At 60.9% G+C, this 909383-nt stretch carries 895 protein-coding genes, 19 tRNA genes, 18 pseudogenes and 1 riboswitch (2 of these 933 running past the window's edge); of the genes and pseudogenes, 380 read left to right on the top strand and 552 right to left on the bottom strand.

Annotated features, from left to right (window positions below; all coding sequences use genetic code 11):
- The 6 genes from J0663_RS19375 to J0663_RS19350 all read right to left on the bottom strand — a co-directional run.
- Nucleotides 1-30 carry the start of a hypothetical protein gene (locus J0663_RS19375; RefSeq protein ID WP_207241991.1) on the bottom strand. It extends 1113 nt beyond the left edge of the window, so only the first 30 of its 1143 coding nucleotides appear in the window; it begins with the start codon at nt 28-30; its stop codon lies beyond the left edge, outside the window.
- On the bottom strand, nt 27-3230 hold the full coding sequence (locus J0663_RS19370) for a host specificity factor TipJ family phage tail protein (RefSeq protein ID WP_246590320.1): 3204 nt from the start codon (nt 3228-3230) through the stop codon (nt 27-29). Before J0663_RS19370 ends, J0663_RS19375 begins: the two co-directional genes overlap by 4 nt.
- 450 nt (nt 3231-3680) lie before the next feature.
- The gene (locus J0663_RS19365; protein ID WP_207241989.1) at nt 3681-4070 is read right to left on the bottom strand and encodes a C40 family peptidase; all 390 of its coding nucleotides are present in this window, start codon (nt 4068-4070) and stop codon (nt 3681-3683) included.
- Nucleotides 4070-4573, bottom strand: a complete 504-nt coding sequence (locus J0663_RS19360) for a DUF1833 family protein (protein ID WP_207241988.1) — start codon at nt 4571-4573, stop codon at nt 4070-4072. The genes J0663_RS19365 and J0663_RS19360 overlap by 1 nt, the downstream gene beginning before the upstream one ends.
- Before the next feature lie 15 nt (nt 4574-4588).
- Nucleotides 4589-4942, bottom strand: a complete 354-nt coding sequence (locus J0663_RS19355; RefSeq protein ID WP_207241987.1) for a hypothetical protein — start codon at nt 4940-4942, stop codon at nt 4589-4591.
- On the bottom strand, nt 4939-8151 hold the full coding sequence (locus tag J0663_RS19350) for a phage tail length tape measure family protein (protein ID WP_207241986.1): 3213 nt from the start codon (nt 8149-8151) through the stop codon (nt 4939-4941). The genes J0663_RS19355 and J0663_RS19350 overlap by 4 nt, the downstream gene beginning before the upstream one ends.
- Nucleotides 8152-8209: 58 nt before the next feature.
- Here J0663_RS19350 and J0663_RS19345 point away from each other — a divergent pair, with 58 nt between their 5' ends.
- A complete protein-coding gene (locus J0663_RS19345) occupies nt 8210-8449 on the top strand; it encodes a hypothetical protein (protein ID WP_207241985.1) in 240 nt (79 codons plus the stop codon).
- On the opposite strand, the gene J0663_RS19340 is transcribed toward J0663_RS19345, so the two are convergent.
- The 15 genes from J0663_RS19340 to J0663_RS31305 form a co-directional block, all read right to left on the bottom strand.
- Nucleotides 8446-8619: a phage tail assembly chaperone gene (locus J0663_RS19340; RefSeq protein WP_246590319.1), complete on the bottom strand. Its 174-nt coding sequence runs from the start codon at nt 8617-8619 to the stop codon at nt 8446-8448. The two genes, J0663_RS19345 and J0663_RS19340, sit on opposite strands and share 4 nt — an antisense overlap.
- 53 nt (nt 8620-8672) lie before the next feature.
- Nucleotides 8673-9023 (bottom strand): hypothetical protein, encoded by a 351-nt coding sequence (locus J0663_RS19335; protein ID WP_207241984.1) that lies wholly within the window; start codon nt 9021-9023, stop codon nt 8673-8675.
- Between the two features lie 23 nt (nt 9024-9046).
- Nucleotides 9047-9484, bottom strand: coding sequence for a phage tail tube protein (locus J0663_RS19330; protein ID WP_207241983.1), 438 nt, complete (start codon nt 9482-9484; stop codon nt 9047-9049).
- Nucleotides 9485-9543: 59 nt separating this feature from the next.
- Nucleotides 9544-9954, bottom strand: coding sequence for a DUF3168 domain-containing protein (locus J0663_RS19325; RefSeq protein ID WP_207241982.1), 411 nt, complete (start codon nt 9952-9954; stop codon nt 9544-9546).
- Between the two features lie 19 nt (nt 9955-9973).
- The gene (locus tag J0663_RS19320; RefSeq protein WP_207241981.1) at nt 9974-10465 is read right to left on the bottom strand and encodes an HK97-gp10 family putative phage morphogenesis protein; all 492 of its coding nucleotides are present in this window, start codon (nt 10463-10465) and stop codon (nt 9974-9976) included.
- Entirely contained in the window at nt 10465-10821 is a 357-nt protein-coding gene (locus J0663_RS19315; RefSeq protein WP_207241980.1) for a head-tail adaptor protein, read from the bottom strand. The genes J0663_RS19320 and J0663_RS19315 overlap by 1 nt, the downstream gene beginning before the upstream one ends.
- A 172-nt stretch (nt 10822-10993) precedes the next feature.
- Entirely contained in the window at nt 10994-11398 is a 405-nt protein-coding gene (locus tag J0663_RS19310; protein WP_097541833.1) for a hypothetical protein, read from the bottom strand.
- Nucleotides 11399-11416: 18 nt separating this feature from the next.
- A complete protein-coding gene (locus J0663_RS19305; protein WP_246590318.1) occupies nt 11417-11887 on the bottom strand; it encodes a head-tail connector protein in 471 nt (156 codons plus the stop codon).
- 34 nt (nt 11888-11921) lie between these two features.
- Nucleotides 11922-12134 (bottom strand): hypothetical protein, encoded by a 213-nt coding sequence (locus J0663_RS19300; protein WP_207241978.1) that lies wholly within the window; start codon nt 12132-12134, stop codon nt 11922-11924.
- A gap of 51 nt (nt 12135-12185) precedes the next feature.
- Nucleotides 12186-13460, bottom strand: coding sequence for a phage major capsid protein (locus J0663_RS19295; RefSeq protein ID WP_207241977.1), 1275 nt, complete (start codon nt 13458-13460; stop codon nt 12186-12188).
- 84 nt (nt 13461-13544) lie between these two features.
- The gene (locus J0663_RS19290; RefSeq protein WP_207241976.1) at nt 13545-14144 is read right to left on the bottom strand and encodes an HK97 family phage prohead protease; all 600 of its coding nucleotides are present in this window, start codon (nt 14142-14144) and stop codon (nt 13545-13547) included.
- Nucleotides 14141-15412, bottom strand: coding sequence for a phage portal protein (locus J0663_RS19285; RefSeq protein ID WP_207241975.1), 1272 nt, complete (start codon nt 15410-15412; stop codon nt 14141-14143). Before J0663_RS19285 ends, J0663_RS19290 begins: the two co-directional genes overlap by 4 nt.
- A complete protein-coding gene (locus J0663_RS19280; RefSeq protein WP_207241974.1) occupies nt 15413-16984 on the bottom strand; it encodes a terminase large subunit in 1572 nt (523 codons plus the stop codon).
- Nucleotides 16985-16992: 8 nt separating this feature from the next.
- A complete protein-coding gene (locus J0663_RS19275; protein WP_207241973.1) occupies nt 16993-17457 on the bottom strand; it encodes a terminase small subunit in 465 nt (154 codons plus the stop codon).
- Nucleotides 17458-17583: 126 nt separating this feature from the next.
- Nucleotides 17584-17778, bottom strand: coding sequence for a hypothetical protein (locus J0663_RS31305; RefSeq protein WP_246590317.1), 195 nt, complete (start codon nt 17776-17778; stop codon nt 17584-17586).
- Between the two features lie 886 nt (nt 17779-18664).
- Between J0663_RS31305 and J0663_RS19265 the strand changes: the two genes are divergently transcribed.
- Nucleotides 18665-18865 carry a DUF3606 domain-containing protein gene (locus J0663_RS19265; protein WP_311043604.1) on the top strand — a complete coding sequence of 67 codons (201 nt, stop codon included), beginning with the start codon at nt 18665-18667 and terminating at the stop codon, nt 18863-18865.
- Between the two features lie 123 nt (nt 18866-18988).
- Nucleotides 18989-19678, top strand: coding sequence for a DUF6998 domain-containing protein (locus J0663_RS19260; RefSeq protein WP_207241971.1), 690 nt, complete (start codon nt 18989-18991; stop codon nt 19676-19678).
- 108 nt (nt 19679-19786) lie between these two features.
- Here the strand turns inward: J0663_RS19260 and J0663_RS19255 are convergent, their stop codons facing one another.
- From J0663_RS19255 to J0663_RS19225, 7 genes are all read right to left on the bottom strand, one after another.
- Complete coding sequence (locus tag J0663_RS19255) at nt 19787-20725, bottom strand: hypothetical protein (RefSeq protein WP_207241970.1); 939 nt, start codon at nt 20723-20725, stop codon at nt 19787-19789.
- Nucleotides 20722-20943, bottom strand: coding sequence for a hypothetical protein (locus J0663_RS19250; RefSeq protein ID WP_207241969.1), 222 nt, complete (start codon nt 20941-20943; stop codon nt 20722-20724). The genes J0663_RS19255 and J0663_RS19250 overlap by 4 nt, the downstream gene beginning before the upstream one ends.
- A 149-nt stretch (nt 20944-21092) precedes the next feature.
- Nucleotides 21093-23207 carry a bifunctional DNA primase/polymerase gene (locus J0663_RS19245; protein WP_207241968.1) on the bottom strand — a complete coding sequence of 705 codons (2115 nt, stop codon included), beginning with the start codon at nt 23205-23207 and terminating at the stop codon, nt 21093-21095.
- Entirely contained in the window at nt 23179-23460 is a 282-nt protein-coding gene (locus J0663_RS19240) for a hypothetical protein (protein ID WP_207241967.1), read from the bottom strand. The genes J0663_RS19245 and J0663_RS19240 overlap by 29 nt, the downstream gene beginning before the upstream one ends.
- Nucleotides 23461-23462: 2 nt before the next feature.
- Nucleotides 23463-23885, bottom strand: coding sequence for a hypothetical protein (locus J0663_RS19235; RefSeq protein ID WP_207241966.1), 423 nt, complete (start codon nt 23883-23885; stop codon nt 23463-23465).
- 96 nt (nt 23886-23981) lie between these two features.
- Nucleotides 23982-24200, bottom strand: a complete 219-nt coding sequence (locus J0663_RS19230) for a helix-turn-helix transcriptional regulator (protein ID WP_207241965.1) — start codon at nt 24198-24200, stop codon at nt 23982-23984.
- A 190-nt stretch (nt 24201-24390) separates the two neighbouring features.
- Nucleotides 24391-24466, bottom strand: a tRNA-Lys gene (locus J0663_RS19225).
- Nucleotides 24467-24652: 186 nt separating this feature from the next.
- On the opposite strand from J0663_RS19225, the gene J0663_RS19220 reads away from it, so the two are divergent.
- Both J0663_RS19220 and J0663_RS19215 read left to right on the top strand, forming a co-directional pair.
- Entirely contained in the window at nt 24653-25402 is a 750-nt protein-coding gene (locus J0663_RS19220) for a cytochrome c biogenesis CcdA family protein (RefSeq protein ID WP_207241964.1), read from the top strand.
- A gap of 6 nt (nt 25403-25408) precedes the next feature.
- Nucleotides 25409-26371, top strand: coding sequence for an AEC family transporter (locus J0663_RS19215; protein WP_207241963.1), 963 nt, complete (start codon nt 25409-25411; stop codon nt 26369-26371).
- Here J0663_RS19215 and J0663_RS19210 read toward each other — a convergent pair.
- The 5 genes from J0663_RS19210 to cysG are packed head-to-tail and all read right to left on the bottom strand — an operon-like array spanning nt 26339 to nt 31544.
- Nucleotides 26339-27550 carry a UbiH/UbiF family hydroxylase gene (locus J0663_RS19210; RefSeq protein ID WP_207241962.1) on the bottom strand — a complete coding sequence of 404 codons (1212 nt, stop codon included), beginning with the start codon at nt 27548-27550 and terminating at the stop codon, nt 26339-26341. The two genes, J0663_RS19215 and J0663_RS19210, sit on opposite strands and share 33 nt — an antisense overlap.
- A 38-nt stretch (nt 27551-27588) precedes the next feature.
- Nucleotides 27589-28101, bottom strand: coding sequence for a DUF934 domain-containing protein (locus J0663_RS19205; protein WP_207241961.1), 513 nt, complete (start codon nt 28099-28101; stop codon nt 27589-27591).
- 10 nt (nt 28102-28111) lie between these two features.
- On the bottom strand, nt 28112-29782 hold the full coding sequence (locus J0663_RS19200) for a nitrite/sulfite reductase (RefSeq protein WP_207241960.1): 1671 nt from the start codon (nt 29780-29782) through the stop codon (nt 28112-28114).
- Between the two features lie 8 nt (nt 29783-29790).
- Entirely contained in the window at nt 29791-30105 is a 315-nt protein-coding gene (locus J0663_RS19195) for a DUF2849 domain-containing protein (RefSeq protein ID WP_207241959.1), read from the bottom strand.
- Between the two features lie 2 nt (nt 30106-30107).
- Nucleotides 30108-31544 (bottom strand): siroheme synthase CysG, encoded by a 1437-nt coding sequence (gene cysG, locus J0663_RS19190; protein ID WP_207241958.1) that lies wholly within the window; start codon nt 31542-31544, stop codon nt 30108-30110.
- A gap of 264 nt (nt 31545-31808) precedes the next feature.
- On the opposite strand from cysG, the gene J0663_RS19185 reads away from it, so the two are divergent.
- Together J0663_RS19185 and mazG are read left to right on the top strand one after the other, a co-directional pair.
- Nucleotides 31809-32396 carry a deaminase gene (locus J0663_RS19185; protein ID WP_207241957.1) on the top strand — a complete coding sequence of 196 codons (588 nt, stop codon included), beginning with the start codon at nt 31809-31811 and terminating at the stop codon, nt 32394-32396.
- 20 nt (nt 32397-32416) lie between these two features.
- Nucleotides 32417-33262 carry a nucleoside triphosphate pyrophosphohydrolase gene (gene mazG / locus J0663_RS19180; protein WP_207241956.1) on the top strand — a complete coding sequence of 282 codons (846 nt, stop codon included), beginning with the start codon at nt 32417-32419 and terminating at the stop codon, nt 33260-33262.
- Between the two features lie 219 nt (nt 33263-33481).
- On the opposite strand, the gene hflX is transcribed toward mazG, so the two are convergent.
- From hflX to dusB, 10 genes are all read right to left on the bottom strand, one after another.
- Nucleotides 33482-34807 carry a GTPase HflX gene (hflX, locus tag J0663_RS19175; RefSeq protein ID WP_207241955.1) on the bottom strand — a complete coding sequence of 442 codons (1326 nt, stop codon included), beginning with the start codon at nt 34805-34807 and terminating at the stop codon, nt 33482-33484.
- A gap of 77 nt (nt 34808-34884) precedes the next feature.
- Nucleotides 34885-35127, bottom strand: a complete 243-nt coding sequence (gene hfq, locus J0663_RS19170) for an RNA chaperone Hfq (RefSeq protein WP_003539403.1) — start codon at nt 35125-35127, stop codon at nt 34885-34887.
- Nucleotides 35128-35238: 111 nt separating this feature from the next.
- Nucleotides 35239-36102, bottom strand: a complete 864-nt coding sequence (locus J0663_RS19165; RefSeq protein WP_207241954.1) for a D-amino-acid transaminase — start codon at nt 36100-36102, stop codon at nt 35239-35241.
- Nucleotides 36103-36227: 125 nt separating this feature from the next.
- A complete protein-coding gene (gene ntrX, locus J0663_RS19160; RefSeq protein ID WP_064683635.1) occupies nt 36228-37592 on the bottom strand; it encodes a nitrogen assimilation response regulator NtrX in 1365 nt (454 codons plus the stop codon).
- Nucleotides 37582-39852 carry a sensor histidine kinase NtrY-like gene (locus J0663_RS19155; RefSeq protein WP_207241953.1) on the bottom strand — a complete coding sequence of 757 codons (2271 nt, stop codon included), beginning with the start codon at nt 39850-39852 and terminating at the stop codon, nt 37582-37584. The genes ntrX and J0663_RS19155 overlap by 11 nt, the downstream gene beginning before the upstream one ends.
- A 251-nt stretch (nt 39853-40103) precedes the next feature.
- Entirely contained in the window at nt 40104-40388 is a 285-nt protein-coding gene (locus J0663_RS19150) for a hypothetical protein (protein WP_207241952.1), read from the bottom strand.
- 144 nt (nt 40389-40532) lie between these two features.
- The gene (locus tag J0663_RS19145) at nt 40533-41522 is read right to left on the bottom strand and encodes a potassium channel beta subunit family protein (RefSeq protein WP_207241951.1); all 990 of its coding nucleotides are present in this window, start codon (nt 41520-41522) and stop codon (nt 40533-40535) included.
- 575 nt (nt 41523-42097) lie between these two features.
- On the bottom strand, nt 42098-43549 hold the full coding sequence (ntrC, locus tag J0663_RS19140; protein ID WP_047615004.1) for a nitrogen regulation protein NR(I): 1452 nt from the start codon (nt 43547-43549) through the stop codon (nt 42098-42100).
- Entirely contained in the window at nt 43546-44700 is a 1155-nt protein-coding gene (locus tag J0663_RS19135; protein WP_207241950.1) for a two-component system sensor histidine kinase NtrB, read from the bottom strand. Before J0663_RS19135 ends, ntrC begins: the two co-directional genes overlap by 4 nt.
- A complete protein-coding gene (gene dusB, locus J0663_RS19130) occupies nt 44697-45713 on the bottom strand; it encodes a tRNA dihydrouridine synthase DusB (protein ID WP_207241949.1) in 1017 nt (338 codons plus the stop codon). The genes J0663_RS19135 and dusB overlap by 4 nt, the downstream gene beginning before the upstream one ends.
- A 146-nt stretch (nt 45714-45859) precedes the next feature.
- On the opposite strand from dusB, the gene J0663_RS19125 reads away from it, so the two are divergent.
- Nucleotides 45860-47080, top strand: coding sequence for a bifunctional 2-C-methyl-D-erythritol 4-phosphate cytidylyltransferase/2-C-methyl-D-erythritol 2,4-cyclodiphosphate synthase (locus tag J0663_RS19125; protein ID WP_207241948.1), 1221 nt, complete (start codon nt 45860-45862; stop codon nt 47078-47080).
- Nucleotides 47077-47577, top strand: coding sequence for a CinA family protein (locus J0663_RS19120; RefSeq protein WP_207241947.1), 501 nt, complete (start codon nt 47077-47079; stop codon nt 47575-47577). Before J0663_RS19125 ends, J0663_RS19120 begins: the two co-directional genes overlap by 4 nt.
- 19 nt (nt 47578-47596) lie before the next feature.
- Here J0663_RS19120 and J0663_RS19115 read toward each other — a convergent pair whose 3' ends face one another.
- From J0663_RS19115 to J0663_RS19045, 15 genes are all read right to left on the bottom strand, one after another.
- Entirely contained in the window at nt 47597-48049 is a 453-nt protein-coding gene (locus J0663_RS19115; RefSeq protein ID WP_207241946.1) for a type II toxin-antitoxin system RatA family toxin, read from the bottom strand.
- A gap of 9 nt (nt 48050-48058) precedes the next feature.
- The gene (locus J0663_RS19110) at nt 48059-48637 is read right to left on the bottom strand and encodes an AAA family ATPase (RefSeq protein ID WP_207241945.1); all 579 of its coding nucleotides are present in this window, start codon (nt 48635-48637) and stop codon (nt 48059-48061) included.
- Nucleotides 48638-48809: 172 nt separating this feature from the next.
- Complete coding sequence (gene lipA, locus J0663_RS19105) at nt 48810-49781, bottom strand: lipoyl synthase (RefSeq protein ID WP_207241944.1); 972 nt, start codon at nt 49779-49781, stop codon at nt 48810-48812.
- 57 nt (nt 49782-49838) lie between these two features.
- The gene (locus J0663_RS19100; RefSeq protein ID WP_207241943.1) at nt 49839-50087 is read right to left on the bottom strand and encodes a GlsB/YeaQ/YmgE family stress response membrane protein; all 249 of its coding nucleotides are present in this window, start codon (nt 50085-50087) and stop codon (nt 49839-49841) included.
- A gap of 33 nt (nt 50088-50120) precedes the next feature.
- Nucleotides 50121-50375, bottom strand: a complete 255-nt coding sequence (locus J0663_RS19095) for a GlsB/YeaQ/YmgE family stress response membrane protein (protein WP_011425215.1) — start codon at nt 50373-50375, stop codon at nt 50121-50123.
- 78 nt (nt 50376-50453) lie between these two features.
- Nucleotides 50454-51899 carry a dihydrolipoyl dehydrogenase gene (gene lpdA, locus J0663_RS19090; protein WP_207241942.1) on the bottom strand — a complete coding sequence of 482 codons (1446 nt, stop codon included), beginning with the start codon at nt 51897-51899 and terminating at the stop codon, nt 50454-50456.
- 16 nt (nt 51900-51915) lie between these two features.
- On the bottom strand, nt 51916-52497 hold the full coding sequence (locus tag J0663_RS19085) for a GNAT family N-acetyltransferase (protein ID WP_207241941.1): 582 nt from the start codon (nt 52495-52497) through the stop codon (nt 51916-51918).
- A gap of 2 nt (nt 52498-52499) precedes the next feature.
- On the bottom strand, nt 52500-53141 hold the full coding sequence (locus tag J0663_RS19080) for an SGNH/GDSL hydrolase family protein (protein ID WP_207241940.1): 642 nt from the start codon (nt 53139-53141) through the stop codon (nt 52500-52502).
- 19 nt (nt 53142-53160) lie between these two features.
- Nucleotides 53161-54504: a pyruvate dehydrogenase complex dihydrolipoamide acetyltransferase gene (locus tag J0663_RS19075; protein ID WP_207241939.1), complete on the bottom strand. Its 1344-nt coding sequence runs from the start codon at nt 54502-54504 to the stop codon at nt 53161-53163.
- Between the two features lie 15 nt (nt 54505-54519).
- Nucleotides 54520-55905, bottom strand: coding sequence for a pyruvate dehydrogenase complex E1 component subunit beta (locus tag J0663_RS19070; RefSeq protein ID WP_207241938.1), 1386 nt, complete (start codon nt 55903-55905; stop codon nt 54520-54522).
- Between the two features lie 15 nt (nt 55906-55920).
- Nucleotides 55921-56967 carry a pyruvate dehydrogenase (acetyl-transferring) E1 component subunit alpha gene (gene pdhA, locus J0663_RS19065; RefSeq protein WP_207241937.1) on the bottom strand — a complete coding sequence of 349 codons (1047 nt, stop codon included), beginning with the start codon at nt 56965-56967 and terminating at the stop codon, nt 55921-55923.
- Nucleotides 56968-57112: 145 nt separating this feature from the next.
- Nucleotides 57113-57433 (bottom strand): FtsB family cell division protein, encoded by a 321-nt coding sequence (locus J0663_RS19060; RefSeq protein WP_207241936.1) that lies wholly within the window; start codon nt 57431-57433, stop codon nt 57113-57115.
- A gap of 135 nt (nt 57434-57568) precedes the next feature.
- Nucleotides 57569-58843 carry a phosphopyruvate hydratase gene (gene eno, locus J0663_RS19055; protein ID WP_207241935.1) on the bottom strand — a complete coding sequence of 425 codons (1275 nt, stop codon included), beginning with the start codon at nt 58841-58843 and terminating at the stop codon, nt 57569-57571.
- Nucleotides 58844-58984: 141 nt separating this feature from the next.
- A complete protein-coding gene (kdsA, locus tag J0663_RS19050; protein WP_207241934.1) occupies nt 58985-59830 on the bottom strand; it encodes a 3-deoxy-8-phosphooctulonate synthase in 846 nt (281 codons plus the stop codon).
- A complete protein-coding gene (locus tag J0663_RS19045; RefSeq protein WP_207241933.1) occupies nt 59827-60723 on the bottom strand; it encodes a VOC family protein in 897 nt (298 codons plus the stop codon). Before J0663_RS19045 ends, kdsA begins: the two co-directional genes overlap by 4 nt.
- 197 nt (nt 60724-60920) lie before the next feature.
- On the opposite strand from J0663_RS19045, the gene lexA reads away from it, so the two are divergent.
- On the top strand, nt 60921-61640 hold the full coding sequence (gene lexA / locus J0663_RS19040) for a transcriptional repressor LexA (protein ID WP_207241932.1): 720 nt from the start codon (nt 60921-60923) through the stop codon (nt 61638-61640).
- On the opposite strand, the gene J0663_RS19035 is transcribed toward lexA, so the two are convergent.
- Entirely contained in the window at nt 61621-64050 is a 2430-nt protein-coding gene (locus J0663_RS19035; protein WP_207241931.1) for a ComEC/Rec2 family competence protein, read from the bottom strand. The two genes, lexA and J0663_RS19035, sit on opposite strands and share 20 nt — an antisense overlap.
- A gap of 282 nt (nt 64051-64332) precedes the next feature.
- On the opposite strand from J0663_RS19035, the gene gltA reads away from it, so the two are divergent.
- Complete coding sequence (gene gltA, locus J0663_RS19030) at nt 64333-65622, top strand: citrate synthase (protein WP_207241930.1); 1290 nt, start codon at nt 64333-64335, stop codon at nt 65620-65622.
- Between the two features lie 28 nt (nt 65623-65650).
- Here gltA and lpxB read toward each other — a convergent pair whose 3' ends face one another.
- The 14 genes from lpxB to J0663_RS18960 all read right to left on the bottom strand — a co-directional run bounded on the left by lpxB (nt 65651) and on the right by J0663_RS18960 (nt 80166).
- Nucleotides 65651-66820 (bottom strand): lipid-A-disaccharide synthase, encoded by a 1170-nt coding sequence (gene lpxB / locus J0663_RS19025; RefSeq protein ID WP_207241929.1) that lies wholly within the window; start codon nt 66818-66820, stop codon nt 65651-65653.
- Nucleotides 66817-67698 (bottom strand): LpxI family protein, encoded by an 882-nt coding sequence (locus J0663_RS19020; RefSeq protein WP_207241928.1) that lies wholly within the window; start codon nt 67696-67698, stop codon nt 66817-66819. Before J0663_RS19020 ends, lpxB begins: the two co-directional genes overlap by 4 nt.
- Before the next feature lie 3 nt (nt 67699-67701).
- Entirely contained in the window at nt 67702-68520 is an 819-nt protein-coding gene (gene lpxA / locus J0663_RS19015; protein WP_207241927.1) for an acyl-ACP--UDP-N-acetylglucosamine O-acyltransferase, read from the bottom strand.
- Nucleotides 68517-68984, bottom strand: coding sequence for a 3-hydroxyacyl-ACP dehydratase FabZ (gene fabZ / locus J0663_RS19010; protein WP_207241926.1), 468 nt, complete (start codon nt 68982-68984; stop codon nt 68517-68519). The genes lpxA and fabZ overlap by 4 nt, the downstream gene beginning before the upstream one ends.
- Nucleotides 68977-70041 carry a UDP-3-O-(3-hydroxymyristoyl)glucosamine N-acyltransferase gene (lpxD, locus tag J0663_RS19005; RefSeq protein WP_207241925.1) on the bottom strand — a complete coding sequence of 355 codons (1065 nt, stop codon included), beginning with the start codon at nt 70039-70041 and terminating at the stop codon, nt 68977-68979. The genes fabZ and lpxD overlap by 8 nt, the downstream gene beginning before the upstream one ends.
- 50 nt (nt 70042-70091) lie before the next feature.
- A complete protein-coding gene (gene bamA, locus J0663_RS19000; RefSeq protein WP_207241924.1) occupies nt 70092-72431 on the bottom strand; it encodes an outer membrane protein assembly factor BamA in 2340 nt (779 codons plus the stop codon).
- Between the two features lie 197 nt (nt 72432-72628).
- Complete coding sequence (gene rseP / locus J0663_RS18995) at nt 72629-73762, bottom strand: RIP metalloprotease RseP (RefSeq protein WP_207241923.1); 1134 nt, start codon at nt 73760-73762, stop codon at nt 72629-72631.
- Between the two features lie 16 nt (nt 73763-73778).
- Nucleotides 73779-74609, bottom strand: a complete 831-nt coding sequence (locus J0663_RS18990) for a phosphatidate cytidylyltransferase (RefSeq protein ID WP_207241922.1) — start codon at nt 74607-74609, stop codon at nt 73779-73781.
- Complete coding sequence (locus J0663_RS18985) at nt 74609-75352, bottom strand: isoprenyl transferase (protein WP_207241921.1); 744 nt, start codon at nt 75350-75352, stop codon at nt 74609-74611. The genes J0663_RS18990 and J0663_RS18985 overlap by 1 nt, the downstream gene beginning before the upstream one ends.
- A 37-nt stretch (nt 75353-75389) precedes the next feature.
- Nucleotides 75390-75950 (bottom strand): ribosome recycling factor, encoded by a 561-nt coding sequence (frr, locus tag J0663_RS18980; protein ID WP_207241920.1) that lies wholly within the window; start codon nt 75948-75950, stop codon nt 75390-75392.
- A 167-nt stretch (nt 75951-76117) separates the two neighbouring features.
- The gene (gene pyrH, locus J0663_RS18975; protein ID WP_207241919.1) at nt 76118-76840 is read right to left on the bottom strand and encodes a UMP kinase; all 723 of its coding nucleotides are present in this window, start codon (nt 76838-76840) and stop codon (nt 76118-76120) included.
- A 96-nt stretch (nt 76841-76936) separates the two neighbouring features.
- Nucleotides 76937-77863, bottom strand: coding sequence for a translation elongation factor Ts (tsf, locus tag J0663_RS18970; RefSeq protein WP_207241918.1), 927 nt, complete (start codon nt 77861-77863; stop codon nt 76937-76939).
- Between the two features lie 240 nt (nt 77864-78103).
- The gene (gene rpsB / locus J0663_RS18965) at nt 78104-78871 is read right to left on the bottom strand and encodes a 30S ribosomal protein S2 (RefSeq protein ID WP_008526906.1); all 768 of its coding nucleotides are present in this window, start codon (nt 78869-78871) and stop codon (nt 78104-78106) included.
- Nucleotides 78872-79329: 458 nt separating this feature from the next.
- A complete protein-coding gene (locus tag J0663_RS18960; protein WP_207241917.1) occupies nt 79330-80166 on the bottom strand; it encodes a cell envelope integrity EipB family protein in 837 nt (278 codons plus the stop codon).
- 136 nt (nt 80167-80302) lie between these two features.
- Here J0663_RS18960 and J0663_RS18955 point away from each other — a divergent pair, with 136 nt between their 5' ends.
- The 4 genes from J0663_RS18955 (at nt 80303) to J0663_RS18940 (ending at nt 83237) form a co-directional block, all read left to right on the top strand.
- Nucleotides 80303-80773: a RidA family protein gene (locus tag J0663_RS18955; RefSeq protein WP_207241916.1), complete on the top strand. Its 471-nt coding sequence runs from the start codon at nt 80303-80305 to the stop codon at nt 80771-80773.
- Nucleotides 80770-81489, top strand: coding sequence for a glycerophosphodiester phosphodiesterase (locus J0663_RS18950; RefSeq protein WP_207241915.1), 720 nt, complete (start codon nt 80770-80772; stop codon nt 81487-81489). Before J0663_RS18955 ends, J0663_RS18950 begins: the two co-directional genes overlap by 4 nt.
- 77 nt (nt 81490-81566) lie before the next feature.
- Nucleotides 81567-82757: a GNAT family N-acetyltransferase gene (locus tag J0663_RS18945; protein ID WP_207241914.1), complete on the top strand. Its 1191-nt coding sequence runs from the start codon at nt 81567-81569 to the stop codon at nt 82755-82757.
- 54 nt (nt 82758-82811) lie between these two features.
- Entirely contained in the window at nt 82812-83237 is a 426-nt protein-coding gene (locus J0663_RS18940) for an HIT family protein (protein ID WP_207241913.1), read from the top strand.
- A 76-nt stretch (nt 83238-83313) separates the two neighbouring features.
- Here J0663_RS18940 and clpA read toward each other — a convergent pair whose 3' ends face one another.
- The 6 genes from clpA to J0663_RS18910 form a co-directional block, all read right to left on the bottom strand.
- On the bottom strand, nt 83314-85803 hold the full coding sequence (gene clpA / locus J0663_RS18935) for an ATP-dependent Clp protease ATP-binding subunit ClpA (protein ID WP_207241912.1): 2490 nt from the start codon (nt 85801-85803) through the stop codon (nt 83314-83316).
- A 10-nt stretch (nt 85804-85813) separates the two neighbouring features.
- Complete coding sequence (clpS, locus tag J0663_RS18930; RefSeq protein ID WP_008526939.1) at nt 85814-86167, bottom strand: ATP-dependent Clp protease adapter ClpS; 354 nt, start codon at nt 86165-86167, stop codon at nt 85814-85816.
- 275 nt (nt 86168-86442) lie between these two features.
- Nucleotides 86443-86814: a phasin family protein gene (locus tag J0663_RS18925; RefSeq protein ID WP_207241911.1), complete on the bottom strand. Its 372-nt coding sequence runs from the start codon at nt 86812-86814 to the stop codon at nt 86443-86445.
- 272 nt (nt 86815-87086) lie between these two features.
- On the bottom strand, nt 87087-87290 hold the full coding sequence (locus tag J0663_RS18920) for a DUF3126 family protein (RefSeq protein WP_207241910.1): 204 nt from the start codon (nt 87288-87290) through the stop codon (nt 87087-87089).
- A gap of 139 nt (nt 87291-87429) precedes the next feature.
- Complete coding sequence (gene cysE / locus J0663_RS18915; protein WP_207241909.1) at nt 87430-88263, bottom strand: serine O-acetyltransferase; 834 nt, start codon at nt 88261-88263, stop codon at nt 87430-87432.
- A gap of 128 nt (nt 88264-88391) precedes the next feature.
- The gene (locus J0663_RS18910) at nt 88392-89177 is read right to left on the bottom strand and encodes an alpha/beta fold hydrolase (RefSeq protein WP_207241908.1); all 786 of its coding nucleotides are present in this window, start codon (nt 89175-89177) and stop codon (nt 88392-88394) included.
- 157 nt (nt 89178-89334) lie between these two features.
- On the opposite strand from J0663_RS18910, the gene J0663_RS18905 reads away from it, so the two are divergent.
- A complete protein-coding gene (locus J0663_RS18905) occupies nt 89335-89580 on the top strand; it encodes a zinc-finger domain-containing protein (protein WP_011425183.1) in 246 nt (81 codons plus the stop codon).
- Between the two features lie 28 nt (nt 89581-89608).
- Nucleotides 89609-90763, top strand: a complete 1155-nt coding sequence (locus J0663_RS18900; RefSeq protein ID WP_207241907.1) for an FAD-dependent monooxygenase — start codon at nt 89609-89611, stop codon at nt 90761-90763.
- A 34-nt stretch (nt 90764-90797) separates the two neighbouring features.
- Here J0663_RS18900 and J0663_RS18895 read toward each other — a convergent pair whose 3' ends face one another.
- Entirely contained in the window at nt 90798-91988 is a 1191-nt protein-coding gene (locus J0663_RS18895; protein WP_207241906.1) for a cystathionine beta-lyase, read from the bottom strand.
- Between the two features lie 348 nt (nt 91989-92336).
- Here J0663_RS18895 and J0663_RS18890 point away from each other — a divergent pair, with 348 nt between their 5' ends.
- From J0663_RS18890 to J0663_RS18875, 4 genes are all read left to right on the top strand, one after another.
- Nucleotides 92337-93362 (top strand): amino acid ABC transporter substrate-binding protein, encoded by a 1026-nt coding sequence (locus tag J0663_RS18890; protein WP_207241905.1) that lies wholly within the window; start codon nt 92337-92339, stop codon nt 93360-93362.
- Between the two features lie 94 nt (nt 93363-93456).
- The gene (locus J0663_RS18885; RefSeq protein ID WP_207241904.1) at nt 93457-94659 is read left to right on the top strand and encodes an amino acid ABC transporter permease; all 1203 of its coding nucleotides are present in this window, start codon (nt 93457-93459) and stop codon (nt 94657-94659) included.
- Nucleotide 94660: 1 nt separating this feature from the next.
- Complete coding sequence (locus J0663_RS18880; RefSeq protein ID WP_207241903.1) at nt 94661-95806, top strand: amino acid ABC transporter permease; 1146 nt, start codon at nt 94661-94663, stop codon at nt 95804-95806.
- 17 nt (nt 95807-95823) lie between these two features.
- Nucleotides 95824-96597 carry an amino acid ABC transporter ATP-binding protein gene (locus J0663_RS18875; protein WP_038688615.1) on the top strand — a complete coding sequence of 258 codons (774 nt, stop codon included), beginning with the start codon at nt 95824-95826 and terminating at the stop codon, nt 96595-96597.
- Nucleotides 96598-96658: 61 nt separating this feature from the next.
- On the opposite strand, the gene J0663_RS18870 is transcribed toward J0663_RS18875, so the two are convergent.
- Nucleotides 96659-97216 carry a hypothetical protein gene (locus J0663_RS18870; protein ID WP_207241902.1) on the bottom strand — a complete coding sequence of 186 codons (558 nt, stop codon included), beginning with the start codon at nt 97214-97216 and terminating at the stop codon, nt 96659-96661.
- A 352-nt stretch (nt 97217-97568) separates the two neighbouring features.
- Between J0663_RS18870 and J0663_RS18865 the strand changes: the two genes are divergently transcribed.
- The 9 genes and pseudogenes from J0663_RS18865 to J0663_RS18825 all read left to right on the top strand — a co-directional run bounded on the left by J0663_RS18865 (nt 97569) and on the right by J0663_RS18825 (nt 105474).
- Nucleotides 97569-98006 carry a DUF3597 domain-containing protein gene (locus J0663_RS18865; RefSeq protein ID WP_207241901.1) on the top strand — a complete coding sequence of 146 codons (438 nt, stop codon included), beginning with the start codon at nt 97569-97571 and terminating at the stop codon, nt 98004-98006.
- Between the two features lie 144 nt (nt 98007-98150).
- Nucleotides 98151-98465: a hypothetical protein gene (locus J0663_RS18860; protein WP_207241900.1), complete on the top strand. Its 315-nt coding sequence runs from the start codon at nt 98151-98153 to the stop codon at nt 98463-98465.
- A gap of 125 nt (nt 98466-98590) precedes the next feature.
- Nucleotides 98591-98923, top strand: coding sequence for a hypothetical protein (locus tag J0663_RS18855; RefSeq protein ID WP_207241899.1), 333 nt, complete (start codon nt 98591-98593; stop codon nt 98921-98923).
- Between the two features lie 1162 nt (nt 98924-100085).
- Entirely contained in the window at nt 100086-102155 is a 2070-nt protein-coding gene (locus J0663_RS18850; RefSeq protein WP_207241898.1) for a choice-of-anchor Q domain-containing protein, read from the top strand.
- 213 nt (nt 102156-102368) lie between these two features.
- A pseudogene (locus J0663_RS18845) lies at nt 102369-102562 on the top strand (integrase core domain-containing protein); the annotation flags it as partial.
- Between the two features lie 557 nt (nt 102563-103119).
- Nucleotides 103120-103536, top strand: a complete 417-nt coding sequence (locus J0663_RS18840; RefSeq protein WP_246590316.1) for a hypothetical protein — start codon at nt 103120-103122, stop codon at nt 103534-103536.
- Between the two features lie 518 nt (nt 103537-104054).
- Nucleotides 104055-104345: a CopG family transcriptional regulator gene (locus J0663_RS18835; RefSeq protein WP_207241897.1), complete on the top strand. Its 291-nt coding sequence runs from the start codon at nt 104055-104057 to the stop codon at nt 104343-104345.
- Nucleotides 104346-104486: 141 nt separating this feature from the next.
- Nucleotides 104487-104693, top strand: a complete 207-nt coding sequence (locus J0663_RS18830; protein ID WP_207241896.1) for a hypothetical protein — start codon at nt 104487-104489, stop codon at nt 104691-104693.
- 79 nt (nt 104694-104772) lie between these two features.
- Entirely contained in the window at nt 104773-105474 is a 702-nt protein-coding gene (locus J0663_RS18825; RefSeq protein ID WP_207241895.1) for an Abi-alpha family protein, read from the top strand.
- Between the two features lie 10 nt (nt 105475-105484).
- On the opposite strand, the gene ligD is transcribed toward J0663_RS18825, so the two are convergent.
- Nucleotides 105485-106537, bottom strand: a complete 1053-nt coding sequence (gene ligD / locus J0663_RS18820) for a non-homologous end-joining DNA ligase (RefSeq protein WP_207241894.1) — start codon at nt 106535-106537, stop codon at nt 105485-105487.
- Nucleotides 106538-106655: 118 nt separating this feature from the next.
- On the opposite strand from ligD, the gene J0663_RS18815 reads away from it, so the two are divergent.
- The 4 genes and pseudogenes from J0663_RS18815 to J0663_RS18805 all read left to right on the top strand — a co-directional run bounded on the left by J0663_RS18815 (nt 106656) and on the right by J0663_RS18805 (nt 108308).
- Nucleotides 106656-106889: a hypothetical protein gene (locus J0663_RS18815; protein ID WP_207241893.1), complete on the top strand. Its 234-nt coding sequence runs from the start codon at nt 106656-106658 to the stop codon at nt 106887-106889.
- 96 nt (nt 106890-106985) lie between these two features.
- A complete protein-coding gene (locus J0663_RS18810; RefSeq protein WP_207241892.1) occupies nt 106986-107264 on the top strand; it encodes a hypothetical protein in 279 nt (92 codons plus the stop codon).
- A 245-nt stretch (nt 107265-107509) separates the two neighbouring features.
- Nucleotides 107510-107728: pseudogene (locus J0663_RS31300) on the top strand (hypothetical protein).
- 205 nt (nt 107729-107933) lie between these two features.
- Nucleotides 107934-108308 carry a thermonuclease family protein gene (locus J0663_RS18805; RefSeq protein WP_207241891.1) on the top strand — a complete coding sequence of 125 codons (375 nt, stop codon included), beginning with the start codon at nt 107934-107936 and terminating at the stop codon, nt 108306-108308.
- 965 nt (nt 108309-109273) lie between these two features.
- On the opposite strand, the gene J0663_RS18800 is transcribed toward J0663_RS18805, so the two are convergent.
- The 6 genes from J0663_RS18800 to J0663_RS18775 form a co-directional block, all read right to left on the bottom strand.
- Complete coding sequence (locus J0663_RS18800) at nt 109274-109597, bottom strand: DUF1515 family protein (RefSeq protein WP_207241890.1); 324 nt, start codon at nt 109595-109597, stop codon at nt 109274-109276.
- Between the two features lie 63 nt (nt 109598-109660).
- A complete protein-coding gene (locus J0663_RS18795; RefSeq protein WP_207241889.1) occupies nt 109661-109885 on the bottom strand; it encodes a hypothetical protein in 225 nt (74 codons plus the stop codon).
- A 4-nt stretch (nt 109886-109889) separates the two neighbouring features.
- Nucleotides 109890-110252 (bottom strand): hypothetical protein, encoded by a 363-nt coding sequence (locus tag J0663_RS18790; RefSeq protein ID WP_207241888.1) that lies wholly within the window; start codon nt 110250-110252, stop codon nt 109890-109892.
- Nucleotides 110252-110719 (bottom strand): lysozyme, encoded by a 468-nt coding sequence (locus J0663_RS18785; protein ID WP_207241887.1) that lies wholly within the window; start codon nt 110717-110719, stop codon nt 110252-110254. The genes J0663_RS18790 and J0663_RS18785 overlap by 1 nt, the downstream gene beginning before the upstream one ends.
- Nucleotides 110694-110951, bottom strand: coding sequence for a DUF7940 domain-containing protein (locus J0663_RS18780; RefSeq protein ID WP_207241886.1), 258 nt, complete (start codon nt 110949-110951; stop codon nt 110694-110696). The genes J0663_RS18785 and J0663_RS18780 overlap by 26 nt, the downstream gene beginning before the upstream one ends.
- 77 nt (nt 110952-111028) lie before the next feature.
- Nucleotides 111029-112213: an acyltransferase family protein gene (locus tag J0663_RS18775; RefSeq protein ID WP_207241885.1), complete on the bottom strand. Its 1185-nt coding sequence runs from the start codon at nt 112211-112213 to the stop codon at nt 111029-111031.
- Between the two features lie 245 nt (nt 112214-112458).
- Here J0663_RS18775 and J0663_RS18770 point away from each other — a divergent pair, with 245 nt between their 5' ends.
- Nucleotides 112459-112653, top strand: coding sequence for a hypothetical protein (locus J0663_RS18770; RefSeq protein ID WP_207241884.1), 195 nt, complete (start codon nt 112459-112461; stop codon nt 112651-112653).
- On the opposite strand, the gene J0663_RS18765 is transcribed toward J0663_RS18770, so the two are convergent.
- Nucleotides 112650-113207, bottom strand: coding sequence for an acyltransferase (locus tag J0663_RS18765; RefSeq protein ID WP_207241883.1), 558 nt, complete (start codon nt 113205-113207; stop codon nt 112650-112652). The two genes, J0663_RS18770 and J0663_RS18765, sit on opposite strands and share 4 nt — an antisense overlap.
- 115 nt (nt 113208-113322) lie before the next feature.
- On the opposite strand from J0663_RS18765, the gene J0663_RS18760 reads away from it, so the two are divergent.
- On the top strand, nt 113323-113589 hold the full coding sequence (locus J0663_RS18760) for a hypothetical protein (protein WP_207241882.1): 267 nt from the start codon (nt 113323-113325) through the stop codon (nt 113587-113589).
- On the opposite strand, the gene J0663_RS18755 is transcribed toward J0663_RS18760, so the two are convergent.
- The 14 genes from J0663_RS18755 to J0663_RS18690 form a co-directional block, all read right to left on the bottom strand.
- The gene (locus J0663_RS18755; protein WP_207241881.1) at nt 113586-116060 is read right to left on the bottom strand and encodes a hypothetical protein; all 2475 of its coding nucleotides are present in this window, start codon (nt 116058-116060) and stop codon (nt 113586-113588) included. The two genes, J0663_RS18760 and J0663_RS18755, sit on opposite strands and share 4 nt — an antisense overlap.
- Before the next feature lie 14 nt (nt 116061-116074).
- Nucleotides 116075-118276: a phage tail protein gene (locus J0663_RS18750; RefSeq protein WP_207241880.1), complete on the bottom strand. Its 2202-nt coding sequence runs from the start codon at nt 118274-118276 to the stop codon at nt 116075-116077.
- The gene (locus tag J0663_RS18745) at nt 118273-118689 is read right to left on the bottom strand and encodes a DUF6950 family protein (protein ID WP_207241879.1); all 417 of its coding nucleotides are present in this window, start codon (nt 118687-118689) and stop codon (nt 118273-118275) included. Before J0663_RS18745 ends, J0663_RS18750 begins: the two co-directional genes overlap by 4 nt.
- Before the next feature lie 6 nt (nt 118690-118695).
- The gene (locus J0663_RS18740) at nt 118696-119310 is read right to left on the bottom strand and encodes a hypothetical protein (protein WP_207241878.1); all 615 of its coding nucleotides are present in this window, start codon (nt 119308-119310) and stop codon (nt 118696-118698) included.
- Nucleotides 119310-120044, bottom strand: a complete 735-nt coding sequence (locus J0663_RS18735; RefSeq protein ID WP_207241877.1) for a hypothetical protein — start codon at nt 120042-120044, stop codon at nt 119310-119312. Before J0663_RS18735 ends, J0663_RS18740 begins: the two co-directional genes overlap by 1 nt.
- Before the next feature lie 2 nt (nt 120045-120046).
- The gene (locus J0663_RS18730; protein ID WP_207241876.1) at nt 120047-122935 is read right to left on the bottom strand and encodes a phage tail tip lysozyme; all 2889 of its coding nucleotides are present in this window, start codon (nt 122933-122935) and stop codon (nt 120047-120049) included.
- Nucleotides 122936-122939: 4 nt separating this feature from the next.
- Nucleotides 122940-123233, bottom strand: a complete 294-nt coding sequence (locus J0663_RS18725) for a phage tail assembly chaperone (protein WP_207241875.1) — start codon at nt 123231-123233, stop codon at nt 122940-122942.
- Between the two features lie 53 nt (nt 123234-123286).
- Nucleotides 123287-123700: a hypothetical protein gene (locus J0663_RS18720; protein WP_207241874.1), complete on the bottom strand. Its 414-nt coding sequence runs from the start codon at nt 123698-123700 to the stop codon at nt 123287-123289.
- Nucleotides 123700-124437, bottom strand: a complete 738-nt coding sequence (locus J0663_RS18715) for a hypothetical protein (protein ID WP_207241873.1) — start codon at nt 124435-124437, stop codon at nt 123700-123702. The genes J0663_RS18720 and J0663_RS18715 overlap by 1 nt, the downstream gene beginning before the upstream one ends.
- A 57-nt stretch (nt 124438-124494) precedes the next feature.
- Nucleotides 124495-124926 carry a phage tail terminator-like protein gene (locus tag J0663_RS18710; RefSeq protein WP_207241872.1) on the bottom strand — a complete coding sequence of 144 codons (432 nt, stop codon included), beginning with the start codon at nt 124924-124926 and terminating at the stop codon, nt 124495-124497.
- A 174-nt stretch (nt 124927-125100) separates the two neighbouring features.
- Nucleotides 125101-125562: a hypothetical protein gene (locus J0663_RS18705; RefSeq protein ID WP_207241871.1), complete on the bottom strand. Its 462-nt coding sequence runs from the start codon at nt 125560-125562 to the stop codon at nt 125101-125103.
- Nucleotides 125562-126614 carry a structural protein gene (locus tag J0663_RS18700; RefSeq protein ID WP_207241870.1) on the bottom strand — a complete coding sequence of 351 codons (1053 nt, stop codon included), beginning with the start codon at nt 126612-126614 and terminating at the stop codon, nt 125562-125564. Before J0663_RS18700 ends, J0663_RS18705 begins: the two co-directional genes overlap by 1 nt.
- Nucleotides 126614-126781, bottom strand: coding sequence for a hypothetical protein (locus J0663_RS18695; protein ID WP_207241869.1), 168 nt, complete (start codon nt 126779-126781; stop codon nt 126614-126616). Before J0663_RS18695 ends, J0663_RS18700 begins: the two co-directional genes overlap by 1 nt.
- Nucleotides 126778-127146 (bottom strand): hypothetical protein, encoded by a 369-nt coding sequence (locus J0663_RS18690; RefSeq protein ID WP_207241868.1) that lies wholly within the window; start codon nt 127144-127146, stop codon nt 126778-126780. The genes J0663_RS18695 and J0663_RS18690 overlap by 4 nt, the downstream gene beginning before the upstream one ends.
- A gap of 188 nt (nt 127147-127334) precedes the next feature.
- Between J0663_RS18690 and J0663_RS18685 the strand changes: the two genes are divergently transcribed.
- Nucleotides 127335-127874, top strand: coding sequence for a hypothetical protein (locus tag J0663_RS18685; protein WP_207241867.1), 540 nt, complete (start codon nt 127335-127337; stop codon nt 127872-127874).
- Here the strand turns inward: J0663_RS18685 and J0663_RS18680 are convergent, their stop codons facing one another.
- The 11 genes from J0663_RS18680 to J0663_RS18630 all read right to left on the bottom strand — a co-directional run bounded on the left by J0663_RS18680 (nt 127875) and on the right by J0663_RS18630 (nt 138142).
- On the bottom strand, nt 127875-128369 hold the full coding sequence (locus tag J0663_RS18680) for a DnaT-like ssDNA-binding protein (RefSeq protein ID WP_207241866.1): 495 nt from the start codon (nt 128367-128369) through the stop codon (nt 127875-127877).
- Nucleotides 128370-128706: 337 nt separating this feature from the next.
- Nucleotides 128707-128997 (bottom strand): hypothetical protein, encoded by a 291-nt coding sequence (locus J0663_RS18675; RefSeq protein WP_207241865.1) that lies wholly within the window; start codon nt 128995-128997, stop codon nt 128707-128709.
- Nucleotides 128998-129010: 13 nt separating this feature from the next.
- A complete protein-coding gene (locus J0663_RS18670) occupies nt 129011-129952 on the bottom strand; it encodes a DUF2184 domain-containing protein (RefSeq protein ID WP_207241864.1) in 942 nt (313 codons plus the stop codon).
- Between the two features lie 13 nt (nt 129953-129965).
- Nucleotides 129966-130427: a structural cement protein Gp24 gene (locus tag J0663_RS18665; RefSeq protein WP_207241863.1), complete on the bottom strand. Its 462-nt coding sequence runs from the start codon at nt 130425-130427 to the stop codon at nt 129966-129968.
- Between the two features lie 27 nt (nt 130428-130454).
- On the bottom strand, nt 130455-131600 hold the full coding sequence (locus J0663_RS18660; RefSeq protein WP_207241862.1) for a DUF2213 domain-containing protein: 1146 nt from the start codon (nt 131598-131600) through the stop codon (nt 130455-130457).
- A 26-nt stretch (nt 131601-131626) separates the two neighbouring features.
- Nucleotides 131627-133429 carry a hypothetical protein gene (locus J0663_RS18655; protein ID WP_246590315.1) on the bottom strand — a complete coding sequence of 601 codons (1803 nt, stop codon included), beginning with the start codon at nt 133427-133429 and terminating at the stop codon, nt 131627-131629.
- A gap of 147 nt (nt 133430-133576) precedes the next feature.
- The gene (locus J0663_RS18650; RefSeq protein ID WP_484573311.1) at nt 133577-133843 is read right to left on the bottom strand and encodes a hypothetical protein; all 267 of its coding nucleotides are present in this window, start codon (nt 133841-133843) and stop codon (nt 133577-133579) included.
- 202 nt (nt 133844-134045) lie between these two features.
- Complete coding sequence (locus J0663_RS18645) at nt 134046-135473, bottom strand: DUF1073 domain-containing protein (protein ID WP_246590314.1); 1428 nt, start codon at nt 135471-135473, stop codon at nt 134046-134048.
- A 9-nt stretch (nt 135474-135482) separates the two neighbouring features.
- A complete protein-coding gene (locus J0663_RS18640; RefSeq protein WP_246590313.1) occupies nt 135483-136919 on the bottom strand; it encodes a PBSX family phage terminase large subunit in 1437 nt (478 codons plus the stop codon).
- Nucleotides 136886-137497, bottom strand: coding sequence for a terminase small subunit (locus J0663_RS18635; RefSeq protein ID WP_207241860.1), 612 nt, complete (start codon nt 137495-137497; stop codon nt 136886-136888). Before J0663_RS18635 ends, J0663_RS18640 begins: the two co-directional genes overlap by 34 nt.
- 378 nt (nt 137498-137875) lie before the next feature.
- Nucleotides 137876-138142, bottom strand: a complete 267-nt coding sequence (locus tag J0663_RS18630) for a hypothetical protein (RefSeq protein WP_207244573.1) — start codon at nt 138140-138142, stop codon at nt 137876-137878.
- 277 nt (nt 138143-138419) lie between these two features.
- Here J0663_RS18630 and J0663_RS18625 point away from each other — a divergent pair, with 277 nt between their 5' ends.
- A complete protein-coding gene (locus J0663_RS18625; RefSeq protein ID WP_207241859.1) occupies nt 138420-138671 on the top strand; it encodes a helix-turn-helix domain-containing protein in 252 nt (83 codons plus the stop codon).
- Nucleotides 138672-138789: 118 nt separating this feature from the next.
- Here the strand turns inward: J0663_RS18625 and J0663_RS18620 are convergent, their stop codons facing one another.
- The 4 genes from J0663_RS18620 to J0663_RS18605 all read right to left on the bottom strand — a co-directional run bounded on the left by J0663_RS18620 (nt 138790) and on the right by J0663_RS18605 (nt 141586).
- Nucleotides 138790-139479 (bottom strand): transcription termination/antitermination NusG family protein, encoded by a 690-nt coding sequence (locus J0663_RS18620; RefSeq protein ID WP_207241858.1) that lies wholly within the window; start codon nt 139477-139479, stop codon nt 138790-138792.
- Between the two features lie 489 nt (nt 139480-139968).
- Complete coding sequence (locus tag J0663_RS18615) at nt 139969-140454, bottom strand: hypothetical protein (protein WP_207241857.1); 486 nt, start codon at nt 140452-140454, stop codon at nt 139969-139971.
- Nucleotides 140451-141215, bottom strand: a complete 765-nt coding sequence (locus J0663_RS18610; RefSeq protein ID WP_207241856.1) for a YdaU family protein — start codon at nt 141213-141215, stop codon at nt 140451-140453. Before J0663_RS18610 ends, J0663_RS18615 begins: the two co-directional genes overlap by 4 nt.
- Nucleotides 141212-141586 carry a DUF1064 domain-containing protein gene (locus J0663_RS18605; RefSeq protein ID WP_207241855.1) on the bottom strand — a complete coding sequence of 125 codons (375 nt, stop codon included), beginning with the start codon at nt 141584-141586 and terminating at the stop codon, nt 141212-141214. The genes J0663_RS18610 and J0663_RS18605 overlap by 4 nt, the downstream gene beginning before the upstream one ends.
- A gap of 280 nt (nt 141587-141866) precedes the next feature.
- On the opposite strand from J0663_RS18605, the gene J0663_RS18600 reads away from it, so the two are divergent.
- Both J0663_RS18600 and J0663_RS31815 read left to right on the top strand, forming a co-directional pair.
- Nucleotides 141867-142166, top strand: coding sequence for a DUF982 domain-containing protein (locus tag J0663_RS18600; protein WP_207244541.1), 300 nt, complete (start codon nt 141867-141869; stop codon nt 142164-142166).
- Nucleotides 142167-142373: 207 nt separating this feature from the next.
- Entirely contained in the window at nt 142374-142616 is a 243-nt protein-coding gene (locus J0663_RS31815) for a DUF982 domain-containing protein (RefSeq protein ID WP_207241854.1), read from the top strand.
- 23 nt (nt 142617-142639) lie between these two features.
- Here the strand turns inward: J0663_RS31815 and J0663_RS18590 are convergent, their stop codons facing one another.
- On the bottom strand, nt 142640-143209 hold the full coding sequence (locus J0663_RS18590) for an MT-A70 family methyltransferase (protein ID WP_207241853.1): 570 nt from the start codon (nt 143207-143209) through the stop codon (nt 142640-142642).
- A 68-nt stretch (nt 143210-143277) separates the two neighbouring features.
- Between J0663_RS18590 and J0663_RS18585 the strand changes: the two genes are divergently transcribed.
- A complete protein-coding gene (locus tag J0663_RS18585; protein WP_207241852.1) occupies nt 143278-143904 on the top strand; it encodes a hypothetical protein in 627 nt (208 codons plus the stop codon).
- Here the strand turns inward: J0663_RS18585 and J0663_RS18580 are convergent.
- The 8 genes from J0663_RS18580 to J0663_RS18545 form a co-directional block, all read right to left on the bottom strand.
- Nucleotides 143901-144107, bottom strand: a complete 207-nt coding sequence (locus J0663_RS18580) for a hypothetical protein (protein WP_207241851.1) — start codon at nt 144105-144107, stop codon at nt 143901-143903. The genes J0663_RS18585 and J0663_RS18580 overlap by 4 nt on opposite strands.
- Complete coding sequence (locus J0663_RS18575) at nt 144104-146227, bottom strand: DNA cytosine methyltransferase (RefSeq protein ID WP_207241850.1); 2124 nt, start codon at nt 146225-146227, stop codon at nt 144104-144106. Before J0663_RS18575 ends, J0663_RS18580 begins: the two co-directional genes overlap by 4 nt.
- 47 nt (nt 146228-146274) lie before the next feature.
- Nucleotides 146275-146670, bottom strand: a complete 396-nt coding sequence (locus J0663_RS18570; RefSeq protein ID WP_311043602.1) for a hypothetical protein — start codon at nt 146668-146670, stop codon at nt 146275-146277.
- A gap of 351 nt (nt 146671-147021) precedes the next feature.
- A complete protein-coding gene (locus tag J0663_RS18565; RefSeq protein WP_207241849.1) occupies nt 147022-147180 on the bottom strand; it encodes a hypothetical protein in 159 nt (52 codons plus the stop codon).
- Between the two features lie 166 nt (nt 147181-147346).
- On the bottom strand, nt 147347-147679 hold the full coding sequence (locus tag J0663_RS18560; RefSeq protein WP_246590312.1) for a hypothetical protein: 333 nt from the start codon (nt 147677-147679) through the stop codon (nt 147347-147349).
- Complete coding sequence (locus J0663_RS18555) at nt 147676-148035, bottom strand: hypothetical protein (protein WP_207241848.1); 360 nt, start codon at nt 148033-148035, stop codon at nt 147676-147678. Before J0663_RS18555 ends, J0663_RS18560 begins: the two co-directional genes overlap by 4 nt.
- Nucleotides 148032-148961 (bottom strand): DUF2312 domain-containing protein, encoded by a 930-nt coding sequence (locus J0663_RS18550; RefSeq protein WP_207241847.1) that lies wholly within the window; start codon nt 148959-148961, stop codon nt 148032-148034. The genes J0663_RS18555 and J0663_RS18550 overlap by 4 nt, the downstream gene beginning before the upstream one ends.
- Nucleotides 148958-149179, bottom strand: a complete 222-nt coding sequence (locus J0663_RS18545) for a helix-turn-helix domain-containing protein (RefSeq protein WP_246590311.1) — start codon at nt 149177-149179, stop codon at nt 148958-148960. Before J0663_RS18545 ends, J0663_RS18550 begins: the two co-directional genes overlap by 4 nt.
- A 75-nt stretch (nt 149180-149254) precedes the next feature.
- On the opposite strand from J0663_RS18545, the gene J0663_RS18540 reads away from it, so the two are divergent.
- Nucleotides 149255-149596, top strand: coding sequence for a helix-turn-helix domain-containing protein (locus J0663_RS18540; RefSeq protein WP_207241846.1), 342 nt, complete (start codon nt 149255-149257; stop codon nt 149594-149596).
- On the opposite strand, the gene J0663_RS18535 is transcribed toward J0663_RS18540, so the two are convergent.
- Entirely contained in the window at nt 149547-149804 is a 258-nt protein-coding gene (locus J0663_RS18535) for a hypothetical protein (protein ID WP_207241845.1), read from the bottom strand. The genes J0663_RS18540 and J0663_RS18535 overlap by 50 nt on opposite strands.
- Before the next feature lie 212 nt (nt 149805-150016).
- On the opposite strand from J0663_RS18535, the gene J0663_RS18530 reads away from it, so the two are divergent.
- The 14 genes from J0663_RS18530 to J0663_RS18470 are packed head-to-tail and all read left to right on the top strand — an operon-like array spanning nt 150017 to nt 155596.
- Entirely contained in the window at nt 150017-150280 is a 264-nt protein-coding gene (locus J0663_RS18530) for a hypothetical protein (protein ID WP_207241844.1), read from the top strand.
- 24 nt (nt 150281-150304) lie between these two features.
- Nucleotides 150305-150526 carry a hypothetical protein gene (locus J0663_RS18525; RefSeq protein WP_207241843.1) on the top strand — a complete coding sequence of 74 codons (222 nt, stop codon included), beginning with the start codon at nt 150305-150307 and terminating at the stop codon, nt 150524-150526.
- Nucleotides 150526-150732 carry a hypothetical protein gene (locus J0663_RS18520; protein ID WP_207241842.1) on the top strand — a complete coding sequence of 69 codons (207 nt, stop codon included), beginning with the start codon at nt 150526-150528 and terminating at the stop codon, nt 150730-150732. Before J0663_RS18525 ends, J0663_RS18520 begins: the two co-directional genes overlap by 1 nt.
- Entirely contained in the window at nt 150720-151241 is a 522-nt protein-coding gene (locus J0663_RS18515) for a siphovirus Gp157 family protein (RefSeq protein ID WP_207241841.1), read from the top strand. Before J0663_RS18520 ends, J0663_RS18515 begins: the two co-directional genes overlap by 13 nt.
- Before the next feature lie 2 nt (nt 151242-151243).
- On the top strand, nt 151244-152197 hold the full coding sequence (gene bet, locus J0663_RS18510; RefSeq protein WP_207241840.1) for a phage recombination protein Bet: 954 nt from the start codon (nt 151244-151246) through the stop codon (nt 152195-152197).
- Between the two features lie 3 nt (nt 152198-152200).
- A complete protein-coding gene (locus J0663_RS18505) occupies nt 152201-152656 on the top strand; it encodes a hypothetical protein (RefSeq protein ID WP_207241839.1) in 456 nt (151 codons plus the stop codon).
- Nucleotides 152653-153069 carry a hypothetical protein gene (locus J0663_RS18500; RefSeq protein ID WP_207241838.1) on the top strand — a complete coding sequence of 139 codons (417 nt, stop codon included), beginning with the start codon at nt 152653-152655 and terminating at the stop codon, nt 153067-153069. Before J0663_RS18505 ends, J0663_RS18500 begins: the two co-directional genes overlap by 4 nt.
- Nucleotides 153066-153338 carry a hypothetical protein gene (locus J0663_RS18495; protein WP_207241837.1) on the top strand — a complete coding sequence of 91 codons (273 nt, stop codon included), beginning with the start codon at nt 153066-153068 and terminating at the stop codon, nt 153336-153338. The genes J0663_RS18500 and J0663_RS18495 overlap by 4 nt, the downstream gene beginning before the upstream one ends.
- Entirely contained in the window at nt 153335-153592 is a 258-nt protein-coding gene (locus tag J0663_RS18490) for a hypothetical protein (RefSeq protein ID WP_207241836.1), read from the top strand. The genes J0663_RS18495 and J0663_RS18490 overlap by 4 nt, the downstream gene beginning before the upstream one ends.
- Nucleotides 153589-153768: a hypothetical protein gene (locus J0663_RS18485; RefSeq protein WP_207241835.1), complete on the top strand. Its 180-nt coding sequence runs from the start codon at nt 153589-153591 to the stop codon at nt 153766-153768. The genes J0663_RS18490 and J0663_RS18485 overlap by 4 nt, the downstream gene beginning before the upstream one ends.
- Entirely contained in the window at nt 153765-153971 is a 207-nt protein-coding gene (locus J0663_RS18480; RefSeq protein ID WP_207241834.1) for a hypothetical protein, read from the top strand. Before J0663_RS18485 ends, J0663_RS18480 begins: the two co-directional genes overlap by 4 nt.
- Nucleotides 153972-153974: 3 nt before the next feature.
- Entirely contained in the window at nt 153975-154322 is a 348-nt protein-coding gene (locus tag J0663_RS18475; RefSeq protein WP_207241833.1) for an HNH endonuclease, read from the top strand.
- A gap of 60 nt (nt 154323-154382) precedes the next feature.
- Complete coding sequence (locus J0663_RS31630) at nt 154383-154508, top strand: hypothetical protein (RefSeq protein ID WP_259666760.1); 126 nt, start codon at nt 154383-154385, stop codon at nt 154506-154508.
- Nucleotides 154508-155596, top strand: a complete 1089-nt coding sequence (locus tag J0663_RS18470) for a tyrosine-type recombinase/integrase (RefSeq protein WP_207241832.1) — start codon at nt 154508-154510, stop codon at nt 155594-155596. The genes J0663_RS31630 and J0663_RS18470 overlap by 1 nt, the downstream gene beginning before the upstream one ends.
- A gap of 8 nt (nt 155597-155604) precedes the next feature.
- On the opposite strand, the gene J0663_RS18465 is transcribed toward J0663_RS18470, so the two are convergent.
- Both J0663_RS18465 and J0663_RS18460 read right to left on the bottom strand, forming a co-directional pair.
- Nucleotides 155605-155681, bottom strand: a tRNA-Arg gene (locus J0663_RS18465).
- Nucleotides 155682-155738: 57 nt separating this feature from the next.
- Complete coding sequence (locus J0663_RS18460; RefSeq protein WP_008526983.1) at nt 155739-156044, bottom strand: ETC complex I subunit; 306 nt, start codon at nt 156042-156044, stop codon at nt 155739-155741.
- 616 nt (nt 156045-156660) lie between these two features.
- On the opposite strand from J0663_RS18460, the gene J0663_RS18455 reads away from it, so the two are divergent.
- Nucleotides 156661-156737 (top strand) — tRNA-Pro (locus J0663_RS18455).
- A 63-nt stretch (nt 156738-156800) separates the two neighbouring features.
- On the opposite strand, the gene J0663_RS18450 is transcribed toward J0663_RS18455, so the two are convergent.
- Nucleotides 156801-157286, bottom strand: a complete 486-nt coding sequence (locus J0663_RS18450; RefSeq protein ID WP_207241831.1) for a DUF192 domain-containing protein — start codon at nt 157284-157286, stop codon at nt 156801-156803.
- A 1-nt stretch (nt 157287) separates the two neighbouring features.
- Nucleotides 157288-157866 (bottom strand): cold-shock protein, encoded by a 579-nt coding sequence (locus J0663_RS18445; RefSeq protein ID WP_207241830.1) that lies wholly within the window; start codon nt 157864-157866, stop codon nt 157288-157290.
- 195 nt (nt 157867-158061) lie between these two features.
- Here J0663_RS18445 and gloA point away from each other — a divergent pair, with 195 nt between their 5' ends.
- From gloA to J0663_RS18420, 5 genes are all read left to right on the top strand, one after another.
- Entirely contained in the window at nt 158062-158502 is a 441-nt protein-coding gene (gene gloA, locus J0663_RS18440) for a lactoylglutathione lyase (RefSeq protein WP_207241829.1), read from the top strand.
- A gap of 167 nt (nt 158503-158669) precedes the next feature.
- Nucleotides 158670-159746, top strand: a complete 1077-nt coding sequence (locus J0663_RS18435) for a YcbK family protein (RefSeq protein WP_207241828.1) — start codon at nt 158670-158672, stop codon at nt 159744-159746.
- 196 nt (nt 159747-159942) lie between these two features.
- A tRNA-Glu gene (locus J0663_RS18430) sits at nt 159943-160017 on the top strand.
- A gap of 75 nt (nt 160018-160092) precedes the next feature.
- Nucleotides 160093-160167 (top strand) — tRNA-Glu (locus J0663_RS18425).
- Between the two features lie 174 nt (nt 160168-160341).
- Nucleotides 160342-160416, top strand: a tRNA-Glu gene (locus J0663_RS18420).
- A gap of 47 nt (nt 160417-160463) precedes the next feature.
- Here the strand turns inward: J0663_RS18420 and recJ are convergent.
- From recJ to J0663_RS18395, 5 genes are all read right to left on the bottom strand, one after another.
- Nucleotides 160464-162266 (bottom strand): single-stranded-DNA-specific exonuclease RecJ, encoded by a 1803-nt coding sequence (gene recJ, locus J0663_RS18415; RefSeq protein WP_207241827.1) that lies wholly within the window; start codon nt 162264-162266, stop codon nt 160464-160466.
- Between the two features lie 80 nt (nt 162267-162346).
- Complete coding sequence (locus J0663_RS18410) at nt 162347-162592, bottom strand: hypothetical protein (RefSeq protein ID WP_207241826.1); 246 nt, start codon at nt 162590-162592, stop codon at nt 162347-162349.
- A gap of 386 nt (nt 162593-162978) precedes the next feature.
- The gene (locus J0663_RS18405) at nt 162979-164304 is read right to left on the bottom strand and encodes a homoserine dehydrogenase (protein ID WP_207241825.1); all 1326 of its coding nucleotides are present in this window, start codon (nt 164302-164304) and stop codon (nt 162979-162981) included.
- Between the two features lie 60 nt (nt 164305-164364).
- The gene (locus J0663_RS18400; RefSeq protein ID WP_207241824.1) at nt 164365-165582 is read right to left on the bottom strand and encodes an LL-diaminopimelate aminotransferase; all 1218 of its coding nucleotides are present in this window, start codon (nt 165580-165582) and stop codon (nt 164365-164367) included.
- Nucleotides 165583-165802: 220 nt separating this feature from the next.
- Nucleotides 165803-166216, bottom strand: a complete 414-nt coding sequence (locus J0663_RS18395; protein ID WP_207241823.1) for a hypothetical protein — start codon at nt 166214-166216, stop codon at nt 165803-165805.
- A 146-nt stretch (nt 166217-166362) separates the two neighbouring features.
- Between J0663_RS18395 and phaC the strand changes: the two genes are divergently transcribed.
- Both phaC and J0663_RS18385 read left to right on the top strand, forming a co-directional pair.
- Nucleotides 166363-168222: a class I poly(R)-hydroxyalkanoic acid synthase gene (gene phaC, locus J0663_RS18390; protein ID WP_221119922.1), complete on the top strand. Its 1860-nt coding sequence runs from the start codon at nt 166363-166365 to the stop codon at nt 168220-168222.
- Nucleotides 168223-168430: 208 nt separating this feature from the next.
- Nucleotides 168431-169768 (top strand): DUF2778 domain-containing protein, encoded by a 1338-nt coding sequence (locus J0663_RS18385; protein WP_207241822.1) that lies wholly within the window; start codon nt 168431-168433, stop codon nt 169766-169768.
- A 29-nt stretch (nt 169769-169797) separates the two neighbouring features.
- Here J0663_RS18385 and J0663_RS18380 read toward each other — a convergent pair whose 3' ends face one another.
- Nucleotides 169798-170955: a pyridoxal phosphate-dependent aminotransferase gene (locus J0663_RS18380; RefSeq protein WP_207241821.1), complete on the bottom strand. Its 1158-nt coding sequence runs from the start codon at nt 170953-170955 to the stop codon at nt 169798-169800.
- A 203-nt stretch (nt 170956-171158) separates the two neighbouring features.
- Here J0663_RS18380 and J0663_RS18375 point away from each other — a divergent pair, with 203 nt between their 5' ends.
- The 6 genes from J0663_RS18375 to J0663_RS18350 all read left to right on the top strand — a co-directional run bounded on the left by J0663_RS18375 (nt 171159) and on the right by J0663_RS18350 (nt 176000).
- Nucleotides 171159-171917 carry a DsbA family protein gene (locus tag J0663_RS18375; RefSeq protein WP_207241820.1) on the top strand — a complete coding sequence of 253 codons (759 nt, stop codon included), beginning with the start codon at nt 171159-171161 and terminating at the stop codon, nt 171915-171917.
- Between the two features lie 159 nt (nt 171918-172076).
- Nucleotides 172077-172514 carry a type II 3-dehydroquinate dehydratase gene (gene aroQ, locus J0663_RS18370; protein ID WP_207241819.1) on the top strand — a complete coding sequence of 146 codons (438 nt, stop codon included), beginning with the start codon at nt 172077-172079 and terminating at the stop codon, nt 172512-172514.
- A 20-nt stretch (nt 172515-172534) separates the two neighbouring features.
- Nucleotides 172535-173011, top strand: coding sequence for an acetyl-CoA carboxylase biotin carboxyl carrier protein (gene accB / locus J0663_RS18365; RefSeq protein ID WP_207241818.1), 477 nt, complete (start codon nt 172535-172537; stop codon nt 173009-173011).
- A gap of 10 nt (nt 173012-173021) precedes the next feature.
- Nucleotides 173022-174371 (top strand): acetyl-CoA carboxylase biotin carboxylase subunit, encoded by a 1350-nt coding sequence (gene accC, locus J0663_RS18360; RefSeq protein WP_207241817.1) that lies wholly within the window; start codon nt 173022-173024, stop codon nt 174369-174371.
- 7 nt (nt 174372-174378) lie between these two features.
- Nucleotides 174379-174993 carry a leucyl/phenylalanyl-tRNA--protein transferase gene (gene aat / locus J0663_RS18355; RefSeq protein WP_207241816.1) on the top strand — a complete coding sequence of 205 codons (615 nt, stop codon included), beginning with the start codon at nt 174379-174381 and terminating at the stop codon, nt 174991-174993.
- A gap of 77 nt (nt 174994-175070) precedes the next feature.
- Nucleotides 175071-176000, top strand: coding sequence for a DUF2167 domain-containing protein (locus J0663_RS18350; protein ID WP_207241815.1), 930 nt, complete (start codon nt 175071-175073; stop codon nt 175998-176000).
- A gap of 121 nt (nt 176001-176121) precedes the next feature.
- Here the strand turns inward: J0663_RS18350 and J0663_RS18345 are convergent, their stop codons facing one another.
- The 5 genes from J0663_RS18345 to gatB all read right to left on the bottom strand — a co-directional run bounded on the left by J0663_RS18345 (nt 176122) and on the right by gatB (nt 179666).
- Nucleotides 176122-176562, bottom strand: a complete 441-nt coding sequence (locus J0663_RS18345; protein WP_207241814.1) for a DUF2155 domain-containing protein — start codon at nt 176560-176562, stop codon at nt 176122-176124.
- 114 nt (nt 176563-176676) lie between these two features.
- Nucleotides 176677-177075: an NADH:ubiquinone oxidoreductase subunit NDUFA12 gene (locus J0663_RS18340; protein ID WP_207241813.1), complete on the bottom strand. Its 399-nt coding sequence runs from the start codon at nt 177073-177075 to the stop codon at nt 176677-176679.
- A gap of 103 nt (nt 177076-177178) precedes the next feature.
- The gene (locus tag J0663_RS18335) at nt 177179-177649 is read right to left on the bottom strand and encodes a GNAT family N-acetyltransferase (protein WP_207241812.1); all 471 of its coding nucleotides are present in this window, start codon (nt 177647-177649) and stop codon (nt 177179-177181) included.
- 7 nt (nt 177650-177656) lie between these two features.
- Nucleotides 177657-178160: a GNAT family N-acetyltransferase gene (locus tag J0663_RS18330; RefSeq protein WP_207241811.1), complete on the bottom strand. Its 504-nt coding sequence runs from the start codon at nt 178158-178160 to the stop codon at nt 177657-177659.
- Nucleotides 178161-178163: 3 nt separating this feature from the next.
- The gene (gene gatB / locus J0663_RS18325) at nt 178164-179666 is read right to left on the bottom strand and encodes an Asp-tRNA(Asn)/Glu-tRNA(Gln) amidotransferase subunit GatB (protein WP_207241810.1); all 1503 of its coding nucleotides are present in this window, start codon (nt 179664-179666) and stop codon (nt 178164-178166) included.
- 259 nt (nt 179667-179925) lie between these two features.
- Here gatB and J0663_RS18320 point away from each other — a divergent pair, with 259 nt between their 5' ends.
- A complete protein-coding gene (locus J0663_RS18320; protein ID WP_207244572.1) occupies nt 179926-180108 on the top strand; it encodes a hypothetical protein in 183 nt (60 codons plus the stop codon).
- Nucleotides 180109-180120: 12 nt separating this feature from the next.
- The gene (locus J0663_RS18315; RefSeq protein ID WP_207241809.1) at nt 180121-180495 is read left to right on the top strand and encodes a VOC family protein; all 375 of its coding nucleotides are present in this window, start codon (nt 180121-180123) and stop codon (nt 180493-180495) included.
- A gap of 44 nt (nt 180496-180539) precedes the next feature.
- On the opposite strand, the gene J0663_RS18310 is transcribed toward J0663_RS18315, so the two are convergent.
- Nucleotides 180540-181046, bottom strand: a complete 507-nt coding sequence (locus J0663_RS18310; RefSeq protein WP_207241808.1) for a GNAT family N-acetyltransferase — start codon at nt 181044-181046, stop codon at nt 180540-180542.
- Nucleotides 181047-181357: 311 nt separating this feature from the next.
- Between J0663_RS18310 and J0663_RS18305 the strand changes: the two genes are divergently transcribed.
- Nucleotides 181358-181615 carry a YjhX family toxin gene (locus tag J0663_RS18305; RefSeq protein WP_207241807.1) on the top strand — a complete coding sequence of 86 codons (258 nt, stop codon included), beginning with the start codon at nt 181358-181360 and terminating at the stop codon, nt 181613-181615.
- 49 nt (nt 181616-181664) lie between these two features.
- Here J0663_RS18305 and J0663_RS18300 read toward each other — a convergent pair whose 3' ends face one another.
- From J0663_RS18300 to J0663_RS18280, 5 genes are all read right to left on the bottom strand, one after another.
- On the bottom strand, nt 181665-181940 hold the full coding sequence (locus tag J0663_RS18300; RefSeq protein ID WP_207241806.1) for a hypothetical protein: 276 nt from the start codon (nt 181938-181940) through the stop codon (nt 181665-181667).
- Between the two features lie 22 nt (nt 181941-181962).
- Nucleotides 181963-182337, bottom strand: coding sequence for a GNAT family N-acetyltransferase (locus tag J0663_RS18295; RefSeq protein ID WP_246590309.1), 375 nt, complete (start codon nt 182335-182337; stop codon nt 181963-181965).
- A gap of 106 nt (nt 182338-182443) precedes the next feature.
- Nucleotides 182444-183925 carry an Asp-tRNA(Asn)/Glu-tRNA(Gln) amidotransferase subunit GatA gene (gene gatA / locus J0663_RS18290; RefSeq protein ID WP_207241805.1) on the bottom strand — a complete coding sequence of 494 codons (1482 nt, stop codon included), beginning with the start codon at nt 183923-183925 and terminating at the stop codon, nt 182444-182446.
- Nucleotides 183926-183984: 59 nt separating this feature from the next.
- Nucleotides 183985-184272, bottom strand: coding sequence for an Asp-tRNA(Asn)/Glu-tRNA(Gln) amidotransferase subunit GatC (gene gatC, locus J0663_RS18285; RefSeq protein WP_207241804.1), 288 nt, complete (start codon nt 184270-184272; stop codon nt 183985-183987).
- 69 nt (nt 184273-184341) lie between these two features.
- Entirely contained in the window at nt 184342-185046 is a 705-nt protein-coding gene (locus J0663_RS18280; RefSeq protein WP_207241803.1) for a metal-dependent hydrolase, read from the bottom strand.
- A 113-nt stretch (nt 185047-185159) separates the two neighbouring features.
- On the opposite strand from J0663_RS18280, the gene ruvX reads away from it, so the two are divergent.
- Nucleotides 185160-185654 (top strand): Holliday junction resolvase RuvX, encoded by a 495-nt coding sequence (gene ruvX, locus J0663_RS18275; protein WP_207241802.1) that lies wholly within the window; start codon nt 185160-185162, stop codon nt 185652-185654.
- On the opposite strand, the gene J0663_RS18270 is transcribed toward ruvX, so the two are convergent.
- The 3 genes from J0663_RS18270 to J0663_RS18260 all read right to left on the bottom strand — a co-directional run bounded on the left by J0663_RS18270 (nt 185591) and on the right by J0663_RS18260 (nt 186882).
- Nucleotides 185591-185923, bottom strand: a complete 333-nt coding sequence (locus tag J0663_RS18270; RefSeq protein WP_207241801.1) for a DUF6105 family protein — start codon at nt 185921-185923, stop codon at nt 185591-185593. The genes ruvX and J0663_RS18270 overlap by 64 nt on opposite strands.
- Nucleotides 185920-186093, bottom strand: coding sequence for a hypothetical protein (locus J0663_RS18265; protein WP_207241800.1), 174 nt, complete (start codon nt 186091-186093; stop codon nt 185920-185922). Before J0663_RS18265 ends, J0663_RS18270 begins: the two co-directional genes overlap by 4 nt.
- Nucleotides 186094-186222: 129 nt before the next feature.
- Nucleotides 186223-186882 carry a TetR/AcrR family transcriptional regulator gene (locus J0663_RS18260; RefSeq protein ID WP_207241799.1) on the bottom strand — a complete coding sequence of 220 codons (660 nt, stop codon included), beginning with the start codon at nt 186880-186882 and terminating at the stop codon, nt 186223-186225.
- Between the two features lie 237 nt (nt 186883-187119).
- Here J0663_RS18260 and map point away from each other — a divergent pair, with 237 nt between their 5' ends.
- The 5 genes and pseudogenes from map to J0663_RS18235 all read left to right on the top strand — a co-directional run bounded on the left by map (nt 187120) and on the right by J0663_RS18235 (nt 192610).
- The gene (gene map, locus J0663_RS18255; protein WP_207241798.1) at nt 187120-187956 is read left to right on the top strand and encodes a type I methionyl aminopeptidase; all 837 of its coding nucleotides are present in this window, start codon (nt 187120-187122) and stop codon (nt 187954-187956) included.
- Between the two features lie 7 nt (nt 187957-187963).
- Nucleotides 187964-188782, top strand: a complete 819-nt coding sequence (gene radC, locus J0663_RS18250) for a RadC family protein (protein WP_207241797.1) — start codon at nt 187964-187966, stop codon at nt 188780-188782.
- A 117-nt stretch (nt 188783-188899) separates the two neighbouring features.
- On the top strand, nt 188900-190306 hold the full coding sequence (sthA, locus tag J0663_RS18245) for a Si-specific NAD(P)(+) transhydrogenase (RefSeq protein WP_207241796.1): 1407 nt from the start codon (nt 188900-188902) through the stop codon (nt 190304-190306).
- A gap of 38 nt (nt 190307-190344) precedes the next feature.
- A pseudogene (locus J0663_RS18240) lies at nt 190345-190569 on the top strand (endonuclease/exonuclease/phosphatase family protein); the annotation flags it as partial.
- 265 nt (nt 190570-190834) lie between these two features.
- The gene (locus J0663_RS18235) at nt 190835-192610 is read left to right on the top strand and encodes a B12-binding domain-containing radical SAM protein (protein ID WP_207241794.1); all 1776 of its coding nucleotides are present in this window, start codon (nt 190835-190837) and stop codon (nt 192608-192610) included.
- 83 nt (nt 192611-192693) lie between these two features.
- Here J0663_RS18235 and J0663_RS18230 read toward each other — a convergent pair whose 3' ends face one another.
- From J0663_RS18230 to J0663_RS18210, 5 genes are all read right to left on the bottom strand, one after another.
- On the bottom strand, nt 192694-193116 hold the full coding sequence (locus tag J0663_RS18230; protein WP_207241793.1) for a nuclear transport factor 2 family protein: 423 nt from the start codon (nt 193114-193116) through the stop codon (nt 192694-192696).
- A 181-nt stretch (nt 193117-193297) separates the two neighbouring features.
- Complete coding sequence (tig, locus tag J0663_RS18225; protein ID WP_207241792.1) at nt 193298-194785, bottom strand: trigger factor; 1488 nt, start codon at nt 194783-194785, stop codon at nt 193298-193300.
- A gap of 202 nt (nt 194786-194987) precedes the next feature.
- Nucleotides 194988-195072, bottom strand: a tRNA-Leu gene (locus tag J0663_RS18220).
- 152 nt (nt 195073-195224) lie between these two features.
- Nucleotides 195225-195815 (bottom strand): GDYXXLXY domain-containing protein, encoded by a 591-nt coding sequence (locus J0663_RS18215; protein ID WP_207241791.1) that lies wholly within the window; start codon nt 195813-195815, stop codon nt 195225-195227.
- Entirely contained in the window at nt 195812-196906 is a 1095-nt protein-coding gene (locus tag J0663_RS18210) for a DUF2157 domain-containing protein (protein ID WP_207241790.1), read from the bottom strand. The genes J0663_RS18215 and J0663_RS18210 overlap by 4 nt, the downstream gene beginning before the upstream one ends.
- Before the next feature lie 882 nt (nt 196907-197788).
- Between J0663_RS18210 and J0663_RS18205 the strand changes: the two genes are divergently transcribed.
- From J0663_RS18205 to trmFO, 3 genes are all read left to right on the top strand, one after another.
- Nucleotides 197789-197935 (top strand): DUF1127 domain-containing protein, encoded by a 147-nt coding sequence (locus J0663_RS18205; RefSeq protein WP_004678838.1) that lies wholly within the window; start codon nt 197789-197791, stop codon nt 197933-197935.
- A 299-nt stretch (nt 197936-198234) separates the two neighbouring features.
- Nucleotides 198235-198378, top strand: coding sequence for a DUF1127 domain-containing protein (locus tag J0663_RS31810; RefSeq protein ID WP_064802139.1), 144 nt, complete (start codon nt 198235-198237; stop codon nt 198376-198378).
- A gap of 102 nt (nt 198379-198480) precedes the next feature.
- Nucleotides 198481-199926, top strand: a complete 1446-nt coding sequence (trmFO, locus tag J0663_RS18195; RefSeq protein WP_207241789.1) for a methylenetetrahydrofolate--tRNA-(uracil(54)-C(5))-methyltransferase (FADH(2)-oxidizing) TrmFO — start codon at nt 198481-198483, stop codon at nt 199924-199926.
- Nucleotides 199927-199942: 16 nt separating this feature from the next.
- On the opposite strand, the gene J0663_RS18190 is transcribed toward trmFO, so the two are convergent.
- The 5 genes from J0663_RS18190 to yajC form a co-directional block, all read right to left on the bottom strand.
- The gene (locus tag J0663_RS18190; RefSeq protein WP_207241788.1) at nt 199943-200410 is read right to left on the bottom strand and encodes a hypothetical protein; all 468 of its coding nucleotides are present in this window, start codon (nt 200408-200410) and stop codon (nt 199943-199945) included.
- A 70-nt stretch (nt 200411-200480) separates the two neighbouring features.
- The gene (locus J0663_RS18185; RefSeq protein WP_207241787.1) at nt 200481-201338 is read right to left on the bottom strand and encodes a phytoene/squalene synthase family protein; all 858 of its coding nucleotides are present in this window, start codon (nt 201336-201338) and stop codon (nt 200481-200483) included.
- Nucleotides 201339-201340: 2 nt separating this feature from the next.
- Nucleotides 201341-201727: an Mth938-like domain-containing protein gene (locus tag J0663_RS18180; RefSeq protein WP_207241786.1), complete on the bottom strand. Its 387-nt coding sequence runs from the start codon at nt 201725-201727 to the stop codon at nt 201341-201343.
- Nucleotides 201728-201731: 4 nt separating this feature from the next.
- Nucleotides 201732-204266: a protein translocase subunit SecDF gene (gene secDF, locus J0663_RS18175; protein WP_207241785.1), complete on the bottom strand. Its 2535-nt coding sequence runs from the start codon at nt 204264-204266 to the stop codon at nt 201732-201734.
- 45 nt (nt 204267-204311) lie between these two features.
- Complete coding sequence (gene yajC, locus J0663_RS18170) at nt 204312-204659, bottom strand: preprotein translocase subunit YajC (RefSeq protein WP_207241784.1); 348 nt, start codon at nt 204657-204659, stop codon at nt 204312-204314.
- A gap of 205 nt (nt 204660-204864) precedes the next feature.
- On the opposite strand from yajC, the gene J0663_RS18165 reads away from it, so the two are divergent.
- Nucleotides 204865-205737 carry an ATP-binding protein gene (locus J0663_RS18165; RefSeq protein WP_207241783.1) on the top strand — a complete coding sequence of 291 codons (873 nt, stop codon included), beginning with the start codon at nt 204865-204867 and terminating at the stop codon, nt 205735-205737.
- 79 nt (nt 205738-205816) lie between these two features.
- Here J0663_RS18165 and J0663_RS18160 read toward each other — a convergent pair whose 3' ends face one another.
- The 13 genes from J0663_RS18160 to J0663_RS18100 all read right to left on the bottom strand — a co-directional run bounded on the left by J0663_RS18160 (nt 205817) and on the right by J0663_RS18100 (nt 221285).
- Nucleotides 205817-207406, bottom strand: coding sequence for a peptidoglycan DD-metalloendopeptidase family protein (locus J0663_RS18160; RefSeq protein WP_207241782.1), 1590 nt, complete (start codon nt 207404-207406; stop codon nt 205817-205819).
- A 185-nt stretch (nt 207407-207591) separates the two neighbouring features.
- The gene (locus J0663_RS18155; protein WP_207241781.1) at nt 207592-208245 is read right to left on the bottom strand and encodes a protein-L-isoaspartate(D-aspartate) O-methyltransferase; all 654 of its coding nucleotides are present in this window, start codon (nt 208243-208245) and stop codon (nt 207592-207594) included.
- Nucleotides 208242-209015 (bottom strand): 5'/3'-nucleotidase SurE, encoded by a 774-nt coding sequence (surE, locus tag J0663_RS18150; protein WP_207241780.1) that lies wholly within the window; start codon nt 209013-209015, stop codon nt 208242-208244. Before surE ends, J0663_RS18155 begins: the two co-directional genes overlap by 4 nt.
- A 4-nt stretch (nt 209016-209019) precedes the next feature.
- Nucleotides 209020-210303: a serine--tRNA ligase gene (gene serS / locus J0663_RS18145; protein ID WP_207241779.1), complete on the bottom strand. Its 1284-nt coding sequence runs from the start codon at nt 210301-210303 to the stop codon at nt 209020-209022.
- A 97-nt stretch (nt 210304-210400) separates the two neighbouring features.
- Nucleotides 210401-211228, bottom strand: a complete 828-nt coding sequence (gene tatC / locus J0663_RS18140) for a twin-arginine translocase subunit TatC (protein ID WP_207241778.1) — start codon at nt 211226-211228, stop codon at nt 210401-210403.
- Nucleotides 211225-211839 carry a Sec-independent protein translocase protein TatB gene (gene tatB, locus J0663_RS18135; protein ID WP_207241777.1) on the bottom strand — a complete coding sequence of 205 codons (615 nt, stop codon included), beginning with the start codon at nt 211837-211839 and terminating at the stop codon, nt 211225-211227. Before tatB ends, tatC begins: the two co-directional genes overlap by 4 nt.
- 50 nt (nt 211840-211889) lie before the next feature.
- Complete coding sequence (locus J0663_RS18130; RefSeq protein WP_207244536.1) at nt 211890-212081, bottom strand: twin-arginine translocase TatA/TatE family subunit; 192 nt, start codon at nt 212079-212081, stop codon at nt 211890-211892.
- A 184-nt stretch (nt 212082-212265) separates the two neighbouring features.
- A complete protein-coding gene (gene scpB, locus J0663_RS18125; protein ID WP_207241776.1) occupies nt 212266-212970 on the bottom strand; it encodes an SMC-Scp complex subunit ScpB in 705 nt (234 codons plus the stop codon).
- A complete protein-coding gene (locus tag J0663_RS18120; protein ID WP_207241775.1) occupies nt 212967-213824 on the bottom strand; it encodes a segregation and condensation protein A in 858 nt (285 codons plus the stop codon). Before J0663_RS18120 ends, scpB begins: the two co-directional genes overlap by 4 nt.
- A 15-nt stretch (nt 213825-213839) precedes the next feature.
- Nucleotides 213840-214853: a beta-N-acetylhexosaminidase gene (nagZ, locus tag J0663_RS18115; protein ID WP_207241774.1), complete on the bottom strand. Its 1014-nt coding sequence runs from the start codon at nt 214851-214853 to the stop codon at nt 213840-213842.
- A gap of 110 nt (nt 214854-214963) precedes the next feature.
- A complete protein-coding gene (locus J0663_RS18110) occupies nt 214964-218185 on the bottom strand; it encodes an SPOR domain-containing protein (RefSeq protein WP_207241773.1) in 3222 nt (1073 codons plus the stop codon).
- A 61-nt stretch (nt 218186-218246) separates the two neighbouring features.
- Entirely contained in the window at nt 218247-220004 is a 1758-nt protein-coding gene (argS, locus tag J0663_RS18105) for an arginine--tRNA ligase (protein WP_207241772.1), read from the bottom strand.
- A 63-nt stretch (nt 220005-220067) separates the two neighbouring features.
- The gene (locus J0663_RS18100) at nt 220068-221285 is read right to left on the bottom strand and encodes a deoxyguanosinetriphosphate triphosphohydrolase (protein WP_207241771.1); all 1218 of its coding nucleotides are present in this window, start codon (nt 221283-221285) and stop codon (nt 220068-220070) included.
- 222 nt (nt 221286-221507) lie between these two features.
- On the opposite strand from J0663_RS18100, the gene erpA reads away from it, so the two are divergent.
- A complete protein-coding gene (gene erpA, locus J0663_RS18095; protein ID WP_207241770.1) occupies nt 221508-221840 on the top strand; it encodes an iron-sulfur cluster insertion protein ErpA in 333 nt (110 codons plus the stop codon).
- Nucleotides 221841-222067: 227 nt separating this feature from the next.
- Nucleotides 222068-222859, top strand: coding sequence for an exodeoxyribonuclease III (xth, locus tag J0663_RS18090; RefSeq protein ID WP_207241769.1), 792 nt, complete (start codon nt 222068-222070; stop codon nt 222857-222859).
- Nucleotides 222860-222924: 65 nt separating this feature from the next.
- Here the strand turns inward: xth (J0663_RS18090) and exoR are convergent, their stop codons facing one another.
- From exoR to J0663_RS18055, 7 genes are all read right to left on the bottom strand, one after another.
- Complete coding sequence (gene exoR, locus J0663_RS18085; RefSeq protein WP_207241768.1) at nt 222925-223722, bottom strand: exopolysaccharide production regulator ExoR; 798 nt, start codon at nt 223720-223722, stop codon at nt 222925-222927.
- A 19-nt stretch (nt 223723-223741) separates the two neighbouring features.
- Nucleotides 223742-224083 (bottom strand): hypothetical protein, encoded by a 342-nt coding sequence (locus J0663_RS18080; RefSeq protein ID WP_246590308.1) that lies wholly within the window; start codon nt 224081-224083, stop codon nt 223742-223744.
- Between the two features lie 351 nt (nt 224084-224434).
- Nucleotides 224435-225715: an OmpP1/FadL family transporter gene (locus J0663_RS18075; protein ID WP_207241767.1), complete on the bottom strand. Its 1281-nt coding sequence runs from the start codon at nt 225713-225715 to the stop codon at nt 224435-224437.
- A 395-nt stretch (nt 225716-226110) separates the two neighbouring features.
- Nucleotides 226111-228954, bottom strand: a complete 2844-nt coding sequence (locus tag J0663_RS18070) for a valine--tRNA ligase (RefSeq protein ID WP_207241766.1) — start codon at nt 228952-228954, stop codon at nt 226111-226113.
- 117 nt (nt 228955-229071) lie between these two features.
- A complete protein-coding gene (locus J0663_RS18065) occupies nt 229072-229935 on the bottom strand; it encodes a PopZ family protein (protein WP_207241765.1) in 864 nt (287 codons plus the stop codon).
- Nucleotides 229936-230199: 264 nt separating this feature from the next.
- Entirely contained in the window at nt 230200-230862 is a 663-nt protein-coding gene (locus tag J0663_RS18060; protein ID WP_207241764.1) for a protein-L-isoaspartate O-methyltransferase family protein, read from the bottom strand.
- 472 nt (nt 230863-231334) lie between these two features.
- Nucleotides 231335-231408: transfer RNA gene (locus J0663_RS18055), tRNA-Cys, on the bottom strand.
- Between the two features lie 270 nt (nt 231409-231678).
- Between J0663_RS18055 and J0663_RS18050 the strand changes: the two genes are divergently transcribed.
- Both J0663_RS18050 and J0663_RS18045 read left to right on the top strand, forming a co-directional pair.
- Nucleotides 231679-231942, top strand: coding sequence for a hypothetical protein (locus J0663_RS18050; RefSeq protein ID WP_207241763.1), 264 nt, complete (start codon nt 231679-231681; stop codon nt 231940-231942).
- Nucleotides 231943-232052: 110 nt separating this feature from the next.
- A complete protein-coding gene (locus tag J0663_RS18045) occupies nt 232053-232391 on the top strand; it encodes a KTSC domain-containing protein (protein ID WP_207241762.1) in 339 nt (112 codons plus the stop codon).
- Between the two features lie 53 nt (nt 232392-232444).
- On the opposite strand, the gene J0663_RS18040 is transcribed toward J0663_RS18045, so the two are convergent.
- Both J0663_RS18040 and J0663_RS18035 read right to left on the bottom strand, forming a co-directional pair.
- Nucleotides 232445-232729: a hypothetical protein gene (locus J0663_RS18040; RefSeq protein ID WP_207241761.1), complete on the bottom strand. Its 285-nt coding sequence runs from the start codon at nt 232727-232729 to the stop codon at nt 232445-232447.
- 99 nt (nt 232730-232828) lie between these two features.
- Nucleotides 232829-233146, bottom strand: a complete 318-nt coding sequence (locus J0663_RS18035) for a PGPGW domain-containing protein (RefSeq protein WP_207241760.1) — start codon at nt 233144-233146, stop codon at nt 232829-232831.
- A 117-nt stretch (nt 233147-233263) separates the two neighbouring features.
- On the opposite strand from J0663_RS18035, the gene J0663_RS18030 reads away from it, so the two are divergent.
- The 4 genes from J0663_RS18030 to J0663_RS18015 all read left to right on the top strand — a co-directional run bounded on the left by J0663_RS18030 (nt 233264) and on the right by J0663_RS18015 (nt 236204).
- Nucleotides 233264-233338: transfer RNA gene (locus J0663_RS18030), tRNA-Asn, on the top strand.
- A 58-nt stretch (nt 233339-233396) separates the two neighbouring features.
- Complete coding sequence (locus J0663_RS18025; RefSeq protein WP_207241759.1) at nt 233397-234152, top strand: site-specific integrase; 756 nt, start codon at nt 233397-233399, stop codon at nt 234150-234152.
- Between the two features lie 46 nt (nt 234153-234198).
- The gene (locus tag J0663_RS18020) at nt 234199-234864 is read left to right on the top strand and encodes a hypothetical protein (protein ID WP_207241758.1); all 666 of its coding nucleotides are present in this window, start codon (nt 234199-234201) and stop codon (nt 234862-234864) included.
- 683 nt (nt 234865-235547) lie between these two features.
- Entirely contained in the window at nt 235548-236204 is a 657-nt protein-coding gene (locus tag J0663_RS18015; RefSeq protein WP_207241757.1) for a recombinase family protein, read from the top strand.
- A 48-nt stretch (nt 236205-236252) separates the two neighbouring features.
- Here J0663_RS18015 and J0663_RS18010 read toward each other — a convergent pair whose 3' ends face one another.
- A complete protein-coding gene (locus J0663_RS18010) occupies nt 236253-237359 on the bottom strand; it encodes an FRG domain-containing protein (RefSeq protein WP_207241756.1) in 1107 nt (368 codons plus the stop codon).
- Between the two features lie 548 nt (nt 237360-237907).
- Here J0663_RS18010 and J0663_RS18005 point away from each other — a divergent pair.
- Nucleotides 237908-238588: a hypothetical protein gene (locus J0663_RS18005; RefSeq protein WP_207241755.1), complete on the top strand. Its 681-nt coding sequence runs from the start codon at nt 237908-237910 to the stop codon at nt 238586-238588.
- Between the two features lie 722 nt (nt 238589-239310).
- Here the strand turns inward: J0663_RS18005 and J0663_RS18000 are convergent.
- Nucleotides 239311-239811, bottom strand: coding sequence for a hypothetical protein (locus J0663_RS18000; protein WP_207241754.1), 501 nt, complete (start codon nt 239809-239811; stop codon nt 239311-239313).
- A 95-nt stretch (nt 239812-239906) separates the two neighbouring features.
- Between J0663_RS18000 and J0663_RS17995 the strand changes: the two genes are divergently transcribed.
- On the top strand, nt 239907-240308 hold the full coding sequence (locus J0663_RS17995; RefSeq protein WP_207241753.1) for a Rap1a/Tai family immunity protein: 402 nt from the start codon (nt 239907-239909) through the stop codon (nt 240306-240308).
- Nucleotides 240309-240602: 294 nt separating this feature from the next.
- Here J0663_RS17995 and J0663_RS31290 read toward each other — a convergent pair whose 3' ends face one another.
- Nucleotides 240603-240782, bottom strand: coding sequence for a hypothetical protein (locus tag J0663_RS31290; RefSeq protein WP_246590307.1), 180 nt, complete (start codon nt 240780-240782; stop codon nt 240603-240605).
- A gap of 211 nt (nt 240783-240993) precedes the next feature.
- On the bottom strand, nt 240994-241302 hold the full coding sequence (locus tag J0663_RS31625) for an oxidoreductase (protein ID WP_207241752.1): 309 nt from the start codon (nt 241300-241302) through the stop codon (nt 240994-240996).
- Nucleotides 241303-241576: 274 nt separating this feature from the next.
- On the opposite strand from J0663_RS31625, the gene J0663_RS17985 reads away from it, so the two are divergent.
- The 4 genes from J0663_RS17985 to J0663_RS17970 all read left to right on the top strand — a co-directional run bounded on the left by J0663_RS17985 (nt 241577) and on the right by J0663_RS17970 (nt 243724).
- On the top strand, nt 241577-241786 hold the full coding sequence (locus J0663_RS17985; RefSeq protein ID WP_246590306.1) for a hypothetical protein: 210 nt from the start codon (nt 241577-241579) through the stop codon (nt 241784-241786).
- Nucleotides 241783-242052, top strand: coding sequence for a hypothetical protein (locus J0663_RS17980; protein WP_207241751.1), 270 nt, complete (start codon nt 241783-241785; stop codon nt 242050-242052). Before J0663_RS17985 ends, J0663_RS17980 begins: the two co-directional genes overlap by 4 nt.
- Before the next feature lie 212 nt (nt 242053-242264).
- Nucleotides 242265-243185: a hypothetical protein gene (locus tag J0663_RS17975; RefSeq protein ID WP_207241750.1), complete on the top strand. Its 921-nt coding sequence runs from the start codon at nt 242265-242267 to the stop codon at nt 243183-243185.
- Between the two features lie 179 nt (nt 243186-243364).
- The gene (locus tag J0663_RS17970; protein WP_207241749.1) at nt 243365-243724 is read left to right on the top strand and encodes a low affinity iron permease family protein; all 360 of its coding nucleotides are present in this window, start codon (nt 243365-243367) and stop codon (nt 243722-243724) included.
- 30 nt (nt 243725-243754) lie between these two features.
- Here J0663_RS17970 and J0663_RS17965 read toward each other — a convergent pair whose 3' ends face one another.
- The gene (locus J0663_RS17965; RefSeq protein ID WP_207241748.1) at nt 243755-244147 is read right to left on the bottom strand and encodes a low affinity iron permease family protein; all 393 of its coding nucleotides are present in this window, start codon (nt 244145-244147) and stop codon (nt 243755-243757) included.
- A 217-nt stretch (nt 244148-244364) separates the two neighbouring features.
- Nucleotides 244365-244664: a DUF6074 family protein gene (locus J0663_RS17960; protein ID WP_207241747.1), complete on the bottom strand. Its 300-nt coding sequence runs from the start codon at nt 244662-244664 to the stop codon at nt 244365-244367.
- Between the two features lie 191 nt (nt 244665-244855).
- Here J0663_RS17960 and J0663_RS17955 point away from each other — a divergent pair, with 191 nt between their 5' ends.
- Complete coding sequence (locus J0663_RS17955; RefSeq protein WP_207241746.1) at nt 244856-246121, top strand: glycerate kinase type-2 family protein; 1266 nt, start codon at nt 244856-244858, stop codon at nt 246119-246121.
- A gap of 25 nt (nt 246122-246146) precedes the next feature.
- Here J0663_RS17955 and J0663_RS17950 read toward each other — a convergent pair whose 3' ends face one another.
- The 4 genes from J0663_RS17950 to J0663_RS17935 all read right to left on the bottom strand — a co-directional run bounded on the left by J0663_RS17950 (nt 246147) and on the right by J0663_RS17935 (nt 249373).
- Nucleotides 246147-247100 (bottom strand): NAD-dependent epimerase/dehydratase family protein, encoded by a 954-nt coding sequence (locus J0663_RS17950; RefSeq protein ID WP_207241745.1) that lies wholly within the window; start codon nt 247098-247100, stop codon nt 246147-246149.
- A gap of 89 nt (nt 247101-247189) precedes the next feature.
- A complete protein-coding gene (locus J0663_RS17945) occupies nt 247190-248173 on the bottom strand; it encodes a lytic transglycosylase domain-containing protein (protein WP_207241744.1) in 984 nt (327 codons plus the stop codon).
- 138 nt (nt 248174-248311) lie between these two features.
- Entirely contained in the window at nt 248312-248971 is a 660-nt protein-coding gene (locus J0663_RS17940) for a peroxiredoxin (protein ID WP_207241743.1), read from the bottom strand.
- Nucleotides 248972-249109: 138 nt separating this feature from the next.
- A complete protein-coding gene (locus J0663_RS17935) occupies nt 249110-249373 on the bottom strand; it encodes a hypothetical protein (RefSeq protein ID WP_207241742.1) in 264 nt (87 codons plus the stop codon).
- Here J0663_RS17935 and J0663_RS17930 point away from each other — a divergent pair, their 5' ends adjacent.
- From J0663_RS17930 to J0663_RS17905, 6 genes are all read left to right on the top strand, one after another.
- Complete coding sequence (locus tag J0663_RS17930; protein WP_207241741.1) at nt 249374-249961, top strand: ANTAR domain-containing response regulator; 588 nt, start codon at nt 249374-249376, stop codon at nt 249959-249961. It begins immediately after the preceding gene.
- Between the two features lie 34 nt (nt 249962-249995).
- On the top strand, nt 249996-251279 hold the full coding sequence (locus tag J0663_RS17925) for a CmpA/NrtA family ABC transporter substrate-binding protein (protein ID WP_207241740.1): 1284 nt from the start codon (nt 249996-249998) through the stop codon (nt 251277-251279).
- A gap of 443 nt (nt 251280-251722) precedes the next feature.
- The gene (locus J0663_RS17920) at nt 251723-252964 is read left to right on the top strand and encodes an MFS transporter (protein ID WP_207241739.1); all 1242 of its coding nucleotides are present in this window, start codon (nt 251723-251725) and stop codon (nt 252962-252964) included.
- Nucleotides 252965-252983: 19 nt separating this feature from the next.
- A complete protein-coding gene (nirB, locus tag J0663_RS17915) occupies nt 252984-255434 on the top strand; it encodes a nitrite reductase large subunit NirB (RefSeq protein ID WP_207241738.1) in 2451 nt (816 codons plus the stop codon).
- 10 nt (nt 255435-255444) lie between these two features.
- Nucleotides 255445-255789: a nitrite reductase small subunit NirD gene (nirD, locus tag J0663_RS17910; RefSeq protein ID WP_375337255.1), complete on the top strand. Its 345-nt coding sequence runs from the start codon at nt 255445-255447 to the stop codon at nt 255787-255789.
- The gene (locus tag J0663_RS17905; protein ID WP_207241736.1) at nt 255790-258447 is read left to right on the top strand and encodes a nitrate reductase; all 2658 of its coding nucleotides are present in this window, start codon (nt 255790-255792) and stop codon (nt 258445-258447) included.
- Between the two features lie 39 nt (nt 258448-258486).
- Here J0663_RS17905 and J0663_RS17900 read toward each other — a convergent pair whose 3' ends face one another.
- Nucleotides 258487-259164: an HAD family hydrolase gene (locus J0663_RS17900; RefSeq protein ID WP_207241735.1), complete on the bottom strand. Its 678-nt coding sequence runs from the start codon at nt 259162-259164 to the stop codon at nt 258487-258489.
- A gap of 297 nt (nt 259165-259461) precedes the next feature.
- Here J0663_RS17900 and J0663_RS17895 point away from each other — a divergent pair, with 297 nt between their 5' ends.
- Nucleotides 259462-259788: a hypothetical protein gene (locus J0663_RS17895; protein ID WP_207241734.1), complete on the top strand. Its 327-nt coding sequence runs from the start codon at nt 259462-259464 to the stop codon at nt 259786-259788.
- Between the two features lie 177 nt (nt 259789-259965).
- On the opposite strand, the gene J0663_RS17890 is transcribed toward J0663_RS17895, so the two are convergent.
- From J0663_RS17890 to J0663_RS17875, 4 genes are all read right to left on the bottom strand, one after another.
- Nucleotides 259966-260871 carry a sigma-70 family RNA polymerase sigma factor gene (locus tag J0663_RS17890; RefSeq protein ID WP_207241733.1) on the bottom strand — a complete coding sequence of 302 codons (906 nt, stop codon included), beginning with the start codon at nt 260869-260871 and terminating at the stop codon, nt 259966-259968.
- Nucleotides 260868-261611 carry an SDR family NAD(P)-dependent oxidoreductase gene (locus J0663_RS17885; RefSeq protein ID WP_207241732.1) on the bottom strand — a complete coding sequence of 248 codons (744 nt, stop codon included), beginning with the start codon at nt 261609-261611 and terminating at the stop codon, nt 260868-260870. The genes J0663_RS17890 and J0663_RS17885 overlap by 4 nt, the downstream gene beginning before the upstream one ends.
- Nucleotides 261612-261935: 324 nt before the next feature.
- Entirely contained in the window at nt 261936-262769 is an 834-nt protein-coding gene (locus J0663_RS17880; protein WP_207241731.1) for an SDR family NAD(P)-dependent oxidoreductase, read from the bottom strand.
- Nucleotides 262770-262865: 96 nt separating this feature from the next.
- A complete protein-coding gene (locus J0663_RS17875) occupies nt 262866-263525 on the bottom strand; it encodes a ChrR family anti-sigma-E factor (protein WP_207241730.1) in 660 nt (219 codons plus the stop codon).
- A gap of 223 nt (nt 263526-263748) precedes the next feature.
- Between J0663_RS17875 and J0663_RS17870 the strand changes: the two genes are divergently transcribed.
- Genes J0663_RS17870 through J0663_RS17855 form a run of 4 tightly spaced genes read left to right on the top strand, consistent with a single transcriptional unit; the run spans nt 263749 to nt 266984 of the window.
- Complete coding sequence (locus J0663_RS17870) at nt 263749-264786, top strand: cysteine synthase A (RefSeq protein WP_207241729.1); 1038 nt, start codon at nt 263749-263751, stop codon at nt 264784-264786.
- A gap of 6 nt (nt 264787-264792) precedes the next feature.
- A complete protein-coding gene (locus J0663_RS17865) occupies nt 264793-265530 on the top strand; it encodes an alanyl-tRNA editing protein (protein ID WP_207241728.1) in 738 nt (245 codons plus the stop codon).
- Between the two features lie 18 nt (nt 265531-265548).
- A complete protein-coding gene (gene sseA / locus J0663_RS17860) occupies nt 265549-266418 on the top strand; it encodes a 3-mercaptopyruvate sulfurtransferase (RefSeq protein WP_207241727.1) in 870 nt (289 codons plus the stop codon).
- A 5-nt stretch (nt 266419-266423) separates the two neighbouring features.
- Nucleotides 266424-266984, top strand: a complete 561-nt coding sequence (locus tag J0663_RS17855; protein WP_207241726.1) for a GNAT family N-acetyltransferase — start codon at nt 266424-266426, stop codon at nt 266982-266984.
- Between the two features lie 16 nt (nt 266985-267000).
- Here J0663_RS17855 and fabI read toward each other — a convergent pair whose 3' ends face one another.
- The 4 genes from fabI to J0663_RS17835 are packed head-to-tail and all read right to left on the bottom strand — an operon-like array spanning nt 267001 to nt 272288.
- Entirely contained in the window at nt 267001-267783 is a 783-nt protein-coding gene (gene fabI, locus J0663_RS17850) for an enoyl-ACP reductase FabI (RefSeq protein WP_207241725.1), read from the bottom strand.
- 56 nt (nt 267784-267839) lie between these two features.
- Nucleotides 267840-269012 (bottom strand): acetate/propionate family kinase, encoded by a 1173-nt coding sequence (locus J0663_RS17845; RefSeq protein WP_207241724.1) that lies wholly within the window; start codon nt 269010-269012, stop codon nt 267840-267842.
- Between the two features lie 5 nt (nt 269013-269017).
- The gene (locus tag J0663_RS17840) at nt 269018-269983 is read right to left on the bottom strand and encodes a phosphate acetyltransferase (protein ID WP_207241723.1); all 966 of its coding nucleotides are present in this window, start codon (nt 269981-269983) and stop codon (nt 269018-269020) included.
- A 52-nt stretch (nt 269984-270035) separates the two neighbouring features.
- Nucleotides 270036-272288 carry a DUF3141 domain-containing protein gene (locus J0663_RS17835; protein WP_207241722.1) on the bottom strand — a complete coding sequence of 751 codons (2253 nt, stop codon included), beginning with the start codon at nt 272286-272288 and terminating at the stop codon, nt 270036-270038.
- Between the two features lie 306 nt (nt 272289-272594).
- Here J0663_RS17835 and J0663_RS17830 point away from each other — a divergent pair.
- From J0663_RS17830 to J0663_RS17815, 4 genes and pseudogenes are all read left to right on the top strand, one after another.
- Nucleotides 272595-272768: pseudogene (locus J0663_RS17830) on the top strand (GNAT family N-acetyltransferase); the annotation flags it as partial.
- 143 nt (nt 272769-272911) lie between these two features.
- Complete coding sequence (locus J0663_RS17825) at nt 272912-274087, top strand: MFS transporter (protein WP_207241721.1); 1176 nt, start codon at nt 272912-272914, stop codon at nt 274085-274087.
- Between the two features lie 6 nt (nt 274088-274093).
- Complete coding sequence (locus J0663_RS17820) at nt 274094-274312, top strand: hypothetical protein (RefSeq protein WP_207241720.1); 219 nt, start codon at nt 274094-274096, stop codon at nt 274310-274312.
- Nucleotides 274275-274778, top strand: a complete 504-nt coding sequence (locus J0663_RS17815; RefSeq protein ID WP_207241719.1) for a DUF1203 domain-containing protein — start codon at nt 274275-274277, stop codon at nt 274776-274778. The genes J0663_RS17820 and J0663_RS17815 overlap by 38 nt, the downstream gene beginning before the upstream one ends.
- Nucleotides 274779-274794: 16 nt before the next feature.
- Here the strand turns inward: J0663_RS17815 and ald are convergent, their stop codons facing one another.
- The gene (ald, locus tag J0663_RS17810; protein ID WP_207244533.1) at nt 274795-275913 is read right to left on the bottom strand and encodes an alanine dehydrogenase; all 1119 of its coding nucleotides are present in this window, start codon (nt 275911-275913) and stop codon (nt 274795-274797) included.
- A 155-nt stretch (nt 275914-276068) separates the two neighbouring features.
- Here ald and J0663_RS17805 point away from each other — a divergent pair, with 155 nt between their 5' ends.
- The 4 genes from J0663_RS17805 (at nt 276069) to J0663_RS17790 (ending at nt 280244) form a co-directional block, all read left to right on the top strand.
- Entirely contained in the window at nt 276069-276530 is a 462-nt protein-coding gene (locus J0663_RS17805) for an Lrp/AsnC family transcriptional regulator (protein WP_207241718.1), read from the top strand.
- 71 nt (nt 276531-276601) lie between these two features.
- Entirely contained in the window at nt 276602-277483 is an 882-nt protein-coding gene (locus J0663_RS17800) for a DMT family transporter (RefSeq protein ID WP_207241717.1), read from the top strand.
- A gap of 84 nt (nt 277484-277567) precedes the next feature.
- A complete protein-coding gene (locus tag J0663_RS17795; protein WP_207241716.1) occupies nt 277568-277972 on the top strand; it encodes a PilZ domain-containing protein in 405 nt (134 codons plus the stop codon).
- A gap of 283 nt (nt 277973-278255) precedes the next feature.
- Complete coding sequence (locus J0663_RS17790) at nt 278256-280244, top strand: bifunctional 2',3'-cyclic-nucleotide 2'-phosphodiesterase/3'-nucleotidase (RefSeq protein ID WP_207241715.1); 1989 nt, start codon at nt 278256-278258, stop codon at nt 280242-280244.
- 42 nt (nt 280245-280286) lie between these two features.
- Here J0663_RS17790 and J0663_RS17785 read toward each other — a convergent pair whose 3' ends face one another.
- Nucleotides 280287-281255: a LysR family transcriptional regulator gene (locus J0663_RS17785; protein WP_207241714.1), complete on the bottom strand. Its 969-nt coding sequence runs from the start codon at nt 281253-281255 to the stop codon at nt 280287-280289.
- A gap of 139 nt (nt 281256-281394) precedes the next feature.
- On the opposite strand from J0663_RS17785, the gene J0663_RS17780 reads away from it, so the two are divergent.
- Nucleotides 281395-282009 carry an FMN-dependent NADH-azoreductase gene (locus tag J0663_RS17780; RefSeq protein ID WP_207241713.1) on the top strand — a complete coding sequence of 205 codons (615 nt, stop codon included), beginning with the start codon at nt 281395-281397 and terminating at the stop codon, nt 282007-282009.
- A gap of 48 nt (nt 282010-282057) precedes the next feature.
- Here J0663_RS17780 and J0663_RS17775 read toward each other — a convergent pair whose 3' ends face one another.
- Nucleotides 282058-282633: a TetR/AcrR family transcriptional regulator gene (locus J0663_RS17775; protein WP_207241712.1), complete on the bottom strand. Its 576-nt coding sequence runs from the start codon at nt 282631-282633 to the stop codon at nt 282058-282060.
- Between the two features lie 106 nt (nt 282634-282739).
- On the opposite strand from J0663_RS17775, the gene J0663_RS17770 reads away from it, so the two are divergent.
- Complete coding sequence (locus J0663_RS17770) at nt 282740-283516, top strand: SDR family oxidoreductase (protein WP_207241711.1); 777 nt, start codon at nt 282740-282742, stop codon at nt 283514-283516.
- 113 nt (nt 283517-283629) lie between these two features.
- Here the strand turns inward: J0663_RS17770 and J0663_RS17765 are convergent, their stop codons facing one another.
- The 3 genes from J0663_RS17765 to ilvA form a co-directional block, all read right to left on the bottom strand.
- Nucleotides 283630-284898: a GGDEF domain-containing protein gene (locus tag J0663_RS17765; RefSeq protein WP_207241710.1), complete on the bottom strand. Its 1269-nt coding sequence runs from the start codon at nt 284896-284898 to the stop codon at nt 283630-283632.
- Between the two features lie 238 nt (nt 284899-285136).
- A complete protein-coding gene (locus J0663_RS17760; protein WP_207241709.1) occupies nt 285137-285463 on the bottom strand; it encodes an HlyU family transcriptional regulator in 327 nt (108 codons plus the stop codon).
- 37 nt (nt 285464-285500) lie between these two features.
- Nucleotides 285501-286751 carry a threonine ammonia-lyase gene (gene ilvA, locus J0663_RS17755; protein ID WP_207241708.1) on the bottom strand — a complete coding sequence of 417 codons (1251 nt, stop codon included), beginning with the start codon at nt 286749-286751 and terminating at the stop codon, nt 285501-285503.
- Nucleotides 286752-286935: 184 nt separating this feature from the next.
- On the opposite strand from ilvA, the gene J0663_RS17750 reads away from it, so the two are divergent.
- Nucleotides 286936-287310 carry a VanZ family protein gene (locus J0663_RS17750; protein ID WP_207241707.1) on the top strand — a complete coding sequence of 125 codons (375 nt, stop codon included), beginning with the start codon at nt 286936-286938 and terminating at the stop codon, nt 287308-287310.
- A 401-nt stretch (nt 287311-287711) separates the two neighbouring features.
- Here the strand turns inward: J0663_RS17750 and J0663_RS17745 are convergent.
- Nucleotides 287712-287797 (bottom strand) — tRNA-Leu (locus tag J0663_RS17745).
- A 164-nt stretch (nt 287798-287961) separates the two neighbouring features.
- Between J0663_RS17745 and J0663_RS17740 the strand changes: the two genes are divergently transcribed.
- The 4 genes from J0663_RS17740 to J0663_RS17725 all read left to right on the top strand — a co-directional run bounded on the left by J0663_RS17740 (nt 287962) and on the right by J0663_RS17725 (nt 294808).
- Nucleotides 287962-288738 (top strand): competence/damage-inducible protein A, encoded by a 777-nt coding sequence (locus J0663_RS17740; RefSeq protein WP_207241706.1) that lies wholly within the window; start codon nt 287962-287964, stop codon nt 288736-288738.
- 106 nt (nt 288739-288844) lie between these two features.
- Nucleotides 288845-289681: a universal stress protein gene (locus tag J0663_RS17735; RefSeq protein ID WP_207241705.1), complete on the top strand. Its 837-nt coding sequence runs from the start codon at nt 288845-288847 to the stop codon at nt 289679-289681.
- A gap of 197 nt (nt 289682-289878) precedes the next feature.
- The gene (gene gpt, locus J0663_RS17730; protein WP_207241704.1) at nt 289879-290373 is read left to right on the top strand and encodes a xanthine phosphoribosyltransferase; all 495 of its coding nucleotides are present in this window, start codon (nt 289879-289881) and stop codon (nt 290371-290373) included.
- Nucleotides 290374-290995: 622 nt separating this feature from the next.
- Nucleotides 290996-294808, top strand: a complete 3813-nt coding sequence (locus J0663_RS17725) for a vitamin B12-dependent ribonucleotide reductase (protein ID WP_207241703.1) — start codon at nt 290996-290998, stop codon at nt 294806-294808.
- A gap of 186 nt (nt 294809-294994) precedes the next feature.
- On the opposite strand, the gene J0663_RS17720 is transcribed toward J0663_RS17725, so the two are convergent.
- Nucleotides 294995-296263 carry a patatin-like phospholipase family protein gene (locus J0663_RS17720; protein ID WP_207241702.1) on the bottom strand — a complete coding sequence of 423 codons (1269 nt, stop codon included), beginning with the start codon at nt 296261-296263 and terminating at the stop codon, nt 294995-294997.
- A gap of 83 nt (nt 296264-296346) precedes the next feature.
- The gene (locus J0663_RS17715) at nt 296347-296784 is read right to left on the bottom strand and encodes a hypothetical protein (RefSeq protein ID WP_246590304.1); all 438 of its coding nucleotides are present in this window, start codon (nt 296782-296784) and stop codon (nt 296347-296349) included.
- A gap of 316 nt (nt 296785-297100) precedes the next feature.
- Between J0663_RS17715 and J0663_RS17710 the strand changes: the two genes are divergently transcribed.
- Nucleotides 297101-297571: an MEKHLA domain-containing protein gene (locus tag J0663_RS17710; RefSeq protein WP_207241701.1), complete on the top strand. Its 471-nt coding sequence runs from the start codon at nt 297101-297103 to the stop codon at nt 297569-297571.
- Between the two features lie 240 nt (nt 297572-297811).
- Here the strand turns inward: J0663_RS17710 and maiA are convergent, their stop codons facing one another.
- The 4 genes from maiA to hppD are packed head-to-tail and all read right to left on the bottom strand — an operon-like array spanning nt 297812 to nt 302028.
- On the bottom strand, nt 297812-298444 hold the full coding sequence (gene maiA, locus J0663_RS17705) for a maleylacetoacetate isomerase (RefSeq protein ID WP_207241700.1): 633 nt from the start codon (nt 298442-298444) through the stop codon (nt 297812-297814).
- Nucleotides 298444-299466 (bottom strand): fumarylacetoacetate hydrolase family protein, encoded by a 1023-nt coding sequence (locus J0663_RS17700; RefSeq protein ID WP_207241699.1) that lies wholly within the window; start codon nt 299464-299466, stop codon nt 298444-298446. Before J0663_RS17700 ends, maiA begins: the two co-directional genes overlap by 1 nt.
- A 49-nt stretch (nt 299467-299515) precedes the next feature.
- Nucleotides 299516-300877: a homogentisate 1,2-dioxygenase gene (gene hmgA / locus J0663_RS17695; RefSeq protein WP_207241698.1), complete on the bottom strand. Its 1362-nt coding sequence runs from the start codon at nt 300875-300877 to the stop codon at nt 299516-299518.
- 41 nt (nt 300878-300918) lie between these two features.
- A complete protein-coding gene (gene hppD, locus J0663_RS17690) occupies nt 300919-302028 on the bottom strand; it encodes a 4-hydroxyphenylpyruvate dioxygenase (RefSeq protein WP_207241697.1) in 1110 nt (369 codons plus the stop codon).
- A 128-nt stretch (nt 302029-302156) separates the two neighbouring features.
- Between hppD and J0663_RS17685 the strand changes: the two genes are divergently transcribed.
- On the top strand, nt 302157-302636 hold the full coding sequence (locus tag J0663_RS17685) for an Lrp/AsnC family transcriptional regulator (RefSeq protein WP_207241696.1): 480 nt from the start codon (nt 302157-302159) through the stop codon (nt 302634-302636).
- A 48-nt stretch (nt 302637-302684) separates the two neighbouring features.
- On the opposite strand, the gene J0663_RS17680 is transcribed toward J0663_RS17685, so the two are convergent.
- On the bottom strand, nt 302685-303146 hold the full coding sequence (locus J0663_RS17680; protein WP_064801990.1) for an Lrp/AsnC family transcriptional regulator: 462 nt from the start codon (nt 303144-303146) through the stop codon (nt 302685-302687).
- A 123-nt stretch (nt 303147-303269) separates the two neighbouring features.
- Between J0663_RS17680 and J0663_RS17675 the strand changes: the two genes are divergently transcribed.
- Nucleotides 303270-304061: a phenylalanine 4-monooxygenase gene (locus J0663_RS17675; protein ID WP_207241695.1), complete on the top strand. Its 792-nt coding sequence runs from the start codon at nt 303270-303272 to the stop codon at nt 304059-304061.
- A gap of 25 nt (nt 304062-304086) precedes the next feature.
- Here J0663_RS17675 and J0663_RS17670 read toward each other — a convergent pair whose 3' ends face one another.
- The 6 genes from J0663_RS17670 to J0663_RS17645 all read right to left on the bottom strand — a co-directional run bounded on the left by J0663_RS17670 (nt 304087) and on the right by J0663_RS17645 (nt 307927).
- A complete protein-coding gene (locus J0663_RS17670) occupies nt 304087-305079 on the bottom strand; it encodes a L,D-transpeptidase family protein (RefSeq protein ID WP_207241694.1) in 993 nt (330 codons plus the stop codon).
- Between the two features lie 88 nt (nt 305080-305167).
- Entirely contained in the window at nt 305168-306052 is an 885-nt protein-coding gene (locus J0663_RS17665) for a hypothetical protein (protein ID WP_207241693.1), read from the bottom strand.
- Nucleotides 306053-306191: 139 nt separating this feature from the next.
- A complete protein-coding gene (locus J0663_RS17660; protein WP_207241692.1) occupies nt 306192-306506 on the bottom strand; it encodes a hypothetical protein in 315 nt (104 codons plus the stop codon).
- 113 nt (nt 306507-306619) lie between these two features.
- The gene (locus J0663_RS17655) at nt 306620-307201 is read right to left on the bottom strand and encodes a BA14K family protein (RefSeq protein ID WP_207241691.1); all 582 of its coding nucleotides are present in this window, start codon (nt 307199-307201) and stop codon (nt 306620-306622) included.
- On the bottom strand, nt 307198-307362 hold the full coding sequence (locus tag J0663_RS17650) for a hypothetical protein (protein WP_207241690.1): 165 nt from the start codon (nt 307360-307362) through the stop codon (nt 307198-307200). Before J0663_RS17650 ends, J0663_RS17655 begins: the two co-directional genes overlap by 4 nt.
- Nucleotides 307363-307528: 166 nt before the next feature.
- A complete protein-coding gene (locus J0663_RS17645) occupies nt 307529-307927 on the bottom strand; it encodes a DUF1236 domain-containing protein (protein WP_207241689.1) in 399 nt (132 codons plus the stop codon).
- Between the two features lie 193 nt (nt 307928-308120).
- Between J0663_RS17645 and J0663_RS17640 the strand changes: the two genes are divergently transcribed.
- A complete protein-coding gene (locus J0663_RS17640; RefSeq protein ID WP_207241688.1) occupies nt 308121-308393 on the top strand; it encodes a hypothetical protein in 273 nt (90 codons plus the stop codon).
- Between the two features lie 3 nt (nt 308394-308396).
- On the opposite strand, the gene J0663_RS17635 is transcribed toward J0663_RS17640, so the two are convergent.
- Nucleotides 308397-309242: a class I SAM-dependent methyltransferase gene (locus J0663_RS17635; RefSeq protein WP_207241687.1), complete on the bottom strand. Its 846-nt coding sequence runs from the start codon at nt 309240-309242 to the stop codon at nt 308397-308399.
- Nucleotides 309243-309409: 167 nt separating this feature from the next.
- Between J0663_RS17635 and J0663_RS17630 the strand changes: the two genes are divergently transcribed.
- The 3 genes from J0663_RS17630 to J0663_RS17620 all read left to right on the top strand — a co-directional run bounded on the left by J0663_RS17630 (nt 309410) and on the right by J0663_RS17620 (nt 311662).
- Entirely contained in the window at nt 309410-309583 is a 174-nt protein-coding gene (locus J0663_RS17630; protein ID WP_207241686.1) for a hypothetical protein, read from the top strand.
- A 64-nt stretch (nt 309584-309647) separates the two neighbouring features.
- The gene (locus J0663_RS17625) at nt 309648-311036 is read left to right on the top strand and encodes a sensor histidine kinase (RefSeq protein WP_207241685.1); all 1389 of its coding nucleotides are present in this window, start codon (nt 309648-309650) and stop codon (nt 311034-311036) included.
- A gap of 2 nt (nt 311037-311038) precedes the next feature.
- Complete coding sequence (locus tag J0663_RS17620) at nt 311039-311662, top strand: response regulator (protein WP_207241684.1); 624 nt, start codon at nt 311039-311041, stop codon at nt 311660-311662.
- Nucleotides 311663-311710: 48 nt separating this feature from the next.
- Here J0663_RS17620 and J0663_RS17615 read toward each other — a convergent pair whose 3' ends face one another.
- Nucleotides 311711-312214 (bottom strand): hypothetical protein, encoded by a 504-nt coding sequence (locus J0663_RS17615; RefSeq protein WP_207241683.1) that lies wholly within the window; start codon nt 312212-312214, stop codon nt 311711-311713.
- 308 nt (nt 312215-312522) lie between these two features.
- Here J0663_RS17615 and J0663_RS17610 point away from each other — a divergent pair, with 308 nt between their 5' ends.
- From J0663_RS17610 to J0663_RS17590, 5 genes and pseudogenes are all read left to right on the top strand, one after another.
- Nucleotides 312523-312996 (top strand): hypothetical protein, encoded by a 474-nt coding sequence (locus tag J0663_RS17610; protein WP_207241682.1) that lies wholly within the window; start codon nt 312523-312525, stop codon nt 312994-312996.
- Nucleotides 312997-313007: 11 nt separating this feature from the next.
- Entirely contained in the window at nt 313008-313409 is a 402-nt protein-coding gene (locus tag J0663_RS17605) for a GFA family protein (RefSeq protein WP_207241681.1), read from the top strand.
- A 51-nt stretch (nt 313410-313460) separates the two neighbouring features.
- Nucleotides 313461-314240 (top strand): annotated as a pseudogene (xth, locus tag J0663_RS17600) (exodeoxyribonuclease III); the annotation flags it as partial.
- Between the two features lie 64 nt (nt 314241-314304).
- Nucleotides 314305-314535, top strand: a complete 231-nt coding sequence (locus J0663_RS17595) for a hypothetical protein (RefSeq protein ID WP_207241680.1) — start codon at nt 314305-314307, stop codon at nt 314533-314535.
- Nucleotides 314536-314540: 5 nt separating this feature from the next.
- Nucleotides 314541-314723: a hypothetical protein gene (locus tag J0663_RS17590; RefSeq protein ID WP_207241679.1), complete on the top strand. Its 183-nt coding sequence runs from the start codon at nt 314541-314543 to the stop codon at nt 314721-314723.
- A gap of 11 nt (nt 314724-314734) precedes the next feature.
- On the opposite strand, the gene J0663_RS17585 is transcribed toward J0663_RS17590, so the two are convergent.
- The 12 genes from J0663_RS17585 to J0663_RS17530 all read right to left on the bottom strand — a co-directional run bounded on the left by J0663_RS17585 (nt 314735) and on the right by J0663_RS17530 (nt 330726).
- Nucleotides 314735-316819 carry an FAD-dependent oxidoreductase gene (locus tag J0663_RS17585; protein WP_207241678.1) on the bottom strand — a complete coding sequence of 695 codons (2085 nt, stop codon included), beginning with the start codon at nt 316817-316819 and terminating at the stop codon, nt 314735-314737.
- Nucleotides 316820-316832: 13 nt separating this feature from the next.
- On the bottom strand, nt 316833-318002 hold the full coding sequence (locus tag J0663_RS17580; RefSeq protein WP_207241677.1) for a Gfo/Idh/MocA family protein: 1170 nt from the start codon (nt 318000-318002) through the stop codon (nt 316833-316835).
- 24 nt (nt 318003-318026) lie between these two features.
- Entirely contained in the window at nt 318027-319682 is a 1656-nt protein-coding gene (locus J0663_RS17575; protein ID WP_207241676.1) for a GMC family oxidoreductase, read from the bottom strand.
- Nucleotides 319683-319691: 9 nt separating this feature from the next.
- The gene (locus J0663_RS17570; protein WP_207241671.1) at nt 319692-321245 is read right to left on the bottom strand and encodes a GMC oxidoreductase; all 1554 of its coding nucleotides are present in this window, start codon (nt 321243-321245) and stop codon (nt 319692-319694) included.
- Nucleotides 321246-321260: 15 nt separating this feature from the next.
- Nucleotides 321261-322376, bottom strand: coding sequence for an ABC transporter ATP-binding protein (locus tag J0663_RS17565; protein ID WP_207241670.1), 1116 nt, complete (start codon nt 322374-322376; stop codon nt 321261-321263).
- A gap of 3 nt (nt 322377-322379) precedes the next feature.
- A complete protein-coding gene (locus tag J0663_RS17560; protein ID WP_207241668.1) occupies nt 322380-323327 on the bottom strand; it encodes a carbohydrate ABC transporter permease in 948 nt (315 codons plus the stop codon).
- Nucleotides 323324-324277 carry a carbohydrate ABC transporter permease gene (locus tag J0663_RS17555; RefSeq protein WP_207241667.1) on the bottom strand — a complete coding sequence of 318 codons (954 nt, stop codon included), beginning with the start codon at nt 324275-324277 and terminating at the stop codon, nt 323324-323326. The genes J0663_RS17560 and J0663_RS17555 overlap by 4 nt, the downstream gene beginning before the upstream one ends.
- Before the next feature lie 113 nt (nt 324278-324390).
- The gene (locus J0663_RS17550) at nt 324391-325653 is read right to left on the bottom strand and encodes an ABC transporter substrate-binding protein (RefSeq protein ID WP_207241665.1); all 1263 of its coding nucleotides are present in this window, start codon (nt 325651-325653) and stop codon (nt 324391-324393) included.
- A gap of 88 nt (nt 325654-325741) precedes the next feature.
- Nucleotides 325742-327262, bottom strand: a complete 1521-nt coding sequence (locus J0663_RS17545) for an aldehyde dehydrogenase family protein (RefSeq protein WP_207241663.1) — start codon at nt 327260-327262, stop codon at nt 325742-325744.
- The gene (locus J0663_RS17540) at nt 327262-328041 is read right to left on the bottom strand and encodes an enoyl-CoA hydratase/isomerase family protein (RefSeq protein WP_207241656.1); all 780 of its coding nucleotides are present in this window, start codon (nt 328039-328041) and stop codon (nt 327262-327264) included. The genes J0663_RS17545 and J0663_RS17540 overlap by 1 nt, the downstream gene beginning before the upstream one ends.
- On the bottom strand, nt 328034-329647 hold the full coding sequence (locus J0663_RS17535; protein WP_207241654.1) for an acyl CoA:acetate/3-ketoacid CoA transferase: 1614 nt from the start codon (nt 329645-329647) through the stop codon (nt 328034-328036). Before J0663_RS17535 ends, J0663_RS17540 begins: the two co-directional genes overlap by 8 nt.
- A 29-nt stretch (nt 329648-329676) precedes the next feature.
- Nucleotides 329677-330726: a LacI family DNA-binding transcriptional regulator gene (locus tag J0663_RS17530; protein ID WP_207241645.1), complete on the bottom strand. Its 1050-nt coding sequence runs from the start codon at nt 330724-330726 to the stop codon at nt 329677-329679.
- 284 nt (nt 330727-331010) lie between these two features.
- On the opposite strand from J0663_RS17530, the pseudogene J0663_RS17525 reads away from it, so the two are divergent.
- Both J0663_RS17525 and J0663_RS17520 read left to right on the top strand, forming a co-directional pair.
- Nucleotides 331011-331489 (top strand): annotated as a pseudogene (locus J0663_RS17525) (sensor histidine kinase); the annotation flags it as partial.
- An 81-nt stretch (nt 331490-331570) separates the two neighbouring features.
- A complete protein-coding gene (locus tag J0663_RS17520) occupies nt 331571-332194 on the top strand; it encodes a carboxymuconolactone decarboxylase family protein (RefSeq protein WP_207241644.1) in 624 nt (207 codons plus the stop codon).
- A gap of 36 nt (nt 332195-332230) precedes the next feature.
- On the opposite strand, the gene J0663_RS17515 is transcribed toward J0663_RS17520, so the two are convergent.
- Nucleotides 332231-333205, bottom strand: coding sequence for an alpha/beta hydrolase (locus tag J0663_RS17515; RefSeq protein ID WP_207244531.1), 975 nt, complete (start codon nt 333203-333205; stop codon nt 332231-332233).
- A 404-nt stretch (nt 333206-333609) separates the two neighbouring features.
- Here J0663_RS17515 and J0663_RS17510 point away from each other — a divergent pair, with 404 nt between their 5' ends.
- Nucleotides 333610-334203 (top strand): nucleoside 2-deoxyribosyltransferase, encoded by a 594-nt coding sequence (locus J0663_RS17510; protein WP_207241642.1) that lies wholly within the window; start codon nt 333610-333612, stop codon nt 334201-334203.
- A 42-nt stretch (nt 334204-334245) separates the two neighbouring features.
- Here J0663_RS17510 and J0663_RS17505 read toward each other — a convergent pair whose 3' ends face one another.
- The gene (locus J0663_RS17505) at nt 334246-335133 is read right to left on the bottom strand and encodes a LysR family transcriptional regulator (RefSeq protein WP_207241640.1); all 888 of its coding nucleotides are present in this window, start codon (nt 335131-335133) and stop codon (nt 334246-334248) included.
- Between the two features lie 127 nt (nt 335134-335260).
- Between J0663_RS17505 and J0663_RS17500 the strand changes: the two genes are divergently transcribed.
- A complete protein-coding gene (locus J0663_RS17500; RefSeq protein WP_207241638.1) occupies nt 335261-336112 on the top strand; it encodes an oxidoreductase in 852 nt (283 codons plus the stop codon).
- A gap of 154 nt (nt 336113-336266) precedes the next feature.
- Nucleotides 336267-337272 (top strand): annotated as a pseudogene (locus tag J0663_RS17495) (ketopantoate reductase family protein).
- A 39-nt stretch (nt 337273-337311) separates the two neighbouring features.
- Here J0663_RS17495 and J0663_RS17490 read toward each other — a convergent pair.
- Nucleotides 337312-338307 carry an alpha/beta fold hydrolase gene (locus J0663_RS17490; RefSeq protein WP_207241630.1) on the bottom strand — a complete coding sequence of 332 codons (996 nt, stop codon included), beginning with the start codon at nt 338305-338307 and terminating at the stop codon, nt 337312-337314.
- A 420-nt stretch (nt 338308-338727) separates the two neighbouring features.
- Between J0663_RS17490 and J0663_RS17485 the strand changes: the two genes are divergently transcribed.
- Nucleotides 338728-339039, top strand: a complete 312-nt coding sequence (locus J0663_RS17485) for a DUF1883 domain-containing protein (protein ID WP_207241629.1) — start codon at nt 338728-338730, stop codon at nt 339037-339039.
- Between the two features lie 251 nt (nt 339040-339290).
- A complete protein-coding gene (locus J0663_RS17480) occupies nt 339291-339965 on the top strand; it encodes a VIT1/CCC1 transporter family protein (protein ID WP_207241627.1) in 675 nt (224 codons plus the stop codon).
- Between the two features lie 32 nt (nt 339966-339997).
- On the opposite strand, the gene J0663_RS17475 is transcribed toward J0663_RS17480, so the two are convergent.
- Nucleotides 339998-341314, bottom strand: coding sequence for a replication-associated recombination protein A (locus J0663_RS17475; RefSeq protein ID WP_207241626.1), 1317 nt, complete (start codon nt 341312-341314; stop codon nt 339998-340000).
- A complete protein-coding gene (locus J0663_RS17470; RefSeq protein WP_207241624.1) occupies nt 341311-342714 on the bottom strand; it encodes a DegQ family serine endoprotease in 1404 nt (467 codons plus the stop codon). The genes J0663_RS17475 and J0663_RS17470 overlap by 4 nt, the downstream gene beginning before the upstream one ends.
- 246 nt (nt 342715-342960) lie before the next feature.
- On the opposite strand from J0663_RS17470, the gene J0663_RS17465 reads away from it, so the two are divergent.
- On the top strand, nt 342961-343341 hold the full coding sequence (locus tag J0663_RS17465) for a YkvA family protein (protein WP_207241622.1): 381 nt from the start codon (nt 342961-342963) through the stop codon (nt 343339-343341).
- Between the two features lie 19 nt (nt 343342-343360).
- Nucleotides 343361-343711 carry a lysozyme inhibitor LprI family protein gene (locus J0663_RS17460; protein WP_207241621.1) on the top strand — a complete coding sequence of 117 codons (351 nt, stop codon included), beginning with the start codon at nt 343361-343363 and terminating at the stop codon, nt 343709-343711.
- A gap of 45 nt (nt 343712-343756) precedes the next feature.
- Here the strand turns inward: J0663_RS17460 and ilvD are convergent, their stop codons facing one another.
- The gene (ilvD, locus tag J0663_RS17455) at nt 343757-345595 is read right to left on the bottom strand and encodes a dihydroxy-acid dehydratase (RefSeq protein WP_207241620.1); all 1839 of its coding nucleotides are present in this window, start codon (nt 345593-345595) and stop codon (nt 343757-343759) included.
- Nucleotides 345596-345930: 335 nt separating this feature from the next.
- Between ilvD and msrP the strand changes: the two genes are divergently transcribed.
- A complete protein-coding gene (msrP, locus tag J0663_RS17450) occupies nt 345931-346878 on the top strand; it encodes a protein-methionine-sulfoxide reductase catalytic subunit MsrP (protein ID WP_207241618.1) in 948 nt (315 codons plus the stop codon).
- Nucleotides 346878-347540 (top strand): protein-methionine-sulfoxide reductase heme-binding subunit MsrQ, encoded by a 663-nt coding sequence (gene msrQ / locus J0663_RS17445; protein ID WP_207241610.1) that lies wholly within the window; start codon nt 346878-346880, stop codon nt 347538-347540. The genes msrP and msrQ overlap by 1 nt, the downstream gene beginning before the upstream one ends.
- 18 nt (nt 347541-347558) lie before the next feature.
- Here the strand turns inward: msrQ and J0663_RS17440 are convergent, their stop codons facing one another.
- The 32 genes from J0663_RS17440 to rpsL form a co-directional block, all read right to left on the bottom strand.
- Nucleotides 347559-347960: a ribosomal maturation YjgA family protein gene (locus J0663_RS17440; RefSeq protein ID WP_207241608.1), complete on the bottom strand. Its 402-nt coding sequence runs from the start codon at nt 347958-347960 to the stop codon at nt 347559-347561.
- 177 nt (nt 347961-348137) lie between these two features.
- Entirely contained in the window at nt 348138-348560 is a 423-nt protein-coding gene (gene rplQ / locus J0663_RS17435) for a 50S ribosomal protein L17 (RefSeq protein WP_010029289.1), read from the bottom strand.
- Between the two features lie 121 nt (nt 348561-348681).
- A complete protein-coding gene (locus J0663_RS17430) occupies nt 348682-349692 on the bottom strand; it encodes a DNA-directed RNA polymerase subunit alpha (protein WP_003547579.1) in 1011 nt (336 codons plus the stop codon).
- A 97-nt stretch (nt 349693-349789) separates the two neighbouring features.
- Nucleotides 349790-350179 (bottom strand): 30S ribosomal protein S11, encoded by a 390-nt coding sequence (gene rpsK, locus J0663_RS17425; protein WP_003547577.1) that lies wholly within the window; start codon nt 350177-350179, stop codon nt 349790-349792.
- Between the two features lie 133 nt (nt 350180-350312).
- Entirely contained in the window at nt 350313-350681 is a 369-nt protein-coding gene (gene rpsM / locus J0663_RS17420; RefSeq protein ID WP_011424992.1) for a 30S ribosomal protein S13, read from the bottom strand.
- 222 nt (nt 350682-350903) lie between these two features.
- Nucleotides 350904-351554 (bottom strand): adenylate kinase, encoded by a 651-nt coding sequence (locus J0663_RS17415; RefSeq protein WP_207241605.1) that lies wholly within the window; start codon nt 351552-351554, stop codon nt 350904-350906.
- Nucleotides 351551-352891 (bottom strand): preprotein translocase subunit SecY, encoded by a 1341-nt coding sequence (secY, locus tag J0663_RS17410; RefSeq protein WP_207241602.1) that lies wholly within the window; start codon nt 352889-352891, stop codon nt 351551-351553. Before secY ends, J0663_RS17415 begins: the two co-directional genes overlap by 4 nt.
- A gap of 234 nt (nt 352892-353125) precedes the next feature.
- Nucleotides 353126-353602, bottom strand: a complete 477-nt coding sequence (gene rplO / locus J0663_RS17405; protein WP_207241600.1) for a 50S ribosomal protein L15 — start codon at nt 353600-353602, stop codon at nt 353126-353128.
- 16 nt (nt 353603-353618) lie between these two features.
- A complete protein-coding gene (gene rpmD / locus J0663_RS17400; protein WP_011424988.1) occupies nt 353619-353828 on the bottom strand; it encodes a 50S ribosomal protein L30 in 210 nt (69 codons plus the stop codon).
- Nucleotides 353829-353841: 13 nt separating this feature from the next.
- A complete protein-coding gene (rpsE, locus tag J0663_RS17395) occupies nt 353842-354411 on the bottom strand; it encodes a 30S ribosomal protein S5 (protein WP_003573784.1) in 570 nt (189 codons plus the stop codon).
- 133 nt (nt 354412-354544) lie between these two features.
- Nucleotides 354545-354907 (bottom strand): 50S ribosomal protein L18, encoded by a 363-nt coding sequence (gene rplR, locus J0663_RS17390; RefSeq protein ID WP_011424987.1) that lies wholly within the window; start codon nt 354905-354907, stop codon nt 354545-354547.
- 12 nt (nt 354908-354919) lie between these two features.
- The gene (gene rplF, locus J0663_RS17385; RefSeq protein ID WP_207241598.1) at nt 354920-355453 is read right to left on the bottom strand and encodes a 50S ribosomal protein L6; all 534 of its coding nucleotides are present in this window, start codon (nt 355451-355453) and stop codon (nt 354920-354922) included.
- 42 nt (nt 355454-355495) lie between these two features.
- Nucleotides 355496-355894, bottom strand: a complete 399-nt coding sequence (gene rpsH / locus J0663_RS17380; RefSeq protein WP_004674934.1) for a 30S ribosomal protein S8 — start codon at nt 355892-355894, stop codon at nt 355496-355498.
- A 12-nt stretch (nt 355895-355906) separates the two neighbouring features.
- Nucleotides 355907-356212: a 30S ribosomal protein S14 gene (gene rpsN / locus J0663_RS17375; protein ID WP_003573787.1), complete on the bottom strand. Its 306-nt coding sequence runs from the start codon at nt 356210-356212 to the stop codon at nt 355907-355909.
- A 32-nt stretch (nt 356213-356244) separates the two neighbouring features.
- Entirely contained in the window at nt 356245-356802 is a 558-nt protein-coding gene (rplE, locus tag J0663_RS17370; protein WP_011424985.1) for a 50S ribosomal protein L5, read from the bottom strand.
- The gene (gene rplX / locus J0663_RS17365; protein ID WP_004674929.1) at nt 356795-357103 is read right to left on the bottom strand and encodes a 50S ribosomal protein L24; all 309 of its coding nucleotides are present in this window, start codon (nt 357101-357103) and stop codon (nt 356795-356797) included. The genes rplE and rplX overlap by 8 nt, the downstream gene beginning before the upstream one ends.
- An 11-nt stretch (nt 357104-357114) precedes the next feature.
- Nucleotides 357115-357483: a 50S ribosomal protein L14 gene (rplN, locus tag J0663_RS17360; RefSeq protein WP_003573790.1), complete on the bottom strand. Its 369-nt coding sequence runs from the start codon at nt 357481-357483 to the stop codon at nt 357115-357117.
- Nucleotides 357484-357743: 260 nt separating this feature from the next.
- On the bottom strand, nt 357744-357983 hold the full coding sequence (gene rpsQ / locus J0663_RS17355; RefSeq protein WP_004674926.1) for a 30S ribosomal protein S17: 240 nt from the start codon (nt 357981-357983) through the stop codon (nt 357744-357746).
- Between the two features lie 12 nt (nt 357984-357995).
- Nucleotides 357996-358196, bottom strand: a complete 201-nt coding sequence (gene rpmC, locus J0663_RS17350; RefSeq protein WP_004674925.1) for a 50S ribosomal protein L29 — start codon at nt 358194-358196, stop codon at nt 357996-357998.
- Between the two features lie 12 nt (nt 358197-358208).
- On the bottom strand, nt 358209-358622 hold the full coding sequence (gene rplP, locus J0663_RS17345; RefSeq protein ID WP_003573792.1) for a 50S ribosomal protein L16: 414 nt from the start codon (nt 358620-358622) through the stop codon (nt 358209-358211).
- 38 nt (nt 358623-358660) lie between these two features.
- Nucleotides 358661-359395, bottom strand: coding sequence for a 30S ribosomal protein S3 (gene rpsC, locus J0663_RS17340; protein WP_003573793.1), 735 nt, complete (start codon nt 359393-359395; stop codon nt 358661-358663).
- Nucleotides 359395-359784: a 50S ribosomal protein L22 gene (gene rplV / locus J0663_RS17335; protein WP_064801907.1), complete on the bottom strand. Its 390-nt coding sequence runs from the start codon at nt 359782-359784 to the stop codon at nt 359395-359397. Before rplV ends, rpsC begins: the two co-directional genes overlap by 1 nt.
- A gap of 2 nt (nt 359785-359786) precedes the next feature.
- The gene (gene rpsS, locus J0663_RS17330) at nt 359787-360065 is read right to left on the bottom strand and encodes a 30S ribosomal protein S19 (RefSeq protein WP_003573797.1); all 279 of its coding nucleotides are present in this window, start codon (nt 360063-360065) and stop codon (nt 359787-359789) included.
- A 15-nt stretch (nt 360066-360080) separates the two neighbouring features.
- Nucleotides 360081-360917: a 50S ribosomal protein L2 gene (rplB, locus tag J0663_RS17325; protein WP_207241596.1), complete on the bottom strand. Its 837-nt coding sequence runs from the start codon at nt 360915-360917 to the stop codon at nt 360081-360083.
- A gap of 11 nt (nt 360918-360928) precedes the next feature.
- Nucleotides 360929-361222, bottom strand: coding sequence for a 50S ribosomal protein L23 (locus tag J0663_RS17320; protein WP_003547550.1), 294 nt, complete (start codon nt 361220-361222; stop codon nt 360929-360931).
- The gene (rplD, locus tag J0663_RS17315) at nt 361219-361839 is read right to left on the bottom strand and encodes a 50S ribosomal protein L4 (protein ID WP_004674918.1); all 621 of its coding nucleotides are present in this window, start codon (nt 361837-361839) and stop codon (nt 361219-361221) included. The genes J0663_RS17320 and rplD overlap by 4 nt, the downstream gene beginning before the upstream one ends.
- A 13-nt stretch (nt 361840-361852) precedes the next feature.
- Nucleotides 361853-362494, bottom strand: coding sequence for a 50S ribosomal protein L3 (gene rplC / locus J0663_RS17310; protein WP_004674916.1), 642 nt, complete (start codon nt 362492-362494; stop codon nt 361853-361855).
- Between the two features lie 33 nt (nt 362495-362527).
- Nucleotides 362528-362836 carry a 30S ribosomal protein S10 gene (gene rpsJ / locus J0663_RS17305; RefSeq protein ID WP_003547547.1) on the bottom strand — a complete coding sequence of 103 codons (309 nt, stop codon included), beginning with the start codon at nt 362834-362836 and terminating at the stop codon, nt 362528-362530.
- A 304-nt stretch (nt 362837-363140) separates the two neighbouring features.
- Nucleotides 363141-364316, bottom strand: coding sequence for an elongation factor Tu (gene tuf / locus J0663_RS17300; RefSeq protein ID WP_207241574.1), 1176 nt, complete (start codon nt 364314-364316; stop codon nt 363141-363143).
- A 68-nt stretch (nt 364317-364384) separates the two neighbouring features.
- Entirely contained in the window at nt 364385-366484 is a 2100-nt protein-coding gene (gene fusA / locus J0663_RS17295; RefSeq protein WP_207241593.1) for an elongation factor G, read from the bottom strand.
- 29 nt (nt 366485-366513) lie between these two features.
- Complete coding sequence (gene rpsG / locus J0663_RS17290; protein ID WP_004669085.1) at nt 366514-366984, bottom strand: 30S ribosomal protein S7; 471 nt, start codon at nt 366982-366984, stop codon at nt 366514-366516.
- 77 nt (nt 366985-367061) lie between these two features.
- The gene (gene rpsL, locus J0663_RS17285; protein ID WP_003547537.1) at nt 367062-367433 is read right to left on the bottom strand and encodes a 30S ribosomal protein S12; all 372 of its coding nucleotides are present in this window, start codon (nt 367431-367433) and stop codon (nt 367062-367064) included.
- A gap of 499 nt (nt 367434-367932) precedes the next feature.
- Between rpsL and J0663_RS17280 the strand changes: the two genes are divergently transcribed.
- On the top strand, nt 367933-368226 hold the full coding sequence (locus tag J0663_RS17280) for a transcriptional regulator (RefSeq protein ID WP_207241585.1): 294 nt from the start codon (nt 367933-367935) through the stop codon (nt 368224-368226).
- A 125-nt stretch (nt 368227-368351) separates the two neighbouring features.
- On the opposite strand, the gene rpoC is transcribed toward J0663_RS17280, so the two are convergent.
- The 14 genes from rpoC to J0663_RS17215 all read right to left on the bottom strand — a co-directional run bounded on the left by rpoC (nt 368352) and on the right by J0663_RS17215 (nt 384008).
- Nucleotides 368352-372560: a DNA-directed RNA polymerase subunit beta' gene (rpoC, locus tag J0663_RS17275; RefSeq protein WP_207241582.1), complete on the bottom strand. Its 4209-nt coding sequence runs from the start codon at nt 372558-372560 to the stop codon at nt 368352-368354.
- A 188-nt stretch (nt 372561-372748) separates the two neighbouring features.
- Nucleotides 372749-376888 carry a DNA-directed RNA polymerase subunit beta gene (gene rpoB / locus J0663_RS17270; RefSeq protein WP_207241580.1) on the bottom strand — a complete coding sequence of 1380 codons (4140 nt, stop codon included), beginning with the start codon at nt 376886-376888 and terminating at the stop codon, nt 372749-372751.
- Between the two features lie 261 nt (nt 376889-377149).
- The gene (rplL, locus tag J0663_RS17265; protein WP_004669074.1) at nt 377150-377533 is read right to left on the bottom strand and encodes a 50S ribosomal protein L7/L12; all 384 of its coding nucleotides are present in this window, start codon (nt 377531-377533) and stop codon (nt 377150-377152) included.
- Nucleotides 377534-377588: 55 nt separating this feature from the next.
- Nucleotides 377589-378107 carry a 50S ribosomal protein L10 gene (gene rplJ, locus J0663_RS17260; RefSeq protein WP_207241578.1) on the bottom strand — a complete coding sequence of 173 codons (519 nt, stop codon included), beginning with the start codon at nt 378105-378107 and terminating at the stop codon, nt 377589-377591.
- Nucleotides 378108-378438: 331 nt separating this feature from the next.
- The gene (gene rplA, locus J0663_RS17255; protein WP_088685485.1) at nt 378439-379140 is read right to left on the bottom strand and encodes a 50S ribosomal protein L1; all 702 of its coding nucleotides are present in this window, start codon (nt 379138-379140) and stop codon (nt 378439-378441) included.
- Nucleotides 379141-379144: 4 nt separating this feature from the next.
- Nucleotides 379145-379576 (bottom strand): 50S ribosomal protein L11, encoded by a 432-nt coding sequence (gene rplK, locus J0663_RS17250; RefSeq protein WP_009985507.1) that lies wholly within the window; start codon nt 379574-379576, stop codon nt 379145-379147.
- Nucleotides 379577-379752: 176 nt separating this feature from the next.
- Nucleotides 379753-380283, bottom strand: coding sequence for a transcription termination/antitermination protein NusG (nusG, locus tag J0663_RS17245; protein WP_007791989.1), 531 nt, complete (start codon nt 380281-380283; stop codon nt 379753-379755).
- Between the two features lie 17 nt (nt 380284-380300).
- Complete coding sequence (gene secE / locus J0663_RS17240; RefSeq protein ID WP_003547514.1) at nt 380301-380501, bottom strand: preprotein translocase subunit SecE; 201 nt, start codon at nt 380499-380501, stop codon at nt 380301-380303.
- A gap of 191 nt (nt 380502-380692) precedes the next feature.
- Nucleotides 380693-380768 (bottom strand) — tRNA-Trp (locus J0663_RS17235).
- Nucleotides 380769-380937: 169 nt separating this feature from the next.
- Nucleotides 380938-381831 (bottom strand): NAD-dependent epimerase/dehydratase family protein, encoded by an 894-nt coding sequence (locus J0663_RS17230; RefSeq protein ID WP_207241576.1) that lies wholly within the window; start codon nt 381829-381831, stop codon nt 380938-380940.
- A gap of 172 nt (nt 381832-382003) precedes the next feature.
- A complete protein-coding gene (locus J0663_RS31620) occupies nt 382004-382138 on the bottom strand; it encodes a hypothetical protein (RefSeq protein ID WP_259665947.1) in 135 nt (44 codons plus the stop codon).
- A 200-nt stretch (nt 382139-382338) separates the two neighbouring features.
- Nucleotides 382339-383514, bottom strand: a complete 1176-nt coding sequence (tuf, locus tag J0663_RS17225) for an elongation factor Tu (protein ID WP_207241574.1) — start codon at nt 383512-383514, stop codon at nt 382339-382341.
- Nucleotides 383515-383825: 311 nt separating this feature from the next.
- Nucleotides 383826-383899 (bottom strand) — tRNA-Gly (locus J0663_RS17220).
- Between the two features lie 24 nt (nt 383900-383923).
- A tRNA-Tyr gene (locus J0663_RS17215) sits at nt 383924-384008 on the bottom strand.
- A 203-nt stretch (nt 384009-384211) separates the two neighbouring features.
- Between J0663_RS17215 and rlmB the strand changes: the two genes are divergently transcribed.
- From rlmB to J0663_RS17195, 4 genes are all read left to right on the top strand, one after another.
- Nucleotides 384212-385102, top strand: coding sequence for a 23S rRNA (guanosine(2251)-2'-O)-methyltransferase RlmB (gene rlmB, locus J0663_RS17210; RefSeq protein ID WP_207241572.1), 891 nt, complete (start codon nt 384212-384214; stop codon nt 385100-385102).
- 123 nt (nt 385103-385225) lie between these two features.
- The gene (locus J0663_RS17205; RefSeq protein WP_207241569.1) at nt 385226-385915 is read left to right on the top strand and encodes an AprI/Inh family metalloprotease inhibitor; all 690 of its coding nucleotides are present in this window, start codon (nt 385226-385228) and stop codon (nt 385913-385915) included.
- A 114-nt stretch (nt 385916-386029) separates the two neighbouring features.
- Nucleotides 386030-386188 (top strand): hypothetical protein, encoded by a 159-nt coding sequence (locus J0663_RS17200; RefSeq protein WP_164517777.1) that lies wholly within the window; start codon nt 386030-386032, stop codon nt 386186-386188.
- 61 nt (nt 386189-386249) lie between these two features.
- A complete protein-coding gene (locus J0663_RS17195) occupies nt 386250-386387 on the top strand; it encodes a hypothetical protein (protein WP_207241567.1) in 138 nt (45 codons plus the stop codon).
- A gap of 34 nt (nt 386388-386421) precedes the next feature.
- Here J0663_RS17195 and J0663_RS17190 read toward each other — a convergent pair whose 3' ends face one another.
- Both J0663_RS17190 and J0663_RS17185 read right to left on the bottom strand, forming a co-directional pair.
- Entirely contained in the window at nt 386422-386820 is a 399-nt protein-coding gene (locus J0663_RS17190; protein WP_207244530.1) for a hypothetical protein, read from the bottom strand.
- 136 nt (nt 386821-386956) lie between these two features.
- A tRNA-Thr gene (locus J0663_RS17185) sits at nt 386957-387032 on the bottom strand.
- Between the two features lie 156 nt (nt 387033-387188).
- Between J0663_RS17185 and J0663_RS17180 the strand changes: the two genes are divergently transcribed.
- From J0663_RS17180 to J0663_RS17170, 3 genes are read left to right on the top strand one after another with little or no spacing between them, the layout of a single operon-like run.
- A complete protein-coding gene (locus tag J0663_RS17180; RefSeq protein ID WP_207241565.1) occupies nt 387189-387962 on the top strand; it encodes an NAD kinase in 774 nt (257 codons plus the stop codon).
- A 4-nt stretch (nt 387963-387966) separates the two neighbouring features.
- Nucleotides 387967-388473 (top strand): hypothetical protein, encoded by a 507-nt coding sequence (locus J0663_RS17175; RefSeq protein ID WP_207241564.1) that lies wholly within the window; start codon nt 387967-387969, stop codon nt 388471-388473.
- Nucleotides 388474-388505: 32 nt separating this feature from the next.
- A complete protein-coding gene (locus J0663_RS17170) occupies nt 388506-389525 on the top strand; it encodes an alpha/beta hydrolase family protein (protein ID WP_207244529.1) in 1020 nt (339 codons plus the stop codon).
- A gap of 52 nt (nt 389526-389577) precedes the next feature.
- On the opposite strand, the gene prfB is transcribed toward J0663_RS17170, so the two are convergent.
- The 3 genes from prfB to J0663_RS17155 all read right to left on the bottom strand — a co-directional run bounded on the left by prfB (nt 389578) and on the right by J0663_RS17155 (nt 395009).
- A protein-coding gene (gene prfB, locus J0663_RS17165; RefSeq protein WP_207241562.1) for a peptide chain release factor 2 occupies nt 389578-390709 on the bottom strand; the annotation gives its coding sequence in 2 pieces (ribosomal slippage) (nt 389578-390639 and nt 390641-390709; 1131 coding nt in all).
- 203 nt (nt 390710-390912) lie between these two features.
- Nucleotides 390913-393372 carry a penicillin-binding protein 1A gene (locus J0663_RS17160; RefSeq protein ID WP_207241560.1) on the bottom strand — a complete coding sequence of 820 codons (2460 nt, stop codon included), beginning with the start codon at nt 393370-393372 and terminating at the stop codon, nt 390913-390915.
- A 362-nt stretch (nt 393373-393734) separates the two neighbouring features.
- Nucleotides 393735-395009: an N-acetylmuramoyl-L-alanine amidase gene (locus tag J0663_RS17155; protein WP_207241558.1), complete on the bottom strand. Its 1275-nt coding sequence runs from the start codon at nt 395007-395009 to the stop codon at nt 393735-393737.
- Nucleotides 395010-395631: 622 nt separating this feature from the next.
- On the opposite strand from J0663_RS17155, the gene J0663_RS17150 reads away from it, so the two are divergent.
- Entirely contained in the window at nt 395632-398511 is a 2880-nt protein-coding gene (locus J0663_RS17150) for an Rne/Rng family ribonuclease (protein WP_207241555.1), read from the top strand.
- A 312-nt stretch (nt 398512-398823) separates the two neighbouring features.
- On the opposite strand, the gene J0663_RS17145 is transcribed toward J0663_RS17150, so the two are convergent.
- Complete coding sequence (locus tag J0663_RS17145) at nt 398824-400482, bottom strand: acyl-CoA dehydrogenase family protein (RefSeq protein ID WP_207241552.1); 1659 nt, start codon at nt 400480-400482, stop codon at nt 398824-398826.
- 178 nt (nt 400483-400660) lie between these two features.
- Here J0663_RS17145 and J0663_RS17140 point away from each other — a divergent pair, with 178 nt between their 5' ends.
- From J0663_RS17140 to rpmG, 9 genes are all read left to right on the top strand, one after another.
- The gene (locus J0663_RS17140) at nt 400661-401617 is read left to right on the top strand and encodes an aspartate carbamoyltransferase catalytic subunit (protein ID WP_207241550.1); all 957 of its coding nucleotides are present in this window, start codon (nt 400661-400663) and stop codon (nt 401615-401617) included.
- On the top strand, nt 401614-402903 hold the full coding sequence (locus tag J0663_RS17135) for a dihydroorotase (RefSeq protein ID WP_207241547.1): 1290 nt from the start codon (nt 401614-401616) through the stop codon (nt 402901-402903). The genes J0663_RS17140 and J0663_RS17135 overlap by 4 nt, the downstream gene beginning before the upstream one ends.
- A 75-nt stretch (nt 402904-402978) precedes the next feature.
- Nucleotides 402979-403599 (top strand): glycerol-3-phosphate 1-O-acyltransferase PlsY, encoded by a 621-nt coding sequence (gene plsY, locus J0663_RS17130; RefSeq protein WP_207241546.1) that lies wholly within the window; start codon nt 402979-402981, stop codon nt 403597-403599.
- The gene (gene dprA / locus J0663_RS17125) at nt 403599-404741 is read left to right on the top strand and encodes a DNA-processing protein DprA (protein WP_207241543.1); all 1143 of its coding nucleotides are present in this window, start codon (nt 403599-403601) and stop codon (nt 404739-404741) included. Before plsY ends, dprA begins: the two co-directional genes overlap by 1 nt.
- A gap of 235 nt (nt 404742-404976) precedes the next feature.
- Nucleotides 404977-407631, top strand: coding sequence for a type I DNA topoisomerase (gene topA, locus J0663_RS17120; protein WP_207241533.1), 2655 nt, complete (start codon nt 404977-404979; stop codon nt 407629-407631).
- Nucleotide 407632: 1 nt separating this feature from the next.
- The gene (gene rnr, locus J0663_RS17115; protein ID WP_207241531.1) at nt 407633-410005 is read left to right on the top strand and encodes a ribonuclease R; all 2373 of its coding nucleotides are present in this window, start codon (nt 407633-407635) and stop codon (nt 410003-410005) included.
- 70 nt (nt 410006-410075) lie between these two features.
- Nucleotides 410076-410561 carry a DUF983 domain-containing protein gene (locus J0663_RS17110; protein ID WP_207241520.1) on the top strand — a complete coding sequence of 162 codons (486 nt, stop codon included), beginning with the start codon at nt 410076-410078 and terminating at the stop codon, nt 410559-410561.
- Nucleotides 410562-410775: 214 nt separating this feature from the next.
- Nucleotides 410776-411960 carry an MFS transporter gene (locus J0663_RS17105; protein ID WP_207241518.1) on the top strand — a complete coding sequence of 395 codons (1185 nt, stop codon included), beginning with the start codon at nt 410776-410778 and terminating at the stop codon, nt 411958-411960.
- 92 nt (nt 411961-412052) lie between these two features.
- Entirely contained in the window at nt 412053-412220 is a 168-nt protein-coding gene (gene rpmG, locus J0663_RS17100) for a 50S ribosomal protein L33 (RefSeq protein ID WP_003587245.1), read from the top strand.
- Between the two features lie 749 nt (nt 412221-412969).
- Here rpmG and J0663_RS17095 read toward each other — a convergent pair.
- Together J0663_RS17095 and J0663_RS17090 are read right to left on the bottom strand one after the other, a co-directional pair.
- Entirely contained in the window at nt 412970-414343 is a 1374-nt protein-coding gene (locus J0663_RS17095; RefSeq protein WP_207241517.1) for a PleD family two-component system response regulator, read from the bottom strand.
- A gap of 18 nt (nt 414344-414361) precedes the next feature.
- Nucleotides 414362-414733 (bottom strand): response regulator, encoded by a 372-nt coding sequence (locus tag J0663_RS17090; protein WP_003547430.1) that lies wholly within the window; start codon nt 414731-414733, stop codon nt 414362-414364.
- Between the two features lie 133 nt (nt 414734-414866).
- Here J0663_RS17090 and J0663_RS17085 point away from each other — a divergent pair, with 133 nt between their 5' ends.
- A complete protein-coding gene (locus J0663_RS17085; protein WP_207241516.1) occupies nt 414867-415175 on the top strand; it encodes a DUF3572 domain-containing protein in 309 nt (102 codons plus the stop codon).
- The gene (locus J0663_RS17080; protein ID WP_259666298.1) at nt 415172-415846 is read left to right on the top strand and encodes a hypothetical protein; all 675 of its coding nucleotides are present in this window, start codon (nt 415172-415174) and stop codon (nt 415844-415846) included. The genes J0663_RS17085 and J0663_RS17080 overlap by 4 nt, the downstream gene beginning before the upstream one ends.
- Here the strand turns inward: J0663_RS17080 and J0663_RS17075 are convergent.
- Entirely contained in the window at nt 415821-416408 is a 588-nt protein-coding gene (locus tag J0663_RS17075; protein WP_207241514.1) for a GNAT family N-acetyltransferase, read from the bottom strand. The two genes, J0663_RS17080 and J0663_RS17075, sit on opposite strands and share 26 nt — an antisense overlap.
- A 76-nt stretch (nt 416409-416484) precedes the next feature.
- Between J0663_RS17075 and J0663_RS17070 the strand changes: the two genes are divergently transcribed.
- Together J0663_RS17070 and J0663_RS17065 are read left to right on the top strand one after the other, a co-directional pair.
- Nucleotides 416485-417777 carry a DNA polymerase IV gene (locus J0663_RS17070; RefSeq protein WP_207244527.1) on the top strand — a complete coding sequence of 431 codons (1293 nt, stop codon included), beginning with the start codon at nt 416485-416487 and terminating at the stop codon, nt 417775-417777.
- A gap of 92 nt (nt 417778-417869) precedes the next feature.
- Nucleotides 417870-419114, top strand: a complete 1245-nt coding sequence (locus J0663_RS17065; RefSeq protein ID WP_207241513.1) for a L,D-transpeptidase family protein — start codon at nt 417870-417872, stop codon at nt 419112-419114.
- A 77-nt stretch (nt 419115-419191) separates the two neighbouring features.
- Here J0663_RS17065 and dnaE read toward each other — a convergent pair whose 3' ends face one another.
- Entirely contained in the window at nt 419192-422689 is a 3498-nt protein-coding gene (dnaE, locus tag J0663_RS17060; protein WP_207241506.1) for a DNA polymerase III subunit alpha, read from the bottom strand.
- Nucleotides 422690-423207: 518 nt separating this feature from the next.
- Between dnaE and J0663_RS17055 the strand changes: the two genes are divergently transcribed.
- A complete protein-coding gene (locus J0663_RS17055; protein ID WP_207241497.1) occupies nt 423208-423672 on the top strand; it encodes a DUF5680 domain-containing protein in 465 nt (154 codons plus the stop codon).
- Between the two features lie 308 nt (nt 423673-423980).
- Here the strand turns inward: J0663_RS17055 and J0663_RS17050 are convergent, their stop codons facing one another.
- From J0663_RS17050 to proS, 3 genes are read right to left on the bottom strand one after another with little or no spacing between them, the layout of a single operon-like run.
- Entirely contained in the window at nt 423981-424664 is a 684-nt protein-coding gene (locus tag J0663_RS17050) for an ABC transporter ATP-binding protein (protein WP_207241484.1), read from the bottom strand.
- Between the two features lie 14 nt (nt 424665-424678).
- Entirely contained in the window at nt 424679-425983 is a 1305-nt protein-coding gene (locus J0663_RS17045) for a lipoprotein-releasing ABC transporter permease subunit (RefSeq protein WP_207241482.1), read from the bottom strand.
- Between the two features lie 15 nt (nt 425984-425998).
- Complete coding sequence (gene proS / locus J0663_RS17040; protein ID WP_207241475.1) at nt 425999-427321, bottom strand: proline--tRNA ligase; 1323 nt, start codon at nt 427319-427321, stop codon at nt 425999-426001.
- On the opposite strand from proS, the gene J0663_RS17035 reads away from it, so the two are divergent.
- Nucleotides 427320-427595, top strand: coding sequence for a hypothetical protein (locus J0663_RS17035; RefSeq protein WP_207244571.1), 276 nt, complete (start codon nt 427320-427322; stop codon nt 427593-427595). The genes proS and J0663_RS17035 overlap by 2 nt on opposite strands.
- Before the next feature lie 316 nt (nt 427596-427911).
- Here J0663_RS17035 and J0663_RS17030 read toward each other — a convergent pair whose 3' ends face one another.
- The 23 genes from J0663_RS17030 to J0663_RS16920 form a co-directional block, all read right to left on the bottom strand.
- Nucleotides 427912-428187, bottom strand: a complete 276-nt coding sequence (locus tag J0663_RS17030) for a DUF1467 family protein (RefSeq protein WP_207241469.1) — start codon at nt 428185-428187, stop codon at nt 427912-427914.
- A gap of 140 nt (nt 428188-428327) precedes the next feature.
- Complete coding sequence (gene mce, locus J0663_RS17025) at nt 428328-428732, bottom strand: methylmalonyl-CoA epimerase (RefSeq protein WP_207241468.1); 405 nt, start codon at nt 428730-428732, stop codon at nt 428328-428330.
- Nucleotide 428733: 1 nt separating this feature from the next.
- Nucleotides 428734-430404, bottom strand: coding sequence for a ribonuclease J (locus J0663_RS17020; RefSeq protein ID WP_207241463.1), 1671 nt, complete (start codon nt 430402-430404; stop codon nt 428734-428736).
- Nucleotides 430405-430421: 17 nt separating this feature from the next.
- The gene (locus J0663_RS17015) at nt 430422-431186 is read right to left on the bottom strand and encodes a biotin--[acetyl-CoA-carboxylase] ligase (RefSeq protein WP_207241462.1); all 765 of its coding nucleotides are present in this window, start codon (nt 431184-431186) and stop codon (nt 430422-430424) included.
- Entirely contained in the window at nt 431186-432631 is a 1446-nt protein-coding gene (gene nuoN / locus J0663_RS17010) for an NADH-quinone oxidoreductase subunit NuoN (RefSeq protein ID WP_207241460.1), read from the bottom strand. Before nuoN ends, J0663_RS17015 begins: the two co-directional genes overlap by 1 nt.
- Before the next feature lie 18 nt (nt 432632-432649).
- The gene (locus J0663_RS17005) at nt 432650-434161 is read right to left on the bottom strand and encodes an NADH-quinone oxidoreductase subunit M (RefSeq protein ID WP_207241458.1); all 1512 of its coding nucleotides are present in this window, start codon (nt 434159-434161) and stop codon (nt 432650-432652) included.
- Complete coding sequence (nuoL, locus tag J0663_RS17000) at nt 434161-436161, bottom strand: NADH-quinone oxidoreductase subunit L (RefSeq protein WP_207241457.1); 2001 nt, start codon at nt 436159-436161, stop codon at nt 434161-434163. The genes J0663_RS17005 and nuoL overlap by 1 nt, the downstream gene beginning before the upstream one ends.
- 7 nt (nt 436162-436168) lie before the next feature.
- Entirely contained in the window at nt 436169-436477 is a 309-nt protein-coding gene (gene nuoK, locus J0663_RS16995) for an NADH-quinone oxidoreductase subunit NuoK (RefSeq protein ID WP_003587269.1), read from the bottom strand.
- Between the two features lie 21 nt (nt 436478-436498).
- Nucleotides 436499-437113, bottom strand: a complete 615-nt coding sequence (locus J0663_RS16990) for an NADH-quinone oxidoreductase subunit J (protein ID WP_207241452.1) — start codon at nt 437111-437113, stop codon at nt 436499-436501.
- 142 nt (nt 437114-437255) lie between these two features.
- Nucleotides 437256-437747: an NADH-quinone oxidoreductase subunit NuoI gene (gene nuoI / locus J0663_RS16985; RefSeq protein WP_008521873.1), complete on the bottom strand. Its 492-nt coding sequence runs from the start codon at nt 437745-437747 to the stop codon at nt 437256-437258.
- A 40-nt stretch (nt 437748-437787) separates the two neighbouring features.
- Complete coding sequence (nuoH, locus tag J0663_RS16980) at nt 437788-438831, bottom strand: NADH-quinone oxidoreductase subunit NuoH (protein WP_207241451.1); 1044 nt, start codon at nt 438829-438831, stop codon at nt 437788-437790.
- Between the two features lie 12 nt (nt 438832-438843).
- Nucleotides 438844-440925 (bottom strand): NADH-quinone oxidoreductase subunit NuoG, encoded by a 2082-nt coding sequence (gene nuoG / locus J0663_RS16975; RefSeq protein ID WP_207241449.1) that lies wholly within the window; start codon nt 440923-440925, stop codon nt 438844-438846.
- A gap of 222 nt (nt 440926-441147) precedes the next feature.
- Nucleotides 441148-441834: an NADH-quinone oxidoreductase subunit E gene (locus tag J0663_RS16970; RefSeq protein ID WP_207241448.1), complete on the bottom strand. Its 687-nt coding sequence runs from the start codon at nt 441832-441834 to the stop codon at nt 441148-441150.
- Nucleotides 441835-441836: 2 nt separating this feature from the next.
- Nucleotides 441837-443141 carry an NADH-quinone oxidoreductase subunit NuoF gene (nuoF, locus tag J0663_RS16965; RefSeq protein ID WP_207241447.1) on the bottom strand — a complete coding sequence of 435 codons (1305 nt, stop codon included), beginning with the start codon at nt 443139-443141 and terminating at the stop codon, nt 441837-441839.
- A gap of 10 nt (nt 443142-443151) precedes the next feature.
- Nucleotides 443152-444318: an NADH-quinone oxidoreductase subunit E gene (locus J0663_RS16960; protein ID WP_207241445.1), complete on the bottom strand. Its 1167-nt coding sequence runs from the start codon at nt 444316-444318 to the stop codon at nt 443152-443154.
- A 16-nt stretch (nt 444319-444334) separates the two neighbouring features.
- Entirely contained in the window at nt 444335-444607 is a 273-nt protein-coding gene (locus tag J0663_RS16955) for a hypothetical protein (protein ID WP_207241444.1), read from the bottom strand.
- The gene (locus tag J0663_RS16950; protein WP_207241442.1) at nt 444607-445797 is read right to left on the bottom strand and encodes an NADH-quinone oxidoreductase subunit D; all 1191 of its coding nucleotides are present in this window, start codon (nt 445795-445797) and stop codon (nt 444607-444609) included. The genes J0663_RS16955 and J0663_RS16950 overlap by 1 nt, the downstream gene beginning before the upstream one ends.
- 60 nt (nt 445798-445857) lie before the next feature.
- On the bottom strand, nt 445858-446244 hold the full coding sequence (locus J0663_RS16945; protein WP_207244526.1) for a four helix bundle protein: 387 nt from the start codon (nt 446242-446244) through the stop codon (nt 445858-445860).
- A gap of 47 nt (nt 446245-446291) precedes the next feature.
- Entirely contained in the window at nt 446292-446894 is a 603-nt protein-coding gene (locus tag J0663_RS16940) for an NADH-quinone oxidoreductase subunit C (RefSeq protein ID WP_207241440.1), read from the bottom strand.
- 18 nt (nt 446895-446912) lie between these two features.
- Nucleotides 446913-447497, bottom strand: coding sequence for a NuoB/complex I 20 kDa subunit family protein (locus tag J0663_RS16935; protein WP_008521904.1), 585 nt, complete (start codon nt 447495-447497; stop codon nt 446913-446915).
- Nucleotides 447488-447853, bottom strand: a complete 366-nt coding sequence (locus J0663_RS16930) for an NADH-quinone oxidoreductase subunit A (protein ID WP_008521906.1) — start codon at nt 447851-447853, stop codon at nt 447488-447490. Before J0663_RS16930 ends, J0663_RS16935 begins: the two co-directional genes overlap by 10 nt.
- Nucleotides 447854-448100: 247 nt before the next feature.
- A tRNA-Asp gene (locus J0663_RS16925) sits at nt 448101-448177 on the bottom strand.
- A gap of 51 nt (nt 448178-448228) precedes the next feature.
- A tRNA-Asp gene (locus tag J0663_RS16920) sits at nt 448229-448305 on the bottom strand.
- 414 nt (nt 448306-448719) lie between these two features.
- On the opposite strand from J0663_RS16920, the gene J0663_RS16915 reads away from it, so the two are divergent.
- A tRNA-Val gene (locus J0663_RS16915) sits at nt 448720-448795 on the top strand.
- Between the two features lie 365 nt (nt 448796-449160).
- A complete protein-coding gene (locus tag J0663_RS31730; protein ID WP_311043608.1) occupies nt 449161-449373 on the top strand; it encodes a hypothetical protein in 213 nt (70 codons plus the stop codon).
- Between the two features lie 6 nt (nt 449374-449379).
- Here J0663_RS31730 and J0663_RS16910 read toward each other — a convergent pair whose 3' ends face one another.
- Together J0663_RS16910 and J0663_RS16905 are read right to left on the bottom strand one after the other, a co-directional pair.
- The gene (locus J0663_RS16910; RefSeq protein WP_207241439.1) at nt 449380-449928 is read right to left on the bottom strand and encodes a glutathione peroxidase; all 549 of its coding nucleotides are present in this window, start codon (nt 449926-449928) and stop codon (nt 449380-449382) included.
- Between the two features lie 133 nt (nt 449929-450061).
- A complete protein-coding gene (locus tag J0663_RS16905; protein ID WP_207241437.1) occupies nt 450062-450415 on the bottom strand; it encodes a hypothetical protein in 354 nt (117 codons plus the stop codon).
- A gap of 165 nt (nt 450416-450580) precedes the next feature.
- On the opposite strand from J0663_RS16905, the gene J0663_RS16900 reads away from it, so the two are divergent.
- The gene (locus J0663_RS16900; RefSeq protein ID WP_207241436.1) at nt 450581-451186 is read left to right on the top strand and encodes a class I SAM-dependent methyltransferase; all 606 of its coding nucleotides are present in this window, start codon (nt 450581-450583) and stop codon (nt 451184-451186) included.
- A gap of 6 nt (nt 451187-451192) precedes the next feature.
- Here the strand turns inward: J0663_RS16900 and J0663_RS16895 are convergent, their stop codons facing one another.
- Complete coding sequence (locus J0663_RS16895; protein WP_207241435.1) at nt 451193-451594, bottom strand: (R)-mandelonitrile lyase; 402 nt, start codon at nt 451592-451594, stop codon at nt 451193-451195.
- Nucleotides 451595-451737: 143 nt separating this feature from the next.
- Here J0663_RS16895 and J0663_RS16890 point away from each other — a divergent pair, with 143 nt between their 5' ends.
- Nucleotides 451738-452724, top strand: coding sequence for an aldo/keto reductase (locus J0663_RS16890; protein WP_207241434.1), 987 nt, complete (start codon nt 451738-451740; stop codon nt 452722-452724).
- A gap of 71 nt (nt 452725-452795) precedes the next feature.
- Here J0663_RS16890 and J0663_RS16885 read toward each other — a convergent pair whose 3' ends face one another.
- Nucleotides 452796-453785: a zinc-dependent alcohol dehydrogenase family protein gene (locus J0663_RS16885; protein ID WP_207241433.1), complete on the bottom strand. Its 990-nt coding sequence runs from the start codon at nt 453783-453785 to the stop codon at nt 452796-452798.
- Between the two features lie 104 nt (nt 453786-453889).
- On the opposite strand from J0663_RS16885, the gene J0663_RS16880 reads away from it, so the two are divergent.
- A complete protein-coding gene (locus tag J0663_RS16880; protein WP_207241432.1) occupies nt 453890-454789 on the top strand; it encodes a LysR family transcriptional regulator in 900 nt (299 codons plus the stop codon).
- Between the two features lie 82 nt (nt 454790-454871).
- Here the strand turns inward: J0663_RS16880 and J0663_RS16875 are convergent.
- The 6 genes and pseudogenes from J0663_RS16875 to clpP all read right to left on the bottom strand — a co-directional run bounded on the left by J0663_RS16875 (nt 454872) and on the right by clpP (nt 463934).
- Nucleotides 454872-457069: pseudogene (locus tag J0663_RS16875) on the bottom strand (esterase-like activity of phytase family protein).
- 80 nt (nt 457070-457149) lie between these two features.
- Complete coding sequence (locus tag J0663_RS16870) at nt 457150-458070, bottom strand: DMT family transporter (RefSeq protein WP_425504990.1); 921 nt, start codon at nt 458068-458070, stop codon at nt 457150-457152.
- An 81-nt stretch (nt 458071-458151) separates the two neighbouring features.
- Nucleotides 458152-458304, bottom strand: a riboswitch (FMN riboswitch).
- 116 nt (nt 458305-458420) lie between these two features.
- The gene (gene hupB / locus J0663_RS16865; RefSeq protein ID WP_003558438.1) at nt 458421-458696 is read right to left on the bottom strand and encodes a DNA-binding protein HupB; all 276 of its coding nucleotides are present in this window, start codon (nt 458694-458696) and stop codon (nt 458421-458423) included.
- A gap of 207 nt (nt 458697-458903) precedes the next feature.
- Complete coding sequence (gene lon, locus J0663_RS16860; protein ID WP_207241430.1) at nt 458904-461321, bottom strand: endopeptidase La; 2418 nt, start codon at nt 461319-461321, stop codon at nt 458904-458906.
- A 403-nt stretch (nt 461322-461724) separates the two neighbouring features.
- Nucleotides 461725-463002 (bottom strand): ATP-dependent Clp protease ATP-binding subunit ClpX, encoded by a 1278-nt coding sequence (gene clpX / locus J0663_RS16855; RefSeq protein ID WP_004680013.1) that lies wholly within the window; start codon nt 463000-463002, stop codon nt 461725-461727.
- A gap of 302 nt (nt 463003-463304) precedes the next feature.
- Nucleotides 463305-463934, bottom strand: a complete 630-nt coding sequence (clpP, locus tag J0663_RS16850) for an ATP-dependent Clp endopeptidase proteolytic subunit ClpP (RefSeq protein ID WP_003573944.1) — start codon at nt 463932-463934, stop codon at nt 463305-463307.
- 400 nt (nt 463935-464334) lie between these two features.
- Between clpP and J0663_RS16845 the strand changes: the two genes are divergently transcribed.
- Nucleotides 464335-465588 carry a GGDEF domain-containing protein gene (locus tag J0663_RS16845; protein WP_207244525.1) on the top strand — a complete coding sequence of 418 codons (1254 nt, stop codon included), beginning with the start codon at nt 464335-464337 and terminating at the stop codon, nt 465586-465588.
- 146 nt (nt 465589-465734) lie between these two features.
- Nucleotides 465735-466979 carry a cytochrome P450 gene (locus tag J0663_RS16840; protein ID WP_207241429.1) on the top strand — a complete coding sequence of 415 codons (1245 nt, stop codon included), beginning with the start codon at nt 465735-465737 and terminating at the stop codon, nt 466977-466979.
- A 123-nt stretch (nt 466980-467102) separates the two neighbouring features.
- Here the strand turns inward: J0663_RS16840 and J0663_RS16835 are convergent, their stop codons facing one another.
- From J0663_RS16835 to J0663_RS16810, 6 genes and pseudogenes are all read right to left on the bottom strand, one after another.
- A complete protein-coding gene (locus tag J0663_RS16835; protein WP_207241428.1) occupies nt 467103-469229 on the bottom strand; it encodes a bifunctional diguanylate cyclase/phosphodiesterase in 2127 nt (708 codons plus the stop codon).
- A gap of 230 nt (nt 469230-469459) precedes the next feature.
- Nucleotides 469460-469810, bottom strand: a complete 351-nt coding sequence (locus J0663_RS16830; RefSeq protein ID WP_207241426.1) for a cupin domain-containing protein — start codon at nt 469808-469810, stop codon at nt 469460-469462.
- 207 nt (nt 469811-470017) lie between these two features.
- A complete protein-coding gene (locus J0663_RS16825) occupies nt 470018-470329 on the bottom strand; it encodes a DUF982 domain-containing protein (protein WP_207241425.1) in 312 nt (103 codons plus the stop codon).
- Between the two features lie 246 nt (nt 470330-470575).
- Nucleotides 470576-470878: pseudogene (locus tag J0663_RS16820) on the bottom strand (VOC family protein); the annotation flags it as partial.
- A 79-nt stretch (nt 470879-470957) separates the two neighbouring features.
- Nucleotides 470958-472241 (bottom strand): O-acetylhomoserine aminocarboxypropyltransferase, encoded by a 1284-nt coding sequence (locus J0663_RS16815; protein WP_207241424.1) that lies wholly within the window; start codon nt 472239-472241, stop codon nt 470958-470960.
- 117 nt (nt 472242-472358) lie between these two features.
- Nucleotides 472359-472787 (bottom strand): CoA-binding protein, encoded by a 429-nt coding sequence (locus J0663_RS16810; RefSeq protein WP_207241423.1) that lies wholly within the window; start codon nt 472785-472787, stop codon nt 472359-472361.
- Nucleotides 472788-472904: 117 nt separating this feature from the next.
- On the opposite strand from J0663_RS16810, the gene J0663_RS16805 reads away from it, so the two are divergent.
- Both J0663_RS16805 and J0663_RS16800 read left to right on the top strand, forming a co-directional pair.
- Entirely contained in the window at nt 472905-473228 is a 324-nt protein-coding gene (locus tag J0663_RS16805) for a hypothetical protein (RefSeq protein WP_207241421.1), read from the top strand.
- Nucleotides 473229-473699: 471 nt separating this feature from the next.
- Entirely contained in the window at nt 473700-474536 is an 837-nt protein-coding gene (locus J0663_RS16800; protein WP_207241420.1) for an EamA family transporter, read from the top strand.
- Here J0663_RS16800 and J0663_RS16795 read toward each other — a convergent pair whose 3' ends face one another.
- Nucleotides 474537-475361, bottom strand: a complete 825-nt coding sequence (locus J0663_RS16795) for an enoyl-CoA hydratase (RefSeq protein ID WP_207241419.1) — start codon at nt 475359-475361, stop codon at nt 474537-474539.
- 94 nt (nt 475362-475455) lie between these two features.
- On the bottom strand, nt 475456-475686 hold the full coding sequence (locus J0663_RS16790) for a DUF1127 domain-containing protein (protein WP_207241418.1): 231 nt from the start codon (nt 475684-475686) through the stop codon (nt 475456-475458).
- Nucleotides 475687-475781: 95 nt separating this feature from the next.
- Here J0663_RS16790 and J0663_RS16785 point away from each other — a divergent pair, with 95 nt between their 5' ends.
- The 7 genes from J0663_RS16785 (at nt 475782) to J0663_RS16755 (ending at nt 482361) form a co-directional block, all read left to right on the top strand.
- A complete protein-coding gene (locus J0663_RS16785; RefSeq protein WP_207241417.1) occupies nt 475782-476660 on the top strand; it encodes a LysR family transcriptional regulator in 879 nt (292 codons plus the stop codon).
- Between the two features lie 315 nt (nt 476661-476975).
- On the top strand, nt 476976-477440 hold the full coding sequence (gene rplM, locus J0663_RS16780) for a 50S ribosomal protein L13 (protein WP_011424898.1): 465 nt from the start codon (nt 476976-476978) through the stop codon (nt 477438-477440).
- Nucleotides 477441-477442: 2 nt separating this feature from the next.
- Entirely contained in the window at nt 477443-477910 is a 468-nt protein-coding gene (gene rpsI / locus J0663_RS16775) for a 30S ribosomal protein S9 (protein ID WP_207241416.1), read from the top strand.
- Between the two features lie 304 nt (nt 477911-478214).
- A complete protein-coding gene (gene cml / locus J0663_RS16770) occupies nt 478215-479399 on the top strand; it encodes a CmlA/FloR family chloramphenicol efflux MFS transporter (protein ID WP_207241415.1) in 1185 nt (394 codons plus the stop codon).
- A gap of 209 nt (nt 479400-479608) precedes the next feature.
- Nucleotides 479609-480571, top strand: coding sequence for an agmatinase (gene speB / locus J0663_RS16765; protein WP_207241414.1), 963 nt, complete (start codon nt 479609-479611; stop codon nt 480569-480571).
- Between the two features lie 61 nt (nt 480572-480632).
- Nucleotides 480633-481565 carry an N-acetyl-gamma-glutamyl-phosphate reductase gene (gene argC / locus J0663_RS16760; RefSeq protein WP_207241413.1) on the top strand — a complete coding sequence of 311 codons (933 nt, stop codon included), beginning with the start codon at nt 480633-480635 and terminating at the stop codon, nt 481563-481565.
- 4 nt (nt 481566-481569) lie between these two features.
- On the top strand, nt 481570-482361 hold the full coding sequence (locus tag J0663_RS16755; protein ID WP_207241412.1) for a sulfite exporter TauE/SafE family protein: 792 nt from the start codon (nt 481570-481572) through the stop codon (nt 482359-482361).
- A 22-nt stretch (nt 482362-482383) separates the two neighbouring features.
- Here the strand turns inward: J0663_RS16755 and J0663_RS16750 are convergent, their stop codons facing one another.
- Entirely contained in the window at nt 482384-483487 is a 1104-nt protein-coding gene (locus tag J0663_RS16750) for a COX15/CtaA family protein (protein WP_207241411.1), read from the bottom strand.
- A 114-nt stretch (nt 483488-483601) separates the two neighbouring features.
- On the opposite strand from J0663_RS16750, the gene J0663_RS16745 reads away from it, so the two are divergent.
- Both J0663_RS16745 and J0663_RS16740 read left to right on the top strand, forming a co-directional pair.
- Complete coding sequence (locus J0663_RS16745) at nt 483602-483811, top strand: DUF2842 domain-containing protein (protein ID WP_183914908.1); 210 nt, start codon at nt 483602-483604, stop codon at nt 483809-483811.
- A gap of 116 nt (nt 483812-483927) precedes the next feature.
- Nucleotides 483928-485169: a GNAT family N-acetyltransferase gene (locus J0663_RS16740; RefSeq protein ID WP_207241410.1), complete on the top strand. Its 1242-nt coding sequence runs from the start codon at nt 483928-483930 to the stop codon at nt 485167-485169.
- A 90-nt stretch (nt 485170-485259) separates the two neighbouring features.
- On the opposite strand, the gene J0663_RS16735 is transcribed toward J0663_RS16740, so the two are convergent.
- On the bottom strand, nt 485260-487434 hold the full coding sequence (locus tag J0663_RS16735; RefSeq protein WP_207241409.1) for a GumC family protein: 2175 nt from the start codon (nt 487432-487434) through the stop codon (nt 485260-485262).
- A 189-nt stretch (nt 487435-487623) separates the two neighbouring features.
- Here J0663_RS16735 and J0663_RS16730 point away from each other — a divergent pair, with 189 nt between their 5' ends.
- From J0663_RS16730 to J0663_RS16715, 4 genes are read left to right on the top strand one after another with little or no spacing between them, the layout of a single operon-like run.
- Nucleotides 487624-488199, top strand: a complete 576-nt coding sequence (locus J0663_RS16730; protein ID WP_010060356.1) for a polysaccharide biosynthesis/export family protein — start codon at nt 487624-487626, stop codon at nt 488197-488199.
- Between the two features lie 3 nt (nt 488200-488202).
- On the top strand, nt 488203-489372 hold the full coding sequence (locus J0663_RS16725) for a glycosyltransferase family 4 protein (protein WP_207241408.1): 1170 nt from the start codon (nt 488203-488205) through the stop codon (nt 489370-489372).
- Between the two features lie 55 nt (nt 489373-489427).
- Nucleotides 489428-490990, top strand: a complete 1563-nt coding sequence (locus J0663_RS16720) for an undecaprenyl-phosphate glucose phosphotransferase (RefSeq protein WP_207241407.1) — start codon at nt 489428-489430, stop codon at nt 490988-490990.
- Entirely contained in the window at nt 490987-492216 is a 1230-nt protein-coding gene (locus J0663_RS16715) for an O-antigen ligase family protein (protein ID WP_207241406.1), read from the top strand. The genes J0663_RS16720 and J0663_RS16715 overlap by 4 nt, the downstream gene beginning before the upstream one ends.
- A gap of 20 nt (nt 492217-492236) precedes the next feature.
- Here the strand turns inward: J0663_RS16715 and J0663_RS16710 are convergent, their stop codons facing one another.
- From J0663_RS16710 to J0663_RS16700, 3 genes are all read right to left on the bottom strand, one after another.
- Nucleotides 492237-493070, bottom strand: a complete 834-nt coding sequence (locus tag J0663_RS16710; protein WP_207241405.1) for a carbohydrate ABC transporter permease — start codon at nt 493068-493070, stop codon at nt 492237-492239.
- The gene (locus J0663_RS16705) at nt 493070-493963 is read right to left on the bottom strand and encodes a carbohydrate ABC transporter permease (protein ID WP_207244524.1); all 894 of its coding nucleotides are present in this window, start codon (nt 493961-493963) and stop codon (nt 493070-493072) included. Before J0663_RS16705 ends, J0663_RS16710 begins: the two co-directional genes overlap by 1 nt.
- Nucleotides 493964-494092: 129 nt before the next feature.
- The gene (locus J0663_RS16700) at nt 494093-495427 is read right to left on the bottom strand and encodes an extracellular solute-binding protein (protein ID WP_207241404.1); all 1335 of its coding nucleotides are present in this window, start codon (nt 495425-495427) and stop codon (nt 494093-494095) included.
- A gap of 177 nt (nt 495428-495604) precedes the next feature.
- Between J0663_RS16700 and J0663_RS16695 the strand changes: the two genes are divergently transcribed.
- Nucleotides 495605-496219: a GNAT family N-acetyltransferase gene (locus J0663_RS16695; RefSeq protein WP_207244523.1), complete on the top strand. Its 615-nt coding sequence runs from the start codon at nt 495605-495607 to the stop codon at nt 496217-496219.
- A 20-nt stretch (nt 496220-496239) separates the two neighbouring features.
- Here J0663_RS16695 and J0663_RS16690 read toward each other — a convergent pair whose 3' ends face one another.
- Nucleotides 496240-497997, bottom strand: a complete 1758-nt coding sequence (locus J0663_RS16690; RefSeq protein ID WP_207241403.1) for a glucosidase family protein — start codon at nt 497995-497997, stop codon at nt 496240-496242.
- 358 nt (nt 497998-498355) lie between these two features.
- Between J0663_RS16690 and J0663_RS16685 the strand changes: the two genes are divergently transcribed.
- Both J0663_RS16685 and J0663_RS16680 read left to right on the top strand, forming a co-directional pair.
- Nucleotides 498356-499537: an ROK family transcriptional regulator gene (locus J0663_RS16685; RefSeq protein ID WP_207241402.1), complete on the top strand. Its 1182-nt coding sequence runs from the start codon at nt 498356-498358 to the stop codon at nt 499535-499537.
- A gap of 149 nt (nt 499538-499686) precedes the next feature.
- Nucleotides 499687-499980: a helix-turn-helix domain-containing protein gene (locus J0663_RS16680; RefSeq protein WP_207241401.1), complete on the top strand. Its 294-nt coding sequence runs from the start codon at nt 499687-499689 to the stop codon at nt 499978-499980.
- A 61-nt stretch (nt 499981-500041) separates the two neighbouring features.
- Here the strand turns inward: J0663_RS16680 and J0663_RS16675 are convergent, their stop codons facing one another.
- Both J0663_RS16675 and J0663_RS16670 read right to left on the bottom strand, forming a co-directional pair.
- The gene (locus J0663_RS16675; RefSeq protein WP_207241400.1) at nt 500042-500254 is read right to left on the bottom strand and encodes a hypothetical protein; all 213 of its coding nucleotides are present in this window, start codon (nt 500252-500254) and stop codon (nt 500042-500044) included.
- A gap of 391 nt (nt 500255-500645) precedes the next feature.
- Nucleotides 500646-500867 carry a hypothetical protein gene (locus J0663_RS16670; RefSeq protein ID WP_207241399.1) on the bottom strand — a complete coding sequence of 74 codons (222 nt, stop codon included), beginning with the start codon at nt 500865-500867 and terminating at the stop codon, nt 500646-500648.
- A gap of 558 nt (nt 500868-501425) precedes the next feature.
- On the opposite strand from J0663_RS16670, the gene J0663_RS16665 reads away from it, so the two are divergent.
- On the top strand, nt 501426-502058 hold the full coding sequence (locus J0663_RS16665) for a class I SAM-dependent methyltransferase (protein ID WP_207241398.1): 633 nt from the start codon (nt 501426-501428) through the stop codon (nt 502056-502058).
- An 82-nt stretch (nt 502059-502140) separates the two neighbouring features.
- Here the strand turns inward: J0663_RS16665 and J0663_RS16660 are convergent.
- The 7 genes from J0663_RS16660 to bcsN all read right to left on the bottom strand — a co-directional run bounded on the left by J0663_RS16660 (nt 502141) and on the right by bcsN (nt 512204).
- Nucleotides 502141-502217: transfer RNA gene (locus J0663_RS16660), tRNA-Pro, on the bottom strand.
- Nucleotides 502218-502317: 100 nt separating this feature from the next.
- Nucleotides 502318-502986, bottom strand: coding sequence for an HAD family hydrolase (locus tag J0663_RS16655; protein ID WP_207241397.1), 669 nt, complete (start codon nt 502984-502986; stop codon nt 502318-502320).
- A 78-nt stretch (nt 502987-503064) separates the two neighbouring features.
- Nucleotides 503065-505419 carry a cellulose synthase gene (locus J0663_RS16650; protein WP_207241396.1) on the bottom strand — a complete coding sequence of 785 codons (2355 nt, stop codon included), beginning with the start codon at nt 505417-505419 and terminating at the stop codon, nt 503065-503067.
- Nucleotides 505416-506462 carry a family 8 glycosyl hydrolase gene (locus J0663_RS16645; protein WP_207241395.1) on the bottom strand — a complete coding sequence of 349 codons (1047 nt, stop codon included), beginning with the start codon at nt 506460-506462 and terminating at the stop codon, nt 505416-505418. Before J0663_RS16645 ends, J0663_RS16650 begins: the two co-directional genes overlap by 4 nt.
- Nucleotides 506459-508867, bottom strand: a complete 2409-nt coding sequence (locus J0663_RS16640) for a cellulose biosynthesis cyclic di-GMP-binding regulatory protein BcsB (RefSeq protein WP_207241394.1) — start codon at nt 508865-508867, stop codon at nt 506459-506461. The genes J0663_RS16645 and J0663_RS16640 overlap by 4 nt, the downstream gene beginning before the upstream one ends.
- A complete protein-coding gene (gene bcsA, locus J0663_RS16635) occupies nt 508864-511056 on the bottom strand; it encodes a UDP-forming cellulose synthase catalytic subunit (RefSeq protein WP_207241393.1) in 2193 nt (730 codons plus the stop codon). The genes J0663_RS16640 and bcsA overlap by 4 nt, the downstream gene beginning before the upstream one ends.
- 167 nt (nt 511057-511223) lie before the next feature.
- Nucleotides 511224-512204 (bottom strand): cellulose biosynthesis protein BcsN, encoded by a 981-nt coding sequence (gene bcsN, locus J0663_RS16630; protein ID WP_207241392.1) that lies wholly within the window; start codon nt 512202-512204, stop codon nt 511224-511226.
- A 320-nt stretch (nt 512205-512524) separates the two neighbouring features.
- Between bcsN and J0663_RS16625 the strand changes: the two genes are divergently transcribed.
- Complete coding sequence (locus J0663_RS16625) at nt 512525-512839, top strand: DUF1236 domain-containing protein (protein WP_183914942.1); 315 nt, start codon at nt 512525-512527, stop codon at nt 512837-512839.
- 37 nt (nt 512840-512876) lie between these two features.
- Here the strand turns inward: J0663_RS16625 and J0663_RS16620 are convergent, their stop codons facing one another.
- Nucleotides 512877-514523, bottom strand: coding sequence for an ATP-binding protein (locus J0663_RS16620; protein ID WP_207241391.1), 1647 nt, complete (start codon nt 514521-514523; stop codon nt 512877-512879).
- Nucleotides 514524-514791: 268 nt separating this feature from the next.
- Here J0663_RS16620 and J0663_RS16615 point away from each other — a divergent pair, with 268 nt between their 5' ends.
- Nucleotides 514792-515139 (top strand): response regulator, encoded by a 348-nt coding sequence (locus J0663_RS16615; RefSeq protein WP_207241390.1) that lies wholly within the window; start codon nt 514792-514794, stop codon nt 515137-515139.
- A 4-nt stretch (nt 515140-515143) separates the two neighbouring features.
- On the opposite strand, the gene J0663_RS16610 is transcribed toward J0663_RS16615, so the two are convergent.
- The 6 genes from J0663_RS16610 to J0663_RS16585 all read right to left on the bottom strand — a co-directional run bounded on the left by J0663_RS16610 (nt 515144) and on the right by J0663_RS16585 (nt 519582).
- Nucleotides 515144-515686: a MerR family transcriptional regulator gene (locus J0663_RS16610; protein WP_207241389.1), complete on the bottom strand. Its 543-nt coding sequence runs from the start codon at nt 515684-515686 to the stop codon at nt 515144-515146.
- Between the two features lie 152 nt (nt 515687-515838).
- Entirely contained in the window at nt 515839-516177 is a 339-nt protein-coding gene (locus J0663_RS16605; protein WP_010019728.1) for an integration host factor subunit alpha, read from the bottom strand.
- A 105-nt stretch (nt 516178-516282) separates the two neighbouring features.
- Nucleotides 516283-517254, bottom strand: coding sequence for a beta-ketoacyl-ACP synthase III (locus tag J0663_RS16600; protein WP_207244522.1), 972 nt, complete (start codon nt 517252-517254; stop codon nt 516283-516285).
- A 20-nt stretch (nt 517255-517274) separates the two neighbouring features.
- On the bottom strand, nt 517275-518321 hold the full coding sequence (gene plsX, locus J0663_RS16595) for a phosphate acyltransferase PlsX (protein WP_207241388.1): 1047 nt from the start codon (nt 518319-518321) through the stop codon (nt 517275-517277).
- A 98-nt stretch (nt 518322-518419) separates the two neighbouring features.
- A complete protein-coding gene (locus tag J0663_RS16590; protein WP_207241387.1) occupies nt 518420-518974 on the bottom strand; it encodes a YceD family protein in 555 nt (184 codons plus the stop codon).
- A gap of 11 nt (nt 518975-518985) precedes the next feature.
- Nucleotides 518986-519582: a ubiquinol-cytochrome C chaperone family protein gene (locus tag J0663_RS16585; RefSeq protein WP_207241386.1), complete on the bottom strand. Its 597-nt coding sequence runs from the start codon at nt 519580-519582 to the stop codon at nt 518986-518988.
- A 187-nt stretch (nt 519583-519769) separates the two neighbouring features.
- On the opposite strand from J0663_RS16585, the gene J0663_RS16580 reads away from it, so the two are divergent.
- Entirely contained in the window at nt 519770-520303 is a 534-nt protein-coding gene (locus J0663_RS16580; RefSeq protein WP_207241385.1) for an outer membrane protein assembly factor BamE, read from the top strand.
- A 100-nt stretch (nt 520304-520403) separates the two neighbouring features.
- Here the strand turns inward: J0663_RS16580 and J0663_RS16575 are convergent, their stop codons facing one another.
- From J0663_RS16575 to J0663_RS16560, 4 genes are all read right to left on the bottom strand, one after another.
- Entirely contained in the window at nt 520404-522542 is a 2139-nt protein-coding gene (locus J0663_RS16575) for a sodium-translocating pyrophosphatase (RefSeq protein ID WP_207241384.1), read from the bottom strand.
- A gap of 197 nt (nt 522543-522739) precedes the next feature.
- Nucleotides 522740-523222: a transcription antitermination factor NusB gene (nusB, locus tag J0663_RS16570; RefSeq protein WP_064692528.1), complete on the bottom strand. Its 483-nt coding sequence runs from the start codon at nt 523220-523222 to the stop codon at nt 522740-522742.
- A 3-nt stretch (nt 523223-523225) separates the two neighbouring features.
- Nucleotides 523226-523681: a 6,7-dimethyl-8-ribityllumazine synthase gene (locus J0663_RS16565; RefSeq protein WP_207241383.1), complete on the bottom strand. Its 456-nt coding sequence runs from the start codon at nt 523679-523681 to the stop codon at nt 523226-523228.
- 3 nt (nt 523682-523684) lie between these two features.
- Nucleotides 523685-523894 carry a hypothetical protein gene (locus tag J0663_RS16560; RefSeq protein WP_207241382.1) on the bottom strand — a complete coding sequence of 70 codons (210 nt, stop codon included), beginning with the start codon at nt 523892-523894 and terminating at the stop codon, nt 523685-523687.
- Nucleotides 523895-524025: 131 nt separating this feature from the next.
- On the opposite strand from J0663_RS16560, the gene J0663_RS16555 reads away from it, so the two are divergent.
- From J0663_RS16555 to rfbA, 9 genes and pseudogenes are all read left to right on the top strand, one after another.
- Nucleotides 524026-524385: a hypothetical protein gene (locus J0663_RS16555; RefSeq protein ID WP_207241381.1), complete on the top strand. Its 360-nt coding sequence runs from the start codon at nt 524026-524028 to the stop codon at nt 524383-524385.
- A 178-nt stretch (nt 524386-524563) separates the two neighbouring features.
- A complete protein-coding gene (locus J0663_RS16550) occupies nt 524564-525067 on the top strand; it encodes a cupin domain-containing protein (RefSeq protein WP_207241380.1) in 504 nt (167 codons plus the stop codon).
- Between the two features lie 24 nt (nt 525068-525091).
- The gene (locus J0663_RS16545; protein WP_207241379.1) at nt 525092-525607 is read left to right on the top strand and encodes a GNAT family N-acetyltransferase; all 516 of its coding nucleotides are present in this window, start codon (nt 525092-525094) and stop codon (nt 525605-525607) included.
- 360 nt (nt 525608-525967) lie between these two features.
- On the top strand, nt 525968-526774 hold the full coding sequence (locus J0663_RS16540; protein ID WP_207241378.1) for a hypothetical protein: 807 nt from the start codon (nt 525968-525970) through the stop codon (nt 526772-526774).
- A 240-nt stretch (nt 526775-527014) separates the two neighbouring features.
- A pseudogene (locus tag J0663_RS16535) lies at nt 527015-529023 on the top strand (CgeB family protein).
- Nucleotides 529013-529591 carry a dTDP-4-dehydrorhamnose 3,5-epimerase gene (gene rfbC / locus J0663_RS16530; protein WP_207241376.1) on the top strand — a complete coding sequence of 193 codons (579 nt, stop codon included), beginning with the start codon at nt 529013-529015 and terminating at the stop codon, nt 529589-529591. The pseudogene J0663_RS16535 and the gene rfbC overlap by 11 nt, the downstream one beginning before the upstream one ends.
- 6 nt (nt 529592-529597) lie before the next feature.
- Nucleotides 529598-530653 (top strand): dTDP-glucose 4,6-dehydratase, encoded by a 1056-nt coding sequence (gene rfbB, locus J0663_RS16525; protein ID WP_207241375.1) that lies wholly within the window; start codon nt 529598-529600, stop codon nt 530651-530653.
- Nucleotides 530654-530656: 3 nt separating this feature from the next.
- Nucleotides 530657-531544: a dTDP-4-dehydrorhamnose reductase gene (rfbD, locus tag J0663_RS16520; protein ID WP_207241374.1), complete on the top strand. Its 888-nt coding sequence runs from the start codon at nt 530657-530659 to the stop codon at nt 531542-531544.
- A 10-nt stretch (nt 531545-531554) separates the two neighbouring features.
- Nucleotides 531555-532424 carry a glucose-1-phosphate thymidylyltransferase RfbA gene (gene rfbA, locus J0663_RS16515; protein ID WP_207241373.1) on the top strand — a complete coding sequence of 290 codons (870 nt, stop codon included), beginning with the start codon at nt 531555-531557 and terminating at the stop codon, nt 532422-532424.
- A gap of 70 nt (nt 532425-532494) precedes the next feature.
- Here the strand turns inward: rfbA and J0663_RS16510 are convergent, their stop codons facing one another.
- The 7 genes from J0663_RS16510 to J0663_RS16480 form a co-directional block, all read right to left on the bottom strand.
- Nucleotides 532495-533106 (bottom strand): riboflavin synthase, encoded by a 612-nt coding sequence (locus J0663_RS16510; RefSeq protein WP_207241372.1) that lies wholly within the window; start codon nt 533104-533106, stop codon nt 532495-532497.
- Entirely contained in the window at nt 533106-534419 is a 1314-nt protein-coding gene (ribD, locus tag J0663_RS16505) for a bifunctional diaminohydroxyphosphoribosylaminopyrimidine deaminase/5-amino-6-(5-phosphoribosylamino)uracil reductase RibD (protein ID WP_207241371.1), read from the bottom strand. Before ribD ends, J0663_RS16510 begins: the two co-directional genes overlap by 1 nt.
- Nucleotides 534420-534422: 3 nt before the next feature.
- Nucleotides 534423-534899, bottom strand: coding sequence for a transcriptional regulator NrdR (gene nrdR, locus J0663_RS16500; protein ID WP_064706856.1), 477 nt, complete (start codon nt 534897-534899; stop codon nt 534423-534425).
- Nucleotides 534900-534908: 9 nt separating this feature from the next.
- Complete coding sequence (gene glyA / locus J0663_RS16495; protein ID WP_207241370.1) at nt 534909-536207, bottom strand: serine hydroxymethyltransferase; 1299 nt, start codon at nt 536205-536207, stop codon at nt 534909-534911.
- A gap of 217 nt (nt 536208-536424) precedes the next feature.
- Nucleotides 536425-537726 (bottom strand): L,D-transpeptidase family protein, encoded by a 1302-nt coding sequence (locus J0663_RS16490; protein ID WP_207241369.1) that lies wholly within the window; start codon nt 537724-537726, stop codon nt 536425-536427.
- Nucleotides 537727-538155: 429 nt separating this feature from the next.
- Complete coding sequence (ldtR, locus tag J0663_RS16485; RefSeq protein ID WP_004673822.1) at nt 538156-538671, bottom strand: transcriptional regulator LdtR; 516 nt, start codon at nt 538669-538671, stop codon at nt 538156-538158.
- A gap of 129 nt (nt 538672-538800) precedes the next feature.
- Nucleotides 538801-539238, bottom strand: a complete 438-nt coding sequence (locus tag J0663_RS16480) for a DUF6163 family protein (RefSeq protein ID WP_207241368.1) — start codon at nt 539236-539238, stop codon at nt 538801-538803.
- A 131-nt stretch (nt 539239-539369) separates the two neighbouring features.
- On the opposite strand from J0663_RS16480, the gene hemB reads away from it, so the two are divergent.
- From hemB to J0663_RS16450, 6 genes are all read left to right on the top strand, one after another.
- Entirely contained in the window at nt 539370-540383 is a 1014-nt protein-coding gene (gene hemB, locus J0663_RS16475; protein WP_207241367.1) for a porphobilinogen synthase, read from the top strand.
- Nucleotides 540384-540474: 91 nt separating this feature from the next.
- A complete protein-coding gene (locus J0663_RS16470; protein ID WP_207241366.1) occupies nt 540475-540933 on the top strand; it encodes an RDD family protein in 459 nt (152 codons plus the stop codon).
- Between the two features lie 190 nt (nt 540934-541123).
- On the top strand, nt 541124-541900 hold the full coding sequence (locus tag J0663_RS16465; RefSeq protein WP_207241365.1) for an arginyltransferase: 777 nt from the start codon (nt 541124-541126) through the stop codon (nt 541898-541900).
- On the top strand, nt 541901-542782 hold the full coding sequence (locus J0663_RS16460; protein WP_207241364.1) for a DMT family transporter: 882 nt from the start codon (nt 541901-541903) through the stop codon (nt 542780-542782).
- 57 nt (nt 542783-542839) lie between these two features.
- Nucleotides 542840-543061 carry an AbrB/MazE/SpoVT family DNA-binding domain-containing protein gene (locus tag J0663_RS16455; RefSeq protein ID WP_207241363.1) on the top strand — a complete coding sequence of 74 codons (222 nt, stop codon included), beginning with the start codon at nt 542840-542842 and terminating at the stop codon, nt 543059-543061.
- Nucleotides 543061-543450, top strand: a complete 390-nt coding sequence (locus tag J0663_RS16450; protein ID WP_207241362.1) for a type II toxin-antitoxin system death-on-curing family toxin — start codon at nt 543061-543063, stop codon at nt 543448-543450. Before J0663_RS16455 ends, J0663_RS16450 begins: the two co-directional genes overlap by 1 nt.
- On the opposite strand, the gene J0663_RS16445 is transcribed toward J0663_RS16450, so the two are convergent.
- Entirely contained in the window at nt 543440-543898 is a 459-nt protein-coding gene (locus J0663_RS16445; RefSeq protein WP_207241361.1) for an SRPBCC family protein, read from the bottom strand. The genes J0663_RS16450 and J0663_RS16445 overlap by 11 nt on opposite strands.
- Nucleotides 543899-544145: 247 nt before the next feature.
- Nucleotides 544146-546401 (bottom strand): DNA topoisomerase IV subunit A, encoded by a 2256-nt coding sequence (parC, locus tag J0663_RS16440; protein ID WP_207241360.1) that lies wholly within the window; start codon nt 546399-546401, stop codon nt 544146-544148.
- A 233-nt stretch (nt 546402-546634) separates the two neighbouring features.
- On the opposite strand from parC, the gene J0663_RS16435 reads away from it, so the two are divergent.
- Nucleotides 546635-547822 (top strand): YdgA family protein, encoded by a 1188-nt coding sequence (locus tag J0663_RS16435; RefSeq protein ID WP_207241359.1) that lies wholly within the window; start codon nt 546635-546637, stop codon nt 547820-547822.
- A gap of 49 nt (nt 547823-547871) precedes the next feature.
- On the opposite strand, the gene J0663_RS16430 is transcribed toward J0663_RS16435, so the two are convergent.
- A complete protein-coding gene (locus J0663_RS16430; protein ID WP_207241358.1) occupies nt 547872-548513 on the bottom strand; it encodes a TetR/AcrR family transcriptional regulator in 642 nt (213 codons plus the stop codon).
- Nucleotides 548514-548579: 66 nt separating this feature from the next.
- Between J0663_RS16430 and J0663_RS16425 the strand changes: the two genes are divergently transcribed.
- Nucleotides 548580-549749 (top strand): serine hydrolase domain-containing protein, encoded by a 1170-nt coding sequence (locus J0663_RS16425; RefSeq protein WP_207241357.1) that lies wholly within the window; start codon nt 548580-548582, stop codon nt 549747-549749.
- A 65-nt stretch (nt 549750-549814) separates the two neighbouring features.
- On the opposite strand, the gene aspS is transcribed toward J0663_RS16425, so the two are convergent.
- Complete coding sequence (gene aspS, locus J0663_RS16420; protein ID WP_207241356.1) at nt 549815-551605, bottom strand: aspartate--tRNA ligase; 1791 nt, start codon at nt 551603-551605, stop codon at nt 549815-549817.
- A gap of 253 nt (nt 551606-551858) precedes the next feature.
- On the opposite strand from aspS, the gene J0663_RS16415 reads away from it, so the two are divergent.
- The 4 genes from J0663_RS16415 to J0663_RS16400 all read left to right on the top strand — a co-directional run bounded on the left by J0663_RS16415 (nt 551859) and on the right by J0663_RS16400 (nt 557230).
- A complete protein-coding gene (locus J0663_RS16415; protein ID WP_207241355.1) occupies nt 551859-553250 on the top strand; it encodes a multicopper oxidase family protein in 1392 nt (463 codons plus the stop codon).
- A gap of 132 nt (nt 553251-553382) precedes the next feature.
- Nucleotides 553383-554528: a ribonuclease D gene (gene rnd / locus J0663_RS16410; RefSeq protein ID WP_207241354.1), complete on the top strand. Its 1146-nt coding sequence runs from the start codon at nt 553383-553385 to the stop codon at nt 554526-554528.
- 175 nt (nt 554529-554703) lie between these two features.
- Nucleotides 554704-555765, top strand: a complete 1062-nt coding sequence (locus J0663_RS16405; protein WP_207241353.1) for an adenylate/guanylate cyclase domain-containing protein — start codon at nt 554704-554706, stop codon at nt 555763-555765.
- A gap of 106 nt (nt 555766-555871) precedes the next feature.
- The gene (locus J0663_RS16400; protein ID WP_207241352.1) at nt 555872-557230 is read left to right on the top strand and encodes an esterase-like activity of phytase family protein; all 1359 of its coding nucleotides are present in this window, start codon (nt 555872-555874) and stop codon (nt 557228-557230) included.
- Between the two features lie 318 nt (nt 557231-557548).
- On the opposite strand, the gene ppx is transcribed toward J0663_RS16400, so the two are convergent.
- From ppx to J0663_RS16380, 4 genes are all read right to left on the bottom strand, one after another.
- Nucleotides 557549-559069, bottom strand: coding sequence for an exopolyphosphatase (gene ppx, locus J0663_RS16395; RefSeq protein ID WP_207241351.1), 1521 nt, complete (start codon nt 559067-559069; stop codon nt 557549-557551).
- A gap of 12 nt (nt 559070-559081) precedes the next feature.
- A complete protein-coding gene (locus tag J0663_RS16390; protein ID WP_207241350.1) occupies nt 559082-561286 on the bottom strand; it encodes an RNA degradosome polyphosphate kinase in 2205 nt (734 codons plus the stop codon).
- Nucleotides 561287-561351: 65 nt separating this feature from the next.
- The gene (gene hdaA / locus J0663_RS16385) at nt 561352-562065 is read right to left on the bottom strand and encodes a DnaA regulatory inactivator HdaA (RefSeq protein WP_207241349.1); all 714 of its coding nucleotides are present in this window, start codon (nt 562063-562065) and stop codon (nt 561352-561354) included.
- The gene (locus tag J0663_RS16380; RefSeq protein ID WP_207241348.1) at nt 562058-563182 is read right to left on the bottom strand and encodes an AI-2E family transporter; all 1125 of its coding nucleotides are present in this window, start codon (nt 563180-563182) and stop codon (nt 562058-562060) included. Before J0663_RS16380 ends, hdaA begins: the two co-directional genes overlap by 8 nt.
- Nucleotides 563183-563426: 244 nt before the next feature.
- On the opposite strand from J0663_RS16380, the gene purM reads away from it, so the two are divergent.
- Both purM and purN read left to right on the top strand, forming a co-directional pair.
- The gene (gene purM / locus J0663_RS16375) at nt 563427-564500 is read left to right on the top strand and encodes a phosphoribosylformylglycinamidine cyclo-ligase (RefSeq protein ID WP_207241347.1); all 1074 of its coding nucleotides are present in this window, start codon (nt 563427-563429) and stop codon (nt 564498-564500) included.
- On the top strand, nt 564497-565168 hold the full coding sequence (purN, locus tag J0663_RS16370; RefSeq protein ID WP_207241346.1) for a phosphoribosylglycinamide formyltransferase: 672 nt from the start codon (nt 564497-564499) through the stop codon (nt 565166-565168). The genes purM and purN overlap by 4 nt, the downstream gene beginning before the upstream one ends.
- A 787-nt stretch (nt 565169-565955) precedes the next feature.
- Here purN and J0663_RS16365 read toward each other — a convergent pair.
- From J0663_RS16365 to J0663_RS16355, 3 genes are all read right to left on the bottom strand, one after another.
- Nucleotides 565956-567125: an alpha-D-ribose 1-methylphosphonate 5-triphosphate diphosphatase gene (locus tag J0663_RS16365; RefSeq protein WP_207241345.1), complete on the bottom strand. Its 1170-nt coding sequence runs from the start codon at nt 567123-567125 to the stop codon at nt 565956-565958.
- A 145-nt stretch (nt 567126-567270) separates the two neighbouring features.
- Nucleotides 567271-567861 (bottom strand): NUDIX domain-containing protein, encoded by a 591-nt coding sequence (locus tag J0663_RS16360; RefSeq protein WP_207241344.1) that lies wholly within the window; start codon nt 567859-567861, stop codon nt 567271-567273.
- A complete protein-coding gene (locus J0663_RS16355; RefSeq protein WP_207241343.1) occupies nt 567858-570062 on the bottom strand; it encodes a molybdopterin-containing oxidoreductase family protein in 2205 nt (734 codons plus the stop codon). Before J0663_RS16355 ends, J0663_RS16360 begins: the two co-directional genes overlap by 4 nt.
- 16 nt (nt 570063-570078) lie before the next feature.
- Between J0663_RS16355 and J0663_RS16350 the strand changes: the two genes are divergently transcribed.
- On the top strand, nt 570079-570948 hold the full coding sequence (locus J0663_RS16350) for a 23S rRNA (adenine(2030)-N(6))-methyltransferase RlmJ (RefSeq protein WP_207241342.1): 870 nt from the start codon (nt 570079-570081) through the stop codon (nt 570946-570948).
- 60 nt (nt 570949-571008) lie between these two features.
- Complete coding sequence (locus J0663_RS16345; protein ID WP_207241341.1) at nt 571009-571605, top strand: glutathione S-transferase; 597 nt, start codon at nt 571009-571011, stop codon at nt 571603-571605.
- A gap of 93 nt (nt 571606-571698) precedes the next feature.
- On the opposite strand, the gene J0663_RS16340 is transcribed toward J0663_RS16345, so the two are convergent.
- Complete coding sequence (locus J0663_RS16340) at nt 571699-572334, bottom strand: outer membrane protein (protein ID WP_207241340.1); 636 nt, start codon at nt 572332-572334, stop codon at nt 571699-571701.
- A 365-nt stretch (nt 572335-572699) separates the two neighbouring features.
- Between J0663_RS16340 and J0663_RS16335 the strand changes: the two genes are divergently transcribed.
- The 5 genes from J0663_RS16335 to J0663_RS16315 all read left to right on the top strand — a co-directional run bounded on the left by J0663_RS16335 (nt 572700) and on the right by J0663_RS16315 (nt 577218).
- Complete coding sequence (locus J0663_RS16335) at nt 572700-573467, top strand: SDR family oxidoreductase (RefSeq protein WP_207241339.1); 768 nt, start codon at nt 572700-572702, stop codon at nt 573465-573467.
- On the top strand, nt 573464-575503 hold the full coding sequence (uvrC, locus tag J0663_RS16330) for an excinuclease ABC subunit UvrC (RefSeq protein ID WP_207241338.1): 2040 nt from the start codon (nt 573464-573466) through the stop codon (nt 575501-575503). The genes J0663_RS16335 and uvrC overlap by 4 nt, the downstream gene beginning before the upstream one ends.
- Before the next feature lie 167 nt (nt 575504-575670).
- The gene (gene pgsA / locus J0663_RS16325) at nt 575671-576261 is read left to right on the top strand and encodes a CDP-diacylglycerol--glycerol-3-phosphate 3-phosphatidyltransferase (RefSeq protein WP_207241337.1); all 591 of its coding nucleotides are present in this window, start codon (nt 575671-575673) and stop codon (nt 576259-576261) included.
- The gene (gene moaD / locus J0663_RS16320) at nt 576258-576512 is read left to right on the top strand and encodes a molybdopterin converting factor subunit 1 (RefSeq protein ID WP_207241336.1); all 255 of its coding nucleotides are present in this window, start codon (nt 576258-576260) and stop codon (nt 576510-576512) included. Before pgsA ends, moaD begins: the two co-directional genes overlap by 4 nt.
- 244 nt (nt 576513-576756) lie before the next feature.
- Nucleotides 576757-577218, top strand: coding sequence for a molybdenum cofactor biosynthesis protein MoaE (locus J0663_RS16315; protein ID WP_207241335.1), 462 nt, complete (start codon nt 576757-576759; stop codon nt 577216-577218).
- Between the two features lie 44 nt (nt 577219-577262).
- On the opposite strand, the gene J0663_RS16310 is transcribed toward J0663_RS16315, so the two are convergent.
- The gene (locus J0663_RS16310) at nt 577263-578159 is read right to left on the bottom strand and encodes a branched-chain amino acid ABC transporter permease (RefSeq protein ID WP_207241334.1); all 897 of its coding nucleotides are present in this window, start codon (nt 578157-578159) and stop codon (nt 577263-577265) included.
- Between the two features lie 65 nt (nt 578160-578224).
- Here J0663_RS16310 and J0663_RS16305 point away from each other — a divergent pair, with 65 nt between their 5' ends.
- Nucleotides 578225-578770: a CGNR zinc finger domain-containing protein gene (locus J0663_RS16305; protein ID WP_207244521.1), complete on the top strand. Its 546-nt coding sequence runs from the start codon at nt 578225-578227 to the stop codon at nt 578768-578770.
- Nucleotides 578767-579267, top strand: a complete 501-nt coding sequence (locus tag J0663_RS16300; RefSeq protein WP_207241333.1) for a hypothetical protein — start codon at nt 578767-578769, stop codon at nt 579265-579267. The genes J0663_RS16305 and J0663_RS16300 overlap by 4 nt, the downstream gene beginning before the upstream one ends.
- Before the next feature lie 87 nt (nt 579268-579354).
- Here J0663_RS16300 and ndk read toward each other — a convergent pair whose 3' ends face one another.
- Complete coding sequence (ndk, locus tag J0663_RS16295) at nt 579355-579777, bottom strand: nucleoside-diphosphate kinase (RefSeq protein WP_011424805.1); 423 nt, start codon at nt 579775-579777, stop codon at nt 579355-579357.
- Nucleotides 579778-579858: 81 nt separating this feature from the next.
- A complete protein-coding gene (locus J0663_RS16290; RefSeq protein WP_207241332.1) occupies nt 579859-580548 on the bottom strand; it encodes a glutathione S-transferase family protein in 690 nt (229 codons plus the stop codon).
- 138 nt (nt 580549-580686) lie between these two features.
- Here J0663_RS16290 and J0663_RS16285 point away from each other — a divergent pair, with 138 nt between their 5' ends.
- The 13 genes from J0663_RS16285 (at nt 580687) to J0663_RS16225 (ending at nt 595467) form a co-directional block, all read left to right on the top strand.
- Complete coding sequence (locus tag J0663_RS16285) at nt 580687-581196, top strand: DinB family protein (RefSeq protein ID WP_207241331.1); 510 nt, start codon at nt 580687-580689, stop codon at nt 581194-581196.
- Nucleotides 581197-581343: 147 nt separating this feature from the next.
- Nucleotides 581344-582387 (top strand): GGDEF domain-containing protein, encoded by a 1044-nt coding sequence (locus J0663_RS16280; protein WP_207241330.1) that lies wholly within the window; start codon nt 581344-581346, stop codon nt 582385-582387.
- A 74-nt stretch (nt 582388-582461) separates the two neighbouring features.
- Nucleotides 582462-584345, top strand: a complete 1884-nt coding sequence (locus J0663_RS16275) for an ABC-F family ATP-binding cassette domain-containing protein (RefSeq protein WP_207241329.1) — start codon at nt 582462-582464, stop codon at nt 584343-584345.
- Nucleotides 584346-584472: 127 nt separating this feature from the next.
- Complete coding sequence (locus J0663_RS16270) at nt 584473-585318, top strand: polysaccharide deacetylase family protein (protein ID WP_207241328.1); 846 nt, start codon at nt 584473-584475, stop codon at nt 585316-585318.
- A 484-nt stretch (nt 585319-585802) separates the two neighbouring features.
- Nucleotides 585803-586633, top strand: a complete 831-nt coding sequence (locus J0663_RS16265; RefSeq protein ID WP_207241327.1) for a transporter substrate-binding domain-containing protein — start codon at nt 585803-585805, stop codon at nt 586631-586633.
- Between the two features lie 24 nt (nt 586634-586657).
- Nucleotides 586658-587404 carry an amino acid ABC transporter permease gene (locus tag J0663_RS16260; protein ID WP_207241326.1) on the top strand — a complete coding sequence of 249 codons (747 nt, stop codon included), beginning with the start codon at nt 586658-586660 and terminating at the stop codon, nt 587402-587404.
- Nucleotides 587401-588183, top strand: a complete 783-nt coding sequence (locus tag J0663_RS16255; RefSeq protein WP_207241325.1) for an amino acid ABC transporter permease — start codon at nt 587401-587403, stop codon at nt 588181-588183. Before J0663_RS16260 ends, J0663_RS16255 begins: the two co-directional genes overlap by 4 nt.
- An 8-nt stretch (nt 588184-588191) precedes the next feature.
- On the top strand, nt 588192-588980 hold the full coding sequence (locus J0663_RS16250) for an amino acid ABC transporter ATP-binding protein (RefSeq protein ID WP_207241324.1): 789 nt from the start codon (nt 588192-588194) through the stop codon (nt 588978-588980).
- A gap of 8 nt (nt 588981-588988) precedes the next feature.
- Nucleotides 588989-590347 carry an MmgE/PrpD family protein gene (locus tag J0663_RS16245; protein ID WP_207241323.1) on the top strand — a complete coding sequence of 453 codons (1359 nt, stop codon included), beginning with the start codon at nt 588989-588991 and terminating at the stop codon, nt 590345-590347.
- A gap of 13 nt (nt 590348-590360) precedes the next feature.
- A complete protein-coding gene (locus J0663_RS16240; protein ID WP_207241322.1) occupies nt 590361-591665 on the top strand; it encodes an LLM class flavin-dependent oxidoreductase in 1305 nt (434 codons plus the stop codon).
- Nucleotides 591666-591772: 107 nt separating this feature from the next.
- Nucleotides 591773-593812 (top strand): prolyl oligopeptidase family serine peptidase, encoded by a 2040-nt coding sequence (locus J0663_RS16235; protein WP_207241321.1) that lies wholly within the window; start codon nt 591773-591775, stop codon nt 593810-593812.
- A gap of 98 nt (nt 593813-593910) precedes the next feature.
- On the top strand, nt 593911-594837 hold the full coding sequence (locus J0663_RS16230) for a Gfo/Idh/MocA family protein (RefSeq protein ID WP_207241320.1): 927 nt from the start codon (nt 593911-593913) through the stop codon (nt 594835-594837).
- A 75-nt stretch (nt 594838-594912) separates the two neighbouring features.
- Complete coding sequence (locus tag J0663_RS16225) at nt 594913-595467, top strand: GrpB family protein (protein ID WP_207241319.1); 555 nt, start codon at nt 594913-594915, stop codon at nt 595465-595467.
- 9 nt (nt 595468-595476) lie between these two features.
- On the opposite strand, the gene J0663_RS16220 is transcribed toward J0663_RS16225, so the two are convergent.
- Together J0663_RS16220 and J0663_RS16215 are read right to left on the bottom strand one after the other, a co-directional pair.
- Nucleotides 595477-595926, bottom strand: a complete 450-nt coding sequence (locus J0663_RS16220) for a DNA polymerase III subunit chi (protein ID WP_207241318.1) — start codon at nt 595924-595926, stop codon at nt 595477-595479.
- The gene (locus J0663_RS16215; RefSeq protein ID WP_207241317.1) at nt 595923-597416 is read right to left on the bottom strand and encodes a leucyl aminopeptidase; all 1494 of its coding nucleotides are present in this window, start codon (nt 597414-597416) and stop codon (nt 595923-595925) included. The genes J0663_RS16220 and J0663_RS16215 overlap by 4 nt, the downstream gene beginning before the upstream one ends.
- A gap of 144 nt (nt 597417-597560) precedes the next feature.
- Here J0663_RS16215 and J0663_RS16210 point away from each other — a divergent pair, with 144 nt between their 5' ends.
- From J0663_RS16210 to rsmA, 7 genes are all read left to right on the top strand, one after another.
- Nucleotides 597561-598334, top strand: coding sequence for a phosphatase PAP2 family protein (locus J0663_RS16210; protein ID WP_207241316.1), 774 nt, complete (start codon nt 597561-597563; stop codon nt 598332-598334).
- 99 nt (nt 598335-598433) lie between these two features.
- Nucleotides 598434-599615, top strand: coding sequence for an LPS export ABC transporter permease LptF (lptF, locus tag J0663_RS16205; RefSeq protein ID WP_207241315.1), 1182 nt, complete (start codon nt 598434-598436; stop codon nt 599613-599615).
- Nucleotides 599612-600700 (top strand): LPS export ABC transporter permease LptG, encoded by a 1089-nt coding sequence (lptG, locus tag J0663_RS16200; RefSeq protein ID WP_207241314.1) that lies wholly within the window; start codon nt 599612-599614, stop codon nt 600698-600700. Before lptF ends, lptG begins: the two co-directional genes overlap by 4 nt.
- Nucleotides 600700-603030: an LPS-assembly protein LptD gene (locus J0663_RS16195; RefSeq protein WP_207241313.1), complete on the top strand. Its 2331-nt coding sequence runs from the start codon at nt 600700-600702 to the stop codon at nt 603028-603030. Before lptG ends, J0663_RS16195 begins: the two co-directional genes overlap by 1 nt.
- A 181-nt stretch (nt 603031-603211) precedes the next feature.
- Nucleotides 603212-604156 (top strand): SurA N-terminal domain-containing protein, encoded by a 945-nt coding sequence (locus J0663_RS16190; protein WP_207241312.1) that lies wholly within the window; start codon nt 603212-603214, stop codon nt 604154-604156.
- Between the two features lie 6 nt (nt 604157-604162).
- Nucleotides 604163-605191, top strand: coding sequence for a 4-hydroxythreonine-4-phosphate dehydrogenase PdxA (pdxA, locus tag J0663_RS16185; RefSeq protein ID WP_207241311.1), 1029 nt, complete (start codon nt 604163-604165; stop codon nt 605189-605191).
- Nucleotides 605191-606018, top strand: coding sequence for a 16S rRNA (adenine(1518)-N(6)/adenine(1519)-N(6))-dimethyltransferase RsmA (gene rsmA, locus J0663_RS16180; RefSeq protein ID WP_207241310.1), 828 nt, complete (start codon nt 605191-605193; stop codon nt 606016-606018). The genes pdxA and rsmA overlap by 1 nt, the downstream gene beginning before the upstream one ends.
- Before the next feature lie 36 nt (nt 606019-606054).
- Here rsmA and gmk read toward each other — a convergent pair whose 3' ends face one another.
- From gmk to fabD, 7 genes are all read right to left on the bottom strand, one after another.
- Nucleotides 606055-606717: a guanylate kinase gene (gmk, locus tag J0663_RS16175; RefSeq protein WP_064810043.1), complete on the bottom strand. Its 663-nt coding sequence runs from the start codon at nt 606715-606717 to the stop codon at nt 606055-606057.
- A gap of 3 nt (nt 606718-606720) precedes the next feature.
- Nucleotides 606721-607608: a YicC/YloC family endoribonuclease gene (locus J0663_RS16170; protein WP_207241309.1), complete on the bottom strand. Its 888-nt coding sequence runs from the start codon at nt 607606-607608 to the stop codon at nt 606721-606723.
- Between the two features lie 20 nt (nt 607609-607628).
- The gene (mltG, locus tag J0663_RS16165; protein ID WP_207241308.1) at nt 607629-608846 is read right to left on the bottom strand and encodes an endolytic transglycosylase MltG; all 1218 of its coding nucleotides are present in this window, start codon (nt 608844-608846) and stop codon (nt 607629-607631) included.
- Nucleotides 608847-608977: 131 nt separating this feature from the next.
- Entirely contained in the window at nt 608978-610240 is a 1263-nt protein-coding gene (fabF, locus tag J0663_RS16160; protein ID WP_207241307.1) for a beta-ketoacyl-ACP synthase II, read from the bottom strand.
- 93 nt (nt 610241-610333) lie between these two features.
- A complete protein-coding gene (locus J0663_RS16155) occupies nt 610334-610570 on the bottom strand; it encodes an acyl carrier protein (RefSeq protein WP_003547058.1) in 237 nt (78 codons plus the stop codon).
- A gap of 287 nt (nt 610571-610857) precedes the next feature.
- Nucleotides 610858-611595 (bottom strand): 3-oxoacyl-[acyl-carrier-protein] reductase, encoded by a 738-nt coding sequence (fabG, locus tag J0663_RS16150; protein ID WP_207241306.1) that lies wholly within the window; start codon nt 611593-611595, stop codon nt 610858-610860.
- Between the two features lie 30 nt (nt 611596-611625).
- Nucleotides 611626-612570: an ACP S-malonyltransferase gene (fabD, locus tag J0663_RS16145; protein ID WP_207241305.1), complete on the bottom strand. Its 945-nt coding sequence runs from the start codon at nt 612568-612570 to the stop codon at nt 611626-611628.
- Nucleotides 612571-612777: 207 nt separating this feature from the next.
- Between fabD and J0663_RS16140 the strand changes: the two genes are divergently transcribed.
- From J0663_RS16140 to J0663_RS16115, 6 genes are all read left to right on the top strand, one after another.
- Nucleotides 612778-613821: an aldo/keto reductase gene (locus J0663_RS16140; RefSeq protein WP_207241304.1), complete on the top strand. Its 1044-nt coding sequence runs from the start codon at nt 612778-612780 to the stop codon at nt 613819-613821.
- Between the two features lie 313 nt (nt 613822-614134).
- Complete coding sequence (gene rpsF, locus J0663_RS16135) at nt 614135-614599, top strand: 30S ribosomal protein S6 (RefSeq protein WP_207241303.1); 465 nt, start codon at nt 614135-614137, stop codon at nt 614597-614599.
- A 14-nt stretch (nt 614600-614613) separates the two neighbouring features.
- Entirely contained in the window at nt 614614-614862 is a 249-nt protein-coding gene (rpsR, locus tag J0663_RS16130) for a 30S ribosomal protein S18 (RefSeq protein ID WP_125846826.1), read from the top strand.
- Nucleotides 614863-615018: 156 nt separating this feature from the next.
- Nucleotides 615019-616005, top strand: coding sequence for a DUF2232 domain-containing protein (locus J0663_RS16125; RefSeq protein WP_207241302.1), 987 nt, complete (start codon nt 615019-615021; stop codon nt 616003-616005).
- A gap of 20 nt (nt 616006-616025) precedes the next feature.
- Nucleotides 616026-616604 (top strand): 50S ribosomal protein L9, encoded by a 579-nt coding sequence (gene rplI / locus J0663_RS16120; RefSeq protein ID WP_085777634.1) that lies wholly within the window; start codon nt 616026-616028, stop codon nt 616602-616604.
- 373 nt (nt 616605-616977) lie between these two features.
- Entirely contained in the window at nt 616978-618474 is a 1497-nt protein-coding gene (locus J0663_RS16115) for a replicative DNA helicase (RefSeq protein WP_064692681.1), read from the top strand.
- 21 nt (nt 618475-618495) lie between these two features.
- Here J0663_RS16115 and J0663_RS16110 read toward each other — a convergent pair whose 3' ends face one another.
- The 3 genes from J0663_RS16110 to J0663_RS16100 all read right to left on the bottom strand — a co-directional run bounded on the left by J0663_RS16110 (nt 618496) and on the right by J0663_RS16100 (nt 620403).
- Nucleotides 618496-618798: an AzlD family protein gene (locus J0663_RS16110; RefSeq protein ID WP_207241301.1), complete on the bottom strand. Its 303-nt coding sequence runs from the start codon at nt 618796-618798 to the stop codon at nt 618496-618498.
- A complete protein-coding gene (locus tag J0663_RS16105; protein ID WP_207241300.1) occupies nt 618795-619514 on the bottom strand; it encodes an AzlC family ABC transporter permease in 720 nt (239 codons plus the stop codon). The genes J0663_RS16110 and J0663_RS16105 overlap by 4 nt, the downstream gene beginning before the upstream one ends.
- Before the next feature lie 67 nt (nt 619515-619581).
- Complete coding sequence (locus tag J0663_RS16100; protein ID WP_207244520.1) at nt 619582-620403, bottom strand: AraC family transcriptional regulator; 822 nt, start codon at nt 620401-620403, stop codon at nt 619582-619584.
- A 187-nt stretch (nt 620404-620590) separates the two neighbouring features.
- On the opposite strand from J0663_RS16100, the gene alr reads away from it, so the two are divergent.
- Nucleotides 620591-621754: an alanine racemase gene (alr, locus tag J0663_RS16095; RefSeq protein ID WP_207241299.1), complete on the top strand. Its 1164-nt coding sequence runs from the start codon at nt 620591-620593 to the stop codon at nt 621752-621754.
- Nucleotides 621755-621757: 3 nt separating this feature from the next.
- Here the strand turns inward: alr and J0663_RS16090 are convergent.
- Nucleotides 621758-622394, bottom strand: a pseudogene (locus J0663_RS16090) (LysE family translocator).
- Nucleotides 622395-622564: 170 nt separating this feature from the next.
- Here J0663_RS16090 and radA point away from each other — a divergent pair.
- The 4 genes from radA (at nt 622565) to J0663_RS16070 (ending at nt 627212) form a co-directional block, all read left to right on the top strand.
- Nucleotides 622565-623965, top strand: coding sequence for a DNA repair protein RadA (gene radA, locus J0663_RS16085; protein WP_207241298.1), 1401 nt, complete (start codon nt 622565-622567; stop codon nt 623963-623965).
- 90 nt (nt 623966-624055) lie between these two features.
- Nucleotides 624056-624673, top strand: a complete 618-nt coding sequence (locus J0663_RS16080; protein WP_207241297.1) for a CvpA family protein — start codon at nt 624056-624058, stop codon at nt 624671-624673.
- Nucleotides 624674-624903: 230 nt separating this feature from the next.
- On the top strand, nt 624904-626394 hold the full coding sequence (gene purF / locus J0663_RS16075; RefSeq protein WP_207241296.1) for an amidophosphoribosyltransferase: 1491 nt from the start codon (nt 624904-624906) through the stop codon (nt 626392-626394).
- A gap of 77 nt (nt 626395-626471) precedes the next feature.
- Entirely contained in the window at nt 626472-627212 is a 741-nt protein-coding gene (locus tag J0663_RS16070) for an SDR family NAD(P)-dependent oxidoreductase (protein ID WP_207241295.1), read from the top strand.
- Between the two features lie 10 nt (nt 627213-627222).
- On the opposite strand, the gene J0663_RS16065 is transcribed toward J0663_RS16070, so the two are convergent.
- Complete coding sequence (locus J0663_RS16065) at nt 627223-627972, bottom strand: glycoside hydrolase family 25 protein (RefSeq protein ID WP_207241294.1); 750 nt, start codon at nt 627970-627972, stop codon at nt 627223-627225.
- A gap of 352 nt (nt 627973-628324) precedes the next feature.
- On the opposite strand from J0663_RS16065, the gene cysS reads away from it, so the two are divergent.
- The 7 genes from cysS (at nt 628325) to rarD (ending at nt 635070) form a co-directional block, all read left to right on the top strand.
- Nucleotides 628325-629701, top strand: a complete 1377-nt coding sequence (gene cysS / locus J0663_RS16060; protein ID WP_207241293.1) for a cysteine--tRNA ligase — start codon at nt 628325-628327, stop codon at nt 629699-629701.
- Nucleotides 629702-629793: 92 nt separating this feature from the next.
- Nucleotides 629794-630273 carry a GFA family protein gene (locus J0663_RS16055; protein ID WP_207241292.1) on the top strand — a complete coding sequence of 160 codons (480 nt, stop codon included), beginning with the start codon at nt 629794-629796 and terminating at the stop codon, nt 630271-630273.
- Nucleotides 630270-630758, top strand: coding sequence for a GFA family protein (locus J0663_RS16050; protein ID WP_207241291.1), 489 nt, complete (start codon nt 630270-630272; stop codon nt 630756-630758). Before J0663_RS16055 ends, J0663_RS16050 begins: the two co-directional genes overlap by 4 nt.
- A complete protein-coding gene (locus J0663_RS16045; protein ID WP_207241290.1) occupies nt 630755-631231 on the top strand; it encodes a GFA family protein in 477 nt (158 codons plus the stop codon). Before J0663_RS16050 ends, J0663_RS16045 begins: the two co-directional genes overlap by 4 nt.
- On the top strand, nt 631228-632190 hold the full coding sequence (gene pip / locus J0663_RS16040; RefSeq protein WP_207241289.1) for a prolyl aminopeptidase: 963 nt from the start codon (nt 631228-631230) through the stop codon (nt 632188-632190). Before J0663_RS16045 ends, pip begins: the two co-directional genes overlap by 4 nt.
- Before the next feature lie 182 nt (nt 632191-632372).
- Nucleotides 632373-633986 carry a citramalate synthase gene (gene cimA, locus J0663_RS16035; protein ID WP_207241288.1) on the top strand — a complete coding sequence of 538 codons (1614 nt, stop codon included), beginning with the start codon at nt 632373-632375 and terminating at the stop codon, nt 633984-633986.
- Between the two features lie 169 nt (nt 633987-634155).
- Nucleotides 634156-635070 (top strand): EamA family transporter RarD, encoded by a 915-nt coding sequence (gene rarD, locus J0663_RS16030; protein WP_207241287.1) that lies wholly within the window; start codon nt 634156-634158, stop codon nt 635068-635070.
- A gap of 70 nt (nt 635071-635140) precedes the next feature.
- Here the strand turns inward: rarD and J0663_RS16025 are convergent, their stop codons facing one another.
- The 3 genes from J0663_RS16025 to J0663_RS16015 all read right to left on the bottom strand — a co-directional run bounded on the left by J0663_RS16025 (nt 635141) and on the right by J0663_RS16015 (nt 638139).
- Nucleotides 635141-636070, bottom strand: coding sequence for a hypothetical protein (locus J0663_RS16025; RefSeq protein WP_207241286.1), 930 nt, complete (start codon nt 636068-636070; stop codon nt 635141-635143).
- A gap of 97 nt (nt 636071-636167) precedes the next feature.
- The gene (locus tag J0663_RS16020; RefSeq protein WP_207241285.1) at nt 636168-637175 is read right to left on the bottom strand and encodes an alpha/beta hydrolase; all 1008 of its coding nucleotides are present in this window, start codon (nt 637173-637175) and stop codon (nt 636168-636170) included.
- Complete coding sequence (locus J0663_RS16015) at nt 637168-638139, bottom strand: MBL fold metallo-hydrolase (RefSeq protein ID WP_246590301.1); 972 nt, start codon at nt 638137-638139, stop codon at nt 637168-637170. Before J0663_RS16015 ends, J0663_RS16020 begins: the two co-directional genes overlap by 8 nt.
- 11 nt (nt 638140-638150) lie before the next feature.
- Here J0663_RS16015 and J0663_RS16010 point away from each other — a divergent pair, with 11 nt between their 5' ends.
- Nucleotides 638151-639086 carry a LysR family transcriptional regulator gene (locus J0663_RS16010; RefSeq protein ID WP_207241284.1) on the top strand — a complete coding sequence of 312 codons (936 nt, stop codon included), beginning with the start codon at nt 638151-638153 and terminating at the stop codon, nt 639084-639086.
- A 46-nt stretch (nt 639087-639132) separates the two neighbouring features.
- On the opposite strand, the gene J0663_RS16005 is transcribed toward J0663_RS16010, so the two are convergent.
- A complete protein-coding gene (locus J0663_RS16005) occupies nt 639133-639756 on the bottom strand; it encodes an LOG family protein (protein ID WP_207241283.1) in 624 nt (207 codons plus the stop codon).
- A gap of 155 nt (nt 639757-639911) precedes the next feature.
- On the opposite strand from J0663_RS16005, the pseudogene J0663_RS16000 reads away from it, so the two are divergent.
- From J0663_RS16000 to J0663_RS15980, 5 genes and pseudogenes are all read left to right on the top strand, one after another.
- Nucleotides 639912-641965, top strand: a pseudogene (locus tag J0663_RS16000) (LysM peptidoglycan-binding domain-containing protein).
- 235 nt (nt 641966-642200) lie between these two features.
- Entirely contained in the window at nt 642201-644078 is a 1878-nt protein-coding gene (locus J0663_RS15995; RefSeq protein WP_207241282.1) for an ABCB family ABC transporter ATP-binding protein/permease, read from the top strand.
- A 131-nt stretch (nt 644079-644209) separates the two neighbouring features.
- Nucleotides 644210-644908 (top strand): phosphatidylserine decarboxylase, encoded by a 699-nt coding sequence (locus J0663_RS15990; RefSeq protein WP_207241281.1) that lies wholly within the window; start codon nt 644210-644212, stop codon nt 644906-644908.
- Between the two features lie 9 nt (nt 644909-644917).
- Nucleotides 644918-645763, top strand: a complete 846-nt coding sequence (pssA, locus tag J0663_RS15985) for a CDP-diacylglycerol--serine O-phosphatidyltransferase (protein ID WP_207241280.1) — start codon at nt 644918-644920, stop codon at nt 645761-645763.
- Nucleotides 645764-646034: 271 nt separating this feature from the next.
- Complete coding sequence (locus J0663_RS15980; RefSeq protein WP_207241279.1) at nt 646035-646181, top strand: hypothetical protein; 147 nt, start codon at nt 646035-646037, stop codon at nt 646179-646181.
- A gap of 144 nt (nt 646182-646325) precedes the next feature.
- On the opposite strand, the gene J0663_RS15975 is transcribed toward J0663_RS15980, so the two are convergent.
- Both J0663_RS15975 and J0663_RS15970 read right to left on the bottom strand, forming a co-directional pair.
- Entirely contained in the window at nt 646326-647090 is a 765-nt protein-coding gene (locus J0663_RS15975) for an SOS response-associated peptidase (RefSeq protein ID WP_207241278.1), read from the bottom strand.
- A gap of 107 nt (nt 647091-647197) precedes the next feature.
- Complete coding sequence (locus J0663_RS15970; protein WP_207241277.1) at nt 647198-647518, bottom strand: YnfA family protein; 321 nt, start codon at nt 647516-647518, stop codon at nt 647198-647200.
- A gap of 182 nt (nt 647519-647700) precedes the next feature.
- Here J0663_RS15970 and J0663_RS15965 point away from each other — a divergent pair, with 182 nt between their 5' ends.
- The 8 genes from J0663_RS15965 to J0663_RS15930 all read left to right on the top strand — a co-directional run bounded on the left by J0663_RS15965 (nt 647701) and on the right by J0663_RS15930 (nt 652743).
- Nucleotides 647701-648117 (top strand): NUDIX hydrolase, encoded by a 417-nt coding sequence (locus J0663_RS15965; RefSeq protein WP_207241276.1) that lies wholly within the window; start codon nt 647701-647703, stop codon nt 648115-648117.
- 34 nt (nt 648118-648151) lie between these two features.
- Entirely contained in the window at nt 648152-648592 is a 441-nt protein-coding gene (locus tag J0663_RS15960; protein ID WP_207244518.1) for a TIGR02301 family protein, read from the top strand.
- Between the two features lie 103 nt (nt 648593-648695).
- Nucleotides 648696-648953 carry a hypothetical protein gene (locus J0663_RS15955; protein WP_047616277.1) on the top strand — a complete coding sequence of 86 codons (258 nt, stop codon included), beginning with the start codon at nt 648696-648698 and terminating at the stop codon, nt 648951-648953.
- A 16-nt stretch (nt 648954-648969) separates the two neighbouring features.
- The gene (locus tag J0663_RS15950) at nt 648970-649728 is read left to right on the top strand and encodes a hypothetical protein (protein ID WP_207241275.1); all 759 of its coding nucleotides are present in this window, start codon (nt 648970-648972) and stop codon (nt 649726-649728) included.
- A gap of 97 nt (nt 649729-649825) precedes the next feature.
- Nucleotides 649826-650671, top strand: a complete 846-nt coding sequence (gene ygfZ / locus J0663_RS15945) for a CAF17-like 4Fe-4S cluster assembly/insertion protein YgfZ (protein ID WP_207241274.1) — start codon at nt 649826-649828, stop codon at nt 650669-650671.
- 29 nt (nt 650672-650700) lie between these two features.
- Entirely contained in the window at nt 650701-651273 is a 573-nt protein-coding gene (locus J0663_RS15940) for an HD domain-containing protein (RefSeq protein ID WP_207244517.1), read from the top strand.
- Nucleotides 651270-651800, top strand: coding sequence for a tyrosine phosphatase family protein (locus tag J0663_RS15935; RefSeq protein ID WP_207241273.1), 531 nt, complete (start codon nt 651270-651272; stop codon nt 651798-651800). The genes J0663_RS15940 and J0663_RS15935 overlap by 4 nt, the downstream gene beginning before the upstream one ends.
- A gap of 58 nt (nt 651801-651858) precedes the next feature.
- A complete protein-coding gene (locus J0663_RS15930; RefSeq protein ID WP_207241272.1) occupies nt 651859-652743 on the top strand; it encodes a mechanosensitive ion channel family protein in 885 nt (294 codons plus the stop codon).
- Between the two features lie 28 nt (nt 652744-652771).
- On the opposite strand, the gene J0663_RS15925 is transcribed toward J0663_RS15930, so the two are convergent.
- Nucleotides 652772-653287, bottom strand: coding sequence for a superoxide dismutase family protein (locus J0663_RS15925; RefSeq protein ID WP_207241271.1), 516 nt, complete (start codon nt 653285-653287; stop codon nt 652772-652774).
- A 126-nt stretch (nt 653288-653413) separates the two neighbouring features.
- Nucleotides 653414-653767, bottom strand: coding sequence for a hypothetical protein (locus J0663_RS15920; protein WP_207241270.1), 354 nt, complete (start codon nt 653765-653767; stop codon nt 653414-653416).
- Between the two features lie 411 nt (nt 653768-654178).
- Between J0663_RS15920 and J0663_RS15915 the strand changes: the two genes are divergently transcribed.
- The 5 genes from J0663_RS15915 (at nt 654179) to J0663_RS15895 (ending at nt 659083) form a co-directional block, all read left to right on the top strand.
- Complete coding sequence (locus J0663_RS15915; RefSeq protein ID WP_207241269.1) at nt 654179-656083, top strand: putative bifunctional diguanylate cyclase/phosphodiesterase; 1905 nt, start codon at nt 654179-654181, stop codon at nt 656081-656083.
- Between the two features lie 236 nt (nt 656084-656319).
- Nucleotides 656320-656658 (top strand): YjiS-like domain-containing protein, encoded by a 339-nt coding sequence (locus J0663_RS15910; protein ID WP_207241268.1) that lies wholly within the window; start codon nt 656320-656322, stop codon nt 656656-656658.
- Nucleotides 656659-656684: 26 nt separating this feature from the next.
- Nucleotides 656685-657032: a YciI family protein gene (locus J0663_RS15905; RefSeq protein WP_207241267.1), complete on the top strand. Its 348-nt coding sequence runs from the start codon at nt 656685-656687 to the stop codon at nt 657030-657032.
- A 399-nt stretch (nt 657033-657431) separates the two neighbouring features.
- The gene (locus tag J0663_RS15900) at nt 657432-658076 is read left to right on the top strand and encodes an HD domain-containing protein (protein WP_207241266.1); all 645 of its coding nucleotides are present in this window, start codon (nt 657432-657434) and stop codon (nt 658074-658076) included.
- Nucleotides 658077-658225: 149 nt separating this feature from the next.
- Entirely contained in the window at nt 658226-659083 is an 858-nt protein-coding gene (locus J0663_RS15895) for an MOSC domain-containing protein (RefSeq protein WP_207241265.1), read from the top strand.
- A gap of 50 nt (nt 659084-659133) precedes the next feature.
- Here J0663_RS15895 and J0663_RS15890 read toward each other — a convergent pair whose 3' ends face one another.
- The 12 genes from J0663_RS15890 to rpoZ all read right to left on the bottom strand — a co-directional run bounded on the left by J0663_RS15890 (nt 659134) and on the right by rpoZ (nt 669706).
- Nucleotides 659134-660129, bottom strand: a complete 996-nt coding sequence (locus J0663_RS15890; protein ID WP_207241264.1) for an aldo/keto reductase — start codon at nt 660127-660129, stop codon at nt 659134-659136.
- 100 nt (nt 660130-660229) lie between these two features.
- On the bottom strand, nt 660230-661000 hold the full coding sequence (gene recO, locus J0663_RS15885; RefSeq protein ID WP_207241263.1) for a DNA repair protein RecO: 771 nt from the start codon (nt 660998-661000) through the stop codon (nt 660230-660232).
- A 209-nt stretch (nt 661001-661209) separates the two neighbouring features.
- Nucleotides 661210-661695, bottom strand: coding sequence for a response regulator (locus J0663_RS15880; protein WP_207241262.1), 486 nt, complete (start codon nt 661693-661695; stop codon nt 661210-661212).
- Nucleotides 661696-661799: 104 nt separating this feature from the next.
- Nucleotides 661800-662552: a Crp/Fnr family transcriptional regulator gene (locus J0663_RS15875; protein ID WP_207241261.1), complete on the bottom strand. Its 753-nt coding sequence runs from the start codon at nt 662550-662552 to the stop codon at nt 661800-661802.
- A gap of 147 nt (nt 662553-662699) precedes the next feature.
- The gene (gene era, locus J0663_RS15870) at nt 662700-663641 is read right to left on the bottom strand and encodes a GTPase Era (protein ID WP_207241260.1); all 942 of its coding nucleotides are present in this window, start codon (nt 663639-663641) and stop codon (nt 662700-662702) included.
- 7 nt (nt 663642-663648) lie between these two features.
- Nucleotides 663649-664368: a ribonuclease III gene (gene rnc / locus J0663_RS15865; protein WP_207241259.1), complete on the bottom strand. Its 720-nt coding sequence runs from the start codon at nt 664366-664368 to the stop codon at nt 663649-663651.
- Nucleotides 664365-665108: a signal peptidase I gene (gene lepB, locus J0663_RS15860; protein ID WP_207241258.1), complete on the bottom strand. Its 744-nt coding sequence runs from the start codon at nt 665106-665108 to the stop codon at nt 664365-664367. Before lepB ends, rnc begins: the two co-directional genes overlap by 4 nt.
- A 281-nt stretch (nt 665109-665389) precedes the next feature.
- Nucleotides 665390-665794 (bottom strand): holo-ACP synthase, encoded by a 405-nt coding sequence (gene acpS / locus J0663_RS15855; RefSeq protein ID WP_207241257.1) that lies wholly within the window; start codon nt 665792-665794, stop codon nt 665390-665392.
- 37 nt (nt 665795-665831) lie between these two features.
- Entirely contained in the window at nt 665832-666422 is a 591-nt protein-coding gene (locus J0663_RS15850; protein ID WP_207241256.1) for a DUF2062 domain-containing protein, read from the bottom strand.
- A gap of 156 nt (nt 666423-666578) precedes the next feature.
- The gene (locus tag J0663_RS15845) at nt 666579-666728 is read right to left on the bottom strand and encodes a DUF3563 family protein (protein WP_064706756.1); all 150 of its coding nucleotides are present in this window, start codon (nt 666726-666728) and stop codon (nt 666579-666581) included.
- Nucleotides 666729-666924: 196 nt separating this feature from the next.
- Entirely contained in the window at nt 666925-669159 is a 2235-nt protein-coding gene (locus J0663_RS15840) for a RelA/SpoT family protein (protein ID WP_207241255.1), read from the bottom strand.
- 142 nt (nt 669160-669301) lie between these two features.
- On the bottom strand, nt 669302-669706 hold the full coding sequence (rpoZ, locus tag J0663_RS15835) for a DNA-directed RNA polymerase subunit omega (RefSeq protein ID WP_088683399.1): 405 nt from the start codon (nt 669704-669706) through the stop codon (nt 669302-669304).
- Between the two features lie 298 nt (nt 669707-670004).
- Here rpoZ and J0663_RS15830 point away from each other — a divergent pair, with 298 nt between their 5' ends.
- On the top strand, nt 670005-670586 hold the full coding sequence (locus J0663_RS15830; RefSeq protein ID WP_207241254.1) for a LabA-like NYN domain-containing protein: 582 nt from the start codon (nt 670005-670007) through the stop codon (nt 670584-670586).
- Between the two features lie 40 nt (nt 670587-670626).
- On the opposite strand, the gene smpB is transcribed toward J0663_RS15830, so the two are convergent.
- Both smpB and dapA read right to left on the bottom strand, forming a co-directional pair.
- Nucleotides 670627-671106, bottom strand: a complete 480-nt coding sequence (gene smpB / locus J0663_RS15825; protein ID WP_064706753.1) for an SsrA-binding protein SmpB — start codon at nt 671104-671106, stop codon at nt 670627-670629.
- A 96-nt stretch (nt 671107-671202) separates the two neighbouring features.
- On the bottom strand, nt 671203-672087 hold the full coding sequence (gene dapA, locus J0663_RS15820; RefSeq protein ID WP_207241253.1) for a 4-hydroxy-tetrahydrodipicolinate synthase: 885 nt from the start codon (nt 672085-672087) through the stop codon (nt 671203-671205).
- Between the two features lie 214 nt (nt 672088-672301).
- Between dapA and J0663_RS15815 the strand changes: the two genes are divergently transcribed.
- Nucleotides 672302-674377: a lytic transglycosylase domain-containing protein gene (locus tag J0663_RS15815; RefSeq protein WP_207241252.1), complete on the top strand. Its 2076-nt coding sequence runs from the start codon at nt 672302-672304 to the stop codon at nt 674375-674377.
- Nucleotides 674378-674504: 127 nt separating this feature from the next.
- Nucleotides 674505-675401, top strand: coding sequence for an alpha/beta fold hydrolase (locus J0663_RS15810; protein WP_207241251.1), 897 nt, complete (start codon nt 674505-674507; stop codon nt 675399-675401).
- A gap of 128 nt (nt 675402-675529) precedes the next feature.
- Here the strand turns inward: J0663_RS15810 and J0663_RS15805 are convergent, their stop codons facing one another.
- The 8 genes from J0663_RS15805 to J0663_RS15770 form a co-directional block, all read right to left on the bottom strand.
- Nucleotides 675530-676978 (bottom strand): HlyD family type I secretion periplasmic adaptor subunit, encoded by a 1449-nt coding sequence (locus J0663_RS15805; RefSeq protein WP_207241250.1) that lies wholly within the window; start codon nt 676976-676978, stop codon nt 675530-675532.
- The gene (locus tag J0663_RS15800; RefSeq protein WP_207241249.1) at nt 676975-679119 is read right to left on the bottom strand and encodes a peptidase domain-containing ABC transporter; all 2145 of its coding nucleotides are present in this window, start codon (nt 679117-679119) and stop codon (nt 676975-676977) included. The genes J0663_RS15805 and J0663_RS15800 overlap by 4 nt, the downstream gene beginning before the upstream one ends.
- A 96-nt stretch (nt 679120-679215) precedes the next feature.
- Nucleotides 679216-679524: a hypothetical protein gene (locus tag J0663_RS15795; protein ID WP_207241248.1), complete on the bottom strand. Its 309-nt coding sequence runs from the start codon at nt 679522-679524 to the stop codon at nt 679216-679218.
- 73 nt (nt 679525-679597) lie between these two features.
- Nucleotides 679598-680830 (bottom strand): GTP-binding protein, encoded by a 1233-nt coding sequence (locus J0663_RS15790; protein ID WP_207241247.1) that lies wholly within the window; start codon nt 680828-680830, stop codon nt 679598-679600.
- A gap of 49 nt (nt 680831-680879) precedes the next feature.
- Complete coding sequence (locus J0663_RS15785; protein ID WP_207241246.1) at nt 680880-686210, bottom strand: DUF4082 domain-containing protein; 5331 nt, start codon at nt 686208-686210, stop codon at nt 680880-680882.
- 471 nt (nt 686211-686681) lie between these two features.
- Complete coding sequence (locus J0663_RS15780) at nt 686682-689858, bottom strand: efflux RND transporter permease subunit (RefSeq protein WP_207241245.1); 3177 nt, start codon at nt 689856-689858, stop codon at nt 686682-686684.
- Entirely contained in the window at nt 689855-691195 is a 1341-nt protein-coding gene (locus tag J0663_RS15775) for an efflux RND transporter periplasmic adaptor subunit (protein ID WP_259665938.1), read from the bottom strand. The genes J0663_RS15780 and J0663_RS15775 overlap by 4 nt, the downstream gene beginning before the upstream one ends.
- 98 nt (nt 691196-691293) lie before the next feature.
- Nucleotides 691294-691695: a FixH family protein gene (locus tag J0663_RS15770; protein ID WP_207241244.1), complete on the bottom strand. Its 402-nt coding sequence runs from the start codon at nt 691693-691695 to the stop codon at nt 691294-691296.
- Between the two features lie 328 nt (nt 691696-692023).
- On the opposite strand from J0663_RS15770, the gene J0663_RS15765 reads away from it, so the two are divergent.
- The gene (locus tag J0663_RS15765; RefSeq protein ID WP_207241243.1) at nt 692024-692161 is read left to right on the top strand and encodes a hypothetical protein; all 138 of its coding nucleotides are present in this window, start codon (nt 692024-692026) and stop codon (nt 692159-692161) included.
- Nucleotides 692162-692259: 98 nt separating this feature from the next.
- Here J0663_RS15765 and J0663_RS15760 read toward each other — a convergent pair whose 3' ends face one another.
- Nucleotides 692260-693456 carry a GTP-binding protein gene (locus J0663_RS15760; RefSeq protein WP_375337265.1) on the bottom strand — a complete coding sequence of 399 codons (1197 nt, stop codon included), beginning with the start codon at nt 693454-693456 and terminating at the stop codon, nt 692260-692262.
- Nucleotides 693457-693558: 102 nt separating this feature from the next.
- The gene (locus tag J0663_RS15755) at nt 693559-699267 is read right to left on the bottom strand and encodes a DUF4082 domain-containing protein (RefSeq protein ID WP_343075797.1); all 5709 of its coding nucleotides are present in this window, start codon (nt 699265-699267) and stop codon (nt 693559-693561) included.
- Between the two features lie 141 nt (nt 699268-699408).
- On the opposite strand from J0663_RS15755, the gene J0663_RS31725 reads away from it, so the two are divergent.
- The 3 genes from J0663_RS31725 to J0663_RS15745 all read left to right on the top strand — a co-directional run bounded on the left by J0663_RS31725 (nt 699409) and on the right by J0663_RS15745 (nt 703299).
- Entirely contained in the window at nt 699409-699870 is a 462-nt protein-coding gene (locus J0663_RS31725; RefSeq protein WP_259666802.1) for a hypothetical protein, read from the top strand.
- A 529-nt stretch (nt 699871-700399) separates the two neighbouring features.
- Nucleotides 700400-701710 carry a polysaccharide biosynthesis/export family protein gene (locus tag J0663_RS15750; protein WP_207241241.1) on the top strand — a complete coding sequence of 437 codons (1311 nt, stop codon included), beginning with the start codon at nt 700400-700402 and terminating at the stop codon, nt 701708-701710.
- 80 nt (nt 701711-701790) lie between these two features.
- Nucleotides 701791-703299, top strand: coding sequence for an O-antigen translocase (locus J0663_RS15745; protein WP_207241240.1), 1509 nt, complete (start codon nt 701791-701793; stop codon nt 703297-703299).
- Between the two features lie 65 nt (nt 703300-703364).
- Here J0663_RS15745 and J0663_RS15740 read toward each other — a convergent pair whose 3' ends face one another.
- Genes J0663_RS15740 through J0663_RS15715 form a run of 6 tightly spaced genes read right to left on the bottom strand, consistent with a single transcriptional unit; the run spans nt 703365 to nt 708890 of the window.
- Nucleotides 703365-704582 carry a DegT/DnrJ/EryC1/StrS family aminotransferase gene (locus tag J0663_RS15740; protein ID WP_207241239.1) on the bottom strand — a complete coding sequence of 406 codons (1218 nt, stop codon included), beginning with the start codon at nt 704580-704582 and terminating at the stop codon, nt 703365-703367.
- Nucleotides 704579-705547, bottom strand: a complete 969-nt coding sequence (locus J0663_RS15735) for an NAD-dependent epimerase/dehydratase family protein (RefSeq protein ID WP_207241238.1) — start codon at nt 705545-705547, stop codon at nt 704579-704581. The genes J0663_RS15740 and J0663_RS15735 overlap by 4 nt, the downstream gene beginning before the upstream one ends.
- Nucleotides 705544-706260, bottom strand: coding sequence for an acyltransferase (locus J0663_RS15730; RefSeq protein WP_207241237.1), 717 nt, complete (start codon nt 706258-706260; stop codon nt 705544-705546). The genes J0663_RS15735 and J0663_RS15730 overlap by 4 nt, the downstream gene beginning before the upstream one ends.
- Nucleotides 706250-707353 carry a DegT/DnrJ/EryC1/StrS family aminotransferase gene (locus tag J0663_RS15725; RefSeq protein ID WP_207241236.1) on the bottom strand — a complete coding sequence of 368 codons (1104 nt, stop codon included), beginning with the start codon at nt 707351-707353 and terminating at the stop codon, nt 706250-706252. Before J0663_RS15725 ends, J0663_RS15730 begins: the two co-directional genes overlap by 11 nt.
- The gene (locus J0663_RS15720) at nt 707350-708387 is read right to left on the bottom strand and encodes a Gfo/Idh/MocA family protein (protein WP_207241235.1); all 1038 of its coding nucleotides are present in this window, start codon (nt 708385-708387) and stop codon (nt 707350-707352) included. The genes J0663_RS15725 and J0663_RS15720 overlap by 4 nt, the downstream gene beginning before the upstream one ends.
- Entirely contained in the window at nt 708384-708890 is a 507-nt protein-coding gene (locus J0663_RS15715) for an acyltransferase (RefSeq protein ID WP_207241234.1), read from the bottom strand. The genes J0663_RS15720 and J0663_RS15715 overlap by 4 nt, the downstream gene beginning before the upstream one ends.
- 554 nt (nt 708891-709444) lie before the next feature.
- Here J0663_RS15715 and J0663_RS15710 point away from each other — a divergent pair.
- Nucleotides 709445-710215, top strand: a complete 771-nt coding sequence (locus J0663_RS15710; RefSeq protein WP_207241233.1) for a response regulator transcription factor — start codon at nt 709445-709447, stop codon at nt 710213-710215.
- A 123-nt stretch (nt 710216-710338) separates the two neighbouring features.
- Here the strand turns inward: J0663_RS15710 and J0663_RS15705 are convergent, their stop codons facing one another.
- The 7 genes from J0663_RS15705 to J0663_RS15675 all read right to left on the bottom strand — a co-directional run bounded on the left by J0663_RS15705 (nt 710339) and on the right by J0663_RS15675 (nt 719853).
- Nucleotides 710339-711328, bottom strand: coding sequence for a glycosyltransferase family 2 protein (locus J0663_RS15705; RefSeq protein WP_207241232.1), 990 nt, complete (start codon nt 711326-711328; stop codon nt 710339-710341).
- A 72-nt stretch (nt 711329-711400) separates the two neighbouring features.
- On the bottom strand, nt 711401-712399 hold the full coding sequence (locus tag J0663_RS15700) for a glycosyltransferase family 8 protein (protein WP_246590297.1): 999 nt from the start codon (nt 712397-712399) through the stop codon (nt 711401-711403).
- A 62-nt stretch (nt 712400-712461) separates the two neighbouring features.
- Nucleotides 712462-713511: a UDP-glucuronic acid decarboxylase family protein gene (locus tag J0663_RS15695; RefSeq protein ID WP_207241231.1), complete on the bottom strand. Its 1050-nt coding sequence runs from the start codon at nt 713509-713511 to the stop codon at nt 712462-712464.
- 46 nt (nt 713512-713557) lie between these two features.
- Nucleotides 713558-715057: a sugar transferase gene (locus J0663_RS15690; protein ID WP_207244514.1), complete on the bottom strand. Its 1500-nt coding sequence runs from the start codon at nt 715055-715057 to the stop codon at nt 713558-713560.
- Between the two features lie 7 nt (nt 715058-715064).
- Nucleotides 715065-715931 (bottom strand): WecB/TagA/CpsF family glycosyltransferase, encoded by an 867-nt coding sequence (locus J0663_RS15685; protein WP_207241230.1) that lies wholly within the window; start codon nt 715929-715931, stop codon nt 715065-715067.
- A 479-nt stretch (nt 715932-716410) separates the two neighbouring features.
- Entirely contained in the window at nt 716411-718537 is a 2127-nt protein-coding gene (locus J0663_RS15680) for a right-handed parallel beta-helix repeat-containing protein (RefSeq protein ID WP_207241229.1), read from the bottom strand.
- Nucleotides 718534-719853, bottom strand: a complete 1320-nt coding sequence (locus J0663_RS15675) for an O-antigen ligase family protein (protein ID WP_207241228.1) — start codon at nt 719851-719853, stop codon at nt 718534-718536. The genes J0663_RS15680 and J0663_RS15675 overlap by 4 nt, the downstream gene beginning before the upstream one ends.
- A gap of 625 nt (nt 719854-720478) precedes the next feature.
- Here J0663_RS15675 and J0663_RS15670 point away from each other — a divergent pair.
- The 5 genes from J0663_RS15670 to gmd are packed head-to-tail and all read left to right on the top strand — an operon-like array spanning nt 720479 to nt 727063.
- A complete protein-coding gene (locus tag J0663_RS15670) occupies nt 720479-721429 on the top strand; it encodes a glycosyltransferase family 2 protein (RefSeq protein WP_207241227.1) in 951 nt (316 codons plus the stop codon).
- Nucleotides 721426-722526: a glycosyltransferase family 4 protein gene (locus J0663_RS15665; protein WP_207241226.1), complete on the top strand. Its 1101-nt coding sequence runs from the start codon at nt 721426-721428 to the stop codon at nt 722524-722526. Before J0663_RS15670 ends, J0663_RS15665 begins: the two co-directional genes overlap by 4 nt.
- Nucleotides 722520-723662 (top strand): glycosyltransferase family 4 protein, encoded by a 1143-nt coding sequence (locus J0663_RS15660; protein WP_207241225.1) that lies wholly within the window; start codon nt 722520-722522, stop codon nt 723660-723662. The genes J0663_RS15665 and J0663_RS15660 overlap by 7 nt, the downstream gene beginning before the upstream one ends.
- On the top strand, nt 723659-725938 hold the full coding sequence (locus J0663_RS15655) for a GumC family protein (RefSeq protein ID WP_207241224.1): 2280 nt from the start codon (nt 723659-723661) through the stop codon (nt 725936-725938). The genes J0663_RS15660 and J0663_RS15655 overlap by 4 nt, the downstream gene beginning before the upstream one ends.
- Nucleotides 725939-725959: 21 nt before the next feature.
- Nucleotides 725960-727063: a GDP-mannose 4,6-dehydratase gene (gene gmd, locus J0663_RS15650; RefSeq protein WP_207241223.1), complete on the top strand. Its 1104-nt coding sequence runs from the start codon at nt 725960-725962 to the stop codon at nt 727061-727063.
- A gap of 159 nt (nt 727064-727222) precedes the next feature.
- Here the strand turns inward: gmd and J0663_RS15645 are convergent, their stop codons facing one another.
- From J0663_RS15645 to J0663_RS15630, 4 genes are all read right to left on the bottom strand, one after another.
- Nucleotides 727223-728245 carry a porin gene (locus J0663_RS15645; RefSeq protein ID WP_207241222.1) on the bottom strand — a complete coding sequence of 341 codons (1023 nt, stop codon included), beginning with the start codon at nt 728243-728245 and terminating at the stop codon, nt 727223-727225.
- Between the two features lie 568 nt (nt 728246-728813).
- Nucleotides 728814-728904: transfer RNA gene (locus J0663_RS15640), tRNA-Ser, on the bottom strand.
- A 144-nt stretch (nt 728905-729048) separates the two neighbouring features.
- Nucleotides 729049-730266, bottom strand: coding sequence for an NAD(P)/FAD-dependent oxidoreductase (locus J0663_RS15635; protein WP_207241221.1), 1218 nt, complete (start codon nt 730264-730266; stop codon nt 729049-729051).
- An 86-nt stretch (nt 730267-730352) separates the two neighbouring features.
- Nucleotides 730353-731468, bottom strand: a complete 1116-nt coding sequence (locus J0663_RS15630; RefSeq protein ID WP_207241220.1) for a Gfo/Idh/MocA family protein — start codon at nt 731466-731468, stop codon at nt 730353-730355.
- Nucleotides 731469-731676: 208 nt separating this feature from the next.
- Here J0663_RS15630 and J0663_RS15625 point away from each other — a divergent pair, with 208 nt between their 5' ends.
- The 5 genes from J0663_RS15625 (at nt 731677) to iolB (ending at nt 738608) form a co-directional block, all read left to right on the top strand.
- Nucleotides 731677-732552, top strand: a complete 876-nt coding sequence (locus J0663_RS15625) for a MurR/RpiR family transcriptional regulator (RefSeq protein ID WP_207241219.1) — start codon at nt 731677-731679, stop codon at nt 732550-732552.
- Between the two features lie 91 nt (nt 732553-732643).
- Nucleotides 732644-734578: a bifunctional 5-dehydro-2-deoxygluconokinase/5-dehydro-2-deoxyphosphogluconate aldolase gene (locus tag J0663_RS15620; protein ID WP_207241218.1), complete on the top strand. Its 1935-nt coding sequence runs from the start codon at nt 732644-732646 to the stop codon at nt 734576-734578.
- 152 nt (nt 734579-734730) lie between these two features.
- Nucleotides 734731-736581 carry a 3D-(3,5/4)-trihydroxycyclohexane-1,2-dione acylhydrolase (decyclizing) gene (iolD, locus tag J0663_RS15615; RefSeq protein ID WP_207241217.1) on the top strand — a complete coding sequence of 617 codons (1851 nt, stop codon included), beginning with the start codon at nt 734731-734733 and terminating at the stop codon, nt 736579-736581.
- 67 nt (nt 736582-736648) lie between these two features.
- Nucleotides 736649-737566 (top strand): myo-inosose-2 dehydratase, encoded by a 918-nt coding sequence (gene iolE, locus J0663_RS15610; protein ID WP_207241216.1) that lies wholly within the window; start codon nt 736649-736651, stop codon nt 737564-737566.
- Nucleotides 737567-737810: 244 nt separating this feature from the next.
- Nucleotides 737811-738608 (top strand): 5-deoxy-glucuronate isomerase, encoded by a 798-nt coding sequence (gene iolB, locus J0663_RS15605; protein ID WP_207241215.1) that lies wholly within the window; start codon nt 737811-737813, stop codon nt 738606-738608.
- 271 nt (nt 738609-738879) lie between these two features.
- Here the strand turns inward: iolB and J0663_RS15600 are convergent, their stop codons facing one another.
- On the bottom strand, nt 738880-740247 hold the full coding sequence (locus tag J0663_RS15600) for an MATE family efflux transporter (RefSeq protein ID WP_207241214.1): 1368 nt from the start codon (nt 740245-740247) through the stop codon (nt 738880-738882).
- Between the two features lie 86 nt (nt 740248-740333).
- A pseudogene (locus J0663_RS15595) lies at nt 740334-740808 on the bottom strand (glyoxalase superfamily protein).
- Nucleotides 740809-741160: 352 nt separating this feature from the next.
- Between J0663_RS15595 and J0663_RS15590 the strand changes: the two are divergent.
- Nucleotides 741161-741493, top strand: coding sequence for a hypothetical protein (locus J0663_RS15590; RefSeq protein WP_207241213.1), 333 nt, complete (start codon nt 741161-741163; stop codon nt 741491-741493).
- Here J0663_RS15590 and J0663_RS31275 read toward each other — a convergent pair.
- Nucleotides 741444-741692 (bottom strand): hypothetical protein, encoded by a 249-nt coding sequence (locus J0663_RS31275; protein ID WP_246590296.1) that lies wholly within the window; start codon nt 741690-741692, stop codon nt 741444-741446. The genes J0663_RS15590 and J0663_RS31275 overlap by 50 nt on opposite strands.
- 89 nt (nt 741693-741781) lie before the next feature.
- On the opposite strand from J0663_RS31275, the gene J0663_RS15585 reads away from it, so the two are divergent.
- Nucleotides 741782-742648: a LysR family transcriptional regulator gene (locus tag J0663_RS15585; RefSeq protein ID WP_207241212.1), complete on the top strand. Its 867-nt coding sequence runs from the start codon at nt 741782-741784 to the stop codon at nt 742646-742648.
- A 20-nt stretch (nt 742649-742668) separates the two neighbouring features.
- On the opposite strand, the gene J0663_RS15580 is transcribed toward J0663_RS15585, so the two are convergent.
- Nucleotides 742669-743115: a baeRF12 domain-containing protein gene (locus J0663_RS15580; RefSeq protein ID WP_207241211.1), complete on the bottom strand. Its 447-nt coding sequence runs from the start codon at nt 743113-743115 to the stop codon at nt 742669-742671.
- Nucleotides 743116-743532: 417 nt separating this feature from the next.
- On the opposite strand from J0663_RS15580, the gene J0663_RS15575 reads away from it, so the two are divergent.
- Together J0663_RS15575 and J0663_RS15570 are read left to right on the top strand one after the other, a co-directional pair.
- Nucleotides 743533-743967 (top strand): PilZ domain-containing protein, encoded by a 435-nt coding sequence (locus J0663_RS15575; RefSeq protein ID WP_207241210.1) that lies wholly within the window; start codon nt 743533-743535, stop codon nt 743965-743967.
- Between the two features lie 172 nt (nt 743968-744139).
- Nucleotides 744140-745252, top strand: coding sequence for a pyridoxal phosphate-dependent aminotransferase (locus J0663_RS15570; protein ID WP_207241209.1), 1113 nt, complete (start codon nt 744140-744142; stop codon nt 745250-745252).
- 80 nt (nt 745253-745332) lie between these two features.
- Here J0663_RS15570 and J0663_RS15565 read toward each other — a convergent pair whose 3' ends face one another.
- Both J0663_RS15565 and J0663_RS15560 read right to left on the bottom strand, forming a co-directional pair.
- Entirely contained in the window at nt 745333-745770 is a 438-nt protein-coding gene (locus J0663_RS15565) for a VOC family protein (protein ID WP_207241208.1), read from the bottom strand.
- Nucleotides 745771-745940: 170 nt separating this feature from the next.
- Entirely contained in the window at nt 745941-746210 is a 270-nt protein-coding gene (locus J0663_RS15560; protein WP_207241207.1) for a sel1 repeat family protein, read from the bottom strand.
- Between the two features lie 440 nt (nt 746211-746650).
- Here J0663_RS15560 and J0663_RS15555 point away from each other — a divergent pair, with 440 nt between their 5' ends.
- The 3 genes from J0663_RS15555 to J0663_RS15545 all read left to right on the top strand — a co-directional run bounded on the left by J0663_RS15555 (nt 746651) and on the right by J0663_RS15545 (nt 748969).
- Nucleotides 746651-746989 (top strand): DUF2147 domain-containing protein, encoded by a 339-nt coding sequence (locus J0663_RS15555; RefSeq protein WP_207241206.1) that lies wholly within the window; start codon nt 746651-746653, stop codon nt 746987-746989.
- Between the two features lie 213 nt (nt 746990-747202).
- Entirely contained in the window at nt 747203-747382 is a 180-nt protein-coding gene (locus J0663_RS15550; protein WP_207241205.1) for a hypothetical protein, read from the top strand.
- Between the two features lie 84 nt (nt 747383-747466).
- Nucleotides 747467-748969 (top strand): AMP nucleosidase, encoded by a 1503-nt coding sequence (locus tag J0663_RS15545; RefSeq protein ID WP_207241204.1) that lies wholly within the window; start codon nt 747467-747469, stop codon nt 748967-748969.
- Between the two features lie 9 nt (nt 748970-748978).
- Here the strand turns inward: J0663_RS15545 and J0663_RS15540 are convergent, their stop codons facing one another.
- Nucleotides 748979-749194 (bottom strand): hypothetical protein, encoded by a 216-nt coding sequence (locus J0663_RS15540; protein ID WP_246590295.1) that lies wholly within the window; start codon nt 749192-749194, stop codon nt 748979-748981.
- 155 nt (nt 749195-749349) lie between these two features.
- Between J0663_RS15540 and J0663_RS15535 the strand changes: the two genes are divergently transcribed.
- The 4 genes from J0663_RS15535 to J0663_RS15520 are packed head-to-tail and all read left to right on the top strand — an operon-like array spanning nt 749350 to nt 751692.
- A complete protein-coding gene (locus J0663_RS15535; protein ID WP_207241202.1) occupies nt 749350-749706 on the top strand; it encodes a YciI family protein in 357 nt (118 codons plus the stop codon).
- Between the two features lie 10 nt (nt 749707-749716).
- Nucleotides 749717-750076 (top strand): YciI family protein, encoded by a 360-nt coding sequence (locus tag J0663_RS15530; RefSeq protein ID WP_207241201.1) that lies wholly within the window; start codon nt 749717-749719, stop codon nt 750074-750076.
- A gap of 2 nt (nt 750077-750078) precedes the next feature.
- The gene (locus J0663_RS15525; protein ID WP_207241200.1) at nt 750079-750438 is read left to right on the top strand and encodes a YciI family protein; all 360 of its coding nucleotides are present in this window, start codon (nt 750079-750081) and stop codon (nt 750436-750438) included.
- A gap of 12 nt (nt 750439-750450) precedes the next feature.
- Nucleotides 750451-751692 (top strand): RNA polymerase sigma factor, encoded by a 1242-nt coding sequence (locus J0663_RS15520; protein ID WP_207244513.1) that lies wholly within the window; start codon nt 750451-750453, stop codon nt 751690-751692.
- Here the strand turns inward: J0663_RS15520 and J0663_RS15515 are convergent.
- Nucleotides 751660-752622 carry a lysylphosphatidylglycerol synthase domain-containing protein gene (locus J0663_RS15515; protein WP_207241199.1) on the bottom strand — a complete coding sequence of 321 codons (963 nt, stop codon included), beginning with the start codon at nt 752620-752622 and terminating at the stop codon, nt 751660-751662. The genes J0663_RS15520 and J0663_RS15515 overlap by 33 nt on opposite strands.
- A gap of 186 nt (nt 752623-752808) precedes the next feature.
- Here J0663_RS15515 and J0663_RS15510 point away from each other — a divergent pair, with 186 nt between their 5' ends.
- The 4 genes from J0663_RS15510 to J0663_RS15495 all read left to right on the top strand — a co-directional run bounded on the left by J0663_RS15510 (nt 752809) and on the right by J0663_RS15495 (nt 758454).
- Entirely contained in the window at nt 752809-754299 is a 1491-nt protein-coding gene (locus J0663_RS15510) for an ArnT family glycosyltransferase (RefSeq protein ID WP_207241198.1), read from the top strand.
- A 138-nt stretch (nt 754300-754437) separates the two neighbouring features.
- Entirely contained in the window at nt 754438-755454 is a 1017-nt protein-coding gene (locus J0663_RS15505) for a glycosyltransferase family 2 protein (protein ID WP_207241197.1), read from the top strand.
- Nucleotides 755455-755466: 12 nt separating this feature from the next.
- Nucleotides 755467-756966 (top strand): glycosyltransferase family 39 protein, encoded by a 1500-nt coding sequence (locus J0663_RS15500; RefSeq protein ID WP_207244512.1) that lies wholly within the window; start codon nt 755467-755469, stop codon nt 756964-756966.
- The gene (locus tag J0663_RS15495) at nt 756967-758454 is read left to right on the top strand and encodes an ArnT family glycosyltransferase (RefSeq protein WP_207241196.1); all 1488 of its coding nucleotides are present in this window, start codon (nt 756967-756969) and stop codon (nt 758452-758454) included. It begins immediately after the preceding gene.
- A 19-nt stretch (nt 758455-758473) separates the two neighbouring features.
- Here J0663_RS15495 and J0663_RS15490 read toward each other — a convergent pair whose 3' ends face one another.
- Entirely contained in the window at nt 758474-758977 is a 504-nt protein-coding gene (locus J0663_RS15490) for a hypothetical protein (protein ID WP_207241195.1), read from the bottom strand.
- A 260-nt stretch (nt 758978-759237) separates the two neighbouring features.
- On the opposite strand from J0663_RS15490, the gene J0663_RS15485 reads away from it, so the two are divergent.
- On the top strand, nt 759238-759759 hold the full coding sequence (locus tag J0663_RS15485; protein ID WP_207241194.1) for a tetratricopeptide repeat protein: 522 nt from the start codon (nt 759238-759240) through the stop codon (nt 759757-759759).
- A gap of 91 nt (nt 759760-759850) precedes the next feature.
- Here the strand turns inward: J0663_RS15485 and J0663_RS15480 are convergent, their stop codons facing one another.
- From J0663_RS15480 to J0663_RS15415, 14 genes are all read right to left on the bottom strand, one after another.
- The gene (locus tag J0663_RS15480) at nt 759851-760420 is read right to left on the bottom strand and encodes a hypothetical protein (RefSeq protein WP_207241193.1); all 570 of its coding nucleotides are present in this window, start codon (nt 760418-760420) and stop codon (nt 759851-759853) included.
- An 83-nt stretch (nt 760421-760503) separates the two neighbouring features.
- The gene (locus tag J0663_RS15475) at nt 760504-761805 is read right to left on the bottom strand and encodes an ATP-binding protein (RefSeq protein ID WP_207241192.1); all 1302 of its coding nucleotides are present in this window, start codon (nt 761803-761805) and stop codon (nt 760504-760506) included.
- A 15-nt stretch (nt 761806-761820) separates the two neighbouring features.
- Entirely contained in the window at nt 761821-762765 is a 945-nt protein-coding gene (locus J0663_RS15470) for a type II secretion system F family protein (RefSeq protein WP_207241191.1), read from the bottom strand.
- Between the two features lie 7 nt (nt 762766-762772).
- Nucleotides 762773-763726, bottom strand: coding sequence for a type II secretion system F family protein (locus J0663_RS15465; protein ID WP_207241190.1), 954 nt, complete (start codon nt 763724-763726; stop codon nt 762773-762775).
- A complete protein-coding gene (locus J0663_RS15460) occupies nt 763723-765171 on the bottom strand; it encodes a TadA family conjugal transfer-associated ATPase (protein ID WP_207241189.1) in 1449 nt (482 codons plus the stop codon). Before J0663_RS15460 ends, J0663_RS15465 begins: the two co-directional genes overlap by 4 nt.
- Before the next feature lie 13 nt (nt 765172-765184).
- The gene (locus tag J0663_RS15455; RefSeq protein ID WP_207241188.1) at nt 765185-765757 is read right to left on the bottom strand and encodes a L,D-transpeptidase; all 573 of its coding nucleotides are present in this window, start codon (nt 765755-765757) and stop codon (nt 765185-765187) included.
- Nucleotides 765754-766899: a pilus assembly protein gene (locus J0663_RS15450; RefSeq protein ID WP_207241187.1), complete on the bottom strand. Its 1146-nt coding sequence runs from the start codon at nt 766897-766899 to the stop codon at nt 765754-765756. The genes J0663_RS15455 and J0663_RS15450 overlap by 4 nt, the downstream gene beginning before the upstream one ends.
- A 27-nt stretch (nt 766900-766926) precedes the next feature.
- Nucleotides 766927-767553, bottom strand: a complete 627-nt coding sequence (locus J0663_RS15445) for a TadE/TadG family type IV pilus assembly protein (protein ID WP_207241186.1) — start codon at nt 767551-767553, stop codon at nt 766927-766929.
- A complete protein-coding gene (locus J0663_RS15440; protein ID WP_207241185.1) occupies nt 767547-768026 on the bottom strand; it encodes a TadE/TadG family type IV pilus assembly protein in 480 nt (159 codons plus the stop codon). The genes J0663_RS15445 and J0663_RS15440 overlap by 7 nt, the downstream gene beginning before the upstream one ends.
- Entirely contained in the window at nt 768023-769627 is a 1605-nt protein-coding gene (locus tag J0663_RS15435) for a TadE/TadG family type IV pilus assembly protein (protein ID WP_207241184.1), read from the bottom strand. The genes J0663_RS15440 and J0663_RS15435 overlap by 4 nt, the downstream gene beginning before the upstream one ends.
- 94 nt (nt 769628-769721) lie before the next feature.
- Entirely contained in the window at nt 769722-770027 is a 306-nt protein-coding gene (locus J0663_RS15430; protein ID WP_207241183.1) for a hypothetical protein, read from the bottom strand.
- Nucleotides 770011-771498, bottom strand: a complete 1488-nt coding sequence (locus J0663_RS15425) for a type II and III secretion system protein family protein (protein WP_207241182.1) — start codon at nt 771496-771498, stop codon at nt 770011-770013. The genes J0663_RS15430 and J0663_RS15425 overlap by 17 nt, the downstream gene beginning before the upstream one ends.
- Before the next feature lie 55 nt (nt 771499-771553).
- Nucleotides 771554-772471: a Flp pilus assembly protein CpaB gene (cpaB, locus tag J0663_RS15420; RefSeq protein ID WP_207241181.1), complete on the bottom strand. Its 918-nt coding sequence runs from the start codon at nt 772469-772471 to the stop codon at nt 771554-771556.
- A gap of 121 nt (nt 772472-772592) precedes the next feature.
- Nucleotides 772593-772790, bottom strand: coding sequence for a hypothetical protein (locus J0663_RS15415; RefSeq protein WP_092753115.1), 198 nt, complete (start codon nt 772788-772790; stop codon nt 772593-772595).
- A gap of 241 nt (nt 772791-773031) precedes the next feature.
- On the opposite strand from J0663_RS15415, the gene J0663_RS15410 reads away from it, so the two are divergent.
- On the top strand, nt 773032-773562 hold the full coding sequence (locus tag J0663_RS15410; RefSeq protein ID WP_207241180.1) for an A24 family peptidase: 531 nt from the start codon (nt 773032-773034) through the stop codon (nt 773560-773562).
- Between the two features lie 21 nt (nt 773563-773583).
- Here J0663_RS15410 and J0663_RS15405 read toward each other — a convergent pair whose 3' ends face one another.
- Nucleotides 773584-774951 carry an aspartate aminotransferase family protein gene (locus tag J0663_RS15405; protein ID WP_207241179.1) on the bottom strand — a complete coding sequence of 456 codons (1368 nt, stop codon included), beginning with the start codon at nt 774949-774951 and terminating at the stop codon, nt 773584-773586.
- A gap of 82 nt (nt 774952-775033) precedes the next feature.
- Between J0663_RS15405 and J0663_RS15400 the strand changes: the two genes are divergently transcribed.
- The gene (locus J0663_RS15400; RefSeq protein ID WP_207241178.1) at nt 775034-776386 is read left to right on the top strand and encodes a glutamine synthetase family protein; all 1353 of its coding nucleotides are present in this window, start codon (nt 775034-775036) and stop codon (nt 776384-776386) included.
- 18 nt (nt 776387-776404) lie between these two features.
- Here J0663_RS15400 and J0663_RS15395 read toward each other — a convergent pair whose 3' ends face one another.
- Nucleotides 776405-777349, bottom strand: a complete 945-nt coding sequence (locus J0663_RS15395; RefSeq protein ID WP_207241177.1) for a diacylglycerol/lipid kinase family protein — start codon at nt 777347-777349, stop codon at nt 776405-776407.
- Nucleotides 777350-777645: 296 nt separating this feature from the next.
- Between J0663_RS15395 and J0663_RS15390 the strand changes: the two genes are divergently transcribed.
- The gene (locus tag J0663_RS15390) at nt 777646-778875 is read left to right on the top strand and encodes an MFS transporter (RefSeq protein ID WP_207241176.1); all 1230 of its coding nucleotides are present in this window, start codon (nt 777646-777648) and stop codon (nt 778873-778875) included.
- Here the strand turns inward: J0663_RS15390 and J0663_RS15385 are convergent.
- A complete protein-coding gene (locus tag J0663_RS15385) occupies nt 778831-779238 on the bottom strand; it encodes a winged helix-turn-helix transcriptional regulator (RefSeq protein ID WP_207241175.1) in 408 nt (135 codons plus the stop codon). The genes J0663_RS15390 and J0663_RS15385 overlap by 45 nt on opposite strands.
- Nucleotides 779239-779341: 103 nt before the next feature.
- Here J0663_RS15385 and J0663_RS15380 point away from each other — a divergent pair, with 103 nt between their 5' ends.
- Both J0663_RS15380 and mgtE read left to right on the top strand, forming a co-directional pair.
- Complete coding sequence (locus J0663_RS15380) at nt 779342-780355, top strand: zinc-binding alcohol dehydrogenase family protein (protein ID WP_207241174.1); 1014 nt, start codon at nt 779342-779344, stop codon at nt 780353-780355.
- Between the two features lie 312 nt (nt 780356-780667).
- Nucleotides 780668-782041: a magnesium transporter gene (gene mgtE / locus J0663_RS15375; protein WP_207241173.1), complete on the top strand. Its 1374-nt coding sequence runs from the start codon at nt 780668-780670 to the stop codon at nt 782039-782041.
- A gap of 256 nt (nt 782042-782297) precedes the next feature.
- On the opposite strand, the gene J0663_RS15370 is transcribed toward mgtE, so the two are convergent.
- Nucleotides 782298-782771: an Lrp/AsnC family transcriptional regulator gene (locus J0663_RS15370; RefSeq protein ID WP_003587651.1), complete on the bottom strand. Its 474-nt coding sequence runs from the start codon at nt 782769-782771 to the stop codon at nt 782298-782300.
- A gap of 145 nt (nt 782772-782916) precedes the next feature.
- Here J0663_RS15370 and J0663_RS15365 point away from each other — a divergent pair, with 145 nt between their 5' ends.
- Entirely contained in the window at nt 782917-783822 is a 906-nt protein-coding gene (locus J0663_RS15365; protein WP_207241172.1) for a DMT family transporter, read from the top strand.
- A gap of 81 nt (nt 783823-783903) precedes the next feature.
- Here the strand turns inward: J0663_RS15365 and J0663_RS15360 are convergent, their stop codons facing one another.
- Together J0663_RS15360 and J0663_RS15355 are read right to left on the bottom strand one after the other, a co-directional pair.
- The gene (locus J0663_RS15360; protein WP_207241171.1) at nt 783904-784518 is read right to left on the bottom strand and encodes a L,D-transpeptidase; all 615 of its coding nucleotides are present in this window, start codon (nt 784516-784518) and stop codon (nt 783904-783906) included.
- 136 nt (nt 784519-784654) lie between these two features.
- Nucleotides 784655-786319 carry an electron transfer flavoprotein-ubiquinone oxidoreductase gene (locus J0663_RS15355; protein WP_207241170.1) on the bottom strand — a complete coding sequence of 555 codons (1665 nt, stop codon included), beginning with the start codon at nt 786317-786319 and terminating at the stop codon, nt 784655-784657.
- 246 nt (nt 786320-786565) lie between these two features.
- On the opposite strand from J0663_RS15355, the gene J0663_RS15350 reads away from it, so the two are divergent.
- A complete protein-coding gene (locus J0663_RS15350) occupies nt 786566-787354 on the top strand; it encodes an SDR family oxidoreductase (RefSeq protein WP_207241169.1) in 789 nt (262 codons plus the stop codon).
- Between the two features lie 6 nt (nt 787355-787360).
- Here J0663_RS15350 and J0663_RS15345 read toward each other — a convergent pair.
- Nucleotides 787361-788243, bottom strand: a pseudogene (locus J0663_RS15345) (phosphotransferase family protein).
- A gap of 274 nt (nt 788244-788517) precedes the next feature.
- Between J0663_RS15345 and J0663_RS15340 the strand changes: the two are divergent.
- The 6 genes from J0663_RS15340 to J0663_RS15315 all read left to right on the top strand — a co-directional run bounded on the left by J0663_RS15340 (nt 788518) and on the right by J0663_RS15315 (nt 795984).
- Nucleotides 788518-789816, top strand: a complete 1299-nt coding sequence (locus J0663_RS15340; protein ID WP_207241168.1) for an efflux RND transporter periplasmic adaptor subunit — start codon at nt 788518-788520, stop codon at nt 789814-789816.
- A complete protein-coding gene (locus J0663_RS15335) occupies nt 789813-792929 on the top strand; it encodes an efflux RND transporter permease subunit (RefSeq protein WP_207241167.1) in 3117 nt (1038 codons plus the stop codon). Before J0663_RS15340 ends, J0663_RS15335 begins: the two co-directional genes overlap by 4 nt.
- A 206-nt stretch (nt 792930-793135) precedes the next feature.
- Complete coding sequence (locus tag J0663_RS15330; RefSeq protein ID WP_207241166.1) at nt 793136-794428, top strand: Hsp70 family protein; 1293 nt, start codon at nt 793136-793138, stop codon at nt 794426-794428.
- A 68-nt stretch (nt 794429-794496) separates the two neighbouring features.
- Nucleotides 794497-795387 (top strand): uracil-DNA glycosylase, encoded by an 891-nt coding sequence (locus J0663_RS15325; RefSeq protein ID WP_207241165.1) that lies wholly within the window; start codon nt 794497-794499, stop codon nt 795385-795387.
- A gap of 132 nt (nt 795388-795519) precedes the next feature.
- Entirely contained in the window at nt 795520-795711 is a 192-nt protein-coding gene (locus J0663_RS15320; protein WP_207241164.1) for a hypothetical protein, read from the top strand.
- A gap of 117 nt (nt 795712-795828) precedes the next feature.
- Nucleotides 795829-795984, top strand: coding sequence for a hypothetical protein (locus J0663_RS15315; protein ID WP_207241163.1), 156 nt, complete (start codon nt 795829-795831; stop codon nt 795982-795984).
- On the opposite strand, the gene J0663_RS15310 is transcribed toward J0663_RS15315, so the two are convergent.
- On the bottom strand, nt 795985-796857 hold the full coding sequence (locus J0663_RS15310) for a hypothetical protein (RefSeq protein ID WP_207241162.1): 873 nt from the start codon (nt 796855-796857) through the stop codon (nt 795985-795987).
- 237 nt (nt 796858-797094) lie between these two features.
- Entirely contained in the window at nt 797095-798033 is a 939-nt protein-coding gene (locus J0663_RS15305) for a DMT family transporter (RefSeq protein WP_207241161.1), read from the bottom strand.
- 399 nt (nt 798034-798432) lie between these two features.
- Between J0663_RS15305 and pepN the strand changes: the two genes are divergently transcribed.
- On the top strand, nt 798433-801081 hold the full coding sequence (gene pepN / locus J0663_RS15300; RefSeq protein WP_207241160.1) for an aminopeptidase N: 2649 nt from the start codon (nt 798433-798435) through the stop codon (nt 801079-801081).
- 191 nt (nt 801082-801272) lie between these two features.
- Nucleotides 801273-803582 carry a PAS domain-containing sensor histidine kinase gene (locus J0663_RS15295; protein WP_207241159.1) on the top strand — a complete coding sequence of 770 codons (2310 nt, stop codon included), beginning with the start codon at nt 801273-801275 and terminating at the stop codon, nt 803580-803582.
- 245 nt (nt 803583-803827) lie between these two features.
- Here J0663_RS15295 and J0663_RS15290 read toward each other — a convergent pair whose 3' ends face one another.
- A complete protein-coding gene (locus tag J0663_RS15290; protein WP_207241158.1) occupies nt 803828-805819 on the bottom strand; it encodes a PhoX family protein in 1992 nt (663 codons plus the stop codon).
- Between the two features lie 333 nt (nt 805820-806152).
- Between J0663_RS15290 and J0663_RS15285 the strand changes: the two genes are divergently transcribed.
- Together J0663_RS15285 and J0663_RS15280 are read left to right on the top strand one after the other, a co-directional pair.
- Nucleotides 806153-806761 (top strand): YceI family protein, encoded by a 609-nt coding sequence (locus J0663_RS15285; RefSeq protein WP_207241157.1) that lies wholly within the window; start codon nt 806153-806155, stop codon nt 806759-806761.
- Nucleotides 806762-806842: 81 nt separating this feature from the next.
- On the top strand, nt 806843-808066 hold the full coding sequence (locus J0663_RS15280; protein WP_207241156.1) for a cytochrome b/b6 domain-containing protein: 1224 nt from the start codon (nt 806843-806845) through the stop codon (nt 808064-808066).
- Between the two features lie 150 nt (nt 808067-808216).
- Here the strand turns inward: J0663_RS15280 and J0663_RS15275 are convergent, their stop codons facing one another.
- From J0663_RS15275 to J0663_RS15220, 12 genes are all read right to left on the bottom strand, one after another.
- Nucleotides 808217-811174, bottom strand: a complete 2958-nt coding sequence (locus J0663_RS15275; RefSeq protein WP_207241155.1) for a bifunctional [glutamine synthetase] adenylyltransferase/[glutamine synthetase]-adenylyl-L-tyrosine phosphorylase — start codon at nt 811172-811174, stop codon at nt 808217-808219.
- 138 nt (nt 811175-811312) lie between these two features.
- Nucleotides 811313-812725, bottom strand: coding sequence for a sensor histidine kinase (locus J0663_RS15270; protein ID WP_207241154.1), 1413 nt, complete (start codon nt 812723-812725; stop codon nt 811313-811315).
- A complete protein-coding gene (locus J0663_RS15265) occupies nt 812722-813468 on the bottom strand; it encodes a response regulator transcription factor (RefSeq protein ID WP_281403819.1) in 747 nt (248 codons plus the stop codon). Before J0663_RS15265 ends, J0663_RS15270 begins: the two co-directional genes overlap by 4 nt.
- A gap of 76 nt (nt 813469-813544) precedes the next feature.
- Nucleotides 813545-815125: a Do family serine endopeptidase gene (locus J0663_RS15260; RefSeq protein ID WP_207241153.1), complete on the bottom strand. Its 1581-nt coding sequence runs from the start codon at nt 815123-815125 to the stop codon at nt 813545-813547.
- 151 nt (nt 815126-815276) lie between these two features.
- On the bottom strand, nt 815277-815738 hold the full coding sequence (locus J0663_RS15255) for a cytochrome c-type biogenesis protein (protein ID WP_207241152.1): 462 nt from the start codon (nt 815736-815738) through the stop codon (nt 815277-815279).
- Nucleotides 815735-817729, bottom strand: a complete 1995-nt coding sequence (locus J0663_RS15250; RefSeq protein ID WP_207241151.1) for a heme lyase CcmF/NrfE family subunit — start codon at nt 817727-817729, stop codon at nt 815735-815737. The genes J0663_RS15255 and J0663_RS15250 overlap by 4 nt, the downstream gene beginning before the upstream one ends.
- The gene (gene ccmE / locus J0663_RS15245) at nt 817726-818229 is read right to left on the bottom strand and encodes a cytochrome c maturation protein CcmE (RefSeq protein ID WP_207241150.1); all 504 of its coding nucleotides are present in this window, start codon (nt 818227-818229) and stop codon (nt 817726-817728) included. Before ccmE ends, J0663_RS15250 begins: the two co-directional genes overlap by 4 nt.
- Nucleotides 818226-819353 carry a c-type cytochrome biogenesis protein CcmI gene (gene ccmI / locus J0663_RS15240; RefSeq protein WP_207241149.1) on the bottom strand — a complete coding sequence of 376 codons (1128 nt, stop codon included), beginning with the start codon at nt 819351-819353 and terminating at the stop codon, nt 818226-818228. The genes ccmE and ccmI overlap by 4 nt, the downstream gene beginning before the upstream one ends.
- A gap of 94 nt (nt 819354-819447) precedes the next feature.
- Nucleotides 819448-819873: a hypothetical protein gene (locus tag J0663_RS15235; RefSeq protein WP_207241148.1), complete on the bottom strand. Its 426-nt coding sequence runs from the start codon at nt 819871-819873 to the stop codon at nt 819448-819450.
- Between the two features lie 119 nt (nt 819874-819992).
- The gene (locus tag J0663_RS15230; protein WP_064706664.1) at nt 819993-821396 is read right to left on the bottom strand and encodes a sensor histidine kinase; all 1404 of its coding nucleotides are present in this window, start codon (nt 821394-821396) and stop codon (nt 819993-819995) included.
- Nucleotides 821386-822057 carry a response regulator transcription factor gene (locus J0663_RS15225; RefSeq protein ID WP_064682001.1) on the bottom strand — a complete coding sequence of 224 codons (672 nt, stop codon included), beginning with the start codon at nt 822055-822057 and terminating at the stop codon, nt 821386-821388. Before J0663_RS15225 ends, J0663_RS15230 begins: the two co-directional genes overlap by 11 nt.
- A 54-nt stretch (nt 822058-822111) precedes the next feature.
- Nucleotides 822112-822360, bottom strand: coding sequence for a hypothetical protein (locus J0663_RS15220; RefSeq protein WP_207241147.1), 249 nt, complete (start codon nt 822358-822360; stop codon nt 822112-822114).
- Between the two features lie 514 nt (nt 822361-822874).
- Here J0663_RS15220 and J0663_RS15215 point away from each other — a divergent pair.
- Complete coding sequence (locus tag J0663_RS15215; protein WP_207244510.1) at nt 822875-824098, top strand: MFS transporter; 1224 nt, start codon at nt 822875-822877, stop codon at nt 824096-824098.
- A 173-nt stretch (nt 824099-824271) separates the two neighbouring features.
- Here the strand turns inward: J0663_RS15215 and J0663_RS15210 are convergent, their stop codons facing one another.
- Nucleotides 824272-824577: a Dabb family protein gene (locus J0663_RS15210; protein WP_064681999.1), complete on the bottom strand. Its 306-nt coding sequence runs from the start codon at nt 824575-824577 to the stop codon at nt 824272-824274.
- Nucleotides 824578-824590: 13 nt separating this feature from the next.
- Nucleotides 824591-825285, bottom strand: a pseudogene (locus tag J0663_RS15205) (hypothetical protein).
- A gap of 155 nt (nt 825286-825440) precedes the next feature.
- On the opposite strand from J0663_RS15205, the gene J0663_RS31615 reads away from it, so the two are divergent.
- Nucleotides 825441-825572: a hypothetical protein gene (locus J0663_RS31615; protein ID WP_259665978.1), complete on the top strand. Its 132-nt coding sequence runs from the start codon at nt 825441-825443 to the stop codon at nt 825570-825572.
- 38 nt (nt 825573-825610) lie between these two features.
- On the opposite strand, the gene J0663_RS15200 is transcribed toward J0663_RS31615, so the two are convergent.
- The 4 genes from J0663_RS15200 to J0663_RS15185 form a co-directional block, all read right to left on the bottom strand.
- Entirely contained in the window at nt 825611-826171 is a 561-nt protein-coding gene (locus tag J0663_RS15200; RefSeq protein WP_207241145.1) for a TetR/AcrR family transcriptional regulator, read from the bottom strand.
- 124 nt (nt 826172-826295) lie between these two features.
- On the bottom strand, nt 826296-826757 hold the full coding sequence (locus J0663_RS15195; RefSeq protein WP_207241144.1) for a nuclear transport factor 2 family protein: 462 nt from the start codon (nt 826755-826757) through the stop codon (nt 826296-826298).
- Between the two features lie 74 nt (nt 826758-826831).
- Entirely contained in the window at nt 826832-827764 is a 933-nt protein-coding gene (locus J0663_RS15190; RefSeq protein WP_207241143.1) for a pyridoxamine 5'-phosphate oxidase family protein, read from the bottom strand.
- Between the two features lie 59 nt (nt 827765-827823).
- Nucleotides 827824-828435, bottom strand: a complete 612-nt coding sequence (locus J0663_RS15185; protein WP_207244509.1) for a glutathione S-transferase family protein — start codon at nt 828433-828435, stop codon at nt 827824-827826.
- Between the two features lie 131 nt (nt 828436-828566).
- On the opposite strand from J0663_RS15185, the gene J0663_RS15180 reads away from it, so the two are divergent.
- Nucleotides 828567-829460 carry a LysR family transcriptional regulator gene (locus J0663_RS15180; RefSeq protein WP_207241142.1) on the top strand — a complete coding sequence of 298 codons (894 nt, stop codon included), beginning with the start codon at nt 828567-828569 and terminating at the stop codon, nt 829458-829460.
- A 10-nt stretch (nt 829461-829470) separates the two neighbouring features.
- On the opposite strand, the gene J0663_RS15175 is transcribed toward J0663_RS15180, so the two are convergent.
- From J0663_RS15175 to J0663_RS15165, 3 genes are all read right to left on the bottom strand, one after another.
- A complete protein-coding gene (locus tag J0663_RS15175; protein WP_207241141.1) occupies nt 829471-829839 on the bottom strand; it encodes a DUF983 domain-containing protein in 369 nt (122 codons plus the stop codon).
- 210 nt (nt 829840-830049) lie between these two features.
- Nucleotides 830050-831453, bottom strand: coding sequence for an aminotransferase-like domain-containing protein (locus J0663_RS15170; protein WP_207241140.1), 1404 nt, complete (start codon nt 831451-831453; stop codon nt 830050-830052).
- Between the two features lie 115 nt (nt 831454-831568).
- Nucleotides 831569-832534: an SDR family NAD(P)-dependent oxidoreductase gene (locus J0663_RS15165; RefSeq protein ID WP_207241139.1), complete on the bottom strand. Its 966-nt coding sequence runs from the start codon at nt 832532-832534 to the stop codon at nt 831569-831571.
- Nucleotides 832535-832645: 111 nt separating this feature from the next.
- Between J0663_RS15165 and J0663_RS15160 the strand changes: the two genes are divergently transcribed.
- The 3 genes from J0663_RS15160 to J0663_RS15150 all read left to right on the top strand — a co-directional run bounded on the left by J0663_RS15160 (nt 832646) and on the right by J0663_RS15150 (nt 835274).
- Entirely contained in the window at nt 832646-833590 is a 945-nt protein-coding gene (locus J0663_RS15160) for an AraC family transcriptional regulator (RefSeq protein ID WP_207241138.1), read from the top strand.
- Nucleotides 833591-833745: 155 nt separating this feature from the next.
- Complete coding sequence (locus tag J0663_RS15155) at nt 833746-834651, top strand: S1C family serine protease (RefSeq protein ID WP_207241137.1); 906 nt, start codon at nt 833746-833748, stop codon at nt 834649-834651.
- Nucleotides 834652-834893: 242 nt separating this feature from the next.
- Nucleotides 834894-835274 carry a VOC family protein gene (locus J0663_RS15150; protein WP_207241136.1) on the top strand — a complete coding sequence of 127 codons (381 nt, stop codon included), beginning with the start codon at nt 834894-834896 and terminating at the stop codon, nt 835272-835274.
- A 37-nt stretch (nt 835275-835311) separates the two neighbouring features.
- Here the strand turns inward: J0663_RS15150 and J0663_RS31720 are convergent.
- Nucleotides 835312-835508 (bottom strand): annotated as a pseudogene (locus tag J0663_RS31720) (LysR family transcriptional regulator); the annotation flags it as partial.
- Between the two features lie 133 nt (nt 835509-835641).
- On the opposite strand from J0663_RS31720, the gene J0663_RS15145 reads away from it, so the two are divergent.
- On the top strand, nt 835642-835959 hold the full coding sequence (locus tag J0663_RS15145; protein WP_207241135.1) for a hypothetical protein: 318 nt from the start codon (nt 835642-835644) through the stop codon (nt 835957-835959).
- A 46-nt stretch (nt 835960-836005) separates the two neighbouring features.
- The gene (locus J0663_RS15140) at nt 836006-836170 is read left to right on the top strand and encodes a hypothetical protein (RefSeq protein WP_207241134.1); all 165 of its coding nucleotides are present in this window, start codon (nt 836006-836008) and stop codon (nt 836168-836170) included.
- On the opposite strand, the gene J0663_RS15135 is transcribed toward J0663_RS15140, so the two are convergent.
- Complete coding sequence (locus tag J0663_RS15135) at nt 836161-837075, bottom strand: SDR family oxidoreductase (protein WP_207241133.1); 915 nt, start codon at nt 837073-837075, stop codon at nt 836161-836163. The genes J0663_RS15140 and J0663_RS15135 overlap by 10 nt on opposite strands.
- 208 nt (nt 837076-837283) lie before the next feature.
- On the opposite strand from J0663_RS15135, the gene J0663_RS15130 reads away from it, so the two are divergent.
- Both J0663_RS15130 and J0663_RS15125 read left to right on the top strand, forming a co-directional pair.
- On the top strand, nt 837284-837844 hold the full coding sequence (locus J0663_RS15130) for a TetR family transcriptional regulator (protein WP_207241132.1): 561 nt from the start codon (nt 837284-837286) through the stop codon (nt 837842-837844).
- A gap of 127 nt (nt 837845-837971) precedes the next feature.
- On the top strand, nt 837972-839933 hold the full coding sequence (locus tag J0663_RS15125) for an elongation factor G (protein ID WP_207241131.1): 1962 nt from the start codon (nt 837972-837974) through the stop codon (nt 839931-839933).
- Between the two features lie 156 nt (nt 839934-840089).
- Here the strand turns inward: J0663_RS15125 and J0663_RS15120 are convergent, their stop codons facing one another.
- A complete protein-coding gene (locus J0663_RS15120; RefSeq protein ID WP_207241130.1) occupies nt 840090-840566 on the bottom strand; it encodes a YcgN family cysteine cluster protein in 477 nt (158 codons plus the stop codon).
- Between the two features lie 193 nt (nt 840567-840759).
- Here J0663_RS15120 and J0663_RS15115 point away from each other — a divergent pair, with 193 nt between their 5' ends.
- The 3 genes from J0663_RS15115 to J0663_RS15105 all read left to right on the top strand — a co-directional run bounded on the left by J0663_RS15115 (nt 840760) and on the right by J0663_RS15105 (nt 844317).
- Entirely contained in the window at nt 840760-842946 is a 2187-nt protein-coding gene (locus J0663_RS15115) for a transglycosylase domain-containing protein (protein WP_207241129.1), read from the top strand.
- Nucleotides 842947-843185: 239 nt separating this feature from the next.
- A complete protein-coding gene (locus tag J0663_RS15110; RefSeq protein ID WP_207241128.1) occupies nt 843186-843773 on the top strand; it encodes a DUF1214 domain-containing protein in 588 nt (195 codons plus the stop codon).
- Nucleotides 843766-844317, top strand: coding sequence for a DUF1254 domain-containing protein (locus J0663_RS15105; RefSeq protein ID WP_207241127.1), 552 nt, complete (start codon nt 843766-843768; stop codon nt 844315-844317). The genes J0663_RS15110 and J0663_RS15105 overlap by 8 nt, the downstream gene beginning before the upstream one ends.
- Before the next feature lie 60 nt (nt 844318-844377).
- Here the strand turns inward: J0663_RS15105 and J0663_RS15100 are convergent, their stop codons facing one another.
- Nucleotides 844378-844545 (bottom strand): hypothetical protein, encoded by a 168-nt coding sequence (locus tag J0663_RS15100; RefSeq protein WP_207241126.1) that lies wholly within the window; start codon nt 844543-844545, stop codon nt 844378-844380.
- 741 nt (nt 844546-845286) lie between these two features.
- On the opposite strand from J0663_RS15100, the gene J0663_RS15095 reads away from it, so the two are divergent.
- Nucleotides 845287-846336 (top strand): DUF2336 domain-containing protein, encoded by a 1050-nt coding sequence (locus tag J0663_RS15095; RefSeq protein WP_207241125.1) that lies wholly within the window; start codon nt 845287-845289, stop codon nt 846334-846336.
- A gap of 19 nt (nt 846337-846355) precedes the next feature.
- On the opposite strand, the gene J0663_RS15090 is transcribed toward J0663_RS15095, so the two are convergent.
- From J0663_RS15090 to J0663_RS15075, 4 genes are all read right to left on the bottom strand, one after another.
- Entirely contained in the window at nt 846356-846700 is a 345-nt protein-coding gene (locus J0663_RS15090) for a DUF1491 family protein (RefSeq protein ID WP_207241124.1), read from the bottom strand.
- 61 nt (nt 846701-846761) lie between these two features.
- Complete coding sequence (locus tag J0663_RS15085; protein ID WP_207241123.1) at nt 846762-848210, bottom strand: methyl-accepting chemotaxis protein; 1449 nt, start codon at nt 848208-848210, stop codon at nt 846762-846764.
- Nucleotides 848211-848337: 127 nt separating this feature from the next.
- Nucleotides 848338-849291, bottom strand: a complete 954-nt coding sequence (locus tag J0663_RS15080; protein WP_207241122.1) for a peptidoglycan-binding domain-containing protein — start codon at nt 849289-849291, stop codon at nt 848338-848340.
- Complete coding sequence (locus tag J0663_RS15075; protein WP_207241121.1) at nt 849263-850804, bottom strand: sensor histidine kinase; 1542 nt, start codon at nt 850802-850804, stop codon at nt 849263-849265. The genes J0663_RS15080 and J0663_RS15075 overlap by 29 nt, the downstream gene beginning before the upstream one ends.
- Before the next feature lie 452 nt (nt 850805-851256).
- Between J0663_RS15075 and J0663_RS15070 the strand changes: the two genes are divergently transcribed.
- Together J0663_RS15070 and J0663_RS15065 are read left to right on the top strand one after the other, a co-directional pair.
- Nucleotides 851257-851745: a DUF5330 domain-containing protein gene (locus J0663_RS15070; protein ID WP_207241120.1), complete on the top strand. Its 489-nt coding sequence runs from the start codon at nt 851257-851259 to the stop codon at nt 851743-851745.
- A gap of 388 nt (nt 851746-852133) precedes the next feature.
- Nucleotides 852134-852556, top strand: a complete 423-nt coding sequence (locus J0663_RS15065) for a SufE family protein (RefSeq protein WP_207241119.1) — start codon at nt 852134-852136, stop codon at nt 852554-852556.
- A 390-nt stretch (nt 852557-852946) separates the two neighbouring features.
- Here J0663_RS15065 and J0663_RS15060 read toward each other — a convergent pair whose 3' ends face one another.
- Together J0663_RS15060 and J0663_RS15055 are read right to left on the bottom strand one after the other, a co-directional pair.
- Nucleotides 852947-853378, bottom strand: coding sequence for a Ros/MucR family transcriptional regulator (locus J0663_RS15060; RefSeq protein ID WP_207241118.1), 432 nt, complete (start codon nt 853376-853378; stop codon nt 852947-852949).
- A 454-nt stretch (nt 853379-853832) separates the two neighbouring features.
- Nucleotides 853833-854048, bottom strand: coding sequence for a hypothetical protein (locus J0663_RS15055; protein WP_207241117.1), 216 nt, complete (start codon nt 854046-854048; stop codon nt 853833-853835).
- A 188-nt stretch (nt 854049-854236) separates the two neighbouring features.
- On the opposite strand from J0663_RS15055, the gene msrB reads away from it, so the two are divergent.
- Nucleotides 854237-854650 carry a peptide-methionine (R)-S-oxide reductase MsrB gene (gene msrB, locus J0663_RS15050; protein ID WP_207241116.1) on the top strand — a complete coding sequence of 138 codons (414 nt, stop codon included), beginning with the start codon at nt 854237-854239 and terminating at the stop codon, nt 854648-854650.
- A 164-nt stretch (nt 854651-854814) separates the two neighbouring features.
- On the opposite strand, the gene ftsH is transcribed toward msrB, so the two are convergent.
- From ftsH to J0663_RS15015, 7 genes are all read right to left on the bottom strand, one after another.
- Nucleotides 854815-856650 carry an ATP-dependent zinc metalloprotease FtsH gene (gene ftsH, locus J0663_RS15045; protein WP_207241115.1) on the bottom strand — a complete coding sequence of 612 codons (1836 nt, stop codon included), beginning with the start codon at nt 856648-856650 and terminating at the stop codon, nt 854815-854817.
- Nucleotides 856651-856664: 14 nt separating this feature from the next.
- Complete coding sequence (locus J0663_RS15040; RefSeq protein WP_207241114.1) at nt 856665-858050, bottom strand: DegQ family serine endoprotease; 1386 nt, start codon at nt 858048-858050, stop codon at nt 856665-856667.
- Nucleotides 858051-858129: 79 nt separating this feature from the next.
- Nucleotides 858130-858495: an SPW repeat protein gene (locus J0663_RS15035; RefSeq protein WP_207241113.1), complete on the bottom strand. Its 366-nt coding sequence runs from the start codon at nt 858493-858495 to the stop codon at nt 858130-858132.
- Nucleotides 858496-858508: 13 nt separating this feature from the next.
- Entirely contained in the window at nt 858509-858853 is a 345-nt protein-coding gene (locus J0663_RS15030; RefSeq protein ID WP_246590293.1) for a DNA-directed RNA polymerase subunit omega, read from the bottom strand.
- A gap of 8 nt (nt 858854-858861) precedes the next feature.
- Nucleotides 858862-859605, bottom strand: a complete 744-nt coding sequence (locus tag J0663_RS15025) for an NADH dehydrogenase ubiquinone Fe-S protein 4 (protein ID WP_207241112.1) — start codon at nt 859603-859605, stop codon at nt 858862-858864.
- Between the two features lie 66 nt (nt 859606-859671).
- Entirely contained in the window at nt 859672-860181 is a 510-nt protein-coding gene (locus J0663_RS15020) for an Hsp20/alpha crystallin family protein (protein WP_207241111.1), read from the bottom strand.
- A 42-nt stretch (nt 860182-860223) separates the two neighbouring features.
- Nucleotides 860224-860700, bottom strand: coding sequence for an Hsp20 family protein (locus J0663_RS15015; RefSeq protein WP_207241110.1), 477 nt, complete (start codon nt 860698-860700; stop codon nt 860224-860226).
- A 214-nt stretch (nt 860701-860914) separates the two neighbouring features.
- Between J0663_RS15015 and J0663_RS15010 the strand changes: the two genes are divergently transcribed.
- A complete protein-coding gene (locus J0663_RS15010) occupies nt 860915-861136 on the top strand; it encodes a hypothetical protein (RefSeq protein WP_207241109.1) in 222 nt (73 codons plus the stop codon).
- A 37-nt stretch (nt 861137-861173) separates the two neighbouring features.
- Here the strand turns inward: J0663_RS15010 and J0663_RS15005 are convergent, their stop codons facing one another.
- The 5 genes from J0663_RS15005 to groES all read right to left on the bottom strand — a co-directional run bounded on the left by J0663_RS15005 (nt 861174) and on the right by groES (nt 867103).
- On the bottom strand, nt 861174-863384 hold the full coding sequence (locus J0663_RS15005; protein WP_207241108.1) for an amylo-alpha-1,6-glucosidase: 2211 nt from the start codon (nt 863382-863384) through the stop codon (nt 861174-861176).
- Between the two features lie 14 nt (nt 863385-863398).
- Nucleotides 863399-864493 carry a glycosyltransferase family 4 protein gene (locus J0663_RS15000; protein ID WP_207241107.1) on the bottom strand — a complete coding sequence of 365 codons (1095 nt, stop codon included), beginning with the start codon at nt 864491-864493 and terminating at the stop codon, nt 863399-863401.
- 87 nt (nt 864494-864580) lie between these two features.
- Nucleotides 864581-865015 carry a hypothetical protein gene (locus J0663_RS14995; RefSeq protein WP_207241106.1) on the bottom strand — a complete coding sequence of 145 codons (435 nt, stop codon included), beginning with the start codon at nt 865013-865015 and terminating at the stop codon, nt 864581-864583.
- A 94-nt stretch (nt 865016-865109) separates the two neighbouring features.
- Nucleotides 865110-866738, bottom strand: coding sequence for a chaperonin GroEL (gene groL, locus J0663_RS14990; protein WP_207241105.1), 1629 nt, complete (start codon nt 866736-866738; stop codon nt 865110-865112).
- A gap of 50 nt (nt 866739-866788) precedes the next feature.
- On the bottom strand, nt 866789-867103 hold the full coding sequence (gene groES, locus J0663_RS14985) for a co-chaperone GroES (protein WP_207241104.1): 315 nt from the start codon (nt 867101-867103) through the stop codon (nt 866789-866791).
- Between the two features lie 278 nt (nt 867104-867381).
- Here groES and J0663_RS14980 point away from each other — a divergent pair, with 278 nt between their 5' ends.
- On the top strand, nt 867382-867654 hold the full coding sequence (locus J0663_RS14980) for an usg protein (protein WP_085777468.1): 273 nt from the start codon (nt 867382-867384) through the stop codon (nt 867652-867654).
- Between the two features lie 85 nt (nt 867655-867739).
- Here J0663_RS14980 and J0663_RS14975 read toward each other — a convergent pair whose 3' ends face one another.
- The 4 genes from J0663_RS14975 to J0663_RS14960 all read right to left on the bottom strand — a co-directional run bounded on the left by J0663_RS14975 (nt 867740) and on the right by J0663_RS14960 (nt 870398).
- Nucleotides 867740-868441: a pentapeptide repeat-containing protein gene (locus J0663_RS14975; protein WP_207241103.1), complete on the bottom strand. Its 702-nt coding sequence runs from the start codon at nt 868439-868441 to the stop codon at nt 867740-867742.
- Nucleotides 868442-868561: 120 nt separating this feature from the next.
- Nucleotides 868562-869077 (bottom strand): GNAT family N-acetyltransferase, encoded by a 516-nt coding sequence (locus J0663_RS14970; protein ID WP_207241102.1) that lies wholly within the window; start codon nt 869075-869077, stop codon nt 868562-868564.
- Between the two features lie 90 nt (nt 869078-869167).
- On the bottom strand, nt 869168-869836 hold the full coding sequence (gene trhA, locus J0663_RS14965; protein ID WP_207241101.1) for a PAQR family membrane homeostasis protein TrhA: 669 nt from the start codon (nt 869834-869836) through the stop codon (nt 869168-869170).
- 142 nt (nt 869837-869978) lie between these two features.
- Nucleotides 869979-870398 carry a universal stress protein gene (locus tag J0663_RS14960; protein WP_207241100.1) on the bottom strand — a complete coding sequence of 140 codons (420 nt, stop codon included), beginning with the start codon at nt 870396-870398 and terminating at the stop codon, nt 869979-869981.
- A gap of 187 nt (nt 870399-870585) precedes the next feature.
- Between J0663_RS14960 and J0663_RS14955 the strand changes: the two genes are divergently transcribed.
- Entirely contained in the window at nt 870586-871548 is a 963-nt protein-coding gene (locus J0663_RS14955; protein ID WP_207241099.1) for a VOC family protein, read from the top strand.
- Nucleotides 871549-871559: 11 nt separating this feature from the next.
- Here J0663_RS14955 and J0663_RS14950 read toward each other — a convergent pair whose 3' ends face one another.
- The gene (locus tag J0663_RS14950) at nt 871560-871943 is read right to left on the bottom strand and encodes a hypothetical protein (protein ID WP_207241098.1); all 384 of its coding nucleotides are present in this window, start codon (nt 871941-871943) and stop codon (nt 871560-871562) included.
- Between the two features lie 182 nt (nt 871944-872125).
- Between J0663_RS14950 and J0663_RS14945 the strand changes: the two genes are divergently transcribed.
- A complete protein-coding gene (locus J0663_RS14945; RefSeq protein ID WP_207241097.1) occupies nt 872126-873292 on the top strand; it encodes an AI-2E family transporter in 1167 nt (388 codons plus the stop codon).
- An 18-nt stretch (nt 873293-873310) separates the two neighbouring features.
- On the top strand, nt 873311-874603 hold the full coding sequence (locus J0663_RS14940) for an NAD(P)/FAD-dependent oxidoreductase (RefSeq protein ID WP_207241096.1): 1293 nt from the start codon (nt 873311-873313) through the stop codon (nt 874601-874603).
- A gap of 86 nt (nt 874604-874689) precedes the next feature.
- On the opposite strand, the gene J0663_RS14935 is transcribed toward J0663_RS14940, so the two are convergent.
- The gene (locus J0663_RS14935) at nt 874690-875490 is read right to left on the bottom strand and encodes a polysaccharide deacetylase family protein (RefSeq protein WP_207241095.1); all 801 of its coding nucleotides are present in this window, start codon (nt 875488-875490) and stop codon (nt 874690-874692) included.
- Between the two features lie 99 nt (nt 875491-875589).
- A complete protein-coding gene (locus tag J0663_RS14930; RefSeq protein WP_207241094.1) occupies nt 875590-875979 on the bottom strand; it encodes a DUF930 domain-containing protein in 390 nt (129 codons plus the stop codon).
- A gap of 232 nt (nt 875980-876211) precedes the next feature.
- Here J0663_RS14930 and J0663_RS14925 point away from each other — a divergent pair, with 232 nt between their 5' ends.
- Entirely contained in the window at nt 876212-878320 is a 2109-nt protein-coding gene (locus J0663_RS14925; protein WP_207241093.1) for a S9 family peptidase, read from the top strand.
- A gap of 49 nt (nt 878321-878369) precedes the next feature.
- Nucleotides 878370-878888, top strand: a complete 519-nt coding sequence (locus tag J0663_RS14920; RefSeq protein ID WP_207241092.1) for a DUF1697 domain-containing protein — start codon at nt 878370-878372, stop codon at nt 878886-878888.
- Here the strand turns inward: J0663_RS14920 and J0663_RS14915 are convergent.
- Nucleotides 878885-879562, bottom strand: coding sequence for a TetR/AcrR family transcriptional regulator (locus J0663_RS14915; RefSeq protein WP_207241091.1), 678 nt, complete (start codon nt 879560-879562; stop codon nt 878885-878887). The two genes, J0663_RS14920 and J0663_RS14915, sit on opposite strands and share 4 nt — an antisense overlap.
- Nucleotides 879563-879782: 220 nt before the next feature.
- On the opposite strand from J0663_RS14915, the gene J0663_RS14910 reads away from it, so the two are divergent.
- Both J0663_RS14910 and J0663_RS14905 read left to right on the top strand, forming a co-directional pair.
- Nucleotides 879783-880730 carry a homocysteine S-methyltransferase family protein gene (locus J0663_RS14910; protein ID WP_207241090.1) on the top strand — a complete coding sequence of 316 codons (948 nt, stop codon included), beginning with the start codon at nt 879783-879785 and terminating at the stop codon, nt 880728-880730.
- Between the two features lie 22 nt (nt 880731-880752).
- Nucleotides 880753-880986 carry a hypothetical protein gene (locus J0663_RS14905; RefSeq protein WP_207241089.1) on the top strand — a complete coding sequence of 78 codons (234 nt, stop codon included), beginning with the start codon at nt 880753-880755 and terminating at the stop codon, nt 880984-880986.
- A 16-nt stretch (nt 880987-881002) separates the two neighbouring features.
- Here the strand turns inward: J0663_RS14905 and J0663_RS14900 are convergent, their stop codons facing one another.
- Nucleotides 881003-882454 carry an MFS transporter gene (locus J0663_RS14900; protein WP_207241088.1) on the bottom strand — a complete coding sequence of 484 codons (1452 nt, stop codon included), beginning with the start codon at nt 882452-882454 and terminating at the stop codon, nt 881003-881005.
- A 244-nt stretch (nt 882455-882698) separates the two neighbouring features.
- On the opposite strand from J0663_RS14900, the gene J0663_RS14895 reads away from it, so the two are divergent.
- From J0663_RS14895 to J0663_RS14885, 3 genes are all read left to right on the top strand, one after another.
- Nucleotides 882699-884201, top strand: coding sequence for a protein adenylyltransferase SelO (locus J0663_RS14895; protein ID WP_207241087.1), 1503 nt, complete (start codon nt 882699-882701; stop codon nt 884199-884201).
- A gap of 140 nt (nt 884202-884341) precedes the next feature.
- On the top strand, nt 884342-886681 hold the full coding sequence (locus J0663_RS14890) for a glucose/quinate/shikimate family membrane-bound PQQ-dependent dehydrogenase (protein WP_207241086.1): 2340 nt from the start codon (nt 884342-884344) through the stop codon (nt 886679-886681).
- A 91-nt stretch (nt 886682-886772) separates the two neighbouring features.
- Nucleotides 886773-887279: a hypothetical protein gene (locus J0663_RS14885; protein WP_207241085.1), complete on the top strand. Its 507-nt coding sequence runs from the start codon at nt 886773-886775 to the stop codon at nt 887277-887279.
- Nucleotides 887280-887428: 149 nt separating this feature from the next.
- Here the strand turns inward: J0663_RS14885 and bla are convergent, their stop codons facing one another.
- From bla to dmeR, 3 genes are all read right to left on the bottom strand, one after another.
- Nucleotides 887429-888322, bottom strand: coding sequence for a class A beta-lactamase (gene bla, locus J0663_RS14880; protein ID WP_207241084.1), 894 nt, complete (start codon nt 888320-888322; stop codon nt 887429-887431).
- Nucleotides 888323-888412: 90 nt separating this feature from the next.
- Nucleotides 888413-889399, bottom strand: coding sequence for a CDF family Co(II)/Ni(II) efflux transporter DmeF (gene dmeF / locus J0663_RS14875; RefSeq protein WP_207241083.1), 987 nt, complete (start codon nt 889397-889399; stop codon nt 888413-888415).
- A gap of 98 nt (nt 889400-889497) precedes the next feature.
- The gene (gene dmeR / locus J0663_RS14870; protein WP_207241082.1) at nt 889498-889770 is read right to left on the bottom strand and encodes a metal/formaldehyde-sensitive transcriptional repressor; all 273 of its coding nucleotides are present in this window, start codon (nt 889768-889770) and stop codon (nt 889498-889500) included.
- Between the two features lie 480 nt (nt 889771-890250).
- Between dmeR and J0663_RS14865 the strand changes: the two genes are divergently transcribed.
- Together J0663_RS14865 and J0663_RS14860 are read left to right on the top strand one after the other, a co-directional pair.
- Nucleotides 890251-890745 (top strand): GNAT family N-acetyltransferase, encoded by a 495-nt coding sequence (locus J0663_RS14865; protein ID WP_207241081.1) that lies wholly within the window; start codon nt 890251-890253, stop codon nt 890743-890745.
- Between the two features lie 66 nt (nt 890746-890811).
- Nucleotides 890812-891441 (top strand): glutathione S-transferase family protein, encoded by a 630-nt coding sequence (locus J0663_RS14860; RefSeq protein WP_207241080.1) that lies wholly within the window; start codon nt 890812-890814, stop codon nt 891439-891441.
- 10 nt (nt 891442-891451) lie between these two features.
- On the opposite strand, the gene J0663_RS14855 is transcribed toward J0663_RS14860, so the two are convergent.
- The 3 genes from J0663_RS14855 to J0663_RS14845 form a co-directional block, all read right to left on the bottom strand.
- A complete protein-coding gene (locus J0663_RS14855) occupies nt 891452-892366 on the bottom strand; it encodes a cytochrome c (protein WP_207241079.1) in 915 nt (304 codons plus the stop codon).
- 136 nt (nt 892367-892502) lie between these two features.
- Nucleotides 892503-892943 (bottom strand): c-type cytochrome, encoded by a 441-nt coding sequence (locus J0663_RS14850; RefSeq protein ID WP_207241078.1) that lies wholly within the window; start codon nt 892941-892943, stop codon nt 892503-892505.
- A gap of 130 nt (nt 892944-893073) precedes the next feature.
- Nucleotides 893074-893709: a LysE family translocator gene (locus J0663_RS14845; protein ID WP_207241077.1), complete on the bottom strand. Its 636-nt coding sequence runs from the start codon at nt 893707-893709 to the stop codon at nt 893074-893076.
- Nucleotides 893710-893839: 130 nt separating this feature from the next.
- Between J0663_RS14845 and J0663_RS14840 the strand changes: the two genes are divergently transcribed.
- Nucleotides 893840-894532, top strand: coding sequence for a helix-turn-helix transcriptional regulator (locus J0663_RS14840; RefSeq protein ID WP_207241076.1), 693 nt, complete (start codon nt 893840-893842; stop codon nt 894530-894532).
- Between the two features lie 227 nt (nt 894533-894759).
- On the opposite strand, the pseudogene J0663_RS14835 reads toward J0663_RS14840, so the two are convergent.
- Together J0663_RS14835 and J0663_RS14830 are read right to left on the bottom strand one after the other, a co-directional pair.
- A pseudogene (locus J0663_RS14835) lies at nt 894760-895604 on the bottom strand (metallophosphoesterase).
- Nucleotides 895605-895710: 106 nt separating this feature from the next.
- Nucleotides 895711-896313, bottom strand: a complete 603-nt coding sequence (locus tag J0663_RS14830) for a superoxide dismutase (protein ID WP_012483135.1) — start codon at nt 896311-896313, stop codon at nt 895711-895713.
- Between the two features lie 213 nt (nt 896314-896526).
- Here J0663_RS14830 and J0663_RS14825 point away from each other — a divergent pair, with 213 nt between their 5' ends.
- The 3 genes from J0663_RS14825 (at nt 896527) to J0663_RS14815 (ending at nt 898492) form a co-directional block, all read left to right on the top strand.
- Nucleotides 896527-896853: a hypothetical protein gene (locus J0663_RS14825; RefSeq protein ID WP_207241075.1), complete on the top strand. Its 327-nt coding sequence runs from the start codon at nt 896527-896529 to the stop codon at nt 896851-896853.
- 198 nt (nt 896854-897051) lie between these two features.
- Nucleotides 897052-897705 (top strand): class I SAM-dependent methyltransferase, encoded by a 654-nt coding sequence (locus J0663_RS14820; RefSeq protein ID WP_207241074.1) that lies wholly within the window; start codon nt 897052-897054, stop codon nt 897703-897705.
- A gap of 55 nt (nt 897706-897760) precedes the next feature.
- On the top strand, nt 897761-898492 hold the full coding sequence (locus tag J0663_RS14815) for a sulfite exporter TauE/SafE family protein (RefSeq protein ID WP_207241073.1): 732 nt from the start codon (nt 897761-897763) through the stop codon (nt 898490-898492).
- 20 nt (nt 898493-898512) lie between these two features.
- On the opposite strand, the gene J0663_RS14810 is transcribed toward J0663_RS14815, so the two are convergent.
- Nucleotides 898513-898857, bottom strand: a complete 345-nt coding sequence (locus tag J0663_RS14810) for a nuclear transport factor 2 family protein (protein ID WP_207241072.1) — start codon at nt 898855-898857, stop codon at nt 898513-898515.
- Between the two features lie 109 nt (nt 898858-898966).
- Between J0663_RS14810 and J0663_RS14805 the strand changes: the two genes are divergently transcribed.
- Complete coding sequence (locus J0663_RS14805; protein WP_207244508.1) at nt 898967-900229, top strand: MFS transporter; 1263 nt, start codon at nt 898967-898969, stop codon at nt 900227-900229.
- A gap of 54 nt (nt 900230-900283) precedes the next feature.
- Here J0663_RS14805 and nadE read toward each other — a convergent pair whose 3' ends face one another.
- From nadE to J0663_RS14790, 3 genes are all read right to left on the bottom strand, one after another.
- Entirely contained in the window at nt 900284-901117 is an 834-nt protein-coding gene (gene nadE, locus J0663_RS14800) for an ammonia-dependent NAD(+) synthetase (RefSeq protein ID WP_207241071.1), read from the bottom strand.
- A 206-nt stretch (nt 901118-901323) separates the two neighbouring features.
- Entirely contained in the window at nt 901324-902847 is a 1524-nt protein-coding gene (locus J0663_RS14795) for a methionine--tRNA ligase (RefSeq protein WP_207241070.1), read from the bottom strand.
- A 411-nt stretch (nt 902848-903258) separates the two neighbouring features.
- A complete protein-coding gene (locus J0663_RS14790) occupies nt 903259-904146 on the bottom strand; it encodes a branched-chain amino acid aminotransferase (RefSeq protein WP_207241069.1) in 888 nt (295 codons plus the stop codon).
- A 240-nt stretch (nt 904147-904386) separates the two neighbouring features.
- Between J0663_RS14790 and J0663_RS14785 the strand changes: the two are divergent.
- Nucleotides 904387-905427 (top strand): annotated as a pseudogene (locus J0663_RS14785) (zinc-dependent alcohol dehydrogenase family protein); the annotation flags it as partial.
- A gap of 77 nt (nt 905428-905504) precedes the next feature.
- Here J0663_RS14785 and J0663_RS14780 read toward each other — a convergent pair.
- Nucleotides 905505-906443: an AraC family transcriptional regulator gene (locus J0663_RS14780; protein WP_207241068.1), complete on the bottom strand. Its 939-nt coding sequence runs from the start codon at nt 906441-906443 to the stop codon at nt 905505-905507.
- A gap of 241 nt (nt 906444-906684) precedes the next feature.
- Here J0663_RS14780 and J0663_RS14775 point away from each other — a divergent pair, with 241 nt between their 5' ends.
- The 3 genes from J0663_RS14775 to J0663_RS14765 form a co-directional block, all read left to right on the top strand.
- Nucleotides 906685-908115, top strand: a complete 1431-nt coding sequence (locus J0663_RS14775; protein WP_207241067.1) for an extracellular solute-binding protein — start codon at nt 906685-906687, stop codon at nt 908113-908115.
- A 135-nt stretch (nt 908116-908250) separates the two neighbouring features.
- Nucleotides 908251-909129 (top strand): carbohydrate ABC transporter permease, encoded by an 879-nt coding sequence (locus J0663_RS14770; RefSeq protein ID WP_207241066.1) that lies wholly within the window; start codon nt 908251-908253, stop codon nt 909127-909129.
- Nucleotides 909126-909383: the 5' portion of a carbohydrate ABC transporter permease gene (locus J0663_RS14765; RefSeq protein WP_097591495.1), read on the top strand. Its footprint extends 576 nt past the window's final position; the window shows 258 of its 834 coding nt (coding positions 1-258); the start codon lies at nt 909126-909128; the stop codon falls past the right edge of the window. The genes J0663_RS14770 and J0663_RS14765 overlap by 4 nt, the downstream gene beginning before the upstream one ends.

Below are 909383 nucleotides of genomic sequence, written 5' to 3'. Positions count from 1 at the left end.
TGGAACGCTAAAGGTTGTTGCTTGGCTCATTGGACGTATCCATACCCTTTCGCCACGTAGTCAAAGGTCCGCGCGACTGGCGTCCCAGATGAATTGCGGAAGATGATCGTGAAACCAGCCGCGGTCTTGCTGGTGATTTGGTAGTAGTCGCCGGTCTGCATGTTTTGCGCGGCAATCGAAATGCCGCTCAGCACGTAATAGGCGGGTGAGAAGTTGACGGTGAGACCGGAGGCGGTTACCAGCAGATCGTTCTCAGCGATGACTCTATCCGGCATGTCGACGGTGACACCTAGCGTCTCGACCACAGGCGTCACATCGGCCTGCATCGACAAGAGCTTAGCGCGGAACCGGTAGGCCCGAGCCGACACGTCGCCCGTTTTTAGCTCCGCCCAGTCTCTCCACGTTGGCGTTCCCGATGGGTCATCGTCGGTCGAAGAGACCTCGACGCGAACGTTCCACAGTGAATCTGAGGCAATGCCGAAGTACTCGGGCACACCGTACCAGTCCGTTCGCGTAAAAAGGTCCAGACTTGCCAACTCACCAAAGGCGTTGACGTTTGCCGAGACACGAGACGTGTAGACGGCGCCGAGATCGACGATGTCCGCAAAGTCGTAAATCCCTTCGCTGACAAAGCCGCCGATCGACAGGAAGAAATCGTCGACCGAGAACCAATCAACAAGTTCGAAGATATCGGCCTCGGTGTCGAGCCGCAGCGCACCGCCGGCCGCCAAGACATTCGTCTTGGTTCCGGCGAAGCTCGGATCTTCCTGCAGCGCCTCGGCCGCGTTGAAAGCTGTCAGCGGATTGACCGTGCTGACGACGAGCGCCGCGTTCACCGACATCAGCCCGGCATAGTTCACGGCCTTGATCAGATAAGTCCCGACCATCGCCGGGACCTGCGCTTGCGAGCCCACGACGTTTGTGCGGAGCTGCGTTGCCGTCTGCCATGTGGCGCCAGTTACAGCCGGCGAGAACCTGATCTCGCAATGGGAGAGCGCTTGGTCGGCCTGCAGCGTCCACTGCAGCATCGCGATGTCGCCGTTGACCGCGACACGGAAATCTCCGATGTCCGCCGGATTGGAGGAGAAGATCGCGCAGATGAACGACGAAGTGAGAAAGTCCGACAACTCGCCATTGGCAAAAACCGCCCTTATGCGGACGTCATAGACACCCGTCGCGAGATCGACGAGGCGGATTGCCGGCGCGCTAACGCTCGATGTCGTGATCCACTGCGTATCGCCGTTGGCTCGATATTGCACGATGTAAGATGCAGCAGCTCCCGCGTCCGGCGCCTGCCACGCCATATCGATCGCTGACGTAGCCGGCGCAGTCGTCCAGACCGTCTCGACATAAGAGAATCCGCTCGGCGCCGAGGCCCGATAATCCGGAACCGGGGCAATGCCCGTTTCGAACTCAGGGATGTCCCCTTTATCTGCGTCCATGATGGCCGGCGCGTCATCGACGAGTTCCAGACGCGCAGAAAGATCTTGCCTCGCCGTGATGCTCTTGACGCGCAGAACGACGCTTTCAAATCCATTCTCGCCAAACATCGCGAGATCGCCTGGCGCCGGCAAATCACCGGCATCTGAAAACTGGAACGAGTTGAACTCGCCGTCGACGCCTGTAATCGTTCTGATGATAGACGAGCCATCAGCGCCGCGAAAGCGCATCGAATAGGTCTTGCCGGCCTGCATCGTCAGCAGATCGTCAATCACAACGCCATCGGGCGAGGATGTGACTGACCGCACCCGCGCCGCACCCGCGCCCCAGAGCACGACATCATGGTTTACGCGGACACGGTCGCCCCTGGTGCAGACCAGATGTTCAAAGTCTGTGTCGAGCGAATAGGTCTCCCGTTGCAGCCGAAGCTGCGCCAGGTGATAGCGCCCGTGTTTCCAGATCAAATCCTTGTCCGTAACGCCGGAGAAATCGATCCCTTCGAACTTGGTGGCGTTGTCCTCGTCATATCCGTCGTCATAGACAACCCGCTCATCGTTCAGGTAGCTGTTGTCGCGGTTGATGAACTTGACGCGGAAGCCGTGCGGCAGATCCGTGTAGGCCCGCACCGAAGAGAAGTTGGCGGAGTTCCGTGGCGTGAAATGCTGCACGATCGGCGAGTCGGCTATATCCCAGACAACTCCCCACCGCCCGTCGCGGAAAGTGACCGCAGCTCGGCCGGCGGCCGCGATTTCCGTCAATCGTTCGTAGACAGATTTCTGGTCGGTCGCCACAAGATCGAAGGTGAAGCCGTTCGTCTCGCAGTACGCATGCCAGTCTTGCAGGCTGACGATGTCTATCGAGCTCCCGTCGACGGGTCGCGCGTTCGCATTGCCCTGCAACACCTGCCGGAAGTGATCGGCTGGGTTGCGAGTTACCTGCCCGGATGACCAGGTAACACCATTCCATGACCGGATTTTCGGGCTGGCGATGCAGTTCAGTGTGTTGACAGTGCCGTTGAGCTGACCGGTCGCCTTGATCCGCATCGCGATCAACGTCAGAGGCTTCGAGAAGCTGACCACCGGCTCATTGCGCCGGCCCCGCACGGCAGTCCAATAGACGGTCTCGGAAACGGTGTCCTTGCCGCTGTAATCGGAAGACGATTTGCTCAGCCGGACATCATACTTGCCGCGGGTGACCGTCTTCTTCAGCGTCCGGCGCAATGCCTGGGGCGAGTTCGACGTCAGGTCGAAGGTGCCGAAGGAGAGCCATGTGCTACTGGTCGAAAGCTTGTATTGAACTTCGATGGTAACGGTATAGTTGACGCGATTGCCGTTGGATGACTTGTACCGATAGATGCCGCTCGGCGCGCTAACATCCACAGAGATCTCATCAATGTTGTCTGCTGTCGTGCGCTGCACCCAACCCGCCTCGGCATCCAGAACGACAGAGACGTCCTCCTGATAAACCGGCTTCGTGTAAAGCGTTGGCGGCGTAACCGTATGGTCCTCGAGGATCTGGTATTGGACATCCTCGAATTTCGAGATCGCGGTCTCGCCGATCTTCAGGTCTGACACGGCGATCGGACCATAGCCGACCACAAACAGCATACGCAGATACTGATCGTCTCCGACCAGTTCCGTATACGCGCCGGCAGCGTATGGCGGCGAGATCCGGTGCGTGCCGAAGATCTCCGGGATCGCGCCATATTGCGCCGCCTGGTTCTGCGCCCCGCCGATCGAATAAAGCGTGGTCGTGTTCGGGAGGGAATCTGGCTTGGCGACCGGAAACAAAGCATTGATGATCAGGCTGCCGGCCAGCGATATGCCGGCGCCTATAAGGCCGGTTGCCACACTGGCTGCCGTAGAGCCAGCAGCAAGGCCAAGAACGCTCGTCGCGAGCCATGGTGCAACAACTGCGGCGAAGATGGCAACGACGAGCCCGGCAATCGCGCGGAGGGCGCCCTTCCCAGGAACCTTCACTATCGTAACCGAAGCGCCCGGCTTGACGCGGACGCGGCGCCAGTTCTTTTGCTCGATGGAGTTCCCATTGATCGCAATGTAGAGCCTGCTCGGCTCAATATCACAGCGCTCGATGATCTCTTCAATCGAGAGGCCGGCCGGAAGGCTGATGTGCTCTCGTCCCGAGCGCAGCGGAGATCGACGCAGATAAACGTCTACGCTTTCGCCAGGCGCAATGATTTCAACAGGCGCCGTTGTCGGTACAAGCTGCATGGATCTGCCTTATTGGTTGAGGCGGTAGAATCCGGAAATCCGGTTTCGCCAGCGCATGTCGCCGATTCGGTCGATGACTGAGGGATGCGGCCCCTCGCTGTGGAGCACGAGGCCATGCCCAAGGAACACGCCGACGTGGCTGTCGTGGCGCCCTGCCCGCATCAGCACGCAATCGCCAATCTTCGGGACATCAACTGGATGCCAGTGTTTCTCACGCTCCTCGGCGACCAGTGGGCTGATGGCGCTGCGGTGAAACTCGCGAGCGTCCATTTCCGCCGAGTAGGACGGAACTGATGTCCCGAGCACGTCCCGATAATAAAGAAAAAGGACACCCCAGCAGTCCGCGCCGGTGTAGTCGCGCCCATGGGGCACGTAAGGAATTCCGATGAAGCGTTCCATCAGAACAGCCCCGGGAACGATCCTGGCGTAAATTGGCCGGCAGGATGCGGCTCGTTGACCAGCGCATCCGCCACCAACGTGACCGATATCGCGTGGTCATCCATCGTCGCGTCAGACATCTGCAGCACCGGCATCGTGATCTCGACCATGTCAGGATCCGACGCGAGGATGATCTCCAACTTGACTGCTGGCGGCGTGGTGAAGGTGCGAAGAATAGAGACCAGAGTGCGGTCGATGTTGTCCATCGTCAGTTGGACGCGCGGCGGAGCATCGCTGCGATCATCCGGCAGCGTGAAGTCGAAAGGCAAAAAGATGAACTGCTCGCCCCGGCTTTCCGTGCCATAGACCAGCGGGTCGTCTGACAGGCGCGTCGTCGGGTCGCTGGAGATATAGATCGGCTCGTCGAGATCGTCGTGAGTCACGGTCAAGAGGCAGATCGGAACCTCGTCTGTCTCCTGTGAGAAAATCCCAGCAAGAAACCCAGGCGAAAGAATACGGCTCATCTGATATCCAGGCTGTTAAGGCAAAACCTCAAGGGAGAATGAAACGACCCAGGAATTGCCGTCGAGTGTTGCCTTGTGGGGTTCTTTCAATCGAACCAGGAGATCCGACCCGCCGAGGCGGTCGGGGAACGTAAAGGCCTTCGCGCCGTCCGAAATGGAATCCCGCACGAATGTAAGGAAGTCTCCATACTCGGCATAAGACATGACCATCTGTCCGCTTTGGCCCCAGACATTCGCCGAGGTGCGCCGCCTAGTCTTCGCTGGACCGATAGATGTTTCGGAGCGCAGAACATTGTCTGCGCCCCCTTCGTCGTATGATGTTGCTGTGAAAAACTTCGGCAGGGTCACCGGCCAAACTGGAACAGTCATCGCCTTGCCAATCCTCCGCGCAGCCCGAACTGCGATTGCATTGCGCCGCGCGACCTCGATCCCGGCGTTGAGACCTTGTCAGCCACCATTTCATCTATCAGCACGTCGATTTGCGTACCGCTCGACGTCTGTCGCGATTTTTGCGTGACCTGCGCGTTTGCGTTGTTCGTGATGTTCACCACGACGCCAGAAGCGCCAGATGACGCCCTGCCGGCAACACGAGAACCGCCGGCGGCCCCGACCAATCCACCGCTCGCAAATCTTGCGATGGAGCCGGAATTGATCGCGTCCAGCAACCTTCGATGCCGGCGCGCAGATGCGGCATTCACGACAAACTCGCCGTTGGAAAGCATCGCTGGGATGCTATCGCTGGTCGGGCCGCCAGGGCCTGAGACATGGCCGCCATCAGCATAAGTGCGGGTATTGAACGCCGAGGAGGCTGCTCCACCCGAACTCACGCCACCGAACAGGCTAGCGAGCCAGCCAAACAAGCCGCCGCCACCACCGGAAGAACCGCCGGCGGTTGCGCCAGATTGAAGGGTATTGCCTAGCTGGCCAAGGCCGTTGCCGAACTGGCCGAGGTTCTGGGTCGCAGAGCCAACAGCTGGGTTGAAGTTCCGAAGTCCGCCGGTTGCGGAGTCGGTCGTGCCGGAAAGCCGCGTCAACGCACTATTGAATTTCTCGACGTATTGCGTGCCGGTCGTGCCAAGCATATCGGCCGCATTGCCGCCGCTGCCCACCGATCCTGGGCCGCCAAACCAAGCCTGCGCAGCGCCCGAGGCACCGTAACGCCCTGCATAGCCGCCGAAGATCTTTTGAAAGACAGCATCCTGCGCCGACGAGGATGCAAGGTACTGTGACGGCGACAGCGAATAGCCAAGCGCCTGCCGCGTCCAGGGGCCGACATTGGCACCCATCACCTGGTAGGCGCCATATGCGCGGTCGCCAGAAGCAGTCACAGGCCCCATGGCCGAATAGTTGCCGCCGCTTTCGATGGACTTGATTGCGGCCGCGTAGGCCGCGATGTTGCCAAGCGGCGCCCGCGTGACCGGGATAACTGGCGCCCGGCCGAGATTGTCGTTGGCTCCGATCAGCTGGCCGAGCGTCGTGTTCGCCACGAAATTGGCATTGGCGGCGCCAGAGCGGGCTCCGACGTTACCGAGGATCCCGCCACCAGATCCAGCGCCGAGAATGCCATTGATCAACTGATCGATAAGCCGGTCGGCAATCTTCGAGATCTGGTTTAGCGCGGCGTTTTGGATGGCGTCAGCAAATGCCTTGCCGATGTCGCCCCCGTTATTCAGCAGAGCATTTTTGAAGTCGCCGAAGAACGACCTGAGATCGGATCGCGCGTCCTCGATATTCAGAAACTTGCGGATTTGGCCGGCTTCTGGGCTGTTCAAATCCTCCGGCAAGCCGTACTGGCGAAGCGTCGTTGTGATCTGCTGGTCTTGCTTGGACAGCGAGTTGTATCGCGCGTCCATGAGCAAATCCTGCTGCAGCTTTGCCTTCGACAGCGTTTCAGAGTACTGCTTGTAGAGCGCAACCTTCTTTTCGATTTCCTTGCGCTGCTGCTCACTTAGCGACCTGCCCTTATCCTCTGACCGCTGGAATAGGTCCAGCGCGAAGCGGGCAGCATCAGCGTCGACGCCGTACTTACCGAGGAGGTCGATCTCCTGCTGCAGTTGGCCGATACGGTCATCGGCAATCTTCACCAGGTCGCGATACGCATTCGCCGCTTTGGTCGCAGCCGTTTCCGCCTGCTTGTTTGGCTCTTCACCAAGCTGGATCGGCTTTGCCGTCGGTGTCGGAACTGGAACGGGGAGCCCGCGACCAGTGTCGATCGTCGGGTTTCGGTTTTCCTCCTGCTGCTTCCTATAACGCTCGATCTCGTTTGGATCGGTCAGCAGCTTTCCATTGTCCGAATATATGGGGCCGAGAGTGCCGAGCGTCGGAAGGCGGCTCTTATCAACGTTCTCGTTGAACAGCGGCGCGCTTTTTAGCTTGTCCGCCTCGCTTCGTGCGCCAGCAATCGAAGTCGCGAGAACATCAAATGTCTTCGCGAAATCACCAACAGCCTTAATGCCCGTTTCCTGCATGAGAGCAAGAAGGGCGGCCTGCACTGCCTTGGCCTGCTCAGTTGTGGCTGTGCCGTTGGCGATTCCATCGCTGAGTTCTTTATATGCCTTTTGGAGCGCGCCGACCTTCGCAGTGTCGGCCGCTTGATCATTGAAGGTCTGGAGGAACTCGGCGTATTTTGCCTGTGTCAGGCCGATATTCTTGCGGAGTTCAGTCCATTGCTTGTCTGCCTCCGCAAGGGAAGCATCTTTTTGTTCTTTGACGTCGAGAAGTCTCTGACGCTCGTCCGCGTATTTCTTGAGCTCTGGAAGGACACTGCCCCATTTGTCGGCGACGCGCTGGATCAGCTCGTCTTCCTTTTTGAGGGCCTCTTCTGATTTTTTGCCGCCTTCGCCCACCGATGTGAAATACTGGTAGGCAGCGCCACCGGCCGCGATAAGCCCGATAGTGACCAACGAGACCGGGCTAACTAGGCTAGCGAACGCCGCGCCGAGTCCAGCAATAATCTGCTTGCCAGAACCCATTGTCTGGAAAACAGACGCGAGCTGGGTGCCCTGCTGCAATGCAATCGTCAGCGGCTTGCTGCCGCCCTGAAGCTGAACCGCAATGTCCTGGAACTGAGCGGCGATGTTTGCTGTCTGGAATGCGCCGGCGCCACCAGCAGCTCGCTGCGCAGGAGTCGCCTCAAGGGCGGCATTGCGACCTTTTATGGCTGCTGTAGATGCAAGCGCAGCCTGGCGCTCCTTGCTGATCGCGAGCGCCATTTCATTCGCGGAGATTGCACCGACGGCGTGCGCCTGCTTGATTTCGGCTACGGCCGCCTTGTATTGCGTGATCGTCGCAAACAGCGGATTGTACTTGGCGCGGAGCCGTTCCAATTCCTTGCCCTGGTCGGCGAGCGCTCCAGTCCACTCCTTCGATGCTTTCGTTCCAATGCCGACCATGGCATTGATGCGGTTCTGCATTGTGGAAGAAATGGAGTTGTCGATCGACTTGCCGACAGCCGTGAACTGCTTCTGCACCGATCCCGACAAGCCCGCCAGATCGCGCTCGATGCGCTGGATGCTGCGACGGAGCGTGGCCTGATCAGTGCTGATTGAAATAATCAGGTCATCGGTATTGTCAGCCATGCGTTGCGCATCCTAAAATGAAAAAGCCCGCGGTGGTTGTGGGCCTTTGGGGGAAATGATGGATGGGTGGCTGAAAGGACTGATTGCCTGCGCCTGCGTCGTCGTGATTGCCGGGGGCGCATACATGGCATACGACATCAATCAGCGGCGATTACAGCGCCTCGCCGCGGCCGAGGAAGAAACGATCCGTGGAGGATGCCGTCAAGCTCTGCTTGACAAAGGCATGCGAGAAATGCGTCTGGTTTGTCGCGACGAAGGCTATATCACCGATGACGAATTTTATCGCGCAGGTCTTTAGCCATACTTCGCCACGAGCGCTTCCAACTCGCGATCGCTTGGCGCATCGGTATTCTGCTCGTCAACGCCCTGCGCTTCATTGTGACCTTCGATCCCATCGAAGAATTCGGTGAGCGTGGCATCCCAAAAATCCGCAGGCCGCCATTTGAGGCCGCCGATGCCGATCCTCATCCATTGGCGCCAAGGAAACGGCGTGTCATCCAGGACGCCGCGCCCTTTCTTGTCTACGCCGCCTCGTCGACGGCTTCCACGTTTCCCTCGTCACCGTCAAAGTGATGGGCCAAGATCGCAGAAAAGGCCACGGCGCAGGCCGGAAAGTGTTTCAGTTTCAGATTAGTGATCGCCTCAATAGCGTTGCCCTTGACGGTCAGAAGCTCGATGGCTGCGACAGTGGCGGCCGCCTCGACGCCAGACAGCCGCAGGAACAGATCATTCAGAGACTTGCACTGCAGGCGGCTCGACAAGGCAGACAGGCCGCCCATTGTTGCCGCAACTACGAGCTCGACGCCGTCAATGACGAGACGCGCTTCGCCGCGCGCCCCGTTGACCGGATGCTTGTATTCTTGATCAGTCACAGAATTCTCCTCTTTCTGATCGCTTAGACTTCAGGCGCGAAGGTGAGCGTGTCACCGGCGGTGAAGGTCGCGGAGAATTCCATGTTCGGCTCGACGTCACCAGACGCGGTGAAATCGGTCACAAACCACGAGCCCGAGAAGGTTCCGAGACCGGGCACGATCACCTTCGCGTTGAATGCGGTCGCGTTGATGACATGCGTCATGAACGCCGACATGTTGGCGCCGGCGACGTAAGCCCCAGATCCCGTGAACGTGCGATTTGCAATTCCCGGGCGGCTCGTCTTCTGAACGACGTTGCCAGGATTGGCGCAATCCGGAATGGTCGTGTCGACTTCGCCCGCCGAGAGGTTGAAGCTGCGGGTTTTGAGGCCGCAAAGGTTGGTGAATACTTCCGTCGGGGAGCCGCCGTCACCGATTTGAATGAGCAGGGTACGTCCAAGTACCTGACCGACTAATGCCATAATAGTCTCCTGATGTGGTGATTAGCGCGGTTGGCGCGATGGTTATTATGCCGCCCGCGCTACGCAGTTGGCTTCTCGACGCGGGCAACGAATTCGATGACTGCGTGCGAAGTGAGGCCGTCGGCGTCGCGGAAAACGCGCGTCTGACGGTGATTGATCGAAATCAGATGATTGGTGGCCAGCGTCAGTGGTGCGAGGTGCAGGCTTTCGGCAACTGCATCAGCGATCCGCTTGACCTCTGGGAAGCCGACGGCACGCGACCACGCGTGCATCGTCAGATAGACTTGGCCGCCGCTGACGCAAGTTGCATCATCACGAAGGAATTGCGCCTCGCCGATCGTGAAATATGGGAAAATCGCGCCTTCCGGCGGCTGGTCATAGACACGCGAGCCTATAAGCGCCGAAAGGGTGGCGTCAGCCTTCAATCGCGCCACTATAGAGCCCTGCAGTTCCAGATCTGGGCTTGCCATGAGATATCCTGCCTTCTGGCTATTTGCCCATGGCCTCGCGCACAGCTTTGTTGACGGCCGCGCGAATTCGCTTGCGAATTGCCGGCTTCATGGCGCGATAAGTCGGAAAGATGTGAGGCTGGGCCGCGGTGCCTGGATGCATACCGGCGCCCGATGCTGCGGCAAGCTTCTTACCGAGCACTGTGCCGCCGCCCTTTGCTGTGCTGTGCGGAGCCGTTCCGAACTCGAGGAAACGCCAGATGTATTCCGCAAAGATGCCGGCCGCCGACGGATCTTTGGTGGCGGTTGTGCCGACGGTTTCTTGCTGAGGCCGGCTCGACAGACGATCGCCTTCTATGCTTTCCGCATATTCCAGCGTATCGCCGCGAGGAGCCCGCGCCTGAATGGCATCAGCAACTTCCTTGGCCGCCTCAAGCTTTGCGCTTGCGGCATATTTCTCAACGTTCGGCGCCAGTTGGTTCAGGCGCCGCATGAGTGCCTCGCGCCCCTTTAGCTCCGCTGTGATAGCCACTACGTCGCAACTCCTTGCACCGCCATCAAGTCTAGATAGGCGTTCCTCTCGTCGAAGTTCGCCACAGACGTGATGTTGAAAATGCGCGATTGGTTGCGCGCGTCAACGGCTCGCCACGCTGTGGTGACGCTCCTCGCCTCGATGCAGCTGCGGATCTGTATGACGAACGGCTGCACACCAGACAGACGAGAGGCTATGACTGGCTCGCTTCCCTTCAAAGGCCTCAGTTCGGCCGCAGTCGTGAAGACTATGATCCAATCACCGGCCTGCTCGTTGCCAAACCCGTCGTCGACGAGTTGGCGCCTTTGGAAGTGCAGCCTCTCTCGAAGCCTACCAGCGCCTTTGGTCTCTGTCATCGTCCACCCGCTTTTGGTGACTTCCGACCAGCTGGCCGGTCAACGACTTCGGCCCGCTCGCCAGCCTCTTCGGCGCAAGCCCGCGTCACAAACTCGATGGTGCCCGCTTTGTACGCGATGGTCACGGCGGGCGTCGCGCGCCAGTCGAAATCAGCGACAAAGCGAACCCACATTAGAGTGTAACCCCTGGATCGATCGGCGAGATTGCAAGGACGGCCGTCGTCTTTGCGATACCGACGAGAACCGGATCCATGCCGGTCGTCAGGTCTGCGCGAGGGCAGATGCCGCCAGGAGTGCCGCTAAGCCAATAGTCCTGGCCGGCAACGAGCGTCGCGCCGATAGTGATGTCGCCAGACTTCTGGATAGCAACCGGCTGACCGGCCGATGCAGCGTTGAGCGCGATGCCGTGAACCTGGCGGGTGCCAGTGCCGTTGTTGTCGGAAAGCATCCAGCGATTGGTTGTGGCGTTAAGATATATCGTCTTGCCGGCTGCGATGGCCTCGCCAGCGATGCCGGAATCGATGCCTGCATTGGTGCCAGGAAGCACGTTTGCTGGCGTAACCGTAATGTCTGCCATGGGAAGGTCTCCTGCGGCTTACGCGCCGCGTCTATGGTTGCAAAGCAGCGCGTCGAACGCAGTCCAGACTGGCAGCTCTTTGCTTTCGCGCTGCTCGTAGGCATCGGCGATCCAGAGCAGTATCGCGTGTTTGATGGATGGCGGCAGAGCGGTATAGCCAACGACAGCGGTCATCGTGATGCGCGACCCGTTGCGCGTGACCGGCCACTGCTTGCCGTATGCTGGCAGGATCGACGACTCGAGGCCGTCGAAGCGCGTCTCTGTGTCGGCGGCGTCAACGGTCGCATTCGTGCCGTCGGTGGCGATATAGGCGATCGAGGTGACCGACTGCACAGGTGCCACCGGCAAGCGATCGAAATCGCAGAAGGTGTCGCATTTCACTTCGATCGTCTGCGTTGCCAAGGGCGTATTGCAGTATCGCTCGACATAATCACGTGCCGCGGTGATGAGGGCATCGAATAGCGCGTCATCATCGTTGTGCAAAACCACGCAATGGCGTTTCGCATCCGCGACTGAGATAGGCTCACTCGGAGCCTGCGTCACCTTCGGCGGATACCACATTGGCCTTGCCCTTCTTGCGAGCCGGTGCTGCGGCCGGCACTTCGTCAGCTTCCGCCTTCACGGCAAAGCCAGCTTCGATCAAGCGCTCCGCCTCGGCATCTACAAATTCACGCTCGTCGCCAGGCGCCAAGTTGAATTCAGGGCCGGACAGGCCGGCTATCATTTTCAAAAGCATGTCGCCTCCTGAAAAGAATGGCGGGCCAGCCTAAGCCAGCCCGCCAATCGATTAAGCCTGCTGCAGATACTTGACGGATGCCGTATCGAGCAGCTCACCGTCGAAGCGGATGAGGCCAGCGATACCGAGATCCGGCCAGAAGCGCTCGCGCAGGACGCCGATCACCGGCGAACCAACCTTACGGACCCAGTACTTGCCGAGGTCGCCGAAGATGATGGTCTTGTTGCCGGTTGCGATGTTCGCCATCGCCTGGTTGATGCTGTAGTTGTAGCCCAGCAGCGTGCCCGGTACGCCTTCCTTGACGTTGCCCATCTGCCAGAGGTAGTTGCCTTGGCCGTCCTTCAGCTTGCGGATAGCCGCCAGCGTCAGGTCGTTGAACATGAAGCGAACCTTCGGCGACATACGATATGCCGGGTCGACGGAATGCGTCAGGTCGATGATTTCATCAGAGGCAATCGCAGCAGCAGCAGCGGCCGTCTTGCCGAGGGTTGCAGCGGTCACGATGCCGTTCGGCGCGCTGGTGCCGGTGCCGGTCGTCAGCTGTGCGTTGGCGAGGCGGCCGAGGCGTTCGCCGAGCAGGTCAGCGAGCAGGGCTTCCATGTTGAAGATGGAGTCCTGCGCGAGCTGCCAAGAGAACTTCACGAACTTCGTGTTGAAGTCGTAGGCTTCAAGCTGCTTCTGACCGAATACTGCATCGGCAGAACCGTCGTCAGTGAGCGCCGTCCCTTCGGTGCCCTGGACGCCGGTCTTGCCGGTATCGTCGGTCGTCGGGATCGGCAGCTGGTTGCCCGCGGTCGTGACGAGCTCGCTGACAACATCAGCATCGTACATCGGACCAAACGCCTTCATGGAGCGAACCAGCAGGTTCTGCATCTCGACGGGCACGGTATAGCCGCCAGCCGCGTTCGTTCCGCCGGTCTGGATTCGCTTTTCGATGTTCTCGACGCCGGCGCGCAAGACCTTGCGTTCTTCGGGATCGAGGGCGTCGATTGACGCGCCATTGGCGATGAACTTCAGGAAAACTTCGCGGTATTCGATCTGTTCGCCAGTTTCGGAACCGAATGCGCGCTCTTCAGAGCCGGCGCCGGGACGCTTCTTGGCGCGCTCTTCTTCCTGGCGAGCAGCGAAGCGGGCTTCGATAGCGGCCTGATCTTCTTCGCGCTTGATGTTGCGTTCGACGCGGTCGAACTCGGACATGATCGTGTCGTGGCGAGCTTCAAGCTCAGCCGCGCGGGCCTCGTCGGTGTTCTTTTTGATTTCTTCCAGGGCAGCGCGTGCTTCCGTGACGAGACGGCCGCGCTTTTCCTGCAGCTCGGTGAGAGTCATGCAAGTCTCCAAAATGTGGTGCTGTGGGGGTGAATGGCAGGACGTCGTGTCCGGCCCTCCGGCTGGTGGCCGGGTGACTACGGGTCAGTCCTGCCGGATGCCCCGAATTTTCTGTTCCTGGCGAGCTTCGCGCTCGGCAATGCGTCGGCGCGCTGCCGCGGCGTTCCGGGCGCCGCCCTCAGCCCTGGCCGCTGTAAGCGACCGCAGGCCAATGGTGGTGTCATCATAGGCCGGCCAGGCAACTGCGGAGACCTCAAGCAGGTTGAGCTTCTCGATGGTCCTCACCGGGACGGCGCCGGTTTCGTCCCAGGTTTCCTTGGTCACGCGGAATCCGAAGCTCATGCCGCTGATATCGCCGCGCTCGACCAGAACCCAGAGATCGTTTCCGTCGGTCGTGTCCGGCACGTCGATTTCCACGAGAAGGCCTTTGCCGTCTTCCTGCAGTCGCAGCGTGCCGCTCTTGGTGCGGCCGATCACTCGGCCCATGTCGTGGTCGACGAGGGCGCGGATGTCGCCTTTGACGGCATCTGTGAAGGCGCCAGGAGCGATCTTCTCCTGGAAGTAGCCGCCGATATCGGCCAGCCGCTCGAATACGGCGGCGTAGCCGACCAGCGTGCGCTTGTCGTCCGCCGCGCGGTGCTCGACGTCAGCGATGAGGCTGCGCTTTTCAATTTCTGTCGTCATGCGGCCTGCGCCCCATCATCATCGGTGTTGTTGTCGTTGGCCGGCGGTTCTGTGGCGGGCTTCGGCTGCGAGCCGAGTGCCACGGTCGCTCCTTGGATATGCAATTTCGCCGCCTCGCCGCCCTTGGACGGCAGGTTCTCCAGCTCGCGAACCTCATCCGGCGTTCGGATTGAGTTTTGGATCGCGATTCCATAGCCTTCCATGCGAGTCTTAAAGTCGCCCCGCAGAAGACCGTCGAGATTGTGCTCAATATAGCGGTTGCCGGCGGACCGACCGAAGAACTTCAGATTAATCTCGTCCTCAAGCGCCTTGGCCCACTGGCCTATCAGGTGCTTGGTTAGGTGCAGATCCTGCTGCTCTACATTGTTAAACGTGGCCCGGGTGAGATCCTGTAGAAACACCGGCGGCAGCTGGTATGTCCTCGCCACCTCCTCCACTTGGAATCGGCGGGCCTCGATCATCTGCCCTTTGGCAGGATCAAGGCCGACTGCGGTAAGGTCGTAGCCAGGCGGAATGGGGAATACCGATTCCCCGGCGCCCTTCGCTGCGTCGACGGCTCGCTTAATGTCAGCCTGGGCGCGCTTGAGCGCTTCCCCACTTGCCGGCAGCGGCCCTTTCAGCGCGAGCGGCGGGACGCCGCCACCGGCAAAGAAATTCGAGCCGTAGTCGTTCATGGCGATCGCGAGCTGGATCGCCTTGGATGCCTGCGCGATCGGGCCGTAATGCCTCAATCCGCAGCTGCGGCGCATGAACGGAACGTCGATGACGTCAGCCGCGTCGTACGTCTTGCCGTCGTACTCGTAGGAAATCTTGAGGCCGACGCGCTTCACGGTCGTCTTCGTCGGATCCATCGGCCAAAGCGAATCCACGCCCTGCGGCGTGCGCTCGATGTAGGCGAGCCCGCGGCCGTGGGTGAAAACCTGCTGCCAGAACCACTGCCAGAACGCGAAGGAGCCAATGCCGTCGTTCGGCGCCACATTGACGACCGTTTCCAGCCGCCCTGTGATGCGCGTGGCGCCGGCCTTCGTATTGCGGTAAGCATGCCGCGGCAGCGCAGCGAGCGTGCGCGACATGAATGCCACCGCGGCCCAAACTGCCGGCACCGTGAGGGCGCTATCAACCGTGACGGCCGGCAGATTCGCCGAATTGATCCCGAAGAACGCAAGAAAGTTGTCTGCGCTCACCGGGATCGTCGGATTTTCGATGGTTGCTCGGGTTTCTGGCGATTTTTCCGCATTTGGGCGGCTAAACCAGTCTTTCAAAGCCATTTATGCCGCCTTGTTGATGGAGAATTCTGGGTCATCCCATGGGCTCGCCATGTCGGCTGCACCCTCGTAGGTGCCGGCCATTGCCGTTGCCATGGTGAGCGCCACGGCGCCGTCGATGCGGCCGCGTGACTTCTGCTTGTCGAGCTTACGGTTTCCACTTGGATCCTGCTTCACCGTGGCATTCATCATGCACATCGTCAGAACGGGATGGCCGCCGTGGGCAATCTTCTTGTTGAGGATCAAGCTTTCGAGCTCCCGCAGAGCCGGCGACATTGATGCGAAGCCTTGGCCGAACTGCTCGAATACGGCTTGATCGCCGTCCAGTTGCTCGTCGGTAAAGCCGGCATTTTGAAGCCAGGGCTTCAAGTGCCGCCAGTTCCAGCGGTCAAAAGCGATCTTGCGAATGTCCAGACGATCGAACAGGCCGCGCAAGTGATGTGCGACGAACTCGTAATCGACCGTTGGCCCAGGTGTCGTCTCCAGCAGTTGCTGGCCGTGCCAGACGTCATAAGGAACTCGGTCGGCCTTTGCCTTCTCTCGAAGGCTATCACCGGGCAGCCAGAACGTCGGCTTGACGTGCCAGATGCCGTCGCGAGGCGCCATGAGCACCAGCGACGTCAAGTCTGAAACTTCTGACAGGTCGAGGCCGCCGAATACTGGCAGGCCTTCAAAATCTTCGATCGACGCATCGCAGGCGCGCCACACCGCTGGAGCTACGAACGGCGCCGACGCGTCAATCCGCTGGTTTAGGAACAGCCAGCGAAAGCTCGCTTCCTTGCTGGGCATGCGGCTCGCTAGGAGCGAGAAGTCCTCAACATCCTTGATAGACCGGAACACGCCAAGCGCCGGGTTAGCTGCGGCCCATGCGTCACGGTCATCAAGGTCGCATTCCGCCGGCGCGGAATAGATATGGCTAACGATGCGAGGATCCTTCGACGTCTCGGCGTCGTCTATCCAGCGCGAAAAGAGATCGTTGTCTGTGGCGGCCTGCGTCGAGATGGCGAACAGCATCGCGCGCCCTTCGTAGGCGCCCTGCGACGTTTCGATCGCCTCGACAAAATCGTCAGTCGGGCCTTTGATCTGGCCGACCTCATCGAGGATGGCCAGGATCGGCGAGCCGCCGTGCGCGCTCTTGGCCTCCGCCGAGCTAGCCTGATATTCGACGTTCTTTGCCAGGCCGACAATCATCTTGGCCGACGGCACAATGCGCGCGAGCTTCGAAAGCTCCGGCGACATCATCACCATCTTGGCGGCGTAATTGAAGACCTCGGCGGCCTGTTTGCGCGAGCGGGCGCCAGACACAATGCGACCGTTGGTATAAGCCTCGGGGCCAACGATATGCGCCAGCAGCAGGCAGGCAATCAGACCGGTCTTCCCGTTCTTACGGGCGATCGACAGGTATGCGCGCGACGTTCCTTTCGGATTGTCATAGACCGCCAGAATGAATCTGCGCTGGAAAGGGAGAAGCTTCACCGGCTTGCCGAGCAGCGTGCCTTCCGGCACCAGGCAGTAACGCTCGATGAACGCGATCACGCGCTCGCCGCGGGTGAGCGGCTTTGGCTTCTTTGCCATTCACTTCGCTAGTCCGGTCGCGCCAGCAGATCATCCTCTAGTGGGTTGTCACCCTCGATTGCCTTGGCCGCACCGCGGCGCTTCGCTACATCCCTCGCCTCGCCCGCTTGCGCACGCGCGTGGAGCGACAACGACCGACGGAACGACAGTATCGAGCTGGCGTGCATCTGCACGATTGATTTTCGCGGGTTAGCTACCGGCGTGCCCTTTTCGGAGTAGGCAACGCCGCCTTCGTCGCGCAAAAGCTTTTGCTCTCGCGTCAGGTCGGCCATGGTGCGGGCTAGCATTGCGGCGAGTTCGAGCTGGTGGGCCGACCAGTCTGACCGCGCATATTCTGAGATGACGTTGCGGAAGAACGGAAGGTCTTCCTCGTCGAGCGGCACGTTGTCCGGCGGCAGAATATCCGCCGTCGCCTTGGCCATGACGCGCACGGCTTCGGCCGCGCTGTCGATGCGCGCTTTCCTCTTTGCCATGGCGGTGGATCCTCATTCGGCCTCGCGCGCTTGCGCGCACGGGAGGCAAAAATCTGTATTAGCACTAACGCGAATGCCCGACGCCGCTACCCAGGGCGGCGCGGCGGGACCGGCGACCACCCCTCCCTACCCGAGCTCGATGGGATATCCGTCGACGCCATAGGTCACCACCTTCTCGCCGCGCTCCATCATCTGCTTCGCGCTGTCATGGTGGTGCTTGCAAAGGGATTGCAGATTGGTGGGATCGAAGAAAAGCTCAGGATCGCCTTGGTGGCGCCGCTTGTGGTCGACGACTTCTGCCGCCGTTATCTCCTCAGTCACCAAGCAGAACTCGCAAAGTGGCTGCATCGCCAGCTGATGCTGACGCAATCGGCGCCATGCGACACCCTTATAAAGGTGCTGCCAAGCTGCGCTATCGGCGCGCTGTTTGATTGGAGGGGTCGGTTTACTTGGAGTCGCTTTCACCGATCGCGCTCAGCCTGTTGAGAAATCACCCTGAACCATGTCAACAAGATTTTTATTCATGCGTGTCGAAAATGCACCGCGACGAAAATCATATTGATCTGACTTCGATTTTATTTTGAGAGCTGTTCCACGCCCAAAAATAGGCAATGAAGTCAATGGCCCCAGCTTAATTCTGCGTAAAATTCATCGTTGAAATTACATTTGCGAGCTGCCACTTTAGCTGCGCGGCTGACCGACAGTTGGGTCAACTCGAAGGATGTAAGCACGGGTGAATGTCCTACGAGCCGACTAGAAGTGGGATGTCCGGCTGGTAACCGGATAAATCTAGCCCAAGCTCGCAGGAAGGAGTTCGAATGACCGGTGTTGATATACTGATCGTTGCTTTGACCGTCCCAGCTACATTGCTGGCCCTGGTTGAGCTCAAGGATCGCTTTACAAAGCGCTAATTAGCTAGCAACGAGGCAAGGCGCCGCCCGAACCGGCGCTGAGCCACCTAAATGAAACAGCCCGCGAGTTGGTAAGGCTCCGGGCTGCTCACATGAAGTACGATGAGTTCGTCATCGCGGTGTTGATGCATTTGATATGTGGCATGTCCGAGTGTTTGTCAACCGCTTGTTGACCTCCTAGCTACCAGAGCCAGGCACGGGCTAGGTATATGGGAACCCACTCATCAAGATACTAGCGGCCTCTACTGAGCAAGCCGCAGGAACCGCCGAATAACTCAAGCGTTCAGTCTCCTCCAATGGAGGAAACAGCAATGGCCGATGATAAGTCCAAGCGAGGCGCCGCAGACCGCAGAAGGATATCTGCGAGCGAACCGTACGAAGTCGCATACTTCGCCCGGAAGCATGGGATAAGCCGCGACGAAGCCGAGAAAATCGTAAAGCGACATGGATCCGACCGCAACGAGGCGAACAGGGCGGCCGAGCGTCTCAAGAAATAGCGAAAGCGCCGAGCTCAACCCGAAGGGAGCCCGGCGCAGGATTACCGCGTCGCGAGAGGAGGCGCGCTGCGGTAATTGGAAAGGTTTTTGCCGTAACGTCCGCGCATCTGCGGGGGGCACTTGATGGCTTTAAACCAATTCCAGATAATCAAATCACTGGGCGAAGCGCTCTCATGGTTCGAGCGCGAACTCGCATGGGGCGTTCCAGCGTCAGAGCTCAATCACCTCACCGGCCGTATCGGCGAACTCTACACAGCTATGTTCACCTACGGGCAAATGGCGCCCGAGTCGAAGCAGCGTGGTTATGACGTGGTGAGCGCGGACGGGCAGAAGATCTCTGTTAAGACTGTGACCTCTTCGACCCAAGTCTCGTTCAATGAAAACACATTCAGCGATGTCGATCGGGTGGTGGTCCTCAGGATCAACGCGAAAGAGCTGGCGATCGAAATATTGATGGATCTTCCGGCATCCGAAGCCCGAGACAGCATGCGAACCCGAGCTGGAAAGCTTGTCTTTCCGACCTACAAGTCGCCAACGCAAGCCGACCACGTTCCTCTCAGCAACCTACAAATCACCAAAGTGGCCAATGCCGGCCAAATCCAGATTCGCCAGTACGAGAACGGAACTGTCGAGGTTTTGAGGGATGGTCAGTTAGTTGCACCCGCATTACCTCTTCTTCGCGAGCTATCGATCGAACTCGGCATTGATCATCTTAACAGCACTGGGACGCCAAAAAACACCCGTCACCTAGGCGATCAGATCATCCGGGAATTGCATGCGCGGCAGCAGGAGGCATCAGCGCAAGACGAATAGGAAAGAGGCTGGCCCGGCGAACTCGCGAGTCTCAAACGTCCGCGGTTGACGGCGCCCCAAACTGAAGAGGGCCACCGAATGGCGGCCCTTTATCTTCAATCAAATACATCACAGCGCGCCACATTTGGGCACATCGATTGAAACTTTATTGTCGTTTGCTACGGCGAGAACCCTCGCCGCCTCGATTAAAGCCGCTTTCCCGGCCCGATCGGCATAGTCTTCACTGTACCCCAGTCGCAAGCCGATCGACCTGAGCGTGCCTCGTGCAAAGACTTCCTCAATCACCGTCGCCGCTTCGCCTCGCGTTGCTTCTGGTGCTTCCCAGGCTTGGGCTCCGCTCGATGTATTGCCCTTTGGGCTCGAGATCCCGCCTAGGAAAACGGCGTTCTTCGCGACAGCGTCACTGCACCTCGTCGCCGGAATCGGCAACTTTTCCAAAGGCACCGTCCCGTCGATACCCAGGCTCTGCAGCAGGCGCCGGCCTTCCGCTACACCATTCAAAGGATCCAGCATGGGAGGCAGCATCGGCTGGCCAGACATATTCCGAGGCAACGGATAGGCATCGAATGGGGACGGCGCCGTTGCCCTTGTTTTTAGGTAGCGGGCTGGATCGCGTTGATGAACAGCGTCTCCGCCGACCTGCGCTACTCGATCGACTGGCCGAAGCCGGTGACCCTTCTTTGTTACCGCCCACTCGATGAGGCGGCCGCGTAGAAACTTCAGGGATCCGAGCGAAATGCGTTCATTGTTCTTTCGATCGTCCGTCGGATCAAACTTCTGCGAGGCGCCTTCCGCGGCTTTTAACAGCTCGCCGACTGTGGGGCGGATCTCCTGCCGACCGTCGGCGAGGTCAGCTGACCAGTTACCCTCTGTTTTCGGCTTAGCTGCCGCCATGGCTGGAGCCAAATCCGGATGGTTGTCAAACAACCACCGGAGCGCCGGGAGCGTGCCGCGATAACGGGGCTGCTTTGGTTTACGCGTCTTATTGTCATTTGCGGGAATGGGACGATCGGCCGACAGGGCCTCGGCGAATGATTTGAATTTCACTTGTGGGCCTTTCTTGCTGAGAGGATCGGCTCGTTGTCATTGACAGCCACCAGGCTGCCGGCATCGGTGACGGTTGGCCGCATCGCGGCCAAGTCGTTGAGCCTTTCGAACGCTGCCCGCTGGCCGCGGGGGAGGATTTTGTCGTGCAGCATCTCGGGCGCAGCACCGCGGCCCGGGAACGGCCCGCCGATATTTTGGACGCGTATGCGTAACGGCATGTCTTTTCCTTTCAGAGCGTGGGAGCGCTGCGGTGGTTTCCACCACCGCGAGGTGCTTCCACCTCGCCGGGGGTTATAGGGGGAGAGGTGGAAGGGTCGGTGGAACGCGGTGGAAGGGTGGTGGAAGGCCGGTGGAAGGTCGGTGGAAATCACTCTTCGTCCCTTTTTCGTGAAAAATAATCATCCGCGGTGACGATTAGCCTCTGTCTTTGTTTCGAGGCCGGGCCTTCCCAAACCAGTTTGATTGTCCCATCCTCCAGGAGCCGCTGCATTGCAGCTTCGAGTGATTTCTTCGAAACGCCGCCGGCGCTTGGATGCTTCGCCATTTTCGCCGGTGCGAAGTTTGTCCCTGGCGACGCCCCCACATGCTGGCCGGTTCTCGAGAAGGTGCGAAGAAGATCAATGAAGGTTCTCTCTGCCTGCCGGTTAAGCAGTCCGATTGCCGGTGAGGATCCAGCAATCTCTGGAACGAAACATCCGCTTTCCCATCGGAGCCGGATTTCGTTACCGACGCCGGCGTAGTTTATCTTCTTATTTGTCAGGAACCGAAGATCTGTGTCAGCCTCCTTGTCATCGGACCGGCTGAAATAGAGCATGGAGCGTGAGCTATTTTTCCATCCCGTGCTGCCCGACGATCCCGTGCCGGATCGAATACCCTCTTGCGATGGATGCGCCAGGAGCATGATCGAGCAGTCCAGCTCAATGGCCAACTTCCGAAGCATGCCAATAAATTGCCGCGCCTGCCCACGTTTGATCTCATCTCCGCCGAAGAGATCCGCGACAGTATCGAGAACGATGAACCTGGGTTCGAAGCTTCGAGCGAGCTCGCAGAACTTCGTCCAGACCTTCGTCGGCTGCAGCACCCCCTTAGAATCGGGCACTGCCAACAGAGCGTCCAAGTCGGCCATCGGCACCAGCCGGAAATCGCTTAGGTCGGAGAGCTGTCGCCCATGTCCGCGGACGATATCGGCAAGCCGTCGATGGAACTCATCCTCTTCGTCCTCAGCGCCGAGATACAGAACCTTGCCAGGCTTGGGCGAAAGGCCTGCGGTGTCTACCGCGAGCGCCGACGCGGCGCCGAACTGAAGCGCAAGCAGAGATTTACCTACGCCACCATCGCCGGATAGGATTGTCACCTGTCGGTGAGGAATCCAATCGGCGATGAACCATTCACGAGGAGGCACCTCTTTGCCTTCCCAATCAGCCGGATTGACCACAGGCAATTCGGAAATGATCGATGCGGGCGGGACGTTGTCATTAGCCGCTTCTAGCTTTTGAGCAGCTGATTTCTCTCTCGCTCGCTCGACCATCCGCGAGTGATCCATCGGGGGTGTGTTGTCAGCAACTTCTCGTTCCGGGATCTGTTTCGGATTCAGGATGCCCGCATCGAGCCCGCGCTTAATCTTCGCCCACGTCTCCCGCTCTCCATCTTTTGCGACGACCCCATTAGCTTGCGCAGCGGCGTAGAGACCGGCCTCGGCTTCGGAGCGGCTCAAGAGGTTGGCACCGACGAAGCGCCCGAGATTGTAAGCCGAGGCATTGACCTGGTGGCCGCGGGCGCCTTGCGCTGTCGACGCGAGGATGCGTAGCTCGTCGTCGACGCTTGCTTCCACGTAGCGATCGGTGGCGCGGGTACGATAGTCGAAGGTGTGACCCGGCGTCGGCGCCGACTGCTGCGGTGTCGCCAGCTTCATCAGCCACTCTGGAGCCTCAGCGATGTCGAAGTCGTTGTCCCAGGCATAGCGTCGGCCGTCGGCCATGACGCTGCCGGCAGCAATGACGTAGCCGCCCTCGCCTCGCAGATCGGCGCCAGGACCGATCGACGCTCGGTTCTTTACGTCGGAGCTATATTTCCAAAAATAGTGCCGGCCGCCGCTGGCCGTTGTGGCCGTTCGGGTCTCCGGCAGCCTACCGTGCTTCGCCTCCATCTCAGCGAGCCAAATGCGGCCGTCCGCGTGACCAGGTGGCACGTCGATGTCGAGGACCCACGCACCGATCTTCTCCCCGGTGGGCACGCCGATCATTGCGTCTGGAAAGCGCGCCCAGAGCCTGCCGATGAGTGGCGTGTTTAGCGTCGCGCCGTTCAGCCCGTTGGAAATAAGAGGCGTCTTGGCGCCGCGAGTCTCGATCTCACCGGTCTGCGGGTCTGCGACATCTTCGGGAGCGTGGCGGCAGGGAAAGACAGGCCAGCCCATTGCGTTGTATTCGAGCGCAACGGCTAGCGCGGTAGAGGGTTCAGGCTGCTGCCGGGTTGCTGCGGTCATCGGCTGTTACGAGCTCCAAGTAACTGTTGCGGGCGGCGTCGACAATTGCTGCAGTCGTTTGAGGCGAGAAAGTCACCGCCCGGCGACCACCAAGCGCGGTGGGCGCATAGGTCAGGAGTCGGCCATCCGGCGCTCGCAACAACCGCATTCCGCAGATCCTGATGTCATCGGTGATTTGCAGGTCGAAATTTGCGACGTGCTTCATCACCCCGCCGCCCGGATCGGCGGCAGGCGTCATGTTGGCGACTATCATGGTCAGCCGACCAGTGCGTTGGTCAGCGGTCCGAAGTCTCTGGCGCCTCGGCCGCGATTCTTGGTTGCGAAGAAGCGACCCTTGATTTCTCGGGTGTCGCCTACCCGCTCCTCCACACCGCAAGCGGCCAGGAATGCATCAAGGCGCGCGGATCGACGCTTGCCTTCCTGGCCTGTGAGGAAGGTGAAGGTTGCCTCTTCACGGTATCCGGCGCCGACGGGCTGGGCGTAGATGGTCAGGCGCACCAGTTCGTCAGCGTCGTCGATGACTTCGACGTCGACTACGTGCCAGCCGTACCAGCCGCGGACAGTAGCCATGCGATCGGCAGCCTGGCGCTCGACTATCGCGACGTCTTCGGGCTTCTCGATCATGGTGAATGCGATGACTTCGGTTAAGGACGGACCTTGAATGTCGGAAATGCGCATGTGTCTCCTCTCCGCCGGCGCGGGCCGGTCGGCAAACGTGATGAGGTGGTGGCGGGGCTTTGTCGGCGTGAAGCCGGCGATTGTCCAGAAAATGGCCTAGGCGGCGCGAACTCGACCGTTGTCGTTGGCGCCGTCCCATGTCTCGGATCGACGGCGTTCGGACATCCACGCGTCCAGATCTGAGGTTGAATAGACCACGGCTCGACCGAGTTTGAAGTATTTTGGGCCTCCGCCAAAATGGCGAAGCTTGTCGAGGCTGGATTTTGAAAGGCCGATATAGTGAGCGGCCTCTTTGACTCGGATGTTTCGTTGCATTGGCACCTCCATGTTTCAGGTTGATGCCGGTGATATGATGTATTTTCCGAATCGAGTTTAGGCGAACAAATACGAATTAAGTGCAGGTAAACGAAAAGGCTGAAGATGCACGCACTTGGATCGGTGGCGACTCGGTGGCGACCAGCAAGCCGTTGCAGGATTGGCATTCTTACTAAGTGATTGAAACTATTGGTGAGAGCGTCGGGGTTCGAACCCGAGACCTACTGATTAAAAGTCAGTTGCTCTACCGGCTGAGCTACGCTCTCCCTCTCCGCGGGTGAAGCACCCCGGCTGGAAGTGGGCGGAACATAGGCAGGTGACCCATTGCGGTCAACCGAAAAATTCGGCTTTTTCCGGTGATCGGCACATTTCTTGCGCACGCAAAAAGGTGATTGGCAATCCAGGGCCTGCAAAGCTAGGAACGTCACGCAGATTGCAGCCGGAGAGAATGCGTGTCGATTGCCGATATTTCCCTGTGGAGCGCGCTGATCGCGGGAGCGCTTTCCTTTCTTTCGCCCTGCGTGCTGCCCCTCGTCCCGCCCTATCTCTGCTATATGGCCGGCATATCGGTCGAGCAGTTCCGCGGCGGCGGCGCGGTCGCGGTCTCGCCCGATATCAGGCGTGGCGTGCTGTTCTCGGCGCTGCTCTTCACGCTCGGTTTTGCCACCGTCTTCGTGGCGCTCGGCGCCGGCGCTTCGAGCATCGGCATGGCGCTTCGTCAGCATCTCGACCTGCTCTCCAAGCTCGGCGGGCTTGTTATCATCGTCATGGGGCTGAATTTCCTCGGCATCTTCCGAATCGGCCTGCTCGCTCGCGAGGCCCGTTTCCAGGCCGGCGGCAAGCCGGCGACGCTGACGGGCGCCTATATCATGGGCCTCGCCTTCGCCTTCGGCTGGACGCCCTGCATCGGACCGGTTCTCGGCGCCATCCTCGGTGTCGCCGCCTCGCGCGAGACGGTCGGTTCCGGCGCCGGGCTGCTTGCGATCTATTCGCTGGGTCTCGCGATCCCCTTCTGGATCGCCGCCGGTTTTTCCGGCGCCTTCATGCGCTTCCTGTCCCGCTTCCGCCGCCATCTCGGCACCGTGGAAAAGGTGATGGGCATCTTCCTCATCCTCACCGGTCTCGCCTTCCTGTTCGGCTGGGTCAGCGATGTGGCGATCTGGTTCCAGCAGACCTTTCCGATTCTGATGCGGATCGGCTGAGGGAATATGGCCGATATCATCAGCCTGCTCCTGCCGTTCTTCGGCCTGATCCTGATCGGCTTCCTTGCCGCCAAGGCGACGAAGCAGCCGGCCGATGCGCTCGGCTGGCTGAATACCTTCATCATCTATGCCGCCCTGCCCGCGCTGTTCTTCAAGCTCGTCTCTCGCACGCCGATCGAAGAGCTGACGCGGGTTGATTTCATCATCACCGATATTGCCGCAACCTATGCGGTCTTCATCCTGCTCTTTATCATCGGGCGTTTCGTTCGCGGCAATCCGCTTGATGAATGCACCATCCAGTCCTTTGCCGGCGCCTATGGCAATATCGGCTATATGGGGCCGGGGCTGGCGCTGCTGGCGCTCGGCGAAGCCGCCGCCGTGCCGGTGGCGCTGATCGTCTGCTTCGAAAACGCGCTGCATTTCATCGTGGCGCCGGCGCTGATGGCGGCGGCCGGCGACGACAAGCGATCGGCCGGTCGGCTCGCTTGCGATATCGTCCGCAAGGTGGCGTTGCATCCCTTCATCCTGTCGACGGCGGCAGGCTTTGCCGTCGCCGCGCTGCATCTCGAGCAGCCGGCGGCGTTCCAGCGCCTCGTCGACTACCTCGCCCAGGCAGCGGCGCCCTGCGCGCTTTTTGCCATGGGCGTGACGCTGGCTCTGAGGCCGCTGAAGCGGATCCCGGCCGAGATCTCCTATATCGTGCCGGCGAAGCTGATCTTGCATCCGATCGCCGTTTTCCTGGCGCTGGCTGTTATCGGCGGTTTCGAGCCGGTCTGGATCCAGGCGGCCGTGCTGCTCGCCTCACTGCCGACGGCGACCAATGTCTTCGTCATCGGCCAGCAATATGGCGTGTGGCAGGAGCGCGCCTCGGCGACGATCCTGATCACGACAGTGCTTTCGGTGGCTAGCGTTTCGCTCTGGCTGATCGCGATCCGCTCAGGCCTTCTTCCGCTTCAGCTTTTCCTTTAGGGAATCCGGAATATCACGGAAACCCCGGCCCGGCTCGATGCCCTCGCGCATGACGAGGTTGCGCAGCGGCGGAATGGCCGAGAGGATATGCAGGCCGGCGGCGCGCAGCATCTGAACGGGGAGGAAATCCGAAAGCAGCGAGCGGTTGAGAAGGTCGACGCTCGCCGTACGCGTCATGATGTCGGCGCGGCGCCGGCGGTCGAAGCTTTCGCCGGCATCGGCGGGCACCGGCAGTTCGGCCCTGTCGCAGAGGATGTCAGTAAGCGCCATGATATCGCGCAGGCTGAGATTCAGCCCCTGCGCCCCGATCGGCGGGAAGACATGCGCGGCCTCGCCGATCAGCGCGATGCGCCCCTTGCCGAAGCGATGCGCCATCATGCCGGAGAGCGGCCAGATCTGGGCGCCTTCTTCGACGCTGACCTTGCCGAGCATGGAGTGCATCTGCGCCTCGACGAGAAGCCCAAGTTCGGAGAGCGGCAATTCCATGCGGGCAGCGGCCTCGGCCGGCTCCCGCACCCAGACGAGGCTGGAGCGGCTTCCCGGCAGCGGTACCTGGGTGAAGGGACCGTGTTTGGTGTGGAACTCGGTCGAGGTGTTCTGATGCGGCAAGGAGTGGGCAAAGTTCAGCACCATGGCCGATTGCGGATAGGACCAGTCGCGCACGCCGATGCCTGCCGCCTCGCGCAGCTTCGAGCCGCGGCCGTCAGCGCCGACGGCAAAATCGGCCGTCAGCGTCTCGCCGCCGGCAAGACTGATCGACACTTTCTCGGCAGAGATCTCGATCGATTCGGCCATATCGGTGAAGCGGGTGATATTGCCCTCGCCGGCCGCGGCCTCTTCGAGGATATCGTTCAGCGCCTTGTTCGGGAAATTATAGCCGAAGGCATCGAGGCCCACTTCGGCGGCGCGGAAGGTGGTCGTGGGCGCACGCAGCAGCCGGTCGGTGCCGTCAATGATGCGCATGCTGGTGAGTGGTGCTGCTGCCGGGCGCAGCTTCTCCCAGAGCGTCAGGCGGTCGAGGAAACGGATCGACTGATCCATCAGCGCCGTGGTGCGCCTGTCTTCCTTCGCGGCAACGGGCGCAATCAGCGCGACGCTGCGGCCGCCGCGGCCGAGCGCGATTGCGGCGATCATGCCGGCAAGACCGCCACCGATCACCGCCACTTCGAATGTCTTCATGCTATTGTTCCGCCATCGTAAAGAGGCGGACCGGCCGCTTATGCGGCCGGCTTCGCCTGACGGCGCCAACTATAGCCCTTGCCGGCTTCGGCGTCACGCACTGCCGGCTGATAATGATGGGGAATGGCGGGAAGACGGTTTTCAGCGAGCCGCTTCAGCGCGGTGGCATTGCTGACCGAGAAGCTGTCGATGCCGACACGCAGCATCAGCGGGACCTGATCGATCAGCACGTCACCGACGGCGCGCAGCTCGCTGGTATAACCCAAGCGCTGGCGCAGCAGCGAAGCATGGCTGAAGGCGCGGCCGTCGTTGAACGCCGGAAAGGCGACGGCCACGATTGCGAGGCGATCGAGGTAGGGCTCCAGCCGGCGCACGTCGTCGGCCGGCTTGATCAGCACGCCGAGACCGACTTCGTTGCTCTCATCGGCCCTGGCGATCAGGTCGTCGAGATTGAGCAACGGCTTCTGCTCGCCGGTCGCCTTCACCTCGTCGGTTTCGATCACCCAGGGATCGTTTTCGACAAAACCGGTTTCTCTCCAGATCTTCGTCATCATCCCCTCCTTACGCCGCTTCGGCGGCAGCGCCGTAGAGCGCAGTCTTGAAAGGCTGCGGTCCGACGCGGCGATAGGCGGCAAGGAAGGTCTCGGACGGATCAAGCCGCAGGCCGAGATAGGTGTCGACAATTGTCTCGATCGCGTCGGTCACCCGGTCCGGCTCGAAGCCGCGGCCGATGATCTCGCCGATCGAGGTGTGTTCGTCCCCGGAACCGCCGAGCGTGATCTGATAGAGTTCGGCGCCTTTCTTCTCCACACCGAGCAAGCCGATATGGCCGACATGGTGATGGCCGCAGGCGTTGATGCAGCCGGAGATTTTGATCTTCAGCTCGCCGATCTCTGCCTGGCGCTCGGGGCTGCCGAAACGGCGGGAGATTTCCTGCGCCACCGGAATGGACCGCGCATTGGCAAGCGCGCAGTAATCCAGCCCCGGACAGGCAATGATATCGGTGATCAGGCCGGCATTGGCTTCGGCCAGGTTGATGGCGACGAGGCCGCGATAGACGGCTTCGAGATCGGCCAGCGCCACATGCGGCAGGATCAGGTTCTGCTCATGGCTGACGCGGATTTCGTCGAAGCCATATTCTTCGGCGAGATCGGCGACGGCATCCATCTGCGCATCGGAAGCGTCACCCGGAATGCCGCCGATCGGCTTAAGCGAGATCGTCACCATGCCGTAATCGGGGTGCTTGTGCGGCTGCACGTTCTGCTGGACCCAGCGGGCGAAAGCCGGATCGGCCTTCTTCCAGCGAGCGAGGTTTTCCCAGCCTTCGGCGCGCTGCGGCAGAGCCGGCGGCGCGAAATAGGCGGCGATCGCCTCGACGTCCTTCTCCGGCAGCTTCAGCTCGCTATCCCTGAGCGCAGCGAATTCCGCCTCCACCTGGCGCGTCAGCTCCTCGGCGCCGGTTTCATGCACCAGGATCTTGATGCGGGCCTTGTACTTGTTGTCGCGCCGGCCATGCAGATTGTACACGCGCACGATCGCCGTGGTGTAGGAGAGCAGGTCTTCCTCGGGAAGGAAGTCGCGGATCAGCTTGGCGATCATCGGCGTGCGGCCCTGGCCGCCGCCGACATAGACGGCAAAGCCGATTTCACCCTTGTCGTTCTTCTTCAGATGCAGACCGATATCGTGGACCTGGATTGCGGCGCGGTCGCGCTCGGCGCCGGTGACGGCGATCTTGAACTTGCGCGGCAGGAAGGAGAATTCCGGGTGCACCGACGACCACTGGCGCAGGATTTCGGCATAGGGTCTGGGATCAGCGATCTCATCGGCGGCAGCGCCGGCGAAGTGATCGGCCGTGACGTTCCGGATGCAGTTGCCCGACGTCTGCAGCGCGTGCATCTCGACGCTGGCAAGGTCGGCCAGCGCATCGGGGATTTCCGACAGCTTCGGCCAGTTGAACTGCAGGTTCTGGCGCGTCGTGAAGTGGCCGTAGCCGCGGTCATAGGTGCGGGCGATATGGGCGAGCATGCGCAGCTGACGGGCGCTCAGCGTGCCATAGGGAATGGCGATGCGCAGCATGTAGGCGTGAAGCTGCAGGTAGACGCCGTTCATCAGGCGCAGCGGCTTGAACGCGTCCTCGGCCAGCTCGCCGGAAAGGCGACGCTGGACCTGGTCGCGGAACTGCTCGACGCGCTCGGTGACAAAGGCATGGTCAAATTCGTCGTAACGGTACATCGTCTTCCTCAGACTGCAATGAATTCGGGATCGGCAGGAGCGTAGCCCGGCGCATATTCCATGGTCGGTCCCTGGGCGCGGATTCGCTCACGCAAGCGCAGCGGCCAGAGAACGCCGTCGGTTTCCTGAACTTCGACGACGGCGACGTCAACGACTTCGTTGTCGGCATAGGACTTCTTGCCGATCTCTTCCAATGCGGCGACGGCTTCGGCGTGGCGGGCGACGAGCGCCTCCTGCAGCGAGGTCGACCACTTGCCGTTCGCATCCAGCCAGACGGCAATGCCGTCCGTCAGCCGGTTGGCGGTCAGGACCTTGTCTACCATATTCAGCTCCTTGCAAGTTCCTCGAGCCGGGCGTTCGCGCGCACCAGAGGCTCGGACAGTTCGAAATTGGCACCGGCGACCGCATCGCCGATGATGACCATCACAGGGCCGGTCAACTCATCGCGATGCTGCAGATCGGGCAGATCGGCGAGCGTGCCATGCAGCAGCCGGCGCTCGGCGCGGCTGGCATTCTCGATGACGGCAACCGTGGTCTCGGCGGGAATGCCAGCCTGCATCAGCCGTTCGGCGACGGAGGCGGCAACCGTGCGGCCCATATAGACGGCGATCGTCGCGCCTGATACGGCAAGGCTTGCCCAATCCGGCAATACATCGCCTGTGAGATCGTGGCCTGTCGTGAAGACCAGCGAGGAGGCGACGCCACGCAGCGTCAGCGGCAGCTCGAAATCGGCAGCGGCGGCAAAAGCCGAGGTGATGCCGGGCACAACCTCATAGGTGACGCCGGCAGCGCGCAGCGCCGCCATCTCTTCCCCGGCCCGTCCATAGACCAGGGGATCACCGGATTTCAGGCGGACGACGCGCTTGCCCTGGCGGCCGAGGTCGACCAACAGCTCGTTGATCTCTTCCTGCGACTTCGAATGACAGCCCTTGCGCTTGCCGACCGAAAGCCGCTCGGCGTCGCGGCGGCCCATATCGACGATCGCCTGCGGCACGAGCGCGTCGTAGACGATGACATCGGCTTCCATCATCACGCGTTGGGCGCGCAACGTCAGCAGATCCTCGGCACCCGGGCCGGCGCCGACCAGCCAGACATGGCCGGCAACCCGGTCCATCGAACCCAGCAGCCGGTCGGCGGCGTGCTGCGCCTGCGGCAGGTTGCCGTTGGCAATTGCATCGGCAACAGGCCCGGAGAAGAAGCGGCGCCAGAAGACGCGGCGGGTGACGCCGCGGGGAACCAGCTGCTCGACGGATTTGCGATAGCTTGTCGCCAGCGCCGCCAGACGCCCGAGCGAGGGGGAAAGAAGCTGATCGATCTGGGCCCGGATCATCTGCGCCAGAACCGGCCCCGCCCCTTCGGTCCCGATCGCAACGGCGACGGGCGCGCGATTGACCAGCGCCGGCGTGAAGAAGTCGCAGTAATCGGGCTGATCGACCGCATTGGCCGGAATCCTGGCGGCGCGGGCGGCATCGACAATCCGGCGATCTTCGGCCTCATCGCCGGTGGCGGCGAAAACGAGGGCTGCCCCTTCGACCTGGTCGGCGGAAAAGCCGGCGCGCACCGTCTCGATGCGGTTGGCGATCAGGAAGGCATGATAGTCGGCTTCCGGCTTCTCGGCGTAGGCGACAATCCCAGCCCGTGTGTTGAGCAGCAGCCGCACCTTGGCGAAGGCTTCGTCGCCATTGCCGAAGACAGCCGTCTTCTGGCCTTCCACGCGAAAGAAGGCGGGAAATACCGAAAGCTGTTCAGTCCTGGGAGGCATTATCAATCCACTTCGAAGTTGCCAGAATATGCCCGTGATCGACAAGGGTTTGAAGGAACAGAAATTCGAAAGCCCCAGCAAGGGCGTATTCTTTTGCTCGCGCGATCAATGATTTGAGAAAAGTCACCCATGCTGGCAAAAAAGCCTCACCCTGCCCATTGCTGCAGCGCAGTGTAAAGCCTGTGATAAATGGCGTCCACCGGCGTTTCTCGCATTTCGCTCGCGCCGCCAAGACGATAGACTGAGGGAAAACCGGAGACACCAATGCCTGACACGACCATCGCCGCCCGCCTGCTTTCGGTCATCGAGGATGATATCCTGCCACTGACCGAACGCGGCGTTTCCGGCGGCAACAAAGTGTTCGGCGCGGCGATCCTGCGCAAATCCGATCTGTCGCTCGTCGTAGCCGAAACCAATAACGAACTTGAGAACCCGCTCTGGCACGGCGAGGTGCATACGCTGAAGCGCTTCTACGAGCTTGGCGACAAGCCGGCGACCAAGGAGCTGATCTTCCTGTCGACGCACGAACCCTGCACCATGTGCATGTCGGCGATCACCTGGGCGGGCTTCGACAATTTCTATTATTTCTTCAGCCATGAGGATTCCCGCGACGCCTTCGCCATTCCGCACGATCTCAAGATCCTGAAGGAGGTCTTCGGGCTTGAACCCGGCGGCTATCGCAGGCAAAACGCCTTCTGGAACAGCTTTGCCATCGCCGATCTCATCGAGACCGAAGAGGCTCAGTTGAAAACGGCGCTGAAGGCGCAGACCGCCCGCATCAAGGCGCGCTACGACACGCTGTCTTCCACCTACCAGTCGTCGAAGAGCGCCAACGATATTCCGCTGAACTGAGGCCCTTGAACCGAGGAACCATGGAACCTTCCAAAGACATTTCGCGGCTGATCGAGATCATGGCGGCGCTGCGCCACCCCGAGACCGGCTGCCCCTGGGACATCGAGCAGAATTTCCAGACGATCAAGCCCTATACGATCGAGGAGGCCTACGAGGTCTCCGATGCGATCGAGCGCGGCGACATGGACGATCTCTGCGATGAACTGGGCGATCTCTTGCTGCAGGTGGTCTTCCATGCCCGCATGGCCGAAGAGGCCGGCGAGTTCTCCTTCGGCGACGTGGTCAACGCCATCACCACCAAGATGATCCGCCGCCATCCGCATGTCTTTGCCCGCTCGGAAGCCGATACGCCGGAGGCAGTGAAGATCCAGTGGGACAAGATCAAACAGGCCGAGAAACGCGAGCGTGCCGAACGCCGGGCAAGGCGGGGGATCACCGAGGATTTCAAGGGTGGATTCCTTGGCTCGGTGCAGCGCAGCTTCCCGGCTCTGACCGAGGCGCTGAAGCTGCAGGAACGCGCCGCCAAAGTCGGTTTCGACTGGTCGTCGCCCGAGCCGATCCTCGACAAGATCGAGGAGGAGATCAGCGAATTGCGGGTCGCGCTTGGGGAAGGCGACCGGGCGAAGGTCAGCGACGAACTCGGCGATTTGATCTTCGCGGTCGTCAATATCGGCCGGCATGTGAAGGCGGATCCGGAACAGGCACTGCGCGGGACGAATACGAAGTTCCGGCGTCGATTCAGCCATATAGAGAACGTTCTTAAAGCGGATGGTGAGACGCTGGAAGACGCGACGCTGGAACGGATGGAGGAAATCTGGCAGGCGGCCAAGGCGATTGAAAGAGCTGTGATAGCTGGCGCTGAGTGAAGCACAGCGTTGCCACGTCTCCCTTCTCCCCAGCGGGTGTCCGAAGGACGGGCGAGACCCGTGGCTCGCCCCGGTTGATGCCGGCAGGCAGATGAGGGGGTGAGCGACGGCAGGAGCAAATGCGCTGAGCGGAAGCGAAGAGCAATGAAGGGCGTGCCGTGTGGCCCCCTCATCCGCCCTACGGGCACCTTCTCCCCGCTGGGAGAAGGGGAAGCACCTTCACCGCTCCCAATCTTCCTTAGCGGCCCTTGGCCCATTGCCGATGCGGCGCTCGAGTTCGGCGGCTTCGGTTTCCGAGAGGCGCAGATCGAGCGTAATCGAGCCGTCTTCATTGTCTTCGCGGCCGTCGACGATCGCGTGGTCGTAGAGCCAGGGCAGCAGCGCCAGCTTGTCGACGGGAAGGCGGATCGTCGTTTCGGTCATCACGCCTGACAGTCTGCGGCTGATCTCTTCCATCAGCCGATCGACGCCCTCGCCGCTGACGGCCGAAACCGCGACGACATTGCTGGCGCCCGCCGTCCTCTGCACCATGGTGTCGTGCACCTCAGGCTCCAGCCGGTCGATCTTGTTCCAGACCTCGATCAGCCGCTTCTGCGCTTCGGCCTCGTCGATGCCGAGGTCACCGAGAATGCGCATCACGTCGGAGCTCTGCGCCTGGTTGTCGGGATCGGACATGTCGCGGACATGCAGGATCAGATCGGCTTCCAGCACCTCTTCCAAGGTGGCGCGGAAGGCGGCGACGAGATGGGTCGGCAGGTCAGAGATGAAGCCGACGGTGTCGGACAGGATGACGGTGCGGCCATGCGGCAGTTTCATGCGCCGAAGCGTCGGATCGAGCGTGGCGAAGAGCATGTCTTCGGCGAGCACCCCTGCCCCAGTGATGCGGTTGAACAGCGTCGATTTGCCGGCATTGGTATAGCCGACCAGCGCTACGATCGGATGCGGGACCTTGCGGCGCTTGGCGCGGTGGAGCTGACGGGTGCGCACGACCTGCTCCAGCTCGCGTTCGAGCTTGATGATGCGGTCCTGCAGGAGCCGCCGGTCGGCTTCGATCTGGGTTTCGCCAGGGCCGCCCATGAAACCGCCGCCGCCGCGCTGGCGCTCAAGGTGGGTCCAGCTGCGCACCAGCCGGCCCTTCTGATAATTCAGATGGGCGAGATCGACCTGCAGCGTGCCTTCCTTAGTGGAGGCACGGCGGCCGAAAATTTCGAGGATCAGACCCGTCCGGTCGATGACCTTGGCGTTCCATTCCTTTTCGAGATTGCGCTGCTGCACCGGCGTCAGCGGATGGTCGACGATGACGAGACCGGAATCGCGCTCGTCGAGCAGCGCCTTGATCTCCTCGATCTTGCCGGTGCCGAGCAGCGTTGCCGGCCTCGGATCGTTGACCGGCACGATCGAACCGTTGACGACATCGAGGTCGATCGCCTGGGCAAGCCCCGTCGCCTCTTCAAGCCGGCTTTCCGGCGTGCGGGTGGAGGCCGATTCGGCCTGGCCGCCGCGACTGCGCGATTTCAGAACCGGCACAACGACGGTCGCGCGCATATCGTCCCTGTGCTTGGCGGCCTCAGGGATGATCGAATCGTTCTTGGTATCGCGTGTCGAAATGACGGCTGATCCTGTTAGGACGCGGCTTCTTCACTCTCGAACATCTGCATCGGCTGACCCGGCATGATCGTCGAGATCGCATGTTTATACACGAGCTGCGAGTGGCCGTCACGGCGAAGAAGAACACAGAAATTGTCAAAAGAGGTAACAACGCCCGTGAGCTTCACGCCGTTGATCAGAAAGATTGTCAGGGAAATCTTTTGCTTGCGAACAGTATTGAGAAATAAGTCCTGCAGATTCTGAGAACGTTCCGCCATCGCGCCGCTTCTTTCTTTATTGCCGACCTGAGCTGGTCGGTAGAATATCAATCAAGCTCTCCATGCAAGACCGGCGGCACCCTCATTCCACCAGTCCAGCAAATCTTGGTATCAAATCGCAATCTTTTCCGCAACGTCGAAAAAGGCTTCGCGGACTTTCTGCGAGAGGCTGCCGGGGTGACCATTGGCAATGGTTTGGCCATCGACGGAAACGACCGGAAAACAGACACTTGTGGCTGCGGTGAGAAAGACCTCGCGGGCTGCGAGCATTTCGGAAACGGAGAAATTCCGCTCAGTGATCTTCAAACCCAGCCTGGCGGCCACATCCATCAATGTGGTGCGGGTAATGCCGCGCAGAATGCCGTGTTCGGCCGGCCGCGTCACCAGCGTTCCATCCGAATCGACGATCCAGACATTGGTCGCCGCCCCTTCCTTCACCATACCGTCGGCGTCGACATAGATCGCCTCCTGGGCGCCGGCTTCCTTGGCCTGCTGGCGCGCCATCGCATTCGGAAGCAGGCCGACGGATTTGATGTCGACGCGATCCCAGCGGTTGTCGGCAACGGTGATCGCCTTGATGCCATTGGCGTTCTTGGCGGCGATGATCTTCGGGTCGGTGCTCTTGGCGGTTATGACAAGCGAGGGCGGCGTGCCCTCGGCCGGGAAGACATGGTCACGGCGCGCCACACCGCGCGTCACCTGCAGGTAGAAAAGCCCGTTGCGGACATGGTTGCGGCGCAGCGTCTCGCGAATGACCTGCGTCAGTGCCGCCCGGCTCATCGGCCAGGCGATGCTGAGCTCACCGAGCGAACGGTCGAGGCGGTTCAGGTGACGGGTGAGATCGACGATATAGCCGTGACGCACCTCGCAGACCTCATAGACGCCATCGGAGAACTGGTAGCCGCGGTCCTCGATATGCACTCGGGCATCGGAATGCTTGACGTAACGGCCGTTCACATAGGCAATTCTCGGCATGGGGAACCTGATCTTCGGGGAAGGATAGCAAGGGCAAGGGCGGCGCGGCTCCCGCCGCGCCTGCAAGATCAAAAAGTGGAGCATGATGTTGCCCGAAAACCGCTGACACTTTTCGGCATCATGTTCTAGACGCCGAGCGACTTCAGCTTGCGGTGCAGCGCCGAGCGCTCCATGCCGACGAATTCGGCGGTACGCGAGATATTGCCGCCGAAGCGGTTGATCTGGGCGATCAGATAATCCTTCTCGAACATCTCACGGGCTTCGCGCAATGGCAGCGTCATGATGTGATAGTCGTTCTTGGCCGATACCTTGGGCAGCATGTCGCCGAGATCGGTCGGCAGCATGTCGGCGGTGATCGGCGCATCCGGCCCGTCGGTGCGGGCAAGGATCATCAGGCGCTCGATATTGTTGCGCAGCTGACGGATATTGCCCGGCCAGTCATGCGCCTGCAGCACGGCCATGGCATCGTCGCCGATGCGGCGCGGACGGATGCCGGCCTGCTCCGATATCTGGCGCATCAGCTGGTCGACGAGGAAGGGAATATCCTCGCGCCGCTCGGCCAGCGCCGGCACGCGCACCGGCACGACCGCAAGGCGATGATAAAGATCCTCACGGAACCAGCCTTCGGCAATGCGGCTCTCGAGATTATAGGCCGTCGAGGAGATGATGCGGACATCGACCTTGACGCGCTTGGAACCGCCGACCCGCTCGAACTGCTGATCGACGAGCACGCGCAAGATCTTGTTCTGCGTCTCGCGCGGCATCTCGCCAACCTCGTCGAGATAGAGGATGCCGCGGTGAGCTTCCTCCAGCGCGCCGATCTTGCGCGCCTGGCCGGGCGTTCCCTCGGTGCCGAAGAGCGCCACTTCCATGCGATCGGGCGTAATGTTGGCGGCATTCAGCGCGACGAAGGGGCCATTGGCGCGAGCCGACTTCTTGTGGATCATCCGCGCCACCAGCTCCTTGCCGGAGCCGGAGGCGCCGAGGATCATGATGCGGCTGTTGGTCGGCGACACCTTCTCGATCGTCTGGCGCAGCTGCGAGACGGCAACCGAGGTGCCGATCAGCTCCAACGCATCGCCGGTGCGGCGCTTGAGTTCCGAGACCTCGCGCTTGAGCTTGGAATTTTCGAGCGCGCGTTCGGCGATCAGGATCAGCCGGTCGGCCTTGAAGGGCTTCTCGATGAAATCGAACGCGCCGCGCTTGATCGCCGAGACGGCGGTTTCGATGTTGCCGTGGCCCGAGATCATTACGACGGGCAGATCAGGATGGCGAGTCTTGATCTCGTCGAGCAGCGACAGGCCATCGAGCTTGCTGCCCTGCATCCAGATATCGAGGAAGATCAGCCGCGGCACCCGATCGGAAATCGCCGCCAGCGCACTATCGCTGTCGTGGGCGGTGCGCGTCTCGTGCCCCTCGTCGGAGAGAATGCCGGAAACGATCTCGCGAATATCGTGCTCGTCGTCGACGACGAGAATATCAGAGGCCATAAACGCTTTCCTTGTCATTGGCTTCGGGAGTGGCGGGCGTCGGCTCCAGGCGTGGCAGATGCACGCGGATCATGGCCCCTCTTCCCCGGTCAAAATCGGCGGGCGCATCGTGCAACTCGAGCTGTCCGCCATGTTCCTCGATGATCTTCTTGACGATGGCCAGCCCAAGGCCGGTGCCCTTCTCGCGCATCGTCATGTAGGGTTCCAGAATGCTATGGCGGTTCTCTACCGGCAGGCCGCGGCCATTGTCGATCACGTCGACGGTGAAACGGTCGCGACCGGCGTCGAGTGCCGCGCGCACGAGAACCTTGCGTTCGTCGCGTTCGTCGCTCGGAACGGCTTCGAGCGACTCCACCGCATTCTTGATGAGATTTCCGAAAGCCTGGCCGAGCATGCGGCTGTCGAACAGGCCCTCCAGCGGCTGATCGCCGAAATCCTGCTGGAAGGTAACGTGATGATTGCCCATTTCGCGCAGGAAGATCGCATCGCGCAGGATATCGCGCAGGTCGCTCGGCTCCTTGGTTGGCTTCGGCATGCGGGCAAAGGCGGAGAATTCGTCGACCATGCGGCCGATATCGCCGACCTGGCGGATGATCGTATCGGTGCACTGATCGAAGACGGCGCGGTCGTCCTGGTCGATCTGCTTGCCATAGCGGCGCTGGATGCGCTCGGCAGATAGCTGGATCGGCGTCAGGGGATTCTTGATCTCGTGGGCAATGCGCCTTGCCACGTCGCCCCAGGCGGTCGAGCGCTGGGCGATGACGAGGTCGGTGATGTCGTCGAGCGTGATCACATAGGATTCGCTCATGTCGCGAACTTCCTCACGGGTGACCTGGACGCTCAGCGTCCTGACCGTGCCGCCGCGCACCAGCGCGATCTGCTTGCGGAAATCGCCGCGGTGACGCACCGCCGCCTCGGTCAGCACCTGGTCGACCTCGGGCGCGATATCGGCCAGCTGCTTGCCGAGCATCTCGCCGGCCGATAGCGACATCAGCGTTTCGGCCGAACTGTTGACAATGGCGATGCGTCGATCCTGCTCGACGCCGATGACGGCAGCGGTAACACCCGACAACACCGCCTCGATAAAGCGCCGGCGGTCGTCGACCTCGTCCTTGGCCTCGAGGATCTCGTCACGCTGGGTGCGGATTTCCGAGATCATCTTGTTGAAGGTACGCGACAGATTGGCGACGTCGCCATCAACGGCATGCACCGGCACGACGATATCCATATTGCCCGACGCAACGCTGTCGGCCGCCGTGATCAGCAGCCGGATCGGCCGAACGATGCGATCGGCCACGGCAATCGCGGTCCAGATCGCCGCCAGCAGCACAATCAGCGCGAAGCCGATGTAGAGCACGGCGAATGCGACCTGCAGCGAGAAGCGATTGGCCTCCATCGAGCGGTATTCGGTGGCGTTTTCCTCCATCATGCGCATGGCGCCCATGACCTTGGGATCGACGGCCCTCACCGTATAAAGAAACGTGCCCTGGATGGCATCGAGCTTGATGATGGCGCCGACGAGGTTGGTGACGCCGGGCGGGATCAGGGTCGGCTGGCCGGCCGCCGCCTTTTGCAACGCGTCCTGCGGAATGGCCGGTAACGGCTTTTCCGTGGCGATATCGGCCTGGACGACTACCGAGCCGTCGCTTTCGACAAGGAAGGCGCCGAGCAAGCCGCGGCCCCTCGCCTGCCGCGTCATCAGCTCGGCAAAACCCGTCCTGTCGAGGTTGTAGAGGGCGCGGTTGCGCTCCAGGTCGTTCGCCATGGAAACCGTCTGCCCCTGCAGATAGCTGGCGTTCTCCATCATATAGGCCTGGCCGATATTGCGCGACGAGCTGACGATCGACTGGGTGCGCAGCGCAAACCAGCGATCGAGGCCGGCGTTCAGCGTGATGCTGGCGAAGATGGCAACGAGGATCGCCGGCGTGATCGCGACGATCGAGAAGAGCACGACGATGCGGATGTGCAGGCGCGCGGCCGCCCTGCCGCGGGTACGCGCCTTGAGCAGCCTTGCCACCTCGCGGCCGATGAGCGCGAGCAGCGTCAGGACGAAGAAGGAATTGACGATCACCGACGTGATGACGACATGCGACGTCGGTGCGATCGGCGTCAGGCCGAGCAGTATGAACAGTGTCACCGTGGCGCAGAGAAGAGCACCGCCCGCAAGCACAAGACCGGGCACGGCAAAAAGGGCGCGGCGATCGGTCACCGTCGTCACCGCTTCGCCCGCCGCCGCTGGCGCTACCCCATCCTGCGTCATCCGGCCTCTCTTCAGACGGCACCCTGCCGCCCCGCTATCCGATCGAAACCAAAGAACGCCGGCTCGGAAGCCAGCGCTGTCGGAACGGCTCGATCGGGAGCGAATGTTCAAAAACCCTTGCGTGACCTTTAAGCAACGCAATGTGGCGAAAATGCAACGCCCACTGTCACATTGTCAAGCCGCGCATGAACTCGTCCCGTCCCAATGGAGTGTTACCCACCACGTAGTATCGGCATCCTTGGAAGGGCTCATCAATGGTAGGCTTTCGCCACCAAGTAGAGAGCAAGAGGCATCATCAGTATTGCGATGACGACGATCCAAGCTCGCCGATAAAGCAGGAATTGATTCTTCAACGGCAACGGAATCAGCGGGCTTTGCAGATCGATCTCAGGCAGTCCCTTGCCGATCTTGGTCACCAGGTTAGGACCAAATTTGTTGATCTTGCTCGCCATGTGTTCAAACACAAGGAGCATGCCGACGTGAAAAATCGCAGCCGCCAAGAGTCCTCCGACCGCGAAAACTTCAAGAAAGTGCATCCCGCTTCCCCTGCTGCCCTTGCAGAAACTTGCTAGCAACTCAACCTTGTCGCAGTCCGTCGCTGCATGCCTATACCTTAATAGGATAGACAGCAGCGACGTGTCTCGACGAGCCGCGGTCTGGCCCGTCGATATATGATCCCGCTAGAATCGACGCGGTGCTTCCGGTTTGTTTCCGGCAATTGCATCGATCCGCTCCATGATGTCTGCCGTCAGCTTGTGCCTGTGTGAGAGGGCCGCGAGATTATCCTGCAATTGGCTGGCACGCGAGGCGCCGAGAATGACGGTCGAGACGTGCGGATTGGCGAGGCACCACAGAAGCGCGAGATGGGTGATCGACAAGCCAATTTCGTCTGCGAGCTTTGCCAGTTCGCCGACTTGCCGGAGCTGGGCGCGGCCGGCGTCGCTCGACCACCTTTCCTTCAGCCATTCGTAGCCGGGCAGGTTCATGCGGCTGTCGGCGGGCACGCCGTTATTGTATTTGCCTGTGAGGACGCCGGAGGCGAGCGGCGACCAGATTGTGGTGCCAAGGCCGATCAGGTCGTAGAGCGGGAGATAATCAGCCTCGACCTTCTGGCGTTCGAAGATGTTGTACTGCGGCTGCTCCATGGTGGGCGGCGTGATGCGCAGGTCCCGGGCAACCGCATAGGCCTCGGTCAACTGCTGTGCGGACCATTCGGAGGTTCCCCAATAGAGCACCTTGCCCTGAGCGACGAGATCATGCATGGCCCGGACCGTTTCCTCGATCGGCGTGTCGATATCCGGGCGGTGACAGAAATAAAGATCGAGGTAATCGACCTGAAGCCGCTTCAGCGCCGCATGGCAGGCGTCGGTCACGTGCTTGCGCGACAATCCGCGTTGCGTCGGTTTCTGGCCGCCCCAGAAGACCTTGCTCGAGACGATGAAGCTGTCGCGGCTCCAGCCGAGCGACTTCAGCGCCTCGCCCATGACGACCTCGGACTTCCCGCTTTCATAGCCTTCGGCATTGTCGAAGAAGTTTACCCCGCTGTCGTAGGCAAGCCGCATGAGATCGACCGCGTCGCCGCCGTTCACCTGCTTGCCGAAAGTGACCCATGAGCCGAAGGAGAACTCGCTCACCTGCAGACCGGACCTTCCCAAACGACGATATTCCATCACGCAGCTCCAATAGTTGTGAACATGGACCGACCACCAACCGAGGCCGGCGTCGCACGATCGATCGGCGACCGTTCCGCGTAATCTATGGCGTCAGCAACAATATGCGAGGCGCAACCCCGCCAAAATGATCGCCATGAAACACCATGTCGCTCCAACGAAAAGAAAGGGCGCTCCACGACCTCAGTCGGAGCGCCCATGGCATGCTGGCGGCGACAGTTGCGGCGGAAGTCGACAGCATGCGACGGCAGATGACGAGATTCGGAACGGATAGGCAACAACCGACCGGAATTGGGGACGTTATCGCCCGTTGATCGACCCGTGTCATCCACCTGTTATCCACAGCCTATCCACAGGCGCGGCGACGACGAGAGCAGCAACTTCAATGACATTTGCCCGATGGCAAACAACGGCTCGCAAATACTATGTGACCATAGAATGACACTGCGCTTTTGTTTGCCGGCGTAGATACAAACCGAAGTCGGGCTCGGATAGATTAAATTTTGTTCCCAACCGTGGCGGCGGATACTGGGAGGAGGAGGCGGTGGGCGAACGAGGAGCCTACCGCCTTTTCTTCAGGCGGTGCGGGAGCTTCTGTAGACAGAGACGCCGAGTTCCCTGATTTTCTTGCGCAAGGTGTTGCGGTTGAGGCCGAGAAGATCGGCCGCCTTGATCTGGTTGCCACGGGTTGCCGTCAGGGCGGCGAGGATCAGCGGATATTCCAGTTCCGTCAGAACGCGGTCATACAGTCCGGGCGGCGGCAGGTTTTCGCCGAAGCTTGCGAAATAGGTGCGCATGTTCTCTTCGACGGCCTGGGCGATCGTCATCGAGCCGCTGCGGATCGGCCCCTTGTCGATCGGGCTGTCGGGCACATCGGAGCGCAGCTCGGCATCGATGATCTCGCGGGTGATGACATCCTGCGGATAGAGCGCCATCAGACGGCGGATGAGGTTTTCCAGCTCGCGGACGTTGCCCGGCCAGGCATAGGCCTTCATCAGTTCCAGCGCTTCCTGATCGAAGCGTTTGGAGCCGAGGCCTTCCTTTTCGGCCTGCTGGATGAAGTGGCGAACGAGATCGGGAATATCCTCCGCGCGGTCGCGCAGCGGCGGCAGGCGCAGCGGAACGACGTTAAGCCGATAATAGAGATCCTCACGGAAGAGGCCCTGGTTGATCGCCTGCTTCAGATCCTTGTTGGTGGCGGCGACGATGCGAACATCGGTGCGGATCGGCGTACGGCCGCCGACGGTCGTGTATTCGCCCTGCTGCAACACGCGCAGAAGCCGGGTCTGGGCATCCATCGGCATGTCGCCGATCTCGTCGAGGAAGAGCGTGCCGCCTTCGGCCTGCTCGAAGCGGCCGGTCGAGCGGGTCTGCGCGCCGGTGAAAGCGCCCTTTTCATGGCCGAAAAGTTCCGACTCGATCAGGTCGCGCGGGATCGCCGCCATGTTGATCGCGACGAAGGGGCCGTTGCGGCGCTTGCCGTAATCATGCAGCGCCCGGGCGACGAGCTCCTTGCCGGTGCCGGATTCGCCAGTAATCATCAGCGTCAGATCCGTCTGCATCAGGCGGGCGAGCACACGGTAGATTTCCTGCATCGCGGCCGAGCGGCCAACGAGCGGCATGCCGTCCTGCATGTCCTCTTCGAGCTTGGCAGGCTTGCGCTTCGGCTCAGCCAGCGCCCGGCCGATGATGCCGATCAGCTCGGTCAGGTCGAAGGGCTTCGGCAGATAGTCGTAGGCGCCCTTCTCCGACGCCTTGATGGCGGTCATGAAGGTGTTCTGCGCGCTCATGACGAGGACGGGCAGATCGGGACGCGCCTTCTTGATCCGCGGCAAGAGGTCGAAGGCGTTCTCGTCCGGCATCACCACGTCGGTCACGACCAGATCGCCCTCCCCCGCCGAAATCCAGCGCCAGAGGGTTGCGGCATTGGAGGTGATACGAACGTCGTAACCGGCGCGGCTCAAAGCCTGGTTGAGCACGGTGCGGATGGCCGCATCATCATCTGCAACGAGGATCGTGGCTGTCATCGAGAAGGTCCTGTCGAGCTTACGGAAGAAGCATCCTCAAGCGAGGCGTCCTTCGACGCCGGCATGAGAACGCGGAATGTCGTGCGGCTGTTCTGGCTGTCGCATTCGATGATGCCGCCATGATCGCCGATAATCTTGGCGACCAGCGCCAGGCCGAGGCCGCTGCCGTTCGTTTTGGTGGTGATGAAGGGATCGAAGAGATGCGGCAACAGGTCGGCGGGAACGCCGGGGCCATTGTCGTGAACGCAGAATTCCAGCGGCAGCGAGATCTTTTCACGCGTGCCGGCAACCGAGAGACGGATGCCGGGGCGATAGGCGGTCGTCAGCATGATCTCGCCGTCCGGCCGGTCCCCGACCGCTTCGGCGGCGTTCTTCACCAGGTTGAGGAAGACCTGGACGAGCTGGTCGCGATTGGCATAGACCGCCGGCAGCGATGGGTCGTAACTCTCGGTGATGCGGAGGTTGCGGGCAAAGCCCGCCTTGGCGACGGCCTTCACGTGATCGAGCACGGAATGGATGTTGACCGGCATGCGGTCGACGGGGCGTTCGTCGGAAAAGACTTCCATTCGATCGACCAGCGAGACGATGCGGTCGGTCTCGTCGCAAATTAGCCGGGTCAGCGCCCGGTCGTCGTCGATCACCGACTGTTCCAGCAACTGGGCAGCGCCGCGGATGCCGGAGAGCGGGTTCTTGATCTCGTGCGCCAGCATGGAAGCGAGACCGGTGACCGAGCGGGCGGCGGCGCGGTGCGTCAGCTGCCGATCGATCTTGTCGGCCATCGAACGTTCCTGAAAAACGATGACGACGGCGCCGGGCTCGCTGAGCACGGGGGCGACATAGAGATCGACGAGCTTGTCCTGGCCGAGGCGCGGCGAGCTCAAGTCGACGCGGTATTCGTTGACCGGCGCCTTGCGCTCGCGCACCTGATCGATCAGGGCCAGCAGCGGGCTGCCGAAAGGAATGAAGGTCGAGATCCGGTAACGCGCCAGATGCGAGGCGCTGGCGCCGAAGAAGGCCTCTGCCTCCCAATTGGCGAAGGCGATGAAGCCGGATTCGTCGACCATGACGACGGGGTTCTGGATGGCGTTCAGCACGGCCATGGCGACGGTTCCGCCAAGATGATCAGGCGGAGATGTCGTATCCTTCGTCATGCCGCCTCCCGGCTGTCGACAACAGCTGCATCAAGCGCATCGCAAAGGCGGGCGACAACGTCGCGCGGATCGCGCGAGGTCATGATGTCAGCCTTGTCTTTGCCGGAAAGCGCGGGGGCAAAACGCTCGAGATACCAGCCGAGATGCTTGCGGGCATGGCGGATCGCCACCGCCTCGCCATAGAAATCGAGCATCATCCGGTAGTGTTCGACGGCGATATCGGCGATCTCTTCGCGTCGCGGCTCCGCGGCTCCGGCAAGCACGCCGGCATGCCACGGCCTGCCCTGGCAGCCCCTGCCGATCATGACGGCATCGGCGCCGGAGCGGCGCAAGATTTCCTGCGCGTCGTCGGCCGTTTCGACATCGCCATTGGCGATCAGCGGGATCGAGATCACGTCGCGGACGGCGCGGATAGCATGCCAATCGGCGCGGCCTTCATAAAATTGCATGCGGGTGCGTCCATGAATGGTCACGAGCTGGATTCCAGCCGCCTCGGCGCGACGCGCGATATCGGGCGCATTGATCGAATTCTCGTCCCAGCCGAGGCGCATCTTCAGCGTCACCGGAATGTCGACGGCGTTGACCGTCGCCTCGATGAGGCCGAGCGCGTGATCGGGATCGCGCATCAGCGCCGAGCCGGAATAACCGCCGATCACCTTCTTAGCCGGACAGCCCATGTTGATGTCGATGATATCGGCGCCATGATCGGCAGCGATCTTCGCCGCTTCTGCCATCCAATACGCCTCGCGCCCGGCGAGCTGCACCATATGCGGCCGGAAGCCGGCAGCCCTCAGGCGCGACCAGGATTCGGCGGTGTCGTTGACCAGCTCGCGGCTCGCCACCATTTCGGTGACGACGAGTCCGGCGCCGAAGCGCCAAGCGAGCTCCCGGAAGGGCATGTCGGTAACGCCGGACATCGGCGCCAGCACAACGCGGTTCCGCACGGAAACAGGTCCGATTCGGAAAGGCGCTGCGAGATCCTTGCAAATCAAATGATTATCTTTCAGGCACACAATGGAACTGCATTATTTTTAGCCACAGATCCAGGCCTTTGCCAAGAGGGCTCGGATCGGAATCGATATTTTTTGGGCAAATGCTGGAAAAGGCCAAAGCAAGAGGTTAGAGCACTCCGGTCAATTCCGCATAATTTAGGGGATTTATGCTGCAAATGCCGTCCAAGCAACCAATATCGGCTGGAATTGTCATCGTGGCCGCCGGACGCGGCGAGCGCGCCGGATCCTCAACGGAAGGTCCCAAGCAATATCGCACGATCGGCGGCAAGCCGGTTATCGTCCATACGCTTGAAAACTTCATGACATGGGAAGCCGCAACCCGGATCGTCGTCGTCATCCATCCCGATGACGAGGCGCTGTTTGCGGGAGCCTTGCGGCATATGACCCCGGCGACGGCGATCGAAACGGTGCACGGCGGCCCGACCCGGCAACAGTCCGTGCTTGCCGGCCTGCGATATCTCAAGGACAAGAATGTCAGCCATGTGCTGATCCACGATGCAGTGCGACCGTTCTTCGACCATGGGCTGCTCGACCGAATTGCAGAGCGTCTTTCCAACGGCGCGCAGGCGGTGCTGCCGGCAATGCCGGTAACCGATACGCTGAAACGCGCCGATAGTGCCGGAACCGTGCTGACGACGGTTTCGCGCGAGCACCTCCATGCGGCGCAGACGCCGCAATCCTTCGCCTTCGAAACCATTCTCGAGGCGCATGAGAAGGCGGCGGCGAGCGGGCGAAGCGATTTCACCGACGATGCCTCGATCGCCGAATGGGCGAGCATTCCGGTCACGATCGTCGAAGGTACGGCCGATAACGTCAAGCTGACGATCAAGAGGGATATTGCCATGGCCAACGACAAGCTGTCGGCGTCACTGCTTCCCGACGTGCGCACCGGCAATGGCTATGACGTGCACCAGCTCGAAGCGGGCGACGGCGTGACACTCTGCGGCGTCTTCATTCCGCACGACCAGAAGCTGAAAGGCCATTCGGATGCCGACGTCGCGCTGCATGCGCTGACCGACGCGCTGCTTGCCACCTGCGGCGCCGGCGATATCGGCGATCATTTCCCGCCGTCCGACCCGCAATGGAAGGGTGCGGCCTCGAGGATTTTCATCGAGCACGCCGCCCGGATTGTCCGCGAACACGGCGGCACGATCATGAACGCCGACGTCTCACTGATCGCCGAGGCGCCGAAGATCGGCCCGCATCGCGAGGCCATGCGGGCGAGGCTGTCGGAATATCTCGGCATCGATATCGAACGCTGCTCGGTCAAGGCGACGACTAACGAGAAGATCGGCTTCGTCGGCCGACGCGAAGGCATCGCGGCGATAGCTACGGCGACCGTCATCTACCGGGCGTTGAAGCGATGAGCCTTTTCCCCGAGGATATCCATTCGGCGGCAGAGGCGATCATCCGCGACTTCACGGCTGCCGGACTGATGATCTCGACTGCCGAATCCTGCACCGGCGGGCTGATCGCCGCTGCGCTGACCGAAATATCAGGTTCGTCCGCCGTCGTCGACCGCGGCTTCGTCACCTACACGAACACGGCGAAGATGGAGATGCTCGGGGTACAGGAGCAAACGCTGCTCAGCTTCGGGGCGGTTTCCGAAGAGACCGCCCGGCAGATGGCGCATGGCGCCCTCTTGCGCTCGCGTGCCGCGATCGCCATCGCCGTCACCGGCATTGCAGGACCCGGCGGCGGTTCGGCGGAAAAACCGGTCGGGCTCGTGCATCTTGCCGCCAAATCGCGCACCGGCGCACTCATCCACCGGAAAGTACTCTATGGCGATATCGGCCGCAGCAAGGTTCGGCTGGCAACGGTCAGGACCGCGCTGGAGATGGTGCATTCTCTGCTGCCCGACTGACGCCGGCTCAGATCGTCCGTCACAGCGTGGCGTAGATCCTGTTCGCCCTTGTCTCGAAGGCTTCGGTGAACATGCGGAAGGCGCGATCGAACATCGATCCCATCAGCGCGCCCAGAATGCGGCTCTTGAACTCGTAGTCGATGAAGAAATTGATCGTGCAGCCGCCGGCCGGCGTTTCGGAGAAATGCCACCGATTTTCCAGATATTTGAATGGGCCGTCGATATATTTGACCTCGATGACTCGCTCGGCCCGGTTCAACAGAACCTGTGTCGTGAAAGTCTCGCGGATCGCTTTATAGCCGACCGTCATGTCGGCGACGAGGAGGACCTTGCCGTCGCGCTCCTTGCGGCTCTTGACGGCGAGCGCCTCGCAGAGCGGCAGAAACTCCGGGTAACGCTCGACATCGGCAACGAGGTCGAACATCTGGTCGGGCGTGTGCGGAACGGAGCGGTGCGTTTCGAATTGCGGCATGAAGCGCAGTTAAGCGGGCCGGCCCAGAAGATCAAGGAGCTCGCGCATCTGACGGCGGGATTTTAGCTGGAGAACCGGCACCTCGGGGCTGTGCGTGGCGATGCTGTCAATATGTTCCCGCAATGCGACCTTAATCAAAGGGACGGCGTCCCGCTCAAAATTCCAGATATAGGCAAGCGCATTCAGCGAGAGGCGCTCAGGACAACCAGGCGGCAGTTCGGGACGGTTGCGGCCGAAATAGCGAAACGTTCTTGAGACGGCACCATACAAGCATGTATATCTTGGCGGCCGAAGCCAAATAACGGCCTCGGCACGCGGCAGGCGAAGATGAAAGGAATTGAGGCCGGTTCCATCCATTATCCAGCGTTCTTCCGCCACGGCTTCGGCGATAAGTCGGTCGATCTCTTCGCGCGACCTCTTTCGCCAGCCAGGCAGCCAGTAGAAATCGCGATCCATGGAAATGTAGCGAAGATCGAGCGTTCGCGAGAGCCGCTTTGCAAGCGTGCTCTTTCCGCTGCCGGGGCAGCCGATGACCAGAATACGGTCGGCTTCGACCAGCGTCGATTTCAAGTCGGATATGATATTCATTGGCTGCCCAAAGAAAAACCTTGGCAAAAACCGCTAAGGGCAGTTTGTTGCCTAACCTCGCCCCCTACTCGACGTCATCCTCGGCCTTGTGCCGAGGATCTGCTGCCCTATCGATCGGTTGCAGATGCTCGGGACAAGCCCGAGCATGACGGAACTTGGCAGCACCCAAACCTTACTCAGCTACCAACAGCAACTTCTTCTCGCGCGCCGCCTTCAGCCGCGCGAAATCGTCGCCGGCGTGATGAGAAGAGCGGGTCAGCGGGCTGGAGGCGACCATCAGGAAGCCCTTGCTATAGGCGACAGTCTCGTAGGACTTGAACTCGTCGGGCGTGACGAAGCTTTCGACCTTGTGGTGCTTGCGGGTCGGCTGCAGATATTGGCCGATCGTCAGGAAGTCGACATCGGCGGTGCGCAGGTCGTCCATCAGCTGCAGCACTTCATTGCGCTCCTCGCCGAGGCCGACCATGATGCCGGATTTGGTGAACATGGTCGGATCAAGTTCCTTCACCCGCTGCAGCAGGCGAATGGAGTGGAAATAACGGGCGCCGGGGCGAACCGTCAGATAGTTGCCGGCAACCGTTTCCATGTTGTGGTTGAAGACGTCGGGCTTGGCGGCGACGACGCGCTCCAGCGCCCCCGGCTTCTTCAGGAAGTCGGGCGTCAGGATCTCGATCGTCGTCGGCGGCGAAGCCGAGCGGATCGCCCAGATCACCTTTTCGAAGTGCTCGGCGCCGCCGTCCTCCAGATCGTCACGATCGACCGAGGTGATTACGACATGACTGAGGCCCATCTCCTTGACCGCCTTGGCGACGTTTTCGGGCTCGGCCATATCGAGCGCATTCGGCTTGCCGGTGGCGACGTTGCAGAAGGCACAGGCGCGGGTGCAGATCTCGCCCATGATCATGAAAGTGGCGTGCTTCTTGTCCCAGCACTCGCCGATATTAGGGCAGCCGGCTTCCTCGCAGACGGTGACGAGCTTGTGCTCCTTCACGATCGCGCGCGTCTCGGCATAACCCTTGGAGGTCGGCGCCTTGACGCGGATCCAGTCGGGCTTGCGCATGACTTCCGTATCCGGGCGATGCGCCTTCTCGGGATGGCGCACGCGCTTGGCGTCGGGATTGATCGTGTCGAGAATGGTCACCATTGCAGTATCAGCTTTCCGCCGCTCCATGCGGCACAGTCTCTCAAGCGCGTCGCGACCCTAGCGCCGCACCAGTCGCGCAAGGAATATCAGCAGGCAGGCGCCGAGGAAACCCGTCACGAAATAACCGAGCCGTCCGCCGGCAAGCTGGACGTGGAACTGGGCGAGGATCGCGGTGGCGACGACCGAGCCGACGATGCCGAGCACGATGTTCAGGAAAATCCCGTATCGCGCCTCCATCAGCTTGCCGGCGAGCCAGCCCGCCAACCCGCCGATGATGATTGCCGAAATCCAGCCGACACTTTCCATTTCAGCCCTGCCTTTGGGTTCGACCCGTTTACCCTATGCCACCGCTCTGGCCACCAGCACCACGATGATGGCGCCGACCGTGGCGTGGATGATTTGCACGACCAGCGCGTTTTCAATGCCCAGAGAGATGCCGAGCGCGCTGAACAGATAGCCGCCGACGAAGGCGCCGATGATGCCGCTCAGCAGGCATCGGATCAGGCCGCCGCCGCCGACGACGAGACTTGCGAGGAAACCTGCAACCAGCCCGATCAGCAAAAATACCAGCAACGCCTGCGTCTCCATAGACATGATGATTTCCTTTCGTTTTTTCCACCCCCAGCCGGAGTGGCTATCCACTCTGGGCAAAATGGGCAGCCCCGGAAATTATCAAGCGTTCAGCACCCGGCCATAGGCATCGAGCACCGCTTCCTTCATCGTTTCCGAGACGGTCGGATGCGGGAAGATCGTGTGCATCAGCTCTTCCTCCGTTGTTTCGAGGTTCATCGCGACGACGAAGCCCTGGATGAGCTCGGTGACTTCGGCGCCGACCATGTGGGCGCCGAGCAGCTCGCCGGTCTTCTTGTCGAAGATCACCTTCACCATGCCCTGATCTTCGCCGAGCGCGATCGCCTTGCCGTTCGCCGCGAAAGAGAAGCGGCCGACGCGGATGTCGCGGCCCAACTCCTTGGCCTTGGCTTCGGTGAGACCGACGGAAGCGACCTGCGGATTACAATAGGTGCAGCCGGGAACCTTGCCCTTGTCGGTGGGATGAACGTTCGGCAGCCCGGCGATCTTTTCGACGCAGACCACACCTTCGTGCTCGGCCTTGTGGGCGAGCATCGGCGGGCCGGCGACATCGCCGATCGCATAGACGCCGGCGACATTGGTCTTACCGTAACCGTCGGCGACGACGCAGCCGCGGTCGGTCTTGACGCCGAGCGCTTCGAGACCGAGGTTCTCGATGTTGCCCTGAACGCCGACGGCCGAAATCATCCGGTCGGCGGTAATCTGCTGCACCTTGCCATCAGAAGTCTCGACATGCGCGGTGATGCTGCCGGCGCCCTTCTCGACCTTCGTGACCTTGGCGCTGGTAAAGATCTTGAGGCCGCGCTTTTCCAGCTGCTTGCGGGCGATAGCGGTGATTTCGGCATCCTCGACCGGCATGATGGTCGGCATGACTTCGACGACGGTGACGTCGACGCCCATCGAGCGGTAGAAGCTTGCGAATTCGATGCCGATTGCGCCCGAGCCCATGACGATCAGCGACTTCGGCAGTGCATCCGGCTTCAGCGCCTCGAAATAGGTCCAGATCAGCTTGCCATCAGGCTCGATGCCGGGCAGCGCACGCGGACGGGCGCCGGTGGCGATGATGATGTGCTTGGCAGTATAGGTGCCCTCACTCTTGACGTTTTTCGGCAGCGGGTGCTGCGGCTCGACGACGGGCTTCGACGATTTGCCGACGACGATCTCACCGGGCTTGGTGAACGTTGCTTCGCCCCAGATGATGTCGATCTTGTTCTTCTTCATCAGGAAGCCGACGCCGGCGTTGAGGCGGGCGGAAACGGCGCGCGAGCGGCCGACGACGGCCTTGGCATCCGGCTTGACGGTGCCGTCAAGAACCAGGCCGTAATCCTTGAAGTGATTGGCGTGGTCGAGCACCTCGGCAGAGCGCAGCAGCGCCTTGGTGGGGATGCAGCCCCAGTTCAGGCAGATGCCGCCCATATGTTCGCGCTCGACGATTGCCGTCTTGAGCCCGAGCTGACTGGCGCGGATGGCGGCGACATAGCCGCCGGGGCCGGAGCCGATGATGATGACGTCGTAGGATTCAGCCATGTGTTTCCTGCCTTTGTTACGCTGCCCCGCGGGTCATGAGCACCCACGCGTGTCTTTTGCTGTTGTCGAAGAGCGGCACGGCATCGGCGCGCGCAGCCTCCACGAATCCGTTTCTTCCATAAAGCGACAAAGCCGCTTCGTTATCACTTGCGGTAATGAGACTGACGGGCCGGCGATCGGCCCTTTCGATCTGATCCTCCAGCAGTCTGCCCCCGATGCCGATGCCGCGCAGGTGGCTGTAGACGCCGAGACTGCCGATGAACCAGCTTCCTACAACCGTTTTCTGCAGGGCGAGCATCGGTTCGGTCGCCGGAATGCTCGCCTCGATATCGCCGATGCCTTCGTCCAGCGCATGGCCGATCGCGACACCTGCGACCTCGCCATAGGCTTCGGCGACGACAGCATCCCGCCAGCCGCCGACTGCTCCCTCCTCGCTCATCTTCAGCCTGCCCCGCTCCAGCGGCGTGTCGCTCACGCCGTTCGCCACGTCAGCGAACCAGAGCCAGGAGGCAAAGCCATGCGAGGCAATGTCCGCCAGAATCGCCAGCTCCGAGGCATCCCGCCGTGAGGCCTGCCGCAGGGCTATGAAGGCGGTCATTCTCAGATTCCCAACATCATCCGCACGATCGATTCCAGCCCGCGTCCGAGCGAACGCGTGTTGTCGGCATCAAGGTGAATGCCGTCGATCGGCGTGGTCTTGGCGACGGAATTGCCGTCGAAGAAGCCACAGCCGAGTTCATCGGCAAGATCGCGATAAAGCGTTGCGAGCTTTGCCGATTCCTCTATGCCGCCAGGAAAGGATGCGGCGAAGGGGACGTTGCCCGTCGCGCAGATCGCCGGCGGCGCCACGATCAGGATCTCCGGCCCGTCGAATTCGAAGGGCCAGGCATGATTGCGGATCAGCCGTACGAGCCGGCTGATGCCCTGGCAGGCGGCAAAGGCCGAACCTGCGACAACCGGTTTCATGTCGTTGGTGCCGAGCAGCAGGATGACGAGGTCGAGCGGCGCATGCGTCTGCAGGATCGTCGGCAGGATCCGGGCGCCGTTACGATCGCAATCGGCAAGGTGGTCGTCGAAAGCGGTCGTGCGACCGTTCAAACCCTCGGCGATGACGCGCGCCTCGCTGCCGAGCGCTGCCTGAAGCACGCTTGGCCAGCGGTTCTTGTACTCATGACGGCCGATCGTCTCGGCGTCATAACCCCAGGTCAGCGAGTCACCATAGCAAAGAACGGTTTTGGTCATTTCCGCCTCCGCTTCGCTATCAGACAAGCATGCCCATCGGATTTTCGATGTAGCCCTTGAAGGCCTGCAGCAGCTCGGCGCCGAGCGCACCGTCGACGCAGCGATGGTCGGTCGAGAGCGTCACGCTCATGACTGTGGCGATCGCCATTTCGCCGTTCTTGACGACGACCCGCTGTTCTCCGGCGCCGACCGCGAGGATCGTCGCATGCGGCGGGTTGACGACGGCAGCGAAATTCTTCACCCCCATCATGCCCATGTTCGAGACCGAGCTGGTGCCGCCCTGATATTCCTCGGGCTTCAGCTTGCGGTCCTTGGCCCGCTTGCCGAGGTCGCGCATCTCGTTGGAGATGGTCGACAGCGTCTTTTCCTCGGCCTTGCGGATGATCGGCGTGATCAGGCCGCCGGGGATCGAGACGGCGACGCCGACATCGGCGTGCTTGTGCTTGACCATATTGCTGTCGGTCCATGACACGTTGGCATCCGGAACATCGCGCAGCGCCAGCGCCATGGCTTTGATGACCATGTCGTTGACCGAGAGCTTGTAGGCCGGAGCGTTGTCCTTGCGCGGAGCCGCATCGTTCAACTGGGCACGCAGAGCCATCAGCGCGTCGAGTTCGCAATCGACGCTGACGTAGAAATGCGGGATCGTCTGCTTGGATTCGACCAGGCGCCGGGCGATCGTCTTGCGCATGCCGTCATGCGGCACGAGCTCGTAGGAGCCTGGTTCGAAAAGCTTGAGCACGGCGTCATCCGAAGCAGCCTTCGGCGCTGCAGCCGGAGCCGCGGCCTGCGGCGCAGCGGCAGCGGCGGCCGGTGCGGCAGCCGGCTTGGCGCCACCGCCGGCAACGGCGGCTTCGATGTCGCTTTTGACGATACGGCCATGCGGGCCGGAGCCGGCGACCGCCGAAAGGTCGATACCGGCTTCCTTGGCGAGACGGCGCGCAAGCGGCGAGGAGAAGGTGCGATTGCCGTCCGACGAAACCGCCGCGGGTGCAGCGGCAGGTGCCGGTGCAGCCGCCGGCGCGACCGGTGCAGCCTCGGCCTTCGGTGCCGGAGCAGCCTCAGCCTTGGGCGCCGGAGCGGCAGAGCCTGCGCCGCTTGCGGCAGCGGCGACATCCTCGCCGTCGGCGGCAAGAACCGCGATCAGCGCGTTCACCTTGACGCCCTCGGTGCCGGCCGGAACGACCAGCTTGGCGACCGTGCCTTCATCGACGGCTTCGACTTCCATCGTCGCCTTGTCGGTCTCGATCTCGGCGATCACATCGCCAGACTTGACCGTGTCACCCTCCTTGACCAGCCACTTGGCCAGATTGCCTTCTTCCATCGTCGGAGAGAGGGCGGGCATCGTGATATTGATCGGCATCGAAATACCCTCCCCTTATTTGTAGCAGACAGCCTTCACCGCATCGACGACTTCGCCGACATTCGGAAGGGCGAGCTTTTCGAGATTGGCGGCGTAGGGCATCGGCACGTCCTTGCCCGCAATAGTCAGGATCGGCGCATCGAGATAGTCGAAAGCCTGCTGCATGACGCGGGTGGCAATTTCGGTGCCGACCGACGACTGCGGATAACCTTCCTCGACGGTGACGAGGCGGCCGGTCTTCTTGACGGATTCGATGACCGTCGGAAGATCCATCGGGCGGATGGTGCGAAGGTCGATCAATTCGACGTCGATGCCGAGCTGTTCGAGTTCAGCGGCCGCCTTCGTCGCATAGGTCATGCCGATGCCGAAGGAGACGACCGTGACGTCCTTGCCTGGCCGATGGATGCGGGCCTTGCCGATCGGCAGGACGAAATTATCGAGCTTCGGCACGTCGAAGTGCTGGCCGTAGAGAATTTCGTTTTCGAGGAAGATGACCGGGTTCGGATCGCGGATCGCGGCCTTCAGCAGGCCCTTTGCGTCGGAAGCCGTGTAGGGCATGACGACCTTCAGGCCGGGGATGGCACTGTACCAGGCGGCATAGTCCTGGCTGTGCTGGGCACCGACGCGAGCCGCCGCGCCGTTCGGGCCGCGGAACACGATCGGAGCGCCCATCTGGCCGCCGGACATGTAAAGCGTCTTGGCGGCAGAGTTGATGATGTGGTCGATCGCCTGCATGGCGAAGTTGAAGGTCATGAATTCGACGATCGGGCGAAGGCCCGCCATTGCCGCACCGACGCCGACGCCGGCAAAACCGTGCTCGGTGATCGGGGTATCGATGACGCGGCGGGCGCCGAATTCCTGCAGCAGGCCCTGGGTGACCTTGTAGGCGCCCTGATATTCGGCCACTTCCTCGCCCATGACGAAGACGTCGTCATTGGCGCGCATTTCTTCGGCCATGGCGTCACGCAGCGCTTCGCGCACGGTGGTCGACACCATTTCCGTGCCGGCCGGAATTTCCGGGTCGTTCGGAACGACGGCCTTCGGCTCGGCCGGAAGCGGCGCTGAGGCTGAACCGCTATTCGTCGGCTTCTCTTCCTGAGCAACCGCGGGGGCTGGCGCGGCGGCAGGCTTGGCGGCGGAGAGATCCGAAGCGGATTCGCCGTCCTGCAGCAGCACGGCGATCTTCGTGTTGACCTTGACGCCTTCGGTTCCGGCATCGACCAGCAACTTGCCGATGACACCTTCGTCGACGGCTTCGACTTCCATCGTCGCCTTGTCGGTCTCGATTTCGGCGATCACGTCGCCTGAGGTGACCTTGTCACCTTCCTGCTTCAGCCATTTGGACAGCGTGCCTTCTTCCATCGTCGGAGAGAGGGCGGGCATGAGGATATCGATAGGCATGGGTTCCCTCCCCGATTAGAGCAGAATGTCGGTATAGAGCTCGGATGCATCCGGCTCCGGATCGGCCTGGGCGAAGTCGGCGCTGTCGGCGACGATGTCGCGGACATCCTTGTCGATCGCCTTCAGATCGTCTTCGGAAGCCCAACCCTTTTCGATGAGGCGCGCCTTTACCTGCTCGATCGGGTCCTGCTCGGAGCGCATCTTCTGCACTTCTTCCTTCGTGCGATATTTCGCCGGATCGGACATGGAGTGGCCACGATAACGATAGGTCAGCATTTCCAGGATGATCGGGCCCTTGCCGGAGCGGCAATGCTCGAGCGCTTCGTCGGCCGCCGCCTTGACGGCGCGAACGTCCATACCATCGACCTGAATGCCGGGAATGCCGAAGCCGGACCCGCGCAGCGAGTAGTTCGACTGCGCGGTGGCGCGGGCGGTCGACGTGCCCATGGCGTATCGGTTGTTCTCGACGATGTAGACGATCGGCAGCTTCCAGAGGGCCGCCATGTTGAAGCTCTCATAGACCTGGCCCTGGTTGGCCGCACCATCGCCGAAATAGGCGACGGCGACATTGCCGTTGCCGCGGTAGCGATTTGCAAAAGCAAGACCAGTCCCGAGCGAAACCTGGGCGCCGACGATGCCGTGACCGCCGTAGAAATGCTTCTCCTTCGAGAACATGTGCATCGAGCCGCCCTTCCCGTGGGAATAGCCGCTGCGACGCCCGGTCAGTTCCGCCATGACGCCGCGCGCTTCCATGCCGGTTGCCAGCATGTGGCCGTGGTCACGATAGGCGGTGATGACCTGGTCGCCTTCCTTCTGCGCCATCTGCATGCCGACGACGACAGCTTCTTGACCGATGTAGAGGTGGCAAAAGCCGCCGATGAAGCCCATGCCGTAAAGCTGACCGGCCTTCTCCTCGAAGCGGCGGATCAACAGCATCTCGCGATAGGCCTTGAGTTCCTCATCCCGATCGAAGTCGGCTACCGGGCCTCCGTTCGATGCTTTGGCTGCTGGTTTTGCTGCAGTTTTGCGGCTGGAAACGGTCGCGGTCTTTCGCGGCGCCATTCAACCCTCCCTATGGGTTTGTCGTTTCTCGGTGGCGCGTACCATAGGGAAGAAATATGACCACAGCAATGCCATAATTGCATGGCTCGTATTCAGCGCTAAGTCATTGGTAATACAGTAGAAATATCAATTAACCGAATTCCAGTTAATTGGAATAATGGTTGAAAACGACGATCTCGTCCGCGCGCGACATATTCAGCTGATACCGCGCCTTTTCGTCCAACATATCCTTGTCAAGCGAGCCGTCGCTGAGCAACGCCACCTGACTTTCCAGATGTTCGCGCTTCGCCTTCAACACCGCAAGCTCTTTCTCGCGCGCGACACGCTGACGCTCGAACGTCTCCGTCGCACGCAGGCCGTAATCGCCATGAATGCAATGATAACCGAAATAGGAAAGGAAGGCGACCGTCATAGCCGGAATGACGAAGCGGCCGAGCTTTCTCTTCTTATGATGCTTTGTCCACATACACGCATGCTCTTGAACGCATTACCAATTCGTCCAATCTAGCGCGCAGAGATTAACCGTTCGTTGACCGTAAAATGAAGCAACAAAAAACCCGCGCCGGCAAGGCGCGGGTCAATTCACTCAAGATCAGACCGATCAGCCTTTGATGATCGAGCGGCCGGCATACTGGGCCTGGGGGCCGAGGCCTTCTTCGATGCGGATCAGCTGATTGTACTTGGCAAGACGGTCGGAACGCGAGAGCGAGCCGGTCTTGATCTGGCCGCAGTTAGTGGCGACCGCGAGATCGGCGATCGTCGAATCTTCCGTTTCACCGGAGCGGTGCGACATGACTGCCGTGTAGGCAGCCTTGTGCGCCGTGTTCACGGCGTCGAGCGTTTCCGTCAGCGAGCCGATCTGGTTGACCTTGACGAGGATCGAGTTGGCAACGCCCATGCGGATGCCGTCGCGAAGACGGGCGGAGTTGGTGACGAAGAGATCATCGCCGACCAGCTGGGTCGTCTTGCCGATCAGATCGGTCAGCGTCTTCCAGCCGTCCCAGTCGTCTTCGGCCATGCCGTCCTCGATCGAGATGATCGGATACTTGGCGGTGAGTTCGGCCAGATATTCGGCCATGGCGCCCGATTCGAGCGTGCGGCCTTCACCTTCGAGAACGTATTTGCCGTCCTTGAAGAATTCCGTCGAGGCGCAGTCGAGGCCGAGGTAGATGTCCTCGCCCGGCTTGTAGCCGGCTTTCTCGACCGATTTGACGATAAAGTCGAGGGCTTCCGAAGCGCTCTTCAGGCCCGGCGCAAAACCACCTTCGTCGCCGACATTGGTGTTATGGCCCTGGGCCGCAAGTTCCTTGCGGAGCGTGTGGAAGACTTCCGAACCCATGCGCACGGCTTCGGCGATCGTATCAGCGCCAACCGGCAGGATCATGAATTCCTGGAAATCTATCGGATTGTCAGCATGAGCGCCGCCGTTGATGATGTTCATCATCGGTACCGGCAGGAGGCTCGCGGAAGCACCGCCGACATAACGGTAGAGCGGCAGGCCGGAGGCCTGGGCGGCAGCCTTGGCGACGGCGAGCGAAACGCCGAGAATGGCGTTGGCGCCGAGGCGCGACTTGTTCGGCGTGCCGTCGAGTTCGATCATGATGTTGTCGATCTGGATCTGGTTTTCGGCATCGATACCGCCGATCGCGTCGAAGATTTCAGTGTTGGCGGCCTCGACCGCCTTTTCGACGCCCTTGCCGAGATAGCGCTTGCCGCCGTCGCGCAGTTCGACCGCCTCATGCGCGCCGGTCGAGGCGCCCGAGGGAACGGCCGCGCGGCCCATGCTGCCGTCTTCGAGATAGACGTCGACTTCGACGGTGGGGTTGCCACGGCTATCGAGAATCTCGCGGGCGATGATATCGGTGATTGCAGTCATGGGTTCTTCCTGCTCAGTGGGTGATAAGTCGTTCGAAGCCTGTCATAATCGAAGGCGTGCAAATTACAATGCGGCAATTTCCAGCCTTGGAACGGGCGCTCCATCGTGGCCTAAACCACGATCATGTCAGCCTGTTGAACGTCAAGCCTTGGCGATTGCGTCGAAGGCAAGCAATTTCTCAAGCAATCGCGGCATGTCCTTGAGATAGACCATGTTCGGGCCATCGGACGGTGCGTTGTCGGGGTCCTGATGGGTTTCGAGGAAGACGCCGGCAATTCCCGTCGCCACCGCCGCGCGCGCCAGCGTCTCGACAAATTCGCGCTGGCCACCGGAGGAGTCGCCCTGCCCGCCCGGCTGGGCGACGGAATGGGTGGCATCGAAGATGACAGGCGCGCCCATCGCCGCCATGATCGGCAGCGAGCGCATGTCGGAGACCAGCGTATTGTAGCCGAAGGAGGCGCCGCGCTCGCACAGCAGTACATTCGGATTGCCGCTGGCATTCAGCTTCTTCAAAACGTTCTTCATGTCCCAGGGCGCCAGGAACTGTCCCTTCTTGACATTGACGACGCGCCCGGTCCTGGCGGCGGCGATGAGAAGGTCGGTCTGGCGGCAAAGGAAGGCAGGGATCTGCAGGACATCGACCACTTTTGCCACCTCGGCGCACTGCTCAGCCGTGTGGACGTCGGTCAGGACAGGAAGGCCGAATTCCTTCTTCAGGTCGGCGAAGATCTCCATGCCCTTTTCAAGGCCGATTCCGCGTTCGGCCGAGAGCGAGGTGCGGTTCGCCTTGTCGAAGGAACTCTTGTAGACGAGGCCGATGCCGAGCTTAGCGCAAAGCTCTTTCAGCGTACCGGCGACCATGAAGGCGTGATCCCGGCTCTCCATCTGGCAAGGCCCGGCGATCAGCGACAGACGGGTGGTATTGGAAAAGATGACCTGGCCGTCGCCTTCGCCGATCTTGACTTCGGAATTCGTATTGGAGCTCATCGTGGTTCCTCGAAGGCGAAGAGCGTGCCCTGGCCGGGCGCGGGCTTCACCAGAATGCGATTGTTCTTGCGCGTATACGTCACCCCGTTAGCAGCCAAATGCGCTTCTGTCACGGCAAGATCGGCGACATTGAAGAGGATTGCCCGGCCGCGCAGGCCGCGCTCGGCGGCCGAGACGGCTATCTCGAAATAGGCCTCCAACCCTTCCGGCGTCATCAGGCTGATTCTCGCATTCGATGCTGCGATCTTGACGCCGAAGCCTGTTTTCTCGATTGCCGATTGCGCCGCGGCGAGGCTGACGAAGGCGCCGAATGCGGCCGGTTCCGGCGCGCAAAGCGCCACCTCGGCAATGCCGGTGACGCCATTGGCATGTTTCTCCAGCGCACCACGGTCGGCCGGGAGCGGGTTGATGCGCTGACAGGTGAAGAGGAAGAAATCAGGCGCACGCAGATCGCTCGCAAAGGCCAATCTGAAGCTGCCGACGCTCTCGGAACCATCCGGCATCTTCATCGGCCGGCTGAACTCCAGCATCTCGCCGGCGCTCGATCCCCTACTGGCGAATTTCCTATGATCGCGGGCAGCATCTTCGGTGGCGAAAACGATTGCCGAAAGCCCCTCCTCGCCGCAACGAAAGCGAAAGGCTTGGTTGCGGGCGGTGAAGACATTGCCTTTCAGCGCCGATGCGTCGCTCTCCTCGATACTCGCGACGCCGAGCGGCTCCAGATAAGTTTTGTCGGCAAGGAAGACGCAGGCGTTTTCCGTTCCAAAGGGATGGCGCGCATCGGCGGCTACGGTGAAGCCAAGCTTGCCGAGCCTCTCGCGCGCCAGATCGATATTGACGACGGGCAGAACGACGTGATCCAGCGGGTGCGGCTTGGCGAGATGCTCGTTCATCGGTTCCTCTCCCAGAAACGACAGGAGATGTGCGACAGCACCTCCCTGAATGCAAGACATGGCGCCAATCCGGCGAATGAAAATAAAAATCGCGACGAGTTGGCGTGAAGTTTTACGGAAATTTAGCTACTTGCGGAACACATATGGAACATATAGGGTCTGTTCTGGATTTGTTTCAATCACGGGGTCTGACGTCGATGCTCACGCGCAAACAACAGGAGCTTCTCCTTTTCATTCATGAGCGCATGAAGGAATCCGGCGTTCCTCCCTCCTTCGACGAAATGAAGGATGCTCTTGATCTCGCCTCGAAATCCGGCATTCACCGCCTGATCACGGCGCTCGAGGAACGTGGCTTCATTCGCCGCCTACCGAACCGCGCCCGGGCGCTTGAAGTGATCAAGCTTCCGGAGGCCTATAGTCCCAGTCTTCAGCCGCGCCGCGGTTTTTCGCCGAGCGTCATCGAGGGCAGCCTCGGCAAGCCCCAGCCGACCGCAGCGCCCGCTGCCGCTAAACCGGTTGCCGACAACGGCAACTCTGTTTCCGTACCGGTCATGGGACGAATCGCTGCCGGCGTTCCGATCTCGGCGATCCAGAACAACACGCACGACATCGTCGTTCCCGCCGATATGCTCGGCTCCGGTGAGCACTATGCGCTTGAAGTCAAGGGCGACTCGATGATCGAGGCCGGCATCTTCGACGGCGATACCGTGATCATTCGCAACGGCAGCACGGCAAGTCCCGGCGATATCGTCGTTGCCCTTGTCGACGACGAGGAAGCAACGCTGAAGCGTTTCCGCCGCAAGGGCGCCTCGATCGCGCTGGAGGCCGCCAACCCCGCCTACGAGACCCGCATCTTCGGGCCCGACCGCGTCAAGGTGCAGGGCAAGCTCATCGGCCTCATCCGCCGCTATCACTGATACCGGACAGACCAGAATCCGTAAAACTGTCGTTGCGCCAATCATAGGCGCGATGGCGCATCCATGGCCGCGATAGGGCATTGAAGGCGGTCGCCACCTCCGGGCCGCCGGCGGTGATGCGCAGTTCGACCGAACCGGTCCGGCGCAGCGTCTCGCCGGTAAACAGCGTCGCGCCCGAGCGGCAGCTGGCCGAGCGCAGGCGCACCGGCGTGATGACAATATCGCCGGCATCGCAGGCCGGTCCGAGATAGGCGGCGTTCTCGATGACGGTCACGACATGACCGTTGGCGAGCTTCGCTACGCACCAGGCTTTCTTGACGCAGGAAAAACGCTCCGCGGTACCCCCCGCTGCGGCAGTCCGCATTGCGAGCCTCGCTTCGTTCTGCTGACCGGCCGAAAGCCTGAGGCGGCGATCGTCTCCCTCGGGAACAGCAGGGCCATCCAGCATTTTCGGCGGGTCATGAGTGGGCAGAACCAGTGCCCTTTGCCACTGGTCGAAGATGAAATCCGGCGGCCTTTCACGATTGGAAGCCATTGCCGACGCCTTGACGATCGCGACCAGACCGCCATCCTCGGAAATCACCAGATCCGGCGGCCGGCGAGCCGGCAGAACCAGGAAAGCGAGCGTCGAGACTGCCATGATGGCGGTGCCGACATGGCGCAGCCGCGTCCGCATGAGCGTCATCAGCAGGAAGCCCGCCACGGCCACGGCGAAATACCAGCCGGGCAAGCGACCGATGCCGATATCCCCGCCCCAGCCGGATATCGTCCTTGCCACCGCGATCACCAGATCGAGGCCGAATCCGACCACTTTCCAAGGCAGTGCATCCAGGCCGAAAGGCATAAGCAGCATCGCGAACAACCCGGCCGGCATGACAATGAAGGAGATCATCGGCATCGTCGCGAGGTTTGCCGGGAGGCCGTAGGCCGTCAGGCGATGAAAGTGCTCGATCGAAAACAGCGCCGTGGAAAAGCCACCGATCAACGAGGTCAGGAAAACACCGCCGAAGAAGCGTCCGACGGCAACCACCGGCCGCAGGGCCGGCATTTTCAGGACGGCGTTTTCGCGGACACGCCGGTCCTTCCATAGCTGATAACCCGATACCAGCGCCAAGGTCGCGGCAAAGGACATTTGAAAGCTTGGCCCGAGGACCTCGGAGGGAGCAAGCGCGATGATAACAAGCGCGGAAAGAGCGACATTGCGAAGGCTGATCGAAGGCCGGTCGAAGAAGACGGCAATGAGCATGATGGCCATCATGATGAAGGCGCGTTCTGCCGAGACCGCGAAGCCCGAGATCAGAAAATAGGCCGTGACGGCGATGAGCGCGCCGGCGGCGGCGAACTTTTTGGTCGGATAGGCCTGGGCGATGCCGGGAAAGAGACTGAGCAGCATCCGGAAGCCGACGAAGAAGATGCCGGCCGACAGCGCCATGTTGAGACCTGATATTGCGATGATATGGGCAAGACCGGATTGGCGCAGTGCATCCGTCGTCTCGTTTGAAATGGCGCGACGCTCGTCCGTGACGAGAGCGGCGGCAAAAGCGCCCGTGTCGCCGGGCAGGATCGAGCGTATGCGGTCGCCGATGCCGCTGCGCAGCCGATAGAGCCATTCGAGAAGAGCATCGGTAGCCCGCCTCGCCTCTTGCGGCTCCGCCTGCGAATCGACCTTCGTCGGGGCCCCGTAGAAGAAGCCGTTCGCGCCGATGCCGTCGAAATAGGCACCGAAGGAAAAGTCGTTGAGCTCGGGCAGCGCCGGACCCGCCGGCGGCGTCAGCCGTGCCCTGCCGGTGATTATGTCCCCGATTTCGAATGGCGCATCGGCGCCGCGGGCGATCACGGTTATGCGCTTCGGCGGCCGCTTGACCGCCGGCTCCTCGGTGCCGGTGACGGCAAGAATATAGCGCCACCGACCGCGATCGTCGCCTTCGCGCCGCTCGACGCGGCCGGTCACAGTCGTCGTTACGGATGAATCGAGGATGACAGTCGAAGCCCGCCACCTCTCGAACTGCGCGCAGAGCATGCCGCAGACCACAAGGGCAAGCGCCAGAAACGTCGCCCGCAAAACCGGCCGGCCGCGGCCGGCGACGAGAACCGCGACCGTCAACACCATCAGGCCGAGCAGTGAGGGAAGGAATGGAATATCGGTTGGTGCGAGAAACCAGAAGGCCGCGCCGGCGCCGAGAAAAACCGGCGAGAACAAGAGCAGGCGGTCGTAGTCCGCCTCCTCGCTCAGCATCCGGCCGCCGGCACGAAACGATTTTGCGATGGCGGCCATCAGCCGTCGGCGCAATGGCATCATGGACTGCGTCGTTGTCGGCCGCGTTCCCGCGGCAGGCGCAGGAAGAGACGCGGGACCGGCAAGGTCGACGCCCACTTGCGGCCGCAATTCGACTGTCGTCATTTCCTGCATGCACCGCCCCAACCCCGCTCAGCAACAATGCAACTCCGGAGCAAATCCGGCAAGAATAATCGATTGAAATATGAGGGAAAATCGTTAGCGGCAAAAGGTCAGTCGAATCATCGGCTTCCGCTATGCGTGCGGCTCATCGCTGCAGTGCCTAAAAGGTGATGCCGCAATGCACAAAATGCCGTCACGGTAACTTGGCATTAGCGTCACGATCATATAGCTATCGGTGAGGACGCTTAACCCCTATGGCGCTTTTGTGGCGCCACCGACATTTCGGAGGACAGCATGACGGATCAAAGCGCTACAATAAAAATCGGTGATAAATCAGTCGACCTTGCCGTTAAAAGCGGCACCATCGGCCCGAGCGTCATTGATATTGGTGCCCTCTACAAGAACACCGCTTCCTTCACCTACGATCCGGGCTTCACCTCGACCGCATCCTGTGAATCGAAAATCACCTATATCGACGGCGACGAAGGTGTTCTGCTGCACCGCGGCTATCCGATTGAGCAGCTCGCCGAGCATGGCGACTTTCTCGAGGTCTGCTATCTCCTACTCTACGGCGAACTGCCAACCGCTGCGCAGAAGAAGGATTTCGACTATCGCGTCACGCACCACACCATGGTGCACGAGCAGATGACCCGCTTCTTCACCGGCTTCCGCCGCGATGCGCATCCAATGGCCGTCATGTGCGGCTGCGTCGGCGCGCTGTCGGCCTTCTATCACGACTCGACCGACATCACCGATCCGCACCAGCGCATGGTCGCAAGCCTGCGCATGATCGCCAAGATGCCGACGCTTGCCGCCATGGCTTACAAGTACCATATCGGACAGCCCTTCGTTTACCCGAAGAACGATCTGGACTATGCGTCGAACTTCCTGCGCATGTGCTTTGCCGTTCCCTGCGAGGAATACGTGGTCAATCCGGTGCTTGCACGCGCGATGGACCGCATCTTCATCCTGCACGCCGATCATGAGCAGAACGCCTCGACCTCTACGGTCCGTCTCGCCGGTTCGTCGGGCGCCAACCCCTTCGCCTGCATCGCCGCCGGCATTGCCTGCCTCTGGGGCCCCGCGCATGGCGGCGCCAACGAAGCAGCGCTCAACATGCTGAACGAGATCGGCACGGTCGACCACATTCCGGAATATATCGCCCGCGCCAAGGACAAGAACGATCCGTTCCGCCTGATGGGCTTCGGTCATCGCGTCTACAAGAATTACGATCCGCGCGCCAAGATCATGCAGAAGACGACGCATGAAGTGCTCGGCGAACTCGGCATCAAGGACGATCCGTTGCTCGAAGTGGCGATGGAGCTGGAGCGCATCGCGCTCACCGATGAATATTTCATCGAAAAGAAGCTCTATCCGAACATCGACTTCTATTCCGGCATCACGCTGAAGGCGCTGGGCTTCCCCACCACCATGTTCACCGTGCTCTTCGCTCTCGCTCGTACGGTCGGCTGGATCGCACAGTGGAACGAGATGATCGAGGATCCGGAACAGCGCATCGGCCGTCCGCGCCAGCTCTATGTCGGCGAACCGAAACGCGATTATATCCCGGTTTCGAAGCGCTGATCGCCTCAGGACCCAAAAAGAAACCCGGTCAGAAATGGCCGGGTTTTTTCTTGTTCAGCACGTCGAGAAGGATTTCGGCGGCGTGCTCGCCAGGCGGCTTCTCCGTCTGCATGCGCTGCCAAATCAGCTCATACCCTTCCATCATCGCCTTGAGCTGGTAAGTGTCGGCCGACAGCCGCTCTATCCAGCGTGCAAGGCTTGCGCCGCGAACGATGTCGTTCAGATATTCCGGCACGACCGAGTAATCGGCGATCAGGTTCGGCAGCGCGCCCGTCCAGGTCTTGATGCTCGATGTCAGCATGCGCATGATCCAGTCGACCTTATACGCGGAGACGACCGGGACATCGGCAAGCGCAAGTTCAAGAATAACTGTTCCGGACGCCGCCATGGCTGCATCGGCCTCGGCAAAGGCCTTCCATTTCGCTTCCGCGCCGACGACGATCTCCGGCTTTACCGCCCACCCCGCGGTCATCGCGCGGACAAGCGCCTCCTTATGTGTCACCGTGGGCAGAATGAAACGCATCGGACCGTTGCGAGCGACGAGTTCGCTTGTTGCGAGCTCGAAATAAGGCAGCAGCTTCTTGATCTCGGAGGAACGTGAGCCGGGAAGAAGGAGGATCGGGCCGTTACCGGGCTGTCTGCCGGCGCGCAGCCGCCGGGTTTCCAGCAACGCCGGGTCGGCGACCAGGCGATGGCCGACATAGGTGGTCTCGGGACCGCCGAGCGCGCGCATCACTGCCGGCTCGAAGGGGAGGATGGCGAGCACATGATCGACATAGGCAAGCATGCGCGTGGCGCGATATTCCTTCCAGGCCCAGACGCTCGGACAGACATAATTGACGACCGGCAGATCGGGCAGCGCGGTGCGCACGCGCTTGGCGACGCGATGGGTGAAATCCGGACTGTCGATGATGAGAAGAATGTCCGGCCTTGCGGCGGCGATCTCAGCCGCGGTTCGGCGGATCAGGCCAAGCAGCTTTGGCAGCCGGCTCAGCACCTGGGTGATGCCCATGATCGACAATTCGGAAAAATCGAACAGGGATCTCAAGCCTTCCGCCTGCAGCCCCTCGCCGCCGACGCCGACAAGCTCGACCGGCCCGCCATGTATCCGCTTCAGCGCGGCGATGAGATCGGCCCCGAGCAGATCACCCGACACCTCTCCGGCAATGACGGCGATCTTCAGCGGCGCGCCGTTCATTCGAACCCCCATGCCGGCAGGCCGCGATCGACGCCGCAGACGAAGAGTCCTGCCTCATCGGCTGCCTTGATGACGGCGCCGCGATCGAGCACCAGCGAACGGCCAGCCTCGACAGCGATGCCGCCAAGACCGGCTTTTTTTGCATTCTGGATTGTGGAGACGCCGATCGCCGGCAGGTCAGCGCGAACATCCTGCTGCGGCTTGCAGAGCTTGACGAGCACGCCGCGGCGGCGTGGCGAGACGCGGCCGGCAGCTCTGAGGCCAGCGACACGATCCAGCATCTCGTCGGTGCCCTCAAGACCCTCCAGCGCGACGACGCGCCCGCCGATGCTGACGGCACCCTGCCCGACATCCAGCCGGCCGAGCATATCGGCGGCTTCGGCGGCGCGGCTGATATCGCGGCGGTCTTCCTCGCCGGGTGCGACCCCGCCAAGCGGACCAACAGTGGCAAGCAGGTCCGGGGCGATCTCATGGGCGCCGACGACGCGCCGACCGTTCCCCTCGATCAACCGGATCACCATTTGCAGAACCGTATCGTCGCCGCCGGACAGCAGCGTGCGAATGGCGGCGGGGACCTTCATCAGGATCCGGAAGGTCGGGCGCACCTCGCGCCATTCCGGCCGGCGGCGCACGCTTCCCGACATCACCACACGGCCGATGCCATAACGGTTGAGCAGTGCATCGAGGGCGGCGAAATCTCCGATGCCGATGACGGCATGATCATATCCCTCCCAGCGCCGATCGCTCTCGTCCCTCAACGCGACGATGACGGGATTTTCGCCGGCTGCGCGCGCCGCTTCGGCGACATAGGAAGGCAGAAGACCGCCGCCGGCGATGATCGCCAGCCGGCCCGCAGCGGTGTCGCCTGATAAAGCCACGGACTAGCCCTTCTGCCCCCGGGTCGGCGAGGACAGGGCGCGGTCGCTCTCGGCGGCGATGAAATCGAGGATATGCACCACCTGCTCGCAATCGGCATATTCGTCGCGGATCGCAGCGGCGTTTTCCCGGACCGAGGCCGCTCCCTCGAAAATCGCCTTATAGGCGCGGCGCACCCTGTGGATGACGGCGCGGTCGATCCCGGCGCGCGTCATGCCGACGACGTTGAGACCGCCGAGCAGTCCGGGATTGCCGTTCAGCATGCCATAGGGGATGACGTCATAACTCACCGCCGACAGACCGCCGACGAAAGCCTGACGGCCGACGCGGGTGAACTGGTGAACAGCCGATCCGCCGCCAAGGATAACCCGATCCTCGATAACGACATGGCCGGCGAGCATGACGTTGTTCGACATGATGACATGATTACCGACCCGGCAGTCATGCGCGACGTGGGAATTGGCAAGGAAAAGATTGTTGTCGCCGACGATCGTCTGGCCGCCGAAATCGGAGGTGCCGGTGTTCATCGTCACACCTTCACGGATCGTGCAATTGGCGCCGACCGTCAGTGTCGTCTCCTCGCCGCCGTGATGGACGCTTTGCGGATCGCCGCCGATGACCGCCATCGGAAAGATGCGCGTGCCCTTGCCGATCACGGTGCGGCCGGTGACGACCGCATGGGCCAGGAGCTCGACATTGGCATGCAGCACGACATGCGGTCCAACATGGCAGAAAGGACCGATCTTGACGCCCTCACCGATAACAGCCCCGTCTTCGACGACTGCCATCGGATGAATACGAGCGCTTTCGGCGATATTGCTCATGCCTGATCCTTACGAACGATCATCGCGCCGATATCGGCCTCGGCGACAAGCGCGCCGTCAACCTTGGCGTCGCAATGGAATTTCCAGATATTGCCGCGCTGCTTTTGCTTCTTGACGTGAAATTCGACACGATCGCCGGGCACGACAGGCTTGCGGAAGCGCGCATTTTCGATGGTCATGAAATAGACGAGGTTGCCGGTCTGGCCTTCCTTCTTGGCACAGATCGCGCCCGCCGTCTGGGCCATCCCCTCGATCAGCAAAACCCCGGGCATGATCGGCGCTTCCGGAAAATGACCGGTAAAGTGCGGCTCGTTCACGGTGACGTTCTTGATGCCGATCGCCGAATTGTCGCCGTCGATCTCAATGATCTTGTCGACCATGAGGAACGGATAACGATGCGGCAGCAGCTTCATGATCTCAGTGATGTCAGCCGAAGAAAGCGTCGTCGTGGCTTCCTCAGTCATTTTGCTTGCCTCCAGGGTTCCTTCCGCGCAGCTTGCTCTTCGAAACCTGCTGCGCGGCCTCTCTCAGATAGTCTTTTAGCGGACGTGCAGGTATACCGCCATATTGCCCGCCGGCGGCAAGATCGGTCATGATACCGCTTTTGGCGGCGATCTGCACGCCGTCACCGATCGTCACATGCCCCTTGATGCCGACCTGGCCGCCGATCTGAACACCATTGCCGATCTTCGTGCTGCCGGCGATGCCAACCTGCGAAACGATGGCGCAATGGCGGCCGATCTGGACGTTGTGGCCGATCTGGACCTGATTGTCGATCTTGGTCCCCTCGCCGATCACCGTGTCGTCCATAGCACCGCGGTCGACGGTCGTGTTGGCGCCGATCTCAACATTGTCCTGGATGATCACCCGGCCGATCTGAACGATCTTGATCATGCCGCCTGGGCCCGGTGCATAACCAAAACCATCCTGGCCGATCCGAACTCCGTTGTGGATGATCACCCGATTGCCGATCAGCGCACAAAGAATGCTCGCTCCAGCCGCAATTGAACAATCCCGGCCGATCTTGACCTTCGGGCCAATGACGCTGTTCGCGCCGATACGCGTGCCCTCCCCGATCTCGGCATGCGCACCGATAACGGCAAGGGGTTCGACGATGACGCCCTTTTCGAGTTTGGCGGTCGGATCGATGACGGCGCTCGGAGCAATCTCGCTCTCATCCGGAATAGCGACTGGACGCAATGCTGCGGGGTAGAACAGGCCGCCCGCCATCGCGAAGGCAGCATGCGGATTGGATGAGAAGATAACCGGCAACTGCGGAGGAACGAGATCGGCAAGCGCTTTGTCGCAGATCACTGCCGAGGCCTCGCATGTCGCAAACTCCTCGCGGTTGCGGCGCGAGAGGATATAGCAGACATCGCCCGCCCGCGCCCGGCTAATGGGAGCGACGGACCTGACGATAACATCGGCATGGTCGGCATCGGCGAGTTCCGCCCCAAGAAACTCTGCAAGCTCAGCGAGCCTCAGACCTTCATGGGGCAGAAAAAAAAAGTTTTGCTCCATCGGCAATGCTCCAGAACGGAATTGAGTCTTACAGTTCCGGACTGCCGATATCAGAATTGGTTGTTGATGCCAAACTTGAAGTTTTGCGTCTTGTCGAAGTCTTCCTTGAGGACCGGGATTGCGTAATCCAGACGCAATGCACCGAAAGGAGACTGCCAGACGACACCAACACCGACGGAGGCGCGCAGGGAGGCGTCTTCGCCGTCGATGCCGTCGCCCCTCAGGTCAACATCGTTGCCGAACAGCGTACCAGCGTCGGCAAAGACCGCGCCGCGCAAGTTGAAGTCACGCGGGAAGCCGGGCATCGGGAAGCTCGCTTCGGCCGATGCCGTGAAATAAGTCGTACCGCCGAGCGGATCGTCGTTGTTGCCGGCAACGCGTGGGCCGATGCCCTTGTTCTCGAAACCGCGAATGTCGCCATTGGTCAGCGTGAACTGGTCGAAGACATTCAGGTGCTCACCAAAGCCGACGACATGACCAGCCGAGGCCGAAACCGAGCCGATGATATCGGCGTCATCAGCAAGCAAATGGTAGTAACGGGCCTTGCCGTAGATCTTATAGAACTGCGAGTCGCCGCCGAGACCGGCAATTTCATGCGTCGCCGTTGCGTAGATGCCTTCGCGCGGCAGAACCGTGTCGTCGAGTGTGTTGTAGGTCAGCGTCTGCGATACGGACGACCGCGTCCACGGGCTGTCCTCGACGAGGTGCTGATACGGAGCAGACAGATCGGAAAGATCGCTGTTGTCAGCGTCATACTTCATCTGCTTGTAGTTATAACGGAAGGTCGTCGCCAGATCCTCGGTGATCGGCGCGGTGACACGCAGGACGACGCTGGTTTCCTCGTAATCGTAGTTGTCATTGCTCGACGTTTCGCTGCGGTTGACGTCGAAGCCCGCCGCCAGACGATAGCCGAGGAAATAGGGTTCGGTGAAGCTGACGCCATAGGCGCGCGAGCCTTCCTGACCGCCACCGGCCGAGATACGGATGTATTGGCCGCGGCCGAGGAAGTTCTTTTCTTCGATCGAGGCTTCGAGCAGCAGGCCGTCGCCGCCGGCGGCATAACCCGCGCCGATACCGAACGAACCGGTCGACTGATCCTGCACGTCGACGACCACCACGACGCGATCCGGAGAGCTGCCCGGCTGGGTGGAGATGTTGACGGAAGAGAAGTAGCCGAGCGCTTCGAGGCGGCGCTTGGCCTTGGTGATCATCTGCTGATTGAAGGCATCGCCTTCACTCATATCGAATTCGCGCCGGATGACGTAGTCGCGCGTGCGGCTGTTGCCACGGATCTCGATGCGCTCGACATAGGCACGTTCGCCCTGGTCGACCAGATATTCGACGCCGATCGTATTGTTGTTGAGGTCGCGGTTACCGCGCGGCGTAACGCGCGCAAAGGGATAACCGGCTGACGCCACCTGATCGGAAATCGCCTCGATCGACTTCTGCACCTCTTTGGCGCTGTAGACCTGGCCTTCCTTTGTGCGCACGAGCGGCAGCAACTGATCGGAGCCGACGCCTTCGACGGTCGACTGAACGGTGACTGGCCCGAAGTCGTAGCGCTGACCTTCCTCGATGTTGAAGGTGAGCGTGTACTTGTTGGTCGCCTCGTCGAAGCTCGCATCGGAAGAGACGATGCGCATATCGGCATAGCCGCGATTGTAATAGAACTGCCGCAGCGCTTCTTCGTCGGCGTGGAGCTTGTCTTCGTTATAGACGTCCTTGCGGGTCAGGAACGAAAGGAAGTTCGAACGCTTGGTATTGATGACAGCAGCCAGACGGCCGGCGCTGTAGGCATTGTTGCCGACGAAATTGATCGAATCGATCTTGGTGCGATCGCCCTCATTGATGACGAAGGCGAGATTGACGCGACCTTCGCCGAGCGGCACCACCTGCGTCGTCACTTCGACTTCGCTGCGGCCGGTCGCGGCATAGGCCTCCTTGATCGCCTGGATGTCGGCCTGGATCTGCGTGTCGCTATAAGGACCGGCTGCATGGGTCTGGACGATCGTCGCGAGCTTGTCGTCCTTGATCTTGCGGTTGCCGTTGAAGACGACCTGATTGACGAGCTGGGCTTCCTGAACGTTGACGACCAGCGTGCTTCCCGAAACCGAAATCTTGACGTCGGAGAAGTAGCCCGTGCCGTAAAGCTGTTTGACGGAGTTATCGATATCGGTGTTCGAAAAGCTCTTGCCGGGGGCGATGGTGAGGTTCGACCGGACAGCTTCCGCGCCGACGCGGCTCGCGCCGCGCACATCGATGCGCTGGATGACCGCGGCCTCGGCGGCGGTAGCGGAAACGAACGTCAAAGCACCTGCGCCCGAAGCAACAACACTAGCAGACAGCGCAACCGCCGATACTGCGTTCAAAAACTTTGAACCAGCCTTCATTTCACCTATTACCTTTTTTCCCTCGTCCCCGTCCCCGGGAGAACCCGATTCCGGTCACGTGTGTCGTTTTACCCGCTTTTGACATACAAGCAAGGGAGGTCGTTAATTTCTGTTTACTTCATTTCCAAGCGTGACCCATTCGCCACTACAGCCTTGAAACATCGTAAATAAATAGTAATTCCCTTGCCCTTGCGCGTTTACCCTGCGCTCAGACTGATGTCGTTCCAGGTCGTGAAAACCATCAATGTCAGTATCATTGCCAAACCGATGCGAAATGCAATTTCCTGGGTCTTGGAGCCCAGGGGTTTGCCCCGCACCGCCTCCACCGCATAGAACATCAGGTGGCCGCCATCAAGTACCGGAACGGGCATCAGGTTAAGCAATCCTATCGAAACTGACAGTGCCGCAGCAAGCTGCAACACTGCCCCGACACCGAGCTTCGCCATCTGGCCGGAAGCCTGCGCCACGCGGATCGGACCGCCCAGCTGATCGGCCCGCATCGAACCATTGAAGACATTGCCGATATATTTGAAGGTGCCGGTGACGATTTCTCCTGTCGCGATCACCCCTTCGCGCAACGCCTGGAGCGGCGAATAGGTCTGCAGGCGGAAATTTCCGGCATCCTTGTCGGTCACGATGCCGATCTGGCCAACTTCCATCTTGTTGCCGAACTGGTCGGTCGTGTCTACGCGCTGCGGCACCATCGGCACATCGAGCTTCTGGCCGCCGCGTTCGATCGTCACGACAATCTTCTGGCCTGGGCGCATGCCGACATAACGGCGCACATCGTCGAAGGTCTCGACCTTGCCGCCATCGATGGCAACCAGCAGATCGCCCGGAAGGATGCCGGCGGCGGCGGCAGAGGTCTCCGGCTTGACCTCGGCGACGACAGGATCGGCGATCATGCGGCCATAGACGCTGAAAAGAACGGTGAAGATGGCAATCGCCAGCAGAAAATTGGCGATCGGGCCGGCGGCGACGGTCGCGGCACGTTTCCATAACTTGGCTCCGGCAAAGGAACGCGCCCTGTCCTCCTCCGACATGGCGGCGAGCCTGTCGCTGTCCGGTTTGCTCGAGGCATCCTCGTCGCCGAAGAAACGGACGTAGCCGCCGAGCGGGATCACCGAGATCTTCCAGCGCGTTCCGTGGCGGTCGGTGAAACCGAAAATCTCGGGGCCGAAGCCGACCGAAAAGGCAAGGATGCGGATGCCGCTCCAACGTCCGACAAGGTAATGGCCCATCTCATGCACGAAGACGAGCAGCGAGAGCACCAGGATGAAGGTGACGATATTCCCCATCACAAATGCGTATAAGCCGGTCATCACGTCCATCAGTTCCTTCCCGTCATCAGAGGCCGAACAATGCTGCCCCGAGCGATATCATTCCTGTCCCCTTTATCAGGGAAAATAGTCCCGCAAGCAAGGACGCTGCAAAACAGGCGAAAATCAGTCCGTCGACGCGATCCATAACGCCGCCATGGCCGGGAATGAGACGGCTTGAATCCTTGACCCCGAATTTTCGCTTGATGAAGGATTCGAAAAGATCGCCAGACTGGCTGCAAGCGGACAGAACGAACGCCAAGCCGGCGGCGAGGATTTCGGTGCCCGGAAAGAGGAAATGGGCGAGAAGGACACCGGCTGCGACCGCAGAAACGGCGCCGCCGATTGCGCCCGACCATGTCTTTCCCGGCGAGATCGACGGGGCAAGCTTCGGTCCCCCAAGCGCCCTGCCGACGAAATAGGCGAGGATATCGGTCGCCCAGACCACGGCAAAGATGAAAAACATGGCGTAGAGGCCCGGCTGGTCATCGCCTCTGATCGCGGCGAGCGCCAGACCGGTAGCGCCGGCATAAAAGAGGCCCGCCGGCAACCAGCGGCTCGTGCCGTGCAGGATGATCAGGGCTATGCCGACGGCGGTGACGCCGGCCAGCATGCCGGCGGCGAATTCGAAATTGCCGATAAGCACGAGGACAGCGATCGCCGCCTCGCCGATCCAGCCGACCACATTGGCAACCCAGTCACGCGCAACGCCTGTTATTTTCGACCATTCATAATAGATCAGCAGGCCGATTACGGTGGCCAGAATACGAAAGGCAAGGCCGCCATACCAGGTGGCGACAAGAACGATGACCGCGAGAATCAGTCCTGAAACAATGCGCAGTTTCAGTTCCTGCTGCATCAGGTGCCGACCGCGGCCGCCTGCGATGACAGGCCGCCGAAGCGCCGGTCGCGGGAGGCGAATTTTTCGAGCGCCAAGCGGAAAATCTCGGGGCTGAAATCGGGCCAATATTCCGGGACGAAGATGAATTCCGAATAGGCGGCCTGCCAGAGCAGGAAGTTCGAAAGCCGTTCCTCACCGCTGGTGCGGATGATGAGATCCGGATCGGGGATGCCGGCCGTGTCGAGACGGGCGTTGATCAGCGACGGCGTGATGTCCTGCGCCCTCAGGCGGCCGTCCTCGACGTCCTTCGCCAGGCTCACCACGGCGCGGGAGATTTCATCGCGTGAGCCGTAGTTGAAGGCGATGACCAGCGTCAGCGCCGTATTGTCCTTGGTGGTCTCCTCCGCCTCGAGCAGCAGGCCGAGAATATCACTGCGCAGGCTGTGGCGGTCGCCGATCACCTTGATCCGCACATTCTGGCGATGAAGCTCGGCCAGGTCGCGACGGATGAAAGCCTTGAGCAGACCGAGCAGATCGGAAACCTCGGCTTCGGGCCGGCGCCAGTTCTCCGAGGAGAAGGCAAAGAGGGTGAGATATTTTATGCCGACGGCACCGGCGGCACGCACTGTTTCGCGGACCGCCTCGACGCCCTTCCGATGGCCCATCGTGCGCGGCAAGCCGCGCTGCTTGGCCCAACGGCCATTGCCGTCCATGATGATGGCAACATGCTCTGGCACAGTCACAAATACAGATTTCGACATTTCCCGTCCGGTCTTTCCAGGCAAAGGCACCGATCCATTAGACCTGCATGATTTCCTTTTCCTTCTCGCCAAGCAAGCGGTCGATTTCGGAAATCGTCTCGTCCGTCATCTTCTGCACGCGTTCGGACTGCGCACGGCTCTCATCCTGGCCGATTACACCGTCCTTTTCCGCCTTCTTGAGGCCGTCCATGCCGTCGCGGCGGACGTGGCGAATCGCAACCTTGCTCTTTTCGGCATAATCGTGGGCCACCTTGACGAGCGACTTGCGGCGCTCCTCGTTCAGCTCCGGCAGCGGGATGCGCAGGCTCTGGCCATCGACGATCGGGTTGAGACCGAGATTGGATTCACGGATGCCACGCTCGACGGCGCTGACCATCGACTTGTCCCAGACGGAAACCGTCAGCATGCGCGGCTCGGGCACGGTGATGTTTGCGACCTGGTTCAGCGGCACGCGCGAACCATAGGCCTCGATCGTCACGGGATCGAGGATGTTGGCCGAAGCGCGGCCGGTGCGCAACGATGCGATGTCGCTCTTGAATGCGGAAACCGCGCCGTCCATGCGGCGCCTCAGTTCCTTGATGTCGATACCTTCACTCATGTCGATGCTCCCGTTCAGAGCAGAATGCCGAAAAGTCAGCGGTTTTCGGACATCATCATGCTCTCATTACTCAGTGTAGAACACGATTCAGATTTCAGGCCAACCGGCGCGAATGTCTGAATCAAGTTCTAGCGAGGGCTACGCCCCAAAAAGCTGCGCAGCTTATATCAGTTGTCGGAGACGATGGTCTTGAGGCCACCGCCCGTCAAGATTTCAGCAAAACCGCCCTTCTCGTGGATCGAGAAGACGATAATCGGAATGGAGTTTTCCCTGGCGAGGGCCACAGCGGCAACGTCCATCACCGCAAGCCCCCTGTCCAGAACTTCCTGATGGGTCAGACGGTCAAAACGGGTCGCGTCGGGATATTTCTTCGGATCGGCGGTGTAAATGCCGTCAACCTGCGTGCCCTTGAAGATCGCTTCCGCGCCCATTTCGGCAGCGCGGAGTGCGGCCGCAGAATCGGTGGTGAAGAAGGGGTTGCCGGTGCCGCCGGCGAAGATCACCACGCGTCCCATCGACAGGTGATAGAGCGTCGCGCGTTGCGAGAAGCTTTCGCAGATCTCCGGCATGGATATGGCCGACAGCACGACGGTGTCGATGTTCAGCTTGCGCAGCGAGGTTGCCAGCGCCAGCGCATTGATGATCGTGCCGAGCATGCCCATATGGTCGCCGGTGACCCGGTCGCCGCCCTTGGACGCCACCGCGACACCGCGGAAGATATTGCCGCCACCGACGACGACGCCGACTTCCACGCCCATATGCCTTGCCTCGGCGATATCGGATGCAATGCGGTCCGCCACCGCGACATCGATCCCGAAACCCTGGCCACCCATGAGCGCTTCGCCGGAAGCCTTGAGTAGAACGCGTTTATAGACAGGCTCTAAAGACATCTTGGCTCCTCGTAAATTACCGTGAGTGCCCGATACACGAAGGGCACCGCGTTGTCACGCGATGCCCTTCCTGTTTTCCCAATTATGGCTGGAAGATCAACCCTTGACGGCAGCCGCAACTTCGGCCGCAAAATCGGTCTCTTCCTTCTCGACGCCTTCGCCGAGCAGAAGACGGGCCATGCCGGCAACTTCGATCGGCGCGCCGACGGCCTTTTCAGCTTCCTTGAGGGCGGCTGCAACGGTCAGGTCGGGATTGATGACGAAAGCCTGCGAGAGAAGAGCGACTTCCTCGAAGAACTTGCGCATGCGGCCTTCAACCATCTTCTCGATGATGTTGTCGGGCTTGCCCGAAGCGCGAGACTGCTCGATGAAGACATTGCGCTCGCGCTCGGCGACGGCGGCATCGACCTCTTCCGGGCGGATCGCCAGCGGCGCGGTCGCAGCAATGTGCATGGCGACCTGGCGGCCGATTGCGTTCAAGGCTTCCTTGTCGCCGGTCGACTTCAGCGCCACGAGAACGCCGAGCTTGCCAAGGCCGTCGGAAACGGCGTTGTGGATATAGGTGGCGACGACGCCGTCCTCGACGGAGAGAGCGACCGAGCGGCGCAGGTTCATGTTCTCGCCGATCGTTGCGATCGCATCCTTGATCGTGTCGGAAACAGACTTGCCGGATGCCGGGTAGGTCGCAGCCGCAACCGCGTCAACCGTGCCGTTGGTCGAAACAGCGACCTTGGCAATACCGCGGACGAGATCCTGGAAGGCATCGTTACGAGCGACGAAGTCGGTTTCGGAATTAACTTCGACGACGACGGCCTTGGTGCCTTCGCTCGAAACGCCGACGAGGCCTTCGGCGGCGGTGCGGCCGGACTTCTTATCGGCCTTGGCGATGCCCTTGGCGCGCAGCCAATCGATCGCGGCTTCCATGTCGCCATTGGTTTCAGCAAGAGCCTTCTTGCAGTCCATCATGCCTGCGCCGGTCTTTTCGCGCAGTTCCTTCACCATTGCAGCCGTAATCTCGCTCATTATCTTCCTCTTATCGGTTCACACGGTGGGCCGCAAAGCGCGGCGCGGCACCGGATTGACGCACGAAATGTACCTGTATCTATGACAGCGTGATGAAGACGCGTCATATAGAAACTTGCCCGGCAAAGAGCCTGACGCCCCTGCCCTGAAACAGGCAAGGCCGCCGAACTTCGATGAGTCGCGAGCGGCCTTTCCCAGTCTCTGCAAGCTTTGGCGGAGATTTCGCTCCGCCCGCTTTCATCAGCCTTCGGCTGCTTCCTCGAGAGCCGGCTCGACCGGAACTTCGGAGGATGCGCCGAGATCGCGGCCGGAAGAGCTCTGCTGACGCGCGATGCCATCGATGGCGGCGCGGGAGATCAGCTCGCAGTAAAGAGCAATCGCACGCGATGCGTCGTCGTTGCCCGGGATCGGGTAGTCGATCAGGTCAGGATCGCAGTTCGAGTCGATGATGGCAACGACCGGGATGCCGAGGCGCTTGGCTTCGTCGATCGCGATCTTTTCCTTGTTGGTGTCGATGATGAACATCAGGTCGGGGGTGCCGCCCATATCGCGGATACCGCCGAGAGCCTTGTCCAGCTTTTCACGCTCGCGCTCGAGGTTCAGACGTTCCTTCTTGGTGAAGCCCTGGGCTTCGCCGCCGAGGATTTCGTCGAGCTTGCGCAGGCGCTGGATCGAGTTGGAAATCGTCTTCCAGTTCGTCATCATGCCGCCGAGCCAGCGCGAGTTGACGTAGTACTGGGCCGAACGCTTGGCGCTGTCGGCGATGATCTCGGAGGCCTGGCGCTTGGTGCCGACGAAGAGAACGCGGCCGCCGCGGGCAACGGTGTCGCTGACGACCTGAAGGGCGCGCGACAGCATCGGAACGGTCTGGGCCAGGTCGATGATGTGGATGTTGTTGCGGTCGCCGAAGATATACGGCTTCATCTTCGGGTTCCAGCGATGGGTCTGGTGGCCGAAGTGAACGCCGGCCTCAAGAAGCTGACGCATAGAAAAATCAGGCAATGCCATGCCTTGTTACTCCTTTTCCGGTTGAACCTCCGCAAGGCGAACAGCACCCTCTTCGAGGATGCCACCGGCGGAACAACCCGGATTTCTCCCGGACGATCCCATGCCTTACGTGTGGAATGCCGGTGCCCATACATTCGATTTGATGCAAAAGCAAGGCTCATGCCGAAAAATCGGCCTCATTTATCTGAGCTCGCAGTTGTCCGCCGATTGCCGATGCCGCTCAGCTTGCCAATGTCGGCAGCAGCGACAGCCGGCCCTTGGCCGAAGGGATTGCAGCCTCCAATGAGCATAGCGGCAAGAAGTGCCAGACCTGAAAGCAGCGCTCGCATCGTCATCCTGTCGATCACGCTTTGATCATCGCCTTCTTGAGCTCGACGGTCATCAGCTCCATCTGCTGCTCGGCGAGCGCCCGCTTCCGGCGTCCCTCCTCCTGAACACGAAAGCTGCGAAGCCCGCGCCTACTGGCAAACCTCGGCCTTACGGTCGAGCAGCTCCAGCTTGGCAAGTTTTCCGGTCAGGACGAAATCGCCGTAGTCCATCGTCAGGTCGCGGGTGATGCCGTTCTCGTAGAGCTTGAAGGACATGCGGTAGACCGGCACGGCGTCCGATTTCGTATTCTCGTTGAAATAGGCGATCGTCACCGGCCAGAATGCCGTCTTGGAAAAGGCGCCGGCATTGACTGCATCGGCCTCCTCGGCGACGGGCGTCTCCTGCTTGCCGACGATCGTCGTCGTCACCAACGCCTTGTCACCGTCGTCGGAGCCGTCGAAGACGCGGGCCTCGAAGAAGCGCTTTCCATCCTTGGCGTTCTGGATGACGTCGAGCATGTGTTCTGTAGGAAAACGGCTTTCGGCCAGCTGCAACTCGCGGCTCGCCGGCTGCCTGAGATCGACCTTGACGCCGTCAGGCTGATTTTGCGCCGCACCGTTGACCTCCTTGTCGAGCTGGTCGTCGGTGAAGGATTTGGTGTCGAAAGTGAACTTGCGGTCCTTGAGGTTCTCGAAGGTCTTCGTCTGCTGGTCGCTGACGCGCACGCTGTCGCCGGTCTCGATCTGGGTGACGAAGCGGAAATTGGTGGTGAAGCCCCGGCAATAGCTGCCGTCGAACTCATAGACCATGCGACCATACATGGCGGCGATGCCGGAGCGGTCCGACGCGTCCTTCAATTCCAGATCGTAGACCGCACGATGTGCGACGAGGCCGGTGGCGATCGCCGCGCCTGCCGCAGGCGCGCCCGCCCATGCATTGGCAGACAGGCCGGCGAGAAGCAGAGCGGCTAGACTCGATCGGAACATTCATTCACTCCTGTTGGACTCGGCCGCGATGTTATAAGAACGCTTTCGGCCAAATCGAGGCTCGAAGCTGTCATATTAAAGATTCTAGTCTTGATGCATAATTTTTGAAACATTGACAACAAAAGCGGAGATCAAAATGTCCGATGAAATTGCAGCGCGCCTGAGTGAGATGGGGATAACCCTGCCGGATGCCGCGGCCCCTGCCGCAAATTACGTTCCCTATGTCATCAGCGGCAATCTTCTCTACATCTCCGGCCAGCTGCCGCTCGAAGGCGGCAAGATCGCCGTATCGGGTCATCTCGGCAAAACTGTCGATGTTGCGAGCGGCCAGCGCGGCGCCGAACTCTGCGCCATCAACATCCTCGCCCAGGCAAAGGCGGCGCTTGGCGGCGATCTCGGCCGCATCCGTCGCGTCATCAAGCTGAACGGCTTCGTCGCCTCGGCGCCCGACTTCATCGAGCAGCATCTCGTCATCAACGGCGCTTCAAACCTGATTGCCGGCGTACTCGGCGAAGCTGGCAAACATGCCCGCGCGGCCGTCGGCATGGCCGCCCTGCCGCTGAACGCCGCCGTCGAGATCGACGCTATCATGGAAATCGCGGAATGACCAATGCAGACTGGATCAAGGACGTGCCGGTCGCCCATCGCGGCTATCACGACCTCAACAAGCATGTCTGGGAAAACACGCTTACGGCCTTTTCGCGCGCCGTCGACGCGGGCTTTGCGATCGAATGCGACCTGCATTACGCCTCCGACGGCGTGCCGGTCATCTTTCACGACGAGGAATTGCAGCGCCTGTGCAACCTCACGGGCGACATCCGCGAGCGCACCTCCCGGGAACTCGGGCTGATCGCCGTCGGCGGCACGGGCGACAAGATTCCGACGCTCAGCCAGCTCCTCGATCTCGTCCAGGGCAAGGTGCCGCTGGTGCTGGAGCTGAAGGGCCGCGAAGCAGATGACGAAGGTTTTGCCGAATCCGTGCTCGAAGTGCTGGAAGGTTATCAGGGCAAGGTCGCGCTGATGAGCTTCGACCATTGGCTGCTGCGCGATCTGAAAGCGCTCGGCTCGCCGTACCCGGTGGGGCTGACCGCCAACGGCAATACGCCCGAGGAGCTCGCAACACATGCGGAGGCAATGGCGATCGGTCTCGATTTCATCTCCTTTTACTATGGAGACCTGCCGAACGCCTTCATCACAGGCGAACGCGAGAAGAGCATCCCTGTGATCACCTGGACGGTGCGTGACGAAGAGGCGCGCCGGCGCACCTTCGAAAACGCCGACCAGATGACCTTCGAGGGTTTCGATCCGCGTGTGGCGGTTTGACGCTCGCTTTTTGGCCAAGATCATGCTCAGACTGATGCCGAGCCGAGACCATCCTCCCACAGGCTTCGCCTTGCCCCATGACTGACGACCTATCCATTCGCGTCGAGCGCTCCTTCACCGCGATTTCCCCGGAGAGCTGGTCCAGGCTTTCCGGGGCGTCGAAAGCCTGCAGCACGCTCGCCTACAATCCCTTCGTCTCGCACGCTTTTTTGTCCTCGCTGGAGGAATCCGACTCGGCCACTGCCGAAACTGGCTGGCTCGGCCATCATCTGCTGCTTGAAACCGATCGCGGCGAACTGATCGGCGCCCTGCCCGGTTATCTCAAGAGCCACAGCCAGGGCGAATATGTGTTCGATCACGGCTGGGCCGACGCCTTCGAGCGGGCCGGGGGGCGCTATTATCCCAAACTTCAATGCACGATCCCTTTCACGCCGGCAACCGGTCCGCGTCTTCTCGTCGCAGAGGGATTGCAGCGGCTGCCGATCCAGAGCGCGATCGCCGAAAGCCTGAAAGAAGTCGTGCGCCGGCTCGGCATCTCGTCGGCCCATGTCACCTTCGTGCCAGATGACGAAATCGGCGTCTTCGAAATGGACGGCTATCTGCACCGCACCGACCAGCAGTTCCACTTCATCAATGAAGGCTATGCCGATCACGAAGCGTTTCTCGAAACACTGGCCTCGCGCAAACGCAAGGCGTTGCGCAGGGAGCGCCGCGCCGCGCTCGAAAACGGCATCAGCATCGACTGGCTGACCGGCCGCGACCTGACGGAGCGCATCTGGGACCAGTTCTTCAAGTTCTACATGGATACCGGCGGCCGCAAATGGGGCCGGCCCTACCTCACGCGCACATTCTATTCGTTGATCGGCGAGCGCATGGCCGACGACATCCTTCTCGTCATGGCCAAACGCGAGGGACGTTATATTGCCGGCGCGATCAATTTCATCGGCGGCGATACGCTCTACGGCCGTCATTGGGGCTGCATCGAGGATCACCCCTTCCTGCATTTCGAGGTCTGCTATCACCAGGCCATCGACTTCGCCCTGGCGAAAGGGCTGAATCGCGTCGAAGCCGGTGCGCAGGGGGAACACAAGCTTGCGCGCGGCTACCTGCCGGTGACGACGCATTCCGCCCATTATGTCGCCCATGCCGGGCTTCGCCGGGCGATCGGCGACTATCTCGCCCGCGAACGGGCTGATGTCGAACAGATGAGCGAGCTGTTGGCCGAGCACAGCCCCTTCCGCAAGGGCGAGCGCCAGCAGGAGGATTGACGCCGCCCCGCCCCGCGCGCTACCCGATCAAAAAGAAAGTGAGGAGAGTTTGCGATGACCAGCGCCTATGATGACAACAACATCTTCGCCAAGATCCTGCGCGGCGAAATTCCCTCGCATCGTATCTACGAGGACCAGCATACGGTCGCAATCATGGATGTGATGCCGCAGGCGCCGGGCCATGTGCTCGTCATTCCGAAAGCGGCTTCCCGCAATATCCTCGATGCCGATCCGGCCACCCTCACCCACGCCATCACCGTCGTTCAGAAGGTCGCCAAGGCACTCGAAGACGTCTTCGATGCGGACGGCATCTTCATCGCCCAGTTCAACGAACCGGCCGCCGGGCAAACAGTGTTCCATCTGCATTTCCACGTCATTCCCCGCCATGAGGGCGTGGCGCTCAAGCCGCATTCCGGCAAGATGGAGGACGGCGCCGTGCTTGCCGCCAATGCCGAAAAGATCAGGGCGGCTTTGGCATAAGCGCGATCACCGTCTTAACAAGGACGCGAAGCAAAAAGGCCGCGGTGACGCGGCCTTTTCCATTCTGTTACGAAGCTCACTTCTTGCGCGGAACCTTCGGAACCGTGCTTCCCTTCTTCGGGGCGTCGCGAACCTCTGGCTCGGCCTGCGGCACGGTCTTGGCGCGGGTCTTGGGCGCTGCCTTAATTTTCAGCTCGCCATCTCCGTCTTGGTCGGCTTCGGGGTGGGCGACCTCGGCTTCCGGCTTCGGCTTGATCGGCGCTGTATCCGGAATGGCCTCGAGCAGGATGCCGGGCTTGCCGTCTTCCTTCGGACCGACGGTGACGTTGACGACGCCGCCCTTCTTCAGCTTGCCGAAGAGGATTTCGTTGGCGAGCGGCTTCTTGATCGTGTCCTGGATCACACGGGCAAGCGGGCGCGCACCCATCTTCTCGTCGTAGCCCTTTTCCGCCAGCCAGGCGACCGCGTCCTCGTGCAGGTCGAAGGTGACGTTCCTTTCGGAAAGCTGGGCCTCCAGCTGCATGATAAACTTCTGCACGACCTTGTGGATGACAGCCGTCGGCAGCGCCGCGAAGGGAATGATCGCGTCGAGACGATTGCGGAATTCCGGCGTGAAGAGACGGGTCAGCGCCTCCTCGTCTTCGCCGGTGCGCTTTGACGAGCCGAAGCCAATCGCCGCCTTGGCCATTTCGGAGGCGCCCGCATTGGTCGTCATGATCAGGATGACGTTGCGGAAGTCGATCTTCTTGCCGTTGTGGTCGGTCAGCGTGCCGTGGTCCATGACCTGCAGCAGGATATTGTAGATATCCGGATGCGCCTTCTCGATTTCATCGAGCAGGACCACGCAATGCGGATGCTGGTCGACGCCATCTGTGAGCAGACCACCCTGGTCGAAGCCGACATAGCCGGGAGGTGCACCGAGCAGACGCGAGACCGTGTGCCGCTCCATATATTCCGACATGTCGAAGCGCAGGAGCTCGACGCCAAGCGACGAGGCGAGCTGCTTTGCCACCTCGGTCTTGCCGACACCGGTCGGACCGGAGAAGACATAGGAGCCTATCGGCTTGTTCGGCTCGCGCAGGCCTGCCCGCGCCAGCTTGATCGAGGTCGAAAGCGCTTCGATCGCGATATCCTGGCCGTAGACCACCGAGCGCAGTTCCTGCTCGAGATTGGCAAGCACCGCCTCGTCATCCTTGGAGACGGTCTTCGGCGGAATGCGCGCCATCGTGGCGATCGTCGCCTCGATCTCCTTTTCGGTGATCAGCTTGCGGCGCTTCGACGGCGGCAGCAGCATCTGGGCCGCTCCCGTCTCGTCGATCACATCGATCGCCTTGTCCGGCAGCTTACGATCGGAGATGTAGCGGGCCGACAGTTCTACGGCCGACTTGATGGCGTCATTCGAATAGCGCAGGTGATGATACTCTTCGAAATAGGGCTTCAGACCCTTCATGATCTCGATCGCATCATTGATCGACGGCTCGCTGACGTCGATCTTCTGGAAACGGCGGACCAGCGCCCGGTCCTTCTCGAAGAACTGGCGGTATTCCTTGTAGGTGGTCGAACCGATGCAGCGGATGGCGCCGGACGACAGGGCCGGCTTCAGCAAGTTCGATGCATCCATCGCCCCGCCCGACGTGGCGCCGGCGCCGATCACCGTATGGATCTCGTCGATGAAGAGCACGGCGCCCGGATATTCCTCCAGTTCCTTGACGACCTGCTTCAGGCGTTCCTCGAAATCACCGCGATAGCGTGTACCGGCCAGCAGCGTGCCCATATCGAGCGAGAAGATCGTCGCATCGGCAAGCGCCTCGGGAACCTTGCCTTCGACGATCCGCTTGGCGAGACCTTCGGCGATCGCCGTCTTGCCGACGCCGGGATCACCCACATAGAGCGGATTGTTCTTCGAACGGCGGCACAGGATCTGGATGGTGCGGCTCACCTCGGCATGACGGCCGATCAGCGGATCGATCTTACCGCCCTTGGCCTTCTCGTTGAGATTGACGCAATAAGCCTTGAGGGCGTCCTGCTGCTTCTTGGGACCGCCCTCTTCCTCGCCGCCGCGCGCCGTCGGCTTGCTCTCGGCCTCTTCTTCGGCACCGCGCGGAGTGCGGGTCTCCGATGCGCCCGGCCGCTTGCCGATGCCATGGGAGATGTAGTTGACGGCGTCGTAGCGGGTCATCTCCTGCTCCTGCAGGAAATAGGCGGCATGGCTTTCGCGCTCGGCGAAGATGGCAACGAGCACATTGGCACCGGTCACTTCCTCGCGGCCGGATGACTGCACGTGGATGACGGCACGCTGGATGACACGCTGGAAGCCGGAGGTCGGCTTGGAATCCTCGTCATACCCCGTGATCAGGTTGGAAAGTTCGTTATCGACATATTCGACGAGCGTCTTGCGCAGCGCATCGAGATCGACATTGCAGGCGCCCATGACCGCGGCCGCGTCGGCATCGTCGATCAGGGCGAGCAGCAGGTGCTCGAGCGTCGCATATTCATGATGCCGCTCGTTGGCAAAGGTCAGTGCCTGATGGAGCGCCTTCTCTAAACTAGGCGAAAATGTTGGCACGTTCAGATCCTCACTTCTTTTCCATGACGCATTGCAGCGGATGCTGGTGCTGCCGGGCGAAGTCCATCACCTGGCTGACCTTCGTTTCCGCTACCTCGTATGTGAATATTCCGCATTCGCCGACGCCGTGGTTGTGGACATGCAGCATGATGCGGGTGGCACTTTCACGATCCTTCTGAAAAAAACGCTCCAGAATATGAATGACGAATTCCATGGGCGTATAGTCGTCATTCAAAAGCAGCACACGATAGAGGTTCGGCTTCTTGGTCTTTGGCTTGGTGCGCGTGATGACCGAGGTTCCGCGATTTCCGTTGTCCCCGTTCCTTTCGCTGTCGTTCTGCATCCGGATCGGCTTTGCGATCATTGTCATTCATTCCTCGATCAATCCGGCGGAGCATGGGAGGTGCTTTTCCCACCGAATATCTGAAACACTAACTTAGTTCATAATAGGCCGATTTTAAGCCCCCTGTCGGACACTGCAATCAAGAAATGCCGGCATGCACGGGAAAGACCAAAAAAGTCCCCGGACATTCCAATGCGGACGTTGCAGCGAAAGAGGAAACAAAAAAGACCGGCCACAGATGCGTAGCCGGTCTTCAAATTTCAATATGCAGCGCAGGTTGCGCCGTCAAAATCAGTTCATGCAGCCGCAGGCGTCACGGGCTGCGCCGTCTTGGTGGTCTTGGCGACGGAAGCGGCGATCGGAGCCTCGTAGGGCTTGTAGGCTGATTTGGCGAGGTTGGCATACATTTCGCCGAGCTTCGTCGTTTCGGAGACGAAGTTCTCATAGGCAGACTTGACGTAGCTGGTCTGCAGTTCAAAAGCAGCCTCGAAGCTCTTGGCGCCGGCGAGCGTTTCGAAATGCGTCACCGCATCCTGAAAGGATTTCTTCGAATATTCAGCAGCTTCGGCAGCGATCGCCTGAAAGCCCCTGGCGGTGTCGGTATAGGTTCTCAGCGCCGTGTCAACGGCTTCCTTGCTCTTCCTGTTGGCATCGTCAAAGTTGAACATGCACCGTCCTCCGTTGGCTGTTGGGTGGAGGCAGGGTAGCTGCAACGCACAAATAGTCAAGTAGTCTTGTGCGCCGCAAAACATCTTCAGGTTGCGCTCGGGAAAAGAAACAAAGGGCGCGAGCCGGGGCACGTACGTCTTTAACTGATTTTGCTAATATATATCACAATATCACAACCACAAGCTTCAAATATTTTTTTATGCCAGGGCAAAAAAACAAAAAAAGACCGGGCGGATCGCTCCGCCCGGCCCTTTCCAAAATTTCAAGGCGATCAGAGATCGACGTCGAGAATCGCCATCGAAAAGTTGTAGGAGCGGTCGCCATCCTCGTCATCGACATAGACGACGCCCAGAAATTCTTCGCCCAGATAGACTTCCGCGGAATCATTCTTGCGCGGACGCGCCTTGACGACCATCTGCGGATTGAACATGCGCTTGAAATAGGCGTCGAGTTTCTTGATTTCTTCTGGCTTCACTCTGTCATCTCCGTAAGCGGTCTTGATTGGCCGCTTCTTGCACAGGAAAAGCAGCGGTGTAAAGGCAGGGCCGCCTCTTGGCGATGGCTGTCCCTGCTCGGGTTCCGTCGGTTATCCTATTCTTTGCCAATGCCGACGCTCAGATATCGGCGCCGATCACCTGATCCATATTGCGCGACGGCTCGGAACAACCAGCCTCGCCGACGACCTTGGCCGGCACGCCCGCGACCGTCTTCTTGGGCGGCACCGCCTTCAGCACGACCGAACCGGCAGCGACCCGCGAGCAGTATCCGATCTCGATATTGCCGAGGATCTTCGCGCCGGCGCCGATCATGACGCCGCTGCCGATCTTCGGATGTCGATCGGCGCCTTCCTTGCCGGTGCCGCCGAGTGTCACGCCGTGCAGGATCGAGACATTGTCGCCGACGACAGCCGTCTCGCCGATCACGAGGCCGGTGGCGTGATCGAGGAAGATGCCCTTGCCAATACGGGCGGCGGGATTGATGTCGGTCTGAAAGACGCTGGAGGAGCGGCTCTGCAGATAGAGGGCAAAATCACGCCGGCCGCGGTTGAGCAGCCAATGGGCCAGACGATGCGTCTGGAGCGCGTGGAAACCCTTGAAGTAAAGCACCGCCTCCATAAAACGCAGGCACGCCGGATCACGATCGTAGACCGCCTGGATGTCGACGCGCAGGATCGAACTCCAGTCCGGCCAATCGGCGAGCATTTCCTCGAAGGTCTGGCGCAAGAGGATCGCCTGCATGTCGGGATGATCAAGACGTTCGCAGATCCGATGGATAACGCATTCTTCAAGCGAACGGTGATTGATCACCGTCGAATAGAGAAAGGCGGCGAGAACGGGGTCCCTTTCGGCGGCGGTGCGGGCTTCCTCGCGCAAGCTGTCCCAGATGGGATCCATCACTTTCAGCGGATGGCCTGTCTCAAAAGCACGGATATCTGTCTTGGCGACCATCGCCACTCTCCTCGTTGCCAGCCGGAATGCCGTTTGCGCAATGCCAGTATATAGTGGAAAACGCCAATAACATAAATGGGTGCCGTCACCATGGCTTTTTAGCATGGTTTTTCAACATCACGATAAAGTCACCCCTCGGCGACCTTTGCGTAGAAGGCCAGCACCGCCTGCTTGAAAACCTTATCGCCAACGGCGAGCATATGATCGCGGCCGGGGATATCGAGCGCTTCGGCCGCCGGCATCAGTGCAGCCAGCTCCTGCGGCGAGCCGGCGATATCGTCCTTGGTGCCGACGCCGATCAGGGTCGGCATGTCGAGCTTGCCCATGTCGGAGCGGGCGACGAGATCGCGCGAGCCGCGGATGCAGGCGGCGAGCGCAGTGCGGTCGCTCTTCGTCTGCTCGGCAAAGGCGCGGAACATGCGGCCGCGGTCATGTGTCACGGCGTCGAGCGACGGAGCAAGCAGCGCATCGGCAATCGGGTCCCAATCGCCGACGCCGTCGGTCATGCCGATGCCGAGACCGCCGAGCACCAACGAGCGGACGCGATGGGGATTGGCGAGCGCTGCAAAGACGGAAATGCGCGCCCCCATCGAATAGCCCATCAGATTGGCCTCAGCGATGCCGAGATGATCCAGCAAGGCGATCGCGTCGCCGGCCATCACCCAGGGTCGATAGGCTTCGGCATCGTGCGGCTTGTCGCTTGCGCCATGGCCGCGATTGTCGATGGCGATCACCCGGTAGCCCGCGTCTCCCAGCGTCTTCAGCCAGCCCGGATGTACCCAGTTGACGTTCGCGGTCGAGGCAAAGCCATGGATCAACAAGACAGGCACGCCGGAAGGATCCCCCTCGTCGAAAAAGGCGATCTTCAATCCGTCGTGGGTGAAGCTTGAAAATGCGGGTGTATTCAGGTTCATCGAGCCTTCCTTTTTGGCGCGACCATAATCGAGCCGCCTCCCAGCGTGAAGCCAAAACTGCGGGTAAAAACTGTGCCTGGCGCGGCGCTTTGGCTCTACACATTTGCGGCGAAGGCTTATAAGGTTCGCGCACTTTTCAAAGCATTCGGAGAACGACATGGCCGGCCACAACATTCCCCACTTCCAGAACGACGGCGGTCATCGCGTCATCGAAGTCGGCGTCAAGGAATTCATGTGCACCGGCGCTTCGGTTCCTTTCGATCATCCGCATATCTTCATCGACATGGGCGACGACAACGAAAAGGTCTGTTCCTACTGCTCGACCCTTTACCGCTATAATGCATCCCTGAAGCCGAGCCAGACCAATCCGGCCGGCTGCGTTTTTCACGTGAAGGCGGCGTAATCCGTCCAGAATCCGGATCGGACTGATAATGCCGGTCGAACATGCCGCTATCATCGGCGCCGGCATTGCCGGGCTGACCGCCGCCCTTTCGCTTTCGCGCCGGGGCATCAGCTCGGAGATTTTCGAGCAGGCGGGTGAACTCCTCGACGTCGGCGCCGGATTGCAGGTTTCGCCGAACGCTTCCCGAGTCCTGGCCGAACTCGGCATCCTCGAGGAGCTTTCAAAAGTCTGGCTCGAACCGGAGACGATCCGGCTGATGGCAGGCGGATCGCTGCGCCAGCTTGCGGCCGTGCCGGCAGGCAAATACGCGCGGCAGCGCTGGGGGGCGCCCTATGGCGTCCTGCACCGTACCACGTTGCAGAAAGCGCTTCTCGCCGCCGTCGAGGCCGATCCGCTTTGCCGGCTTCATCTTGGCGTGCGGATGGAATCGAACTCGCCGCCCGTCGAGAGGGCCGCCGATGTCGTCATCGGCGCGGACGGCGTCTGGTCGAAACTCCGGCAATCCGTTCCCGACAGCCCCTCGCCCCGTTTTTCCGGCAACATCGCCTACCGCTTCACCATTGCCGAAAATGAGGCGCCAGGCTTCCTTGACCGGACAAGCGTTTCGGCTTTCCTCGGCGGCTCGGCGCATCTTGTCTGTTATCCGCTGAAGGAGACCGGCAGCATCAACATGGTGGCGATCACCGCCGGCAACGTCGCGCCGCAGGCCTGGCAAAGCGAGCCGACGGCGGAGCAGCGCGCGCGACTGCGGGCGCGCCTTTCCGGCTGGAGCGGCGCGATCGTCTCGCTGCTCGAGAAACAGCGGAAACTGACTTTCTGGCCGCTCTTCGAGACCACATCGGGCGCCTGGCAGGACGGTCGCCGGACGGTTCTGATCGGGGACGCCGCGCATGCAATGATGCCCTTTGCCGCGCAAGGCGCGGCCATGGCGATCGAAGACGCCTACGAGCTTGCCGCATTTCTTCAGAACCATCCGGTCCCGGAGGCACTTGCGCTCTTCGAAAGACATCGCGCGCCGCGCATCGCAAAACTTCGCCAGCGCGGCGCTTTCAACCGGTTCGCCTATCATGCGAAGGGGCCGATCCGGATCGGCCGCGATCTCGTGCTCGGCCTGAAGCCGCCGCAAAGCCTGGCAGCAGATCTAGACTGGATCTACGGCTACCGGGCGCAGCACCTGCCATAGAGCGCTGGAAGGGGCGAGCCGCTCCCTTCTCTGCTCAGACGGCGCTCGCCGCCGCAAAGCCCCGTTCAATATCGGCCTTGAGGTCGGCGACGTCCTCCAGGCCGATCTGCAGGCGGATGACCGGCCCTTCCTTCGGTGCCTTGGCGACCTTGCGGTCGTTGAGATAGGCATGCAGGGCAAGGCTTTCAAAACCGCCCCAGGAATAGCCGAGACCGAAAATTCTGAGCGCGTCGAGGAAGGCATGCGCCTTTGGCTTGAATTTCTCGGGGCTCTCCGCGGCAAGCACGAAGGAAAAGATGCCGCTGGCGCCCTTGAAATCGCGCTTCCAGATCGTGTGGGAGGGAAAACTCGGCAGCGCCGGATGCAGCACACGGGCGACATCCTCCCTGCCTTCCAGCCACTTTGCAATATCAAGCGCGCTTTCATAATGCCGCTCGAGGCGCAGGCCCATCGTGCGCAATCCGCGCAGGATCTGGTAGGCATCGTCCGGGGCGCCGCAGATGCCGAGCGCGCCATTCGCCTCCTTCAGGCGCTGCCAGTGCTCGGCATTGGCCGACACTGTTCCAAGTAGGATATCGGAATGGCCGGATGGATATTTCGTCGCCGCATGAATGGAGATATCGACGCCGTGATCGAGCGGCCTGAAATAAAGCGGCGTCGCCCAGGTATTGTCCATCATAACGACGGCGCCATGGCGATGCGCGACCGCCGAAATCGCCGGAATATCCTGCATTTCGAAGGTGTTGGAACCGGGAGCCTCGGTATGGACGAGCTTGGTGTTCGGCCGGAACAGCGTCTCGATGGCGGCGCCGATCGATGGGTCGTAATACTCCACCTCGACGCCGAGGCGCTTCAGCATCGTGTCGCAGAAATGGCGGGTCGGGCCATAAACCGAATCGACGACCAGCGCATGATCGCCGGCGGCGGAAAAACCGAGGAATGGGATAGTGACGGCAGCAAGCCCCGAGGGGACGAGGATCGTGCCGGCCGAACCTTCAAGCGCGTCGATCGCCTCGCAGAGTGCATCCGTCGTCGGCGTGCCGCGTGTCCCGTAGGTGTATTTCTGCGAGCGCGTGTCCATCGTGCGGGCATTCGGAAAAAGCACCGTCGAGGCATGCACAACCGGCGGGTTGATGAAGCCGTGGAAGTCGAAGGGGTCGTTGCCGATGTGGGTCAGGCGGGTATTGATGCCGGCGGTCTGCAGCAAGCTGTCTTTGTCATTCATGTCGGAAATAGCCTTTGGCGAGGGGCGCGAAACCAGACTTTTGGACGCCTCGGCCGGTCCGGTCAACCCCTCGATGATGGGTACGGCGGACGCTTGGATTTCTTGATTTCGCGTTAATTTTCCGCAATGAGGCGCCCATTTCCTAGCCAACCGCCTTCGAATGCGGCGCAATCTGGCAAAATGCTGAATTTTGCCGCAATTATTGATCGCGACACTTGACCATAGTGACATTTGAGACTGTGATAGGGCACTCGCGCCGGGAGGGTGTCGAGACGATGGGGTGGCAGAGTTTTTCCGCCGGAATGCCCCACAAGAAAATATAATACAACGGAAAAGGTTGGGAAAAAAATGAAGAACAAGCTTCTGTCCGCCGCGATCGGCGCAGCAGTTTTCGCTCTTGGCGCCTCGGCTGCTTCAGCCACTACCCTCGGAGATGTAAAGGCGAAGGGTTTCATTCAGTGCGGCGTCAATACCGGTCTTGCCGGCTTTGCCGCGCCTGACGCTTCCGGCAACTGGGCCGGCTTCGACGTCGATTTCTGCAAGGCCGTCGCTTCGGCCGTCTTCGGTGACCCCACCAAGGTAAAATTCACGCCCCTCAGCGCCGCCAATCGCTTCCCTGCCCTTCAGTCCGGTGAAATCGACGTACTCGCCCGCAATACGACCTGGTCGATCAACCGCGATACGGCACTCGGCCTGAACTTCCGCTTCGTCAACTACTACGACGGCCAGGGCTTCATGGTCCGCAAGGGCCTGAACGTGAAGTCGGCACTGGAACTCTCGGGCGCGTCCGTCTGCGTCCAGTCGGGCACGACCACCGAGCTCAACCTCGCCGACTATTTCAAGGCAAACAACCTTCAGTACAATCCGGTCGTCTTCGAAAAGCTGGACGAGGTCAATGCCGCCTATGACGCCGGCCGCTGCGACGTCTACACGACCGACCAGTCCGGCCTCTATTCGCTGCGTCTGACGCTGAAGAACCCGGACGAACATGTGATCCTGCCGGAAATCATTTCCAAGGAACCGCTCGCCCCGGCCGTCCGCCAGGGTGATGACCAGTGGTTCGATATCGTCAGCTGGGTTGGCTATGCCATGATCAATGCCGAAGAATTCGGCATTACTCAGGCCAATGTCGACGACATGAAGAACTCGCCGAACCCCGACATCAAGCGCTTCCTCGGTGTGGAAGCCGATACCAAGATCGGCACCGATCTCGGCCTTACCAACGACTGGGCGTACAACATCGTCAAGAACGTCGGCAATTACGGCGAATCCTTCGAGCGCAACATCGGCCAGGGCAGCCAGCTGAAGATCGCGCGCGGTCTCAACGCCTTGTGGAATAAGGGCGGCCTCCAGTACGCTCCGCCGGTTCGCTGAGCGGCATCACACATGAAGGAAAGGCGGGCGACCGTCTTTCCTCCTCTAATAAAAAAGCTCCGAAAAGGAGCGCATAAAGGGGAATTGGCCAGGCATGACGCATCAGGCTGTGGATTCGACACATTTACCCAGGAGCGGCTGGAGCTTTCAGTCCGCCCTCTACGACCCGAGAGTTCGGGGCATCTTCTTCCAGGTTCTCACCATCGTACTGCTGGTCACCTTCGTCTGGTGGGTTGCGCATAACACGGCGGTCAATCTGGCGCGCGCCAACATCGCGTCGGGCTTCGGCTTTCTGAACGGCCGCGCCGGCTTCGAGGTCGGTCAGTCGCTGATCGCCTATTCGAGCGATTCGACCTACGGCCGCGCCCTGGTCGTCGGCCTTCTGAATACGATCCTGATCGCCGTGACCGGCATCATCACCGCCACCATTATCGGCTTCATCATCGGCATCGGCCGTCTGTCGCGCAACTGGCTGATTGCCAAGCTGTGCACGGTCTATGTCGAAGTCTTCCGCAATATCCCGCCACTGCTTGTGATCTTCTTCTGGTATTCGGGCGTTCTGGCAGTTCTGCCGAATGCGCGCGAGTCGCTGCATCTTCCGCTCGGATCCTATTTGAACAATCGCGGCCTCTCCTTCCCCAAGCCGATTTTCGGCGAAGGTTTCTGGCTCGTCGGCATCGCCTTCGTCGTCGCGATCATCGCCGTCGTCGCGACGGCCCGATGGGCGCATCGCCGGCAGGCGGCGACAGGCCAACCGTTCCACACGATCTGGGCTTCGATCGGCCTGCTGATCGGCCTGCCGCTTATCGCCTTCCTGCTCGCAGGTGCGCCGCTTTCCTTCGATTATCCGATCGCGGGCAAATTCAACCTAACCGGCGGCTCCGTCGTTGGGCCCGAGTTCATGTCGCTCTTCCTGGCGCTTTCCTTCTACACCGCAGCCTTCATCGCCGAGATCGTGCGCGCGGGCATTCGCGGCGTGCCTAAGGGACAGACAGAGGCTGCGGCCGCACTTGGGCTTCATCCCTCGTCGATCACACGCCTGGTCGTCATTCCGCAGGCCTTCCGCATCATCATTCCGCCGCTGAGCAGCCAGTATCTCAATCTGACCAAGAACTCATCGCTGGCGATCGCCATCGGTTTTGCCGATCTGGTCGCAGTCGGCAGCACGACGCTGAACCAGACCGGTCAGGCTGTCGAGGTGATCCTGATCTGGATGGTCATCTATCTCAGCCTCAGTGTCGTGACCTCGCTGTTCATGAACTGGTTCAATGCAAAGATGGCGCTGGTGGAGAGATAAGATGAGCAACAGTTTCGTCAGAACCGCCATACTGGCGCCGGAGCCGCCGCCTTCAGGAGAGAAAGGCGCGGTCGCGTGGATCCGTCGCAACCTGCTTGCGACGCCAAAGGACATCATTCTCACCCTTGTGGCGGTGACCTTTATCGTCTGGGCTCTTCTCCACGCGATCGATTGGCTCTTCGTGCAGGCGGTTTGGAGCGGTCCGGACCGCACCTTCTGCGCCACCGCCGTCCAGGGCGGCATCCAGCCAGATGGTTGGAATGGCGCCTGCTGGGCTTTCGTCAACGCCAAATTCGACCAGTTCATTTTTGGACGTTATCCGCTCGACGAGCGCTGGCGGCCGACGCTGGTCGGCATTCTTTTCGTACTCCTGTTGGTGCCGATGCTTATTCCTTCGGCACCACGCAAGGGTTTGAACGCCCTCCTGCTCTTCGGCGTGCTTCCCATCGTTTCCTTCTTTCTGCTTTACGGCGGATTTGGCCTGGAAATCGTCGAGACCCCACTCTGGGGCGGGCTGCTGGTGACGCTGGTACTCTCTTTCGTCGGGATCGCCGTCTCCTTCCCGCTCGGCATCATCCTGGCGCTCGGAAGGCGCTCACGGATGCCGGTCATCCGCACATTCTGCGTCATCTTCATCGAAGTCGTCCGGGGCGTGCCGCTGATTACGGTCCTGTTCATGGCGAGCGTCATGCTGCCGCTCTTTCTGCCGGCTGGCTGGACGGTGGACAAGCTTTTGCGCGCGATCATCGGGGTATCGATCTTCGCCTCCGCTTATATGGCGGAAGTCATCCGTGGCGGCCTGCAGGCTATTCCCAAGGGCCAGTTCGAGGGGGCGGATTCGCTCGGGCTGGGCTACTGGCAGAAGATGCGGCTGGTCATCATGCCGCAGGCGATCAAACTGGTGATCCCTGGCATCGTCAATACCTTCATCGGCATGTTCAAGGACACGTCGCTTGTGTCGATCATCAGCATGTTCGATCTTCTCGGCATCGTTCGCCTGAACTTCGTCGATCCGAACTGGGCAACCGCAGTAACACCGCTAACGGGACTGATATTCGCCGGCTTCGCCTTCTGGCTTTTCTGCTTCGGCATGTCGCGCTATTCAGCCTTCATCGAACGTCACCTCGACACCGGCCACAAACGATAAGAATGAGGGAAAACAATATGGCTGAAGCTCCAGCTAAGAAGCTCACCGTTTCCGCAACGGAAGTGGCGATCGAAATCATCAACATGAACAAGTGGTACGGCGATTTCCATGTGCTGCGCGACATCAACCTGAAGGTCATGCGCGGCGAGCGCATCGTCATCGCCGGCCCGTCGGGTTCGGGCAAATCGACGATGATCCGCTGCATCAATCGCCTGGAAGAGCATCAGAAGGGCCAGATCATCGTCGACGGCACCGAGCTCACCAACGATCTGAAGAAGATCGATGAAGTCAGGCGCGAAGTCGGCATGGTGTTCCAGCACTTCAACCTCTTCCCACACCTGACGATCCTCGAAAACTGCACGCTGGCGCCGATCTGGGTGCGCAAGATGCCGAAGAAGCAGGCAGAAGAGATCGCCATGCATTTCTTGAAGCGCGTCAAGATCCCGGAACAAGCCAACAAATATCCGGGCCAACTCTCCGGCGGCCAGCAGCAGCGCGTGGCGATTGCCCGGTCGCTCTGCATGAACCCGAAGATCATGCTGTTCGACGAGCCGACCTCGGCGCTCGACCCCGAAATGATCAAGGAAGTGCTCGACACCATGGTGGGGCTTGCCGAGGAAGGCATGACCATGCTCTGCGTCACCCACGAAATGGGCTTTGCCCGCCAGGTCGCCAACCGCGTCATCTTCATGGATCAGGGCCAGATCGTCGAGCAGAACTCGCCGGCCGAGTTCTTCGACAATCCGCAGCACGAACGCACCAAGCTGTTCCTCAGCCAGATCCTGCACTAAGGGCGCTAGGCTAGACGTTTAAAGACCCGCCGCGCTCCTCCGGTTCGGCGGGTCTTTCGTTTCACCGGGAGGCAGACGCCTGCAACAGACTGCAGAGACCCGCGAGACCGGAATCGGAACCACCTGATCCGGAAATATCGGCGCAACGGACAAGCATTTTGCGTCGCTGGTCGGCAGGCATGTTGCGGAAGGCCTCAAGGGTACGGATCTCAGCCGCATCGGTGGCGCCGTCACGCGTCGTTGCTGCATCGCTTCTTCCGTTCACACGGCCAATGGCAAGCTTGGCGTTGACGCCGCCGCCAATCGAAACTGCGGCGTCGGCATCAACCCCGTCGGAACCGCTGACGTGTGCATTGAGATCGGCATTGACGCCGCGGCCGCCGCCGGCATCGGCGGCTGCATCGGCGCTGACCCCGTTCGAGCCGCCAAGGGATGCGTTGGCCGCTGCATCCATGCCGCTTCCTCCACCGAACGAAGCGCCGGCATCGGCACTGCCGGCATCGCCGGTATTCACCGAAACGCCGACATCGATCGCGCGTGCTTGGCCTATCGGCATGGCAAGGACTGCATACGCAGATGCAAGCAGGGCAACCGGTAGTCTAAGTTGGAAATAGGTCATGATCTTCCTCCGTTTCCTGTGCCGAACGGTCAGGTCCGACAGCTGAAAATCGAGGAACGCGCGTGCCTTCGATCGATTGGAGACCTGCTGTCCAGGACATCCATGCGAAACCAACGTGACCGATTGGCGAAGGTTTCCTCTCGTTGCGCTGCGAGACGGCTCCATGGCCGAGAATTATGTCTTATCGTTATCGCCGCATTAGCGGCCCGCGGGGCGATTGTACCAGAAGCGGTTATGTCGAATTTTCGTTCTTGATCGAAGGGACAAAAATAAACCTTCGCCCTTCTGGATATGTCCATCGGGAATTCCATGTTTCAGCATATTCTCATTTAATGGCAGTGGAGGTTGACGAATGGGCATTTTCGATAAGATCAAACATGCAATCTTCGGAGAAGCGGAAGCTGCCGAACCCGTTACCGGGAGCGCGCCGAAGACAGAACCGGCACAAGCGCCTGTCACACCGTCGGCCGTTCCCAGTCCAGCGCCTGCGGCCTCTTCCGCTCAGAGCAATCCGGCCACGACCCCAGCCATGACGGTCGATATCGTGCCTATCCTCGACGCTGCCGCGAAGAAGAGCGGTCAAAAACTCGATTGGCGTCACTCGATCGTCGATCTGATGAAAGCAGTTGGGATGGACGCGAGCCTGGCTGAGCGCAAGGAACTTGCCGCCGAACTCGGCTATACCGGCGATACCAACGATTCCGCGAAAATGAATATGTGGCTGCATAAGGCGCTGATGAAGCGGCTTTCGGAAAATGGCGGCAGGGTGCCGGCCGATCTCCTGGATTGATCCCAATTGGTTGCTGACGAATGACTGCCGCCAATTTTGCAGCGGCAGCCATCCGGCCACGCATAAGCACCTTGCCCGCAGGCGCCGGAATCAATAACGTCCCGGCAGATGACTACGATTATCGAGCTGGGGAGAGTAAATTCAATGCGATTGATGGCAGTTGTTGGTCTTGTGCTTAGCTTCGGCTGTATTTCAGCTGCAGAATCCCCTTCGAATTATCAATCCTACCATGGCAGCATACGGGTCGATACCGATCCAGTCCTCCTGGCCAAATACGACAAAGCACTTCGGTGGTGTGTTCCGGAAGCAGGTTCCTTGCGACGCGGCTCGCCGGACCCGCGCAGCCTCTATTACAACACGGCGCTCAGAAATTGCCTCTACCGACGCGGCTTCGTCGACAGGGGCGTCTACGCCTACCCAATCCCTGAGGTTTATTTCGACCATTTCCTGGATCGCTGAGAACCGCTCTCCAGCCGACGACAAACAATTCCTAACCTGCGCGATTTCACGCAAAGGCTTTCGCGCGCCGGGCGAATCGAAATAACACCAGACGCCGATCAGTGATTAATTAGGGGATTATTCAAATGCGCGCTCATACCGCAACAATAATGATTGCCATGGGACTACTAACCGCCTGCGTCCCATCCCGTCAGGACTATGATGCTTACGTCACATTGCTTCAGGGCAGCTCAAGGGCGAGAAATGAAGTGGTGAACGATTGCGCCAAGGGATTTGATGCAAATGGCCGCCGCGGCGCCGGACTTGTGACAAACGTCTCGGACAAGGACGCTCCGAGGGTTGCATGCGAGCGATTTGTTGCAGCCTTGGTTTCCGGCCGCATTACCTATGACGATGTCGTGGACGTTAAACAACACCGCTTTACTCCGAAGATCATCAAGATTTTCCAAGGCCGTTAAAACAGATCGCTCGTCGGCTTGCGGTCTGGCACTTGCAAGCCGTCGGCGACCGGTTCGGCACACGGCCGTCATTCATGCCTTAAGTGCGCTTCGTAACCGTTGCAGGGTCGTCTCGACGACAGCCCTGGCAAAGTCGATCCTCTCCCAGACGGCTGATACTGCAGTCTTATCGCATCGCGTCGTCGTTGCAATCCACCAACAGGCGGATCTCCAGTCCCCATCCCTTTACTGCGACCGGGCACCTCATAGATCTACGGCGACCGCCGATATGCTTCCTCGCACGCGGCGAGCAAAACTAGGGCTCCTGAGGGCAGCCCCTTTCTAAGATGAAAACGGTGCATGCATCCTGCACACCAGATCGATCCACGCCGAGTCAGCTGGCGGAGCAAGCTCGATTTCATAGAGAGGGATCACGCGACTACCGATCTAAGCGCCATCGCTGCGAGCTCTCGCGCCGGGATGCCTATCGAGCCAACCGCTCGGCAACGGGTTGAGTGGCAAGCATTGACCGGGTGATGCGAGCGCTGCAATTCGTGCTGCGATATTCGCCTGTTCTGCGGATGAATGGGCCGTGGTTCAGCGCCGCTTGAGTGAATGTCGGTGCGCTTCTTTGCGGCATGCTTGCGGCAACGTTCCGAGTACCCGGATCGCTGAATCGGGCTGCGAAAACGAAAGCATTACCTCATCGCCGATCCGTTTCATCGCGGGCTTATTGTGAAATTCGAGGTGCAGGCGATTCGACGGTTTTGCCACCCTACCCTCTCGATTAGGGTCATTTATTTAGGCGATTCTGCCCAAAATTATTAATTTCGGAAAAAAATGTCGATTCCGCACTTCGCAGCAGGGAACCGCTCACTTCAGCTGGTTTTTCTAATGTTTTCAATGGGAGCATATCGCAGCGGTTGCAGAAAGAATAATTCGCGGCATACGAGACATAAATACTGCCCCAATTTGGGCAATTCGAATTTCACCAAGTATTTCAAACTGTAACTTCGGATACATTTGGATAATGTGGCAGCAATATGGCTATTATTCTCAAGCACTTACTGTCGCGTTGCTGTTGCGCCCTTCAGAACGTCGTCTTATAACCCCTCGCCGTAACCACTGATTAACTAAAATTAGCAGTTGGTTAAATACGACGCTAAGGTTGAGGAACAAGACCATGACGACATACTACGTAGCTTCGAGCAGCAGCGGCGGCGGTAACGGCAGTGCCACGTCTCCTTTTCAAACGATCAGCGAGGCAATGGCGGCCGACCTTAAGCCCGGCGACGAGGTCGTGGTGCGGCCGGGGACCTACAACGAGAGCATCAACATCGATAAGGACGGCTCGGCGGCAGGCGACATCACGCTCCGCTCCGAAGTGCCTGGCGCAGCACTGATCCGGCCGCCCGCCGGCTCCTACACCGCCATCAGCGTCAACGCCAACTACGTGACAATAGACGGCTTCGACATCAAGGGCGGCAACGGTGACGGCATCGAAGGGAACAACGTCCATCACGTCTCGATTCTTAACAACAAGGTGCACGACAGTGGGGAGTCGGGCATTCAGTTCAACTATTCGGACTTCGTCAAGGTCATAGGCAACGAGACCTACAACAATGCATCGTCGGGCTGGTACTCGGGCATCTCGCTCTACGAGAACAGGAACATCACCGGCGACACTTCGACGACCGGCTACCGGAATATCGTGCAGAACAACATCTCGCACAACAACGTCACCAAGACGGGTGCGCACACCGATGGCAACGGCATCATCATCGACGATTTCCAGAGCACGCAGACGAGCGGTCATCCGAACTACACGTTCAAGACCCTGGTCGACAACAACCTTGTCTATGAGAACGGCGGTAAAGGCATCCAGGTTGCCTGGAGCGACTCCGTCACGGTGCAAAACAACACCGCATACCACAACAATCAGGACCCGCTGAACGACGGCACATGGCGCGGCGAACTCAGCAACGCGCAGTCGAGCAACAACACCTGGGTCAACAACATCGCCGTAGCGGACCCGTCGGTGAACAGCAACAACACTGCGATCGATAACACGTCGTACGGCGGCTATACCAATAGCAACGTCGTCTGGGCCAACAACAACACCTACAACGGCACGGCCGGCCAGGACTCGGTCAGGACCGATGGTGGTAACGCGATGCCGACCGCGGCGAACGGCAACAAGCTTGGCGTCGATCCGAAATTCCTCGGCGCATCGAGCGACGACTTCCACCTCGGCTCCGGCTCGCCGGCGATCGACGGCGGAACCGCCAAGTACGGCCTCGGCTCGGTCGATCTGGACGGCGACGCTCGCGTCGTTGGAACTGTCGATATGGGTGCCTACGAATCAGGCTCCAGCCCGGTATCCGGAGCGCCGACCACGCCGACCCAACCGACAGCGCCAACCGCGCCGACGCAACCGACAACGCCAACCACGCCGACGGAGCCGACAACGCCAACAGCGCCAACGGAGCCGACAGCGCCAACAGCGCCGACGCAACCAACAACGCCAACCACGTCGACGAAGGTATACACCGGTACCGACGGCAACGACATCCTGCCGCACACCGGTCAGTCCAACGGCGGCAACGAGACCTTCAAGGGTCTCACCGGAAATGACCTATTGAAGGGCGGCGCCGGCGCGGATGTGCTCGACGGCGGCTATGGCCGCGACACGGCCAGCTATGAGGGCTCCGGCGCCGTCAAGGTGAACTTGGCCACTGGGGCCGCATCTGGCGGGCAAGCCACGGGTGACAAGTTCGTCAGCATCGAAAGCCTGACTGGCTCCAGCTACAACGACGTGCTGACCGGCGATAGTGGCCGCAACGGTCTCCATGGCGGAGCCGGCGCGGACGTCATCACTGGTGGTGCCGGAAGGGACTACATGAGCGGTGGCACCAGCTCGGATACATTTGTCTTCAAAACGGCGATGGACACAGGGTCAGGCTGGGACCGCGACATCATCACCGACTTCCAGAAGGGTGTCGATAAGATCGACGTCTCGGCGATTGATGCGAATGGCTCTGCGCAGGGCGATGGAACCTTCCATTTCCAGGCGCAGGAGAATGCCTTGTTCGACAAGAAGGCTGGCGCCCTCGCTTGGCACTATCAAGACAACACTGGATCCGATCACGATATTACCGTTGTCCAGGCCGACCTGAACGGCGATGGTGTGCATGACTTCGAGATTCAGCTGAAGGGCCTCGTCCACCTGGGGGCAGGCGATTTTCTTCTGTAACAATGTCAGTTGCGGCGGTCGTCCGACCGCCGCAACTGCTAACAATTCAGAAATATGACAATGGCGGGTAAAACCCGCCACACGGCGCGCACTTCGGCTGCAGCGCGTGGATGAGCAAGCTGAAAGGGCGTCGCCCGAGCGGCGATCCCATCCGCGCGCTGCGTTTTTTGCGATGCGTGTCAGCCGGCCTTTCGATCGCGGCTTTGCCGTTATCTCGCGGTCCGGTGGCTCCGGCTCGGCATAGAAATCGAACGCATCAAGCGAGGCGATCCGCAGCAGAACGGCCGCCACGAACGCATGCATCTCACACTCAAGCTGGAACCACCAAGCCGGCCGGCGCCAATTTCCTGCAGCAACAGGCGCGCTTTGACGACTTCGTCGAAGAATTCAACACAGAGCGGCCACACCCTTTCGGCGCAAAAGTGTTACCTATGTCTCGGGAATAAACGTAACCTACGTGTCCAGAATGGACCCCTTGAATTGTGGCGACCCCTGCAGGAATGCCATAAACGGCAATTTGTCCTGTAATTTCAATGAAAATATTCGAAGTTGAGGGGTGATTTGTCGACATTGATTCCATTACGGATTTTACCTCCCGCCCCTCAACATCTAAGGTCCGGCGCAATGATGGCCGGCGTAGCCGATTGCGTTACCTCTGAAGGTAACGACCATTGCATTGGAGGGTCCGATGACACCGCCAGCGACCGCGCAAAGGCTGTCGCCATGGGCAGGTAACTTCGTCCTGAGGCTGCGTTAAGGATACATCAAAAATGCAATTTGACGTAGAGCCGAATTCTGCCATGTTTGCTCCGGGTAACTGAGGGGTTGCCCGATATGGAGTTCAATCGCTCGGCACACCGAAGCAGTTGACTCGCGAAAGAGGTTGGGGCGGATCTTCATGAAACTACCTATATTGCTCGCGCTGGCTGCCGGCGCTCTGTCATCGTGTGCGGCGTCAAGCTCGATGCGCACAGCTCAGAACGAAATCATCATCAAGACACGGGCGGCGCCGATCTGCGGCGACACGGGCGCTATGAAGGTGGCAGCAAAGCAAGCTGCGATCGAGACAATCAAGGCGGGCTATGACCGCTATATCATCGTGGGCCAGGCGGGCGCAGATACAACTCGTGTTGTTCAGATGCCTGGTTCTTACACGACGACCGGAACGGCAACGGTCTATGGCAACACGGGGTACTACAGCGGCAATACGGTGTACAATCCCGGCCCAACCTTCGTGACTGGCGGGCACAATCAGGATCTTGCCGTTCGCATGTTTAAGGACGGGGAGCCCGGAAGCCAGAACGCGCTTTCTGCAAGAGATACGCTCGGGCCAAAATGGGCGCTGATTGTCCGAGACGGCATCAACACATGCGCGGGATAGCATCGGAGTAGGATTTGCGCACTTTTGCTGTTTGGCTGTTCTACATCTGCCTCGACTTGGCAATTGCGTCTTGTGCCACCTTGCTGAACGATAAGCAGCCGTCTCTGCCGTCCTTCGCTGCTCTTGCCGTTTTATGGCTCTTGCCACTCGCAATAGGCGTTCTATGGCTCTTAAAATTCTGGCTGGCGTATTGGCTCTTCTGGAGAACGAGGATGACCCGCACAAGGCCGAGATGTACAAATTCAAATTCCCGACCAGCCGCGGACACTACTTGGAACGAGTACCTTTATTTCGTGTTGACGGATTCGGCCAGTGATCAAAAGACGGTGATGAAAGCCGGATTTTTCTCCGGCGAAATCGAGGGCTTTAGAACGACACGCCCATACACGATGTTCCTCGCTGCTCAGTCCTGCCTCGAACACGCAATGAATGAATACCAGGCGCCTCCATCGAAGAGCGGACTTTTTAAAGGTACAAACAACACGAGCAGTGACGTTTTTTAGGAGCACTGGCGTACTATGACCAAGCCCGACACCGCTACCCTGCTAGAAGACGCCGCCAGTCGGATAGACGAAATTCCCACGCGGGATTTGCAGATCATGCTGCGCCGCGCCGCCCTGCTGGTGCGCAACGCCGGCTCGATCGCTCTCGACGACGACATTGAAGAGGCCCTACGGAATGTCTCGAGCGAGTTGGTGCTGACGCGCGACGACGCTATCAGGTATATCGTCCGGGAGTGGATGGAGCAAAACACCTATCTGCCGGTGCACGAGCTGGACGAAGAAGGGGACGTCGATGGGAGCGCCTAATGGGCGCTATGGAATCTTATTGACATCGGTGCGGCACCCTAGCACTGCTTAGGAAGGCGAAAACTGCAATTTTGAGCTTTGAATAAACTGCGGATGCAAAAAGCCCATAGCGCGCGGAGCATCCAAGCAATAGGATTAATGATGAAGCTTCTAGAGACCGCAATACGAGCGATAATCGACGATCATCTGAAAAAACAGACCGGCGAAATCTATCGAAAACTCTACGGGAATCGCGATATCTACGGAAGCGGCGAGCTTAGAAAGCTCGCCGAAACGGAAATCGATAGTTTGTCTAATTTGCAGCTACTGGAACTACTTGATCGTTTGTTTGACAAGCAATCGGGTTGAGTGAAGAACCGTGGTCTAGGATTTCCATCTTTCAATTGTTCTCGCCTGCAAAAAGGGCAAATTTGAAACTGAGGTTCACATGAGCGGGGACAAAACCCTCGAGATGGGCGCGAAGGCCGCTGAAGAGATCGCCAAGACAGCCGCAGTATACCAGCCTACCATTCACGATGCGGTTGCCTTCTTGCAGCGGCTGATAGCGCCAGTCGAACAGGGTGCTGGCCTTCTGGCCGACTATATCAAAGGGCGTCGTCTGGAACTCGCCATCAAGCAGGAAGCGCGTATCCGCGAACTAATGCGGGAACGGGGCGTATCCAGCATAAAGCCGATGGCTCTTTCGACAGCTGTCCCTCTCATCGAAGCTGCCACGCTAGAAGAGGATGACGATATGGCTCGCATGTTCGCCAACTTGATTGTTAGCCACATCAGCGATTCGGGAGATGGATATGTTCCGAAGCAATTTACCGACACTCTGAGACAAATGTCGCCTCTGGAGGCGGCCATTTTGAAGGCAATGGGAAGCGCTCCGGATCGGGCTGTGAATGAATCCGGCATGATGTACACCGCCTCCCTACCGCACTCCTATCTGGATGCTCCAGGACCTAAAGATAAGGATGTCCCAGAGCCAAATAGATCCATTTCACTCGCGTTGGCGTCTCTACGCCAATCAGGCTGCATTGAAGGCGCTTTGGCTTGGGGCGGATTTACGTTGCTGAGCCAGGCCAGAGTTACAGAGTATGGCCGAGCGTTTCTTGATGCTGTATCGCCAAGTTCGTCGAAGTAAACGCCGCCTATCACGCAAATTCGTACACTTCAGCACTGTCCTGATGCTCCCGCAATCCCTTGTATGACGGGTGGCGCAGCTTTCCATCATGCGTCCAGGCACGATATTCGATCTCGGCGACGAGTTTCGGTTTAATCCAGATCAGATTCTTGCGCTGGCCGGTATACGTCACTGTAGGTGCCGACACCTTGATCTTGTCCATCGCAGCGCGAAGCTCCAATGCCTGGCTTGCTTTAAAGCCAGTTCCGACCGATCCGACATAGACCAGCTGGCCCTCTCTGCGCGCGGCCAGGAGAAGCGCGCCGATATTCCCGAACGCCGAGCTTGACCGCTGATAGCCAACGATCGCAAAGCCGTCGCTCTGAATGCATTTGATCTTCAGCCACTCGCCGCCTCGGCCGCTGCGATAGGTGCTGTTCCGATCTTTCGCTATGATGCCTTCGAGCCCATGCTCGCATGCAATGCGCAGAAGCGTTTCACCATCCGCCTCGATCTCCTCGGATAGACGGATCGCCTCCTCCCCGCCGGCCGGGACTATCCCCTCGAGGAGATGGCGCCGCGCGGTAAACTCCGTCTCGGTGAGGTCACGACCATCGAGATAGAGGAGGTCGAAGACCATACAGACGGATTCCCACGATGTCCGTTTTCCGCCGCGGCCGCCGAGCGATTGCTGAAGTCTGCCGAAGTCAGACCGGCCCTGCTCATCAAATACGACAGCCTCGCCGTCCAGTATCGCCGTTGAAACAGGGAGGCGTTTCGCCTGGGCCACGATGGCGGGGAAGCGGTCGGTCCAGTCATGGCCGCCACGGGTCAGGATCCTGACGCCCTTGTGTTCGATATGAATGGCTAGGCGATAACCGTCCCATTTGACTTCAAACGCCCACTGCCGCCCTTTCGGCGGTCGCGGCTTTAGCAGCGCCAAGCATGGATCGATGCGCGGCGGCATCGGGTCGAGAAGAAGTTGAGATTGGGCGGGATCGCGCCGCCGGCGCGGCCGACTGCGGAGCGGGGCATCCGCATCACCCAGCAGCGGCTGGGAAGGCTTGCGTGGCGGCTTCGTCATGCCGGCACTTCACCAGCAACGTCTTAAAAAGCAATTGACCCAGATTGATTAGATTGCGCCGGGACACCAGTTGCATCCACGCGCTTGACCTTTGTGCCCGCCGCCCCATCATCGGTGGATGAGCTATATTTCAGGTCCCACCCTACCCGAAGGCGATCCAGACCGGTTCGTAAAGTGCCAATACGAACTTCAGTTCGCATTCAGAGACATGGTCGACGCTGCCATTGCGGCCGGCTGGAAGCCAGGAGAGGTGCTCACGGCAATCATAGAACTCGCCGACAACCACGCGCTGATGCTGGCGGAGAACGCCGAAGTCGATCAGATCATAGCGGCACTAAAAAGTGGCTATTGACTCACTCTATCATGAGAACATATTAGCAACATCGCTCGGGCGGAGCATTCAAACAACAGTGCGGCGGAAAGGACCTCGAAAGGGGAATGATGACGTATGGCCGAAACAATCGGCGAGGCAATGGACGCAGGATGGGATGTCACCGCCAGATGCGCATGGGGAAGACGAGAGGGGCTGAAGAGCGTACGCGAATGCCTTTGGAAGCACAGACTGGATCTCGTCACCCTGGTGGCGACGAGAGGGCGCGATTTTCCGCTTGCGATGCTTTCGCAGCGCATGCGCTGTCCGGTCTGCGGCAGCCGCCGCGTGGCGATTGCCTACCTGCCGAAGAGCGCGCCGAGGGCTGAAACCATGCCGCGGGGGCCAAAATGGTAAGATTTTTGGAGGTGCCGAATTGGGACCCGGGCTACGTCAACACGACGCCGCAACACATCGCCATCATGGCCGAATGTACAGCCTGCGGCGATAGGCGCGAATTCTCTATGGATCGGCTGCCGGCGAGCCTTCATTATGCGCAGATAAAGGAAGTCGAGAGACGCCTAAAATGCTCGTTGTGTGGCGCTAAGGCCGGAAAGCTGCGGTTCGGCAGCTTTGTGCCGGATTAGCAGGGAGGCGACAATTTGAGTATCGAAGGGCATTCATCGGCACCTGGCGCTAATGTGATCATCTAGCATTATTGCGAAGAGCCCGGCTGCAAGGAATGGGGAGGCTTCGGCAATAGCCCCTCGAAGGCTATCCCGGTTCGATGGTGGTGTTGGGAGCACTTTCCGCACAAGACGTATGAGCAGGAACGGGCCCTGCGACGAAAACTCGAGGCGGCAGAGAACCATCTAAAGTGATGAACGACAACGCGATCCCGCGCTTTGACAGATGCCGCCACTGCGGCCGCCGGCCGATGACGGCGTACGGTGCCGTATCGGTCATTTCATGCCGATGCGGCGAGAGAATCGCAGTAGAAACGCCCCCGTTTTTCCGCGACGCAGCCACTCAGCGTGAGCACGAGGCTTGGCGAACGGCAGCCGCATGGAACAAGGTAGATTCCCAATGATTGCCGGACTGATCTTATGCGCCTCGCTCACAGCCGTCGACGGCGACACTGTCAAATGCGACGGGCTGAATATGCGACTGCTGGGAGAAGGTGTTCCGTTCGTCTCGGGCATCGACACGCCGGAGATCGGATCGCACGCGAAGTGCCTCAAGGAACGGAAGCTGGCGCTGCTCGCCAAGGGCAGGCTGAAAGAGCTTTTGGCTGAAAAGGGATTGAGGGTCGTCTTCAGCGGCGCGGTGGACAGGACGCCGTCGCACCGACCGCTGGTGAATATTTACCGAGCCAACGGCCGGGAAATCGGAAAGACGCTGCTCAGTGAAGGATTTGCGCGCGCCTGGAGCCCCATGCAGCGGAACGATTGGTGCGATTGAATTAGTTAGCTGGCCGCTCAGCGCACAGGAGACGAGTTGCTCAGGGTTTAGCAAACAGTCGCCGAGCGGCTCATCAAACAGTACTAAATAATGTTTTCTTTCTCTAGTTGATTTTCGCTCGGTTCAAGATTGTCCAATTGGCTCCAATTAACAGCTACGCAATATAGACATTTAGTACTACTTTTATTGCGAGAAAGAAAATATTGTGCAAAATAGTTGCGCAGCGCACAAGTGGCGCAAAAAACAAAACACCCCACGTTCCTGACCCCGCTCCTGCGGGGATTTCTTCTTAGAGGCAAATCCTGGAGGCTAGTTGAACTTTCTTTCACTCGCCGCGTTTACTACTCGGATGTTAAGCTATGCACATCCGCAATTCCCTATACGCACACTAACCCCGCGAGAATGCGGGGCTTTTTTTGTCTGGCATCGTACAGGAACCGGACTACCAACCACTGCGCCCGATTGTCCGACTTAAGTCCCTCTTTTTCTCGGTAAGAGTCGAGCTAGATTTTCCTTATCCTTGTCGAGAGGACGCCAGGGAGGTTTTAGTAATGTTGCTGTATCCAGTCAGAACCTCCCTGGCGAAGTAAATAACGACTTCCTTGAGTGCTCAATGAAAAGATGAAGCGAGTTCAACTATGTGCAACGCCGTAGTGGAACCTAGCCGGTCCCTCTTTCGTTGAAGTAATAGGAAAGCACGGGTGTTCCTCCTGTGCGATCCGTGTTGCAATACTTGCCCCGTTTCGGCGGGGCTTTTTTTCAGCATCGTACCGGAACCACATGGGGACAACCAGGTTAACTCACCGGATCGCGGGAGAGAGGTAATAACTTCGGATCGCACCCGCCTTTCACCTGGCGATCCACCCCATCCCGGAGTTGGGTCGTGCGGAGGCAAGTTTCCGGTCTGCTCCCAAAGCGACAGTCCGCGCGACCCGGCGCCTTTAAAGTTTCCGCACGCCGAGGGTTTACCGGCTCGTTGCCCACGATAGAAGCGGCGCTCCGAACTTCGTGAGAAGAAATGTCATGGCAGAGGCCCCTATTCCCACGATCGCCAGGGCGCCGATGCCCCGCTGTCTCCACATCTTCACATCGTCGGTGATGGGCTTCATCTCGTCGATGTCCTCTTTGACGGTTGCGGTGGTCGTTTCGACCTTGCTCACCCGATCGACGATCTCGTCCATGCGACGATGCATTGATGCCCGACTGACGTCCGCTTTCTCTTCGGACCGTCGGACCCCCTCGAGGATCATATCGACCTTCGCCGTAAGCATGCCGATCTCGCGATGCATGGTTCCATCTTCCGTTGGTGCCAATTCCCCGCCCCTTCAAATGCGCATTTCGATGCTGGTGTTTCAACGAACGCTGAACTTGGTCCTGATGTCGTCATAGAACAGCTGCCATCGCCCGACGCGGGCGTTGGCGCGATCCAGCGCCTGCCGCTCGCGAGCGAGGATAGAGATCACCGGTTGCCCCTCGGCGACCGGCGCGTGTGGCTCTTGCTTCCGAAGATCGTCTGGAAGCGGCGGAAGACGAACACCCGCCTGCGCCTGTCCTTTCGCGGCAGCCGCATTGTTCAAGCGCTCAGTGGCGGAGCAGCCAGTCACGATCAGCAGCAGTGACAGCGCAAGCGCGATTCTTTTCGGAGAGTTGAAGCTCATAGGATCTGATCTCGTTTTCGAGGGTGTCTTTGGCGGCTTGCTCCGAAGCTTCTGCCGCCGCGAGGCGCTTGCGGTGCTCTTCGGTAGCCTGGGCGGCGGCGTTGCGCTGGCGCTCCATCTCTGCGGCCTTGGCTTCTGCTGTCGTCTTCTCGGCAAGGAGGACGTAGCCGGCCCGCGCCTCGCGAGCGGCCGAAGGGTAGCCGATCGCGACGGCATAGACGTGATAGAGCATCAGGCCGGCAGCCACGCCGGCGCCGAGCTTGAGATAATCGAGGATCCCGAACATCAGACCGGAATCCCATTGAGGCAAAGGGCGCGCTCTGCGGTGCGCCTCTTGGTCAGTCCAGGAAGACGGATGCCCGCCGCGCGATCCCACTTCGGCAGCTCATTGCATGCTCCGACGACATCGCCAGAGTTCAGCTTGCGCGTCAGTGTGGATTTGCAGAAGGCGCCGGTGCCGACGTTGTAGGTAAAGGAAAGAAAAGCGACATAGGCGCCGGCGGGAACTTTGTCGGGCTGCTTCATGCATGCACGCATGCCGGTTTCGAATTCCTTCAGGCTGTCGCCCAGCATGTCCTTGCATTGTGCCACGGTGTAGCTGTCGCCCATCTTCACGCCCCGCGTTTCGCCGAAGCAGACGGTCGGAATGCCTATCGGGTCTCGATATGCGACGGTGCGCAACCCCTCAAAGGTGCTGACGACGGCGATGCATGCGGCAGCGATCGCGCTACCCTTCTTCAGGCGGCTTGCCATTGGCTAGGTCTCCAGAGACTTTTTGTTGGACGAATATGCGAGCGATGATTGCCGCAACCGCAAGGAGGCCAGTGATCGCCGACATGGCGAGCTGGATGTAGATATTGCGAGATACCCAGGTCGCAGCGACGAAGTTGTAGATCGGCTCAAGGATTATGAAGAGGAACGCCAAGGCCATCAGGCGCACCGACCAGGCGCGCCTGAGCACCTCGCGCCAATTGTGCACGAGCATGGTGATCTCCGGATTGTGAACTAGGCAACGAAAAAGGCGGCTCCGAAGAACCGCCTCAACAAATCTAGACTGCGGACTTAAACCGCTTTCTGCGCCATGCGCATATTCTGGTCAGGATCAACAAGCCTATTGGGCGGATAGATCCGATCACGAAGCCTGAATATCGGCTGCTCGATGTACCGATAGGACAAAGCAGCCAAGAGCAGAGTTACTGCCGTAAATACGCAAAGCTCCATGGTGCCGCGAAACCCGAGCTTTATGCCGAAGATTGGCTCAAGCAGACGCGGCGTCACGACGAAATAGAACGTGTAGTTCACGACCTGATGATAGACATAGGCGCCGTAGCTGCGCTTGCCGATGAACACCAGGATGCGGTTTTCCAACACCCTTGCCGCGGTCGCCGCCTTGCCGATGGCCAAGAAGAATATCAGCGCTGAGGCAATCATGTAGACCGGTACGTCTGCAAGCACCTTGCCAACGAAACTGCTTCGAAACTCCGCTTGGCCAACGCTAATGTCCGTCATTGACAGCAGACACAGCCCCGCGATGCCGACCACTAAGATCGCAGTAAAACAATGCTTGGCCGCAGGCGATATTCGACCCATAGACGTTATGATGGCAACTGCCGAGCCGGCCGCCAGGGAATCCAGGTTCCCCAGGGTAACAAGAACACTCGCCTGACCAATATCGACATACCAGGCGAAGCCGCGCCAGCCGATCGCAATGGCAAGCGCCCCCAATAGTGCAAGAACCCAGACTTTCGGCCGGAAAAACACGACTATCGGTGCCCAGAAAATATAGAACTGCTCTTCAACCGCCAGTGACCACCACGGGGCAGCTGGCCCATAACTTCCGATGTCGTTTCGGAGCAACGCATTCGCAAGGTTTTGCACGAAGAAGATGTGATAAATTACGTCTTCGCGAACAGTGTCATTCAGACCTATGCCGATAACAAACACGAGCGCCAGATAATAGATGGGTTGGATGCGGAAGAACCGGCGGCCATAGAACCCCCTAAGGATCTGCCATCCACCAAACTCACGCCTTCTCCGGGCTAAGTCGATAAGAATTCGTGTGATCAGGAAACCGCTGATCACAAAAAATATTAGAAGACCGCTTCGCCCCCATTCCAGAATCAGCGATGCGAGTGGCGCCCAGTGGGCGAACAAAACCAGAAGCAGCGAGATTGCTCTAAGCCCATCCAGCCCTGGAATGCGCACGCGAAGTGACGTATCCCGATCACGATTTGAAACTGCATCCAACGCCCAATCCCCTGCTTCTCGGCGGGGATAGCGCAATCCAGCCGAGATTAAAAGTCTCCCTTCTACGTGATGTTGTTGAGTTTAGATGCCTGATGCCACCTCTAACGCGCCGATGCGAATTTTGGAGCGGTGATACGGCTCGTGGAATAGACTCCGAATTGTGGATATGGCAAAGCAAACCGAACGAAAACGCTGGTCACTGCCTTCTGAGTGATTAATGGCCGGCCCGATCAGGAGAAAGAGCAATGGCTGTCGATGTCATCGAGCAAATGGCAAAGGCCATTCACAAGGTCAGGCTTCACAAGAATGTAGGCTTGACGTCAACCTGGCGGGACTACGTCGACGAAGCCAGGGCCGCTTATGAGGCTCTGGAGCAAACCAAAGGCAAGAGCCGTTACAGCATTGACGACTATGATCCCGCCGCGCACGAGCCGATTTAGTCCCGGTACTTGACCACTCTTGCAGGCGAACCCACGGCGATCGCATAGTCTGGAATATCTGCAGTGACAACGGAATTGGCTCCGATCACCGCGCCGGTGCCAATCCTGACGTTCATCAATATTTTGGCACCAGCGCCGATCCAGACGTCATTTCCAATCTCGACGAAACCAATTTCCGCCTTTTGAAGCCTGATCGGCGTGTCGCGACGCATCCCGTGGCTGTGGTCGATGATCTGCACATCAGAGCCGATCAAAACATCGCTGCCGATAGATATGCGATTCTTCGCCGTGATGATGTTGCGCCGACCGACCACAGTGTTGTTGCCTATGAAGACCTTGGGCTCCGGCATCGTCAGTTGAAAGAACGCCTCGTCCTGGATTGTCACTCCAGAGCCGACTTTCAGGACCGCATGCTTCACCATACGGAACTCTGCGCTGCGCTTTACCACGAGGTCGTCACCAGCCTCCGTGAAATAGCGGAGGCGCTTGTAGGCGGATGTGATCCGCTGAATGATCCCGCCCCGGTTTCGGTATGATGCTTTGTCGGTCTTCATGGCAGCCCCCTACTACGAACCATTCCGCATGGGAAGTAGAAGCGATTCGCACCGCGGTTGGAATTCCCCTTCTGAAGTGATAGCGTCGGCGCCTGACAACCGAGCGTTACATGCTATGATCAATGAGCTTCTCAATCGAGCTGCATACCTCGTCGACGCCGTCCCAAGGCGGCTGATCGGCATCCTGTTTCCAGAGACGCCGAAGCCAGAGGATTATTACTGGTCGAAATACGATCCTATCTTCGGGCATCCCAAGGTGCGCCTGATCGACGGCACTTGGTCCCGAAACGGCCAGATGTGGCGGCGGCGGAACGCAAGCGGCGAATGGGAATATCGGCAAGATCCAGAAACGGCCGAAGAGGCCATGGATCGGGTGATTTAATTGTTGTAGGCCCACAGCCCGCCGCTGCTGGCGATATTGTTCTTTGCCGTGAACACGCCGCCAGAAGTTACCGCCGGCGCGGCCGTCAAGTCAGTTCTGATGTAAGCGTTCATCAACGCCATCTTAGAGGTGGCGTCTAGCGTGATGTCGCCACCAATCTGACCACCATTCCATTGAATGCCGACAGAGTTGATGATCTGAATTGCGCCGTGCCCGGCCCCCGCCTGATTGCCGAGCGCGATGCAGCCATTGAACACCTCGCCGAGCGTGATGTCAGAAGCGCTGAGCGCATAATTTGAATGGTTCATCTGACAATTGTTGAACTCGCCATGCGCCTGGTTGCTGCCGGCAGCGAGGCTCACGCACACTGAGTTGAAGTTCATCTTGCCGTTGGCAAACATGATGTTTCCGCTCTCGACCCTGACCGCGAAAGCGCAGTTATCGATCGAGAAGTCGGTCACATGATCGTATTCCGCCACGTTGGTGTAGCGGATGCCGTGATAGCAGCTCTTAGCGCGAATTCCCCGAATGAGACCCTTATGCTGCCAGCTGCCGGCGCTGAGCTCGGCATACAGACCAGAGCCATTGATATTCTCGAACTCGATCGCGCCGTCGATCGTATAGCGATCACAGCCGGACAGCTTGATCCCTTTCTGGCCAGTGTCGGCCAGTGATCCGGGATAGCCCGTGTACGGCGTTGCATCGCCTACAAAGCGAAACATGCCGCGCAGCATCCAGTTTGACTTGCCGGTCATGTCGAGGATTGCGATGTCGGCCGTGGTGCTGATCGTAACAGGCCCATTGCTCTCGATCTCGACGTTATCGACGCCAGTCAGCGAGCTTGTGACGACATAGCTGCCTGCCTCAACGATGAGACGCCTTCCGCTCGCCGCGGTGATTGCATCCTGGAGCGTCGGATAGTCAGCGGAGAGGACCGCAGAGCCGATCCCTCTGCCCGATGATGCAGAAGACGCTACTTTGAAGATCGCTGCTCCGCGGTCGTCAGTCCATTCGTGAAGCGTGAGATACAGCGAGCCGGACGACCCGGCACGGTGACGAACTTGACCGGAGGTATTCGTCCGCTTGTTCAGTTCACCCGCAGCGAACCCGCTGGCCACCTGGATGTGGCCGACGTTGATGCCCCCGGGCTGGCTGGCCCCCGGCGTCGGATCGTTCATGAGCGGCGAGGTCACGAGAGCGCCCGAGGTCAAGGTCGCCGAGGTGAATGACGCCTCCAACCTCACGTCGACCTCGATGCCGGTCGGCACACCGGAAAGAGTGAATAGTGCACCACTCGTGGTAACGGCAATCGCCGAGCCAGAGTTTTGCACGACGGGATCGTAAAGGATGTGCTTGTCGCCGCGCTGGATAACACGACGCAGTGCACCTGCCATTCTCACACGCGATCCAATCCGGCGGTATTTCGTATAGCCAGCAGGGTAGTTTGGCGCAGCTGTCGGGTTGAGGCTCTGCGAAAAGCCGATGATCGCGTTAGAACCGTTGGAGCATGCGAAGATGTGCCAGGTGCCATCGGCAATTGCGCTGTCGAAGCGGCCGCCGCTGCCTGTGCCGTAGGCGACGTCGAGCTGCCGGGTAACGGATGTCCACACCATCAGAACCGGGGTGGTGTCGTCGGACGCCGCCACGCCGGCCGCGATGTCCAGGTCATTGACCACATCGGTGACGTTGTTGCTGATCTCGCCGCCGTAGAGATAACCGCGCAGGATCGTCCCGCCCTCGAGCGCGACCTCAGCCCAATGCTTCGCGGAATAGGTCGTTGATCCGTCGCCGCCGGCTGGAATGGAGACCGGAACGCCGAAATCGTTGTTGGCCCACTCCTTCGCACCGTTGCGCGCGCCGATCGCCGCTGTCATCGCAGCTTCTGCCTCGGCGACGATAGCCGTATCGACCTGGTCTGTGATCAGCCGGAATGTTGCACCGATGATCGTTCCGAGCACTCGCATCCCCGCCAGCAGGCCGCCGGTTGCGATATCATTGCCCGTGTTGGACTTTATCGTCAGCGGATCTCCGCCATTGAAGGAAACTGTCACCGGAGAAGCGTCGTTCGCCTCCAGAATGTCGAGTACGATCATCGCCGACGTGGAGACAGGGATACCGCTCACCGCCTCGATAGCGTTCGGCTCGCCTTCGGCCGTCGCAGTCGCCGCGATAAACGAGTAAGGGAGATCTGCAAACCGCACCCACGAACCGGTTCCGGATGCGCCGATCTTCCGATAGATGCCATTGTTTTCGGCAACAGGGTCTCCATTCACCCACGCGAGCGTAAATGCGGGGTGGTTCAGATCAGCGTTCAACGCCGCCAGCGAGAGGAAAGAGATCGTCGAACCAGAGGACAGAGAAGTGATAGTGGTCTCGACCCAATAGCCCCACGCCCTGATCAAGGCCTTGTCAGGCTCATAAGGGCTCGAAGACGGGCCATCCGCCCAGATAGTGAGAGCGCTTTCGGGCATATCTGATCTTTCTCTTAGACTGTGACGGTGGAAGAAGCTTGCGCTGCAGACGCGATGCCGGAGCCGTTTTCAGCTCCGCACCAGTATTTCCAGGTTCCCGCGCCTGGCGTGTCGGTGATGTTGATGACCTGGTTCGCCACGACGTTCCGGGTGGCGATCTGCGTGGCGGCGGCGTAGGTCTGCCCTGTGGTGCCTCGTTTGAAGATCAACACCTTGGTGTTGTCGTTCGCAGCCTGGGCGCTGATGGTGACGGTGCCCGAGCTATTGACAGTCGACATGTTGACCGGCGTGCCAGGTGCGACGGGGTCTACGGTAGAGGTGACATTTGCGGTGATCGACCACGGTCCGTAATCACCATCGGAAGCGATGAACGCCACCTGGATGTCATGAAGTTTGTTCGGCGGCACGACGTTTGTGCTCATGTCGATGAAGCCACCCGACGGAACCGGGTTCGGGAACCGCTGTTCGATCCACGGGCCGGGCGAGCCTGAGCCTGCATCTGCCAGCCGATACCTGACAACTGGAAAGAGGCTGTCGTCAGCGGGATCGATGATGAGCACTCTGAAATAGACGCTGTCGCTGTTCGGCCGCGCCTGCACCAGATTGATCACCGGCGTCAGAATCCCTCCGGCAGTGGTCTTTGGAGGCGTGGACGGCATTTGACCCTCATCGGTCGCCGGGTTCCACGCATCGATGTCGTCGGGGTGCTGCATTATGTCCATGACGAACCCGCCTTGGAGCAGAGACAACACGGACTTGCGGTTTTCGACGATCTTGCCGTCTAGCTTTGGCAGGGTGTTGGGCGTGACGAGGCGGACCCATCGGCTGTAGACCGAATTGATTCCTGACAGACGCACATTCAGCTGGCCGGTGACCTTTTGCTGAATTCTCAGCCAGTCCCGCTTACCGAGGCGCCTTGCCTGGCGCCATTGCTGCACCCATTGGTAATTGGCCTCCTGCGCCAGGACGCGGCCGGAGACCAGCTGCGCCGCCGTGTCCTCGAAGAAGTCCGTGTCGGACGTTGCATATCCGATGTCCGGAAAGTTGAACTTCGGGATCAGCCGATTGCATTCGTCCTCGAAAAGTACGTCATATTCGATCTGGTGACCGACGATGTCCGCGTCCGTGAGGGTCGTGATATACTTGCCGCGGAACTTGCCGACGATGAACAGGAGCGCCCCGTCGCCGCGCTCGCAGATCCACCCATCGCAGGAAGCAAGGATCGCATTGGTCGCGGCCTTCGGGTCATTCTCCGTCGTGTCGATGCCATTGCATTCATAGCGGCGCTCGAACCCACCCCCGGCAAGCGGTACGAATTCATCGCAGACGTCGGCCTCTTCCTGCCACATGTCGAGAACCGGCAAGAGCGCGCGCTTGTAATCCCGGCGGTGGCCGAACTCGTTGAAGCACTGATGCCAGGCCATGATAATGGCCGCGTTGCGCGTCCATTTCCATGTTGAAGGGTTTTCGGGATCCTGCAGAGGATCACGAAAATCCCAGCAGAGCGCCAGATCGGCTTCGACAGAGAGCTGCGGCGGCCCGTACGGAAATCTCTTTTGCTGCTTCTCCGCGTTAGAGCTGGTGCAGATCATTCCGAGTGACGCCTGTCCGTCCCCCCGGTGATTGCTCGACCACACACCTTGGCTGGAGAGAGCCGACGTGATTGCCGGATAATCGGTCTCCGGGACCAGACCGAGACGGCTGAATATCTGGACGTTGGTATTGTAATTCGTACCGGAATTGATTGTCCCGTCGCCCTGCAGGGTCACCTCGTCATCGTGTAGCCAATACCGGTTGACCGATTTGATCCTGTGGCCGGCGATCGCCTGAACTGCAAACAGCTTCTTGCCGACGGCTTCCCACAGCATGTAGGCGCCAGCAACTCGAGCCCGACCGACGCCCCACTGGCGATAGGGGACCGATTGGACCTTCGGGATCTTGCCATCTTCCGGCTTGGGAGGCCTCGGTGCGAGCAGCGCTTGAATGCCGATAGCAAGCGCCGTTGTCGCGATTGCGGCCGCGCCGGCGCCGAGCACGGCCGCCGTGGTTGCAGAGAAGCCGAGCGTCGTGAACAGGCTCGTGAACAACGGTGTGAAGATCGGGTCGTAAAGCGAGGTGGTACCTCGCAAAAACCGATCCTGCCACTCCCAACGATGCTGCTCGAAATAGTGCTCCGCTTCGCTTGGGACGCTCTCATACGTCGACTTCAAGCTCATGCGGGCAATCTCCATGCAGCGACATGTTCGGCCGGCGTGGCGCGGATGCCGGCGGGGTGGATGCAGACCCACAGCGGGCCAAAGCGGATGGCGCCGATCTTCGCCTCGATACGATCGGCCGCGGTTTCGCCGGTCATGGCCCTGATCAGGCCAATGTCGCCTGTCTCTGGGTGCTGGACGCGCTTTGCTCCGATCTTCAGCAGATGCCCGTCCATGAACGCGAGTTCGCCTCCGTACCTTTCGACGATGGCATGGGCTTCGTCCCGCGCCCGATAGGTCCCGCGCAGGTCCTCTGCCGGATCGATCCCGACGCATCTAAGCGCCCACGATGCCGGGAAGGTCATGCAATCGTCGCCGCCCACCCCGCCCCACCTGAAGCGGTGCGGGAGCGCCAGAAAATGATGGATGTCCATGAAGCCTCAGCTAAATACCGGCCACTTCGGCTGGATGCCGCGCGCCAGCCGCCCGGTCCCGTTGCAGAAGGCATCGGTCGGATAAAGCGACCGCTGCATTGCGTCTGACCAGAGAGCCTTTGACGGGCGTGATCTTGTGTTCTCCCCGGCGACGACCGCCAGGCTTAGGGACAGGGTTGCCGTCTCGCCATCCCGGATCGGAGGACGGGATTCCTTCGGATGCGAGGCGAGGCCAGTCCAGATGGGGATGATCTGGCTCATCGGCTGGTAATACTGGTCGAGCGTGGTCAATCCGATCTGAACCAGCTTCCCGCGCACGGCCGGGATACTGTCAAGCATGGCAGAACCGGTCGCAGGGTCGACACCGGAGACTGAGAAGTCGACCGCATCCGAAGTGCCGTTCACCAGCACCTCGAGGGATGGCACGCCGATCAAACGGCCGCCGCCGAGATAGACCGTTCCATCAGGATCGATGCCATCGAAGCCGATCGGCACGTCATTTATGCCAAACCAAAGATGCAGCGCCGGCTCGGTATCGATCCTGAGGAACACGCCGAGCTGATGGCTGCCGCGCATCTCTTCGACGACGTTCGCCGGCACATATTGGACGGAATAAGCCATCAGAACGCTTCCGTGAACTGGACCGTCGGGCGGGATGAATACCAGCCCTGATAGGTCCACGGCACCGTAACGCCCTTCGGCAGCTTCATGACGCAGCGCGGACGAGCAAGCTCTACACGAGTGCCGGCTGTGACTGCTTCCCTCAGCGGCGGGGCGAGCGCCAGGCGATAGACTGGATCAGCATCATCGCTCTTGTCGATCAGCTCCCACGATCGGTAGACGCGCCAGCCTTTGGTCGGGTGAAAGATAGAAAACCAGTCCGACCACCTGAACACGTCTCTGGCGGCGCCGTAGATGCGCATCGAGATGATGCCAGCGTTCAGAGCCGCGTCCTCAGTTACTTCGCCGTAGACGGTCGCCTGCGAATAGCCTGCGCCATCGGAATGCAGCGAACCATCAGAATGCGGGATGCCGTTGATGATCGGCCGCCTCGTCCCCCGGATCACGGGAAACGGACCGATCTTGTCGTTGACGACAGGCACATTGATGAAGCGGAACCCGCCGTTGAGACGGGCGCCTAGCCAGTTCAACACCTCGAAGCGTTCATCCGGCCCCTCCAGGACAAGGCCGGCATAAGTTGCAGTGATGATGCCGCCGCCAGAGGTCTCGATGCTGATCGGCTCACCCACGCCGTTGACGCCACCGTCGAGCCCGCTGCCAGGGTTGTCAAAGCTTGCTTCCGTGGGCCGCAGGAAATCCACCGGGAACATCGGCTGATTGATGTAGACGGCCATTGTCAGCCTTTCCGAGAATTGAATTTCTTCTGCGTCGATCCGAATGAACCGCGGGCCTGGTCGATCTTGTCTTGATAGAGCGCTTCCTGCGCGCCCTGTCTCGCTAGTTCCCGAACGTGGTCATCACCGCTTCCGCCCTGCACATAGACGTTCAACTGCGGGCGCGGACGCGGCGCGCTGTCGTTGTCACTCATCATCTGGGCGCTGCGGTTGGTGTTGAAGACCTGCGAGCCCTGCGGGAGGTTTACGAGCTCCGGCCCACGTTCGCCGACGATGGCAAGTCCTCCGGGAGCATAGTTAGTCCCATCAGCAAAAAGCCCTGGCTTCAGGAGACCAGCTTGAGCTTTCGCAAATTGGCCGCCGCCACCAAACAGGCTGCCGAGCCAACCAAACAAGCCGCCACCACCCCCGCCGGATCCGGCCGCTGCACCACCAGGCGCCGCAAGCGTATTGCCGAGAGAGGTCAGCCCCGTTCCAAACTTGCCCAGTCCATCGGTCGCAGCGCCGGCTGTACCACCGAACTTTGCAAGCGCCTCCTCAGCGCCGTTGAGGCGCCCAACAAAGTTATGAGCGCTTTCCGGGTTGCCCCACGAAAAGCCTTGAGGACGTTCGAAGCCTGCGAAGGCTGCCGTGGCACTTCGCACGTCCGGAGCGCTCTTCAGGGCGTTCCATGCCCTGCCTTCGGACCCGATCAGCTCGGAATAGGCGAACTGATGCTGCGCAAGCTCGTTGCCAAGGTTGCCGCGGCCGCCAATCGAGGCCATCAGTGCTGGCGACCTGTCGTTCCACTGATAAAGGCCGAACGCCTTGCCGCTGTCTCCGACCGCCTGTGGATTGAAGGCACTTTCGGCCTTGATGTTGCCAAGGATGCCCGCGACCTGGTGATCCGCAAGGCCTTTCGACTTCCAGAAATTCCATGCCAGCGACGCGCCGGATCCGGACATCGATACTGGGCTCGATGCGGCCGCGCTACTATTGGCTGCCCCGCCGCCCAATACGGAGGCTGCGACGCCGCCAACGCCGAACGAAGCCGAAGAGCCGCTTCTCCCACTGGTGAAGAGACTGGCGACGAGATTACCAATGCCGTCGAAGAACTTTTCCCAGAGCTTCGACGCCTCATTCGTCAGCGCGGATTCAAAGCCTTTCAGGAAGGCTTTCCCGATGTTATGGCTGCCGGACACCAGTTCGCTGCTGAATGCGTCACCGAAGCTCTTTGCTAGCTCTTTCGCCTGCTGCCCGCGAAGCTGCTGGCGGATGGCATTGGCTTCGGGCGAGTTCAGATCCTCATTGAAGCCGTAGCGGGTGAGCGTGCTCGCCACCTGCTGGTCCATTGCGCTGCGCTCTGCCTGGCGCTGCTGGAAGCTGATGTCGAGCCAGAAATCGGCCTTGGCTTCCTGGGCACGGCGATAAGCCTTCTCAAGGTCGTCGACCTTCTCGGTCTGCTCTTCGATCTCGAAGAAATTCGGCCTCTGGCCGGGAACGGGCACATTCGTCAGCCTGCCATCGCCATTCAGGATCGTTGGTGCGCTGGTATCCGGCGCTTGGTCGAGATCGAGCGGGCGGCGGCCGGGGACCGGAATGTCGGCTGGCATAAAATCAGAGGTTCGGAACGTGCGGCCTCCATCGGAGAAGGTCGATCCTGCGATGATATCCTGTACGTTCGTGCCGCCGGCAATCGCTGCAATCCATTCAGTGCGAGCCTTCTGAGCAGCTTCGACGCCACGGTAGATGGCATCCGTTACCTTGTCGAAGGCATCACGGAAGCTCAGGACCTCGGGGACGCCATATTGGGCAACGGCATTGCTCAATTCCCTCTGCACGCGGTTGAGATCAGCCATGGACGCGGTGCCATCGTCCAGTCTGTCGCGCAGATCGCCCCATGCATTGCGAAGGTCTCGGATGACAACCGCGTTATTGGGGTCGCCTTGCAGGGCCCGGAAAGCCGCAACACCCTGCTTCTGGATCGTGTCGAGGTTATCGGAAAGGCCTTCCAATTCGCGTCCTGCGAGGATGGCGCCGGCCTGCCTGCCTTGCGTCAGCTTGTCGGCCCGATCGAGCTCGTCGACATAGCCCTTCAGTGCCGGAGTGGCTTCGCCCCAGAGTTCGGCCGCTCTGCGAATGACCTCGTTCTGCTCTTCGAATAGCTTGCTCGTCTTGCCAGTGCCGCTTTCGGCCGTCGAAAAATACTGGACGAGCGCGGCAACGCCGGCAGTGAGGCCGATGGTCACAAGAGAGACTGGGTTGATCAGCGATGCAAAGGCAGAAGCGAGCCCGGCAACAGGTCGCTCCATCGAGCCGACCACCGCCGCAAGCTGCGTGCCCTGCTGAAGGCCGATCATCAGCGGGTTCATACCCATGGCGGCCGTGACGGCGATGTCCTGGAACTGGAAAGCCGCGTTGGCCGAATTGAAGCTCTGCGCGCCACCCCGGTTGCTGTTGGCGGCCTTCACCGCGGCGCCGGCGGTAGTGGCTGACGTCTTCAGGCGTTCGTAGGCCTGACGCTCGCGATCAAGCGCCAGCGTCATCTGCTGCGCATTGATCACGCCCAGCTTGTGGGCGCGGTCGATCTCACCGATGGCGGCCTCGTAGTCGCGTGTTGCTTTTGCCAAGGGCTGATATTTGAGCGTCAGCCGCTCGACCTCCATGCGGAAGGCGCGAACGTGCTCGTCCTGCGATCCGAATGATCGGCCCAGATCATCAATCGGAGGCTTCAGCTTGCCGGCGCCCTGCCCTGCCTTGCCCAGAGCATCGCCGAGCTGCTCGACCTCGTTCTCAAGCTTGCCCACACTTTGTTGAGTGCGCGCGGCCGCAGATGTCAGCTTTTCGAGATCGGCTGCGGCAGACGATGCCTGCGAACTATCGATCCTGAACCCTAGAGTGGCCTCTGACATTCAATCACTTCCGCTTGTTCGGGAAAATGGCATCGAAGAGACGGCTAGTAAGCGGCCGATCCGAAACCTTGTTTTCCGTCTCTTCCTTGTCGGCCGCCTTCTGCGCCATCACTTCCCGGCGCTTCAGATCCATCGCGATGATGGCATCTAGTTGCCATTGGCGGAGCGCCACGCGGCGAAGGCGTGACCACTCACCTATGGCCTGAAAGCCTATGGCATTCGCACCGAAGCCGTTCCCCGTGCGCTGGCTGTCGAGCTCGCGGAACCAATACCAGACCTGCTCGCCTGCCACCGGCACCGCGATTTTCCTTCCCTCATGCTGATCGACGATAAGGCTGCAAAGCTTCTCGATCAGCTTTTGGTAAAAGAGCTGCGGCGCACCGCCCGCCCCTCGACTTGCTCACGGATGATCCGGAATTTCGAATAGAGGTTACGAACGTTCTCTTCCGAAAACGGGATAACCTGGCCGCCGATTTTCGGGTTTGGCGCCCAATGTGTTGTTGCCTTGGCGAGAATGGCGATCATCCGATCGTCGGAATCGTCCTTGGCGGGTTCCAGACTAGAGCGCTCCGCGGCGGCCTTTGCGAACTCGGCGGCGACATCACGCATCGCCTTCTGCATGCGATCGCTGTCGGGACCGACAAAGCCGATTTTAAGGCCGATCGGCTTGCCCTGCTCGTTGAGGATATCGACCTCGATGCCCTGCTCCTGCGACTGGATGAGGGATTCGAGGCCGGAGAGATCGACGAAATCTTCAGAGGCCATCAAGCACCGCCGATCGGGGCCACGGTGATGACCGGGCTATTGATTTCGACATTCCCCTGCAGAAGGCGAGCCGTGTTCGCGCCGCCGCCGTTCTCCTGCGCCGTCATGACGATGGCATAGAAGAACTTGACGGTCCCGGTCGGGACGGTGGTGGCGGTGTGGACACCCGACTGCGTGCCCGAGGTGGCGATCGCCGAGCCGCCGGGGGCTGCTGCTACACTGAAGGTGTTCGCGGTCGATCCGACGACATAGTAGGTCGTCCCCGCCGTCAGCCCGGTCGGCAGCGCGCCGGTGGTGGAGAACTTGATCGGGGTGCCGTCGACGAGCCCGTGCGCCGTCCAAGTGAACACGCCGGGGGTCGCAACCGTAACCGTTACCACGGATACTTTCGGCGGCGGCGCGTCATCGAAGGCGATCTTGAACGGATAGTTGAAATCTGTGCTCTCGGCGGCGATCATCGCGATCTGGCCCGGGTCACTGGGCAGAATGATGAAGTTGTTCTGCATCGAGCCGGCGTTGCGCGTGCCCTTGGCCTTCAGCGTGCGGCCGGAGGAGATCACGTCTTCGGAGATCAGCGTTGCCGAGTCACCGATGGCGCCCATTGTCTGCCAGCCTTTGATTTCCGTGAAAGAAACCGAGGCAAAATCGGTGGCGTCGATATCGGCGTCATCGGGAACGGCATTGATGGCTGGGCCGATGTAGATCTTCGCGCCCGCCACAGGGTAGAGCTGAGGCATGATGGTTTCCTTTATGTCTGATCGCGCACTTGCCTAAGGTGCAGTGAGGCAGGCCAATCAGGCCGGAACTTGCGGGTAGCAGAGCCACCGGGTGGTGACCGGTATGTTGTGGTGCGTTTCCCCGGTCACGAGGACGCCGATCTCTGGATCCTCGTCTATGCGAACCTGAGTGTCCGCCTGCAGGAGCTTCGTGCCGCGGCGAAGGTGCGCGCGCAGCTGGCCGGCGAGATTGTATCCGTCGACGATCGCCAGCCCCTTCGGCCACATGACGTTCGTCCGCATGAAGCCTTGCCGGATCGGGTCCATCTCAAGCGACAGGTCGGTCTCGATCGAGCGGTTGAAGTGCACCTCAACGCTGACGAACTTGCTCTGGGCCGTCGGCGAGTAGGTAACCCCCGGCAGGACCATGACGACGCCGGCCGGGAGAGTGAACGCTTGGCACCGGATCAGCAGCGCCTGGTAGATTTTCATTTCCACTGTGTCGGCCATCTGTTACCTCTTGGCCAATGGCCAATAATCACCCACTCAGCGACGAAGAGGTTTATGACCTCCTGCACCAGGCGCTTTTGCTGCTGAGCAAGAAGACTGTCCGCACGCAGGGCGCCCATTCTATCCTCAGCGCCGCGGTCGCCAATCTGGAAGTGCTTCAGAAAGCCCTCATCATCATGTCCGAGGGCCGGCACCCGCTTCGAACCGAACACGAACCGTAGCCTCCGCCTCCGCGACGATCTGCGGCCATCTCTGGGCGACTGCATCCACAAAGCCGAACCCATTCTGGTTATAGGTCCGCCCGAGAGCGTCAGTCCCGGCGAAGCCGTAATTCATGCGAGCCGCATAGGCAGCCTGGAAGCCGAGGAAGATCGACCCGCCGAGCTCGGCGCCGGCAATGACCAATTCCACCCCGGTGTCTGTGAATGTCTCCTTGCCTTCCTTGATGGTCGGCATGGTGGAAGTCGAAGCCATCAGCGATCGCCTTAGATTGCCCGTCTTCACCGGCATTCGGCCGCCTTCAGCAACAGCCGTCCGAACCTCATTGGCGACGGTCTGCGCCGCCGTCTGAAACACAGCCTCCGCCCGGTCGAGCTCGGCGCTTGCCCATTCGCCGACCTGTGCAGCGAAAGACATCAGCGACCCCTTGAGCGGGCGTAAGCTTCGGCGAAGTCGACGTTGTATTCGACGTCACAGCGGCAGCCGATCACCTCACCCGCGCCGGCGCCGAGGCTCGTGTCGCCCGGGTATCGCAACAGCGCACCGCTCGGCGACTGAAACGGCAGATCCATGCTCCTCACCTCTTGAGCGTTCAGAACCTGATGCGTGTGTCGGACATGACTGTCTCCGGCCGACCGCCACTTGCGGGTGACGAGAGTGGCGTCTCGTCCAGATTTGGACAGGGCCTGTAGAAACGCCTCATGCTTCGAAGACATGACCGCCGTGACGGTCTCGGTTCGGGCGATCGTCTCGCCACGCAGCCGCAGGTTCTTGTCTCTCAAGCGCATCAGCACCTTGTCGAGCGTTTCCTTGTCCAGCGGCTTGCCTGCGGCGATAGCGCGCTGCACGGCCTTGTCGAGGCGTTTGTCGCGGGTCTTGAGCACCAGATACTTGCGCATTAGCGCCGGATCGCCCGAGAGCAGGTTGATCCGGGTGCGCTCGATAAGCTCGGCTTGTGGTCCGTTGAGGCCGATGACGCCGCCTTCCCGCCTGCCTGTGATCGTCGACTTCCGGCCAACCAGGTCGAGAGCGATCTTGTGCGGACCAGCGCCCTGGGAATAGGCCTCGAGTATAGTCTGCCGAGCTGCTGCAACCGTCTGATCGCTGATGTTGGTGATCATCGTCGAGGACAGGTTGCGAATGTTCGCCTCCGCCCCCTGATTGCTCACGTCCCAGCGGAAGACGACGCGGTTGCCGAACGTATCGGCGAGCCGTGGCATGTTCTGCGAGGTCAGCAACCCGCCGGCATCGTATGCCTGCCTCAGAGCCTCTGACAGCGGCCGGAATGCAGCCGCATCGATGTGAAGGGCACGGATGGCACCCTCGATGTCACGCCGCTCCAGCAGCTCCACCACCTCGCGGAGGACGATCTCGCTTTTGATGTCGTCAATCGCGTCGAGGAAGGCCTTTTCGAGCGTAGGTGAGAGCTTGTCGACGAGCTCGAGAAGCTGCTGGCGGAGAGTTGGCATTATTCGGCGTCAGAGCCCTTGCCCGCCTTCTTCGGCGCCGGCTGCTCTTCCTTCAGGATTTCGCCTATACCGATGTTGACCAGACCATCGGCTTCCGCCTGCGCGACATCGAGGATGGTGCCCGGTTCGCGGGACTTGTAGCTGCGATGGAGGAGCACTTTCGTCATGGGTTCGTCCTTCCTTGAACGATGAAAACGACATCGGTGATGCCGTCATAGTTGTGCGGATCAACGGCAATGATGTGGTAGGCGACGCCGTCGGCAGTTACCGCCTCGTCGCCGACCGTCGGCTTGATCGCGAGGCCGACGCTGCTGATGTAAAGCTGCCGGTCTGATGCTCTGACATTGGTCCCGTCGACATAACGCTGGTCATAGGTCATCGGCACGAGCTTGACTGGATAGTCGACAGACGTGCTGTCACCGCCCAGGACTGGATCCGGAGGAGTGATGCGCTTGATGATGCCGGTCTGGCCGAATTTCGAGATGAGGCGCTGCGCTAACCCGGCGAATCTTTCATAGTCAAATTTGGGCATAACAACCCTCAGAGGGATTAAATTTGTCAGGCGATTACTTCTACAAGCGGCGAAAGATCGAGACTTATTGGCCCATTCGGTGGACATTTAGCTCCGCGCTGGCGAGGACTAAGCTACCGCAGGTAATCAGTCTGATCCCTTTATTGGGCTATGCGGTCCTATGGAGTGACCAGTTTCATGATCAGATCATGAGGTTCGAAACTCTCGCGCCGTCGCTTTGGTTTAGCCCTACTGACCGGATCCAATGTTTGTACATCGGGAGCCTGCTTGTACTCGGTGGTGTCGTTCTTCTCTTTTTTTTCTGCCCAGTGCAAATACGGGTATCCAAAAACTCGACGGAATACGCCGATCACACATTTCAAAGCGTGGATGTTCACGAGCTTGAGATTGCGTATGAGAAGATCCTATCGATCACAACAACCGCGGGACCAGCAGAACGACTCCCTCCATTTCTGGGAACAGTAGACGCCAGACAACTCGCAACCGGACTTAATCTGATCAGCAATCCAGATCACCGACGCGACACCCTCCAGTATCAGGGGAATAGGCAAACTATGGCAACGGCAGCTCTACAAGCACACTATTCGTTGCTGGATCGGTCTCGTCCGCTTGCGGCTGGCGCAACTTTTATTCTGCTGTTCACCGGTGCAATTATCTTTCTGCTGCCAAGCGTCGAGGTGTTTCTAATGGTCGTTAAACAGAGCGTGGCGTTCAAAACTCCGGTTTAGCTAGACAACCATTATCCCAGGCACGATCGGGCAGAGGAAGGGCCAGAGCAGCCCTTCGATTATGGTCACGACTGGCGTGGCGAGCGCGACCAGATCGTCAACGCCGGTCGACGAGGAAGTCGCATATTCGACTTCCAGCTGCCCGACCTTCTCGCGCTTGATGATGCTGGAACCCGTTACCACTGGCGAAAGGCTGCCAGGATTGGTGAGCTCGAGGAATGCGGCCTCATAGGATGCATTCTCGATTGCCAGCGGCACGGCGTCCGAAGGGATTGCCTCGCCATAATAGGTGGTTGCCCCAGTGCGGGGCCACGCGCGTTCCTGTGCGTAACCGCCGGTCCGCTTTCCTGTGAATCGTGGCTCATACCGATCGATCACCAGAGATCCACGCCGGCGTGCAGCGGTTATCTGGTCAGCGCTCGTTCCATCGGGAACGACATAGCCGGCAGCTGTCCAATAACTCTGTGCGGCCTCGTCAGTGCCATACCCTGCCATGTTCTCTAGTTCCCTTGGAGTTTAGCCCGGCGAAAATTCTGTTTTCATAAATAGGATCATCCAGACGCGTGTCTGGCCAAACATTAAAGGAAAACATCATGAAATTCAGACTATTAACAATCTCATCCCTCATCCAACTTCACGCCAGTGTGAAGCGATGCATGGCCGAAGACGATGGCCGCCCCGCGAGCGCAGATTGGACCTGGGGAGTTCGCGAGTATCGGGACTGGCGAGTACATAGCGACGCACTCGAAGCCGAGTTGAAACGTCGTGACATCCCGTTCACGTCGGTCGTCTGGTGATTTGATGGGCCCGGGCACCTCCGGGCCCCTCATCGTTACTCTGCCAGCTGGGCGTCGATCAGCTCTTTCAACTTTGGCGTGGTGATGTTCGGAGCGTATTCGATGCCCAACTCCTCCGCCTGCTTCTTGAGATCGTCGCGGTCGAGTTTCGGCTCGTCACCCGTCGAGGCGGCGGAGCCCGAGAACTCGAACCACTTCATGCGCTTCGAGGAGGCGACTTCCGCCTCGCTCATTTCGACGTTGACCTCCTGACCGGGGCCGATCTCGACAGGACCGTCGACGCTGTTGACGCCCTTCGGGCCGTTGGTGATGTTCTTCACTTTCATGGGATCGTTCTCCTCAGATGCCGTCGACGTAGGCCACGGCCTTCGGAAGACGGATTTCGGTACCGCCGGTGCGCATGATGCCTGCGACCTCCCAGGTCATGGAGGACTTCTGGAAAGGCGGCAGGAACTGGTGCGGCATCGGCAGGTGGAAGCGCAGGACTTCCGGATCGCGGCGATAGGCGATCATGCGGGCAGTACCGCCGCCGCCGGCCGTGTTCAGCACGCGCAGGCCGCGAATGGTCAGCGGGCGCCCGGTCTCAGCCGTGTAGGAGTTGTTCTCCTGAAGGTAGCTGAGAATGGTCCGGTCGCTGGTCGCCGAGCGGGCGAGCGTCGAGATCGAGAGGAACCGCGCCGTCGGCAGGAGGAGGGTATCCGCCATCTCGACTTCGTTGGTGCCGGTGAAAATGCCGGTCAGCGCCGCGTTGATGTCGCGGAGGATCTGATCGGGCGTCTTCGTCGACCAGAGGGCGGACGAGCCGGTACCGTCAGCGGTGGCGGTCGTCGCGGTGACGTTCGCGTCGTTGATGAGGCCGGTCCAGTTCTTCTCGGTCGTGCCGGTCATCGCGACGTTCCAGAGCATCTGCTCCGCAACCTTGCGCGCGGCCTCACCCTTTTCGGGGCCGAGCTGGCGGCCTTCGAGGGCGGCAACGTTGATCTCTTCCAGAGACCATTCGTAGCCGATACCCGCCAGCTCGAAGCCCTTCAGGAACTGGTCACGGGTGACGTCGGCATAGGGCATATCGAAACCCTTGCCGCTCAGGAACTCCGCCTTGCCGGCGATGTCAGACGAGCGGAAAAGGACGCCGCGGCCCCAGGGCGAACCCTCGGTCACGACAGGAATGAGCGAGGCATAGTCGAACGACGGATATTTCCGCTGATAAACGGTGCGCTCGATATTGTAGAAGGCGGGGGTAACGAACCCGACCGCACTCTGAGCGTCGATGAATGGCTGCATGGATGTCGCTCCTTTAGGTGCGGTTGGCGAGGCGCGCGAGACCTGCGCCGGACGTGGTGTCATCGAAGAACCAGCCCGGGAGGATCGTGTTGCCCGACGAGACGTTGGTGATGGCGCCAGCGGCCGTCGCGTAGGCCTGGTCACCGTCGGCGACTGCTACGGCTGCGTTGACCCAGATGACACCCTTGGTGAGGATGCCGGCGGTGGAGTACTGCGGATACGAATCCACCTGCACACCCGTCGCCTGGACTGGCGGCGCGGCATAGTTGGCGACGGTGATGCCCATCAGTTTGCCGGCGGCCGGGGTGAGCGTGACGCCATGGTCACCAACGCCGCGCCATACCGGAACGCCGAAGCCGATCGCCGTTGCATCCTCGACAGTGCGAGAGATGCGATTGGAGGTTTCCCCATTGGCGACCATGCCGGCATAACCGTTCGGGATCGCAGTGGGATAAGTGGTCTGGTAGGTAGCCATGAGGGCTGTTCCTTTCCCGGTTTGAGGTTATGCCGCGTCCGTGCCCTTCCAGGCGTCGGCGAGCGAGCGATTGCGTTCCTGCTTGGCCTTTTCAGCCTGAGCGCGGTAATCGCCGCCGTCGTTCTGATGCAGACCGTCGGCAACGGCACGGGCGAACGGGTCGACCGTCTTCTTGGCGTCTTCGGCGAGGATGTCGAAGCGCGCATCGATGTAGGCGTCGGGCTTGCCGGCGATGACGGCATCACCGAGCTTTGCGGCGACGACCGCCTTGCGGATGGCGGCATCGGACAGGCCTGCCGTCTTCACGTCCTTGGCGATCGAGCCCGCCAATGCGATGAGATCGGCGCGCTCCTGGACGCGCTTGTCGATGTCGACGTCGGAGAGGACCTTCGCCTTCAGGGCGTCGATCTCGGCGTCCTTCTTGGCCAGTTCGGCATCCTTGGCGGCAATCGCCGTCAGGTGTGCGGCATCTGCCGCGGTGAACTTCGAGGTGCTATCGGCCAGCCGCTGCAGCAGCGTCGCGATGACGGTGGCGCCCTGGTCGGTTACCTCAACCGGGATGCCATCGACGGTAACCGTCTTCAGGTTCATGATCTTGTCCTCTTCAGGTTTGTGATCAGTGGTGATCGGGGCGGCGCCCCAGGGAGCCGCATCACCGATGCGGACTTTCGAACCCGCACGCCCGGCGCGGACAATCGCGACGTGGTTGATGCGGATATTCTTCTGCATGGCGTCGTATGCCTCGCCCGTGGGCGTGACGCCCGCCGTGAAATCGAGATCGCAGGTGTAGCCGGCGGAGAGCTCCTGCTTGCCCGCCTCGATGTCTTTGATCGTTGCCTCGTCGCTGACCATCAAAGGGACGCGGATGAAGATCCCCTCGCCGGTGATCTCGTCGCTGGTTTGCCCGACGGCGAACTTCTTCCAGTTCTCGGACGTGACCATCTCCGGCGGGTGATCGTTGGTCACCGGGCGGTGAGCGGCGCTCTTCAGCGTGTCCTCGGCGAAAACCTCGGAGCCCGGCCGGTAGACGCGGACCGTGCTCATATCCGGCTTGCCGACCTCGGAGCCGAGGTAGGTCTGGATGCCAGTGCGCGCGATGCGGGCGTCGGCGACCAGGTAGCCGTCTTCACGCCGGCGCGTTCCCGCGACGGTTACAGCGTCCGTGAATTGCATGAACTGCCTCCCGCTGCGCTTCGCGCTTACGAGTAGAATTTCGCCTTTTCAGACTGCGGAATGCGGCTGGCCGTGTAGAGGATGCCGTGCAGCGCCTCGTGAATGCCGTCAACCTGTGTCATGTAGAAGAGCGGCGCATTATCCTGCACGTTCGTCGCGAAGACCTCGTCGCCGTTGACCGTGGCGGTCCAAGTGCCGTTGCCGTTGTCGGCAAGCGCCCGGATGGTGCGGGAAGTGTAAAGCCCCGGCTGATATTCGAACTGGATCCGGCTTCCGAGCGGCACCTGCAGAGGCAGGACGATCGTGCTCCAGGTGGTGACGCCGTCCTGGTTGCCTGGATGGCCGACGACATTGCCGATCGGGAAGAGCTCCGGTGTCGGCGGCTTGCCGAGCGCCCGGTCGTCGGACCAGTACGGCACGATGTCGATCACCCTCGCATAGCGCGAGGACGCCTTGATCAGATCATTGACCGTCTTCAGCGTGCCGGCGGCGGCGTCCCAGAGCGTCGCAACGGCGATGTTTGCCAGGGCATGGTAGTTCTGGTTCGACGGGCTCGAGGTGACGGTCGGCTGGATTGTCATGCCAACGACATGGGTGCCGGCGCCGTACCTAGTCTTGATCCTGTCCACGAGCCCAAACTTGAAGTTGGCCCACGTGCTCGCGGTGGCGTTATTGTCGTTCCGGCCGGACTGGTCAAACACGAATGTCCAAGGGTTCAGCCCGCCATTGTAGTTGTTTTTCACCACGTCCAGCACGCTGTCCCAGCGCTTCATGGCGCTCGTGGCCAATTCGTTCTGAGATTTCGCGCCAGGCAAACCCATGAAGATGTGCGGCGTGCTGCCCCAGGTGGAGTCTTGTTGGTCGAGCCATCGGCCAATGACGCCCATATTGCGTCTGGCATCTGCCGAAGCGGCGAGTTCCTGCCGTTCGACGAGGCTATCGGAAAGCACCATGGCCACCGGCCGGCCGTCCCATCCCTTCGCGAAGATTTGTGCGGGTCCGTAGGCTAGAGGTTGTGATGTCGAGACGTTGCCGAGGCAGTTGTAGCGCGTGTCAGGGTCGCGATCCACGGTGCTCGGGCCGTTGGCAGCCGCGAGGGCCTGAATGGATGCGAGATCGCCGGCCGCCCAATACTTTTCGCCGCGGTGGCGTTGAGCCCTGTAGCCGCCGATGTAAGTGTTGCCAACTGTTCCATGCCAGACAGTGCGGATACCATAGATCGACCAAGCCGGCAGGTCTGCAGGCAGGGTGACCAGGCCGAAGGCAACGCCTGTCGCTGCGACTACCGCCACGGTAGAGACACCCGAGAACAAGATCGGGTACTCCGTGCCGTTCGGATGGATGAAGAATGCTTCATCAATCAAGATGTCGGCGTTGGGATTGATCGTCTCTTGAGGAGCATTGCCGCCGTCCGTCAGACCGAATCCGAGGTACGGCACGAGGAAGCTGTTCGTGGGATAATCGGGCGAACCGAAGAACAATTTCGAGCACTGATAGTTGAGGCCGGCCGCGTAAGTCTGGGTGAAGCCCTGCGACCAATGAATGCCCGTCGCAGCTGGCATGTAGCGGTTGGCGTCCGGAACCCACGGCGGATGGCCGCCGAGATCGATCGGAAGGGAATCCACCCATTGCCCGGCGCTGTTCTGCGCGGTCTTACCCGTCACCACCCGCACAGGAATGCCGAGGGCGTCTTCCGTGGCGCTGATCGCGGACACCGGCCGGCCGAGCACATCAGTCTCGCCCGCGCCCGCATAGCGCACGGGCAGCGCATCGACGGGCTTGCCGGCGCTGTCGGTTGTGACAACGGTGGTGACAGTCTTGATGCGCATCAAGTCAGGCCGTTATGTGCTTAGCTGTGGTGGTCATTGGCGCATCCTTGATGTTCGAAGGCCGTGGGGCTATATTATCTACCGGGTCGCGTTCGCTTCGGGCGTTAGCTGATAGGGACCGCGCAAGCGGGGCATGAGAGCAGCGACCTACCAACTCCCCTTCTTCATCCTCAGCGACACCATATCGAGACGGCGCTTGCCGGCCTTGACGTCGCCGACGTAGTGGTAACCGATGCCATCGATCTCGGCCTTGATGACGAAGCGTGGCAACAAGCTCTTATGCGGATCCGGTGCGTGGACCGTCCCCAAGCGGACGATCTGGGGAAGCTTCTCGAAGTCCTTCGGAGTAACCGCGATCTGCCCCCTCGGCGCCTCGACCTTTGGGTTCCCGTGGTTTTTCAGAGTGTGGGACATTGACTGGTTGCTTACCGCGTGGCGGAAGCCCCGTACATCAACGCCCGTCACCTTGGTAATTGCCCCGGGCCTCACCACAGTGGCGAATTCCACATGAACCGTTGCATTTTGGCCTACCAGCCGTCCTGCCTGCTCTATCTTCTCAGCTGTCGACAGGAACCTGCCATTCGCACCTCTGGGATGCTTAGACGGATCGAACGGCCTACCGCTTCCTTGGCTTCTTCGCTTTCGGGCGTCCACGAAAGGTGGCGTCACCGATTGGTGCACCTCCGTCCTTCGGTGCGCCTGCCGCCGCGGCGGCTGCGAGCTCTTCTTCGGATGGCTCTTGCTCTGCCAGCGTGCCGTATTTTTCCATAGCGGCATCAAGGCCAGGCAACACCCCGTCCTCGACGAGGCGATTGACCAGAGCGTCTGACACCGCTTCGCGCGGGACGATCTCCTGACCGGTCCCGGTACCGACCAACTGGCGGGCAGCGTCGGCCGTAGTCTTGAAGATGTCTGCCCGCTCCTTCTCGCTCATTTGCTCGAGGGGAGCCCAGTGGTAATGAACGTCAGGATCTTTCACACCGGCCGACCGCTCGATGCACTCATCCAATCGGCGCATGGCTGGCGTGAACTCGAGCTCCTGCATCGACTGAATGCGGTCGTGATAGTTCTTCATGTCGCTGGTGCCGGTCGCGTTCATGCCGGCGGGCGACTGGCCGAGCAGACGGGTGACCGGGATGTCGGCGGCGCCCGAGACGATCTGCATGAAGGCCATCAGGATATCGGTGAGGCCACCAAGAGCCGCTGTCTTGCTCTCGTATTCCTCTTCCTTGTCGAGGAGCAACGTGCCGTTGATGCCCTTGGCCATGTTGGCGAGGGTGTAGCGTTCAAGGATCTTCGACCGGTAGACCTCATTGTTGAGGTTCGCCATGAAGTCAGGCACGCGGATGATGTCAATCTTCGCCTCGAACACCAGCGAAGCGATGTTTCCTGCGGTGCTGTCGGCGTTCCTGATGGCATCGAGCGTGGATTGCAGGACGCTGTCGCCCCAGCCTTGCCACGGATTTCCGCTGATCTCGTCATCGGCCGGCATGGCGCCTGTGAAGCGGACCAGGCGCGACGGGTGAATATCGACCTGCAGTCCGTTGGCGCCGCTCAGCTTGTAATAACTCGGCTGCCCGTACCATTCGGATTCCGGATTTCGGTCGATCTCGCCTGCCGACAACTGCCGGCGCGTCATGACGTTCAGATAGCGAATGCCGCCTTTGCCGATGCGCTCGACGTCAAGCGGCTGCATCGGATCGGCGTCGCCGGTACCGATATAGACTGCTGCGCCACCGAACAGCCGGCCCTTCTTGGCGGCTTCGAGGATGCGGCCCTTGACGTTCAGGCGCTTCTCTTCTTCCTCGATCGCCTCGATCTGTGGCTTCTTCGCCTGCCAGTCTCGCCACTTGCGGCATGCATCGAGCGCCGGGATATCAACGATCTTCCTCGGCAGCCATGCGGAGCTGTAGGCGGCGATCAGCTGCTCATCCGACAAAACGGTATGAGCATAGAAGGTCGTTGCCGCCTTATCCCGATCTGTTCCCATCCTCGAAACAAGGCTGGTCAAGCTGTCGCGCACGAAAGCGATGACGTTGGACATTCTTGTTCCTTAGAGATTGTCGAGCGTGAAGGTCGACCCGGCGATATGAACGTTATCGGCCGCGATCACCGCATCCGCGAGGTTGTGCGACTTGACGCCCAAGTCCTTCTTGAGCTTCGCTTTCGGAACGACCCGCTTTTTCCCCTCGCTCTCGACCCACCAGGGGACGCATAGCTCGGTGAATAGAGCATCGAGCTTCTCTTTCCCCATCTTCGAGGAGAACGAGAGGATGTCCTCAGGTTTGATCGGATGCCCTCTGACGACGGCGTTGAATGTCAGCATCGCCCGGCGGGCGGTATTAGCCCACGCCTGAGCTTTAAGGTTCAGGTATTCGTCCTTGTTCAGAGGACTGTTCTTGTTGAGCGGATCGCTCGGCTTGTCGCCATCCATGACGCCGCCACCAGCGTGGAATGCATAATGCTTCACCTTGGCGCCGCTGATCTTGTTCTGCTCATCGATATAGCCACCGACGAAGGCGCCGACGCCGATCGTGTCATAGGACACTGTCGCGTCCGAATTCTTGGCTTTGGCCCATACCAGCTTCGCGTTCTGGACCAGCTCATCCTTGCCAGATGACCAATCGTCAGCATCGGTGAAGACGCCGGCGATCTTGTCTGCTGTCGCGCTCTTGTCCTCGCCATCGTCTGCGGGGTCGAAGCCGATGATGTTCCGACCGGCCAGCGAAAGCTTCAGCACGACATGAGCGTCGACACAGGCCTCGAGCCAGCGCCGCTTGAATATCGAAAGCTCGCTGTCACCGAGGGGCACGCCGCCGTAGACGTGCTCAAACAATTCCGGGTTTCGTTCCTTCATTGCGGCGATGTCGCGCAATGCCTTGGCTGATAGGAACGGGTTTTCCGTGTAGTTGATCTTCCGCACGATGCAGTGCGGAGGAACGTTGACGACGAAGTTCTTCCAGACGTAGTCCGTGACGAGCTTCGGGTTGAACAGCAGGATCGCCAGGCTGTCTTCCTTGCGGATCGTCGGCCCGATAACGGTCCATTGCTCCTCGGTGAGCTTTTCGGCCTCTTCCACCCATAGGATGTCGACATCGGACGTGCCCTTGATGTCCTCAAGGTTCCGCTCGATGCCGTAGAATATGAACTCAGCGCCGGTCCGGCGATGAATGATCGTCGTCTTCTGGACGTCGTAGGCGGCCTCAAGCCCGAGGTGAGCGATCGCCCACTTCAATTCGGTGTAAACCGAATCCTGTATTCGGTTCTGGAAGCGGCGGATGCAGAGAACTCGCATCCTGACGCCGACATGATCGACCAGGCGCACCAGCTGGCAGGCAGTGTCCCTGGTCTTAGAGCTTGAGCGACCGCCGTGCAGAACCGCAATATCGGCCTGCCCGAGAAAGACCTCTTCCCAAAAGTCGTGGAGGGCGGGGTTGGTGAGGTGAGTGGTGGCGTCTAGCTCTTCTCGCTGCGCAGCACTTCCCGCCATGTTCTCGTCTCGGTCTGTATCGGCGCGCCGTCTTTACCTGTGTGCTCGTGGCGCTCAACGAACATGCCAAGGTGCTTACCGATGTCCACGAGCGCGCCCTTCTTGTCGTGGAGCTTGAGTTTGATGCCGCCGGTCGAATTTTGGCTGATCTCGGCAATGGCGGCGGCCGTGTCGTCATCGATCTCGTCGCTTGAAACGAGCTGGACGTTGTTCGTGACCACGTTCTTGATCACGAGAACATCTCCACCTTCTGGATTGTCCTCTTCAGTGACCAGTGTGCCCTGCCACTTGATGGCCTTGCGGATGTCGGAGAAGCCGATCTTCGCCAGCTCCTGCAGAACGCGCTCTTTCGTGATGGCGAGCTTCTCGATGGCCTTCTCGGTGGCCTTTCGCTCTACCGTCTGCTCCCACTCCAAAAGCTCGGCAACGCGTTGTCTGATGTTGTCTTTCTGCTGTAAGCGCGATGCGTTTCCACGGTCTGGTTTGAAGCCGGCGGCCGCATACGCGTCATCTGCTGTATTGCCTTTGGCGAGAGCCTGGGCAAACTTCTCGTGCCGAGCGTTCTTGAGCACTGACATAATGAGCCTAGGAGCCTTATATTTTGGGGAGCAGCTATTGACGAAGTTACGCTACAGCAAAATCTACCGCCCCTATTACAATTCTGAATTCGGCCCTCGTGGCACAGTCGAGAGTGGATCCATCACCTTAGGACGAGACAAAAAAGAGAATAAAGAATGCCTCACGATGTCCTTTAAGGTTGGGTATGGCCGACCGTGGGACATCCAATTGTTAATCCATCCAAGCGACTTTGACGACATCGCAAGCGCCATGATGAAGCTAGACAAGGAACGAGCCCTCAGAGCGTTCGCCAAGGCAGTGTTGGATTAGGATTGAACGCTTTCATACTGGCCACCAGGCCGGCAGAGAAGATATGGCGAACGTGAGTGCCACCAGAGCTACGATGAGAAGCCACCCGAGCCCTTGGCGAACAGGATGAGGCAAAGCAGCCACGCGAGCTTGCACGCGATGTACAAGGCTTGGTCCTGGGCGAACGTCGTTTTCCCCCTCACCTTCGCCTCGTCGATCATCGTGTGTGCCAGCCATTCGAGAAGCCCCAGCCAGATGCTTCCGGTGACCAGAGCAACGCCGGCGCCTTGAATGCCGGAGTGGGCGACGCGGAGCGGGCCCCATTGTTTGGCATCGGATAGGAATTGGCCGTGCAAACGAAAAGCCGCCCGGTGACAAGTCGGGCGGCTTCATGCTTTTACACGATTTTCGTGCTTTTGCTATTGCGCAAAGCACGGTTTTCGTGCATAACAATCTTACCGAAGCAATCCCGCTTCGGGAGGACTGGAGGCACCCATGAGCGTCAAGCTCACCTTCCAAGTCCGGTTCGGCAAGTGGAGACTGACAATCTCCATTAGCCGGTAACTGGGGGCCGGAGGGGTCTAGCCACCTCTCCGGTTCCCCAAGATATAGCAAATCTTGGAGACACCTTCAATGACACTCACTGTAGCAGACTACCGCAAGATGGCGGGCGTCACCCAAGCCGAGATGGCATCACATATGCAGGTGCCGTTTCGCACCTATCAAGACATCGAGGCCGGCAAGGTAACATTCCGACCGCTACATGAAACTGCGGCGGCCATGGCTCTTATCCGTATTGCCGCCGCACGTCAGGACACGAGTTTTCTGCCTGCGGGCATCAAGAATACTCTGCGCCTGGCTGCTTCGGCTTTGCCTCCCGAATGAAAAATCAGGCAGCGTTCTTTTTGAGCGATTGGCGGTGATGACCAATCCGGGGCCCGGCGAGTATTCCCTCTCAGAGAGGTCCGCGATCAGAACAGCCCAAATCACCTTGGGCTGAATATTACGCAACACGATCTATGGTTTCAAGACCCACATATGCATCCAACTGCTCCAATTGGGCAAGCATCCCCATGACTTTGCTCTGCATCTCGGGTTTCATGCCCTTAATGGCGATCAGGGCTTGATCTCTCAGGTTGATGCGATTGCCCCTGCCCTTCGGAAGAATCTTGCGGAGGTTGCCGCGGATCTGCATTGCCTGGCTTTCCGTCTCTTTCTGGATTCGGGTGATGCGCTCGCGGCGGAACGCTTGCCGGCGGGTGAGCTCTTCGGCCGCGATTATGGAGAGATCGTCGCCACTGAACCGGATCGGACCGAACTCGGACCGGAGGAAGCAGACTACGCCGTCGACGGCGCGCACCTGCTCGAAGTTCATGTTTTCGAGGTTGACGAAGGCATAACCGACCAGCAACGGCAGTCGGCGCTGGATGACCTTCCGGGTGCGGTGGTGGATGCTTTCGTACCAGTAGGCCGGCATGTAGACGCTGATCCCCTCGTTCCGAAGGTTTCGCTCGATGATGCTCTCGCCGATGCGGCTGATCGGGGCGTCCTCGACATGCCGCGCCATCCTCTGCGTTCCAGGCGCGGTGCGGATCGCGTACCAGTCGTTGCCGACCAGCCGCCGGCGCCGGCGGGTGATCATCTCCCGGAACTCGGTGTCTTTATCTCGAATCTGCTCTGCTGATTCCGCCATTTTCATTCCCTCTCGTCGAGCCGCCGCTCGGTTATCGAATGCAGTTCTGAATTGCTTCGGCAGCCGCAGCTGCCTTCTTCCGGTTATGGAAACCGTTGCGGAGCCTTTTCGTGTAGGCGCAGGACCCACACATCGGCTCATCGTTTCCGATCTTTTTGCCCGCTGCGCATGCCTTCAGGTATCTGGTGCGCCGAAGCTCATAGGAGCCACAGACGCAGCGAACCACCCAGCGCGTGCCGTTCGCGCAAACGTCAACCGCCATGCCGACGACTGTGAGCCGGCCTGACCTGACGCCAGTCAGGTCGACGAATTCTGGCATGATCCGCTCAAGAGCCGTCGGCGCCCGGTGCGGGATCGGATCGGCGGAATGCACAGTAGTGGACGGCGGGGACCATTCGAAGTGTTCGCCGCGGGACGCCACCCGGCCAGCTACCTTGTCGCCCGGGAGAAGCGGAGCGACGGCATACATGTCGACGCGAGCAAGACGGGTCATTTGCGCTTGCCCAAGATAGTCTGGATTGTGCTGTGCTCCTTGTTGAAGAGCTTAGCCAAATCAGTGCTCGTCATTTCCGGCCTCTCGGCGTGGACGGCCCGAACGCAGGCGCGCCGGCAGGCGACGATCCATGTTTGACGGCGACTGCTTTTAATCTGAGCCCATGAAACGCCGGGGAATTCGCTCATAACCTCCTTCACTATGGCTTTCCATGACCTCAAGCCGTCTGCGCCGATCGCGTTATCCGCTTCAGAGATCGCTCTCGATTTCCGGCGATATTCCTCTTCGGCCTTCCGGCTTTCCCTGAGTTCGACCGTCAGCCTGTCGATGGTTTCCTGGCGGACGGCGATGTCGGCGCGTTGGGCGGTGATGATGTTTCGAAGTTCGCGGATCTTCTCATCCTTTTCCGCTATCGCTTCCCGCGTCAGTTTGACGGGTGGGTTCATGAGCCGGGCTCGGATATCTCTCGCTGCGATGTTCATCTGAAACTCCGTTCCGATCGCGCCAACTCGGCCGCGAGGTATTCTTCTCTGGTTTGAAATTTCTGCAGGTGTGATAGGCCGTTGGGCTTTGGGGGAGCTTTGTCGGGAGGCTTGGCCGGCTGGTCTTTCCAGCGATCATCGGAGAGCCACCTGACCGGCGAGCACCACTGACGGTCATCGGTCTTGGCGGCGTATGTCGCGACACCGGCCATGATCTCGTCGAGGCTGGCACGCTTGACAGCTTGGGAGAAAGCCTTCTCCGCCGATGGCCTGCCCGTCTTGTTCGGGTAAGCATCCCAAAATCTTTCGAAGTCGGGATCGATCAAGGGCGCGCGTGCGTCTTCCGAACGAAGTGAGGAAGATTGGTTATTGGTTGTCGGTAACGCGCCCGTATCACTGCATTTGCTTTGCACATGCATTGCATTTGCATCTGATGTGTTCGTTTTCGCCTTCGCGTATCGAGCCTCCGCGGCCGATCGGCGTTTCTCGATGATCTCATCCGCCTTCGAGAGCTCTGCATCGATGCGCTTGTGCTTCCAACCGGGGCCGAAGAGCATGGCGAGCATGTCGCGGCTCTCCTCCCACTGTTCCGGCGATAGCTTCGCGATGCGTGCAATAACGCGCTCGTTCTCTGGCAAGCTGCCGTTCTGCCAGTAGTGCATGATCAGCAGCAGATAGGCGCCGTGCTCGGTGGCCGTTAGGTGGCCGGTGTCGGCGAGGTAATCGGCGATATGGAGCGGCATCCAGGCGCGGTTGCTCATTTCCACACCTCGACGTCGATGTTGTAGGCCGCCTTGATGATCTTCTGAGTCCGCTTGAATTCGCGGGTGACGACGCCCTTGACGTCGACGCAACGGAACCGACCGTCCTGATCGTGGTCGATGAAGGCGAAATCGATTTTCGCAGAGCCTATGATCTTTCCGTTGACGATGAGCTCGAACTTCCGCTGGCGCTCGAATCCAGAGATCCGGCCAGAGCGCTCCAACAGCTTCAGATCGCGATAGACCTCCGCCTCTCGCTTGCTGTCGAAGGTGATGCCGTCGAAGACGGTCCGCTTGGCGCCGAACTTGTTGCCGGGCTTCGGCTTGGCGACTGCGGCGCGATATTCGTCACGGGTCAGCACCTCGGTCATGCGCGCCTCCGTTCACCACGGATACGGGCGTGATATCGGCGATCCATCTCCCGACTGACGAGGCGATCGGCCTCAGGCGCTGGGATGCCGAGAGCTGCTGCTATGCGCTCGACGTCCGGACCATGGATTGCGTAGGCTTCGAGGAAGGTCACGGGCGTGCCTCCCGGAAAAATTTCACCCGGGATGTATTGAAACGGAAAAACCGGAAAAATAAGTTCTCCACTGGCGCTAAGCTTCGGCGCCATCCTTGTTGATCACCAACGTTTTCAGTGAGGTAGCTATGAATGCAGATTTTAATCGTCCCGTATATCTGAAGGAGCGGGGCGGCCTGGTTCGGGAGATAATCTCCCTGGCAGATGCGATTGACTTCCTTGAAGATTGGCCCGAGCGCGAGCGGGATCTTGCCCATGAGGCAACCCTTAAGACCTGCTACATGGCCCACGATGGACATAAGCCGCTTGAGGTAGCTCGCGACGCCATTCGCGCGTTCGGGAATAAGAAGGGCATCTTGATGAAGCAGCCGGCAGTCCAGCCGTGGATGATCAAGACCCCAACCGGAGGCGGTCGCGTTTCTGCCTGATCGCTCCGTATAAGCGGAGAGGCTGCGATCGCGGCCTCTCTCATCAGCCAGAGTTGAGGTAGCACTGCGTCCGGCATGAAGCATACTGCTCGCTGCTGGTCCTTTAGTCGCAGATGCACCCCCGACCTTGGTCTCATGGCGGAAAACGGCGGAACGAGTAGGTCGGCTGCGTATTTCTTCTGCGGTCAGCACGCCGGAGAAGACAAAATGAGCCGCGATATGTGGGACAAGCCAATAGAGTTGATGATCGATTCCGATCATTTCCGAAGCGTCGGCAACTCGCGCGATGCTATAGCGTACCTTATGAGCTCGTGGCCCACAAAAGGAGGCAAGTCCTTTTCCGCTGCTCGACGAGCCTGTCTCGGCGCGATCGATGGGAAAGTGGATAGCGCCACTGCCAAGCTCGCCTTCATTCGCGCGGCCGAGGAAGCCGGCATCTTGCGACCTTGATTGCGGTTGAGTGTCGACAGACATCATGCTGCTACCTCATCGAACTTCGTCGCTTCGTTTCCGAAGGAATGCCAGCCGGCGCGGCTCTCTCGAGCGAAGACGTCGGCGCGGCGCGCATGCGGCATGACGCGATCGCAGAGGGCATAGAACTCATCGGGTTTGCGGCTGTGCTCGCGTGCAATGCCGTCGAACACTGTTCGGGGGACCGTCGATTGCTTCGGGTTGCCCAACGCGCCGACAATGACAATCTCACCAGTGGTGCGGACACGGTAGCCGGTTCCCATCCGTTCCTTGCCGCCGGGCGTCAGCTTTCGCCAGACCATGAACGACTTGTATTCAAAGCCCCAAGCCTTGCAGCACTCGATTGCCAAAGGAAGCTGTGGAGCAGTCGCCCAGAGGTAAAGAAGGCAATCTATCGACGCCAGCTGACCCACTGGCATCGCCAGGATCTCGTCATCCTTCATGCATGAATAGTGGCGCTGCGCCGCCTTCTGGTTGCCCTTGTCGCTGTAAAGGCCGAAATCCCACGGCGGGTCGATAACTAGGAGCTCGTAATGGAGTGGCGTGAGCGGATCGAAGAACCAGGAGGTCATGCCGCCACCCTCGTAAAGTTCGCACCAGCTTCCGGCCTTAGCCATGCGCCGGACGAGGGAGCGGAAGCATGCTGAGCGACAAAAACTTCTGTGTGACGATTGTTTCGGCACTGGCGCTTGTCGCATTCACTTTCGTAATGCGCTTTCTGCCCGACTTCCTTGCCTGGCAAGGTTGGGACTGGTGCGGAGGTAACTGCTATTTCCGTGATTGGCTTGAAGCTACCAGCGGCTGGGCCGGATTCGTGGCTGCCGGCATGGCCGTGGCGCTCACGAGGCGGCAGATCAGTCAGCAGCAGAAACAGACAGATTTTATATTGGGCGACGCGCCACCAACCATGGATGTGACGCCAGACCTTGACGATCCGACTGAGATGGTCGTTCGCATAGTTAACTGGAACCGACGAGCAATTTTCATAAAATCTGTTCAGCTCAACGTGGGAAACGCCATGGGTATTATGGAGTTGAAACTTGATGGCAACCAACTGAACCTTGCTCGGACGCCTTGGCCCTATCCATTGCGCGGGTGGGAGGATCGAAACAATATTGGCCCTCACGCCTTGCAACTGAAGATCGCTGCAGCCGACGGCGACAAGATCATTAGCGATTGGCCGAAACAAGCAGAGGTCTTCGTTGAAATTCAGATGCTCGACACGAAACATCGAATACAAAGTCTTAGAGCATCGGTGCATCCTTAACATGACGCCGCCTCCTCGCGCTTCTTCAGCGCCTTCACGTACGCCGCCTTGATCTCCTCAAAGCGGGCGATGTCGTATTCCTTAGTTTCGATCTCGGTTTCCGGGCGGGGCTTCTTCGAGCCACGGCCGTGATCGTCGAGCCATGTCATGGCGGAGGCGATGCGGCGGTCGAGCCATGCGATCATTTCGGCTGGGTCCGTCATTCGGCGGCCTCGCGATACTCGACGAGGTGCTGGCAGTTCGCAGCGACGATGGCGGCGGCGACCGGCGGCGAAACCGAATTGCCGACACAAGAGACCTGGACGTTCTTAGGGAACGGCCGGCCATCGGCGTCCGCGTCGATCTTGTAATCCGTCGGGAAGCCTTGGGCCGAATACAGCTCACGCGGCGCCAGCATCCGCATGCCGATGTCGACAATAACGAACTCGGCGTCGCCGATGGTCAGCGTGACGAATTCGCGCTCGTCCCAAAAACCATGGGATCGCAGGAAAGCGGCGACCTCGCGAGCTCGCTCATGCTGGTCTTCGGTGAACGGCGGCGCGCTGATGGCAGCCTCGACGTGGCTAAAGCGTGGCTTCGTCGTGAGCGTGTGGAAAGGTTCGTTCTCGGGCGTGTCCTGGTCGGAACCGTAGTAGGCGTGCAGATGCGGAGCGACGAGAGCCGACTTGTTCACGCCGGCGGTGACAGTCGCCGATGGCTCGTCAGCACCATGACCGACACTAGCGCCGAATTGGCGGGAGACGAAGGCCGAGACGATGCCCTGCTGCGCGCCTGTCGAGGTGACCGTCGATATAGGCACGTCTGCAGCGCGACCCGGATTGACGCCACCGATACGACGGCTGTCGTTGTTGTGCTGGGCGACGAAGGCAGAAACGACAGCCGAATGACCGCCACCTGCGAGCACCGTCGGGTGAGGCTCGTCAACAGAGCTATCCCTGCGGTCGCTGCCCTTCAGGCTCATGAGACTGGGCAGGATGACCGAGTTCTGGTCTTTCTTGCTGGCGGTGATGGTGTGGTGCGGTTCGTCGGCCGAGCGGTTCGCGCCGCCCTGCTTAGCATAGGTCAGGACTGGGGCGACGACGGACAAGCCAGCTCCGCCGGCCGTGATAGTGTGGGTTGGCTCATCGGCGCCATTGAATGGCTTACCGGAGTTGCGCATCGTCATCAGGTGCGGCGCGACGACAGCGTGACGGTTTTCGGTCGTGACGACGCGGACCGGTTCCTCGGCGCTAGCCGAGCGGTCTTGCCCGCCCGCGCCCGGGCCATAGAATGCCGACAGGCTCGGAGCGATGACGCCGAGGGGCGCAGCGCCGCCAGGCTTCTTGATATAGCTGTTGGCGGTCACCGTCGGCGCGGGCTCATCCATTGAGCTCCCGGTCGCGCCGCTATTGAAGCGGGTGATGGACGGCGAGATGACGGCCTTTTCGCCACGGTTCGCGCCAGTGATCGTGTTGAACGGCCTATCGAGGTCTTCCGAGCGAACACCATGTGTCAGATTGACGATGAATGGGCGCGCAGCATCAAGCACATAGCGCTTCGCTCCGCGGGCGACGCGGGCCATGGTTGCGTCGGCAAGCGGTCGGATCGCGCGCAGACCATGCTTCGCCATGACCTCGTCGGACGTGTCGAAGATCGACGGGCAAGGCAGCGACCAATCGATGATCTCGGCCGCCGTACGCCAAGGCAGTTTCCTGCCGGCGATGACGTCGGGATCCGTCGGCGCACCGTGCGTCGGCACCGGCCAGACAATCGGTTTGCCATCGCGGCGGGCGATGACGAAGAGGCGCTTGCGGATGGTGGGAGCGCCATAATCGCAGGCCCGAAGCTCGCGATGCTGCAGCTTATAGCCGGCGCGCTTCATGGCCCTGCACCACTTCTGGAACGTCTGGCCTCGGCTATCTGGGCAAGGCATCAGGCCTTTGTCAGTCTCGATGAGCGGACCCCATTCCTTCCACTCCTCGACGTTCTCCATGATGATGACGTCGGGCTTCGCGCGCTCCGCCCAAAGGACGATCACCCATGCGAGATCGCGAATGTTGCGCTCGACCGGTTTGCCGCCCTTAGCCTTCGAGAAGTGCTTGCAGTCGGGAGAGAACCACGCCAGGCCGACATGCTGGCCGGCGACATAATCGAGCGGGTCAACCTTGAAGATATTCTCCGACAGGTGCAGCGTCTCGGGGTGATTTGCGGCATGAAGTGCAAGCGCGTCCGCGTTGTGGTTGATGGCGATATCGGGAGAGCGGCCGAGGGCCATTTCGATGCCGGTCGATGCACCGCCGCCGCCGGCAAAGCTGTCCACGATCAAGGGCACACTGTTCTGCATCATATTCCCCTCAGTCTTCCATGATCCATTCGGCCCGATCGGCCCATTTATTCGCCTTTGCCCGCCACCGCTTCGCGAGCCACGCGCGCATCGAAAGCGGCAACTTTTTTGTCCAGATCAGCCAGACGGGCGCGTAATTCCTGTTGCTCACGGTGAGCCTCCTCGATGATCGCTGCCCTCAGGGCATCCATTTCTTCGCTGTCGATGCGCCGCGCGGTGCCTTCCCAAATCGAGCGGGCTCGGCGTGGCGTGAATTGCTTGGTGACGCGCGGTGAAATGAACCGCACTGCGTGATAGAAAATGTTGTCCAGCTTGCCGAACCGCCGTATCGGCCAAGCGCCTTGCATCAAGACTTTCGCTTCTGCTGTCGGACTCATCACCCTGTTCCTGCTGGTCTTTTTCTTGGGGCGTCGCCCCAAGTTTTCGTGTTCGAAACCCAACACCTTGTCGTTCTCCTGTGCGATCTTTGCCCTTGTTCAGAGGAGCTACAGATGCGCAGGACTGAGATTGATGACGACGGGGCTGACATCCTTGCCGGGGCGTCCGTCCCGTCGTCCGGTCCGCCGCTCGGGCCAACCGTTCTTCCATTCCGCAGAGCCGACACTTCCGCCTCGTTCGTCTCTGCCGCAGGTGGCGATCCGCCGTCGCCACCTGCGCCGCCATCAATCGGATCGCTCACTCAAGCCGTCATGTTGCGTTTGGCGAACAAGAGGATCCGAATTCGGGTCGCTGGCCCCGGCCGGGAGGAGGATGACCGGGACCAGCTATGACGAGCTGGGAGGAGGAGTTGCCCGTCAGTTCGTGTTGGCCGGAAATCGGCGCCGCAGGACCGCAACCTCTTCTTCCTGGGTGATGCCGCCGGACAGGCGCGCACCCGACAGCGCGACCACTGCGCAGAAGAAGAAGGCGCCGACGATCAGCGCCACACCGAGATGCCCGAGAAAAATGCTCATGCTGGCTCCCTCACTTCTTTCGGCGCCGTTGCGGCGTCGCAGCGCTCGCAATGGCGCTCTATGATTTCAGGTATCGAGAGGATGCGATCGCATGCCGGGCAGCAGTGAAAAGTCGCGAAACGGACTTCCTGCTTCGGAATGCGGCGTCCGACGTCAGCGGCGGCCGTCATGGGTGAGCCTCCCGGAATTCGTGTTTGGTGATCATGAAAGGCTGCAGGCCGTTGGCGACGAGGATCTCGTCGATCGCCTTTATCGCGGCGGTCCTCGTGAGGCGCTTCGGGCGCCCCTTCTCACCGAGCTTGCGGACGATGTAGAAAGCCTTGTCGATCTTCGCCTCGTAGCCGAAGCCTTTGAGCAGGTCCTGCAGGTAGCTCCAGTCACCGGTGAAGCCGCGTTTGAACTCGCGCACCTCACCGCCACTTGCCGTGAAATCGATCATCATCGCCGTCAGTTCGGCACGGGACGGACCGCGCTGGTGCTTGTGGGTGACGAAGTTCATGCCGCCACCTCGCCGGATGCTTTCCTCGCATTTTGGAGGGCACGGGCGTGACCGCCGTAGGTGTTGGCCATGTAGTCGTAATAATCTTGCAGGCCGCGCAGGGCCTTGGCCAACGTCACGTCGGTGTAGACGTGCAGCCACTTGGCGCGCGCTCCATATCCGGCAGATTTGGCTTCGAAAGTTACGACGCCGTCTTTTTCACGCCGGACAACCGCCAGCGTCGACAGACGATTGAAGCCGCTGCTTTGAACGCCGGTGGCGGACAGGTACGTGAAGCCCTTAGGCGTCTTGTGCACGGTCCAGCTATAACCCGGCATGATCTTGACGAGCGCGTCTCGGAACTCCTTCGCGTTCATGCCGCCACCTCTGCTTCCCGCGCTGCCTTGAGGCAGGACGCGCAATGAGTGGACCCGTATCCGCCGCAGCGTTCGCCGGGGTTCCGGCAATAAGGTCTGAGGGGCTTGGCCGGAGCAGGCTTGACGAGCGCTCCGGCCTTCTGTTTTGCGGCAGAAGAGTGAGCGCTTACATGGTCGCCTCCTGCGTTGGCGTCGGCGCTGCCGTGTACCTTGGGACTTACGCGATCGGCGCTGGGGGCTTCGGCTTCGCCTTGAGAGGCCGGAGCGATCTCGGAATTGGTGACGGGGATGCCATTTGCCTCGGCGCCGGCATCCCCTACCGTTGCAGCGGCCGCAGCCAACTGCTCCTTGCCTCCGGTGCGGCAATCGTCAGCAAAGCCGACCATCGAGGCGCGCTGACGCTCGCTCTCCTCAGAGGTCCTACTAGTCGGATCACCAGATACAGCGGCGCTCTCGTCCGCTGCATCCTCCTCGACGTTCGCTCGGGATTCTTCTTCCGCATCCTCGCGGTCAATCATGATGTCGACGGCGGCGCCGAGCGCCTGGCGGCCGATCTCGGTCTGCATCGCGGTCGCAACCGTGGCGACCAACTTGGCGTTTACCGGCTCGTCGACGAATTCGCCCGTGATCGGATCGAATTGTTCAACGTTTTCTCGTACGCGCACCCGCGCATCGCGCGTGGAAATCGACGGCGCGTTGATCGCGTTGACGTAGGTGTCGACGATTGCCTCGAACTCAGCATCGGCCGGGTTGTCCAGATCTTCCTTGACCTTGCGGCGGAACGCGGCGCGCAGAGCCTTCGTGTCGTAGCCGAAGCCTTTTGCTTCAGAGAACAGGTCTTTCAGGAGATCGGAAATCTGTTGCTTCTCGTCTTCGAGATTTTGCCAGCGCTGAAAGAAGGATTTGATCTGGCCGTCGTCGCTCATGCCGCGGTCTCCCGCGCAGGCCGGAAGGCGCCCGGAAGAAGTTCTTCACGCGGGATGCCGGTGAAATCCTCTACCTCCGCCAGGTGGCCTACTGGGACAGACTTCCATTGGCTGATCGCGCTCGGGTTCACACCTATGCGGTCAGCTAATTTAGTCAGGCGGCCGCGCTCGGCCTTCAGATATGCGATCAGCTTTTCCATGCGCAAAAATTTAGCCATACTAAAATTTTTAGTCAAGCTAATTTTTAGTGGGACTGCATGGCCAGTCGATCAGAATCCGAAGATTGTGCGCGGATGGTGAAAGAGACGACGCTCGCGGTGCCCCTTTTTATCAAGGAGCGCAGGAAGAAGCTGAACATCAGTCAGGAGAAGCTCGCCGAGCGCGTGGGCGTTACAACTGCGACCATCAGCAACCTTGAAACCGGACGTAACGGCTTCACTGACAAGACGCTCGCGGCCATAGCCGAAGCCTTGAAATGCCGCCCTGTCGATTTGCTCGTGCCTATGGGGAATGATGACAAGGTTGACGGAGAAGTTGCCGTCAAAGCTTTACTCCGGAAGATTTCCGGACTTCCGGAAGATGCAATCAATCCCCTGTGGCGTCTGATTTCGGGTTACCTCGAAGACGCCGAGTGATGTGAACAAAGCCGTCTTCGTGATCTACCTGGATCCGCCAGTCACCGCCGTGCAACACGGCCATGGCGATTGAGATCTCTGCTGCCTTGCGCTTTATCACAGTCCGAAGATCGTTCTCGGTAGCTCCATCTGCGCCATATAGCAAATCCGCAACAATCTCGTCGTTGCGGCTCTGATATTTCGGGCGGATACGATGGATGATGGCCACGGCGCCCTCCGTTAACGCGAGTTACCGGACCATTAGATGACTCATAAATGAGAACATTACAAGAACAAATTGCAACCTTTGAGAGTCGCCTCACCGGCGCTCCTCTTGCGTTCACGTTCGAATTTTAGCTGCACTATAATTTTAGCTTGACTAATTTTTTAGTCCGGCTAAACTTTCTCCATCAACGAAACGCCGCGGCGACGAGGATGGAAATGCAGCACATTCGCAACATCGAGACTGAGCAGAGCAAGCGCGACGCTCGCTGGAATGCAGTCCGCACGCTCGCCGACTGCGACGCCTACATGGCTATCGAAGCTCAGCGCATGGGCGCTCACGGCTTCGTCTTCTTGAAGCGTCCTGAACACAAGGTTCGCGGCCCGTCATGGATGCGTGGCGCTACCGCCTCCGTCGTCGAGCACTACCGCTATGCCCGCGAGGTCATGGGCATCACCGACACCGATCAGCTTTACGCCTGATCGCCTCCTCCAAGGACAACGCAGATGGCAAGCAAGCAGATTGAAGACGGCGGCGCGGCATTTCCCCTGCTGGAGGACGGCCCGCACTCGAGTGGAGGTATGAGCCTCCGCGACTGGTTCGCGGGGAATGCGCTGGTCGGGATCATCTCGGCAGAAGGCGAAGAAAGAACAGGTTCACCGCTCGCCGCACTTCGGGCTTTCGAACTTGCCGACGCCATGATCGCAGCTCGGAAGGCGACGACCTGATGTCCGACACCCTCGCCCGTCTCTCCGCGATCAACACCAAGCTTGAGGCAGAGCTTGCCAAGCGTATCCGCCTCTCCGACGCGTTGGGAAAGGCCGTCGTCGTCATCTGGATGGGCGTGCTCGTGTTCGCCGGCTGCGCCCTGTCCGAACCTCAGCTGAAAAGCACCGATCTTGTCAATCAGGAGCAGGTGTCATGGCAGAAGTAGAATTCGACATTGTGCGCCAGGCAGAAGCCGCAAAGCGCCTCGTTGCGAGCTTGCACTTGCAGGGAGTCGACAGCGACGAAGAACTGGTAGCCGACGCCGTCGAAGGCCAGACCGATTTGAAAGAGGCGATCGAATCCGCCTTAGCCGAAATCGACGAGTGCGAGGTGCACATCATCGGCCTCAAGGCCAAGGAAGACGAGTTCGCCACGCGGCGCAAGCGCCTCGAAGAGCGTGTTGACCGCATCCGAGCCCTTATCGAGCAGGCGATGTTGACGGCCGAGCAGCACTTGTTCCGGCTTACTGGCGGCACTGTCAGCCTCAACCGGCGGCAACCAGGGCTCATCGTCAGCAACGATGCAGATATCCCGACGCGCTTCTGGATCGAGCAGGAGCGCCCAGCGCCGAAGCTGGACAAGAAGGCGCTCACCGAAGCCTTGCGCAACGGTGAAGCCATTCCCGGCGCCAATCTCGACAACGGTTCGTTTTCCCTTTCTGTTCGAAGGAAATAGTCATGAACGCCATCACGAAATTCGACCTGACCCCGCGCCAGATCGCACTCGTCAAGACGACAGTCGCCAAGGACACCAACGACGAGGAGTTCAACCTCTATATGGAGGTTGCCAAGGCAAAGGGCCTCGACCCGTTCCTCGGCCAGATCATTCCGATGGTCTTCAACAAAGGCAAGTCCGACAAGCGGAAGATGACGATCATCATCAGCCGTGACGGTCAGCGCGTTATCGCGCAGCGCTGCGGCGACTATCGACCGGCCAGCAAGCCGCCGGTCTACGAAATCGACCGAGACCTAATTGGCCCTCTGAACCCGCAGGGCATCGTCTCGGCGACCACATTCCTGTGGAAGCAGGATCAGAAATCGGGCGAATGGTACGAGGTCGCCGGACAGGCTTTTTGGGAAGAGTTCGCGCCCGTCAAGGACGAGTGGAAGCGCGGCGACGACGGCAGCAATTACAAGACCGGAAAGCAGATACTGGACGATTCCGGCAACTGGTGCCGTATGCCTCGCTTGATGATCGCGAAATGCGCCGAGATGCAGGCGCTTCGTGCCGGCTGGCCTGAACAATTCACTGGCCTGTACGACGAAGCCGAATTGGACCGTGCGAAGATCTTGGACCTGACGGCTTCCGAAATCGTCATCCAGGAGCAGCAGGATAACCGCCTGCGCGCCATCGGTGGCAAGGACGCCCTCACCGTCTGGTGGGGGAACGAGTTCGCGCTTGAAAACGTGCCGGACGGAAGGTTCTTCGACGCGGTCATCGACCATATCGGCCGGCTCGATGCGGCCGCCGTGGCGAAGTGGGAAGACGCGAACCGCGCCAGTCTGCAGATCTATTGGGCGCGGCATCCCGGCGACGCCCTTGAGCTCAAAAAGCGCATCGAAGCGGCGCGCCAGAAGCGCGCGGCGAACGTCGACGACAAGCTCCTCCAGCATCCCTTGATGGCTGGCTGAGCCATGGCCACAAACAACCGCATCGTCGACACCGAGCAGGCCCGCGAGATGCTGATCAAATACATCAACGGCAAGACCATGCCGTTCACCTGCAGCATCACCGACGGCGCACATCGGACGAACCCGCAAAACAAGCTCCAGCGTCTATGGATGGCTGAGATTGCCGCTCAGCTCGGCGATCGGACACCGGAGGAAGCCCGAGGCGAGTGCAAGCTGATGTTCGGCGTGCCGATCCTTCGCGCCGAGAACGAGGCTTTCCGGCTCGAATACGATGCGCACATCAAGCCTCTGCCCTACGCCAGCAAGCTTGCTCTGATGATGGAGCCGATCAGTCTACCGATCACGTCAATCATGACGACGCGGCAGAAGACCGACTATCTCGATGCGATCCACCGGCATTTTTCCGAGCAGGGTCTCATCCTCACCAATCCAGAAGATTTTAAGCGGAGAGCGGCATGACCGACAAATGCACATTCTCCACCTACGGATATGCCTGCGGCAAGCCTGTCGAGCATGGCCGCTATCTCTGCGAAGAGCACATCAAGGCGAAGTGCGCCAGCTGCGGCCAGCCAGGGACGCACGGCTGCGACTATTGCGGCCAGTTCGTATGCGGCACGCCTCTTTGCGACGAATGCACCTATTCGACGGACAACACGAAGCCAGCCGGCAATTGGGGCTTCATGAACCACATCCATGTCAGCAAGCCAGAGTTCGCTGATAAGCACGAGAACCGCAAGCTGAAGGCTGAAAACGAGCGGCTCCGTGCTGCTCTGAGCGAGATCGCAACAACAGAAGAATATCGAGGCCTTTCCGCCGAGGAAGCGATGAAGGTAGCGCAGGGCGCGCTCAAGGCGGGAGACTGCGCGACATGATCGACTGGCAGAAGACCGCCTCCGACGTCATCGGCGAGGTTCACCGTAACCTGCCGGCGGATGCCGACCTGGCTACCCGCAAGAAAGCGTTGCGGGCCGCTCGCCCTTGGGAGTTCGCCTCGACGAGCTGGGGCAAGAAAGTCTGGGCGAGGCACTCGCGCAAATACCTTGAAAAGTTCGGCCTGCCGCCGCTTAAGGCGAAGGCCATCGAAGATCACCTGTCGCCGCTTGAGCGCCTGATGGCAAAGGCGAAAGGCGGTGCAGCATGACGGATCGCAGCAATCGCCGCGAGGTTCGCAATCCTGTCCTTGCGTTGCCGGCGGTGAAGCGGCTCGATGAGTTGCCGCCGGAAACGCGCGCCATCGTCGCGGACATTCTTGGCGACCTCGTCAACGATGCCAGAGCGCGAGCGCAGCAGTCGTGGATCAAAAATAAGGGACCTATGGCCGCTTATTGGAAGGCCGTCGGAGCATATGCCCATCACTTCAGGAGCGTTCTTCGCAGAAATGGCGGTGCAGCATGAGAACGGCAGCCGATCACCTCCGCAAGCATCCGGCCGCCCGTCCGAGCACCCTCGCCTTCATCGAAAGGCGCAATGCTGTCGTCGAGCAGCTCAAGCGCGAAACCGAAGCGGCCCAGCCGCCGGCGCGCAAATCGATCATCGAGCGGTTCATGCCGTGGTTCGGGAGGAGAGCATGAGCGTGTCTTTCGATAAAGAATCGATCCTCTCGACGATCACCGACGGGATGAAGATGAAATCCCAGATGATCAAGAAGGGCGTCACCTCGGCTCGCGTCAGGTGCCCGAAGTGCGACGGCATGCTCCATGCCCGCCTCGCCGGTCGCAAGAACCATATCCGGTTCTGGTGCGACGGCCCATGCAAACGCCAGATGATGGAGTAGGCGATGCGGACCGTTGAAGAATGGATTGCCAAGCATGACGACGAGAAGGTGCCGCCGCGCGTCCGCCTTCGGGTGTTCGAAAGGTTTCGCGGCATCTGCCAGCTTTCCGACCGCAAGATCATGCCTGGCGACGAGTGGGACCTCGACCATATCAAGGCTATCTGGCGCGGCGGTGAGCATCGTGAAAGCAACCTCCATCCCGTCCTGCGCGAAAAGCACCGCGAGAAATCAGCCGCTGACCAGACCGAGCAGGCCAAGTGCGACAGGATCCGCAAGAAGCACCTGGGCATCTGGCCGAAGTCGCAAGCGCGCCTGAAGGGCCGCGGCTTCGCGAAAACAAGGGACGTGTGAGAGATGGGACGCCGAGCCGTAGCATTCACCGAGGACTCGGTTTCGCGGGCAATCCGCGCCGTGAAGAAGGCCGGCGTGGAGGTAAAAACAATCCGCGTCGAACCCAACGGCGCGGTTGTCATTAACGGGGAAATCGGGGAATTTACCGAAAAGCAGCTTGAAGAAAGCGCTGGCGGTTATCTCTGATGGAAGGCATGCCCCGCAAAAAGTACCCATACACGCTGCGCGAAGTCGATGGAAACGGCAATGTCCGTTGGTATTTCCGTGTCGGCAAGGGGAAGAGGACGCGCCTGAAGGGCGAATGGGGCTCGAAAGAATTCGTCGCCGACTATAAGCGGTGCATGGCCCAGGAAGACGCCGAGCCGGAACCGACCCGGCACACCCTGCAGTGGCTCGTCAACAAATATCAGGAAAGTGCAGCATTCAAGGGATTGAAGCCGTCAACGCGGCGCGCCCGCGCGAACGTGCTGAAGGCAGTTTGCAAGACAGGCGGCAAGATGATTCTGTCGAAGATCGACCGAGCCGCGATCGCAGCCGGTCGCGATCGCCGGGCCGACACGCCTTTTGCGGCGATCTCATATCTCAAGATCATGGGCTATCTCTTTGCCTATGCAGTTGATGCTGGCATCGTGAAGAACAACCCGGCCCGCGACGTGAAAATGCCGAAGGCGAAAACCGATGGCTTCAAGCCCTGGGAAGCGGCCGACGTCGAAAAGTTCTATGCCACTCACCCCGAAGGCTCGCAGGCGCGGCTCGCCATGGACATGCTGCTCTTCACCGGCCTTCGTCGGTCGGACATCTTCCGAATCGGCCCGCAGCACATCAAGGGTGACGTGATCGAGTATCGCGCCAGCAAAAATGACGAGTGGGTCTACATCCCGATGCACCCGGATCTGAAGGCGGTGCTAGAGGCAACGAAAACAGAGCACCTTGCCTACCTGGTCACGCCAGTTCACAGCCGGCCGTTCAAGAGCGCGGCCGCATTCGGGAACTGGTTTGGGGATATGTGCGCCGAGGCAGGAGTGGAAGGCCGAGCGCACGGCCTCAGGAAAACGCTCGCCCAGCTGCTTGCCGAAAGCGGCAACAGCAACAGCGAACTGAAGGCCCGCTTTGGCTGGCGAAGCGATTCCATGGCCAACCACTACACGCGCAAGGCCGACAAAAAGAGGCTAGCTATTTCGGGTGCAGCGAAACTGAACGAGAACAGCCTAACCCCTCAATCCAAACTCAATGAGGGGTTCGCGCCAGATTTGAATGTAAAAACAGATACTTAAAAATCAGGTGGCGACCCCTGCAGGAATCGAACCTGCGACAACCTGCTTAGAAGGCAGGTGCTCTATCCAGCTGAGCTAAGGGGCCGTCTGCTGGCCGCACCCAAGAAGCGCGACCGAATGCGGCATATGTGGACGAGAAACCTCAGTGCGTCCAGGGCTGCGTGCGGGTATAACGGAAATTATCCGGATAGGCCACGACCTGGCGGGCCGGATCCTTCGGCGCGATGACGCGGTATTCGATGCCGTTGCGCTGGGCATAGGCTTCGGCAAGCGCCTGCGTTTCGAAGGTGAGTTTTACCTGCTGGCGCATGTCGCCCGAGGAGGTGTAGCCCATGATCGGATCGATCTTGCGCGGCGACTCCTGATCGAATTCAAGCACCCAGAGATGGGTCTTGGCCTTGCCGGACTGCATGGCGGTCTTAGCAGGACGATAGATCTTGGCAGACATGACTGCGGCATCTCCGAATATGCGGGGACAGCCCCGTTTCTCATGATTTCAATCCCGTTGCCGGGGCCTTTGCTTCGTCGCTAGGGATAACGCGAAGAGATGAATTTTGCTTATCCGCGAATCCCCGTTTTTTCAAGACAAAAGGCGGAGCGCCTTCGGCAGACCCGGCAGCTGGGGACCTTCCGGCCCTGTGTCGCTCGACGACCAGTTTTAAATCCAAAGGATTGCGGGGCGATTGCGCAATATTACCAATTGTCTCATGTTGTGATCACAACCTGATTGCCGCATCCAGCCGGCAGCACTAGTTTGCGGCCTAATCGGTTTCAGTGGATTGCACGCATGATGAGACGTTCGGCAGAGTTCAATGCCATTGTGATAGGAGCCGGCATCACCGCTTTCTTCTATGTCGCTATCAGCTATGCCCAATATATCGGTTTGATCGCCCGCGGGTAAGCTGATCCACCCTGACGCCAATTGCGCCTCGCGGGCAAATTGACGGCCGATCGGGATTTTCCGGATTGCGTCCACAGGGCCTGGTGAGAAATCTCCGGCCACAGTTGGATTTATGGGTTGCGACGGCGAAGTGAACCGTGTATTCCCGCTGCCAATCACGGCACGGAGTGTAGCGCAGTCTGGTAGCGCATCTGGTTTGGGACCAGAGGGTCGGGAGTTCGAATCTCTCCACTCCGACCATTCAATTTCCTGATATCTTTAAATTTGTTGAAAGCCGCAGCGCAGTCGCGAGCTTGCGCGCCGTCATTTCGCCTTCGTCGTCGTGGCGCTCACGATCCTGTCGCCTAACTTGATTCCAAGCTTGGTGACGATGCCGGCATTGAGTTCGACGACGTATTTCACATCACCCATGGAATCGATGATGTCGCGCGAATAGGGCTTGGCGTTTTCCTTGATGTGACGGATCGTGCCAGTGTCATCGGCAAAAAGCATGTCGAGCGGCAGGATGGTGTTTTCCATCCACATGGCGACGCGCCGCGGCTCGCCGAAATCGAAGATCATGCCGGCGTCATCGGCCATTGACTTGCGAAACATCAGCCCGCGGGCGCGCTGGTCACTGGTCACGGCGACCTCGACGGTGAAATGCAGCACCCTGCCCGCAGCTGTCTGGATGAGCAGCGGCTCCTTGTCGAACCGTATCTCCTCCGCAGCGAAAGCCGGCATGGCGACCAAGAAAAAAAGCGCCATGATGGCGCTTCTGATCGCATGCAACAGGACGATGCCGCGCATGTCAGTGCGACCGGCTTGCCGGGCTCGGAACATCGGGATGGATCTCTGCGGCCATCAGGCCCTTTTCGCCGTCGCCGAAGCGGACGAGGACGACCTGGCCGGGGCGCAGTTCCGTCAGGCCGAAGCGGCGAAGCGTCTCCATATGCACGAAGATATCTTCCGTGCCCTCACCGCGCGTCAGGAAGCCGAAGCCCTTAGTGCGGTTGAACCACTTGACCAACGCCCGTTCAAGTCCGCTCGTCGCAGTGACCTGCACATGTGTGCGCACCGGCGGCAGCTGCGATGGATGAATCGCCGTCGACTGGTCCATCGAGAGGATCTTGAAAGCCTGGTAGCCGCGCTCGCGGCGCTGGATGAGGGCAACGATGCGCGTTCCCTCGAGGATCGTCTGGTAACCGTCGCGGCGCAGGCAGGTCACGTGCAGAAGAACATCCTGCATGCCATTGTCCGGCACGATGAAGCCGAAGCCCTTGGCAACGTCGAACCACTTGACGACACCGGTGATTTCAACAAGATCGACCGTCTCTGACGAGAGCTCGTCAAGAGCGGTGTATTCGTTAGATGAAATCCTATCAGCCATAGTCGCCAGCCCCTCGAATACGCGTCAAACTGTTACGGTTAACTGATTCTTGAAATCAAGATTAACATCTTGGTAACGGATAAGCGCAAGTCCTAGTTTTCGGTTATTCCCAGCTGCACATTTTATAATGATGACTTGCCCGAAGCTGACCACGGCTCGCCGAAAAGGGCCAGCCCCAATAAAGGAGTAGATAGAATGCGTTATCTCCACACGATGGTTCGCGTTAAAGACCTGGACGCTTCGCTTGCCTTTTATACCACCCTGTTCGGGCTGGAGGAGATTCGCCGCCACGAAAATGAGAAGGGCCGCTACACCCTGGTTTTCCTGGCCGCCCGCGACGATGTCGACCGTGCGCGCAGCGAAAAGGCTCCCTGCCTCGAGCTAACCTACAACTGGGATACGGAGGATTATAGCGGAGGACGCAATTTCGGCCACCTCGCCTATGAGGTCGACGACATCTATGCAACCTGCCAGAAGCTGATGGACAACGGCATCACCATCAACCGGCCGCCGCGCGACGGCAACATGGCCTTCGTGCGCTCGCCCGACGGTATATCGATCGAAATCCTGCAGAAGGGCAGCCCGCTTCCGGCCGCAGAACCCTGGGCCTCGATGGGCAATACCGGCGCCTGGTAAGAACTTTTCGCCGCAAGGCTTTTGCGAAGCTTGCGGCTTTTGCGATTTCGGGTCCGGCCGGCGCCTTGGCGCTTGCCGCGATCCGGCCCCGCAGGCAATCTCCCAGTGACTCGAAGCGGAAGATGGCGGTTTTCGCCCATTTTTCGCGTCAACCGGAGACTGACTGCTTGCATAAGATTGAGATGCGGATGCCCGTAACGGGCGCATTGCTGATCGCCACCTCGATGCTGGCGCTGTCGGGCTGCGTCTCGAACAAGAAGACGCTCGATTTCGCCGCAGCGGTCCCGGCGGCTCCGGCGACGGCAGTCGCAGCGCCGCAGCCTGTCGCGACATCGCCTGTGAACTCTGCCCCGCGCTCGGTCTATACCGACCCCCGGCTCGTCAATGTCTCCGGCGCCCAGGCCGCGCCACAGATCGTTGCAGGGGATCCCAATGCCGCCGTCCCACCGGCCGATCCGGCAACGGCGGCGCCAGCCAACATAGGCGGGCTCGTCATGCAGTCGACACGGATCAACGCGCAGGCGATGAGTATCTTCTCGGATCATCAGCCGCTGCCGCAGAACAACAGCACCTCCACTATCATCCAGCCGCAAGCCTATGCGCCGACGCAAGGCGTGGCGCCCGCACGAAGCAGCGTCTACAGCCAGCCGACCGTGCCCGCGCCACCGGCAACAACGGTGCTGCCGCAGCAATCTTCAGAAAATTCCGGCACGCAGCCCGCGCCCGTCCAAACCGCCTCGCTTGCGACGGGCGGTATCCCCTCTTCGACGACGAACGCGCTCTACAGCGCACCGAAGCAGAACCTGCTCGGCAGTCTTTCCGGCCTCCTGCACAAGGCGGCCCTGCCCGGAATGACGCGTGTCGCGCCGAACGGGTTGCATGTGCAGAACGATCATGTCGAGGTCGGCTGCTTCAAACCGGACCTGCTGAAAGTGATCAAGACGGTAGTAAACCATTTCGGACGGCCTGTGATCGTCACCTCGGGCTATCGCGACGAAGAACATAACCGGCTGGTCGGCGGCGCTGACGAATCGATGCACAAAAGCTGTGAGGCCGCGGACATTAAGATCGACGGCGTGTCCAAATGGGATATTGCCGCCTATATTCGCGCCTTGCCGGATCGCGGCGGCGTTGGCACCTATTGCCACACCGATTCGGTCCATCTCGATACGGGCAAGACCCGTGACTGGAACTGGGGCTGCGGCGGCAAACGCGCACCGGTGGCCACCGCAAGAGCCATCTGATATCGCAAGCACGAACCCCTGACGTAACGTCAGCTGAGTTTCACACGCTTCTGTGAAGCTCCGCAACCCATTGATTCGGCTGAATTAGTCCAGAACGCCGATGCCGCCGAAATATCTGTCATTTTTTTGAAAAAAATCGAATTTGCCGCTTGCGGGATTCAAAACGCCTGACTATAAGGGCGCCACCACGAAGGAAGCGCCCTTCGTCTATCGGTTAGGACACCAGATTTTCATTCTGGGAAGAGGGGTTCGACTCCCCTAGGGCGTGCCACTTTCTCCCGATCTAGAAGCCACCGCATCCGCTTGCAGAAGCGGGCCTGCGCTCCTATTTTAACGAGGTTGGCCTGCGCCCTTCGTCTATCGGTTAGGACGACAGATTCTCATTCTGTAAAGAGGGGTTCGACTCCCCTAGGGCGTACCAATGGGTTTGCGCCGTGCCGCCAACCCATCCACCGGTTCGATATTTCCCAGTACCCGCCTCGCGGCGCCATGTTTTTCCACAGCATAAAAAAATCGGCGAAAACTGTGATTTTTTCGCGCCTTGGCGCTTGCGGCTTTCCGAGGTGCTGACTATAAGGGCGCCACCACGAAGGAAGCGCCCTTCGTCTATCGGTTAGGACACCAGATTTTCATTCTGGGAAGAGGGGTTCGACTCCCCTAGGGCGTGCCACTTCTTCTCTCCAAATCCCATGTCTTTCAGATGCTTGCGCGGCAATTCTATTTCGCCGGCGCTGCATCGCAGACGCGCAGCTGGATGCGGCGTGCGCCCTGGTAATGATCGGCGCCGAGCGAGCCGGCGACATGGAGACTCGCGCCGCGCGAATTGAGCAGCAGACCGCCGAGGGCCGTATCGGCGGCGCGGAAGGCGATTCCATCGAGCCGCGATCCGTCCATCGCCTCCAGCGTTACCTTCACATGTTTCTCGCCGACAAGGCGCGCGTCACGCACGCGATGCGCCGGTACGGCAAAGACCGGCTGGGAGTGGCCTGAGCCGTAAGGTCCGGCAGCCTCCAGGCGATCAATGAGTTCGAGAGTGGCGCCGCTTGCGCCGATCGCGCCGTCGATCTTCAACGTCTCGTTGGCGACGAGGCTCGCCACCGTCCTTGCGGCCTTCTCGGTGAAGAAACTCCTCAGCCTGCCGAGATCGGCGCGCTCGACCGTCAGTCCGGCGGCCATGGCGTGACCGCCGCCCTTGACGAGGATGCCCTCATCGACTGCAGCCCGCACCATCCGGCCCATATCGAAGCCGTTGATGGAGCGGCCTGAGCCGGTGCCGCGGCCGGAGGGATCGAAGGCGATTGCGAAGGCGGGCCGCTTGAACTTCTCCTTCAGCCGCGCCGCAATCAGCCCGACGATGCCGGGATGCCACTTCTCATGGGCGGTGACGATGACGGAGGCACCCTCGCCGTCGCCATATTCGGCGAGCGCCTCGGCCTCCGCCTCCTGCAGCATCATGGCCTCCATCGCCTGACGCTCACGGTTGAGCTCGTCGAGGCGCTGCGCGATCACCTCCGCTTCACCGGCATCATCGAGCGTCAGCAGGCGGCTTCCGAGGGCGGCGTCGCCGATGCGTCCGCCGGCATTGATGCGCGGGCCGATCAGAAAGCCGAAATGATAAGGAGTAACTGGGCCGGCCAGCCCCGCCTTGCGGAACAGTGCAGCAAGCCCGGCATTGCTCTGGTGTCGGGCAGCGACCAGCCCCTTCACGACATAGGCGCGGTTGAGGCCCTTCAGCGGCACGACATCGCAGACCGTCGCAAGCGCCACAATGTCAAGCCATTGCAGGAGGTCGAGCGCCAGGATGCGTTTGTTGCCGGCCGCACGCAGCAGCCGCAACGTCGCGACCAGCACCATGAAAACGACGCCGGCTGCGCAAAGATGCCCCTGCCCTGAAAGATCGTCCTCGCGGTTGGGATTGACGAGCGCATGACAAGGCGGCAGCTCGTGTGTCACCTGGTGGTGATCGATGACCACGACATCGACACCGCGCGCGGCGGCGGCCGCAAGCGCCTCGTGACTGGTCGAGCCGCAATCGACGGTAACGATCAGCCTGGCGCCATTGTCGATCAGCTGGTTGATCGCAGCCGGATTGGGGCCATAACCTTCAAAGATGCGGTCGGGAATGTAAATGTTCGCCGTGACGCCGAAATGGCTGAGAAAGCGGAACATCAGCGACGAGGAGGCCGCGCCGTCGACGTCATAGTCGCCAAAAATCGCCACGCTCTCGCCGCGCTCGATCGCACTCACGAGGCGGGTTGCCGCCTTCTCGCAATCGGTCAGCGTGTGCGGATCGGGCATCAGGCTGCGGATCGTCGGATCGAGGAATTCGATCGCTTCGTCCACTGAGACACCGCGTCCAGCAAGAACGCGGGTGATCAGATCCGGCAGCCCGTGGATCTGCGACATGGCGAGCGCCCGGTTCTGACCGGCCTGGTCGAGCCTTGCAACCCAGCGATTATCGAGCACGGATTTCTCCACGCCCAGAAACGCACGCTGTACCGGATCGACGAGATCTGCCATGCCAAACTCCGCTGACTTCAGCTGTTCTTTCTACAGGAGCAGCGGAGATAACATAGCGATGGATTTGCAGACACGGATTTTTACCAGAAGACCAACCAGACGATCAGGGCGATGCCACCGATCTGCACCAACAGGAACGAAAATACCGTCAGCAGAATGGCCCAGTTGCGACCTTCCGTGTGTTCATCGTCAAGGCCCTGGTCATGGCTCTCGTCCCAAAGGTCACGGCGCACGGGCTTGAGGATATCTGCAAATATGTCAGGGCGGGCTGGCGGCACCTCGCGTGGGGAACCATGCTCCTTCCCGGCATGGCTGTCCTTGCTCATGGTATACTCCACCCGACGACTCACCATCTATGGTTTTATTTATATCAGTATTTCCGTATTTGGTAATATAGACTTCCGCACGGGGCCGAACGATTAACAGAAAAACCGGGGATTGTGGAGCAGGTGCTAATGAACGTTGCTGCTGATGCCCCTGACGGCTTTGATTGAGGCCCGGCGGGATATCCGCCACCTGCAGCCCCGCTTCCCAAGAGGCAGTTGCTTCACAACCTCTCCGTCCGGATTAAGAACAACGGTTGGACCCCATGATATGCGGCCGTCGCGTTCGCCTGCGACATCTGCCTTGGCGCTTGCCCCACAATACGGAAAAGCCGCCCTGCCGGAGACAGGGCGGAGACAGGCGGCTGATATTTCCCGGTGAGAAAGGCTTAAGCTTCTTCCTTCGGTCGTTCGATGCGAATGACCTGCGGCTCGCCGAAGAGATAACCTTCGGACTTGATCGAGGCGACGGCCTTGCGCACGGACTCCTCCATCGTCGCATGGGTGACGAGAATGATCGTCTGGTGATGCGACGGCGCCAGGTGCTGCTTGGAACGCTGGACGATCGATTCGAGCGAGATGTGGTTTTCGGCCATGCGGGTTGCGACGCTTGCAAAGACCCCGGTGCGGTCGAGCACGGTCAGGCGGATGAAATAGCCGCCCTCGTGGCTCTGCATCTGCGCCTTGCGGTAAGGCTCCAGCGCCTTTGCAGGGTGACCGAGGACCGGTACGCGCTGGGCGCCCGGCTGGCTCTTGGCGATATCGGCGATATCGCCAAGCACGGACGAGGCCGTCGCATTGCCGCCGGCGCCTGGGCCGACCATCAGCAGCTCGCCGAGCACATCGGATTCGATCGCCACCGCATTGGTGACGCCGTCGACCTGGGCGATCACCGAATCGACCGGCACCATGGTCGGGTGGACCCGCTGTTCTATGCCGGTCTCGGTGCGCTGGGCCACGCCCAACAGCTTGATGCGGTAACCGAGTTCGGCGGCTGCGTGAATATCCTCGATTGAGATATTGGTGATGCCTTCGAGGTAGATGTCGTCAGCCGCGATGCGATTGCCGAAGGCAAGCGTCGTCAGGATCGCGAGCTTGTGGGCTGTGTCATTGCCCTCGATGTCGAAGGCCGGATCAGCCTCGGCGTAACCCAGCCGCTGCGCTTCCTTGAGGCATTCGGCGAAGGCAAGCCCCTCCTTCTCCATCTTGGTCAGGATGTAATTACAGGTGCCGTTCATGATGCCGTAGATGCGCGAGACGGCATTGCCCGTCAGCGATTCGCGCAGCGCCTTGATGACCGGGATGCCGCCTGCGACCGCCGCCTCGAAATTTAAGAGTGAGCCCTTCTCCTCGGCGATCGTCGCAAGCTCGACGCCGTGATAGGCAAGCAGCGCCTTGTTGGCGGTCACCACATGGAGACCACGCTGGAGTGCCGTGCGCACAGAGATGTTGGCGGCCCCTCCAGCCCCGCCCATCAACTCGACGAAGACGTCGATATCGCCCTTTTCGGCAAGCTCTTCCGGCCGGTCGAACCAGGTCACACCGGAAAGATCGACTCCGCGGTCCCTCGACTTGTCACGCGCCGAGACCGCCGTGATGATGATCGGACGCCCGCAGGTGACGGCAAGTTCGTTGCTCTTCTGCTGAATGATGCGGACAAGCGAGGCGCCAACGGTGCCCAAGCCCGCAATGCCGATTTTGAGGGCATCTGCCATGGATCGATCCTGAATGTCTGAGTGGCGGCAGCCGCCGAACGCGGCTGCCGGAGAGTTGGATTAACGGTGGGCGTTCAGCGAAATGACGTTATGCATCGTCTCGTCCGCCGTCGACATGAACTTCTTGATGTTGCGCGCAGCCTGGCGGATGCGGTGTTCGTTCTCGACAAGCGCCAGACGAACGTAGTCGTCACCCATCTCGCCGAAGCCGATGCCCGGGGCAACGGCGACGTCGGCCTTCTCGACCAGCAGCTTGGAGAACTCAAGCGAACCGAGATGACGGAACTTTTCCGGGATCTTCGCCCAGGCGAACATGGTGGCCGCCGGCGGCGGCACGTCGAAGCCGGCTTTGCCGAAGCTTTCGACCATGACATCGCGCCGACGTTTATAGACGTTGCGGACTTCGGCAATGTCGGAACCGTCGCCGTTCAGCGCATGCGTCGCCGCCACCTGGATCGGCGTGAAGGCACCGTAGTCGAGATAGGATTTGACACGGGTCAGCGCGGCGATCAGCCGCTCGTTGCCGACGGCAAAGCCCATGCGCCAGCCGGGCATGGAGAAGGTCTTCGACATCGAGGTGAACTCGACGGTCACATCCATTGCACCTGGAACTTCGAGAACCGACGGCGGCGGAGCGCCATCGAAATAGATCTCCGAATAGGCAAGGTCGGAGAGCACGATGATGTCGTGCTTCTTGGCGAAAGCGACGACGTCCTTGTAGAAATCAAGCGTCGCGACAAAGGCTGTCGGGTTCGAGGGATAGTTGAGGATCAGCGCCAAGGGCTTCGGAATCGAATGGCGAACCGCGCGCTCAAGCGGCGGGAAGAAGGTCTCGTCCGGCTCCACCGACATCGAGCGGATCACGCCACCGGCCATCAGAAAGCCGAAAGCGTGGATCGGATAGGTGGGATTGGGGCAAAGGATCACGTCGCCGGGCGCGGTGATCGCCTGCGCCATGTTGGCGAAGCCTTCCTTGGAGCCCAAGGTGGCGACCACCTGCGTATCCGGGTTGAGCTTCACGCCGAAACGGCGGGCATAATAGGCGGCCTGGGCGCGGCGGAGCCCCGGTATGCCTTTGGAGGAGGAATAACGGTGCGTGCGCGGATCCTGCACGACCTCGCACAGCTTATCGACGATTGCCTGGGGAGTGGGAAGATCGGGGTTTCCCATGCCGAGATCGATGATATCGGCGCCGCCCGCTCGCGCGCTTGCTTTCAAACGGTTGACCTGTTCGAAAACATAAGGCGGCAAACGCCGGACTTTGTGAAACTCTTCCATTTCATTCCCCATGGAAAGGCGGCTTTCGGGCCGCGGTCGAAGTTCGTTCCGTCTTCCGGCGGCTGCGACACGAACTTCCCAATCGCAGCGCCGTATTCATCAGACCCAAGCCACGCGGCAAATCTTTGACGGAAGGCCGCACAACCACGCATTATCGGGAAAATTACGTCTTCCGATCCATCCGGAAGGCTTTGCGTCCAAATTGCCTGAAAGGCAAGGTTTATTTGGAGATTTCGGACAGCGTCTGCGCGCCGTGCTCGGCGGCGAGGCGGCGCATTTCGGTGACCTTGGCCTGATATTCGGCTTCCGATATCGCGCCGGCCTTGCGGCGGGCGGCAAGCGCGGTCAGCTGATGCTGCAGTTCGGCCGCCTGCTCGTCACTCATCTGGACATTGGCGGCCGTGAGCGGCGCGCCGAAATTCGGATAGCCGTCCGGCGACTTCGTCAGACCGCCTTCGACCGCCTCGCCCTTGGTTGCCGGCATGACGACGGCGGTCGGGGCCGCTCGCTTGGCGGCGGCGGCGGCCTTTTCCTCCGCCGTCAGATTGCATCCGGCAAGGGCCATCGCCGCCGCCGCGCAGATCAATGCGGTGCGGTTGAAGATTGCGATGCGCCGAATGCCGTTCTTGATCATGCCTCAAAATCCAGTTCTGATTGCTTCGACTGTTAAATTTGTCGCAGCCACAAAGCAATAGCACGAGCCGATGCGGGTGGAACTTGTTTTCTCGTTCGGTCACGATGTACAACAAACGGATAAAAAGAGTGCTGCCGCCGGAGGAAATGGTGACCGACAGCAAGCAGGAGAGTGGCGGCCAGAAAAATGGCGGCAAGACCGGTTTCGACGCAACCGATCTCGATCCTTATCTGTTGAAGGATCCCGAGGCCATGACGATGAATTTCGCCCGGGCCCTCGAAAATCTCGGGAAAGCCGCTTCTGCCTGGCTTGCTCCGCGCGAACGCGGCGAGATCACCGATAGCGCCGTTGATCCGATGACCGACATGGTCAAGACTCTCTCCAAGGTCACCGAATACTGGATTTCCGATCCACGTCGCACCTTTGAGGCGCAGACGCAGCTGATGTCCTCGTTCTTCGGCATCTGGATGCGCTCGATGCAGCGCATGCAAAGCGCGCAGGGCGAACCGGCGACAGCCGAGCCCGACACCCGCAAGGACAAGCGCTTTGCCGACGAGGACTGGCAGAAGAACCCGTTCTTCGATTTTCTGCGCCAGGTCTATTTCGTCACATCAGACTGGGCCGAGAAGATAGTGTCGGAGACCGATGGTCTCGACGAGCACACTAAACACAAGGCCGGCTTCTACGTGAAGCAGATCACGGCAGCGCTTTCGCCGACCAATTTCGTCGCCACCAATCCGCAACTTTACCGCGAGACGATCGCGACCAGCGGCGAAAACCTGGTGCGGGGGATGAAGATGCTGGCCGAGGACATTGCCGCCGGAAATGGCGATCTTCGCCTTCGCCAGACCGACATGACGAAATTTGCCGTCGGCCGCGACATGGCGCTGACGCCTGGCAAGGTAATCGCCCAGAACGACATCTGCCAGATCATCCAGTACGAGGCATCGACTGAGACCGTGTTGAAGCGGCCGCTGCTGATCTGCCCACCCTGGATCAATAAATTCTATATTCTCGACCTCAATCCGCAGAAATCCTTCATAAAGTGGTGCGTCGACCAGGGTCATAGCGTCTTCGTCATTTCCTGGGTCAACCCGGATGCGCGCCACGCCGACAAGGACTGGGCAGCCTATGCCCGCGAGGGCATCGATTTTGCGCTTGCGACGATCGAGAAGGCGACCGGCGAGAAGGAGGTCAATGCCGTCGGCTACTGCGTCGGCGGCACGCTGCTGGCGGCAACGCTGGCGTTGCATGCCAAGGAAAAGAACAAACGCATCAAGACCGCCACGCTCTTCACCACTCAGGTGGATTTCACCCATGCCGGCGACCTCAAGGTCTTCGTCGACGAGGAGCAGCTTGCGGCACTCGAGGAGCATATGCAGGCGGCCGGCTATCTCGACGGCTCGAAGATGTCGATGGCCTTCAACATGCTGCGCGCCTCCGAGCTGATCTGGCCCTATTTCGTCAACAGCTACCTCAAGGGCCAGGAGCCCCTGCCCTTCGACCTGTTGTTCTGGAACGCCGATTCGACCCGCATGGCGGCGGCAAACCACGCCTTCTACCTGCGCAACTGCTACCTCCGCAATGCGCTGACGCAGAACGAGATGATCCTCGACGGCAAACGCGTGTCGCTGAAGGACGTGAAAATCCCGATCTATAATCTCGCCACCCGCGAGGATCACATTGCCCCTGCCAAATCCGTTTTCCTCGGCAGCCAGTTCTTCGGCGGCAAGGTGGAGTTCGTCGTCACCGGTTCGGGACATATCGCCGGCGTCGTGAACCCGCCCGACAAGAAGAAATACCAATTCTGGACCGGCGGCCCGGCCAAGGGCGACTATGAGACCTGGCTGGAGCAGGCAACCGAGACGCCGGGGTCGTGGTGGCCGCATTGGCAAGCCTGGATCGAGACGCATGACGGCAGGCGCGTTGCGGCGCGCAAACCCGGCGGCGATGCCCTGAACGCGATCGAGGAAGCGCCGGGAAGTTATGTGATGGAACGCGCCTGAGACGCCGACGCGCATCTCTTTTTGAGACATCGCAAGAAACCGCGATATCGCGTAAACAAATTAGAAACCATAATTCGTCATCCTTGCGAAACAGTCGGAAGTCGCAGGCGGCCAAAATTCGGCCCTTTTGCGCCTTTACCGGCGCCCGGCGAAGTTCAGTCAGTCAGTGCCGCCGGCCTGCGTAGCGAGTTTGAAAGACGAGTGTAGTATGGCGTTTGCGGTAGGGACGTTGGATAACGTCGCCCCTCTTGGCGGATCTGCTTTGCGTTCACGCAGATCTCGCGGTTTTCTTTACGGTGTCGTCGGCGCCGGGCTTTTAACCTCAACATGGCTGATCGCGACCTTGGCGACCATGCATTCGGTGGCCGCGCCTTTTTCTCCACCTGGTAGCCTGACACAGATCGGGACCGCGCCGAAGCTGGCGCCGTCAACGCGCCATGAGCGGCTGATCCATGTCGGCAAGGCCGACCGGCTGGCCGCCTTCAACGCGAAGCCGAAAATGCCGCTGACAGCAAGCCTCATCCAGTCCCACGCCGAGAAGACTGCCGCCGCCGCAACCGCATTGGCGGCTCTTACAAGAAACACTCGGCTCACCACGGCTGCCGAGCAACCGGTCGTTGTCGCGATCTCGGACAGCGTCAAGTTTCGCAAGGATGATGCGATAGCATCCCCGCCGGTTGAGCTCGCCTCGGCAGAGATAGAAGAAGAGGACGGTGACCGCATCATCGTTCCGTCGAAGGAAGCCGTCGCCGCGGCCGAACTCCCGGCGATGCTCGCACTTGCCGACGCTGGCCCCCGGCAGATCGCGCCCGCCCCGGTCGAGCCGATCGCGCCTCCTGTCCGGACCGCCTCAATTCCTGCAGCAGAATCCGCACCGGTCGTCGTCGCAGCAGCGGAAGATCAACCCTTCGATCTCGTCCTGTCGCCGGATGCCGCTTCTGTGCCGTTGCCGATGGCGCGTCCAGACGGCCTGATCGGCAAACCGGCACCGGCCGCCAAGGGTTCGCAGCGCTCCGCCGAACCCGTTCTTGCCTATGCCAAGCCGAACTCGCCGATCCAGGACGACGAGGACGACGCGGTGCCGCGCTACGACAAGCCGCTTTTCTCGCCGAAGCTGCGTGCGGGTGTTGCGATCTACGACATCGAAAACAGCACCGTCTACCTGCCCAACGGCGAACGGCTGGAGGCCCATTCCGGTCTCGGCAAGATGCGCGACAAGCCGCGTTTCGCAAACCAGAAAATGCGCGGGCCGACGCCGCCGCATACCTATGTCCTCACCATGCGCGAGGCTCTTTTCCACGGCGTCGAAGCCCTGCGCTTGACGCCGGTCGAAGGCTCGGATGCCATCTATGACCGCGTCGGTCTGCTTGCCCATACCTATATGCTCGGCAAGAACGGCGATTCCAACGGCTGCGTCTCCTTCAAGGATTACAAGCGCTTCCTGGCCGCCTACAAACGCGGCGAAATCAAGCAGCTTGTGGTCGTGCCACGGCTGAGCAACAAGCCGGCTTCGACGCTAGCCTCGCTGTTTTCATCGCGCAGCTGATGGATGAGGGCAAGAAGCGGCTTGCCCCGCTACTTCAGCCAGGCTGCGATCCGCTCCACCGCCTCGGCGATTTCCACCTGCGAGCCTGCATAGGACAAACGCAGGCTGCGGTGGCCCTCCAGCGGGTCAAAATCCAGGCCCGGTGTTGCGGCGACATTGATTTCGGCAAGCATGCGTTTGGCAAAGCCCATGCTGTCATTGGTGAAGCGGGAAACATCGACATAGGCATAGAAGGCGCCGTCCATCGGCGAAGCGGGCGCCAGGCCGATCTTTGGCAGACGGTCGAGCAGCAATTGCCGATTTGCTGCATAACTCGCTTTGACCTGATCGAGCTCTTCGCTTGCGCCAAGTGCCGCCACCGCTGCGATCTGGGAGAGTTCGGGCGGGGAGATATAGAGGCTCTGCGCCACCCGCTCGATCGGCCGTACCAGGCGCTCGGGGAGCACCATCCAGCCGATCCGCCAGCCGGTCATGCAATAATATTTGGAGAAGGAATTGATGACGATCGCCTCGTCGGTCAGTTCCAGCGCGCTCGCCTCCTCGCCGGCAAAGGTCAGCCCGTGGTAGATTTCATCCGAGATGAAGGCGATGGAATGGGCCGCGCAATAATCGGCGAGCGCCTTCAGTCCATCGCGGCCGGTCACCGTGCCCGTGGGGTTGGCGGGGCTTGCGAGCAGCACGCCCTTCAGCCTCACGCCGCTTTCCTTCTGCGCCGCCTCAAGGCTCTCGGGGGTCAGGGTAAAATGGGTCTCCGCCGTGACCGGCACCTCGACAACCTTCAGACCCAGCGCACCCATGATATTGCGATAGGCGGGGTAGCCGGGCCTGGCAATCGCCACGGCATCACCGGCATCGAAGAGCGACAGGAAGGCAAGGTTGAAGCCGGCCGAGGAACCGGTGGTGATGGCAATCCGCGCGGGGTCGATTTCCAGACCGCGGCGATCCTTATAGTGCCAGGCAAGCGCGGATCTGAGCCGCGCCGTTCCCAGCGCATCGGTGTAACCGATTCGGCCTTCGGCAAGGGCTGCGCGCGCTGCATCGAGAGCGGCCCGAGGCGCGGGGTGCGAGGGTTGACCGACCGCCATCGAAATGACGGGATGGCCGCTCGCGCGCCGTTTCGTCGCTTCAGCCAGCACGTCCATGGCATGAAAGGGCTCGACTTCACTGCGTTTCGATATGGAAAACAAGATCGCTTCTCGCTCGGCTTCTTCGATGATGGCCAGACAATTGCCGCATTAATCGGCTCATCACAATCCCGAGAGGCTCGCCCTGGGACGAAAATTCCTGTTTGAGCAGAACCCGACGCGCCGTACCTTGACGCGACGCGTTCAAGTCCATAACCCGGCGACGGTCTCTCGACCAGGATCACATCGCCGATGACGAGGATATCATGGCCTTCTTCTCGAAAAGCTTCACCGCACTGGCGCTTGCCGCATCGATCGCGCTCCCGTTTCCGGCGGCAGCGCTCGATGATCAGCAGAAGAAGGAGTTTGGTGAATTCATCAAGCAATATCTGATCGAAAACCCCGAGATCATGCTTGAAGTCCAGGATGCGCTGCAGAAGAAGCAGGAAGCCGCACGGCTGGTGAAGGCGAATATGGCGATCGAAGAGAACACGGCCGATATCTTCTCCTCGAAGAACGACGTTACGCTTGGCAATCCCAAGGGCGACGTCACCGTCGTCGAATTCTTCGATTATAACTGCAGCTACTGCCGTCACGCCCTTCCCGACATGCAGGCGATGCTGAAGAAGGACAAGAACGTTCGCTTCGTACTCAAGGAATTCCCGATCCTCGGCCCGGACTCGGTCGCCGCCCACAAAGTGGCCGACGCCTTCCGCAGGCTGGCGCCCGAGAAATATGCCGATTTCCATGTTGCGCTTCTCGGACACGCTGGCCGCGCCTCGGACGAAACGGCGATGGCCGTCGCCGCCTCGCTTGGCGTCAGCGAAGACAAGATTCGTGCCGAGATGGCAAAGAGCCCGAATGACGGAATCGTTCAGGCGACCTACCAGCTCGCCTCCAGCCTCGGCATCAGCGGCACGCCCTCCTATGTGATCGGCAACGAACTGGTACCGGGTGCCGTCGGGCTCGATGACCTCGAAGCCAAGGTCAAGAACATGCGCAGCTGCGGCAAGACTGCCTGCTGACGAAAGACGCCGATCGGGGCACTCATCAAATCGCCAGAATCGAAGCGTTTCAGCCATGTGGACAATTGTGGCACGATTCCTGCCGGCCAATCCGTAAGGGCTTTCAATCAGCCGTCGCGGAGTCTATAGGTTGCCGTCGTGGATTTAACGGAACATTCGATGACGCAAACGATTTTTGTCCTGAACGGCCCAAACCTGAACATGCTGGGCAAACGAGAGCCCGGCATTTATGGCGGAAAGACTCTCAAGGACATCGAAGCGGACTGCAAGGCAGCCGGGCGCGAACTCGGCTTTGATATCGATTTCCGCCAGAGCAATCACGAGGGCGTGCTCGTCGACTGGTTCCATGAGGCCGACGAAAAGGCCGCCGGCGTTGCCATCAATGCAGGCGCCTATACGCATACATCGGTCGCGCTGCATGACGCGATCCGCGCCATTTCCATTCCCGTCATCGAGCTTCACATCTCCAACGTTCATGCACGGGAAGAATTCCGCCACAAGTCGATGATCGCGCCGGCATGCAAGGGCGTGATTTGCGGCTTCGGGCCTTACAGCTACATCCTGGCGCTGCATGCGCTGAAGAACATCACGGCATAAGAAGAAGACAGGGCAACACCATGGCTGAAAAGAAATCGGGTATCGATCAGGCACTGATCCGCGATCTCGCCAACATCCTCAACGAGACGGATCTGACGGAGATCGAGGTCGAGCAGGACGACTTGCGCATCCGCGTTTCGCGCGGCGGAGGCACGCCGCAATACGTCCAGGCTCCGATCGCAGCACCGGCCTTCGCCGCTCCGGCGGCCGCCGCTGCTCCGGCAGCAGCCGCTGCCGCGCCCGCAGCACCCGGCCGCAACCCGGCGAATGTCGTCAACGCACCGATGGTCGGCACCGTCTATATGGCACCGGCTCCGGGCGCACGTCCCTTCATCGAGATCGGCGCCACCGTCAAGGAAGGCCAGACGCTCATCATCATCGAAGCGATGAAGACGATGAACCAGATTCCGTCGCCGAAGTCAGGCAAAGTCACCGAGATCCTCGTCGATGACGGACATCCCGTCGAATACGGCCAAGCCCTCGTCGTCATCGAATAGGCCCAAGCCCATGATTTCGAAAATCCTCATCGCCAATCGCGGGGAAATCGCCCTTCGGGTCCTTCGGGCCTGCAAAGAGCTCGGCATTGCCTGCGTCGTGGTGCACTCCACCGCCGACGCCGATGCCATGCATGTGCGCCTTGCCGACGAGAGCGTCTGCATCGGCCCGCCCTCCTCGCGCGAGAGCTATCTCAATATTCATCAGATCGTCGCCGCCTGCGAGATCACCGGCGCCGACGCCGTACATCCGGGCTACGGCTTCCTCTCTGAGAATGCCAAGTTCGCCGATATCCTCGAAGCCCACGGCATCACCTTTATCGGGCCAACGGCGGACCACATCCGCATCATGGGCGACAAGATCACCGCCAAGACGACGGCGCTGGAACTCGGCATTCCCGTCGTCCCAGGCTCGGACGGCGAAGTGAAGACCGAAGAGGATGCGCTGCGGACAGCTGCCGAAATCGGCTATCCCGTGCTGATCAAGGCGACGGCCGGCGGCGGCGGCCGTGGCATGAAGGTTGCCAGAAGCGAGGCCGACCTGATCGAGGCCTGGTCGACGGCGCGCACGGAAGCGGCAGCCGCCTTCGGCAACGATGCCGTCTATATGGAAAAATACCTCGGCAAGCCGCGCCATATCGAAATCCAGGTGTTCGGCGACGGCGAAGGCAATGCCATCCACCTCGGCGAACGCGACTGCTCGCTGCAGCGGCGCCATCAGAAGGTCTGGGAAGAGGCGAATTCGCCGGCGCTCAATGTCGAGCAGCGCATGAAGATCGGCCAGATCTGCGCCGACGCCATGAAGAAGCTGAAATATCGCGGCGCCGGCACGATCGAATTCCTCTACGAGAACGGCGAATTCTATTTCATCGAAATGAACACCCGCCTGCAGGTGGAGCATCCGATCACCGAAGCGATAACCGGTATCGATCTCGTGCACGAGCAGATCCGCGTCGCCTCCGGCGGCGGTCTCTCGGTGACGCAGGATGAGATCCATTTTTCCGGCCACGCCATCGAGTGCCGCATCAATGCCGAGGACGCGCGCACGTTCGTGCCCTCGCCCGGCACGATCACGCATTTCCACGCGCCAGGCGGGCTCGGGGTGCGCATCGATTCGGGCGCCTATCAGGGCTACAAGATCCCACCCTATTACGACAGTCTCATCGGCAAGCTGATCGTGCACGGCCGCACCCGCGTCGAATGCATGATGCGCCTGCGCCGCGCGCTCGACGAATTCGTGGTCGACGGCATCAAGACGACGCTGCCGCTGTTCCAGGATCTCGTCTCCAACCAGGACATCGCCAACGGCGACTACGACATCCACTGGCTGGAGCACTATCTGGCCAACACACCGGCGGCGTAGGACAGGAATGGGAGGCTCGCGCAGGAAGTCACCAGGCATCACTCCTGACATCCTCCTGCGCGCCTATTCGATCGGCCTCTTTCCGATGGCCGAATCTGCCGACGACCCGGAGATCTTCTGGGTCGAGCCGGAATTGCGCGGTGTGCTGCCGCTCGATGATTTCCACATATCAAAAAGCCTCGCCAAAACGATTCGCAGGAAACCCTTCGATATCCGGTTCGATCACGCCTTCGGTGAGGTGATCGCAGCTTGCGCGGAGGAAACATCCGGACGTCCCAGCACCTGGATCAACCAGACGATCCGATCGCTCTATTCGACGCTCTTCGAAATCGGTCATGCCCATACCGTCGAAGCCTGGGACGGCGACACCCTTGTCGGCGGCCTCTACGGGGTTTCACTCGGCTCGGCCTTTTTCGGCGAAAGCATGTTTTCGCGCCGGCGGGACGCCTCGAAAATCTGCCTCGTGCATCTGGTCCGCCGGCTGCAGGAAAAGGGCTTCACCCTGCTCGACACGCAATTCACCACCGAGCATCTGAAGACGTTCGGAGCGGTCGACGTTTCGAAGGCAGATTATGCGGCGCTGCTTGCCGCCGCGATGGAATCGCCACACCTCAAGTTTTAAACGGGCTCGTTTCCCACTCCCGTTGATTTTTCCGACCGATTTGAATAGGGGTCGAAAATACAACGGGGGATAGAATTTTGAAGCAATATTTTGCCGCGGCGATGCTTTTCGCCTTGTTTACGGCTTATGCGGACGCACGCCCTTACCAGGAAATGTTTGCGAACCGGACCGATTTTTCCGAGGCGGAAAAGCCATTGCTGGAGAAGCTCGATTTTCAGCAGGGCGCGATCAAGCTGCCTGAAGCCAAGGCAACACTCAACGTGCCCGCCGACTTCTACTATCTCAATCCTGCCGATACGAAGAAAGTGCTCGTCGACATCTGGGGAAATCCAGCGGAAACAGCAGAAGGGACGCTCGGCATGATTTTCCCGGCGAGGTATGCGCCGACCGATGAGGAATCCTGGGGTTCCGTCGTGGGATACAGTGCCGACGGCTACGTCTCGGACGCCGACGCCGCCACGACGGATTACGACGAACTGTTGCAGAGCATCAAGGATTCGATCAGGGAAAGTAACGTCGAACGCCAGAAGCAGGGTTTCGAGAAGATCACGCTGGTCGGCTGGGCTTCGCCTCCGCATTACGACAAATCTGCGCATGCATTGCATTGGGCCCGCGACCTGACGTTCGGTGACGATCCGAAGGTGCCGCACACGCTGAACTATTCCGTGCGCGTGTTCGGCCGCGAAGGCGTTTTCCAATTCAACTTCGTTGCGGGGCTCGAGCAGCTGAACGAGATCAAGGACGCCATTTCGACCGTCACCCAGCTCGTGCAGTTCGACAAGGGAGTGGCCTATGCCGACTATGTTGAAGGCGACAAGATCGCCGCTTATGGTATGGCGGGAATGATCGCTGCCGGCGCAGGCGCCAAGGTTGCTACGAAAGTCGGGCTGCTGGCCCTAGCCCTTGCCTTCTTCAAGAAGGCCGGCATCCTCGTCGTTGTTGCGCTCGCGGGCGGGCTCCGCCTCGCCAAGGGCCTCTTCAAAAGGAACAAAACACCCACCGCATAACCGCGCCGTGCGCCCGCCAAAACGGAACCCAGCCAAGCCAAGGCGCGTCGCATCTTTCGAGTGTGCGCCGCGCTTCCAATATTGGCTGAATGCATTCCCCGCGTGACCCTCGGGGGACATGCTAGCGGGCGGGCGCCTTGGCCTTATCGGGCGCCGGGACGTCCGAGGTGGTCTTGCACTCCTTCAGCCAAACGTCATAGATCGGGTGTTCGACGGCATTGAGACCGGGGCTGTCGGCGAACATCCAACCGGTGAAGATGCGGCGGATCTTGCGGTCGAGGGTGATCTCGTCGACCTCGACGAAACCGTCGATCTTCTGCGCTTCGGCCTGATCGCGTGAATAGCAGGCCTTCGGCGTCACCTGCAGCGCGCCGAATTGCACCGTCTCGTTGACATAAACGTCGAAAGTGGTGATACGCCCGGTGATCTTGTCAAGGCCGGAGAAGACGGCAACCGGATTCTCGATGCGTGCGGCATGCGCCGCAACCGGTGGAAGCAGAGCCAAGAGCGCCAGCAGCGATCCGGCGCCACGCAGGACCATGTTCCGCGTGAAGAGCTTCATGTGTACCCGTCTCCAGACATTTTCAGTTCACGGCCGCGGTCAAGCACGGCCAACCTGCGGGTAAAGGTCAATTGTGGCCAAAAGCCGGGCTTGGGATCACCCGGTTAAGCCGTCTCAGTTGCCAGGCGTCCAGGCGTCGTAATCGCCGGTGACGCGCGGCCGCTCGCCCGGAACCGCGAGTGAGCCCGGCGGACGGTAAGCCTGCGGAGAACCAGTGAAGTTCGGCCGATGCGCCTTCTGCCATTCCTTGGCGACGTAGTTTTCCTTGGAGGGCGGAACATCAGTGCGATGATGCATCCAGCCGTGCCAGCCCGGAGGGATGGCGGAGGCTTCGGCATAACCTTTGTAGATCACCCAACGCTTCGGCAGACCGTAGGAAGACATGCCGCCTTCGTAATAGACGTTGCCGAATTCATCCTCGCCGACGCGCTTGCCGAAACGCCAGGTCGCAAAACGCGTGCCTATCGTCTGACTGTTCCACCAGGTAAAGATTTGAACCAGAAGATTCCACATGTCTTTTCCTTGTGCCCGCCGAATGCGAGCCAAACCAGAATTCGTTTTCCCGCTTATGCCGTCGCCAAGCCGAATTGTCCAGCGATTCCACGAGAGGCAAGGGTCATTTCAGGGCCATCTTGAAGCCCAGATGCGAGGCTTTGAAGCCAAGCCTTTCATAGAAACGGTGGGCATCCTTGCGTATTGCATTCGAGGTCAATTGAACAAGACGCGCACCGCGGCCTTTTGCCTCGGTGATGGCGAACTCGATCATTGCGTTACCGATCCCCTGCCCGCGCATGTCGGCACGCGTCTGCACCGCCTCGATGATCATCGCGGAGGCGCCGCGACCGGTTAGAGAGGTCGTCAGCATCGTCTGAAATGTGCCGACCACTTCGCCACGGCGCTCGGCGACGTAGAGCGTCTGGTCGGGCGACGCCTCGATGACGGCGAAAGCCCTGGCATAATCGGAAAAAGCCTCGGCATCCGTCGTATCGCCGTGACCGCCGAGCGCGTCGGCGGCAAACAGCGCCACAAGCGCCGGCAGATCCTCCTCGCACGCTTCGCGAATGAGAATATCGGGCAAGTCGATCATCACGATCTCAATGGCCTTCGAGCGCTTTCTCGAAAATCAGCGCCGGAATGCCGGATTGTCCAGGCGCTCTGTTCTCATTGCGGCCGACCTCGGTGAAGCCGTGCGCCCGGTAGAAGGCAATTGCCGCCGCGTTTCGCGGTTCGACTTCGAGACGCATGATTTCCGCATCCGGGAAGCAGGTTTCGAGCTCGGCGAAAATATCCCGGCCGATACCCTGGCGCTGGAGCGCCGGGCTGACATAGAGCAGATGCAGCATGACGGTCTTCGTCAGCTCCTTCGACATAACCGCATAGCCCATGCCGCCGATGTTGCGGCCGTCATCGGCGACGAGGAACTCGGCGTCCTTGCGCTGAAGGCGCGCCTTCAGCGCCGGCGGCGACAACAGATGGGCGATCAGCTCATCCACCCTGGCTTTGCCATGAAGATCGTCATAGGTGGCGTGAAAGCTCTCCACCAGAAGGGCGCGCACCTTCTCCAGGTCGCGCTCTGCGGCGGTGCGGACGAAATACACCGCTTATTCCTCGATGCCGAGCTTCGCCTTGACAAGCGCCTGGACGGCCTGCGGATTGGCCTTGCCGCCGGTCGCCTTCATCACCTGGCCGACGAACCATGCCGCCATGGTCGGCTTCGCCTTGACCTTCTCCACCTGCTCGGGATTGGCGGCGATAATCTCGTCGACGGCCTTTTCAATCGCGCCGGTATCCGTTACCTGCTTCATGCCGCGCGCTTCGACGATCTCGGCCGGATCGCCGCCCTCTGCCAGCACGATCTCGAACAGGTCCTTGGCGATCTTGCCGGAGATGGTTCCAGCCTTGATGAGGTCGATGATAGCGCCAAGCTGAGCCGACGACACCGGCGTCTGCTCGATATCCTTGCCGGTGCGGTTCAGCGCACCGAGCAGGTCGTTAATCACCCAGTTTGCCGCCGTCTTGCCGTCGCGGCCGGCGGCCACGGCCTCGAAATAATCGGCGATCGCCTTTTCGGAAACGAGCACGGAGGCATCGTAGACCGACAGGCCGAGCTCGCGCACGAAGCGTTCCTTCTTATCATCAGGCAGCTCCGGCAGATCGGCCTCGAGCGCCTTGATGAACGCGTCGTCGAATTCGAGCGGCAGCAGATCCGGATCCGGGAAGTAGCGGTAGTCGTGCGCGTCTTCCTTGGAGCGCATGGAGCGCGTTTCGCCCTTGTTCGGGTCGAAGAGGCGTGTTTCCTGCTCGATCTCGCCGCCCTCCTCCAGGATGCCGATCTGGCGGCGGGCTTCGTATTCGATTGCCTGGCCGATGAAGCGGATGGAGTTGACGTTCTTGATTTCGCAGCGCGTGCCAAAGGCCTCGCCCGGGCGGCGAACGGAAACGTTGACGTCGGCGCGCATCGAGCCTTCGTCCATGTTGCCGTCACAGGTGCCGAGATAGCGCACAATGGAACGCAACTTGGTCATATAGGCCTTGGCTTCGTCGGACGAGCGCATGTCGGGTTTGGAGACGATCTCCATCAGCGCGACACCGGAACGGTTCAGGTCGACATAGGACATGGTCGGATGCTGGTCGTGCATCGACTTGCCCGCATCCTGCTCCAGGTGCAGACGCTCGATGCCTATCTCGATATCTTCGAACTGGCCCTGGCGATCCGGGCCGAGCGAAATGACGATCTTGCCCTCACCGACGATCGGATCCTTGTATTGCGAGATCTGATAGCCCTGCGGCAGGTCGGGATAGAAATAGTTCTTGCGGTCGAAGACCGAACGCTTGTTGATCGCAGCCTTCAGGCCGAGGCCGGTGCGCACCGCTTGCTTGACGCATTCCTCGTTGATGACCGGCAGCATGCCGGGCATGGCGGCATCGACCAGCGACACGTTCGAATTCTGCGGCTTGCCGAATTCCGTCGAGGCGCCGGAGAAGAGCTTCGAATTGGACAGAACCTGGGCATGGACTTCCATGCCGACGATGACTTCCCAGTCGCCGGTGGCGCCGGGGATGAAGCGTTTCGGATCGGGCGTGCGGACGTCGACAATGGTCATCTGATGCTCTTTGCAGGCTGTTCTTTTCCATTGGTGAGGTAAAGGAAATGGCGTGCCGGTGCAAGGCTTCCGCGGAATTGTGTAGCGGGTGCACCGCCTCGGCTTCTGCTTGAGCCACGAGGCCGTTTTGCACCAGCAGCGGCTCGATTCCGCATCAGCCGGGCGATCAACGCGAATTTTCCACCGGCCCAGTTGTCGGCACGACAATGATCTCTATTTTCAGCCAAAAATGCCGCCCTGGATTTGAGACCCTCACCACATGGAGGCGCTATTGAAGGCGTATCTGCCCTATCTGGCCGGGACGCTGGCGGGATTGTTGGTCGCGCTCGCTATTTCCGGCCTGTTGACGTTACACGGAATACCACAGCTGATGCTTTTCGCATTGCTGCCGGCCATCGGCGGCGCGGTTGTCGAGCGGGTTTTCCAGCATAGATCCGACTAGCTTTAGAAGACCATGGGAAAGCTGAAAGAAATCGTCATTGACTGCGACATTCCCTCGCGCGTCGCTCGTTTCTGGGCGGCGGCGCTCGATGGCTATCAAGTGATGCCTTATGACGATGCGGAATTGGCCCGCCTTGCCGCGATGGGACTGACACCTGAAACGGACGCGACCGTGATGGTCGAGGGTCCGGGAACACGCCTTTGCTTCCACCTTCGCCAGGGAGAGCGTCCCGCCCGCAACCGTGTTCACCTCGATATCGCCGCTACGGATCGGGAGAAGGAAGTGGAACGGCTCATATTGCTTGGCGCGAGATACGTCCGCGAGACGCATGCCTACACGGTTTTGAATGATCCTGAAGGCAACAACTTCTGCGTGACGTCCGAATAGTTAGCCATGGGCCGAGAATCGCGCCCGGCGGCATCTGCCATACGTCAGAATTCCTGCCCGTATCCCCCACCGCCGGCGACGAGCTGTTTCGTTAGCCCGACCGAAGGCACGTCGCGGTCGAGCTTCGGATTGTAGGCTACCGAGAGCCACTGGATCCCATAGCCGTGCTTCCGGAAAAAGCCGATCGCCTCGTTATTGCCGGAGTGGGTCTGCATCGCCGCCTTCTCGAAGCCCTGCTCGGCGATCTCCTTTTCGATGCGTTCGAGAAGGGCCGAGCCGAGACCCTGGCGGGTGAAGACGGGATCGATCCAGAAATCCGAGATGGTTTCGTCAAGTCCCTCGCGCGCCGCCCAGCCTGCGGCCTGGCCGTTCTGCTCAACGACGGTGATGGTCAGCCAGTCGTTTTCCACGAAGTTGCGAAAGGCGTTGCGCGCCGCGTCGATCATTGCGTCCGATTCGCCGATCGACGCCATCGCCTTTTGCCAAGCCCTCAGCCCGATCTCGCTCAACAGCTCCGCTTCCCCATCGCGGGCATTGCGAATGTGGATCAACGACACCTCCGCGTTACCCCACAAGTAGACCATTGAGTCGCGGAATTTACCAGTGGCTGCAAAGGGATGATGCGTGGAAACTGTGGTTTTCAACCTGATTTGACCGGCAAGGGCGCCCTTGACCGCGTTTTCCGCGCTGAATAAGAAGGCTTATCGAGGTGTTTTATGTTGAGCCTGCCTGAGACCCGGTAAAGGCCCTGCCCGCAAGTCTTCTTGCGCGCATGGGCCCGAAAAAAACGAAGCCCTGACGTTCGAACGAGCGCCAGATCGTTTTTGTGCGCCCTGCCGGGCGCGATACCGGATCTCACCATATGGACATTTCCCGCACGGAGCAGCGCATCCTGCATCTCATGGCCCAAGGCGGCCGCATCGAAATTACCCGCGACGACAACAGGAAGATCGAGGCCGTCAGTTGCTTCACCCGCGATGGCTGGCTCTATCCCGGCGTCGATCTCGATCTCTTCCGCAGGCTGAAACGCCTCAAGGCGATCAAGTCCTCGGGCGGCCAACCCTACAGGATCAGCGAAAGAGGACTGAGGCTGGTCAGATCGCAGCTGGACAACAGGTAATCAGGCAGCCCCGACCACGCGCCGGCATCGGCGCGTGGTCGGGTTCACTTCAGGCCTTTGAAGACAATTCCGTCCGCATCGCCGACCACTCGTCGGCCATTGTGCCCGTGGCGCGCGCCTTGCCGGCGCGGCGATACCAGTAATCAGCGTTCCAGTCGTCGCCCTCGATGCGATGGCAGAGAGCATGGCCCCAGTCGAACGGCTGCTCGCCTTCGTGGCGCTGACAGATATCGTGAACCGCTTGCCAATCCACACCCATGGCAAAACCGCCGGCAGCAAGGCGATCGATTGCCTCGATCAGCCGCATAAGTTCATTGCCTGCCATAAGACTTCCCCTGTTCCTGACGTCACTCGACCAAGCGCTTCTCCATATGCACCTTTTCGAGCGGGACACCCATGCTCTTGGAAAATTCGATACCGTGCCAGATGACGGTGAAGCCGCAGCGTTGGTAAAGCCGGATTGCACCCTCATTCCTGGCATGTGTATCGAGCCGGGCAATTGCCAGCCCTTCGGCCGCCATCAGCTCGCACAGATGCAGGAGCAGAGCCCGGCCGATGCCTCTGCCCTGATGATCGGGATGCACCCAGAGGTCGGACACATAATTCGGGTCGCCGTCGCGCGCTCCCCATCCGATGATCTCAGAGTCCAGCTCGGCAACAAATATCTCGCCTTTCGCCTCATGGGGAAAGACGGCGAATTCGTGCTGGACTTTGGCAATCACCTCGGGATCACGATAGCTTTCCTCAAAGGCACGGCCTGCGGCCCAGGCGGCGAAACCGACAGCGCCGCTTCGCGGTCGGGCGTTATCTTTCGGATCGCGAGCTCCGTTACCACCACTTGGCCGGCGTGAACTTGCCGGCTGCCTGTTCGATAACGTAAGCGGTCTTGAAGAGGGTTTCCTCGTCGAAGGCCTTGCCGATCAACTGCAGGCCGAGCGGCAGGCCCTTCTGGTCGAGGCCGGCGGGCACCGCGATGCCGGGCAGGCCCGCCATGTTGACCGTAACCGTGAAGATGTCGTTGAGGTACATCTTCACCGGATCGGCGGCGAGGTTCTCGTCGGCGACGCCGAAGGCCGAGGACGGTGTTGCCGGCGTCAGGATCGCGTCGACACCGGCGTCGAAGGCGAGTTCGAAATCGCGCTTGATCAGCGTGCGGACCTTCTGGGCGCGGATGTAATAGGCATCGTAATAGCCGGCCGACAGCACGTAGGTGCCGATCATGATGCGGCGCTTGACTTCCTTGCCGAAGCCGGCGGCGCGCGTCTTCTCGTACATGTCGACGATATCCTTGCCGTCGACACGCAGGCCGTATCGCACGCCGTCATAACGCGCGAGGTTCGAAGAGGCCTCGGCCGGGGCGACGATGTAATAGGCCGGAAGCGCGTATTTCGTGTACGGCAGCGAGATGTCGACGATCTCGGCGCCGGCGTCCTTCAGCCAGGCGATACCCTGGCGCCAGAGGATCTCGATCTCCTCGGGCATGCCGTCGACCCGGTATTCGTTCGGGATACCAATTTTCATGCCCTTCAGCGACTGGCCAAGGACAGCCTCGTAATCCGGCACCGGCAGATCGACCGAAGTCGTGTCCTTGGCGTCGACGCTTGCCATCGACTTCAAGAGGATTGCGGCGTCACGCACGTCGCGTGCGATCGGGCCGGCCTGGTCGAGCGAGGAAGCGAAGGCGACGGTGCCCCAGCGCGAGCAGCGGCCATAGGTCGGTTTGATGCCGACGGTACCGGTGAAGGCAGCCGGCTGGCGAATCGAGCCGCCGGTATCGGTCGCGGTGGCGCCGGCGCAAAGATGCGCAGCGACGGCTGCGGCCGAGCCGCCGGAGGAGCCGCCTGGGACGAGCTGCTGATTGGAGCCCTCCGCACGCCACGGATTGATCACCGGTCCGTAATAGGAGGTCTCGTTGGACGAGCCCATGGCGAATTCGTCCATGTTCAATTTGCCGAGCATGACGGCGCCGTCATCCCAGAGGTTTTGCGTGACCGTCGATTCATAGCGCGGCTCGAAACCGTCGAGAATGTGGCTGCAGGCCTGGGTGTGGACGCCGACCGTGGCGAAGAGATCCTTGATTCCCAGCGGAATGCCTTCGAGATCGCCCGCCTTGCCGGCGGCGATGCGCTCGTCGGAATTTTTTGCCATGAGACGGGCGAGGTCAGGGGTGACCTTTACATAGGCGTTCAGCCGGCCATTGGCCGCATCGATCGCCGAGATATAGGCTTCGGTCAGTTCGATTGCGGTGATTTCCTTGGCGCGCAGCTTCTGGCGGGCTTCGGCAATGGTCAGGCTGGTGAGTTCGCTCATCGTGTTTTCGCTTCAGATCTTGAAAATGGCAACAGGGTCGGAAAGAGGCGTTTCAAGCCTTATTCGACGACTTTCGGCACCAGGAAGAAATTATGGTCGGTGACCGGCGCGTTGGCGACAATATCGGCCGCCTTGTTGCCGTCGCTCACCTCGTCGGTCCGCTTCTTCATCGCCATCGGGGTCACCGATGTCATCGCCTCGACGCCATCGACATTGACTTCGGAGAGCTGCTCGACGAAGCCGAGGATGCCGTTCAGCTCGTCGACCATGCGGTTTGCCTCGTCCTCGGAGACGGCAATACGAGCAAGTTTGGCAACGCGCTTCACGGTGGCAAGATCGACGGACATGGCATTCTCCGGATAGGATTTTTCCTACCCGCTATAAAGGCCATGTCCGCCCGGTGCAACGGGGTTTCGTCAGATCGACAGGCTCTCGGCGGGCTTGAGCGCCTTCACGTCCGTCTCCGATCCCTCCATGCCGGCAACGAATTTATCGGCCGTCTGGTCGATGATCGGGAAGGTGCCGTAATGGCAGGGGATTGCTGTCTTGAAGCTGAAGTAGCGCTGGCAGGCGAGCGCGGCCACCGCGCCGCCCATGGTGAAGCGGTCGCCGACCGGGACGAAGCCGATGTCGGGCTGATGCAACTCATTGATCAGCGTCATGTCGGAGAAGATGTCGGTGTCGCCCATGGCGAAGATCGAAGCTTCGTCGTCAAAATGCAGCATCAGGCCGTTGGCATTGCCAAGCGCATGCGAGATGCCGTCCTCGGTGATTTGGGCCGAAGAATGCAGCGCATTGGTGAAAGTCACGGAGAAGCCGCCGAGCGTGATCGTGCCGCCGGTATTGCCCATCTCGATCCTGTCGACGCCCTTGGAACCCAGCCAGGCGGCGAGATCGGCATTGGCAAGCACGACCGCACCCGTCTCCTTGGCGAGAGCCACGGTATCGCCGACGTGGTCGCCATGGCCATGGGTCAGCAGGATGTGAGTGGCGCCCGACGAAACATCCTTGATATCCTGGCCGGAAAAGGAGGCGTTGTGGGTGAGGAACGGATCGAGCAGGATCTTTGCCTTCCCTGTCTCGATGCGGAAGGCGGAATGGCCAAGCCAGGTGATCTTCATGAAATCTCTCCTTACGTGATGCAAAATCTGATTTCGATGGTAAGGACATATCTCATGCACCGGCAAAGAAAAGCGCCGGCGGTTTCAATTTCTTTTGACAGGACGAGACGGCAATGACGGTGCTGACGATCGAGGAAATGGCCAGGACCTTGGCCTCCGGGCAGGCGATTGCCGGCCTTGATCTCGGCACTAAGACGATCGGGCTTTCGATGTCCGATCTCGGCCGGCGTTTCGCCACGCCGCGTCCGGTGATCCGCCGCGTCAAGTTCACCGTCGATGCGCAGGCGCTCCTGGACTTCGCAACGGCAGAAAGGATTGCCGGCTTCATCATCGGCCTGCCGATGAATATGGACGGGTCGGCGGGACCGCGCGTACAGGCGACACGCGCCTTCGTGCGCAACATGGAGCAGAAAACGGTGCTGCCCTTCGTCTATTGGGACGAACGGCTTTCGACGGTCGCGGCCGAACGGACGCTCATCGAAATGGACGTCTCACGCGCCAAGCGGGCCGAACGGATCGATTCGGCCGCGGCAAGCTTCATCCTTCAGGGGGCGCTCGACAGGCTTTCGTTGCTGGCAATGTCTGCCGGAGACGAATTCAGCGCCTGACGCGCCTTCCACCACGCGGCGATCGACCTGCGCTTTCTGAAACCCAGGACGGCGAAGACGATGAGACTGTCCACCGCAATGGCGCGGGCGACAAGAGGCGGGATGGTTTCAGGCGGAACACCGAGGGCTTTGCCGTAAATCTCGAACGTCAGGTCATGGACCTGCCGTGTGAGCATCAGCATGCCGAAATTGATATCGTAGTAGGAGAGCCAATACCATCCGCCCAGAAAGACGATGGGGCCGGCCCAGAAGATCAGAAACCACTTCATGCGGCCCCTCCTCCATGCTTGCGCGCAACGGGCAGATCGCGAGACACCAGCCAGGTCGACGATGCCATGAGGCAAAGCACCAGCGTGGGAACCGCGATATCCAGCGCCAGCACTGCGAAAAACATCATCGCCGTCACGAGCAACAAAGCTTTAGCGATTTTGGCTCCCATGGACGTCAACTCGGGACTCTACTCGTATCATCTCTGCTGACCGCCACACTGTCGGGTTAACCACCCTTACGCAACGTAAACCATTCATTAAGGTTAACGCGGCAGGCGCCGCCTGTGGATGAAGAGGCATCAGCCGTAGACGCCGCGCACGATGCGCTTGAGCGCGGTTGCCGCCTTCTCCCAGTCCCTCGGGGTCTTCAGCGACACGCCGGCACATTGCCCACCTGCCGCACCGGCAAGCACGAGATACTGAATCGCAGCGATGAAGACGGCATTGACGGCGGCTGCATCCACGCCCTTTGGCGGCGCCAGCGAGCCGCGCATCCGTTCGAGCCAGAGAGCAAGGGCTTTCGAGCGCGCTTCGGAAAGCCGCCTCACCTGCTCGGTATTCTCGGAAATTTCCCAGGCGAGGATGCGGCGCATCAGCGGATCGTTCCTCAAAGCATCGAGGAAGAGAAGCGCCAGGCGCTCCATCAGGTCGCCATAGGTGAGCAGGAACATGCCGCCGGTATCTTCGGGGATGCGGTCTCTCACCCAGGTCCCGAGATCGGCGCCGATTGCCTCGACCAGTCCGTCGAGACCGCCATAATAGCGGTAGATCAGCTGCTTGTCGCAACCGGCGCGACGGGCGACCGCATTGATGCCGAAGTTCTGGAAGCCCTCCTCGGCCAGCAAGCCCTTGGCGGCGGCCAGGATCGCGCGCTCGGTGGCGCCGCGATCGCGCACCCGTCGTTCCGGCTCAGCGCCGACCCGGCGCGAATTATCAAGATTTTCCGCTTCATTCAGCATGACCGACCCTTCCCCGCTGTCACCAATCGGTGAGTAGCGGGGAGGTCTTGTCCGATCAATCCTATCCCTTTGGGAAGACTGTGGATATTTCAGCCGGCACTCATAATTCGGCGTCGAATGGGCGCGGAAGGCGGACCGAATCCCTTCAGAAATCTCGCCCGTATGGTTGATCGCGATGGACGAACCCGGCATAGCTGCATTATGAACAAATCTAACAATCTCCGCTAAGGCCCTGCAATGGTGAATTATATCGAAGCCTCTTCTGCACCGCCGAAGAATACGGGCGCCATCCGGCTATATGACGCCGAAGCATTTGAAGGCATGCGCAGGGCCTGCCAGCTGACCGCGCGCTGCCTCGATGCGCTCGCCGATATCGTCAAGCCGGGACTACTGACCGATGACATCGACCGTTTCGTTTTCGATTTCGGCATGGATCACGGCGCCCATCCGGCGACGCTGAATTATCGCGGCTACACCAAATCGACCTGCACCTCGATCAACCACGTCGTCTGTCACGGCATTCCCAATGACAAGCCGCTGCGAGAAGGCGATATCGTCAATATCGACGTCACCTTCGTGCTCGACGGCTGGCATGGCGATTCCAGCCGGATGTATCCTGTCGGCACGATCAAGCGCGCCGCCGAGCGGCTGCTCGAGGTCACTTATGAATCGCTGATGCGCGGCATTGCCGCCGTCAGACCCGGTGCCCGCACAGGCGCGATCGGCGAGGCGATCCAGACCTATGCGGAAGCCGAGCGCTGCTCGGTAGTCCGGGATTTCTGCGGCCACGGTGTGGGCCGGCTGTTCCACGATTCGCCGAACATCCTCCATTATGGCCGCGCCAATGAAGGGCCGGAGCTGCGCGAAGGCATGATCTTCACCATCGAGCCGATGATCAATCTCGGCCGGCCGCATGTAAAGGTACTTGCAGACGGCTGGACGGCCGTGACCCGCGACCGCTCGCTGTCGGCGCAGTACGAGCACACGGTCGGCGTCACCGCGGACGGTTGCGAAATCTTCACGCTGTCACCGGGTGGGCTCGACCGACCCGGACTGCCGTCGCTCGCTAGGTGACAAACTGATGGCGAAGGGGCCTGTTGCGACATCTTCCGACCACGAGCTGCCTTTTGAAACTGAAGAGCCTGTTGCCGACGAACGCGCGTTCTTTGGGCGCCTGGGAAAACCATCCGCGAAGGCCAGGACCTCCCTGCCCGCCTCGCTTGCAGGTCAAGAGCATTACCACGGCCATCGCGAGCGGTTGCGCGACCGCTTTCGCGAACAGGGCGACACCGCGCTTGCCGATTACGAAATCCTCGAGCTCCTGCTCTTTCGCCTGATCCCACGGCGCGACACCAAACCGATCGCCAAGGCGCTGATCGAACGGTTCGGCTCGCTTTCCGGCGTCTTCGGCGCGCCGGCATCACTGCTCCTGGAGGTAAAAGGCGTGGGCGAGGCGGTCGCACTCGACCTGAAGCTGATCTCTACCGTGGCCCAGCGGACCCTGAAGAGTGAGATTCGCAACAAACAGGTCCTGTCCTCCTGGTCATCGGTCATCCAATATTGCCATGCCGCCATGGCGCATGAAACGCGCGAACAGTTCCGCATCCTCTTCCTCGACAAGCGCAACGTGCTGATTGCCGACGAGGTGCAGGGCCGCGGCACCGTCGACCATACGCCGGTCTATCCGCGCGAGGTGGTCAAACGGGCGCTCGAGCTGTCGGCAACGGCGATGATCCTCGTGCACAATCACCCGTCCGGCGACCCGACCCCGTCGCGCGCTGACATCGATATGACGAAGGTGATCATCGAGGCGGCGAAGGCACTCGATATAACCGTCCACGACCATGTCATCATCGGTAAGGATGGACATGTCAGCCTGAAGGGGCTGAAGCTGATCTGAAAAGCACAGATGCGGCTGAATCGGCAGCTGTAAAACAATCTGTAACATTGACCGGCTACCGATAGAGGAGCGACATTTTTGTCGCAAATGATTCCATTTCCAATTCGAGGCTAGAGGATGTTTCAGTACGATCTCGTTGTGGTGGGTAGCGGTCCCGCAGGGCGCCGCGGCGCGATCCAGGCTGCGAAACTCGGCAAGAAAGTGCTTGTCATCGAACAAGGCAAGCGTGTCGGCGGCGTATCCGTCCATACCGGCACCATCCCCTCGAAGACGCTGCGCGAAACCGCGCTCAATCTCTCCGGCTGGCGTGAACGCGGCTTTTATGGCCGCAGTTATCGCGTGAAGCAGGAAATCAGTGCTGAAGACCTGCGCCGCCGCCTACTGATTACGCTCAACCATGAAGTCGAGGTGCTTGAGCATCAGTTCGCTCGCAACCGCGTACACCATATGCGCGGCAGGGCAAGCTTCATCGATGCCACCACCTTGCAGGTCATCAAGGACGATGGCGAAGCAATGACGGTAAGCGGCGCGAGCATTCTGCTTGCCGTCGGCACCAAACCCTTCCGGCCGGATTATATGCCCTTTGATGGCAAGACCGTGCTCGACAGCGACGAGCTGCTCGATATCGAAGAACTGCCGCGCACCATGATTGTCATCGGCGCCGGCGTTATTGGCATCGAATATGCGACGATCTTCTCGGCGCTCGACACTGCGGTGACCGTGATCGATCCAAAGGCGACCATGCTTGACTTTATCGACAAGGAAATCGTCGAAGATTTCACCTATCAGCTGCGCGACCGTAATATGAAGCTGCTGCTCGGTACGAAGGCGGAGAAGGTCGAGCGGTTGGATACCGGCAAGGTCCAGCTGACGCTCGACAACGGCCGTCATCTAGTGACCGACATGGTGCTGTTTGCCGCCGGACGCATGGGTGCGACCGACGCGCTGAACCTCCGAGCCATTGGGCTGGAGGCCGACAGCCGTGGCCGTCTCAAGGTCAACCCCGAGACGTTCCAGACTTCCGTGCCCAATGTCTACGCCGCCGGCGACGTGGTCGGCTTTCCGAGCCTTGCCTCGACCTCGATGGAACAGGGCCGCATCGCCGCGCGCGTGGCGATCGGCGCGGTCGCCAAGGAGCCGCAGAAATATTTCCCCTACGGCATCTATGCGGTACCCGAGATCTCGACCTGCGGCTTGACCGAGGAGGAAATGAAGGAGCGCGGCATTCCCTATGAATGCGGCATTGCCCGCTTCCGCGAAACTTCGCGCGGCCATATCATGGGCCTCGACACCGGGCTTCTGAAACTGATCTTCTCGCTCAAGACCCGTCGCCTGCTCGGCGTGCATATCGTCGGCGAAGGCGCCACCGAGCTGGTGCATATCGGCCAGGCCGTGCTCAATCTCAAAGGCACCGTCGAATACTTCGTCGAAAACACCTTCAACTATCCAACGCTCGCCGAAGCATACAAGATCGCCGGTCTCGACGCCTGGAACCGGATGGGCGACATCAAGTCGGAACTCTAAGAAGCCTGACATAGACGCCACAACGGAGCCGAAGGATATTGCGGATCATTTCGCTGAACGCATGGGGCGGCAGGCTGCATGAGGCTTTGATCAGCTATATCAGGCAGACCGATCCCGATGTCCTGTGCCTGCAGGAAGTGCTGCGGGCGACGTGTGTGGCCTCGGGATGGTCGGTCTATCGGGATCCGGGACTTGAACTGCCGCAGCGCGCTAATCTCTTCGCTGAGATCGGTGCCGCCCTGCCCGGCCATGACGGCTTCTTCGCCGACTATATGCTGGTGACACCGGAAGTGAAAATTGCAAAATTCGAGGTAGTGGGGGCGCCCGAGGTCTCCGACCACCGCGCATTGCTGCTCGATATCATGTAGTATATTAAGGATTGTGCGCCGCACGAACTGCTTGCATTCAGCGCCGCCTTCTTACGCCTTCGCATTAGATCTCCATAATCACATCGATACGCAGTGCCTGGTTTGTGTTTCACGTCCATTTTGCCTGCGGGCAGAAGCTTCTAGAGAAAGATAGATCCTGTTGTCCCATGCCCTGGAGTCAGCGCGCAGACGTTTTCAGCTCATCCTGATCAAGCCGTCGCATTATGACGATGACGGCTATGTCATCCGCTGGTGGCGGGCGATGATTCCTTCGAATTCACTCGCCGCCCTCTACGGCATCGCCGCCGAATGTGCCGAGCGCAAGGTGCTCGGTCCCGATATCGCGATCGACATCACCGTGATCGACGAGACCAATACGCGGATCGATTTCGCCCGGCTGCTCGCCCAGTTCAGGCGTCACGACAATTTCGGCATGGTCGCGCTGGTCGGCGTCCAATCCAACCAATATCCGCGCGCGCTCGACATCGCCCGGCCCTTCCGCGATGCCGGTCTGCCTGTTTCGATGGGCGGCTTTCATGTATCCGGCTGTCTGTCGATGCTTGATGGCACGGCCGTCGGGCTCGAGGCCTGCCGCGACATGGGCATCTCGATGTTTGCCGGCGAGGCCGAGGGGCGGCTGGACATGGTGCTCCGCGATGCCGCCGCCGGCGAGCTGAAGCCGCTCTACAATTTCATGAACGACCTTCCCGGCATCGGCGGCACGCCGGTTCCCTTCCTGCCGAAGGACAATATCCAGCGCACACTCGGGCTCAGCACCAGCTTCGATGCCGGACGCGGCTGTCCCTACCAGTGCTCCTTCTGCACCATCATCAACGTGCAGGGGCGCAAGTCGCGCTTCCGCTCGGCGGACGACGTCGAAAAGCTGGTGCGAATGAACTGGGCGCAGGGCATCCACAAATTCTTCATCACTGACGACAATTTCGCCCGCAACAAGGATTGGGAAGCGATCTTCGATCGGCTGATCGAGCTCAAGGAGCGGGACGGCATTCCGCTCGGCCTGATGATCCAGGTCGACACGCTCTGCCACAAGATCCCGAATTTCATCGAGAAATCCAGGCGCGCCGGCGTCACACGTGTCTTCATCGGTCTCGAAAACGTCAATCCGGACAATCTGACCGCCGCCAAGAAGAACCAAAACAAGATCACCGAATATCGCAAGATGCTGCTCGCCTGGAAGGCGCAGGGCATCATGACGCTCGCCGGCTATATCCTGGGCTTCCCCGCCGACACGCCGGAATCGATCCGCCGTGATATCGCGATCATCCAGGAAGAGCTGCCGCTCGACGTCATCGAATTCTTCATCTTGACGCCGCTTCCCGGCTCCGAGGACCATCAGGTTCTATGGAAGAAGGGCATCGAGATGAATGGCGACCTCAATATCTACGATGTCGAGCATGTCTGCACCGCCCATCCCAAGATGAGCAAGCAGGAGTGGGAAGACATCTATCACGAGGCCTGGTCACTCTATTATTCACGTGATCATATGAAGACGCTGCTGCGCCGCGCCGTGGCGACGGGAGTACCGCTAGCAAGGCTGGTCAAGGTTCTCGTCTCCTTCGCCACCACCGTGCCTTTGGAAAATGTGCATCCGCTGCAAAGCGGCCTCCTGCGCCTGAAGACGCCGTCGGAGCGGCGCCCGGAACTCAGGCGCGAAAATCCGCTGCTTTTCTGGCCGCGTTTTGCCTGGGAAACCGTCCGCAAACATGCGTCGCTCGCCGGCACGATCATCGGCTTGACGATCTCGGCGTTCCTGATCTCAAGGGATGCGAAATCGAAGACCTATATGGATCAGGCGCTGACGCCGGTCGCGGAGGACGAGGAAGAGACGCTCAGCCTCTTCACCAAGACATCGGGCGGAACCGCAGCCGTCAATCATGTCAGGAAAGTCGCGGAACTGACACGGACCGCGAATTAAGCTGCGATTCTCGCACCGGCGGCCGATTGGGCGGACGTCGAGCATCAAAGTCGAAGCCCGGAGGCTTCGACTTTGATGGCCGTTCATGCGATCTGGATCATCTTGGTTGTCTCGGCCACTTGCAGCGTGTCGACGAATTCGACGATCTTGAACGGTCTCCCATCCCTGAAATGGATCTTGTCGACGAATTCCGTGTGGAAGCTCACACCCGATGGGATGTGCCTGACCTCGCCCTCGCGATGGGCGAAGACCATATGCTCGTCTTCGTCCACATAGATGCCCGCTGTCTTGACCTTGGATAGATCCCACACAGTAATCAGCTGCATTATCGCCTGGCGAAAGGCGGCCCCGCTTGCTTCAGTCGAAAAGGGCGACATCCGTGTATTGCCGACCATTCGGAAAGTGCAATCGTCGCCGATCAGGGCCAGTGTGCTCTCTATATCGCCGCGATCACGCACAGCATAGATTTCCTCTACCAGCTTCTTCATGTCATTCTTTTCGGTCATCCCAAGTTTCTCCCCACAACTCAGCTTAATCTGCATCCAATTATACTTTATTTCAACTATTTGTTGCCGAGGCCGATAATAACACCATCGTGACGACGATGCCCGAGGGATGAATGATCGGAAAAAGAAAAAGGCCCCGCACGATGGCGGGGCCTTCCAAACTCTCAGAACCGGCGATCGATTATTCGGCGCTGTCCTCGGAAGCCTTCTTCTTCGAAGCAGCCTTTTTCTTCGGAGCGGCGGCTTCCTCGCCTTCACCGGCCTCGGCAGCATCGGCCTTGGCGGCGGCCTTCTTCTTCGGCGCGGCCTTCTTGGTTTCAGCCTTGGCTTCGCCTTCTTCCTCGGCGAGCAGTTCTTCCTTCGTCACTTTCTTGTCCGTAACGTCGATTTCCGTCAGCAGGTGATCGATGACCTTCTCTTCGAAGATCGGCGCGCGGATCGAAGCGGCGGCACCCGGCTGGCTGCGGAAGAATTCGAGGATCTGCTTTTCCTGGCCCGGATACTGGCGCAGCTGATCGTAGATAGCCCGCTGCATTTCGTCTTCGGTGACTTCGACGCCGGCCTTTTCGCCGATCTCGGAGAGAACGAGGCCGAGGCGGACGCGACGCTCGGCAAGCGTCTTGTATTCCTCACGTGCCTTCTCTTCGGTCGTGTCTTCGTCTTCGAAGGTCTTACCGGACTGGGCGAGATCGTTGTTCACCTGGCTCCAGATGCCGTTGTACTCGGCGTCGACGAGCGAAGCCGGGGTATCGAACTTGTACATCTCATCGAGCTGATCGAGGATCTGACGCTTCAGCTTCTGGCGGGTCAGCGAGCCGTACTGCGATTCGATCTGGCCACGGACGATCTCCTTCAGGCGATCGGCAGATTCGATGCCGAGCTTGGAGGCGAGCTGGTCGTTGATTTCGACAGCGCCCGGAGCTGCGACGTCCTTGACCGTGATGTCGAAGGTCGCTTCCTTGCCGGCAAGATTCTTGGCCGGATAGTCGGCCGGGAAGGTCACGGTGATGGTCTTCTCTTCGCCAGCCTTGACGCCAACGAGCTGGTCTTCGAAGCCCGGAATGAAGCGGCCGGAGCCGATCACCAGTTCGGCGCCCTGATCGGTGCCGCCTTCGAAGGCTTCGCCGTCAACCTTGCCGACATAATCCATGGTGACGCGGTCGCCGTTTGCGGCCTTGCCGGTCTTGCTCTCGTAGGAGCGGGCGCTTTCGGCGACCTTCAGGACCTGCTCGTTGACTTCCTCATCCGAGATATCGATGACTTCGCGCGTAACCTTGATGCCCTTGACGGACTTAAGCTCAATCGGCGGCAGCACTTCGTAGGACAGCGTGAATTCGAAATCCTGCTGGGCGGTGAGGATCTTGTCGGCCTCGTCCTTGTCCTCAGTCATGGCGATTTCCGGCTGCGTGGCCGACTTCTCGCCGCGGCTGGACAGGATAGCGGCGGGCTGCTCGCGGACGATCTCGTTGACGAGATCGGCCATGATCGACTTGCCGTAAACCTTCTTCAGGTGAGCAGCGGGGACCTTGCCCGGACGGAAGCCGTTGATGCGGATCTTGTCCTTCACATCGGCAAGACGCTCATTCATCTTGTCTTCCATGTCCTTGGCCGGGATAACGACCTTGATTTCGCGCTTCAGCCCTTCAGCGAGCGTTTCGATAACCTGCATGTCTTCCTACCTTCATGTCGTGGCGGCCGTGCCCAGACGCCGTTCGTTTCGATGAGCACGACGCCGGCAGCGTGCCGCGCGTGGCTTTTCCCAATTCCTGTATCATTCCGCCAAAAGGGGAACGGCACTCACGTCCGAGTATTCGGAACAACCTTCGGTCATTCGGGACAACTAAGTTCTTAGTCTCCCCCTGCAAACAGCCTGGTGCGGGTAGAGAGACTTGAACTCCCACGCCTTGCGGCACCAGAACCTAAATCTGGCGTGTCTACCAATTTCACCATACCCGCGTTCACAAACCGCATGCCTATGCCTGCGCATGAGGCCTTCCGGAGCGCGGCGTCTCTATATCACCCGATTTGGTCGAGGCAAAGGAAAAATGAACGGCAAATGACAGCGTATTTGGAGCCCAAACGCTGCCCTGCCCTCAAGGCTTGAGAGATCAGTATAGCGGTTCTTCGTAAACCGGCTTGCCGTCGACGAGCAGGCTGCGAATCTGCGCACTTCCATCAGGCGAGACGCGCGCCATAATGGCGACGGCCCCATCATTGCGGGCCTCCTCGATCGGCTTGCCCTGACCTTCCGGAACATAGTAGCGCTCGATGCCGTATTCGACCCGGACACTGTCGCCCGCGGCCAGCCCACTGCTATAGAAAGGATGACTGCGCAGGATCACCGTCTCCGGCTGCGGCGGCAGCGCGTGGAAGGCCGATTCGCTTACCGTCCAGAAGCCATCCCCCTGCTTCTTCAACCGGACCCACAGCGTGCGCTCGCCGGGCTCGGTGGGCACGCCACCGGAGATCGTCTGCACCGGCACGGTGGAAATGTCGTAATTCAAGATGACATAATCACCGCGCAGGAAATCGCGTGGATCGACCGGAGCCGTCTTCAGCAGGACCTCGGCGCCATTACTGAGGATCGACGCCCGGCTCTGGATGATCGCGCCGAGGATGACGGTCTGCAGGCTGGCGACGATGATTGCCGAAAGCAGATAGCCACTGCCGGATTGCAGTCTTGCCATCAACGAGTTCATGCGCGCGCCTCCCGTGAAAAGCGCCGCTCGAGACGAATGACGATCCAGGCGACAAGCGCCACCACGATGCCAGAAAAAAGGAAAAGACTCGAGGTGCCGAGGATTGAACCGACGGTGACGGAGGCGAGATAAAGCATCTCCGCGGCAAAGGTCGTGTAGGCGAGATAACGCACGGCGCCATTATCGCGGCCATGGAGAGCGATCGCCAGTACGGCAGCACCGAGTGTCGCCACTCCGAGTACCACCAGCCGCCAACCTTGCTCGATCTCGATATGCAGCAGCAACAAGCCGATCGTGGCGACCAGGAAACTATAGAAGGCCGGTGCCGCACCGGCGCTCCTGACCAGGGAGACAACGCGCGGAACCGGCAGTGCGGTCGCCACGAAGGCCGCCATTCCGCCAATGGCGAAGGCGATCGCCACGGCGATCTCCTCATGAAGCGTGTAGAGCCAGGCGAGCCAGCCGATCAGCAGCAGATAGGCGAGATGACGGGCGCGTTCGGCGCCGGTGTAACGCACCAGCGCGATTGTGATCACCGCCATGGCCGGCGCCATCCAGGGATCGAACCCGATCCAGTGTGTGTCGTTGTTCTCGAGATAGACGGCGAAGGACGCCCAGGAAAGGAAACCAGCAACCACAACCACCGCGCCCGAACGGAACAGGATCGCCGAGATTGCCGTGATCGCGAACCAGAGATACATCACCGTCTGCTCGTCACCAGAGAGATGATACATTTGCCCCACCAGCGATATGGCACCGCCGAAGCTCATCGCGCCGATGACCAGCAGCCCGCTTGCGACCGCCGTCGCGCCACGGGCGAGCATGAGGGCGGCGGCAATGTGCACCGCCCAGATCAGGGCGAGGATGGCGCCGACCCGCACGAGGCGCGGGATGGCCTCCCAGTTGGAGGCGACGACCAGCAGGACCGCAGCGGCAAGCAGCACCGCCGCCAACGCCATCAGCACCCGGCCGAGGCTGAAGCTTGCCGGGCGGCTGTCATATTCGGCGAGAAGCGCGCCGGCCGTTTCCGCTCCAAGCAGACCCTTGCCCACCCAGAGCGAGAGATCCCGCTCCAATCTGCCGCGATACATGCTTCCACCCCTCGTTTCCGTGACGCTCGCTGCGGCGCTACGGCTTCGCTCGTTATAGCCTCAGCGAGCGGCTTCGCAAACGCCCCAGCAGCAAATATGCAAATTCCTCATTGGTCTAATTTGGGTCAGGCATTAACCGGTCGCTAACGTCGGAGCTGCTATTATGAGGCTATAAGAGAAGAGACATGCGCTTTTCGCATACCCCTCATGTATTTATTGCACTGCAAAATATCAATTAGTCATACTATTTACGATGCATCGAAGCACGGGGATGGCACCCTGGCCCGGTTCTCCGGACGCCCGCGGACGCTTTGTTCGTGACGAGATTCGCAGCCGCGCACTCCTCCTCCCAAGCGCGTTGCGATAGACTGGCAACACTCCTCCTCCCAGTTGCCAGTCAATATAATGCGCCCGCCGGATCCTCCCCCGGCGGGCGTTTTATTTACCGTCGCTAGGATGTTTAAATTCAAAGGTTTACCGCGCCATCGAGCGATCGACCAGCGCGACTGGGCAAGCGACAGCAACCGAAGTCTTCGTTGTATGAAGCCGTGGTACCGCACATCGAGTTGTCGACGGCCAGGATGGATGGAGAGCTTGCCGACTGCGGTGCGGAAGTCGTGTAGACCGGTCCGCTGGAGAATCAGTTTTTTCACTCATCACGACCGCCGCGCGGGCTTCCAAAGCGCAGTCCCGCTAGATTACTTTGCCTATTCGTTGACCAAACTGCGGTAAGATTGTGTAAACCATTGCATACCTTGCATAGGTGACTTGAAAACTTGTCTGTTTTCGTTCTTCGCACCGCAACATATATTCCGGTCATCAAATAGAGGTCAGCGCCGATTGGTGGCTGCTGGCAGATCAACCCTCAGAAAGGGGCTTAAAATGAACATCACTCGCTCTTTCAACAACTGGCGCAAGTATCGTCAGACCGTTACGGAACTTGGCCGTATGACCAACCGCGAATTGCATGACCTCGGCATCGACCGTTCGGACATCCATCGCGTTGCTCGCGAAGCTTCTTCTCGCTAATTCAACGGCCTCTGCTTCCTCCCAAGCAGATCCGTCCGTGACTGAGCGCCCGCTGCACAACAGCGGGCGTTTTCTTTTGCCGGCAATTCGCCGACGCTCCGGTTGCGATCGTTTCAGCTCTCTCAACTCCGCTCAAAAAATATTCACCGCTCAATTTCCAAGCATCGTATTGCACATTTGCATGGCAGACGCCTTTAATTTGCACTGCACAATGGGGCCGCCTTCGCCTATATAAACATCAACCGCAAAGAGACAGGCGATCCCGCCGTCCCGCGGACATTTGTTCGAGGAAAAAGACAATGAACCCAATTCGCATTGCAAAAAGCTGGATCAGCTACCGCCGTACGCTCAATGAACTCGGCAGCCTTTCCAACCAGACCCTGTCCGACATCGGCGTCAGCCGTTACGACATCCGCAACATCGCATCCCGCTCGTTCCGCTAATCGCGGACCGATCACGCGAACGATGCTTCAAGACGGCGCCTCAGGGCGCCGTTTTTGATTCCAGGTGTTGGATCGCACCCGCCGACATGATATCAGCCCGGCATGAACACCATCTCCTCCTATTCCCCCATTCACGTGGTAGGCGGCGGGCTTGCCGGCTCGGAAGCCGCCTGGCAGATCGCCAGCGCGGGCGTTCCCGTCATTCTGCATGAAATGCGCGGCGTGCGCGGTACGGATGCCCACAAGACCGAGGGACTTGCCGAACTCGTCTGCTCCAATTCCTTCCGGTCCGACGATGCGACCAGCAATGCCGTCGGGGTCATCCACGCGGAAATGCGCATGGCAGGCTCGCTGATCATGGCCGCTGCCGACCGTCACCAGGTGCCTGCAGGCGGCGCGCTCGCCGTCGATCGCGACGGTTTCTCGGATGCCGTGACCCACGCCATCCACGACCATCCGCTCATCACCGTCGTGCGTGAAGAGATCACCGGCCTGCCGCCAAGCGACTGGGATCTTGCCATCGTCGCCACGGGACCGTTGACGGCGCCGTCGCTCGCAACTGCGATCCAGGCGGAGACCGGTGAGGATTCGCTCGCGTTCTTCGACGCCATCGCGCCCATCGTCTATCGCGAGAGCATCGACATGGATATCTGTTGGTACCAGTCGCGCTATGACAAGGTCGGTCCCGGCGGCACCGGCAAGGACTACATCAATTGCCCGATGGACGAGGCCCAGTACAATGCCTTCGTCGACGCGCTGATCGCAGGTGACACGGTCGGTTTCAAGGAATGGGAAGGCACGCCCTATTTCGATGGCTGCCTGCCGATCGAGGTCATGGCCGAACGCGGCCGCGAGACGCTGCGCCACGGGCCGATGAAGCCGATGGGGCTGACGAACGCGCATAACCCGACGGTCAAAGCCTATGCCGTCGTGCAACTGCGGCAGGACAACGCGCTCGGCACGCTCTACAATATGGTCGGCTTCCAGACGAAGCTGAAATATGGTGCGCAGGCAGAAATCTTCCGGATGATCCCGGGTCTGGAAAATGCGGAATTTGCCCGCCTCGGCGGCCTGCACCGCAACACCTACATCAATTCTCCCACCCTGCTCGATCGATCGCTGACGCTGAAATCCCGGGCCGGCCTGCGTTTCGCCGGGCAGATCACCGGCTGCGAGGGCTATGTGGAAAGCGCCAGCGTCGGGCTGCTCGCGGGGCGTTTCGCCGCCGCCGAACGCAAGGGCGAAGCGATCTCGCTGCCGCCGACTACGACGGCGCTCGGTTCGCTGCTCGGTCATATCACAGGCGGGCACATCGTCACTGACGAGGAGCCCGGCAAACGGTCGTTCCAGCCGATGAACATCAATTTCGGGCTGTTCCCGGAGCTTGAGCCCGGTTCGATCGTCAAGCCCGAGGGGGTCAAGCGCTTTCGTGGCAAGGACAAGACGATCATGAAACGGCAGTTGATCGCCCGGCGCGCGCTTGCGGACTGCGCCGCCTGGCTCGGCCAGACACGGGTGTTTGCCGAAAGTGCCCGAGGAACACTTTGAACGTATCTCACATGCATCAGTGCTTGTTCGCCGCCGAAATATCGCCCGGCGGCAGATCCTTATCCGGCTCGGCGATGTAGTTGCCAAGCAGCCAGAGTGCAACTTCGGAAGCCTCCTTCGGTGAAGCGAACTCGAATTTGCCGTTGTGATGGGGTGCATCGAGAAAATCGATCACCAACCCCCGGCCCGTCTCCGAGCTTACTACACGCACACGGCCGGGCTTGATCAGATGGCAGGAGAAATGGCGCGCCATGTTGCGCATAAGGCCCGCTTTGTTGTCGTGCAGGCGCACGAAGATCGCCTGACCGTTTTTCGTCGCCTGCAACTGTCGGATCGCCTCGTTGGGGAAGGCGCGGCCGAACTCGATGATGGCAAGCCCCGTGTCGTGCAGACTGTCTTCCTTGTTTTGCGCAGCCATGCGTGTTGCCACGAAAGCGAAGAAAATGACGATGGCGCAAAGGACGCACCAGACGATAATGCCCACGCCGAGTCTCCGTTCAATGGTAGCGGTACGCCCCTTGTAACGCGCGAGACTTGCGCGAATTTGACCGGGATCAAAGTTTCCTGCGGAATGCGGCCAGCGCCATTCTGAGCTGGCGGCGCCACTGCGGCGGCTGCAGCGGCCGGTCGAACAGGAGAGCGCCACGCCTCTGCGCCTTGAGGAGCACTGGTTCGGCCAGCACCGCCGGCAAGAAGGCCGGAAAGACGGCTGCTGCAATCGGCGCTGCTGCTCTTGCCTTTGCCAGATGATCGCGGCCGAGGCCGGCGAAGGCTTCGACAGCGGCGGAGATGCGCGGCCGGTCTTCGCCGGCGAGGAAGGTATCGCGGTCGAGACCGGTGGCGGAAAGGATTTGCAACGGAATATAGAGCTGGCCGCGGCGGCAATGCAGCGGCATCAGCAGCAACAGGCCGGCAATCGCCTGGGCGACGCCGGCATGGCCGGCGGCATCCGCCGATCGCGCGGCCTCCTCCGGCGAAAGCACGAGGCTTGCGAGCTGGATCAGCGCGGATGCCGTCTCGCCGGCATAACCCTCGAGCGTCAGCCGCGTCTCCATCGGGTCGTCATAGAGATCGAAGGTGCGAGCCTCGATCATGTCGACCAGCGTCTTGCGCGGCAGGCGATGCGTTTCGATCGCCGTCAGAAGCGCTGCGGCAACCGGATTGGCCGCCGTCGAACCATGGGCGCTGCCTTCCAGCAGATCCCGCCAATATTGCATGCGCACCTCGCCGGGCAGCGGCTCGTGCACGAGATCGCGGACACGGGCAAGCTCGGCATTGAAGGCGTAAAGGGCAGCAAGCGACCCGCGCTTATCCTCCGGTGACAGCAGGCATGCAAGATAACGGTCGCGATCATTGTCGCGCAGCATCGCCAGGCAGATCCCCTGGTTCGTCGCAATATTCGCTTCAGCCATCGTCAGACCGCAATCAATGCCGCGGCGACGGCGCGCTGCTCGGACAGCATGATGTTGAAGGTTCGGACCGCGGCACCTGTACTCATCGGATCGGAGGAGATGCCGCGCGCCTTCAGCGCCTGCTTCAATTCGTCGGGCAGACGACGAAGCTCGGTTCCGGTGCCGACAAGCAGAACCTCGATATCACCAGCCTCTTCCAGCACACGGCGGAAATTTTCAAGCGACAGCGGCTTCGACATGTCCATGTCCCACCCGTGAATGCCGGAGGGCAGGCAAAGGATGGAGCCGCGATGCGACATGTCGGCAAAACGGAAACCGCCATTGCCGTATGTGTCGATCGGAGCTCGGCCGGGAAAATGCGCCGCGCGGATTTCTATGCCTTTTGCCATGTTTTCAAACCACCGTGCCGGATCTTACACCAGCGTCCGTCTTGTTGCTCTCTTCTCCGTTGGAAGCCTCGGGCCGCAGCCGGAAGACGATCAACACGGGAGCCGCGATATAGATCGAAGAGAAAGTGCCGAGAGCGACCCCGAACAGCATCGCAAAGGAGAAGGAGCGGATAACATCGCCGCCGAAAAGATACAGCGCGAGCAACGCAAGCAGCGTCGTCGCCGCTGTCAGGACAGTGCGCGACAATGTCTGATTGATCGAGGCATCGATCAGGATCGGCAGCGGCATCTTCCTGTATCGCTTAAGATTCTCGCGCATCCGGTCATAGACGACGACCGTGTCATTCAGGGAATAACCGACGATGGTCAGTACGGCGGCGATGCTCGTCAGGTTGAACTCGATTCCGGTCAGCACGAAGAGACCGAGCATGATGATGACGTCGTGCAGCGTGGCAACGATGGCGCCGACGGCGAACTGCCATTCGAAGCGGATCCAAATGTAGATCAGGATCGCCGCGAGGGCGGCAACGATCCCCAGTGTGGCCATCATCGTCAATTCGCCAGAGATGGCAGGACCGACGACCTCGACGCGGCGGAAATCGTAATCGGCCGCGAGTTCGCCGCGCACCAGCGTCGCCGCCGATTGCTCGGCATTCTCGCCGCCGCCTTGGGACGCGATGCGGATGCGCGCATTCGACGGCCGGCCCGTAGGCTCGACGCTGACCTCGCCGAGATTGAGCTCGTCGAGGCGCGACCTGAGATCATCGATGTCGGCATTGCCCTGTTTCGCCGTCACCTCGATGAGCGAGCCGCCGGTAAAATCGATGCCGAGCTGCAGGCCGACAGTGGCAAAGGCCGCCATGGCGATCAGCGAGATCGCGGCCGACGCCGTGAAGACAAAGCGGCGGATCCCCATGAAGCGGACATTGGTGTGCTCGAAAAGATGCGCCACAACGCTCTTCGGCAAATGCCGGGGATGGCGCGCTTTCAGCCAGACGGCGACGATCGAGCGCGTCAGCGTGAAAGCCGTGATGACGGTCGTCAGAATGCCGGCCGCCAGCGTCACGGCGAAACCGCGGATGGATTCGCTGCCGAGGAAGAGGAGGATGATGGCGGCGATGAAGATTGTGACATTCGCGTCGACGATCGTGGCAAACGCGCGGGAGAAGCCGCGGTCGACGGCCCGTGCAAAGGAGGGGCCGGCTCTTTCCTCTTCGCGGATGCGCTCATAGATCAGCACGTTGGAATCGACCGCCATGCCGACGATCAGCACGATGCCGGCAATGCCGGGCAAGGTGAGTGTCGCACCGGCAAGACTGAGCCCCGCGACGATGAGGATCAGGTTGAAAAAGAGCGAGACGACGGCGATGACGCCGAGAATGCGGTAGAGCGCGATCATCAGTGCTGCGACCAGCACGACGGCGACGAGGCCGGCAACCAGGCCGGAGACGATGGAGTCGGCACCGAAGCTCGGGCTTATGCTGCGCTCCTCGACGCTCGTCAGCGTCGCGGGCAAGGCGCCGGCGCGCAGCATCACCGCAAGGTCACGAACGCCATCCTCGGAGAAGTTTGCCGAAATCCGCCCCTCGCCGCCGGTGATCGCCGCATCGATGACCGGCGACGACATCACCTGATCGTCGAAGACGATGGCAAGGTGCTTGCCAATATTCCGACTCGTCGCCTCAGCCAACCGCTGCGTGCCTTCGGCGTCGAGACGATAGACAATCGAGGTATCCTGCGTCTGCGGAGCGATGGCAGGTTCGATATCGATCATGTTGGCGCCGGTGACGAAAGCCGTGCGGTCGACAAGATAGGGCACCGGCGGATCGTCGAGCGAATAGAGCACTTCGGAGGTAGCCGGCCAGCGGCCGTTGAGTGCCTCCTGCCCGGACATGCTTTCGTCGAGCAGACGAAAGGAAAGCTTGGCCGGTTGGTTCAGAATATTCTTAAGCCGCTCCGCATCGACCGATCCCAGCACCTGCACGGCGATCCGGTCGGCGCCTTCGGGACGAACCTGGAAATCCTTGTATCCGAAGCCTGTGATGCGGCGACCGACGACATCAAGCGACCGGTTCCGGGTGGATACAACGTCGGCGGCAATGCCGGCATCGGAAATCTGTAGCGAGAGCTGCCCTTCCCCGCCCTGCTGCAGCGCCAACCCTGACTGGCCGCCGGCCGTCGTCAAAGGCTCCAGGAGATCGACCGCCTTCTGCGTCTCGGCCGGATCGGTAATCCGGACCGTCACGGTCTGGCCGTTTCCGGTCAGCCCGGTATAGCGGATGCCGGCGCCCCGCAACGCGTTGCGCACATTCGCAACCGCCTCCTCCAGGCGGTCCTTGACGATATCGGAACGCTCGACCTTCAGAACGATATGCGAACCGCCCTGCAGGTCGAGACCGAGCGTCACGCGGTCGTTTCGCAACCATCCCGGCAGAGATGAACGCTGCGCCTCGCTCAAGAGATTGGGCGCAGCGACGACGACGGCCGCAAACGCAACCAGCCAAATCAGAAGTGTTTTCCAACGGGAAAAATGCAACATTCTCTCGACGATCTTCCGATCCGGCGGATCCGCCGTTATCGCGGTTTACGCCGCGTCGGCCTTGACAGGCTCACCCTTGACGCGAACTTCCGAAATGCCGCTGCGGACGATGCGTACGCGCACGCCTTCAGCAATCTCGACTTCGACTTCCTTGTCGTCGACGACCTTCGTCACCTTGCCGACGAGTCCACCGCCGGTCACGATCTGATCGCCGCGACGAATCGCCTTCAGAGTTTCCTCGCGCTTCTTTGCCTGCGCGCGTTGCGGCCGGATCAGCAGGAAGTACCAGACGACCATCAGCGGCACGAACAGGATGATCATTTCGAAACCGGAGCCGCCGAATCCCGTCGTGGTATCGGTCGCAGTCTGGGCGAATGCCGGGGTGATGAACATGCTAAACTCCTCAGGCTTAAACGGCGGAACTCCGCCTGCTTTTCAGGTTGCCGGACTATAGTTGCCGCTTTGATGAATGCAACAGAAACAGCCGGAAACAGTACCGATTCCGCTGCCTCATAACCTTTCCGCCGGGAAAACGCCATGGTAGGCCGCTTCGAAAGATCAAAGCGACTTACCGCAGTGAGAAATCAGGAGGTCCACGATGACCGAGGAAATCAACAGCGCCCTGCTTGCCGAAGTGAAAAGGCTCGCTGATGCGGTGCAGCGTCTTGCCGGGCCGGCGCCTGCCGTCAACGATTGGGACGCGGCCGACTGCTTCGTCTGGGCGCCGCTGCGTCATTATTTGCAGCCGGTGAAGAAGCCGAACCGGGTCGCGCTGAAGCTCATCCGCGGCGTCGATCACGTGCGCGATATCCTGCATGAGAATACAGCGCGGTTCGCCGAGGGGTATGCCGCCAACAACGTGTTGCTCTGGGGTGCGCGCGGCATGGGCAAATCCTCGCTTGTTAAGGCTGTGCACGAGGATGTCAGGCGCGAAAGCGGCCTCCCGCTGAAGCTGGTCGAGGTCCATCGCGAGGATATTGCCAGCCTGCCCAATCTGCTCGACCTTCTGAAGGACACGCCGTACCGCGTGATCGTTTTCTGCGACGATCTCTCCTTCGATCACGACGACACCGCCTACAAGTCGCTGAAGGCGGCGCTCGACGGCGGCGTCGAAGGACGGCCGGACAATGTGCTGTTCTACGCCACGTCGAACCGACGCCATCTTCTGCCGCGTCACATGATGGAAAACGAACAGTCGACAGCGATCAATCCCTCGGAGGCCGTCGAGGAAAAGGTCTCGCTGTCCGACCGCTTCGGTCTTTGGCTCGGCTTTCACAAATGCAGCCAGGAGGATTATCTCGGCATGATCGACGGTTATGCCGATCACTTCAAGCTCGGGCTCGATCGCGACAAGATGCATGCCGAGGCACTGGAATGGGCGACGACCCGCGGCGCGCGCTCTGGTCGCGTCGCCTGGCAATACATCCAGGATCTGGCCGGACGCATGCGCGTTCACATCGACCGGGACTGAAACGCGTCGCTGAGACATGTCCAGAAATAACAAAAGCCCGGCGGGTGGCCGGGCTTTTGCGCTTCCTGGTACGCCATACCTATTCCAGGAAAGTCATCGGGTTGACCGGCGAAGCGTCTTTGCGCACCTCGAAATGGACCTGCGGCTGCTTGACGTCGCCGCTCATGCCGGAGACGGCGACCGTCTGACCGCGCTGGATCTTCTGACCGCGGGTGACGCTCAATGTGTCGGCGTTGCCATAGACAGTGACGGTGCCATCGTCGTGACGGACGAGAACGGTGTTGCCCAGTTCCTTCAGGCCGTTGCCGGCATAGATGACGACGCCGTTTTCGGCCGCCTTGATCGGCGTGCCCTGCGGCACCGAGATATCAATGCCGTCATTGCGGTTGCCGTTGACGTTGGCACCATAGGAGGCAATGACCTGTCCACGAACCGGCCAGCGATATTTGCCGATACCGGTCGATTCCGGCGCGTCGGAGCTGACGTCGGATTTCTTCTCGACGTCGTCGACGGTCTGAGTGGCGACCGGCGCCTTATAGGGCGCGGGCTGAGCGGAAGCCGTTTCCTGCACTGACGCCGTCTGAGCCGGCTTCGGATCGACCTTCTCAGCCGGGATCGAGGCGGTCTTGATGGTGTCGGCATTGCCGTTCGGGATCTTCAGTGCCTGGCCGACACGCAGCGAGTTCGCCGAAAGATTGTTGGCAGCCTTGAGATCGTCGATGTCGGTGCCGGTCGCCTTGGCGATCTTTGCCAGCGAATCGCCCTGCTTGACCACATACGCGCCGGCAGGCGCCTTCGGATCCTTGCCGGCGCCAGCCGGAAGCTTGCCGGTGGGATCGGCGCTCGCCACGGTCTTGTCCCGGGCGGAATTGGCGCCGGGAACGACAGCGACCTTCTGCTCCGGCGCCTTGGCCGGCTCCGGCATATTGCCGGGCTTGGAAAGATCAGCCGCCTGGGACGCCGCCTTGGCCGCATTGCCGCCGTTGAAAGTTGGGATCAGCACTGCCTGGCCGGGCTTGGCCGCTGCGGCCGTCTTCAGATTGTTGACGCGCAGGATTTCCTTTTCCGGGACACCGAAGCGCCGGGCCAACGTCGCAATGCTCTCACCCGGACGCAGCGTGACAGAAGGCGCATTGGTCGCGGACCAGCCGGAAACCTTTGGCGTCGTGCCTGTCGTCAGAGAATCGGGCGTCGGCTTCGGGGCAGCCGGCGCTACGAGCCGCGGCTTTTCGGCCTGAGCCGAAGTCGGGAAAGGCTGGGCGAGCGCGACTTCTCTTTCCCGATGGCGGGCGGGCGCAGCAGCCGGCGGAGCAGCAAGCTCGGAACGCTGTATCGAGACCGGCGAGGAAGCCATGCGTGCGCTCGAGGGGGGCATCGGTTCGTAACTCTGACGCGCCGGATAAGGCTGATTCAGCGTATTATTGCCGCCACCATAACCTGGCTGACTGGCGACGGCGGAACCGCCGAGATCGGCGCGAGGCACCGGATCACCTTGCTGACCGCCGCGCGGAATGGAACTGGTGGTGATCTGATCCTGCCCCGAGGAGGAAAACAAGCCGCCGAACCGTGTCACATCGGAACTGCAGCCCGTTGCGGTACTCGCCAGCAGGCCTACAACCAGGAAATTGCCGGCAGACTTACCGAACTTCGGCGAAAGACTGAAACGCATTGACTCGACCCACTGAGAACGCAACCATTTGTGAGTCTATTAAAGCGCGTTAGTGTTACCACGCGGTTAAGATGCTGGAATCAGTGCGATATTTTTGAGAAGTTGCTAACCATAGCTTACGGGTGAAAAATCACAGTGGCGGGAGGCGCTGGCGAACACCTCGTGTCTGCATTCAGACCCAGCGTCTAAAGCAGCGAGGCAAGACGTGGAACGATCGGCAGATAAGGAGCTTCGAACAGTTCCTCGCGTTCGAACCGGCTGCCGGTTTTCGTCAGCCGCACCATGCGGCATTCATTCTCGGAAATCATCAGCGGCGCGATCATCGAGCCGCCGGAAACGAGCTGGTCGGTATAAAAGCGCGGCATCGAATTGAAGGCCGCCGTCACCAGGATGCGGTCGAAAGTGCCCTCTCCCTGCATGCCGGCGCTGCCGTCGGCATGACGGATGACGACGTTGCGCAGGCCAAGCGATTCCATGCGCCGCTGTGCCGCCGATGTCAGCGTCTTATAACGGTCGATGGACAGGACGCGCTCGGCGAGCCGGCCCATGACGGCGGCGGTGAAGCCGCTGCCGGTGCCGATCTCCAGGACGCGCTGTCCCGGCTTGAGTTTCAGGTGGTGGAGGATGCGCACGACAAAGTCGATGCCTTCCAGGAAGGAACCGCATTCGATCGGGATCGTCCGGCTGGAATAGGCGTCGTCTGCAAATTGCGGCGGCACGAACAGCGAGCGCTGCGTCTGCTCGACCGCCGTCAGCAGATCGAGATCGGAGATGCCTTCGGCACGCAACCTGAGGACGAGCGCTGCAAAGCCCTCTTTCTCCGCCAGTCTTGCCGTCAAACCTGTGCTCCGTATCCCAGGGCCCGCGCCACGCGGTCCGTCACGGAATAATCGGTCAGATCAAGTTTCAAAGGCGTTACCGAAATCTTGTTATGCTTCAAAGCGTGAATATCGGTACCTTCGATGAAGGCGCCGGCGCGTTCACCGAACTTCAGCCAGTAATAGGGAAAACCCCGGCCGTCGGAGCGGGCGTCGACTTGCAGATTGAAGGCGAGCTTGCCCTGCATCGTCACCTCGGCGCCGTCGACTTCGTCGGGACGGCAGTTCGGGAAGTTGAGATTGAGGAAGGTACCTTCAGGCAGGTCGAGCACCATCAGCTTTTCGAGGAGCGCCGGTGCATGCGTCTCGCAGACCTCCCAGGGCACGATGCGCGCGCCATCCTCATAGAGATAGGCCTGGCTCAGCGCGATGGAACGCACGCCCTGCATCGTGCCCTCGATGGCGCCGGCGATCGTGCCGGAATAGGTTACATCGTCGGCAACGTTCGAGCCCGAATTGACGCCGGAGAGAACGAGATCGGGCTTGATGTCCATCACCTGCCGGATGCCCATGATCACGCAATCGGTCGGCGTGCCGCGCAGGGCGAAGTGCTTGTCGGAAATCTTGCGCAATCGCAAAGGCTCCGACAGGCTCAGCGAATGCGCAAGGCCGCTCTGGTCGGTCTCAGGCGCCACGATCCAGACGTCATCGGACAGTGTGCGGGCGATCCGCTCCAGCGCGGCCAAGCCTTCAGCGTGAATGCCATCGTCATTCGTAAGCAGGATGCGCATCGCCTCAGGCCGCCCGTTCGATCTTGGTCAAGCCGCCCATATAGGGCAGCAAAACGTCCGGAATCGTGACGGAACCGTCTTCATTCAGATAATTTTCGAGGACGGCGATCAGGCAGCGGCCGACGGCAGTGCCGGAACCGTTCAGCGTGTGCACGAACTTGATGCTCTTGTCGTCCTTGCCGCGGTAGCGCGCATTCATGCGCCGGCCCTGGAAATCGCCGCAGACCGAGCAGGAGGAGATTTCACGGAAGGCATTCTGCCCCGGCAGCCAGACTTCGAGATCGTAGGTTTTGCGCGAGCCGAAGCCCATATCCCCGGTGCAAAGGGTCATCGTGCGGAAATGCAGGCCGAGGCGCTTCAGCACCTCTTCCGCGCAAGCGGTCATCCGCTCATGCTCGGTAACGGCGCTTTCGGCATCGGTGATCGAGACGAGCTCACATTTCCAGAACTGATGCTGGCGCAGCATGCCGCGCGTATCGCGGCCGGCAGAGCCCGCTTCCGAGCGGAAGGACGGGGTCAGCGCCGTGAAACGCAGCGGCAGCTTTTCCTGGTCGAGGATCTCGTCTCGCACCAGATTGGTCAGCGTCACTTCGGCCGTCGGGATGAGATAGCGGCTATCCGTCGTCTTAAAGAGATCCTCTTCGAACTTCGGCAGGTTGCCCGTGCCGAACAGCGCCTCAGCGCGGACCATCAGCGGCGAGCTGACTTCGGTATAGCCGTGCTCACTCGTGTGGAGATCGATCATGAACTGGCCGAGCGCGCGCTCGAGCCTGGCGAGCGGGCCGGTCAGAACCGTGAAGCGCGCACCGGAGAGTTTGGCGGCGCGCTCGAAGTCCATATAGCCGAGCGCCTCGCCGATCTCGAAGTGCTCCTTCGGCGTGTGGTTCCAGCGCGGCTTTTCTCCGACGACGCGGGTGACGACGTTGTCGTGCTCGTCCTTGCCGACCGGAACGTCGTCTAAGGGCACGTTCGGGATGCGCGAAAGCGCATCGTTGAGATCGGCCGTCACTTGCCGTTCTTCTTCCTCGATCGCAGGCAGCAGGGTCTTCAGTTCGGCGACCTCGGCCTTCAGCTTCTCGGCGAGATCGGTGTTCTTCTGGGCCATTGCCGCGCCGATTTCCTTGGAGGCAAGGTTGCGACGCGACAGCATATCCTGCGCTTTCTGTACAGCAGAGCGGCGCCTTTCATCGAGGGCGACGAGACTCTGGGCCAGAGGTTCCGCTCCGCGCTTGGCAAGGGCGGCATCGAGCGCTTCGGGATTCTCACGGATCCATTTGATATCGAGCATCGTCGTTCCAACTCGTTGCAACAGAAATGACCCGGTCAAAGCCTGACCTGGCCTCGACCGGATGAGACGGCGTCATAAAGGGATTTCCGGCATCGCCTCAGACGCTGTCGGTCTTGGCAACGTCTGCGGATCCGGTTTCCTTTTCGAGCACCTGCCGGGCACGCTGGCGCTCCACGAGTCGCGCCGCATAGATGGAAATCTCGTAGAGAAGGATCGCGGGTATCGCAAGGCCGATCTGGGACATCGGATCCGGCGGCGTCAGCACGGCAGCGACGACGAAGGCGAGTACGATGGCGAACTTGCGCTTTTCGGCGAGCCATTGCGACGTCAGCAGACCGACACGGGCAAGCAGCGTCGTGATAACCGGAAGCTGGAAGACGAGGCCGAAGGAAAAGACCAGGGTCATGATCAGGCTCAGATATTCCGAAACCTTCGGCAAGAGCGAGATTGCCACTTCATCCTGGCCCGGCGCCTGCTGCATCGACAGAAAGAACCACATGACCATTGGGGTGAAGAAGAAATAGACCAGCGCGGCGCCCAAGAGGAACAGAATCGGCGAAGCGATCAGGAACGGCAGGAATGCCGCTCGTTCGTTCTTATAGAGGCCCGGAGCGACGAACTTGTAGATCTGCGCGGCGATGATCGGAAAAGCGATGACAAGGCCGCCGAACATGGCGACCTTCACCTGCGTAAAGAAGAACTCCTGCGGCGCGGTATAGATGAGCTGCGCCTTCTCGACGTCGAGATTGGCCCAGCTGACGGCGAGCTTGTAAGGATAGACCAGGTAGTTGAAGATGTGCTTGGCGAAAAAGAAGCACACGATAAAGGCGATGAAGAACGCCCCGATCGACCAGATCAGCCGCGTGCGCAGCTCCATCAGGTGCTCGATCAGCGGCTGCGGCTTGTCTTCGATATCACCGCTCATGCCTCGTCCTTCTTCTTCGTCTGCGCCGGCTTTTTCGGCATTGCGGGCTTTCTGGCCACCGTCGCCCGTTTCGGTTTTTCCACAGGCACGGCAGTGGCCGCCGCAGCATCGACCTTGTCGGCCGCCTTGACGCGCGGCTTGCGCACGGGTTTCGGCTTGGCGGCAACCGTATCGGCCTGAACCGCCGCTGCTGCGACGGGTTCTGGCTGCGCAGGCGCCGGCACCAGCGGCGGCGTTTCAGGCAGGCTCATCGACGGCGTCGGAGCCGAGACGGCATCCGGCGCCACCTCGGTCTTGTTTTCCGTGACCACGGTCGCCTTCTGCAGGTCGGCCTTGATCTCGTTGCCCATCTGGCGAAGCGGGTTCATCGCCTCGCGCAGGCTATTAACCGGGTTGAGCTTCTGGGCGTCGCTGATCGTCTGGCGGACATCGTCAAGCTCGGCTTCGCGCAACGCTTCGTCGAACTGCGCCCGAAATTCACCTGCGACCTTGCGGGCGCGCTGTGTCATCTTGCCGAAAGCGCGCAGCATCGGCGGCAAATCCTTCGGACCGACAACGACGATCAGGACGACCGCGATGACCAAAAGCTCGGTCCAGCCTATATCGAACATGCAAGGCTCCTGGACGGGAAGCGCGGGGGCTGCGCTTTTCCCGGACTTGGTTACTTCGTTTCGTCGGCCTTGTGATCGACGGTCTTTGCCGTATCCGGCGCGTCTTCGTCCGTCATGCCCTTCTTGAAGCTCTTAATGCCCTTGGCGACATCGCCCATCAGTTCCGGAATCTTGCCGCGACCGAACAACAACAGCACGATCACCAGAACGATCAGCCAGTGCCACACGCTAAGAGAACCAATCATTACTCTAACTCCCTGTTTCGATGTTCCCACGATGTAAGGATTTCCAACACCGTTTCCAACATCACGCCTTTTGAACTGCGCTTAATGTCACGGTATCGCCCTTTATGACAAGCCACCGACCCATCGAAAAGTGGTGAGGACATTGTTTTCGCCGTGCATGGCAAAAACAAGACGAAGGCGCTCAATCCTCGGAGGTAGAACGCGGGGCGAGCAACCCAAGTTCTTCGAGATCCATCTGGGTGATCGGATCCTCGTCCTCGGTCAGCTCGTCGTTCATCGATGGTGAGGGAATATTGAAATTTGCCGGAATGCGGCCTGACAGCAGGCCCGCTCCCTTCAACTCTTCGAGACCGGGCAGATCGCGCAGCTCCTCGAGACCGAAATGGTCGAGAAAATCCCGGGTCGTGCCCAATGTCACCGGCCGGCCCGGTGTGCGCCGGCGGCCGCGAAACCTTACCCAGCCGGCTTCCATCAGCACGTCGAGCGTGCCGCGCGAGGTCTGAACGCCGCGAATATCCTCGATCTCGGCGCGCGTCACCGGCTGATGATAGGCGATGATCGCCAGCACTTCGAGGGCGGCGCGCGAAAGCTTCTTCACCTCGTTATCGTCGCGGCGAATGACGAAGGAGAGATCGGCGGCGGTACGGAATGCCCAGGCGCCTTCGACCTGCACGAGGTTGACGCCCCGCGGCGCGTATTGCTCCTTCAGGCGCAGCATGATCGCATGCACATTGGCGCCCCTCGGCAGCCGCTCAGCGATAAAGCCTTCGGAGACCGGTTGCGAGGAGGCGAAGACCAGCGCCTCGGCGACGCGCTCGGCCTCAATCTCGGCCTGCAGGTCGCGGCCCTCGTCCTCGAAATCCTCTTCGCCCTTCGGATCGATCAAATCGGTCGCTCCTGTTCCACGACCTGCAGCGTCGCATGTTTCGGGCCGCGCCGCATGTAGATCGGCTGAAAGGCCCCATCCTGGCGGATTTCGAGCTTGCCCTCACGCACCAGTTCCAGCGAGGCGGCAAAGGCGCTGGCGATCGCCGTGACGCGTTCCTCGGGTGCTGCCAGGTACCGCAGCAGATAATGTTCCATCGCCGTCCAGTCGCCGATCTCGCCGATCATCTGGGTCAGCAGTTCGCGGGCGTCGGTCAGCGACCAGACATTGCGCCTCTCGATCGTTACCTGGGTAACGGCATGGCGCTGGCGCAGTGCCGCATAGGCGGTCAGGAGATCGTAGAGGCTTGCCGCATAAGCGGACTGCTGCCGGTCGGGAATATGTTCGGGCGCGCCGCGGGCGAAAATATCACGGCCGAGACGGTTGCGATTGACGAGGCCTTCCGCCGCCTGCCGCATGGCCTCCAGGCGTTTCAGCCGGAAGGCGAGTGTTGCCGCCATCTCCTCGCCCGAGGGACCGTCATCCTTGACCTGCTGGGGTATGAGCAGCCGCGACTTGAGATAGGCAAGCCAGGCGGCCATGACGAGATAGTCGGCGGCAAGTTCGATGCGGATGCGCCGGGCGCTTTCGACGAACTGCAGATATTGCTCTGCGAGTGCCAGCACCGAAATGCGCGACAGATCGACCTTCTGGTTACGCGCGAGATAGAGCAGCAGGTCGAGCGGCCCCTCGAAGCCGGCGACGTCGATCACCAGCGCCGGCTCGTGGCTGGCGCGCTCGGAACCGTTCTCCTGCCACAGCTTGTCCATCGGCGTTGCCGCCTGCGGACGTTCGGTGCCCTTTGTGCTCACCACCCTGCTCCCTTAAGATCAGACTGTTGCAAATATCGCCTCGAATTCCGCCCTCAGCTCCGCCTGATCGGCCGTATCCGGCGTCGCGAAACCTGCTTCGACCGCCTTCGCGCGGGCAAGCGACAGACCGGCGAGCGGCGGAACATTTGCCACGACTTCGACCATCTCGTCCATATGGCCGTTGCAATGCAGCACGATATCGCATCCGCCTGCAATAATATTCGCCGCTCGTTCACCGATCGTGCCGGAAAGAGCATTCATCGAACTATCGTCGGAAAGCAACAGACCATCAAAGCCGATGTGCTTACGGATGACGCCGTCGATCATCTTGCGCGAGGTCGTCGCCGGATTGTCCGGGTCGATTGATGTGAAGACGAGATGGCAGGTCATTGCCATCAGCTCGTCCTTCATCGCGACGAAGGGCGGGAAATCATGAGCTTCCAGCTCATCGCGCGAGACGGTGACCACCGGCAGTTCCAGATGGGAATCGGCAAAACCGCGGCCGTGGCCGGGCATGTGCTTCATGACGGGCAGCAAGCCGCCGGCCTTCAGCCCTTCGCCGGCCGCCCGGCCCATGGCGATGACGGTTTCGGGATCGCGGCCATAGGCCCGGTCGCCGATGACATTGCTGCTGCCTTCGACCGGCACGTCGAGCACCGGCAGGCAATCGACATTGATGCCGAGGCTCGAAAGATCGAAGGCATGCAGTCGCGACATCACCCAGGCGGCGCGCAGGCCAAGCGCCGGATCGCGGCGATAGAGATCGCCCAGCGCCTGACCCGAGGGGTAACGCGGCAGGACCGGCGGACGGATGCGCTGGACGCGACCGCCCTCCTGGTCGATCAGCACCGGCGCATGCCAGCCGACACTGTCGCGCAGTTCGGCGACGAGATCGGTAATCTGCGAGGCTTCGGAGATATTGCGCCCGAAGAGGATGAAACCCCAGGGCCGTTCGCCCCGATAGAAACTCTTTTCTTCGGGTGTGAGGGCAAGGCCGCTGCAGCCAAGGATCATCGCTTTTGATTCGGTCATACCCGAATCATAGACGGAGCCCGGCCAAATGCGAGCAAGCCCAGGCGCGATGCACAAAAAAGAGCGGCGGACCGATCTGGCCCGCCGCTCTTCAATTTAACGTTCCGATGTTACCTGGAGATCAGGCAGCTACCGCCGGCGGCACGATACTTCTCGCAAAGTGCCGCGGCCTCGTCCTTGGAGCCGGCCGGAATGCGAACACGGTAGAAAGTCCCCTTGCCGGCAACATCGGCCCTGCGGATCTCATAAGCGCGGCCGGCAAGCACGCCGGCGAATTTCTTCGACAGGCTGGCATAGGATTTGTTCGCCTCGTCTTCCGATGGCAGCGAGGCGATCTGGATGCCGTATCCGCCGGCGGATGCGGCCTGCTGCGGCTGGGCGGCCGGTGTTGCGGAGGCGACCTGCGTCGGTTTCGGCTGCTGCGCGGGCGAACGGACATTGCCCTTATCGGTGACGGTGCCGACGACGTTGACGGGCTGATCGGCCGGGCGGGCGATCGGAACCGGGGCCGTATCGGCAATCGGCGTCGTCTTGACCGGCCGTGCCGGCGCATCGACCGGCGCGGGATTTGCCGGCTGAACATCGGCCGTTGCGGCAGGCGACGGCTGTGCCGGCGTGGTTTCGACAGGTGCTGCGGAACGCGCATCGGCGGAAGCAACCTCGGCGGCTGCCGGGAAGCTCGCAGCCGTGCCGGCAATCGGCGGTGCGGCCGGGGCCGACGGCGCAGACGGAGCCGAGCGGGCCGTTACCGGCGGCTGCGCAGGCGTGGTCGTCTGGGCAATCGGCGCAGAGGAAACCGGCTGGTCGGCGGGCGCCGCTTCCTCGCGGGCGACCAGGGTGCCGTCAGGCTTGACGATCATCGTGCGGACCTTACGCGGCGAAACGGCCGGCGTCTTGTCGGTGTCGCTTGCGGGAGCGTCGTCGGCGCTGGCCTGGTTCGGCAGCAGACGGGGATCCTCCGTTTCACCAACCGCCGTCGGCGTGACCCGATCCTCGGCGCCGGCGTTCTCGTCATCCTCCGGCAACGCCTCCGGCGTCAGAGTGCGCTGGACGACATCGACGGGTGCCTCGTCCGAGGAAACGAGCGCCTTCTGCTTCGGCTCCTCGGCAGAACCCGCAACGCGATCGTAGACGGCCTTATCCTGGTTCGGAACCGTCTTGCCGCCGGGATTTTCCGGAACGACCTTGACCGGCTCCTTGTCGGCCGTGATCACGCGCGGCTCGCCGGACGCGACAATGCCAAGCCCTTCGCCGTTCCAGACGGAGGAATAGACGCCATAACCGACGCCGGCGAAGACCACCAGCACGACGGCCCCGGCAAGCAGCCGGCGCATCGACCGGGCGCGGCTGAAATCAGCGGCCTGGCTTGCCGACTCGATGTGGACCTCGGAGGTCTCGCGGCGCTCGACCGGCTCGCGCACGCTGCGGCGGAAATCCTCCTCCAGCGCTCGTTCGAAATCATCGAGACCGTCGGCAATGGTCGGCTTGGCCGGCTTTGCCGCAGCAGCCGCATCACGGGCCGGCACCGGCGTTTCGCGCGGTTTGGCCGGTTCAAAGAAACTCGCGATCTCCGCGTCGAGATCGAAATCGAAATCCGCGGTTTTCGCGACCGAAGCGGGCTGCTCGACCGGCGGCAAGGCCGGTACATGCATGTCGTCCACCGTTTCGGGACGATCCTCCGGATCGGAGATCATCGCCGGATCGAACGGCAGGTCTTCGGTCGATTCCGCGGAAGGTGCCTCTGTAGCAGCTGCCCAGTTGAAGGCCGGAGCCGGAGCTGGGGTCGGCGGCTCAGCGGCGAAGGCCGGTTCGGACCGCGCCGGGGCGGCGTCGTGCGGGCGGACAGGCGCTGCCTGCTGGGTCGCAGAGGATACCGGCTCAGCCTTTGGCTGCGGCGCAGGCTCGGATGCTTCGGAAAAATCGAGATCGGCAAGTTCCAACTCGATGCCGGCGAGATCCAGTTCGAAATCATGGCCAGCGAAAGGATCATCAGCTTCCGGCGCGGGCTGCGGCGACCGTGAAGATGCCGTTGCGGCAGGCTGGGGCGGGGCGACCACCTCGGCGGGCTGCGGCGCGACCGGTCTTGCGGCTTCGGCAGCATGGGCAGGAACCGCTTCCATCGGAGCCGACAGGACAGGTGCTGCAACGACAGGTACGGGCGCGATCGCCTCGGGCTGAACCTTTGTGGCGGCAGCGGGCGTGACTTCGGCGGAGGCGGATTGCGACGAAACAGGTGCCAGATTGGCGCGTTGCAAGACCGGATGGGGCACTGGATAGCGCGAGACGTCGGCCAGCAGGTCATCGAGATCGAAAGTGCCGACGGTGTGCGGAACTTCGGGCACGACCTCGGTCAGCGCGGCGTCGGCCTGGATCTCGCCCTCGACGGCGGCCGCGAGATCAAAACCGGTGTCGGAGCTGAACTCTTCCAGCTCGTCCTCGACTTCAACGAACTCTTCGGCTTCGGCAGTTTCCTGCGGCGCAATTACCTCATCATGGCGATCGAGCTCGGCAGGAAAGCCGAGCGATGGCGACGCGGATTGGAACTTCTCGGGAGGCTCGACAGCGGCGACAGGCGCCGGCTGCTCGACCACGGCCACCGGCTCCGCCGGGGCAAGATCAGCAACCTCTGCTTCAGCCATCGGGTCAGCGGGCGCCTCAGCCACAGGTGCGGCAATCGCCTCGGCGGCCGGCTCGACCGCAGCCGCCGGCGGAGCCACGGGCTCCTCGCGCTTGGGAGCGTGGAAATTGGCGAGCGGAAGCCTGATGCTGGCAGCCGACCACTGCGGGGCTTTGGCGGGCTGCGCCAGTGAAGAGACCGGCGCTGCGCCGATCGACAATTCGAGTTCCTCGATCAGGTCGCGGGCGCCGCCGAAAGCGGCTTGGGTCGGCACCTCGGCGGCAGGATCAACAGAAAGCGGCTGTGGACCGGCCGCCCAGTCTGCAGTGGCCACGTCCCAGTTCCTCGCCGGAGGTTCGGCTGCTTCTTCTGCGACGACGGGGCCAACGGAGACGGGCTCCGGAACATCCGCGCCTGCGGCACCAGGCGAAGCATCGAGAACGGGCTCAACATAGTCTTCCGGAGCGACGCCATCAGAGATCGGCTCGGCCGGCCGGTCGAGTTCTGCGAGCGGACGCGGCGAATCGTAACGATCGAACTGACGCCCGAGCTCGTCCTCGAGATCGAGGGCAGGCTCGCGCCGAGCGGCGCTCACCGTATTCGCTGCAACACGCGGTTCGAAGCCGACGATACGAGCAAGCTCGGCCAACGGATCGTCGTCAGCAAACAGATCATCTTTTCCGCGCGCATCATACGCAAGTTGTTTCTCAGCCATGCCTATCCCACTCGCAAACGCCAACACTCGAATGCCAGCGCATTGTGGGTAAATGGTGACGTTATCGCATTTCGTCAGGTGCGGCAGTGCCTGTAATGGCGAGTCCCGACTTCAAAACCGACGCGACGGCGTACACCAGCCCAAGCCTGGCAATACTTGATTCTCGGTTTTTATCATTAACAAATCGTAATTCCGGCTGATCTTTACCTTTGTTCCAGTGCGCGTGGAAGGAACTGGCGAGGTCATAGAGGTAAAAAGCAATGCGATGCGGCTCCTGCGCCTGGGCCGCCGCCTCGACAACACGCGGGAATTCGGCAAGCTTGGCGACGAGCTGTAATTCGGCCGGATCGTCAATGCCAGCAACGGTTTTCGCAAGATCCTCGGGCGAAACATCGAAGCCTGGAAAAGCCTCCCTCGCCTGCCGGAAGACCGACATGCAGCGGGCATGCGCATACTGCACGTAAAAGACGGGATTATCCTTCGACTGTTCCGTCACTTTGGCGAAATCGAAGTCCAGCGGTTCGGAATTCTTGCGGTAAAGCATCATGAAGCGGACCGAATCACGGCCGACTTCCTCGACGACGTCCCGAAGCGTGACGAAATCGCCCGAACGCTTCGACATCTTTACCGGCTCGCCGTTGCGATAGAGCTTGACCAGCTGGCAGAGCAGCACCGTCAGCTTCGCCTTCCCTTCCGAAACGCCGCGTGCAACCGCTTCCAGGCGCTTGACGTACCCGCCGTGATCGGCGCCGAGCACATAGATCATCTCCTCGAAGCCACGGTCGAACTTGTTCTTGAAATAGGCGACGTCGGCGGCGAAATAGGTATAGGAGCCGTCCGACTTGATCAGCGGCCGGTCCATATCGTCGCCCACCTCGGTCGAGCGGAACAGCGTCTGTTCGCGATCCTCCCAATCTTCGGGAAGCTGACCCTTCGGCGGCGGCAAGGTGCCTTTGTAGACATAACCCTTGAAGGTCAGATCGTTGATCGCGGTGCGGATCGCTGCCGCACCGTTGGCATGCAAGGTGCGCTCGGAGAAGAAGATGTCGTGATGGACATTCAGCGCCGCCAGATCTTCGCGGATCATCGCCATCATCGCATCAATCGTGCGATCCTTGACGAGCGGCATCCATTCTTCTTCCGGCATATTGTGAAGCCGCACGCCGTAATCGGCGGCAAGCGACTGGCCGACAGGCACGAGATAATCGCCCGGATAGAGGCCCGAGGGGATTTCACCGATCCGCTCGCCGAGCGCCTCGCGGTAACGCAGGAAGACGGAGCGGGCGAGCACGTCGATCTGCGAGCCGGCATCGTTGATGTAGTATTCCTTCTCGACGCCGTAACCGGCAAAGGCGAGCAAGTTGGCGAGCGCATCGCCGACGACGGCGCCACGGCAATGGCCGACATGCATCGGGCCGGTCGGATTGGCCGAGACATATTCGACGTTGACCTTCCGGCCTTCGCCGAGGGTCGAACGGCCATAGTCGGTGCCGGCGCCGATCATCGAGGCGAGCAGCCGCTGCCAATAGCCGACGGCGAGGCGGATGTTGATGAAGCCGGGACCTGCGACCGAGACATCGGCGACGTCGGCATCTTCCTTGAGCTTGGCGATGATGACGTCTGCAAGGGCGCGAGGATTGGTTCCAAGCGGTTTTGCCAGCACCATCGCGGCGTTGGTCGCAACGTCGCCATGGCTCGCGTCGCGCGGCGGTTCGACGGTGATGCGGCCGAAATCGAGCTCGGATCGCCTTTCCCTGACCAGATCGATCTGTTCAAGGGCGGTTTTGATCCTGGCTTCGAAGTCGGTAAAAAGGTTCATCGCACTCTTCCATGCATAGGCTGTGCCAAGGCGCAAAATCGGGCTCCGGCGGGCGACCGCTGCCTATCGCAAATCCGGAGTGTGGTCAAACAATCGCCTGTGCGCGCTGATGGCATAGGTGTCGGTCATACCGGCGAGGTAGTCGCCGACATGGCGAGCTTTCGGAGCATCGGAGAGCCCGGCGATATGATCGACCCAGTAATGACTCTGCATTTCCTTGGGACTGGCCATGTAGGCGGCAAAGAGATCGGTGACAATCTGGGCTGCGCCGGCGCGGATGCGCATGATATCGGGATTGCGGTAGATGCGCTTGAAGAGCATCGCCTTGATCTGCCTGTCGGTTTCGGCCATCTCTTCGGAAAATGTGGCGATAACCCGGTCGGCGCCGCGGATGTCGGCAGCGCTCTCGGGGCGAAGAAGGGAAAGGCGCTCCTGCGCAACGCCGATGACGTCCTCGACCATGCGGGTGATCTGACGGCGCATGATCTCGTGGGTGAAGCGGCTCGCCTCCAGGTGCGGATATCGCCCCCTCACCTCGGCCATCAGCCTGGCAAGAAAGGGGATTTCCTCCAGCATGTCGAAACTCAGATAGCCGGAGCGCAGACCATCATCGATATCGTGGGTATTATAGGCGATGTCGTCGGCGATCGCCGCGACCTGAGCTTCCAAGCTGGCGTAAGTCGCGAGCTCGAGATCGTGCAATTCGCAATAATCGAGAATCGGCTGCGGAACGGGGCCGCGTGTGCCGACTCCCTCCGGCGTCAGCAGCGGACCATTATGTTTGACGAGACCTTCGAGGCTTTCCCATGTGAGATTGATGCCGTCGAATTCGGCATAACGCCGCTCCAGCTTGGTCACGATGCGCAGCGATTGGGCATTATGGTCAAAGCCGCCATAGGGCAGCAACACCTCGTGCAGCGCGTCCTCGCCGGTATGGCCGAACGGTGTGTGGCCGAAATCGTGGACGAGGGCCACGCCCTCGGCTAGATCCTCATCGAGCTTCAGGGCGCGGGCGAGTGCGCGAGCGATCTGTGCCACCTCGATCGTATGAGTCAGCCGGGTCCGGTAATGATCGCCGTCCTGGGCGATGAAGACCTGGGTCTTGTGCTTGAGCCTGCGGAAGGCAGTGGTATGGACAATGCGATCGCGGTCGCGTTGGAAATCGGAGCGCGTCGGGCTGTCGTCTTCCGGATAGAGACGCCCACGCGTCGTCCACGGGTCTGCCGCATAGACTGCCCTTTCGCTGCCGCCGAAACCTAAAGCCCGCCTGTCAATCGTCATTCTTCACCGTCATTCTGCCTGTTGCCGCATCTGCCCATTGACGCCGCTTTGCCCTCTTCATACCTATAGCCCGACGAAACGGCAAAGAGGCGCTCGCCCGACCGCTTCGGCGCATCATGGCCTTTTCGCGAAGAACATGGTAAGTTCCTTTGATATCAGGCATTTGAACATTTCTGTGCCAAAACCCATTCTCTCCGGATCTTGACCCCGGCAGGAGGAAATATGACGGATACGAGTGTAACTCTTTCGGATGCCGCGGCAAAGCGGATCGCTGCGATCATCGGTTCGCAGGCCGGCAAAAACGCCCTGCGCGTTTCCGTCGAAGGCGGCGGCTGTTCGGGCTTTTCCTACAAGTTCGACCTTGCCGACAGCGCAAGCGACGACGACATCATCGTCGAAAAGAACGACGCCAAGGTGCTGATAGACAGCCTGTCGCTCGTCTACATGGCGGGATCCGAGATCGACTTCGTCGACAATCTGCTCGGTCAATCCTTCCAGATCAAGAACCCGAATGCGGTGGCCAGCTGCGGCTGTGGCACAAGCTTCTCGATCTGACCATCTGAACGCACGGCATTGTCCCCATGAACCGGCCGAAGAATTGCTTTCGGCCGGTTTATCGTCTTGTCCGGTGATGAAAGACCAAGATAAAAGAAGCCCATCATGGCGTGCCGCATCGAAGCTGATTCATGCGATGCGCCCTGGCTCTTTGTTTAGTGCACGAGATTGTCCCAGACCGCAGCATGCTTCTGGGCGACATGCATCCAGCGGAACGGGATGGAACCATGAAGATCGCGACCTGGAACATCAATGGCGTCAAGGCGCGCATCGACAATCTCACGCAGTGGCTCAAGGATTCCGATCCGGATATCGTCTGCCTGCAGGAGATCAAGACGATCGACGAAGGTTTTCCCAGGCTGGAGATCGAGGCGCTCGGCTATCACGTCGAAACGCACGGCCAGAAGGGCTTCAACGGCGTGGCGATCCTCTCCAAGAGTTCACCTTCCGAAGTGAACCGCGGCTTGCCCGGCGATCCGCTCGACGAGCAGTCGCGCTTCCTCGAAGCGGTGTTCACGCTGCCCGACACGCGCATCCTGCGCGTCTGCTGCATCTATCTCCCGAACGGCAATCCCGTCGACACGGAGAAATATCCGTACAAGCTCGCCTGGATGGAGCGTCTGAGGAGCTTCGCAGCCGAACGGCTGGCCTATGAGGAGATGCTGGTGCTTGCCGGCGATTACAACGTCATCCCCGAACCGCACGACTGCTTCGATCCGAGGGTCTGGGAAAGCGATGCGTTGTTTCTGCCGCAGACGCGGCACGCATTCCGCAGGCTCGAAAATCTCGGATTGATCGATGCGGTGCGGGCGACGACGGATGCGACGCGGCTCTATTCCTTCTGGGACTATCAGGCGGGGGCATGGCCGAAGAACAACGGCATCCGAATCGACCACCTGCTGCTGTCACCGGAAGCTGCCGACCGGATGACCTCGGCAGCCATCGAAAAACATGTACGGGCCTGGGAAAAGCCGTCCGACCACGTGCCTGTCATCGCCTATTTCGATTTCGCGGCCTGACGTTCCGGGCAGCGCGTCGTTTCTGACGCGCAATGGAAGGCGCAGTTTCAATGCCGCATGAAGCGTCAGTCGGCTGAGCCGCTCGCGATGGCGTGCGACAGCGAAACTGCCGTGCGACGGTCGGCCTCGTTCGCAACCGAGAAGGCCTGCTCCTGCAGCGCTTCCATCCAGTTGCAATCTTTCGGCTTGCAGCGGTCGAGAGCGGCGGTCATCAGCGCGAGACCGCGGGCCGTCTGTCCTTCGTCGAAAAGAATATTTCCGAAAACCGCCATGGCGCCGGGATGACCACTTTTGCGGGCCTGGTTCAACCATTTCTTCGCCTGCTGCGGGCTGGCATTGCCGCCCTCGCCGGCCAGCATCATCTGCGCCAGCTGGAACTGCGCTTCGGGAACACCGAAGGTGGAGGCCACCTGGAAATAAAGCTGACGCGCCTGGGTAAGGTCGATCTTGACCGGGCTGCCGGCAATTCCGTGCTTGTAGTAATTGGCGAGCGAGAGAAGGGCGTTGACGAAGAAGCCGGTATCTTCCGAGCCGGGTTCGACACCCTGCTGAGCGATCTCACTGTAGATCTTGAAGGCTTCGAAATCATCCTGGGTAACGCCGTCACCATCGGCATACATATTGGCGAGCGCCCAGCGCGAACCGGTATGACCCTTTTCCGCGGCGTATTTGTAGGCTTCGACCGCCTCCTCCTTCTGTCCGTTCTTATAGGCCTTGAAGCCGAACTTGAAGAGGTCGAAAGGACCGGATTCCTTGCTGACGTCGCTCTTGATGTCGAAAGCGTGAACAGGACCGGTCAGCGCCATGGCTATCCACATGCCCATCAGCATGAATTTGAACAGTTTGAACTCGGACGTTACCATTTCAACCGATTTCTTTCGTTCATCGCACGCAGCCGGCGCTGACGCCGGGCATACCGCCGATGTATTCCTTCGAGGCGAGCGATCCCGCGGCGAGCTCCATGGCCCCTTTGCCCGCGTCGCATCCAGCCCATTGGCCTTTTTCGAAAGGCCGAATTTTCAGCGTATCATGTGGAACCACCCGGCTCCCGGCATGGCCCGACTGCAATCTGCCTGGCATTCTTTCGGCGGGCGCGGCATCCGCCTTCCCGCCTTTATTGCTTTCGTAAACAGCAAATGTGACGAAACCAGTATCGGCTTCTGCGCCAAAGCCGCGCTGCTCCGCCGAACGAGTCGAAAATACCGGCGATGGATGGATCGACATTCTCATTTCGAGGCCAGATTTGCGGCCGGAACAGCCGTGTTCAAAGAGCGAAACGGCCACAATCGGACGATTGTCGCCAATCGCGCCGCATGATCTGCTGTTGCCGGAAAAAATTCACCCATGCTACTATTTACACGCACCCTAAGCCTGCCATCTGCTCGTCTGCCAATAGCGCTGCGCCCTCTTTGTGGCGGGAAATAGACAAACTCGCCCCGCCGCCACCATACGCCAACCGTCGTAAAAAACTGTTGCTGAATCGTCACAAAACGGCGTCAGGAAATGACATGATTAACGGGCGCGAACAAAGAAGAGCCCGGCAATACCGGGCTCTTCAATTCTTCAAATCGCGAATTAGAACTTGATCTTTAGACTTGTCGACAGTGCAGCGACCAAATCATTGCCAAAGGAATAGGAGACATCATCGCCAAAGGTGACGCCATCCTGGGTCACAACGCCAGACGAACCGCTCGTCAACACACCCACGGCGCCGGCTACGCGCCATTCGATATGTTCGGTCGGGGTATAAGCTGCACCGAGACCCAGCGTCCAGCTATCGGTCTGCGCACCATATCCCTGGCTGGTGCCGCGGTCCCATGTCAGGCTGACTGCACCTGCCCATTGATCGTTGAACTTGTGGCCGACACCACCGGTAATCGTCCAGCCGTCACGATAAAGAAGGTCGAGCGAAGTCAGCTCCGTCGCACCGCCGGATCTGCAGGCGACCAGACCCTTCGTCGACGTCGGGCAGAAAGATACAGACTGGAGGATACTCCAGTTCGTCCACTTAACTGAGCCGAAGGCGAGCCAATCCGGAGCGATACCGCTCTGCACTTTCAGCTCCAGTGAATCCGGCGCTTCGGCAGAGCCGAAAACGTCCGTGACCCTGCCGTAAGGTGCGCCATTCAGCGGTGCAATTGGCGCGGTTACCTGCGTCAGGTCCACCGTGCCGGTCAGATTGTCGTATTTGACGCGGCTGTTATAGACGAGGCTCGCACGCATCGCATATTCCGGAATCTCGTAGGCGAGACCGGCGCGCCAGCCCCAGCCACTATCCTCGAGATCAAGGCGGCCGATGCCACTGCCGGTACCGATCAGGATCGGAACTGTAGAAACCAGACGTTCCTTGAAGCCTTCAACTTCCTGATAGAAAGCGCCGCCAATGAAGCGCAGCTGCCCCGGGCCGACATCAAAACGATAGGAGCAGGTGCCGCCGTAGTTGCGGGTCTTGATCTCCGTCTCGATATTGTTGTTGGCGCCGGCCCAGTTCAAGCCGGGATTGGAATGCCCACCGAAGGGCTCGGAATAGTCGACAAGGCAGTCGATTGTATCGGCGAAACCAGCCTTGAAGCCAATATAAGGGATGGTGTAATTCGCGGTCTCGTCGGCACTGTGTGCACGGGTGTTCAGATTGCCGCCCCCAGGCGCTGCCGAAGTATCCGTGTCACGAACGTCCTTCAGCCTTCTCTGCGGTGTGACATAGGTCACACCTGACTGAAACGAGAAAGGCGACGTATCGAACAGTTGATCGATATTGTATCCGCCGCGCTCCAGGCCACCGGCAAAGGACGGCGAGGCCAGTGACGAAAGAAGAATGAGCGACGTTACGCTCTTGGAAAACATACGCGATGCCATTGTGTCTCCCCCACTCCAGCAATTCATGTGGCGACACAGTGTAAGTGTTCGCCAGAAATGGCAACGCGCCCCACGGCGACGCTCCCGATCATTGCAATGGCTAATTTACGTAAAGAAATTGACGGACACGTCAAAAAATCTGGTTAATAAAATTCTATTCCACTGCCGGCACCATTTCGGTGCTGTTTTAGGGCGTTCATTCCAAACATCGTGAAAGCTGTATCAAACCGACAACAGTCCGAGTTTTCGCCCGCGACATGCTCGAACAGCCACAATCCACAGGCCTGAGGCCTGAACTCGACCGCTTCAAGACCGAATCGCGTACGTCTCAGCAGAAAAAGGACGCGCCCCGCGAGGGGGGCGTCCTTGAAATGTCTTATCAAAGCGGCTTCTGCTTACCCGGCTTCGCTGACCCGAGAGAGGGCCGTCCTCAAGCTTGCGATCTGCCCCTCCAGCTCCTCAAGGCGCTCGCGCTCGGCCTCGACCACCTCGGGATTGGCGTTGGCGACGAACTTTTCGTTGGAGAGCTTGCCGTTGATGCGGGCGATTTCTCCTTCCATCTTGGCAATCGCCTTTTCGAGGCGGGCTTTTTCGGCGGAAAGGTCGATCAGATTGCCGAGCGGAAGGCAGATGGTGGCCTCGGCGACGACGATCTGCGCCGCCCCCTTCGGCGCATCGTCTGCCAGCGATATCGCCTCGACGCGAGCGAGCCGCTTGATCGCAGCATCGTGGCGGAACAGCCGTTCGCGCGTCAGATTGTTGGCCTTCACGACGACGAGCGGGGCTGTCGCCGACGGCGGTACGTTCATCTCGGCCCGGACCGAACGGATGCCGGAAACGAGGTCGATCAACCAGTTGATCTCGTCGGCGGCGCCGTCATCGGCATAGGACGGCGACGGCCATTCGGCATGGCAGACCAGCGTGTCGCGCTCCCTGCCCTCGCCTGCGGTATGCGCCCAGAGCTCTTCTGTCATGAAGGGCATGAAGGGATGCAGCAGCTTATAGATCTCTTCGAGAATATAGGCGCTGCAAGACTGGGCTTCGGCTTTTGCACCCTCGTCCTCACCGTTGAAGACCGGCTTCAGGAGCTCGAGATACCAGTCGCAGACTTCGTTCCAGACGAAGCGATAAAGTGCGCCGGCGGCATCGTTGAAGCGGAAGGCTTCGAGCGCTTCCGTAACGTCACGTTCCGTACGGGCAAGTTCCGTGAGGATCCAGCGGTTGATAGTGAGCTCGGCGGCCTCCGGCACGAAATGCGGGTCGCTCTTTGCCCCGTTCATCTCGGCAAAGCGAGTAGCGTTCCAGAGCTTGGTGCCGAAATTGCGGTAGCCGGCAATGCGGGCCGGATCGAGCTTCACGTCACGGCCTTGCGCCGCCATGATTGCCAGGGTGAACCGCAGCGCATCGGCACCGTATTCGTCGATCAGTTCCAGGGGGTCGATGACGTTGCCCTTCGACTTCGACATCTTCTGCCCGTTCTTGTCGCGCACCAGCGCATGGACATAAACCGTCTGGAACGGTTCGACGGGTTCGCCATCATCGTCCTTCATGAAATGCAGGCCCATCATCATCATGCGGGCGACCCAGAAGAAGATGATGTCGAAGCCGGTGACGAGCACGTTGGTCGGGTAATAACGCGCAAGCTCCGGCGTCTTCTCCGGCCAGCCAAGAGTCGAGAAGGGCCAAAGCGCCGAGGAGAACCATGTGTCGAGCACATCCTCGTCCCGCGTCAGGATCTCACCCGGCTTGAAGTTTTCGAGCAGGTCCTCGACATAGGCCTTCATCGGCCCCTCATGCGAGAGGTAATGCTGGATCGCCGCCTGCAGCGCCTCTTCTTCGGTCTTTTCGACGAAAACCTGGCCGTCCGGCCCATACCAGGCGGGGATCTGATGTCCCCACCAGAGCTGGCGGGAGACGCACCAAGGCTGGATATTTTCCATCCATTCGTAATAGGTCTTGTCCCAGCTCTTCGGCACCATCCTGGTGCGCCCTTCGCGGACCGAGGCGATCGCCGGTTCGGCGAGCGTCTTGGCATCGACATACCACTGTTCAGTCAGCCGCGGCTCGATCGGCACGCCGCCACGGTCGCCGTGCGGGACCATGTGCTTATGCGGTTCGATTTTGTCGAGGAGGCCCGCCTCTTCGAAAATCTCGACGATGACCTTGCGTGCATAAAACCGATCCTGCCCTTCCAGGCGATCCCAGGCGCCATGCAACGCGGCCGGATTATCGAGGCCTTCGAGGAAATCCTCATTGTCCTTGATGGCAATCGTGCCGTCGATATTCATGATGTTGATCGCGCGCAGACCGGCCCGCTTGCCGACGTCGAAGTCATTGAAGTCATGCGCAGGCGTGACCTTGACGGCACCGGTACCGGCGGTCGGATCGGCATAGTTGTCGGCAACGATCGGAATGCGGCGACCGACGATCGGCAGAATTACATGCTTGCCGATGATCGACTTGTAGCGCTCATCCTCGGCATTGACGGCAACACCTGTATCGCCGAGCATCGTTTCCGGACGGGTGGTGGCAACGACCAGATAGTCGCGCGTTTCCCATTCGGTCGGCTTGCCTTCCTCGTCGAAAGCGATCGGATACTGATAGGTTACACCCGGCTCCAGCGGATAACGGAGATGCCAGAGATTGCCCTTGATTTCATGCTGTTCGACTTCAAGGTCGGAGATCGCCGTCAAGAGTTTCGGATCCCAGTTGACGAGGCGCTTGTCCTTGTAGATCAGCCCTTCCTTGTAGAGCGTGACGAAGACTTCGAGAACCGCCTCCGACAGGCCTTCGTCCATGGTGAAGCGTTCACGCGACCAATCGCATGAAGCGCCGAGGCGCTTCAGCTGATTGAAGATCAATCCCCCCGATTCTGCCTTCCACTCCCAGATTTTGTCGATGAAGGCGTCACGGCCCATGTCGCGGCGGCCGGGCAGCTGCTGCTCCATCAGCTTGCGCTCGACGACCATCTGCGTGGCGATGCCGGCGTGATCCATGCCCGGCTGCCAGAGCACGTCCTTGCCGCGCATGCGCTCGAAGCGCACCAGGATGTCCTGCAGCGTATTGTTCAGCGCGTGCCCCATGTGCAGCGAGCCGGTGACATTCGGAGGCGGGATCACGATGGTGAAGGTCTCGGCCCCCGGCCTGGCGTTCGCGCCGGCGCGGAAGGCGTCCGCCTCATCCCATTTCGCGGCGATTTTTGGTTCGACGGCGGCGGAATCATAGGTCTTGTCAAGCATTTTCTGACCAATTTCGAGGTTCGAGGATCGGGGTTTGTAAATAGGATGGGCACAGCCAAGTCAATAAAAAAGCCGCCCCGGAGACCGGAGCGGCTTTTCCAAGAAAAAGCAATCCGATCAGCGGCGCGGGCCGCGTGCCACGCGCTCGATCTCTTCGCGCACAAGCCGCTCGACGAGCGTCGGCAGATTGTCATCAAGCCATTCGCGCAGCATCGGGCGCAGCATGTCCTCGGCGATCTCATCCAGCGAGCGGCGCTCGGCACCGTCGATCGCGGCGGCAAGCTCTTCGAAAGAGCGGCTGATCTGCAGCCCGGCATCCTCCGACAGGAGTGTCGACTGGACTTCGTCCACGACGCTAGGCAGGAAACGCTCGGTCGACGCGCGGGCGGGCTCAGAAACCGGCGGCGCAATTTCAGCGGCCTGCTCGGCGACTGGGGCCTGCGGTGTTTCGTCAAACGTCGGTTCGGCCGACTGCTGGACCGGAGCCGGGGAAACAGGTGCCGCGGCAGCGGCAAAAACAGGCTGTGCCGGCTGCGGCTGCGGGCTTACAGTGCGCGGCGGCTCCGGCATCACGGCCGGCTGCGGCTCTGGCTGGCGGAAGCCGCTCGGAATTTCGCGCAGGGCTTGACCGGCCTGCACGGCGCTGCGCTCGGAGGCGGCGCGCACTCGTGCGGCGACATCGGCAAGCGACAGCGCGCGGGGCGGCGCTTCTGTCTCAGGGGCGGTGCCGGCCGAGTTGGCAGCGACGAACCGCGGATCGGACGAGCGCATGGCCGGTTCGGGAAACTCCACGCCGGCATAGGTGTCATCCACCGTCAGATGAATTTCGGAGCCGTTTTCGTCCTCGTCGGCGCCGTAAACCGGCGGCAGGGATGCGGAAATTGCCTTGCCGGCGCCGGGTTCATTGCTTTCGATGATCTGGCGGATGGAGGCCAGAATCTCTTCCATGGACGGTTCACGCGCTACACCTGGCTGAGCCATATCTATCCCCGTTATCCCAAAACAACGACCGGATGGTGTGGAGCATTCATCCGAATCACCATGACCTTAGAATACCCCAGACGTGAAAAAAATCATCGCGAATCAAATGAATGCTGCCATGCACAGTTTTGTTACCCAATGCTTGCCGCTCGCAACCGAGACGACAGCGTCAGGATAAATGATGTTTGTGAAGGCTTTCCAAGAGCACCGACAAAAACGGGCGCCGATGGCGCCCGTTGCTCGAATTCACCGGGGAGAACAGCGTCAGAAAACGAATTCGCGTGCCTTCGCGAAACCGGGCAGCGGCTTGACCGAAGCATTGAAGAAGACATTCTCCGAAATGGCGCCGCGTTCGGCGACGAAGACTTTGGCGCGAGCGGCATTGCCATGACCTTCGACAGTGACCAGGCGGCCGCCGTCGCGCAATTGACCGAGAAGAGCGGCCGGAACCTCTTCGACTGCGCCGTTGACGAAAATCAGATCATAAGGAGCGCCGGCGGCGTAGCCCTTTTCGAGCGGACCTGTGACGACCTCGACCTTGCCGTAGCCGGAAAGTTTTGCCTTCGCTTCTGCGGCCAGCGCCTCGTCGCATTCGAGCGCGATGACCGAGCCGGCGATGATCGACAGCAGCGCCGATGTGTAACCCGTGCCGCAGCCGACTTCGAGCACGAAATCATCTTTGCCGATTGCTGCCAGCTGCAGCAATTTGGCGAGCGGCGAAGCCTCCATCAGGAAGCGGGCCGGCTTGCCGGGTGCGGCGGCCGATATCTCGACGTCGTTGTCGATATAGGCCAGCATCTTCGCCTTCTCCGGCACGAAATCCTCACGCGGCACCGTGAGAAAGGCCGTCAGCACGGAATGCGAGGTAACGTCCGTCGTGCGAATCTGATTGTCGACCATCTTTGCGCGCGCTGCTTCGAAATCCATTATGTCCTCTCGCTCTTGAAAAGCGGTTCCTGTCCCTCGTCTCTTAATCTCCGCCACCGACGCTTTCAAGGCTTGGCAACGGTCGGCGAAAAGAATCCGCCGGACGCCTCTTTCGCGCCACAGGACGGCCAGGCGCTGCACCTCAGGCGTGGAATGCCCCCCTCCATGTTAGGATTTGCAGTGGAGGAAATGGGAGGAGCAGGCCATGTCTGCGATTTTCGAATATTTCACGCTGTTCGATTTCTTTATCCTCGCAGCGCTCATCGGCATCTTATGCTGCGGGCTGCTGGACGGCAAAGCGACCTGAGAAGATCGATCGCGAAGCGCGCTCCGGCGTAGCCCGCATGAAGCCCGCCGCAATCCGACGTGACCGACGAGGCGTCGAGTAGGTTATTCCATGGAGTAACACAGACCGAGCACCGCGTCGGAAAATTAGCGCGGTTTCGCAACTCTTTAGCAGAGGTGGGGAAGTTGGAGGCCTCGCCCGGAATTGAACCGGGGTACAAGGATTTGCAGTCCTCTGCGTCACCACTCCGCCACGAGGCCTCACCTGTGACCGACATCGGAAATGTCGTGTGGTGGCCGCGATTTAGACCAGCTCTAGAATGAGCGCAAGACCTTTCATCCTGAATATGGTCCTTTTTTCATCTCAATAAGCGGTTGCGAAAAGTTCTGCGTAACCGGCTCTACGCGCAGATGACGATGGGGATGGATAACTAATATCAATAAAAGTTCAGCCCTTTTGTTATCCAACCCAAAAAGTTAGGATTGCAATGTGAACCGATTTGGATAATCCCCGATTTCTGGGGATAAATCATGCACGACGAGACATTCGGCGGGACCGCCAAAGACATCTTCCTTTCACTGCTTGCCGCGCTCAAACGGATCTCGATGATCTATTTGAACGGAGGCAAAGAAGACGAATGGGGCTATGCCCTGGTTACTGAACCTGTCACTGACATCAACACGAAGATGCCGATCACGGGCCACGTGATGCGTAAGGTCGTCGAGGGCAAGTTTGTTCACCGCCAGATGACTGAGGAAGAGTGCGACGATTTCGACACCGGCAGATCCTGGTGAATTTCTGTTCTGCGGACGTCCAGGAGCCGCCGGCAGCATTGACCAATTCTCAACTTGACTTCGAGCACCTGGCCGCCATCTTACCGCCGTGGGAGGGTATAGGAGCTGCGATGGAATGGGCTGCCCTCAAGTCAAGGCAAGGACGTGCGGCATATGATGCCGAAACCCGGGATCTCTACGTAAAGTTCGCCGGTTCCGCACCGGTGAGGCATGCGAACATTCCGCCGCATGTCTATCAGAACCTCCTCGAAACCAACGATCCCCACTTCTATTACACGTACTATATCGCGCCATCGCGCGTCTCATCGGCCCGTCGGCAGCCTGCCTCGATCGTATCTCACGGCCTGAAGCTCGTTCTGCTGCTTGCCGCCTGCAGCCTGTTAATGGCAACCGACCTCGATCGGGACCATGGCAGGATTTTCGAGGAAAGCGAACTGAGATCGAAATAGCCGCATTCACCCGGATAGATGCGGGCTCGAGCCGGACAACGGGCACGGCGTGATCAGGCAAGGGTGCTGACCGTCTCAAGCGCGGTCCTGTTCTGCGAGCGGTAGCGGCGCTCGTCCCGGCCACGGTCGTTGTCGCCGTCACGTTCGTTGCGGCCGTTAAAATTGCGATAGTTGCGAGGCCCGTTATAGCCGCCTGGCCCTTGATCGATCACGCAGCCTTCGGGACGGCGGCAGTTGCCGCTGGCGTCAAAACCACGGCTGTCGACGGCTTGGGCCTCGGCGGACGTGCCTGATAGAATCGCCGTGACGGACAGGACAGCCATGAAAAATATCTTCATCTCCTCACCCGGACCAACGCCGCTCGGTTCACGCTCGATAAACCACGAATGCGAAAAGCGATCCACTGTTCCAACAGGAGCGTCTTCGGACAACCGCCATCACTCGGCAGGCGTTCGCCGCCTGTGCCACCAGACTGCCAGCCGACGCCGAAGCCTGCGCGCTATGGAGAGGTCATGCGAGAGCACCAGGAGGCCGAGCGGCAGCATCCAGAAACCCAGGATCGGCAGGAAGCCCAGCACCCCGCAGACAATGAGGGCCATGCCGATTGCCATCCTGGCGATGCGTGAGCGCGGCATGCCAATGCTGAAGGAGCCGAGCATGAGCCTGTGGCTTGCGTGATCGATACCGAAGCGCCCTGCCCGCTCCCTGCGCTTCTCGATGCCGCTCGTCTCTTGGAGATCATTGCTATTTGTCATTTCCCTGAGATGGGCACAGACCATCCAAATACAAGTTCATTTCATTTTTTTGAAAAAACCGCTTGGCAAATCGGGCAAGCATTTGTATTAGCCCACTCACACCGCGCCAAGCAGTGATCCCTGGTAGCTCAGCGGTAGAGCATTCGACTGTTAATCGACAGGTCGCCGGTTCGAATCCGGCCCGGGGAGCCATTTTCTCACAAGACTACCCGCCCTTAAGAGAGAGCATGGCCGTGCAGTGCGCGACTTCATGCTGACCGAGAAAAAGCGTAAGCCCGAAAGCGTAGAGCGCTACCTGAACACGGTTCGAGCAATCATCAATATGGCGATCAAGGAATTTGACCTTGAATGCGGTAATCCGTTCATGGGCCTTGAGGTCAAAAAGGACCCTACGGCCACCAAGAAGAGCAAGCGGGACCCTCTCCCAGCGGAAGTCCTACGCAAGGTCACCGAGCGTATCCATGGTCACGCTGGTGAAGAGGTTCAGATAATTTGGGACCTGCTGGCAGGTACAGGATGCCGACCCCAAGAGGTGACGGGCCTGCGGGCAGAAGACGTCCGAGTCGATTCACCGATACCCCATATCCGCATTGAATGGCACGACCACCGTCGGGTTAAGGACGAGATCACGCAAAGATGGGTACCCTTGGTTGGCAAGGCGCTGGATGCCGCGAAGACGGCATTGAAACTGACGAAGACGTCGAAGCGGCATTGGGACACCGCAGCGCATATGCTTTTTCCAACTTATGGCAGAGATGGAGGCGCGGGTGCGGTCTCCGCCGCCATCATGTCGAAGCATATGCGGCTGATCACGACGAACCCTAAGCATGTTCTCTATTCGCTCCGGCACAATGCCAAGGACAACCTGAGGAAGGCCGGGGTCGCTCTGGAAGTTCAGAACATGATCCTTGGGCATACCAACGGCGGCGTGGGTGAAGGCTACGGTGGAGATGAAGCCGTACTTCAGGTGACCAGTGCTGCCATGGCAAAGGCTTTCGGCGGCTGACGTTCGCCAGCAATACCGACACAGACAATCAAGATGAAAGGAGAATATGGCTTACACCAAACGAACTGGCATGACCGAAGAGGAATTTCGCGAACACAAGCGAGCCCTTCAGCAGAAGTCTTATCGCAAAAGGCAGGAAGCAGCGGGCAAGGCACCCCGGAAGACCTACGCCACTGAAGCGGAACGCAAGGCTGCCGCCGCTGCTGCACAGGGAAGATACTACAACCGCAAAAAACACGACGAAGAATGGCGAGACAACCTCAATGCCTGCTACCGTCAGCGATATCGTGCGAAAGCCGGTCCTGCGAAACCCCGGTTGACCGAGGAACAGCGGAGGGCACGGCAGAAAGCTTACAGGGTAAGCTATGTAAGGCCCGAGCCCACAGCAGCGCAGCGGGCAAAGTGGTCGGAGAGAGCCCAGGCTCGGTGGGCAGAGTACTACGCCAACCAGACCCAAGAGCAACGAGGGGCCCGCCTAGCAGCCAAGGCGCTCTATAGGGAGACCGAGGTCCGACCTAAGGTCCGGGAAATTGTCGAGCACATCAAGTACGATTTCGCGAAGGCCGCCTCAGATGCCTCAAGGCAGGACGTCGCCGATGAATGGGCGGACACAGCATTGAGTTGTTGGCTCACAGCAAAGGCGTTGTGGTACTTCGACGTCGCCAAGCTAATGGCGCAATACGGTTATGAGGACCTGCAGAACTCGCTATAAAAAACGCCGAAAATATCTGAGCCCCCATTATTGAGAAAGGCAAGGGTGAGCATCCCCCAGGGTACCCCCTCTTTCGTTGGAAGTGGCTGGGAATCTAGAGGTCACCCTCCTCATAGGGCTGCGTCTTTGGATCGTAGATATAAACGCCCGCCATGATATCCCGATAATGGTCCATTATCTTCCGTTCTCCTTCAGTCGCTGGGCGACCCGCCAACTTATCTTCCCAAGCTTTGAGGAGCTCGGCAGCCTGCTCTGGCGATAGCGTCACTGGACGAACCCCTGTTCCGCCATGCATGCCTTAAACGTGCTGCTCGATGCTATCGCGCCAGCAATCCAGTACCTACCCGACATCGCCTGAGTTTCACCCGCTCGGCCATTGCAAATTGCTTTGGCCCTTTCGAAACGGCTGTCTTTGCTTGTGGGCCGAACCTCGCGCCACTGCTCCGACGTTGTCACGTTGTTGCATCCGACAAGCCCCAAGCCGAGTGTGGCTACGAACATGAAACGCATTTTCTCTCTCCGGTTGGGCGCAGAATGCTGGAAGTTTGAGATGCGGGCAAGAGATCGGACGAGGCGGGAGCTGCCCAGGCATTAATGGCGGCTTTTACAAGCACAACGAACGTTGACATTAGACAAGTCTGTCTGTAGAGCCCTTTTACAGGCACAACGGGACATGCAAGACAATGCTGCAGTACGTACGGTACACTCGGGTTTCAACGGCAGGGCAAGGCCACAGCGGTCTGGGGCTGGAAGCTCAGGACCTCGACATTGACGTCTACCTCAAGAACTACAGCGACGTGCCTTGCGAGGTCATCGGCAGCTTTCAGGACATCGAGAGCGGCACTAACGACGACCGCCCCGAGCTTCAGAAGGCACTGGACCTCTGCCGGAAGACTGGAGCCGTGCTGCTGGTCGCAAAGCTGGACAGGCTAAGCCGCAAGGTGGCCCGCATCGCGACCCTGATGGAGGACAAGCGGGTGAAGTTTGCCGTCGCGAACCTCCCGAGGGCGGACAAGGCCATGCTCCATATGTACGCGGTCATGGCAGAGATGGAGCGCGACTTCATTTCCGCCCGTACCAAAGCAGCGCTGGCAGTGGCGAAGTCCCGAGGGTCTCAGCTTGGCGGCTTGCGGGACAAGACGATGAAGCGCAACGAGGCAATTCAAGAAAAAGCTGCGGGAGAAGCCCGAAAGCTGATGGCGACCATAGGACCCATGAGAGACGGCGGGGCGACCTTGATGCAGATTGCGGCTGCACTGAACGAGAACGGCGTGAAGACGTCTCGGGGTGGAAGCTGGACGGCGACACAGGTGTCCAGGGTAATCGAAAGAAGCCGTTGAGATCGTGTGCCAGCCATTGGACGTGTTGGCAGGTGTTAGACGATCCCGTCAACCAAAGAGCCGCATACGAAGCTCTTCACATGCGCCGTCGAAGCCGGGGAACAGCGAACCAGCTGTGATGCCCATGAGACGCAGCTCTCGAAGAACCGTTTCGCGTTGATCGTACGGAAGGTCAAAAGCAACAAGATAGGATCGGCCCTTCTCCACCTCCCGCAACCTTATGTACGACTCAATATCGTCCACGTTGGTTATGCTCGATAGCGCCTGCTGCGGAATGGCCCTCTCGTTTTCGATTGCGTACGCTTCGAGTATCGAAAAATGGGGTCGGGTAAAGTGCACCCGTTGCAACTGATTAAAGTCCAAACCCCACTGTTTGCGATCAAACATCAGTATTCGGACATGGTCCTTGCCGCGAGACGGCGGGGGGCGCTCCGGTCGAAATGCGAAATAAGCCGCAACGAACGGCGAATGTGTCCAATCGAGCAGCGGTGTCGGATAGCCATGATGTTGCGCCAAGTTCCAGAAGGCACCATTCTGAAGTGGATCGCCAAGATTGAAGAGGTGCTTAGCTCTGGGGGTCAGCATGCGGTGAAGCGTTGGGATGTCCTCGCTCACATAGCGAATCAGGTCCTTCCTTCGGGTGCGATGGAAGGCGGTGCGCAACCGAAAGGGACGTGTCTGCCCGCGAAACATGAAACGTCCCGGTTCTAGGCTGACCGCGAACCGCTTGAAATTTTCCCACGTATTGGTTGAGCGATGCGCCTTGTAGTCGGAGGCTTTCCCCGCTTTGCTGACGGGCAAGCTCGCGGTTCCCTGGGTGCCGGCTGGTGTTGACCACTGAATATTCAGAACGCGCTGCTTGAAAGTGAGCTTGAGTTTAGCCGTGTTCGGGATGGTCGCGCCCGGAAACAGTTCCCGCACCTGATCCAGGGGTATTATCTCATTAGTGTACGGGTGAAGTGCTTGGAGCTGAACATCCAAATGTTGGACCGACTTACGATCCGGTATGTCGATCCGCGCGAGAAACCCCGGGAGAGTCGGATCGTCGTCAAATACATAAGCGTGGCCGGCGACGTGGTCCGAATGATCGTCAAGATCAATCAGCGCTGTTCCTTTATTCGTGCCGTTGAAAGACCCTAGCCACTGACCGTCCACCGATGCCCCCCTATTTGAACCTAGAGATGCTGGGCGATTCTGATTACAGCTTCAAGTCCAATGCGGTGTGGAAGCAAATGATGTTTCGATTTGGCCGGCTGACCTTGAGAGGTCATACAGCATGCCGGTCATGAATGAGGCCCCCACTAGGATGATAAAACATATTGGCGCGTCTGGCGAAATGAGGCCTCCACTAGCACTACCGAGGTGGACCGAAGGTTTCGGTGCATGCTGCCGGTGAATAAGTACCCCCCTAGTATCACCGTGGTCCCTTGCATGTCGGAAGTCCGAATTACCCACTTAGATGCATAACGCAGCATATCATCCGAATGCCACACGCGAGCGACCGCCTGTTAGACCTGCCGCCTCTCAGGTTGGATGGGTTGGGCGCTGTCGTGTGTCATTCCATGCCCCGAATCTTTGAGACTTCGTGTCTCGGGATCGGTCCCATCGGGACATGAGTATCATCTGATCTCAAGGCCACGTTTCGCCACCGTAGAACGCTTCAGACAACCAGAAAGGAAATCGAATGGGGAAGGCTTCGGCGCTTGTTCCGCAATAGCCAAATCGCCACCAACGACCACCCTGAGCTAATCGTCAGACACATTGAAGTTGCTCGTACCGACCGTGACGCCGACGCCTACACATTCCTGACGGATGACCTTTCGTACAGTTCGCGCTGCCGTGGACATGATTGGCGAGCTAGCCCCGGCACCGAAGTCACCAATGGTGCCACCGGGGAGATTACCAGGGTTCCACCGCCAGCCTTTTACAGAGGTGGCGACATTACCCTCTCCCAGCTTGCCGAGCGGCTTGGAATGGGACCGAGGAAAACAAGAGCCACTCTAGCAAGCCTTGGAATCCTCCATGAAGAGCTAGAAGCCAAGATGGTCCCGATGGTCTCCGATCCGATGCAGAAGCGTCCCGAGTACTCAAGCAGGCTTAGGCTGTCCGAGTGGGCTGTCAAAATGCGCTATGGTCGCCGTGTGGTGACAGGGGTGGGCTACGATCTCGATTGGATCACTCCGGCGGGGCTTGCCTACATCGATGGGATGCTGAGCACCGACGCGACTGCGCAGACCGCACCGAAGAAAGAACCGAAGGCCATAGAGGTCATAGGCCGTCTACTCTCTGCTGATCCGACGTTGCGGCAGGTGGATATAATTCGATTGACGGGGCTCTCAAAGATGACGGTGCACCGTAACCTCCGCCTTCTTGGCAAAAGGTAACATCGACCGTCCTTCCGGTATATACACACTATCGTGGACCATGGTGGCCCCCTTCAGGAAGCCCACCCTGACGGCTACGCAACCACAGAAAACCCGTATCGAAGGTCAAGCCTATCAAACCGGTCCTGCCTCAATAAATCCACAAAACACCTCCCAACAATTCCGAAGGTGTGGGGACCCCCTCATAGAGGGACCCCATCCAAGGTAGACCTTAAAGTCGGCCAAAGATGCAGAGGCATCACCGACATCCATTTCTCGGTAGAGCCTCTGACACTTTGGTCTGACTGAACGTGAAGGGCTTCGCCCGTTCCAATTAGGGGCGGTCTCCTCCCGGTGACAACCTGAAGGGTGGCGCTGTCCAACTGAAGCCCAACTCGAAAGAGTGTCCCTTCAGTCACCAGCGTCCCACCATTACCAACACAAACGACACCAGCAAGGGCTCGGAGCAATCCGGGCCTTCTTCTATTTCAGAAAGGAAAGACCATGTGGTCAAATAAACGCAGCGGGAAGCCTGCAACAACCCGCCGCACACAGCCTAACTGGCTTGTCGAGTGCATCAAAGCCGGCATCCCCTACGCCCAACTTCCGCCCCCACCCGCGCCCGATGCGACTCATAAAGAAAAATCCCAGTACACCTGGGCCCTTCGTAAGGCATGGACGCAGAAGACGGGGCGAACCATAGAGCGCCTCACACCACCCGGGTACAACGATCGGCTAGTCCGCTAAAACGCCCTTCCAGCGCAGAACTTCGACTTCATGTAATCGGCCGCTGCCTGCGAGCTGGCGATAGGAACGAATAGCTGGCGGGCGCCGATGAACGGCTCGACGCATCCTTCCGACTCATTCGTTATCGCACATTCGCCTGAAAAAACCGGCCTCGTGAACATACCCATCGAGTTCTCAAGACCAGTGAATTTGCTGAAGTCGTAGGTAATGTCCGACCGTATTTTAGGATCGTGATCGACATCAGACACTTGCATCCGGAAGAAGCAATGTTTCGGCTGGGTGACTGTCAAAGTAATCGTCATGGACTTGCCGGTATCAAGGTGAAGCTTGAGCGGATTGTCCGAAAGCTTTCTCACGATCCCCTGTTGCTTACTGTCGCCCATCGTGCCGCCGTCTCTGAACCCGAACGTGAGAAACGCTGCCGTTTCCTCAGCGGATTGTGCGAACGCCGTTCCTGAGACCATAAGTCCAGCGGCAACGAATACTGCAAGCTTCATGGGAAATCCGTGTGTTGGCGCTATTTGAATGATTGCCAGAATCGCCAGCCGATTGGAAGATGGCGCGAGGACACAGGTCGCTTTTGGGAGAAGCAATGAAACGGGGCACGGTCGTTATTGGTGCATTCTTGATCTCGGCAAGCTCCGCGCACGCCGCTTTCTTTGATGGCAATTTTATGCATCGGGGATGCACTATAAATGATAGCAGCGTCACAGGGTATGTCATGGGCTACGTCGATAAATGGTGGAACGACGCCTATTGGGTCGAGAAAGTTCTTCCTGACACGCCAGACCATCCCCTCGATGCCGACCTGAAGCAGAAAAAGTCGGTCATGAACATGGGTATCAAGCGTAGCTTCTGTATCCCTAAAGGCGCTACTTCCGGTCAGATCAAGGACGTGTTCTGTAAATACCTGAACGATAATCCGGCCGATCGCGCAAAGGACAGCGACGTAATCCTTGGCGATGCGCTTGATGCGGCATTCCCATGTCTCTAGGCTGTCGAGGAGGATCTTCTGTGAAGACGGGGGTACTAAATTCTAGCCACCTCGGGTACTAATCGAACGCTATCGAAGTAATTGCATCTCTCCTAAGCATTTGATTCATAAGCACTGAATGGCCTTCTCTAGGCGGTTGGAGTTTGGATTGTCTCTCCGGCCCGGGGAGCCATTTTTCAAGATACCTCTTTATTGCTGAACGGGCCGGTGCGGAGCGTCTCCCACTCGATGCAGCATGACAGCGCCTCGACTTCCGCAGTCTGGCTCTTTGCATCACCAAAAAGACGCTTGGCTTTAATAGCTGCACGAACGGCCTTCGTTGGGGCGGAAACCATCGGCACAGGCCCGGTTCATCGAATCTCCGGGCTCGTACCCGGATGCCGAGCCATATGAATTCGGCGGGGTCGAGCAAGCTGAACCAATGACGGCAAGGCTGATCGCCCCGGCTGCTATCAATGCTCGAAATCTGTTCATCGATGCTCCTCATGTTCAAACCACGGTGATCGGGATGCCAGGAAACCTCTCCCTCCAGAGCATCTTGCGTCAAAACATATATGTGGTTCCTTCATCGAGCGTCAGAGCCGAACGCAAAAGATTTCCCGATCGTCCGCAGCACCTCGACGCGCCACCGTCCCCCAAGGCAGATGTCCGCTTTCAGGGGCAGGTAGACGACGCGAGGATGCCATTACTGGCAGGCGTTTGCCGCATCGGGTAGCGTCGACGTATTGCCGGAGGTCGGCGCGGGGTTGCCGGTGCCGCCGGCCTGCTGGCGCTGGCAATCGTTTGGATCGCCGCCAGAGCCGCTAGCGCCACCCGCCCCGGCCCCGGTGGTCGTATTGGCGCCGGTCCCTTCGGGGGAACCGGTTGTATCCGTGCCGGACGTGGTGCCGCCGCCGCTGCCGGATCCCGAGCCGCTGCCGCCGCCGGTCTGCGCCATGACCGATGTGGCGAGGCCAATCGAGACCGCTGTTACTGCAATTAACCTCAGAAGCATTGTCATCTCCTTACTGGTTTCATTGCGGATAGGGAGCGAACGAGGGCCGCTTGAGATTGTTTCCGTTCGGAAGCGTACGGGCACTTCGGTTTTGGCCGACTGTTCACATGCTGGTCGCGCACCCGCCTTCACCGAATGCCCGCCAGGCAGATTTTTCGTTGGGTCGGCTCGCTCTTGACTTGCGCGCGCTCCATGGAACATAATAAGAACATCGGCGTTGGCGGCCGCCTATCTGAAAATTCGTGGCAGGAAGCTCTGAAAGGAGATCGAGGTCGTGCGTGCGCATTTAGCCGGCAAGCTGGCAGAAGAAGCGTTGAGAGGAGAAGTCGATGCAGTGGTCGCCTTCCACGATGGAGACGTGCGCGCCGCCATCACGACATTACTGCTGGATTGCCGTCACCTGCGACTTCAGCTCGCCCTTGCGGAACGAGCGCCGAGCCGCGGTGCGACATGCGGATTGCTGCTGGCCTCACGAAGGACATGAAACATCGTCGCAGCGTCGAGCTCGCACCCCCTCATGATTATGCCGTCGACATGAAAACGCAGACGCTGACGACATTGCCGCAGTGGTTCGTCATTCATGCCCGCTGTCGCGCATGCCGGCACCTGACAGCGCTCGAGCGGTGGAACATTTCCCGCCGCTGCGGCGCCGATCTCTCGCTCGCCCAACTGGCCAGACGCCTCACATGCAGAGCATGCGGCAACCGATCCGACAATCTGCTGTTGCTTGAGACGCTGCCGCGCGATTGAGCGGATCGCGCGGGCAACCGGCCAGGGTACCCCGGCAGTCCACTGCAAGCCGCCGGGAACAAACGTCGCGGTAAAAAGTTAAGCGACCTCAACCATGTAACGTCATTTATGACAGGAGGTCTCTCATGGGTCGCGGTATTCTACTTTGGCTGCTCGGCGTTCCACTGCCGATCATCATTCTTCTGGCTCTGTTCATGCGATAGGAACGGATCATGTCGGTTTCAATGACAGGTTCCGGAGAGGTTGCTACTCCGGTCGAATCCTCCAAATCCGCCATGACGTGGGGACCCATCTTCGGCGGCGCGGCTGCCGCCATCGGAGTCACCCTCATCCTTCTGCTTCTAGGCTCGGGGCTTGGGCTGACGATGGTGTCGCCCTGGTCAGGACAAAGCAGTTCGCTGGGCACGCTCGGCGTCACGGCGGCGATCTGGCTCGTGGTCGTGCAATGGCTCTCCTCCGCGCTCGGGGGCTATGTTACCGGCCGCCTGCGCACAAAATGGGCGGCCGTCCACACCGATGAGGTGTTCTTCCGCGACACCGCGCATGGTTTCATAAGTTGGGCTCTGGCGACGATCTTTGTCGCCGGTTTCCTTGCATCGTCGCTGACATCACTTGCCGGCGCCGGTGCGCAGGCGGTCGGATCGGCCGCGCAGGCCGTAGGTTCGACTGCCGCTGCCGCCGGTACCGCAGCAGCATCGTCGGCAACCTCGCCCCTGGATCTTTCGACCGCCTATTTTACCGACGCCTTGCTGCGTCCCGATCAGGCGCGTGCGGCGGCGACATCCAACGATGCCGCGGCCACATCGGAAGTCTCCCGCATCCTCCTCAATGGCGCCGCCGAAGGGCAGATTCCAGATGACGACAAGGCCTATCTTGCCACCATCGTCTCTGCGCGGACCGGTCTTTCCGAAGCCGATGCGCGCGCCCGCGTCGATACGGTGCTGAAGCGCATCGAGGACGCCAAAGTCGCCACCCAGAAAGCTGCCGACGAGGCACGCAAAACCGCCTCCACCACGGCCTTCCTTGGATCCTTGTCGCTTCTGGTCGGCGCCTTCATCGCCGCCGCGGCCGCGGCTCTGGGAGGATCGCAGCGCGACGAAGAGGAAGATCTCATCGTCACGTCCCGCCTCTAACTAAGCGGGGCGCGGTCTCAACGCCGCGCCCCCTTGTTTGAAGTCCTGGGCTTGGCAGTGAGCCCAGGCCGAACGCAAGCACGTCACGCCAAAAGCGCATCTGATAAATCGCGACACTCCTTGTGATGGAAACGGCAGCGATCTGCTCCATCTTCCTCTATGGGGCTGTGGAGAGCCATATGCGCTGGCGCTTTCGACTAATTTCCGACTTCGCCGTAGCATGGGCAGGGCATCGGGTGATTCCTGTCGCGCTGATTGGGTTCATAGCTCTATGGACGGCGGTCGGTTTGAGATTTTCGTTTCCCCGGCAGTGGTTTCTGCTGACCAACATGGTGGGCACGCTCGTCACATTCCTTATTTTGCTGCTGGTGCAACACTCCCAAAACCGCGACATGAAGGCGCTCCACGCCAAGCTCGACGAACTGATCCGATCAAGCGAGGCAGGAAACCATTGGATTGCCGCCGAGACGAAAGATGCCGATGCCATTGAAGACATGCGGCAGCAACATCAAGACCAAATTTCGGAAAAGCGAGCCTGAGCAGGTGCGACCCGTTTAGCCCGGCGTCGACTATGTGGCAGATTTCTCATCCGCCTTCTCCTCGACGCTTTCGGCCTTTTCTGCAAGCTTCTTGCTCATTTCCCTGAGCTCGCCCTCGTCGAGCTTTTCAATGCCGACAAATTTATTGGCGGCCTGGCTCGTCAGAATGAGCTCATCAAGCTTCGCCTGCAGAGCCTTTCCGTCTCGGTTCTGGCTGTTCTGCAACACAAACACCATCAGGAAGGTGATGATCGTGGTCGTCGTGTTGATCACCAGCTGCCACGTTTCGGAATAATCAAAATACGGCCCGGAAACTGCCCAGACGAGTACGAGCATCAGCGCCGCGACAAAGGTGAACGGCCTTCCCGACAGCTCGGCGACTGCGGTCGCGAAGGACGAGAAGAAGTTGGATTTCTTCGACATTTGAGAGGGCTCCCGCAGCGTCAATACTGTCAATCGACAACATCAACTCCACATCCGGGCGGAAGTTCCTCATGCCATCGAGGTCTATCCAGATGGCGAACGGCGCACTAAATGCAGATTGCGGGTCAGACCATCTGATTAAACCTGATGGGTGCGACGCGCTATAACTTTATGATCAAAAACAGCTGGACTGGGGACCCATTTCCAGAAGCGCCCATCAACGCTTCTGCGACTTGGCAACGGCCCGCTTCTGATGGCTGAGGACCAGTTCGATCTGGACATCCTGTTGAAATTCCATCACCCGCTGACCGACATCGCTCTCCGGCATTCCCGCGGCCAAAAGCTGATCGGCAAGCCTGCGGCACTCGGCTTTCCAGAATTCGATCGCGTCCGCGCCATGCCGCCGGCCGAGTTCTCGAGCGCAGCGCTCGATATTGGCCGTTCCGGTTGCGGAGGGGAAAGCAATAACCTTGCCTTCATGAGAGGCGGCGGGGCGGCGGGTCGTTTCAGTGGCCATCGAACACAGGTTTCCTTTGATCCTATATGTTGTCTACGGGACGATGGTTAATGCTTTCTATTCGTTCGCCTCTTTCAATGACGAGACTGCGTCGCCGCCGCCAGATCACCTCACCTTCGGCCTTGACGCCGCCACGCCGATGCGTCGACAGTCGTCATCATGATCGACACTTTAGGCAGCAGAGACCGACGATGACGATAAGCGCCCCCCGCGATTTCCTGAAAAGCCTGTTCGACGCGGCGGTTCGCGCCGCCGATCCGCTCACCGGCATCAAGTCGCACCTGCCGGAGAAACCGAAGGGAAGAACAGTTGTGATTGGCGCCGGCAAGGGTGCTGCGCAGATGGCGCAGGCGCTCGAAAGCGCATGGGACGGACCGCTCGGGGGACTGGTGGTTACCCGATACGGCTATGGCTGCGAAACGCGCTTCACCGAGATCGTCGAGGCAGCCCATCCGGTTCCCGACGCTGCGGGGTTGGCTGCGGCCAGGCGGTTGATGGAAGCGGTAGACCGGCTGACGGAAGACGATCTGGTGATCGCGCTGATCTGCGGCGGCGGCTCGGCGCTGCTGCCCGCCCCGCCGGAGGGGCTGACCCTCGACGATGAGATCGCGCTCAACGAAATGCTCCTTGCTTCCGGCGCGCCGATCTCGGCAATGAATGTCGTGCGCAAGCATCTTTCCACCATCAAGGGCGGGAGACTTGCGGCAGCGACCAAAGCAAGAGTCGTCAGTCTGATTGTGTCCGACATTCCCGGCGACAACCCAGCCCATGTCGCGTCCGGGCCGACGGTGCCTGACAGTTCAACCCGGCACGAAGCGCTGGAGATCATCAGGCAATATGGATTGCAGCTGCCGCAGGCCGCGCTCGACCATCTGAACTCGCCGAGGGCGGATGCGCCGCGGCCTGATGATCCAGTCTTCCTACGGCACGAGCATCATATCATCGCCTCTGCCGGGGTTTCGCTGGCGGCAGCGGCCGCCGAGGCGAAATCGCGAGGGATCACGCCGGCAATCCTTTCGGATGCGATCGAGGGCGAATCGCGTGACGTAGCGCTGGTGCACGCGGCCATCGCCCGCGAGGTCTTGGGGCGGAACAGGCCCTTTTCGAAACCGGTCGTCATCGTGTCCGGCGGCGAGACGACCGTGACGCTGAGAGCCAAGGGCGGCAAGGGCGGGCGCAACGGCGAATTCGCCCTTGCCGTGGCGCTCGCGATCGATGGACATGACGGAATTCATGTCCTGGCTGCCGACACGGACGGGATTGACGGTTCTGAGGACAATGCCGGCGCTTTTGCCGATGGCGGCACGGTCAAACGTCTTCGCGCCGCCGGGCTCGATCCGCGCCGGCTGCTCGACGGCAATGACAGCTACTCCGCATTCGAGGCTGCCGGCGATCTCTTCGAGACCGGCCCGACCGGAACCAACGTCAACGATTTCAGGGCGATCCTCATCCAATAGAGTGCCGCAAATGACTGAGTGGAGATCAGGTCTCGATCCGGCCTTGCCCGACCATCCAGCCGACTGCTTCCTGCACCGCCTGCAGGGACGTATATCGCGGGCTGTAGCCCAACAGGTGCCGGGCTTTGGCAATCGAGCAGTTCGGGCTGTGGGCGATATGCTCCCAGGTCGCCTCCGCATCTTCGGCCGTCTGGCGCTGGGCCCAGACGTCGAATGGTGCGAAGGTCAGCTTCGGTTCCTGCCCGAACCACCGCGACATGGATTCTGCGTAACCGCGAAGCGTCAGGGCCGCCTCCGATACCGCGTGGAAACTTTCGCCAGTGGAGGCGTTCCAATTGGCGATCGCACCCATGAACATTGCCGCCACGTCATCGGCATGAACGTGATGAACGGTCTCCAGGCCGAAATTGGGCAGCGCCAGCGCTTCGCCACGGGCAAGCGTCGAAAAGACCTGCAGATTGAAATTGCCGGCCGGATTGAGCGGCGCCCAGCCGGGGCCGACAATGTGGCCGGGATGGATGATGGTCACCGGAAAACCGCGGAGCCTTGCCTGCTGCAGCAGATAGGTTTCGATCGCCGCCTTTTGGATGCCATAGTCACCGAAGGGAGACTTCGGCGCCTCCTCCCGTGTCGGCACAGCCACGGGGTAGCCATGCGTCCAGATCGTGCCTGTATGCAGGAAGTGACCGATATGCCCCGACAGCGCCTTTACCAGCTGCTCGGCGCGTTCCAGCCTAAAGCAGATCATGTCGATGACGATATCGGCGTTCAAGGCTCGCACGGCCGGCCCGAAATCCCCTTTCCGCTCCATCTCTGCCCGGTCCATCTGTCGCTGATCGACCGAGGCCCAGGCGCGGCTTGCCGTGTAGGGCTTCGCCGCACCGCGGCTGATCGTCACGACGTCGTGACCGGCCTCAACCAGACGGGGAACGAGATAGGTTCCGACATGACCTGTTGCCCCGATGACCAAAACTCGCATTGCCGTTCCTCCCGTGACACGATCCGCTTCGACTATGCTGCGTCGTCCGGCGATCCTGCAAGCAGACTTTTCGCTGAGAATGGGAAGCACTACCGGTTCTTGAAAACAAGGCAGGTGCCGCCATGTTTGCGGATCTGGTTGCAGACGTCATTGGCTTCGATACGTGTCTGCCGCACGATGCGGGCGGCATAACGCGGGCGAAAACCGAAGCTGCGATCGCGCTGGCGCAGGATCAGCGGCTGCTCCGCATTCAATGGCGCTGGCAGATCCTGCACGGCGTCGCGAAACATCCGCCGGGCCACCGCGACATCGGCACTCGCCGCAAGCTGGACGCCCCAGGGGGCCCATTCGCCCTCCTGACGCCAGGACGTGTCCTTCAGCGTCCGCTTCTCCGCGAGCGCCACACAGCCATCGAGAAAGGGCTTGTCTTTGTCGAGCGGCGCGGCCGCAGCTTCCGGCAGGTTATCCTTCCATTCGTCAACCGTATGAGCGGTGATCGCCATGACATAGCTGCGTGTCTCGTAAGGTAATCTTCCTGACGCAAGGTAAGAGGCAAGACCATTTTCGCCGGCATTGTAGGCGGCGGCGGCAAGGCCGAGATTGCCGAAACGGTTGCGCAATTCATCAAGGTACTGCGCCGACTTCCGCAAGGCTTCCAACACTTGATAGCTATCTTCGAGCCCGCGCAGTTTCGCCGTTCCGGGCATGAACTGCGCAATCCCCTGTGCGCCCTTGAAGCTGACGGCGTCGGGGCGAAAGGTACTCTCCCGCCAGATAAGACGGGCGAAATAATCCGGCGGCAATTGATTGGCCGCAGCAAAATGCTCAATCGCCACGCAGAGATCGTAATTGAAGCTCTGTTTGCGGATACACAGGGTCTCGCCCGATGCCGAAGCCGAAGGGCCCGAATAGAGACAGGCCGCCGGATGATCGCTTCCCTCCGGCTGAGCCTTTCCCGCGCCCATTTGGGAAAACAGCAGGCAGAGCGAAAGCATGGCCTTTGCCCATCTCCTCCCTATGACGGATTGACGTTTTCGCCCTATCATCGGATCTCGGCAGGTTCGAACTTCCATCGCGATGCTAAATCCTAGATAGCATTGATGTCGTCCCGAAGCTTCCCCCGATTTCATATCTGCGCTTGATTTCCAACAGACACAAAAAAGCCGCCGGGCCAGGGACGCGGCGGCTCAGGGAACAGCTCGAACCAACGATCAGGCCGTTGGCTGCTTCGTTTTCCGGAGATATGGCAGAACTGTATCGAACGAGCCAAAACGCGTGATGGCGTCTTCATTGGAGACGGCGGCAGTGATGATGACATCTTCGCCCTGGTTCCAGTTTGCCGGCGTCGCCACCTGGTGCTTGGCAGTCAGCTGGATGGAGTCGATGGCGCGCAGGATCTCGTTGAAATTCCGTCCCGTCGTCATCGGATAGGTCAGGATCAGCTTGATCTTCTTGTCGGGGCCGATGATGAAGACCGAACGCACCGTCGCATTGTCGGCGGGCGTGCGGCCTTCAGAGGTATCGCCGGCTCCGGCCGGCAGCATGTCATAAAGCTTGGCGACCTTGAGATCCTTGTCGCCGATCAAGGGATAGTCGACATCAAAGCCGGTTGCGGTCTTGATGTCACCTTTCCACTTGGCATGGCTTTCGACCGGATCGACGGAGATGCCGATGATCTTGACGCCGCGCTTGGAAAACTCGCCCGCAAGGCCGGCCATGGCGCCGAGCTCTGTCGTGCAGACGGGCGTGAAATTCTTCGGGTGGGAGAACAGCACGGCCCAGCCGTTACCGATCCAGTCATGGAAACTGATCGGTCCCTGCGTCGTGTCGGCGGTAAAGTCGGGGGCAATGTCGTTGATACGTAAGCTCATGGTCGGCCCTCCAAGCCTTGTGTTCAATTTTTTCGTCTCAAATCGAGGCTATGGGATCGCCAGAAACAGACGCGAGATTGCGATTTTGAGCTCGCACCGGTCGAAGGTAAAAATTCCCATCCCAGGATTTTAACTAAGTCATATACCATGATAACCGAAGGCATGCTCTTTCGATTTCCGGCCTGCTGCGGCATTATTTTTCCGGAACCCAGCAAGCCGGGACATCGCCTTGCACGAACCATCGCCGTCGAGCTCAGGACCAAAATTACGGCGCAGCGCCATCGGCTTCTCCTGCACGCCTGAAACTGCGCCACATTGATTACTATTTAGGCGCCTCACTTTTTGCACATTTTTCAGGCGTCCACCTTGCCAAAATTGCTGCAGCGCGTCATAAATATGCACATGACGCATCGCGATCTGACAATTCTGGTGATCGATGAAAATGCCATACGCGCCTCCATCATCGAAGAAGGGCTGCGCGAGGCAGGGCATGCGCGCGTCACCGTGATCCATGAGGTCAATGGTGTCGCGCGAATCATCGAAACGCTGATGCCTGACGTGATCATCATCGATATCGAAAATCCCAACCGCGACATGATGGAGCATCTGTTCCAGCTGACACGCACGGTCAGCCGTCCGATAGCCATGTTCGTCGATCGCTCCGACACGGCCTCGATCGAAGCCGCCGTCGATGCCGGCGTTTCGGCCTATATCGTCGACGGACTGAAGAAGGAACGCGTCAAACCGATCCTCGATATGGCCGTCAGCCGCTTCAACGCCTTCAGCCGCCTGCGGCGGGAGCTTGCCGATGCCCGATCGGCGCTGGAGGAACGCAAGCTGATCGAGCGCGCCAAGGGCATATTGATGAAGATGCGCGGCCTCTCCGAGGAAGAGGCCTTCGCCCTGCTGCGGCAGACGGCAATGAACGAAAAGAAGAAGATGTCAGAAATCGCCCAAAGCGTTGTCACAGCTGCGGGACTTTTAATGTGATGGCTGGCCTCTTCATTTTCCGGAGGAAGCCGGATTGGATATGATGACGAAGACTGCCAATGTGAGCGGTGGGCTGCCCTCGCCTGCGCGCGTGAACAGTGAAGGGGCGAAAGTGCTGCGGGCGGGATTCATTCCGCTCGTCGATGCATCGGTGCTGATCGCCGCGGCGGAATTCGGTTTCGCCAGGAAAGAAGGCTTGACCCTCGATCTCGTCAAGGACGTTTCCTGGGCGAATGTCCGCGATCGGCTCGCGTTCCGCCAGTTCGATATCGCCCACATGCTGTCGCCGATGCCCGTCGCCTCCATGCTTGGTCTCGGCTCCAATCCCTCACCGACGATAGCGCCGTTTTCGCTGGGTCGCGGCGGCAATGCCATCACCTTGTCGACGCGGCTTTTCGACAGGATGCGGAATGATGCCGGATTGCCGGAGGCGGCTGGCGCGCTCGACCATGCCCGCGCCCTGGCAAAAGTGCTGGCGGCGATGAAGACGCACGGCGAACCGTTGCTGACCTTCGGCGTCACCTATCCCTTCTCCTCCCACAATTACGAATTCCGTTACTGGCTGGCAGCCGGTGGCATCGACCCCGATAAGGACGTCAAGCTTGTCGTCGTGCCGCCGCCCATGACGTCGGACGCCTTGGCGGCCGGCGCGATCGATGGTTTCTGCGTCGGCGCGCCATGGAACATGGTGGCTTCGGAGCGCGGCGTCGGCCGCATCGTCGCTGCCAAACAGGATATTTGGCCATCGGCTCCGGAAAAGGTGATCGGCATGCGACCGGACTGGGCGGAAACCCATCCGGAAACCGTTTCCCGTCTCATCGTGGCGCTCGATGCGGCAGCCCGCTGGTGCGACCAGCCGGAAAACCATGACGTGCTTGCCGCAGCTCTTGCCGACCCCCGCTATATCGCCGCCTCCGTCGAGATCATTCGCCGCGTGCTCGCCGGCGAATTCAGCCTCGACGCCAGGGGCAACCGCCGCGTCATCGCCAATTATTTCACGTTCCATTCCGGCTTCGCCAATTATCCCCGGCCCAGCCATGCGCTGTGGATCTATAGCCAGATGATCCGATGGGGACAGGCCGAGGCGAGCCTCAACAGTGCGCGGGCCGCCGCCTTCGCCTACCGGCCGGATCTCTATCGCGCAGCACTCGGCGACGGCAACGCACCTGTTGACGCCGACATCCGCGTCGAAGGAAGCGAGGAGGGTGATCGTTTCATGGACGGCCATGTTTTCGATCCGGCGGAACTGCCGGCCTACGTTGCAGGCTTTGCCGTCAGGAGCGCCCTGCCCTTCGGTTCCGGCAGCGACGAGATCTGATCCGGGCTGCCCAAAACGCCAGCACGGTTCTGCTCCCGCCCCATCGTAACGCACAAAAGATTTGCACAAGGGGCGACAGCCTGAAAAAGGGGCAGTCGCAAAACTTCAGGAAAACTCTATCAATTCAACACATTGAAACAGATATCGGAAATTGGCACGCCGTTTGCTTCTTTATTATCATACCGGTCAACGGCGATCGGAGCAGAGTGAGCGCGAGATGGCTCACAGACGACAGAGACCTGCCCTTGAGCAACCCGGCATCGGGATCGCTTTAAGGCGATAGCCGGAAGGCCACGAATTCGGCGTCCAATGGCGGGCGTCACCAGCAAAGCCGCTGATCAGGATATTTCGCGCGCCTCGTGCAAGCGCGTCCTGATCGGCGGCTTTTTTGTTTTAACCCTCAGCAATGGATCGGCACGACCTTGTCGGGCCGCGGAGAAGCCATGTCTGTCACCGAAAAAGCGCAGCCCATGTCCGCCGGCGAACCAGCCAAAGCATTGTGGATCTCCACTTTAGCCTTCACCCTCTGTTTTGCCGTCTGGACAATCTTTGCGATCATCGGCATTCGCATCAAGCAGGATCTTGGCTTGAACGAAGCCGAATTCGGCTTGCTGGTCGGCACCCCGGTGCTGACCGGTTCGCTGGTGCGCATCGTCCTTGGCATATGGACGGAGCGCTATGGCGGCCGTCTCGTTTACACGCTGACCATGGTCGCAGCCGCGTTGGCGACCTTTCTGCTTTCCTACGCCCAGACTTATCCGCAGATGCTGATCGCCGGTCTCGGCGTCGGGCTTGCCGGCGGCTCCTTTGCGGTCGGTGTCGCCTACGTCTCGCCTTTCTTTTCGACGCAAAAGCAGGGGACGGCGCTCGGCATCTTCGGTGCCGGCAATGTCGGCGCGGCCGTGACCAAATTCGCAGCACCCTTCGTGCTGATCGCATGGGGATGGCAGGCGGTTGCTCAGATCTGGGCCGCCGGCCTGGTGCTGATGGCAATCGTCTTCTGGTTCACCACCACGGATGATCCGGCCTTCCGCCTTCGCCGCGAACGCGGCGTCGCCCCCAAGAGTTTCGCTCAGGAATTCGCGCCGCTGCAGAACGTTCAGGTCTGGCGCTTCTCGCTCTACTATTTCTTCGCTTTCGGCGGCTTCGTCGCCCTGTCCCTGTGGCTGCCGCGCTATCTGGTCGGCGTCTACGGCTTCAACCTGGAAACCGCCGGCATGATTGCCGCGGCCTATTCCATCCCAGGGAGTATCTTCCGCGCCTTCGGCGGCGTGCTGTCGGATAAGAAAGGCGCCCGCAGCGTCATGTACGCGATGTTTGCCGTGTCGGCCGTCGCAACCCTCATCCTTTCGCTGCCGGCCACGGCGATCACTCCGGTCATCTTCATTATCGTGATCTTCGTGCTCGGGTTCTTCATGAGCCTCGGCAAAGCCGCCGTCTACAAGCACATTCCTGCCTACTACCCCGACAGCGTCGGCGCCGTCGGCGGCATCGTCGGCATGATGGGCGGTCTCGGCGGCTTCATTTTGCCGATCGCCTTTGGCCTCCTCAAGGACATGACCGGCCTCTGGTCCAGCTGTTTCCTGCTGCTCTTCGTAATCGTCGCGGTCTCGCTCGTCTGGATGCACCTGTCCGTCAAGCAGCTGTCGCGCCGGGTGCACTCCGCGCCCGTGGCTGCAACCTAATTTCTAAGGACCTGAAAGTATGACCGAAAAACTCGTTATCATCGGCAATGGCATGGCGCCGGGGCGCATGCTGGAGCACCTCTTCGAGCAAGCGCCCGGACGCTATGAAGTGACGATCTTCAATGCCGAGCCGCGTGTCAATTATGACCGCATCATGCTCTCGCCGGTTCTCTCCGGAGAAAAGGACTACGAGCAGATCATCATTCACGGCGACGGTTGGTATATCAAGCACGGCATCACGCTCTATAAGGGCCACAGGATCGTCAACATCGATCGCGCCGCCAAAACCGTCACCTCCGACCACGGCGTTACCGAAAGCTACGACAAGCTGGTGATCGCCACCGGTTCGGTGCCGTTCATCATCCCGGTTCCCGGCAAGGATCTGCCCGGAGTCATCACCTATCGCGATCTCGACGACGTGCAGGCCATGCTGCTCGCCGCTCAGTCGCGTGAAAAGGCAGTCGTCATCGGCGGCGGCCTGCTTGGGCTTGAAGCGGCGGCCGGCCTCGCCCAGCGTGGCATGGACGTCACCGTCCTGCACGTCATGCCGACGCTGATGGAACGCCAGCTCGATCCGGCCGCCGGCTATCTCCTGCAGAAGGCGGTCGAGGAACGCGGCATCAAGGTCATCTGCAAGGCCAATACCAAGGCGATCATCGGCAACGGCAAGGTCGAGGGAATCGAGCTTGACGACGGCCGCATCATTCCTGCAACCCTCGTCGTCATGGCAGTCGGCATCCGGCCGAATGTCGGCCTGGCGAAGAACGCCGGCCTCGCGGTCAATCGCGGCATCGTCGTCGATGCCGGCATGCAGACCTCGGATGGCGACATCCTGGCGCTCGGCGAATGCGCCGAGGTGGGCGGCATGGTCTACGGCCTCGTCGCGCCGCTCTATGAGATGGCCCGTATCGCAGCCGCGCATCTCTCCGGCGATCGTTCGCCCGCCTTCGTCCATGCGGACACGCCGACCAAACTGAAGGTCACCGGCATCGAGCTCTATTCGCTCGGCGATTTCGCCGACGGCGACGACCGCGAGGAAATCGTCCTGCGCGATGCCAGCGCCGGCATCTACAAGCGTCTGGTGCTGAAGGACAACAAGATCATCGGCACCGTGCTTTACGGCGAGACTGCCGACGGCGCCTGGTTCAACGATCTGAAGAAGAAGGCGACCGATATTTCGCAAATGCGCGAGACGCTGATTTTCGGTCAGGCCTACCAGGGAGGGTCACCGCTGGACCCTATGGCGGCCGTTGCAGCCTTGCCGGATGATGCGGAAATCTGTGGCTGCAACGGCGTATGCAAGGGCAAGATCACGTCCACGATCACCTCCAAGGGGCTGACGTCGCTCGACGAGGTCCGCGCCCATACCAAGGCATCCGCCTCGTGCGGCTCCTGCACCGGCCTCGTCGAGCAATTGATGGCGCTGACGCTCGGCGACAGCTACAATCCCGCTGCCGTGCAGCCGATGTGCACCTGCACCGAACTCGGCCATGACGACGTCCGCCGCCTGATCAAGGCCAAGGGCCTAAAGAGCATCCCCGCTGTCATGCAGGAACTCGAATGGAAGACCTCCTGCGGCTGCGCCAAATGTCGACCCGCCCTCAACTATTACCTCGTCTGCGACTGGCCGGACGAATATGCCGACGACTACCAGTCGCGTTTCATCAATGAGCGCGTGCATGCCAACATCCAGAAGGACGGCACCTACTCCGTCGTTCCGCGCATGTGGGGCGGCGTCACCAATTCGAACGAGCTTCGCGCCATCGCCGATGTCGTCGACAAGTTTGAGATCCCGATGGTGAAGGTGACGGGCGGCCAGCGCATCGACCTGCTCGGCATCGAGAAGGAGGACCTGCCCGCCGTCTGGGCCGATCTCGGCAAGGCCGGCTTCGTGTCGGGCCAGGCCTATGCCAAGGGCCTGCGCACGGTGAAGACCTGCGTCGGCTCCGACTGGTGCCGCTTCGGGACGCAGGATTCCACTGGTCTCGGCATCCGCATCGAGAAATTCATGTGGGGCTCCTGGACGCCGGCCAAGCTGAAGATGGCCGTCTCCGGCTGCCCGCGCAATTGCGCGGAAGCAACCTGCAAGGATATCGGCGTGATTTGCGTCGATTCCGGTTTCGAGATCCACTTCGCCGGAGCAGCAGGTCTCGACATCAAGGGCACCGAAGTGCTCGGCCTTGTGAAGACCGAAGACGAGGCGCTGGAGCACATCGTGGCGCTGACGCAGATGTACCGCGAGCAGGCCCGCTATCTCGAGCGTATCTACAAGTGGGCCAAGCGCATCGGCCTGGAGGAAATCCGCCGCCAGATCATGGGTGATGCCGAAAAGCGCAAAGCCTATTACGACCGCTTCGTCTTCTCCCAGAAATTCGCGCAGGTCGATCCTTGGTCCGAGCGTGTTTCCGGCAAGGACAAGCACGAGTTCAAGCCGATGGCGACGATCGGTTATCCGCAGGCAGCTGAATAAGGAGATGGACATGACCTGGCCCAATGAAAACTGGCATCCAATCGGTGACATCTCCGACATCCCCCTGCGCGGCGCACGCTGCGTAAAGACACCGCAGGGCAAGATCGCCGTCTTCCGCACTGCCGGAAACGAGGTCTTCGCCATCGAGGACCATTGCCCGCACAAAGGCGGCCCGCTCTCCCAGGGCATCGTGCATGCCAAGGCCGTCACCTGCCCGCTGCACAACTGGGTGATCTCGCTCGAGACCGGCAGGGCGCTCGGCGCCGACGAGGGCGCGGTGCGGACCATCCCGGTCCGCAATCAGGACGGTGCCCTCTTCATCGCCCTTGAAAGCCTGATGATGGCGGCGGAATAGATGGCGACGGAGATCAAGACCACCTGTCCCTATTGCGGCGTCGGGTGCGGCGTTGTTGCCACGGTCGACGAGGCGGGCGCCGTCAGCGTCAAGGGCGATCCCGAGCATCCGTCGAATTTCGGCCGGCTCTGCTCGAAGGGTTCGGCGCTTGCCGAAACCATCGACCTCGACGGCCGGCTGCTCCATCCCGAAATTGCCGGCAAACGGAGCAGCTGGGACGAGGCGCTTGATCTCGTTGCCCGGCGTTTTTCCGAAACGATCGCCGAACACGGGCCGGATTCGGTTGCCTTCTATGTCTCGGGTCAGTTGCTGACCGAGGATTATTACATCGCCAACAAACTGATGAAGGGCTTTATCGGCTCCGGCAATATCGACACCAATTCCAGGCTCTGCATGTCCTCCTCCGTCGCAGGGCATCGCCGCGCCTTCGGCGCCGATACTGTGCCCGGCACCTATGAGGATATCGAACTCGCCGACCTGATCGTCCTGACGGGCTCCAACCTTGCCTGGTGCCATCCGGTCATCTACCAGCGGCTTGCCGCCGCAAAGGCGGCGCGGCCAAACATGCGGATCGTCGTCATCGATCCGCGCCGGACGATGACATGCGACATTGCCGACCTGCATCTGGCAATTCGCCCGGACGGTGACGTCGCGCTGTTCATGGGACTGCTTGCCCATCTCGCCACGAGCCCGGCGATTGACCAGAATTATATTGCCGCTCATACGGAAGGTTTCGCTGAAGCATTCGCGGCGGCCGCAGCCCTTGATATCAATGATCTCCTGGAGCGGACGGGTCTGCCGGCCATGCAGATCCGGGAATTTTTCCGCCTGTTCGAGTCGACCGAGAAGGTCGTCACCTGCTACAGCCAGGGCGTCAACCAATCCTCCTCCGGCACCGATAAGGTCAATGCCATCCTCAATTGTCATCTGGCGACCGGCCGGATCGGCCGCGCCGGCACGGGACCTTTCTCGCTGACCGGCCAGCCGAACGCCATGGGTGGGCGCGAGGTCGGCGGCCTCGCCAATATGCTTGCCGCCCATATGGCGATCGAGAATGCGGAGGACCGAGACCGCGTTCAGCGCTTCTGGAATTCGCCGGTCATTGCCGCAAAGCCCGGATTGAAGGCGGTCGACATGTTCCGCGCGGTGGCCGACGGCCGCATCAGGGCGCTCTGGGTCATGGCAACCAATCCTGTCGTCTCCATGCCGGATGCCGATAGCGTCGAAAGCGCGGTTGCCGCCTGCCCCTTCGTCGTCGTCTCGGACATCCTGAAGGATACGGATACCACCCGGCACGCTCATGTGCTCTTGCCCTCGCTCGGCTGGGGCGAGAAGAACGGCACCGTCACCAATTCCGAACGGCGCATTTCCAGGCAGCGGCCGTTTCTCGACGTCCCGGGCGAGGCCAGGGCCGACTGGTGGCAGCTTGCGGAGGTCGGACGCCGGATGGGATTTGCCGCCGCTTTCGATTTCGACGCGCCGGCGGAGATCTTCTCCGAGCATGCCGCCCTTTCCGCCTTCGAAAATAACGGCAGCCGCGATTTCGATATCGGCGCGCACGTCGGCATGACGGGTGTCGCCTATGACACGCTGTCGCCCTTTCAGTGGCCGCAGGCGGCAGGGACCGAACCCAGTGTCACCCGCTTCTTCGCCGAGGGCGGTTTCTACCATGCCGATCGCAAGGCGCGTTTTGTCGCGGTGACACCTCCGGCGACGGATCGCACCAGCGCCGGCTTCCCCTTCACGCTGAATACGGGGCGCATCCGCGACCAGTGGCACACGATGACGCGCACCGGAAAGAGCGCGCGGCTTTCCGCCCATATCGCCGAACCCTTTGCCGAGATCCATCCGCGGGACGCGATCGAAAATGGCGTAGCCAGCGCCGGCCTCGTCGAAATCGAGAGCCCTCACGGCAAAGCGATCGTGCGGGCGCTGGTGACCGACCGCCAGGCGCGCGGCGGCATTTTCGCACCGATGCACTGGAACGATCAGTTCGCGGCAAAAGCGCGGATCGACGCGGTCGTGGCGCCGGTCACCGACCCCATTTCCGGTCAGCCGGCATCGAAGAACGTTGCCGTCGTCGTCCGGCCCTTTCGCGCCATGCTCTACGGTTTCGCGGTCTCGGCCACGAAACCGGTCACGCCCGACGCGGCCTATTGGGCGGTGGCGAAAGCTGCCGGCGGCTGGCGGCTGGAGGTTGCCTTCACTGAAGTCGTCGAAGACTGGACGGCCTGGTGCCGGAGGGTTTTCGCTATTCCCGCCGAGATCGAACCGCTGGGTTACGCCGATCGGCAGTCCGGCGATCTCAGGCTTGCCTTCTTCGACGGCGAGATCCTGCTCGCCGCACTGTTCCTCGCGCGCGAACCGGTTGCCGTCGCACGCAATTGGGCGATCTCGCAGCTCTCCGCCGCGCATGGAGATCTCAGGAAACGCTTTGCGCTGGTCGCAGGCCGTCCCGGCGCCGGGAGGCCGGATCCGGGGGCTACCGTCTGCTCCTGCTACAGTGTCGGGGTCAACCAGATCGCTGCCGCCGTACGCAGAGGGTGCCACAGCGTCGAGGCGGTCGGCAAGGAAACGAGCGCCGGAACCAATTGCGGTTCGTGCCGCAGCGAAATCGGCAGGATCATCGATCGCTGTCTTGCCGCAGCCGCGGAATGAATACGCAGAAGCAAAGACGCCGACGCGGCTGACCCGGTGTCAGGCCGCGTTCGGAACGATCAGCATCTTGTGGTCCGCAGAAATGCGGACGGCGATCTCGGCATAGGACGAGAGCGTCGGATGTGTCGTCTCCATCTTGTGGTGATGGGTTGTCGTGACGACCATGACATCGGCGCCCGCCGCCTCGCCGGCGGTAATGCCGGCTGCGACATCCTCGAAGACCAGGCAATCCTCAGTGCTGACACCAATGCGTTCGGCGCCCAGAATATAACATTGCGGATCGGGCTTTCCGACCGTCACGTCCTCCGCCGTCACCATAAATCTCGGCAGCGGCAGACCGGCCGCCTCCAGCCGCCGGCGGGCAAGACGCAAGGGCGAAGACGTGACGATCGCCCAGCGATCCGGCGGCAGCGAACTCAGGAATGTCGCAGCACCCGGAATGGCAACGACATCACCGACATCGGCGATCTCCGCCTCGGTCACCAGCCTCGCCTCTTGTTCGGGATCGACCCCCGGCAGGTTCAGGCGGGTGATCGTGTCGATGCCGCGCGACCCATGCATCTTCGGCAGGAAGGCGGCAACATCGAGCCCATGACGTCTCGCCCAGTCGCTCCATACGCGCTCGGCGGCGCGGATTGAATTGAGGATGGTACCGTCCATATCGAACAGGAAGGCGGCATAAGGCTTTTCGAAGCCGCGGGGCATCGGCAGGGGCAAAGGCGGATCCTTTGAGGAAGAGCATCGGATGGTTATCGCTGTCGCCCGATGAAACGGCAAATCATCGCTTTATGCAAGCGTGCGCAGCAACGGGCCGGCCTATCCCGCTGCAACAGGCCCGGGCCACATGCGTCAACAAAGCAGCTTCAGTGAAACCCGTCAGCGAGCAGTCCTGACCCGTGATCCCTCATTCCTTGCAAGGTCTGCGTGCAAGTTTCTCACAAATATCGGAACAATGATTCCGTCAGGTGGTTACCCAGAGGTCATCCAATGTGAAAATCAAAGGAGGATATCCTCATGACCAAATCCCTTATTGCCGCTTCGCTGCTCGCGATCGGAATCACATCGTCAGCCTTTGCCCAGTCGAACCCCGATCCGATCGGCCCGACAAACGGCGGCTCGACCGATCCGAGTTCGGGTAACTATTCGTCGGATTATACCAACAGTGACAATGGTATGCATCCGGTCCAGGTTGCGCCCGTCGATCCGACCACGACACAGAGCATCGGCCAGCCACAGACGATGGAATGCGCCGGCATGCCGCAACAGAGATCCGGTGTCGACACGCGCGGCGGTCAGAGCGGCGCATCGATCAGTGAAGCCTGCCGCGAATATGACAACTGAGCAGGCAGCCCCGCCAGGAATGTCCTGGAAAAGAGACACCATACTTGGAAAGGCTGGTTCACGCCCCAGCCACTAACGCAAATGTGGAATCGCAAAAATTTGCGGTTCCACATTTTAGCCATGACCGCTATCGGGCGCTTAGCGGACTGCGAGAAAGCTCGTCTCGACCAGTATCGGTCACCGCGATGCGGCCGGCATGACATCAGCGCCGTCCATGACATAGGTCGCATAGCGATGGTCGCGGATCAGGCTTATCTTTAGTCCCCGCCACTCGAGCAGCATGAAATAGGACGGACCGCCCGACGGTTCGGCCGATACCAGAAATATTTCCCGGCCTTCCAGCCAGGCCGGTTCGACCCTGACCGGGGGATATTCGGCATAATAAGTGAAAAATCGGCCGACATCGGCGGCACCCGAGATTTCAGGCCGTCGCGCCTGACGAAGCCGGACATCATCGGCCAGCAGGCGGCGCAAGGCGTCCCAATCCCGAGCGTTGAAGAGCGCCGCGAAGTTCAGGGCCTCGGGACTGGGCGACGCAGCAACCTCAGACCGCACGTCGGAGATCGCGCGCAACCTCGCCCGACCGCGCGACAGATGGGCCTTGACGGCATCGACGCTCAGTTCCAGCAGCGTCGCGATATCTGCAAGCGACTCTCCCAACACATCCTTGAGGATCACCGCGCTGCGTTGTGGCACCGGCAATTCTGCAAAATGACCCAGGGCGACCCGCACCGTGTCTTGCCGGATCAGCGCCTCCTCCGGGTCGATGGCGCTGATATCGGCGAGATCAAAGGCGGTCTCGAGGGGCTCCGCCCGGCGCGTGCTGCGCTGGCGCAGGGTATCGATCGCTCTGTTATGGACGATGCGAAAGAGCCAGGGTCGCAGCGGCGTGCCCGGCGGGATCGAACCAGCCGTCGCAAATACCCTGGCAAACGCGTCCTGAATCACGTCCTCGCCGTCGATCACCGAACCTACCAGACGAGCAGCATAGCGATGCAGTTGTGGGCGCAGCGCATCCGCTTCCCTGGCCAGGTCTGCAAGCAGAGTTCTCTCTTCAGTCCCGAGAGCTGCATCTTCCGTCATTCGATGACCGTCACGCCCGTATCGCCACGCACGGCATAGACCATGGCCTCAGCAAGCTCCGTCTTGCCGATCAGTTCGGCGACCGTATCACCGAAAGCCCGCGGCGTCATGTCCGGCCAGGTGGCGGCTTGTTCGGCAAATGTCCGACCCTCCTTCGCAGCATAGGCCCTAATGCCGGTATCGCCCACACCGGTTCCAACGAACATCTGCCGGGGAACGATGACCCGGAACCGCAAACGCAGGCCGAGTTCCGCCGACAAGCCATCTGCATATTTTGCAATGAACCACTGCGCGCGCTTGGCGCCTGCATAACCTCCCGATAGCGGCGACCCCTGCACGGCGGCTCCGCTGGAGATCAGGACGACGAGCCCGCCCGGCGCCATTGGCAAGGTCAGGGCAGCCTGTACCCAATGCAGCGCGGCCTTAACGTCTACATTCCAGTTGGTCGTGAATGCCTCCCAGCCAATGCGATCGATTCGCTCCATGGGAGGTTCCGCGCCGGCATTCATGATGACGACATCCGGTCGCGTCCCCTCCATGATCCGCCACGCCGCGTCGACATCAGTTGCATCAGCCGATATGGCGGTGATGGCCGCTTGCTCAGCGGGCCCATGCACGACCGTCTCGTTTCGGGCGACCACGGTGACTTCGGCCGCGCGAGCAATGAATGCTTCGGCGAGCCCTTTCCCCAAACCGCGGCTCCCGCCGACGACCACAATTCGCTTTCCTTCCAGATCCATCTCTCAGTCCTCATTCGGGTCGGCTTCGACCGCTCGACGACGGTCGCAACAACGACGTTTCAAGAAGGTGAAAAGAGTCATCGCCATCTGCGATTTGTGGAAGCCGTCAAAAAGAGCTGACCCGACCGATGCCGCCGTGATTGCGGTCGTCATCCTCGTGCGGCGATCCCGAAGTTCGGGCAATGCGGGTTCTTGCAAAAGGTGACGTTTACTCCCGGGAGGGGAGAGGCAATCGAAGCCGCCTTGAGTCGTCCGAAAAAATCTCCGGCATGAGTAACAACCCCGATAACGGCGTTATAAGGGTATTGCCTCTCGGGCTGTTTATCACTCCGCCGGGTGCGGAGTCACCGGATGGTGATCGGCTAATGACGGCCGCTCTCGCCAGCCGGTGACCCGGTTCACCAGCGCGAAATAAGTGCTGTAGGGCAACAGCCGCGCCAGCTTCATCATCGTGGTGAAGCGTTTGGGGAACGCGATCTCGAAGGCCTGCGACTTCAGGCCGGCAGCAATCTGCCGGGCGGCCTCATCGGGCGACGACGGCTCTGCCGTGAGAAGGGCATTCTTTCTCATCGCCGGCATATCGACGAAGCCCGGGCTGACGAGCTGGATGCGGATGCCCATTTTGTCGAGATCGAATTTCAGGCTTTCGGCCATGTTGATCAGTGCCGCCTTGGTGGCGCCGCAAGCGGCCCCCGTCGGCACGCCGCCATAGCCGGCGACGGAGGAGATGATGGCGATCTGTCCCTGCCCTTTCGCCTTCATATGGCGGATTGCCGGCAACAGACAGTTGACGACGCCGGAGAGATTGACGGCGAAGGTCCTTTCAAAATCGGCGCGGTTCAGGTCCTCGGCATGGACGGGCAGACAGAGGTCGGCATTGAGGATCGCCATGGCGAGCGTGCCGTGTTCATACTCGATGGAGGCCATCGCGTGTTCCATATCCTCAGCATTCGTGACGTCGCCGTCGAGAACGACGATGCTGCCGGAAAGGCCGCTGACCTCGGCCTGCAATTCGACCAGCTTTTCATGGCTCCTGGCGGTGACGGCGACCTTATATCCTTCACCGGCGAGCTTCAGCGCAAGCGCCCGGCCGATGCCGGAACTCGCGCCCGAGATCCAGACGATTCCATGTTCGGGACGGGCGATGAAATCACGCATGACATGCTCCTCCGGCTCTGCCTACCAACACGAAAACAGGTCCGGAAGTTCTGCTCCTCCCGGATTTATGGTTCTATCACACCATTGTGGCTGCTTTCAGCCGATCAGGTCGCCGATCATCCGGCGGAGGGACCCCGTCAGGCTGATCGGTCCGTCCGAAACGGCAAACGCGATGCAAGGCCTGTCCTTTTCGACGACCGGCCGATGATCGACCGTCTCGTCGGCAATGGAGATGTCGCCGGAGCCGAATCGGCCGCGCTCGTCATTGAAGGCGCCGTCGAGGACGAGGATCAGCTCCATGCCTTTGTGGGTGTGCGCCGGCAAGGCGCGGCCCGGACGGATCCACATCAGCTTGACCTCGCAGCCGTCGATGTCGAGCGAATATTCCTTAAAGCCGGGCAACCGCCGGCGCCAGGGAACGTCTTCGACCTCGAAGCCGACAAAATCGCGCAGCGCCACGGGAAACAACGTATTTTCCGGCCTCATGGCCGTCTGCGGCGCAGGGGCGGGAGAGGCAGAGGAAAAGATTGCAGCAAGCCTCTGGTCGCGGTCGGTAATGGCCGCTGCCGGGATGCTTTCCAGCGCCTCTCCAGCCAGCAGCTCGAGGCCGTTCACCAGTCCGAGATTGTCCGATTTCATTTCAAGATGGGACCGCACAAGCACGCGCGCGGGCTCGGGCAAGGAACCGGCGACATAATGCGCCATCAATGTATCGATCGTGTCGATATGCTCATGAACCATGCCGGTTTCGGCCATGCCCTTTTAATGCGCCCCGCACTCGCGTTGTCCTCGTCCGTACGAGGAAAGTCAATCTTCGGATCACTCGATGAGGCGGGATTGCAGGTGGCGCAGCATTTCGGGCAAGGAAAGCGAAATTTTATCGTGGCCGGCAGCGCCATGGAATAGCATTTCTTGCCAACACAGCCTTGTGAAGGGAAAAGACCGTTCCTAAAGTAAGAGTTCCAAAGAGGCAGATTCCATGACCGTCCACCCCTCCGTCCTCGAAGCCATCGGCAACACGCCCCTGATCAAGCTCAAGGGCGCCTCCGCGGCGACGGGCTGCACCATTCTCGGCAAGGCAGAGTTCCTGAACCCCGGTCAGTCGGTCAAGGATCGTGCCGCGCTCTTCATCATCCGCGACGCGGAGCGGAAGGGGCTGCTTCGCCCCGGCGGCGTCATCGTCGAAGGTACGGCGGGCAATACCGGCATCGGGCTGACGCTGGTCGCCAAAGCGCTTGGCTACCGCACCGTCATCGTCATTCCGGAAACGCAGAGCCAGGAAAAGAAGGACGCGCTGAAACTGCTCGGTGCCGAACTCGTCGAAGTGCCCGCCGTTCCCTACAAGAACCCGAACAACTACGTGAAGCTGTCCGGGCGTCTCGCCGAGCAATTGGCGAAGACCGAGCCGAACGGGGCGATCTGGGCAAACCAGTTCGACAACGTTGCCAACCGGCAGGCGCATGTCGAAACGACCGCTAGGGAAATCTGGAAAGATACCGACGGCAAGATTGACGGCTTCATCTGCTCCGTCGGCTCCGGCGGCACTCTGGCGGGTGTCGCGGCCGGCCTCAAGGCTTTCAAACCGGACGTCAAGATCGGTATCGCCGATCCCGACGGCGCGGCTCTTTATGAATTCTACCAGAACGGTACGCTGAAATCCGAGGGGTCCTCGATCACCGAGGGGATCGGCCAAGGCCGCATCACCGCCAATCTCGAAGGTTTCACGCCTGATTTCTCCTATCGGATCTCCGACGCCGAAGCGCTTCCCTACCTCTTCGATCTCGTCGAGAATGAGGGCCTATGCCTTGGCGGCTCGACGGCGATCAACATTGCGGGCGCGGTCAATCTTGCCAGGGATCTCGGGCCTGGCCATACGGTGGTGACGATCCTCTGCGACTACGGCAACCGCTACCAGTCGAAGCTCTTTAATCCGGATTTCCTGAAGTCGAAGGGCTTGCCCGTTCCGGGCTGGATGGCCAAATCGCCCGCGATTGACGTTCCCTACGAGCCTGCGTGAGACCCCATGCCCGTCAATGCCCTCTATCGTGACGATTTCTATCTCTCGACATGCGAGGCCGTCGTCACCGCCGTTCACGAGGACGGGGGCATCGAACTGAACCAGACGTGCTTTTACGCGACATCGGGCGGCCAGCCTGGCGACACCGGAGAGCTCGAGCGTGCCGACGGCACCAAGATCACACTCGGCCAGACGAAGCACGGTGCGAGCAAGGATATCATCATCCATGTGCCGCACGACGGCCAGGCGCGACCGGAAATCGGCGAGACGCTGGTGCTGCATGTCGATTGGCCGCGCCGCTACAGGCTGATGCGCATGCACACGGCCTGCCACCTGCTTTCCGTCGTCTGCTCCTATCCGATAACAGGGGCAGCCGTCGGCGAAGAGGAAAGCCGGGTCGATTTCGACATGAGCGAGACGATCGACAAGGCTGAGGTGACATCAAAGCTGATGGAACTGGTCGGCCAGAACCATCCTGTTTACCTTCAGTGGATCACCGACGACGAACTTGTGGCCAATCCCGATATCGTCAAATCGAAGAACGTGCGGCCGCCGATCGGGCTCGGGCGCGTGAGCCTCGTCTGCATTGGCGAGAACTCCTCGATTGACAGCCAGCCATGCGGCGGCACACATGTTTCCGAAACACAGGAAGTCGGCCAGATTCACATCGCCAAGATCGAGAAGAAGGGCAAGGAGAACCGGCGCTTCCGTATCCGCTTCGGCACGCCGGACGACGAAGCCTGACTATCAAGGGAGATCGCAATGAGTGAGACCAAAAGCCGTTTCGTCGTCTCGGCCGATTGGCTGCAGGCCGAACTCGGCAAGCCGGATCTGCGCGTACTGGACGCCTCCTTCTATCTGCCGGCACAGAAGCGGTATGCCGATGCCGAATATGCAGCCGGTCATATTCCCGGCGCCATCCGTTTCGACCAGGACAAGATCGCCGATCATTCGACCTCGCTGCCGCACACGATCCCCTCGCCCGATTATTTCGCCGCGGAAGTCGGCAAACTCGGCATCAGCGAAAACGATCGTATCGTGGTTTATGACGGTATCGGCCTGTTCGCCTCGCCGCGCGTCTGGTGGCTGTTCCGGGTCATGGGCGCGAAGAACGTCTTTGTGCTCGACGGCGGTCTCGACGGTTGGAAGTCTGAAGGCCGGCCGCTGGAAACCACGGCGCCCAGCTATGCTCCGGCAAGGTTCACGCCTGATTTCGATGAGAATCGTGTGGTGACGCTCGATACGATGCGCGACATCGTCTCGAGCGGTGCCATGCAGATCGCCGATGCCCGCAGCGCCGGCCGCTTCGCCGCCACCGAGCCCGAGCCGCGGGCCGGCATGCGCTCCGGCCATATGCCCGGCGCACGCAGCCTGCCCTCAGGCGTGTTTGCGAACCAGGGCCGGTTCAAGTCGCTGCCCGAACTCAGGCAGACGTTCGAGGATGCCGGCATCGATCTTTCCAAACCGGTCGTCACCTCCTGCGGCTCGGGGATCACGGCCGCGATCATCACGCTGGCGCTGGAATCGCTCGGCCATCATGACAACAAGCTTTACGACGGTTCATGGAGCGAATGGGGCAGCCGTGACGACACGCCTGTTGTCACCGGTCCACCCACGCCGGTCAAAGCCTGATCGCCATGGGGAAGACACCCGCTTCGCTCAAAGCCCATATCACTCGGCTCGAAATGACGACGCCGCCGAAAGCCAGCATGCCGGTGCCCGTCAATATCCAGACGGCGATCATGCGCGCGCCCGGCATACCGCTGCCCTTCTACCGCTATCTCTACCGGCAGGTGGGCGCGCGCTGGCAGTGGGTGGACCGGCTGCGCATGAGCGACGAGCAGCTTGCAGAAACGCTGAACGACAAGCGCAACAATATCAGCGTTCTCTACGTGAACGGCGCGCCCGCCGGCTTCTACGAATATTTCTGCGAGGACGAGGATACGATCGAGCTCAGCCATTTCGGCCTGATCGAACATGCGCTCGGCCTCGGCATCGGCAAATGGTTTCTGCTGCAGGCGCTCTATGCCATCTGGTCACTCAATCCGAAGCGGGTCACCACCACCACCAATAATCTCGACCATCCGCGCGCGCTGCAGCTCTATCAGATGTACGGGTTCTCCCCGGTTTCGACCGGCACCGGCATCGTCCGGCCGCTGAGCGACAAGGAGCTTCTGGAGCTTGCACGCAAAGGCTGATGCGTCTGTCTGCCCGTTAATCGATGATGTGGTACCCGCCGTCGACATAAAGGGTTGCGCCAGTGATGAGGCGTGCAGCATCATGGGCTAGGAAGGCTGTTGCCATGCCGACATCATCAATGCTGACAAGGCTGCGAGCTGGCGCGGTTTCCTGCGCCTTGTCCAGGATCTCGTCGAATTCGGGTATGCCAGAGGCCGCACGGGTTGCAAGCGGGCCGGGAGAAATAGCGTGGACACGAATGCCCTTCGGGCCCAATTCGGCAGCCATATAGCGAACGGCGCTTTCCAATGCCGCTTTCGCAACTCCCATAATATTGTAATTTCTCACCACCATCTGGCTTCCGTAGTAGCTCATCGTGAATAAAGTACCGCCGCGCTTCATCAGCGGTTCGGCCAAATGGGCCATTTGGATGAACGACCAACAGGAAATATCCAGGGTCGTGAGGAAGCCTTCGCGCGGCGCGTCCACGACCCTGCCCTGCAGAGTGTCCTTCGGTGAAAAGGCAATGGAGTGCACGACGAAATCGATTTCGAGCCATTCTGCCTCCATGCGCTGGAAGACGGCCTCCATCTGTCCTGGAACCGCCACATCCAGCGGCATCATGATCGGCGCCTGCAGTTCGCGCGCCAGCGGCTCGACATAAGGCTTGGCCTTTTCATTGAGATAGGTAACCGCAAGCTCGGCACCGAGCGCCCGGAAGGCGCGTGCACATCCCCAGGCAATCGAATGTTCGTTGGCAATGCCAACCACCAGACCCTTTTTGCCCTCCAGAAGCTTTGCCTTGACTGTCGGAATCATCTGCGTCCCCTTTGTCGTCGGTAAGATCGATTGCCGGTGCCTAATATTTCCTCCAGCTAAGCCCGGCTGCTCGCCAGCGTATGGCGGGCAATCATCAGTTCCTCGTCCGTCGGCACGACATAAACGCGCAGCCAGCTATCTGCCGTCGATATCAGCAGATGTCCTGCAGCGTTTCGTTCCGGATCGAGCTTCGCGCCCAGCCATTCGAGCTTTTCGACAATCCGCTTTCGCATTTCCGGCGAGTTTTCGCCGATACCGGCCGTGAAAACGAAGCCATCCATGCCGCCCAGCGCCGCCGCCAGCATGCCGGCATTCAAGCCGATGCGATGGACGAAATGCTCAAGCGCGAAGGCCGCGCGAGAATCTTCGCTTTCCAACAACGACCGCACGTCGTTGCTCACGCCGGAAAGGCCCTTGAGCCCTGAATCCTTGTAGAGCAGATCCTGGATTTGATCAGGGGTCATGCCCTTCTGGTTGAGCAGATAGAGGATGACGCCGGGATCGATCTGGCCGCAACGCGTGCCCATCGGCAATCCGTCCAGAGCCGTGAAACCGAGCGTGCTTTCCACACTGCGGCCATTGAAGAGCGCGCACATGGAGGCGCCGCTGCCAAGATGGGCAACGACCACGCGGCCGGGGGCGATCTCAGGAGCCAACTCGGGCAAACGACTTGCCACATATTCATAGGAGAGCCCGTGAAAGCCGTAGCGCCTGACACCCTCGGCAAAAAACCGTTCGGGAATGGCATAGTGATCCGCCACGGCGCTATGGCCACGATGGAAGGATGTATCGAAGCAAGCGACCTGCGGCAAGTCCGGGCGGCGGGCCAAGATCGCGCGGATCGGAGCCAGGTTGTTCGGCTGATGGAGGGGAGCAAGCGGCACGTAACGCTCGAGATCCGCGAGCACCTTTTCGTCGATCAGCACCGGCCGCCCATACTCCGGTCCGCCATGCACAACTCGATGGCCCACCGCAACGAGCCTGCCCTCATGCGATTCTCGCAGCCAGGCGCCGACGAGACGCATGGCCGCCTGCAGATCAGGCACCTCGCTCTGGCTGTGCTGGTGATCTGCAAGCACCTCCTCCGTCGCGCCTTTAATGCGAAGACGCGGCGCCGTCCCCACGCCTTCCATCTGTCCCTTCAGACGTCTGGAAAGGCCGCCCTCGATCGAAAAGACCTCGAATTTGAGGCTGGAAGATCCCGCATTAACGACGAGCACGGTATCCATGGGTATTATGCCGTCGGTATCGCCGCCATGCGGCGACGCGCTTCGGCGAGCAGAACCGCCAGCGCGCAGGAGGCAAGGCGGGTGCGCACGGAATCGGCACGGGATGTCAGAATGATCGGCACCCGCGCGCCGAGCACGATGCCGGCCGCATCCGCTCGCGCTAGGAAGGTAAGGTTCTTCGCCAGCATGTTGCCCGCTTCCAGGTTCGGCACGACGAGAATCTGCGCCTTGCCTGCTACCGGCGACTGGATGCCTTTTATCCGCGCGGCTTCGGGATCAATCGCATTGTCGAAGGCAAGCGGTCCGTCGAGCAGACCCCCAGTGATCTGTCCGCGCTCGGCCATCTTGCAAAGCGCCGCAGCCTCGATGGTGGAAGGGATCTTGGAGGTCACCGTCTCCACGGCCGACAGGATCGCCACTCGCGGCGTGCCGAGGCCGACCTGGGTAAACAGATCGATGACGTTCTGGATAATGTCGCGTTTCGCATCGAGGTCGGGTTCGATATTGATCGCTGCATCCGTGATGAACAGCGGCTCCGGATAGGTCGGCACGTCCATGACGAAGACGTGGCTGATACGGCGGGCAGTACGCAATCCTGTGGCCGACGCAGTGACGGCGCGCATCAGCTCGTCCGTATGCAAGCTGCCTTTCATCAAAAGCTCGCCCTTGGCCTCTTGGATCAGCTTCACGCCGCAAATTGCCGCCGCATCGCTGTGGGCGACGTCGACAATCTCGTAGGGATTTATATCCAGCCCGTGCGCCTTGACCACGGCCTCTATCCTGTGAGCGGGCCCAACGAGTATTGGCTTGATCAGTCCCTCTTCGGCAGCTTCGATTGCGCCGCGTAAGGAAGATTCATCGCAGGGATGAACGACCACCGTCTTCGTCGGCGGGGTCTGCTTCGCGCGGGCGATGAGTTGTTCATATTTCCGGTGCGCCTCCAACGGCGCCGCACTTGCGATATCCGTCATGCAAACCTCCATAGAAAGCCCTATCGCAACCGCCGATATGGCCGCTTGATATTCAGCTCTTGGCCTGCTTGGATTGGGTGGTCTTCACCACTTTCAAACGAGCGGATGGAGCGGCGGCGGGTTTCTCTTCGACATCGAACAGCTCGACCACCTTCTGCCAACGGCTCTCCAGTTCCCCTTCCAACTCACCGCGAACCGTCAGTACTTCCTTGAGCGCGGCCAGGGCGGAGGTGCGAAGCTCCCTGTCTTCAGGCAGCATGCCGGGGATTGCTGACAACGCACCCGCCTCGTCGATCAACAGGATCAGGAATTGGTCGCGGATCAGCGATTTGAAAGCTCCGAGCGTCATGGGCGGAAGGCCGTCCTCGATCGATCGCATACGGCGGATTGCCGCAAAACCACGCTCATCGGCGCCCCCTCGCGCACTCGCCACGTAAATGAGGCTGCGTGCAAGGCATTCCCGGAGGCCGCCCTCGGAAACCCGCCCCCTGAGCTCCTCGATCCGCTCCTCAAGAACACGGCGATGCAGGCCCGTCTTGCTCGCCCGACGCCGGGGCGCTTGATCGGCCGGATCGATACCGACGGCAGCCTGCAGGAGAGGACAACCGTAGACGGCGAGGAATGTTGCCTCAGAGACTGTTTCCATCATTGTCCGCCAGGAATCGAGTGTAGAAATGATCTGGCCGGACGCCGCGCGTTCCAGGGCGAGGAACGGATTGTCGCCCTGGACCGGCCGACGATCTGCTGCCGATTGCTGAGCAAAACTAGCCACCGACGCCATCCACGGATTGGCATCCGAGAAAAGATCGTATTGCAGGCGCAGCGGATGAAGCTTTCGCATCTGCTCGCCGAAGCCCTTCGGCAATGCCTGCCGCAAAATGGTGTGAACGAAGGTGCGATAGAGCGAAAGATTGATCTCGGACACCCGTGCGGCCGTCGCGAACCGTCGGTCGTCGGCCGCATCGTTGCCGCCTAGAGCGCGAATATCGTCGAGCGTCCTTGCCTCGCAACGCATGATCCAGTCACCGCCAACAAGATCTGCATTGAACGTCTCCGCCGTCTTTAGCTCAAAAATCGCCTCATAGAGACCGGGCGGCAGCGCGTCGATCAGGTCGATGTTTGAGGAGAACTCGCCATGTTCCTTGCGGGCGATGCCGGCGGAAACGAAGATGCCGAGATGTCCGACCGTCTCGTGCACGCTGTAGATGATCGTCTGACCATGGGAGCGGATCTCCTGGACATCGTCATAAATATCGAGGATCCAGTCGAGGGCTTGCGGCGGCGGCGTGATGTTGTCGCCTTTCGAGCAGAGCACCACGATCGGCGAACGGATATTGCGCAGGTCTAAGGCCGAACCGTCCGAGGTCTCGATACGGCCCGCCGCCAGATTGTTGCCTATGAAAAGCTCGTCAACGATGAACTGAATTTCCTCGCCATTCAGATTGACGTGGCCGCCCCACCAGTCTTCGAAACCCAGATAGCGGTCGGCTTCGGTATCGATCTTGGAATAGAGGTTGTATTGCTTGGTCCAGAGCGTGTTGGCCGGGTTCTGATTCTCAAAATTCTGCACCAACCAGGCACCATCGAAAATGCCCTGTCCCAGATCGCTGGTCAGGGCTGTCAGCCAGCTGCCGCCAAGCAGTCCACCGCTGTAGCGCATTGGATACTTGCCGTGGACACCCGCCCAATAGGAAAGCGGCGTTCCTGCGATGATGATTGAGCCGAACAGTTCCGGCCTTAGCGCCGCGAGCATCATCACTGCCCAGCCGGCCTGGCAATTGCCGATGACGCAGGGTTTTGCATCTGCATCGGGATGCAATGCGATAACTTTCTCGAGGAATATGGCCTCCGCACGTGCGATATCCTCGATAGTCTGGCCCGGCATGGGATTGGGCAGAAAACCGACGAAATAGCAGGGATGACCTGCCTTCAACGCTACACCGATCTCGCTATCGGCCTTGAAACCACCGATGCCGGGACCATGTCCCGCGCGCGGGTCGATCACCACAAAGGGGCGCCGCGTCTGGTCGATGACTAGCCCGTCAGGCGGGACGATCCGCGTCAGTGCGTAGTTCACCGGTCTCTCGAGCGTGCGGCCATCAACCACAATCTCCGGTGTGTAGCTCAGAACATGCGGCGCAGTCTTGGCTGCTTGGGCCTGATAACGATTTCCGCGCTGACGCAGCACATCCCAAAACAGAATGCTTCGCTGCGCCGCATCAAGCCCGTAGTCCAACATGGAGCCGAAGAGACCGAAGGGAGACGAAATTTCCGTATCTGCAGTGTTCAACAACGGATTATTCATAATATTCTCCTTCATCTCATGGGTAAACCGATGCCGCATGCGCCGCTTCGCCATCAAAAGCGACAAAAGCATAAGAATGACATCCGCACTTTGATTTAGAACAACATGCACGTTCTCATCGGAACTGTTCCAAGAGCGAATCTTCGTTGAGAAAAATGCGTTCTACACGGCTCCTCTTGGAAACAGCGCTCTACAAGCAGGCGGTCGAACCCAGTCTATCGCCCTTTCCGCGAAGGTTTGTTGTCACCCCATTCGTACGCACGTATGATACTAGAGCTTACGCCGCAGCGGCCGGAAAGGACGCCGCTCTATGCCATCTGGTCACTCAATCCGAAGCGGGTCACCACCACCAATAATCTCGACCAGCCGCGCGCGCTGCAGCTCTATCAGATGTACGGTTTCTCGCCGCTATCCACAGGCACCGGCATCGTCCGGCCGCTGAGCGACAAGGAGCTGCTGGAGATAGCGCGGAAAAGCTGAGGACTGCTTCTGTGCTGACGGTAACTGTCAGCAGCGGTGAAGACAATGCGGATATCCCCGGTTTCCGAACCAGTCGACAGCTCACCAGGAAATCCCGCTTTGCTGGCGGATTCAGGCCCTATTCGATCGAAGCAGGTCCCAAGATGAAGCCGCATCATCGCATTTTCTTCATTCAGTTCGCCGTCGCCCTTTGCGTGGGTGCCTTTCTTTCGCGGTTACCCGATCTTCAGCGCAAGTTTGGCCTGACCGAAGGCGAGCTCGGGCTTCTGCTCGCTGTCATGTCATCAGGTGTTCTCTGCGGGCTGACGTTTTCGGCGAGAATCATCGAAAGGCACGGGGCGCGCGCCACAGCCTTCGTCACGGTATTCGGCGCATCCCTGTCCTTTGCGATGATCTCCTGGATGCCTTCAGCTCTACCGGCAATACCGCTGTTCTTCCTCGCGGGTCTTTTCACCGGCGCATTCGAGATTAATGCCAATATCGAAACGGACCGCCACGAGGCGCTGCTTGGCTACCGCATCATGAGCCGGGCTCACGGCATGTGGAGTCTCGGCTTCTGCATCACTGCCCTTGTTGCCGCGGGCATGCGGCAGGCGGCCGTTTCCATCGAACTGCACATCTTCCTCGTGCTCCTGACTGTCCTTATTACAGGGTCGATCGTTTTCTCAAAGATTGAGACCGCACCCTCGCGGCAGGAGGTTCACTCGGGAGAGATTCCAGTCATCGCCCTGCCCACCATAGGGTTGTTGCCGCTTTGCCTGATCGGTGCGGCGCCGCTTCTGGCCGAAGGCGCGAGCGTCGATTGGTCGGCGATCTATATGCGCGACGTCTTCGCAGTCGAACCATTCATTGGAGGACTCGGGGTGACGATATTCTCCCTCACCATCGCCGCCGGCCGACTTGCAATGGATCCTGTAATCGATCGCCTCAACCCCTGCCCGGTTGCAATCATCCTTCTCGGAATCGTGATCTTCGGCCTTCTTTTGGTCGCAACGGCGACACAGCCTGTCGTAGCGCTCATCGGCTTCGGCCTGACCGGCATCGGCTGCTCGTCAGTCTATCCGCTCGCCATCTCAGCTGCGGCCCAACGCACGGATCGGCCGGTTCCAGTTAACGTCGCCGCGCTGAGCCAGACAACCTTCCTCGTATTTTTCGCCGGCCCGCCACTGCTCGGATTTATCGCCGAGTATTTCGGTATCCGCTTTTCCTATTGGGCGGTAATCCCCGTCGTCGTCACCGCACTTTTAGTCACCAGGGCGCTTGCCGCCACTTCGGTGCCGAACATCGCAGAGCCGGAATCCGCGCAGCCTCGCGGCTGACCCAAAATGCAACTGCCCCTCCCGGCGCAAAGCCCTGAGTTCTTCCAATATTTCCGCGTTCTGCTGCGCCAGCAGCGCCAAATCGACTTCGGCCAAGGCAGTTTCCTTCCCATGCAGTTTCGCAAGAAACGGGTGGCTTACACGATGATGCGGGTGCATTTCATGGCAATCACCAAGGAGATTTGCCATGACCGCCTTACGTTTTGTCGCCATGCCGACCGCTGATGCCGAGCACCTCTGGAACGGCGGCCGCGACGCCTATGACAGGCTGCCGGAGACGATGGTTTCCGATGGGCCAGGTCACCCCTGCCGCCATTGCCTTGAAAACATCGATGACGGCGAGAAACTGCTCGTCTTTGCTTACCGGCCTTTCCCGGAACTGCAGCCCTATGCCGAAACCGGGCCGATCTTCCTGCACAAGCAGCCCTGCCGGCGCTATGCCGCGGAGGAGATCTTGCCGCCGGTGCTGATGACGAGCCGCGACTTCATTCTCCATGGCTATAATGAGGACAACCGCATCGTCTACGGCACCGGTGCAGTGACCCTTGTCGGCGAGATTGCGGCCTATGGCGAAAAGCTGCTGGCGCGGCCCGAAATCGCCTATGTCCATGTTCGCTCGGCGCGCAACAATTGCTTCCAGTGCCGGATCGACAAGGCAGAGGCGCCGGCCCTTGCGCAGAGCGGCGCCTAACCTCAAGTCAGGTACCTCACGCTACGTTCAGAACGCTCTCCGGCGCGAATACCTCGTAGCCGAGGGCCTCGGCGACCGGCTTGTTGGTGATGCGGCCCTTGTGCACGTTGAGGCCGTTCCTCAGATGCTTGTCCTCGGCGATGGCGCGCAGGCCGCGATCGGCAAGCGCCAGGCCATGAACCAGGGTCGCGTTGTTGAGCGCGTGCGCCGAGGTGACGGGTACTGCGCCCGGCATGTTGGCGACGCAGTAATGCACCACGCCATCGACCTCGTAGGTCGGATCGGAATGAGTGGTCGCATGCGAGGTCTCGAAGCAGCCGCCCTGGTCGATGGCGACGTCGACGATGACGGCGCCTTTCTTCATGCCGGAGAGCATCTCGCGGGTGACGAGCTTCGGAGCGGCGGCACCCGGGATCAGTACGGCGCCGATAATGAGATCGGCCGAGAAGACCTCTTCTTCCAGCGCCTGGATGCTGGAATAACGGGTGTGGACGCGGCCTGCGAAGATGTCGTCGAGCTGACGAAGACGCGGCAGCGATTTGTCGAGAATGCTGACATCGGCGCCGAGGCCGGCGGCCATCCTCGCCGCGTGCAGGCCGACGACGCCGCCGCCGATAACTGCGACCTTGGCCGGCAGCACACCGGGCACGCCGCCGAGCAGGACGCCGAGGCCGCCATTGGCCTTCTGCAGGGCGGTCGCTCCGGCCTGGATCGACAGGCGTCCTGCAACCTCCGACATCGGCGCCAGTAGCGGCAGGCCGCCGCGCTCGTCGGTCACCGTCTCATAGGCGATCGCGGTGACGCCGGAGGCGAGAAGCCCCTTGGTCTGCTCGGGGTCGGGCGCCAGATGCAGATAGGTGTAGAGAAGCTGGCCGTCACGCAGCTGCGCCCATTCGGAGGGCTGCGGCTCCTTCACCTTGACGACCATATCGCATTTTTCGAAGATATCCTTGGCGGTGGCTGCGATCTTGGCGCCAGCCGCCGCATAGGCGGCGTCATCGGCACCGATGCCGGCGCCCGCCTTGGTTTCCACCCAGACCTCGTGGCCGTGCGCGACGTATTCGCGCACCGAAGCCGGCGTCAGGCCGACGCGGTATTCATGATTCTTGATTTCCTTCGGGCAACCGACACGCATGCGCGTTCCTCTCATTTTGCCTCCGCGGTCGCGGATCTCCTCTTCGATGAATCCAATCATCAAGAGCGCGAAATGTCCTTGCAAAGACGATTTGCACAGAGGCGCCTTTTCGGTGATTATTGCGCAATTACTCTTATTTTTCGAAGGATCTTCGAATGCCCGATCTGGATACCATCGATCTTGCGATTCTGAAGGTACTGCAGGCTGAGGCTCGCATCACCAATGCCGAGCTTGCCGAAAAGGTTGGACTGTCGCCTTCGGCCTGTTCTCGTCGGCTCGACATTCTGGAGCGAAGCGGCGTCATCGACGGCTACCATGCGCGGCTTTCGCACAAGGCGCTCGACTACAAGATGATCGCCATCGTGCATATTTCGCTCTCCGGCCAGTTCGCCAAGACACTGGCGGAATTCGAGGCGGCGGTGAAGCTCTGTCCGAACGTGCTCGTCTGCTACCTGATGTCGGGCGAATACGACTATATCCTCCGGGTCGCCGCCCGCGACCTCGAAGATTACGAGCGCATCCATCGCGACTGGCTGTCGGCCCTTCCCCATGTGGTCAAGATCAATTCGAGCTTCGCGCTCAGAGAAATCATCGACAGGCCGAATGTCGGGCTTTGAGACCTTGCATCTTTGCTGAAAGCCTGCCCAGACTTCCCAGCGCGCAGGCGTTCCCCGCTCAATGGCAAGTCATGACATCGAAGACCCAAGGTTATATTTTCGCCCTGCTGGCGATCACCATCTTTTCTCTGCAGGACGCCATTTCTAAACATCTGGCATCGACCTATCCGCCGATCTTCGTGACGATGATCCGCTACTGGGCTTTCGCAGGTTTCACGATCATTCTCGCTTCGAAGATGCGCGGCGGCCTCAAGGCGACGGCCCGCACCAAACGTCCCCTCCTGCAGGTGACGCGCGGCGTTCTGCTTGCGGTTCAGGTGGTTCTTGCCATCACCTGTTTCGCCGTGATCGGCCTTGCCCGTTCGCAGGCGATTTTTTCGGCGACGCCGATTCTGATCGCGCTGCTGGCGATGCCGATCCTCGGCGAGCGGGTCGGGTGGCGGCGGTGGGCAGCGATCGGCGGCGGGCTTTTCGGGGTGCTGCTGATCTTGAAGCCGGAAGGCGGGTTTTTCGACGTGAAGCTGCTTCTCGCCATCATTTCCTGCTTCAATTTCGCCTTCTACGTCATCGCCACGCGTCTCGTCAGCCGCAACGATTCGTCGATGACCAGCTTCTTCTATACCGGCGTCGTCGGCGGCATCACGATGACACTCGTCGGACCGTTTTATTGGAGCTGGATGGCGCCGGGCGACTGGGGCTGGATGGCGCTCGTCTGCATGACCAGCATTTCCAGTCACTATTTCCTGATCCGCGCCTACGATATTCTCGATGCCGCCGCCGTCCAGCCGCTGACCTATCTGTCGCTTGTCTACGCCTCGATCATCGGCGTGACGATCTATGGCGAAACGCTGAGCTTCAACATGGTCGTCGGCTCGGCGATCGTGGTCGCCGCCGGTATCTTCACGGTCTGGCGCGAGCATGTCGTGGGGCGCAGGGTCACGGCAGCCAGTTGATATTTCACTGCAATTTTAACCAAGCCCCTAAAACCATTTCAATTTTCGGGCGCTATGCTGCTCCCCAAAGTTAAAGGAGAGCGTATGACTCGCAATCTGAAAATCACGGCCCGAAAGACCGAGCGGCAAAATTGCCGCGTCTTCGGCACCGTCAAATATCTGAACAGCCAGGTGGATGCGCGCATCCTAAATCTGTCGGCCACCGGCGCGGCCCTGGAAATGAAGGGACCGTTTCATGCGGCCTCCGGCAGTAAAGTGCGCATCGAGGCTGAGAACCTCGGCATGCTCGAAGGCGTCATTCGCTGGAAACACAATGGCCGCGTCGGCATCCAATTCGACGTGAATTCCAACGCGCGAGCGCAGGTCTCCTCCTATTTCCGCTTCTTCCATAAGGAAATACGACCGGTTCTGGCGGTACGCCAGCTGGTAACAGCCAACGCCAACGGCAAGCGGGCGCCTCAACCGGCCACGTCGGCGCCGAAATCCTAAGCCTGCACCGGCTTTACGCCAAAGGAGCGGCTGCGGTCGCTCCAGTGCCTGTCGCCGGCGTTCTGCTACGTCCGCAGGGGCGTCTCGGCATGTCCGGCAATGGCGACGTGGCCACTCCCCCACAGCATTCAGTCGACAGACTTCGCCATAAGTTGGGTTTTAAAACCGCTGCGCCTTCGCCGCCGATTGTTTTGCCGTCCTGTCATTTTCGCAGTGTACTCCTCGCCAAATCGTCCTAATGCTTGGGGGCCGGACGATGCATGATCTTTGAAGGAGAGCTTTCATGTCTTCTATTTTCGATGTTGGCCTAATGAGCCGCCGTTCCTTGCTTGGCGGCCTTGCCGCCACCTCTGCGCTGGTGCTGCTCCACCCTTTCAGCGCACGGGCCAGCGCCAACCAGGCGCATCTCCGGCTGATGGAAACAACGGATATTCACGTCAACGTCTTCCCCTATGACTATTATGCCGACAAACCGAACGACACGATGGGTCTTGCGCGCACCGGGACGATCATCGATGCGATCCGCGCCGAGGCGGTCAACTCGCTGCTGATCGACAATGGCGACGTTCTTCAGGGCAATCCGATGGGTGACTACATGGCCTATCAGCACGGTATGAAGGACGGCGATGTCCATCCCGTGATCAAGGCGATGAACACGCTCGGCTATACCGTCGGCACGCTCGGGAATCACGAGTTCAACTACGGGCTCGACTTCATGTTCAAGGTGCTGTCGGGCGCGAACTTCCCGTTCGTCTGCGCCAACCTGACCAAGGGCCAGCTCGCCTCGGATCCGAAGCAAGACGACCTCTTCTTCAAGCCCTATATTATCGTAGAAAAGCAGATCAAGGACGGCGCCGGTAAGGAGAGCCCGGTCAAGATCGGCTTCATCGGCTTCGTACCGCCGCAGATCATGCTCTGGGACATCAAGAACCTCGAAGGCAAAGCGCAAACGCGTGACATCGTCGAGGCCGCCAAGGCCTGGGTTCCGGCGATGAAGGAAGCCGGCGCCGATATCGTCATCGCTCTTTCCCATTCCGGCATCGATGGCAGCGCGCCATCCGAAAAGATGGAAAACGCATCGCTGCATCTCGCCGCCGTCGACGGGATCGATGCGATCTTCACCGGCCACCAGCATCTCGTCTTCCCCGGCCCGAAGAGTTGGGACGGCATCGCCAATGCCGATCCGGCCAAGGGCACGCTGCACGGCAAGCCCGCCGTGATGGCCGGCTTCTGGGGATCGCATCTCGGCCTTATCGACCTGCTGCTCGAAAAGGACGGCAACAGCTGGAAGATCGTCGATTTCACCGCGGAAGCGCGGCCGATCTACCATCGTGACGACAAGAAGAAGGTGATCGCCGACTACGCCGACAAGAAGGATGTGGTGGAAGCTGCCAAGGCCGAGCATGAGGCGACGCTTGCCTATGTCCGCACCCCCGTCGGCAAGACCTCCGCGCCACTCTATTCCTATTTCGCGCTGGTCGCAGACGATCCTTCGGTACAAGTCGTCAGCCAGGCCCAGACCTGGTACATCAAGCAGATGCTCGCCGACACCGAGTACAAGGATCTGCCGGTGCTTTCAGCCGCGGCTCCCTTCAAGGCCGGCGGCCGCGGCGGCGCCGACTATTATACCGACGTTCCGGCCGGCGATATCGCCATCAAGAACGTCGCCGACCTCTACCTCTATCCGAACACAGTGCAGGCCGTTGCCATTACCGGCGCGCAGGTGAAGAACTGGCTCGAAATGTCGGCCGGGATGTTCAACCACATCGAAGCCGGCGCGAAGGATGCGGCCCTCCTCAACAAAGACTTCCCGTCCTACAATTTCGATGTCATCGACGGCGTGACCTACCAGATCGACCTGTCGCAGCCGCCGAAATATGACTCATCCGGCAAGCCGATCAACCCGGATGCCAACCGCATCCAGAACCTCGCCTTCGACGGCAAGCCGATCGATCCCGCGCAGAAATTCGTCGTCGTCACCAACAATTACCGCGCCGGCGGCGGCGGCAGCTTCCCGGAGATCGCGGCTGATAAGGTGATCTTCCAGGCGCCTGATACCAATCGTGACGTCATCGTCCGCTATGTCCACGACCAGGGCACGATCAATCCGTCGGCCGATGCGAACTGGACCTTCAAACCGCTGCCGGGCACGACCGTGACCTTCGACAGCGGGCCGAAGGCAAAGCAGTTTCTCGCCGCCGTCAAAAGCGTCAAGATCGAGGAGGCCGGCGAAGGAGCGGACGGCTTCTCGAAGTTCAGGCTCGTTCTCTAAGCAGGCAGATCCCAGCGAAGGCGCGGCACACCCGCGCCTTCGTCACTCAGCTGCAAGCGGCGGAACGGTGTCGCGCAGCTCCGCCATTTCGGCATGGAAATCGGCCTGGTTGGGGCATTGGGATAGCCGCGTGCGGAACGCGTCGATCATCCAGCTGGCCGCGGGCCCGGGCGGGTTGGCGAGCTGGCGCATCGAATATATGGCGTACTCGCCCTGTTCATAGGCATCGAGATCGAGATGGACGAGTGCGCCGCGCCGCAAGTCGTCATGCATGATGGGGGCTGGAAGACCGCCCCAGCCAAGACCGGCCTTGATAAGCTGGTGTTTCGTCGCGATATCGCTGACGCGCCAGGTCTTGTAGGACAAGACGTTGAAATCCCGTCCCTTCGTGCGGCCCGAGGCGTCGGTGACGACGAGCTGCACCTCCTCGCGGACGTCGCCGAGTGTCAACGGCCGGCCGATGCGGGCAAGCGGATGGTTGGGCGCGGCAACCGGCAACATGAAGGAATGGCCGATCCGCTCCGTGATGATCGAATCGTCCGGCTTGAGGACCGCGCCACCGATGCCGATCGTCGCCTTGCCGCTTAGGACGAGGTCCATGACCATTCCGAGCTCGCCGACATTGAGGTTCAATGAAACGGTCGGAAACCTCTCGCGGAATTCGTGCAGCACGTCCACCACGGCCTGCGAGGGCACCATGACGCTGATGGCCACGGAAACCTCCGCTTCGAGACCTTCCCTCAGGCTTTTGACACGCGCCCGCATGACCTGCAGGTCACCCAGAATGCGGCGCGCATCCTCGAGCATCGCCTTGCCCGCCTCGGTCAGCTTCGGCTGGCGTGCGCCGGAGCGCTCGAAAAGCGGCACCTCCAGCTGCGCCTCCAGGTTGGCGATCGTATAGCTGACGACCGACTGCGCCCGGTTCAACGCCCGCGACGCGGCCGAAAAGCTGCCGGTTTCGGCAACGGTCAAAAACACCTGCAATTGATCCAGGGTCGGGTTCGGGAGCATCTTCCATCCATTCCATCGATAGTTTCGATCGACATTATCACCGTTTTTTCGATAGCAGGCCAGACCTATTTTCCTCATCGACACTGCGGCTCACCTCCCAACAACGGGCCGTGAAGATCAATTCGAAAGGAAATGCTCCATGTCGTCCATTCTTCTTCTGACGTCCAGTCCGCGTGCCGAATCGCTCTCCACGCCGATTGCCGTCGATCTCGCCGAAAAGCTGAAGAGCCAGAAGCCGGGCAGCGTCGTGGTCCGCCGCGATCTTGCCGCCAATCCGCTGCCGCACATCGATGACCTCTTCACCGGCGCGATCCGCAAGCCGGCCGAAGCCCGCACCGCCGAGGAAGCCGCCGCCGTCAAGACCTCCGACGAACTCGTCGCCGAACTGTTTGCCGCCGACACGATCGTCATCAGCACAGGGCTGATCAACTTCAACATCTATTCGTCGCTGAAGACCTGGATCGACAACGTCGCCCGCGCCGGCGTGACGTTCAAGTACACGGAAAACGGCCCGGTCGGCCTCCTGACCGGCAAGAAGGTCTATGTGGTACTTGCCTCGGGTGGCGTCTATTCGCAGGGACCGGCCGCCCCTCTGAACCATGCCGTGCCGTACCTGAAGTCGGTTCTCGGCTTCCTCGGCATCACCGATATCGAGACCATCTATGTCGAAGGCCTGGCCTTCGGCCCGGAAGCCGCCGAAAAGGCCATTGGCGCCGCCAAGTCGCGCGTGGAGGAAATCGCGCTGGCCGCCTGATCGGCTCCTGAATGCTTCGCGGAACGGCCGGCTCTTGCCGGCCGTTTGTCATTTGTCGATACCGGCGACAAAATCCCGGACCGTCGCCAGGATTTCTGCCGAAAGCCCCTCATCCGAGGAAACCCTGGCAAGGCCAACGCCGCCTGCCATCATCGCGAAAGCCATGATCGCCTTTCGCCGTCTTTGCTCTTCGCTCGCACCCGTCGCCTTGCCGGACAGAGCCTCGAAATTTCGCTCGAGCCGCTCCGTCGCTATGCCCCGCGCCTTTTCACCGCTGCGAGCGATGTCGGAAGTCAGTGCAGCGAAAGGGCAGCCTTGGCCGGGATTGTCGCGGTGATAGGTGCTGACATAACGATCGGCGACATCGGCAGCCGTCATCTTTGTCGGGTCCACCCCCTCTGCCTCCAGTCCGCGACCCCATGAATCGAAGGCGGACTCGATCGCCTCGGCAACGAGATCGTCACGGGAAGCGAAGTGCTTGTAGAAGCCACCGACGGTCAGTCCGGCCTCCTTCATCAGATCGGCGATGCCCACGCCTTCGAGCCCCTCCTCACGCAGCCGCTTCGAGGCGATCTCGACAATCTTTTCATGCGTCTTCTGTTTTTCCAGCTGCGAACGCCCCATCGCAATTCTCCTGCCACCCGACTTGACACATTTAGCTTACGCTCGTAATCCTTATAGATAACGATCATAATCCTGATCGTTGTCATTTCCAAGAGGAGCATGAATCATGCGTCTACAAAACAAGGTTGCCCTGATCACCGGCGGAAACAGCGGTATCGGTCTTGCGACCGCCAAAGTGTTTACCGACGAAGGCGCGCGCGTGGTGATTACCGGCCGCAATCCGGAAACGCTCGCTGCCGCCGAACGGGCGCTTGGGGCGGGGGTGCTGGCGCTGAAGCTCGATGTCACCGATGCCGCCGCCACTGAGAAGGCCTTTGCGGAAGCCGCCGCAAAGATCGGCAAGTTCGATATCGTCTTCGCCAATGCCGGCATCGGCGGCGCGACACCGCTCGGCGACACGTCGCCGGAGCAGTTCAACCAGATCATCAGCACCAACCTCACCGCGGTGTTCTTCACCGTCCAAGGGGCGCTGCCGCATCTGAGCGACGGCGCCTCGGTCATTCTCAACGGTTCGGTGCATGCCGTGCTCGGCGCTCCCGGCTGGTCCGCCTATGCAGCGACCAAGGCGGCGGTCCGGGCGATGACGCGCAATATGGCTTCCGAACTCGCGCCGCGCGGCATCCGCGTCAATCAAGTGACCCCCGGCGGCACGAAGACGCCGATCTGGTCGCCGATGGCACCGACAGAAGACGCGATGTCGGCGCTCGAGGCTCGCATGGGCGGCCTGAGCCCGCTCGGTCGCATGAGCGAAGCCGACGAAATCGCCAAGGCGGCGCTCTACCTGGCATCGGATGATTCCGCCAATGTCACCGGCATCGAGATCACCGTCGACGGCGGCATGACAAGTGCGCCCTCCGGCGCCAAGATCTTTCGCGCCGCCTGAGCAAGCGCGTCCGGGCAAAGTCAGATTTGTCCGGCCCATCTGTCACCGACTTCGGTCAGTCGTCGAAGGCTTGCGATTATTATCGGCGACCGCCGCACTGCGCTGATCGAGGGTTAACCGAGTTTGACGACGCCGGAATGGCCGACGACGCAGTTGCGGCCGCTCTTCTTTGCCGCGTAAAGCCGGCGGTCGGCAGCCGAGAGCACGGTCGTGAAATCGACGCCGTCCTCGTCGGCGGTCGCAACGCCGATACTGACCGTGACCGGCCTGTCATCAGGCGTCTTGACGCTGGTCGCGATCGTCCAGCGTAAACGCTCGGCAAGCAGCAGCCCTTCCTCATGGTTGGTGCCCGGACATACGGCGACGAATTCCTCGCCGCCGAAGCGGAAGACGCGGTCGCTTGACCGCAGCGTCGTGCCGAGCCGGCCGGCAATCGCCTTCAGCACCTCGTCGCCCTGAAGATGGCCATAACCGTCGTTGACATCCTTGAAGTGATCGGCGTCGATAATGAGGACGGTGGCAAACAGCCCCTGCCTCAAGGCCTCGCGCAGCATCAGGGGCGCCTCGAGCTCCATCCGCGTGCGGTCATAGACGCCAGTGAGCATATCGCGGCCGGTGCGCTCGAGAAGGTCGTTGTAGCGTTCGCGAAAGGTAAGGTCGCCGAAGACGTCGCTGATGGAGCGTGCGGCGGCGTCAGCGCCAAGCCGGCGGATACGATATTCATAAATAGCAAACATCGCCCCAAAGAGGCAGACGGAGAGCATCTTCGCCTTCCAGCCACCCCAGAATACGGCGATCGGCACATCGAGGAAATAGTGCAGCGCCGCGAAGAAACCGACCTGGTCGAAGGTCAGCAGCACGAAACCCGAGATCATGAAACGCAACACGACCCGACGGCGGAAATAATCGCCGAGCTTTTCATATAGCAGGATGATGCCGAGCGAATCGACATAGAGCAGCGCCGTGCCCCAGACCATCAGCCAGCCCATCTCCTTCAGGAAATCGACGTCTGGCGTGTGGTTCGACGCCAGTTGCAGCGGCTGGTGCAGCTGCAGCACCCAGGCAATGGCGACGGTAAGCAGATTGCCGAGGAACAAGCCATAGATCGGCTGGCGCACCGTCGCGGCATCCTCCCACAGATACAGCATGAGGATCATCATCAGCTTGCCGGAGAAGAAGACGGATGAACCCGGCGACACATCCCCGAACGGCAGCGAGACGTAAAAGACCGCCGCCAGATAGGTCTCCATGAAATGCATGACGCCGAGCGCCGTCAGGAAGACCCCGAGGCCGAGCCGATGGCGGAAGTGCAGAAGCGTCACCATCAGCCCGAAATAGGCGACGGCTTCGACGATAAAGAGAGCGAGGTTGAGCATCTCCATTACGGCACCTCGCCTGCAGGCCGGCGCCGCATGGGCGCGACAATCGCGACAGCGGATCCTTTGATCGATCGTCCGAAAAAGTCCAACACGAAGATGTCCCGCAAATCCCGCAGGCCATAGCTTTCATCGCAATCCTTTAAGATTGCGTGAGCGCGCTTGCACATTTCGGATGAACACCCAAGTCATACGATTGAAAAGCAACGAATTTCCGTCCGGCGATCCGGACCGGATCGAGACTTCAGACCTGACGCAGCTTCTCGCCGTCACCGAAGAGCGACGGGCCGTGTTGATCGATGATCTGCTGCGCCTTGCGTACCGTGCACTCGATCGCATCATCGGAGGAGGAGAAGAGATCGGCGCGGATGAAATTCCGCACCAGTACCTCGTCGCCGACCTTCTTTTCGATGCGACCGGCCAGGCGGTACTGGCTGCCTTCCTTGCGCGGCTCGGCATAGATCGTGCAATCGCCGTAAAGCTGCGGCTCGCCGGACGGGCCCGCCGTTTGCGAAGCCGGTTTGCCGCCGCCGGAGAACATCGAAAAGAGATTTGATATGAACGAAGCCATGATCCGCCTTTAGCACGGCGGCATCGTTTCCGCCAAGTCAAATGATCAGATTGGCGAGGATCTCGTTTTCGGTGATATCCTCGTAACCCATGCCGGCGGCTTCGAAATTTGCGATCAGCCGAGCAAAATTCTCGGGCGCCTTGGTTTCGATGCCGATCAGGATCGAGCCGAAATTGCGCGCCGATTTCTTCAGATATTCGAAACGGGCGATATCGTCGTCGGGGCCGAGCAGATTGAGGAAATCCCGGAGCGCGCCGGGGCGCTGGGCAAGCCGCAGGATGAAGTATTTCTTCAGCCCTGCGTAGCGCATGGCTCTTTCCTTTACGTCAGGCAGACGCTCGAAATCGAAATTTCCGCCGGAGACGACGGCGATGACGGTCTTACCGCGGATGGCCCCGGCGTCCATCGCGGCGATCGCCGTCAGCGACAGGGCGCCGGCCGGCTCAAGCACGACGCCCTCGACGTTCAGCATCTCCTGAATGGTGACGCAGATGGCGTTCTCCGGCATCAGATGCACCTGGCTTGCCGGAAAATCGCGAAGAGCGGCAAAATTCAGATCGCCGATGCGGGCGACGGCTGCGCCGTCGACGAAATTGTCGACCTTGGCAAGCGTTGTCACCTCGCCTGCCTCGATGCTGCGCCTGAGGCTCGGCGCGCCGGCAGGCTCGGCGAAGACGAAGGCCGATTTCGGTACGGTGCCGTCGAGATAGCCCGTGATGCCGGCTGCAAGGCCGCCGCCTCCGACCGGCAGAACGACGATGTCGGGCACCGTTCCCTCCGGCAACTGCTGCATGATTTCGGCAGCGACGGTCGCCTGCCCCTCGATGATGTCGGCATGGTCGAAGGGCGGCACCATGACGCCGCCGACCGCCTCGACGTGCTCGCGCGCCGCCTGGTAGCACTGATCGAAAAAGTCGCCGAACAGCCGGATGGTGATGAATTCGGCGCCGAACATACGCGTCTTGTCGATCTTCTGCTGCGGTGTCGTCACCGGCATGAAGACGACGCCCGGCACGCCGAAATGCCGGCAGACATAGGCAAAGCCCTGAGCATGATTGCCGGCCGAGGCGCAGACGAAGGTCTTGCCGGCCGCCCCCTGCCCGATCGCCTTGCGGAAGAAATTGAAGGCGCCACGGATCTTGTAGGAGCGTACCGGCGACAGATCCTCGCGCTTCAGCCAGATATCGGCGCCGTAGCGGGCCGAGAGATGGTCATTGAGCTGCAGCGGCGTTGCCGGGAAGAGGCTGCGCATTGCCTCTTCGGCGTTTTCGACTTCAAGTCTCGTCACGGGCGTGGTCCATTCCCAAAAGGTTAGCCACCGCCGCTATGGCACGGGCCGGCCGGCAAAAGAAAGCCCGCTGCCGCCATTTCCGGTTCGGCGCCGCGAAGCCTTTCTTAAGCCAATCGCAAAATCGGCGGCAGATGGACTGATTTTAACTGTCAAACAATAGGCCTGCCACTTATATGGAGCGATGATGATCTTCAAACTCGCAAGACCGCTCGCCTGGCTGTTGCTCGCGCTCATCCTCTTTGTCACGGTTTCGCCGATCGGGCTGAGACCGGATACGATCACGACGGTCAATACGGACCGCGGCGTCGCCTATGTCCTCCTTGGCCTCGCCTTCGCGCTCGCCTACCCGAAACAGTGGAAACTGGTGGCCGTGCTGCTGATCATCGGTGCGGTCGCAATCGAATATCTGCAGTACCTCACGCCGACCCGTCATCCCCGCCTGCACGACGCCGGCATCAAGGCCATGGGCTCCGCCCTTGGGCTGCTGGCTGGCTGGGTGATCAACAAGTGGCGCGAGAGCAAGACTCCAAACAGCCTGCCTTTCGCAGAAGGCTGATTATCGCGGGTCAGAAACCTGACAATTCCGTTGCGCCGAAAAACAGCGATATCGCAGCCACAACAGTTGCAAGAACAAATGCGACACTGGTTTTGACTATCCGGATGCGCCGAACCCTGGTCCCGCTCCAATCGTAAACCATCGTCTTACTCCCACAAGACAACACTTACTCACCGATCGCGGCGCAATCCTTGCACCGAAAATGTCATTGTCAAGCAATAACGCGCTTTTGCGCGCAATATATAGGCATATTCAAACACGATTCATTATAGAACCAGTCCGCCTTCGTTCCTGACGGAACTACGGCGCGACAGCCTTCGCTCCTGACGGAACTACGGCGCGACAGCCTTCGCTTGGCTGCTCTCTTCGGCTCGCCGAGCCGAAGCTCACAGAGCGTAGGCTGGTGCGGGCGACGGGGATCGAACCCGTATAGCCTAAGGCCGAGGGATTTTAAGTCCCTTGCGTCTACCAGTTTCGCCACGCCCGCGTCAGTCCCAGATCAACGACTTAGGCGGATTCGTCAAGGGGATGTTTTGCGGCCTTTTTGATGTTGTCCAAAGGCCGCTTACACGTTTCGGCATCATGCTCGGGTGTTTGCAAAGCGGCCGAACGGCGCTACCTATTGACCAGCTTCACATCACGGAACACCCCATGAGCCATGCCACCGTCGTCACCGCCGCCATGCTCGCCATCGGCGACGAACTGCTTTCCGGCCGCACCAAGGACAAAAATATCGGTCACCTCGCCGATCTGCTGACCCTTTCCGGCATCGACCTCAAGGAGGTGCGCATCGTCGCCGACGACGAGGAAGCGATCGTCGAGGCGCTGAATGCGCTTCGCGCGAGATATGATTACGTCTTCACCTCGGGCGGCATCGGGCCGACGCATGACGACATCACCGCCGATGCGATCTCCAAGGCTTTCGGCCTGCCCTGCGAATATGATGAAGCGGCAATGACGCTGCTTGCCGATATGTACCGTCGCCGCGAGATGGAATTCACCGAGGCGCGCCAGCGCATGGCGCGCATGCCGCGGGGTGCCGTCCATATACCCAATCCGGTGTCGACGGCGCCGGGCTTCATCATTGGCAACGTCTATGTCATGGCCGGCGTGCCGCAGGTCTTCCAGGCAATGGTCGACAATGTGCTGCCGACACTTCGTACTGGAACGCCGGTGCTCTCGCTCGCCATCGCCTGCCCTTACGGCGAAGGTGATATCGGCACCCCGCTCGCGGCGATCCAGAAAGCGCATCCGGACACCAGCATCGGTTCCTACCCGCGTTATATCGGCGAAAAATTCTCGACGGAGATCGTCGTGCGCGGCCGCGCGCAGGCGGCGATCGATGCGGCCGGCGCTGAGGTGCATGCGATGATCGAGGCCATCCGCCAGAAGAAGGACTCTGCAGAAAACCGTTCCGCCGAGGCTTGAGGAGAAAACCGAACTGGGAGCGAGCCTTGATCCCCGTCAAGGAACGCGAGAACGGTCCGGGGCATTCCTTCCCCGCGCACGCCATGTCAGCGCAAGGAGAATTGATATGTCTTACAAAACCATTCTCGCCATTCTCGATACAGCAGACAACAGCGCCGCCGTCGCCGATTTCGCCTTTGCCATTGCCGCAGACAGCGGTGCTCACGTGATCGGTCTGCATGCCGAAAGCATATCGGCCGTGCCGCTGGTGGCGCCGATGGAAATTCCCGATCCCGTTGCCGTGCAGGCGCTGCAGGATATGGCGCATGGCGAAACGATCGCCGTGGAACGCATCTTTCGTGCCAGAGCACAAGCCGCCGGCGCCTCCTCCGAATGGCGCAGCTTCGCCACATCGACCGGCTACGGTTCTGCACCGCTGATCGAAAGCGCGCGCAGCGCCGACCTGTTGATCGCCTCGCAGGCCGACCCGGCCACCCCCTCAGATAGCCATGTCGATGTCGACAGCTTCCTCTTCGAAACCGGCCGTCCCGTGCTGATGATCCCCTATATCATCCGTCAGCCGAAGCCGATCAGACGCGTGCTGATCGCCTGGAACGGCTCGAAGGAGGCGGCGCGCGCGACCTTCGACGCGCTGCCGTTCCTGAAGGCGGCCGACGCGGTGGAAATCTTTTCGGTCGATCCGGCCGAATCGGCGCTGCCGCTGACATCGGGTGCGGAGATCGCCGCTGCCCTTGCCCGCCACGGCGTGAAGACGACGCTTTCGACGGCCCAGAGCGTGGACAAGAATGCCTCGCATATTATCGAGAACCGGCTTTCCGACAGCAGCATCGACCTTCTCGTCATGGGCGCCTACACGCATTCCTGGCTCTGGCAGATGATCTTCGGCGGCACGACGAAGACTGTGCTGCAATCGATGACGGCGCTGACACTGTTGTCGCGATGACCTTCTTGTCGCAATCATCGGCGCTCTTGCGTTTTGCCGGCAAATCCCGCTAATTGCAGCGACCGATGAGGGCTTCGAGCCTCGGCCGATCTCGCGCAATTCCGGCTGTGCGATTTCCCGCTTGCCGATGGCTGCGTTAAGCCCATCCGGTCGCCGGCAAACGGCGTGTCGTCTCTATCATGCCGCGGAGCAGCCAGATGTCCCTTCCCGATAAAGCCTTTCCCGTTTCCTGGGATCAGTTCCACCGCGATGCGCGCGCGCTCGCCTGGCGGCTTGCCGGCCTGGAGCAGACGTTCAGGGCGATCGTCTGCATCACCCGCGGCGGCCTTGTTCCGGCCGCGATCATCTCGCGCGAACTGAACATTCGGTTGATCGAGACCGTCTGCATCGCCTCCTACCACGACTATGTGAACCAGGGGGATATGGTGCTGCTCAAGGGAATTGCGCCCGAGCTTGCTGAAAACGGCGGCGACGGCGTGCTCGTCGTCGACGATCTGACGGATACCGGCAAGACCGCCGCCCAGGTGCGCACCATGCTGCCGAAGGCGCATTTCGCCTGCGTCTACGCCAAGCCGAAGGGCGTGCCGACCGTCGACACCTTTATCACCGAGGTGAGCCAGGACACCTGGATCTATTTCCCCTGGGACATGGGGTTCACCTACCAGGAACCGATCGCCAAGGGCGCGCGTTGATCGCCACAAATCGGAGTGCGCCGCCATCCCCGGCGCACTTTGACGCTACCGATTTCTCCAGCGAATCGGCATGCGCATTTGCGGCGGAAATGCCATCACAAGATTTGCCGCAGCCCGCTTTTTTGCCGCTGCGGCATTTTCCTTAGCCGGGAACGCCCGCAAGTCATTGTATTTTCAGCACTCCCCGGCTTTCCCCAATCTCCACAGGCGCATCCACAAGATGTTGTGGTTACCATACAATTAAAAACCAGCCCTTGACGGAATCAGCAGTTTCCAACTTTACTGTTCCTGATGTTGCGGCGGCGACAGGACCGGAGGTAACGAGCCCGGTTCCCTTTGAAAAACAGGACGCAGATTGAGGGCATTGCGCCGGGAGCGGCTCAGGCTCAGAGGGATCTTTGCGCAGTTTTCAGCCTCCAAAAAAAGTGACATCGGGACTGGCGATAATAAGCTGTTAATACTATATTTAGTGTTTGCAGCCACCATCACCACAAGATACAGGAAAGACATCTCCGGATGACACCCCTGTCACGATACGGAAACGAGACTGGCTGCACGAGGACAGTGCCGCCGGATAGAAATTTTGCGCCCTGGGGACGGGCGCCAACGCGAGGTCAAGACTATGCGCATCGAACGTCGTTTCACGAAGGCCGGCCAAGGCGCCTATGCGGATATCGAATTCCGCAAGGCGACAAGCGAGATCAAGAACCCCGACGGTTCGATCGTGTTCCGCCTCGAGAACATCGATGTTCCCGCGCAGTTCTCGCAGGTCGCGACCGACGTTCTGGCGCAGAAGTATTTCCGCAAGGCCGGCGTTCCCAGCCGGCTGAAGAAGGTGGAGGAAAACGACGTTCCCTCCTTCCTGTGGCGCTCCGTTCCTGACGATGCGGCGCTGAAGTCCCTGCCCAAGGAGGAGCAGACAGGCTCCGAAATCGATGCGCGCCAGGTCTTCGACCGTCTCGCCGGCACCTGGACCTATTGGGGCTGGAAGGGCGGCTATTTCTCCTCGGAAGAAGATGCGGCCGCCTTCAAGGACGAGCTCGCCTATATGCTCGCCACCCAGCGCGTCGCTCCGAACTCGCCGCAGTGGTTCAACACCGGCCTGCACTGGGCCTACGGCATCGACGGGCCGGGCCAGGGTCATTTCTATGTCGATCCCTTCACCGGCAAGCTGACCAAGTCCAAGTCGGCCTACGAACATCCGCAGCCGCATGCCTGCTTCATCCAGTCCGTCGAGGACGATCTCGTCAACGAAGGCGGCATCATGGACCTCTGGGTGCGTGAGGCGCGCCTCTTCAAATACGGCTCCGGCACCGGCTCCAACTTCTCTATGCTGCGCGGCGAAGGTGAAAAGCTTTCCGGCGGCGGCCGCTCCTCCGGACTGATGAGCTTCCTGAAGATCGGCGACCGCGCCGCCGGCGCCATCAAATCGGGCGGCACGACGCGCCGCGCCGCCAAGATGGTCGTCGTCGATATCGACCATCCCGATATCGAGGAATACATCAACTGGAAGGTCAAGGAAGAGCAGAAGGTCGCAGCCCTCGTCACCGGCTCGAAGGTCGTCGCCAAGCATCTGAAGGCGATCATGAAGGCCTGCGTCAATTGCGAAGGCGATAATGGCGATTGCTACGATCCCAACAAGAACCCTGCCCTGAAGCGCGAAATCCGCGCCGCCAAGAAGGACCAGGTTCCGGAAAACTACGTCCAGCGCGTCATCCAGTTCGCCCGCCAGGGCTATAAGGATCTCGAATTCAAGACCTACGACACGGATTGGGATTCGGAGGCCTATCTGACGGTATCCGGCCAGAACTCCAACAACTCCGTCTCGATCAAGGACGACTTCCTGCGCGCCGTCGAGAATGACGGCGAATGGAACCTGACCGCCCGCAAGGACGGCCGGGTGATGAAGACGCTGATGGCACGCGACCTCTGGGAAACCATTTCCTACGCCGCCTGGGCTTCGGCCGATCCGGGCATCCACTTCAACACGACGATGAACGACTGGCACACCTCGCCGGCCGGCGGCCCGATCCGTGGCTCGAACCCGTGCTCGGAATACATGTTCCTCGATGACACGGCCTGCAACCTCGCCTCGCTGAACCTGCTGCAGTTCAAGGACAAGGCCACCAAGCGCATCAATATCGGCGACTACGAACACGCCGTTCGCCTGTGGACCGTCGTGCTCGAAATTTCGGTCATGATGGCGCAGTTCCCGTCGAAGCGCATCGCCGAACTCTCCTACGAATACCGCACGCTCGGCCTCGGCTATGCCAATATCGGCGGCCTGCTGATGTCTTCGGGCATTCCCTACGACTCCGCTGAAGCGCGTGCCATCGCCGGTTCGCTGACGGCGATCATGACCGGCATCTGCTACGCCACCTCGGCCGAAATGGCTGGCGAGCTCGGCCCGTTCCCGAACTTCGCGCCGAACCGCGAGAGCATGCTGCGGGTCATCCGCAACCATCGCCGCGCCGCCTATGGCGAAACCTCCGGCTATGAGGCGCTCTCGATCGACCCGGTCGCACTGATCCACTCGGAAAATCCGGATCAGGATCTCGCCGCCCATGCCAAATCGGCCTGGGACAAGGCTCTGGAGCTCGGTGAAAAGCACGGCTACCGCAATGCGCAGGTTTCTGTCATCGCGCCCACAGGCACGATCGGCCTCGTCATGGATTGCGACACAACCGGCATCGAGCCCGATTTCGCCCTCGTCAAGTTCAAGAAGCTTGCCGGAGGCGGCTACTTCAAGATCATCAACCGCGCCGTGCCGGAAGCGCTGCGCACGCTCGGCTATTCGGAAAGCCAGATCGCCGAGATCGAGGCCTATGCCGTCGGCCACGGCAACATGAACCAGGCGCCTTCCATCAACCCGTCGACGCTGAAGGCCAAGGGCTTCACCGACGAGAAGGTGGATGCCGTCAACGCCGCTCTGAAGAGCGCCTTCGACATCAAGTTCGTCTTCAACCAGTGGACGCTCGGCGCCGACTTCCTGAAGGACACGCTGAAGGTTTCCGACGAGCAGCTCGGCGATATGAGCTTCAGCCTGCTCGAGCATATCGGCTTCTCCAAGAAGGACATCGAAGCAGCCAACATCCATGTTTGCGGTGCGATGACGCTGGAAGGCGCCCCCTTCCTCAAGGCCGAGCATCTGCCGGTGTTCGATTGCGCCAATCCCTGCGGCAAGATCGGCAAGCGCTACCTCTCCGTCGAAAGCCACATCCGCATGATGGCGGCCGCCCAGCCCTTTATCTCGGGCGCAATTTCCAAGACGATCAACATGCCGAACGAGGCGACCGTCGAGGATTGCAAGAACGCCTATATGCTCTCGTGGAAGCTCGGCCTGAAGGCGAATGCCCTCTACCGTGACGGCTCGAAGCTGTCGCAGCCGCTCAACGCCTCGCTGATCGAGGACGACAACGACGAGGATGCACTGGAAGAGCTGCTGCAGGCGCCGATCGCCGCGCAGGCCGTCACCGTCACCGAAAAGATCATCGAACGGGTGATCGAGCGCGTCTCGCGCGAGCGGGAGAAGCTGCCGAACCGCCGCCAGGGCTATACCCAGAAGGCCACCGTGGGCGGGCACAAGGTCTATCTCAGAACCGGCGAATTCGGTGACGGCCGCCTCGGCGAGATTTTCATCGACATGCACAAGGAAGGGGCCGCCTTCCGTGCGATGATGAACAATTTCGCCATCGCCATCTCGCTCGGCCTGCAATATGGCGTGCCGCTCGAGGAATATGTCGAGGCCTTCACCTTCACCAAGTTCGAGCCGGCCGGCATGGTCATCGGCAATGACGCGATCAAGAATGCCACGTCGATCCTCGACTACGTCTTCCGCGAACTGGCCGTTTCCTATCTCGGCCGCCATGACCTCGCGCATGTCGACACGTCGGATTTCTCGAACACGGCGCTCGGCAAGGGCATCCAGGAAGGTAAGACCAACCTGCTCTCGACCGGCTGGACCCGCGGCTACAAGCCGACCCTGGTACCCGGCACCGGCGGCGAACGCCAGGTCGGAGAACCCAAGGGAGCTGCCACCGCAGCCCCTGCCCGCGCCGCTTCCACCGGCACGGTAACCGCCTTTGCCGGCAGCGCCGCCCGTAAGCTGGAACCGACAACCGCCGTCTCCACCTCCGAAATCGTCGCCTTCAAGCGCGATTACGAGGAGCGCGCCAAGGAACTGGCCGAAGAGATCGCCGAAGAGGTGCTCGAGGAGATCGCCAGCGACGCGACCGCCCTCTTCTCCGACAAGGCGGCAGCCGACGCGGCAACGGCCAAGACGGAAGCCAAGAAGATGGAAGCCGAACGCCGCCAGCGCTCGATCATGCAGGGCTATACCGGCAATATGTGCTCGGAGTGCCAGAACTTCACGATGGTGCGGAACGGCACTTGCGAGAAGTGCGACACGTGCGGAGCGACGAGCGGGTGCAGCTGAGGGGTTGCTGCTCTTCAGTTCTGAAATCATTATGGGAGGTCCGGGTAACTGGGCCTCTCATGCTGTTATAAGCGGAAGCTACCCAGCGTGGATGGTCGGTTTGCCACCTTTCGGCAGCCGCTTTCCTCGCCTTATCAGAGTTTCCGCCTTCCGGCTCTCTGGGGGCCGGCACCTCCAGCTTTCGCGTCACAAGGGCAGGAAATCGAACAGGCGCTTGCTGACCCTCGCCGCCCGAGACGGCTTCACGGTACCGGCAATTATCGGCGGCCCCGACGCTGGAGCCAAGGGCGATTGATAAAACCGGTTGAGCATCGCGTCGCAGACGTAGTGCCCCCAGTTCGTCAGATGCTCCGTCTCTCTCGCGCCGAGGAAATGGAGGTAGGTGCCGACCTCAGAGGGAACGACCGATGATGGCGGCAGCCTGTAAGAGGCATATGGCATGAGGTCGGCTTCCTTGCTGTCGATCGACCAATAGACGCCGCGCGTTCTTGCCCGCAAAGCCGATTTCGCGAGATCGTCGAGACCGAGCATCTCGGCCCGTTTTGCAGCCTTGAAGCCGCCGACCAGGTCTCGCCGCCTTAACGACCTCACCTGATTGTCCATCGTATCGAGAACGCGATTGAGCTGGGAGAGATAGTTCCAGTATCCGCGGGTGGAAGTTCGCCAAGGCGCTCCGGCGTCGCTGACAAGCAAAAAGTCGCAACGTTTCAGCGCCGGCTCGATGCCGTGATTGTCGTAAACGCCGCCATCGCTCAATATTGCCCTGTCGGGAGCAACGGGGTCCCCAACGGTGTCATCGAGTTTTTCCCTTTTCCAGGAAAACTGGGACAGGTCCAACCGCAGCGGCGACAGTACAGGCGGGAATGCCGCCGAGGCGGCAACCGCTGTCGCAAGCGAAAGTGCCGGATGAAACGACACCCCAATCCTGTAATCCGCGATATAGCGGTTCGACATCCGGAAGAGCGAACCGGTGCTGAGATTGCTGGAGCAAAATACGAACCAGGGTGAACTTGGAAGATCGCTCAGGCTTGGAGACCTTCCATCGAAAAGATGTCGCTCGTAGAGTTTGGCGGCTTCCTCGGCCGCGCTGGAGAAGGGATTGAACACGCCCTTCAGGAAGCTCGGCCCATCCGCGAATATCTGGCTGAAGGCCAGAATGCGGTCGACGTATTCAGTCTTGAAGTTGACGGCGACCTCGTTCTCGAAGATCAGCCGTGGCCACACATAGGCCAGCAGGCCGGATGCGATCGATCCGCCCGAGACGGACGAAATCATATCGAGCTTCGCCAGAAGACCGGCCTCGTTCAGCCTGGCTAGCGATCCCGCATGGAAAAGCATGGCCCGATAGCCGCCGCCAGAAAGGCAGAGGCCGAGTTTATAACGCTCCGCAGGCTTTTCGGGATCTTCGGATCCCGACGAAACGGCACTCGAAGGGACATGCTCGTCGTCCGACATGCTCGGCCTCACTCTGGAATATGAGTTCTCACCGATCTCTTCCTTCAGGCGAACTTCGCGGTCGCTGCCTCCGGACCGGCTACTTATTCGTATCGGCGGGAGTTGGCATCGCATTTGTGCCACTCCCAGTTTATTCCGGCTTCGTCCTTTTGGCCATAACACCAGTCGGCACGATTGAGCAGCGGACCGAGTTCGTCGCGCCGTTTGCATGCCCGCAGCGTCTGGGGCCCCTCGCGATCGACACTCGTGCGGCAGATCACGTTTCCGCCGGGCGAGTCAAAGCTGATGTAGTCCACTTGGTACTGCCTGTATTCGTCGACAAGCTGCATCGGATCGTCGGATTCAAACACGCCCGTTATCACCAGAGCACGGCCTGCCGCGCCGCCGTCCACACGTTGGTAGGAAATTGCTGCATGCCGCTCTCCGGCGATGGCGACGAACGCCAGCAGCAGCGATATCAACGAGACGGATTTACGCATTCCTACCCGGCCCTCGAGCACCTGTATTTCTCCTGTCGTCATTCGCAGCATAGCTTGGCAGCTCTGTATAGCCGGATGATGAAATCACCTGCCCGTGGAGCCCGACATGATCGGCGACCGCCGACGCCGATTACGGTCCGAAGAACATAGCTTTGCAGAGAATGTTGACAGCGACCCCAGCAGCTCGAGATCAATGCACAAGGGCGATCTTCTGGCAAGCATCACAATCAGAAGTGATAATACAAGGTAAATGACGGTCCTCGCCGAAAAGGCTTCCGGTTCACAAGGCATGATAGACGCGTGCAATGAATATCGGCTATGTCGCCTGCACCGACGTATTTGACCAGCGAGGCAGTTCGTGACTTCCACCTATGACAATCACGCCCTCGACCTGGCGAACGATCCCGATTTCTTCTCCCTTCTTACCGGCAGCTACCAGCGCATCGTCGGCCGCCATCTTGTCGAGGAGGCCCAAGGGCCGGACTGGCTTTACAATCATGCGCCTTTCGTGGTCCTCGCCCACAATACCCTGCCCGACCCGCGCTTCATCTACGCAAACCGGACAGCGCAGACCTGCTTCGAATATAGCTGGGACGAATTCATCTTGCTGCCCTCGCGGCTTTCGGCCGAGCAGCCTGATCGCGCCGAACGGCAGCGGCTGCTGGATGCCGTCACGCGCGATGGTTTTGTCGATAATGCGCGCGGCGTCAGGATCGCGAAATCGGGTCGCCGTTTCTGGATCGAGAACGTCACCGTCTGGCAGCTGATCGATCAAGCGGGCAAGCGGTTGGGCCAGGCGGCGATATTCTCTTCATGGCGGGACGCGTAATGTCGCCGTCCCGGGCGGGGTAGCGGGAGCGGCAAACGTAGCTTCGCGGTTCTTGCTATATGCTCTCCACTCCCTCATTCCTGTGCCTGTCACAGGAATCCAGTGCGCCCAAGTCCTTGGGCGCGGAAGACGCTTTATCCCTGAGAGTCATTCACGGCGCGGACGCGCCGTGGCTGGATTCCTGTGACAGGCACAGGAATGAGGGAGGCTGGAGGGGCCGCTTTGCCTGATGAGTTCTAGCTAAGGCTTCACCCGGTCGGGATGCGCGGCCTGAAACGCCGGCAGTTCCGCGCATCTGGCGTCGATGTCGACGATGCGTCTGAAATCGGTCATATCTACTCCCCAACGGCGGGCGTTGTAGACCTGTGGAACCAGACAGAGATCCGCCATCGTCGGCCGATCGCCAAAGCTGAATGCTCCATTAAATTCACCGATCATGGCTTCGAGTTTGCGCAGTCCGTCGGCGATGAAATGCTTCATCCATTGCTCGCGGGCGTCAGCCTTCTCGGTCATCGTCATGAGGTGGGTCACGACATGCATGTTGCAGATCGGATGGATATCCATGGCAACCGCATATGAAAGCGCCCGCACACGCTGGCGATCGGCGATGTCCGATGGCAGCAGTCCATAGTCCGGCCGGGTCTCGGCGAGATACTCGATGATCGCCAGCGACTGCGTCAGCGTCTTGCCATCGATCACCAATGTCGGCACCAGCCCCTGCGGGTTCAGCGCGAGATAGTCCGGCGTCCGGTGGGCACCGTCCAACAGGTTGATCGGCACGGACTTATGTTCGACGCCCAGGAGATTGAGCGCAATGCGGACACGATAGCTCGCCGATGATCGCCAATAGTCGTAGAGAACGACCTCACTCATTACCGGCCCGCTCCCGGGTATCTTTCGACGGTCTGCTCGATTGCTCCGAAAATCGAATGACCGGCATGGTCCTTCATCTCGATGCGCACCTGATCGCCGAACTTCATAAAGGGCGTCTTCGGCGATCCGGCCTCGATGGTCTCGATCATCCTCAGTTCGGCAATGCAGGAATAGCCGTCTCCCCCCTCTTCCACCGGCTTGCCAGGGCCGCCGTCGAGCTTATTGGAGACCGTGCCGGAGCCGATGATCGTTCCGGCCACGAGGTGGCGGGTTTTGGCGGCATGGGCGATCAGCTGGCCGAAATCGAAGGTCATGTCGAGGCCGGCATTCGCCTTGCCGAATGGCTTGCCGTTCAAGCTCACGAGCAGCGGCAAATGCAGCTTGCCGCCATCCCAGGCATCAGCGAGCTCGTCCGGCGTCACCGCGACCGGAGAAAACGCCGAGGCGGGCTTCGACTGGAAGAAACCGAAACCCTTGGCGAGCTCATCCGGGATCAGACCGCGCAGCGACACGTCGTTGACGAGCATCAGCAGGCGGATCGCGCCGCGGGCAGCCTCAGGGCTGGATCCCATGGCGACGTCGCCGGTGATAACCGCGACCTCTCCTTCCATGTCGATCCCGTAAGCCTCATCGGCCATCTCGATCGGGTCGCGCGGCGCGAGGAAAGCATCCGAACCGCCCTGATAAATCAGCGGATCGGTCCAGAAGCTTGCCGGCATCTCGGCGCCGCGGGCCTTGCGCACCAATTCCACGTGGTTGACGTAGGCCGAACCATCGGCCCATTGATAGGCGCGCGGCAAAGGCGATGCGGCGTCATGTTCGTGAAACCGGATCGTCGGCTGGGCTCCGGTCTCGATGCCCTCGGCGACCAGCCGAAGCCTCGGAGCGACGTGCTCCCAGTCGTCGAGTGCCGCCTGCAATGTGCGGGCGATGTGACCGACCTCCGAACAGCGGGTCAGATCGCGGGACACGACGACAAGGCGGCCGTCCCGGGTGGAATCCTTCAAGGTCGCGAGTTTCATGTCTCATTTCCCATGCAGCAGTATGCTTGCCGATCGTCACTTGATGCCGTCACTTGATACCGGGGGTCCCGTCGAACTTGCGTTCCAAGCCATCCCAGCAATCGAGATAATCATCCTGCAATGTTTCGAGCTCGGCTGCATATTTCGTCAGCTGCTGCGGGTATCGGGTCTCGAACATGAAGGCCATGGTTTGATCGAGCTTTACCGGCTTGAGCTCGGCATTGGACGCCTTTTCAAAGGCCAGCGCATCCGGCCCGTGGGGAAGCATCATGTTGTGCAGGCTGATCCCGCCCGGCACGAAGCCCTCTTCCTTGGCGTCATACTGACCGTGGATCAGGCCCATGAATTCGCTCATGATGTTGCGGTGGTACCAGGGCGGACGGAAGGTGTGCTCGGCGACCAGCCAGCGCGGCGGGAAGATCACGAAGTCGACATTCGCCGTGCCGGCGTCCTCGGTAGGCGCAGTCAGCACCGAGAAGATCGACGGATCGGGATGGTCGAAGCTGATCGCGCCCACCGGCGAAAAGGTCCGCAAGTCATATTTGTAAGGGGCGTAATTGCCATGCCAGGCGACCACGTCGAGGGGCGAGTGGCCAATTTCGGTCACGTAGAACTTGCCGCACCATTTCACATGGACGCGGCAGGGCGTTTCCTTGTCCTCGAAAGCGGCGACGGGCGTCTTGAAATCGCGCGGGTTTGCCAGGCAGTTGGCGCCGATCGGCCCACGATCAGGAAGCGTGAATTTGGCGCCGTAATTCTCGCAGATATAGCCACGCCAGGCCGTCTGCTCGCCGACTGTCAGAATCTTGAACATCATGCCGCGGGGAATGAGGCATATTTCCAGCGGCTCGACGTCCATGATGCCCATTTCGGTGAACACCCTGATGGCGCCGAGCTGCGGCACGATCAACAGTTCGCCATCGGCGTCGAAGAAATAGTCGTCGACCATGTCCTCGTTGAAGACGTAGGCATGGGCCGACATACCGACCTGGGTGGCGGCATCGCCTGCCGTCGTGATCGTCCGCACCCCTTCCAGAAAGCTCAGTTTCTCCTCAGGCGCGGGGATCGGATCCCAGCGGAGCTGGCCGAGAGGAAGCGAATGCTCGTCCAAGCAAGGCGCCGTTTTCCAGAGCGGGTAGGAGATGTTCGAGAAGCGGCGCGTATGACGCACGCTCGGGCGAATGCGATACAGCCAGGACCTTTCATTCGTGCCGCGCGGCGCGGTGAAGGGTGAGCCGGAAAGCTGCTCGGCATAAAGACCGTAATTGCATTTCTGCGGGCTGTTCTGGCCCTGCGGCAAGGCGCCGGGCAGCGACTCCGTCTCGAAGTCGTTGCCAAAGCCCGGCATGTATTTCAGCGTGCCTGCGGCCGCGGCTTCCGCGTCAGAAGCCTGGATCGATGTCTGGTCCATAGTCAACTCCTCGCCCCGAGAACTCTACAGCACGGCAGAGTTTACTCCGCTGCCGTCCCGATGACACCACGCTTGATCTGATCGGCCTCGATCGATTCGAACAACGCACGGAAGTTGCCTTCGCCGAAGCCCTCATCACCCTTGCGCTGGATGAATTCGAAGAAGATCGGGCCGATGACGGTCTTGGAGAAGATCTGCAGCAGGATTTTCGTCATGCCGCCGTTCACCACGCCTTCGCCGTCGATCAGGATGCCGTGCTTCTTCATGCGTTCGACAGGTTCGCTATGGCCGTTCACCCGTTCATAGGACATGTCGTAATAGGTCTCAGGAGGCCCCGGCATGAAGCGCAGGCCATTGTCGGCCAACCGATCGGTCGCATCGTAAATATCCTCGGTTCCAACGGCGATATGCTGGATGCCCTCGCCCCGGTACTTCTTCAGATATTCTTCGATCTGGCTGTTGTCGTCCTTCGATTCGTTCAGCGGAATGCGGATCTTGCCGCAGGGCGAGGTGATGGCGCGGCTCACCAGACCGGTGATGCGGCCGTCGATGTCGAAGAAGTGGATCTGCTTGAAATTGAACAGATTCCGGTAAAAATCCCACCACTTGTCCATGTTGCCGCGAAAGACGTTGTGGGTGAGATGGTCGAGATAGTAGAAGCCGATGCCCGGCGGATTCGGATTGCGCTCGCCCAGCCAATCGAACTCGGCATCGTAAGCCGATCCTTTTGCGCCATAGGTCTCGACGAAATAGAGCAACGAGCCGCCAATGCCGACGATCGCCGGAACATCGAGCACCTTGTCGTCGCCCTCATAGGGAACGGCGCCTTTCGACACCGCATGATCGAAGGCGTGCTTGGCGTCGACAACGCGCCATGCCATCGACGGGGCGCAGGGACCGTGCTTTTCAACGAAGCGAGCGGCATGGCTGCCGGCTTCTGCATTCAAGACGTAGTTGATGTCGCCCTGTCGCCAGACGGTGATATCCTTCGTCTTGTGCCTGGCGACCTCGATATAGCCCATGCGCGCGAAGAGCTCGCGGAGCTTCTCCGGCTCGGGATGAGCGAATTCGACGAATTCGAAGCCGTCGGTGCCGGCCGGGTTGTCTGCGGTAATTTCCGAGGGCGGCGCATCGTGCGGAAAAGGGCCCATTTTCTCCTCCTGAAGATTGAACCTTGACTGCGCAAAGTGTGGACCAAAACGCGCGCAAAGTTCTTGCATTCTTGATGCTTCAGGAAGATATTATGCACGGTTCGTGAGAGTTCTTGGGATTTTCTGCAATGGATGAACAGCTCGACAGAATGGATTTGCGTCTGCTCCAGGAACTACAAAAGGACGGCCGGTTGACTAACAACGAACTCGGGGAGCGGATCGCGCTTTCACCCTCGCAATGCTCACGAAGGCGAACGCGACTGGAGGCCGAAGGATATATCCGCAGCTACCGGGCCTACCTCGATCAGCAGAAGCTGGGCCTCGATATGCTGGTGGTCATTTCGGTGACGCTTGCCACCCATAATCGGGACAATGCCCGCAGATTCTCGCAGCTGATCAACGGGCTGCCGGAAGTCCTCGAAGCCTATGCGCTGACCGGCGAAATGGACTATCACCTGAAGGTGGCGACGCGCGGGCTGGCCGACCTTTCAAAATTCGTCAACGACGTTTTGTTGCCGCACGAGTCGGTGCAGCATGTGAAAACGTCGATCGTGCTCGACACGTTGAAGACATTCGAAGGATTTCCGGTGCACATGCCGGGCCATTGACTTGGCGACAGTACGCGATGATTCCGCCGCCGCGTTTGGCGGCAAGCGTCAGAGCGGCAATTCGGTCGAGAATTTCAACTCGCGCAGCACGAAGCTCGATACGACAGTGCGCACATGCGGGTTGCGCATGAGGTAGCGGGTCATGAAGGCTTCGTAGCTTTCGACGTCCCTCGCCCTGATCTTCAGCATGTAGTCGAAAGCGCCCGACAGGGCGTAACACTCCATGATTTCCGGTCGCTCCAGCACCACTGAAGCGAAAGAGGCGACCGCCTCTTCGTGATGATCCTCGAGCGTGACATGCGCGATGACGCAGAGCTTGAGGTCGAGTTTGCCGGGATCGAGCAGCGTCACGCGCTTGCGAATGACACCGTCGGCTTCCAGTTCCTGGATCTTCCGCCAGGCCGAGCTTTGCGACATGCCGGCCTTTTCCGCCAGGTCCGCCAGCGACAGAGTGCCGTCGGCCTGGATGAGTTGCAGAAGCTTGCGGCGAAAATTCCCAGTTTCTTTCATTTCTGCCCCCACACATGGGAAGATCTGCCACCAACATGGCAAAAGCCAGCATGAAAGAAAAGAAAATCCTCCGAAGCCGGATCATAATGGCAGCAATATCGCTACGTCTGGGAGGATACCGATATGACCAAAGAAAGCAGCTACACTGCCAAACTGCCCGGCCCGGACGGCCTCTACGACTACACCCCCGAAGAAGATGCGATCTGGGGCGAACTCTACCGGCGCCAGATGAAGCTTTTGGCCGATAAGGCCTGCCAGGAATATCTGGATGGCGTCAAACTGCTTGGGCTCAGGCCGGAGAAAGTACCTCAGCTTCTCGACGTGAACAGACGCCTGAGCGAGACCACCGGTTTCGGCGTGGAAGGCGTGCCGGCGCTCATTCCGCCTTCGCGCTTTTATGAGCTTCTGTCGCAAGGCAAGTTCCCGCTCGCCACTTTCCTGCGCCGGCGCGAACACATCGACTATATCGAGGAACCGGACCTGTTCCACGAGGTGTTCGGCCACTGCCCGCTGCTGACCAACCAGAGCTATGCCAATTTCGTCCGACATTTCGGCGAAACTGCCATGCGCCTCGGCAAGGGCTATTCATGGCACCTGTTCCGGATTTTCTGGTTCACCGTCGAATTTGGCTTGATCAATACGCCGCAAGGCCGCCGCTGCTTCGGCGCGGGCATCGTCTCCTCGCCAAGCGAAGCGAAGGCGGCAACGGAAGGCACGGCCTGCGAATTTCGGCCGTTCGATTTGATGAGCGTGCTCCGGACGCCCTACCGCATCGACATCCTCCAGCCGATCTACTATGTCATCGACAGCTTCGCCGATCTCGAGGCGATCGTGGAGCAGGATATCGGCGGCGCCATCCTCAAGGCGAAATCGCTGGGTGACTTTGCGCCGACTTTCGAAGCCAAGGCTTCGTGATCCCCGCCGCGTCCGAGGCTGCGCTTCACTTCGAAGCGGCCAGACTGCGATTGACGAAATCGACCTGAACGCCCGGCTTGACCATGCCGGCCAGCTCTTCAGCGTCCCAATTCGTCAACCGCACGCAACCATGCGAGCCGACCTTGTCGATGAGCTTCGGCTCCGGCGTCCCGTGTATGCCATAGGTCGGCTCGGTCAGATCGATCCAGACACTGCCGACCGGACCGTTCGGCCCTTTCGGGATCGTCAAGACCTTGTCGTTCTTTCCCTGCTTGAAGTTGCGCTTCGGATCATATCGGTAGACCGGCATTCTCGCGACGCCCTTGACCTTGTGCTTTCCTGAAGGCGCCGGATTGTCCTCGCTTCCGATCGTCGCGGGATAGACGGCAAGCAGCGATCCATCCTCGCCGTAAGCGAGCACCTGCCCCGTCTTCTTGTCGGCCTCGATGCGCTTGACCTTACCTTCCCTGGGAGGGCCGGGATTGACGACCCACACCTTATCGCCAGGCGCAAACCGTGAACCGGGGTTGAGCGCGTTCAAGAGATCGAGACCCATGTGGAAGCGCTCGGAGAGCTTCTCCGCAACACTGGTATAGCCGAGGCTCTGCATCTTGGCCTTCTCGCCGTAATCCTCGGGGATTCTGTCCACGAGGCCGGTGGCGTCCTCTGGCGAGACGACATAACTGTCGACAATGGGGGCATTGTCTTCCAAACGGGAGACGACGTCCGGATCCGGCCTGCCATCGACAGAAAGCCCGTTCATCGCCTCGAATCCCGCCACCGCCTTATTGACGTTTTCGCCGGATAGGCCGTCGATCACCCCGGGAGACGCGCCTGCACGGTCGAGCAGGACCTGAAGTCGGATGATCGCCGGGTCCGGATCCGCAGGTGGCGGCTTTTTCGTCTCGACGTCAGCGATCGAAGCGACATTGATTGCTTCGGGTCGAAGCTCCCGCGCGGCGGCGCCGCCGATGGAGAGGGCCAGAGCAAGCAGCGACATTGGCAGGGCTGTTTTCATGGACAACAAATGGCCAATGTGGGAATTTGTTCCCAAGCTGGCTGACACCCTCAGCGACAAGTTTCGCCGGACCAGCCGCAGGCTGCTGTCACGTCGCCTTCGCGTGCCTCTTGGCTTCGCGCGATCTTGCCGACCGACGCGCTGGCCTCAGTTCTTCGATCGTCGGCAGCCACCACTCGGCGCCCTCAACCGGGGGCGTTTTCGCGGGCCAGGTACGGACGAGTTCCTCGAGCACAGGCACACGCCAATGTCCCCAGACGTGAAACTCGCCAACACCCGGATAGAACTCCGCAACAAGGCCGGGGTCGACCAGTTCGCCCGTAATCTCCGTAAAGACGACGATCCCATAGATGATGGCCACGGGACGTCCTATCGGCGGCAAGTCGTCGGCCGGGAGCGGGTAACGGCGACGCCTTCGTTCCGCGGCACGAAGCCTGCGGCGCATCTCCTGTTCGGTTCCCTTCCGCTCCTCGGCGCGACGCCGTCGCTCGTCCGGCTCGTTTCTGCGAGCCGCCGCTTCGATGCCCGGCCATCGGCGCCTCAGTTCCTCATAGGATCGGAAGGGAACGTGCCATAGGTGAAGGTCGCCGTCCCACCGTGCAAACGGCACTTCGTGCAACTCGTCGATGACGGTTTTTGAATAGGGCGTGCGGATTCGAAAGCCGGTCTTGGCGAGCGTCAGATACGGACTTTCGATGGGATCGAAGTCGAAGGCATCGCGCCCCTTCGCATCCGCATGCGCGTCGGCTTCGGTCTCCAGCCCGGCAAGCCATTTTCCGATGCGACGGGATGCTGTCCGGCCCGGAACGAACCAGGCCTTTCGGACGTCGTTCCAGCGGGCCCGGGGAAAGTGTCTTCGGAATTGGTCGACGGTCGTCCTGTCGTAAGGAAAGGAAATCTCCGCGCCAGGCTTCGGCTCATCGTCACCGGGCGGTCCCTCGTCTTGGTCGGCGGAAGATTCCGTTTCGCTCATAAGGGGACAACGCTTCCGCACCGGGATAGGTTTCCGGCGCGGCGGTCCGTCGTACGGATCTTCCCCCGGATCATCAGCCGCCGTTACAGACCCGGCCTTTCTCCGTCAGGATCCGCCGCCGTATAAGCCGGGGCGAAAGCTAGTGAACCGTCTTTGGCGGCTTCTGCGGGTGCGAAATGTTTTGGAGCGTCGCCATGAGCTTTTCGAACTCGTTCAGGACACGGTTGAATTCAGCGTCCGGCATCTTGACGATATCCGATACGGTCGAAGAAACCGACGCAATAAGCTTGTCGATCCAGACACAGCGGTCGGCCGACACATTTCCGAGAACATCCCGACGAAGCATCTTCAGCTCGCGAAGGATGCGGACAATAAGTGCCCCCCGCTCCGCTCTGCTCAAGAACGGAAGCCTTGTCTGCGCCTGGTGGATTTCTGCTATCAGCGTCGTCGCCATCCCCGCTCTCCGCCCTCAAATGCAACCGGATATCACAACCGTCGCGATTACAACACGGACTTTAGTCTGGCTAGTTAGCTCGGTGCAATTTCGTACGGCTTGACCGCCCATGGTTAATTGCTCGTCGCGACGAGATCCGACATGTCGCAGTTGCGGCGCGGCCCGTCCCAAGGTTGATAGGTATTGTCTTGCGGTCGATACGATCTGTAGCGGGCGGAGCATCGGACGGCCGCCTGTGCAGTCACTTTCGCGCCGGCCCCCTCATCGCTTTCGGCAATATGTTGGTGAAACGGCGAAGAGCATTCGCGGATAGCGCCGCTGTAGGATCGATAGCTGTTGGTCGCAGGATCGAAAGAACGGTAACGCTGCGCGCACCAGGCAAGGTGCTCGGCAGTGAATTTCGGCTGCGCTGCCGGCAATTCGTTCGCAGGGAGAGCCGCTTGCGAAGCCGTCCTGGTCAGCACGGGCGCCGGTGCGTCGGTGACATAACTGGAATAGACAGGCGGAATTCGTTCATAATGCTGCTGTCGGGGATCGATTTTCACCGGTCTCGTCGTCCATAGATCGCGCGCGGCAAGATCCATGAAAGCGCGAGGTTCGGAATCCGCCACGACATGAGAGGCAATCGATGCCGCGGCCATGCAGGCCCCGATGGAGCTGACGATGCCAAAGGCGACGGACGCGAGGGCGTTCATTGCCCCGCCCCCTGCTCGTGTGCCTGTGGGACCCAGACGCGCGCGCCCGCACTACCGTGTCCGCCGGTCGCGACAAGCACGGCGAGAATGCCGGCGATCGCCAAGAGGATGGCAATCAACGGCACTGCCAGGCCAGCGGATTTCTCTTCGGAATAGATCATGCTCGTCTCCTTGACCCGCCGCGGCGTCATCAGCCCGCGAGTGTCCTGGACTTCATAACGGTCTCTCTGTTTGTCGGCCGCACGACGACGTTGCCGCCTGTTCGTGCGGCCGATCTGACGATGTTTGCGAAAGGAAGAACGCGACAGAGCCGCGAGAGCGATCAGGTCACTTGATAACCTGGATCACCTTGCGAGACGACGGTTCGACAATGACACGCTCGTCGTTGACCACCGCGTATGCATAGGTCGGATCGTCCGGAATGGGCGTCACGACGACTGTTTCCGGCAGCGGCTGGCCGACGACAATCTTTTCCTTCACGACCACGCGTGTCGAAGGCGCCGGCGCCTCGCGGACATAGGTGACGACCTTTTCCGGCGGCGGATCGATCGCCGTGCCGACGATTGCGCCGGCAACGCCGCCGATAGCAGCGCCGGCTGGACCTCCAACAATCGCTCCGGTGACTGCGCCACCGGCCGCACCATTGACGGTCGAGGACTGGGCGAAGGCGAGGCCCGACATCAAGGTCATGGCCGTTGCTGCGCTTGCGATAAGCTTGAAGAGCATCTTTTCCTCCTTCTCTTTCGATACGGCCTTCTTGCCGCTGCCAAACCAACTAGTTGGGGACTGGGTCGTTCCAGGCCCCGGACCTCGGTCTGACGGATCCCGGGCTTTGGTCTGGATTTCAATATTCGCTGCCGGCGCTATTGTCGGATCGAAGGGCCGCGGCATTGCGGGCTTGGACGAGAGACCTGGGGAAATGACACGATCCAACCGCCGGGAAGCTGGACGCAGGCGCCTGGCGATGCGTCTGCCGCAAATGCGGACGCTGATCATGAAGGCGCGAGACCCGTGGCAGCTGGAGCTTTTCGAGGCCTATCAGATGGCGGTCGAAGCGCGCGATCGCCTTCGAAGGCGGCGGTTCAATCTGAAGCTCGTGCGGGAATATGACGAGACCTGTGTCGAGATCGAACAGCATGTCGTCCGCGCGATGCACGAGCCTCCCTCCCCCAACTATTGCCTAATCCCTTAGAGGTCAGGGAGCACGGCCGGCGACGATCAAGGCGCTCATGCTGCCGGAAGGGTGGACACCGTGGCGCGACGCAACCCGCTCAGCGACCTCGTCAACAATTTCGGACATGCGCTCCGGCGCCCGCCATTCGATCTCCTCTCTGAGCGGCGAGCCTTGGCAGAAGGCCACCGCGACATCGTGTGGGGTGGCCGCAGCGGAGGTCAGCTTGACTCGGTTGCAGGAAACCGCCTCGAATCCCGCTGAAGATACGTCGGCCTTGATCGCGCGGGGGTCGAAGTAAGAATATGGCAAACGCCTCAGAAAATCCGGCGGGTCCGACGGGAAGAGACCGGCCAGACATTCGTCCACACATCTTGCGAAGTCGTTGGCCGCAAGTGAATCCCACGTGGAAAACAGCAAACGGCCTCCGCTCCGCAACACCCTCTTCGCCTCGCCGTAAGCTTTCGGCTTGTCCGGAAAGAACATGACGCCGAATTGGCAGGCGACGAGATCGAACATCAGGGGGGCGAAGGGCAAATCTTGCGCATCCGCGTGCATCCAATGCGTTCGCGACAACGTCAGGGATGGTGCGCCAACATCGATCATCGCCTGGCTGAGATCGGTGGCAACAATCTCAGCCGCCGGATCGAGCCTCGCGCGCAGGGCGCGCGTCAAGGCGCCGGTCCCCGCCGCTACTTCGAGCACGCTGACCGGTTTCGATCGTGCGGCGACGCTTGCCATCTCCGACGCATAGGGTTGGAAAAGCATGGGCACGAGAAGGGTTTGGTAAAGGTCGGCCACGCCTGACCCGAATGACGGGGCGGAGGTGGCATATGCGGCGCCGGCGCCGCCTTCGATGTTCTCGGACATTGTCACCAGAAGTCTCCAAATCCAACTCCGTCGAATTTGAAATATGGTTGAATCTGCTGTTGTCCACGGGGATGGACCAAGGTCCCAAGCCTCTTCGACCGAAGTCCCCCGAGGGGAACGGATGTCTGACGGCGTCGTTTTGAAACGGCAAAGAAGGAGACCCGCACATGCCCCGGAGTAACAGATCTCATGTGAATGACGCCTGGAATGCCTCCGTCATCGCCCTTGTTATCGTTCTGGCCGGCCTCCTCTATGTCTTCGGCGCCGCCATGTCAGGCGACAGCGGGTTGACCGAGAGCGTCAGAGGCGCCGAGATCTTCGATACAAGGAATCTGCCCTGATACTGTCTGGAAAAACTCTAAAGACGCTGTAGGTTAATCGGCAAAGTCTCATGCCGGTATCAAAATGAATTGGCTTCGCCGCTGGAATGCCCGATCACTCGCCTCCCAATTTTTCATCGCGGGTGGCTTGGTCTCGATCGCCGCCATGTTTCTGGTGGGCATTCTCGTGACCAATCTCATCGAGGACGCCGTCATCCATAATTCCGGCGCGGCGACGGCTCTTTACGTCGACAGCGTTGTGGCGCCGCTGCTTCCCGACATGCAAACGGAATCGCTGCTGGACGAGGGCAGCGCGCAGGCTCTTGACGAAACGCTCGGCCAAGGCGCACTCGGCAGGCGCCTTGTCTCGTTCAAGCTGTGGCGAAATGACGGCACCATCCTCTATTCGAACGAGAAGGAGCTGGTGGGTCAGAAGTTTCCGGTAAACGGCAAGCTGCAGAAGGCGTTTGCCGGGTCGCTCGTTGCGCGCTACGACGTCGCCGATGACCCCGAAAGCGGCGCCGAGCGTGCGCTGGGCAAGCCGCTGATGGAAATCTACAATCCGGTTCTCCAGCCGTGGTCCGGCCAGGCAGTCGCCGTCCTCGAATTCTACGAGACGGCGGAAGGCCTGAGGGACAGCCTGGCGCACGCCAGGCTGCAGAGCTGGGGGGCGGTCGCCGCCGTCACAGGGATATTTTTCCTGGTTCTCTCCGCTCTGGTGTTTCGGGGCAGCCGAACGATAGAAGCGCAGCGCAAGGATCTCAAAGAACGGGTCAGGGAATTGTCTGCGCTGCTGGCCGAAAACCGCAGGCTCCAGCGGCGGCTGCAGCGCGCCTCGCAGCGGGTGGCGGCGCTGAACGAAACATATCTGCGCAGCATCGGCGCCGATCTGCATGACGGTCCGGCACAGCACATTGCCTATGCTTCACTGCGACTGGACAGCGACTTATTGGTCAATGCATCCACCGAGCCCAAAGCGCGCGAAAAAGAACTTGCCTGGATACGCTCGAGCCTGGCCGAAGCCATGACGGAGATCCGCAATATCTGCAGCGGACTGGTGCTCCCGCAGATCGAAAAGTCCTCAATCACCGAGATCGTACTGCGGGTCGTCGAGGCGCATCAGCGCAAGACCGAAACCTTTGTCGAAACGATCATCGATGAGGATGGACCCGAACTCGCTACTGCCGTAAAGATCTGTATCTATCGCTTCATTCAGGAAGCCTTGAACAATGCCTATCGCCACGGCGGCGGCGTTCAGCAGACCGTAAAAGCCGTGTCGCATGACGGTCATGTTTGTGTCGAGGTCAGTGACCGCGGCGATGGTTTCGACCCGACGGCGGTAAGGCCGACAAGCCTCGGCCTCACGGGGCTTCGCGAACGTGTCGACAGCCTGGGGGGATTCTTCGATATCAAGACAGGCGAAGGCGGAACGACCGTGACCATGACCTTCGAGCCTATGGAAGCTGGAGACTAGAGATGACACCAATCACCGTCGGCGTCGTGGACGACCACCCGCTTTTTCGCGAGGGTGTAACGCGCAGCTTGTCGGAGATGAGCGATTTCGTGGTCATTGGCGAAGGGGCGAGCAGCGAAGACGCCGCCATGATCGCTTCGAACAACCGTCCCGACGTCATGCTGCTCGATGTCTCGATGCCCGGCGGCGGATTGGCTGCGATTGGCGACGTCCTGTCACGGAGCCCGACGACGAAAGTGCTGATGTTGACAGTATCCGAGGAGGTGGACACGTTGCTCGGAGCCCTGCAACAGGGCGCGATGGGCTACGTGCTCAAAGGTGTCGGCTCGCGTGGTCTCGCCGAAGCAATCCAGACCGTCCTCAACGGATCGCGGTATATCTCACCGACAATGTCGACGAAGGTCATGGAGAATTCCCTGCAAAACGGAAGCTCCGACAAGAACAGTCTGACACCGCGGGAACGCGAGGTGATGGATCTCGTCGCTCGGGGCCTTTCCAACAAACATATCGCCCTGCGTCTCGGCCTGCAGGAAAAGACCATCAAGCACCATATGACCCAGATTCTGAGCAAGCTTGGTGTTTCAAACAGGACCGAGGCAGCTTTACAATGGCGCGAACGGCATTAGCGCCGGGTCGAATTGCCGCCCAGACGGCTCGCCTTTCCGCATTTTGCTTTAGCGAAGGAAAAGGCTCAGCCGGCTTGCATCGCGCGCTGTCGCCTGCCGGCTTATGATCGTCCTGCCTTTCGAATCCTTCATGATATAGCGGCCGCTGCGCAGGCTTTCGGTGATGCCGTTCGCGTGGCGAACATTGATCGACCCGTCGGAGCCTGCGGTCGCTCTCGCTGCCGACCCTGCCGACGACGCGGCTGCCGAGGAAGAGGATCCCGCGTTGCTTTTGGAGTTTCCACCGCCGCTGTTTCCGGAACCACTATTGCCGCTGCTGCCGCCGCCGTTGCCACTCCCGCCGCTGTTGCCGCCACCGCCGCTGTTGCCGCCACCGCCGCTGTTGCCACCCCCATTGCCGTTCCCGTTATTGCCGTCTTTTGCCTGTGCGTATTTCACCGTCAGGATGCGAAGGGAGCCACCGAGGTCGATCGTCACCGGCGATGCGGCAGCCACGAGGGCCACGGCCGCGCTGCCGCCCAGTCTCAGAAAATCCCGTTTCGAGACAGTCATTCCATAGCCTCATTCATCCGTTCTTCGCCGTTCCTGCGTCTCTTAGGACGCATGAGAATTTTCGCCTTTTCGAAGACTAAATGCAACCGGACCTAAGTGCTACGAAAAGGCTGGACTTTGGTCCGGCCTCGCAGAACACCGTGTGGATGCGCACAAAATGCGAGCGATGTCATCGGCAAGCGCTGCCTTGGCGCGTCTATTCTCGGCTTTCTTGCAGAGGTGGCGCCGCATGAGACGCGGACGCAATTTTCTGGAACTTCTTTCTTTGTCATCGCTTTGATTGTCAAAGTGCAACAGAGGAAATCCCGATGCCAAATCCGAATGAATCGCCCGCCGTCCAGTCCATGCGAAAAGAGCAGGCAGAGCAGCGAAAACAGGCCCGGAAGGGCGAACTCGACAAAGCGATCGAAGACACGTTTCCGGCGTCCGATCCGGTCTCGGCCACCCATACCTCGATTCCCGCTGGCCGCAGCGACGTCGAGGCGGCCGAACGCGTGAAGCGGGAACCTGATCCGACCGCCCTTGACCAAGAGGATACGTTGGTCGATCAAGCTCTGCGGTCGACCGGGCATACTGTCGACCGCGAGGAGCTGCGCGCGCTTCAGAAGGAAGCCGGGCGGATCGCTGAGTCCGCCTCGCAGCTGGCTTCCGGAACAGCCCGGCTGGCAAAGGCGGAAGCGAGGAGCTTCGTCCAGGACATCGAGGATCGGATACGCCGACAGCCGCTGACGGCCGCAGCCATCGTCGCCGGCATCGCCTTCGTCTTCGGCGCGACGCGTTGAGGACGCCCGCCATGGCGACCCGATGGACCGGCGGCTGCCTGTGCGGATCCTGTCGATATGAATTCGCCGGCGATCCGCCGCATTCGGGATACTGCCATTGCAACATGTGCAAGAAGGCGACCGGAGGTCCTTTCGCAGTTCTCGTGCAGGCCCGGCTCGAGCGGCTCGTCTGGACGGAAGGTTCCCCGGCTGTTTACCGGTCGTCGCCCATTGCGACGCGCGGCTTTTGCGGCAATTGCGGGACGCCGCTCTTTCTTCAATATGACGACGATGAGCTGATCCGCGTGACGGTGGGTTCGCTCGATCACCCCGAAGGGATTCGACCGGCCGGTCATTACGGCGTGGAGAGCCGTCTTGACTGGGCCGACTGCGGGCGGGGACTTCCCGAGGAGGAAACTCAGGAGCGTTTCTAGGGCATCTCACCTAAAGGTTTCGATTATCGCCGGCACCGCCTCAGAGGTCTCATGAAGATCGCAACCTACAATGTCAACGGGATCAACGGGCGGCTGGACATCCTGCTGCGCTGGCTGAAGGAGGATGCCCCCGATGTGGCCTGCCTTCAGGAACTGAAGACGGACGACGCCAGCTTCCCGCGAAAAGCGATCGAACGGACCGGCTACGGCGCCGTCTGGCACGGACAGAGATCCTGGAACGGGGTCGCGATCCTGGCAAAGGGCAAGACGCCGATCCTGACCCGGCGCGGGCTTCCCGGCGATCCCGACGATACGCACAGCCGCTATATCGAAGCCGCCATCGACGGCATTCTGATCGGGTGCCTGTACCTGCCGAACGGCAATCCCTTTCCAAGTGCCAAATTTGAATACAAGCTCCGCTGGTTCCGTCGCCTGCACGCCTATGCCGCCGAACTTCTCGAGATCGAGGTGCCTTCCATCCTCGCCGGCGATTTCAACGTCATGCCAACGGAGATCGACGTCTACAAACCGGAACGCTGGCGAGACGATGCGCTTTTCAGGCCAGAAGTGCGCAAAGCCTATGCCCGACTCGTGTCCCAGGGCTGGACGGATGCCATCCGGCATCTGCATCCGGACGAACGCATCTACACCTTCTGGAAATACTGGCGGAACAGTTTCGAGCGCGACGCAGGACTTCGGATCGACCACTTTCTGCTCAGTCCGACGGTGGCGCCGTGGCTGCGATCGGCAACCGTCCGGAGAAAACCGCGAGGTTGGGAGCATACGAGCGACCACGCGCCTGTCATGATCGAACTCGAAGTTCCTGAAGCGAGAGTCCCAGGAGCCGGGGAACCGGCAATGGCGGCGGGAGTTAAGCATGAAAGGAGATTGTCCGATGCCAACCAAGTTCATCCCTGAGTCTGCAAAGATCCCGCCGAAGTCACTGAATGAGGACAGCCAGGACGACGAGCTGCCGGAAACCGACATCGACGACCAGCGCAAGCCTCCGGTCAACATTGGCAATAGCCGGAAAGCGGGCGGCCGTCCCACCGATGCCGATCCCGAAACAGGACGCGCCGATCCGAAAGATCGCATCCCTGCCCCGCAATTTTCCAATCGGAAGTGACGGCGATGAACGAAGGCAAAAACTACCTGAATACCGACGAGATCCCGGCCGAGGACCAGCGGTCGCCGAAGCCGGTTGAAGGAAAGGATCCACCGAGAAATGTGCGCAAAAGCGAGGAAGCCGTCGCCGAAGGTTCCGACGATACCGAACGTGTCCGGGTTCCGCCGCCGGTTCCGAATGCCGATTGATCGGCAGAGCTTCACTCGTCCGTCGCAAGGCCATAGATGCGGCCTGTCAGCCAGGCCGGCCAGTCCCGCTCGAAGAAGGATCTGGCGCTTTCATCGAAGCTGCGGTTCGGACGGGTTGAAAGCCTGATCTCGTCGCCATCGAGCCGAACGACGATCTGTTCCTCCCGGTGCGCCGGGCACTCCTCCCGGAAGCAATACTCCTGCAACGGACCAGAGCGTGCAAGCGGGAGGGATTCGCCTTGCACGTCGCATATGGCCCGGGCTCCACGGCTGCCGCCTCCGTTGCGGATGAAGTAGTCGAGCGCGCTGAGCACGGCTTCCGATGCCAGCGCCATATGCCGCCATTGCACGCCTCGAACCGCTTCCGCTCCGCGGCCGTAGAAGATGCCGTTGTCGCGAATTGCAGCATTTAACCTGCGCGCTTCGATCAAGGCGCCGCCCACACTTTCCTGATCGCAGAGGATGCCGGCCTTCTCGCTCATTCGCGCCTGCACTTCCGCGCGGATCGATTTGACGGTGAGCGGGCTTTCGACGCGGAGAGCGTCTTGAAGGGCGGCAATGCCTGCCTCCGCGGTCGCGGTGATATCCTCCGCTGTGGCCCGCTTCGCCCTGCCGCTTGCGCTGATGTGCTCCGCCGCCCTGGTGCCGAAGACCTGCCCGGCATTCAGCGCCGCGCCGCCCGGTCTGGTCACGCCATGCGTGCCTGCCGCCTCCCCAACGGCGTAACAGCCCCTGAGATTGCTGCGGCCCCAGGTATCGACCATGACACCGCCGTTCATGTGCTGGTTGTTGACCGCAAATTTGAGCGGCTCCTCGGCGATGTCGATCTTGTAGCGGCGATAGAGCTCGATCGCGAGCGGGTTCATGTGTTTCAACCGCTCGATCGGTTTGTCCTGATCGGCACCGGCCTTGCCGAGATAGAGGCGGACATCATCGTCCAGCCTTTCCAGGCTGAACGGTAGATCGCCCGGCACCGGCAGCGGATTGCGGTTGAAGTCCATGAAGACGCTCCGCCCTGCAGCGGTTTCGCGATAGACGGCGAGATCGACCAGGCTCGAGCCGAAATCGAGCATGCGCGTTGCGTGAAACGGCCACTGATAGCCCTTGCGGAAGACGTTCGAGGCAAGCTCCTGCGTACTGCGGTAATAATCACCCAGGAAGTGATGCTCGGCGCCTTCGGCATCGACCGAATAGATATGCGGGATCGCCTGGACGTAGGTGCCGGACAGATTCCACGGGAAGCCTTCCCTGCGCGTACCGATACCGAACTGGCTTTCGGTCAGGTTGACGAGCTCGATGCCCACCTCCAGTGCCAATCCGAGCGACCCAAAGCAGCCATTGGGATAGACGCTGTCGCGATAGAGTTCGCCCGGCCCGCCAGCCGCAAGCACAACCACATTGGTTGCGAACAGCGCGATGCCGAGCGGGTTCTTCTCCGTACGGTCCCCGGCGCGCATGACGAGGATGCCGACGACATGGCGGTCCGCCCCATCGCCCTCGGTGAGGATCTTGACCGCCGTCGTCTGGTTGTAGAACGGCACACCGAGCCGGATCGCTTCCTCGACGAGCACTTTGACCATCAGCCGTGAGGTGCGCGGGCCGCAACTGGTGGCGCGGCCGACCTCGTCGTGGTCGGTCTGATATCGCAGCGTTCCGCCCAGCGGGTCCTGCGGCAGCGGCAATCCCAAGAACTGCAGCGACGCCATCATGCGGGACGAGCCCACCGCCTCGACATAAGCCGTGTCTTCGTCCATGGCGCCGCCGCTGCGGATGGCGCGGGCCATCGCCTTGTAATTGTCGCCCTGATCGGCCGTGTTTGCGGTGTGAAGGGTCTGCTTGTCCGATCCCGAGCAGGCCGAAGTTCCGCCCCATGCGCTCTGGCTGACGATAACGACGTCATCGCCGCGCCGCTTCATTTCCACCGCCGCACGCAAACCTGCCGCGCCGGATCCGACGACGATGCAGCCGGCTCGGTAGATCGGCACATCGATGCCGGCGAGCCGGGCGACTGAGGCAGCGGCAGCCTCCGGCGCAAGCCGCGGCATGTCGACATCGGTCAGCGCATCGAGAATTTCCTGCGGAACGTCAATGGTCATTGGTGCATCACAATCAATTCAGCGGGATATCGACCCAACGTCTCTGCCGGGAAGACTCCATGCAGGCGTCGACGATCTGGCAGATATGGTGACCGGTATCGAATGTCGGCCACATCGGTTTCATTGCGACGATCGAACGGATGACCTCGGCCACCTCGATGATCTTGCTTTCGTTGTAGCCTATGCCGAAGTTCGGCAGCGGAAGGAAAGCGCGGAAGGTGGGGTTTTCAGGGCCGACATCGATCTCCCGGAAACCGCGTCGTCCGGTTTGGTCATCATTCGAATAGAAGCGCAGCCGGTTTATTTCGTCATAGGTATAGGCGATGCTGCCCTTCGTCCCGTAGACTTCGTAGGTCTGCATGAACTTGCGGCCGGTCGCGACTCGGCTGAAATCGACGATGCCGCCGGCGCCGTTTTCGAACCGGCACAGCAGGTTCGTCGCGTCGGGATTGGTGATATCGGCCCAGGTCTCGTTGCCCGTGAGTTTTACCTGCTCGCCATAAGCAAGGCCCTCGACAACGGGCCGGCGCGGGGTGACGATCAGATTGTCGGCGATCAGGGAACTGACGCGGCCGACCAGGAAATCCATGAAGCTGAAGATGTGCGATCCGGTATCGCCGACGATGCCGGTCGGGGCCAGCTTTCCGTCGGCGCGCCACATGAAAGGTGCCTTGGGATCACCATACATATCGACGTGCTGGCAGCCGCGGAACAGCTTGATCTCGCCGATTTCGCCGGACCGAATGATGTCCTTCGCCAGATCATGAACGGGATTGCGCGGAAAGGCGTGCCCGACGCGCGTAATGACACCCTTTTCCCTCGCGATATCGGCCAGTTCCCGCGCTTCCTCGGCGGTGTTTGCCAATGGCTTCTCGCAATAGACATGCTTGCCCGCCAGCAGAGCCGCCTTGGCCACCTGGTAGTGCAGATGATCGGGCAGGCAGATATCGATCAGATCGACCTCGGGATCGGCGACCGCTTGGTGCCAATCCGGAAGGATTTTTGCGCCAGGCGCCCTATTGGCGAGATCCTCGGCCGCCTTCGGGTTGCCTTCGACGAGAGCAACGATCCGCGCCGTCCCATCAGACACGCCGAAGAAATGTGGAAAGGTTTGATAGGCCATCGTGTGGACCTTTCCCATCCAGCCCGAGGCGCCAAGCACTGCAACTTTCACTTCAGACATCGTCGTTGTTCCTCTCGACAGGGCCTACCCGATTTCAGCGCGGGCCCGGGGCCGCGTATCGTTGCGTTCATAGGCGAAGATGGTGGATGGCAGCGGAGGCAGGTTCCGAATGAGATCCGATCCCTTTTCGCCGACCATGATCGTCGGAGCGTTCGTGTTGCACGAGGGTACGCGGGGCATGACTGAGGAATCGCAGACTCTCAGACCCTCCAGGCCGCGAACCTTGAGATCAAGCCCGACAACCGCATCAGCGCCGGTTCCCATCTTGCATGTGCCGACGGGATGATGGTCGGTCTTTGCGTTGACGCAGCCATAATCGAAAAGCTGTTCGTCGGTCATGACCTTCGGCCCGGGAAGCCGTTCGGCCAGGACAAAGGGCTTCAGCGCCGCCTGCTGCATGATCTCGCGCGCGATCTTGAGCCCCTCCAGGGACATGGTCCTGTCGTGGGGGTCGGACCAATAGTTGGGATCGATCAGGGGCGCGGCACTCGGGTCCGATGACGACAGGCGGACCGTCCCTCGCGAGCGTGGATGCAGATAGGCGGAGTTGAGCGTCACGCCCGCGTTCTTGAGCCGCTCGACTCCTGCCTCGATACCGGAGCCCAGGCCAAGATGGAACTGGATATCGGGAGACCGTGCATCGGGATCGGCGTACCAGAAGCCGCCCGTTTCGAAGAGCGACGATGCGACGGGACCGGTGCGGAAGAGGACATATTGTATCCCTGCCCAAAGCGTTCGGTGAAGCTTCGCCACGCCATCATAGGTATGATCGCCCGTGCATTCGGCGATGACGAAAAGATCCAGGTGATCCTGAAGGTTGCCGCCGACACCCGGCAGATCGTGAAGCACCTTGACGCCTACCGACTTGAGATGATCAGCCGGTCCGATGCCGGACTGCAAAAGGAGCTTCGGCGAGCCGATCGCGCCCGACGAAACCAAGACTTCGCGTTCGGCGCGCACGATCTCCGACCCGCGCGAGCTCCCGATCTCCACGCCGACCGCCCGCGTTCCCTCCAAGATGATGCGCGAGACGCGCGCGCCGGTGCGCACCGTCAGGTTCTTCCGGCCCTTGATCGGCGAGAGGTAGGCGAGCGAAGCCGATGAGCGGCGGCGATTGCGCTGCGTCAGTTGGTAGAAGCCTACACCGGCCTGCTGGCGGCCGTTGAAGTCGTGATTATACGGAATGCCGAGTTCCTGCCCGGCGCGGATATAGGCATCGCAGATCGGAAGCGGCGCAGCCGGCATCGAGACGCCGAGCGGACCGCCATAGGCGTGGTAGTCGTCGGCGAAGCGCTGGTTATCTTCTGCACGCTTGAAATAGGGAAGGATCGAACGGTAGTCCCAGCCCTCGCAGCCGTCTTCGCTCGCCCAGAGGTTATAATCGGCAGCATTCCCGCGGGTGTAGAGCTGAGCGTTTATCGATGAACCGCCGCCGATGACCTTCGCCTGCGTATAACGAAGCACCCTGCCCTTCATGTGTTTCTGCGGAACGGTTTCCCATCCCCAGCTGGCGACACCCTTCGTCATCTTGGCGAACCCAGCCGGCATGTGAAAGAGCGGATTCCAGTCGCCGCCGCCTGCTTCCAGCAAGAGAACGCGGATATCGGGATCTTCGCTCAACCGGTTTGCAAGCACGCATCCTGCAGGACCGGCGCCGGTGATGATGTAGTCGAATGCCATTTGACTTTCCTATTGCTGCGACCGCCCGGCAGGCGCCAGGTGTTCCGAACCCGGCACACATGTCTGCAAGTCCTTGGATGCAATGTGATCTGCAACGCGGAGCGCCTGGCTCGCGATTGTGAGCGCAGGATTGACCGCAGCCGACGTGGGCAGGAAGCCAGCATCGACGACGAAGAGGTTTTCGTGGTCGTGGGAACGGCAGTAAGTGTCCAGCGGCGCCGTCGCGGGGTCGTTGCCGATACGGATCGTTCCGCACTGGTGAGAAGGCGTGCGCTTGTCGAAAGGTCTCGAGAGCACGATCGGAAATCCGATCGATTTCAGAATGGCCTTCAGCTTGGCGACGAGCGCAAGATGAGCGTCCCAGTTGGTTCGCTGCCATTGGAGAATGATCCGGTCCCCCTCCACCATGACCCGGCTTTCCGGATTGGGAACATCCTCGCTCATCGCATAGAAGTCGACGGCATGGCTTGTAATGAAGCGCAGAAGCCATTCCGGCGCTTGTGGTAGAGAACCCTTCAGGACCCTTTCGGAGATGCGGCCGAGGAGCTGCACATTGCCGAGCGGCGGCCCTCCCTCCCCGTCAGAGAGATAGAAGTCGTTGAACGCAAAGGTCTTCTGGTAGATCGATGTATTTCTGAACCTCGGCGAAACCGCTATCACCGCGGACGCATTGTGGTTCATGAAGTTGCGGCCGACCTGGTCGGAAGAGTTCGCGAGCCCTCTTGGGAAGCGGTCGTTTTTCGAGCGCAGCAAAAGCACCGACGACTGGACCGCGCCGGCGGAAAGGATGATGAGCTTCGACGAAACGGTCACCGCCTTCCCATTTTTGACATAGGTCACGCGGTCGATCCGGCCGCCCACTCCCGTCTCGAGTTTCGTTACCCGAGCATTGGTTTCGAGGCTCACATTCTCATGTTTCAGTGCCGCCGCGAGAGCTGCGGTCTCGGCGTCCATCTTGCCGTCCCGTGCGTTCGGATGCGCATCCCACGGCGTTTTTGCCTTGGAGAGCCAGGCGTCCAGATCGAGGCCGAGCGGCAGGGAAAACGGATGCAGGCCCTTCCCCTTGAGCCGCGCCCTGACATCGGCGATCGGCGGCTCATCCGGAACGGCTGGATATTCGTAGGCGGCCGAATGGTAAGGTTCCGTAGGATCTTCACCGAGGTTGCCGCGCACCTGATAGAGATGTTCCGCCTTTGAGTACCAAGGCTCGAGAACCTCGTAGGGGAATGGCCAGGCCGGCGACACGCCTTCCCGGTGTTCGATGACGCCGAAATCCTCCTTCCGGTAGCGCGACAGCACGGCGCCGTAAAATTTCGAATTCCCGCCGACATTGTAGTAGTTGCCGGGATTGAAGCCCTTGCCGTCGGCTTCGTACCAGGTCTCCTTCGGCCGGAAGTGGCCCCGCTGGAAGATGGCGCGCTGGTCGCGATTGACGGCAAGATCGGCGATGTGGTCACCGGCTTCAAGGATCAGTATCCGAGCGCCGGTCGCGGCGAGCCCGGCGGCGACCGTGGAGCCGCCGACGCCGGAGCCGATGATGATTATGTCAGGTGAATTGCTCATCTTAACACCTGGACATCACGCGATCCGGGCCTGTGTTTCCGGATCGAAGAACACGGCCTTGTCGAGGTTGAAGGCGAGGCGCGTGTGCTGGCCTGGAGCGATGCCGGCATCGGCGCGCAGGCGGGCGACGACCTCCTTGCCACCGAGCTTGGTGACGGCGAAGGTGTCGGAGCCGGCCGGTTCGACGACCTCGATCAGGCAGTCGCCTTCGGTCAGCGAGCGGGCATTGCGGTCGGCGCCGTCGGGGTCGGTCAGCGCCTCGGGGCGGATGCCGAAGATCACCTGCCGGCCGGCATAGGAGGAAAGGCCGTTGGCGCCTGTCGTGACGGGCAGCGTCAGCGGGGCGGCATTCGGCCGCTCGAGCGAGACGGCAAGGCCGCCGGCGCCGTTTTCGACCGATGCCTTGACCAGGTTCATCGCCGGCGAGCCCATGAAGTCGGCGACGAACATGTTGGCGGGATTGTTGTAGATCTCGGCCGGCGTGCCGAACTGCTGGACGATGCCGTCCTTCATCACGGCGATGCGGGTGGCGAGCGTCATTGCCTCGATCTGGTCGTGGGTGACGTAGACGATGGTCTTGCCGGTCGCCTGGTGCAGCCTTTTGATCTCGATGCGCATGTCGACGCGGAGTTTCGCGTCGAGATTGGAGAGCGGCTCGTCGAACAGGAAGAGCTTGGGATCGCGCACCAGCGCCCGGCCCATGGCGACGCGCTGGCGCTGGCCGCCCGACAGCTGGCTCGGCTTGCGGTCGAGCAGATGGCCGATCTGCAGCACCTTGGCGACCTTGTCGATCGCCTGCTTGCGCTCCTCGGGCGGCACGCCGCGCATCTCCATGCCGAAGGCGATGTTGCCCGCCACCGTCATGTTCGGATAGAGCGCATAGGACTGGAACACCATGGCGATGTCGCGCTTGGAGGGATGCAGGCCGTTGATCGCCCGCCCGTCGATCCTGATCTCGCCCGATGTGATCGTTTCCAGCCCGGCAATGGTGTTGAGCAGGGTCGACTTGCCGCAGCCGGACGGGCCGACCAGCACGAGAAAGCCGCCCTTTTCGAGTTCGAGGTCGATCCCCTTGAGGATGTCGACGGCGCCGAAGCGCTTTCTGAGGCCGGAGATTTCCAGGAAAGCCATGGGTTACCCTTTGACTGCGCCCGCCATCAGGCCACGCACGAAGTAGCGGCCGGCGAGGATATAGACGATGAGCGTCGGAACGGCGGCGATCATCGCCGCCGCCATGTTGACATTGTATTCGACCACCCCGGTCGAGGTGTTGACGACATTGTTGAGCGCCACCGTCATCGGCATGGAGTCACCGGTGCCGGCATAGGCGGAAGCAAACAGGAAGTCGTTCCAGATGTTGGTGAACTGGTAGATGACCGTGACAACGATGATCGGCAGCGAGTTCGGCAGCATGATGCGGCGGAAGATCTGGAAGAAGCTGGCACCATCGACCTGGGCAGCCTTGACCAGCTCGCTCGGAAAGGCCTCGTAGAAATTGCGGAAGAACAGCGTCGTGAAGCCGAGGCCATAGACGACGTGGACGAAGACCAGATTGACCGTCGAATTGCCGAAGCCGAAGTTCCAGCCGGTGGCGTTCTGCAGCGTCATGCCGAAGCGGCCGAGCGAACCGAGGATGGTGGCCATCGGCAGCAGCACCGACTGGAACGGGATGAAGCAGGCAAACAGCATCAGCCCGAATACCAGCGTATGGCCGGGAAAGCGCCACTTGGTCAGCACATAGCCGTTGAGCGCGCCGAAGAAGGTGGAGATCGCCACCGCCGGCACCACCATCTTGATCGAGTTCCAGAAGTAGCCCTTGATGCCGGTGCAGGTCAGCCCGACGCAGGCTTCGCCCCAGGCCTTGACCCAGGGATCGAAGGTCGGCGACTGCGGCAGCGCCAGCATGTTGCCGCCCTGGATCTCGTCCATCGTCTTGAACGAGGTGGTCAGCATGACGAAGAGCGGCATCAGGTAGAGGATGGCGAAGATCACCAGCAGGCCGTAGATGACGAGGCGGCCGATCCAGCGGGTGTTGCTGTTGCTATGCGACCCTTCGACCGTCGGAGAGGTGATCGCACTCATCGGGCCTTCTCCTTCAGTTCGGAATAGAGATAGGGCACGATGATCGCCGAGATCGTCATCAGCATGATGATGGCGCTGGCCGAGCCGACGGCCATCTCGTTGCGCTTGAAGGTGTATTCATACATGAAGTTGGACGGCAGCCAGGCCGAGCCGCCAGGCCCGCCCGAGGTCAGCGCCACCACCAGGTCGTAGGACTTGATCGCCATATGGGCGAGCACGATGAAGGCCGACAGGAAGATCGGCCGCAGCAGCGGGATGACGATGCGGCGGTAGAGCTGCAAGGGCGAGGCGCCGTCGATCTGAGCCGCCTTCATGATCTCGCCGTCGATGCCGCGCAGACCGGCCAAAAACATCGCCATGACGAAGCCGGACGCCTGCCAGACGCCGGCGATGACGACGGTGTAGATGACGAAGTCCTTGTTCTTGATCCAGTCGAAGTGGAAGCTCGTCCAGCCGAAGTGGTGCAGCGTCTGTTCGAGCCCGAGGCCGGGATCGAGGAACCACTTCCAGGCGACCCCGGTGACGATGAAGGACAGCGCCATCGGATAGAGGAAGATCGGCCGCAGCAACCCCTCGCCGCGGATCTTCTGGTCGAGCAGGATGGCGAGCAGCAGGCCGAGTGCTAAACAGATGCCGACATAGAGGAAGCCGAAGATCGCCATGTTGGTGATCGAGGTGTACCAGGAGGACGGCGGGTCGCTTTCGAAGGTCCAGCGCCACAGCCGCTGATAGGCGCGCGCCCCGGTCAGCTGATAGGAGGGGAAGGTCTTGGAATTGGTGAACGACAGATAGGCCGTCCATACGATGAAGCCGTAGACGAAGATCAGCGTGATGACGAAGCTCGGCGCCAGCACGATCTTCGGCAGCGCATCCTGCAGCCGGCTTCGAAGCGAGATCCCGCTCGCCTGCCCCGGCGTCAGAACCGGATCGGTGGTGGCAACTGTGCTCATGATATCATCTCCCTTCCCGCAGGATCGGCCTTGCCGATCCGTCTCCGCCTGCTCGTCGCGGAGTCTGACGCTTCCCCGCGAAGACGCGGGGAAGCATTGTCATCGGCCTCGTCTCAGCGGGCGTCGTCGATCGCCTGGACCAGCTGGGTCACGGCTTCGTCGGAGCTCTTGATCTGGCCGTGGACGAACTTCGAGACGACGTCCTTATAGGCATTGGCAATCGCCGGAGGGGCGCCGTAACCCTGGGCCAGCGAACCGAACAGCGTGCCGCCCTCATTGGCCGCCTTCAGATCGGCGATGCCCTTCTTGCCGCAGGCGTCGAAGTCGGTGTCGGGAACGTCGGTGCGGGCCGGCACCGATCCCTTGACGACGTTGAAGGCCGACTGGAAGCTCTTCGACAGCGTCGCCGTCGCCAGCGCCACCTGGGCCGCCTTGCGGTCGTCGGGAACGTTGAACATGCCGAACATGTCGGAGTTGTAGATGACGCTGCCGTCGGTGCCGGGGAAGCGGTAGCACAGGAAGTCGGTATCCGGCGTCTTCTTGGCGGCGACGAATTCGCCCTTGGCCCAGTCGCCCATCACCTGCACCAGCGCGTCACCCTTGATGACCATGGCGGTCGCCAGGTTCCAGTCGCGGCCGGAGAAGTTCGGATCGACATATTTGACGATCTTGGCGAGGTTGTCGAAGGACTTCTTCATCGTCTCCGACTTCAGCGCTTCCTCGTCGAGGTCGTTGAAGGCCTTCTTGTAGAATTCCGGCCCGCCGGTCGACAGCACGATCGAATCGAACATCGTCGCTTCCTGCCAGTTCTGGCCGCCGAGCGCCAACGGGATGACGCCGGCAGCCTTCGCCTTGTCGAGCAGCGCGATCAGGTCGTCGAAGGTCTTCGGCTCACTGCCGCCGATCTTGTCCATGACAGCCTTGTTGATCCACAGCCAGTTGACCGAATGCACGTTGACCGGGGCTGCGACCCACTTGCCGTCATAGACGGAGAACTTCTGCAGTGCCGCCGGCACCGACTTGTCCCAGCCTTCCTTCTTGGCCGTCTCCGTCAGGTCGCCCATGACGCCGGCCTCAGCATAATCGAGCACCGTATACCCGAGCATCTGCGAGGCCGTCGGATAGGTACCGGCCGCCACCATCGCCTTCAGCGCCGTCATCGCCGCATCACCGCCGCCGCCGGCCACCGGCACGTCCTTCCAGGCAAAGCCCTCCTTCGACAGATCCTCCTTCAACACGTTCAAGGCCGCCGCCTCGCCGCCAGACGTCCACCAGTGCAGCATCTGCACTTCCTTCACATCCGCAGCGCGAGCGGACACATGAGCGCCGGCCAAAGCCAATGCGATCACGGCAGTCGTGGTCAGAAACTTATTCATCGAAGAACCTCCCAGTTCCCGTTTGGAAGATGCGGGACCCATTCCCGCACCAATCACCCGCCCTCCTCAGGCGTAGCTTCATTGCCGGTTAGGCCGGCTTTTCCGTCTGCGGCATCCACCAGCTGGTGCGCTTGCCGATGTGCATGTTCAGCGTCTTGGTCTCCGTATAATCCTCCACCGCATGGCGGCCGAGCTCGCGGCCAAGGCCGCTCTGCTTGTAACCGCCGAAGGGCAGTTCCGAGGCGCCGTCCATGAAGGTGTTCATCCAGACCGTGCCTGCCCGCACCGATCGGCCGATGGTCAGGCAGGTATCGAAATCCCGGCTCCAGACGCCGGCCGACAGGCCGTAATCGATGGAATTCGCGAGACGGATCGCTTCGGCAGTCGTTTCGAATGTCAGCACCGAAAGGACCGGGCCGAAGACCTCCTCACGTGCCACCGCCATGTCAGGCGTGACCGCTTCGAGGATCGTCGGCGACATGAACTGCCCCATGCCGAAGTCAAGCCTCTCACCGCCAAGCGCGACCTTCGCACCGCTGCTTCTGGCGCCGGCGACATATCCCGATATCTTCTCCAGATGCTGCGCCGTGATGATCGCGCCGACCTGCGTCGAAGGATCGAGCGGGTCGCCGACCTTCACGTCCTTCGACAGTTCGGCAATCCGTTTGACGACGTCGGAGGCGATGGATTTGTGAAGGATCAGCCGCGAACCGGCATTACAGCACTCGCCGGCATTGAAATAGGCGCCGAAAACCGCGGCATCGATGAAAGCCTCGAGATCGGCATCCGGGAAGACGACCTGCGGGTTCTTGCCGCCGAGTTCCAGCGAGACCTTCTTCAGCGTCTGCGCGGCGTTCGACATGGTCAGCTTTCCCACACCAGTCGAGCCGGTGAAGGAGACCATGTCGACGTCGGGATGAGACGTCATGACCGCGCCGACCTCAGGTCCCGTGCCGGTGACAATGTTGACGACACCATCGGGAACGCCGGCTTCCTGCAGGATTTCGCCCAGCACGAGCGTCGATCCCGAGGTCAGTTCCGAGGGTTTGACGACCGTTGTGCAGCCTGCAGCCAGCGCGAATGGCAGCTTCTGGCCGACGATCAGGAACGGGAAATTCCAGGGCGTGATGATCGATACCACGCCGATGGCCTCGCGCAGGACGACGCCGAGCGTGCCGTCGCCAAGCGTGTTGTAACTTTCGCCATGGAGGTCACGAGCAAGGGCCGCCGCATAGCGCCAGATGTCGACAGAGCCGGCGATCTCACCCCGTACCTGCGTGATCGGCTTTCCTGCCTCGATCGCATCGAGAAATGCGATCTCTTCGGCTCGCGCCGTGATCAGATCGGCGGCCTTCAGAAGGATGGCGGAACGTTCGGAGGCGGTCATTCGCGGCCACGGCCCGAGATCGAAGGCCTTGCGTGCGGCGGCGATGGCGCGCTCGGCGTCCTTTCTGCTGCCGGTCGGAAACCGGCTGACCACGACACCATGGCTTGGCGCGACCCGTTCAATCGGATCGGAGGCGCCGGCCTCCCATCTGCCGTCGATGAACATCCTGAAATCGCGCGCTTGGTGGTTGCTCAGTGCGGTGGGGCTGACGAGAACCGTCATTACCATTCTCCCTTGAATGTTGCCGGGCGTTTCTCGCTGAACGAGGCGACGCCCTCCTTCAGATCGCCGGTCTTGGCGGCGAGGATCGAGCCCAAGGCTTCGACCGCAGTTCCGTTGTCTTCGCCGTTCGCCGATGCGATCATCAGCTTGACGATCTCAATGGCGGCCGGTCCCCGTGCGGCGATCCGCTCCGCATATTCCCTGGCAGCGGCGAATGCATTTCCTGATGGAACGACCGCGTCAACGATGCCGAGCAGTCGCGCCTCCTCGGCGGTGAATATCTCGCCGCCGAGCGCCATGCGCCGGACGACCTGCGCACCGAAGCGGCGCACGAGACGCTGCGTCCCGGACCAGCCCGGGACCATGCCAAGACCAGTTTCCGGCAGGCCGATCCTGATCTGCTCCTCCGCAAGCCGGATATCTGCGACGCCCGCAAGCTCGAGTCCGCCTCCGAGGGCGTGACCGTTCAGGGCCGCGACCAGCGGCACCCGGAGCGTCGCCAGCCTTTCGAAGATACGGTGACCGTGCCGTACCCAGGCATGGCCGAACTCCTGCGGCAACATTCCGCCCCACGCCTTGATATCGCCGCCGGCTGAAAAGCCTTTTCCCTCGCCGGTAAGAACGGCAGCGCGCACTTTCGGGTTCGCCTCCACCGCGTCGGCCGCGTTTTGCAAAGCCTTCAGCATGTCGAGATCGAGCGCGTTCAGCTTCTCCGGCCGAGAGATCGTCAGGGTCGCAACATGTCCTTCGAAATCGATCTTGATCGTTCCGCTAGCCATTGAAGGTACCCTCCAGCGTCCGCGCCTTCTTTGCCGGAAGCGACAGGCCGATCTCAGCCTCTCGGAAGAGTGCGGCGTCCATGACCTTGAGATCCGGCGCGACGATCAGCGGGAACTCGGACTGGTCGAGGATGTGGGTCTGAAGATCGACCCCGGGAGCGATTTCGGTCAACGCGATTCCATCAGGCGTCAGCTTCATCACGCACCGCTCGGTGACATAGGTGATATCCTGTCTCTGCTCGATCGCCCGCCCGCCGCTGAAGGTGACGTGTTCGACCTCGTTCACCAGCTTCTTCAACTTGCCTTCCTTCTCGATGACGAGAGCCCTATCGGCGATCGAAAGCTTCGCTCCGGCGTTGAACATGCCTGAGAAGACGATCTTCTTCGCCCGCGCCGTGATGTCGACGAAGCCGCCGGCGCCGGCCGTCACATGCGGCCGGAACGACAGCTTCGAGACGTTGACCGATCCGTCCTTGCCGATCTCGAGGAAGGACAGGAGCGACGCATCGAAACCGGCGCCCTGGAAATAGGTGAACTGATAGGGAGACGGCATATAGGCGTCGGCATTGGAGGCGCAGCCGAAGGCGAAGTCGAGCAGCGGCACGCCGCCGACCGCCCCCTGCTCGATGACCCAGGTGACGGCGCCGTGCAGCCCCTCCTCCAGCAGGATCCGCGGCACGTTGGCCGAGATGCCGAAGCCAAGATTGACGCAGCTTCCGGCCTCGAGCTCCTGCGCGACGCGGCGCGCGATCACCTTCTGAACGTTGAATTCCGGAACGCTGAAGCTATCGAGCGGGCTGAAGATCTCTCCCGAAATTGCCGGATCATATCCGGTTTGCGTCGTCTGCTTCTGATCGGGATCGACGATCACATAATCGACGAGCATCCCCGGCACCCGGACGTCATGCGGCTTCAGCGAGCCTTCCTTGGTAATCCGCTTGACCTGCGCGATGACGATGCCGCCATTGTTGCGGGCGGCAAGCGCCTGGTCGAGGCCGCCGAGATAGGCGCCTTCATGTTCATAGGTGAGGTTGCCGCGCTCGTCGGCTGTGGTGGCGCGGATGATGGCGACCTGAGGGACGATCGAGGGGAAGAACAGCCAATCATCCCCTTCGAAGCTCACGCGCTTGACCACTGGATCGTCCGACGCCCGTTCATTCATTGCGCAGCCCTGCCGCCGGGGATCGACGAAGGTATCGATGCCGACCTTTGTCAGGACGCCCGGCCGCTTTGCAGCGGCCTCGCGATGGATATCGAACAGGATGCCGGAGGGGATGTTATAGGCCGGAATCTCGTTGCCGGTGATCATCTGCCAGATCAGCGGCGGTTCTGATGAGGACGGCCCCGATGGATAGGAACCGCCGATGATGCGCTTGAGCAAGCCCTTCTTGGCGATATAGTCGACACCCTTGATGCCGCTCATGTCGCCGGCCGCGATCGGGTGAAGGGTCGTGATGCCAAGGGGATGGCCGGTCTCCTCGAAACGCTCGCCGATCGCCTTCAGCATAAGATCAGGACAGCCGAGACCGCTTGAAGAAGACACCGTCACGACAGCCCCGTCCGGGATCAGTGCCGCTGCTTCGGCTGGGGGGAGATGCTTCTTCATGTGCGTCACTCGGAATCCTGTTTCAATTTTCACGCCGTGCCGGCCGCCGCCGGCATGGCTTTACCGGCTCCGCAGCTGTCGCGGACAACCAGCCGAACGGCCGTCGTCACCATTTCCGCCTCAGCCTTGCCGGCGTTGATCTGCTTGAGAAGCATCTGCGCGCCCCGCCGCCCAATACCCTGCGGATCGACCGAGACGGTGGTCAGCGCGGGAACTGCTGCCTGAGCCTCGATGACGTCGTCGAAGCCGACGACTGCGAAGTCGGCGCCAGGCTCCAGGCGGCGCGCACGCAATCCGTCGCAAACCCCGAAGGCGACGGCATCGTTAAAGCAGACGGCCGCAGTGGGCTGGTTGCCAAAAGCGATCGCTTTTCCGATCGCCTCCACCCCGCCTGCCCGCGAGGGCGCGGACGCAATGACGAGCCCTTCGTCGTAACCGAGCCCGGCCGCCTCGACTGCGCTTCGGTAACCGGCAAGACGGTCATCGAAGACGGCGGTGTCGGGGAAGCCGCCGAGAAAGGCGATGCGCTTGTGGCCCAGCCCCACCAGGTGTCGAACGGCTGATGTCATGCCGGCCCGGTTGTCCGAGACGATGGACGAAACTTTGGCGCCGGGCAGGCTACGCACGACGACCACCACAGGAATGCCTGCCGCCACCAGAGGCTTGAAGTCGGAGGCATCGGTGGCACGTGCCGGAGAAACGATGAGACCGGAAATGCCGTGCTCGCGCATCGATGCGACGACTTCGCGCTGCCTGTCGATGCTCTCGCCGGTGTTCGACAGGAACTGCACGAAACCGGCCGACTGAACGACCATATCGACACCAACCGCCAGCTCCGCAAAGAAGCTGTTCGTCAGATCGTTCACGACGACGCCGATAATCCTCGACTTAGCGCCGGCCTGCCGGAGATTGGCTGCGCCGCGATTGTAGACGTAGCCGAGCTCCCGCATCACGTCATTGACCTTGGCGCGCGTTGCTTCGTTGACGAGCGAGGAGCCCTGAAGCACCAGCGATACCGTCGACTTTGAGACGCCGGCCGCCTTCGCAATGTCGATGACAGTCACCCGCGTCGTTTTCACTTGGTCCTCCCCGACGTTGTCGCCAACTGACGCTCATTTATTTGGAACGTTCCAAAAATGTCAAGAGGTATTTGAACGGAATACCCTAGCTCATTCGGTTTCTACCGTCGTTACGACGCCGCTAACGGAAGTTCGTTTTTGGAACGATTTAAATCGCGGTCCGGCGACCCCCTGCCGAGTGATGTCAGCGAGGTGGGCGAAGACAGACTTGATCTGCTTGACGAGCAACTGGCCCAGCTCGGCTAGGAAAAGCAGAAACGCGGCGCGCTTCTCCTTGGAATTGCTCGACGATCTCGAAGGAGCACAGCTTCGTGCTTGACATAGACAGGCTGCCGAAATTCATCGATGCCGATCCCACACCCTAACCCAAGTCTTCACCAACCTGCTCTCCAATGCCGTCAAATATGCGCCCGGCACCTCCGAAATTCGTGTCGCGGCTTGGGAGAAGACGGGCCACGTCAAGGTTGCGATCAGTGACGACGGAGTGGGGATCGATGCCGAAGATCTACCCCGGCTGTTTCAACGTTACTTCCGCACCCGGACTTCGACGGGAATTGCCGGAAGGGGCATCGGCCTCAATCTTGTGAAGCAAATCGTTGAGCTGCACCACGGCTCGATGGAAGTGCGAAGTGCAAAAGTATGCGGATCGACGTTCACCGTCATCCTTCCAATCAAGAGAAGCGGCGACATTGCGGCGAGCAACGACGCTGCCCGATGCTTCGGCTTTCAACGTGTTCGGCATGGCCGGTATATTCGCCACTGACGGCGCCGGCTCGAACTGATGCATCAGGATTGCTGTCCGGCAGATCTACCCTATCCTTCTCGCAATAGAGGAGGACATGCCATGGCTTTCATTCACACCCCCAACGCATCGGTCAGCGAAAAGACGACGTCGATGTACGCCTCTGCCGAGGCGAATTATGGTTATCTGCCGAATATGTACCGCGCCTTCGGTCACCGGCCGGAGGTGATGGAGAGCTGGGCAGCGCTGCTTTCGAGCATTCGCGGCCATATGAGCCTGCGGCGCTACGAGCTGGTGACGCTGGCCGCAGCCAAGGAACTGAAATCCTCTTATTGCATGCTGGCGCACGGCTCCGTGCTGCTGCGCGAGGGCTTTACCAGCGAGGGGCTGACGGCCGTCGTTAATGAGACGGAGAAGGCGCCGATCGATGCCGGTGAACGGGCTGTCATGGCCTTCGCCGCCAAAGTGGCGCGCGACGCAACCTCGGTCACGCAACAGGATATAGACGGGCTGAAGAAATACGGGCTGAGCGATGCCGAAGTCTTCGACGTCACAGCTGCAGCGGCGGCCAGGTGCTTCTTCTCGAAAATGCTGGACGCACTAGGAGCCGCACCCGACCACGCCTATATAGAGCGGTTGGAACCGAATGTGCGAAAGACGCTCAGCGTCGGGCGCGAGGTCGAGAGGCCTCTCGCGCCGTCGCCGTCGGGGGGCAGATCGCAGTGATGCAAGGCCAAGAGGCCGCCGCCTGCCCTTGCGGCCTTATTCCTGGGGCTTGTCGGCAAAATGCCGGATCGCAAACTCGGCAATATTCTGGCTCGAGCGATCGGCATCATCGAGCAGCGAGGGAAAGAGCTGCCATTGATGGGGCATGCCCGGCCAGACCTCGGCAGTGACGTCAACCCCCGCTTGGCGCGCCTTGTCGGCGAGCCGCAGCGTGTCGTCCAGCAGGACTTCACCGGAGCCGACCTGCAGCAGCAGCGGCGGAAAACCCGTCAGGTCGGCATAGAGCGGCGATGCCTGGGGATCGGTCGCCGACCGGCTGCCGAGATAGGCCTGGCGCAAAGTCTCGATCGCGGCGCGGTCGACCAACGGATCGCTTCCGGCATTCGATGTCATCGATCCGCCGGTCGCGGCAAGGTCGGTGATCGGGCTCAGCGCAATCACTGCCGCCGGCAACGGCTTTCCCGCCTGCTTCTGCCGCAGTACGGTCTCGAGCGCGAGATTGCCGCCGGCGCCGTCTCCTGCAACGACGACGTTTTCGCTGCGATAGCCGTTGTCGAGAAGCCAGCGATAGGCCGTCAGCGCGTCGTTGATCTGGGCGGGATAGCCATATTCGGGCATCAATCGATAATCGATGAGGAGAACGTCACTGGACGCGGCCTTGGCAAGCGAACCAGCAAGCAGGCTATGCGTGCGGATCGAACCGCTGGAGAAGCCGCCGCCATGAATATAGAGAATGACCCTTTGACCGATCGGATGATGAAGACGGGCGGGCCAGATCAACTCGGCATCGACGCCGTCGGCATCGACCTGCCGAACCTGGATGCGCGTTGGCCCAGGCGTCGTTTCCATCAGCGCCTTGAAAGCAGTTCGTCGCTGCTGCAGGCTCTCGGCTCCGGCAAAGTGATCTTTCCAGAGACCGAGCAGTTTTTCGACCTGCTGACGCGAGGCCTGGCTTTGCGGCCCCAGGTCCTGCGCCACCGCCGCCGCTGTCAGCAGCAGCGTTGCGGCCAAAACGCCGAACAGACCTGCAAGCCGCGCTCTGCCTCGAATAGCCGCTATCAAAATCCGACCGTTCATCAACCTCTCCCGACGACGCTGGCCACGGGGCATCTTTGGCCAGTTCATCCACCGGAGTCAAAAGGATGCCGGGCGCGAACCCCAGGCTTTTTCATTTCGTCCGCATCATCTCGATGCTCTCCCCGAAGCGGCCGGCGGTCGAAGGACCATCCTTCCGCAGCGCCAGGAATGAAAATCCCGTCGCCCGCCCGCTGATATCTCCCAGGCTGCGCCTCAAAAAATGGACAATTCCCGCCCAGTGCGGCTTGCTATTTGCTTCGCTTCCGTCGGAAATGGACTCCGTGCCTGGCTGCGCCCTCAGCCCCGGCGCTTGAGCTCGCGCTTAGCAGAGGATAGCGATGACCACCATTTACCTCGCCGGCCCGGAAGTCTTTCTTCCCGATGCCATGCCCATCATGGCGGAAAAACGCCGATTGGCACGCCAGTTCGGTTTCGAGCCGACCGGTCCCGGCAGCGACGAGAACCAGACGCCGGTGAAGCGAACGGCCGCCGAGATCTACGCACGCAACGATACCGCCATGCGTAGAGCCGATATCTGCCTTGCCAATATCACGCCCTTTCGAGGCGTCAGCGCCGACCCGGGCACGGTCTACGAGATCGGTTTCATGATCGCACTGGAAAAAGCGGTGTTCGCCTATACCAATCACCCCGACGATTACGGGCTGCGTGTTCGTTCGATCTGGTATGCAGGGCTCGAAATCGACGAAACGAGCGGGCGTCCACGTGGGCCGGATGGTATCGCGATCGAAAATCACGGCATGGCCGACAATCTGATGATCGACGGAGGCGTCGAGGCGACCGGAGGCAAGGTATTTCGCACAACCACTTTTCCGGCCGATCCGGCCCGCGATCTGGCGGTTTATCTTCAGGCGCTTCAGACGATCGCGGCCATGCGTGCCGATGGCCATTCGCCCACAAAAGCTGCTCGTTGATATCAACGATTTTGCCCCGCAGACGGACAATAATCCCCTTCTTCAGTCCGCCCTGATCGCGGCGATGACCGCCCTGAAGCCTGCCGACATGTGGCGGCGGCTCGGGTAGTAGAGATAAAGCGGTTCCTCCGGCTGGCACCAATCGTCGAGCACCTGGATCAATTCGCCCTCGGCAATGGCCCTTTCCACGCGCGGCTCCCAGATATAGGCAAGACCGACGCCTCCAAGCGCTGCCTGCATCATCAGTTCGTGATCGTCGAGCGACAGAGGCCCGGTCGGCTGAAAGCTCACCGTCTGACCATCTTTCTCGAACTCCCAGGCGTAACGCGCTCCAGAGGGAAACATATTCTGGATGCAGAGATGGCGCTTGAGTTCGTGGGGCGTTGCCGGTTTCGAACGGGTCTCGAAATAGGCGGGCGAACCGACGACGACCAAGCGGATACGCGGCTTGATGCGCAGCGCGATCATGCCCTCGGTGACGCGTTCGCCAAAACGGATGCCGGCGTCGAAACCCTCCGCAACGATATCGACCAGCCTGTCGGTGGCGTTGATCTCCAGCTGCAGATGAGGATTGCGTTGAAGCAACGGGGCAATGACGCGGCCGATGACAAAGGGACCGATTGAATTCGGCACATTGATCCTGACCTTGCCGAAGGGCGTGTCGCGGTAGCGGTTCAGCGCGTCGAGCGCCGCCGCCATCTCGCCGAAGGCCGGATCGAGATGCGAAACCAGGAGTTCGCCGGCCTCCGTCAGCGAGACGCTGCGGGTCGTTCGGTTGAGCAGGCGAATGCCGATCCGATCTTCGAGATTGAGGACAGCATGGCTGACGGCGGATGCGGTCACTCCCCGCTCTTCACCTGCCTTTCGGAAGCTCCTATGCCGGGCGACCGCCGCAAAGGCCGCGAGTTCGGACAATTCGGTAGCGCGCATTGCTGAATTTGGCTCATGATAATTTCGACAATAACGAATCTTATACATCAAATGATTTTCGGTCAAATTTCAGCCGTCAGCACAGAGATGCGGCGCACGAAACGAACGGTCGAAAAAGGAATTTGCCATGAAAGTCTGGTTCATTACTGGTGCATCCCGCGGCTTCGGCGCGTTGATGACCAAGGAAGCACTCGCAGCCGGCGATGCCGTGATTGCCACTGCCCGTAACCCTGAGACAGTGACCGCGCAGTTTGGCGATCATCCAAACCTGCTTGCCGTTGCCCTCGACGTCACTGACGAGGCTCAGGCGAAAGAGGCGGCAGCTGCCGGCATCGGCCGCTTCGGCCGCATCGACGTTCTCGCCAACAACGCCGGCTACGGCCTGCTCGGCGCCGTCGAGGAAGCCACGGCCGAAGAAATCGAAAAGCTCTACGCCACGAATGTCTTCGGTCTCCTGAAGGTGACACGCGCCGTGCTGCCCTATATGCGCCGCCAGCGCTCCGGTCATATCTTGAACTTCTCCTCGATCGGCGGCTATTTCGGCTATCCCGGCTGGGGCATCTACGGCTCGACGAAATTCGCCGTCGAAGGGCTGTCGGAATCCATGGCCGCCGAACTCGAACCTTTCGGCATCAAGGTGACGATCATCGAACCCGGCTTCTTCCGTACAGATTTTCTTTCGGATACATCGCTGGCGGTCAGCCCGGCCTCCATCGCCGATTACCAAGGCACGCCGGCCGGAAACATGCGCGATTTCGCTGCCGACGCCAATCACGCCCAGCCAGGCAATCCCGCCAAGCTCGCTGTCGGCATCATGACGATGGTCGACTCGGCCAACCCGCCGCTGCGCATGCCATTCGGCAGCGATACGGTTGCGATGATCGAGGCGCAGCATGCGAGTGTCGAAAAGGAACTGGCCATTTGGCGTGAGCTTGCCGTCTCTACGGATTATTCGCGCGATGCAACGGCTGTGGCCTGAAAGGCAAGGCGAATGCCACCGCATCCGGATGTCGGGATATGGGCGGCGGCACCGTGGTGACGGCTTGAAAGATCCTCTTGCGGCAAATTGGCATTCGCCTCCTGCCGGGGATGGCCTAGATGTAAATGAGATCGTCACCACGAAGAGGCAATGCATGTCCATCAAGACCATCTGTGTTTATGGTGCCGGCGCGCTCGGCGGCACCATCGCTGCCAAACTGGCAAGCAGGGCTGATAACGACTTTAACGTTTCCGTCGTTGCACGCGGGGCGCACCTCAATGCCATCCGCAGCAACGGCCTTAGCCTGCGCCAGGCCGATGCTGAAAATCCCTTCAATGTGCGCCTGACCGCAACCGACGATCCCAAGACATTGCCGTCGCAGGATCTCGTCATCACCGGCCTCAAGGGACATCAGCTGACATCCGCCGCCGAGGGGATCGCCAGTCTCCTCAAGCGGGACACCCGCATTGTCATGATCCTCAACGGCATTCCGTGGTGGTATTTTCATCGCGATACCGGCAGCCGACATGCGGAGCTGCAATTCGAAGAGCTTGATCCCGGCGGAAAGCTTTGGCGGCTGATCGGGCCTGAACGCGTCATCGGCTGCGTCGCCTATCAGGGTGCGGAAGTGGTCAATCCGGGCGAGATCCAAGCTTTCTCATAACGGGCGTTTCATACTCGGCGAACCCTCCGGCGAAATGTCTGCGGACCTGGAGGTGATCGCCGGAGCGCTGACCGGCGCCGGCCTCAACATCATGACGACTTCGGAAATCAGGAACGAAATCTGGAGCAAGTTGATGGGCAACGCCGCCTTCAACCCGATCAGCGCCCTGACACGGGCACTGATGACGGACATCCTGGCGGATCCGGCGCTAATGGATATGGTCAGTAAAATCATGAACGAGGTGCGCGCCGTCGGCGAGGCGCTGGGCGCACGATTCGGCATGAGCGTAGAGCAGCGGCTGGAACAGTCGCGCCATATTGGCGGCGTGCGGACATCGATGCTGCAGGACCTGATGGGCGGCAAGGCCCTCGAAATCACACCTCTTGTGGGCATGTTGGTGGCGCTTGGACGGCTGACTGCCGTACCGACGCCGGTCTCGGAAACGATCCTGGCCTTGGTGGCGCAGTTGGATAGGGAAAACCAACGCGGCAACTGAGTGTAGAGGGAAGCGGCCAGGGAAGCCGGCCGCCGTTGCCTATTTTCCGATCTGCTCGGCCCAGTTCGGGGGCTTGCCGCCGCCGTCGAGGAAGGTCATGGCAACGTTCGCCATGAGGGTGGAGGCAAAACTTTCATAGTGGGTGAGATCGGGCAGGATCGCCAGGCGGTTCTTCGACCTGTTCTCCCGCATCCAGCCGGCATCGCGCAAACCGCCGCCGAGCTTGTGGTAAAAGTCGATCATATGCTGCGGACGGATCATGTCGGCATCACCGTAGATGAGCATGACGGGCATCGAGAGCTTCTCGACCGCATCGCCATAATCGTTTGGTTCGCGCATCAGCGCGCCCATGGCGTCGAGCAGCTTCGGAAACTCGGAATCGTCGGGCGCCACCGCCTTGTAGGAGAGAAACATCGGCGTGTCCTTCATCATCTCGGCCATGCCCGCACCGACAGCGGCCTGTTGCGGCAGCATCTCCGGAAAGAAACCGTCCTGCGCATAGGGGGCGGAGAGTATTACTAGCCGGCGCACGCGATCCGGCGCGTTCGCCGCCATGTTCAACGCCACCCCGCCGCCGAAGGAATATCCGAAGACGTCGACTTTGTCGTAACCGAGCTGCTTCACCAGGATTGCGAGGTCGGCGCCGATTGCCGGAAGCTCGATCGGCCGCTTGCCGAGGGGCGTGCGGCCATGGCCTTGCAGATCGACCGCAATCACCTGCCGGTGGTCCGTGAAAACCGGCATGATGGGCGTAAACATCTCGATCTGCCCCAGACCGCCGTGAAGCAGAAGCAGCGGTTCGCCCTCCCCGCGGATCTCGTAGTAATAGTCGATGCCGTTGACCGGCAGCGTTCCCTTCCTGACGATCGGCGCGATGGTTTTCTTATCCTCTACAACCGGCGTAGCGCTGCCGGCGGCCGAGATATCCGGCACGGCTAGGAATGCCGTGGCCGTTGCGATCATCGAAATCAGCGTCATCTTCGACATGTCCTTGCTCCATGTTTGCTTGGATATCGCAAGGACGGCGCCGATCATCCCTTTCCGACACCGCGGTTCGAAATTTCTGACATCGGCCTTTATGCCATTCCTATGTTTTTGCCCTTCGCCCCGAATGGCTTTCCTATCGCAGCCGGCGGTAGACTCTCACCGTCACTGCAAACGTCAACCGCCATGCGAAATATCATGTCCTCCGCCTTCCAGCCTCTTCGCCCACACAGGATCACACGCGGCAACCGGCAGATGCGCGAAAGCGCACCGCCTGGGCGCTGATCGCCTTCAGCATCGTGCCCGCCTGCGTCGAACTTTACATCGTTTACTCGGCGCTCTGAACCTTCGGCGCATGTTTTCCGCGTAGCGGGAAAACGCAGGCATAGGCCGACAGGCCGACTTCCAACTTTTCGTTAACCGGCATGCTGGTAAAATCTCGTCGTAAAGATTTCAGACGCCGCGAGACCGATGCCGAAACCGAATTTCCGCTTCACCCACTACGATCTCAAGGAACAGCGCGCCGGAACGATCGTCGAGGTGTCGCTGAATGCGGTGAACAATGTTCGTCTGATGACGGCGCCAAACTTCCAGCGCTTCACCGAGGTTCTCGATTTCAAATATATCGGCGGCGTGGCGCGCAAATCGCCGGTCAAGCTTGCCGTCCCGGAAAGCGGCCACTGGCATGTCGTTGTCGACATGGAAGGCCATCACGGGCTGGCGGAATCTGCCGTCAAGGTGATCGCCGCGCCGGTCAATCAGAGGACGCCGCGGCCTTCCTGAGCTTTGCAACATCGCGCATCGCTCGGAGCCGCAAGAGCAAGCGCAGAACGTGCCCTGCCGAAAACCGTTGATCACGATACCCCAATCGTTCCGATCTTGATCGCGATCAATGAATTAAGCCGCGACGTCGGTCACAATTTTCCGGTCGCGAGGCTTACCCGCGCCGCTAGCTGAAAGTCGGCTCCCCAGTCGTGGCCTGATTGCGGAGAAAAAACAGCAGACTACGATCTTCATCACCTGGGGGACAGCCCATGACTTCGAGCGCGATCGATCGTATCACCGATATCATCGATCCCGGCGATGCACTCGGCGAAGTTCTTTTCGGATTGATCATGGCGCTGACATTGACGGTAGGTTCGAGGCTTGTTTTTGAAGAAGAAGGGTTAGATGTCCCCGAGTTGGTCGTCGCAACAATCGGATGCAACGTCGCTTGGGGGATTATTGACGCGGTGTTGTTCATTCTGGGCACGACGTTTTACAAGAGCAGGCGGCTGCGCCTTTTTCGGCAGATTAAAACCACCAGAAGCGAGGCTGCAGCGCTCAAGATGCTCGCGAAAGAATTCCCTATAGAAGAAGCGCCATTTTCCGCAAAAGCCGCCGACGCGGACGCACTCTATCGATCTCTCCTGGCACTCGCATGTCGGGCCGATCCTGTGAAGGCTTCCCTTCCGAAAGGTGATTTCATTGCGGCAATCGCAGTCTTCTTTCTGGTTTCAATCACCGCCATTCCGGCAGTGACCCCTTTTCTTCTCATAGACAACGCGCATCTTGCCCTGAGGATCAGCAACCTGTTTCTCATCGCGCTGCTGTTTGTGACGGGTTATGCTTGGGCGAAATTTTCGGGAGGCAGGCCTCTTCATGCCGGGATGACGATGACTTGTCTCGGATTGCTTCTGGTGGCAATCGCGATCGCCCTTGGCGGTTGAACCCCATTCGCCGACCGAACAGCGCGAACGCGTCAGCGCGGATTGCGCTCCTTGCGCAGTTTCGCCCACCATTCCAGCCGCTTGCGGATGTCGCGTTCGAAGCCGCGCTCCGGCGGATCGTAGAAGGTCTGCCGGCCCATCTTCTCTGGGAAGTAATCCTGGCCTGAAAAGGCATCCGGCTCGTCGTGATCGTAGCGATAGCCCTCGCCGTAACCTTCGCCTTTCATGAGTTTCGTCGGCGCATTGAGGATATGCTTCGGCGGCAGCAGCGAGCCGTTCTCTTTTGCGGCCTGGGTGGCGGCCTTAAAGGCGGTATAGACGGCATTCGACTTCGGCGCGGTCGCGAGATAGACGCAGGCCTGCGCCAGCGCCAGTTCACCTTCAGGCGAACCGAGATAATCATAAGCATCCTTGGCGGCGTTGCAGATCACCAGCGCCTGGGGATCAGCAAGGCCGATATCCTCCACCGCCATGCGCACCAGGCGTCGGCCGAGATAGAGCGGATCCTCGCCGGCATCGAACATGCGGGCGAGATAGTAGAGCGCGGCATCAGGATCCGAACCGCGCACCGACTTGTGCAGTGCCGAAATCAGATTGTAGTGGCCATCCTGCGCCTTGTCGTAGACGGGGGCCCGCCTCTGGACGATGCGCGTCAGCGCTTCGGTGTCGAAGCTCTCGCCCTCGCGCGCGGCACGCCACACCTCTTCGGCAAGCGTCAGCACCGCGCGGCCGTCGCCGTCGGCCATGCGGATCAGGCTGGCGCGCGCCTCTTCGCTCAACGGCAGCGGCTTCTGCTCGATCACTTCGGCGCGCTTCAGCAATTCCTCCAGGCTCTCCTCGTCATGCGACTTGAAGGTCAGGACTCGGGCGCGCGACAACAGAGCGGCGTTGAGTTCGAAGGATGGATTTTCGGTGGTGGCGCCGACGAGGATGACGGTGCCATCCTCCATCACGGGCAGGAAACTGTCCTGCTGGGCGCGGTTGAAACGATGGATCTCATCGACGAACAGCAGCGTCTGACGTCCGTCCATACGGCGCATGCGGGCCGCCTCGAACACCTTCTTCAGGTCGGCGACACCGGAAAAGATCGCCGATATCTGCTCGAAGGCCAGCCCCGCCTCGCCCGAAAGCAGCCGCGCCACCGTCGTCTTGCCGGTGCCGGGCGGCCCCCAGAAGATCATCGAGCCAAGCGAACCGCTTTCGATCATCCTTCTCAGCACGCCGTCCTCACCGGTCAGATGCTCCTGACCGGTGACATCGGCGAGCGTCTTCGGCCGCAGCCGGTCGGCGAGCGGCCGCCTGGCGGCAACCTCCTCCGGAACGCGCGGCGCGAAGAGATCATTGCTCATCGGAAGAACTGCCGTATCCGCTGCCCATCGCGCTCGATCTCCACACGCCAGAGGCCAGGGTCGCTGTTGGCAATTTCGACAAGTTCGCTGGTCGACTTCACTTCCGTGCCATTGATCGAGACAATGATATCCTTGGGCTCGAAACCGAGACGGGCAGCCGGCGAATCCTCCTTGACATCGGAAACGACGACGCCGGCAGATTCAGCCGGCATGCGCAGCTCGTCGGCGACGCGCGGCGAAAGATTCTCGACAACAACGCCGGTAAAGGGCGTGCGCCCGCCAATGATGCGCTGATCGCGCGGTGAAGTCTCCGGCGCGCGCGCAAGCGCCAGCGACAACTGCTCCTCGTGGCCGTTGTCGATGACGGTAAGATTGACCGTTTTGCCGAGGCCGGCCGTTGTCAGGCGATAGAGCAGTGCGTCGGGATGCTCGACCGAGATGCCGTTGACGGCAGTGACAATCTGGCCGGCTTTCAGTCCGGCTTTTGCCGCCGGCCCGCCCTCCGAAACCTTGACGACCAGCGCGCCGAGCACTTTGTTGAGCCCAAGCGCTTCGGCGACTTCCGACGTGACCGCATCGAAGCTTGCGCCGACATAGGGTCGCTCGAAGGATTTGACACCGGCATCGGCGGAAGCGAGGAAGACCTTGACGAGGTTGGCCGGAATGGCGAAGCCAATGCCGTTCGAGCCGCCGCCACGCGAGAAGATGGCGGTGTTGATGCCGATCAGCTCGCCCTTCATGTTCATCAACGCGCCGCCGGAATTGCCCGGATTGATTGAGGCGTCGGTCTGAATGAAGAAGCCGAACTCGTTCCTGACCACCTGGTTGCGGGCAAGTGCGGAGACGATTCCGCTCGTCACCGTCTGGCCGACGCCGAAGGGATTGCCGATCGCCAGCACGAGATCGCCGACCTCGACGGTATCGGAATTGCCGATCGGCAGCGTTGGGAAGCTCTGCTTGGTGTCGATCTTCAGGACGGCGAGGTCGAGGCGGTCATCGCGCAGCACCACCTTGCAGGGGAATTCGCGGCCATCCGAGAGCGCCACCTTGATGTCGTCGGCGCCTTCGACGACGTGATTATTGGTGACGACGGTGCCATTCGCCTCGACGATGACCCCGGAACCGAGCGAAGACTGCTTTTCCGAGCGGTTCGGCATCTGCTGACCGAAAAACTGCTCGAAGAAAGGATCGCCGGCAAAGGGCGACTGGCGCTGGATGATCTTTTCCGCGTAGACGTTGACGACGGCGCCCGAGGTCTGTTTGACCAGCGGCGCGAAGGAGAGCTGCATCTGCATCTGGCTCTCGGGCACGGTCTTTGCCGTCTGCGCATGGGCCGCGACCGGCGTAACGAGCATGAGAGCGAACAGCGAAACGGAGGCGCGCTTGAACAGGCCTTGCATGGGTATCCCTTTTGAATCCTCTTGAGCAACGTTTTAGAGCATGATGCCGAAAACTGTGAGCGGTTTTCGGACGACATCATGCTCTAACTATTTAGTTGCGAACAGGATTCAGACTTTAGGCCGTACCGGCTTAAAATCATCCTGTTCTGCGGCACGACGCTAGAAAGGAAAGAGGGCGGAAGCATGGAAGAACAAGGGAAGGGAATGTCTTGAACCCGCTGTCAATTTGATTCAGGAAGTTTGACCATGCACCTGATATCAAAAGCCAAAACCTGGGCGAAGTCACTGAAGCGTGACATCGTTGCGCTGTGGCTGGCCGCGCGTGATGCGCGCGTGCCGTGGTATGCGAAAGCGGTGGCCGGCGCCGTTGCGGCCTACGCGCTTTCGCCAATCGATCTGATCCCCGATTTCATTCCCGTGCTCGGCTATCTCGATGATCTCGTCATCGTTCCGCTCGGCATCCTGCTGGCGACACGTCTTGTTCCGGCAGAGGTGATGGCAGCGCTTCGCGTTGAGGCGGCAAGGCGGATCGAACAGCCTTCCAGCCGGGCCGGATTGATCTTCATCCTTGTCGTCTGGCTCACCTGCATCATCTTCCTGGCTCTGGCAGTGCGCAAGCTGATTTGATCGGCAGCAGAGGAAGATGATGATGACAACACGAATGTCGGCCGCTCTGGGTTTGGCGATCCTGGTTTTCACAACGGATCTCGCATGGTCGGCGAGCTTCGATTGCGATGCGAAGGAATTGAAGCCGGATGAAAAGGTTATCTGCGACAACCGCGCACTCAATGATGCCGATGTGAAGATGGTGACGACCTTCGAGCTGCTCTCCGGGCTGCTGGCCATGGGCTCCCGCGGAACATTGCAGGACGAACAGACCGCCTGGCTGAAGAAGCGGCAGGAATGCGGGGCCGACGCGGCCTGTATCGAGGCTGCCTACGACGAGCGGATGAAGCAGCTCGGCGAAACCTATAAAAACGTCAACCGGCCGCTGTGAAGGCGGCCGGTTGGCGGCTGACTTTCAATCGGATGCTCAAGTTGCCTAGCGGGCGTTCAGATCGCGGACGGCGCCGCGGTCGGCGCTTGTTGCGAAAGCGGCATAGGCCTTGAGCGCCGTCGTGACATTGCGCTTGCGGACTTCTGTGGGCTGCCAGCCCTTCCCGTCCTGCTCGGTGCGGCGGGCGGCGAGTTCGGCCTCGCTGACACGCAGGCTGATCGTGCGGTTCGGGATATCGATTTCGATCATGTCGCCTTCGCGGACGAGGCCGATCGTGCCGCCATTTGCCGCTTCCGGCGAGACGTGGCCGATCGAGAGACCGGAGGTGCCGCCGGAGAAGCGGCCGTCGGTGATAAGCGCGCACGCCTTGCCGAGGCCCTTCGACTTCAGATAGCTTGTCGGATAGAGCATTTCCTGCATGCCGGGGCCGCCCTTCGGGCCTTCGTAGCGGATGACGACGACGTCGCCGGCCTTGATCTCGTTGGCGAGAATCGCTTTGACCGAAGCATCCTGGCTTTCGAAGACGCGGGCCGGGCCTGAGAATTTCAGGATCGATTCATCGACGCCTGCTGTCTTGACGATGCAGCCGTCGATCGCGAGGTTGCCCTTGAGCACGGCAAGGCCGCCGTCCTTGGAGAACGGATGCTCGACCGAGCGGATCACGCCGCTCTGGCGATCTGTGTCGAGCTCGTCCCAGCGGGCTTCCTGGCTGAAGGCGACCTGGGTCGGGATCCCGCCGGGGGCGGCGCGATAAAAGTTGCGGACGGTTTCGCTGTTGGTGCGGGTGATATCCCAGCGATCGATCGCATCGCCGAGCGTCTCGGCGTGCACGGTCGGGCAATCGCGGTTCAGCAGACCGCCCTTATCGAGTTCGCCGAGGATCGACATGATGCCGCCGGCGCGGTGGACATCCTCCATATGCACATCGCTCTTGGCGGGCGCGACCTTCGACAGGCACGGCACGCGGCGCGACAGCGCGTCGATATCGGCCATGGTGAAATCGACCTCGCCCTCATGGGCGGCGGCAAGGATATGCAGGACGGTATTGGTCGAACCGCCCATGGCGATATCGAGCGCCATCGCATTCTCGAAGGCCTGCTTGGAGGCAATGGTGCGCGGCAGCGCCTTGACGTCGTCCTGCTCGTAATAGCGGCGGGCGAGATCGACGATCAGGTGACCGGCTTCCACGAACAGGCGCTTGCGGTCCGCATGAGTGGCGAGCGTCGAGCCGTTGCCGGGCAGCGACAGACCGAGCGCTTCCGTCAGGCAATTCATGGAATTGGCGGTGAACATGCCGGAGCAGGAGCCGCAGGTCGGACAGGCCGAACGCTCGATGACCTTGACGTCTTCATCGGAGATCTTGTCGTCGGCAGCAGCGACCATCGCGTCGACGAGATCGAGCGCATGCGTCTTGCCGTGCAGAACGACCTTGCCGGCCTCCATCGGACCGCCGGAGACGAAGACCGTCGGGATATTGAGGCGCAACGACGCCATCAGCATGCCGGGGGTGATCTTGTCGCAATTGGAGATGCAGACCATGGCGTCGGCGCAATGGGCATTGACCATGTATTCGACGCTGTCGGCGATGAGCTCGCGCGAGGGCAGCGAATAGAGCATGCCGTCATGTCCCATGGCGATGCCGTCGTCGACGGCAATCGTGTTGAATTCCTTGGCGACGCCGCCGGCAGCCTCGATTTCGCGGGCGACGAGCTGGCCGAGGTCCTTCAGGTGCACGTGGCCAGGCACGAACTGGGTGAAGGAATTGACCACCGCAATGATCGGCTTGCCGAAATCCGAATCCTTCATGCCCGTGGCGCGCCAAAGGCCGCGTGCGCCAGCCATATTGCGGCCGTGGGTCGTGGTTCTGGAACGGTAAGCTGGCATCGGTGTCTTCCTCGACGTATCGGAAATATCAGGCGAAGCGGGCTGCTGTGGAGCTTGCGGGCCAGGCGATCGCTGCTGTTTGGAATTGTCCTAATCCAATCGACGGAACCTGTCACTACCGCGAAGGCCAAATCCGGTACGCTGCCGGATGAAGCGATGCGACGCGCATCGATCGTATACGGTTCGAAGAGACGTTTTGTTACAGCCTATTCCATCACAGGCGAACACAAAAAATTGGCTTCCCGTCGACAGTATTCAGGGCATAGAGATTGATCCGAACATGCGGGCGGTTCGTTTAAGGACTATATTCGGAAAGCCGCCCAGGAGGTTTTGACATGCCGACCTATCGCCCACCGAAGATCGCTTCGTCGGAAATCACGCCGCGCCAGCTCTATGTGCGCCGCCGCGAATTCCTGGGTGCTGCGGCGCTTGGCGCCATCGCACTTTACGGCGCAGGCAACGCGAGCGCCGCCGCGCTCTCGGCCGTCGAGAGCAAGTACAAGGTCGATGAGAAGACGACGCCGCTCAAGGACGTGACGACCCACAACAACTTCTATGAGTTCGGCCTCGACAAGGGCGACCCCGCTGCTCTTTCCGGCGACTTCAAACCGCTGCCCTGGACGGTCAAGGTCGACGGCATGGTCAACAAACCCGGTACCTTCGACATCGAGGCGCTGATGAAGGAATTCCCGATCGAGGAACGCACCTATCGGATGCGCTGCGTCGAAGCCTGGTCGATGGTCATCCCCTGGGATGGCTTTCCGCTGGCAGCGCTGCTTGACAAGGTAGAGCCGCTCGGCAGCGCCAAATATGTCGCCTTCGAAACCGTCGTGCGGCCGGAGGAAATGCCGGGGCAGAAGGGTTTCTTCCAGTCGCTCGACTGGCCCTATGTCGAGGGGCTGCGCCTCGACGAGGCGCGCCATCCGCTGACGCTGCTTGCCGTCGGGCTTTATGGCGAAACGCTGCCGAACCAGAACGGTGCGCCGATCCGCCTCGTCGTGCCGTGGAAATACGGCTTCAAGGGCATCAAGTCGATCGTGAGGATCACGCTCACTGATCAGCAGCCGAAGAACACCTGGCAAGTGACCAATCCGCAGGAATACGGCTTTTACGCAAACGTCAATCCGGCCGTCGACCATCCGCGCTGGAGCCAGGCCACAGAACGGCGCATCGGCGAAAGCGGCTTCTTCGGCGCCAGCCGCCACCCCACCCTGCCGTTCAACGGCTATGCCGACGAGGTGGCGAGCCTTTACGCCGGCATGGATTTGAAGGCCAATTTCTGATGGCGGAACTGTCGCTCGCCATTCCGAAACGCTGGCAACCCGCCTCGGTCTGGCTGCTTTATGTCGCGGGGCTCTTGCCCGCGGCCTGGACCTTCTATCTCGGCGCGACCGATCAGCTCGGCGCCGATCCGGTCAAGACCTTCGAGCTCTTCCTTGGCATCTGGACGATCCGCTTCCTGATAGTGACACTTATGGTGTCCCCTGTGCGCGAATTGTTCGGCTGGAATTATCTGCGCTATCGCCGCGCACTTGGCCTTTTGACCTTCTACTACGCGCTGATGCACTTCACCGTCTACATGGTGCTCGACCAGGCGATGGACATTCAAGCCGTCATCAACGACGTGCTGAAGCGCCCCTTCATCATGTTCGGCATGGCAGCCCTTGCGATGCTTATTCCGCTGGCGCTGACATCCAATAATGTCTCGATCCGCCGCCTCGGCAAGAATTGGATCTGGCTGCACCGGCTCGTCTACGTTGTTGCCGCCAGCGGAGCGCTGCATTTCGCGCTGTCGACCAAGATCCTTGATCTCGAGCAATATATCTATCTCGGGCTGATCATTGCGCTGATCCTCTACCGCGCCTGGCGGCCGATCGCACGCAGCCGGAAGAAGGGCCAAGGACGTCCGCGCAATCGCGCGGTGGCTTCAACATCCGAGGCGTAAACGACCGGCGAGGACATATCACCGACGTGCTGGATCAAAGGCAAAGGCCGCGGCGATGCCGATGGCATAGGCCAGCATATTCCAAAGCGAGAATATCCGCCCAAGCAGCAATGCGCCTGCCATGGTTAGCCGAAAGGCGTCGAGCCAAGGCGTGTGATAAAGCCGGAACAATTCCACCGAGATCGCAATGAACAGCGCTATGCCCGCAATGACCACCCGCCGTGACCTTGCGAAAAACATCGCCACCAGCAGATAGACCATCGCTCCCCAGAGTACCGATCCGCCATATTTGACCACGACGAAAGGGAGATCGGCGCCATAGCCAAAGCGTCTCAACGCCAGTCCGAGGACGATGACAAGCAGCAGGGCGGCAAGCCGAAGGCGCTGCCTGCGCGAGCGGATCTCAATGATTTCGCGCAATGGAATCGGTCCCGTCAAATATCAGCCGATTGAACGTGCTGACACAGATATCGAAGAATCAAGCCGCACGCCTTGCCGTCGCTTGACGCCGTTCGCTCTCGCCATTCTCGGCCGACGCACAAACGAAAACAGCCGGGCTTTGCAGCCCGGCTGTATTGCTCCGGCAGAGCGGAAGACTTAGGCGGCGACCGCCTGCTCTTCGGCAGCGACGCGGGCCTTGTCGGCTGCGCCCTTGGCGTAGGTGTCGCGATCGACGAATTCGACCACGGCCATGGCGGCGTTGTCGCCCTGGCGGAAGCCAGCCTTCATGATGCGCAGGTAGCCACCGTTGCGGGTGGCGTAGCGCGTTGCGATCGTGTCGAACAGCTTCGAGACGACGGCGGCATCGCGGATCTGCGAGATCGCCTGACGGCGAGCATGCAGGTCACCGCGCTTGCCGAGCGTGACGAGCTTCTCGACGATCGGGCGGATTTCCTTGGCCTTCGGCAGGGTCGTGACGATCTGCTCGTGGGTAATCAGCGAAGCCGCCATGTTGGCGAACATCGCCTTGCGGTGGCTTGCAGTTCTATTCAGCTTGCGGCCGGCTTTACCATGGCGCATTGCTATTCTCCTTTAATGCAGTGCCCTTACGTTAAGTGGCCTGCCGTTTCCTGGCACATGCAGGCGATCGGCCTGCTGTTTGACGGGGAAAGGCAGCCGAACGAGCCTGCCTTTTGTTTTCTCAATACTGGTCTTCGTAACGCTTGGCGAGATCTTCGATGTTCTCGGGCGGCCATGCCGGCACTTCCATGCCGAGGTGCAGGCCCATGGAAGCGAGAACTTCCTTGATTTCGTTCAGCGACTTGCGACCAAAATTCGGCGTGCGGAGCATTTCTGCTTCGGTCTTCTGAATGAGGTCGCCGATATAGACGATGTTGTCGTTCTTCAGGCAGTTTGCCGAACGGACCGACAGTTCGAGTTCGTCCACCTTCTTGAGGAGAGCCGGGTTGAAAGCGAGCTCGGTGACTGCTTCCTCTTCGGTTTCCTTCTGCGGCTCGTCGAAGTTGACGAAGACGCCAAGCTGATCCTGGAGGATGCGCGCCGCGAAAGCGACGGCGTCTTCGCCGGTGATCGAGCCATCGGTTTCGATGGTCATGTTCAGCTTGTCGTAGTCGAGAACCTGTCCTTCGCGGGTATTTTCAACCTTGTAGGACACCTTCTTGACCGGCGAATAAAGGCTGTCGACCGGAATGAGACCGATCGGAGCGTCTTCCGCACGATTGCGCTCGGCCGGAACATAGCCCTTGCCGTTGTTGACGGTGAATTCCATGCGGATCTCGGCGCCCTCGTCGAGCGTGCAGATGACATGCTCGGGGTTGAGGATCTCGATATCGCCGACCGTCTGGATGTCGCCAGCCGTGACAACGCCTGGGCCCTGCTTGCGCACGACCATACGTTTCGCGTCGTCGCCATCCATCTTGATGGCGATTTCCTTGATGTTCAGCACAATATCCGTGACGTCTTCGCGGACGCCCGGAATCGAGGAGAATTCGTGCAGCACGCCGTCGATCTGCACCGCCGTGACGGCAGCACCGCGCAGCGAGGAGAGCAGAACGCGGCGCAGCGCGTTGCCGAGGGTGAGGCCGAAGCCGCGCTCCAGCGGTTCGGCGACGAGCGTCGCCCTGGTGCGCGAGCTCGAGGAGAACTCCACCTTGTTCGGCTTGATCAGTTCCTGCCAGTTCTTCTGAATCATGAGTTTGCCTTCCGTTCGTTGCCACCATCCAATCGTGGCAACCGAGCTTGAAAACCACCGGGAACGCCAAGGCGCTCACCGGTGACGAGAGCGATGATCAGACGCGGCGCTTCTTGCGCGGACGGCAGCCATTGTGCGGAATCGGGGTCACGTCGCGGATGGACGTGATCATGAAACCCGCAGCCTGGAGCGCGCGCAGAGCCGATTCGCGACCCGAACCCGGACCGCAGACTTCGACTTCCAGCGACTTCATGCCGTGCTCCTGGGCCTTCTTGGCGCAGTCTTCGGCAGCGATCTGGGCAGCGAACGGGGTCGACTTGCGCGAGCCCTTGAAGCCCTTGGCGCCGGCCGACGACCAGGCGATGGCATTGCCCTGCGCATCGGTGATGGTGATCATCGTGTTGTTGAAGGTCGAGTTGACGTGAGCGACACCCGACGAGATATTCTTGCGCTCGCGACGGCGAACGCGGACGGCTTCCTTAGCCATGCTAATCCTTTCGTTGATCTCTTCACCGCCGTAATGCCAGCGGCTACACCGGAACGGCGCCTATACGGTCCCGTTCCAAACTCAAAAGAGGCCGGCGCGGACCGCCAGCCTCCCCATCCCGGTTTCCCGGAAATTACTTCTTCTTGCCAGCGATCGCCTTTGCCGGCCCCTTGCGGGTGCGGGCATTGGTGTGCGTGCGCTGACCGCGGACCGGAAGGCCGCGACGATGACGCAGACCACGGTAGCAGCCGAGATCCATCAGGCGCTTGATGTTCATCGCGGTTTCGCGACGAAGATCACCCTCGACCTGATAGTCGCGGTCGATGGTTTCGCGGATCTGAAGGACTTCGGCGTCCGTCAGCTGATGCACACGACGCTCGGCCGGAATACCGACCTTCTCGACGATTTCCTGTGCGAATTTCGGACCGATCCCGTGAATGTAGGTCAGCGCGATGACGACGCGCTTTGCAGTCGGGATGTTGACGCCAGCGATACGTGCCACGCCTGTTCTCCTTGCATTCCAGTTGCCATCCGGCAAGTGGGCTTCGTTATGCGGTCCTCAGGACCGCCCGTTCAGATTTACGTCCGTAACATGTCAAAACGACCGCACCCGGACTTCCCAGGGAAATCCGCGCCGATCGCAGGGAATGTCGCGAGTTGGCGCGGTGTTTAGCGGAATCACTGCTGAAAAGCAACCGTTCCCGCCAAGTTTATTTTCAAAGCCTTAAAGCTTGGAAAGAATGCTTTCAACTTCGGCGGTCACCTGATCGATCTCCGCCATGCCGTCGACAGACTTGAGTTTGCCCTTGGCATGGTAATAGCCGATCAGCGGCGAGGTTTCCTTATAGTAGACCTGCAGTCTGGCCGTCATCGTCTCCGGAGTATCGTCGGGGCGACGTTTGAAGTGCGTGGAACCGCACTTGTCGCATACGCCCTCGCTGGCCGGAACCTTGTCGGTGTCATGATAGACGCTACCGCACTGCGCGCAGGAGTAACGACCGGCGACACGGCGAACCAACTCGGCATCATCGACACGAAATTCGATGACGACGGAAAGATCGAGACCCTTCGCCTTCAGCATCGCCTCGGTGGCGTCCGCCTGGACCAGCGTCCTGGGGAAACCATCGAGAATGAAGCCGTTGGCGCAATCGGACTGATCGATTCGCTCGGAGACGATGGCTATGACGATATCGTCCGAGACAAGCTTGCCGGCGTCCATGACAGCCTTGGCGCGCTTGCCCACCTCCGTACCGGCGTTAACGGCCGCACGCAGCATGTCGCCCGTGGAAAGCTGCGGGATGCCGTGCTTTTCCACGATCCGCTGGGCCTGGGTTCCCTTGCCCGCGCCCGGCGGCCCCAAAAGGATAAGTCTCATCGCCCCCTCTTTCCTCCTCGCAACTTCGATTTCTTGATCAGGCCTTCGTATTGCTGCGCGATCAGGTGACCCTGGATCTGTGCCACCGTATCAAGAGTTACGCTAACCACGATCAAAAGCGAAGTGCCACCAAGGGATAATGGGATGCCGGTTTGCGACACCAATATCTCCGGAAGGATGCAGACGAAGACGAGATAGATCGCGCCGATCACGGTGATCCGGGTCAGCACATAATCAATATATTCGGCGGTGCGCTCACCCGGGCGGATGCCGGGGATGAAGCCCCCGTGCTTCTTCAGATTGTCGGCCGTGTCCTTCGGATTGAAGACGATGGCCGTATAGAAGAAGGCGAAGAAGGCGATCAGCGCCGCATAGAGCACCATGTAGAGCGGCTGGCCGTGGCCGAGGGCGGCAACGATCGACGTCGCCCAGGACGGCATCGACGTCGTGCTGGCGAAGCCGGCGACCGTTGCCGGCAGAAGCAGCAGCGACGAGGCGAAGATGGCCGGAATGACGCCTGATGTGTTGAGCTTGAGCGGCAGGTGCGAGGTGTCGCCCTGGAACATGCGGTTGCCGACCTGGCGCTTCGGATATTGGATCAGCAGCCGGCGCTGGGCCCGTTCGACGAAGACGATGATGCCGATGACGCCGATCGCGACGACGATAACGAGCAGGATGAGCGCGGTCGACAGCGCGCCGGTGCGGCCGAGTTCGAGGGTACCGGCAAGCGCGCTCGGAAGGCCGGCCGCGATACCGGCGAAGATGATCAGCGAAATACCGTTGCCGATGCCGCGCGAGGTGACCTGCTCACCGAGCCACATCAGGAACATCGTGCCGCCAAGCAGCGTCAGGACGGTAGAAACGCGGAAGAACCAGCCCGGCTCGACGACCAGACCTTGGCCGCTCTCGAGACCAGCGGCGATGCCATAGGCCTGCAGCGCCCCTAGAATGACGGTGCCATAGCGGGTGTACTGATTGATGATCTTGCGCCCCTGCTCGCCTTCCTTCTTCAGGTTTTCGAGCGCCGGCACCACCGAGGTCATGAGCTGTACGATGATCGAGGCGGAGATGTAAGGCATGATTCCGAGCGCGAAGATCGCCATGCGTTCGACAGCGCCGCCCGAGAACATATTGAAAAGGCCGAGAATACCGCCTGCCTGGCCGCGGAACGCCTGGGCATAGGCTTCGGGATTGAGCCCCGGAAGCGGAATATGGGTGCCGAGCCTGTAGACGAGGAGAGCTGCCAGTGTGAACCACAGGCGCTTCTTCAAATCCTCGGCTTTGGCAAAGGTCGAAAAATTGAGGTTGGATGCCAATTGTTCCGCTGCAGAAGCCATGCGATTCTCCGCGCTACCAATTCCGGCGTCTCTAGGGAAATAGCCGGCCCCGGAATCAGTATGAAAATTATTCAAAACCGGGCTTTGGACGGATTGCAGCGCAACCCCATGCCTCACCCTTGTCTTCCAGTCTTACCGGCATGACGCGGGCGCGCCAGCCAAGTTTTTGTGAGGCCCACATATGGGAGCAAAATCGCCCGGTGTGAAGCACCCCGGGCGACATATCATCAGATATTATTCGGCTGCAGCCGGAGCCGAAAGCAGGGTCACGGTGCCGCCTGCCTTTTCGATCTTCTCGACGGCCGGCTTGGAAGCGCCGGCAACGACGATGGTAATCTTGGCCTTGAGCTCGCCATCGGCGAGAACGCGAACGCCGTCCTTGGCGCGGCGGATGACGCCGGCGGCCTTGAGGGCAGCGGCGTCAACGGTCGCCTTGGCATCGAGCTTGCCGGCGTCGATCGCAGCCTGGATGCGGGCAAGCGACACGACGACGAAGTCGGAAGCGAAGATGTTGTTGAAGCCGCGCTTCGGCAGGCGACGATAGATCGGCATCTGGCCGCCTTCGAAGCCGTTGATGGCGACGCCGGAACGGGACTTCTGACCCTTCACACCGCGACCACCGGTCTTGCCGGAGCCCGAACCGATACCGCGGCCGAGGCGCTTGCGGCTGTGGGTCGAGCCTTCGTTGTCCTTAATTTCATTGAGTTTCATGAGCGTTTCCTCCGTCTCACTTCTCGTCGACAATGCGAACGAGATGCTGGACAGCACGGATCATGCCACGAACGGAAGGGGTATCCTCCAGCGTGCGGCGACGGTGCATCTTGTTCAGTCCGAGACCGATCAGCGTGCGCTGCTGGACGTCCGGACGGCGAATCGGGCTGCCGATCTGTTCGATCGTGACAGTCTTCGCTTCAGCCTTCTTGGTAGCCTTGGCCATTGGTCAGCTCCTCTTATTCTTCAGAGGCGTTGCCGGAGGCGCTACGACGAGCCTGCAGCGTTGCATACTTGATGCCGCGCTGAGCTGCGATGTCCTTCGGGTGAACCTGGTGCTTCAGAGCGTCGAAGGTGGCGCGAACCATGTTGTAGGGGTTCGACGAACCGGTCGACTTGGCGACGACGTCGTGCATGCCGAGCGTTTCGAATACGGCGCGCATCGGGCCGCCGGCGATGATGCCAGTACCGACCTTCGCCGAGCGCAGCAGAACCTTGCCGGCGCCGTGGCGGCCATGAACGTCGTGATGCAGCGTACGGCCGTCACGCAGCGGTACGAAGATCAGCTCGCGCTTGGCGGCTTCGGTTGCCTTGCGGATGGCTTCCGGCACTTCGCGTGCTTTGCCATGGCCGAAGCCGACGCGGCCCTTCTGGTCGCCGACGACGACGAGTGCTGCGAAACCGAAACGACGGCCGCCCTTGACAACCTTGGCGACGCGGTTGATCGCGACAAGCTTGTCGACGAATTCGCTATCGCGCTCTTCACGGCTCTGGCGGTCTTCCCGCTGCGGCCTTCTTTCCTGTGCCATTGTCCTCTTCCTTTTTCTTTTCCGGGTGCAATCGGCAAACGAATGTGGACCGCCTAAGCCTCCCCTTCTCCAGGGAAGTACCCGCGGTCCGGCGAAAATCCGGCCGGCGCAGATGCGTCCGGCCGGAAGCTGATCAGAAGGTGAGACCGCCTTCGCGGGCCGCTTCGGCAAGAGCCTTGATGCGGCCGTGATAGATGAAGGCGCCACGGTCGAACACGACGTCCGTAACACCGGCCTTGGAGGCGCGCTCGGCGACGAGCTTGCCTACAGCAGCGGCTGCTGCGGTATCGGCACCGGTCTTCAGAGAACCGCGCAGATCCTTGTCGAGGGTGGAGGCAGACGCAAGCGTCTTGCCAGCCACATCGTCGATGATCTGGGCATAGATGTTCTTCGAGGAGCGATGAACCGACAGGCGCGGACGGCCGTTGGCCACCGACTTGATATGACGGCGCACGCGGTTGGCACGACGTGCAAGTGCTTCTTTCCTGCTAGCCATTTCGCGTGATCCTTACTTCTTCTTGCCTTCTTTGCGGACGATCCGCTCGTCGGCATACTTGACGCCCTTGCCCTTGTACGGCTCAGGACCGCGATATTCGCGGATTTCGGCGGCAACCTGGCCGACCTGCTGCTTGTTGATGCCGCTGACGACGATTTCAGTCGGCTTCGGAACAGCGATCGTGATGCCGACCGGCGGTTCATAGACCACGTCGTGGCTGAAACCGAGCGCCAGCTGCAGGTTCTTGCCCTGCATGGCGGCGCGGTAGCCGACGCCGTTGATTTCAAGTTTGCGCTCGAAACCTTCCTTGACGCCCTTGAAGATGCCTTCGATCATCGTGCGGGACATGCCCCACTTCGACCGCGCATCCTTGGTCTGGTTTACGGGCGTCACGACGACCGCGTTGTTTTCGAGCTTGAGGCTGATTTCGTCGTTAGCGACGAAGAACAGCTCGCCCTTCGGGCCCTTTGCGGTAACCTTCTGGCCATCGACCGTAGCCGTGATTCCAGCAGGCACCTGAACGGGCTTCTTACCGATACGAGACATGTTTCAATCCTGTCTGTTCGCTATGGAGATCCCTGCCCGATCTTAGAAGACCGAGCAAAGAACCTCGCCACCAACGTTCTGTTCGCGAGCCTGGTGATCGGCCATCACGCCCTTCGGAGTCGAAAGGATCGTGATGCCGAGGCCGTTCGCGACCTGCGGAATGGACTTGACCGAGACATAAACCCGGCGGCCCGGCTTGGACACACGGCCGATCTCGCGGATCACCGATGCGCCTTCATAATATTTCAGCTCGATGTTGAGCTCCGACTTGCCATTGCCGAAATCGACAACGGAATAGCCACGGATGTAGCCTTCGGACTGCAGGACATCGAGAACACGCGCACGGAGCTTGGACGCAGGCGTCGAAACCGACGACTTGCGGCGGGAAGCGCCGTTGCGGATGCGGGTGAGCATATCGCCCAACGGATCAGTCATTGTCATCTAACCTGCTCCTTACCAGCTGGACTTGACGATGCCCGGCACCTTGCCGAGATTGCCGAGTTCACGCAGCGCAATACGCGACATGCGCAGTTTGCGGTAGTATGCGCGCGGACGGCCCGATACTTCACAACGGTTGCGAATACGGGTCTTCGATCCATCGCGCGGCAGGGATGCCAGCTTGATCGAGGCCTTGAACCGCTCTTCGATCGGAAGAGCCTGGTTCATGATGATCGCCTTCAACGCAGCCCGCTTCGCGGCCTGGTTGGCGACCGTAGTACGGCGGCGCTTGTTCTTTTCAACTGCGCTTGTCTTCGCCATGTCAGGTTCCTTTTCTACGCTCGTCGTTACGGTTATTGACGGAACGGGAAGCTGAACTCTTTCAGGAGAGTCCTGGCTTCGTCGTCGGTCGTCGCCGTCGTGCAAACGATGATGTCCATGCCCCACATCTGATCAACCTTGTCGTAGTTGATTTCAGGGAACACAATGTGCTCCTTGATGCCCATGGCGAAGTTGCCACGGCCGTCAAAGCTCTTCGGGTTCAGGCCGCGGAAGTCGCGAACGCGCGGGAGCGCGATGTTGACCAGACGATCCAGGAACTCGTACATGCGGGCGCCGCGCAGGGTAACCTTTGCGCCGATCGGCATGTTTTCGCGGACCTTGAAGCCTGCGATAGAGTTGCGTGCGCGGGTGATGACCGGTTTCTGACCGGCGATCGCTGCGAGGTCGGCGGCAGCAACCGTCGGTTTCTTCGAGTCAGCGGTCGCTTCACCGACGCCCATGTTGATCACGATCTTGTCGAGCTTCGGGATCATCATTTCGTTGGCGTAGGAGAACTTCTCCTGCATCGCCTTGCGGATGCGCTCGACATATTCCTTCTTGAGCCGCGGCTCGTATTTTGCCTCAGCCATCGATCACTTCTCCAGAACGCTTGGCCACACGGACCTTCTTGCCGTCAACGACCTTGAAACCGACGCGGGTCGGCTTGCCGTCCTTGTCGACGATTGCAATGTTGGACAGGTGAACCGGGGCTTCCTTGTTGATGATGCCGGCTTCCTGGGTCTGCGTCTGGCGCTGGTGGCGCTTCACGACGTTGACGCCACGGACGACGGCACGATCTTCCTTCGGCATGACCTGAACAACTTCGCCGGTACGGCCCTTGTCCTTGCCAGCGAGCATGACGACCTTGTCGCCTTTACGAATCTTCTGCATCGCTTCGCTCCTTACAATACTTCGGGAGCCAGCGAGATGATCTTCATGTGGTTCTTGGCGCGAAGTTCGCGCGGAACCGGTCCGAAGATACGGGTGCCGATCGGCTCTTTCTTGTTGTCGATGAGGACTGCTGCGTTGGTGTCGAAGCGGATGACCGAGCCATCCGGACGACGGATGTCCTTGGCGGTGCGAACGACAACCGCCTTCATCACGTCACCCTTCTTCACGCGGCCGCGCGGGATCGCTTCCTTGATCGAAACGACGATGACGTCGCCGATCGAGGCATACTTGCGCTTCGAGCCGCCCAGCACCTTGATGCACATGACACGACGTGCGCCGGAATTATCCGCCACGTCGAGGTTTGTTTGCATCTGAATCATATCAGGTCGCCTTCTTGGTTTACCGGAATGGTTGGGCTAGCCCCCTACTCCGGCTTATGAAAATTTTCCGCCGGCCGACCTGCCAGACGGCAGGCACAGACGCGGCAATAGCTGAATAGCGCGGGATCGATCGTGCCAGGGTGGTTTCCCGAACGGGACCTTCCGTGCGCTCAAAGCAAAAGAACGCCCGGCATTCGAGCGTTCTGACGCTGCTTCATACAGATATTTCGGCGAGACGCAAGGCCTCGCACAAAATTCTGTTACTTGCCCTGGGCGGCGATGACCGTCCAACGCTTGTCCTTCGAGATCGGCGCGCATTCCTCGATGGATACGGTATCGCCGATCTTGTACTGGTTGTTTTCGTCGTGGGCCTTGTACTTCTTGGAACGACGAACGGTCTTCTGGAGCAGCGGGTGAGCGAAACGACGCTCGACACGAACCACTACCGTCTTCTCGTTCTTGTCGCCAACGACGACGCCCTGCAGGATGCGCTTCGGCATATTTTTCTTCCTTTAGGCCTTAACTTCTGCCGCCTTCTGGCGGGCAATGGTTTTCACGCGGGCAATGTCCTTGCGGACTTCATTGATGCGCGAGGACTTTTCGAGCTGGCCGGTCGCCTTCTGGAAGCGCAGGTTGAACTGCTCCTTCTTCAGCTTGGCAAGCTCGTCCTTGAGTTGGTCGGCGGTCAACGCGCGAACATCTGAGGCTTTCATGAGCTCAATCCCTTACTCTGCAATGCGCTGAACGAAGCGCGTCTTGACCGAGAGCTTGGCAGAGCCGAGGCGAAGCGCCTCGCGGGCGATCTCTTCGCTGACGCCGTCGATCTCGAACATCATACGACCGGGCTTGACCTTGCATGCCCAGTACTCAACGGAGCCCTTACCTTTACCCATGCGGACTTCGGTCGGCTTTGCGGTTACCGGAACGTCCGGGAACACGCGGATCCATACACGGCCGGCGCGCTTCATGTAACGCGTGATCGCGCGGCGAGCTGCCTCGATCTCGCGTGCATTGACGCGGTTGGGCTCCTGAGCCTTCAGGCCGAATTCGCCGAATGCCAGGTCAGAACCGCCCTTGGCCACGCCCTTGATGCGGCCCTTGAACTGCTTGCGGTACTTAGTACGCTTTGGCTGCAACATTTTCTTACTTCTCCGAGCTTATCTTTCGCCAGCGCTAATTACGCGTTGTCGCGTTCGCGGCGACGATCGCCGCGGTCGCGTTCGCGGCTTGCCGGACCCTGCGCGTCGCCTTCCAGCGCGCGACGTTCGGAAGCCATCGGATCGTGCTCAAGGATTTCACCCTTGAAGATCCAGACCTTGATGCCGCAGATACCGAATGCGGTTTCGGCTTCTGCCGTGCCGTAGTCGATGTCAGCGCGCAGCGTGTGCAGCGGAACGCGACCTTCGCGGTACCACTCCGTACGAGCGATTTCAGCACCGCCGAGACGGCCAGCGCAGGTGATCTTGATGCCTTCGGCGCCAAGACGCATCGCGGACTGAACGGCGCGCTTCATCGCACGACGGAAAGCCACACGGCGCTCGAGCTGCTGGGCGATCGACTGCGCGACCAGCGTGGCGTCGACTTCGGGCTTGCGCACTTCGACAATGTTGAGGTGCGTTTCCGAATTTGTCATGTCCGACAGCTTCTTGCGGAGCTTGTCAATGTCTGCGCCCTTGCGGCCGATGATCAGGCCCGGACGAGCCGAGTGGATCGTGACGCGGCACTTCTTGTGCGGACGCTCGATGACCACCTTGGAAATGCCTGCCTGCTTCAGTTCGCTCATGACGAACTTGCGCATCTTCAGGTCTTCGTGCAGCAGCTGGCCGTACTCGGCATTGTCCGCGAACCAGCGGCTATCCCAGGTACGGTTGATGCCGAGACGGAAACCGATCGGATTGATTTTCTGACCCATTATGCGGCCTCCTCTGCTGCCTGCACTTCACGAACGACGATCGTCAGGTGCGCGAAGGGCTTTTCGATGCGCGACGCGCGACCGCGGCCACGAGCGTGGAAACGCTTCATGACAATCGACTTGCCGACATAGGCCTCGGCGACGACGAGCGCGTCGACGTCGAGATCATGGTTGTTCTCGGCGTTGGCGATTGCGGATTCGAGCGTCTTCCTGACGGCGCCCGCGATACGCTTGCGGGAGAACTCCAGCTCAGCGAGTGCACGCTCGACCTTCTTGCCGCGGATGGCCGCAGCAACCAGGTTGAGCTTCTGGGGGCTGACGCGGAGCGTGCGGGCGACTGCTTGCGCCTCGTTGTCCTTCAGCCGGCGTTCGGCTTTTGCCTTGCCCATTGTTACTTCCTCTTCGCCTTCTTGTCCGCGCCGTGACCGTAGTAGGTGCGGGTCGGAGAGAATTCACCGAATTTGTGGCCGACCATGTCTTCATTGACGCTGACCGGAATATGCTTGCTGCCGTTGTAGACGCCGAAGGTAAGACCGACGAACTGCGGCAGGATCGTGGAGCGACGGCTCCAGATCTTGATTACTTCTGCACGTCCGCCTTCACGAACCTTCTCAGCCTTCTTGAGAAGATAGCCGTCAACGAACGGACCTTTCCACACTGAACGAGCCATTGGAGACTTCCTCTCTTACTTCTTACGCTGATGACGCGAGCGCATGATCATCTTGTCGGTCGACTTGTTCGACCGGGTGCGCTTGCCCTTGGTCGGCTTGCCCCACGGCGTCACCGGATGGCGACCACCGGAGGTGCGGCCTTCACCACCGCCGTGCGGATGGTCGACCGGGTTCATGACAACGCCGCGGTTATGCGGACGCTTACCGCGCCAGACGGTTCGACCGGCCTTGCCGTCGTTGATGTTGGCGTGGTCAGGGTTGGACACCGCGCCGATCGAAGCAAGGCAGACGCCGCTGACCAGGCGCTGTTCACCGGAGTTCAGGCGAAGGATCGCCATGCCCTGGTCACGGCCGACGAGCTGCGCGTAGGAACCGGCGGAGCGAGCTATCTGACCGCCCTTGCCCGGCTTCATTTCCACGTTGTGGATGATGGAGCCGACCGGGATGTACTGCAGCGGCATGGTATTGCCGGGCTTCACGTCGACAGCCTTTTCCGAAGCGATGACCTTGTCGCCGGCTGCAAGACGCTGCGGAGCGATGATGTAGGCCTGTTCGCCATCGGCATAGCTCACCAGAGCGATGAACGCCGTCCGGTTCGGATCGTATTCGATACGTTCGACCGTGCCTTCGACATCAAACTTGCGACGCTTGAAGTCGACCAGACGGTAGCTGCGCTTGTGACCGCCGCCGATGAAGCGGGCCGTGATGCGGCCGAGGTTGTTACGACCGCCGCTCTTGGTCAGACCTTCCGTCAGCGCCTTGACCGGCTTGCCCTTGTAGAGCGAGGAGCGGTCCACGATGACCAGCTGACGCTGGCTCGGGGTCGTCGGATTGAATGTTTTCAATGCCATTTTCTTATTCCTCAGAGACCGGTGGAGACGTCGATCGTCTGGCCTTCAGCCAGCGTCACGACAGCCTTCTTCACGTCCTTCTGCTTGCCGACAAAACCGCGGAACCGCTTGGTCTTGCCCTTGCGCAGCAGAGTGTTGACGGCCGTGACCTTGACGCCGAACAGCGCTTCGACCGCAGCCTTGATTTCCGGCTTCGTCGCCTGCTTGGCGACATTGAAAACAACCTGGTTGTTCTCGGATACCAGCGTGGACTTTTCGGTGATCGCCGGGGAGACGATCACATCATAGTGGCGGAGATCGGTCACTTGAATCGCTCCTCTAGCGCTTCAACCGCAGCCTTGGAAAGCACGAGCTTGCCGCGGCGCACGATGTCGTAAACGTTGATGCCCTGGATCGGCAGAACATCGATGTTCGGGATGTTCTGAGCTGCGAGCTTGAAGTTGCCGTCAAGCTCTGCGCCGCCGATGAAGAGGGCGTTGGTAAGGCCGAGCGTCTCGAATGCGGACGCAAGAGCCTTGGTCTTGGCTTCGGCGGCGACCAGGTTGTCGATGACGATGACGTCATCGGCCTTGATCTTGGCCGAAAGGGCGTGGCGAAGGCCAAGCGCGCGAACCTTCTTCGGAAGGTCGTGCTCGTGGCTGCGGACGACCGGGCCGTGGGCCTTGCCGCCGCCGCGGAACTGCGGAGCGCGAGCCGAATGGTGGCGGGCGCGGCCCGTACCCTTCTGCTTGTACATCTTAGCGCCGGTGCGCGAAACTTCAGCGCGGCCCTTTGCCTTGTGCGTGCCCTGCTGCTTCTTGGCAAGCTGCCAGCGGATGACGCGGGCGAGAATGTCTTCGCGGGGCTCGAGGCCGAAAATCTCGTCCGAAAGGGAAACCTTCCCGGCGTCTTTTCCCTCGAGGGTCTTGACGTTCAATTCCATTGATCTGGCTCCCTTACTTCGCGGCCGACTTGACGGCGTCGCGCACGATGATCCAGGCACCCTTGGAACCGGGAACAGCACCCTTGATCAGGATCAGACCACGATCTTCGTCGGTCGAAACCACTTCCAGGTTCTGCGTCGTGACGCGCGTCTGGCCCATGTGACCAGCCATCTTCTTGTTCTTGAAAACCTTGCCCGGATCCTGGCGCGAGCCCGTCGAACCGTGCGAGCGGTGCGAAACCGACACACCGTGCGTCGCGCGCAGACCGCCGAAACCGTGACGCTTCATGGCGCCGGCAAAACCCTTACCGATCGTCGTACCCGTCACGTCGACGAGCTGACCGGCAGCAAAGTGACCTGCCTTGAGCTCCGTGCCGATCTCGAGCAGATTGTCTTCCGACACGCGGAATTCTGCGAGCTTGGCCTTCGGCTCGACGTTGGCAACGGCAAAATTGCCGCGCATCGCCTTCGACGTGTTCTTCACCTTCGCCTGGCCGGCACCGAGCTGAACTGCGGTATAGCCATTCTTTTCGACTGTGCGTGTGGCAACGACCTGGCAGCCGTCCATACGCAGTACCGTTACCGGGACATGCTCGCCGGCGTCGTTGTAGACGCGGGTCATTCCCACCTTCTGTGCAATCACACCTGAACGCATCGGTTCAATCCTTCCAACTCAGCTCGAGCAAGCTCAGAGCTTGATCTCAACATCGACACCGGCGGCGAGATCGAGCTTCATCAGCGCGTCTACCGTCTGCGGGGTCGGGTCTACGATGTCGAGAAGGCGCTTATGCGTGCGCATCTCGAACTGTTCGCGGCTCTTCTTGTCGATGTGCGGGGACCGGTTGACCGTAAACTTCTCGATGCGGGTCGGAAGCGGAACGGGGCCCCGGACGCTTGCACCGGTGCGCTTCGCCGTCGACACGATCTCGCGCGTGGAAGCATCGAGAATCCGGTGATCGAACGCCTTCAGGCGAATGCGGATATTTTGGCCGTTCATTCGACGTTATCCTTGTGTTTGTTTTCCACATGTCTTTGGACAAGACACAGGTTGTTCTTTCTTCCTAAGGCGGACCACCGGTTTCAAAGATCGAGAGGGCGCCGACAGCGGCATCCTATCCAGTCTTCAGGGCCTTCTAGCCCACCTTATTGTTTGTGTAGTCGCCGCCTCGTCATCCGAAGCGGTACGCAAATCGCGCTCGCGCGCCATTTGCTATATTTCTGTGTCATAAGCAAGCGGCTTACACCGCTTGCTTCATAATAATGTCATCGAATCGGCCGCCCCACCGGAGCGGCCGAAGGAATTACTCGACGATCGAAGCAACGATACCGGCGCCGACGGTGCGGCCGCCTTCGCGGATAGCGAAGCGCAGCTTTTCTTCCATCGCGATCGGAACGATCAGCTCGACGGCAACCGTGACGTTGTCGCCCGGCATAACCATTTCCGTGCCTTCCGGCAGCGTCACGATGCCGGTAACGTCGGTCGTGCGGAAGTAGAACTGCGGACGGTAGTTGGTGAAGAACGGCGTATGACGGCCGCCCTCTTCCTTCGTCAGGATGTAGGCTTCTGCCATGAACTTCTTGTGCGGCTTGACCGAACCCGGCTTGCACAGGATCTGGCCACGCTCGACGCCGTCACGGTTCACACCGCGGATCAGCGCGCCGATGTTGTCGCCCGCCTGGCCCTGATCGAGCAGCTTGCGGAACATTTCAACGCCGGTCACCGTCGTCTTCGAGGTCGGACGGATGCCGACGATCTCGACTTCTTCGCCAACCTTGACAATGCCACGCTCGACGCGGCCGGTCACAACCGTACCGCGGCCCGAGATCGAGAACACGTCTTCGATCGGCATCAGGAACGGCTGGTCGATCGGACGCTCAGGCGTCGGGATGTAGGAGTCGACCGCTGCCATCAGCTCGCGGATCGCGTCTTCGCCGATCTTCTTGTCGGAATCTTCAAGAGCGGCAAGTGCCGAACCCTTGACGACCGGGATGTCGTCGCCCGGGAAGTCGTAGGACGACAGCAGTTCGCGAACTTCGAGCTCGACCAGCTCGAGAAGCTCGGCGTCGTCAACCTGGTCGACCTTGTTCAGGAACACAACGATCGCCGGAACGCCGACCTGGCGGGCCAGCAGAATGTGCTCGCGCGTCTGCGGCATCGGGCCGTCGGCAGCCGAGCAAACCAGGATCGCGCCGTCCATCTGTGCGGCACCGGTGATCATGTTCTTCACGTAGTCGGCGTGGCCGGGGCAGTCGACGTGCGCGTAGTGGCGGTTCGGCGTCTCATACTCAACGTGCGCCGTCGAGATCGTGATGCCGCGCGCCTTCTCTTCCGGAGCCGCGTCGATCTGGTCGTACGCCTTGAACTCACCGAAGTACTTCGTGATCGCTGCCGTCAGAGACGTCTTGCCGTGGTCAACGTGGCCGATCGTGCCGATGTTGACGTGCGGCTTGTTGCGCTCAAACTTACTCTTTGCCATTTTCGGCTCTCCGTTTTTCTAGCCCCCGAGGGGATCTAATTCTTGTTATCGGTCAATTGGTATTCCGGTCACTTCTGACCGGAATACTTTGCCTGGATTTCGGTCGCGACGTTCGACGGAACCGGCGCATAGTGATCGAAGGTCATCGTGTACTGAGCGCGGCCCTGCGACATGGAGCGCAGGTTGTCGACGTACTTGAACATGTTCGCCAGCGGAACGTTGGCGCTGATGACAACCGCGATACCACGGCTTTCCTGGCCCTGGATCTGGCCACGGCGGGAGTTGAGGTCGCCGATAACGTCACCGACGTAATCTTCCGGGGTGACGACTTCGACCTTCATCATCGGCTCGAGGAGCTGAGCACCGGCCTTCTTGGCTGCTTCACGGAAGCAAGCGCGGGAGGCGATTTCGAATGCCAGGACCGAGGAGTCGACGTCATGGAAGGCGCCGTCGACCAGCGTCGCCTTGACGCCGAGCATCGGGAAGCCAGCCAGCGGACCGGAAGACAGAACGCTTTCGATCCCCTTCTGAACGCCGGGGATATATTCCTTCGGAACAGCACCGCCGACGATCTTGGATTCGAACTTGAAGTCTTCGCCTTCCGGGTTCGGTTCGAAGATGATCTTGACGCGCGCGAACTGGCCGGTACCACCGGTCTGCTTCTTGTGCGTGTAGTCTTCTTCGGTCTGGCGCGTAATCGTTTCGCGGTAAGCAACCTGCGGCGCACCGACGTTTGCTTCGACCTTGAATTCGCGACGCATACGGTCGACGATGATGTCGAGGTGCAGTTCGCCCATGCCGGCGATGATCGTCTGGCCGGATTCCTGATCCGTCTTCACACGGAAGGACGGGTCTTCAGCTGCCAGACGGTTGAGCGCGAGGCCCATCTTTTCCTGGTCGCCCTTGGACTTCGGCTCGATGGCGATCTGAATGACCGGCTCGGGGAATTCCATGCGCTCGAGGATAACCGGCTTCAGCGGATCGCAGAGCGTATCGCCAGTGGTGGTTTCCTTGAGGCCGGCGAGAGCAACGATGTCGCCTGCGAAGGCTTCTTCGATGTCTTCACGCGAGTTGGAATGCATCTGCAGCATGCGGCCGACGCGCTCGCGCTTGTCCTTGACCGTGTTCAGAACCGAAGAGCCCTTCTCGAGCTTGCCGGAATAGATGCGGGCGAAGGTGAGCGAACCGACGAAGGGGTCGTTCATGATCTTGAAGGCCAGCATCGAAAGCGGCTCGGCGTCGTCTGCATGACGCTCGATATCGGCTTCGGTCTTGAAGTCGATGCCCTTGATCGCGGGAATGTCGAGCGGCGACGGCAGGTAGTCGACGACGGCGTCGAGCAGCGGCTGGACGCCCTTGTTCTTGAAGGCGGTGCCGCAGAACATCGGATGGAACTTGACGTCAATGGTGCCGCGGCGAACGAGTTCGCGGATCTTGTCGTTGTCGGGCATGTTGCCTTCGAGATAGGCTTCCATCGCCGCTTCGTCGATCTCGACAACCGTCTCGATCAGCTTTTCGCGATATTCTTCAGCCTTGGCCTTCAGGTCTTCCGGGATCTCGACGACGTCCCACTGGGCGCCGAGCGATTCATCGCGCCAGATCAGGGCGTTCATCTCGACGAGATCGACAACGCCCTTGAAGTCGCTTTCAGCGCCGATCGGCAGCTGCATGACGACGGCGGTCGCACCGAGACGGGTCTTGATCATCTCGACGGAGCGGTAGAAGTCAGCGCCGGTCTTGTCCATCTTGTTGCAGAAGATCATGCGCGGAACATTGTACTTCTCGGCCTGACGCCAGACGGTTTCCGTCTGCGGCTCAACGCCGGCGTTGGCATCGAGCAGCGCGATAGCGCCGTCGAGAACGCGCAGCGAACGCTCGACTTCGATGGTGAAGTCGACGTGGCCGGGAGTGTCAATGATGTTGAAGCGGCGCATCTTGCCGTCACGGCCCTTCCAGAAGGTCGTGGTGGCAGCGGAGGTGATCGTGATGCCACGCTCCTGCTCCTGCTCCATCCAGTCCATGGTGGCTGCGCCGTCGTGGACCTCGCCGATCTTGTGCGACTTGCCGGTGTAGTAAAGGATACGCTCGGTGGTCGTGGTCTTGCCGGCGTCGATATGCGCCATGATACCGAAATTGCGGTAGTCTTCGATCTTATATTCGCGAGCCATTGTGGACTGCCTTTCGATACCGTTCGGAATTACCAGCGATAGTGCGAGAACGCACGGTTGGCGTCAGCCATCTTGTGCGTGTCTTCGCGCTTCTTGACGGCGGAGCCGCGGTTGTTGGACGCATCGAGCAGTTCACCGGACAGGCGGTCGATCATGGTCGTTTCGTTGCGCTTGCGGGCAGCGGCAATCAGCCAGCGAATGGCGAGAGCCTGGCGGCGCTCCGGACGGACGTCGACCGGAACCTGGTAGGTCGCACCACCGACGCGGCGCGAGCGGACTTCAACGTGCGGGGCAATGTTGTCGAGCGCAGAATGGAAAACCGAAAGCGGCTCCTGCTTGGACTTGCCCTGGACGGCGTCGAACGCACCGTAAACGATGTTTTCAGCAACGGACTTCTTACCATCGAGCATGATGGCGTTCATGAACTTGGTGACGACAAGATCACCGAACTTCGGATCCGGATTGATCTCGCGCTTTTCTGCTTTATGACGTCTGGACATACTTCTCGTCTCTTCAACCGTTAAGGCGCTTCATCACGCGGAGGACCTCGCGCAGCGCCGGATTTTCAAAACCCGAATTACTTCGGACGCTTCGCACCGTACTTGGAGCGACGCTGCTTGCGGTTCTTGACACCCTGGGTATCGAGAACGCCGCGGATGATGTGGTAACGAACACCCGGAAGGTCCTTGACGCGGCCGCCGCGGATCATGACCACGGAGTGCTCCTGAAGGTTATGACCTTCGCCGGGGATGTAACCAATGACTTCGAAGCCGTTGGTCAGGCGGATCTTTGCGACCTTACGCAGAGCCGAGTTCGGCTTCTTCGGCGTCGTCGTGTAGACGCGCGTGCAAACGCCGCGCTTCTGCGGGTTCTCCTGGAGTGCGGGAACCTTATTACGCTTTACGTTCGCCTGGCGAGGCTTGCGGATCAGCTGGTTTACGGTAGGCATTCAACCATCCCTTACGTTTATCTCAGTACCCTTGCGGGCTTGAACTCGAGCCGTCTCCGGCAATGACGCACGCTTTCCGTCAATGCGCAAAATATGGCCCGATCCGCTTCCGCAGATGGACCACTAGGAGCAGAGGACGCATGAAACCATGCGTCATGCGTGCAGCATCATGACTTCAACGTGCGTTTAGAACCTTGTTTGAGGTGAACTTCAGGGCGCGTCGCCCCGAAAAGCCAAGCCTCACATGGGATCTGATGGGCGGGGTACTACTGGTTTCCACCCCTCTCGTCAAGGCCGGTTAAGAAATAAACTTGTCCGCATCGCCTTGATATGCGGGCCAGACGCCCTGTTTTCGCCCTCCTAGACGAAATCGCGGCCATGCGCCAAGATAAAAACTTGGGCATTGCAGCAAAAGCAGTTAAGGAATCAGCAATTGCGGCGTTAAGCCCAGATAGCAGGATTCGAGCGATCGAATCGTCACGAAGCCGAAGGACAGGCGATGATCACGACACCGGATAACGACAACAACTTCGACGGGCCGATGATCTTCATCATCATCGGCAAAGGCTATGAGTCCGATTCCAGCGAAGGCATCGACCTGCACATCATGCTGAAAGCGCCCGACGACGACACGGCCGTACGCGAGGCCTTGAACGCCCTGGCCGAGGAGGGCTTCATCGAGGCCGATCTCGACCAGATCGGCATGCTGACCGAGATTCCGGCCGAAGAGCCGCATGCCTCGGCCTATCAGGGCGCGGTCGACGGCGAGGTCGCGATTATTCGCTTCAACTGACGGGAACAATCGGCGCGAAGCCAGGCGGCAACGCCCGCCCTCCCCGATCAATCAGCGAAGAACAGAAACGAAAACCGCCCGGATTGCTCCGGGCGGTTTTTCAATTCGTGGACTTCAGCCGCGGATTATTCCGCGGCCGGAGCCTTTTCTGCCATATCCTGCAGCATCGGCGTGGCCACAGCTGCGCCGGTGCCCTTGCGACGCTCCTCGAGGATCAGCTCGTCGCGCGAGGTCGCGATACGGCGGATCTGGGTCATGGTGCCGCCGGTGCCGGCCGGGATCAGGCGGCCGACGATGACGTTTTCCTTCAGGCCCTGCAGGCCGTCGGTCTTGCCGGCAATCGCAGCTTCCGTCAGCACCTTGGTCGTTTCCTGGAAGGAGGCGGCCGAGATGAAGGACGGGGTCTGCAGCGACGCCTTGGTGATGCCGAGAAGAACCGGCTCGCCGCGGGCGGGCTTCTTGCCCTGTTCGATCAGATGATCGTTGACGTCTTCGAGCTCGATCCGGTCGACGTTGTCGCCGACGATATAGGTCGAGTCGCCTGCATCGGTGATCTCCACCTTCTGCAGCATCTGACGGACGATCACCTCGATGTGCTTGTCGTTGATGACGACGCCCTGCAGACGATAGACTTCCTGGATTTCGTTGACGAGGTAGGAAGCCAGAGCCTCTACGCCCTTGATCGCCAGGATGTCGTGCGGCGCCGGGTTACCGTCGAGGATGTAGTCACCCTTTTCGATATAGTCGCCGTCCTGAAGGTGGAAGGGCTTGCCCTTCGGGATCAGGTATTCGACAGGCTCGACACCGTCTTCCGCCGGCTCGATGATGACGCGACGCTTGTTCTTGTAGTCGCGGCCGAGGCGGATCGTACCATCGATCTCAGCGATGATGGCGTGGTCCTTCGGGCGGCGCGCTTCGAACAGCTCGGCAACACGCGGCAGACCGCCGGTGATGTCCTTGGTCTTGGCGCTTTCGAGCGGCGAACGAGCGAGAACGTCGCCCTGGGAGACCTTCGTGCCCGGCTCAACCGACAGGATGGCGTCGACCGAGAGCAGGAAGCGGGCGTCACCGCCACGCGACAGCTTGGCGACATTGCCGCTCGCATCCTTGATGACGATCGCCGGCTTGAGGTCCGAACCGCGCGGGGTCGAACGCCAGTCGATGACCTGACGCTTGGTGATGCCGGTGGATTCGTCGGTCGCTTCCAGAACCGAGAGACCGTCGACGAGGTCCTCGAACTGGACCGTGCCGGCGACTTCCGTCATCATCGGGCGGGTATAAGGATCCCACTCGGCCAGACGCTGGCCGCGCTTGACCTTGTCACCTTCATCCACATGCAGCTTCGAACCATAGGCGACGCGCTGCGAGGAGCGCTCGACACCACGCTCGTCCAGGATCTGGACGGTCATGTTGCGGCCCATGGCAACGAGGCTGCCTTCGGAGTTTCGCAGGATGTTGCGGTTCTTGATCTGCACCGTACCTTCGTACGAGGCTTCCAGGAACGACTGGTCGACCACGGTTGCCGTACCGCCAAGGTGGAAGGTACGCATGGTCAGCTGGGTTCCCGGCTCGCCGATCGACTGAGCGGCGATGACGCCCACAGCTTCGCCCATGTTGACAGGCGTACCGCGCGCGAGGTCGCGGCCGTAGCAGACCGAGCAGACGCCCGTCTGGATTTCGCAGGTCAGCGCCGAGCGGATGCGGATCGACTGGATACCGGCCTTCTCGATTTCGATGACGTCGGGCTCGAGGATCATCTTGCCGGCATCGACAATGCGCTCACCGGTAACCGGATGATCGATGTCATCGAGCGCCGTGCGGCCGAGGATACGGGCGCCGAGCGAGGCGACGACCTGACCGGCATCGACGATGGCGGTCATGGTCAGGCCGGTTTCGGTGCCGCAATCGACGTGCGTGACGATGCAATCCTGCGCGACGTCGACAAGACGGCGGGTCAGGTAGCCGGAGTTCGCGGTCTTCAAGGCGGTGTCAGCCAGACCCTTGCGGGCGCCGTGCGTCGAGTTGAAGTACTCGTTGACGGTCAGGCCTTCCTTGAAGTTCGAGATGATCGGCGTCTCGATGATTTCGCCCGACGGCTTGGCCATGAGGCCGCGCATGCCGCCCAGCTGGCGCATCTGGTTCGGCGAACCGCGGGCGCCGGAATGGCTCATCATGTAGATCGAGTTCATCGGCTTCTGACGGCCGGTGTTCTCATCGAATTCGACCGCCTTAATGCGGGCCATCATTTCTTCGGCGACCTTTTCGGTTGCCTTGCCCCAGGCGTCGACAACCTTGTTGTACTTTTCGCCCTGGGTGATGAGACCGTCATTGTACTGCTGCTCGTATTCCTTCACCAGGTTTTCGGTGTCGGCAACGATCTTCGCCTTAGTGGCCGGAATGACCATGTCGTCCTTGCCGAACGAAATGCCGGCACGGCAGGCATGGGCGAAGCCGAGCTGCATGATGCGGTCGCAGAAGATGACCGTGTCCTTCTGGCCGCAATGGCGGTAGACCGTGTCGATCATCTTGGAGATGTTCTTCTTGGTCATTTCCTGGTTGCAGATGTCGAAGGGCACCTTGCCGTTCTTCGGCAGCAGTTCGCCGATGAGCAGACGGCCGGGCGTCGTCTCATAAATTTTCGAGTAGGGCTTGCCATCCTCGCCAATCGACTTGAAGCGGCCGCGGATCTTGGTGTGCAGTGTCACGACCTTGTTTTCCAGCGCGTGATGCAGCTCGCCGAGATCGGAGAAGGCCATGCCTTCGCCCGGCTCGTTCTGGTTCAGGATCGACAGATAGTAGAGGCCGAGAACCATGTCCTGCGAGGGAACGATGATCGGCGCGCCGTTGGCCGGGTGCAGGATGTTGTTGGTCGACATCATCAGCACGCGGGCTTCGAGCTGGGCTTCGAGCGACAGCGGCACGTGAACGGCCATCTGGTCACCGTCGAAGTCGGCGTTGAAGGCCGTGCAGACGAGCGGATGCAGCTGGATCGCCTTGCCTTCGACCAGGGTGGGTTCGAAGGCCTGGATGCCCAGGCGGTGCAGCGTCGGTGCGCGGTTCAGGAGAACCGGATGCTCGCGGATGACCTCGTCGAGGATATCCCAAACTTCCGGCTTTTCCTTTTCAACCAGCTTCTTGGCCTGCTTGACGGTCGAGGAGTAACCCTTGGCATCGAGGCGGGCATAGATGAACGGCTTGAAGAGCTCGAGAGCCATCTTCTTCGGCAGGCCGCACTGGTGCAGCTTCAGTTCCGGACCGGTAACGATGACCGAACGGCCGGAATAATCGACGCGCTTGCCGAGCAGGTTCTGACGGAAGCGGCCCTGCTTGCCCTTCAGCATGTCGGAGAGCGACTTCAGCGGACGCTTATTGGCGCCGGTGATGACACGGCCACGGCGGCCGTTGTCGAACAGCGCATCGACAGATTCCTGCAGCATGCGCTTTTCGTTGCGGATGATGATGCCGGGCGCGCGAAGCTCGATGAGGCGCTTCAGACGGTTGTTACGGTTGATGACGCGGCGATAGAGATCGTTCAGATCCGACGTCGCGAAACGGCCGCCGTCCAGCGGCACCAGCGGACGCAGGTCCGGCGGAATGACGGGGACGACCTTCATGATCATCCATTCCGGACGGTTGCCGGACTCCATGAAGTTCTCGACGATCTTCAGGCGCTTCATCAGCTTCTTCTGCTTGAGATCCGACGTCGTGTCGGCAAGCTCGGAGCGCAGATCGCCGGCGATCTTTTCAAGGTTCATCGATGCGAGCATCTCATAGATGGCTTCTGCACCGATCATGGCCGTGAACTGGTCTTCGCCATATTCGTCGACGGCGAGCATGTACTCTTCTTCCGTCAGGAGCTGATGCTCCTTGAGCGCGGTCAGGCCCGGCTCGGTGACGATGTAGTTTTCGAAGTAGAGAACGCGCTCGACATCCTTCAGCGTCATGTCGAGCAGCGTCGAAATGCGCGACGGCAGCGACTTGAGGAACCAGATGTGGGCGACGGGAGCGGCAAGCTCGATATGGCCCATGCGCTCACGGCGAACGCGCGACAGCGTGACTTCGACGCCGCACTTTTCGCAGATGATGCCCTTGTACTTCATGCGCTTGTACTTGCCGCACAGGCATTCGTAGTCCTTGATCGGCCCGAAGATGCGCGCGCAGAACAAACCGTCGCGTTCCGGCTTGAACGTGCGGTAGTTGATGGTTTCCGGCTTCTTGATCTCACCGTAGGACCAGGAGAGGATCTTCTCCGGAGACGCGATCGAAATCCGAATGGAATCGAAATTCTGTGCAGGCACCTGCGGATTGAAAAGATTCATGACCTCTTGGTTCATGCCTGTCTCCTTCATGGGCTAAAGCGCCCTCAAAATGCGATGGTCAGCGGCAATTTCCCGGGAGCCGCCCCCTCGCTTAAACGAGAATAACCGCAAGATGCGGCGAAACTTCCCTTCCGGGCCGACATGGATGCGGCGTCCGGCGGGACCGGCGTGCGCCGCATCGGCAGCGCACGCCCTATCAATGTTTACTCGGCCGCGTCGGGCAGCTGGGTTGTCTGCGCCTCATCGAGCTTGGTGTTTTCGAGCTCGACGCTGAGGCCCAGCGAGCGCATTTCCTTGACGAGAACGTTGAAGCTTTCCGGAATACCGGCTTCGAACGTGTCGTCTCCGCGGACGATGGCTTCGTAGACCTTGGTGCGGCCGGCGACGTCGTCCGACTTCACCGTCAGCATTTCCTGCAGCGTATAGGCCGCGCCGTAAGCTTCGAGCGCCCAGACTTCCATTTCGCCGAAACGCTGACCGCCGAACTGCGCCTTGCCGCCCAGCGGCTGCTGGGTCACGAGCGAGTAAGGGCCGATCGAACGGGCATGGATCTTGTCGTCGACCAGGTGGTTGAGCTTCAGCATGTAGATGTAGCCCACGGTCACCTGGCGGTCGAACTGTTCGCCGGTACGGCCGTCGTAAAGCGTCGACTGACCGGTATCCTTGAGACCTGCCAGACGCAGCATGTCGTTGACATCGCCTTCGTTGGCGCCGTCGAAAACCGGCGTTGCGATCGAAACGCCGCGCTTCCACTGGTCGGCGAGACGCAGAACCGAATCGTCATCGAAATCCTGGACCTGCTCGGCCTTCGGACCGACACCAACGACATCGCCGATGGTCTTGCGCAGCGGCTCGATGTTGCCATTGGCCTTGTACGCTTCGATCAGTTCGCCGATCTGGCGGCCCATGCCGGCGCAAGCCCAGCCCAGGTGCGTTTCGAGGATCTGACCGACGTTCATGCGCGAAGGCACGCCGAGCGGGTTCAGAACGACGTCGACATGCGTGCCGTCTTCAAGGAACGGCATGTCCTCGACAGGCACAATGCGCGAGACCACGCCCTTGTTCCCGTGACGGCCGGCCATCTTGTCACCCGGCTGGATCTTGCGCTTCACGGCGACGAAGACCTTGACCATCTTCATGACACCAGGAGGCATTTCATCGCCGCGCTGGACCTTCTCGACCTTATCCATGAAGCGCTGTTCGAGGCGCGACTTGGACTCGTCGTACTGGCCGCGGAGCGCTTCGAGTTCGCTCTGCACCTTCTCGTCCTCGACCGCGAACATCCACCATTGCGAGCGGGGATATTCGGAGACGACGGCGTTCGAAAGCTCGGTGCCCTTCTTGAAGCCCTTCGGACCGGCAATCGAGACCTGGCCGCGCAGCATGTCGATCAGACGACCATAGACGTTACGGTCGAGGATCGCCTGCTCGTCGTCACGGTCCTTGGCGAGACGCTCGATCTCTTCGCGTTCGATCGCCATCGCGCGCTCGTCCTTCTCGACGCCATGGCGGTTGAAGACGCGAACTTCGACGATCGTGCCGTAGGTCCCGGGCGGCATGCGCATGGAGGTGTCGCGCACGTCGGAGGCTTTTTCGCCGAAGATGGCGCGCAGAAGCTTTTCTTCTGGCGTCATCGGGCTTTCGCCCTTCGGCGTGATCTTGCCGACGAGGATATCCCCTGGCTGAACCTCGGCGCCGATATAGACGATGCCGGCTTCGTCGAGGTTCTTCAGCGCTTCTTCCGAGACGTTCGGAATATCGCGGGTGATTTCCTCGGGGCCGAGCTTGGTGTCGCGCGCCATCACTTCGAATTCCTCGATGTGAATGGAGGTGAACACGTCGTCGGCAACGATGCGCTCGGAGAGCAGGATCGAGTCTTCGTAGTTGTAGCCGTTCCAGGGCATGAACGCGACGAGCGCGTTGCGGCCGAGCGCCAGGTCGCCGAGATCGGTCGACGGGCCGTCGGCGAGAATGTCACCGCGGTTGACGACGTCACCGACGGTGACCAGCGGACGCTGGTTGACGCAGGTGTTCTGGTTCGAACGCTGGAACTTCTGCAGGCGGTAGATATCGACGCCGGATTTGCCGGCTTCGAGGTCTTCCGTGGCGCGGATAACGATACGCGTCGCATCGACCTGGTCGACCACGCCGCCGCGGCGGGCGCCGATGGCGGCACCGGAGTCGCGAGCGACGACCGGCTCCATGCCGGTGCCGACGAACGGCGCTTCGGCGCGCAACAGCGGCACGGCCTGACGCTGCATGTTCGAGCCCATGAGTGCGCGGTTGGCGTCGTCGTTTTCCAGGAACGGGATGAGTGCCGCAGCAACCGAAACGACCTGCTTCGGCGAAACGTCCATCAGGTTCATGCTATCGCGCGGAGCGAGCATAACTTCACCGGCATGACGGCAGACGACGAATTCGTCGACGAAGGAACCGTCAGCGTTCAGCTCGGCGTTGGCCTGGGCGACGTAATACTTTGCCTCTTCCATTGCGGAGAGGTAAAGCACGTCATTCGTCACCTTGCCGTCGACGATGCGGCGGTACGGGCTTTCGATGAAGCCGTACTTGTTGACGCGGGCAAAGGTCGCCAGTGAGTTGATCAGACCGATGTTCGGGCCTTCCGGCGTTTCGATCGGGCAGATGCGGCCGTAGTGGGTCGGATGCACGTCGCGGACTTCGAAGCCGGCGCGCTCGCGGGTCAGACCGCCCGGGCCAAGGGCCGAAAGACGGCGCTTGTGGGTGATTTCCGAGAGCGGATTAACCTGGTCCATGAACTGCGAGAGCTGCGAGGAACCGAAGAACTCGCGGACGGCTGCAGCCGCCGGCTTGGCGTTGATCAGATCCTGCGGCATGACCGTGTCGATTTCGATCGAGGACATGCGTTCCTTGATCGCGCGCTCCATGCGCAGCAGGCCGAGACGGTACTGATTTTCCATCAACTCGCCGACCGAGCGGACGCGGCGGTTGCCAAGGTTGTCGATGTCGTCGATCTCGCCCTTGCCGTCGCGCAGTTCGACCAGCATCTTGACCACGGCCAGGATGTCGTCCTTGCGCAGGATGCGGACGGTGTCTTCGACGGAGAGGTCGAGACGCATGTTCATCTTGACGCGGCCGACGGCGGAGAGGTCGTAACGCTCCGCATCGAAGAACAGCGAGTTGAACATAGCTTCGGCCGACTCCATGGTCGGCGGCTCACCCGGACGCATGACACGGTAGATGTCGAACAGCGCGTCCTGACGGTTCTCGTTCTTGTCGGCAGCCAGCGTATTGCGGATATAGGCGCCGACATTGATATGGTCGATGCCCAGAACCGGGATCTCGTCGAAACCGTTCGCCAGGATGATGCCGAGCGTCTTTTCGTCGATTTCGTCGCCGGCTTCGAGATAGATCTCGCCCGTCGAGTAGTTGACGATGTCTTCGGCGAGGTAGTTGCCGTAAAGATCGTCGTCACCGGCCTTCAGCGCCTTCAGACCCTTGTCGGAAAGCTGGCGCAGCAGGCGCGGCGTTAGCTTCTTGCCGGCCTCGACGACGACTTCGCCGGTATCTGCGTCGACCATCTCGGTGATCGCCTTGGCGCCCTTCAGCGTTTCCGGCTTGAAGGGAATGCGCCAGCCTTCGCCGTCGCGCTTGTAGAGCGACTTCGTGTAGAAGGTGTCGAGGATTTCCTCGCCGTCCATGCCGAGCGCCATCAGCAGCGACGTCACCGGAATCTTGCGGCGGCGGTCGATACGGGCGTAGACGATGTCCTTGGCGTCGAATTCGATGTCGAGCCAGGAACCGCGATAGGGAATGACGCGGGCCGCAAACAGCAGCTTGCCGGAAGAGTGGCTCTTGCCCTTGTCGTGATCGAAGAAGACGCCCGGCGAACGGTGCATCTGCGAGACGATGACGCGCTCGGTGCCGTTGACGATGAACGTACCGTTGTTGGTCATGAGCGGCATGTCGCCCATGTAGACGGACTGTTCCTTGATGTCCTTGATCGACTTCGCGCCGGTATCCTCGTCGATATCGAATACGATGAGGCGCAACGTCACCTTCAGCGGCGCGGCATAGGTCAGGTCGCGCTGACGGCACTCGTCAACGTCGAACTTCGGCGGCTCGAACTCATAGGAGACGAATTCCAGCATCGAAGCGCCGGAGAAATCCGTGATCGGGAATACCGACTTGAAGACGGCCTGAAGACCCTCATCGGGCCGGCCGCCCTTCGGCTCTTCCACCATCAGAAACTGGTCGTAGGACGCCTTCTGAACCTCGATGAGGTTCGGCATTTCTGCGACTTCGGGGATCTTACCAAAAAACTTGCGTACGCGCCTGCGACCGTTGAACGAAAGGGTCTGAGCCATCGTCGCTCCTTCAAAATCTTGCACCCGGGCCTGCAACGGACGGGAGCCGATGGCCAGTCGATCCCGTCAATCAATGAGTAGTTCAATCTCGTCCGACTCCCGAAAACGCTCAGCTCGGATTGCTGTGCTGCCCTCGGTGCGAGACTATCCTCTTGAAGAACCCATTACCCAAAAGCCGTTTTGACGCGGCTTTTGGGTAATTCGTTCAGAAAAACGGCAAATGGGAGGCAGTAAATACCGCCTCCCAAGAGCAGTCCAAGATTACTTGACGTCGGCCTTGGCGCCAGCGTCTTCAAGCTTCTTCTTGATGTCGGCGGCTTCAGCCTTGGAAACGCCTTCCTTGACAGCCTTCGGAGCGCCTTCGACGAGGTCCTTGGCTTCCTTGAGGCCGAGACCGGTGATGGCGCGGACTTCCTTGATGACGTTGATCTTGTTGGCGCCGGCATCCGTCAGGATGACGTCGAACTCGGTCTTTTCTTCTTCAGCCGGAGCAGCTGCACCGCCTGCACCACCAGCAACGGCAGCAACAGCTACCGGAGCAGCGGCGGAAACGCCCCACTTTTCTTCGAGCAGCTTGGAAAGCTCAGCGGCTTCCAGGACGGTCAGCGAGGAGAGGTCTTCAACGATCTTTGCGAGATCAGCCATTTTCTAGTTCCTTTGTTCGGTTCGAACTGTTGAGTATGTACAGCGAAAAACCGCCTTAAGCGGCTTCGTCCTTCTTGGCGTAGGCCGAGAACACGCGAGCAAGCTGGCTTGCCGGTGCTGCAACAACGCCTGCGATGCGGGTAGCCGGAGTCTGGATCATGCCCAGCAGCTTCGCACGCAGTTCGTCCAGCGAAGGCAGGGTCGCAAGCGACTTGACACCTTCGGCGTTCAGCGTTGTCGTGCCCATGGCGCCGCCGAGAACCACGATCTTGTCGTTGGTCTTGGCGAAATCCATGACGACCTTCGGAGCGGTGATCGGATCATTGCTGTAAGCAATGAGGGTCTGACCCTTGAAGAGATTGGAAATCCCTTCCGCTTCCGTACCCTGAAGGGCAATTTTGGCCAGGCGGTTCTTCGCGACTTTGACGGCGCCGCCAGCAGCGCGCATCTTCGAACGAAAATCGTTCATCTGTGCGACTGTAGCACCAGCATAGTGGGCCACGACAACCGAGCCCGAAGCCTTGAAGACTTCGTTCAGTTCCGTGACGAATTCGCGTTTTTCCGCTCTTTCCACTGCCTATCTCCAGTTGGCGGGACCATTTGAACGGACCCACCGGGTTGCCTTTTGCCTCCCGGGATCAAAAGAGATCCCAAGCGACGCTTGAGGATCCTGTCCCCTCGCGCTCCGCGCCAATCAAGGCTAAAGAGGCACAAGGCATCCAAGGCTCGAACCGAGTTACGAGAAGCGAACTTCATGCAATTCGGGTCTTACCCGTCTCATGCAGGCCAAGTGATTAAGGGAAAACCACCTGCAATCTCGGACAGGATTCCGGATTTCTCCGGAATATTCCGGCCCCTTGCGAGGCCGGAAATTCAATTCACCAGGCGAAAGCCCGGCGATAAACTTATGCAGTCGGAGCTGCGGTGACCGAGCCGACTTCGATCTTGACGCCCGGGCCCATGGTCGAGGAAATCGCCACGCGCTTGACGTAGTTGCCCTTGGCGCCAGCTGGCTTCGCCTTGATGACGGCGTCGGCGAAGGCACGGATGTTTTCCTCCAGAGCCTTGGCGTCGAAGGAAGCCTTGCCGATACCGGCATGGACGATACCAGCCTTCTCGACGCGGAACTCGACAGCACCGCCCTTGGACGCCTTGACGGCGCCGGCAACATCCATGGTGACGGTGCCGACCTTCGGGTTCGGCATCATGCCGCGCGGGCCGAGAACCTTACCGAGACGACCGACGAGCGGCATCATGTCGGGGGTAGCGATGCAGCGATCGAATTCGATCTTGCCGCCCTGGACGATTTCGACGAGGTCTTCGGCGCCGACAACATCGGCACCGGCAGCCTTGGCTTCATCAGCCTTGGCGCCACGAGCAAAGACCGCGACGCGAACCGTACGGCCGGTGCCGTTCGGCAGGTTGACGACGCCGCGAACCATCTGGTCCGCATGGCGCGGGTCAACGCCGAGGTTCATCGAGACTTCGATGGTTTCGTCGAACTTGGCGACAGCCCGTTCCTTGACCATGCCGATGGCGGTCGTCAGAGCGTAGAGCTTGGTCGGATCAACACCTTCGTTGATCTTCTGAGTGCGCTTGCCTGCCATGGTCTTAACCCACCACTTCCAGGCCCATGGCGCGGGCAGAGCCCTCGATCATCGCCATTGCACCTTCGATATCTGCTGCGTTCAGGTCCTTCATCTTGGCTTCGGCGATCGTCTTGATCTGAGCCTTGGTGAGGGTACCAGCCTTTGCGCCCTTGCCGGGCGTCTTGGAACCGGACGTGATCTTCGCTTCCTTCTTCAGCCAGTAGCTGACCGGAGGCTGCTTCATCGCGAAGGTGAAGGACTTGTCCTGGTAATAGGTGATGACGACCGGAATCGGCATACCCTTTTCCATTTCCTGCGTGGCGGCATTGAACGCCTTGCAGAATTCCATGATGTTAATGCCACGCTGACCAAGCGCCGGACCAATCGGCGGGGACGGGTTTGCCGATCCTGCCTTGACCTGAAGCTTGAGCTGGCCTGCAACTTTCTTAGCCATATCTCTCTGCCTTTCATGAACGGCCGGTCGCCCGGCCCGTGATGCCGGATCGCTCCGGCGGCTGCGGTTGCGTGGTGCGGATCATTAGGGCCCGGCTAAGACCCCTCACCTTCCACGCGGGTGCGGACAAGGTCCGCGGGAAACAGGCCGCAAGGCCGGCTTCCAAACTCTCGCAATCAGACCTTCTCGACCTGCGCGTATTCCAATTCGACCGGCGTTGCGCGGCCGAAGATCGACACCTCCACCTTCAGGCGCGAACGTTCCTCGTCCACATCCTGAACCGTGCCGTTGAACGAGGCAAAGGGGCCGTCGGAAACGCGGACCTGCTCGCCGATCTCGAAGGTAACGGAAGCCTTCGGCCGCTCGACACCTTCCTGAACCTGGCCGAGAATGCGCTCGGCTTCATAATCCGGAATCGGAACGGGCTTGTTGTCGGAACCAAGGAACCCCGTAACCTTCGGGGTATTCTTGATCAGGTGATAGGCCTCGTCCGTCAGATTGGCGCGGACCAGGACATAGCCCGGGAAGAACTTGCGCTCGCTGTCGACCTTGCGGCCGCGACGCACTTCCACAACCTTTTCGGTCGGCACAAGGATCTTCTCGAACAGATGCTCAAGCCCCTTCTGGCGAGCCTTGTTCTCGATGTCTTCAGCCACCTTCTTTTCAAAATTCGAATACGCGTGGACGATGTACCAACGTGCCGCCATTTTCATCTCCACCCGTATCAGTTGCCGGTATTCAGCACGAAGCTCAGAGCCCAGCCAATCAGCTGGTCAGCGGCAAAGAAAAACAGCGCGGCGAAAACCACCATCACAAGAACCATAACCGTGGAGATCATCGTCTCGCGGCGCGACGGCCATGTGACCTTGGACGTCTCGGAGCGCACTTGCTGCAGAAACGCAAATGGATTGGATTTGGATGCCATCGACTGCCCACGCAATTACGGCGCGTAAAGCTGAAACTATCAGCCCCACGCACCGCGTGTCTGTTGAACCCTAAATAAACACCGATTCCCGAATACACAAGAGGGAAACCGAAGTTTGACGAAATTAGTTGCCACCGATCAATCCCCGCCGGAATGCCGCGAGCACGGCCGCGCTGTCCGTTTCAGGAAGATGGCAGGGGCAGAGGGGCTCGAACCCCCGACCTGCGGTTTTGGAGACCGCCGCTCTACCAACTGAGCTATACCCCTTCATGCCCATCCTTCAGCGCCCGGGCCAAGACCCGCAAATCGCTGCTGAAATGCATGGCGCTCCCTTTAAGACGGCGGCAGCGGATTGGCAAGCCCGATTTTCGGTTTTCAAAGCCCTTCTGCTCAATTTGCGCGCGGCCGGCTTCGCGATCGTGCGGCCGGAGAGCATTCAGACCTTCACATATTTCCGCCAGTCATGTTCTTCCTTGAAGCCCAGCACCTCGCGAATCTTGCGGTTGGAGAGCAGCCCCTCGTATTCGCCGATCTCGCGGGTAAAAGGCACGTTCGGAAAGAATCGCTTGGCAAGCTCTTTCGACGGTGTATTGGCCGACACCGTATCGTTAGCGGCATTGAAGACCTGGTAGCCGAGCCCGTCCTTCTCGATGCAGAGATGACAGATCTGTCCGAGGTCGCGAGCGTCGATATAGCTCCAGGCGATTCGTTTGCGCATCTCGGGATGGGCAAAATAGGTCGGGAACCGCTCGTATTCGTGCGGCTCGATAACATTGCCGATGCGCAGCGCATAGATGTCGAAGCCCGACCGTTCGGCAAAGGCGCGCGCCGTCTTTTCGTTGACCACCTTGGAAAGGCCGTAGGAATCCATTGGATTGACGTCGTAATCTTCCTCCAGCGGGAACTGGTGGAAATCGCGATGGCCTTCGGCAAAGCAGACGCCGTAGGTCGTCTCGCTCGACGCGACGATGATCTTACGGATACCGAGCTTCACCGCCGCCTCGATGACATTGTAGGTGCCCATCGTGTTGATGCGGAATGTCTCGTTGTCGGGCTTGATCAGGATGCGGGGGATGGCAGCGAAATGCACGACGGCATCGAAGGGCTGCATACCCCTGCCCGCGTCGAGATCCGGAAAATCGCGGTGCATCGACAGCGCGTTGAAGACCTGACCGCTGTCGGTGATGTCAGCGATGAGGTTGGTGACGCCGGGGCTGTCCAGCGGCACGAGATCGAGGTTGTGAACCTCGTAGCCTGACTTGACGAGCCATGGCACGGCATGGCGACCCGCCTTGCCCGAACCGCCCGTGAACAGAATCCGCTTTTTCATGGAATATCCTCCGCGTCATGAGATCGGAGGCATAGTTAGACGCTTCCGCGCGAAGAGCAAGCGAGCGTCCTGCAAGGGGTTTAACCCCGCCGCGCCAGGAGCACCCATCCGGGAGCACCTGACCAAGAATTGCCCTATCACCGCAGCCCCCTGCGATGAACTGGAAAGGTCGTCACTTGACGACGCTTACCTCACTGATCTGCACTCCGGCCGACTGAACAACCTCTTGCGGAATAGCAGCGATGAAAAACATCGTGAAAACATACATCGCGAATATCGTCGCAACGAATGTGGCCTTTGGAATCATCCGACTCTCCTCTTTACAAGGAGAAGTCTGGACTAAATTGAGCCAATCACAACTGCTTTCTGAACGTGAGATGAACAAAATACTGTGACGGGCATATTTAACGATATTTTTACAACACCTGTTAAATGGCTCGAATGCATCAAAAACGAAAAACCCCGCTGTTTCCAGCGGGGTCTTCCTGATTGTGGATAACCTGAAAGTTACTCGACGATCGAGGCAACGATACCGGCGCCGACGGTGCGGCCGCCCTCGCGGATAGCGAAGCGCAGCTTTTCTTCCATCGCGATCGGAACGATCAGCTCGACGGCAACCGTGACGTTGTCGCCCGGCATAACCATTTCCGTGCCTTCCGGCAGCGTCACGATGCCGGTAACGTCGGTCGTGCGGAAGTAGAACTGCGGACGGTAGTTGGTGAAGAACGGCGTATGACGGCCGCCCTCTTCCTTCGTCAGGATGTAGGCTTCTGCCATGAACTTCTTGTGCGGCTTGACCGAACCCGGCTTGCACAGGATCTGGCCACGCTCGACGCCGTCACGGTTCACACCGCGGATCAGCGCGCCGATGTTGTCGCCCGCCTGGCCCTGATCGAGCAGCTTGCGGAACATTTCAACGCCGGTCACCGTCGTCTTCGAGGTCGGACGGATGCCGACGATCTCGACTTCTTCGCCAACCTTGACAATGCCACGCTCGACGCGGCCGGTCACAACCGTACCGCGGCCCGAGATCGAGAACACGTCTTCGATCGGCATCAGGAACGGCTGGTCGATCGGACGCTCAGGCGTCGGGATGTAGGAGTCGACCGCTGCCATCAGCTCGCGGATCGCGTCTTCGCCGATCTTCTTGTCGGAATCTTCAAGAGCGGCAAGTGCCGAACCCTTGACGACCGGGATGTCGTCGCCCGGGAAGTCGTAGGACGACAGCAGTTCGCGAACTTCGAGCTCGACCAGTTCGAGAAGCTCGGCGTCGTCAACCTGGTCGACCTTGTTCAGGAACACAACGATCGCCGGAACGCCGACCTGGCGGGCCAGCAGAATGTGCTCGCGCGTCTGCGGCATCGGGCCGTCGGCAGCCGAGCAAACCAGGATCGCGCCGTCCATCTGTGCGGCACCGGTGATCATGTTCTTCACGTAGTCGGCGTGGCCGGGGCAGTCGACGTGCGCGTAGTGGCGGTTCGGCGTCTCATACTCAACGTGCGCCGTCGAGATCGTGATGCCGCGCGCCTTCTCTTCCGGAGCCGCGTCGATCTGGTCGTACGCCTTGAACTCACCGAAGTACTTCGTGATCGCTGCCGTCAGAGACGTCTTGCCGTGGTCAACGTGGCCGATCGTGCCGATGTTGACGTGCGGCTTGTTGCGCTCAAACTTACTCTTTGCCATTTGAATGCTTCCTGTGAACGAAATGGTGGCCCCGGCGAACCGGTTTAGTGCCGCCGTTTAAGGCTTTCGGCGAAATTGCGCAAGACTTAATTGCAGACGCCAATCTTGGCGTGACAGCGCATATGGGAGACAATCCGCCGCCTGCAAGGCGATTCGCCGGAACCGCTTCAAAAAACGCTGGAATCGCAGCGAAAATCGAGCGGCGCCAAGGCAAGCTCGTGCGAATCCGGACCTCAGGCGCCCTCACCTTCCAGCGCAAATGATGCCTGCGGGCCAATCGCCGGCGGAGAATGAACTGACGTCAGGAAAACTGGAGCGGGTAGCGGGAATCGAACCCGCGTATTCAGCTTGGAAGGCTGCTGCTCTACCATTGAGCTATACCCGCGGGTTGGTCCGATCCGATGACGAATGGTGGAGAGAGTTGGATTTGAACCAACGTAGGCTGAGCCAACGGATTTACAGTCCGTCCCCTTTAACCACTCGGGCATCTCTCCAGTTTTCGTCCGGATCTTGAAGACCAAGTTCGTCAGACTTCGAAGCGTTGCCGCCCGTCGTCTGCGCCGCGTATATGACCGGAGCATTTCCGTCTGTCAACACGATGACAATGGAAAAAACGCGAAAAATTTCATTCGCCGCCGAAAAGCCGGCACATGAAAGAAAGCCTATGCGGCGGCGAAGGCCGTGGCTATAAAGCCGCATGAGCAAAGACAACAAATCCGGCGGCAAGGCCGCGACAGACCCATCCGCCAAGGATACGCACTACGCCAATCTGAGGCGCGCGCATCGCGACGCCAAGCGCGAACGCGGGGAGATCCCGACACCTCAACCGCAGAAGCGCAAGCGCGGGGCTGAGGACTGGAAGCCGCCGGCACTCGCGCCCGACCAGGTATATCTCTACGGCCTGCACACGGTACGCGCCGCCCTCGACAATCCAGAGCGCAAGAAGATCAAGCTGTTCGTGACGCAGAATGCGCTCGCGCGTCTGGAAATCGACGCCGAGACGCTCGCCATTCCCTTCGAAATCGTCTCCCCGCACGAGATCGACAAGGTGCTCGGCCCCGAGGCGATTCACCAGGGCGTCATGCTGGAAACACGGCCGCTGCCGGTGCGCCGGCTCGAAGCGCTGAAGGACAGCCCTCTTCTGCTCGTGCTCGACCAGGTCACCGATCCGCACAATGTCGGCGCGATCATGCGCTCGGCCGTCGCCTTCAATGCCGGGGCCGTCATCACCACCCAGAGACATAGCCCGACCGAGTCGGGCGTGCTCGCCAAGTCCGCCTCCGGCGCTCTGGAGCTGATACCTTATATACAGATCACCAACCTCGCCGATGCGCTCGGCGAATTGCACAAGCTCGGCTTCTCCACCATCGGCCTCGATTCGGAAGGGCCGGCGCCGCTCGAGGGCACCTTCTCAGGCGACAAGGTGGCGCTGGTGCTCGGTTCCGAGGGCAAGGGGCTCAGGCAGAAGACGCGCGAGACCGTCAACGCGCTTGCCCGTCTCGACATGCCCGGCGCGATCAAATCGCTGAACGTTTCGAATGCAGCGGCGATCGCGCTTTATGCGGCGCGGCTCTACTTGAAGGCATAGGCCATGTCGCGCAAAAGCGTGTAGCGGCTTTGCGCCAAAAGACGGAAAATAAAGAGCTGCGTGCGGCAAACGGGTCTGAATTGCCACGCATTTCAGGCCGGCCGTGACAAAGGGGGAATTGTCATGATCCATATGGTCCGGCTGACAGCTCCTGCAGTGGCGCTCCTGGCCTGCGGTGTGGCATACGCGCAGGATATCGATCCCGATGTGCTGAAAGCGCAAGCCGGAACCTATCTCGTTGCCCCGGAAGACGGCCGCGCGGGATGCCGGATGACGTTGGAAACCGACATGGCAATCGGCGGTTATTCGCTCTCCGGCCAGGATTCCTGCATCAAGGTGCTGCCGGCGTTCGCCGAAGCCTCCGCCTGGAATTTCGACGGCGATGGCGGGCTGATCCTGATCGATGCCGTACGCGAAGTGATTGCCCGTTTCGTCGAGAATGAAGGCGCGCCGATGAAGACGGAAGACGGTGCGCCGCTCCTGCTGATCGCGGCTCCCGACGGCGTCGATCGCCTGCCAACCTATGGCAGCCTTGCCGGTGCATGGACGATGCGGAGGCCGGGCGGCGAAAAGCTCTGCGGCGTGACGCTTGACGGAAATGTCGGGGCTGACGAAAATGCGCCGCTGTCACTGTCCGGAGACTGCACCGCCGCCGTCACCGGACTGAAGCTTACGGCCTGGCATATCGATGGCTTCAGGCTGACGCTGATGGGCGACGGCGGTTCGTCGCTTAGCTTCGATATGCGCGCCGACGGCAATTTCGACAAATCGAAAGAGGAAGGCGGCAAGCCGCTTTCGATCGTGCGCCGCTGATCCAGGCTCTCCGGAGAAATCCACTTTTGCCTTGGAATGACCTTCTGGAGCATTATGATCGGCTGGCGATCGATCGTAGCGACCGGTCACAAGCAAGAAGGAGCGATTCCCATCATGGCCATCCGACCGCTCATATTCGGTATCCTCTTCATCGCGGCGTTTGTGGGAATCATTCTCAGCATCATATGGGTGGACACGTCGCATCCCGTCCACCAGCCCGACCCTCTGTCGCCGACGGCGCCCGGCCCGGCGACGCCGGGACCGGTGCAATAGGCCGAGAGGAACGCGGACAGCGATCGCGCGTTAATCCCAGCTGAACGAGGATTGAACGCTTATGCGCATAATGATCGCCGTCGTCGCCTTCATGGTCGCTTCCGTGCTCAGCATCGCGGTGCTGTCACCTTCCGGTGCCGGGCAGACGGGCAATGGCGACAGGATCGAGGCGAGTGTCGACGAACCGGTTACGCACTGAGCCGAGGCCACCCGGCACTGGCAGCCGCTTGTTCTCAGCTGCGATAGAGCCAGGGAATTTCCCGATCACGATGGCGCCATTGACGGCGCTCTTCCCACCGCTCGGCCCGCCACGGACGCCAATGGCGGCGTTCATAACGCCAGTCCGACCGGCGCCAATCGCGGCCATCGCGCCAGTCACGATCGTCACGCCAATCACGGTCGTCACGCCAACGGTCCTGCCGCCAGCTGTCGTGCACTTGGACGATGCCGCTTTGGGATACCGCAGGTCGATCGACAGGCATGGCGGCGGCCGGCGCAACGGCAGCAAAGGCCGCGCCAAGGGAAATGGCTGCGGTCAGAAAAATGTGTCCGAACTTCATATCGGTTTCCTCATTGACGATGAGGCAACACTGCACCGCCACGGCTGAATTGCCGCTGAAGCAGTCCTTCAGACAGGGTTCATCAAGAAAAACGCGCCGGATCATTACCTGAACCAGTCCGCCTTCGTTCCCAACGGAACTACGGCGCGACAGCCTCCGCTTGGCCGCTCTCTTCGGCTCACCGAGCCGAAGCTCACAGAGCGTAGGCTGGTGCCCCCGGCAGGGTTCGAACCCGCGACCCCCTGATTACAAATCAGGTGCTCTACCAACTGAGCTACAAGGGCAATAGCAGCCCAACTAACAGATTCTGCGATCCTGTAAAGGAAAATCCGTGGGACGCGGAGAGGCCAGCCCCTCCTCAAAACGCCTCGCAGTGCAAATCGTCCTTGTCGCAGCGGCCATTTATCCTTTAGCTAGAGCAGCTTCACAAAGGGCATTGCATGGGCCGTTCATTTCAGACGCTTTCCTTTATCGCTTCGCCGACGATGGAGGCGCTCGCAGCACGCGAAGAGCTGATTCGCATTTACGGCGACGTGCCGCAGGATCAGGCGGACGTCATCGTCGCGCTGGGCGGTGACGGATTCATGCTGCAGACGCTGCATAGCACCATGAACTCCGGCAAGCTGGTCTATGGCATGAATCGCGGCTCGGTCGGCTTCCTGATGAACGATTACAGCACCGAACGGCTTCAGGAACGCATCTGCATCGCCGTCGAAAACGCCTTCCGGCCTTTGAAGATGACGACGGCCAATGCCGACGGCACCAATTCGACAGCGCTCGCCATCAACGAGGTCTATCTTTTCCGCCAGTCTTATCAGGCCGCCAATCTAAGGGTCGTGGTCGACGGGCGCGTGCGTCTGGAGGAGCTGATCTGCGACGGGCTGATGGTGGCCACTCCGGCCGGATCGACGGCCTATAATCTTTCCGCGCATGGCCCGATCCTGCCGCTAGAAGCGCCACTGCTCGCCATGACGCCGGTCAGCGCTTTCAGGCCGCGACGCTGGAGGGGCGCCTTGCTTCCGAACAAGGTCACCGTCGATATCGACGTGCTCGAGCCGGTGAAGCGGCCGGTGAATGCGGTGGCCGACAATACGGAAGTCAAATCGGTGCTGCATGTTCGAATCGCCCAGTCGGAGCATATGACAGCGCGCATCCTCTCCGATCCCGACCGGTCCTGGTCCGACCGTATTCTGGCGGAGCAGTTCAAGGATTGAGATGATGGCAATACGACTGACGTTGATAACCACGATTTTTCTCGTCGGATACTCGGCCGCGATCGCCGCTCCCGCACAGGAGGCCATCCTGCCGGCGTCGGTGATTTTCGCGACCAGCACCGGCTACTGGGAGGACGACGGAAACGCACCGGCTGTCGAGCGGGCGCCCACCGCTGCCAAGAGCGTTTCCGACCCGCAAGGAACCGAGCGCCACGGCTACTACAAGCTCTTTGCCGTGCGCCAGCCGGACAGGACCTCGAAGGTCTATCTTCAACAGATCGCCCAGACCGAGACCGGCCCGGCGATAGCCTCGACCATCGAGCTGCAGGAGATCAGCGACCTGAAGCCTTACGTGACAGATATCCGCCCGGAGAATTCGAGCGGCATCAGCAAGCAGCCCGGCCTCTTCGCCACCATCTATCTAAAGACCGATCCTGCGGCCGAGCCGGATGGCTGGACCGTGCTGATCGACGAATTCGGTGACATCACCATCGAGAAAGCGACCAATTGAACGGCGAAACGCTGTCCGCACAGGCGGCGAAGATCAAACTCGGCTTTCGCGAAGGCGTCCTCTATGACGAGCAAAGGCCGGACTGGGACGCAGCCGGCCCGAGGCCTGTCCGCTGGTCGCTATGGTATCCGGCCACCGACGACGCGCGGGAATGCGATATCAAGGAAAGAAGCTGGTTTCGGAAGGCGGCGGTCGCCCGCGACGCGCCGATCCGCCCGTCTAACAGGCCTTATCCGCTGGTCCTTCTATCACACGGCACGGGCGGATCTGCGGCCGGACTGGAATGGCTGGCGCGACGCCTGGTCGATCGCGGATTTGTAGCGCTCGGCGTCGACCATCACGGCAATACCGGCAGTGAGCCTTATCGCGCAGAAGGTTTTGCCTGTCTGTGGGAGCGGGCGCCGGATCTGAGCTTCATGCTCGACCGCAGCGGCGACTGGCTTAGCGATCTTGCAAGCCGGATCGATGCAGACCGTGTATTCGCGGCCGGATTTTCGGCCGGAGCCTACAGCGTCATGCTGCTTCTCGGCGCTGTCACGCAATTCTCGCAGTTCGAACCGTCACGACTGAAGCCGGGTGGTCCGCGCCGCCCAAGGGAATTTCCCGACCTTGCCGATCATATCCCCTCATTGCTTCGCACCAGCGGTGTGTTTCGCCAGTCATGGTCACGCATGTCGCGACCCTATCGGGATGACAGGATCGCGGCGGCGCTCCTCTGCGCGCCGGGTCGCTCCGTTCTCGGCTTCGACGAGGAAAGCCTGAAAACTGTCGAGGCACCCGCTCTGATCCTTGTCGGCGATGCCGACAAGGCGGCACCGGCCGAAGAATGTTCCTCATGGCTGCATCAACGGTTGACGCGCAGCGCGCTGAAAATCTTCGGGGGCGGCCTCGGGCATTATGTCTTCGTGCCGGAGGGCACCGGCCTCGGCTTTGCCTTTGCGGCCGAGCTTTTCACCGATCCGCCGTGCATCGAGCGGGCTGCCGTTCATGACGAGATTGCCGAGTTGTCGGCGGCGCTGTTTCGGAGTGCCGACGTCGGCGCGAGAGCCTGAACGAAAGAAAGCCCCGTTTCCGGAGCTTTCTGACTTAGATTATTGCGGCCTGTCAGTCGACATCTTCGACGACCGCGTCGGCGGCGCCGCTGATGCGATGGGCAAGGGCTGCTTCCATGAATTCGTTCAGATCGCCGTCAAGCACGTCGTCCGGAGCGGTACTGGCGACGCCGGTGCGCAGGTCCTTGACCAACTGGTATGGCTGCAGCACGTAGGAGCGGATCTGGTGACCCCAGCCGATATCCGTCTTGGAAGCGGCTTCGGCGTTCGCGGCCTCTTCGCGCTTCTTCAACTCGGCTTCGTACATGCGGGCACGCAGCATTTCCCAGGCTTTGGCACGGTTCTTGTGCTGCGAACGTTCCTGCTGGCAGGCAACCACGATCCCGGTCGGGATATGGGTGATGCGCACGGCCGAGTCCGTCGTGTTGACGTGCTGGCCGCCGGCACCGGACGACCGATAGGTATCGATACGGCAATCGCTTTCGTTGATCTCGATGTTGATCGAGTCGTCGACGACGGGATAGACCCAGATCGACGAGAACGACGTATGGCGACGCGCATTGCTGTCATAGGGCGAGATGCGCACCAGACGGTGCACGCCCGATTCCGTCTTCAGCCAGCCATAGGCATTGTGGCCCTTGACGAGCAGCGTCGCGGACTTGATGCCCGCCTCTTCGCCGTCATGGACTTCGAGAAGTTCGACCTTGAAGCGCTGGCGTTCCGCCCAGCGGGTGTACATGCGCAAAAGCATGTTCGCCCAGTCCTGGCTTTCGGTGCCGCCGGCGCCGGAATGGACTTCGAGATAGGTATCGTTGCCGTCGGCCTCACCGGAGAGCATCGCTTCCACCTGGCGGCGAGCGGCCTCGGCCTTCAAGGCCTTCAGCGAGTCCTCGGCTTCCCTAATGATGTCCTCATCGCCCTCTTCCTCGCCAAGCCCGATGAGCTCGATATTGTCGTTCAGCTGCTGTTCGAGCTGCCGGACGCCGTTGATGCCGTCATCGAGCTGCTGGCGCTCGCGCATCAGCTTCTGGGCTTCCTGCGCATCGTTCCAGAGGTTCGGATCCTCTGCCTTGTTGTTCAACCAGTCCAGTCGTCTTATCGCCTGGTCCCAGTCAAAGATGCCTCCTCAGCAGGGTGATAGCCTGCTTGGTTTCATCGACCACGTTTTCGATTTCAGCTCGCATTTTCCTGCTTCTCTGTCTCGGTCTTCTCAAGTGCTGGTGGGATAGAGCATTTTCGCTTTTCTCCGAGCCACGGAGATGCTCTATCTTTTTAGTTTTACGCAATTCCTGACGCAAAACCGCTGAGCGCTTTTGCTGGAATTGCTCTAGAGACGCCCGCCGCTGAAGTAAAGAGCCGCAGCGGGCGTTCAAAATTCAGGCGAGGGTCAGAAAAGGCCTGGCGTGCCTGTCTGGACGGCCTGATTGGCCTGTGGCGAGGTCTTCAGGATTTCTTCGGGCGCCATGGTGCTGTCCATGCCGATGACGGAGAAGCTGTCGGCCGGGCCGGTGCCGGGCTTGAAAGCCTCGACGATGGTGTTCGGATCGCCGTCGGCGGCGGCCATGCCGGTCTTGCGGTCGATCGGGATCAGGTTCATGCCGGATGGAATGACGAATTTCGACTCCGGCATATCCTTGACGGCGGCCTGCATGAATTCGTTGAAGATCGGGGCGGAAAGCCCGCCGCCGGTGCCGCCGCGGCCAAGCGGCGCCGGCGTATCGAAGCCCATATAGAGGCCGGCGACCAGATCCGGCGTAAAGCCGACGAACCAGGCATCCTTTTCGTCATTGGTCGTGCCGGTCTTGCCGGCGACGTCGCGGCCGCCGAGGTCGATCTTGCCAGCGGCTGTGCCGCGCTGAATGACACCCTGCATCATCGAGGTGATCTGGTAGGCGGTCATCGGATCGAGAACGGTTTCGCGGTTGTCGACGACATTCGGCTCTTCCTGGTTCTGCCAGTCGCCGGCATTGCAGCCCTCGCAGAGGCGCTCCTCATGCCTGAAGATCGTCTTGCCGTAGCGATCCTGGATACGGTCGATCAGGGTCGGCTTGATCTGCTTGCCGCCATTGGCGATGACCGAATAGGCCGAGACCATACGCAGTACCGTGGTGTCGCCTGCGCCGAGCGACATGGAGAGAACCGGCAGCATGTGATCGTAGATACCGAAACGTTCGGCATATTCGGCGACGATGTTCATGCCGAGATCGTTGGCGAGACGTACCGTCATCAGGTTGCGCGAATGCTCAATACCCGAGCGCAGCGTCGATGGGCCGCCGACGTCGCCGCCGTAATTCTCCGGTCTCCAGACCTGGCCGCCGGAGACGATCTCGATCGGTGCGTCCATGATGACGGAGGCCGGCGTGTAGCCATTGTCCATCGCCGCTGCGTAGACGAAGGGCTTGAAGGAGGAGCCCGGCTGGCGCATCGCCTGGGTCGCGCGGTTGAATTCGGACTGGGAATAGGAGAAGCCGCCGACCATGGCAAGCACGCGGCCAGTCTTCGGGTCCATGGCGACAAGGCCGCCCTGTACCTTCGGCGGCTGGCGCAGGCGATAGGATGTCGACGCGTCGTCACCGAGCTTTTCGACATAGACGACATCGCCCGGACTCAAGACGCCGGCCGGCGATTTCGCGGTCTTGCGGGAGCCGTCCGCCGAACGGTAGGCCCATTGCATGCTCTTGGCATCGATCGTGCCGCGTTGGCGGTCGGCCGCGACCTTGCCGCTGCCATCCTTGGCCGGCTGCAGGCCGATGTCGACGGTGGCGTCGGAGGCGGCGAGCACAACGGCGAGACGCCATTCCGGCACGTCGGACAGCGCGGGAACATCGGCAAGCGCCTTGCCCCAGTCACCGCCCGCATCGATCTGCTTGATCGGTCCATGGAAACCGCGGCGCTCGTCATAGGTTACGAGGCCATCCTGCAGAGCCTTGCGGGCAGCAAGCTGCATCTGGGGATCGAGTGAGGTGCGCACCGAAAGGCCGCCCTCATACAGTACCTTCTCGCCATATTGGTCGATCAGCTGGCGGCGCACGGCTTCGGCGAAATAGTCAGAAGCGAAGAGCGATGGGCCGTTGCTGCGGGCGGTAACGCCAAGCGGCTGCTTCTTGGCTTCCGCGCCGTCGCTCTGGCTGACATAGCCGTTCTCGACCATGCGATCGATGACCCAGTTGCGGCGTTCCAGCGCTGCCTCAGGATGACGGAAGGGATGATAATTGGCCGGGCCCTTCGGCAGCGATGCCAGATAGGCCGCCTCGGCGACGGTCAGTTCGGTGACGGATTTGTTGAAATAGGTCAGCGCGGCGCCGGCAATGCCATAGGAATTCAGCCCAAAGAAAATCTCGTTCAGGTAGAGCTCGAGAATCTTGTCCTTGCTGTAGGCCTGCTCGATACGGAAGGAGAGGATCGCTTCCTTGATCTTGCGGTCGATTGTCTGGTCCGAGCTCAGAAGGAAGTTCTTGGCCACCTGCTGAGTGATTGTGGATGCACCGACCGGGCGGCGGCCGGAACCGAAATTTTGCAGGTTGACGAGGATTGCGCGACCGAGACCGGTGAGATCGACGCCCGGATGATTGTAGAAATTCTTGTCTTCGGCCGACAGGAAAGCGGCTTTGACGCGGTCTGGAACAGCCTGAATCGGCAGGAAAAGACGCTTTTCCTTGGCATATTCCGCCATGAGAGCGCCGTTGCCGGCGTGCACGCGGGTCGTCACCGGTGGCGCGTAGCTGTTCAGAACGGCATAGTCCGGGAGGTCCTTCGCGATATTGGCGAGGTAGATGGCAATACCCGCCGCCGCGACCAGGAACAGGACACAGGCCATTCCGAAGAAATATCCAAGAAGTCTAACCATATTTTCAGCTACCGGTCTCTTCGATCCTCAATCGGCGCAGGCGCAACGATTGCACAGATCAAGGCAATTTGCACGTTACGCGCGGCTTACTCCATGAGCGCTACCGCCACAAGCCGAATTCCGCGTCTCAGGCTTAGGAAACATAAGCCGGAGTAACGGCGCGAATGTGAGCAAAATAGGGCTCTGGCCGCCGCAATCACCGCTGCGGCAGCGTTTCATCAGGACTGTCACATCCAAGCAACGCCCTTCCCGCCGGCAATCGGAAGCACGCCGCTCAGAACTTGATTCATGGGATACGTCCAAGTCTTTGTTTTCATGAATATCGCCCGGAAGAACCCGGTCGATCTTTCGGCAGGCGTTCTTCAGCCGCCATTCGCCACGACACCGGTGCGGTATCGCTTCACCGCCTCTGTCAGGAGATCGGCGATCCTGCCGCGCCAGGTTTCGTCGAGCAGCAGTTTCTCGTCCTCGGCATTCGACAGGAATCCGAGCTCGAGAAGGATCGACGGCACGTCGGGGGCCTGCAGTACACGGAAGCCGGCATGGCGGTGCGGGTTGTTGATGGTGCTGACCTGGTCCTTGAAGGAATTCAGCACGCTTTCGGCCAGCGAGATCGAGAAGGCCTGCGTCTCACGCCGCGTCAGGTCGAGCAGGATGTCGGCGACCTCCGGCGGCTCGGCGACCGTCTCCTTGCCGGCGATCTGATCAGAGAGGTTTTCGCGTTCGGCCAGGTCTGCGGCGAGTTTGTCGGAGGCCTTGTCGGAGATCGTATAGACGGTCGCGCCGCGGATATCCTTCTGCTTCAGCGTGTCGGCATGCAACGAAATGAACAGGCCGGCATGGTTTTGGCGGGCGATCAGCACGCGCTGCGAAAGCGATAGGAACTCGTCATCGTTACGCGTCAGGAACGCCTTGATGCCGGGTTCCTTGTTCAGCCGGTCGGTCAGGGCCTTGGCGAAGGCAAGCGTCACCTGCTTTTCCTCGGTCTTGGTATCGACGCCGATCGCGCCGGTATCGATGCCGCCATGGCCGGCGTCGACGGCAATGACGAAATCGCCGGGGGCGGTTTTCTCGGGGGCTGGAATGGCACTCGTCGTCTGGGCCGCGCCAGCCTGATCGTTCCAGGCGCGATCGCTCCATGATTGTGTCTTGACCAATTCGGCAAAAGCCTGCTTGTCGATCATTTCGGCATCGAGCACCAGGCGATGGCCCCTGCCCGCCTCGTCGGCCTGCACCTTGGCGAGCGCCAGTTTTACCGGCCTTGCCGTCGTCAGCACGATGCGGGCGCTCTCCTCGTCCATTTTGCCGTAGCGGATATCCTTGAAGAGGCCGCGTGCGGCGAGATCCTTGGCTGGAAAACCGAAGGCGGTGGCCGGCAGATCGACGACAATACGCTCCGGATTGGCGATATAATGGACGGAGAAACGCGGTTCGCGGTCGAAGTCGATGACGATGCGCGTTCTGGCGTCATCGCCGATGATGCGCGCTCCATAAGCGAGCAGCGGATCCTTGGCCTCGGCCGCACCCGCGAGACCAGACAGGAAGCAACCGGCGACAAGTGCCGCCGTCAGAAAACGGCTTGCGAATTTCGATCGCCGCGTTGCCGACTGCGCGGCGATCCGAGCCCTCTTAAACAATTAACCGCCACATCCTATTTATACCGCGATGGACCGGACATGGCCGGAGCGGACGCCCGAGAGCGAAACGCCTTGCCGCCTGCCGAATCGCAATCACTTGTCCCCAGCTTCTATGCGTTTCGAAATCCATCAATATTATGGCACATTTGGCTTTTCCCTTGCTATTGTGACAGAGAAAACATACAACGCATTTTAAGGTAGAAGTGTTGACGGGATAGAGTCGCCGCAAGGGCTGCCAGCCAGATCTGGACCTGGCGCCACATCGGTCATCGTCCGCCGTCTCATGCGCTTCAACCCGAGAACTGGATCCTGATTTTCCGGCTTCTTGTCGGAACTTCATTGGTGGATCAGCCACCACGCTCTCAGGAGCAAACTCATCGGACCCGAACCGGGTCTTCGTATTTGTCGATCACGCTTGGTTGTTGATGGTTTCGCAGCAGGTTTTATCTGAAGTGTACAGGCCCCGGACCGAAATGGTTCCGGTTGCGATCTGGCTGCTGCTCTCCTCTTCGCGTCAGGCGCGACTTTCATTATCCGGCGCGGCCACGGTGGACCGCATTCTTTCTGTTTCTAAAGCAGTCGGGAATGCGCTCTCGCGGCCACGCCGAGGAGCACAGCTTACATGGCAGACAAAATGCTTATCGATGCGTCTCACGAGGAAGAGACGCGCGTCGTTGTCGTTCGCGGGAACCGCATAGAAGAATTTGACTTCGAGTCGCAGCACAAGAAGCAGATCCGCGGCAACATCTATCTTGCAAAGGTAACGAGGGTCGAGCCCTCGCTGCAGGCCGCCTTCGTCGATTACGGCGGCAACCGGCACGGCTTCCTGGCCTTCGCCGAAATCCACCCCGACTATTATCAAATACCGCTCGCCGATCGTCAGGCACTGCTTCGAGCCGAAGCCGAGGAGCATCGCCGCGACGAAGACGTCGAACACGTCGAAACCGCGCCGATGGTCGATCTTTCCAAGCAGGATCAGCCGGATGTCGGCATCGTTCCGGCAGAGGCGCCGGCAACGGCTGCCGTAGCCGAAGAGACCACCGCGGAAGAAGTGGCGGCAGCGCCGGAGGCGGCCACGGAAGCCCCGGCCAAGAAGGCAAAGCCGCGCCGCAGCCGCAAGAAGGCCGTCGAAGCAGCCACTGAGACGACCGCGACCGAGGATGCCGTCCCCACCGACGTCGAAGCCGAAGGCGCTTCGACCGTCGACAACGAGGATGACGGTTCGACCGGCGGCGCGATGGCCGCGATGGTGGAAACCGACGAGATTTCCGAGGATGTCGAGACCAGCAAGCGTCGCCGCGACGACGATGACGACGATGACGATCACGGCGAAGAGGAAGTCATCGAATCCGTCGGCGCCGAAGACGCGATGGAAGAAGTGCCGGACCGCGTGCAGCGCAAGCCGCGCAAGCAGTACCGCATCCAGGAAGTCATCAAGCGCCGGCAGATCCTGCTCGTGCAGGTCGCGAAGGAAGAGCGCGGCAACAAGGGCGCAGCCCTGACCACCTATCTCTCACTTGCCGGCCGCTATTCCGTCCTGATGCCGAACACGGCGCGTGGCGGCGGCATTTCCCGCAAGATCACCAATCCTGCCGACCGCAAGCGCCTGAAGGAAATCGCGCGCATGCTCGAGGTGCCGCAGGGCATGGGCGTGATCCTGCGCACCGCCGGCGCCAATCGCACCAAGGTCGAGGTCAAGCGCGATTTCGAATATCTAATGCGCCTGTGGGAGAACGTGCGCACGCTGACGCTGGCCTCCACGGCTCCCTGCCTCGTCTATGAGGAAGGCTCGCTGATCAAGCGCTCGATCCGCGACCTCTACAACAAGGACATCGGCGAGATCATCGTTGCCGGCGAAGAAGGCTATCGTGAAGCCAAAGACTTCATGAAGATGCTGATGCCGAGCCACGCCAAGGTGGTCCAGCCCTATCGCGACATCCACCCGATCTTCTCGCGTTCGGGCATCGAGGCCCAGCTCGACCGCATGCTGCAGCCGCAGGTGACATTGCGTTCCGGCGGTTACCTGATCATGAACCAGACGGAAGCGCTGGTTTCGATCGACGTCAACTCCGGCCGCTCGACGCGCGAACACTCGATCGAGGACACCGCGCTGCAGACCAACCTCGAAGCCGCGGAAGAAATCGCCCGCCAGCTTCGCCTGCGCGACCTTGCCGGCCTGATCGTCATCGACTTCATCGACATGGAAGAGAAGCGCAACAACCGCGCAGTCGAGAAGAAGCTGAAGGAATGCCTGAAGAACGACCGCGCCCGCATCCAGGTCGGCCGGATCTCGCATTTCGGCCTTCTGGAAATGTCGCGCCAGCGCATCCGCGCTTCCGTTCTCGAATCGACCACCCAGGTCTGCTCGCATTGCGGCGGCACCGGTCACGTCCGTTCGCAGTCCTCCGTCGCGCTGCACGTGCTGCGCGGGATCGAGGAATATCTGCTGAAGAACACCACGCACAACATCACCGTGCGCACCACGCCCGACATCGCGCTCTATCTGCTCAACCACAAGCGTCAGACGATCGTCGATTACGAAGCGCGCTTCGGTGTCGCGATCATCATCGACGCTGACGGTTCGGTGGGTGCCCAGCACTTCGCGATCGACCGCGGCGAACCTGTGGAAAATCCGGTCAAGATCGAAAGCCTCTTCAACTTCGCAGCCATTCCCGAGGATGACGACGACGATATTGTTATCGAAGCGGATGAGGACGAAGACGAGGAACTCGAGGAAAAGCCGGCCGCTGCCGAACGCGTTGCCACGGCACGCGCAGAAGGCGAAGGTGACGGCAACCGAAAGCGCAAGCGCCGCAGGCGCCGTCGCGGCCGCAACGGCAATGCAGAGCAGCCGGTATTGGCTGCAGGCGAAGCCGGCGACGAGGAAGAAGACGGCGAGGACGAAGGCAGCGAAGGCGATGAAACCGCCGCCGCCACGCCCGAGGCCCGTGCCGAAAACGAGGAATCGCAGCGCCGCAAGCGTCGCCGTCGCGGCAAGCGCGGCGGCCGCCGCAATCGCGCCGAGGACGGCTCTGAAGTGACGGTTGGTGAAGCCGGCGAAGGCAACGGTAGTGACGAGGGCGAAGGCGACGCCATTTCGGATGGCGGCGCTCCCAGCGAAGCCGAAATCGTTGAGACGATCGCCGAGCAGGCGGGCGAAGGCCAGGCTGCAATGGCTGCCGTCGAAGGCACTGCCGTCGTCGCCGAGGATGTGAAGCCCGCGCGTGGCCGCGGTCGCCGCAAGCCCGCCGCAGCGCCGGTCGAAGAACCGGTAGCAGAGGAAGTGACCACACCCGCCGTCGAAGCCGAACCGGAAGTGGTTGAAGCCTCCGCCGATCTCGGAGCACCTGCCCAGGAAGAGCCAAAGCCGGTTCGCGCCAACCGCGAATCCAACATCTCCTCTTCCGAGCCGACGGTGAAATCCACCCGCAGCGAAAATGGCGATAGCGACGACGGCAAGCCGAAGAAAGCCGGCTGGTGGCAGCGCCGCGGCTTCTTCTGAACGCTGATTTTCGGACGTAGATAATGAGATCCGGCTGCGGCAACGCGGCCGGATTTTGTTTATGGCGATGGATATCGTCGCCGATGTCAGAGGAAGCCGTAAACAGGGAGAAGGGACAATGCCGCAACCTCTCCGTCCCCCACCAACCTTTCGCGGGCACGTCCCTTGCTCCATTTACGGGGTCTGCAGGACGGGTCGAGACCAGTGGCTCGACCCCGGTAAGGGTTAGGGTGAGGGACAGCAATCAGCGCAAAACGCTTCGATATCGCTCGTCTCGACGCCGGCGCAGCGCCACGTCATCTCCAGCTGCGATCAGGCAGCCGGCGGGTAGAGCAGGTCGACGATATAGCTGGCGTCGAAGCGGGAGTCGAGCATGCCGTAGGTGGAGCGCCAGCCGCCGGCAAGCCGCGTCTCGATGAAGGCATCGGCAATGCGCCCTGCCCCAAGCCGGTAAAGTTCGGCGGCACCGGCCGCAAGCGCCAGCTGCTCGACGAGCAGGCGCGCAGCCCCCTCATCCTGTTCGCAGAGCGCGATTGCGGCGCGCAGCACGTCGATCGTCTTCTTGCCGGCCGGACCGAGGTCGCGGGCAAGGCCTGAGAAAACCGTTTCGAACAGGTCCTTGCCGCGGTTGAGCACACGCAGCACGTCGAGCGCCATGACGTTGCCGGAGCCTTCCCAGATGGCATTGACTGGAGCCTCCCGATAATGGCGGGCGATCGGGCGCTCTTCTATGTATCCATTGCCGCCGATGCATTCCATGGCTTCATAGATCAAGGCCGGCGCGATCTTGCAGCACCAGTATTTGGCGACCGGGGTCATGACGCGGGCATAGGCAGCTTGCTCGGCATTGCCGCGCGCCTTGTCGAAAGCATCGGCGAGACGGAAGGACAGTGCCGTCGCGGCAGCGATATCAAGCGCCATGTCGGCCAGCACGCGCGTCATGATCGGCTGGTTGACGAGCATCTTGCCGAAGACGCTGCGGCCGCGGGTGTGGTGCACGGCTTCGGCGAGAGAGGCGCGCATCATGCCCGAAGACGCCAGTGCGCAGTCGAGGCGGGTCAGCGTCACCATGTCGAGGATGGTGCGGATGCCGGCATCCGGGGCACCGAGCAGAAAACCGAAAGTGTCCGAGAATTCCACCTCGGAAGAAGCATTGGAGCGATTGCCGACCTTGTCCTTCAGCCGCTGGAACTGCAGACCGTTGGCCGAGCCATCCTCCAGAAGCCGCGGCACGAGGAAGCAGCCCATGCCCTCCTTCGTCTGCGCCAGCATGATGAAGGCATCGCTCATCGGCGCGGACATGAACCATTTGTGGCCGGAGAGCCGGTAGATACCTTCGCTGACCTTTTCGGCCGCACTCCGGTTGGCCCGGACGTCCGTACCGCCCTGCTTTTCCGTCATGCCCATGCCGATGGTGACGGCGGATTTCTGCATGGCGGGCCGGTTAGACGAATCATATTTGCGCGACAGGATCTTCGGCGCCCAATCTTTCTGCACCGCTGGCGAAGCCGACAGCGCAGCCACCGAAGCGCTTGTCATCGTCAGCGGGCAGAGATGACCGGCTTCCAGCTGGGCCGTCAGATAGAAGCGCGCGGCGCGGACCTTATGGGCGTCATCCTTGGCTTCGGTATCGGCCTGCGGATCCCAGACGGAGGAATGCAGCCCAACCGACATGGAACGGCGCATCAGCGCGTGCCAGGCCGGATGGAATTCAACGACGTCGAGGCGCTCACCGCGCGGGCCGTGGGTGCGCAACTGCGGCGTACCCTGGTTTGCCATGCGCGCCAGCTCCTGCGCTTCCGGCGAGGTGACGTAGCGGCCCATATTTTCCAGATCTTCGCGGATGCCGCGCGGCAGCGCCGCCGTCAGATCGACGATCAGCGGATCGGACCGATAGGCATTGATGCCGGACCACAGGCTCGGCTGGTTGAGTTCTGCGAGTTTGTCGTCAATCCGGTTGGCGGAGGTCATTATTCGCTTCTAGTGCAAGAACCCGGCAAGGGAAACCGGAAGTTATGATTCGCTCCCATCTGCTCTATCGGAATTCGGGCGAAAATGCATGGGGACATAAGCCTTTGCCCACAGCGCATGCTTGCCCCGACGGGCAGCACTCTTTATAGACCCGCAAGAGACAGCAAGAGGCAGTGTCATGGTCTTTTTCCCCCACCGCCACCTCATTGGCATCAAGGGCCTCACCGAGCAGGATATCACCTATCTCCTCGACAAGGCCGACGAAGCCGTCAAGATCAGCCGCCAGCGAGAAAAGAAGACGTCGACGCTGCGCGGGCTAACGCAGATTAACCTCTTTTTCGAGGCATCGACCCGCACGCAGGCCTCCTTCGAGCTTGCCGGCAAGCGGCTCGGCGCCGACGTCATGAACATGTCGGTCGGAAATTCCTCGGTGAAAAAAGGCGAAACGCTGATCGATACGGCAATGACGCTGAATGCGATGCGCCCTGATGTGCTGGTGATCCGCCATTCAAGCGCGGGGGCGGCTGCCCTCCTCGCCCAGAAGGTCTCCTGCTCGGTCGTCAATGCCGGCGACGGCCAGCACGAACATCCGACGCAGGCGCTCCTCGACGCGCTGACGATCCGCCGCGCCAAGGGCAAGCTCTCGCGCATCATCGTGGCGATCTGCGGCGACGTGCTGCATTCGCGGGTGGCGCGCTCCAATATCCTGCTGCTCAATGCGATGGGGGCGCGCGTGCGCGTCGTTGCGCCCGCGACTCTCCTGCCCGCCGGCATTGCCGAGATGGGCGTCGAGGTGTTCCATTCGATGAAAGATGGGCTCGAAGATGCTGACGTGGTGATGATGCTCAGGCTGCAGCGCGAGCGCATGTCGGGCGCCTTCGTACCCTCGGTGCGCGAATACTACCATTTCTACGGGCTCGACGCCGAAACGCTGAAGGCCGCGAAGGACGATGCGCTGGTCATGCATCCGGGCCCGATGAACCGCGGCGTCGAGATCGCCTCGGAAGTCGCTGACGGTCCGCAAAGTGTAATCGCCGAACAGGTTGAGATGGGGGTCGCGGTGCGCATGGCGGTCATGGAGACACTGCTCGTCTCGCAGAACCAGGGCCCACGAACCGATGGAATGATGGCATGAGCAGTCCGATCGTCCTCAAAAATGTCCGCATCGTCGATCCCTCGCGCAATCTGGACGAGGTGGGAACGATCATCGCCGAAAACGGGGTGATCCTTGCCGCCGGTCACGCTGCGCAGAACCAGGGCGCGCCGGAAGGCGCAGTCATCCGCGATTGCGCCGGCCTCGTCGCAACGCCGGGCCTTGTCGATGCGCGCGTCCATATCGGCGAACCCGGCGGCGAGCACCGCGAGACGATCGCCTCGGCGAGCCGGGCAGCGGCGGCCGGCGGCGTTACCTCGATCATCATGATGCCGGACACCGATCCCGTCATCGACGACATCGCGCTCGTCGAATTCGTCAAGAAGACGGCGCGGGATACGGCTGCCGTCAACGTCTATCCGGCAGCCGCTATCACCAAGGGCCTCGCCGGCGAAGAGATGACGGAGATCGGTCTGCTGATGCAGGCGGGAGCCGTCGCCTTCACTGACGCCCACTCCAGCGTCCATAACACGCAGGTGCTGCGCCGGATCATGACCTATGCCCGCGAATTCGGTGCCGTCATCTCCTGCGAGACGCGAGACAAATATCTTGGGGCCAACGGCGTCATGCATGAGGGGCTCTTAGCCAGCTGGCTGGGGCTTTCCGGCATTCCGCGGGAAGCCGAGCTCATCCCGCTCGAACGCGATCTCAGGATCGCAGAACTGACGCGCGGACGTTATCACGCCGCAATGATCTCGGTGTCCCAATCGGTTGAGGCGATCGAACGCGCCCGCAGCCGCGGCGCCAAGGTGACCTCGGGCATCTCGATCAACAATCTGGCACTCAACGAAAACGACATCGGCGAATACCGTACCTTCTTCAAGCTCTATCCGCCGCTGCGCCCGGAGGACGACCGGGTGGCGATGGCCGAAGCGCTTGGACGCGGCGCCATCGACATCATCGTCTCCTCGCACGACCCACAGGACGTCGATACGAAGCGTCTGCCCTTCGGCGAGGCGGCCGACGGTGCCGTCGGCCTGGAAACCATGCTGGCGGCGGCCCTCAGGCTTCATCATGGCGGCCAGGTCAGTCTGATGCGGCTGATCGACGCCATGTCCACCCGCCCGGCCGAGATTTTCGGCCTTGACGCCGGCACGCTGAAGCCGGGTGCTGCGGCCGATATCGCGCTGATCGATCTCGATGAGCCTTGGCTTGTCGCCAAAGACATGCTTCTCTCCCGTTCGAAGAACACGCCGTTTGAGGATGCGCGCTTCAGCGGGCGAGCGGTTGCGACATATGTCGCGGGAAAGCTTGTCCACGCAGTTTAGGATCGACACCATCGCCATTCATCCCAGAGAAAAAGGGCTGGAGCTGAGGATAGCCACGGAGGGCTGAGGGGACATATGTTATCCAATCTCATGTCATGGCAGATCACGCTGCCGATCGCGCTTGCCGCCGCCGTCATCGGCTATCTCCTCGGTTCGATTCCCTTCGGCCTGATCCTGACCCGCGCCGCCGGCCTCGGCGACGTGCGCAGCATCGGTTCCGGCAATATCGGCGCGACCAATGTCTTAAGAACCGGAAACCGCAAGCTCGCCGCGGCGACGCTTCTGCTCGATGCGCTCAAGGCTTCGGCCGCCGCCTGGATCGTCGGCTATTTCCTTGGTGAGGAGGCGGCGATCATCGCCGGCTTCTCCGCCTTCATCGGCCATCTTTTCCCCGTTTGGATCGGCTTCAAGGGCGGTAAGGGTGTCGCCACCTATATCGGCACCCTGCTCGGCGTCGCGCCGATCATGGTCGTGCTCTTCGCCGCCGTCTGGCTGGCCGTGGCCGTCACCACTCGCTACTCCTCGCTGTCGGCGCTCGTCGCCATGCTTGCTACCCCGGTTGCGCTGTGGATATTGGGCAATGAAAAGGTTGCGGCCGTCATGGCGATCATGACGCTCATCTCCTACTGGAAGCACAGGGCAAATATTTCACGCCTGATGGGCGGAACGGAAAGCAAGATCGGGGCGAAGGGATAATGGATGCGCTGAGCGCGGCATCGAAAGGCGTTGTGCTGACCGAACGGCAAAGAATTGCCTGGCTGCGCCTCATCCGCTCCGACAATATCGGCCCCGCGACCTTTCGCGATCTCATCAATCACTTCGGTTCGGCCGAGGCGGCGCTTGGGGCTTTGCCGGAGCTTTCGGCGCGCGGCGGCGCGACGCGGGCCATCCGCATTGCCAGCGAGGCCGAGGCGCATCGGGAACTGGAGGCGGCGCATCGTTTCGGCGCCCGCTTCGTCGGCATCGGCGAGCCGGATTATCCGCAGGCGCTGAAGCAGATCGACGGCGCGCCACCGCTCCTTGCCGTCAAAGGCGCGCTTGCCGCCGCCAAACGACCGGCCGTCGGCATCGTCGGCTCGCGCAACGCGTCGGCCGCAGGCGCCAAATTCGCAGCGATGGTGGCGCGCGCCTGTGGCCAGGCGGGTTATACCGTGGTCTCCGGCCTGGCGCGCGGCATCGACACATCAGCGCACCGGGCAAGCCTCGGCACGGGCACGATCGCAGCGCTTGCCGGCGGCCTCGACAAGCCCTACCCGCCGGAAAATATCGGCCTCATCGAAGAAATCACCGGCGGCAACGGCCTGGCGGTGAGCGAAATGCCCTTCGGCTGGGAGCCCCGCGCCCGCGATTTCCCGCGCCGGAACAGGTTGATTGCCGGCATCGCGCTTGGCGTGGTGATCGTCGAAGCGGCGACGCGTTCGGGCTCGTTGATCACGGCGCGCCTTGCCGGCGAGTTCGGCCGACTGGTGTTTGCCGTGCCCGGCTCGCCGCTCGATCCGCGCTGTCACGGCACCAACGAACTGCTGAAGGATGGCGCTTCGATCGTCACCGAACCTGCCGATGTCATCGAGGCCCTGGCGCCACTCGCGCAACCCGACCTGTTCCGCCCGTCGATGGCGCAGGAACCTGCACATGAGAGCAAGGCAATAACGATTCCGCCCGGCGATTCAGACCGGAGCCGCGTCATCGAGGCGCTTGGGCCGACGCCTGTCGACATCGACGACGTCATCCGCCACACCGGCCTTTCAGCGTCCGCGGTTTATCTTATCCTGCTGGAACTCGATATATCAGGCAGGGTGCACCGGCATCAGGGAGGTTTGGTCTCGCTTTCCGACTGACGCTTGCGCGGTAGGAAGGAGCGGCTTTGCGAACGCAGGACCTCCGTGTTGAGAACCACATGAGTTATTTTTCATGACGATTCTTGTTTCGATTGCACCAGATGCAAGAAGTAAAATTGCAGCAAACCCCTTGACCGCGGCGATTTCCCTGTCCATGTCGGAAGGCCAGTATCCAAGTTGCACTGCGTGTTGCGCTGGCTTCCACGCCGGCGCAGCTGTTTTTTAGAGAATCATCATGAATGTTGTAGTGGTGGAATCGCCTGCCAAGGCCAAGACGATCAACAAGTATCTGGGTTCGGGATACAAAGTGCTCGCCTCCTTCGGTCATGTGCGCGATCTGCCTGCCAAGGATGGCTCGGTCCTTCCCGATCAGGATTTCGAAATGCTTTGGGAGGTCGACGGCGCCTCTGCCAAGCGGATGAAGGACATTGCCGACGCGGTGAAATCCTCTGACGGCCTGTTTCTCGCGACCGACCCGGATCGTGAAGGCGAAGCGATTTCCTGGCACGTCCTCGACATGCTGAACAAGAAGCGGGTGCTGAACGGCAAGTCGGTCAAGCGCGTCGTCTTCAATGCGATCACCAAGAAGGCGGTCCTCGACGCGATGGCCGATCCGCGTGATATCGACGTGCCGCTGGTCGACGCCTATCTGGCACGCCGCGCACTCGACTATCTCGTCGGTTTCAATCTTTCGCCGGTCCTGTGGCGCAAGCTGCCCGGCGCGCGTTCGGCCGGCCGCGTCCAGTCGGTGGCGCTTCGCCTAGTCTGCGACCGCGAATCCGAGATCGAGCGCTTCATCTCCGAAGAATACTGGAACCTCTCGGCGCTTCTGAAGACGCCGCGCGGCGACGAATTCGAAGCAAAGCTGGTCTCGGCGCACGGCAAGCGGCTACCGCCGCGCGCGATCGGCAACGGCGAGGAAGCCAGCCGCCTGAAGGCTTTGCTCGAAGGTGCAAGCTATATCGTCGAAACGGTCGAGGCGAAGCCGGTCAAGCGTAATCCGGGACCGCCCTTTACCACCTCGACGCTGCAACAGGCCGCCTCCTCCAATCTCGGCTTCTCCGCCTCGCGCACCATGCAGATCGCCCAGAAGCTCTACGAGGGCGTCGACATCGGCGGCGAGACCGTCGGTCTCATCACCTATATGCGAACCGACGGCGTACAGATGGCGCCCGAGGCGATCGATGCGGCACGACGCGCCATCCTCGACCAGTTCGGCGAACGCTATATGCCGGAGAAGGCGCGCTTCTATTCCACCAAGGCGAAAAACGCCCAGGAGGCACACGAGGCGATCCGCCCGACCGATTTCAACCGCTCCCCCGACCGTCTGCGCAAATTTCTCGATGCCGACCAGATCCGGCTTTACGACCTGATCTGGAAGCGCGGCATCGCCAGCCAGATGGCATCGGCCGAGATCGAGCGCACGACGGCTGAAATCACCGCCGACAACAAGGGAGAGAAGGCGGGCCTGCGCGCTGTCGGTTCGGTCATTCGCTTCGACGGCTTCATCGCCGCCTATACCGACCAGAAGGAGGACGGCGAGCAGAGCGACGACGGCGACGAGGATGGCCGCCTGCCGGAGATCAATGCGCGCGAGACGCTCGCCAAGCAGAAGATCAATTCGACCCAGCATTTCACCGAACCGCCGCCGCGTTACTCGGAAGCTTCGCTGATCAAGAAGATGGAAGAGCTCGGCATCGGCCGCCCCTCCACCTATGCCGCGACACTCGCGACGCTGCGCGACCGCGATTATGTGACCATCGACAAGCGCAAGCTGATCCCGCAGGCCAAGGGCCGGCTGGTGACGGCTTTCCTCGAAAGCTTCTTCACCAAATATGTCGAATATGATTTCACCGCCGATCTCGAGGAGAAGCTCGACCGGATTTCCGCGGGCGAGCTGAACTGGAAGCAGGTGCTGCGCGATTTCTGGAAGGATTTCTTCGCTCAGATCGAAGACACCAAGGAACTGCGCGTCACCAACGTGCTCGATTCGCTGAACGAGGCGCTGGCGCCGCTCGTCTTTCCGAAACGCGAAGATGGCAGCGACCCCAGAATCTGCCAGGTCTGCGGCACCGGCAACCTGTCGCTGAAGCTCGGCAGATATGGTGCCTTCGTCGGCTGTTCGAACTATCCGGAATGCAACTACACCCGTCAACTCTCCTCCGAAAACGGCGGGGAAGCGGAAGGTGTCGCGCTCAACGAGCCGAAGAACCTTGGCACCGATCCGACGACCGGTGAGGAACTGACGCTGCGTTCCGGCCGCTTCGGTCCCTATATCCAGCGCGGCGATGGCAAGGAGGCCAAACGCGCCTCGTTGCCGAAGGGCTGGAAGCCCGAGGATATCGACTATGAAAAGGCGATGGCTTTGATTTCGCTGCCGCGCGATATCGGCAAACATCCCGAAACCGGCAAGATGATCTCCTCAGGCATCGGACGCTACGGTCCATTCCTTCTGCATGACGGTTCCTATGCCAATCTGGAAACCGTCGAGGACGTCTTCTCCGTCGGTCTCAACCGCGCTGTGACGCTGATCGCCGAAAAGGCGAACAAGGCGCCGGGCCGGGGCGCGCGCGGCACGCCGGCGGCGCTGAAGACCCTCGGCGATCACCCCGATGGCGGCGCCATCACCGTTCGCGACGGCAAGTACGGCCCCTATGTCAACTGGGGCAAGGTCAACGCCACGCTGCCGAAGGGCAAGGATCCGCAAGCCATCACCATCGAGGAGGCGCTTGTGCTGATCACTGAAAAGGCCGGCAAGGCGCCCGCCACCAAGGCATCCAAGGCGAAAGCCAAGCCGAAGGCGGCAGCCGCCGAAGCAAAGACCACCAAGACGGCCGCCAAGCCGAAGGCAGCGAAGGCGAAGGCGCCCGCGAAATCGAAAAAGAGCTGACGTGAGCAGGACACCGCGCGACAGAACGAACCTCGCGGGCAAACGCCCGGGCAAGATCGGCCGCGCGGGCAAGGATGCTCCCGCTGTCGAGCCGCTGAACATCGTCCACGGCGCACTGCCCTCGCGCGAGGTGATCCTGCGCTTCATCGCCGATCATCCGCAGAAGGCCTCCAAGCGCGAACTCGCCAAGGCGTTCGGGCTGAAAGGTGACAGCCGCGTCGAGCTCAAGCATATGCTGCAGGAGCTCGAACAAGAAGGCATGCTGCAGAAGAGCCGCAAGTCGCTCATTCGTCCCGGCGCCCTTCCGCCCGTCACCGTTCTCGACATTACGACCCGCGACAAGGATGGCGATCTGATCGGCCGGCCGGCGGAATGGCCGGAAGACCAGGGTGTGGCGCCGGCCGTCGCTATCCGCCAGCAATCGCCTGCGGGCCGCCAGGGCAAGGGCAAGGCGCCCGTCGCCGGCCTCGGCGACCGAATTCTCGCGAAAATCTTCCCTGCCATTGATCGCGGCGGGCCGGCCTATACCGCGCGTATCATCAAGGTGATCGACAGGCGCCGCGGCGCAGCGATGGGCGTTTTCCGCACGGCACCTGGCGGCGGCGGCCGGTTGCTGCCGATCGAAAGGCGCGGCGAGGAGATGGTGATCGACCCGGACTTCACCGGCGGCGCCAGGGATGGCGACCTGGTCGAGATCGAAGTCGCCCGGCTCGGCCGCTTCGGCCTGCCGCGCGCCAAGGTTCTCTCCGTCGTCGGCTCCGTCGGCTCGGAAAAGGCGATCTCGATGATCGCCATCCATGCACACGGAATTCCGCATGTCTTCCCACCGGCCGTCGTCGCCGAGGCGGAAGAAGCAAAGCCAGCGACGATGTCCCATCGCGAAGATTGGCGCGCCATGCCGCTGATCACCATCGATCCGGCTGACGCCAAGGATCATGACGACGCGGTTCATGCCGAGCCTGACCCTTCGCCCGACAATCCCGGCGGCGTCATCGTCACCGTCGCGATCGCCGACGTCTCCTGGTATGTCCGCCCGAATTCACCGCTCGACCGCGAGGCGCTGAAGCGCGGCAACTCCGTCTATTTCCCCGATCGTGTCGTGCCGATGCTGCCGGAGCGAATCTCAAACGACCTCTGCTCGCTGAAGGAAGGCGTCGACCGCCCGGCACTTGCCGTGCGCATGAGCTTCTCCGGGGAAGGTCGCAAGATCGGCCACACCTTCCATCGCATCATGATGAAGAGCGCGGCCAAGCTTTCCTACCAGCAGGCGCAGGCGGCGATCGACGGAAATCCCGATGACAAGACCGGGCCGATGCTCGAGCCGATCCTGAAACCGCTCTGGCACGCCTATGGGGTGATGAAACGCGGACGCGACAGGCGCCAGCCGCTGGAACTCGACATGCCGGAGCGCAAGATCCTGCTGAAGCCCGACGGCACCGTCGACAGGGTCTTCGTGCCGCCGCGGCTCGATGCGCACAAGCTGATCGAAGAGATGATGATCCAGGCGAATGTCTGCGCCGCCGAAACGCTTGAAAAGAAGCGACAGCCGCTGGTCTACCGTATCCATGACGGCCCGACGCTTGCCAAGCAGGAGGTCCTGCGCGAGTTCCTGGCGACACTCGGCATCTCGCTTGCCAAGGGCGGCAACGTCCGCGCCAACAGCTTCAACGGCATTCTGGCCAAGGCCGAGGGCACGGCGCACCAGACCATGGTCAACGAGATGGTGCTGCGCTCGCAGAGCCAGGCGATATACAGCCCCGAGAATATCGGCCATTTCGGCCTTAACCTGATGAAATACGCCCACTTCACCTCGCCGATCCGCCGCTACGCCGATCTGATCGTGCATCGTGCGCTGGTCGGCTCCCTCGGCTTGGGTGATGGCGGCATCACGCCGGACGAGGAAGCCGCCCTTGATGATATCGCTGCCGAAATTTCCACCTTCGAGCGCCGCGCCATGGCAGCCGAGCGCGAGACCATCGACCGGCTGATCGCCCATCACCTCAGCACCCGCGTCGGCGAAGAATTTTCCGGCCGCGTCTCGGGTGTTACCAAATCCGGGCTATTTATTACCTTGCCGGACTACGGCGCCGACGGTTTCATCCCTATCTCCACCCTCGGCACCGATTATTTCATCTATGACGAGGCGCATCAGGCGCTCTCGGGTGAAAGAACCGGCCTTGGCTATCGCCTTGGCGACAGCGTCACCGTGAAGCTTGCCGAAGCGATCCCACTTGCCGGCGCACTGCGTTTCGAAATGCTGAGCGAGGGGCGCGAGATGCCGACGGCCGTGCGTTCCTTCCACAAGGCAGGCCGCCGCGAGAGGGGCCAGGTCCGCAAGAAGCCGGGAACGCGGCCACCGCGCGGGCGCCGCTAGGCATCGTGCCGAAAGCAGCATTGGTCTGATTACAGAACTCCATGCTTTCGGCCTGAAAGAGGAAGATGCAATGAGAACTCCGACCGATCCGGTCGTCCGCTACGGGGACAGCCCCGAGGCCGAGCGTCCGCTTGGGCGCTCCATCATGCGCGGGCTGATGAACCGCTGCCCGGCCTGCGGCAACGGCAAGCTCTTCCAGGCTTTCCTGAAACCCGTCGATCATTGCGCAGTCTGCGGCGAGGCGATGCATCATCACCGCTCCGACGATCTGCCGCCCTATATCGTCATCCTCGTTCTCGGCCACGTCGTGGTCGGCGGCTATATGCTCACCGACATGACCTTCTTGCTGCCGGTATGGGTCCATCTTGCCATCTGGGCGCCGATCACCGTCATCACCGCGCTTGCCTCCATCCAGCCGATCAAGGGTGGCGTCATCGGCCTGCAATGGGCGCTGCGCATGCATGGCTTCGGTGGAGAGAGCGACAGTCCCGATGATTACGACCCACCCCGCCGGCCGATTGAGGGCCTTCACCTTCCAGACATATTTAACGTGTAGTGCCAGCCCTCCACCGACCACCACGGAACGCGGGAGTCAACGATCCTCCACGGCTTGACATGGTAAGCTTTTCTTGTCTGAACAGGCTTTACATTCCGCAGATCACATCGGAAATACTGCGAAACGCTGCTCGTCACCTGGATTTGGCACGTCTGTGTCTTTCTACGTGAGGCGAGAGGTCGATTCGCTCGCGCAGCTTTCTAAGGATGGATAAATGTCTCAGCCGAGAAACGGCACACCAGGCGATATCGAGGAAATCCATTGGCCTTCTCTGGTGGCAGCCATCTCGTCCATTTCAGCCGTCGGCATAGCGATCGGCCTCGGGCTGCCCCTCCTCAGCATCATCCTCGAGAAACGCGGCATCTCGTCCACGCTTATCGGTCTCAACACGGCGATGGCGGGGATCGCGGCGATGGCGGCCGCCCCCGTTACCACCAAGCTCGCCCATAAATACGGCGTTGCGCCGACGATGCTCTGGGCGGTGCTGATTTCGGCGCTGAGTGCACTCGGCTTCTACTATGCCGAGGATTTCTGGTTGTGGTTTCCGCTGCGCTTCGCCTTCCATGGCGCGACGACGACGCTGTTCATCCTCTCCGAGTTCTGGATTAACGCCGCCTCCCCGCCTTCCAAACGCGGTTTCGTGCTCGGCATCTATGCGACGGTGCTTTCCCTCGGCTTCGCGGCCGGCCCCCTGCTGTTCTCAATTCTCGGCAGCGACGGCATCTTCCCCTTCCTGATCGGCGCCGGCGCTATCCTGCTCGCCGCCATTCCGATTTTCGTCGCCCGTGACGAAAGCCCGCTCCTGGAGGAAAAACCGGAGCTGCATTTCATGCGCTACGTTTTCCTGGTGCCGACGGCGACGGCCGCCGTCTTCATCTTCGGCGCGGTCGAAGCGGGCGGGCTGTCGCTCTTCCCGATTTTTGCGGTGCGCGCCCATTTCACCGAATCGCAGGCAGCACTGCTGCTCACCATGATGGGCGTCGGCAACGTCATCTTCCAGATTCCGCTCGGCCTGCTCTCCGACCGCATCCGCGACAAGCGGCCGCTTCTCGCCGGCATGGCGCTGATGGGCTTTATCGGCTCGCTGATGCTGCCGATCCTCGTCAACAACTGGCTGCTGATGGCCGGAATCCTGCTCTTCTGGGGCGGTTGCGTCTCCGGCCTCTACACGGTCGGCCTCAGCCATCTCGGTTCGCGGCTGACCGGCTCTGATCTGGCTGCGGCCAATGCTGCCTTCGTTTTCTGTTATGCGATGGGAACTGTGGCCGGTCCACAGGTGATCGGCGCAGCGATCGATGTCGCCGGAAACAATGGTTTTGCCTGGGCGATCGCGGCCTTCTTCGGCCTTTATGCCCTACTTTCCGGCATCAGATTGATGTTCATTCGAAAACGGACTTGACTTTTCGGGCGGGATTCGTAGTTTCGCGCCAGAATTTGCCGTGGAGCCCATCCGGCTTCCACGGCTTTCATTTTCTTAAAGGCAGGACGACCATGGCCAAGGCTACAACAATCAAGATCAAGCTGCTGTCGACAGCCGACACCGGTTTCTTCTACGTCACGACGAAGAACAGCCGCACGATGACTGACAAGATGACGAAGACGAAGTATGACCCGATTGCGAAGAAGCATGTCGAGTTCAAGGAAACCAAGATCAAGTAATTACTTGGCCTGACGGATTTCAAAAAGCGCGCGCCTTCGGGTTGCGCGTTTTTTGTTGCCCGGGAGGAGCCGACATTGAAAAATGATAGCGCAAACAGACAAACGCCGCCCTTCCGTCTCGGGAAGTGGCGGCGTTTTCCAAAAAGGGGGTCGACCAGCATGCAAAACGGCACGAGGAACCGTTATGACTTGCGTACCAGCCGACCGACCCCACGACCCAGGAGATGCGGCGGACCTGAGCATCATGGGGTATCGACAGCTCCTCTGCGGGAGCGCTTCTCTTATGAGCCGATAATTTGCGCAAAAATGAAAGAAAATCAACAAATTCTTAATGATGATTTTTCCGAGCTTGATTCTATGGTTAAAAGTCCAGTTTTAGAACACACAAAGTTTGGAGGGTTCTGCTTGACGACGAAGCCTAACGTCGACAGCCCCGAAGAAATTCGACAATATAACGTAATAACTTAAGCCGCCCCTCCCCTTACGTGAGGTGACGCCGCGGCACTCTATTTGGTCCTGTTGGCAGCGGGCATTCGTTTATAGTCTCCGTTTCATTTCGAGCTCGGTGCTGGCATTCGACAGACTGTCGCGCCGCACCATATCCACAGCAACGCCGGGCGTCCATTTTTGGGCTATCGAGTTGCAGAATTTCTAGCCTGCGTCGCATGGGCGAAGGTCAAAATTGGTAATAATTCGCTTACCGCAGTGGAAAACCCGCAAATGGCTCGTATGGCACCGCAACTGATTCGTCAGGCAGCCGCTGCGACTACGCGATTGCGGCCAGTCTTCTTGGCCTCGTAAAGAGCAAGATCGGCCTGCTTCATCAGCTGGTCCGGTGTCAGCACCGCGCCAATGCGTGAGGCGATGCCGAAGGACGCGGTGACATTAAGCGCTTCACCGGAGCGTTTCAGCATGAAAGGAGCGCTTTCGACCGCCGCGCGCAGGCGCTCGGCGACAGCTGCGGCAACTTCCGGTGAGGTGTCCGGCATCACGACGACGAATTCCTCCCCGCCGTAACGGCAGGCGAGATCGGCGCCGCGGATGGTCGAACGGACGCGGTTTGCGAATTCGCGCAGCACTTCGTCACCGCCATCGTGGCCGTAAGTGTCGTTCACCTGCTTGAAGCGGTCGATGTCGGTGATCAGCATCGAAAGCGGCCGCCCTCGCGCCATCGACCGATTGAAGAGCACGTTCAGGTGATTGTCGAGGTAACGCCTGTTGTAAAGGCCGGTCAGCGGATCGGTCACGGCAAGCTCGATCGTCTGCTTGACGCTGGCGCGCAGACGATCATTGTAGCGTTTGCGACGGATCTGCGTAAGGCTGCGGGCGACGAGCTCGTTGGGATCGACGGGACGGACGATGTAATCGTTGACGCCGAGATCGAGCGCGCGGACGACCATGTCGTCAGCGCCCTGTTCGGTAATGATCAGGATCGGCAGGAAGCGTGTGCGCTCCAGCGAGCGAAGTTGCGAGCACAGGCGAAGCGGATCGTAATCGTCGAAATTGGCATTGACGATGACGAGGTCGAAGACGTTCTCGGCTGCCTCGAAGAGGGCCGCCTGCGGATCGGAGAGAGCAAGCACATCGGCGACCGGCTTCAGCGCCCTGACGATCCGCTCCTGCGAATTGGCGCGGCCATCGACCAACAGCACCTGGCCAGCCTCGTCGCCACGGCCCTCGCCTGCCCGCATGAGATCGCCCACGCCCATGGTATGAGCTGTGTTGGCGCGGATGCGCAGCTCATCACTCAATGTTTTCAGCCGCAGCAGGCTCTTCACCCGCGAGATCAGTTGAAGATCGTTGACCGGTTTGGTCAGGAAATCGTCGGCGCCGGCCTTCAGACCGCGTACACGGTCGGCCGGCTGGTCGAGCGCCGTGACCATGACGACGGGAATATGGGCGGTCTTCTGGCTGGCCTTCAGCCGCTCACAGACCTCAAAGCCATCGATGCCGGGCATCATGATGTCGAGCAGGATCAGATCGACCTGGTTGCGTTCGCAGATCGCCAGCGCTTCGTGGCCGTCGGCGGCGGTCATCACGTCGAAATACTCCGCGAGCAGCCGCGCTTCAAGCAGCTTCACGTTGGCCGGAATATCGTCAACCACCAGTATTCGCGCAGTCATAAGCGTCTTTCCGATGCGTCAGGCGTCGCCGAGATAGGTCTTGATCGTCTCGATGAATTTCGGAACCGAGATCGGCTTGGAAACATAGGCCTCGCAGCCGCCCTGGCGGATCCGCTCCTCATCACCCTTCATCGCGAAGGCCGTGACGGCAATCACGGGAATGACGTGCAGTTCATCGTCTTCCTTCAGCCATTTCGTGACTTCGAGGCCGGAGACTTCGGGAAGCTGGATATCCATCAGGATGAGGTCGGGGCGATGCTTGCGCGCCAGATCGAGCGCCTCCATGCCGTTTCTGGTCTGGATCGTGGTATAGCCGGACGCCTCGATCAGGTCGCGAAAGAGCTTCATGTTGAGCTCGTTATCTTCTACAATCATCACCTGTTTGGGCATGACAAGCTGTCCCTACGTCCGTTCACTCAGTCGTTCGTCCCATGAGAAAGGCGCATGTGGATGAAGAGCTCCGTGAAACCGATAGCGCACGCTAGCGGTATTTGGTTGAAGAAAAGGTAACTTACCCCTCGAAATGCAAAGCAACTTCAAGACTTCGAAACAACAGGCAGCCGACCCGCATGAGACGGCGATCGCCGTGCTCGGCTGGCTTGCCGGTGACCCCGACATGTTCGGCCGCTTCCTCGCGCTCACCGGTGTGGCGCCAAGCCAAGTGCGCAACGCGGTGAACGATCCGGGATTTCTCTCAGGCATGATGGACTTCCTGATGAACCATGAACCGACGGCGATGGCCTTCTGCACGGCGAGCGGCCTCAGCCCTGAGACGGTGACCGCCGCCTGGCGGCATTTCTCCTCGCCCGGTCTCGATTCGGGGGAATATTGAGCGTGGCCGAGCTCGATATTTCGCATATCCGCCTCGGCGAGCGGCCGCTGATCGTCTGCGACGTCGACGATGTCGTGCTGGGGTTTATCGATCCCTTCCAGCTCTTTCTGCAAAGCCTGGGTCACGAGTTCCTGCCGCGATCGTTCCGGCTTCACGGCAACATTGTCTCGAAAGCGGACGGCACGGAGATCGGGGCCCAACAGGTCAGCCGGCTGATCGAAGAGTTTTTCGAAGCGCAGGAGCTGTGGCAGACGCCGGTGGACCGCGTCGTCGAAACACTCGGCCGGCTTTCGCAGGCGGCCGATATCCTTTTCCTGACGGCGATGCCGCCACGGTTCCAGGATCACCGCCGCCGCCTGCTGGACAGCGCCGGCCTGCTCTTTCCGCTGCTTGCCAGCGAACAACCCAAGGGGCCGATCGTCCATGCGCTGCATGCCAGCCGCTCCTTTCCCATCGCCTTCATAGACGATATGGCGCACAATCTGCATTCCGTTAGGGAACACGTGGCCGATTGCCTGCTCATTCACCTGATGCCGGACTCGCCCGTCCATCGTTTCGCACCGGCGGCGGCCGACGACATCACCCGCGCCTCCGACTGGGCGCATGCGGCCGAGCTGATCGACGCACATTTCCGTTCCGGCACGTTCAATCGCGCAGCTCCAGCCGCATGAGCGGACGGCCGTCCTTGCGTCTGGCAATCGTCTCGAAACCGGCTGCGTCGAAGATTGCCGTCGAGCCGATGCAGAGCGTCACCGATTTCGACTGCTTCACATGGTCGATCGGGCAAGCTTCGAGCAGCCGCGCTCCCTGACGCCGGGCATAATCGATCGCACCGGCAAGCAGACGATGGCTCATTCGCCTGCCGCGCAGTTTGGGCAGCAGAAAAAAGCAGCTGATGGCCCAGATCGAGGGATCACGCGCATCGTCCTCCTCCAGCGGCCGCGAGACTGTGCGCGGCGAATTGAACTGCGGCACGTCGTGGCGCGGTCCGACCTGCACCCAGGCGACCGGCCCGCCATCGGCATAACAGAGGATTCCCGGCGGCGGCCCCGCCTCGATCCGTTCCCGCATATGCGCCTTGCGCTCATCCGGCGTCATCGCCGTCCTCACCGAATGCGGCAAGCGCAGCGCGACGCACCAGCAATTATAAAAAGCCACCTGTGGGCCGAACAAAGTTTCGAAGTCGCCCCACCGTTCTGCCGTCACCGGTTCGAAACGAAGATCGTTATCCAAAGGCAAAGCTCTGCCCCTCTCTTGTGACTCGCAAGCTTAAGGCGTAGTGTCGCCACGTTCAACCTTTGTTCTCACCATGATGCCCGCGCCTGACAAGACACCCGGCTTCTGTCGCGACTGCCTTGCCGAGCAGAAGGGCGAGGCGCGTCGCTGCCTGGCCTGCGGCAGTCCGCGTCTGGTGCGCCATCGCGAGCTCTATGCACTGACACTGGCGCATATCGATTGCGACGCCTTCTACGCGGCGGTCGAGAAGCGCGACAATCCCGAACTTGCCGATAAGCCCGTCATCATCGGCGGCGGCAAACGCGGTGTCGTCTCCACTGCCTGCTATATCGCCCGCATCCACGGCGTGCGTTCGGCAATGCCGATGTTCAAGGCCCTGGAGGCATGCCCCCAGGCTGTCGTCATCCGCCCGGACATGGAGAAATATGTCCGGGTCGGGCGCCAGGTGCGCGCGCTGATGCAGGATCTGACGCCGCTGGTGCAGCCGCTGTCGATCGACGAAGCCTTCCTGGAACTTGGCGGCACCGAGAGATTGCATCACGACCCGCCGGCGCGCACGCTCGCCAAATTCGCGCGACGCGTCGAAAAGGAGATCGGCATCACCGTCTCGGTCGGGCTTTCATATTGCAAATTCCTCGCCAAGGTTGCCTCCGACCTGCAGAAACCGCGCGGCTTTTCCGTCATCGGCCGTGAAGAAGCGGTGGAATTCCTGGCACCGCGTCCGGTCACCACGATCTGGGGCGTCGGCAAGGCCTTCGCAGCGACGCTGGAGGCGGACGGCATCCGCACGATCGGCCAGTTGCAGCAAATGGAGGAGAACGACCTGATGCGCCGCTATGGTAGCATCGGCCAGCGGCTCGCCCGGCTCTCGCGCGGCATCGACGACCGTGAGGTGCATCTCAACGATGCGGCCAAGAGCGTTTCGGCCGAGACGACCTTCTTCGACGACATCTCACGCCATGACGATCTCGTGCCGATCCTGCGCAACCTTTCCGAAAAGGTTTCCTGGCGGCTGAAGAAAAACGATATTGCCGGCCAGACCGTGGTCCTGAAGCTGAAGAGCGCCGACTTCAAGTTGCGCACCCGCAACCGCAAGCTCGAAGACCCGACCCAGCTTGCCGACAGGATCTTCCGCATCGGGCTCGAACTTCTCGAAAAGGAAACGGACGGCACGAAATTCCGCCTGCTCGGCATCGGCGTTACCGATCTCGGCGATGCCGCCCGCGCCGATCCGCCCGATCTCATCGACCGGCAATCGGGCCGGCGGGCGGCGGCCGAAGCGGCGATGGACAAGCTGCGCGACAAGTTCGGCAAGAACACGGTCGAGACCGGCTATACGTTCGGCAGCGGCAAGCGTGATCACTAAAGCGTGAGGCCGGCGCACAGTCCGGGCTTTAAAATCTTCCTTAAACTTCGTCCCATAATGTGCCGGACCAGTATTGCGTATGGTTGGGTATCATGGTCTCGCGTCTCGTCTTCGGCCTCGGCTTGCTGTCGGCCACCGCACTCGTGCACCCTGCTTTTGCCGCGGATACACGCACGCTGCAGATCTTCGTCTCCAAGAACAAGCAGTCGCTCGCCGTCTATGACGGCACCGAGGTCGTGGCGACCTCGAAGGTTTCGACAGGCAAGGACGGCCATACGACGCCGAGCGGCATCTTCTCCGTCATCGAGAAGCAGAAGTACCATGAATCCAACATCTATTCGAACGCGCCGATGCCTTTCATGCAGCGGCTGACCTGGTCCGGCATCGCGCTGCACGAATCCAATTCGGTGCCGCGCTATCCAGCTTCGCATGGCTGTGTGCGGATGCCCGGCGCCTTCGCAAAGATGCTTTATGGAATGACCGACGCCGGGATCCCCGTCATCATCAGCGATGGCGAGCTGGCGCCGCAGCCGATCGACCATCTCAATCTTTTCCATCCAGACTCGCCAACGGCGATGCCTCTGCTTTCGGATGTCGAGCTGCGGCCCTCTATGCCCGACAGCCCCGAGGCGCCTGTACAGGTGGCGATGAACGACACGGTCGCGATGCCGATGCCGGTTGCAGCTCCGGACGCCAAGCCACCGTCCGAGCCGATCAGCATGCTCATCACACGCCGCACGCTGCGCGAGACGGTGATCGACATCCAAACCCTTCTCAATCAGCTCGGCTTTTCGGCCGGTGATCCGGACGGTCTGCTCGGCCCGGCGACCGTTCAGGCGATCAATGCGTTCAAAACGCTGCGGCCGACGGAATTTGCCGGCGACAGGAATCTGATCTCCGACAGGCTGCTGAAAGCCGTCTATGCAGCGGCCGGCAAGGGCGAGCCACCGAACGGCGTCATCATGGTGCGGAAGGCGTTCAAACCGGTCTTCGAGGCGCCGGTGACGATCGCCGATCCGGAATTGGCGCTCGGCACGCATTTCTTCACGCTGCATGCGGTCGATGAAAAGGCCGGCACGGCTGATTGGCTGGGTGTGACGCTTGCGAACAACCTCTCTCGCGAGACGATGAAGCAGCTCGGCATCACCGCACAGGAAAGCTCGATCGTCTCAGGCAAGCCAATTGCCCGTTCGCTAAGCCGCATCGCGATCCCCGACGAGACCCGCCGACGGATCGACGCGCTGATCGCGCCCGGCTCGACGCTGACGATCTCCGATACCGGCATCGGCCGGGAGACTGGCGAAGGCACGGATTTCATCACCATCACCCGCGGGTGATGCGCGTCGCATAAACTGGCGCTATGTGAGCCGCTTTAGGCCTTTTGTGTCACGCGCTGCTATTCTCGGCGCCCCAATCAGACAAGCTCGACGTCGACGACGCCGGGGGCCGCGCGAAGGGCGGCGGCGATCTCCGGCGTGATGCGGTATTTATCCGGCAGCGCCACTTCGACCTCGCGCTTGCCTTCCTCCTTGATGACGATGAAGGACACCAGGCCATCACCCTTGGCGTTCAGGTGGCGGGCAACCATTTTCAGCGGGCCGGAATCTCTGATATAAACGCGCAGCGCCTTCTGCATCTGCAGCGACTTTTCCTCCAGCGACTGGATCGTCTGGATGCGCAGGCCGATACCCTCCGGCCGTTCCTCGCCGGTCGCCGTCAGCAGGAAGGATTTTCCGGACTCCAGCATGTCGCGGTACTGGTTCAGCATTTCCGAAAACAGTACGGCCTCGAACTGGCCCGACGAATCCGAAAAGACGATGATGCCCATCTTGTTGCCGGTGCGGGTCTTTCGCTCCTGCTTCGAGATGACCGTGCCGGCAAGGCGCGCATTGGATGCGCCCTGTTTGATCGCCGCGGAGAATTCAGCAAAGGTCTGCACCCGCATCTTCTGCAGGATGTTGTTGTAGGAATCGAGCGGATGGGCGGTGAGATAGAAGCCCAGCACCTGGAATTCCTTGAGCAGCCGCTCCGAAGCGAGCCAGGGCGAAAACGGCGGCAGAGCGATCTTTTCAGGCCCCGACGTCAGTGTGCTGCCGAAAATGTCCGACTGGCCGCTCAGCTTGTTTTCCTGGGCGCGCTGGGCATAGCCGAGGATGCGGTCGAGGCCGGCGGCGAGCTGGGCGCGGTCCGTGCCGAAACAATCGAAGGCGCCGGCATAGATCAGGCTTTCGAGCACGCGGCGGTTGACCTGGCGCGGATCGATGCGCAGGCAGAAATCCTCTATCCCGGCAAAGGGCTTGTCGCCGCGCACCTCGACAATATGGTCGACGGCGGATTCGCCGACACCCTTAAGGGCCGCCAACGCATAGTAGATGCGGTTGTCGCCGGTCTCGAAGTGGCGGAAGGAGGTCTGCACCGAAGGCGCGATCACCTCGATGCCGAGGCGCTTGGCGTCCTGGCGGAAATCATTGACCTTTTCCGTATTCGACATATCGAGCGTCATCGAGGCGGCGAGGAACTCGACCGGATAATGCGCCTTCATATAGGCCGTCTGGTAGGAGACGATGGCGTAGGCGGCGGCATGCGACTTGTTGAAGCCGTAATTGGCGAACTTCGCCAGCAGTTCGAAGATATTGTCGGCCTGCGGCTTCGACACGCCGTTCTTCACGGCGCCATCGACGAAGCGCTCGCGCTGCTGGTCCATCTCGGCCTTGATCTTCTTGCCCATGGCGCGGCGCAAAAGGTCGGCTTCACCAAGCGAATAGCCTGAGAGCACCTGGGCGATCTGCATCACCTGTTCCTGGTAGACGATGACACCTTGCGTTTCCTTGAGCAGGTGGTCGATCATCGGATGGATCGATTCCAGCTCTTCGTCGCCGTGCTTGCGGGCATTGTAGGTCGGGATGTTCTCCATCGGTCCCGGACGGTAGAGCGCCACCAGGGCGATAATGTCCTCGATGCAGTCCGGCTTCATGCCGATCAGTGCCTTGCGCATGCCGGCGCTTTCCACCTGGAACACGCCGACCGTTTCGCCGCGCGACAGCATCTCATAGGTCTTCTTGTCGTCGAGAGGAATGGCGGCGAGATCGACATTGATGCCGCGCTTGGCGACGAAATCGACGGCAACCTTCAGCACCGTCAGGGTCTTCAAGCCGAGGAAGTCGAACTTGACGAGGCCCGCCTGCTCCACCCACTTCATGTTGAACTGGGTGACCGGCATGTCGGAGCGCGGATCGCGATACATCGGGACCAGCTTGGACAGCGGACGGTCGCCGATGACGATGCCGGCGGCATGCGTCGAGGCATGGCGATAGAGACCTTCGATCTTCTGGGCAATGTCGAGCAGCCGCGCGACGACCGGTTCTTTCGCCGCCTCCTCCTGCAGCTTCGGCTCCTCCTCGATCGCTTTCGAAAGCGGCGTCGGATTGGCCGGATTGTTCGGTACGAGCTTGCAGATCTTGTCGACCTGGCCGTAGGGCATTTCCAACACGCGGCCGACATCGCGAAGGGCTGCGCGCGCCTGCAGCGAACCGAAGGTGATGATCTGCGCCACCTGCTCGCGGCCATATTTGGCCTGGACGTAACGGATCACCTCTTCGCGGCGGTCCTGGCAGAAGTCGATGTCGAAGTCCGGCATCGAGACGCGTTCGGGATTGAGGAAGCGCTCGAAGAGCAGCGAAAAACGCAAGGGATCGACGTCGGTGATCGTCAAGGCATAGGCGACTAGAGAACCGGCACCCGAACCACGGCCGGGACCGACGGGGATGTCGTGCTGCTTGGCCCATTTGATGAAGTCGGCAACGATCAGGAAGTAGCCGGGAAAGCGCATGCGTTCGATGACGCTGAGCTCGAATTCGAGCCGTTCGCGATAATCCTTCTCCTCGTAACCGGGCGACATGCCGAGCGTCGCAAGCCGCATTTCCAGCCCCTCGACCGCTTGGCGGCGCAGTTCGCCCGCCTCGGCGCGTTCGGCCTCCTCGGCATCGTCGGTCGCACCGGTGAAGCGCGGCAGAATCGGCTTTCTGGTCTTCAGCACGAAAGAGCAGCGCTTCGCGATCTCGATCGTATTCTCCAGCGCTTCCGGCAGATCGGCAAAGAGCTTGGCCATTTCCGCTCGGCTCTTCAGGTAGTGATCGGGCGTCAGGCGAAAACGGCTGTCGTCGGAAACGATGGCATTGTGGGCGACCGCCATCAGCGCATCGTGGGCGTCGTAATCGTCCCTGGTCGGGAAGAAGGCCTCGTTGGTCGCAACCAGCGGCAGATCGTGGGCATAGGCGAGCGCGACGACCTTCTGCTCATGCCGCCTGTCATAGGTGCCGTGCCGCTGCAACTCGACATAGAGCCTATCCCCGAAGAGATGCTTCAGCAGCAGCAACCGGGCTTCCACCTGAGTGGAATGGCCTTCTTTGATCGCCGTGTCGACGGGCCCGGTCGATGCACCGGTCAAGGCGATCAGACCCTCGGTACCCGCCTCTTCCAGCCAGGAGGCGCGGATATGGACGGCCTGGTTGCCTTCGCCGCCGAGATAGGCGCGACTGACGAGATCGACCAGCCGTTCGTAACCGGCCTCCGTCGCGGCAAGAAGAACGATCGACGGCAGCTTGACCAGCGCCTGCTGGCCGCCGCGCTTTTCCGTTTCCAACCCGTCTTCCATATCGATCGAAACCTGGCAGCCAATGATCGGCTGCAGGCCCTCGTCCATCGCCTTCTGCGAGAATTCGAGCGCGACAAAAAGATTGTTGGTGTCGGTAATGGCGATTGCCGGCTGGCTGTCGCCGCTCGCTTTGTAGAGGATCTTCTTCAGCGGCAGGGCACCCTCGAGAAGCGAGTAGGCCGAATGGACCCTCAGGTGAATGAAACCGGGCGTGCCGCCGATCGCTTCAACTGTAGAAGCCTTTGCCGTATCCGCCATGACATGCCTTCCCAACCACCCGAATGAATCGGCCGCATTGTCGGCATAGAGGGCGATGATGTCCAGAAGAAGTCCCGCGTCCGAACCGCATGGCAGCCATGCGATCCCCTGAAATTTTAGAGCGCGATGACGATCAGCGAAAAGCTAGCAACGAACATTGCGATGGAGGTGAATGCTGCGATATCACGGATCATGTCAGTCATCTGGCTCTCCTTTACTCGTTATGTTTTCACTTTGTTCCAGCTGTGTTCCGCTGTCAACAGGAATCTTTTCCTCCCTTCTTGAGTTTCGAAAATCACGGGGGAATGATGTTCCGAATCGGCCGAGCTCGCGTTCCGATGCCGCCGGGTCGGCCAAGACACGCCTGATCGCAACTCAGAATGCTGCTGTGTTCTTGTTTCACGGGAGACGCGGCCTGAAGGGCAAGCTCCCAAAAATGGTCGATCGCCCCCACCGTTTGTTCTTCTTATGTTCTTGGAACCCTGCTATATCTCGACCGGATCAGTCAGGAGAGAGAAATGCCCGATAGCGCAACGCTGAACGAATTTATCGTGGAGGCCAAAGCCGCAACCTATGTCGGCGGCGGCGTGCCGCGCCTGCCCTGCCGGTCGGGCGCGCACGATATCGGCTATGAACGCGGCGCGTGGCGTTATCTCGACAGTTATTTCGGTGGCACTGATTTCGCCGGACAGGAGGTCGTGTGGCTTGCCGACGAGCCCGTCTGGGCGATGAACTATTTCGGCTGCGTCATTGCGCCCGATCTCATCGACGGTAGAGCAGCCGGAGCGGTGATCATGGCTGCGCTTTCAGCCATGTATCGGCAGGGCCGGTTTCTCGGCGGAATGGAATTCGATCATCCGTTCGGCCGCTACATCGACCGCAGCGACGGCGACTGCAACCGGTTCAGCGGCCACGAATGCATCATGGTCGACGGCCGGAAGGCCTATATGCTCGACTATCGCGGCGGGTTGATCATCCCCTGATCGCAGGGCGCTGCCTTCCGGTAAATAACGTGGATTGGGTGCACAATGTGCGAGAGTAAGTCGGCGAGATCAGCCCTCATCCGGCTGCCGCCACCTTCTCCTCGCAAACGGGGCGAAGGGTGATAGCCGCGACCTCTCCGTTACTCGCGTACCTCTCGCAAGGCACGTCCCCTCGCCCCGTTTACGGGGTCTACAAGACGGATCGAGACCAGTGGCTCGACCCCCGGTAAGGGTTAGGGTGAGGGGCAAGCCACAAGGCAGGTTAAGTTGAGGAGCAGCCATAGGCACTACCGGAAATTTGTTGACCGTCAGAAATCGACGACCTTGCCATCTGAGATCGTCACGCGCCGATCCATGCGGCGGGCGAGTTCGTGATTGTGGGTAGCGATGAGGGCGGCAAGGCCGGACTGGCGCACCAGCGCCTCCAGCGCGTCGAAGACGTAGCTTGCCGTTTCCGGGTCGAGATTGCCGGTCGGCTCGTCGGCGAGAAGCAGGGCCGGCGCATTGGCGACGGCGCGGGCGATCGCAACGCGCTGCTGCTCGCCGCCGGAAAGCTCGCCCGGGCGATGGGCGCCGCGATGGCCGATGCGCATATAATCGAGAAGCTGGCCGGCCCGCTCTCCGGCTTCCTTCCAGGAAAGCCCGGCAATCAGTTGCGGCATCATGATGTTTTCAAGCGCCGAGAATTCCGGCAGCAGGTGGTGAAACTGGTAGACGAAGCCGATTTCGCTGCGGCGGATCGCGGTGCGTTTATCGTCGCTCAGGCCGTCACAGGCACGCCCGTTGATGGTGACTTCGCCACCGTCCGGATGCTCCAGCAGGCCGGCGACATGCAGCAATGTCGACTTGCCGGTGCCGGAGGGGGCGACAAGCGCGACGATTTCGCCTTTCGATATCGAAAAATCCGCGCCCTTCAGGATCGGGAGCAGCGTATCGCCCTGCCCGTAATGGCGCTCGACGCCGGTAAGCTTGAGAACGACGTTGCGTTGCATGAAGGCGGCATTCCTTATTCGTAGCGCAGGGCCTGCACCGGATCGAGCTTTGAGGCACGCCAGGCGGGGAAAATGGTCGCAATGAAGGAGAGCGTCAGCGCCATGACGACGATCGAGATCGTTTCGCTGAGATCCATTTCGGCCGGCAATTGGCTGAGGAAATAGACCTGCGGATTGAAGAGGACGGTGCCCGATATCCAGGAGAAGAACTGGCGGACAGATTCGATGTTAACGCAGACGAGAACGCCGAGAAGAACGCCGGCAACGGTGCCGACGATGCCGATCGCCGCCCCGGTCATGAAGAAGATGCGCATGATCGCGCCGGCGCTGGCGCCCATGGTGCGCAGGATGGCGATATCGCTGCCCTTGTCCTTCACCAGCATGATGAGGCCAGAAATGATGTTCAGCGCCGCGACAAGCACGATCAGCGTCAGGATCATGAACATGACGTTGCGCTCGACCTGCAGCGCCGAAAAGAAGGTCTGGTTGCGCTGGCGCCAGTCGGTGATAGCGATCTGGCGGCCAGCCGCCTCCTCCACCTTGGGCCTCAGAGCATCGATATCGTCGGGATTGTCGACGAAGAGCTCGATCGATTGCACCAGCCCCTCGGCATTGAAATAGAGCTGCGCTTCCTCGAGCGGCATGAAAATGATCGAGGAGTCGTATTCCGACATGCCGATCTCGAACAGGCCGGAGATCTTGTAGGACTTGACGCGCGGGCTGACGCCCATCGGCGTGATGTCTCCATCCGGCGACGTCAGCGTAATGAGGTCGCCGACACGCAGACCGAGCTGGTCGGCCATGCGGGTGCCGATCAGCACACCTTCGCCGGAGGCATAGCCCACCAAGTCGCCGGATTTGATGTTCCCGGAGATTGTCTTGAGCGTGGTCAGATCCTCGGCGCGGGCGCCGCGCACCAAAGCGCCGGTGCTGCCGCCAGCCTGAGCCGAGGCAAGCACCTGGCCCTCCACCAAGGGCAGCGCCATCTTGACACCGGGTACGGCGGCGAGCTTGCTCGCGAGGTCGGGATAATCGATGAAGGGGCCGTCGACCGGCTGGACGATCATATGGCCGTTGATGCCGAGGATGCGCGAGACAAGCTCGGTGCGGAAGCCATTCATGACCGCCATGACGATGATCAGCGTCGCGACGCCGAGCATGATGCCGACGAAGGAGAAGCCGGCGATCACCGATATGAAGGCTTCCTTGCGGCGGGCGCGCAGATAACGCCACGCCACGAGGCGTTCGAAGGTGGAAAATGGCCTGCCAGCCGGACCCAAGCCGGATGTAGAACTCCGGTCCACTGCTGCCTCTGCCATTTCGCCTCCGTTTCCTTAAGCCACGAACCTGTTGATCGCCGCTTCGATGGTCATCGTTTCGCGGGCGCCGGTCTTGCGGTCCTTCACTTCGATCTCGCCGTTCGCGACCGCGCGCGGACCGGCGATGATCTGGACGGGTACGCCGATCAGGTCGGCGGTCGCGAACTTCGTGCCGGCCCGATCGTCGGTATCGTCGTAGAGCACATCCTTGCCGGCCTTGGTCAGCGCGGCGTAGATCAGCTCGCAGGTGTCGTCGCAGGCCTCATCGCCCGCCTTCATGTTGATGACGACGACATCGAAAGGTGCAACCGACGCCGGCCAGATGATTCCGTTCTCATCATGCGATGCTTCGATGATGGCGGGAACAAGGCGTGTCGGGCCGATACCGTAGGAACCCATATGAACGAAGTGTTCCTTGCCATCGGGCCCCTGCACTTTCGCGCCCATTGGTTCGGAATATTTCGTGCCGAAATAGAAGATGTGGCCAACTTCGATACCACGCGCCGAAAGCCGGTCGCCTTCGGGAACGGCGTTGAAGGCCGCCTCGTCGTGCATTTCCGAAGTAGCCGCATAAAGCGAGGTCCACTTGTCGAAGATCGCCTTCAGGCCCTCGACGCTGTCGAAATCGGTGTTCGCGCCCGGGATGTCGAAGCCGACGAAATCCTTGTGGCAGAAAACCTCGGATTCGCCGGTATCGGCGAGGATGATGAATTCATGGCTGAGATTGCCGCCAATGGGACCGGTATCGGCGCGCATCGGGATGGCGCGCAGGCCGAGCCGGTCGAAGGTTCTGAGATAGGCGGCGAACATCTTGTTGTATGAATGCTCCGCCCCTTCGCGCGTCAGATCGAAGGAATAGGCATCCTTCATCATGAATTCGCGCGAGCGCATGGTGCCGAAGCGCGGGCGGATCTCGTCGCGGAACTTCAGCTGGATGTGATAGAGATTGAGCGGCAGGTCCTTATAGGATTTGACCGATGAACGGAAAATATCCGTCACCATCTCCTCGTTCGTCGGACCGTAGAGCATCGGCCGGTCCTGGCGGTCCTTGATGCGCAGCATCTCCTTGCCGTAAGCATCGTAGCGGCCGCTTTCCTGCCAGAGTTCGGCCGACTGCAGCGTCGGCATCGAGAGCTCGATGGCGCCGGCGCGGTTCTGCTCCTCACGGATAATGGTGTTGACCTTATCCAACACCTTCTTGCCGAGCGGCAGCCAGGAATAGATGCCCTGCGACTGCTGGCGGATCATGCCGGCGCGCAGCATCAGCCGGTGGGAGACGATTTCCGCCTCCTTGGGGTTTTCCTTGAGGATGGGCATGAAGAAGCGGGACAGACGCATGGCGGATTCCGGAGCAGTTGAGATCCCGCCGGCCGGCGGAATCGAAGGCAATCATCGATATGGGAGCGTTCATAGCCGCTTCGCGGCAGGAAGGAAACCCGCAACTGGCGTCGGCCACTTCCCGGATACGCATGTTCGCGTCCGCACAATAAAAGGGCGTGAAAAAACGCGTGTTTATAAGGACTTGAACGAAAATCTTGTCAACAGAAAAATTTTGCTAGAGTGTAGCAAAAATGCAAAAAAAGCTAATGACAAAGCCCAATCTTTGAGCTAGCTTTAGCTCACAAAACAGGCAGGAAGCTAAATTCCTGCCGTATTCGCGGTCAAGTCTTGGGAGGATCAGATCTTAGGCGCGCTCGTCGCAGCCCCGGCAACGGTTACAGATCACGCGATACTTAAAACAAGGCTTTTAGCCTTGTTTTTTTTTGGCTTTTCGGCTCCCTCGTCTTCCAACGACCGGATGGCTTCCGTAAAGGAAATGATCGCTCATTCCGTTACGGCAGCTCTTTGCCGTAAGAACATGACAGCCGGATGAAAGAAGCCGACGGGCCGGATTTACATCTGCTCAAAGTTTGAGCAAAAGCTACCACTCAATAGAAGCTAGGCCCTAATTGTGGAAGGGCATCGAAGCCCCAGCCGAAATAGGTGTCGCACACATACCAAAAGCCGTAGATCACGGCCGAAATCAGCGTCGTCAGCGAAAAGACGAAGAGGGCGCGAAACCGGGTTGGCGCACTCGGAACGGTGCCGAGCACGATGTCGTTATCTTCCGCCTGCGTGCGCAAGCCGATCGGCAGAACGGCGAAAAGCGTCATCCACCAGATGATGAAGTAGACGGCAAATCCCTGGAGAAAGATCTGGAGCATTGTAGTTCCCGGTGGTGTCGTGCCGACAGGAGCCTTCGGACGCCCTGCCGTTTGAATGGCGACCTTATACGGCGGAATGACGACGAACTCAAAGCCAAGGGAGCGTTTCGCCGCCTTCGGGTCACTCTGCCGCAGCGCCCTCAGGCCTGTTCGAGTTCGATCAGCGTGCCGAAGAAATCCTTGGGATGCAGAAACAGCACCGGCTTGCCATGCGCACCGGTCTTCGGCTGGCCGTCGCCGAGTACCCGCGCGCCGGTTTCGACCAACCGGTCGCGGGCGAAAAGGATGTCGTCCACCTCATAGCAGATATGGTGCATGCCGCCGGACGGGTTCTTGTCGAGGAAGGCGGCGATCGGCGAATTCTCACCGAGCGGCTGCAGCAACTCCACCTTGGTGTTCGGCAATTCGACGAAGACGACAGTGACGCCGTGCTCCGGCAGAGCTTGCGGCTGCGAGACCGTGGCCCCTAGTCTGTCTCGGTAGGCCGCGGCCGCTGCCGTGAGATCGGGAACGGCGATAGCGATATGGTTCACCCGGCCGAGCATGTCAGACCTTGGTGACGAAGGCGGTGACGAGGGGCTTCTTGCCCCAGGTCTGGTTCGCGGCTGCGCGGATGGCGCGGCGCACCGCCTCCTGGACCATGTCGATATCCTTGCGGCGGGCGCGCGGAATGCTCTCGATGGCGCTGATCGCCGCGTCGAAAAGCGTATCTTCCATCTCCTCGCCCTCGTCGTCATAGACCGGCAGGCCGATCGAAACCAGATCGGGATCACCGACGATATCATAACGGGCGTCGAGCACGACGTTGACCGCGACGTGGCCGACATAAGAGAGCTTCTTGCGCTCGCCGATCCCCATCTCGTCGAAATCGCCAATCAGCGCGCCGTCCTTGTAGATGCGGCCGTGCGGCGCCTCACCGATCACCTCGACGGGACCGGGAGCCAACCGCAGAATATCGCCATTGCGCACGCGCGGCACGACCGCGATGCCGGATTGCTCGGCAAGCTCCTTGTGCGCCGTCAGATGTGTCGCCTCGCCATGCACCGGCACCACAATCTTCGGCCGCGTCCATTCGTACATCCGCTGCAACTCATTGCGGCGCGGATGGCCGGACACGTGGACCAGCGCCTCGGTATCGGTGATGATATGCACACCCTGCTCGACGAGGCCGTTCTTGATGTCCTGGATCGCCTTCTCGTTGCCGGGAATGGGGCGCGAGGAAAACACGACGATATCGCCGGCGGCAAAGGCCACGTTGCGCATCTCGTCGCGGGAAAGCTTGGCAAGGGCGGCCCGCGCCTCGCCCTGGCTCCCGGTCAGGATGACGACGACCTTGTCGCGCGGGATATAGCCGTATTCCTCCTCGGAGATGAAAGGCTTCACGCCTTCCATCAGGCCGATATCGCGGGCGACGTCGACGACGCGCTTCAACGAACTACCGAGCAGCAGAACCTCGCGGCCCGCCGCCTCGGCAGCCTCGGCAACGGTGCGAATACGACCGACATTCGACGAGAAGGTGGTGATCGCCACCCGTCCCTCGGCGTCCTCGATGATCTTGCGCAGGCTTTCCGACACATCCTTCTCGGAGGGCGAAACACCGTCACGCAGGGCATTGGTGGAATCGCACATCAGCGCCAGCACGCCCTCATCGCCGAGCTGACGGAAGCGCGTTTCGTCGGTCAGGGGGCCGAGCGAGGGCTCGTGGTCGATCTTCCAATCGCCGGTATGAATGACATTGCCGGCGGGTGTGCGGATCATCAGCGACATCGGCTCGGGGATCGAGTGGTTGACGGCCACGCCTTCGATGCTGAAGGGGCCGACATTGATCCTGTCGCCGGCCTTGAACGGCGTCACCGGCACTTCGCCAATCGTCGCCTTCTCGAAATTGCGCTTGGCTTCGAGCAGACCGGATGTGAAGGCCGAGGCATAGACCGGCACGTTGAGGCCGGGCCAGAGATCGGCGAGAGCGCCATAATGATCCTCATGCGCATGGGTGATGATGATCGCCTTGAGGTTCTTGCGCTCATTGGCGAGGAAGCGGATATCGGGCAGCACCAGATCGACACCCGGCAGATCGGGCCCGGGAAAGGTGACGCCGCAATCGACCATGATCCACTGGCGATGCTCGGACGGGCCGTACCCATAAAGAGCGAGATTCATGCCGATCTCGCCAACGCCGCCCAAAGGCAGGAATACCAGTTCGTCCTGTTTCGCCATAATTTTCGTTTTTTCCGCTATCCAAAAAACACATCACCGGCGGCAATGGGCGTTATCCTGCCAGCGCCGGTATCGAGCATCAACAAGCCATTATCATCAATCCCGGCGAATTGTCCGGAAATCGACCGGTCCGGTAAATTGACCGTGATCCTTTCACCGATGCCGCAGGCGATCGCCCGCCAGCGCGCCGTGATCTCAGCGATGCCGCGGCCGTCGTCCCAAATTTCAAGCACTTCCGCCGTTGCGGCGAAGAGATGGGCGAAGAGCTCTTCCGGCGACGCGGCACTCGCATGCTGGCGCAGGCAGGTGACGGGATAGAGCGGATTGTCCGGCATGACCGAAACATTGATGCCGATGCCGACGATCAGCGCGTAACGGCCATCCGGCAACCCCTCTCCCTCGACGAGGATGCCGCAGGTCTTCTTTCTACCGATGAGAATATCGTTCGGCCATTTCACCTCGAGCGGCTCGGCGTCCGGCGGCAGGACGTTGCGGATCGCCTGGTGCACGGCAACGGCAATCGCCAGCGGCAAGGAGCCGAGGCGCTCCATCGGCGCCGGGTCGATCAGCAGAAGAGATGCGTAGAGATTGCCGCGTTCGGAAACCCAGAGCCGACCGCGACGGCCGCGACCGCCGGTCTGCCTCTCGGCGGTTATCCAGAGATTGCCGCCGTCGCCTGCCCGGGCCCGGGCAAGGCATTCGCTGTTGGTGGATGATGTTTCCGACAGAGCCTCATGCCGGAAATCGCCGAGCGATATCCGGCGCCGCCTGTCGGAGACCATCAGAAGAGCGTCGCGGCGGCAAGCTCTGCCGCACCGCCGATCGGCCCGCCGATGAGAACATAGGCGGTGACGAAGAGACCGGAAAGACCGAAGACGAGGCGCAGCGCGCCGGAGACACGGGCGAACTCGCCGGTCGCCTCATCGAACCACATCAGCTTGATGACGCGCAGATAGTAGTAAGCGCCGACGACCGATGCGAGAACGCCGATAATGGCAAGCGCATAGAGCTTGGCCTCGATGGCGGCAACGAAGACGAAGTATTTCGCGAAGAAGCCGGCGAGCGGCGGAATGCCGGCAAGCGAGAACATCAGCGCCGTCAGCACCACGGCCATGAACGGGTTGGTTGTGAACAGGCCGGCCAGGTCGTTGACCTCCTCGACGACGGTGCCGTCCTTACGGCGCATCGACATGATGATCGCAAAGGTGCCGAGCGTCATGATCATATAGATGACCATGTAAAGCATGACGCCGGAAACCCCGGTCTGGTTGCCGGCGGCCAGGCCGACCAGCGCGTAGCCCATGTGGCCGATCGACGAATAAGCCATCAGCCGCTTGATGTTCTTCTGGCCGATCGCAGCAAAGGAGCCGAGCAGCATCGAGGCGATCGAGATGAAGACGACGACCTGCTGCCAGTCCGCCAGAACCGGCTGGAAGGCGGTGATGACGATGCGGGTCATCATTGCCATGGCGGCAACCTTCGGGGCTGCGGCGAAGAAGGCGGTGACCGGCGTCGGCGCGCCTTCATAAACGTCCGGCGTCCACATGTGGAAGGGGACCGCCGAAATCTTGAAGGCGATGCCGGCAAGGATGAAGACGAGACCGAAGACGAGGCCGAGCGAACGCGCGCCCTCGACCGAAAGCGCCTGGGCGATTTCGGAGAAGTGGGTATGGCCGGTGAAGCCATAGACCAGCGACATGCCATAGAGCAGCATGCCTGATGACAGCGCGCCGAGGACGAAATATTTCAGGCCGGCTTCCGTCGACTTCAGGCTGTCGCGGTTGATCGCCGCGACGACATAAAGCGCCAGCGACTGCAATTCCAGCGCGAGATAGAGCGAGATCAGATCGTTTGCCGAGATCATCAGCAGGATGCCGAGCGTCGCAAGCACCAGTAGAACCGGGAACTCGAACTTGTCGAGCTGGTTTTCACGGGCGTGGCCGAGCGTCATGAACAGTGCGACCAGCGAACCGATGAGCGCCACCAGCTTCATGAAGCGCGAGAAGCCGTCGGCCATGTAGACGCCGCCAAAGGCAAGGCCTTCGGCGGGCACGAAGAGCAGCCACAGGCCGGCGGCCAGAAGCAGGCCGATGGCGAGGCCGGCAACGAGGGGGCCTGACCGCTCGCCCGAGAAGACGCCGACCATCAGCAGGACCAGGGCGCCGACCGCGAGGATAAGCTCCGGCGCGGAAAGATGCAGACTGAGGAGAATTGTTTCAGCGGTCATGTCCGATAAGTCCCGTCATCAATTCATAGACAGCGCAACATTCTGCGCTGCGTGCACGGCGGCCGTGTAGTTGTTGACCAGCAGATCCACCGAGGCGGCCGTCGCATCGAAGACCGGAGCCGGGTAAACGCCGAAGAGGATGGTCAGCGCGACCAGCGGATATAGGATCAGCTGTTCGCGAGGCGAAAGATCGAGCAATGCCTTCAGCTTTTCCTTCTCCAGCGCGCCGAAGATCACCCGGCGATAGAGCCAGAGCGCGTAGGCTGCGGAGAGAATGACGCCGGTGGCGGCAAAGAGCGCGACCCAGGTGTTGACCCGGAAGACGCCGATCAGCGTCAGGAATTCGCCGACAAAGCCAGAGGTACCGGGAAGGCCGACATTGGCCATGGTGAAGACCATCATTGCGACGGCATATTTCGGCATGTTGTTGACGAGACCGCCATAGGCGTTGATCTCGCGGGTGTGGGTCCGATCGTAGACGACGCCGACGCAGAGGAAGAGCGCGCCGGAGACGATGCCGTGCGACAGCATCTGGAATATCGACCCCTGGACGCCCTGCATGTTGGCGGCAAAGATGCCCATGGTTACGTAGCCCATGTGGGCGACGGAGGAATAGGCGATCAGCTTCTTGATGTCGTCCTGCATCATCGCCACCAGCGAGGTGTAGATGATGGCGATGACCGACAAGGCGAAGACGAGCGGCGCGAAATAATCGGAAGCGACGGGGAACATGCCGAGCGAGAAGCGGATGAGACCGTAGCCGCCGAGCTTCAAGAGCACGCCGGCCAGGATTACCGAGCCTGCCGTCGGCGCCTGAACGTGCGCATCGGGAAGCCACGTATGGACCGGCCACATCGGCATCTTCACCGCGAACGAGGCGAAGAAGGCAAGCCAGAGCCATGTCTGGAGCGCCGGCGGGAACTTGTAGGCGAGCAACGCGGTGATGTCGGTCGTGCCGGCCTGCCAGTACATCGCCATGATGGCGAGCAGCATCAGCACCGAGCCGAGCAGCGTATAGAGGAAGAACTTGTAGCTCGCATAAACACGGTCCTTGCCGCCCCAGACGCCGATGATCAGGAACATCGGGATGAGGCCCGCTTCGAAGAAGACGTAGAAGAGCACGATATCGAGCGAGACGAAGACGCCGACCATCATCGTTTCGAGGATGAGGAAGGCGATCATGTATTCCTTCAGGCGCTTCTCGATCGAGAGCCAGCTCGCGAGCACGCAGAAGGGCATGAGGAAGGTCGACAGAATGACGAACAGCATGGAAATGCCGTCGACGCCGACGTGGTAACCGATGCCGGTGCCGAGCCAATCATGCTTTTCGAGCATCTGGAAGCCGGGATTGGCATTGTCGAAGCCGACCCAGATGAAGAGAGACACAACGAAGGTGAAGACGGTGGTGATCAGCGAGATCCACAGCACGTTCCTCCGACCGCTTTCGCTGTCGCCATTCATCAAGAGCAGGAGCACCACGCCGACAAGCGGCAGGAAGGTGACCGTTGAAAGAATAGGCCAATCGGTCATCAGAAGGAACTCCCGAGCATCATCCAGGTAACGAGCGCCGCAATGCCGAGCAGCATGGCGAAGGCATAGTGATAGAGGTAACCGGTCTGCAGGCGGACCACGCGATCGGTGACGGCGACGACGCGGGCGGCTACACCGTTCGGGCCGTAGGTATCGATGACGCCGACGTCACCCTTCTTCCACAGGAAGCGGCCAAGCGCCCTTGCCGTGCGGACGAAGAGGAAGTCGTAGAGTTCGTCGAAATACCACTTGTTGAGCAGGAAGTGGTAGAGGACGCGGTGCTGTTTGGCGAGGACGCGCGGCGTCTGCGGCGAGCGGATATACATGTACCAGGCAGTGACGAAGCCGAGCACCATGGCGATGAAGGGGCTCAAGGCCACGAGCGCCGGCACGTGGTGGAACTCTTCGACGAGTTCGTTCTCGGCGCCGGTAAACAGCGCCCCCTTCCAGAACTCGGCATATTCCTCGCCGTAGAAGCGGCCTTCGAAGATCACGCCGGCCAGAACGGCGCCGATCGCCAGCAGATAAAGCGGCACCAGCATGACCTGCGGCGACTCGTGGACGTGGTGCATGACCTCGTGCGAAGCGCGCGGCTTGCCGAAAAAGGTCATGAAGATCAGGCGCCAGGAATAGAAGCTCGTGAAAAGAGCCGCAATGACCAGAAGCGAGAAGGCAAAGCCCGCGACCGGCGAGTGCGATGCATAGGTCGCCTCGATGATTACGTCCTTGGAGAAGAAGCCGGCAAAGCCGATCGGCGTGAAGGGAATGCCGACGCCGGTGATCGCCAGCGTGCCGATGATCATCAACCAGAACGTCACCTTGATGTGCGGCCGAAGGCCACCCATGTAGCGCATGTCCTGCTCGCCATCGACGGCGTGGATGACTGAGCCGGCGCAGAGGAAGAGCAGCGCCTTGAAGAAGGCGTGGGTGAAGAGATGAAAGATTGCCGCGCCATAGGCCCCTACTCCGAGTGCCACGAACATGTAGCCGAGCTGCGAGCAGGTGGAATAGGCGATGACGCGCTTGATGTCGTTTTGCACGAGGCCGACGGTTGCCGCGAAGAAGGCGGTGATCGCGCCGATGACGGTGACGACCACAAGCGCATCGTGCGACAGTTCGAAGAGCGGCGACATGCGAGCGACGAGGAAGACGCCGGCGGTGACCATAGTGGCGGCATGGATGAGGGCCGATACCGGCGTCGGACCTTCCATCGCGTCCGGCAGCCAGGTGTGCAGCAGGAACTGCGCCGACTTGCCCATGGCGCCCATGAACAGCAGCAGGCAGATGCCGGTCAACGCATGCGCCTTGTCAAGCTGCATACCGAAGAGGTTGAGGATCACTTCGCTCGCCTCGCCGCCGCCTTCATGCGGAGCGAAGTTCGATGCATTGGCGAAGATCGTGTCGAAGTTGATCGAGCCGAACAACACGAAGACGCCGGCAATGCCGAGCACGAAGCCGAAGTCGCCGACGCGGTTGACGATGAAGGCCTTCATCGCCGCCGCCGTCGCCGACGGCTTCTTGAACCAGAAGCCGATCAGGAGATAGGAGGCAAGACCGACGCCTTCCCAGCCGAAGAACATCTGGGCAAGGTTGTCTGCCGTCACCAGCATCAGCATGGCGAAGGTGAAGAGCGAGAGGTAGGCGAAGAAGCGCGGACGGTGCGGATCGGTATGCATGTAGCCGATCGAATAGACGTGAACCAGCGTCGAGACCGTGTTGACGACGATCAGCATGACGGAGGTCAGCGTATCCACGCGCAGCGACCAGGAGGCGTCGATGCCGCCGGACTGGATCCAGCGCAGCACCTCGACCTTGATCGGTCCACCTTCAAGATGGCCCATGCCCACGTTGAAGAAGACGATCCAGGAGAGGATGGCGGCAATGATCATCAGGCCGCTAGTGACATATTCCGAAGCTTTGGCGCCGATGGCGCGGCCGAAAAGGCCGGCGACGATCGCGCCGATCAAGGGAAGAAAGACAATAGCCTTATAGAGGAACATGAGCCACTCAGCCCTTCATCATATTGACGTCTTCGACCGCGATCGAACCGCGGTTGCGGTAGAAGACAACGAGAATTGCAAGACCGATCGCCGCTTCGGCAGCCGCCACCGTCAGGATGAACAGCGCGAAGACCTGCCCGACGATGTCGTTCAGGAAGGAGGAGAAGGCGACCATGTTGATGTTGACGGCAAGCAGGATCAGTTCGACCGACATCAGGATGACGATGACGTTCTTCCGATTAAGGAAGATGCCGAAGACGCCGAGCGTGAAGAGGATGGCGCTGACCGTCAGGTAGTGGGAAAGACCGATGACCATGTTCTTGTTCCTTGCCTGCCTTTAGGCGCCCTGCCCGGGCTTGACCGACACCACCTCGACGGCGGTGGCGGGCGTGCGGGCGACCTGCCTGGAAATGTTCTGTCGCTTGATGTTGGTACGGTGCCGGAGCGTCAGGACGATCGCGCCGATCATGGCGACCAGCAGCACCAGACCGGCGATCTGGAAGAAATAGACGTAGTTGGTGTAGAGCACGTCGCCGAGGGCGGCCGTATTGGTGCGCTCGGTGAGCGCCGGGATCGGCATGGCGACTGATTTGGCGATGTCGGGCGAAATGACGCTGCCGCCGATGACGACGATCAGTTCGGCTGCGAGGATCACTCCGATCAGCCCGCCGATCGGCGCATATTCGAGCACCCCTGCCCTCAGCTCGGTGAAGTCGATGTCGAGCATCATCACCACGAAGAGGAAGAGAACGGCGACGGCGCCGACATAGACAACGAGCAGGATCATCGCCAGGAATTCGGCGCCGAGCAGCAGGAAGAGGCCGGCCGCGTTGAAGAACACCAGGATCAGGAACAGAACCGAGTGAACCGGGTTCTTCGCCCAGATGACCATGAACGCCGACGCCACCGCGACAAAGGCGAAAAGATAGAAAAATAGAGCCTGCAGACCCATGTTGGTGCCTTTTTCATCTTCCCCCGGGCAGCCGGGAGTTTCCCTGCCCGATAGAGCTTTTGGCGGCGCTCGCCGGCAAAGCTCTTGTGCATATTGACCGCGACAGGAGCAAGCGGCTCCGTCGCGGCATTTCAGATCTCGTTCAGCGGTACGGCGAGTCGATCGCGATGTTGCGGGCGATTTCGCGCTCCCACCGGTCTCCATTGTCGAGAAGGCGCGCCTTGTCGAAATAGAGCTCTTCGCGGGTTTCCGTCGCAAATTCGAAATTCGGGCCTTCGACGATTGCGTCGACCGGGCAAGCTTCCTGGCAGAAGCCGCAATAAATGCACTTCACCATGTCGATATCGTAGCGCACCGTCCGGCGCGTGCCGTCATTGCGGCGGGGACCGGCCTCGATGGTGATCGCCTGGGCAGGACAGATCGCCTCGCAGAGCTTGCAGGCGATGCAGCGTTCCTCGCCGTTCGGATAACGGCGCAACGCATGCTCGCCGCGGAAGCGCGGGGAGACCGGGCCCTTTTCGAAGGGATAGTTGATCGTCGCCTTCTGGCGGAAGAAATAGCGCATCGACAGAAAGAACGCGCCGACGAATTCCTTGAGGAACAGCGAGTTGATGGAGCTGGACAAGCTTGCCATCTTCAACCTCCAATATTGCCGGAAACGAGAGCTGAGACCATTACGCCCATCCCATCAGTTTCAGCACGAATGCAACGATGATGACCATGGCGAGCGACAGCGGCAGGAAAACCTTCCAACCAAGGCGCATGAGCTGGTCGTAGCGGTAGCGCGGAACGAATGCCTTGACCATCGCGAACATGAAGAACACGAAGCAGGCCTTCAGCGTGAACCAGATGATGCCGGGGACCCAGTTGAGGATCCAGATATCGACCGGAGGCAGCCAGCCGCCGAGGAAGAGGATCGTCGTCAGCGCGCACATCAGGCAGACGGCCGCATATTCGCCGAGCATGAACATCATGTATGGCGAGGAACCGTATTCGACCATGAAGCCGGCGACGAGTTCCGATTCGGCTTCGGGAAGATCGAAGGGCGGACGGTTCGTCTCGGCCAGCGCCGAGATGAAGAAGATGATGAACATCGGGAACAGCGACAGCCAGTGCCAGTCGAGGAACGACGCCGGCAGGCCGAGCATGGTGCCGAGTCCATTGTGCTGTGCATTGACGATATCGGTCAGATTCAGCGAGCCGACGCAGAGAAGCACGGTGACGATGACGAAGCCGATCGAGACTTCATAGGACACCATCTGTGCCGCCGAGCGCAGCGCTCCGAGGAACGGATACTTCGAGTTCGACGCCCAGCCACCCATGATGATGCCATAGACTTCGAGCGAGGAGATCGCGAAAATGTAGAGGATGCCGACATTGATGTTGGCGATCACCCAGCCATCGGCGAGCGGCACCACCGCCCAGGTGGACAGCGCCAGAAGCACCGTGACCAGCGGAGCCAGCAGGAACACCGCCTTGTTGGCGCCGGCCGGAATGATCGGCTCTTTGAAGACGAATTTCAAAAGATCGGCGAAGGACTGGAACAGGCCGAAGGGGCCGACGACGTTCGGGCCGCGACGCAGCTGCACGGCCGCCCAGATCTTGCGATCGGCAAGCAGAACGTAAGCGATGAAGACGAGCAGGCAGACGAGAAGCAGCAGCGACTGACCGATCATGATGATCGCCGGCCAGACATAGGTCGAAAAGAAAGAATCCATAGTCCCCTGCCCTTACTCTGCCGCGACTTTGAAGTTGTTGCGGGCCAATGCCGAGCACTCGGCCATGACAGCCGAGGCGCGCGCTATCGGGTTCGTCAAATAGAAGTCTTTGACCGGCGACGCAAACCCTGACTTGTTCATCTTGCCGGCTTTTTTCGCGACTGCGGCAATTTGGGCGCCATCCGTTTCGGCGATCTCGTCGATGGCGGCGAAATGCGGGAAAGCGGCATAGAGCCTGGCGCGCAGTTCATTGAGCGAATCGAAAGGAAGCTTCTTGCCCAGCACGTCCGAAAGAGCGCGGATGATCGCCCAGTCCTCGCGGGCATCGCCCGGCGCAAAACCGGCGCGGTTGCCCATCTGGACGCGGCCTTCGGTGTTGACCCAGGTGCCGGACTTTTCGGTATAGGCTGCGGCCGGCAGAATGACGTCGGCATGGTGGGCGCCGTTGTCGCCATGCGAGCCGATATAAACGGTGAGCTTGGCCTTCTTGGCGGTGAAGTCGAGTTCGTCGGCGCCGAGCAGGAAGAGCACGTCCATCGCCTGCAGCATTTCGGCGGCATTGACACCCTTGGCACCGGGCACAAAGCCGAGGTCGAGGCCACCGACGCGCGATGCGGCGGTGTGAAGGACGGCGAAGCCGTTCCAACCTTCGACAACAGCGCCGACCGAACCGGCGAGCTTGGCGGCACTGGCGAGAACGCCGGCGCCATCGCTGCGCGACAGCGCGCCCTGGCCGATGATGATCATCGGCTTGGCGGCGTTCTTCAGGACTTCGGCGAAGGCGTGGTTGCCGTCGACCAGGTCCTTCAGCGTGTCGGGACCGCCGCCGAGGTAATCATAGCTGTAGCGCAGTTCGCCCGGCTCGCCGATCACGCCGATCGGGAACTTGCCACGGCGCCAGCGCTTGCGGATCCGGGCATTGAGAATGGCCGCCTCGAAGCGCGGATTGGCGCCGATGATCAAGAGCGCGTCGGCCTGGTCGATGCCCGATATGGTCGGGTTGAAGAGGTAGCTTGCGCGGCCGAGCGACGGATCGAGTGCCGTCCCATCCTGGCGACAGTCGAGATTGGCCGACCCCAGCGACTTCACCAGTTCGGAGAGCGCATACATTTCCTCGACGGAAGCGAGGTCGCCAGCGATCGCGCCGATCTTGTCACCCGAGGTGGCGCCGACGGCCGCCTTGATGGCGCCGAAGGCCTCTGCCCAGGTGGCGGGCCGCAGACGGCCGTCGCGGCGAACATAGGGCCGGTCGAGGCGCTGGGTCTTCAGACCGTCCCAGATGAAGCGGCTCTTGTCGGAAATCCACTCCTCGTTGATCGCCTCGTTGACACGCGGCAGAATGCGCATGACCTCACGGCCTCGGGTGTCGACGCGGATCGCCGAACCGACCGCGTCCATGACGTCGATCGATTCGGTCTTGTTCAATTCCCAGGGGCGCGCGGTGAAGGCGAAGGGTTTGGAGGTGAGCGCGCCGACCGGGCAGAGGTCGACGACGTTGCCCTGCAGCTCGGAAGTCATCGCCTGTTCGAGATAGGTGGTGATCTCGGCATCCTCGCCGCGGCCGATCAGGCCGAGCTCGGAAATGCCGGCGACCTCGGTGGTGAAGCGGACGCAGCGTGTGCAATGGATGCAGCGGTTCATCACGGTCTTGACGAGCGGGCCGATATACTTGTCCTCGACGGCGCGCTTGTCTTCCTGGTAGCGCGAGGTGTCGATGCCGAAGGCCATCGCCTGGTCCTGCAGGTCGCATTCGCCGCCCTGGTCGCAGATCGGGCAATCGAGCGGATGGTTGATCAGCAGGAATTCCATCACACCTTCGCGAGCCTTCTTGACCATCGGGGTGTTGGTGAAGACCTCGGGCAGTTCGCCGTTCGGACCGCCGCGGATGTCGCGCACGCTCATGGCGCAGGAGGCCTGCGGCTTAGGCGGGCCGCCCTTTACCTCGACGAGGCACATGCGGCAATTGCCGGCAACCGACAGGCGCTCATGGAAGCAGAAGCGCGGAACCTCGGCACCGGCATCCTCGCACGCCTGCAATAGCGTGAAATGATCCGGAACTTCGATCTCGTTGCCGTCAATCTTCAGTTTTGCCATCGTCGCTCAGTCCTGTTTCCCGTTTGCCTGAAGACGGCAAACAAACCCATTGTTGCAACATTTTCTTTGCCAAGCCGGATCTCTCGTCCTGCTGGCAGCCGATGTCGCCCAAATTCTCTGTCGCGCGTTCCAGATCCGGAACCCGCATCGGCAGCTGCGGCTTAAGGCCCCCGCCCCTGCACCGATCTGCCATCCTTCCAGCCGGTCGAACGGCCGGACGCGTCATGTCTTCCTGCGGCCCCGCCCTGCGAGAACTTTCGCCTGACCGGTCCAATCGTCCCGCCCGATACGGCCGTTGAAGCCGAGTTCGGCGTCGAGCCGAGCGATTTCCTCGTCCGTCCAGGCAGCGATCTCGGCGAAGCTGCGGATGCCTCTGGCGTTCAGCACCTGCTCCAGCTTGGGACCGATGCCGGCGATCAGCTTGAGATCGTCCGCCTTCCGGCTCCGCGCCACCGGTTTCGCCTTCACGGCCGGTTTCGGCTGGCTGACCGGTTTCGGTTGGTCCACTGACACCGGCTCGCTGACCGCCTTGACGACCGTCAGTTTCGGCGCTGCCTTCTTCTCGGCCGCCGGCTTGGTGAAAGCCTTAGCGGCGGGGCGAATATTCTCCGGCCGGATATCGACCTCCGGCGCCGGCTCTTCCGGCGGCGTATCGTCGAGGGCCGCAGCGAGCTTACCGGTCGTCTCGAGGGCGCTCTGGAAGGCACCGAAGAAGGCGCCGGCCATCTGCGTCGAGAAGCCGACACCGATCGCGGTTGCGGCAGCAAAGGCTGCAGCCGGATGCGCCATCAGCGGATGCACTGGCATTGCCCGTGCATTTTCCAGCATCTCGGCAGCAAGTCGACCGAAACCGGCCGCGAATTCGGCTGCCTCTTGCTTCTTTCTGCTATCGGATGCCTTGTCGACCATGATTATTCCGCCGCCTCCAGAACCGCGCCGTGATCGAGCGCGCTTGCCGTATATTGGTCGATGCGCTTTTCGATCTCGGGACGGAAGTTGCGGATCAGACCCTGCACCGGCCATGCGGCGGCGTCGCCGAGCGCACAGATGGTGTGGCCTTCGATCTGCTTGGTCACCTGGAAAAGCATGTCGATTTCGCGCTTCTGGGCATTGCCCTTGGCCATGCGCTCCATCACGCGCCACATCCAGCCCGTGCCTTCGCGGCAGGGCGTGCACTGGCCGCAGCTCTCATGCTTGAAGAAAGCGGAGATACGGGCGATCGCCTTGATGACATCGGTGGATTTGTCCATGACGATCGCGGCGGCCGTGCCGAAGGAGGAGCCGACGCCGCGCAGGCCGTCGAAATCCATCGGGCAGTCGATGATGTCCTTGGCCGGAACGATCGGGCAGGATGCGCCGCCCGGAATGACGGCGAGCAGGTTGTCCCAGCCGCCGCGGATGCCGCCGGCGTGACGGTCGACCAGTTCGCGGAAGGTGATGCCCATTTCCTCTTCGACCGTGCACGGTCTGTTGACGTGACCCGAGAGCATGAACAGCTTGGTGCCGACATTGTTCGGACGGCCGATGGACGAGAACCAACCGGCGCCGCGGCGCAGGATCGTCGGCGCCACCGCGATCGATTCGACGTTATTAACAGTCGTCGGGCAGCCGTAGAGGCCCATATTTGCCGGGAAAGGCGGCTTTAGGCGCGGCTGCCCCTTCTTGCCTTCGAGGCTTTCGAGCAGCGCGGTCTCCTCACCGCAGATATAGGCGCCGGCGCCGTGATGGACGAAGATGTCCATGTCCCAGCCGAGCTTGTTGTTCTTGCCGAGCAGGCCGTAGTCATAGCATTCGTCGATTGCCGCCTGCAGGGCTTCGCGCTCCCTTATATATTCGCCGCGCACGTAGATATAGGCCGCGTTGGCGCCCATGGCGAAGCTCGCGACGACGCAGCCTTCGATCAGCGTATGCGGATCGTGGCGCATGATGTCGCGATCCTTGCAGGTGCCGGGCTCGGATTCGTCGGCATTGACGACGAGATAGTGCGGGCGGCCGTCGCTCTCCTTCGGCATGAAGGACCATTTGAGGCCTGTGGGGAAGCCGGCGCCGCCGCGACCGCGAAGGCCGGAGGCCTTCATCTCGTTGATGATCCAGTCGCGGCCCTTTTCGAGGATCTGCTTGGTGCCGTCCCAGTGGCCACGGCTCATCGCGCCCTTGAGGGATTTGTCCTTGAGGCCGTAGATGTTGGTAAAGATGCGGTCTTTATCTTGTAACATGCTTCACCTCTTACCGCGGCTTCTTGCCGAAGACCTTGATATATTCCGCTTCGCCGCCCTTGGCGAGCGCCTTGGCCTGCTTGACCCAGTCATCGCGCTCAATGCGTCCGCGGAAGTTCAGGTAGGCATCGACCCATTCGCGTTCGGCCTTCTTCCAGGCAGCGACCTGCGCGAAGGTGAAGATGCCGATTTCATTCAAGGTCGCCTCGATCTTCGGACCGACGCCTGAGATCATTTTCAGATCATCGGGGGCGGCGGGCTTTTCGATGCCGGCCGGCCGGTTCTTGTCGGTCAGGGCAGGCTTTGGCGCGGAGGCGACTTCGGCCTTGGCGGCAGCCTGAGGCGCCGGTTCGGCGGCAGCCGTGCCGGAAACCGGCTGCTGCTCGGCCGCCTTTGCGTTTTTCGCAGCCGCCTTCGGCGCCGTTGCCGGCGTCTTCAGCGCCGCGTTAGTCTCGGCATCGGTGCTCTTCGGGCGGGCTGCCTCCGACGGCGGAACGGGAGCGGCGTCGACCGGGGCCGACACAGTCTCGGCATCGGCCTTCTTGGCGCGCGTCCTTGCCTTCGGCTCTTCCGTCGTCAGCGAGGTCGGGCCGCCTTCCGGCGCCGAAAAGATCCGGTCGATCTGCGTGCCCGGCTTGACGCTGGCGCCGTTGCCGGCGGCGAAGGTATCGATGATCTCTTCGAGACGCTCCGGCGTCAGGTCTTCGTAAGTGTCCTTGCCGATCATCACCATCGGAGCGTTGACGCAGGCCCCGAGACATTCGACCTCTTCCCAGGACAGCGTGCCTTCGGCGTTGCGTTCGAACGGATGGGCATGGATCTTGCTCTTGCAGACCGACATCAGCGCTTCCGAGCCGCGGAGCATGCAGGGCGTCGTGCCGCAGACCTGGACATGGGCGCGTGTGCCGACGGGATGCAGTTGGAACTGCGTGTAGAAGGTCGCAACCTCGAGCACTCTGATATAGGCCATGTCGAGCATATCGGCGATCTTTTCGATCGCAGCGCGGGTGACCCAGCCATCCTGTTCCTGCGCCCGCATCAACAGCGGGATGACAGCCGATTGCTGGCGCCCGGCGGGGTATTTCTGGATCGTCTTGTCCGCCCAGACCGCATTTTCATCGCTGAAAGCGAATGCGGCAGGCTGAAATTGATCTTCGGCTAATCGACGAACGGACATTCTTCCTCACGCCTTGTCAGTTTAGGGTTCCACACCGCGAAGCGGTCAAAGACTGCATTTCGCAGGCATAGGCCGACTGGTCTTTCTGCATAAATACGACGAATTTGCTGCCGTTCGGAATGGCAGCCTTGATCTGGTAGCCCTTGGACAAAAGCTCGCCCATGGACGATTGCTGCCCCGGCGGCGTCACTTCCTTATGACCCAGCGGCGTACCGAGGGTGTCGGCTTCCTGGGCCGAAACCCCGGATGCCGCAAGAAGGAGTGCGACGGCAAGCGGCAGACGCTGCATCAGCGATCCACCTCGCCGAAAACGATGTCCAGCGAGCCGAGGACGGCCGCGATGTCGGCAAGCTGGTGGCCGCGGCACATGAAGTCCATCGCCTGCAGGTGCGCATAACCGGGGGCGCGGATCTTGCAGCGATAGGGCTTGTTGGAGCCGTCGGAGACGAGATAGACGCCGAACTCGCCCTTCGGCGCTTCGACGGCGGCATAAACCTCGCCGGCCGGCACGTGGTAGCCTTCGGTATAGAGCTTGAAGTGGTGGATCAGCGCTTCCATCGAGCGCTTCATCTCGCCGCGCTTCGGCGGCACGACCTTGCCGTCGATCGACGAGAAAGGACCGGTCCTGGCATCCGAGAGCAGGCGGTTGACGCACTGCTTCATGATGCGGACCGATTCGCGCATTTCGATCATGCGGATCAGATAGCGGTCATAATTGTCGCCGTTCTTGCCGACCGGGATGTCGAATTCGAGATCGGAATAGCATTCGTAAGGTTGGGCGCGACGCAGATCCCAGGCCGCACCCGAACCGCGCACCATGACGCCGGAGAAGCCCCAGGCCCAGCAATCCTCCAGCGAGACGACGCCGATATCGACGTTGCGCTGCTTGAAAATGCGGTTGCCGGTCAACAGGTCGTCAATGTCGTCGAGCGCCTTCAGGAATGGGTCGCACCAGTCGCCGATGTCCTGCACCAGCTTTTCCGGCAAGTCCTGGTGGACTCCGCCCGGACGGAAGTAAGCGGCGTGCATGCGCGAACCGGAAGCACGCTCGTAGAACACCATCAGCTTTTCACGCTCTTCAAAGCCCCAGAGCGGCGGCGTCAGCGCGCCGACGTCCATGGCCTGCGTCGTGACGTTCAAGAGATGAGACAGAATGCGGCCGATCTCCGAATAGAGCACGCGGATCAACTGGCCGCGGATCGGGATCTCGATGCCGAGCAGCCTTTCGACGGCCAGGGCATAGGCATGTTCCTGGTTCATCGGCGCAACATAGTCGAGCCGATCGAAATAGGGCACGGCCTGAAGATAGGTCTTGGTCTCGATCAGCTTCTCGGTGCCGCGATGCAAGAGGCCGATATGCGGATCGACCCGCTCCACAATTTCGCCGTCAAGCTCCAGGACAAGACGAAGAACGCCGTGCGCCGCCGGATGCTGCGGTCCGAAATTGATGTTGAAGTTGCGGACGTTATGTTCTGTCATTTGCAAGGCGCTCCGCTATTGCAGGCATTAGCCAGTGGGCAATAGGCAATAATGTAGTGTTTAGTTCTCACGTTCGTTCTGTCCATCCTGCAGGCGGCGAATGAGCGACCGCAGCATCTTCCCTACTTCCGTGATCAAGGAAAGCGCCAACTCGGTCTGCGACACCGTGGCTATTCCTACTCGCGCCGAGAGTATCAGATGCGTCTCCAATTCCTTCAGGGATCCTTGGGCGATTTTCAAATGGTGCACATACGCCCCCGTTGCCTCGCGCCCGTAACCTTCCGCTATGTTTGCCGCGATGGACGCTGCTGAACGTCTTACCTGTGAGGTAAGGCCATAAATTTCCTCTTTGGGAAATTCTTTGGTGAGGCCGTAACATTCAACCGCAAGATCCATGGAGCGCTGCCACACCGTAAGATCCTGATAGGAATTAATCGCCGTTGCTATTCTCCCTTGTCACTACTGCCTATTGGCTTCTGCCTAATGCCTAAGAACTACTGCTTCGCCTTTTCGTCCCCAGGCAGCACATACTCCGTGCCTTCCCATGGCGACATGAAGTCGAAGTTGCGGAATTCCTGTTTCAACTCGACCGGCTCGTAAACGACGCGCTTCGCCGCGTCGTCGTAACGAACTTCTACGAAACCGGTGGTCGGGAAGTCCTTGCGCAGCGGATGGCCCTCGAAACCGTAGTCGGTCAGGATGCGGCGCAGATCCGGGTGGCCGGTGAAGAGGACGCCGTACATGTCCCAGGTCTCGCGTTCGAACCAATCGGCGCCGGGATAGACGACGCAGGCAGACGGGACCGGCGTATCTTCATCGGTCGCGACCTTGACGCGGATGCGCAGGTTCTTCTTCGGCGACAGCAGGTGATAGACGACATCGAAACGCAGTTCACGCTGCGGCCAGTCGACGCCGCAAATATCGATCAGGCTGACGAAACCGCATTTGGCGTCGTCGCGCAGGAAGGTCAGCAACGCGATCAGGTTTTCACCCGTCGCCGTCAATGTCAGCTCGCCATACTTCATCTGCGAGGCGGCGATCAGATTGCCGCGCGCTTCGCCAAGGTAGGACGCAAGCTCAGTCAGGGCTTCACTCATATGCCTTGTCCTTAACCCTTAGCGTTCGATCGTGCCGGTGCGCCGGATCTTCTTCTGCAGCAGAAGCACGCCGTAAAGCAGCGCTTCTGCCGTGGGGGGACAGCCCGGCACGTAGATGTCGATCGGCACGACGCGGTCGCAGCCGCGCACCACGGAATAGGAATAGTGATAGTAGCCGCCGCCATTGGCGCAGGAACCCATCGAGATGACGTAGCGCGGCTCGGGCATCTGATCGTAGACCTTGCGGAGCGCCGGCGCCATCTTGTTGGTCAGCGTGCCGGCGACGATCATGACGTCGGACTGGCGCGGCGAGGCGCGGGGCGCAAAGCCGAAACGCTCGACGTCATAACGCGGCATTGACAGCTGCATCATTTCGACGGCGCAGCAGGCAAGACCGAAGGTCATCCACATCAGCGAACCGGTACGGGCCCAGTTGATCAGCTCATCCGTCGAGGTGACGAGGAAACCCTTGTCGGCAAGCTCATTGTTGATCTCACCGAAGAAGGCGTCGTTGCTGCCGATCGGCTTGCCGGTCGAGGGATCGATGATCCCCTTCGGCTGCTGGGCGACGAGCGGCTGATTGCTCACAGGGGTCACTCCCATTCCAGGGCTCCCTTTTTCCATTCATAGATAAAGCCGATGGTCAGCACGAGGAGGAAGACCATCATGGACCAGAAGCCGAACCAGCCGATGGCGCCGAAGGAAACGGCCCAGGGGAAGAGGAAGGCGACTTCGAGGTCGAAGATGATGAAGAGGATCGACACGAGATAGAAACGGATATCGAACTTCATGCGGGCGTCGTCGAAGGCGTTGAAGCCGCATTCGTAAGCCGAAAGCTTTTCCGAATCAGGCGCCTTGAAAGCCACGGCGAACGGCGCGATGAGCAGAGCCAGGCCGATGACCAGCGCGATACCAATGAAGATAGCGATCGGAATATAGGAACTGAGCAGTTCAGTCATCATGTTCATCCCTGCTTGCCGGAAGCGCCAGGCGGCGCATATGGGCAAATGCCCGGCAAGCGAACGTGCGTTGCAACAAGGCGTGGTTAGCGCAGCCGAAGCCCGGGCGCAAGACATTTACAGAGGCAATTCGACGCGTCGCGGGCGGACATTATCAAGCAGATGCAACGATGTCGCGACAAATCCGCAGAAGTCGATTCAAGCTGCATGCCTGACCCCTGGATACTGCATGGCTTTCGGAAGAGAATGGCGCGAGTGACGGGGCTCGAACCCGCGACCTCCGGCGTGACAGGCCGGCACTCTAACCGACTGAGCTACACCCGCGCATGACGGACGGAAGAGCCGGACGATGGCGCTTTGGCGCCTGCTTTGAAATGGCGCGAGTGACGGGGCTCGAACCCGCGACCTCCGGCGTGACAGGCCGGCACTCTAACCGACTGAGCTACACCCGCACTTCATTTCAAGCAATCCGGATGCCTTCGCACCCTCACCAAAACGGCTGCCCGTTTCGATGAGCGGCTAACTACGGGGTTCGTCTTTTAGTGTCAAGCAGGTTTGGAGACAAAACCATGACAGTCGTTGAATTGTTTCGTCAAAGCTGGAGCGGAGTGAGGTGAAAGGCCGGTAATTCCGTTTCCCGCAGCGGCACTGACAGCCGAACGAAGCCGACGGCGCAGTCGAAGCCCCTGTGCCAGCCGCCTTCCCCTCCCCTTTATCCACAGCCCGGTCGCACCGCGCGACACAGCAGGGAGCGGAACCGCTACCAAAAAAATCAAAAAATCTTCACAAACACTCTTGCGGTTTTGCCGCGATCCGCATAGATCACGGCCACCAACGCGGCGAGCCGATCCGGCTTCGCTAGCGATGGGCGATTAGCTCAGTTGGTAGAGCGCCTCGTTTACACCGAGGATGTCGGGAGTTCGAGTCTCTCATCGCCCACCATTCTTTTTCCTTAAAATGTCAAATAGCTGGGTGATATCGAAGGCCCGCAGGTCGACGTCCGCCGCTGCCTCGTCACCCTATTTGGAATTTCAATTGCCGTAAATCCGGTGGGGACGACGCATGGTGTTGGTAACGAGATCGCCATGCGCCATCTCGATATACAGCCGAACCGTCCGGGCACTTGATCGAGCGAGCGCGATATCTTTGCAGTGCTTCGTCAGAAAGCCGGCGCTCCACCAAAACGGGCTACTCCGGCCGCCGCGTCACCTCCTATTGGGCGAATGGATGGGAGCAGGCAAAAGTGGGAATATTCGCCGCCGAGAAAGTCTCCGCGCTTGAAGGCTTGCGAGGCCTGGAGGTGTGCCATGAGGATATTGCCCTCCGCATTGACGCTGTGCATCGCGATTGCCCTTTGCACGCCAAGCGTCATCTATGTCAGCCTGCCCGGATACGCATTCAAGACGAATCCGAAATGCGAGCGCCAGGAACCCAAAACGAGATTCGATAGAAGGTGCGATTGGCCGAGACTGGGCTTCAAGGACTTTACGCCGCCGCTTGTAACCGTGCTCGGGATCTGAAGATACTCATCCCTTCGCCAGTTCTTTATCCACCGCCGAAACGAGCCGCGAATCATCGGCCGTCACGTCAGGCGCGAAACGGGCGGCGACTTTACCGTCGCGGCCGATCAGGAATTTTTCGAAATTCCAGAGAATGTCGTCTTCGGCGCCGCCTGACATGCCGTGGGGTTTCAGGCGCTCGCGCATCGGGCCTTCGCCCGTCGTCGCGACACCCGATGTGGTCAGCTGACGGTAAAGCGGGTGCTGGGCTTCGCCTTTGACCGAGATCTTCGAGAAAATCGGGAAGGTCACGTCATAGGTGCTGGTGCAGAAATCGAGGATCTCGGCGTCGGTGCCGGGTTCTTGGCCCTTGAAGTCGTTGGCCGGGAAAGCGGCGATGACGAAGCCGCGCTCGCGCTTTTCACCATAGAGCTTTTCCAGCCCTTCATATTGCGGTGTGAGCCCGCATTTCGAGGCGACATTGACGATGAGGAGCACCCTGCCCTTGTATTCGTTGAGCGTGGTCTCGCGACCGTCCACAGTCTTGACCGGGATATCCAGCACATTGCCCGTCACGGGAACCTCCGATTTCTTAAAGGACCTAATTCGCCAAGCTTAGCGCGATCGCCGCCGCTGTCATCAGCGTCGGGATCAACTTGACTTGAGAGAGCGCCGGTGCGGCTTCCGGCCGCACCGGCCTCAACATATGTCAAACGGGTGAGGTTTCCTTGACGTCATCAAGAAGGAAGTGCACGACGATATAATCGGTCTTGTAATGCCGGCCGCTCTCCGACACGGCGTCAACGCTGCCGCCATCCTTCGGGTGCCAGGCGTGGTAATGGGGATTGGTGGTGATCAGAGTGATGGCCTTGCCGTCTTTCTCACCAAGCCGGAAGCGCATTTCGGCCAACGGCCAGATTCGCTCGTAATCCTGCATGGTGATGCGCGCCTTCAGCGCCTGGCGATGCAACGGCGCTTCGCCCGCTTCGGCGGGTGCTTCCAGCGTCACCTCCTCGGCTCCGCTGATGATGGCGTTGAATTCTTCAGGCCAAATGCGTCTCATGAAATCGCTCCTCCCGAGGCTTTTTCGTCAGTCCACGGATGAAACTTAGCGGTTTGTCCGAAAGAAGCAAATTCCTGTCATGCAGTTGTCATCCGCATCGGCTGCTCCTACGTTCCCCTCGAACCACGTCAGGGCCGTTAGCCGCCCATAATCCCGAGATCAGAGATGAAGACACGTGAAGAAAGGCAGGCGCTTAGGGCGAGCATGCCGCGTACCCCGCTCAGCGCCCATCATATGGAAAATGCCCGCCTGCTGCCGGACCGCGGCGAACTGCTCTACCGGATCCCGAATGGCGGTATCGGCGCCGAAGTGGGTGCAGCCTTCGGCGAATATACGGCGGAGATCCTGGAAAAGAACCGGCCGGCGCAGCTCTACCTGATCGATCCGTGGTCGATGGACCGGTATAGCTCGGGCCTCGATTCGATCCACGCGCGGTTCGCGGCCGAGATCGAGGCCGGCCGGCTGCATTTGATGCAGGGCACATCGCTCGAAAAACTCGCCGAATTCGAGGACGATTTCCTCGACTGGGCCTATATCGATACCGACCATTCCTTCGAGCTCACCTGGCAGGAACTCCTGCTGTGCGAGAAGAAGGTGAAGCGGACGGGGCGCATTGCCGGGCATGATTTCTGCACCGGCAATACGGTCAAGCCGATCGTCTATGGCGTCGTCGAGGCGGTGACCAAGTTCTGCAAGGATTACGGCTGGCAATTCGAGTTCCTGACCGTCGAATCACACGCCCATTTTTCCTATTGCCTGAAGCGGCTCTAAGCCGGTTCAGGCCTTGCCGGAATATTGCTTGTCGCTGACCTGCTCCATCCAGTCGACGTGGCTGCCATCAAGCGCCTCGTGAATGGCGATGTGCGTCATCGCTGTGTCCGGGCCGGCGCCGTGCCAATGTTTTTCGCCCGGCGCGAACCAGACGGTATCGCCGGCGCGGATTTCGTGGATATCCCCGCCCCAGCTCTGGGCGAGGCCCTTGCCTGAGGTGACGATCAGCGTCTGGCCGAGCGGATGCGTGTGCCAAGCCGTGCGGGCGCCTGGTTCGAAAGTGACGGAGGTTGCTCTCACCCGGGCCGGCGCCGGCGGTTCGATCAACGGATCCTGACGCACGGCGCCGGTGAAATAGTCGGCCGGTGGCTTCATCGAGGGGCGAGAGCCGACGGGTTTGATCTCCATGATCGTTCCTTTCCATCCAATAGCGTTGAAGCCTTGTCTCCGGACGATATTTGATTGGGGCGACCGATCACGACCGGATCGGCAATTGCCGCACAGTTGCCCGCCTGATAGGCCAGTGTCTTTCATAACCTAGGGAGATGTTCATGAAACACCATGCTTTTGGCCGCATGCCCTTCACCGTCACCAATGTCGGCTTCGGCGCCTGGCAGATCGGCGGCTCTTGGGGCGATATCAGCGAGGCAGACGGGCGGGCGGCGCTGAATGCCGCGCTCGATGCCGGTATGACTTTCATCGACACGGCGGATGTTTATGGCGACGGCCGCTCGGAAAAGATCATCGCCGATGTCCTGAAAACGCGCGGCGGCGAGCGCCCGATGGTCGCCACCAAGGCCGGCCGCCGCCTCAACCCGCATGTCGCGGAAGGCTATACCAAGGTCAATCTCGAAGGCTTCGTCGACCGCAGCCTGAAGAACCTCGCCGTCGACAGCCTCGACCTAGTGCAGTTGCACTGCCCGCCACGCGAGGTGCTCTACCGGCCTGAGGTCTTCGAGGGCCTGGACGCGCTCCAGAAGGCCGGCAAGATCAAGGGCTACGGGGTCAGCGTCGAAAAGGTCGAGGACGGGTTGAAGGCGATCGAATATCCCGGCGTCGTCAGCATCCAGATCATCTACAACATCTTCCGACAGCGCCCCAACCACCTGTTCTTCCAGGAGGCGCGCCGCAAGAATGTGGCGATCATCGCCCGCGTGCCGCTGGCAAGCGGCCTTCTCTCCGGCAAGATCACCCGGGAAACTCACTTCGCCAGCGACGACCACCGCAATTTCAACCGCCATGGCGAGGCCTTCGATGTCGGCGAGACCTTCGCCGGCGTGCCCTTCGAAGTCGGCCTGCAGGCAGTGGAAGAGGTGCGCAAGCTGGTGCCTGCCGGCGTGGGCATGGCTGCCTTCGCACTCCGCTGGATCCTGATGGCCGAAGCCGTCACCGTCGTCATCCCAGGCGCCCGCAATGCCGAACAGGCCAAGGCAAATGCCGCCGCCGCCGATCTCGCGCCACTCTCGGCCGATGTCATGGCGGCGACACGCGAGATTTACGAGCGGCTGATCGCGCCGCATGTGCATCAGCGCTGGTAAGTCCTGACAGCCCGCTCAAGCCCGGCTGGCCACCTGGCCGGGCTTGAGACATCCTCCCAAGAAGGACCGGATCAGACTGTCACGACAATCTTGCCGAACTGCTCGTTCGATTCCAGAAAGCGGTGCGCCTCGACGATCTGCTCGAAGGGGAATGTCCTTGATGTGACAGGCTCCAGCGCGCCGGCCGCGAGCCCTTCGAGAATAAAGGTCTTTGCAGCCTGCAGCCGCGCCGGATCGCGGACGATCTCGTGGACGAGATAACCGCGTAGGGTCAGGCCTTTGCCGAGCACCGCAAGGAGCGGAAACGGCGTCGGCTCGGGGTCCAATCCGCCATATTCGATGAAAATGCCGCCCGGTGACATTGCCGCGCTCAGCGGCTCGAAGATGGGGCCGGCGACGGCATCGAAGACGACCCGCACGCCATCCGGGCCGGCGATGGCCATCAGCTTCATTTGCAGATCTTCCTCTTGTGAAACGAGGACATGCGCAGCGCCGGCATCGTGCAATGCCTGACGCTTGACCGAGGTCCTGGTAATTGCAATCGGAGTCGCACCGACCCTGTTGGCAATCTGGATCGCAGCAAGTCCCACGCTGCTCGATGCCGCGGTCACGGCGACGAAATCACCTTTGCTCAACCCCGCAATGTCGATGAGTGCGCCATAGGCCGTCAAAAATGGCATCCAGACGGCAGCGGCGCCTTGCAAGGACAGCGTCGGCGGATGCCTGACAACGAATTCGGCGGGAAAGTTTATGAGTTCCGCATAAGCCGGCCACTGGACCATAGAGATGGGCGGGATGATGCTGACACGGTCGCCAAGCACAAGACCGTCCACCCCCTCGCCCACCGCCTCGATGATTCCGGCCGCTTCGAGGCCGAGGCCCGAGGGCAGCGGCGCAGTTTCGATATAGGCGCCTGACCGCAACAAAGCTTCCGCACGATTGATGCCCAGCGCTTTGACGCGGATCTGTACCAGCCCCGGCTGGGGCGCGGGAATCACTACATCCTCGATGCGGAGAACCTCGGGACCGCCAAGCTCATGAAAGCGGATTACGCGTGCCATTCGATATCAACTCCAAAATGATTGAACCGAATGATCTATGCCAAGCCGCCTCCAGAAGATAAATTGGCCAGAAGGCAAGACAGAAGAAACCAAGAGTTAGCAATATGGATCGTCTCACCAGCATGGCCGTCTTCGTGAAGGCTGTCGATCTGGGCTCATTCGCAGCGGCGGCCGCGGCGCTTGGCCTGTCCGGACCTATGGTCGGCAAGCATATCCGCTTTCTCGAGGATCGCCTGGGTGTGAGCCTCCTCAATCGGACGACGCGTCGCCAGAGCCTGACGGATTTCGGACGCGCCTATTACGAGCGCTGCCGGATGATCCTTGCGGAGACCGAGGCTGCGGATGCGCTTGCGGTCGATCATCTTTCCGAACCATGCGGAAGGCTACGCGTCACCATGCCCGTTCATTTCGGTCGGCGCTGCGTGGTCCCGATCCTGATCGAACTCGCCCAGCGGCATCCGAATCTCGAACTTGATCTATCGCTCAGCGATCCTGTCATCGACCTTGCGGAGGGCGGCTACGATCTCGCGATCCGCACCGGCGAGTTGGAGGACAGGTCGGGCGTCATTGCGCGCCGTGTCGCGCGCCAGCGCATGGTGGTCTGCGCCTCGCCGGCCTATCTCGATGCCCAAGGCAGGCCCGAGCGGCTTGAGGATCTCGGCAGGCACGATGCAATCGTATATGCCCGCTCCGCCCGGCTCCGCCCGTGGCTTTTTCCGCGCGGCGACGAGCCACCGACTGAAATCAGGCCCAAGAGCCGATTGAGGCTCGACGATCTCGATGCCATTGCTGATGCGGCAACGGCAGGCATGGGGCTCGCCTGGTTGCCCTCCTGGCTTATCCGGGACCGTGTTCAGGCAGGGATGCTAGTGGTGGTGCTGTCGGACGAGCCGGAATTCCCGTATGATTGTCATGCGCTGTGGCTGCAGACACCACACCTGCCGCTCAGGACTCGTCTTGCGGTCAACGCACTGGCGGCTGAATTGCCCAAACTCATGGCGTAGACCAGGCTTTTCAGGGGCGAACCGGGCTAATGAAAACGGCCGGGACCAAAACCCGGCCTTTCAGTTTCGTGGGAACGCGAACTCAGTTCGTGGCGGTCAGGTCGACCGGGAAGAACAAGGTTTCGCCCGAAGAGTCGCTCACGCCGTCATTGTCGGTCACACCATAGGCCTTGCCCGATGCGTCGAAGGTGAAGCCTTCGAGTTTGTCGAGCACATAGCCGTTGGTCGCGGTCTTCAGTTCGCCGAGGAAGTCGTGGGCTTCGGTCTTCTTCACAACGGGCAGCTCGGTCCCGAGCTTGGCGGGCTTCAGCTCAGAGATCGCCACCTTGTAAAGTTTCTTCAGCCTGGCGGCGTCGCCGACGAGGTTGTCGCGCTCGATGATGTAGACGCTGTCACCCTGGGCGGAGATTTCCGACAGGCCGACCCAGCCGCTTTCCGCCTTGTCGAGCGGATAGCGCACTGCCCCCCATTCCTTCTTCTTCGGATTGTAGGAGACGAGTTTGACGAAGCCCTTTTCGTCGTCACCCCACTCGCGCTGGACCGCCATCCAGAGCGTGGCATCGTCGCCGCTGCCGACAATGGTCACGCCTTCGAAGCCATAGCGAATTTCGTTGGCGGCGAGTTCTTTCGGCAGGGCGATCTCGGCCTTGATATCGCCCTTGGCATTGACGTTGTAGAGGGCATGCGGAACGAGACGCTCGCTGTAGCCTTCCGAGGCGAGCCAGAAGGACCCGTCGCCGGCAGCCGCAATCCCCTCGATATCGAGCTTCTGAGCTGGAGCGCCGTCACGCTTAACAACGAGAGCGTCGGTGATGACCGCCGGTTTCTTGCCGGCATCGATCGTGTAAATCGTCGGCTGCGAGCCGAGAACGCTGTCGCTGACGGCGTAGAGCATGCTTGGTTTACCCGGAACGGCGGCGAGACCCGAAAGAGCTGCGAAGCCGATCGGATTGCCGTCCTTGTCAGCGGAGACGATCGTCGGATAGGCCTTCTCGCCTTCCGAACGTTCGTAGATCATCACGTGGGAGCGCGCGCCGCCATCCTTGCCGAGGTCGAGTTCGTTGGCAGTCGCCAAGAGATTGCGCTCTGGGATGGCGACCGCGCCCTCAGGCGAAATGCCCGACGGGAGCAGTTGGACGAGTTCGGGATCGGCGCCTGTATCCCTATAGACGCCGACAACCGAGGCGCGCTCGGCGAGCAGGAAGAAATACTGGTCTTCGCCGAACTTGGCGGCTTCGAGGCCCTCCGGCTCGACGCCCTTCGACCCTGACCGGCTTTCCGGATAGTGGCCGAGATGGGCGACGGCGCGTTCGAAGGATGCACCCGCTTCGTAGAGAAGCTTGCCCGTCTTGTCGAAGATGGTGAAGCTGCGCGATCCACCTTGGTAATCGCCTTCATTGGCAACGACGAGGCGGTTGTCGTCAAGCCACTTCACGGCGTCCGGCTCACGCAGCACGCCCTTGGATTCGCCCGCGAATTTCAGAGCGCCGTCGCGCTTGGTGTCGATGCCCGAGAGATCGACGCTGCCGGCGCTGAAGTGCGTCTTACCTGAGCCGTGTTGGCATCGATGATGACGATCTCGTTGTTTTCCTGCAGCGTCAGCGCAATTTCGTTCAGACCGTTGAAGGCGACGAATTCCGGCTCCGGATCCTCGGGCGCGACGCCGGCAAGACCGCTCAGCGCCACATGCTTGATGGTGCCGCAATCGACTGTGCCGTTCTTGAGCTGGAAGACAACGAGATCGCCGGCCGGCATCTGTGGGATCTTGCCGTCGTTGACGTCTTCGTCGCGCTCGTTTTCGATCGCGATGGCGCCGAGCGTCTTGTCCTTGTTGAGGGCGATCGAATCCGGCTGACCGCCGAGATCGCAGGTGTGCTCAATCTTTTTCGTCGCCACGTCGACGATCGCGAGGCGGCCGGAGGGTTTGGCCTTGCTTTCGGAAGTGTTGACGGCAACAAGCACCTTGCCGGCGCTCGAGGTGACCGATGTCGGTTCGCCGTCCGTCATCATCGCACCGTCAGCCTTCGGGGCCCTGGCGTCGGTAATGTCGATGAAGCCGATCGCACCGAGCGGGCTGTCGCTATAGATCAGCGTCTTGCCGTCATCGGTCGCGGTGACGATTTCGGCCGAAGTCGGCGAAAGCCTGTCCTTGTCGGCCGGCAGGTTCTGGGCGACCGGGAAAGAGGCGATGCGGTTGAAAACTGGCTCGGCCGCGGCCGGGACGGCAACGGAGGCGAGAAGCACGGCAGCAAACGCTGCCTTGCGCGATGAATTTGTCATGAAATCCCCCAATGTCGAAAAGATCGAACAGAGGTTTTTTGAGGGACTGCCATGACAGAGACATGACAGCCCGCGAGATTTCAGAGGTTTACGTCAGTCTCCTTCCTTTCCCGGCGCATCTCACTTCGCATGATGAAGAGAGAGGCAGAAAGGATGAGCGCGGCTCCCAGCCAGAGATAACCGGCCGGCGCATAGCCAAAGAAAAGCCAGCCGGCGAGCACGTTTAGCGGCAGCTTCAGATCGTCGAAGGGCTGGACATAGGCGGCATCCGCGCTGGCATAGGCAAGGGTCAGCAGATATTGCGCCACGACCGTCAGGAGGCCGGCCAGAAGGAAGAGCGCGAGCGTCGCGCCCGTCGGCACGGCAAAGCCCGCCGCAAGCGCCAGCCCGCCATTGACCGGCGTCAGCAGAACCAGCAGCCAGACGGTGATCGTTTCCGGCTTTTCGATGCCGGTCAGGCTCTTAGTGATGAGCGACGAGGCGCCCCAGAGCAGCGCCGAGAGCACCGGCAGCAATGCCGCCCAGGTGAAGTTGTCCGACCATGGCTGCAGGATGATCATAGCGCCGGCAAAGCCGACGCCGGTCGCCGCCCAGCGGGCCGGGCCGACGCGTTCGCCGAGGAACAGGCGGGCGCCGAGGATGATGAAGAAGGGCGAGGTCATGACAAGGGCGATGGCCTGCCAGATCGGCACCAAGGCAAGGCCGGACACCCAGGCCTCGACGCCAAGCGCGGCAAAGACGACCCGCACGACATGCCGCCAGGGATAATCCGTGCGCATGGCCGAAAGGCCTGCCTTCCGCAGGAAGGGCAAGGAGAAAAGGAAGGCGAAGGCATATTGCCAGAAGGCCGCAGAAGCCGGCGGAAAGGCAAGCGTCATCGTCAGCCACTGGGTGACGACATTGAGGAGCGAGAAGGCCACGCCTCCAAGCACCATGAAGGCTGCGCCGGCAAAGGCGCGGGAACGCGGGATTGCAAGGGAATTCTGATTCATGTCTTTCATCCAAAACAGGGACCAACATAAATCAGGACGCATGAACGACTGGATGCGGAGGCAGGCAGTCCCCTGCCCGCACGCAGCCATGCTCATTCTCTTTCATCCGGACTTTAACCGTCGGCTCCGGAATCGCACCGGATCTGCTGACCCCTCCCCGGTCAAAGCCTCGGAAGGCGCTCGCGGGCTCGGGCCGCAGCCCTTACCGCCGGTGGGGACTTTCACCCCGCCCTGAGAACAGCATTGTTGGTAAGACAAAGCGCTGCATACGGCAAGCGGCAAAACAAAAGGGGTCCGGCAGCGCCGAACCCCTCGAAAACCTGCTCAGCCGTTCTCGTTTACGGCCGGCGGATGATGAATCAGCCGTTGACGGCGTCCTTCAGGCCCTTGCCGGGCGTGAACTTCGGCACGTTGCGGGCCGGAATGTCGACTTCAGCGCCGGTCGACGGGTTGCGGCCCTTCGTTGCAGCGCGATGAGAAACGGTGAAGCTGCCGAAACCAGCGAGGCGGATATCGCCCTTGTTCTTGAGTTCGGCCTGGACAACGTCGAAAACCGCGTCAACAGCGGAAGCCGCGTCAGACTTCGTCAGTCCTGCCTTTTCGGCCACTGCGGACACGAGTTCATTCTTGTTCATGTTTCCACCCCTTTCTAAATGGTATGAAACGACTCAAATCTAAAGCTAGGCGCAGAATAGGTTTCATCAGGCCCGCCGAAAACCCAAAAGCCCTGCAAATCAGGGAAAAGCAAGCGTCTCCATGACGTTTTCACAAAAAAGGCTGGCGTTTCCGCCAGCCTTTTCTCGTCTTTTGCGCGAATTGGGCACAAATGTGGCAAATGCCGCTCAATGCGCTATGGTCGCGCCCGAATCGTCGAGACCTTCGACCGAAGTGATGACGGGCGTTTCCACGGTGCCATCCCACTCGATCGGCTCCGGCCGGCGGATCAGCGCATGCTTGATCACCTCGCCCATCCGGGAGACGGGGATGATCTCCATGCTGTTCTTCACGTTGTCCGGAATCTCCGCCAGATCCTTGGCGTTTTCTTCCGGAATCAGCACCTTCTTGATGCCGCCACGAAGCGCTGCAAGCAGCTTTTCCTTGAGACCGCCGATCGGCAGCACACGGCCGCGAAGGGTGATTTCACCGGTCATGGCCACATGCTTGTTGACCGGGATGCCGGTCATGATCGAGACGATGGCGGTCGCCATGGCGACACCGGCCGACGGACCATCCTTCGGCGTTGCACCTTCCGGCACGTGCACGTGGATGTCGTTCTTTTCGAACATCGGCGGTTCGATGCCGAAATCGACAGCGCGCGAGCGGACATAAGAGGCCGCCGCCGAGATCGATTCCTTCATGACGTCCTTCAGATTGCCGGTGACCGTCATACGGCCCTTGCCCGGCATCATCACGCCTTCGATGGTCAACAGCTCGCCGCCGACTTCCGTCCAGGCAAGACCGGTCACGACGCCGACCTGATCCTCGCCCTCGGCTTCGCCATGGCGGAAGCGCGGGACGCCCAGATAGTCGGCGATGTTGGCGGCCGTCACGTGAACGGACTTCGTCTTGCCCTTGATGATCTCGGTGACCGCCTTGCGGGCGAGCTTCATCAGTTCGCGTTCGAAGCTGCGGACACCGGCTTCACGGGTGTATTGCTGGCTGATCGCCATCAGGGCGTCGTCACTGACCGAGAACTCTTCCGGCTGCAACGCATGTTCCTTGATGGCCTTCGGCAGCAGGTGCCGCTTGGCGATCTCACGCTTTTCGTCCTCGGTGTAGCCGGCGATACGGATGATCTCCATGCGGTCCATCAAGGGCGCCGGAATGTTCAGCGTGTTCGCCGTCGTGATGAACATCACGTCCGACAGGTCGTATTCGACTTCCAGGTAATGGTCCATGAAGGTCGAGTTCTGCGCCGGATCGAGCACTTCGAGCAAGGCCGAGGACGGGTCGCCGCGGAAATCCATGCCCATCTTGTCGATCTCGTCGAGCAGGAAGAGCGGGTTGGACTTCTTCGCCTTCTTCATCGACTGGATGACCTTGCCGGGCATCGAGCCGATATAGGTGCGGCGATGACCGCGGATTTCGGCTTCGTCGCGAACACCGCCGAGCGCCATGCGGACATACTCGCGGCCGGTCGCCTTGGCGATCGACTGGGCGAGCGAGGTCTTGCCGACGCCCGGAGGGCCGACGAGGCAGAGGATCGGGCCCTTGATCTTGGTGGCGCGGGCCTGCACGGCCAGATATTCGACAATGCGCTCCTTGACCTTGTCGAGACCGAAGTGATCGGCTTCGAGGATCTTCTCGGCATTGTTGAGATCGGCCTTGATCTTCGACTTCTTGCCCCAGGGGATGCCGAGCAGCCAATCCAGATAATTGCGAACGACCGTGGCTTCGGCCGACATCGGGCTCATCTGGCGCAGCTTCTTCAGCTCCGCATCGGCCTTTTCACGGGCTTCCTTGGACAGCTTGGTCTTGGCGATGCGCTCTTCCAGTTCGCTCATCTCGTCGCGGCCTTCCTCGCCGTCGCCGAGTTCCTTCTGGATCGCCTTCATCTGCTCATTGAGGTAGTACTCGCGCTGGGTCTTCTCCATCTGGCGCTTGACGCGCGAGCGGATGCGCTTTTCGACCTGCAGAACCGAAATCTCGCCTTCCATGAAGCCGAGCGCCTTTTCGAGACGCTGCTTGACGCTCGTCGTCTCCAGCATCTCCTGCTTCTCGGTGATCTTGATCGACAGATGCGAGGCGACCGTATCGGCGAGCTTGGAATAGTCGTCGATCTGGCTGGCCGCGCCGACCACTTCGGGCGAGATTTTCTTGTTGAGCTTCACATAGCTTTCGAATTCGGAAACGACCGAGCGCGACAAGGCTTCCAGTTCGACCGGATCGTCATGTGGCTCCTCGAGCACATGGCCGAGCGCCTCATAGAAATCCTCGCGGCTCGTATAGGTATCGATCTCGGCGCGCGCACGGCCTTCGACCAGAACCTTGACGGTGCCGTCGGGCAGCTTCAGGAGCTGCAGCACGTTTGCCACGGTGCCGACATTGTGGATCGCCGAAGGGTCCGGATCATCGTCGCTGGCGTTGATCTGCGTCACCAGCATGATCTGCTTGTCGGAGCCCATAACCTCTTCGAGCGCACGGATCGACTTTTCCCGTCCGACAAACAGCGGCACGATCATATGCGGGAAAACCACGATGTCGCGCAGGGGTAGAACAGGGTAGGCAGTGCTGCTCGCTACAGACGTTTTCTTCGTCATTTTTTGTCCTTTCCATCGTCCCGTTACCGGGCTCTCTGCACGGCCGCTTGGGACCGGCCGGCACTCTCACTTGGCCTACAAGTGGAGGTTCTGACTACACTTTTCAAGCCACGCTAACGCCCGCGTTCCCCGGATGTGACAGCTTTATTACAACGGAACGCCAACACTATGATGCGCGTGGCTGGACCGGCGCTTACCACTTCCGACCCGGCTAAAATACAACGCCAGCAATAGGCTTACGGAATCGCTGCATCTTTACCAAGCACCGCCCCTTGCGCAACATCGGCAAAGGCAATTCCGGTCCCCACCGGCAAAATATTAACAGCGCCTCGTACGGTTTTTCAAATAGAAAGGGGCCTGCCGAAGGCAAGCCCCTTAAAATAATGGTGCGAAAACCAAGAGACTACGCGGATGCGTTGGCTTTTTCTTCCTGACGATCGGCATAGATGTAGAGCGGACGGGCCGAACCGCGCACCACTTCCTCCGAAATGACGACCTCGCGCACGCCTTCCAGCGTCGGCAGTTCGAACATCGTATCGAGCAGGATTTTCTCCATGATCGAGCGCAGGCCGCGGGCGCCGGTCTTGCGCACGATCGCCTTGCGGGCGATTTCGCGCAGGGCATCCTCGTGGAAGGTCAGTTCCACATCTTCCATCTCGAACAGGCGCTGATACTGCTTGATCAGCGCGTTCTTCGGCTCGGACAGGATCTGGATCAGCGCGTCCTCGTCGAGATCCTCGAGCGTCGCCAGAACCGGCAGACGACCGATGAACTCGGGGATGAGGCCGAACTTGACCAGGTCTTCCGGCTCCAGTTCACGCAGGACTTCGCCGACTCGGCGGTCGTCCTGGGCCTTCACGGTCGCGCCGAAGCCGATCGAAGTCTTCTCGCCACGGGCGGAGATGATCTTGTCGAGGCCGGCGAAGGCGCCACCGCAGATGAACAGGATGTTCGTCGTGTCGACCTGCAGGAACTCCTGCTGCGGATGCTTGCGGCCGCCCTGCGGCGGCACGGAAGCCACCGTGCCTTCCATGATCTTCAAGAGCGCCTGCTGGACGCCCTCGCCCGAAACGTCGCGGGTGATCGACGGATTGTCGGACTTGCGCGAGATCTTGTCGACTTCGTCGATATAGACAATGCCGCGCTGCGCACGCTCGACATTGTAGTCGGCGGCCTGCAGGAGCTTCAAGATGATGTTCTCGACATCCTCGCCGACATAACCGGCCTCGGTCAGCGTCGTCGCATCCGCCATGGTGAAGGGGACGTCGATGATGCGGGCGAGCGTCTGGGCAAGATAGGTCTTGCCGCAGCCGGTCGGGCCGACCAGCATGATGTTCGACTTCGCCAACTCGACTTCGCCGTTCTTGGAGGCGTGCGCCAGGCGCTTGTAATGGTTGTGAACGGCGACCGACAGGATCTTCTTCGCCTGCCGCTGGCCGATGACATATTCGTCGAGGACCTTGATGATGTCCTGAGGCGTCGGGACGCCGTCGCGGGACTTGACCATCGAGGACTTATTCTCCTCGCGGATAATGTCCATGCACAATTCGACGCATTCATCGCAGATGAAGACGGTCGGTCCGGCAATCAGTTTCCGGACTTCGTGCTGGCTCTTTCCGCAGAACGAACAATAGAGGGTGTTCTTGGAGTCGCCGCCGTTGCTGCCGCTGACCTTGCTCATATCACTTTCCTTCCAGCACGCCGCATTTCAAGGCGAAATCGCGGTCCACTCTATCAGCTCCTGGCGGTACTCCGTTTAGGGAGCCCTTGCCGAGAAGGGCTTCAGGGGCTACGAACCGGTCCCAATCAACCATGTCCAGGTTCCGGCGGCAACGAATTCCCCTTCGAATGCCAAATGCTATGTCATAAAAATTCAACATAGCATTAATAGTTACTATTAGCGTCTTCGTCGCCGGATGAAAGCCTTGTTCGATCACAAATGAGATAGAACTGTGGCGGCAAAAACACCATCCCAATTAATTACTAGGCCTGCTCGCCTTCCATCTCGAGACGCGAGGTCAGAACCTTGTCGATCACGCCCCAGCCCTGGGCCTCGTCCGCATCCATGAAATGGTCACGATCAAGCGTTTTTTCAACTTCCTCGTAGGTCCGGCCGGTGTGCTTGACGTAAACCTCGTTCAGGCGGCGCTTCATCTTGAGGATGTCGCGGGCGTGGCGCTCGATGTCCGAAGCCTGGCCCTGGAAGCCGCCCGAAGGCTGGTGAACCATGATGCGGGAATTCGGCGTGGCGAAGCGCATGTCCTTGTGGCCGGCGGCCAAGAGCAGCGAGCCCATGGACGCGGCCTGGCCGATGCAGAGCGTCGAAACCGCAGGCTTGATGAACTGCATCGTGTCGTAGATCGCCATGCCGGCGGTGACGACGCCACCGGGAGAATTGATGTAGAGAGCGATTTCCTTCTTCGGGTTTTCCGCCTCGAGGAAGAGAAGCTGGGCGCAGACGAGCGTCGCCATGTGATCCTCGACAGCGCCCGTCAGGAAGATGATGCGTTCCTTCAACAGGCGGGAATAGATGTCGTAGGAGCGTTCACCGCGGTTGGTCTGTTCCACGACCATCGGCACGAGGGCCATTGCGGTATCAACTGGGTTTCTCATGTGCGTCCTTTGTCAACGTCATGCCGGCATGCGCCGGGAATCAAAGAAAATGTCTTATCCCTACATAGAGTGTCCCTGCCCTCCTCTTCAAGACACGCATTGGGATAACGTTAAGAAGGCGGGGCAAGGCGGCGAAGCTTTCGGCACCGGCAGCCTCTTTCCCGCAAACGCCTGTTGACCGCGAGGCCTCGCCCCCCTCTCCCCCGACTTTTCTCTGTGGCAGTATGAAGGAAAGATTACTCCATTCGGCAGTGCTCACACACGTTTACCCAACGGAAAGCCTACCACCAGATACCGGTCGAAAATCATGCCGCAGTGCAACGGCATTAAGGAAGTGGCGAGCTTCCTCGGCAAGGATGCGAGGCCAACAGACAAGGCCGACGGGCAAGGGGTTGCTGCCGTGTTCAATATCGCTACAGGTCTCGCCATCTGGTGTTCGGAGGCCATGACGCTCGCTTTGGTGCTGTTCGTCGCCTGGCGCCACAACGTCAGGAACGAAGCCTATCTCTATTGGGGCCTCGGCTTCCTGCTGACCGGCATCGGCTTTGCGATGATCTCATTGCGCGGCGAAATCCCCAGCCTGTTTTCCATCGAGGCGGGCAATGCCATCGCCCTGCTCGGCCAGAGCGCCTGGGTGGCAGGCTTTCTCGCACTCGACCGCAAGAAGATCGAATGGTGGGCGCTGCTGCCGCCGGCAATTTGGCTGGCCGGGGTCTTTCTGCCCTGGGTCAACACCGATTATTCAAACCGCGTCGTGCTCTACAATCTCGCTTCGGCGACCGGTGCCACGGCACTGGCCATGGCGGTCGCCGCCGGCGACATGCGCCGCGAGCGCACCCGCATCAAGCTGATGGGCGTGTTCGTCATCCAGGGCTGCCTCTGTTTCGGCTCGGCGCTGACGATGGCGGTGACGCTGCCAAGCGATATCGAGGCGACCAATCTCGGCGGCGTCTCGGCCATGGCAAGCGCCTTCCTGCTGACGATAGCCTTCGCGCTCACCTGCAAACTGGTCATGGAGCGCTCCGAACGGCATCTGCGTGCAATGACGTTGACCGATTCGCTCACCGGCGTGCTCAACCGCCGCGGCCTGCTCGGCTATTTCGAATCCATCCAGGAGAGAGCCCATGGGGAACAGCGGCAGGTCGCGGTATTCCTTTTCGACCTCGACCATTTCAAGCGTGTCAACGATCGCTTCGGCCACCAGTCCGGCGACGCCGTGCTAACCGACTTCGCGCACATGGCCCGCCAGTATATCCCAAACAACATCTTCGGCCGCATGGGCGGCGAGGAATTCGCCGCCTTCGCGGCTGTCGCGGACCAGACGGAAGCCGAGGCGGTGGCCGAAGCGATCCGCACCGAATTCTGCCGCCTTCCGGTCAGCACCGGCGACGCGATCGTTCCGGTCACGGTCAGTATCGGCATTGCCCTCGCCTCCTCGATCGAAGCCAATATCGACAAGCTGATCTCGGCCGCCGATCGGGCGCTCTATGCGGCCAAGGCCGCCGGCCGCAATTGCACGGTCACCTTCGGTGAGGCGGAAGCGGCGGCGCCCGCGCCGGCCACGCCGAGCACCACCGCCGGCGAACTCGTGCCGACGGTCGACGACCAGGTCGAGGCGTTGCGACGCATGGGCGCGCTGTCGCGGGCCGGCTAACCGCAAGCCCGAAAACTGAGTCAATCCGCAGGCTTAGACGCGGATCTTAATGTGGTCAGCGCGTCCGATCGGGCGCGCCTCGTTTGCCGCCGGCTCTCCTCACGCGCATCTTTTCGAGGGCGGGCAAATCCGTTAAGCCTCAACGGATGACGATACCGCCCTTTCTTTCGATCGACCGCGCCAGCCGACATGTGTCGCTGGATGCCCGCAATCCGGCCTTCTACGGCAATCCGAATGCAGTCTATGCGGCGCTTCATGCCCACTGCCCGACCTTCTACTGGACCGAGCAGAAACAGTGGTTCTTCACTGGCTACGACCATGTGAACGGGCTGCTGCGCGACCGCCGCTTCGGCCGGCAGATCCTGCATATCGCCAGCCGCGAGGAGCTCGGCCTTGCCGAGCCAATGCCGCATCTTGAACGTTTCGATCTCTCGGAACGCTACTCCCTGCTCGAGCTCGAACCGCCGGAACACACGCGGCTGCGCACGCTCGTCAACCGCGCCTTCGTCTCGCGCCATGTCGAGAAGATGAAACCTGATCTTGCTGCGCTTGCCAACCGGCTGATCGACAGCTTCGCCGGCAAGCGCGAAGTCGAGTTGCTCTCGGCCTTTGCCGACGTCATCCCGGTGACCATGATTGCCCGCATGATCGGCATCCCCGAGGAGATGGGGCCGCAGTTGCTCGCCTGGTCGCACGCCTATGTCCGCATGTACATGTTTGGCCGCACCCGCCAACAGGAAGAAGAGGCCGAACGGGCGGCCAGGGAATTTTCCGATTATGTGCGGACGGTGATCGCGGAACGCAGAGCTGAGCCGCGCGACGACCTGCTGACTCACATGATCCACACCGAGCACAAGGGCCAGTATCTCACCGAGGAGGAGCTCATCTCGACGACGATCGTCCTGCTTAATGCCGGCCATGAGGCGACCGTGCACCAGATCGGCAATTCCGTGCGCACCATTCTCGACAGCGGTTGCGATCCGGCCGACCTCTTTCACGATGAAGCCGCGACGGAGCGTACCGTCGAGGAGACGCTGCGCATCTGCGCGCCCGTCCACATCTTCCAGCGCTGGGCGCTCGAGCCCGCGGAGATCGACGGTGTCTCCTTGAAGCGCGGCGACAAGGTGAGCCTTATCCTCGCCGCCGCCAATCTCGATCCGGCGAAATTCACCGATCCCCTCGCCTTCCAGCCCGACCGCAACGAGGCGCCAAACCTCTCTTTCGGGGCCGGCATCCATTTCTGCATCGGCGCGCCGCTGGCCCGGCTGGAGCTCAACGTCGTGCTGCCGATCCTGTTCGAACGGCTTGCCGGCCTCGCGCTGGCGAAGACACCTGTCGTCAAGGATGTCTATCATTTCCACGGGCTCGACCGGCTGGATCTTCGATGGTGATGCGTTCGGGATCGCGGGTCAGCTGTAACGTCGGGTGATGTCGTCTTCAGCCCATTTGACCTTCGGCGGCTGGTAAATCTCAGCGGAAGCCCCGACGCAGCGTAATGCGGCAATCCCGCTGCTTTACGCCGCCTGTTCTTGAAGTTTGCTGGATATGTCGCGCGCCGACATGGGTTTTCCCATCAAATAGCCTTGCAGCTGATCGCAGCCGGCCTCCCGCAAGATCGCTGCCTGGCGGATATTCTCGATGCCTTCTGCTGTGACGGGAATCTGCAGGGCGGTTGCCAGAGCGATGGTCGCCTTGAGAACATCGGCGCCATTCGAGGCCTGGTCGAGAGCGGAGACCAGCGAGCGGTCGATCTTCATCCGATCAAAACCAAACTGCCGCAATGCGCCAATGCTTGCATAGCCGCAGCCGAAGTCGTCGAGCGCGAATTTGATACCGACCTGCTTGAGGTGATCTATCGACCGCCTGGCCTGATCCGGATTTGTCATGAGGACGCCTTCGGTGATTTCCAACGTCAGGCGGCTCGGATCGAAATCGAGTTCCTGCAGGAGCGAGATCACTTCGGCGGCAAATTCCGGATTGCAGAGCTGGACCGGCGAAACGTTGACCGACAGTGCCAGACCGGGCCAGTTCTTGGCATGCTCGATCGATGTTTTCAGCATATGGCTGCCGAGCGCATCGATGAGGCCGCATCGTTCGGCAAGCGGAATGAAAATCTCCGGGCTGACATTTCCTGTCGCAGTCCGCCAGCGGGCCAACGCTTCAAGACCGGTGACAGCGCCAGTCGTCGCAGAGACGAGGGGTTGGAAGACGGCTTCGATGGTGCCATTGCCGATGGCGCTCTTCAACAGACTTTCCAGCTCGGCGATCCTTTGGCGCTCCCGATCGAGTTCGGGATCGTATTCGATCGCCCGGCCTCTGCCATTTTCCTTGGCGCGATAGAGCGCCATATCGGCCCTGCGGAGAAGCTCCAAAGGCGGCATGTCTCGGTCGTGCGTTGCAGCGCCGATACTGGCGCCAACTTCGATCGTCCGACCGTCGATTTTGAAGGGCTCGGCGAACAGCGAAAGAATGGTCTCTTCTATCTCTCCGCGCGCGGCGGTTCCGACCTGCACCAGCGCGAATTCGTCGCCTCCGAGCCGCGCCACAGCTACGACGTCGGGGTGGCAGGCGATCAGCGCGTTCGACACGAGCCGGATCAGCTCATCCCCCACTGCATGTCCCCAGGCATCGTTCACCGCCTTGAAACCGTCGAGATCGACCAGATAGAGCCGAGGCGGGCAATAATCCGAGACTTCCAGCTCTTCCAGCAGGGCGAGAAGACCATGCCTGTTCAAGAGGCCGCTCAGGCTATCATGGTTCGCTTCGAAAATAGCTGCTTGCGCCAGTTGGCGCAGGCGCCGCGCCTCGGAGGCGCCCACCAGCAGAACGCCGGCCAGGAACAGCACGAGGATGACGATAGCGGCTGCAATATAGGGATAGACCTGTCGGAACACGGTGCTTCCCGGCGCTTTGCTCGGCCAAACGAGATGGCCGATGACCCGACCCCTCATATCCGTGATCGGTGTGTTCAGCAGGCCCGGCTGGGGGGCGGCTGAAAGGCGCAGCCCCGCGAGTTCGTGTTCGTTCGAAAGCGTGCCGAGAACTTCCGAATTGAATTCCTTGTAGAAGCTCAGCACGCTCAGCTTCGGGAGCTCGCCTTCCGCTTCATAAGGCTGGATTGCCTGTGACGCGATCAGCGCGATGCCCTTTTCGGTCTTGACGAAATTGACCACCGGCGTCTGTCCGAAATCGGCAGCTGTGTTGATCTGGTGGTAAAAGGCATCGCCGAAAAAGACGCTCGGCTGGAAGGGTTTGCCTTTGGCATAGGCGGAGACGATCGAGGAGCGGTCGGGACCGACGACAATCGCGCCGTCATAGAGTGGGTAATCCTCGCTGGTTTTGCCCCAGTTCTCATAGGCCCAATCGGCAGCGCCGGGAGATGCGATCGACTTATAGGCATCATCCCATACGGCGTTGTCCGTCGTTGTCGCGCTCAGACGACTGACAAAGGCCGCGATTGACGCACGGGCGGCGCGACTGGCCCTGGCATCGTCGATTTCATTCGCCGACCGGGTCATCGCAGCGACGACATGCGCCATGAGGCCGGTCAGCACGAGCGCGACGACGAGGAAGAAAACGGTTGTCGCTATGATGGAAGACGTTTGGGTCCGAACGTGCCTACCCGCAAGATTCGACGACATGCCAATCCCGAAAAGATGAACTGCAAGGCCATGTCTATGGTGACGGCAGGAGACTTCATGTCCGCAATGCGCTGCAGATAACCTCTACCATGTGACGATATATGCACCGTTAATGAAATTGATTAAATGCCGACCATTCCGGAAAGAGGGGCCGCTATTTCAGGAAAGACGGACGATAGTCGCCGCAAACCGGGACAGGCCCGACATCGTCGCAGCCGATCCGCAGCTGCTCAAATCTTGATCACGTAGTCCTTGCGAGTCGTTTCAACGACTTCCCAGGTTCCCTTGAAGCCGGGTCTGAGGATCATCCGGTCGCCCGCCTTCAGATGAACCGGCTCACCACCGTCTTCCGTGACAATCGAATGACCGGATAGCAGGCTGAAATATTCCCACTCCTCGTAAACGATCCGCCACTTGCCTGACGTCGCCTCCCAGATGCCGGAATAGAGGCCGCCTTCGGCCTCCTCCAGATTCCAGGTCCGAAATTGCGGATTGCCGAAGATGATCCGCTCAGGCTTCGGCGCGCCGAACTCGGGTTCGATGCCATCGATGTTGAAGGTGATGAAATTCGCCACGGCCATACTGGACCTCTCCGATATCAGTGTACGCAGCATAGGCTGGCGCGTTTGCAATTTTCTATCTCGTCGCACGCGTGACGCTGGCACCGGGGTCCATTTCCTTACCGCCGGACGGACTGCAAGGAAAGGGATTGCAGGTATCGGCGTGGCCATGGCGGCGACTATTCTCCTGCCAGAGCGGTGGACTCGAGCAGCCTCTTGAATTGCAGGCTATCTTGGCGCGCCTGAGTGCAGGTCCGGTCGCCGATCTCCTATTCCCGGCTGGACGACGGTGAGAGCCGCGATACCCGCTTCGTCGGCCGCACGCAAAAGCGCTTCCCGGAACCGTTCCGGGGCAATTTTTCCACTAATTGCGTCGACGCAGGCTTTTACGGCAGCGACATATTCCTCGCCATCATCGGAAGGCCAGTCGTTGATCAGGAGATATGCCGCATCCCCCAGCGTCCGGACGATCTTACGCGTCGCCGGACCGCGCAGAGCGAGCGCGACCGGCGTGAATGCCGATGATGTATTCCAGCACATTGTCCCCGACCCCTCAAGGCATGGTTACTGCAACCTCACTTGCAATATACGCGCTTTTTTAAAATTTGGAATTGAGAACGGCGTGATAAAACTGCTTGAACGCGCAGTGCCGGATATACAAAAGAAAGGGCGTTCCACGACCTTTGTCGGAGCGCTCTGCTGATACGACGGAATTCGCGACTAGTGACCGCGGAGGCAAAGCGGCTGTCCGTTTGGAACGACGCTTACGCTGCCGCCATCGACCGTTCAGTTCGTGTGGTTGCTGCTCACTCTGACATAATAGCCGTCGGGATCGACAAGGCGAAAGTCGCGCAGTCCCCAGGGCTGCTTGGCAAGGGCCGAAAGCGGCCAGCCGCTCTCTTTCGCCTTGCGATAAGCATTCTCAACATTGGCGACCTTCAAGACGATCTCGACGCCGAGGCCGACCCTATCGCCGATTTCAATGCGTAATGGATGATCGCGCGAAAGGACGCTTCGCGAATTGATCGCGATGACGGCGTCACCGTATCTCAACATCGTATATTCCGGGCTCACGGAGCCCTGGACGTCAATTCAATCGATGTCTCCGGCGTTGGACAAGTAACTCCAACGTCAGGTGCAACAGCTGCCCCTTTTCTGACAAGGACAATCAGATCTTGGAGAGGGCCTGTTCGAGATCGGCGATGATGTCCTTGACGTCCTCGATGCCGATGGAAAGGCGCACCACGTCAGGTCCGGCACCGGCGGCGACCTTCTGCTCGTCGCTCAACTGCCGGTGCGTCGTCGAAGCGGGATGGATGACGAGCGAGCGGGTGTCGCCGATATTGGCCAGGTGGGAGAAGAGCTCAAGCCCCTCGACCAGCGTCTTGCCAGCCTCATAACCGCCCTTGACGCCGAAGGTGAAGACCGAGCCTGCGCCCTTCGGCGAATAGCGCTGCTGCAGGGCGTGGTTCGGATCGTCTTCCAGACCGGCATAATTCACCCAGGCGATCTTGCTGTGCGCCCGCAGCCACCGGGCGACAGCGATGGCATTGTCGCTGTGGCGCTGCATTCTAAGCGGCAGCGTTTCGATGCCGGTCAGGATCAGGAAGGCGTTGAAGGGCGAGATCGCCGGCCCAAGGTCGCGCAAGCCGAGCACGCGGGCGGCGATCGCGAAGGCGAAATTGCCGAAGGTCGCGTGCAGCACCATGCCGTTATATTCCGGCCGCGGGCTCGACAGCATTGGATAGTTGCCTGACTTCGACCAATCGAAGGTGCCGCCGTCGACGATGAGGCCGCCCATCGAATTGCCGTGACCGCCGAGAAATTTCGTCAGCGAATGCACGACGATATCGGCGCCGTGCTCGATCGGACGGATGAGATAGGGTGTTGCCATCGTATTGTCGACGATCAGCGGCAGGCCGTGGCGATGCGCGACGTCGGCGATGGCGGCGATATCGACGAAGGTGCCACCCGGATTGGCAAGGCTTTCGATGAAGATGGCCCGCGTCTTGTCGTCGATCTGGCTTTCGAAGCTTGCCGGATCGTCAGAATCGGCCCAGCGCACCTGCCAGCCGAAATTCTCGAAAGCATGGCCGAACTGATTGATCGAGCCGCCGTAGAGTTTGCGGGCGGCGACGAAATTTTCGCCCGGGCGCATGATGGTGTGGAAGACGATCATTTGCGCCGCGTGGCCGGAAGCGACGGCAAGGGCTGCCGTGCCGCCCTCGAGCGCGGCGACGCGCTCCTCGAGCACGGCCTGCGTGGGGTTCATGATGCGGGTGTAGATATTGCCGAAGGCCTGCAGGCCGAAGAGGGCGGCGGCATGGTCGGAATCGTTGAAGACGAAAGCGGTCGTCTGGTAGATCGGCGTCACCCGCGCGCCGGTCGCCGGGTCGGGCTGCGCGCCGGCGTGGACCGCCAAGGTGTTGAATCCCGGATCATTCTTCGCCATGGCGTCCTCCAGTTTGTTGCTGACGGCGGGATCATAGCCTGTCGCTGGCGAAAGTTAATCGCGATCCGTTTCAACCCGCGGGCGTTCGGTGGAAAATCCGTCTCAGGGCAGCCCTGTTCAGGCAATGAGCCGAGGATATTCGATCGCCGGGCAGCGGTTCATCACCACTTTAACGCCGGCTGCTTCCGCCTTTGCCGCCGCCGCATCGTCGCGGACGCCAAGCTGAGACCAGATAACCTTCGGCAACGGCCTCAGCGCCAACGCCTCCTCGACGACCCCGTCGAGATATTCAGAGGCACGAAAGACGTCGACCATATCGATCGCCACAGGAATGTCGGCAAGCCGGGCGTAGACGGTGCGGCCCTGAATCTGCTTGCCCGCCTGCCCCGGATTGACAGGTATCACCTCGTAACCGCGCGACAGCAGATAGCCCATGACGCCGTTGCTCGGCCGGGCCGGATTCGGCGAGGCACCCGTCAGCGCGATGGTCTTTACCGAGTGCAGTATTCCGGCGAGGAAATCATCGGTGTAGAGGTCGTGATTCATATCCGTTTCTCCATTCCGGGGTGCCTTGAGCCGGCCGGCATGTTTTTTTTGCATGTTCGTGAACCGGCCGCACATGTTTTCCGTATATATGAGTGGAATGGCCTTGAGGATGATTCAATGAGAAAAATTGCTCTTGCCCTCACGCTAGTGCTCGCCGCATCGCCGGCAGTGGCGATCTCGCGCTACAATCCGCTCACCATGAGCTGCGCCAGCGTGCGCGCCGCCATCCACAATCAGGGCGCCGTCATCTTCCGCTACCAATCTCCCCGCGGGCTGCCGCTCTATGATCGCTACGTGCGCAACAGCAATTATTGCGATGCGACCGATTATGCGGAGTGGACGCATATCCCCTCAAAGGACGATCCCCGCTGCCCGGTCCTGAACTGCCAAAGCATCGACAACCTTGACGGGATGCTTTTCGTTCCGCATCATCAGCTGTGATATTTTTGCCTCCGTGGCCTGACAAGGACCATGCGCCTTTCACGTTTGCGAAAGGCCTCCGGCTCAATCCCGCGCTGCGATTTCTTTTGCAAAACACAATCAAAAGCTTCATTTTTCGCATATGTCAAAGTTATAGAATAATATCTGTATTTCAGCAACATAGAAAGATCCGATCAGGGAAGTCTCCGACTGATTTCTTTTTTTGTTCTCTATAATATCCCGTTACGTTCTCGCTTCCATTAGAAACATCTCATAGTTGCGAAGATCGCTTTGATTGAACGCATATCGCGCGCACGTAAAAATTGTCGGCCGGTGCCTCCATTGTTTGAGTATTGAAAGGGTGGTAGGGGAAAGAGAGACAGATCCGCGACCGCGGCGATGCCTTTCGTGCAAATTCCAGTTGTCTTTCCAGAAGTTGCCCTGTCCGGGCGAAGCGTGCTTTATTTTCCCCTACAGCACCGGATTTATGCTTTGCCTCTCGACGTCATCCTGCTTGTTCTGTTCGGCGCGTTGCTGCATGCGACATGGAACGCGATCGTCAAAGCGGGAAGCGATAAATCGCTTGATGCGGCGCTGATTTCGGCCGGCGGTGCGGTATCGGCATTGCCGTTTCTGGCATTTCTGCCGTTGCCACAAAGCGAGGCCTGGCCGTTTATCGGCGCCTCGGCCATTCTGCAGTTCGCCTATTTCCAACTGGTCGCCGCCGCCTACCGGGCCGGCGACATCGGTCTCGTCTATCCGCTCATGCGTGGCTGCGCGCCGTTGCTGATCGCCGCGACAAGCGGTATCGTCCTGCGGGAAAATCTTTCCGGCGCCACTCTCGCCGGCATCGTGACGATTTCGGCCGGAGTGCTGACGCTCGCCGTGGAGGCCCGGCGCAACAGCGGCCGTGCGGTCGCCTTGTCCATTGCCAATGCCTTCGTCATCGCCACCTACACTTATGTCGACGGTATCGGCGCACGCCTTTCAGGCAATGCGGTTTCCTATACGTTGTGGATGTCGCTGCTGCCGCCCATACTGCTGTTTAGCTGGGCGGCGTCCCAGCGCGGCAGCTTGACAGTGGTGCGTCACGTTCGTCTCAACTGGTGGCGCGGCCTTATCGGCGGCGCGGGCTCGATTGCATCCTACGGGTTGGCGCTCTGGGCGATGACGAGGGCGCCGGTTGCGACGGTTGCCGCGCTGCGGGAAACCGCGATCCTCTTTGCGCTGGTGATCTCTGTCGTCGTATTCAAGGAAAAAGCCGGCATCTGGCGTTACGTCGCCGGCGTCGTCATCGCGATCGGCGTGCTGGTTCTGAAGCTGGCCTAATCATTCGCCCTTCCATTCCGGCTTGCGCTTGCTGAGGAAGGCACCGATCCCTTCCTGCGCATCCCGCACCAGCATATTCTCCACCATCACCCTCACGGCACAATCATAGGCTGCCTCCGCCGGCAGTTCGAGCTGCTGGTAAAAAGCTTCCTTGCCGATTTTCAGGATCAATGGCGATTTTCCGGCGATCACGGCTGCATATTTGGCAACCACCTGCGCCAGATACTGCTTCGGCACGATACGATTGACGAGACCGAAATCCTTGGCGGTCGAGGCGTCGATCGTCTCGCCGGTCAAAAGCATCTCCATCGCCTGCTTGCGATGAGCGGCACGGGAAACAGCCACCATCGGCGTCGAGCAGAACAGGCCGATGTTGACGCCCGGCGTGCAGAATGTCGAACTGTCGGTGCAGATTGCCAGATCGCAGGAGGCAACGAGCTGGCAGCCGGCAGCCGTTGCCAGACCGTCGACCTCGGCAATAACAGGCTTCGGCAGATGCGCGATCTTCAGCATGAGATCGGCGCAGAGCCGGAAGCTCCTTTCGAAGAAAGCGGCTCCCTGATCTTCATCGGCGCGATGGGCCGTCATCTCCTTGAGGTCATGGCCGGCGGAAAAGACATTGCCGGTCGAGGCGATGACGACGACGCGCACATCGGCATCCGACGCGGCCTTCTCAAGTTCGGCCACCAGCGCTTCGAGAAGCGCGATCGAAAGCGCGTTGGCCGGCGGGTCATTCAGCACGAGCCGCAGCACGCCGTGGCGCAGTGAGCGGACCAACAATCCAACCGCCCTGTCTGCGTCCGGGAAGGATACGATTTCCGCCATGATGCTGCTCCCTGCGCTAGATTTCCAGAGAACCGTTCTGCCACACCGCGCCGGCAATTTCGAGGGATCCGTCTCCCGGAACGCGCCGCTGCGGTCAGGACCAGAACCAGGATTTCGATGCCTCGGCGTTCGCCTGCGCCCGCGTTAGCCCGACATCGCGAAGCTCGTCGTCCGTCAACTCCGAAAGCGTGCGACGGCTTCGGCGTTTTTCGAGACGATGTTCGATTGCCGCCAGCAACCAGAGGCCCCAGGGCATTATCTCGCACAGCTTCCGCCAGCCTGCATCGCAGGAGGACTCGATCCTCTGGCTTGTTTCCACACTCATCTTCTTCCTCCTTTCGTCGATGGGTGGAAGATGCGCTGGAAGATGCCTCGAAAGAAGCTTATGAATATTATGAGTGTCATAAGGATTTCTTTTAGATGCCTCTCAACCTCGATCAGCTCGCGACCTTCGTCAACGTCGCCGAGCTCGGGAGCTTTACCGCGGCCGCCGACAAGGAAGGCCTGACGCAACCGGCCGTCAGCCTGCAGGTTAAAGCGCTCGAACAACGGCTCGGCGTCCGGCTGATCGAGCGTGTCGGGCGGCGGGCGCAGCCGACAGCGGCAGGCATCGACCTCATCGCCCATGCAAGGCGCCTGCTGCAGGAATCGGCTGCCGCGGAAGAAGCGATGATGCCCTACAGAGACGGCGCCAGCGGCCGGGTACGTATCGGCAGCGGCGGCACGGCCTCGATCCATCTGCTTCCTCGCGCCATCGCCGCCGCCAGAAAATCCATGCCCGGCCTCGAAATCACCGTCCATATCGGCAATGCCGACGATATCTTGCGCGATCTGGAAGCGAACAGCCTCGATATCGCTGTCATCGCCCTGCCGGCATCGGGACGGAACTTCGAAATCGAACCGTTCTACGAGGAGGAATTGCTGGCAGTCGCGCCCGCAGGCAGCGACATGCCCAAGGGCGGGCCTGATGCCGCCTTCATGCGCGGCAGGACGCTGCTGCTTTATGAGGGCGGCAATACCAGGCGCGCAATCGACGCGTGGCTCGCCGCCCCCGATATAAGGATCCGGCCGGCCATGGAGTTCGGCAGCATCGAAGCGATCAAGGAACTGGTGGCGGTGGGGCTCGGCTGGTCAATCCTGCCGGCGCTGGCCGTGAACCGGGACCGCGCCGGCCTGGTGGCGACTTCATCGCTGACGCCGAAGCTCACGCGCCGCCTCGGCATGGTTCTGCGCCGCGACAAACATCTGACACGCGGCCTCCGCGAAATGATGAAATGCCTGCGTGAGTTCGAGGATTAGACCAACCTTCGACCGCAAAAGCCCATGTTTCAGACTGACGAAGACGACATGACAAGCTCAGGAACAGCTGTTTTAAAGTCGACAAAAGTGCGGTAATATAATACCATATAAGTAACTATTTGTTTTTGCTTTCTAATTTTTCCCAACGTCGGGCAAGCCGATATTGACCCGATCTCACAATCCCTCTATACACCGCGCCAGAACGCAGCCTTTCCGGGCTGCTTTCTTTTTGGCGTGCCTCGAGCGGCCAATCCAAGCAACAAGAAACGCCCTTCAAGCCTTCGGGTTCCGGGGTCCCAAAAGAGAGTATTCACTATGGCAACCTTCTCCCAGAAGCCTGCAGAGGTGGAGAAGAAGTGGGTGATCATCGACGCCGAAGGGCTGGTCGTTGGCCGTCTCGCTTCCATCATCGCTATGCGCCTGCGCGGCAAGCACAAGGCAACCTTCACGCCCCACGTTGACGACGGCGACAACGTCATCGTCATCAATGCCGACAAGGTCGTTTTCACCGGCAAGAAGTATTCCGACAAGGTCTACTACTGGCACACCGGTTATGCCGGCGGCATCAAGGAGCGCACTGCGCGTCAGATCATCGAAGGCCGCTTCCCGGAGCGCGTCCTCGAAAAGGCCGTCGAACGCATGGTTCCGCGCGGCCCGCTCGGCCGTCGCCAGATGAAGAACCTGCGCGTCTATGCCGGCCCGAACCATCCCCATGAAGCCCAGCAGCCGGTCGCCCTCGACGTCGCCGCGCTCAACAAAAAGAACGTAAGGAGCGCCTGATCATGGCTGACCTCTCCTCCCTGAAGGATCTCGGCACGTCTTCCGAAGCTGCAGCTCCGGCTCACGTCCGCAAGGTCGACTCGCTCGGCCGCTCCTACGCGACCGGCAAGCGCAAGGACGCCGTCGCCCGCGTTTGGGTCAAGGCCGGCTCCGGCAAGATCATCGTCAACGGCAAGGACTTCACGGCTTACTTCGCCCGTCCGGTGCTGCAGATGATCCTGCGCCAGCCGATCGTCGCGGCTGCCCGTGACGGCCAGTTCGACATCGTCGCAACCGTTGCCGGCGGCGGCCTCTCCGGCCAGGCCGGTGCAGTTCGCCACGGCCTGTCCAAGGCGTTGACCTACTTCGAACCGGGCCTGCGCTCGGTGCTGAAGAAGGGCGGCTTCCTGACCCGCGACAGCCGCGTCGTCGAACGCAAGAAGTACGGCAAGGCCAAGGCCCGCCGCTCCTTCCAGTTCTCCAAGCGTTAATCGCTTCGGACAGACGGATCTACGAAGGCCGGGGAGACCCGGCCTTTTTGTTTGCGCCTTCCAGGCCGACGGAAGCGTATCGGCATGCCATTGCCGCATGGCGGTTCCGCTGGTAGAAAACTGGCAAAGCGCTTCGGAAATGAGCGAAGCCGCAGTCAGAGTTGCATCATGGGAACAACCAAGTCCGCAGACAAGTAAGCCGCAACAACTCTTCCCTGTTGTTGCGGCGTCTGTCCGGCCAATCCCCATACTGCTGAAAAGACAGATCGCCGCCGAATGAAATCATTTGAGCGGGTTCCTTCCCATGTCTTATTCCAAAGTCCAGCGCTGGAGCTATTCCGTGCCGGCAGCCTTGCTGCTCATGGCGCCTTTCGACATCCTGACTTCCCTCGCCATGGATATCTATCTGCCGATTGTGCCAGTCATGCCGAGGGCGCTCGGCACCACCCCGGCCGTCATCCAACTGACCCTTAGCCTCTACATGCTCGTGCTTGGCACCGGGCAGGTCGTCTTCGGCCCGATTTCTGATATTGTCGGAAGACGACCCGTGCTGATCGGAGGAGCGGCACTCTTTGCCGCTTCATCCTTTCTGCTTGCCGCAATCTCGTCGGCACCGCTCTTCGTGGTTTTGAGATTGCTGCAGGCGGTCGGCGCGTCGGCGGCGCTTGTCGCAACGTTCGCAACGGTGCGTGATGTTTACGCTGGCCGTCCCGAAAGCAGCACGATCTATAGTCTTCTCGGTTCCATCCTCTCCCTTGTGCCTGCACTAGGTCCGATTACCGGAGCCTTGATCGCGGATCGCTTCGGCTGGCGTGCCATCTTTCTCGTCCTCGGCCTCCTGTCGGTCGCCGCCTTTTTCAACGCCGGCATGCGGTGGCATGAAACCCGCCCCGCGGTTACGGCGAAGATCGCCGTCCGCCCGATCCTGACGAGCTTTCCCTTCTGGGTTTATACAGCCGGTTTCAGTGCCGCGATGGGCGCCTTCTTCGTCTTCTTCTCGACGGCACCTCGTATCCTGATCGACAGAGCCGGCTTCTCCGGCGTCGGTTTCAGCGTCGCCTTTGCCACGGTGGCGCTGGTGATGATCGTGACGGCCCCTTTCGCCAAACGCTTCGTCATAGGCTGGGGTACCGCCGGCAGTCTTGCCAGAGGCATGGCAACCCTGCTTCTCGGCGCCGCGCTGCTTGCCTTCGGAGAGTTGTTTCTACAACCCTCCTTCGGCAGCTTCGTCGTGCCGATGTGGATCATTGCGGTCGGCATCGTGCTTACGACGGCGGTCACCGCCAACGGCGCGCTCGACGGCTTTGGCGACACGGCAGGAACGGCGGTCGCGTTCTATTTCTGCGTCGAGAGCATCATCGTCGGCTTTGCCGGAACCTTCTTCGTGATTCTGCTTGGCGGCGACAGCGCATGGCCGCTCGCAGGCTATGTCTGTGCGACGGCGCTGACGACGCTGGCTGGATTGCGGCTCCTGCGGAAGCCGGCCTGACAGACGGATGACGGCCGCTCCCCGAGGGCGGCCGTCATCTGAATTGCTTGAAATCTGGTCTCACCTCGCCTAACCCTTTCTGCGCGCAGGGGCTGGCCAGTTCCCTCGCGACAGACCGCCGCCGATGCCCGGCACCTGACGGCGATCGTGCAATGCAGCGTCCGTATCGAACGCGACTATGGTTTTGCGACCGAAAAAAGGAGCATGACTTGGCGAACAGATCGATTGACCACGCCTTCACGGCGACCAGCCTCACTTCCGCCGCCAACGACCCGACCTTTGCCGGAGCGCTGTCCTTCATGCGCCGCCGCTTCACCAAGGAGCTTGCCGGCGTCGACGTCGCCGTCTGGGGCATTCCCTTCGACGCCGCCACATCGAACAGGCCGGGCACGCGTTTCGGCCCGCAGGCGATACGGCGCGCCTCGGCGATCTTCGACAACGACGCGCAATATCCCTTCAGCCGCGAACTGTTTGCCGACATGGCCGTGATCGACTACGGCGATTGCCTGCTCGACTACGGCAATCACCAGGATACGCCTGCTGCCATCGAACGACAGGCGAACGTCATCCTCGACAGCGGCGCCTTCCTGCTGACGCTCGGCGGCGATCACTACGTCACATGGCCGCTGCTGAAAGCCCATGCGACAAAACACGGGCCGCTGGCGCTGGTGCAGTTCGACGCGCACCAGGACACATGGTTCGACGAAGAGCGGCGCATCGACCATGGCTCCTTCGTGGCGAGGGCCGCCCGCGAAGGCATCATCGATCCCGACCGCTCGATCCAGATCGGTATCCGCACCCACGCGCCGGAAGATTGCGGCATCAATATCCTCTACGGCCATCAGGTCGAGGATATGAGCGCCGGCGACATCGCCTCGGCGATCATCTCTCATACGCGTGGTGCGCCCGCCTATTTGACCTTCGATATCGATTGCCTCGATCCGGCCTTCGCGCCCGGCACCGGGACGCCGGTTGCCGGCGGCCCGTCAAGTGCCAAGATCTTCTCGGTGCTGCAGCGTCTGCATCAGCTCGACATCCGCGGCGCCGATATCGTCGAGGTGTCGCCGCCCTACGACCATGCCGATATCACCGCCATTGCGGGGGCAACGGTGGCGATGTATATGCTGGGACTTCATGCGGAGCGACGCGCCATCGCCGTGTCACAAGGCTGACTTATCATCGCTCAAACCGAATCCAGAAACCTCCATAAATCGTTGAAAGCGCAGGTTTAACATGGCACCGAAAATCTTCATCGACGGCGAACACGGCACGACGGGTCTGCAGATCCGCACGCGCATGGCCGGCCGCCGCGATGTCGAGCTTCTGTCCATTCCCGAAGCCGAGCGGCGCAATGCAGCCATGCGCGAGGACATGCTGAACAGCGCCGATATCGCCATCCTCTGCCTGCCCGACGACGCGTCGAAGGAGGCGGTTCAGATGGTTTCGGGCAACAACAATGTCCGCGTGATCGACACCTCGACGGCCTTCCGCGTCAATCCCGGCTGGGCCTATGGCTTCGCCGAAATGGACGGCGATCAGGCCGAGAGGATCAGGGCGGCCCGTTTCGTCTCCAACCCCGGCTGCTACCCCACAGGCGCGATCGGCCTCATCCGGCCGCTGCGCGCCGCCGGAATCCTGCCGGACGGCTATCCGGTGACGGTCAACGCGGTCTCCGGTTATACCGGCGGAGGCAAGCAGTTGATCGCGCAGATGGAAAATCCGGATCATCCGGACGCGATCAGCGCGCCGCATTTCCTTTACGGCCTGCCGCTCACCCATAAGCATGTGCCGGAGATGACCGTGCACGGCCTGCTTGACCGCGCGCCGATCTTCTCGCCGTCGGTCGGCAAGTTCGCGCAGGGCATGATCGTCCAGGTGCCGCTGCATCTCGACGACCTCACCGAGGGTGCGACGATGGAGAGCATCCATGCAGCGCTCGTTGCCCACTATGCCGGACAGGACATCGTCACCGTCGTGCCGCTCGCCGAAAGCAAGGCGCTCCCCCGCGTCAACGCCGTCGAACTCGAAGGCAAGGACACGATGAAGCTGTTCGTCTTCGGCACGCCGGGCGCTTTGCAGGTCAATCTGGTGGCGTTGCTCGACAATCTCGGCAAAGGCGCCTCGGGGGCTGCCGTCCAGAACATGGACCTGATGCTCGCCTCCTGACATCATGACGCCGGATGTGCTTATCGCCGGCCTGCGTGCATGGTTTGCCGCCGCCCTGCCCGATCACGGCATCTATGCGCTGATGACGTTTGCGTTTGTCGCCGGGCTTGCCCGCGGCTTTTCCGGCTTCGGCGCCGCACTGATCTTCATTCCGCTCGGCGGCGCCATCGTCGGGCCGAAGCTGGTTTCGCCGATCCTGCTCGTCATCGATGGCATTGCCACACTCGGGATGATCCCTACCGCCTGGCGCAGCGCCAACCGGTCCGAGGTCTTTGTCATGGCGGCGGGTGCGGCTCTCGGCGTCCCGGCCGGCGCCGCGACGCTGGCGCTGCTCGACCCGACGCTGCTGCGATGGAGCATCACGATCATCGCCATCTGCTTGCTTGCGCTGCTCATGTCCGGATGGCGCTATCACGGCGTGCCTTCGACACCACTCAGCAGCGGCGTCGGCCTGATCGCCGGACTTTTCAGCGGCGCCGCACAGCTCGGGGGACCGCCGGTCGTCGCTTACTGGCTCGGGGGCAAGAGCGATTTCACCCGCGTCCGGGCAAATGTCGTTCTGTATTTCTCGATCTCGTCGATTTTCAGCGCCATCAGCTACTATGTCGGCGGATTGTTCGTGCCGGCAGTCCTTGCGCTCACCGTCGTCATCCTGCCGAGTTATGCGGTCGGCCTCTATGGCGGCTCGAAACTGTTCGGGCTTGCCGAGGAACGGACCTTCCGTATCGCCTGCTACGTGCTGATCGCCGCGGCTGCGATCATCGGCATGCCGCTGCTTGACAGCGTGCTTCGGTAAAAAGGGCCCGGACCGTTCGTCTTCAATCGCGTTCCGCGATCAGCGTTTCATGCGGGTATTCGCCGTAAAAGCCGCGCCAGTTGGCAATGGCGAAGCCGAAAACAACAAGGGCGCCGGCCTGATGCAGCAGGCCCCAGTGAAGCGGTACCTGCATCAGCAGCGCGGCGATGCCAATCGCCGCCTGAATGGCCACCAGCGCGAAAAGCAGGACGGCGCGGCGGGCGTGGGTGGTCCAAGGGGCTGCGCGAAGGGCGATCACCATGTTGATCAGCGCTATTGCGAAGAGCGTATAGGCGCCAATTCGGTGAAGGAACTGCACCGTCTTCGGATTCTCGAAGGCATTGATCCAGAAGGGCTGCTGGATCATGAGATCGGAGGGGATGACGGCGCCATCCATCAGCGGCCAGGTGTTGTAGGAAAAACCGGCGTCGAGCCCGGCCACCAGAGCACCGAGATAGATCTGGAACAGCGCGAAAATGGCGATGGCGGCGGCGAACCCGCGCGAGCTGCGCGCCGGCGCCGGATCATCGGAATGCGGTGAGAGCCCACGCATGATCCACATGCAGCCGGCAAAGATCACGCAGGCCATGACGAGATGCGTCGCAAGCCGGTACTGACTGACGTCGGTGCGGACCGACAGCCCGGACGACACCATCCACCAGCCGATGAAACCCTGCAGGCCGCCAAGCGCCAGGATGGCGACGAGCGGCCAGCGCAGACGCCGCTCGATTCGTCCCGTCAGCCAGAAAAAGATCAGCGGCAATGCAAAGATCACGCCAATGCCGCGGGCGATCAGCCGGTGCGCCCATTCCCACCAGAAGATACCCTTGAACTCCTCGACGGTCATGGAACTGTTCAATTGCTGAAATTCGGGAATGCGCTGGTAGAGGCGGAATTCCTCTTCCCATTCCGCAGCCGACAGCGGCGGAATGACCCCATGGATCGGCTTCCACTCGGTGATCGACAGGCCGGAATTCGTCAGCCGCGTCGCGCCGCCGACAAGCACGAGACAGAAGAGCGCCAACAGCACGAAGCCGAGCCACAGCCGCAATGCGCGGCGATTGCGGTTCTGCTTGCGTACTTCGCTCAGGATCGCCTGTTCCGTGGTGGGGTTCGCGACGGCCATGATGTCTCCTTCTATCCGGCAGTTGATTTGCCCCACCGGCTCATGCAAAACAAGCCCCGAAGCTTTGCGGCATGCCGTCGCGCCGCTCCGCGCCACCCATACAAGAGATAAACGATGCCCGTCCGCCTCCGCAAATTCATCGGCACGATCCTCATCATCGTGCTTGTGCTCGTCTATGCGCTGGTGGCGAACACGATCGCGGTGGCGACGCTCGGAAATGCTCCCTGGTGGGGGCACCTGCTCTACTTCCTGCTGACCGGCCTGCTTTGGGTATTGCCGGCGATGGTGGTCATCAAATGGATGGCCGGACCGCGACAGCAGTAAGCATTAACGGCCAGATAACCGTGATCGGCGGAAAACCTCGCTGATGGGCGGCGGTTAAACCAAATATACGTCCTGCATACATACCTTCCCGTTCAGCATTTTGACCGGAGAGTCCCGTGCAGACGCAAACACTCGATGTCCCTGAACAGCCGTCGGACGATGGCGCGCTGGCCGAAATGGCGATTTCACGCCTGCGCCAGGTGAGCATGAAACTGGCCATGGCTAAAATCGACATCGCGGTCTTCGACGCGATGCAGCCGCTGGAGGATGATTGGCGGGCTCTGGAGGCCGACGATCTCCAGTCGCTCCATCAGAGCTACGATTGGTGCGCTGCCTGGGTAAACGCTTTTCAGCGTCCGCTGGCGATCCTCAAAGGCACCTACGCCGGGGAAACGGCCTTCATTCTGCCGATCGAGATCGTCAAGTCCCGTGGATTGGCCGTTGCGAAGTTCATGGCTGCCGATCACAGCAATATCAATACCGGTCTGTTCTCCGGAAATTTTGCCGAAAGCGGCGGGAGCATCGACGCCGGGAAGTTCGCTAGGCAGCTTCAGCATGCCTTAAAGGGCCGCGCCGATCTGCTGCTGCTGCAAAACATACCGCTGGAATGGCGCGGACGGCAGACCCCGCTCACCGGACTGCCTATGGTGCAGAACCAGAACCACGCCTATCAATTGCCGCTCCTCCCCGTTTTCGAGGAAACGCTGAAGCAGCTCAACGCCAAGAGCCGGCGTAAGAAATTCCGCGTTCAGTCGAAACGTCTGGAAGCGGCCGGCGGCGTCGAATACGTCATTCCCCCCACATCGGAAGAGCAACACCGCCTTCTCGATATCTTCTTCCGCCTGAAGGGTATCCGCTTCGCCAAGCTCGGCTTGCCGGACGTGTTCGCCGACCGGGAAACGCAGGCCTTCCTGCACGGCCTCATCGACAAGCGGGATGACACAAAGCAATATTTCGGCCTGCAGATGCATGCGCTGCGGCTGAAGGGCGAGAATGAGGACAGGATCGCCTCGATTTCAGGCATTTCGCGCAAGGGAGACCATGTCATCTGCCAGTTCGGGGCGATTGACGAAGATCTCGCGCCGGATACGAGCCCCGGCGAATTCCTCTATTGGCAAACCATCTCGGGACTGCATGGCAAGGGTGTCGCGCTGTTCGATTTCGGCCTCGGCGATCAGACCTACAAACGATCCTGGGCGCCGGTGGAGACCGCGCATTACGATGTCGTCCTGCCGGTCTCGCCGTTTGGCCTCGTCGCCGGCGCGGCACACCGGATCGTCACCCGCGGCAAGGCACATATCAAGGCGCGCCCGAAACTCTATAAATTCGCCCAGGGCATTCGGGCCCGGCTCGGCTGATCGCCAGAGCATTCGCGCAAAAGTGCGCGGCGGTTTTGCGATCACGCCATGCTTAAAAACAAAGACCTAACGCGCAGCAAATGACGGGCTTTAGGCAGCCCGTCCGAATTCCTGCTCGTCCGCCTGGCCATCCGACATCAGCACCACGCGCTCGTAGCCCGCAGCCTGGAATTCGGTCATCAGGGCGACGAAAATCGTCTCCTCGAGCTGCGGCAGAGAGAGGATGATCTCGACATTCCGGCTGTGCGTCAACCGCGAGACACCGGCAACGTCGGCGGCACCGCATTCGACCACCACGAGGTCATAGGCGGCAGCGAGCGCATCGAGCAGCAGCGACAGCCGGTCGACGCCACGCATGGCGCGGCGCACGTCGCTCCGGCCCTGCGGGATCAGATGAGCATCGGAAAGGCGATCGCCATGGATGGTGTCGCCGAAGGCGGCCGCACCGCACAAAAGATCGGTGACGCCAAGAGCGGCCTCATCCTCTGCCATCAGTTGTGTCGGGCAGCCGGAACCGGTCATATCGACGAGAATGACCCGGCGGCCGGCATCAGCGAGCATCCGTGTCAGCAAAACCGTCGCCGCCGAGCCATTGTCACCGGTCGGAGATATGGCGATCGCCAGCGGTGCACGGCTGCCGGTAAGATAATCCGCGACCGAGGCCACAGAGAATTCATTGCCGTCCTCCGGCGCCACCTCGGCAGCCTCCTCGCCTTCGGTCGGGTCCTTTTCGTCATCATCCGCGACGAGGGCGAGCATGCTCGGCTGGGCCGGCATTCTGGCCGTAGCGACGGCCGGAGCGGCCTGCGGCACGTCCATCTCTTCGATGATCGTATCCGCCTCGATCGTCTCACGGGATGTCCCGAGGGGACGGAGCGCCCGGCCGCTAAAGAGCTCGGCCAGCATGGTGACGATGGCGCTCAGGATCAGCGTCGCGACGGCCGCGACGACGACGATCGGCAACACCTTCGGGAAATAGGGATCGACCGGCTCGATGGCCCTGGAAACGATACGGGCATCCGCCGGGCTCGAATTGCTATCGGCGCGCGAGGCGGCCTCGCGGTAGCGCACGAGATAGGTTTCGAGCAACTGGCGCTGCGCGTTCGCCTCGCGCTCCAGCGCATTGAGGCCGACCTCGTCCTCGCCGGCACGGGCGCTGTTGGCCTGCGCCGTGTCCGACTGGCGCTCGAGCTCGCGCGCGCGCAGATCGGCAACCTTGGACTCGTTCTCAATGCTCGCCAGGATCTTCTGCGTCTCCTGGCGGATCTGACCGCGGATGTCGGCGAGCTGGGCGCGCAGGCTCTTCAGCCTGGGATGACTGTTGAGAAGGCTGGTCTGCAGATCCGATATCTGCGACTGGAGGCCGGATTCTGTCCCCTTCAGCCGCTGGATCGCCTGGGAGGACATGATGTCGGGCAGCGTGTCGAAGGCTTCGCCTGACGACAACGCATTGCGCACCGCCTGCGCCCTCGCCTCAGCATTGGCCTTGTCGCCCCGTACGCGGGTCAGCTCTGCGGAGATGTCATTCAGCTGCTGGGCGGGAAAGGTGGTGGTGCCGTTTGTTTGCAGCAGCCCGTGGGTGGTGCGATATTCGGCGACCTTCTTCTCGGCCTCGCTGACCTTGCGGCGCAGGCTTTCGATCTCCGGCTCCAGCCAGCGCGTCGCCTCGGAATTGGAATCGAGCTTGGCGCTGCTCTGGGTCGAAAGATAGACATTCGCCATAGCGTTCGGAATGGCGGCGGCGAGCTTCGGATCCTTCGACGTGAAATTGATGCCGATGACGCGCGAACCTGGCACCTGATAGACCTGCAGCCGTTCGACGAAGGCGTCGATCACCCGCTCTTCCGGCGGGTTCTCCATCGGGTTCTTCTTCAAATGCAGCTTCACCAGGATGCTGCTCATCGCCGAGCCGTTGGCGGCATCGTCGAATTCCGGCAGATCGTAGAGCTTCAGGTCGTTGATCACCTTCTTGAGGAGATCGGCCGATTGCAGGAGCTGCACTTGGCTGGCGATGTTCAGTTCGTCCATCAGCGGCCCGGCGCCGGCGTCGTTGACCTGCTGGGTAGTGGCGAAGGCCGGCGCACGGGGTTCGATGAGGATGCGTGTTTCGCTGCGATATTGCGGCGAGATGATCTTGGCGCCGGCAAAAGCGATGCCGGCTCCCACGAGCGTGATCGTCAAAATCCTGAGGCGGCGCGCCCAGACGGCGCGAACCAGCTGACCGAGGTCGATGTCCACATCCTGATCACGCACTACGCCGGACATGCTCTTACTCCACAACAAACGTGCCCTAAGCGTAAACGACCGTGGTAACTCAACGGTTAATGGTGGTCTCACCAAGAAATAGCGAAGATTGGCAGTGAACTCGGGAAATTGCCATGCGCCTTTACCGGGCATTAACCCTAACGGATCGATAACGGCTGCACCGAGTTCATTTTCTGTGAGCACCAGCGGATGTCTGTCGCCCCGCCCAAGATCCTTTTGGCCCTCAGCCTTGCAGCCATGACGGCAGCATTGGGCGGATGCACGACGTACAAGCCGGCGCCGAAAGCCTTCAACGAGGCGACCATCCAGCCCTATACGCTCGACAGCGGCGATCGACTGCGCATCACCGTGTTCGACCAGCAGAGCCTGACCAATACCTATACTGTGGATCAGGCCGGCTATATCGCCTTTCCCCTCATCGGCCAGGTCCCTGCCCGCGGCCGAACCCTGCAGCAACTCTCGGGGCAGATCGCCCAGAAACTGCAGCAGGGCTATCTTCGTGACCCCGACGTCACCATCGACGTCGACCGCTACCGTTCGATATTCATCATGGGCGAAGTCGGCCAGCCCGGCCAGTATGCCTATGTTCCGGGCATGACCGTGCAGAATGCCATTGCGGTTGCCGGTGGCTTCACCAGCCGCGCCAACCAGAGCATGGTCGACGTCACCCGCAAGATCAACGGACAGGTGCTGACCGGCCGCATCAACATCTCAGGTCCGATCATCGCCGGCGACACGATCTACGTCCGCGAACGGCTCTTCTGAGCAATGGCAAGAGATAGGCCGCTCCGCATCCTCCACTGCTTCAGGTCGCCGGTCGGCGGAATTTTCCGCCATGTCCGCGATCTGGTCGAGGAGCACAGCAAGGCCGGCCATGACATCGGTATCCTGTGCGACAGCTCGACCGGCGGCGAACACGAGGACAGTCTGTTCGACGATATAAGACCCTATCTCTCACTCGGCCTGACGCGCGTACCGATCCGCCGCTCGGTCAGCCCGTCCGACATTGCGACGATGTGGGATACATACAAGACGATCAAAAGTTTGCGGCCGGATGTGCTGCACGGGCACGGCGCCAAGGGCGGCGTGCTCGCGCGACTTGCCGGCTCAGCCCTGCGGGTGAACAGGTATCGCGTAGCCCGCCTCTATACCGCGCATGGCGGAAGCCTGCATTATTCGCGCTCCTCGCTCAGCGGACAATTCGTCCTCAGGATGGAGCGCCTGCAGGAATATTTCACCGATGCGCTGGTCTTCATCTGCGAATACGAGCGCGACACCTATGCCCGCAAGGTGGGCAAGCCGCGGACGAAGACGAAACTGATCTACAACGGCATCGGAGAGCGTGAATTCGAGCCAATCCATACCCGGTCGGATGCCGTGCATTTTATCTATGTCGGAATGCTTCGGGACCTCAAGGGTCCCGATCTGTTTGTCGATGCCTTTGCCAAGACCGAACGGCTGCTCGGAAGACCGCTTTCGGCGCTGATGATCGGCGACGGGCCTGACAGGGACCGTTACCGCGAGATGATGATCGAACGCGGCCTCGGCAAACGGATCGGCATGCTGCCGGCAATGCGCATCCACGAAGCCTTTGCCATGGCGCAAAACCTCGTCGTCCCCTCTCGCGCCGAAGCCATGCCCTATATCGTGCTCGAAGGGCTCGGTGCCGGCAAGACGATCATTGCAAGCCGCGTCGGCGGCATTCCCGAGGTGCTCGGCAAGGACAGTCCGGCTCTTGTAGAGCCCGGCAATTCCGACGACCTTGCCCGCGTCATGGCGGAAGCGCTGAGCACGCCCGGCTGGCACGCCAGAACAATGCCGCCGCGCGAAGCGGTAAAGGCAGTGTTTTCCTCGACTGTCATGGCGCAGGATGTCCTGAAATTATACCATGAGCTGGTCGATCCCGCCGCAGACCAAGCAATGTCGACCGCCTCGTAAATATTTCTTAGGGGCTTTCTGGTATCTCGCTTGTGACAACGAGCGACAAAACCCCATGAACAAGCTGGAAAAAGGCGATCAATTCGACTTGGACACGCTGCGCAAGCAGGTGTCCGACATCGAGGCGCGCGGTGACGCAGGTCAGGAGCGCTCCTCCGAACCGATCGAAATCAACCCCTATGCCCGCCAGATCGCCGAACAGTTCCGCGACGGAACCCGTTCGCCTGTCATCATAATCGGGCAATTGCGGCTCTTGGAATTCCTGGCGCTCTTTTCGATCGCCCTGATCGCCCACCACGTCTGGCCCGGCGACGGTAGCGACTCCCTGCTGGTGCGGCTGGGCATGGCGGCGATCGTTTCGGCCTTGACCGTCACCGGCCTGCAGCTGGCCGACACTTACAGCATCCCCGCACTTCGGGCGAAGCTGCGGCTGATGCCACGCATTCTCGCCTCGTGGACGATCGCGCTTGCGCTCACCATCGGCCTGTTCGCGCTCATCCGCGGCACCACATGGGCGATGGTCGGCGCCTATATCCCCTGGTTCGTCGCCGGTGCCCTCTTTCTCGCAATCGAACGTTTCCTCGTTGCCTACGGCATCCGCAACTGGGCGCGCAACGGTATCATGGAGCGGCGCGCGGTCATCGTCGGCGGCGGCGAACCGGCCAAGGAGCTGATCCGCATCCTCGAACAGCAGGCCGACAACGACATCCGCATCTGCGGCATCTTCGACGATCGCGGCGAAAAGCGCTCACCGATCATGGTCGCCGGTTATCCGAAGCTCGGCACCGTGGCCGAACTCGTCGAATTCGTGCGGCTGACGCGGATCGACATGCTGATCATCGCCCTGCCGCTTTCAGCCGAAGCCCGTATCTTCGATCTTCTGAAGAAGCTCTGGGTCCTGCCGGTCGATATTCGTCTCGCCGCGCATGCCAACCGGCTGCGTTTCCGGCCGCGCGCCTATTCGCATGTCGGCGCCGTGCCGATGCTCGACATTTTCAAGAAGCCGATCCGCGACTGGGACTCCGTTGCCAAGCGCGGCTTCGACATCTACTTCACGCTTCTCGCGCTTCTACTGCTCTGGCCGCTGATGCTCGTGACCGCGATCGCCATCAAGGCGACGTCGGAAGGCCCGGTTTTCTTCATGCAGAAGCGCCACGGGTTCAACAACGAAGTCATCAACGTCTTCAAGTTCCGCTCGATGTACACCAATATGGCCGATCCCACGGGCAAGGCCGCAGTGACCAAGGGCGATCCGCGCGTCACCCGCGTCGGCCGTTTCATCCGCAAGACTTCGATCGACGAACTGCCGCAGCTTTTCAACGTGCTGAGAGGCGATCTCTCGCTCGTCGGCCCACGCCCGCATGCGGTGCTCGCCCAGGCGCGCGACCGCGCTTTCGGCGATGTCGTCGAGGGCTATTTCGCCCGCCACCGCGTCAAGCCCGGCGTCACCGGCTGGGCGCAGATCAACGGCTGGCGCGGCGAGGTCGACAATGACGAGAAGATCAAGTTCCGCACGGCCTACGACCTCTACTACATCGAGAATTGGTCGCTCTGGTTCGATCTCAAGATCCTGTTCCTGACGCCGATCCGACTGCTCAACACGGAAAACGCCTATTGAGCCCCATCGAGGCGACATATCAGCGTGTCGCCCAGCCGCAGCGGGCAACGCTGCGCTTGATCGGTTCCGGCTTCGTCGCCTTCGGCGTCTTTCTCTCCGGTTTCGTGATCGATGAACCGGCGCCCTACGAACTCTGGATGGCCGGGCTGATCGGCCTCTGGTTCATCCTGGGTCTGAGGATTTCTCGCGGCGTCGCGCCACTGCTTGCCCTGCTGCTCACGTTCAATATCGGCGGCATGTTGTCGCTGACGCAGATGAAAGACTTGGCGACGGCGCCGATGTATATCGCGGTGTCGACATTCCTCGCCTTGACCGCGGTCTTTTACGCGGCAATCATCGAGGACAGCCACAAGCGGCTGCCAGTGATCTTCAACGCCTGGACATTCGCAGCCGTCGCTACATCGGCGCTCGGCGTGCTTGGCTATTTCCACGCCTTTCCGGGCGCGGAAATCTTCACGCTCTATGACCGCGCCAAAGGCGCCTTCCAGGATCCGAACGTCTTTGGCCCCTTCCTGGTGCCGCCATCGCTTCATCTCATCCACGGCATCCTGGCCGGCGACCTGAAGAAATCACCGCTGAAGGCCGCCGCCCTGCTCGTGCTTGCACTTGGCATCTTCCTTTCTTTTTCTCGCGCCGCCTGGGGGCTCTTTGCGCTTGGCGTGGTGCTCTTGATTTTCATCATGCTGCTGAAAGAGCGCAGTGGCGCCTTTCGACTGAGAGTGCTGATCCTGTCGCTGGCGGCAATCATCATGCTGGTCGCCTCGCTGCTGGTGGCGCTGCAGATTCCCAAGGTCGCCGAACTGTTTTCGGCGCGCGCCCAGCTGGTGCAGCAATATGACGGCGAGCATCTCGGCCGTTTCGAGCGCCATCGGATCGGCTTCACCATGATGATGGAGCGCCCGCTCGGCATCGGCCCGCTGGTCTTCGGCACGATGTTCCCCGAAGACGAGCATAATATCTGGCTGAAGTCGCTTACCTCCTATGGCTGGCTCGGCTTCGTCAGCTATGTCGGCATGCTTGTCTGGACGCTCGCGATCGGTTTCCGAAACCTGCTGCTCGATCGGCCCTGGCAACCCTTCCTGATGGTCGCCTGGATCTCGGTGCTCGGTCACGCGGCGATCGGCAATGTCATCGACATTGACCATTGGCGTCACGTCTATCTGCTCTTCGGCGCCGTCTGGGGCTGTGCGGCGCTGGAGGCGCGGCACAAGCGCCGCAGGCCATAACTTCTCAAGCGCGTGCCTGTCTATTTCGTGGCTCCCGCCGTAAGGCCGGCAATGAATCGACGCTGGAAAATGAGATAGGTCAGGATGAGCGGGGCAATGACAATCACCGCGCCGGCGGTCAGAACCGGCGTGTTGACCGTGTAACGTCCCTGGAAAAACAGCATGCCAAGGGGCAGCGTCCGATAGGCATCGTCATTGACCAGAATGAAGGGAATGAGAAACTCGTTCCAGGTCCAGATGAACAGGAACAGCGCCAGTGTCGACATTGCCGGTATCATGAGCGGGACAACGATCTTGCGCAGGATATAGAAGCGTCCGGCGCCATCGAGAACGGCTGCTTCGAGAACTTCCTCCGGCAATTGTTGCATCGCACTGGCGAGGAAGATCGTCGAGAACGGGATCGACATGGCGATCTGCGGCACAATGAGGGCCGCATAGGTATTGATCAGCCCGAGATATCGCATTTCATAATAAAGCGGGATGATGAAGGCCTCCGCCGGCACCATCATACCAAGCGTCAGGATCGCAAACAGAGTGCGCCGGAGCGGAAACGAAAGGTAGGCGAAGGCAAAACCGGTGAGGAGGCCGAGAAAGACGCTGGCTGCAACGACGGGTATGACAACGGTGATCGAGTTCCAGAAGTAGATGTTGAAATGCCCGGCATTCCAAGCATCGACGTAGTTTTCGAAATGCGGATAGGCCGGCAAAGCGAATGCGCCCCTGAGAACGTCAGCCTTGCTCTTGATTGACGTCAGCAGCAGAAGCAGGAACGGCGTGATCGTTACGAAAGCGAGAAGCCAGAGAATAAGGCGAAGGAACAGCGTGGCGGCGGGGATGTTGGACGAACGCCTCATCAAGCCAATCCTTTGCTTTTTGAGCCCAGCAGCCGGTGAATTGCAAAATTGATGACGAATGTCAGCAGCGCGCCGACAATGGCGATGGCGGCCGCGGCGCCGAACCGATTGAGCTCGAAGCCGAGTTGATACATGTAGATATTCGGCACCAGCGTCGCATTGGCGGGTCCGCCGCGGGTCATTGTAAAAATCAGGTCGAAGCTTTTGATCGACGCGATGACCGTCAACAGCAAAACCACCCGTATCTCAGGCATGAGAAGCGGCAGCGTTATCCAGAAAAAGGTCTTTCGCGCCGACGCGCCGTCGACCTTGGCGGCGTCGAAGAGAGACGGGTCGATGCGCTGAATTCCGGTGAGGAATATAACCATGCAAAAACCGAAGAAATACCATGTGGCAACGATCCCGACTGCGGGAAGCACGAAATTGAAATCTCCGAGCCAGGGTAATGCGAACCTGCCCAATCCCACGGCTCTCAGAAACTGGTTGAACGGGCCGAATGCTGGATTGTAGAGCCATGCCCAGATGATGCCCAACACGGCAGTCGGCATGATGTAAGGCAGGAACAGGAATGTCCGAAGGGCGAGTTGTTCGCGTTGTTTCAAATTCCAGACGCAGGCAGCAAGCGTTATGCCGATCACGAGCGGCAGGACGCAATAAAAGATCATGAGCTCGGCATTGTTACGCAAGGCAATATAAAATCGACTGTCGGAAAAGAGAGCGGCGTAATTGCCCAGGCCAACCCATTTGGGCATGGTCAAGCCGTCCCAGCTGGTCAGGCTCAGACCCAAAGCCGCGACGATCGGTCCAAAGACAAAAGCCGCGTAGAGCAGTAATCCAGGCACCAAATAAATAACATTGGTATGTTGCGAGCCATCAAGTGCGGAGCGTTTCATCCAGGACTCCATGAAGCCAAAGCTCTTCATCACGCGGCAAGCCGCAGCCCCCGCGCTCATTTCAACTCAGGATCGACGAGACCCAGGCCACGGGCCGCCGGTGAACGGCCGTGGCCCGCGCCCGTGCTGTTACTTCTTGTCCTTCAGATAGGCCTGATAATCCTTGTCCATGGCATCGACAAAGGCTTCTGGCGTGATCTTGCCTGACAGGAGAAGCGGCGTGTTGTCGTCTATCGTCTTCAGCATCGTCGGGCTGGACCAATCGGGGTAATGCCCGAGCGCATCATTGGCGTTGAGTGTCTTCCACATCTCGATGCCGGAGGTCAGGAGCGGCGTGAGCTTGGGCTTTGCATCCGCCGGGAGCGATGTTGCAGGAAGATAGCCGGCAGCGGCCCAGCTTTCAGCGGCCTTTTCCGAAACCATATAGTCGATGTACTGGCCGGCCAGGTCCTGCTTGGTCTTATCTTTGGCAAGGCTGGTTATCGCCCAGGCAAGATCCACACCGCCGACACTCATGGGCTTGGAAATACCCTTCGGAGCGGGAATGGCCATGAAGCCGATATCCGGATTATTTTGCATGTCACCGAAGTACCAAGTCCCCGAGATCAGGAAGGCGCCCTGCCCTGATATGAAAAGCTGGACGGCGTCGTCCCCCGAGATGCCTTCGAAGCCGGGGTAGAAATAGCCGCCCTGCGCCCATTTCTGCACGAGTCTGGCCGATTCGATGTTCCCCTTGGTGTTCCAGGTGCCGCCCTTGCCGTAGATCAGGTCGTCAAGCTCGGCGCGATTGGCCGCGTCGATATGTGCCTGATCGATGGCGCCGATCATGTGCAAGGCCAGATGCTGCTTGGCCGAGCCCATCATGAAGGGCGCAACGCCTTTTTCCTTCAGCTTGTCGAGAGCGGCCAAAAGCTCCTCGAAGGTCTGCGGCAGCGCCACGCCGGCGTCGTCGAGGATCTTCTTGTTATAGTAGAGGCCGACGATTTCGGCGAGGCCCGATATGCCGTAGGTCTTACCGACCCCGAATTTCGGCCCATCCCAGCGGTCTCGCGCCAGAACGGAATCCGACTGCCGCTTATCCCAACCATAGGTCTTGATGTAGTCGTCGACCGGCAGGAGCAACCCTTCCTTTACCATCGCACCCATGTCGCCGGCGCCCTGGTTGACCTTGGTGACGACAGGGCCATCGCCTGCCGAAACCGCAAGCTTCAGCGTCAGTTTCATGTCATCGAAAGTGCGGGCGGTGCGATTGATCGTGACACCGGGATGTGCGGCTTCGAACTCCTTATTCAGTTGCTCGATGACCGCGCTCTGGCCTTCGAAGGTCTGGTCATCCCACACAGCCAGCTCGTCGGCGCGGGCGGCGGAAAGGCCAAAACTCACAAGCGCCGCGCCGGCAAGCGCGACAGCTGCTTTCAATCGGTATGCCGGCAGTATGCTGATCGATTTCACGCTTCTTTTCATCTGCTCCACCTCACTTGGTTTATTCTCCACTCCCCGTTCAGGCCTTGTGCCAGGCACCGGCCGAACGTTTTCTTCCCCCAGAGCTTTGCCTGGCTGGCGAATCTGAGGTAATCGTCAATGCATCAGCTCCTCTCGCGACCTATGATGACAAAGCGCCACGCAGGAGGTGGCAAAGTGATGGACACCAGCTGCTTCATCCGTCCCGCGATTGAAGCGGATATCGAAGCCTTCTTTGAAATCTGCCTGAAAACCGCGAATGGCGGCCACGACGCCAGTGCTCTCTATAGCGACCCGCGCCTGCCCGGCTACATCTGGTCCGCACCGTACCTCAAGTGCGCCAAAGACTTTGCCTTTGTTCTCGTCCAGGACGACCGCCCGGTCGGCTATGTCATAGGCGTACCCGACACCGGGGCGTTCGACCAGGACCTGGCGGCAAACTGGTGGCCATCCGTGCGCCGGGAGATCGCGGGACTGGAACCGACCCGCCCGCGCGACGCCGACGTCCTGGAGCGGATCCAGAATCCGCGCAGCGGCACGACCTGGCTTCAGGACGAGTACCCGGCACATCTTCACATCAACATCCTTCCCGGGCGTCAGGCAAGCGGCTGGGGACGAAGGATGATCAACACCGAGCTGCAGGCGCTTCGAGATCATGGGGTCACGGCCGTGCATCTCGGGGTCGATCCAAACAACGAACGCGCCAAAGGCTTTTACCGCCACCTTGGCTTCTCCGAATTCGAACGGGATGGCGCCGTTGCCTTTGCAATGCGGATCGACGAGGGATCCCGTTAAATCCGACGGCGCCAAGTCGCTCATGACATCGGCTCCGAATTGGCGGCGTCAAACCCATACTTCAAAGCGACCGCCGCCGGCATGGCGCTCCAGCCCTGAAGCAGGGAGCCGCGTCCATAGGGCGGCGAGAAATATTCCACAGCGCCGATCCAGCCATTGTCGAGGCAGGTTTCCCACCAGCGTATCAGCGCATAGCGCGCGCCTCCAAGTCCAAGACGCAGCCGTTCCTCGGCATAGACACCATCCCAATAGGGCCAATCCGAACAATTGTGATAGCGGTAGGGAAAGGCCGTCTTGGATCGTAGATCGCCTTGCCGCTTGAACGGCGGGTAGGCGCACATCACGCCCCAGCTGCCATAGGGCTGCTCTTGATTGTGACGGGTTTCCAACCTGGTTTCAAACGCTCTGAGCAGGCCGACAGCCTTCTGCTCTGATATGGCGCGGAACCGCGACAAGGTCAGGCTGTCGAGGGCCAAATGATCTTCGACAAAAGCGCCGGACGTCCCATAATCAAGATACCCACCGGTTGCCGGCACAAAGAGCTTGGCTTCGATTTCTGCACGGGCGAGATCTGCGGTCTCTCGTGCGCGTCGGGCAAGTGCCGGATCGAGATTCTCGCCAAGCCTCGCCACCGCATCCATGGCGCCGACGAAAAGGCCGAGGTCATACGAGACAAGACCCTCGCGATAGACGTTGTCCGCCCAGTCCCGGTCGTTGCGCGGTTTCAGCGGCAGAACGCTGTCGGGACCGGCCAGACGGAGGTAGCGGTCGGTGATTCCTTTGACGGTCGGCCAGTGCAACTGCACCTCCGCTGAGTCTGCCGTTGCGTCGACATAGTCACTCAGGAAAAGAATGAAAAAAAGCGGGCTGTCGAAATGGTCGCTCCACCAGTCCTGCGGACGGTTGTGGTATTCCGGAACCGCCCTCTTGTGGGTCTTGGGATTGGCCTTGCAATCGGCGACGAAGCGTTGCCAAGCGTCCGATTGAGCGGGGCCGGTCAGAATCACGCCGCTTGGGGCTTCTCCATCCGGCTGTACCCCTTTGGCGAGCAGGCGGATCTCCTCGCGCACAGCCTCCGGCGCAAGCGTCAACAGCGGCTGCATCGTCCAGTAGCCATCGCGGTAATAGGTTCGCGCCGGAGCGCTATAGGCCTGTCCGGCAGCAAGACCGGCGAAGGCGCCATTTTCGTCGCGCCTTATGCTGGAAAGGGCAGCATGTATCCCCTGGCTGACCATGCTGCGCATCAGCGAGTCGGCCTCGGGCATCATGTCGCAACGGGTCACATAGTCGGCGGCTTCGGCAATAATGGCTTCGTTGGTGAGATCGAGCGCTTTCTCGGCTTCGTCTTGTGAGGCGCCGCCGGCAATCCGCAGACCGGAATCAAGAGCTTCCACGATAAGGACGCCCCAGTCCATTTCGAAGATCCGCCGATGATCGCTCCGAGACACTTTCGCCCTGGCGCTCCTCCCCTCCGGCGCGTGCCACCAGGCGCAACGGCGTGCCGGATAGATGCCCTGCAGGTTCACTCCGCCGATCAGCATCACCGGCCGCGACTGGGCGACATAAACGCCGCCCTGTTTCGAGACGAGCCGGTTCGGAGCGTAGATATAGGGGCCGGCGATTGGCGAAAACCGCACTCGTCCCAGGCTGCCGGCACCCCAAAGTGCAACATCGGCATATCCGTCGGGATGAACATCCGCCTGAAGGCGTGGCGCCATTATCGGCAGCAAGACGCCTGCATCGGCCGAAAGCTGTCCGTCCTTCGAGGGCTTTATCATGGACAAGTCCCCGGCATCAGCGTTGAGGAACCAGCAGAACGCGAAACGGAAAAACAGCTGAACCAGCGTGAGCCGATTCTTCCTTGGGCGATGTTGGCGCGTGCGCGGCGACCCAGACAATATGTATGGTGCATACTTGTCCTCGACCCTCTTTCAATCGCGCATTTGATTGCACGTTGATCCCAGCCTACAGCCGGCTCCCCTTTTGTCAAGGACGTAGACAAATTGCTGGCTTCGATATACAGAATTCAGCTATGGGGAATGATGATTGAAAGCTCAGCTCACCATTCGCGGTGGTTGAAAGCCGGGACCACCTTTCAATAGGTATATGCGCCGAACTAATTGGAACGAGCAGCCGATGGCAATGACGTCGTCTATCGCACAGACTCCCATCGCACGAAAAATCTCGACCAACGCGGTGATCCGGACCGTGTTAGCCAAGGGGAAGATCTCTCGCGCCGATATTGCCAAGCTGACCGGCTTGTCGAAACAGACGATTTCCGAGGTCGTGCGCGATCTTGAGGAGGATGGGTGGCTGAAACCTGTCGGGCAGACCGACGGTCGTCCCGGCCGGAATGCGATCATCTATGAAATCAACGCAAGGGCGGGCCTGGGCGTCTCCATCGATCTAGGGGGTACCAAGATCGCTGCGGCTATCTGCGATCTGTTGGGAAACGTGGTTGCCGAAACCCAAGTGCCGACCGACCCGCGCGGTGGCATGCATCTGGTCAATCAGTTCAGTGACCTTATCAGTCAGCTTGCGCTTGCGGCCGGGACGACCGCCGACAAGCTGCGTCTCGTCGTTCTCGGCAGTCCCGGCGTCCTTGATCCGGCCACCGGCCATATCAACGTCGCGCCGAACATTCCCGGCGTTGACGCAATGGATCTGCGGCAGGTCTTCAGCGACAGAATGGGCATACCCGTCATCGTCGAAAATGATGTCAACCTCGCCGCGCAAGGGGAGAGATGGCGGGGACATGGAGCAGAGATCGGCAATTTTGCCTTCGTCGCGCTTGGGACGGGCGTCGGCATGGGCATCATCGCCAATGGCGCGCTGTTGCGTGGCGCACGTGGCGCGGCCGGCGAAATCGCTTATCTTCCGCTTGGCGGCGATGCTTTTGATCCCGGCGGCTTCACGCTCGGAACCTTTGAGAGCGCGGTCGGCAGCGTCGCGATGCTGCGCCGCTATACCGGTTTCGGCGGGCGCAACGCATCGACCGTGGCCGATCTCTTCGCTGCGTTCAACGCAGGCGAAACGAGCGCCGTCGCCGCCATTGAAGAGACGGCACGGCTGGTGGCCGTGGCCATTGCTGCAATCGGAGCAACGCTCGACCCTGAACTGGTGATCACAGGCGGTAGCATCGGCGCAAGATCGGAACTCGTAGACGCCATCAGGCGCTTCCTGCCGCGTTGCACACCTTACCCGCCGCGCATCGAGATCAGTCGCTTTGGCAATCGCGCCGCCCTCATGGGAGGCATGGGGATCGCAGTAGAGCGCATGCATGACGATCTATTCGGTGTAAAATTGCGCGAAGCTTGAAAATTTCATCGCGGTTAAATCAACGCGATCCTTCTTGAAAGGAGCGCGGTCCGTCGGGCGCGCACAAGGCAGCCCATTTCCGCCTGCCGATTTCGCAATCAACCAACGCGCCACTTGAGTAGCGCGGCAAATGCGCTAGATTTTCCGTCATGATAACAGCAACGCAGATACGCGGCGCGCGCGCCATGATCGGAATGAGCATCGATGAGCTCGCCGCCGCAAGCGGCCTGCCGGTCGAGACCGTGACGGCGCTGGAAAATGGCGATTTTGCGGGAGAGCCGCATGCGCTGTTCGACGTGCGCAGCACGCTTGAGGCGCACGGCATCATTTTCCTCGCAAGCGGCAATCAGGACGAAGGCGGCCCCGGCATTCGGTTGCGGGCACGCACGTCAAGCGATGACGGCATCCGGCCGGAAAATCTTAACGCCGCCAATGACGACTGATTGAATAGATCCGTCGTTTCTCAGGTTTGCTGGCCCATCCTTTGATCGCGAAAACCGCGTATCAGAGATAGGTCTTGGCAAGGTCGGCGAGCTTGCCGCCGTCTCTCACGCCCTGCCTGTAGAGCTGAATGATGACCGCACCGATCCTCTCGGCCTCCGGCGTCGTCCTGACCAGGCCACGCTCCTCGCAGACCTTCTCCAGCACTTGCGAAAGCAGATCGAGATCTTCCGAAAAGAGCGGTAAATCATGCGGATGAATTGATGACCGTAACATCACGCCGCACTTCCCTCCGAGGGCAAACGCCTTCACGCTTGCATCGCCGGCCGCCCTCCGCAACCGGCAATAAAATCATTATGCGCGAGGGTCCGAACTTTAGCAACTGCGCAAATTCTTGGGGAGCAATATTTTCTCCCGCGCGTTATCGCCGCGTTTTGGAGCAGGAAACAGCGAGTGCAAACCTTGAGCGAATAGCGCTTTCCGTGCGCTCCAGCACCGCCTCGTGTGCTCGACGCACTGCGTAGCCCGCGCGCCGCACAGGCTCCTACGTGACAGCGGCGAAGACGGCAGGATTGCTGCCGTGCGATCGGCTCAAGCGCGTCGCAAGCTTTCGGATTGGCTCTCCGCGGTTAAACCTGATCCGCGGATGCCGTTGTCGCAACATGATTCAGCTGTTGCGACCGCCGCCAGCGGCGATCAACGGCGGATGGCCGAAACCTTCCACGATCACCTTGGCGGTCACCTCGATCACGCGCTCCTCGGCAAGTTCGGCGAGCGCGATTGCAACATCGCCCTCCGGCCAGCCGGCCTTGACCGCCTCGTCGGACAGAGCCTGGAAAGCATCTGCGAGAGCCTGTCTGCAAGTCAGATTCTGCTTCATTTCCACCATGCGCTCGCACCAGGCTATCTGTGAGAGGGAAAATGTAATCTACACATATTCGGAAAAATGCGAAGCGGTGTATGGTTCTTGCAATTGAAAATCAGGACACTCAGCGTAAAACTCTGTATATCCTTAACAAAATATACAGATATTCGCCCGTCCATTTGATGGATTCTCAAAAAGAACCGAAGTGTTATTGTTCATCGCTCCCATCAAGGGAGCATTTCACCGTATCGCTTACTTCAGCTGGACAAATCGTGGCCGATACGCCGGCCGTTTTCCGTCACATTGCGCAGATCCAAATTTCGGCCGTTTTCAGCATCTTCTCGGCACCCTGTCAATCAGCTTCGGGATAATCCGGCGCGGAGCATGACCATCAATCGCATCGTTATGAAGAGAAGTTTAACGATTCCGGCCGATCGGCATCGGAAGACGGCGCCCGGCTGATCGATTGCCGCCGACAATGCTTCCTGCGTTGATCACCTTAATACCATAACGGCACCACACTGCCGTCAAAGTCCGCCGTACAATTGTTGGCTCGGCAGGCTCACTTTTTCAGGAGGCAGAATGACTATCGAACTGGACGCTACTACCTATGTTCATGCCAAGCCAGCGACCGCTCATTCCTATATATTGCCAACCGTTGTTGATGTTCTTGGAAACACCTTCCACGAGGCAAACGAAACGGCGGTCTTCGACCTCGGTTGCGGCACCGGCGGCGCTGCCTCCGTGCTTGCCGAGAAAGGCTACGATGTCGTCGGTGTCGATCCGTCAGAGGACGGCATCGCGAAGGCGAAAGCGGTTCATCCCGATCTTCCGCTGGAAATCGGTTCCGGGTACGAAGACCTTTCCAGCCGTTACGGGACCTTCGATGCGGTCATCAGCCTGGAAGTCGTGGAGCATGTTTACGACCCCAAGGCCTTCACGGCGACGATGTACGATCTGGTGAAACCGGGCGGTATCGCGGTCGTATCGACGCCCTTTCACGGTTACTGGAAAAATCTGGCTTTGGCAGTCAGCGGGAAAATGGACGACCATTTCATGCCGCTCAAGAACCATGGCCATATCAAATTCTGGTCCCCGGGGACACTCAGCACGCTGCTGCTCGACACAGGCTTCGAAGACGTCGACTTCGAATATGTCGGACGAATTCCGCTTCTGGCAAAGTCGATGATTGCAATCGCACAGAAACCGCATTGACAACCCGCGTTCTCTGCCGCGGTCACGCGCTGGGGCGCTCACCGTCTAAGTGACTTTCTGACTGGGATTTCAAGGGGATAAATGGTCGGGGCGACTGGACTCGAACCAGCGACCCCTTGACCCCCAGTCAAGTGCGCTACCGGGCTGCGCTACGCCCCGACCTGCCGAAACGGCTTGCTTCGTTTAGTTTTTCAGCGCGTGCAATGCAAGCGGAAAAAACCTCTCTCCGAGAAAAAGGAAGCAGTTCGTCGCGCAACGGTCAGATCGCGGCGACCCTCAGCCGGCCTTCGGCGGTCTGGCGTGGCTGCCAGGTTCGATAGTTGGGGATCGAGAAATGCGGGGTTTCGAAAGGCGTGGCGTGAGTTTCGGTGATGACGGTGACGTCGGCGCCGGCGGCCTCGCCGGCAAGAATGCCGGCGACGGCGTCTTCGAAGACCAGGCATCTCGCGGGATCGACCCCGAGGCGGCTTGCGCCGAGCAGATAACCTTCAGGGCTTGGCTTGCCTGATTTGACCGTTTCGCCGCTGACGATCACCTTTGGCATCGGAATGCCGGCTGCAGCCATGCGGCGCCTGGCGAGTTCGATCGGCGCCGAGGTGACGATCGCCCATCTGCCGCCGGGAATGGCGTTCAGGAAGCGGACGGCATCGGGAATCTCGATGATGCCGGAGACATCCTCCATCTCCTCGGCCAGCAGCAGATCCGCCTCGTGGGCCGGGTCGACGCCCGGCAAGCCGAGGCCGCGGATCACGTCTGAGGCACGGATGCCGTGAATCGTCTTCAGAAAAACCTCTGGCTCAAAACCATGGCGTCTTGCCCATTCACTCCAGACGCGTTCGACGACGGCAATGGAATTCAGCAACGTTCCATCCATATCGAAGAGGAAGGCGTCATAAGACCTGTCGAGGATGTCATGGTGAGCGGGCACGGGTGTTTCCTTGCGAGCACGAGGCCGTCGGCAGCCTCTCCGCCAGGCGAGTAACCGAGAGCGGCGACGGCGTCAACGTCAGTCGTTGACGTCCGGATGCGTCACCTTGCGAACATCGGCCAGACCGCGTGTGGCGTCGCGGTTGCCGGTCGCGGCGGCGGCTTGAAAAATGCGCATCGCGTCATCGTACATTTTCATATTGAGGTAGCAGTAGCCGCGCAGAACCATCAGATCGATGCGCTCTTGCTGCAGCTGGGCGCGCTGATCGAGATAGATGAGGGTTTCGCGATAACGCCCCGCATCGAAGGCCGACAGGGCGCGATCGGCGAGGATCGCCACCTGCAGTTCGGCGGCGCGCCGCTGGCTTTGCGGCGCCTTCGTTGCCGCGACGGCGGCATTACTGGAAAGACCGGCGCGCAGATAGGCGAGGCTTTGACCGTATGCTGCGTCTTCGCGAATCTTGCGCACCGGGCTCTGCAGTGCCGCCTCGAAGGCCGAAATCGCCTCCATCGGCCGGTTGATATCCATCAGGCACCAGCCGCGCGACAGCGCCTCACCCGGCCCGAGCTGCCCGGCGTCGATGGTTGTGGAGCAGCCCCGTGCCTGGCGCTGACCGCGCCCGACGGTGACCGTCTGCATTGCCGGTCTTGCCGCGCGAACGGCGACATCCGGTTCCTGCTGCCGCGCAGCTCGCGGCTCCAGCGGAAGCGCCTCTGCCGGCTGAACCGGCTGCTGCGGCGCAAGCGGCGCCTTTGCCGGTTGCGTGCCGGCGATTGACACCATCGAAGAGATGTCTTCGAGATTGGCGATGCGCGCCGACCGGCCGGCCCAGGCGCGCTGGATGTCGAGCACGCCCTTGCGGTCGTTCAGCTGCTCGCGGGTGACGGCAAGACCATAAGCGGACGGTTCGTCGTCCGGTTTCCAGGCAAGCGCGGTTTCGAACCAGCGCGCAGCGGTCTGGAACTGGTTGAGGGAGCGGGCATACCAACCGAACTGCTGCGCCGTTGGCACATATTTCCGGGCGATGACCTCGGCGGCGACGCGGTGCAGCACGTCTTCGCCGAGATCGGCCGGCGGCTGCAGCGCCATCAGATTGGCGGTGGCGGCAAGATAGGTCGCGGTCGCATCATCGGAATCGGCGCGCCAGCGGAACATGACGTCTTCGGCTTCCTCTGGCGCCTTGCGGGCAATCAGCGCCAGTGCGAGCCCCTGTGAAGCGGCCGCCGTATCTTCTTTGGCCCGGGCGGCGCGAAACCACTTTTCGGCATCGGCAGGATTGTTGCGGCGAAGCTGGTGCCAGCCGAGCAGCAGTGCATCGGAGGCGAGCCCTTGGCTCTCGGCGATCTTTTCTAGGCGAAGGATATAGCCCGGCGCGATGGCAAGCTTTGGATCGGTATTGCCTTCGGCCACGAAGCGACGGGCAAGATTGTCGCGGATCGCATCGAATTCCCTGCTGCCGTTTGCCGCGGGCCTTTCCAGCGCGAGCAGTTGCTGCATCGGCTGGTAGGAAAGCAGCGCAGAGGCTTTTTCGACCGTCGCCTGGCGTTCGGCGGGATTGGTGCAGTTCTTCAAGATATAGGCGTAGGCATCCTGACCGCGTTGCGCCCTCTGCGTGTGGATGAAGGCCTCGGCAACGCGCCAGAGCATATCCACCTCGCTGCAGGTGAGCAGGCTCGGCGTCGCGGCTGCGATATCGACCACCGTCGCATATTGTTTGAGATCGGAAGCGTTGACGAGGCGGGAGCGGGCCTCGGCGACGTCGAGCCGATCGAGCAGGTCGGGCGGCGGATGCCATCCGGCCTCCGTTGCCTGACGGTCGGCGATCGTCTTGCGCAACTCCGCATAGCGCCCATCGGAATAGAGCTTCCACATGGCCTCGAGCTGCTTATCGCCGTTCTGCGGCACGGCAAGCGGATCGGCAGGCGGAACCCAGTTCGGGTAAAGCGCCTGCAGGCGGGAGATCTCGGCCTGCAGGCGCACCTGATCGCCGCGGCTGGCGAAATAGCGAAGTGCACTTTCATCGACGGCAGGTGGCGGTGGCGCGGCGGCCTCCTGCGGTGCCGCCCCCTCGGAAACGATCGGAGGCGGGACCGGTGCCGGCGGGGCGACCGTCTGAGCCGGAGCAGGTTGCGGCGAAGTCGGTTGAAGTGCCGGCGGTTCGGGTGCCGCAGCATCAGCCTCCGGCGTTGCCGCTCCCGATGGCGGCGACGAAGTGATCGCCTCGATCTTGTCGGCGACACGCTGCGCATCGAATTCCGGATTGCCGGCAGGCGTATCGGACGGCCTGACCCGGCCCATCATCATCAGCTCCGGCGCTGGTTTGCCGGCCGACGCAAGCCCGAACCGTTCCTGCAAAGCGGCACGATCCTTCAGCCCGGTGACCAGGCTCGCCACCACGACTGCCGCTGAAATCGCCACGAGAGAAGACTTCACAGACACTCCGGATGCTTCTCCCCGATGTAAGCCAGCCCGAGTAGCTGAAGCGTGGACGGATAATAGAGTGTGGGCGCAAATTGCAGGGCCGAGACCGGCAGCTTGGTGCCGTCAACAACACAGGCCACAACATCGTTAACAATTCGATAACCGGGGTCTCGCAGCACGGTCTTCGGCCGACCGGTGGTGAGGTCGATGGTGGCGGGAACGCCGTCCATCGACATTCCTTGTTTCAACCCGGTCAGCAATGCCTTGTCCTCAATGCCGCCGCGGACGAGGTAGAGTGGAATGCGGATGGCGTTGTAGGCAAATTCGGCGTCGAAACCCTCGGCTGGCTGCGGCTGGCCCTTGAGGCTCACCCATTCGGCGGGCAGCTTGCGCGGGCCGAACTGCATCGTCTTCAGCAAGGCCACGCCGTCTTGCGACAGCTTCTCCCAGGCATCCGACGGAGCGAGTGCCGCCATGACCGGGATCGCCTCATAGATCCAATATGACGGATTGACGACAGGACCGTCTTCGCGGTCGGCGGCAGCAAAACCTTCACTCCCCGGCAACAGGAGCGTTCGTCCGCCCGAGCGCACCAAGGTTTCGGCAAGCAGCGCCTGCGCCATGCGCGAGGCGGCCAGGATATAATCCTCGCGCTTCCACGCCGTTCCGGCGAGCGCCAGAGCATAGGCGATCAGGATGTCGCCATCGGAGGCATTGTTGGTGTCGGTGACGTGCGGCTTGACGTTCGGATCCCATTTCCAAACGGCCAGGCCATCGTCGCGCAGCAGCAGTTCGGTGCGGGTGAAATACCAGATCTGTTCGAAATCGGCAGGGCTTGCCGAGAGATAGGCAAGCAGCATGCCATAGCCCTGCCCTTCGCTGTGGCTTATGTTGCCGTTGCCGTTGTCGACGATGCGGCCGCTCGGATCGAGAAATTTCGCCTTATAAGCCGACCACGCCCCGGCATTGATCATCGCCTGCTGCGCCAGTGCAGGCGGGCTCGCGGGGGCGAGCGCAACGGCTGCGGCAATGAGGAGCGAACGCCACCGCCTCATCCCGAACGACCCAGCGTTTTGAGCATCTTCGACGTGGCGACCCCGATCAGCAGCAGGAAGACGACGAGCAGCGAGGCATAGGAGAGAATATTCGTCGACAGCCAGTTTGCGGCGATCAGACGGTAGTTGCCGATCGACCATGGCGTGGACGGGACGAAATCGAAACGGGTGACGGGCACCGTATCGATCTTGCCCGTCTTGCTCGAATAGGTGGTGATGTGGCCTGATATCTGCGGCCAGTTCAGCTGGCCGGTCAGCACTTCGAGCCCTTCGCGCAGGTCCTTCGCCGAGGGCGCAGCCACCACGGTCCAGGATCCCCCTCCCAAGGGACTGGCACCCTGGGCGATCATGAGCGTGTCGACGTTCGACGGTGTAAAGACCTCCTCGGCGCCGGGGATGAACTGCAGCGAACTGCGCGAGATATCGAAACTGCGCCCCAGCCATTCGCGAAAGGCGATGATGCGGCTGCGCAAGATGCCGCCGCTGACTTTGGAGTTCCACTCTTCGAAAGCCGTGCCGGTATCGACGACACCCGGCTGCGTGTCGGTCACGGGACGCCATGAGGCTTGGCTGGCGGCGGAGATATTGGCCTGCGTCAGCACCGTTGCCGGCATCTGCGAGATCGAGCCGATGAAGATGGCATCCCGATCTCCGATCGTGTTGGGCGAAGCGACGGTTTCGACATCGATCGGATGGCCGGCCATGACCGCCGTCTGGCCGAGCAGCGTGGCGGCGGCCGAAAGCGTATCGGCATCGACTCGGTCGATGAAGAGCGGCGTCGGTTCCGTTGCCCTGCTGTAGGGATAGGCGGTGCCGGCCATTGCCGCCAGGTTCGGACGCTGCCCGACGCGGGCAAAATCCGGAATGTGCACTTCGGAGGTATCGAACAAGGCAAAACGGGGATTGGCACCGGCGGTAGCACCAGGGGCGCAAGCGGCGTCGTCCTTCGTCATCAGGGTCGTCTCGATCGAAACCGTATTCAGACCGGGTTTGAAATGGCGCATCGTCACGCGGATCGGCAGATGACGGAGAATGCCGCCGGTGGTCGAGGTGAGCGGCACGGTGGAGGCGATGTTGTCGTTGACGTAAATATCGATTTGGCTGCCGGGAAGCACATTTTCGGTATAAGCGGCGTCGAGCAGCACCTTCGCCTCGCCATAGGCATTGGCATAGAAATCGGCCGGCACGGCGATATTGAAGCTCGTGCGGAACCGCCGCCCCGAAAATTCCGTGGTCTTCACGCCGAGTTGCGACAGGGCGATGCTGGTATCGGAAAAGATCAGCGGCGCATTCGGAGCGCTCCAGCGCTCGGTGGCCAGCGCGTCGCGGCGGACGTCCACGGACCTGTCGGTCGGCGAGACGATGGTATCGATCGCCGAGGAGACCGCCTGCCAGGAGGGGCCGCTGATCAGAAGCACCGGCGAGCCGCTGCGCGGATCGGTGACGAAAGCGGCAAGCGCTGCACTTTCGGCGCCGGCCGGCAGGCCGGGGAAGAGCGGCCGCAGTTCCGCCGCGGTGCCGACGAGAACGCCGAGCCTGCCGGGCCCGGCAGCCGGGAGAGAATTGGTGCTGAAGGCAAAAATCTGGTTCGGCATGCTGCTCAGCACCGAGAGACCCTGCGCAAGCCGCAGCAGCGGCTTTGTCATTCCCGGCTGCTCCAGCGCCGGGACGAGGATGTCGAACTGCGTCTTGCCGGCGCCGTCGACGCCGACGGCGCGAACGGCGTCGGCGCTCGACAGCTGTGCAGCCTCACTGCCGGCAAAACTCAGATAGGTTCCGGCCGGATCGATGTTCGACCACAGTTCGTAGGTGGACTGGATGCTGCAATCGGTGCGGTGACGCTGGTCGGCTTCAAAGGTGACGAGGTTCGCGCCCGGCTGCAGCAGACCGGGCGGAACCTCGAAAGTGACGGCCGACGAGCCGTCCGGCGAGCCGACGCGCTGCTGGCCAATCGGGCGGTTGTTGAGATACACGGTCAGCGCAGAGGCCTCGGGCGCGACGACGATGGCATTCTGGTAGGCAAAGGTGAAGCTAGCCTTGGCCGCCGCCTGTTCCGGCGTCAGATACACGGACCACGAACGGCGGTCGTATTCGCCGGCTAGGCCAAATTTCGAAAAGGGCACGACATAGCGGCGGATATCGCCAAAAGACAACGGCGCAGCGCGATTTGCCGCTGCGGCAGGCTGGAGCGCCGGCTGCGGCTGGACGACGATTGGCGGAGGAGCCGCTGCGGGCTTGACCGGCGCCGGAGGTGTCACGGCAGGGGGCGGAGCGGGCTGTGTCAATCTCGGCGTGACCGACACGCCGGGCGGCCGTTCGCCGGACATGTCGAAGGGTGCCGTCTGCGCCTGAGCGAAGGCGGAGGCGTTGAGCAGGAGAAGCGAGGCGGCGGCGATCGTTCTCATCCGGCATTGACCTTTGCCGCCTGCTGCTGCGCCTCCCGCTCCGGCCGCATGCTGCGGAAGAAATAAACGAGACCGCGGCTCGTCTGATAGAGCGACATGCCGAGGAACCAGACGGTGCCGCGGATCAGGCCGGGATTGCGGCGGCGCGCGGCCTGGAACTCGGTCCACTGGTCGGAATTGGCAAACATGAGATCGGCGATGAGCCGATGGTCGAGCGCGCTTTTCGGCACATATTGGCAGCCGACATTGCTGATATCGCCCGAAGGCTCGATGTTGCGAACGATGAGCGGCAGGGTTTCCAGCTCCGCACCGCTATAGGGTCGGAAGCGGATCTCACCTGGTGTGCCGACCATCAGCTCATCGAGATGCTTGTTGAAGATATGCAGCCTTGCACCGTGGACGGAGACATCCTCGATCGAGGCGGCGTACCACTTTCCGTTGGCAAAGAATTCGCAGCGCCGGTTGACGCGGACGCGGCGGGACAAGGCGCGCTCGCCGCGTTCCGACACGACGCCAAGCGCGCAGCCGGCCATGATCAGGTTGATGACATTCCATCCGCCGACGACGAGCGTGACGTCGGCCTTATAGGGTTCGGCATAAATCCTGTAGAAGGTGATGACGAGCGCAATGATCTGCACCGCGAAGATGACGAAGAACGGACGGCTGATCTCCGACAGACGGCTGACGGCAATCGACTCATCCTTGGCGGTGACCTTGAAGGTCGGCTTCCTCGGATTGAGCATGACGGAGACGACAGCCGGCAGCAGATGCACCGTCTGGACATATTCGTAGAGCTCGGAAATCCAGGGCCAGCGGAACGACCCGTAGAGGTAGTTCTGCATCATCAGATTCACGAGCATATAGGCGAGTGTATAGGCAAGGAACTCGCCGCCGGAGGCGGTGAAGATTTCCAGATCGAAGAACAGATAGAAGAGCGGCGCAAACAGAAAGATCGTGCGCGGGAACGGAAAGAGCCAGAAAAGCGTGGACGACATGTAACAGAAACGCTGCGGGATCGACAGGCCGCGCTTCAGAAGCGGGAAACGGAAGCGCAGGATCTGCATCATGCCCTGCGCCCAGCGGCTGCGCTGGCCGATGAAGCTTGCGAAGGTGGCCGGCTGCAGCCCGGCGATCAGCGGCTTGTCGACATAGATGCTGTTCCAGCCGCTGCCATGGAGCGCCAGCGCCGTTTCGCAATCTTCGGTAATGCTGATGCCGGAAAAGCCGTTCTGGGATTCGAGCGCCTTGCGGCTTAAGACTGCGGCCGAACCGCAGAAGAAGGCGGCGTTCCATTTGTCGAGGCCGCGCTGGATGATGCCGTAGAACATCTCGTTTTCGCTCGGCATCTTGTCGAAGGTGCGCAGGTTGCGCTCGAGCGGATCGGGATTGATGAAGAAGTGCGGGGTCTGGACGAGAAAGAGTTTCGGATCATCCTCGAAGTAGCCGACGGTCTCGAGCAGGAAGTCGCGCGCCGGTGCATGGTCGGCGTCGAAGACGGCGATGAGTTCGCCGGTCGAATGTTTCATGCCATTGTTGAGATTGCCCGCCTTGGCATGCTCGTTGCGGTCGCGCGTGAGGTAGGTGACGTCAAGGTCGTGGCAGAGCTGTTTCAGCTCGACATGGCGGGCCGCCGCCGCCTGCGCCTCGAGCAACTTGCCGGAATTGCGCTTCTGCAGGGTGCCGCCATCGTCGAGCAACCAGACATGCAGCTTGTCGGCCGGATAGTCCATGGCCTTGGCGGCAGCAAGCGTGTTTCCAAGAAGGCCGGCATCCTCGTTGTAGGAGGGTACGAAGACGTCGACATGCGGCAAACGGCCGGGATTGGCGGCACGCGATGGGCGCGACGGCAGCGGCGTGGCGACGATGAAAAGGCTGAGCCCCAGCATTGCGACGCTATACATTTCGGCAAGATAGAGCAGCAGGCCGGGAATGAAATTCTCAGGCTGATTCAGCGGCGGCAGCGTGTTGGTGGTGCGCCAATAGACATAGCGCAGCACGATCGACGTGCCGAAGGCAAGCGCTACCAGACGCCATGTCCCCTCGCCCTTCAGAATCTTGATCAGCGCCATCACCGTGACGACCGTGACGCTGGTGATGAGCTGCGTCTGCAGATTAACCGGCAGGGTGATCAGCACGATCATGCAGAGCGAAACCACGGCCCATATGAAGACACTGCGAGCTTTGCGCATCGACATTCCTTCGAAATTGCTCCGCCGGGCACTGTCCGGTGACCCGGCACGCTCACTGGAACAGGATGATTTTGGGCAGGTCGACCTGAAATCTGAATCCTGTTCTAAATTAACGCGTTAGGGCATGATGTCGTCCGAAAACCGCTCCCACCTTTCGGCATCACGCTCTATCTCCGGCAGACGGCCGTCATAGCCGCGTCGCCAATGCAGTCCGGTGAGGGCACGGTGACGCCGATCGCCCTTGCCGATTGTTCCAGCGGCGCGGCGGCCGCGCCCGGCGCTGCACCCGTTTGCGGCGGCTCGCTCGGCAGCGGCACACGCGGACCGATGGGCGCGGGCAACGGTGCGGCGCCCTGCGCCGGCTCCCGGCTCGGGGTGCTGCGAACCGGAGCGGCCGGTGGCAGACGGACTGCGGCAGGCGCCGGCTCGTAACCGATCGGCATCGGGATGGCGCGATATCCGCCCGCATCGGGATAGATCGGTTCGCCGGTACGACCGATCGCCGCGTCGGCAGGCGGCGGCTTACCGTACGGATTCCAGGTCGGGCCGTCGAAGGTGCCGGTGATGGTATAGCCGTAGACGATGCCGAGCAGCTGGCGCTCGCTTGCGCGGGCGTCACACAGGCGCAGGCGCAGCTGGATCATGCCGAAATTGCGTGCCTGGGTATTGGCGGCCGCGCTCGAGCGGATCTGTTGCCAGGCATAGATGCAGACATCGCCGGCGCGGCTGCGGCCGGAAGCATAGCCGAAAGGGCCGTAGGCGTTCTGCAGGAAAGTCGCCGATGTCGCCATCGGCACACCAGGGGCCGAACGGGCCACCTCGCGGGCAATACCGCTCTCGCTGATCATGCTGAAGTTGGCGTTGCCCATCCCCGGATTGGACCCGGAAGCGCCGAAGAACTGGGCTTTCAGAAAATTCTGTCCGGGCACGGAAGATGAGGTGAACAGCGAGATCGTCTGTTCAACGCCATTGCCGCGCTTGCGCTCGACGACGCTGACGATCGACGGGCCGCCCGGCGGCGGCAGGACCAGCGCCTTTTCAGGGGCCACCGTCTCCGGTCCGGAAGCCTGGTTCACACCGCCTGTCGAAGTGCAACCGGCTACCACGCCCGCCACGGCCACCAGCGATATCGTCTTCCGCAAGCGCATGTCTCGAGCCGCCGCAATCGTCTTTCCCGATATCCGTTCGCAGACCAAAACGCGACGGACCTTCGAATCAACGACCGTCCGGCCGTCCACCTGACATAAGTCGCCGACATGGTTAACGAAGAGTAAAGAACCCGACCCTGATGCCACCGGACGACTCGCGCTGAACGTGATTCGAACAGCTCAACCGTATGGTGCACAAACTAGTTTAGCAACAAACAATCGGCGTCCCCGGCCCCTGCGACGGCGGCAAGGCGGTGGCGGAACTATGCCGTATGGCTGGCGTTGCCTTGATGTGCAGAGTTCAAAAAGGAGAACATCCCATGCGTAAGATCATGCTGGCGACAGCCGCCATGCTGACCATCTGCTCGGCCGCCTTCGCACAGAGTACCGTCATCGTCACCGACCCCGCACCAACCGGCTCCGTTGTCCTGCCTGGCGAGGTGCGCACCTATGTAATGGAGCAAAACACGCCATCCGTCGTCTATGACGGCGAGATCACGGTAGGCGCAACGCTGCCGGACACCGTTGAAGTCCATACCGTTCCCAATGTCGACGGCTATGGCTACACCGTCATCAACGAGCGGCGCGTGATCGTCGAGCCGAAGACGCATCGCGTGATCCAGGTTCTCGAATAAGCGACTGGGGGGCTGGAGACGCGCATAGTGCGCGAGTTCACGTCCCCTCGTCTCCCACATTCACTGGTACGTTCAAGAGTTCGCGGATCTTATGAGCGAGCTGCTCCAAGCTGAAAGGCTTGGCGAGCAGCGAAACGCCGTGGTCAAGCACACCATTGTGGACGATGGCATTGCGAGTGTAACCCGTGGTGTAAAGGATCCGGATCGCCGGCCATTTTTCTTGAACGGCATCGGCAAGCTGACGTCCGCTCATCTGCGGCATAACGATATCGGTGAAGATCAAGTCGACGTCGGGATTCCCTTCCAGAAGGATGAGCGCCTCGACGCCGCTTGCCGCCTGCAACACGGTGTAGCCGAGTTCGTGCAGGCTTTCGGCGGTCATGGTGCGGACGTGTTCATCGTCCTCCACCACCAGGATGGTATCGTTGACGCTTCCCTGAGGAATCGGCTGGGCGCCGGCGCCGGCCAGGCGGGCATCCGCCTTGCCGACATGGCGTGGCAGATAGATCTTTACCGTCGTTCCCCGGTCGATCTCCGAATAGATCTTGATGTGGCCGCCGCTCTGCTTGATGTAGCCGTAGACTTGGCTCAATCCGAGACCGGTCCCCTTGCCGGGTCCTTTGGTCGTGTAAAACGGATCGAAGGCGCGGTCGATCACTTCTGGCGACATTCCGGTGCCGGTGTCAGTGATGCTGATCATCACATACTGGCCCGCCTCGACCTCCGAATGCATCCGGGAATATCGCTCGTCAAGTTCGGTATTGGCGGTCTCGATCGTCAGATGGCCGCCGCCGGGCATGGCGTCGCGCGCATTGACGGAAAGGTTCAGCATGGCGTTTTCGAGTTGGCTGAGATCAGCGAAGGTAGGCCAGAGGCCGCCGGCAAGAACCGTTTCGATCCGGATATGTTCGCCGAGCGTACGCCGCAGCAACTCCGACATGCCGCCGACAAGCTTGTTGACGTCGATCACCTCCGGCGCAAGCGGCTGCTGGCGCGAGAAGGCGAGAAGACGCGCGGTCAATACAGCGGCCCGCTGGGCTCCGTCTCTGGCATTCTGAAGTGAGTTCAGCAGGCGCGGATCCTCGTGTCCCGTCATCCGCCGCTGGGCCAGATCGAGATTGCCGATGATGATCGCCAGCATGTTGTTGAAATCATGGGCAACGCCGCCGGTGAGCTGACCGATCGTCTCCATCTTTTGCAGCTGGCGCACCTGCGCCTGGGCAGCGGCGTTCTCCTCCATCTCATGCCGGAGTTCGGCAGTGCGCTGGGCCACCGTCTCTTCAAGGCGCGTATTGAAGCTGTTGAGTTCGCTGCGGAGGCGGCTCTGCCTGCCATGAGCGACAATAATCATCTCCATCAGGCTGACGATAATCACGGCATTGACGATAAAGGTCGCAAGACCGATCCATTGGCCGGCGTTCACCGGCCAGAAGGCATCATGTGGCTCAACGAAAAACTGCTGGACGATGAAACCGGCGAGCATGGCCGCCACCAGGCCAGGCCCGGCGCCGCCGACGAAACTGGCGAGCAAGATCGCCGGAACGAAGCTCAGGAAGGGAAACACGGAGAGATAATCGCCGGCGGCAAGCCTCAGAAGAAAGGTCAGGCCGACGAAGGCAATCGCCAGCGGATACGTATAGCCCGGCCTGTGACGCAGCCAATCCGTGGCACTCAGCAAATCCATTCCACACCCCTTCCCGGCCGTCGCGGAAACGGCATCCCAGCTTTTGCACATCGAATTTCGCCGGGCAATATGCTGTTTCCAAAGCGCGGCGCGATCTTTCAGATTCGCTTGCCGCGCCTTAGGCTCTTGTGTTTACACATGTCGTCGTCCAAAAACTGCTGCACAGTTTTGTACGACAGGCATTACCACTGCTGCGCGTGGCGTCTTGACGGGCTGCGCAAGCGGTCCACATAAATCTTCGTGCCCGGCAAGGGGAATGGACGGGATCATGAAAGACATATTCATCGTCGAGGACGATGCACTGATCGCCATGTTGCTCGAGGACATGCTCAGCGATCTCGGCTATCGGGTCTGCGCGAGCGCCCCCGATTTGGAACGGGCGCTCGCAACCGCCAGGGACATGGAGTTCGACGCCGCAATCCTCGACGTCTCTCTCGCCGGCCGGAGTTCGCTACCGGTCGCAAAACTGCTCGACGACCGCGGCAAACCCTATCTTTATGCAACGGGTTATGGCAGCGCGCCGGAAGGCAGCCGCCCCAGCACCCTCCCCGTGCTGCGAAAACCGTTCCAGCTCAACGAGCTCGAACAGGCGATGAAGCAGCTTTCCGAATCCTGAACGATCAGCGCACCTGATCGAGCAGACGCTTGCATTCCAGGAGGTCGTAGAGCGCCTCCTGAAGCAGTGCCCTATCCTCCTTGCCGACACTCGATTTGCCGATCGAGACTTCCGGCTGATCGTCGTCTCCGGCGACGAAATTGAAGAACCGGCGGGTGATCGGCGGCTTGGCGCGGCCGACAATCTGGTCCTCCTCGGCCATGCCGACGCGCGGTTCCCCTGCACCCATCTCTTGCGCGCCCGAGGCAAGCGCCTCGACGCTGGCGAGATCGCCGTGGCCGACCGAGATGACGAACTTGTTGCCATTGGTCTTTAGAAGCTTTTGCACGCCCTTGATCGTATAGCCGTGATCATAGAGCAAATGCCGGATGCCCTTCAGGAGGTCGACGTCCTCCGGCCGGTAGTAACGACGGCCGCCGCCGCGCTTCATCGGCTTTATCTGGGGAAAGCGCGTTTCCCAAAAGCGCAGCACATGCTGCGGCAGATCAAGATCGTCTGCGACTTCGCTAATGGTGCGAAAGGCATCGGGGCTCTTGTCCAACGTCATACTGCTACGCAACCTCGCAGGCTCGATCCAACGGCGACTCATCATATTTCAAAGGTTTGGCGCCGACAATTCAAGTCATGTCTCGACGTTGCGCACAAGGGATGGACAGTGCGAGAGAAAAAAACGCCGTTCCGAGGGAAGGAAGCCCGATATCAGGGAGCCGGATTCTGCGGCTTCAGCTTGACCTTGCGGGAGACATGCGCCTTGAGAATGCGCGTCTTCAGCACGTTTGAGGCCTTGAAGGTCATCACCCGGCGGGGAGAGATCGGAACCTCCTCGCCGGTCTTCGGGTTGCGGCCGATCCGCTCATTCTTATCGCGAACCTGAAAGGTGGCAAAGGAGGAAAGCTTGACGGTTTCACCACGCACAATGGCGTTGCAGATTTCGTCGATCACCGTTTCCACAAGCTCGGCGGATTCTGTCCGAGAAAGACCAACCTTTCGGAAAACGGATTCCGCCAGGTCTGCTCGCGTCACTGTTTTTCCGGTCATGGTTTCCCCGCCATTACAAAATATTTTTTGAAAGCGAACGAAGAGTATTTGTCTTGCGCCTCACGGTCAAGCTCTTGTTCGCCGCCGGTTTTTTAGGATTTGTGCTTACCAGCGCAGGAGAACGGCGCCCCAAGTGAAGCCGCCGCCCATCGCTTCCAGCATCACGAGGTCCCCCTTCTTGATGCGGCCGTCGCCGGCTGCGGTCGCAAGCGCGAGCGGGATCGAGGCGGCCGACGTATTGCCGTGCAGGTCGACGGTGACGACGACCTTCTTCGCATCGATGTTCAACTTCTTCGCCGACCCGTCGATAATGCGTCGATTGGCCTGGTGCGGCACCAGCCAATCGAGATCTTCGGCGGTGGTGCCGGTCGAATCGAAAGCGGCCTGAATGACATCGGTGATCATGCCGACGGCATATTTGAACACTTCGCGGCCTTCCATGCGCAGCTTGCCGACGCTGCCCGTCGTCGAAGGTCCGCCATCGACATAAAGCTTGTCCTTGTGCGAACCGTCGGAACGCAGATGCGCGGTCAGGACGCCGCGATCGGCAGACGTCCCCTCACCTTCGGCCGCCTCAAGCACGATCGCGCCGGCGCCATCGCCGAAAAGAACGCAGGTGGTGCGGTCGTTCCAGTCGAGAATGCGTGAAAACGTCTCGGCGCCGATGACGAGAACGCGCTTTGCAAGGCCGCCGCGGATATAGGCGTCCGCGGTGGTGACCGCATAGACGAAACCGGTGCAGACGGCCTGGACGTCGAAGGCGAAGCCATGGCTCATGCCGAGACGGTTCTGGATGTTGACCGAGGTCGCCGGAAAGGTGTTGTCGGGCGTCGAGGTGGCGCAGATAACAAGATCGATATCGGCGGGCGTCAGGCCGCCATTGGAAAGCGCCGCACGCGCGGCGGCTTCGCCGAGCGAAGCCGTCGTCTCGTCGTCGCCGGCCACGTAACGCTGCCGGATGCCGGTGCGCTGGACGATCCATTCGTCGGACGTATCGACGATGGCCTCCATGTCACGATTGGTCATCACGCACTTCGGAAGTGCGGCTCCGAATCCGCAAACCACAGAACGGATCATCTTCGATTGAACCCCATCGCTCATGCCGCTTCCGGGCCCATGGGGGGCAAGCGCTTGGCATGATATTTCTTAAGATCGTTTTCTATTTTCTGATTGAGGCCGTTCTTAGCCATGTCGTAGCCGACCTCGATGGCGGCTGCGATGCCTTCGGCATTGGCGCCGCCATGGCTCTTGATGACGATGCCGTTCAGGCCGAGAAACACGCCACCATTGACCTTGCTCGGATCGAGCTTCTCGCGAAGCATATCGAAGGCGCTTTTGGCGAAGAGGTAGCCGATGCGGGCAAGCAGCGTGCGCGACATGGCAGCACGCAGATATTCGGCGATCTGCTTGGCGGTGCCTTCGGCAGTCTTGAGCGCGATATTGCCGGAGAACCCTTCGGTGACGACGACGTCGACCGTACCCTTGCCGAGGTCATTACCCTCGACGAAGCCGGAATATTCGAGCGAATCGATATTTGCCTCGCGCAAGAGCCGGCCGGCCTCCTTGACCTCTTCCTGGCCCTTCATCTCTTCGACACCGACATTCAGAAGGCCGATCGTCGGACGTTCGATCTCGAACAGCGCGCGCGCCATGGCGCCCCCCATCAGGGCAAAATCCATCAGCTGCTGCGAATCGGCGCCGATCGTCGCGCCGACATCGAGTACGATGCTCTCACCCTTCAGAGTCGGCCAGATCGCCGCGATCGCCGGGCGCTCGATATTGGCCATCGTGCGAAGACAGAACTTCGCCATCGCCATCAGCGCGCCGGTATTGCCGGCCGAAACCGCAACGTCGGCCTCTCCGGTCTTCACCGCCTCTATCGAACGCCACATGGTGGAGACATAGCGGCCGCGGCGCAGCGCCTGGCTCGGCTTCTCTTCCATGCTGACGGCGAGTTCGCAATCGTGAAAGACCGATTTTTCCTTGAGTTTCGGAAACTTGGCGAGAACAGGATCGCACTGTTCCTTAAGGCCGTAGAAAACGAAGGAAATATCCGGATGCCTTTCCAACGCCTTGGCGGCGCCGGGGATGACAACCTGGGGACCAAAGTCGCCACCCATGAGGTCGAGAGATATTCTGATCACGCGTCCCTGATCCTTCTTTTCGCCGAGGGCGAAATTTCGGCCAAAATACCGGTTTTGGCGTCGCTTACAACTGAATTATCTCAAACGCCAGAGAAGCTTCAGTCCTTTTTCCAATCCTTGAGGACCGCGAAAGCGGAGGGCTTTTTGTCGTTCTCGCCGCTATCCTCGATATGGCCGGCGAACTCGATGCCCTCCTTGCGCGGATAGGGATCGATCGCAAGCGCGGCAAATTCGGCAACCACCTCGCCGGCATCGATCGTGTCGCCGACGAAGGTCTCCGGCAGATCGGGACCATCGGGATCGAGCAGCATCTCGCCCGCGTCATTGCCGGGCTGGCGGGCAAGCTTGGAGCCCTCCGGCACGAAAATCTGCTCGAAACTCTCGTCGATCATGGCTTCGACCGGTTCCAGCGTCACGACGCAGGACTGGACGATCTTCGCCTGCACGCGGCCCTTGACGCGCACGCCGTCGCGCTTCCAGCGGGCAATTTGCAGGTCGGCGCGGAGATCGTCGACCGAAACGACGCTCCAGCTCTCGGCAAGCGCCTTCAGCTCGCTGGCATCGGCCTCGATATGGACCTCGACGGGATTGGCCGAGATATGACCGACCTTGACGCGATAGGAGAAGGGAACATCGTCCCGATCGTTCTTCATCGTTTCCTCCTTCAGGAGTGAGCAACCGGCGGGAGCGTTGCCGAACCGGTGGCGAGCAGCTCTTCCGGAACAGCGGACAGATGGGATTCTGCGGCCATCATCCACTCGGCGAGGCCGGACATATCGGCCGGCGTGGAGGCCTCCGGGTAGATATTGCGTTGAAGAGCCAGAGCAAGCGCCTCGGCATCGCCGGCATCCATCGCCTTCGAATAGGCTTCGAGCCGCCCGTAGAACATGCCGGCGAGCTTCTTCATGCGTTTCGGCACGCTGTTGTCGCCGATGCCGAGTTCGCGGATCGAATAGTCGACATCCTGGAAGAAGGCGTCGACGATCTCCTGGGCGATTTCCTGGCCGCTGGTGGCGGAAGCGCGCGTGCGCCGAAAAAACAGAATCATGACGATCGACAGCATTTCGAAGCGGCCCATGACCGTATCAGGTACATTGAGCCGCTCGTAGAGATCAGGCATGCGTGCGGCAGCCGTCAGCGCCGTATATTGCCGGTCGACGATCGCCTGATTGTTGTTTTTCTTGCGGAAGAGCCCGAAGATCATTGTTTTTTCCGGAAATGCCTCATTCTTCACGCCCGCTGGCGTCTGGCCTTGTTGCATGATTTCGAAAGCTGGTTTACCGAAGCAGGCGCGAATTGCAATGCCGATCGTGGCCAGTTTCGGGACAGCGCCTTCGAGGCGTCAGCGAAGCGAATTCGGGAGATTCGACCCGGAATGGCCACAATGGTTTTGCAGGAGGAAAGCGTGTAAGGCCCAAAATGGCTGCTATCGACACTCAAGGGAGTAGATGTCGTTGAAGAAACGGTATTTCAAGTCTGACATGAAATTCTTCAGCAGCGCGGCCATTGCCTTCATAATCGCCTCCACATCAGCTCTTTCGGGCTGCCAGACCAGCACCGTGCTCAACGGCGGCTATGTCGTCGATCAGCAGTCGCTCGATCTCGTTCCGGAAGGCTCCAGCCGCGAACAGGTCCTGCTTTCGCTCGGCACGCCATCGACGACCGCAACCTTCGACGGCGAGGTCTTCTATTATATCTCGCAGCGGCGCACCCGCGCCGTCGCCTTCCAGAAGCTGAAGGTCGTCGACCAGACAGTTCTGGCCATCTATTTCGACAAGAACGGCGTCGTCACCCGCCGCGCCAACTACACGCTGCAGGACGGCAAGGTCTTCGATACGATCGCGCGCGTTACGCCGACAGGCGGCAAGGAACTCACCTTCCTGCAGCAGATGCTCTCCGGCGGCAGCGCAGCAAGTGCTGCCCGCAGCCTGTTCGGCGGCGGCGCCGGCGGAACGCCGCAAAATCCGAGCAGCCTGCGCTGATCGGACAGGCCTTCAACGAAAAACCCGCCGGATCGCTCCGGCGGGTTTTTCAATGGGCGTATTTCGCGCGGCGGCCCCCGCGGCGCTTTTGCGATCTGCGTCAAGCGGCGAGAACGGCGAGCAGCAGAAGCGCAACGATGTTGGTGATCTTGATCGCCGGGTTGACGGCGGGGCCGGCGGTATCCTTGTAGGGATCGCCGACAGTATCGCCGGTGACGGACGCCTTGTGGGCATCCGAGCCCTTCATATGACGTACGCCGTCCTTATCGACGAAACCGTCCTCGAAGCTCTTCTTGGCATTGTCCCAGGCTCCCCCGCCCGATGTCATCGAGATGGCGACGAAGAGGCCATTGATGATGACGCCGAGCAGCGATGCGCCGAGGGCGGCAAAGGCCGAGGCCTTTGAGCCGGAGATCAGAAGCACGCCGAAATAGACGACGACAGGGGCGAGCACCGGCAGCAGCGAAGGCACGATCATCTCGCGGATGGCGGCCTTGGTCAGCAGGTCGACGGCCCTGCCGTAATCCGGCTTCTCCGTACCCTGCATAATACCGGGCTTCATCTTGAATTGGCGGCGAACCTCCTCGACGATCGAGCCGGCGGCGCGGCCGACGGCTGTCATGGCGATGCCGCCGAACAGATAGGGAATCAGGCCGCCGAAAAGCAGGCCGGCGACGACATAAGGGTTCGACAGCTCGAAGGAGATCGTGCCGATATTGGCGAAGTAAGGATATTGGTCGCCGTGGGCCGCAAAATATTGCAGGTCGTTGGCGTAGGCGGCAAAGAGCACCAGCGCGCCGAGACCGGCAGAGCCGATCGCGTAACCCTTGGTGACCGCTTTGGTGGTGTTGCCCACGGCGTCGAGCGCGTCGGTCGACTTACGCACTTCCGGCGGCAGATGGGACATTTCGGCGATGCCGCCGGCATTGTCGGTAACCGGGCCAAAGGCGTCGAGGGCGACGATCATCCCGGCAAGCCCGAGCATGGCGGTGACGGCGATACCGGTGCCGAAAAGGCCGCCGAGCTGGTAAGTGGCGAGAATGCCGCCGACTATGACGATCGCCGGCAGCGCCGTCGATTCGAGCGAGACCGCCAGACCCTGGATGACATTGGTGCCGTGGCCGGTCACGGATGACTGGGCGATCGAAACGACCGGGCGCTTGCCGGTGCCAGTATAATATTCGGTGATGACGACGATCAGAGCGGTGACGACCAGGCCCACGAGACCGCAGAGAAAGAGGTTCGTACCGGATATGTCGGCGCCAGCGACGGTCCCGAGCGAACCCCAGCCGACCGTCAGCGACGTGGCCGCGCCGAGACCGATGATGGAAAGCAGGCCGGTGACGATCAGGCCCTTATAGAGTGCGCCCATGATCGAGCCGTTCGAGCCGAGCTTGACGAAGAAGGTGCCGACAATCGAGGTGATGATGCAGGCAGCGCAGATCGCCAGCGGATAGACCATTGCCGATTCGAGGATCGGCGCGCCGGCAAAGAAAATCGCGGCGAGAACCATGGTGGCGACGACCGAGACGGCATAGGTCTCGAACAGGTCGGCAGCCATGCCGGCGCAGTCGCCGACATTGTCGCCGACGTTGTCGGCAATCGTTGCCGGGTTGCGCGGATCGTCCTCGGGAATGCCGGCCTCTACCTTGCCGACGAGGTCACCGCCGACATCGGCGCCCTTGGTGAAGATGCCGCCGCCGAGACGGGCGAAGATCGAGATCAGCGAGGCGCCGAAGCCGAGCGCCACCAGCGCATCGATGACTTCGCGCGAGCCGGTCTCATGTCCTAGCCCGACGGTCAATATCGTATAGTAGATGGAGACGCCGAGCAGTGCCAGGCCAGCCACCAGCATGCCGGTGATGGCACCCGATTTGAAGGCGATGTCGAGGCCGGCGGAAAGGCTGGCGGACGCCGCCTGGGCGGTGCGCACATTGGCGCGGACGGAGACGTGCATGCCGATGAAACCAGCAGCGCCTGATAGCACGGCGCCGATCAGGAAGCCGATGGCGGCCTCGGCGGAAAGAAGGAGCCAGGCTGCGATGAAAACAACAACGCCGACAATGGCAATGGTCTTATACTGGCGTGTCAGATAGGCCTGAGCGCCTTCGCGGATATAACCCGCGATCTCCTGCATGCGGCTATTGCCCTGATCGGCAGCAAGCACCGACCGGGTTGCCCAGGCGGCATAGACCACCGAGAGCAGACCGGATGCAATTACGCATAAAAGAATGGTCATTTCGCTCTTTCCTCCCATAGGCCGGAGCTCACTCCTTCTCCGGCAGATACGCCGCCGAATCGCCTTCCTCTCCACAGAAATGCCACAGCTAAGCGTTGCGGAGATTGCGTGGTCGATCACGTGGCGTCAAGACCGCAACGGGCGAAAACCATTGCGGTACGAAGAAAGACGGAGAGAGATTGTTCGGGGCTCAAGAGTTACTTCTTCGCCTCGCCGCGGACCTGCTTTGCAATGCGGTCGAGTACGGCATTGACGAGCTTCGGCTCGTCGTCATCGAAAAAGGCCTGAGCGATCTCGACATATTCGGTGACGATGACCGCCACCGGAACGTCCTTGCGATCGAGGAGCTCGAAAACGCCGGCGCGCAGGATGGCGCGCACCGTGCTATCGAGTCGCGACAGAGCCCAATCGTCCTGCAGCGCTGCGGCAATCAGCGGATCGAGACGGACCTGATCGCGCACGACTCCGGAGACGATCGAGCGGAACCAGCCGGCATCGGCCTTTAGGTAGGTTGCGCCGTCAATCTCCTGGCCGAGCCGGTGCGCCTCGTATTCGGCGACGATTTCCAGAACGCCGGTGCCACCGACATCCATCTGATAAAGCGCCTGAACGGCCGCCAGGCGGGCAGCGCCCCGCTGGTTCGCAGTCTTGACCGGCCGTTCCGTCTTGTCGTCGTTCATTCGTTATGCACCCAGTTTCTGCTTCAGCTCGATCATCGTCAGAGCCGCACGAGCGGCAAACCCGCCCTTGTCCTTTTCCGAACGGCGGGCGCGCGCCCAGGCCTGTTCGTCATTTTCGACGGTCAGAATGCCGTTGCCGATGGCAAGGGACTCGCTGACCGCGAGATCCATCAAAGCGCGCGAGGATTCGTTCGATACGATATCGAAATGATAAGTCTCGCCACGGATGACCATGCCGAGCGCGACATAGCCGTCATAATGCGTGCCGCCATTGTCGTCTCCATCGAGCGCCATGGCAATCGCTGCCGGAATTTCCAGTGCGCCGGGAACAGTGACGACCTGATAGGTGGCGCCGGCCTGCTCGAGCGCAAAGGTGGCGCCTTCGAGCAGCGCGTCGGCCATGTCGTCGTAGAAGCGGGCCTCGACGATCAAAATATGGGGAGCGGTCTCTCTCGACATTGTTCACCTTCGGTTGGCGGGACGTTTTCCACTCGACAGCCCGCGGTCAAAACATGCCTTCATGAGAATGGCAAGCACTTTCGGCCGACGCCGCAGCGCGAAAGAGGAAATATCGGCAAGGGGATAGCTGCACCATCCCTGCCAAGCGGGCCAGGCCTTCGCGGCCCGTTTTTCCGGAAGCCTGAAAAACGGCAATTCGAAGACCGTTTCCATGAAGAATTCTTAATGCTTTTTCAGTGGCTTAACCCATTGAATCACGAAAGCGGCAGCGCCAATTCCATGTCGTGACACCGACGATCCCCTGCAACGACAGCCGACCGTCAAGCAGATGAAAGGATATTATCATGAACCGAATTGTCACCGTCACCCTCGCCGCCGCCCTCTCCTCCGTCGCTTTTGCCGGCGTCAGCCGGGCCGAGAGCCTCGGAATGAACTCCGCCCAGGGTATCGAGCAGACGCTCAGGACCTTCCAGGGCAATGATTTCGACGTCGAGCAGGTCCATAACTGGCACAATCTCGACGACGAAACGACCGGTCCGCGCTCGGCCCCGGAACGCTCCGGTGCCGCCATTCGCGGCATCCAGGCTTCGATCGACGCCAACCGGTCGCTTGTCCACCGGCTCAACAACGAAGGCGTCGATGTCCGCAACATCGTCAACGCCGAGCAGGCGGCCGACGGAAGCCTGACCTTCTACGTCCGCTGACGCCTCGGGCGAAAATACAAAGCATCGAGCGTCCTCGTCTATCCTGTCGGATAACGCGGCGCTCAAAGCATGGGCGGCGGTCTCCTCTCCGCCCATGCCTGGCAAGGACGAATTTCCGAGACAAGCATTGAATTTTTCGGCGCGATGATAGTTTCTCCTCCTGCGACAGGAGAACATCATGGCGATCGAACCCAAGGCAGTGATCAATACCGCCGATCTCAAACTCGACCATTGGACACAGGGCGAGTTCTACGAGGGCGCCGACGCCTCGTTCGGCAAGCTCCTCGGCCTTGCCGGCCTCGGCATCAGCTACAATGAAGTGCCGCCGGGCAAATCGAGCTGCCCCTTCCACAATCACCACGTCGAAGACGAGCTTTTTTACGTGATCGCGGGCACTGGCGAATACCGCTTCGGCGACGAGCGCCATCGTGTGCGGGCCGGCGACGTGCTCGGCGCACCGGCCGGCGGGCCGGAGACGGCGCACCAGATCATCAATACCGGCACGGTCACGCTCGTTTATCTCGGCATTTCGACCATGGCAAAGACCGAGATCGTCGAATATCCCGATTCCGGGAAATTCCTTGCCAAGACCAACAGGGACAGGGCGGAAGCGGGGCGTTTCCGCCATATCGGACGGGCGGAAGGCGGTCTCGACTATTGGGACGGCGAGCCCGGTGCCTGAGACCCACTTCGACGAGGACCGGCAGTGATCGACATACCCACTCTTGAAACCGAACGGCTGACGCTTCGCCCTCATCGTCTCGACGATTTCGAGGCGCATGCGGCGTTGTGGGCCGATGAGGAGGTCGTCCGCTTCATCACCGGCGTGCCGTCGACGCGCGAGCAGAGCTGGAGCCGCATGCTACGCCTCGCCGGTATGTGGCACCATATGGGCTTCGGCTTTCTGGCAATGGTCGAAAAGGAAAGCCGCCAGTTCATCGGCGAAGCGGGCTTCCTCGAAGCCCGGCGCGAGATGGAGCCGTCGATCGAGGGAACGATGGAGGTTGGCTGGGCGCTGATGCCGACGGCCCAGGGCCGCGGTTATGCTGCCGAAGCGCTAGCAGCCCTGATCGGCTGGGCGGAAGCGCATTTTCCGGGAAAGGCTATGAGCTGCATCATCAGCCCCGACAACGTGGCGTCGCTCAGGGTCGCGGCCAAGCTCGGTTTCCGCGAGACGGCGCGCACGCAGTATAATGGCGACGTCATCCAATTTACGCGTTAGGGAATTTCGCTAAGCGAGCTGCGTAGCGCGCCCGTCGGTATGGGTGGAGGCCAACCCCGGCTTGCCGGCACGTGCCGATATCGCCAGCAGCAAGCTCAAGCAAAGCGATGCCGACCTACTTCGGCTTGCGGCACGGACTTCATTCCCGGATGGGTCCGGGCTTCGCACCTGCTACGCGCAAGGAACGCGGTTTAGAAACCTCCCCGAGGCAGATACCTTCGCACGCCCACCCTGAGAGGAGGCAGAAACGCTTGGCAATACCGACGTCCGCCACCTTGACACACGTAAGCATTGACGGGCGAGCCGCGTGGTAATTGCAGCCAGCAGAAACTCCCCATCCACAAGAGGCTGATCACAGATATGACCATTTACATTGTTTGCCATAAGGATTTGCCGAGCTACCCTGCTCCAGAGGGCTCGAAAATCATATGGCTCAATTCCAAACCTCCTTTGGACAATAGGGGAATGGATGTTATCGCCGGTTATGATTTTTTCAGCGAGCCGGAGGAGCTTCACGCCAAATTGTCAGGATCCCTGGGGACGATAGTAGTCGCAAAAATTGTTTCAGAAGAACCAGCAAAACCTCGCAACATTACCATCTGGCAATATCGCAAATTTCTAACAAGACTAGCAATCGGGACACCGAATCCTGACTATCCCGGGATGAACACAACGACTTCCGAAGAAACAGAAATCACAAGACCGGAGAATCCTGCGTTTTTTGTAGAAAATTTCTTTCTACCACGCCCGCTCAATCTCCACAACATTTCTCAACACTATGCACACTTCCACAACATTGTTGATTTCCTCAGATATACGGCGTCCTCGATCGAGACAAACGCTTTGACGCAAGCCGAAGCTTTGCTTTTTTTCAACTCCGGGACCTTTATTCCTGGAGGCATTGAACTCGGCACGTATCCAACGGACTGGTGGCTGGATACTTTTGTGCGCCTTGTGGCGCCATCGTTTGAGTTTGCGAAACGATATCAACCATTTCAGGCCGAAGATCCCGTACAGAAACGCGCGATCTCATTTTGCCAGGAGCGCCTGGGAAGCTATCTTCTCATCAAACGGCTAGCCGAACTCTATGGCAATAACCTACCCGGGTCCTTGTTCGGAAATATCGCTACCGTATCGAATGATGGGGTCTATAAAAGCGGCGCATAAAGCGAGCCGGCCCAACTCCGAACTCTTTGCGATACTGGCAGCGGAAACGGCTGACCCCACAAAGCCAGCCAGAGAGAACTGACCACGGATACGGCCCCCTTTCGATCCCCCAGGCTGACCAGCGAAAATTCTGCAAACAGCGTGGGGCAAGTTTCACCTCGAATAATAGGCACTAAACAGGCTCGAATTGCCGTTCTGCGGATCGCCATGCAGACGGAGCCATTCGCGAAGGACGACACCTTGACCATAAATCAGTCCATTTCTTCTTTACCAGCCGGCCTTCCTGATCTGGCGCTCCTGACGGAAAAAGCTGACCGCACCGGATCCGTCATCATCTATCAACCTTATCTCGATCCTTCGCAGCGCAGCCAGCTCGACGCGGCCGCCGTGCCGCTCGACATCTCGTTCAACACGCAGGCGGGGACCCGCGAATACGAGCTCTTCCGCACCCTGCATCAGCATCACGAGGCGATCGGTCTCGGCGACGACGTGTTCTGGGGTCTGCTCTCCAGCAAGTTCGAGGTGAAGTCGGTGACGAGCTTCCCATCCTTTGTCACCGAAGCGGAAAAGGCCAGGGCGGAAGGCGCTGATGCCTATCTCTACAATCCGCTGATCGGCCACGCCGCGATTTACAGCAACGTCTGGGAGCATGCGCTGCTTGGCGGCCATCCCGGCATGGAACCGATTTTCCTGCATATCCAGGAGCTCGGCTATCCGATCGCGCCGCCGCAAGACAAAACCGCCTTCGTGTTCTGCAATTATTTCTGCGGCAACAAAAAGTTCTGGTCCGGATATTTCGCCTTCTGCGAACGTATTCTGGAATCGTTTGAAAATGAAGCGCGCCGCGGCACGCCGGCGGGCGTTGCCTATTCCGGTTCGGCGCACTATTCACGCGATGCCAACGCGACGATGCGCCCCTTCGTGGTCGAGCGTCTGCTCGGGCTCTATGTCCAGCAGGCTGCTGCCACAGGGTTGAAGATCGCCGCTTTCGTACCGACCGTTGCCGATTTCGAATGGAAGTTCGGTGTCCGCCTCGGCCGGATGCTGCATGGCCTCTTCACCGCCAAGGAAGCGTTCCTGCGGAGCCGTGACGAGGCTCTCCTGACCTCGTGGCAGGAAGGCCGCCAGCCGCTCATCAAGCAGCCGCACCTGATCTGGGGGGCCGATGATCCGCCCGGCTGGATGCCGCGCGGCCAGTTCATCGGCGGCCGCGAATTGATGCGCGCCTATGCCCAGCAGCCTTCAGGCGCTTCTCCGGTACCGCAACAGCCGGTACGAACCGAAAGGCCCGCTATCCCGGCCGCGAAGATCGAGCAGCCGCTCCAAAACCTGTTGCAGCCCTTTGCCGGAGGATGGCAGGCACACAAAGACCGTCATTGCATCTGGATCGTGACGCCCGAAAACTACAATCACAGCCACGCCTTCGACGAAGTCGCGCTCGGCCTGCAAGGTGCCTTCGAGGAACTCGGCGGCTCGGCACCGATCGTCCGCGACATGAACGCATTCGCCGGCCGTGCGCCGATCATCTACGGCGGCAATCTTCTCCCCGCCGAAATCGTCGGCCATCTGCCGCAGGACAGCGTTATCATCAATCTCGAGCAGGTGTCCGAAGAAAGCAGCTGGATCAATTCACGCTATGTGTCGATCCTAAGGGCGATGCCGGTGCTCGACTACAGTCCGCGCAACCGCGAAAACCTTGCCGCCAAGGGTATCGATCACGCCGGAGTTCTCGAAATCGGTTACAGCCGCTGCCTGAGCCAGATTCAGCACGCCCCGGTCAAGGATATCGACGTGCTCTTCTACGGTTCGATGAACGAACGCCGCCACCATATCCTGAAGACGTTGAACGACAGCGGGCTGAAGGTCGCGCATCTCTTCAACATCTATGGGGCGGAGCGCGATGCGGCGATTGCCCGCGCGAAGATCGTCATAAACATCCATCATTATGCGAGCGGCGTCTTCGAGATCGTGCGCATTTCCTATCTGCTCGCCAATCGCGTTTGCGTGCTGACGGAAGGCAATATCCGCGATCCAGATCTCCAGCCCTTCGTCGACGGCTTGGCAATTGAGCCCTATGACGACATGATCGAGCGCTGCCACAAGCTGATCGCAGATGCCGACAAACGCGATGCCATTGCAGCGAAAGGCCTTGAGCTCATCCAGAGCCGTTCGCAGGCGGACATGCTGATGAGCGTTATGAGGGCGGGCGCCTGATGAAGGCCGCAGAAAAGGTAAGTCATGCACATTGAGACCGTGGCCATCGAGGGCATCGTTGCAATCACGCCGCCACGTTTCGGCGATCACCGCGGCTACTTCTCCGAGGTATTCAAGGATGCCTGGTTCCGGGAAAACGTAGCCAACGTCACGTTCGTCCAGGACAATGAATCACTTTCGGCGCAGGCCGGAACCGTTCGCGGGCTGCATTTCCAAATTCCGCCCTTCGCACAGGGCAAGCTGGTACGCTGCCTTGCCGGCCGGATCATGGATGTCGTCGTCGATATCCGCGTGGGATCACCGAGCTTCGGCAAATGGCTCTCTCAGGAACTCTCGCCGGAAACCGGCAAGCAGCTGTGGATTCCGCCCGGTTTCGCACACGGATTCGCAACGATCGAGCCGAACAGCGTCATCAGCTATAAGGTAACCGCGCCCTACAGTCCGCAGCATGATCGTGGCATCGCGTGGAACGATCCGCTGATCGGGATTCGCTGGCCGTTCGATGAGAGAGACATCGTGTCATCAGATAAGGACAAGACGCTGCCGCGGCTTGCCGAATTGCCAAGCTATTTTTCCTATTCACCACAGCAACCCAGGAATTGATCCACGATGCGCATTCTGGTCACGGGGGGAGCGGGCTTCATTGGATCGGCATTGGTGCGCCATCTCGTCAGCGAGATGGGCGCCGAGGTGCTGAATGTCGACACGCTGACCTATGCCGGTAATCTGGCATCACTGAAATCTGTCGAATCGGCGCCGAACTATCAATTCCTGCGCGCCGACATCTGCGACCGCGCCAGGATGCAGGAAGCATTCGCGTCCTTCCGCCCGGATATCGTCACGCATCTGGCGGCCGAGAGCCATGTCGACCGCTCGATCTTGGGCGCGGCCGATTTCATTCAGACCAACATCGTCGGTACATTCAGCCTGCTGGATGCCGCACGGCACTATTGGGATGGGCTTGACGCCAGCCGCAAGAATGCCTTCCGCTTCCTGCATGTCTCGACGGACGAGGTCTATGGCTCGCTCGGCGACGAGGGCCTCTTCGAGGAGACGACGCCTTACGATCCGTCCTCGCCATACTCCGCCTCCAAGGCTGCGAGCGACCATCTGGCGATCGCCTGGCACCGCACCTACGGACTGCCCGTCGTCGTCTCCAATTGCTCCAACAACTACGGCCCGTTTCATTTTCCGGAAAAGCTCATTCCGTTGATGATCCTCAACGCACTGGAGGGCAAGCCTCTTCCGGTTTACGGCAACGGCGCGAATGTTCGCGACTGGCTCTATGTCGAAGACCACGCCCGCGCGCTGTTCACGATCGCATCCAGAGGGCGCCCCGGCGAAAAATACAATGTGGGCGGCCGCAATGAGCGCAGGAACATCGATGTCGTTCATCGCATCTGCGCTATTCTCGACGGCGTCTACAGTGACAAGGGACCGCATGCGCGTCTGATCACCCACGTCACGGACCGCCCCGGACACGACGCACGCTATGCAATCGATGCCTCGAAACTCGAAAGCGAGCTCGGCTGGAAGGCGCAAGAGACCTTCGAAACCGGCATTGAGAAGACCGTACGCTGGTACTTGGAAAACGAATGGTGGTGGAGGCCGCTGCGCGAAAACGTCTACTGCGGCGAACGCCTCGGCGTTTTCAAGGGACGATAAGCAATGCGCATTGCCGTCACCGGTAAACAGGGCCAGGTCGTTCAGTCGCTGCTCAGACGCGGCGCCGAAAAGGGCGCCGAAATCAGCGCGGTCGGCCGTCCGGAAATGGACCTTGCCGATCCTGCAAGCATCGCAGCTGCCTTCTCGGCCCTGCGCCCGGATGTGATCGTCTCGGCGGCGGCGTATACGGCGGTCGACAAGGCCGAGAGCGAACCCGAGCTTGCTTTTTCCGTCAACGCCGTTGGCGCCGGCGCTGTTGCCGAGGCTGCCGCGCGGATCGGAGCCCCGGTCATCCACATTTCGACGGACTACGTCTTCAGCGGCGACAAGGCCTCCCCCTATTGCGAGGAGGACGCGACGGCACCGATCTCCGTCTATGGGCGTTCGAAGCTCGCGGGCGAGAAGGCCGTCGCGGCGGCGAACCCGAACCACGTCATCTTGCGCACCGCCTGGGTCTATTCGCCCTTTGGCAGCAATTTCCTGAAAACCATGCTGCGGCTTTCTGAGACGCGCGATCATCTTCGCGTTGTCGCCGATCAGACAGGATGCCCGACTTCGGCACTCGACATCGCCGACGCGGTTCTTGCGATCGCAACCCGTATCGTAGCAGACCCCGCGCCATCGCTTCGCGGCATCTTTCACCTGACCGGCAGCGGCGAAGCAAGCTGGGCGGACTTCGCCGAAGAGATATTCACGGAGCTTCTTAAATCGGGCGGCAGAAACGTCAGCGTCGAACGCATCCCGACGGCCGACTATCCGACACCGGCGAAGCGTCCTGCCAATTCGCGTCTCAATGGCGACAAGCTCGCCAGACTATATGGAATCCGGCTCCCGGAGTGGAACCAATCCATGACGATTGTCATGCAAGACCTTTTGAATAAAGGTCTTTAAGGAGATAAGCATGAAGGGGATTATCCTCGCCGGCGGCACGGGCACGCGTCTGCATCCGATCACGCAGGCCGTCTCGAAACAGTTGATGCCGGTCTACGACAAGCCGATGATCTACTATCCATTGACGACGCTCATGCTCGCCGGCATCAGGGAGTTGCTGATCATCACCACGCCCCACGACCTCGAAGCCTTCAAGCGCCTTCTCGGCGACGGCTCGCAATGGGGAGTTTCGCTGACCTATGCCGTGCAGCCGAGCCCGGACGGCCTCGCCCAGGCCTTCATCATCGGCGCCGACTTCGTGCACGGCGACAGCTCGGCACTCGTTCTCGGCGACAATATCTTCTACGGCCACGGACTGCCGGAAATCATGAAATCCGGCACCAGTCGGCGGGAAGGCGCGACGGTCTTCGCCTATCACGTCACCGATCCGGAACGTTATGGCGTTGTTGGCTTTGACGAAAAAATGAATGCGCTGTCGATCGAGGAGAAGCCGAAGGAGCCAAAATCGAACTGGGCGGTGACCGGCCTCTATTTCTACGACCAGCAGGTGGTCGATATCGCCGCCAACCTGAAGCCGTCCCCGCGCGGCGAATTGGAAATCACCGATGTCAACCGCACCTATCTCGAGCGCGGCCAGCTTTTCGTTGAACTGATGGGCCGGGGCTATGCCTGGCTCGACACGGGCACACCGGACAGTCTGCACGACGCCGCAGGTTTCGTCAGCACGCTGGAGAAACGCCAGGGCTTCAAGATCGCCTGCCCCGAAGAAGTCGCCTGGCGCATGGGTTACATCTCGCAGGACCAGCTCGCCAAGCTCGCTGAGAAGCACGGCAAGAGTGCCTACGGCCTGTATCTGACGAAGCTGTCCCCGGCTTGGTGAACGCCCTGGCCGGCCAGACTCTCGAAGCGGACAGTCGTGGCATGCCCTGAAAACCGGTAGGATTTGCGATTCAGGCGCTCGGGAATTCAGCCAGCCGGGCAGCATAACGCGCCATGGTATCGACTTCGAAATTGACGAAATCGCCCACCTGGCGATCGCCCCAGGTGGTGACCTCGAGCGTGTGGCGGATGAGCAGGACGTCGAAATCCGTGCCGTCGACCGCATTGACGGTCAGCGAGGTGCCGTCGAGCGCGATCGACCCCTTGGGGGCGACGAATTTCGCCAGATGCTCGGGCGCGCGCAGGCGGTAGCGTGTGGCATCGCCCTCCGAAGTCACCGAAAGAATTTCCGCCTTGCCGTCGACATGGCCGGAGACGATATGGCCGCCGAGCTCGTCGCCGATCTTCAGCGACCGTTCGAGATTTATGCGGCTGCCTTCCCGCCATGTGCCGATCGTCGTCAGCCGCAGCGCCTCTTCCCATGCCTCAACCTCGAACCAGCGGCCGTTGCTGCCTTCGGCCGGCAGCGCCGTGACGGTCAAGCAAATCCCGGCATGCGAGATCGAAGCGCCCATGTCGATCGTCTTGGGATCATAGGCGGTCGCGACCCGCAAGCGGATGCCTTCCTTCAGTGGAGAAACGGATTCGACCGTGCCGACATCGGTGACTATTCCCGTAAACATCAAACCCCTCTTTCGTATTCGTCAAGGCGATCATCGCCGAACATCCGAGTGCCCGTATGGGTAAAACCGGATGGTATGTCGGTTACCTGCAAGGGGGATTCAATACCGCCCGGACCGATCACCACAGGCGCCTGATAAAGTTGGATGCGGTCGACGAGACCTGCTTCGAGAAAAAGCCGCGCCGTCTTTGCGCCACCTTCGACCAGAAGCGAGGAAATGCCGCGTGTTGCCAAGGCCGGCAGCAGGATTTCCGGATGGTATGGATTGCAATAGACGATCTCGACGCCGACCGCCTTGAGGGCGGTGCGGCGGGATTCTACGTCGGCGGGGTCGGTGGACGGAACACCCCCCTCTGCCCTGCCGGGCATCTCCCCCACAAAGGGGGAGATTGGCTGGGAGCCTGCTCCCTGCCCAAAATTCGCCGAAGCGGGAACATTGCTATCAGAAGATGGGGAACTGAGTGCAGGCCCCTTGCCGATCTCCCCGCTTGTGGGAGAGATGTCCGGCAGGACAAAGGGGGGTAATCCTTCCGCATCCGCCGATAGCGGCCACACTTCTTCGCTCGCCACCACAATCACCGGCACGTCCCGCGCCGTCTGCACCAGCTTGCTCGTCAGCGGCAATGCCAGCGAGGGATCGAGCACAATGCGGATTGGCGATTGCGCTTCGAGCCCTGGTGTGCGCACCGTCAGCAGCGGATCGTCTGCTATCGCGGTGCCGATGCCGACGAGGATCGCATCGGTTTCGGCGCGCAACGCTTGCACTTCGGCGCGAGCCTGCGGCCCCGTGATCGCCACCTGCCCCTCCCCCTCGCGGCCGATCATGCCGTCGGCGGAAACCGCAAGCTTGAGAGTCACATAGGGCCGATTCTTCGTCTGGCGGGTGAGATAGCCGGCCAGCGAGCGCCGGCCCTCGGCCTCCAGCACACCTGTCGTCACCTCGATACCAGCGTCGCGCAGCATGGAAATGCCGCGGCCCGAAACCCGCGGGTCGGGATCGGTGACGCTGATGACGACGCGGGCAACGCCATAGGCGATCAGCGCGTCGGCGCAGGGCGGCGTCTTGCCGTGATGCGAGCAGGGTTCGAGCGTCACATAGGCGGTAGCGCCGCGGGCAAGTTCGCCGGCTTCGGCGAGCGCCTGCGGCTCGGCATGCGGGCGGCCGCCGAGCGCCGTGACTGCACTGCCAACGATCGCGCCATTCCTGACAATCAGGCAGCCGACGGAAGGGTTGGTGGCGGTGCGGCCGAGATGCCGGCGCGACAAGCGGATCGCCGCAGCCATGAAACCTTCGTCATCCCCCGCGACGCTCATGGCTCATCCGTCCAGCGGGTCGCGGGCAATCTTGGCATTGATTTCGGAAATGACCTTCTCGAAATCCTCGGCAAGCGAGAAATCCCGGTAGACGGAGGCGTAGCGCACGAAGCCGACATCGTCGAGGCTCTTCATGGCTTCCAGCACCTGCAGGCCGATCTGCTCGGAGGAAATTTCGGTCTCACCGGAGCTTTCGAGCCGGCGGACGATGCCGGAAACGGCGCGCTCGATGCGGTCCCGCTCGACCGGGCGCTTGCGCAACGCCACCTCGAAGGAGCGCACCAGCTTGTCGCGGTCGAAGGGCACCTTGCGGCCGGTCTTCTTGATGACCATCAGCTCGCGCAACTGCACGCGCTCGAAGGTGGTGAAACGGCCGCCGCAATCCGGACAAATACGCCGCCGGCGGATGGACGTATTGTCCTCCGCCGGACGCGAATCCTTGACCTGTGTATCTTCCGAACCGCAATAGGGGCAGCGCATCCCTACTCCTTACCCCATGTAGCCATACATGGGGAAGCGCTCCGTGAGATTGACTACCTTGCCGCGAACGGCGGCTTCGACGGCGGCGTTGCCTTCATCGGAGTTGGCAACCTTCAGGCCGTCGAGGACCTCGACGATCAGATTGCCGATCTCGCGGAATTCGGCTTCCTTGAAGCCGCGGGTCGTGCCGGCCGGGGCGCCGAGACGCACGCCCGAAGTGACGAAGGGCTTTTCCGGATCGAAGGGAATGCCGTTCTTGTTGCAGGTGATGTAGGCGCGGCCGAGCGCCGCCTCGGCGCGCTTGCCGGTGGCGTTCTTCTTGCGCAGGTCGACGAGCATCAGATGGTTGTCGGTCCCGCCGGAGACGACGTCCAGGCCACCTGCGATCAGCGTTTCGGCAAGTGTACGGGCGTTCTTGACGATCTGAGCAGCGTATTCCTTGAATTCCGGCTGCAGCGCCTCGCCGAAGGCAACGGCCTTGGCGGCGATGATGTGCATGAGCGGACCACCCTGCAGACCGGGGAAGACGGCCGAGTTGAACTTCTTCGCCAGTTCCTCCTCATTGGTGAGGATGACGCCGCCGCGCGGGCCGCGCAGCGACTTGTGGGTCGTCGTCGTCGCAACATGGCAGTGCGGGAACGGCGACGGATGCTGGCCGCCGGCGACGAGACCGGCGATATGGGCCATGTCGACCATCAGATAGGCGCCGACGCTGTCGGCGATCTCGCGGAAGCGCTTCCAGTCCCAGATACGGGAATAGGCGGTGCCACCGGCGATGATCAGCTTCGGCTTGTGCTCTTTGGCCTTGCGGGCGACTTCGTCCATATCGAGCAGGTTGTCGCCTTCGCGCACGCCGTAGGAAACGACGTTGAACCACTTGCCGGACATGTTGACCGGCGAGCCGTGCGTGAGGTGGCCGCCCGAATTCAGGTCGAGACCCATGAAGGTATCGCCGGGCTGCAGCAGCGCCAGGAACACGGCCTGGTTCATCTGCGAACCGGAATTCGGCTGGACGTTGGCGAAATTGACGCCGAACAGCTTCTTGGCGCGCTCGATCGCCAGCTCCTCGGCGATATCGACGAACTGGCAGCCACCATAGTAGCGCTTGCCCGGGTAACCCTCGGCATATTTGTTGGTCATGATGGAGCCCTGGGCTTCCAGCACGGCGCGGGAGACGATGTTCTCGGAAGCGATCAGTTCGATCTCGTGCCGTTGGCGACCGAGTTCCTTTCCGATCGCGCCGAAAATTTCCGGATCGACGTCCGCAAGCGAGCGATTGAAGAAGGATTCGGTGGAAGCATTGGTCATGGGCGGGCTCCTCAACTGGAATGCGCTGAGGTATTAGCCTTCCGCCGTGACAAGGGCAATACGAAGAACGACATTTGCTGAGCAAAGCGCGCGCTCCCGCCATTTTGCGACAGCGCGGCGCCGATGAATCGCGGCGACCTGAGGTAGCGCCTCCCCGGCATAAAAAAACCGCGCCCCGGAAGCGCGGTTCTCAAAGTTGCGATTCAGAGGTCGCCGCTTACTGAACCGGCTGCTCCATGCCTGCCGTCGTGTCGAGCGCGAGCTCGGCATTGCCGTCCATCTGATAGATGTCGTCGCGGAACTGGACGATGCCGTCAGGCATGCCCCAGGCGGAGATATAGACGAAATAGACCGGAACTTCCGCCGCGAGCTTGATCGGCGTATTGAAGCCGCTGGCGATCACCTGCTCCATCTGCTGGCGGCTCCAGCCGGGGGTTTCGCGCAGCAGCCAGGTCGTCAGGTCACGCACGTTCTGAACGCGCACACAGCCCGACGATTCAAAGCGCATGAGCTTGTTGAACAACCCCTGCTGCGGCGTGTCGTGCATATACTCGCCGTTCTTGTTGTAGAAGTTGATCTTCGTCGAGGCCATGGCGTTGATCTTGCCGGGATCCTGACGGAACATCAGGTTCGGCGCCTCGCCATTCCAGTCGACGGTCTCCGGGGAAACCTCGTTGCCCTTGCCGTCGATCAGGCGGATGGCGTTCTTTTCGAGATAGGTCGGATCCTTGCGCATCAGCGGCATGATGTCCTTCTCGACGATCGAGCGCGGTGCCGTCCAATACGGATTGAGAATGACTTCATAGACCTTCGAGTTGACGATATGCGTCGGGCGGCTCAGACGACCGACGACCGCGGTGTGCCGCGTCGCAACGCTGCCGTCTTCAACGGCTTCCACATAGGCAGCCGGAATGTTGACCATCAAGTGACGGCGACCCAGATCTTCCGGGAAAGTCTGCAGGCGGATGAGGTTGGTGTTCAACTGCTGCAGGCGGACATCGGCCGGGATGTTCATCGCCTTCAGCGTGAATTCGCCGAGAACGCCATCGGCCGGCAGGCCGTGACGCGCCTGGAAGCGCTTGACGGCGCCGTCGACATAGGAATCGAAGGCATTGGAGAGGCCCGCCTCGCGCGGCAGGTCGCCGGTGATCGCGAGACGCTGGCGCAGCGCCTGGACGGTGGGAGAGGAAACACCGAGCTGCAGGCGCTGATCACCGGGATTGACTTCGGGCCAGCCGCCGGCAGCGGCAATCTGCTGATACTGCATGATCGCCTGCTGGGCGCTCGCAACCGACTGGGGACCGAGGATTGGTGTATTGGAAACGACGGCGGTTGCCGTGCGCGAAGCCGCCTTGGCGTCGAACTGGTCGTCCCAGTTGCCGCGGCGCGGCGCGTTGATCAGCGTATCGAGCGCCGACTGCGCGAAGGCCGGCGCGGCAATCGCACCAGCGCCGACCGTTGCCGCCGACGCAAGGAAAGCGCGGCGCGAAAGAGCTTCATTTCCGTTTTTCTTCGACATAGTCCCAACCACTGAACGCCGCTATAGGAAGCGCGGCCTTTTGCGATATCACCGCGCCGTAACGCAGATCCCGTCCATTTGTTCTCCCGGCGCATCGGAAAATTCGGCCCGCCGCATCACAAGATTGCGATGCGAAAGCCTGAACGTTCCTGGTCCATTGAAAGCGCCGGTTGTCGAACTCCGCTGCCACACCAATATGGCCAATTCGTGTTGCCAGGCCGAGGACAGCTGCCGATGGCCGAGTTCATCACGCAACGAACCATATGACGGCGTAAAACGTGCCGGTTAATAACGGCTAAAAAACGGCTTGAATACCGGCCTTTTCGCTTGGCCGCCATCCGTTGCAAAGATGCCACGGGCGCAACGGCAAAACCGGACGCGCAGGGAACGCATCCGGCTTTCTTCAACCCTGAAAGGAGGTCGAGGGTCTTAGAGGCGATACATGATCGAGTCGTTCCAGAAACGATCGAGCCGCTGGAGCAGCTTGTTCATCTGGGTGAACTCGTCGGTGCCGATGCCGCCGACCTTGTCGATCGAGGCGATGTGGCGCTCGTAAAGCTTGGCCACCGTTTCGGCGATGTCCTGGCCGGTTTCGGTCAGGCTGATGCGGACCGAGCGGCGGTCGATGCGCGAGCGCTGGTGATTGATGAAGCCGAGATCGACCAGCTTCTTGACGTTGTAGGAGACATTGGAGCCGAGATAGTAGCCACGTGAACGCAGCTCGCCGGCGGTCAGCTCGGAATTGCCGATGTTGAAAAGGAGCAGCGCCTGGATGGCGTTGACGTCGCTGCGGCCCTGACGGTCGAACTCGTCCTTGATGACGTCGAGAAGACGGCGATGAAGACGTTCGACAAGATGAAGGGATTCCATGTAAAGATCACGGATGCCCTGATCCTGCTGGTCACGGAAGTTCGATACCGCCTGCGGCTTGATTTTCGTGTTCATATTGACTGCCTCACTGTTTGATTGGCGGTGTCGTTTTCTTCCCGCCTTGAGTGAGACCCTATCGAATACATATAAAATTCGACTTAAACCGCAGGCTTAATGGAGCCTTACCGGAAACTCCACGTTGTCTCAGGGTAAATCAACGCTTACCTGACGGCGATGCCGGCGCTTTTCCAGCCAAAGCAGCAGGCGGAAAATCCAGTAGACGACGGCGACCATCAGATGCAGCAGGATGATCATCTGGTTGGGGCCGAAAATATTTGGCAGCAGGCCATACATCAGGATCTGGCCGCCGGCAGCCAGCACCCAGATGACCGGCCCCCAGGAAACGGTGAGCCAGAGACCGAGCGAAGCGACAGGGAAAAGCACGGCGAGGCTGGTGCTCGCCACCTTCCACGGCAGGCTCAAAAGATCGAAGCGGCCGGCGCCGACCAAGGAATAGCCGACGAGCATCGCCCAGTATTGCAGGCCGAACCAGAAGCAGGATACGGCGACCAGCCTCAGGAAGAGGATGAAGAGAAGGTCCGCCAGCGTGCGTTTCGGTATCGTCGGGGAATCGGTTTCCATGGCGCAAACATCGGTTCGGTATCGGATCGTTACAAGCAGTTTATCCGCCGCGGCCAATCGTCCGGTTTGGATTTTCCGGGCGCCATGATAATGAGCCCTCCGATAAATGGAATGGTCTGGGGATAGATATCATGCAGGACAAGACGCATCTCGTCGACGACATCACCGGCCATCGCCGCATGCGGCGCAACCGCAAGGCGGATTGGACACGCCGGCTGGTGCAGGAAAACCGGCTGACGGTCGATGACCTGATCTTGCCAATCTTCATCGTGCCCGGCTCCGGTATCGTCGATCCGATCGCAGCCATGCCCGGCGTCAACCGCATGAGCATCGACAAAGCCGTCGAAGCTGCTCGGGAAGCCGCCGGTCTCGGCATTCCGGCGCTGGCAACCTTTCCCAATATCGAGATGGAACTGCGCGACGAGACCGGATCGAACAGCCTCGAGGCCAATAACCTGATCAATCAGGCAACGGCGGCGATCAAGAAAGCGGTGCCCAATATCGGCGTCATTACCGATGTCGCGCTCGACCCGTTCACCAGCCATGGCCATGACGGCATTCTGAGAGACGGCGAGATCGTCAACGACGAGACAGTCGACCAGGTGGCACGCGCCGCCGTGATGCAGGCCGATGCCGGCGCCGACATCATCGCTCCGTCGGAAATGATGGACGGGCGGATCGGCGCGATCCGCCGGGCACTCGATGCCGCCGGCCACCAGAGCGTCGGCATCATGAGCTATGCGACGAAATTCGCCTCCGCCTTTTACGGACCCTATCGCGAGGCGATCTCGACAGGCGGACTGCTGAAGGGCGACAAGAAGACCTATTACATCGACCCTGCCAATGGCACCGAAGCGATCCGCGATGCGGCTCTCGACGTCGAGGAAGGCGCCGACATGCTGATGGTCAAGCCTGGCCTGCCCTATCTCGATATCTGCTGGCGGATGAAGGAGGCCTTCGGCCTGCCGACTTTCGCCTATCAAGTTTCCGGCGAATATACCCAGATCAAGGCTGCAGCGATGCACCGCTGGATCGACGGCGAGCGGGCGATGCTCGAAACGCTGCTATCGTTCAAGCGGGCGGGGTGTGACGGCATCCTGACCTATTTCGCGGTGGAGGTGGCAAAAATTCTCAGCAAACGGTGATTTCGAGGCAGATCGGCGATTTCGGGGCAGATTATTGCATTCTGTCTTGGCGATACCATATCAGCGGCATCGCTTTTCGCAGGAGATCGAGATGAGCTACAACCCCAATCCGCTTTATGCCGCACCGGAGGACTGGCGCGCCTATAGCGGCGTGTTGAGCCGGCGAGTCCTTGCCTTCATCCTCGACTACCTCATCGTGGCGCTGCTGTGGATTCCCGCGGCGATCGTGCTGTTCTTCCTGTCGATCATCACGCTCGGCCTCGGCTTTCTCCTCTACCCTGCCCTTTTCGTCATCGTCGCCGGCATTTATTTCGGTCTGACCGTCGGCGGACCGAGCCAGGCCTCGCTCGGCATGCGGGCAATGGGAATCGCGATCGTGCGCGTCGATGGACGGCCGATGGATTTCCTGACGGCGATCGTGCATCTGGCGCTGTTCTGGATCCTCAATTCGGTGCTGACGCCGCTGATCCTGCTTGCCGGCCTGTTTATCGAGCGCAGCCGCCTCATCCACGACCTGCTGGTCGGCACGGTGACCGTGCGCACCGCCTGAGACATGCAGAGGCCTCGCGGCGGTGGCGAAAAAGGTTTCCGCCTTCCCTGTGCCCGGGATGACGACGCTCCATATCCAAAATTAGAAGACCGAAATGAAAGGCGGAGACCGCCGCGCTGTTGACGTTTTCTATTCTTAGGTCATGCTGTCAGAAAACGGCACTGTATCGACAAGGAAATTTCCGCGAGAAATGAATACGCAGACGACGCCATCACCGCAGTTTTATCTGACGGCTCCGGCTGCGTGTCCCTATCTGCCGCATGAGATGGAGCGCAAGGTATTCACTCATCTCGTCGGGCCGCGCGCCGCCGAGATGAACGACATCCTGACCCAGGGCGGGTTCCGCCGCTCGCAGAACATCGCCTACCGTCCCGCCTGCGAATCCTGTCGCGCCTGCGTTTCCGTGCGCATCCTCGCCCAGGAATTCGAACCGACGAAATCGATGAAGCGGGTGCTTGCCGCCAATTCCGATATCATCACGACCGAATTTGCGGCCCAGCCTTCCAGCGAGCAATATTCGCTCTTCCGACGCTACCTCGATTTTCGCCACCAGCAGGGCGGCATGTCCGATATGACCGTGCTCGACTACGCGATCATGGTGGAAGACACGCATGTGAATACGCGAATCGTCGAATACCGCCGGCGTGAGGAAGGTTCCGGGCTGGAGGAGCGTCCGAAGGGCGAGCTGCTGGCCGCCGCGCTGACCGACACGATGAGCGACGGGCTGTCGATGGTCTATTCCTATTTCAATCCGGCGCTCGAGCGCCGGTCGCTCGGTACCTTCATGATCCTCGACCATGTCAGGCGCACGAAGGCGCTCGGCCTGCCGCATGTCTATCTCGGCTACTGGGTTCAGGGATCGCGGAAAATGGACTACAAGACCCGCTTCCAGCCGCAGGAGCATCTGACGCCGCGCGGCTGGGAACGTTTCGACCCCTCCTCCATGCCCGAAAGCACCCACGACTGAATGCCCCCCACCACTTCTGACCACGGGAGGGGTTTGCTGCTGACGGCGATCGGCGGGCTGGCGCTTTCCATGGACATCCCGCTCGTCCGACTTGGCGAAGGCGACATCTGGTCGATCCTGGGAATGCGAAGCGCGGCAACGGTTCTCGCCACCCTTGCCATGCTCGGCGCGATGCGCCTTGCCTCGGGCAAATGGCCGATTCTCGTTCCGGGGCGGGCCGGCCTGCTCGCCGGCCTGCTCTATGGCCTTTCTTCCCTCACCTTCGTGCTCTCCGTCTTCAACACGGCCACAGCCAATGTCGTCTTCATCGTCGCCTTCAACCCGATGTTCGGGGCGCTCCTTTCCTGGCTGTTCCTCAAGGAGAAGCCATCGGTCGCGACGCTGATTGCGATGGTGTTCATGATATCGGGCGTTGGACTGATCGTGAGCGACGGACTTTCCAGCGGCCACATTTTCGGCGACGCCATGGCGCTTCTGAGCGCGCTTATCCTTGCCGCGGCCATTACGGTCGGGCGCGCCTCGCGCCGGGAAATGGGCTTCGTGCCGTTGCTGGCCGCCATCCTGCCGGCCGCACTCGGCCTCGCGCTGGCGCTGCCCTCAGGGCTTGCCATCGCCCATCCCGGCTGGATCCTGTTCAATGGCGCCATCGTGATGCCGGTCGCCTTCTGGTGCCTTGCGACGGGGCCGCGTTATCTCTCCGCTCCTGAGGTTGGCATGTTCTACCTGCTCGAAACGGTGCTCGCGCCGATCTGGGTCTGGCTGATCTTCAACGAGACGCCGACGGCGATGACGCTCGTCGGCGGCGGCATCCTGGTGGCGACGATTGGCTCGCATTCCCTCTGGATGGCGCGACGGAAGAGCATCGGGCAACCAGCGGAATAAGACGTTGTCGCCGGACCGGCCCGATGTTATAACTCTGTTATTACGGAGGATCGAACGATGAATGTCACAATCCGCAAGATCGGCAATTCTGAGGGTGTTATTATCCCGAAGGAGGTTCTTGACCGGCTTGGATTGAAGACGGGCGACTCGCTGGAGTTGGAGATGCAAAACGGCGGCATCAATTTGAGGCCGGCTGACGAAGATTTGTCCCGCCAGCTTGAGGCGGCGCGCTATTTCATGGACAAGTATAAGGTCGCCTTGAAAAAACTGGCCGAATAATGGCCTTCAAATTCCTGACGAGACCACTGGTGGAGAGCCTGCAGAAAATGCAGATCGAGCGCTTCGGCGGGCTCGCCGGACTGCGTGACGAAGGCGCGCTGGAGTCCGCTCTCGGACGGCCGATGCACAAGGCGCATTACGGCTGCAACGACGCTATGGAACTCGCCGCCGCCTATTTATTCGGCCTTGCCCGTAACCACGCTTTCGTCGACGGCAACAAACGGATCGCGATTGTGACCGCCGGTGTCTTCCTTCTCGAAAATGGCTACGAGATCGAAACGACCGACGCCAATCTCTATGCCTTCGTTCTTGCCGTCGCCGCCGGCGAGATCGACGAAGAGGGTGCGACCCGCTTCCTTCGGGATTTCAGCATACCGCTCAACCCGTAGGCTTCAACTGCTGCTGCTCCAGTTCCCTACCTAGCCCCTCGACGACATGCGCCCAGCCCCGCCGGGTCTTTTCTTCGTGTGCGGCCCATTCGGCGCACATTTCATGGGTCAGCGTCAGGCGGCTGCCGCCGCCGAGAGGCTCGATGTCGATTTCGACCCGGTCACAATTGTGGTCATGCTCCTCGACGGAGAAGCTGAAGACCATGCGGCGCGGGCGCTTCAATTCCAGAAAAACGCCCTGGTGAAAGGCGTCACCGGTCGGGCGGCGGTCGACGATGAAAAAACGACCGCCGACACGTGGGTCTATATCGGCGCGGATGACATGGCCGTCATCGGTGGCAAACAGGAAGCGGCGGGCGATTTCCGGGTTGAGCCAGGCGTCGTAGACGACAGCGGGCGGCACTCTGTAGGTCTGGCTGACATGCAATTTGATGGTGCTGGCGGGCATCGATTTTCCTCCGTAAGGGCGCGCGCGCCTTCCCTAGCGCACGGGCCACAGCCGTTCCGTCCGCCCACGGAACCGGCCTTCTCTTCTTTTGGATAACAGCAATGACATAGAGAAGTTCCGGCGCCCGCCAAGAGCCGAACACCGAATTTTTATGCCTCGAAGTATCCCCGTCGGAGATGCTCTGTCTCTTTCTTTTCACGCAATTCCCCGGGAAAACCGCCGCGTAATTCTGCCGGATGGATTAACCCTAGCCGGCGAATTTGCCGCTGCGCGGGAAGCCCTTCGGCACGGTGCGTCCGGCGGTGGCGCGATCACCCAGCCATTCGGCGAGCTCGTCCTTGTTCTTGGTGAAGGTGCGGCCGGCGCTGTCTTCCCAGACGAGGCCTTCTGATATCGCAAAGCAGCGGATGTCGGAAATGCCGCCATCCTTGTAGCGCTGCAGGCGAACGCCCTTGCCGCGCGACATTTCCGGCACCTGCACGAGCGGGAAGACCAGCAACTTGCGGTTCTCGCCGACGACGGCGACATGATCGCCGGTGACAGGCACCAGCAGCTGCGTTTCCTCCGGCAGCGAGACGTTCATGATCTGCTTGCCCTTGCGCGTATTGGCGACCAGTTCGGCCTCAGGAACGACGAAGCCGTTGCCGGCCGTCGAGACGATCAGCTGCTTGCGCGAGGGATCGTGGACGAAGGCGGTCAGCACCGCCTGGTCGTTATCCATGTCGACCATGATGCGCAGCGGCTCGCCGTGGCCGCGACCGCCCGGCAGCTTGTCGCCACCGAGTGTGAAGGCCTTGCCGCCTGTCGTGACGATCAGGATCTTGTCCGTCGTCTGAGCTGGGAAGGCCACCTTCAGGCCGTCGCCTTCCTTGAAAGTCAGCGTCGCCGTATCGGCGATATGGCCCTTCAGGGCGCGGATCCACCCCTTCTCGGAAATGACGACAGTGATCGGTTCCTTCTCGATCATCGCCTGCTGGATTGCTTCCTCATCGGTCTCGGGCGCATCGGCAAACTGGGTCCGGCGGCGGCCGACCTCGGTCGCCTTGGCGAATTTCTTCTTCACTTCGCCGATTTCCCAGGCGACCGTCTGCCACTGCTTGTCGTCGGAGGCAAGCAGGGCCTCGATCTCGCCCTTCTCCTTGGTGAGTTCGTCGAACTCCTTGCGGATCTCGAACTCTTCCAGCCTGCGCAGGGCGCGCAGCCGCATATTGAGGATCGCCTCGACCTGATTGTCGGACAGATCCCATCGCGCCATCATGACCGGCTTCGGCTCGTCTTCCTCGCGGATGATCTGGATCACCTCGTCGATGTTGAGGTAAGCGATCAACAGGCCGCCGAGGATTTCGAGACGTCTGTCGATCGCCGCCAGACGGAAGCGCGACCGGCGCTGCAGGACCTCGCGACGATGGTCGAGCCACTCCTTCAACACCTCGTTCAGCGCCATGACCTTGGGGATGCGGCCCATGGACAGAACATTCATGTTGAGCGGGAAGCGGCTTTCGAGCTCCGTCAGCTTGAACATCGATTCCATCAGGATCGTCGGATCGACGCTGCGGGACTTCGGCACCAGGACAATACGGATGTCCTCGGCCGATTCGTCGCGAATATCTTCCAGGAGCGGCAGCTTGCGGGCGATCAGCAGCTCGGCGATCTTTTCGATCAGCCGCGATTTCTGTACCTGGAAGGGAATTTCGGTGACGACGATCTGATAGCCGCCGCGGCCGAGATCCTCCGTCTGCCATTTCGCCCGCACGCGGAAACCGCCGCGGCCGGTGCGGTAGCTCTCGATGATGCTGTCGCGGCTGTCGATGATGATGCCGCCGGTCGGGAAATCCGGGCCGGGAATGAATTCGACGAGCTTTTCGACGGTCGCATCCGGATGCTTGATCAGATGCAGGGCCGCGTCGCACAGCTCATGGGCATTGTGCGACGGGATCGAGGTCGCCATGCCGACGGCGATGCCGGAGGAGCCGTTGGCAAGCAGGTTCGGGAAGGCGCCGGGAAGGACGACCGGCTCGGAATTCGATTCGTCGTAGGTGTCGCGGAAATCGACCGCGTCCTGATCGATGCCTTCGAGCAGCAGTTCCGAGACCGCCGTCATCTTCGATTCAGTGTAACGCATGGCGGCGGGGCTATCGCCATCGATATTGCCGAAATTGCCCTGGCCGTTCACCAGCGTATAACGTTGCGAGAAATCCTGGGCGAGACGGGCGAGCGCGTCGTAGATCGACTGGTCGCCGTGCGGATGGTAGTTACCCATCACCTCGCCAACGATCTTGGCGCATTTCCTGAAGGCCGAAGTCGGCCTCAGCCCCATCTCGTTCATCGCGTAGACGATGCGGCGATGGACCGGCTTCAGCCCGTCGCGCACGTCAGGCAGGGCGCGGTGCATGATGGTCGATAGCGCATAGGCAAGGTAACGCTGCTCGAGCGCCGCCTTGAGGTCGACCGGCTGGATGTTATCGTCGTCGCCGCCGGAAGGCGGTAAAATCTCTTGTCCCATAGGCCTTGACTAGCCCAGAAGAGGCTGGCGGGCAAGGAATCCGGCGCATTGCAGCTGTGGATGAAGTCTTGAGAGCGACATCAAAGAATGAGACAAAGGCTTCGCCCCAATTTGGACTTCGTTTGCCGTTCCCTTCAACAGAAATTTAGAAGTCCGCAAATATAAAGCGGCCCCAATCCGTAGTAGCGTAACTGCAGATTTTCAACCGTCACACGCCACCAGAGGAAACACCCATGAACTTTTACCGGACAACGCGGCTCATGCTGTCGAGCGCAGCCTTTTTCTCGCTCGCCGGCTCAGCTTTCGCTCTCGACGGCAATGACCTCTTGAAGAAGCTCAATGCCGCCTATGCCGCGCAGGGCGGAACGATTTCGGCTGACGGCGTCGATATCGACGGCACCACCGTGACTTTGAAGAACGTCAGCATCAAACCGACCGGCGGCGAAAGCCTCGCCATTGGCGAAGTCACGCTTTCCGGTGTGGAAGAAGACGAGGAAGGCGGCTATTACATCGAAGAAGCCGCCTTTCCCGACATCAACACGACGAAAGACGGCGTCACCATGACCGCACAGGAGCTGACGCTCGGCGGCATTTCCGTCCCTGCAACACCGGGCGGCGACACCCTCGATACGATGATGCTTTATGAAAGCGCCCATAGCGGCCCGCTGAAAGTCGTCAAGGACGGCGCGGAAGTGTTCTCCGTGCTCGAAAGCAACATGAACCTGACGCTGCGCGAGGACGAATCCGGCTTCGATTTCGACGGCGCCTTCAAGAGCATGAAGGCCGACCTCACCAAGGCCGACGATCCGAAGAGCAAGGATGCGATCGAGAAGCTTGCGCTACAGCACGTCCAGGGTGACATCACCATGAAGGGGGCCTGGGAACTCAGGCCCGGTACGTTCGACGTTTCGGAGATCGCCTTCGACTTCACCAATATCGGCAAGCTCAATCTCGGTTTCAAGATTTCCGGCTATACGATGGCCTTCATGAAGTCGATGCAGGACGCGATGAAGGAATCCGAGGCGAATCCGAACAAGGAACAGGCGCAGCAGGCGCTCGGCCTTGCCATGCTCGGCCTGATGCAGCAGCTCTCCTTCGAGGGTGCGCAGGTGCGCTTCGAAGATGCGTCGATCACCAAGCGCGCGCTCGATTATGCCGGTTCGCAGCAGAACATGTCTGGCAAGCAGATGGCGGATTCGCTGAAGGCGATGACGCCGATCATGCTGGCGCAGCTCAATATCCCGGAACTGCAGAACTCCGTTTCGGCCGCCGTCAATACCTTCCTCGACGACCCGAAAAGCCTGACGGTCAAGGCCGCTCCCGAAAAGCCGGTGCCGTTCCCGACGATCGTGGGTGCCGCCATGGGCGCTCCGAACACGCTGCCGCAGGTGCTCGGCGTCAAGGTTTCGGCCAACGACTGATCGCCTGATCTCGCCATGAAAGGCCCGGCAGCGTAGGCCGGGCCTTTTTTCAGGCGCGGTGGCGGGCGACTTCGGCGGTCGCAAGAGCTGCGATGTCGAGTAACTCCTCAAGGGATGCCCCGTCCCTCGCCTGCACCGACATCCCTTGCACGATAGCGCCAAGGAACCGCGCCAGCGCGCGTGCGTTGGTCTCGGGCCTGATATCGCCCTCGCGAATGCCACGCTCGATCCTCGCTGCAAAGGCATCCAGCGACTGGCGGCGCAGAGCCGCGACATGATCGGCAATGGCGTCATTTTCGCTGGCGCAGTTCAGCACCGCCGTTGAGATCATGCAGCCTTTCGGATGCCCCGGCGCCGAGAAGATCGCGGCCGAACCCCGCAATATGCGCTCGAAGGCGGAAAGGGTGTCGATCGGCTCCGCGAGCGCAGAGAAAGTGTTCGCGCCCAGCGTCCGGTATTGCTGCAGCGCCTCGCGATAGAGATCGGCCTTCGAGTTGAAGGCGGCATAAAGGCTTTGCGGCGTGATCCCCATGGCGGCGGTGAGATCGGCGATCGAGGCCCCTTCATATCCATGCGCCCAGAAGGTCTCTCGGGCGGCTGCCAGAACGGCCTCACGATCGAAAGCCGGTGGGCGGCCTCTGCGACGGGCGGGAGGATTTTTCACGTCGTCACTATTTTTCACAACGATCACTCTAGAAATTCCGGGCATCCTGCTATATTCAGGAACGGTCATTGTGATTATAGGAGGTGTGATCCGATGAGTCTCCCCCTCGAAAAGGCAACCGCCAGCAGGCATTCATCCCTTGCCACGGCGGTTGACGCCGCAATCACAAGCGCGCTCGACGATAAGCGGCTTGTGGGAACGGTGGTCCTCGTCGCCCGCGACGGAGAGATTGCCCACCGCCGCGCCGCAGGCTTTGCCGATCGCGAAAGCCGTCTGGCGATGCGCGAGGATGCTATCTTCAGGCTCGCCTCCATCACCAAGCCGATCGTCACTATCGCCGCAATGCGTCTCGTCGAGCAGGGAAGGATCGGACTCGACGACACGGTTGCGAAATGGCTGCCGGACTTCCGTCCGAGGCTGCCCGACGGCGGCGAAGCCACCATTCGCATTCGCCACCTGCTGACCCACACGTCCGGTCTCGGCTACAGCTTCTCCGAAGAGGATGGCGGATCCTATATCACCGCCGGCGTTTCCGATGGCCTCGACCAACCGGGACTGCCCCTTGCCGAGAACCTGCGGCGGATCGCAAGCGCGCCGCTGCGCTTTGCCCCCGGCAGCGACTGGCAATATTCCGTGGCCATGGATGTTATCGGCGGCGTCATCGAGGCGGAAACCGGCATGCCGCTGGGCGACGCAGTTGCCGAACTGGTGACGAGGCCACTTGGGCTTGTCGATACCGCATTTTCGGTTCGCGACCGCAGCCGGCTCGCGGCCGCCTATATGGATGCGTCACCTGAACCGGCGCTGATGGGCGAGAATGCGGTGGTGATGTCGCTGATGGGGCCTATCCGCTTCGCGCCAAACCGCATCTTCAACCCTGCCTCCTATCATTCGGGCGGCGCCGGCATGGCGGGAACGGCCAGCGACGTGCTCGCCGTACTCGAAACCATCCGCAAGGGCGGCGCACCGCTGCTCTCGAGCGAAACCATAAAGATGATGACAACGGACCAAGCCGGGGGCCACCGCCAGCAATACGAACCCGGCTCCGGCTTCGGCTTCGGCTGGTCTGTAATCACCGATCCGGTCGCGGCAGGCGTCCCCTTCCCGGCCGGCACGTTGAAATGGGGCGGTGTCTACGGCCATAGCTGGTTCATCGATCCAGTCAACGGACTGACCGTCGTTGCGCTGACGAACACCACACTCGAAGGCATGTGGGGCAAATTCACGGTCGATCTTCGCGAGGCGATCTACGCGGCTTTGTGAGCGACCGAAAGCAAAAGCCCGGCGACAACCATCGCCGGGCTTTTCCGTTCGAAAATGAGCCGAACTCAGTCCTTTTTCACTGGCGGGATCGGCCGGATCGCAAGCTCGCGCAGTTGCGTCGGCGTTGCCGGGCTCGGCGCGCCCATCAGCAGATCCTGGGCCTGCTGGTTCATCGGGAAGAGCGAGATTTCACGCAGGTTCTTCGCGCCGACGAGCAGCATGATGATGCGGTCGATGCCGAAGGCCGCGCCGCCATGCGGAGGCGCGCCATACTGGAAGGCGCGATAGAGCCCGCCGAAACGATCCTCGACGTCCTGCTGGCTCAGCCCCACCTTCTCGAAGGCGGCGACCATGGTTTCCGGCGACTGGTTGCGGATCGAACCAGAGGCGATTTCGAAGCCGTTGCAGACGGCGTCATACTGGAAAGCCTTGATCGTCAGCGGATCCTGGTTCTGCAGCGCGTCAAGACCGCCTTGCGGCATCGAGAACGGGTTGTGGGCGAAATCGACTTTCTTCTCCTCCTCGTTCCATTCGAAGAAGGGGAAGTCGACAATCCAGCACAGTTCGAAGCGGTCGCGGTCGACGAGGTTGAGTTCTTCGCCGGCCTTGGTGCGAGCCTCACCGGCAAACTTGTAGAACTTTTCCGGCTCGCCGGCGACGAAGAAGCAGGCATCACCATCGCCGAGACCGAGCTGGGTGCGGATCGCGTCGGTGCGCTCCTCGCCGATGTTCTTGGCAAGCGGGCCGGCGCCTTCGAGCTTGTCGTTTTCGCTGCGCCAGAAGATATAACCGAGACCGGGCTGGCCCTGGCTCTGCGCCCATGCGTTCATACGGTCGCAGAAGGCGCGCGAGCCGCCGGTCTTGGCGGGGATCGCCCAGATCTGAACCTTCGGGTTGGAGGCGATCATGCCGGCGAAGACCTTGAAGCCGGAGCCGGCGAAATGTTCGGTCACCGCCTCCATCACGATCGGGTTGCGCAGGTCCGGCTTGTCCGAACCATACTTGCGGATCGCCTCGTCATAGGGGATGCGCGGCCATTCCTTGGTAACCGGCTTGCCCTCGGCAAACTCCTCGAACACCTTGGTCATCAGCGGGCCCATGGTGTTCCAGACGTCTTCCTGGGTCACGAAGCTCATTTCGAGGTCAAGCTGGTAGAATTCGCCCGGCAGGCGGTCGGCGCGCGGGTCTTCGTCGCGGAAGCACGGCGCAATCTGGAAGTAGCGGTCGAAGCCCGCGACCATCAGCAGCTGCTTGTACTGCTGCGGCGCCTGCGGCAGGGCGTAGAAGGTACCGGGGTGAATACGGCTCGGCACGAGGAAGTCGCGTGCGCCTTCCGGCGAGGAAGCCGTCAGGATCGGCGTTGTATATTCGGTAAAGCCCGCGCCGCCCATTTCACGGCGCATGGCCGAAATCACCTGGGTGCGCTTGACGATGTTCTTGTGCAGGGTCTCGCGGCGAAGATCGAGGAAGCGATACTTGAGGCGAACGTCCTCGGGATAATCCGGCTCGCCGAATACCGGCAGCGGCAGTTCCTTGGCGGCGGAGAGCACTTCGATCTCCTGGGCGTAGAGCTCGATCTCGCCGGTCGCCATCGTCTTGTTGATGGTGTCTTCGGTGCGGGCCTTGACGAGGCCGTCGATGCGGATAACCCATTCGCCGCGGACGGTCTCGGCCGTCTTGAAGGCCGGGCTGTCCGGATCGGCGACGACCTGGGTGATGCCATAATGATCGCGAAGGTCGATGAACAGAACGCCGCCATGGTCGCGAACGCGATGAACCCAGCCGGAAATACGGACGGTCGAGCCGACATCCGTCTTGCGGAGGGCGGCGCATGTGTGGCTGCGGTAGCGATGCATGATCTCAATCCTGGAATGTGGCTTAAGACGGCAGCAAGGGTTCAACGACCCTCAAGCGCCGACAAGAAAATCGGGCGGAAAAGCGCATGGACGCTCCGATTTGTCAAGGCTTGGTGCGCGCAGCCGGGCGTTTGCCACGCCTTTGTGGCGAGGCTGCGACCCGCAGGCTGCGGCAGTTTGGCCGCGCTTCCCATATTGATGAAGATGCAGCTCAACTTTAAAAGGATCGGCAATTTCACCCGGAGCCTGCCGCATGCCTCTCCTGACCCGCCGCAACCTGCTGAAGGCCTCCGCCCTTGCCGGCGCCTATGGTGCCGGCATCGGCATAGGCGGCAAAATCGGGCTTGCCGAGGCGGCACCCGAGCCACAGCTGCTGACGGCGCTCAAGACCGAGGCCATGCTGACGGCGGCGGGACCGACCCGGGATATCATGAGCTGGGGCCATGACGGCATGCCGCCGGTTCTGAAAATGACCAAGGGGCGGCCCTTTGCGGCACGGCTGAAAAACGAGCTCGACGAGCCCACCACGATCCACTGGCACGGGCTTCGCATCGACAACCGCATGGATGGCGTGCCCTTCGTGACGCAGCCCTATGTCTATATCGGCGACAGTTTCGACTATGCATTCACGCCGCCCGATGCCGGCACCTTCTGGTATCATCCGCATTGCAACACGCTGACACAGATGGGACACGGCATGACCGGCATGCTCGTCGTCGAGGATCCGGCCGATCCCAAGTTCGATGCCGAGGTGCTCCTGAACCTGCGTGACTGGCGGCTCGGCGGCGATGGACAGTTCATCGCGCCTTTCCGGCCGCGCGATGCTGCCAAGAGCGGCACCTACGGCACGGTGCGCACCGCCAACTGGCATCAGGAACCGCAGTATGACGCGCCGGCAGGCGGGGTGGTGCGGCTGCGCATTGCCATCACCGACGTGACGCGCATCTTCTCGCTGAAGATGACGGGCGCCGAAGCGACCGTCATTGCGATCGACGGCAATCCGGTGCCGAAGCGCTTTTCTCTCGACCTTTTGCAGATCGGGCCGGGGCAACGGCTCGATCTTGCCGTGCGTATGCCTGACGGAGAAGGCGCCATCGCGACGCTGGAAGACATCCGCGGCACGGCGCCGAAGACGATCGCCAGCCTGCGTGCGGTTGGACCATCATTGAAGCGCGATATCGGCGATCTAGGGCCTCTTGGCCCAAATCCTGTTCCGAAGGCCGATCTTTCCGCAGCCGAACAAATCCCGCTGGTGCTGAGCGCCACCGCGGAAGATGCCGCCGTCGACAGTATCTGCGGCACGCTCGGCTACAGTTTCTGGGCGATCAACAAGGTGCCGTGGCCGGGCGATACATCAGATCCGACGGCGCCGCTGGCGGAACTGAAACTCGGCAGGAGCTATGTCTTCAATCTTGAGAACACCACGCCGCACGCACATCCGATCCATCTGCACGGAATGAGTTTCACGGTGATCTCCTCGTCGACGCGGGAGGTGATGCCGCTGGTGTCCGATACCTATCTCGTCCAGCCGGACGAGAAGGTGCAATTGGCCCTCGTCGCCGACAATCCCGGCGACTGGGTGCTGCATTGCCACATCATCGAACATCAGAAGACGGGAATGACCAGCTATATCAGAGTAAGCTGAAGCATTCGCTTGGCCTCAGTTTGGACGCGATTCTTCTTCAAGTAATGCGCGAAGCCTATGCTATTGTATTGACATATCGAAGCGAAAGGAGAAGGAAGGTTCAACCGACCTTTTCCTTGCGAATGAAATGATATGATCGAAACCACCGCCGATTTGGCGGCCGCCTGCAAAGAGCTGGCCAAGTCCGACTTCATTACCATCGACACCGAATTCCTGCGTGAGACGACATTCTGGCCGGAGCTCTGCCTGATCCAGATGGCAAGCCCGACACTGGAAGTCCTCGTCGACCCGCTGGCGAAGGGCATCGATCTCGCCCCCTTCTTCGCGCTGATGGCCGACACGAAGGTGCTGAAGGTCTTTCATGCGGCGCGCCAGGATATCGAAATCATCTTCAATCGCGGCAACCTCATTCCGCATCCGATCTTCGATACGCAGGTTGCCGCCATGGTCTGCGGTTTCGGCGACAGCGTCTCCTACGACCAACTGGTCAGCCGCATCAAGAACGTCCACATCGACAAGTCATCGCGCTTCACCGACTGGAGCCGCCGGCCGCTCTCCGACAAACAGCTGGAGTATGCGCTGGCCGACGTCACTCACCTGCGCGACGTCTACCTGTCGCTGAAGGCGGAACTCGATCGCGAAGGCCGCACGTCCTGGCTCCGCGAGGAAATGGACATCCTCGAGGCGCGCGAAACCTACGACATGCATCCCGACGATGCCTGGCAGCGGTTGAAGATGCGTCTGCGCAAGCCGCAGGAACTGGCGATCCTGAAATTTGTCGCCGCCTGGCGAGAGCGCGAGGCGCGGGCCCGCAACGTGCCGCGGTCACGCGTGTTGAAGGACGATGCGATCTATGAGATCGCCCAGCAGCAGCCCAAGGATTCCGAAGCGCTCGGGCGCTTGCGCACCATTCCCAAGGGCTGGGAGCGTTCGGCAGCCGGGACGGCAGTCGTCGAAGCGGTCAACGCGGCGCTCGCTCTTCCGAAGGCCGAGATGCCGCATGTGCCGCGTCAGGCGCAGGCGCCCGAGGGCGCAGCGGCCGCCGTCGAACTCTTGAAGGTCCTGCTGAAGCTGATCTCGGAAAAACATGGCGTGGCGCCGAAGGTGATCGCCAATAGCGAGGATCTGGACAGGATCGCCGCCGATGGCGAAAAGGCCGATGTCGCTGCCCTGCACGGCTGGCGACGCGACCTTTTCGGCGAGCCGGCGCTGCAGTTGATCCAGGGCCAGATCGGCCTGCGTTTCGCCGGCCGGAAGGTTGAAACCGTCAGCCTCTAAAAGCAAAGGCGCTTCGCATCACGTAATTCAAGCGACGCATTTTAGTCCTTGTTTTCATGCATGCCGTTATCCTCCCGCTGCAAACGTCGGGCGACATCCATCAATTCGAATCCGCTTGACGCTTTTTCCCCAGCTGAAACAATGACTGGAGGAAAGCTCAGGGCGAAGAGGCCGCATGCGGGAAATATCTCCGACGCAGAACTGGATCTTGATTACGATCGTGCTGGCTGCCAGCGGCGTCGTCTATGATCTCATGTTCTACTCCAATCAGACGCCGGTCGTCGGGGCGATCTTCGCGCTCTTCATCGGCATGCCGATCCTTGCCTTCGAACGCAAGCTGCTGTTTCGCACGCTCTACAGACGCATCCACAGGCTGCCGACCTTCGTCTTCATCATCACGGAGCTGGTGATCTACGAAATCCTGATGAGCGTCGGCTTTGCCTGCGCCGGCCTGCTGCTCTGGTCGCTCGGCATGGTGAAGCCGTCTTCGCTCCTCGACCTCGTCATCATGCCGTTCGAGGTCTTCCTCTATGCGCTTGCCGTCTGCCTGGCGCTGATCTTCATCCTGCGCGTGAGGGAACTGCTCGGCCGCGAGGTATTCGTCAGCATGCTCATCAGCCGCTATCGCAATCCGGTCAGGGAAGAGCGTGTCTTCCTGTTCATCGATCTCGTCGATTCGACGGCTTTTGCCGAAAAGCATGGCGACCTTCGGGCACAGCAGCTGCTGAGCTCGCTGTTTGCGACCTTCGCGGAGCCGGTCCGGCGCCACAAGGGCATGATCAATGACTATGTCGGCGATGCGGCAATCATCACCTGGCCGCTTGCCCGCGGCATCAAGGATGCGCGCTGCGTTCGCTGCATTTTCGACATCCTTGCCGATATCGACGCCAACGCGGCCGGCTGGCGGAAAAATTACGGACAAGTGCCGAAGCTTCGCGCCGCCCTTCACGGCGGCGACATCATCACCGCGGAAGTCGGCGTCGACCACCACAAGATCAGCTATTTCGGCGATACGGTGAACACGACCGCCCGGCTAGAGACGCTCTGCCGCAGCCTGAACCGGCAGGTGCTGATCTCCGCCGAGCTTGCCCGGCGCATGACCTTTCCCGACGACATCTCCTGCGAAGATCTCGGCATCCATGCCGTCAAGGGACGCGGCCAGGCGCTCGGCGTCATGGCGCTTTCCTCGCGCGCGGTGACCGTACTTAACACGCCCGCCGTCGTTCTGCACGGCTGAGCAAACGCTTTTATCAGCCGTCACCAAAGGTTCACCCAACCGTCAATTCGCTGACACGGAAGCCCTGCTAAGCGGAAGCCATTCGCATCTGTTCCACGGGGATATTATGAAGAACGCCCTTTTTGCTTCCGTATCGCTTTTCATCCTGATTGCCGGGCCCGTTTCGGCCGACCAGCAGCAGTTCCCGGCCAAGCTCGCCGCCCAGGCGATCCTGCCTGCCAACACCATGGTTGCGGCGCCGGCCGATGCGCCCGAATTCCTCAAGCATTCCGGCAAGTTCACGACGCCCGACCGCAAGCGCACCGAAGCGCTCGGCACCGTTCCCGGCAAGGACGGCGCCCGCGTCACGGAGCTGAAGCTTCCCTTCGATGGTCAGCCGATCCAGGGCTTCTCGGGTATCAAGACGATGGCCGATGGCACCTTCTGGACGCTCTCCGACAACGGCTTCGGCTCCAAGGCCAACTCTTCGGACTCCATGCTGTTCCTGCACCAGATGAAGTTCGACTGGGCCGGCAGCAAGGCTGACGTCATCAAGAACCTCTTCCTCTCCGATCCCAACAAGATCGCGCCGTTCCCGATCGTGCTGGAAGGCACCGAGACCCGCTACCTCACCGGCGCCGATTTCGACATCGAATCGATCCAGCCGGTCGCCGACGGCTTCTGGCTCGGCGACGAATTCGGTCCCTATATCCTGAAGGTCGACTCCGAAGGCCGCCTCACCGACGTCATCCCGACGACGCTCGACGGCAAGCCGGTGCTTTCGCCCGACAATCCGCTGATCCAGCTGCCGGGCAATCCGGCCACGAAGATGCCGGTCTTCAACCTGAAGCGCTCCGGCGGCTTCGAAGGGCTCGCCATTTCGAGGGACGGCTCCAAGCTCTACGGCCTGCTCGAAGGCGCCATCTACGGGGATGACGGGAAGATGGAAACGGTCGACGGTCATACAGCTATCCGCGTCATCGAATTCGACGCCGCCGCGAAGAAATGGACCGGACGCAGCTGGCTTTATCCCCTCGAGGACAAAGGCGTGGCGATCGGCGACTTCAACATGCTCGACGACACCACCGCCCTCGTCATCGAGCGCGACAGCGGCGCCGGCACCAGCGACAAGGCCTGCGCCGACCCGAAGCAGCCGAAGCCGGACTGCTTCGAAACGCCGGCCGTGCTGAAGCGCGTCTACAAGATCGAATTCAACGACGCCAATGTCGGCAAGGCCGTCCGCAAGATCGGCTATATCGACCTGTTGAACATCCAGGATCCCGATAACAAGAAGAAGGCCGGCAGCAAGGACGGCGTCTACGACATGCCGTTCGTAACGATCGAAAACGTCGACCTCGTCGACGCCACGCACATCGTCATCGGCAACGACAACAACCTGCCCTTCTCGGCCGGCCGCGCCGTCGACAAGGCCGACAACAACGAGTTCAGCCTGCTCGAGGTTGGCGAGTTCTTGAACGCGAAGTAAGCTGGGTTTGATGTAAAGATGGAGGGCGGTGCATAAGCGCCGCCCTTTTTCTATGGGATTGCCGTTTCAGCGTACCGGGACAGCGCAGCAAATACCGGATGATCTGACAAGGGTGAAAGGGAGCGTGAGATTGCCGCGAGTCCCTTCTCCCCAGCGGGGAGAAGTGCCGGAGCGATAGCGAGGCGATGAGGCGGTGAGCGACGATAGAAGCGAATGCACGGAGCGCTAGCGAAGGGCAATAAAGGGCATGGCGTGTGGCCCCCTCATCCGCCCTGCGGGCACATTCTCCCCGCTGGGGAGAAGGGAAACAGTGCGCGCCTACTCGAACCGGAACGCCAGACGCTTGTTCGTCAGCCGCGACAGCTGCTGCAGGCGGCCGTCCAGGCGTTCGCCGGCGAAATCGCGATATTCGGGGGGCACGACGAATTCGAGGTCGAGGTCCGGGTTCGACGATCTGCGGAAGGTGAGGTTCTTGACGATGCCGGGCATCGAGGCCGAGAAGAGGTAGACGACACGCAGCATGCCGCCCAGCAGCTTAGCGCGGTCGACGAACTGGGGTGTGGCGATCTGCGCCAGCGGACCGGTGGCGCCGTCGTCGTGCAGGCCCTCGAAACGATAATAATTGGTGAGCGCGATGAAGGCGCGGCCGGGATGGCTGATGCCGACGAAGGACGAGTGGGCAATGACGTTAAGCGCCTGCAGGCCGCGATAATCAGGATGGGCGCGCCAGCTGATATCGGCGAGCAGACAGGCGGCCTGGCGATAGCGGCTTTCCTCTTCGGTTTCCTGAATGCCGAACAAGGGCATCATCCGGCCGGTCCATTCAGCCAGCTCGCGGGCATGTTCCGGGGAACGCGCGCGCAGGATGGCAAGCTCGCCGGCGGCGGCCAGCAGCGGATCGGATCGGCGCTCCGATTCGGAAAGCAGCGAATAGAGATAGCCTTCGCGCACACCCTGCGCGGAGAAGGAGATTACCGAGGGCTTCATGGCGCTCAGCACTTCCTTCATGGCGATGGCGCCGAATGGCAGCAGCGAACGACGATGCTTGGAAACTGCCTGCAGCGCCGGCTCCTTGGAATCACGCGCGGTCGCCACTTGGTCGAGGAACAGCATCATCGCTTCCAGCGACACCTCGTAACCCTGCATCATGTGCAGCGGATAATGCGTCATCTCCATATGCAGCTTGGCGATATTTCGCCAGGTGCCGCCGACGGCATAGAAGGTCCGCCCCTCGCCTTTCGACAACAGCTTGGCCGTTTTCACCTGCTTGCGGGCGAAGGTTCGCGCCTTGGAGAGGGAACCGCCGGCATATTCAGAGAGACGCAGGCCGCCGAGCGGCAATGTGATGCCGTTGCTGACGTCCTTGCCCTTGATGTCGATCAGTTCAAGAGAGCCGCCGCCGAGGTCGCCGGCAATGCCATCTGGATTGAAGAAGCCGCTGATGATGCCGAGTGAGGCGAATTTCGCTTCCTCCTCGCCGGACAGCACGCGGACATGCCGCTGCAGGATCGTCTCCGCCTGATGGATGAAATCGGGACCGTTGCTCGCCTCGCGCGCGGCGGCGGTCGCCAGCACGTACATGGTGGCGGCCCGGGCCTGATCGGAAAGAGCCTTGAAGCGGTGAAGGGCCTGAAGCGCCCGCGCTACGCTTTCCTCATCCATCTTGCCGGTCAGGGCTATGCCCTTGCCGAGGCCGCAGAGGACCTTTTCGTTGAAGAGGATCGTGGGCGAACGGGACAAGCCTTCGTAGACGACCAGACGAATTGAATTCGATCCAATGTCGACGACGGAGACCGGGGCGATCCCCGGAAGGCGCCCCTGGGCTTCAGATTCAACCATTTAGGTCCAGTTTTACTTGTTGTTGCGGCCTTCGAGCAGACCGGCGATCAGCTTCGGCGCACTGGACTTCAGGGCTTCACCACGGCCTGAAAGGCTCGGATTCGTCATGAAATACTGCTGCGCATTGAACGGTTCTTCGCCCCTGCGCACTTCCATGCGCCGCGACGTACCGTCGGGCAATATCTCGTAGCTTTGCTGATTGTCAATCACGTTGCCGAGCATAATCTGTGACAAGACCTGCTCGTGAACCGTCGGGTTCGTCAGGGGAACCATAGTCTCCACGCGGCGGTCGAGGTTCCTCGGCATCATGTCGGCCGAGCCGATGTAAACCAGCGCCTTGTCGGACGGAAGGCCGTGGCCGTTGCCGAAGCAGAAGATGCGGCTGTGCTCCAGGAAGCGTCCGACGATCGATTTGACGCGAATCTTTTCGGATAGGCCGGGCACCTGCGGACGCAGGCAGCAGATGCCGCGCACGACGAGATCGATTTCGACGCCGGCATGGCTGGCACGATAGAGCGCGTCGATGATGTCGGGGTCGACAAGCGCATTCATCTTCATCCAGATCGCGGCCGGCGCGCCCTTCTTGGCATGCTGAATCTCTTCCTCGATGTGACGCAGGATGCGCGGGCGCAAGGTATTGGGAGAGACGGCGATCTGCATTCCTTCTTCCGGCTCGCCGTAGCCGGTGATGAAGTTGAAGATATTCGCCATGTCATGAGCGATGACGGGATTGCAGGTGAAGTAGGAGAGATCGGTATAAATCTTGGCGGTGATCGGGTGGTAGTTGCCTGTTCCCAAGTGGCAATAGGTCCTGAGCTTGCCTTCCTCGCGGCGGACGACCATCGACATCTTGGCATGGGTCTTGAGCTCGATGAAGCCGAAGACGACCTGCACGCCGGCGCGCTCGAGGTCGCGCGCCCAGCGGATATTCGCCTCTTCGTCGAAACGCGCCTTGAGCTCGACCAGCGCCGTTACCGATTTGCCGGCTTCGGCAGCGTCGACCAGTGCGCGAACGATCGGGCTGTCGTTGGAGGTGCGGTAAAGCGTCTGCTTTATCGCCAGGACGTCAGGATCGCGCGCAGCCTGGAGAAGAAACTGGACCACCACATCGAAGGACTCGTAGGGGTGATGGACGACCATGTCCTTCTCGCGGATGGCGGCGAAGCAGTCGCCGGCATGTTCGCGGACACGCTCGGGAAATCGCGCATTGTAGGGCTGAAACCTGAGATCCTCGCGCGGCGCCTTGGCAATCTCCGACAGCGTGTTCAGCGCCAGCAGGCCCGGCAGAACGGCGACGCGATTGTCGGGAATGCTCAGCGCCTGCACGACGAACTGGCGCAGAGAAGCCGGCATTTCCGAGTCGGTCTCGATGCGGATGACCTTGCCGCGGCGGCGCCGCTTCAGAGCCGTTTCGAAGAAGCGGACGAGATCCTCGGCCTCTTCCTCGACTTCGATATCACTGTCGCGAATGACGCGGAAGGTACCGGAGCCCTGCACTTCGTAGCCCGGATAGAGACGATGTATGAAGATGTTGGCGACGTCTTCCAGCGTGATGTAGCGGATTGTGTTCGCGTCATCCGGCAGACGGACGAAGCGGTCGAGCGCCGGCGGCAGACGCAGCAGCGCCGTCATCGGCTCGCGGCCATTCTTGCTGACGAGCTGCAGCCCGATCGAAAAACCGAGATTGGGTATGAAGGGGAACGGATGGGCCGGATCGATCGACAGCGGCGTCAGCACCGGGAAGATCGCCTGTTCGAATTCGGCGGCCAGCCACTGGCGGTCGGCATCGCTCAAGGCGCCGGGGCGCACGATCAGGATGTCTTCCTTGGCGAGGTACTGCTGCAGCACGGCGAGCGAGGCCTGCTGCTCCATCTGCAGATGGTCGATTTCGTGCAGGATCGAGTCGAGTTGCTCGGCCGGCGTCTTGCCGTCAGGGCTGCGGATGGCGATGTTCTGGCGCACCTGGCCCTCGAGACCGGCGACGCGCACCATGAAGAATTCGTCGAGGTTGGCTGCCGAGATCGACAGGAAGCGGACGCGCTCGAGCAGCGGATGCTCGGTATTCAGAGTCTCTTCCAGGACGCGGCGGTTGAACTGCAGCCAGGAGAATTCGCGGTTGATGAAGCGCTCGGGGCTTGTCAGCAACTCTTCCAGCGGCGGGGTGTTGTCGTTGGTTTCCGGAGTGAGTTCCTGATGTTCTGCGACTGCGCTGTCCATGGTCCGCTTACCCCGTTTTCAATCGCGACGGCAATTATATCAGTTTCACGACGGAACTGTGACAGTCAATCGGCCGGTTCCGAATTTCCCAATTCATTCAATACCTCGGCGGCAAGAGACCGGGTGATTTTCGTGCCCCGCGACAGGGCCAGCCGGTCCAGCCTTTCGACGATCGTCTGGGCGGCGTTCAGCGACCGCTCCATGCGGTTGACGATATAGAGCACGAGTTTGTCATCTATATAAAGCTGCCGGTCGGCAAAGAGCTTGACGATCACCTGCGACAACAGCGCCTCGTCGGGCTCGCCGATCTCGACGACGGTCGCAGCTTTCAGTCGCGAGCGCAGATCGGGCAGCGAAACCGGCCAGGATATCGGCCAGAGGCGGCTTGTTATCAACAGGCTGGTGCCGTTTTCGCGTACGCTGTTGATGACATGGAAGAGCGCATTGTCATCGAAGCCGAGGCGATCGGCATCCTCGAACAGCACGGGGCCGGCGGCGGCGGCGACCGCCGCGTCCGACCCCGCTTCGGGATGGATGCTGATGGCGCCGCTCAATTCCCGCCAGATGCGGGCAAGATGCGACTTTCCCGAGCCGACCGGGCCGGCCAGGATCACGACCGGCGACGGCCATGCGGGCCAGGCATCGACGATCGACACGGCGGCGGCGAGACGCTCGGAGATAAGGAGATCGTCGCGCCCGCTTGCGGCATCGTGCGAAAAGACCAGCGGCAACTGCTCTCCGGCCTTGCGCTTCGGATCAGCGTTTTTCACGTCATTCATTGGGAACTGATTTCGTCTTCCGGGTGCGGCCGTCTGACGACCCGCCAAAATAAAGATCGCTCTGAAGGTAGCGCGAAAGCGCGAAGCGGACAAGGACGCCCACGGCAGCGGCGGCCGGCACGGCGACCAGGAGCCCGACGAAGCCGAAGAGCGCGCCGAAGGCAAACAGTGCAAACATCAGCCAGACCGGATGCAGGCCGACGCTGGAACCGACGAGCTTCGGCTGCAGGATGTTGCCCTCCAGGAACTGGCCGCTGAAGAAGACGGCGAGCACCAGGCCGATCCAGGGATAATCCGGCCAGAACTGCACGAGCGCCACGCCGACTGACAAAACGAGACCGACCAGCGAGCCGACATAGGGAATGAAACTGATCATGCCGGCGAAGAGGCCGATCAGCAGGCCGAAATTCAATCCGACGAGAGAGAGGCCGGCGGCATAGTAGATGCCGAGGATCAGGCAGAGCGAGCCCTGGCCGCGGATGAAGCCGGCAATCGCCTGATCGATTTCCCTGGCGATCTGGCGGACATCGCGGACATAATCGCGCGGAATCCATTGATCGACCTTGGAGACCATGCGATCCCAGTCCAGCAGGATATAAAAGGCAACGACGGGGGTGACGACGAGAAGCGATATCACGTCGACGATCGCCTTGCCGGAATTCCAGAGCTGCGCGAAGAGACCGGTCAGGAAGCCCATGCCTTCGGAAAGGATACCGGAAAAATTGTCCTTGATCGTGCCCGCCTGGCTCCTGACCCACTCCGGCAGCAGCGAGTTCTTCGAATTGTCGATGAACTGCTGCAGCTGGCTGATATAACCCGGCAGCCGCTCGGCGAAATCGTTGAACTGGCTGACAAGCACGGGAATGAGGATCATCAGCGCCAGCGTGAAGACGACGACGAAGGCGATGAGAATGACGATCGTCGCCATCATGCGGCTCAGGCCGAGCCGCTGCAGCCTGTCTGCCACCGGATCGAGGAAATAGGCGATCGCCATGCCGGCCACGAAGGGTAGCAGGATCGAGCTGAAGATATAAAGAAAGACGATAAAGAAGACGAGCACGGCCAGCCAGAAGAAGATCTGGCGCTTGAGACTATTGCCGCTGACATGCTGTGGCATCGCTTCCCCGCTGATCGCTCGCCGCCGCCAAACGCCCCATCTTATCCGACGCGGCCATTCAGCACATAGGATGCAGGCGCGAAGATGGTCAACCCTGTTGCGCCGAATCCCGGAAAGGCCGGTCGAAGACGCGGGAAATTGGGGGCTTTTCCCATGCAGCGCTTGCATAAACGCCCCTGTCATGCAATTGCGACCGGCAGATGACGCGGTATTGGCCGCCTGAAAATAGCCATCGGAGACCAGCATGAGCCAGTCTGGGAAAAACGGCCTGACCTACAGCGATGCGGGCGTCGACATCGATGCCGGCAACCTCCTCGTCGAGAAGATCAAGCCGGCGGTGCGCTCGACCCGCCGCCCAGGTGCCGACGGCGAGATCGGCGGCTTCGGCGGGCTCTTCGATCTCAAGGCCGCAGGTTTTACCGATCCGGTTCTCGTCGCCGCCAATGACGGCGTCGGTACCAAGCTGAAGATCGCGATCGACGCGGACTACCATGACACCGTCGGCATCGACCTCGTCGCCATGTGCGTCAACGACCTCGTGGTCCAGGGCGCCGAACCGCTGTTCTTCCTCGATTATTTCGCGACCGGCAAGCTCGACCCCGACCAGGGTGCGGCCATCGTCGGCGGCATTGCGGCGGGCTGCCGCGAAGCCGGCTGCGCGCTGATCGGCGGCGAGACGGCCGAGATGCCGGGCATGTATTCCTCCGGCGATTACGATCTCGCCGGCTTTGCCGTGGGTGCTGCCGAACGTGGCAAGCTGCTGCCATCAGGCGATATTGCCGAAGGCGACGTGATCCTCGGCCTCGCCTCTTCCGGCGTCCATTCCAACGGCTTCTCGCTGGTGCGCAAGATCGTCGAACTGTCCGGCCTCGGGTGGGATGCGCCGGCGCCGTTTGCCGAAGGCAGGAAGCTCGGCGAAGCGCTGCTCGAGCCGACCCGCATCTATGTGAAGCCGCTGCTGAAGGCGATCCGCGACACAGGGGCGCTGAAGGCGCTCGCCCATATCACCGGCGGCGGCTTCCCGGAGAATATTCCGCGCGTGCTGCCCAAGCAGCTGGCCGCCGAGATCGATCTTGCCGCCGTCAAGGTGCCATCCGTCTTCTCGTGGCTCGCCAGGACGGGTGGCGTCGAGGCCAAAGAGATGCTGCGCACCTTCAACTGCGGCATCGGCATGATCGTCGTCGTCGCTGAAGAGAACGTCGCCGCCGTATCGCAGGTGCTCGAAACCGAAGGTGAAAACGTCGTGACGCTCGGCCGCATGATCGCCCGCGACGAAGGCGCCGCCGGCACGGTCTACAAGGGTACGCTTGCCCTATGACCATGCCGCGCAAACGCGTCGTCGTCTTCATATCGGGTGGCGGCTCTAACATGATGGCGCTGGTTGCGGCGGCCAAGGCCGCCGATTATCCGGCCGAGGTCGTCGGTGTGATCTCCGACAAGGCGGAGGCCGGCGGGCTTGCCAGGGCTGCTGCCGAAGGCATTGCCACCTTCGCGTTCCCCCGCAAGGACTATGCCAGCAAGGAAGCACATGAGGCGGCGATCTTTTCGGCGCTCGACACGCTCTCCCCCGATATCCTTTGCCTGGCCGGCTACATGCGGCTGCTGACGGCAACCTTCATCCAGCGTTACGAAGGCCGGATGCTCAATATCCACCCTTCCCTGTTGCCGTTGTTCCCCGGCCTGCACACGCATCAGCGCGCCATCGACGCCGGCATGCGGATCGCCGGCTGCACCGTGCATTTCGTCACCGAAGCCATGGACGAGGGCCCGACGATCGGCCAGGCGGCCGTCCCGGTTCTCTCGGGCGACACGGCCGAGAGCCTCGCGGCGCGCGTGTTGACCGTCGAACACCAGATCTATCCGCAGGCGCTGCGGTTGTTTGCCGAGGGCCGGGTGACGATGGAAGACGGCAAGGCAGTCGGCGCTGAAGCTTCGATTGCCGCGCCCAAGGCTCAACTGATTTCGATGATCGGCGACCGCGCTTAGATTGCTGCTCTATTTTCTGCAAACCGGTGACTTTCTCGGGTCTTTCCTAGCTATCTCAACACCGCAGCTTGCGGAAAGCATTGAGCAGCGCCCGCCGCTATGACTTCAAAATAACTTGCAGAGGTCACCAACTGATTCCATCCCGTGGCATCAGGTATTCTTGGTTCTCCTTCTGAGCCACCGCTTGGCCAGCAGAACAATATTTCCAATTATGACGTAAGACGACAAGAACAATAGCGGAAGGTGAATCGCGACTGAGGCTAACTTCCCCTCTCACACAGCGTCTCTACCGAAGATTGACTTGAAATAATCTTGGTTCCGCTTAACATCACAGCAAATGGATAGTTAAAAAATACAAAACATATTACAATAAAGCAAAGATAACCCTATCGTAAAAATAACAAAAAATAACAGAAATCAACGAAATAACGATCAGAACCAATCCCGTGTATTTATATGTAAATATAATTGCATTTAATAACGAAGCAACTGATCTTTCACATTCTATATATCCACCGCCTGCGTAAACTTTCGCGATACCATATTGGTTATCGTAGTAAATTGATAAGACAATTACAGCTATTGTCGCGATTCCACTTAAGACGAGCGGCAGAAGCCCCCACTCCTTGTGCAACAATCTTGGCTCAGATGACATCTTGATTCCGCGTCGTTGGCAGTCTTGTTCCGGAGTTATGTGATAGTCGGGGTACTGTCGACGAGAAAGCCTACTTAGTCGGGATCTCGCCATCTGTGGCAGAAGGGATTATTTCGACGCCTGGAGGTGCGCCTAAGCCGCCAGCGCCCGCAACGGATGCAGCGTGCCGTCGCTGTAGACGAAGCGGCCGGCGCGGAAGGTGGCGCGGATGCGGTTGATATCGCCCGGTTCGACCGCCACCAAATCGGCGCGCTGACCGATGGCGATCTCACCGCGGTCCAGGAGACCGGCGGAGCGGGCGGCATTGCCGGTCGCCATGGCCACGGCTGCCGGAAGTCCGCCTTCCACCCTATCGGCCAGCCTGAAGATGCCGGGTACAAAGGCAGCCGGATGGTAATCGGCGGCGATGACGCTGAGCAGCCCGGCCCTTGCGGCATCGAGGGCGCTGAGATTGCCGGACATTGACTGGCCACGCAGGGCGTTCGGCGCGCCCATCAGCGTCCAGAGGCCGCGGCGGCGCGCTTCTTCGGCCGCAGGTGCGGTGACTGGAAACTCGCTGATGGTGACGCCGAGATGGTGCATCTCGGCGACTTTTTCGACGCTGTCATCGTCATGCGAGGCGAGCGACAGCTTGTGCTTCAGCACCAGCGCCACGATCGCCTTCAGCTTGGCTTCGATTTCGGGATTGTTGCGCATGGCGATGCGCTTGGCGACGATCTCGGCGGCCATTTCCTCGGAGATGGCACGGCGCTCGGATATGCTGAGGATGTAGCTCTGCAGATTGTTGTACTGCCCTTGGCCCGGCGTGTGGTCGGTGAGCGAAACCATGTCGATCTGGTCGGCATTCAGCAGGCGCTCGAGAGCCGGGGCGGCGCCGATATTGGTGATTTCGTAGCGGGCGTGGACGCGGTGGTCGATCAGGAGATTGTCGCGCAACCGGTTGATGCCCTCGATCACGGCGGACGTCGTCTCCAGCGAGCGGACGTGACCATAGACGCTTTCGGTGGCGAAGGAGACGGCGGCAAAGGCCGTCGTGACCCCGGCGGCGGCAAGCTTCTTGTCGAGTTCATGGATGCCGAAATCGATTGGCATCGTCGCGTTCGGCCGCGGCGCGATCTCGCGCTCGATCATGTCGCCGTGCAGGTCGACAAATCCCGGCATCAGCAGCCGCCCGCCGCCATCGATGGCGGCGCTCGCGACCGGCTCCGGCCTGATCTCGGCAATAGCGCCATCCTCAACACGCACGGAACCTTCGCTCACCACCTCGTCCGGGAGAACGAGGGTGAAATTGCTGAGCCACATGGCTTTCTCCTGATCGCATCCGATGATCGACAAGCCGCAGCGGATAGAACCGCTTCGTGACAGTCGTATGAATTTTCGAGCGTTGGCGGCTCAAAGCAGGAGCGGTCATGGGTGCATCCAGCCGTCCCCGAGGCGCCCCTACCCGCTATCTGATCCGATCCCTGTTCAACGCGGCCCACTGCAAAAGCATGATCGTCTTGGCGTCGAAAATCTCCCCGGCCTCAATCATCTGGGCGGCTTCGACGAGCGGGACTTCCAGGACCTCGATATCCTCATGCTCCTCGTCCAGGCCGCCGCCTTCGGCCACACGGTCGGCGGTGTCGATCAGGGCTGCGAAGAAGTGGACGACTTCGGTAATGGCGCCCGGCGACATGTAGCATTTGAAGAGAAAGCGCGCCTCGCGCAGGCGATAACCGGTCTCCTCCATCGCCTCGCGGCGGATCGCCGTCTCAGGATGGTCGTCGTCGAGAAGGCCGGCCGGCACCTCGATCATCCAGGCGGGGTCGCCGTTGACGTGTACCGCCAGGCGGAACTGGCGGACGAGAACGACAAGGTCGCGCTTGGGATCATAGAGCAGGATGCAGGCGGCGGGCGTGCGGTGGTAGACTTCCCGTTTCAGCCGCTGGGTCGCTCCCTTGCGATCGATATAATCGAGCAGATAGCTGCTGAGCCGCGTCCACCCGTTCGACAGCGTTTCCTCGCTCGCGATTTTTACCCGTGATTTCGGCTGCGTCATGCAGCACCCCCACGAAGCCAGACCTTATTGTCGTGCACGGCCGCTCCGCCATAGGGCGCGACCGGGTCGGCACCGGTCAGGACGTTGATGCCCTCCCCGTCCACATGCGCCTTGTTCGGCCAGAGGCCCTCGGCGATCAGCACGCCCGGTTTCACCTCGGTAGTGATACGGGCGTGAATGCGCAGATCGCCGCGGCTGTTGCCGATGCGGACAAGATCGCCGTGTGAAATGCCGCTGGCCTCGGCGTCAACAGGATTGATCATCACTTCGGGCCGGCCCTCCTTCTGACGCGACGTCTTGGTCTCGGAAAAGCTCGAATTCAGAAAGTTGCGCGCCGGCGACGTGGCGAGACGGAAGGGATGCTCGGGATCGGCGACTTCGATGACATCGACCTGATCCGGAAAGGCCGGCAACTCGGCGTGTGGCCCGAGCGCGCCGATCGCGGCCGGCGGTCTGTTCGGCGCCGGCTGATTGATCCAGTCCGGGCGGAAATGGAACTTGCCGTCGGGATGAGCAAAGCCGTTGAGGAAATGGGCGTCCTCGAAAGCCGGCTGGCGATCGAACCATTTGTGTTCGAGGAAATAATCATAATCCGGCAGGTCGCTCGATTGGAGAATGCGGTTAATCATTTCACGAGCGGTGAACCCGAAACCGGGGCGATTGGCGACGCCGAGGCGTTTTGCCAGCTCCTCGATGACGAAGAGATTGGTGCGCACGCTTGGCGGCGGCTCGACCAGCTTCGGTCCCAGCAGGATGTGGTTCTGGCCGCCGGCCCGGTAGATGTCGTCGTGCTCGACGAACATCGTCGCGGGAATGACGATATCGGCGATCTCGGCCGTTTCGGTCATGAACTGCTCATGGACGGCGACGAAGAGATCGTCGCGGGCAAAGCCACGTCTGACGAGGCGCTGCTCGGGAGCGATGTTGGCGGGATTGGTGTTCTGGATCAGCATGGCCGTTACCGGGCCGCGGTGGCGCAACGCCACGGCATCGCCGGTCAGCACCCGGCCGATCTGCGACTGGTCGAGCATGCGGATATCGGCATCCTTCATCGACCGGCCGGTCAGTTCCGCATTGTTCATGCGGAAGATATCGCTGTTCGAATGGAAGGCGCCGCCGCCCTCATACTGCCAGGAACCGAGCACGGTGGCGATCGAGGCGGCCGCATGCATGGCGACCGCACCGTTGCGCTGGCGGGTGAAGCCGTAGCCCAGGCGGAAGAAGGTCTTTTTCGTCGTGCCGACGAGGCGCGCGAAGGCTTCAATCTCCTCGACCGAAAGGCCGGTGATATCAGCCGCCCATTGCGGCGTCTTCGTCTTCAGATGCGCTTCGAGACCGGCCGGATCGTCGGCATATCCAGCCATATAGTCACGATCGGCGTAGCCGTCGCGGAAAGCGATGTGCATGGTGGCGCAGGCGAGTGCGGCGTCGGTGCCCGGCTTGACGATCAGCGCCATGTCGGCCTGCTTCATCGTCGGGTTGTCGTAAATGTCGATGACAACGATCTTCGCGCCGCGCTCCTTGCGCGACCTGATCGCGTGGGTCATCACATTGACCTGGGTCGAGACCGCATTGGTACCCCAGATGACGACGCAATCGGTGCGGCCCATCTCGCGTGGGTCTGGGCCGCGCAGCGTGCCGGTGGCCATGGTGAAGCCGGTCCAGGCCGGATTGGTGCAGATCGACGAGAAGAAGCCGGAATAGCGCTTGGCATGACGCAGGCGGTCGATCGAATCGCGCTGCACCCAGCCCATGGTGCCTGCGTAAAAATATGGCCAAACGGCTTCACTGCCGTCCCTTGCTTCAGCCCTCACAAAGGCCTCAGCAATCTCATCCAGCGCATCGTCCCAGGAAATCTGCTGCCACTGCCCTGCCCCCTTGGCGCCGATGCGGCGCAAGGGATGCATCAGGCGGTCGGGATGGTAGAGCCGCTCGGCATAACGGGCGACCTTGGCGCAGATGACGCCTGACGTGTAGGAATGGTCGCCGGCGCCGCGCACGCGGCCGATGCGGCCGTCTTCTGTTATTTCGACCTCGAGCGCGCAGGTGGAGGGACAGTCATGCGGACAGGCCGTGTGAGCGATCTTGCTATCCTGCTTCGGGGATTTGGCGTCGATGGGGGTCGCAATGTTCATGGCCTTTGTATATTCCAAGCCTTGAACGGCCAAAAGCCAGAAAAACTCCCGATAACGCGAATTCATACGGGCATCAGCGAAAATGAACTACCGCCACATCTACCACGCGGGCAATTTTGCCGATGTGCTGAAACATGCCGTGCTGGCGCGGCTGATCCGCTACATGCAGAAGAAGGAGGGCGCCTTCCGCGTGCTCGACACGCATGCCGGCATCGGCCTCTACGACCTCTCCTCCGAGGAAGCGCAGAAGACAGGAGAATGGGTTGATGGCATCGGCAAGCTGATGCAGGCGGACCTCGGGCCTCAGGTTTCCGAGCTGCTGGAGCCTTACCTTTCGGCCATCCGCGAACTCAATCCTGAAGGCGGCATCCGCTTCTATCCCGGATCGCCAAAACTGGCGCGCATGCTGTTCCGGCCGCAGGACCGGCTGTCGGCGATGGAACTTCATCCCGAAGACTACGCCAGACTGCATCGGCTATTCGAAGGCGATCATCATGCCCGCATCACCGAACTCGACGGCTGGCTGGCGCTCGGCGCCCATCTGCCGCCGAAGGAAAAGCGCGGCATCGTCCTCGTCGATCCGCCCTTCGAGGAAGAGGACGAATATCAGCGCCTGGCCAAGGGGCTGGAAAGGGCCTATCGCCGTTTTCCGGGCGGCACCTATTGCCTGTGGTATCCGCTGAAGAAGGGCGCGCCCATCAAGGAATTTCACGAGATGCTGCAGGCGCTCGACATTCCCAAAACGCTCTGCGCCGAGCTCACCGTGCGCAGCGACCGCGGCACCACCGGCCTGACCGGCTCCGGCCTCGTCATCGTCAATCCGCCCTTCACGCTGAAGGACGAGTTGCACCGGTTGCTGCCTGCCTTGAAGGATCATCTGGCGCAGGATCGGTTTGCCTCGCATCGCGCCTTCTGGCTGCGCGGCGAGAACAAGGCGGTGAAGGACGATTGACCAGCTAATCGCCTTCAGGAATAGTCCGCGCCGCAGATTCACAATCTCGTCAGGTGTCCCATGAAGCTCCTCTGCTCGCCCGCCTCGCCCTATTCCAGCAAAGTGCGGATGGCTGCGCATTTTTTGGGTATCGAGATCAATGCCATCCGGGTCGATACCAATACCGGACCGGCGATCCTGGTGGACAACAATCCACTCGGCAAAATCCCCACGCTCCTGACCGATGACGGGGGCTCGATCTTCGACAGCGTCGCGATCATGCATTATTTCGACCGGCTGACGAAGGGCGGGCTCTACCCTTCGAAGAAAGGCAAGCGCACCGATGTGGAAGTTTTGGAAGCGCTGTGTGACGGGATCTGCGACTGCCTGCTGGCGATCGTCTACGAGCGCCGCTTCCGCGACGAGGAAAAGGTCCATCAGCCCTGGATCGACAGGCAATGGAAGAAGGCGACAGCCGGGCTCGCTCATCTCGGCGCCAATCCACCGAAGGTCGGCAAGACGCTCAACGGCGGACATTTCGCGCTGGCCGCCACGCTCGACTATCTCGACCTGCGCTTCAAGGACCAATGGGAAGCCGATCACGCGCCGCTGATCGACTGGCTGGCGCAGTTCGAAAAGAAATTCCCCGCCCATCGCGAACTGAAGGCCAGCGCCTGATCCGAAAATCACGGAGCGTCTGCAAACAACGCGTGAACAGCAAAAAAGCCGGGCAATGAACCCGGCTTTTTTGTGTATGAATGTTCAGTCGGCTTAGAACTTGACGCCGATACCGAGCTTGACGCTGTTCTCGTCATAACCGCGCGAGAAGCTGCCGGAGTCGAGGTCATAATCCTTGCTCTGGTAATCGGTGTAGCGATATTCCAGGCGCGTCGTGATGTTGTTGGTCACGAAGGCTTCGACACCGGCGCCGACCGTATAGCCATAGTTCGTCTTGCTTTCGTCCGAGGTGCCGTCGGAAACCTTGACGTCGCCGATAGCCAGACCGGCCGTGCCGTAGAGCAGGAAGGGGTTCATGTCGTAGCCGACGCGGCCACGGACGGAGCCGTTCCAGCCATACTTGTTCTCGACACCGCCCGAAGAAACGTCGTCGCCACTGTAGCCGAGGTCGGCTTCAACGCCGTAGACGATCTGGCCGGCCTGCCAGTTATAGCCGGTGAAGACCTGGCCGCCGAAACCATAGGTGTGGCGATCGGAACCGAAGTCACCCATGTTGTAGGTGCCGGCGCCGCCGAGATAGAAGCCTTCCCAGTTGCCGGCCGGCTTGACCGGAGCGTCCTGGGCGACCGGTGCTTCCGGAACCTGATCGACGGCATCGGCCGCCTGAGCTGCCGAGACGCCCGCGATTGCAAAAGCAGAGGCCATGAGGCCAGCAATGAGTACACGCATACTTTTCTCCTTTCAGTCCCGCGCCGCTTATCATCTGTCTCTCAGCGAAGCATTGGCGGGGAAATTGCCAGATGTCCCTTCCGGATCGAGACTGAAATTGGAACTGAAATGCGGATTTCAAAGAGCCAAATTGTGATATGATTGTGGCCGCCGCATGGCCGAAATTCGATGTTGCTTGAGAGCAACATACATTTCATTAACCATACTGAATGGTTAATCTTAAAATACTTATTTTAATAAATGACATTCTTAAATAATACATAGAATATCCTGGCCGCCAACGCAACCGCAGCGGCCTATTTATATAATCTCAGCCGACCCCTATATAGTCTGCAACCAGACTCATGGGATCAGAAGGCAAGATTTTGAACTACAAAAGACTTCGCTCGGCCCTCATAACCGGGGCTGCAAAGAGAATAGGCCGGGCAATCGCCGAAGACCTTGCTGCACACGGCTTTTCCGTCGCGATCCACGCCAACGGCTCCTTCGGCGAGGCCGAAGAGCTGGCGGCGGAATTGCGGCGAAAGGGACAGAAGGCGATCGCGCTCAAGGCCGACCTTACCGACACCGGCGAAGCGGGTGAGCTGGTCGCAAAGGCATCGGACGCGCTCGGGCCGCTCGATCTGCTCGTCAACAACGCGTCGGTCTTCCAGCATGATTCCGCCCGCAGTTTCAACGCTGCCACATGGGCGCTGCACTTCGACCTGCATGTGCGCGCGCCCTCCATCCTGGCCGCGGCGTTTGCCGAACAGCTGCCCGATGATGCGACCGGACAGATCGTCAACGTCATCGACCAGCGGGTCTGGGCGCTGAGACCCAGCTTCTATTCCTATACCCTCTCCAAGTCGGCGCTGTGGACGGCGACGCAGACGCTTGCCCAAGCATTGGCGCCGCGCATCCGTGTCAATTCCATCGGCCCCGGCCCCTCGATGCCGAGCGAGCGTCAGGCGCTGGAGGACTTCCAAGCGCAGGTTTCAGCCCTTATTCTGCAGCGAGGGCCGGCACTGGAGGAATTCGGACAAACGATTCGCTTCCTCTACGACACGCCCTCGATCACCGGCCAAATGATTGCCCTCGATGGCGGCCAGCACCTTGCCTGGCAGACGCCCGATGTGGCGGAGATTACGGAATGAACGGACGAAAGCTGCCGGATGGCGGCGTTCTCTACGACGAGACGGATGAGAGCGAAGACGATATCGAGGTGGAAGGCGACGTTTCCGCCTCGTCTCTTGCGGCAGCGGTCGATTGGAACGCCGGCAGCCTCAACGAGACCGGGCTTACCGGCGCGGATCTGATTGGCGAATTCGTCAAGCGTCTGCCGAACAGCCCCGGCGTCTACCGCATGTTCAATGCCGACGGCGACGTGCTGTATGTCGGCAAGGCGCGCAGCCTGAAGAAGCGCGTCGGCAATTATGCCGTCGGCCGCGTGCATTCTAACCGCATCGCCCAAATGGTCCGCCAGACGGCGAACATGGAATTCGTGACGACGCGCACGGAAACCGAGGCGCTGCTTCTGGAAGCGAATCTGATCAAGCGCTTGCGGCCGCGCTTTAACGTACTGCTTCGCGACGACAAGTCCTTTCCCTATATCCTCATCACCGGAGATCACCGGGCGCCTGCCATTTTCAAGCATCGCGGCGCAAGGGCGCGAAAGGGCGATTATTTCGGACCTTTCGCCTCGGCCGGAGCGGTCGGGCGCACGATCAACTCGCTGCAGCGCGCCTTTCTGATCCGCACCTGCACCGACAGCGTCTTCGAAACGCGCACACGCCCCTGCCTGCTCTACCAGATCAAGCGCTGTTCCGGGCCCTGCACGCACGAAGTCAGCGACGAGGCTTACGCCGAACTGGTGCAGGAGGCGAAGGACTTCCTGTCCGGCAAGAGCCAGAAGGTGAAATCGCATATGGCCGAAGCGATGAACCAGGCGGCCGAAGATCTCGACTTCGAGCGGGCGGCGATCTATCGCGACCGCCTGGCGGCCCTGTCGCACGTGCAGAGCCATCAGGGCATTAATCCGGCCGGCGTCGAGGAGGCTGACGTTTTCGCCATCCATCACGAAGGCGGCGTCTCATGCATCCAGGTATTCTTCTTCCGCACCGGCCAGAACTGGGGCAATCGCGCCTATTTCCCCAAGGCAGATCCGCAGCTGTCCAGCGCCGAAGTGCTGAACGCCTTTCTCGCGCAATTCTACGACGACAAGCCGGTGCCGAAGCAGATCATGCTATCGGAAACGGTCGAGGAACTGGAGCTTCTCGCCGCGGCGCTCAGCGAAAAGGCCGGACATAAGGTTTCGATCCTCGTGCCACAGCGCGGCGAGAAGCGCGACCTCGTCGAACACGTCGTCGGCAATGCGCGCGAGGCGCATGGGCGAAAGCTTGCCGAGACGGCGTCGCAATCGCGCCTGCTCGAAGGTTTTAAGGAGACATTCGGGCTCACCTATGCGCCGCAGCGCATCGAGATCTACGACAACTCGCACATCATGGGCACCAATGCCGTCGGCGGCATGGTGGTGGCAGGGCCGGAAGGCTTCGTGAAGAACCAATACCGCAAGTTCAACATCAAATCGACCGACATCACCCCCGGCGACGATTTCGGCATGATGAAGGAGGTAATGACGCGGCGGTTCTCGCGGCTGATCAAGGAGGAAGGCATTCCCGACCGGACGGCCCAGGCGGCCGCCGTCGACGCTGCCGATATGCCTTTCCCCGCCTGGCCCGACGTGATCCTGATCGACGGCGGCCAGGGGCAGATGACGGCAGTGCGCGCCATCCTTGCCGAGCTCGGCATCACCGACAGCGTGACGGCGATCGGCATCGCCAAGGGTGTCGACCGCGATGCCGGGCGCGAGCGCTTCTTTCCGCCGGGGCGCGAGAGCTTCACCCTGCCGCCGCGCGATCCGGTGCTCTACTTCATCCAGCGCATGCGCGACGAAGCCCACCGTTTCGCCATCGGCTCGCACCGGGCGCGGCGCAAGAAGGAAATGGTCAAGAACCCGCTCGACGAGATCGGCGGCATCGGCCCGTCACGCAAACGCGCTCTGCTCCAGCATTTCGGCACGGCGAAGGCGGTTTCGCGCGCCGCTCTTTCCGACCTGATGGCGGTTGAGGGAATCTCGGAAGCGGTCGCCAAGCAAGTTTACAACCATTTCCACGACGACGCCGCGAAATAGCCGGCGTCCGTCGTAAATTCCACGCAAAGGCAGTGAAAAGACAGAAAGAATGTTGACGGTCTGCGGTCAAAGCCGTCATCTACCGCATCGGCGCCCCGAAAATCGGAATCGATTTTCGTAAAGACGCGCGGCGCTGTAGCGGCGCATCAATTCAGAGAAACGATCCCATGGCATCGCGTGCGTACAGCCTTCCCAACCTTCTGACTTACGGCCGCATCCTCGCCGTGCCGCTGATCGTTCTCTGCTTCTTCATCGAGGGCAGGCTGTCGATCAGCAATACTGCGCGCTGGGTGGCGCTGTGGATCTTCATCATCGCCTCGATTACCGATTTCCTCGACGGCTATCTCGCGCGCATCTGGAACCAGACATCGAATATCGGCCGGATGCTCGACCCGATCGCCGACAAGCTGCTGGTCGCTTCGATCCTGCTCCTGGTTGCGGCCGATCAGACCATCGCCGGCTGGTCGATCTGGGCGGCGATCACCATTCTCTGCCGCGAAATCCTGGTTTCCGGGCTGCGCGAATATCTGGCGGCACTCAAGGTCAGCGTGCCGGTGACGCGGATCGCCAAATGGAAGACGACGCTGCAGCTCGTCGCCATCGCCTTCCTGCTCGCGGGACCTGCCGGCGACGAGATTTTCCCCTATACGACGCAGACGGGCATTGCGCTCTTGTGGATCGCAGCACTGCTGACCATCTATACCGGCTACGACTATTTCCGTGCCGGGCTGAAACATATCGTGGATGACGAGGAATGACGCGGCTTGTCTATTTCGCCTGGGTGCGTGAGCGCATCGGCAAGGGTGAGGAGGAGATCGACCTCCCCTCTTCCGTCGTCACCGTGGCCGATCTTCTGAATCATTTGAAGACGCTGGGCGAGGAATATGAAGCCGCACTTCAATATCCCGAGGTGATCCGCGTGGCTCTCAACATGGAGCATGTGGAGCATGATGAGCCGATCGCAGGGGCGCGGGAGATCGGGATTTTTCCGCCGATGACGGGGGGGTGAGACCTGGTCCGCTTGGGCTTGGGAAAACTGACGATGGCTGAGACTGCGTCTTCCTTTCTCTCCCTCATTCCTGTGCTTGTCACAGGAATCCAGTGCGCCCAAGTCCTTGGGCGCGAAAGAAGCAATCGTCGGAGGAAAGAGTCATTCACCGCGCGGACGCGCGGTGGCTGGATTCCTGTGACAAGCACAGGAATGAGGAAGACCGGGTTAGCGATGACCTTCCAAATCGACGGAGGTCTGTAAAGTGACCACCACCCCCACCATCCGCGTCCAGCACGAAGACTTCGACCTCCAGACCGAGATCGATCTCCTCTCCAAGGGCAAAGCCGGCATCGGCGCCGTCGTGACCTTCTCCGGCCTCTGCCGCGATGAAGGCGGCACGCTGGCGGCGCTCGAACTCGAGCATTATCCCGGCATGGCCGAAGCCGAGATGACCCGCATCGGTGAACTCGCCATTACGCGTTTCGGGCTCCTCGGGCTGACCGCCATCCACCGCTACGGCAAGATCGCCCCCGGCGGGAATATCGTACTCGTCGTCGCCGCCGCGCCGCACCGGCAGGCGGCGTTCGACGGCGCCAATTTCGTCATGGATTTCCTGAAGACCGCCGCTCCCTTCTGGAAGAAGGAACATGGCACAGATGGTTCCGCCGGGGATTGGGTCGCGGCGAAAGACGCCGACGATGCCGCGCGCGACAAGTGGAAATGATCAGAGCATGATGCAGAGTGTAAGCGGTTTTCTTATGCTCCATTCTAAAGGACGACGCGCTCCCTGCGGCTCATGACTAGGAGCAGGACGAGCAGTGAGAAGATGACGAGATCCCGCCAGACGAAGGGTCCATAGGCACCCCACAGGGTTTCGACGAGGGCAAGGCCGGCGGCACCGCCCGCCGAGCGCAGCGGATCGGAATAGCCGCCGACGGCTGCGATCAGCAGCACCTTCAGCCCGAACATCAGGCCGGCGCCGAAATCCATCGAGCCGTAATAGAAGGTCGCAAGGATGCCACAGAGCGTGGCGACGAGGGCGGCGGCTGTATAAGCGACGAGAAAGACGCGACTGGCGCTGGTGCCGCAAAGCTCGGCGGCCAGAGGATCGTCGGTGACGGCCCGCCAGAACCTGCCCCAGGCTGTGCGCCTGAGGATCAGCGTCCCGATCGCGACGATGGCGCACATCAGCGCAGTGTCGATCAGCTGGATATAGGTCAGCGTCACTTTGAACGGGCCGTCGCTCCAGAAGACGACGACATCGTTCAGGAACGGCGGCAGCCAGATGGCGCGTGTATCGGCAGCAAGCCGGGCGGTCTCCATGAGCACGATCATGATGCCGAGAGCGGCAACGATGACGGTGTTCGGCGATTTGCAAGCAAGCGGCAGCATGATCGAGCGACCGATCCAGAGGCCCGCCGCCAGTGAATAGACGATGGCCGCGCAAGCGCCGATGGCAAGGGCGGCCGGCAGCACCAGCCAGAACCTGACATAGGCGAGCTCGGTGAAGAGCAGCAGGATCTGGCCTGAGAATGCGAAGATCGCCCCATAGGTGATGTCGGCCCGCTTGGTCACGCCGAAGGCGACCGCATAACCGAAGGCGAGCGCGGCATAGAGGGCGGCAAGTGGAACCGCATTCGCCAGTTGCTGCAGAAGATAGGCCATTCCCCGAGACTCCGCGTCGATAAATTATAACTGGTAAAACCTATTTCACCAGTTATAATTTGACGATGAGCTTTTCCTGGACCCCTCACCGCTTTGCGGGTGGCGCACTGGCGCTCGATGTCGCCAACAGCATCGTTCTGCGCCACGACGCGGCGCGGCGCATCGACCGCTTCGCCAGTCAGGAGCAGATGCAGAGCTTTCCGCGCGCCGCCGCGCAATTCTGCGCCGAACGCGCCCTGTTCGGCGAGATCGCGCCGGTGGCTGTAGGCGACGAGGCCGATTTCATCGCGCTGCGGGAAGCGATCGACCGCTACTTCCGCAAGCGTATACTGGATGGCGGCGACGACCAATTATTGGCCGCGTTGCTGGCAGCGCTGGCTAAAACGTTGCGCGAAGCAAGACCCGGCAACGTGGCCGCGGCGACCGCCCATTCGGTGCTCAGGCTGATCGCCATGCCCGATCCGGAGCGCATGAAGATCTGCGGCAATTGCGGCTGGCTGTTCATCGACCGCAGCAAGAACAGGAGCCGGGCCTGGTGCGACATGGCGGTCTGCGGCAACCGCGCCAAGGCGAACCGACACTATCGCCGCAAGAAGGAGGAGGCGCCATGAGGAAACATCTGATCGCAGCGGCTGCAACGAGCCTTCTGCTTGCCGCCTGCCAGCGGCAGGCCGAAAACCTGGTCGAGGTCACCGGCCACCTCTTCGTCTTCAACTATAGGGTAGCGAGCGCCACCTATTTGCTGACGCTGAAGAAGACGGGGCCAATCCCCGACGGCTCTGCGATCATAGCCGAGTTCGAAAACCCGCAAGGCGGCGCCCCGCTGGTGCTGAACCAGAAGATCTATCCGATCGACGACAAGATCGCGCTGCAGAGCCAAAACCTGCACTGCGTGCGCAAGGACCGCCCCTATACGGTGAATGTCCGGCTGGTCGACAAGGACGGCAAGGTGCTGCAGGAATTGAAGATTGAGTTCCGCTCCGACCTCGACCAGACTGTGCTGCCGAGCAAACCGCTCGTCGTCGGCGCGCTCTACGAAAAGAACCCCGAGGTCTTCAAGCCCGACGGCAGCGTCGATTTCTCGAACACCGATAAATGCCCGGCATAGAAAAAGCGCACAATAGGAAAAGCCGGAGCATGCCCCGGCTTTCGAGAGTCAATTCAAAGCATTGCAAGCCAATGCCGAAGCTTGGCTTCAGCCGACGATTTCGGTATCGGAGAACCAGTACTTGATTTCCTGGGCAGCCGTTTCCGGAGCGTCGGAGCCGTGAACGGAGTTTTCGCCGATCGACAAAGCGTGAACCTTGCGAATCGTGCCTTCGGCGGCGTTTGCCGGGTTGGTCGCGCCCATGATCTCGCGGTTCTTGAGGATCGCGCCCTCACCTTCCAGAACCTGGACGACGGTCGGGCCGGAGGTCATGCCTTCAACGAGTTCGCCGAAGAAGGGGCGATCCTTGTGAACGGCGTAAAAGCCTTCGGCTTCGCGACGGCTCATCCAGACGCGCTTGGAGGCGACGACGCGCAGGCCGGCATCTTCGAGCATCTTGGTGATGGCGCCCGTCAGGTTGCGCTTGGTTGCGTCAGGCTTGATCATCGAGAAGGTGCGTTCAATCGCCATAGTCAAATCCTCTGTTTTCTCGGGAAAAGTGGGCGGTCTTTACCCGCCCCAACGCCCGAAAACAAGAGGCCGGCGGCAATTTCACGCCGCTGTCACAGTCCGGCCGCGGCTTTCGTGGAGATCGAGGCAGCGTTCGAACCAGGCGATGACAGGATCGTCGGCGGCCAGCATGGCGAGACCGGCGGAGACTCGCAGCCATTGCAGCGCGCCGAACACGATATAGTCGGCAAAGAGCGGCCCCTGGCCGCCGATGAAGGGCTGGAACTTCAGCATATGCCGGAGCGGCTCCAGCTTGGTGCCGAAGGCAGCCTTCTCCGCCTCGCTGTCGGCGGCAAACACTTCCAGCGGTTTACCGAGCCTGACCTCGCGGCTTTGCCGAAAATAGGCCTTATCGCCCTCGTCGAGGATGGCATGGATATCGAGAAGGGCGATGCGCATAATCGCCGGATGGATGATCATCTGCGAATAGCCTTCCACCATGCGCGACAGCGCCTTGCCGCCTTCGCCGCCGAACAGCGACGGACGCTCGGGATAAGTCTCTTCCAGATAAAGGGCGATGTCGAAACTGTCCGAGACCAGCCGGCCGTTGTCGTCGAGCACCGGCACGGTCGAGGACACGCCGCCGCCGATCTCGCGGATGCGGGCGTAGGTCGTCGGGATTTCCTCGAAATCGAGTCCCTTATGCGCCAGCGCCATCACCGCCTTCCAGCAATGGGGCGAAAAGAAGCGCCGTTCGTCGGCGCCGCAGAGGGAATAGAGGGCTCTCGTCATAACAGTCCTTTCGAAATCACGGCTCCATCCATTCGACGACAGAAAGCGTCTGCGATCAAATCAGGAAATTTCATGGGCGCATCACTGCGATTTGCAGGCAAACCGGGCTAGACTGCTGCGACGACCAGGGGGGACCAGATGCTTCGACATTACAGAATGTTCGCCGCCTACAACCGCTGGGCCAATGCCCAGGTCTATGCGGCCGCCGCCGAACTCAGCGATGCGGAATTCCGCAGCGATCGCGGCGCCTTCTTCGGTTCGCTTCATCGCACGCTCAATCATCTGCTCGTCGCCGACCGCATATGGATGAAGCGCTTTACCGGCACCGGCGAAGCGCCGACGACACTCGATGCCATCCTCTTTGACGAACTGGATGCGCTGGCCGCAGCCCGCAAGGCCGAGGACCAGCGGATCACTGCCTGGACGGACCGGCTTGATGAGGCGGCGCTTGCAGCCAACTTCACCTATGTCACGGTTGTACAGCCGACCGAGATTACCCAGCCGTTGGCACCGGCACTCGCGCATTTTTTCAACCACCAGACCCATCATCGCGGCCAATGCCATATGACGCTGACGGCACTCGGCAAACCGAGCCTTCAGCTGGACCTTCTTTACTTCCTACGCACCGAAGGCCGCGAGTGGATGTGAGGCAGCAGCCTCCATCAAGACTGAATTAACCGCCTTTGCCGGTTTCCGTCGCCAATCCGGCGCATCCCTTTTGCAAATTCAGCCTCTTTTAAAAACTTGCGCGCATAGCGGAAGGTGAGTGAAAAGGCCGGGCCGCGAGGGATCATCATGCAGAATGGAAACGCACTGGTGCCGCGCGAGGCCGCGCGCTCGGCGCCGATGGCCGACATTCAGAGGATCGCCCAGCATATGGCGCGATTGAACGTCGCCGCGCTGCCGCGCAATTACGAACTCTTCCACGAGGCGATCATCGGGCTCAATCCGGGCCTTGCTCAGGATATCGCCGCACTTGGACCTCAGCCGCAACAGGCGATGCTCGACGAACTCGGGCTGAAATACCGCCTCGTCGGCCATTGCGGACTGGCCGGCGAAACCTCGCGGAACGAGGCGAGCCGGATGCTGCGCGAGATTGCGGAGCGGCTTGCCGAAGGCCTCAGGCACAAAGATGCATTTGCGCGCGCCTGCGGCACGATCCTGAAATCCGTGTCCGGACATGAGGACCAGAGCCTTGTCGCCTTCATCGGCGAGATCGACTACCTCTCAGCCTCGCTGACGGCGGTGCTGTCGGCGGAGATGGACATCGGCGCCAGGCTTCAGGAAGACATCAAGGCGCTGGAAGTGTTGGAGCGCGGCATTTCGGCGATGCAATCGGCCGCCGTGGCCGACAAGATCACGGGGCTCGCAAACCGCATCGCGTTCAACCGCGTGATATCAGAGCTCTACGAGCGCGAAGGAGGTGCGGCCGGCAGTGCGCTGATCATGGTCGATATCGACAATTTCACCGATCTCAACGAGAGATACGGCACGCAGGCCGGCAACAAACTGCTGAAGAAGCTCGCCGGCCTCTTCAGCAAATCCATCAAGAAGAACGACTTCGTCGCCCGCACCGAGGCCCATGAATTCGGTTTCCTGTTTTCCAATGTCGGCATGCAGGATGCAATGGCGATTGCCGAGCGCCTGCGAACCTCGGTCGAAGACAATCTCGTCTTCGCGACGTCCGACAAGGCCGATCCGGGCAGACTGACCATCTCGATCGGCGTGGCGCTGAGCGCCGATGCGACGACTGCGGGACAGCTTCAGGCCAACGCCCGCGTGGCACTTTTTGCCGCCCAGTCGAACCGGCGTCAGCCGGTGCAGGCATTCGGGCGTTGAGGCCACAAGACATGCACACCTGTCTCGGTGGATCACTCTTGCCTTGATCCGCGCTTTCGGCCAAAACGCCGACCATGATCACGATCACCGATATTTCCGCCCGCATCGCCGGACGCCTGCTTCTCGACAATGCCAGCGTGTCGCTGCCTTCGGGCACGAAGGCGGGGCTCGTCGGGCGCAACGGCGCGGGCAAGTCGACGCTTTTTCGCGTCATAACAGGCGATCTCAGCGCGGAGACCGGATCGGTATCGATCCCGAAGGGCGCGCGCATCGGCCAGGTGGCACAGGAAGCGCCGGGGACCGAGGACTCGTTGATCGAGATCGTGCTCGCCGCCGACAAGGAACGCGCGGCGCTGCTTGCCGAAGCCGATACGGCAAACGATCCGCACCGCATCGCCGAAATCCAGATGCGCCTCGTCGATATCGACGCGCATTCGGCCGAGGCGCGCGCCGCGAGCATTCTCGCCGGCCTCGGCTTCGACCAGGCGGCTCAAGCCCGCCCCGCCTCCTCCTTTTCCGGCGGATGGCGCATGCGCGTGGCGCTCGCCGCCGTGCTGTTTGCCGAGCCGGACCTGCTTCTGCTCGACGAGCCGACCAACTATCTCGACCTGGAAGGCACGATGTGGCTGGAGGATTATATCCGCCGCTATCCACACACGGTCATCATCATCAGCCACGATCGCGACCTCCTGAACAACGCGGTCAACTCCATCGTGCATCTCGACCAGAAGAAGCTCACTTTCTACCGCGGCAATTACGACCAGTTCGAGCGGCAGAAGGCGGAAGCCGACGAGCTGCAGACGAAGGCCAAGGCCAAGAACGAGGCGGCTCGCAAACATCTGCAGAGCTTCATCGACCGCTTCAAGGCCAAGGCCTCCAAGGCCCGGCAGGCGCAATCGCGCGTCAAGGCGCTCGAGCGCATGGGAACGGTCGCCGCCGTGATCGAAGACCACGTTCAGCCAATCAGCTTTCCCGAGCCCGAGAAGCAGCCGGCCTCACCGATCGTGGCGATCCAGAACGGCGCCGTCGGCTACGAACCCGGCAAGCCGATCCTGAAAAACCTCAACCTGCGCATCGACAATGACGATCGCATCGCCCTGCTCGGCTCGAACGGCAACGGCAAGTCGACCTTTGCCAAATTCATCTCGGGGCGACTGGCGCCCGAGAGTGGCGAAGTGAAGCTCGCGCCGGGCCTCAAGATCGGCTTCTTCGCCCAGCATCAGCTCGACGACCTCATCCCCGAGCAATCGGCGGTGGAGCATGTGCGCCGGCTGATGCCCGCCGAAGCAGAGGCCAAGGTGCGCGCCCGCGTCGCGCAGATGGGGCTGGCGACCGAGAAGATGGCGACGGCGGCCAAGGACCTTTCCGGCGGCGAGAAGGCCCGTCTGCTGATGGGGCTTGCCGCCTTTCATGCACCGAACCTGCTGATCCTCGACGAACCGACCAACCACCTCGATATCGACAGCCGGCGGGCGCTGATCGAGGCGCTGAACGACTATGACGGCGCCGTCATCCTGATCTCGCACGACCGCCACCTGATCGAGGCGACGGTCGACCGCCTCTGGCTCGTCAGCGGCGGCACCGTCACCACCTTCGAAGGCGACATGGACGAATACCGCGACCTGATCGTCAGTTCCGGCCGGAAGAAAGACGAGAAACCGCAGGGTGCCGAGGAGACGACATCGAAGGCCGACCAGCGCAAGCTCAATGCGGAAAGGCGCGCCTCGCTGACGCCGCTGAAGAAAAAGATCAACGAAATCGAATCCTTGACGGCGAAGCTGGAGAAACAGATTCAGACCCTTGATGTGGAACTTGCGGATCCTGTTCTCTATGAGAAGACGCCCGCCAAAGCCGCCGAAAAGGCAAAACAGCGTGGCGAGGCCGCCGCAAAACTCGCCGCCGCCGAGGAGGAGTGGCTGATGCTGTCTTCCGAATACGAAGAGGCGATGGCAGGATAGCCACAGCCCCGGAGAAATCGCGGCGAAGTGCCGCGCGACGGCGCAATTCCTGCCTGCATCAACCGGTCATTAACCATAATTCGAAAGGTTGGCTCAACATTCGTTACCGATTTGTTGAGCCCTTTCGATGTATCGCTTTTTCGTTCTGTCCTGCCTGGCCCTCACGGCCGCCCTCTCCGCCTGCAGCACCACCCGACAAACCGCGCCCGATGCATCGATCAAGACCTCCTCGGTGATCGCGCCCGAGGGGCGCAAACTTGCTTATGCTGGCGACGATGCGACGCCGCGCATGAGCGGCTGGCACCATCTGGCCGGGCGGACGCTGGAGGTTTCCTCGCTTGCCGATCTCAAGCTGCAGGACAAGGAAGTGATCCTGAGCTTCGACGACGGCCCGATCCCCGGCCGGACCGACAAGGTGCTGGCGATCCTCGATCAGTTCGGCGTCAAGGGCGCCTTCATGATGGTCGGCGAAATGGCCGAGATGCATCCGGCACTCGCCCGCAAGGTCGCTGAGGACGGCAACACGATCGGCAGTCACACCTATGACCACGCCAATTTGAGTTCGCTGGATTTCGACGCGGCGATGGCCGAGGTGATCAAGGGCGAATTGGCGGTGACCAAGGCGACGGGGACGGATGTTTCCTTCTTCCGCTTCCCCTATCTGGCCGAGAGCCACAGGCTGCGCGCCGCGATCGCCATGCGCGACATGGTGGTCATGGATGTCGATATCGACAGCAAGGACTATTTCGCCGGAACGGCGGTCTCGGTGACGCAGCGAACGATGGACCTGCTGCACAGGCGCGGGCGCGGCATCATCCTTATGCACGACATCCACAAACGCACGGCAACGATGCTGCCCAATCTGCTTTCGGAACTCGAATCTGAAGGCTTCAAGGTCGTGACTCTGAAATTCAGGAGGACGCAAGCCCCAAGCAATCTCGTCGCCTCGGCAGGTTTCGTGGCGACCCGCTGAAGCGGATCGCCAAGTTAAAATGGCTGATGAAAGGTGTGCAGATTCGAGCTACCCGAATTTGCCCGCCATCATTCCATTTTCTCCGCTTAAGAGCTGAGATGCATTCGCTTTTGTAACCTTTGGCGGCCGGGAGATTGGCCTCCGCGTCATCTCGTGCGCAGGATTTTCCAATACACCCGCACATTTCAAAAAATAAAATCTATAAAATCCATTGCGATGATGATTTTCTCCGAGAAAGAATGTTCCTTCTCTCTCATCGGTTTCCAAATGCCCTTCAAAGCCGTTCAGTTGCCGTGTCGCGGAAAAATGATCCTTGCGATCAGCGATCTCTTCGAGCGGCGCGGAGACGAGGCATGACCGAGGTCGGGCCGAAATCCTCCACGCGGCGAATACCGACCATAGCAGTCAAATCAAAAGAGCCAGCAATTGCTCGGGGACAGCGCACTGATCCCTCAACCTTCCTTTCAAAACGGAGCTGAAAAACATGTCACGTAGTATTTTCCCGAAGGCGCTCCTAGCCGCATCGATTTCCGTACTGGCCGCAACGCAGGCATTCGCAGATGCTACGCTCGATCGCGTCAAGGCCCGCGGCACCCTCACCGTCGGGGTTATCCTGTCGGGCGCGCCCTTCGGCTATATCGATCCGACCTCGCAAACGCAGAAGGGATATAATCTCGACATTGCAAAGGCGCTGGCGGACGATCTTGGCGTCAAACTCGAAACGGTTACCGTCACGCCCCCGAACCGGGTGCAATTTCTGCAGCAGGGCAAGGTCGACATTCTGATCGCCAACATGCAATACACGGAAGACCGCGCCAAGGTGCTCGACTGGGTGCCGACGCCGTATGATCGCAGCGGCGGCGCCGCCGTCGGACGCAAGGACAGCGGCCTGAAGGACTGGGCGGATCTCAAGGGAAAGCCGGTCTGCGTTTCGCAGGGGTCGAACTTCACCCAGCCGCTGATCGAACAATACGGCGCCGAGGTAAAAGGCCTGCCGAGCCAGCCGGAGTCGCTGCTGGCGCTGCAGGGCGGCAATTGCGTTGCGGCCGTTCATGTCAGCGCAACCGTCGGCCTGCTGCTGGAGGATCGACCCGAGGAGTGGAAGGACTACACTATTCTCTTCCCGACCGAGCTTCTCCCCTCCGATTCCGTGATTTGGGTGCGAAAGGGCGAGAAGGACACTGCCGAGGCACTCGATAAGACGATCCGGCAGCTCCATACGTCAGGAAAGCTTCTGGAGTTTGCAAAGGCGAACCGGCTTCGCAATACCGAATATCTCGAACAGGAGCGCGAGACCCTGTCGGCCAGCAAGTAAGACAGGTTGCACTGGCGGATCGACATGCAGGATACCAGCATGACCAGCCTGTTCGTCGACCTGACGAACAGGCTCGGCCTCAATTACGAGTTCCTGGCAACGGGCTATGAGGCGCAGATATGGCGTGATGGCTTCATCACTACGCTCTATCTGATCGCCCTGCTGATCCCCGTCAGCCTGATTGCCGGGCTGCTGTTTGCCGCCTGCCTGACATCTGGCAGGCTCTGGCTATCGGCGCCGGTGCGCGCCTTCGTGGAAGTCACCCGAAACACGCCGACGCTGGTGCAGCTGATGTTCAGTTTCCTCGTCCTCAACACTTTCGTGTCGAACCTAGTGGGCGGCGCGCAGAACAATCCGCTGACGCCGTTCTTCTGGGTGGTGGCGGTGGTGGGGCTGCACATCGCCGCCTTGCATGCCGAGGCGATCCGCGCCGGCATCGAAGCCGTGCCGTCGGCTACCGTGGAGGCAGCGCGCGGCACCGGCTTCAGCAAGCTGCAGATCCTTCGTTATGTCGAAGTTCCCCTTGCGTTTCGGGCCTCGCTTCCCGCGATCGTCAACAACCTGATCAACCTGGTGAAACTGACGACGGTGGGCAACGCGATCGCCGTCAGTGAGATCACCTATGCCTCGATCATGGTCTGGACGCAGCGCGACAACGTCGTGTCGCTGATGATCGTCATCCTGCTGTTCTTCAGCCTCATCAATCTCGCCGTTGCCCGTATCGGCCTGTGGGTGGAGCGCAAGCTCGCCGTGCCGGGGTATGGCCTATGACGACACTGGCGCTTTCCGAGCCGCGCAAGAGCAGCCATCTGCTGCGCAATATCGGTTTCGTGGCATTGCCGCTCGTCATCCTTCTCTGGTCGCTGACCGATCTGACGCTCGGGCGCGAACTGGTGACGTGGTTTCCCTACCTTGCTTCCGGCTTCATGATGAACGTCGTCATCAGCCTGTGCGCGATGACGCTTGGAACCTCGGTCGGAGCCGTGTTCGGCATCCTGGAACTGGCGCCCTACAGGCTGGTGCGCTACCCTGTGGTCGCCTATGTGCAGGTCTTTCGCAACGCGCCGCATCTCGTGCTGATCTTCGCGACGACTTACATCTTTCCCTTCGAGATCGTGGTCGCCGGCAACTACCTGCCCTTCCCCGATTGGCTGAAGGCAGTGATCGGCCTTGCCATACCGGCCAGCGCCTATGTGGCCGAAATCACCCGCGGCGCCATCCTTTCCATCCCGACCACGCAATGGGAGGCGGCAAAGGGGCTCGGATTTTCGCGAAGCCAGGCGCTGCGCTGGATCATCCTGCCGCAATGCCTGCGGCGCTCGCTGCCGCCATGGATGAACATCCTGGCCTCCATCACCATGGGCACTTCGCTCGCCTCACTGGTCGGCGTGCACGAACTGCTGCATGCGGCGACCGATGCCAGCACATCAGTGCGCCGCCTCGATTTCACGATCATCGCCTATATCGTCGTGATGGCCGCCTTCTTCACGCTTTGCTACCCGATCTCGCGACTGACCCGGCGCCTCGAGCGACGTTTCAACGCGGCTTGAGAATTGAGATGATGAACACGAAGACCAACGAAACGATCGTGCGACTGGAAGACGTACACCTGTCCTTCGGCCAGACCAAGGTGCTGAAGGGCATAGACCTGGCCGTCAACAGGGGCAACGCCGTCTCCATCATCGGCCCCTCCGGCTCCGGAAAATCGACGATCCTGCGCTGCATCAACGCGTTGGTGACGCCGCAGCAAGGGCGCATCACGGTCAACGGCACCCGCGTCGATCAGTTGGCCAAGGAAAGCGATCGTATCGCGCTGCGCAAGCGCGTCGGCATCGTTTTCCAGCAATACAATCTCTTTCCCCACCTGACGGTGCTGGACAATATCGTGCTGGCCCCGACCCGCATCCTCGGCGTCGAACAGCGCGAGGCGGAAAAACTTGCGCGCGAATTGCTCGACAAGGTGCGGCTCTCCGAAAAGGCTGGCGCCTATCCCGGCCAGCTTTCCGGCGGTCAGCAGCAGCGCGTGGCGATTGCCCGCGCGCTGGCGATGAAGCCGGAACTGGTACTGTTCGACGAAGTGACCTCGGCGCTCGATCCCGAGACAGTGGGCGAGGTGCTGTGGGTGATCCGCGACCTCATCCGCGACGGAATGACCAGCATTCTCGTGACCCATGAAATGCGCTTCGCGGAGGAAATCAGCGACATCGTCGTCTTCACCGAGAACGGACGGATCGTCGACCGGGGGTCCCCTAAGGAGATTTTCCATGCGTCCGACAATCCGCGCATCCGCCAGTTCGTCGGCGGGCTCGCCGGCGGGCGCGGGCTGGTCCGCGGCGAAAGCATGTAGGATTCGTCATGACGAACACATTCGCGCCTCTGACTTCAGAATTCGCCCAGGCGATCATCTCCTCAAATCCGGGGGAAGACCGCGCGGCGACGGACGCGGCCCGCACGGCGATCATCGATTTTCTCGCCTGCGCGATCGCAGGCGCCCGGGACCGCACGACCGGGATTCTGGCCGATGCCGTCGGCGGCAACCTGCCGGGCGGCGCGATCCTGATCGGAAGCGCACGCCGGACCGATCCGCTGGTCGCGGCCACCATCAATGGTCATGCCGGCCACGTGCTCGACTATGACGACGTGCACGCAAGCGTGCGCGGCCATCCGACGACGGTCATCATCCCGGCGTTGCTGGCTTTCGCCGCCGAGCGCGCGTTTTCCGCGGATGCACTGGTCGCTTCTTATATCGTCGGGCTTGAAGCCACGGCACGGCTCGGATTGTCGCTCGGTTCAAAACACTATGAGAACGGTTTCCATGCGACTGCAACGCTCGGCACAGTCGGGGCGGCAGCCGCAATCGCGCATCTGACGCGCGCGCCGATCGACGAGACAGCCATCGCGCTGGGCCTTGCCGCAACGCAATCATCCGGTCTGCGGCTGCAATTCGGCGCGGATGCCAAACCTTTTCACGCTGGCATGGCGGCGCGATCCGGGCTCCTGTCTGCGCGATTGGCAACTGCCGGCTTCGGCGGCGCCCGCGATTTTCTCGACAGTCCCGTCGGCTTCTATTCGGCTTATGCCTTCGGCGCGGAACGCCTGTCGGCCTTAACCGAGAACTGGGGCTCGCCCTGGCAGATCGTGGCACCCGGGCTGACGTTGAAGGCCTACCCCTGCTGCACCGCCAGCCACCCGGTCGCCTCTCTCGGCATCGCCCTCAACCGGGAAGGCCTTCTCGCCGAGGCGATCGAGCGCATCACCTTCACCTACCCGCCCGGTGCCGATGCAGCCTTGGTGGTGAGCAAGCCAACCAATGGGATCGAGGCGCGCTTCAGTCCCGAATATGTGTTCGCCGCCGCTCTCATCGATGGGGCACTGCGGCTCGACCATTTCGACGAGCAGCCTGTTGCACCGCGATTGATGGAACTTGCACGGCGCGCCGATCGCCGTCATGACGAGAGCGCGCCGCGCATGTCGAGCGACCTCCGGACCCGCTTCGTGATCGTGGATATCGCGCTTCGCGACGGCAGCAGGATACAACGTCGCTTCGACGGTCTGCCGGGCCTCGCCAATCCCATAGAGAAGTTTCGCGATGCAACGGCACGCCATCCCGCCTTCGCGGATATCCCGTCGCTTGTGAGGACGATGAGCAGCACCGCCGACCTTCGCCAGCTACTGGCGCTGCTCAACCAAGATATCGCCCCACACCTCGCTTGATCAAGGATTTGATATGACACTCAAAAGAGAAATTCATCTGGGCCTGTTCCTGCAAGGAGCTGGCCACCACGTATCCGGCTGGCGTCACCCGCACGCCGAGGCGGGAAGCGAGAATTTCGACCTGCTGCGGCGCGTCTCGCAGATCGCCGAAGCAGCGAAATTCGATATGGTCTTTCTGGCTGACGGATTGACCAGCGGCGCCGACGCACACCCCTCGACGATCGCGCGCTTCGAACCCTTGACGCTGCTGTCCGCGCTGGCCGTGGTGACCGACAAGATCGGGCTCGCGGCAACCGCCTCCACGACCTATGGCGAGCCCTATCACACCGCTCGCGCCTTCGCTTCCATCGACCATCTGAGCCACGGCCGCGCCGCCTGGAATATCGTCACGACCTCCTATGCCCGCACGGCGAACAATTTCTCCAAGGCCCATCCGGAGCATGACGAACGTTATGCCGTGGCCGAGGAATTCGTCGACGTCGTGCGCGGTCTCTGGGACAGCTGGGACGACGATGCCTTCGTCAAGGACAAGCAAAGCGGCGTCTATGCCGACCCCGCCAAGCTTCATGTGCTGGATCACAAGGGCAAATATTTCTCGGTCAAGGGTCCGCTGAACATTCCGCGCGCGCCACAGGGCCATCCGATCCTGATCCAGGCCGGGTCGTCCGGCCCGGGCCAGGATCTGGCCGCCCGCACTGCCGACGTCGTATTCACAGCGCAGCAGAGCCTCGACGAGGCTCAGGCCTTCTACAGAAGCGTCAAGGAGCGTGCCGCCCGTTTCGGACGCCGGCTGGACGATGTCGCCGTCATGCCGGGCTTCCTGCCTGTGATCGGCCGCACGGCTAGGGAAGCTGCGGATAAACTTGCGGAACTGGACAAATGGACCGATATCAAGAGCGCCATGCCGCTTCTGGAAGAGCGCATCGGCCATAGCCTTGCCAATTACGATCTCGATGCCCCTCTGCCGGACCTTCCGATCTCCGACCAGCTCCGCAGCCGCGCCGAGCTTTTGACCGCGCTTGCAAGACGCGAGAACCTGACCATCCGCCAGCTGGCGCTGCGCGTTGCCGCCGGCCGCGGCCATCATATAGTGCTTGGCACCCCAGCCGATATCGCCGACCGGATGCAGCAATGGTTTGAAAGTGGAGCCGCCGACGGATTCAACGTCATGCCGCCCTTCTTCCCCGAGGGTCTGGAGGATTTCACGGAGATGGTGGTGCCGATCCTGCAGGAGCGCGGCCTATTCCGCACCGAATATAGCGGCTCGACTCTCCGCGATCATCTCGGTCTCGCGCGGCCTGCACGAATTTCGCTTTAACTGTTCCACCACCTTGAACTTGCCCATCGCGCTTTCCGAAACCGATTCCGATTTCCGGGCCGATGGGGTAGAGCTGTGCGACGTCAACGGAATCAGGAAGGTCGGACATGAATCTTCACCTCGAAACGGACGACGATCTCCGCACTCGCCAGTTCATCGATGAGCACAATGCACACTCCGGCGCGGTGCTTGAAACAGCTGAATTCATCGAGGACCGCGACGCGATCAAGGCGCTGATCGAGCGACAGGACAGGCTTATCGTCCCGGTTCGACGAGGTGATTGGCTGTTCGACTTCCGCCAGTCGAAGGAAAATCCGCTCGGCGTCTGGCTTCGCCTGCCCGCCGATCAAAACCCATTGCCTGATGCCGATTGGGAGCCGGTCTTCGACCTCGACGCCTTCTGCGCCGGCGAAGGTAAGCGCTGGAACTGGCGCGGCGCCGTGACTTGCGCGTGGGAGCCGACGCGGGTGCTGCTCGCTCTTTCGGATGGCGGCTCCGACCTCATCCGGCTGCTCGAATTCGACTCCGAAATAAAGCAGGTCGTCGAGGGTGGTTTCGACACCCCTGCAGTGCGGTCCCACGCCACTTGGCTGAGCCGTGACGAAATCTGCTATTTCGGTTCCATCGATCGATATTCGGCGACCCGCTCGGGATGGCCGCGTGTCGGCCGCCGGTTGAAGCGCGGGCAGTTGCCCGAAGATGCCGCCATCATGTTCGAAGCTGCGGACAAGGACGTCTACGGCTCCAATATCGTCATCGACCCTGCCCTGTCGGGCGCTTCGGCGGATTCGGGATTGATCGAGATTTTCGTCGCCGGCCATGAGATCGGCGTCGCAAGCGCTTTCCTCATTGCAGACGACGGCACGCAGCAGCGCATCGATTTGCCTGACGAAGCCGACTTTCACTTCAATCGCGATCATTGCGTCTGGCGCGCAAAAACCGATGAGCGCGTTCCCACCGGCAGCCTCGTGCTGCAACGTTTCGACCCGAAATCTCAGACCATACTCGGGCCGGAGCGGGTCCTGTTCCAGCCTGGAGAGGGCCAGTCCGTCTCACAGATCATGCTGATGCGCGAATGGTGCGTCTTCATCATCTCCGATCGGCTGCGTCCGCGTCTTATGGTGCTGGACCTGACAAAACATGATGCCGAACAGTGCGAGATCGCGCTGCCGGCAGACATGCAAACGGCTTATTTCAGGCCCCTGCACGCCGATCTGCACCTCGGCGACGATACGCTCCACATTGTCGGCCAGGGGTTTCTTCAGCCTCCAACCTGCTACCGGCTGGAACTTTCGGATCGCAGCAAAGAGGCCGAACCGATTTTCGTCGCGGCCGCTCCGAGTTATTTCGACACCACGGGTATGTCATCCGAACTGCTGGAAGCCGTTTCGGAAGATGGAACGAGCGTGCCCTATCGGCTGGTCTTGCCGAAGGAGTGGACCAAGGGGGCGCTGCCGGTGCTGCTTTACGGCTATGGCGGCTTCGATGTCTCGCTATCGCCGACCTATTCCGGCGTAACCGGCCGCTGGCTGGAGCAAGGCGGCGCCTATGTGCAGGCCTATATCCGCGGCGGCGGTGAATTCGGGCCCGACTGGTATCGCAGCGCCAAGCGGCAGGGGCGGGAAAATGCCTTTGCCGATTTCGTCGCCATCGCCCGCGATCTCGTCGCCCGCGGCTACACCGTGCCATCGCGGATTGCCTGCCAGGGCGGCAGCAATGGCGGCCTGCTGACGGGCGTGATGCTGACACGCTACCCGCGAGATTTCGGCGCCGTCTGGTGCCAGGTGCCAGTGCTCGACATGACACGCTTCCATCTGTTCAGCGCAGGTCAGGCCTGGATGGACGAATATGGCGATCCGGAGACGCCGGCGGATCGGGATTTCATGCTCGGCTACTCGCCGCTCCATAATGTGCGGCCCGCGGCAGAAATCGCCTATCCGCCGATCTATATTGAAAGCTCAGCCAATGACGACCGTGTCCATCCCTCGCATGCGCGCCGCTTTGCCGCCCGGCTGGAGGAGGAAGGACATAAGCCGCTCTTCCATGAATTCGGCTCAGGCGGGCATGGCGGCGACGGCAATTCCGAAGAGCGCGCCGCCCGCGCGGCGATGGGTTACAGCTTCCTACGGCAGACGATCATGCGATAGGATGGATGGAATGGAGGAGCAGAGCTTGTCGACGCTCTTCTTTCTGCTACAACAGCCTCAATAAATCATACTTTTCATACAAGCCCGAGCGAAACACCATGTCCCCAATCAATCTCGCCATCGTCGGCGTCGGCAAGATCGTCCGCGACCAGCACCTTCCTTCCATCGCCAAGAACCCGGATTTCGAGCTTGTGGCGACGGCAAGCCGGCACGGCACGGTCGAAGGCATCAAGAGCTATACGACGATCGACGCCATGCTGGATGCCGAGCCCTCGATCGATGCCGTTTCTCTCTGCATGCCGCCGCAATATCGCTATGAGGCTGCCTATAAGGCGCTGGTCGCCGGCAAGCACGTTTTCCTGGAAAAACCGCCCGGCGCGACGCTCAGCGAAGTTGCCGATCTCGAGGCGCTCGCGGCCAAACAGGGCGCATCGCTCTTTGCCAGCTGGCATTCGCGCTATGCTCCGGCTGTCGAAGCCGCCAAGGCGTTTCTTGCCTCGACGACGATCAACAGCGTGCACGTGATCTGGAAGGAAGATGTCCGCCACTGGCATCCGAACCAGGAATGGATCTGGCAGGCTGGCGGCCTCGGCGTTTTCGATCCCGGCATCAACGCGCTGTCGATCGTCACTCATATTCTGCCGCGGCCAGCTTTCATTACGGAGGCCGTGCTCGAATTTCCTGAGAATCGCGATGCACCGATTGCTGCCGACATTCACTTCCGCGATGCCGATAGCCTACCGGTTCATGCCGAATTCGACTGGCGCCAGACCGGCAAGCAGAGCTGGGATATCGTTGCGGAAACGGCAGCCGGCCAAATGGTCCTTTCCGAAGGCGGCGCCAAGCTTTCCATCAACGGCACGCTGACATTTGCCGAACCGGAACAGGAATATCCCTCCCTTTACCGACGCTTTGCCGAGATCATCAAGGCCGGCACATCGGATGTCGACCTTGCACCACTGCGCCACGTCGCCGACGCTTTCATGCTCGGCAAGCGGAAATTCGTGGAGGCGTTCCACGACTGATCGGCCCTTGCCGGCAGATGCCTTCGCTCCAGCTAAATGCTAAAGTAGTGGTCCCAACACGTGAAGGCCGCCTCCATGCAGCAGCAGGAGCAGGATGAATCATTCGGATTGGGTGTCCGACATCTGACGGTCAGGCTTTCTGACCCCAATGGGAAATGGCGCGACGCTTATCTGCTGGAGGAGAACAGGATACGCAACGCGCTTGGCCCTCTGGCGCTCGATATCCAGCATTTCGGCAGCACCGCCATTCCAGGCATCAAGGCAAAGCCGATCATCGACATCCTGGTCGGCATCCCCAGACTCGAGGATGGGATTGCCTGCATCGGGCCGATGGAAACGATCGGCTACGACTATGCCGGCGTGGATATCGTGCCCGACGACCATCTCTTCGGCCGGGGCATCGTGGGCGAGACGCGCACACATCTTGCGCATGTGGTCGAATATCAGGGCTTCAACTGGAGGCGGAACCTATTCTTCCGCGACAGGCTGCAGAACGACCCTGCCCTGGCCCTCGCCTATGAGGAGCTGAAGATCGACCTTGCGCAGAAATTTGCCGAGAGCCGTGCGGCCTATACCGGCGCAAAAAAGGATTTCATCGACAAGGTTCTCGCCGAGGCCGATTTGGCCTGACAATCGAGGTCAGGCCTTCTTCTCCCACCGCCCTTCCGATGTCTGCTGCCAATAGGTGAGGCTGTGCCCCTCGCCTTTCAGCCTCTTCCATTGCGCCCGGGCGGCTTCGAGCTGCTCCTGATCGTGACCGTCGAACATGAAGACGATGCGCTCATAGGCATCAGCCGGCGGCGGCTCGGCACCATCGACGATAAAACGAACCGTCGCCGCATTGGCATTGTCCGACGTGACGGTCAAAAGCACCGGCTGGTTTTCGGCGAAATCAGCCTCGTCGGTGCCATGAGGCAGGAAGCTCTCCTCGCGAAAAGTCCAAAGATGCGCATCGAGAGCATCGCGCCTCGCGGCCTCGCGCGTCTGGACGGCAACGCGCCAGCCGCGCTCCACGCTTTTGTCGAGGAGCGGCGGAAGCGCGTCTTCTAACCTGGTTTCGGTCAGATGATAGAAAAGAATATCCGTCATCGGGATTCATAATGGGCGCGAACGAGTTCGTCGAGCAGGCGTACGCCGAAACCGGATCCCCAGGACTGGTTGATCTCATCCTGCGGCGAGCCCATCGCCGTGCCGGCAATATCGAGGTGCGCCCAGGGCGTGTCCTGCACGAAGCGCTTGAGGAAATGTGCCGCCGTGATCGAGCCGGCCTGGCGGCCGCCGGTGTTCTTCATGTCGGCGAACTTGCTGTCGATCAGCTTGTCGTAATCCCTGCCGAGCGGCATGCGCCAGAGCTTCTCGTTTGTCGAAAGACCGGCTGCCGTGAGCTGGTCGGAAAGCTGGTCATCATTGGAGAACAGACCGGCATGGATATTGCCGAGCGCCACAACGATCGCGCCGGTCAAGGTGGCGAGATTGATCATGAACTGCGGCTTGAAGTGATCATTGCAATACCAGAGGGCGTCACAGAGCACGAGGCGGCCTTCAGCATCCGTGTTGATCACCTCGATCGTCTGACCGGACATGGAGGTGACGATATCGCCCGGACGCTGGGCGTTACCATCGGGCATGTTCTCCACCAGACCGATGATGCCGACGGCATTGACGGCTGCCTTGCGTGAGGCGAGCACATGCATCAGGCCGGTCACGGCCGCGGCGCCGCCCATATCGCCCTTCATGTCCTCCATACCGGCGGCCGGCTTGATCGAAATGCCGCCGGTATCGAAGACGACACCCTTGCCGATGAAGGCGATCGGACGATCCTTGCTCTTGCCGCCCTTCCACTGCATGACCGCCAGACGCGGCGGGCGCACCGAGCCCTGGGCAACGCCGAGCAGCGCACCCATTCCGAGACGGCGCATTTCCTTCTCGGTCAGGATTTCCACGTCGACGCCGAGCTTTTCCAGTTCCTTTGCCCTGGCGGCAAATTCGACCGGTCCAAGCGCGTTTGGCGGTTCATTGACGAGGTCACGGGCGAGATTGACGCCACCTGCGATCGCTTCGGAGTCGGAAAACGCCTTCTTGGCGCCGGTCACATCGGCGGTGACGATCGTCACCTTGACGGATTTTGCCGATTTCTCCTCGTCGTCGTTCTTCTTCGTCTTATAGGCGTCGAAGCTGTAGGCCCGCAGTAGCATGCCAAGCGCGAAATCGGCGGCGGCGCGCGCCTTCATCTCAAGGCCGGGCACGTCGATGAAGATGACGGCCTTGTCGGTATTCTTGATTTTCGATGCCGCGGCGCCACCGGCCTTCAGCCAGTCATGGGCAGTGAGTTCGCCGGCCTTGCCAAGCCCGACGACGACGATGCGCTCGACGGGTGCACCTTCCGGGGCGACAATATCGAGCGCGGCCATGGATTTAGCGGAGAATCGAGCGATCTTCGCGGCCTTGGCGATTACACCGACCGGATCGACCGTTTCGGCGCCTGCGGCGCTCTCGGCCTCCGCCGTCTTCAACACTATCGCCAGCCCGCCGTTGAGCTTTGCCGACTTCGAGAATGAAATTTCGAACTTCGCTGACATGTCTTCTCCGCTGGGATTCTTTGAAATCGGTCCCTGGCGGATAATTTCGCGTTTGGCGGGTCTGTCAATGGCTTGCGACTATTGTTATGGTCGCGCGCGGCCGTCCGGGCCCTCATGTTTTCGTCGGTTCCGTAGATATTCGCGTTGACAGTTTTTTCGAAAAATCCATGGCGGAGGCCTGTGATCCGCCTGCCGAAAACGAATTTCGGCGTGTTCCTGCTTCTGTTCTGGGCGTGGTGGGCGCTGCTTGCCGTCTTTCGCGCCTTTCCCGCAATAGACATTTATTTTTCCCAGCTTTTTTTCGTGGGCACGGATTGTGACGCGACCGCCGCTGCCGGGAGCATCTGCGGCGGCTTTCCCTATCGCGACTCGGGGAATTTCGACCTGCTGCGCACCATCTTCTTCCGCCTGCCCTACGTCGTCGCGATCGTCATGGCGTGGAAACTGATCGAGTGCTACCAGCAGCACGGCGCGACCTTCAACGCAGAGCGGGCGCGTAAGCTCAAAGTCGGCCTCGGAACGCTGCTGATCGGTCCGGTGCTGATCGTCAATGTCATCCTGAAGGAACATTGGGGCCGGCCGCGGCCGGTGCAGACGGATATTTTCGGCGGGACCCTGCATTTTGTCGAGGCAGGCTCGCTTGCCGGCAAATGCGTCTCGAACTGCTCCTTCGTCTCCGGCGAAGCGGCGAGCGCCGGCTGGCTGCTCTGCCTTCTGCTCTTCGTCCCGAAATCGCTGCGTTATGCGCTGGTGCCGCCCGTCGCGGCGATTTCGATCCTGACGCCGGCCATGAGGCTGTCCTTCGGCGCGCATTATCTCTCCGACGTGGTGCTCGGATGGCTGTCCTCGCTTGTCGTCTTCGCGGCACTGCTGGCGTTAACTGAGTCGCAACAGAGCCAAAAAAATTCTGAAATTTGAATGAATTTTTGACACCTGCTTGTCGCAAAAGCGCGACAAAGAGCGTAGAGGGATTCTCCTGCAAGCCGTTTGGGCCTGCAGGTGCTTTCAAGGGCCGGCATGAAACTACTCGAGACATACATATTGCGGCGCGTCGGCCAGATGTTTCTCGTGGCGCTCCTGCCCGTGCTGGCGATTATTTGGACGACTCAAGTTCTGCAGCGCATCAACCTCGTCACCGACAGCGGCCAGTCGATCGGTTCGTTCGCCAAGCTGGCGACGATGATCCTGCCGTCGATCATACCTGTGGTGCTGCCCTTCGCGCTCGTCATCGCCATCACCCAGACTCTGACGACGATGAACAACGATTCCGAGTTGACCGTCATCGACGCCGCCGGGGCGCGGCGCAGCATTCTGATCCGTCCGATCCTTCTGCTTGCCGCCGTCATCAGCGTCTTTTCCTTCTTCGTCGACAATATCGTCGAACCACGGGCAAAGACCGTGGCGCGCCAGATGATCGCCGAAACCTACGCCGATCTTCTCTCCTCGGTCATCGAGGAAAAGACCTTCCGCAAGCTCGACGAGGGTCTCTATGTGCAGATCTCGCAGCGCCTGGCGGGGCGCATGCTGAAAGGCCTGTTCGTCGCCGACGAGCGGGACCCGGCCTACGAGCTGATTTATTACGCCAAGGAAGGCGCCGTCGACGATACCGGCACGACGCTGATCATGCACGACGGCGAGGTGCATCGCAAAACGCCCGACGGCAACGTCTCGGTCATCAATTTCGATTCTTATTCCTTCGACCTCTCGGACATGACGGAAAGTCGCGGTCAGGCGACGCTGAAGGCCAGCGACCGTGACCTGTGGTTCCTGTTCAATCCCGATCCGAACGACAAGGACTATACGATCCGGCCGCAGAGCTATCGCGCCGAACTGCATCGGCGGCTGACGGACTGGATCCTACCTGTCGTCTTTGCCCTGTTTTCCCTGGCGATCGCCGGCGATGCGCGCTCGCACCGTGAAGCGCGGCTGCATCCAATGGTGAGCGCGCTCGCCTATGCCTTCGCGCTGCGTTGGGCTGCCTTCTACGCGGCGAACCAGATCGACACCGATCCGGAATATATCGCCGTCCTCTACGCCATCCCCATCGTCAGCAGCATCGTCTCGATCATCTTCCTCGGCCTGCACAAGCGACGGGTCATGCCTTCGTTCATCCGGGACCGGATATCATCGTCCTGGAGACGAATGCAGGAAAGACTGCTTGCCGCAACCAGCAGGTCCGGCGGGGGCGCAGCCCAATGATGTTCGGAACATTGTCGCGCTATTTCTTTCGCCGCTACCTGGCGACGACGGGCTGGTTCTTGGTCGGCGTCTCGGCCATCGCCTTCCTTCTTGATTTCAGCGAGACGGCAGGACGCATGTCCGGCCTGCCCGGTTACACGATCGGCGGCGGCATCGTGATGACCGCCGTGCGCCTGCCGCTCATCCTGCAGCAAACAGTCCCCTTCATCGCGCTCTTCGTCGGCATGACGGTGCTGATCGGGCTCAATCGCAAATACGAACTCGTCGTTACGCGCGCAGCCGGCATCTCGGTCTGGCAGTTCATGTTTCCCTTCATCGCCGGCTCACTGGCGCTCGGCGTGCTGACGATGACGGCGCTCAACCCGCTTGCTGCCTGGGGACAGCGCCAGGCACTGCTCGTCGAATCCGACTGGCGCGGCGAAAACGCGGTTCTACGCAAGGCGCCGCAGATTCCGTGGCTGCGCCAGATCAGTGGCCGCGACGATGTCATCATCGGCGCCCAGACGGTCCAGGAGAACGGAACCAAGCTGATCGACGCGGTGTTGATCCATTTCGATTCAGGCGGCCGAGTCATTCTGAGACAGGATGCCGCCACGGCAAAGTTGGAAGATGGTTACTGGCAGCTTAACGGCGTCGTCGAGCGTAAGCCTGGGGAAATCCCGCTGCGCAAAGCTTCGGTCCAACTTCGCACCAATCTGAAACAGGATTTCGTCCAGGAGCGGCTGACAGCGCCGGAAACAATTGGTTTCTTTGACCTTTCCAATCGCATTGCAGCGGCCAAATCCTTCGGCATCTCGACCAAGGCACTGGAGACGCAATTCAACTCTCTGTTGTCCCAGCCATTGCTGCTGGTGGCCATGACTCTCATAGCTGCAACAGTGTCCCTAAAATTTAGCCGGTTCAACCAATCCCGCTCCGTGATTCTGGGTGGAATCCTGTCAGGCTTCATGCTTTATGTCATCACCGTGCTTGTAAAAGCATTCGGAAGCAGTGGAGTCGTGCCTCCCTTCGTGGCGACGTGGATACCGGTTGTCGTCGCGCTGGCCTTGGGCGCGACTATTTTGCTTCATCAGGAGGACGGCTAGTGGCGGTAGGCGACCGCAAGTACTTTAGTAAACAGTTGGTTGCCCTGCTTGTCGGTGCGGCTCTATGTTCCTATTTCGGCAGCGTCCCGGCTTCCTATGGCCAGGTCACGACGCCTGAACAAAACATTGGAAACAACATCCCCGAAGGAGCCAAACTCCTCCTCTCGGCCAATGAACTCGTCTACAATCGTGACGCCGAAGTGGTGTCGGCGGTCGGCGGCGTACAGATCAACTATGGCGGCTACAAGATGGTCGCGCAGAGGGTTGAGTACAATCAGAAGACCGGCCGGATGATGGCGCTCGGCAATGTCGAGCTCGTCAGCCCTGACGGCAACCGGATCTATGCCGACAACCTGGACGTGACCGACAATTTCGCCGACGGATTTATCAATTCGCTGCGCATCGAAACGGCCGACAATACCCGTATCGTCGCCGAAACCGGCGAGCGTGTCGGCGGCACGAAGATGATTCTCAACAAGGGCGTCTACACAGCCTGCCTTCCCTGCGCCGAGGATCCGAAGCGCGCCCCCTTCTGGCAGGTCAAGGCCAAGCGCGTGATCCAGAACGGCGAGACGCATACGATCCGCCTCGAACGGGCACGTTTCGAGCTGCTCGGTTACCCTATCGCCTTTGTGCCGTTCATCGAGGTTCCGGACAATACGGTGAAGCGCAAGTCCGGCTTCCTCTTCCCGACGATGAGCCTGTCGCAGAATCTCGGCTTCGGTCTTTCCATTCCTTATTATTATGTGATCTCGCCGAGCATGGATGCGACGGTCACTGCAACTGGCTACACGGCCCAGGGCTTCCTCGTCGAAGGTGAATTCCGTCAGCGTTTCGAGAACGGCACGCATATCCTGCGCGTCGCCGGCATCGACCAGGCAAATCCGGGTAATTTCAGCTCGGGTACCAGCGATCGCGAAGCCGAGCAGCGCGGCATGGTGGCATCAAAGGCCGAGTTCCGCATCAATCCGCGCTGGACGTTCGGCTGGGACGTCATGGTGCAGAGCGACAACAATTTCTCGAAAACCTACAGGCTACGCGGCCTGAGCGCCACGGATCGCACGAACCAGATCTACCTGACGGGGCTTGGCAAGCGTAATTATTTCGACATGAGGGCGTTTTATTTCGACGTCCAGGATGCCGACCGGTCGAACACGGCCGAAAAACAGCAGGCCATCGTCTATCCGTCGCTTGACTATCACTATGTCGCGCCTCAGCCGCTAGCAGGCGGCGAACTTTCTGCGGACGTCAACCTGACGAATATTTCGCGTACACATGATGACTTCTACACCGTCGACGGATTTGACCGCTTCCGCGGTCTGAAGGGTCAGACCTCGCGTCTGACCGGCGAACTTCAGTGGAAACGCACCTATGTCACGCCGACCGGCCTGGTGATCACGCCACTTCTGGCCGCGCGCGGCGACGCCTTCGCGCTGAACATGGACGACCCCACCGGTTACACCGGCAATTATCTTGACGACAATTCCGCCACCCGCTCTATGTTCACCGCCGGGCTGGAGGTGCGTTATCCGATCCTGATGACGACGGATAACAGCACCCATATTCTTGAACCAATCGCGCAAATCTATGCTCGACCCGATGAGCAACTCGCCGGACGGCTGCCGAACGAGGATGCGCAGAGTTTCGTCTTCGATGCCACATCGCTCTTCGACCGCGATAAATTCTCAGGCTACGACCGCGTCGAAGGCGGTACTCGCGCCAATGTCGGCTTCCAGTACACAGGGACTTTCGACAGCGGCTACAAGCTGCACGGCATCTTCGGCCAGTCTTATCAAATCGCCGGCCAGAACTCGTTCGCGACCGACGATCTCGTCAATGTCGGCGCCGATTCGGGCCTCGAAACCGACCGCTCCGATTATGTCGGCCTCGGCGGCGTCGAAACACCGTATGGCGTTTCCGTCGCAGCTTCCTATCGTCTCGACGAAAAGGATTTCGAGTTTCGCCGCGGCGACCTGACGACGGCCTACCAGAACGACACCTTCCAGACGCAGGTGACCTACACCCATCTCAGCGCCCAGCCGGCCTATGGCTTCGCCGAGGACAATGACGAGATCCAGACCAGTAGCAGGGTCAAGTTCAAGGATTACTGGTCGATCTTCGGCGGCATCGCGTGGGATCTGAACAATGATGTAATCAGCCGCCGGACGCTTGGCCTTTCCTATGAGGACGAATGCACGATCTTCACGATCGCCTATACGGATAGCAGGGACTCTGACGACGAGTCGGCAAGTGATTGGACAATCGGCGCGCGGCTGACTTTCCGGACGCTGGGCGACATCAAGATCGGCACCGATACTCTCTCCAACTGACGGGCGGAGGGCGTAAACATGGCCTCAAGTCATTCTTTCGCCGTAAGCCTGTGCAGGACATTGCCGCCAGTCGATATCGGAGGCATAGGGATTTCGCGTGACGGAAGCGATTTCCGCATGTCTCGCACTGTGGTAAGGACGCCGCGAATACCGTCTCGCGGCGCTAATGGGAGGTCAACAGATGATTGACGCGAAAAGAGCCATAACCGTCTTTCTCGCCAGCGCAGCGCTTGCCTTGATGACGAGCCTTGCCGGCCCGGCGATTGCAGCAAGCGAAGTCCAGGCCGTGGTGAATGGCACCGCGATCACCAGCGGCGATGTCGCCAAGCGTCAGGCCTTCCTGCGCCTTCAGAAAACGAAGGCCGACGCCAAGACCGCCACGGAGCAACTGATCGACGAGACGCTCAAGCGCCAAGAGGTCGCCCGCGTCCGCATGTCGGTTTCGCAGCAGGACGTCGATGCGTCTTTCGCGCGCTTTTCGGCCGGCAACAAACTTTCCGTCGAGCAGATGTCGCAGATCCTCGATCGTGCCGGCGTCGGCGTCGAGCATTTCAAGGGCTTCATCGCCGTCCAGATGAGCTGGCCGCGCGTCGTCAATGCGCGCTACGGCTCGACCTCCCGGCTGTCGAACTATGATCTCGTCTCGCGCATGATGCAGAACAACAAACAAAAGCCGGTGACGACGGAATATATGCTGCAGCAGATCATCTTCGTCATTCCTGAGGCCAAGCGCGGCGCCATCACCGGCAAGCGCAAGGGCGAGGCCGAGGCATCGCGCTCAAAATTTCCTGGCTGCGATCAGGCAAAGGTCTTTGCCGCAACGATGCGCGATGTCTCCGTGCGCGATCTCGGCCGCATGCTCGCTCCCGAGATCCCGCCGGATTGGAAGCCTCTGGTCGAACAGGCCAAGGGCAACACGACAGGCACCCGCGTCACCGAGAAGGGCGTCGAATATCTGGCAATCTGCAGCCAGCGCCAGGTTTCCGACGACCAGGCCGCCGAAATGGTCTTCCGCCAGGAGGATCTCGACAAGTCCAAAGCAGGCAAGAACGGTCCGCCGGAAAACGAGAACAGCAAGAAATACCTGGATGAACTGCGCAAGAAGGCGCAGATCGCCTATCGCTGACCGACGATGGCGATACCGTTCTCACGACCGCTTGCGCTGAGCCAGGGCGATCCCGCCGGCATCGGGCCGGATATCACTCTGATGGCCTGGTTGAGGCGGCGTGAACTCGGACTTCCGCCTTTTTTCCTGATCGGCGATCCGGACGTCCTGGCGTTGCGAGCCCGCCAGCTCAATCTGGCGGTTTCCATCCGCGAGATCGACAAGACTGGCGAGGTCACCAGCCTATTTGCCGACGCGCTGCCCGTCATGAGCGTGCCGGCCGGCATTGAGGTGGTGGCCGGCGAGCCGCATGCGGCAACGGCGAAGGGCACGATCGCGGCCATCGAGAAAGCAGTCTCGCTTGTCATCAGCGGCGAGGCACTCGCGGTCGTCACCAATCCGATCGCCAAGGCCGTGCTCTACGAGGCGGGTTTCCGCTTTCCCGGCCATACCGAATTTCTCGCCGATCTCGCCGCCAGGGCAATCGGGAGACCGGTGACGCCTGTCATGATGTTGTCGGGACCGAAACTCAGGGCGATTCCGGTCACCATCCACATCCCGATTCGGGAGGTGCCGCAGGCGCTGACCGACGAATTGCTTCTGGAGACCTGCCGGATCGCCCATGAAGATCTGAGGCAGCGCTTCGGCATCGACGCGCCGCGGCTGGCTGTCGCCGGCCTCAATCCGCATGCGGGCGAATCGGGGATGATCGGCACTGAAGACGAGGACGTCATCCGGCCGACAATCCAGCGTCTGCGCGACGAGGGTATCGATGCGATCGGCCCCCTGCCCGCCGATACGATGTTTCATGACGAGGCGCGGGCGCGATATGATGTCGCCATCTGCATGTATCACGATCAGGCACTGATCCCCGCCAAGGCGCTCGGTTTCGACGACAGCGTCAACGTCACGCTCGGACTTCCTTTCGTGCGGACCTCGCCCGATCACGGCACTGCTTTCGGCATTGCCGGCAAGGGACTGGCGCGTGAACAGAGCCTCGTTGCGGCGCTGAAGCTCGCCGCCCAGCTCGGCCGCACCTTGGAAAGCCGCCGCTGATGGCAGCACTCGATGGCCTGCCGCCGCTTCGCGACGTCATTCAGCGTCACGGCCTCGATGCGCGCAAAGCGCTCGGGCAGAACTTCCTGCTGGATCTCAACCTGACGCAGAAGGTCGCCCGCACGGCAGGCGCGCTCGAAGAGACCACTGTTTTCGAAGTCGGTCCCGGCCCCGGCGGGCTCACCCGCGCGATCCTGGCGCTCGGCGCCAGGAAGGTGATCGCCGTCGAACGGGACACGCGCTGCCTGCCGGCACTTGCCGAGGTCGCCGATCACTATCCCGGCCGGCTGGAGGTGATCGAAGGCGATGCGCTGAAGACGGATTTCGAGGCCCTGGCGCCGGAAGGCCCCGTCAAGATCATCGCCAACCTGCCCTATAATGTCGGCACACAGCTGCTGGTCAACTGGCTGCTGCCGAAGGCCTGGCCGCCATTCTGGCAATCGCTGACACTGATGTTTCAGAAGGAAGTCGGCGAGCGGATCGTCGCCAGCGAGGACGACGACCATTACGGCCGTCTCGGCGTGCTCTGCGGTTGGCGCACTGAGGCCCGCATGGCCTTCGACGTACCGCCGCAAGCCTTCACGCCGCCGCCGAAGGTAACTTCAACAGTGGTGCATCTTGTCCCCAGGGCGAGCCCTGTCCCCTGCTCCGTCGCCAATCTGGAAAAAGTAACGCAGGCCGCCTTCGGCCAGCGCCGCAAGATGCTGCGCCAGAGTCTGAAGCCACTCGGCGGCGAGAGCCTCCTCATCAAGGCGGGGATCGATCCGGCGCGGCGAGCGGAGACCCTCTCAGTCGAAGAATTTTGCCTTCTCGCAAATAGCCTTTAACGGCAGCTCTCCTGTTGGAGGCACAAAGGGCGAGCCTTAGAGAGACGGCGTCTCTTCCAGCAGCTCGCGAACGAAATCGAACATGCCGTGGCGGCGGTCGCGGCGCAGGCGTTCGGCCTTGACGATCGACTGGACGGCGTCGAAGGCGGTGTTGAGATCGTCATTGACGATGACATAATCATATTCGCGCCAGTGGGCGATCTCGGCGCGGCTGTTGGCCAGGCGCGTCTGAATGACCTCCTCGGAATCCTCGGCCCGACGGTGCAGCCGCGACTGGAGCTCCGTCATGGTCGGCGGCAGCACGAAGATCGAGACGACGTCAGCCGACATCTTCTCCTGCAGCTGCTGGGCGCCCTGCCAATCGATATCGAAGAGCATGTCGCGGCCTTCGGCCATGGCCTGCTCCACCGGCTCGCGCGGCGTGCCGTAGAAATTGCCATGCACCTCGGCCCATTCGAGCAGCGCGTCGCTATCGCGTAGCCGCTCGAATTCGCGCACACTCTTGAAGTGGTAATGCACGCCTTCCACCTCGCTCGGGCGGCGCTGGCGCGTGGTGACGCTGACGGAGAGGCCGATATGCTTGTCGGTCTCCAGAAGCGTGCGCGCAATGGTGGACTTGCCGGCGCCCGACGGCGACGAGATGACAAGCATCAGACCGCGGCGGGCGATCTGCACGGGCGAGGATTTCGCCGGTTTCATGTCCTACTCCAAATTCTGGACCTGCTCGCGGAACTGGTCGATCACGACTTTCAGCTCGATGCCGGCGGCAGTGACCGCCGAGGCGTTCGACTTCGAGCAGATGGTATTCGATTCGCGGTTAAATTCCTGTGCAAGGAAGTCCAGCCGACGCCCGGCAGGTCCACCTTTTACCAGGAGATCGCGCGCGGCGGCGATATGCGCCTTCAGGCGGTCGATTTCTTCGCGCAGGTCCGCCTTGGTCGCCAGCAGTGCTGCCTCGGCGTGCAGCCTGTCGCGATCGAGCGCGGCCATGCCGTCCATCAACAGGGCGACCTGTGCCGCAAGCCGGGAGGCGATTTCCGGCAGTGATCGCGAAGGGTCCCCCTCGATCGTCCGCGTCAGGCCCTCGATCGTCGCGACGTGATCGAGAAGAATGCGGGAGAGCGCCGCGCCTTCCTGTTCCCGCATCGCCCGAAGATCGGCAAGCGCGGCCGAGAGGCCGGCGGCAATATCGGCATCACGGGCGGCAAGCGCCTCCTCGCTATCCTCGCCTTCACGGAACTCGACGATACCGCGCACCTGAAGCAGCGTATCGAGCTTCAACGGCGCCGGGTCGATCATGTCCACCAGCTGCTCGCGCATGGCAAGCACCGCAGCCAGCGCTTGCCTGTTCAGCACCGCCTCGAAACGGTTCTCATCGGCGGTGACCGATAGCGATGCCTGCAGGTTGCCGCGGCTGAAGCTTTCGCCGGCAAGGCGGCGAACCTCCGCCTCCATGCGTTCGAGGCCGGGCGGCAGGCGCAGGCGCAGGTCGAAACCTTTACCGTTGACCGAGCGTAGCTCCCATGCCCAGCGCCAACGGCCGCTCGTTCCTTCGCGCCGCGCAAAACCGGTCATGGACTGCAGAGCCATGCGAGCCTCCCCGAAACCTGTCAGTTGATCTTCTTTTTCTTCGGCGGCACGACGGACGCGCCGTTTTCGCCCGGCTGCTCTTCCGGCTGGCCGTCGACGACGATGTTCGGGTCCGACCCCTTGTCGGCCTCAAGTTTGCGCCAGCGTTTGACGTTGGCATTGTGCTCCTCGAGCGTCGCCGCAAAAACGTGGCCGCCAGTGCCGTCCGCGACGAAATAGAGATCCTGGGTTTTCCAAGGGTTGGCGACGGCTTCCAGCGCATCCTTGCCGGGATTGGCGATCGGCGTCGGCGGCAGGCCCTTGATAACATAGGTATTGTATGGCGTGTCGCGCTTCAGGTCCGACTGGTAGATCGGACGGTCGGCCGGCTTTCCCTCGCCACCGAAGAGCCCGTAGATGATCGTCGGATCGGACTGCAGGCGCATGCCTTTGCCGAGCCGGTTGAGGAAAACGGAAGCGACATGAGCCCGCTCGTCGGGAACGCCGGTTTCCTTCTCGACGATCGAAGCGAGCGTCACGAATTCCTCTTTGGAGCGCAGCGGCAGCGTCGAGTCACGCTTGTCCCATATCTGATCGACGAGCTTCTGCTGCGCAGCCGCCATCTGTTCGATGATTTCCGCGCGCTTGGTGCCGCGCGAGAACTTGTAGGTATCCGGGCGCAGGCTGCCTTCGGCCGGCAGCGCGGCCGGAAGGTCGCCCTCCAGCACCGGATCCTGCAGCAGGCGGTCGAACATCTGACGAACCGTCAATCCTTCAGGGAAGGAGACCGAATAGAGAATGGACTTGCCCGATTTCAACAGCTCCATGATATCGCTCATGGAGGCTCTCGCCTTGATCTCGTATTCACCGGCCTTCAGGCTCTCGCCGGCGGACAGGTGCGTTGCCGTGAGATATCGAAAGATGCGGGCATCGGAGATGATCGAATTGCGCTCAAGGTTCGAGGCGATTTCAGCCAGCCCCGCACCGTTACGGACAATGAAATTGGTGTTCGTCTGCAGCGGACCCGGGCCCTGATAGGTCGAGGTCGCGTAGTAGAAGGCGATAACCGCGACGACGCAGACCAGGACCGCCATCGTCATGATGAAGTTCAGGAAAAGGACGATCTGGCTGCGGGCGTTCTTGGAGCGCTTCGGCGGCTCCGGAACACGTTCCGGACGCAGGGCTTCGTTCGGCGACTTCGGGATGATCGGTCCCTTCTGCGCCTGGGTGTCGTTGCTCTGGTTCGTCGTATCGCTCACCGGCAATCCTCTAAAACTTGGCCCTCATTCCGCTATTTCGCGAAGCAATGCGGCAAAAGCAGGTTCTGCCGCCGTTCAACGAAGCCGCTGCCGGTCGTTGTGCCTTCTCACGGCCTGCTGCGGCGGGACCCTTATTGCACGTAACGGCGCAGCACGAGCGATGCGTTCGTGCCGCCGAATCCGAACGAATTGGACAGGGCCACGTTGATTTCTCGCTCACGCGCCTTGTGCGGAACAAGATCGATCGCCGTCTCGCGTTCGGGATTGTCGAGATTGAGCGTCGGCGGCGCGATATTGTCACGGATGGCGAGCGTGGCGAAGATCGCCTCGATCGCGCCGGCAGCACCGAGAAGATGGCCTGTCGCCGACTTGGTCGAGGACATAGAGATCTTCGATGCCGCATTGCCGACCAGGCGCTCGACCGCCCCAAGCTCGATCGTGTCGGCCATGGTCGAAGTGCCGTGGGCGTTGATGTAATCGATATCGGCCGGCGTCAACCCTGCGCGCTTCAGCGCCATCGCCATGCAGCGGCCGGCACCCTCGCCGTCTTCGGAGGGCGCGGTGATGTGGTAGGCGTCGCCCGACAGGCCGTAACCGACGACCTCAGCGTAGATCTTGGCGCCGCGCGCCTGGGCGTGCTCCAGTTCTTCGAGCACGACGATGCCGGCGCCCTCACCCATGACGAAGCCGTCGCGATCGCGGTCATAGGGGCGCGAAGCCTTCTGCGGTTCGTCATTGTGCTGGGTCGACAGCGCCTTGCAGGCGGCGAAGCCTGCGAGCGAAATGCGGCTGACAGGAGATTCCGTGCCGCCGGCGACCATGACGTCGGCATCGCCAAGCGCAATCAGCCGTGCGGCATCGCCGATCGCATGCGCACCCGTCGAGCAAGCGGTAACCACCGAATGATTGGGTCCGCGCAGCTTGTGGCGGATCGAAACCTGGCCGGAGACAAGATTGATCAGGCGTCCGGGAATGAAGAAGGGGGAGATGCGGCGCGGTCCTTTGTCACGCAGGGTGTAGCCCGCCTCGACAATGCCTTCGATGCCACCGATGCCGGAGCCGATCAGCACGCCGGTCGCGATCTGCTCCTCATCGGTCTCGGGATGCCAGCCTGCGTCGGCAAGCGCCATGTCGGCGGCGGCCATGCCGTAGATGATGAAGGGATCGACCTTGCGCTGCTCCTTCGGCTCCATCCATTGGTCGACATTGAAGGTGCCGTCGGTACCATCACCGAGCGGGATACGGCAGGCGATCTTGGCGGGAAGGTCGTCGACCTCGAATTCGGTGACCAAACGGGCGCCGTTCTGGCCGGCAAGCAGCCGAGACCACGTCACCTCTGTTCCGCATCCCAAGGGTGATACCATGCCGGTACCGGTGATGACGACTCGTCTCATCGCGTGCTTTCCCCGTTCTCTTATGTTCTATGGAGAAATATGCCGAAAAGAAAAGGGCGGACTCCAGGCCCGCCCTTTCTCAATTATACAGGATCAGGCCTGGGCCTTCTCGATAAACTTCACTGCATCGCCGACTGTCAGGATCGAGTCGGCAGCGTCGTCAGGAATTTCAACGCCGAATTCTTCTTCGAAAGCCATGACAAGTTCGACCGTGTCGAGCGAGTCAGCGCCCAGATCGTCGATAAAGCTGGCGCTCTCGACGACCTTGTCGGCATCGACGCCAAGATGATCAATAACAATTTTCTTTACGCGTTCTGCGATATCGCTCATGTCGGTTTCCTCGACCTTATGTCCTGATCGGAATGCCGTTGCGGCACTCCTAACCCTGTTTCAGCCTGCGATGTTTTCAGACATCCTCGGCAAACTCGTTTACCCGGCTTCAGAGATGTCCCAGGCTTGCAAAAAGCCGGCCGGTTCGTCTGCTATCTCGGGACGACTGTTCACAGTCATGGCCCGCTTAACATGGTTTAAGTCTGCCGCAAAGCCAGAAAATCAACGCTTCGTGATTGCTCAACATGCTATTGCGGGAAATATCCCGATGCCACCAGTTTGTCGTTTCAGATCATCGCCATGCCGCCGTTAACGTGCAGCGTCTGGCCAGTCATGTAGGCGGCCTCGGAGGATGCGAGGTAAGCAACGGCCGAAGCGACCTCGCCCCCCGTGCCCATGCGCTTCATCGGGATCGCCCCCATGATCGCTTCCTTCTGCTTGTCGTTCAGCTTGCCAGTCATGGCGCTTTCGATGAAACCCGGCGCCACGCAATTGACGGTCACGTTGCGGGTGGCGATCTCCTGCGCCAGCGACTTGGTGAAGCCGATCATGCCGGCCTTGGAGGCGCAGTAATTGGCCTGGCCAGGGTTGCCGGTGACGCCGACGACGGAGGTGATGTTGATGATGCGGCCATAGCGGCGGCGCATCATCGGATGCGTCAATTCGCGCGTCAGGCGGAAGGTCGCCGTCAGGTTGACCTCGAGGACCGCGTCCCAATCCTCGTCGCTCATGCGCACGAAGAGGCCGTCCTTGGTGATCCCGGCATTGTTGACGAGGATATCGACGCCTTCGAGATCGGCTTCGGCCTTCTGGCCGAGCGCCTTCACCTCATCGCGGTCCGACAGGTTCGCCGGGAAGATCTTCACCCGCTCACCGAGTTCGGCCGCCAGCGCCTCCAGCTTCTCGACGCGGGTGCCGTGCAGGCCGACGGTCGCGCCCTGTTGATGCAGAAGACGGGCGATTTCCTCGCCGATACCGCCCGATGCGCCAGTGACGAGAGCCTTGCGGCCGGAAAGATCGAACATGGAAACGTTCCTTATATCTGGAGATATCAATCAGGCCATGAGGGCGGCAACAGCCGCGTCGATATCCGCCGGCCCGCCGACGGAGATGCCGTTGATCGTCTTGTCGATGCGGCGGGCAAGGCCAGTCAGCACCTTGCCGGAGCCGAGTTCATAAAGCGTCGTGACGCCGTTTCCGGCAAACCATTCCACCGTCTCGCGCCAGCGGACCTGCCCTGTGACCTGCTCGACGAGAAGTGCCGCGATCTCCTCGGCATTGGTGACCGGAGCAGCGCGGACATTGGCGATGAGCGGCACGACTGGATCGGCCTTCTTCACGCCGGCCAGCGCCTCACGCATCGCTTCGGCCGCGGGTGCCATCAGGGACGAATGGAAAGGAGCCGAAACCGGCAGCAGGATGGCGCGCTTGGCGCCCTTGTCGGTGGCAAGGCCGGCCGCCTTTTCGACAGCCGCCTTCTCGCCTGAAATCACAATCTGGCCGCCGCCATTGTCGTTGGCGATCTGGCAGGCACCGCCTGCGGCCGCCGCCTCACACACAGCGACGACGTCGGCATGTTCGAGACCGATGATCGCCGCCATGGCGCCGACGCCGACGGGAACGGCCGCCTGCATGGCATTGCCGCGGGTGCGCAGCAGCCGCGCGGTGTCAGCGAGCGAAAAGCTACCCGCGGCGCAGAGCGCCGAATATTCGCCGAGCGAATGGCCGGCGACGTAGGCGACCTTGGACTTCAGATTCAGCCCCTTGGCCTCAAGCACGCGAACGACGGCGATCGAGACGGCCATCAAGGCCGGCTGAGCATTCGCCGTCAAAGTCAGCGTGTCCTCGGGACCGTTGAACATGACATCCGAGAGCTTTTCACCGAGCGCCTCGTCAACCTCGTCGAAAACGGCGCGGGCCTCCGCAAAATTTTCGGCGAGATCCTTGCCCATGCCGACGGCCTGACTGCCCTGGCCCGGAAAAGTGAAAGCGATGGTCATTCTCGTATCCCTGGTTGCGCCTGTTGCGGCTATTTTGCCTCCAATTGACATTCTTTACCGTAGAGTCAAGTGGCGGCCCGTTCTCTGCAAAGCCTTTCGCACCGGCACAAAAGCACGGTTTTGCTCTTGCGCTCCTTCAAATCCGGCCTAGATTTGCGCGGGCACTTCCCAAGGCTTCTACCTCAAGATCGCTCTCAAGGTTTTTCCATGAAGTATAATTCACTCGGCCGCACGGACATCTCCGTTTCAGAAATTTGCCTTGGCACCATGACGTGGGGTTCGCAAAACAGCGAAACCGACGCTCATGCGCAGATGGATTATGCCGTCGAGAAGGGCGTCAATTTCTTCGATACCGCCGAGCTTTATCCGACGACGCCGGTCTCGGCCGAAACACAGGGCTGGACCGAGGACTATATCGGCAGCTGGTTCAGCAAATCAGGCAAACGCAGTGAGATCGTGCTCGCCACCAAGGTGGCAGGCCCCGGTCGCGACTACATACGCGGCGGCGAAGGCGCGGATGCCAAGAACATTCGCCTGGCGCTTGAGGCCAGCCTGACGCGACTGAAGACCGACTATATCGACCTGTACCAGATCCACTGGCCGAACCGCGGCCATTTCCATTTCCGTCAGAACTGGAGCTACAATCCGTTCAAGCAGGCTCGAGAAGAGGCCGTGGCCAACATGCTCGATATCCTTGAAACGCTCGGCGCACTGGTGAAGGAAGGCAAGATCCGCGCGATCGGCCTTTCCAACGAGACCACTTGGGGCATACAGAAATACCTGACGCTCTCCGAACAGAAGGGCCTGCCGCGCGTCGCAACCGTCCAGAACGAATATAATCTGCTCTATCGCCATTTCGACCTCGATCTCGCCGAACTCTCGCACCATGAAGATGTCGGACTGCTCGCCTATTCGCCGCTCGCCGGCGGCATCCTGACTGGCAAATATGTCGATGGAGTCAGGCCGAAGGGTTCGCGTGGCTCGATCAACCATGATCTCGGCGGCCGGCTGCAGCCGCTGCAGGAGCCAGCGACCAAGGCCTATCTGGAGATCGCACGCCGACATGGGCTCGACCCGGCCGCAATGGCGCTCGCCTTCTGCAGATCGAGGCCCTTCATGACCTCGGTTATCATCGGCGCGACGTCAATGGAGCAGTTGAAGGTCGATATCGGCGCGGCCGACCTGACGCTTTCGGACGACGTCCTCGCAGAGATCGCCAAGGTGCATCGGCAATATCCGCTGACGCTGTAATCATATTCTCTTGACGGTCCGGCACTGTCGATTGGGCAGCATCGAGTTCGAATGTCCGATTGCGCTTGCCTTTCGCCGAAAAATCCGTATAAGCCGCGCTGTTCGTTAACCCGGTCTTCTGGCTGGTGGCTGAACGGAGGGCCGATTTCCTGGTGGAAGTCGTTCGGAACGGAAGTGTTCCAGCCTCCCGTGTCTCCGCTCTCGACCGTCTCGGAAACGCTTTTCTTGCCTGGGTCCGCCCAATCAGGAGCAGTCGTTGAGGCTTAGCCGCCGAATATCGGGTTGAACCAAACGCAAGAAAGGCAAAGCTGTCATGGCTCTTTATGAACATGTATTCCTTGCCCGGCAGGATATTTCCGCCCAGCAGGTCGACGCCCTCGTAGAACAGTACAAGGGTGTGATCGAAGCTAACGGCGGTAAGGTCGGGCGTATCGAGAACTGGGGCCTCAAGTCCCTCACCTACCGCATCAAGAAGAACCGCAAGGCGCACTACGCCCTGATGGACATTGATGCACCGGCTGCAGCGATCCAGGAAATGGAACGCCAGATGCGCATCAGCGAAGACGTTCTTCGCTACATGACGATCGCAGTCGAGAAGCATGAAGAAGGTCCGTCTGCCATGATGCAGAAGCGCGACCGCGACGATCGCGGCCCGCGCGAAGGTGGCGACCGCGGCCCGCGCCGCGAGTTCGGCGACCGCGGCCCGCGTCCGCCGCGCGAAGGCGGCTTCGGCGACCGTGAAGACCGTCCGCGCCGTCCGCGCGAAGACCGTGTATAAGGGAGATTTGAGATATGGCTGAAACTTCCTCCGCTCCGGTCCGCCGCCCGTTCCATCGCCGCCGCAAGACCTGCCCGTTCTCCGGCGCAAACGCGCCGCGGATCGACTACAAGGACGTGCGTCTGCTGCAGCGCTATATTTCCGAGCGCGGCAAGATCGTTCCGTCCCGCATCACGGCCGTTTCCCAGAAGAAGCAGCGCGAACTCGCCCAGGCGATCAAGCGCGCCCGTTTCCTCGGCCTGCTGCCTTACGTCGTCGCTTAATCGACCGACGCGACCACTTCGAGGGAAGGCATCCGTGCCTTCCCTTCTCCCTTCCGCGATGGGCGCGGATCGGAATTCTTAAAACCCATGTTGAGGCGTTTCTGAAATTCGATTCAGCAACAGCCTCTAACTGCTCGATGAAGCAGGACAGCGACCTTGAAACGACCGGATCTTAAAACACTGTTGATCGGCGCACTCGCCGGATTGACCGCCGCCCTGCTGGTGCTGGGCGCGAGCATGCAGCCGTCGTTTTTCAGCGCGCTCCTCTATACGGCCTCGGCACTGCCGATCCTGCTCGTCGGGCTCGGCTGGGGTAATGCCGCCGCGATTTCGGCCGTCGTCACCGCAGCAGCACTCGGCGCGATCCTCATCTCGCCGTCCTTTGCTCTGATCATGACACTGGTGACGCTGCTGCCGGCCGGTTGGCTCAGCCATCTCGCCAATCTCGCGCGTCCCGCCTCGGAACTCGGAGGCCCGGACCATCTGCTGGCCTGGTACCCGCTCTCCGATATCCTGTTGCATCTGTGCGCTCTGGTGACGCTCGCCGTCATCGTCATTGGCGTGATAATCGGCTACGGGCCCGAGGTGACCGATCCGATCGTCGATCTGCTGATTGCATCAGTCAAGCAGCAGCAGCCGGAATTCATGCCCGATCCCGCGGCCACCGTGCAGACCAAATCGCTGATCCTGCTGATGCTCCCGGCTTTGCAGGGCGGCATGTGGGTCTCTATGCTGTTTGCCGCCTATTATCTCGCCGTGCGCATCGTCGCAGCGTCCGGCCGCGGCCTTCGCCCGCGCGAGGACATTCCCTCTTCGCTGCGCATGAACCGCAACTCAATCTTCATCTTCCTGGCCGGGCTTGCCGCGTGCTTCTTCGGCGGCGTTCCGGCGCTGATCGGCGCCACCGTCATCGGAACGTTCGGCGCCGGCTTCATGCTCTCCGGCTTCGCCTCGCTGCATTTCCGCACACGCGGCAAGGACTGGCGGATACCGGCCCTCATCCTCTGCTACCTGGCTTCGATGCTCATGCTGCTGCCAGCCCTCCTCATCCTCGTCCTGGGTCTCAGCGATACGCGCAAGGCGATCGCGCTCACCCCGGCGAAAGATGCCGATACCCCCAAACAATCCGATACGAAACTCTGAGACACAAGAAAGGAAAGAAAATGGAAGTCATCCTTCTCGAACGCATCTCCAAGCTCGGCCAGATGGGCGAAACCGTAAAGGTTCGCGACGGCTTTGCCCGTAACTACCTGCTGCCGCTCGGTAAGGCACTGCGTGCCAACGCCGCCAACAAGGCCCGCTTCGAATCCGAGCGTGCGACGCTCGAAGCCCGCAACCTCGAGCGCAAGTCGGAAGCTCAGAAGGTCGCCGACGTTCTCGACGGCAAGTCCTTCATCGTCGTACGCTCCGCCGGCGAAACCGGCCAGCTTTACGGCTCGGTCGCCGCCCGTGACGTCGTCGAAGTGCTCGCCGCAGAGGGCTTCAACATCGGCCGTAACCAGGTTCACCTCAACACGCCGATCAAGGCTATCGGCCTGCACAAGGTCGAGCTGCAGCTGCATGCCGAAGTCGAAATCAATATCGAGCTGAACGTCGCTCGTTCTGCCGAAGAGGCAGAGCGTCAGGCGAAGGGCGAAGAGCTCACCTCGGTCGACGCAATCTACGGCGTCGACGAAGACGCACTGCGTCCGGAAGACTTCTTCGATCCGGAAGCTGACGGCCTCGATGAAGACGAAGCATAATTCTCGCCGGACAATCCGCGAGAGGGAAAGCCCGGCCGCCGCGCCGGGCTTTTTCGTTTTCCATTCGTTCGGTGTTCGCAGCCGTCGACTCGTTTTTTTGCGGGGATTACCCCGATGTTTTTGCTGCGTGTCCGATGTCATCGGGCTAACATGGCCTTCTCCAGAACGGATGAGCTGAGTCGGCTCCGTACCGTGTCCCGCGGGTGACACTGCCAGTATTTCTTAGTTGTGGCGCCCGGGACTGTGGAGAAGTCGAACAATGGGCACAGCGTTCAGGATTTAGACGAGACGAGCTCCGCTCCTTTCGCAGCCCCTTGATTTTCTCCATCCGGGATTGCAAATCCGGAGTTGGAAAAAGACAGAACGGATGATGATGAACGACGCCGCTCGAAAAATTGCAGCCGTTGCTCCTTCGGAGCAGCATTACCGCGAAGCACCCAACAATATCGAAGCCGAGCAGGCGCTTCTCGGTGCCATCCTGATGAACAACGACGCCTATTACCGGGTGTCGGACTTCCTGAAGCCGATCCATCTCTACGAACCGCTGCACCGGAAGATCTTCGAGGTCGCCGGCGACATCATCCGCATGGGCAAGATCGCCAATCCGGTGACGATCAAGACCTTCCTGAAGGCCGATGAGAAGGTCGGCGATATGACGGTTTCGCAGTATCTGGCGAGTCTCGTCAGCAATGCCGTCACCGTCATCAATGCCGAGGATTACGGCCGGGCGATCTATGATCTGGCGCTGCGCCGAGCGCTGATCACGATCGGCGAGGATGTCGTCAACATCGCCTATGACGCGCCGCTCGACATGCCGCCGCAGTCGCAGATCGAGGACACCGAACGCCGCCTCTTCGAACTCGCCGAAAACGGCCGCTACGACGGCGGCTTCCAGTCCTTCAATGATGCCGTGGCGCTCGCCATCGATATGGCGGCTGTCGCCAAGGAACGCGACGGCGGCCTGTCGGGCATTTCCACCGGCATCCATTCGCTCGATGCCAAGATGGGCGGCCTGCAACGTTCGGACTTGATCATCCTCGCCGGGCGCCCCGGCATGGGCAAGACCTCGCTTGCAACCAATATCGCCTACAACATCGCCGCCGCCTATGAGGGCGAAGTACAGTCGGACGGCAGCATGAAGGCGAAGAACGGCGGTGTCGTCGGCTTCTATTCGCTCGAAATGTCGTCCGAACAGCTCGCCACCCGCATCATCTCCGAGCAGACGGAAGTCTCCTCCTCGAAGATTCGCCGCGGCGATATCAACGATGCCGATTTCGAAAAGCTCGTCGCCTGCTCGATGATGATGCAGAAGGTACCGCTTTATATCGACCAGACCGGTGGCATATCGATCGCCCAGCTTTCGGCGCGGGCGCGACGCCTTAAGCGCCAGCGCGGCCTCGACGTGCTCGTGGTCGACTACGTGCAGCTGATGACCGGCTCGGGCAAATCGAGCGACAACCGCGTCCAGGAAATCACCCAGATCACCACCGGCCTGAAGGCGCTCGGCAAGGAACTCAATGTTCCGATCATCGCGCTGTCGCAGCTCTCGCGTCAGGTCGAAAGCCGCGACGACAAGCGTCCGCAGCTCTCCGACCTTCGCGAATCCGGCTCGATCGAGCAGGACGCCGACGTCGTGCTCTTCGTGTTCCGCGAGGAATATTACGTCAAGAACCAGGAGCCACGAGATCCTCACGATCCGAAATATCCGGAATGGGAAGCGCTGTTCGACAAGGTGAAGGGTACGGCCGATGTGATCATTGCCAAGCAGCGTCACGGACCGACAGGCACGGTGAAGCTCGCCTTCCAGGCGGAATTCACCCGCTTTGCCGATCTCGCAGATCCGTCCTTCATACAGTACGAGGAACATTGACGCGGTCTCGCGCCAGTTCCTTCAGAGCCCTACAGCTCGCAACAAAGCGACCGTTGCGACGCCAACCACGACGCTCGCAAGCATCGGCAGGCGGCGTGCGACGATCGCCGTTACCGCGCAGGCCAGCGTCTCCGCCCATCCGGTCGCAAAGGCGGTCGGGGCAATAACGGCCATCACCACGGCCGGTGGAATGGCCTCGATCGCCGCTCTCCGGCGCTCATCCATTTCGACATGACGGATCAAAACGAGGCCGCTGATACGGGTGAAGACCGTTGCGGCGGCCATCGCAAGGATCGCGATCATGATGTTGAGGTCGAGCGTCATGCCGCCTGCTCCCGCGCCCTGCCCTGCCAGAGGGCCGTTGCCAGCCCGGCAAGCGCACCGGCGGCGATATACCAGACACCCGGCACGAAGTGGTGCACCGCCACGGATGCGACACCACTTGCGGCAAGGATCGCGCCGGTTTCCGGCCCCTTCCAGAAGCCCATGACCAGCACGACGAAGACGGCCGTAAAGGCAAAGTCGAGGCCGATGACGGCCGGGTTGCCCAGAAAAGCGCCGAGCAGTGCGCCCGCCAGCGACGAGCCGACCCAGGTGAGGTAGAAGGGCGTGACGATACCGGCATACCAGGCGGGCGTCAGCCGCGTGCTGCCGGCGCGAAATTCCGCTATGGCCCAGAGTTCGTCAGCAAGGAAGAGCATGGCGACATAGCGTTTGGCGTCGGAGAAGGACTGCATCTTCGTGCCGATCGACGCGCTCATCAGTACGTGGCGGATATTGACCAGCAGGGCCGCGAAGCCGACGCCGATCCAGCTTGCCGGATGCGACCAGATGTCCATGGCGACGAATTGCGAACCGCCTGCGAAGACAAGTGCGCTCATCAGCGTCGTTTCCAGGGGAGAAAGGCCCTTGGTGGCCGCGACGGCACCGAAGACGAGGCCGATCGGCAGGACGGCGATAACCAGCGGAAAAATGGCGCGCATTCCGGCAAGAAATTCGCCGACAATAGGTTCGCCGGGCGGTCGGCTTTGCTGCAACATGACAACCTCCTGACTGAGATCGCGGAGCAGTATCCCAGCCCGAAACGGCCGTATTGAACGAAAGTGATCAGCCGGCGCGGAATTGACCGGGTGTCACGCCCGTGCGCGCCTTGAAGTGCCGGGTGAAATGCGCCTGATCGGCAAACCCGCATTCGAGCGCGATATCGGCCGGTGCACGCCCCTGCCGCAGCAGCCGGCGGGCTACCTGCACCCGCCGGTCCGTCAGGAATGCATGCGGCGTAATGTGATATTCCTTGCGGAAAGCGCGGATGAGGTGCGCGCGGCTCAATCCCGCCACGCCGGCCAGTTCCTCGAGACCGACGTCGCTGTCGAAATTCTCGACGAGGTATTCGCGGGCGCGGGCAACGGCGCTCCGCTCCTGTGTGTCGACAGGCACGATCATGGTGCTGCCGTGGCGCGCAAAGATCGTCGCCAGCACCGAGAACATGCTTTCATCGGATTCGAGCGCACCTGCGCCCCTTTCAAGCGTACGATGGGCGGCATGAAAGGCATTGGCGAGCTGCGGATCGCGTGGAAGCCCGCCGGCGAAGGACGGCGTTGCGTGGAAGGCCCTGCCCGTCACGTCTTCCAGAATATCGATGAACAGCTTCAAATCAGGATAGATCATGCGGTAGCGGTAGCCTTCGCCGCCAGGAGCGCCGTCATGGATGACGCCCGGATCGATCAGATAAAGATCTCCCGGGCCGGTCTCCTCCCGCCTGCCGCTCAGCGTGGCGATCTGGCTGCCGCTTTCGATCGCGCCAATGCTGAATGTATCGTGCGCATGCGGCGCATATTCATGCGTCAGGAAGGTGGCGCTCAGGCACTCCATGTCGCGAAAGCGGCTGTCCCGCCAGAAGCGGGCCGATTCCACATTGGCAAGCGGCATAGCGTCTGCCGCCTCTTTCTGCGATACGTTCTGCATCCAGCGAGATTAACGCGGAAGCCGGCATGCGTCTTGAACAAAAGTGATCATGCGGGCGGCAAAGATGGTATGTGACCGCTTCCGCTTTCCCTTGGCCACAATGCTCTTTAGACTGGGTGAAGTGGTTTTCCCTTCATTGTTACGGCGATTCATGACAGATATTCCTATCCCCTTCGAAGACGACGATCTTTTCGCTTCCGCAGGCCTGCGGCTGACCGTCGATCTGACGGCGCTCACGGAGAACTGGCGCGACATGGCGCGCCGCTCCAGTGCCGCGCGCGCCGCAGCCGTCGTCAAGGCGGATGCCTATGGCATGGGCATCGAGGATGCCGGCGAAGCGCTCTACCTGGCAGGCGCCCGGGATTTTTTCGTCGCGACCGTCGACGAGGGCGTCACACTCCGCCTTTATGCGCCCGAAGCGCGCATCTTCGTGCTCTCAGGAATATGGCCGGGCACGGAACGGCGCTTCTTCGACAATGATCTGGTGCCGGTGATTTCCTCCGACGAGCAGCTTGCCTTCTGGATGGCGGTGCTTGCCGATTACGGTGACTACCCCTGCGCGCTGCATGTCGATACGGGCTTCAATCGGTTGGGATTGCGCATCGACGATGCGCTGTCGCTCGCCGGCGACGTCTCGAGGCCGGCAAGCTTTGCGCCGGTGCTGGTCATGAGCCACCTCGCCTGCAGCGACGACCCCAGCCATACGATGAACCGCCAGCAGCTTGAATCATTCCGAAGGGTTAGCGCCGCCTATGAAGGCATCGATTCAAGTCTTGCCGCCTCGGCCGGCATCTTTCTCGGCGAAGACTATCACTTCGATCTGACCCGCCCCGGCATTTCGCTCTATGGCGGTGAGGCGGTCGGCGGCATGGCGAACCCGATGCGGCCGGTCGCCACGGCCGAAGCGCGCATCATACAGGTGCGCACCGTCGAGGCCGGCGAGACCGTCAGCTACGGACGGGCCCTGCAGCTTCGCCGTGAAAGCCGGCTGGCGATCGTGTCTGCCGGTTATGCCGATGGTTATATGCGCAGCCAGTCGAGCGGTGGCGTGCCGCTGCGCCAGGCAGTGGCGCACGGCGGGCACGGCTTCATCGCTGGACACAGGGTGCCAGTTGCGGGCCGGATTACCATGGACCTTACGATCTTCGATGTCACGGACCTTCCCGAGAACGCCGTGCGCGCAGGCGATTATGTCGAGCTGTTCGGAAAGAACATGCCGGTCGACGACGTGGCGCGGGCGGCGGGCACGATCGGTTACGAGATCCTGACCAGCATGGGGCTGCGCCACGAAAGGCGCTATGTCACGGAGGAATAGCGGTCAGCGGCTGCTGAGCGCGAGGCGGATACCGAGCGCCACGAAAAGCGCGCCGAGACCCCGATCGAGCCACAGACCGATCCTTTGATTGTTCCGGAGTGCGTCGGCAAGGTGCCCTCCGATCAGGACGAGCGGCGGCTCGATGAAGGCGGCAACGACGATGATGAGCCCGCCATGCAGCATGAGTTGGGCCCATGCCGGCCCCGCCCCTTCGACGACGAATTGCGGCAGGAAGGCCAGGAAGAAGATCGCCACCTTCGGATTGAGCAGCGACACCAGGATACCCTGCCGGTAGATCTTCGCGGCCCGCATATTTTCGCCGGCAGCTTTTACCAGGCCATTCCCGCCGCTGGGCCCGCAAAGCCTGGATGCCCAGCCAGACGAGATAGACTGCGCCAATCCATTTGACCGTGGAGAAGGCGACGGCGGAAGCGGCAAGCACGGCGGAAAGGCCGAGTGCCGCCATCAGCACATGCAGGGCCGCACCGGACCAGACGCCGGACAGCGCTGAAAAACCGGCACGTTTTCCACTGTTCATCGTGTGACCGAGAATAAAGGCGATGTCGGGACCGGGCGAAAGGTTGAGCAAAACTGCCGCCGATAGAAATGCAAGCCAGTGCGCGAGCGAATAATCGAACATCTTCCACCGTTCCGGATGAACACACGACTAAAGCATAGGCACGCGAAACGCTGATGGGGAAATCATTAGTTTTGATCCGTCGCGATAGCCATTATCTCAAGCACGACAATTGATTCGATGAAGCGTCTGGACCGCTTCATTCGGTAAATCCGGATTGAAAGAGTAGCTTGATGGCGAAGGCCAGGACACAGTTCATCTGCCAGAATTGCGGCGCGGTTCACAACCGCTGGGCCGGCAAATGCGACAATTGCGGCGAGTGGAACACCATCGTCGAGGAAGACCCGATGGGCGGGATCGGCTCTGGCCCCGGCAAGACGCCGAAGAAGGGCCGGCCGGTGACACTGACGGCGCTGTCGGGTGAGATCGAGGAGGCGCCGCGCATCCACACCGCCATGTCGGAGCTCGACCGGGCGCTCGGCGGCGGCTTCGTGCGCGGCTCCGCGGTGCTGATCGGCGGCGATCCAGGCATCGGCAAATCGACGCTGCTGATGCAGGCGGCGGCAGCGCTCGCCCGGCGCGGCCACAAGATCATCTACGTCTCCGGCGAAGAAGCGGTGGCGCAGGTCCGGTTGCGGGCGCAGCGGCTTGCCGCGGCCGATACCGATGTGATGCTGGCGGCTGAAACCAATGTCGAGGATATTCTGGCGACGCTCGCCGAAGGCAAGCGGCCGGACCTCGTCATCATCGATTCCATCCAGACGTTGTGGAGCGAACTCGCCGAATCCGCTCCGGGAACGGTGACGCAGGTGCGCACCGGCGTGCAGTCGATGATCCGTTTCGCCAAGCAGACGGGTGCGGCCATGGTGCTCGTCGGGCATGTGACCAAGGACGGGCAGATCGCCGGCCCGCGCGTCGTCGAACATATGGTCGATGCCGTGCTCTATTTCGAGGGTGATCGCGGCCACCATTACCGCATCCTGCGCACGGTCAAGAACCGCTTCGGCCCGACAGACGAGATCGGCGTCTTCGAAATGTCGGACCGGGGCTTGCGCGAAGTCGCCAATCCCTCGGAACTCTTTCTCGGCGAACGCAACGAGAAATCGCCGGGTGCAGCGGTCTTCGCCGGCATGGAAGGCACCCGCCCCGTGCTCGTCGAGGTGCAGGCGCTGGTGGCGCCGACTTCGCTCGGTACGCCGCGGCGCGCCGTGGTCGGCTGGGATTCAGCAAGGCTGTCGATGATTCTCGCGGTGCTGGAAGCCCATTGCGGCGTGAGACTCGGCCAGCACGACGTCTATCTCAATATCGCCGGTGGTTACCGCATCTCCGAGCCGGCGGCCGATCTCGCCGTTGCCTCGGCGCTCGTTTCCTCGCTGGCCGGTATTGCCCTTCCCGCCGATTGCGTCTATTTCGGCGAAGTCAGCCTGTCGGGCGCCATTCGGCCGGTTGCGCACACCGCCCAGCGCCTCAAGGAAGCCGAGAAGCTGGGCTTTTCCGCAGCACTGCTTCCGTCCGCTTCCGCCGAACTGCCGAAGAATTCGGGCGGGCGTTGGAGCGAGGTGGAAAACCTGCCGGATCTGGTCGCGCGCATCGCCGGGTCGAAAGGGGCGCTGCGTGTGGAAGACGAGGTTTGATCCTTTCATTGCCAAGATTGGTGATGATATAGGAGGCACACGATAAGGCGCGACACGGCCGCCGAGCGGCAGTCCTGGAGTTGAATTTACATGCCCATTACGATTTTCGACGGTATTGTCATCGGCGTTGTGCTCTTCTCCGCCGTGCTGGCGATGGTCCGCGGCTTCTCGCGCGAGATCCTTTCGATCGCAAGCTGGGGCGGTTCGGCCGCCGCCGCCTACTACCTTTATCCGTACCTGATGCCCTATGCGAAGAAGTACACCGATGACGACCGCATCGCGATCGCCGGGTCGGCGGCCGTCGTTTTCCTGATCGCGCTCATCGTCATCTCCTTCATCACCATGAAGATCGCCGATTTCATCATCGACAGCCGTATCGGCGCGCTCGATCGCACGCTCGGCTTCCTGTTCGGCGCGGCCCGAGGCCTGCTGCTGATGGTCGTCGCCGTCGCCTTCTGGAACTGGCTCGTCGATGTCGAACATCGGCCGGCCTGGGTCAACGAGGCCAAGTCGAAGCCCTTCCTGGATTCGATGGTCGTGAAGCTTAGGGCCGTGTTGCCGGAGCAATTTGCCCAGATGATACAGGCAAGCTTCCGTGATAAGATGCAGTCGCCGGCACAGAGCGGCGAAGGCGCCACGCCGCCGACGACCGACCAGGCGCCGGCAGAAGACGCGCCTGCAGGCGGCGCACAGCAGCCGGCGAATTGACACAGTGTTCAAGATCTTGACTCGCCTTGCGGCAATTGCCATTTGAGCGGGACGTGAAATAAGGGTCCGGCCGGGCATTCCAGCTCCGCCGGACCTCAGCCGTTTCAGAGACCGCGTATCGGCTTTGAAAGCGGTGTCGTTCAGCATGAAGTTATCGGAAAGCTGCTAGATTTCCGATATATGATACTGGAAATGCCGATCCATTCTTGTGAGAGCAGAGGCCCGCAGAAATGAACCAGTCCCATTCCTTGCCAATCGACGATCCGCTCGACGGAGATACGCTGCACGAGGAATGCGGCGTTTTCGGAATTCTGGGACATCCCGATGCCGCAGCCCTTACGGCTCTCGGCCTTCACGCCCTGCAGCACCGGGGACAGGAAGCTGCCGGCATCGTCTCCTTCGACGGCAAGCGCTTCTATCAGGAGCGCCATATGGGCCTCGTCGGCGACCACTATACCAATCCGATGACGCTGGCCCGTCTGCCCGGCGGCATGTCGATCGGCCATACGCGTTACTCCACGACCGGCGAAGTGGCGATGCGCAACGTGCAGCCGCTCTTTGCCGAACTTGAGGAAGGCGGTATCGCCATTGCCCATAACGGCAATTTCACCAATGGCCTGACGCTGCGCCGCCAGATCATCGCGACCGGCGCCATCTGTCAGTCGACATCCGATACCGAAGTCGTTCTCCATCTCATTGCCCGCTCCCGCCACGCTTCCACATCCGACCGCTTCATCGACGCCATCCGCCAGATGGAAGGCGGCTATTCGATGCTCGCCATGACCCGCACCAAGCTCATCGCCGCGCGCGACCCCACCGGTATCCGCCCGCTTGTCATGGGTGAACTCGACGGCAAGCCGATCTTCTGCTCGGAAACCTGCGCGCTCGACATCATCGGTGCCAAGTTCATCCGCGATGTCGAAAACGGCGAGGTCGTCATCTGCGAAATCCAACCGGACGGCTCGATCAGCATCGACGCCCGCAAGCCCGGCAAGCCGCAGCCGGAGCGCCTCTGCCTGTTCGAATATGTCTATTTCGCCCGGCCGGACTCGGTCGTCGGCGGCCGCAACGTCTATACGACGCGCAAGAACATGGGCATGAACCTCGCCAAGGAGGCGCCGGTCGATGCGGATGTGATCGTGCCGGTGCCGGATGGCGGCACGCCCGCGGCTCTCGGCTATGCCCAGGAGAGCGGCATCCCCTTCGAATATGGCATCATCCGCAACCACTATGTCGGGCGCACCTTTATCGAGCCGACGCAGCAGATCCGCGCCTTCGGCGTCAAGCTGAAGCATTCCGCCAACCGGGCGATGATCGAAGGCAAACGTGTGGTGCTGGTCGATGATTCCATCGTGCGCGGCACGACGTCGCTCAAGATCGTGCAGATGATCCGCGAAGCCGGCGCACGCGAGGTCCATGTCCGCGTCGCAAGCCCGATGATCTTCTTCCCCGATTTCTACGGCATCGACACGCCCGATGCCGAAAAGCTGCTGGCAAACCAGTATGCCGACGTCGACGCCATGGCCAAATATATCGGCGCGGATTCGCTGGCCTTCCTGTCGATCAACGGGCTTTATCGCGCCGTCGGCGGCGAGGACCGCAATCCGGCGCGCCCGCAGTTCACCGACCACTACTTCACCGGCGACTATCCGACCCGCCTGCTCGACAAGAACGGCGAGTCGATGGGCAACAAGCTTTCGATGCTTGCCAGCAACGGCTGAGCCCCTTGCTCCTCTGATTTTCCCTTTGAGGGGCCATTGCGCCCCTCACCTTCGCAGCAAATCCGGAACCGGAGCAGATGAACATCAATCTTGAAGGCAGGATCGCGCTGGTGACTGGCGCATCGCGCGGCATCGGCTATTTCACGGCGCTCGAACTCGCGAAGGCGGGCGCCCATGTGATTGCCTGCGCACGCACGGTCGGCGGGCTCGAGGACCTCGACGATGCGATCAAGGCCGTCGGCGGCACCGCGACCCTCGTTCCCTTCGACCTTGCCGACATGAACGCGATCGATGCGCTCGGCGGCTCGATCTTCGAGCGCTGGGGCAAGCTCGACATCCTGGTCGCCAACGCCGGCGTGCTCGGCGTCATCTCGCCGATCGGTCATATCGAAGCGAAGGTGTTCGAGAAGGTGATGACCATCAACGTGACGGCGACCTGGCGGCTGATCCGCTCGGTCGACCCGCTGCTCGCCCGCTCCGACGCCGGTCGCGCCGTCATCCTGTCTTCGGGCGCCGCCCACAAATGCCGGCCGTTCTGGGGCGCCTATTCCGCCTCCAAGGCTGCCGTCGAGGCACTGGCCCGCACATGGGCCGGCGAAAGCCAATCGACGCCGCTGCGCATCACCAGCGTCGATCCAGGCGCGACACGCACGGCGATGCGGGCGCAGGCGGTGCCCGGCGAAGATCCCCGGACGCTGCCGCATCCCTCCGAGATCGCGAAGGCGATCCTGCCGTTGCTCGGCCCCGGCGTGACCGAGACGGGCAAGCTGTTCATCGTGAGGGAGAACAAGCTCGTCGATTACCGGCTGCCGGAATAGACCCCGCGCGTCACTTCGCGGCAACGGCGGGGAACAAATGCGCGAAGCCTGTCTCCGACGGGCATAGGGCATTGAGGTCGACCGGCCCCTGGATGCCGTCCAGTGTGCCGTTATCGGCAAACTGCCAGATTACCCATCGACCGCAACCTTCCTGCGTCGGCTCCTTAAATACGCTTCGTAGCCAAAGGTAGTGTTCGGGGAAGCGGGCTTCATTGCCCTTCAAATATTGATCGAAGAATTCCTGTGTGACGTAGAAGATAGGCTTCTCCGGAAAGGTGCCCTTCAACTCGGTGAAGAAGCCATTCACTTCAGCAGCCATTTCCTCGAGCGTCGGGACCTTGTTGCAATTGCCGACGAACTCCAGATCGACGGCGATGGGCAGAGTTCCCTGCTCCTTCGGCACGGTCGCCAGAACATTCTGCGCCTGATCCTTGCCGGGACGGCAGAAGGTGAAGAAATGATAGGCGCCCCTGACCACCCCGGCGTCTCCGGCGCGCCGCCAGTTGTCAGCAAACCTGGAATCCCTGTGATCGCCGCCTTCGGTCGCCTTCATGATCGCAAAGCGCACGTTCGGCTGCGCGGCAACCGTCTTCCAATCGATGTCGCCCTGGTGATGACTGACATCGATGCCTTGGATCGGATATCGGCTCAAAGGTGGATTGTTGAAGCGAAGCATACCGAAATCGTATGCGAAATATGCAGCGGATGCGACCACTAGAATTGCGGTCGCTCCGATCGTCCAGCGGGCGAGTTTCCGCACCCCTTCCTCCCCTGTTCGGCAATTCGCAAACGGCTACTTGAGATTTGCGCCGCAAAAATGGCTGAGGAATTTCAAGGCCGACATTCCGGTTTCGCCACACGTTCTTTGCTGGAATCGATTCATCGGATGGATAGATCCGGTTGCGCCTCGATCACTTTTCGCCCTCTTGACCGGACGCGCGAACCGGGCCATAAAACGCGGCATGAAAACGGTTATCTGCATTACCTGCCGGAAGATTATTCGCTAGCGCAAGCGCTGGCCCGGCCGTTTTCGTCTCCCCAATAGTCAAGATGCGAAACGCCCCGGTCCGCCGGTCGCAATATTTTTCTGATCGTGCATTTGGGAGAGTGGAATGGACGCGACGCCGGAACTGAAGCTGTACAACACGCTGACGCGGGAAAAATCGGTGTTTGCGCCGATCGATCCAGACAATGTCCGCATGTATGTCTGCGGCCCGACCGTCTATGATTTCGCCCATATCGGCAATGCCCGACCGGTCATCGTCTTCGATGTGCTGTTCCGGCTGCTGCGCCATGTCTACGGCGAAAGCCACGTCACCTATGCCCGCAACATCACCGACGTCGACGACAAGATCAATGCGCGCGCGCTGAGGGATCATCCCGGCCTGCCGCTGAACGATGCGATCCGGGCCGTGACGGAGAAGACCGAGACGCAGTTTCACGCCGACGTCGCCGACCTCGGCTGCCTGGAGCCTGATGTCGAGCCGCGCGCCACCGACAATATCGCAGAGATGATCGAGATCATCGAAAAGCTGATCGGCAATGGCCATGCCTATGTCGCCGCCGGCGAAGTGCTGTTCGACACCAAATCCATGGCCGATTACGGCCAGCTTTCGAAGCGCCCGCTCGACGAGCAGCAGGCCGGCGCCCGCGTCGCCGTCGATGCGCACAAGAAGAACCCCGGCGATTTCGTGCTCTGGAAGCTGTCGAACCATAATGAGCCCGGCTGGGAGAGCCCCTGGGGCCGCGGCCGGCCTGGCTGGCATATCGAGTGCTCCGCCATGAGCAGGCGCTATCTCGGCGATGTCTTCGACATTCACGGCGGCGGGCTGGACCTGATCTTCCCGCATCATGAAAACGAAATCGCCCAGTCGCGCTGCGCCCACGGGACCGAAGTGATGGCGAATGTCTGGATGCACAACGGTTTCGTGCAGGTCGAAGGCCGGAAAATGTCGAAATCCGAAGGCAATTTCGTCACCATCCACGATCTGCTGCACACGGAAACCTTCGGCGGTCGCAAATGGCCGGGCGAGGTGCTGCGCCTGGCGATGCTGATGACGCACTATCGCGAGCCGATCGATTTTTCGATCAAGCGGCTGGAAGAGGCCGAACGGCTGCTGGCCAAATGGCCGGCAACGGAAGCCGGCGATGCAACGCCACACACCAGCGTGCTGAACGCGCTGGCGGACGACCTCAATACAGTCGCCGCCGTGCAGGCGCTACATGCGCTGGCGCAATCCGGCAACGATGCCGTCTTCGCAGCAAGTGCGGCGCTTCTCGGGGTGCTGCCGAAGAAAATAGAAATCGACGAAGCCTTCGCAGCCGCGGTCGATGCGCTGGTCGCCATGCGTCTCGAAATGCTCAAGGCGAAGAATTTCACCGAGGCCGACAAGATCCGCGACGAGTTGACGGCAAAGGGTATCCAGCTCAAGGACGGCAAGGATCCGGTGACGGGCGAGCGCGTGACGACCTGGGAGGTCAAGCGGTAGGATGGGTTGGGCAGCTAGACATACCCCCTCTGCGCGGCCGGGCATCTCCCCCACAAGGGGGTGCCCGCTCGCCCTGATGGAAAGGATCTGACATGACCAAGACCTATACCGGCGGGTGCCAGTGCGGTGCGATCCGTTTTCGCGTCAGCGGCGAACTCAAGGATTCGTCGATCTGTCATTGCCGCATGTGCCAGAAGGCGTTCGGGGCCTATTATGCACCGCTGGTCTCGGTGCGCGGTGCCGACTTTGAATGGACACGGGGAGCGCGCAAGACCTTCCGATCTTCCAATTTTGTCGAGCGCGGTTTCTGCGGCGATTGCGGCACGCCGCTGACCTATGAGGCGCCGGATGGAATGGCGGTTGCGGCGGGCGCATTCGACGATCCGTCCCAGCTGCCGCCGACCATCCAGTGGGGCGTGGAAGGTAAGATCGGCTTCGTCGATCGTCTGCACGAACTGCCGGAAGAGCGGACCGAGGCGGATCTGACGGCAGGCTCTTTCTTGCATGAGCTCGTTTCCTATCAGCATCCCGACCACGACACGCCGGTCTGGCCGCCGGAGGATCGCGCTTGACGGAGACAGCAGCACAGACGGGCGGATGCCAGTGCGGCGCGGTTCGTTACCGCGCCGAAGGCGAACTCGGCTATCCCCACATCTGCCATTGCCGCATGTGCCAGAAGGCGGCCGGCAACTATTTCCTGCCGCTGGCTGCGGCCAAGCGCCAGGATTTCGAGCTGACGCGCGGGGAGCCGAAATGGTTCCGCTCGTCCGATCTCGTGCGGCGTGGCTTCTGCGGCGATTGCGGCACGCCGCTGTTCTACGATATTCCGGAAGCGGATTTCATCAACATCGCGCTCGGCTCGCTCGATGAGCCCGATGCGGTCAAGCCGGTGATGCAATCCAGCACCGACCGCAAGATGTCCTGGTTCCACGCGCTCGACCGACTGCCGGTGGAACCGCAGCCTGAAACGCCCGACCGCGAGAACGCGATTGCGGCAAGCAACCATCAGCATCCCGACCACGACACGAACAGCTGGCCACCCGGAGAAAGCCCATGACGGACAGGATAAGAACAGGCGGATGCCAGTGCGGCGCCGTGCGTTTCCGCATATCGGGCGCGCTGGGGCGACCGTCGATCTGCCATTGCCGCATGTGCCAGAAGCAGTTCGGCGGCTTCTTCTCCGCGCTCGTCACCGCACCCGAGGAAGGGATGGAATGGACGCGCGGCGAGCCGAGCTACTTCCAGTCTTCGGTCAATATCGATCGCGGCTTCTGCAGCAATTGCGGCACGCCGATGACCTATCGCCATCCGGGCGGGCTGGAGCTTGCGATCGGCACGTTCGACGACCGCAGCGATCTCGCGCCGCAGATCCAGGTGAATTACGAGGCTCGCCTGCCCTGGGTCGAGCAGATCTTCGATGCGCCGGTGCTGAAGGATCAGGATTTCTACGCCCGGCAGGAGGCGATCATCACCTTCCAGCACCCCGATCACGATACCGCCGCCTGGCCCGCGAAAGGCGTGAAGATATGATCGAGACACTGCGCACGCTCTATCCCGAAATCGAACCCTATGCCTCCGGCCATCTCGATGTCGGCGACGGTCATGTGATCTATTGGGAGCGCTCGGGAACGCCGGGCGCCAAGCCGGCCGTTTTCCTGCATGGGGGGCCTGGCGGCGGTATTTCGCCCGCCCATCGCCGGCTTTTCGATCCGCACCTATACGACGTCATGCTGTTCGACCAGCGCGGCTGCGGCAGGTCGACGCCGCATGCGGAACTCGATGCCAACACGACCTGGCACCTCGTTGCCGATATCGAACGGCTGCGCGTAATGGCCGGTGTCGAGACCTGGCAGGTGTTCGGCGGCTCCTGGGGCTCGACGCTGGCGCTCGCCTATGCCGAGACGCATCCTGAGCGCGTCTCCGAGCTCATCCTCCGCGGCATCTATACGCTGACCAAGGCGGAGCTCGACTGGTATTATCAATTCGGCGTCTCGGAAATGTTCCCTGATAAGTGGGAGCGCTTCATCGCCCCCATCCCGCCGGAAGAGCGGCATGAGATGATGCATGCCTACCATCGCCGCCTGACGCACGAGGACAGGAGCGTGCGCCTGGGGGCCGCGCGGGCCTGGAGCATCTGGGAAGGCGAAACGATCACGCTTCTGCCGGAACCTTCAACCAGCGGCAAATTCGAGGAGCCGGAATTCGCCTATGCGTTTGCGCGAATCGAGAACCATTTCTTCGTCAATGCCGGCTGGATGGACGAGGGACAGCTGATCCGCGATGCCGGCAAGCTCAAGGATATTCCCGGCGTTATCGTGCATGGCCGCTACGACATGCCCTGCCCGGCCAAATATGCCTGGCTGCTGCACAAGGCCTGGCCGAAAGCGGAGTTCCACCTGATCGAGGGTGCGGGTCACGCCTATTCGGAGCCGGGGATTCTCGATCGGCTGATCCGGGCGACGGATCAGTTTGCCGGGAAGCAAGACTGATTGCCGGGGTCGGGGGCAGCCCCTCACCCTAACCCTCTCCCCGCTCGCGGGGAGAGGGGACGTGCCTCGCGATACGGTGCGGCATTCCCCTTCTCCCCGTCAGAACGGGGAGAAGGTGGCGGCAGCCGGATGAGGGGCAGCATCCGCAGGACAACAGCACCCGCTTGGCGGGAGGAAACGACATGAAAGAACGCATCCACCTCTTCGACACGACGCTCCGGGACGGGCAGCAGACGCCCGGCATCGATTTTTCCGTCGAGGACAAGATTGCGATCGCCGCCATGCTGGATGAGTTCGGCCTCGATTACGTCGAGGGCGGATATCCCGGCGCCAATCCGACGGATACCGCTTTCTTCAGCGAGAAGCGCACCAGCCAGGCGACCTTCGTCGCCTTCGGCATGACGAAGCGGGCGGGCGTTTCGGTTTCCAACGATCCCGGCATTGCCGGGCTGCTGCAGGCCAAAAGCGACGCCATCTGTTTCGTCGCCAAGAGCTGGGATTACCATGTCGCGGTGGCGCTCGGCTGCACCAATGAGGAAAACCTCGAATGTATTGCCGAGAGCGTCAAGGCGGCGGTCGGCGCCGGAAAGGAGGCGATTGTCGATTGCGAACATTTCTTCGACGGATTCAAGGCCAATCCGGCCTATGCGATCGCCTGCGCGAAGACGGCCTATGAGAGCGGTGCGCGCTGGGTCGTGCTCTGCGACACCAATGGCGGCACGCAGCCGCCGGAGGTCCGCGCCATCGTAGAGGCGGTGATCGCCGCCGGTGTTCCCGGCCGCTGTCTGGGCATCCACGCCCATAACGACACCGGCCAGGCGGTTGCCAATTCGCTTGCCGCGGTTGAAGCCGGGGTCCGGCAGATCCAGGGCACGCTGAACGGCATCGGCGAGCGTTGCGGCAATGCCAACCTAGTGACGCTGATCCCGACCCTGGCGCTGAAGAGCGCCTATAACACCCGTTTCGAAACCTCGATCGACGAGGAGCGGCTGCTCAATCTCACCCGGCTCTCGCATGCTTTCGACGAGCTTCTCAACCGCTCACCTGATCATCAGCTGCCCTATGTCGGCGCTTCCGCCTTCGCCACCAAAGCCGGCATTCATGCTTCCGCTCTGATCAAGGATCCACGCACCTATGAACATGTGCCGCCGGAAAGCGTGGGCAATTTCCGCAAGGTCATGGTCTCCGATCAGGGCGGCAAGGCAAACTTCATCAATGCGCTGAAGCGGCGCGGCATTACCGTCGCCAAGGACGATCCGAAGCTCGACCTCTTGATCTCGCTGGTCAAGGAACGTGAATCTATCGGCTACGCCTATGAGGGGGCCGATGCGAGCTTCGAGCTCCTGGCGCACCGCACGCTCGGCACGATCCCGGAATTCTTCACCATCGAAGGCTTCCGCGTGATGATCGAGCGCCGCTTCGACAGTCTTGGGCGTGTGAAGATCGTCTCGGAGGCGGTGGTCAAGATCACCATCGACGGTCAGACGCTGATGTCGGTTGCCGATGCCGAAGGACCGGTCAACGCGCTCGACCTGGCGCTACGCAAGGATTTCGGCAAGTATCAGCACGAGATCGACGATCTGGTGCTCGCCGATTTCAAAGTGCGCATCCTCAATGGCGGCACGGAGGCGATCACGCGCGTGCTGATCGAATCCACCGACAGCGACGGCGTGCGCTGGTGGACGGTCGGCGTCTCGGAGAACATCATCGACGCGTCGTTCCAGGCGCTGATGGATTCCGTCATCTACAAGCTGATGAAGAACCGGCAGCTGGCCGGCAAGATCGCGGCGGAATAAGTCCAATCCGCCGGTTCGGCGAGGCCGCCCCGGCCTCGCCGCCATCCTTCCTCGATCGCTTCGTCTGCCGCGTCAGTTCCTCTGAGCATCGGTTCAACGAAATGAATTGGCCTATTCACGGCGCTTAAGCTAGGCCGGATCAGAAGAAGAACAAAGATGGAAACACCCGATGTCGACCGATGCATCCGTTCCGCTGATGAAGAACGAAGATAGTCCGCGCGGTTTCGCTTTCGCGTTGACAGCCTATCTGCTCTGGGGCTTTCTGCCCTTCTATATGAAGGCGGTCGCGCATATTCCGCCGGCCGAAGTCATCGCCCATCGCATCGTCTGGTCGCTGCCACTGGCCGGCATCGTGTTGGTCCTGCTTGGGCGCACGGCAGATATTCGTGCAGCGCTGCGCTCGCCGCGCATGCTGGCGATGGGGGCGCTGACGGCGTCGCTGATCACCGTCAACTGGGGTACCTATGTCTGGGCGATCGGCGCCGGCCATTCGCTTGATGCAGCGCTTGGCTATTTCATCAATCCGCTGTTCAGCATTTTCCTCGGCGCGGTCCTCCTCAAGGAGAAGCTGCAGCCACTGCAGATCGCCGCGATCGCGCTTGCGGCACTTGCCGTCGCCATTCTCGCATTCGACAGCGGCGGCATTCCATGGGTGGCGCTGACGCTTGCGATCAGCTGGGGTTTCTATGCGCTGCTGCGCAAGACGTTGCCGCTCGGGCCCAACCAGGGCTTCTTCCTCGAGGTTCTGATCCTCAGCGGCCCTGCCCTCGTCTACATCCTCTATCTCGAATATGGCAGCGGCCTGGGCCACTTCTACCGTACCGGCCTTGCCGACACGACCTTGCTGCTCGGCTGCGGTGTCGTTACCGCCGTGCCGCTGATGATCTATGCCAACGGCGCAAAGCTCCTGAAGCTCTCGACGATCGGCATCATGCAATATATCGCGCCGACGATGATCTTTCTGATCGCCGTCTTCGCCTTTCGCGAGCCGCTCGGAACGGCCCGCATGATCGCCTTCCCACTGATCTGGGCTGGGCTTTTCCTCTATAGCTGGTCGATGCTGAAGGGAAGCCGCGGGCGCTGAAGGCGCCTGCCCCCAGCGATGCTGTCGTTGCTGCCGAGCGATCGAACCATCGAAAGCCGGGGCGCATGGCTTAAAGCCAGGACAGCAGCGCCGTGCGGACGACGATCCCGACCAATGCGCTGACGACGGCGATGCCTGCTACCGGCCGGAGCGCCGGTACCGAAGCAATCAGGATGGAAAGACCGGGAAGGTCGAGAGGATTTAGCAGAAGTGCCGACCCATCAATGATTTTCTCAGGCGCCAGGCTCAGTTCCTTGTGGAGGTCAAGTAACAGCGCGACCGCTGCGCTTGACCCTGCCAGGCATTTTGTCAGGAAAAACAGGACATTCTGCTGCGAGACGCCGAACAACTGGAGCACTGGCTGCGCAACGGAAGTGAAGGCCGAAAGTGCGCCTGTGCCTTGGATAAGCCTCACCATCGCCAGTGAGATCACGAGCACCGGCAGAATTGCCGAAATGACCCGAATGGCATCTGCACCGCCGCGGTTGATTGCCGTCAGCAGATCGAGCCTTACGGCGACGTGGTCATCCGCCCTGTGACAGGAACAGATTCCAGACACGGAACGGCGCCCAACCATCCAGCAGGCGAGAGTGGACGCCACAAGCGCTCCGCAAATGCCGTTCACTACGATCAAGCCGGGATCAACACCGAGACTTGCGAGCGGAAAACTGGCATTTGCCGGCGCGGCCGCAAGCACTGCGGCGAAGGCGGCGGCGATAAATCTCTCCGAGGTCCTTTTATGCGCCATGAGCGACAGAGCCGAGACCGGGGCAGCCGAACTGACGAGGCTGAGCTGGATGATCGCCAGGGCTCCGAAACCATCCAGACCGAACAATCTGAAGAGCGGGTTGGCCTTGCCGGCGATCCGTCGCAATGTGCTTATGCCCTCGAGATAGCGCATCAGCGAGAATGTCACGATCATCAGCGGCAGGAAGGTGAATACCGCGATGTCGACCGCACTTCGTCCGGCATCCAGGACGGCATTGATCAGAATTGTCATGGCAGCGAGTTGCTTGAATGGCCATACCGAACTTGCGGCAGGCTGATGGAGGAAGCGGGCTCCGGATATCCGATCCCGGAGCCCGCGTGTTCGAATTCTATTCCGGTTGGAAGGATTCATCGAAGAAGCGGACAACCTCGGAATAGGCCTGCATGCGGGTACTTTCCATCAGAGCGAGGTGCGTCGCCTCGCCGATTTCCACCCAGCGCCTGTAAGAGGCGCCAGTCAGCTGCTCGAAATAAGCCCGCGCCAGGTCAAGCGGAACGTCGATGTCCCATTCACCGTGCAACAGCAGCACCGGCGCTCGGATCTCACTCGGCCGATAGTAGGGATTTCCAGCCCGCCAGTAGCTGCGGATGTCCTGGATCGGCCCGTTGGTCGCCCGGAGTTTGCCTTGCTCCCGGTCAGCCTGCGACGTCTCTTCCGAAAGGGTCAGTTTGGCCCAGAGGTCGAACCAGCCCTCCGGTACAAGACGGCCACGCGCGTGTTCGGGTGCGGTGCTCAGCCAACGCGCCAGCGCCGCATGGACAGGAACAAGCCTGTAGGACCCGAGGACGCCGCCCTGGTCGATCGGGATGGGAACGTCGCTCAGCCATTGCGGCGCGAGCAGCGCGAGCTTGATCACCTTGTCGCCGTTGCGCGCAGCATAAGCGCCGGCCACGGTGCCGCCCCACGACATGGCGAAGACGTTGACGGCCTTCAGACCGCGCAGTCGAAGGACGAAATCGACAGCTGTTGCGAAATCCGCGACCCCGGTGTCGGTGGCGACAAGCGGCGGGTTGAGATCAGGCTCCGCCTGCATTGCCGGCGGGCGGGTCGATTTTCCATAGCCCCGGATATCAACCGCAAAAACATCGAAGCCTTGATGAGCGAGGTAGTCGATGAAGGACATCCCGTTGAAGGGAACATCGTAAAGACTTCCGGAGGAGAAGGTCGCTCCGTGCACCATCACGATCGTCTTCTCTGCGAGAAAGGTCTTGTGATCTTTCCTTCGCTTATTGCGGAGATAGAGCTTGATGCCGTCGGTTCCGCTATCGACGTAATGCTCGTCGAAGACGATCTCGCCTGCGTCAAAAGCTGAAGATGCGAGCTTGTTCTCAAACATAGGACCACCTGAATTTTTCGCCGTCGCGGCTCACATAGCCAGCAGACGAGCCTGGGAAGTGCGTGGAGAAGTAAATGGCGCGGTTATCGGCAGCGAATTCGAGGACACGCCGTCTGGACCGGGCAGCCTGATCAAGGAATTCGCAGAACACCGTGTTGAGGTCGGGACGCTCTACCTGGATCGGGTGGTGCATGACATCACCGGCAAAAATCGCCGCTTCATTGCCCGATTCCAGCAGAACGGACATGTGGCCAATGCTGTGGCCAGGTGTCGGCAAGAAGGTGAATCGGTCCAGGAATGGACCGCCGGCGGCGTCGACGAAATCGGCAAGTCCCGCGTCGATCACGGGCCGGACGCTGTCTTCATAGACGCCGGAACTGGGAATATTGACGTCGTTGTGGCTTGCTGACGACGAGTAGTATTCCTGCTCGGCACGCGGGAAGATGTAGCGCGCATTTTTGAAAGTTGGGACCCATCTCCCGTCTTCAAGCACGGTATTCCAGCCGGAATGATCGACGTGAAGATGAGTGTTGATGACGAAGTCGACGTCTTCCGGGCCGACACCCGCCTGGCGCAGCCTGTCGAGAAAGGGGATGGTCTGATGATGGAAGCTGGGATTGCGCGGTCTTTCCTTGTCATTGCCCGAGCCCGTATCGATCAAGATGACGTGGTCGGGCGTTCTTAGAAGCCAAGTATGTATGCTCACCACAAGGGCATCGCGGCCGTCTTCCATATCGACGGCGGAAAGCCGCGGCTCGACCGCCTTGATCTCCCCGGATCCGGCGGCCGGATAGAGAAACGAGGGCGGCACGTTATGCAGATACTGCTCCTGCACCTTTCTCACCGTCACGCCGGCAATACGATATTCCTTTCCAAGATCGCTCATGGAACTTCCTTTCGAGTTGAACTGGGACCGGGGACAGCGCTGTCTGATGGCTATTGACAATAGGGAGAATTCGCGCAACGATCAAATCGATGAATGAAATTGTCTCCATCGATCATTTCAATTTGTGGTCTTTCGACCTGAACCTGCTCGTTGCGTTCGATGCTCTCATGAAGGAGCGGAGTGTGACCAAAGCTGCTGTCCGTCTGAAAATTCAGCAGCCCGCCATGAGCCACAATCTCGGAACGCTTCGGACATTGCTTCAGGACGAGCTGTTCGTGCGTGTCGGCCAGGTCATGCAGCCCACCCATCGCGCTCTGCGTTTTGCAGAGGCCGTGGAGCAGATCCTCAGCCGTACGCAGCAGGCGATCGTATCGCCTGCGACCTTCGAGCCCGGTGAGGCCGAACAGATATTCCGTATCGGGTTTTCCAGCGAGCTTGAGGTGCTGCTCGTGCCGCGTCTTGCCGCCATGTTGAACGAGACGGCGCCCGGCATCAGGGTGCTTGCCCGTGCGGTCGATCCAGAGATGGTCCACAAGCTTCTGGACGATACCGTCATCGATCTCGGCGTCGGCTGCTACGATGACGGCAACAGCAGACATCGGCGGAGCCTGCTGTTCGAACAATCGCTGATGTGTTGCTACAATCCCAAGCTTCTCGATATCCCCGAACCATTGGATCGCGACAGCTATGTCGGGCTGAAGCACGCCCTGGTTTCGCAGAAGGACGCCATCGAAGGCTGCATTGACGAGGCATTGAAGCGGATCAACGTGCGGCTCGACGTGTCGGTGGCAGCGCCGGAATTCCTGACGGTGCTAACCTCTGTCCTGGAAGCACCCTTAATCGCGACCCTGCCAACCAGAATCGTGAAGCGGTATGCCGGGCTGTTCGGCTTGGCGGTCGCCGACGTTCCCCTCGATCTCACGGTAAGCCCGATATCGATGGTCTGGTCCGCGGCAAGTGACAATGATCCCGCCAATCGATGGATGCGATCGCAGGTGACGCAGCTAGTTGCGGCTTACAGCTGAATTTTCCTGCCAGAAAGCTAGACTGCTCCAGGGTCGCCTGCTCCGCCTACATCTTCGAGATCACCTCGTCCTCGCCGCCGCGGTCGGCGGCGAGCTGAGATGCCTGGGCCATGATCGCCGGGATGACGCCGGAGACGTCGTCGACGACGAGGGGCTGCACCCGGTGGGCGGTGTGCAGGAAACCTTCTTCGGTCATATGGCGCATCAGCTCCATCATCGGATCCCAGAAACCATTGATGTTGGCAAAAACCATTGGCTTCTCGTGGCGCCCGAGCTGCGCCCAGGTCATGATCTCGACGATCTCCTCCAGCGTGCCGATGCCGCCGGGCAGTGCGACGAAGGCATCGGAACGCTCGAACATCGTATGTTTGCGCGCATGCATGTCCGGCGTTACAATGAGTTCGTTGAGCTGACCGAGCGAATGGCGAGTCGCCTCCATATCGATCAGGAATTCCGGGATGATGCCGGTGACCTGACCGCCGCCTGAAAGCACTCCGCTCGCGACCGCGCCCATGATGCCTTTGGTACCCCCGCCATAGACGAGGCGCAGGCCGTATTCGGCGATCTCTCTTCCGAGAGCACGCCCGGCCGCCATGTGGGAAGGATCGCGTCCCGGCCTTGAGCCGCAGTAAACGCAGATGGATCGAATCGATACAGATTGTTCGGTCATAGAGGCAAAACAACTATTCCATTTCAATGCAGTCAAGAAAATTGACTGAAAAGCAGCATGCCTAGCTTGCCTAATTGCTTTGAATGCTTGTGAAAAGCAACGGGAATCGCTAGCAATTTTCGGTACTACGGCAATTTGCCGCCCTGGGAGACATAATGATGAAGAACCGTGCCGGCTTGCTGGCCCTTGCAGTACTCGTAATCGCAATCCTACTGATGGTGTTCGTCGTTATGCCGCGCATCGGCGGCGATGCAACCAAGGTCGGCGACGCCATCAACCAAGCGAGCACGGAGCTCAAGAACACGGTTAACGAAGCGGCAAAGACATCGCGTTCGGCCGTGGCCGACTCGGCTGCGGTCGCTGACCAGCTGGGCCGCCTTTCCGCCGACGCCGGCGTTGCGCTCGGCGAGCTCAAGGCGCTGTTTGCCGACGGCAAAGGCCCGGCCATCGATGTCGTCACCGCCGCCAAGACCAAGACGGTCAATGCGCTCACCGCGCTTGCCGGCTTCACCGTTCCCGAGGGGCTCGACCCCGCAACGCAGGCCGTTGCCGCCAAGGCCAAGGAAGGCGGCGCCAAGGCGCTCGCCATCGTGCAGTCGCTGCCCGAAAATATCTCTGATGCGTCAGCCGCTATTGCCAGGGCCGAGGCGGCGCTGACCGGCGCACCCGAGCCAGCCCCGGAGCGACCACCGCGGCCGCGAATGCCGGCCCGAAACTTCCCGCCTTCGACGTCCTGCGCGTCGAGCCGGACGGATCGACCGTCATCGCCGGCTCCGCCGAGCCGAACGGCAAGCTCGAAGTGCTCGACGGCCAAAAGGTGGTGACGACGGCCGACGTCGGTCCGAGCGGCGATTTCGCCGCCGTCCTCGACAATCCGCTTTCGGCCGGCGACCACCAACTCGTGCTCAAGGTGACGGGCAAGGATGGCAAGACCGCGCTTTCCGAAGAAGTCGCCACCGTCTCCGTGCCGAAGGACGGTAACGGCGCCAACCTGCTCGCCATGGTCTCCAAGCCCGGCGCGGCAAGCCGCATCATTACGGCGCCGAAAGGCGGAACCGAAGTCGCCGACGCCTCCACTCCGGCGGCATCGGACAAGCCGGCAATTGGCGAGACCGCGACCGCACCCGCTGCAACCGATGCTCCTGCGGCAACAGCAGCACCGACCGGTGAGCTGGCGCTGCAGACGCCAGGCCTGCCCGACGCCTCCGCCGGCGGCACGGATGCGGCTCCGGCCGTTCCCGGTGCAGCTTCACCGGGCGCGGCGACTGCGCCCGACGTGAGGGTCAACGCCGTCGAGATCGAGGGCAACAAGATTTTCATTGCCGGCACGGCGCGCGCCAATGCCAAGGTTCTCGGTTATGCCGATGACACTCTTGTCGGCCAGGACACGGCCGGCGCCGACGGCCATTTCGTCATCGATGGCGTCGCGGCACTCTCAGTCGGCGACCACAAGATCCGCGTCGATGTCGTCGACCCGGCGGGCAAGGTAATCGTGCGCGCCGCGGTGAACTTCAACCGCCCGGCGGGAGACCAGGTGAGGGTCGCCGCTCAGGCCGGCCCCGCCGACGTGAACGGCGCCTCCGCGATGGTGCCGCTCGACGAAGGCGAACTCGGCAAGCTCAAAGCCGACGCCGGCAAGGCTTTCGGACTGCTGAAGGGGCTATTTGCCGATGGCAAGCTGCCCGGCGCCGAACAGCTTGCGGCGGCGCGCTCGGCAACGGAATTCGCGCTGCGATCGGTCGCCGACTTCCGCCCGGCAGCGGATGCCTCCGACACCTTCAAGCAGACCTCCAGCTCCTCGTCGCAGACCGCTGCCAAGGCGCTGAAAGTGCTGCAGGATCTGCCGAAGGATGCAACGTCCGTCGGCGCCGGACTGGACGGGCTGGGTGCGATCATCAGCGAACTGACCGACGCGCCGGCCGCGCCCGCCGCAAACGACGCCGCCGGCAGCCAGCCGAAGACGATCGAGCAGGCGCCGCTGACGGCAAACAATGCGGCGGTTATCATCCGTCGCGGCGACACGCTGTGGCAGATCTCGCGGCGGACCTATGGCCTCGGCGTGCGCTATACGACGATCTACATCGCCAACGAGGACAAGATCATCGACCCCGACCGCATCCGTCCCGGCCAGATTTTCGGCCTGCCGAAGGACGCGCTGCCGAACGCCGAGGAACTGCACCGCAAACGGCTCTCCAAGCAGCATCTCTGATAAGCGCGACGCCTCACGGGGTACGTGACATGACGAAGCCGGGCGCCGGGCGGGATAGACGCCCGGCCTCACTTTTCCTGAAGGCCGCACCTGTTGCATTCCTCGGCCCGGCACCCTATGTGGCGGTGGCGTGTCAGGATCGGGGCGCGCGTTTCTGGCGCGCCCCTGGCCCACGCCTTGCCGGACACCGTAGCACCGCAACCGCGACTAATTTCATCCGGGCTGGAGACACGGCATGGCAAACGGCAAGACAGTCTCGGAATCACATCTGCTGCGGACGCTTTTCAACCTCTGGCCCTATATGTGGCCGGCCGGGCGAGCCGATCTCAAGATGCGCGTCGTCTGGGCCTCGGTCTACCTGCTGGTCTCCAAGTTCGTCCTGCTGCTCGTCCCCTATTTCTTCAAGTGGTCCACCGATGCGCTGAACGGCAGGATGGATCTGGCCGGCGCGGTGCCGCCGCTCCTTGCCGGGGCCGTCGCCCTTGTCATTGCCTATAACGTCACCCGGCTGATCCAGCTCGGCCTCAACCAGCTGCGCGACGCGCTCTTTGCCAGCGTCGGCCAGCATGCAGTGCGCCAGCTCGCCTACAAGACATTCGTGCACATGCATGAGCTGTCGCTGCGCTTCCATCTGGAGCGCAAGACCGGCGGGCTGTCGCGCATCATCGAGCGCGGCACCAAGGGCATCGAAACGATCGTGCGTTTCACGATCCTCAATTCCGTCCCGACCGTCATCGAATTCCTGCTGACGGCGGTGATCTTCTGGTGGGGCTATGGCTTCTCCTATCTTGCCGTCACCGCCTTTACCGTCTGGGCCTATATCTGGTTCACCATCCGCGCATCCGATTGGCGCATCGCCATACGCCGGTCGATGAACGACAGCGACACCGACGCCAATACCAAGGCGATCGACTCCCTCCTCAATTTCGAGACCGTCAAATATTTCGGCAATGAGGAAATGGAGGCGAAGCGTTTCGACAAATCGATGGAGCGCTACGAGAAGGCGGCGACCGAGGTCTGGACCTCGCTCGGCTGGCTGAACTTCGGTCAGGGCGTCATCTTCGGCATCGGCACGACGATCATGCTGGTGCTGTCGGCGCTGGCCGTGCAGCGAGGTGAGCAGACGGTCGGCGACTTCGTCTTCGTCAATTCGATGCTGCTGCAGCTTTCAGTACCGCTCAATTTCATCGGTTTCGTCTACCGCGAAATCCGCCAGGGGCTGACCGATATCGAGCAGATGTTCGACTTGCTCGAGGTGGAGGCCGAGGTCAAGGATGCGCCGGACGCCGTCGCGCTTCGGATCGGCCAGGGCGCGATTTCCTTCAAGGACGTGCACTTCGCCTATGATCCGGCCCGTCCCATCCTGAAAGGCATTTCCTTCGAGGTGCCGGCCGGCAAGACGGTCGCCGTCGTCGGCCCGTCGGGTGCTGGCAAATCGACGCTGTCGCGCCTGCTCTACCGTTTCTACGATATCCAGAGCGGCACCATCACGGTCGACGGCCAGGATATCCGCACGGTGACGCAGAAGAGCCTGCGCTCGGTGATCGGGATGGTGCCGCAGGACACGGTGCTGTTTAACGACACGGTTGCCTACAATATCCGCTACGGCCGCACATCGGCCAGCGACGGCGAGGTCTTTGCGGCGGCAGAGGTAGCGCAGATCGCTCATTTCATCGAAACGCTGCCCGAAGGCTTCGAGACCAAGGTCGGCGAGCGCGGACTCAAGCTTTCCGGCGGTGAGAAGCAGCGGGTGGCAATTGCCCGCACCATCCTCAAAGCGCCGCCGATCCTGATCCTCGACGAGGCGACTTCGGCGCTCGACACGACGACGGAGCGGGAAATCCAGACCGCTCTCGATGTGGTTTCGAAGAACCGGACGACGCTTGTTATCGCTCATCGGCTGTCGACGGTCATCGGCGCCGACGAGATCATCGTGCTCAAAAGCGGCGAGATCGCCGAGCGTGGAACGCATGCCGCCCTCCTCGAAAGGAACGGCCTCTATGCCTCGATGTGGAACCGCCAGCGCGAGGCGACACAGGCGGAGGAACATCTGAAGCAGGTGCGCGAAAGCGACGAACTGGGCGTGATCAGCCGGCTCGCCCCGGCAAGCTGAACAGAAAATCGATAACGTCGCTTTTATTGTTCAGAACCCCGGCGTGGGAACCGGGTGTGGTGCCGCAGCATTGCCCTCGATACGGTTTTTCGCTAACCAGCAAAAACGACAACGCAAGGAGACCGGCAGCCATGAGCCTGTTCAACACGGTTCGCAACACGATCGTTCCCGTGCATAAGGAAGGGTATCCCTTCGTAGCCGCCTTCTTCGTCGCCTCGCTGGTTCTCGGCTGGATCTTCAAGCCGCTGTTCTGGATCGGCATGATCTTCACGATCTGGTGCGCCTATTTCTTCCGCGATCCCGAGCGGGTAACCCCCCAGGACGACGATCTCGTCATCTCTCCCGCCGACGGCAAGGTTTCGGCGATCCAGATGGTGACCCCGCCGGCCGAACTCGACCTCGGCTCGGAACCGATGCTGCGCATCTCGGTCTTCATGAACGTCTTCAATTGCCACGTGAACCGGGCGCCGATGCGTGGACGCATCGTCAGCATAAACTACCGCTCGGGCAGCTTCGTCAATGCCGAGCTCGACAAGGCCAGCGAAGACAACGAACGCAACGGGCTGGTAATTGAAACCCGTCACGGCCAGATCGGCGTCGTACAGATTGCCGGCCTCGTGGCGCGGCGCATTCTCTGCTGGGCAAACCCCAACGAGCCGCTGGACGCCGGCGAACGCTTCGGACTGATCCGGTTCGGCTCGCGCCTCGACGTCTTCCTGCCCGCCGGTGCGGCGCCGCGCGTCTCGCTCGGCCAGACGGCGATTGCCGGGGAAACGGTCATCGCCGAGTTCGCCTCCGCCAAGGGTCCCGTCATCAGCCGCCGCAGCTAGGAACGCGATATGGAAACGCCCTTTCCGCCTTTCGAACCCAACGGGCCGGATGATTCCGCCCGCGGTCCGCGTTTGCGCGAGATCCCACTGCGGCTCGTCTTTCCGAACCTCATCACCATCCTGGCCATCTGTGCCGGATTGACCGGCATCCGGCTGGCTTTCGAGAACCGCTACGAGCTTGCGGTCGCCATGGTGCTGCTCGCCGCCTTCCTCGACGGCATCGACGGACGCGTAGCGCGGCTGATGAAGGCGACGTCGAAGTTCGGCGCACAGATGGATTCGCTTGCCGATATCGTCAATTTCGGCGTCGCACCTGCCCTCGTCGTCTATGTCTTCGCCCTCGACCAGGCCCGTTCGCTCGGCTGGATCGCCGCGCTGATCTATGCGATCGCCGCAGGCCTTCGCCTTGCCCGCTTCAACGTCATGGCCGAGCGTGAAAACAAGGCGAGCTGGCAGTCGGAATATTTTGTCGGTGTACCTGCGCCGGCCGGCGCCATGCTGGTCTTGCTGCCGGTCTATCTCGGCTTCCTGGGGCTGGCGACGGACCGCACCTTCGCCTATATCTCGGCGGTCTACACCGTCTGCATCGCCTTCCTGCTGATCAGCCGGCTGCCGGTCTGGTCGGGCAAATCGGAAGGCAACCGGCTGCGGCGCGATCTCGTGCTGCCGATGATGCTCGGCGTCGTGCTCTATGTGGCTCTGCTGATGAGCTACACCTGGGAGGTGATGGTCTTCACCGTTGCCGCCTATCTCGTCTCCCTTCCCTTCGGCGCGCGCAAATGGCGGCGGAAATACGGAACGTTGACGATCGAGGAACCGGGTGTCGGCGACGACGATATCGGTCGCCACATCTGACCCGAAGCATTTCCCCGGTTTTTGAGCCATGGAAAATGCTTCCCTATCCCTTTGTTCTCAGGCGCTCCGCGGAAAAAGTCGCGCTCTGCGAAAAAGCGCGGCCCCACTTTTGTTGGAACACCTCCCTTCAGTAAGTATTAACCAACGTAGGCTTCAGTTAAGCCTCGCGAATTATGGTGTGTGTTTACAAATCCTGATCGGCTGCGTCGCCGTTTCGTCGCTATTTGTAACCAAACAACAGATCAGGGAAGAACCACGAATGGAGAGTAGCGTGACCTCGAAGAAGAGCAGTGGCGAAGAGCAGCAGGCAACCAAGCCTGACCTCACCGCCAATTATCGCCCCGTCGGCCTGAAGGCCGTTGCCGCTGCATCGCTGATGGCGAAGAACAAGCCGGACAACGTCAAGAAATCGGCTTGAAACAGCGCGGTTCAGCGACCGGCGCCTCAGCTGTTCGATCTCCGGCATGTCTCGAACCCAAGACTGCGCCATGCTTCCGATGCCGGCGGCAGCCACCGCTGACAATGCGAATAGGGCCAGCGAGCGGGACGCGGCGGACAGGGCTCAGAAGAAGCTAAGCTGGCCGTCGCCCGGCCGCTGTTTCTCCGGCGCGTTTAGCAGCCTTTCGATCGCGACCGGCTCGTGCAGATCGGGCCCCATATTAGCGACCTTATTGACCTTGTCGGAGACCGGGATGGTCTCGAAGAAATCGTCCTGAACGGGCTGCATGAGGTCGGCCACCTCGCGCGGCTCCTGGGTCTTGCAATTCAGCCAACGCGAAAAATCCTCCGGGTTGATGACGACAGGCATGCGATCGTGGATCGCCGATATGCCCCCATTAGCCGATGTCGTCAGGATTGCTCCGGTATCGACCTCGGAGCCGTCGGCCGAGGACCAGGTCTCCATCAGACCGGCAAAGGCGACGACCCCGCCCCGGCGCGGCCTGATCCAATAGGCCTGCGGCTTCTCACCACTTTCCTTGGATGGACGACGCCATTCGTAAAAGCCGGAGGCGGGAATGAGCACACGGCGATGGCGCATGGCAGCGCGGAAAGAAGCTTTGCCGATCGCGGTCTCGGCACGCGCGTTGATCAGGAGCGGGAAGTCTTTCGGATCCTTGACCCAGCCGGGTGTCAGGCCCCAGCGCACAAGCACGGCGCGCCGGTCGGGCAGGTTGCTGCCGCGCTCCCTGCCCTCGCCTGCTATGACCACCAGGATCGGTTGCGTCGGCGCGATGTTGTAGCGCGCCGGAAAGTCGTCGAGATCGAGACCGGAGAAGAAGTCGCTCAGGTCGGCAACGGAGCATGTCAGGGCAAAACGTCCACACATAGGCCTCTCTTTGCACCCGCCCCGAGTCCGGTCAAGTCATCCGGGCAGCGCTCCGAAATCGGAAACAATCCTCGGAAATGGCGCTGCATGCTCTTGCGCGGCGTGTTTCAGCCTCTCGGCGCAAAGAGGATGACGCTCGCCCCCGCAAGGCAGATCAGTCCGCCACCGAAATCGTAACGATCGGGCACGCGGCCCTCGACCAGCCACAACCAGACGAGCGAAGCGGAAATATAGATGCCGCCATAGGCCGCGAAGGTTCGGCCGGCCGCTTCGCTCGGCACCAGCGTCAGAAGCCAGGCGAAGAGCGCGAGCGAGATCATGCCCGGCGCCACCCACCAGATGGGCTTTTCGAGCTTCAGCCATGCCCAGAAGGCGAAGCATCCGGCAATCTCGAAGATGGCGGCAAAGGCGTAAATCATATAAGTCACGCAAAGCCCTTTCGAATATTTCGACAACTTGTTGCACACATGTCGCTACCTCCGGAACCGCCGCGCAGCTTTTGGGGGCCTGTTTGAAAGCTACCCCACAAAAAATTGGGGAGGCCAGACAGCAGCGGCGTGCAATGATCCGCCTATGGGATAGAATAGGCCGTCACAGCAAGAGCAGCCCGATGACCTCAACCGCGAAAGCCGCCTCCTCCGCCATTCTCGAACGCGATGGACGCTTCCTTCTGGTGTTGCGGCGCAATCCGCCTTCTGCCGACATGTATGCCTTTCCCGGCGGGCGGGCCGAGGCTGGCGAGACGCCGGAGCAGACGGCGCTGCGGGAGTTCCGCGAGGAAACCGGCATCTCAGCGCATAATCCGCGGCTGTTTTCGACATATGACCTCAAGACGCATGGGCCCGACGGCAGCGTCAAGAGCCATTTCTTCCTCTCCGTCTTTCGCGTCGACGCCGACCGGGAAATGGTGGCGGAGGCCGCCGACGATGCGGCGGCGCTCGGCTGGTACACGGTGGAGGAGATCCGGCGACTGCCTGTGCCGCAAAGCGTGCTCGAATGCGCGGAGCGGCTGGCTGGTGGCGAATAGAAGTGGAAACTTTCACGCCCGCCTTGTTGCCGTCATGCTCAATGTATCAACTAGGGGCATGATTCCCGTTCGACGCTTTGTCCTGTGCCTGCTCGTGCTCGCCGGCCCCGCCATGGCGCAGGGCAAGACTACGCCGCCTCCACAGGAGGAGATCGCGCCGCCGGTCGCGACCGTGCCCTATGACGACAAGCTGGCGCGGTTCGCCGAGGTGCTGGGTTCGGTGCATTATCTGCGAACGCTGTGCAAGGCGGCGGGTGGTGATGAATGGCGAGACGGCATGAAGCGGCTCCTCGATTCGGAGACCGGCAACGAGCCGCAGCGCAGGGAAAAGCTGACTGCGGCCTTCAATCGCGGTTATCGCGCCTTTGCCTCCGTCTATACGGATTGCACGCCGGCCGCCATCGTGGCAGAAGAGCGCTACCGTAACGAAGGTGCAACACTTGCCACAGAAATTACCTCACGCTTTGGAAATTGACGATTAATTAACCTGTTTTCGCATGCGGACGTGTCGTTTTGGGAAAAGGCTGTTAGTGTTGTTAACGGTGCAGTAAGACATGAGAAGTTCTGAGGAAAAGACAATGGAAGCAAGCCTCAACGACATCGACGACATGATCGTCCACGAGAAGATGCAGGCGGCTCTGGAGTACCAGAACGAGGCTTGGGCCGACGGCATGGCCGACGGAATCGAACCTGAGATCATTGCCGACGCCGCCATCGCGCATGCCCTGCGCGAGACCATCAGATTGCATGGGGAAAACAGCGCCGAAGCCCTGCTTGATTCATTGCGCGAGCGCATGCTTGCCGGCGAATTTTCCGCGAACCGCACCCTGCAATAACCTATCAGAGAGTTTGATGCGCACCGGTAAAGAGAAAGTTTCGCGAATCCCTCTCGCGCCGGTGCTGCTTGCGTTCAGCCTTGCCGCCGGCAATGCCGTCCTCGCGCCCTCGGCCTACGCGCTTTCCGAACTGCACAAGATCCCCGGCCAGGCCCCCGGCGACGCGCCGCCCGCCCAAGGAACTGCCCAGGGGCAGAGCCAGCCTCAAGGGGGCTCCACCCCCGGCGTTCCCATGGCCGATCCGCTGGTCAACAGCCAGAACAGTCAGGGCGTCGACAAGACGCCAGGCGCGCAGGACGCATCCAAGCCGGTCGAGGTAATCTACGACATCAGCAAGGCGCCCGAGCCGGTGCGCAAGATGCGCGAACAGATCGTCGAGGCCGCGGCCTCCGGCGATCTTGAACGGCTGCGGCCGCTGATGGGTTCCGGCAAAGACCAGACGCAGGTGACGGTGGGCGAGGCGACCGACGACCCGGTCGGCACGCTGAAGGATCTTTCCGGCGATCCCGATGGGGACGAAATCCTCGCCATCATGCTCGATATCGTCTCCACCGGTTTCGTCCATGTCGGCCAGGGCACACCCGACGACATGTATGTCTGGCCCTATTTTGCCGAGAAGGATTTGAAGTCGCTGACGCCGCCGGAGCGAGTCGAGCTGCTGCGCATCGTGACCGCCGGCGACCTTTCCGACATGCAGGAATTCGGTGGCTATAATTTCTACCGCCTCGGCATCACGCCCGAGGGCAAGTGGAAATTCTTCACGGCGGGCGACTGACGCCACCTCGCATGCGCCTTCCGCAAGTCGCATGGCGCTTGCGATCCGCGTCACGAAGTCATACCTCTGAGCGACGAACAACGCGACAGGTTCCGCCATGCCAGCCGTATTCCTGAAAGACCGCTCATTGCTCTCCGTCGGCGGCGCGGATGCCCAATCCTTCCTGCAGAACCTGATCACCACCGATATCGTTTCGCTTGCGCCGGACGAGGCGCGGCCCGGCGCATTGCTGACGCCGCAGGGCAAGATCCTGTTCGACTTCATGGTCTGGCAGGACGGCGACGGCTACCTCATCGAAACGGATGCCGACCAGCGCGACGGCCTGCTGAAGCGACTGACGATGTACAAGCTGCGCGCCGCCATCACCCTTGACCCGTATGCCGAAGAGGGCGTCACCGTGTCCTGGGATGATGATGCCGGTAGCGCCCGGGCCATGCGAGACAGCCGCTTCGCCAAGGCGGGCGTCACGCTGAGCCGCCTGGCGGGACGGCACGGCGATGACCCGCCGTCGCTCTACGACGCGCTGCGCATCCGCCATGGTATCGTCACGTCAGGATCGGACTACGCCTTGCAGGATGCCTTCCCGCATGACGTGATGATGGATCTCAACGGCGGCCTCTCCTTCAAGAAAGGCTGCTATGTTGGCCAGGAAGTCGTCTCGCGCATGCAGCATCGCGGCACCGCACGCCGGCGCGTCGTCACGGTGTCCGCCGCAACGGTTCTGCCTCGAGCGGGCACGGAGATTACCGCGGGCGGCAAGCCTGTGGGGACACTCGGTTCGGTCGAGGGCGGCAGCGGACTTGCGATCGTGCGCATCGACCGCGCCGGCGCCGCGATGGCGGAAGGCACGCCGCTACTCGCCGGCGAAACGCCGGTTTCTCTCGCCCTGCCCCAATGGTCGGGCCTTGTCTTCCCCACCAGCCCCGACGAGGCCAGCGCGTGACCGCCAAAGTTCCGCGGGCCTGGCAACGCATGCTGTCCGGCCGCAGGCTCGATCTGCTCGACCCCTCGCCGCTCGATGTCGAACTTGCCGATATCGCCCATGGACTCGCGCGGGTGGCGCGCTGGAACGGCCAGACATCAGGCGATCATGCTTTTTCAGTGGCACAGCACAGTCTCGTCGTCGAAGATATTTTCCGCCGCATCAACCAGGCGCGCCCGGAGGAGTGTCTGATGGCGCTGCTGCACGATGCGCCGGAATATGTGATCGGCGACATGATCTCGCCGTTCAAATCGGTGGTCGGCGGCGGTTACAAGATGGTGGAAACCCGGTTGGAGGCCGCCGTGCACCTGCGCTTCGGCCTGCCGCCGCATCCCTCCCGCGACCTCAAAGACCGGATCAAGAAGGCCGACACGATCGCCGCCTATTTCGAGGCGACCGTGCTTGCCGGCTTCACGCCGGCCGAGGCGCAGAAGTTCTTCGGCCAGCCGCGCGGCATCAGCAAGGAGATGCTGATGATCGAGCCTCTGCCGGCGGTCGAAGCACAGCGGCTGTTCTGCGAGCGCTTCGCGGCAATCGAGGTAGAGCGGAGGGTGGTATCTTGAGCTTTATCGTCGTCTCGCCGCTGTCACGCATTGCCGAAATGGCGGTGCGCCACAAGGCGCGCGACATGATCAGCCTGATCGCCAAAGAACAGGCCTTTCATCGGCCGGGCGTGATCGCGCCCGATCGTCACCTGACGCTCTCGATGAACGACATCGCCTTCAAAGGCACCGGCGGACTCGTGGCACCTGACGAAACGCATGTGCAGGCGATCATCGCGTTTGCCGCGTCGTGGCGGCAAGAGACTCCGCTGCTCATCCATTGCTGGATGGGCGTGTCGCGATCGCCGGCCGGAGCCCTGATCGCCGCGCTGTCGATCGCGCCGGATCAGGACGAGGCAGAGCTTGCCCGCCGGCTGCGCGCCACCTCGCCGTTCGCGACACCGAACGTCCGGCTGATCGAGATCGGCGATACGTTGCTGAACCGCGGCGGCCGACTGGTTGCGGCCGTACGGGCAATCGGGCGCGGCGCCGATGCCGACGGAAACGCGCCCTTCGTGCTGGCAATCCGGGACACTGCTTCCGGTTGACGCTGCAGCAGGCTGCTCCATCTAGGCCTCGACCACGAACAATCCTCAGGGCCTGATCATGGAACAACAAGCAGCCGATGTCCTCCTCGCCACCCGTACGGCACTCAGCCAGGCAAGTGCGCTTGCCGTCCAATATTCCTTCTCCATCCTCGGCGCCGTCATCCTGCTCGTCATCGGCTGGACGCTCGCCGGCTTTGTCAGCCGCTGGGCCTATGAGGGCTTGTCGCGCATCCATGGCATTGACGAGACACTGGCCCGCTTCTTCACCAATGTGGTGCGCTATGCGCTGCTGATCCTGGTGTTCATTACCGTGCTCGGTCAATTCGGCGTCCAAACCGCCTCGATCATCGCCGCCCTCGGCGCGGCCGGCCTGGCGATCGGGCTGGCGCTGCAGGGGACGCTGCAGAATATCGCGGCCGGCATCATGCTGCTGATCCTCAGGCCGTTCCGCGTCGGCGAATATATCGAAACCAGCAGCGTGGCCGGCACGGTGCGCGAAATCGGATTGTTTGCGACGGAACTCAGAACCGGCGACGGGCTCTACCGGCTGGCACCGAATTCGACGCTCTGGAACACGCCGATCACCAACTTCAGCCGCGAACCAACGCGGCAGAACGACCTGAAAATCAACATTTCTCGTGAGGATGACCTTGACCTGGCGATGGAGACGTTGATGGGCCTTGCCAAAGGCAACCCGAGGGTGCTGCAGTCACCGGCACCCAGCGTATTCATCGACAGCCTCGGAGACAGCACGATATCGCTGACGCTGCGCTACTGGGCAAAAACCGGTGATTGGTGGCAGGTCAGCCGCGACATGGTGAAACGGGTAAAACTTGCCTTCGACGAGAAGAGCGGTCCGGCCGCTATGCGGGACGATGGAAATTCCTCGCCGGGAAGAAGATCCAACGGCGCGGCGACGGCCGAAAAGCCGACACGACAGTGAAACATTGCAGCGCGGGGCGGTCGTCGGCCTATTGGACCACGCCGCAGGCGAGCCTTTCCCCGGCATCCCCGGATGGCTGGCTGCGATTGTCATCCGAATTGGCGTGCACCATCAATGCGCGGCCACGAATGCCGTCTTTCTTGCCGTCGAGCGTGACCATGCCGTCGTAGATCTGGGCCCTCAGCACGCCGTCCTGGCCGACATATTGATTTGGCATGTCGCCGGCATGCGGCCCCTTGGCGGCGAGGATGCCGTGCTCGGTCGAGCCCGGGTTGAAATGGCCGCCCGACGACTCGTGATGGGTCGCCGCGTCGCAGCGGCCGGTTTCATGAACATGAAAGGCCACCCATTTATTCGCCGGCAGCCCCGATATCTCCACCTCGATCAGGACGCCGCCATTGGCGGCGGCGGTCAATTGGGCTCGGCCGGTTTCCTTGCCGTCCTTGCCGAGGAAATTGGCGACCGCCGTCTGCTTGTCCTGAGCGCCTGCCGGCAAGGCAGTCGCCAGCAGGCTCAGGGCGGCGATGACGCGCGTGGCTTTCATGGAGATCTCCTTCCGTCCGGTTGTCCTTCTGAACGTGTCAGCCCGGAAGGTGTTCCTCTGCGAAGCATCCAACGAGAAAAGCCGACCAACGGGGCCGGCTTGCAGATCACGGGAGTTCAGACATTGTCAGGCGACGGCGTCGAAATCGAACTGGCCGTAGGTGTTGCGGTAGAGATCGTCGGATTGACTGCCCGTCGCGGGCGAGGTCTGCTGCAACGGATAGGGTACGGCAATGCTGCTTGTCGTGCCGCTATCGCGCGTGTCCATCATCAGCGCGATCAGGCTGCCCGAAAATTTGGGCTGGGTTTGGTTCCCCGTATCTTCTTCCAGAAGTTCCTTGATGATGCCGGGCTTCTCGTCGGCGGCTCGTTCGCCGCGGCTGAGCACGCCGTCACCGTTCGAATCGAGCCGGGAAAGCGTCGCAAGATATGCATATGACGTGTCTGAAACGGATGTGGTGCGGGTCATACAAACCTCCATTCACCGCCTTTTGCCGGTGGTGTTTGTACGCAATACGAGGTGGGAACGAACTGTTGACTCGGTGGTTAAACTGATTTGCGCAGTGCGTCAATAAGTTGTTAACTTCTCATTAACAATGATTGACAGAAGTTAACGGAGCGGACTCGGAGCAGCCTTCGGCCAAGCCTTTCCCGGTATTTCAGTGGTTTTCAACAGAGAAAACAGACGTCTACCGACGTGCACCACTGCTGCACTGCAACCGAATATTAATCCGGCCGCTCCAAAATGGTCACCGGGCATTACCACTAGACGTTCAGCGCATAAAGCTAATTTCGATGTTGGTCTTAGAAGGGTCTTCATGTTCGGCATTTTGAGGCACGTTCATCAGGCGCGGGCAGCCTTTCCCATTGCCATGCTCCAAGACGCTTTCCCATGAAAGCCGAAGCGCTCTTTTGGCGACAATGCATAGAGGCTGTGATGGCCGACGGATCGATCGATGCGCAGCGTCTGATGGAGCTGGTGATCGCAACCTATCGCGGCCATGAAAGCGACTATGATGCGATCGAAAGAAGCGCGGAAACCCTGCTAAGGGAAAACCAAACGCTGAGAGGCAATCTGTCGGCCCTCAGTCAGGCGTTCGACGGACAGAAACGACTCTTCGAGATCGTCCTGAACAACCTGCCGCTCGGCCTCAGTGTCTTCGACGCCGAGCAGCGACTGACGCTTTACAATGTCCGTTTCCATCAGCTCTTCGGCCTGACGCAGGAAGATATCGCCGCGGGCGCGACGATCGCCGAACTCGTCGACAAAATGCGCGGCAACGAAAGCACTGCCTCCAAGCTCGTTCGAGGAACCGCACGGCCCGCCTCGGCCAAGGCCGGAAGCGGCAGCATCCGTCGGCGCGAATGGCTGATGCATGATGGCCGCATCATTCAAAGCATGGTGACTGTCCTCTCCGACGGAAGCAACATCGCCATCCATGCCGACGTTACTGAGGATCGAAAGGCAGCCGAGCGGATCACCTATCTTGCCCACCACGATCCCCTGACCGGGCTCCCCAATCGGATATATTTCCGCGAACAGGTCGATGCGACGCTCGCCGAGCGCAAGCAGGACCAGCAGATTGCCCTCGTCCACCTCAATCTCGACCGGTTCAAATCGATCAACAATACAATCGGCGTGTCGGTCGGCGACAAGATCCTGCAGCAGGTCGCGGAACGCATCCGCGCTTCGGCCGGCTCGGAAAACACGCTGGCGCGCCTTGGTTCGGACGAATTCGCCATCCTGCAGACGGGCAAGCAGCAGCCCTCGAACGTGACGGCGCTGGCTGACCGGATTCGCCGCCAGCTTTCCGAGCCATTTCTGAACGGCGAGAAACAGGTGGAGCTCAGCGTCTCTATGGGGATTGCAATCGCTCCGCAGGACGGCGAGGAAACCGATATCCTTTTGAAAAATGCCGGCGTGGCGCTGTCGCATGCCAAGGCGGACGGGCGCAAGCGCGAGCGCTTCTTCACCGGCGAGATGGAAGCGCAGATGCAGTTGCGCCACGCGCTGGAGGCAGATCTTCGCGCCGCCCTCGAGAATGAGGAATTCGAACTGCATTACCAGCCGCTCTACGATCTTTCCGAGCGGCGGATCTGCGGTTTCGAGGCGTTGATCCGTTGGAACCATCCGGTCCGAGGCCGCGTACCGCCGATGGATTTCATTCCGCTAGCGGAGGAAGTCGGACTCATCGTCGATATCGGCCGCTGGGTTTTGCGCCGTGCCTGCAAGGATGCGGCGCAATGGCCGGAAGGCATCAAGGTCGCAGTCAACGTTTCGGCGATCCAATTCAGCAGCAGCGACCTGACGCAGGACGTCAGCGAAGCGCTTGCCGCCGCCGCGGTGGCGCCGTCGCGGCTCGAACTCGAAATCACCGAGAGCGTGCTGATGGAGAACCTCAACGAGGTGCTGCCGATCCTGCACGCCCTGAAGCAGCGCGGAATCCGCATCTCGATGGACGATTTCGGCACCGGCTATTCCTCGCTGAGCTATCTCTCGAGCTTTCCCTTCGACAAGATCAAGATCGACAAATCCTTCGTCAACGACATCATCGACAACAAGGAAGCGCACGCGATCATGCGCGCGATCATCCTGCTCGGCGATGCGCTCGGCATGCGTGTCACCGTCGAAGGCGTCGAGACCGCCGCCCAGATGACGCTGCTCGAATGCGAGGAATGCGACGAGATCCAGGGCTATCACATCAGTCCGCCGCGCCCGGCCCGGGATGTGCCTCATCTTCTCTCCCTGCCGCCGAAGAGCAGCGGAGCGACGGATTCTCCCAGGCTCGAGCGCTGACAGCGCTCCGATGCCAGCGCTGTTTTCCTCGCACATTGACCACGCGTTGGGCCGTTTCGAATGCTATCGCTGTGACAGAGATGGCAATAATGCGCCACTTCCGGACCTTACCTCGGAAGCTGCGGTGACCGTCTTGTCACCCGCTCGGATCAAGCTCCTGAAACCCACGTGTCGATTTCGGCCGATCCTGTTCGATTAAGACGGAGCGCCGTGAGCCAGTCAAAGGAGAGAGAAGTATGGCTGCCACCAAGCATTTCGGACACGTCGAACTACAGTCGCCGCACCTCGGTGTCGTGCGCAGCTTGCAAGCCGTGTGGATGCTGCTGAAGCATCAGCGACGGTCCCGCCGAAACTTGAGCGAGCTCTCGCGGCTTGACTCTCGCCTGCTCCGTGACATCGGCTTGGAATGGCTTCCTCCCCGCCCAGACGATCAGAGGGCTGGAAAGCAAAGCGAAGCAAACAAGAGGCACTATCAGGCACTGGTCACGCAGAGCAGTAAGCAGCTTTCACCGGATAAGCAGAACTGGCAGCATTTTTTTGCTCTTTGTCGAAACGCGGTGTCCAACTGCGACTAACATCGACGGCACCATGGAGGAACCGCATGCGCTACCTTTGTCTCTTCTACATCGATCAAACACTTGCTGATGCCGCCAGTAAGGAGGAGTGGGCCGAGATCGACCGCGAGTCCTTGGCTTCCAATGCAGAACTCCAACGATCAGGCCACTATCTCGCCTCCAACGCTCTTGCCGACCCAAAGACCGCAAAGACATTGCGCGTTCGGGCCGGCAAGGCGAGTTGGACCGACGGACCCTTCGCAGAGACCAAGGAGCATCTGGGTGGCTTCCTGCTCGTCGAAGCGAAGAACCTTGCGGAGGCAATGGAGATCGCGGAGCGGGACCCGCTCGCTCGAATGGGGGCGATCGAGGTGCGCGAGACCGCCGGCTTTTAGATTCTAAGTGCCCTGAAGCGCCATCGTCCGCCAGGTTGGGAGATGATTGTCGCTCAGTGTCCTCACTCACCAACGCGCCCGGCCGCAGGCGCTCCGAAACAATCTGTGCCTTGACCTCATCAGACCAATGCCGGTGAACCTCACGTCCAGACTGTGAGAAACTCCAATGTACTCTCCATGGAGAAACTCCCGTTGCTCGTCCACGGAAAGCCGATCACAGATCAGAGCGGCGAGAGCAACGTGGGAGCGAAACACCGGTTACGCTTCGATTGCGACTCGCACGCTAAGCCGTTACAAACCCGGCTTCGAAATCCGCAGGTTCGTAGCGGCGTCGCTTCGCCAAAGCTGCCTTCGCTCCACTGGCGTCCTGTCGACGATTTACCAATAAGAGGTGGCACAATGCTTGAGGCCGAAGCCTTTTCCCCTCATGACACACTCGCAGCCGCACTGATCGCACACGCGGCCGAGGGCGACGACGGCTCGCACGATCTTGCCCATATCCTGCGTGTCTTCAGGAACGCAATGCGCATCCATGCGGGCGAAGGCGGAGACGGGCGGGTCCTTGCCGCCGCCGTGCTGCTGCACGACTGCGTCGCCGTCGAGAAGAACTCGCCGCTGCGGTCCAAAGCATCGGCCTTGGCGGCGGAAAAGGCATCGGTCATCCTAGGCGAACTCAGCTGGAGCGAGGCAGATATCGAAGCGGCGGCCCACGCCATCACCGCCCATAGCTTCTCCGCCGGAGTGCCACCGCAGACGCTAGAGGCGAAGATCCTGCAGGATGCCGACCGGCTGGACGCGATCGGCATGGTCGGCGTGGCACGCTGCTTCTATATCGGCGGGCGAATGGGATCGGAGCTCTACGATCCATTCGATCCTGCGGCAACGAACCGTGCCCTCGACGACAAGCGTTATGCCATTGACCATTTCCAGATGAAGCTGTTCAAACTGGCGGACGGATTCCAGACCGAGACCGGCCGCCGGATCGCGGCGGCACGCGACAGAAGCCTGCGCGATTTCCTCGCGGCATTCATGGACGAAATCTAAGGCCTGTCGCGCAAAAGTGTGCAGCGGCATTGCCCGGCAAAGCGTGAAACGCCTTTGCCGAGACATGCGTAAAAACAAAGCGCCAAAGCGCAAGGAGCGAATCGGAAAGATCGCGACGCGCTCTAGCAGACGAGATCCAGGAGAACGGCATGCGCATCAGCGACCTCTTCATCTACCCGCTCAAGAGCGCCCGCGCCATTGCGCTGCCTGCCGCCGAGATCGGCGCCTACGGGCTTGCCGGCGACCGGCGGGCGATGATCACCGATCCCCAGGGTCACTTCATCACCCAGCGCGAACTGCCGGACCTGGCGCGCATCGAGATACGGCCGGAAGCTGACGTCTTTCGGCTGCTGCTGCAGGGAAGGCCTGACATATCCGTGCCGCCGCCTCGGCCTGAAGCCCGCATGGATGTCACCGTGTGGAAATCGACCGTCAGCGCCGCCGTCGCCGATCCCGACTGCAACCGCCGGCTTTCCGAGTGGCTTGGCCGCGAGGTGCGGCTGGTCTTCTTCGACGGGCAGGCCCGGCGGACGGCGAACCCCGAATGGGCCGGCGAAGGCACGCCCGTCACCTTTACCGACGGCTACCAGATCCTGGTGACGACGACAGGCTCGCTGAAAGCATTGAATGCCGATCTCGCCGCCCATGGGGAAGGCAGTGTCGGCATGGAACGCTTCCGTCCGAATATCGTCATCGATACGGACGACGCTTGGCCGGAAGACCGCTGGGCGGCGATCGAGATCGCCGGGATCCGCTTCGATCTCGTCAAACCCTGCTCCCGCTGCATCATGACGACGCAAGACCAGCTGACCGGTTCCCGCGAGGTGCCCAACCCGATGCCGGCCATGGGCCGCATCCGCATGTCCGCCGACCGGCGTGTACCCGGACCGCTCTTCGGCTGGAACGTCACCCCGCGGGGCAGCGGCAAGATCACAATCGGTGACACCGTTCAAATCGTCGAAGAAAGGCCGGAAGGCTGGGCGCTGAAGGTTCGCGCACAAGGCTAGGTCGAATTGTGCTCTTCACATGAATGAGTGGGGAGGAAACTGCGCTCCACCTATACGCGCGCGAGTGCGGCATCGATCTCCGCCATAACGTCCACCGATAACGGTCCCTTTTCCAGCGCGCCGGCATTTTCTTCTACCTGGGCGACGGTGCGGAAGCCCGGAATGGGGAAGGTGCGCGGTGACCTTGCCCAGAGCCATGCAAGCGCGCCCTGCGTCAGTGTGCGGCCGCCTGAGGTCAGGAGATCGCGGACCACATCGAGCCTAGCGGCAAATTCCGGAGCCATGCGCCCGTCCTTGAAATAGACCATCCAGTCGAGGGCAGCGCCGCGGACATCCTTGGCGCCCACTGCCTTGCCGGCCGTGAACTTGCCTGTGAGCAGCCCCATCGCCAATGGACCGCGGTTGATCGAGATCAAGCCCTTTTGCTCGACCACCGCGATCATCTCCGGCACCGGCTCGAAGACGTTCATCGTATGCTGGACCGAGACAAAGCCTGCGCGGCCGGCGTGGCGGGTGGCGCGATCGGGAAAATCGGTGCTCCAGCCGAACGCGTCAATCTTGCCTTCGGCGCGCAGCGCCTCCAGCGTCTCGAAGACGGCATCAGACTGTTCCAGCGGAAAATCATTGAGGTGAAACTGCAGGAGATCAAGGCGCTCGCGCTTGAGACGGCGCAGCGATGTTTCGACCGAGCGACGAATGAAAGCCTCGTCGGCGAAGGCGCCGATTGCCTGCTTCGTCTCGGGATCGGTCGCGAAGCCGAACTTGGTGGCGACGATGATGTCGTCACGATTGCCGATCGCCCGGCCGAGCACCTCCTCCGAATGGCCGGCGCCGTAGTTCGAGGCGGTGTCGAAGAAGCGGATGCCGAGTGCGATGGCGCGACCGATCGCTTCGACGGATTCATTATCGTCGACTTCGCCCCAGCCGAGCGGCGTGTCACCGGCGAAGAAAGGGCCGCCGATTGCCCAGCATCCCATGCCGAGGCGCGGAATTTCGCGGCCGTTCCAGAGCGTGATCTTCGTCGGTGATGCGGTCTTGGTCAGCATGGGATCCTCCTTGATTGCCAATCTTTCGAGAGATAGGAGCCACCCGTCAGCGGGTAAACCGCCAAATCCGGAGAATGTTTTGCAGCAACAAAAAACGAGCTCAGGCGGAAACGCCACTCGAACCGGAAAGCGTCCGCAAGGCTGGATTGAGCGCTTTGAGTGCGGCCTGAACGAAGCCGTCACGCGCTGCCGCAGCCTCCATGCCGCGCGGTTCATAAACGTGGCGATGCAGGAAGAATCCGGTCAGACGGAACGCGGCTGCAAGGCTGTCGGCGTCCGCTGCATGATTGCCTTCGACGCCAAGGAAGGGCGGCAGGATCAGCATCTTGTCCGCCCATGGCGCGCCGGCGCTGCGGCTGACGGCGCGGCCGGATTTGGGCGAGACATAAGCGAGATCGGAACGGGCGCCGGTCGCCGCGCATTCGGCGAGATCGAGACCGAAGCCGAGATCGTTCAGCACCGCCAGCTCAAAACGCACGAAAAGCTCGCCGGCATCGGCCGGATTGTGCAGGTGATCGAGGATCACTTCCAGGGCGTCGTAGAGGTGCGGATGGGGGTCACGCTCCGGCAGCAGGCGCAGCAGAGCGCCCATCGCCTGAACACCATAGACGGCGGTCGCCGTTTCCATCAGGCGGGCGGCGCGCAGCGTCACCGGCTCGACGCGGAATTCGCCGAGATGTTCGTCAAGCCGGGCGCGCCAGATGACCTCGACGGCATTGCCCGGCTGCAGCACCGGCTGCATGGCGCGCGAACGACCGGAACGCACCAGACCGAGGTGACGGCCGCGATCCCGCGTCATCACCTCGGCGATGACGCTCGTCTCGCCGTGGCGTTTGACGCCCAGAATGATGGCGTGGTCCTGCCACTGCATAGAAAAATCCCTGCGGCTGATGAATTGCATCCTAGCGCATAACTCGACAGATCGGAATCGATTTCCCGAAGGATTGCCCGCAGTATCAAACTGATAGCACGTCTTTGCGCGCCCTTTGGCAAAGGTGACTCAAAGGATCGTGATGAAGAGCACGGAGCGGTTGTCAGCCGGCGCTCACAAGCAGATCCGGCTTCCGTCACGCGATTGCGTCATGCCGCAGCCGGCACAAGCCTTTGCAGGAATTCGCGCATCGCCGTTTCGTCGAACGGCTTCACCAACAGCGGTATGTGCTGAAGGTCGCACGGGAAGTCACGTATGTCGGAATAACCGCTGACGAAACCGAAGGGGATGCCGACATCAAGAAGATGGCGGGCAAATCCGAAACTCATGCCCTCGCCGAGGTTGACGTCGAGAAGGGCGAAATCGTACTTCTCCGCAGCGATGGCGGCTCTTGCCTGTTCGAGACCGCAGACAATATCGATGCCGTCGACACCCGCCAGGCGCAGAATATCCTCCGCCTCCATCGCGATGATCAGACTGTCCTCAAGAACCAAAACACGCAGTGGGTTCATGATTCCATGCCCCTCGTGGGAGGCCTGTCGCAGAGCCCCGGTCGTTTCGCCAACATCATTGCCCTCCGATGCCCCGCACGGCATGCTATCGGTGATTCCGACACTCTTTTCCGAATAAAACATTTTTCTGCCCGGTCGATAAGAATCAAGTCGGAGGAAGATACCGGCTGACCTTATTTTCCCAGATGCTAAAGCGCATTTAAAAAAGACATAAGCGGGCGCCACACTTAGATGAAGGGACGTTTGCCCTCTGCGAGCCCGTCCCAACCGGCAATCGCCATCAATTCCTCGCCGTTCAGAACTTCGCAGCCGCGTTCCTGCCAGCGGATCAGACCGCGCTCTCCAAGCTTTCTCAGGGTCTTGTTGGTGTGAACGATGGAAAGACCGAGGGTGTCGGCGATGTGCTGCTGCGTGATGGGGATGAATTTGCGGCCGTTGAAGAGGTCGAGCTTCCTGCCGCGCTCGAACAGAAAAGCGATCAGATAGGCCGCTCTTTCCAGTGCCGTGCGGCGGCCGATGCTCAGGAGATGCTCATCCAGTATCCGCTCCTCGCGCGCGGCGATCCAGGTGATGTCGAAGGCAAGCGACGGATGCTTGTTATAGAGCGTCATCAGTCTGTCGCGCTCGAAGACGCAGAGGGAAACCGGTGAAAGCGCCTCGACGGAATGCTGCATCTCGCCGGCGATGGTTCCCTGAAGACCGATCAGGTCGCCCGGCATAATGTAGTTCAGAATCTGGCGGCGCCCGTCCTCCAGCATCTTGTAGCGGAAGCCCCAGCCGGAAAGCACGGTGAAAAGATGAGCGCTGTGAGCGCCCTCGACAAGAATGGTGGAACCGGCATCGACGGCAAGTTCGCCTCGCTTGAAACGCGAAACGAATTCCAACTCGTCGCGGCTGAACTCCCTGAAATGCGGCAGGGGCCGCAAAGGACATTGCTCGCAAGGGGTCTTGAAAGAATGGATGCGTTTCGACGTTGCCATGCCCTGCCCTGCGGTCGCGCAAATGGCGGATCGTCAACCGCGCCGCCCACCAAGGAATGCACAAAGCTCGGATTCGTTCCGCAACGAGACGGATTTTTGCCTAAGAAACAATGGGCTGGAGGCTATCCGATAGAATCGTTGCCATCCTTATTTGGGGAACTCGAGGCCCATTTCCCGGAACCGCTCGGGATCATCGCCCCAGTTTTCGCGAACCTTGACGAAGAGGAAGAGATGCACCGACTGCTCGAGGATCTCCGACAATTCCTTGCGGGAGGCCGTCGAGATCGCCTTGATGGTTTCGCCACCCTTACCGAGGGCGATCTTCTTCTGGCTGTCACGCTCGACATAGATCACCTGCTCGATCCGCACCGAGCCGTCCTTGCGCTCCTCCCACTTTTCCGTTTCGACATGCGAGGAATAGGGAAGCTCCTGGTGGAGGCGCAGAAACAGCTTTTCGCGGGTGATCTCGGCAGCGAGCTGGCGCATGGGCAGATCGGAGATCTGGTCTTCCGGATAGTACCACGGTCCCTCGGGAAGTGTGCTGGCCAGATAGTCCATGACGTCGTCGCAGCCGGAACCGTTTTCGGCCGAGATCATGAAGGTGCGGTCGAAAGCGATCTTCTCGTTGGCGGCAGCGGCCAGCGCCAGCAGGTCCTCGCGGTTGACGCGGTCGATCTTGTTGAGCACCAGGATCTTCGGCTGCTGCACCTCTTTGAGGCCTTCGAGGATGGCTTCGGCATCGCCGCGCAGGCCGCGCTCGCTATCGATCAGCAGCATGATCAGATCGGCATCCTTGGCGCCGCCCCAGGCCGAGGTCACCATGGCGCGATCGAGCCGGCGGCGCGGCTTGAAGATGCCTGGCGTGTCCATGAAGACGATCTGGGCATTGTCGTGGATCGCAATGCCGCGCACGATCGCGCGCGTCGTCTGCACCTTGTGGCTCACGATCGAGACCTTGGCGCCGACGAGGCGGTTCACCAGCGTCGACTTGCCGGCATTGGTCGGCCCGATCAGCGCAACGAAGCCCGAATGAGTCGGGCCATGGGTTTCTGCAGCAGCCTCGGCCGCGATATTTTCGTCTTGTGTCATTGTCCCATCAGTTTCCGGCAGGCGATTGCTGCCAAATGCCTTCACGCTCAAGCATCTTCGTCGCCGCGACCTGTTCGGCGGCACGCTTCGACCGCTCTACGCCGGTTTCCGGCTTCATGCCAGCAACTTCCACCGTCACCTTAAAACGCGGATCATGATCCGGTCCGCTGCGTTCATCAACCCGATAGATCGGGGTGACGCCAAATTTCGCGTGCGACCATTCCTGCAGCTCGGTCTTGGCGTCGCGCTTGGCGCCGTCCGCCCTCGCCGCCCTGCTCTGCCAGTAGCGCAGGATGAAACGGCGGGCGACTTCGAGACCGCCATCGAGATAAATCGCGGCGATCAGGCTCTCGACGACGTCGGCGCGCACATTCATCATGCGCTTGCCGGTCAATTTCTTCACATCGGCGCCGGTGCGGATATAAAGATGGAGATTGAGTTCGTCGGCAACCGCGGCACAGGTTTCGGCGCTGACAAGCTGGTTGAGCCGAACCGAGAGCTCGCCTTCTCCCGCCGTACCGAAGGTGCGGAACAGAAGTTCGGCGATGCAGAGCCCGAGAACCCTGTCACCGAGGAACTCTAGCCGCTCGTAATTGCCGCCCTTTTCCGTGCGGGCGCTGGCATGGGTCAGCGCCCGGTCCAGGCGTTCCTTTTCGGCGAAGTCGTGACCGATCAGGTTCTCAAGCTTTGCGCGGTCAGCCGCAGAAAGCATCTGCGCCTTGCTCATTCAACGACCTTGAAAAGGCGGTCCCAGCGCATGTTGGTCGGCCATTTCCAGATTTCGCGGAACGATGTGTCGTTGCCCAGCGAGAAGAAGATGACGCTGGCGCGGCCGACAAGATTTTCAGCCGGCACGAAGCCGACCTCGAAGCGGCTGTCGGCCGAGTTGTCGCGGTTGTCGCCCATCATGAAATAATGGCCTTCCGGCACGATGAATTCGCGGGTGTTATCACCGCGCGACACCGGAGACTGGTCGAGCGTGTCGTAGGTCTTGCCGTTGTCGAGCGTTTCCCGGAAGACCGGCACATCCTTGCCCGGATCGAGCTTGTAATCCGAGGTGAAGCTGCCGTCCGCCACCTTCGGAACCGGCTTGCCGTTGACGTAGAGCACGCCGTCGGTGACCTGGATATGGTCGCCCGGCAGGCCGATGCAGCGCTTGATGTAATCGACATCGGGATTGGGCGGGAAGCGGAAGACGACGATATCGCCGCGCTTCGGATCGGAACCGAACAGCCGGCCACTGAAGATATCGGGCGAGAATGGCAGCGAATATTTCGAATAGCCGTAAGCGAACTTGTTGACGAAGATATAATCGCCGACGAGTAGCGTCGGCATCATCGAACCGGACGGGATGGTAAAGGGCTGGAACAGCACGGTTCGGATCACCATCGCCAAGATCAGCGCCTGAATGATGACCTTGATATTTTCCCAAAGGGCGTTCGGCTTGGTTTCGACTTTTTCGGACACGCAGTCTTATTCCTTCAAGACGCCACTGAGGCGCAACTCTTTTGTCGTTCTCTCTAGAGCATAATGCCGAAAAGTGTCAGCGGCTTTCGGACGACATCATGCTCTAATTCTTTAATCTAGAATAGGATTCAGGGCCGATCCGGCTTTAGATCATCCTGTTCTAGCGGCTTCGCCCGGTTGCGGCAATGGCGCCAACATCAAAAGCGATGAGAGGCCGCGAAATGCTCCCGGGGTCGCGATAATGCTCCCCAGGTCGCGAATAACCGCTCCCGGGGTCGCGATCAGAGGTTCTCAGGCAACGCCTCGATGATGACGAAGGCCTGCGCCAAGGGATAATCATCGGTTATTGTCAAATGAATGGCGGCTCTATGGCCCGCCGGCAGCATCGATTCGAGGATCACGGCGGCAGCACCTGACAAGACCATAGTCGGCTTGCCGCTCGGCAGGTTGACGACGCCCATGTCCTTCCAGAAGACACCCTGGGCTATGCCAGTGCCGAGTGCCTTGGAACAGGCTTCCTTGGCAGCGAAACGCTTGGCATAGGATGCGGCGCGGTTTGCCCGGCGGTCGGAACGGGCGCGCTCGGTCTCGGTGAAGCAGCGATGGGTGAAGCGCTCGCCGAAGCGCTCGATCGATTTCTCGACACGACGAATGTCGATCAGATCGCTGCCAATGCCGATGATCATGCCGGAACCTTCCGTCGCTTAAGAATTCTGCATCGGTTCATACGCTCGGCATGTCGCCGGCCGGACCCGCCAGGCGCAGGCGCACCCGCTCCATCAGCCGCGTGCGGCGGCGCGTCTGAAAACCCTTGACGGTGTAGAACGTCGACGCATAGAGCGCAACGGAGGTCGCGATCGCCGGCGGAATGGCGCCGATCAGCATCGGCTCCAGCACCGGCTTCCATAGTTCGGTGAAGTTCAGCTTGTGAAAGAGGGCGGCGAGATCCACCGCCTGACCGGCCAGATGGTCCTGACGGCTGAGCAGCAGATGGCCGATCTCCCAGGTGATCCCCCAGATGAAGGGATAGGTCAGCGGATTGCCGAAGGCGGCACAGCCGAGGGCCGCGGCCACCATATTGCCGGAGAGGAAATAGGTGATGACGAAAGCCATGACGAAATGTACGCCGATGAACGGCGTCCACGAGACGAAGACGCCCGCGGCGACGCCGGCCGCAACCGCGTGCGGCGAAGCGCTCAGGCGCAGGATGCGCATTGTCAGATAACGGATCGGGCGAAGGAAACCTTTTCGGGGCCATAAAAGCTCCCGCATCTTTTCCCTGAAGCCCGCAGGCTTGCGACGGCGAAACAACATGGCCGCTATTTAGTGCAGCGCACAGGACCATGACAAGAGCGGCAAAAGTTACCACCCGAAAAACAGCCCCTCATTGTCTTACGGAGGAGCCTGTTCATGCCGAGGGGCGTTCGCTACGTCTAACGTCCCCCACTCGATCAAGTATAAAGGCGGGTATCAGCGATTGCGGAACAGACCGCGATCGACCTGACGCTGACGAAACTCGAGATCGATGCGATCGAGCGAGCCGTTCAGATAGGCCATTTCACGTTCCTGGGTAGTCGGAGCGCGAAAGGCCCGAGCGATTTTCCTGATAGGATCAAACATTACCTTGTCTCATCTTCTGTTTACGTTTTCGATGACCAGAAGATAGTCCCGCCACAGGTTAATTACCACCGCCGCAACATGGATACAGCTATGCACTCCGCGCATCCCTTGCCTTGACGCTGCACCATTGTGACCATGAATCGATCATAAAATGTGCAATTTACCGGTCAGTTTCATGAAAGGCTTTAACAAAAGCCTACTCGTAGAGCCGCCGGACCGTCGCGACGCAGTCCAATTCCTTCATCTGGGCGAGCAGCTGATTGAGCTGACGCAGATCCCAGACCTCGACCTCCAGCATCATTTCGGTGAAATCAGCCGCCACACGCACTGTGTCCAGCAGGCGGATATTGACGTCGAGGCCCGCGACGGTCTGGGCGACCTTGGCAAGTGTGCCCGGCTCGTTCAACGCATTGACCATGATGCGGGCCATGAAACGCGACTTGTTGGCCTCGTCGAGATCCCAGCGGACGTCGATCCAACGGTCGGGCTGATCATCGAAACGCTGCAGGCTCGGAGACTGGATCGGATAGATAGTGATGCCCTTGCTCTGATCCATGATGCCGACGATGCGGTCGCCGGGCACCGCGCCGGTCGAGGCGAACTTGACGTCGACATTGCCGGACAGACCGCGGATCGGGCCGATATCGACATCGGCGTCGGGCTCGGAATGGCCGCCCTCGGTCCCGGCCTTGGTCTTGCCGGGGATCTTGAAGATCATGCCGGCGGCACTGCGGACATTGAACCAGCCGTCATCGCCGGAGGGCTTGACGGTGACACGCTCGTCCTGATGGTCGGGATAGACGGCGCGCAGCACGTCGAGCGAGGACATCTCGCCGCGGCCGACGGCGGCGATCGCATCCTCGACATCCTTCTGGCCCAGACGATGAAGCGCCGGCTTCATCGCCTCGCGCGAGAAAATCTTGCCGGCCCTGTTGAAGGTGCGCTCGAGAATGCGATGACCAAGGCCGGCATATTGCTTGCGGATCGCCATGCGGGTGGCGCGGCGGATGGCGGCGCGCGCCTTGCCGGTAACGACGATCTCCTCCCAGGCGGCGGGCGGAACCTGCACGCCGGAGCGGATGATCTCGACCTCGTCGCCATTTGCCAGCCGCGTCACCAGCGGCATGATGCGGCCGTTGATCTTGGCGCCGACCGTGGTGTCGCCGATATTGGTGTGCACCGCATAGGCGAAATCGATCGGCGTGGCACCACGCGGCAGGGCGATCAGCTTGCCCTTCGGCGTGAAGCAGAAGACCTGATCCTGGAAGAGCTCGAGCTTGGTGTGCTCAAGGAATTCCTCCGGGCTGTCGCCCTCGGCGAGCGCCTCGATCGTATGGCGCAACCAGGAATAGGCGTTGGATTCACGCGAAAGAATGTCGCCATCGGCATTGCTGGAGCCGTCCTTGTAGAGCGTATGGGCGGCAATGCCGAATTCGGCGATTTCGTGCATGCGCTTGGTGCGGATCTGCAGTTCGATGCGCTGGCTGGAGGGACCGACGATGGTGGTGTGCAGCGAACGGTAATCGTTCTGCTTCGGCGTCGAGATATAATCCTTGAAACGGCCGGGCACGACGCGCCAGCGCGTATGGACGATGCCGAGCGCCCTGTAGCAAGAGGGGATGTCCTCGACGATCAGACGGAAGCCGTAGACGTCGGAAAGCTGTTCGAAGGAGAGCGACTTCGACTGCATCTTGCGAAAGACAGAATAGGGCTTCTTCTGCCGGCCCTTGACATAGGCGCTTGTCAGGCCGCTCGCGACCAGCAAGTCGCGCAGCTCAGCCTCGATCTTCTTGACGATGCCTTCGTTGCGCTTGGAGAGCTCTTCCAGCCTCTTGGTGACGGTCTCGTAGGCCTCCGGATTCATGTGCCGGAAGGAAAGCTCCTCCAACTCCTCGCGCATGTCCTGCATGCCCATGCGGCCGGCGAGCGGCGCATAGATTTCCATCGTCTCCTCGGAGATGCGGGCGCGCTTGTCGGCCGACATGTGATCGAGCGTGCGCATATTGTGCAGGCGATCGGCAAGCTTGACGAGCAGCACGCGCACATCGTCGGAGATGGCGAGCAGCAGCTTGCGCAGGTTCTCCGCCTGCTTGGCCTTCTTGGTGACGAGATCGAGCTTCTTGATCTTCGTCAGCCCTTCGACCAGGCGGCCGATATCCTCGCCGAAGAGTTCGTCGATCTCGGCGCGCGTCGCCGTCGTATCCTCGATCGTATCGTGCAGAAGAGCAACCGCAATGGTCGATTCATCGAGATGCATGTCGGTCAGGATGGCCGCGACCTCGAGCGGATGGGAAATATAGGGATCGCCGCTCGCGCGTTTTTGCTGGCCATGCTTCTGCATGGCGTAAACGTAGGCCTTGTTCAGCAGTGCTTCATTGGCATCGGGCTTGTATTGCTGAACCCGCTCCACGAGCTCGTACTGCCGCATCATTCCAAAGCCACTCCGACAAAAACAAAAGCGCGCCAATCAACGATTGGCGCACACATGGGCAATAATATGCCTAAGCAATAAAGGCGCAAGATTGACGATTGGTAATCGTCGCTCTTTTCCGGATCAGATCCAGCCGGCGCGCTTAGTAATCGTCGCTCTTTTCCGGCGGCACGAGGCCCTCGATGCCGGCAAGCAGCTCTTCTTCCGACATCTGATCGAAAGTGATCGTCTCCGGCAGGTCGTCCTGCTCCTCGCTGTCGGCTGCGACTGCGCCGCCGGCGGCGATCATGCTGGCCGGATCGGGCTCGGGCTCGTCGACTTCGACGTGCTTCTGCAGCGAATGGATCAGGTCTTCCTTGAGGTCGTCGGGCGACAGCGTCTCGTCGGCGATTTCGCGCAGCGCCACGACGGGGTTCTTGTCGTTGTCGCGATCGATGGTGATCGAGGCGCCCTGGGAAATCAGCCGGGCGCGGTGGCTGGCGAGCAGAACCAGCTCGAAGCGGTTCTCCACCTTGTCGATGCAATCTTCAACTGTGACACGGGCCATTGCCTGTCCTTTACGGTCGTCATTTCGGGATTAGCACGCCCGATACAATTAAAACCGGGCAAATACAAGTTTTTCATTCCGCCTCCCTCGTCTTTATCCGCGGCTGAGCTAAATTTCCATGGAGAATGCGACAATTCCACCGGAGGTTGCTTGGAATATGACAAACCCTGCCCTAAATCTCTCTTATATGAACACTTAGTAAAGTAAGGATCAAATCAGAAATCAAAATAAGTCATTGTTTTTATTGAAATTTGATTCCATGCGAATTTCGATTTCTCTCAATTGGAATTGGTAAGCGATGTTTGACCCACGCGAAAAAATTGCACTCTTCATTGACGGCGCCAACCTCTACGCTGCATCCAAGAGCCTCGGTTTCGACATAGATTATCGCAAGCTCTTGAAAGCATTCCAGAAACGCGGCTACCTGCTGCGCGCCTACTATTATACGGCATTGATCGAGGATCAGGAGTATTCATCGATCCGCCCGCTGATCGATTGGCTCGACTACAACGGCTACAAGGTCGTCACTAAACCCGCCAAGGAATTCACCGATTCCATGGGCCGGCGGAAGATCAAGGGCAACATGGACATCGAGCTTGCGATCGACGCGATGGAACAGTCAGAAACCGTCGACCATCTCGTCATCTTCTCCGGCGACGGCGACTTTACGAACCTCGTCGAGGCGCTGCAGCGCAGAGGCCGCAAGGTTTCGGTGATCTCAACCATGGCGACGCAGCCGCCGATGATCGCCGACGACCTGCGCCGGCAGGCCGATCATTTCATCGACCTCCTGTCTCTAAAGGCTGAGATCGGTCGCGATCCCTCGGAGCGGGCGCCGCGTCCGGCCGAAGTTGCTCCGGCCAGCGATTTCGAAGTCTGATTGAAGCGCACCGCAATCCGATCATCTGCGACGTGGCGAGTCAGCCATTATCCTTCAACAAGCGGCTCTTTTGCCGGTTCCAATCGCGTTCCTTCTCGGATTCGCGCTTATCGTGCAATTTCTTGCCCTTGGCGAGCGCCAGCTCCATCTTTGCCCGACCCCGATCGTTGAAATAGATCTTCAGCGGGACCAGCGTCATGCCTTCACGGTTGACGGCGGAGCGCAGGCGATTGATTTCACGGCCAGAGAGCAAGAGCTTGCGGCGCCGGCGCGGCTCGTGATTGAAGCGGTTCGCCTGAAGATATTCCGGAAGATAAGAATTGATCAGCCAAATCTCGCCATCCTCATCCGATGCATAGGATTCGGCGATATTGGCCTTGCCTTCGCGCAGCGACTTGACCTCCGTGCCCTTCAGCACGAGACCCGCCTCGTAAGTGTCGATGATCTCGTAGTTGAAGCGGGCCTTGCGGTTTTCGGCCACGATCTTGTTCACCACGCGCTGGCTACCTTTGGGGGCCATGACGATATTCCCTTCGAGGCGCGCGAAAAGCCGCGCCCTCATTGCTTGCCCTTTATGTAAGGGAACGACCCGGCCTTGTGAAGACGGCCGGTCTCCTCAGTTCAGCAGCCCTGCGTGACGCATGGCGGCGTCGATCGCTGCTTCGGTTGCCGGCTCCAGCGTCGAGAGCAGCGGCGAGCGGACGCTGCGGCTCATCCGGCCGAGCTTGGAGAGTCCGTATTTGGCGCCGCAAAGACCGGGTTCGAGGAAGATCGCCTTGTGCAGCGGCATCAGTCGGTCCTGATAGTCCAGCGCGCGGGCATAATCGCCGGCCAGCGTCGCCGCCTGAAAATCGGCACATAGGCGCGGGGCGACATTGGCGGTTACCGAGATGCAGCCGACGCCGCCATGGGCGTTGAAGCCGAGCGCCGTCGCATCCTCGCCGGACAATTGCCTGAAGTCCTTGCCACAGCTGATGCGCTGCTCGGAGACACGCTCGATCTTACCGGTCGCGTCCTTGACGCCGACGATATTCCTATGCGCCTTGACAAGCGCCCCCATCGTGTCCGGCGTCATGTCGACCACAGAACGGCCGGGGATGTTGTAGATATAGATCGGCAGGGCGACGGCCTCGGCAATCGCAGAAAAATGCGCGATCAGCCCCTTCTGTGTCGGCTTGTTGTAGTAGGGCGTGACGACAAGCACGGCATCTGCGCCGACCTTTTCGGCGTGCTGGGCGAGCTCGATCGCCTCACGCGTATTGTTCGAACCGGCGCCGGCCATGACGGGAACGCGTTTTGCGGCCACTTCGATGCAGAGTTCCACCACCCGCTTATGCTCGGCATGCGACAGTGTCGGCGATTCGCCGGTCGTGCCGACCGGGACGAGGCCGCCACTGCCTTCTTTGATCTGCCAGTCGACATGGCCGGCGAAGCTGTCTTCGTCGATCAGTCCGGCGTCGGTGAAGGGGGTGACGAGGGCGGGAATGGACCCATTGAACATGCAAAGCTCCTCACGACCAAATCCTTGCTTCGGCCGCATTCCATGAATATTTTGCGCACCATAGAGCGCCGAAATCATCGCGACAAGCGCGGAGAGTTCGGTTTAGGGCAAATTCCGATAGCAGATGTGAATGAATTTTACCTGGTACGGTAAGGTTTCGTTAAGAAGCCTCTAGCCAAATGGGCAGGGCGTGTTTTCCGTTGCGAGATCCCGGATGAAGAAAGCTGTCCTGATTCTGACCGCCTTCGGCTTGGTTGCCGCCGCGTGGGGCAGCCTCGCGTCGCCGCTTCCCGGCCAAAGCACGCCGACGCCTGGTGTCAAGCCGATCGGCTTCGTTCCCGAGACCTCGATACCCGAAGCGCTGACGACCGGCGCCATCCCGCGCAACCCGGCCGTCGCGCCTGTCGCTAATGATTTGAAAACCGGCCTCGACGCGCTTTCCGCCAAGAATCCGCAACTGGCTCTCTCGATCCGCGACAGCATGCGCGACGGGACGCTCGACCGCCATATCCTCACCTGGGCGATCGCCGTCTCCGGATTGAAGGGCGTTCCCTCCTATGAAATTGCCAGTGCTGCACAGGAGCTCAAGGGATGGCCCGGCCTTTCCAGGCTGCGCCCCTCTTCCGAACGTGCGCTCTACGACGAAAACCCCGCTCCATCAGCCGTGCTCGCCGCCTTCGGAGATACCGCGCCGGAGACGATGCAGGGCGCCGTCATTCTCGGGCGGGCGCTGATCGCCTCGGGCAAGCAGGCGCAGGCAGCAAAACATATCCGCAAGATCTGGCGCACCGAGGCTCTCGACAAGGCGAGCGAAGACAAGATCCTCGTCGAGTTTTCTAGCCTGTTGACACCGGCCGACCACAAGGCGCGGATGGACTATCTGATGTATCGCGGTCGGGTGGCGCAAGCCAAGCGGTTCGGCGACATGGGCGAGGCGCAGTCCCTCTACAAGGCCTGGGCCGCCGTCGACGCCAAGGCGGCCAATGCCGGCGCTCTGCTCAATAGTGTCGAGGCTAGATGGCGCGGCGATCCCGGCCTGCTGTTCGCGCGCATCGAATATCTGCGCAAGCAGGACAAATATGCCGAAGCGGCAGCTCTTCTGGAGAAGATGCCGCGTGAGCCGGGCGAACTCGTCAATTCCGGCGAATGGTGGAACGAGCAGCGGATCGTCAGCCGCGGCCTGGTCGATCAGGGGGAATTCAAACCTGCCTACCGCATTGTCGCAAACTCCGCGGCAACCAGCCCGACTGATATCGTCGAGGCCGAGTTTCACGCCGGATGGTATGCGCTGCGCGGTCTGCAGGACCCGACAACGGCAGAAAGGCATTTCCGCAAGATTCTGGCGACTTCGAATGGCCCCCTCTCAGTGTCCCGCGCCTGGTATTGGCTGGGGCGGGCAGCCGAGGCCGGCGGTCCCGGCAACTCCGGCGAATTCTACGGCAAGGCCGCGAATTTTCCCGGCACCTTCTATGGGCAGCTCGCGGCCGAAAGGCTGGGGCGGAAGACGCTCAACGTTACCTATCCCACGCCAAGCACAGCCGATCGCCAGCGCTTCCAGGCGCGTGAAGCCGTGCAGGCGATCGCCCGGCTTGAGGCAGCCGGTCATGGATGGCGCGCCGACATTCTCTATCTCGCGCTCGCCGATCAACTGCAGAGCCCGGGTGAACTGGCCATCCTTGCGGCGCAGGCCGAGCAATCGGGCGATCACCATCTGTCGCTGCAGATCGGTAAGGTCGCCTATGGCCGCGGCATCGATGTCGCCGCGCTCGCCTTTCCCGTCGGCGTGATCCCGGCGGGTGCCAATATCTCCGGCTCCGGCAAGGCGCTCGCCTATGCCATTGCCCGGCAGGAAAGCGCCTTTAACCCGGCTGCCGTTTCGGCGGCGAATGCGCGCGGCCTGCTGCAGCTTCTGCCGGGCACGGCCCAGGCGGTGGCCAAGCGCCACAACATCACCTTTTCGAAGGACAAGCTGACGGCCGATGCCGGTTACAACGCGACGCTCGGCGCGCATTATCTCGGCGAGCAGATCGAGGCCTTCGGCGGCTCCTATATCCTGACCTTCATCGCCTATAATGCCGGGCCGAAGCGGGTTCCGGAATGGATCGGACGCTACGGCGACCCACGCGGCAGGCCGGTCGACGAGATCGTCGATTGGATTGAGCGTATCCCCTTCCCCGAGACCCGCAATTACGTGCAGCGGGTGATGGAGAATTACGAGGTCTACAAGGCCCGCCTCGGCCAGCCGACGGATATCGAGCGCGACCTGATCGGCGGACGCAGCGCCTCCTGAAGCCGTTTGGCGCGGCTTGAAAAGCAGGCTTGTCTTTGTTTTTCCGCATGTCTTTATCGCAAAACGCTGCACATTTTTGCGAGACATGCTCTAGAACTTCGGGATCAGACAGGTCTTGAGGGATGCGATGCCGGATATGGATGCAGGCGGTTTCCAGGAACGATTTTACTCTTCTTCCGACGGGCTGACGCTTTATGCCCGCGACTACCGGCCCGACGAGCCGGCGGCCGCCGAACGGCTGCCGGTGATCTGCCTGCCCGGCCTGACCCGCAACACGCGCGACTTTCATCCGCTTGCGCTGCTTCTCTGCCGCGACAAGACAGGCCCGCGCAGGGTGATCACGCTCGATTCGCGCGGGCGTGGAAATTCCGCATGGGACGAGAACAAGGCCAATTACAATCTCGCCGTCGAGACCGCCGACATTGTTGCAGCCTGCACGGCATTCGGCATCGAGCGGGCGATTTTCATCGGCACGTCGCGCGGCGGACTGATCCTGCACCTGATCGCGGCGACCCGGCCGGATCTTCTGGAAGCCGTGATCCTGAACGATATCGGGCCTGCGATCGAGGCCAGAGGGCTGGCGCTGATCCGCGACTACCTCAACAGCGGCAGGACGCCGGCCGATTGGAAAGAGGCGGCCGATATATTGCTAGAAAATCACGGCGCCTCGTTTACCGCGCTTGCGGCCGAAGACTGGCGCGAGATGACACTTGCGCTTTATCGCGACGTCGGCGGAAGGCCGGTCGCCGACTTCGATCCGGCGATCGCAGAGGCGTTGAGATCGATCGATTTCAGCCAGTCGCTGCCCGATTTCTGGGCACAATTCGAAAGCCTGAGCCGATTTCCGCTGATGTTGATCCGCGGCGAACATTCCCCGCTGCTGTCGGAGGAAACCGCGCGCGAGATGGCGCGACTGCATTCCGGATTAATCCTTCACAGCGCCGAGGGGCAAGGACACGCGCCCCTCCTCCATCTTGGCAATATCCCCGCAGCAATTCGCGCCTTTCTCGCCACTTGCCGGTAGGCTGATTAACGGAATCGGATGCCGCTCCCTGCTACTCAAATGGTTTGGCTCGGCGGCCCGGAACCCGGCGCCACCCCCGTCCCCGGCGTGTGCAGGAGGCCCCTTGCCTACACCTCATCTGCGGCCCTTCAGTTCGGTTCCCGGATGGCATTATCCAGGCCGCGCAGCAGCGGGTAGAGGAAATAAGAGATCACCGTCCTGTTGCCCACCTTGATCTCTGTGGACACGGTCATGCCCGGCAGCAGTCTGACCGGCACGTCCAAGGCGTTCAACCTCGTATCCGCAAGCAGGATGCGAGCCTTGAAGAAGGGCGCGGCCGGCTGGCTGGGCGTGGCAGCCTGTTCCTGCTGCTGGCCGGTCGTAAACGTGTCCTGGCTGATGGTGCGAACCTCGCCCGATGCGGTGCCGTATTTCTGGAAGGGATAGGCGTCTAGCTTGATGCGCGCCTCCTTACCCACGGCGATGCGGCCGATGTCGCGGGTGTTGATCGATACTTCCGCTTCGAGCGGCACGTTGATCGGCACCAGCGTGACGACCGGTTCGGCTTCGCGCACGACAGAGCCGATGGAGCGCTGGGCGAGATCGAGCACGACGGCATCGGCAGGTGCTGTCAGCGACACCATGTTGCGGCGCAGCTCCATCTTCTTCAGCTCCTCATCCGCCGTGTCGCGCTGGCCGCGCAGCTCCACCAGCTGTTCCATCGCGGCGCGGCGGAAATCCTCGATGAAGGCCTGCCGGTCGGCTTTCAACTTGGCAAAGGCATGCGCCGCCTCGTCAGCCTTGCCGCGCACGGCGGTCAGATCGGATTCGACGTCGAGGCGAGCGTCGCGCGAGCCGAGCATGGTGATCAGCGAACCGCTCTGCTTGTCGTAGAGCCGCGTGCGAGCGCCTTCGATCTGCGACAGCGTGTTGCGCCTGTCGATGAGCACGGCCTCCTGATTTCTGCTGGCGGCAAGTGCTGCCGACTGGCCGGCGATCTGCTGCTCGAAATTCTGCAGGTGCGCCGTGTAGAAGGCCCGCCGTTGGCCGAAGAGCTGCACCTGCAGCATCTCGTCAGGCGTATTGCCGGCCATGGCAGCGTAGTCGTCGCCGGCAAGCTCCGCTTCGATACGCTTCACTTGGGCATCGAGCGCGCTGAATTTCGCGCGCTGCTGGTCGACATCGGCCTGACTGAAGGTGGCATCGAGTGTTGCAAGCGTCTGGCCGGCAAGCACCACCTCGCCGGCCTTCACATCGATCGTGCGGATGATGGAGGTTTCCAACGGCTGGACGACGATCGTCGGCTGGGTGGTGACGAGCTTGCCCGGCGCAATCACCACCTCGTCGATCGACGAGACGGAGGCCCATATGATGGTCGCAGCAATCAGCGCGGTCACGCAGTAAAGCGTCATGCGCGCAATGCGCGGAGGAGCGCGTTCTTCGAGCTCGACGGCATCGGACTGGAATTCCGCGATGGCCGGCGGCAGCGGCAGGCGGGCGGTGAGCTGCCCGCCCCTGCCTGACGGCCCCTTATCGGAAGGGCTATGGTTTGAGGCTACGGGCAGGTTCTCGCTGGATTTTCTGATATGCGCGTTCATGCGACCTGCCTCATTTGCTGTGCCCACAGGTGGCGATAGGTCATGCAGCGCGACACCAGCTGGTCGTGCCGGCCGATATCGGCGACTTTGCCGCGATCGATGACGAGAATGGCATCGGCATCGACGAGGGTCGAAAGCCGGTGGGAGACGATGATGACCGTACGCCCGGCGGCGATGCGGCTCAAATTCTCGCGGATGATCGCCTCGCTGTCCGGGTCGAGCGCGCTCGTCGCCTCGTCGAAAATCAGAAGCTTCGGATCGGTGATCAACGCGCGCGCAATGGCAAGCCGCTGCCTCTGGCCGCCCGAGAGATTGGCGGCGTTTTCTTCCAGCATCGTGTCGAAGCCGCGCGGCAGCCGCTCGATGAACTCTTCGGCGCCGGCGATGCGGGCGACCTCCATGATCTCCTCGATGCTGGCATCGGGTTTGGCGGCGGCGATATTGTCGCGCACAGTGCCGCGGAACAGGAAATTATCCTGCAGCACGACGCCGATGCTGGTTCTTAAGTGCACGAGGTCGATCTCGCGGCTGTCATAGCCATCCATGCGCACCAGCCCCTCCTGGCTCTGATAGAGCCCCTGGATGAGCCGGGTGATCGTCGTCTTGCCCGAGCCGCTCTTGCCGACCACGCCGAAGACCGACCCTGCCGGAATGGCGAAGGACACATTGTCGAGCGCCGGCGCGGTATCGGGAGCATAGCGGAAGGTGACCCTGTCGAATTCGATGCGGCCATGCAGATGCGGCCTGACCCCGCGGCCGCGCCCGGCCTGTTCCGGCCGCTGGTTCATGATCTCGCCGAGCATGCGCACCGAGAGCGCCACTTCCTGATATTCGTGCACCATGGTGACGATTTGCACGAGCGGTCCGGAGACGCGGCCGGCAAGCATATTGAAGGCAACAAGCGCGCCGATCGTCATCGCACCGCTGAAGACATCGAGCGCGCCGAGGCCGATGATCGCAACGCTCATCAGCTTTTCCAGGAGCCCGGTCATCGACTGGGCGATGGTCGAGATCTTCTCGACTCGAAAGCGCACCGAGATCGACTGTGCCGAATAATCGTCCCACACCTTGCGTTGGCGCGGCTCCAGCGCCAGTGACTTGACGGTGCGCATGCCGTGCACGGTTTCCACCAGCAGGGCTTGCCGGTCGCCTTCGGCTTGGTAAAGCGCCTGCAGGCGGCGCTGGAACGGCCCGACGAGCATCATGACCACCAGACCGACGAGCGCTGCGAAACCGAGCACCACGAGCGTCAGTTTGACGCTATAGAGAAGCAGGATCGGCACGAAGACGAAGAGCGATACGCCGTCGAGAAGCGTCAGGAAAAGCCGGCCGGTCAGGAATTCGCGGATACGCCCTGTCTGCTGCATGTGCTTGACGAGAACGCCGGCCGAGGCCTGCTCGAAGAGCGCGATCGGCAGGTTGAGCAGATGGCCGAAGGTGCGTGTCGCCACCCGGATGTCGATCCTGTTGGTGGCGTAGAGCAGCAGATAGCGGCGCAGGAAACTGAAGGTCGCGTCGAAAACGAGCGCCACAGCGATACCGACCGTCAGAACCGTCAGCGTCGCATAGCTCTGATGCACGAGCACCTTGTCGATGACGAGTTGGAAGAACATCGGCGTCGTCAGCCCGAGGCCATAGAGCACGAAGGCTGCGAGCGCCACATCGCGGAAGAAGCTGCGCTGTCGGATGATCTCGGGGATGAACCAGCGGAAGCCGAAGGGCCGGTCCTCATCCGACATGCGGTAATTGCGCTTGAGCAGAACCACCGATCCGAGCCAGGCCTTGGCGAATTGTTCCTCGCTCAGCAGCATGACGTCGGGGCGCGTGGCAAGCGGGTCGAGAACGCGGATCCTTTCATCCTCGCCCTCCCCGACAGCGCCGGCAATGACCACCCAGTTGCCGTTCGAAAGTTCGGCAAGCACCGGGAAAGCCTCGCCGAGCTGGAACAGGCCCCGCCAGTCGAGTGTCAGGTGCCTGGCCCTGAGGCCGGCATCCTTGGCCATCCGGAGCATCTGCCGCACGGCCACCGGATCGTTACCGACGGCATAATCGTGCTGCAGTCGCTCAGGCGACAGATCGACGCCGTGATGACGCGCCACGAGCGCAAGACAGTGCAAGTTGGTATGCAGAAATCCACTCATGGCCCACCCGAAACAATACGAGACCGCGGCTTTGTTCCAAAAGTCGGGGCAACTCTGCGCGTCCGGATGGACGCACAGCGCTCCATACCCTGGTTATCAGTTGAAGTTCGGCGAGGCGTTCGACGCGCCGGCCTGACCCGTCTGAATATCGGCAGCCGCCGCAGCCGACATATCGCCGATGCGGCGAACCGCGCCCGCTTCGACGAGACCGCCGAGCGCCTTCTGCATGAGATCGACCGCATTGGCGAAGGCATCCACCGGCATGATGATGCGCTGGCGGAAGACCGGCTTCGGATTGTTGTTGGCGTCGCGGTCGGTCGCCGACAGCGACATCAGGTCGATGCGCACGATCGTTCCCGTAATGGTGATTTCGCCGATACCATCTGCATAAAGTTCGCTGCTCATTGTTCTCTCTCCTGGTTGATATCAAAAATCTGTTCGCCGTTGAGTCGATGCATCGGATTATCCGAAAACCGCTTCACACATTTCGGACCGATGCGTGCGTATCGTGCCGCCACGCCGGAAACGGATCGCGAAGGCCGATGGCAATCTCCGGGTTGAAGCTCGTTTCCTCGCCGGCTAGGCAATCGTCGAGCGCGCTGTGGATGGCTTGACTGTCGAAGCCGGCACCGATGAAGACGAGCTCCTGGCGGCGGTCGCCCCAGACATCGTCCCAATGCCGATCGATGAGCTGGCGGAATTGCGGAAAGCGCGGCCATTGCGCGCGCGGCACGGAGGCCCACCAGAACCCCCTGGTATCGATGCGGCATTGCGTGCCGGCAATGGACAGGAGGCCGATCTCATCGGGCCTTGTCGCCAGCCAGAAGTGCCCCTTCGCGCGGATGAGGCCGGCCCATTTCCTGTCGAGGAAAGCCTTGAGCCTCAGCGGCTCGAAGGGCCGGCGGCTGCGATAGACGAAGCTTGAAATGCCGTATTCCTCGGTCTCCGGCACATGGTCGCCCCAACCGAAGAGCTCCTTGTGCCAGAGTGGATGGCGGGCGGCCTTTGCCTCGCTGAAGAGGCCGGTATCCATGATCGCGGAAAGCGGCACCTGGCCGAAGACCGCCTCGATGACGTGGGCATCCGGATTGAGCGCCGCGATGACCCGGCGAACCTCGGCGAGCATTGAGCACGGCACATCGCCTGCCTTGTTGACGATGACGACATCGGCAAATTCGATCTGCTCGACCAGCAGTTCGACGAGCTTGCGCTCATCGTCCCCGTCGCGCCTTTCGCCGCGGTCGGCAAGCAACTCGGCGCTCTGGTAATCGGCGAGAAGATTGACCGCATCGACGACGCAGACCATCGTGTCGAGCCTTGCCACGTCGCAGAGCGCCGCCCCGCTCTCGTCGCGGAAGGAGAAGGTGGCTGCGACCGGCAGCGGCTCGGCAATGCCGGTGCCCTCGATCAGCAGGTAGTCGAAACAGCCGGCGGCAGAGAGCCGGCGGACTTCGCTCAGAAGATCGTCGCGGAGCGTGCAACAAATGCATCCGTTGGTGAGCTCCACAAGCGTCTCGTCCGTGCGCAAGAGGTCGCCACCCCCTTCGCGCAGGAGATCCGCATCGATATTGACCTCGCTCATATCATTGACGATGACAGCAACCCGGCGACCCTCACGATTACTCAGGACATGATTGAGGACAGTCGTCTTTCCTGCGCCGAGAAACCCGGCGAGAACCGTAACCGGTAATCTGTTGTCTGTACGCATCATCGATACTCTCACTCTTTACAGCATGCTTGGTCTTGCATCCTCGCGGGCGTTACGCCGCGAGCTGCGGTTTGAATGCCACGTCCACATAATAGTTTGTGCTGTTGTAACTGCTCGTCGGGAAGAGCCCGCCTGAGCCATAGGCATAGACGCCGTTATTGCCGCCGGGAGCCTTCAGGTCACCGTTCGTCACGTCGCTCGCAAAGTAATTGCCGGTCGCCGAATAATGACCTGATGTCGAGTAGGACACGACATAGGTGGTATCTGCCTGGATGGCGATCTGCTGGCCGAGCTGCGCGGTCTGCCAGCCGCTCGCCGTCTCGTTGTTGAAGGTGACGCTGCCGAGCAGAGTGCCGGAAGCCGTCCACAGATAGCCGCTGTGCGGGCCGGTATTGTCCGCAGCCTTGTAAAAGCGGATGGCGGTGATCCAGCCGGCGGCATCAGCCTGGAACTTCATGCCGAGATTGACCGGCTGGTTGTCGTTGACGGAGACGACAGAGGGCGTCGCGTTGGCGGCAAAGAGATTCTGCTCCGGTCCCGCAGCCGGGTCATTGATGGTGAGTGCAACCTGAGCCGAAGCCGTGCCGCCCTTGCCGTCCGATATCGCGTAGCTGAAGCTCGCCGGTCCGGCATAGCCGGCCGTCGGCGTGAAGGTCACCGTCTGGGCCTGGGCATTCCAGGCGACCGAGCCGTTGACCGCGCCGCTGACGCCGGTGATCGCGAGCGGATCGCCATTGGCATCGCTGTCGTTTGAAAGCAGCGCCGAGGCCTGGATGGTGATTGGCGTGCCCGTATTGGTCGTAAAACCGCTGTCGTTGGCGGCGACCGGAACGGCATTCTGCGAGCCCTGCTGATAGAGCACGTCGACCCAGTAATTGCTGGCATTGTAGGAGGAATTCGGGAACAGGCTGCCTGTGCCATAGGCATAGACGCCGTTGCCGCCGCTGATCGAACTTGCCGGCGCGGTCAGCGCGCCGCTCGTATGGTCCGTCGTAAAGTAGTTCGCCGTTGCCGAATAGAAGCCGTTGGAATGATAGCTCGCCACATAGGTGGTGTCGGCCGTGATAGCGATCGGCTGGGTGAAGGAAACCGTCTGCCAGCCGCTCGTCGTCTCGTTGATGAAGGTCGCCTGGGCCAGAAGCTGGCCGCCTGCAGTCCAGAGCGAGCCGACATGCGTGCCGGTATCCTGGGCGCTCTTGTAATAGGTGAGCCCGGCGATCTGGCCGCTGGCCGAAGCGATGAACTTGACGCCGAGTTCGACCGAGCTGGCGTCATTGGCGGCGGCAACCCCCGACGTATCCGCGCCGGTAAACAGGCTCGACGTCGTGCCCCCGCCGGGCGGCGTGGCGACAGTGAGGCTGACCGTGGCCGACGCCGTTCCGCCGAACCCATCCGAGACCGAATAGGAGAAGCCTGCCGTACCCGTATAACCCGCCGTGGGTGTGAAAATGACGGTTTTGGTCTGGCTGTTGAAAGTCACCGTTCCGTTGACCGCACCATTGACGCCGGCGATGCTGAGCGGATCGCCATCGGCATCGGTATCGTTTGCGAGCAGGCTGGCTGCGGCAATCGACAGCGCCGTATCGGAATAGGTCGTGTAGCCATTGTCATTGGCGGCGACCGGCAGCGCGTTGCTCGTCTGATTGTAGACAACATCCACCCAGTAATTCGACGACTGGTAGCTGGACGTCGGGAAACCGGAGCCTTCGGCAAAGACGCCGTTGTTGCCGGCAAGCGCGGTCAGGGAGCCATTACTATGGGCCGATGTGAAATAGTTTGCCGTGGCCACATAGCTGCCGGTCGTATGGTAGGAGGCGACATAGGTCGTGCCGGCCAGAATATGCACCGGGTTCGAGAATGTCGCGGTCTGCCAGCCGCTCACCGAGCCGCTATCGGCGAAGGTGACGATTGCAACCCGCGTGCCGTCGGCCGTCCAAAGCGAGCCGGTATGCGGGCCGGTATCGCCGGACGCCTTGTAGAAGCGGATGCCGGTCACCATGCCGCTGGACGCGGCGGAGAACCGCATGCCGAGTTCCAGCGCCTGGCCTTCGTTGAAGCCCGCGCCCGTCGGCCCTTCGCTTGACTTGAACAGCGTCTCCCCGGCAGGGCCCGGATCCACGGTGAGGCTGACATTGCCCTGATCCGTGCCGCCCCGCCCGTCCGACAGCGTATAGGTGAAGCTTGCCGGTCCCGAATAATTGTTGGCCGGCGTGAAGATGATGGTGCCGTTCTGCTTGTTGAGGGTCACCGTGCCGTTGACCGCATTGCCGACGGCCGAAATCGTCATCGCATCGCCATTGGGATCCGTATCGTTTCCGATGAGCGAGGCGATCGAGATGACAACGCTGTCGTTGCGGGTAAGGCTCAGCCCCGTATCGTCGGTCGCGACCGGAGTGCTGTTGGGGCCGGCATCGAAGACCACGTCGACCCAGTAATTGGTGCCGGTGCCGGGACTTTGGCCGGGGAATGTGCCGGCATTGTCGCCATAGGCATAGACGCCGCCACCATCGACGGCCTTCAGCGCGCCGCTGGCATAGGTGCTGCCGAAGTAATTCTCGGTGACGGAGTAGAAGCCATTGGTGTGATAGGAGGCCACATAGGTCGTGCCGGCGGCAATCTGAATCGGGCTGGAGAACATCACCGTCTGCCAGCCGGAGAGCGACTCACCGACGGACACGCCGGATGCCAGCAGCGTTCCGTTGGCGCTCCAGAGGCTGACGACATGGTCGCCGATATTGTAGAAACCCTTGTAGAATCGGATGCCTTCGACATAACCTGCCGTCGTCGCCTGGAAGCGCAGCCCGAGCTCGACGGAATCGCGATCGATTGCCATCTCGACTGCGGGCTTTTCCGCCAGCGTCCACAGACCCTGCGTGCCCGGCAGCGTCACGGTGACCTGTTTGCCGGCCGATGGCGCCTCCATATTGACGCTGTCGTCGACGGCGCGCGACATGACCGTGTAGTTTCCGCTCGCCTGGACGACCCAGTTATAGCTCCAGCTCTCGCGGCCGGTCGCCTTGAACCAGTGCTGACCACCATCGGTGGAAACTTCCACGCCGGCAATGATGCCGCCGCCGAAATCCTGCGCCGTGCCCGTGATCGTCACATGCTGGCCTTCGAGGAAGGAGGCACCGACGATCGGCGACGCGATCGACGAGGTCGGCTTCAGTATATCGGTCGATTGGGTCGCGAGGATCAGGCTCGCATCGAGCGTCGTCGGCTGAATCCCCATGTCCGCGAACATGTTGACCATCGCCTGCTGGACGTTGCGGTCGGTCGAGGTCGTCGGACCCTGGTGATTGTCACTCAGGCCCCAGGACCAGAAGACGGTGCCGGCACCGAAGACCAGCGCGCCGCTTGCGGCCCGGTACATGGTCAGGCTGTGGGTGGCAACGGCGGAACCAACCGTCGTGCCGTAATCGCGCAGATAGGTTTCCACCGAGACCGAGGAGAGCGACAAGTTGATCAGTCCAGCCGGACGGAAACCGTTCTCGACATCGGAGTCCCATTCGTAGCCGAGCAGGTTCTGCACCAGATTGTAGGTGTCGCCTTCATTCAGCTGGGAGACTTCGGTATTGCGCCAGAAGCGCAGGTTCGAATAGTCGTAGGGGATGGAGATCGTATCCTGGCGGTAGCTGTCCACCTGGAACATCGTGCCGGTCAGCGAATTTTCCGGCTCCTGCCCCGGATCGGCATAGCGCGGATCGCGCCAGGTGCCTGTGCCGACACTGCTCGGATCCGAGCTCGTGCCCCAGGTCTCCTTGTAGCAGACCATGGTGCGATAGGCCTGACCGCTGCCGTCGATGCTGCTTTCCCAGCGAACCTTCCAGTAGCATTCGTTGCCGCTCCAGAAGGCGAGGTTGACGCCGGCATCACGCGCCGCCTCGACATTGGCGCGCTGTTCGGCCGACCAGTATTCGTCATGCCCGACGGAGAGATAGGCATCGTGGTTGAGAAGAAGGCTGCCGCTGCGCGCCGTATCGACGCCTGATATATAGGACACGTCGTAGCCGTTCTGCTCCAGCCACGAGATGGCGGAGGATTCGACGCCGAAGATGTAATCGTGCGAGCCGCCGATCGGGCTCGTATTGGTGATGATCGGCCTGTTGTAGCTGACGGCCGAGGCGCGGCCGATTGCGGTCACGCCGCAGCTGCAGTTCGGCGGCAGATAGCCGATCATGTCAGCCGGATCGACCGGCACTTCGCCATAATAGAGACTGGCCCCGCCCCAGGCATTATAGGCCTGCCAGGTTGTGTCCGATGTCTGGAAGACGATATCGCTGGTCGAGGCATCGTCGCGCACGACAAAGGGGATGATGCTCGCATCCTCGGTGCCATCCTCGCGCACCAGCTTGGCGAAATAGACGCCGGAGACGGCATCGGCAGGGATCTGCCAGCTGGCGGAAACCGACCAGTTGCCGCAATCGATGAGACCGAGCGACATGTCGACGATCGGGTGCGGCTGGATCTGCGCCGTCGTCAGCGATTTCTCGATCGAGTCGACCTTGCGCGCGCCGGCTCCGCCGTAATAGCCCATGCGGTAGATATCGATGCGGTAATGGGTGGAATCGGTGGCGATCTTGAAATCGACGGTCTGACCGATATTCGTGCTAATTTCGGTGGCAAAGCCCTGGATGGTGCCGCCGCCGTCACCCTCCAGACCCCATTCGCTGATCGGGTTGCCCTGCTTCAGATTTTCGAGCGCGATCTTGTTGGGCGTCGCCGCAGTCACCACCGGTGCTGCAAGCGTCGCGGTCGTCGCGGTCGAATCAGTGGAAACGTCCTGGTTCGGCCCCAGCGAGATGGAGGCTATCGAGGTCTGAAGGCGCAATGACGTCGTGCCGGCACCGGCGGCAGGATCGGCCGGCGGCGTGGCAGGGTCTGCCGTGCCGGCATCGCTGGTAACACCCGTCAGCGTGGGCGAGGCCGGCAGCGTCGCAGCCTCTTGATAGGGGTCCGGGCCGAGCACGGTGCGCTCGGATGACGTGGTCGCCGTCTGCAGCATCGTCGCAACCGACGCCGTCTTGGTGGACGGGTCCTGCGCGCCGCCGTCGCCTGCAGGCGCTGGCATCGCCGTCGGTGGTATCGAAGCCGTTTGCACACCGTCCAATGAGATCGGCGCGGCAGGCTGCTTGATATTGCCGGGGGAAAACGAACCTGTGAAGGAGGACGGGACCGCGGCAGCGTCGGGATTGGCGAAGCTGCCCTTACTGGCAAAGCTTAGGGAACCATCGGTGCTCGTCGAAGACACAAACGTCGCGGTTCCCAGCACTGCGCTCCAGGCTGAGGGTGCACGACAGATACTCAACGCTCCACCAAATGTACTCAGGTACTCACGATTACCAACATGAATTCTCCGCATCAGCGGCGTCCCCTCCCGCATCGACCGGTTCTTCGGCCGCTATAGCAAGACGTGTATTCTGGCACCTTTGCCGAGGGAATGTACGACAGTAATCTGGGGTATGAGGGAGGTATCCCCTACGCCCATATGATGATCCTCAGCGCACCCGGCTGACGGGACAATTTGGATCCTGATCAGAGTCGACCCGGACGGCGCACTCCAGCCGTCCCCACCCCACACTGGGGATCTGAACAATTTTAGCCTCAGGTTCCGGGCGGCAAGTTATCGAGAACGAAAGCTTTAGAAAGGATCACATTACAGCCCCGGAAAGGGATTTACCGACGGGAACAATAACGTGCGATCCACCGGTCCAGACATTCACATCAGCGGAACAACACGTATTTCACCAGCGCCGCGATCATCAGAATGATGACTGCGGCCCAATGAGCCCTGCGAGGCCCATCCCCACATCATGCCGCTGCCCATCATCTCGTTCATCGCGGCATCCTTCTTTCATTCGGCCGCTTCGTTCCGAACATCCGCGCTAGGCTTGACGTCAGCCAAGGGAACATCTGCCCTGGAAGGCAACCTCCAGCCCTTTATCAGCCCATAGATCGCCGGGATCACCACCAGGGTGAGGAGCGTCGAGGAGATCATGCCGCCGATCATCGGCACGGCGATGCGCTGCATGATTTCCGATCCGGTGCCAGTGCTCCAGAGGATCGGCACAAGCCCTGCCATGATGGCGACAACTGTCATCATCTTCGGCCGAACCCGTTCGACTGCCCCGACCATGATTGCGCGATTGAGATCGGCTTTCGTGAAGTCCCGTCCTTCGATCTCGCAAATTGAGCGTCGCTCCTTCAAGGCCTGGTCGAGATAGATCAGCATGATCACGCCCGTTTCTGCCGCGACACCCGCCAGGGCAATGAAGCCGACGGCAACAGCCACGGAGGCATTGAACCCGAGCCACCACATCAGCCAGATGCCGCCAACCAGCGCGAACGGCAACGACAGCATGACGATCATCGTCTCCGTCAATGCTTTGAAGTTCAGGTAGAGCAGCAGGAAGATCAACGCCAAGGTCAGTGGCACCACGATCATCAAGCGGGCCTTCGCACGTTCGAGGTACTCGAACTGCCCGCTCCAGGCAACGGAATAGCCTGCTGGCATCTTCACGCTCTTGGCGACCGCCTCCTGGGCCTGCGCCACGTAACCACCGAGGTCGCGATTGGCGATATCAACGAAGATGTAGACGGCAAGCTGACCGTTCTCCGTGCGGATCGTGGTGGCTCCGCGTGCGAGCTTGACATCGGCTATCTCTCCGAGCGGCACAGTACCACCACCGGGAAGCGACACCTGTACGTCCCGCGCAATAGATTGCGGATCGCTTCGATAGGCGCGTGGATATCGGATCGCCACCCCGTAGCGCTCCCGTCCCTCAACCGTCAAGGTGACGACCTCGGAGCCGAGTGCCATGCTGATGACGTCCTGAACATCGTTGACCGTCAAGCCGTAGCGGCCAAGAGCTGCCCGGTTCGGAACGATGTCGAGATAGTAGCCGCCAATGACCCGCTCAGCGTAGGCGCTCGAGGTGCCTGGGATGGTTTTCAGGACGCTTTCGATCTGGCGTGCGACCTTCTCCATCTCGCCGAGATCGGTACCGTAAACTTTGACCCCCACTGGCGTCCTGATGCCGGTCGACAGCATGTCGATGCGGGCACGGATCGGCATGGTCCAAGCGTTTGAGACACCTGGAAACTGCAGGGCGGAGTCCATCTCGTGCTTCAGGCTATCTGTGGTCACACCTGGCCGCCACTGCGACTTCGGCTTGAGGGTGATGATCGTTTCGAACATCTCTGTCGGAGCTGGGTCGGTAGCGGTTAGTGCACGGCCTGCCTTGCCGAAGACGCTCTCGACCTCGGGGAACGACTTGATGATGCGATCTTGTGTCTGCATCAACTCTGCCGCCTTCGTCACCGATATGCCTGGCAATGTGGTCGGCATATACATGAGCGTGCCTTCGTCGAGGTTAGGCATGAATTCGCTGCCGATGTGCTGGATCGGCCATGCCGTTGCCGCCAGGATCGCGACGGCGGCGAGCATAGTCAGCGTCTTGACCTTGAGGACTCCCGCGATCACCGGCCGATATATCCAGATCAGAAAGCGGTTCAGTGGGTTCTTATGCTCGGGCACAATGTGACCGCGCACGAACAGGATCATCAAGGCTGGAACAAACGTGACCGACAGGAACGCTGCCGCCGCCATGGAGAACGTCTTGGTGAAGGCAAGCGGCCCGAACAGGCGTCCTTCCTGAGACTCCAGGGTGAAGATCGGCAGGAACGACACCGTGATGATCAGCAGGCTGAAAAACAGCGCTGGCCCGACTTCGCTGGCCGCATCAACCAGGATCGTGACCCGTGGCTTGTCCGGTGGTGCCCGTTCGAGGTGTTTGTGGGCATTCTCGATCATGACGATCGCCGCATCGATCATCGCCCCGATGGCAATGGCGATACCTCCAAGGCTCATGATGTTTGCGCCGATGCTGAGGATTTTCATGGCAATGAAGGCAATCAGAATGCCGACCGGCAACATGATGATCGCCACGAGAGCGCTGCGAACATGGAGAAGGAAGGCGACCGTTACCAAGGCGACGACGATGGACTCCTCGATCAAGGTGCCCTCCAGCGTCTCGATGGCGGACTCGATCAGGGTCGACCGGTCATAGACCGGCACGATCTCCGTTCCCGCCGGAAGGCTGCTTTGGACTGAAGCCAAGCTCTTCCTCGCGTTGTCGATCACGGTCAGAGCATTGGCTCCGAACCGCTGCAGGACAATGCCGCTTGCGACCTCGCCGTCGCCGTTCAGTTCGGTAATTCCTCTTCGTTCATCCGGAACGAGTTCCACCTTGGCGACGTCGCCCAGCCGAAGTGGCGTGCCGCCCTGCGTCTTGAGCACGATGTTCTCAATATCGCTGACGCCCTTCAGATAACCGCGTCCGCGCACCATGAACTCGAATTCGGAAAGCTCGATGGTCCGGCCGCCGACATCCGTGTTGCTGGCCCGGACCGCATTGGAAATATCGTTGAGCGATATGCGCTGAGCCTTCAGCCGAGAGGGATCGACGACGATGGAATACTGCTTCACGAAGCCGCCGACGCTGGCCACTTCGGCGACGCCCTCCGACTTGGAGACGCCGACTCGCACGACCCAGTCCTGTAGCGAGCGTAGTTCCGCAAGCGTAAGGTTCTTGGCGACGACAGCGTACTGGTAGACCCAACCGACACCCGTCGCGTCCGGGCCGAGCGTCGGCGTCACGCCTTGCGGCAGGCGGCTTGATGCCGCATTCAGATATTCCAGCACCCGGCTTCTCGCCCAGTAAGGGTCGGTGCCATCTTCGAAGATCACATAGACGAACGAGACGCCGAAAAAGGAGAAGCCGCGAACGACCTTCGACTTCGGAACCGTCAGCATCGACGTCGTCAGCGGGTAGGTTACCTGGTCTTCGACCACCTGCGGGGCCTGCCCGGGATATTCAGTGTAGACGATGACTTGGATGTCGGAGAGATCGGGGATGGCGTCGAGCGGAAGAGACCGCAGGGCATAAATGCCGCCCGCGACGGCGACTGCTGCACCGACGAAGATGAGAATGAGGTTATGAGCGGACCAGGAGATGACACGGGAAATCATGGCTTCACCTCATCTGTCGCCATGCCGCTCAGCGCCGAGTTCAAGTTGCTTTCGGCATCGAGCAGGAAGTTGGCCGCCACGACTACCTGATCGCCTGCTGCGATGCCCTTGGTGATCTCGGTCTGCTTCTCACCCCGCATGCCAAGGGAGACATCCTTTGGTTCGAATCTGCCGTCGCCCTTGTCGATGAAGACCATCTGCCGGTCGCCGGTATCGATGACTGCGCTGTTGGGCACGGCGACGACGGGCTTCTGCACGCCAGCTTCGATCTCGACATCGGCGTACATGTTAGCCATGAGAGTACTATCCGGGTTCGGAAGCTCGATCCTGACTTTCGTAGTTCGAGTCTCCTGCTGGATTTCCGGATAGATGAGATCAACGGCCCCTTCGAAAGTCTGGCCGGGGAGGCTCCGAACCGTCACGGCAACCGGGACGCCCTTTTGAATGGAAGCCAGATCGAATTCCGGCACGTCGGCGATGACCCAGACATGAGAGGTGTCCGCGATTCGAAACAACGGATCACCGGGCTTGGCCATCATTCCGGTCGTCGCCATGCGTTCTAGGACGACACCATTGCGGGGAGAAACATATTCGATGCTGGTTGGTACCTGACGGTTCTCAGCAATGGTTCGGATCACTTCATCCGGGACACCCAGGTTCTTCAATCGAAGAGCCGAACCGGCATCACTTTTGCGGAGATCACCCTTTCCCGCAGCGAATTCAGCTCCGGCAGTGGCGATCTCTTTGGAATAGAAGTTGAAGAGGCTTTCTCCTTTGCCAATGCGGTCACCTGTTGTGACGTTTGCCACGTCATCGATGAAGGCATCGGTGCGCATGGAAACGACGCTGATGAGCCGCTCGTCCCAGGCGACCGTGCCGGGTATGCGGATTTTGCGGAAGATACTTACCAATTCGGCCCTGGCCGTTTTGACCCCCGTCCGCTGCAGCTTGCCGAGCGAGACTTTGACCGTCGATGCGTCGGCCTGATCCCCTTCAAAGACCGGGATGTAGTCCATTCCCATGGAATCCTTCTTCGGCACGTTGGAAGTGTCTGGAAGCCCCATCGGATTGCGGTAAAAGAGGACCTTGCGTTCCGTCACGGCCGCCTTGGACGCTGCCGCTTTTGTCTGGTCAGAAGTCTCGGCGAATTTAGCACCGGCGGCTGTGAAGCTAACCTCTTCACTTTCGTGGACGGGCACGAAATCGTGCCCGTCCACGGTTTTCTTGGGCTTGCTGGAATACTCGGCAAGACCGTCGGGATGACGGTAATAGATGATCGGTCCCGACCCTTCAGGCTTGCTCCGTTGGGCTTCGGCGACAGCCATGTCAAAGAGCATGTGGAGTTGCTGCTGGCCTACTCCCTGGGCACCAGCCAGGTACGCTCCCCCGCCGACAACGGCGAGGGAGGTAACGGCGACCAGCCATATTGCGGTCTTCACGGGGTGGCCTTGACGACGACTTCACCTGTTATGGTTTCGCCTTCGCCCTGAACTTTCGCTCCAAGCTGAAAGCGCCATCCGCCTTCCATGCTCAGATTTGTCTTGAACTTGTATGTGCCTGCCTGTCCGGAGGGCAGTTCCTCGACGGGCGTTGTCATTGTCTCCATGCCCTCTGGCGCCATGTCCATGCGGGTGGTGAAAATAACCGCGTCAGATACGGGCTGGCCGTTTCGTTTATCAACGAGACGAACAGAGACTTCGGCATCAGGTCCCATTTTCACTTCTGCCGACACAAGCTGAAACTCGAAGTCCCCAGGGCTTGCATATGACGTTGCGGCTGAGGCAGAGAGCATAGCAATCGCAGCGAGGCTCGCTCGCGCAAACATGTTGGATTTCATAATTCACATCTCTTCAGGCGGGAGAAGGCCGCGCCAGGATAAAGTTCGCCGATCCCAAAAAACGCAGGCAACGGCAGTCGGAAAGAGGAAAGTGAATTATGCGCGTGGAGGTCGTGCCGGTGGCTCAACCAAGGCGGATGCCAGGCTGGCATTGTGACCGATAGCGAAGGAAGGTACACCTAGATAGGAAACAGGCAGACTTGCCGTATCCGGAGCCTGCACCAGAAGCATCGATGCGCAGATCCGCGCCAGCGGGCAATTCTTCGAACAATCAATCGGCGGCTGCTTTTCATTCGGACAGCAAGGCATGTCGGCCTGCATGAGAGCCATGTCATCCGAAGCCGATGGTGACGGCATGCCGGTCACCACGCTGCGTCCCGAGGACGCCATCGCCGTTTCCGCCATGCCGACGCTCGCGGGGCCAAGGGTGACCCCGAGCACTGCGAAGACGCAGAGCAGACGTTGAAAGGCGGCGACAAGATTCATGCGCTTATACTCGCATGCGGTTTTCGCTTAAGGAAGCGGGCTCACGAAGAATTGTGATTCAGATGTGCGCCGCCGGGGCTACCAGGCCGGAAACGGATCTTCGAGGGTGGCCCAGTCGCGTGGATCGGCGCTGGCGAGGCATCCGTCCAGTGCGGTCCGTACACCTTTCTCGTCCATATCGACACCGATAAAAACCAATTCCTGCCGACGGTCGCCCCAGGCGCTGTCCCACCGGCTCTCGATATGCTGACGAAACTGCTGATGGTTCGGCCAGTCGTGTCGGGGAACGGCCGCCCACCAGAGCCCCATCGGCTCGCAGCGCCGTTGCACCCCAGCAGCCGACATCAGGCCCACATGACGCGGGCGGGTGGCAAGCCAGAAGTGGCCTTTGGCGCGCATAACCCCCGGCCAGGGCTCGTCCAGAAATGCGCGAAACGGCATGGGATCAAAGGGACGCCTCGTGCGATAGACAAAGCTCGATACACCGTATTCCTCCGTTTCCGGGACATGGTCGCCCGGGCGGTACAGTTCTTTGTGCCACAATGGGTGGGCGGCGGCTTTTGCTTCATCGAAGAGGCCGGTATTGAGGATGGTTGGAAGAGAAACGTTGCCGAAGTCCGTCTCCACCTGGTGTGCATCCGGGTTGAGTGCAGTCACCGTCCTACGGATTTCTGCGCGAATCTCCTCGCTCGCGTCCGAGATCTTGTTGATCACGACGACATCGGCAAATTCGATCTGCTCCACCAACAGGTCGATGAGTGTCCGCCGGTCCTCGCTGTCCCGCTGCAGGCCGCGATCGCGAAGCAGATCAGCACTGCTGTAATCGGCCAGGAGGCTTGCGGCGTCGACGACGGTTACCATCGTGTCGAGTTTCGCATAATCGGAGAGCGAAACACCATTCTCGTCGCAGAAGGAAAAGGTTGCCGCGATAGGGCATGGCTCCGCAATGCCGGTCCCTTCTATCAGCAGATAGTCGTATCGTCCCTCCTCGGCCAGTCGCCGCACTTCCGTCAAGAGGTCGTCGCGCAGGGTACAGCATATGCAGCCATTGCTGAGCTCAACCAACGTCTCCGTCGTATGCGACAGGTTGCAGCCGCCGTCTCGAATGAGACTGGCGTCGATGTTCACTTCGCTCATGTCGTTGACGATGACGGCGACCCGCAGACCCTGACGGTTATTCAGCACATGGCTGAGAAGGGTCGTCTTGCCGGCGCCGAGAAAGCCGGCGAGCACCGTCACCGGGAGCCGCTCCCTCCTGTCCTTCGGCCTGTTCATCGGCATCCCTTGCCTCTGGGCGTTCGCGGCGGCCATCGCCGCGGTGAGCATTTGCGGTCCATCAGCCTCATTCGAAACCCGCTCCCGATCTTCTCGAATGCATCACGCTGCCAGCTGCGGTCGGAAAACCACGTCGGCATAATAGTTTGTGGAATTGAAGGTGTTGGTCGGGAAGAGGCCTGCTGAGGCGGACCCGCCATAGGCATAAACGCCATTGCCGCTTGCTGGCGCCGTCAGCGGGCCGCTGGTGACGGCGGTCGTATAGAAGTTACCGGTCGCCACATAGGCACCTGTCGTGTGGTAGGAGGCGACGTAAGTGGTGTTGGCGGCAATGGTGAAGGGCGTTGCAAAGTTCACCGTCTGCCAGCCGCTTGCCGTGGTGTTGGTGAAAGTGGCGCTGGCGAGCTTGGTGCCCGTGGAGCTCCACAAGTCGACGACGTTCTGTCCGTTGTCGTTGGCGCTGCGATAGAACTTGATGGCCGTGACATCGCCGGCGACGTTCGACTGGAACTTGACGCCGAGCTCGATCTGCTGACCGTCGTTGAGGTTCGTCTGTGCCGGCGTGCTGGAGGCGTTGAACAGGCTGTAGGTCGCAGACGCCGTCGATGCAACGATGTTGAAGGTCTCGTTGGCGGCGAGGCCGCCGAGATCGGTCGCCGTCACCCTGACGCCGTAGGTGCCGGCTGTTGTCGGCGTGCCGGAGAAGGTCCGCGTCGTGGCGTTGAAGCTCAGCCAGGTGGGCAGTGCCGTGCCATCGGCGGCCGTTGCTGCATAGGTCAGCGTTTCGCCGCTGTCGACATCGCTGAACGTCGTCGTCGGCAGCGTGAACGAGAAGGCGGAGCCGACTGTGGCATTCTGGGTCGCCGTCTGGACGGCGAGAACCGGCGCGTCATTGGCGCCGTGGATGGTGACGGTGAGATTTGCCGTGGCGATGGCGCCGGCGCTGTCGCGCATCGTGTAGTTGAAGACATCGCTCAGCGTATTGGTGGACAGGCGCAACGCCTGCACGGCAGTATTCGTCTCATTGACGGCATAGCTATATGTTCCCGATGCGTTGAGCACGAGACTGCCATAGGTGCCGTTCAGCGCTGAGCCGAGCGTGCCTGATGTCGTGCCGAAGCGGACTGCCGTCACCGTCTTGGTGTCGCCCGAATCCGGATCGGTGTCGTTGGTCAGCACGTTGCCGCTGGCGGCCACGCCGCCCGAACCGTTGGCCACCCCGCCCTTCTCAGTCGCGTCGCCCGTATCGGCAACCGCTGTCGGCGTCGTGTTGCCTGGTGTCGACGACGGACGGAAAATCACATCGGCAAAGTAGTTGGAAGCGTTAAAGGAGGCATTCGGGAAAATGCCTGTGGTGGCGGAACCGCCATATCGGTAGACGCCGTTGCCGCCGGCCGCGGCACTTGACTGGGCCGTCAGCGGACCATTGGAGATACCATTCGTGAAGAAATTGCTGGTCACTACGTAGGCGCCGGTCGTGTGATAGGACGCGACATAGGTGGTATTGGCGGCGATGGTGAAGGGCGTCGCAAAATTCACGGTCTGCCAGCCGCTCGCCGTAGTGTTCGTGAAGGTGGCGGTGGCAAGCCTGGTACCCGTTGCACTCCACAGGTCGACGACGTTCTGTCCGTTGTCGTTGGCGCTGCGGTAGAACTTGATCCCGGTAATGTCGCCGGCGACGCTCGACTGGAACTTGACGCCGAGCCCGAGCTGCTGACCGTCGTTGAGATTCGTCTGGGTCGGCGTGTCGGAGGCGGAAAACAGGCTGTAGGTCGCAGGCGCCGTTGTCGCAGTGATGTTGAAGGTCTCGTTGGCGGCGAGGCCGCCGAGATCGGTCGCCGTCACCCTGACGCCGTAGGTGCCTGCTGTCGTCGGCGTGCCGCTGAAGGTCCGCGTCGAGGCGTTGAAGGTGAGCCACGAAGGCAGCGCCGTGCCATCGGCGGCCGTTGCTGCATAGGCCAGCGTCTCGCCGCTGTCGACATCGGTGAAGGTGGTCGACGGCAGTGTGAAGGAGAAGGCGGAGCCGACCGTGGCGTTCTGGCCAGCCGTCTGGACGGCGAGCACCGGCGCGTCATTGGCGCCGTGGATGGTGACGGTGAGATTTGCCGTGGCGGTGGCGCCTGAAGTGTCGCGCATCGTGTAGCTGAAGACATCGCTCAGCGTGTTGGTCGACTGGCGCAGCGCCTGCACGGCGGCATTGGTCTCGTTGATCGTATAGGTATAGGCGCCCGATGCGTTGAGCACGAGACTGCCATAGGTACCGTTCAGCGCTGAACCGAGCGTGCCCGACGTCGTGCCGAAGCGGACTGCCGTCACCGTCTTGGTATCGCCCGAATCCGGATCGGTGTCGTTGGTCAGCACGTTGCCGCTGGCGGCCACGCCGCCCGAACCGTTGGCCACCCCGCCCTTCTCAGTCGCGTCACCGGTATCGGCAACCGCCGTCGGCACCGTGTTGCCGGGCGTTGACACGGCGATATTGAAGGTCTCGTTGGCGGCGAGGCCGCCGAGATCGGTCGCCGTCACCCTGACGCCGTAGGTGCCTGCTGTCGTCGGCGTGCCGCTGAAGGTCCGCGTCGAGGCGTTGAAGGTGAGCCACGAAGGCAGCGCCGTGCCATCGGCGGCCGTTGCTGCATAGGCCAGCGTCTCGCCGCTGTCGACATCGGTGAAGGTGGTCGACGGCAGTGTGAAGGAGAAGGCGGAGCCGACCGTGGCGTTCTGGCCAGCCGTCTGGACGGCGAGCACCGGCGCGTCATTGGCGCCGTGGATGGTGACGGTGAGATTTGCCGTGGCGGTGGCGCCTGAAGTGTCGCGCATCGTGTAGCTGAAGACATCGCTCAGCGTGTTGGTCGACTGGCGCAGCGCCTGCACGGCGGCATTGGTCTCGTTGATCGTATAGGTATAGGCGCCCGATGCGTTGAGCACGAGACTGCCATAGGTACCGTCGAGCGCCGCGCCGAGCGTGCCCGACGTCGTGCCGAAGCGGACCGCCGTCACCGTCTTGGTATCGCCCGAATCCGGATCGGTGTCGTTGGTGAGCACGTTGCCGCTGGCGGCCACGCCGCCCGAACCGTTGGCCACCCCGCCCTTCTCCGTCGCGTCGCCCGCATCGGCGACCGCCGTCGGCGTCGTATTCGAGTTCGGCGTGGTAAACATCACGTCGACCCAATAGTTTGTCGACTGAAAAGTGCTCGTGGGGAACTGGCTGTTGTTGCCATAGCGGTAGACGCCATTGCCGCTGGCCGGCGCCGTCAGCGGACCGCTGGTTACGTTCGAGGTGAAGTAGCCGGCGGTGCTCGAATAATGGCCAGTATTTGTGTGGTAGGATGCGGTGTAGGTTTGTCCGGCCGTCACCGATACCGGACTGGTGAAAAAGGCAGTCTGCCATCCGCTGGCCGTCTCGTTCGCGAAGGTGAGGGTCGCAAGCCGCGTACCGGTGCTCGACCACAATGAACCCGTATGCGTTCCCGTATTCAGGTCACCCTTGTAGAACCGAATGCCGGTGACTGTGCCCGCCACGGAAGTCGTGAATTTGACGCCGAGTTCAACGGATGAGGCATCGTTGGTGTTGATGATCGCCGGCGTCGCCGAACCGAAGAGAGAGGTGTAGTTTGGCGCGCTGACCGTGACAGTTCGTCCCGCCGAGGGTGTTTCCAGGTTGACGTTATCGTCTACGGCGCGGGACCGGATTGTGTAGGTGCCTGCGGTCTGCGGCGACCAGGTATAAGTCCAGTTCTCATCGCCCGTCGCGGGATGCCAGCTCGCCCCGTTGTCGGTCGAAACCTCGACCGCTGCGACGACCCCGCCTCCCGTATCGGCAGCGGTGCCAGTAATCGTCACGGTGGATCCAGCGGTCGCCGTGGCGGGAACGGTGATGACCGAGGTCGGTGCAGTATGGTCGGAGGAAGCGGTCGCGGCGGTGAGCCCGGACTGCAGCGTTCCAGGCTGAATCCCCATATCGGCAAGCAAGTTGACCATTGCCTGCTGCACGCGCGGGTCCGTCGGAGTCGCTGTGAGATCGTGATTGTCACTCAGCCCCCATGTCCAGTAGACTGTCCCGGCGCCGAACACCAATGCGCCGCTGGGGGCGCGGTAGAGCGTCAGATTATGTGTCGAGATCGCATTGCCGGTGGTGTTGCCGTAATCGAGCAGGTAAGTGCTGACCGGAAGGGTCGTCGAGGACAGCTTCACGAGGCCGGCCGGATCGAAGCCGTTGTCGGACGCCTCGTCCCATTCATAACCGAGATAGTTCTTGGTGAGCGTCGCCGTCTGGCCGGGCTGAAGATTGGCGACGCTGGTATTGCGCCAGAAACGCAGATTGGCGTCGTCATACGGTATAGTGATCGCCTGGAGATTGTTGCCGACATCGTCGACCTTGAACAACTGCCCGGTCAGTGAGTTCTCCGGATTGCCGCCGCCGATGGCGGGCGGACTGAGGCGCGGATCACGGAAGGTGCCAGTCCATTCATTCGAAGGGTCGATGCTGGCGGTGGGCGACCACGTCTCCTTATAGCAGATCAGAGTCCGATAAGGCGTGCCGTCGGCGCTGTAGGCATTGCCCCAGCGCGTGCGCCAATAGACCTCATTGCCGCTCCAGAACATGAGGTTGACGCCCGCATCGCGCGCGGCTTCGACATTCGTTCGCTGCTGCCCCGACCAGTATTCGTCGTGCCCGGCATCAATATAGGTCTTGTGATTGAGCAATAGGCTGCCATAGCGATCGACGTCGACGCCCGACAGGTAGGAGACGTCGTAGCCGTTCTGCTCCAGCCAGTAGATGCCCGCATATTCGGCGCCGAACAGGTAATCCTGCGGGCCGGCATAGGTGCCGACCCCACCGCGGGTAGCGATCGGTCTGTTGTAACTGACCGCATAGGCGCGACCAGCACCCTGGCCCGTGGCCGGGCCGTTGCCGCCATAGAGGTTTGCGCCGCCCCAGCCGTTGTAGGCTTGCCAGGTCTGGTCTGCGGTCTGGAAGACGACGTCGCTCTGGCTGTCGTCATCGCGCACGACGAAGGGGATGTGGTTTTGGCCGGCAGTGCCGTCCTGACGCACGAGCTTGGCGATATACACCCCGGAAACGGCGTCCGCCGGTACGGTCCACGACGCCGAAACCGCCCAGTTGCCGGCATCCACCGTGCCGGTCGTGGCGTTGCGCAACGGATTGGGCTGCGTTTGCAATCCCGTGTGCTGGATGGTGTGGACCTTGCGGGCGCCCATGCCGCCATAATAACCGAGGCGATAAATATCGATCCGGTAGTTAGTGGAGTTGGTATTGATCTTGAAGTTGATCGTCTTGCCGTTGTCGACGCTGATGTCGGTCGCAAATCCTTCGATGTTGGAGCTGCCGGCACCATCGATGCCCCATTCGCTCTCCGGGTTACCCTGCTTCTGGTTTTCCAATACGATCGCGTTGCTGGCCGCAGCCGCGGCCGCCAGATTTTGCGTTGTCAACGACCGCTGCTGTGGGGAAGGCGGCGTCGTCACTGAGCCGGAGAGGATGCCGATCCCCTTGGATTTGGCGCTGCCGGTACCGGTCTCTCCGCCGCCTGGCAATGATCCGTTGAATACCGTTGAATCTGTCCAGTTTGCGGTTCCCCGCCAGCCCGAGAGAGGGGACAAATTGCGATCGAGAAGCGGGTCGCTGATCGAGGCCGCGATGGCCCGCTTGATCGACGCCGCGTAGTCCGGCCCCTCGGTCAGCCGCGTCCCCGGCAATTGGCCGTCCTGTTGAAGCAGGGCGCCGCCATGAGCCCAATCGAGAAGCCGCGTCGGGGAGGTGAAGTAGCCGCACCCGCACACACCGAAGGGCATGCCGAACGCCAGCGAATTCGCTCCGGCATGTCCGGTCGCCTGCGTTGACGGGCTCGATTCGAGAATAACGACTTTACCAGAGTGCGCAGGCTCGCTGGCCACCGCAGCAGAACCTTGCCCCGAAGCTGCCGGCGCGGGGCTTTGCGGCAGATACGGCGCCAAAGGATCGTCGCCAATGGAGCTTATTCCAGCATTGGTGCGTTGAAGGGACGATGCACCCCCGAACGCAATTCTGTCCGCATCCGACGCGAGATGTGCGAAACCCGGGGTATAAAGAGACAACACAGGCGCGGCTACATCACCGCTTCGGCCTGCCATTTCTCCAATCGTTGTGAAAGCCTCTGGCAAGGGCAGCGCGGCGCGGTTGATATCGGCGCGATCGTCCGCCTCGACGACCACGCCCTCTCTCTGTCCGACGTCACGCTCGTCAAGCGCCGCGCTGCTATTGGTACTATCGGCAAGCGTGCCATTCTTGTTTCCATCCGCGGGTTGCGCGGATGCCGCAAGTTGAGCACTATCGTCATGCCTTTCGGCAGGTTTGCGCGGCTTTCCCTTTCCGCCGACGGTCAACCATCGGGGCACCAACGAATCCACCAGGAGTGAGCGCGAGGTCCACCGGCGAGCGTTGCGATACATGGCAGGCACCTCTCGCATTAGCAGGATCGAATTTATGAGGATCGCTCAATACACAACCGTGAATGATAGTCCAAAAACAAGCGAGTATATGCTACGCCTTTCGCTCTACAGCCGGTATCCTTTGGGCAAATAGCCGTGTTGAAGCGCCAGCGTGATGGATGAGATGCGCGCGGTCGCGAGGATTCGTCGCATCTGTACAGGGCGCGAAGCCGCAGCGCCGACCCCTTCCACGTTCGCCGCATTGTCGCGCGGCCCCCGATTTTCCCGGACGACGCCTCTGTGCCGCGTCGAAGATGTGTTCCTACTCGATTTAGGCTGAAGCAACCTTCCCCCACCTCATCAATAGTGATGAGGCAAAGCAAACGACCTGCACCTTCCTCAAGTCTTCGCCAGACTGCACACTACTGATGCGGCTGGACATGGCCCCGGCGTTTGAACGGCGTTCAGGGTATCGGACCAGCGTCCGCTTAGGGATGTTTTGCAGGCGAGACATGTAATGAATCTATCGCACCGCGCCCATCACGTGTTTGTTCGCGCGACGTTTGTCATCAGTGCATTCGTCTTTCTTGCCGGAGCCGTGTCGCCAGCTCTCGCCGATAACGCTCTCTTGGCTCCACAAACCAAAATCCGCCTGACGATCGTCCAATGGATCCAGTCCAGAGGCCAATTTGAGCGATGGGATGCGATTGGCGGCGAATATACGGTTTCGGATGCAGGCGAAGTCTCTCTACCGTTTCTGGGGTCGGTACCGGTTCAAAATCTGGACAATACGAGGCTGACCAACGAGATCAGCAAGCGCCTCCAGGCAAAGATGAGTTTGGCCCAGGCACCTGCGGTGACCATCGACGTTATCGACTATCCTTCCATTTACGTCGTCGGAGACGTAACCGCCCCGGGACAATACAAGTTTCGCCCCGGCCTCAACGTGCTGCAATCCCTGGCCATGAGCGGCGGCCCGCTGCGGGCGCCGGCACAGCAGCGATCGCAGACGATCACGCTTGTCGGCGGCTTGCGGGAGATTGACCATTTGCTGGTGCGCAGCTCCGCAAAGCTCTCGCGGCTGCAAGCGGAGATGGCCGGCGCGAAGGAGATAGTCTTCGATCATCCGCCCGCCTTCGACCAGCAATATGCCGCGAGTATCTATGACGAGGAGCGCGTCATATTTCAGGCTCGTGCAAACGCGCTGGACAGGCAGTCGACGGCGCTCGTCGAATTGCGCAATCTCTTGAAGGCGGAAATCGATACACTGGAAGAAAAGCTCAAAGGCTCCGACGACAATATCAAGTCTGTCGAACAACAACTGACGAGCGTGAAGACGCTCGTCGAGAAGGGCCTCACGATTACCTCACGCCAGATGGATCTGGAACGGTTGCTCACCTCCTATCGCTCCGACCGGCTCGACCTCGTCACCGCCATCATGCGCGGTCGCCAGGCGATCAACGAGACGACGCGCAATATCGAGGGACTGTCCGACACGCGCCGGAGCGAACTCGCTACCGAAGTGCAGGCGGAAAGGGCCAATCTCGATCAGCTCAAATTGAAGCGCGACACCACGCAACAACTGCTTCTCGAAGACCTCCCGACCGGCAGCAAAGTGAATGACCCCGACGAGGACCTCCCGTTGACGTTCATCGTCAGCCGGCGGGTCAATGGACAAGTCAATCAGTTCCAGGCCTCCGAAACGACGGAACTGGCGCCGGGCGACGTGGTCAGGGTCGCCAAGCCCCGCATTGGGGACACGTCGTCCGAAGATGCCGCTGCGCTGCCCGGTCAGACGGAGGCGCAAATGAGTCAGGCAAGCCGGTGATACGCGAAAAGCATGTGCTGCAATCGAGCCTGCGGCGGGTGATTGAACGCCGGCACGGGATAAACGGCTAGGGGTGTCCGATGACCTTGCGCATGACCCCGCCGAGCAGCCAGACCTACACCCAGATCCTCAAATCGACGATGCTGATGGGCGGCTCTTCGCTCGTCAACGTCGCACTCAGCATAATCAGAACCAAAGCCATGGCTGTTCTGCTCGGGCCGGAGGGCGTGGGGCTCATGGGCCTTTACGGGTCGATCCTCGATATCGCACAGGCGATCGCCGGGCTTGGGGTAGGAAGCAGCGGCGTGCGCCAGATTGCCGAAGCGGCAAGCACCGATGACGCAGAAAGGATCGCACGATCGGCGACCGTGTTGAGACGCATTTCGATGCTGCTCGGATTGCTTGGCGCGCTCCTTCTCGCCGCGCTGGCATTCCCTATCTCGGGTTTCACGTTCGGCGACTACCATCATGCCGGCGCCATTGCATTGCTGTCGCTGGCAATCTTCTGTCGACTGGTCTCTGCAGGGCAGACTGCATTGATCCAGGGCATGCGAGGCATTGCAGATCTTGCCCGCATCAATGTTCTTGCCGGGCTTTTCGGCACGGCGGTCAGCATCCCGCTGATCTATCTGTTCGGACTGCAGGCGATCGCACCGTCCCTCGTGGTGATTGCGGCTGCCTCGATCCTTCCGACCTGGTGGTACAGCCGCCGGATCTGCCCGCATCCCTCGCCGATGCCCGTGCGCCAGTTCGGGCGGGAAGTATCGGCACTGCTGCGGCTCGGCTTCGTCTTCATGGCAAGCGGGCTTCTGACCTTCGGCGCAGCCTATGCTATCCGCCTCATCGTGCTCACGGAGGGTGGCGTCATGGCGGCTGGATTGTACCAGGCGGCTTGGGGCCTTGGCGGTCTCTATGCCGGCTTTATCCTGCAGGCGATGGGAACGGATTTTTATCCGCGCCTGACCGCAGCAGCCGATAACAACGCCGAATGCAATCGGCTGGTCAATGAACAGGCGGAAATCAGCATGCTGCTCGCTGGCCCCGGCCTGCTCGCCACGCTGACGCTTGCGCCGCTCATGATGAGCCTGTTCTATTCGGCGGAATTTCATGGGGCAGTCGATCTTCTGCGATGGATCTGCCTTGGAATGATGCTGCGGATTATTTCCTGGCCGATGGGCTTCATTGTGGTGGCGAAGCATACCCAGGCGATTTTCTTCTGGACGGAGGTTGCGGCGGCGGTCGTGCATGTGGGGCTTGCCTGGCTCTTCGTATCGCTGCTCGGCACCCAAGGAGCCGGCATGGCGTTTTTTGGCCTCTATGTCTGGCACAGCATGCTGATCTATGTGATCGTGCGGAAGCTGACCCGTTTTCGCTGGTCTGCCGCCAATCGCAGACACGCGCTGCTTTTCTTGCCCGCATCTGGATTGGTATTGCTCATGTTCTCGATTTTGCCGCTCTGGCCGGCGACGGTGATTGGCTTCGTCGCCGTCGTTCTCTGCGGGCTCTATTCGCTGCGCATGCTGATCGCCCTGCTTCCGCCGGAGTCTGTGCCGGCAACCATCCGCGGATGGATCAGGAAAGCAGCATAACGAACAATGCGCGCATCCGGAGATACGCGCATTGTTCGTTATGCATACGTCAGGCAAATGCGGGTTCAGGCGACAGCGATATCCATGGCGCGTTGAACGCCGGCGGCTCCAGCGGTCGCTTCCGCAAGGGCGGCGCGAAGTGCCCCAACAACCCGGTCAATGTCAGGCACCGTCATCTGGGCATAAAGCGGCAGGATGATCGTTTGCTGCTGCGCCGACAGGCTTCGTGTCAGGCTGGTGAGGACGCGATGGGAGCTAAGGCCGGAATAAGCTCCCTCCAGATGGATGTTCATCACACCGCGTCGCGTCGATATTCCTTGATCAAGCAGCGCTTGCATGACTACCCGTTGGTCGGCGGCATCAGGCAATCTCACGCAGAAACTCTGCCAGTTGCTGCGAGCCCAATCGGGCTCGATCGGCGGCGCCAGTCCGGCGATCGTGGACAGCTGCTCGCAATACTGCTCGGCAAGCCGCCTTCGCTGCGCAACCAACTCCGGCAGCCGCCGCAGTTGCACCCGTCCGACTGCGGCCTGGAGGTCTGTCATACGGTAGTTGTAGCCCAGCTCATCATAGTCCTCGAAGATGACCTGTTTCGAGCCGTGACGAACGGCGTCAGTGACGCTCATGCCATGTTGACGCCACAGCCGGAATTTTCGGTCATAGTCCGGGTTCGCCGTGGTTAGCATGCCGCCATCGCCTGTGGTGACCACCTTTCGGGGATGGAAGGAGAAGCAGGCAATATCGCCATGCGGTTTGCCGATCTTTTCCCAACGCCCTTCCCACAGGATTTCGCTTCCCGATGCACAGGCCGCATCTTCAATAACCGGTATCGAATGGCGCTTGCCGATCTCCACGATCGAACGGAGATCGCAAGGCATGCCGAGCTGATGCACGCACAGGATCGCCTTGGTGCGGGGCGTGATTGCCGTTTCGATCAGGCTGGGGTCGATATTGTACCCATCCGGCTCGATGTCGACAAAGACCGGCACTGCATTGCAGTATCGAACGGCGTTCGCCGTTGCGATGAACGAGTGGCTGACCGTGATGACTTCATCACCGGGACCCACGCCGACCGCCATCAAGGCGAGATGAAGGGCCGTTGTGCAGTTGGAAACGGCGCAAGCATGTTCGCTGCCGACGAAAGCCGCGAATTCCTTCTCAAAAGCCGCGACTTCCGGTCCCTGCGTCACCCATCCTGACAGAATGACGCGGCGCACGGCATCTGCCTCCTCTTCTCCGAGGACGGGCTTGGCGACGGGAATTGTGGATTGAGGTGCGCTCATGCTGCCGCTCCTGCCGCGGTCTGCTGCTGCCACCAGGCAACGAGATCGCGAAGTCCCTGTTCCATTGATATTTCCGCCTTGAAACCGAGCAGCCGTTCGGCCTTGCTGATATCGGCGAGACGACGGGTTACGCCGTTGACGGTCCGGGCCTCTTTGTGCTGTGGCGCGAGTGAAACGCCCATGATGCTGCTCAGCATCTGAGCGAGTTCCAGGAGGCTTATTTCCTGGCCGCTCGCGACATTGAATACTTCGTCCGTGACGTCGCTCTTGGCGGCGAGAATGTTTGCCCGTGCGATATCGCGGGCATCGACGAAGTCCATCGTCTGGCTGCCGTCTCCATAGATGAGGGGCGGCATTCCAGCCGCCAGGCGCTCCATCCAGCGGATCAGAACTTCCGTATAGGCGCCGTAAACGTCCATTCGCGGTCCGTAAACGTTGAAATAACGCAGCGCCACATAGCGCAGGCCATACATTTCCGAGAAGCTACGCAACAACCCCTCGTTGAAGGTCTTGGCCGCACCGTAGATCGTCCGGTTATTGTAGGGGTGATGCGTTTCGGTCGTCGGGAAGCTTTCGGCAAGCCCTAGCACGGATGCGGAGGAAGCAGCGACAACCTTCGACACGCCTGCCTTGACGGCGGCTTCGAGAACATTGAACGTGCCTTCGGCCAGCACATCGAAAGCGAGCCGCGGGTCTTCCGCGCATTGCGTGATGCGGATCGCTGCCTGGTGGAAGACGATGTCGACGCCTTCGAAGGTTTTCGCCAGAAGCGCTCTGTCGCGGATATCGCCCTCGATGATGTTGACCGAGCCGCTTGATATTGCCGTGCTGAGGTTGTCGCGGCGCCCACGCACGAAATTGTCGAGGACGATGATCTCGCGCGGTTTTTCCAATGCGACAAGATCGGCAATATGCGAACCGATCAAACCGGCACCGCCGGTAATGAGCACGCGTTTGTTTCTCATGATCTTCCCTCACGCGACATGTTCGTCATCGGATCATTCTCCGAACGCCAACGTATGAATTTCGCCGGTACACCCGCAGCAACCGAGAACGGCTCGACGTCGGAAACGACAACTGCCCCCGCTCCAACGATCGCCCCCTTCCCGATGGTCACGCCGGGAAGAATGGTCGCATTCGTTCCGATATCGGCCTCCGCACAGATGCGGACCGGTTTGATTTCAAGATCCGTGCGAATGATCGGAACATCGACTGGCAGTGCCGTGTGGGTCGAGCCAAGCACCTTGGCGCCGGGCCCCCACCCGACGGAATCCTCGATCACCAGATCGCGCGCGTCGAAATAAGCCATCGGGCCGATCCAGACATTGTCACCGATCACGCAGGTGCCGTCGTAACGCCCCTGGATATAGGCTTGGGCGCCGATGAACACGCCATTGCCGATTTCGAATGTTTCCGGATGTTTGAAACCGGCACCGCCTGCGACCTGCAGACCCGCGCCGCAGCTGCGTGTGATCGCTTGCCAGATGGCTTTCCGCATCAGGCTGTCAACAACGCCGTCGCCTGTCGCAAAGCGGCCGTACAGTTCGATCAGACCGGCGCGTCCATAGGATTGCCTGAGCTCTTCGGCGAGCCCCGCCTGATAGGCTGGATCTGCTGGCTTCTGGCCGCGGCCGTGAACGGCCTGCACGACGCGGGCCTCGCCTCGATTAGCTGACATAGGCATACTCCAGCGCAGCCGCGACCTGATCGACATGCTGTACGGGCATCTCAGGATAGATCGGCAAGGAGAGCACCTCGCGTGCGGCGGCTTCCGAGACCGGGAAGTCGCCGACTCGGTAACCGAGGTCGGCATGGGCCTTCTGCAAATGAACGGGGATCGGATAATGCAAACCGGACGGAATGCCCTCTGCCGTGAGCACGCGCTGCAGGCCGTCGCGATCACGGCTTCTTACGGCATAGACATGGTAGACATGCCGCCGATCGGCAGCTTCGACAGGCGTTTGCAAATGCGGCGCCCCTGCAAGCAGCGAGGAGTAGCGGCGACCATGCGAACGACGGGCTTCGGTCCAGGCTTCGAGATGCCGGAGCTTGACGCGCAGAATGGCACCCTGGATAGCATCCATGCGGTAATTGAAGCCTTTCAGCAGATGGTGATAACGCTGCTCCTGACCCCAATCCCGCAGCATGCGCATGGTCTTGGCCTGCTCGTCGCTGTTGGTGACGGCGATACCGCCCTCGCCGCAGGCGCCGAGATTCTTGCCGGGATAGAAGCTGAAGCAGCCTGATGTGCCGATACTGCCGGCGCGCGCGCCTTTGTATTCTGCACCATGAGCCTGGCAGGCGTCCTCGATGATCGGTATCCGGTAATGGTCGGCAACCGCCTTGATCCTGTCCATGTCGGCCATCTGGCCGTAGAGATGGACGGGAATGATCGCCTTGGTCCGGGAGGTGATCTTCGCCTCCAACTGAGCTGGATCCATTGTGAGCGTCACAGGGTCCACATCGACGAATACGGGTGTTGCGCCCGTGTAGCAGATGGCCGACACAGTTGCGACGAAGGTGAACGGCACGGTGATGACTTCATCGCCGGGGCCGACGCCTGCCGCAAGCAGGGATAAATGCAGGGCACTTGTCCCGGTATTGACTGCGATCGCGTGCTTGACGTTGCAATAGTCCGCGAATTCCTGCTCGAGGCGGATGACTTCCTCCCCCAGCACGTATTGCCCCGAGGCGAGGACGCCGAGCACGGCGGCGTCGATTTCGCTCTTGATCGATTGATATTGTGCTTTCAGGTCCAGAAAGGGGATCATGCAATGCGCCTCGCCTCTTCGAGCTCGATGATACGACCGCGCTGAGCGAGCGACCGGCTTGCTGCTTCAAGGATGCGGACGACACGCAGTCCGGCCTGGCCGTCTGCAATGGGGCGCGAATTCTGCTCGACGCACTCGACGAACTGATCCAGTTCGCGTTTCAATGCCTCGGTCATATCGAGCTTAGGTGCCCACATGTCGCCGCTGCGGTAGCCGACCATCATCTGATGCACCTTCTCGCCGTAGGCATCAGAATTGGGGCACATGGTGATGCCCTTGTCGTAGACCTTGATCTTTTCGCTGGGCTCCAGATCGTCATAGACGATCATCTTGTTGCTGCAGCCGATCAGCGTGCGGCGGACCTTGACCGGGGCCAGCCAGTTGACGTGGACGTGGGCAATAAGCTTGCTTTCGAAGAAGAGCGTCAGATAGGCGATGTTCTCCGGCTCTCCGAGCACATGGCTCATCCCCGTCGCTGAAACAGCGACTGGCCTTTCCTGCACAACATGGTCCAGGATGGAGAGATCATGCACCGCGAGGTCCCAGATGACGCTGACATCGTGCTGGAACAACCCCAGATTGACCCGAACGGAGTCGTAGTAATACATATCGCCCAAGCCGCTTTCGACCAGTTCGCGCATCTTGCGGACGGCGCCGGTGTGGACGAAGGTATGATCCACGGCCAGCACGAGGCGCCGGCGCGCGGCTTCCTCGACCATCCGTGCAGCTTCCTCCGACGTCGACGCCATCGGCTTTTCGACGAAGACATGCTTTCCGGCCATCATAGCCTGCATCGCGAGCTTGAAATGGGTCGAAACCGGCGTTGCGATGGCGATTGCATCCACTCTCGGATCGGACAGAACTTCCTCGAAATTATCCGTGATCGTTACTGCGGGGTATCGGCTTTTTACTGCCGCCAACCGTTCGACATTGAGATCACAGACTGAAACGAGATGCGCGCCGGCCGCTTCCGAGATGTTACGAACCAGATTCGGACCCCAGTACCCATACCCAACAACAGCGATACCGATCATCGCATTTCTCCCAACGCTTGCATGTTGACTGATCGGTCATGAACGTGACCGATGATCCTGGCCGGAACGCCGGCGACGATAGCGCCGTCCGGCACATCCTTTGTTACGACCGCTCCGGCGCCGACCTGGGCGGCCTCTCCGATGATTACGCCGGGCAAAATGGTGGCGTTGCTGCCGATCGACGCGTGACGCTTGACCAATGTAGGGATGAGGATCCAGTCGGCCTCGGTCTGCAGGCTGCCATCCGGGTTGACGGCGCGCGGGCATGTATCATTCGTGAACATGACCCCGTGGCCTATGAACACTCCGTCTTCCAGCGTCACGCCCTCACAGAGGAAGGAATGGCTGGAGATCTTGCAGTCTTGTCCGACGATGACGTTCTTCTGGATCTCGACGAAGGTGCCGATGCGCGTTCCGGCGCCGATCGTGCAGCCATATAGATTCACAAGATCTCGATGGTGGATGACGCTGCCGTCACCCAGATTGACGTTTGATGCAATCATTCCTGCAACACCCCTACTTCTGAACAGGCCTGATTTTCAGTTGAAACAAACAATCACTTGATTGCATCCAAGGTTTCATACCGAAACGACAAATATTTCTCTCCGCTTCAAAGAGAATTGTTTTCCGCTCCTGAGTAAAGAAACAAAACGTTTAAGCTTATCCACCTAAAGACGTATCTACTTATGACGACTTACGCCCTGGTTCATGCCCTCGACCAACCTTGGTGGAGGAGGCACCTCCCACACCCGTTGCCGGGCCTACGCCTGAGACAGCGATTGTTTCCATGCATTTAGTGGCCCATCACGAAACGGTTGTGTAACAACAGAGACTATCTCGCCAGAGGTCATAGTAAGACCTAAGTCTACCATCAGATTTATCTTCAAATTTCCACCGTATGATGGAATATGTGTAGTACTTAGCCTATATTAGCTACTGTTACGTTCCGCGAATTGTGGTATTCGATTCCTACTTTAGAGTTTCCTAAACCCCCAGATAGAGAGGGGTTGGTACTCGGGCTGTAGTGGAGCGTAACGTGTTAGGGGAGGGTCAAGCTGTGAATTCAGCACTTATACCGAATCTAGACCACAGACAGGAAAACATAACTATTCCCCTTAAGATGGAGAATAATTCGAGCACACTTGCGCTGTCGTCAAGGCAGACGCATTCGCTTGTCATTCTCGATAATCGTGAGCTTGATCGGCAATGCCTGGCGCAATGCATGGCTGCCCAAAAGGCGGATTTGCAGATTCTCGCATTCGGATCCATTGAGGAGTGGAAGCAGAAGCGCGACGAATATCCTCCGCTTTCGGCAATTCTCTTGAACGTCGGCGGCAAGAAGATCGATGAACCGGCCGTTTCGGAGCAGATCCGGAAGCTCTCGGCGGAATTCGCATCGACGCCTCTCATCGTACTGGCCGACAGCGACGATTTCGGCCAAATCGTCAGAGCGCTGGAATTCGGGGCCAAAGGGTTCATACCCGCCTCGGTCAGCGTCAGTGTCTGCATGGAGTTGATCGCACTGTCGGTGGCAGGAGGAATTTTTGTGCCTGCAAGCGCCCTGTTCGCGATGCGTCACTTACTGGACTCGAGCAACTCGACGGCCCGCCCCCTCGCCGGCATATTCACGGATCGTCAGGCCGAAGTCGTGGAGGCGCTCAGACGCGGAAAAGCGAATAAGATTATCGCTTATGAGCTCAACCTGCGAGAAAGCACCGTAAAGGTGCATGTTCGCAATATCATGAAAAAAGTCAAAGCAACCAACAGGACGGAAGTCGTATTCAAGCTCAACGACTTGTTCCAAAATAGTATTCCGGCATTATCGTAAGCAAGGCATTGTGCTGATGCACTGTCGGGACAAATCTTTGCTTATCTTGGAACGACGTTCTTGCTCAAATCACCCGGTGGCGCGAATGCGTTGCCGGGTGATTTGATTCCCCCCGCTGCCTATTCATCCTGCAACTCGTCGCATCGAATTCAAGGCGTACCAGTACTTTGGACCGATTGTTTGCTTGCAGGCCAGCTTGATCCAGGGCAATGAATTTCGCACTTCGGGGGAAACCTCGAGGGCAAAGCGCTGAATGGCCGCGGCTGTGCCAACATCAAAATTGTTGAATGCCATGCCGGCCAGCCGAAGCGCCTCTTTCGCAAGATCCCTGGAAAGAAAGCGTCTTAGTTTCTCATCTTTCCTGAGACTATCCGCGCCCTGGCCAAACAGGATATCGAACGCCTGCTTTCTTTGCCGGAGGTCGGGAAGGATACTTTGCCCATAATATTGCAGCGACATGTTCGAAGCATGTCTGCGGTATACGGCTTGGTCCTCGTTGATGTAGCCCACCGCAGCATATGATGCGAGCCGCAGCCACATCTCCATATCACCGGTATGCGGCAGTTCCTTATGATAGCCGCCGACCTGTTTTTGCAGCGTCGTCCGCACGACGGCCGTCGGTGTCGGAACCAGGTTGTTGGCTCCACTCAACCGAATGAATTGCGGACCGGACAAGACCTGAACGGGAGGCACGCTCTTGTCACCGAGAGGATCGACGCGCTTGGCTATGGCGCCGTTTGGCTCTGCAATCAGGGCGTTCCCGAAGGTAAAGCCTACATGCGGATGATTGCGCATCAGTTCCGCACAACGACCCAGCGCGCCCGGCAAGAGATAATCATCCGCAGAGAGAAGCAGGAATAAGTCGCCGCCCGCCCACTCAATTCCCGCATTATAGGTGGCGATGTGGCCCTTGTTTTCCGTTTGCCGTCGATAGGTGACGCGATTGTCCCGGGATGCCAGAGCCTTTCCGACTTCCGGCGTATTGTCCGGCGAGCAGTCATCCAGAATAAGCACCCGCACATCGACGCCGGCTTGCGAAAGAACACTTCCAACACATTCCTGCAGGAAACGAGCGTAGTTGTAACAGGGAATGACGATATCAACGCGTTGCAAACCTATTCCTCCGCAGGCAAGTCGTTTCGTTCGGAGCATTTCACGGGACCCAAACTCGGCATCGTCTCGCTCTCAAGCGTTCTTCGCTCCCCGGTTCATTCGCGCGACGTTGAGACGTGCGCCTGCCGATTTCGTGCAGGACCATGCAGCTCTCAACAAGGCGGATCGGGCAAGCAGTCGGGCGCCTGCACGCTTCAAGCCACTCCGAGCGCGCTCCCAACGGGTCAGCGCAAAACGGGTCCGGGACCGAAACGCATCGTAGAAGGCGACGTTCGGGCTCAGGCTTCCTGATTTCCAGGGCTTCACGTTGGTGACGAAATGAACGATCGCGACCTTCTGCTCGAGTGCGATGCGGGCAATCGCCTGCGTTGGCTCGAACTGAAAATTCCAGGCGCGGTCCAGTATCTTCCACTTTCCGTCGCAGGCAACGTTCAGAGCGTCCTGATCGGAATATTCCGTCGTCGGAAAGCGATCGAGATAGTCCAGCGATCGTTCCGATATCCGCTCGTTTCGCCATTTTGCAAGGTCGATAAGAAGAATGCCGGCGTTGAAATAACGTTTGACCCGAGCGCCGCCCGTTGCACCAGGTCCGTTCTTCACAACATTGTCCAGCCAGTAGTCCGGCACGGCGCCGATCACTGCCTCGCCGAGATCGATGTTCCACAAATTCTCAAGCGCACCCAGAACCAGAATGTCGCCATCCAGATACAGAGCCCGGCTGCAGGTCTGCGGAAGGAACTGCGGCAGAAGGATCCTTGCGAAGGTCATCCTGGAAACCCCAGGACGAGTGGAAAATCCGCTTGCGAAGGACAATGTGGCGATGGGGTGCCACTGAATGACTGCAGACCTTGCCGGCAGAGATTCAAAGATCAGCCGCTTTGTTTCTTCGTCTATTCCCTGATGAATGACATGGATGTCTAAGGGCCATGCGCTTTGGTTGTTCTCGGCGACCGACCTGAGGGCGGTCGCCAAGGGAACGGCGTAGGCCGCATCGACCGCAAAGACGATGGGCCCCAACCGCTCATTTGCACCCGCAGGGGCGGCTCCTGTTGGTATGCTATGCACATTCATATTTCCGGCACCATCCCATCGAAAGAACAAAAGCTTCGCCCTGCAAAGATCGGCATTGCCGTTCACGGCCCGATTGATATGGCTTCCTGAACAGGAAGGCCGACGGCCGGGGCAGGCATGGTGTGAGCCGTTCGCGCGAACTGGACGCCTGGCGTGCTCCTGGCGCCGCCGGAAAGCTTCCAGTCGAAATACGCGATCGTTCTTTCAAGCCCCTCACGAAGGTTCACCTTCGGCTGCCAGCCCAGCTGTTGCGTTGCGCGGCTGATGTCGGGCTTGCGCTGTGTCGGATCGTCAATTGGCAGTGCCTTGAAGACGATGCCGGACTTCGATCCAGTCATTTCGATCACCATTTCCGCCAGTTCACGCACCTGGAATTCTCCGGGGTTGCCGAGATTGATCGGGCCTGTAACCCCAGCGGGCGCTGCCATCAAACGGATAAAGCCGTCGATCAGGTCGTCCACATAGCAGAACGACCGTGTTTGCCTGCCGTCGCCGAAGATGGTGATCGGCTCGTTGCGAAGCGCCTGAACGATGAAATTGGAGACGACGCGGCCGTCATTGGTCTGCATGCGCGGACCGTAGGTGTTGAAGATCCTCGCCACCCGGATTTCCACGCCATATTGACGATGATAGTCGAAGAACAGCGTCTCGGCGCACCGCTTGCCTTCGTCATAGCATGCCCGCGGCCCTATGGGACTGACGCTGCCTCGATATTCCTCTGGCTGAGGGTGGACTGCCGGATCGCCATACACCTCGCTCGTGGATGCCTGGAATATCTTCGCCTTGGTGCGTTTGGCCAGACCGAGCATATTGATGGCCCCATGCACGTTGGTCTTCACGGTCTGCACGGGGTCGTGCTGGTAGTGGACGGGAGATGCCGGGCAGGCAAGGTTGTAGATCTCGTCGACCTCGACATAGAGCGGGAAAGTAATGTCGTGGCGGAGAACCTCGAAACGCGGATCATCAAGAAGATGCAGAACATTGTCGCGCGAACCGGTGTAGTAATTGTCCACGCAGAGGACATCATTGCCCTCCCGCAAAAGTCTTTCGCACAGGAATGATCCCAGAAATCCGGTGCCGCCGGTAACCATAATTCGCTTCTGTCCGTGCATTGGTTTGCTCCGTCGTTGATGTTGGCTGCAAGGGTGGAGAAAGGCGTCAACAAGCTCCCTTGCCCTTGATGACTGCGGGAATTGTGCTGAGCAGGATGTGCCAGTCGAACCACAAGGATCGGTTGTCGATGTAGAACTCGTCGAGTTGCTGCTGCAGTTCGATATCCGCATTGCTTCGTTCGGATATCTGCCAAAGGCCCGTCAGCCCCGGTGTGACCGACCGCCGCTTGTCACGAAATTCGCGATCCATCGCCGAAAGGTGATATTCCGGAAAGGGGCGCGGTCCCACGAACGCCATCTCCCCGGAAATGATGTTCACCAGCTGCGGGAGTTCGTCGAAACTCGACGCGCGAAGGAGATGCCCGATCACCGGCAAGACGCGCGGATCCTGCCTCAGCTTGAAGTGACTCGCCCACTCGGCCTGTGCGGCTGGATTGTCACGGAACAACGCTTCGAGGCGCTGTTCCGCATCTTGGTACATCGTTCTCAGCTTCAGGACGCGCACCGGCTTGCCGGACAAGCCTTCCCTGGCGTGCCTGAAGAAGACAGGCCCGGGATCGATGACATAGATCGCGGCGGCGGCAATCAGAATGCAGGGCATAAGCACCAGCGTCGCAGGAATAGCGATCGCAAGATCAAGGGCTCGACGAACCAGGTTCGAATCCGCCGGTCTCCCCCCAACGGCCAAGCGAATACCGATCTCTCCACCGACATCGGCAGGTCGCAATCCGGTTATCTTGAGGTTCGGCGTGTCGGAGAGGAGGATGACTTCGGCGAACCGCCGGCGCATTGTCGCCAACTCGGCGATGAACGAACCGGTATCATCAGCGATCAGGGCAATCGACGGCCCGTTATCAGATGATGCTTCCGAAATATCCGATGAGGAGATTTCCGGCCGAATGCCATACTGCCAATGGTCCGTAAAATACGCCATGAGCGCGGGGATCCGATTGCGGCCCCCGATGATCACCGCCCGCTCTCCCCAGATTCCAAGCCTCCAGGACAGACCTCGTGCCGCCCAACGCATCGCAGGTTGAACAATCAACCCGAGGCCTAGGAAGCCAGCAAGGGGAAGCAGCAGTTGCGACCCATCAGGCAGAAGGATCGCCCCGAGCGCTGCGATGGCAGCCACCTTGACGGAGGCTTTCGTACGGCGGCGCAGATGTTCGTGGTCGTGAAGCCGATATCCAGGATAGAGCGCGTTCGATGCATAGAGAATGATCGTTCCGAGTGCTGCAAGAGCGAAGGCACGCTCCAGAATCATATTCTCCGAACCGTGCGGAAGAAACGGCAGAAGAAGAAAGTAGGCCATGAGATAGCCCGCGATGTCGCCGGCAACCAGAAATGACGACGTCGCGAGCCGTGGTAACCTGCGCCCGATTGGAACCGGAAAATTCAGCCTTGACCGATTGTTGAACTCGGCGGCCGACGTGGGGTTCGCCACGGGCGGAACAGAGATTGCCGGAACCGTCCGCGTGCCCACATCATTTGTCGTGGCTGCCTTCGGCAGGCCGGATGTCAGTTCTGACGATGCAAATAGGGACATGATGGTTTTACACCTTTGCGGCTGCTGCTTCTGGCGCGCTCGATCCAAAAACCTCGTCTTCGATCGGAAACTTCCGAAGCCCCAGTCTCTGGAATGCTGTCAGTGAGATGAAGGTCGGCACGACGAGCGCATAGCGTCGCCATAGCCGTCGCGGCTCGCACAGAAGACGAAACGCCCATTCGAAGCCGCTTCTTTGAATGATCCGCGGAGCCTGTCGCTTAAGGCCGGCGTGGAAATCGAATGCAGCTCCGACACCGATGAGCATCGAAGCGTCCAGACGATCGCGCATGCGCGCCATCCAGAGTTCCTGCTTGGGACTGCTGAGCCCCACCCAGATGATATCGGCGCCGGACCGATTGAGCCGGTCTGCAATATCGGCTTCCTCTTGCGGTGACAGTTTATGAAAGGGCGGTGCGTAGGAGCCGGCGATCTCAGCTTGCGGGAATCTTGCGAGAAGGCGCGCCTGCAATTGCTCCAGCGTCTCGGCCGTTGCGCCATAGAGGAAGTGACGCAGACCTGTGGCGGTGCCAGCCTCGAAAACCGATAACATCAGGTCGGGTCCATAGACCCTGTCACTGTCCGAATGGCCGGCATGCTTCAAGGCCCAGACCAACGGCATGCCGTCGGGGGTCACGAGGAAAGCGCGGTTGTGTATCGACCGAAGCTCGGGATCATCCTGACATCGGACGACGCCATGTGCGTCGCGAACGCAAACATATTCTTTCCTGCCGTCTTCGATCGCTTTTTGAATAAATCCGGTCGCGCTTTTGAGATTAACTGCCGAAATGCGAACACCAAGGACATTGATCCACGCCAAAGAGCTCTTTTGATCAAGAAGTGAAAACTGTCTGCCGTCTGCTGTTTGCTTTCTCATGACCTGCGCTTTCGCGATCTAAACTGTCACTAGAATATGCCGCTATGACGATTGCCTCCATACTTACCGTTCCAACTATTGGACGTAGAAGAGACTTCATATTTCTACGTCTTACGCGGAGATAAGTTACGATGTTCGAAGTATGGCAATGTACCCCCCGGCTTGCCCCGTTGCTCTTTTTGATGAGCGCCGCCCCGAAAGGCGGTTTGATCTTCTCAAGGCCGCCGAAGATAGCCGCATTCGCACACAACTCTGGAGAACGCGCACAAAACCGGGAAGGTTGAGCGCGAGTAAAGCCGGGAGAGGGATAGGTGAACGCAACAGGCAAGATAGCGGTCGCGGCTGGCGAGCGAAGGCCGACGTCAGCGTTCTTACCGACGGCAGTTACCCGCAGAGCGCACACGCCACGATTAAAGCGCATTACAACTCGCCATAGCTGCGGACTATCGCCGCAGATCACCGCTCGTCGCTCGCCTTGGTTACTCGGGCGGCGCGACGACGCTTCCGGTGTCCACCCCAGCCTTCTGAAGATCCCCTAAACCGCCAAATTCTCCCGAACGCATGACCCTCGGATTTATTCGGAAGCTCTGGCTGTTCAAATTGCCGATGTAACGGTTGCGCGCGAATTGCACGTATTCAGGCCCATGGTCAGGCGCGTGGACGTATGCAGCGAGCCCGTCGCTATTGTCGACCGACACGATATTGTTCTCAATACGATTAGGGCGTGCCCATGGCGGATGCCACCCCCTGCCGGTACCGTCATCAACGCGAAAAGCGGCGCCCGACCCGTGTGTGATGACGTTTGCCGCCACCAGGTTGCTCCAACCGCCGTTGATCCCGATCGCCGCGACGTTGCCCGAGAGCGTATTTCCCTCGATATTCAACCCGCTCGCCTTCCCATCCGTATAGATCGCCCAGCTGATGGGAGACGGCCATTCGCTTGTATTTTCATATCCGGGCGGCCAGAACGTCCCATCGGCCCTGTTCATGAGATGACCGGTCCCGGTGATGAGATTGGAGCGGATGGTGCTGTTCAGAGGGTCGGCCTGCTCGCCCATCATCTTGATGGCGCCGCCATCCGCCGTCCGCTGGTTGGCGTTATGGATCACGTTGTGCTCGATGACAGCGTTATAGACGGCGTCATTGGAACCCCACAGCGAACCGCCGGAGATTCCGAACTGCGCCGTGTTTTCAATCAGGTTGTCGGCAATCCTGACATTGTCGGCCGCCTGGAACCATATACCGGCCGTTTCAATGTAAACCTTTCCGATGTCATGAATGTGGTTCGAGAGAATCCTGGCACCATTCGACTTAAGGAACGTGCCATAATTTGTGCCGACGTAAATTCCGTTGCCGGCCACATCCGCGATCACATTGCCGGCAATCAACGCATCCTTGCTTTCCGTCACATGGACCCCGACGCCGACATTTTCGATGCCGTTGCCGAGAATCTTGACGTCATCGGCATGCTCAATCCGTATGGCGCCAAATCCCCTGGTCTCAGTATAGAACTTGCCGCTGCCTTCAGGCGCTCCGTCTCTAAGCTCGAGCCCTGACACGACCATTCCATTGGCCCCATCCAGCCTGAAGAACGTCGGCAGAATGCCAGCCACGACGCCGGAATTGGGTAGCGATTGATCGACGGGGATGTAATGAAGCTCGCCCGTGGCAAGGTCGTACCACCACTCGCCGGGAGCATCGAGCAAGGCCTTGGCTCCGGCAAGGAAATAGCGGCTGCCTTCGGCGGTAAAGAAATAGCCGGTGCCTTTCGTGTAGACCGTCCGGGCTGCGCCATCGATAGATACAACTGGCAGCGTATCATTGCCCCACTGGCTTCCGGGTTGATACCCGCCAACAATGTCCACGACCAGTCCGCTTGTATCATCCACTGCCGGAAGATCGCCGGCATGGAAACAAAAGCGCGTATTTCCTTCCCGCGCGTCGATGGCGGGATCGCACTTTGCGGCAAACAACCATCCCTTGCGTGGATCACCATCAGCGGGAGCGTTGGGAAATCGGGCCCGGGTCTGGCGTCTCCCCTTGACGAACAAGTCACCGACCCCTTCATCGGGTGGCAATTTCAGAAGCGCCGTCCAGCGACCATCGGCCTGCTGCACCCAGTCGCGCACTTGTAGCCCGCCATGTAAGATCGGCACTTCATTGCATCTTGCCGTGAGGATCAAGCCCGTATCCCGGGCGTCAAAGACGATCGGCTGAGTAAGATAGTAATCGCCTTTCTCAAGCGCGATTGTGTTGGCGCCGCCCTTCTCACGGGCCGCATCACGAGCTCTTTCAATGCTGGCGAAAGGGCCGTCGCCAGCCTGCCGATTTGCCGTCGGAAGGCGGCCACTCCAGGTGTCGTTGCCATCCGGGGAAACGTAAAATATCGTCCGAGCCCCGGCGCTGCCGCTCCATACGTCGCTTAAAGAAGTCCCATTCAACTTGGCTGACCAGGTCGTGGACGCTTCCGCGCAAGTCGCTTGCCTGACGAGCATCTGCAGACGCTCGGGTGCATCTATCTCGGCCCCGACTGGAGCCGAACTGCCGGACTGTGGAAAGAGCATGACAGGCAAAATGCTCAGAGTCAGTCCAAAACGCCGCCTCATGATATCGGCAACCCGCTCGCAAGGCCGCGCGAGGGCGCCTGCCAAGGTGGCGAATGGCTCATCGAAACGACGGGCGCGTATAGCGAAAACATGATGATGCCTGCGGTAAACAGGATGAAGATGGCGTCATTCTGAACGAAAAAAATACTCTCGGTCAGATTCATCACCAGAATCATGATGGTAAAGACATTGAGCCAGAGCCAGCCGTATTGCGTATCGTGACAGTGAAGCATCGCGCCCTGGCGGATTGCATGGGGAACCATCAGAGCAAACGGAATCATTCCCATTATTCCAAAGCTCAACAAGATATCGCGGTATCCATTATGCGCGTGGGGCGCTGCCCATCCCATCTTTAACCACATACGCGTCGCTTCTGGGTTCGCGACGGTCCAGAACGCCTGGTAACCATAGCCAAGCAACCAACGATCGGATATTTCGCGATCAACCAGTTCCCACAACGGCACTCGACCGGTCAAAGTCGCGTCCTTGCCGAGCGCTTCAAGAGCCGGAACCAGGAATTCGTGAAGCGAAATCAGAATGCCGATAGACAGCTGAACGAAAAGCAGGACGATGACGACGCGGCCGATGCTGCCGCTTCTTTGCAGCAGTGTATAAAAGCCGATCAGGCAGTAAGCCACTGACGTTGCAATGATCGCGGTCATCGATCCGGAGCTTGCAAGGCAGATCAAACCCGCGGCCAACAAGATGAACGCGATTCGTCGCAGGCCGAGCGTCCCATCGATCAGGACGGCCGTCGCCACCAAGATCATGAGAGCCGCGTACCAGCCCAGGACGTTCTTGTGAATGAAGACGCCCCGCATAGCACCATCCGGCATGCTGGCGAGGGCTGGTGACACCACGGAGATAACCACGCTGAGGAGGATGCAGGTTCCCAGGGTCACAAATAACAGGAACAGCAGCTGCCTTGGCGTGAAACGTATCGCCAGGACATAGGAAAGAAGCACGCAAAACAAAAGGCCGATTGCGCGTCTCAAGGTCGTTGGCGGTGCTATTGACCACAGGGTAGACAAAAACGGCAGGACGAGGATCAAGGGAACAATCAAATTTCGCCTGAGCGCCGTTAGGAATTGCGGAAAATTGCGTATCAGGATCACAATTGTAAATGCATAGATGGGAAAGCACGGAAGACGCAGCATAGACTTGGCGGATTCACTGAGCGTTCCGTCCGCATCTGCCAGGATAAGAGGCAGAAAGGCGCCTGCCTGAAGAAAAAGGGATATGCCGGCGCCCCAGCACTCTATGGCCCGCCAACTGATGGTCGGTCCGCTGGCACTTCTGAGGCTATCTACTCTCATAATCCGTCCCGACTGACTTGAACAGACAAGCGGCTGTTGATCGGCGCAGATAAAAGTCAGGGGTCGGCCTTTTACGGCTGCGCTGCTCTCACGCAATCATCCAGCCACATCCGCGGTCAACCTGTCCTAGTGAAGCGCGGGCTACGCCTAATGCACCTTCGCTCCACCCAAAGACGATGGCGTGCCTAAGCTTTCAGCCGGTATTTACCCAAAAAGACGGGTCTTCATGTCCGCGGATTGCCCTTAAGAGCAGATGTTGCGCGTGTCCGTTCACCGGTACCGTGGCGATGAATGTCTTGTGAAGCGTGGTGGGTAAGACACGGTTCCACTGGAATGAGGCTGACAGAGGCTATCTCTCCGGTCAAAGCCTGGAAGGTTTAGGATTGCTATGTTTCTGCGTCATGGTCCTAGTTCTCTATGCAACACGACGGGCACTCCACTCGGCGTGGCATTGTCGGCAGCGCTCTCATCGGCCCTGCGCAAGATGCCGTCCGGTCGTCACGCCATCTTGGATATCACCAACACCAAGGCTCCAAACCTCGCTGGCTGCGAAAAGGTCGACCTCTTAAGCAACTTTGCGCTGCTGTACAGCGGTGCATCGCGGCAACCCGCCTGAGAGCGCGTCATGGAGCGGCCGGCCCTCAGTGTCCTCATCAACAATTACAACTACGCTCGTTTCGTTGGGCGGGCGATAGACAGTGTGCTGAGCCAAGACGCTGACAATGTCGAGATCATTGTTGTCGATGACGGCTCTACCGACCACTCGCGCTCTGTTCTGGAAGCATATGACAGCCGGGTGAAGGTGATCTTTCAGGAGAACGCGGGACAGGCTGCTGCGATCAATACCGCTGTGGGATCAAGCATGGGCGAGATCCTCTGTTTTCTGGATGCCGACGACTGGTGGGCGCCGAGCAAGCTGTCGGCGACGGCTGCAGCGTTTCGCGCAAACCCTCAAGCATCGCTCGTCTATCACCGACTGCAGCCGACGCTTATCGATGGTACGCCGACTTTCAGGCCGATCCCTCGAACCCTGTGTTCGGGCGCCTTGTCGCCGCTGCTCACCAGATCGGCCGGTTGGTGGCCGTTTCCGATGACGTCATCAGTCGCAGTACGACGCAGCGCATGGAATGCTGCGGGCAGCATTCCCGAGCAATTCCGCATATCAGCCGACGCCTGGCTCGTGGGGATCTATCCGTTTCTGGGGGACGTCATTGCCATGCCGGATGCGCTTGGATTCTATCGGATCCACAATAACAACTGGTATCGCTCGAGCGAGGACGCCACCACGCTCAGGAGGCGGATGACGCATTGGCAGCGTACCGTTGAAGCAACGAACCTGTTTCTCTCGGCTCATGAGCTGCCGGCAAGATTGCATCTGGCGGATCACTATCCCTATCGCATCGCCTCGGCGAAGCTGCAAGGAGCCGACGCGCGCACCCGGTTCAAGCTTGCCGTCGAAGGCCTCTTCTTTGCCGGCGAACCGAACCTGCTCAGGCGGATGCGCGATAGTTTGCGCTCGGCGCGCGACCTGCCCCGGCTCGGTCTTGACGCCGGTTTGTCGGAGGCAGCGAAATGAAGGCGCTGTTATTGGTTTCCGAACTCGAAGACTATACCATCTCCTTCGCCAGCGGCGTTGCCCAACACCTGGACGTTGTGCTTGCCGTGCCGCGCCGGCGCTATGCGCATCTCGCCTCTTCCATCGATCCGGCTGTCGATCTGCACCTTCTGGACTGGCCGCGACACCGTTCTCTCTCCAATCCCTGGTTTCTGTTCCAGCTTACGCGTCTGATCCGGCAGGAGCAGCCGAACCTCATTCATCTCCTTAGCAATTCTACACTTTGGCTGAACCTCGCCGTGCCGTTCTGGCGCCCGATCCCGCTAGTGACGACCGTTCATGACGTGCAAATCCATCCCGGCGATTCCGATACGCGCACGCTGCCGGTCTGGGCACCCGAATTGATGGTGAAGCAGTCCGCACATCTTGTCGTCCACGGCGAGGGACTAAAGAGACTGATCCTCGATCGGTATTCAAAATCGCCGGACTGTGTCCATGTCCTGTCGCATCCCTCCATCCTTCGCTATGCGGAGCTCGCCCGGCGACAGAAAATGGAGCCGCGCGAAACGGATGGAACGATCCGCGTCCTGCTCTTCGGACGGATTTTTGCCTATAAGGGCCTGGAACATCTGGTCCGGGCCGAGGCGATGCTCAAGGATGTGCTTCCCAACCTGCGCATCACGGTGGCAGGCCGGGGCGACAATCCGCTGATATTCCAGCCCCTTATGGGGGATCCCAGCCGCTATGATATTCGCAATCGCTTTATCGAGGATGCAGAGGTCGCCCAGCTTTTCCTGGATACCGACATCGTCGTGCTTCCCTATACGGAAGCATCTCAAAGCGGGGTGCTCAACCTTGCCGCCGCCTTTGGAAAACCGGTCATCGTGACTGACGTCGGCGAGTTGCGGGACACGGTTCAGCCGAATGGCTTGGGACTGGTGGTCCCGCCCGGAGATGCCAAAGAGCTCGCGGCAGCGATCAGGACATTGGCAGACAACGGTGGGCTTAGAGGCATTTTCGGTGACAACGCGCTCGAATGGGCCAAAGGACCGAATTCGCCTGAACGGGTTGGCGCCCAGGCCGCGGCGGTTTATCGGGAGGTGGTCGGATCATGCTGATGGAAGCCGTCACGGACAGAAATCGAATGTCAGCACGGAGCGCGGCTAGCGTTCGCCACTATGTTCCGGGCGGCTGCGAGAACGGCGGCGGTATTGGCAGGCTGGTCGGCTACATAACAGAGACGGCGAAAGAGACCGGCACGAAACATTTCGTCACCGATACCAGAGGGGCGCGATGGTCCAAGCTGACGTCACCCGTACGTCTGCTCGGCGCCATCCTGACGATGGCAAAGGACCGGATCGTTGCGCCGGACCGCATTCATCACATTCATATCGCCGGCCGCGGCAGCACGTCGCGAAAACTGATCCTGACAGAGGCTGCCCGTCTGCTCGGGTGCTGCCACATATTGCACCTGCACGACTACGACTACGCCGGCGACTTTGCGCGACGGTCGCCGCGTCAACAACGGCTGATACGTCGGATGTTTCAGAATGCCGATTGCGTTGTGGCGCTCGGCCAGCGTGATCGCATGACGCTGACGACACTTCTGGGCGTCGACGAGCGCCGCACGGTCGTTGCCCATAATTGCGTCCCCGATCCCGGGGCGCGGAATATACGTGTCGGCCATACACCGTTGATCGTCTTCCTCGGCCGGTTGAGCGAACGAAAGGGTGTCACGGAGCTTCTGTTGGCTCTGAGCCACCCGGTCATGAAAGAACTCCGGTGGCGGGCTGTACTGGCAGGCGACGGCCCTGTCGAGGAGTACCGCCGCCAGGCTGACACCATGGCGCTTTCACATCTGGTAGAGATGCCCGGCTGGCTTGACGCCGGTAAGGCGCGAGCCCTGTGCGCACGCGCAGATATCCTGGTCTTGCCTTCGCACGCAGAAGGTCTGGCAATGGCCGTGCTCGAAGGGCTGTCGCACGGGCTCGCCGTCGTCACCACGCGTGTTGGGGCGCACGACGAAGTCATTACCGACGGTGAAACCGGGATCTTCGTTCCCGTCGGAGACCAGGATGCCCTGGCTGAAGCCCTGGCGAAGCTGGTGTCCGACCCTGAAATCTGCCGCCGCCTCGCGGTCCAGGGGCGCACGCATTATCTCAACCATTTCAGCATGAGAGCCTATATGCGGTCGCTCGAGAAACTTTATGAAACCGTTTCTGCGAAACCTCAAACAATGGTCGGCGCACGATGACGATTTCCACACTTCCGCCGGACCGCAATCTTCCGATCTCGCCGATGCGCTATGATCCCCGGTTTCAGGTGGAGACCAAGGCGGACAACTTCGATCTGGCATCCGCCGTCCGCCTCCTCCGGCGAAGAATGATCATGATCATCACGATATCAGTGCTGCTGCTGGTGCCCGCGGCAATTATGATCTCTGGGATGAAGCCCGTCTATCAGGCCTGGGCCCGAGTGATCATCCATCAGCCCCTCGCAACATCGCTCGGCGCGGAGGATAGCAGCCGCAGTGATCTACTTGACGCGAAATCGGAGACCGAGCGGCTCCTATCCAGAAGCATCGCAGAGCGAGTTATCCGCGATTTGCGGATTAACCTGCGGCCGGAATTCAATCCAGCGCTACGGAAGCTCTCGTTCATCCAGAGGGTCCGGGCAAAGTTGCGCGGCCTGTTCGACACGGAAAAGCCTTCCCCGCCGGCGCGAGACAGCATCGACGCCGTCATCCCGGAATATTTTAGCGCGCTCGGCGTGTGGCATGAAGATAAGAGTGACGTTATCCAGATCAGCTTCACTACGAGTGATCCTGAACTTGCAGCCGCTGTCCCGAACCGGGTCGTCAGCGTTTACCTCGATGAGCGGAAGGACAGTATGAGTGGCCGCTTGGATTTAGCGGAAGAATGGATCCGACAGCGCATCACCGAACAGCAGGCTCGCACGGTTATTGCTCGCGACGCAGCCCGCAATTATCAGGAGTCGATGGACGTCATTTCGAAAGAGGACGCTCAGGATGAGCGGATCAAGTCACTCATCGAAATCACTGGCCGCGAAGGGAAAATCGAAGAAAGCCGGGTTGAGGTAAGGGCGACGATCGCCACGCTGGAAGCAGCGGATAATGCTTCGGTCGCCGTGCAGAATATTGCCGTCCCCGACAACATCACCACAAAGCAACGCGATCTTCGCGCACAAGAGCAAGACCTCGCCCGTCTTCTCGAAACATATGACGGCAATGCCCAGGCGGTGGTGGATTTACGCGGGGACATCGAAAAATCCCGTGCGGATCTCAACCTTGCGACCAAGCAATATCTCCAAACAATGCGCGCCAAGCTCGCCGCACTTGATCATGAAGCTGCCGCGGTACAATCGATCCTGGATGTGGCTCATGAAAAACGCACACGCGAAGCGCTGGCGCAGACGGAATTGACGCGACTGCAGCGGATTGCCGACAAGGAACAAGCGGCGCTCGACAAGCTTGAGGACCAGCGTCGGGACCTCGCCGCGAAAGCCATGCTACCGGGAGCGGAATTGGAAATTTTGTCACCGGCTTCAGTGCCGCTCGCGTCACAGGGACGTGGACGTCTTTTCTATCTGGTGGGCGCCTTTCTGGCTGCAATCTCAGGAGCCGTAACGGTTGCCTTGATGATCGAAATGTGGGACCGGACGGTCCGGAGTTTCGACCAGATCGCTGGAATGACGCGCACGATACCGGCTGGGCTTATCCCGAGTCGGGGGCGGAATGAATATCCGACAACGCTTTTCGGACAGATGCAGGTGCGGATGTTTGACGAAGCAATCCGTACCGTGATGCTTTCACTCAAGCAGTCCAATGGCGGGAAGTTGCCGAACAGTATCGTGGTTACGTCGGCTCACAGCGGCGAAGGCAAATCGCTTGTCGCGAGATCGCTGGCCCTCGAACTTGCCGCCAGCGGAATTCCGGTGCTGCTGGTCGATGGCGACCTTGCACGGGGAAAACTCGATTCGTTTTTCAGGTCGGGGCTGATGTACGGATTGAACGAATTCCTGAATGGTGAGAGCGGTATCCGCGACATCGTCTACCATCATCCAAGCGGTGTCGACTTCATTCCATCCGGCAAATTCAGTCTCCAGCGGCGCGCCCGCGCGAACGGCCTGGCAGAAATCATCGAGATGGCAGGCGCGGCCGGCCGGATTGTCATCTTCGACAGCGCGCCTGTGCTCGCCTCGGCAGATACCGTGCATTTGACTGCCCTGGCGGAAAGAACACTGGCAGTGGTTAGATGGGGAAAGACGAGCCGTCGCGCAGTCGAATTCAGCCTGCAGCAAATGAAAAGCTCGCGAAACTCGGAAATCCATGTCGCGATCAACAATGTAAACGCCAAAAATCACGCGCTGTATAATTTTAGCGACTCGGAGCTCTTTTCAAGATCTTTGATGAAATACTACGATCCAAAGCAGGAATACATCACGCATAATGGCAATCGTTCAATTCTTGGAATTGTCCGAACCATGAAGCATCACATTCTTCTGCATTAGTATTCGAGTTGGAGGGCGATCATGGATACGGGAATGAGAGCGAACCGAAAAGTCGCGCTGATTACGGGCATAACGGGCCAGGACGGGGCCTATTTGGCCGAAATGCTCTTGGAGAAGGGCTATATAGTTCACGGCCTCAAGCGCCGCTCATCGTCCTTCAACACCAGCCGCATCGAGCATCTCTACGAGGATCCGCACGTCGAGAACCCTCGCTTCATCTTGCATTTCGGGGACATGACGGATTCGACGAATCTCATCCGTGTGGTTCAGGAGACGCAGCCGGACGAGATCTATAATCTCGCCGCGCAGAGCCACGTTCAAGTCTCTTTCGAGACGCCGGAATATACGGCTAACGCGGATGGCACCGGCACCCTTCGGCTGCTTGAAGCAATTCGCCTCCTGGGGCTGACCAAGAAGACCCGCTTTTATCAAGCGTCGACCTCAGAGCTCTACGGCAAAGTCCAGGAAGTGCCGCAAAGCGAAACGACGCCTTTCTACCCTCGATCCCCCTACGCGGCGGCCAAGCTCTACGCCTATTGGATCGTGGTCAATTATCGCGAGGCGTATGGGATTCATGCCTCGAACGGCATTCTGTTCAATCATGAAAGCCCGATCCGCGGCGAAACATTCGTGACGCGTAAAATCACCCGGGCGGCAGCCGCGATCCATCTTGGCCTGCAGGATAGGCTTTATCTCGGAAATTTGGATGCCAAGCGCGACTGGGGGCATGCGCGCGAATATGTCCGCGGCATGTGGCTCATGCTGCAACAGGACGAGCCGGGGGACTATGTCCTTGCGACCGGCGAAACGCACTCGGTTCGTTCCTTCGTGGACAAGGCCTTTGCCAAGGTGGGCATGCCGATCGATTGGCGCGGGAACGGGGTTGAGGAAAAGGGATACGACAAGACATCCGGTCAGTGTGTGGTGGAGATCGATCCCGCTTATTTCCGTCCGACCGAAGTTGATCTTCTGATTGGCGATCCCACGAAGGCGCATACGAAGCTTGGCTGGAGACATGAAACCAGCCTCGATCAGCTGGTTGCGGAGATGGTTCGCGAGGATCTGAAAGTCATGGCACGCAATGTTCCGTCGGTCGGTGTAACCAAAGGCTTTGCCTACGCCTGAGCCGATCTAAAGGCTTTGGGGAAAAAGCTTCCACATCGCGGGCCGCCGCGGCATAGCGGGCTGCTTTGAACCCTTCTATTACCCAAATGCCGCTCCGCGCAAATACAAAAAGCCCGGCTCGAGAGCCGGGCTTTCCCGATCGACCGAAGTCAGATCAGATTAGAACGAACGCTGCAGACGGAAGTAGCCCGTCGTGGAGTCGTCAGCATCTTCCGGATCGAGGTACTGAACCGAAGCCTTGGCGTAGAAGTTGTCGACGATCTGATAATCAACCGTCAGACCAACCTTCCAAGCGTCGCCATCGCTGAAGTCGTCGCCGGCAACGTAGTAGTCGCCGTAGTACTGGACGCCAGGAGTGATCTTGAGCTTGTCGGTTGCCTTGATAGCATATTCGGCAGCGACAGCCCATTCAGCTGCGGAGTAATAGGAGTTCGGGCCGGAAGAGTACACGGCTGCGAGGCCCAGCGTACCGGGACCGATGTCAACCGTACCCATTGCACGGATAGCGCCGTCTTCGTTGTCGAAGTCCCAGCCGCCGGTGAGCTGGTAGCTGAAGGCACCTGCAGTGCCGCCGAGACCGAAGGCAACGCCAACGTTGTTCGGCTCTTCGCCGGTCTTGTAGAAGCCGTCTTCCAGTTCGTCAACGCTGATGCCAGCGTAGAAGTCGGAAGTTTCGTACTGATAACGGATGGAGTTATGCAGCGTTTCGATCGAGCCGATGTCGTCGGTTTCGCCGGAGAGGCCGTCGTCCCACCAGCTGTAGAAGAGACCAGCGCGGAAGCCTGCGATGTCGAGGTAAGCGGAGTCGAGCTTGGCGCCCTGATCGGAAGCGTTGTCAGCATTGAACTGCATGACGATGACGCCGGTCAGCGGACCATACTCGGTGTCGCTCTTGGCCGTGAACTGAACCTGACCGCGGGTACGAGCATCCCAGTCCGAGTCGTTGCTTTCCGAACCGTTAAGCGGCTCTTCGCCGATATCAACCTGGAAACGGATGTAACCTTCGATCTTCAGGCAGGTTTCGGTGCCGGGGATGTAGAAGTAGCCGGTGCCGTAAGCGTCGCAGACGCGAACATATTCAACCGGTTCCGGCTCAGCAGCAACAATAGCGTCAGCAGCCTGAGCACCGGAAACTACTGCCAGAGCAGCAGCGGAGCCGAGAAGAAGGCTCTTGATGTTCATAAAATGACCTCCAATTCAAAGTTTCGATCGGGTTTGGGATCTTTCGCTGAGCAGCGTTCCCTGCCCCATCCCCGTGTTTTCAAGAAGTGGACGATCAGCCGCCCTTGCTTCCGAGGGTGAAAATACAAGACGGCAGCCGTCACGCAATCACCAACTTGCTCCGACGAGGGGTTTCAAGGAGCCTTCCCAACATTCTGTTGCCGAAAGGACACAAGTCGGCCAACCGGCCTCGATTTCCTTTATGCTTTGTTAAGAAAAGCCTGATTTTGCCGCTGCTTAGCCCAACTCGACAAAGAGCTGGACATTCGCTTTTCGTCACTTTTGCGACACTTTTTTGACAAGGTCAGGCTGCCGGGGGAGAGAGGCGGTTCCCAAAAGCGTAACCGGACGTTCACCGATCCGCTCTCGCCACCGCCAAAGGTAGAAGCGCGGGATGTGATTCCCGCCGGCGATTCTCTCTACAAAGTAAAGAGAATCCCTCCATTGCGCGACTGGCGGAGGTAGCCGACTCAACGACCATGATTCCCCAACGGAAGGTAAGAGCCGAGATACGCTGCGGAAATCGAAGTGGCGGAGAAGATGGGATTCGAACCCACGATACGCTTTTGACGTATACTCCCTTAGCAGGGGAGCGCCTTCGACCACTCGGCCACCTCTCCGGTGCGGCCTAACTAGGGTGACCGGTCTGTGAATGCAAGGCTTTTTTGAGTTTTCACCAGAAGAAATGCAGCGGTCGGCCTTTCGGCTTTTGACAGGCAGGCGGGGGCAACGGCTGATCAGTGCCCGCCCCCCCGCAAATTCGGTCAGCTCAACAGGCTCTTGAGATCGGCGGAGGGGTCGGCGAGAATCGATCGATCGGGGTTGGTTCCGGATTCCAGCAGCTTTTTGCCGGTCACATAGGCTTTCGCATCATTGATCGCATCGACGGCAATCAGCCGGCCTTCCCTGAAATACCAAATCGAATGAGCGCCTTCGCGGGCGCCGGGACGCAGCAGCGTGTCGTCATAGCCGAGATTGAAGCCGGCGATCTGCAGCTTGACGTCGTACTGATCGGACCAGAACCATGGCTTCGGCTCATAGGGCTCGCTGCCGCCGGCGATGACGGCTGCCGCCGCCTCGGCCTGGTCGACCGCATTCTGCACCGATTCGAGTCTGATACGGCCGCCCTGCCAGGGAAGTGCGGCGCAATCGCCGGCCGCAAAAATCGCCGGATCGGAGGTGCGGGCGAATTCATCGACGACGATGCCGTTGGCGACTTCAAGGTCAGCTTCCTTGGCGAGCTGGTCGTTCGGCACGACGCCGATGCCGACGACGACGAAGTCGACGTCGATGACCGATCCGTCGGAAAGGGCGGCACCGGCGACGCGGCCATCCTTGCCGACAAGATGTTTCAAGCCTGTCTTCTCGCGGATCACCACGTCGTGGCTCTCATGGATCGCGCGCATAAGGTCGGCCGTTTCCTTCGCCGCAACACGCTGCAGGATGCGATCGGCCATCTCGATGACGGTGACTTCGAGACCGCGGTGGCGGGCGACGGCCGCAGCCTCGAGGCCGATATAGCCGCCGCCGATGATGAGGACCCGACGGCCGGGACGCATTTCATCGGCCAGCAGATCGGCATCGCGCTTATCGCGGGCGACATAGACGCCTTCGAGATCGCCGCCGATCGCCGCCGGCAGCCGGCGCGGCGTCGAGCCGGTGGCGAGGACAAGTGTGCCGTAATCGAGGACGGAGCCGTCCTGCAGCAGGACCTGCTTGCTGCCCCGATTGATCTGCTCTGCCCAGGTCGACAGGCGAAGATCGACGTCATTGTCGGGATACCAGTGTTCCGGGCGGAACAGCAGACGGTCGAAGCTCATCTCGCCGAGCAGATATTTCTTCGAAAGCGGCGGGCGCTGATAGGGAGCGACATCCTCGGCGCCGATAAGGGTGATCGGGCGCGTATCCTTCAATGCGCGCAGCTTAGCCGCCAAGGCGAAACCCGCCTGCCCCGCGCCGATAATCACCAATCTATCCGTCACGATCTCACTCCCGAAACTGTGCCCGACAACCCGTCAAGGCCTATCGCCTGCCCCGTGCGCCGTCAACGGAAAGCGGCTTCTTACCTTCAGCCTATCTCGATCCAGCGACGCTCGTGGAAAGACTGTGCCATGGCATGCACCGACTTCTCTATCCTGAGACCGTCTTTAAATGTCACGATCGACGACGGCTCGCCCGATATTGCCCCGATCAGCTCGCGGCATTCGATGATCTTGAGATCATTGAAACCGAGGCCATGGCCAGGCGCCGGGATGAACCGATCATAAGGCCGATGAGCGGGTGCCGCCAGTATCTTGCGGAAGCCCTGTTCGGAGCCACGCCCCGCTGCTTGGTAGAGCTCGAATTCGTTCATGCGCTCCTGGTCGTAGAGGATCGAGCCTTTCGAGCCGTAAATCTGCAGGGCGATGCGCCCCTTTCGACCCCAGGCGGCGCGATTCGCCATCAACACGGCGGAGATGCCACCGCCAAGCCGCATCAGTACGTTGGCAGCATCGTGATTTTCGACGGCGCGGCGACCGCCCTCGCTTAGCGGACGGTCTGCATAGGGCTTCACCATGTCCGTTATGACGGCCTCGACATGGCCGAAAAGATACCAGAGCAACGACAGCGGATGCACGGCGAAATCATCAAGTGCACCATAGCCGGCGGAAAGCTCGCTCTTCCAATAAAAGAAGGTGTCGGGATCGGCCATGAAATCCTCGTCCATTTCGACGCGGACATGATTGACGGTGCCGATTGCGCCGTCACCGACAAGCGCCCTGATGTGCCGCATGACAGGATTCTGAATGTAATTGTAGCCAAGGGCGGCAATCTTGCCGGAACGCTCCGCCGTCGCCAGCATGCGCTCGGCATCGGCATAGGCAGGCGCCATCGGCTTTTCACACCAGACATGCTTGCCGGCTTCGAGGGCCGCAATCGCCATCTCGGCATGGAACTGATTGGGTGTGGTGACGGAAATGACGTCAACCTCGGGGTCGGCTACCAGCGCCCGCCAATCGGCCGTTGCCTTCTCGAAGCCGAATTCACCGGCACGGGCCTCGGCAAGCCCGGCATTGGCTTCAGCCAGATGCACGAGTCGCGGACGCTCGACATCGCCAAACACGGTCTTCACCGCATTCCACGCCAGCGCATGGCACTTGCCCATATAACCCGTGCCGATCAAACCGATGCCAAGTGGCTTCATTTTCGTCTCCTTGCGAACCGCGCGCGAGTTTTTTGGAATATTTGGATCATTTTGACAAGAGAGGTTGGCGATCCTTCGGCATCCATTCCGCCAGGCCGATTGTTTAAAAGCGTTCAATTACAGGCGATTAAAAACAATTAGGCGCGCCGTGTGAAATCGTCTATGCTCGACAATATGGAATATTTGTTTCATCCCGTGAGCCCTAAGCATGGATAACGACCCTCAGAGGCGCGCGCGCGTGCCGCGCGATTTCGAAAGTCTGCGCAGCACCATCATCGAGCGCAAGGATAACATGCCCAAGCGGCTGGCGCAGGTCGCCGCTTTCGCGCTCGGCAATCCCGACGAGATCGCCTTCGGCACGACGGCGAGCATCGCCGCCGCCTCCGACGTCCAGCCCTCGACGCTGGTGCGCCTGGCGCATCATCTGGGTTACGAAGGCTTTTCCGACCTGCAGAGCATCTTCCGCGAAAGGCTGCGCGACCGGACGCTGAGCTATGAGGAGCGGCTCGTCACGCTGGAGCGATCGAGCGGCGACGATGAGGACGCCAATCTGCTTTCCGGGTTCATTGCGGCGGCAAACCAGTCGGTCAACCGGCTGGCCGCGACGGTTCAGAGCGATACTTTCACGAAAGCGGTGGATATCCTCGCCGCCGCCGAAACGATCTATCTGATCGCCAAACGGCGCTCCTATCCGCTGACGGCGCATATGACCTATGCTTTTTCCAAGCTCAACATCCGCCACCAGATCGTCGCCTCGCCGAACGGCGTCGATCCTGAAATGGTGCAGTTCGCAACGCCCAGGGATGCGGCGATCGCGGCGAGCTTCTCGCCCTATGCCGCCGACAGCCTCACCCAGAGCCAGGAGCTTGCCGATCGCGGCGTCCCCGTCATCGCAATCACCGATTCGGCCTTTTCGCCGCTTGCCGCCTGCGCCACGCATTGGTTCGAGGTGGCGGAAGCCGACTTCGCCGGCTTCCGCTCGCTTTCGGCCTCGATGGCGCTCACCATGGCGCTGCCGGTCGCGATCGCCGAGCGGCGGCGCAAGCGTCAGTATTCAAAAGCTGGAAAAGGGAAAATGGAATAAACATTCCGAATTGACAAAATATCGGAACCAATGTTTCATTATTGAAATTCGCAGGCACTGGAAGCCTCGCAAAATCTAGCGGGAGGACATCATGGTACAATCGAATCCGGGCTCACAGCCGGAGCCGGCGCTTGATGTAATCACCATCGGCCGCTCCTCGGTCGATCTTTACGGCCAGCAGATCGGCTCGCGGCTGGAGGATATCGCCTCCTTCGCCAAATCCGTCGGCGGCTGCCCATCCAATATCGCCATCGGCACGGCGCGGCTCGGCCTCAAGTCCGGCCTCATCACCCGCGTCGGCGACGAGCAGATGGGACGCTTCATCCGCGAGCAGGCGGCGCGCGAAGGTGTGGCGACGGAGGGCATCGTCACCGACAAGGAACGGCTGACGGCGCTGGTGCTGCTGGCCGTCGAGGCCGAGGGCGTTTCGCCGATGATCTTCTATCGCTCCGATTGCGCCGACATGGCGCTCGATGAAGGCGATATCGACGAGAATTTCATCAAGTCGTCGCGCGCCGTTCTCGTTTCCGGCACGCATTTCTCGCGACCGAATACCGAAGCCGCGCAGCGCAAGGCGATCCGCATCGCCAAGGAAAACGGCCGCAAGGTTATCTTCGACATCGACTACCGGCCGAACCTCTGGGGGCTTGCCGGCCATGCGGAGGGCTTCGAGCGCTATGTGAAATCGGACCGCGTCTCCTCGAAGATGAAGGAGACGCTGCCGGACTGCGACCTGATCGTCGGCACCGAAGAGGAAATCCTGATCGCTTCCGGCGCCGACGACGTGCTCGGCGCCCTGAAGGAGATCCGCCGCCTTACGCCGGCGACGATCGTGCTCAAGCGCGGCGCGATGGGCTGCATCGTCTATGATGGGCCGATCGCCGACGATCTCGAAGCCGGCATCGTCGGCCAGGGCTTCCCGATCGAAGTCTTCAACGTGCTCGGCGCCGGCGATGCCTTCATGTCCGGTTTCCTGCGCGGCTTCCTGCGCGATGAGCCGCTCAAGACCTGCGCCACCTGGGCCAATGCCTGCGGTGCCTTCGCCGTCTCCCGCCTGCTCTGCTCGCCGGAATATCCGACCTGGGCGGAACTCGACTTCTTCCTGAAGAGCGGCAGCAAACATCGGGCGCTGCGCAAGGATGAGGCGATCAATCATATTCACTGGGCGTCGACCCGGCGCGGAGAGATCCCGCTGTTGATGGCGCTGGCGATCGACCATCGCTCGCAGCTCGTCAGCGTCGCCGATGAAGTTGGTGTCGGCCATGAGAAGATCGTCGCTTTCAAGCGGCTGGCCGTCGAAGCGGCGGCCCGGGTTTCGAACGGTCGCGGCGGCTATGGCATGCTGATCGACGAACGATTCGGCCGTGACGCCTTCTTCGATGCGGCGACGAAGAATTTTTCCTGGATCGGCCGCCCGGTGGAACTGCCGGGCTCGAAGCCGCTGCGTTTCGAATTCAGCCAGGATATCGGCTCGCAGCTTGTCGAATGGCCGCTCGGCCATTGCATCAAATGCCTGTGCTTCTATCATCCCGACGATCCGGCCGACTTGAAGAAGGAGCAGCAGGAGAAGCTGCGCACGCTCTTCGAAGCCGCGCGCAAGGTTGGCCGCGAACTCCTCGTGGAGATCATCGCCGGCAAGAACGGGCCGCTCACCGACGATACGATTGCAACCGCGCTGGAGGAGCTTTACGCGCTCGGCATCAAGCCGGACTGGTGGAAGCTCGAGCCGCAGGCCTCCGGCGAGGCCTGGAAGAAAATCGACGCGGTCATTGCCAAAAACGATCCATGGTGCCGCGGTATCGTGCTTCTGGGGCTCGAGGCGCCCGCCGAAGAACTGATCTCCTGCTTCGAGGCGACACTGGCTGCCCCTTCCGTGAAGGGTTTTGCCGTCGGCCGGACGATCTTTGCCGATGCGGCGCGCGCCTGGCTTTCGGGCGGAATGAACGACGAGGAGGCGATCGCCGACATGGCCGGCCGCTTCCGGCAATTGACGGAAGCCTGGCTTAAGACGCGCGGGCTTCAGTAGGATATAGAATTCAGACCCCTCCCCAACCCTCCCCACAAGGGGAGGGACATCGCTGCACCAGGCGTGGAACGGCACGGCAGGTTGGCCCTCCCCCTTGTGGGGAGAGGTTGGGGAGGGGAAAACGTCAAGAGAAAGAATTGCGGGAGACCCCGATGGGCAAGACGATACGGTTGACGATGGCGCAGGCCGTCGCGCATTTCCTCAAAAAGCAGATGACTGTTATCGACGGCAAAAAGGTGCCGATCTTCGGCGGTGTCTGGGCGATCTTCGGCCACGGCAATGTCGCCGGCATCGGCGAGGCACTCTACCAGGTGCGCGGCGAGCTGACGACCTATCGCGCCCATAACGAGCAGGGTATGGCGCATGCCGCGATCGCCTATGCCAAGGCGAATTTCCGCACGCGCTTCATGGCCTGCACGACCTCGATCGGCCCCGGCGCGCTGAACATGGTGACGGCCGCAGGCGTGGCCCATGTCAACCGCATTCCCGTTCTCTTTCTGCCGGGCGACGTCTTCGCCAACCGCGCGCCGGATCCGGTGCTGCAGCAGATCGAGGATTTTGGCGACGGCACGATCTCTGCCAATGACGCCTTCCGTCCGGTTTCGCGGTACTTCGACCGAATTACCCGGCCGGAGCAGATCATCTCGGCGCTGAAGCGCGCCATGCAGGTTCTGACGGATCCGCTCGATTGCGGCCCGGTGACATTGTCGCTCTGCCAGGACGTTCAGGCCGAAGCCTTCGACTATCCGGAAAGCCTGTTTGAGGAGAAAGTATGGGCGACCCGCCGGCCGCAGCCGGATGCGGACGAGCTGGCCAATGCCATCGCGCTGATCAAGGCCTCGCAGAAGCCGGTGATCGTTGCCGGCGGCGGCGTGCTTTATTCGCAGGCGACAGTGGAGCTCACGGCCTTTGCCGAAACTCACGCCATTCCCGTCGTCGTTACCCAGGCCGGCAAATCCTCGATCAACGAGACGCATCCGCTGGCGCTCGGCTCGGTCGGCGTCACCGGCACGTCGGCGGCGAATGCGATCGCCGAAGAGACGGACCTCGTGATCGCCGTCGGCACGCGCTGCCAGGATTTCACCACCGGCTCCTGGGCACTGTTCAAGAACGACAGCCTGAAGATGGTCGGCCTCAATATCGCCGCCTATGACGCGGTGAAGCATGACAGCCACCCGCTCGTCGCCGATGCGCGTGAAGGGCTGAAGGCGCTTTCTGCGGGGCTATCCGGCTGGAAGGCGCCGGCAGCGCTTGCCGAGAAGGCGGCTGCCGAGAAGAAGGTCTGGATCGAAGCGGCCGCCAAGGCGATGGCGACGACCAATGTCGCCCTGCCCTCCGACGCCCAGGTCATCGGCGCTGTGGTGCGCACGATCGGCGGCGAGAACACGACCCTGCTGTGTGCTGCCGGCGGCCTGCCGGGTGAATTGCACAAGCTCTGGCCGGCGACCGCACCGGGCAGCTATCACATGGAATACGGCTTTTCCTGCATGGGCTACGAGATCGCCGGCGGGCTCGGCGCCAAGATGGCGCGTCCCGAACGGGATGTCGTCGTCATGGTCGGCGATGGCTCCTACATGATGATGAATTCCGAGATCGCCACTTCGGTCATGATCGGACTCAAGCTCAACATCGTCGTGCTCGACAATCGCGGCTACGGCTGCATCAACCGGCTGCAGATGGGAACCGGCGGCGCCAACTTCAACAATCTGCTCAAGGACTCCTATCATGAGGTGATGCCGGAAATCGATTTCCGTGCGCATGCCGAAAGCATGGGTGCCATCGCTGTCAAGGTCCGCTCCATCGCAGAACTTGAACAGGCGATCGTCGACTCGAAGAAGAACGATCGCACATCCGTCTTCGTCATCGACACCGATCCCTTGATCACCACTGAGGCCGGCGGACATTGGTGGGACGTTGCGGTGCCGGAAGTCAGCCCGCGCGAAGAGGTCAACAAGGCGCGCAAGGGCTACGTCGAAGCCCGTGCTTCCCAGCGCATCGGCTGATCATATTACCGTCATTTTTCCGGAGGAGCGGCCCCGCTCCTCCGCAATGTCTTCAAGGAGAATATTGATGAAGGCCAAACTCGGCATGTCGCCCATCGCATGGTGGAACGACGACCTTCCTGAACTCAGCGACGACGTGTCGCTGGAGGAATGCCTGCGGCAATCGCGCAGCGCCGGTTTCACCGGCATGGAGCAAGGCCGCCGCTTCCCCAGCAATCCCCAGGAGATGCTGCCCATCCTGCGCGCCGCCGACGTGACCCTATGCGGCGGCTGGTTCTCCGGCACGCTTGTCAATGAAGAGCTTGCCGCCAACAAGGACCGCATCGCGCCGATGATCGAGCTGTTCAAGGCGGTCAATGCGCCCTGCATCGTCTATGGCGAAGTCGGCCGCTCCATCCAGGGCGACCGCTCCAAACCGCTCGCCACCAAGCCGCGCCTCTCCGAAGACGAGATGAAGACCTATGGGCGCCGCGTCACCGAATTCGGCGAATGGTGCGCCGAACAGGGCATGCCGCTCTCCTATCACCACCACATGGCGGCCGTCGTCGAAACCGAGCCGGAACTCGACGCCTTCATGCGCTCCTCGGGCGAAGGCATTCCGCTGCTGCTCGACGCAGGCCATCTCGCCTTTGCCGGCGGTGACGTGCTGCGCGCCATCGACCATCACCACGCTCGAATCAACCATGTTCACGTCAAGGACATCCGCAAAGCCGTCGTCGACGGTCTGGACCGCAGCCGCCACTCCTTCCTCGATGCCGTGGCGCTCGGCGCTTTCACCGTGCCGGGCGACGGCTCTCTCGATTTCTGCGCCATCGTGCAGCGGCTGGCCGATTATGGCTATGAAGGCTGGTTCGTCGTCGAGGCCGAACAGGACCCGCGCAAAGCGCCGCCACAGAAAATGGCGGAAATCGGCCATGCCGAACTGATGCGTGTGATGACGGCCGCGGGCTACACCGTAGAGACGGAAGGTTTCCCTAAGGGATAAAGGGACGAAGACCCCTCCCAACAAGGGGACGAACTGGCCGGAACCACTGGAGCAAGCGGCCCCCATCCGCCCTTCGGGCACCGTTGCCGGGGTTGAGCCACAGGTCTCACCCCCTCCTTCGGCCCCCCCACAGGGGAGAAGGGGAAACGGAAAGGGCGCGGCATCTTCCTTCTCCCCATCGGGGAGAAGGTGGCGGCAGCCGGATGAGGGGGCCACGCCCACCAACTTACGAGGAGAAACACCAATGCCAAACCTCAAGGTAAAACCATCAGGCACGCATGGCCGCGTCACGCATGTCACCCCGGAAAATGCCGGCTGGACCTATGTCGGCTTCGATCTGCACCGGATCAAGCCGGGCGAGACCGTTTCGGGAGAGACCGGCGATCGGGAAGTCTGCCTCGTCTGGGTCACCGGCAAGGGCAAGGCATCGGCCGGAAACCGCGATTTCGGCACGCTCGGGCAACGCATGAACCCATTCGAGGGCGCGCCGCATGCGCTTTATATCCCGCTGGGCTCGACGTGGTCGGTGACGGCTGAGACCGATCTAGAGCTCGCCGTCTGCTCGGCGCCCGGCGGCGGCGGCTACCAGGCGAAGGCGATTCCGCCTGGCACGCATCCGCAGGTGACGCGCGGCAAAGGCACGAATGTGCGCTACGTCAACAATATCATGCCTGAGGACGACAATTCGGCGCATTCGCTGCTCGTCGTCGAGGTGATCACACCGGGCGGCCACACCTCCTCCTACCCGCCGCACAAGCATGACCAGGACGACCTGCCGAATGAGAGTCTCCTGGAGGAGACCTACTACCACCGCCTCAATCCGCCGCAGGGTTTCGGTTTCCAGCGCGTCTACACGGACGACCGCTCGCTCGACGAAGCAATGGCGATCGAGGACGGCGACGTGACGCTCGTGCCGAAGGGCTATCACCCCTGTGCGGCAACGCATGGTTATGATCTCTATTATCTCAACGTCATGGCCGGACCGAAGCGGATCTGGAAATTCCACAATGCCGCCGAACATGAGTGGTTATTGAAGGCATGAGAGCGGCGTCGATCCGCGCTATGGAGCGCGGCTCAGATTGCCGACACTACCTGCCCACTTCTTTTTCGCGATGCTCAGCTTGTCCGATTGCTGTTGAGATCGGACCCCGTGATTTTGCCCCTCACCCTGGCCCCGTAATGACGGGGAGAGGGAACGTGCCCGGCGAGAGCGAGGTGGAAACGGCAAGCGCACGGCATGCCCCACTTACAGAGAGAAGGTGCCGACAGGCGGATGAGAGACTGCCATCGGCATCTCCCCAGCCGAGGCGATCTCAGGCGGGAAGAAGCCCATAGCGCCAACCACGGCGTTTGGCGTTCTGCGACAGCACCACAAAGGCCAGTACGAGCATGCCTGCCTCGGCAAAGGCCGGCACCATCCAGATCCCCTGCTCGCCGAAGACATAGGGCAGCAGGAAGGTGAGCGGCAGGGTGAGCAGATAGGGCCGCGACAGGCCGAAGATCGCCGCGCGCGGCGCATCGCCGATCGTCTGGAAATAAGACGAGAGAATCAGCATCTGCCCAAACAGGAAATAGGCGCCGATCGTCCAGGGCAGAATTCGCCGGACCTCGGCGACAATAGCGGGATCGCCGACGAAGACAGCGCCGAGGCTGCCGGCCAACAATTCCACGGTGATCTCCACCAGGCTGCAATAGACGAGCGCCGAAAGCATGGCGATCTTCAGGCTGCGGCCGACGCGCAGCCTGAGACCGGCGCCGTGATTGTTGCCGGCAATCGTCTGCAGGGCGATGCTGAGGCCAAGCAGCGGCAGATAGGTAAAGGTCATGATGCGGGTGATGATGCCGTAGGCGGCGACGGTGGCCGCATAATCACGCATGCTCCAGAGTGAGACGTTGACCAGAATCGCCGCCGAGGCCAGCGATATGCCGATGAAGCCGAGGCTCATGGGCGCACCTAGGGCGACGATGCCGCGCCATTCGACAAGGGCGAATGCGGGAGAAGGCCTCAGCGTCGCCGGCCCGCGTTTGCGATAGGCGAGCACGGTCGCAAGACAGACCAATTGCGCGGCGATGGAACCCGCCGCCGAGCCGAGCACGCCCCAATGCAGCACCGCCATGAACAGCCAGTTGGCGACGATATTGAGCAGCGAGGCCGACAGCGTCACCAGTGTCATGAAACCAATCTTGCCTTCGCAACGCAGTCCGTCGAGATGCAGCGACAGCAAGAAACTCACCGGCGCGGCGGCGACCATCGCACCCATGAAGAGCTTGGCGCCGTCAGCCACGGCGACATTGCCGGCGGCGCCTGCATCGATGATGTGGCGGCCGAGGATCCAGTAGACCACGCCGAGGCTCAGGGCGACGGCGAGCGCCAGCGTATGGGCGCCGGCAAATACGAGGCGTGCCCCTTGGCGGTCGCCGGCGCCCAGCCGGCGGGCGAGGATGCTCGCCATGCCGTTCGAGACCAGCGACTGCAGAGCGACCAGCAGCATCAGTCCCGGGAAGATCAGGCTGACGGCAGACAGCGCGTCCGGACCGACATAAGCGCCGAGGAAATAGGCGTCGACAACGGCAAACAGGCCGTTCAGCGTGGTGATCGCGACGATCGGCGCCGCCGTTTTGAGGAAAACGCCTGGCAGCCAGCCTGAGAGAAAGGCGTTGTCTTGAGAAAGATCTGTCATGGGGAAATCCGTGAAATATCAGGCGAAGCCCGACCCCGGCTTGATATGAATCGGATCCGGGCGCCTCGAAGAAGAAGAGAAACTATCTACAGTTCGAGCACCAGGTGCGGCAGGCCGTTCGAGGTCTTCCTCGGTGAGACGCCGTCGGCGTCGATCTGTGCCGTCACGCGCCGGCGAAAGGCCGAAAAGCTCTCAAAAGTGACAACATCAACCGCCTCGTCGAAATGGATGGTGATGCGGTGGAGGCCGCCCGGCAGAGCCGACAGCGAGAGGATTTCGCCGGTGAACGGCTGATTGAGATAACAGCGAGAGGATTTCGCCGGTGAACGGCTGATTGAGATAACGGCCGCGAATTTGAGCGCCGACGAAGAGCGGTGTCTTCGCAGCCGCATTGGGCCTTGCGGCAAGAGCCGCCAGCGTATTCCAGTCACGCACGCCGTGCTGACGGGCAATCATTTCCAAGGCCGCACTGTGGGTCAGCGCGGTGCCGCGATCGTTCATCGCCTGGCGCAGGCGCCTGGCCTGAGCCTTCAATTCGTCAATTCCGGGATAGGGCGTCATGGAGTGAGCCTCGCGAGGCATGCTCTTCGACTGCCGATGGGAGCTCGCATTGCCGTCAGTCAGCATGCACAAGGGGCCGTGACCTGATCTCAAGGGCTTCACCATGGATTTTCATCCGCGAGCGGCCGGTGCCTCGAACCGGCGTTTTGTATGCGCGATCGCCGTCCGCCTGTCAAGAATAGCGCAGCTGCCCAGAGGAATGGGCGAATTTGAAGCAAATCTGGACGAAATTGGTGCGATTTTCAGCCGATTTCAGCAAAAGCCTTCAATTTTAACGATGATCTTCAGTAATCGTCAGCACTCTTGCGTTAATCTCCGCCCTACGATGAGCGGAGGCTAAAAGGGCCTTTAGATGCACCTCGACACAGAACACCCCAAGCCGGAACGCGCCTACAGGGAATTCCATCTCGATAGGCCCGGCAACATCATCTTCGTCGGCCATCACCTCAGCACCGGTACGCAGGTGCGCTGCCTGATCCGCAAGATCACCCTTGCCGGCGCGGTGCTCGAAGTCAGCCCGAGCCTCGAGATGCCGAGCCATTTCTTTCTCGAAATACTCGGCATCCATGACGAAATCGGCGCCACCATGGTCAAGCGCGAGGACGAACTGGTGACCATCAGCTTCAACATGCTGCTCAATCCGGAATTCCTGCACCACGTGCTGCGATTGAGCTTCGAAAACTGAGGCTTCTTGCAATCGGCGCGCTATCGCGGTGGGTTCTCCTCGTCTCGCTTCGTCTTGCGGCCAGATGTGTCATGATCGGAATGATCCAGAGAAGTCCGCGCCATTCAGGGCCGTCGAGCGGATCGGCCATGGGATCGCGGCGCATCCGTCGATTGCGGGATGCGACTTCCTTGAAAAGAACTACCCAGTTGAGAAGCATTGCCTATCCTCCATCTATTGCTGGAGCACTTGAGCTAGGTCTTCACGCCCTCGCTATGTAGAGGCGCTGGGGAAAGGGGGTTTTCATCCATGAAAGATGCGAGCTGGGACGATCTGCAACTTTTCTTCCACGTCGCGACCAGCGGCGGGCTTTCGGCGGCGGCGGCGCGCACCGGGCTCAGCGCGCCGACGATCGGCCGGCGCATGCTGGCGCTCGAACAGGTGACCGGCCGTTCGCTGTTCAGCCGCGGCCCCACCGGTTATCTCCTGGCCAAGGATGGTCAGGAGCTGCTCGATCGCGTCCGGCTGATGCAGGATGCGGCGCGGGCAATCTCCGACTGGCGCGGTGAGGTGTTGACGTTGCCGATCGTCTCGACGGCCGCCGACAGCTGGACCTCGCGCTTCATCGCCGACCACCTGGCCGGCGTCTGGACGCCGAAGGACGACTTCCGCATGTGTTACAAGACCCGTGACGCGAGCGTCGACTTCACCTATCGCGAAGCGCATATCGCCATTCGCCACAGCCGGCCGGACAGCGGCAACGTCGCGATCCGCCGTTCAGTCAAGGTCGCGCATGCCGTTTACCAGGCGGCCTCCTTTGACGAGTCGAATTGCAACTGGATTTCGCTCGGCACCGACACCGCCATCACGCCGGCGGACAAATGGACTTTCGAACAACCGGATTACTGGATCACCAGCTGGACGAACACGCCGCATATGCTCTTTTACCTGATCCGTGGCGGCGCCGGCCGCGGCGTGCTGCCCTGTTTCATCGGCGACCAGGAGCGCAGTCTCGTCCGCGCCGGTCCTGTCATCGACGAACTGACCTACGAGATGTGGATCGTCGCCCATGACGACGAGCGGCAAAGGCCTGAAGTCAGGACCGTCATCGACCGCCTGGCGACGCTGTTTGCCGATCATGAAGATCTGTTTGCCGGGCAGAGACCGTCAGCCTGAGGCGGACAGCTCGGTTTTGCTCATGCGGCGAGATGCCGCTCGATCTCGTCGACCGGAAGATTGGTGTAGTCTTTCGCCAATTCTGCCGATATCGCCGCCTGCGTTTCGGCGCTCAGCGCCGGTCGCAGCGTGCCGAGCGCCTTCGGCGGCGCGATGAGGACGATACGGTGCGCATCCTTTGCCTGCGTCAGCTCGTCTATTCGTTCCGCCACATGTTTCAGAAATTGAGCCTCGGCCTGCTCCTGCCAGCTGGTTTCTTCGACAGCACTGCGGCTCAATCCATCGGCGGCGTGGCTGCGGCCGGGCTTGTCGGAACCGATCTCGCGATCGGGCTCGCTCGGCTGCGTCAGGGTTTCCAACACCTTCAGGTTCATCAGTTGGGCATCGCCGGCATTCTGCATGATCAGAGCCTTGGCTCCATTGCAGACTACGACCCATGATTTCCCAGGGATTCTGACGTCGGTCATCTTCAACTCCTCGCTGTCGTCATGATCGAAGCGCGCCTTGCTTCATCGATCTAGGCAGAACGCCCGGCCATTGAAAGAGTTCGAGAAAATTGCGCCGAAATCGATCGGGCCGCAATCCGGCTCTCTCTCGATCAGCTTGCACCCCCTAATGCGACCCTCCCCTGGCCTTGCGGCCGGCCACCACCGCAGGCCAATATCTCACCGCTGGAATGTTCGGCTGAAACCCGGTTTCGGATGGCCGTCCGCGTCCCGATTGTGAACATCCGGTGTCCCGCTTGGGAACAAAATCTAAACTCGCTAAAATTGTCATTTTATATTTGACGAATGTGCAAAACATTCGTGTGACCTTGGCCGGAGCAAGATCAGCTTGCGCCAGAGCAAGAACCCCAACTGTGCCCTGTCTGACGGAGAATGAAGATGACTATGCTCCGCGCCACACACCTTGCCACGGTCAAATCCGCCATTTATGACCTGCGCTGGGAAGAGTTCCACGTCAAGCGCCCGGCCCGTATCGTCGCCGTCCGCCCGTGCCTCACCGGCGTATCGATGCGAAGCGCCGAGATCATCGACATATCGCAGGGTGGTGCCACCTTCATCGTGTCGACAACCGCCGGCCTGCCGAAACATTATTATCTCAACATTCTCGGCCTCGCTTATCGGATTGGTTGTGCCGAGGTCTACCGCCACAAAGAACGCATCGGCGTAAGGTTCATCAACCTCCTGGATCCCGAAGTTCTGCGCCGCGTCGTGCGCACCGATTTCCTTGTCGGCAATATGGAAGCGATCGACGCCCGGCGAGCGCCGATGTTCCGGGAGACGAAGCCGGCGGCCGGCTTCGGCGTAAGCCCTTAGAGCGGAAGCGCTCGAAGGGAAAATGTTCAGCAATTCAAAGCGGTGCGCCGCCCCCCGCTTTGCAATAGACGCGCCAAAGCCGCTGCGGTTGCGGAATAATCTTGCTTGCCTTGGCCGTGTCCGGGCCTATTGTTGCGCCCTGATGTCAACATGTCCGGGAAACCGCCTTCGCATGTCCGCCTTCTCGCGCTTTACGCCCCTTATCAGCGCCCTGCCCTCCACAGTTCCCTTCGTCGGTCCCGAGGCCATCGAACGCCAGCGCGGACACGCCGTGCTGGCGCGCATCGGCGCCAACGAGAACGGCTTCGGCCCGGCCCCTTCCGTGCTCGCCGCGATGCGTGAAGAGGCACACAACATCTGGAAATACAACGATCCGGAAAATTTCGCGCTCCGGGAAGCGCTCGCCGCCCATCTCGGCGTCGCGGCCGCCAATATCGCCATCGGCAGCGGCATTGACGAATTGCTCGGCCAGATCGTCCGGCTGGTGATCGAGCCGGGCGCGCCCGTCGTCACCTCGCTCGGCGCCTATCCGACCTTCAATTTCCATGTCGCCGGGTTCGGCGGCCGCCTGGTGACCGTTCCCTACATCAACGACCGCGAGGATCTCGACGGGCTGCTCGATGCCGTCAGGCGCGAAAATGCGCCGCTCGTCTATTTCGCCAATCCCGATAATCCGATGGGAAGCTGGTGGGACGCCGACGGGATCGTCGCTTTCGCCCGGTCGCTGCCCGAGACCACGATGATGGTGCTGGACGAAGCCTATAGCGAGACCGGGCCGGCAAATTCGCTGCCGTCGATCGCCTCGCTCATCGATCTTCCGAACGTCGTGCGCACTCGCACCTTTTCCAAGGCCTACGGACTTGCCGGCTCGCGCACCGGTTACGTCATCTCGACATCAGGCACGGCGCAGGCCTTCGACAAGATCCGCAATCATTTCGGCATGAACCGGCTGGCGACGGCCGCAGCACTGGCCGCGCTCAACGACCAGGCCTATCTGATCGAGGTGGTCGGGAAAATCCATCGGGCGCGGGAGCGGATCGGCCACATCGCCCGGCTAAACGGTCTTGAGCCGCTGCCGTCAGCGACGAATTTTGTGGCGATCGATACCGGCCGCGACGGCGCCTATGCGCGGGCGATCGTCGATGGCCTGATGGAACACGGCGTCTTCATCCGCATGCCGGGCGTCGCGCCGCTCAATCGCTGTATCCGCGTCAGCGTCGGACCTGAGGCCGACATGGCGCTGTTCGAGGAAGCGCTCCCGCAGGTCTTGAAGACGATCGCCTGACAGAACGGAAACACCGCGGCTGGTGAAGGTTCCGGCCGCGGGGGTGTTATTCCTGTCCGCTCACTGACATCGGTCATTCCTCAGCTGAGTTCCTGAGCGAGTCCGATGAGGATTCCTTCAGGCCCACGGATGTAGCAGAGCCGATACACGTCCTTATAGTCGACGGCTTCGCCGACGAGTTCGGCGCCGTGTGTGTGGAGCCTTTCAAGTGTGTCACCGAGGTCATCAACCGCGAACATGACGCGGAGATAACCGAGCGCGTTGACCGGGGCGTTCCGGTGATCCGCGACGACATCAGGGGCGAGGAAGCGGGAGAGCTCGAGCCGGCTGTGTCCATCCGGTGTGCGCATCATGGCAATCTCGACATGCTGATCGCCCAGTCCGGTGATGCGTCCCGCCCATTCTCCTTCGACAGCAGCCCGGCCTTCGAGCTCAAGGCCGAGCTCGCGAAAGAAATCGATCGCCCTTCCGAGGTCTTCGACGACGATTCCCACATTGTCCATTCGCTTGAGCGCCATGTTTCAATCTCCAATGTGTCGTTTCAATCGACAAGGTGTCGCCTCGTCGAACAAAAGACGTGTCGGGCACCCCAACACCGACAGCCATCCAGGCCAGTTCGCTGTTTTCCACATCGAGAACTTGAATTATGGAGCGGCGCATACCGCCGCCCCCGGTTTCACACCGGCTCTTAGTGAACCGTCATCCATTCGCGGGCGGCGCGCAGCGCTTCCACCAGCTGCATCTTATTCATGGTGGCGGCCACGTCGGCGCGAAGCTCGGCGGCGCGGTCGTTGCCCTTGATCGCGGCGATGTTCAGCCACTTGTGGGCGGCAACCAGATCGACGTCGCAGCCGCGGCCGGTCGCATACATCAGACCCATTTCGCAGAAGACATCGGCGCTGTTGTTGTCGCCACCCATGGTGGCCGTTTCAGCATTGTGCATTTCAAAGCGTGCCATCGGTTTATCCCTGTTAGCCTGTTTACGACTTACCCTGTTTTACCTCCGGGCCTTGCCGTCTATCGCGGCTTTGCGGCCCTTCTGGTCCGGCGGGTTCGCCCCGCTCGTTTGATGGCTTGACTATGCCAAACGGCCTTCAAAAAACGCCTAAAATGCATGATTAATTTGAGACAAACAAACTGCAAACGCTTGGTAAAATTGGCTTTTTGTTAAACATCAGATGCCTTGGGACTTGGGGATTTTCGCTCAAATTTTACAAAAGATTCAGGTTGGGAAATAAACGGATCGTTCATCATGAAATCAGCAGGTGACATGGCTTGAAAATCCAATGACCGGATTTTCGGCCGCTTCAGGGGACGGCGAACGACGTCATATGTATTTACCTTTACGTTCGCGTCAGTTATTTTCGCGGCCGGTCAGAGGACATCAGGGAGGAAAAGATGATCCGCAGTTTCATTCTTGCCGGCGCCATCGCCGTGATCGCGGGCACAGTACAGGCCGAAGAGCCGATCGTCGGCAGTTGGAAGACGGCCTCCGGCGAAACGGCGGTGATTGCGGCCTGCGGCGGGAGCTATTGCGTGACGCTGAAAACCGGCAAATATAGCGGCCGCAAGATCGGCACGCTTGCCGGCACCGGCGGCAGCTATGCCGGCGAGATCACCGACCCGGCTGCCGACAAGACCTATAGCGGTTCGGGCAAGGTTTCCGGCAATTCGCTGAAGATGCAGGGCTGCGTGCTGAAAATCCTCTGCAAGACGCAGACTTGGACACGGCTCTGACGCGATAAGGCTGGCGCCACAATCATCCCGAATGCGCAATCACGCCGGCCGAAATGCCGGCATGATTCGAAGCCTTCCTGCTTGCCGATCCTCATTACAGCCGCCCGAGCCCGCCCCGCAAGCTGAACGGCGGATGAACCGGCATCTCAGCACTCGTTCAGCCGACATATGGCAAAACTCATGTCACGGTTAAGTTGCGTATCGGGGCTTGAGATGAACTTCTATATTCTGGCAAGACGTTTCAGCATCATAACGCTGTTTGCGGCGATCTTCGCCGTCACATTTTCAGCGGTTGTCGTGCACAATGGCGGCGGCGGCACGCAGTCGCATTTCGGTGCGATCTACACCTGCCTGGAGAGAAGCGGAACCTTCTGCGCGCCCGCGGTGCAGTGACCGGCATCAGCCCCACAGAGGAAAAAATAGGATTCTGCCGGCGCACGTCGTTTGCTTGTCAAAAACAACTCTCTATAATGCGCCATGAACAAACGAATCTCCCCTCTGTCGCCCCTCGACATATCATCTCCGCCCCCTTTCCAGCCTGAGAGCTTCGATGATCCCGCCAAGGCCGTCGAGACGCTGACGGCGCTTTACGAGCGCAATACGGCGTTCCTGATCCAGAGCTTCACCGAGCTTGCCCAGGGCGCTCCGATCGCCTCGCGCTACCGCGCCTTCTATCCGCAGGTCAGCATCGAGACGACGAGTTTCGGCCATGTCGATTCGCGCCTCTCCTACGGCCACGTTACGGCGCCCGGCATCTACACGACGACGGTCACCCGGCCGAAGCTCTTCAAGCATTACCTGAAGGAGCAGCTGTCGCTCCTGATAAAGAGCCACAATGTTCCGATCGTCATTTCGGAATCGTCGACGCCGATCCCGTTGCACTTCGCCTTCGGCGAGGGCGCGCATGTGGAAGCATCGACCTCCGCCTTCGTCGACGTGCCGATGCGCGATATCTTCGACACACCCGACCTCAACACCACCGACGACGAGATCGCCAACGGCGAATATATCCCGCCGCCGGGAGAGCCCTCGCCGCTTGCGCCGTTCACCGCCCAGCGTATCGATTATTCGCTTGCCCGGCTGTCGCATTATACGGCCACGCATGCCGAGCATTTCCAGAACTTCGTGCTGTTTACGAACTACCAGTTCTATATCGATGAATTCTGCGGCTGGGCGCGCAAGCTGATGGCGGAGGGCGGCGACGGCTATACGGCCTTCGTCGAGCCCGGCAACATCGTCACCCTTCCCGGCTCGAACGTGCCGGAAACGGATGCGACACTGGCCCGCCTGCCGCAGATGCCGGCCTATCATCTGAAGAAGAAGGGCCATGCCGGGATCACCATGATCAATATTGGGGTCGGCCCCTCCAACGCCAAGACGATCACCGACCACGTCGCCGTGCTGCGCCCGCATGCCTGGCTGATGCTCGGCCATTGCGCCGGTCTTCGCAACAGCCAGCGGCTCGGCGATTACGTTCTCGCCCATGCCTATATGCGCGAAGACCATGTTCTCGACGACGACCTGCCGGTCTGGGTGCCGATCCCGGCGCTCGCCGAAGTGCAGGTGGCGCTGGAAGCGGCCGTTGCCGAAATCACCGGCTATGAGGGTTTCGAACTGAAGCGCATCATGCGCACCGGCACCGTCGGTACGATCGACAACCGCAACTGGGAACTGCGTGACCAGCGCGGGCCGGTGCAGCGCCTCTCCCAAGCGCGCGCCATCGCGCTCGACATGGAATCGGCAACGATCGCCGCCAACGGCTTCCGCTTCCGCGTACCCTACGGCACGCTGCTTTGCGTTTCCGACAAGCCGCTGCACGGCGAATTGAAACTTCCGGGCATGGCGACGGCCTTCTACCGCACGCAGGTCAACCAGCATCTGCAGATCGGCATCCGCGCCGTGCAGAAGCTGGCCGCCATGCCGAAGGAAGCGCTGCATTCGCGCAAACTGCGCAGCTTCTTCGAAACGGCCTTCCAATAGGCCGTTTCCTCATCTGTCCGTGACGGCAGCCGCCGAGTGCTGTGCGAGCATCTGCGGCCTGCCGGGGGCAATGTTCAGCCCTGCGATCAACAGGGTGAAGGCGACGAAGACGAAAGAGACGCGCAGAAGGACCTTCAGCCCATCGCTTTCGTCGAATGCCAGCCCGCGTCTCTCATGGCGGCGTGCCCAGATCTGGCTTGCCAGCGCGATTTCAAGAATACTCATTTCAGTTCTCCTCGACAGGGTTTGACGAGGCCTTGTCGAGTGCTGCCTTGCGATTTCGACAGGCGACCGGCACAAAAGATTTTTCCTGACGCTGTCGAAATTCCCGCACCCCATTCGTCCAGAGGTATGGAAATCCTGCAAGGAGGCTGCCCACGATGAAATATCTCTGCCAGGTCTGGTTCGATGGCGCGATACTCGACGCCATGACCAGAGAGGAGAAGGCCGAACTCGACTCGAATTCTCTGAACTATGACCGGGATCTCGTCGAAAGCGGGCATATGATCGTCGCCCAGGCGCTGCAGCGGCCGACGTCGGCGGTAACGGTCCGGGTGCAGGCCGGCGAGACATCAGTGACGGACGGCCCCTTCGCCGAGACCAAGGAGGCGCTCGGCGGCTTCATTCTGATCGAGGCCAAGGACCTTAACGACGCGATCCGTGTTGCCTCCGGCATCCCGCTTGCGAAGCTCGGCGCAATCGAAGTGCGGCCAATCCACGAATTCGCAGCCAAATGAGGAGAAACCGATGAAATTTTTATGCCAGATCTGGTTCGACACGGAAAAAAGCAAGCTGGTCCCTCAGAGCGAATGGGATGCGCTCACACAGGAGTGCATCATCAGCGACAATCGATGGCGCGAGAGCGGTCACCTGCAGGTGGCGCTCGCCTTGCATGAACCGTCAACAGCGGTCACGGTCCGCTTGCGCAATGGTGAAGTCTCTGCGACCGACGGCCCATTTGCCGAAATCAAGGAGCACCTCGGCGGCTTTGTGCTTATCGAAGCCGAGAATATAGAGGAGGCGAAGACGATCGCGTCGACTTTTCCGATCCTCAAATATTCCTCGATCGAAGTGCGCCCGACTTACGCGATCCAGGATGGGAAATAGCCATGCGCTACATCTGCCTGATCTACAACAGCGCCGACACGGATGGCAGGCTGACGCCTGATGAGACCGATGAACTCATCAAGGCGCATCTCGCTTTCGATGAGGAACTGCGCCGCGATGGCATCATGATCCATTCCGATGCCTTGGAGATGCCTGACCAGGCGACGGTGCTGCGCGTTCGCAACAACACGCTCTCCGCTACCGACGGTCCCTATGTGGAGACGAAGGAGCATCTGGCCGGCTTCTACGTCATCGAGGCGCCTGATCTGGCGAAGGCGAAAGAGATTGCCGGAAGGATCCCTTCGGCGCATTTCGGCGCGGTCGAGCTCAGGCCCGTGCGAACACTCACCATGCCGGACTGAGGAGGAGCGCCCCTGGAAAGCGTGATCGATGAGATTTATCGGACCCAGTCGCGCCGGGTGCTGGCGACGCTGATCCGCCTGCTCGGCGATTTCGACCGGGCGGAGGAAGCGCTGCACGATGCCTTTGCCGCGGCTGCCCGGACATGGCCGGACGACGGCATTCCCGGCAACCCCTTCGCATGGCTCGTTTCGACGGGACGCTTCAAGGCGATCGATACGATCCGGCGCCGGGCGCGATTCGATGCCGCGCAGCAGCACATCGAGGACAGTCTCTACACGATCGACGAAACGGAAATCGGCGACATGGAAGCGATCGAGGACGATATGCTGCGGCTGGTCTTCACCTGCTGCCACCCCGTTATTCCCGCCGATGCGCAGACAGCGATGGCACTTCGGGAAATCTGCGGATTGACCACCGAAGAGATCGCTCATGCCTTCCTCGTTCCGGCACCGACGGTGGCGCAGCGGATCGTGCGCGCCAAGGGCAGGATCCGGGCGGCGAAAATCCCCTATGAAGTGCCCGGCCGCGAGGCTTTGCCGGAGCGGCTCGACCGGGTGTTGCACGTCATCTACCTCGTCTTCAACGAAGGTTACTCCGCCTCCTCGGGCGAAGACGTGGTCCGCGCCGACCTGACCGCAGAGGCGATACGGCTGGCGCGGCTCGTTCTCACGCTTCTCCCGCATCCCGATGTCTCCGGCCTGCTGGCCCTGATGCTGCTGCAGGACTCCCGCCGCAACGCCCGCCGCGGCGAGCTGGGATCGCTGGTGCTGCTTGCGGATCAGGACCGCTCACTCTGGGACAATGCGAAGATTTCGGAAGGCCTGACCCTGCTTGCCGAGGCGATGCGAGCTGGAGAGATCGGCACCTACACGCTGCAGGCGGCGATTGCCGCCGAACATGCCCGGGCATCGGCAGCCGAAGAAACCGACTGGCGGCGGATCGTCTTCTATTACGATCTTCTTTTGGCGGCGCAGCCCTCCCCGATCATCGAGCTCAACCGTGCGGTGGCGATCGCCATGGCGGAAGGGCCGGCGAAGGGGCTCGAGCTGATCGATGCCATTCTAGGACGCGGCGAGCTCCAGGCCTATCACCTCGCCCATTCGGCGCGTGCCGATTTCCTGCGCCGTCTCGGCCGCGCCGAAGAGGCGATCGCAGCCTATCAGAAGGCACTATCGCTTTGCCGGCAGGAGCCGGAGCAGGCTTTTCTACGGAAACGGATCTCAGAGCTTGCCGCGACGCCCGAGCGGCAGTGAGATCGCCGTGCCCGTCAGCGCCGAGACGATGATCAAGAGATGCGCATTGACGCTCGCCTGCGCCAGCACGGCAAGCGCCACCCGCTCGCTCGAGGCTCCGAGCGCAATAGCGCCGGCGGTGATGCCTGCCGGATAGGTCCCGACTCCGCCCGGCGCGTGCACCGGCAGAACGGAGGAGAGCTCGCCGCCAAGCGCGCCGCCGAAGCTTGCCGCCATCGGCAGCACTCCCATCAGGCCCAGCGCCCATGCGAGCACGATCACCTTCACCAGCCAATTGACGATGGTCATCGCCCAGGCGCGCGCAAAAGCGGCGGCATTGAGCGGCAAGCCGTTTTCGATCTCGACCACAAATTTCTGCACCTTCGCAGGCAACAGCCTGGAGGCGACACGGAACAGCGGCTTGCGTGCGGCGAAAGCTGCGACCGGCAGCAGCAGGAAAATCGTCCAAAGCGACCATGCGACCAGCGCATCGGCCGCGGCGAGCGCAAAGCCGATGCCAGCCGCCGCCAACAGGGCGTGCAGGTCGAGCAGCCGCATGACGAGAAGAGCCGAGGTTCCGCGCGTCAGAGGAATGCCGAATTCGGTGCGCATCAACAGGGGAAAACTGGTCTCGCCGGTGCGGAAGGGCAGCATGATGTTCAGGAGATTGTGAATCTGCGTAACGCGGAAGAGGATCGCGAACCTGCCCGCCGTCTCCTTTGGAAAATAGTCGTAGATACGCCAGGTGCGCAGGAAATAGGTGCCGGTCAAAGCCGCGAGCGCTCCGATCACCGGGCCTGCCCCAACCTCGGCCCATTGGCTGATGATGACCGGCCAGCCCCAGAACCATTGCACGAAGAGCGCATAGGCTGCGACAATTACGACCGTCAGCGCCGTCATGCGATTGCGCATAAACCAGGACTGCTGGCTTTCAACGATCGAACTCTTCATGTAGTAGGCATTCCTCGCTTGGCGTCGACACAGGCCTCGGTTCCGTCGCCAGGCGTTTTAGGAGAAATGAAGGTTGCGCACAACGGTGGAGTTGACGGCGGTGGCGGCGAGATCGCTTTAAGGCCGAGGCTCCCCCCGCAGACCGATAGATGACGGCGCCTCGCCGGCCTGACTTGGAGATCGAAGTTGGAGCGCATTACCAGAACCATTACGAGCGCGAGCATTTTGCTGGCAGTCTATTTCCTGCTGAACATCGCGCTCCGCATCGCGCTGCCTCACACGCTCGATCTCGACGAGGCGGAGCAAGCCTTCTACTCGCAATATCTTCTGGCCGGCTACGGCCCGCAGCCGCCCTTCTACAACTGGATCCAATACGCCATCGTCTCGGTGACCGGTATCACGATGTGGGCGCTCTCGGTTCCGAAGAACATCATTCTCTTCGGCTGCTATCTTTTCTATGGGTTGGCTGCCCGGGAGGTGCTGAAGGACCGTATGCTCGCACCCATCGCCATGCTGAGCCTGATCACCCTGCCACAGGTCGGCCTGATGGCGCAGCGCGAACTGACCCATACCGTTGCCCTGCTGTTTGCGACCTCGCTCTTCCTCTTCGGCTTTTTCCGCACACTGCGTCAGCCGACCGTCGGGAGTTATCTCGTCATCGGCATCGCCACCGGCATCGGTTTGATCTCCAAATACAATTTCGCCATCCTGCCGTTTGCCGCCTTCATCGCCGTCCTGCCGGACTGGAAGTGGCGCAGCCGTCTGTTCGACTGGCGCCTGCTGCCGGCGGTCGCAATCGCCATTCTGATCGTTCTGCCGCATGCGCTCTGGCTGCCCGATAACCTCGTCAGCGCTTCTGCTCCAACCGTGGAGCGGATGACCGCCGAGCACGAGGCCGCCGCCGGCCTGCCGCGTATCGGACAGGGGCTGCTCTCCCTCGTCATCGCCGTCCTCGGCTTCGTCGCACTGCCGATCGTGCTGATCGCAGCAGCCTTCCGACGGGATTTCTTCCGCGCACTTTCAGCGTCCAGCCCGATGATCCGGGTCATCGAGCGGATGATGATCGTCAGCCTGCTAGCATTCGTCGGCATCGTTGTATTCGCCGGCGCGAGCGATATCCACGAGCGCTGGCTCGACCCCTGCCTGCTCGTCCTGCTGATCTATCTGTTTCTGAAGCTGGAAACCGCAGGCATCGATCTTTCCGCCGGGCTCGCACGCTTCCGGCCTGTGGTGCCGGTCTTCATGGTCGTCATCCTGGCCATCCTCCTGCTCAGGATCGTCGCCATTCAATATATCGGCACCTATACGAGAACGAATGTGCCTTTCTCCGGCTATGTCGCCGAACTCACGAAGACCCGCAAACCCGTCCTGATCGTGGCGGGAACGAAGTTCGTGGCAGGCAATATGAGGCTGCGATTTCCCGACGTTCCGGTCGTAATTCCATTTTTTCCAGGCCCCGGAGTTCCCGAATATGCCGCTGCCAAGGGTCCTGTGCTCGTCGTCTGGCGCGGTGAAACGGCAAATGACCCAACCATTTCTCCGGGTTTTGCCAGCGATCTGGTGAAATCGGGTATTCATCTGAAAGAGCTGAACACGTTGACGCTGCCCTATCTTTTCGGCGACGGCAAACATACCTTCTCCATTGGCTATTCCTGGGTGGAAGGCGGCGCGAAATAGGGTTCCGGCAAGTCGGCCGATTGCCGGGAAAGCTGCATTGCCCGCTGGCAACGGGCGGACACTTCATGTAGTAGGCTTCCGCAAGCGCGGCGGCGGCAGTAAGATTGCAAGGCCGCCCGGCCTTTTGGAGATGCAAAGTTGCAGACAACGGTAGAGCCCATTCGCGGCACGAATGATCCGGTACAATCGCTCGAGCTGTCGCTGGTCGTGCCCGTTTTCAACGAAGAGGAAAGCGTCGGGCCGCTGGTCGAGCGTATCCTCGCAGCGATGGCCCAGTATCCCAATCGCTGGGAACTGATCCTCGTCGACGACGGCAGCACGGACGCGACGCTCGTCAACGCCCGCAAGTTCGTCGGCCGCGAGGGGCTGGCGCTCAGGATCGTCGAACTGCAGCGCAATTTCGGCCAGACCGCTGCCATGCAGGCCGGTATCGACACCGCCCGTGGCCGGCTGATCGCGACCATGGACGGCGATCTGCAGAACGACCCGCGGGATATTCCTTCGATGGTCTCCGAGCTCGAGCGGCGCGAACTCGACCTCCTGGTCGGCTGGCGCAAGAACCGCAAGGATGGTCTGCTCCTGCGCAAGATCCCCTCCTGGTGCGCCAATTACCTGATCGGCCGCATCACCGGCGTCAAGCTGCACGACTACGGCTGCAGCCTGAAGATCTACCGGGCCTCGATCATCAAGCAGGTCAAGCTGATGGGCGAGATGCACCGCTTTATCCCGGCCTGGGTCGCCGGCGTCGTCCCGAGCTCGCGCATCGGCGAGATGGCCGTCACGCACCATGCCCGCGAGCACGGGGTTTCGAAATACGGAATTTCGCGCACATTCCGCGTCATCCTCGATCTGCTGTCGGTGATGTTCTTCATGCGCTACAAGGCGCGGCCCGGGCATTTCTTCGGTTCGCTCGGCCTCGGCCTCGGCGCGGTTGCCGTGCTGATCCTGCTCTATCTCGGTTTCGACAAATTCATCATGGGCAACGACATCGGGACACGCCCGATGCTGATGGTCGGTGTCGTGCTCCTGCTGTCGTCGGTGCAGATGATCACCACCGGCATCCTGGCGGAAATGATCGCGCGCACCTATTATCGTGACGACGCCTCCCCGAACTATATCGTGCGGCAGATCTTCGACGATCAAAGCCAAGCGTAAGCCGGCAGCATGATGCTGGAACGCGCGACGAGGACGATCAGAACCGCGGCGCTGCTCCTTGCAGCCTATTTCGTGCTGAACATCACGCTGCGATTGGCGCTTCCGCATTCGCTGGAACTCGACGAGGCCGAGCAGTCCTTCTTCTCGCAATATCTGCTGGCGGGCTACGGCCCGCAGCCGCCCTTCTACAACTGGATGCAATATGCCGTCGTTTCGGTGACCGGCATGTCGATCGGCGCGCTCATTGTCCCGAAGAATATCCTGCTCTTCCTGTGTTATATCTTTTACGGCCTTGCCGGGCGCGAGGCGCTGAAGGATCAGGGGCTTGCCGCCGTCGGCATGCTGGCGCTGATCACCCTGCCCCAGGTCTCCTACATGGCGCAGCAGGATCTAACCCATACGACGGCGCTGCTCTTTGCAAGCTCGCTCTTCCTCTACGGCTTCTTCCGCACGCTCGAGCGGCCCGATCTCGGCAGCTACATCCTGCTCGGGCTTGCGACCGGCATCGGGCTGATCTCGAAATATAATTTCGCGCTGATGCCGGTCGTCGCGCTGATCGCCATCCTGCCCGATGCAAAGTGGAGGCGCAGGGCGCTCGACCGGCGCATCCTGGCGGCGATCGCCGTCGCGCTCGTCATCGTGCTGCCGCATGCGATCTGGCTGCGGAGCAACCTTGAATTCGCCTCCTCCGATACTCTGGTCAAGATGGCGGCCGGCAACGAACCGGCCGGCGCCGTGCGGATCGGCAGGGGCGTTGTCGCCTTTCTCGTCGCCATCATCGCCTTTGCGGCGCTGCCCGTCGCCATTTTCGCCGCCGCCTTCCGCCGGGATTTCTTCCGGGCGCTGTCATCGGGAAGCCGCTGGACCGGAATGATGGAGCGGATGATGCTCGCGAGTCTGGCGGGTATTCTTCTCATCGTGCTGTTTACCGGCTCCACGACGGTGCGTGAACGCTGGCTCGACCCGTTTCTGCTGGTGCTGCCGATCTACTTCCTGGCCAAGATGCAGGCGGCCGGGCTCGACCTTTCCGCCGGACTGCGCCGCTTCCGGCCAGTCGTGCCGGTGCTGATGGCCTGCGTGCTGGTCGCGCTCGGGTTCCGCGTCGTCGGCGCCGGGCAGATCGGAACCTACAGCCGACCGAACGTGCCGATGGCCGATCTCGCACGCGACATGACGCGAGAGTCGAAACCCGCGCTGATCATCGCGTCGGATACCTATGTCGGCGGGAACATGCGGCTGCAATTTCCCGACGTGCCCGTGGTTATCCCGGATTTTCCGGCGCCCGGCATCCCGGCCTATGCGGCATCGGGCGGACCGGTGCTCATTGTCTGGCGCGGAAAAAGAACGGCGACGGCGGCGGATGCCGTCATGCCGGAGCGATTTTCATCGGCGCTGACGGCGGCGGGCATTGTACCGCAGGAGATCGGATCGCTGTCGCTTCCCTATTACTACGGCCGCCAGGGCGACAATTTCGCGCTCGGCTATGCTTGGGTTCGGCCGGAGGCGAGATAGATGACCGAGACCAGCCTTCGCGACATAAGGTGGATTTTCGTCCTGCTGGCCGGCTATTTCCTGCTTCAGGTCGGCGTACGGCTTGCGACCTCGCATTCGCTCGATCTCGACGAGGCCGAACAGGTCTTCCGCTCACAATGGCTCGCCGCCGGTTACGGCCCGCAGCCGCCTTTCTACAACTGGCTGCAATATGCGGTCTTCCAATTTACAGGCGTCTCGCTTGCCGCCCTGTCCGTCGTAAAGAACCTTCTGCTTTTCATCTCCTATCTGCTCTACGGCCTGACGGCGCGGCTTATCCTGCGTGACAAGGCGCTCGTGGCAATCGCAACACTCGGGCTGCTGACGATCCCGCAGATGGTTTTCGAGATGCAGCGGGACCTGACCCACACGGTTGCGGTCTTCTTTTCGGCCAGCATCTTTTTCTACGGCTTCATCCGCAGCCTGAAGCAACCGAGCTTTGCCTCCTACCTGATCGCCGGTGTCGGCATCGGTTTTGGCCTGCTTGCCAAATATAATTTCGCCATCCTGCCGGCGGCAGCCCTGATTGCCGCGCTGGCGGATGCGCGCCTGCGGCCGCGGATCTTCGACCGAAGGCTGGCGCTCACGGCTGTTGTCGCGCTCGTCATCACCTTGCCGCATCTCTTCTGGCTGAAGGACAATCTCGATTTCGCGACCGCCCGCACGCTGGAGAAGATGACTGCAAGCGGCAATGCGAGCTATCTCATGCAGGTTGCCATGGGTGCCAGCTCGCTTGCCCTCGCCATCATCAGCTTCGCCGGATTGACCGTGGCTGTGTTCGCAGTCGTCTTCGGCAGGACGCTTCGCCTGTCGTTGGCCTCCCAATCGGAATGGACGCAACTCCTCGAGCGGATGATGCTCGTCTTCGCCGTCGGCATCCTACTGTTGATCGTCTTCGGGGGGGCTGCCGGCATAAAGGACCGCTGGCTGGTGCCGATGCTCTTCATCGTGCCGCTTTATCTCTGCCTGAAGATCGAGGCGGCGGGCGCGGAAACCGAGAGGGCTTTCCGGCGTTTCATGCCGGTCGTTGCCGTCATCATGATCGGCGTGCCGGCAACCCTTTACGGCAGTGTGGCGAGCGCGCGCTTCACAGGACACTACGAGCGGCTGAACAGGCCCTATGCCAGCATGCTCGAAATCTTGCGCAAACAGGCCGAACCGGCGGCGATCCTTGCCGGCGACAGCCTGCTTGCCGGCAATCTCAGACAGGATATCGCCGGCGTACCGGTCGTTTCCGTGGATTATCCCGGCTTTAAACCGGATCTCTCCGCTCGGCGGCCGATTCTGCTCGTCTGGCTGATCGCACATAAGGGCGAAAACGAAGCGCTTCCGCCTGATATGGCTCAATGGCTTCAAGCCAATCTCGGCGTATCCGCGCCCGAGGCCTCGGTAATCGACGTGCCCTATTTCTATCAGCGCGGCGACGATAGCTATCGTTTCGGCTATGCCTGGGTTCATCAGCCGAGCTGAGCGGTTCGACCCTTGTCTATCACGCCGATATTGCACGCCTGATGATTGTCAAATGGCAGCAAAGGCAGGCCAGAAACACGGATATAAAAAGGAACATTCCAAGCGGTGAGTAGGTTAGCGGCAGGAACGACCAGTCGCCTCGTTGAAGTTGCGGCAGCGCAAAGTCGGAAAGGCCGGCTTGCGCAACTGCTGCCCGCCCCATGGTTAGACCGGTCGCGATCAGCGCGATATGGGCATGGATGAATCCTGACCGCTGGTGTCTTTGCGGCTCAAGGGCCACGCGAATCCCGAAAATCGACGCAAGCACCAGTAGGACCGCGGCGCTCCAAATTCCAACGCCGGGTACCGCCAAAAGCAGATAGATCGGTTCGCGCATGACCGGGAGTATTGTCATATGCAGCCACCACGCGGACGCACTTGAGGGCTGGCTTTCCAAGAGCGGCATGCTGAGGACGAAGATCGATGCTATCGCGTAAGCCAGTGATGGCCCAAGTCGCATCAACGTGAATACAGCGATCCGCATAGCGCGTTCCATCTTTTGACCTGACGAGCAAGGTTAAACGACGTGGATTAATTTTTATTCTAGGAATCGCGGGGTACATGATACCACTTTGAGTAGTCGGCGTTTTTTATCACGCCGGCGCAGTCCGGCGAAGAGCGCCTCTGTCGCTTTTTTGTGAGTATTTGCTTAAATTCTTGAGTTGTTAGCTTTTTTTCACGATGATTGCCGGTGAACGCATCCGAGTCTTAGGTAAGAGTGTCTGATGGGGGATCAAGTTGCCGATGTTGCGGATCAGAGCTGGGACCAAATGCATTGTCTTTTTGCTAGCGACCGGAGCGATTTTGGCTGGTTGCCAGTCATCCGGCGTTGATGGTCTGGCTGCTTATGGCGATAGTGCAAAAACCCTCGAGGATGACTCGGCCGTCGCCTTCTATAAGAACGATGAGTTGATAACCAACGGCAAACTGCAGTTTCAGGAAAAGAACTACGGAAAGTCTTATGCGATTTACAAGCGAGCGGTTGACGTTTTTCCGCAGGACCCGGCCGCTTGGCTCGGCTTGGCAGCCTCCGCCGATATGGTCGCCCGCTTCGACACCTCGGACCGCGCCTACCAGCAGCTCTCGCGAATGATCGGCAACACGCCGGTCTACTACAACAATGTCGGATATTCTCACCTATTGCGCGGCGACTTGCGCAATGCCAGGCGGTATTTCCTGAAAGCCTATGAGCTTGACCCCGGAAACGAAGTCACCGCCCGCAATCTCGAATTGATGAAAAACAGCGTTAAGTATGCTCAGCGGTAAGTAGAGTGCCCCTCGCCGCGTCGCGAGCATCGCTGCGGCGTCGCCTGGCAGCGTCCACCGATTGATTTGGAGATTTCTGTGGAGTCGGTGTCTACCGCGCCTTCCGAAGGATGAGCTGACCTTGCGGCGAGAGTGTTCGTTCGTAACGCGGCAGGTCATTGACTGAAATGCCCCCCGCCTCGATGGATGCAAGAGTACTATCGGAGGTTTGCGTTTCCGCCGGCATGGCACGGGGTGCGAAAAATTGCGCTGGTTCTTTGCCGGGCGCACTGAGGACCAAGGCTGACCCCATGCGTGAGACGCTGGTGTCGCTGCCCATCCGTTCGTTCATCGACGAAATGGCCTTTTGCAGGCCATCCATCTCCTGGCGGATAAGTGCGACCTCGTCGGCCTTGGCATTATCCGCGATGTTGTGCGACTGTTTTTCCATCTGTCCTCTCAGGCCATCGATGGACCTTTTAAGTGCGGCGATGGTCTCCCGGCTCTCGCGAACATCCGCCGAGTTTTTGGCGGTATAAATGAGAACGCCAGCATTCACGGGCAAGAGCATGAGGAGCAAACCGACGAGCAGCGGGTTTTTTGAGCCTCTCTGCTCTGATGCCGGCGTCTTGCTTGGTTTTGTGACGTCGACTTCGACTTCGATACTCGGGATGCTGGTCATTCGTATATACTCCCCCGTAAGTCATTGAATCTGCGTTGGATACGCCTTCCAGGAAACGGCCGCGATCAGCGCCAGATCCGCAATCATTCCGACGTGAAAACACCTTCCCACGCCCGTTCGAGCATATCGAGCGACGCGATTCTGGCTATGCCGTTGAAGTCGCAGTAAGAACCGACGAAATCCAGAAGATATTTGGGATGATAGCAGGACGCTAGCACATCGCCGCCGTACTTGCGATCATAAAACAGGTTCAGGTCTGGATCACAGACAACCAATCCCGTGCCGCTGGCATAGGATTTAAAGATCCTGATATATTCGTCGCGCGACGGCGTGTTGACAAAAATCTTGTATTTGAGGCGCCGCAAGCCCGCCTCGTCGGAAAGGTCCTTCGGTGCGATATTCGTCGAAAATACGACGAGCTCGTCAAAGGGAACCTTGAACTTCTTGCCGGTGTGCAGCGTCAGGAAGTCATATCCGCGCTCGAGCGGCACAATCCAGCGATTGATGAGCGCCTGCGGCGCCACTTGCTGGCGCCCGAAGTCGTCGATGATGAAAACGCCGCCGGACGCCTTCAAGTGTATGGGCGCTTCATAGACATTCGGCCCTTCGTTGAAGATCAGATCGAGCTGATCGAGGGTCAATTCCCCGCCTGTCTTGATCACCGGCCGGCGACATTCGATCCATCGTTGATCCCCTTTCGGATGGGATTCCGTGTCAGCCGATATGGAGCGATGCACTGCTTCATCATAGAAACTGATGACATGGCCGCCGACTTCGATGGCATAGGGCACCCAGATTGTTTGGCGAAACAGTTCCGACGTCCGCTCGGCGATGCTGGTCTTGCCGTTGCCGGGAGGTCCGTAAAGCAGGATGGAGCGACCGGAGTTGAGGGCTGGGCCGAGCTTTTCGACCAGGGCGTCTGAGAGCACCAACCCGTCAAGGCTATCTGTCAACCGCTCTGGGGTCACGCGCTCGTCATGGATGGACTGCAAACCGACTTGCCGACAGAAGGCCTCCAGCGACACCGGCGCCGGCCCGACATATTGGCATTGACGCGACGCCGCGTGGGCATATTCGAACCCCTTCATGGACAGCGCATATCGAATATCGGATCTCACATCCTCACCAACCAGGCCGCGAGCCTCGAGGTATGCGAGTTTCACGAGTTCCTTGATCAGGATATTGACGATCACCTTCGGCAATTTCATGCGCTCAGCCAGATGAGATGCCGTGATTGTATCCTGCTCGGCCGCACATTTTGACGCCAGCCGAAGCAGGAACGAGAGATCCAGTCCGGCTTGTTCGATGCTTGCCGGTGCCATTGGCATCCGCGGATCGAGGGAAATGATGGCATCGGTACGTTTCTGTTCGAGCGAATACTGCATACTACCTCGCTTGGCTCAACCGCCGGGTTTCATGCCGATGAGAAGACTGACGACACGGATGACAATGGGAACGAGAACGATGATGAGGCTTACCGGAAAGAGGAATGCGCCGAGCGGCAGCAGCATCTTGACCGGCAGGGCGTTCGCCTTTTCCTCCGCGCGCACAATACGCAGGTCGCGCATTTCCTTGCTGTAGACCCGCAGCGTCTGCGTTACGCTGGTCCCGAGCTCCTCCGATTGGCGGAACAGAACGGAAAGCGCCCGGGCCTCGTCAATTCTCAGGCGGGTGGCAAGGTTGGCGAGCGCCTCGCGCAATCGCCGGCCGCCCCGCACTTCCAGCATCATGATCGAAAGATGCAGGCCGAAGTCCTGCTGCTTGGCGACGAATTCCCGGGCAACACGGTTCGCCGCTGCCTCAATGCTCATCCCCGCATCGAGGCAGACGATCAGCATATCCATAAAATCGGGAAAGAGGCGGCGGTACTCCCTCTCCTTGGCGGCGCCACGCCGGTCGATATAGATGTTGACCAGAATAAAACTCATGCCCGCAGCAAACATGGCAATGATCAGCGTAGCGATGCGCGACATATCGGGCGCGACCCGGTTGAGGACCCAGACCGCCGCGACCACCACCGCGATGCAGACCACCGCGCGCACCACCTGGAAGGTGGTCACGGCGCCGGCAGCGAAATACCCCGCCCGAATCAGCCGGTTCTGGGTGGAGTTCGCATTCGTGTCACGTCGCGTAATCTCGAAATAGCGGCGGATCAGGCGGTTTTCCGCCTCGCCGAGATCGGCAATCGTCGTATCGCCAAGGTGGAACTCCTCGCCTGTTGCCGCCGAGCTCTTCGACACCCGAACCGAGACCTCGCGCTGTCGAAAAAACAATTCCGAGGCTGCCGCAGAAAATATCAGCACTGCAAAGAAGACGATGAGGTAAATTCCATACTCACTCGACATGACCGCCTCAGTACTCGAAGTTGACCATCTTGTAGAGAATGACATTCCCGATCGCCATGATGGCCAGCAGCACGCACACCACGGCGGCTCCGTGGCCGCTGTCCCAGACGGGATCGAAGTAGGTCGGCGACAGCGCCTTGATCATCGCGTAGAGCAGAAACGGATAGATCGACATGAAGATCGCGGTGATGCGTCCTTCCGAGGAAATCGCCCTGACCTTTGCCTTTAGCATCGTCCGGTCTCGCAGCGTCTTCGAAAGGTTCTGCAAGATCTCCACGAGATTTCCGCCGGTTCCCGCCTGTACGCTCAGCGATATCGCAAGCAGGTTCAGATCCTCGACTCCGACCCGGTCCGCCAAGTTGAGAAGGGCATCATCCAGTGTCACGCCGTAGGTGAGTTCGTCCGAGAGGAGGCCGAACTCGGTGCCGATCGGATCAGGCATCTCGCGCGCCACCAAGGCAATCGCCGCCGGCAGCGGGTGGCCGGCGGCCAAGCTGCGATTGGCGACATCGAGTGCTTCAGGAAGCTTCAGCTCGAATTTCTTCATGCGGCGCGCCCGGGCGCGCCAGACGACGAGTGCAGGGATGAGGAGGCCGATCAGGAGAAAGACGGGTATTCTAAACAGAGTACTCGGCACGAGGAACTGAACGACCACCCACGTCAAAAGTGCGCCGGCGATCGCGAAGAGAGCAAACCGTCTGGCATCGAACTTGATCCCCGACTGGGCGTAGAACTGCAGCAGCCGCTGCATCATCGGGATTTGCCGCCAACTGTCGCCGGCGCCGCGCTCCTTGAGCATATCGCTATAGGTCTTACGATGGTCATCGCTGACCTCGAGCAACCTCAGCCGATGGTTCACCGCGCGGTGGCGTTCGGATGTCTTGAAGTAGCCGCGCATGATCGCTTCGACAGCAACAAGGGCCGCGGTGAAAACGGCCGCGTAAAGCAGAGTGAGGGTCATTGAACAGGCCCCGTTTGCAGCGGTTTACCGGGATCAAAAATCGCCACAGGAATCTCGATCCCGAGCTCGGCAAATTCCTCGACGAACCGCGGCCGGATGCCGGTGGCGCGGAACTCTCCGTGGATCCGCCCGCCTTCATCGGTGCCGATTTTCTTGAATTTCATAATTTCCTGCATCTGCACGACTTCGCCCTCCATGCCGGTGATCTCGGAAATCGAGACAACTTTGCGGCTGCCGTCGCTCAGGCGCTGGACCTGCACGATCAGGGTGATGGCGGACGAGATCTGCGAGCGAATAGACAACTGCGACATCGGCATCCCGGCCATGCCGACCATCTGCTCAAGCCGGCCGACGGCGTCGCGGGGCGTGTTGGCGTGAATGGTCGTCATCGACCCCTCGTGACCGGTATTCATCGCCTGCAGCATGTCGAACGCCTCGTCGCCGCGGACTTCGCCGACTATGATGCGGTCGGGACGCATGCGCAGGGCGTTTTTCAGAAGTTCGCGTTGCCGGATCTCGTTGCGTCCGTCGAGCGTCGGCGGTCGGGTTTCCAAACGCCCGACATGCGGCTGCTGCAGTTGAAGCTCGGCCGCATCCTCGATGGTGATTAGGCGCTCCTTTGGAGAGATCTGGGACGAGAGAGCGTTGAGCAAGGTGGTCTTGCCGGAACCGGTGCCGCCTGAAATGACCATGGACACCTTGCCCTTGACCGCGGCGCTGAGAAGGATGCGCATCGCCTCGGCCATGGCGCCATATTGCACGAGACGCTCCATGGTCAGCGGCTTGCGCGTGAATTTACGAATGGAAACGAGCGGCCCATCGACCGAGATCGGCCTGATGGCGACGTTGACACGCGAGCCGTCCTTGAGGCGGGCATCAACCATCGGCGTTGACTCGTCGACGCGGCGGCCAACCGCCGAGACGATCTTGTTGATGACCCGAAGGAGATGGTCCTCGTCCTTGAACCGCACGGCGGTGCTCTCGAGCTTGCCGCTTCGCTCAACATAGACGCTGTTGTAGCCGTTGATGAGAATATCTGCGATCGTGTCGTCGGCCAGCAGCGGCTCGATCGGTCCCAGCCCGAGCATCTCGTCGGTGATGTCGCGGATCAGATCATTGATTTCCTTGGCATTCAGCGGAAAGTTGTTGGTCCGGATATAGTCCTTGACCAACGGCCGGATCTCGGTGGCGATCTCCTCGTTGTCGAGCGTGTCGAGGATGCCGAGGTTGATGCGATCGAGCAGGTAGCGGTGCAGATTGACCCGCTCGGAAACCAGGTCCGGCCCGAGCGAAGCCTCTTCGTCACCCGCCGTGACGCCGTCAGAGCCCGGTTGGGCAGGCATGTTCGGAACTGCGTCAACTGATGGCCGTTCCACCGCCTCCAGATGTTCGCGGCTTTCCGGCGCCAGTTGCTTGTAGAAACGCCCCATGATGCTGTTCGCCATGCTTCCCCCTGAACTATTTTACAATGACCGTGGAACCGACTTTCACCCTCTCATAGAGGTCGATGACGTCGGCATTGCTCATGCGAAAACAGCCCGAAGACGCGAAACCGCCGACCGTCGACTGCTCGTTCGTTCCATGAATGCGGTAGAGCGTGTCGGTCCCGCCCTTGTAGAGATAGATCCCGCGCGCGCCCATTGGATTGAGCGGCCCGGCAGGCACCAGGTCCGGAAGTCCGGCCGCGCGCGCCTTCATCTCGGCCGGCGGGCGCCAGTCAGGCCACTCGGCCTTGCGTCCAACCTTGACGGTACCGCTCCAGCGAAATCCGTCTCGTCCCACGCCGATTTTGTAACGGATCGCGCGTCCTTCGGAGATGACGAGATCCAGCGTACGGTTCCCGCTGGCGATGACGATTGTCCCCGCCGCGTAGTCCTTTTCGATTGCCACCACGGCGCTGGTTCTCGGCCCAAGGCTTCGCGGCACGAGCCCGCCTGCCGCGGCATGCCCGGCAGCGGCCAGAATTGCCAAAACCACCAGGCCGACATGGGTGGCGCAGGACCTTATGCGCCGGGTGTCGATCGCCTTCATCGCACCAGTGCTCCAAGTTTGCCGACCGCGCCGCAGAAGCGCGCCCGGGAATTTACCTGAAATGGCAGCACGCCGCGGTTGACCGCCTCGCTCACAGTATCCCAGTCATCCGCAATGACATGCGTCGGGATCTCCTTGAATATCCTTTGCGTTTGTTGTCGGCGCAGGCCGAGGCCGAAAAGCTTGGAGCGGTATTTGTTGATGACAATGAATATCTGATCCGAACTGCCTCGCAGCCGTACCAGATTGGTAAACAGATCCTTGGCTTGCGAAAGCGCGGGGACCGTCATTTCGGTGACGATGCAGATGCTGTTGACCGAAGTGAGCACCTCGTATTTCCACGGCGTGTCGTAATAGGGGATGTCGATGATCGTGTGGTCGCTCTCGAAGGCGGCCACGTCGAGCATACGCAACACGAGTTCACGGCCCTTCGACGCCAGAAGGACTGACGGCTGCTTGAAGGACAGCAGTGAAAAGCCCCCCGCCGAATGACGCTTTCGGACCAGATCGATGAATTCCAGATCGACCCGGGAAGGATTGGCGATGACCGGCTTCAAGTCGTAGTCGTTGACAAGGTTGAGATAATAGCCGAGCGCCCCGGAACAAAAATCCGTGTCGAACAGGTCAACCCGCGGCGTGGAATTTTTGGTCGGCTGGGCCAGCACATGCGCGAGCGACGAAGCGATCATGCTGGCGCCTGCCCCCCCGACGGCCGAGACTACGGCATGCACCCGGCTGTCGCTGGCCCCGGTTCCCGGCGCGTGGGTCGAAATCATGTCGATCAGGGCGCGACGCTCGAGCGGCTTCTTCAGCCAGTCATTACCGTTCAGGCGGAAGAGCAGCCGCAGCATGTCATCCGGCAGGTCTTCGGAAACGACGACGAGCGGAATGTCCCGGTAGCTGGTGCGAAACGTGAAGAGCTCCGGTTGCTGCAGCAATTTCCCGTTGTCGACGTCGAGAACAATCAGATCGAACTGCGTCGGATCGAAGCGGCCCTTCTCTCCCAGCGCCTTGAGCGAGAGATGGCGGACATCGTAGCGCGACAGCGACCCGAACGTATCGAGCATGAAGCTCGCCGCAGCCGCGTCGTCGGAGAGAACCAGGATCTTGGTGGATGCGGCAATGTTCATGTGAGCTGTCATTTTCGCTTCCTACGCGTAACAAAAGGGTCAGCAGGTTGAACAGGTCTTTAGATCTTCCGTCGTGATCGTCACCGGATGAGCCGGGATGGTGACGTCATTTAAGCCCAACAGCCCGCCGAGGATCGGCAGATCAAAGGTGATGTCGCGCACTTCCAGCCGCATCGTCAGCACCGGGCCGTCCGGCCGGCCCCAATAGCCGAGTCCCGACCGCTGATAGGTGACCACCAGATTCTGCGGCTGGATGCGCCAATTGAGGTCGCAAATGCCGGGGTAAGGATCCGTTCCCACGTTGCAAACGCCATCGCTTCCCCGGACAATCCGGTTCAATGCCGCCGCGCTGCAGTTCGCCAGAGCCGGTCCGCAGGTCGAGGATATCGTCGCATCGTTCGGCGCGGCTTTGCCGTTGTTGAGCGGGTCGGCAGCTTCGATCGGGAAGACGGCATTGAAATTCGTCGTCAGCGGATCGGACACCGCCGCCAGACGGGCACCATATTGCAGTGCCTTGACCGTCTGATTCCACTGAGACATGGCATAGCCGAACTCGATAAAGGCGGCGAATACCAGCATGACGATCGGAAAGGTCAGCAATGCTTCGACAAGGCTGGCGCCACTGCTATCCCGCCAGAATGCCTTGACTGTGCGAAAAGTCACCATCCGATGTACCTCTCTTCATGGAAGGAATTGATCGTGATGGCATCGATTCCCAGAAAGCCGAACACGGGCGAGGTCTGGTAGAGGTGAGCAGTGGAAAGGGTGATGTTGCCGTCCGCATCGGGTGCGGCGATGGTAATGTCGGAAGGGTCCTTCCAGTCGGGTACACGGGGCTTGGCGTCTGCCGCAGGTGTCTGCGTTCCGTAAAAGGCGATCGTCTTCGCAGTCGCCTGACTGCATGTCGGCACATAGGTTCCCGACAGCGGCCGGCATCGCGAAAGGTAACGCCCCGCATCGCGCAAGCCCGCGTCGATCTGCATGCGCTGCCAGAAAATGCTGCCGAACTCCAGGATCCCCGCCGCAAAGAGCGTCATAAAGGGGATCGCGAGCAGCGCTTCGGCAAGCACCGCGCCCTCCTCCCGCCGCCAGAAGCCGAGGCAAAGCCGATGCAAGATAAAATTGCGGAGCGCCATCATCTGACCAGCTCCGCTTCTTCCCGCAGGAATTCGTCCAGCGTACCGCGACCGCCCTTACCGGTGATGTCGATCATCTCCAGGGAAAGGTATCGTTCGCCGGCAGCCTTTATCGCCGGCTTGGTCAGGAACATGCGCGCGAAGGCGACGGCGCGCGTGGCCTTGTGACCGTTCAGATGGCCGACCGAGGCTTCATAGCCGCAATTGACAATGGCCGAGAAGATTTCGCGACGGTCACCATATTCGGCCGCCGTATAGTTCGAAAGGTCCGGGCCGCTATAGCACTGGCCACCCGTTTCCGGCGTTCCGGTCTCACCATTCGCCGAGGCATGGCTGATGAGAGACGCGTTCGCAAGCTCGTAACGATAAACATCGTAAGCGGAGGGTTGGCTTGGTGTGCCAGTCGCCTGCGAGGGATAACTGGAGTAGTTGCTGAGGACCGTGCTCGTCGAGGGCGCAGCCGTTCCCTGCGCGACATTCCAATAGGTCATGTACTGCCAATTGTTGCCGCTGCTGATCTTGCCGCCGGCAAGCGAGGTCATGGCCGCTCCGTAGCCGAGCGGCAAAGCCTTGGTCGCATCGCCGACAACATCTCCGACCATGACTGGATCGTAGGTATCGCAGCCCTTCTTTCCCTTGCCGCTGATTGACTGGGCGGAGCGCACGTTTTGGGCAGGTCTGTAACGATAATCTCCGTTCGCCTTGTTGAACGATGAGGAGTAATAGCCGAAGCGCGTATTTACGCCGTCCTCGACCGGCCCCGCCTTGGCGCCGGTCTCCGTGTCAAGGCTGTCCTGTGTATAGCAGGTGCCGGGATTGCCGGTGGCAAGAGCCTCCGCCAGCACCGAAGCACCATTGCCCAAGGGGGTGCGCAGAAACCCGAAATTGCCGGGACCGGGATTGGACGCCGCGGTGCTGTGAAGCTCGATCTGTCGCCCGTAGAGATTTCCCGCCGCAAAATTGGTGTGCAGGGCCGTAGCGGCATCTTCGCTTGCGCTTTCACTCGTGTTGCCCACCGGCTCGAACGGATTGCAGATAAAAATCGGCGTCACGTCGCAGGCGCTCGCGTGGTATACCGCCACGGCGTCGGCAGCGATGTTGATCGTATCGCGGGTGAAGCCGACCGGGATCGGAAAGATCGTCTGCATCGCCTGCGGCTTGGCGATGACCCAGGCGTAGGACGCTTCGCTGGCCACTGTCGTTTCCATCGAAGACGGGATTGATGTATCGTCGTTGGCCGGAATGCTCTTCAGAAAAAGCACGGTAACCGTGCTCCCCGCATCGTTTCCGGCGTCGTACGAGACGGTAATATGCGAGCCAAGCGACATGCCGGTCCCGCCCTCGGAAAAAGCCGCGCCATTGGCGATTTTCTCGATCGCCGTCTGCGCCCTCGAAATGGCGTCGTCGCGGCCATCGAGTTCCCGGGCTCCGGCCAGCGCCATCGCATCGACCGCGTTTTGGAGATCCGTATGCAGGTTGCTGCTGCGTCCGACATCGATGATCAGCAGCGAAAAGCCGAGGAGCATTGGCATGGCGATGAGCGTCAAGGCGATGACATAGCCGCTATGATCGTTCCAGAACCGTCTGACAACCCTGCTCAGCATTGACATACCCCCATCACGGCGCTTTCGCCGTGACGACCCCGTTTTAGTGCATTCTCCCCTTCGGCGGGCTGCCGCCGTTCATGCCTTTCGCCAGCTACTGGGTGGCGGTTGCCCCGTTGGGGGCCCCATCCGCCCCCATGGCCGGCGACGGCTGAACAACGCCTAAGCCGCCGTTCTGATATTGAGTGACCACCCTGCGGATCACCTTGCCGTCGCTTGCGATGTGGGTTCGCTGAGCTTCCGGCGGGAACGGATCCTCAATATGGATGGCCTTGTTTGCTTCCACGGCATTGCCCGCCCCGAATGTGATCGTGTCGCGGTGGTTCATATAGTCGGCGCAGCCGGAAACGAGGCCGGCGGCTGCAAGGACGAGAAGGACCCGCTTAGCGTTTTGTAGCAACGGCTTGGACTCCCTGGTTCAGGTCGAGACGATGGCCATAGGGCCCGGTCACGCCTACGCCATTGCGAAAGCGTCGAAGCATGTCCTTGTCGACTTCCAGGACACCGAGCGCGAAAAGCTCGACGTCGTTGGACGAACGCGTCTGATCTAGCGGACTGTAGAGGTCCTCGCCCGGGCGCGCCGGCCGCACGATGTGCGGCGTGACGACGATGACGAGGTCGGATTCCTTCTTCTGGAAACTCGTCGACCGGAACAGTGCGCCGAGGACCGGTATCTGCCCGAGACCCGGCAATTGCTGGATGTCTTTGGCATTGATCGACTGCAGCAGGCCCGCCAAGGCAAAGCTCTGGCCGTCGCGAAGTGCTACCGTGGTGCTGGCAGCGCGCGAGATGAATCCGGGATTGCCGTTGACATTGATCGACGGATCGAGCTCTGAAACCTCAGGCTCGATCTGCAGATTGATAACGCCGTCATCAAGAACCACAGGCTTGAAGGTCAGCCGCACACCGAAGGGACGATAGTCCGTCTCGGTGGCGACCGTCGTTCCGTTGTTCGTCGTCTTCAGGATCGGCACTTCACCGCCGGCATGGAAGCTCGCGGTCGAGCCGCTCATGGCGATGAGGTTCGGCTGAGCCAGGCGGCGCACCAATCCCTTTTGCTCGAGCGCGTTGATGACCACGTCGACGTTGCCGCCCGAGATTTCCAGCACCTTGGCGATCAACTGACCGAAGGGCAACATACCGGTCGCCGCACCCTTCGGATCAAGGAGGCTACGGACCAGGTTGCCGTCATCGTCCACGGTGATCCCCTGGCTGGTCGTTGCCTTGCCGATGCCATTGTTGCCGTGCCCAGACCAACCGATCCCGAGGTCACGACCAGTCTGGCGCGAGGCTTCGATGACACGGACCTCCAGCATCACCTGCTGGCTGTCACTGACGCGCAACTGGTTCAGCACCGGTTGGTCGGAATAGGACTGGGCGACTTCTATCACCCGCTGCAATTCGATGCTGTCACGGACGATGCCCGTCAGGCGGATGCGATCGTTGGAGTTGGTCACCCTGACCCGGGCCGAGGGCGCGGCAGAGCGAATGGCGGCGCTGACTTCGGTGAAATCGTTGGCAACGCGGATGTCGATGACGCCGAGAAGCGACTTGTCGTCGCCATAGACCGAGATATTGGTGGCGCCAACCTTCTTGCCGCGGACGAACAGCGACCGGTCGGAAAGCGGCACCACGTCGATCATATCGGCGCTGCCGATGACGAGGTCGCCAAAGGGCTGGCCGGTATTGAGCGTCAGCGTCTCGTTCGGAGGCAACGTCACATGCTGGACCGATTCGCCCAAGGTGACGGACTTTTCCTGTGCATTGGCGGAGCTGGCAAATCCAGGCCCCAAACACACACAGGCCGAAAACACTGCCGCCAGTGCCGCAAGGCTTTTCGTCCTTGCGAATCTTCCCTTACCGATCGCCATGCCTGCTTTAGCCCCCTCATTCAGCTGGCCGCGTCTGCGGCAGGCCGCATAAACATCACTGGACCAGACCGACTCGGTGCTCCTCGCGCTTCGTCGTGTTCCAGACACCCACTGTCACCCATTTCGGCTCGACCGGCAACACCGGCTCAACCTTTGGCTCCACAATCTGCACTTGTTTTTCAGGTTCTGGCAACTTAATATTTTCCAAGCTTTTGCCCAGCTCGGTCGCCATCGCTCCGCCACCAAGGTCGGCGACGGTGATCGGGCGGGTTTGCTCGATGGAGGAAGAGGCAACATTGCGAAGCGCGAGCGAGAGGGTGCCGATACTGGAGCCGAGGGTAAGGCGCTGGGCCTCATCGGTCGTGACCTCAAAGGTCACGGTTTTCACGACGGATGGCTCGTCCTTGCGCTCGTCTGCCGTCTGGTCGACCGCCAACACCTTGACGCCTTGCAGCAGCACGTCGACAAAGGTCTGATCGTTGCCGACCGGGCCGCGCACGACCCGCGTCAGAAGCACATCGACGCGATCGGAAGGTCTCACGAAGCCGGCAACGCCGAGCACGTCATTGACGCGGATAGAGACTGCCTTCATGCCCTGGTCGAGCGCCGCCGACAGCGTGGCGCGTTCGCCTGCACCGGTGATTTTCGAGGATAGCACCGGCTCGCCAGGGTCGATCGCCGCCATGGCATAACGCGGCTGGGCATCGTTGCCGACAACCAGATCGATGCTGACGAATGAGCCTGCGGGTGTTTCATTGGAGGGCCATGGAATGGCCCTGAGGTTTTCGGATCGGATCCGGTCGCCGAAGCGCATTGGCGTGGCGGCGACAACAAGTGTCCTTTCCTCGGCCTTCACGCCGTTCATCGCCAGCAATCGGGCCTTTTGATCGGAGAGGTACGCGCGCATACCGAAAACTGCTGCTGCTGCAAGTACAAACGCAATAACCAGACTTAAAATCGTTGACGAACGCATCGCGGTTACTCGCTACACTGGACGGAGTGCATCCATTCATTTTTGCTAATTTAGAAGGGAGGAGTTAACAAAACCCCTCTCTTCAGCTCAAAAACGCTGCTCAGGAAGCAGCTGAGGTGCATCAACCCGGCGCAGTCAGGTCTTGTGCTTGGAACCAAGTGGCCCACGATGCCCATGCCGTGTTGAGTTCAGTGCCGATCAGGAGAACTGACGCAACAACTCCGCCGACCAACAAACCAAGCAGAATGAGGTATTCGGTAAGTGCGACGCCATCTTCTTCCCGCGCGAAAGCGCGTACGCTATTTACAAATGCTTTCATCGAGAATTTACCTCCCAGGTAAGTAGTGCGCCGTAATTTCCCCCGGCACCCTTGTCGTCGAGACCGCCCCTTCGACTGGGAATATTAATAATCTGTTAAGTCTAATTTAGTCAATTGTTTTATACGCGGATCGCGAGCATTTATACTTTATGGTTAAGACGGAAACCGCAGAAATGGCCGATGCACTGAGTGAAAATGAACGTCCCCGGTGAATTATAATAGCCCATAAAGGTTGAATCCGATGCTGCAATTGGCAAATCTTACTAATTCTCTTTCAGTATTACTTTTTCTCTACGCAGCATGGACCGATTTCCGCACATGGAAGATCCCCAACAGGCTCGTTCTTGCGCTCGTGACACTTTATGCACTGCGCGCGGTGGCCGAGTTGCTTGGTTCCGAGGATGTCGGCGCGGCGCTGTTTGCTTCGAGCGGAATTGGCGGCGACGTCGCAGCCGGCCTGCTGATGTTCATGCTTGGGGTGATGCTCTGGGCGTTCCGGCTGTTTGGCGCAGGAGACGCCAAGCTTTTCCTGCCGATCGGCCTTTTTGTCGGATGGCACGGGATGCTGCCGTTTTCGTTTTTGCTCCTCGTGCTCGGCATCGTGACGCTCCTGGCCCTGCGGCTGCCGGTGCCGCTTCGCGTCGCACATCTCGCCTTTTTCATGCGCATCGAGGAAATCCGGGCAAGCCGGAAGATACCTTATGGCGTCATCATGGTTTTCGCCGTGCTCCTCACCTTGGCTTTGCCCATGATCCGACAGCAGCTGCAGTGACCTGGCATCGACATAGCGGCATCAGGATTTCAGTTCCTTCCAGGTTGCATCCAGCGCCAGCCTGGTGATTTCAGCCATCTCATCCACCTCCGCATGGCTGATGACGAGCGGTGGCGAGGCCAGCATACGGTCACCGGTGGCGCGCAGGACAAGGCCGTTTGCCAGCGCGTGGTTGCGCACCAGCGAACCGACCTGATCGGGCTTTTCATAACGGGTGCGCGTGCTCTTTTCGGCGGCAAGCTGCAATCCGCCCATTAGGCCGATGCTGTCAGCAGCGCCTACGAGATCGTGCTCTGCCAGTGCGGCCCAGGCCCTGCTAAAATACGGGCCGATATCATCGCGCACGCGTTCGACCAACCTTTCCTCCTCGATGATGCGCAGATTTTCGAGGGCCGCGGCGGCGCAGACCGGATGGCCGGAATAGGTGAAACCATGATTGAAGTCGCCGACCTCGTTGATCAGCACATCTGCGATGCGGTCGCTGACGAGCACGCCGCCGATCGGCAGATAGCCTGAGGAAAGTCCCTTGGCGATCGGCGCGACATCGGGCTCGACGCCGAAATGCTGATGACCGAACCAGGAACCCAGGCGACCGAAACCGCAGATCACTTCGTCGGTCACGAGCAGGATATTGCGCGCCTTGCAGATCCGGTCGATCTCCGGCCAGTAGGTCTCGGGCGGGATGATGACACCGGCGGCCCCCTGCACCGGCTCGGCGACGAAGGCGGCGACATTTTCCTCGCCCAGTTCGTCGATCTTGGCTTCGAGTTCGCGTGCGACCTTCAGACCGAATTCATCGGGCGACAGATCGCCGCCCTCGCCATACCAGTAAGGCTGACCGATATGGACGACGCCTGGTATCGGCAGGTCACCCTGCTCGTGCATGTATTTCATGCCACCGAGGCTGGCGCCAGCGACGGTCGAGCCATGATAGCCGTTTTTCCGCGCGATCACGATCTTCTTCGACGACTTGCCGACCGCACTCCAATAGACCCGGGCCATGCGGAACCAGGTGTCGTTCGCTTCCGAGCCGGAGCCGGTGAAGAAGATATGGTTGAAACGTACGCCGGCATGAGAGGTGACTTTCTCGGCAAGCAGCGCGGTCGGCGTCGAGGTCGTCCCAAAGAAGGTATTGTAATAGGGCAGTTCGTTCATCTGCCGCGCCACGGCTTCGGTGATCTCCCGGCGACCATAACCGATATTGACGCACCAGAGGCCGGCAAAGCCGTCGAGATATTTCCTGCCGTGATTGTCGAAGATGTAGACGCCCTCGCCGCGCTGAATGACGCGCGTGCCTTCGGCATTCAATTTCTTCATGTCGGCGAAGGGATGCAGGTGGTGCGCAGCGTCAATCGCGGCGAGATTCGAGAGAGGGTAAGTATCGGGCATGGCTAGTGAAAAACCCTCGTGGATTGAAAGGCTGCTATCGATGGGATAGGAGCTTGTCCTTGTCCCGGAGGATTTTCAAGGCATGGTGAGCGACAGGATGGACGGCAAGATCGAAGGCGGCGATCCGCGTTTCGAGATCCTGATCGTCGGCATGAACGGCGAGCTGCGCGGCAAGCAACTTCCCCCTGGCAGCGAAAGCAAGATCTGGGCCGGCGAAATCCGCCTGCCGACCTCGACGCAATCGCTCGATATCTGGGGCGACGACAATGACGACATCACCGGCCTGTCGCTGACCATCGGCGATCCCGACGGCACGGTCGTAGCCGACCGGAGGAGCCTTGCGCCGATGCCCTGGGCGCCGGAGGGATCGATGCAGGTGCTCGCCACGATGCACGAGTTGGACGGCAGCCCGAGCTTCATGGATCCGCGTGCCATCCTCGCCTCCGTGCTGGGGCGCTATGCCTCGCGCGGCCTGACGCCTGTGGTTGCGACCGAGTTGGAATTCTACGTGATGGCGGGAGATTGGCGTGAGACCGGACGCCCCTCCCCGCCCGAAAACCTCACCTATCGCGGCGAACCGAACGGCTTCCAGCTCTACGATATGAGCGCCGTCGATGCACTCGACGGCTACCTCCAGACGCTGAGGGCCTATGCCAAGGCGCAAGAACTGCCGGCGGACGCGACGACGGCGGAATTCGGCCCCGGTCAGTTCGAGGTCAATCTCGTGCACCGCCCCGATGCGCTGGCAGCCGCCGACGACTGCCTCTATCTGAAGCGCGTCGCCGAGCAGGCGGCGCGCCGCCATGGGCTGAAATCGACCTGCATGGCCAAGCCCTATTCCGACCATGCCGGCTCCGGCCTGCATGTGCATGCCAGCATCATCGACGGCCAGGGCCGCAACATCCTCGATGCCAGGGGCGGCGAACCAAAGCTGCTCAAATCGGCCACAGCGGGCCTGCTTGCCACCATGCGCGAGGCGCAGCTGATCTTCGCCCCCTTCGCCAATTCCTACCGGCGCTTCCAGCCGGGCTCCTTCGCGCCTGTCGATCTGAGCTGGGGCAGCGGCCATCGCGGCACGGCGATTCGCATCCCCGAAAAAGACGGCCCGGCCGCGCGCGTCGAGCACCGCGTCGCAGGCGCCGATGCCAATCCCTATCTGCTGCTGGCGGCAATCCTCGGCGGCATGCTTGTCGGCCTCGACCGCGAACTCGATCCCGGTGAAGAGGCGACGCCTTCGCATGTGCCCGCGAATACCACACGGCTGACGCATGATTTCCTGAGCGCCGTCGAGACGTTCCGCGCCTCGCCCTTCATCGCCGATTTCTTCGGCGCACGCTATCAGGCGCTCTACGGCGACACCAAGCGCAAGGAAGCGCTTGCACATCTGCGAACGGTCTCGGATTTCGACTATCGGACTTATCTGCCGCGGCTCTGATATAACGCAGCGGCCGACTTACGCGGCGGGTTCGCGGCGTTCGTCCGCATTGACCTGGGCGGCGAGCCCCTGTTTGACGAGGACTTTCAATTCGCCGGGGTGCAGCCGGATCAAGACATCGCGTTGGAGCGGCAGCAGCTCGCCGTCGATGACGCAATTGGCCTTGGACCGCAGTTTGGGGAAATGCAGGCGCACTTCGGCAGGATGCATCACCATGACATCGGCATTCTCGCGGACCTTGCCGCGCAGCATGTCGATGGCAAGGCGGGCGACACCGAGCGGTTTCAACGGATTGGCCGTATAGAAGCCGAGCTCGCCGCTTCTCAGATTATCGGCATAAAGCAGCGCATTTTCGCCGAACGGATTATTGGAGACAGAGACCGCCGACACCCGGCGGCGCTCGCGCATGCCGACCGCCTCGAACTCGACCTCGAATTCCGGCGGGTTGAATATGACGCCCAAGGCCGCCTTGGTGCTCGCCCTGATCTTGCCCAGCCGGGAACGGTAGCTGTAAGCGTTGCGGTAGCGCACCATGCGGGCATGCAGGCCGGCGGAAAACTGGTGGATGAAGGGCCGGCCGTTAGCGCTGGCGATATCGACATTATCGATCTCGCCGGAGGCGAGGACGTCGAGCGCCTGCCAGATATCGAGCGGCACGCGCAGCGACCGGGCAAAGAGGTTCATCGTGCCGGCCGGCACGACGCCGAGCGCAATGCCGTTCTTCCAGGCGATCGATGCCGCCGCCGAAATCGTGCCGTCGCCGCCGCCGGCAACGATGCCGTCAATATCGTCGCGCTTGGCCGCCCGCTCCATGGCGGGAATGATCTCCTTGCCCGAAAATACGATCGCCTCGAAATCGTGCCCGGCGTCACGGAACGCCGCTTCCGCCCTCTTCTCGTAGGCCAGCATATCGGTGGTCTTGAAGGTACCGCCGTCGCGATTGAAAAAGCCTACAAGCTTCATGTGGGCTCCTGTCTCTGGCGCGGAAACAATCCTGCCTCTGCCCTGAGATGGTTGCGGTATCGGCGATTTCAAGCACGGCCACTTCCCCGAAAAAATGACAGAAATGCAAAAATTGCAATAGACATATGCACATAGCAGGACGCTGCACTGCGAAAAATGCACTCGACGCCTGACGATACATCACGGATAGATGAGAGATCGGAGTGATCGTCGCCGCCTTCCCCCAAACGATCGGCCCGCCGCCGCAGCTGCGTCAGGGGCCATTGCCAAGCAGCAAACCGTCCCGAGGAGCGCTCATGAGTGAGATCGCCATCAACGATTCCATCCGTAGCCGGCCGGATGGCGAGCTGCCGTCGGCAGCGACCGTGATTTTGGTTCAGCTGGCGCTCGCCTGCGGCGGCTTCGGCATCGGCACCGGCGAATTCGCGATCATGGGTCTGCTGCCCAATGTCGCCGACACGTTCTCGGTCACGACGCCGCAAGCCGGCTACGTCATCAGCGCCTATGCACTCGGCGTCGTCATCGGCGCACCCGTTATTGCCGTGCTCGCCGCCAAGATGGCACGGCGCACGTTGCTTTTGACGCTGATGCTGATCTTTGCCGCCGGCAATATAGCAAGCGCCGTAGCGCCCAGCTTCGAGACCTTCACCGTTTTGCGTTTCATCAGCGGCCTGCCGCATGGCGCCTATTTCGGCGTCGCGGCGCTGGTGGCCGCCTCGATGGTGCCGGTGCATCGCCGCGCCCGTGCGGTCGGCCGCGTCATGCTTGGGCTCACCGTCGCGACACTTCTCGGTACGCCGCTAACGACCTTCTTCGGCCAGTCGCTCGACTGGCAGGTGGCATTCCTGTCGGTCGGCGTCGTCGGCCTGCTGACCGTGGTATTGATCTGGTTCTATGTCCCGAAGGACAGTGTTTCCGAAGAGGCGAGTTTCTTACGCGAACTCGGCGCCTTCCGCCGTCCGCAGGTCTGGTTGACGCTTGGCATCGCCGCCGTCGGTTATGGCGGCATGTTCGCGATGTTCAGCTATATCGCCTCGACCACCACCGAAGTGGCGATGCTGCCGGAAAGCGCGGTTCCAATCATGCTGGTGCTTTTCGGCGTCGGCATGAATGCAGGCAATTTCATTGGCTCGTGGCTCGCCGACAAATCGCTGCTCGGAACGATCGGCGGCTCGCTCGTCTATAATATCGTCGTGCTCACCACCTTCTCACTGACCGCCGCCAACCCCTATATGCTCGGGCTCTCTGTCTTCCTCGTCGGCTGCGGTTTTGCCGCCGGGCCGGCGCTGCAGACGCGGCTGATGGATGTCGCCGCCGACGCGCAGACGCTGGCGGCCGCGTCCAACCATTCCGCCTTCAACATCGCCAATGCGATCGGCGCCTGGCTCGGCGGCCTCGTCATCGCCTGGGGTTACGGGTTTGCGGCCACGGGCTATGTCGGCGCAGCACTTTCCTTCCTCGGCCTCTTCGTCTTCGCAGCCTCAGCCCGCCTGGAGAGGCGCAACCGGTGTGTGCAGCCCGCCTGAGGCCATGCGCAGCTCGCGCCCATCCGGGCTGCAGAAGACATAATCGTCGCCCCAGGCGGCAAGCGCATCGACGACCGGCTTCAGCGTCATGCCGAGCGGCGTCATCGCATATTCAACACGCGGCGGCACCACCGGATAGACGGTACGAGACACCAGACCGGACTCTTCGAGTTCGCGCAACTGCTTGGTCAGCATGCGCTGGGTCACAGCCGGTAACTTGCGGCGCAGTTCGTTGAAGCGCAGTGTGCCCTTCATGAGGTGAAAGAGGATCACGCCCTTCCATTTTCCGTCGAGGTAACTCAGCGTCGCCTCGACAGGGCAACCGGGAAAATTCCTGACGAGTTTGGCGCGCGGCAACGACATTTTACAGTATCCTTTTTGGTACTACGTACAGAATTTGTGCATTCTTGCGTTGTTCGAACATAGTGCGCATCTAGCTTCCGTGCAAAGAACACAGGAGTTTCCCATGCGCGCCGTCGCTTATAAGACCCCACAGCCCATTACCGCCGAGACCTCGCTGATTGATGTCGACTTGCCGATGCCGGAAGCTCGCGGCCATGATCTGCTCGTCGAGATCAAGGCTGTCTCCGTCAATCCCGTCGATGTGAAGGTGCGCGCCCATTCCGCGCCACCGGCCGACGAACTCAAGGTGCTCGGCTGGGATGCCGCCGGTGTCGTCAAGGCCGTCGGTGCTGACGTCACGCTGTTCAGGCCGGGCGACGAGGTGTTCTATTCCGGCGTCATCAGCCGTCCGGGCAGCAATGCCGAATTCCACCTCGTCGACGAGCGCATCGTCGGGAAAAAACCAAGGAGCCTCGATTTCGCGGCCGCGGCCGCCCTGCCGCTGACCTCGATCACTGCTTATGAGGCGCTGTTCGACCGGCTGAAGGTGCAGGACGCTGTTGCGGGCCCGGCACGCTCCATCCTGATCATCGGCGGCGCAGGCGGGGTCGGCTCGATCGCCATCCAGATCGCCCGTTCTCTCACCGATCTCACCGTCATCGCAACGGCATCGCGGCCGGAAACGCAGGACTGGGTGAAGGCGCTCGGCGCACAACATATCGTCGATCACTCCAAGCCGATCGCGCCTCAGGTGGCAGCGCTTGGTATCGGCGCACCGGGGTTCGTTTTTTCGACAACCAATACCGACCATCACGTGGGCGACATTGTGGAAGCCATCGCACCGCAAGGCCGCTTCGCCCTGATCGACGATCCCAAGACACTCGACATCGTGCCCTTCAAGCGCAAAGCCATCTCCATTCATTGGGAACTGATGTTCACCCGCCCGCTTTATGGCACGCCTGACATGATCGAGCAGCACAAGCTGCTGAACAAGATTTCCGAACTGGTCGACGCCGGAAAGATCCGCACGACGCTCACCGAGACCGTCGGCCCGATCAATGCGGCAAATCTGAAGAGAGCGCATGCGATGGTGGAAAGCGGCCGTATGAAGGGCAAGGCAGTGCTTGCAGGCTTCTGATTCGCACTTGTACGAAGGTTTTCGAGGCTGCCGGCCGCAAGTCATCGTCACACGCCCGAATGCCGCAGCGCACAGGTGCGACATTCTGGCGTTAAGCATTTATCCTGCTTGACTTTTTCCGCGTTCTGGACCACCTAGCCAAACACGTGACCGACACTCGTCGGCCACGGATCTCAACGGAGCCATCTTCACGATGCCAAGCGACAGTAACAGTCGATTGCCTTTGCCGTACGCGGCCCTCGTGCGCTGACCGACTCCTGTCGGGCTCGCCCGATCGGACGCTACGGCGGATCGACGGAAAGGCGAGCCTCAATGAATATCAGTCGCTTCCCTCTTCGGGCAGGCAATGCCGCCCGTGCCTTCATCAACAACAGCCGCGGCGCGACCATTGCCGAACGTGTCGAAGCGTTGAACGCGCTGACAGTCCAGGACGCCGGCCGCGTGCTATCGGGCATGCCGCTCGACTATGCGGTCAACATTCTCGACCGGCCGGAGCTCCGTAATGCCGCGCAGATCCTTGCGCTGATAAGCGCCGAGGATGCCGCACGCCTGCTGCACGGCATGTCCAACGATCGCGTCGCCGACGTGCTGCTCGAACTAGACAGCGAGACCCGCGCCCGGTTGTTCTCCAGCCTCGACGAGCCGGTGCGCATCGCCATACAGCACCTGATGGGCTATCCGCCGCGCACGGCCGGCGGCATCATGACGACGGAGTTCGTCAGCGTGCCTGCGAGCTGGACCGTCGCTCAGACGCTCGACCACGTGCGCCAGGTCGAACGCTCGCGCGAGACCGTCTATGCCATCTATGTTCTCGACGAGGTGAGCCATGCGCTGATGCATGTGGTGACGCTGCGCCGCCTCATCACCGGCGAGCCGGAGGCTTCGATCCTCTCCGTGGCGCAGAAAGGCGTGCCGGTTTCGGCCGATCCTTTGATGAAGCAGGAGGATGTCGCCCGGCTGATCCGCAAGCACGACCTGCTCGCCCTGCCTGTCATCGACGAACACGGGCAGGTGCTCGGCATCGTCACTGTCGACGATGTGATCGACACGATGATCGCAGACACGACGGAAGCGGCCCAGAAGTTCGGCGGCATGGAGGCGCTCGGCCGGCCCTACATGAAAATCAGCTTCGCCGGCATGATCCGCAAGCGCGCCGGCTGGCTCGCCGCGCTGTTCCTCGGCGAGATGCTGACGGCAAGTGCCATGCAGCACTTCGAAGGTGAGCTTGAGAAGGCCGTGGTGCTAACGCTGTTCATCCCACTGATCATGAGCTCGGGCGGCAATTCCGGTTCGCAGGCGACCTCGCTGATCATTCGGGCACTGGCGCTCGGCGAGCTGAAGCTTTCGGACTGGTGGAAGGTGCTGTTCCGCGAATTGCCGACCGGCATCGTGCTCGGCGCTATCCTCGGCCTCGTCGGCTTCATCCGCATCGTGTTCTGGCAGTCGGCCGGACTTTATGATTACGGCCCACACTGGCAGATGGTCGCCATCACGGTGTTTGCCGCCCTGATCGGGATCGTCACCTTCGGCTCGATCTGCGGCTCGATGCTGCCCTTCCTGCTGCAGAAACTGCGGCTCGATCCGGCCAGCGCCTCGGCTCCCTTCGTCGCCACGCTGGTCGACGTCAGCGGGCTCGTCATCTACTTCTCGGTGGCGCTGCTCATCCTCAGCGGGACGCTGCTGTAGCAGTCAATAATGGCAAGGCCCGAGGGGCAGCTGCCCTTCACCCTAACCCTCTCCCCGTAAACGGGGCGAGGGGACGTGCCAAACGCAGCGTCGAGGGTGAGACGGAGAGGTCGCGGCATGTCCCTTCGATCTGCAAGCAGGGGTCCGAAGGACGGGTCGAGACACGTGGCTCGACCCCGGTTGGTGCCGGCAGGCGGATGAGGGGCTGGTTTCAGCAATCTCCTGGCCGAAATAGCCGCCATCAATCCCAACCAAACTACTTCCCCTCAGGCAGCTTCAGCGGCCCATGCGTCTTGATGCTGCGAATGGCGAAGTTCGAGCGGATGTCGCTGACATTCGGCAGGGTCAGCAGCGTCTCCGTCAGAAGCCGCTCATAGGCGGCGAGATCTTCGACCACCACCTCGGCGAGGAAATCGGCCGTGCCTGAGATCAGGAAGCAGGAGACGATCTCGGGAATAGCAAGCAGTGCCTTCTGCTGAGCCTCGGAATTTTCGCGGCTGTGATGGACCACCTTGAATTCGACAAAGACGGTCAGGCCGAGGCCGACTTCCTTGCGATCGATATCGGCCGTGTAGCCGCGGATGATGCCGGAGCGTTCGAGATTGCGGATGCGGCGCAGGCAGGGCGACGGCGAGAGGTTCACCTTCTCGGCGATCTCGACATTGGTGGCGCGCGCATCCTCCTGCAGGCATTTCAGGATGGCAATATCGAATTTATCGAGATTTGGCATTTTCACAAATCCTGACGGCGTCATTTGGCAGAAGATTGCGTATGGTATGATTTTCGAGCCACAGATAGCAAGGACATGCCCCGGCCTTCGGCGCTAGTCTCTTCTTCAACCGGAGAGGATCCGGATGGAGGAAAGGAACAAGACGATGAGCACGATCGCATTTTCAAACGACAAATCCCCTTCGCAGGCGCTGGGTTATGCCGCCGGCACCGTTACCGTGCTGATCTGGGCGAGTTGGTTTCTGGCAACCCGCCACAGCGCCGCGACATCGCTCGGCTCAATCGATATCGGCCTCATCCGCTTCGGCATTCCGGCGCTCGCGCTTTCGCCCGTCTGGCTTCGCACCGGCCTGCTGCCGAAGGGGCTGCCGCTCCATCTGCTGGCGATCATGGTAGCGGGCTGCGGCGCGATCTTCTTCCTGGTGACGACGCTTGCCATTCACTCCACACCGGCCGCCTCCTCGGGCATCCTGCTCGGCGGCTCCATGCCGCTTGCCACTGCATTCATCGGCATTCTGCTGTTTCAGGAACGGCCGGATATCACGCGCATCGCCGGTCTGGTCGCAATCATCGGCGGTGTCCTGATCCTGCTGACTCGCAGTCTTGCCGATGCCTCCCTGCCCTGGACGAGCTTCTTGCTGCTGCCGGCCGGCGCCGTGCTCTGGGCAAGCTATACCCATGCCTTCCGCCGCTCAGGTCTGACGGCCATTCAGGCGAGCGCCCTGATTGCCGTTTGGTCTTTCCTGATCATGGCCGGGCTCGCCCTCGTCTTCGGCATCTCGCTGCCGCAAGCGCCGCTTGCCGAAATCGGCCTGCAGGTGCTGAGCCAGGGCATTCTCTCCGGCCTCGTTGCCATGGTCGCCTATGGCACGGCCGTCCGCACCCTCGGCGGAACCCAGGCCGCCGCCTTCACGGCGCTGACGCCCGTTCTTGCGACGCTGGGCGGGGGTTTCCTGCTTGGCGAACAGATCGGCCTTACTGAAATCAGTGCCGCCGTGACCACCGGCATCGGTGTGGCGCTTTCGACCGGGATCGCCGCACGCCGTCACTGAAGCGACGACGTCAGCCGCAAAAGCCAAAGCCGCCGGCAGCCATCGCTGCGGCGGCTTTTCTCATGGTCGCCGTTTGGCCGCTCAAGCCTGGATGACAACAACCCTGGCGCCGACATCGACACGGCTGTAGAGGTCTATCACGTCGTGGTTCATCATGCGAATACAGCCGCTCGACATAGCGAGACCGATCGATTCCGGCTGGTTCGTACCGTGAATGCGGAAATGCGTGTCGTTGCCGCCGCGATAGAGATACATCGCCCGCGCGCCGAGCGGATTGTTCGGACCGCCCGGCATGCCGCCGGCAAGCTTACGGTAGCGCTCTTCGCGGCGCTGCATGTTTTCCGTCGGCGTCCAACTCGGCCATTCGGCCTTGCGCCCGATATAGGCATTGCCGGCAAATGCCAGTCCCTCGCGACCAACACCGACGCCATATCGCATCGCCCTGTTGTCACCGAGGACGTAGTAGGCGCGCCGCGCCGGCGTGTCGATGACGATCGTGCCCGGCGCATGGTTGCTTTCATAAGCCACTTCCTGGCGGCGAAGCTCCGGCTTGATCTTGTCGATCGGCACCTGCCGCAGCGGAAACTTTTCATCCGGAAGCGCGGCATAATTCGTCTGGCTGTTCAGACCAGTCGAGGAGCAGCCGGCGACAAAAAGCGGCAAAGCGATCAGAAAACCCCGACGGGAGATCGTCATGAATGTGTCCTTAGTGCGTCAACACGATGTCGCAAGCTAAGGAAATTATGGTTAACGAACGGCTAACAGCGGCCGGCAACAGCCGATCACAAAGACGTCAGCGGCTGAAATAACCCGCTGCGACCAGCAGTTCGCCTCACATATTCGGGTAGACTGGCCCCTCGCCGCCCTGCGGCGGCACCCAGTTGATGTTCTGGTTGGGGTCCTTGATGTCGCAGGTCTTGCAGTGCACGCAGTTCTGGGCGTTGATGACGAAGGTTTTGTCGCCGTCCTTCTCCACCCATTCATAGACGCCGGCCGGACAGTAGCGGGTCGACGGGCCGGCATAGATGCCGAGCTCGGAGCTCTTCTGCAGCGCGATATCCTTGACCTGCAGATGCACCGGCTGGTCCTCCTCGTGATTGGTGTTCGACAGGAACACCGAGGACAGGCGGTCGAAAGTCAAGACGCCATCCGGCTTCGGATAGGCGATCGGCTTATGCTGGGCGGCCGGCTCCAGCGACTGCGCATCGGTCTTGCCGTGCTTCAGCGTGCCGAAGAAGGAGAAGCCGAACAGCGTGTTGGTCCACATGTCGAGACCGCCGAGCCCCACGCCGAATGCCGTGCCGAACTTCGACCACAGCGGCTTGACGTTGCGCACCCGCTTCAGATCCTTGCCGATATCGCCGTTGCGCCATTCGTTTTCGATCTCGACGACCTCGTCGTGGCTGCGGCCTGATGCAATCGCCGCCGCGATCTTCTCGGCCGCCAACATGCCCGACAGCACCGCATTGTGGCTGCCCTTGATGCGCGGCACGTTGACGAAGCCGGCCGAACAGCCGATCAGCGCCCCGCCCGGGAAGGACAACTTCGGCACCGACTGGTAGCCGCCCTCGGTGATGGCGCGGGCGCCATAGGAGAGCCGCTTGCCGCCCTCGAAAGTCCCCCGGATCGCCGGATGCGTCTTGAAGCGCTGGAACTCCTCGAAGGGATAGAGATAAGGGTTCTTATAGTTCAGGTGGACGACGAAGCCGACCGCCACCAGATTATCTTCGAGATGGTAGAGGAAGGAGCCACCACCGGTCTTCATGCCGAGCGGCCAGCCGAACGAGTGCTGCACCAGGCCCGGCCGGTGGTTCTCCGGCTTGACCTGCCAGAGCTCCTTGAGGCCGATGCCGAATTTTTGCGGTTCACGGTCCTTCTGCAGATCGAACTTGGCGATCAGCTGTTTGGCGAGCGAGCCGCGCACCCCTTCGCCGATCAGCACATATTTGCCGAGCAGCTCCATGCCACGGGTATAGTTCGGACCGGGCTCGCCGTTCTTCTCGATGCCCATGTCGCCGGTCGCCACCCCGATCACCGCGCCTTGGTCATTGTAAAGCACTTCGGCGGCGGCAAAGCCCGGATAGATCTCGACGCCGAGCTCCTCGGCCTTCGTCGCCAGCCAGCGACAGACATTGCCCAGAGAAACGATGTAGTTGCCGTGATTGTTCATCAAGGGCGGCATCAGAATATTCGGCAGGCGGACCGAGCCGGCCGGCCCCAGCACCAGGAAATGGTCTGCCGTCACCTCGGTCTTGAAGGGGTGCCCCTCCTCCTTCCGCCAGCCCGGCAGCAGCCGGTCGATGCCGACTGGATCGACGACCGCGCCGGACAGGATATGAGCGCCGACTTCCGAGCCCTTCTCCAGCACCACGACCGAAAGCTCCGGATTGACCTGCTTCAGCCGGATCGCCGCCGCCAGACCGGCAGGACCTGCGCCGACGATTACAACGTCGAATTCCATGCTCTCGCGCTCGGGCAGGTCAGTCACATCGGTCATCAATTCTTCTCCGCTTGGCCGCAAGCGGCCGTCATCCCTATGGGCACTTTCTGTCAAAAGGAGAAGGGATTGTCGAGCCGAGATACGACAGCCGATCTTCCAATTTGCACAATGATACGCCTCCGCAGAAAAATATATTACGCTTACGTCAAGGTCAATTATCGAGGCCTTGCCAAGCCGATGACGCCCTCTTTCCTTTTTCGCCGCCTGCGCCTTATACATCGCTGATAACTTCGGAGAAAAATCATGGATCTCGGCATCAAGGGCAAACGCGCCCTCGTCCTCGCCTCCTCGCGCGGGCTCGGCCTCGGCATCGCAACAGCACTCGCACGCGAAGGTGCAAACGTGCTGCTTTGCGGGCGCAGCGGCGAGCAACTGGAAGCCAATTGCCAGGCGATCAACAGTGAAGGCAAAGGCCGGGCCGACTGGATCTGGGCCGATCTCGTGGACGAGCGCTTCGTCGAGACGGCGACGGCGGCGGTAAAGGAGAAGTTCGGCGGGCTCGATATTCTGGTCAACAATACCGGTGGACCGACGCCCGGCACGACCGAGGACATGACGGCCGAAAAGCTCGAAACCTATTTTCTCTCAATGGTCGCCCGGGTGATCACGCTGACCAATGCGCTGCTTCCCGGCATGAAAGCGCAGGGCTGGGGCCGCATCCTGACGGTCGCCTCCTCGGGCGTGATCGAACCAATCGCCAACCTGGCGCTGTCGAATACGCTGCGCCCGGCGCTTGCGGGCTGGAGCAAGACGCTGGCCTCCGAAGTGGGGAAATTCGGCATCACCGCCAACCTGCTCCTGCCGGGCAGCATCCTGACCGGTCGGCTCGACGATCTCGACGGCGCCGCGGCAAAACGGACGGGCAAAAGCCTCGAGGAGATCCGCGCCGACAAGGAGGCGCGCATTCCGGTCGGCCGCTATGGCCGGGTGGAGGAGTTTGCCGCAACGGCTGCCTTTCTGTGCAGCCAGCCGGCAAGCTACGTCACCGGCTCGCTCATCCGCTGCGACGGCGGCGCGGCACGATCGGTTTAGACGCGCTCAGGCGACTCGGTCCGCCGCGGCGGCCCAGGTCGCCGCGCTCTGGATCATCTGTTCGACATTGGCCGGATCGTCGGCAAGTTCGGCGAGTTCGGAAAGCCGGTGGAAGCCCGTCAGAATCGCAATACGCCGCCGATCGAGCCTGCGTCCGGTCAGCATTTCATAGGCCGATACGATGCGTGCCGTGAGATCGTGTGAGATGAAATTCGAGTAGATGAACTCCTGATGCAGCGGGCCAAAGCCGGAATCGGCGAAATCGTAGATGCCGTTCAGCCTGGCTTGCGCATGATCGAAGGCCATGTTCCAGCCGTGCCCGTCGAAGAAGCCGTAGACGTTGCCGTAGGGGTCCGGCGGCAAGGCTTGGAAATCCGAAACGACCGCCTCTGCAAAGCGCTTGATCTCAGGCGGCAGCCGCGGCAAAGCCTTTTCTCGCACCACCTCCGGCGATTGCCATGGCAGGATTGCCCCAGCGCCGGCCGCCCGCAGGCGATCGGCATCAAGCGCGTGCAATTCGGCGTAAAAGCGCGCGAGGTCGTCCGCCAGGCGCTGACGGTCGCCCTCCGCGAGCGCATCGTAATCTTCGGCTATGAGATGTTCCCCCTCGAGCTTGGCGTGGCTGGAGAAGATCGGCGGTCCATCGTGAATACGCATGTCGGGAACCGCCATCGACAGCGACGGTCGAACGATATCGAGCAGGGCGGCTTCTTTCACAAGCGCTCTTTCAGCGCCGAGATGGCCGGGGAAACTTGAAGATCAGCGTGTCGTCGACGTCGATCGCTATCGAATCCCAGCCCTTTGCCGCCAGCTTGAAGACGGAGGCCGTCAGTTCGGGAAATACGCTTGTGATGAGAGAGCGAAATTCGCTGGCATTCAACTCAGTCATGACGACCTGCCTTCTCTGTTTTCCCGCTATTCCTGGCTTGCAGGAGGGCGGCATCGACTTGTCGCGAACCGCCGGCGTGCTAGCGGGACCCGCGTCAAATTGCACCCCTTCCTATATTAGTATAATTTGAGTATTACGGAATATTCATTACAAAAATTTAAGCCGTTATAACCACTTAGTGATCGCGACCCGGGAATTATGTCTATTTTGCGCCGCAATATAAGTGGCTCAATCCAAGCATTAATTTCGCAACCCTGCTCCACCCGGTCTCGCCATGAAGAAATTTTGGATTACCGTCAGCATTATCGCCGTTGCCGCCGTCGGTTTCTGGCAGTTCGGCAATCTCATTCCCCACGCCTCACGCATTCCCTACCTGTCGCAGTTCATCCAGCAGCCGTCCAGCAGCCATGGCGGCGGCCAGCAGGCGCAGGCCGATCAGACCCAGGCCGGGGATAGCGGCCAGCGTCAGGGCGGCGGGCGCCGACGCGGCGGCGGCCCGACCGTCGTCAAGACCGTTGCCGCCGTGAAGACAACGCTGCCGATGGATGTGACGGCTTCCGGCTGGGCCGACGCCGATGACAATACGACGATCGCCGCACAGGAACAGGGGCTGATCGTCAGCATCGATGCGCAGGACGGAGCGACCGTCAAGGCCGGAGACCTGATCGCCAAGCTGGACGACCGGACCGCCAAGGCCGCCGTCGACAAGGACAATGCGATGATCATGCGCGACACGGCGACGCTTTCGGAAGCCGAGACCGCGCTGGTGCGCGCCCAGGACCTGTTCGACCAGAAAGCCGGCACCCAGCAGAGCCTCGATCAGGCGAGAGCCGCCCGCGACACGGCCGCGGCCACGGTCGACGCGGACAAGGCGACGCTCGCCTCCGATCAGATCCTCCTCGAGCATACCGATATCCGCGCGCCCTTCGACGGCCGGCTCGGCGATATCGCCGTCAGCAAGGGCGCCTTCCTCAATGCCGGCGCGGCCATCGTCACCATCGCCAAATACGATCCAATCTATGTGAAGTTTCACCTGCAGGAGCGATATCTGCGCGCGTTGAAGAACGCATTGGCGGCCGGTCCGGTCGAGGTGAGCACGGCCCCCAATTCCACCAAGGGACAAGTCCGCAAGGGTGAAATCAGCTTTTACGACAATACGGTCGATACCGCCTCGGGAACGATCCTTGCCAAGGCAAAGTTCGAGAATGCCTCCGGCGCGCTCTGGCCCGGCCAATCCGTCAACATCGTCGTGCATTTCAACAACGACAAGCAGCAGGTGGTCGTGCCGACGGTTGCCGTCAGCCCCGGCCCCGACGGTTTCTTCGCCTTCGTCGCCAGGGACGGCAAATCGCATTTGACGCCTGTCACCGTCGCCCGCGCCAATGGCGGCTTCACCGCCATCGAATCGGGCCTGTCCGAAGGGGACCATGTCGTTGTCGAGGGCCAGGGGCAGCTTAGCGACCAACAGGCCATTAACGAAGAGTTCGACCAGAAGACGCTCGATGTCGCCTCCGCCGAGCAGCCGCGACAACCGCAACAATCCGAGACGATCACGGTGGGAGCGCAGCAATGATCCCGAATTCCTGCATCCAGCGCCCCGTCGCGACGACGCTGCTTGCCATCGCCGTCATTCTGGCCGGCCTTGCCGGTTACCGGCTCGTGCCGGTCGCGGCCCTGCCGCAGGTCGACTTTCCGACGATCAACGTTTCGGCGCAGCTAAGCGGCGCCTCGCCACAGACCATGGCGACCTCGGTCGCCACGCCGCTGATCAAGCAGTTCGAGACCATCCCCGGCATCAGCGAGATCAGCGCCTCGAACTCGCTCGGCAGCACCAGCATCGTGCTGCAGTTCGACCTCAACCGCGATATCGACGCGGCCGCAGCCGATGTGCAGGCGGCGATCTCGCACGCGACACGGCAGCTACCCGACAATCTGACGACGCCGCCGAGCTACCGCAAGACGAACCCGGCCGATGCGCCGGTCATGCTGCTCTCCGTGCAGAGCAACACCATGCCGCGCAGCAAGCTCGACGAAATCGCCGAAGACATCATCTCGCCATCGCTTTCCACGCTCCCCGGCGTTGCCCAGGTCAGCGTCTTTGGCGCGCAGACTTACGCGGTGCGGGTCGAAGTTGACCCCAACAAGCTGCTCACGCGCGGCATCGGCATCGATACGGTCAACAAGGCGCTCGCTGCGGCCAACAGCCAGCAGCCTGTGGGAACGTTGCAGAACAATTCGCAGGCCATGACCATCACCGCGAATACGCAACGCACCAACGCCGACCAGTTCCGTTCGCTCGTCATTGCCAATCCGAACGGCGCGCCGATCCACCTTGGCGACGTCGCCGATGTGCAGGACGGCGTCGAGAACCAGTATACCGGCAGCTGGTATGACGGCCAGCGCGGCATTATCCTCGCCATTCAGCGGCAGCCCGATGCCAACACCGTCGACGTCGTCGACGCGATCAACGCCAAGCTGCCGCAGCTTCATGCCGAAATCCCGGCTTCGTTGACCACCGTCGTCATGAACGATGCCGCAAAACCCATTCGCGCCGCCATCGCCGATGTGAAGTTCACGCTGTTCCTGACGATCGGCCTCGTCGTTCTCGTCATCTACCTCTTCACCGGCCATGCGACGGCTACGATCATTCCGGGACTTGCCGTTCCGCTGTCGCTGATCGCGACCTTCGGCATGATGTCTGTGCTCGGCTACAGCATCGACAACATCTCGCTCCTGGGGCTGACGCTCGCGGTGGGTCTGGTCGTCGACGATGCGATCGTCATGCTCGAAAACATCCTGCGCCATGTCGAGGAAGGCATGCCGGTGCGCGAAGCGGCGATCAAGGGTGCGGGCGAAGTCAGCTACACGATCATATCCATGTCGGTTTCGCTGATTGCCGTCTTCATCCCGATCCTCTTGATGGGCGGCGTCGTAGGGCGCGTGTTCAACGAATTCGGCATGGTGGTCGCCATCGCCATCATATCGTCGGCGATCGTCTCGCTGACCGTGACGCCGATGCTCGGCTCGCGGCTCTCCAACAATCACAGCCGCCCGCCGCTGCTCATCCGCATTTTCGATGCCGGTTTCGAGCGGACACTCAACGGTTACGACCGCGCGGTCGGCTGGTGCCTTCGCCATCGCGCCACCATCCTCGGCGTTTTCCTCGGTTCGGTGGCGCTGACGATCTATTTCTTCATGACGCTGCCGACGAGCTTCTTCCCGCAAGAGGATATCGGTCGGCTGACGATCAACACCCAGGCCCGGCAGGACATTTCCTATTCCGCCATGGAGGCCCTGCAGCAGCGGGCGGCGGCCGCCGTCAAGGCGAACCCGGCGGTCAATCACGTGATGTCAACGATCGGCGGCAATCCGAACAAACCGCAGAACAACGGCTCGATGTTCGTCGAACTCAAGGACAAGAAGGAGCGTCCGCCGCTTGACCAGACGCTGCGCGAGCTGCGCACGGCGATCAACAAGATCCCCGGCTTGCAGGCCTTCGTGACGCCGAACCAGAGCCTGCGCTTCGGCGGCCGCCAGACCGCCAGCCAATATCAGCTGGTCGTGCAGGCGCTGAGCGCCGACCAGACCAGCCTCTGGGCCGGGAAGATCCAGGCGGCGATGCGCAAGGAACGGCTGTTCACCGACGTGACCTCGGACGCCCAGAACAATGCATTGCAGGCCAATATCGTCATCGATACCGAGCGAGCAGCCGCTTACGGAATCGACAACGATACGCTGCGCACGACGCTGCAGGAATCCTTCAGCGGTTATACGGCGGCGGAAATCCAGTCGACCGGCGACAGCTATGACGTGATCGTCGAATACGACACGAGCAAGCCGTGGGACGACCAGAAACTGTCTGAAATCCGTGTCGCCTCGTCCAATGGCAGCCTGGTGCCGCTGTCGAATTTCGCGCATGTCGAACGCACCACCGGGCCGGTCACCATCAATCAGACCGGCCAGCTCGTCTCGACCACCGTTTCGTTCAATCTGCCGGAAGGCGTCTCGCTCAGCAATGCCACGGCGGCGATCGATCAGATCAAGAGGGAGATCGGGCTGCCGACCGACGTCTTCACCTCCTATGGCGGCACGGCGGAGATCTTCCAGCAGTCGCAGGGCAACACGCCCTATCTGATCCTGGCGGCCGTTTTGACCATCTATATCGTGCTCGGCGTGCTTTATGAAAGCTTCATCCATCCGCTCACCATTCTCTCCGGCCTGCCGGCGGCAGCCTTCGGCGCGCTGCTGGCCTTGAAGATCATGGGCTTCGACCTGTCGATCATCGCCCTGATCGGCCTGCTGATGCTGATCGGCATCGTCAAGAAGAACGCGATCATGATGATCGACGTGGCCGTGGAGACCATGCGCACAACAGGCGAGAAGGCGACGGCGGCGATCCACGAGGCCTGCGTGCGCCGCTTCCGGCCGATCATGATGACGACCTTCTGCGCCCTGATCGGCGCTCTGCCGATCGCACTCGGCACGGGCGCAAGCTCCGAGCTGCGCCAGCCGCTCGGCATCGCCGTCGTCGGCGGCCTCGTCGTGTCGCAACTGCTGACGCTGTTCATCACCCCTGTCATCTTCGTCGAGATGGACCGGTTCGGAAATTTCCTCGGCCGGCTGATGGGCCAGAAGAAGGTCGAGGCGCCGGTGGTGCCGGAGGCAAGGGCGATGGCCGCCGAGTGACGGCGTTCTGCCGATTTCGGGTATTGCCGATCCGCTTCTTCTCTCAGGCCGGAGAAGAAGCGGACATGGCAGCGCGTCTTGGTCCTCAATCCACTTGAATGTGTCACGCCCCTGTGGCATCACCCGCCCTCCTTGATCGGGCGTGCTTACGCCCTTGCGGAGCAATGCTCCGTCTCCAACGACAATCGGCATGAAGAGGTGCGGGCATGGCTCAGGCGCTGGGTTTCGACTTCGGCACGACGAATACGGTTCTCGCCATGGCGGATGGCGGGGCGACGCGCTCAATGGCGTTCACGAGTACGGCGGGCACGGCGGACAGCATGCGGACGGCACTGTCCTTCATGAAGGATGCCCAGCTCGGCGCTTCGGCGCTGAAGGTCGAGGCAGGCCATGCGGCGATCCGCCAGTTCATCGACAATCCCGGCGAATGCCGTTTTCTCCAGTCGATCAAGACATTCGCGGCAAGCGCCTTGTTCCAGGGCACGCTGATCTTCGCCAAGCGGCACAATTTCGAAGACCTGATGGAGATCTTTGTGCGGCGCCTGCGCAGCTATGCCGGCGACAACTGGCCTTCCAACGTCAGCCGGATCGTCACCGGCCGCCCGGTTCATTTCGCCGGCGCGAGCCCCGATCCGGCGCTCGCGACCGAACGCTATAACGAAGCGCTGTCGCGCTTCGGCTTTCCCGAAATCCATTATGTCTACGAGCCGGTCGCCGCCGCCTTCTATTTCGCGCAGAACCTGAAGCAGGATGCGACCGTGCTGGTCGCCGATTTCGGCGGCGGCACCACCGACTATTCGCTGATCCGCTTCGAGACCGTCGCCGGCAGGCTGACGGCAACGCCGATCGGCCATTCCGGCGTCGGCGTCGCCGGCGATCATTTCGACTATCGGATGATCGACAACATCGTCGCGCCGCTGATCGGAAAGGGAAGCCATTTCAAAAGCTTCGACAAAATCCTCGAAGTGCCCTCCAACTACTATTCCAGCTTCGGCCGCTGGAACCAGCTGTCGATCTTCAAGACGACGCGCGAATTCGAGGATCTGAAGAAGCTGGTGCGCACCAGCCTGGAGCCGGAAAAGCTCGAAATCTTCATCGACCTCATCGACCATGACGAGGGCTATCCGCTCTACCAGGCGGTCTCAGCGACAAAGATGGCGCTATCGGCCGCCGATGAGGCGCCTTTCGACTTCGCGCCGCTCGGCCGCGGCGGACGCCGCAGCATCAAGCGCCGCGACTTCGAAAGCTGGATCGCCGAGGATCTCGCCCGTATCGAAGGTGCGCTCGACGAGGTGCTTGAGAAGACCGAGACGAAGCCTGCGGAGATCGACAAGGTGTTTCTGACCGGCGGCACCTCCTTCGTGCCGGCGGTGCGCCGCATCTTCACCGAGCGCTTCGAGCGCGATCGGATCGAAAGCGGCGGCGAACTCTTGTCGATCGCTCATGGTCTGGCGCTGATCGGCGAACGCGACGACATTGCGCAATGGACTGTGCAGTAATGCCGGCAAGAGCGGCCAAAGTGCCGCCTGCCCTTTCAATGCCACGATCTCTCCGCTAGATTTGCCGCATGATCTCCGCCAACGACCTTTCCCCCGCCGAGCTTGCGGCGCTTCTGCATTTTCATGCGGATGCCGGCGTGGAATGGCTGCTGGAGGAAGAGGCCGTCGACCGCTTCGCCGAGTTCGAGGCGATGAAGGCGGCGCGCCGCCCGGTGCAGGCGCAGCCGGAACGGCCTATCGCCGAGGAACGCCCCTTCCCGGCGGAGCGCCGAGCATCGCCTCGTGCGAGTGGCGCGGCACGTCCGGCCCCCGCTCCCGGTCCGCAGCCGGCGATCCCGGACAGCGAGGCCGTGCAGCAGGCGCGGTTCGTCGCCGAAGCCGCGCGGTCGCTCGGCGAACTCAGGACCGCGATCGAAGCCTTTAATGGCTGCAACCTCAAGCACAGCGCCCGCTCGACGATCTTTGCCAGCGGCAACGCCGAAAGCGGCATCATGGTGATCGGCTCGGCGCCGAGCGCCGAAGACGATCGTGAAGGCACGCCCTTCTCGGGAAAATCCGGGCAGCTGTTCGACAAGATGCTGGCGGCGATCGGGCTTGACCGATCCGGCGTCCTGCTGACCCAGGTCATTCCCTGGCGGCCGCCCGGCAATCGCCCGGCCTCGCCCGCCGAAATGGACATCTGCCGGCCCTTCATCGAACGGCAGATTGCCTTGGCCGAACCGCAGGCGATCCTGCTGCTTGGCAATTTCGCGGCGCGGTTTTTCTTCGGAGACAACGATACGATTCATGGGCTGCGCGGCCGCTGGCGTGAAATCACCATTGCCAATCGGGCCATCCCCGCCATCGCCAGCCTGCATCCTCAGGATCTGCTGACCGCACCTGTCAACAAAAGGCTCGCATGGAACGATCTGCTGGCCTTTCAAGCGAAGCTTAACTCGCTTGCCTTGCTTAGAAATTAGCCAAAGTTAACCAATTCATGAAATGATCCATGCGCTTTTCGCATGGCTGCCCCGCGTCGTGATGCATTGCAGAATCAATGCTGCACTGCAATATAGAGCGGTGTCTTGGGAGGAATTACAGGAACCAAGGCCATGAACAAGCGATTTCGTCCTATCCATTGCGGGTTTGAAACCCTTCGCCTCGCCGGCGACCAGGTTCGTTCCACCCACGGCTATAGCCGTTTCGGCTTTGCCACGAACGAGCAGATGGTTGCCCGCGGCACCGGCATCAACGGCCGCACAGCGCGCCCGAACGCCATTTTCGCCGACTTCCAGCAATATTGAGCCGCGGAGCTGCGGCGCCGCGCATCTTTTCAGACGCGCGAAGGACGCCGTAACACTATGAATTGCTGGGTAATCTATCGCGCAGCGGCCGGCCCTTTCATGCAAGAGTAATCTAACATGTCGACGATCCTGCTAGCGCTTCTGCGCAACATTGAAACCTTCGAGCATATCCGCGTCGCGGTCTGCGCGGCGCGGGAATACGAGCGCGAGCGGGTAAGCCCCGCCGATGCAGCTTCGGATTTTGGCGCGGGTGCGGCGGCAATCGTCCTCTGATCAGACGGCCAGTTCCTCGGTCCGCGCCCTCGCCCATTCGAAGGCTTCGTCGACATAGGCGAACTTGACGGCCTGCCAGGCGCAATATTCCTCGACGAAATCCCGCGATATCCACAGGTGCGTCTTGCGCGGCTCATCATGCCAGCCGACGCAGCCGCGCTGCGCCGCCTTTGCCAAGACGCGCTGCAGGTGCGTGCGCGACATCATGAAATCAGCGGCAAGCGCGCGGGTTTCGACGCGGCCGACGGGAAACTTGCTCGCCTCGATGTTTTCGATATCCATCCGGGCGATGAAGTTGTCGACGACGAGGCCGCCGGCTTCCGTCCAGAGAAACAGCGCCACCCGCTCCGGCGGCTCCCGCCAAGCGGCATCTTCCAGGCAATGGCGGGCAATGCGCGGCTGAACGAGCTTCATCAAGGCCGGGTTTGCCTGGAAAAGGCCTGCCCTTTCACCGCCGTCGAGCAGATCAAGCGCGGCGAGATTTGCATGAATCCAGCCAAACATCGCCTGGTGACTGACGGCAGCTGGCTCGAAATGTCGTGGCCGGCGCCGCTCCTCGCCGGGCGTGTGGGTGATGAAACGATAGGTATAGAGTTCTTCGATGAAGGCGAGCACGGTGTTACGGCTCGCCACCTTGTGAGCGGTGATGCGGCCGGTCAGCCGGACGGCGGTAAAACCCGAGGTGGGGTCGCGCGGATCATATTCCAGGTGGAGGGCATAGGCCGTCTGGGTCAGGAGCCAGCGTTGATGGGAGGCGAGCAGTCGCGCCAAACGCGGGCCGGCGTCAAACATGCCACGCGTCCGCCCGGCCAAGAAGCGGATGCTCATCAGAAAGGAGCTGTTCCCCGCCAATTGGTCCGCCGTGAATGCCATTATGCTTTTCTCCACCTCCGCCCGCAGGCCAGCGTTCGGAGCAGTAATATCGAAAGCCGCCAGCGGCCCAGTCAGATATGCACAGCGCTGAATAAATGATAGTTTCTCACGTTCAACAAACATATTCGGCAGGTCGACGCCATCCCAAGAATTCGCGATTCTTTTCGTCCTGTGGGAGCAGGCTTGGCGCGGCGGCAATCTCCGCGTTAAAATCTCGCCGATGATGGGGCGACGGCCTCAGGCCTGCGGTGTCGTTGCCTTGCGCGCTTCCCGTTGTTCGATGCCCAGCTGATGTTCGCGATAGATGATGAAGATGCCGGCAGCAACGACGATGACGGTGCCGATCAGCATGGTCACGCTGGGCACGTCGCCGAAGACGAAGTAGCCGACGATACCGCCGAGCAGGATCGAGGTGTATTCGAACGGCGCGATGGTGGAGACATCGGCATGGCGGTAACTTTCGGTGAGCAGGATCTGCGCCACGCCGCCGCAAAAGCCGGCGGCGACAAGATAAAGCGCCGACGGCCATGGCAGGACCAGCCAGCCGAAAGGAAGGGAGGCCAGCGAGAAGACCGACGCTGTGAGCGAGAAATACAGCACGATCGTCGCCGTCTTCTCCTCCTCGACGAGACGACGCACCTGGATCATCGCCATGCCGCCGAGAACGGCCGAGAGCAGCACGCAAAGCGCGCCAACGGCCTGTTCGGCTTCCATGCCGCCGTCGCGAAACAGCGTCAGTTTCGGCCAGGAGACGATGGCGACGCCGACGATACCGACGAGCACGGCGCTCCAGCGATAGATGCGCACGGTTTCGCCAAGAAAGACCGCAGCGAAGATGACGGCGACCAGCGGCAAGGCATAGCCAAGCGCGATCGCCTCCGGCAGCGGCAGATGCAGAAGGCCGTAAAAACCGAAAGCCATCGACAGGATACCGATCGTGCCGCGCTTGAGGTGGCCGACCGGGTTGGTGGTGTGGAAGGCCGCGCGCAGCTGCCCGATATAGGCGAGATAGGCGATGATCGGAAACAGCGCGAAGAAGGACCTGCAGAAGGTAACCTGGCCCGGCGGGATAGTCGGACCGGCCAGCTTGATGAAGGTCTGCATGGCCAGGAAGACCACGACCGACGAGACTTTCAGCGCAATGCCTCTCATCGGGTTTCTGAGAACCGAGTGCATGATCCTGGCTCAAATGCTGACTTAACAGAACGGGAAGACGCGTTCGACTCGGGAACGCAGCGGGTGACGTCGCCATCGTAGCGAAAGAAATGCGTATTGCCTAATTCCTTCCATCGGAATTGGCAGAAGATAAAATCATGCAGAAGTTCAAAGCGTTACGGCGTCCTTCGCACGCCTGAAAGACATCCGGCACCGCGATAGGCGCGGCGGGCGCAGAAGCGCCTTGGCCGGCACGGCACCGTCCGAGCAGCAAAGCGAAAGCCCGAGAACGTCGCGTTCACGAGCAATTTGCTTTAACTTTAGTTCAGACTTTAATGTAATCATGCTCGGCAAATTTCTCGCAGAGCGCGCCCGCCTCTGTATTCCGCGGTTGTCAAATAACGGTCTTCAGGAAACACCATGCGAACAGATACCGGCCAGGTCATACATCTGGCAGATTACCGTCCCACCGACTTCGTGCTGGAACGCGTGGACCTGACATTTGAACTCGATCCGACGGAGACAAAGGTCGAATCGCGTCTGATCTTTCATCGTCGCCCGGGCACCGACATTACGGCGCCGATCGTGCTCGACGGGGACGAGCTGACGCTGGCAGGGCTGCTGTTAGACCAGGTGGAACTCGACCCCTCGCGTTATGATGCGACGCCGGAAAGCCTGACGGTGCGCGACCTGCCGGAGAGCGCCCCCTTCGAGCTGACGATCACCACGATCATCAATCCCGAGGCGAACACCCAGCTGATGGGCCTCTATCGCACCGGTGGCATCTACTGCACGCAGTGCGAGGCGGAGGGCTTCCGCCGCATCACCTATTTCCCCGACCGGCCTGACGTGCTTGCGCCGTTCACCGTCAACATCATCGCCGACAAGGACGCCAACCCGCTGCTCCTGTCGAACGGCAACTTCCTCGGCGGCGCCGGCTACGGCCCTGGCAAGCATTTCGCCGCCTGGTTCGACCCGCATCCGAAGCCGAGCTATCTTTTCGCCCTCGTCGCCGGCGATCTCGGCGTCGTCGAAGACACATTCACCACCATGTCCGGCCGCGACGTCGTGCTGAAGATTTATGTCGAACACGGCAAGGAGCCGCGCGCGGCCTATGCGATGGATGCGCTGAAGCGCTCGATGAAGTGGGACGAAGAGAGATTCGGGCGCGAATATGATCTCGACATCTTCATGATCGTCGCCGTCTCCGACTTCAACATGGGGGCGATGGAGAACAAGGGTCTCAACATCTTCAACGACAGATACGTCCTTGCCGACCCCGAGACCGCGACCGATGCCGACTACGCCAATATCGAGGCGGTCATCGCGCATGAATATTTCCACAATTGGACCGGCAACCGCATCACCTGCCGCGACTGGTTTCAGCTCTGCCTCAAGGAAGGCCTGACGGTCTATCGCGACCAGGAATTTTCCTCCGATCAGCGCTCGCGCCCGGTCAAGCGCATCGCCGATGTGCGCCATCTGAAATCCGAGCAGTTTCCGGAGGATGGCGGCCCGCTCGCCCATCCGGTGCGGCCGACGACATATCGCGAGATCAACAATTTCTACACGAGAACCGTCTACGAGAAGGGCAGCGAAGTCACGCGGATGATCGCGACGCTCATCGGCAAAGACGGCTTCAAGAAGGGCATGGACCTCTATTTCGACCGCCATGACGGCCAGGCCGTGACGATCGAGGATTTCGTGAAATGTTTCGAGGATGCGAGCGGGCGCGACCTCACGCAGTTCTCGCTCTGGTACCATCAGGCCGGCACGCCGCTCGTCACCACCTCGGGCAGCTATGATCCGACGGCGGGCACCTTCACCCTGTCGCTCGAACAGATGATCCCGGCAACGCCCGGCCAGTCGAATAAGGAACCGATGCATATTCCGCTCAGCCTCGCGCTCTTCGGCGAAGACGGCGGCAAGATCGAGCCGAGCTCGGTCGACGGCGCGGAATATTCCGGTGAGGTGCTGCATCTCACGGACCGCACGCAGACGGCGGTATTCCGCGGCATCGGCTCGCGCCCGGTCGTCTCGATCAACCGCAGCTTCTCGGCGCCGATCAATCTGCATTTCGACCAAAACCCGGCCGATCTGGCCCGTCTGGCACGTTACGAGACGGATCATTTCGCCCGCTGGCAGGCGCTGACCGACCTGGCGCTGCCGAACCTTCTGAAAGCGGCCGTCGATGCGCGTGAGGGCAAGCCCGTCGCCTGCGAGACGACCTTCGTCGAGACACTGATTGCGGCTGCCGCCGACGAAAGCCTCGAGCCGGCTTTCCGCGCCCAGGCGCTGGCTTTGCCGAGCGAATCCGATATCGCCCGCGAACTCGGCGGCAACAACGATCCCGAAGCCATCCATGCCGGCCGGCAGGCGATCCTGAAACAGATCGCCGAGGCCGGAAAGGATGTCTTTGCCAGCCTCTACGCAGCGATGACGCCATCAGGCGATTTCAGCCCCGATGCAAAAAGCGCCGGCCTGCGGGCGCTGCGCAACTGCGCGCTGACCTATCTCTCGCACGCGGAACAGACGCCAGCCCGCGCCAAGGCCGCCTTCGACGCAGCCAACAACATGACCGATCTCAGCCATGCGCTGACGATCCTCGCCCATCATTTTCCCGACAGTGCGCAGACGAGCGCGGCGCTCGCCGCCTTCCGCGACCGCTTCGCGGAAAATGCGCTCGTCATTGACAAATGGTTCTCGATTCAGGCCGGCATTCCAGGCGCCAAGACCCTGGAGCGGATCCGTGCCCTGATGGAGAATTCGCTCTTCAAGCGGACCAATCCGAACAGGATGCGGGCTTTGGTCGGCACCTTCGCCTTTGCCAATCCGACCGGCTTCGGCCGTGCCGACGGCGAAGGCTATCATTTCCTCGCCGGCGAGATTCTCGAAATCGACGAGCGCAACCCGCAGCTTGCCGCCCGCATTCTGACCTCGATGCGCTCCTGGCGCTCGCTGGAGCCGAAACGCGCCGATCACGCCCGCGCGGCGCTGATCAAGATCGAACAAGCACCCGACCTTTCCACTGACGTGCGCGATATCGTGGAGCGCACGCTGAAAGGGTGATTTGCGCAGCCGGCCGTCGCGCAAGATGCGGCGGCCGCTGCACCCGGCGATTCGAATCACGTAAAAAATACAGAAATATAAATAGTTAACGGATTTTTACCTTTGCCTCTGGACAAGGCGAATCACCCGTGATTCTCTAGGTCAGGTTCGGGCGAGCGGCGCGCGAATCACACGAGGGACAAGGCAAAGAGATGATGGACGTGCGGCGGGCAACCGTGGCCGGAGGACGGCTGCGTGTCGATTTTGACGGGTTGAAAGCCTGGCGAAACCGCCTTTCCGGTCATGCGACATCCGAGCCGCTCCTTCGTCATCTGCCGAAGGCGGAGCTCATCCTGAAGCGCGCCATTCCGGCACTGATCGTTGCATTCCTCTCCGTCGTCGCCGCCTCGCATTTCTTCGGGATGATGGGCGAATATGCCCGGCTGGGGGCTTCCGCTCGCCATGCCACCGCTCTTTCGGCGGCGACGGCCTCGGCCGTGTTTGCCGATGCGGCCGACATCTTCGACAACGGCGATATCGCGCAGGCGCAGGCTCGCCTCGCCAAGTATCTGCCGCAGGACCGGCTGGACAGCGGCGCTTTCGTGCTGCTGGTTCAGGCCAGCGGCAAGGTTTTCGCCGCGACGGCCGCCGGGCTTCCGCATGTCGGGCGCAATGTCGGCGATTTCTTTCCCGAGGTCTCGGCGATCCGGCGTTTCGGCGACCGGGCCGGCGTCATCGAGACCACGATCGGCGGCGTGCCGCATTATGCCGAGATCACACTGATGGGCAATGCCGGCGGCTATATCGTCGCCGCCACGTCGCTCGACGAGATCGGCCGGCTCTGGCGCGAGGAACTGGCGCTCAACGTCACGCTGTTTGCCGGCATCTCCGCGATCTTGCTCGTTATCCTCTACGCCTACTACACCCAGGTGAAGCGGGCCCGCGACGCCGACGATATCTTCCTGGAGTCGAACCTGCGCGTCGAGACGGCACTGTCGCGCGGCCGCTGCGGCCTCTGGGACTTCGACTTCGAGAACCGCGAGTTCTTCTGGTCGCGGTCGATGTACGACATGCTCGGCCTGCCGGGCTCGGACAAGACGATGGGCTTCGGCGAAGCCGCGCGGCTGATGCACCCGGATGACGGCGGGCTCTACGAGATCGCCCGCGCCATCGCCAAGGGCCACTCCGGGCAGGTCGACCAAATCTTCCGCATGCGCCATGCCGGCGGCCACTATGTCTGGATGCGCGCCCGCGCTCAGGTGATCCGTAGCCATTCCGGCCGCATGCATCTGATCGGGATCGCCATGGACGTGACCGAACAGCACCGGCTCGCCCAACGCTACGCGGAAGCCGACCAGCGGCTCGCCGACGCCATCGAATGCACCTCTGAAGCCTTTGTGCTCTGGGACAAGAATGATCGTCTGGTTATGTGCAACACACATTTCCAACAGGCCTACGGCCTGCCGGACAGCGTGCTGGTGCCCGGCACCGAGCGCTCGATCGTCAATGCCGCCGCCGCCCGCCCCGTCATCGAACGGCGGATCGCCGATGCCGACGGCTCCGGTTACTCGCGCACGACGGAAGTGCAGCTTGCCGACGAGCGCTGGCTGCAGATCAATGAACGGCGCACCCGCGACGGCGGCAGGGTCTCGGTCGGCACAGACATCACGCTGATGAAGCGCCACCAGGAACGCCTGCGCGAATCCGAACGCCGGCTGATGGCGACGATCGGCGACCTCTCCGCCTCGCGCCAGACGCTGGAACTCCAAAAAGCTGAGCTTTCGACCGCCAATGCAAACTACCAGGCGGAGAAGGAACGCGCCGAGGCCGCCAACAAGGCGAAGTCGGAATTCCTCGCCAATATGTCGCATGAGCTGCGCACGCCGCTCAACGCCATCCTCGGCTTCTCGGAAATCCTGCAGAACCAGATGTTCGGGCCGCTCGGCTCGCAGAAATACGACGAATATGCCCGCGATATCCACGACAGCGGCAAACACCTGCTCAACGTCATCAACGACATTCTTGACATGTCGAAGATCGAGGCCGGCCATCTCAAGCTGCACCGCGAGCGCATCGATCTCGTGCCGCTGATCGAGGAAAGCCTGCGCTTCACAGCCATTCCGGCGGCCGAGAAGAACATCGTGATCGAGCAACGCATCTCGTCCGGCTTGACGCTGGCGGCCGACCGCCGGGCGATGAAGCAGGTGCTGCTCAACTTGCTCTCCAATGCGGTGAAATTCACCGACAATGGCGGCCGGATCGCCGTGCGCACCCGCCGCGTCGACGGCGCTGTCTTCGTCACCATCGCCGATACCGGCATCGGCATTCCGCGCTCGGCGCTGTCGAAGATCGGCCAGCCCTTCGAGCAGGTGCAGAGCCAGTACGCCAAGAGCAAGGGCGGCTCCGGCCTCGGGCTTGCCATCTCCCGCTCGCTGACCTCGCTGCATGGCGGCCGCATGAAGATCCGCTCCCGCGAAGCGGTGGGCACGGTGATCTCGCTGCGCATCCCGGATGATGTCTAGGTGTTCGGACACCCCCCAATGATGACTCGGTCGTGCCCACGCCATCTCATGCCCGAATGATGCGCTCATACCGGCCCCGAACTGGTCTTCACAGCTAAAGCGCGCCGCGATCTTCCAGATTCGCTAATCGCGCTTTAACTCCTTGTTTTTACGCATGTCGTTATCGCAAATCCACTGCACAGTTTTGCGCGGCATGCTCTGGCGGCCACAGCCCTTCCATTGCGGCTCGACGCCGCGTTACGCCGTCAGACGGCAATCTTGCCATTGCCCACTTTGGTAATGGCGACGACAGCAGGTCGCACTGGCATGTCCGGCTTGAAATCTGGCCACCGGGTGGAAAGGTCCTCGTAATAGGACGGGCGGCCGTGACCCGGCCAGTCCTCGCCGCCATCGCCGGGATGCTGCACGGCGACGAAGACGGTCTGGTCATCAGGCGTAAAGAGCGGGCCGCACATTTCGGCGCCGACCGGTACGCGGAAGAACAGTTTCGAGGTGGCGCGAGCTGCGCCCTCCGTATCGACGGCCCACAAACCGTCGGTGCGGCCGGTGGCTTTGTTGCTGTTGCCGTCCGTCGACACCCAGAGGCGGCCGGCAGAATCGACGGCACAGTTGTCCGGCATTCCGAACCAGCCGTTCTTGGTGGTTTCGGTGGAGAAGGTTGCACCGACCGCAGCAACGGAGGGATCGCCGCACTTCAGAAGCACTTCCCACTTGCCCGAAGCGGCGGTGAAATCACCGTCGTTTTCGGAGATTTCGATGATGTGGCCGAAGGCGTTTTCGGCGCGCGGATTGGCGGCGTTCACCTGGTCGGCCTTGCGGCGGGTATTGTTGGTCAGCATGACATAGACCTTGCCGTTGACGCCGTTCGGCTGGACGTCTTCCGGGCGGTCCATCTTGGTGGCGCCGAGCACGTCGCCGGCACGGCGACATTCGATCAGCACATCGGCCTGGCTGGTGAAGCCGTTCTCGGCCGTCAGCGGGCCTTGGCCGAAGATCAGCGGCAGCCACTGCATGGTGCCGTCCTCATTGAACTTGGCGACATGGAGCGTGCCGCTGTCGAGCAGGTTCATGTTGGCGGCGCGGTCGTTCGGGTTGAACGTACCGTCGGTCACGAACTTGTAGACATAGTCGAAACGCTCGTCGTCGCCGAGATAGAAGACCACTTTGCCGTTCTTGGCGACTATGGATTCAGCGCCTTCGTGCTTGGTGCGGCCGAGTGCGGTGCGCTTCTTCGGCGTGGAGGTCGGGTCCATGACGTCGACCTCGACGATCCAGCCGAAACGATTCGGTTCGTTCGGCTCTTTGGAAAGATCGAAGCGGTCGTAAAAATTGGCCCATTCGTAAGCGCCTTCCGGAACGCCGTAACGCTTGTAATTGGCGGCTTCCTTGTGGCCTTCCGGCAGATTGCCGGAGAAATAGCCGTGGAAATTCTCCTCCGCCATGATGTAGGTGCCCCAGGGCGTGACGCCGCCGGCGCAGTTGTTGATCGTGCCGATGGCGCGGGTGCCGGTCGCGTCCGCACTGGTCTTCAGGCGATCGTTGCCGGCGGCCGGGCCGGAAATGTCCATTGGCGTGTTGGCCGTAATGCGGCGGTTATATTTGCCGTCGGCGACGACCTGCCACTTGCCGTCCGTCTTGCGGATCTCGACGATGGTGCCGCCATGAGCGGCCATCTCGACGTCCACCTGCTCCTTGCTGAGCGCGCCCTGCTTGATCTTGCCGTCGACCACCTGGACGAGACCGGGGAACATCAGATGCGGGTTCGTATATTCGTGATTGACCACGAGCAGCCCGTGTTCAGCAGAACCTTCGAGCGGGATGAAGCCGACATAATCGTTGTTGTAGCCGAACTGCTTGCTCTGGGCGTCGGCCGTCTGCTTCGTCGGATCAAAAGCAGGCGCGCCGGGCAGCACGGCATCGCCCCAGCGCAGCAGGATATCGGCATTGTAGCCTTCGGCCACGTGATGCTTGTCGTCGACGCCGGCTTCCACTTCGGAGAAGTTGAAGGCGGAGCCCTTACCCTCCGCGCGCGCCTCATCCGCGCTCATCAGCGCGATCGGGCTGACGGTCGCGGCAATGGCGGAAACAGCAAGCGAGCCCTGCAGGAAGTTGCGGCGCGAGAACCGCTTGCCGATGATCTCGCCCATCGTAGGGTTGGCGCTCGTGTTGTGGCCGTCGCCATCCGCTTCTTCGAGTTGCGTCGTCGGGAATATCTGCTGGGAAAGGTGCTCGTTCATTGCGCTTGCCTCCAAGTTAAGATTTACCCCACGCGTGGAGCCATTCTAACCTAACGTTACACTATTACAGGCATGAGACAGCGAGCAGGCGGCTGACAGGGCTGGGGCAGCACCGCTCTCTCAGAAAAACTGCGCAAAACGACGATCACGCCGTTCTCACTTTTCATTGCTTCTTCTGGATCTCGAGAATTTATCTTTTTCAAACAGAGGCTTACGGTAGACCAACCGATTGTCAACAAACGTCGAACAGTTTGTCGCTGTTTCGCGAGGTGGGAGTGCTCGCTAGGGAAATGGTGCACGCAATGTGCTGTCAAAACAATTCAAGGATTATCAATGTTTTTCATTAAGTCCGCCCTCGTTGCCGGTGCCCTGGCACTTGCGTCCTCCACTGCATATGCGCAGACAATCGATGTTCCTGCCGGCACCTATCAGGCGGATGTGACCCATACCAACGTTCTTTGGAGCGTCGTCCATTTCGGTCTTTCCAACTATATCGGCCGCTTCGACAAGATTTCCGCGACGCTCGAGCTCGACCCTGCGGACGTTACGAAGTCGAAACTGACGGCGACCATTGATCCGGCTTCGGTCAGCACAAATTATCCGGCAGGCGACAAGAGCTTTAATGCAGAGATTGCCGGTAAGATGTTCTTTGATGCGGCCAAGTTCAGCGAGATCACCTTCGTTTCCACGGCCATCAACATCAAGGACAGCAAGACCGGAACCGTCACAGGCAACCTGACTTTCCACGGCGTCACCAAGCCCGTCACGCTCGACGTTACCCTGAACGCGGCGCTCAATCCGCACCCGATGTCCAAGAAGCCGACCGTCGGCTTTTCAGCAACCGGCGTGATTAAGCGCTCCGATTTCGGTGTCGCCGCTTTGGTCGGTCCTGTCAGCGACGACGTCAAGCTGACGATCGAAACCGAGTTCGTCGCTCAGTAGGTGTTTGTTGCCGGTGCAGCCGGACAATGTCGGGCTGCACCGGCTCTTTTGCGTTCCCATTGCGACGACTGGAAGTCACTTATGTCAGCTACTCATTCGGTCCGGGCCTATAGTCTAGGTGCAATGATCCTGCACTGGCTCATCGCTGCCCTCATCCTGACCCAGCTTGCCGTGGGTTTTCTGATGAGCCGTGTGGAGAGCGTTCCCGATACGCTGCGTTTTGCGATGTTCCAGTGGCATAAGACGTTCGGCATCGCTGTCCTGACCTTGACGATCGCCCGCATCGCCTGGCGCCTGTTCCACACGCCGCCCGCGCATGCGCCGATGACACGGGCGGAACAGGCCGCCGCCAGCATCGTCCATGCACTGTTCTACGCGCTGATGCTGGTCGTGCCTTTGACCGGCTGGCTGCTGGTTTCGGCTTCATCTACCGGGATTCCCACCCTTCTGTTTCTCTCCGATGCCCTGAGCTGGCCACATCTGCCCATTCCGGCCTCGATGCGCGCAACGGTTGAGGCCGCGTCCGAGAATGCGCATGTCATCCTGGCTTATGGTTTCGGGTTGCTTCTGCTTCTGCATGTGGCCGGCGCGCTCAAGCATTCGGTGATCGATCGGATGCCGTCCTTTTCGCGAATGATACCTGTCGGCTGGCTGCGCCGGATGCCGTCCTCCGCAATCGGCGTGCTGGTCTCCGTCGTGCTGGCACTGTGCTTTATCGGCGGCGGACTGTTGATCTCCAGAGCCGGCGGCACCGCATCCGTCAATGCCGCGGACCTTCGATCGACTGAAGCATCGCCATCCGGCTGGGTGATCGATAAAGCGAAGTCTGCGCTGACCTACACGATCAATTTCTCCGGAACGCCGACTGCCGGCACGATCGGAAAATGGGATGCATTCATCGAATTCGATCCGGACCATCTTGGCGCCGCCAAGGCGCGGATTGTCATCGACGCCGCCTCCATCGATTTCGATAATTCATTCGTCAGACCCAATATCGGCGGCGACGACGGCCTGCAGACGGCCACCCATCCGCTGGTGGAGGTTGTGCTCGACCATTTCGAAACGGCGGGCGAGGCCTACTTGGGCAAGGGCAATGTCCTTGTCCGCGGTGTGACGGTGCCTGTGTCGGTCCCGTTTACGATGCAGCGCGACGGGGCGGGACGAGCCATCGTTGCCGGCACGGCGGAGTTGGATCGCCTGGCCCTTGGACTTGGCCTGCAGAATGACGGAAAGGGTGAATGGCTCGATAAGGTCATCCGCGTAACCTTCAAGCTCGAAGCGACGCCGTCCGGCCCGATGAGCTAGAGCATTCCGTTTTCTTCACGGAATTGCCTATCTCGTTGCTTTCACGCAATTCCGGAACAACCTTAGATCTCAGCGGGTCGATGCAGCGGTGAAAGACAGCTGAGCGTCGAAAGCACGCTTGCATGCCGGCCGCGCTTCGCTGATGTGAGATCAGGCTTTCACGACATTCAGGAATATCTTCCGAACGGCTTTCGAAAGCCGTTTCACTTCGCCTTCCAGCGTTCTGATGTCGGGGCAGTCGCCGGCGCGGCAGACGAGTTCGATGAGGCCGGCAGGCGCGTCGTTCGGATCGAACAGCCCGTCGATGCAGAGGCGGATCAGCTGTGAGAGGCTGGTATAGAGGCCGAAGGCCTCCAGGCAGAGGTCGAGATCGCCCCTCGTCATCAACCGATCGCCAAGCACCTTCAGCGCCTCGCCGGTGCTCATTCCGTTGACGGCAACACCCACGCCCCTGGTCGGCGCGGTCAGCGCCAGGTACTGGGCGATGAATTCAAGATCGATGACGCCGCCGGGGATGTGTTTGAGGTCCCAAGGCCCGGATGGCGGCTTTTCCTTGTCAATCAGGTCGCGCATCTCGGCAACGTCGTGCGCCACCTTGGCAATGTCGCGATTGGTCGACAGCACCTCCCGGACGATATGTTCCGTCTCGGCGATCAGGCTGTCATCGCCTGAGATCAGCCGGGCGCGACTGAGCGCCATATGCTCCCAGGTCCATGCCTCCTGGCGCTGGTACTTGCCGAAGGCATTGATGCGGGTGGCGACCGGGCCCTTGTTGCCGGAGGGACGCAGCCGCATGTCGACTTCATAGAGCACACCTTCGGCGGTCGGCGCCGAGAGGGCGGCGATCAGCCTCTGAGTGATGCGGGTGAAATAACGCGTCGCATCGAGCGGCTTCGGCCCGTCGGATTCGGAAGCCGCATCGTCATAGTCATAGAGTAAGATCAGATCGATGTCGGAACCTGCCGTCAGCTCGAAACTGCCGAGTTTGCCCATGCCGGCAAGTGCGATGCGGCCGCCCGGATAGTCGCCGTGCGCGGCCCGCATCTCGCTCGTCACCGCATCGAGCGCCGCCGCGATGATGAGATCGGCGAGATGGGTGAAGGCGCGGGCGGCCATTGCGCCGTTAATTGCGCCGGTGAGCAAGCGAATGCCGATCAGGAAGCGCTGTTCGGCGGCGAAGACGCGCAGCCGGTCGAGCACCTCCTCATAGTGGCGGGCCTGGACGAGCGAGCCCTTGAGGCGCTCCCCGAGATAGTCGCGTGTCGGCAGCTCGGCCATCAGGCCAGGATCGAGCATGCCGTCGAAGACATGCGGCTTGGCGGCAATCACCTCGGCCAGCCGGGGCGCAGAGGACATGATGTTGACGATCAGCGACAGGAGCGCCGGGTTGCTGCCGAGCAGCGAGAAGAGCTGGATACCGGCGGGAAGGCCCGAGATGAAGCTGTCGAAACGCAGCAGCGCCTCATCGGCGCGCTTGCTTTCGCCGAAGACGCGCAGGAGCTCGGGCGCCAGCTCCGTCAGCCTTTCACGCGCCTCCACCGATTGCGTCGCGCGATAGCGGCCGTAGTGCCAGGTGCGGATGATCCGAGAAATGTCGGATGGCCTGGTGAAACCAAGCTTCTTCAGCGTCTCCAGCGTATCCGGATCGTCGCCCTGGCCGGTAAAAACGAGGTTGCCAGTTTCGGTGGAAAGCTTGCTCTCTTGCTCGAAGAGGCGGGCATAGCGCCGCTCCACCGTCTTCAGCACACCGACCAGCTTTTCGGAAAAGCTCGGCGTGTCGGTGAATCCCATCATGAAGGCGATGCGCTTCAGGTCGGCATCGGTCTCCGGCAAAAGGTGGGTTTGCTCGTCGCGCACCATCTGGATGCGGTGCTCGACGTCACGCAGGAACCAATAAGCCTCCGTCAGTTCGTCACGGGTTTCCGCGTCGATCCATTTCGCCTTGGTGAGCTCGCCGAGCGTCTCCTCCGTCGCCCGGCCGCGCAATGCCGGCATGCGACCGCCGGCGATCAGCTGCTGCGTCTGGACGAAGAATTCGATCTCGCGGATGCCGCCGCGGCCGAGCTTGACATTATGGCCCTTGACCGCGATCGCGCCGTGGCCCTTATGCGCGTGGATCTGCCGCTTGATCGAATGGATATCGGCGATCGCCGCGTAATCGAGGTATTTGCGGAAAACGAAAGGCGACAGTCCACGCAGGAACTCGCCACCGGCGGCCAGATCGCCTGCAACGGCGCGCGCCTTGATGAAGGCTGCCCGCTCCCAGTTCTGGCCCCTGCCCTCGTAATAGATCATCGCCGCATCGACTGGGATCGCCAGTGGCGTCGAGCCGGGATCCGGGCGCAGTCGCAAATCGGTGCGGAAGACGTAGCCGTCGGCCGTGCGCTCCTGCAGGATGCGCACCAGCCGGCGCATCATCCTCGGAAAGACATCGATCGCGTCATCCGGGTCGGGCACGATGCCGGCCTGTTCGTCGAAGAAGACGACGAGATCGATATCGGATGAATAGTTGAGTTCGCATGCACCGAGCTTACCCATGCCGAGTACGATCAGGCCCGAGCCCACACTGGGTTTGGCCGGATCGCGCAGCCTGAGCTTTCCGCTCTCATGCGCCGAAAGCAGCAGATGGTCGATCGTTGCCGCGACTGAGGCTTCGGCAAGAGCGCTCAACCAGGCGGTCGTTGTCCGAGCGTCAACGATGCGCGAGAGATCGGCGAGTGCGACGAGGAAGGCAGCCTTGCGTTTGATGATGCGCAGCCTGCTCATCACCACGGATTCGGCCGGCGCCGCCCCCTCGCCGTCCGGCCGCCAGCAGCCCCGCGCCTCGGCAATCAGTGCTTCGATCTGCGGCTCCAGCGGCCCAATGATGGCGCCGGCAAGGACGGCCGGGTCGAGAGTGACAATTTCGCGCAGATGTGGCGACAGCGTCAGCACGGCGGCGATGAAATCACGAAGCGGCCCTTCCGTCTTCAACATGGTCGCAACCGACGGCTCGCTTTTGCCCGCCTCCTGAAGATCGGTCAGCGCCAGCTTCAGTTCAGTCTGGCTCAGCGGGCGCAGCAGCCCTTCAGCGACATCCTTAAGGCCATGCGTCGATTTAGTCAGCATGCGCTCTCCCTGGCTCTACAGCAGAAGGCAGCGGTCACCCGGAATCGCGGCGCGCCGCCTTCGTTTCGGGTTAACTTAGGGTCCTGCCGGAAAACCGCCAATACACGATCCGGCCTATCGTATTGCTAGACAAGACGTTCAGGCAGCCTTGGCCGGAAAGATCATGCTGACGGTCAGTCCGCGCTGTTCGGGCTTGTCGGGATTGGTGTCGGAGAGCTCCAGCCGGCCGTTATGCAGCTCCATCACCGCTTCCACCAGCGAAAGGCCGAGCCCGGTGCCGGGCTTTGAACGGCTTTCGTCGAGGCGAACGAAACGCTTCACGACGTCGTCGCGCCGGTCAGCCGGAACTCCCGGCCCATTGTCGGCCACCGACAGGCAGATGCCGTCCGGACGGCGGGCAAGCTTGAGCGACACTTCGCCAGCCCCTTGCGTATCGGAGGAATATTTGATCGCATTGTCGAGCAGATTGAAAATCGCCTGACCGATCAGTTCGCGATTGCCATGCACCTCGACGCCGGGCTCGACGCTGGCGCTGAGGCCGAGACCGGCTTCCTCGGCTGCTGGCTCGTAAAGCTCAGCACTGTCGGAAACGATGGCCGAAAGCTCGACCGGCGACATTTCTGCCGCAACCGATCCGGCCTCGACACGGGAGATCATCAGCAGGGCGTTGAAGGTGCGGATCAGTTGGTCCGATTCGGAAATGATACCTTCGAGCGCGGCGCGCCGCGTGTTGTCATCGCTCATATCGAGCGCATCGGCCGCCTTATTGCGCAGCCGCGTCAAGGGTGTCTTGAGATCGTGGGCGATGTTGTCGGAAACCTGCCGCAAGCCCTCGTTCAGCTTTTCGATGCGCTCCAGCATGGTATTCAAGGACATCGACAGCCGGTCGAATTCATCGCCGGAGCCTCCGACCGGCAGGCGCTGCGACAGGTCGCCGGCCATGATCTTCTTGCTCGCGTCCGACATGCGGTCGATCCGTTTCAGCGCATTGCGGCCGATACCGAACCAGATGATGATGGCGCCGAGCCCCATGATTGCCAGGGCGACCATCAGGGCCTGACGCACCAGCAGGCGGAAACGCTCGGGATCACCGAGGTCGCGGCCGATGAGGATTCTGAGGCCATTGTCCAGCACGAAGATATTGGCAATGGCGCGATGGCGGCGCTCGACACCACCACCGTCGGTATAACGTTGATAGGCGAAGGGCGCAGAGATCCAACCGACCTCCTCGAAGACACCCGGCTGCACCGAGGCGACATTGCCGGCGAGAATATCGCCCGAGGGACCGGCGATAATATAGAGATTGGCACCCGGCTGGCGGGCACGCCGCTCCATGGTGCGCAGCAGCAGGTTCATGCCGCCGGCGTCATAGGCACGTTGCACCTGCTCCACTTCCTGGCGGACGCCGTCGCGAATCTGGCCCGTCAGCAGCCGTTCCGACATCGCCGTCACATAGAAGACGAGCGTTGCGGCGCAAATGGCGAATAGCAGAATGTAGAGTGCCGAAAGGCGGACTGCAGTGGACTTGAAGAGAACCCTGAAGCGGCTCATCCCTCGTCCTTGATCATATACCCCGCACCCCGGATGGTTTTCAGGAGCGGCTGGCTGAAATCCTTCTCGATCTTCGAGCGCAGGCGCGAGACATGCACGTCGATCACGTTGGTCTGAGGATCGAAATGATAATCCCAGACGTTTTCGAGCAGCATGGTGCGGGTCACCACCTGGCCGGCATTCTTCATCAGATATTCGAGCAGGCGGAATTCGCGCGGCTGCAGCGGGATTTCCTTGCCGCCGCGGCGCACCTCGTGGGAGAGCCGGTCGAGTTCAAGATCGCCGACGCGATAGACGACGTCCTGCTCCGGCGTGCCCTTGCGGCGGCCGAGCACTTCGACGCGCGCCAGCAATTCGCTGAAGGCATAGGGCTTCGGCAAATAATCGTCGCCGCCGGCACGAAGGCCGGTCACGCGGTCATCGACCTGGCCGAGGGCGGAGAGGATGAGGACCGGCGTATGGATGCCCTTGCGGCGCAACTCACTGATTACGGAAAGTCCGTCCCGGCGCGGCAGCATGCGATCGATGACGATGACGTCGTAGGTGTTTTCCGATCCCATGAACAGGCCGGCCTCGCCGTCGCTGGCGTGATCGACGACGATACCCGCCTCGCGAAAGGCTTTCGTGAGGTAGACCGCGGCCTCGAGATCATCTTCGATGATGAGAATCTTCATGCGGCCGACATTACCCACCGGCAATGTTTCGGCAAGGCTCAAAGCATTTTGATGCGGGGCGGCGCTCATCACGATCTTCCTTCAAATGGCAGAGGAATCGAGCCGTGCGGAGCTTCCTCCGCACGGCTCCCATATTCCCTAAGGATCAGCCCTGGCCGTTGATCGGAAGCGCGACGAAACGGCTTCCTTCGCTGGACTGGATCTGGAACAGCGCGCGCGTGCGGCCGTCCTTCTTGGCCTGGTTCAGAACCTTGACGACATCGGCAGCGGTGGAGACCTCCTGGTTGTTGACCGAGGTGATCTTTTCACCCTCCTTAATGCCCTTGTCGGCGGCATCGGAGTCCGGATCGATGCCGGTGATCGCCAGGCCCTTGCCGTCATCGGAAGGACCGACGGTCAGGCCGAGATCGGCCAGCGCCTTCTCGGATGCCGGCGCCTCGGGCTGCTGCGGCTGGTTGTTGTCATCAGCGGACGCATCCTTCTGGTCGGCCGGCAGCGTGCCGAGTTCGACGGTCAGAGACTGCGCCTTGCCGGCCCGCCAGACCGAAAGCTCGGCCTTGCTGCCCGGCTGCATCGCGCCGATGCGGCGGCTGAGATCACGGGCATCCTTGATCGTCTCGCCATTCAGCGCCGTGACGACGTCGCCGGCCTTCATGCCGGCCTTGTCGCCCGGCGAGCCCGGCTGCGGGGCGACGACGAGGGCGCCGCTCGGCTCGGAAAGGCCGATGGATTCGGCAATGTCCTTGGTCACGGGCTGGATCTGGACACCCAGCCAGCCGCGGGAAACCTGGCCGTCCTTCATCAGGTCGGCGACGACATCCCTGGCGGTCGAGGCCGGAATGGCGAAGGCGATGCCGACGCTGCCGCCTGAGGGCGAGAAGATCGCGGTATTGATGCCGACGACCTCGCCGTTGAGGTTAAAAGTCGGGCCGCCGGAATTGCCGCGGTTCACGGCGGCATCCACCTGCAGGTAATCGTCATAGGGACCGGAGCCGATATCGCGGCCGCGGGCCGAGACAATGCCGGCTGTGACCGTGCCGCCGAGACCGAAGGGGTTGCCGACGGCGACGACCCAGTCGCCGACGCGGACATTGTTGTCGTCGGCCCAGTTGACATAGGTGAACTTCCTGCCCTTGCCATCGACCTTCAGCACGGCGAGATCGGTGCGCGGATCCTTGCCGATCAGCTTGGCATCGAGTTCGGTGCCGTCATTCATCACGGCTACGAAGGCCTGGCCATCGGAAACGACGTGGTTGTTGGTGACGATGTAGCCGTCCTCGGAGATGAAGAAGCCGGAGCCTTGGGCGACGGGACGCAGACGGCCTTTACCGCCGGGACCGTTCGGACCATTCTGACCGAAGCGGCGCTGATGGCCCTGCTGGTCGTTCGGATCCTGGCCGAACTGCCGGAAGAAACGCTTCAGCGGGTGATCGTCGGGAAGGTCGTCGAAGCCGCGGCCGTTGAAATCGAAGGAGAAGCCGTCATTGTTATCGGCGACCGGATTGACGCGATTTTCTACGCGAACCGAAACAACGGCCGGCGAAACGGCATCGACGACATTGGCGAAGCTCGGAACGGCAGGCGCCTGAACCTTGACGGCTTCGGCGTAAGACCGGGTGATTTCGAGCGGAACGCCGGTTGCGAACACAGCGGCTGCGATACCGGCGACGGTAGAAGCCTTGAGCACAGTGGCGAGGGACGGACGTCCGTTGAAATTCTTGAGCATTGGAGCACCTTCTCTTGTTCTTAGATCTTCAGACCGGCGACGCCGGATCAGTCGATGCATGAAGATATAGGATGCGGCACCTTACTGCGAACTGTCCGGTCAATGAAAAGTTGGTAATGTTTGGAATATTTGAAGGCCGCGCCCGCGGACGTTACTTTTGCAGAAGCTTGCTCAGCGTCGCCTGCTCATCGGCTGTCAGCTTGCTTCCGGTCGGCTTGCCAGTCCTTTTGCGTGCAAAGAGGAGCAGCGACACCCCACCGGCAAGCACCAGCAGCACAGGGGCACCCCAGAGCAGCACCGTCTTCACGCTGAAACGCGGCTTGAGCAGCACGAATTCGCCGTATCGCGAGACGATATAGTCTAGCACCGCCTGATCGCTGTCGCCGTTACGGATGCGCTCGCGCACGAGCAGGCGCAGGTCCTTGGCGAGCTCGGCATTGGAATCGTCGATCGACTGGTTCTGGCAGACCATGCAGCGCAGTTCCGCCGACAGGGCGCGGGCGCGCGCCTCAAGCGTCGGATCGGCCAGCACCTCGTCGGGATTGACGGCGAAGGCAGACAAAGGGGTGAAAAGGACGAACAGGACGACAATGAGACGGGAGAGATACGTCATTCCGCCGGCTCCATGGCAGACGCTGGCGGTTTTGCCTTGGCCTTGCGACGCGGGGCGCCGACGCGCAGGCGCCTGTCGGAAAGCGAGACGAAGCCGCCGACGGCCATGATCAAGGCGCCGCCCCAGATGCAGAGGATGAACGGCTTCCACCAGATGCGCACGACGATGCCCCCGTCCTTGGTGGGGTCGCCGAGCGAGACATAGAGCTGGCTGAGCCCGAAAGTCAGGATGCCCGCCTCCGTCGTCGGCATCTGGCGGGCAGTATAAAGCCGCTTGGCCGACCAGGTGTCGGCGACCGCGGCACCGGCGCGCCGAATGGTGAAGTGGCCGCGCTCCTCGGTGTAATTCGGCCCCCTGGCCGCTCGCATGCCGTCGAATTGCAGGCTGTAGCCGCCGGCATCGACCGTCTGACCTGGCTTCATCTCGACGACATGTTCGCTCTGGAACGTCGTCACCGCGACGATACCGAGCACAGTGACGCCAAGCCCGGCATGGGCGAGCGCGGTGCCGAAGGCCGAGCGCGGCAGGCCAGTCAGCCGGTGCCAGGCGATGGCCCCCGCCACCTTGCCGATGCCGGCCCGGTACCAGAGATCGGCGATGGCGCCGAGGATGAGGAACAGCCCAGCCGCCAGCCCGAGCACGGAGAGCACCGGTCCGCCATGCTCGATGTAGAAGACGACGACCGCAGCGCTAAAGGCGACGCCGGCGACGGCATAGAGCCGCTGCAACGCGCCGAGCAGATCGCCGCGCTTCCAGGCAAGCAGCGGCCCGAACGGCACGATGACGAGCAACGGCGCCATCAGCAGGCCGAAGGTCATATTGAAGAAGGGCGCCCCGACCGAGATCTTGTCGCCGGTCAGCGTCTCCAGGAGCAGCGGATAGAGCGTGCCTGTGAGCACCGTGCCGCAGGCGACCGTCAGGATCAGATTGTTGAGGACGAGCGCGCCTTCGCGCGAGATCGGCGCAAACAGCCCGCCGGCGGCCAGCTTCGGCGCGCGCAAGGCAAACAGCGACAGAGCCCCGCCGATAAAGATCAGCAGGATACAGAGAATGAAGACGCCGCGGGTGGGGTCGCTGGCGAAGGCATGCACCGAGGTCAGCACGCCGGAGCGCACCAGGAAGGTGCCCATCAGCGACAGCGAGAAGGTCAAGATGGCAAGCAGCACCGTCCAGATCTTCAGCGCCTCGCGCTTTTCCATGACAAGCGCCGAATGCAGGAGCGCCGTGCCCGCCAGCCAGGGCATGAAGGAGGCGTTCTCCACCGGATCCCAGAACCACCAGCCGCCCCAGCCGAGCTCGTAATAGGCCCAGTAGGAGCCCATGGCGATCCCGAGCGTCAGACAGGTCCAGGCAGCCAGCGTCCAGGGCCTGACCCAGCGCGCCCAGGCGGCGTCGATGCGCCCTTCCAGAAGGGCTGCAACGGCAAAGGAGAAGCAGACGGAGAAGCCGACATAACCGATATAGAGCAGCGGCGGGTGGATGGCGAGGCCGACATCCTGCAGCACCGGATTGAGATCACGGCCCTCGGCCGGCGCCGGATCGAGCCGCAGGAAGGGATTGGAGGTCAGAAGGATGAACAGGGTGAAGGCGAACGAGATCCAGGCCTGCACAGCCAGCACATTGGCCTTCAGCGTCTGCGGCAGGTTGGCTCCGAAGACAGCGACCAGCGCGCTGAACAGCGCCAGGATCAGGAGCCAGAGCATCATCGAGCCCTCGTGATTGCCCCAGACGCCGGAATATTTGTAGATCAGCGGCACCAGCGAATGCGAGTTCTCCCAGACATTCCCGACCGAGAAGTCGGAGACGACATGGGCATAGGTCAGGACGGCGAAGGCAAAGGCGACGAGCAAAAACATCACCAGCGAGCCGACGCTCGCCACATCCATCATCGCCGGGTCGCGACGACGGGCGCCGATCACCGGCACGATCGAGACGATAAGCGCCGTCGCCAGTGCCAACACCAGGGCGTAATGGCCGATCTCGATGATCATGGCGTCGCCTTCGCCTCCTGGCCCTTCGTTTGCTGACCCCCAGCTTGTTTCCCCTGCCCCTGGCCTTCCTGCCACAGCCCCTGCTGTTTCAGCTTGTCGGCCACTTCCTTCGGCATATAGGTCTCGTCATGCTTGGCAAGCACGGTATCGGCGGTAAAGATATTGCTGCCAGCGGCAAACATGCCCTCGGTGACCACACCCTGGCCCTCGCGGAACAGATCGGGCAGGATGCCGGTATATCTGACCTTCACCGCATTCGCGCTGCCGTCGGTGACGGAAAACTCCACTGTCGAACCGGCGCCGCGCACGACGCTGCCCGCCCCTACCAGGCCGCCGAGCCGGATGCGGGTCTCCGGCGCCACCGGCGTCCTGGCCAGATCCGCCGGCATGTAGAAATAAGCCACCGACTGGCTGAAGGCGAACATCACCAAAAGCACCGCCGCAAGGATGAAACTCATCCCACCCGCGATCACCGCAAGGCGCTTCTGCTTGCGCGTCATTGCGTCATTCCCTCCGTGGCTAAGCCAAGCTCCCTGGCAAGCGTCAGCAATTGCCGGCCCTGTTCGCCGGGCGGCGGAAAGGCGGCAAGACCGCGCTTCAGGGCGTCGGCTGCGCCAGCCTTGTCCTTCAATACGGCGTAAGAGCGGATGAGCCGCATCCATCCCTCGAAATTGTTGGGATCCTCACGAAGCTTGGCATCAAGGCTTTCGACCATGCCGCGGATCATCTGCTGGCGGTCGCCCGCGCTCATGTTTTCCGCCGCCGCCACATCTTCCGAGGTCGGTCCGCCGGGCACCGCCGGCTGGGCCGCGCCGCCGTTCTTAGCGATATGTTCATTGACGAGCGGCAGCCAGGGCGCATCGGCCGGCGATTGTTGCGCCAAGGCCTCGAAAGCTCGGCGCGCCTCGTCGGCCTGTCCCGCCTGCTCCATGCTGAGCGCGATGTAGAAGCGGGCACGCGGATTGTTGGCCTCCAGCGACAACGACTGTACCAGCACCTGGCGCGCCTCCTCCGTCACCACGCCCTCGGAGACCGCCATCAGCGTCTCGGCAAGGCCGTCGAGCCGGATCGGGCTCGGGCCGAGAAGCCGGATCGCGTTGCGGTAGGCGAGCTCAGCATCGGCCACCCGCATCGTGCGGAAATAAATCGGCGCCAACACGTCCCAGCCCTTGCCATCGTCGGGGTTTTCGGCCAGATGCCGTTCCGCCTTCGCGATCAGCACCGCGACGTCGTCGCCGGGATTTTCCAGCCGCGCCTGCAGCGGCTGCGACGGCAGGTCCGGCCTGCCAGTCGTCAAATAAAGACAGAGTCCGAGCACCGGCAGGATCAAGAGGACCAAAACTTCGGTGACACGGTGATACCGTATGGGCTTCTGCGTCGTCTCCGGCTCGCCGGCGGAGACGGCGATCAGCCGCCGGCCGACTTCGGCCCTGGCGTAATCAGCCTCTTCCGGCGTGATCAGCCCGCCGGCAAGATCGCGGTCGAGCTCGCGCAGCTGGTCGCGATAGACAGCCGCCTCGCCGACGCGGCTGTCCTGTTCCGCCTTCGCACCGCGCAGAAGGGGGTAAAGCAGGATGACGGCGACGGTTGCCGTCAGAACGGCAACGAGAATCCAGAACAGCATATCGGCCCCAATACGTGAAGCGCACGGCTATTCCAACTGTCAAAGCCGGAATGACGAAGATTTGAGGCTATTCGCCGCAATTCGCAAAAAGGCTTCAACCGAGCGGCGACCAGCTGCCGTCGTCATTGCGGCAGGCTGCACCCCGCGCTACGGTGTCCTTGCCGTCGACGGTCAGCGTATGGGTATATTGCCGGCAATTCTGCGAACCGACTTGGTAAGGGGCCGCCGCCACCACCTTGCCGGAGACGTCCTTGCCGTTCCAGACCACCGGCTGGCCGGCCGCCGCCCCTTCCAGCGCCCGATATTCCGCCTCGAGCGCACGCTGTTTGTTGCTGTCGCTCAAGTTCACACCGCTGCGGCCGACAATGCCGCCCTGCAGTGCGGTGATGAAGGCGACCGATGCGGAGGGTTTGCTCGAAAAAATGCCGCGCGAAGCAGCACCCTTCGTCGTCGTGCAGCCGGACAGCGCGACGGCGAGAAAAAGGGTGGAAACGATCATGCCTTGCGAGCGTAGAATCATTGCGTCGAACCGCGATCAGAGGTCAAATTTCAGCCGATCGAAGTGCAGCGTCCCCGTGTCAGCATTAAGGCAAAGCATGCTATGCGTTTGCCACTATCTTTGTGACATCAAGCAGTTGGTCATGCAACATCCTTTGTCACACCGGGCAGGATAAGCTTCGCCTTCAGCCCGCCCCATTCACCACGCGAGAGCTCGAGCCGCCCCTGGTACTCGTTGGAAATTTCGGTGACGATCGAAAGGCCGAGCCCGGTTCCGGGCTTGCTTTCGTCGAGCCTGCGGCCGCGCTTCAGCGCCTCGCGGATCTGGTCCGGCTCCAGGCCCGGCCCGTCATCCTCGACGGCGAGCTCCACCCAGCGGCGGCGCGCGCTCGCTTCCGCCCCTTTCACGTCCTCGCCGGCCTCGACGGCCGAAAGCCGCACCCTGCTTTTGGCGAAACGCGCCGCATTTTCCAGAAGATTTCCGACCGTCTCCTCGAGATCCTGCTGCTCCATGGCGACGGCGAGATGCGGCGGCGAGACGACGAGATCGAATTCGGTGTCGACATTCAGCCGGCGCATGACGCGCACCAGCCGCTCCAGCGCCGGCTCGGCGTCGGTGCGGGCGAGCACGGATTCGCGCTGGGCGGCGATACGGGCCCGGTTGAGATAGGACTGCACCTGCCCCTGCATCGATTCCGCCTGGCTGCGCACCAGTTCGCCATGGGATTTTTCGAGAACGCGCGCCTCATTCAGAAGAACGGCGATCGGCGTCTTCAGCGAATGGGCAAGGTTACCGACCTGCATGCGCGCCCGCTCAACGATGCGGCGGTTGCTGTCGATCAGCGCGTTCACCTCATTGGCGAGCGGCAGGATTTCACGCGGGAAGTCCCCCTTCAACTGCTCGCTCTCGCCGGCGCGGATGCGCTCCAATGCGGCCCGCGCCTTGTCGAGCGGCTTCAGGCCGTAAAGGATCGCCAGGGCATTGACGATCAGGCTGCCGACGCCGAAACCGGCAAGTGCCAGATAGAGACTATGAGAAAAGGTGCGGACATCGTCCTCGACGACATCGACATTGCCGGTCACGCGGAAGCGCGCCGCGCGCCCGTCCGTGTCGAGCACCACTTCGGTCTCGGCCACCTGCACGCGGTTGCCGGAGGCATCCGTCACCTGGTAGTAGCGCTCGTAATTCTTGTCGAAAGGCGCCTCGACGACGGAGGGAACCGGGATGAGCGCCGAGCCGAGGGAGGGCGACACCAGCGGCGCTGTCGTATAGGTGCCGAGCGGCTCGACCACCCAGTACCAGCCAGTCTTCGGCTGGGCAAAACGCAGATCGCCGAGCTGCGGGCTGCCGCTCAACGCCCCCTGATCGCCGATCGTCACGGAATTGATGACGTTATAAAGCTGGGCCCGCAAGAGATCCTGGAAACCGCGTTCGGCGCTCTTGCGGTAGAGCGTCGAGATCAGCAGACCGATCACCACCAGGGCCACCGTCGACCAGACCGTGGTCAGCAGCAACACACGTGCGGTGAGCGACTTAATTCGCATGTTTCGGCGCTTGGATGCGGTAGCCGAGACCACGCACCGTTTCGATCAGGTCGACGCCCATCTTCTTGCGCAGACGGCCGACGAAGACCTCGATCGTGTTGGAATCGCGATCGAAATCCTGGTCGTACATGTGCTCGACCAGTTCCGTGCGCGAGACGACCTCGCCCATGTGATGCATGAGATAAGCGAGCAGGCGGTATTCGTGCGAGGTCAGCTTCAGCGCCGTGCCGTTGACCGTCGCCTTGGAGGATTTGGTATCGAGCCGCACCGGCCCGCAGACGATCTCGGAGGATGCATGTCCGGCCGCGCGTCGGATCAACGCGCGAATGCGCGCCAGCACTTCCTCGACATGGAAAGGCTTTGTGACATAGTCGTCGGCGCCGGCGTCGATACCAGCCACCTTGTCGCTCCAGCGGTCGCGCGCCGTCAGGATCAAAACCGGCATGCCGCGGCCGGCGCCGCGCCATTTTTCCAGCACGGTGACACCGTCCATCTCCGGCAAGCCGATATCGAGAATGATGGCGTCATAGGGTTCGGTGTCGCCGAGGAAATGGCCTTCCTCGCCGTCGAACGCCTGATCGACGACATAGCCTGCCTCCTTCAGCGTGTCGGTCAGCTGCCGGTTGAGGTTGACGTCGTCTTCGATTACCAGAATGCGCATCGGTCCGCCTTCGTCCGTTTCAAATCGATCGTGTTTTGAATAGACCGATTCCGGTTACATCGGAACCTTTACCGTTACCTTGCGTGGACGCTGGCCATTGCCGGACACGAGAACGGTAATGATGCAGCTGTCGCCTACTGGTTGCACGGACAGGAGCTGCCCGCCCGTCTGCTCGACGACCTGGGCTGCGGCGGCGCTGCAATCGCCTGCCACACGCAGGATGAGGGTGCCCGCGCCGTCCGGTGAGGGCGCCGATACCACCAGTCCGGCGGCCACTACTGCGACGCTCAGAGGAAAGGCCATGTCTTACGCTTTCAAGGTAATTCCAACTTGGTGCGACTATGTACTCACGTGACCTGAATGGCAAATGAATGCGCTGTAATACAGGGTATTTAGAACCATTCTCGACTGCTTGGAGCAAGCGATTTCAGCCCTTGGAAACTGCCGCTGCCGCAAGCGCAAGCAGGTCCGCCTTGACCTGAAAACAATGGGGGCTCACCCCTGGAATCCAGCTGTTGGCCAGCACCTCCGGCAAACACCGAAAGCCGGGGGTGACCCCGACCAAGGTCATCGATTCCGAAGCGGCAGCGTGGCGCCGATTCCGCAACCACGATAGACCAGCCGATGGGGGCACGCTTCAGGGCGCACGGGTCGTCCTCAAATTGTACCGCGCTCTTATGTCATTCGTGCATCTTTTCATCCGGTCGAGATAAAAATGCAGGCTGCCGGCATAGCGGATTTGCCGATTGCGGCTTTCCCCGGCTGGTTGAAACTGCTATGCCTTGCTACCCTCGCATTTCAGACCCTTTCCGCACCCATGCCAAAACCCTTCCGCTTCCGCTCGGCGCAGACGGTCGCCGTCCTTGCCGTCACCCAGCTGATCGGCTGGGGCACGACCTTCGACATACTCGGGGTCATGGGCCGCATCGTGGCGCCCGATCTCGGCGTGGCAAACGAGGTGGTGTTTGCAGGCCTGACGATCATGATGATGGTCAGCGCCGCCGTTGGTCCGATAACCGGCCGCTGGCTTGCCCGTTATGGCGCCGCGCCGGTGCTTTCGGCGTCTTCTCTGACCTTTGCGCTCGGTCTTTTTCTGCTTGCCGCCGCAAACGGCATCATAGTCTATGCCGCCGCCTGGATCGTGATCGGCGTCGGCGGCGCGCTCGGCCTGTCCGCGCCGGCCTATACCGCCGTCGTCGAGCGCGAAGGAATAAACGGCAAGCGCGTCATTGCCATCCTGATGCTGTTCACCGGGCTATCGAGCGCCGTCTTCTGGCCGGTCCTCAGCCTGCTCAACGACACCTTCGGATGGCGCCTGACATTCCTCATCTGCGCGGCGCTGCAATTCTTCATATGCCTGCCGCTGCATCTTTTCGCCCTGCCGAAACCGATCGCGACCCAGGTCGACGGCGGCGCGGCCGACGTCGCCCCGGTGCCGCTGTCGAAGGCGGCGCAGCGCAAGGCCTTCCTGCTGATCGCCGCGACGACCACCATCACCACCTTCATCACCTTCGGCATTTCGCCATCGCTGCTCGAGATCTTCCGCCAGTCCGGCGCTTCGCCGGCCTTGGCGCTGCAGCTCGGCTCGGCCCGCGGCATCCTCGGCATATCGGCGCGGTTCCTCGATATGCTGCTCGGCCGGCGCGGCAATCCCATCCTCAGCGCCGCCACGGGTATCGGCCTGATGCTGACGAGTTTCCTGATGCTGCTGCCCGCCGGTCCTTCGACGACGCTGCTGATCACTTTCATCCTGCTTTACGGCTTCGGCGCCGGCGTCGTGACCGTCGCCCGCGCGCTTCTGCCACTGGCCCTGTTTTCGCCGCGCGAATTCGGCCTGCAGTCGGCCCGACTGTCGCTGCCGCAAAACCTTGCCAATGCCGTCGCCCCTGTCGTCTTCACCGCCATCCTCGACCGCGCCGGCACCGGTCCGGCACTGCTTTTCGCAGCCGTGCTCGCGGCATTGTCGCTGACCCTCGTGCTGATGCTGATGGCGCTGGTGCGAGGCGCACGGGCATCGCAACCGAGCCCGGTCATTTCGTGAGACACGGATTCAGGCGCGTTTGGCGAATCTTTTGAATCGCTTGCTGCGGCTTTTTCGGAGATTGCGTCCGATCGTTCGGAACTTCGTTCAACTGCGGGCGACCTGATTCCAGAGGATCGTCCATCCATTTGAACTTCCTCAGAATTCGGCTCGAAGCCTATCGCTTGCCGAAGTCAGAGCGGCCGGGTGACGGCGGTGCGGCTGTCGTAATCGGCGGCGATGCGTTTTTCCCGGAGCGGGCGCACGCGCTCGATCGAGCGCTGATAATCGGGATGCGCCTTATAGGCGGCGAGCGCCGCCTCATCGTCAAATTCGCCATAGACCACAAGATCGATCTCGGTGCCCAGCTGATCGGTCTTCACATTGGTGCCGATTTCCAGCAGCCGCGCGTGCGGAATGGCCGTCAGGATCGAAAGCCCCGCCCTCACCTCCTCCAGATGTTCCTCCTGCACGGTGAAGAAGACGATATGGCGGATCACGCAGAAGCTCCTGTCAGATTTCAGAGGGGTCGGTCCGCGCGATAACACGTGAACCCGGGGCCTTCAACCGCGCGGCCTGCGCTACGCGGCATCCGGACGCAGCGCCGCATTGAAGGCAATGGCATAACCCGCGAGTTTCTCGGCCCGGTCGGTGCCGTTGACGATGCGGCGCGCATTGACCCAGTCCTCGGTCGTCGCATTCAGATGATCGGCAAGCCTGTGGCCGGTAAAGCTGCCCTGCAGCATGCCTTCGATCAGGATCGTCACCGCCGCATCCATCTCCATCGCCCGATCGGGATCGGCAACGAGGTCGATGCCCGTCAGCGCGCTCATCGCCTCGTAATTCCGCTTATGGGTAAGCTGCACGAGGCCACGGCCGAGCCAGCAGCGGCCGTCCTCGTCTGGCCGCCAGTAGGGCGCCTTCACCCAGGAGAGCCGGCCTGCGGCAAAGGCTGCCTCCAGGATCTCGACGGCGCGCATATCGCTTTCAGCCAGCGTCTCGCGCACCGGCTGCATCGTATAGGCGGTCTCATGATAAGCGGTCGCGAGGATATAGGCCAGCCATCGGCGATCGGCCTGCGCAAACCGCTTTTCCCACGCATCGAGAATCGCGGACATGCCCACTACCTGAGGCTGAGTCAGCTCTCCCCTGAAGAGTTCCTGTCGCACCGCATCAAAAAACAGTATCCGGTCCGTGTGGACAACCATTCCGCGTTACCCGTGAATCTCGTGGTTAAAATCGTCTTAATCGATTAAAATGAACTTAATCGTTTGAAGTGCCTAAGCCCCTGATTTACACGCCTTTTGTCTTGTGCAATGCATCATTTCGCCCGAAGCCTTACCACCACAAGAGGAGACTTCCGATGCAGACGCCCGTCAATACGCAAACCACCATTCCCCAGCACGTCGTCGACCAGATGGAAAATGAGTGGCGCCAGATTCGCCTTGAGCGGGAAAATACGCGCCCGACCCGGCAGCCTCAGCAACAGCGCTGAAAGATACGGCCAAAGCGGCGCAGATGTAAGGCCGGCCCTCATCGTGTCGCAGCCTCAAGCCGGTTCGCCAGTCTTTCCAGCGACCGGGTGAAAATCGTTTCCATCCTGAGCGCGCGCGACAGCACCAGCGCGCCTTGAATGCCGCAGACGCCCTCCTCGGCAAGCGTCTGCGCCTCCCCCGCGCCACAGCCGGCCCGGATCAACGCCGAACGCAAGGCGTCGATCCAGCGGATGAAATAGTCGCCGATCGCCGACGAAAACCGCTCCCGGGTGTCATCGAGGGCGAAGGCGCCAACGAGGCAGATGCGGCCGCCGGAGCGGAAGTAATCATTCACATTGACCCACATCGCCGCGATCGCCTGCTGGGCGTCGTCATTGCGCAGCGGCCTATAGATCGCCTGTTCGAACCAGGCATCGATATCGGCGAGCACGGCGCCGGCCATCTCCTCCTTGCCGCCGGGAAAGAAGTGGTAGAGGCTGCCCTTGCCGATGCCGGTGCGTTCGGTGATGCGGCTGAGCGTGGCGCCCTCATAGCCGAGTTCGCGGAAGGCTTCCGCGAGCAGCGATATAATGTCGGCGCGTTCATAGACGGTCTTCACCGGTCTGAATTCATCCTGTTCAGAGCATATCGCGCAAAACTGTGCAGCGGTTTTGCGATCACGGCATGCGAAAAATCAAGACCTAAAGCGTGGGCCACGCGAATCTGAAAGATCGCGACGCGCTTTAGAGGCCGAGCTCGGTCAGGCCGGGATGATCGTCCGGCCGCCGGCCGAGCGGCCAGTGGTATTTGCGCTCCGTCTCCCGGATCGGCAGATCGTTGATGCAGGCAAAACGACGCTGCATCAAGCCGGCCGCGTCGAATTCCCAGTTCTCGTTGCCGTAGGAGCGGAACCAGTTGCCGCTGTCATCGTGCCATTCATAGGCGAAGCGGACAGCGATGCGGTCGTCGGTAAAGGCCCAGATTTCCTTGATCAGCCGATAGTCCAGCTCTTTCGCCCATTTGCGGGCGAGAAAAGCGACGATCTCGGCGCGGCCGGTGATGAATTCGGCGCGGTTCCGCCACTGGCTGTCCGGCGTATAAACCAGCGAGACGCGCCCGGGGTCGCGGCTGTTCCAGCCGTCCTCGGCAAGACGGACTTTCCGGGTGGCAGTTTCGAGGGTAAAGGGCGGGACGAGGCTAGACATGGGCTTTCCTGTTCTGATCGGATTTCATTGTACTGATCGGTACAATGATTGCAAGCTGACTTGAAGTGGTAGTCTCAGACGTCGCGATGCAGGCTGCTCCAGCGCAACGGCAGGGCATCAAGGCGAAGCACAATCTCTTCGGGCGTGAAACGCCACAGCCGCTCCGCCCGTTGAAAGGCTGAGATTTCCGGTGAATCCAGCAGCACGTCGGCCTTTCCCGTCATTTGCAGCAGGTCGCCGGCTTCGAAATCGACGAAGACGAGCCCGGCTTTCGGATTGACGAGAATATTGCCGAGGGTGTTGAAGAACCGGTTGCCGGGAAAATCGGGAATGGTCAGCACGCCCTCGGCGCTAACCCGCACGAAGCCGGCATCGCCGCCGCGATGGGAGACATCAACCTGCCGCTCGCCATCGCGGTCGACGTAGGAGGCGACGAAAAACGTATCGGCCCTCTCGACCATCCGCTGCGTCCGATCATCGAGGCGCGCGGAACGGATCGGCCGCATTGCGGTCACCGCGTCGGGGTCGCGGACGAAAGCGGCTGAGCGCGGCTGGATATATTGCGGGCAGTTGCCGAAGCTCTGGCCGACGCGCAGGCGGAAAGCCTCGGCATCCACCCTGCGGATGACGCCGTTCAGCCGGTTGCGCCGCCGGGTCTCGAGCTGGATGCCGAGCAACGCGATCGCGTCGCCGTCCTCCATGCCGGCATCGGCGGGATCGTCCGGATCGCGCCGCAGATCGACATCGAGAGCCTCGGGCTCGGGCGAGTACAGAAAGCCCGGGCGCCCGGCCCGTATCGTCGCCCAGGCATCGCCCTGTGCATCGACCGCGCCGAGCACGACGAAAGGCAGCATCGGAAAGAAGGCGCGATGCTGCTCGGGCATGGCCTTGCGGATGAAATTGCGGCCTGGTCCATCCATGCGTTCGACGACGCCGACGCTGCGCTGCATGGCGAGTTCACCCGCGTGCCAGGGTGATGCGGCATCCTGTCTTGTCTCGTTCAACATCATGGCCTCCTTGTGGGGATCATCGGCTGGCCGGGACGGCGCTCCGCCCCGGCGGCTGTTCATGCGGCAAGGCCGATCTTCGTCTTGCGGAAGCCGACGAAACCCGGCAGCGCCTCGATGCGGGCGAGCCATGCCCGAACGCTCGGATAGGCCGAGGTATCGACATTCCCCTCCGGCGCGTTAGCGATGTAGCTGTAGAGCGCAATGTCGGCGATCGTCGGCTTGGCGCCGAGCAGGAAGCTGCGGCCGGAGAGCTCGGCCTCGACCAGCGCGAGAATGCGATGCGCCCGGGCAATGACCTCCTCCATACGGAAATCGGCGCCGAAGACGGTGACCAGGCGGGCGGCACATGGTCCGTAGGCAATCTCGCCGGCCGCAACCGACAGCCATTTCTGTATCCGCGCCGCAGCAACCGCTTCCTCCGGCAGCCAATCGGTGCGGCCGTATTTGCGCGAGAGGTAAACGAGGATGGCCGAGGAATCGGCAATGACCGTGCCGTCATCATCGAGAACCGGCACCTGGCCGAAGGGATTGAGCGTCAGAAATTCCGCAGCCTTGTGGGCGCCCGCCGCCATGTCGACCTCGATCAGTTCATAAGGCACGCCAAGCAGCGACAGGAACAGGTGAGCCCGGTGCGAATGGCCGGAAAGCGGATGATGGTAAAGCTTCATCATGGTTCCTCTGCTGTTTGATGGCGGACAAAATTTGTCCCCTCTCGATGAGGAGGTAACTTACTGCCTTCCACTCCACCGCAGTAGAATGCTAGTCTGGGAGGCATATTCCCAATTTATGGAAGGACAGAATGGACCGTCTCGATGCCATGACCGTGCTTCTCGCCGTTGTCGAACAGGGCAGCCTCTCGGCTGCCGCCCGGCATCTGCGCTCGCCGCTTGCGACCGTCAGCCGCAAGGTTTCGGAGCTGGAAGCACATCTCGGCGCCCGGCTTTTACAAAGAAGCAACCGGAAGGTCGCACTAACGGAGGCCGGCCGCTCCTATGTCGAGGCGGCGCGGGAGATCCTCGACCGCGTGGACGAAGCGGAACGGGCTGCCGCCGGCGAATACAGCGCGCCGAAAGGCGAGCTGACGATGACGGCGCCGATCGTCTTCGGGCGGCTGCACGTCCTGCCTGTCGTGGTCGATTTCCTGAAAGCCTATCCCGACATCAATCTGCGACTGATGCTCGGCGACCGGCTGGCGAACCTTGTCGAGGATCATATCGACGTGGCGCTGAGAATCGGTAACCTGGCCGACAGCAACCTGATCGCCACGCGGCTCGGCGCGATCCGCCGCACCGTCTATGCCAGTCCGGGTTATCTCGCGCGGAACCCGGTCCCCGTGCAGCCCGCCGAGCTTTCCGCGCATGACTGCATCACCTTCGAGGGCATGGCCACGACGCAAAGCTGGACATTCACCGAGGGAAAACGCGACCTCGCCGTGCCGGTCCGCTCGCGGCTTGCCGTCAACACTGCCGAGGCGGCGGTCGATGCGGCCGTCGCCGGTCTTGGCATCACCCGTGTGCTTTCGTATCAGGCCGCCCGCGCCGCGGCAGCGGGCCTGCTGGTGCCGCTGCTTGCCGATTTCGAGCCGCCGCCGGCGCCGGTGCACCTCGTCTATCCCTCGCAGGGGCTCGTGCCGATAAAATTGCGGGCGCTTATCGATTTTGCCACGCCGCGCCTGCGCGCTGCGCTGAAATAGGCCGGTAGATTCAGGCCAGTCTGCCCTCTTCCGCCTTGTAGAAATACTGGCTGGCGACCAGCCAGCCTTTCAGCGGCCGGAGCGGCGGAATGCAGGTGGCGAGCATGAAGGGGCCGGTGACCAGGAGCTGCACCCAGATCGGCGCCGAGAAAGCCACCTCCAGCCACACGCCGAGCAGCACGCTCGGGATGCAGGCGAAGCAGATGACGAAGAAGGCCGGGCCGTCAGCGGGGTCGGCGAAGCCATAATCGAGGCCGCACACCTCGCATTGCGGCTGCAGCGTCAGGAAGCCCTTGAACATATGGCCCTGCCCGCAGCGCGGGCAATGTCCCTTGACCCCGGTCTGGATCGGAGGAAGCGGCGGATATTCGACGTCCATGATAACCTCATCTTTTCTGGCACGCGGCAGAACCAATCAATGCCGTACAAATGTGTGCATACAATACATTTATGTTGTTCTGCAATTTCCAGTCAATTTGCCAGAATGCCGCAGATTTCGGTTTGCCGGCGACGTACCAACCGCAGATTTCCAAGCATGATTGACGTCTGGCGAGGGCCTGCCGCTTGCAGCGTCGGCGGCGCTTCCAAGTCAGAAGAACGAGGCCGCCATCTCCGGCGGGCCTTCCAGCGCATGGGCCATGAACTCGAGTTCGTCTTCCAGCTTGCCCCGCGCGATCGGGCCGCCGAGGCAGACCCGAACCGCCTCGGCCGGCGCGCCCTCGACCGTGAAGGCATCGCTTGCCACCACGCCGATGCCGGAGGAACGCATATGGCTGCCGAAGGTGGAGCGGGTCCAGCCGTTGATCAGAGGCAGCCAGATATTGAAGCTGATCGGATCGGCGCGGTAGCTGCCGGCAGGCAGGATAGCGGCGACCATCTGCTGGCGGGCGGCAGCCTCGGCACGGACGAAGCGCAGGATCGCATCGGCCGTGCCGTCCTCGATCCAGCGGGTGGCGAGTGCCATGTTCAACGGCGAGGCCATGACATTGTTGGCGCGCATTGCGCTGACGAAGGGCCACCCCGCCTTGTTGTCGGGCGCCACGACATAGGCAAGGCGCAGGCCGGCGCCGATGCATTTCGCCAAGCCGCCAATATGCCAGGTCAGATCGGGCGCCGTTGCCGCCAGCGGCGCCGGCCCTTCCGCCGGAATGAAGCCATAGGCATCGTCCTCGACGATCGGCAGATGATATTTGCGGGCGACGGCTGCGATTTCCTTGCGGCGGCCGACCGGGATGGTCAGCGTCGTCGGGTTCTGCAGCGTCGGATTGAGATACAGCGCCTTCGGCTTCAAGCGCTCGCAGGCCGCCGCCAAAGCATCCAGCAGGATACCGTCCCCATCCATCGGCAGGCCGGCAAGATTGAGCCGCAATTGGGCAGCAATCGAGCGCATGCCCGGATAGGTGATGATTTCCGACAACACGGTCTCGCCGGGTTTTGCCAGCAGGCCGAAGATCGCCAGCAGCGCAGGATGGGCGCCCGGCGTGACGAAGATCCGCTCCTGCGAGGGCTTGAGCCCGCGACGGCCGAGCCAGACGGCGGCAGCCTCCTTGTCGATTCCGGCGCCGCCGAAGCCCTGATAGCGCAGAAGCGGGATGAGGTTCGCCGCCACCGCCGAAATGCCCTCGCGCATGCGGGCAATCAACTCCGGATCGTCCGGTTCCGGCGGCAGGTTCATCGTAAAATCGCCAACAGACGCACGGCGGGGGTCGGGCGCGGCACCGACGCCGAAACCCTGGCGCTGCTGATCCGCAGCGCCGGTGACGAAAGTGCCCCGGCCGACATGGGAATCCACGAGACCGCGCTTCTGCGCCTCGACGTAACCTCTCGCCACTGTCGTGAAATCGACATTCAGCCGTTTGGCAAGTTCGCGTTGCGGCGGCAGCCGGTCACCGGCCACCAGATGCCCGCTGCGCAGATCCATTTCGATCAGATCGGCGATCGCCATGTAACGGGGGCTGCTGCTGCGGCTGAGATCGGGATGCCAGTCCTTCATTTGGTGATCCGGTCAGTCTGATTTCTGAAGACATTGACCGTATATTGTTGCATCTCGTCACTGTCACGAAAAATGTCAGCCTCCGAGCTAGGAGGCTGACGGCTGATTGGATGCATCACCGCATCGACGGCGCCGCGAAGGCGTCGATGCCGGTCAACTTTGCTGACAAGGCCCACAGGCGTTCGCCATGCTCGGGATTGGTTGCGTGATCGCTGACACCACCCGGCTTCCCGTCGATAGCCCGGTCGGCCACATCGCAATCCTCACAATAAAGGCCTCCCATGCCGTCGAGCTGAGGTGAGGTCGCCGCCCATAGTTGCGTGGCAGCCCCCTGCGATGGTGTCTTGAATGTCGGGTCGATCGGATTGCCATCCGTATCGATCCAACCGGCACGCACCATTTCCTCCCGTGAAAGATGGCGCTGGAGGGGCGTGAGGATCTTGCCCGGATGCAACGAGAAGGCGCGGATGCCGGCACCCTGCGCGAGCCTATCGAGATGCAGGGCGAAAAGCGCATTGGCAGTCTTCGACTGACCATAGGCCTGCCACTTGTCATAACCGGTCTCGAACTGCACGTCGTTCCATCGGATGCCGGAGATTTGGTGGCCGCCTGATGAAACCGAAACGATACGGGCATTGGGCGAGATGGCCGGCGAAACGCCATTCACCAAAGCGAAATGGCCGAGATGATTGGTTGCGAATTGCGCCTCCCATCCATTACCGACGCGCGTCTGCGGGCAGGCCATGATGCCGGCGCTGTTGATGAGGATATCGATGCTGCGGCCGGCAGCGACGATGCCATCGGCGAAGCGGCGAACGCTGTCAAGACTGGAGAGATCGAGCCGCTCGACCTGCACACCACCGATGCCGGCGACGATGTCTCGCGCCGCTTCGGGGTTCCTCGCACCGATGATCACCGTGGCGCCGGCGCCCGCTAAAGCGCGCGTGGTCTCCAGCCCGAGGCCGGAATGGCCGCCGGTGACGATGGCGCGCTTACCGGAAAGATCAAGACCGGCCAGAACCTCATCGGCGGTCGTGCGAGCTCCAAATCCGGAGCCGATAGGGGCTTGTTTGTCGTTCATGATGATCGCCTTTGTTTTGCGACGTTGCGGAGGAGCTGAGAATAGGATGTGGCGATCAGACGATCCATGCGCTAAAGTCCGCCATCTCTTCGCCATCGTCCGGATTTGCGCATGGACCCGTTATCGAATGTTCTCGGATTGCTCAAACCGAGAAGCTATGTTTCTGCCGGGCTGGATGCCGGCGGCGTTTGGGCGATCGATTTTCCGCCTCCCGATGGCATCAAGTTCAACGCGGTCATTTCAGGCACGTGCTGGCTGAGCGTCGATGGCGTGCCCAACGCCGTCCGGTTGGAAGAAGGCGACTGCTTTCTGCTGACACGCAGCCGGACCTTTCGTCTCGCCAGCGATCCTTCTGTCGAAGCGATCCCATCCGATGAAATCTATTCGATCGCCCGCGGCGGCATAGCGACCTGCAACGGCGGCGGTGATTTCTTCCTGATTGGCAGCCGGTTTTCCTTCTCCGGCGGAAATTCGGACATCCTTCTCGGCATCCTGCCGCCGATCGTCCATGTGAAAAGGGATTCCGATCACGCCGCCGTGCTGCGCTGGTCGCTCGATCGGATGACGCGCGAGCTGCGCGACCGACAGCCGGGCGGTGTTCTGATGGCGGAGCATTTCGCCCATGTCATGCTGATGCAGGTGTTGCGCCTCCATATCGCATCGCCGGACGCCCACGGCGTCGGCTGGCTTTTCGCGCTCACCGACAGGCGCATCGGTGCGGCTCTCGGGGCCATGCATGCCGATCCGGGCCGAAAATGGACATTGCAGTCGCTGGCGGAACTGGCGTCGATGTCCCGGTCCACTTTTGCTCTGCATTTCAAGGCAAAGGTTGGGCTCGCACCGATGGATTATCTGACGCGGTGGCGCATGCTTGTCGCCGGAGATCGACTGGCAAATTCGGCCGAAGCACTTGCGAGCGTCGCCATGTCGCTCGGTTACGATTCCGAAAGCGCGTTCAGCACCGCTTTCAAGCGGGTGATGGGATGTTCGCCACGGCAATATGGTCGCCCTCAGCCGGCGGGCGGCGAGATGCGGAACAGTATCGGCGCTCAATGAACGTCAATTGGTGAAGGAATTGCCGGGCGATCGCGCATCGGCCAGCCGAAATTCCGTCCCAGACAGTCTTGCACCCGCCGCCCGGTCTCTTACCTATTCAAGGAGGAATGTGCCGGCCTTCAACCTCTCGCGCCGGCGCCCATCGGGATGAAAGCATGAATATTAATCCGATCCTGCGGTCAGTCGTGGCCGTCCGTTCCTCCATTCCGGAAGATGCATTCACCGCGGAGACGCTGGGCACCGTCCGGGAAGGCAGCGGCGTCGTCATTCGCGAGAACGGGCTGGTGCTGACCATCGGTTATCTCATCACCGAGGCCGAGGAAGTCTGGCTGACGACCCGCGACGGCCGGGTGGTTCCCGCCCATCCGCTTGCCTATGACCAGGAGAGCGGTTTCGGCCTGGTGCAGGCGCTCGGCGTCCTGAACGCTCCGGCAGTGGCCTTCGGCGATGCGGCCGCGGCCAAGCCCGGCGATCCCGTTGTCCTTGCCGACGGCATCGGCGAGTTCGTCGAGGCACATATCGTCGCCCGACAGGAATTCGCCGGCTATTGGGAATATCTGCTCGATGAGGCGATTTTCACCGCGCCGGCCCATCCCGCATGGGGCGGAGCAGCACTGATCGGCGCCGACGGCAAGCTCCTCGGCATCGGTTCGCTTCGCCTGCAGATGAGCCAGGATGGCGAGGTCGCCGATATCAATATGGTCGTGCCGATCGATCTTCTGCCGCCCATTCTCGACGATCTCCTGAACCGCGGCCAGGTCAACAAGCCGCCTCGGCCATGGCTCGGCGCATTCTCCGCCGAGAGCAGCGGCGGCGTTGTGGTGATGAGCGTGGCCGAAGGCGGTCCGGCCGCCGAGGCCGGCCTGCGTCAGGGCGATATCATCTCGGAGATCCGTGACGAGGAGGTCGATGGCCTGGCCGATTTCTACCGCAAGCTCTGGAGCAGCGGTCCGGCCGGCGCCGAGATTCCGATAAGGATCCTGCGGAACGGCCGCGAAGCCTGGCTGCGCATCAAATCCGCCGACCGCAACAGCTTTCTGAAAAAGCCGCAGCTGCAGTAGACCGCACCGGCCGGTTAAAGCTGCCGGAACTTAACCCGGCCTGATAATGGAACGGATCGGAAGCACTCGCGGTTGCGACCTGAATATGCACCGCGCCTTCCACCGGCCCGGATTGCGATCGAAGGCTGATGCCGGGACCGCCTCTCGGTTGACTTCGGACGGCGGTTGAATGATGGTGCCGCATCCTCCTGACCCGGAGCAAGCAGGCCGGGTCGGACTTTGCGATAAGGAGTGTGCGGCCCATGTTCGATCATGTCTCCATCGGCGTCAAAGACCTCGAAAGGGCCCGTCGTTTCTACGATGCGGCGCTGGCGCCGCTCGGATACGAGCGCCTGTCCAACTCCGACAGCATGATCGGCTACGGCCCCGAAAGGGTCGGCCTCTGGGTGATGCAGGTGGAGCAGCCCGTCATCGCCGATTTACGATCCGGACTGCATTTCTGTTTCGTCGCGCCGAACGAGGCGGCGGTCGATGCCTTTCATGCGGCCGCCGTCGCATCCGGCGGCACGGATAACGGCGAACCGGGGGTCCGGCCGGATTACGGGCAATTCTACTATGCCGCCTTCGTCATCGACCCGGACGGCTACCGGCTCGAAGCCTATTTTCACAAGGGCGAGCTGTAGTCGCTCTGTCGATCGCGCCGCAGCTTTTGCTGCAGCGTCAGGCCGCCGCTCTCGAGATCGACACGCGGCAGCCGGAGGCCCGGAGGGCCTCGGCGGCGACATCGAGGAACAGGCCGCGGATTCCGGCACGATGGCGATGGCGGGCATGGCCTGCAGCGCCATCGGCAAGGCGGAAAAGCGCGGTACGGTCGCGACAATCCGTCTGCTGTGGCCGGTGCGGGCCGCCCCTGCGTCATAGCGTTGTCGGCAGCAAGAATCCCGTTGCTTTGGCCCGGCGAAAGGCGCATGGTTTCGCCTTCGGCAGCCATTGCACGGGCGCTGCCGACTGAGGGTTTGATACCCCCGCCCCGACGAAAGGAGGACGTTGATGTCTTCCACTTCCGATAAGCCATATCTGACTTCATCCGATCTCGAGATGCTTCAGGGCGTGCTCGACGCCGCCGGCTACAAGGCCAAGATCCCGGCCAACGACGAAGAGGTCTTCAACGCCGCAGCCATGCTGCTGATCAGACTGTTCCAGGAGGGCGTCACCTCGCCGGCCATGCTCTTGCGGGCGCTCGAATACCATTTCGGCAAGCCGAAGAAACAACCGAAACCGGTCACCCCCGTCTGCAACCGCTATGCGATCCAGGGCCTGCCGCGCGACCGCCGCGCCGTGCCGCCGGTTAATTCTACAGACGGGTAACGCGCAGACTCACGCTTTCAATTTCGATCCAAAGGGAGATTCATCCATGGCAAAGGGTCAGCTGAGAAGCAATCGCGAGGTCCGCAAACCGAAGAAGGACAAGCTGGCGACGAAGCCGGAAAGCACCTTCGCCGGCCAGATGAGGACGGCGGCCCAGACCGCGCCTCACGGCAGCAGCGCGCCCAAGGGCGGCGGCCAGCCTCACCGGTAGCCGGTCACGTCGGCCGGTTTGCCCGGCTCCTGCACTTCCACCAGGTAGCGCCAGCAATCGGGCCGCGAACCGTCGATGTCGTCGAAACCATAGGCCTCGGCCATCCCGCCGCTCGATAGCGACTGACCATTCCAGCGGGCGCGGTCGGGATCGGCTGATATGGCCGCCACCGCGCGGCCGACGAAGCGCGGGGTTTCGGAAATGGCGAAATGCGGCTGCAGCTTGGTCGCGTCGCGCCAGTTCTCCTCGCGCACGCCATAGGCCTCCAGCATCATTTCGGAGCGCAGCCAGCCCGGCGTGATCGAAACGGCGGTGGCGCCGTGTTTGGCCAGATCCTGCGCATGCGCCCAGGCCATGCGGGTCACACTTGTCTTGACGAGGTCGTAGAAGGGCGAAAGCCGGTAATGCGTGGCATTATAGTCAGCCGTGCCGTCAGTCACCTCCACCAGCAGCCCGCCCGGCCGCTCGATCATCAGCGCCAGCGCATAGTGGGCGGTGATCAGATGGGTGTTGATGCCGAGCTCCAGCATGCGCAGGCCCTTGTCCAGCGAATGCTCCCAGACAGCCTTATCCCATTCGAACAGCTTCTCGCAGCCCCAGATGTCGTTGACGAGAATGTCGAGCCGGCCGGCTTCCGCCCGGATGCGTGCGACGAGCGCCTCGACCTGCTGCGGAACGAGATGATCCACTTGCACGGCAATGCCCTTGCCGCCGGCCGATGTCACCAGTTCGGCCGTCTCCTCGATCGTTTCCGGCCGGGCATAGTCGGACTGCTGGGCGCGTGTCGTGCGCCCGGTCACATAGACGGTCGCCCCAGCTGCGCCGAGTTCCACTGCAATACCGCGGCCGGCACCGCGGGTCGCACCTGCCACCAAGGCCACTCTGTCCTGTAAGTCTACTGTCATTTCTCCATCCTCCACGCCAAGGCGCGTCGCGATCCATCAGCTTCGCAGCCTGCGCTTTAAGTCTTTGTTTTTGTGTATGTCGTTGTCGCAAGAGCGCGCATAGTCATGCGCGACATGCTGGAACGGAGAGCCGGCCGGTCGCCGACGTGCTCCTATTGAATATAAACGAATGTTCGTTCATATTTGCTATGAATGCAAGAGGAATTTCATGCCGCGCCGCCGTACGCTTTCCGATGAACAGCTTCTCGCCATGGTGCTGACGGTGATCCATGCCGAGGGACCGGATGCGGCGACCTTCGCGGCGGTGGCAAAGGCGAGCGGCCTTTCCGGCTCGACGCTGGTGCAGCGGTTTGCAACAAAGGCGGCGATGCTGCGCGCTGCGCTGCTCTATGCCTGGGACCGGCTGGATGCAGAGACGGCGCGGCTTGCCGGGACCGTGCCGAAAACGCCGGAGGGCGCTGTCGCGCTGCTCGTCGGCCTGTCGCAGGATTACGGCGACGATGCCGCAGCCTATGGCGAGGGACTGCTGGTGCTGCGCGAGGATTTTCGCGATCCGGTGCTGCGTGCCCGAGGCGCGGCCTGGGGAACCGCGCTGACGGCGGCGATCGCGCAATGCTTCCGATCGGCGCCAGCACCGGAGACAGTCGCCCGGCTGATGCTGGCGCAATGGCAGGGCTCGCTGACCTGGTGGGGATTTGGCGCAGACGGCTCGGTGGCTGCGTATGTTGAGACGGAATTGAAGCGCTTCCTGACAGCGGTGAAGCCCTGATCCCTGCTTAGCGTGACAGTGACGCAAGTCCAGGTCACAGCGTTGTGAAACCCTCTGGCGCCTTGCAACGGTTCAAGGCATCCTATGATGGCTGAATATTGTGTTTATGGCAGTTGGAGGAATGCCGATGCGCTGCTTTACCGTGCTTGGACCCTCGCAGACCGGAAAATCAACAGTCGTGGAAAAGCTCGGCTCCTTGGAGGGGGCGCCGAAAAAATCAAGCTCCCCTTATGGATTGAACCTCACAGAATTCACCTTTGGAAACGAGGCGTGGTGTGCGCTGGATGCGCCGGGACCCAATGAAGCGCTGGCGCATGTGCAGCACGCGCTTCTTGCCAGCGACGCCTGCATCCTATGCATTTCACCGGCACCCGAAGAGGCTGTGCTCGCCGCGCCCTATCTGCGCGTCATCGAGGCATCGGGGACGCCTTGCATTCTCTTCGTCAATCGGATGGATGAGCCGAGGGGGCGGCTGAGGGACGTGATCGCAGCGCTTCAAGATTACGCCAACCACACGCTTTTGCTTCGCCAGATCCCGATCCGCGAGGGGGACAAGATCGTCGGTAGCTGCGATCTGATTTCGGAACGGGCGTGGCGCTACCGGGAAGGTCAGGCTTCGGCGCTGATCGCAATCCCTGAAAGTGCTGTCGAGCGCGAGCACGAAGCGCGCAGCGAGCTCCTGGAACACCTATCCGAATTCGATGACTGGCTTCTCGAGGAACTGATCGAAGATCGCGAGCCGCCCAGCGACGCGCTCTATGCCATTTCATCGCGGGTTCTCAGGGAAAACAGGATTATTCCAGTCCTTATCGGTGCCGCAAGTCACGGCAACGGCATGATGAGGCTGATGAAGGCGCTGCGCCACGAGGCGCCGCCGGTGGGGGTACTTCGACAGCGCCTGGCTCGTGCGGGCAATGTCGATGAAAACACGCTGACCGCCGTGAGCTTCCATGCCTATCATCGCCAGAATATCGGCAAGACGGTGCTGGTGCGTGCGTTTGGCGAGGGACTGCGGCAAGGCGCATCACTGGGGGGCTCCAGCCTCGGCGCCGTGCAGGATCCCGCAAACGGACGGTCCAGCTCGGCGGTTGTGCCTGCACCGGGGGATGTCTTCGCAACAGTCAAGTCCGACCACTTGCCCGTCCCGTCGCTGTTGACATCAAATGCGACGGTGGCTCCACCCGAATGGACGGAGCCACCGACGCCGATGCTTGAAAGGATCCTGGTCCCGGGCAGCGCACGCGATGAAAACAAGCTCTCCGAAACGCTGGCAAAACTTTCCGAGACGGATCGCGGTCTTATCGTCTTGCAGGAGGAAGGCACCGGCGCCCAGCTCGTCCGCGCCCAGGGCCCGGTACATCTGCGCGATCTCTGCCGAACCCTGTCCGAGGTCTTCCACATCGAGGTAACCGATCGAACGCCCAACCCGATCTACCGCGAGACAATCGCGAAACCATCTGAGGTTCATTACCGTCACCGCAAACAGACCGGCGGTGCCGGACAGTTCGCAGATGTGAAGCTGAGCATTCGCCCCAATGAGCGCGGCCGGGGCTTCACCTTCAGCGAAACCGTCAAGGGTGGCGTCGTTCCGCGCAACTACATCCCTGCCGTCGAAGCAGGCGCGCGCGAAGCGATGGAGAAAGGGCCGCTCGGCTTCCAGGTCATCGATGTCGGCGTAACGCTGTTCGATGGCCAGCACCATGCCGTCGACAGTTCGGAACACGCCTTCAGGACTGCGTCGAAAATGGGAGTGCGACAGGCGCTTTCCGAAGGGTCGGCCGTTTTGATGCAACCGGTCTATCGCAGCGAAATTCACATTCCGTCGATCTATTCCGGCAGCCTCGTCCAGATCGTCTCCGCTCTCAAGGGTCAGGTTCTCGGCTTCGACCGGGATGAAACCGCCAAGGGATGGGACATCTTCCGGGCACTTATTCCGGGCGGCGCACTTGACGATCTGGCGCGGGCGCTGCGCTCGGCAACGCAGGGCATTGGCTATTTTTCCAAGACCTTCGATCACTTCGAGGAGCTATACGGCAAGGAAGCGGACGCCATCGTTAGGGCACACGAGGAACGAGGCGTCGCACACTGAACGTTCGCGCCACCTCCTGCTCGTTTGCGGAAGGGGGCTCATGTCCGTCTAACACTGCAGTCGCATTTTTGATTTGCGGTGGGCTTGCCTTGCTGCGGCTTGATGCGCCCGTCGCCAAAGCCACCATGAGGTGACGAACGAAGGGCAGCTGTAATGTCAGGCTTCCTCTTCATCCTTTTCCGCGCCTACGGTCAGCGGCCAGTCGACGACGTAATCCTCGAGATCGTCGACATCGATCTCATTTTCATTGATCGTGCGGCCCCGCGCGGAAATGCCGGCGGCATGGACGGTCTCGGGATCACCGGAGACGAGCGGATGCCACCAGTAGAGATCGCGGCCCTCATTTATCAGCCTGTAGCCGCAGGTCGGCGGCAGCCAGGCGATCTCGGGCACGTTCTCCTTCGTCAGCTGCACGCAGTCCGGCACGAAATCCCAGCGGTTCTCATAGCTGGAGCAGCGACAGCTTTCGCCGTCGAGCAGCTTGCAGCGCACCGAGGTGAAATAGATATCGCCGCTATCCCATTCCTCGAGCTTGTTGAGGCAACAGAGGCCGCAGCCGTCGCAGAGGCTTTCCCATTCGGCGGTGGTCATTTCGGCAAGCGTCTTGCTCTTCCAGAAGGGCAGATCGTTCATCGTCCGTTTCTTGCAACAGCAGCCCGCAAATTCACGTGACCGCCACTCTATCTCTCTTGTTATCCGCGATAAAATCAATCAATTCTTCAGCATGCTCCTGGTATCGGAGAGCTTTGGCCTATCGGGCCTCGCGCTTTCGCCGCTTTCCGGCGGCCGGACATGAGGCAAGCGCGATCACGCGGGAATACAGGACGTGCAGGATCCGGACAACCCTGAAAAAGGGACTCAAAAAGGAGCAGACACACGAGCCGGCGACACAGCGGGCAGGCGGCCGACGAAGAGCCGCCACATTCTGCTGCGCATCGATTCATGGATCGATTCGACCGTCTGGAATGCAGGCTTCCGCGCCGCCGAAATCTGGGAAGACACCACCATCTTCTTCCGCCGTTTCCGTGTGCGCGGCTGGAAGCGCATGGTCTTCGAACTTGCCGGCGAAGGGCTCACCCTCGGGGCGGCCGGCGCGGTGCTGATGCTGGTGCTTGCCCAGCCGGCCTTCGAGGCGACCAAGGAGGACTGGCGCAATCGCGGCGATTTCGCCGTCACTTTCACCGATCGCTACGGCAACGTCATCGGCCATCGCGGCGTCATCCATCAAAATTCCGTGCCGATCGACGAGCTGCCGGATTCCCTGATCAAATCCGTCCTTGCCACTGAAGACCGACGCTTCTTCGACCATTTCGGCATCGACGTCGTCGGCCTCTTCCGCGCGATGGTCACCAACGCCCAGGCCGGTGAAGTCGTGCAGGGCGGCTCGACGCTGACCCAGCAGCTCGCCAAGAACCTCTTTCTTTCCAACGAGCGCTCGCTCGACCGCAAGATCACCGAAGCGTATCTGGCCTTGTGGCTCGAGGCCAACCTTTCCAAGAAGGAAATCCTCTCCACCTATCTCGACCGCGCCTATATGGGCGGCGGCACCTTCGGCGCGGCCGCGGCCGCACGATTTTATTTCGGCAAGGACATCACAGACGTGAACCTCGCCGAATCCGCCATGCTTGCCGGCTTGTTCAAGGCGCCGGCAAAATATGCGCCGCACGTCAACCTGCCGGCGGCGCGCGCCCGTGCCAACGAGGTGCTGACCAATCTCGTGCAGAGCGGGCTGATGACCGAGGGTCAGGTGATCGCCGCCCGGCGCAATCCGGCGACCGTTGTCGATCGCAACGAGGTGGAATCGCCGGATTTCTTCCTCGACTGGGCTTTCGACGAAGTGCAGCGTCTTTCGCCACGTTTCCACCAGCATTCGCTCATCGTGCGGACGACGATCGACATGGGCATCCAGAAGGCGGCCGAGGATTCGGTCGAGACGTCGCTGCGCGAATATGGCGAGGCCTATCACGCCAAGCAGGGCGCCATGGTGATGATCGAGAACGGCGGCGCGGTGCGTGCCATGGTCGGCGGCCGGGATTACGGCGAGAGCCAGTTCAACCGCGCTACCAAGGCGCTGCGCCAGCCCGGCTCCTCCTTCAAGGTCTACACTTATGCCGTGGCGATGGAGAGCGGGATGACCCCGCAGACGACGATCGTCGACGCCCCGATTTCCTGGGGCAACTGGAGCCCGCACAATTACGCCAACCGTTATGTCGGCCGCATCACGCTCGAGACGGCGATCGCCCAGTCGATCAACACGGTGCCGGTGCGGCTTGCCAAGGAAAAGCTCGGCATCCAGCCGATCCGGGCGATGGCGAAGAACCTCGGCGTTGAAACACCGATCCGCGACGACGTCACCATCCCGATCGGCACCTCCGAAGTGACGGTGCTCGACCAGGCGACCGCTTACGCCACTTTCCCGGCCGGCGGCTACCAGTCGCGCCGCCACGGCATTACACAGATCCTCGATTACGACGGTGACGTGCTTTACGATTTCGACCGCGACGAGCCGGCGCCGAAACGCGTGCTGTCTGAGGAGGCCGACGCCTATATGAACCAGATGCTGTCGCGCGTGCCCTATGTCGGCACTGCGCGCAAGGCTGCGCTCGACAACGGCATCGTGACGGCCGGCAAGACCGGCACGACCCAGGCCTATCGCGACGCCTGGTTCGTCGGCTTCACCGGCAATTACACCTGCGCCGTCTGGTTCGGCAATGACGACTATACCTCGACGAACGAGATGACCGGCGGCTCACTGCCGGCTATGACCTTCAAGCGCGCCATGGACTACGCCCACCAGGGCGTGACGCTGCGCGCCATCCCCGGCATCGAGAATCCCCTGCCCTCGGACAAGGATACCGCCAAGACCGTCGCCGCCAAGCCGGAGGACGGGCTGCCGCAGCTCATCCGTCCGCGCATGCTCTCGGTTCAAACGACCAATATCCTCAAAGATCTTGGCAAAAAGCTGAAGGACGCAGCCCCGCTCGCACCGCAGAAGGTAGCGAGCGCGGAGTAGTCGGCCTGGGAGATCCCGGTGGCTGCTCCTTATCCGGCTGTGAAAGACCCTTCCCCAACCCCTCCCTACAAGTGGGAAGGGTCTTCCTTTGGCGCCAACCGGGGCGGCCTTATTGCCGCAAGGGGAATGACAGCTTCGCGGAGATAACCAGGGATCAATCATCGCCGATGTCACGGCTCGGCATTCCACCCCGCCAGAATCAGTGGTAACCCTTTCATCCCGGTTTCCAAGGTCATGACGTGTTTCGATTCCCCCTTTTCATCCTGATCACGTTGATCGTCGCCTTTGGCGGCGGGATCATGATTTCGCTTTATGCGCTGGATGCGACACAAGGTTTCGGGGCGATCAAGCTCGGCGCCTGGGAGGCCTTTCCGGCGCTGCAGACGGTCGATGCCGACCCCTACGCCAAGTCGCACCGGGCGCGCGCCGGCAAACTGCTCTACGGCAGTGCCGAGGGGCTGATCTTCACGGCGAGCGTCGACGACGACGGTGCGCGGCTGAATGCCGGGTGCCGTTACCGCATCAGCGGACAGACGCCACCCGCTCGGCTCTGGACGCTCTTTACCGCCGACAATGGCGGCAATCCGGCGGCGGTAAAGACCGGGCTTCCCGCAGCGCTCAATTCCTGGACGGTGCTGCGCCAGGCCGACAGCAGCTTCTCAATCGAGATCTCGGCCGTCGCGCAGCCGGGCAACTGGCTGGCCCTGCCACAAGCCGGCACCTTCCGGCTGGTGCTGACGCTGTTCGACACACCGACGGCCGGCAGTTCCGGCGTGATCGACCTCGCCATGCCGAAGCTCACCAAAACCGGATGCGGCAATGCTTAGAATAGTCTTCGCCGTCTTCACCGGCCTTTTCGGCGCGGCGCTCCTGCATCTCGTCATCATTCTGTCGCTGCCGCACTTTACCGGCAGGGACGCGGCGACCCGCGTGGCGGCGGAAGGCGATTTCAACAATTTCTACCTGCTCGGCGACCAATATGACGAGGCGGGGCTGGCCAATGGCGATCCTTTCGTGCGCACCGCCGTCTGCTCCTTCGATGTCGAGGACGCCCCGGTGCATTTCACCGCCAAGGGCAATGTGCCTTTCTGGTCGATCGCCATCTATGACAGCGCCTCCAACGAAGTCTTCAGCATGAACGACAGAACCTCGGTGGGCGGCGCGCTCGATGTCCTGGCGGGTAGTCCGATCCAGCTGACGGACCTGCGCAAGAACCTGCCGCAGGAGCTGGAACAGGCGATCCTGGTGGAAATGGCGCGGCCGGACGGCTATGCCGTCCTGCGGACATTGGCGCCGCAGGCAAGCTTCGATGAGGCGGCCCGCAATTTCCTGACGGAAGCGGGCTGCGAGCAATTCACCACCCGCAACTAAGCGTGATGTCGTCGTCCAGCGCCCCGCGCTCTGGCATCACCCTCCGGGTTGAAAGCGCGTTTACTTCTTGCTGGCGCGCGGCGCCGGCGCTGGGCGATGTTTCGGGCCCTCGGCGAGCCGCTCGTAGCGGACCCCGGTGAACCAGAGGATCTTGGCTTCGCGCGGTTCCTTGTCCAGGCGCCGCGGCGCCCGCGGCCGCCGATCCGCCAATGCGACTACTATTGCCATTCTCGTCTCCATGCACTGCCCGAGACGGATGAACTTGCGACGGATTTCACCCTGCCCGCCAATCTGCGGGCCGGCGCGTCCTGCGGCGCCGGCATGACCGGACCGAGGGCATTCGCGCCTTTCCCACGGCACCTGACTGAAATACCGTGATGCGGAGTTTCAACGATCCAAACACTCAAATCGCGTCGTTCCTGTCCGAATTGAGACACATGACAGTTAACAGTTTACTTATATTCAGCCAGCGCCAAACACAGTACCCGTGACTTCTTCTTCAACGCGTAAGGAGTCTATTTGGTTTCATGCCCCCCGCCGAAAGGCCAGAACTTGGCCGAGCGTCAAAAATTGGAAACAATTCATATGGTTGGCGGCGATGCGGCGCGCCATCTCTGCCGCAATCGGTGTTGGTGTTGCAAATATGCGGCACGAAAATATTCATTGCAGCACGTCCGGATGGCTTAGGCCTGTCCCCGTGCCGGCCACGCATTTCGCCAGCTGCCAGCCGCCGCACCGGCGGCGGCGATTAGGGCCCCCGCCCCTGCAAAATCGATCGCATTTCCATGCGCCGGCTAATCATCTCGCCACACATGATGCGTGTGTGCTTCTGGCGCATTTTAATAAAATCTTCAGCATCCATTAACCGTACCGATGTAGGATTTGTTCATATCCATGTGGTCCGGCGGGCGTTCCGCCAGCGCTGTCGGCCCTTGGTTTCCCTTGGTTCTGCGTTTTCAGGGTGTGCTTGTGCGTGACCGGTTTCGAGACCTAGAGGGCCCGCTGGCCGTCAGGAAAAAGGACGTGGTGTTAATGGCGACCGTCAGCAGTTTCGAGAGCCTGTCTCGTCCGACACGATCCGAGCTGCGCCAATTCGCCGAACTTTTCACACCGCTGTTTCAGGCTTCGTCCGACGAGGCCAAGCGCCAGGCGGTCGCTGCCCTTTCCCAATGCGAAACCATGCCGACAGCCGTGGCACTGTTCATCGGCAATCAGCCGATCGAGATCGCCGCGCCCTTTCTTGCCGCCTCGAAGGCCATTGCCGACGACACGTTGATCACCATCGCCCGCATGCAGGGCGCGGCTCATGTCAGGGCGATCGTCAGCCGCGAGTCGCTCTCGCCGAAGGTCATCGACGCGCTGGTGGCCTTGCGCCAGACCCAACCGCGCCCCGCGGCCCCCTCGACGCCGATCACCGAATCGGTAGCCGTCCCGCTGTCGCCGGCCCCGGCGGAGGGCAACGAGGCCGAAGCGCTGGAGGAGCAACGGGTCGCCAATGAAGAAGCATTGCGCGGGCGAATCCTCGATCTTGCCGGCCATCTCGGCCGCAGCGATAACGACAGGCTCGGCCTGCGCACGCTTACCGACATCCAGGAGGCCCTGCTGGTGCGCTTCGCCCGCTCGCGCGAGGCGACGCATTTCGCAACCGCACTCGCCGACGCGCTGTCCGCCAGCCGCTGGCTTGCCGAGCGCATCATGCTCGACCTGTCCGGCCAGCAGCTCGCCACGACGCTGACGAGCCTCGGCATGAGCTTTCTCGACGCCGTCTTCGTGCTCGAGAGATTCTATCCGCATCTTGCCGAACAACAGCGCAATGTCACGCGCGGCTGGATGGTGCTCGATGCGCTCGATCCGGAGGAATGCCACGAAAGGGTGGAGGCCTGGCGGCGCGCCGATCGCTACACCTACAAGCCCGAAGCAGCCGATGCGCGCGCCTCTCAGGAAACGGAAAACCACCGCTTCATCCGCCAGACACCGGTGCAGCGCGACATGCGCGCGCTCGGACGGCGGTCGCGCTGAGCGGGCGGGGACTTGCCGCTCAGCTGTCCCCCGCCAGCGGGATTAAGTCCCCCAATTCCTCCGCCTCCAGTTCGACGATCCAGAGATCGGGGTCGAAGCGGCGTTCGCGCTCCAGCATCGCCCGCACCGCTTCCGGTTCGCTGCGCGCGAGGCGGACTTCGAACAGGCGGTCGCGGACCTCGTCTTCGCCGAAGGCGGTCTGCGGCGCCGGCGCATAAAGCGTTTCCAGACCATTACGAAAGTGTTGGCGGATGAAGATCGCGCCGGCCTCCTCCGCGCCCCTCTTCTCCACGGCGGCGAAATCGCCGCTGGCGAAGACGCGGCGCAGAAGCGAGGATACGAAGATGTCGGCGCGTAATCTCATCGGCGCGATATAGACCGGCGCGCGGGCGCGGGCAATCCGCTGGCAAATTTTGGCTGATGCGTCAGACCTTGACCGCCAGCCGCAAACCGCCCCAATGACGTCCTCTGACGGTGATCGGCGCAGAGATATCCTTCATCATCACGAAATTGCCGCCGCCCATGTCGCGCCGATAGGTCTGGACGAGGAAAGGCGCGGTGCTGCGGCCGGCGGCAAGGCCGACGCGGTCGGCGAAGATGCGGCGATTGCGGCAATTGGCGGTGTTCCAGACGACATCGCCCGGCCGCTGCGGCTCAGAGAATTTCCGGTTATGGGTCGGCAGATAGCCGTTTTCGTCGATCGCCGCGCAGAAGGCGACGCGCTCGTCGAGGGCGACGACAGGCTCCTGGATCGGCGGCAGCAGCCGGTCGGTGAGTTCGGTGAAGGCGGCCATCATCTGGACCGGATCGGTGCCTGAGATCGGCCGGTAGCGTCGGTCGAAGAGGGCATCGAGACCGATCTGCCCCTCGGCGACGGCGCGTTCGAAAGCGCCTGATATCTGCCTTGCCACCGACTGAGCCTCCTCGATCCAACGGCTGTCGGCGGTCCTGACGCCGGCGCTTGCCGTCAGCTGGATCAGCGTTTCCGAGAGGCCGACAACACTGTCGACGCGTTTTGCCGCCTGCTGCAGCCTGACATTCGAACCGGCGACCTCGCCGGACATCTCGCCGAGCTTCTCGACGAAACCGGCGCATTGCTGGTCGACCGCCTCGGTGGTGTTGGCCATGACGGTCGAACTGTCGAGAATGCGCGTGATGACATGTTCCATGCTTTCGAAGGCGCCGCGCATCGCCTCCGACTTGTCGCGTACGCCGGCGGCGCTGTCGCGCGCGGTGCCGCCGACCGCCGACAGCCGGTCGATCTTCACCCGCAATTCGTCGAGCGTCTCCTGAATGGAGCCGGTCGCCTTGGAGGTCTGCAGCGACAGCGCGCGAACCTCGGCGGCGACCACGGCGAAACCCTTGCCCGCATCGCCAGCGCGCGCCGCCTCGATCGCCGCGTTCAGCGCCAAGAGATTGGTCTGGCGGGCAATGACGCTGATCTCCTCGGCAATCTTGTCGACATCGGCAAGCGATTTCGAGAAGCCGGCGATTTCAGCGCCGATGACGTTGGAGGACTGGACCATATGGCCGATCTCGGCAACGGAGCCGGTCATGCGCTCGGCCGATTCCTTCAGCATCTGGCGGGCTTCGGCCGCCGTGCGGTCGGTCTCGCGCAGCGACAGGGCGACCGAGCGATTGGTTTCGGCAATCGAAAGCGCGGTACGGGTGACATGATCGAAGGCGGAGGCATGGCGTGCCGACATCGCCGCCATGTCCTGAATGGCGCCGGCAATGTCGACGAGATCAATGCCGAGGGTCGAGGCTTCCTCGGCAAGGCGCTGCAGGATGTGGCGCAATACCTCGCGGTCCGGGCCTTCCGCTTGAACTGCCGGTTCCCCGGCCAGATCGTCTATCGCCTTCAGCGCCTGCATGACCGACGTTCCCCCGCCTCAATCGGCAAATCTTGGGACAACATGGTTAACAAGTTGCAAACGGGGGTCTTAGACTTAGGTTGCAGGCCCAGGAAAGCCTGCGGCTGTGCCATGCGGCGCGAAAGACTTAAATCGCCCCGATTTCCTTCAGTTTCTTCAGCACAGCCTCGTTCGGCTCGCCGTTTTCGGGGAGATTGTAGTGCTTCTGGAAGTGGCGGATGGCTGCACGGGTCTGCTCGCCGGCAACACCGTCGACGCCGACATTGGCATAGGCCATGTTGGAAAGACCCTTCTGAATCTTCAGCACCAGATCGACATTGACGAGTTCGCTCGATGGAAGCTGTTTTGCGGCTGACGGAGCCGTCTTGACCGTCTTTTCGGCACTTCGGATCGCGGCGGCTACCGGGTCTTCCGCCGTCGCCTTCGAACGAACATCTTCACGCGGTTTTTCCGCCGGCACGGTCGAAGGGCCGACGGCGTCGGTTTTGAGGGCGGCCAGCACCTCCGGCGTCGCTTCCCCGGTCTGGGCCATGCCGACGGTCTCCTGGAAGAAGAGGATGGCCGCGCTGGTACGGGGGCCGATGATGCCGTCGGCGGTGCCGTTATAGAGGCCGCGGCGCACCAACTGCTGCTGGATGTCCATGACGAGTTCGCTCGGCTGCTGCGCCGGTGTGGCCGGCGCCGGCGTCGCGCTGGTGGTGGCGGCATCCTCCGGCCGTTCGATCCGGAAGGTGGTGACCTCGGCCGGCTGCTCGTCGGCCGGACGGCGGGCGCCGAGCACATTTGGAGACTGCGGGTCGCGGGTGCGGAAAATCGGGTGCGGATGCAGGCCGGGCTGATACCAGAGCGCGTTGGCCGCAACGAAGGAGAAGATGACGAAGAAGGCGATCGTGCCGCCGGCGACCGACGGATTGCGGCCGATGACGCCGCCCAAGGCAGATGCCCCTTGCAGACCGAGACCGCCGAGCGCAGATGCGCCCTGCAGGCCGAGGCCGCCAAGAGCGGCCGCACCCGACACCACAAGGCCCGGCTGCTGCCGTCGCTTCTTTCCCCTAGGCGATTTTCGCTTGCGCGCGGCCATCGAAAAGCCCCTCTTCCAATTCTGCTCCGGTTCTGACCGCGTCTTTCAGCCGCGGCGGAAATTCGACGGTCGCCCCATGGCCGGCATCTTCGGCGCACCGGGCGCCCGAGCCGTCCACCGCGATCTCGATGGTGATAATCGTACCCTCGCCCGGCTGGCTGGCAATGGCGAAATTGCCGCCATGCAGCGCAACCAGCCCCTTGACCAGCGAGAGGCCGAGACCACTGCCCTCGAAGCGGCGGGTATAATCGTTCTGGATCTGTACGAAAGGTTGGCCGAGCATTGCCAGCTTGTCGGCGGCAATGCCGATGCCGGTATCGCTGACCGTCAGCTTCAGGATGCCGTCGCGCGCCGCTGCATCGACGGAGACGACGCCTCCTGCTTCGGTGAATTTCACGGCATTGCCGACGAGATTGATCAAGATCTGCTGGATGGCGCGCTGATCGGCGACGATCTCGCCGAGGCCGCGCTGAATCCGGCTCGTCAACGTGACGCCCTTGGTCTTGGCCTGCAATGCCAGCATCGATTCGCAGGATTTGATGGAGCCCGCTATGTCGAAGGCTTCGAGAATCAGCTCGTAGCGACCGGCTTCGATCTTGCTCATGTCGAGCATGGTATTGACGACAGAGAGCAGATGCGCGCCGGATTCTCTGATGAGGCCGACATATTCACGCTGGCGGTCGTTTTCGAACTTGCCGAAATATTCGCCGATCAGAATATCGGAGAAGCCGAGAATGGCGTTCAGCGGCGTGCGCAGCTCATGGCTGACGGCGGCGAGGAAGCGCGACTTGGCATCGTTTGCCGATTCGGCGTCGGCCGCACGGTTCTGTGCTTCGGCCCGCAGCTGCTGCTCGACGGAGACATCGCGCAACTGGGCGATGACGGCGGCAAGTTCGCCATCGGCATCACGTCGGGCCGTCATATCCATTCTCAGATAAGCGAACTGGCGCTGATCGCGCGAGACCGCAGGCCGGTCGAGGCGCAGATCGACGCTTGCAGCATCTTCGCCGCGCCTGAGATCATCGAGCGCCTGCAGGAACAGGATGCGGTCGGAGACATGCACCTGCTCCAGGAAGCCTCTGCCCTTCGGATCGCGCATCCAGGCGAGGAAATCGCGCCGGTCGCGGCCGCCGATGGTGGCGACGCTGCCATGCGGATCAAGAAAGAAGACGAGACCGGGGGTGACGGCGAGGAAGAAATCCTCGGCCGACTGTGTGGCAATGCCGGCGGACGAGCCCTGACGGGCCAGTGCGATGCTGCCGACGGCGGAAAAGAGAAAGGCGGCGCAGACCATGGCAACACCGGCCGGCAGCGCCACGGCAGGGCTGGTGACCGCCGAAAGACCGACGGGCGCGGCGACGAGAGCGGCCGACGAGAGCAGCACGAGGCGGCGCAGAATCGCAAGCTCGCGCTGGCGCACGGCTTCGCCGCCACCCGTCCGGGAAAGCCAGCTTGTCGCTGCCCGGTCTACGAGGGCCGTCGCCCAGCCGCCAATGTCACTCAATACTCGCACGCAATACCCGCCCCGAAAAGGCTGTCTGTCGATCCGGACAATAGGCCCCCGCGACTTAAGGAAAGGATAAGGCAAAAGCGCTGTTCACAGCCAGAAAGCGCAGAAATTCCCATTTTGAAGCATCCGAGAGCCACTTTGCTTTTTGTGGTTAATAGCCGGTAAGCGACGGATTTCCTTCATATTTCAGCACTGCGTTAACTCCTGTGGCAAGGCGAACTGGCAAAAGCCCTGCAATTGCAGGCAGGTGCTGCCCTGATGCTTAACGACAATCGCTCGCATTCGACTTAAATGCGGCTCAAATGCCCTTCGCTAAAATTTGAATTAAATTTGCCGCAAATGCGCGTGAGTTTCGAAAAGCGGCATTCGCAACTTGGCGATAGGGTGAAAGCACACCGGACAACCGGCCTGATTCGGCGATAAGACCGGACAGGAAAACAGGATGGGCAACGACAATGTGGTTTCTGATCAAAGGATCCTTCTGGTTTGGCCTTGTGCTCGTGCTTCTTTCCGTCTTCAGCACGGAGGGATCCGACAAGCTCGCCGGCGGCCCGCAATTGCAGCTTTCCGACGCCTTTACGGCTGCGAGCGGCGCCTATGACTATCTTACAGGCATGTGCTCGGAAAAGCCGGAGGTCTGCGCCAAGGGCTCGGAGACCCTGACGGCGCTCGGCTACCGGGCTCGTGAGGGCGCCCGCGTCGCTTATGAACTGCTCGACAGCCAGTTCACGGACGAGCCGGCAACAACCGCAAAGCTTGCCGAACCGGCAAAGCGGGCGGCACCTGCCATCCCCTCCCTTGCCTCCCCCTCCGTTCAGGAGAAGGTGAGCGAGGCAAAGGCTGCGCTGAACCAGCCGATGCCTTACCGTCCGCCGGTCGACGACGAGGCCGAGACCGTGGTTACCGGCGCGATCCCGCTGCCGACGCCGAAGCCGGCGATCTGACGAGATTGCGCGGGCGCCCCGCGCAGCGCGCATCTGCAACTATTCGCCTTCATTGCCGCAATTCGGGACGCGAGAGCGCATCTGATCCGGGATTGCTTGAGCTTGCATCGGTGGTCCGCATGACGCGGAAATGCCCATGCCTGACGTGCCTGCCCTGTTTAATTCAGCATGTTGCTGCGCCGTGAGGATGCCCATCCCTCACGGCGTTTCTTTTAAAGCATGTGCGCGAAAATGACAGCCGCAGACACAAAAGCCGACGCGCGGGCAAATCTGAAGACTGCGGTGCGCTTTAACGGTTCAAATCCGTCGGTCTATCACCTATATGCAGTTCTAGAGCATGCCCTGGTGTAAAATCGCCTGCCGGCATGCGAATGGTGAAAGGCTTTCCATGGCATCCCTCGACCAGATCATCGACGACTTCACCTTCTTGGACGATTGGGAAGACCGCTACCGCTACGTCATTGAACTCGGCAAGGCGCTGCCCGAGCTCGCGGAGGAAAAACGCACCTCCGAGAACAAGGTGATGGGCTGCGCCAGCCAGGTGTGGCTGGTGACGCATACGACGGGCGATCCGGAAAATCCGATCATGAGTTTCGAGGGCGATTCCGACGCCCATATCGTGCGCGGCCTCGTCGCCATCGTGCTTGCCACCTATTCCGGCAAGCCGGCTTCCGAGATCGCTGCGCTCGATGCCTTCGATATCTTCTCGAAGATCGGCCTGGTGGAGAACCTGTCGTCGCAGCGCTCGAACGGGCTGCGCTCAATGGTAAAGAGAATCCGCGAAGAGGCGAAAGTCCGCGCCGCGGCGTGAAGGCGATTGATTCGGTCGAACCGAGCGCGGCAGACTGGCCAATTCCGAAAGCGGCCACCCGGTCGAATTTACTATATTAACACTTTCTTATAGTATAGGAATACATTCTACGGCATCGCCATGAAGCACAAGTGCGTCGTCTGATAGTATCGCGCCTTAGCCTTGTTCATTTTGCGGCAGGCATGAAATAGTCAGGAAGATTATTTTCCTCGCCCGGAAGAGGGAGATTTTGCCGCACGTTCAGACTAAAGTCCGATCCATTCACAGTTATTGGCTCAGAACCAGGATGTCACCGAAACGGCGCACGGTATTTCGGCAACTTCTTCGCGATACAGACAGAAAAGCCGGGCACAAGACCCGGCTTTTGTCGTCGATGGCTTTCGAAAAAGCTCAGCCGCGGCCGCGCTTGCGGCGCTGACCCAGGCCCATTTCCTTTGCCAGGCGCGAACGCGCTTCGGCATAAGCGGGCGCTACCATCGGGTAGTCGGTCGGCAGGTCCCACTTCTCGCGGTATTCTTCCGGCGAGAGACTGTGGTGCGTCATCAGGTGACGCTTGAGGGACTTGAAGTTGCCGCCACATTCCAGGCACGTAATCTGCTCGTCCTGTACGGACTTGCGGACAGAGACTGCAGGCTTCTGCTTTTCGACGACGGCCGCAGCAGGCTGCGGTACGGACGTGTTGCTCAGTGCCGAATGCACGTCGGAAATCAGATTCGCCAGGTCACTGACCGGGACAACATGGTTGCTGACGTAAGCCGCCACGATGTCGGCCGTCAGTTCCACAAGCAGCTCCGGCCCATTGCCGGTCGCTATATCCGTCATACTCTTTCTCCTGTTAGCATGCTCAAACGATCTTTGACTGTCACACCAAAGACCCGCCTCGTAGAAGCGAACAGCAAAAGCACAGGAAGCAATCTTCTGTTTCGAAAAACGTGAAATCCACCCCTAGATTCCGAAGTCCGAGACCTGTTCTTATACTGCCTGACCGAAAACCACTACCGTCCTCTTCCAGGCGATGGCCCCAGTTAGACATTGAAAATCAAAACTGAGGGACTTGGAAGCAGAACGATTGTAATTCACAATCAGAATTCTACTTGCATTTCCAAATACCATCGTTTGGCCGAAAGGCCAATTATTATTTGTCGTTTTTCTTGAGAAAAAATGGCTGGTGAAGAATTATAGGACTTTAGGCCAAGCTTTACTCACGCCTTCCTGTGCATAAGTTCGGCGTAAAACAGGTTAAGAGGCCAAAAGCATCGGCTCAGAGAGTCCATGGTCAGGCCGGCGAGCGGGAGAGTCGAGTCAGCAGCCGGACGACCGAGCCGTGCAAGATAAAGAGCAGAAGCGTCAGCGGCCAGAGCAGGCAGGCGATGAGCCCGGCAAGCCGATGGAGCGTCAGGCCGTCATGATTCGCCCAACCCTCCAGCATCGTGACCGCCATGGCGGCGGCGGCCACGAGACCGTAGAGCAGGACGATTGCCGCTTCAAACACACTGTTTCCTCAATGTACGTAACATTAACCCTAACAGAAAACCCTTAATGGATGTAAAAGCAAGCGTCTTCCCTGAATTGCTGCATGCCGCGATTCTCGCGGCACGGCGCCGGAGGCTTGATGAACCAGGGACGGCGCACCACATTTTCTGGCGAAACGGAACCGCCCCTCGGCGAAAGGAGCACGTCATGTCCGAAACTGCAACCGCCGCCAAGATCCATAAGACCGATGCCGAATGGAAAGAGCAGCTCACGCCCGAGCAATACCGCATCACGCGCCAGCACGGCACGGAACGCGCCTTCACCGGCCCCTACTGGGATTCCTTCGAGACCGGGCTTTACCGCTGCGTCGGCTGCAACGCGCCGCTTTTCCGCTCCGACACGAAATTCGATGCCGGCTGCGGCTGGCCGAGCTATTTCGAGGCGGTCTCTCCCGACGCGGTGACCGAGCATCGCGACACGAGCTACGGCATGGTGCGGACCGAAATCCGCTGCGGCACCTGCGACGCCCACCTCGGCCACGTCTTTCCCGACGGCCCGCCGCCGACCGGCCTACGCTACTGCATTAACGGCCACGCCATGGTATTCGAGCCGGGGGAATAAGCGCCGAGCCATGATCGGCACGATCAAAGCAGTCCAGGCGGCATAGGTCGGCGCGGCGAATTAAGTTCCGGAGGTCACCTGAGCCCGGCAAAGGCCGCGCCGGCCTACTACGTCTCGGCCGCAATTGTCACCCTTCTCCGCGGCCGATTGATCGTGCCGCCCACTCAAGTGGGCTGATCCGCCGCTTCGACCCTGACCAGAAGGGACCGCAAGTCGGTCTCATTTAGAGTCTCTTTTTCGAGGAGAAGCCGCGCCGCCCGTTCCAGCATGCTTTTGCGTTTCCGAAGCAATTCCACCGCCCTGCCGAACGTCGTGTCGACAATGCGTCGGACCTCTTCGTCGACCGCTGCGGCGGTTTCGTCGGAATATTCATGCTCCTGTGGTCCGTAGAAGGGCTGGTCTGTCGCAAGGAATGAGCGCCGGTCCTTCTCAAGCGCGACGTGCCCCAGCTTTTCCGTCATGCCGTAGCGGGTAACCATGGCGCGGGCGATATCCGTGACCTTGACGAGGTCGTCGGCCGCACCCGTGGACAAACGGCCATAGATGATCCATTCAGCCGCGCGTCCGCCGAGCAAGACCGCCATCTTGTTTTCGAGCTCCTCGCGGGTCATCAGAAATCTATCCTCCGTTGGCCGCTGAATCGTATAGCCGAGCGCGCCAATGCCGCGCGGGATGATCGAGACCTTGTGGACAGGATCGACACCAGGCAATGCCATCGCAACCAGTGCATGGCCCATCTCGTGATGGGCGACAATCTCCCGCTCCTTGGGATTGAGCAGCCGGTTGCGCTTTTCGAGACCTGCGACAATGCGTTCTACCGCGTTGTTAAAATCCTCCATACTGACAGCATCGGCTTTCCGGCGCGTGGCGAGCAGCGTTGCCTCGTTCGCGAGATTGGCAAGGTCGGCACCCGTAAACCCTGGTGTCAGCGCGGCAATCTGCTCGATGTCGACTTCTGGCGCCAGCTTCGACTTCTTCAGATGCACGTTGAGGATCTCGATGCGTCCGGCCTTGTCAGGCCGGTCGACCAGCACCTGGCGATCGAAGCGGCCGGCCCTGAGGAGGGCGGGATCGAGGATTTCCGGCCGGTTTGTGGCGGCAAGCAATACCAGCCCCGTAGACGAGTCGAAGCCGTCGAGCTCCACGAGCAGCTGGTTGAGAGTCTGCTCCTTTTCATCATGACCGCCCGCCATCGGACCGATGCCGCGGGCGCGGCCGAGTGCATCGAGCTCATCGATGAAGATGATGGCCGGCGCCTTGGCGCGCGCCTGTTCAAAGAGATCGCGGACGCGCGCAGCACCGACGCCGACGAACATCTCGACAAATTCGGAGCCGGAAATCGAGAAAAATGCTACACCGGCCTCCCCTGCGACTGCGCGCGCCAGCAGGGTCTTGCCGGTACCAGGTGGGCCGACGAGCAGCACCCCTTTCGGCATCCGGCCACCCAGCCGGCCGTAACCTGCCGGATCCTTGAGGAAGTCGACGATTTCCTTGAGCTCCTCCTTGGCTTCGTCGACCCCGGCCACATCCTTTAGCGTCACGCCGGTGTCAGACTGGACATAAATTCGTGCCTTGCTCTTGCCGATCTGCATGAGGCCGCCGCCAATCCCGCCACCCATGCGCCTCAGCACGAACATCCAGATGCCGACGAAGAGCGCCACGGGAATAAGCCAGGAAAGAAGATCACGCAGGAACGTGCTTTCGATCTGACCGGTTACGATCACCCCATGGCTCTGAAGCTGCTGGGCGAGGCTGGGCTCCACACGCGTCGTCAGAAAAAAGGCCCGGCCGTTCTGCGGCTCCTTGTAGCGCCCCTGGATAAAGTTGTCGGAGACGGCGACTTCGGCGACCTTGCCGTCCCGAAGGTCCGTTTCGAACTGGCTGTAAGAGATCCCCGCAACTTGCGTCGTCGTCGCCAAAAGATACTGGATTGCCACGAGGACGAAGAAGGCGGCGACCCAATATCCGATGTTGAACTTTGTCTTGCTGTTCATAGCCATGAGGCCGCTCCCGGCTAGCGGATGACCAGCAGCAGCCGGCCGCCATCGCGGATCAGTTCGAGGGCGACTATAGCTGGCTTTTCGGCAATCGTCCGTCGCAAGTCGGCGATGGAAGCAACGGGAACGCGGTTTATCGCAACGATTAAGTCGCCGGCACGAATACCGGCGCGAGCCGCGGTGCTGCCGGGAGCCACATTCTCTATCACCACGCCGGAGACGTCCCCATCCCGCAATCCCCCTTTAGGGGCGTCCCGCATCGTGGCACCCTCCAGCGCCGTGCCGGACAGATCTGCAGGAGAGTGGTCTTCGGCAGCGATGGTGGCAGCAATCACCCTCTCGTCATCGCCACGCTTCACAGTCAAGCGGACGTTGCTGCCCGCCGGCGTAAGGCCGATCCGGTTCCTGAGGTCAGTCGCGCCATGAACGGGACGTCCGTCGATCGCCGTCACCACATCGCCGGTCTTTAGTCCGGCCTGCTCGGCCGACGAGCCAGGCTCGACATTGGCAATCAGGGCGCCCCGCAAATCGCCAAGTCTTAGTGCCTCAGCGAGGTCGGGCGTTATATTCTGGATACCGATCCCGAGCCTGCCACGTCGCACCTCCCTATGGGCAATCAATTGATTCATCACCGTCACCGCCATATTGCTTGGAACGGCAAATCCGATGCCGACATTGGCGCCGGCGGGGCTGAGGATCGCTGTATTGACCCCGATCAGCTTGCCATCGAGCGTTACCAGGGCGCCCCCGGAATTTCCCGGATTGATCGAGGCATCCGTCTGAATGAAGTCCTCATAGCCTTCGATGTTCAAGCCGCTGCGTCCGAGGGCGCTGACGATGCCCGACGTAACCGTTTGACCGAGTCCGAAAGGATTGCCGATCGCGACGACATAGTCGCCCACCTTGAGGGCGTCGGAATCGCCGACCTGGATCGCCACAAGATTTTTTGCATCGATCTGGAGCAGCGCGATATCGGTTTCCTTGTCACTGCCGATGAGTTTTGCCGGGAACTGACGCCCATCCTTCAGCGTGACGGAAATCTCCGTCCCGCCATCCACGACATGATGATTGGTGAGCACATAGCCTTTCGCGGCGTCGATGATGACCCCAGAGCCGGCACTCATCCTATCCCGCCGTTGCTGCTCCGGCACATCAAAGAAGTGGCGGAAGTTTGGATCGCTGTAGAGAGGATTGTTTCCGCCTGGTGACCGCGAGACGACAGCGATATTGACGACGGCTGGGGTGATATGATCGAGCATCGGCGCTAGGCTTGGCAAGCTGGCAGCCGAAGGTACAGGCGCCGCTGTCTGTGCAATGACGGGGGTGACGGTGATCAGGACGGCTCCGGCGGCGATAGCTGCGGAAACGGCGATCGTGCGGAGCCTCGGGGCTAAATCGAACATCGGTTTGCTCCTCGACTCTCCTCGTTTGAAACTTGAATTCGGAAGAACGGGCCCGGCGGCCGGACCCGTTCTGAGTCGCTTATACGGTTGAAAGCGGATGGTTATGGCTGAACCAGATGCTGCCGGCGGCCACTACGGCGACGACAACACCCACAATCAGATGCACCCACATCGCCGCTGTCACGGCCGCAAAGCCCAGCACCCACGGTGCGACGACCGCCCATACGCCTAGGACAAGATTGACCCATTCCTCCACCTCATAGAAGGCGTAGAGAGCCGCTGCGGCGATTAGGGCGATGGCAGCGCCGACGATCCAGGCATTCCATGCGGCGCCGCTCTCGGCTGCGAAGCCGAGCAGCCATGGTGAGATCAGAAGAGCAAGACCGGCAACGATATTGACGATATCGAAAGTCGTCCGGTTGCTCGAATTCAGGGACTTCAGCATCGTTCATTTCTCCTCATCTGTTGTTTGACATCATCGATCGACCGCCTCGTGCGATGAGGCGACGGGTGCGGCGGCAGTGTTTGAAAGGCCGTCGCCGCGAAGCTCGATTTTCGCGGGGTGCAGGTGGCAAAAAGCGTGCGCCTGCTTGCGATGCGAACAGAAAGGGCGCCATCTCGTCGTAGGCGAACGCACCGCAAGCAATCTCCTGCAATGCCACCTCGCTCGCGCTTGCGCACCGCGGATCAAGCCTTGGTTCGGCACCCCGCGTTAGTGCGCGGGCGCGGGCTGCTGCCGCGAGCGACAAAGCGAACCTGTTCGGAAGAATGTTCTGGCAATCGAAAACGACATGCGGATCCATGACCCACCTCATGCAGCTTCCCGATTGGCCACAGGATGTGTTTGCGCGCTCTCGATATCCCGCTCGAGGGCAAGCAGGGCCTGCTCGACCTCATGGAGACGCGACGACCGGTCGTTCTCCGGCATGCCTTCGTTTGTTGCCTGGTCGAGAAGATATTCCGTCCAGGCCCAATTCATAAGGATCGAGCGCTTCGCTTGCAGCGAAAGGGAGGGATCAACAACGATGTCCATCGGCGACGACCACGTCGCCGGACCGGAAGAATCCCCTCGACTTGTCGCACCGTCCATGGCCTGCCCGTAGCTCTCGCTCAGCGGGGCAAGGCCAAGCCGGTCCAGTGTCGCGTCAGCGAAAGCATGCGACATTTTTTCGGTTCGGCGGCCGGTCATACGCTTTGCCGTAGCAGCAGCAGGCCGTTGCACGACATAAGTCAGACCGTGACGCTCGGCGTACCGGATGGCGGATCGCAGCGTGGGAAATTCGAGTTCCACCTGCGTCAGCATATCGCGATCACCCGTGTAACCCATCAAAGGTTCGATGAATGGGGCGCTGCTGCCCTCGAAGACGAGCCGCCAGCCCTTCGTTCGCGCTTTGCCCGACGTCGTAACGGAGCGGCACGGTTTGAAGATACGGGCAACGGCATTTTCGGGAAACAGTGATTGCCCGAAGGAAAGTTTGCGCCGTTCGTTATCGTTCGACGCGCAGATAGTGTCAGATATTGGGGTTTTCCGATGTGTGTCTCTTGCGGTCTCCATGGTTCTATCCCTCCCTATCGGCGAAGGATGAGCGGCGGCTGGCCAGGTGGCCGGCCGCCGCGCTCGTCAGCTTCTGATCGCGATGCGCTTGACCTGTGACTGCGCCCTTTCGGTCTTAGGCAGAGTGATGGTGAGGACGCCGTTCTTGAAGGCGGCGTCGACCTGGTCCTCCTTGACCTCGGTGCCGAGCGGGATGCGCCGCTCGAAGCGGCCATAGTAGCGCTCCGAGAACTGCTTCCCCTTGTCTTCCGTTTCCGAACGCTTCTCACCCTTCAGGGTCAGCACGCCGTCATTTAGGAAGACCTCAATGTCCTTTTCCTCAAGCCCGGGTATTTCGGCCGTCACCTTGATGTCCTTGTCGGTGTCCGAGATCTCGACACTCGGCCAGCCGGCACCGAAGCCGCCGGCGCCGCGAAGTGACGGGAGGCCGGGGCCGAAGCCGCGGAAAACATCGTCGAACAGCCGATTGACCTCGCGGTGAAGCGACAGGAAAGGATCGCGGTCGTCGTCCCGAAGGAGACTCGGCATTTGATTGCCGTTGTTGCGACCCCAGGGAATCAAATCACGAACACTCATGACGTTACTCCTTTCTCGTGGTTCTTCGGTTCTGCTGAAGACTTAAGCCGCCTGCTCCCCGGCCTCGATCCGCTTGGTCTCGGCCTTCGGCATTGCGCCATCCGTTTCGATCGCGATTTGGCGCGGCTTCATCTCTTCAGGAATTTCACGCTTCAGATCGATGGTCAGCAGACCTTTGACGAGACCGGCGTCGGTTACCTTGACATGATCGGCCAGTTCGAACCGACGCTGGAACGAGCGTCCGGAAATGCCGCGATGCAGGTACTGAACATCCTCGCCGTTGGCCTTCTGCCCCGATACGACGAGCACGTTCTGCTCTTGAGTGACCGCCAACTCGTCCTGCGAGAAGCCCGCGACTGCCATCGCAATGCGGTATTCGTCCTCACCGGTTTTGACGATATCGTAGGGCGGCCAGTTATCCATTGTCTCGGCGCGGCCTGCGGCCTCAAGCGCGTTCAACATCCGCTCGAAGCCGATGCTCGACCGGAACAGAGGGGAAAAATCGAGGTTTGTCCTCATAGCCATATCCTCCTTGCAAGCAACATGGACACAAGGAGACGCCAAGAGCGACTGGCGTCTCCTGGACTTTGTGTCGATCCCTGTTTGGCGATCGACAATACTGATATAATTCAGTGCTTTATCGTTTCAAGAGGATCGAATTTCTCAACGAAAAAAATTGACCTTTTCGAAGGCGTCACCATATGTCTTGGAACTTGAGCGAGGAGCAATGGCTATGACAATGACTTCAGACGACGTCGTCGCCGTCCTTGGGCCCGCCGATAAGATGTTTGTGGCGGAGATCATCGCGACAGGTGCAACCCAGGCTGAGCTTGCCGAGGCATTCGCATGGGCGAGCAATGACGAGGCTTTGATAGCTGAAGGCCGGCATTTGCCGACAGGCAGGGTTGCTGCGCTCGTTGATCTGCTGCGGTCAGATGAAGAGGAACCGGATTAGAAAAAGGCGGGTACCCGCCTTCCCGCAGCGTCCTTCATCAGACCGTGGTGAGCACGCGGACATTGCCTCGTCGATTGATCACATCGACCACGACCTGGTGTCGTGACCGGCGGATGGCCACGTCAGCCGAGCCATCGCCGATCCGCAGGCGTCGCAAGATCACCTCATCGAGGAACGAGGGAAGTCGCGGCACGCTGAAGCTGATCTGCAAGCTGTTCGGATCGAAGTCGAGGCCAAGACAGGATTGCAGCAGCGACAAAGGGGCTGCTGCGGCCCATGCTTGAGGCGAGCAGGCGACCGGATAGGAGGTCGGTCCGCGTGCGCGCTGACGCGGCAAGCCGCAGAGGAGTTCGGGAAGCCGCCGCAGGTCGATATAAGTCGCAGCGGCAAAAAGCCCCTCGAAAATCTTCGCGGCTTCGGCGCGATAGCCATAGCGGGCAAGGCCACTGGCGATCAAGGCATTGTCATGTGGCCAGATCGAACCATTGTGGTAGCTCATCGGGTTGTAACGGGCTTCGGTGGAGGGGATAGTGCGGATACCCCAGCCACAGAAGGACGAGGCATTCATCAGGGTGCGAGTCACTTGTGCGACCCGTTCGGGATAAGCAATACCGCTGAACAGAGCATGACCGGCATTGGAGGATCGGACCCGGCAGGGCCGTTTATCGCCGTCGAGAGCCAAGACATAGGTGCCAAGTTCGTCATCGAAGAAGCTCATGTCGAAGGCGCGGCGCAGTCCCTCCGAGCGCGCGAGGAAGCTCGCCGCGCGTTCCGGCTTTCCGGTCCAACGGAAGATTTCGGCAGCACTTTGCCAAGCGCCATAGACATAGGCCTGGACTTCGGCGATCGCGATCGGGCCCCGGGCCAACGTGCCATCGGCATGGAAGACCGAGTCGTTGCTATCCTTCCACGCCTGATTGATCAGTCCTTCTTCCGTCAGCCGTCCGTATTCGACGAAGCCATCGCCATCGCGATCCCCATGTTCGTCGATCCACGTCAGCGCCGCTTCGAGATTCGGCAGGAGACGGTCGATGGTCGCAAGATCACCGGTTCGTTTAAGATAGTGCCCGGCCAGCATCACGAACAGCGGCGTCGAGTCGATGCTGCCGTAGTAACGCCGGAAGGGAACCTCGCCAAGTTCAGCCATTTCGCCGCAACGCACTTCGTGCAGGATCTTGCCCGGCTCGGCGTCCGAGGCGGGATCGATGTTTGTCGCCTGGTTGGCTGCCAGATGACCGAGAACCCCGCGGGCGATCTCCGGATCGAGCCACAGTGTCTCAAGGGCCGTGATCAGGGCATCGCGGCCGAAAACGGTGCTGAACCAGGGAATACCGGCGTAGGGATAAGGACCTTCCCGCTTGTCGGTGATCAGCATGTATAGGTCGGAGGTGCTGCGCCGCGCGACTTCGTTGAAGATCTCGTTGGACGTCGCGATCGACGCCGCGCGCGAGGAAGAGGCGCGCAAGGCCCGGCGAGCATCCCGCAAAGCCAGGAAGAATGAAAGGCGGCTTAGTCGGTCGGCGGAGGTATGGTCGCAGCCGATCTGGATGAAGAGCGACTTGGTCTCGTGCGGCTCCAGATAGAGGTCGTAGGTGACAAGGTCGCTGCGAATCTCGGCCGGTTCCGGCATGAACGAAAGGCGCGTCGAGCGCGTGCGATCGTCCAGGCCAATATAGGAAAGCAGAATCCAATCCTGTTCGACGACTGCGGGAAGATGGCGCCCTCGCCTTGCCCTTGCGGTGCCGCGGACTTCGAACAGATCGGCGAAATCGGCCCCGAAAGCGATCTGAATGCGGACATGTTGCCGCAGCTCGTCATAATTCCTCACGGCCAATCGTTCATAACAACAGGCATTCCAGAGAAAGCGCGATCTGCGCAGATGAATCAGGTCATGGCCCAGAACCAGCCTTCCTTTCTTATCGAACTGATCGGGATTGGTGAGATCGCAGGTCAGCGTGGCGTTGTCATCCCGCAGCGTCGACGACAGAAGCATCGGCCGCTGTCCGTTGATCGTCAGGTAAAGATGCGAGAGATGACGGGTGTCCCGGTGGAAAAGACCTTCCGGACTGCCGGGACCGGAAAGAGCATCGCCATTATGGTCGAAGACGGCAAAAGTGTCGCCGTGCTTCAAGGTGCGGGGCCGGCGCTCCTGCAACGATGCGGCGGCCGGAATGAAAAACTGAGCGACCGGCGCCGCCAGCCCTGACGATGCTGTGGCGGGAATGCTGTCCGCAGACACGTTCGACATGTCTCCTCCTTGCCTCAGGCGACAGCCTGCAGGTCGAGCGCTTGACCATTCGACCGGCGGATGGGCACGGCTTTGGTGCGAACGCCCGGCAGGTTGCGATAGATGTCGAGATAGTCACCCGCCATTCGTTGTGCGGTGAAGCGCTTTTCGAAGGCGGACCGCACCCTGCGCCGATCGAGGCGGAGGGCCCATTCGACGTTTTCGGCTGCCTCGGTTACGCTGTCGACCAGGATGCCGGAGATGCCATTGTCGATGACCTCGGGAACCGAGCCGCAACCGAAAGCGATCACCGGCGTGCCGCAGGCCATGGCCTCGATCATCACCAGCCCGAAGGGCTCCGGCCAGTCGATCGGGAAGAGCAGAGCGCCCGCATTCCCAAGGAAGTCAGCCTTCTCAAGTTCACCGATCTCGCCGATGAATTCTACATTCGGGTGGCTCTTTACCATCGGCTCGATGACGGTCTCCCAATAGGCCTTGTCGGCATTGTCGATCTTGGCGGCGATCTTCAGCGTCATTCCGACCTTTGCCGCAATCTGAATGGCGCGGTCGGGCCGCTTTTCCGGCGAAATGCGGCCGAGGAAGGCAAGGTAGTTGCCCTTGGGTTTCTCGGTGAAGGGAAGAAGATCGGCGGGCAGACCATGATAGACCGTTCCACGCCAGTCGACCGGTGGCATCGGACGGCGCTGGTCGTTGGAGATCGACACCAGCGGAATATCTGGGAACGCCGTGTAGAACGGCTTGAGATCCGGCAGGTCGAGTCGCCCATGCAGCGTGGTGACCGTGCGGTCGGCGAAATCGCGGATCAACGGGAAATGCAAGAGATCGATGTGGAAATGGAGAACGTCGAACTCATGCGCCCGTTGGCGGATCTCCTCCAACATAACGACCTGGTGCGGCAGGTGGTCTTTGACGGCCGGGTTGAGCCGCAGTGCAACGTTCGCACATGACAGCAGTCTCGCACGACTGACAGAATCGCCGCTCGCAAAAAGCGTAACGTCATGTCCCTGCGCGACGAGTTCTTCTGTGAGATAGGAAACGATCCGCTCGGTTCCCCCGTACAGCTTCGGCGGAACGCTCTCGGCGAGCGGTGCAATCTGGGCGATCTTCATCGGCAAAACCTCCTCAGTTGAGCAAAGAGTCGTCGGTAAAAATCATGCCTGCATCCTCAAAAGGCATGCACGGCAGGTAGTTGGGGGTCAGGTTTCGAATAACTGCCGGCGCCGTCCTCCTTTCCAGTAGCTGCACACGCCAAGACCTGGAAGCCGGCGTGCCGTCAGTTTCCGGTGACGGGTCCTATGGGTACCTGCGTTGGCGCTCGCGGAAGCGGACGAGGCTTGGCCTTCAGATAGCCGGTCGCCCTTGTCCAAGGTCTTCAGAGCTTCAAGGATCTCGTCATAGGAGACGGCTCGTTCCGCCCCGGGATATAGGCGAAGAGCAGGTACGGATTCGACCGCGAAAATATCGGATGCCCACGAAGCGAGAATGGCCCGCTTCTCTTCATTGCCGATGTCGGCGGCGGCAAGCACGTCGCGCGGGTGGCTGAAATGCTCCGCCGGATGAAGCAGGTGCGCCGCGCTGATCGCCGCCACGGCATTCTGCTGGGGAGAATTGCTGATGCTTTCCTTTCTCATAGCTCGGCTCCATTGATGTCGACCGATGGAACTTGGTTCATTCTATTGTGCGTAGGGAGGCCCGCCCCGAGGGCAGAGCGGGCCGAGCGATCGCTTAGAAATCCATGCCGGCGCCGGCGGGCATAGCTGGAGCGGCTTCCTTCTTCGGCTTCTCGGCGATCATTGCTTCCGTCGTCACCAGCAGACCGGCGACGGAGGCGGCATCCTGCAGTGCGGTGCGAACGACCTTGGCCGGATCGATGACGCCCTGCGCATAGAGATCGCCGTATTCGCCGGTCTGGGCGTTCCAGCCATAGGAGAATTCGCTCTTCTCCCGCAGCTTGCCGACGATGATGGAGCCTTCCGCGCCGGCGTTTTCGGCAATCTGGCGAACTGGGGCTTCGATTGCCCGGCGAACGATGTCGACGCCGACCCGCTGGTCGCCATTGGCCGTCTTGACGGCGTCGAGCGCCTTCACCGCACGCAGCAGCGCCACGCCGCCGCCCGGCAGAATACCTTCCTCGACCGCTGCGCGGGTTGCATGCAGCGCATCGTCGACGCGATCCTTCTTCTCCTTCACTTCGACTTCCGTCGAGCCGCCGACGCGGATGACGGCAACGCCGCCGGCGAGCTTGGCGAGGCGTTCCTGCAGCTTCTCACGGTCGTAGTCGGAGGTGGTTTCTTCGATCTGCGCGCGAATCTGAGCGGTGCGACCGTCGAGCTCCGTCTTCGAACCGGCACCGTCGATGATGGTGGTGTTTTCCTTTTCGATCGCCACCTTCTTGGCCCGGCCGAGCATGTTGAGCGTCACATTCTCAAGCTTGATTCCGAGGTCTTCGGAGATTACGGTGCCGCCGGTCAGGATGGCGATGTCTTCGAGCATGGCCTTGCGGCGATCGCCGAAGCCCGGCGCCTTGACGGCAGCGATCTTGAGGCCGCCGCGCAGCTTGTTGACGACGAGCGTTGCAAGCGCTTCGCCTTCGACGTCTTCAGCGATGATGAGGAGCGGTTTGCCGGACTGAACGACAGCTTCGAGAACAGGCAGCATTGACTGCAGGTTCGAGAGCTTCTTCTCGTGGATGAGAATATAGGGGTCCTCGAGCTCGACGCGCATCTTGTCCTGATTGGTGACGAAGTAGGGGCTTAGATAACCACGGTCGAACTGCATGCCTTCGACGACTTCGAGTTCGGTTTCGGCGGTCTTGGCTTCCTCGACGGTGATGACGCCCTCATTGCCGACCTTTTCCATGGCTTCAGCCAGGTAGCGGCCAATTTCGGAATCGCCATTGGCGGAGATGGTGCCGACCTGGGCGATTTCGGAATTGTTGGAGATCTTGCGGGCATTGGCCTTCAGTTCCGCGACGACAGCGTCGACGGCGAGGTCGATGCCGCGCTTCAGGTCCATCGGGTTCATGCCGGAGGCGACCGCTTTGGCGCCCTCCTTGACGATCGCCTGGGCGAGCACCGTCGCAGTCGTGGTGCCGTCGCCGGCGAGGTCGTTCGTCTTCGATGCCACTTCGCGCAGCATCTGCGCACCCATGTTCTCGAACTTGTCTTCGAGTTCGATCTCCTTGGCGACCGAAACACCGTCCTTGGTGATGCGCGGCGCGCCGAAGGACTTGTCGATGACGACGTTGCGGCCTTTCGGGCCAAGCGTCACCTTCACGGCATTGGCCAGCACATCGACCCCACGCAGCATGCGTTCACGGGCATCGCTATGGAATTTCACTTCTTTCGCAGCCATTCTTTAACTCCTTCAATAGGCAGCTTTTTGACTAATGCGCGGAGAACGCCTCAGGCGGCGATCTTTTCGGCCGTCTGGGCTTCGATAACGCCCATGACGTCGCTTTCCTTCATGATCAGCAGGTCCTCGCCGTTGATCTTGATCTCCGTGCCGGACCATTTGCCGAACAGGATGCGATCGCCGACCTTGACGTCGAGCGCTTGGATCTGGCCGGCATCGTTGCGTGCACCCGGGCCCACGGCGATGACCTCGCCCTCCTGCGGCTTTTCCTTGGCGGTGTCGGGAATGATGATGCCGCCCTTGGTCTTTTCCTCGGAATCGACGCGGCGGACGAGAATGCGGTCATGAAGCGGTCGGAACGACATGTTTTCCTCCAATGGACAAACAATAACGATGTTGTTCCCCTGGCCGGACCGGATGACCAGTCCGGGCGGGTGCAAACCCCTGTCGAGCGTTTGCGCGCATTGATCTGGTTTTGCAATTTTTCCATTTCAAGGGGCGCAGAGAAAAAAATTAGCACTCAGCTAGAGTGGCTGCTAACACGCTGAGAAGGAACAAGAAAAACCGCCGTTGCGTTGAGAATCCCGTTGATGGACGCCAAGATATGCGCCACCTTCTCGTTGTCGTGAAACGGAGATGAAGCATGCAATTTTCATCGGATCTAGAGCGCCAGCTCAGCGGTTACGGCCTTACCACTGCCCACATCCTCTACCGCCTCCCGGATTTCGAATCCGTTCTGCAGACCTATGTCTGGCAGGATTACGATCTCGCCCCGGGCTTTCCGGAAATGCACAAATTCCTCGACTTCTGGCAGTCCAACCTCGACGGGCCGCTGCATTCCGTCCGCTATAGCCATCAGCGGCTGATCGGACCGAATGAATGGCGTCGCGTCATTGGAGAGTTGAGATTGCACTAGATCAAACCCGACATTCCCGGGCCGGCCAGGCATTGCTGCCATAGGCTTTCTCAACCCGCACGGAATCGCTGCAAAGCCCGAGAAATTACTCGTGCTCGGCAGGACATGGCCAGGTTGAAGGGGCGGAGAGTCCTGCCGGCAATTTTGTCGAGGCATCGCCGCAGGCAAGCTCGATCTGCGCCTGTTCAAGCCCGGTTGCGGCCGAGAGATCGAGGCCTTCGATGCGGGTCAGGAACATGAAGGCGCGGTCGAACATCGCCGGGCCGTCGAAGGTGGCGTGGGAGAGATCGGCGCGGGAGAGATTGGCGAAAGCGAATTTCGCCCCCGTCAGCACTGCCTTGTCGAAATCGGCACGGCCGAGTTCGGCCTTTTCGAAGCTCGCGCCGGAGAGCCGGGCGCCGGCAAAATTGGCGCGCTGCAGCTCGGCGCCGGCAAAGGACGCGCCGTCAGCGGCAATATTGGCGAAGCTGGAGCGATAGGCCTCGATCTTGGCGAAGTTGGCGCCCTCGGCATGCGCGCCTTCAAGCGAGGCGCGCACCAAAGTCGCCTTTTCCAGATTGGCGGATTTGACGTTTGCGCCGCTGAGATCGGTCAGCGAAAAATCGGTGCTGAAGAGGTTGGCGCCTTCGAGATCACTGCCCTGCAGCATCAGGTTTTTCTTCGTGCACTCCTGCCAGTCGAGCTTCGGCGAGGCCGTGCTGCCACAATCGGCAGCGCGCGTGGAGATGGGAGCGGAGGCGAAAAGAAGGAAGGCAAGGAGGCCGAGCGGCGATCGATGCATTGCCATTGATTATTCACCTCCATGAACCTTCAGGCCTCGGCTCGAAGCAGGCGGCCTTCCACTTTTTTACACAGCTCAGCATACAATAAAAAGATGGCGGGCGCCGTTCACGATGGATTTGGCCGATCAATCCGTCTGCCCGGGCAGTCGGAGTTCCATGCAGATCAGATCCAGCCAACGGCCGAACTTGGTGCCGACCTCGGAAAACCTGCCGGCGATGCGGAAGCCGAGTTTCTCGTGCAGCCGGATCGAGGCGGTATTGTCGGCCTCGATACCGGCAATCATCACATGGATATTGGCGGCGGCGGCGCGCGCGATCAATTCGCGCATCAGCGCCGCGCCGATGCCGGTGCCGCGGCAATCCTTGTCGACATAGACGGAATGCTCGACCGTGTGGCGGTAGCCCTCGAAGGGGCGCCAGTCGCCATAGGAGGCATAGCCTGCGACTTTGCCCGACATCTCGGCGACGATCACCGGAAAGCCACGCGCCCGGCGCGCGCTCAGCCACTCCCGCCGGTTTTCGAGATCGACGAGCGTCTCGTTCCAGATCGCTGTCGTGTGCTCGACGGCATCATTGTAGATGTCGCGGATGGCGGCAAGATCGGCTTCGGTGGCGTCGCGGAGAAGAACGGCGTCTGTCATGGTGGCCCAGTTCGGATTGACTGCAGGGTTGCCATACGCCGCGGCTCAAAAGATGTAAACGGCGGCTTGCGGCACGCCTCGCGCGGGCGCTCAGAAGCCCGATGCCGGCAGGCTGAAACAGGTGAAGACGGCCGAATAATGCACCGCCGCGGCGATGATGACGAAACCATGCCAGATGGCGTTCTGGAAGCGCAGTTTCTCCCAGACATGGAAGATGACGCCGAGCGAATAGATAACGCCGCCGATGACGATCAGCAGCATCGAGGCCGAAGGAATGCGCGCGGAGACCGGCCCGGCCACCAGCACGCCGCTCCAGCCCATCGCGAGGTAAAGCAGGATGGCGAGACGGTCGTAACGCCCGGGAAAGGCGCATTTCAGGACAATGCCGCCGGCGGCGAACAGCCAGATCGCCACCAGCATGAACGAGAGCAGCGGATCGTCGGCGCCGCGCTCGAGGAAGGGCGTATAGGTGGCGGCGATCAGGATGAAGATCGCCGAGTGATCGAAGCGGCGCAGGAACCATTTGGTCCGTGAGACCGGCCAGATATTATAGGAAAAGGAGATGGCAAGCGTCAGCACCAGGCCGACGCCATAGATCCAGGCGGCGGCGAGCGCGCCGTAGGAGCTCCAGACCGTGGCGTAGAAGATCAGCACGGTGGCGCCGATTAGCGCCAGCACGAGACCGACGCCATGGACGATGCCGTCGGCGATCAGCTCATATCTATCGTAAGCCCAGCGAATACCGTTGAACTCGGCCATGCACGCCAACCCGTTTCATACCCCACAGGGATCGTCGCATCGAACGGGCGGACGCGCAACCGCAGCGCCTCGCGCGGGCGGTAAATCTTCGTGACAGGCCGCAAGCCGCCGGCCGGCGATCGGCGCTGCGGCTTCGCCGAAATCACAGTTTTTGCCGATCGACCAGCACCGAGCATTTGGCGTGGCGCACGACCCGGTCGGCGGTGGCGCCGATAAAGTAGTTGGAAAAATCCGGGACATGCGAGGCGACGATGATGAGGTCGGCGTGATGACATTCGGCGGCCGTGATGATGGCCTTCGCCGGCGGGCCGTTGCGGATCTCGACAGCGGCAGTGATGCCGGTTGCGGCCACCAGCGCTCCCAGCCTTTCGCGGCTGTCTTTCATGGCGTCCTCGACCATATTGGCCGGGAGTTCGATCGCCACATAGGTCGGCACATCCTCGACGACGTTGAGCGCGACGATCTCGCCGCCCTCATCCAGCAAAGAGGCTGCCTTGCGCAGGATCTGCTCTCCCTTTTCGATGCCGCCGAGCGCGATCGCAACGATGATCTTCCTGTACATGCTGCCCTCCATGATCGAGATGCATAAGCTTCTTCTAAAGAGATATGGGGGCATTGACCTCAATCAAGTGAGCGCCGGGGATCGTCAACGATTGTTCAACGCTTCATCCTCAAAAACAGACCTTCTGTGAACAATCGCGATGCGCCATATACGGATCAAGTACGGTAGCCGTGGAGACAGCAAGCGAATGAACCGGCGACACTTCCTCGGATTTGCCACCGGCGGAATGGTTGCCGCCACCGCCGGCACGCCTTCTATTTCACAGGCAAACTCAAAGGCTGGAGACCAATCCATGAGCGAAACCTCCTATGCGCTGACGCGGCCCGCCTATATCGACCAGTCGCATCTCGTCGTCACCGACCTCGGTCTCGTTTCCGGCTTCTATCAGTCCATGCTCGGCCTGAAGGTCATCGAGAAGACGGCGAGCGGCGAAGTCCTCGGTGTCGACGCCCTGCCGCTCGTGACGCTGACGACCGCCAAGAATGCCGCGATCGCGCCGCGCAACGCCGCTGGGCTTTTCCACACCGCCTTCCTGATGCCCGACCGCATCGAACTGGCGCGGTGGTTGCGCCATGCGGCGCATAACAACGTCGTGCTCGACGGGGCTTCCGACCATCTCGTCAGCGAGGCAATCTATCTTTCCGACCCCGAAGGCAACGGCATCGAAATCTATGCCGACCGGCCGCACGAGCAATGGAAATTCCATCAGGACGGCATGGTGGAGATGGCGACGCAGCGCCTCGACTTGCAGGCGCTCTACGACAGCGCGCCCGCCGATCGCTGGGACGGCATGGCTGCGGGAACGGCGATCGGCCATCTGCACCTGCAGGTCGGTGATATCCCGCAGGCCGACGCCTTTTACCGCGACGTGCTCGGCCTCAAGCTGATGGCCCGTTATCCCGGCGCAAGCTTCTTCGCGACCGGCGGCTACCACCACCATCTTGCCGCCAATATCTGGAACAGCCGGGGCGCCACCGCCCGCGCCGACAATATGACCGGACTTTCGGACTACAAGATCCGTTTCAACGACAAGGCGACACTCGATACCGTTGTCTCCAAGCTCGACACGCTGGAGATCAACAGCGAAAAGCGTGATGGCGGCGTCTTCCTCCGGGATCCCTGGGGCATCGGCCTGACACTTTCGGCCTGACGTCGAAGACGCTACTGGACCTTCTCGGTTCCCGAAGGCGTCGTTACCTGCGTCGGTCCGCCGCCGGTTCCGCTGGGCGACGGCGAGCGGTCGGTTGCTTCGGGAGGCCGTGACGGGCCGGAGGCCGGGTCGTCGTTAAAGGTGCCGGGACCGGACGGCTGCGCGTTGATCGGATCCGGCTTGGTCGACGCTGTCGCCGTCGGATCGTTGTTGCCGGGATCGGGCCAGATCGCAACGCTGACGCCGGCGATGATGAGGACTGCCGCGCCCGCCAGGAGGACGGTCCAAACCCACCACCGCCGCTGGTCGGCGGCTTTGAGATTCGCCTCGTCCGCATAAGGGGGATCGGTCGAATAGGTCTCGGTGACCTTCGTCTGATCGGGATCTGCAATCATGAGCATTCTCCTTCTGACGTCGAACGCCAGCGACTGCGGGGTTGTTCCGGCAGAAGGATCAAATCGGCGCGGCCGTCGACGGGCGGATCCAAGCCTTGCCGGCAGCGCCAGGGGGCTGCGGAACCGGAAACGCATCAGCGCGTTTTTGTGACGAAGCAATGGGGCTTCGGGAACCTCACCGCATGGGCATCGCCAACGGCATCCGCAAACACGCAAAGAAGATCGCCATCGGCGAACGCCAAACCAGCGCCTGGGCGCAGTCATTGCAGGAGACAGCGGAAGACCTGCCGTCCCCGCCGGTGCATCGGCTGGAAAAGGACGGGCTCGATATCAGCATGGCCTGGGCGATCATCGGCATCTTCGCCATCCTCGGCCTTTCCGCCGTCTACATGATGTCGCTGATCCTCATACCGATCACCCTTGCCGTCGTCGTCGGCATGATCCTTGGCATCGCCGCGGAAAATCTCGGCAAGATGGGTGTGCCACGGCTTGCCATCGCCATCCTTCTGTCAAGCGGCGTCGCTTTGGTGATCGTCCTGCTGGCCAGCTCGCTTGCCGATCCGCTGACGACGCTTGCCAACGAAGCTCCGGCTTTCGTCGAGCGGACGATAAGCCGCGTCATGCCCTATCTCGAGCGCATCGAATGGCTGCACATCACGCCGGCGACGTTCGAAAGCGGACCGATGTCAATCGGCGCGCTGCTCGAAAACACCGGTAACGTGCTGCATGTGGTGACAACAAGCCTGACGCCGGCGCTGGTACAGGGACTGATCTTCTTCGCCGCGCTGCTGCTCTTCCTCGCCAGCCGGGTCAATCTGCGCAAGACGATCATCATGACATTCCGCACCCGCCCGCAGCGGCTGGCCGCGATCCGCGTCATCAATGCCGTCGAGCAGGTGCTCGGTTTCTACTTCGCCACCGCCTCGCTGATTTATGTCGGGCTTGGCGTCGTCATGACTGTCATCGCCTATGCGGGGGGGCTGTCGGCACCGGTCCTCTGGGGCTTCTTCGCCTTCGTATCAAGCTTCATTCCCTATCTCGGGATCACCCTGATGACGCTTTCCGTCGCCATCGCCGGAATCCTCACCCATGACGGCTTCGTCGTCGGACTGATCCCGGCGGCCGCCTTCTTCACCGTGCACCTCGTCATGGAGAACTTGATCTTCCCGGCGGTGATGGGCCGACGGCTGGAAATCAACCCGTTCATCGTCTTCCTCGCCATCCTGTTCTGGACGTGGATGTGGGGCGCTGTGGGCGCGATGCTGGCGCTGCCGCTATCGCTGATCGTCATGACTGTTATCGAGGAATTGCTGATCGAGGAAAGACCGCAGCCGCAATTGCCGAAGTGATCAAGCGAGGAGACATCCGTGGCATCCGATCTCGATCTCGACGAATCCGAGCATGCCCACATGGTGAGTGGCCGTTCGCTCTGGGGAAAGGCCGGTTTGCGCCCGGAATGGCGGCCGATCGAAAGGAGCTTTTCCACCGATGTCGCGGTGATCGGCGGCGGCATCACGGGCGCTCTGATCGCCGAACATCTTGCGGCGCGCGGCTTTTCCGTAGCGATCATCGACCGGGAGGAACCGGGCTTCGGCAGCACGGCCGCCAGCACGGCGATGCTGCAATGGGAAACCGACAGCACGCTCAGCGAACTTGAGACCTATTACGGCTTCGAGCGCGCCGCCGGCATCTATCGCCGCAGCGCCGCTTCGGTCGCCGGCCTCGCCAAGCTGATCGCTGCAAACGCTATCGCCTGCGGTTTCCGGCCGCGCAACACGCTCTATCTCGCCGCCAATCGCGAAGGTGCGCGCGACCTTTTCGAGGAGCGCCAGCTTCGCCGGCGGGCCGGCCTGCCCGGTGTCTACCTGGAACATCCCGATCTCTTCACGCAATTCGAGCTCGATCGAGACGGCGCCATCTTCTCCCCCGGCTCGGCCGAAGCCGATCCGCTGCTTCTGACCTGGGCGCTGATCGAAATGGCCCTCCGGAACGGTGCGCAACTGGTGCGCACTTCGGTGACTGCGCTTCACGGCGAAGGCGGTCGCGCCACGGCGGAGACCGACGGGGCTCAACTGATCGAGGCGCGGCATATCGTGCTTGCGACCGGATATTCCATGCCCGGCCTCGACATGCCGAAACTGCACCGCGTCCGCTCGAGCTGGGCGCTCGCCACCGTACCCCAGCACCCGGCGGCACTCTGGCGCGAGCGAGCGCTGATCTGGGAGGACAGTCACCCTTATCTCTACATGCGCACCACGCCGGATCACCGCATCGTCGCTGGCGGCGAGGACGACGACACCACCGACGCAGAAGCGCGTGAGCGCAAGCTGCCGGCAAAGACCATGGCGATCCAGCAGAAAATGAAGCGGCTGTGGCCGAAGGCGGATATCCGCATCGCCCACGCCTGGGCCGGCACCTTCGGCGAGACGGCAGACGGCCTGCCGCTGATCGGCCCGCTGCCCGGGATGCCGCACGTCTTCGCCGCCTATGGCTATGGCGGCAACGGCATCACCTTTTCCTATCTCGCCGCGCAGATGATCGGTGCGATGATTGCCGGAATTCACCGCGACTGGTTCGAGGATTTTGCGCTCGACAGGGATGGACCCAGCTGGCGGAGTTTTGGAGCGGGTGTGGCGCGGATTGGGGATGAGTTGAGATAAGGTGCCGCTGACCGCCGTGGCGTAGGACACTCCCTCTACCCTGCAAGACAGAGGGGTGGCCACTCGGCATGCCCGCAGCCGCAGAATTACTCCGTCGTCTTGTCGTCGCCGGTGTCCTCGACATCCTCAAGGCGAACGAACTCCGTGCCCTTTGCCTTAAGATCGACCAGCGCCTTCACCACGCCCTCGCCCGCCGCATGAGTCGGCTGATTGATGTGGGAGATGACGACATCCCCGTCTTTGGCCGAGGCGATGCGTTTTTCGGTGATCGCTGCACCCAGCAGCGAACCGCCGTCGCCGTTTATGGAGTAGCCGGCGATGCGAAAGCCCATGTTACGGATCTCGCCGATGGCGGAAAGATCGTATTTGGCGGTGGAGCCACGAAACCAGTGCGGTGCGGGAATGCCGGCGGCGATCATGGCGGCGGCACCGCCTTCGACTTCCTGCCGCACCGCCTGCGGCGAACCGGCCGAGGCGATGCCATAGATGAGCGTCGGTGTGTCGACGGCCGGAATATGGTTCTCGCCGTGGTTTTCCAGCTCGAATAGATCGGCGTTCTGCAGGAAGACGGCAAGGGTGGCCGGATTGCGCTTCAGCCAGCGGGCTGTGACGAAGATCGTCGCGGGAATGCGCTCGCGCACCAGCGTCGAAAGGATGCGCTCATCCGCCTGACCCATGCAGGCATCGAAGGTGAGCGCAATACGGGGGTGACCGGCAATATTGGAGCGGGCGATATGCAAATGCGGCTCGACGAGTTTCGGCCCCGGCGCCTTGGCCGGGGCAGAAGCGATTGCCGGCGGCACAGAGGACGCCGGCGGCACTTCGCCCGCCAATGCAGCGGAGACGGCGGCCAGAAGTAGGGCCGAGGTGAGCAGGATGCGGTTCATGTCATTGATTTCTACGATTCGATCCGTCGACTCTAGCGGCTGCCTTGACGCGACGCCATGTGGCCGGATGTCACCGCCGCCGGAACGGACACGGCGGCATCAATCGTAGAGATAATATTTGCCCCACTTCTCGCGCGGCACCTTCTCACCGATCTGGTAGTTGAGCTCACGCACATTGATATGCTGCGGGCCGGTGATGCAATTGTAGGAGAGATGGTACCAGTCGCCCTTGCTGCGGAAGACGGCGCCCGGCGCCCGCAGCGAATTGTCGCCGGCGATCGGATCCTCGAAGGTATAGGCGATGACCTTGTCGGGCTTGAAGCCGGTGCTGTCCTTGTTGATGCGGCTCATCGCCTCGGTGTCGCAGCTCTGCTCCAGGCGGGTCGAGGGGTCGAGTTTTTCCAGCTGCTTCTTGATGGCGGGATCGACGGCAAAGGCGGGGGCAGCCAGGCTTGCCAGGGATACAAACAGGAGCAGACGTTTCGACATTGCGGAGAAAATCCCTTACTGTTCAACGGTCCTGACCCTGCCACCGGCGGCTTGCCGGAGGCAGGGCACGTGCAAATTTCGCTTTTTGAGAGAGCGGACTTTCTTAAATATTGTGGTGACATCAAGGCAAGGCGGGCGCAGCCGTCTGGCCTTGACGTCGCCTTGCCGCTTGATCCCGCGGCGGGGCGCCTCTATCTCTTGCCAACCCGACATTCCCACCGGAGCCCGTTCCTTGTCCGTTTTCAAGAGCCTGCCGACACCGCCCGCTGCACCGAAAAAGCCCGTCTCCGATACGCGCCATGGCATTAGCCGCACGGACGAGTATGCTTGGCTGCGCGCCGACAACTGGCAGGCCATGTTCAAGGATCCGTCGATCCTGGATCCGGAGATCCGCCGGCATCTCGAAGCCGAAAACGCCTATATGAACGCGGCGATGGAGGATACCAAGGCGCTGCAGAAGCTGCTGTTTGCCGAAATGCGCGGCCGCATCAAGGAAGACGACAGTTCGGTGCCGATGAAGGACGGAGCCTATGCCTATGGCACGTTCTATGTGACGGGCGGCGAACAGCCGCGCTATTTCCGCATCCCCCGCGACGGCGACGTCGCCGACGAGACGATCCGCAGCGTGCTGCTCGACGGCGACAAGGAGGCATCAGGCAAGGCCTATTTCCGCCTCGCCGGCCTCGACCATTCGAGCGACCACAGCCGCGGCATCTGGGGTTATGACGACAAGGGTTCGGAGTTCTTCACGCTGAAGGTGCGCGACCTTTCAACGGGGCAAGACCTCGAGGACCGGATCGAGAATACCGGCGGCGGCGGCGTCTGGGCGCCCGACGGCAAGAGCTTCTTCTATTCGGCTCTCGACGAGAACCACCGGCCGTCGAAGGTATTCCACCACATTCTCGGCCAACCGCAGTCGGAAGATCGGCTGGTCTATGAGGAAGCCGATGCCGGCTTCTTCATGGGCGTCGGCGGCTCGCTGCTCGACGACTTCATCTATATCGACATTCACGACCACGAGACCAGCGAATACCGGCTGCTGTCGACCAAGGACCTCACGGCCGAGCCGAAGCTGGTGGCGGCGCGCGAGGAAGGCATCGAATATTCGCTGACCGAGGGCGGCGACGTCTTCTACATCCTGACCAATGATGGCGGCGCCAAGGATTTCAAGATCATGGAGACGCCGGTTGATAAGCCGGGCAAGGAGAACTGGCGCGAAGTCGTGCCGCACAAGCCGGGCACGCTCATCATCAGCCACATGGCCTATGCCCGCCACCTGCTGTGGCTGGAGCGCAAGGACGGGCTGCCGCGGATCATGATCCGCGACCGGCAGAGCGGCGAGGAACATGCGATCGCCTTTGCAGAGGAAGCCTATTCGCTCGGGCTTTCGGGCGCGGCGGAATACGACACGGATGTCATCCGCTTCTCCTATTCCTCGATGACGACGCCGTCGCAGCTCTACGACTACAATATGGTGACGCGCGAGCGTACGCTGTTGAAAACACAGGAAGTGCCGTCCGGCCACAATCCCGACGACTACGTCACCCGCCGGGTCTTCGCCCCGGCATGGGATGGCGAGACGGTGCCGGTCACCCTGCTCTACCGTAGGGACACGCCACTCGACGGCTCGGCACCCTGCCTGCTCTATGGCTATGGAGCCTACGGCATCACTATTCCGGCCGGCTTCAACACCAATTGCCTGTCACTCGCCGACCGCGGCTTCGTCTATGCCATCGCCCATATCCGTGGCGGCAAGGACAAGGGCTTTGCCTGGTACGAAGACGGCAAGATGGAAAAGAAGACAAACAGCTTCAAGGACTTCGTCGCCGCGGCGGATTATCTGAATCAACAGAAGTTCACCTCTTACGCAAAGATCATCGCCGAGGGCGGATCGGCCGGCGGCATGCTGATGGGCGCTGTCGCCAACATGGCGCCGGAGAAATTCGCCGGCATCATCGCCGCCGTTCCCTTCGTCGATGTGCTCAACACCATGCTTGACGACACCCTGCCGCTCACCCCGCCGGAATGGCCCGAATGGGGCAATCCGATCGAAAGCAAGGAAGAATATGAGCAGATCGCCGCCTATTCGCCCTATGACAATGTCGCGGCCAAAGCCTACCCGCCGATCCTGGCGCTCGGCGGCCTGACGGACCCGCGCGTCACCTATTGGGAGCCGGCCAAGTGGGTGGCGAAGCTGCGCGACAAGACGACGGGCGAGGCGCCGATCCTGCTCAAGACCAATATGGACGCCGGCCATGGCGGGGCGTCGGGGCGGTTCCAGCGGCTGGAGGAGATTGCCTTCGAGTACGCATTTGCCATCAAGGTGGCGGGGAAGATGTGAGGGTTGAGGGCGTGCCGTGCCACACGGCACAATGTCAAGGGAGAGAGAAATGCCCGTCTACATCGCCCTCCTCCGCGCCGTTAACGTCGGCGGCACCGGCTCGCTGTCGATGGCTGAACTCAAGGAGGTCTGTGAGGGCCTCGGCTTTAACAACGTGAAAACCTACATCCAGAGCGGCAATGTGCTGTTCCGCTCGAATGAGAAAGGAAAGGCAGTCGAGGAAAAGCTCGACGAGGCGCTCGGCAAGAAGATGGGCAAGCCTCCGGGCGTGATGGTGCGCAGCCGGAAGGAACTTGAGGCAATTGCCGCCGAAGCGCCCTTTCCCGATGCCAAGCCAAGTTTCCTGCTCGTCTACTTTCTGCCAGAAGCAGCACGCCGCGATGCGCTGGAAAAGATGGTTGCGCCTGACGGCGAGAAAGCGCAGCTCGCCGGCCGGGAAATCTATGTGCACTATCCCAACGGCTCCGGCCGCTCTAAGCTGAAGCTGCCGGCACTGAAGCCCGGAACGTCTCGCAGTCTTAATACAGTGCGCAAGCTCGCCGAACTTGCGGCTGAGATGGATGGCTAAGGCTGATCGCTGCCGGCCGCGGCGAAGGCTTGTCCCCGCCTGACGGCCGTGAGGGCAGGCTCGACAGCCGACAGAAAGAGCATCCGCACGAAGGTCCGCAGCATCAGCACCTGCTCGGCCAGGGTGTTCGGTTCCTTCAGCGTCTTCGACAGAACGATGCCGCCTTCGAGAACCGACGAAACCATATCGGCGAGTTGGTCGACGTTGACGGGCTCGCGCGGCGGATAGACTTCCATGATTTCGCGGAGCATGCGGCCGAAGCGCCGCCGCCAGGCAAGAACCGCATTGCGGTTTGTCTCCTGGATCTCCCGGTCGAACAACCGCTCATAATAGCAGACAGTCGCCACCAGGCAGCCGGGATGGCCGTTCGGCAGATCCGAAAGCAGCTCGGATAGCAGTTTCAGGCCGAGCAGGAAGGATTGCAGCGGATCGTCCATGAGATCGCGCGCACGGCCGAATATCTCGTCGTAGATGCGCTCGTCGTTTTCGATGTAGCGGTTGAGCAGCGCCTTGGCGAGCTCGTTCTTGTCCTTGAAGTGGTAGAAGAAGCCGCTCTTGGTGATCCCCGTCTCGGCGATCAGTTCCTCGATGGAGGTCCCGCCAAAACCCTTCTGCAAGACTGCCGCTTCGGCCACATCCAGGATGCGGGTGCGCGTTTCCTCTCCCTTTCGCATATCCCCTCCTGTACCTGCGGTACAGTTTCGAGCGACGCAAAGTCAGACCTGCATACGTCCCCGACAGCGTCGACTACCCCAAGCAATTGATTTTGATCAGCCTAAGCCGGAACTGCCGCCAGTATACCTCAAGTCGGCTAGTTTGGCAGCCGATTAAACGGCAGAACATCCCTCATCGACGGCGACCAGTTCAGGCGCCGCGACGGGAGAAACTTCAACAATGACAAAGTACAGACATGACTTGCCGCAGCTGAAAGGCGGCACCTTCCTGACCGATGGCGGCATGGAAACAACGATGATCTTCCACGACGGGATCGCGCTTCCACATTTCGCCTCTTTCGTACTGCTGGCGTCAGAAGACGGCCGGCAGCGCACGCGGAACTACTATCGCCCATACCTCGATATCGCACGGCGGCACGGCACCGGCTTCGTGCTCGACACCGCTACGTGGCGGGCCAATCCCGACTGGGGGCAAAAGCTCGGCTATACAAGCGAAGCATTGAAGGCGGCGAACGAGGAAGCCGTCGAGCTGCTCCTGGGTTTGCGCAAAACGTATGAGCGGCCGGAGCAACCGATCGTCATCAGCGGCGCGATCGGTCCGCGCGGCGATGGCTATAAGGCGGGCATGATGAGCGCGCACGAGGCGGAGGATTACCACGCCTTCCAGATCGAGGTCTTCGCCGGAACTGAGGCGGATATGGTGAGCGCATTCACGCTGACGAATATCGACGAGGCGATCGGCGTGGCGCGGGCGGCACGGTCGTTCGCCATGCCTTGCGCCATCTCCTTCACACTGGAGACGGACGGCAGGCTGGTGACGGGCCGAAGCATCCAGGAGGCCATCGAGACCACTGACATGGCCACCGGCGGAGCACCGGCTTACTACATGATCAACTGCGCCCACCCGACGCATTTCGAATCTGCCCTCGACCATTCAAGCACCTGGGCAAAGCGTATTTTCGGCATCCGCGCCAATGCCTCAACCATGAGTCACGCGCAGCTGGACAATAGCGATACGCTGGATGCGGGCGATCCCGACGATCTCGGACGGCGATACCGCAAGCTTCTTGAACGCATGCCTGAGCTGCGCGTGCTCGGCGGATGCTGCGGCACCGACCATCGCCATGTCGCGGCGATCTGCGAGGCATGCCTGCCGCAGGCGGCGTGAGACCGACAGGGAGGGTTGGACGATGAGGATGGTGGGGGCGGCGCCGCACGAGCGCGGCTGGCGTGATCTGTGGCTTGCGATCACGGGATGGCGCAGGCCGGCCGAGGCCGAAGTGGCGGTGGAAGTAGCGCTGCGAGACATCGATCTTGCGGCCTTCGGCGGCCTCGACGGTCCGATAGCCTACGGCATCGAGGCGGACCGGCGCGAAGGCCGGCCCTCGCGCCGCAAGCGGCTGCGGGCGCTAACCAATTTCTGAGGAACGAAAGGCGGCGTCAGGCTCCGGCGGCGCCTTTCGTCCGTTTCGCCTTGTAGCCGCTGATCTCCTCGCCTGCGGTCGGCGAGAAGCGCAGGTTCCAGATGGTGGCGGTGATCGAGATGATGGTGACGACGATGAAGGCGGAGGAGAAATCGCCGAGCGAAGGCGTTTCAACGTTGTTGAAGGCCATGGAGCCGTGCAGCGCCAAGGCTCCGATGCAGATGCCGAGCGACAGCATCAGCTGCTGGAACGTGGTGTAGAAACTCGTGGCCGAGCTCATCCGCTCCTTGTCGATCTCGTCATAGGCGATGGTGTTGTAGGCGGTGAACTGGAACGACAGGAAGAAGGCGCTGAGCACCAGCACGACGAAGATCAGCGGCATCGGCCAGTCCGGCCGGAAGGCGGCGCAGAGGCCGTAACCGGCCGTGCCGAGGACGCCGTTGACGACGAGGCTGCGGCGGAAGCCGAGCCGGCTGAAGACGAACTTCGCCATCGGCTTCATGGCGAGCGCGCCGATCGCGGTGGCGATGACGATCTGACCGGCCGCGGCGGCGGAAAGGCCGAAGCCGATCTGGAAAAGCAGCGGCAGCAGGAAGGGCTGTGCCCCTTGCGTGATGCGCGTCAGCGAGCCGGCGATGACCGATGTGCCGAAGCTCGGCACTTTCATCAGCGAGAAATCCATAATCGGTGAGGGATGCCGGCGGGCATGCCTCAAATAGGCGATGCCGAAGATCAGGCCGACGGCGATCAGGAAGATCGAAAAAGCGCCCTCGCCTTCATGGCTCGACATTTCGAAGCCGAACAGCAGCGAGCCGAGCGAAATGCCGGAAAGGATGAAGCCGATCGTATCGAAGGGGCCGGTCGCCTTGCCCTTCACTTCATCGATATAGATCGAGACGAAGATCATGCCGATAATGCCGATCGGCACGTTGATGTAGAAGATCCAGCGCCAGTCGAGATAGGTGACGATGAAGCCGCCGAACGGCGGGCCGACGATCGGGCCGATCAGCGCCGGCACGAGCAGCCAGGACATGGCGCTGACCATATCCTTGCGAGCGACGCTGCGCATCAGCACCAGGCGGCCGACCGGCATCATCATCGCGCCGCCCATCCCCTGCAACAGCCGCGCCAGCACCAGGAAGGACAGTGTCGGCGCCAGCGCGCAGAGGATGGAACCGATAACGAAAACCGCGATCGCCGCGCGGAAGACGGTGCGCGAGCCGAAGCTGTCGGCCATCCGGCCGCTTGCCGGAATGAAGATCGCCAGGCTGAGGAGATAGGAGGTGAGCGCGATCGACATGGCCGGTGCGCTGACGGCGAAATCGCGCGCCATGGTGGGCAGTGCGGTCGCCAGCACGGTGGCGTCTATATTTTCCATCAGCATCGCACTCGCGACGATCATCGCGATCACCCGGAAATTGGGCGCGGCGCGCCGAACCATCGGCGCCTGGTAAATCTGATCCGACATCGTCCGGATTCACTCGCGGTGGCGCGGCGGAGCACGGGAAGCAGCAAGGCCGCGGGGATGACATGGCGCATGGCCAAGAAGAGACGATCTGCTATACGCTTGAGATCATGGCGGCGCTAGGTCCTTTATGGCAAAGCAGCTTTGCCGAGAGGTAAAGGCGGATCACGATTGCTTGCATCGTCCGGTGCAGCGTGAAGGGCGTTATACGCTTGCGCCACGGGCCACCCGGCCCTACCTATCAATCATGACCTCCGCTCTCGAGAAAAACCGGCCCGGCGCGGCCTTTCCGTTCGACAACAGTTATGTCGGCCTGCCCGAGCGCTTCTTTGCGCCGCAAACGCCGACGCCCGTGACCGAGCCCTGGCTGATCAAGCTCAACGAACCGCTCGCCGCCGAGCTCGGGCTTGACGTCGAGGCACTGCGCCGCGATGGCGCGGCGATCTTTTCCGGCAATCTCGTTCCCGAAGGCGCCGAACCGCTGGCGATGGCCTATGCCGGACATCAGTTCGGCGGCTTTGTGCCGCAGCTCGGCGACGGCCGGGCGATCCTGCTCGGCGAGGTCGTCGACCGCAGCGGCAAGCGCTTCGATATTCAGCTGAAGGGCGCCGGGCCTACACCTTTTTCGCGCCGCGGCGATGGCCGCGCGGCAATCGGGCCGGTGCTCCGGGAATATATCATCAGCGAGGCGATGTTTGCACTCGGCATTCCCGCCACTCGGGCGCTGGCGGCCGTGACGACCGGCGAGCCGGTCTTCCGCGAAGAGGTGCTGCCGGGCGCTGTCTTCACCCGGGTCGCGGCAAGCCATATCCGGATCGGCACCTTCCAGTATTTCGCCGCAAGGGGCGACACCGACGGCGTGCGGGCGCTCGCCGACTATGTGATCGACCGGCACTATCCCGCGCTGAGAGAGGCCGAGAACCCCTATCTCGCGCTGTTTTCGGCAATCTCGGAGCGCCAGGCGGCGCTGATCGCCCGCTGGCTCCATGTCGGTTTCATTCATGGCGTGATGAATACGGACAATATGGCCGTCTCCGGAGAAACGATCGACTTCGGCCCCTGCGCCTTCATGGACGCTTATAATCCGGCAACCGTTTTCTCGTCGATCGATCAGCACGGCCGCTACGCCTATGCCAATCAGCCGGCCATCGGCCAGTGGAACCTCGCCCGGCTCGGCGAAACGCTGCTGCCGCTGATCGACGCCGAGCCGGACGGCGCGGTCGACAAGGCGAATGTGGTGATCCGGGCCTATGGCGAGCGGTTCCAGGCCGAGTGGCTTGCCGGCATGCGAGGAAAGATCGGCCTTGCCGGTGAAGAGAACGGCGATCTCGAGCTGGTGCAGGAGTTGCTGTCGCTGATGCACACGCAGAAGGCCGATTTCACCCTGACCTTCCGGCGGCTGTCGGACCTTGCCGGCGACAACGAGGCGGAGCCTGCCTTTGCTGCAAGCTTCCAGGAGCCGGAGGCCTGCCGCGCCTGGCTGACGCAATGGCGGGAGAGACTGTCGCGCGATACGCAGACGGCCGCCGAGCGCGCCGGCGCCATGCGCAGCGTCAATCCGGCCTTCATTCCCCGCAATCACCGGGTCGAACAGGCAATCGAGGCGGCAGTCGAGAACGGCGATTTTTCGCTCTTCGAGGCCTTGCTCCGCGTGCTCTCGAAACCCTATGAGGACCAGCCGGATTTCGCTGCCTATATGGAACCGCCGAAGCCGGAGGAACGGGTGCTGCAGACCTTCTGCGGGACCTGACCAAGGTCGACGCAACCATACCGTGACGAAACCCTGCGGCAATTGCAGTCGTTGAAAGGCATCTCCTTCGCGCTATCTGGCTGATCGGCGGCGATTTCCGCCGATCCTTCACCCGGCTAAGCCAAGCGGGAGACAGCCTTATGGCGATCGTCATCACCTCCATCCTCTTCATCATCATCGGGCTTGCGCTCAGTGGCGGCGGGCTCTGGCTCGTCACGCTCGGCGGCAGCATCTTCTATTTGTTCGCCGGCCTGATGTTCCTGATCACTGCCGGGCTGCTTTTGATGCGCAAGGCGGTGGCGCTCTGGGTCTATGCGGTGCTCGTCGTCGCCGCACTCGCCTGGGCGATCTGGGAGGTGGGATTCGACTGGTGGCAGCTCGGCCCGCGCGGCGGCGTCATCATCCTGCTCGGGCTGTGGCTGTTGACGCCCTGGATCCGCCGGCCGCTCGGCTTTCGCAGCCCGACGGGCATCACCTACGGCGCCAATCCCTGGCCGCTCGCCGTGCCCGTCCTTCTCGCCATTCTCGTCGCCGTTTATTCGATGACGACAGACCCGCATGATCTTTCAGGCGAGCTGCCGAAGGATGCTGTCGCCGCCAATCCCGCCTTCGGCGGCAGCGTGCCGGAGGGCGAATGGCACCAGTATGGCCGCACACCTTTCGGCCAGCGCTATTCGCCGCTCGACCAGATCACCGCGGAGAACGTCTCGACGCTGAAGGAAGCGTGGCGATACCAGACCGGCGACGTCAAGCGGCCGGACGACATCAGCGAGACGACTTATCAGGTGACGCCGCTCAAGGTGAAGGACACGCTCTATCTCTGCACGCCGCATAACTGGGCGATCGCGCTCGACGCCAAAACAGGCAAGGAGAAATGGAAATACGACGCCAATTCGGGCATGAACCCCAACCGGCAGCACCAGACCTGCCGCGGCGTCACCTATTATGCCGATACCAATGTCGCCGCCGGCCAGCCCTGCGCCGAGCGCGTCTACCTGCCGACCTCAGACGCCCGGCTGATCGCGCTCGATGCGGCCGACGGGAAGGTCTGCACCGGCTTTGCCGATCAGGGCGTGCTGCATCTGGAAGCCGGCATGCGCTTCAACCCGGCCGGCTATTATTATTCCACCTCACCGCCGGTCGCGGTAGCGGGCAAGATCATCGTCGGTGGGGCGGTGAACGACAATTATTCCACCGAGGAACAATCCGGCGTCATCCGCGCCTTCGACATCAACACCGGCGCGCTTGTCTGGAACTGGGACTCCGGCAATCCCGAGGTGACGACGCCGATCGCCGAGGGCCAGACCTACACGACCAACTCGCCGAACAGCTGGTCGGTCTTCAGCGTCGACGAGGCGCTCGGCATGGTCTACATCCCGCTCGGCAACCAGGTGCCCGACCAGCTCGGCATCAACCGCAGCGATAAGGTCGAGAAATTCTCCTCCTCGATCGTCGCGCTCGACATCGCCACCGGCCAGCTACGCTGGGTGCGCCAGACGGTGCATCACGATCTGTGGGATATGGACGTCCCGGCGCAGCCCGCGCTCATCGATTTGACCAGGCCGGACGGCAGCGTGGTGCCTGCCCTCGTCGGTCCGACCAAGCAGGGCGATCTCTATGTGCTCGACCGGCGCAGCGGCGAGCCGATCATCCCGGTCAAGGAAATCCCGGCGCCCGGCGGCGCGGTCACCGGCGACCACACCGCGCCGACGCAGCCGATCTCCGATCTCACCTTCTCGCCCGAGCCGCTCAAGGAAAAGGATATGTGGGGCGTGTCGCTGTTCGACCAGCTCGCCTGCCGCATCGACTTCCACCGCTATCGCTACGAGGGCCGCTATACGCCGCCATCGCTCGAAGGGACGATCGTCTATCCCGGCAATTTCGGTACCTTCAACTGGGGCTCGGTTGCGGTCGATCCGGAGCGGCAGATCATGTTCGGCATGCCGACCTATCTCGCCTTCACCTCGCGCCTGGTGCCGGCCGCCGAGATTCCGCCACGAGGACAGGACGAGAAGGGCAGCGAACAGGGGCTCAACCGCAATGACGGCGCCCCCTACGGCGTCTTCATGGGTCCCTTCCTCGGACCGCTGCAGATCCCCTGCCAGGCACCGCCATGGGGTTATGTCGCCGGCGTCGACCTGCGCACCGGCAAGATCGCTTATATGCACAAGAACGGCACCGTGCACGACATGACGCCGCTGCCGCTGCCCTTCAAGGTCGGCGTGCCCGGTATCGGCGGGCCGATGCTGACCAAAGGCGGCGTCGCCTTCCTCGGCGCGGCGGTCGACGACTATCTGCGCGCCTACGACGTGACCAACGGACGGGAACTCTGGCGGGCGCGGCTTCCGGCCGGCGGCCAGGCGACGCCGATGACCTATACGACCGATGACAACAAGCAATATGTCGTCATGGTCGCCGGCGGCCACGGCTCGGTCGGCACCAAGCCCGGAGATTACGTGATCGCCTATACGCTGCCGTGATGGGGGCAGCTTTTAGCGAGTGGAAGAGCCGGCGCAAGTTCTAGGCAGGGTTGCGGCGCCATTGTCTCCCCGTTTTACGGGGAGATTTTTTATGGAAATCAGTAGCAATATTCGCACTTACTATGGAATCGGCGGCCTTTTCGATCAGCAGCCCAAATCCAAGAATCAACAGACGACGGAATTCACCACAACCGCCCGCAGTGGCGGCCCGGGTCTCGAACCAAGCAGCACGCCTCCGTCGATCGCCAACACTGTCTGGGCTCTTCAAAGCACCGAAGGCCCCTATATCGATACCCCTTCGGAAGAGGAGGCAGCGGCGAGCGCGGCGCACCGGTCCCTGATCGACGAGTTTTCCGAATGGGGCAACATGACGCCGGCGGAGTATATCCGAGCCCGCTACCTGGAGCAGCACGATCTGACGGAAGCCGATCTCGCAGCCATGCCTGCCGACCAGCGCGCGGCAATCGAAAAGGAGATCGCCGAGCAGATCAAACGCGAAATGGCGGGCATCGAGGACAACGGCAGCGACACGACGGATGCATCGCCGTCGTCTGAGCGAGAGCGTTTCGAGCAGCTGTCCCACACGTCGTCGGTGTGACGAACGCCGAGGCGTCCAAGGGGCGGCCGTGGGTGTGGGCTTCAACGTGCCAACAGTTGCAGCGTGGTGACTTGGGAGAAAGTTGTAGGAAAGGTCTTTCTCCGGCTCAAATCGGACAGCTGTCGATCATGCCCTAAGCATTACCTGCGTCACACCATCTCAGCTATCATCCTGCCTACTTCGGAAAAGATCGGGTTGAGCTCCTTCACCGGCGCGGTCGCCTCGGCGATATAGACGGCGGCGACGATCGGGCCGCGCTCGGGCGGCCAGATGACGGCGATGTCGCCGAGAGAGCCGTTCTGGCCGGTGCCGGTCTTGTCGCCGACCTTCCAATCCTGAGGCAGGCCGGCCCGCAGCCGCTCCTTGCCTGTTGAACTTGCCACCAGCCAGGCGATCAGCCTGTCCGAAGAGGCTTCGGTAAGCACCGAGCCGAGCGTCAGATTTCCGAGCGTGTCGAGCATCGCATCCGGTGTCGTCGTGTCGCGCGGATCGTCCTTCCTGCCCTCGTTGAGCGTCGGTTCGGTGCGGTCGAGACGCGTCGTGCCGTCGCCGATCGAGCGCAGCCAGTCGGTCAGACCAGCCGGCCCGCCGAAGCTTTCGAGCAGCAGATTGCCGGCGGTGTTGTCGCTCACCGTTACCGCCGCCTCGCAGAGCTCGGCGATCGTCATGCCGTCGGCGCCGGCATGTTTCTCGCTGAGCGGCGAATAGTCGACCAGCTTGTCCCCGCCGTAGGTCACCCGCCGATCCAGGCTCTCCTGTCCCTTGTCGACGCGGGCAAGGGCGAAGCCGGCAGCCAGCGCCTTGAAGGTGCTGCACATCGGGAAGGCCTCAGCGCCGCGATAGCCGAAGGAGATGCTCGTCTGGGTATCGAGCACCGAGACGCCGAGGCGGCCGCCGGTGCGTTTTTCCAGCTCCGCAAGACGCTTCTCGACGTTGTCGTCGCCCTGCCCGGCGCTCTCCTGCGCATTAGCGGGAAGCAGGCCCAAAGCAGGCAGGCAGAGTGCCGAGCCGATCAGCATGCGGCGGGTAAGACTGAGATCCATGACATCCTCCGGCGAGTCGGAGAACAGAGCTAAGGCGCGATTGCGGCGGCATCTCGTCATCGCGGCGACGAAGTCGTCCGCCGGCGCCGGCTACGCCGCGCGCGTAACCTCGACCGTCACATGCGACAATTCCGTCAGCGCCGAAAGCCTGCCCTTGTAGAAGGCCGGGTCGCGCGGCGTCGAGGTGAGGACGGCGACGATCGCCGCATGATGGCCGGGGCCGACTTGCCAGACGTGCAGATCGGTGATCCGGTCCTCCCCGGTCTCGATCGCCTCGCGGATTTCCGCCGGCAGGGTCTCACCTTCGGGGACGATGTCGAGAAGGATACCGCCGGAAGATTTCATCAGGCTCCAGGACCAGTTGGCGATGACGACCCCGCCGACGATGCCCATGATGGGATCGAGCCAGAGCCAGCCATAGAGGCTGCCGAGGGTCAGCGCCGCGATGGCGAGCACGGAGGTGAGCGCATCGGCCATGACATGCAGATAGGCGGCGCGGATATTGTTGTCGCCGGCCCCTGCGCGGTGGTGGGCATGGTCGCCGTGGCCGCCATGGCCGTGGTGGTGTGCGTGGTGCCCATGCGCGTGGTGTCCGTGCGCGGCATGACCGCCGCCCGCCAGCAGCCAGGCGCTGGCGAGATTGACGGCAAGACCGATGACGGCGACAGCGATCGCCTGGGCAAAACCGATCGGCACCGGATTGGAAAGGCGCAACAGGCTCTCCCAGGCCATCAGCAAGGCGATCAGGGCAAGGATAATGGCGCTGGCGAAGCCGGCGAGATCACCGAGCTTGCCGGTGCCGAAGGTGAAGCGCGGATTGCGCGCCTGCCGGCGGGCGAAGAGATAGGCGAGTGCCGAGATGAGGAGAGCGCTGGCATGGGTCGACATGTGCCAGCCGTCGGCGACGAGGGCCATGGAGCCGTAGACGGTGCCGGCGGCGATTTCGGCGACCATCATCACCGCCGTCAGCGCGATCACCAGCCAAATGCGCCGCTCGTTGCGCGCGTGATCGGCGCCGAGGAACACATGCTCGTGCTCCAGGCGGTTCATCGCAGCTTTGTCGATTACGGCACTCATTACAGGCTCCTTCGTCACGCTGGAGCGGCTCAGCCTTCATGAGCAGAGCCGCCAAAGTCTTTGTTTCGGGCAATTCCCAGCCAAACCGCGTCGGCGCGCTAGCGGATGTAGGTTCTGAGGACTTCCGATATTTCCTCGACCGCCTCGGCCCTGGCCCTATCGTCATCGGCATTCAGCACGTGTTCGCGCAGGTGATCGTCCAGCACCTCGCCGGTGAGCCCGGTCAGCGCACCGCGGACGGAGGCGAGCAGCTGCAGGATCTCGCCGCACGGGCGCTCGGCCTCGAGCGCCCGCTCGACGGCCTCCATCTGGCCCTTCAAACGGCTGACGCGGGCGATGAGTTTCTTTTTCTGCAGGGTGGTGTGGGACATAGTGGGCTTTATATAACATAGGGGGGTATAGTATCAAGAGTAAGATGGACTCTGGAGATAGCCGATAGGTAGCCCCTCATCCGGCTGCCGCCACCCGCCCGGGGACGAGCCACGGTCTCGACCCGTCCTTCGGACCCCGTAAACGGGGCGAAGGGACCATTCCGCGACCTCTCCGTTCCCCACTAACCCCTCGCAGGGCACGTCCCCTCGCCCCGTTTACGGGGAGAAGGTTAGGATGAGGGGCAGATCCTTGGGCCAACTGGACGGCAAGAGACATGACACGCGCGATCCGCCATTGACAAACCCCGCATTTCCGACGATTGATGCTGCATGATCAAGAACGCGCACCAGAGCCGCTCGTATTTTTGGCTGTACCTGTAAAGGGCGGCCGGACAGATCATATTGTCAACAAGCCGCCGTCAGGCGGCTTTGTTGTATCGGCAGCGTCCTGACGGCAGATAATCGAAGGACGCGAAGAGCATGACCGACATCGAAGACAGCGAAATTTCACTGATGCGCCCATCGGTGGTGACGATCCGCACCGCCAAGCCGCGCGATCTACCAGAACTCAACGAGATGATTGCGCTGCTTGCCGCCCATCACGGCGATGCGGCAGCTGCGACGCCGGAGCAGCTGGAGCGCGACCTCTTTGGCCCACTGCCCTGGATTACCGCGCTTGTGGCCGAGATCAGCGAAGGGCTGATCGGCTATGCCATTCTCGTGCCGCTCTACAGGGCGCAGGAAGGCAAACGCGGCATGGACTTGCATCATCTCTTCGTGCGCGACGGCCATCGCGGCCACGGCACCGGCCAGCTGCTCGTCGACCGGGCCCGCGAGACCGCGCGCAATGCCGGCTGCGGCTACCTCTCCGTCAGCGCCGCGACCGGCAACGTGCTGGCGCACCGCTTCTACGAACAGATGGATTTTACCCCGCGTCCGGTTACCGGTATGCGTTACATGCAGTCGATCGCCTAAAGCGCTTCCCGATCTTTCAGATTCGCTCGGTCGACGGTTTAAGCCATTGTTTCTCTAGGAGCTTTCATGCCTGATTTCAAACTCCATTGCTTCGCCCTCTCCGGGAACTGTTACAAGGTTGCGCTGTTCTTTGCACTTGCCGGCATCGAGTGGGAAAGCATTTTCGTGGATTATCTGGGCGGCGAAACGCGAACCGAAGAATGGCGAAAAGCCGTAAACGAACAGGGTGAGGCACCTGTGCTCGAGCACGGGCAAACGAAGATCAGCCAATCGGGAGTCATCCTGGATTATTTGTCAGAGGTGACAGGGCACTTTGGGGCGCAGACAGCCGAAGAGCGGCGCGACATTATGCGTTGGGTTCTTTTCGACAACCACAAATTCACGAGCTATTACGCGACGCTCAGGTTCATCTATGGTCTCCAGAGCAGCGGCGAGACACCAGTCGCCGAGTTTTTGAGACTGAGAGCCAAAGCTGCCTATGCCATTGTCGACGAACACCTGACAGGCAGGGCCTTCATCGTCGGCGACCGGCTGACGATCGCGGACCTCTCCTTGGCAGGCTATGTCTTCATGCCGGAGGAAACCGGGATCGATCACAGCGCTTATCCGGCCATCGCAGCCTGGAAAGACCGTATCAGCAACATGCCCGGCTGGCGCCATCCCTATGACCTGATGCCCGGCCCCACCTCCTTGTAAGAACGTCGTTCTAACGCCCCGGCACCGCCTTCAGATAGGCGGCGATCGCCTCGCGGTCGGCGGCCGGCAGGCGGGCGATGTTCTGTTGCACGTCGACCATCCGGCCGCCGACGGAATCGAAATCGGGCGTGAAGCCGGTTTCGAGGTAATTGGCGATATCGGCCTCGCTCCAGCCGCCGATGCTCTTGGAGGCCGGAGTGATGTTCGGTATGAGGCCCTTGCCTTCCGGGTTGGGGGCGCCGGCGAGCCAGCGATCGGCCTCAAAGCCGCCGAGCGCATCGCGCGGCGTGTGGCATTCACCGCAATGACCGGGACCTTCGACGAGGTATTGCCCGCGCTTGATCTTGTCGTCGCTCTTTGCCAGCGCCACCCGCGGCTGATCGCTGAAATAGAGGAATTTCCAGCCGCCGAGCGCAAGTCGGATATTGTAGGGAAACGGCAGCTCATGCGGCGGTGCGACGTTGGCGCTCTTCGGCAGCGTCTTGATAAAGGCGAAGAGGTCGTTGACGTCCTTGTCGCTCATACGGGCATAGGAACCATAGGGAAAGGACGGGTAAAGATGCCGGCCATCCGGGCCGACGCCGCGTTTCATCGCATTGCCGAACGCGGCGAGCGTCCAGGCGCCGATGCCGGCCTTTTCATCCGGCGAGATATTCGGCACGTGGAAGGTGCCGAACGGGCTCTTCAGCGCCAGACCGCCTGACAGCGTCAGCTTGGCATCGCCTTCGGAACCGGGCGCGGCATGACAGCTGACACAGCCGCCCGCCCAGAAGACCGTCTGACCGTTGACCGGATCGGGCGCGCCGAGACCCGCCCAATGGCTCTCCGGCAGCGGATCGGGCGCGGTGACGAGATAGAAGGCGCCGCCGCCAAGGACGGCGACACCGATCAGACAGAGCAGTAACCGGACGAACCTGCGGACCATGCTCCGCCTCCCCTTTTGCCGAGATTTCCCGTGCGGAGCGATTCTGCAACCAGCCCGCACGGTCGGAGAATAAGATGATCCGCGCCGGCGGCAAGGCTGGCGCGGATCGCGTATCAAGTCCAGATCAAACGGCCTATCAATCCTTGAGGCGATAGGCCTTATGACAGCCGCCGCAATTGGCGCCGAGCGTATTGAGCGTGGCGCCGACGGCTGCAGCATCGGCCGGAAGCTGAGCGAGCGCGGCTTCCGCGTCGGCGGAGAGCTTTTCGGCGCGCGCCTTGAAGTCATCCATGTTTTCCCAGAGCTTCGGGTTCACCTCGGGATCATTCCTATCGCTGCCCGGCTTGAACTGATCGGGGAAAACCTTGGCCGTTGCGGCGATCGTCGTCAGCGCCGCCTTTACCGTCTCGGCATCATAGGGTTTCTCACCCTTGGCGATCGCGGCCATGGCACCCGCCGAACCGCCGATCTTCTTCATCAGAGCAATGCGCGAATCATGCGTGCCGTCGGCGGCGGTCACCGAACCGAGGGCTATACCGGCCATCGCTGCGGCGGCAGCTACTGCTTTCCAATTCATCTGGTCCTCCCCATTTTCTCAAGGCCAAGGCGGCCGATGGCCAATCTGCACCGGGAGCATGACAAAATCCATGGTGAACGGCAGTCACGTTTTGGCGGATCACCATAAAAACAATGTGATACACGCAGTTTCAGGCAGTTTTCCAACCCTGCCAGAGGCTGAGCGCGGAGACCGCAACCAACATGAGTCCGGCGCAGCGGCCGACAAGGGTGGTGGCGCCAGGATTTGCGATGAGCAGATCGCGGCTGCGGCCGGCCGTCATCGCCAGCGAACCGTAAATGGCAAACTGGGTGGCGACCGTCATGGCGCCCATGATCAGGCCCTGCATCCAGACCGGACCGTATTCCGGCCGCAGGAACTGCGGATAGACGGCGAACATGAAGATATAGGCCTTCGGATTGACGAGACAGGTGACGGCGCCCTGGCGAAAGGCCCGCCAGCCGGAGTGCGCCGTCGCCGGCCCGACCGCCTCGACGGTGATCGAACTGCGCATCAGCGAGAGACCAATCCAGATCATATAGGCGACGCCGGCAAAGAGCAGCACGTTGAAAAGCTGCGGCAGCATGGTGACGAGCACGCCGACGCCGGCCGCGCCATAGGCCGAATGCACAGCACCCCCCGCCATGATGCCGCCCGTTGCCGCGAGCCCCCGCCTGACGCCGCCCGTCAGCGCATTGGCGAGCACGAAGAGCATGTCCATGCCCGGCACGATGATGATGCCGAAGAGAAGGGTAAAGTAGAGCCAGAGGTTTTCGTGGTAATTCATGTCAGTTGCCGCCTTGAGTTTCTCAGGACCATTTTGCAAGACCCTGATTGATTTCAATCCGATAGACGGCTCTATACGCAAACCCAACTGACAGCGTATTGTCAGGAGCGTTGAGAATGGGAGAGACAGAATGCGCAAGGCTTCCAGGCTTTTCGAGATCATTCAGATCCTGAGGCTGGCCAGAAAACCGATGACGGCGGCTGACCTGGCCGAAACGCTGGAAGTGACCGTGCGCTCGATCTATCGCGATATCGCAGCGCTTCAGGCGATGCGGGTGCCGATCGAGGGCGAGCGCGGCATCGGCTATATCATGCGGCCGGGCTTCGACCTGCCGCCCTTGATGTTTTCGATCGAGGAGATGGAGGCGATCGTGCTGTCGCTGGCGCTGCTCGACCGGACGGCGGACGAGGAACTGAAGCAGGCCGCGCGCCGGGTCAACCAGAAGATCGCTGGCGCCGTGCCGGAGCCGCTGCGCCAGGCGCTGGACAGGAAGGCGCTCTATGCCTGGGGCTCGATCGCCCAGCCAGCGGGTTTCGACCTTGGGATCATCCGCCGGGCGATTCGCGACGAGCGCAAGCTGATGCTCGCCTATCGCGACGAGCTCGGCCGCGCCAGCGAACGGACGATCCGGCCGATCGCGTTGATCTATTATTCGCAGACCGCCAATATCGTCGCCTGGTGTGAACTGCGCCAGGCGATCCGCAATTTCCGCAGCGACCGGGTGGAGCGCTGCGCGGTGAGCGACGACTTTTTCAACGGCGAAGGCGACCGGCTGCGGGAACTGTGGACGAGCGGGTGGAGGGAGGCGCCGGTGACGGTTTGATGGGGCGCGCCTGCCCCTCATCCGGCTGCCGCCACCTTCTCCCCGTAAACGGGGCGAAGGGACCAAGCCGCAACCTCTCCTTCCCCACCGCGCTCGCAAGGCACGTCCCCTCGCCCCGTTTACGGGGAGAGGGCTAGGGTGAGGGGCAGCTATTTGCGCGAGCGACAGCGCGACAAACCCAACCATGGACGAGGTTAGAGCCGACTTTGTCAGCAGTCTACCCCAACCTAATAAACCAGCGTGCGGCTGTCCTCCCGGCCGAAGCCGCGGATTTCGATGCGGTCTGCATACACCTCGACGATGGCGAAGGCGTTCTGGTTTTCGGTGTCGACCACGCACTTGAAATTTGACGAAGTGGCAGGCCCCCGCCTTGCCGTAATTGCCGACGTGGTCGTGGCCGTTGAGATAGGCGACGACGTGGCTTTGCGAAGCGAGCAGCGCAACGACGCGCTCGCTGTCCCACATGCCGTGTTCGCCGGCGGGATAAACGGGATAGTGGTTCATGACAATGACCTTCTCGCCGGCGGCAGCCGCCTTGGCGATCTCATCGCCGAGCCAGGCGAATTGTCCGTCGCTCAGCGCGCCATTCCAGCGATGGGCATTCGCTGCACCTTTCTCTTGCAGTTCCGCCAGCATCTCGGCAGCCAAAACGCGGTGAGGATGGTCTTCGGGCGGCGCGAAGATGCTGACGTCGTTGCCGTCGAGCACGATGAAGCGCCAGCCGTGCCGGGAGAAGCTGTAGTAGGGCGACGGCATGCGAAGCCGGGCGGCGACTTCCGCGAGATGCGCCGCGGAGACTGAGAAATCATGATTGCCGAGCAGGAAAAGCGCTTCATGCCTCAGTCTGTCATAGATCGGCAGGATGTCGTCGAAGCTTGAAAAGCTGCGGTCGATCGTCGCCGAGCGTCATGACGAAGCTCAGTTCCCAGCTATTGAAGACCTCGACCGCCTCGGCGACCTTGGCAAGGCTGTTGGCATATTGGCGGTCCATCGCCACATGCGGGACGATCGGCGCATATTGCGGGTCGGCGATAATGCCGAAGCGGAACAGGGGAACAGCGGGGGAAGACATGGGGCGTGATTAGGCGCGGCCGGTGACAAGGCTGTGACAGCATTGCGAGAAAACAGAACACCCGGCGGTTGAGGCGCCGGGTGCGAAGTCTTCAGGTGGATGCCGCTCACTTCGTGGCTTCTTCGTAGCGCTCCAGGACGTAGTCCCAGTTGATCAGGCTGTCGATGAAAGCTTCGAGATATTTCGGGCGGGCATTGCGGTAGTCGATGTAATAGGAGTGCTCCCAGACGTCGACGCCGAGGATCGGAGTGGCGCCGTGCACCAGCGGGTTTTCGCCGTTCGGGGTCTTGGAGATTTCGAGCTTGCCGTTCTTGACGGAAACCCAGGCCCAGCCGGAGCCGAACTGGGTGGCGCCGGCATTGGCGAAATCGGCCTTGAACTTGTCATAGCCGCCGAGATCGGAGGCGAAGGCCGCCTCGAGCTTGCCGGGCAGCTTGTTGCCGCCGCCGCCCTTCTTCATCCACTTCCAGAAATGGATGTGGTTGTAGTGCTGAGCGGCGTTGTTGAAGAGGCCGGCATTGGTGCCGAAGGACTTCTTCACCACCTCTTCGAGCGAGAGATCCGAAAGGCCGGCTTCGGCGGCGAGCTTGTTGCCGTTGTCGACATAGGCCTTGTGGTGCTTGTCGTGGTGAAACTCCAGCGTTTCCTTCGACATGAAGGGGGCAAGAGCTTCGTAATCATAGGGAAGTTCAGGCAATTCGAAAGCCATGTCAGATCTCCTCTTGGCAATAGATTGCGTCATCGGCAGGTGAGGCGGAACATAGGAGGGGAAAGGGGGAGAGGCAACCGGCGAAATATCAAAAAACGACCGGACGGAGGAAAATTTGCCTCAGTTTGGGGGCGGGATTCGGGCGTGCAAATCGCCCGGCAATGCCGCCTCGAAAACCGCTTCGCCGGCGGCAGACATCAAGGGAGATCCGATATGAACAGGAATATAATCCCGCATCTCGCCATTGCCGCGCTTCCGTTTCTTTCAGCGGCGGCCCATGCCTCTTCGGACGAGGTCTGGAAACAGTTGGCCGCCGACGTGGAAGCCAAATGCAAAGAGGCGGGGGTGGCGATCGAGAGGCCGAACGTCGCCATCGATCCGTTCGGCACCTCGCATTACGGGCTGGCCCTGGTGACGGGAAAGCCGAAGGGCGCCAAGGGTCTTGTCGCCCAGATCTGCGTCTATGACAAGCAGGAGAAAACCCTGGAGATCGGCAGCGCGATGGATGCGAAAAAGCTTGGGTTAACGCCAGCGAAATAGCCGCCACCGCAGCGGCTTGTGACTTCGGTCACATTTCGCGGGCGGAACCCGGACCCACCCTCAGGAGTTGAAGGTCTCGGTTTTAGAGCGCCGCGCCTCTGTGAGAGGCGTCAAGGCGCTCTATGTTTGCGATAAATGCATGATCCCTTTCGAAAATCTTTTCCGATTCTCGAAGGTCAGGCGCAGGGAGGAATAGACATGTCGGAGCGTCGCAATAGGGCGGAAGATCAGCAGAAAATCTATCAGCGCTGGGCGCCGGTCTACGACCGCGTTTATCGCGGCATTCTGCGCGACGGCCACCGCAAGCTGGCAGCGCTTGCCGCGGCAGCCGGCACCGATATTCTGGAAATCGGGGTCGGCACCGGCCTGACGCTCGCGCATTATCCCAGCCGCTGCCGGGTGACCGGCATCGACATTTCCGAACATATGATCGCACGGGCGCGCGAAAAGGTGCGGCGCGAAAACCTGCAGCATGTGCAGGCGCTCGAGGTGATGGATGCGCATGCGCTGGCCTTTGCCGACCAGTCTTTCGACGTGGTTTGCCTGCCCTTCGTCATCACGCTCATTCCCGAGCCCGAACGGGCGCTGGACGAATGCGCCCGGGTGCTGCGGCCGGGCGGCGAGATCATCCTGGCCAGCAAGCTCGGCGACGGCGCCGGGTTGCAGGGCGCGATCGAGGCGGCGGTTGCGCCGCTGATGCGACACATTGGCTGGTCGTCCGCCTTCCGCATCCACCGCATCGTCGCCTGGGCGGAGCGTCGCGGCGATTTTGCGGCGACGGATATTCTGCCGGTCTTTCCGAATGGTTTTTTCAAGATCGTCCGCCTGAAACAGCGCGGTTTTTCCGCCTGAGACGAAAAAATCCGCATCGCCGATCCTGATGCTACCGTTCGCCTGAGGGGACTGCATGACATCGGATATCTTCTTTTTCATCGCCGTGGGCTTCTGCGCGCAGATCGTCGACGGCGCGCTCGGCATGGCCTTCGGCGTGCTGTCGACGACGAGCCTGCTGGCCTTCGGGGTGCCGGCAGCCAATGCCAGCGCCATGACGCATGTGACGGAGATGTTCACGACGGCGGCGTCAGGCCTGTCGCATGCCTATCACCGCAATGTCGACTGGCGGCTGGTGGCGCGGCTCGCCCCGGCCGGCATGATCGGCGGTGCGATCGGCGCCTACCTACTTGCCAATATCGACGGCAAGGTGATCGAGCCCTTCGTATCAGGCTATCTGATCGTGATCGGCCTGCTGATCCTCTACAAAGCCTTCCGGCCGCAGGCCAGGCGCGAGGTGCGCGACTGGGCCGTGCCGCCCGTCGGCTTTTGCGGCGGCCTGCTCGATGCGATCGGCGGCGGCGGATGGGGTGCTGTCGTCACCAGCACGCTGGTCGGCCGCGGCCATGATCTCAAGCGCGTGATCGGCTCGACCAATTTCACCGAATTCGCCGTGACGCTGACGGTTTCGATCACCTTCATGGTGACGCTCGGCTGGTCGGAACTCAATTCGGCGATCGGGCTCATCATCGGCGGCGTCGTCGGCGCCCCTTTCGGCGCCATCCTCGTCAAGCGGCTGCCGGTGCGGGCGCTGATGGCGGCTGTCTCGTTGGTCATCATCACGACCTCGACGATACGGTTCTTCTAGCTCAAAGCCGTTTCGGCGGGTCAGAGATTCCGGCCGAAATAGACCTCCACCGCAGCAATCCGGTCGCCGCGGAAACACAGGCTCTCCATGTTGCCGAAGCTTGCGCCATCCCTTTTTTCGGCGCGATAGCGAACCGCCACCTCGTCGCCGACGACCGCCAGAAATTCGATGTGGATCGCGCGGAAGACCGGCTCCTTCGGCCAGCAGCGCTCGAAATAAGCCGCCCGATCGATGTGGTCGTCGCGCGGACTGGAGAAGGTGAAATCCTCGGTCAGCATGGCGCCGGCGACATCCTTGCGATCCTCGAGATAGGCGGCGTAGAGGTCGCGGACGGTCTGCTCCCGGGATGGGGCCATTGCGTTCATGGCAGGTCCTCCGTTTTGCCGATTTCAACTTGCAATCAGTTTATCTTCTAGCTCTTTCAGCCGAGATGATCCAGATTGCGGCGCAACTACGCAGGGATCGATGCAAGGAATGATGGACACGCAATGGGAGGCCGCTGTTAGGCCGGGCTCGATCTACTGGAAGCGCAACCTTGCCATTTCGCTGATCGGCTCCTTCACCACCATCGTGGCGATGACGCTGCTGCTGCCCTTCCTGCCGCTCTATGTCGAGGAGCTCGGCGTGAGCGAGCATGCGGCCATCGTGCAATGGTCGGGCATTGCCTATGGCGCCACCTTCCTTGCCGCCGCTCTCGTCGCGCCGCTCTGGGGGCGGCTCGGCGATATTTACGGCCGCAAGCTGATGCTGGTGCGCGCCAGCCTCGGCATGACGGTGGCGATCGCGCTGATGGGCATGGCCGGCAATGTCTGGCAGCTGGTAGCGCTGCGCCTCTTCGTCGGGCTCGCCGGCGGCTACTCCTCCGGCTCGATGGTGCTGGTGGCGACGCAGACGCCGAAGGACCGCTCGGCCTGGGCGCTCGGCGTCTTGTCTTCCGGCATCATGGCCGGCAACCTCGTCGGGCCGCTGATCGGTGGGGTGCTGCCGCCGATCATTGGCATCCGCGGCACGTTTCTTGCCGCCGGCGCTATGATCTTCCTTGCCTTTCTCGCCACCGCCCTGCTGATCAAGGAAGAGAAGTCGCCGGCCCGCAAGCAGGCGGCCAAGGCAAGCGGCGGCTGGAAATCCATTGTCGACACGCGGCCGGTCATCGCCATGCTGGCGACCGGCATGCTCCTGATGTTCGCCAATATGTCGATCGAGCCGATTATCACCGTCTATGTCGCGCAGATCGTGCCCGCCGTGAATGAGGTGACGATGATTTCCGGCCTGGTGATGTCGGCCGCCGCCCTCGGCAGTATTCTTTCGGCCTCGTGGCTCGGCAGGCTTGCCGACAGGATCGGCCACTGGCCCGTGATCGCGGGGGCGCTTGCCGTCGCCGGGCTGCTTTCGATCCCGCAGGCGCTCGTCGCCAGTTCCTGGCAGCTGATCATCCTGCGTTTTCTGATGGGCGCGGCACTCGGCGGGCTGCTTCCCTGCATTGCCGCCGTCATCCGTCACAGCGTGCCGGACAGCGCGGCCGGCGGCATTCTCGGCCTGTCGGTCTCCTCGCAATATGTCGGCCAGGTGGCCGGCCCCGTTCTCGGCGGCTTCGTCGGCGGTCATATCGGCATGCGGGCGGTTTTCCTCGGAACATCGCTGCTGCTTCTCGCCGGCGCCGCCTATGCCTGGATGGTGCGGCCCAGGGATGCGGCTGGATCACACATGCGGGCTGCCCGGGATCAGCTCGACGCCTGAGCGGGCGATCGCGGCCGGACGGGCGGGCCGGCACGGACGTAAGGCCGGCCGCTCTCAGAGTGTGTTGACCGCCACCGGCAGGGCGCGCTTGTGGGCGGTCGCCCGATAGGCGGCGAGGATGCGGCGGCGGGCGATCTCGCCGACCGGCTTGCCCTCGAGGAAATCGTCGATCTCGTCATAGCTGACGCCATAGGCCTCTTCGTCGGGGCGCAGCGGCCGCTGGTCCTCGAGATCGGCGGTCGGCACCTTGAACACCAGCTCGTCCGGGGCGCCGAGCCGCTTTGCCAGGAGGCGGACGCGGCGCTTGTTGAGGCCGGCGAGCGGCAGGATATCGGCGGCACCGTCGCCGAACTTGGTGAAGAAGCCCATGACCGCTTCGGCGGCATGGTCGGTGCCGATGACGAGGCTGCCGAGCGCGCCGGCGAGCGCGAACTGGGCGATCATGCGCTGGCGGGCCTTGATGTTGCCGAGGATGAAATCCTGCCGGCCGGCATCGGCAAAGGCGAGGCCGCCGTTGCGGACTGCCGCCAGCATCGCATCCGCCGGCTCCCTGATATTGACCACCATGGAGCGATCGGGGCCGATCGTTGCGAGCGCTTTGGCCGCATCGGCCTCGTCCGCCTGGACGCCGTAGGGAAGACGCACGGCGATGAATTCGGCCGCATGGCCACTGTCACGCAGCTCGCGCACCGCCTTCTGAGCCAGCAGCGCCGCCGTCAGCGAATCGACGCCGCCGCTGATGCCGAGGACATAGCCGCGCAGGCCCGAGGCGACGAGATAATTCTTAAGGAAGGCGCTCCGCCGTTCGATCTCCTGTTCAGGGTCGATATCGGCGGCAACCCCCAGTTCGCGGATGATCTCGCCTTGTTCGTCGAACAGCACAGTCATAGGCCTCTTCCTCCCACCTACGGAATTTCGGCGCCACTATGGCGAAAAGATGGGAGGAAGGCGAAGCCGTTTCGGGCAGACCTGCCATGCATTTCGTGCAAGTGGGTGTTGGGACGCAGTATTCCTGGGCTAGGGTAGCCCTTCTGTCCTGCCGGACCCGTGGCTCGACCCCGACCGGTGCCGGCCGGGGGATCTGGCTCTTTGCTTCAGGTCAGCTTGGGGAAAACCGGCACGATCCTGACGTCGGATCGCTCCGCGCCACCAAGAATGCCGATTTGTCTCGCCAGGGTTTCAGCCGTCTTCGGGAGGAACGGCTGAAGCAGAAGTACGATCTCCCGAAGAAGGCCGCCAAGTGCGGCGAAACAGGCCAGCAGACGGGTTTCCAGTTGCGGCCGATCCGCCCCGGCGGCCGCGTTCAACGCCTTGACGAGCGTCCATGGTTCCAGTTCGACCACGCGCTTGTTGGCGTGGGACACAAGATCGAAGATCGCGGCCAGCGCTTCATGGAACGAAGCCGTCTCGATCGCCTTCTCCACCGAACGCCTTATTGCCAGGACTTTCTCCTCATCGATTGTTGCATCGAGCTCGACACGGACCGCGATGTCCTGCTTTGCCGCAATCGACAATATCCTGTTGAAGAGGTTGCCGAGCTGGGCGATCAGTTCGCCGGTATAGGCCGCTTCCAGGCGTTCCACGGTAAAATCGCCGTCTCCATGCGCGCGGATGTGCCTCAGCAGGAAATATCGGACGGCATCTGCGCCATAGCGTGCCGCGAGCGGCACCGGATCAATGGCGTTGCGCTTCGACTTGCCGATTTTGCGGCCGTCGACGGTGACATAACCGTGGACGTGGATTGTCGTTGGAAGCGGCAAACCCGCCGAGAGCAGGATGGCGGGCCAATAGACGGCGTGGAACCGGGTGACGCCTTTTCCGACGAGATGCTCGCGCCGGCGGGCGTCGAACCAGAACCTGCGAAGCGCTTCGGTTTCGTCATCTTCGCCATATCCGAGAGCGCTCAGATAATTACCGAGGGCATCATACCAGACATAGATGGTCTGATCCGGGTCGCCCGGCACCGGAATGCCCCAGCCTCTTGCCCGCTCGGCGCTGCGCGAGACGCTGAAGTCATTCAAGCCGGACTTGATCAGCGCCAGGATTTCGTTGCGCCTGGACGGCGGGCTGATCCGCAACGCGTCCGTCTCGATCGCCTCGCGAAGCCGCTGCTGATAGCGGGAGAGCCGGAAAAACCAGTTCGTCTCGGTCACTTCCTCCGGCCTGGTCAGATGCTCCGGGCAGCAGCCGCCGACAAGCTCGCTGTCGGTATAAAACTGTTCGCAGCCGGTGCAATAGAGGCCGGCATAGCTTCTCCTGTATAGGTCGCCCGATGCTTCACAAGCCTTCCAGAGCTTTTCGACGGCCGGACGATGGCGAGGGTCGCAGCTCGTGCGAATGAAGTCGTCGGCATCGATGTTCAATGCCGATTGAAGGTCGAGGAAGCGCTTGGCATTGTCGGCGACGAAGACGGATGGCTCGCATCCGGCCTTTTCGGCCGCCAGGACGTTCTTCAGGCTGTTTTCGTCCGAGCCGGTCTGCAGCCGCACAGTCCAGCCCTCGCCCTTGCGATATCGGGCAAGCGCATCGGCCTGGACGAGTTCAAGGGCAAAGCCGATATGCGGGCTGGCATTGACGTAAGGGATAGTGGTCGTGAGATAGAGGGTCTTATCGGTCATCGCAGGGTCCTTTCCTGAAAATTCAGGCGGGCCGCCGGAGACAAAAAACCCGCCAGGTCGGCGGGGGCTGTTTCCTCAAGCAAAAGCGTAAGTCATCCATCCCCCGTCAGCAGGGGCGCATCATGCTCTTGTGGATGTCGATCTCGTTGCTCATCGCCCAGCTAGAGCACGAGGCCGCGATCAGGTCAACTGCGGCGCGTAGGGTGAAGCAGGCGTCACATAGAATTGCTTCGGCCGAGCCGAACCTCTCCAGCCCTGCGCTTGCGCTCCGGGCGTTCGCAGTTGCAATCGATTCACCGGATCGATTGCTCTCGCTTCGCGAGACCTCTCCAGCCCTGCGCTTGTGCTCCGGGCGTTCGTCGTTGCAATCGATTCACTGGATCGATTGCTCTCGCTTCGCGAGAACTCTCCTCACTCCTCACTCTCGCTTTTGCCGTGGGCCCAGTTCATGTAGAGCTCCAGCGCCTTGCGGGTGACGGGGCCTTCCTGGAAATTGCGGTCGTCGAGCCGGGTGACGCCGACGACTTTGGAGTAGTTGCCCGTGGTAAATATCTCGTCGGCGGCAAGGAAATCCTCGACCGAGAGCGTGGCTTCGACGACATCGAAACCGGCTTTGCGCAGGAGGCCGATGACGCGGGCGCGGGTGATGCCGGCGAGGAAGGTTCGGTTGGCGGCCGGGGTCATCACCACGCCGTCGCGCACCAGGAAGACGTTCGAGGAGGCGGTTTCGACGACATTGCCATTGAGGTCGCGCACCAGCGCATTGTCGAAGCCGCGGCTGCGGGCCTCGGCGATCATGCGGCCGCTGTTCGGATAGAGCGAGCCGGTCTTGGCCTCGGTCATCGCCGTTTCCGGCGAGGGACGGCGATAGGGGGAAACGGTGAGGCTGGTGCCGCCATGGGCGCCCATCGGCGCCTCGAACAGGCAGAGCGCGAAGCGGGTCGATTCGGCATCGACGGAGACGACGCTGCCGGGCGAACCATGTTCGCCCCAATACATCGGCTTGATATAGATCGCCGTGGCGCCGTCGAATTTCGCAATCCCCTCCCAGGCCAGTGCGGCGATTTCCTCGGCCGATTTCACCGGCTTCAGGCCCATGGCGAGGGCGGAACGGTTGACGCGCTGGCAATGAAGGTCGAGATCAGGCGCGATGCCGTCGAACCAGCGGGCGCCATCGAAGACCGAGGAGCCGAGCCACATGGCGTGCGAGGTCGGCCCGATCAGCGGCGGATTGCCGGGGAGCCATTCCCCGTCGACATGAGTCCAGGTGGTTGAACGCGGTGATGTATCGACGGCCATGCTGCCCTCCCTGTCAAGCCGGCAAAGCAAAAGCCTCCGCGGCAAGCGCGGTCAAGGACAAATCCCGCGCGAAAACACGGAAGCAAGAAAATGCCGGCGAATGGGGCCAGCCCGCAATATTCGTGCGCAGCCAGCGGGCCCTGGCGATGGGTGCATCAGCAAAAATGATGGAATGAATGTTGGATCGGCCGGCAGCCGCATGCGATGATGGGACCCTGCGGGATAGCAAGGAAGACGTCGATGAAAGCCATGTTCTACGAAGCCTTCGAACAGGCGCCGGAAATCCGCACCCTGCCCGATCCGACGCCCACCGAGGACGGCGTCGTCATTGCGGTCGGCGCGAGCGGTCTCTGCCGCAGCGACTGGCACGGCTGGATGGGCCACGATCCCGATATCCGCCTGCCGCATGTGCCGGGACACGAGCTTGCCGGGCGTGTCGTCGCCACCGGCCGCGGCGTCATGCGCTTCAAGGTCGGCGACCGGGTGACCGTGCCATTCGTTTCCGGCTGCGGCCATTGCGCCGTGTGCCATTCCGGCAACCAGCAAGTCTGCCCGAACCAGTTCCAGCCGGGCTTCACCCATTGGGGGTCCTTCGCCGAATATGTGGCGATCGATTATGCCGACACCAATCTGGTGCACCTTCCCGATACGATCGAGGATGCGACCGCGGCCAGCCTCGGCTGCCGCTTCGCCACATCGTTCCGCGCCGTCGCCGACCATGCACGCACCGGGCCCGGCGAATGGATCGCCGTGCATGGCTGCGGCGGCGTCGGCCTGTCGGCCATTATGATCGCCACCGCGCTCGGCGCCAATGCGATCGGCATCGACATATCGGAAGAGAAACTCGCCTTTGCGCGCGAATGCGGCGCGGTGGCGACGGTCAATGCGTCCGATGTCGCCGACGTGGCGGAGGCGGTGCGCGAGATCACCAAGGGCGGCGCGCATGTCTCGATCGACGCTCTCGGCCATCCCCTCACCTGCTTCAACTCGATCAAGAATTTGCGCCGGCGCGGCCGGCACGTGCAGGTGGGGCTGATGCTCGGTGAATATGCCACGCCGCAAATCCCGATGGCGCAGGTGATCAGTCAGGAACTCGAAATCTATGGCAGTCACGGCATGCAGGCCTGGCGTTACGACGCGATGCTGTCGATGCTTTCGGCCGGCAAGATCGCGCCGCAGAAACTGATCGGACGACGCGTCAGCCTCGAGGAGGCCGTGCCGGCGCTGATAGCCCTCGACAAGGCGGAGACGACGGGGATCAGCGTGATTACGCGGTTTTCATCGGGATCGTCCGAGTCTGGGCACAATGAAGTCGCAAGGAGAGAATACATCCTCCCTCCTCTTTGAGTATCATCGCCTCATCGCTGAACTGACTGCACAGGCATATGATCTGTCACTGCCTGAGGTAACGGAACGGTTCTGCGGTTGGTGGACAGTTTCCGGTATTTTGACGGTGTTAAGTTGTGGTGACGGAGAAACACCCGGTTGAAATTTGACAGATTGCGATAGCCCACCTCGAAGCAGATGTCCGTTATCGGCATAGAGGTATCGGTCAATAGCTGACCCGCCTTCCAGATACGAAGCTTGTTGACGTGGTCGGTGAAGCTGTGGCCGCTGTTTTTCTTGAAGAATCGCGAAAAAGCGCTGTCGCTCATGCCGACCATGCGAGCCATATCAGGCAACCGGATATCCTCCGACAAATTGGCGAAGAGATACGCGAAGACCTGTTGCAGGGCTTCCAGCGAACCATAGCTCAGGTCCGGCACATAAGCCTCTGAAGACAGCGCATCGAACTCGTCGGTGTCCCGCAGCAGCGAGAGCAATGACAGGAAGGTCGAAAGCCGCACCGAGCCTGACTGGAACTCCATGTCGAGTATCAGCGCCTCCGCCTGTTCCCGCGCCCGGCCCTTGAAGGAGAGCCCCCGCTTTGCGCGGGCGAAAAAGTCACGCAACCCCGCCAGTTCCGGCAGGAAGGCCGAAGCCTGCTCCAGCTTGGCCGGCAGAAACTGGATGACGATGTCACGTCCTGGAATGCGCTCATCCGGCCCGAGCGGCGTCACCCAGTCGTGCGGCAGGTTGCTGCCGATGACGGAGATATGGCCCGGGGTGAACGCGCCGACATGATCGCCTGCAAGTAGGACGCCGCTGGCGTTGGGAATATAGTGGATCTCCACCTCGGGGTGGAAATTCCAGACGTTGCGTTCCCACGGATAGTCGTCGCGGCGCCAGAGGAACGACTCGTCCGCGCCGGTCAAGACATATTCAAATCTCGCGACCGTCGGCGAAATAGCTGACATTGCGGACATCCTCCCGTGCCTCCCACATGCTCGTTGCGCTGACAATCAATATTAGATTGTGCAACGCACACAAGAATTCATGAATAAATTCGGTAATTCGCGCATGAGAGTATCAGTATCGCGCAACGGCCGCGCTTGTGTCCACCCGTTCTTTCTACAACTATTGAGCTCCGTTGAGTGTCTTGGAGGAGAGTTTAGACGCACAACCGGACCGATTTTGCGATCCAAATGGAGGAGAACAATGAACAGTTTCGTCAAAGCCGTGGGCGTCGGCTTCATTTCGCTTGGCCTTTGGAGCTCGACCGCTCTTGCTCAGGATTCCTGGTGGAAGACTGCCGCCCAGCCCTATCAGGGCGCGACCATCCGGGGCATCTCGGAATCGACCCCAGCGTCGAAATATGTCGAGCAGGTGCTCGGCCCGAAGTTCACCGAAGAGACCGGCATCAAGGTCGAATTCGAGGCCACATCCTGGGACCAGATGTACGACAAGGCGATCAAGGACATGGAGGCCAATACCGGCATCTATGACTTCGTCTATATCGAGCAGGACATCGTCTACACGTATCTGGCCCGCAACTTCCTGGTCGATATCACCAAGTCGCTCGCCGATAATGCGAAGATCGCTTCGCCGGACTTCAAGCCGGAGAATTTCACCACTTTCCTGAACTATTTCAAGGATCCGAAGTCGGGCAATGTCATGGGCGTCCCCATGGAAGCCTTTATCAAGCCTTACCTCTACCGCAAGGATCTTTTCGATGATCCGGCAATCCAGAAAGCCTACAAGGATTCCACCGGTGCGGATCTGAAGCCCGCGACGACGCATGACGAGTATACCCAGATCGCCAAGTTCTTCACCGAATACGGCGCAGACAAGGAACTCTGGGGAACCACCGTACAGGCCTCGTCGAGCCACCCCGCCGCCTTCTACGAATTCTTCGAGTCGGTCGCGCCGACCTTTGGCGTGTACAACTGGGGCATCGATGGCACGACCTTCGCGGCCACCGAAGCCAACGGCGGCCAGATGAACTCCGCCGCCGCGAAGAAGGCGCTCAACTACTGGATCGGCCTGCTGAAATACGCGCCGCCGGAATCGACGTCGTCCACTTGGGACGAGGTTGCGGGGACATTTGCCGCCGGCCGCGCAGCCCAAGGCCTCGTCTACGGTGAAAACGCTGCCTGGATCGCTACCGACGAAAGCAAATCGACGGTCGTCGGCAAGGTGGGAGTGGCATTGCCTCCGGTCGAGGCGGGTGTCATGGAAGCAGCCGAATCCGGCAAGGGATATATCGGCTATTACGATGGTGGCGCGTTCGGCATCCCGCATTCGTCCAAGAACAAGGACGCGTCGCTGCTATTCCTGCAGTATATCGGTCAGGCTTCAGTGCAGACCGACTGGGCGTTGGCCGGCTCCCGCATCGTCATGAACTCGACCTACGACGATCCCAAGATCGTCGATCAGGACAAGAAGATGAACGGCTACTACACGCTGATGCGTGAGGACGGAAAGCTGTTCGCCGGAGCTCCGCCGTTCCCGTTCCACGCGCAGGTTCTGCAGGTAGTCGCGCCGTTCATCTACAAAGCGATCGTGGGTGAGATCAAGCCGGACGATGCGCTGGACCAGGCCGCCACCGCAGCCGAAGCTGAACTCGTCAAGCTCGGCTACCGCAAGTAAAGACCGCACCTCCCAAGCGGTTGGCGGTCGCCTTCAGCAAGGTGGCCGCCCCTTTCCTGACTGCGGTTTGCGGGCCCGCCCGCGACGCTGGTAGTCAGGCGAATAAGTGTCAAGGACGATCTGACGGAGCGCAGGATGAGACAATCCAACATCGGATGGCTGTTTCTAACACCAGCCACGCTAATCCTCTTCGTTGTCGGGTTCGTTCCCTTCATCTACATTCTCTATGTCGGCTTCTTCGACTGGAACACCAACGCAGTCGACCCCACCCTGCGCTGGGCAGGCCTCCAGAATTATCGCAGCCTCGTTTTTGACACGACATTCCTGAACTCGCTTGCGCGCACGCTGGTCTTCGCATTCTTCGTCGTTGTGAGCGAACTGTTGCTAGGCTACGTCCTGGCCCGCGCGCTGATGGCAGACCGCCTGTGGGGCCGGCAGTTCTTTCGCACGATCCACACACTGCCGATCGTTGTCGCGCCCATTGCAGTCGGCGCTACCTGGCGGCTGCTTTGCGTTCCGGGCTTCGGCATCGTGCCCTATTACCTGAAACTGTGGTTCGGCATCGACTACAACATCTCGACCAATGCCTATCACGCCTTCGCCACGGCGATCATCATGGACCTGTGGCATTGGACGCCGTTCGTCACGCTGTCGCTCATGGCGGGACTGACCGCCTTGCCGAAAGAACCGCTCGAACAGGCGCAGATCGACGGCGGCAACAAGCTGCAGATTTTCTGGTACGTGATCGTTCCGATGTTGAAGCCGGTGTTGCTGACAACCGTCTTCATCCGGCTGATGGACGCATTGCGCTCGGTCGACGAAATCTGGATGCTGACCAAGGGTGGTCCGGCTGAGGCGACCCGGTTCATCGGCCTTCATATCTGGATCAACGTCTTTCCGAAGACCGATTACGGCTACGGTGCGGCCATGTCGCTGCTGACGCTTTACGTCACGATCGTTCTGAGCTGGCTGCTGTTCGTCGCCATGACCGGCCGCAAGGGAGGCGCACAATGAGACGCTCCGGTATAGCCTCCTTCGTCCTTTGGATATGTCTGACGATTCTGACACTGCTTCCGGTCTGGTGGATGCTGGTAGTTTCCATGCGCCCCCGCGTGAAGCTTTATTCGAAGTCGTTCCTCATCGACGATCTTTACTGGAACAATTTCCTGGCGGTGCTGAACAGCTCGACCTTCCTGCAGTATCTCTGGAATTCGCTGATCGTGGCGACATCGAACGCAGCGCTGGTGTGCGCGCTCGGCCTGCTCGCG

This window comes from Rhizobium lentis (genome assembly GCF_017352135.1).
GTDB classification, from domain to species: domain Bacteria; phylum Pseudomonadota; class Alphaproteobacteria; order Rhizobiales; family Rhizobiaceae; genus Rhizobium; species Rhizobium lentis.
This window is presented reverse-complemented; position numbering and strand designations above follow the sequence as displayed.

Excerpts from the sequence above, each read along its gene's own strand:
- J0663_RS19365 (WP_207241989.1), bottom strand. The coding sequence starts at position 4,070 with ATGGAACGCTTCATCGGAATTCCTTACGTGCCCCATGGGCGCGACTAC.
- J0663_RS19360 (WP_207241988.1), bottom strand. The coding sequence starts at position 4,573 with ATGAGCCGTATTCTTTCGCCTGGGTTTCTTGCTGGGATTTTCTCACAG.
- J0663_RS19355 (WP_207241987.1), bottom strand. The coding sequence starts at position 4,942 with ATGACTGTTCCAGTTTGGCCGGTGACCCTGCCGAAGTTTTTCACAGCA.
- J0663_RS19350 (WP_207241986.1), bottom strand. The coding sequence starts at position 8,151 with ATGGCTGACAATACCGATGACCTGATTATTTCAATCAGCACTGATCAG.
- J0663_RS19345 (WP_207241985.1), top strand. The coding sequence starts at position 8,210 with ATGGATGGGTGGCTGAAAGGACTGATTGCCTGCGCCTGCGTCGTCGTG.
- J0663_RS19340 (WP_246590319.1), bottom strand. The coding sequence starts at position 8,619 with ATGAGGATCGGCATCGGCGGCCTCAAATGGCGGCCTGCGGATTTTTGG.
- J0663_RS19330 (WP_207241983.1), bottom strand. The coding sequence starts at position 9,484 with ATGGCATTAGTCGGTCAGGTACTTGGACGTACCCTGCTCATTCAAATC.
- J0663_RS19325 (WP_207241982.1), bottom strand. The coding sequence starts at position 9,954 with ATGGCAAGCCCAGATCTGGAACTGCAGGGCTCTATAGTGGCGCGATTG.
- J0663_RS19315 (WP_207241980.1), bottom strand. The coding sequence starts at position 10,821 with ATGACAGAGACCAAAGGCGCTGGTAGGCTTCGAGAGAGGCTGCACTTC.
- J0663_RS19310 (WP_097541833.1), bottom strand. The coding sequence starts at position 11,398 with ATGGCAGACATTACGGTTACGCCAGCAAACGTGCTTCCTGGCACCAAT.
- J0663_RS19300 (WP_207241978.1), bottom strand. The coding sequence starts at position 12,134 with ATGCTTTTGAAAATGATAGCCGGCCTGTCCGGCCCTGAATTCAACTTG.
- J0663_RS19295 (WP_207241977.1), bottom strand. The coding sequence starts at position 13,460 with ATGACTCTCACCGAGCTGCAGGAAAAGCGCGGCCGTCTCGTCACGGAA.
- J0663_RS19290 (WP_207241976.1), bottom strand. The coding sequence starts at position 14,144 with ATGACGACAGAAATTGAAAAGCGCAGCCTCATCGCTGACGTCGAGCAC.
- J0663_RS19285 (WP_207241975.1), bottom strand. The coding sequence starts at position 15,412 with ATGGCTTTGAAAGACTGGTTTAGCCGCCCAAATGCGGAAAAATCGCCA.
- J0663_RS19280 (WP_207241974.1), bottom strand. The coding sequence starts at position 16,984 with ATGGCAAAGAAGCCAAAGCCGCTCACCCGCGGCGAGCGCGTGATCGCG.
- J0663_RS19275 (WP_207241973.1), bottom strand. The coding sequence starts at position 17,457 with ATGGCAAAGAGGAAAGCGCGCATCGACAGCGCGGCCGAAGCCGTGCGC.
- J0663_RS19265 (WP_311043604.1), top strand. The coding sequence starts at position 18,665 with ATGGAGGAAACAGCAATGGCCGATGATAAGTCCAAGCGAGGCGCCGCA.
- J0663_RS19260 (WP_207241971.1), top strand. The coding sequence starts at position 18,989 with ATGGCTTTAAACCAATTCCAGATAATCAAATCACTGGGCGAAGCGCTC.
- J0663_RS19250 (WP_207241969.1), bottom strand. The coding sequence starts at position 20,943 with ATGCCGTTACGCATACGCGTCCAAAATATCGGCGGGCCGTTCCCGGGC.
- J0663_RS19245 (WP_207241968.1), bottom strand. The coding sequence starts at position 23,207 with ATGACCGCAGCAACCCGGCAGCAGCCTGAACCCTCTACCGCGCTAGCC.
- J0663_RS19240 (WP_207241967.1), bottom strand. The coding sequence starts at position 23,460 with ATGATAGTCGCCAACATGACGCCTGCCGCCGATCCGGGCGGCGGGGTG.
- J0663_RS19235 (WP_207241966.1), bottom strand. The coding sequence starts at position 23,885 with ATGCGCATTTCCGACATTCAAGGTCCGTCCTTAACCGAAGTCATCGCA.
- J0663_RS19230 (WP_207241965.1), bottom strand. The coding sequence starts at position 24,200 with ATGCAACGAAACATCCGAGTCAAAGAGGCCGCTCACTATATCGGCCTT.
- J0663_RS19215 (WP_207241963.1), top strand. The coding sequence starts at position 25,409 with ATGGCCGATATCATCAGCCTGCTCCTGCCGTTCTTCGGCCTGATCCTG.
- J0663_RS19210 (WP_207241962.1), bottom strand. The coding sequence starts at position 27,550 with ATGAAGACATTCGAAGTGGCGGTGATCGGTGGCGGTCTTGCCGGCATG.
- J0663_RS19205 (WP_207241961.1), bottom strand. The coding sequence starts at position 28,101 with ATGACGAAGATCTGGAGAGAAACCGGTTTTGTCGAAAACGATCCCTGG.
- J0663_RS19200 (WP_207241960.1), bottom strand. The coding sequence starts at position 29,782 with ATGTACCGTTACGACGAATTTGACCATGCCTTTGTCACCGAGCGCGTC.
- J0663_RS19195 (WP_207241959.1), bottom strand. The coding sequence starts at position 30,105 with ATGGTAGACAAGGTCCTGACCGCCAACCGGCTGACGGACGGCATTGCC.
- cysG (WP_207241958.1), bottom strand. The coding sequence starts at position 31,544 with ATGCCTCCCAGGACTGAACAGCTTTCGGTATTTCCCGCCTTCTTTCGC.
- J0663_RS19185 (WP_207241957.1), top strand. The coding sequence starts at position 31,809 with ATGCCTGACACGACCATCGCCGCCCGCCTGCTTTCGGTCATCGAGGAT.
- mazG (WP_207241956.1), top strand. The coding sequence starts at position 32,417 with ATGGAACCTTCCAAAGACATTTCGCGGCTGATCGAGATCATGGCGGCG.
- hflX (WP_207241955.1), bottom strand. The coding sequence starts at position 34,807 with ATGCGCGCGACCGTCGTTGTGCCGGTTCTGAAATCGCGCAGTCGCGGC.
- hfq (WP_003539403.1), bottom strand. The coding sequence starts at position 35,127 with ATGGCGGAACGTTCTCAGAATCTGCAGGACTTATTTCTCAATACTGTT.
- J0663_RS19165 (WP_207241954.1), bottom strand. The coding sequence starts at position 36,102 with ATGCCGAGAATTGCCTATGTGAACGGCCGTTACGTCAAGCATTCCGAT.
- ntrX (WP_064683635.1), bottom strand. The coding sequence starts at position 37,592 with ATGGCCTCTGATATTCTCGTCGTCGACGACGAGCACGATATTCGCGAG.
- J0663_RS19155 (WP_207241953.1), bottom strand. The coding sequence starts at position 39,852 with ATGACGCAGGATGGGGTAGCGCCAGCGGCGGCGGGCGAAGCGGTGACG.
- J0663_RS19150 (WP_207241952.1), bottom strand. The coding sequence starts at position 40,388 with ATGCACTTTCTTGAAGTTTTCGCGGTCGGAGGACTCTTGGCGGCTGCG.
- J0663_RS19145 (WP_207241951.1), bottom strand. The coding sequence starts at position 41,522 with ATGGAATATCGTCGTTTGGGAAGGTCCGGTCTGCAGGTGAGCGAGTTC.
- ntrC (WP_047615004.1), bottom strand. The coding sequence starts at position 43,549 with ATGACAGCCACGATCCTCGTTGCAGATGATGATGCGGCCATCCGCACC.
- J0663_RS19135 (WP_207241950.1), bottom strand. The coding sequence starts at position 44,700 with ATGACGAAGGATACGACATCTCCGCCTGATCATCTTGGCGGAACCGTC.
- J0663_RS19125 (WP_207241948.1), top strand. The coding sequence starts at position 45,860 with ATGCTGCAAATGCCGTCCAAGCAACCAATATCGGCTGGAATTGTCATC.
- J0663_RS19120 (WP_207241947.1), top strand. The coding sequence starts at position 47,077 with ATGAGCCTTTTCCCCGAGGATATCCATTCGGCGGCAGAGGCGATCATC.
- J0663_RS19115 (WP_207241946.1), bottom strand. The coding sequence starts at position 48,049 with ATGCCGCAATTCGAAACGCACCGCTCCGTTCCGCACACGCCCGACCAG.
- J0663_RS19110 (WP_207241945.1), bottom strand. The coding sequence starts at position 48,637 with ATGAATATCATATCCGACTTGAAATCGACGCTGGTCGAAGCCGACCGT.
- lipA (WP_207241944.1), bottom strand. The coding sequence starts at position 49,781 with ATGGTGACCATTCTCGACACGATCAATCCCGACGCCAAGCGCGTGCGC.
- J0663_RS19100 (WP_207241943.1), bottom strand. The coding sequence starts at position 50,087 with ATGGAAAGTGTCGGCTGGATTTCGGCAATCATCATCGGCGGGTTGGCG.
- J0663_RS19095 (WP_011425215.1), bottom strand. The coding sequence starts at position 50,375 with ATGTCTATGGAGACGCAGGCGTTGCTGGTATTTTTGCTGATCGGGCTG.
- lpdA (WP_207241942.1), bottom strand. The coding sequence starts at position 51,899 with ATGGCTGAATCCTACGACGTCATCATCATCGGCTCCGGCCCCGGCGGC.
- J0663_RS19085 (WP_207241941.1), bottom strand. The coding sequence starts at position 52,497 with ATGACCGCCTTCATAGCCCTGCGGCAGGCCTCACGGCGGGATGCCTCG.
- J0663_RS19080 (WP_207241940.1), bottom strand. The coding sequence starts at position 53,141 with ATGACCAAAACCGTTCTTTGCTATGGTGACTCGCTGACCTGGGGTTAT.
- J0663_RS19075 (WP_207241939.1), bottom strand. The coding sequence starts at position 54,504 with ATGCCGATCAATATCACGATGCCCGCCCTCTCTCCGACGATGGAAGAA.
- J0663_RS19070 (WP_207241938.1), bottom strand. The coding sequence starts at position 55,905 with ATGCCTATCGATATCCTCATGCCCGCCCTCTCTCCGACGATGGAAGAA.
- pdhA (WP_207241937.1), bottom strand. The coding sequence starts at position 56,967 with ATGGCGCCGCGAAAGACCGCGACCGTTTCCAGCCGCAAAACTGCAGCA.
- J0663_RS19060 (WP_207241936.1), bottom strand. The coding sequence starts at position 57,433 with ATGTGGACAAAGCATCATAAGAAGAGAAAGCTCGGCCGCTTCGTCATT.
- eno (WP_207241935.1), bottom strand. The coding sequence starts at position 58,843 with ATGACTGCAATCACCGATATCATCGCCCGCGAGATTCTCGATAGCCGT.
- kdsA (WP_207241934.1), bottom strand. The coding sequence starts at position 59,830 with ATGAGCTCCAATACGAATTCCGAAGTCAAGATCGGCGAAGGCGACGGC.
- J0663_RS19045 (WP_207241933.1), bottom strand. The coding sequence starts at position 60,723 with ATGAACGAGCATCTCGCCAAGCCGCACCCGCTGGATCACGTCGTTCTG.
- lexA (WP_207241932.1), top strand. The coding sequence starts at position 60,921 with ATGCTCACGCGCAAACAACAGGAGCTTCTCCTTTTCATTCATGAGCGC.
- J0663_RS19035 (WP_207241931.1), bottom strand. The coding sequence starts at position 64,050 with ATGCAGGAAATGACGACAGTCGAATTGCGGCCGCAAGTGGGCGTCGAC.
- gltA (WP_207241930.1), top strand. The coding sequence starts at position 64,333 with ATGACGGATCAAAGCGCTACAATAAAAATCGGTGATAAATCAGTCGAC.
- lpxB (WP_207241929.1), bottom strand. The coding sequence starts at position 66,820 with ATGAACGGCGCGCCGCTGAAGATCGCCGTCATTGCCGGAGAGGTGTCG.
- lpxA (WP_207241927.1), bottom strand. The coding sequence starts at position 68,520 with ATGAGCAATATCGCCGAAAGCGCTCGTATTCATCCGATGGCAGTCGTC.
- fabZ (WP_207241926.1), bottom strand. The coding sequence starts at position 68,984 with ATGACTGAGGAAGCCACGACGACGCTTTCTTCGGCTGACATCACTGAG.
- lpxD (WP_207241925.1), bottom strand. The coding sequence starts at position 70,041 with ATGGAGCAAAACTTTTTTTTTCTGCCCCATGAAGGTCTGAGGCTCGCT.
- bamA (WP_207241924.1), bottom strand. The coding sequence starts at position 72,431 with ATGAAGGCTGGTTCAAAGTTTTTGAACGCAGTATCGGCGGTTGCGCTG.
- rseP (WP_207241923.1), bottom strand. The coding sequence starts at position 73,762 with ATGGACGTGATGACCGGCTTATACGCATTTGTGATGGGGAATATCGTC.
- J0663_RS18990 (WP_207241922.1), bottom strand. The coding sequence starts at position 74,609 with ATGCAGCAGGAACTGAAACTGCGCATTGTTTCAGGACTGATTCTCGCG.
- J0663_RS18985 (WP_207241921.1), bottom strand. The coding sequence starts at position 75,352 with ATGTCGAAATCTGTATTTGTGACTGTGCCAGAGCATGTTGCCATCATC.
- frr (WP_207241920.1), bottom strand. The coding sequence starts at position 75,950 with ATGAGTGAAGGTATCGACATCAAGGAACTGAGGCGCCGCATGGACGGC.
- pyrH (WP_207241919.1), bottom strand. The coding sequence starts at position 76,840 with ATGTCTTTAGAGCCTGTCTATAAACGCGTTCTACTCAAGGCTTCCGGC.
- tsf (WP_207241918.1), bottom strand. The coding sequence starts at position 77,863 with ATGAGCGAGATTACGGCTGCAATGGTGAAGGAACTGCGCGAAAAGACC.
- rpsB (WP_008526906.1), bottom strand. The coding sequence starts at position 78,871 with ATGGCATTGCCTGATTTTTCTATGCGTCAGCTTCTTGAGGCCGGCGTT.
- J0663_RS18960 (WP_207241917.1), bottom strand. The coding sequence starts at position 80,166 with ATGTTCCGATCGAGTCTAGCCGCTCTGCTTCTCGCCGGCCTGTCTGCC.
- J0663_RS18955 (WP_207241916.1), top strand. The coding sequence starts at position 80,303 with ATGTCCGATGAAATTGCAGCGCGCCTGAGTGAGATGGGGATAACCCTG.
- J0663_RS18950 (WP_207241915.1), top strand. The coding sequence starts at position 80,770 with ATGACCAATGCAGACTGGATCAAGGACGTGCCGGTCGCCCATCGCGGC.
- J0663_RS18945 (WP_207241914.1), top strand. The coding sequence starts at position 81,567 with ATGACTGACGACCTATCCATTCGCGTCGAGCGCTCCTTCACCGCGATT.
- J0663_RS18940 (WP_207241913.1), top strand. The coding sequence starts at position 82,812 with ATGACCAGCGCCTATGATGACAACAACATCTTCGCCAAGATCCTGCGC.
- clpS (WP_008526939.1), bottom strand. The coding sequence starts at position 86,167 with ATGATCGCAAAGCCGATCCGGATGCAGAACGACAGCGAAAGGAACGGG.
- J0663_RS18925 (WP_207241911.1), bottom strand. The coding sequence starts at position 86,814 with ATGTTCAACTTTGACGATGCCAACAGGAAGAGCAAGGAAGCCGTTGAC.
- cysE (WP_207241909.1), bottom strand. The coding sequence starts at position 88,263 with ATGGTCGCCAAGACAGATATCCGTGCTTTTGAGACAGGCCATCCGCTG.
- J0663_RS18910 (WP_207241908.1), bottom strand. The coding sequence starts at position 89,177 with ATGAACCTGAATACACCCGCATTTTCAAGCTTCACCCACGACGGATTG.
- J0663_RS18905 (WP_011425183.1), top strand. The coding sequence starts at position 89,335 with ATGGCCGGCCACAACATTCCCCACTTCCAGAACGACGGCGGTCATCGC.
- J0663_RS18900 (WP_207241907.1), top strand. The coding sequence starts at position 89,609 with ATGCCGGTCGAACATGCCGCTATCATCGGCGCCGGCATTGCCGGGCTG.
- J0663_RS18895 (WP_207241906.1), bottom strand. The coding sequence starts at position 91,988 with ATGAATGACAAAGACAGCTTGCTGCAGACCGCCGGCATCAATACCCGC.
- J0663_RS18890 (WP_207241905.1), top strand. The coding sequence starts at position 92,337 with ATGAAGAACAAGCTTCTGTCCGCCGCGATCGGCGCAGCAGTTTTCGCT.
- J0663_RS18885 (WP_207241904.1), top strand. The coding sequence starts at position 93,457 with ATGACGCATCAGGCTGTGGATTCGACACATTTACCCAGGAGCGGCTGG.
- J0663_RS18880 (WP_207241903.1), top strand. The coding sequence starts at position 94,661 with ATGAGCAACAGTTTCGTCAGAACCGCCATACTGGCGCCGGAGCCGCCG.
- J0663_RS18875 (WP_038688615.1), top strand. The coding sequence starts at position 95,824 with ATGGCTGAAGCTCCAGCTAAGAAGCTCACCGTTTCCGCAACGGAAGTG.
- J0663_RS18870 (WP_207241902.1), bottom strand. The coding sequence starts at position 97,216 with ATGACCTATTTCCAACTTAGACTACCGGTTGCCCTGCTTGCATCTGCG.
- J0663_RS18865 (WP_207241901.1), top strand. The coding sequence starts at position 97,569 with ATGGGCATTTTCGATAAGATCAAACATGCAATCTTCGGAGAAGCGGAA.
- J0663_RS18860 (WP_207241900.1), top strand. The coding sequence starts at position 98,151 with ATGCGATTGATGGCAGTTGTTGGTCTTGTGCTTAGCTTCGGCTGTATT.
- J0663_RS18855 (WP_207241899.1), top strand. The coding sequence starts at position 98,591 with ATGCGCGCTCATACCGCAACAATAATGATTGCCATGGGACTACTAACC.
- J0663_RS18850 (WP_207241898.1), top strand. The coding sequence starts at position 100,086 with ATGACGACATACTACGTAGCTTCGAGCAGCAGCGGCGGCGGTAACGGC.
- J0663_RS18840 (WP_246590316.1), top strand. The coding sequence starts at position 103,120 with ATGCGCACAGCTCAGAACGAAATCATCATCAAGACACGGGCGGCGCCG.
- J0663_RS18835 (WP_207241897.1), top strand. The coding sequence starts at position 104,055 with ATGACCAAGCCCGACACCGCTACCCTGCTAGAAGACGCCGCCAGTCGG.
- J0663_RS18830 (WP_207241896.1), top strand. The coding sequence starts at position 104,487 with ATGAAGCTTCTAGAGACCGCAATACGAGCGATAATCGACGATCATCTG.
- J0663_RS18825 (WP_207241895.1), top strand. The coding sequence starts at position 104,773 with ATGAGCGGGGACAAAACCCTCGAGATGGGCGCGAAGGCCGCTGAAGAG.
- ligD (WP_207241894.1), bottom strand. The coding sequence starts at position 106,537 with ATGACGAAGCCGCCACGCAAGCCTTCCCAGCCGCTGCTGGGTGATGCG.
- J0663_RS18815 (WP_207241893.1), top strand. The coding sequence starts at position 106,656 with ATGAGCTATATTTCAGGTCCCACCCTACCCGAAGGCGATCCAGACCGG.
- J0663_RS18810 (WP_207241892.1), top strand. The coding sequence starts at position 106,986 with ATGGCCGAAACAATCGGCGAGGCAATGGACGCAGGATGGGATGTCACC.
- J0663_RS18805 (WP_207241891.1), top strand. The coding sequence starts at position 107,934 with ATGATTGCCGGACTGATCTTATGCGCCTCGCTCACAGCCGTCGACGGC.
- J0663_RS18800 (WP_207241890.1), bottom strand. The coding sequence starts at position 109,597 with ATGCATCGCGAGATCGGCATGCTTACGGCGAAGGTCGATATGATCCTC.
- J0663_RS18790 (WP_207241888.1), bottom strand. The coding sequence starts at position 110,252 with ATGTTCGGGATCCTCGATTATCTCAAGCTCGGCGCCGGCGTGGCTGCC.
- J0663_RS18785 (WP_207241887.1), bottom strand. The coding sequence starts at position 110,719 with ATGGCAAGCCGCCTGAAGAAGGGTAGCGCGATCGCTGCCGCATGCATC.
- J0663_RS18780 (WP_207241886.1), bottom strand. The coding sequence starts at position 110,951 with ATGCTCGTGCACAATTGGCGCGAGGTGCTCAGGCGCGCCTGGTCGGTG.
- J0663_RS18770 (WP_207241884.1), top strand. The coding sequence starts at position 112,459 with ATGGCTGTCGATGTCATCGAGCAAATGGCAAAGGCCATTCACAAGGTC.
- J0663_RS18765 (WP_207241883.1), bottom strand. The coding sequence starts at position 113,207 with ATGAAGACCGACAAAGCATCATACCGAAACCGGGGCGGGATCATTCAG.
- J0663_RS18760 (WP_207241882.1), top strand. The coding sequence starts at position 113,323 with ATGATCAATGAGCTTCTCAATCGAGCTGCATACCTCGTCGACGCCGTC.
- J0663_RS18755 (WP_207241881.1), bottom strand. The coding sequence starts at position 116,060 with ATGCCCGAAAGCGCTCTCACTATCTGGGCGGATGGCCCGTCTTCGAGC.
- J0663_RS18750 (WP_207241880.1), bottom strand. The coding sequence starts at position 118,276 with ATGAGCTTGAAGTCGACGTATGAGAGCGTCCCAAGCGAAGCGGAGCAC.
- J0663_RS18745 (WP_207241879.1), bottom strand. The coding sequence starts at position 118,689 with ATGGACATCCATCATTTTCTGGCGCTCCCGCACCGCTTCAGGTGGGGC.
- J0663_RS18740 (WP_207241878.1), bottom strand. The coding sequence starts at position 119,310 with ATGGCTTATTCCGTCCAATATGTGCCGGCGAACGTCGTCGAAGAGATG.
- J0663_RS18735 (WP_207241877.1), bottom strand. The coding sequence starts at position 120,044 with ATGGCCGTCTACATCAATCAGCCGATGTTCCCGGTGGATTTCCTGCGG.
- J0663_RS18730 (WP_207241876.1), bottom strand. The coding sequence starts at position 122,935 with ATGTCAGAGGCCACTCTAGGGTTCAGGATCGATAGTTCGCAGGCATCG.
- J0663_RS18720 (WP_207241874.1), bottom strand. The coding sequence starts at position 123,700 with ATGGCCTCTGAAGATTTCGTCGATCTCTCCGGCCTCGAATCCCTCATC.
- J0663_RS18715 (WP_207241873.1), bottom strand. The coding sequence starts at position 124,437 with ATGCCTCAGCTCTACCCTGTGGCGGGCGCGAAGATCTACATCGGCCCA.
- J0663_RS18710 (WP_207241872.1), bottom strand. The coding sequence starts at position 124,926 with ATGGCCGACACAGTGGAAATGAAAATCTACCAGGCGCTGCTGATCCGG.
- J0663_RS18705 (WP_207241871.1), bottom strand. The coding sequence starts at position 125,562 with ATGTCTTTCGCTGCACAGGTCGGCGAATGGGCAAGCGCCGAGCTCGAC.
- J0663_RS18700 (WP_207241870.1), bottom strand. The coding sequence starts at position 126,614 with ATGCCAACTCTCCGCCAGCAGCTTCTCGAGCTCGTCGACAAGCTCTCA.
- J0663_RS18695 (WP_207241869.1), bottom strand. The coding sequence starts at position 126,781 with ATGACGAAAGTGCTCCTCCATCGCAGCTACAAGTCCCGCGAACCGGGC.
- J0663_RS18690 (WP_207241868.1), bottom strand. The coding sequence starts at position 127,146 with ATGCCCAAATTTGACTATGAAAGATTCGCCGGGTTAGCGCAGCGCCTC.
- J0663_RS18685 (WP_207241867.1), top strand. The coding sequence starts at position 127,335 with ATGAGGTTCGAAACTCTCGCGCCGTCGCTTTGGTTTAGCCCTACTGAC.
- J0663_RS18680 (WP_207241866.1), bottom strand. The coding sequence starts at position 128,369 with ATGGCAGGGTATGGCACTGACGAGGCCGCACAGAGTTATTGGACAGCT.
- J0663_RS18675 (WP_207241865.1), bottom strand. The coding sequence starts at position 128,997 with ATGAAAGTGAAGAACATCACCAACGGCCCGAAGGGCGTCAACAGCGTC.
- J0663_RS18670 (WP_207241864.1), bottom strand. The coding sequence starts at position 129,952 with ATGCAGCCATTCATCGACGCTCAGAGTGCGGTCGGGTTCGTTACCCCC.
- J0663_RS18665 (WP_207241863.1), bottom strand. The coding sequence starts at position 130,427 with ATGGCTACCTACCAGACCACTTATCCCACTGCGATCCCGAACGGTTAT.
- J0663_RS18660 (WP_207241862.1), bottom strand. The coding sequence starts at position 131,600 with ATGCAATTCACGGACGCTGTAACCGTCGCGGGAACGCGCCGGCGTGAA.
- J0663_RS18655 (WP_246590315.1), bottom strand. The coding sequence starts at position 133,429 with ATGCGCATCAAGACTGTCACCACCGTTGTCACAACCGACAGCGCCGGC.
- J0663_RS18650 (WP_484573311.1), bottom strand. The coding sequence starts at position 133,843 with ATGTCCCACACTCTGAAAAACCACGGGAACCCAAAGGTCGAGGCGCCG.
- J0663_RS18645 (WP_246590314.1), bottom strand. The coding sequence starts at position 135,473 with ATGTCCAACGTCATCGCTTTCGTGCGCGACAGCTTGACCAGCCTTGTT.
- J0663_RS18640 (WP_246590313.1), bottom strand. The coding sequence starts at position 136,919 with ATGGCGGGAAGTGCTGCGCAGCGAGAAGAGCTAGACGCCACCACTCAC.
- J0663_RS18635 (WP_207241860.1), bottom strand. The coding sequence starts at position 137,497 with ATGTCAGTGCTCAAGAACGCTCGGCACGAGAAGTTTGCCCAGGCTCTC.
- J0663_RS18625 (WP_207241859.1), top strand. The coding sequence starts at position 138,420 with ATGACACTCACTGTAGCAGACTACCGCAAGATGGCGGGCGTCACCCAA.
- J0663_RS18620 (WP_207241858.1), bottom strand. The coding sequence starts at position 139,479 with ATGGCGGAATCAGCAGAGCAGATTCGAGATAAAGACACCGAGTTCCGG.
- J0663_RS18615 (WP_207241857.1), bottom strand. The coding sequence starts at position 140,454 with ATGAACATCGCAGCGAGAGATATCCGAGCCCGGCTCATGAACCCACCC.
- J0663_RS18610 (WP_207241856.1), bottom strand. The coding sequence starts at position 141,215 with ATGAGCAACCGCGCCTGGATGCCGCTCCATATCGCCGATTACCTCGCC.
- J0663_RS18605 (WP_207241855.1), bottom strand. The coding sequence starts at position 141,586 with ATGACCGAGGTGCTGACCCGTGACGAATATCGCGCCGCAGTCGCCAAG.
- J0663_RS18600 (WP_207244541.1), top strand. The coding sequence starts at position 141,867 with ATGAATGCAGATTTTAATCGTCCCGTATATCTGAAGGAGCGGGGCGGC.
- J0663_RS31815 (WP_207241854.1), top strand. The coding sequence starts at position 142,374 with ATGAGCCGCGATATGTGGGACAAGCCAATAGAGTTGATGATCGATTCC.
- J0663_RS18590 (WP_207241853.1), bottom strand. The coding sequence starts at position 143,209 with ATGACCTCCTGGTTCTTCGATCCGCTCACGCCACTCCATTACGAGCTC.
- J0663_RS18585 (WP_207241852.1), top strand. The coding sequence starts at position 143,278 with ATGCTGAGCGACAAAAACTTCTGTGTGACGATTGTTTCGGCACTGGCG.
- J0663_RS18580 (WP_207241851.1), bottom strand. The coding sequence starts at position 144,107 with ATGACGGACCCAGCCGAAATGATCGCATGGCTCGACCGCCGCATCGCC.
- J0663_RS18575 (WP_207241850.1), bottom strand. The coding sequence starts at position 146,227 with ATGCAGAACAGTGTGCCCTTGATCGTGGACAGCTTTGCCGGCGGCGGC.
- J0663_RS18565 (WP_207241849.1), bottom strand. The coding sequence starts at position 147,180 with ATGAGCATTTTTCTCGGGCATCTCGGTGTGGCGCTGATCGTCGGCGCC.
- J0663_RS18560 (WP_246590312.1), bottom strand. The coding sequence starts at position 147,679 with ATGAACTTCGTCACCCACAAGCACCAGCGCGGTCCGTCCCGTGCCGAA.
- J0663_RS18555 (WP_207241848.1), bottom strand. The coding sequence starts at position 148,035 with ATGAACGCGAAGGAGTTCCGAGACGCGCTCGTCAAGATCATGCCGGGT.
- J0663_RS18550 (WP_207241847.1), bottom strand. The coding sequence starts at position 148,961 with ATGAGCGACGACGGCCAGATCAAATCCTTCTTTCAGCGCTGGCAAAAT.
- J0663_RS18545 (WP_246590311.1), bottom strand. The coding sequence starts at position 149,179 with ATGGCTAAATTTTTGCGCATGGAAAAGCTGATCGCATATCTGAAGGCC.
- J0663_RS18540 (WP_207241846.1), top strand. The coding sequence starts at position 149,255 with ATGGTGAAAGAGACGACGCTCGCGGTGCCCCTTTTTATCAAGGAGCGC.
- J0663_RS18530 (WP_207241844.1), top strand. The coding sequence starts at position 150,017 with ATGCAGCACATTCGCAACATCGAGACTGAGCAGAGCAAGCGCGACGCT.
- J0663_RS18525 (WP_207241843.1), top strand. The coding sequence starts at position 150,305 with ATGGCAAGCAAGCAGATTGAAGACGGCGGCGCGGCATTTCCCCTGCTG.
- J0663_RS18520 (WP_207241842.1), top strand. The coding sequence starts at position 150,526 with ATGTCCGACACCCTCGCCCGTCTCTCCGCGATCAACACCAAGCTTGAG.
- J0663_RS18515 (WP_207241841.1), top strand. The coding sequence starts at position 150,720 with ATGGCAGAAGTAGAATTCGACATTGTGCGCCAGGCAGAAGCCGCAAAG.
- bet (WP_207241840.1), top strand. The coding sequence starts at position 151,244 with ATGAACGCCATCACGAAATTCGACCTGACCCCGCGCCAGATCGCACTC.
- J0663_RS18505 (WP_207241839.1), top strand. The coding sequence starts at position 152,201 with ATGGCCACAAACAACCGCATCGTCGACACCGAGCAGGCCCGCGAGATG.
- J0663_RS18500 (WP_207241838.1), top strand. The coding sequence starts at position 152,653 with ATGACCGACAAATGCACATTCTCCACCTACGGATATGCCTGCGGCAAG.
- J0663_RS18495 (WP_207241837.1), top strand. The coding sequence starts at position 153,066 with ATGATCGACTGGCAGAAGACCGCCTCCGACGTCATCGGCGAGGTTCAC.
- J0663_RS18490 (WP_207241836.1), top strand. The coding sequence starts at position 153,335 with ATGACGGATCGCAGCAATCGCCGCGAGGTTCGCAATCCTGTCCTTGCG.
- J0663_RS18485 (WP_207241835.1), top strand. The coding sequence starts at position 153,589 with ATGAGAACGGCAGCCGATCACCTCCGCAAGCATCCGGCCGCCCGTCCG.
- J0663_RS18480 (WP_207241834.1), top strand. The coding sequence starts at position 153,765 with ATGAGCGTGTCTTTCGATAAAGAATCGATCCTCTCGACGATCACCGAC.
- J0663_RS18475 (WP_207241833.1), top strand. The coding sequence starts at position 153,975 with ATGCGGACCGTTGAAGAATGGATTGCCAAGCATGACGACGAGAAGGTG.
- J0663_RS18470 (WP_207241832.1), top strand. The coding sequence starts at position 154,508 with ATGGAAGGCATGCCCCGCAAAAAGTACCCATACACGCTGCGCGAAGTC.
- J0663_RS18460 (WP_008526983.1), bottom strand. The coding sequence starts at position 156,044 with ATGTCTGCCAAGATCTATCGTCCTGCTAAGACCGCCATGCAGTCCGGC.
- J0663_RS18450 (WP_207241831.1), bottom strand. The coding sequence starts at position 157,286 with ATGCGCGGCATCGTCCTGTTGCATGCGATCAGAAGCGCCATCATGGCG.
- J0663_RS18445 (WP_207241830.1), bottom strand. The coding sequence starts at position 157,866 with ATGGCTGATAGGATTTCATCTAACGAATACACCGCTCTTGACGAGCTC.
- gloA (WP_207241829.1), top strand. The coding sequence starts at position 158,062 with ATGCGTTATCTCCACACGATGGTTCGCGTTAAAGACCTGGACGCTTCG.
- recJ (WP_207241827.1), bottom strand. The coding sequence starts at position 162,266 with ATGGCAGATCTCGTCGATCCGGTACAGCGTGCGTTTCTGGGCGTGGAG.
- J0663_RS18410 (WP_207241826.1), bottom strand. The coding sequence starts at position 162,592 with ATGAGCAAGGACAGCCATGCCGGGAAGGAGCATGGTTCCCCACGCGAG.
- J0663_RS18405 (WP_207241825.1), bottom strand. The coding sequence starts at position 164,304 with ATGGCAGATGCCCTCAAAATCGGCATTGCGGGCTTGGGCACCGTTGGC.
- J0663_RS18400 (WP_207241824.1), bottom strand. The coding sequence starts at position 165,582 with ATGGAAGAGTTTCACAAAGTCCGGCGTTTGCCGCCTTATGTTTTCGAA.
- J0663_RS18395 (WP_207241823.1), bottom strand. The coding sequence starts at position 166,216 with ATGATCAAGAACGGCATTCGGCGCATCGCAATCTTCAACCGCACCGCA.
- phaC (WP_221119922.1), top strand. The coding sequence starts at position 166,363 with ATGGTGACCGACAGCAAGCAGGAGAGTGGCGGCCAGAAAAATGGCGGC.
- J0663_RS18385 (WP_207241822.1), top strand. The coding sequence starts at position 168,431 with ATGGCGTTTGCGGTAGGGACGTTGGATAACGTCGCCCCTCTTGGCGGA.
- J0663_RS18375 (WP_207241820.1), top strand. The coding sequence starts at position 171,159 with ATGGCCTTCTTCTCGAAAAGCTTCACCGCACTGGCGCTTGCCGCATCG.
- aroQ (WP_207241819.1), top strand. The coding sequence starts at position 172,077 with ATGACGCAAACGATTTTTGTCCTGAACGGCCCAAACCTGAACATGCTG.
- accB (WP_207241818.1), top strand. The coding sequence starts at position 172,535 with ATGGCTGAAAAGAAATCGGGTATCGATCAGGCACTGATCCGCGATCTC.
- accC (WP_207241817.1), top strand. The coding sequence starts at position 173,022 with ATGATTTCGAAAATCCTCATCGCCAATCGCGGGGAAATCGCCCTTCGG.
- aat (WP_207241816.1), top strand. The coding sequence starts at position 174,379 with ATGGGAGGCTCGCGCAGGAAGTCACCAGGCATCACTCCTGACATCCTC.
- J0663_RS18345 (WP_207241814.1), bottom strand. The coding sequence starts at position 176,562 with ATGAAGCTCTTCACGCGGAACATGGTCCTGCGTGGCGCCGGATCGCTG.
- J0663_RS18340 (WP_207241813.1), bottom strand. The coding sequence starts at position 177,075 with ATGTGGAATCTTCTGGTTCAAATCTTTACCTGGTGGAACAGTCAGACG.
- J0663_RS18335 (WP_207241812.1), bottom strand. The coding sequence starts at position 177,649 with ATGATCGACTTGCCCGATATTCTCATTCGCGAAGCGTGCGAGGAGGAT.
- gatB (WP_207241810.1), bottom strand. The coding sequence starts at position 179,666 with ATGACCATTGTCGACGTCCGCACGCCCGATCCGAAACGCTTCATCCCC.
- J0663_RS18320 (WP_207244572.1), top strand. The coding sequence starts at position 179,926 with ATGGAGGCGCTATTGAAGGCGTATCTGCCCTATCTGGCCGGGACGCTG.
- J0663_RS18315 (WP_207241809.1), top strand. The coding sequence starts at position 180,121 with ATGGGAAAGCTGAAAGAAATCGTCATTGACTGCGACATTCCCTCGCGC.
- J0663_RS18305 (WP_207241807.1), top strand. The coding sequence starts at position 181,358 with ATGGACATTTCCCGCACGGAGCAGCGCATCCTGCATCTCATGGCCCAA.
- J0663_RS18300 (WP_207241806.1), bottom strand. The coding sequence starts at position 181,940 with ATGGCAGGCAATGAACTTATGCGGCTGATCGAGGCAATCGATCGCCTT.
- gatA (WP_207241805.1), bottom strand. The coding sequence starts at position 183,925 with ATGAGCGAACTCACCAGCCTGACCATTGCCGAAGCCCGCCAGAAGCTG.
- gatC (WP_207241804.1), bottom strand. The coding sequence starts at position 184,272 with ATGTCCGTCGATCTTGCCACCGTGAAGCGCGTTGCCAAACTTGCTCGT.
- J0663_RS18280 (WP_207241803.1), bottom strand. The coding sequence starts at position 185,046 with ATGAAGATCACCTGGCTTGGCCATTCCGCCTTCCGCATCGAGACAGGG.
- ruvX (WP_207241802.1), top strand. The coding sequence starts at position 185,160 with ATGACGGTGCTGACGATCGAGGAAATGGCCAGGACCTTGGCCTCCGGG.
- J0663_RS18270 (WP_207241801.1), bottom strand. The coding sequence starts at position 185,923 with ATGAAGTGGTTTCTGATCTTCTGGGCCGGCCCCATCGTCTTTCTGGGC.
- J0663_RS18265 (WP_207241800.1), bottom strand. The coding sequence starts at position 186,093 with ATGGGAGCCAAAATCGCTAAAGCTTTGTTGCTCGTGACGGCGATGATG.
- J0663_RS18260 (WP_207241799.1), bottom strand. The coding sequence starts at position 186,882 with ATGCTGAATGAAGCGGAAAATCTTGATAATTCGCGCCGGGTCGGCGCT.
- map (WP_207241798.1), top strand. The coding sequence starts at position 187,120 with ATGGTGAATTATATCGAAGCCTCTTCTGCACCGCCGAAGAATACGGGC.
- radC (WP_207241797.1), top strand. The coding sequence starts at position 187,964 with ATGGCGAAGGGGCCTGTTGCGACATCTTCCGACCACGAGCTGCCTTTT.
- sthA (WP_207241796.1), top strand. The coding sequence starts at position 188,900 with ATGTTTCAGTACGATCTCGTTGTGGTGGGTAGCGGTCCCGCAGGGCGC.
- J0663_RS18230 (WP_207241793.1), bottom strand. The coding sequence starts at position 193,116 with ATGACCGAAAAGAATGACATGAAGAAGCTGGTAGAGGAAATCTATGCT.
- tig (WP_207241792.1), bottom strand. The coding sequence starts at position 194,785 with ATGCAGGTTATCGAAACGCTCGCTGAAGGGCTGAAGCGCGAAATCAAG.
- J0663_RS18215 (WP_207241791.1), bottom strand. The coding sequence starts at position 195,815 with ATGAACTCGTTGATGGCAAGACTGCAATCCGGCAGTGGCTATCTGCTT.
- J0663_RS18210 (WP_207241790.1), bottom strand. The coding sequence starts at position 196,906 with ATGTATCGCGGCAGATTGGAGCGGGATCTCTCGCTCTGGGTGGGCAAG.
- J0663_RS18205 (WP_004678838.1), top strand. The coding sequence starts at position 197,789 with ATGAACATCACTCGCTCTTTCAACAACTGGCGCAAGTATCGTCAGACC.
- J0663_RS31810 (WP_064802139.1), top strand. The coding sequence starts at position 198,235 with ATGAACCCAATTCGCATTGCAAAAAGCTGGATCAGCTACCGCCGTACG.
- trmFO (WP_207241789.1), top strand. The coding sequence starts at position 198,481 with ATGAACACCATCTCCTCCTATTCCCCCATTCACGTGGTAGGCGGCGGG.
- J0663_RS18185 (WP_207241787.1), bottom strand. The coding sequence starts at position 201,338 with ATGGCTGAAGCGAATATTGCGACGAACCAGGGGATCTGCCTGGCGATG.
- J0663_RS18180 (WP_207241786.1), bottom strand. The coding sequence starts at position 201,727 with ATGGCAAAAGGCATAGAAATCCGCGCGGCGCATTTTCCCGGCCGAGCT.
- secDF (WP_207241785.1), bottom strand. The coding sequence starts at position 204,266 with ATGTTGCATTTTTCCCGTTGGAAAACACTTCTGATTTGGCTGGTTGCG.
- yajC (WP_207241784.1), bottom strand. The coding sequence starts at position 204,659 with ATGTTCATCACCCCGGCATTCGCCCAGACTGCGACCGATACCACGACG.
- J0663_RS18165 (WP_207241783.1), top strand. The coding sequence starts at position 204,865 with ATGACCGAGGAAATCAACAGCGCCCTGCTTGCCGAAGTGAAAAGGCTC.
- J0663_RS18160 (WP_207241782.1), bottom strand. The coding sequence starts at position 207,406 with ATGCGTTTCAGTCTTTCGCCGAAGTTCGGTAAGTCTGCCGGCAATTTC.
- surE (WP_207241780.1), bottom strand. The coding sequence starts at position 209,015 with ATGCGCATCCTGCTTACGAATGACGATGGCATTCACGCTGAAGGCTTG.
- serS (WP_207241779.1), bottom strand. The coding sequence starts at position 210,303 with ATGCTCGATATCAAATGGATCCGTGAGAATCCCGAAGCGCTCGATGCC.
- tatC (WP_207241778.1), bottom strand. The coding sequence starts at position 211,228 with ATGAGCGGTGATATCGAAGACAAGCCGCAGCCGCTGATCGAGCACCTG.
- tatB (WP_207241777.1), bottom strand. The coding sequence starts at position 211,839 with ATGTTCGATATAGGCTGGACCGAGCTTTTGGTCATCGCGGTCGTCCTG.
- nagZ (WP_207241774.1), bottom strand. The coding sequence starts at position 214,853 with ATGACCGAATCAAAAGCGATGATCCTTGGCTGCAGCGGCCTTGCCCTC.
- J0663_RS18110 (WP_207241773.1), bottom strand. The coding sequence starts at position 218,185 with ATGGCTGAGAAACAACTTGCGTATGATGCGCGCGGAAAAGATGATCTG.
- argS (WP_207241772.1), bottom strand. The coding sequence starts at position 220,004 with ATGAACCTTTTTACCGACTTCGAAGCCAGGATCAAAACCGCCCTTGAA.
- J0663_RS18100 (WP_207241771.1), bottom strand. The coding sequence starts at position 221,285 with ATGACGATTGACAGGCGGGCTTTAGGTTTCGGCGGCAGCGAAAGGGCA.
- erpA (WP_207241770.1), top strand. The coding sequence starts at position 221,508 with ATGACGGATACGAGTGTAACTCTTTCGGATGCCGCGGCAAAGCGGATC.
- xth (WP_207241769.1), top strand. The coding sequence starts at position 222,068 with ATGAAGATCGCGACCTGGAACATCAATGGCGTCAAGGCGCGCATCGAC.
- exoR (WP_207241768.1), bottom strand. The coding sequence starts at position 223,722 with ATGGTAACGTCCGAGTTCAAACTGTTCAAATTCATGCTGATGGGCATG.
- J0663_RS18080 (WP_246590308.1), bottom strand. The coding sequence starts at position 224,083 with ATGTCGATCCATCCATCGCCGGTATTTTCGACTCGTTCGGCGGAGCAG.
- J0663_RS18075 (WP_207241767.1), bottom strand. The coding sequence starts at position 225,715 with ATGGCATCGCGTATGTTTTCCAAGAGCGTAACGTCGCTCATTCTTCTT.
- J0663_RS18070 (WP_207241766.1), bottom strand. The coding sequence starts at position 228,954 with ATGCTTGACAAGACCTATGATTCCGCCGCCGTCGAACCAAAAATCGCC.
- J0663_RS18065 (WP_207241765.1), bottom strand. The coding sequence starts at position 229,935 with ATGGCTCAGCCAGGTGTAGCGCGTGAACCGTCCATGGAAGAGATTCTG.
- J0663_RS18060 (WP_207241764.1), bottom strand. The coding sequence starts at position 230,862 with ATGGATTTCGAAGCAGCGCGCGCAAAGATGGTCGACAATCAGATTCGC.
- J0663_RS18050 (WP_207241763.1), top strand. The coding sequence starts at position 231,679 with ATGCACGACGAGACATTCGGCGGGACCGCCAAAGACATCTTCCTTTCA.
- J0663_RS18045 (WP_207241762.1), top strand. The coding sequence starts at position 232,053 with ATGGAATGGGCTGCCCTCAAGTCAAGGCAAGGACGTGCGGCATATGAT.
- J0663_RS18040 (WP_207241761.1), bottom strand. The coding sequence starts at position 232,729 with ATGAAGATATTTTTCATGGCTGTCCTGTCCGTCACGGCGATTCTATCA.
- J0663_RS18035 (WP_207241760.1), bottom strand. The coding sequence starts at position 233,146 with ATGACAAATAGCAATGATCTCCAAGAGACGAGCGGCATCGAGAAGCGC.
- J0663_RS18025 (WP_207241759.1), top strand. The coding sequence starts at position 233,397 with ATGCTGACCGAGAAAAAGCGTAAGCCCGAAAGCGTAGAGCGCTACCTG.
- J0663_RS18020 (WP_207241758.1), top strand. The coding sequence starts at position 234,199 with ATGGCTTACACCAAACGAACTGGCATGACCGAAGAGGAATTTCGCGAA.
- J0663_RS18015 (WP_207241757.1), top strand. The coding sequence starts at position 235,548 with ATGCTGCAGTACGTACGGTACACTCGGGTTTCAACGGCAGGGCAAGGC.
- J0663_RS18000 (WP_207241754.1), bottom strand. The coding sequence starts at position 239,811 with ATGAAGCTTGCAGTATTCGTTGCCGCTGGACTTATGGTCTCAGGAACG.
- J0663_RS17995 (WP_207241753.1), top strand. The coding sequence starts at position 239,907 with ATGAAACGGGGCACGGTCGTTATTGGTGCATTCTTGATCTCGGCAAGC.
- J0663_RS31290 (WP_246590307.1), bottom strand. The coding sequence starts at position 240,782 with ATGAACAGATTTCGAGCATTGATAGCAGCCGGGGCGATCAGCCTTGCC.
- J0663_RS31625 (WP_207241752.1), bottom strand. The coding sequence starts at position 241,302 with ATGCTTCTGAGGTTAATTGCAGTAACAGCGGTCTCGATTGGCCTCGCC.
- J0663_RS17980 (WP_207241751.1), top strand. The coding sequence starts at position 241,783 with ATGAAACATCGTCGCAGCGTCGAGCTCGCACCCCCTCATGATTATGCC.
- J0663_RS17975 (WP_207241750.1), top strand. The coding sequence starts at position 242,265 with ATGTCGGTTTCAATGACAGGTTCCGGAGAGGTTGCTACTCCGGTCGAA.
- J0663_RS17970 (WP_207241749.1), top strand. The coding sequence starts at position 243,365 with ATGCGCTGGCGCTTTCGACTAATTTCCGACTTCGCCGTAGCATGGGCA.
- J0663_RS17965 (WP_207241748.1), bottom strand. The coding sequence starts at position 244,147 with ATGTCGAAGAAATCCAACTTCTTCTCGTCCTTCGCGACCGCAGTCGCC.
- J0663_RS17960 (WP_207241747.1), bottom strand. The coding sequence starts at position 244,664 with ATGGCCACTGAAACGACCCGCCGCCCCGCCGCCTCTCATGAAGGCAAG.
- J0663_RS17955 (WP_207241746.1), top strand. The coding sequence starts at position 244,856 with ATGACGATAAGCGCCCCCCGCGATTTCCTGAAAAGCCTGTTCGACGCG.
- J0663_RS17950 (WP_207241745.1), bottom strand. The coding sequence starts at position 247,100 with ATGCGAGTTTTGGTCATCGGGGCAACAGGTCATGTCGGAACCTATCTC.
- J0663_RS17945 (WP_207241744.1), bottom strand. The coding sequence starts at position 248,173 with ATGGAAGTTCGAACCTGCCGAGATCCGATGATAGGGCGAAAACGTCAA.
- J0663_RS17940 (WP_207241743.1), bottom strand. The coding sequence starts at position 248,971 with ATGAGCTTACGTATCAACGACATTGCCCCCGACTTTACCGCCGACACG.
- J0663_RS17930 (WP_207241741.1), top strand. The coding sequence starts at position 249,374 with ATGACGCATCGCGATCTGACAATTCTGGTGATCGATGAAAATGCCATA.
- J0663_RS17920 (WP_207241739.1), top strand. The coding sequence starts at position 251,723 with ATGTCTGTCACCGAAAAAGCGCAGCCCATGTCCGCCGGCGAACCAGCC.
- nirB (WP_207241738.1), top strand. The coding sequence starts at position 252,984 with ATGACCGAAAAACTCGTTATCATCGGCAATGGCATGGCGCCGGGGCGC.
- nirD (WP_375337255.1), top strand. The coding sequence starts at position 255,445 with ATGACCTGGCCCAATGAAAACTGGCATCCAATCGGTGACATCTCCGAC.
- J0663_RS17905 (WP_207241736.1), top strand. The coding sequence starts at position 255,790 with ATGGCGACGGAGATCAAGACCACCTGTCCCTATTGCGGCGTCGGGTGC.
- J0663_RS17895 (WP_207241734.1), top strand. The coding sequence starts at position 259,462 with ATGACCAAATCCCTTATTGCCGCTTCGCTGCTCGCGATCGGAATCACA.
- J0663_RS17890 (WP_207241733.1), bottom strand. The coding sequence starts at position 260,871 with ATGACGGAAGATGCAGCTCTCGGGACTGAAGAGAGAACTCTGCTTGCA.
- J0663_RS17885 (WP_207241732.1), bottom strand. The coding sequence starts at position 261,611 with ATGGATCTGGAAGGAAAGCGAATTGTGGTCGTCGGCGGGAGCCGCGGT.
- J0663_RS17880 (WP_207241731.1), bottom strand. The coding sequence starts at position 262,769 with ATGCGTGATTTCATCGCCCGTCCCGAACATGGAATCGTCTGGATCTCG.
- J0663_RS17875 (WP_207241730.1), bottom strand. The coding sequence starts at position 263,525 with ATGGCCGAAACCGGCATGGTTCATGAGCATATCGACACGATCGATACA.
- J0663_RS17870 (WP_207241729.1), top strand. The coding sequence starts at position 263,749 with ATGACCGTCCACCCCTCCGTCCTCGAAGCCATCGGCAACACGCCCCTG.
- J0663_RS17865 (WP_207241728.1), top strand. The coding sequence starts at position 264,793 with ATGCCCGTCAATGCCCTCTATCGTGACGATTTCTATCTCTCGACATGC.
- sseA (WP_207241727.1), top strand. The coding sequence starts at position 265,549 with ATGAGTGAGACCAAAAGCCGTTTCGTCGTCTCGGCCGATTGGCTGCAG.
- J0663_RS17855 (WP_207241726.1), top strand. The coding sequence starts at position 266,424 with ATGGGGAAGACACCCGCTTCGCTCAAAGCCCATATCACTCGGCTCGAA.
- fabI (WP_207241725.1), bottom strand. The coding sequence starts at position 267,783 with ATGATTCCGACAGTCAAGGCAAAGCTTCTGGAGGGCAAAAAGGGTCTG.
- J0663_RS17845 (WP_207241724.1), bottom strand. The coding sequence starts at position 269,012 with ATGGATACCGTGCTCGTCGTTAATGCGGGATCTTCCAGCCTCAAATTC.
- J0663_RS17840 (WP_207241723.1), bottom strand. The coding sequence starts at position 269,983 with ATGACGGATATCGCAAGTGCGGCGCCGTTGGAGGCGCACCGGAAATAT.
- J0663_RS17835 (WP_207241722.1), bottom strand. The coding sequence starts at position 272,288 with ATGAATAATCCGTTGTTGAACACTGCAGATACGGAAATTTCGTCTCCC.
- J0663_RS17825 (WP_207241721.1), top strand. The coding sequence starts at position 272,912 with ATGAAGCCGCATCATCGCATTTTCTTCATTCAGTTCGCCGTCGCCCTT.
- J0663_RS17820 (WP_207241720.1), top strand. The coding sequence starts at position 274,094 with ATGCAACTGCCCCTCCCGGCGCAAAGCCCTGAGTTCTTCCAATATTTC.
- J0663_RS17815 (WP_207241719.1), top strand. The coding sequence starts at position 274,275 with ATGACCGCCTTACGTTTTGTCGCCATGCCGACCGCTGATGCCGAGCAC.
- ald (WP_207244533.1), bottom strand. The coding sequence starts at position 275,913 with ATGCGTGTCGGTTGCCCGAAGGAAATCAAGAATCATGAATACCGCGTC.
- J0663_RS17805 (WP_207241718.1), top strand. The coding sequence starts at position 276,069 with ATGCCCGATCTGGATACCATCGATCTTGCGATTCTGAAGGTACTGCAG.
- J0663_RS17800 (WP_207241717.1), top strand. The coding sequence starts at position 276,602 with ATGACATCGAAGACCCAAGGTTATATTTTCGCCCTGCTGGCGATCACC.
- J0663_RS17795 (WP_207241716.1), top strand. The coding sequence starts at position 277,568 with ATGACTCGCAATCTGAAAATCACGGCCCGAAAGACCGAGCGGCAAAAT.
- J0663_RS17790 (WP_207241715.1), top strand. The coding sequence starts at position 278,256 with ATGTCTTCTATTTTCGATGTTGGCCTAATGAGCCGCCGTTCCTTGCTT.
- J0663_RS17785 (WP_207241714.1), bottom strand. The coding sequence starts at position 281,255 with ATGCTCCCGAACCCGACCCTGGATCAATTGCAGGTGTTTTTGACCGTT.
- J0663_RS17780 (WP_207241713.1), top strand. The coding sequence starts at position 281,395 with ATGTCGTCCATTCTTCTTCTGACGTCCAGTCCGCGTGCCGAATCGCTC.
- J0663_RS17775 (WP_207241712.1), bottom strand. The coding sequence starts at position 282,633 with ATGGGGCGTTCGCAGCTGGAAAAACAGAAGACGCATGAAAAGATTGTC.
- J0663_RS17770 (WP_207241711.1), top strand. The coding sequence starts at position 282,740 with ATGCGTCTACAAAACAAGGTTGCCCTGATCACCGGCGGAAACAGCGGT.
- J0663_RS17765 (WP_207241710.1), bottom strand. The coding sequence starts at position 284,898 with ATGGAGATGCTCAACCTCGCTCTCTTTATCGTCGAAGCCGTCGCCTAT.
- J0663_RS17760 (WP_207241709.1), bottom strand. The coding sequence starts at position 285,463 with ATGGCTTCGTTCATATCAAATCTCTTTTCGATGTTCTCCGGCGGCGGC.
- J0663_RS17750 (WP_207241707.1), top strand. The coding sequence starts at position 286,936 with ATGATGATCTTCAAACTCGCAAGACCGCTCGCCTGGCTGTTGCTCGCG.
- J0663_RS17740 (WP_207241706.1), top strand. The coding sequence starts at position 287,962 with ATGAGCCATGCCACCGTCGTCACCGCCGCCATGCTCGCCATCGGCGAC.
- J0663_RS17735 (WP_207241705.1), top strand. The coding sequence starts at position 288,845 with ATGTCTTACAAAACCATTCTCGCCATTCTCGATACAGCAGACAACAGC.
- gpt (WP_207241704.1), top strand. The coding sequence starts at position 289,879 with ATGTCCCTTCCCGATAAAGCCTTTCCCGTTTCCTGGGATCAGTTCCAC.
- J0663_RS17725 (WP_207241703.1), top strand. The coding sequence starts at position 290,996 with ATGCGCATCGAACGTCGTTTCACGAAGGCCGGCCAAGGCGCCTATGCG.
- J0663_RS17720 (WP_207241702.1), bottom strand. The coding sequence starts at position 296,263 with ATGTCGGACGACGAGCATGTCCCTTCGAGTGCCGTTTCGTCGGGATCC.
- J0663_RS17715 (WP_246590304.1), bottom strand. The coding sequence starts at position 296,784 with ATGACGACAGGAGAAATACAGGTGCTCGAGGGCCGGGTAGGAATGCGT.
- maiA (WP_207241700.1), bottom strand. The coding sequence starts at position 298,444 with ATGAGTGAGGTCGTTCTCTACGACTATTGGCGATCATCGGCGAGCTAT.
- J0663_RS17700 (WP_207241699.1), bottom strand. The coding sequence starts at position 299,466 with ATGAAACTCGCGACCTTGAAGGATTCCACCCGGGACGGCCGCCTTGTC.
- hmgA (WP_207241698.1), bottom strand. The coding sequence starts at position 300,877 with ATGGACCAGACATCGATCCAGGCTTCTGACGCGGAAGCCGCGGCCGCA.
- hppD (WP_207241697.1), bottom strand. The coding sequence starts at position 302,028 with ATGGGCCCTTTTCCGCACGATGCGCCGCCCTCGGAAATTACCGCAGAC.
- J0663_RS17685 (WP_207241696.1), top strand. The coding sequence starts at position 302,157 with ATGGATGAACAGCTCGACAGAATGGATTTGCGTCTGCTCCAGGAACTA.
- J0663_RS17680 (WP_064801990.1), bottom strand. The coding sequence starts at position 303,146 with ATGAAAGAAACTGGGAATTTTCGCCGCAAGCTTCTGCAACTCATCCAG.
- J0663_RS17675 (WP_207241695.1), top strand. The coding sequence starts at position 303,270 with ATGACCAAAGAAAGCAGCTACACTGCCAAACTGCCCGGCCCGGACGGC.
- J0663_RS17670 (WP_207241694.1), bottom strand. The coding sequence starts at position 305,079 with ATGAAAACAGCCCTGCCAATGTCGCTGCTTGCTCTGGCCCTCTCCATC.
- J0663_RS17665 (WP_207241693.1), bottom strand. The coding sequence starts at position 306,052 with ATGAGCGAAACGGAATCTTCCGCCGACCAAGACGAGGGACCGCCCGGT.
- J0663_RS17660 (WP_207241692.1), bottom strand. The coding sequence starts at position 306,506 with ATGGCGACGACGCTGATAGCAGAAATCCACCAGGCGCAGACAAGGCTT.
- J0663_RS17655 (WP_207241691.1), bottom strand. The coding sequence starts at position 307,201 with ATGAACGCCCTCGCGTCCGTCGCCTTTGGCATCGTCAGCTCCATCGGG.
- J0663_RS17650 (WP_207241690.1), bottom strand. The coding sequence starts at position 307,362 with ATGATCTATTCCGAAGAGAAATCCGCTGGCCTGGCAGTGCCGTTGATT.
- J0663_RS17645 (WP_207241689.1), bottom strand. The coding sequence starts at position 307,927 with ATGCTCTTCAAGCTTATCGCAAGCGCAGCAACGGCCATGACCTTGATG.
- J0663_RS17640 (WP_207241688.1), top strand. The coding sequence starts at position 308,121 with ATGACACGATCCAACCGCCGGGAAGCTGGACGCAGGCGCCTGGCGATG.
- J0663_RS17635 (WP_207241687.1), bottom strand. The coding sequence starts at position 309,242 with ATGTCCGAGAACATCGAAGGCGGCGCCGGCGCCGCATATGCCACCTCC.
- J0663_RS17630 (WP_207241686.1), top strand. The coding sequence starts at position 309,410 with ATGCCCCGGAGTAACAGATCTCATGTGAATGACGCCTGGAATGCCTCC.
- J0663_RS17625 (WP_207241685.1), top strand. The coding sequence starts at position 309,648 with ATGAATTGGCTTCGCCGCTGGAATGCCCGATCACTCGCCTCCCAATTT.
- J0663_RS17620 (WP_207241684.1), top strand. The coding sequence starts at position 311,039 with ATGACACCAATCACCGTCGGCGTCGTGGACGACCACCCGCTTTTTCGC.
- J0663_RS17615 (WP_207241683.1), bottom strand. The coding sequence starts at position 312,214 with ATGACTGTCTCGAAACGGGATTTTCTGAGACTGGGCGGCAGCGCGGCC.
- J0663_RS17610 (WP_207241682.1), top strand. The coding sequence starts at position 312,523 with ATGCCAAATCCGAATGAATCGCCCGCCGTCCAGTCCATGCGAAAAGAG.
- J0663_RS17605 (WP_207241681.1), top strand. The coding sequence starts at position 313,008 with ATGGCGACCCGATGGACCGGCGGCTGCCTGTGCGGATCCTGTCGATAT.
- J0663_RS17595 (WP_207241680.1), top strand. The coding sequence starts at position 314,305 with ATGCCAACCAAGTTCATCCCTGAGTCTGCAAAGATCCCGCCGAAGTCA.
- J0663_RS17590 (WP_207241679.1), top strand. The coding sequence starts at position 314,541 with ATGAACGAAGGCAAAAACTACCTGAATACCGACGAGATCCCGGCCGAG.
- J0663_RS17585 (WP_207241678.1), bottom strand. The coding sequence starts at position 316,819 with ATGACCATTGACGTTCCGCAGGAAATTCTCGATGCGCTGACCGATGTC.
- J0663_RS17580 (WP_207241677.1), bottom strand. The coding sequence starts at position 318,002 with ATGTCTGAAGTGAAAGTTGCAGTGCTTGGCGCCTCGGGCTGGATGGGA.
- J0663_RS17575 (WP_207241676.1), bottom strand. The coding sequence starts at position 319,682 with ATGGCATTCGACTACATCATCACCGGCGCCGGTCCTGCAGGATGCGTG.
- J0663_RS17570 (WP_207241671.1), bottom strand. The coding sequence starts at position 321,245 with ATGAGCAATTCACCTGACATAATCATCATCGGCTCCGGCGTCGGCGGC.
- J0663_RS17565 (WP_207241670.1), bottom strand. The coding sequence starts at position 322,376 with ATGGCTTTCCTGGAAATCTCCGGCCTCAGAAAGCGCTTCGGCGCCGTC.
- J0663_RS17560 (WP_207241668.1), bottom strand. The coding sequence starts at position 323,327 with ATGAGTGCGATCACCTCTCCGACGGTCGAAGGGTCGCATAGCAACAGC.
- J0663_RS17555 (WP_207241667.1), bottom strand. The coding sequence starts at position 324,277 with ATGAGCACAGTTGCCACCACCGATCCGGTTCTGACGCCGGGGCAGGCG.
- J0663_RS17550 (WP_207241665.1), bottom strand. The coding sequence starts at position 325,653 with ATGAATAAGTTTCTGACCACGACTGCCGTGATCGCATTGGCTTTGGCC.
- J0663_RS17545 (WP_207241663.1), bottom strand. The coding sequence starts at position 327,262 with ATGACGGTTCTCGTCAGCCCCACCGCACTGAGCAACCACCAAGCGCGC.
- J0663_RS17540 (WP_207241656.1), bottom strand. The coding sequence starts at position 328,041 with ATGGCTAGCGGAACGATCAAGATCGATTTCGAAGGACATGTTGCGACC.
- J0663_RS17535 (WP_207241654.1), bottom strand. The coding sequence starts at position 329,647 with ATGAAGAAGCATCTCCCCCCAGCCGAAGCAGCGGCACTGATCCCGGAC.
- J0663_RS17520 (WP_207241644.1), top strand. The coding sequence starts at position 331,571 with ATGGCTTTCATTCACACCCCCAACGCATCGGTCAGCGAAAAGACGACG.
- J0663_RS17510 (WP_207241642.1), top strand. The coding sequence starts at position 333,610 with ATGACCACCATTTACCTCGCCGGCCCGGAAGTCTTTCTTCCCGATGCC.
- J0663_RS17505 (WP_207241640.1), bottom strand. The coding sequence starts at position 335,133 with ATGCGCGCTACCGAATTGTCCGAACTCGCGGCCTTTGCGGCGGTCGCC.
- J0663_RS17500 (WP_207241638.1), top strand. The coding sequence starts at position 335,261 with ATGAAAGTCTGGTTCATTACTGGTGCATCCCGCGGCTTCGGCGCGTTG.
- J0663_RS17490 (WP_207241630.1), bottom strand. The coding sequence starts at position 338,307 with ATGATCGGCGCCGTCCTTGCGATATCCAAGCAAACATGGAGCAAGGAC.
- J0663_RS17485 (WP_207241629.1), top strand. The coding sequence starts at position 338,728 with ATGCCGAAACCGAATTTCCGCTTCACCCACTACGATCTCAAGGAACAG.
- J0663_RS17480 (WP_207241627.1), top strand. The coding sequence starts at position 339,291 with ATGACTTCGAGCGCGATCGATCGTATCACCGATATCATCGATCCCGGC.
- J0663_RS17475 (WP_207241626.1), bottom strand. The coding sequence starts at position 341,314 with ATGAGCAATGATCTCTTCGCGCCGCGCGTTCCGGAGGAGGTTGCCGCC.
- J0663_RS17470 (WP_207241624.1), bottom strand. The coding sequence starts at position 342,714 with ATGCAAGGCCTGTTCAAGCGCGCCTCCGTTTCGCTGTTCGCTCTCATG.
- J0663_RS17465 (WP_207241622.1), top strand. The coding sequence starts at position 342,961 with ATGCACCTGATATCAAAAGCCAAAACCTGGGCGAAGTCACTGAAGCGT.
- J0663_RS17460 (WP_207241621.1), top strand. The coding sequence starts at position 343,361 with ATGATGACAACACGAATGTCGGCCGCTCTGGGTTTGGCGATCCTGGTT.
- ilvD (WP_207241620.1), bottom strand. The coding sequence starts at position 345,595 with ATGCCAGCTTACCGTTCCAGAACCACGACCCACGGCCGCAATATGGCT.
- msrP (WP_207241618.1), top strand. The coding sequence starts at position 345,931 with ATGCCGACCTATCGCCCACCGAAGATCGCTTCGTCGGAAATCACGCCG.
- msrQ (WP_207241610.1), top strand. The coding sequence starts at position 346,878 with ATGGCGGAACTGTCGCTCGCCATTCCGAAACGCTGGCAACCCGCCTCG.
- rplQ (WP_010029289.1), bottom strand. The coding sequence starts at position 348,560 with ATGCGCCATGGTAAAGCCGGCCGCAAGCTGAATAGAACTGCAAGCCAC.
- J0663_RS17430 (WP_003547579.1), bottom strand. The coding sequence starts at position 349,692 with ATGATTCAGAAGAACTGGCAGGAACTGATCAAGCCGAACAAGGTGGAG.
- rpsK (WP_003547577.1), bottom strand. The coding sequence starts at position 350,179 with ATGGCTAAGGAAGCCGTCCGCGTTCGCCGTCGCGAGCGCAAGAATATC.
- J0663_RS17415 (WP_207241605.1), bottom strand. The coding sequence starts at position 351,554 with ATGAGACTTATCCTTTTGGGGCCGCCGGGCGCGGGCAAGGGAACCCAG.
- secY (WP_207241602.1), bottom strand. The coding sequence starts at position 352,891 with ATGGCTTCTGCAGCGGAACAATTGGCATCCAACCTCAATTTTTCGACC.
- rplO (WP_207241600.1), bottom strand. The coding sequence starts at position 353,602 with ATGAAACTCAATGAAATTAAGGACAACGAAGGCTCGACCCACAGCCGC.
- rpmD (WP_011424988.1), bottom strand. The coding sequence starts at position 353,828 with ATGGCCAAGGCTACCAAGAAGGCTGAAGCGAAGACTGTCACGATCGAA.
- rpsE (WP_003573784.1), bottom strand. The coding sequence starts at position 354,411 with ATGGCACAGGAAAGAAGGCCGCAGCGGGAAGACCGCCAGAGCCGTGAA.
- rplR (WP_011424987.1), bottom strand. The coding sequence starts at position 354,907 with ATGGCTAGCAGGAAAGAAGCACTTGCACGTCGTGCCAACCGCGTGCGC.
- rplF (WP_207241598.1), bottom strand. The coding sequence starts at position 355,453 with ATGTCTCGTATCGGTAAGAAGCCCGTTCAGGTGCCTGCTGGAATCACG.
- rpsH (WP_004674934.1), bottom strand. The coding sequence starts at position 355,894 with ATGACAATGACTGATCCGTTGGGCGATATGCTCACCCGCATCCGCAAC.
- rpsN (WP_003573787.1), bottom strand. The coding sequence starts at position 356,212 with ATGGCGAAGACAAGCGCAGTTGAAAAGAACAAGCGCCGCCGTACTACG.
- rplE (WP_011424985.1), bottom strand. The coding sequence starts at position 356,802 with ATGGCTGAGGCAAAATACGAGCCGCGGCTCAAGAAGGAATATGTCGAG.
- rplX (WP_004674929.1), bottom strand. The coding sequence starts at position 357,103 with ATGCAGAAGATTCGTAAAGGCGACAAGGTCGTCATGCTCGCTGGCAAG.
- rplN (WP_003573790.1), bottom strand. The coding sequence starts at position 357,483 with ATGATTCAGATGCAAACAAACCTCGACGTGGCGGATAATTCCGGCGCA.
- rpsQ (WP_004674926.1), bottom strand. The coding sequence starts at position 357,983 with ATGCCGAAGCGCATCCTGCAGGGCGTCGTCGTTGGCGACAAGAACGAG.
- rpmC (WP_004674925.1), bottom strand. The coding sequence starts at position 358,196 with ATGAAAGCCTCAGATGTTCGCGCGTTGACCGCCGACCAACTCAAGGAC.
- rplP (WP_003573792.1), bottom strand. The coding sequence starts at position 358,622 with ATGTTGCAGCCAAAGCGTACTAAGTACCGCAAGCAGTTCAAGGGCCGC.
- rpsC (WP_003573793.1), bottom strand. The coding sequence starts at position 359,395 with ATGGGTCAGAAAATCAATCCGATCGGTTTCCGTCTCGGCATCAACCGT.
- rplV (WP_064801907.1), bottom strand. The coding sequence starts at position 359,784 with ATGGGCAAGGCAAAAGCCGAACGCCGGCTGAAGGACAACGAGGCGCAA.
- rpsS (WP_003573797.1), bottom strand. The coding sequence starts at position 360,065 with ATGGCTCGTTCAGTGTGGAAAGGTCCGTTCGTTGACGGCTATCTTCTC.
- rplB (WP_207241596.1), bottom strand. The coding sequence starts at position 360,917 with ATGGCATTGAAAACATTCAATCCGACGACCCCGAGCCAGCGTCAGCTG.
- rplD (WP_004674918.1), bottom strand. The coding sequence starts at position 361,839 with ATGGAATTGAACGTCAAGACCCTCGAGGGAAAAGACGCCGGGAAGGTT.
- rplC (WP_004674916.1), bottom strand. The coding sequence starts at position 362,494 with ATGCGTTCAGGTGTGATTGCACAGAAGGTGGGAATGACCCGCGTCTAC.
- rpsJ (WP_003547547.1), bottom strand. The coding sequence starts at position 362,836 with ATGAACGGCCAAAATATCCGCATTCGCCTGAAGGCGTTCGATCACCGG.
- tuf (WP_207241574.1), bottom strand. The coding sequence starts at position 364,316 with ATGGCAAAGAGTAAGTTTGAGCGCAACAAGCCGCACGTCAACATCGGC.
- fusA (WP_207241593.1), bottom strand. The coding sequence starts at position 366,484 with ATGGCTCGCGAATATAAGATCGAAGACTACCGCAATTTCGGTATCATG.
- rpsG (WP_004669085.1), bottom strand. The coding sequence starts at position 366,984 with ATGTCCAGACGTCATAAAGCAGAAAAGCGCGAGATCAATCCGGATCCG.
- rpsL (WP_003547537.1), bottom strand. The coding sequence starts at position 367,433 with ATGCCTACCGTAAACCAGCTGATCCGCAAGCCTCGCCAGGCGAACGTA.
- J0663_RS17280 (WP_207241585.1), top strand. The coding sequence starts at position 367,933 with ATGATCACGACACCGGATAACGACAACAACTTCGACGGGCCGATGATC.
- rpoC (WP_207241582.1), bottom strand. The coding sequence starts at position 372,560 with ATGAACCAAGAGGTCATGAATCTTTTCAATCCGCAGGTGCCTGCACAG.
- rpoB (WP_207241580.1), bottom strand. The coding sequence starts at position 376,888 with ATGGCTCAGACCCTTTCGTTCAACGGTCGCAGGCGCGTACGCAAGTTT.
- rplL (WP_004669074.1), bottom strand. The coding sequence starts at position 377,533 with ATGGCTGATCTCGCAAAGATCGTTGAAGACCTCTCCTCGCTGACCGTC.
- rplA (WP_088685485.1), bottom strand. The coding sequence starts at position 379,140 with ATGGCAGGCAAGCGCACTCAGAAGATCAACGAAGGTGTTGATCCGACC.
- rplK (WP_009985507.1), bottom strand. The coding sequence starts at position 379,576 with ATGGCTAAGAAAGTTGCAGGCCAGCTCAAGCTTCAGGTCAAGGCAGGA.
- nusG (WP_007791989.1), bottom strand. The coding sequence starts at position 380,283 with ATGGCGGCACGTTGGTACATCGTCCACGCGTATTCGAATTTTGAAAAG.
- secE (WP_003547514.1), bottom strand. The coding sequence starts at position 380,501 with ATGGCATCCAAATCCAATCCATTTGCGTTTCTGCAGCAAGTGCGCTCC.
- J0663_RS17230 (WP_207241576.1), bottom strand. The coding sequence starts at position 381,831 with ATGAAAAAGCGGATTCTGTTCACGGGCGGTTCGGGCAAGGCGGGTCGC.
- J0663_RS31620 (WP_259665947.1), bottom strand. The coding sequence starts at position 382,138 with ATGATTCCAAAGGCCACATTCGTTGCGACGATATTCGCGATGTATGTT.
- tuf (WP_207241574.1), bottom strand. The coding sequence starts at position 383,514 with ATGGCAAAGAGTAAGTTTGAGCGCAACAAGCCGCACGTCAACATCGGC.
- rlmB (WP_207241572.1), top strand. The coding sequence starts at position 384,212 with ATGAGCAAAGACAACAAATCCGGCGGCAAGGCCGCGACAGACCCATCC.
- J0663_RS17205 (WP_207241569.1), top strand. The coding sequence starts at position 385,226 with ATGATCCATATGGTCCGGCTGACAGCTCCTGCAGTGGCGCTCCTGGCC.
- J0663_RS17200 (WP_164517777.1), top strand. The coding sequence starts at position 386,030 with ATGGCCATCCGACCGCTCATATTCGGTATCCTCTTCATCGCGGCGTTT.
- J0663_RS17195 (WP_207241567.1), top strand. The coding sequence starts at position 386,250 with ATGCGCATAATGATCGCCGTCGTCGCCTTCATGGTCGCTTCCGTGCTC.
- J0663_RS17180 (WP_207241565.1), top strand. The coding sequence starts at position 387,189 with ATGGGCCGTTCATTTCAGACGCTTTCCTTTATCGCTTCGCCGACGATG.
- J0663_RS17175 (WP_207241564.1), top strand. The coding sequence starts at position 387,967 with ATGGCAATACGACTGACGTTGATAACCACGATTTTTCTCGTCGGATAC.
- J0663_RS17160 (WP_207241560.1), bottom strand. The coding sequence starts at position 393,372 with ATGGTTAGACTTCTTGGATATTTCTTCGGAATGGCCTGTGTCCTGTTC.
- J0663_RS17150 (WP_207241555.1), top strand. The coding sequence starts at position 395,632 with ATGGCAGACAAAATGCTTATCGATGCGTCTCACGAGGAAGAGACGCGC.
- J0663_RS17145 (WP_207241552.1), bottom strand. The coding sequence starts at position 400,482 with ATGACCTCCGCCAACCGGATTGACGACAAACTCGCAGAACTCAACCAG.
- J0663_RS17140 (WP_207241550.1), top strand. The coding sequence starts at position 400,661 with ATGGTCTTTTTCCCCCACCGCCACCTCATTGGCATCAAGGGCCTCACC.
- J0663_RS17135 (WP_207241547.1), top strand. The coding sequence starts at position 401,614 with ATGAGCAGTCCGATCGTCCTCAAAAATGTCCGCATCGTCGATCCCTCG.
- plsY (WP_207241546.1), top strand. The coding sequence starts at position 402,979 with ATGTTATCCAATCTCATGTCATGGCAGATCACGCTGCCGATCGCGCTT.
- dprA (WP_207241543.1), top strand. The coding sequence starts at position 403,599 with ATGGATGCGCTGAGCGCGGCATCGAAAGGCGTTGTGCTGACCGAACGG.
- topA (WP_207241533.1), top strand. The coding sequence starts at position 404,977 with ATGAATGTTGTAGTGGTGGAATCGCCTGCCAAGGCCAAGACGATCAAC.
- J0663_RS17110 (WP_207241520.1), top strand. The coding sequence starts at position 410,076 with ATGAGAACTCCGACCGATCCGGTCGTCCGCTACGGGGACAGCCCCGAG.
- J0663_RS17105 (WP_207241518.1), top strand. The coding sequence starts at position 410,776 with ATGTCTCAGCCGAGAAACGGCACACCAGGCGATATCGAGGAAATCCAT.
- rpmG (WP_003587245.1), top strand. The coding sequence starts at position 412,053 with ATGGCCAAGGCTACAACAATCAAGATCAAGCTGCTGTCGACAGCCGAC.
- J0663_RS17095 (WP_207241517.1), bottom strand. The coding sequence starts at position 414,343 with ATGACTGCGCGAATACTGGTGGTTGACGATATTCCGGCCAACGTGAAG.
- J0663_RS17090 (WP_003547430.1), bottom strand. The coding sequence starts at position 414,733 with ATGCCCAAACAGGTGATGATTGTAGAAGATAACGAGCTCAACATGAAG.
- J0663_RS17085 (WP_207241516.1), top strand. The coding sequence starts at position 414,867 with ATGCAAAGCAACTTCAAGACTTCGAAACAACAGGCAGCCGACCCGCAT.
- J0663_RS17070 (WP_207244527.1), top strand. The coding sequence starts at position 416,485 with ATGATGCCCGCGCCTGACAAGACACCCGGCTTCTGTCGCGACTGCCTT.
- J0663_RS17065 (WP_207241513.1), top strand. The coding sequence starts at position 417,870 with ATGGTCTCGCGTCTCGTCTTCGGCCTCGGCTTGCTGTCGGCCACCGCA.
- dnaE (WP_207241506.1), bottom strand. The coding sequence starts at position 422,689 with ATGGCGGATACGGCAAAGGCTTCTACAGTTGAAGCGATCGGCGGCACG.
- J0663_RS17055 (WP_207241497.1), top strand. The coding sequence starts at position 423,208 with ATGCCCGATAGCGCAACGCTGAACGAATTTATCGTGGAGGCCAAAGCC.
- J0663_RS17050 (WP_207241484.1), bottom strand. The coding sequence starts at position 424,664 with ATGCAACGCAACGTCGTTCTCAAGCTTACCGGCGTCGAGCGCCATTAC.
- J0663_RS17045 (WP_207241482.1), bottom strand. The coding sequence starts at position 425,983 with ATGGCAGAGGCAGCAGTGGACCGGAGTTCTACATCCGGCTTGGGTCCG.
- J0663_RS17035 (WP_207244571.1), top strand. The coding sequence starts at position 427,320 with ATGGCGGATTCCGGAGCAGTTGAGATCCCGCCGGCCGGCGGAATCGAA.
- proS (WP_207241475.1), bottom strand. The coding sequence starts at position 427,321 with ATGCGTCTGTCCCGCTTCTTCATGCCCATCCTCAAGGAAAACCCCAAG.
- J0663_RS17030 (WP_207241469.1), bottom strand. The coding sequence starts at position 428,187 with ATGCTCCAGATCTTTCTCCAGGGATTTGCCGTCTACTTCATCATCTGG.
- mce (WP_207241468.1), bottom strand. The coding sequence starts at position 428,732 with ATGCTCGGCCGGGTGAACCATATCGCTATCGCCGTTCCCGATCTCACG.
- J0663_RS17020 (WP_207241463.1), bottom strand. The coding sequence starts at position 430,404 with ATGGCGAAACAGGACGAACTGGTATTCCTGCCTTTGGGCGGCGTTGGC.
- J0663_RS17015 (WP_207241462.1), bottom strand. The coding sequence starts at position 431,186 with ATGGTCTCCGACAGGCGGCGCCGGATATCGCTCGGCGATTTCCGGCAT.
- nuoN (WP_207241460.1), bottom strand. The coding sequence starts at position 432,631 with ATGACCGCTGAAACAATTCTCCTCAGTCTGCATCTTTCCGCGCCGGAG.
- J0663_RS17005 (WP_207241458.1), bottom strand. The coding sequence starts at position 434,161 with ATGACCGATTGGCCTATTCTTTCAACGGTCACCTTCCTGCCGCTTGTC.
- nuoL (WP_207241457.1), bottom strand. The coding sequence starts at position 436,161 with ATGTTCCTCTATAAGGCTATTGTCTTTCTTCCCTTGATCGGCGCGATC.
- nuoK (WP_003587269.1), bottom strand. The coding sequence starts at position 436,477 with ATGGTCATCGGTCTTTCCCACTACCTGACGGTCAGCGCCATCCTCTTC.
- J0663_RS16990 (WP_207241452.1), bottom strand. The coding sequence starts at position 437,113 with ATGGGTCTGCAGGCTCTATTTTTCTATCTTTTCGCCTTTGTCGCGGTG.
- nuoI (WP_008521873.1), bottom strand. The coding sequence starts at position 437,747 with ATGGCAAGCTTGTCCAGCTCCATCAACTCGCTGTTCCTCAAGGAATTC.
- nuoH (WP_207241451.1), bottom strand. The coding sequence starts at position 438,831 with ATGGATTCTTTCTTTTCGACCTATGTCTGGCCGGCGATCATCATGATC.
- nuoG (WP_207241449.1), bottom strand. The coding sequence starts at position 440,925 with ATGGCAAAACTGAAGATTGACGGCAACGAGATCGAAGTTCCGGATCAT.
- J0663_RS16970 (WP_207241448.1), bottom strand. The coding sequence starts at position 441,834 with ATGGTCGACAAGGCATCCGATAGCAGAAAGAAGCAAGAGGCAGCCGAA.
- nuoF (WP_207241447.1), bottom strand. The coding sequence starts at position 443,141 with ATGTTACAAGATAAAGACCGCATCTTTACCAACATCTACGGCCTCAAG.
- J0663_RS16960 (WP_207241445.1), bottom strand. The coding sequence starts at position 444,318 with ATGTCCGTTCGTCGATTAGCCGAAGATCAATTTCAGCCTGCCGCATTC.
- J0663_RS16955 (WP_207241444.1), bottom strand. The coding sequence starts at position 444,607 with ATGCAGCGTCTGCCGCTTGCCGTCGCACTCCTTCTTGCGGCATCCGGG.
- J0663_RS16950 (WP_207241442.1), bottom strand. The coding sequence starts at position 445,797 with ATGACAGAACATAACGTCCGCAACTTCAACATCAATTTCGGACCGCAG.
- J0663_RS16940 (WP_207241440.1), bottom strand. The coding sequence starts at position 446,894 with ATGAGTGAAGCCCTGACTGAGCTTGCGTCCTACCTTGGCGAAGCGCGC.
- J0663_RS16935 (WP_008521904.1), bottom strand. The coding sequence starts at position 447,497 with ATGGGAGTGACCCCTGTGAGCAATCAGCCGCTCGTCGCCCAGCAGCCG.
- J0663_RS16930 (WP_008521906.1), bottom strand. The coding sequence starts at position 447,853 with ATGACTGAACTGCTCAGTTCCTATATTCCGATCGCTATCTTCATTGGT.
- J0663_RS31730 (WP_311043608.1), top strand. The coding sequence starts at position 449,161 with ATGAGGATATTGCCCTCCGCATTGACGCTGTGCATCGCGATTGCCCTT.
- J0663_RS16905 (WP_207241437.1), bottom strand. The coding sequence starts at position 450,415 with ATGAGACGCATTTGGCCTGAAGAATTCAACGCCATCATCAGCGGAGCC.
- J0663_RS16900 (WP_207241436.1), top strand. The coding sequence starts at position 450,581 with ATGAAGACACGTGAAGAAAGGCAGGCGCTTAGGGCGAGCATGCCGCGT.
- J0663_RS16895 (WP_207241435.1), bottom strand. The coding sequence starts at position 451,594 with ATGGAGATCAAACCCGTCGGCTCTCGCCCCTCGATGAAGCCACCGGCC.
- J0663_RS16890 (WP_207241434.1), top strand. The coding sequence starts at position 451,738 with ATGAAACACCATGCTTTTGGCCGCATGCCCTTCACCGTCACCAATGTC.
- J0663_RS16885 (WP_207241433.1), bottom strand. The coding sequence starts at position 453,785 with ATGGCACGCGTAATCCGCTTTCATGAGCTTGGCGGTCCCGAGGTTCTC.
- J0663_RS16880 (WP_207241432.1), top strand. The coding sequence starts at position 453,890 with ATGGATCGTCTCACCAGCATGGCCGTCTTCGTGAAGGCTGTCGATCTG.
- J0663_RS16870 (WP_425504990.1), bottom strand. The coding sequence starts at position 458,070 with ATGAAAGACATGAATCAGAATTCCCTTGCAATCCCGCGTTCCCGCGCC.
- hupB (WP_003558438.1), bottom strand. The coding sequence starts at position 458,696 with ATGAACAAGAATGAACTCGTGTCCGCAGTGGCCGAAAAGGCAGGACTG.
- lon (WP_207241430.1), bottom strand. The coding sequence starts at position 461,321 with ATGACGAAGAAAACGTCTGTAGCGAGCAGCACTGCCTACCCTGTTCTA.
- clpX (WP_004680013.1), bottom strand. The coding sequence starts at position 463,002 with ATGAGCAAGGTCAGCGGCAGCAACGGCGGCGACTCCAAGAACACCCTC.
- clpP (WP_003573944.1), bottom strand. The coding sequence starts at position 463,934 with ATGAGAAACCCAGTTGATACCGCAATGGCCCTCGTGCCGATGGTCGTG.
- J0663_RS16840 (WP_207241429.1), top strand. The coding sequence starts at position 465,735 with ATGACGATACCGCCCTTTCTTTCGATCGACCGCGCCAGCCGACATGTG.
- J0663_RS16835 (WP_207241428.1), bottom strand. The coding sequence starts at position 469,229 with ATGTCGTCGAATCTTGCGGGTAGGCACGTTCGGACCCAAACGTCTTCC.
- J0663_RS16830 (WP_207241426.1), bottom strand. The coding sequence starts at position 469,810 with ATGGCCGTGGCGAATTTCATCACCTTCAACATCGATGGCATCGAACCC.
- J0663_RS16825 (WP_207241425.1), bottom strand. The coding sequence starts at position 470,329 with ATGTGCTGGAATACATCATCGGCATTCACGCCGGTCGCGCTCGCTCTG.
- J0663_RS16815 (WP_207241424.1), bottom strand. The coding sequence starts at position 472,241 with ATGGCGAAGAATGATCCGGGATTCAACACCTTGGCGGTCCACGCCGGC.
- J0663_RS16810 (WP_207241423.1), bottom strand. The coding sequence starts at position 472,787 with ATGAATCACGACCTCTACACCGATGATTTCCTCGCCGGAATACTGCAC.
- J0663_RS16805 (WP_207241421.1), top strand. The coding sequence starts at position 472,905 with ATGAGAAAAATTGCTCTTGCCCTCACGCTAGTGCTCGCCGCATCGCCG.
- J0663_RS16795 (WP_207241419.1), bottom strand. The coding sequence starts at position 475,361 with ATGGCGGAAATCGTATCCTTCCCGGACGCAGACAGGGCGGTTGGATTG.
- J0663_RS16790 (WP_207241418.1), bottom strand. The coding sequence starts at position 475,686 with ATGAGTGTGGAAACAAGCCAGAGGATCGAGTCCTCCTGCGATGCAGGC.
- J0663_RS16785 (WP_207241417.1), top strand. The coding sequence starts at position 475,782 with ATGCCTCTCAACCTCGATCAGCTCGCGACCTTCGTCAACGTCGCCGAG.
- rplM (WP_011424898.1), top strand. The coding sequence starts at position 476,976 with ATGGCAACCTTCTCCCAGAAGCCTGCAGAGGTGGAGAAGAAGTGGGTG.
- rpsI (WP_207241416.1), top strand. The coding sequence starts at position 477,443 with ATGGCTGACCTCTCCTCCCTGAAGGATCTCGGCACGTCTTCCGAAGCT.
- cml (WP_207241415.1), top strand. The coding sequence starts at position 478,215 with ATGTCTTATTCCAAAGTCCAGCGCTGGAGCTATTCCGTGCCGGCAGCC.
- argC (WP_207241413.1), top strand. The coding sequence starts at position 480,633 with ATGGCACCGAAAATCTTCATCGACGGCGAACACGGCACGACGGGTCTG.
- J0663_RS16755 (WP_207241412.1), top strand. The coding sequence starts at position 481,570 with ATGACGCCGGATGTGCTTATCGCCGGCCTGCGTGCATGGTTTGCCGCC.
- J0663_RS16750 (WP_207241411.1), bottom strand. The coding sequence starts at position 483,487 with ATGGCCGTCGCGAACCCCACCACGGAACAGGCGATCCTGAGCGAAGTA.
- J0663_RS16745 (WP_183914908.1), top strand. The coding sequence starts at position 483,602 with ATGCCCGTCCGCCTCCGCAAATTCATCGGCACGATCCTCATCATCGTG.
- J0663_RS16735 (WP_207241409.1), bottom strand. The coding sequence starts at position 487,434 with ATGTCCGGCGTAGTGCGTGATCAGGATGTGGACATCGACCTCGGTCAG.
- J0663_RS16730 (WP_010060356.1), top strand. The coding sequence starts at position 487,624 with ATGTCTGTCGCCCCGCCCAAGATCCTTTTGGCCCTCAGCCTTGCAGCC.
- J0663_RS16725 (WP_207241408.1), top strand. The coding sequence starts at position 488,203 with ATGGCAAGAGATAGGCCGCTCCGCATCCTCCACTGCTTCAGGTCGCCG.
- J0663_RS16720 (WP_207241407.1), top strand. The coding sequence starts at position 489,428 with ATGAACAAGCTGGAAAAAGGCGATCAATTCGACTTGGACACGCTGCGC.
- J0663_RS16710 (WP_207241405.1), bottom strand. The coding sequence starts at position 493,070 with ATGAGGCGTTCGTCCAACATCCCCGCCGCCACGCTGTTCCTTCGCCTT.
- J0663_RS16705 (WP_207244524.1), bottom strand. The coding sequence starts at position 493,963 with ATGAAACGCTCCGCACTTGATGGCTCGCAACATACCAATGTTATTTAT.
- J0663_RS16700 (WP_207241404.1), bottom strand. The coding sequence starts at position 495,427 with ATGAAAAGAAGCGTGAAATCGATCAGCATACTGCCGGCATACCGATTG.
- J0663_RS16695 (WP_207244523.1), top strand. The coding sequence starts at position 495,605 with ATGGACACCAGCTGCTTCATCCGTCCCGCGATTGAAGCGGATATCGAA.
- J0663_RS16690 (WP_207241403.1), bottom strand. The coding sequence starts at position 497,997 with ATGATAAAGCCCTCGAAGGACGGACAGCTTTCGGCCGATGCAGGCGTC.
- J0663_RS16685 (WP_207241402.1), top strand. The coding sequence starts at position 498,356 with ATGGCAATGACGTCGTCTATCGCACAGACTCCCATCGCACGAAAAATC.
- J0663_RS16680 (WP_207241401.1), top strand. The coding sequence starts at position 499,687 with ATGATAACAGCAACGCAGATACGCGGCGCGCGCGCCATGATCGGAATG.
- J0663_RS16675 (WP_207241400.1), bottom strand. The coding sequence starts at position 500,254 with ATGTTACGGTCATCAATTCATCCGCATGATTTACCGCTCTTTTCGGAA.
- J0663_RS16670 (WP_207241399.1), bottom strand. The coding sequence starts at position 500,867 with ATGGTGGAAATGAAGCAGAATCTGACTTGCAGACAGGCTCTCGCAGAT.
- J0663_RS16665 (WP_207241398.1), top strand. The coding sequence starts at position 501,426 with ATGACTATCGAACTGGACGCTACTACCTATGTTCATGCCAAGCCAGCG.
- J0663_RS16645 (WP_207241395.1), bottom strand. The coding sequence starts at position 506,462 with ATGAGGCGGTGGCGTTCGCTCCTCATTGCCGCAGCCGTTGCGCTCGCC.
- J0663_RS16640 (WP_207241394.1), bottom strand. The coding sequence starts at position 508,867 with ATGAGAACGATCGCCGCCGCCTCGCTTCTCCTGCTCAACGCCTCCGCC.
- bcsA (WP_207241393.1), bottom strand. The coding sequence starts at position 511,056 with ATGCGCAAAGCTCGCAGTGTCTTCATATGGGCCGTGGTTTCGCTCTGC.
- bcsN (WP_207241392.1), bottom strand. The coding sequence starts at position 512,204 with ATGCGCTTGCGGAAGACGATATCGCTGGTGGCCGTGGCGGGCGTGGTA.
- J0663_RS16625 (WP_183914942.1), top strand. The coding sequence starts at position 512,525 with ATGCGTAAGATCATGCTGGCGACAGCCGCCATGCTGACCATCTGCTCG.
- J0663_RS16620 (WP_207241391.1), bottom strand. The coding sequence starts at position 514,523 with ATGGATTTGCTGAGTGCCACGGATTGGCTGCGTCACAGGCCGGGCTAT.
- J0663_RS16615 (WP_207241390.1), top strand. The coding sequence starts at position 514,792 with ATGAAAGACATATTCATCGTCGAGGACGATGCACTGATCGCCATGTTG.
- J0663_RS16610 (WP_207241389.1), bottom strand. The coding sequence starts at position 515,686 with ATGACGTTGGACAAGAGCCCCGATGCCTTTCGCACCATTAGCGAAGTC.
- J0663_RS16605 (WP_010019728.1), bottom strand. The coding sequence starts at position 516,177 with ATGACCGGAAAAACAGTGACGCGAGCAGACCTGGCGGAATCCGTTTTC.
- J0663_RS16600 (WP_207244522.1), bottom strand. The coding sequence starts at position 517,254 with ATGATCCGTTCTGTGGTTTGCGGATTCGGAGCCGCACTTCCGAAGTGC.
- J0663_RS16590 (WP_207241387.1), bottom strand. The coding sequence starts at position 518,974 with ATGAAGAACGATCGGGACGATGTTCCCTTCTCCTATCGCGTCAAGGTC.
- J0663_RS16585 (WP_207241386.1), bottom strand. The coding sequence starts at position 519,582 with ATGCAACAAGGCCAGACGCCAGCGGGCGTGAAGAATGAGGCATTTCCG.
- J0663_RS16580 (WP_207241385.1), top strand. The coding sequence starts at position 519,770 with ATGTCGTTGAAGAAACGGTATTTCAAGTCTGACATGAAATTCTTCAGC.
- J0663_RS16575 (WP_207241384.1), bottom strand. The coding sequence starts at position 522,542 with ATGACCATTCTTTTATGCGTAATTGCATCCGGTCTGCTCTCGGTGGTC.
- nusB (WP_064692528.1), bottom strand. The coding sequence starts at position 523,222 with ATGAACGACGACAAGACGGAACGGCCGGTCAAGACTGCGAACCAGCGG.
- J0663_RS16565 (WP_207241383.1), bottom strand. The coding sequence starts at position 523,681 with ATGTCGAGAGAGACCGCTCCCCATATTTTGATCGTCGAGGCCCGCTTC.
- J0663_RS16560 (WP_207241382.1), bottom strand. The coding sequence starts at position 523,894 with ATGGAAACGGTCTTCGAATTGCCGTTTTTCAGGCTTCCGGAAAAACGG.
- J0663_RS16555 (WP_207241381.1), top strand. The coding sequence starts at position 524,026 with ATGAACCGAATTGTCACCGTCACCCTCGCCGCCGCCCTCTCCTCCGTC.
- J0663_RS16550 (WP_207241380.1), top strand. The coding sequence starts at position 524,564 with ATGGCGATCGAACCCAAGGCAGTGATCAATACCGCCGATCTCAAACTC.
- J0663_RS16540 (WP_207241378.1), top strand. The coding sequence starts at position 525,968 with ATGACCATTTACATTGTTTGCCATAAGGATTTGCCGAGCTACCCTGCT.
- rfbC (WP_207241376.1), top strand. The coding sequence starts at position 529,013 with ATGCACATTGAGACCGTGGCCATCGAGGGCATCGTTGCAATCACGCCG.
- rfbB (WP_207241375.1), top strand. The coding sequence starts at position 529,598 with ATGCGCATTCTGGTCACGGGGGGAGCGGGCTTCATTGGATCGGCATTG.
- rfbD (WP_207241374.1), top strand. The coding sequence starts at position 530,657 with ATGCGCATTGCCGTCACCGGTAAACAGGGCCAGGTCGTTCAGTCGCTG.
- rfbA (WP_207241373.1), top strand. The coding sequence starts at position 531,555 with ATGAAGGGGATTATCCTCGCCGGCGGCACGGGCACGCGTCTGCATCCG.
- J0663_RS16510 (WP_207241372.1), bottom strand. The coding sequence starts at position 533,106 with ATGTTTACGGGAATAGTCACCGATGTCGGCACGGTCGAATCCGTTTCT.
- ribD (WP_207241371.1), bottom strand. The coding sequence starts at position 534,419 with ATGAGCGTCGCGGGGGATGACGAAGGTTTCATGGCTGCGGCGATCCGC.
- nrdR (WP_064706856.1), bottom strand. The coding sequence starts at position 534,899 with ATGCGCTGCCCCTATTGCGGTTCGGAAGATACACAGGTCAAGGATTCG.
- glyA (WP_207241370.1), bottom strand. The coding sequence starts at position 536,207 with ATGACCAATGCTTCCACCGAATCCTTCTTCAATCGCTCGCTTGCGGAC.
- J0663_RS16490 (WP_207241369.1), bottom strand. The coding sequence starts at position 537,726 with ATGTCGAAGAAAAACGGAAATGAAGCTCTTTCGCGCCGCGCTTTCCTT.
- ldtR (WP_004673822.1), bottom strand. The coding sequence starts at position 538,671 with ATGAACACGAAAATCAAGCCGCAGGCGGTATCGAACTTCCGTGACCAG.
- J0663_RS16480 (WP_207241368.1), bottom strand. The coding sequence starts at position 539,238 with ATGGAAACCGATTCCCCGACGATACCGAAACGCACGCTGGCGGACCTT.
- hemB (WP_207241367.1), top strand. The coding sequence starts at position 539,370 with ATGCAGGACAAGACGCATCTCGTCGACGACATCACCGGCCATCGCCGC.
- J0663_RS16470 (WP_207241366.1), top strand. The coding sequence starts at position 540,475 with ATGAGCTACAACCCCAATCCGCTTTATGCCGCACCGGAGGACTGGCGC.
- J0663_RS16465 (WP_207241365.1), top strand. The coding sequence starts at position 541,124 with ATGAATACGCAGACGACGCCATCACCGCAGTTTTATCTGACGGCTCCG.
- J0663_RS16460 (WP_207241364.1), top strand. The coding sequence starts at position 541,901 with ATGCCCCCCACCACTTCTGACCACGGGAGGGGTTTGCTGCTGACGGCG.
- J0663_RS16455 (WP_207241363.1), top strand. The coding sequence starts at position 542,840 with ATGAATGTCACAATCCGCAAGATCGGCAATTCTGAGGGTGTTATTATC.
- J0663_RS16450 (WP_207241362.1), top strand. The coding sequence starts at position 543,061 with ATGGCCTTCAAATTCCTGACGAGACCACTGGTGGAGAGCCTGCAGAAA.
- J0663_RS16445 (WP_207241361.1), bottom strand. The coding sequence starts at position 543,898 with ATGCCCGCCAGCACCATCAAATTGCATGTCAGCCAGACCTACAGAGTG.
- parC (WP_207241360.1), bottom strand. The coding sequence starts at position 546,401 with ATGGGACAAGAGATTTTACCGCCTTCCGGCGGCGACGACGATAACATC.
- J0663_RS16435 (WP_207241359.1), top strand. The coding sequence starts at position 546,635 with ATGAACTTTTACCGGACAACGCGGCTCATGCTGTCGAGCGCAGCCTTT.
- J0663_RS16425 (WP_207241357.1), top strand. The coding sequence starts at position 548,580 with ATGAGTCTCCCCCTCGAAAAGGCAACCGCCAGCAGGCATTCATCCCTT.
- aspS (WP_207241356.1), bottom strand. The coding sequence starts at position 551,605 with ATGCATCGCTACCGCAGCCACACATGCGCCGCCCTCCGCAAGACGGAT.
- J0663_RS16415 (WP_207241355.1), top strand. The coding sequence starts at position 551,859 with ATGCCTCTCCTGACCCGCCGCAACCTGCTGAAGGCCTCCGCCCTTGCC.
- rnd (WP_207241354.1), top strand. The coding sequence starts at position 553,383 with ATGATCGAAACCACCGCCGATTTGGCGGCCGCCTGCAAAGAGCTGGCC.
- J0663_RS16405 (WP_207241353.1), top strand. The coding sequence starts at position 554,704 with ATGCGGGAAATATCTCCGACGCAGAACTGGATCTTGATTACGATCGTG.
- J0663_RS16400 (WP_207241352.1), top strand. The coding sequence starts at position 555,872 with ATGAAGAACGCCCTTTTTGCTTCCGTATCGCTTTTCATCCTGATTGCC.
- ppx (WP_207241351.1), bottom strand. The coding sequence starts at position 559,069 with ATGGTTGAATCTGAAGCCCAGGGGCGCCTTCCGGGGATCGCCCCGGTC.
- J0663_RS16390 (WP_207241350.1), bottom strand. The coding sequence starts at position 561,286 with ATGGACAGCGCAGTCGCAGAACATCAGGAACTCACTCCGGAAACCAAC.
- hdaA (WP_207241349.1), bottom strand. The coding sequence starts at position 562,065 with ATGAATGACGTGAAAAACGCTGATCCGAAGCGCAAGGCCGGAGAGCAG.
- J0663_RS16380 (WP_207241348.1), bottom strand. The coding sequence starts at position 563,182 with ATGCCACAGCATGTCAGCGGCAATAGTCTCAAGCGCCAGATCTTCTTC.
- purM (WP_207241347.1), top strand. The coding sequence starts at position 563,427 with ATGAGCCAGTCTGGGAAAAACGGCCTGACCTACAGCGATGCGGGCGTC.
- purN (WP_207241346.1), top strand. The coding sequence starts at position 564,497 with ATGACCATGCCGCGCAAACGCGTCGTCGTCTTCATATCGGGTGGCGGC.
- J0663_RS16365 (WP_207241345.1), bottom strand. The coding sequence starts at position 567,125 with ATGTGGCTCAGCAATTTCACCCTCGTTCTCCCGGACGAGGTGGTGAGC.
- J0663_RS16360 (WP_207241344.1), bottom strand. The coding sequence starts at position 567,861 with ATGACGCAGCCGAAATCACGGGTAAAAATCGCGAGCGAGGAAACGCTG.
- J0663_RS16355 (WP_207241343.1), bottom strand. The coding sequence starts at position 570,062 with ATGAATTCGCGTTATCGGGAGTTTTTCTGGCTTTTGGCCGTTCAAGGC.
- J0663_RS16350 (WP_207241342.1), top strand. The coding sequence starts at position 570,079 with ATGAACTACCGCCACATCTACCACGCGGGCAATTTTGCCGATGTGCTG.
- J0663_RS16345 (WP_207241341.1), top strand. The coding sequence starts at position 571,009 with ATGAAGCTCCTCTGCTCGCCCGCCTCGCCCTATTCCAGCAAAGTGCGG.
- J0663_RS16340 (WP_207241340.1), bottom strand. The coding sequence starts at position 572,334 with ATGCGTGTACTCATTGCTGGCCTCATGGCCTCTGCTTTTGCAATCGCG.
- uvrC (WP_207241338.1), top strand. The coding sequence starts at position 573,464 with ATGAACGGACGAAAGCTGCCGGATGGCGGCGTTCTCTACGACGAGACG.
- pgsA (WP_207241337.1), top strand. The coding sequence starts at position 575,671 with ATGGCATCGCGTGCGTACAGCCTTCCCAACCTTCTGACTTACGGCCGC.
- moaD (WP_207241336.1), top strand. The coding sequence starts at position 576,258 with ATGACGCGGCTTGTCTATTTCGCCTGGGTGCGTGAGCGCATCGGCAAG.
- J0663_RS16310 (WP_207241334.1), bottom strand. The coding sequence starts at position 578,159 with ATGGCCTATCTTCTGCAGCAACTGGCGAATGCGGTTCCACTTGCCGCC.
- J0663_RS16305 (WP_207244521.1), top strand. The coding sequence starts at position 578,225 with ATGAGCTTTTCCTGGACCCCTCACCGCTTTGCGGGTGGCGCACTGGCG.
- J0663_RS16300 (WP_207241333.1), top strand. The coding sequence starts at position 578,767 with ATGAGGAAACATCTGATCGCAGCGGCTGCAACGAGCCTTCTGCTTGCC.
- ndk (WP_011424805.1), bottom strand. The coding sequence starts at position 579,777 with ATGGCGATTGAACGCACCTTCTCGATGATCAAGCCTGACGCAACCAAG.
- J0663_RS16290 (WP_207241332.1), bottom strand. The coding sequence starts at position 580,548 with ATGACGAGAGCCCTCTATTCCCTCTGCGGCGCCGACGAACGGCGCTTC.
- J0663_RS16285 (WP_207241331.1), top strand. The coding sequence starts at position 580,687 with ATGCTTCGACATTACAGAATGTTCGCCGCCTACAACCGCTGGGCCAAT.
- J0663_RS16280 (WP_207241330.1), top strand. The coding sequence starts at position 581,344 with ATGCAGAATGGAAACGCACTGGTGCCGCGCGAGGCCGCGCGCTCGGCG.
- J0663_RS16275 (WP_207241329.1), top strand. The coding sequence starts at position 582,462 with ATGATCACGATCACCGATATTTCCGCCCGCATCGCCGGACGCCTGCTT.
- J0663_RS16270 (WP_207241328.1), top strand. The coding sequence starts at position 584,473 with ATGTATCGCTTTTTCGTTCTGTCCTGCCTGGCCCTCACGGCCGCCCTC.
- J0663_RS16265 (WP_207241327.1), top strand. The coding sequence starts at position 585,803 with ATGTCACGTAGTATTTTCCCGAAGGCGCTCCTAGCCGCATCGATTTCC.
- J0663_RS16260 (WP_207241326.1), top strand. The coding sequence starts at position 586,658 with ATGCAGGATACCAGCATGACCAGCCTGTTCGTCGACCTGACGAACAGG.
- J0663_RS16255 (WP_207241325.1), top strand. The coding sequence starts at position 587,401 with ATGACGACACTGGCGCTTTCCGAGCCGCGCAAGAGCAGCCATCTGCTG.
- J0663_RS16250 (WP_207241324.1), top strand. The coding sequence starts at position 588,192 with ATGATGAACACGAAGACCAACGAAACGATCGTGCGACTGGAAGACGTA.
- J0663_RS16245 (WP_207241323.1), top strand. The coding sequence starts at position 588,989 with ATGACGAACACATTCGCGCCTCTGACTTCAGAATTCGCCCAGGCGATC.
- J0663_RS16240 (WP_207241322.1), top strand. The coding sequence starts at position 590,361 with ATGACACTCAAAAGAGAAATTCATCTGGGCCTGTTCCTGCAAGGAGCT.
- J0663_RS16235 (WP_207241321.1), top strand. The coding sequence starts at position 591,773 with ATGAATCTTCACCTCGAAACGGACGACGATCTCCGCACTCGCCAGTTC.
- J0663_RS16230 (WP_207241320.1), top strand. The coding sequence starts at position 593,911 with ATGTCCCCAATCAATCTCGCCATCGTCGGCGTCGGCAAGATCGTCCGC.
- J0663_RS16225 (WP_207241319.1), top strand. The coding sequence starts at position 594,913 with ATGCAGCAGCAGGAGCAGGATGAATCATTCGGATTGGGTGTCCGACAT.
- J0663_RS16220 (WP_207241318.1), bottom strand. The coding sequence starts at position 595,926 with ATGACGGATATTCTTTTCTATCATCTGACCGAAACCAGGTTAGAAGAC.
- J0663_RS16215 (WP_207241317.1), bottom strand. The coding sequence starts at position 597,416 with ATGTCAGCGAAGTTCGAAATTTCATTCTCGAAGTCGGCAAAGCTCAAC.
- lptF (WP_207241315.1), top strand. The coding sequence starts at position 598,434 with ATGAAACTACTCGAGACATACATATTGCGGCGCGTCGGCCAGATGTTT.
- lptG (WP_207241314.1), top strand. The coding sequence starts at position 599,612 with ATGATGTTCGGAACATTGTCGCGCTATTTCTTTCGCCGCTACCTGGCG.
- J0663_RS16190 (WP_207241312.1), top strand. The coding sequence starts at position 603,212 with ATGATTGACGCGAAAAGAGCCATAACCGTCTTTCTCGCCAGCGCAGCG.
- pdxA (WP_207241311.1), top strand. The coding sequence starts at position 604,163 with ATGGCGATACCGTTCTCACGACCGCTTGCGCTGAGCCAGGGCGATCCC.
- rsmA (WP_207241310.1), top strand. The coding sequence starts at position 605,191 with ATGGCAGCACTCGATGGCCTGCCGCCGCTTCGCGACGTCATTCAGCGT.
- gmk (WP_064810043.1), bottom strand. The coding sequence starts at position 606,717 with ATGAAACCGGCGAAATCCTCGCCCGTGCAGATCGCCCGCCGCGGTCTG.
- J0663_RS16170 (WP_207241309.1), bottom strand. The coding sequence starts at position 607,608 with ATGGCTCTGCAGTCCATGACCGGTTTTGCGCGGCGCGAAGGAACGAGC.
- fabF (WP_207241307.1), bottom strand. The coding sequence starts at position 610,240 with ATGAGACGAGTCGTCATCACCGGTACCGGCATGGTATCACCCTTGGGA.
- J0663_RS16155 (WP_003547058.1), bottom strand. The coding sequence starts at position 610,570 with ATGAGCGATATCGCAGAACGCGTAAAGAAAATTGTTATTGATCATCTT.
- fabG (WP_207241306.1), bottom strand. The coding sequence starts at position 611,595 with ATGTTCGATCTTTCCGGCCGCAAGGCTCTCGTCACTGGCGCATCGGGC.
- fabD (WP_207241305.1), bottom strand. The coding sequence starts at position 612,570 with ATGACCATCGCTTTCACTTTTCCGGGCCAGGGCAGTCAGGCCGTCGGC.
- J0663_RS16140 (WP_207241304.1), top strand. The coding sequence starts at position 612,778 with ATGAAGTATAATTCACTCGGCCGCACGGACATCTCCGTTTCAGAAATT.
- rpsF (WP_207241303.1), top strand. The coding sequence starts at position 614,135 with ATGGCTCTTTATGAACATGTATTCCTTGCCCGGCAGGATATTTCCGCC.
- rpsR (WP_125846826.1), top strand. The coding sequence starts at position 614,614 with ATGGCTGAAACTTCCTCCGCTCCGGTCCGCCGCCCGTTCCATCGCCGC.
- rplI (WP_085777634.1), top strand. The coding sequence starts at position 616,026 with ATGGAAGTCATCCTTCTCGAACGCATCTCCAAGCTCGGCCAGATGGGC.
- J0663_RS16115 (WP_064692681.1), top strand. The coding sequence starts at position 616,978 with ATGAACGACGCCGCTCGAAAAATTGCAGCCGTTGCTCCTTCGGAGCAG.
- J0663_RS16110 (WP_207241301.1), bottom strand. The coding sequence starts at position 618,798 with ATGACGCTCGACCTCAACATCATGATCGCGATCCTTGCGATGGCCGCC.
- J0663_RS16105 (WP_207241300.1), bottom strand. The coding sequence starts at position 619,514 with ATGTTGCAGCAAAGCCGACCGCCCGGCGAACCTATTGTCGGCGAATTT.
- J0663_RS16100 (WP_207244520.1), bottom strand. The coding sequence starts at position 620,403 with ATGCCGCTTGCCAATGTGGAATCGGCCCGCTTCTGGCGGGACAGCCGC.
- alr (WP_207241299.1), top strand. The coding sequence starts at position 620,591 with ATGACAGATATTCCTATCCCCTTCGAAGACGACGATCTTTTCGCTTCC.
- radA (WP_207241298.1), top strand. The coding sequence starts at position 622,565 with ATGGCGAAGGCCAGGACACAGTTCATCTGCCAGAATTGCGGCGCGGTT.
- J0663_RS16080 (WP_207241297.1), top strand. The coding sequence starts at position 624,056 with ATGCCCATTACGATTTTCGACGGTATTGTCATCGGCGTTGTGCTCTTC.
- purF (WP_207241296.1), top strand. The coding sequence starts at position 624,904 with ATGAACCAGTCCCATTCCTTGCCAATCGACGATCCGCTCGACGGAGAT.
- J0663_RS16070 (WP_207241295.1), top strand. The coding sequence starts at position 626,472 with ATGAACATCAATCTTGAAGGCAGGATCGCGCTGGTGACTGGCGCATCG.
- cysS (WP_207241293.1), top strand. The coding sequence starts at position 628,325 with ATGGACGCGACGCCGGAACTGAAGCTGTACAACACGCTGACGCGGGAA.
- J0663_RS16055 (WP_207241292.1), top strand. The coding sequence starts at position 629,794 with ATGACCAAGACCTATACCGGCGGGTGCCAGTGCGGTGCGATCCGTTTT.
- J0663_RS16045 (WP_207241290.1), top strand. The coding sequence starts at position 630,755 with ATGACGGACAGGATAAGAACAGGCGGATGCCAGTGCGGCGCCGTGCGT.
- pip (WP_207241289.1), top strand. The coding sequence starts at position 631,228 with ATGATCGAGACACTGCGCACGCTCTATCCCGAAATCGAACCCTATGCC.
- cimA (WP_207241288.1), top strand. The coding sequence starts at position 632,373 with ATGAAAGAACGCATCCACCTCTTCGACACGACGCTCCGGGACGGGCAG.
- rarD (WP_207241287.1), top strand. The coding sequence starts at position 634,156 with ATGTCGACCGATGCATCCGTTCCGCTGATGAAGAACGAAGATAGTCCG.
- J0663_RS16025 (WP_207241286.1), bottom strand. The coding sequence starts at position 636,070 with ATGACAATTCTGATCAATGCCGTCCTGGATGCCGGACGAAGTGCGGTC.
- J0663_RS16020 (WP_207241285.1), bottom strand. The coding sequence starts at position 637,175 with ATGTTTGAGAACAAGCTCGCATCTTCAGCTTTTGACGCAGGCGAGATC.
- J0663_RS16010 (WP_207241284.1), top strand. The coding sequence starts at position 638,151 with ATGAATGAAATTGTCTCCATCGATCATTTCAATTTGTGGTCTTTCGAC.
- J0663_RS16005 (WP_207241283.1), bottom strand. The coding sequence starts at position 639,756 with ATGACCGAACAATCTGTATCGATTCGATCCATCTGCGTTTACTGCGGC.
- J0663_RS15995 (WP_207241282.1), top strand. The coding sequence starts at position 642,201 with ATGGCAAACGGCAAGACAGTCTCGGAATCACATCTGCTGCGGACGCTT.
- J0663_RS15990 (WP_207241281.1), top strand. The coding sequence starts at position 644,210 with ATGAGCCTGTTCAACACGGTTCGCAACACGATCGTTCCCGTGCATAAG.
- pssA (WP_207241280.1), top strand. The coding sequence starts at position 644,918 with ATGGAAACGCCCTTTCCGCCTTTCGAACCCAACGGGCCGGATGATTCC.
- J0663_RS15975 (WP_207241278.1), bottom strand. The coding sequence starts at position 647,090 with ATGTGTGGACGTTTTGCCCTGACATGCTCCGTTGCCGACCTGAGCGAC.
- J0663_RS15965 (WP_207241276.1), top strand. The coding sequence starts at position 647,701 with ATGACCTCAACCGCGAAAGCCGCCTCCTCCGCCATTCTCGAACGCGAT.
- J0663_RS15960 (WP_207244518.1), top strand. The coding sequence starts at position 648,152 with ATGCTCAATGTATCAACTAGGGGCATGATTCCCGTTCGACGCTTTGTC.
- J0663_RS15955 (WP_047616277.1), top strand. The coding sequence starts at position 648,696 with ATGGAAGCAAGCCTCAACGACATCGACGACATGATCGTCCACGAGAAG.
- J0663_RS15950 (WP_207241275.1), top strand. The coding sequence starts at position 648,970 with ATGCGCACCGGTAAAGAGAAAGTTTCGCGAATCCCTCTCGCGCCGGTG.
- ygfZ (WP_207241274.1), top strand. The coding sequence starts at position 649,826 with ATGCCAGCCGTATTCCTGAAAGACCGCTCATTGCTCTCCGTCGGCGGC.
- J0663_RS15940 (WP_207244517.1), top strand. The coding sequence starts at position 650,701 with ATGCTGTCCGGCCGCAGGCTCGATCTGCTCGACCCCTCGCCGCTCGAT.
- J0663_RS15930 (WP_207241272.1), top strand. The coding sequence starts at position 651,859 with ATGGAACAACAAGCAGCCGATGTCCTCCTCGCCACCCGTACGGCACTC.
- J0663_RS15925 (WP_207241271.1), bottom strand. The coding sequence starts at position 653,287 with ATGAAAGCCACGCGCGTCATCGCCGCCCTGAGCCTGCTGGCGACTGCC.
- J0663_RS15920 (WP_207241270.1), bottom strand. The coding sequence starts at position 653,767 with ATGGAGGTTTGTATGACCCGCACCACATCCGTTTCAGACACGTCATAT.
- J0663_RS15915 (WP_207241269.1), top strand. The coding sequence starts at position 654,179 with ATGAAAGCCGAAGCGCTCTTTTGGCGACAATGCATAGAGGCTGTGATG.
- J0663_RS15910 (WP_207241268.1), top strand. The coding sequence starts at position 656,320 with ATGGCTGCCACCAAGCATTTCGGACACGTCGAACTACAGTCGCCGCAC.
- J0663_RS15905 (WP_207241267.1), top strand. The coding sequence starts at position 656,685 with ATGCGCTACCTTTGTCTCTTCTACATCGATCAAACACTTGCTGATGCC.
- J0663_RS15900 (WP_207241266.1), top strand. The coding sequence starts at position 657,432 with ATGCTTGAGGCCGAAGCCTTTTCCCCTCATGACACACTCGCAGCCGCA.
- J0663_RS15895 (WP_207241265.1), top strand. The coding sequence starts at position 658,226 with ATGCGCATCAGCGACCTCTTCATCTACCCGCTCAAGAGCGCCCGCGCC.
- J0663_RS15890 (WP_207241264.1), bottom strand. The coding sequence starts at position 660,129 with ATGCTGACCAAGACCGCATCACCGACGAAGATCACGCTCTGGAACGGC.
- recO (WP_207241263.1), bottom strand. The coding sequence starts at position 661,000 with ATGCAGTGGCAGGACCACGCCATCATTCTGGGCGTCAAACGCCACGGC.
- J0663_RS15880 (WP_207241262.1), bottom strand. The coding sequence starts at position 661,695 with ATGTTTTATTCGGAAAAGAGTGTCGGAATCACCGATAGCATGCCGTGC.
- J0663_RS15875 (WP_207241261.1), bottom strand. The coding sequence starts at position 662,552 with ATGGCAACGTCGAAACGCATCCATTCTTTCAAGACCCCTTGCGAGCAA.
- era (WP_207241260.1), bottom strand. The coding sequence starts at position 663,641 with ATGACACAAGACGAAAATATCGCGGCCGAGGCTGCTGCAGAAACCCAT.
- rnc (WP_207241259.1), bottom strand. The coding sequence starts at position 664,368 with ATGAGCAAGGCGCAGATGCTTTCTGCGGCTGACCGCGCAAAGCTTGAG.
- acpS (WP_207241257.1), bottom strand. The coding sequence starts at position 665,794 with ATGATCATCGGCATTGGCAGCGATCTGATCGACATTCGTCGTGTCGAG.
- J0663_RS15850 (WP_207241256.1), bottom strand. The coding sequence starts at position 666,422 with ATGTTGTTTCGCCGTCGCAAGCCTGCGGGCTTCAGGGAAAAGATGCGG.
- J0663_RS15845 (WP_064706756.1), bottom strand. The coding sequence starts at position 666,728 with ATGTTTGATCCTATCAGGAAAATCGCTCGGGCCTTTCGCGCTCCGACT.
- J0663_RS15840 (WP_207241255.1), bottom strand. The coding sequence starts at position 669,159 with ATGATGCGGCAGTACGAGCTCGTGGAGCGGGTTCAGCAATACAAGCCC.
- rpoZ (WP_088683399.1), bottom strand. The coding sequence starts at position 669,706 with ATGGCCCGTGTCACAGTTGAAGATTGCATCGACAAGGTGGAGAACCGC.
- J0663_RS15830 (WP_207241254.1), top strand. The coding sequence starts at position 670,005 with ATGTTTGACCCACGCGAAAAAATTGCACTCTTCATTGACGGCGCCAAC.
- smpB (WP_064706753.1), bottom strand. The coding sequence starts at position 671,106 with ATGGCCCCCAAAGGTAGCCAGCGCGTGGTGAACAAGATCGTGGCCGAA.
- dapA (WP_207241253.1), bottom strand. The coding sequence starts at position 672,087 with ATGTTCAATGGGTCCATTCCCGCCCTCGTCACCCCCTTCACCGACGCC.
- J0663_RS15815 (WP_207241252.1), top strand. The coding sequence starts at position 672,302 with ATGAAGAAAGCTGTCCTGATTCTGACCGCCTTCGGCTTGGTTGCCGCC.
- J0663_RS15810 (WP_207241251.1), top strand. The coding sequence starts at position 674,505 with ATGCCGGATATGGATGCAGGCGGTTTCCAGGAACGATTTTACTCTTCT.
- J0663_RS15805 (WP_207241250.1), bottom strand. The coding sequence starts at position 676,978 with ATGAACGCGCATATCAGAAAATCCAGCGAGAACCTGCCCGTAGCCTCA.
- J0663_RS15800 (WP_207241249.1), bottom strand. The coding sequence starts at position 679,119 with ATGAGTGGATTTCTGCATACCAACTTGCACTGTCTTGCGCTCGTGGCG.
- J0663_RS15795 (WP_207241248.1), bottom strand. The coding sequence starts at position 679,524 with ATGAGCAGCGAACTTTATGCAGATGGTATCGGCGAAATCACCATTACG.
- J0663_RS15790 (WP_207241247.1), bottom strand. The coding sequence starts at position 680,830 with ATGATGCGTACAGACAACAGATTACCGGTTACGGTTCTCGCCGGGTTT.
- J0663_RS15785 (WP_207241246.1), bottom strand. The coding sequence starts at position 686,210 with ATGCGGGAGGGGACGCCGCTGATGCGGAGAATTCATGTTGGTAATCGT.
- J0663_RS15780 (WP_207241245.1), bottom strand. The coding sequence starts at position 689,858 with ATGATTTCCCGTGTCATCTCCTGGTCCGCTCATAACCTCATTCTCATC.
- J0663_RS15775 (WP_259665938.1), bottom strand. The coding sequence starts at position 691,195 with ATGCTCTTTGACATGGCTGTCGCCGAAGCCCAACGGAGCAAGCCTGAA.
- J0663_RS15770 (WP_207241244.1), bottom strand. The coding sequence starts at position 691,695 with ATGAAATCCAACATGTTTGCGCGAGCGAGCCTCGCTGCGATTGCTATG.
- J0663_RS15765 (WP_207241243.1), top strand. The coding sequence starts at position 692,024 with ATGTCATCCGAAGCCGATGGTGACGGCATGCCGGTCACCACGCTGCGT.
- J0663_RS15760 (WP_375337265.1), bottom strand. The coding sequence starts at position 693,456 with ATGAACAGGCCGAAGGACAGGAGGGAGCGGCTCCCGGTGACGGTGCTC.
- J0663_RS15755 (WP_343075797.1), bottom strand. The coding sequence starts at position 699,267 with ATGCCCTTCGGTGTGTGCGGGTGCGGCTACTTCACCTCCCCGACGCGG.
- J0663_RS15750 (WP_207241241.1), top strand. The coding sequence starts at position 700,400 with ATGAATCTATCGCACCGCGCCCATCACGTGTTTGTTCGCGCGACGTTT.
- J0663_RS15745 (WP_207241240.1), top strand. The coding sequence starts at position 701,791 with ATGACCTTGCGCATGACCCCGCCGAGCAGCCAGACCTACACCCAGATC.
- J0663_RS15740 (WP_207241239.1), bottom strand. The coding sequence starts at position 704,582 with ATGAGCGCACCTCAATCCACAATTCCCGTCGCCAAGCCCGTCCTCGGA.
- J0663_RS15735 (WP_207241238.1), bottom strand. The coding sequence starts at position 705,547 with ATGAGAAACAAACGCGTGCTCATTACCGGCGGTGCCGGTTTGATCGGT.
- J0663_RS15730 (WP_207241237.1), bottom strand. The coding sequence starts at position 706,260 with ATGTCAGCTAATCGAGGCGAGGCCCGCGTCGTGCAGGCCGTTCACGGC.
- J0663_RS15725 (WP_207241236.1), bottom strand. The coding sequence starts at position 707,353 with ATGATCCCCTTTCTGGACCTGAAAGCACAATATCAATCGATCAAGAGC.
- J0663_RS15720 (WP_207241235.1), bottom strand. The coding sequence starts at position 708,387 with ATGATCGGTATCGCTGTTGTTGGGTATGGGTACTGGGGTCCGAATCTG.
- J0663_RS15715 (WP_207241234.1), bottom strand. The coding sequence starts at position 708,890 with ATGATTGCATCAAACGTCAATCTGGGTGACGGCAGCGTCATCCACCAT.
- J0663_RS15700 (WP_246590297.1), bottom strand. The coding sequence starts at position 712,399 with ATGAATGTGCATAGCATACCAACAGGAGCCGCCCCTGCGGGTGCAAAT.
- J0663_RS15695 (WP_207241231.1), bottom strand. The coding sequence starts at position 713,511 with ATGCACGGACAGAAGCGAATTATGGTTACCGGCGGCACCGGATTTCTG.
- J0663_RS15690 (WP_207244514.1), bottom strand. The coding sequence starts at position 715,057 with ATGTCCCTATTTGCATCGTCAGAACTGACATCCGGCCTGCCGAAGGCA.
- J0663_RS15685 (WP_207241230.1), bottom strand. The coding sequence starts at position 715,931 with ATGAGAAAGCAAACAGCAGACGGCAGACAGTTTTCACTTCTTGATCAA.
- J0663_RS15680 (WP_207241229.1), bottom strand. The coding sequence starts at position 718,537 with ATGAGGCGGCGTTTTGGACTGACTCTGAGCATTTTGCCTGTCATGCTC.
- J0663_RS15675 (WP_207241228.1), bottom strand. The coding sequence starts at position 719,853 with ATGAGAGTAGATAGCCTCAGAAGTGCCAGCGGACCGACCATCAGTTGG.
- J0663_RS15670 (WP_207241227.1), top strand. The coding sequence starts at position 720,479 with ATGGAGCGGCCGGCCCTCAGTGTCCTCATCAACAATTACAACTACGCT.
- J0663_RS15665 (WP_207241226.1), top strand. The coding sequence starts at position 721,426 with ATGAAGGCGCTGTTATTGGTTTCCGAACTCGAAGACTATACCATCTCC.
- J0663_RS15660 (WP_207241225.1), top strand. The coding sequence starts at position 722,520 with ATGCTGATGGAAGCCGTCACGGACAGAAATCGAATGTCAGCACGGAGC.
- J0663_RS15655 (WP_207241224.1), top strand. The coding sequence starts at position 723,659 with ATGACGATTTCCACACTTCCGCCGGACCGCAATCTTCCGATCTCGCCG.
- gmd (WP_207241223.1), top strand. The coding sequence starts at position 725,960 with ATGGATACGGGAATGAGAGCGAACCGAAAAGTCGCGCTGATTACGGGC.
- J0663_RS15645 (WP_207241222.1), bottom strand. The coding sequence starts at position 728,245 with ATGAACATCAAGAGCCTTCTTCTCGGCTCCGCTGCTGCTCTGGCAGTA.
- J0663_RS15630 (WP_207241220.1), bottom strand. The coding sequence starts at position 731,468 with ATGAAGCCACTTGGCATCGGTTTGATCGGCACGGGTTATATGGGCAAG.
- J0663_RS15625 (WP_207241219.1), top strand. The coding sequence starts at position 731,677 with ATGGATAACGACCCTCAGAGGCGCGCGCGCGTGCCGCGCGATTTCGAA.
- J0663_RS15620 (WP_207241218.1), top strand. The coding sequence starts at position 732,644 with ATGGTACAATCGAATCCGGGCTCACAGCCGGAGCCGGCGCTTGATGTA.
- iolD (WP_207241217.1), top strand. The coding sequence starts at position 734,731 with ATGGGCAAGACGATACGGTTGACGATGGCGCAGGCCGTCGCGCATTTC.
- iolE (WP_207241216.1), top strand. The coding sequence starts at position 736,649 with ATGAAGGCCAAACTCGGCATGTCGCCCATCGCATGGTGGAACGACGAC.
- iolB (WP_207241215.1), top strand. The coding sequence starts at position 737,811 with ATGCCAAACCTCAAGGTAAAACCATCAGGCACGCATGGCCGCGTCACG.
- J0663_RS15600 (WP_207241214.1), bottom strand. The coding sequence starts at position 740,247 with ATGACAGATCTTTCTCAAGACAACGCCTTTCTCTCAGGCTGGCTGCCA.
- J0663_RS15590 (WP_207241213.1), top strand. The coding sequence starts at position 741,161 with ATGCACCTCGACACAGAACACCCCAAGCCGGAACGCGCCTACAGGGAA.
- J0663_RS31275 (WP_246590296.1), bottom strand. The coding sequence starts at position 741,692 with ATGCTTCTCAACTGGGTAGTTCTTTTCAAGGAAGTCGCATCCCGCAAT.
- J0663_RS15585 (WP_207241212.1), top strand. The coding sequence starts at position 741,782 with ATGAAAGATGCGAGCTGGGACGATCTGCAACTTTTCTTCCACGTCGCG.
- J0663_RS15580 (WP_207241211.1), bottom strand. The coding sequence starts at position 743,115 with ATGACCGACGTCAGAATCCCTGGGAAATCATGGGTCGTAGTCTGCAAT.
- J0663_RS15575 (WP_207241210.1), top strand. The coding sequence starts at position 743,533 with ATGACTATGCTCCGCGCCACACACCTTGCCACGGTCAAATCCGCCATT.
- J0663_RS15570 (WP_207241209.1), top strand. The coding sequence starts at position 744,140 with ATGTCCGCCTTCTCGCGCTTTACGCCCCTTATCAGCGCCCTGCCCTCC.
- J0663_RS15565 (WP_207241208.1), bottom strand. The coding sequence starts at position 745,770 with ATGGCGCTCAAGCGAATGGACAATGTGGGAATCGTCGTCGAAGACCTC.
- J0663_RS15560 (WP_207241207.1), bottom strand. The coding sequence starts at position 746,210 with ATGGCACGCTTTGAAATGCACAATGCTGAAACGGCCACCATGGGTGGC.
- J0663_RS15555 (WP_207241206.1), top strand. The coding sequence starts at position 746,651 with ATGATCCGCAGTTTCATTCTTGCCGGCGCCATCGCCGTGATCGCGGGC.
- J0663_RS15550 (WP_207241205.1), top strand. The coding sequence starts at position 747,203 with ATGAACTTCTATATTCTGGCAAGACGTTTCAGCATCATAACGCTGTTT.
- J0663_RS15545 (WP_207241204.1), top strand. The coding sequence starts at position 747,467 with ATGAACAAACGAATCTCCCCTCTGTCGCCCCTCGACATATCATCTCCG.
- J0663_RS15540 (WP_246590295.1), bottom strand. The coding sequence starts at position 749,194 with ATGAGTATTCTTGAAATCGCGCTGGCAAGCCAGATCTGGGCACGCCGC.
- J0663_RS15535 (WP_207241202.1), top strand. The coding sequence starts at position 749,350 with ATGAAATATCTCTGCCAGGTCTGGTTCGATGGCGCGATACTCGACGCC.
- J0663_RS15530 (WP_207241201.1), top strand. The coding sequence starts at position 749,717 with ATGAAATTTTTATGCCAGATCTGGTTCGACACGGAAAAAAGCAAGCTG.
- J0663_RS15525 (WP_207241200.1), top strand. The coding sequence starts at position 750,079 with ATGCGCTACATCTGCCTGATCTACAACAGCGCCGACACGGATGGCAGG.
- J0663_RS15515 (WP_207241199.1), bottom strand. The coding sequence starts at position 752,622 with ATGAAGAGTTCGATCGTTGAAAGCCAGCAGTCCTGGTTTATGCGCAAT.
- J0663_RS15500 (WP_207244512.1), top strand. The coding sequence starts at position 755,467 with ATGCTGGAACGCGCGACGAGGACGATCAGAACCGCGGCGCTGCTCCTT.
- J0663_RS15495 (WP_207241196.1), top strand. The coding sequence starts at position 756,967 with ATGACCGAGACCAGCCTTCGCGACATAAGGTGGATTTTCGTCCTGCTG.
- J0663_RS15490 (WP_207241195.1), bottom strand. The coding sequence starts at position 758,977 with ATGCGGATCGCTGTATTCACGTTGATGCGACTTGGGCCATCACTGGCT.
- J0663_RS15485 (WP_207241194.1), top strand. The coding sequence starts at position 759,238 with ATGTTGCGGATCAGAGCTGGGACCAAATGCATTGTCTTTTTGCTAGCG.
- J0663_RS15480 (WP_207241193.1), bottom strand. The coding sequence starts at position 760,420 with ATGACCAGCATCCCGAGTATCGAAGTCGAAGTCGACGTCACAAAACCA.
- J0663_RS15475 (WP_207241192.1), bottom strand. The coding sequence starts at position 761,805 with ATGCAGTATTCGCTCGAACAGAAACGTACCGATGCCATCATTTCCCTC.
- J0663_RS15470 (WP_207241191.1), bottom strand. The coding sequence starts at position 762,765 with ATGTCGAGTGAGTATGGAATTTACCTCATCGTCTTCTTTGCAGTGCTG.
- J0663_RS15465 (WP_207241190.1), bottom strand. The coding sequence starts at position 763,726 with ATGACCCTCACTCTGCTTTACGCGGCCGTTTTCACCGCGGCCCTTGTT.
- J0663_RS15460 (WP_207241189.1), bottom strand. The coding sequence starts at position 765,171 with ATGGCGAACAGCATCATGGGGCGTTTCTACAAGCAACTGGCGCCGGAA.
- J0663_RS15455 (WP_207241188.1), bottom strand. The coding sequence starts at position 765,757 with ATGAAGGCGATCGACACCCGGCGCATAAGGTCCTGCGCCACCCATGTC.
- J0663_RS15450 (WP_207241187.1), bottom strand. The coding sequence starts at position 766,899 with ATGACAGCTCACATGAACATTGCCGCATCCACCAAGATCCTGGTTCTC.
- J0663_RS15445 (WP_207241186.1), bottom strand. The coding sequence starts at position 767,553 with ATGGTGACTTTTCGCACAGTCAAGGCATTCTGGCGGGATAGCAGTGGC.
- J0663_RS15440 (WP_207241185.1), bottom strand. The coding sequence starts at position 768,026 with ATGATGGCGCTCCGCAATTTTATCTTGCATCGGCTTTGCCTCGGCTTC.
- J0663_RS15435 (WP_207241184.1), bottom strand. The coding sequence starts at position 769,627 with ATGCTGAGCAGGGTTGTCAGACGGTTCTGGAACGATCATAGCGGCTAT.
- J0663_RS15425 (WP_207241182.1), bottom strand. The coding sequence starts at position 771,498 with ATGGCGATCGGTAAGGGAAGATTCGCAAGGACGAAAAGCCTTGCGGCA.
- cpaB (WP_207241181.1), bottom strand. The coding sequence starts at position 772,471 with ATGCGTTCGTCAACGATTTTAAGTCTGGTTATTGCGTTTGTACTTGCA.
- J0663_RS15415 (WP_092753115.1), bottom strand. The coding sequence starts at position 772,790 with ATGAAAGCATTTGTAAATAGCGTACGCGCTTTCGCGCGGGAAGAAGAT.
- J0663_RS15410 (WP_207241180.1), top strand. The coding sequence starts at position 773,032 with ATGCTGCAATTGGCAAATCTTACTAATTCTCTTTCAGTATTACTTTTT.
- J0663_RS15405 (WP_207241179.1), bottom strand. The coding sequence starts at position 774,951 with ATGCCCGATACTTACCCTCTCTCGAATCTCGCCGCGATTGACGCTGCG.
- J0663_RS15400 (WP_207241178.1), top strand. The coding sequence starts at position 775,034 with ATGGTGAGCGACAGGATGGACGGCAAGATCGAAGGCGGCGATCCGCGT.
- J0663_RS15395 (WP_207241177.1), bottom strand. The coding sequence starts at position 777,349 with ATGAAGCTTGTAGGCTTTTTCAATCGCGACGGCGGTACCTTCAAGACC.
- J0663_RS15390 (WP_207241176.1), top strand. The coding sequence starts at position 777,646 with ATGAGTGAGATCGCCATCAACGATTCCATCCGTAGCCGGCCGGATGGC.
- J0663_RS15385 (WP_207241175.1), bottom strand. The coding sequence starts at position 779,238 with ATGTCGTTGCCGCGCGCCAAACTCGTCAGGAATTTTCCCGGTTGCCCT.
- J0663_RS15380 (WP_207241174.1), top strand. The coding sequence starts at position 779,342 with ATGCGCGCCGTCGCTTATAAGACCCCACAGCCCATTACCGCCGAGACC.
- mgtE (WP_207241173.1), top strand. The coding sequence starts at position 780,668 with ATGAATATCAGTCGCTTCCCTCTTCGGGCAGGCAATGCCGCCCGTGCC.
- J0663_RS15370 (WP_003587651.1), bottom strand. The coding sequence starts at position 782,771 with ATGCCAAATCTCGATAAATTCGATATTGCCATCCTGAAATGCCTGCAG.
- J0663_RS15365 (WP_207241172.1), top strand. The coding sequence starts at position 782,917 with ATGAGCACGATCGCATTTTCAAACGACAAATCCCCTTCGCAGGCGCTG.
- J0663_RS15360 (WP_207241171.1), bottom strand. The coding sequence starts at position 784,518 with ATGACGATCTCCCGTCGGGGTTTTCTGATCGCTTTGCCGCTTTTTGTC.
- J0663_RS15355 (WP_207241170.1), bottom strand. The coding sequence starts at position 786,319 with ATGACCGATGTGACTGACCTGCCCGAGCGCGAGAGCATGGAATTCGAC.
- J0663_RS15350 (WP_207241169.1), top strand. The coding sequence starts at position 786,566 with ATGGATCTCGGCATCAAGGGCAAACGCGCCCTCGTCCTCGCCTCCTCG.
- J0663_RS15340 (WP_207241168.1), top strand. The coding sequence starts at position 788,518 with ATGAAGAAATTTTGGATTACCGTCAGCATTATCGCCGTTGCCGCCGTC.
- J0663_RS15335 (WP_207241167.1), top strand. The coding sequence starts at position 789,813 with ATGATCCCGAATTCCTGCATCCAGCGCCCCGTCGCGACGACGCTGCTT.
- J0663_RS15330 (WP_207241166.1), top strand. The coding sequence starts at position 793,136 with ATGGCTCAGGCGCTGGGTTTCGACTTCGGCACGACGAATACGGTTCTC.
- J0663_RS15325 (WP_207241165.1), top strand. The coding sequence starts at position 794,497 with ATGATCTCCGCCAACGACCTTTCCCCCGCCGAGCTTGCGGCGCTTCTG.
- J0663_RS15320 (WP_207241164.1), top strand. The coding sequence starts at position 795,520 with ATGAACAAGCGATTTCGTCCTATCCATTGCGGGTTTGAAACCCTTCGC.
- J0663_RS15315 (WP_207241163.1), top strand. The coding sequence starts at position 795,829 with ATGTCGACGATCCTGCTAGCGCTTCTGCGCAACATTGAAACCTTCGAG.
- J0663_RS15310 (WP_207241162.1), bottom strand. The coding sequence starts at position 796,857 with ATGGCATTCACGGCGGACCAATTGGCGGGGAACAGCTCCTTTCTGATG.
- J0663_RS15305 (WP_207241161.1), bottom strand. The coding sequence starts at position 798,033 with ATGCACTCGGTTCTCAGAAACCCGATGAGAGGCATTGCGCTGAAAGTC.
- pepN (WP_207241160.1), top strand. The coding sequence starts at position 798,433 with ATGCGAACAGATACCGGCCAGGTCATACATCTGGCAGATTACCGTCCC.
- J0663_RS15295 (WP_207241159.1), top strand. The coding sequence starts at position 801,273 with ATGATGGACGTGCGGCGGGCAACCGTGGCCGGAGGACGGCTGCGTGTC.
- J0663_RS15290 (WP_207241158.1), bottom strand. The coding sequence starts at position 805,819 with ATGAACGAGCACCTTTCCCAGCAGATATTCCCGACGACGCAACTCGAA.
- J0663_RS15285 (WP_207241157.1), top strand. The coding sequence starts at position 806,153 with ATGTTTTTCATTAAGTCCGCCCTCGTTGCCGGTGCCCTGGCACTTGCG.
- J0663_RS15280 (WP_207241156.1), top strand. The coding sequence starts at position 806,843 with ATGTCAGCTACTCATTCGGTCCGGGCCTATAGTCTAGGTGCAATGATC.
- J0663_RS15275 (WP_207241155.1), bottom strand. The coding sequence starts at position 811,174 with ATGCTGACTAAATCGACGCATGGCCTTAAGGATGTCGCTGAAGGGCTG.
- J0663_RS15270 (WP_207241154.1), bottom strand. The coding sequence starts at position 812,725 with ATGAGCCGCTTCAGGGTTCTCTTCAAGTCCACTGCAGTCCGCCTTTCG.
- J0663_RS15265 (WP_281403819.1), bottom strand. The coding sequence starts at position 813,468 with ATGAGCGCCGCCCCGCATCAAAATGCTTTGAGCCTTGCCGAAACATTG.
- J0663_RS15260 (WP_207241153.1), bottom strand. The coding sequence starts at position 815,125 with ATGCTCAAGAATTTCAACGGACGTCCGTCCCTCGCCACTGTGCTCAAG.
- J0663_RS15255 (WP_207241152.1), bottom strand. The coding sequence starts at position 815,738 with ATGACGTATCTCTCCCGTCTCATTGTCGTCCTGTTCGTCCTTTTCACC.
- J0663_RS15250 (WP_207241151.1), bottom strand. The coding sequence starts at position 817,729 with ATGATCATCGAGATCGGCCATTACGCCCTGGTGTTGGCACTGGCGACG.
- ccmE (WP_207241150.1), bottom strand. The coding sequence starts at position 818,229 with ATGACGCGCAAGCAGAAGCGCCTTGCGGTGATCGCGGGTGGGATGAGT.
- ccmI (WP_207241149.1), bottom strand. The coding sequence starts at position 819,353 with ATGCTGTTCTGGATTCTCGTTGCCGTTCTGACGGCAACCGTCGCCGTC.
- J0663_RS15235 (WP_207241148.1), bottom strand. The coding sequence starts at position 819,873 with ATGATTCTACGCTCGCAAGGCATGATCGTTTCCACCCTTTTTCTCGCC.
- J0663_RS15230 (WP_064706664.1), bottom strand. The coding sequence starts at position 821,396 with ATGCGAATTAAGTCGCTCACCGCACGTGTGTTGCTGCTGACCACGGTC.
- J0663_RS15225 (WP_064682001.1), bottom strand. The coding sequence starts at position 822,057 with ATGCGCATTCTGGTAATCGAAGACGACGTCAACCTCAACCGGCAGCTG.
- J0663_RS15220 (WP_207241147.1), bottom strand. The coding sequence starts at position 822,360 with ATGGCCTTTCCTCTGAGCGTCGCAGTAGTGGCCGCCGGACTGGTGGTA.
- J0663_RS15215 (WP_207244510.1), top strand. The coding sequence starts at position 822,875 with ATGCCAAAACCCTTCCGCTTCCGCTCGGCGCAGACGGTCGCCGTCCTT.
- J0663_RS31615 (WP_259665978.1), top strand. The coding sequence starts at position 825,441 with ATGCAGACGCCCGTCAATACGCAAACCACCATTCCCCAGCACGTCGTC.
- J0663_RS15195 (WP_207241144.1), bottom strand. The coding sequence starts at position 826,757 with ATGTCTAGCCTCGTCCCGCCCTTTACCCTCGAAACTGCCACCCGGAAA.
- J0663_RS15190 (WP_207241143.1), bottom strand. The coding sequence starts at position 827,764 with ATGTTGAACGAGACAAGACAGGATGCCGCATCACCCTGGCACGCGGGT.
- J0663_RS15185 (WP_207244509.1), bottom strand. The coding sequence starts at position 828,435 with ATGAAGCTTTACCATCATCCGCTTTCCGGCCATTCGCACCGGGCTCAC.
- J0663_RS15180 (WP_207241142.1), top strand. The coding sequence starts at position 828,567 with ATGGACCGTCTCGATGCCATGACCGTGCTTCTCGCCGTTGTCGAACAG.
- J0663_RS15175 (WP_207241141.1), bottom strand. The coding sequence starts at position 829,839 with ATGGACGTCGAATATCCGCCGCTTCCTCCGATCCAGACCGGGGTCAAG.
- J0663_RS15170 (WP_207241140.1), bottom strand. The coding sequence starts at position 831,453 with ATGAAGGACTGGCATCCCGATCTCAGCCGCAGCAGCAGCCCCCGTTAC.
- J0663_RS15165 (WP_207241139.1), bottom strand. The coding sequence starts at position 832,534 with ATGAACGACAAACAAGCCCCTATCGGCTCCGGATTTGGAGCTCGCACG.
- J0663_RS15160 (WP_207241138.1), top strand. The coding sequence starts at position 832,646 with ATGGACCCGTTATCGAATGTTCTCGGATTGCTCAAACCGAGAAGCTAT.
- J0663_RS15155 (WP_207241137.1), top strand. The coding sequence starts at position 833,746 with ATGAATATTAATCCGATCCTGCGGTCAGTCGTGGCCGTCCGTTCCTCC.
- J0663_RS15150 (WP_207241136.1), top strand. The coding sequence starts at position 834,894 with ATGTTCGATCATGTCTCCATCGGCGTCAAAGACCTCGAAAGGGCCCGT.
- J0663_RS15145 (WP_207241135.1), top strand. The coding sequence starts at position 835,642 with ATGTCTTCCACTTCCGATAAGCCATATCTGACTTCATCCGATCTCGAG.
- J0663_RS15140 (WP_207241134.1), top strand. The coding sequence starts at position 836,006 with ATGGCAAAGGGTCAGCTGAGAAGCAATCGCGAGGTCCGCAAACCGAAG.
- J0663_RS15135 (WP_207241133.1), bottom strand. The coding sequence starts at position 837,075 with ATGACAGTAGACTTACAGGACAGAGTGGCCTTGGTGGCAGGTGCGACC.
- J0663_RS15130 (WP_207241132.1), top strand. The coding sequence starts at position 837,284 with ATGCCGCGCCGCCGTACGCTTTCCGATGAACAGCTTCTCGCCATGGTG.
- J0663_RS15125 (WP_207241131.1), top strand. The coding sequence starts at position 837,972 with ATGCGCTGCTTTACCGTGCTTGGACCCTCGCAGACCGGAAAATCAACA.
- J0663_RS15120 (WP_207241130.1), bottom strand. The coding sequence starts at position 840,566 with ATGAACGATCTGCCCTTCTGGAAGAGCAAGACGCTTGCCGAAATGACC.
- J0663_RS15105 (WP_207241127.1), top strand. The coding sequence starts at position 843,766 with ATGCTTAGAATAGTCTTCGCCGTCTTCACCGGCCTTTTCGGCGCGGCG.
- J0663_RS15100 (WP_207241126.1), bottom strand. The coding sequence starts at position 844,545 with ATGGCAATAGTAGTCGCATTGGCGGATCGGCGGCCGCGGGCGCCGCGG.
- J0663_RS15090 (WP_207241124.1), bottom strand. The coding sequence starts at position 846,700 with ATGAGATTACGCGCCGACATCTTCGTATCCTCGCTTCTGCGCCGCGTC.
- J0663_RS15085 (WP_207241123.1), bottom strand. The coding sequence starts at position 848,210 with ATGCAGGCGCTGAAGGCGATAGACGATCTGGCCGGGGAACCGGCAGTT.
- J0663_RS15080 (WP_207241122.1), bottom strand. The coding sequence starts at position 849,291 with ATGGCCGCGCGCAAGCGAAAATCGCCTAGGGGAAAGAAGCGACGGCAG.
- J0663_RS15070 (WP_207241120.1), top strand. The coding sequence starts at position 851,257 with ATGTGGTTTCTGATCAAAGGATCCTTCTGGTTTGGCCTTGTGCTCGTG.
- J0663_RS15065 (WP_207241119.1), top strand. The coding sequence starts at position 852,134 with ATGGCATCCCTCGACCAGATCATCGACGACTTCACCTTCTTGGACGAT.
- J0663_RS15060 (WP_207241118.1), bottom strand. The coding sequence starts at position 853,378 with ATGACGGATATAGCGACCGGCAATGGGCCGGAGCTGCTTGTGGAACTG.
- msrB (WP_207241116.1), top strand. The coding sequence starts at position 854,237 with ATGTCCGAAACTGCAACCGCCGCCAAGATCCATAAGACCGATGCCGAA.
- ftsH (WP_207241115.1), bottom strand. The coding sequence starts at position 856,650 with ATGGCTATGAACAGCAAGACAAAGTTCAACATCGGATATTGGGTCGCC.
- J0663_RS15040 (WP_207241114.1), bottom strand. The coding sequence starts at position 858,050 with ATGTTCGATTTAGCCCCGAGGCTCCGCACGATCGCCGTTTCCGCAGCT.
- J0663_RS15035 (WP_207241113.1), bottom strand. The coding sequence starts at position 858,495 with ATGCTGAAGTCCCTGAATTCGAGCAACCGGACGACTTTCGATATCGTC.
- J0663_RS15030 (WP_246590293.1), bottom strand. The coding sequence starts at position 858,853 with ATGGATCCGCATGTCGTTTTCGATTGCCAGAACATTCTTCCGAACAGG.
- J0663_RS15025 (WP_207241112.1), bottom strand. The coding sequence starts at position 859,605 with ATGGAGACCGCAAGAGACACACATCGGAAAACCCCAATATCTGACACT.
- J0663_RS15020 (WP_207241111.1), bottom strand. The coding sequence starts at position 860,181 with ATGAGTGTTCGTGATTTGATTCCCTGGGGTCGCAACAACGGCAATCAA.
- J0663_RS15015 (WP_207241110.1), bottom strand. The coding sequence starts at position 860,700 with ATGAGGACAAACCTCGATTTTTCCCCTCTGTTCCGGTCGAGCATCGGC.
- J0663_RS15010 (WP_207241109.1), top strand. The coding sequence starts at position 860,915 with ATGACAATGACTTCAGACGACGTCGTCGCCGTCCTTGGGCCCGCCGAT.
- J0663_RS15005 (WP_207241108.1), bottom strand. The coding sequence starts at position 863,384 with ATGTCGAACGTGTCTGCGGACAGCATTCCCGCCACAGCATCGTCAGGG.
- J0663_RS15000 (WP_207241107.1), bottom strand. The coding sequence starts at position 864,493 with ATGAAGATCGCCCAGATTGCACCGCTCGCCGAGAGCGTTCCGCCGAAG.
- J0663_RS14995 (WP_207241106.1), bottom strand. The coding sequence starts at position 865,015 with ATGAGAAAGGAAAGCATCAGCAATTCTCCCCAGCAGAATGCCGTGGCG.
- groL (WP_207241105.1), bottom strand. The coding sequence starts at position 866,738 with ATGGCTGCGAAAGAAGTGAAATTCCATAGCGATGCCCGTGAACGCATG.
- groES (WP_207241104.1), bottom strand. The coding sequence starts at position 867,103 with ATGTCGTTCCGACCGCTTCATGACCGCATTCTCGTCCGCCGCGTCGAT.
- J0663_RS14980 (WP_085777468.1), top strand. The coding sequence starts at position 867,382 with ATGCAATTTTCATCGGATCTAGAGCGCCAGCTCAGCGGTTACGGCCTT.
- J0663_RS14975 (WP_207241103.1), bottom strand. The coding sequence starts at position 868,441 with ATGGCAATGCATCGATCGCCGCTCGGCCTCCTTGCCTTCCTTCTTTTC.
- J0663_RS14970 (WP_207241102.1), bottom strand. The coding sequence starts at position 869,077 with ATGACAGACGCCGTTCTTCTCCGCGACGCCACCGAAGCCGATCTTGCC.
- trhA (WP_207241101.1), bottom strand. The coding sequence starts at position 869,836 with ATGGCCGAGTTCAACGGTATTCGCTGGGCTTACGATAGATATGAGCTG.
- J0663_RS14960 (WP_207241100.1), bottom strand. The coding sequence starts at position 870,398 with ATGTACAGGAAGATCATCGTTGCGATCGCGCTCGGCGGCATCGAAAAG.
- J0663_RS14955 (WP_207241099.1), top strand. The coding sequence starts at position 870,586 with ATGAACCGGCGACACTTCCTCGGATTTGCCACCGGCGGAATGGTTGCC.
- J0663_RS14950 (WP_207241098.1), bottom strand. The coding sequence starts at position 871,943 with ATGATTGCAGATCCCGATCAGACGAAGGTCACCGAGACCTATTCGACC.
- J0663_RS14945 (WP_207241097.1), top strand. The coding sequence starts at position 872,126 with ATGGGCATCGCCAACGGCATCCGCAAACACGCAAAGAAGATCGCCATC.
- J0663_RS14935 (WP_207241095.1), bottom strand. The coding sequence starts at position 875,490 with ATGAACCGCATCCTGCTCACCTCGGCCCTACTTCTGGCCGCCGTCTCC.
- J0663_RS14930 (WP_207241094.1), bottom strand. The coding sequence starts at position 875,979 with ATGTCGAAACGTCTGCTCCTGTTTGTATCCCTGGCAAGCCTGGCTGCC.
- J0663_RS14920 (WP_207241092.1), top strand. The coding sequence starts at position 878,370 with ATGCCCGTCTACATCGCCCTCCTCCGCGCCGTTAACGTCGGCGGCACC.
- J0663_RS14915 (WP_207241091.1), bottom strand. The coding sequence starts at position 879,562 with ATGCGAAAGGGAGAGGAAACGCGCACCCGCATCCTGGATGTGGCCGAA.
- J0663_RS14910 (WP_207241090.1), top strand. The coding sequence starts at position 879,783 with ATGACAAAGTACAGACATGACTTGCCGCAGCTGAAAGGCGGCACCTTC.
- J0663_RS14905 (WP_207241089.1), top strand. The coding sequence starts at position 880,753 with ATGAGGATGGTGGGGGCGGCGCCGCACGAGCGCGGCTGGCGTGATCTG.
- J0663_RS14900 (WP_207241088.1), bottom strand. The coding sequence starts at position 882,454 with ATGTCGGATCAGATTTACCAGGCGCCGATGGTTCGGCGCGCCGCGCCC.
- J0663_RS14895 (WP_207241087.1), top strand. The coding sequence starts at position 882,699 with ATGACCTCCGCTCTCGAGAAAAACCGGCCCGGCGCGGCCTTTCCGTTC.
- J0663_RS14890 (WP_207241086.1), top strand. The coding sequence starts at position 884,342 with ATGGCGATCGTCATCACCTCCATCCTCTTCATCATCATCGGGCTTGCG.
- J0663_RS14885 (WP_207241085.1), top strand. The coding sequence starts at position 886,773 with ATGGAAATCAGTAGCAATATTCGCACTTACTATGGAATCGGCGGCCTT.
- bla (WP_207241084.1), bottom strand. The coding sequence starts at position 888,322 with ATGGATCTCAGTCTTACCCGCCGCATGCTGATCGGCTCGGCACTCTGC.
- dmeF (WP_207241083.1), bottom strand. The coding sequence starts at position 889,399 with ATGAGTGCCGTAATCGACAAAGCTGCGATGAACCGCCTGGAGCACGAG.
- dmeR (WP_207241082.1), bottom strand. The coding sequence starts at position 889,770 with ATGTCCCACACCACCCTGCAGAAAAAGAAACTCATCGCCCGCGTCAGC.
- J0663_RS14865 (WP_207241081.1), top strand. The coding sequence starts at position 890,251 with ATGACCGACATCGAAGACAGCGAAATTTCACTGATGCGCCCATCGGTG.
- J0663_RS14860 (WP_207241080.1), top strand. The coding sequence starts at position 890,812 with ATGCCTGATTTCAAACTCCATTGCTTCGCCCTCTCCGGGAACTGTTAC.
- J0663_RS14855 (WP_207241079.1), bottom strand. The coding sequence starts at position 892,366 with ATGGTCCGCAGGTTCGTCCGGTTACTGCTCTGTCTGATCGGTGTCGCC.
- J0663_RS14850 (WP_207241078.1), bottom strand. The coding sequence starts at position 892,943 with ATGAATTGGAAAGCAGTAGCTGCCGCCGCAGCGATGGCCGGTATAGCC.
- J0663_RS14845 (WP_207241077.1), bottom strand. The coding sequence starts at position 893,709 with ATGAATTACCACGAAAACCTCTGGCTCTACTTTACCCTTCTCTTCGGC.
- J0663_RS14840 (WP_207241076.1), top strand. The coding sequence starts at position 893,840 with ATGCGCAAGGCTTCCAGGCTTTTCGAGATCATTCAGATCCTGAGGCTG.
- J0663_RS14830 (WP_012483135.1), bottom strand. The coding sequence starts at position 896,313 with ATGGCTTTCGAATTGCCTGAACTTCCCTATGATTACGAAGCTCTTGCC.
- J0663_RS14825 (WP_207241075.1), top strand. The coding sequence starts at position 896,527 with ATGAACAGGAATATAATCCCGCATCTCGCCATTGCCGCGCTTCCGTTT.
- J0663_RS14820 (WP_207241074.1), top strand. The coding sequence starts at position 897,052 with ATGTCGGAGCGTCGCAATAGGGCGGAAGATCAGCAGAAAATCTATCAG.
- J0663_RS14815 (WP_207241073.1), top strand. The coding sequence starts at position 897,761 with ATGACATCGGATATCTTCTTTTTCATCGCCGTGGGCTTCTGCGCGCAG.
- J0663_RS14810 (WP_207241072.1), bottom strand. The coding sequence starts at position 898,857 with ATGAACGCAATGGCCCCATCCCGGGAGCAGACCGTCCGCGACCTCTAC.
- J0663_RS14805 (WP_207244508.1), top strand. The coding sequence starts at position 898,967 with ATGATGGACACGCAATGGGAGGCCGCTGTTAGGCCGGGCTCGATCTAC.
- nadE (WP_207241071.1), bottom strand. The coding sequence starts at position 901,117 with ATGACTGTGCTGTTCGACGAACAAGGCGAGATCATCCGCGAACTGGGG.
- J0663_RS14795 (WP_207241070.1), bottom strand. The coding sequence starts at position 902,847 with ATGACCGATAAGACCCTCTATCTCACGACCACTATCCCTTACGTCAAT.
- J0663_RS14790 (WP_207241069.1), bottom strand. The coding sequence starts at position 904,146 with ATGGCCGTCGATACATCACCGCGTTCAACCACCTGGACTCATGTCGAC.
- J0663_RS14780 (WP_207241068.1), bottom strand. The coding sequence starts at position 906,443 with ATGTCAGCTATTTCGCCGACGGTCGCGAGATTTGAATATGTCTTGACC.
- J0663_RS14775 (WP_207241067.1), top strand. The coding sequence starts at position 906,685 with ATGAACAGTTTCGTCAAAGCCGTGGGCGTCGGCTTCATTTCGCTTGGC.
- J0663_RS14770 (WP_207241066.1), top strand. The coding sequence starts at position 908,251 with ATGAGACAATCCAACATCGGATGGCTGTTTCTAACACCAGCCACGCTA.